The following is a 920,559-nucleotide window of genomic DNA, read 5'->3' as shown; positions in this document are numbered from 1 at the left end:
CACTCGTGCGCCGGCCGCGCGACCAGCTCGCTCGGCGGCTCCGGCAACGGCTCCGGCTCACCGCGCCAGTGCGAGATCACCACCACCCGATCGGTCGACGAGTAGACCTCGCTGCCGGCGTACCGGGGATCGTGCTCCACCGCCGACAGCGCCGTCGAGCACACCCAATCGACCAGCTCCGGCACCCGGTCTGGGTACCCGCGTACTTCCCACATCCGGACAATCACCGGCTCGGACACTCCCTGCTCCTCGAGAAACGTCAGACTCGGACGGTGCTCACCGGCAACGCCGAATCCGCCGGTAGGTCCAGCCGGCTTGGCTCGGCGCCAGCGGCCACCAGGTGTGAACCGAGCGCGGCCACCATCGCCCCGTTGTCGGTGCACAGCGCCGGGCGGGGCACCCGTAGCGTCAACCCCGCCCGCGCGCACCGGTGTTCGGCGAGCAGCCGCAGCCGCGAGTTCGCCGCCACCCCGCCCCCGATCACCAGCGTCGAGACTCCATGCGCCTGACAGGCCGCCACCGCTTTCCGGGTCAGCACGTCGGCGACCGCCTCCTGGAAGCTCGCGGCGACATCGCCCATCGGCACCGGCTCGCCCGCTCGCTGCCGGGCCTCCACCCAGCGCGCCACCGCGGTCTTCAACCCGGAGAACGAGAAGTCGTACGGATGCTCGGCGAGGTCTTTCGGGGCGGTCAGGCCGCGCGGGAACGCGATCGCCTCGGGGTCACCCTCCCGGGCCGCCCGGTCGATCGGCGGCCCGCCTGGGAACGGCAGCCCGAGCAGCCGCGCCACCTTGTCGAACGCCTCCCCCGCCGCGTCGTCGATGGTGGCGCCCAACGGCCGGACCCGGCCGGCCAGGTCGTCGACGAGCAGCAGCGACGAGTGGCCGCCGGAGACCAGCAGCGCGATCGCCGGCTCCGGCAATGGGCCGTGCTGCAGCGTATCCACCGCCACGTGCGCGGTGAGATGGTTCACCCCGAACAGCGGCTTCTCCGCGGCGAGCGCATACCCCTTCGCCCCGGCCACCCCCACCAGCAGGGCGCCCGCCAGCCCGGGGCCGGCGGTCACCGCGATCGCGTCCACATCGGCCAGCCGCACCCCGGCCTCGGCCAGCGCCCGCTGCATGGTCGGCACCAGCGCGGCGACGTGCGCCCGGCTCGCCACCTCGGGCACCACGCCGCCGTAGCGGGCGTGCTCGGCCACGCTGGAAGCCAGCGCGTCGGCGAGCAGCGTGTGGCCCCGGACGATCCCCACCCCGGTCTCGTCGCACGAGGTCTCGATCCCCAGGACCAGCGGCTCCGACTCACTCACGAGCCATCACCAGCGCGTCGGTGTTGCTCGGCTGGTAGTAGCCGCGGCGGACCGCGATCGCGGCGAACCCGTGCCGTTCGTAGAGCTGCTGCGCGGCCGCGTTGTCCACCGCAACCTCCAGCAACACCCGGGTCGCGCCCCGCCGGGTAGCTTCATCCAGCAACGCCGTCAACAGTCTCTCCCCGATCCCTTGCCGCTGCGCCGCGCGGCGCACCGCCAGGTTGTTCACCCATGCCTCCTCGGGCGCCATCACCGCCAGCCCGGCATAGCCGAGCACCACCCCCGCCGCATCCCGGGCGACCAGATAATAGTGGTCCTGCTCAAGTTCACTGCGGAACATCCCGGCCGTCCACCGCTCGGCACCGAACAGCTCCTGCTCGATCGGCAGCAACTCGTCGATGTCGGTCGACCGCATCCGCTCGACCCGGATCGTCTGCGCCATCCGCCCCACTCCCGCGTGGCCCCCTGTCCGCGTGCCCGTTCCCGCGTGCCCGTGTCCGGGTGCCCCGTTCCCGCGTGCCCGAGTCTCACCCGGGCGTCACCGGCTTCGGGGTGCCCGGCTCGGCCGCGTCCGGGCGCCGAAGATACCTCGGGGTCAACGATTCACCCTCCGCGCCGGCGACGATCCGCGCCGCCGCCACCTCGACCAGCGCCACCGGATCCGGATAGACCGGTTCAGCGGCGACCGGCACGCCGAGCGCCGCCCGATAGCGCAGCGCCCCCTCGCCGTACCCCTGGCCGACGCCGTGGGCGGCGATGGTCGGCAGCAGGTCCTCCGGCCTGGCCACGCCTGGCCCGGCCACCCGGGTCCGGTCCGTGTAGATCGCCCAGTAGATCTCTCGCCGCCGAGCGTCGGTGGCGACCAGCCCGTTGCCGGGCAAAATCGCGCCGAGGCCATCCAACGAGCAGACGTCGTAGGTCGGGAGGCTGAGCGCCTGCCCCATCGCCGCGGCGGTGGCCAACCCCACCCGGAGGCCGGTGTAGGGGCCTGGGCCGGTGCCCGCCACGATCGCGGTCAGGTCCGCCGGCCGGCCGCCGGCCTCGGCCAGCGCCGCCCGCACCAGCGGCGCCAGGTGCTCGCCGTGGCCGCGAGGATCGACGTGTCGCCGCCGCACCGGCTCAGCCGCCGCCTCGCCGTCAACGAGCCGCACCACCGCGACCGAGGTGGCCGCGGTCGCGGTGTCAATCGCCAGAACCAGCACGGTCGCACTCTACCGGGGCAGGCAGTTCGACCAGCCGCTCCGGCCAGTCCCCGCCGCCGGTGAGCGTCACCGTCCGGATGTCGTCCTCCCGCCGGTCGATCCGCACTCGCAGGTGGGCCGGGGCTAGCTGCTCCACCACACCCTCACCCCACTCGACCACGGTGACCGACTCCTCGGCGGTCGCGTCCAGATCCAGATCGTCCACGGCGACCCGCGGGTCCACGTCAATGCCCAACCGGTACGCGTCGACGTGCACCAACGGCGTCGTACCGCCGGCGGCCGGGTCGGGCCGGTGCACCCGGGCGATCACGAATGTCGGGGAGGTGATCGGGCCGACCACCCCCAGCCCTTCGCCGAGCCCCTGCGCGAGCACGGTCTTGCCGGCGCCGAGCGGCCCGGTGAGCACCACCAGGTCACCGGGGCGCAGAGCGGCTGCCAGCGCCCGCCCGAACTGCCGGGTCGCGGAGACCGACGCCAGCTGGTACGCGGCGGTCTGGTGCGCAGCGGTCACGCGAGCTTCTCCAGGAACTCCAGCAACGCCTCGGTGACCACCTCGTGGTGCTCCAGTAGCACCATGTGGCCACTGTCGGGCACCAGCACCAGTTCAGCCTCGGGCAGCCGCGCTTTGATCTCCTCCGAGTGGCCCATCGGGGTGATCTCGTCGAGGTCGCCGCAGATCAGCAACACGGGTTTGTCCCGCAACGCTTCCAGGGTCGGGTACCGGGAGTGGGTGTAGAGCGTCCGCACATACCGGGCCACCGTCTCGGTGGAGGTCTTGTCGTTCATCCGCGCGACGTAGGAGACCAACGCCCGGCTCGGCGACGGCGCGCCGAACCCATACCGCTGGGTGAGCAGCCACGCCAGCTGTTTCGATGCCCGGCGAGCGCGGTCGATCACCCCGCCGGTCATCCGGGTGGCGCCGTTGACCAGCGGCAGCAGCGGCCGACTCGCCCGGGAGAGCAGCTCCGGCATGGCGGTCGCGGTCGCCTCCAACCGCCCGGCCGAGGTGGCGATCAGGACCACCCCGGCGACCCGCTCGGCGAACAGCTCCGGGTAGCGCTCCGCGAAAGCCATGATCGTCATGCCGCCCATGGAGTGGCCGACCAGCACCACCGGCTCATCCGGCGCCACCTCGTCCAGCAACACCTTCAGCGCCTCGGCGAGCTGCACCAGCTCATACTCGCCGGCCGCGAGCCGACCGGAGCGGCCGTGGCCGGGCTGGTCGTAGTAGACCGCCCGCCAGTCGCCGCGCTGGGTTAGCTCCTTGCGCTGGAAGTGGAAGACCCCCATGTTGAGGCAGAAGCCGTGGACGAAGACGAGGGTTGGCTCCCCCTCCGACTCGGCGCGGGGCGCCACCTTCTCCGCGAAGTCGGCGTCCAGCTCGATGCCGTCGAGCCGGTCCACCACCTCCGCGTAGATCTCCACCCCGTCGGTGGTCTGGACCGTCACCACCTCGTCATAGGCGGCCTGCCCGAACTCCTCGGTGGCGTACGGGTCGTCGTGCTCGCCCGGCCGCCGGCCGATCGCCCGCCCGGCGGCGAGCCCGATCGCCACGCCAGCGGCGGTCAGGCCGACGGCGGCGCCTACCAGCCCGGCCCGACGGGCCCGGCGCGGTCTCGGAATCTGTCGCTCATTCGTCATGGTCGTACACCCTGGGGACCCGGGATCCACCGAACCTGGTCACAATCTCGTAGTTGATCGTGCCCACTGTCTCTGCCCAGTCGTCGGCGGTGGGTTCCCCGCCGTCGCCCGGACCGAACAAGACTGCCACATCACCGGCTGCCACCGGATCGTCGCCGCAGTCGATCATGAACTGATCCATGCACACCCGCCCAGCGATGGCGCGGCGTCGCCCCGCCAACTGCACCGGCCCGGCGCTGGAGGCGGCCCTGGGCACCCCGTCGCCGTAGCCGAGCGGCACCACCGCCAGGGTGGACTCCCGCTCGGTGCGGTAGGTGTGGCCGTAGGAGACGCCCTGCCCGGCCGGGACCCGTTTGGTCAGCATCACCCGGCCCCGGGCGGTCATCGCCGGCCGCAGGCCGAAATCTTCGCCCGCCACCGGCGAGAGGCCGTAGAGCGCGATCCCCGCCCGGACCAGCTCGAAGTGGGTGTCCGAGCGGGTGAGGACGCCGGCGCTGTTGGCGAGGTGCCGCAACCGCGGCCGGATGCCGAACCGCTCGGCGCTCGCCAACCCGTGCCGGAACTCGGCGATCTGATGGTCGGTGTCCGGGTGCAGCCCACCCGGGTGGATCAGATGGCTCCACACCCCGACCACCTCGACCTCGCCGCCGGCCTGCGCCTTCCCGGCCGCCTCCAGCAACGCTGGCCACTCGACCGGGGTCGCGCCGCCGCGGGCCAGGCCGGTGTCGAGCTTCAGATGCACCTGGGCCGGCCGGCCAGCCTCCCGCGCCGCCGCCGCGAACTCCTCAAGTTGGGCAGCGCTCGCGGCACTTACGTGAACCTCGGCCGCGATCGCCGCGGCCGCTGGGGCACCCGGCGCCAGCAACCAGGCGAGCACCGGCGCGGTGATGCCGGCCTGCCGCAGCCGCAGCGCCTCGTCGACGGTGCAGACGCCCAGCCAGGTCGCGCCAGCGGCGAGCGCCGCCCGGGCCACCGGCACCATGCCGTGCCCGTAGCCATCCGCCTTCACCACGGCCATCAGCTCAGCGCCCGGCGCTGCTTCCCGCAGTCGCCGGACGTTGTGCCGGATCGCCGCCAGGTCCACCCTGACCTCGGCCTGCCACATACCCCTACCTTACTTTGGCGGGCCGACCATCTGCCCTGGGTTCATGATCGGCGGCGGATCAGCCGGTGCCCTGCAGGATCGAATCCGGCGTCGGCAGTGCGGCAGCGACCGCCATGGCGGTGACCGGCCCGGCCCGCTCCGCTCGGCGCCCGGCCCAGCCGTGCAGATAAGCCGCGCTGATCGCCGCCTCCGCGGGCGGCACCCCGCCTGCGAGCAACGCCCCCAGCAGACCACAGAGCACGTCGCCGGTGCCGGCGCTAGCGAGCGCCGGGGTTCCGGTCGAATTCACGTACGCGGCCCCGGCCGGCGTCGCGACCACCGTCCGATCGCCCTTGAGTAGCACCGTGGCGTTGGTCCGCGCCGCCAGCTGCAACGCCGCCTCCACCCGATCCGGACCCGGATCACGCCCCGCCAGCCGGCTGAACTCTCCGTCGTGTGGGGTGAGCACCAGCGGCGCCCGCCGCTCCCGCAACGCACCCGCGAACGAACCGTCCACCAGTAGGTTCAGCGCGTCCGCGTCGAGTACCACCGGCACCGGCGCGGCCAACACGCTGCGCAGCACGGCCGCCGCGGCGTGGCCCTGGCCGAGCCCGGAGCCGCACGCCCACGCCTGCACCCGGCCAGCGGCAGCGACGCTCTCCGCCACCACCACCGCCGGGTAGGCGGTCACCACCTGCGACGCCGCCGACCCGGCGTACCGGACCATCCCGGCCGGCCCGGCGAGCGCCCCGGCGACCGAGAGCAGCGCCGCGCCGGGGTAGCCGGCCGAACCGGTCGCCACCCCGACCACGCCGCGGGTGTACTTCGAGGCTCGGGGCCCAGGCCGGGGCCACCAGGCGGCGATGTCGGGCAGCTCCGGCACCGAGACCGCCGGACCGCTGCGCAGATACGGGTCGAGCCCGATATCGACGAGCTCCACCCGCCCCGCGAGCGGTGCGGCCGGGCCCACCACCAGCGCCGGTTTGAGACATCCAAAGGTGACGGTCAGGTCGGCCGGCAACGCCACCCCCGGCACATCGCCGGTGTCGACCGCGACACCGCTCGGGACATCCACCGCAACCACCGGCGGGGCGCCCCCGTCGGCGGCGCGCAGCTCCGGCAGCCGGGCCGCCAGCTGGGCTGCGGCCGGCCGGAGCCCGCCGGTCGCACCGATCCCGGTAATCCCGTCCAACACCAGCTCCAGCGCGTCGGGCAGCTCGGTCACCACCCGCCCACCGGCGGCGCGCAGCGCCGCGAGCCCGCCCCGGTGGGCCCGGTCCGGGGTCAGTAGCAGCGCGGAGACGCTGGCGCCGCGGCGGCGCAGCCGCGCCCCGGCGTATAGCGCGTCGCCACCGTTGTCCCCCGAACCGACCAGCAGCAGCACTCGGGCGCCGTAACAACGCCCGTACCGTTGCTCAAGCAGCCACGCGCAGCGCCGCGCCAGGCCGGCCGCGGCGCGCTGCATCAACGCCCCCGGCGGCACGGTCGCCATCAGCGCCTGCTCCGCCGTACGGACATCGGACACCCGCCAGGCATGCCTCAACTCGCATCGCCTCCCATTCCGACGCTCCCCTCAGCCACCACGACCGCCGAAGCGATCCCGCCATCGTGCGACAACGATAGGTGCCACCGCTTTACCCCCCGCTCGGTGGCGACCGCGGCGACCGTGCCGGAGACGGTCAGCCACGGTCGGCCGTCCGGGTCGGCGACGATCTCGCAGTCGTGCCATCGCATCCCGGCGGGCGCGCCCAACGCCTTCGCCACCGCCTCCTTGGCCGCGAACCGAGCCGCCAACGACTCCGGCGACCGCGGATTGCCGGAGTCGGTGAGTCGCTCACCCTCGGTGAAGAGCCGCTCGGCCAACAGCGGGGTCCGGGCAACCGCGTCGGCGAACCGCTCCACAAGCACCACATCGATCCCGATCCCGACGATCACGCCGCCACCCTACCGGCGCCGAAGATCCGCCGGCCGAGCCGCGCCGCGCCGCCGGTTGGCTACTCGACCGTCACCGACTTGGCCAGGTTGCGCGGCTGGTCCACGTCGTGCCCGCGGGCGGCGGCGATCTCACAGGCGAAGACCTGCAGCGGCACCGTGGCCACCAGTGGTGCCAACAAGGTCGGCGTCACCGGCACCCGGACCAGATGATCGGCGTACGGCGTGACCGCCTCGTCGCCCTCCTCGGCGATCACAATGGTGCGGGCGCCCCGGGCCCGGATCTCCTGCAGATTCGAGACCATCTTGTCGTGGAGCACCCCCCGACCCACCGGTGACGGCACCACACACACCACCGGAGTGCCCTGGTCGATCAAGGCGATCGGACCATGCTTGAGTTCACCGGCGGCGAACCCCTCGGCGTGCATGTACGCCAGCTCCTTGAGCTTCAACGCCCCCTCCAGCGCCACCGGATAGCCGACGTGCCGGCCGATGAACAGCACCGACCCCGCGGCGGCCAGCTCCCGGGCGAGGTGACGCACCGGCTCCATCGTCTCCAGCACCGCCTCCACCGCCGCGGGCATGGCCTGCAGCTGGGACACGACCGCCGCCACCTCGTCGGCGAACTTGACCCCGCGTACCTGGGCAAGGTGCAGCCCGACCAGATAGCAGGCGACCAGCTGGGTGAGGAACGCCTTGGTGGAGGCGACCGCCACCTCCGGCCCGGCGTGGGTGTAGAGCACCGCGTCGGACTCGCGCGGAATGGTGGAACCGTTGGTGTTGCAGATCGCCAGCACCCGCGCCTTCTGGTCCTTGGCGTGCCGCAACGCCATCAGCGTGTCCATGGTCTCGCCGGACTGCGAGATCGCCACCACCAGAGTGGACCGGTCCAGTACCGGATCCCGGTACCGGAACTCGCTGGCCAGCTCCACCTCGCACGGGATCCGGGTCCAGTGCTCGATCGCGTACTTGGCGACCATCCCGGCGTGGTAGGCGGTGCCGCAGGCGACGATGAAGACCTTGTCCACGTCACGGAGGTCCTGATCGGAGAGGCGGACCTCGTCCAACATGATCCACCCCTGCTCGGTGAACCGACCCAGCAACGTGTCCGCGACCGCCCGGGGCTGCTCGGCGATCTCCTTGAGCATGAAGTAGTCGTAGCCGCCCTTCTCCGCGGCGGCCGCGTCCCAATCGATGTGGTAGTCCCGACCCTTCGCCGGCCGGCCGGCGAAGTCGGTGATCTCCACCCCCGCCGGGGTGATCACCACCACCTGATCTTGCCCGAGCTCGACCGCCTCCCGGGTGTGGGCGATGAACGCCGACACATCGCTGGCGAGGAAGTTCTCGCCCTCGCCCCGGCCGACCACCAACGGCGAATCCCGCCGGGCCCCCACCACCACACCGGGAGCGGTGGCGTCGACCGCGAGCAGCGTAAACGCCCCCTCCAACCGGCGGCACACCCGGCGCATCGCAGCCGCCAACTCACCGCTCGCGGCGACTGGCTCGGCGTGGTCCGCCGTCGCCAACTCGGCGAGCTCGGCCGAGAGCAGGTGCGCCACACACTCGGAGTCAGTGTCGCTGGCCAGCTCGACCCCGGCGGCCTCCAGCTCCGCCCGGAGCTTGGCGAAGTTCTCGATGATCCCGTTGTGGATGACCGCGATCCGGCCGTCCGCGGACAAGTGGGGGTGGGCGTTACGGTCGGTGGGGCCGCCGTGGGTCGCCCACCGGGTGTGGCCGATGCCGGTGGCGCCGGTGGCCAGCCCACGGTCGGCGCCGGCCGCCGCGAGCTCCGCCACCGCCTGTTCCAGGTTCGCCAGCTTCCCGGCTCGTTTACAGGCGACGACCTCGTGACCGTCGACCACCGCCACCCCCGCCGAGTCGTAGCCCCGGTACTCCAACCGACGAAGGCCACCCAACGCGATCTGCAACGCCGGGCGCTCCCCGGCGTAACCCACGATTCCGCACATGGCCCGCAGCCTAGCCGATTCCGCGCATGGACTCTGCGCGTTAGGCCAGGTTTCGCGCAGCACCAGTGATTGAAGTTGCCCGGGCCGGCAGCAGCCCCAGCTGCGTGAGGTCCCCTCTAAGCTGGTCCGGGCCGGTGAAGTGCAGCCCGGTCATCCCCAGCTCGCGGGCGGTCGTGACGTTCGCCACCGAGTCGTCGATATAGACCGCTGCGGCCGGATCGAGCCCATGCCGGTCGAACAGGATCTGGTACAGCCGGGGGTCCGGCTTGATCAGCCGCTCCTCGGCCGAGACTACAATCCCGGCGAACCATGACAAAAACGGGTATTCAGCTCGGACCTGCGCGAACTTCGGCGTGGAGAAATTCGTCAACGCGTACAGGCCCGGTCCGCCCCGCAGCTCCTGCAGGATCGCCACGGTGCCCTCGATCGGCCCGGCGACCATCTCCGACCATCGCGCGTCGTACGCGGTGATCAGCTCCGCGTGGTCCGGAAAGGCGGTGCAGCGCTCAGCCACCGCCGCCGGCCACGGCCAGCCCCGGTCGACCTCGGCGTTCCAGGTGGGGGTGCAGACCTCCGCCAAGAACCGCTCGACCGCCGCCTCGTCCGGCAACAACCGCCGGTAGAGGTAGCGCGGGTCCCAGTCGAGCAGCACCCCGCCCACATCGAAGATCACCGTACGTAGATCACGAGTCACCCCCTACTCTTACCAGCCCGAGGTTAACGATCATGGACTTTGGTACGGATTTTCCCGCCGGTTATGGACTAAGGTCCATGATCGGCGGGGGAGAGAGAGCGGGGAGGATGCGACAGCAGACTCGGCCGGAGCGGGACGCGCTCGCGCGACGCTGGGAGCAACGACTGGCGGTGCCGGTGCTCCTCGCCGCCGCCCTCGCGATCCCCGCCGTCTTCCTCACCATGCTCGACCATCCCGGTTGGCAGCTCACCGGCCACGCGCTCAACTGGGCGTCGCTGCTCGTCCTGACCGCCGAGACGATGGTGCTGCTGGCGCTCTGCGGCGACAAGCGGGCCTGGCTGCGACACCACAAATGGTCGCTGCTGATCACCATCGTGGCGGTACCGGCGGTCATCTACGCGATCGCGCCGGTGCAGGCGCTGCGCCTACTCACGTTGGCCAAGATCGTCGGCACGCTACGGATCCTGCGGGCCAACACCCTGGTCAACGCGGGCCGGGTGCTCGCGCGTCGGCTCCGGCTGCCCGGCCGGTGGCGGTTCGCGCTGATCGCCGCAGCGTCGGCGCTGGCGGCAGGCTTCGTGGCGCTGGTCCTCGTCGACCCGGCCGCCGCCCGGGAACACCGGCTGCTGTTACAGGAGCTGCGCGGGTGGCTCGGCGCGAAGCCGGCGTTGGTCGCCGGCCTGCTGCTGGCGGCCGTCACCTTTTTGATCGTGCTCTACCGGCGCAGGCTACCCGCGCGTTGATCATGGACCTAGGTACATGATCGAGGCCAATCCGGGCCCCTAACCCCATGGTCAACTGCGGGGCTGGATGTCAACTGCGCGGCTGGCGCTTGCGTTCGGCTAGCCCGGGCTGGCGGTACGCACCGCCGCGGCAAGTTCGTCGGCGATCGCGCGCGCCTGCTCCGCGGTGGGAGCCTCCACCATCACCCGAACCAGTGACTCGGTCCCGGACGGGCGCAGCAGCACCCGGCCAGCCTCACCCAGCATCGCCTCCGCCGCCGCCACAGCCGCCACCACCGGCGGCAGCGAGGCGACCGCCCGCTTATCCGCCACCGGAACGTTCAACAGCACCTGCGGCAACCTGGTCACCACCGACGCCAGCTCCGCCAGCGGACGGCCGGTCGCCGCGACCTGCGCCATCAGCTGCAGCCCGGTCAACACGCCGTCGCCGGTCGTCGCGTACGCCGGCATCACCACATGCCCGCTCTGCTCACCGCCCAGGGCGTACCCGGATCTGCGCAGCTCTTCGAGCACATACCGGTCGCCCACCTTGGTCTCCACGAGCCGGATGCCGGCCTGGTTCATAGCCAGCCGGAGCCCCTGGTTGCTCATCACGGTGACCACCAGGGTGTCGTCGGTGAGTTCCCGCCGCTCCCGCATCGCCAACGCCAGAATCGCCATAATCTGGTCACCGTCGACCAGCTCGCCCGCGGCGTCCACTGCGATCAGCCGGTCGGCGTCGCCGTCGAGCGCCACCCCGAGGTCGGCACCTCGCGCCCGCACCGTCTCCACCAAGGAGGTGGGCGCGGTCGAGCCGCAGCCGTCGTTGATGTTGTGACCATCCGGCGCCGCGTGGATCGCGTAGACCTCCGCCCCGGCCCGCCGGTACGCCTCGGGGGCGACCGCCGCCGCCGCGCCGTTGGCGCAGTCGACCACTACCTGCACTCCGGCCAACGGCTGGGCAACCGTCCCAGTGAGGTGCGTGAGGTAACGGTCGGCGCCGTCGTCGAGCTCGGTGATCCGGCCGATCGCCGGGCCGCTCGGCCGGTGCCAACCTGACCCGGCCCGAACCGCCTGGTCGATCTGATCCTCAAGCTCGTCGGGGAGCTTCTGCCCACCCGCAGCAAAGATCTTGATGCCGTTGTCCGGCATCGGATTATGCGACGCCGAGATCATCACGCCGAGGTCGGCGTCGAGCTGCGACGTCAGCAGCGCCACCGCCGGTGTCGGAAGCACGCCAACCCGGATCACCTGCGCGCCCGCGCTGGCCAGCCCCGCAACCACCGCCGCGTCCAGCATTTCGCTGCTGGCGCGGGGGTCGCGCCCGACCACCGCAACGGGTGGCCGGTGCGCGGTCGCCTCGCCGAGCACCTCGGCGGCGGTCGCCGCCACCGCCAAGGCCAGCTCGGGCGTAAGCTCGACATTGGCCTGCCCGCGCACCCCGTCGGTGCCGAACAACCGGTGCGGAGTGGCCACGCCGAGCAGCATCAACGCTTCGAGTACTGAGGCGCCTTCCGCGCCTTCTTCAAGCCGTACTTCTTGCGCTCGATCTCGCGCGCGTCCCGGGTCAGGAAGCCCGCCTTCTTCAGCGCGGGGCGGTGCTCCAAGTCCACCTCGCAGAGCGCCCGCGCGATCGCCAGCCGAAGCGCGCCGGCCTGCCCGGTGGTCCCGCCACCTCGCAGGTTGGCGAAGACGTCCACGGACTCGACGCGCTCAGTCAGCACCAGCGGATCCTTGATCAGCTGCTGCTGCACCTTGCTGGGGAAGTACTCCTCCAGCGACCGGCCGTTGCACACGATCTTGCCGGTGCCGGGAGCGATCCGGACCCGGACGATGGCTTCCTTACGCCGACCCACCGTCTGGATCAGGCCCGAAGCCGAACGCCGCGCCCGCGCAGTCGCGGTCGGGGCGGTCGCGGTGTCGGTGGCCACCTCGGTGGGGCTGGGCCGCGTTGGAGCGGCCTCCGGGGAATCCGGCCGCGTTGGAGCGGCCTCCGGGGAATCCGGCACGGTCTCTGAAGAACCCGGCACGGTCTCTGAAGAACCCGCGGCCTCCGGAGCGTCCGCGAGAACGGCCTCCGGGGAATCCGGCCGCGTTGGAGCGGTGAGCTCCTCGGCCAGCGGTTCCGCGGCCGGTTCGGCGGCCGGCGTGGTGCTGCTGTCGGTCATGCTGCTTCCTCCGCCCGCGCTGCCTGCGCGATGTGCTTGATCTCGTACGGCACCGGCTGCTGGGCCTGGTGCGGGTGCTCGGGCCCGGCGTACACCTTGAGCTTCTTGATGACCTTACGGCCAAGCTTGTTGTGGGGCAGCATTCCCTTGATCGCCAGCAGCACGGCCTGTTCGGGGCGCTTGGTCAGCAGCTCCTCGTAGCCAATTTGCTTGAGGCCGCCCGGGTAACCGGAGTGCCGGTAGGCGACCTTGTCGCGCCGCTTGTTTCCGGTCAGCGCCACCTTGCCCGCGTTCACGATGATCACATAGTCACCGGTGTCGGCGTGCGGCGCGAAGATCGGCTTGTGCTTGCCGCGCAACAGCGTGGCGGCGTGACTGGCGAGCCGGCCCAGCACCAGGTCAGCAGCGTCGATCACATACCACTGCCGCTCGATGTCGCCCGGCTTCGGGCTGTACGTACGCACAGGTCTACCTTGCCTCAGGGTCCGTTGGTCTGGGTTCACGCGTGGGTGCAGCAGCCGCACGCACAACAGCCGTAGAGCATACCTTGACCCATGGGAGAGGGTCAAAATGGGTGCGGCTAGCCCACGATCGACAGCACCTCGGTGACGCCGGAGAGCGTCAGGATGTGCGCAACCATACCGCGCGGGTTGTGGATGGTGTACGCCAGGCGGGACTGCGCCGCGGCGCGGTGGCCGTCGAGCAGTGCCCGGACCCCGACCGCGTCCATGAAGGTGGCCGCTTCGAGGTCGAGTTCCACTCCGGTGGGGCGTCGCGGGGCGTGGATGTGCGCGAGCACGGTGGTGCGCAGCTGCGGCGCCGTGGCCAGGTCCACCACGCCGAAGACAGCGAGCCGCACCGCCCCGCCGGCCGTCGGCTGAACCGTGATGCGCAACGGTTCAGCAATGGTCCCTTCCGCCACGGGAACTCCTTCGCGGGACGCACGGTACATCCATGCTGGGTGAGTAGATATTGTTGATGCTAGGCGCGATGAAGAACCCTGGTCAATAGGTGTTGCCCAAATGTTGAGTAATTATGTGGTACACCACTACGATGGGCACATGGCGGGCAGCGGACCAACACCGACCGCTCCTGACTCGGGCGATCAGGAGATCAGCGGCCAGCCGCTGTACAGCATCGGCGCGGTCGCCCGGATGGTCAACGTCCCCACGCCCACACTGCGCACCTGGCATGAGCGGTATGGCGTGGTCGTCCCCACCCGCAGTGAGGGAGGCCACCGGCTCTACTCCCGCGACCAGGTCGAGCAGCTCCGATACCTCGCCGACCAGGTCGCAGCGGGCCTCTCCCCCTCCGACGCGCACCGGCTCCTGCGGGAACGCATCCAGGCTCCGGACGGGCAACCACTCGCGAGCGGCGGCAACTCGCTACTCATCCTGCTCGCTGAACGGGACCCGTTCGCGGCCGAGTTCTCGGAGTACTTCCTCCGCACCGAAGGTTACGCGGTATCGCTCGCGATGGATTTCGACGACACCCTCAGCAAGGCTAGCGCCAGCCCGGACCTGGTGATCGTGGACCTCATGATCTCGGCCGGGCGGGGCGTAGAGCTCTGTCGACAGCTCCACGAGCAGGGGCACGGCCCCATCCTGGCCATCTGCACCCTCCGACTCGGCGACTCGGCCCTCAGCGCCGGGGCTTCGGCGTTCCTGCCCAAGCCGATCGAACCCCTGCAGTTGGTCTCGGCCGTCCGGGACCTGCTCGGCGACAGCGCCTTCCTCCGACGAGAAAGGGCCACGCCATGACCGACCGGCTCGCCACCGGCAGCAGCGCCCTCAACGCGGTGCTCGGCGGTGGTTTCCCACGCAATGCGATAAACCTGGTCATCGGGCTGCCCGGCACCGGCAAAACCGTCCTGGCGCAGCAGTGCATCTTCCACACCGCCACCGAAGAGCAGCCCGCGATCTATCTCTCCACCGTCTCGGAGCCGCTGGAGAAGATCCTCCGGTTCGGCCAGACCCTGTCGTTCTTCGAACCGACCGCTGTCGGCGGCCGAGTCCGATACGACGACCTCGGCGAAGTCCTCGCCCAGCAAGGACTCTCCGGAGTGCTCGACCGGGTTCGCTCACTGCTACGCGAGATGCGCCCCGGCATCATGGTGATCGACAGCTTCAAGGCGCTCCACCCGTACGCGGAGGATGAGGGCGAGTTCCGCCGGTTTCTCCACACCCTCGCCGGGACGGTCAGCGCGTTCCCGGTGACCTCGCTCTGGGTCGGCGAGTACGAAGAGAGCGAGACCGCAGTGGCGCCCGAGTTCGCCGTCGCAGACTCGATCATCTCGCTCACCGAGGGCCCGACGCAGGAGTCCCGGTTCCGGTCCATACAAGTGCGCAAGCTTCGCGGCAGCGACTTCCGGCCGGGCGAGCACGCGTACCGGATCACCACCGAAGGGCTGCAGGTCTTCCCCCGACTGGTGGACCCGCGGGAGCAACCGCAGCGGTTCCGGCCGGTCGACAACACTCGGCGGCTCTCCTCCGGCATCCAGGCGCTGGACGACATGCTCAGCGACGGCTACCGACCGGGCGCCACCACGGTCGTCGCGGGGCCGCCCGGCTCCGGCAAGACCTTGATGGGCCTGCACTTCGTCTTCGGCGGGGTAGCGGCGGGTGAACGCGGGCTCATCGCCACGCTCCAGGAACGCCCGGCCCAGCTGGAGCAGCTCGCCGCCACCTTCGGTTGGTCGATCAAGGAGAGCCCGGTCACGGTGATGTACCGCAGCCCGGTCAATCTCCACCTTGACGAGTGGGCTTACCAACTACTCGACACGGTCGCCAAGACCGGTGCCACCCGGATCCTGGTCGACAGCCTTAGCGACCTGCAACTCGCCACCAACAACCCGGTCGAGTTCCGCACCTACCTCTACGCTCTGCTGCACCGGCTCGCCGCCGCCGGGGTCAGCCTGATGGCGACCATGGACCTGCCAGAGCTGGTCGGCATCAGCCGGCTCACCGAGAACAGCCCCACCCACCTGGTCGACAACGTGGTGCTACTGCAGTACACCGGCCTCGCGACCACGGTCAACCGCACGCTGACCGTGCTCAAGACCCGGACCAGCACCCATGACCTGCGAGTACGGGAGTTTGAGATCACCCCCAAGGGGATCGTGCTCACCGCCGGCCAGCCACCCTTCCCCCTGCCCTCGTGACGTGACCAATACCGTGAGCAACGGCCGTGCGAGTCGGGTGGACGCGGGGTGGCGCGGGTCGCGCCCGCGCCGTACCCTCCCCGGCATGGCGTTTGGTTCCGCACGGCGGGCACTCCGCTCCGCCGGCGCCCGTTGGCGCCCATCCCCAGCTCAGACCGACCAGATGCGTCGGTGGGGACGGGTGCTCGGGACGGCGTTGGGTATCGGCGCGGTTGCCGGGGCTGGTCAACTTGGACTGGGCTACGGGCTTGGGCTGCTCCGGTTTCAGCGCGAGTTCGCCTCGGACGGCCTGTGGTCGGCGCAACTGACCTGGGTCGCCTGGTTCGCGATCCTCGCAACCCTCGCGGGCGCGGCGGCGGCCAGCTCGCTGGCCAACCGGTACGGCGCCCCGCTCACGCTCGCCGGGAAGGCCGCCGCCGCGGTCGTCGCCGGGGTCGGCGCGACGGTGGTCGCACCGCTGGCTTCGCTGCCGGCCAGCGGCGCGGAGCTCCTCGGCCGCCCCGCCGCCTCCCCCGCGCTGGAGGCCACACTGACCGCCGCGCTGGGGGCACTGGTCGGTGTCGTGGCCGCAGTAGTGGTGCTAACTATCCGACTCGCCGCGGTCAGCACCACACTCATGATCGGTGTGGTGTGGCTGCTCGCCCTGATCTCGACCGCCCCGTCGCTACCGGCGAGCGCCCAGCTGCCCGAGGTACGACTAGCGGTGCTGGAGCTCGCCGCGTTCGGCGACGCCCAACGGATCATCGCGATCCTTACCCCGCCGCTGCTGGCGTTGTTGATCTGCGGCGGCCTCGCAGCCGCCGCCCGGACCCGCGGGCTGCCGCCGCTGCAGACCGCGTCGGCGACGGCGGCCGCCCCAGCGCTACTGGCTGCGACCTACCTGATCGGGTCGCCCGGCGCGGACGGCGGGGACCTGCAGACCTCGCCCTACGCCGGCGCGCTGGTCGGGGTGGCGACCGGGTTGCTGACGTCGTTACTGGTCGGCATAGTCAGACTTCCTGACCGCGGCAATGTCACGACCACCGATTCGCATACTCCCGCGGCGGCTGACTCACTAGCCGACGCCGACACCACCCAGACCATCCCGGCCGCCGATCCGGCCCCACCGGACGGTGACGCCACACCGACCGCTCCGATCTGGCCACCGGTCGCCGACGAACCGGCGGCCCACCCGCCGACCGCGGCCGACCAGGACCCGTGGGCCCCGCGGGCGCCTCAGTTCGACCCGCCAGATTGGGCCCGCTTCCAGGTCCCGGACGATCCGCCGACGGCGGCCTCGACACCACCGGCCCCTGCCCCACCCGCCCCATCGGACGCAACCTCGGAGACCGCCGAGTTCGCAGCGGCCGACCAGCAGCCCGACCCGGCCGTTCCGGTGCCGGTCCCGGACGTCGCCGACCCGCCCGCCGGCGCCCGACAGTCTCGGTGGCGCCTGGGGCGGCGAAAGCGCCCCGCCGGGTCGGTCTCCGGAACGACGACCACCCCGGAGCCGACCTCGCCCGCGGCCCCGCCCGCCGCCGAGCCGGACCTGGCTGGTTGGTCGATCGCCGAGCCGACGGATGCAGCCGTGCCGACGGACGCACCCGGGGCCAACTCCGCCGGCCCGGCCCTGGACGACCAGCCTGAGGCCCCGCCGACGGTCTCGGCCCCGGTAGATCCACCGACGATCGCCGCTCCGGCGGAACCGCCGAAACGCCGCCGCTGGTTGGGCCGGAAGCGCCGAGCCGGCGACGCCGACCCCGCCGCGACCGGAGCCGATCCGGTGGCCGACCCTGCGAGCCCTAGCGAGCCCGCCGACTCAGCGAGCCCCAGCGAGCCGGTAGCCGACCCCACCGACGACCCGCTCAGGTCCACCCAGGCCGCAGGCGCGGCCGAGCCCTGGGCCGAGCCGGCTACCTCGGCCGCGCCCTGGGCCGAGCCGGCCACCCCGGCCGCGCCCTGGGCCGAGCCGGCCACCCCGGCCGCTAGCCGGCCGGCGAATTTGCCGCCGGAGTTCGCCCCGCAGCCCCCGGAACCGGCGGCGACGCCCCCGGAACCGGCGCCATCGCCGGTTCCCCGCCCCCGAACTCCGTGGGCCGAGCGGCTGGCCGCCATCAGCCCCAGCGTCCCCGCGCCCACCAACGCTGACCCGGAACCCACCGGGGCAGCGCCCGCGCCGGCCGACTCCGGCCCGGAGCCGGTTACGGTAGCCGGTCCGGACGACGAAGCTGAGGTGGATCCGCAGGCCACCCCGGAGGCCGGCGAAGCTGCCGCGCCCGAACCGAAACGGCGGCGGCAACGTTACGACGAAGAACACATCGACTGGATCACGTCGCTCGCTGGCAAGGACGAAGAATCAGAGCCGGCGAAGGTCCGTCGACGCCTCAAACGGGACCGCGAGGACTAACCGGCGGGGTTCCCGCAGAGTTGGCCAGCAAGGTCCATCCGACCCCGCTGGCCAACTCCGATGCGGCCAAAGCCGACCGTGGTGGCCGGGTTACGCCCAGAGCTGACCCTCAAGCGCCTGCTCCGCGTCGGCCAAGGTGCCCGTATAGGCGCCGGTCGAGAGGTACTTCCAGCCCGCGTCGGCGACCAGGAACGCCACGTCCGCACGGCGCCCCTCCTTGACCGCCTGGTGGGCCATCGCGAGGGCGGCGTGCAGGACGGCCCCGGTGGAAAACCCGACGAAGAGGCCTTCGACCTCTACCAGTTGCCGAGTCCGCAGCACCGCGTCCCGGGTGCCGACCGAGAACCGTCGAGTCAGCACGGTCGCGTCGTACAGCTCGGGAACATAGCCCTCGTCGATATTGCGCAGCCCGTACACCAGCTCGCCGTAGCGGGGTTCGGCCGCGACGATCTCGATGCCGTCGACCTTCTCCCGCAGATACCGGCCCACCCCCATGAGGGTGCCGGTGGTGCCGAGCCCGGCCACGAAGTGGGTGATGGTGGGCAGATCCTCCAGCAGCTCGGGGCCGGTGGTCTCATAGTGAGCCCGGGCATTGGCTTCGTTGCCGTACTGGTAAAGCATCACCCAGTCCGGATGCTCCTCGGCCAGCTGCTTCGCCGTCGCCACCGCCTGGTTGGAGCCGCCCGCCGCTGGCGAGAAGATGATCTCCGCGCCGTACATTCGGAGCAGCTGCACCCGCTCGGCCGAGACGTTCTCCGGCATCACACAGACCAGGCGGTACCCCCGAAGCGTCGCCACCATCGCCAGCGAGATCCCGGTGTTGCCGCTGGTGGGTTCGAGGATCGTGTCTCCGGGGCGGAGTGTGCCGGCCGCCTCGGCGGCGCGGACCATCCACAGCGCCGCCCGGTCCTTTACCGAACCCGTGGGGTTACGGTCCTCCAGCTTCGCCCACAGTCGCACCGGCGGTGCGCCTTCCGGCACCGCCGGCGCCAGCCGCGGCAACCCGACCAGCGGGGTGCCGCCGGAGGCATCCAAGAGCGAGTCGTAGCGCATGGCGCGACCCAGTTACTCGGCCGGCGGAGAGCCGAGCGCACCGCCGGCCACAGCGGGCAGGATCGTCACCGTGTCGCCGTCGGAGAGCTTCGCCTCCAACGCGCCGAGGAACCGAACGTCCTCGTCGTTGACGTACACGTTGACGAAGCGGTGCAACGACCCCTCTTCGGTGACCAACCGGCCCCGCAGCCCGGAATGCCGGGAATCCAGGTCGGCGAGCAGCTCGGCGAGGGTCTCACCGGCCCCCTCGACCGACTTCGCGCCACCGGTGTGGGAACGCAGGATCGTCGGGATTCGAACATCGATAGACATGAAGGAAAGCTCCTGATCGGGACAACGGATGGGAAGAAGGCGGGCGCGGCTCAGGCTCGACACTCGTAGTCGACCACGGTCGGGCTATGCCCGAACTTGTACGACTGCACCGCGGTGCCGTCCACCGGGTCGCCGGTCAGCTGCACCGGCTCCTCGGTCACCTCGCCGTCGACGATCCGGTAGGAGCGGATCTCCGTCACGTCCGGCTCGCGGGTCGACACGAGCAGATAGTGCGCCCCCGGCTCGGCCGCCAGGTTCACATCGGTACGCGAAGGATACGCCTCGGTCGCGGTGTGCGAATGGTAGATGACGATGGGCTCTTCATCCCGATCGTCCATCTCCCGCCACACCCGCAACTGCTCCATCGAGTCGAACCGGTAGAAGGTGCTGGACCGCTCGGCGTTCGCCATCGGGATATGCCGGGTAGGGGTGTCCGAGCCAGCTTGGCCGGCCACGACACCACACGCCTCGTCCGGGTGGTCCCGGCGGGCGTGGGCGACGATCGCCGCCATCAGCTCCTGATCGATCCGCAGCACGGATTACAGGCTACCCGGCGGCGGCGGGCGGTGCAGGAGTGACCGTTGTCACGTCTGCAGCGCCTCGAGTAACGACTCCTGCAAATACCCCAGATAGGCGTAGACCGACAACTGGTAGACCCGCGACGAGGTGGGGTCCCGCAGCACCGCCTCATCCAGCTCCACCTCCAGGCTCGTCTCGTCCTGAACCTCCAGCCGGACCCCGAGCGCCAGCCGAACATCGTTCAGCGCCCGGAGCCACGCGTCCGCGGATTCACCATCGAGCGTCACGTCACCGCCACCGCTCGACGGCAGCGTCGCCAGGATCGCCCCCGCCTGATCAATCTTGCTGGTCTTCAACTCACCCTCGGTGTAGCGGCGAAACTCAGCAGCATCCTCCGACCGCCCCGGATAGACCTCCGGAAAGAGCCGGTCGACCACCGGATCCGACCGGTCGAACCCGTCCGTCAACAGCTCCACCACCTCGGCGGCGACCTTACGCAGGACATTCACCTCATCGGGCGAGAACCGGGCCACGCAGAGCTCACCCTGTCGCTGAAACATGCTCACGACTTATCGACGGTGGCCCAGAGGCCGTGCCCGTGCAGCTGCGAGGCGTCGTACTCCATGCGTTCCCGGGCGCCGCTGGAGACCACCGCCCGGCCCTTGTGATGAACATCGAGCATCAGCCGCTCTGCCTGCTCCCGGCTGTAACCGAACAGCTTCTGGAACACCCAGGTGACGTACGACATGAGGTTGACCGGATCGTTCCACACGATGGTGACCCACGGCCGGTCCGCCTCCGGGATCTCCGCTGAATCCGGAGCCTCAACGGGAGCGACCTGCGGTGTCGTCATGCCCCCAGCATGCCACGCACCACCGGGTCGGTGGCTAGTGCTTCACGCCTTTTCTGACCGGTTTCCCGCTCTTCGCACGATCGCCCGCCGACCGCCATGAATAGACTGGTTCCGGGACCGCTGTTTCGGGGAGGAACGTGAGCACCGCACTCTTTACCGATCGCTACGAGTTCACCATGCTCAGCGCCGCGCTGCGAGACGGCAGCGCCGATCGGCGCTGCGTCTTCGAGGTGTTCGCCCGCAGACTGCCCACCGGGCGGCGGTACGGCGTGGTCGCCGGCACCGGCCGGTTGCTGGCCGCCCTGGCCGACTGCCGGGTCGACCCGGCGGAGCTGGCCTACCTCCGCGACGCCGGCGTGGTCGACGACCAGACCGCGCGATGGTTGGCCGACTACCGGTTCACCGGCGACATCCACGGCTACGCCGAGGGTGAGCTCTACTACCCGGGCTCGCCAATCCTCACCGTCACCGGCACCTTCGCCGAGTGCGTGGTCCTAGAGACCCTGGTGCTCTCGGTGCTCAACCACGACTGCGCGGTCGCCGCGGCGGCGGCCAGGATGGTGACCGCCGCCCGCGGGCGACGGCTGATCGAGATGGGCTCCCGCCGCACCCACGAGGAGGCCGCCGTTGCCTGCGCCCGCGCCGCCTACCTGGCAGGCTTCGGCGCCACCTCCAACCTCGCTGCTGGGCACCGGTACGGCATCCCCACCGCCGGCACCGCTGCCCACGCCTTCACGCTGCTCCACGACGACGAGGCCGCCGCCTTCGCCGGCCAGGTCGCGGCGCTGGGCAAACAGACGACGCTGCTGGTCGACACCTACGACATCAGTGAGGGCATCCGGCGGGCGGTCGCGGTGGCCGGCCCCGGCCTGGGCGCCATCCGGATCGACTCGGGCGACCTGTCGATGATGGCCCGGCAGTCCCGCCAACTGCTCGACTCCCTCGGGGCCGTCGACACCAAGATCATCGTCTCCGGTGACCTTGACGAGCACGCCATCGCCGCGCTCGCCGCCGAGCCCGTCGACGCCTACGGCGCCGGCACCTCGGTGGTCACCGGCTCCGGCGCCCCCACCGCGGAGCTCGTCTACAAGCTGGTCGAGGTCGACGGGCGACCGGTGGTGAAACGCTCCGAGCACAAAGCCACCATCGGCGGCCGGAAGACCGCGGTCCGCCGACACAAACCCACCGGGACCGCCACCGAGGAGGTGGTGGCATCCCGCGGAGCGCCGGAGCCGGCACCGCACGACCGGCTGCTGCAGCGCCCGTATCTCATCGCTGGCGAACCGGCCCGGGACCTACCCACGCTCGCCGAGTCCCGCGAACACCTCCGCGCCGAGCTCGTCGCCGTACCGTGGGAAGGGTTGAAGCTCTCGGCCGGGGAGCCAGCGATCCCGGTGACCATGATGGGAGGAGACCGATGAGCCGTGCACTGATCATCACCGACGTCCAGAACGACTTCTGCGAAGGCGGGTCGTTGGCGGTCCGGGGCGGCGGCGCGGTAGCCGCCGGCATCTCCGCCGCACTGCACGATCGGCCGGACCGATGGGATCACGTCGTGGCGACCAAGGACCACCACATCGAACCGGGTGATCATTTCGCCGAAGAACCTGACTTTGTGGATAGTTGGCCACCGCACTGCCTGGTCGGCACCGCCGGGGCAGAGTTCCACCCGGAACTCGACACCGACCGGATCGAGGCGACCTTCACCAAGGGCGAGTACGAACCCGCCTACTCTGGCTTCGAAGGCGCCACCGGCAGCATCGGCCTCGCCGCCTGGCTGCGGATGCACGACGTCACCGAGGTCGAGATCGTCGGTATCGCCACCGACCACTGTGTGCTCGCCACCGCGCTGGACAGCGTCGCCGAAGGCTTCGCCACCACGGTGCTGCTCAACCTGACCGCGGGCGTGCTGCCCGAGACCATCGACAAGGCGCTCCAGCGGATGCAGGAGGCCGGGGTCACGCTGGTCTAAGCGCTCAGGGGCGCTGCTCGCCGCCGCTCGCCTCGCCACCGGCGGACTCCTGGCCAGCCTCCGGCTCGCCTTCGGCCCGTTCGCCTGGCCGCGCCGAGTCGCCGCCCATCGGCCCCGGCGGCTCCGCCGCGGCGGTGGTGTAATACGGAACGAGGTGCGGGAACTTCGCGTCGAACGCCGGCCGTTCCGAGCGGATCCGCGGCATCCGGTCGAAGTTGCGCAGCGGCGGCGGGCAGCTGGTCGCCCACTCCAACGAGGCGCCGTGCCCCCACGGGTCGTCGACCTGCACCACCCGGCCGGATTTGTACGACTTCCACACGTTGTAGAGGAAGGGCAGCGTCGAGACGCCCAGCACGAACGCGCCGATCGACGAGATCATGTTCAGGGTGTTGAACCCGTCGCTGGCCAAGTAGTCGGCGTACCGCCGGGGCATGCCCTCGTTACCCAGCCAGTGCTGCACCAGGAAGGTGGTGTGGAACCCGACCATGGTCAGCCAGAAATGAATCCGGCCGAGCCGCTCGTCGAGCATCCGCCCAGTCATCTTCGGGAACCAGAAGTAGATGCCGGCATAGACCGCGAAGACGATGGTGCCGAAGAGCACGTAGTGGAAGTGGGCCACCACGAAGTAGGTGTCCGAGACGTGCCAGTTGACCGGCGGGCTCGCCAGCAACACCCCGGAGAGGCCACCCAGCAGGAAGGTGACCAGGAACCCGATCGAGAAGAGCATCGGTGACTCGAACGTCAACTGTCCTCGCCACATCGTGCCGATCCAGTTGAAGAACTTGATCCCGGTCGGTACTGCGATCAGGAACGACAAGAAGGCGAAGAAGGGCAGCAGCACCTGGCCGGTGGCGAACATGTGGTGGGCCCACACGCTCATCGAGAGCGCACCGATCGCGATCGTCGCCAGCACCAGCATCTTGTAGCCGAAGATCGGCTTCCGGCTGAAGACCGGGATGATCTCCGAGACGATGCCGAAGAACGGCAACGCCACGATGTAGACCTCGGGATGGCCGAAGAACCAGAACAGGTGCTGCCACAGGATCGGCCCGTTGGTCGCCGGATCGAAGACGTGCGAGCCGAGAATCCGGTCCGACAGCAGCGCCAGCAGCGCCGCGGTCAGGATCGGGAACGCCATCAGCACCAGCACCGAGGTGACCAGGATGTTCCAGGTGAAGATGGACATCCGGAACATCGTCATGCCGGGCGCCCGCAGCGTCACGATCGTGGTGATCATATTGACGGCGGCCAGGATGGTGCCGAGGCCGGAGATCGCCAGCCCGGTGATCCACAGGTCGGCACCCACACCGGGCGTGTGGATCGCGCTGTTCAGCGGCGCATAAGCGAACCAGCCGAAGTCGGCGGCCCCGCCCGGAGTCAAGAAGCCCAGCAACACCACCGTGCCACCGAACGCGAACAACCAGTAGGCCAGCGCGTTCAACCGCGGGAACGCCACATCCGGCGCGCCGATCTGGATCGGCACGATGTAGTTGGCGAACGCGAACACGATCGGCGTCGCGAACAGCAACAGCATGATCGTGCCGTGCATGGTGAAGAGCTGGTTGTACTGCTCCGGGGAGAGGAACCGCATCCCCGGCTGGGCGAGCTCGGCCCGCATCACCAGCGCCATCGCGCCGCCGATCAAGAAGAAGGCGAACGCGGTGGTCATATACATGATGCCAATCTGCTTGGCATCGGTGGTCCGGAGCATGCGCGCCAGCGCGGAGCCCTTGACCGGCTGGTGAACCGGGTAGGGCCGAGTCTCGATCGGCTTCGGGGCAACGGTGGTCACGAGGGGCAGAATAGCGGCCCGGCCACGCCGGGCCCGCCCCGGGTCGGGCGATCGGCGGGTGCGCAGCGATGATCAGCGCGGCAGCGACAACCCGGGCAGGATCTCAGTGAAGAACTCGCGGTCGCCGGCGAAGGTGGGCGACAACGTCGCGAACTCCGTAGGGCGCAGCCAGCGGACCGCGCTGACCTCACCCGGGTCGGGGTGCAGGTCGCCCGCGCCGGGCAGCACCTCGGCCAGCCACCAGAACAGCCGGAACCCCCCGTCGTGGGTCTGCGACTCCCACACCCGACCCAGCGGCCGGACCGCCAGCCCGACCTCCTCACGCACCTCGCGGACGACCGCGGCCGCCTGCCCCTCGCCCGGCTCGACCTTGCCGCTCAACGGCGCCCAGTAACCCGAGAAGACCGCTTGCGGACCGCGCCGGATCACCAACACCTGACCCGCCCGCGCCACCACCGCCACCACCGCCTCGCGCTGGCCGGCGGCCGGCCCGGCAGGGTCGCTAGGCACCGTGGGTATCCGGGTCCGGGCCGAGCCGTCCGCCCCGGTCCAGCCGGCCCATCGCCGCGAGCTCCTCCGGCGCCAACGTGAAGTCGAAGACCGCCAGATTCTGCTGCATCCGGCCCGGCGTCACCGACTTGGGGATCGCGATGTTGCCGAGCTGCAGCTGCCAGCGCAAAACCACCTGCGCCGGCGTACGGCCATGCTTGCTGGCCAAGCCGGTGATCGTGGGATGCTCCAGCGCGTCGCCGCCCTTCGCCAGCGGACTCCACGCCTCGGTCGCGATGTGATGCTCGTCGTGGTAGGCCCGCACCTCCGCCTGCTGCAGAAACGGATGCAGCTCAACCTGGTTGACCGCGGGCATGGTCGCGGTCTCCCGTCGCAACCGCTCCAGGTGCGCCGGCTGGAAGTTCGAGACCCCGATCGCGCGGACCCGCCCCTGCTCGACCAGCTTCTCCATCGCCTGCCACGTCTCGACGTATCGGTCCCGCGCCGGCACCGGCCAGTGGATCAGGTATAGGTCGAGATAGTCCAGGCCCAACCGCGCCAGGCTGGCGTCGAACGCGCGCATGGTCGCGTCGTACCCCTGGTCGTCGTTCCACACCTTGGTGGTGATGAACAGCTCCGCCCGGGGCACCGCGGCCGCCGCGACCGCCCGACCCACGCCGGCCTCGTTGCGGTACAGGCTGGCGGTGTCGATGCTGCGGTAGCCCGCGTCGAGCGCCGCCGCCACCGCACCGGCCGCCTCGTCGTCCGGGATCCGGTAGACCCCGAACCCGAGCTGCGGCATCCGGACCCCATTGTTGAGCAGCACGTCCGGGATCTCCGGCATGGCAAGCGTCCTTCCCGTCACCCGGCGGCGCCGGAGCCTGCGGACCTGGTCACCCGCAGCACCCGGTAGCCCTGCTGGCTGGCGTGCCGGCCCGCCGCCCACCCCTGGCGTGACAGCCACTGCTGGAGGGAGTCACCGCCCAGGTGGCGCGAGACCAACAGCCACGCTACCCCGTCCGGCGTCAGCGTCGGCAACCATCGACCCAGAATGGTGTGGAGCTCCGGCTTACCCACCCGCACCGGTGGGTTGCTCCACACCTGCCGGAACCTCAGGTCGCTCGGCACCTCCTCCGGAGCGACCACCCGCACCCGCTCCCCGACGCCCAACGCGGCGGCGTTCCGGGCCGTCAGCTCGCGGGCCCGCGGATTCACGTCCACCGCCCAGACCTCGGCCCGCGGTGCCGCACAAGCCAGCACCGCGGCGATCGGCCCGTAGCCACACCCCACATCGAGCAGCGGACCTGGTTCCGCCACCGCCGGCAAAGGTGCTTTGCGCAACAGCACCGCAGTGCCCGGGTCCAGCCGGTCCGCCGAGAAAACACCACCGGAGGTGGTCAACTCGAAGTCCCGACCCCCGGCCTGAAACCGGATCGTACGCTCACGGCTAGGGGCGGCCGGTTGCTCCGGCGAAAAGTAGTGCCTCACCCGACCAGTATTCCAATCGGCCGTTACTCCAATCGGCCTGGATCGAATGTAGTGGCTGCCGGGCGACCAGCAGCCGCCGCCGGTTCGCTACGCTAGGCGCCATGACGCGCCGGGCAGGCTCAGAACCTGGTGGCTTACCCCCGCGACGACCCCCCGAAACACCCCCCCGTCGCGGCGAGCCATCGACGCCGGCAGACCAGGGCCCGCCTAGACGCCGTGGTCAGCCGGCCGAGCCGCCGCCACCGCCCCGGTCACCCACCGATGAGCCGGCGGTGACCCGCCGCCACGAGTTAGAGGGCGGGCGCCCTCACTCCCCAGCCGCGCTCCCACCGGGGGGACCCCGTGGGCCGCGTCACCCCCGACCGGACCCGCCCGACCCTGGTCAGCAGCTACGGCTACCGGCCCCGCGCCGCCCACCCGCCGCCGGTTCGCCACCGCCCGCGGCTGGCCCGCCGGGCGTCGGGGCCGGCCCGCCCGGCTCCGGCCGAGCACCCGCCGCCGGCCCTCGTTCGCCCACCCCTGGTTCGCCCGGCCCTGGCTCCCCCGGCCGGACGCCCGCACCGAATCAGGCGCTGCCGGGGAGGCCTACCCCGGCCAAGGCTTTACCCGGCCGAGCCGCACCCCCCACCAAGACCTCCGGGCGCGCCGCACCGCCCGCCGCCCCACCGGGCCGAGCCGCACCGCCCGCCGCCCCACCGGGCCGAGCCGCACCCCCCGCCGCCCCACCGGGCCGAGCCGCACCGCCCAGCACCCCGCCCGGTCGGGTGGCACTTCCGCCCGCGCCGCCACCACCGCCGCGGTCGGGCCGGACTCGGTGGTGGTATCTCGGCATCGCCAGTCTCAGCGTCCTCGCCGTGCTCTCCACCTGCGGCATCTTCAGCTATTTCATGGTCCAGGAGGAGTTGGCCGGCCGGAGTTCACAGGCCACCGCGCCACCGCCCAGCCCGGTGATCCCCCGCGACATCAGCTCCCGGGAGAACGACCCGGAGCCGCTCACGGTGGCGGAGGTCTTCCCCGACGACGAGGTCGTCATCAACCCCGCCGAGCCGCCATACCAGGTACTCGCCACCCAGGAGACCGAGGATTGCAGCGCGGTCGCCGCCGACGGCATGGCGACTCTGCTCGGCGAACTCGACTGCAGCCAGGTCGTCCGGGCCACCCTCGAATCACCCACCGACGGCTACCTGGTGACCGCCGGCATCGTCAACCTCGCCGACCAGGCGGGGGCGGAGCAGGCGTACGAGGACATCAAACCGCTGATCGAGGAGGGCACCGGCCGGTTCCTCGGCATGTTGGCGGGCGACGGCACCGAACCGATCGTCCTCTCGGAGACGGTGCTGTTCTGGGACTACCGCGGCCACTACCTGATGTACGCGGTCATCGCCCGCTCGGACGGCGAACCGTTCGGCAACGCCGACAGCCGGTTCGCGGAGCTGATCAGCTGGGACCTGATCGAGGTCCATCTACGCAGCAACGTGCTGGACGAACGTGCTACCCAACCCAACCCGGAGCTGGCGACGCCGGCCGACCCAGCCGAAGCCGATCCGGACTCCGACTCCGACGGCGAGCAGGAGTCGGAAGGCGAGTAGCGAGCGACCTCCGCCAGGCAGCGCTACGCCGGCTCGATCGTCAACGTCCGCACCCGGCGGGTCGCTAGCGCCCGCGCCGCCCACGCTTCGGGGTCCGGATAGCCCACCGCCACCAGGGTCAGCCCGTGCGGCCCCACTACCCGCACCTCGCCGGCCCTTTCCCGCCGGGTGAGTAGCTGCGCCGGCCACTCCACCGGTCGAGTGCCGTCACCGGCGAGCAGCATGCCACCGACCAGGCTGCGCACCATGGACTGGCAGAAGGCGTCTGCGGCCACGGTCGCGACCAGCACTCCGTCCGGGTCGCGGCGCCACGCCAGCTCGGTGATTGCCCGGACGGTGGTCCGGTTCGGGTTCCGGCGGCAGTAGGCCGCGAAGTCGTGCTCGCCGACCAACCCGGCGGCGGCCTGATTCAAACGTGCCAGCTCCAGCGGCCACCGCCATCGCAGGGTGTCGTGCCGCCGGAGCGGATCCACACCGTACGGTGCGTCACTCACCCGGTACTCGTAACGGCGCGACAGGGCCGAGAACCGCGCGTCGAAGTCGAATCCGACCTCGGTCGCCGCGGTGACCCGGACGTCCGGCGGCAGCACTCCGGCCAGTCGACGCAGCAGATCGCCCCGGCGTGTCTGCCACGCCGGGGCGATTACATCCACATGGGCAACCTGACCGGTCGCATGCACTCCGGCATCGGTCCGGCCGGCTACTGTCAGGCCTGCCGCGCCCTCGTCGCCGAGAAGCTGCCGCAGGCCCACCAGCAGCACGCCCGCCACGGTCCGGCGGTCCTGCTGGACCGCCCAGCCGTGGAAGTCCGTACCGTCGTAGGCCACATCCAGCCGGACGCGGACCCGTCCGTCGGTCACGCCTTGCGGTCGGAGTCCTCGGTCTCGGCCGCACCGGTCTCGGCGCTCGCCGCCGGCTCGGTCGCCGCCGCGGACCCCGGCTCGCTGGCGCTGGTCGGCGCGTCCTCGGTGTCGCCGGCGAGCACCGCCACCGACTCCTCCTTCGCGGCGCGCCGGCTCCCGCTCGCGCCGGCCGCGGCCGGCGCCTCCACCATCGGCTCGACCAGCTCGATGATCGCCATCGGCGCCGCGTCGCCCCGACGCGGACCGGTCTTGACGATCCGGGTGTAGCCACCCGGCCGAGCCGCGTACCGCGGGCCGATCTCGTCGAAGAGCGCGGTGCTCACGTCCCGGTCCTTCACCACCGAGACCACCTGACGGCGGGCGTGCAGGTCGCCCCGCTTCGCCTTGGTGATGAGCCGCTCGGCGAACGGGCGCAGCCGCTTCGCCTTGGTCTCCGTGGTGCTGATCCGACCGTGGCGGAACAGCGACGTGGCCAGGTTGGCCAGCATCCGTCGCTCGTGAGCGGGGGTGCCGCCGAGACGGCTTCCCTTAGTGGGCCTGGGCATCGGTACTCCTCATTACTAAACGGCCGGCCGGGCCAGCTGCTCGGGTGGCAGCTGTGCGACGGCTACAGCTGCCTAAAGCTGCTCGGTCTCGCGGAAGTCTTCCTCGTACTCGTCCTCGGCCGGCTCAGCCGCGGGGTACTCGGCCCCGCCGCTGGGCAGTTCGACCTCACCGTAGGTGTCGACCGCCTCGGACGGGTCGAACGCCGGCGCCGAATCCTTGAGGCCCAAGCCCATCCCGGCCAGCTTCATCTTGACCTCGTCGATCGACTTCTGGCCAAAGTTGCGGATGTCCAGCAGGTCCGCTTCGGTCCGGCCGATCAGCTCGCCGACCGAATCGATCCCCTCCCGCTTGAGGCAGTTGTACGAGCGGACGGTGAGGTCGAGCTCCTCGATCGGCAACGCCAGATCGGCGGCGAGCTGCGCGTCCTGCGGCGACGGCCCGATGTCGATGCCCTCGGCGGTCTCGTCCAGCTCGCGCGCGAGACCGAAGAGCTCCACCAGGGTGGAACCGGCCGACGCCAGCGCGGTACGCGGCGTTACCGACGGCTTCGTCTCGACGTCCAGGATCAGCTTGTCGAAGTCGGTCCGCTGCTCGACCCGGGTGGCCTCCACCCGGTAGGTCACCTTCATCACCGGCGAGTAGATCGAGTCCACCGGGATCCGGCCGATCTCCGCGTTCGGCTGCTTGTTTTGCGCGGCGCTGACGTAGCCGCGCCCGCGCTCCACGGTCAGCTCCATGTCCAGCCGACCCTTCGCGTTCAGGGTCGCCAACCGGACGTCGCCGTTGTGGACGCTGACGCCGGCCGGTGGCTGGATGTCCGCCGCGGTTACCTCGCCCGGACCCTGCTTCCGCAGGTACATCGAGACCGGCTCGTCGTGCTCGGAGCTGACACACAGCTCCTTGATGTTCATGACCAGCTCGACCACGTCCTCCTTGACACCGGGGATCGTGGTGAACTCGTGCAGCACGCCGTCGATCTTGATCGACGTCACCGCCGCGCCGGGGATCGAGCTGAGCAGGGTACGGCGCATGGAGTTGCCGAGCGTGTAGCCGAAGCCCGGCTCCAGCGGCTCGATGATGAACCGAGACCGCGTCTCGTTGATCGGCTCCTCGGAGAGGGTGGGCCGTTGGGTGATGAGCACTTGTTGTTCTCCTAATGTCGGGACGACCGCTATATGACGTCCGCGGACAAGTGGTGGTGGCGGTAACGCCACCGGCGAGCTGCTACTTCGAGTAGAGCTCGACGATCAGCTGTTCCTGGACTGGGGTGTCGATGACCTGCCGCGCCGGCATCGAGTGCACCAGAACCTTGAGCTGGCTGGGGATCGCCTCCAACCAAGCCGGGATGGTCTTGCTGCCGGCCTCGCCCTGAGCGACCAGGAACGGGGTCAGCCCCCGCGACTTCTCCCGAACCTCGACGATGTCGTGCTCGGTGACCCGGTAAGACGGGATGTCGACCTTGCCCCCGTTTACCTGGATGTGGCCGTGCTTGACCAGCTGGCGGGCCATGTCCCGGGACTTGGCGAAGCCAGCCCGGTAGACCACGTTGTCCAGCCGCGACTCGAGGATCTGCAGCAGCTCGTCACCGGTCTTACCCGGGCGACGGTTCGCCTCCTCGTAGTACCGACGGAACTGCTTCTCCAGCACGCCGTACACCCGGCGGGCTTTCTGCTTCTCCCGAAGCTGCAGCAGGTACTCGGTCTCCTTGGTGCGGCCGCGGCCGTGCTGCCCCGGCGGGAACGGCCGAGACTCGAACGGGCATTTCGGGCTCTCACACTTGCTGCCCTTGAGGTACAGCTTGGTCTTCTCCCGACGGCAACGACGGCAGTCCGCCCCGGTGTAACGCGCCATTTCTCCTCTTACTCCTCAGACCCGTCTCAGACCCGACGCCGCTTCGGTGGGCGGCACCCGTTGTGCGGCTGCGGTGTGACATCGGAGATCGTGCCGACCTCCAGTCCCGCCGCCTGCAGCGACCGGATCGCGGTCTCCCGACCGGAGCCGGGGCCCTTCACGAAAACGTCAACCTTCTTCATGCCGTGCTCCATCGCCCGGCGCGCGGCCGCCTCGGCGGCCATCTGCGCGGCGAACGGAGTCGACTTCCGCGAGCCCTTGAACCCGACCTGCCCGGAGGACGCCCAGGAGATGACCGCGCCGACCGGATCGGTGATCGACACGATCGTGTTGTTGAAAGTGCTCTTGATGTGTGCGTGCCCGTGGGCTACGTTCTTACGCTCCTTGCGCCGCACCTTCTTGGCGGCGGCGCCGGTACGTGCCTTCGGCGGCATGGGTCGGTGCGCTCCTTCTTACGTTCGCTGTTCTCGCCGGCCCCGGATCGGGCCCGGTCTCCTACCGGCTACTTCCTGCCGGCCTTCTTCTTGCCGGCCACAGTGCGCTTCGGGCCCTTGCGGGTCCGCGCGTTGGTACGCGTCCGCTGACCCCGCACCGGAAGGTTGCGGCGGTGCCGGATGCCCTGGTAGGTGCCGATCTCCACCTTGCGGCGGATGTCCGCGGCGACCTCGCGGCGGAGGTCACCCTCGATCCGGTAGTTGCCCTCCAGGTAGTCCCGGAGCCGGACCAGCTCCTCGTCGGTGAGGTCGCGCGCCCGTTTGTCCGGGTCGACACCGGCGGCCGCGAGCGTCTCCTTCGCCCGGGTCGCACCGACCCCGAAGATGTAGGTGAGCGCGATCTCCATCCGCTTCTCGCGGGGGAGGTCGACGCCGACTAGCCGTGCCATTGTCGTCCGGACTCCTATCTAGACCGCTGTGTTGCCGCTAACTAGCCTTGCCGTTGCTTGTGGCGAGGGTCGCTGCAGATGACCATGACCCGACCGTGCCGGCGGATCACCCGGCATTTGCTGCAGATCTTCTTGACGCTCGGCTTGACCTTCACAGTGGTGCCTATCTCTACGCAGTGGTCGGTGAACGCTGTGCTACTTGTACCGGTAGACGATCCGCCCGCGGGTCAGGTCGTACGGGGAGAGTTCCACGACGACCCGGTCCTCGGGCAGGATGCGGATGTAGTTCTGCCGCATCTTGCCGCTGATGTGGGCCAAGACCCGGTGGCCGTTCGCGAGCTCCACCCGGAACATGGCGTTCGGGAGCGGCTCAATGACCCGGCCCTCGATCTCGATGGCTCCGTCTTTCTTCGGCATGTCCTCCACTACCTGACGTCAGTAACCAGCATTGGGCAGCAACCCGTCTCCGGGAAAGCCAACCCTTAGCACTCAGCATCAAAGCCCCGCGCCGCCGAGCGCAGGGCGGCGCGGACGCTGTGCGCCAATCGGCTAGTTTACGCTCCCGCCCGGGATATCTCAACATCAGGGCATGGCAGAGGCCAACCCGGGGCCAACTATATCCACGAACGGCTCCGACCAGCCGGAATGAACCGGGCATTTCGTCACTTCTCGCCGCGGTTGACGTCGATCACACTCGCCAAGCCCCCTGCGACCGACCCGGCTGCACACGCCTTCCGTGCCCGGCGCGAGCCGGTCGGCGGCGATGGCCCGTGCGCGAGCCGCCCCCATCCCACTCCGCCGGCCGGGGCCGGCTACTGCCGCCGGCGCGGGGGAAAGATGACGGTCAACCCGATATTGGCCGCTGCCCACGGCCCTGCGACCCACATCGGCCAGAAGTAGACCAGGTTGCCGGAGCCGAGGCTGACCAGGAACCAGATCACCAGGTTGACCGCGACCGCGACCAGCCACAGCCGCCACGACAGCGACAGCCAGCCCGGGAGTTTTGGGTTCTCCTCGATCCGCGAGGGGGGCACCTGTGACGGCGACGGGGCCACCTCTGAACGCTCGGTCGGCGCCACCGCGGGGAGATCCGCCACCACCTGATGCAGGTCGCCGAAGGTCTTCGCCGCGTAGATATGCCGGAGCCGCTCGTCGAGTTCGTCGAGGGTCAACCGGCCCTCGTCCAACGCCTGCCGCACCCGGGCGGCGAACCGCTCCCGGTCGACGTCGGCGGCCCGCATCTGCTCCCGGCCCGTGCCACCATTCACGCTAGTAAGCATGCCACGTGTCCGGAGATCTCGCCCGCCACCCGGCACCCGCTGACCAGCCCCGCTGCTTGAGCCTTTGCTCTGCGCACCTCTACGCCATCGCTGCCGCCGCGGCGAGACCGAGCTGGACCTTGCACTCGGGTGCCCTCAACGCTCGGGTGCCCTCAGCTCATCGGCCCGCTTGGTGGGGCGAGTGGTGATCAACTGGGACGACAATCAGGTTGTCTACGGCAAATCAGGCACCACTCACCCCACCAAGCCGAATGAGACCCGATCTAGGTGGACAGCTGCGGGTCAACGCTCCGTGGGCAGCGTCGCCAGCAGCGAACCCAGTCTCGCGGCACCACCGTCGGCTGCCGTGAGCACCCATGCCCCGTCCTCGAGCAGCGCGAACGTGTGCTCCACGTGCACAGCCGAGGAGCCGTCCACGGTCACTACCGTCCAACCGTCGTCGAGTTCGGCGGTACGCGGGCGGCCCATCGTCAGCATCGGCTCGATCGCCAACACCAGGCCCGGCACCAGGCCGGGCCCACGGCCGGGCCGGCCGTAATTGAGCAGGTGCGGATCCTGATGCATCTCGGTACCGATCCCATGGCCGCCGTAGCCGGTGACGATGCCGTACCGGCGCCATCGGCTCGGGCGTCGCCGACGGACCTCCCGTTCGACGGTGTGGGAGATGTCGGTGAGCCGGCCCGAGCCGGCGCGGACCGCGCGTGCGGCCGCGGCTATGCCCGCCCACATCGCCTCCTCGGCCACCTCCGCCAGCCGCAGCAGCGCCGGGTCCACCTCGCCCACCGGGACGGTGATCGCGGCGTCGCCGTGCCAGCCCGACACGATCGCCCCGCAGTCGATCGAGATGACGTCGCCCTCCCGGAGCACCGTGTCCGGGCTGGGGATCCCATGCACCACCTCGGCGTTGACCGACGCGCAGATCGACGCCGGGAACCCGTAGTAACCCTGAAAAGAGGGCACCGCGCCGGCATCCCGGATTGTCTGCTCGGCGACCGCGTCCAACTCGGCGGTAGACACCCCGGGCGCCACCGCCGCCCGGGTGGCCGCCAACGCGTCCGCGACGACCAGGCCGGCGGCCCGCATCGAGGCGATCTGTTCAGGCGTCTTGTACTCGATGTCGAGCGGACGCTCACGAAGTCTGAACACCAGGACCCCGACTAGCCGCCGTACGACCGCAGCGCGTCGATCGCTCGCAAGGTCACATCCTCAACCGGCCCGGTGGCGTCGATCCCGACCAGCCTGCCCTGCGCACCGTAGTAGTCGACCAGCGGCGCCGTGTCGCGAGCGTAGACCCGCAGCCGCTCCGCGACCGTCTCCGCCTTGTCGTCGTCTCGTTGGAAGAGCTGGCCACCGCAGCGGTCGCAGCTACCCTCCCGAACCGGTGGGTCGAACTCGACATGCCAGATCTTGCCGCAGCCGCGGCAGGTACGCCGGCCGGAGAGGCGCCGGATCACCTCGTCGTCGTCCACGACGAGCTCCAGTACCACTTCCAGCCCGGCGCCCAGATCGGCCACCAGCTTGTCGAGGGCTGAGGCCTGCGGCACGGTGCGGGGAAACCCGTCGAGCAGAAACCCGTCACCAGCGTCGGGCTCGGCTAGCCGGTCTCGGACCATATTGATGGTTACCTCGTCCGGCACCAGCTGCCCGGCGTCCATGTAGCTGCGAGCCTGAACTCCGAGTTCAGTACCGCGTGCCACGTTGTCGCGGAAGATGTCGCCGGTCGAGATCTTCGGGACGGCCAAGTGCGCGGCGATGAACTCCGCCTGCGTCCCTTTACCCGCCCCAGGAGGCCCGACCAGTACGAGTCTCACGCGCCCTCCCAGCTGCTCGGATGATCAAACAACGGTACGCCCGTTGCCCCACCATCGTTAGCGCAAGAACCCTTCGTAGTTCCGCTGCATGAGCTGGCTCTCGATCTGCTTCACCGACTCCAGACCCACGCCGACCATGATCAGCACTGCTGTCCCACCGAACGGGAAGTTGATGAACTGATCGCTGTCCAGGTAGATGAAGAAGAAGTTTGGTAGCACCGCCACCGCCGCTAGGTACAGCGAGCCGGCGAGGGTGATCCGGGAGAGCACGAAGTCCAGGTACTCTGCGGTCGGTTTCCCGGGTCGGATGCCCGGCACGAACCCGCCGTACTTCTTCATGTTGTCTGCCACGTCGTTCGGGTTGAACGTGATCGAGACGTAGAAGTAGGTGAAGAAGATGATCATCAAGACGTACGTGACGATGTAGATCGGGCTGGTCGGCAGCGCGATGTTCTGCTCCACCCAGCGGTACACCGGGCCCGGGTCTTCCGACTCCGCGAACTGCAGGCCGAGCTGCGGCAGGTAGAGGATCGACGACGCGAAGATGACCGGGATGACACCCGCCTGGTTGATCTTCAGCGGGATGTACGTCGAGGTGTTGCCATACATCCGGCGACCGATCATGCGCTTGGCGTACTGCACCGGAATCCGGCGCTGGCCGAGCTCCATGAAGACGACCGCGGTGATGATCAGGACCGCGACCCCGAGCAACGCGATGAACGGCCCCGGGCCCTGGGTCTGCTGGATCCGCCAACCCTCGGTGGGGAGCTGAGCGGCGATCGAGACGAAGATCAGCGTCGACATCCCGTTGCCGATCCCCCGGTCGGTGATCAGCTCACCCAGCCACATGATCACACCGGTGCCGGCGGTCATGGTGATCACCAGGGTGCTCACCACGATCCAGTCGGAGATGCCGGTGTCGATCTGGCCGGGGATGACGTCGGGACAGGTGACGTTACCGAACAACTGTCCCGACTGCGCCAATGCGACGAACGCCGAGGACTGCAGCACCGCCAGCCCGAGGGTCAGATAGCGCGTGTACTGTGTGATCTTGGCCTGGCCGGACTGCCCCTCTTTCTGGAGCATCTCCAACCTCGGGATGACCACCCGCAACAGCTGCATGATGATCGATGCCGTGATGTAGGGCATGATGCCCAGCGCAAAGACCGACAGCTGGAGCAGCGCACCACCTGAGAAGAGATTGAGGAGGGTGAAGACACCCATCCCCCCCTCTTCCTGCGCCTCCGCAGCCTCCACGCAGGATTGCACCCGGTCATACGAGACGCCCGGACTGGGCACGTTGGCACCCAGTCGGTAGATACCCACGATGAAGATCGTGAACAGGATCTTCTTGCGCAGGTCGGGCGTACGGAACGCGTTGATAAAGGCCGAGAGCAAGCTTCTTCCTCCTGCGCGAGGCCCGCCCAGGCTAGGGCGAGGGGGCGTCTGGACGGATGCTAACAGTTAGTTCGGATGAGTACACCCTCACCCACTTAGTCCGAGCCGCCCCCACGGCCGACCAGTGTCGTGCTCCCCCCCGCAGCGGTGATCTTCTCGCGGGCGGCGCCGCTGAACGCGTGCGCCGTGACCTCGATCTTCACCCCGTTGAGGTCCCCGTCCCCAAGTACCTTGACCGGCTGGTTCTTCCGAACCGCCCCGGCCTGTACCAACTCGTCCGGCCCCACCGTGCCGCCGGACGGGAACAGCTCCGCCAGCTTGTCCAGGTTTACCACCTGATAGCTGATTTTGAACCGGTTGCGGAACCCCTTCATCTTGGGTAGCCGCATGTGAATCGGGGTCTGGCCGCCCTCGAAGCTGGCCGGCACCTGCTTCCGGGCCTTCGAGCCCTTGGTGCCCCGACCGGCGGTCTTACCCTTCGAGCCCTCGCCCCGACCGACCCGGATCTTGTCGGTCTTGGCACCGGGCGCCGGCCGTAGGTGATGCACCTTGATCGTCATCCCTACTCCACCTCCTCGACCTGCACGAGGTGACTGACCGTGAAGATCATCCCTCGGATCTCCGGGCGGTCTTCCTTAACCACCTCATGGTTGATGTGCTTCAGCCCCAGGCTGCGCAACGTCTCCCGCTGGTTGGGCTTACGCCCGATCGCGGACCGCACCTGGGTCACCTTCAGCCGCGCCATCGTCAGTCTCTCCCTGCGCTCAGACCGCTGTGTTCACGGACGAGTTGTTGCCCTGACGGCCGCCGCCGGACGCGTCTGACTGGCCGCCGGTCTGTGGCTGGGCCGCAGCCTGCGCAGCCAGCATCGCCGCCGGCGCCACCTCCTCGACCGGCAGGCCCCGCCGCGCCGCAACCGCCTCCGGCGGCTCCAGCTGCCGCAGCGCCGCGACCGTGGCGTGCACAATGTTGATCGGGTTCGAGGAGCCGAGGCTCTTCGAGAGCACGTCGTGGATGCCGGCACACTCCAGCACCGCGCGGACCGGGCCACCGGCGATCACACCGGTACCACCGCTGGCGGGCTTCAGCAGAACCACCCCGGCCGCCTCCTCACCCTGCACCGGGTGCGGGATGGTACCGGCGATCCGGGGGACCTTGAAGAAGTGCTTCTTCGCCTCCTCGACCCCCTTGGCGATCGCCGCCGGGACCTCCTTGGCCTTGCCGTAGCCGACGCCGACCGTCCCGTCGCCGTCGCCTACCACCACCAGGGCGGTGAAGCTGAACCGGCGACCACCCTGGTGGACCTTGGCCACCCGGTTGATGGTGACCACCCGCTCCAGGTGAGTGCTCTTCTCGGCGGGGGCGCCCCGGCCGCCGTCCCGGCGATCGCGGCGGCCCTCCCGGCGACCGTCCCGGCCACCCTCGCTGGTCGCCGAGCCGCCCGTGCCGCGCTGCGGACCTGCCATTAGTCGTACCTTCCTCAAACCCGTGTCTCGAACGTCTGGAACCCGGTGCCCACGCCTAGAACCTCAGCCCGCCAGCGCGGGCGGCATCGGCGAGTGCGGCGATGCGGCCGGCGTAGGTGTTGCCGCCGCGGTCGAAGATCACCTCGGTGATTCCGGCCTCGGTCGCCCGCTCCGCAAGCAACGTGCCCACCTTGGTGGCCAGCTCGCTCTTGGACCCGGAGGTCCCCCGCAGCGACGGATCCATGGTCGAGGCGGAGGCGATCGTGTGGCCCTTGGTGTCGTCGACGACCTGCGCGACGATGTGCCGCAGCGAGCGGGTGACCACCAGCCGCGGGCGGCTTGGGGTCCCGGTGATCTGCTTGCGGCCCCGGAAGTGCCGCCGAGCGCGAGCCACCGAACGCTGCCCGGCGACCCCGGCGCTGCCGCGCCGCTTCAACAGCGTGGCGCTCACTTCTTACCTGCCTTCCCGGCCTTGCGCCGAATCACCTCGTCGGCGTACTTCACGCCCTTGCCCTTGTACGGCTCCGGCGGCCGGAGCTTGCGGATGTTGGCTGCGACCTCACCCACCAGCTGCTTGTCGATGCCGGCGACGTGGAACAGGGTCGGCCGCTCCACGGTGAACTCGATCCCCTCCGGCGGTGTGACCACCACTGGGTGCGAGAAGCCAAGGGCGAACTCGAGGTCTTTGCCTTTGGCGGTCACCCGGTAACCGGTGCCGTTGATCTCCAACGTCTTCCGGTAACCGTCGGTGACGCCCACGATCATGTTAGCTACCAACGTCCGCGACAGGCCATGGAGTTCCCTGGCCTTACGCTCGTCGGTGGCGCGGGTCACCGCCAGCGTGCCGTCCTCCGCCCGGTCGACCGAGATGCTCTCGGCGACGGTGTGGGACAGCTCGCCCTTCGGGCCCTTCACTTGCACGGTCCGGTCATCAATGGTGACCTCGACCCCGGCGGGCACCGGGATCGACCTACGTCCGATACGCGACACAGCGGCTCCTCCTCACCAGACGTAGGCGAGGACTTCCCCGCCCACCCCGCGCTTACGGGCCTGCCGGTCGGTCAGCAGCCCCTGGGATGTCGAGATGATGGCGACCCCGAGGCCCCCGAGCACCCGGGGCAGCTCCCCCGACTTGGCGTACACCCGAAGGCCCGGCTTGGAGACCCGACGCAGGCCCGCCAGGCTGCGCTCGCGGTGCTGGCCATACTTCAGCTCTAGCACCAGCTGCCGGCTGACCTGGCCATCTTGCGGCTCCTGGACCTGCCACGAGGCGACATAGCCCTCTGACTTCAGCACCTCGGCGATGTTCGCCTTGAGCTTCGAGTAGGGCATGATCACCTGATCGTGGTACGCCTGGTTGCCGTTACGCAGACGCGTCAGCATGTCTGCGATCGGGTCGGTCATGGTCATGAGTGGATTCTGCCTTTCTCGCTCCGGTTCCCCGCCGGTGCCACCGGTGGGGCCTGCAGCGAAGATCGATGGTTACCAGGAAGCCTTGGACACCCCGGGCAGCTCACCGCGGTGGGCCATGCTCCGGATACAGATCCGGCACAGGCCGAACTTGCGGTAGACCGCCTTGGGGCGACCGCACCTCTGGCAGCGCGTGTAGGCCCGGACCGCGAACTTCGGCTTCGCGTTGGCCTTGTTGACCAGTGCTTTCTTCGCCATCTCTGTCAGTTCTCCTTGAACGGGAAGCCAAGCAGCTTGAGCAGTGCCCGACCCTCGTCGTCGGTGGTGGCGCTGGTGACCAGGGTGATGTCCATCCCCCGCACCTGATCGATCTTATCCTGATCGATCTCGTGGAACACCGACTGCTCGGTCAGACCGAAGGTGTAGTTGCCGCTGCCGTCCAGCTTCCGCCCGTCCAGCCCGCGGAAGTCGCGGATCCGGGGCAGCGCGATGGAGAGCAGCCGGTCAAGGAACTCCCACATCCGGTCGCCACGTAGGGTCACCTTCGCGCCGATCGGCATGCCCTCCCGCAGCTTGAACTGCGCGATGGACTTACGGGCCCGCCGCAGCTGCGGCTTCTGCCCGGTGATAGTCGCCAGGTCCCGGACCGCACCGTCGATGACCTTGGCGTCCCGGGCGGCCTCGCCGACCCCCATGTTCACCACGATCTTCACCAGCCGCGGCACCTGCATCGGGTTGGCGTAGCCGAACTGCTCCTGCAGCTGCGACACGAGCTCACTCCGGTAACGCTCGCGCAGCCGGGGTGGCGGCGCCGTCTGAGTCGCGGCGGTCATGGCAGCTCCTTCCCGGTTTTGCGGGCGATGCGCACCTTGGCCCCGGTCTCCGGGTCCAAGCGATAGCCGACCCGGGTCCGGTTACCGTCCTCGTCGAGCACGATCACCTTGGAGACGTCGATCGGCGCCTCCTGGGTGACGATCCCGCCGGTCTTGGAGCCCCGTCGACTGGTCTGCACCTTGGTGTGCTTCTTGACCCGGTTCACGCCCTCCACCAGCACCTGCTGCGTCCGTGGGTAGGCAGCGATCACCTTCCCACGCGCACCCTTGTCCCTGCCGGCGAGGACCTCGACCGTGTCGTTCTTCTTGACCTTCATCAAAGCACCTCCGGCGCCAGGGAGATGATCTTCATGAACCGCTTGTCGCGCAGTTCGCGGCCCACCGGACCGAAGATCCGGGTACCCCGGGGGTCGCCACCGTCGCGCAGGATCACCGCGGCGTTCTCGTCGAACCGGATGTAAGAGCCGTCCGGCCGCCGCTTCTCCTTAGCGGTCCGCACGACAACAGCCTTGACGATGTCGCCCTTCTTCACGGTCGCGCCAGGAATCGCTTCCTTCACGGTGGCCACGATCTGGTCGCCGATGCCCGCGTAGCGCCGGCCGGAGCCGCCAAGCACCCGGATGCACAGGATCTCCCGTGCCCCGGTGTTGTCAGCGACGCGTAGCCGTGACTCTTGCTGAATCATTGGGCCTTATCTCCTGAACCTACTTGGCCTTTTCCAGGATCTCCACGACCCGCCAGCGCTTGGTGGCGGAGAGCGGACGAGTCTCCATCAGGGAGACTCGGTCGCCGATCCCGCACGCGTTGTGCTCGTCGTGCGCCTTCAATTTGCTGGTACGGCGCATGACCTTGCCGTACAACGGGTGCTTGACCCGGTCCTCGATCTCGACCACTACGGTCTTGTTCATCTTGTCGCTGACCACCAGGCCCTCGCGCACCTTCCGCCGGCCGCGCGCCGGTTCGGTGGTCGCGGTGCCGTCAGTCGCGGTGCTGTCGGTCACGGTGTTCTCCTTCATGACGCGCTCCGGGCCGGCTCAGCGGCGGCCGACTCGCCGGACTCGGCCTTCGCCTCGGCCTCTTCCAGAGCGGCGGTGAACTCCGACGGCGCTGCCGACAGGCCCAGTTCCCGCTCGCGGACGATCGTGTAGATCCGGGCGATCTCTCGGCGGACCACCTGCAGCCGCCGGTTGTTGTCCAGCTGCCCGGTCGCCGCCTGCACCCGGAGGTTGAACAGCTCCGCCTTCGCCTCTCGCAGCCGCTCGACGAGCTCCTCGTCGGAGAGCTCGCGCAGCTCGGACGGCTTAGTACCGGTCGCCATCACGCCTCACCATATTCGCGGGTCACGATGCGGCACTTCATCGGAAGCTTGTGGATCGCACGGCGCATCGCCTCCCGTGCAATCGCTTCGTTCGGGTACGACATCTCGAACATGACCCTTCCAGGCTTGACGTTCGCCACCCACCACTCGGGCGAACCCTTACCGGAGCCCATTCGGGTCTCGGCCGGTTTCTTGGTCAGCGCCTGGTCCGGGAAGATGTTGATCCAGACCTTGCCGCCCCGCTTGACGTGCCGGGTCATCGCGATACGGGCGGACTCGATCTGTCGGTTCGTCACGTAACCGGGCTCAAGCGCCTGGATCCCGAACTCACCGAAGGTCACCCGGTTGCCGCCCTTGCTGCGGCCGGAACGCTTCGGGTGGTGCGGCTTACGGAACCCCTTCGGGGGCTTGCGTGGCATCAACATGGCTCAGCCCTCCTGCGTACCTGCGGTCTGCTCCTGCGCGGGCGCCGACTCGCCACCGGAGCCGCCGGTGCGCTCGCGCGCGGCGGCCCGGCCCGCTTCGGTGCCGGCGGAGGTGGTGCCACTAGCGCCCGACCGCCGGCCCCGCGGCCGATCCGGCCGGTCCCGCCGGCGCGACGGCGGCGCGGACTCGCTCGGCGCGTCCCGCCCAGGCACCGCTTCACCCTTGTAAATCCACACCTTGACGCCGATCCGGCCGAACGCGGTACGGGCCTCGAAGAAGCCGTACTCGATGTTGGCGCGCAGCGTGTGCAGCGGCACCCGGCCCTCGCGGTAGAACTCGGTACGGGACATCTCGGCCCCGCCCAGCCGACCGGAGACCTGCACCCGGATGCCCTTGGCCATCGGGTTGCGCATCGCCGACTGCATCGCCTTACGCATCGCCCGCCGGAAGCTGACCCGGCTCGCGAGCTGCTCGGCCACGCCCTGGGCGACCAGCTGCGCATCCGACTCCGGGTTCTTCACCTCGAGGATGTTGAGCTGAACCTGCTTGCCGGTGAGCTTCTCCAACTCGCCCCGGATCCGGTCCGCCTCCGCGCCCTTGCGGCCGATCACAATGCCCGGCCGGGCGGTGTGAATGTCGATCCGTACCCGGTCCCGGGTCCGCTCGATATCCACCTTGGAGATGCCGGCCCGCTCCAGACCGGTCGAGATCAGCCGCCGGATCTTCACGTCCTCGGCGACGTAGTCGGCGTACATCTTGTCCGCATACCAGCGCGAGGTCCAGTCGGCCGAGATGCCGAGCCGGAACCCGTGCGGGTGAACCTTCTGACCCATTACTCGGTCCCCTCCTCGGCACCCTTGGTCGCCTGCTTGGCCGCCGGCTGCGCCTTCGCTGGCGCGGCCTTGGCACCGCCCCGCGCCGACCGGCGGCGCTGCTGTGGCGTACTGCCCGGCTGCACCGCCTCCACCTCGACGGTGATGTGGCAGCTGCGCTTCCGGATCCGGCCGGGACGCATCTGCGCCCGCGGCCGCCACCGTTGGGCGGTCGGCCCTTCGTCGACGTACGCGGCCGAGATCAGCAACGAGTCGGGGTCGAGCCCCTCGTTGTTCTCGGCGTTCGCGATCGCGCTGGCGACCACCTTGTAGACAGGCACGCTGGCGCGCTGGGGCGCGAACTGCAGCACGGTCAGCGCTTCCTTGGCGGGCAGACCCCGGATAAGGTCCACCACTCGCCGCGCCTTCGACGCGGACATCCACACATACCGCGCTACGGCGCGCGCACCGGGTGGCGCGTCCGGACTACGTACGGCTGCCATTCCTGTCTCCTTCTAATGTCGGCTCGGTACGCCCTGGCTACCGCCGCCGGCTCTTGCGGTCTTCCTTCTCGTGGCCTTTGAAGGTGCGGGTCAGCGCGAACTCGCCGAGCTTGTGCCCCACCATCGCCTCGGTGATGAACACCGGGACATGCTTGCGCCCGTCGTGCACCGCGATCGTGTGCCCCAGCATCTCCGGGGTGATCGTGGAGCGCCGGGACCAGGTCTTGATGACCTGCTTGGCGTTCCGCTCGTTGAGCGTGTCCACCTTCTTCATCAGGTGGTCGTCGACGAACGGGCCCTTCTTCAGACTGCGTGGCATCTGACTACTCCTCAGCCCCTAGCCCGACCGCGCTTGCGGCTGGAACGGCGGCGCACGATCAGCTTGTCGTTCGCCTTGCTCTTGCGGCGGGTGCGCCCCTCCGGCTTACCCTTCGGGTTCACCGGGTGACGGCCACCAGACGTCTTGCCCTCGCCACCGCCGTGCGGGTGGTCCACCGGGTTCATCGCCACACCCCGGACGCTCGGGCGCTTGCCCTTCCAACGCATCCGGCCGGCCTTGCCCCAGTTGATGTTGGACTGTTCGGCGTTGCCGACCTCACCGACGCTGGCGCGGCAGCGCACGTCGACCTTGCGGATCTCGCCCGAGGGCATCCGCAGGGTGGCGTACTCGTTCTCGCGACCCAGCAGCTGGATACCGACCCCGGCGGAGCGAGCCAGCTTGGCGCCGCCGCCCGGCCGCAGCTCCACCGCGTGCACGATGGTGCCGACCGGCATGTTGCGCAGCGGCAGGTTGTTGCCAGGCTGGATGTCCGCGCCAGGGCCGGACTCGACCCGGGCGCCCTGTCGCAGGTCCTTCGGGGCGAGGATGTAGCGCTTCTCGCCGTCGGCGAAGTGCAGCAGCGCGATCCGGGCGGTGCGGTTCGGGTCGTACTCGATGTGCGCGACCTTCGCCGGAACCCCGTCCTTGTCGGCGCGCCGGAAGTCGATGACCCGGTACTGCCGCTTGTGCCCACCGCCCTGATGCCGGGCGGTGATCCGCCCGTGGACGTTCCGGCCGCCCTTCTTCGGCAGCGGCCGCAGCAGCGACTTCTCCGGCTCGGCCCGGGTGACCTCTACGAAGTCGGCGACGCTCCCGCCTCGCCGCCCCGCCGAGGTGGGCTTGTACCTACGGATACCCATGTCGATACGCTCCTCAGCTCACCGGTCCGCCGAACGCCTCGATCCGGTCGCCATCGGCGAGCTTGACCAGGGCGCGCTTGGTGTCCTTACGCTTTCCCCAGCCGTGCCGGGTCCGCTTGCGCTTGCCCTGGCGGTTGCTCGTGTTGACCGTGATCACTCGGACGTCGAAGATCTGCTCAATGGCGATCTTGATTGCGGTCTTGTTGGCGTCCGGCCGAACCAGGAAGGTGTACCAGTTCTGGTCCAGCAGGCCGTAGCTCTTCTCGGAGATGACCGGCGCGACGATGATGTCGCGCGGGTCGGCGATGGTAGCCACTACTGGTCCCCCTCCCCGTCCGGCGTGGACGACGCGTCGTCACCGAGGAACTGCCGCAGCGCCTCGGCGGTGAAGACGACATCGTCGGCCACCAGCACGTCGTACGTGTTCAGCTGGCCCGGGTCGAGCAGGTGTACCCGCGGCTCGTTGCGCAGGGACAACCAGTTGACCCGGTCGTCGCGACCGAGCACCACCAGCACCCGCTTAGCGGTGCTGACCTTGCCGAGCAGCGCCAACGCCGACTTGGTCGACGGGGCGTCCCCGGAGACGAAGCTCTCGACCACGTGCAGTCGTTCGTTGCGGGCCCGGTCCGACAGGGCGCCTCGCAGCGCAGCCGCCTTCATCTTCTTCGGCGTCCGCTGGCTGTAGTCGCGCGGGACGGGACCGTGCACGATGCCGCCACCGCGCCACTGCGGCGCCCGCCGGGAACCCTGCCGGGCCCGGCCGGTGCCCTTCTGGCGCCACGGCTTGGCGCCACCGCCGCGAACCTCGCCGCGGGTCTTCGCCTTGTGCGTGCCCTGCCGGGCAGCGGCCAGCTGGGCGACCACGACCTGGTGCATCAGCGGGATGTTCGACTGCACGTCGAAGACCTCGCCCGGCAGGTCCACCGAGCCGGACTTCTCACCCTCGAGGTTCAGCACATCCACCGAGCTCATGCCTTCGCCCCCTTCTTGGCCGCGGAGCGGATCAGCACCAGGCCACCACGCGGACCCGGCAGCGCACCCTTGATCAGCACCAGGTGCTGGTCCGGGTCGATCGACTGCACGGTGAGGTTCTGCGCGGTGAAGCGGACGCCGCCCATCCGACCGGCCATCCGGGTGCCCTTGAACACCCGGGCCGGGGTGGCGCAGCCACCGATCGCGCCGGGTGAGCGATGCTTCCGCTCGACACCGTGCGACGCGCGCAGGCCGTGGAAGCCGTGGCGCTTCATCACACCCGCGAAACCCTTGCCCTTGGTCTGCCCGGTGACGTCGATGAAGTCGCCGGCGGTAAAGGTCTCCGCCGTCACCTCCTGGCCGAGCGTGTACTCGCTGGCGTCAGCGGTCTTCAGCTCCACCAGGTGCCGGCGCGGGGCCACTCCAGCCTTCTGGAAGTGGCCGGTCTCGGGCCGGTTCACCCGCTTGGGGTTGACCGCACCGTACGCCAACTGGACCGCCTGGTAGCCGTCCTTGTCCGGGGTCCGCACCTGAGTCACCACGCACGGCCCGGCCTGTACGACGGTGACCGGGACCACCCGGTTGTTCTCCCAGACCTGGGTCATGCCGAGCTTGACGCCCAGAATGCCCTTGACTTGCCGGTCCATTGTGTCCCTCACAGCTTGATCTCGATGTCGACGCCAGCCGGCAGATCCAGCCGCATCAGCGAGTCGACTGTCTTCGGTGTCGGGTCGATGATGTCGATCAGTCGCTTGTGCGTGCGCATCTCAAAGTGCTCGCGCGAGTCCTTGTACTTGTGAGGCGAGCGGATCACGCAGAAACGGTTGATCTCCGTGGGCAGCGGCACCGGGCCGGCGACGTGCGCACCGGTCCGCGTCACCGTCTCCACGATCTTCTGTGCCGAGGAGTCGACGACCTCATGGTCGTAGGCTTTGAGCCTGATGCGGATCTTCTGTCCCGCCATCGCTGTCCTTACGTCGTGTCCCGCTGGTACGTGTTCCCGCTGTGACCGTGCTGCCTCGGTCGCCCGCCACCCGCGGTCGGGTGTGTCGCAGCCGCGGAGCGGCGTTGACCACCCGGCCCGGCCGGTCATCGTGTCGGACGTGGAGTCTGGGCACCCGGCGAACCCGCGGCCGTAGACCGCTGCGCCGGTTGGCACCCGTGGCGCACCAGTCGCCTGACTGGGTGCCGACCCAACGTTCTATTATGCCGCACAGTCACGGCGTTGTAAAACCGGGGTGGCGCTGAGCGCCACCCCGGTTTTGGTGTTACTTGAGGATCTTCGTGACCCGGCCGGCCCCGACGGTACGGCCGCCCTCGCGGATCGCGAAGCGCAGCCCCTCCTCCATCGCGATGGGCTGGATCAGCTTGACGTTCATCTCGGTGTTGTCACCGGGCATCACCATCTCGGTGCCCTCGGGGAGGGTCACCACCCCGGTCACGTCAGTGGTCCGGAAGTAGAACTGCGGCCGGTAGTTCTGGAAGAACGGCGTGTGCCGCCCGCCCTCGTCCTTGGAGAGGATGTACACGGTCGCCTCGAACTCGGTGTGCGGCGTGGTGGTCCCGGGCTTGATGACCACCATGCCCCGCTCGACCTCGTCCCGCTTGGTGCCCCGCAGCAGCAGGCCACAGTTCTCGCCGGCGCGCGCGTCCTCGAGAACCTTGCGGAACATCTCGATGCTGGTGACGGTGGTCTTGATGCCCTTTTCCTTGATGCCGACGATCTCGACTTCCTCCATCGGCTTGAGCAGACCCCGCTCGACCCGGCCGGTGATCACGGTGCCCCGCCCGGTGATGGTGAAGACGTCCTCGATCGGCATCAGGAACGGCTTGTCGATCTCCCGCTCCGGCTCCGGGATCGAGCTGTCGCAGGCGGACATCAGCTCCATGATCTGGTCGCCCGCCTGAGCGTCGCCCTCGAGCGCCTTCAGCGCGGAGACCCGAACCACCGGCACGTCGTCGCCGGGGAACTCGTAGCTGGTCAGCAGCTCCCGAACCTCAAGCTCGACCAGGTCCAGCAGCTCCTCGTCGTCGACCATGTCGGCCTTGTTCAGCGCAACCACGATGTACGGCACGCCGACCTGCCGCGCCAGCAGCACGTGCTCCTTGGTCTGCGGCATCGGGCCGTCGGTCGCCGAGACCACCAGGATCGCGCCGTCCATCTGCGCAGCACCGGTGATCATGTTCTTGATGTAGTCGGCGTGGCCCGGGCAGTCGACGTGCGCGTAGTGCCGGGCCTCGGTGGTGTACTCGACGTGCATGATCGAGATCGTGATGCCGCGAGCCTTCTCCTCGGGCGCCTTGTCGATCTCGTCGAATGGCACGTACGGGTTCAGGTCCGGCGACTTGTCGTGCAGGACCTTGGTGATCGCCGCGGTCAACGTGGTCTTGCCGTGGTCAATGTGACCGATGGTACCGATGTTGACGTGCGGCTTAGAGCGCTCGAACTTTGCCTTCGCCACTGGTGTCCTCCTGTGGACGGTTCCGTACTGGTTGTCGCTTGCTTTACTCGCCGGTGTCTTCCGCGAAGACGCAGCCGCTCGGCTACCGGTCTGGTCCTACTCGCCCGTCGCCTTCGCGATCGCTCGGCTGCTCGGCTGGGGCTCATTCGCTGCGCTCATTCGCCCGTCGCCTTCGCGATAATCTCCTTCGCGACGTTCTGCGGAACCTCCGCGTAGGAGTCGAAGTGCATGCTGTAGCTCGCCCGGCCCTGCGTTTTGGAACGCAGATCCCCGACATAGCCGAACATCTCCGAGAGCGGCACCAGGGCTCGGACGACGCGGGCCCCCCCACGCTCCTCCATCGCCTGGATGGTGCCCCGGCGAGAGTTCAGGTCCCCGATGACGTCACCCATGTTCTCCTCCGGAGTGGTGACCTCAACGGACATCATCGGCTCAAGCAGCGCCGGATCCGCCTGCCGGGCGGCCTCCTTCAGCACCATCGAACCCGCGATCTTGAACGCCATCTCGGACGAGTCGACCTCGTGGTACTGCCCGTCGAGGAGAATCAGCCGAATCCCCACCAACGGGTACCCGGCCAACACGCCGTACTGCATGGCATCCTGCGCCCCCGCGTCGACCGAGGGGATGAACTCCTTGGGGATCCGCCCACCGGTGACCTGGTTGGCGAACTCGTACGTCGGCCCGTCCGACTGCATCGGCATCGGCTCGACGCTGACGATCACCTTCGCGTACTGGCCGGAACCGCCGGTCTGCTTCTTGTGGACGTGCTCGACCTTCGGGACCTTGCGTCGGATCGTCTCCCGGTAGGCGACCTGCGGCTTGCCGATGTTCGCCTCGACGTTGAACTCGCGCCGCATCCGGTCGACCAGGATATCCAGGTGCAGCTCGCCCATCCCGGCGATGACCGTCTGCCCAGTCTCCTCGTCGTTGGCGACCCGGAAAGTCGGGTCCTCCTCCGCGAGCCGCTGGATCGCGGTCGAGAGCTTGTCCTGGTCCGACTTGGTCTTCGGCTCGATCGCCACCTGGATGACCGGCTCCGGGAAGCTCATCGACTCCAGGATCACCGGGTTCGCCGGGTCACAGAGGGTGTCACCAGTGGTGGTCTGCTTCAGACCCTGCACCGCGATGATTTCACCAGCGTGCGCGGAGCTACGCTCCTCGCGCTTGTTGGCGTGCATCTGGTAGATCTTGCCGACCCGCTCCTTGCGGTCCTTGGTGGAGTTGACCACCTGCGACCCGGATTCGATCTTGCCCGAGTAGACCCGGACATAGGTCAGCTTGCCCAGGTGCTTGTCGGTCTGCACCTTGAACGCGAGCGCGGAGAACGGCTCAGTGGTGCTGGGCTTACGCTGCAGCGGCGTCTCGCCGTCGGTCGCGGTGCCCTCGATCGCCGGCACGTCCAGCGGCGACGGCAGGAACTCCACCACCGCGTCCAGCATCGGCTGCACGCCCTTGTTCTTGAACGCCGAGCCACACAGCACCGGGTTGAGCTTGTTGGCGATGGTCGCCCGCCGGATCGCTACCCGAAGCTCGGGCAGCGCGATCTCCTCGCCCTCGAGGTACTTCTCCATCACCTCGTCGTCGGCCTCGGCGATCGTCTCCACCAGCTGCTCCCGGTAGGCCGCGGCCTGCTCGGCGAGATCGGCCGGGATCTCCTCGATCGCGTACTCCTCACCCTTCTGGGTGTCACCACGCCAGGTGAGCGCCCGCATCTCCAGCAGGTCGACCACCCCGACGAAGTCCGACTCGGCACCGATCGGGAGCTGCAGCACCAACGGGGTCGCGCCCAGTCGCTCGCTCATCATCGACACGCAGCGGTAGAAGTCGGCGCCGGTCCGGTCGAGCTTGTTGACGAAGCACATCCGCGGCACGCCGTACTTTTCGGCCTGCCGCCAGACCTGCTCGGTCTGCGGCTCCACCCCGGCGACGCCGTCGTAGACCGCGATCGCGCCGTCGAGCACCCGCAGCGATCGCTCCACCTCGACGGTGAAGTCGACGTGCCCAGGGGTGTCGATGATCTGGACGGTGTGGTCACGCCACTCACACTTGGTGGCGGCGGACGTGATGGTGATCCCGCGCTCCTGCTCCTGGGCCATCCAGTCCATGACGGCGGCGCCGTCGTGGACCTCACCAATCTTGTAGGTGATGCCCGTGTAATAGAGGATGCGCTCGGTCGTAGTGGTCTTACCGGCATCGATGTGAGCCATGATGCCGATGTTGCGTACCCTGGCGAGGGCGTCTGCGACGGCCACTGTGCTACCTAATCTTCTCGTGGGTCTCGCACTACCAGCGGTAGTGCGCGAAGGCCCGGTTGGACTCAGCCATCTTGTGCGTGTCTTCGCGCCGCTTCACGGCGGCACCGAGGCCGTTGCTCGCGTCGAGCAGCTCATTTGTGAGGCGCTCGACCATGGTCTTCTCCCGACGGGCGCGCGAGTACTGCACCAGCCACCGCAGCCCCAGCGTCGTCGCCCGGGAGGCCCGAACCTCGACCGGAACCTGGTAAGTCGCGCCACCCACCCGGCGGCTGCGCACCTCCAGCGTGGGCTTGACGTTGTCCATCGCCCGCTTGAGCGTGATCACCGGGTCGGTGCCGGACTTCTCCTGGCAGGCGGCGAGCGCGTCGTAGACGATCCGCTCGGCGAGCTGCCGCTTGCCGTTCAGGAGCACCTTGTTGACCAGCTGGGTCACGAGTAGGGAGCTGTAGACCGGATCCGGCGTCAGCGGGTTCCGGGGAGCGGGGCCCTTCCGTGGCATGTCAGCTCTTCTCCTTCTTCGCGCCGTAGCGGCTACGGGCCTGCTTGCGGTTCCGGACACCCTGCGTATCCAACGAGCCGCGGACAATCTTGTACCGCACACCCGGGAGGTCACGGACCCGGCCTCCGCGGATCAGCACGATCGAGTGCTCTTGAAGGTTGTGACCCACCCCGGGGATGTACGCGGTCACCTCGACCTGGCTGCTGAGCTTCACCCGGGCGACCTTACGCAGCGCCGAGTTCGGCTTTTTCGGGGTGGTGGTGTAGACGCGCGTGCACACCCCGCGCCGCTGCGGGCTCCCCTTCAGCGCGGGCGTCTTCGACTTGGCTTTCTTCGCCTCGCGGCCCTTGCGGACCAGCTGCTGGATCGTAGGCATCCGGCTCTCAAGTCTCCTTCTAGTGCTGACGTCTACCTGGTCGGTCCCCGCGGTCGGGCGTGTCGCCCCATGCCCAGGAATGGCCGACCGACTTTCGCCCTAAGCGGGTTCAAGAGTGTGGCGGCGCCCTCGCAGACATCACGTCCCCGACGGGCACGCGCGCAGGGCACGCCCGGGTTGCCCCGAGCGCACGGCGTATCAGAATACGCCCGCCACCCGAGCCTGTCAAACTCTAGCAGATGCCGGCTGGTCGATTGACCCGGCCGGCCACCCCGCCAACACCTGGGCCGCCACCGGCGACGTTACGCCAGCAGCGCCAACAATGCCAGGCCGAGCGAGCAGGTCACGATCAACACTCCGACCCCACCGCAGACCAGACCGGCCACGGCCATCGGCCGCCCCCGCACCGGCGCGCCCGCCGGCGCCCGGCCCGGGCGGGTCTGCCGGATAGCGACTACCCCCAGCCCCACCGCAGCGACGCCCAGGAACCCCGCGAGCAGCCCGAAGGCACCCCCGACCAGGAGCCCCACCCCGGTGGCCCCACCCTCCGCGGCGGCGATCGCGTCCACGCCGCCGAAACAAGCGACGATCAACGAGACCAGCACCGAGACGATCCCCGCCACCAGCGAGCCGACCGCGGGGCCGGAGCTCGCCGGCGGCGCGCCGTAGATGGCCAGCCCGAACGGTGTGCCGGGCAACGGCTCGACGCGGGTCGGCGCCCGGGCGGCATCCCGGGGCGGCGGCGGGTGACGCCGCGGGCTAGGCGGCGGGGGTGGCTGCGGATGCACGCTCCGATCCTCTCACGCCCTCGCCCCGTTCCGGTCGATCATGAGCGTGGTGACAGAAACGCCCGGCGTGTCGGTCAACACGCTCATGGTCGGCAGGGAGGGGCGGGGCGGCGGCGGGGTTAGTCGACAGTCGCTGGGTAGTTGGTGGTTCCGCCCCCAGCGACCTGGAACAGGCCCACCAGGATCGCGGTGGTGAGCGCCGCACCAGCAAGCAGCACGCCGGTCCAGGCCAACCGTTCGCCGGTACGGACCACCGCGGCGCCGGTAAGGAAACCTTCGGCCGGATATGCCTGAGCCCGGAACTGCCGGGCCAATACAAGCGCGACGGTGGCCGGCACCACGCCGCCGATCAACGGCCCGGTGAGCAGCGCGAGCAGCCCGAGCCACCACACCGCCCGGGCCTTGCTGGCGCGAACCGGCTCGGGATCATCCGGATGGCGCGCAGCGACCCCCATAGATAGCCGGGACCCCGGTGTCATGGCCGGAGCCTATAACACCGGGGTCCCGATGGAAGCGATTCGTCAGCCGTAGGAGCCGAATCCGAAGTCGTCCAACGGCACCGCCTGGCCACCGGCCGGGCCGAAGCCGTAATCCGTCTCCGGGTAGCTGGTCATCGAGTAGACCTTCGACTTGGCCTCCTCGGTCGGCTCCACCCGGATGTTGCGGTACCGGTTGATGCCGGTGCCGGCCGGGATGAGCTTCCCGATGATGACGTTCTCCTTCAAGCCGATCAACGAGTCGCTGCGGGCATTGATCGCTGCGTCCGTCAGCACCCGGGTGGTCTCCTGGAAGGAGGCCGCCGAGAGCCACGACTCGGTGGCGAGCGACGCCTTGGTGATCCCCATCAGCACCGGCCGGCCAGCCGCGGGCTCGCCGCCCTCGGAGACCAGCCGCCGGTTCTCCGCCTCGAAGATCGCCCGATCGACCAGCACACCCGGCAAGAACTCGGTGGCGCCGGAGTCGATCACCTGCACCCGCTTCAGCATCTGCCGGATGATGATCTCGATGTGCTTGTCGTGGATCAGCACACCCTGCGAGCGGTAGACCTCCTGCACCTCGTTGGTGAGGTGGACCTGGACCGCCCGCGGCCCCATCACCCGCAGCAGCTCGTGCGGGTCGATGGTGCCCTCGGTCAGCTTCTCGCCGACCTGAACGTGCTCACCGTCCTGGTAACGCAGCCGAACCCGCTTCGGGATCTTGTCGTGGACGATCTCATCGCTGCCGTCGTCCGGCACGATGATGATCTTCCGCATCCGGTCGCCGTCCTCGATCCGCACCCGGCCCGGAGTCTCCGCGATCGGCGCCTTGCCCTTCGGCACCCGCGCCTCGAAGATCTCCTGGACCCGAGGCAGACCCTGGGTGATGTCCTCACCCGCGACGCCACCGATCTGGAAGGTCCGCATCGTCAGCTGCGTGCCCGGCTCACCGATCGACTGGGCGGCGATGATGCCTACCGCCTCGCCGACGTCGACCAGCTTGCCGGTCGGCAACGACCGGCCGTAGCACTTGGCGCAGATCCCGAGCTTCGACTCGCAGGTCAGCACGCTGCGAACCCGGACATCCGCGATCCCCGCGTCGACCAGTTGCTGGACCACAATGGTGTTGATGTCGGTGCCACGCGGCACCACCACGTTGCCGTCGGCGTCCAGCGCGTCCTGGGCGATGGTCCGCCCGTGCGCGCCGGTCTCGGCGTACTCGTGCACCACCACCGGTGCATCGGCGGCGTCCCGCTGCCCCACCGGCATCGGGATCGACCGGTCGGTGCCGCAGTCCTCCTCGCGGACGATGACGTCTTGGGAGACGTCGACCAGCCGCCGGGTGAGGTAACCGGAGTCGGCGGTCCGCAGTGCGGTGTCCGCCAGACCCTTCCGGGCACCGTGGCTGGAGATGAAGTACTCCAGCACGGTCAGCCCCTCCCGGTAGGAGGACTTGATCGGACGCGGGATGATCTCACCCCGCGGGTTGGCGACCAACCCGCGGATCGCGGAGATCTGCCGCAGCTGCAGCAGGTTACCCCGGGCCCCAGAGTGGATCATCTTCCACAGTGGGTTCTCCTGGGGTAGCGCGGTCTCCAGCTCCTGGGCCACCTCGTTGGTCGCCCGGGTCCAGATCTCGATCAGCTCGCCGCGGCGCTCCTCGGCGGTCATCAGACCCCGCTGGTACTGCTTGTCGATCCGCTCGGCTTCCTTCTCGTACCGCTCCAGGATGGCGGTCTTGCCGGGCGGCGCGATGACGTCGCCCATGCCGATGGTCAGCCCGGACCAGGTGGCCCAGTGGAAACCGGCCTCCTTTAGCGCGTCCAGCGAGGCGGCGAGCGCCACCTTCGGGTACCGCTCGGCGAGGTCGTTGACGATCGCCGAGAGCTGCTTCTTGCGTACCTCGTAGTTGATGAAGCGGTAACCCTCGGGCAGCGTCTCGTTGAAGATCACCCGCCCCAGGGTGGTCTCCACGATCAGCGGCTCACCGGGCTCCCAGCCCTCGGGCGCGGACCACTTGCCGTTCCCCAGGTCCAGCTCGGTAATCCCCCGCAGCCGCAGCGTAATCGGCGCCTGCAGGTGGAGTTCACCCGAGTCGTAGGCCATCCGGGCCTCACCGTCGGAGCTGAACGACCGGCCCTCGCCCGCGGTGCCCGGACGGGCGTGGGTGAGGTGGTACAGCCCGATGATCATGTCCTGGGTGGGCATGGTCACCGGCTTGCCGTCGGCCGGCTTGAGGATGTTGTTGCTGGAGAGCATCAGAATCCGCGCCTCGGCCTGCGACTCGGCCGACAGCGGCACGTGCACCGCCATCTGGTCGCCGTCGAAGTCGGCGTTGAACGCGGTACAGACCAGCGGGTGGATCTGGATCGCCTTACCCTCGACCAGCTGCGGTTCGAACGCCTGGATCCCCAGCCGGTGCAGGGTGGGTGCGCGGTTGAGCAGCACCGGGTGTTCCCCGATGACCTCTTCCAGCACGTCCCAGACGACCGGCCGCTGCCGCTCCACCATCCGCTTGGCGGACTTGATGTTCTGGGCGTGGTTCAGGTCGACCAGCCGCTTCATCACGAACGGCTTGAACAGCTCGATCGCCATCCCCTTGGGCAGCCCGCACTGGTGCAGCTTCAGCTGCGGACCGACCACGATCACCGAACGACCGGAGTAGTCGACCCGCTTGCCGAGCAGGTTCTGCCGGAACCGGCCCTGCTTACCCTTGAGCATGTCGGAGAGCGACTTCAACGGCCGGTTACCAGGTCCGGTGACCGGCCGGCCGCGGCGGCCGTTGTCGAAGAGCGCGTCGACCGCCTCCTGCAGCATCCGCTTCTCGTTGTTGACAATGATCTCGGGCGCCCCGAGGTCCATCAACCGCTTCAACCGGTTGTTCCGGTTGATCACCCGACGGTAGAGGTCGTTGAGGTCGCTGGTGGCGAACCGGCCACCGTCGAGCTGCACCATCGGCCGCAGCTCCGGCGGGATCACCGGCACGCAGTCCAGCACCATCCCCAGCGGAGAGTTGCGGGTGTTCAGGAACGCCGCGACCACCTTCAGCCGCTTCAGCGCCCGGATCTTCCGCTGGCCCTTCCCGGAGCGGATCACCTCCCGCAGCTCATCGGCCTCAGCGTCGAGGTCCAGCCGCTCCAGCAGCGCCTTGATCGCCTCAGCGCCCATGCCGCCGGTGAAGTACTCGCCGAACCGGTCGCGCAGCTCCCGGTAGAGCAGCTCGTCGGTGACCAACTGCTTCGGCTCCAGCTTGCGGAAGGTGTCGAGCACCTCCTCCAGCCGGTCGATCTCCCGCTGCGCCTTGTCCCGGATCTGCCGCATCTCCCGGTCGCCGGACTCCTTGACCTTCCGGCGTACGTCGGCCTTGGCGCCCTCAGCCTCGAGCTCGGCCAGGTCCGACTCCAGCTTGGCGGCGCGCTTCTCCACCTCGGCGTCGCGCGCGTTCTCAGCCTGCCGCTTCTCCGCGGCTACCTCGTTTTCGAGGGTGGAGATGTCACGGTGCCGAGCCTCGGTGTCCACCCCGGTGATCACGTACGAGGCGAAGTAGATGATCTTCTCGAGATCCTTCGGCGCCAGGTCCAGCAGGTAGCCGAGCCGGCTCGGGACACCCTTGAAATACCAGATGTGGGTGACCGCGGCCGCCAGCTCGATGTGGCCCATCCGCTCCCGCCGCACCTTGGCGCGGGTCACCTCCACGCCGCAGCGCTCGCAGATGATGCCCTTGAACCGGACCCGCTTGTATTTACCGCAGTAGCACTCCCAGTCCCGGGTGGGACCGAAGATCTTCTCGCAGAACAAGCCGTCCTTTTCGGGCTTGAGCGTCCGGTAGTTGATCGTCTCGGGCTTCTTTACCTCACCGTGCGACCACTGCCGGATGCTGTCGGCTGTCGCCAACCCGATCCGGAGCTCATCGAAGAAGTTAACGTCAAGCACTTCTTACGTCCTTCATAGTTGCTGTCGGGCAGAAGATGTGGTTCTTCTCCGAATCTCGTGGTCAGACTTCCTCGACGCTGCTCGGCTCCCGCCGGGACAGGTCGATACCGAGCTCCTCGGCGGCCCGGAACACCTCGTCGTCGGTCTCGCGCAGCTCGACTGCTACCCCGTCGCTAGAGAGCACCTCGACGTTGAGACACAGCGACTGCAGCTCCTTGAGCAACACCTTGAACGACTCCGGGATGCCGGCGTCGGGGATGTTCTCGCCCTTGACGATCGCCTCGTAGACCTTGACCCGGCCCAGCACGTCGTCGGACTTGATGGTGAGCAGCTCCTGCAGGGCGTACGCGGCTCCGTACGCCTGCATCGCCCAGCACTCCATCTCCCCGAAGCGCTGACCACCGAACTGCGCCTTACCACCCAACGGCTGCTGGGTGATCATCGAGTACGGCCCGGTGGAACGGGCGTGGATCTTGTCGTCGACGAGGTGGTTCAGCTTCAGGACATAGAGGTAGCCGACCGCGATCGCCTCCGGCAACGGCTCGCCGGAGCGACCGTCGTAGAGCCGGGCCTTGCCACCCTCGTTGACCATCCGCTCGCCGTCCCGGTTGGGCAGGGTCGACCCGAGCAGACCACCGATCTCCTCCTCGCGGACCCCGTCGAAGACCGGGGTGGCGACATTGGTGCCGGCCGGCGCCTCGTCTGCGGAGATCGCCGTCAGCGCCCGCTTCCAGTCCGCCTCGTCACCCTCGACCCGCCAACCGCTCTTCGCGATCCACCCCAGGTGGGTCTCCATGACCTGGCCGATGTTCATCCGGCCGGGCACGCCGAGCGGGTTGAGCACGATGTCGACGGGGGTGCCGTCGGACAGGAAGGGCATGTCTTCCACGGGCAGGATCTTCGCGATGACGCCCTTGTTGCCGTGCCGACCGGCGAGCTTGTCGCCGTCCTGGATCTTCCGCTTCTGGGCGACGTAGACCCGCACCAGCTCGTTGACGCCGGGCGAGAGTTCGTCACCGTCGTCGCGCGAGAAGGTGCGGACGCCGATCACCGTGCCGGACTCGCCGTGCGGCACCTTCAGCGAGGTATCCCGGACCTCCCGGGCCTTCTCCCCGAAGATCGCCCGCAGCAGCCGCTCCTCCGGGGTCAGCTCGGTCTCCCCCTTCGGGGTGACCTTGCCGACCAGGATGTCGCCGGGGACCACCTCGGCGCCGATCCGGATGATCCCCCGCTCGTCGAGGTCGGCGAGGGTCTCCTCGCTGACGTTCGGGATGTCCCGGGTGATCTCCTCCGGCCCGAGCTTGGTGTCCCGGGCGTCCACCTCGTGGTTCTCGATGTGGATCGAGGTGAGGACGTCCTCCTGCACCAGCCGCTGGCTGAGGATGATCGCGTCCTCGTAGTTGTGCCCCTCCCAGGACATGAACGAGACCAGCAGGTTACGCCCGAGCGCCATCTCGCCCCCGCTGGTGCAGGGGCCGTCGGCGATGACATCACCGGCCTCGACCCGGGCACCCTCCGGAACCACCGGCTTCTGGTTGACGCAGGAGCCGGAGTTGGAGCGCCGGAACTTGTGCAGCAGGTAGGTCCGGCGGTGACCGTCGTCCTGGTGCACCGTGACGTAGTCGGCGCAGGTGTCCTCGACCACCCCGGCCGCCTCGGCCACCACCACGTCGCCGGCGTCGACCGCGGCACGGTACTCCATGCCCGTCCCGACCAGCGGCGCCTCGGCGCGTACCAACGGCACCGCCTGCCGCTGCATGTTGGCGCCCATCAGCGCCCGGTTGGCGTCGTCGTGCTCCAGGAACGGGATCATGGCGGTAGCAACCGACACCATCTGTCGCGGCGAGACGTCCATGTAGTCCACCGCCGCCGGCGTCACGAAGTCGACCTCACCGCCCTTGCGTCGAACCAGCACCCGCTCGGTGGCGAAGCTGCCGTCGGCCATCAGCGGAGTGTTGGCCTGCGCCTTGACGAACCGGTCCTCCTCGTCGGCGGTCAGGTAGTCGATCTGGTCGGTGACCGTGCCGTCGATGACCTTCCGGTACGGGGTCTCGATGAACCCGAACGGGTTGACCCGCGCGAAGGTCGACAGGGCGCCGATCAGACCGATGTTCGGCCCCTCCGGCGTCTCGATCGGGCACATCCGACCGTAGTGCGACGGGTGGACGTCTCGGACCTCGAAGCCGGCCCGCTCCCGGGACAGACCACCCGGGCCGAGCGCCGAGAGCCGGCGCCGGTGGGTGAGCCCCGCCAGCGGGTTGGTCTGGTCCATGAACTGCGACAGCTGCGAGGTGCCGAAGAACTCCTTGATCGCGGCGACCACCGGCCGGATGTTGATCAGCGTCTGCGGCGTGATCGCCTCGACGTCCTGGGTGGTCATCCGCTCCCGGACCACCCGCTCCATCCGGGAGAGACCGACCCGAACCTGGTTCTGGATCAGCTCCCCGACGGTGCGCAGCCGCCGGTTGCCGAAGTGGTCGATGTCGTCGGGCTCGTAGCCCTCCTCGCCGCCGTGCAGCCGGCAGAGATATTCGACGGTCGCGGCGATGTCGTCCTCGGTCAGCACCCCGGTCGAGATCGGGAGTTCGAGCGCGAGCTTCTTGTTGAACTTGTAGCGCCCGACTTTGGCGACGTCATACCGCTTGGGGTTGAAGAACAGATTCTCCAGCAGAGTCTGGGCGTTCTCCCGGGTCGGCGGCTCACCCGGCCGCAGCTTCCGGTAGATGTCCAGCAGCGCTTCGTCCTGGCTGGTGATGTGGTCCTTTTCCAGGGTGGTCATCATCAGCTCGGACCAGCCGAACCGCTCCCGGATCGCCTCGGCCGACCAGCCGATCGCCTTGAGCAGGACGGTGACCGCCTGCCGACGCTTCCGGTCGATCCGGACGCCGACCGTGTCCCGCTTGTCAATGTCGAACTCGAGCCAGGCACCCCGGCTCGGGATCACCTTGACGCTGGTCAGGTCGCGATCCGAGGTCTTGTCTGGCTGCTTGTCGAAGTAGACGCCCGGAGACCGGACGAGCTGGGATACCACCACCCGCTCGGTACCGTTGATGATGAACGTCCCCTTGGGGGTCATCATCGGGAAGTCACCCATGAACACCGTCTGGCTCTTGATCTCGCCGGTGGTGTTGTTGGTGAACTCCGCGGTTACGAACAGCGGTGCGCAATAGGTGAGGTCCTTCTCCTTGCACTCCTCGATCGAGGCCTTCACCTCGTCGAAGCGGGGCGCGGAGAAGGAGAGTGACATCGTGCCCGAGAAGTCCTCGATAGGACTGATCTCTTCCAGGATCTCTGCGAGTCCGGAACGGGCATACTGATCGTCAGCCGTGCGCGACTGCCACGCCTCGTTCCCGACCAACCAGTCGAAGGACTGGGTCTGGATGGCGAGCAGATCAGGGACCTCAAGGTGCTCGGTAATCCGCCCGAAGGAGATTCGGCGGGGAAGCATGTCACTCGAGGTAAGGTTCGATGACTGATCGATCTTCGCAGGGCGAGTTTCCACGGGGCGAGCTGCCAAGATGCGTCCTTCCGAGGACCGGTGCTGCTTTACGGCCGTGCGCACGCCCCGACGAACAAGCCCCAGAATCCCGTAGAATCGGACATTCCAGGCAGGCACTAAGTCGGAAGGCAGCGCAAACTAGCAGTGTAGCCGCTCGGCCAACCGCTGTCTAGCCCCCTCGCCCAGCACAGTTCTCCATGTGTCCTCGGCCCCGACTCGGACGAAATCGCCGAGCGCCGGACCGGGTCGGCCCGACGCGAGCGGCGCGTCCGCGCTGGTGCTGTACTCAGCGTGCCTTCCGACCCTGCCCCCCGTCAAGGTCCCGGCCCCGCCGATCCGGATGGGAATGCGTGATTCATGCCTGAATCACCCGCAATTCCGGCGCGGATCGACGGGGCCGGGGAGGTCGAACGACGGTAGGTTACTTGACGGTAACCTTCGCGCCCTCGCCCTCCAGCTTCTCCTTGGCCTTCTCCGCGGTCTCCTTGTTCGCCGCCTCCAGAACCGCCTTCGGAGCGGCCTCGACCAGGTCCTTGGCCTCCTTCAGGCCCAGCCCGGTCAGCTCCCGGACAACCTTGATGACCTGGATCTTCTTGCCGCCGTCAGCCTCCAGGATGACGTCGAACTCGTCCTTCTCCGGCTCGGCCTCCTCGGCGGCCGCGCCCGGCGCGGCCGCGGCGACCGCCGCCACCGGCGCGGCGGCGGTTACGTCGAAGGTCTCCTCGAACTGCTTCACGAACTCCGAGAGCTCGATCAGCGTCATCTCCTTGAAGGTGTCCAGCAGTTCCTCGGTGCTCAGCTTCGCCATCTCGGCGTTCCTCTCTCGTGATCGGCCCGTAGTGGGTGGAATGCGTCGTAGGGACGCAGCAACGGCCTACTCGCCGCCCTGCTCCCGCTTCTCCTGCAGCGCGGCGGCCAACCGGACCGTCTTGCTCAGCGGGGCCTGGAACAGCGCCGCCGCCTTGCTCAGGTTGGCCTTCATCGCCCCGGCCAGCTTGGCCAGCAGCACCTCACGCGACTCCAGGTCGGCGAGGCGACGGACTTCGTCGGCCGAGATGGTCTGGCCCTCAAAGACGCCACCCTTGATGATCAGAGCGGGGTGCGCCTTGCCGAAATCCCGAATGCTCTTCGCGGCCTCGACCGGGTCGCCGGAGACGAACGCGAGCGCGGTCGGCCCCTTGAAGAGCTCCTCCAGCCCGTCGATGCCCGCCTCGGTGGCCGCCCGCTTGGCCAGCGTGTTCTTCGCCACGGTGTACGCGGCGCCGTCGCCGAGCTGCCGCCGGAGCTGCTTGAGCTCCGCAACCGTCAGTCCGCGGTACTCGGTCAGCACAGTCGCTGTCGAGCTACGGAACTGGTCGGTCAGCTCGGCCACGGCGGTCTGCTTGTCTTCCCGAACCGCCATGCCCCTCCTTCTGCCGTATCCGCCGCTGGCGGTCCGGTCACGGAGGGGAGGGCGCCAGCGCAGAAGGCGCGGCGCGGGCACGGGCGCGCAGAGAGCGCCGACTCGCGATCCGCCCCATCCTGCGCGGGCCGCCCTCGTCCGGGGCCTTCGACCGGAGATCATCCGGTAACCAGCGGTCTGTGGGTGGTTGTGGATCCACCCGGCGGCCAACCGGCCGCCGGGCAACTGCCAAGAGTACGCCGGGCGCCGCGTCAGGCGGCGACCGGGGCCTCCTGCTGGAACTTGGTCGCACTCGGGTCGATCGGAATCCCGGGACCCATGGTGGTGCTGACGGTCGCCTTCTTCAGGTAACGACCCTTGGCCGCGGCCGGCTTCAGCCGCAGGACCTCATCGAGCGCGGCGGCATAGTTGTCGACCAGCTGGTCGGTGGAGAACGACGCCTTACCGATGATCATGTGCAGATTGGCGTGCTTGTCCACCCGAAAGGTGATCTTGCCGCCCTTGATCTCGTTGACCGCCTTCGTGACGTCCATGGTCACGGTGCCGGTCTTCGGGTTCGGCATCAGCCCCCGGGGACCGAGGATCCGGGCGATCCGACCGATCTTGGCCATCTGGTCGGGCGTCGCGATCGCGGCGTCGAAGTCCAGCCAGCCCTCCTGGATCCGGGCGACCAGATCATCCGAGCCGACCTCGTCGGCGCCGGCGGCGACCGCCTCGTTCGCCTTCTCGCCCGCGGCGAACACCACCACCCGGACGGTCTTGCCGGTGCCGTGTGGCAGGTTGACCGTGCCGCGCACCATCTGATCAGCCTTGCGCGGATCGACCCCCAGCCGCATCGCCACCTCCACGGTGGCGTCGAACTTGGTCGGGCTGGTCTGCTTGGCCAGCTCCATCGCCTCGACCGGACCGTAGAGCCGGTCCCGGTCGACCAACTCGGCCGACTTGCGGTAACTCTTGCTGCGCTTCATGTTCAGGTCTCCTGTGGTTGCGACGGGCCCAGCTCGGGCCCTCCCACGACCGGCCGTCGAAAAAGGCCGGTAGGTCGGGTCAATCGTTGACGGTGATCCCCATCGACCGGGCAGTGCCGGCGATGATCTTCTCGGCCTGGTCGAGGTCCTCGACGTTGAGGTCGGCCTGCTTCCGCTCGGCGATCTCCCGCAGCTGTGCGCGGTTCACCGAGCCGACCTTGTCCCGGTGCGGCACACCGGACCCCTTGTCGATCCCGGCCGCCTTCAGCAACAGCCGGGCCGCCGGCGGAGTCTTCAGCACGAAGCTGAAGGTCCGGTCCTCGAAGACGCTGATCTCAGCGGGCACCACATCGCCGCGCTGGGACTCGGTCTGGGCGTTGTAGGTCTTGCAGAACTCCATGATGTTCAGGCCGTGCTGACCAAGCGCCGGGCCCACCGGCGGCGCCGGTGTCGCCTGCCCCGCCGGCAGCTGCAGCGTGAACGTGGTAACGAGCTTCTTCTTCGGAGGCATTCCTGGTCCTGGGCTCGGAGGTCTCGATAACCGAACGATGGTACCTGGCCGGGATTAGATCTTCGCGACCTGGTTGAAGTTGAGCTCGACCGGCGTCTCCCGACCGAAGATCGACACCAGCACCTTCAGCTTCTGCTGGTCGACGTTGATCTCGCTGATCGTGGCCGGCAGCGACGCGAAGGCACCATCGGTCACCGTGACCGAGTCGCCCTCTTCGAAATCGAGGACCTTCACCTCGGTCGGCGCCTTCTTCTGCGTGGTCGGCTCCGCCGCCGGAGCGAGCCACTTGATCACCTCGTCGAGGCTGAGCGGCGCGGGCCGGTCGGCGCGGTCAGTGGCACCGACGAAGCCGGTCACCCCCGGAGTGTTGCGCACACAGGAGTATGACTCGGGGCTCAGCTCCATCCGGACCAGGATGTAACCGGGGAAAACCTTGTTTTGGACCTGGGTCCGCTTGCCGCTCTTGACCTCGATCTCTTCCCGAGTGGGAACCTCGACTTGGAAGATGTGGTCCTCCATGTCGAGCGAGGTGATCCGGGTCTCAAGATTGGTCTTGACCTTGTTTTCGTAGCCAGCGTAGGAGTGCACCACGAACCAATCGCCCGGCGCGAACCGCAGCTGATCACGCAGCGCGGCGGCGGGATCCGCCACCGGCTCCGGGCCCGCCGCGTCCTCCTCCGGCGGCTCATCGCCCGGCAGCTCATCGCCCGGCGCCGCCGCGACGGCGCTCAGGTCGCCATCGGGCGGCGCCGACGCCGCTTCGGCGATCGGCTCCGCGCCGGTGTCGTCGGCATCGAGAGCAGGCTCGGGCAGATCCGCCCGGCCGGTCTCGTCATAGTCAACCACGTCGTACTTCGCTTCCGTTGACATGTATCCCCGTCTAGTGGCCAAAGACCCACTGTACGGCGCTGGCGAACGCGTAGTCGAAGCCGGCGATGATCGTCATCATCACCGCGATGAAGAAGACCACCACCACCGCGTAGGTCAGCAGCTCTTTACGAGTCGGCCAGATAACCTTACGCAGCTCCGCCACGACTTCCCGGACGAACCGCCCGATCCGGCCGAAACCAAATCGGGGACCGCCGCGCCGTTCGATGACCGCAGCGTCACCGCTGCCCGACCCGTCGCGGCCGCTGTCGGCGGCGTCGTCGAACTCGTCCGCGGCGCCTGCGCCTGGTCGGTTCCCCTTAGCCACTTCAGTCCTCTTCCTCGCGGTGTCGGTTTCCTCGGCGGATGGCCCGTCGGCGTGGGTCTATCGGCGGTCACGGATGACCGATCACCGCCGCCAGCCCGGTCGCCGACCCGGATCCTCAAGACCCGGCCGGACAGCCGCCCGCGGTGGCAGGGGTGACAGGACTCGAACCTGCAACCTACGGTTTTGGAGACCGTTGCGCTGCCAATTGCGCCACACCCCTAGGTGCGTCAGTGCGGAATCCACACTGCCGTGCGCGACCAGTGTACGGGTAACCGAGCCCCCGGCCCAACCGGGGCGCCCACACGGGCCGGAACCGGGCGCCGTCGGGTTAGGCCCGGACCGTGGCCCGAGCCTGCGCCAGCACCTTCTGCCCCTGGCAGACCGCGGTGAGCTCCAGCTCCGCACGATCGTCCGTGATCGACTTGACCTTCCCCGAGACGACCACCTCGGTCCCGGCGTCGTCGTCGGGCACCGGCACCGGCCGGGCGAACCGGACCCCGAAATCGAGCACCGCGTCGGCGGCGCCCGCCCATGCGGTCACCGCACGACCAGCCAGCGCCATGGTGAACATGCCGTGGGCGATCACCCCGGGCAGCCCGACCTCGCGAGCGAACCGTTCATTCCAGTGAATCTGGTTGAAATCACCCGAAGCCCCGGCGTAACGGACCAGGTCGGCTCGGGTCACGGTGAAGGTGTGAGCCGGCAACTGCGCACCGACGACCAGCCCGGTCACGAATCGTCACCTCGCACGACGAGCTTGTGCCAGAGCGTGACCACCGGCTCGCCTGCGGGGGTGGTCAACTCGATCCGGGTGTTGAGGAACTCGTGCCCGGCCCGCTCGGTGATCTCCTCGATGGTGAGCACGCTGACCAACTCGTCACCGGCCACCACCGGCCGGACGTAGCTGAACCGCTGGTCGCCGTGCACCACCCTGGAGTAATCGAGCCCCAGCTCAGAGTCGGTCTGGAGCTGCTCGGCCGCGGCGGTGCCGGCCACGATCGGAAACGTCGGTGGCGCCACCACGTCGGCGTGCCCGCGCGCCCGGGCCGCCTCCGGATCATGATGGATCGGGTCGTCGGCGCCGATCGCGGAGGCGAACTCGCGGATCTTCTCCCGCCCTACCAGGTAGGGCCCGCTCGGCGGAAAGCTACGACCAACGTACGCGCGATTGAGGGGCATCGCAGGCCGCGTCAGCGGGTCTCGCGGTGACCGGTGTGCTTGCCGCAGCGGGGGCAGAATTTCTTGATTTCGATCCGGTCCGGATCATTACGGCGGTTCTTGGTGGTGATGTAGTTTCGCTCTTTACAGTCCACACACGCCATAGTGATCTTGGGGCGGACGTCGGTCGCCTTGGCCACGGCGAAGCGCTCCTTGCGATTGTGCGGTTACCGGCTGATGGCGGTAGCGGTAGCGGTGGCCGGACTCGAACCGGCGACACAACGATTATGAGCCGTTTGCTCTACCTCCTGAGCTACACCGCCTCGCTTTCGCGAGCCCCCTTACGGAATCGAACCGTAGACCTTCTCCTTACCATGGAGACGCTCTGCCGACTGAGCTAAGGGGGCAACGTCACTGACCGGATCACTCCGGTGCGACGTGCAGAGCCTAGCGTACACGCCCCCCTCAGCCCACTGCACGCAGGCGTCGCACTTGGCCCCCGGCGTGCGGCTCGGCGTCGGTCTGCGCAGCGAACCACGCCTCCAGGCGCTCATACGGCAGTGGCCGGCTGAAGAGGAACCCCTGGCCGATGTCGCAGCCGATCTCCTCCAGCAGGTTCAGCGTCAGCTCGCTCTCCACCCCCTCGGCGACCACCGTGAGGTCGAAGTGCCGGGCCAGGTCCACCACTGCCCGGACGATCGCCAGATCGCCAGCGTCGGTCGCCATACCCTGGACGAACGACTGGTCGATCTTGACCTCGTGGACCGGCAGCCGACTCAGATAGGAGAGCGAGGAGTAGCCGGTGCCGAAGTCGTCCACCGACAACCGGACGCCCAACTCGGCGAGCTGATGCAGGGTAGGCAAGGGCTGATCCGCCTCGCCCACCGAGCCGTCCTCGGTGATCTCGAAAGTCAGCAGCTCGGGATCGACCTCGTACTCCCGCAACAACTCGCTGACCCGCGCCGGGAAACTCGGGTCCATCAGGGTCCGGGAAGAGAGATTGATCGCGACCGGCAACGGGTGGCCGGCCTGTGCCCACTGCCGCGCCCGCCGCAGCCCCGCGGTGAGCACCGCCTCGGTGAGCTGGCCGAGTAACCCGGTGTGCTCAGCGACCGCCACGAACTCCGGCGGCGGCACCGAGCCGTGCCCCGGATGCTCCCACCGGGCCAGGCACTCCACTCCGACCAGCCGCCGATCCGGAATCGAGACCTTCGGCTGGAAGTAGACCTCCAGCTCGTCGTCGTCGAGCGCCTGGCGCAGATCCGCAGCCAGCCCCAGCCGCCGAGCCGAACCGGACTCCAACGCCTTGTTGAACAGCTGCACGCCGCCCACCAGCCCCTTCGCCGCCTGGGTCGCCAGGTCAGCGCGCTGCAGCAGCACGCTCGGCTCCGGGCCGTGCTCCGGATGCAGGGTCACCCCGACCGCGACATCGACGTCGAGCGTCAACGAGCCGACCGTCAACGGGTCCCGCAGCTCCTGCCGCAGCGAGCCGGCGAGTGACAGCGCGGCACCCTCATCGGCCATCGGCAGGGTGACCACGAATGCGTCCCCGCCGATCCGGCCCACCAGCGCCGCCGACGGAGCGGCCGCCCGCAGCCGGCGTGCGACCTCGACCAGGAGCTGGTCTCCGGCCGCCCGGCCGAGCGACTCATTGACATCCCGGAGCCCACCGACGTCCAGCAGCAGCACCGCCACCATCTCCCCCGGGGTACGCCCCGAGATCGACTCGCCCAACGCGTCGGTGATCCGCCGCCGGTTGGGCAGGCCGGTGAGCGAGTCGTGGTACGCGTCGAAGCGCAGCCGCTCGACCAGCCGCGAATTCTCCACCGCCACCGCGGCGTGCGCGGCGATCGTCTCCAACAACCGGACGTCGGCCGGACCGAAGAATGCGGTGTCGCCGATCCGGCCGGACACCTCTAGGCAGCCGATCACCGCCGAGCCCGCCCGCAGCGGGACCACGATCACATCCTTGGTGCCGGTCCGGCGGAGCACCGGCCGCAGCGACTCGTCACCGAGCCGAGGACCGACCGCCACGCTCGCCCCGTGCGTGAAGGCCCGCTGCCGGATCGGCTCCGGCGTGTCCGAGACGTCCAACAACGCCCGGTAGTCGACCTTTGCCGAGAGAAGCACCTCAGGGTGCCGCCCGCTCGCCGGGATCCACAAGGTCGCGTACTCGGCCTGGAGCATCTCTCGCACCCGGCCGAGCAGGACATCGGCCAACGTGCCGTCATGGGGAGTATCGGCGACGACCCGGGTTAGCTCGTACATCTCACTCAACGACCGGCTGTGCCGCACCGACTGGACGTACGACCGGTACGAGATCACCAGGAATCCGGTCACCACCGCCAGCAGCAGCAGCGACCAGGCACCCTGCTGCAGCAGCACCAGCACCACGATCCCGATGGTGATGTTGAGGGCGGCCACCGGCAGCGCGGGAATGGCGGTACGCATGAAGTCACGGGTGACGATCCGCCCCTGGACCAGGCTCACCGCTCCGAGTACGGCGGTGAGGGTCACCAGCACGTTTGCGGCCACCGCTGCCGCCAGGACCAGCCAGGTGAGCGGGTCCTGGCCATCCAACGGGGATCCGGCTCGGACGATCAAGCTCGCCAGCGCGGCGCCGGCGGCGAGCGACGCCACGTTGAACCAGAGCTTCACCTTCGCCTGGCCCTGCGAGGCCATGACGCACAGCGTGGCGACGGCACGGGCCGCCACCAGCAGCACCGGCGGTAGGAAGAAGAGCGCGAGCAGCAACGGGATATCGGTAACCGACACCCCCACGGCGTGCCGGCGGACCTCCACCCGGAACACCGTGAGATCGGCTGCGACGAAAAGAATCAGGAACAGGATGGAGAGTGGCCAGGCCCAACCGGGAATGGTCTCTCCGATCTGGGCAGCAAAGGCCCAGAGCACCGCCATTACCGCGAGCGGCGCCGTCAGTGCCCAAGCGCGACGGCCAGAGCGGCTAGGCTCGGCGTGCGATCCAGGCAAGCACCCCTCCTACCGGATCACGGGCGGGATCGGCGACCGGCGCCGAAGAACCGGCGCCGGTGGCCGGCTTACTCCCAGCGGAAGTCGTTGGGCTCGTAGACCGCTTCACTCCCCGCCGTGCTGGTGACGTCGTCAGCGGTCTCGCCGGCGGCGAGGGCCGAGGAACCGACCAACGTAGCACCGGCCCCGAACGCGGCGACGGCCACGAGCCGACTGGCCCACCGTGCAAGATTGCGTGTGCGCATGAGATCTCCTTCCGCGGGCCTACTCCCACTAAGATATCGACCATCGTGTCACATCGTTCGGCATACCGAAAGCCGGATCTGCCGCCCTCATCCGAACGTCCGATAGGTGGCCTGCTAAGGGCAGCTCGATCGCCCGAATTCCCACGGCTAATGCCACGATGGATGGCCGAACGCGGCCGATCAGCGGAAGAATGGCTGGTGTGACGGACAGTCAGGACCAGTTGCTGGCGGAGCTCGTGCAAGGAGTCCGGCGGCTGCTGCGCCAGTCGGTGCGCTACTACGACGCGGTCGCCGACCAGCTCGGCTTGACCCTCACCGACCTGACCTGCGTCGACACTCTACGGGAGCGGCGCCGGGCCACCGCCAGCGAACTCGCGGCCGAACTGGGGCTCACCACCGGCGCCGTGACCCGCATGATCGACCGGCTGGTACAGGCGGGCTTCGTCGCCCGTCGCCCCGACCCAGCCGACCGGCGGCGGGTGATCGTGACGCTGGAGCCCACCGCCGAGGCCTCGGTCGCCGGCCTCTTCGCCGGCCAGGCCGCCCACCTCACTGAGGCCGGCAGTACGCTCACCGCCGGCCAGCTACAACTGCTCCGCGACTTCGTCCGAGAACGCGCCGAGGCGACCCAGCGGGAGGCCGACCGGCTCCGGCAACAGGGGCGACCGCACGCCGTTCGCCGCGGCGGCCCGCCGGGCCACCGATCATGATCGGCCAGAAGGAGGCGTCACAGCTCCGGGTCGTGGCGCATCAGTTGCCGGGCGGCCTCGGTGATCGACCCGGACAGCGACGGGTAGATGGTGATGGTCTGCGCCAGCTGATCCACCGTGAGCTGAGTGCTGACCGCCAGCGAGATCGGCAGGATCAGCTCGCTCGCCCGAGGTGCGACCACCACCCCGCCGATCACCACCCCCGAGGGAGCCCGGCAGAACAGCTTGATGAACCCGTCGGACAGGCCCGCCATCTTCGCCCGAGCGTTACCGGTCAGCGGCAGCATCACTTCCCGCACCGGCGACTGGGCCGCGTCGACCTCGGCCTGGGACGCGCCGACGGTCGCGAGCTCGGGGTCGGTGAAGACGTTCGCCGACACCGTTCGCAGCCGCAGCGGCGCCACCGCCTCGCCCAGCGAGTGCCACATGGCGATCCGGCCCTGCATCGCGGCGACGCTCGCCAACGGCAGGACCCCGGTGCAGTCGCCAGCGGCGTAGATGCCGGGCACATTGGTACGCGAGACTCGGTCCACCGGGATGTGCCCGCTGGACCCGACCCGGACCCCGTACTCGGCCAGCCCGAGGGCCTCAGTGTTCGGCACCGACCCGACCGCCATCAGCGCGTGGCTGCCGGTCACCTCCCGGCCGTCGGTCAGCCGGACCACCACCTGGTCGCCGTGCCGCGTCACCGACTCGGCCCGGGAGTTGTTCAGGATCGCCATCCCCCGGTCCCGGAAGACCCGTTCGATCGCGGTCGCGGCGTCCGGGTCCTCATGCGGCATCACTCGGTCCCGGCTGGAGACCAGCGTCACCGGCAACCCCATCGCCAGGTACGCGGAGGCGAACTCGGCTCCGGTGACTCCGGACCCGACCACGATCAGATGTTCGGGCAGCGCGGGTAGGTCGTACACCTGCCGCCAGGTGAGGATCCGCTCCCCGTCGGGGATGGCGCTCGCCAGCACCCGGGGGGTTGCGCCGGTGGCGAGCAGGATCACATCGGCGGCGAGCGGGTACTCGTCGCCGCCGTCGGCAGGGGTCACGAGCACCGGGTGGTGGTGGGTGACGGCCGCCGTCCCCAGCCGGGCCCGCCCGCGTACGACCGTGACCCCGGCGGCCCGCAGTTTGGCGTCGATGTCCTGCGACTGGGCCGCGGCGAGCCGGCGCACCCGCTGGTGGACCGCGGGAGCGTCGATGGTTACCGCGCCGGTGCCGGGCAGCTGGATCCCGAAGCGCTCGCCGCCGCCGTACCCGGTGACCACGTCGGAGCTGGCGATGAAAGTCTTAGAGGGGACGCAGTCGTGCAGCACACACGCGCCGCCGATGCCCTCGGCATCGATCACCGTGACCTCAGCGTCGAGTTGGGCCGCGACCAACGCCGCTTCGTACCCGGCCGGTCCGCCCCCGATGATCACAATCCGGCTCATGACACGCGCGCTCCCGTCTGTTCTGACCTCGATCCTGGCAGCTATCGTCAGCGCCGTGCGCCACTACGCTGCCTACGGTTCGAATCTCGACCCCGCGCGGATGCGAGCTTACTGCCCGCACTCCCCCATGATCGGTACGGGGTGGTTGGAGGGTTGGCGACTGACCTTCGGGGGCGAAGCCGCCCTGGGCTGGGAGGGAGCGGTCACCACCGTGGTGGAGTCACCGGGTGACCGGGTCTTCGTCGCGCTCTACGACGTCCATCCCCGCGATGCCGCCAACCTCGACGAGGTGGAGGGCGCGGTCGCCGGCACGTACCGGAAACTGACGGTACAGGTGGCGACGCTGGACGGCGCGGTCACCGCCTGGGTGTATGTGCTGGACGGTTACGAAGGTGGCCTACCCACCGCGTGGTATCTGTCGGAGATCGCCAACGCGGCCGAGGCCGCTGGGGCCCCCGCCGACTACCTGCGCGACCTACGTTCCCGGCCGACCCGGACGGCCTCCCCGGAGCCGTAGGAAGCTCACCCGCCGGCCAGGTCGATCGTGGTGGCTGGCTCCACGTGGTGGTAGTCACAGTTGGCGAGTTTGGACAGATTGGTGTCGTAGACCTTGGCGCCGGCGGCCGACAGCAGATGATCGTGGATTCCGTACGCCTGCCGGGGCGCGACCGCCCGGACGAAGTCGACCGCTTCGGCGAGCCGCTGCCACGGCGCGTTGATCGGCAGCAGTAGGGTCTCCACCTGCGACCCGGCGGGCAGGTCGGCCGGGTCGACCGAGTCGCCCGGGTGGTAGAGCACATCCTCGATCAGGAAGCCGATGTTGGCGATCCGGGGGATGTCCGCGTGGATCAGCGCGTGCTGGCCACCGCCGACCCGAATCCCGAACCCGGCGGCGGTGAACTCGTCCCCGGCGTTGACCGGGTGGACCTGCACCGCCTCGCCGAGCACCGCCAGCTTGGAGACCACATCCGGGTGGGCGTAGACGGTCAGCGAGGGACGGTCGGCTGCCGCCGCGGTGAGCTTGTCCACATCGAGATGGTCGGCGTGTTCGTGGGTGATCAACACCACATCGGCGCCGAGTAGCGCGGCCTGCTCACTGAACCCGCCCGGATCGATCACCAGCACCCCGGAGTCGTGCTCCAATCGGATACACGAATGGGTGTACTTCGTCAGCTGCATGTGACCTCCCTCACCGCCAGACCGCGGACTCGCCACGGTGATAGCCGAGTGCCTAGTCTGCCCGGCGCCCCACCCGCCGCGCTCGGCGCCACCCCGCCGCCGCCGGTTTGTACGTCCGCCACCCCGCGTGACCGCGACAGCCCTTCCTCCGTTGACGAGAGTGAGGCTCCGGTGACCACCCGGAGTAACCGCCGGTCGGCGCCGGATCCGCCCCGGAAATCGCCTTTCACCAGGCATTTTGTGACGCTGAGCAATATCATTGCTACGGTAACGAGGTTGCGTAGCGTCACCGTATTCGGTCTAGGCTGTCCGAGTTCGTGTCGCCGGAAGAGATCGAGATGAAGCCGAAATGAGCGCGTTGACCGTGCCCGAGAGTCAGCTGGCCGCCCCTGCCCACGGCCCGGCCGTTGCGCGGCCGGAGACCCCCGTGGCCGCGCAGCCGCTCCCTGGCGGGCTGGACCAGTGGCTCGCAGAGCGCCACGGCGAGCTGATCGCGGTACGTCGACACCTCCACGCCCACCCGGAGCTGTCCCACCAGGAGTTCGAGACCACCGCGCTGGTCGCGGGCGAGCTGCGGGTGGCCGGGCTCACCCCCCGGCTGCTCCCCAGCGGCAACGGCGTGATCTGTGACATCGGCGAGGGTGGCCCGGTGGTCGCGCTGCGGGCCGACATGGACGCGCTGCCGATCGACGACCCGAAGGAGGTGGAGTACCGCTCCACCGTCCCCGGGGTGGCCCACGCCTGCGGGCACGATGTGCACACCGCGATCCTGCTCGGCGCCGGGCAGGCGCTGGCCCGGCTCGCCGACGCCGGAGCGCTGCCCGGTCGGGTGCGGCTGGTGTTCCAGCCCGCCGAGGAGGCGAGCCCTTCCGGTGCTCCGCAGATGATCGCCGCTGGCGCGCTCACCGATGTCGCCGCGATCTTCGGCCTACACTGCGCGCCCCGGCTGCCCACCGGCACCGTCGCGGTCCGCACCGGCCCGCTCACCGCGGCCACCGACATCGTGTCAGTGAACGTCTCCGGACCGGGCGGCCACACCGCCCGGCCACACCTGACCGTGGATCTGGTCCACGCGTTGAGCCGGCTGGTAGTCGACGTGCCGGCGCTGCTCGACCGCCGGCTCGACCCGCGTGCCCGGGTCTCGCTGGTCTTCGGGTCCATCGCCGCCGGCCAGGCTCCGAATGCGATCCCGGCCACCGGGCATGCCCGCGGCACCGTGCGGGTGCTTGGCCGCGAGGCCTGGCGGGAGGCTCCCGAGCTGATCACCCAGCTGATGCAGGAGGTCGCGGCGGCGACCGGCGCCACCGCCTCGGTCGACTATGTCCGGGGCGTGCCGCCGGTGGTAAACGACGCGCGGGCGACCGAGCTGATCGCCGAAGCGGCCCGGCTCGCGCTCGGCCCGGATGAGGTCACCGAGGCCGAGCTGAGCATGGGCGGCGAGGATTTCGGGTTCTATCTGGAGCAGGTGCCCGGGTCGATGATCCGGCTGGGTACCGGCATCGCCGACGCGGCGCCGATGGACATCCACCAGGCGGGCTTCGACGTGGACGAGCGGGCGATCAACCACGGCGTCCGGGTCATGGTCCACACCGCCCTCGCCTCGTTGGCGCGCTTCACCGACTAGCGCGCTTTTGCCGGCTAGAACGAGTCGGCTGGCTGGTAGGCCCCCCAGGTTTCGCGCAGCGCGTCACAGACCTCACCGACGGTCGCTCTGGCGCGCAGGGCATCCTTCATCGGCCACAGCACGTTGTCGGTGCCGGCCGCCGCCTCCCGCAGCGCGGTGAGGGCGGCGGTGACGGCCGGCTGGTCCCGGTCGGCCCGCAGCCGGGCCAGCCGCTGCGCCTGCGCTGCCTCGATGGTCGGGTCCACCGGCATCGGTTCGTACGGATCGTCGGTGTCGGTCTGGTATTTGTTGACCCCGACCACCACCCGCTCGCCCCGGTCGATTTCCTGCGAGATCCGGTACGCCGAGGCTTCGATCTCCCGCTTCTGGAAACCGGCCTCGATCGCGTCCACCGCCGAGCCGTAGCTGGCGACCCGCGCCATCAGCTCCCGGGCACCGGACTCCACATCGTCGGTCATAGCCTCCACCGCGTACGAGCCGGCGAACGGATCCACGGTGGCGGTGAGGTCGGTCTCGTTAGCCAACACCTGTTGGGTACGCAGGGCGAGCCGGGCCGCCTTCTCGTTGGGCAGCGCGATCGCCTCGTCGTACGCGTTGGTGTGCAGCGACTGGGTGCCGCCCATCACCGCGGCCAGTGCCTGGACCGCAACCCGGATCAGGTTCACCTCCGGCTGCTGGGCGGTGAGCTGCACCCCCGCGGTCTGGGTGTGGAACCGCAGCATCAACGACTTCGGGTCGGTGGCGCCGAACTCCTCCCGCATCAGCCGGGCCCAGATCCGCCGGGCCGCCCGGAACTTCGCCACCTCTTCCAACAGGGTGGTCCGGGCGACGAAGAAGAAGGACAGTCGGGGCGCGAACTCGTCCACCTTCAGGCCGGCGGCGAGGGCGGCGCGGACGTAGTCGACGCCGTTGGCGAGCGTGAAGGCGACCTCCTGCACCGGGCTCGCGCCGGCCTCCGCCATGTGGTAGCCGGAGATCGAGATGGTGTTCCACTTCGGCAGTTCGGCCCGGCAGTAGGCGAAGGTGTCGGCGACCAGCCGCAGCGACGGCTTCGGCGGGAAGATGTAGGTGCCCCGGGCGATGTACTCCTTGAGGATGTCGTTCTGGATGGTGCCGGTCAGCGCCGCCGGGTCGACCCCCTGCTCCTCGGCGACGAGCTGGTAGAGCAGCAGCAGCACGCTGCCCGGAGCGTTGATCGTCATCGAGGTGGAGACCTCGTTCAGCGGGATCCGGTCGAAGAGCACCCGCATGTCCTCGATCGAGTCGATCGCTACCCCGACCTTGCCCACCTCGCCCTGCGCCAACGGCGCGTCCGAGTCGTACCCCATCTGGGTGGGCAGATCGAAGGCGACGGAGAGCCCGGTGGTGCCGGCGGCGCGCAGCTGGTGGTAGCGGGCGTTGGACTCGGCGGCGGTCCCGAACCCGGCATATTGCCGCATAGTCCACGGACGGGCGGTATACATGCTGGAGTAGACACCCCGGGTATATGGGTAGGTACCCGGCCCGCCGAGTCGCTCAGGCAGGTCATCCGAGAGATCTTCCGGACCGTATACCGGTTTGATGACAAACCCGGACTCACTTCCGCGCCCCGGCTTCGCTGCTTCGCCCATACCCGCTAGGTTAGTTGCCGTCCCTCACTTCAGCCTCGGCGGCGGTAACTGTGACTGACCCCTTTGCTCCGCGTGCGGCCTCCGTACGTTCCGACTACTCCGACAGCGAGCGAGCTGGCCCCGGCACCATGGTCAGCGGCCGCTACACCCTCCGGGCCGCGGTCGGCCACGGTGGCATGGGCACGGTCTGGCGCGCCAGCGACAGTCAGCTCGGCCGCAACGTGGCGGTCAAGGAGGTGGTGCCACCCCCGGGGATCGCCCCGGAAGACCGGGACTCGATGTATCAGCGCATGATGCGCGAGGCCCGCGCCGCCGCCAGCCTCTCCCACCCCGGCATCGTACAAGTGTACGATGTGGTCACCGACAGTGGTCGCCCGTGGGTCGTTATGGAGTTGCTGGACGCCCGCAGTCTCTCTGATGTGGTGCTCCAAGATGGACCCCTCGCGCAACGCGCGGTCGCGAAGATCGGCGTCGCCCTGCTCGGCGCCCTGGAGGTGGCGCACGCGGCCGGGGTCCTCCACCGTGACGTGAAACCCGCCAATGTGCTCATCTGCACCGATGGCCGCTGCGTGCTGACCGACTTCGGGGTCGCCCGGATGCCCACCGACCAGCAGCTGACCACCCCGGGCATGGTGTTGGGTTCGCCGCACTTCATCTCCCCGGAGCGGGCGATGGGCGCGCCGTTCGGTCCCCCCAGCGATCTCTTCTCCCTAGGGGTCACGCTCTACACGGCGGTCGAGGGCCGGCCGCCGTTCGACAAGAGCGAACCGATCGCGACCATGCACTCGGTGGTCGAGGACGAGCCACCGCCGCCGCACCGCGCCGGGCCGCTCACCGAGGTGCTCTACGGCCTGCTTGAGAAGAACCCCGACCGCCGATGGGACGCCACCCGGGCCCGGCAGACCCTGCGGGATCTGCTCGCCGGACCGCTCGCCGCCCAACCCAACCAGTTCCCCACCGACCCGTACTCGGTCGTGCCGACCCAGCGGCAGCCCTGGCAGGATGCCGCGCCGGCCACGCCGAAGAAACGGCGCAAGGTCGGCGGCCGGGCCCTACTCGGCCCCGATGAGCAGCCGACCGAACGCCGCGACCAGCCGGGCGATCCCGCGCGTGACCGGCGCGACGCGGAGCCGGCGCGGGCCCCGGCCGACGACTCGACCGCCGCCTTCGCCGCGCCGGACCTCCCCGACACCGGCGAGTGGCCGGCCCCCGCGCCGGAAGACACCGCCGCCAACGAGCTCCCCGAGGCGGCGTCGGTGACCTGGCGGGACGCTGGCGACCGCACTCCCGGCACGCGGAGCCGGCGAGCGCAACGGCCCGGCCAGAACCAACCCCGGGAGGCGGCGACCCGGGCGGGCGTGGCTGCCCGACAGGCGGGCGCGCAGGGCCTCGCGGCGCTGCAACGGCTACCGCGGCAGGCCCAGATCGCCGCCGCCGCGGGGGTGGCGATGGTGGTGCTGATCGTCGGCGCGTGGCTGTTCACCGGTGGCGGCGACGACGAGGAGGTCGGCGCTCCGGTCGACGCAGCAGCCGACCCGGAGCCGACTACCGCGCCGGAGCAGGGTCCACAGATCGAGGTCGAGGAGTACGCGGGCCGCGGGGTGGTGCTGAACTATCCAGCGCAGTGGCGACCGATCCCGGACGATCCCGATCGCTCATATATCGACTTTGTAGACCCCGATGAGGCACGTTCGGCGGCCCGGCTGGTGGTGGAGCCCTGGGGTGGCGAGCCGGAGCGGCTGGTGCTGACCGCCGAGGAGAACATCCAGGCGAACACGGCCACCTGTGCCGCAGCCTACGAGCGACTCGATCTCCGGGAGATCGAGATGGCGGGTCGCACCGGGGCGTTACTGGAGTACACCTGCGGTGAGGGCGAAGAGCAGAGCTGGGCCCGCTGGGCGACAGTGGTCCACGACGGGCAGGCCTACTCGGTCCGGTTGACGGTCCAGGCGAGCGAGTTCGAACAGTATGAGCCGGTCTTCGACGAGCTGATCCGCTCCTTCCAGATCACCGACTGACCTGACCGCCGGGGACGCCCGCCGGGGACGCACCACGGCGCCTGCTGCGGCACTCACTACGGCGCGCTACTCGTCGGGACCGTGGTGCCGTCCGCCCCGCCGGTCCCACCCGTCCCGAAATCGACCTTAAGGTGCAAACTTCTCACATATCACCACAAAAGAAGTTTCACGTCATTACCTGAGAAACCCTCGTGAAGCATTCTCGCGTCGCTAATCTGTACATAGCGCAAGAACAGCGCAAACCACCACACAGAGGGAGTGACGGAACAGTGAACACGAAGTTTGTGAGCAAGGTCATCGGCGGCGCGGCGCTGGGCACCGCGGTCATGCTCTTCGGCGCCCCGGGCTCGGTCTCGGCCGCGGCCGACGACCCGTACTACGGCCTGGAGCAGACCAACGTGACGATCATCGACGCCGACGCGTTCGGCCAGGCCGCGGAGGCGGTCGCGATCGGCACCGGCGACGCGGTGGCGTTCAACCTCGCCGCGGTGATCCAGGTGAACCTCGCCCTGGATGAGGAGTTCGCCAGCCTCGCCTGCAGCTACAGCGCCTCGCTCAACGGGGAGGACAGCGACGCTGCGGAGATCCTGGCGGCCGACGAGGTCCAGTCGGTGGACGACGCGATCAAGTGGCTGGAGAAGCTCAACGGCGACAACGGCACCGAGTGCGAGGTCGAGAACGGCGTCAACGGCAACGACAACGGCACCGACGAAAATGGCGCCGACGAGAACGGCGACTGGAAGAAGGACGACAAGAAGGACGGCAAGAAGGACCTGAAGGACCTCGAGCCGCTGTTCGAGTGAGCCGGCTCCCCGCCACCTGAGCGGTAGCCCGGGAAGTTTCCAGCGGCGCAGCACCTGATCAGGTGCTGCGCCGCTGACGTGTGCCCGACAGCGGGTACGCCGGGCCGGCCGCTGCTCCCGGGTTAGGCTCTGGATCATGCGATCCGGCGCGCCTGACCCCAGCCTGCTTGACCAGGTACGCGCCTGGATCGACGACGACCCGGACCCGGCCGACCGGGCCGAGCTCACCGACCTGTTGCGGCGCTGGCCCGACACCGCAGTCGAACTCGCCGACCGGTTCGCCGGCCCGCTCCAGTTCGGCACCGCCGGCCTACGCGGCCCCCTACGCGCCGGCCCCAACGGCATGAACCTCGCTGTCGTCCGCGGCGCCGCCGCCGGCCTCAACCGTTGGCTCGACCGGCACGGCGCGGCCGGCCCGATCGTCATCGGCTACGACGCCCGCCACGGGTCGCGCCGGTTCGCCGAAGAGACCGCCCGGGTCGCCACCGGCCAGGGCCGCCCGGCCACGCTCCTGCCCCAGCCCCTGCCCACCCCGGTGCTGGCCTACGCGGTCCGGGCCACCGGCGCCGCCGCCGGGGTGATGGTCACCGCGAGCCACAACCCGCCCGGTGACAACGGTTACAAGGTCTACCTCGGCGAGCAGCTGGGCGGGGCCGACGGCGCCGGCGCCCAGATCGCCCCACCGGCCGACGCGGAGATCGAGGCGGCGATCCGGTCGGTGGGACCGCTCACCGAGGTGCCGCTCGGCCCGGCCGGTGCCGTGGCCGGCACCGAACTCGTCGAGGCGTACGTGGCGGCTGCGGCGACCCTGGTTGATCCGACCACCCCCCGAGCGCTACGGATCGCGTACACCCCGCTGCACGGAGTCGGGGCGAGAGTCTTCACCGAGGTGCTGACCCGCGCCGGGTTCCCGGCCCCGGAGCTGGTGCCGAGCCAGACCGAGCCGGATCCCGATTTCCCCACCGTCGCCTTCCCCAACCCGGAGGAGCCAGGAGCCCTGGACGCGCTGCTGGCCACCGCGGCCCGGGCCGCAGCCGACCTCGCCATCGCCCACGACCCGGACGCCGATCGTTGCGCGGTAGCGATCCCCGCCCCAGCCGGGGACGGCTGGCGGATGCTGACCGGCGACGAATTGGGGATCCTCCTCGCCGACCAGCTGCTCCGCCGCGGCGCCCCGGGCCGGTACGCGACCACCATCGTGTCGTCGTCACTGCTACGGGCCCTCTGCGCGGCCCGCGGGGTTCCCCACACCGAGACCCTCACCGGGTTCAAGTGGATCGTACGGGCCGGTGTCGATCTCGCCTACGGTTACGAGGAGGCGCTGGGTTACTGCGTTGCGCCGCAGCTGGTCCGGGACAAAGACGGGATCACCGCGGGCCTACTCGCGTGCGAGCTCGCCGCGACGCTGCGCGCCGAGGGCCGCAGCCTGACCGACCGGCTGATCGAGCTAGCCGCCGAGTTCGGGGTCTACGTCACCGGCCAGGTCTCGCTCCGCCGTGCCAACCTGGCCGAGGTGGACGAGGTGATGGCCGGGCTGCGCCAGGCTCCGCCCACCACGCTGCTGAACGAGCCGGTCGCGACGGTGACGGACCGCTGGCCGGACGCGGATGTGCTGACCCTCCACACCGAACGGGCCCGGTTGGTGTTGCGCCCGTCGGGCACGGAACCGAAGCTCAAGGCGTACCTGGAGGTGGTGGCACCAGCGCCGGAGCCGGCCGGCGTGGCCGATGCCCAAACCGCGGCGCGGACGGCGCTGGCGGCGCTGCACGACGAGGTGACCGACCTGCTAGCCCCGGGGGCTTAGCGCCCGCCGGGGCCCGCGCGGGTTAATACCAGCCGTTGTTCTGGAAGAACGCCCAGGCGGCGTCGGGGCTGCCGTAGCGGTCGCTGATGTAGCCCAACCCCCACCGGATCTGGGTGGCCGGGTTGGTCTCCCAGTCGGAGCCGGCGGAGGCCATTTTGTTGCCGGGTAGCGCCTGCGGGATGCCGTACGCCCCGGACCCTCCGTTGTGGGCTTGGTGGTTCCAGCCACTCTCGCGGGTCCACAGCGAGTCCAACGCCGGCATCTGGTCGAGCCCGAACCCGAACTCGGAGAGCAGCGCGCAACCGATCGCCCGGTTACCGGAGTACTCCTCGCAGTCGGCCGGGATGTCCGGCAGCGAGGTGGCCGGCGGGCCGGAGGGCGAAGCTGGCGCCTGGGGCACCTGGCGCGCCTCCGGCGCCTGCGCCCGCGGCACGGTCACTCCGACCGCACCGGGCGGCAGCGGGGCGCGAGCCAACCCGCGCGAGACCGAATCGTCAGCATACTCCGCGCGCTGGTCCAGCACAGTGTTGAGGTTGCTCGCCGGGGCGGCGACCACCGTGCCGTCGTCACCACCGACGTTGCCGCCGGTGATCCCGAAGGCGGCGCCGATCACGACCGCGCCAGCGGCACCGGCCGCCGCGGTACGGGCGATCCGGTGCTCTTCACGGACGTGCCGTGGAATGTGGTCCCGGCGGCGATGCCCCTTCGGGCGCTGCTGGGAACTCGGGGGGCTAAGGGCGGCCACGATCCAGCACCTTTCCGTATAGCGGCGCGGCGCGCTAGCCCTGGCAACCTCTCTACCGAGAAAAGTGAAGTACGCCACAGGCAAGATCACGATACGCAGTCACCACGACACCCGTTGTCCCGTTGGGTCGACCCGTAGCGGCGGGGGGAGCCTTCCCCGCAACCCGTCCGATTCCCGGCTACTGTGTAGGAATGCTGGGTTTGCCCGACCATATTCGCGCCTGCCTGTTCGACCTGGACGGGGTGCTGACCCCGACCGCCGAGGTACACAAGGCCGCCTGGGAAGAGACGTTCAACCAGTATCTCCAGTCGCGAGCGGAGACTACTGGGGAGCCGTTCGTACCATTCGACCCTGGCCACGACTACCACACGTACGTGGACGGAAAGACCCGCGCGGACGGCGTCCGGTCTTTCCTGACCAGCCGCGGCGTCACGTTGCCGGAGGGGGAACCGGACGACCCGGGCAGCTCCGACACCGTCCACGGCTTGGGAAACCGCAAGAACGTCCTGCTGCTCGCGCAGCTTCGCGAGCGAGGGGTCGCCGCCTTCCCGGGGTCGGTGGCCTATCTACAAGCGGTAACCGCCGCCGGGCTGCGCCGGGCGGTCGTCTCCGCCAGCGCCAATTGCCGCGAGGTGGTCGCCGCCGCCGGCCTGGCGGACCTGCTGGAGGTACGCGTGGACGGCGTCACCGCGCGGGAGGTGGGGCTGCGCGGCAAGCCGGCGCCCGACACCTTCCTGACCGCCGCCGAGCAGCTCGGGGTCGCGCCCGCTGAGGCTGCGGTCTTCGAGGACGCGATCGCCGGTGTAGAGGCCGGCCGAGCTGGCGGCTTCGGGTACGTGGTCGGCGTCGACCGGGTGGGACAGGCCGAGGCCTTGAAGCGGCATGGCGCGGATATTGTGGTCCGCGATCTCGCCGAGCTACTCAGCGACGGCGCCCCTTCCCAGGCCAATGACCAACCACAATGGAGCCCGCGATGATCCGTGAACGTGCATACCCCGTGGAGCCCTGGCACGTCCGCGAAACCCGACTCGACCTGGACGTACTCGCTCAGTCCGAGTCGGTCTTCGCGTTGTCCAACGGGCACGTCGGGCTGCGCGGCAACCTCGACGAGGGGGAACCGCACGGGCTGCCCGGCAGTTACCTGAACTCGTTCTACGAGCTCCGTCCTTTGCCCCACGCTGAGGCGGGCTACGGCTACCCCGAAGAGGGTCAGACCGTGGTAAACGTCACCAACGGCAAGCTGATCCGGCTGCTCGTCGACGACGAGCCCTTCGACGTCCGCTACGGCGAACTGCGCTCCCACGAACGGGTGCTGGACCTGCGGTCCGGCACCGTCGAACGAAAGGTCGACTGGGTCTCCCCCGCCGGCCGTGCGATCCGGGTCCACTCGACTCGGCTGGTCTCGTTCACCCAGCGTGCGGTCGCGGCGATCTGTTACGACGTGGAGCCACTGGATGGCCCGGCCCGGTTGGTCATCCAGTCCGGACTGGTCGCCAACGAAGAGCTCCCCATCACCAAGGCCGACCCCCGGGTCGCGGCCGCGCTCCGGGAGCCGTTGCAGGCCGAGCAGCACATCTCCAACGGGGGCAGCGGCCTGCTCATCCACCGCACCAAGGTAAGCGGCCTGCGGATCGCCGCCGCTATGTCCCATGTGGTTGATGGTCCGCCGGATGTGGTGGTAAACACCGACGCCTTCCCGGACTGGGCGCGCACCACCATCGCTTGCGTGGTCCAGCCCGGGCAGCGGCTGCGGGTGGTGAAATTCCTGGCCTACGGGTGGTCCAGCCAGCGGTCGGTACCCGCGCTGCGGGACCAGGTCGGGGCGGCGCTCGCCGCTGCCCGCTTCACCGGCTGGGAAGGGTTGTGCCGCGACCAACGCGAGTACCTCGACACCTTCTGGGACGCCGCCGACGTCAAGGTGGAGGGCGACCCCGAGGTCCAGCAGGCGGTTCGGTTCGGCATGTTCCACGTGCTGCAGGCCGGCGCCCGCAACGAGATGCGGCCGATCCCCGCCAAGGGGCTCACCGGCCCCGGGTACGACGGACATGTGTTCTGGGATACCGAGATGTTCGCGCTCCCGGTGTTGATCTACACCAAGCCACAGGCCGCCGCCCAGGTGCTTCGATGGCGTCACGCCACCCTCGACCTAGCCCGGGAGCGCGCCCGCACGCTCGGCCTCCGGGGCGCCGCCTTCCCCTGGCGGACCATCCGCGGCCAGGAGTGTTCGGGCTACTGGCCCGCGGGCACCGCAGCCTTCCACATCGGAGCTGACATCGCCGACGCCACCATGCGCTACATCCAGGTCACCGGCGATGAGGCCTTCGAACGCGAGGTCGGCCTGGAACTGTTGGTGGAGACCGCCCGCCTGTGGCGTTCGTTGGGGCACCACGACCGTCACGGCCAGTTCCACATCGACGGGGTGACCGGCCCGGACGAGTACACCGCTGTCTTCAACGACAACCTCTACACCAACCTGATGGCACAGCGGAACATGCTCGGCGCCGCCGAGGCCGCCGCCCGCCACCCGGAGTTGGCGCGCAGCCTCGGCGTGGACGAGGAGGAGGCCGCCTCGTGGCGGGACGCGTCCCGCGCCATGGTCGTCCCCTTCGACGAGGAGCTGGGGGTCCACCAGCAGGTTGAGGGGTTCACCCGGTTCCAGGAGTGGGACTTCGCCTCCACCAAGCCCGAGGACTACCCGCTGCTGCTCACCCACCCGTACTTCGACATCTACCGGCGGCAGGTGATCAAGCAGGCCGACCTGGTGCTGGCGATGCACTGGCGGGGCGACGCCTTCACCAACGAGCAGAAGGAACGCAACTTCCAGTATTACGAGGCCCGGACGGTCCGCGACTCCTCTCTCTCTGCCTGCACCCAGGCGGTGCTCGCCGCGGAGACCGGCCACCTGGAGTTGGCCCACGACTACCTGGGCGAGGCGGCGCTGATCGACCTGCACGACTCCCACGCCAACACCAGCGACGGGGTGCACCTGGCGGCGCTCGCCGGCGCCTGGATCGCGCTGGTAGCCGGGTTCGGCGGGATGCGCGACCACGACGGGGTGCTCTCATTCGCGCCGCGGCTGCCCAGCCGGATCGGCCGGCTCGACTTCTCGCTGCTGTGGCGCGGACTCCGGCTGCGGGTCAGTGTGCGGCCCGATGAGGTCACCTACTTCCTGCGCGAAGGTGACCACGAGGACGGTTCTCGGATGGAGCTGCTCCACCATGGCGAGCCGGTGACGGTGGCGATCGGCAAGCCGGTCACCCGACCGATCCCGGAGGATGCGACCGTGGCCGGTCCGGAGCCACAGCAGCCACCAGGGCGCGCCCCGGTCCGCCGCTCCTACTTCGTCTCCGAACCCGAGTAGTAGACGCTCCTGGGTGGCCGGGGAGGGATCTTGCGCCCGGATAAGTCGGACTTATCTGTACGCAAGATCCCTCCCCGGCAAACCAAGTTGCGGATCTAGAAGCGGGGCATGCCGCCGAATTGCCGGTCGCCCGCGTCGCCCAACCCGGGGACGATGAACGCCTGCTCGTTGAGGCGCGTGTCGATCGCCGCGGTGACCAGCCGCAACGGCAGGCCCGCCCGGCGCAGCCGCTCGACCCCCTCCGGGGCCGCCAGCACGCAGAGCACCGTGATATCCCGGCAGCCGCGGTCAGCCAGCAGCCGGCAGCAGTGCTCCAGCGAGCCGCCGGTCGCCAGCATCGGATCCAGCACCAGCACCGACAAGCCGGTCAGGTCCGCCGGCAACGACTCCAGGTACGCCCGGGGCTCGAAGGTCGACTCATCCCGGGCCAGCCCGACGAACCCCATCGACGACTCCGGGAGCAGCGCGAGCGCCGCGTCCGCCATCCCGAGCCCGGCTCGCAGCACCGGCACCAGCAGCGGCGGGTCGGCCACCCGTACCCCTTCGGTCGGCGCTACCGGGGTGACGATCGGGAACCGGGCGACCGCCACCGACCGGGTCGCTTCATAGACCAGCATGGTGGTCAGGTCGTGCAGCGCGGCCCGGAAGGACCCGGCGTCGGTGCCGGCGGCGCGCAGCGCGGTGAGCCGGGTCTGCGCCAACGGATGATCCACGACGTGTACGTCCACCGGCTCAACCTATCCGGCCGGTGGTGAGCTGCCGGAGGTGGTAGCTGGGGTAAATCACGGCCGACGCATCTCCGACAGTTGGAGTTCGACCAACTCAGGTATCCGCAGGGTACGGCCGAAATGGGCAGCAGCGTCAGCGCGGGAGCTGACTATCGCCGGCTTGCGGGTCACGCGCCGCCACGTCACCATTGCATGGAGTCGATGGACACTGGCACGGGCGGGGACGACTGTTGCGACTACTCAGAACGGTCCGACCACGACCCGTCGTCCCTGATAACGGCTGCCCGCGACCGCGGGCAGCCGACGATCCGCCGACGACTGTGGCGATGGCCTCATGAGGGTGGCGATCTTCGGTGCCGGTGTCGCCGGATTGACCGCCGCCGCCGCCCTGCACCGGCGGGTCAACCACTGCCGGGTCTACGAGCGACGGCACCGCGGCGCCGCTGGCGGGCTCGGCTTCATCATGTCGGCCCAGGCGCTCGCCGACCTCCAGGCGCTGGGCCTGCCGGACACCGCGGCCCGCGCCGGCGTCCCGCTGCGGGAGTTCTGCCGGTACCGCCCGGACGGCACGCTGGCACATACCCGGCCGATGCCGACCGGATGGCGGGGGATGCGCCGGGCGGACCTGGTCGCGGCGCTGCGGCACGCGCTACCCGCCGAGACCATGGTCGCCGGCACCGCCTTGACCGGGCTGACCCGCGCCCGCGACGGCGGAGTCGGCGCGGCGCTGCTGACCAACGACCTGGATGACGCGTGGCAACTGCGGGCCGACCTCTATCTGGCCGCCGACGGTGCCCGTTCGGTCGCCCGGCAGACGCTCTACCCGGCTTGGCCGCACCGCCCGGCCCGGGTGTGGGAGGTGGTCGCGTACGCCCACGATCCCGCGATCAGCGCCTGGGCGGGTTCGGATTTCCACAAGTTCGCCATCCCTGGTCTCGCCGCCGGCATCCTGCCGGTCGGCGACGACACGGTGGTCTGGTTCATCCAGTTCGACCGGTTCCGGTTCACCCCGCCCGCTACCCCCGACCCGACCCGGGCGTTGGCTCACCAGCTGATCGGCGACTGGGGCCACCCGCTGCCCTCGCTGCTACGCGCCACCGACTTCTCCCAGGCGCATCTGTGGCAGCCGGTCGATACCGACCTCCTCCCCCGGCTCCACTCCGGTAATCTGGCGCTGGTCGGCGACGCTGCCCACCCGCTGCTCCCGTTCACGAGTCAGGGTGTCGCCGCCGCAATCGCGGGCGTACGGGATCTGGCCTCCGCACTGGAGCAGCACTGCTCGCTTCCGGCGGCGCTGGAGACGTACTCCGCCTCGTGCCGAGCGCGGTGTGCTCCGTACATCGGGCAGGGGCGGGAGCTGACACGCCGGTTTCTACAACCGGACGGCCGGGCCGACGACCTGCTCCCGGTCTCCACATAGTTGGCTAGGGGACAGAGATGGCCGGAGCCGAGTTCAGCGACGCAGCGGTGCCGCGCGAGTTGCTGCGCCGCCGGGCGTACAACCTGCGGTGGGCGCAGCAACCGGACGATGTGATTCCGTTGACCGCGGCCGACAGCGACTTTCCGGTCAGCCCGGCGGTACGGGAGCGGCTGACCCAGTTCGTGGCCGACGGGCTGTTCAACTACGGCCCGCCGGAAGGGCTCCCAGAGTTCCGGGCGACGCTGGCGCAGTGGTATACCGAGCGCCGCGGCGTGCCGTACGAGCCCACCGCGGTGCTGGCCACCGACAGCGCCGCCGCCGCGATGACGGTCGTGGCCAGGGCGAGCCTCGCCCCCGGCGACGAGGTGTTGATCCCGGATCCGGTGGATTTTCTGTTCGAGCACGCGATCCGCCGCGCTGGCGCGATCCCGGTCCGGGTGCCGCTGGCGCCGAAGACCACGGCGACCGATTACGTCGCCGCACTCGGCGCCCGGCTCACCTCCCGGACCCGGATGGTCTGGTTATGCAATCCGCACAATCCGTGGGGGACGGTCCCTACCCGGCGGTGGCTGCAGGCGGTCGCCCGCTGGGCCGTCAGACACCGGCTGCGGCTGCTCAGCGATGAGGTGTGGGCCGACATCACCTACCCGCCGCACCGGTGTACGAGCGTGGCGGCGCTCGCCCCCGAGATCGCCGCGCAGACCGTGACGATCTACGGCTTCTCGAAGAACTTCGCGCTCGCGGGCCTGCGGGTCGGGGCGGTGCTCTGCACCGATCCGACCTGGCGCGAGGAGATCGTGACCGCCGCGGATGTCCGCAGCACCGCCGCCGGAGTGAGCGTGCTCTCGCAGGTGGCCGCGGTCGCGGCGATGCAGGCGGGGGAGCCGTGGCTCGCCGAGTTCCTCAGCCACCTGCGTAAGCAGCGCGACCTGGTGCTGGGTCGGCTACGGCGGTGGCCGGGCGTCGCCACTCGCCCGCCGCAGGGCACCTTCGTGGCCTTCCCCGACCTGTCCCGCCTCGACCCGGACGCCGAGCACCTGTGCCAGCACTTCGAGCACAAGGCGAAGGTGGCGCTGGTGCCCGGCTCGCCCCGGTGGTTCGGTCCGGGCGCCGCGGGGCATGTCCGGATCAGCTTCGCCACCTCCCGGGAGATCCTCACCGAGGCGTTCGACCGGTTGGACCCGGTAGTCTTCGAGCTCGCCTCTGGCCGGTGATCACCTACGCCGAGTCCCCCCACGTACACTGCGGGGCATGACGGCTACGGCGGCACCACTGGCGGAGGTGGCGGGGTCGCAGACGGCGCTGCGGGCCTTTCTGCACGGGCTTCCCGGGGTCGACCAGGTCGGCGCCGAGCAGCGGGCGGCCGGCCTCGCCACCCGTTCGATCAAGACCACCGCGAAGGCGTGGGCGCTCGACCTCGCAGTCCGGATGATCGACCTGACCACGCTTGAGGGCGCCGACACCCCCGGTAAGGTGCGGGCGCTCTGCGCCAAGGCGCAGCGCCCCGACCCCACCGACCCGACCTGCCCACCGGTGGCGGCGGTCTGCGTCTACCCGGCGCTGGTGCCGGTCGCCGCCGATGCGCTGGCCGGGTCCGGCGTGCACGTGGCAAGCGTCGCGACCGCGTTCCCGGCCGGCCAGTCGCCGCTGCCGGGGCGGCTCACGGAGACCGCCGAGGCGGTCGCCGCGGGCGCCGATGAGATCGACATGGTGATCAACCGGGGGGCGTTCCTGGCCGGCCGCTACCTGGAGGTCTACGAGGAGATCGCGGCGGTCAAACAGGCCTGCGGCGAGGCCCACCTCAAGGTGATCCTGGAGACCGGGGAGCTGGTCACCTACGACAACGTCCGGCGGGCCGCGTGGCTGGCCATCCTCGCCGGCGCCGATGTCGTCAAGACCTCCACCGGCAAGGTGCAGCCCGCCGCCACGTTGCCGGTGACCATGGTGTTGCTGGAGGCGGTGCGCGACGCCCGCGACGTGACCGGCCGCCAGGTGGGGGTGAAGGCCGCCGGTGGGATCCGGTCGGCGAAAGACGCCATCCGCTACCTGGTGCTGGTCAACGAGGTCGCCGGGGCCGAGTGGCTCGACCCGGCCTGGTTCCGATTCGGCGCCTCGACGCTGCTGAACGACCTGTTGATGCAGCGCCAGCGGCTGGCCACCGGGCACTACTCCGGCCCCGACTACGTCACCCTGGACTAGGGTCGCTACCGCGCCGCCGGGTGAGATAGGACACGTGATGCCACAGTTCGAGTACGCCCCCGCCCCCGAGTCGCGCGAGCTGGCCTCGATCCAGGCCAGCTACCGGCTGTTCATCGGCGGCGAGTTCGTCGATCCGACCGACGGTGACGTGGGTAAGACCGTCAACCCCGCCACCGAAGAGGTGCTCGCCGAGGTCGCCGAGGCCGGCGCCGCCGACGTGGACGCCGCGGTCCGCGCCGCCCGGACGGCGTACGAGCAGGTCTGGGGGCCGATGCCCGGCAGCGAGCGGGCGAAGTATCTGTTCCGGATCGCCCGGTTGATCGCCGAACGGTCCCGGGAGTTGGCGGTGCTGGAGTCGCTGGACAACGGCAAGCCGATCCGGGAATCGCGGGATGTGGACCTGCCGCAGGTCGCCGCGTACTTCTTCTACTACGCCGGTTGGGCCGACAAACTGCCCTACGCCGGTTTCGGGCCGCAGCCACAGCCGCTGGGAGTGGCCGGCCAGGTCATTCCGTGGAATTTCCCGTTGCTGATGCTCGCCTGGAAGATCGCACCAGCGCTCGCCTGCGGCAACACGGTGGTGCTCAAGCCCGCCGAGACGACGCCGCTGACCGCGCTCCGGTTCGCCGAGATCTGCCAGCAGGCCGACCTGCCGCCCGGAGTAGTGAACATCGTCACCGGGGCGGGCGAGACCGGCGCGGCCCTGGTGGGCCATCCTGGTGTGGACAAACTCGCCTTCACCGGCTCCACCGAGGTGGGCAAGCAGATCGCCCGCCGAGTCGCGGGCACTCGCAAACGGCTCACCCTGGAGCTGGGCGGCAAGGCGGCGAACATCGTCTTCGACGACGCCCCGGTCGATCAGGCGGTGGAGGGGATCGTCAACGGCATCTTCTTCAACCAGGGCCAGGTCTGCTGCGCCGGCTCCCGACTGCTGGTCCAGGAGTCGGTGGCGGAGCCGCTGCTGGCGGCCCTGCGGCGCCGGATGGCGACGCTGCGGGTAGGAGATCCGCTGGACAAGAACACCGATGTCGGCGCCGTCAACTCCGCAGCCCAGCTGGCACGGATCACCGAACTCGCGCAGGCCGGGGCGGCCGAAGGCGCGCAGCCGTGGTCGCCACCGTGCCAACTGCCCGAGCGCGGTTTCTGGTTCGCCCCCACTATCTTCACCGGAGTCACCCAGGCTCACCGAATCGCCCGGGAGGAGATCTTCGGCCCGGTGCTGTCGGTGCTGACCTTCCGGACCCCGGCGGAGGCGGTGGAGAAGGCGAACAACACGCCGTACGGGCTGTCGGCGGGAATCTGGAGCGAGAAGGGGTCGCGCATCCTGTCGGTGGCGGACCAGCTGCGGGCCGGTGTGGTGTGGGCGAACACGTTCAACCGGTTCGACCCGACCTCACCGTTCGGCGGCTACCGGGAGTCGGGCTATGGCCGCGAAGGCGGCCGGCACGGGCTGGAGGCCTACCTTGCACACTGACCAGCAGCCCCGGGTGGGCATCCGGAAGACATACAAGCTCTTCATCGGTGGCGGCTTCCCCCGTAGCGAGTCAGGACGGACCTATCAGGTGGACGACCGCAACATCGCCCTGGCCTCCCGCAAGGATCTACGAGACGCCGTGGTCGCGGCCCGCGGCGCGACCCGAAAATGGGCCGGCGCGACCGCTTACAACCGGGGGCAGATCCTCTACCGCGCCGCCGAGATGCTGGAGGGCCGGGCGGACGAGTTCGCCGGGCTCGGGGTGCCGGCGGCGGAGATCACCGCCGCGGTCGACCGGTGGGTGTGGTATGCCGGCTGGACCGACAAGGTCACCCAGGTGTACGGCGGGGCGAACCCGGTCGCGGGGCCCTACTTCAACCTCTCCGCCCCGGAACCGACCGGCGTCGTCGGAGTGCTCGCACCGACAAACTCGCCGCTGTTGGGGCTGGTCAGCGTCGTCGCACCGGTGATCGCCACCGGCAACACCGCGGTGGTGCTCGCCGCCGAGGGGTACCCGGTGGCCGCCATCAGCCTGGCGGAGACGCTCGCCACAGCCGACCTACCGGGCGGCGTGGTGAACATCCTCACCGGACGTCCGGCCGAGACCGCCCCGTGGCTGGCGGCCCACGCCGACGTCAACGCGCTCGACCTCGCCGGCGCCACCGATCCAGAGCTGGCCACGGCGCTGGAGGAGGCGGCGGCGGGCACCCTCAAGCGGGTGCTCCGGCCGGCGACCACGCCGGTCGACTGGCGCGCCGACCCGGGGCTCACCCGGCTGACCACCTTCCTAGAGACCAAGACGGTCTGGCACCCGAAAGGGACCTGATCACCCCGGCGGCAAACAGCCCGGGGAGGTACGGGTGGCCCGGAGCCGCTAAGGTGTGGGCGCAACGTCACCTACCCGACACCGCTGCGGAGGTCACCGTGACCGACTCCCCCGACGCCGTGGCCGATTCGCCCGACGACGTCCCAGCAGACGACCAGACCGCTGCCCGGTCGGCCGAGACCGACGAGCTCTGGTCCGAGCTGCGCGTCGAACCGGTGAAGGTAGCCCTGCCCGGCGGCGACGTCGGCTACACCCTCCGGGCTTACCGGCCGGCGAGCGAGCTGACCCCGACCGAGGTGCCGGACGCCGAGGTGGACGAGGACGACCCGTTCGCCGCCCGGGAGCGGGCGCGGGCACAGGAGGAGGCCGAGCTCGCCGAGGCGGCCGAGGCCGCCGCCCTCGCCGGGGTGGTCGCCGACTCGGACACCGAACCCGACGACGAGGCGGCGGAGTCCGAGGAGCTGGAGGCTGACGAGGAGCCCGAGGAGTCCGACGAGGAAGAAGCGGCAGCGGCCGACGAGGAGGAGCTACCGGTCTTCCTCAGCCATCGGGGCCGGTTGTTGTTGTTCCGGACTCCCGAGTCGTTGGTGTCGTTCATCACCTCGGACGCTCCGCACGACCTCGCGCAGTTGGACACGTGGCCGAGCGTGGTCAAGCGGGTAAAGGCCGCCCACGTGGCGCCGACCGACGACGACACCTACGAACTCGACCTGGTGGTGGAGAACCTGCGTGGTGGCCACGATGCCTGGGACATCCCGCTGCTGGTCTCGGCGGGGGAGTTCGCCCGGGATGTAGGGTTCGCACTCCGGCTTACCCCGGTCATCACCGCACTGTCACCCGGGTCCCCACTGGACGACCTGGACGAGGCACTGCGGGCCACGGCCGGCGGTGGGTTCGGCAGCCTGTTCGCCCGCCGGCGGCTGCGCCGGGTCGGTGCCCAGCAGGCGAGCCTGGGTTGGCGCACCGTCATCGGGAAAATCGTTGCCGCCGTAGACTGGCATGACTGAGCTTCGGCAGCGAGGATCGACTGAGGCAACCGGGCCGGAGCTCCCACCACGTGGGTCAACGGGAGGAGGCGACACCGTGGCGCTCGTGCGGGTGTATTGCGGGCTGGCTGCGGCCTACCCGCCTCGGCGACTCGCCGTAGGCAGCTCTTCGCTTACCGCGACGATAGTGGACGATGCCGGCCGCACTCTCGATGTCTGTGACATTGGAGACGATCCGTACGGTTACGCGTACCTTAGTGCCTCGCTGGCCGAGCGCGCCACCGGACCATACTCGGTAGCGATCGCCGCCGACAGCGACCGACCGCTGGTGACCCGGCTGCTGGTCGCGGCGGGCTGGGCGCTGGCGATCGCCGACGATGCCAGCACCGACGACTTCGCCGGACGCTTCGGCGACCCGTACGGTCTCGGCCAGGATCACGGGCCGAGTCAGCGACGGGCACTCGGGCTGGCGCGGGCGCTGCAGGCGGGGGTGCTCTCCGCGAATCTGCTGCCGGTCGCAGACGAGTTGGGCGAGGTCAAGCCGGTGCTCGCCGCCCACAGCGCAGTCGCGACCGGGCGCCACGCCGCCACTGTGGCGCTGCGGGAGGTGCTCCGGGAGCTCTACCCCGCTGCCTTGCGCGCCTACCCGGATCCGGCCGACCCGGTGGCGCTCTCGGTGCTGGAGGCGTTCCCCGAGCCGGGCATGCTCGGCCCGGGTTCGGCCCGCAGCGTCGACACCACGACCATCGTCGACTCGGTCACCTCTCAGCTCAGCCGCTCCGGCGGCGCGGACGCCGGCACCGTCAACGAGGCGATCACCGCGCTGCGGGCGGCGATCGCGGAGACCCCCCGCCGGGGCGGGATCGCCCGGACCCTCACCGCCACCGTCGCCGAGACCGTCCAGCAGGCGGTCGCCGCCGTGCGCGCCTGCGACGCCGCCGGCACCACCCTGGTAAATGCGCTGGCGAGCCGGGCCGAGTCGTTAACCGCGAGTGACACCCGCGGCGATATCGATGCCCGGGCGCCACGCTCGCCGGGGGCATCGGTAGCCCAGGCGTTCCTCGGTGCCCGCCGCTCGGGCGGGGTTCCCGAGCAGCGCGGCGGCGGCTGGTCTCCTGAGCAGACCAGCGAGCCGGCCGCCCCGCCGCTGCCGGCCCGGGCGCCCGCTTCGGGCGCCCCGGTAGCCGCCGACGCGGGTTACCCCGGCCGTGGCCCAGGGCACGCCGCCAGCGCCCCACCCGCCCTCACCGGGTACTCCCCCTTCGGCGCCACCGCCAGCGACCCGCCCGCGATCGAGCCGCAGGCGCACAACCGGCCGGTGTCACCACCACCGCCCCCGCCGCCGGGGATCACCCCGATCCGGGAACCGGAGCTCACCACCCGGACCGGCCGCCGCGCGGCCGAGGCGGCGGCGGAGGGCGAGTCGGAGCCGCAACGGGTGCCGAACCCCCGCCCGGCGCTGGACCGCACCCCGTCGCGCGGATCCCGGAGCGAGTGGCCGACCAACCCACCCAACGACGACTGGGCGACCGCCACCCCCTACGGTCGCGCGGAGGAGAGCGGCGGCGGTTACGGCGGGTACCGCTCGGACGGTTACGGCGACCGGTGGCGGAGCCAAGAACCGGAGCCGGCACCGTCCTGGGCGCCGGACCCGAACGGTCTCGGCGACCCGCTCCGGGGCGAGCAGCCCCCGCCTGAGCAGCCGATGCTGCGGCTCGTCGAGCCGACGCTGCCGGAGGAGCTGCGAGAAGACCTCGGCTACCCCAGCGCCCGCGAGAGTGAGCCTGGTTCCCCACCGTTACGGCTGGTCGAGCCCGGCGGGGTCAACGGTGCCCCGCGGAGCGTGCCGCCGGTCGCCGCCGACGCCGAAGACGCGGACCTGCTGATCTTCGCCCAGACCCGGTCCGCCTGGTTCGACCAGGACCCGGCCGCCTCCTGGACCTCGGCGATGGACCTGGGCTGGCAGGCGGCGGAACAGGCAGCTGCGCAACCAACCGTCGGTGAACGCACCGATGCCGGGCTGCCTCGCCGGGTGCCGCAGACCAATCTGGTCCCGGGGGCGCCGCCCCTGCGAGAGGAGCGGCCACTCCAGGTGGTCCGCGATCCTAAGACCATCGCCGCGCACACCAGCGGCTACTTCAGTGGTTGGCGCAAAGGTCAGGAGATCGGGGGCTTCCCGCTCGGGAACCGACCCGCTCGCCGGGCCGCCGGGGCGTGGGAGTTCCACCGGGACGAGGACCGGCTTTCTGGCTGATACCGGGCCGGCTGCTGGCTGATGCCGGCCCGGTGGTCAGGCCGGGGTGGGTGTCCGGTGCCGACGCATGTTCAGGACGTACTCCACTAGCGTGATAAGCACGTTCTTGGTCGACTCGCGGTCTCGCGCGTCGCAACTGACCACCGGTGTCTCCGGCGACAACGCCAAGGCGTCCCGGACGTCCCGCAGCTCGTGATACTGCACCTTGTTGAAGTAGTTCACGGCGACCACATACGGCAGTTGCCGGTTCTCGAAGAAGTCGATCGCCGCGAAGCAGTCGGCGAGCCGGCGGGTATCCACCAGCACCACCGCCCCGATCGCACCGCGGACTAGTTCGTCCCACATGAACCAGAACCGGGTCTGCCCCGGCGTCCCGAACAGGTACAGGATCAACTCCCGGTCGATGGAGATCCGGCCGAAATCCATCGCTACCGTGGTCGTCGTCTTGCCCGGCACGTCGTCGATGTCATCTACGCCCACACCGGCGCTGGTCATGAGCGCCTCGGTAGTCAGCGGCGTGATCTCCGAGACCGAACCGACCAGGGTGGTCTTGCCGACGCCGAAGCCACCGGCGATGACGATCTTCGCCGAGGTCACCCGACTCGGCGTCGACTGGGATCTTCTGTCAGAGCCGTCGAAGTCCACTCAGCACCCTCTCCAGCAGTTCCGTACCCACGGTTTCGTTGTCATTGAGTAGCGCCGGCTCATACACCGCGACCAAGCCCTCCGCGGCCATGTCCGCGATCAGGACCCGGGCGACACCCAGTGGCAGTTGCATCCGTGCCGCGATCTCGGCGAGTGACTGCAGCCGGCCGTCACATAACGCCGCGATCCGTTCGTGCTCCCGACCATGCCCACCATTCGCTGCCCCTGAGCGTCCGCGGACCGTGGTCTCCACGAGCGACTCGAGGGCGATCTCCAGCCTGGGCCGGGTCCGGCCACGGGTGACCGCGTACGGTCGCACCAGCCCACTCGGCGGATCGTTGCGTTCGACCTGCATGGCCGTTCACCCCCTTCCTGACCCTCACCCGACCGGACGCCTCCCCATGGCCCTCGGTGCGACTCAGCCCATCATTCCCGCGGCTGTCCGCGGCGCCGGCGTCAACGCCTCGCCGACCCGGTCCACCAGGAGCGCCATCTCGTAGCCCACCTGCCCGACATCGCAGTTGCGGGCGGCGAGCACCGCGAACGACGAACCGTCAGAGATCGACATCAGGAACAGGAATCCGTTGTCCATCTCGACGACGGTCTGCAACACCGCCCCGCCTTCGAAGCAGCGGGAGGCGCCGACGGTCAGGCTGACCAGACCCGACGCGATCGCCGCGAGTTGGTCAGCCCGATCCCGGGGCAGATCGCGTGAGGCGGCCAGTGGCAGCCCGTCAGCGGACACCGCGATCGCGTGTGCGACCCCGGGGACGCGATCACAGAAGTTGGCCAGTAGCCAACCGAGATCCTGCATAGCTGTCATGCCCTTCGCTCCTTGCCAGCCTGTGTGGACTGTGATGCATCCGAGCCGGTCGACTCGTCGTCGGTAGTCTGTTCCCGTCCCCGTTGGACGCCTCGGTGGTACGCCGACAGCAGCCCGCGCACCGCCTCCGGAGACCTGCGCTGGGCCGCGGAGGCGGTCGGCTTCTCCACCCCGCCGGGAACCAGCTGCGCCATCGGTCGCCGTTTCGGCAGCCCGGCGGATGTCACCTCTTGCACACTCGCCTCCGCGGCGTGGGAGGCAGCGAGCCACCCGTCGTCGGCGACCGTCCGCCATCCAGGGTCCGCCGGCTGCTCTGAAGCCGGGGGGTCCTCTCGAGCGAAGTCGCTCCGCATCGTGTCACCCATCGCTGCGTTGTTAGCGGACGCACCGGCACCGGCTCCGGCCGGGGCGGCGGCGCCCGGGATCGTGGTGAGTTCGATCGTCTCACCGCCAAGGGTGCGGGCGCCGGCGACCGGCTCGCCGGCCGAGGCCGGACCTTCCGCCGAGCCGGTGTCGGCGGAATGCTCGGCCGGAGCCGGGCTGCCCGCACGGTCCGGGCCGTTGCTGGTCGGGCCACTGCTAGTCGGGCCACTGCTAGTCGGGCCACTGCTGGTCGGGCCACTGCTGGTCGGGCCACTGCTAGTCGGGCCATTGCCGGTCGGGCCACTGCTGGTCGGGCCATTGCCGGTTGGGCCGCTGCTCGCCGGCTCGGCCCGACGTGGCGCCGGCTTACTCCGGAACCACATCGACTCCAGCTCGTTGAAGATCGGCAGCTCCATGGTCTCCTGCGGCGGCGGCTGCACCACCTGGCCGGGCGCCGGCCCGGCGGCCGCCGGAGCTGGGCTGCTGGGCCTGGCCGCGGTCGGCGGCTGGGCTGATTCGCCGCCACTGCCGGCACCGCTGCCGAAGCTCCCGCCGCCGTAACTCCCGCTGCCGGGACCGCCGCTGCCGGGTGAGCCCGGCGACGCCGCACCTGCTTGACCCGGCCGCGGCCGCTGCGGCAACGGCGTGGGCTGCCGCGGAGACCGGGCCGTCGGGGCCGTGTCCGGCCCGCCCGGCGACGGACTCCCCGCCGGCGGTGCGCTGCCGGTCGGCACCGGCGTCGAGCTGCTCGGCGTCACCGGCGGCCAAGGCGGCGGCGCCGTGCCACCGTCGGTCGGGGTGGTCTGCTGGTAGGTCGGCTGCGGCGGACCGGCGGGTGGGCTGCCGGTCGGTTGGCGGGTCGGCAGCGGTGGGCCGGCCGGGGCGCCACTCGACGGCGGTCCCCCGGTCGACGAGTCGGTCGACGAGCCGGCACCACCTGGGTGGGCCGGGTCCGGCCGAGGGCGCGGGATCGTCGGGGGGTACTCGTCGTTCGTCGCTGGCGGCTGCTCCGGATCGCTCTGGAAGCTGCCCGGCCGACGCCGAGGCAGCGGCACCGCCCCCGAGCCCTCGGCCGCCCGGTCATGGGTCGATCCGTTGTGGTTGCTGGCGCCGGTCAGATCCGACCAGGCCGGCATGCTCCGGTGGCTGGACCCGCGGCCCGCTGCCGGCGGCGGCTCGGCGTGACTGGTGCTGTGCGCCCTTGGCGCGGAGGTCGACTCCGCCGGCCACGGCGCAGCGCTGCTCGGCTCCGGCTCGCCGGCTGGTTCGGCGAACGGCGGCGGTGAGAACGGCGGCGGCGGGTAGGAGAAGCCAGGCGACGGCGCTGGCCGGGTCGAGGGGGCCGGCGGCTGCTGGCGGTTGATCGCCGACGGCGCCTCCAACGCGAGCTGCTCACCCGGGTCGCTCGGTACCCGCCGGCTCAGGCTTCCGGGTTGTTCGGCAGGAACTCGCGGGACCAGCACCGATGGCGGGAGCGACACCTCTGCGATAACCCCCCGTTCGGAGGCGTGCCGCAGCTCCACCGTGACCTCGTGCCGGGCGGCCAACCGCCCGACCACGACCAGGCCCATCATCCGGGAGACCGCCACGTCCACCATCGGCGGCTTCGCCAGCCGGTCGTTGATCTCGGTCAGCTGGTCCGAGGACATGCCGAGGCCGTGGTCCTCCACGTAGAGGACCGCCCGATCGCCCACCCGCCGAGCCTCCACCATCACCAGCGACTCCGGGGGCGAGAAGGCGGTGGCGTTGTCCAGCAGCTCGGCGACCAGGTGCACCAGGTCGTTGACGGCGTGCGGTGCGATCTCGAGGTCCCGGTCGACGATGCCGAAGTCGACCCGCGTGTAGTGCTCGACCTCGGACTGCGCCGCCCGCAGTACGTCGATCAGTGAGGCCGGCTCCCGCTGCACCCGGGTGGAGTCGGCACCAGCGAGCACCAGCAGGTTCTCGTCGTTACGCCGCATCCGGGTGGCCAGGTGGTCCAGCTGGAAGAGCTCGGCCAGCCGGTCTGGGTCCTGCTCGCCGCGCTCCAGCCGGTCGAGGTGGTTGATCAGCCGGTCAACGAGGATCTGCGACCGGCGAGCGAGGTTGACGAACATAGTGGAGACCGAGGAGCGGAGCTGCGCCTGCTCGGCGGCGGTTCGTACCGCCTCCAGGTGGACCGCGTTGAAGGCCTCGGCGACCTGGCCGAACTCGTCCCGGCTGCGCACCGGCAGCGGTTCCGCGAGCTGCCCGGCCACCTGGGCGGGGGAATACTGGCTGGCCAGCTGCGGGTCGCGGAGCTGCGCCACCGCCTGCGGCAGGCCGTGCTGGGCCACCGCCAGCGCCCCCTGCCGGAGATCGCGCAGCGACCGCGCCATCGAACGCGCCACCAACCAGGCGAGCAGAATCGCGATCAGGAGCATCGCCAGCAGCGCACCGGTCTCCAGCAGCACCCGGCGCTCCACGTCACTACGCAGCGTCGCCGCTTCGTCGACGATGACCGAGTCGATGTCTTCCTCGACGCCCCGGAGCAGCTCACCGTGCGCGGACATCACCGAATCCCAGGCCTCGTCGTCCCACGGCGGGTCACCCAGCCGGGTGCTGTCGAGGCTGTCGAGATAGTCCTGGTAGAGCTGGGACTGCCGAACGTCGGAGCCCTCTAGCGCCTGGTCGAGGGTGGCCTGCTCAGCGTCGGTGGCGACCGCGGCGAAGCCTTCCAGCGCCTGCTCATGGCCGGTCCGGGCGCCGATGAACGAGTTCCGCAGATGCGGATGGTAGGCGCCGCGGATCAGCACCTCATGGCCGACCACCCGCTGCTGCGACAGCAGCTCCTTAGCCTGCGCGACCGACGCCGCGGCTCGCATCCGGTTGCCGAGATCGACATCGCCGGCGAACTGCGCGGTCGAGTCACGCATCGTGATCAGGCCACCGATCAGCTGTTCATAGCTGGCGGCGCTGTCGGTAAGCCCGAAGGTGCCGGCGTCGATCTGGTTGCGAGTCTGCGGCAGCACCGCGAGCTGACTGCGGATATCGGTCAACTGGTCCCGGAAACTGGCGGGCACATCGGTGATGGCCGAGCTCTGGCTCTGGAAACGCTGGTCGGCATCGTCGACCGCGGTCTGGACGTCGTAGTAGACGCTGACCAGCTCCTCGCGATCCGCTTCGTCTTCGGCGCCGAGCAACCGCACCGCGGCGGCTCGCTCTTCCTGCAGGTGGTGGACGAGTTCGCCGGAGATCCCGGACAGATTGGCCAGCACCCGCGCCCGGTCCGCGTTGTTCGCCGTATCGATGTGCCCGAGTAGCCCGTTGGTGCCGACCACGATCGTGGCGAGCGTCGGCACGATCATGATCAGCCCGAGTTTGGACCAGATCGGCAGGTCCCGGAACCGGCGCCACGGTGCGGCGCCCGACGCATCCTCTGTTGGTCTGCCCGTCGGCCGCTCGCTCACGTCACCACCCTCCCGCAGCATTGGCCCTCCCCGAGCACCTTTAACCCCCGACCGGTCGCGGTCGGACCTCCGCGATTCCATCACGCCCGGCCAGAAAGAGAAAGCCCCAGCCACCGTGGAACTAGATTATGAGCAGGCGCCGCTGCGCCGCCAGGTCCGGCCACCGAGCCGACCCCAGGTGGACCATTCGGACATATCCGATTGATCGCGTGTGATCAACCGGCGAGCTTCGCGTACCCAGGCTTGATGACATCGTTGATCAACGCGAGACGCTGGTCGAACGGGATGAAGGAGCTCTTCATCGCGTTCACCGTGAACCACTGGAGATCGGCCAGTTCGTATGAGAAGGCCTCCACCAACAGGGCCATCTCCTGCGACATCGTGGTGCGACTCATCAACCGGTTGTCTGTGTTGACGGTCACTCGGAAGCGAAGGTCATGCAACAGGCCGATCGGATGCTCGGCGATCGAGGCGACCGCCCCGGTCTGCACGTTGGACGACGGGCACAGCTCCAGCGGAATCCGCTTGTCCCGCACGTAGGCGGCGAGCCGCCCCAACTGGGCCCGGCCGTCGGCGTCCCAGGTGATGTCGTCAACGATCCGCACCCCGTGCCCCAGCCGGTCCGCGCCACACCACTGAATCGCCTGCCAGATCGAGGGCAGCCCGAACGCCTCGCCGGCGTGGATCGTGAAGTGGAAATTCTCGCGCTGGAGATACTCGAAGGCGTCGAGGTGCCGGGTGGGCGGGAAGCCCGCTTCCCGGCCGGCGATGTCGAAGCCGACCACCCCATGGTCGCGGTAGCGCACCGCCAGCTCGGCGATCTCCATGGACCGGGCGGCGTGCCGCATCGCGGTCAGCAGGGTGCCGATCGTGATGCCGGGGCCGCCGCGGCCGGCCACCTGAGCAGCCCCCTCCGCGAACCCGGCCAGCACCGCCTCCACTACCTGCTCCAGGGTGAGCCCCAGGGCCAGATGCTGCTCCGGCGCGAATCTGACCTCGGCGTAGACGACGCCGTCGGCGGCCAGGTCAACGGCGCACTCGGCCGCCACCCGGCGCAGCGCCGACTCGGTCTGCATCACCCCGACCGTATGCACGAAGGTCTCCAGATACCGCTCCAGTGAACCGGAGTAGCTCGCCTCGGCGAACCAGATCCCGAGCGCCGCCGGGTCGCCGACCGGTAACTCGTGGCCGATCTCCTCGGCCAGCTCGACGATCGTCTCGGGCCGCAGGCCCCCGTCGAGGTGGTCGTGCAGGACCGCCTTGGGGGCGGCCCGGATCTGCTCATAACTGGGGCTCGTAGCGGGTGCGACCATGGCCCCGACCCTATCTGAGGAGCGTCCCATGCTCGCCGACATACTCCCGTACCTGCGGTGTCCGCACTGCGACCAGGAATTGACGGCCGACCGTACCGGTAGGGCGCTGCACTGCTCCGCTGGCCACAGCTTCGACCTCGCCCGACAGGGGTACGCGCCGCTGTCTCGTGCCCCGATCCGCCACCCCGGCGACAGCGCCACGATGGTGGCCGCCCGGGAACGGTTTCTCGCCACCGGGGCGTACCAGTTCCTGGCGAACGCGCTCGCCGCCGCAGCCACTACGGCGCCGACCGCCGTGGGGCCCGCCGACGGCGAACCCGAACTGGTGGTCGAGGTAGGGGCCGGGACCGGGTACTACCTCGCCCGGGTGCTCGACGCCCGACCCACCGCGGTCGGGTTGGCGCTCGACAGCGCCAAGCCAGCGCTGCGCCGCGCCGCGCGCTGCCATCCACGCGCCGGCGCGGTCCTCGCCGATGCCTGGCAACGGCTTCCAGTCGCCGACCACTCGGCCACGCTGCTACTGAACGTGTTCGCGCCCCGCCACGGCGCCGAGTTCGCCCGCGTGCTCACCGAGCAGGGGCGGCTGCTGGTGGTCAGCCCCGGCCCGGACCACCTCACCGAGCTGGTCGACCGGCTCGGCGACGCGGCTGGGGTACGCCTGCTCGGGGTGGCCGCGGAGAAACCGGCGCAGCTCTCGGCCGCGCTCGGCCCCTGGTTCCACCCGATCGGGGAAGAACTCCACACTCGACGGCTGCGGTTGACCCGGTCACAGGTGGCGGCGCTGGTTGCGATGGGTCCGAGCGGTGCGCACACCGAGCCGGCCGCACTTGAGCAGGCCGTGGCTAGACTGCCTGACCCGCTCCAGATAACCGCTTCGGTGCGGCTGAGCCGCTACGCCCCCCGTTGAACCGCCTCGGCACATTGAGCCGCCCCGTCACGTTGAACGGCCTCGCCATCAGGTCGACAGGTCGATCTCTTCCCAGCCCCGCGGCGGCCCGTGGTACGGGCCGAACAACAGCACCGCCCACTCCAACGCCCACCGGCGTTGCCCGACCGCGTGCGAGTCCACCATCCCCGGCAACGGCATCCGCTGTCGCTCCGCCTCCAGGTACGCCCAGTCGAGGCAGTAATACTGGTCGAGCATGGCCGCCGCCTCCTCGGCCGGCCGGGGAGCGAAGAGGCTCCGCGACCGCCACTGCGCCATCGTCTCGGAGCGGGGCAGGTCAGGCAGCGACCGCATCAACCCGTCGTCAGCGGGTTGGCTGGGGTCCAGATGCTTGGCGACCCCGAGCAGCCACATCAGGGCGAAGATCGCCTCATGGTGGAGCGCCAACGCCCGCCGGTCGCCCTTGTCCGCCATCACGAACTGCCACTCGGGCCGGGTGACCGCGTCCAGCAGATGCGCGTTGAGCAACCAGCTCATCGCCAGCTCCTGGGGCATGCCGTAGCAGCGGGCCAGCACGATGTTCAGCACTGCCGCCCGCGCCTCCAGCTCGGCCGGAGAGCGCAGAGCGACTCCGTCGCCGCGCTCCCACACCAGCGGGAACTGCGGCGACGGCACCGGCAGCCAGAGGCGTTGCAGCTCCTCCAGGCTGGCGGCGCGCACTGCGCGGGGGTCCGGAGCGGGTACGGGTGCCAGCGCCCGCCTCCTCATCGGCTCGGGGGGTCAGGGTGGGGGGGGTCAGCGACCGGGTAGCCGGGAAAGGTCCGTTGGCCAGGGAGCCTACTCGGAGCGCCCCGACCGACACAGCCCTGGTGGGGGGTGGATCTCTACCGGGCCTACCGGTCCGCGGTCACCCGTTCGATCACCAGCGAGGGCGCTGGTGGTTCGGACCCGACTTGGAAAGCCGCCGCCGCCACCGCCCGCGCCGCCGGCAACGTCGCCGGATCGTCGGTGCGCAGCTCACAGAGAGCGTCACCGACCCGTACCGGATCGCCGACCCGGCGGTGCAGCAGCACCCCGGCGGCGGCGCTGACCGGATGTTCCTTCCGGGCCCGGCCGGCGCCGAGCCGCCACGCCGCCTCGCCGATCGCGAACGCATCCACCTGGGACACCACGCCGTCGGCGGCGGCCCGGATCTGTTCGGTCTCGGCCGCCGCCGGCAGCGGCGCGTCGGGGTCGCCGCCCTGGGCTCGGATCATCCGGCGCCAGACATCCATCGCCCGCCCATCGGCCAACGCCGCCGCGGGGTCGGCGTCGGGCAGGCCGACCGCGGTGAGCATCTCCCGGGCGAGCGTGACGGTCAGCTCCACCACGTCGGCGGGCCCGCCACCAGCGAGCACCGCCACCGACTCGGCCACCTCCACCCCGTTGCCGACCGCGTACCCCAACGGGGTGTCCATGTTGGTCAGCAGCGCGACCGTCCGCACCCCGTGGGCTGTGCCCAGCTCGACCATTGCCCGCGCGAGCTCGCGGGCGGCCGGCACCGACTTCATGAACGCCCCGGATCCGACCTTGACATCGAGCACCAGTGCCTGGGTACCGGTGGCGATCTTCTTGCTCATGATCGAACTGGCGATCAGCGGGACCGACTCCACCGTGCCGGTGACGTCCCGTAAGGCGTACAGCTTGTGGTCGGCTGGCGCGAGCGAGCCGCCCGGTGCGCAGATCACCGCACCGACGTCAGCTAGCTGGGTACGGAACTCGTCGCGGCCCAGCGAGGCCCGCCAGCCGGGGATCGCCTCCAGCTTGTCGAGCGTGCCGCCAGTGTGGCCGAGCCCCCGGCCAGAGAGCTGCGGCACCGCCGCGCCGCAGGCCGCCACCAGCGGCGCCAGCGGCAACGTGATCTTGTCGCCGACGCCCCCGGTGGAGTGCTTGTCGACGGTAGGCCGGGGCAGCCCGGTCAGGTCCAGCCGCTCCCCCGAGCTGATCATCGCCTGGGTCCAGCGGGCGGTCTCGGCCGTGGTCATCCCGCGCAGCAGGATCGCCATCGCTAGCGCGGCCATCTGCTCGTCGGCGACTTCGCCGCGGGTGAACGCGTCGACCACCCAGTCGATCTCGGCGTCGCGCAGCACCCCACCATCCCGCTTGGTCCGGATCACCGACACCGCGGAGAAGTCGCTCATGAGCGGCCCTTCAGATCATCCGGACCGAACGAGTCGGGCAACAGGTCACCGAGGCGCCGCGGGGCCGGGTCCGCGTCCACCAGACACTCCGCGCCACCATGTTCGAACAGCAACTGTCGGCAACGGCCACAGGGGGCCAGCGGGGCGCCGTCGCTGGCCAGGCAGGCGACCGCGAGCAGTCGCCCGCCGCCGCCCGTGTGCAACGCCGAGACCAACCCGCACTCGGCGCACAGGGTGAGACCGAAGGAGGCATTCTCCACATTGCACCCAGTGACGATGCGGCCATCGTCGACCAACCCGGCGGCGCCCACCGACAGGCCCGAGTACGGCGCGTACGCCTGGGCGGCCACGAGCAGGGCCGCTCGTCGCAGGGCGTTCCAGTCCACCTCGACCATGCGCTGAACTACCGGGTCACCAGAAGACCGCGACCGCGGCGTTGACCAGCGTCAGCCCGATGATCGCGAAGAAGTGGCCGGGGTTGACCTGTTCCCGCTTCCGGGAGAACCACACCATGATCAAGATAAGGATGGCGAGCACCAACTTGACCACGAGCTTGGCCGGGTGTGGCTCGTCGCCGTCGCGCAGCGGCGCCGAGAGCCCGATCCCGGTCACCACCTGGATAATCGCGCCCCAGAGCATCGCCTGGTTGATCCGGATCGGCCCCCTCAGATACTGGGCGACCGCACCACCCAGCAGCAGCGCAAAGCCGATCAAATGGGCGTACAGCAGAATCAGCCTCAAGATCTCCACATCGCCACCTTGCCATATCTTCCGAGATCCGCAGACGGGGTGGGCACACGGCGCCGGGTACGTGGCCGGGAGCGGCTCTGTGCACGTACGTGCATAGGCCACATCCTGTGCATGTACGTTCACCAACCCAGGCCTGCGAACGTACGTTCACCGGAGGTAGGCTGTGCACGTACGTACCCTGGGAGGCGCGATGATGCGGATCGAGGACAGCCAGCGACTAGGCTTGATCATCCGGCTCTCCCGGGCCCGACTGGGGCAGACCCAGGCCCAGCTCGCCGCCGCCGCCGGCGTCAGTCGCCGTTGGTTGTCCGACCTCGAACATGGCAAGCCCCGCGCCGAGATCGGCCTGGTCTTCCGGACCCTGGACGCGCTCGGCCTGCGATTGGTGGCGGAGCCCGCACTACCTGACCCCGACGAGATCGACCTCGACCAACATCTGGCCACGTTCGTCGACCCGCCCCCTGCCACCAGGGAGGCCACGTGACCCCGGCCCCCGAACGGACCCTGGGCATCCTCCTGGCGGGCGAACTGGCCGGAACCGTCAGCCAGCTCGACGACGGCCGGCTGCAGCTCGACTACGACCGTGACTGGCTGGGCCGACGCTCCCGTACCCCGCTCTCGCTCTCGCTACCACTGACCGAGGCCAGCCACGGCGACCGGCCGGTGCGCGCCTTCCTGTGGGGGCTACTTCCCGACAATGAACAGGTGCTCGACCGCTGGGCCCGCGACTATCAGGTCTCTGCCGGCAACCCGTTCGCGATCCTGCGCCACGTCGGCGAAGACTGCGCCGGCGCGGTCCAGCTGGCACCTACGGACCGGACAGCCGAGCTACTCGCGGGCGAGGGCGGCGTAGATTGGATCGACGAGGTTGAGATCGGCCGACGGATCGCCCGACTCCGGCAAGATCCCGCGGCCTGGCACACCAACACGACCGGCCAGTTCAGCCTCGCCGGTGCGCAGGCCAAGACCGCGCTGCACTACGACGCTGCGCAGCGGCGATGGGGAGACCCCTGGGGTGCGGTGCCGACCACCCACATCATCAAACCCGCCGTCGTGGGCTTCGACGACCACGACCTGAACGAACACCTGTGCCTACACACCGCCCGACTGCTAGGTCTACCCGCTGCCCGCACCTGGGTCGGCGACTTCGACGGAGAACGCGCGATCGTTGTCGAACGATACGACCGATCCTATCGGGACGGCCAGCTGCACCGGCTGCATCAGGAAGACATGTGCCAGGCGCTGGGGGTCCTGCCCACGATCAAATATCAGAGCGAAGGTGGGCCGTCCCCCGAAGGCATCATCGCGCTGCTCCGGCGCGCCGCTGCTGAGCTGGCGGTGAGCCATTTCATCGACGCGCTGGCGTTCAACTGGCTGATCGGTGGGACGGACGCCCACGCCAAGAACTATTCGGTCCTCCTCCAGGGCCCGCGGGTCCGGCTGGCACCGCTCTACGATGTCGCGAGCACGCTGCCCTATGACGATATGTACGAGCCGAAGCTCAAGCTGGCGATGCGGCTCGGTGGCGAGTACCGGCTCTCCGCGGTGACCGGGAAGCACTGGCGCCGTTTCGCGGTGCAGAATGATGTGGACCCGGCCGCATTGCTGACGCGCATCAGCGAGCTCGCCACCGAACTCCCCGGGGCGCTCCGCGTCGCTATCACCGAGCAGCCCATCACCGAACTCCCGAGCACCCTGCCTGGCCGGCTGCTCGACCGGGTAGCCGACCGGGTTCGCCGCTGCCAACGAGCACTAGCCGAGCGGGCAGCCGGCTAGCTCGGCCGGCCCTCGGTCGCCGGCACCGATGTGACCAGCTGGCGGACCCCGCCCCGCCCGAGCAACAGCAGGCCCACAGCGCCCATCGCAACGGTGAGCGTGAGCAGCCAGGTGACCTGGTCGACCGGTTCGATCGGCAGCCCGCGCAGGCCGAGGTGGAATCCGGAGTGGAGCCCCACCGCCAGCCACACCGCGCCGGTGCGCAGCCGGCCCGCGCCGGCCGCGAACCCCAGCGCCACCGCCATCAGGATGTAGAGCGCCCGCTCGAACGCCCCCTCGGTGCCGCTCTGGGAGACCAGGTGCAGCACGCCGAAGCAGACCGAGGTGAGCAGCAGCACCGTCCGGGGCGAGAGCGTGGTGGCGAGCAGATCGTGCAGGTGTCCACGCCAGAGCACCTCCTCCGGCAGCCCCTGCATCAGGATGCTCACGCTGAGCACGATCGCGATCGTCACCACCACCTGGCCGGCGGTCTCGCCGTACGCCGACCAGTCGCCGAAGCGGGCCGCGCCGGTGGCGAGACTGAACACGTTGGTCGCCAGCACCGCCGCCGCCCCCGCCACCGCCCCGAGCAGCCCCTGCGACACAGCCGAACGGCGCCAGGTCAGGCCCACTCCGGTCCAGTCCCGCTGGAGCAGGTACCGCCGCCACAGAAAGACCAGCAGCAGCGCGAGCGCTGTGACGCCGGCGCCACTGAGCACCGGCGCCACCACGCTCTCCCGACCGAGTAGGACCATCGCCGGAAGCGCGCCGCCGACCGCGGCGACAAGCGTACAGAGAGCGGTCAATGGGATGGCCCAGTACGGGCGGGCGGTAGACATGGCCGGAACGCTAGTGACCAGCCGGTCTATCCGGCATCGAGCCGCCGATAGAAGTAACCGCGACCGCGGGCATGACCCAGGTCATGGGCCGCCAGCGGGATGACCAGCGCCGCCCGTGGCGGTTAGCGTTGACCGGTGGTATCCCGCGTCGTTACGCAGCTGCGCGATCCGGACCGACCGGCGGCGCTGAGCATCACCTTCTGGCTGGTGCTCGGTCTCGTGGTGATCCGGTATATCACCGCCCCGCAGCCGCCGCTGCCGCCCTGGTCCGCCGCCCTGTTCGCCGGTAACGTCGCGCTGCTGGCGCTGCTGTGGTTCATGATGCCCTGGCGGCCGGTGGCGAGCCGGTGGCGCCAGCCCGCGGTGCTGGGCTTCCTGCTCGCCACCTTCGCCCTCGGCCTGACCGGTTCGGCCGGAGTCCACTTCCCCCTGACATTGATCGGCTTCGCCGCGGTCTCGCTGGTCTACGGTATCGGGATCGGAGCCACCGTCGCAGCGACCGCCGGTGTCGTCGTCGTCGTGTCCGGGATCTGGTTATCACCTCAGGAGCTGATCTGGGTGCTCTCCGAGGTCTCGATCGTCGTATTCGGAGCGGTCTTCGTCTTCGGCATGGTCGCCGCCACGCTGGAGGCGCGACGCCGGCGGGAGGAGAGCGAGCGGCTGCTCGCCCGGGTCCGGGAGCTGACCATCTCTCAGGAGCGGGCGCGGATGGCCCGGGACATGCACGACTCGGTGGGCCACTACCTCACGGTGATCAAGATGGGTCTGGAGAACGCCGAACGGTTCCGCACCCGCCGGCCGGACGCGGCGTGGACAGAGGTCAGTCAGAGCAAACGGTTGACCACCCAGGCGCTGGCCGAGACCCGCCGGTGGGTGCGGGCACTGCGTCCGCTGGACCTGGAGGGCCGGATCGGCAGCGCCGCCCTGGCCGCGCTGGCACGCTCCTTCGACGGCAGCGAGGTCACCGTCGATTTCGAGCTGGTCGGGCCGGAGCAGGAGCTCGACGCCGACACCGAACTGGTCCTCTACCGGGTGCTCCAGGAAGGGCTGACCAACGTGGTACGCCACGCGGACGCCGGCCGGGTCGTGGTCCGCCTCGAACACCGGCCCGACACAGTGGCGTTGGAGATCCGCGACGACGGGCAGGGCGGCAGCGATGACCACACGCCGGGCTTCGGACTGACCTCGCTCGCCGAACGGGTCCGGCACCTTGGTGGCCAACTGACCACGCAGCCTGATTCTGGCCAGGGCTTCTACCTGGGAGCGACGCTTCCGGCGGTGACCGGGTGAGCCCGATCCGGGTCCTGCTGGTGGACGATCAGAGCCTGATCCGGCAAGGTCTGCGCAAGCTCCTGGAGGTCGAGGACGGGATCGACGTGGTCGCCGACGCGGCGGACGGGCCGGCTGCGCTACGGGCGGTGGCCGAGTGCGCCCCGGAGGTGGCGCTGGTGGATGCCCGGATGCCCGGCATGGACGGCGTCGAGCTGATCGGCCGGCTGAACGCGGCGCACCCGAGCGTTGCCTGCCTGGTACTGAGCACCTTCGACGAGGACGCATACCTGCTCGGCGCGATGCGGGCCGGGGCGCGCGGCTACCTGTTGAAGGACTGCGACCCCGACGATCTGGTAGCCGCGATCCGCAGGGCTCACGCGGGTGAGATGGTGCTGGGCGGCCCCGCCGCCGCCCGGATCGTGGCGTGGCTGCGGCACACCCCGCCTGCCCCGACAGCGGCCCCGGGCGCGACCGCGGAGCCAGGCCGGGCGGAGCCCACCTTTCCCGGCGCCGCCCTGCTCTCACCGAGGGAGCGTGAGGTGGTCGACCTGGTCGTCGCCGGCGCCAGCAACCAGGAGATCGCCGCCGCGCTCTTTATCACCGCTGGCACGGTCAAGAACCATGTCTCCAGTGCGCTGCGTAAGCTCGAACTGCGGGACCGGACCCAGCTGGTCGGGCACGTCACCGGGGTACGCCGGCCGCTGCAGTGAGCTCAGCCGAGCCGCCACACCTGGAGCGTGGGCCCGTCGGCCGGCAGGGTGAGCACCCCTTCGGCGTCTCCCCGCAGGTCCGGGCCACCGCCGTAGTGGTTCACGGCCGCCGCGCCGGCGTCGAACCCGGCCAGGCGTACCGGGGTGCCGGCCGCCCGGCGCGCCAGCACCAGCACCGCCTCGGCCGGGGTCTCCCGGACGAAGACCAGCGCGTCGGGGTCGGCATGCAGCCACCGCAGACCGCCGTGGCGCAGCGCCGGCTCGGCGTGGCGCAGGGCGATCAGCGCCCGGTACGTGTCGAAGGTACGCCGGTCCTGCCGCTCCGGCCGGTGCCACGGCATCGGAGTCCGGGAGTCCTCCCCGTTGACCCCGGTCAGCCCCCACTCGTCGCCGGCAAAGACCATCGGGGTGCCGGGGAGGGTGAAGAGCAGGCCGGCCGCCACCTCCTGCCGGGCGGGGTCACCGACCACGGTGCGGATCCGGGCAGTGTCGTGCGAGCCGAGTAGGTTCCACGACGCGGCCAGCGACCGCCACGACATCGCCGCCGCGAAGGTCCGCATCGTGGTCAGGGTCGCTCCGCCGTCCCGGCGCGGCACCTCCCCCGGTACGCCGAGGAAGTCGGCCAGATCGAGGGTTGGCCCGCGCAGCCAGCTCCACACCGGCCGCAGGAAACCGGCGTAGTTCATGGTGCCGTGCCAACCCCCACGGTCCAGGTCCCCGGTGGCGTCGTGGGCGTGCTCGGCGACGAGCAGCGCGTCCGGCCGGGCCGCCGCCACCGCGGCCCGGGCAGCCGCCGCCACCTCGCTGGCGTAGTCGTCGGCGCGGAGCCGGCCAGTCATGTTCGCCACGTCGATCCGCCACCCGTCCAGCCTGTACGGGGGCCGCAGCCACCGCGCCAGCACGGCGTCGGGGCCATCGAAGAACCGGCGCCGCAGCTCCGCGCTGCCCCAGTTGAACTTGGGCAGGCTCTTCACCCCTCGCCACGACTCGTAGTCGCCCGCCGGGTCGAGGTAGAACAGCTCCCGCTCGGCGGCGGCGACCTCGGAGACCGCCGCCGCGAACCAGGGATGGGCATCGCCGCAGTGGTTGGTGGTGAGATCGCCCAGGATCCGCCACCCCCGGGCGTGAACGGCCGCGGCGAGGCTCGCCAGCGCCGCGTCCCCACCGAGCAACGGGTCGATCTGGTCGAACCCGGCCGCGTCGTACCGGTGGTTGGATCGTGCCGGAAAGACCGGGGTGAGGTAGACGGTGTTGATCCCCAGCTGGGCCAGGTGGTCTAGCCGCTGCTCCACGCCGCCGAGGTCGCCGCCGTAGAACTGGTACGGAGTCTCCGGGCCTAGCCCGACGACCGGAGTGTCCCAGTCGCACGGGACCGCCCACTCCGGCGGCGGATGCTGGTCGGCCGCCGCCGACCGGGCGAACCGGTCCGGGAAGATCTGGTAGACCACCGCATCTCGGTGCCACTGCGGTGGCGGCGCGTCGGCGACCAACCGGAAGTCGGTGGCGTCCGGCACGTCGTGACCCACCACGCCGTACTGGTTGAGCCACCGGTCGCCGCCCGGCCCGGTGAGCCAGAACCGATAGGAGGTAACCGGGTTGTGCACCGGCACCTCCGCCCGCCACCACACCTCACCACCGCGGCGGCGATCCGGCACCGCCGCAACGAAGTGTGGTTCCCCGTCCGGGGTGGTGCGCAGATGCACCTGGGACACGCCTGCCGTCTCGGGCACCCGGGCGAAGACGGTGACCGTCTCGCCGAGCGCTGGCGCGGGATTGCTGACATGGGTTGCCGAGCCGTCGTGGTGGGGGAGCACACTCAACCTTTCACGGCACCGGCGGTGAGCCCGTGCACGATGTAGCGCTGCAGGATCTGGAAGACCAGCACGGTGGGGATCGCGGTGAGCAAGGTGCCGGCCGCGAACATGCCGAAGTTGGCGTTGCGCTGGCCGGAGATCATGCCGTACATCCCTACCGCCAGGGTCTTCGAACCGTCCCGAGTCAGGAAGACGTTGGCGATCAGGAACTCGTTGATGGTGGCGATGAAGACCAGCAGCGCGGTCACCGCCAGGATCGGGGTGATCAGCGGCAGCATGATCCGGAAGAAGATCTGCACGTGGCTGGCGCCATCCACAGTGGCCGACTCGTCCAACTCCCGGGGCAGGGTGTCCAGGAAGCCTTTGGTCAGCCAGGTGTTCACCCCCAGCGCCCCACCGAGGTAGAGCAGCATCAGCCCGGCCGGGGTGTTGAACCCGATCGCCGGCCAGTACTCGGTGATGGTGGTGAACATCAGGAAGATGGTCACGATCGCCAGGAACTGCGGGAACATCTGGATCAGCAGCAGCGACAGCAGCCCCACCCGCCGCCCCCGGAACCGCATCCGGCTGAACGCGTACGCCGCCAGCACCGAGATAAAGACTCCGGCGAACGACGCGAATCCGGCGATCAGCAGCGAGTTCCAGAACCAGCGCAGGAACGACGTGGTGGTCAACAGGTCGACGAAGTTGCCGGTAGAGGCGCCGGTCGGGATCAGGTCGCTGGAGGAGAGGGTCCCCAACGGGTTCAGCGCGGCCGACACCACGAACAGGATCGGGAACAGCGCGAACCCGACCGCCACCACCCCGACCAGGTGTCGCCACCCGATGTCACGGAACCAGCTCATCGCCACACCTCCTCCTGCGCCCGGGTCCGCCGGAACGCGATCGCCGAGACCACCGCCACGATCAGGAAGATGTAGACCGAGATCGCCGCGGCGAAGCCGTACTGGGCGCCGGCGCCCCCGAAGGCGAGCCGATAGGTGTATGTGATGAGTAGGTCGGTCGCGCCGGCCAGCGGACTGTCCGGCGGGAACGGGCCGCCCCCGGAGACCAGATAGACCGCATTGAAGTTGTTGAAGTTGAACGCGAACGAGGCGATGAGCAGCGGGGTCAGCGCCACCATCAGCAGCGGCAGGGTCACCCGCCGGAACGCGTGCCACGGCCCGGCGCCGTCGATCCGGGCCGCCTCGGTCAGCTCCTTCGGGATCGACTGCAGCGCCCCGGTGGTGATCAGGAACATGTACGGGTAGCCGAGCCAGGTGTTGACCAGCAGCAGCGAGCCGCGTGCGGTCCACTCGCCACCCATCCAGTCCACGCTCCACCCGAAGAGCCGGTTGATCAGCCCGAAATCGGTGTTGAACATGTCCCGCCACACCAGCAACATGGCGAAGGCCGGCATCGCGTATGGCAGCACCAGCAGCACCCGGTAGAGCGCCCGACCGCGCAGCCGCTCGTGCTGTAACGCCAGCGCGAAGAAGACGCCGAGCGCGAAGCTGAACGCCACCGACCCGAACGCGAACGCGAAGTTCCACACCAGCGTCTCCAGGAACGGCCCGGAGACCCGCGGGTCGGTGAGCACCCGGGTGAAGTTGTCGAAGCCGACGTTGACCCGCCAGCCGGGTACCAGCCGGTCCCCGTCCTCGCTCACGAACGAGCCGCGCTCCTGATCGGCGTACCAGCGCTGGCCGGTGTCGGTGTCGACCACACAGTCGCACGCCGCCTCGTACGCCCGTTGCGCCCGTCCTTCGTACGCCCGGGACAGCCCGGAGGCGAGGATCGCCCCCTGGTCGGTCGGGACCGCCAGGTTGGTGATCTCGTGGCTGCGGGCGCTGGCCTGGCCGGCGTTGAGCACTGTGTAGCCGGGCGCCTCGGTGATCCGGCCGTCCAGCCCGACGCTCACCTGGTCGGCGGGCAGCGGGCTCAGCCCGTCCTGGTCACCGGCGAAGACCTCGCCGGTGGCGGGATCGCGGACCAGGAAGCTCAGCTGCCCGCTGGCCGGATCGCCGGTGGTGGCGATGCTCAGGGCGTACTCGGCGGAGCCCGGCACCTGCCGCACCGAGGCGGTCTGGATCGACACGATCGCCTCGTCCTGGCTGCCGCGATGCCCGTCGCCGAAGTTGGTGAACGCGGTGCTGGCGGTATAGAGGACGGGAAATAGCTGGAAGGCGATCAGAAACAGGGTCCCGGGCAGGAGGTATTTGGCAGGGATGTGCCGGCGGCTCAGATAGAGGTAGAAGATGCCGACGGTGGTCACCGCCAGAATCGACAGGCCGATCCAGGATCGCGCCTCGATCAGCGGGAAGGCGGCCCAGATCGCGAGCGCCGCCACCACTCCGAGCAGCAGCGCCTTCGCCGCCAACCCGGTGGCGGTGACCGGCGCCTCGACCCGGCTGAGGTCACCACCACCGCGGCGGCGGCGCCGCCCGCCCCCTGGCGGAGCCGGCGTGACCGGCCCCGCCAGGGATTCGCGTGCCATGCTCATCGACGATCCGGCCGGCTCAGTCGATCTGCTCGGCGATGGCCTGCGCCGCCGCGTCGAGCGCCTCGTCGACGTCCGCCCCGCCGATGATCGCCGCCTGCGCGGTGCCGAACGGCCCCCAGATCGCGGCCATCTCCGGGATCGACGGCATCGGCGAGCCGTACTCGGCCGCCTCGATGAACTTCGCCAGATCCGGGTCCGCCGACTGCACCTGCTCCAGCGCCGAGGTGAGCGCCGGTGGCCGCGGCTCCGCCTCGTAGAGCGCCACCGCCAGCTCGGTCGAGGTCAGGTAGTTGGCGACGAACTCCTGCGCCACCGCCTTGTTCTCGCCCCGGGAGGCCACGAAGAAGGTCTGCGCCCCGACGAACGGCTCGGCGGTGTCACCAGCTTCGAACGGCGGCACCGGGGTGATGTCGTACTCGATGCCGGCTTCCTTGACGTCGTTGACCGCCCACGGGCCGGAGACCAGGAACGCGCAGTCGCCGTCGGTGAAGGTGGGGATGGCGTTGTCGCCGGAGATCGAGCGCTTCAGCGCACCCACACCGGCCTCGCCGAGCTCCCGGATCTGCTCGAAGGCGGCCTTCGAGGCGTCGCTGTCGACGCCGAGGTCGCTCGGGTCCCAGGTGCCGTCGGCGGTGGTACCGAAGAGATAGCCGCCACCGGAGGTGAAGAGCGGGTAGATGTGGTAGGTGTCGCCCTGGTCTCCCACCTGCAGGCACATGATCTCGCTGGCGTCACCGCTGTCCTGCAGCTGCTGCCCGGTCTCGACCAGCTCTTCGATGGTGGCCGGGGCGTCGGGCGCCAGCTCGGTGTTGCGGATCAGCGCGAGGTTCTCCAGCGCGTACGGCACCCCGTAGGTCTGCCCTTCGAAGGTGACCGCCTCGATCGCCACCTCGGGGAACTCGGCGAGCGCCGGGTCGGACAGCTGCACCGGGTCGACGGTGCCGTTGCGGACCAGGTTGCCGATCCAGTCGTGGGCGCCGACGGTCACGTCCGGACCGGCTCCTTGCTGGGAGGCGGTGACGAAGGTGGACTGCAGGTCGTCCGGGGGGTGTTCCTCGATCACGAGCGAGACGCCGAGGTCGGCTTCGATCTGGTCCTGGAACTGCGCCAACACCCCGGCCCGGTTCGGGTCGACCCAGATCACCAGCTCGCCGCCGGTGGTGTCGGCGTCGGTGGTCGGGTCGGCGGGGTCGCTGCTGCAGGCGGTCACGGCGAGGACCAACGCCACTCCGGTGGCCACGGCCGCGTGTCGCGTACGCATCACATCACATCTCCTGTCCGGTCGACGGTTCGCGGCGGGAACGGCGGCCCTGGGGGCCGGTCCGCCGCGACGGGTACGTCGTTGCCGGCACGTTAGCAAGGAGTTTCAAGTTTTGGAAGAGCTTGCCACCGCTTTCGTAACGATGTTGCGATGTGCGCTATCGTCTGACCATGCGTACACGACTGGCGGACCTCGCCGCCCAGGCCGGTGTCAGCGAGGCGACGGTGTCGCGGGTACTCAACGACAAGCCCGGCGTGGCCGCCGAGACCCGACAGGCCGTGCTCACCGCGCTCGATGTCCTAGGTTATGAGCGACCGGCCCGGCTGCGTAAACACAGCGCGGGGCTGGTCGGGCTAGTGGTGCCGGAGCTGGAAAATCCGATATTCCCCATGTTCGCGCAGGTGGCGGAGTCGGCGCTGGCCCAGCACGGCTACACCCCGGTGCTGTGCACCCAGACCCCGGGCGGGGTCACCGAGGACGAGTACGTCGAGATGCTGCTGGAACGCTCGGTCGCCGGGATCATCTTCGTCTCCGGTCTGCACGCCGACACCACCTCCGACCCCGGCCGCTACCGGCGGCTGGTCGCGCAGCGGCTGCCGATCGTGCTGGTCAACGGCTACATGCCGGAGATCGAGGCACCGTTTATCTCGCCGGACGAGGGGGTGGCGGCGGAACTCGCCGTCAGCCACCTCGCCTCGCTCGGCCACCGCCGGATCGGCCTGGTCACCGGCCCGCGCCGGTTCCTGCCGGTGCAGCGCAGGCTGGCCGGCTGGCGCGGCGCGATGACCAGCCTGCTCGACACGCCCGAGTCCGAGCTGGACGAACTAGTCGCGCTCTCGTTGTGGTTCAGCGTGGAGGGTGGCGTGGCGGCGGCGACCCGGCTGCTCGACCGCGGCGTCACCGGGCTGGTCTGCGGCAGCGACCTGATGGCGCTCGGCGCCATCCGGGCCGCCCGGCAGCGGGGCATGACCGTCCCCGGTGACCTGTCGGTGGTGGGCTACGACGACTCCCCGCTGATCGCCTTCACCGACCCGCCGCTGACCACTGTGCGGCAACCGGTCGGGCAGATGGCCTCGGCGGCGGTCGGCGCGCTGCTCGACCAGATCGGCGGGCACGGCGCTCCGCACTCGGAGTACGTCTTCGCGCCGGAGCTGGTGGTCCGGGCCTCCACCGCCGCCGCCTCCCAGGCCCAGCTGCCGCCGCCCAACCAACTGGTACGCACCGCTTAGCGGCCACCCGAAAAGCGAAGATCAAATGCCCTGGGGCGGTACGACACGCTGCGTGTCGTACCGCCCCAGGGCATTTGATCTTCGGGCGGCCTCATTGTCAGAAGATGTCGGCGGCGGTCGCGACGACCGTCCGGGGTGGCAGCTCGCCGGCCACCCCGGTGCGGGAACAGACGGCATAGACCGGTTCCGGGTGTGCGGCGGTGACTAGTCCGGCCTCGACCACTTTCCGCTGGAGTTGTCTCACCAGCCGGCCACCATCCACCTGCCGAGCCCACTTCGCCTCGCCCACCAGCGAGACTCGCCGCTCCACCCCGGTCAACCCGACCGCGTCGAGTTCACAAGGGTCCTCACCGGGCGGAACCCGCTGTCGCCAGAACCGACCGATCCCCGTCATTGGCTGGACCCGCGGATCGTCGGCGAGCACCCGGACAAGGTGTGCCCGGAACGCCTCCTCCCACCGCTGGCCCATGAAGTGGTCGAGCTGGTGAAGCAGCAACGGCGCGAGGCTGCTCCCCAGGCGTTGGGAGATCATCGAGCGATGCGGCTCGACGACCGACAGCCAGAACGCCAGGAAGTTGTCCGCCACCCGGTAGTAAGCCAACCGGGGATCGACCTTTCCGGCGACCGGCAGGACGCGATCGATCAGCCCCAACTCCTGCAGCGCCGCCAGCGGCCGGGCCGGGTCCGCGCCGAGTGACTGCTTGAGTTCCCCGTATCGGCTTCGTCCCGCGGCGAGCGCTCGAAGTACCTGCTCGGGCAAGCGCTCCCGGCGACCACCGGCGAAGTCTTCGGTAGCGAGCAGGAAGGAACCCTCATTCAACAGCAACGCCTGTTCCGAGCCGAACAGCTCGGTAAGGTTCTCCGCCGCGGTGGCACCGTCGTCCCAGAGGCTCAAATAGAAGGGGCTGCCGCCGCAGATGCCCCACGCCCGTGCCCGCTCGTCGGGAGTGAGCCGGGGCAACATCAGCGCTGCTTCGTGCGGGCCGAATGGCCGCACCTGCATTCGCAGCGTGGCCCGGCCGAACAACGGCGCCCGCTCCGCCTGCAGCGCCTCCATGGTGCGGACAGCCGAACCGCAGAGCACCAGCCGCAGCCGCCGGTCCCCCATCCGCTCCCAGATCGCCCGCAGACCGCTCTCGAAGCCCGGGTTTGCCGGCAACAACTCGGGCACTTCGTCGAGCACCACGACTAGCGGCTCGCTCACCGCCGCCGTCGCGAAACAGTCGAAGGCATCGTCCCAGTCGACGAAGGGGCGGGTGCGCAGGTCCCGCAAGGGCAGGTCGAGCACCGGGGCCGCGGCGGCCGACAACGCCGCCAACTCCTCGCCGGGCGGCCGGTTGCGAGCCGTATGCACGATCGCGCGTTTCGCCTTGGCCCAGTGGGCGAGGAGGTAGGTCTTGCCGACCCGACGCCTCCCCCACACCACGCCGAGCTGCGGGCCTGGTCGCTCGAACCACTTCTGCAGCGTCGCCAACTCAGTCGTCCGGTTGACAAAGTCCGCGCCCATGCTCACCCCCACCCAGCTTACGACTATCGCAACTAACGATAGTCGTTAGTTGCGATAGTCGCTAGTTGCTTCACCGGCAGCCCGCGCAGGCCGTGAGCCGAGTCGCCGAGTCGCCGAGTCGCCCGAGCGACCACGAGCTGCAAGCTGCTGAAAAATTGCTGCAAGATCTATCCCTGCGCTACCGTGGGCTCATGCCGAAACCAGATTCCTGGGCGCGCGACGCCGTGATCTATCAGATCTACCCCCGCAGCTTCGCCGACGCCGACGGCGACGGCGTGGGCGACCTCGCCGGTATCACTGCCCGGCTGGACTACGTCGCCGGGTTGGGGGTGGACGCCATCTGGCTCAGCCCGTTCTATCCGTCGCCGATGGCCGACCACGGCTACGACGTCGCCGACTACCGGGGAGTGGACCCGATCTTCGGCAGCCTCGACGACTTCGACGCACTGCTCGCCGCCGCCCACGAGCGTGACCTCAAGGTGATCATCGATATCGTGCCGAACCACACCTCCGACCAGCACCGCTGGTTCCAGGAGGCGATCGAGGCGGGGCCCGGCTCAGCCGCGCGTGAGCGTTACCACTTCCGGGACAAACCAACCGACGGCGGCCCGCCGAACAACCTGCACAGCGTCTTCGGCGGCCCGGCCTGGACCGAGCTGGACGATCAGGTCTACCTGCACATGTTCGCCCCGGAGCAGCCCGACCTGAACTGGGAGCACCCGGAGGTCCGGGCCGAGTTCGCCGACGTCCTCCGGTTCTGGCTGGACCGCGGCGTCGACGGCATCCGCATCGACGTCGCCGACGCTCTGATCAAGCCGGAAGGGTTGCCGGACGTGCCGGTGGAGCCCGGCGAACCCGGCGGCGACCCGGCCCACTACCGCAACCTCGACGGCGTGCATGAGATCTACCGCGAATGGCGGGCGGTGCTCGACGAGTACCAGCCCGAGCGGGTAGCCGTCGCGGAGGCCTGGTCGCCCGGGTACGAAAGCCTGGCCGACTATGTCCGGCCCGACGAACTCCACCAGGCGTTCAACTTCCGGTTCCTGGCCACCCCGTGGGACGCGGCCGCGTACCGCAGCGTTATCGACTCGTCGTTGGCGGCGATGGCCGCCGTGGACGCGCCCACCACCTGGGTGCTCTCCAACCACGACGTGATCCGGCACGCCAGCCGGTTCGGCCGGCTCGGCGCCACCACCGCCGGCGTGCCCGGCGGAGCCAACCGGGAAGAGCCCCAGGTGGATCCGGCGCGCGGGCTGGCCCGCGCCCGGGCCGCCACCCTGATGATGCTGGCGCTGCCCGGCTCCGCCTACCTCTACCAGGGTGAGGAGCTGGGTCTGCCGGAGGTCTTCGACCTGCCCGATGAGGTCCGGCAGGATCCGGTCTTCTTCCGCACCAACGGCGAGCGGGTCGGGCGCGACGGCTGCCGGGTGCCGATGCCCTGGTCGGGGGCGGAGCCGCCGTACGGCTTCACCGCTGACGGCGGCAAGCCGTGGCTGCCGCAGCCAGCCGACTGGGCCGCCTTCACCGTCGAGGCGCAGCAGCACGACCCCAGCGCCACGCTGGCGCTCTACCGCACCGCGCTGGGCGTACGCCGGCAGTTGCAGCTCGGCAGCGGCGAGCTGACCTGGATCGACCCGCCCGCCGACGACCTGCTGATCTTCCGGCGGGCCGGGCTGGTGGTCACCACCAACTGCGGCAGCGTCCCCGCCCGGCTCCCCCAGCAGTACGGCGAGCCGGTGCTGACCAGTGGGCCGGTGCCGGAGCTAGAGCTGGTGCCACCGGACACCACCATCTGGTGGCGCACCACTGACCGCTGACCCGATCCGCCGCCGCGCCGGGAAGCCGGCGCGGCGGCGGCGAGGTGCTGGTGTCGGTGGTCAGCCTGCTCAACCCTTTGGTGATCATGAAGCCGGCGGCGGGCGGTCGGTGGCGGCCCAGGCCGCGGCGTAGAGCACGATCTGGTGCACCAGGTAGAGGTAGACCAACAACCCGGCCGCCGTCGCCACCACCGAGTACGCCGGGTTCTCCTGTACCCCTCGTACGTAGGCCTGGCCGAGGGTATTGAGGATCACCAACGCCACCGCGACCGCGACCGCTGGCGGCAGCAGCCGCCGGAGCGGCGCCCGGATCCGGGGCAGCACCGAGAGCAACGCCACCGCCAGCACCAGGTTGACCCCGGCCAGCAGCACCCACCCGATGGGCCGGATGATCCAGGCGACCGGCTGCGCCCACGCCGCCACCACCGCCTCGATCCCGGTCACCACCGCGAACGACAGCCCCAGCAGCAGGGCGAGCCCGACCAGCGCGACCAGGTCCACCAGCCGGCGCACGATCGCGCTGCCCGGCGCCTGCTCCAGGTGCCAGATCCGCCGCTGTGACGACCGCAGCGTCTCCACCCAGCCGAGCCCGGTGACGACCAGCCCGATCAGGGCGATCACGCCGGCGGCGCCCCGGCCGGCCGCGATCTGATCGGAGTCGATCACCGGCAGGTTCTCCTGCAAGAACTGGTCGACCTGTTCCCGCAGGTCGACGTGGTACTCGACCAGGAAGCCCAGCACCGAGTAGAGGACCACCCCGAAGGCGAAGATCGCGAAGAAGCCGAAGTAGGCGATCGCCGCCGCGAGCCGGGCGCCGTACGCCTCGGCGTACCGCTCGTGGGTTCGTAGCCCGTGATCGACCACCGGCCAGCGGTGGCGGGCCTCGGCCACCGCGCGCTGTGCGCGTTCCTTACCCCGGGCGATCGCCTTCATTCGCCCATCCTGACCGACCCGGCTCCGGGCCGGTCGCTATTCGCGACGCCCGGCGCGGCTCGGCGGCAGGAAACCCACCCGGTCGTACGCGGTCCGCAGCGTCGCCGCCGCCACCGCCCCGGCCTTCTCGGCGCCGATCGCGAGCAGCTTGTCCAGCTGGGCCGGGTCGTCCAGGTAGCCGCGGGTGCGTTCCTGCAGCGGCCGGAGGAACTCCACCACCACCTCGCCGAGGTCTTTCTTCAGGTCGCCGTACCCCTTGCCGTCGTACGCGGCGGTCAGGTCGTCGAGCGACCGGCCGGAGAGGGCCGAGTAGATGGTGAGCAGGTTGGCGATGCCGGGCTTCGCCTCCCGGTCAAAGACGATCTCGCGACCGGTGTCGGTCACCGCCGAGCGGATCTTCTTGGCGGCCCGGGCCGGATCGTCGAGCAGGTCGATCAGGCCGTTGAGGGTGGAGGCGGACTTGGACATCTTGGCGGTCGGATCCTGCAGATCCACGATCTTGGCGGTCTCCTGCGGGATGAACGCCTCCGGCACGGTGAAGGTCTCGCCGAAGGTGGCGTTGAACCGCTGCGCCAGGTTGCGGGTCAGCTCCAGGTGCTGCCGCTGGTCCTCACCGACCGGCACCGCGTCGGCCTGGTAGAGCAGGATGTCGGCGGCCTGCAGCACCGGATAAGTGAACAGCCCCACGCTCGCCCGCTCCGCCCCCTGCTTGGCGGACTTGTCCTTGAACTGGGTCATCCGCGAGGCCTCCCCGAACCCGGTGAGGCAGCCCAGCACCCACGCCAACTGCGGATGCTCGGGCACCTGCGACTGGACGAACAGGGTGCACCGCTCCGGGTCCAGCCCGGCGGCGAAGAGCTGCGCGGCCGCGACCCGGGTCCGGGTCCGCAGCTGCGCCGGATCGTGGCCGGCGGTGATCGCGTGCAGGTCGACCACGCAGTAGAAGGCGTCGTGGGTGTCCTGCATCGTCACCCAGTTGCGCACCGCGCCCAGGTAGTTGCCCAGGTGGAACGAGTCGGCGGTGGGCTGGATGCCGGAGAGCACGCGGGCACGAGACATACCATCATTGTCGCAATCACGCCGCGACCTGGTGACCCCAGGCCCGACCGCTGATCTAGGCTGGCAGCCGTGACCGCCGCGAACCAATTTCGGAACGTGTTCGGACAACCACCGACCGGGGTCTGGGCCGCGCCCGGCCGGGTCAACCTGATCGGTGAGCACACCGACTACAACGACGGCTACGTCCTGCCCTTCGCGCTGCCGCTACGCACCGAGGTGGCCGCCGCGCCGCACGACGAGCCGGTGTGGACGGTGTGGTCGGCGCACTCTGGGGAGATGGTCGAGTTCGGTCCGGCCGAGCTGGAGCCCGGCGGTGTCGACGGCTGGGCCGGCTACGTGGCCGGCGCCGCCTGGGCGCTGCGCGAGGCGCGGTACCCGCTGACCGGCGCCCGGCTCGCGATCGACTCGGCGGTGCCGGTAGGCGCCGGCCTCTCCTCCTCGGCCGCGCTGACCTGCGCCGCCCTCACCGCCCTCGCCGACCTCGCCGGTGCCTCGATCCCCGAGACCGACGCCCCCGGGCTGGCCCAGCGGGCCGAGGCCGACTACGTCGGGATGCCCTGCGGCATCATGGACCAGACCGTGGCGATCCGCGGCCAGGCCGGCCACGCCCTCTTCCTCGACTGCCGCACCGAACAGGTCAGCCAGGTGCCGCTCGACCTCGCCGCCGCCGGCCTGGCCATCCTGGTGATCGACACCCGGGCACCCCACCGACTGGTCAGCGGCGAGTACGCCGCCCGCCGCGCCACCTGTGAGCAGGCCGCGGTGACCCTGGGGGTGCCGGCGCTGCGGGACCTGACTCCGGCCGACCTGCCGGCGGCCTCGGCCACGCTCACCGACCCGGTGCAGCGGCGGCGGGTACGCCACGTGGTGACCGAGAATCAGCGGGTCCTCGACACGGTCACCGCGCTGCGGGCCGGTCAGCTGCGGGAGATCGGGCCGCTGCTGTCGGCCTCGCACGCCTCGCTGCGCGACGACTTCGAGGTGACGGTGCCGGAGCTGGACCTCGCCGCCGCGGCGGCCGAGGCGGCCGGCGCCCACGGCGCCCGGATGACCGGCGGCGGCTTCGGCGGCTGCGTGCTGGCGCTGGTCGAGGCGGATGCGGCCGACCGGGTCGGCGCGGCGGTGACCGACGCCTTCGCCGGCAACGGCTTCACGACACCGGTGACCTTCACCGCCACCCCGGCGGCGGGCGCCACCCGGCTGCCGGCGCAGCCGTAGCGCTACCCGGTGCGCTCCGGCGCCGGCTCCGAGCGGCTGACCGGAACCCGCGGGGCCGGCAGCGACGAGGGCTCGGTCCGGACCGTCAGCGGGGCCGCGGTATTTACCGTCACCTGACCGCTGCCATCCGCCATGATCTCAAGTGGATGCCCGGCCACCTGCACACCGTCGACCCGCATCGGGAACCAGTCGGCGAACTCCGGCCGGGGCGCCACGGTCACGGTGCCGGCCGGCACGTCGGCGGTGAGCCCCAACGCCGCCTGCACCAGCACCGCCACCGACGCCGCCGACCACGCCTGCGGCCGGCACGAGGCCGGGTACGCCCACACCGGCCCGCCGGCCGCAGCCACCCCGCCGAAGAGCTCCGGCAACCGGTGGTCGAAGGCGGGCGCGGCCCGCAGCAGGCCGGCGGCGAGCGCGGCGGCGGGCTGCGGATGCCCGGCCCGGGCCAGCCCGAGCACGGCGATCGCCGTGTCGTGCGGCCACACGCTGCCGGTGTGATACCCGAGCGGGTTGAAACCGGCCGCCTCACCGCTGAGCGTGCGCAGGCCATAGCCACAGTCGAGGTCCGGCGCGGCGAGCCGGGCGGCCACCTCCGACTCCTCCGCCTGGGTCAGCAGCCCGGTCCCGAGCAGGTGGCCCAGGTTCGAGGCGGGGACCGCCACCGGCCGTTTCTCGGCGTCGAGCGCGAGCGCCGGGAACCGGCCCCGCCCGTCGGCTACCCAGAAAGCCGCCCGGAACCGGTCCCGCAGCCGGTGCGCCCACGCAAGCAGCCGGTCGGCCCCGGGGCGGTCGAACCCGGCCAGCAGCGCCGCCCCGGCCTGCGCCGCCTCGTACGCGTACGCCTGGGCTTCGCTGAGGACGATCGGCGCGGCGGCGATCCGACCGTCGGCGAACTGGATGGCGTCCTCGGAGTCCTTCCACCCCTGGTTGGCCAGGCCCTCGCCGGTGACGTCGAGGTACTCCAGGAAGCCGTCCCCATCCGGGTCCGACTCGTCGGTCAACCAGCGCAACGCCGCCTCGAGCGGGTCCAGCAGCTCGGCGACCTGACCGGCGGGCAGCCCCCACCGCCAGGCGTCGTGCAGCAGGCAGATCCACAGGGCGGTGGCGTCCACCGTGCCGTAGTAGACCGGGTGCCCGCCCACCGCCCGCGGCGGCAGGCTGCGGACCTCGTGCGGGATCTTCCCCGGCGCCTCGGCGGTCGCCGGATCGTGCCGGCGGCCCTGCCGGCGGGCGAGCGCGTGCAGGGTGCCGCGGGCCAGCCCGGTGCCGAACGGCAGCAGGAACCGGGCCGCCCACAACGAATCCCGGCCGAAGAGCGTGAGATACCACGGACTGCCGGCGGCGGCGAAGACCTCCGCCGGGTGCTGTGGGTCAGCCACGGTCAGCGCGGTCAGGTCGGCCAGCCCCTGCCGCAGCAGCGGCGCCAGCGGCGGTGGGCCGCCGGAGACGGCGGGGTCGCCCCACCCGGGTGCGGCGGCGCGGAAGGTGTGGGCGCCGGCCCCACCCTCGGTACTGACGGTGAGGGTCACCGCCCAACTCTCGCCCGCCGGCACCCGTACCCGCCATCGCCACACCGCCGGCTCCGGGTCAGCGACCGGCTCCGCCGGCTCCGGGTCAGCGACCGGCTCCGCCGGTCGGGAAGCACCGACGATGGTCCGGCCGCTGTCGCCCACCCACTCCATGCGGTCGCGGTCGGTGGTCCCGGGTCGCAGCGGCGCCGCCGGCTCCCCGTGCTTCACCGCGTCCATGCTGGCGAAATCGGTGGCCAGCTCGACCGCCACCTTCGCCGCGATCTCCCGCCGCGAGTTGTTGACCAACGTCACCGTCTCCAGCAGTCGCTCGCCGTCGATCCGGCGGTCCCGCTCCAGCCGTACGGTCGGGTCGGCGATCGGGTCTCCCAGATGCCGCACCACCGCCACGAACCGGGCGGCGCCGGCGCCCAGCGACTGCTGGCTGACCGGGGTCGGGGCCTGGTCGTCGACGGTCACCCGCAGCCGCGACAGCACCCGCCGGTCGTGCTGGAACACCCCGTCGGCGCCGTCGGCTAGCTGCCCGTCCGGGCGGGAGAGCACCACGGTCGGCGCCCGCAGACACGTGACCCGCTCATGCAGGTACGGCTGCGGAGTGGGTGCGGGGAGGTCGGTCATCTCGTCCTCGATCCCGTGGGCTGGCTGGAGGGTACCTACCAGTGTGCCCGCTAGCTGCGGTTAGCCGCCCATCCTGGGTGGAGTCGGCAGGTGTAGCTGCCGAAACACCGGCCCTCGTACTCGGCGGTGAGGATCTCGAACCCGGCCTGGGTCAGCATCGGCTCGAAGAGCCAGCGGAAGGTGCTGTGCTCGGTACGGATATGGGTGGCGTAGTCCTCGGCGGTGTACCCCTGCGCCGGGTCCGTCGCGGCGCCATCGAACCAGCTTCGGAACACCGGCTCGGCCTCCGCGGGCAAGAAGTCGTAGATCAGGTCCCGGAGCCGGAGGACTCCGCCGGGCCGCAGCAGCCCGGCGATCCGCTGCAGCGCGATCGTCTTCCAGAAATCCGGCAACTGGTGCAGCGCATGCCGGGTGAAGACCGCGTCGACCGGCGACCCGGCGTGCTCATAGCTTAGGAAACCGGCCGGCACACACTCCAGATTGGTCAAGCCTTCGCCGCTCGCCCGCTCCTGCAACCGCTCGAGCATCGGCTCGGCGACATCGACCGCGATCACCCGGGCGAATTCCCGCGCGGCGGGGATGGCGAATTGGCCGGTGCCCGCGCCGAAGTCGACGACCGTAGCGGCCGGGCCCACCCCCGCCGCCCGCAACGCCGAGATCTCGACCGCTGGGTCAGGGTGGCCCTGTTTCCGGTCGAAGCCGGCCACGAACTCCGGGTCCAGATGCTCCGGGCCGGCGTGAGCGAGCTCCTCAAGCCGCCACTGCGGCTCCGGGCGGGCAGGTCGGGACCGGGTGAGGACCCGGGTGGTCGGACCAGCCGCATTGGCGATGTCCCGCACCGGCACGAACCCGAGTTTGCCGAGCAACGCCAACGACGCCGTGTTCGGCGCCGCCACCGTGGCGTGCACCTCGGTCAACCGGAGCTGCTCGAAACCGTACTGGACCAAGGTTTCGGTGAGTTCGGTGCCGAGACCTTGGCCCCAGACCTCGGGCGAGAGGGCATAGATCAGCTCATGCCCGTTGACCGTTTCGGTCGGCTTCAGCTCCGCGTGGCCGACGTACCGGTCGCCCCACCACACCGCCCACACATCGAACCGACGCTGCTCATAGATCGGGAAGATCCGCCAAAACAGGCTGCGATCTGCCGCTTCCGGCTGCGGCCCGTCCCCCATCCAGCGGGAAACCCGCTCGTCGGCGAAGAAGGCGACGAACCGCTCCTCGTCCGCCTCGGTGTAGCGGGTCAGCAGCAGCCGGTCGCTGCGCAGGGTAGGGCTCATGGCCCGCACGCTAGGCCGGCCGGCACCGCCCGGACAACCGGTTTAGCCCCGGCGGAGGGCTCACCGGGCGGCGAGGCCGGCGGCCCACTCGGCGACGAGCTCCTCGAGCACGGTCAGCGGCAGCGCACCGGAGCCGAGCACGGTGTCGTGGAACCCGCGCAGGTCGAACCGCGGCCCCAGCCGCTGCTCGGCCTCCGACCGCAACCGCTGGATCTCCAACCGCCCGACCATGTAGGCCAAGGCCTGCCCCGGCTCGGCGATATAGCGGTCCACCTCGGACTCGATCTCCACCTCCGGGGTCGCCGTGTGCTCCCGAAGGTAATCCACCGCCTGCTGCCGGCTCCAGCCCAGCGCGTGCAGTCCGGTGTCGACCACCAGCCGGGCGGCCCGCATCGAATCCTCGCTGAGCATCCCCAACCGGGCCAGGTCATCGGAGTAGAGCCCCATCTCGTCGGCGAGCCGCTCCGCGTACAACCCCCAGCCTTCGGTGTACCCGGTGAAACCGACCAGCCGCCGGACCAGCGGCAGGTCGGTCAGCTCCTGCGCGAGCGCGAGCTGGAAATGGTGCCCGGGAACCGCCTCGTGGAACGCCACCGCCTCGTAGGTGGCCCGGCCGCGCTGGTCGGCCTCGTGGGTGTTGGCGAAGTAGGTGCCGGGCCGGCTGCCGTCCAGCGCGGGCGGAAAGTAATAGGCCGCCGGGGAGCTCGCCGCCTGCGACTCCGGCACCGGCTCCACGGCGCACCGCTGCTTCGGCAACACCCCGAACCACTCCGGCGCCGCCTGCTCGGCCCGGACGATCGTGTCCCGGGCATGGGTCACCAGCTCGTCGCCGTCGCGCCACCGCAGCTCCGGATCGGTACGCAGCCGCTGCTGGATTTCGGAGACGGTGGTGATGCCGAACAGCCGGCCGCCAACCTCCGCGTACTCATTGGCCAGCTCGGCGATCACCCGCTGGCCGGTCTCGTGCAGCTCCTGCGCGGTGCGCTCGGTGGTGGTGTGGACCCGGATCAGCGTGGCGTAATACGCATCCCCCTTGGGCAGCCAGCACAGACCGGGGCGCTCGTCGGGCCGGCCGTGGGGCAGGATCTCCGAAGCGAGCACCTCCCGGTAGCTCGCCACCGCCGGCTGGACCACCTCGGCGATCAGCTGATCCCGACGGTCGGTGAAGTCGGTCACCGACTCTGGCGCCGACACCGCCCGCAACGGCGCCAGCTCGGATTCGAGCAGCCGGTCCAGGTGCGCCACGGCGGCCGACACCAGCCGCGCCACCGGCACCCGGCCGGCCGCCACCCCCGCCCGGTGCCGGTCAGCGACGGTCGCCAGCAGCTCCGGCAGCAGCCGGAGCCGAGCCAGGTACCCCTCGGCGTGGGCCGGCTCGGTCAGGGTCAGCATCGGCAGCATCGCCAGGATCTCGATCCCCGGGGCGAAGAGCGCGTTGTCGGTGATCGCGTACTCCACCTTGTGGGTGTCGAGTTCGTCCCGCATCGACTCGGCCACCCGCCGCACCACCGACCGGGTGACCCGATCGGCCGGGGTCAGTGACGCCGGGTCGATCGCCGCCGCCTGCTCGGCGAGCGCACCCAGCCGGTCGCGCAGCGCCTCCTCGCCGGCTGCGCTCAGATCCGGCAGCTGGTCTTCCCGCTCCCGGATCCCGGCGACGCTCAGCCGCAACGGGTACGCGTCCAGGGCCAGCTGATACAGCTCGTCGGTGACAGACGCGGTGGCGGCAGCAGCGTCGGCGGTGGTCGACATCTTCAGGGTCCTCTCGTGGGGGTCACGCCACAGGATAGGCGGCCAGCAGCTCCGCGGCGCCGACCACCGGGACTCCTGCCACGCTCGCGCCGGTCCGGGAAACCACCAGCAGCGGCGTCTGCTCATCGGCGCCCGGCAACTGTCGCCGGTGCGCCACCAACCTGCCCAGGTCACGCGCGTCGAACGGGCGCTGCTCCTGCCACTTCACCGAACCCACGAACGAGACCGTCCCCGCCACCGGGCCACGGTCGGCGCCCACCAGGTCGATCTCCGGATCACCGCTGCGGGTCCAGTAACCACCCACCACCCCGGTGTCGGCGGGCAGCAGCTCCGGCAACCGCAGCAGCGACTCCCGGATGACCGGTTCGATCGCCCGGCCACGCCACGCCGCCCACGAATTCAGCATCCGTGCCAAGGTCAGGTCACCACGCCCCCGCTCGATCTCCGGCGCGTAGGGCCCGAGGAAGGCGAGCCAGAACCGCAGGTACGGGTCGGCGACGGCGTAACGGGTCTCCCGTGATGGCCGAGTCGACAGCGGCGTGGTCGTTGCCACCACCCGCTTCGCTGTCAGTAGGTCGAGCGCCCGGCTCAACGACGCTTGCGGGAGCCCACCGGCGGCCCGGCCGATCGAGGTGAAGCTACGCTCGCCCGCCCCGATCGCCGCCAGCACCGACCGTGCCTGCGACTCGACCGGAAACTCCGCCGCCACTGCCCGCTCCCCGCTCACCAGCAACGCCGACGTCGGATCCGCCACCACCTCCGACAGATACTCCGGGACCGTGGCGCCGGCGGGCCAATCGTCCAGGATCAGTGGCAGGCCGCCGGAGACCAGGTAAGCGTCGAACGCCTCGGCCGGCGGCAGGCCCAGCAGGGTGGCGACATCTCCGGGGTTCAGCGGCGGCACCACCAGCTCGGTCGCCCGCTGGTGGAACGGGCGACCGTACTCGTTGAGCGCCTCCATCATGGCCAGATCCGACCCGATCCCGATGAGCAGCACCGGGCGCCGCGACAAAGCCCGGTCGAAGACCTTCTGCAAGGTTCCTTCCAGGCCGGGATCGTTGGCGATCAGGTAGGGAAGCTCGTCGAGGACCACGATGCTCGGTCCGTCCACGGGCAGCACCGAGGCGAGCAGCTGCAGCGCCGCGTCCCAGGTCTGCGGCGCCTGCCCAGCCAGCTCCGCAGCCCCCGGCAAATCACTGGCCTCGAGCGCCGCCTGAAACAGCCCCAGGTCGGCGCCGAGCGACGGGGCCGCGGAGGCGGTGAAGTAGAGGTGAGGAACGCCGGCCCGGGCCACAAACTCCTCCACCAGCCGGGACTTCCCGACCCGGCGGCGGCCGCGCATGAGCAGCGCCCGGCCGGGCCGGCCGGCGCGGCCGCCGCCGACCACTCGGCCGAGCATCCGGTCCAGGGCGGCGAGTTCCCGCTGCCGGCCGACGAAGCCATCCATCCACACCCCCGAGGAAGACACCCAGGATTGGAACCCTCAAAGTTGGAACACTCACAGATGAGTGTATCCGGCCCGCTTGATTCAGGTGGTGGTGCAACGAGCGAGACGTTCTGCTGCGACTAGATGGGGTGGGGTGTGGACGACGCCCGGGCCGCCACTCGCCCTACCGGGCGAGTTGAGCGGCGCCCCTGCCCAACCCCGACATGGTTGGGTAGGGAGGGATCTTGCGCACGGAAAAGTCGGATATTCCGGTATACAAGATCCCTCTCCACCCAACCATGTCGGAAATGCCGTGGTCTCGCGGCCGCCCGGCGGCCAGGTTGGTCGGGTGAGCGGATCTGCCCGCCGATCTTGCAGCCCGACAGCCCGGCCGATGGCGTATGCGCAAGCAAAGCAAACGCACCCGCAGCACCACCTGAGCTGCGGCGACGCCTGATGATCAAGTGACCCGATCTAGCCAGCGGAGTCGCGTCCGCCACCAAGAAGGACATGCTCGCCCGGCGCAGACCAGTTTCGTCAGAGGATCATCGCGGCGCCGACGGTCCGGTTGGTGGCCTCGTCGACGATGATGAAGCCGCCGGTGGTGCGGTTACGGCGGTACTCGTCGGCGAGCAGCGGAACCGTGGTACGCAGCCGGACCCGGCCGATCTCGTTGAGCCGCAGCGCGTCGGCCTCGTCGTCGCGGTGCAGGGTGTTGACGTCGAGCCGGTACTGCAGGTCCCGGACCACCGCCCGGGCCGCCCGGGTGGTGTGCTTGATCGCGTACTTCCCGCCCACGGCCAGCGGCTTACTCTCATCCATCCAGCACACCATCGCGTCGATGTCCTGGGTGACCGTCGGCGCGTTGTGTGGCCGGCAGATCATGTCGCCGCGGGAGACGTCGAGCTCGTCGGCGAGCCGGACCGTCACCGCCATCGGCGGGTACGCCTCGGCGACCGGCCCGTCCGGGGTGTCGATCTCGGCGATCGTGGTGGTGAACCCGGAGGGCAGCACCATCACCTCGTCGCCGGGCTTGAGCACCCCGCTCGCGACCTGGCCGGCGTAGCCACGGTAGTCGCGCACCGCGCTCGACTGGGGTCGGATCACATACTGCACCGGGAACCGCACGTCGACCAGGTTGCGGTCGGAGGCGAAGTGCACATGCTCCAGGTGGTGCAGCAGCGATGGGCCGTCATACCAGGGCATGTGCTCCGACCGGCTGACGATGTTGTCGCCGTGCAGAGCCGAGATCGGAACCACCGACAGGTCCGGCGCGTCCAGCTTCGCGGCGAACGCGGTGAACTCGTCGGAGATCCGTTCAAAGACCTCCTGCGACCAGTCGACCAGATCCATCTTGTTGACGCAGAGCACCAGGTGCGGCACCCGCAGCAGCGAGCACAGGAACGCGTGCCGACGTGACTGCTCCACCAAGCCCTTACGCGCGTCGACCAGGATCAGCGCCAGGTCGGCGGTGGACGCCCCGGTGACCATGTTTCGGGTGTACTGGATGTGCCCGGGGGTGTCGGCGATGATGAACTTCCGCCGAGGAGTGGCGAAGTAGCGGTACGCCACGTCGATGGTGATGCCCTGCTCCCGCTCCGCCCGCAGGCCGTCGGTGAGCAGCGCCAGGTTGGTGTACTCGTCGCCGCGGGCGGCGCTGACCGCCTCCACCGCCGCCAACTGGTCGGTGAAGAGGGTCTTGGTGTCGTAGAGCAGGCGGCCGATCAACGTCGACTTGCCGTCGTCGACGCTGCCGGCGGTGGCAAACCGCAGCAGGTCCATCGCCCGCAGTTGCTCGCTCTCTGGCTCGCTGCGCACCGCAGTCATCAGAAGTACCCTTCCCGCTTCCGGTCCTCCATAGCCGCCTCGCTGACCCGGTCATCGCCGCGGGTGGCGCCGCGTTCGGTGATCCGGGTCGCCGCCACCTCCTCGATGACCTTCACCACCGTGTCCGCCTCCGACCGCACCGCGGCGGTGCAGGAGGCGTCCCCGACGGTGCGGTAGCGCACCCGTTCCAGCCGTGGGGTCTCGCCCTCGCGCGGGGCGAAGAATTCGTTTACCGCGTAGAGCATCCCGTCGCGCTCCACCACTTCCCGGTCGTGCGCGAAGTAGATCGTGGGCAGCGGGATCTCTTCCCGCGCCAGGTAGTGCCAGACATCCAACTCGGTCCAGTTGGAGAGCGGGAACACCCGGATCGACTCGCCGGGGTGCCGCTTGCCGTTGTAGAGCGACCACAGCTCGGGGCGTTGATTCTTCGGGTCCCACTGGCCGAACTCGTCACGGAACGAGAAGACCCGCTCTTTGGCCCGGGCCTTCTCCTCGTCGCGCCGGGCACCCCCGAAGAGCGCGTCGAACCGGTACTTCTCCACCGCCGAGAGCAACACCGGGGTCTGGATCCGGTTGCGGGAGCCGTCTGCGGGCTCATGCACCAGCCCCGCCTCCAGCGCCTCGGGCACGCTCGCCACGATCAGCTGCAGACCCAGGGTCGCCACCTGCTCGTCCCGATATTTGAGAACCTCGGGGAAGTTGTGGCCGGTGTCCACGTGCATCACCGGGAACGGGATGGCGCCGGGGGCGAACGCCCGCTGCGCCAGGCGCAGCATCACCACCGAGTCCTTGCCGCCGGAGAAGAGCAGCACCGGCCGCTCCAGCTCCGCGGCGACCTCCCGCATGATAAAGATGCTCTCCGCTTCGAGCGCATCCAGATGCGAGACCTGATACCGGGCGCTCATGTCTCCTCCGCTCGTCTAGCTACCGCCGCCAACAACTCACCGGCCAGATCCCGCCGGCAGACCAACAGGTCCGGCAGCCGCGGGTCGGGCTGGTTGTATTCCAGGGTAGAGCCGTCGATCCGGGATGTGTGCAGACCAGTGGCGCGCGCCACCGCGACCGGCGCCGCTGAGTCCCATTCGTACTGTCCGCCGGCGTGCAGATAGGCGTCGACCTCACCGGCGATCACCGCCGCGATCTTCGCCCCGGCCGACCCCAGCGGCACCAGTTCACCACCGAGCTCCTCGGCGATGGCCGCGACGAACGCCGGTGGCCGGGTCCGGCTCACCGCGATCCGCAGCCGGGGCCGGCCCCCCTCGACCACCGGGTCGGCCAGCGGAGGATACGCCGGCGGATGATCGGTGGAGAAGAGCCGGTGCTGCGCGGGCAGGGCTACCGCGCCAGCCTGCAATCCCACATTGCGGGACCAGAGCGCCACGTGAACCGCCCAGTCGACCCGGCCCGGCTCGCTGAACTCGCGGGTCCCGTCGAGCGGGTCCACGATCCACACCCGCTCAGCGGTGAGCCGCCGGGGATCGTCCACCCCCTCTTCCGAGAGCACCGCGTCGCCGGCCCGCCACTGACTGAGCGCGGAGACGAGCACGTCATGCGCCCGCTTGTCGCCAGCATCACGCAGCCGCGCCGGATCATCATGGCCGAACTCGGCCCGCAGCGCGAGCAGCTCGTCCCCGGCGCGCGCCGCCAGCCAGCGAGCGAACGCACCGTCGCCAACCGGAGGGGTCACTCGCGGTCCTCCTGACCTTGCTCAGGGTGTGTCAGGCCTGAGACACACGGGCGACAGCGTACGCAAGATAGTCGGCGAATCCAAGCAGAGCGACCGGTACCCGACACGCGCCTTCACCACATCGAGTATCAGTGGTAATGATTCTGGGCGGGTTCGAGGCCCTTGGTGATGATCGACTCAGCGAAGTCGGCCGACCGGTCCACGAGATAGTCGAGATCTTTGCGCTCTGCCGCGGAGAAGTCAGACAACACCCAGTCTGCTGGGTCCTGCCGACCAGGCGGCCGGCCCACCCCGAAGCGCAGCCGCAGATAATCCTTGCTCGCCAACGACTTGGTCAACGACCGTAGCCCGTTGTGCCCGCCCTCGCCGCCGCCCAGCTTGGCCCGCAAGGTGCCGTAGCCCAGGTCGAGATCGTCGTGGATCGCCACGATCCGGGCCGGCGGAATCTTGTAGAAGCGGCTCAGCCCAGCCACCGGGCCGCCGGAGAGATTCATGTAGGTCATCGGCTTGACCAGCACCAACCGGGGTCCGCCGAGCCCGAGGCGCCCCTCGGCGACCTCCGCCACCACGCGTTTGGGTCGGCTGAACCGGGCCCCGATCCGCTCCGCGAGCAGGTCGGCGACGAGGAAGCCGACATTGTGCCGATGGCGGGCGTACTTCGGGCCCGGATTACCGAGCCCGACCACCAGCCACACGTCGTCCGCGTCGGCGGCGGACTGCTCCTGCGGACGGCCGGCAGGGCCGGACCGGTCGGCCGTCGCCGACCGGCCCCCGGCAGGTTCGGTGCGCCCGGTCACGGCGCCCACCAGCCGTCGGATCAAGACTCGGCGGAGCCGGCCGACTCGCCCTCGCCGCCCGGCTCGCCCGCCTCGGCCTCAGCCTCCGCCGCGGTCTCGCCCTCCATCTCGGCCGCGGTCGGCGAGCCGGTGATCATCACGATCAGCGCCTCCGGGTCCGCGGCGAGCTCCGAGCCCACGGGCAGCGTCACATCGCCGGCGTTGACCCGCTCGCCGACGTCGAGCCCCTCGATCGAGACATCCAGCTGGTCAGGCAGGCGGGTGGCGTCGGCGATGATCGCGATCGTGTCCTGCTCCTGCATCACCAGGGTGCCGCGGGCCGGCTCACCCACCAGGTGCACCGGGATCTCCACGGTGAGCTTCTCGCCCCGCCGGACCAGCAGCAGGTCGGCGTGCTCGTAGGTGTTCTTCAGCGGGTCCCGCTGGATCGCCTTGGGCAGCGCGGTGGCCTTGGTCCCGTCTGGGAAGGTCAGGGTCAGCACGTTGGTCATGCCGCCATAGCGGATCGCGCTGGCGAACTCCAGCGACGGCAGGGACAGGTGCTTGGGCGCTTCGCCGTGCCCGTACAACACCGCAGGGGTCTTGCCGGCGCGGCGGGTGCGCCGAGCGCCGCCCTTGCCGAACTCGGTACGGATCTCGGCGTTGATCTCGGAAACGGACACGACTCAGCTCCGGTTTGGTTCGGGGGTTCTGTTCGTCATCGCCACCGTCGACACGGCAACCGGTAAATCCTACCCGGTGGTCAGCTCATGCCTCCGAAGAGGGTCGTCACCGAGCCATCCTCGAAGACTTCCCGGATGGCGTGGGCGAGCAACGGCGCGATCGAGATCACCGTCAGCTTGTCGAGCTGCTTCTCCGGCGTAAGCGGCAGCGAGTTGGTGACCACGACCTCACTGATCCGGCTATTTTTCAGCCGCTCGACGGCCGGGTCGGGCAGCACCGGATGGGTCACGACCACGATCACCTCGGCGGCGCCCGCCGCGAAGAGCAGGTCGGCGGCCTTGCAGACGGTGCCGCCGGTCTGGATCTCGTCGTCGACCACGACACAGACCCGACCCGCGACCTCACCGACCACCCGGTTCGCCACCACCTGGCCGGGAGTCGTGACATCGCGGGTCTTGTGGATGAAGGCCAGCGGGCAGCCGCCCAGCCGGTCGGTCCACCGCTCCGCCACCCGGACCCGACCGGAGTCGGGCGCCACCACCGTCAACGGCTGGCCCGAGTAGGTCCGTTCGACGTACTCCGCCAGCAGCGGCAGCGCCAGCAGGTGATCGACCGGCCCGTCGAAGAACCCCTGGATCTGCGCGGTGTGCAGGTCAACGGTGAGGATCCGGTTGGCGCCGGCGGTCTTCAGCAGGTCAGCGATCAGCCGGGCCGAGATCGGCTCCCGCCCGCGGTGCTTCTTGTCCTGCCTCGAATACGGGTAGTACGGAAGCACCGCGGTGATCCGCTTCGCCGAGCCGCGCTTCAGCGCGTCGATCATGATCAAGGTCTCCATGACCCGCAGGTTCACCGGATCGGTCATCGACTGGACCACGAACGCGTCCGACCCGCGCACCGACTCCTGGTACCGGACGAAGAGCTCGCCGTTGGGGAAGTCATACAGGTCGGTCGGGGTGGGCGCCACTCCGAGCACCTCGCCGATCTCCTCTGCGAGAACCGGGAACGCCCGCCCGGAGAAGAGCATCAAGCTCTTACGATTCGCCGCCACGATGCTCGCCATCGGGTGAGGTCCCCCCAACATAATCAGCCGCCGATGCCGTGCACCAGTATCCCACCCCCGGCTGAACCGGCCAGCGCAGGCTCGGTTTGGGTCAGGACTCGCCGGCCACCTGGTCGGTGGCGGGCGGGGCGGCCTTGCGCGCGGCCTCGGCCGAAGCGGTATCCGGGCGGCGCCGCAGCACCCAGCCGTCGACATTGCGCTGCTGGCCGCGGGCGATCGCCAGGGCCCCCGGCTCCACCCCCAGGGTGACCACACTGCCGGCCGCCACGTACGCGCCGTCCTCGACCGAGACCGGGGCGACCAGGCTGGAGTTGGAGCCGACGAAGGCGGCCACGCCGACCTCGGTGTGGTGCTTGTGCACCCCGTCGTAGTTGACGAAGATCGTGCCGGCGCCGATGTTGGCCGCCGGCCCGATGGTGGCGTCCCCCACATAGCTCAGGTGCGGCACCTTGGCCCCCTCACCCAGCTCAGCCTGCTTCAGCTCAACGAAGGCGCCTACCTTGGCCCGGGCCGCCAGGCGCGCCCCCGGGCGTAGATAGGAGAAGGGCCCGACCTGCGCCCCCGGCCCCACCTCGGCGCCGACCGCGTGCGTGCGCACCACCACCGCGTCCTCGGCCACCAGGCAGTCGGTGAGCGTGCTCTCGGGCCCCACCGTCGCCCGCTCCCCCACCGCGGTGGCGCCGCGCAGCTGGCAGTGAGGTTCGATCACCGCATCCGTGCCCAGGGTGACGGTGACGTCGAGCCAGGTGGTCGCCGGGTCGATGATGGTGACCCCGGCGCGCAGCCACTCCCGGTTGATCCGGTCCCGCAGCTGGGCCCGGGCGGCCGCGAGCTCCGCCCGGTCGTTACAGCCGAGCGCCTCGATCGGGTCCGCCACCTGGTGCACCGCCACCGACGCGCCGCGTTCGAGCAGAATGCCGGCGGCGTCGGTGAGGTACTCCTCACGTTGGGCGTTGTCCCGGCTGAGCTGGCCCAGCACCGTCTGCAACGCCGCCGCGTCGAAGGCGTAACAGCCGACGTTGATCTCCTGGATGGCGCGCTGCGCGGCGCTGGCGTCGCGCTCCTCGACGATGCCGGCGAAGTCGCCCCGGGGACCCCGCCGGATCCGGCCGAGCCCGGTCGGGTCGGGCACCGCCGCGGTGAGCAGCGTGGCCGCCGCCCCGCTCGCCTCGTGGCGCTCGACGAGCTCGGTCAGCGTCTCCGGGCGCAGCAGCGGCAGGTCGCCGTTGAGGACCAGCACCGTGCCGGTGAGCTCGGATTCGGGCAGCGCCGCGAGCGCGGTGCGCACGGCGTGGCCGGTGCCCAGCTGCTCCGACTGCACCACCGGGACCGACTTCGGCGCCACTTCCGCGAGGTGGGCGCTTACCTGGTCGGCGCCGACCCCCACCACAACCAGGGTGCGCTCTGCCGCCAGCGGCTCCGCCGCGGTGAGCACGTGACCCAGCAGCGTCCGCCCGAGCAGCGGATGCAGCACCTTGGGCAGCGTTGAACGCATTCGCTTGCCGTGTCCGGCGGCGAGCACCACGGTGGTACGGGTGGTGCGGTTGTGCGGACTTGTCACGGTCTGCTCCCTCCGGTCAACCGGTTGACGGGGCCCACAGACAGCTGATCGATCCGATGCTGCTCCCGGAAGAGGACTCGAACCCCTACTTCTGGGACCAAAACCCAGCGTCCTGCCAATTAGACCATCCGGGACGGCGCGGCTCGGCCTCACCGCCGCGACTCACACCATATCCGACCGCCGTCACCGGGCTCCGGAAACTCCCCCGGATGCCCGCTGTTGCCGGGAAGCCCGAAGTCGGCTCTTCCCAACTTACGGAGGCGTAGGTTACGGTGACGTAGGCGTAGGAACGTGCTGCGTCGCCGGCTCCGCCGGGACCGCTCAACCGCAAAGGAAGACTATGGCTACTGCCGTCCTGGAACGCCCCGATTCCAGTAAGGGCCCCGAATCTGGCCCGAAGCCACTCACTGAAGGCAAGCAGCCGATCGGCATTCTGATCGCGCTCTGGTTCGTCGTTACGCTCCCATTCGCCGCGCTCATCGTGGCGATCCCGGTCGCCTGGGGCGGCTGGCTCTCGCTGACCGACATCGGGTTGGCGCTCGGTTTCTACCTGATCTCCGGGCTCGGGATCACCATCGGGTTCCACCGGTACCTCACCCACGGGTCGTTCAAGGCGAACCGCCCGCTGCGGATCGCGCTCGCCGCCGCCGGTTCGCTCGCGGTCCAGGGCAACGTCATCCAATGGGTCGCCGACCACCGGCGCCACCACGCCTTCTCCGACGTCGAAGGCGACCCGCACTCACCCTGGCGGTACGGGGCCACCGTGCGCGGGCTCACCAAAGGGCTCTTCCACTCGCATCTGGGCTGGATGTTCCACCGCGAGCTGTCGAACCGGGCCCGGTTCGCCCCCGACCTGGTCGCCGACCGTGACCTGCACAAGCTCGACAAGCTCTTCCCAGCGCTGGTCGCTACCTCGCTGCTGACCCCGGCGCTGCTCGGCGGCCTGATCACCTGGTCCTGGGCGGGCGCGCTCTCCGCCTTCTTCTGGGCCGGGCTGGTCCGGATCGGCCTGCTGCACCACGTCACCTGGTCGATCAACTCGGTCTGCCACGTCTTCGGCGAGCGCCCGTTCATGGTCCGCAACGGTGACAAGGCCGCGAACTTCTGGCCGCTGGCGATTCTGTCGTTCGGCGAGAGCTGGCACAACCTCCACCACGCCGACCCGACCTGCGCTCGGCACGGGGTGCTCCGCGGCCAGATCGACATCAGCGCCCGAGTGATCTGGATGTTCGAGAAGCTGGGCTGGGCCAGCCACGTCCGATGGCCCAAGCAGGAGCGCCTAGCCTCGAAGCTGATCGCGAAGTCTTGAGCACCGCCCTGCACAATGGCCAAGTGGCCGAAGTAACCCCCGAACCGAGTAAGCGCCGGGTGCGGATGTCCGCTACCCAGCGACGCGAACAACTGATCGTCATCGGTCGGGAGCTCTTCGCCGAACGCGGTTTCGACGCCACCTCCGTCGAGGAGGTGGCGTCCCGCGCCAAGGTCTCCAAGCCGGTGGTCTACGAACACTTCGGCGGCAAAGAGGGCCTGTACGCGGTGGTGGTCGACCGGGAGGTCCGGTCGCTGCTCACCCGGGTGGGCAACGGCCTGACCGCCGGGCACCCAAGGGAGCTGCTGGAGCAGGCGGCGCTGGCGCTGCTGGACTACATCGAGGAAGAGACCGACGGCTTCCGGGTGCTGGTCCGGGAGTCGCCGGTGATGTCCAACACCGGTAACTTCTCCTCGGTGCTCAACGACGTCGCCCACCGGGTCGAGCACATCCTGGGCGCCGAGTTCAAGTCCCGGGGCTACGACCCGAAGCTCGCCGAGCTCTACTCGCAGATGCTGGTCGGGATGGTGGGCCTGGTGGGCCGCTGGTGGCTGGACGTTCGCAAGCCACGCAAGGGCACGGTCGCCGCGCACATGGTGAACCTCGCGTGGAACGGCCTGTCGAACCTGGAGGCGAAACCTACCCTGATCACCCGCCGCGCCCGCTGACCCGGCGCCCGGCCCCCTGCTCCTGCCGCTCCGGCTGCTGACTCGGTGACTCCTGCCCGGCACCTCGTGGGGTGCCGGGCGGGGTGCCCGGCTCCTCACCCAGCTCGCGTCGGATCAGCTCCCCGTGGCGTAGCTGCTCTTCGGCGTAGGCCGCATCGTCGGAACCGATCCGGCCGTAGAGCGCCGCGAGCAACAGGATCAGCCCGATCACGAACGACACGATCGAGTTGCGCATCGCATAGTTGAGCAGGTTCAACTCGGTGTAGAGCAGGGTCATCATCGCCAGGCCTGCGACCAGGAAGACGATCCCACCGAAGTAGTTGATGAAGTGGCAGAGGTTGCGGCCGTAGATCGCACCGCCCACCAACACCAGCCCGACCACCGTCGACAACCCGCTGAAGGCAGGGTTGGTGCGCAGCCCGAGCACCCAGGTCTCGCTGCGGTCGAAGACCGGCGCCCCCCAGGTCTCGATCAGCCCAGCCACCCCGAAGGCGAGCACGTACAACCCGGCCAGCCCGGCCAGCACCCGCAGGTACGGTCCGGCTGGGTGATTGATCGGCAGATGGGACTGGACCCGCCACATACCAGGTGGGTACCCGACACCGTCGCGGATCATGCTTACCCACCCGCGGCTGCTACGGGGCGGTGGGGCGCCCCTCGTTCACCGCGCCGGTCGCCACCGGCTCGGTGCCCGCGTCCTGCGCCGGGATCGCTGGCGCGTCGCCACCCGCCGGGGCCGGCACATCCGGCCGGACGCTGGTGTCGCTCGCCGGCCCGACCTTGCCGTAGAGGCCAGCCGCGATCAGCCCGACCCCCACCAGGTACGCCATGCTGGTGGTGACGCTGGAGAAGTTGAAGACGTTCCCCTCGGTGGCGACCAGCGCCATCATCGCGGTCCCGATCACCAGGAAGCCGCCGCCCAGCCAGAAGTTGGCCATGCGGTCCAGGTTGCGCCCGATCACTGAGGTGAGCAGGATCACTACACCAGCCACGAGGCAGACCACCGAAAATCCGCCATTCGTGGGGATGCCGAGCGCACTCCAATCGCCCCGACCCAGCCAGTCCTCCCCCTGCGTCTGGACGAGGCCGACCACACCGAAGGTCACCAGCCAGCCAGCGATCACGATGGCGACACCGCGGTACAAGGGGCGCAACGGATGATTGACGGGAATGTGTGACATCAGGGGTCTCCAGGGGCCAAGGTCGCTCGGGGGCGGCGCCGGTCAGTGCGCACTACCGAATTGTCCCGCACCCCGATCACTGCGCTGCGCCACCCCCGTACCCGTAGGATTCCACCCAGCGATCACCGCTGAAAGACAGCGTGAGGAGGGCGACGTTGCCCGGACTCGCCACCGGAACGCCAGAACCGACCACCCCCGGCTTCGCCGCACCCGCGCTGGTGGGGCGGGAAGCGGAGGTCGCCGCGCTGCTCCGGACCCTGACCGAACCCGCGCTGGTCCTCGTTGAGGGCGAAGCCGGGATCGGCAAGAGCCGGTTGCTGCGCGAGTTCGCCGCCGCCAGCGGCGACCGGCGGCTGCTGTGGTGTGCCTGCCCACCCCACCCGGAGCCGCTGCTGCTGGCGCCGCTGGTCGACGCCCTCCAGCGGCACCGGGCCGAGGTCCCCGACCTGCCGCTCAGCGCGCTCGCCGGTGCGCTGCGGCCGCTCTTCCCCCGGTGGGCCGACCGGCTGCCGCCGCCGCCCGAGCCGCTGCCCGACCTGAAAGCGACCCGCCACCGGCTCTTCCGGGCCCTGGCGGAGCTGCTCGGGCAGCTCAGCTTCCAAGCGATCGTGGTAGAGGACGTGCACTGGGCTGACGTCGCCACCCTCGAGTTCCTGCTGTTCCTCGCCGGTCGGGCCGCCACCGCCCACCGGCTCACCGGCACCGGCGGAACACCCGGCCCTCCCGGCCAGGCCGCCAGCCTGATCGTCAGCTACCGGCCCGCCGACGTTCCGCCCGACTCGCTGCTGCTGCGGCTCTCGTCCCGACCCTCGGCCGGCAACCGGCAGCTGCGGATACCCGTGCCCGCGCTGGACACCGCCGGCACCGCCCGGCTCGCGTCGTCGATGCTGCCCGGCGAGCCGATCTCGGAGGATCTCGCGGACTTCCTCCACCAGCACACCGAGGGCGTACCGCTGGCGGTGGAGGAGTCGGTGCGGCTGCTGCGCGACCGGGGCGACCTGGTGCGCCGCGGCGGCGAATGGGTGCGGCAACGGCTGCCCGAGCTCACCGTCCCGCCGACCATCCGGGACACGGTGCTGGCCAGGATCCCCCGCCTGTCGGCCTCGGCCCAGCAGGTGCTGGCCGCAGCCGCCGTGCTAGCGGCCCCGGCCACCGAGGCGGTGATCGCCCGCGTCGCGGCGGCCGACACCCAGCCGGACCCCGACGCCCAATCAGACCCCGACGCATGGTTCGACCAGGTCCGGCGCGGTCTCGGTGAGGCCATAGCCGGCGGCCTGCTCCGGGAAGAGGGCGACCAACGCAGCAGCTTCCGGCACGTGCTGATGGGCCAGGCGGTCTACGAATCATTACCGGCGGCCCGGCGGCGCGCCCTGCACCTGGCCGCCGGTACCGCGCTCGCCGAAGCGGGCACCGCCCCGCCCGCGGCCCTGGCCCGACACTTCAAACAAGCCCGGCAGCCCGCACGCTGGATGCGCTACGCCGAACTAGCCGCCGACCAGGCCGGCGAATCGGGCGACTACGACGCCGCGGTAGCGCTGCTCCTCGACGCCCTCGCCGCACCTAACCGCAGCATCGACGACCAGGTCAGGCTCGGCCGCCGCCTCGCGCTCGCCGCCAGCTACCGCCGCGAAGCCGTGGACGAGCTGCATCAGCGGGCGGTCGAGACGCTGCGCCGGCTGCTGGCGGACACCACGCTCTCCCCGACCGAGGACGCCGAACTGCGCAGCGGCTTCGGCCGGCTGCTGGCCCAGCTAGGCGAGTTCGGCCCGGCCCGGGCCGAGATCGGGCGGGCGGTCAGCCAGCTCGATCACCACCCGGTCGAGGCCGCCCGCGCGATGCGCTTCCTCGGATTGCCCTTCGTCGGCGACGAACCCGCCACCGTCCACCGCCGGTGGTTGCAGCGGGCAGCAGGCGTGGACCTGGCCCGGCTGCCCGCCGCCGAGCGGCTCGCGTTGACCGTCGACCGCGCCGCCGGGCTGCTGCAGCTGGGCGACCCAGCCGGCTGGGCGGTCGCCGACGAACTACCCGCCACCGTGCTGGGGGCGGCCGGCCGCACCGCCGAGGAGCGGCGGCAGGTCGCCCGCGGCTACCTCAACATCGGCGCCGCCGCCATCCTGTGGGGGCGCTACCGGCACGCCGAACAGCTCCTCAACCAGGCCGCCGAACTCGCCGACGCCGACCGCTACCTGCGGCTCGGGCCGCTGATCCGGATCTCCCAGGCACAGTTGGAGTGGTACACCGGCCAGTGGGCAGGGCTCACCGAGCACGTGACCACCGCCGCCGACCCCAGCTCCGACGAGCCGCTAGCGCTGCTCGGCGCGGTCCGAGTCGGCCTGTGGCACCTCGCCCAAGGCAGCCACCGGCGAGCCGAGGCGGCGCTACGCCAAGCGCTCGCCGAGGTCGCCCGGATCGGCACGGTCGACGATGGTCTCGAACCGGCCGCCGCGCTCGGCCGGCTCGCGTTGTCGCGGGGCCAGGTCGACGATGCGTTGGCGTATACCGAGCGTCCGATGGCGACGGTGGCCGGCAAGGGCATCTGGATCTGGGCTACCGAACTCGCCCCGGTACGCGTCGCCGCACTGCTCGCCGCCGGGCGACTATCCGAGGCCGAGGAGCTCGTCAACGCGTACCAGCGGGGGATGCGCCGCTGCCCGGCGCCGGCCGGGCGGGCGGCGCTGGCGACCTGCCGGGCGCTGCTGGCCGCGGCCACCGGCCCGGCTCCGGCGGCGGCCGGCCGGTTCGCGGTCGCGGCGCGTGCCTGGGAAGAACTCCCCCGCCCGTACGAGGCGCTGTTGGCGCGCGAACAGCAGGCCGTCGCCGAGCTGGCCGGCGACCGCCAGGCTGCCGCGCTGACCCGGCTCGGCACCACCTTCCAGGCGCTGTCCGAGCTGGGCGCCCGGGGCGACGCCGAGCGGGTCGGTGAGCTGCTGCGGGCCCACGGGGTGGACGCCCGCCGGGAGTGGCGCCGCGGTCGGCGCGGCTACGGCGACCGGCTTTCGCCGCGGGAGCTAGATGTGGTGCGGCTGGTCGCCACCGGCGCCACCAACCGGGAGGTCGCCGCCGCGCTGTCCCGATCCCCGAAGACGGTCGCCGGGCAGCTCAGCTCCGCGATGCGGAAACTCGGTGTCACCTCCCGGACCGAGTTGGCGGTCGACACGGTCCGCAACCGGCTGTTACCCGACCCCCCGGTCCCGGATCAGGCCGAGCCCTGAGGTACGACCTGAGCCGGCGCGCGCGAGCGCCGGCCACTCAGTGCTGCACCCGGGCGCCCGGCACCGGCCCGTGACAGGTCCGCACCGCCCGGCATACCTCCGCACCGGTCAACGCCGCCGCCACCTCGGCGGCGTGTTCGGCGTGCCGGGCGAGGAAGACACAGGTCGGGCCCGAGCCAGAGATCAACCCGGCCAACGCCCCGGCCGCCTCCCCCGCGGCGAGCACCGCCGACAGCTCCGGCCGCAGCGACCGGGCCGCCGCCGCCAGGTCGTTGCCGAGCGCCGCACCGAGCACTTCCGGGTCCCGCTGCCGCAGCGCCGCCAACAGCCCCGCCGGCTCCGGCAATGGCGCCGGCGCCGCGTCCGCCGCCCGCAACCGGTCCAGCTCCTGGTAAACCTCGGGGGTGGCCAGGCCACCATCGTGGAACCCCACCACCCAGTGCCACACCCCCGGCCGGGCCAGCACCGGACTCACCTGCTCACCCCGGCCGATCCCGAGCGCCGTGCCGCCGTAGATCAGGAACGGCACGTCGGCGCCGAGCCCGGCCGCCAACCCGGCCAGCTCCTCCCGCGACAACCCGAGGTCCCACAGCGCGTCGCAGGCCACCAGGGTGGCCGCGGCGTCGGCGCTGCCGCCGGCCAAGCCACCCGCCAGCGGGATCTGTTTGCGCAGGTGCAGCCGCGCGTGGGCCGGCACGTCGGCGTGCTCCGCCAGCGCCCGGGCCGCCCGCAGCACCAGGTTCGAATCGTCCAGGGCCAGCTCACCGGCGCCCTCACCGGCCATAGTGAGGGCCAACGTGTCCCCCGGCCGGGCCGTCACCTCGTCGAAGAGCGAGATCGCATGGTAGACGGTCTGGAGTTCGTGATAGTTGTCGGGCCGAACCTCGCCCACCCCGAGGTGCAGGTTCACCTTCGCGGGAACCCGGACCCGCACCGCGCCGGTGCCGGCCGGCTTCGGCTGGTCATACTCGTCGTCTGCCCACAACGGCCTGGTCACTGGGTCGTCCCCTCGGCGGCGGTAGTGGCCGCGGCGGCGATCGCCGCGAACTGCTCTATGGTGAGCGACTCGGCCCGCGCCTGCGCAGGCACCCCCGCGATGTCGAGCAGCGCCTCCGCCCGCGCGGCGCCGCCGGCCCAGCCCGCCAGCGCCGTTCGCAGCATCTTGCGCCGCTGCCCGAACGCAGCGTCGACCACCGCGAAGACCGCCGTCCGGGCCGGACCGGCCGGGGGCTCCCGCCGGGCAAAGGCCACCAGCCCGGAGTCGACGTTCGGCGCCGGCCAGAAGACTGTCCGGGGCACCCGGCCCGCCGGCCGCGCCTGCGCATACCAGGCGAGCTTCGCCGACGGCACCCCATACACCCGGGAACCCGGACCGGCGGTCAACCGGTCCGCCACCTCCTGCTGCACCATCACCAGGCCGTGCCGCAGTGTCGGCACCACCGCCAGCAGATGCAGCACCACCGGCACCGCCACGTTGTACGGCAGGTTCGCCACCAGCGCGGTCGGGGCCGGTTCCGGCAGCTCGGACAGCGTCAACGCGTCCGCCAGGTGGCCGGTGAACCGGTCAGCGTACTCCGGGGCCCAGCCGTGCACCGTCTCCGGCAGGGCGGCGGCCAGCACCGGGTCGACCTCCACCGTGTGGACGTGGCGACAGGCCGGAAGCAACCCCAGCGTCAACGAACCCAAACCCGGACCGACCTCCAGTACCACATCGGCCGGATCCAACCCGGCGGCGGTGACGATCCGCCGGATGGTGTTGGCGTCGACCACGAAGTTCTGCCCCCGCTGCTTGGTCGGCCGCACCCCCAGCCGGTCCGCGAGCTCCCGCAGCTGCGCCGGGCCCAACAACCCGGTCACGCCCCGCCCCAGCCACCGAAGACCCACTCCCCGGTGTCGCTGATCGCCCTACACAACGGGGCCAGCTCCACTCCCCGCGCCTCGGCCAACCCGCGGACGGTCACCGGGATCAGATACGGCCCGTTCCGGCGCCCTCGGTACGGGTGCGGAGTGAGGTACGGCGCATCGGTCTCCACCAGCAACCGGTCCGGCGGGCAACGACGCGCCGCCTCCCGCAGCGACCTGGCGTTACGGAAGGTCACGGTGCCGGCGAAGCTGAGCACGAACCCGCGCCGGAGACACTCGTCGGCGAACTCAGCGTCGCCCGAGAAGCAGTGCATCACCACCCGGTCGGGGGCGCCCTCGTCGTCGAGCACCCGCAGCACCTCGGCGTGCGCCTCCCGATCGTGAATGATCAAGGCTTTGCCGAACCGCTTCGCGATCGCGATATGGCCCCGGAAGCTGGCCTCCTGCGCCGCAGCCCCCTCCGGGCCGGTCCGGAACGTGTCCAGGCCGGTCTCCCCGACCCCCCGCACCCGCGGTGCCGCGGCCAGCCGCTCCACCTCCCGCAGCGCCTCGTCGAGCCCGTCGCCGAGCCGGGGCGCTTCGTTCGGGTGCACCCCGACCGTGGCGAGCACCTGCGGGTGCTCGGCGGCGAGCTGGCTGGCCCACCGGGACGACGGCAAGTCGACGCCGACCTGGACCACCCGGTCCACCCCCACCGCGGCGGCGGCGGCGAGCTGCGCCGCCGGATCGCCGCCACCGGCGTCGCTCACCAGGTCCAGGTGGGTGTGGCTGTCCACCACCGGCAACGGCAACGGCTCCGGGGCCGGCGGCGCCTCGTGCTCGCCCCGCCCCGCCGCCCGCTGCCGCCGTTCATCCGCGTCCGCTCCACTCACCCTGCCATGATTCCAGGCCGCCGCCCGCAGCAGCGGAGCCAGCCCGGGCGGGCTCCGATTCGGGCGCCGCAAGCTCGTCGTCCTGCGGGAGCAGACCGATGATCTCCTGCCAGACCACGGTCGGGGTGGTCGCCGAAAGGGTGACCGCACCGGGGCCCGTTGTCACCCGCCACAGGCCGACCTGCGCGTCGACTACCTGCAGCGACCGTTCACCTACCGCGCCGGGCGCCGGCCGCCAGCGCACCGCCACCTCCCACCGCCGCCTTAGGCTCGTCACCAGCCGCCGGGCCGCATCGGCCGCCGCCGGGCCGGCCTCGGCCGCGGCATCGACAAACCGCAGCATCGCCTGCTCCCGCTCAGCCCTGCCGTTGACCGTGGTGACCAGCTCCTCCCACACATCCGCCGGCACGGCGAAGAACAGCTCCGGCGGTCGCGGTCGCGGCCCGAACTCGGTCTCGGTGGCGACCAGCTCTGGCAAGAGCGTCACTGGTTGTGTCCGAAACTCCCGGAGACCGTCGTCGTCGTCCCGAAGCACCGCCATCGCGTCCCGGCCCAACCAGCCAGCCACGTGCCGGGTGCGCAGTACATCCGTCTCCGGGGTGTCGACTCGCAACGTGAGCCGGCACACGGGCACGGCCACCGCGTCAAGCCCGTACGCCAGAGAAGGATGCGGTATGCAGCCGCGCACCACACCGCTGTCACGTAGCTCGGCAAGGTGATGCCCGTCCAGCTGCTCGGTGGAGTCTTGACGAACCAGGTCCCTAAGAACTGCGAAGCTTACATCGTCTAGCCGTAGCCGCCCATTGACCGGGTCAAATGAGACTGTCACGAAACCTCCTGCGGAAGCCGGAACTCGTAAACCATCGCGGCGAATATCTCGCGATAGGCGGGATATTCCAATGTGCCTACCGAGGCGGTCAGCGCGAAGCAGTGCTCCTCACCAATGTAGATCCATTGTTCGAACGTCACCGCTCCTGCCTCCGCCGCATGATGACCGAGGGTCCGGAGCAGTGGGCACCCCCGCAGCCGACTCTCCTCCTGATCAAGCAGACGAAACCGCGTAAGCGCCCGATGCAGCCCTTCGATGTTCGCCGCGTGCCGCGCGGCAACCGTCACCTCTGGCCCGAGCTGGTCGACGGTGACAATCAGGTTCGCCCGGAACCGCCAGGGCGGATCAGGTGGTGCCGCCACGATCAGCGGCACTTCCGCAGTATCTACTGCGCGCTCCCATTCGCGGGGGACGGGCACCGAGAAACCCGCCCGCGGGTGTTTGTATTGGACCATCTCCTCGGCCTTCGCTGCATGCACAGTTGCGTCCCCTCTCATCTAGCGCCCCGCCAACCAGTTCGTCACGTCGTCGCGTACCTGCGTCGGGTCCGCCTCGGGCGTCCCGCTGCTGCCGGGAACCGCCCACCGGCCAAGGTTGCTCAGCTCGGTAAGGTTGCCGGCGGCGGCACCGACGTATGCGGCGGCACCGTCCCTGACACCGCCTGAGGAGCCGGGCGCCGAACCGGCCGCGTGGTCGATGACATAATCGAGGCTGTCGATCGCACGGTCGGACGCCCAACCACCCGCGATGCCGCCGAGCGTGCTCCCGACCACCGAGCCAACTACCACCCCTTTCGGGCCAAGGCCGGCGCCCGCCGCGGCGCCGAGCAGCCCACCCGCGGCGGCGAAGCCAGCCGTCATCCCACCGGCGATACCGGCGCGCGCTACCCGGTATTCGGTGGTGTATCCGGTGTTCCGATCGTCGTACCACTGGAATCCGGCGGCGGCCCCGCCGGCGGTGACCAAGCTCAAGCGGGAGGCCCAGGTCGCCATCTGCCGCATCCGCTGACCATGGCCGCTCTCTCGGAGGGCGGTCGTTACCAGCCGCGCCGCCCCTTTGGCATCCGGAACACCGCCAGCCCAGCGTCCGTCCACGTACCGTTGTGCCCAGATCAGGTAATGCCGCGTCCACCACCTGTGATGCGCCCATCTGCCGCCGAAGAAGAGCTCCGACATGATCCACGGCATCGCCGGACCGATGTTCCGGGTGAACCAGTCCATTCCATCAAAGAACCGTTTCGCCACCGACAGGTTCGCCTCGGTGGGGCCGTCGGCGAGCATGGCGGCGGCCTGGTCCTCGCCGTCGAGGATGTGCGTGTTGTACGCCTCCCACCACTGCTCACGCGCCTTGGCGAGCGCATCCAGGCGGGCCTGCTCGATCTCGTCGTCATCCGGGTCGTCACCGGTCACCCCGTAGCGAGGCCCCTGGCTCTCGTACCGTTCGACAATTTTGTCCACTTCAGAGTTGAAGGTCTCCACCTTGCCGGCCCAGAACTCGGTCACCACCGCCGCCCACGCCAGGGACGTGCTGGCCTGGTCGGCGCCGGCCCGCAGCGGCTGCGGCGCCCCCTGCGCCTCGCCCGCACCGAGCCCCTGCCAGTCGTCGATCACCGGCTGATATGCGTGGGTGGTCAGCGACACGTTGTCGCCGGCCTGCGAGGCGTCGGCGAGCAGGCCGGAGCTGGCCGCGTGCAGCTCGCCGACGTCCGCCTGGTGCTTCTCAAAGGGTTCCATGACGACAGGTCCTCCGCTTCCCTCGGCGGCGGTCAGCCGAAGTTGATCTGCCGCGCCAGCACCGAGGCCTGCGACACCAGGTTCCCGACCTGGCCGCCGAGCACCCCTGAGCTGTCGCCGTCCGCCTGGTCCACGGCGCTCGCCGCACTAGCCGCGTTGCCACCCAGCGCGCTCGCCCGTACCGCCTGGTTCTGCAGGCACGGCCGTAGCTGGGCCAGGTAGCTGTCGAAGGCGGAGCTGAGTTTGCCCGATCGGCAGCCGCCACCCGCGTTGCGCAGCATGGTTTCGCTGTGCTGCGCCCAACCAGACCAGTCCCCAGCGGTCATGGCGGTACGGCTCCCGGCCGCACCGACCACCCCCGGCAGCACGCTCAAGAACGACATGGTGACACCCCCTCGTCTCGCATTGACGAGGACGACGCTAACCACCGGCGATTCAGAATCCGCATAGTCGGGGTTTATCCAGGTCACGGCGCCGGAACCCGCCAGGCGCGGATCACCTCCTGGTCGATCTGGTTCCCCTCGACGTCACTCGCGACCACCCGGATCGACCCGAACCCAGAGTGATCCAACGGCGGAGTAGGCAGGTTGGTGTGGAAGCTGCCTTCGCCCGACGGCTGCACCGACTGTGGCGACCAGCTCCCACCGTCGTCATAGGAGATCCACAGCTGCGCCGCCGCCACCGAGCCGACGGTCAGCGCGGCGTCGGCGGCCCCCGGCGCCCCCACCGCCGGACCGATCAGCGTGGCGGTGAGCGCCAACGACAGGAGGAGAGCCAGTGGCGTACGCCAGCCGGCGATATGGGGTCGCATGTGGAACTCCCAACTCAGGAGAGTAGGCGGGTGTGAGCTGCGGCCTCCCGCTGGCGCACCTGCGCGCCCCGACGTCAGCGGATCCCCGGACGCTCCCGCGACACCACCGACGTGGCATCTAGGGATCTAAATCTAGTTCATGGCCCGAAATCGGTCAACCCGGACACGGGGCGGCGCTCGGAGGTGACACCTTGCCTAAGGTGGGCGCAGCGGAATAGGATGACTCCGGAGAGTTCCGAATAGGTGGGACGGGGGCGCCTTTCCATCCTGGGAGGTCCCTCGTGCATTCCCGACCACGGCGCTCATCGTGGATTTGACCACGGTCTCATATACCTTGGCCGATCCTGACTACTACGAACCCCGCCACCGACACCAGGACAACAGCCGACCGCTGCGCCCCAGCAGCCCGCCGGTTGGCTGGCGGAGCAGCCGGCACGACGTCTGGCTGAGCTGGGAGCCGCCCTCCGGTCCGCCGCTGCCGGCGCAGGGATGGAAGATCCACGTCTCGGCCACGCTCCCCGGCGCCTCCCGAGTCCTCGACAGCGTGACCGCCGCCTGTGCTACCGCCACCGTCTCGTTCAAGCACCTGGCCAGCGAGTTCGCGTTTCTACTCATGGGACACAAGCACGGCGTCCGGTCCCAGGCCGGAAAGTTCTGCACCCTCTACCCAGCAACTGAGTCCGCGGCCCGGCAGCTGTTGACAGAGCTCGCCGGGGCGCTGGTCGACGAACCGGGCCCGTATATCCTCAGCGACCGACGGTTCGGCGACTCCCGCACAGTGCACTACCGGTACGGAGCCTTCCAGGCCCGGACCCGAGTCACGCTCGATGGTCGCGCGGTGCCACTGCTCACCAACGGCTCCGGCCAATGGGTGGAGGACCTCCGCAGCCACCAGTTCATGCTGCCCGAGGGAGTCACCGACCCGTTCCTCGCCAAAGCCCCGGCACCGGCGCAGACCGACGGCGGCGTGATGATCGGTGGCTACCGGGCGACCGCCGCGCTGGCACAGAGCAACGCCGGCGGGGCTTACCGAGCCGTAGCCGCCAGCGGCCGGCCCGTCTTCCTGAAAGAGGCCCGGGCGCACACCGGCTTCCACTGGGACGGCAGCACCGCGTCGCAGCGGCTCCACCGCGAGCACCGGGTGCTCGGCGACCTCCACACCCGCGCCCCCGGCCTGGCTCCGGAGCCGATCGAACTGTTCCGGGAGTGGGAGCATGACTTTCTCGTCACCGAACTGGTGCCGGGTAGCTCACTGTTCGGCTACGCCGCCCGCCGCAACCCGTACCTGCAGGAGGGCAGCCCGGCCGAGTTCGAGTCGTACTTCCACGCCTGTCTCGACTACCTCGCCCAGCTGAACCGGGCGCTACAGCGGCTGCACGAGCTCGGCTACCGGTTCGGCGACGTCAACCCGCGCAACGTCCTGATCACCGACGACGGCCAGGTACGCCTGATCGACTTCGAGTCGTGCAACCGACTGGACCAGCCGCCGATCGACCTCGGCGCACCCGGCTACCTGCCGCCCGACCCCCACGCCAGGGCAGGAACCGGGGCCGACGACTACGGTCTGAGCGCGGTTGCGCTGACCATGCTGGCACCAGTACACCAGCAGCTGGTCCGCAACCCGGCCGCCGTGGCCCACCTGGCAGCCCACCTGAACCGGCGACACCCGGTGCCCCCGTCGCTCTGGCAGCTCGCCACCCGGCACCTTCCCACCCCCGGTGGCAACGCCGGCGGCGCCCCGGTCACACCCGCCCCGGTAGAGCTCGCCGCCGACCCGATTCGCCACCTACGTCGACTGCGGGACGCGATCGGACGCGAACTGGTCGCCACCGCAGCGCCCGACGACCCGGACCGGATCTGGCCGACCGTCCCCGAGGGGTACACCACCAACACCTGGAACCTCGCGCACGGGGCCGCCGGCGTCCTCCACGCTCTGCACCACGCCGGGCTACCCGCCGACCCGCGTAGCGTCGCCCGGTTCCGGTCCGAAGCGCTTGCCCGGCGGGCAGAGTTCCCACCGGGGCTCCACTACGGCCTCGCCGGGATCGCCGCCGTGCTGGGCGAGTATGGCCAGCTCGACGAGGCACTCACCCTAGTGGAGGCCGCCCGCACGCACCACCTCACCCGTACCGCCGGCTCGTGGAGCGGCGGCAGCGCCGGGGTCGGAACCGCACTGTTGACGCTGCATGCCCGAACCGGCGAGGCCGCGCTGCTGGCTCAGGCCGTCGAATTGGGCGACCAGCTGGTCATGGCGGAAGCGGCTGAACTCCTCGGGCCGGACAACCCCACCGGACTCCTCAACGGACGTTCGGGCATGGCGCTCTTCCTGCACCAGCTTTGGCGCGCCACCGATGCGAAGCACTACCTCGAAGTCGGACGCCAGCTACTCGTGGACGAACTCGGTCGCGGGGTCGAGATCCGCGGCCATCTCATGTTCCCCGACGACGACGCCACCCCACGCATGATGCCCTACCTTGGGATCGGCTCGGCCGGGGTGGCCCTGGTGCTGACCCGCTACCGCCACGCCGACGACACCGACGAGCGACTCGCCACCGCCAGCGCGGCTGTGCTGGCCGGCGCACACCAGCCGGTTACCGTCGAGTCCGGACTCTACCTTGGACTGGCCGGTCTCGTCTTCGCCCACGCCGAACACGCCGACCTCGCGGGCGCCAGCGACCCTTCGGCGGGGGCGACCGCGCAGCGGCTGGCCGCCGGACTGGTCGCCTATGCCGCCCCCGGCCCCGCCGGACGTAGCCGGGTACTCGGCTCCGGTCGACTGCGATTCAGCTGCGACCTAGGTACGGGCGCAGCCGGCGTACTGCTGGCGCTCCACCGGATCCTGGCCGGTCCGACCGGCCAGCTGTTCATTTCGACAACAACTAGGGAGGTGAACTGATGAACAACGTGCTCGCGCTCCAACAACTTCCGGCCGAGCCGGAAGAACCAGCGGGCCCGCATACCGGCCCGAGCTACCCGTGGAGTGTCTACAGCATCCCAATACCGGGTAACCCCACCCGCATCTGCGAAGACTGACCGGCCTCCCCGGCGCCGGTCCCGCAAGGCCGGCGCCGGCTGGGCGGCGGGTTACTGATCGCCGGCCAGCCGGGCCAGCTCCTCGTCGACGATGCCCGCATCCAGCTTCTTGAAGACCGGCTTCGGGGGCGCCAACTCGCGACCGGGCGGCAGCGACTGGGGAGCCCACGAAGCGCCGGTCTGGTAGTCGCCGGCGAGGACCGGATAGCCGGCGCCGCCGTCGAGGTCCTCGACCTCCTGGATCTCCGGCATCGGCGCAAACCGGCCGGCCCCGCCCAGCTGCTCGTACACCTTCTGGGCGGAGTGGGGCAGGAAGGGCGAGAGCATCGCGTTGCAGTCGTTCACCACCTGCAGCGCGACATTGAGCACGGTGCCCATCCGCTGCCGGTCGGTCTCCTTGAGCTTCCAGGGTGCCTGGTCGGAGAGGTACTTGTTGGCCTCGCCCACCACCTGCATCGCCTCGGTGATCGCGGCCTTCTGCCGGTGCCGCTCGATCAGCCCGCCGACCGTGCCGAAACCCTCCCGGGCGGTCGCGAGCAGCCGCTGGTCGGCGTCGGTGAGACCGGCCGCACCGACCTCCGGCACCGAGCCGAAATTTTTCGCCGCCATCGAGATCGACCGGTTGACCAGGTTGCCCCAGCCGGCGACCAGCTCGTCGTTGTTCCGGCGGAGGAACTCCGACCAGGTGAAGTCGGTGTCGTTGTTTTCGGGGCCGGCGACGGCGATGAAGTAGCGCAGCGCGTCCGGGTCGTAGCGGGCCAGGAAGTCGCGGACGTAGATGACTACTCGCCGCGACGAGGAGAACTTCGCCCCCTCCATGGTGAGGAACTCGCTGGAGACCACCTCGGTCGGCAGGTGCAGCTCACCGAACCGGCCCGGCTCGCCGCCGCGGGCGCCCTGGCCGTTGTAGCCGAGCAGCTCCGCCGGCCAGATCTGGGAGTGGAAGGTGATGTTGTCCTTGCCCATGAAGTAGTACTGCCGGGCGGCCGGGTCCGACCACCACCGGCGCCACGCCTCCGGGTCCCCGGAACGGCGGGCCCACTCGATCGACGCCGAAAGATAGCCGATGACCGCGTCGAACCACACGTACAGCCGCTTGTTGGGGTTCTCCCGCCACCCTGGCAGCGGCACCGGCACGCCCCAGTCGATGTCGCGGGTCATCGCCCGTGGCTTCAGGTCGTCGAGCAGGTTCAGCGAGAATTTCAGCACGTTCGGCCGCCAGTCGGCGCGGCCGCGCAGCCAGTCGCCCAACGCCTCCCCCAGCGCGGGCAGATCCAGGAAGAAATGCTCGGTTTCGATGAACTTCGGCACCTCCCCGTTGACCCGGGACCGAGGGTTGATCAGATCGGTCGGATCGAGCTGGTTGCCGCAGTTGTCGCACTGGTCGCCGCGGGCCCCGTCGTAGCCGCAGAGCGGGCAGGTGCCCTCGATGTAGCGGTCGGGCAGCGTCCGCCCGGTGGACGGCGAGATCGCCCCGTGGGTCTTGCGCTCCACCATGTAGCCGTTGCGGTGCAGGGTGGCGAAGAGCTCCTGCGCCACCGCGTAGTGGTTGCCGGTGGTGGTCCGGGTGAACAGGTCGTATGACAGCCCCAGCGCCGCCAGGTCCTCCACGATCACCCGGTTGTACCGGTCGGCCAGCTCCCGGGCGCTGGCGCCCTCCTGCTCGGCCTGCACCAGGATCGGCGTGCCGTGTTCGTCGGTGCCGGAGACCATCAGCACATCGTTACCGGCCATTCGCTGATAGCGAGCGAAGACGTCGGAGGGCACCCCGAAGCCGGAGACGTGACCGATGTGTCGCGGGCCGTTGGCGTACGGCCAGGCGACGGCAGCTAGAACGTGGGCCATGGAGCCCAAGCGTAGTGACTACCCCCGCCAGGGCGCACTCCGGTTACCGGCGCGGCGGGGCGGGTTGCTCCGGGGGCCGGCGCAGCCGGGCCCGGACCTTACGCATACCGGCCAGCCAGCGTTCCCGTTGCGCCGCCCGACGCTGCTCGTACGCGGCCACCTCCGGGTGCGGCAGGATCAGAAACCGCTGCTCGGCCAGGGCGGCCATGACCGAGTCGGCCACCTGCTCCGGTGAGATGATCTCGCCCGCGGCGAGGGTTCCGGAGGTGTCGGGCAGGCCGGCGACCATCGGGGTCCGCACCGCCTGCGGGCACAGGCAGGAGAAGCTCACGCCGGCACCGCCGTGCTGGATCGCCAGCCACTCGGCGAGGGCGACGCTGGCGTGCTTGGTCACCGCGTACGGGGCGCTGTCCGGCTCGGTCAGTAGGCCGGCGGCTGAGGCGGTGACCAGTAGATGGCCGCGGTCGCGGGCGAGCATCCGGGGAAGCACATGGCGCGCCGCCAGCACGTGCGCGTGCACGTGCAGCGACCAGCACCGCTGCCAGTCCGCGTCGTCGCCCAGCCCCTCCGAGCCGGCCACGCCGGCGTTCGAGCACCACAGGTCGATCGGGCCGACCTCCGACTCGAGCTGGTCGACGGCGGCGGCGACCGCCGCCTCGTCGGCGACGTCCAACGCCAGCGGCGCCCCGGCGCCGGGCAACTCGGCGGCGACCGTGGCCGCTGCGGCCGGGTCGCGGTCGGCGACCACCACCGTGGCGGCGCCGGCCGCCGCGAACCGCCGGGCCAACGCCGCCCCGATGCCGCTGCCGCCGCCGGTCACCACCGCCACCGAGCCGGTCAATGTCACCATCCCGCGCACACCTCCCAAACTGGCTACTGACTGGTAACATACCGCCGTATGACCTACGGCATCACCCTCCCGCTCCCCGATGTCTCGTTGGCCGACCACCGAGAGCTGGTCGCGGCGCTGCCCGAGCTCGGCTACACCGGGGTGTGGTCGGCTGAGGCCGGCGGCGCCGACGCCTTCACCCCGCTCGCGCTCGCCAGTGCGTGGGCACCGCAGCTCCGGCTCGGCACCGCGATCGTCCCGGCCTTCACCCGCGGTGCCGCGACGCTGGCGCAGAGCTGCGCCGCGCTCGCCGACGCGGCCCCGGGCCGGGTCGCGATCGGGCTCGGCACCTCCACTGAGGTGATCGTCAGCGGGTGGAACGGCCTCCCCTTCGAGCAGCCGTACGCCCGGGTCCGCGACACGGTCCGCTTCCTGCGTACCGCGCTCACCGGCGAGAAGGTCACGCAACGGTACGAGAGCTTTGAGGTCTCCGGTTTCCGGCTCCAGTTGGTGCCGGCCACCCCGCCGGCGCTGCTGGTCGCGGCGCTGCGGCCGGGCATGTTGAAGCTGGCCGGCCGGGAGGCCGACGGGGCGATCCTGAACTGGCTCAGCGTCGATGACGTGGCCACGGTCGCCGGTCAGGTCCACGCCGCCGCGCCGACCGGCGCCGCGCGGGAGATCGTCGCCCGGATCTTCGTGGTGGTCGACGACGACCCGGTCCGGGCCCGGGACACGGCCCGGCCGCTGCTCGCCGGCTACCTGACCGTCGGGGTGTACCGGAAGTTCCACGAGTGGCTAGGGCGCGGCGAACTGCTCGCGCCGCTGTGGGAGAAGTGGGCCGCCGGCGACCGGCGCGGCGCGGTCGCGGCGATCCCAGACCAGGTGGTGGACGAGCTAGTGGTGCACGGTTCGCCGGAGCAGTGCCGCGCGCACCTGCGACGATACGCCGCGGCGGGGATCACCACCCCGGTGGCGGCGCTGGTGCCGCCCCGGTCGGGCGCCCCGGTCTCCGAACTCGTGCCGGCGCTCGCCCCCGCCGCTGACCAGCAGCCCGGCTAACGATCGGGTACGCGCCGTCACCACGGGGGCGACTGACGGCCTACGATGCACCGGTGAGTACGGTGGCGACCGAGGCGGGGCCGAGCCCGGCGGATGAACCGGTGCCGGAGATCACCCAGCGGCGGCTGACCCCACTGGTCCCGCCGCACGATCCCTGGTCGTGGGTGGTCGCCGCGGTGGTCACCACGATCGCCGCGATCGTGCGGCTGGTCGATCTGAGCCGCCCCGGCCATATCGTCTTCGACGAGACCTACTATGCCCCGAACGCCTGGGCACTGGTGCAGTACGGCGTGGAGTGGGAGGTCGCCGAGGGTGGGGCCAACCCGGTCGACGGCGCCCCGGTGCTCGGCGACGGGCCCGCCTTCGTGGTCCATCCGCCGCTGGGTAAGTGGCTGATCGGACTGGGCGAGTGGGCTTTCGGCTACACCCCGTTCGGCTGGCGGATCGCCGCCGCGCTCGCCGGAATCATCTCGGTGCTGCTGGTGGCCCGGATCGCCCGGCGACTGTTCGGCTCCACCATGCTCGGGGCCGCCGCCGGCCTGCTGGTCGCGCTGGACGGCATGCATGTGGTGATGTCGCGGACCGCGCTGCTCGACATCTTCCTGCTGCTCTTCGTCGTGGCTGGGTTCGGGGCGCTGCTGCTGGACCGGGATCAGCGCCGCTCCCGGTGGCTGGCGGCGCTGGCGGCGGGCCGGGACCGGCCCGGGTTCGGGGTGCCGTGGTGGCGGCTGGCGGCCGGTGCCCTGCTCGGCTGCGCGCTGGCGGTGAAGTGGAGCGCAGTCGCGTTCATCCCGGTCTTCCTGGGGCTCGCGCTGTGGTGGGAGGTTTCGGCCCGACGTACCGCCGGGGTACGCCGGCCGTGGCGGGACACCGTCGCCGGGCAGTGGCGCGGTTTCGTCGCCGCGACGGTCCTCATACCGGTGGTGTATCTGGCGACCTGGATCGGCTGGTTCACCAGTGATCACGGCTTCTACCGGCACGCGCCGGTCGACGCGCAGGGCGAGCCGTGGCCGGCGCGGGTGGTCGCGGCGCTGCGCAACCTCTACGAGTATCACGCCCAGGCGTTGACGTTCCACTCTGGCCTCGACGCTACTCACCCGTACGAGTCGCCGGCGTGGCAGTGGCTGTTGTTGGCGCGCCCGATCGCCTTCCACTACTCCGATCAGGGTGGCTGCGGCGCGGAGCACTGTGCCTCGGCGGTGCTGCTACTGGGTACGCCGCTGCTGTGGTGGTCATTCCTGCCGGCGTTGGCGGCGTTGGTCTGGCTCGGGGTGGCGCGCCGGGACTGGCGGGCAGGGGCGATCCTGCTCGGCGTGGCGGCGGGGATCGGACCATGGTTCCTCTTCGACGACCGGGTGATGTTCTACTTCTACGCCCTGCCCGCACAACCGTTCCTGGTGCTCGCCGTGGTCTATGTGTTGGGTGCGGTGATGTCGTCGGCCCGGCCACGTTCGACCGGTGACACCGGCACGATTCTGGGAGTGGACCGTCGCACGTTCGGGGCGGTACTGGTGGGCGGGTACGTAATCCTGGTCGCGCTTACCTTCGCGTACTTCTATCCGGTCTACTCCGCCCAGCTCATTCCTTACGAGAGCTGGCAGGCCCGAATGTGGTTGGACACGTGGATCTGACCACCCCGCGACGACTGTCGGCTTGTGGTCGCATGTCGGCTTGACGCAGGCCGGGCCGAGCAGGCAGGGTGGGACGGTACGGCTGTCAACGCGTGCGCGTCGACTAGACACGTGTGGGCTGTGAGGCCACGCGTGCCGAGTTCGGGTCGACGTGCCGAGAGGAGTTCTTTGCCGTCGCGGGCACTGGCCACCAGTGGTGGTTCGGCCGTGCCCAGAACGGATCCACAACCTGCCCACTGACTTGCGTAGCCACGTGCCGCAGTGGGTATCAGGGGTTGGAGGGTCCCGTGCCATCAATCGCAACCGGAGGAGCAATCCGCCATGCTTACAGTGACTGACAATGCCGCCGCCGCGATCCGTTCGCTGACCACTCAGCCGGACGTACCGGACGGCGCTGGCCTGCGCATCGCCACCGACGCTTCGGCGGGGGCGCTGCAGCTGAGCGTCTCGGCCGGCCCACACGAGGGGGACCAGGTCGTCGACGAGTCCGGCGCCCGGCTGTTCCTCGACGGGGACGCCGCGCTGCTGCTCGACGACAAGGCCCTCGACGCCACCGTCGATGACCAGGGCAGCGTGCAGTTCGCGCTCGCCGAACAACCCCAGTAGGACGGCGGTGGGCCACCGCCGGGTGAGCCCGCCGCGGCGGCACACCGGCCAGTCGGTGACCCACCGGCTGGCCGGTTACGCGGCCCGACGCAACCGTTCGGAGAGTTCCCGGACCCGCTGCGCCAACTCGGGCGGGTCCTCTACCCGGAACTCGAAGTCCAACAAGCCCAAGTGCAAGACGAGGGTGTCGACATGACTGGCCCCGAGCGTCAGCCGGCAGCTCGCTGAGTCGATCGGCTCCACCACTCCGACCGTCGGGGGAACCCGCTCGGTGACCTCCGCCACCGAAGCCTGCACAGTGATCGTAGCCCGCAGCTGATAGACCGCAGTGGACACTTGGTGGGACATGAAGGCGGCCAGATCGGCGGCGGGCAGCTCCCGCGGAGCGAACCTGGGCCCCGGCGGAGTCCAAGGTCGCAGCCGATCCAGCCGGAAGGTCCGCCAATCGTCGCGGTCTAGATCCCACGCCAGCAGATACCACCGTCGCCCGGTGTGGACCAACCGGTACGGCTCCACATTGCGAACCGACTCGGTATCGCCGAAGCTCCGGTAATCGAACCGGAGCTGCTGCTCATCCCGGCACGCCGCGGCGACAGCGGTCAGCACCTCGGCCGGCACCAACGGTCCGCCACTAGCCATCGGCACCGTCACCGATTGCACCGCGGCCACTCGCTGCCGCAGCCGCACCGGCAGCACCTGCTCCAATTTGGCCAGTGCCCGTACCGAAGTCTCGGCCATGCCGGCGACCGTGCCGTTGGCCGCGGTCCGCAGCCCCACCGCGACCGCCACCGCCTCCTCGTCGTCGAGCAGCAGCGGCGGCAGGGCGGCGCCCGCGCCCAACCGGTAGCCACCCGCCACCCCGGCGGTCGCGTCGATCGGATAGCCCAGCCGCCGGAGCTTGTCCACGTCGCGCCGCACCGTGCGCACATCCACCGACAGCCGCTGCGCCAACTCGGGGCCGGACCAGTCCCGGCGGCTCTGCAGCAACGACAGCAGCCGCAGCAACCGGGCAGAGCTCTCCAGCACACCACCATTCTGCCCGGGGACCAGGACAGTTCCGGCCCGCGGGTCTAGTCCGGCCCGGTCAGCTCCGCCGCCGCGGCGGCGACCCGCTGCCGGGCGTCTGCCTCCTCGCGCCGGGCGACGAAGACCGCCGCCTCGGCGTCGGTCAGCTGCTCGGCAGCTCGCTGCCGGCGGGCGGTGAGCTCCGCCAGCGCGGCGTCGAGCTCCGCCACCGCCGTCTGGGCCGCCTGCTGCTCTGCCAGCCGCGCGGCCAGCGCCGCCTCGGCCTGCGACGCGGCCGCCCGCGCCGCGCCCAACGCCGCCTCGGCCCGCTCCCGGCGGACGGTGCTCGACTCCGCCGCCGACCCGCCCGAGGGCGGCTCGTCCGAACGTGGCTCGTCCGAGGGTGGCTCCTCCGCCCCGGCGCCGGTGACCAGCCGTAACCGCGGGGCCGCCGCACCGAACCCGGTCGGCGCCACCCCCTTCAACAGCCGACCGGAGCGCACCTGCTCGGCCACGGCCGGCTCGGCCAACGCCGCGTGCAGCGTCGTCTCCACCTCACCCAACGGCAACGCGCCGGCCGCCGACTCCCGGTCGGCGGCCACCGCCAGGGTGCGCGCCTCGGACACCAGGGCGCTGACCGCCGCGCGGCGCTGACCGGCCAGCTCCCGCAGAGCGGCGCCGTCCAACCTGCGCTGCGCCCCCCGCAGCGACTCGGCCAGCTCCACCAGCCCGTCGACCAGCTCGGGGCGGCGCAGCGCCAGCAGGTTCACCAACCACGCCGCCACCGTGGGCCGGCGCAGCTTGGTGATGGCGGAGGCCGCGGCCCGGTCGCCGCTGGCTCGGGCGGTCGCCGCCGCCGCGGTCCGCTCCGCTACGAATCGGCGCGGCGGCACCGCGTACAACCGGTCCGCGGCTGCGGACACCACGTCTTCCACCCCTTCATGGTGCCGCACCAGGACGCGGCGCGAGCGGTGCGACCCACCGCGCGCCGGCTGAGCCCTCCCCCCGGACAGGACGGCCCACCGCGCGCCGCTGGGCCGTCCTCAGCCGCGCAGGTCGACCAGGAACGGCGGGCTCCGTTCGCCGGTGGAGCGGCTCAGCGCCACCACGCAGTGCCCCGCCGGCAGCCCGCTCACGATCTCCGAGACGCTCCAGCGCGGCCGCTCCACCCGCCGCGTGCTGACGCTGTCGCCCAGGCGGTAGCCCTCCTGCTCACCCTGCCGCGACTCGCTGTGGCTGTAGGAACGCTGCTGACCATGGGTAACCTCGTCGACCCAGTGGTCGCCGAACCATCGGGAGAACACCGCGGCGTCGGCGGGGTCGACCCCACCGAATACCGCCTTGCACCCCACTGACCCGAGTACGGTCCCCCGGACATGGCCAGGGAAGTCGCTGAGGGTCTGGGCAATCAACACCAGGCCGGCGTTGTTCGATCGCAGTTTCTGCACGCCGCGGGCCACATAGTCGTCCACAAACCGGCCGGCCTCGTCGATAACCAGGCCCTTGAAGATCGACCGGTTGGTGTTCGCGGCCGACGTGAGCTGAACGAACTGGGAGACCAGCAACCGCGCCAAGATCCGCGAGGCGTCCGGGTACTCCGACTCCGGCAGCGCCACCCGCACCCGGACCGGGGAGTTCAGCTGCGCCATCTCAAACCGGGGTTGCTGGTGGTCAAGGAGCTGCACCAGCCGAGGGCGGTCCAGCAGGCCGAGCCGTTCGATCATCGATGCGGCCGGATCCAGCCGGGCGTCCCGTTGGGCGGCGCGGCTGGCCAGCAGCCGACGGCTCTCGCCGCTGTCCCGGCCCTTCAAGGCAGCTCGAACTTTGTCCACTGTGCCCTGCTCCACGCGCAGCAACGCCAACAGTTCCCGTACGGTCGGCCACCGGTCGAAGGCCAGCCGAAACGGCGCCAGGCACGCGTACAGAGCGTTGCGGGAGGCATCCATGAAGTAGGCGACATCGTCAGATGTCGTCGGTGGCAACAAGGCGCTGGCGAGCCGATCAGCCGCGACCTCGGGCGCCGGGGAGCCGCCGTAGAGGCTCAGCCCGGCGGTCGGCGCCAGCGGGTCGAGCGTGACATCGAACCAGCCTGCATACGCGAAGTCGTCACCCTTCGGGTCCACCACCAGCACACTGGCCTGGTTCGTCAACGCGGTGAGGACCAGATGCTCGACGACCGGCAGCCCGAAGCTCCGGGTCTTTCCGGAGCCGGGCGGCCCCACCACCAGCAGCGAGGTTCGGAGTACATCCCGGTCGATACCGAAATCGCGAGTCGCCCCGAACCCACCAGCCGCGGTGGGCACCACCCGCCCCAGCCGGACCTGACCGTACTCCAGATTGTGCTGGGCAAGCCGCTCGCCCGGCAGGTCATGCTGGGCTGAACGGTGCAGCCCGGCGGCCGCCCCGGCCGTCATCACCTCGGCCGCCGCCGCGCTGATCCGAGCGGGATCCGCCTGCGCGTGCGTCAGTAGTCTGCCGATCCGCGCGACATCAACGTCGGAGAGCGCTCGATGCGCCAGCAGCTGGTCGAGCGTGCTCGCGGCCGCTGGGTACTCGCTATGCAGGAAACTCCACGGCGTCCCGGTACCGCGACGCCCGGAGCCTCCTCGTAGCCAGGTCATCGCCTCACCCTCGCCTCCCCCTCGCCTCACCCTCGCGCCCCGAGCCGCTGCGCCAACCGGCGGCGACGTGCCGCGATCGCGGACTGCTGCGGCGTCGCTACGCGCCAGCGACTCGCCTCCTGATTGGCGGGCGCCGAATCGGCCAATGCGGCCAACAGTTCGGCCCCATAGCCGAGGACCACCGCGATCTCATCCGCCCGTCGCTCGGCGCCGCCGACGCGGCGGCCGGCCAGCACCAGGAACGGCGCCATCGCCACCACCGGCAGCAGCCAGCCCGGGACTCCAGCGACGAGCATGAGCAACAGTGCAGTCGTGGTCATGACCAGGAGCGCAGCGGCTATCCCGAGTACGACCGCGAGCAGCCGGGCGCCATCGCCACCGGCTGCGAGCCGCAGCACTGTCCTGGCCCAAACCCGAAGGAACGCGAGCACCAGCCGCGCCGGCAACGCGTACCAGTAGCACAGCGCGCGGCTCCAGGCGTGCCCGGCGAGATGATGGCCCAGTTCGTGGGCGAGTACCGCCGCCAGCTGCCGGTGCGGCAGCACCGCCACCGCATGACTGGTGACCGCCACCACCCTGCCGGCGGCGGCGAAGGCGTTCAACCGATCCGATGACTGGACCCACAGCCGGTAACGTCCAGGGTCGACACCCGCTGCCTCGGTCACCTCCCGCCACGCCGCCGCCAGCCGGCCCTGCTCCTCCGGCGTCGGCGTGCGGCAGCGGGCCAACCAGGTGAGCAGCCACTGCCCCGGTACGGTCACCATCGCCGCCCCCGAGACCCCCCAGATCGCAACGACTGCCAACCCCACCACCGGACGCTCCAACAGCACCGCCAGCAGTGCGCCCACACCACCGAGGAGCGTGCCGCTGAGCAGGAGCCAACCCGCCGCCGCGACGAGTGTCCCGACGGTCGTGGCGTCAACACCGCCGCCGGGGCGAGGTCGGGCAACCGGGGCACGATCGTCACCGGCGCGCGGCGCCGGCGGGATGAAGCTGCCCGGGGGCCAAGAAGTCGCCGAAGGCGGACTGGGCCGATCTGCGGGGATGCCGTCGCTGCGCCACATAGGCCACCTCAGGTTAGTACCGGCTCAATCCATAATGCCCTGAGCTTCGAGAGGCGTCAATGCAAATTTGTCAGACTGCCCCGCACTGACCAAAGGTCCGACCGCAGTCGGACCTTGGCCCTGAGGTTAACCGCGCACGGCGGCTCTCACCTTCAGCAGGAGCTCGGCAGCTTCCCCGCCCCGAGTAACCACTAGCATGATCGTCACCGTCCAGCAGAGCGGACGCAGTTTCTCGTGAGTCTTCGAGACCCAGTCGACGATGCTGTCAACTCCACTCACAACCCTGGACAATAGCCGATCTTTGCCCGGATCCCCATCGGCGACGTTGCCGTCACGGATCTCGCTCAATCTTCCTCCTTGTCATAGGGACCTCGGAGGGAGCGAATCCGCACCCACCCCGAGGTCAGCCGCAGAAACGCGGACCGGAGCCTCGAGGTGAGAACTCCATATTATGAAGCTGTGATAATAGATCGACAAGCATCGAGCTGTCAAGGCCTCTGGGTGGCAGCGGGCCGGTTCGTCAACTTGATCTCGCTGGATCGTTGCCGCGCCGAGTGGCGCTGCCTAGGCTGTTGACATCGGCGGAGGGAGTAATCCGGCTCCTGTTGATGCCGGTGCGGCCGCGCACGTGTCATTGGATCTCGCTCCACGTGCGCGGCTCTTTCATCTCTCCCGCCACTGCCTCTCGATCAACGGTTGAGGCGTACGGCTGCGGGGTCCCCACGCGCCGCTCCCAGGCTGACGGTCTCCGCCTTCCGCAACCGCCGACCCACCGTCACGTGGGAATGCGAACGCAGCTCGACCCCGGTTCCGAACCATGCCTCGGGGGACGTCGCTGGCTCGGAGCATCGTGTCGGCGAGGAGCCATGGCCGGGACCATCAAGGGTTATGGCGCACGGCGAGATCGAATTCAGAAATTGCACGGTCGATCATGTGAATAGGGGCGGAAAAACCCGCTGATCATGCACCCAAGGTCCATGATCAGCTGTTTGGGGTGGCCCAGACTCCGACTGGTTGGAAATCGAGCGGGACGTCGATCAGGATCAGCTCGGCGTCCTCGGTCGCCTCGACGGTCAGCTCGTGCGCGCCGGTAACCTTCGCCGCGTCGCCGGCGAACACGTCCTCCTCGTCGTCGAAGACCCCCGCGCCCTCGATCAAGTAAAGGTAGGCTCCCCGCCCCGGCGCCAGCACATGATCGAGGCTGCGCCCCGCCGGCAGCTGAGCCACGAAGACCCGGGCGTTCTGCGACAGATCAAGCCCTTCCTCCCCGACCGGACCCATGATCTGCAACCACCGGTTTCGCCGGTCCTGCGCGGTGTACTGCCGTTGCTGCACCCCCGATCGGAGCTCCGGGTCGCTGGGCAGGATCCAGAACTGGATGAAGCGCACCGGATCGTCCTCGGACGCGTTCCGCTCGGAGTGCAGCGCCCCCTCGTGCCCGAAGTCCATCACCTGTGCGGCGCCCTCGTGGAGCTGTCCACCGTTGCCCAGCGAATCGGCGTGCTCGAAGCGCCCGCGGGCGATGTAGGTCAACGACTCCACGTCCCGGTGCGGGTGCATCGGCCACGCCGCCCCACCGACAATCTGGTCGTCGTTGAAGACCCGCAACGCACCGACCCCGTCCTGCTCCGGATCCCGGTACTCGTCGAACGAAAAGTGCCAGCGGGCGCGAAACCAGCCGCCATCCTTCTCGAAGATCTCGTCCTTGCGACGCACGGTCAACATGGCGTTCTCCCCCCGTAGCCGGCTTTCCCGGCGGTGTTCCCGGCGAAACCTGCCCCGGCCGCGGACGATTAGCGACCGCCGACGGTGGGTAGCACCCAGCTATGCGTGAGGAATCGGCCTCGCTTGAAGCGGCGTACGCCCGGGCGGCTCGAGAGACCAGCACAGCCGAGGAGGCCCGGCTGGCGCAGGCCGCCGAAGTGACCGGGGTGCCCCCGGACGAACTCAACGACGACGACCTACTGCGCGAGCTCAGCTCGGTCCACCGCACCCGGCACGACACCTTGCGGCACGGCTCCGACCAGGCGCTCATCCATCACGACGAGCGAATGCTCGAACTTGAGGATGAATACCTGCGGAGGTTCCCGCATCGCGAGGTGGACCCGTACCGGCTCACCGAGGGGGCCCGGCAGCGCTGACCGCTGCGGCGCCCCCGTGCCGGTGGTCTCAGTCTTTCTCGTAGGTGCGCAGGCCATTGCCGAGAGCGAAGAAGGTCGGCGCCCACTCGCCCACGAAGATGCCCCACCGGTCGGCCCGGTCCAGCCCCGCGTTCTCGCCGCGGCGAGAGGCGAACCAGGACGCCAGAGCGAGCCCGATACTCACCACCCCCGCGACGTATGCGTGCTCTGACCGGACTCCCATCTCATGCAGCCGCTTGACCACCGTCGCCCCCCAATCACACGGTTAATCACTGGCCGTTAGATTCCCGTTACGGCCGAGCGTAAACCGGGGCGGAGTCGGAGCGACCGGAATTAGCCAAACCCAGAACGTGCTCCACCAACGCGATCAACACCTGCTTCGCGCCGGGTCGCACCCGCGCGTCGCAGCGCAGCACCGGCGTCGACGGCTCCAGCGCGAGCGCGTCGCGGATCTGCTCGCTCGAGTACGAGGGCGCACCCTCGAACTCGTTGATCACGACCACGTACGGCATCCGGTGTTGCTCAAAGTAGTCGATCGGCCCGAACGAGTCTTCCAACCGGCGCACGTCGACCAGCACCGCCGCCCCGAGCGCACCGCGACACAACGAATCCCACATGAACCAGAATCGACGCTGCCCCGGTGTACCGAACAGATACAGCACGACCTCGTCGTCGATGGTGATCCGACCGAAGTCCATCGCGACCGTGCTGCCGCCCTTCTCCGGCACCAGGGTGGTGTCGTCGGCGCCCACGCTCGCCGCGGTCATCTGCGCCTCGGTGGAGACCGGGGGGATCTCGGAGACCGAGGCGACCATCGTCGTCTTACCGACGCCGAAGCCACCGGCGATGACGATCTTCACCGGTTGCTGTGGAGATTGGGACCGCCCGTACGACGATCCGCCTGTGCCGGCTGTCATCAGCTCACCGACCCTGCGTTATTGAGGAAATCCGACCTGCTACAAACGGTCAACGTAGGCTCTACCCGGTTGATGAGATCCGCCAGCTCCTGACCGACGAGGCCCAGATCACAGGAGCGGGAGGCGAGCGCGAGCAGCGAAGCCCCGGAACTGACCGACATAGAGAACATGAACCCACCGTCCAACTCGGTGACGTTAGACACTACATGGCCGGCGCGGAAAAAGCGTGCGGCACCGGTGAGCAGGCTAACCAGCCCGGAGGCGATGGCTGCAAGCTGGTCGCAGGAGTCCCGGGGAAGGTTGCGGGAAGCGGCCAGTACCAACCCGTCCGCGGAGACCGCCGCCGCGCACTCCACCTCTGGTACCCGATCTACGAAGTTGTCCAGCAACCCATTCAGTGTGTCCGCTGACGATGCGTAGCCGGAGTAACTGTCGGAGTATCGATCGGTCACGGAGACAGCTCCATTCGGAGGGCCGTTCCGCTCGAGGAGCGGGGAGCGACGCAGGCGGACGGATTCGTTGTCCGCGTACCTTAGTCCTTGTTCGACGGTCGCCGTCGGGCAGCCTCCCGCTCCCGCCGCACGGTGGCTCGCTTGCCCTTGATGGTGCTTCGGCGCAGGGCACTGATCACCTCATCGGCGGCGTCCGCCGGGACCTCGACCAGCGAGAACCGGTCCATGATCTCTATCGCCCCGATGTCCCGGCCGGAGAGCCGTGACTCTCCGGCGATGGCCCCGACGAGATCCTGTGGCCGCACCCCGGCGCGCCGTCCCAGGTTGAAGAAGAGCCGCGCCACACCCGTGCCCGGCCGAGCCCGGTCGCCGCCCTCGGACCGCGAGTCACGCTCACCCGCCCGCCGGGTCCCGCGCCGGCCGGCACCGACCTCGGCGATCTCCGGGATCTCCTGCTCGTCGGGTTCGCCCGCCACCGATTCGTGCGCCAGCTTCACGGCGGCCAGCGCCACCTCCATCAGGTCGTACTCGTCGGCGAGCGTCTCGACCACCACCCGGAAGTGGGCCAACTCCTCCCCGTCGTCGGCGAGCAGGATCTCGGAGAGCGCGCCCCGGGTCAACTCCAACCGCCGGGCCCGTAGATCGGCGACGGTCGGGACCTTCTCCACGACCACCCGCTGGCCGGTCACCCGCTCGATCGCCTTGAGCATCCGGTGTTCGCGCGGCTCCACCAGCGTGATCGCAGCACCCTCCCGGCCGGCTCGCCCCACCCGGCCGATCCGGTGCACGTACGCCTCCGGCGCCGACGGCAGGTTGTAGTTGACCACGTGGGTGAGCTGCTCCACGTCGATCCCGCGGGCCGCCACATCGGTGGCGATGATCAGCTCGGCGCTGCCGTTGCGCAACCTGGCCATCACCCGGTCCCGGTGCTCCTGACCCATGCCGCCGTGCAGCGCCTCGGCCCGGTAACCCCGCCCGTTGAGGGTCTCGGTGAGCTGGTCGACCTCTTCCCGGGTCCGGCAGAAGACGATCGCCGCGGCCGGGGCGGCGACATCCAGGACCCGCCCGAGGGCAGCCGGCTTGTGCGCCCGGGCCACCAGGTAGGCGCTCTGCCGCACCCGCGGCGCCTCGCCCGTGCTGGTCGCCGCCCGCCCCATCTCGATCCGCACCGGCTCGCGCAGGTGCCGTTGCGCGATCCCGTTGATGCGAGCCGGCATGGTGGCGGAGAAGAGCACAGTCTGCCGCTCGGTCGGCGTCTCCTCCAGGATCGCCTCGATGTCCTCGGCGAAGCCCATGTCGAGCATCTCGTCGGCCTCGTCGAGCACCACGGTGCGGATCGCCGACAGCTGCAGAGTGCCGCGGCGCAGATGGTCCAGCGCCCGACCTGGTGTGGCGATGACCACATCCACACCGAGTTCAAGGCTCCGTAGCTGCCGGCCGATCGGCTGCCCCCCGTAGATCGGCAGCACCCGGACACCCAGGTCCCGGCCGTACCGGTGGAAGGCCTGGGAGACCTGGACCGCCAGCTCCCGGGTCGGCACCAGCACCAGCGTCTGCGGCTCGACCCGGGCCGGGTCGGGCGTCATCAGCTCCAGCGTCGGCAGGGCGAAAGCGGCGGTCTTGCCGGTGCCGGTGGCAGCCTGCCCGAGCAGGTCATGCCCGGCCAGCAGCGGCGGAATCGCCTCTCGTTGGATCGGGGTGGGCTCTTCATATCCCAGGCTGCTCAGCGCCTGCAGCAGCTCCGGGCGCAGCGGCAGCTCGGCGAAGCCCGCCCGGTCAGCGTGCGGGCTCACGCTCGTCATACGTATTCGCTCCCTGATTGGCGATCGTCGAAAGGACCGGATCTCTCTGCCCGGTCAGGCCACACCCCAGGGCCATCGGCTCAGCGGCCGGATCGGCGCCCGTTGGCCGGGGCGGCCACCCCATGGTAGTCGACGGCCACTGGTCGGGAAGCGGCGCGTGGCTACGCCCACTGAATGGGCCGCCACCGCGATCCCAACTCGTGCATGCCCTTGAGGCTCAGGCCAAAGTTGAGCCAGCCGAGCTGGTAGCCGTCGGCGGGGCGTTCGGCGACGAACCCCTCGTGGCGGATCTGCACCTGTGTGCCGCCCTCGGCTGTGGGCGCTAGCCGCCACCGCACGACGGTGTCCGGCCAGCCCTCGTCGTGCCAGCTGTAGGCGAGCCGGTGCGGCGCATCGTACTCGACAATCTCGATCGGTCCATGCTCGTCTCCCCAGCCGAAGTCGTACCGGCCCCCCACTCGTGGCTCCACTTTCGCGCCCCCGGCGATCCACCGGTTGAGCCGATCCGGCTCGGTCAACGAGGCGAACACGTCGGCGACGGGCGCGGCGATCGTCAGCTCCGCCACCGCGGCCGCGCCAGCTGGCCGCGACAGGTCGGGACGCCGAGCCAGGCTGCGCCCCTCCACGAAGGTGGCGAGGTTGCCGGCCGCGAGCACCCAGAAGTCGAGCATGCTGGCCCGGTCGAAGCCCCAGTCGGGCACCGGCGCCTGCCCGATCGCGAGCTGGGTGCCGGCTTCGCCAGCCGGCGTTAGCCCGATCTCCACCACCGTGTCGATCCCGTCGAGCTGCCACGCGAATCGCAGCTCCCGCCCTGGTTCGGCCGCGAGCAGCTGCTGCTGGCCGGAGTCACCGAACGGCACGTGGCGGCCCCCGATCCGCCACCGCCCGGCCGAGATCGACACGTCGACCTCATCGGTCAACCAGGCCCGCAGCGCAGCCGGATCGGTCAGCGCCCGGTAGACATCGGCTGGGTCCGCGGCGATCTCGGCGCGGACACTGAGCCTCTCTGTGGTCATCTGATCTCCCTCCGCAACGGCGGCAGCCTAACATACTATGACTGTTAGTCATAGATAAGAATGTTCCGCGTCAGGTCGAATGTGAAGGAGACCGGATGTCGCCCGACCAGCCAGGGCAATCCCCACCTGACCTCCCCGCAACCTCGTACGTGGTGCTGGGGTTGCTGTCGTTCGGGCGCGAACTCACCGGTTACGACCTTCGCAAATGGGCGATGAACCTGCGGTTTTTCTACTGGAGCCCGGCGCAGAGCCAGATCTACACCGAACTGCGCCGGCTGCGCTCGCACGGGCTGGTCTGCGAACGCACCGAGCCGCAACGGCGACGTCCGGACAAGCGCTACTACCGGATCACCCCGGCGGGCCTGGCCGCCTTCGACGCGTGGCTGATCGAGGAGCCGGTGGCGCCGCCGACGCTCAAGCATCCGGTCGCGCTGCGGCTCTTCTTCGGGCATCGGGCCGCCCCAGAGCGACTACGCTCCGCTCTCACCAGTTACCTCGAATGGGCACGGGCACAGACCACCGACCTGGCCGAGCTACGGGCGGCGCTGGGCGCCGATTTTCCGTACCCCGATCTGGTGGCGGCCTGGGGCGAGCAGCATTACGCGGCGGAGATCGCGGCGGCCGAGGCCACCCTCACCGCCCTTGACCAGCCACCTGACCATCGGGCCACGCCCGACACCCCCGGCTGACCGTAGGCGCTGCGGCGCAAGCGGCAGGCGTGGCGGAACGGGGCAGTGGGGCGGATCACACCGGTGTGGCGAAGCAGACCAGTGTGGTCGGCCGGGGCAGTGTGGCCGGAGTGGCCAGTGTGGCTAGTGCGCTGCGTCCGAGATGGCGGATGCCCGCACCGGTTCCACTACTAGGGGTACGCTTGCAGTGACATTGCGTACTGCGCCGAGGGGGCATTATGAGCGCACCGACGCGGGAGCGGTCCGGCGGCGAGACCGGCCGGTCCACCGAGAGCAACGCGGCCACCGGCCGCGCCCACAGCGAACTCGTCACCGAGCACGGCAAGACCACGATCGCGGACTCCGTGGTGGAGAAGATCGTGGGCATGGCCGCCCGAGAAGTGCCCGGGGTCTACGCCATGGGTGCGGGCTTCTCCCGCGCCGTCGGCATGGTCCGGGAGCGGGTCAGCAGCGGCAGCAGCGCCGGGCAGGGAGTCGCGGTCGAGGTCGGGGAGCGGGAGGCCGCCGTCGACATCGACATCATCGTCGACTACGGAGTGTCCATCCCAGACCTGGCGGCCGGCATCCGCCGCAACGTCGTCGCGGCGGTGCAGAAGATGTGCGGGCTGGAGGTCAACGAGGTCAACATCTCCGTCGGCGACGTGCATCTGCCGGACGAGTCGACCGACGACGAGTCCGCCGAACCCAGGGTCCGATGATTCCCACCGGGGCCACCACCGCGAACTGGCCCGAACTGGCGGAACCGCCACAGCTGGCAGATCAGATCGCCGAGGCGGCGGTTGCCTGCCCCGCGGTCGCGAGGTTGGCGGCGGGGCCGGTGGCCACTTATCTGCCCGGCCGGACCGTACCGGGCGTCGCGATCCGCGAGGACGCGGTCCTCGTATCGGTGGTGGCGTGGTATGGGACGCCGGTCGCTGAGGTGGCGGAGCAGGTGCGGGTCGCGGTACACCCACTTGCGCCGCTGCGTCGGATCGACGTGTCGATCGATGACCTGGCGGTGCCGCCCGGCGCCGGCCAGGTCGGGTCGTTGACGACGACCCGCTGGTAAAGGAGGGCACGATGGACGAGACCCGTTTGTGGCCGATGCTCGGTCTCGGCTTCGGAGTGTCGCTCGGCTTCGCCGGTGCCTTCGGCGGCTGGGGCGCTTTCCTGCTGGTGCTCATTCTCGGCCTGATCGGCTTCCTGGTCGGTCGAGCGCTCGTCGGCGAACTCGACGTGGCGCAGTTGTTCGGCGGCCGGAGGTAGGTCGTGACCACGTACGAAACCACCGCCGCGGTGGTGCCGGAGCGAGCTGAGCCGGTGCCGGCGGCCGAGGCCGGAGGGCCCGCGGACCGCGCTCCGGAGCACCGCGGCCGGACCGAGATCGCGGGTCGGGTCCTGGAGCGGATCGCGGCCCGCGCGCTCACCGAGGTGGAGCAGGCGGGTGGCTCCGCCCGCCGAGTCTTCGGCGTGCCGCTGGGTCGGGACGAGCCTGGCCGGGACCCGCAGGTCAGCGCCGAGGTCGACGGTGACCTGGCGACGCTGCGAATGTCCATCTCGGTGGTGTATCCGACGCCGATTCGGCAGATCGCGGCGACGGTGCGGGAGCGGGTCAGTACCCGGGTCAGTGAACTCACCGGTCTGGAGGTACGCCAGGTCGATATCACCGTCGCCGCGTTGAGCCACGCCGGCCAGTCGGTGGGCTCCGGGCCCGCTCGGGGTGCCGGCCAGCTGACCGGAGGTGCCGCATGAGCACCACACCGACGCTGGAGTTCAGCGCGGCCGACCAGCCGGAGCAGCCGGCCGACCGGGCCGCGGCCGATCGGCGGGCGTACCGGCGTACGATCCGGGCGTTCCGGTCACGCCGGGTGCTCTCGGCGGTGCTGGTCGCCGCGGTGGTCACCGTGGTGGCGGCGGTGGTCGCGATGGAGACGATCGGATATCTGGTCGACCAGCCGGTGGGGGTGGTGCCCGCCGGGGAGCTGGCGCAGACCGCCCGCGACACCGCCTGGGACGACCCGCTGGTCTTCCTGGTAGCGATCGTGGCCGGGCTGATCGGGGTGTTTCTGCTGCTGCTCGCGTTCCTGCCGGGCCGGTCCCGGGCGTTGCCCGCCGCGACCGACCGGTCGGACACGCTGTTGGCGGTGCGGCCGAGCGCGGTGGAGCGGCTGGCGGTGCGCGCCGCAGTCGCCGTCCCGGGTATTCACCACGCCACCGCGGTCTGTCGACGCGGCCGGCTGCGGGTACGGGCCGACACCGGTCTCCATGATCCGACCGGCTTGGCGGCCCAGACCGGCCATGCGGTGGCCGACCGGCTCGCCCAGTTCCGGTTGCTCCGTCCGCCCCGGATCCGGGTGGATCTCCGGTATCGGGAGGAGTGAGCTGCTGATGGAGCGACATGCCGCCGGCCGGAACCGGACCGGCCTGGCGATCACTGGCGCGGTGCTGCTGGTGGCGGCGCTGGCGGTGCTCGCCCGGGCGCTGAACCTGCTGCCGGGCGTACTCGGCCCGGCCACCGACGCGGTCGGCGGCCCCCGAATCCGGGAGCTGACCACCGACAACACCTGGTTCTGGGTGCTGGTGGCGGTGGCCTCGGTGGTGGTGGCGCTGCTGGCCCTGGGGTGGCTGCTGAGCCAGTTGAATCAGGGCAGCCTGCGGTCGCTGCGGCTGGAGCCGGACACCCGCCACGGCACCACCACGGTGCCGACCCGGGCAGTGACCGGCGCGCTCGAGGCCGATCTGACCGACAGCCCGGATATCCGGCAGGCCCAGGCGACCATTACTGGTCGGCCTTCGCAGCCGCGGGTGTGGGTCTCGGCGACGCTGGTCGCCACGGCCGACATCCGGGGGGCCCGGCAGCGGGTACGGGAGGCGCTGGCGCGGCACCGGCAGGCGCTGACCGCGGAGGAGCTACCGACGACGGTGCTGCTGCGCTCGGGTCGTTGACCGGGCGTCACCCGGCCGGTTCGGTGACGAAGTCGATGAGCCGCTCCACCGCGTTGATCAACGGTGTCTCGACATCGTAGAAGCTGTCCACCCGGGCGAGGATCTGTCGCCACAGCTCGGCGGGTTCGCCGACCCCGAGCGCGCGGCAGACGCCTTCCTTCCACGGTTGGCCGAGCGGCACCTGCGGCCATTGCCGGATCCCCACCCGGTCCGGCTTGACCGCCTGCCACACATCCACGTACGGGTGGCCGGTCACCAGGACGTACGGGGAGGTGATGGTGGCGACGACCCGGCTCTCCTTCGAACCAGGCACGAGATGGTCGACCAGCACCCCGAGCCGGCGCGCCGGTCCGGGCTGGAACGCCGCCACCTCGGCCGCGAGGTCGTCGATGCCGTCGAGGGGCTCCACCACTACCCCTTCGATCCGCAGGTCGTCGCCCCAGATCCGCTCCAGCAGCGCAGCGTCGTGGATCCCTTCCACCCAGATCCGGCTGGCCCGGGCGACCTGCGCGGGCGCGTCGGCGACCGCGATCGAGCCGGAGGCGGTACGCCGGGTGGTGGTGGGGGCCGCCGCGGTGGGGCGGCGCAGGGTGACTGGCTCGCCGTCGACCAGGAACGCCGCCGGCAACAGCGGAAAGAGTCGGCGCCCGCCGTGCCGGTCTTCCAGGATCACCGCGCTGGCCTCGAAGCCGACCACCGCGCCGCAGAATCCGGACTCCGCGTCCTCCACCACCAGACCGGGGTCGGCCGGCAGCTCCGGCGCCGGGCCGCGCCGCCGCCGACCGCCCAACACGCCACCCATGTGCTCACCGTGTCCGCGCTCGCCGTACATGGTTCCGGAGACTAGCCCAACGGCGCCGGTGGGGACGGGATCTCCGGCCCCATCGGAGCGGTGACTGGTACCCCTTACCCCTAGGGGGTATTGTCGCGGAGGAGGTGCTCATGACCCACCACTCACACCCGCCGGCAGCCGACCACCCGCCGGCCGGCCACGACCAGCAGCACGAACCCGACAAGCACGCCGGACACAGCCCGGCGATGTTCGCGCAGCGGTTCTGGGTCTCGCTGCTGCTCACCGTCCCGATCGTCGCCACCAGCCACATGATCATGGAGTGGTTCGGCTACCAGCTGACGTTCCCGGGAGTCGAATGGGTCGCCCCGATCCTCGGCACGGTGATCTACCTGTACGGCGGTCGGCCCTTCCTCACCGGCGCGGTCGCCGAGGCCCGGGCGCGCCGCCCCGGCATGATGCTGCTCATCGGCATGGCCATCACCGTCGGGTTCGTCGCCAGCTGGGCCGCCACCCTCGGCCTGTTCGACGTGGAGGTGTGGTGGGAACTCTCCCTGCTGATCGTGATCATGCTGCTGGGTCACTGGTTGGAGATGCGCGCGATCGGGCAGGCGCAAGGTGCGCTGGCGGCGCTCGCAGAGCTGTTGCCGGACCAGGCGGAGCGGATCGGGGCCGGCGGCGAAGTCGTCCCGGTCCGGATCTCCGACCTGGTGGTCGGCGATGAGCTGTTGGTCCGCCCCGGTGGGCGGGTGCCGGCCGACGGCACGATCACCACCGGCGCGGCCGAGGTCGACGAGTCGATGCTCACCGGCGAGTCCCGGCCGGTCCCACGCGCCGTCGGCGACCCGGTAGTCGCCGGCAGCGTGGTCACCGACGCCGCGATCCGGATCCGGGTGGGCGCGGTCGGCGACGACACCGCACTCGCCGGCATCCAGCGGCTGGTAGCCCAGGCCCAGGCCTCCCGATCCCGGTCCCAGGTGCTCGCGGACCGGGCCGCCGCGCTGCTGTTCTACGCGGCGGTCGCGGCTGCGGCGATCACCGTCACGGTCTGGGTGGTGCTGGGCCAGCCGGACGCGGCGGTGACCCGCTCGGTCACCGTGCTGATCATCGCCTGCCCACACGCGCTGGGGTTGGCCATCCCGCTCGTGATCTCGATCGCCACCGCCAAATCGGCCCGCAACGGCATCCTGGTCACCGACCGGCTCTCCCTGGAACGGATGCGCCAGGTGGACGCGGTCCTGTTCGACAAGACCGGCACGCTGACTCGCGGCGAGCACGCGGTGATCGGCGTCGCCGCCGTCGACGGCGACGAGAGCGGTCTGGTCGCGCTCGCCGCCGCGGTGGAGAGCGACAGCGAGCACCCGCTCGCGCGGGCGATCGTCGCCGAAGCCGACCGGCGGGGCGGCCACCGACTCGCCGCGAGCGACTTCCAGACCATGCCCGGCCGGGGCGTAGCGGCCCGCATCGACGGCCGTACGGGCGACGGGGGCATGGTCGCGGTCGGCGGGCCGGCGTTGTTGCGGGAGCGAGGCCTGACCATGCCGGCGGCGCTGGCCGAGCCGACCCACCAGTGGCACCGCCGCGGGGCGGCGGTGCTCCAGGTCGTCCGGGACGACCAGGTGATCGGGGCGATCGGGCTGGCCGACCAGGTGCGGCCGGAATCCCGCGCCGCGGTGGCGGCCCTGCACCGGCGCGGAGTCACGGTTGCGATGATCACCGGGGACGCTCGGCAGGTCGCCGACGCGGTCGCCGCCGACCTCGGGATCGACGAGGTCTTCGCCGAGGTGCTGCCGGAGCAGAAAGACGCCGCCATCGCCGACCTGCAACGGCGCGGCCACACTGTGGCGATGGTCGGCGACGGGATCAACGACGCCCCGGCGCTGGCCCGCGCCGACGTGGGCATCGCGATCGGCGCCGGCACCGACGTGGCGATCGAGTCCGCCGGGGTGGTGCTCGCCACCGACGACCCGCGGGCCGTGGTCTCGGTGCAGCAGCTATCCCGCGCCAGCTACCGCAAGATGCTGCAGAACCTGTGGTGGGCGGCCGGCTACAACGTGGCCGCGATCCCCCTCGCGGCCGGAGTGCTGGCCTGGGCCGGGTTTGTGCTCCCGATGGCGGTCGGGGCGGTGCTGATGAGCCTCTCCACCATCGTGGTCGCGATCAACGCGCAGTTCCTGCGGCGGGTGCGGCTGGCGCCAGCGTCGGTGCGGTGAGGGCCCGCCTACTTACGGCCCGCCGGGCTGGGTCGGGACGCCCTCCGGGTAGCAGATCTCGGTCAGCCTCTCGCCGACCTGATCCAGGTCCGCCGCGCCGGGGATCTCTCCGGTCCGCACCGACTCCACGGTCAGCTCGTCGGCCGCCTCCGACAAGCCGTCGGAGAGCTCGGTCAGCGCGCCCGCGAGTTCTGGGTCGTCAGCCAGCTCGGCCTGCTCGCCCAGCCCCTCCGACCACCCGCTCACCGCGACCTCCATGTGCGCCAACGCCTGCTCCTCGAACTCCTCCTCGTCGAGGTCCTCCTCGGAGAGCGCCGTCATCTCGGACTGGAACGTTCCGATCTGCTCGGCCTGGGCCGCCTCCGCATTCGCGCACACCTCGGCGGTGTTGTCGCTAGCCGGCGGTTCCTGAGCCGATCCCGGGTCGTCGTCGTCGCTCCCGCAGGCCGCGCCGAACGCGACCAGAGCAGCGACACCACCGGCGGCGAGCAGCCGTCGCATCAGGCCGCCTCCTCAAGACGTAGAAAATGTCGTCCCGGCGACCGTATCCTTTCCGGGGCAATACGGCCAAACTGAGTGGCTGGAGGCGGAGCATGCAGGCGGCGCGGTCACCCGAGGAGCAGCCCGGACCCGAACACCAGCGCGCCCCGGTGCGGCTGCTGGACCGCGTCTACCACCTGCGGCAAAACCAGACCACGATCCGCCGCGAGGTCATCGCCGGCGGCACAACCTTCCTGGCCATGGCGTACATCCTGCTGGTCAACCCGGAAATTCTGGGCCAGACCGGGATGGACGCCAACGCAGTCTTCGTCGCCACCGCGGTCGCCGCCGCCCTCGGCACCTTGATCATGGGCCTGTGGGCACGGTATCCGATCGCGCTTGCGCCCGGACTAGGCCTGAACGCCTTCTTCGCCTTCACGGTGGTGCTCGGCATTGGCATCCCCTGGCAGACCGCCCTCGCCGGCACCCTGGCCTCGGGCGTCCTCTTCTTCCTGCTCGCGGTCAGTGGTCTCCGCCGCGCCATCATCAACGCGATCCCGTTGCCGCTCAAACTCGCCACCGGCGCCGGCATCGGCCTGTTCATCGCGTTCATCGGCCTGCAGAACGCCCAGATCGTGGTGGCCGATGAAGCGACCCTGGTGGGGCTGGGCGACCTCGGCCGGCCCGAGACCCAGCTGGCGATCTTCGGTGTCGTGGTCACCATCCTCTTCCTCACCCTCGGGCTACGCGGCGGCATCTTCTACGGGATCGTCGTCACCGCGATCGCCGGGATGATCGTCGGCCTGATCGAGCTGCCCACCGCGGTGGTGTCCCGCGTACCCAGCCTCGGGCCGACCTTCGGAGAGGCGGTGACAAACCTCCCCGAGGTCTTCACCACGCAGATGATCGTGGTGGTGCTCACCATGCTCTTCGTCGACTTCTTCGACACCTCCGGCACCCTGATCGCGATCGCCCACCAGGCCGGGTTCCTCAAGGACGGGCAGCTGCCCCGGGCGAACCGGGCATACATGTCCGACTCCATCGCCACCATGGGCGGGGCGGTACTCGGCACCTCCACCACCACCTCGTACATCGAGTCCTCGGCCGGGGTCGCAGTCGGCGGCCGGACCGGTCTCACCTCGACCGTCACCGCGCTGTTCTTCCTGATCGCGCTGTTCTTCTCGCCGCTGGTAGCGGTGGTCACGCCGGAGGTGACCGCGCCGGCGCTGATCGTGGTGGGAGTCTTCATGGCCCGCGCGCTCGGCGACATCGAGTGGGGGCAGCTGGAGTACGCCTTCCCCGCCTTCGTCACCGTCATCGCGATGCCGCTGACCTTCTCGATCGCCAACGGGATCGCGCTCGGGCTGTTGTTCTTCCCGTTGCTGATGGTCGTGCGCGGCCGGTGGCGGGAAGTCCATCCGGTCGGCTACGTTCTCTTCTTCGTGGTGCTCGCCTACTTCATCTGGCTGGTCTGAGCCGAACAGAGGAAAGCAATGTCTAGCAGTGACCTCGCTCACGAACAAACCTATGTGTCTACATTGTATGACCGATTGGCAGAGTTGGAGGAGCGAGCCCGGCAACGACTCGCCGAGCTACCCGACGACGCCGACAGCCCACCCTCGGTACGCAGTGAACGCGCCGCCCTCGCCACCCGAGAGGTGGAGAAGCTGGCCCGGTACCGCGCGGCCGAGACCGGGCTCTGCTTCGGCCGGATCGACCTGGCCGACGGCGAGCGGCGCTACATCGGCCGGATCGGACTCTTCGACGACTCCGGCGACCACGAGCCGATGCTGATCGACTGGCGGGCGCCGGCGGCTCGCCCGTTCTACCTCGCCACCGCGGCCGCCCCGATGGCCGTCCACCGCCGCCGTCACCTGCGGCTGCGCGGACGCGTCGTCACCGAACTACGCGATGAAGTGCTCGACTCGACCACCGCGACCCCGGGCGACGCCACACTGGTCGGCGAGGCCGCGCTGCTCGCCGAGCTCGCCGCTGTCCGCACCGGCCGGATGCGCGACATCATCGGCACCATCCAGGCCGAACAGGACCACGTGATCCGCTCCGAACACCGCGGCGTGCTAGTGGTCGAGGGCGGCCCCGGCACCGGCAAGACCGCTGTCGCGCTGCACCGGGCCGCGTACCTCCTCTACACGTACCGGGAACAACTGGCCCACCGGGGTGTGCTGGTGGTCGGCCCGAACCAGACCTTCGTCGGATACATCGACCAGGTGCTGCCGTCGCTGGGCGAGACCGGCGTCCGGATGGCCACCCTCGCCGACCTGTTGCCCGGCGTCACCGCCGACGCCACCGAACCGGCCGAGGTCGCGGAGGTCAAAGGGCGCGCGGTGATGGCCGAGGTGGTGGCGGCGGCGGTCCGCGATCGGCAGCAGGTGCCCGCCGAACCGACCCCGGTGACGCTGACCGATCGGCACCCCAGCCTCGCCTACCAGGCGGAGGTCGTGACCCTGGAGCCGGCCGACTGCGCCGCGGCGCGGGATGCCGCCCGGGCCACCGGACTGCCACACAACCGCGCCCGCCGGGTCTTCACCGACCAACTGCTGACCGCGGTCGCCGGGCAGGTGGCCGGCCGGCTCGGCGACGACCCGTACGCCGGGGAGTCCCTCGGCGGCGGCGACGCCCCCGGCGCCGGGGTCAGCCTGCTCGGCGGGGCCGACGTCGCCGCCCTCGCCCGGGAGCTGCGCGGCGATCCGCAACTGCGGGCGGCGATCGACCGGCTGTGGCCGCAGCTCACCCCGCAGCGGCTGCTGACCGAGCTGTACGCCGACGACGAGCGGCTGGCCAGCGCGGCCAGCGCGCTGCCGGCCGCGGATCGGCAGCGACTGCGTCGGGACCCGGGCGCCGGCTGGACCGAGGCGGACGTGCCGCTGCTGGATGAGGCGGCGGAGCTGCTCGGGGATCCGCCGGCGCCAGAGCGGGCGGCGCCGCGCAGCGACGAGGAGATCGAGTACGCCCAAGGGGTGCTGGAGATCGCCGAGGGTTCCCGCACCATCGACGACGAGGACAGCGAATCCGAACTGCTGAGCGTCCCCGATCTGCTCACCGCCGAGCAGCTCAGCGGCCGTCAGACCACTATCGACACCCGTTCCGTCGCGGAGCGGGCCGCCGAGGATCGAAGCTGGGCCTATGGGCACATCATCGTCGACGAAGCGCAGGAGGTCACCCCGATGGGTTGGCGGGCGCTGCTGCGCCGCTGCCCGAGCCGGTGGCTGACCGTGGTCGGCGACCCGGCGCAGACCGGCCGGCTCGGTCCGCCCACCGACTGGGACGCGGTCTTCACCGCAGACGGTGCCGCATGGCAGCTGGCCCGGCTGACCGTCAACTACCGCACCCCGGCCGAAGTGATGACGCTCGCCGCCGGGGTCCTGGCACGGGTCGGACCGGCGTTGCCGCTGCCCCGATCGGTGCGTTACACCGGCCACGAGCCCCAACTGCGACGCGTCGACCCGGCGGAGCTGACCGACCAGCTCTGCACCCTGCTGACGCAGGAGGTGGCAGCGGTCGACGATGGACGGACGGCGGTTATTGTCCCCACCGGACTGTTCACCGAGGTTGCCCAGGCGGTCACCGCCGCCCGCGACGACGCGGCTACCCACGACGATCCGGCGATGCTGGAGCACCCGGTCGCGCTGGTGACGCCGCTCGAATCCAAGGGGTTGGAGTTCGACTCGGTGGTGCTGGTCGAGCCGCGGCAGATTGTGGCGGAGTCGACCTCGGGCTGGGGCGACCTCTACGTCGCGCTGACCCGGACCACCCGCCGCCTCACCGTGCTCCACACCGGAGAGCTGCCCGCCGAGCTCCAACACACCCTCGAAGACCTGTGACAGGATGCCTACCCAAAGAGGAACCCGCGGAGGCGGATCAGCCGTACGCCGAAGGTTGCCGCGAGCGCAACGGTGGGCTGTGTGGACGATGCCCGAACCCACCTTCGAGTCCTGCTAGCGCCCGTCGGCCGCTTGGTGGGTTGAGTGGTGATCCACTACGGCGACAAACCAGGTTAATACTGGCAAACCGGGCGCCACTCGACTCACCAAGCGAGTGAAACGAACCGTCCGCACCGATCTTGCAGCGATTTCCCACCAACAGCCCGACCGCTGGCGTATGCGACTCTGCTGGCGAAAATCGGGTCACTTGATCATCAGACATCGCCGCAGCTCAGGTGGTGCGGCAGGAGCATTTGCTCTGCTTACGCATACGCCATCGGTCGGGCTGTCGGGCTGCAAGATCGGCGGGCAGATCACCTTTCCCCGACTTGGTGGGTCGAGTGGTGCCTGGTTTGCCGGTATGGACCTGGTTTGTCGCCGTAGTGGATCACCACTCAACCCACCAAGCGGTCGATGGTGTTGACAGCCGGGCGCAAGGGGTCGGCTGACAAGCCCGTGACCTTTTGACCGGCTTCCGTCGGACGCGATCCCGGCGCGAGTCAGCCGGCGGCAGGGAGGGCCGGGGCCACAAGTCGGCGGCCCTCCCAGCCACGTTCTGCGGGCACAGCCCTTCTGCTCTTCACCCGCCGGGTCGATCATGGGACTTGGGACCTGAATCCGGGTCCGCAGTGCACTTAGGTTCATGATCGGCAGGGTTGGGGGTGGGGTGGAGGTCGGCTTCGTAGGCGATGATCGCCGCCGCTACCCGGTTCCGGGCACCCAGCGCCGCCAGGATTGCGCTCACGTACGCCTTCACCGTCCCCTCTACTAGGTAGAGCCGGGCCGCGATCTCCGCATTCGACAGCCCACTAGCCAGCAGACTCAGCACCTCCCGCTCCCGGCCGGTGAGCGCCGCCACCCGCGCCCGCGCCGCCGCCGAGCGGGCCAGCCGATCCGGCCCAAGCTGGGCGATTACCCGGTGCGCCACCGCTGGCGACAGGTAGCTCGCGCCGTCCGCCACCGCCCGGACTGCGGCGAGCAGTTCCCGCGGATCCCCGGACTTGACCAGAAACCCGCTCGCTCCCTCGCCGAGCGCCCGAGCGATGTACGCGTCATCGTGGAAGGTCGTCAGGATGACTACCGCGGTCTCCGGCGCCGCCGCCCGGAGCTCGCCGGTGGCCGCCAACCCGTCGAGCCGCGGCATCCGGATGTCGAGCAGCGCCACATCGGGTCGGTGCCGCCGGGCCGCCTCGACCGCGGCCGCCCCATCGGCCACCTCGGCCACCACGTCGATCTCCGGGTCGTGCGCGAGGATGGCGGTGATCCCCGCCCGGACCATCGCCTCGTCGTCGGCGAGCAGCACCCGGATCACGCCGCCTCCCCCGCGTACCCCGGCTCGGCGCGGACCCGGTGCGGCAGCCGGATCGACAACTGGAACCCGCCGCCGGGGCGGCTCACCGACAGGTCACCACCGAGCAGCCGGACCCGCTCCGCCAACGCTGCCAACCCATGACCGCCGCCGGGCGGCGCCGGCGGCGCGGCACCGGGCGGTGGCGGATTCGACACGCTCACGCTGGTGCCGTCCGCGTCGCCGTGCACCGCCACCGTCACCGCCGCCCCGGGCGCGTGCTTGGCGGCGTTGGTCAGCCCTTCCTGCACCACCCGGTGGATCGTCGGCGCCGCCGACGCCGCAGGCTCGCCGGTCGCCGTCGACCGGACGTCGAGACCGGCCTGCCGGGCCCGCCCGACCAGTTCGTCGAGCGACCCGGCCGGTGAGTCCGAAGGCGACTCCGCCGGCTGCCCGCCGCCGCGGAGCACCGCGACGATCTCGGCCAGTCGGGCGGTGGCGGTTGCGGTGGCGGCACGCAGCTCCCCGACCGCCGCCCGATGCGGATCCGGCAGGTCCGGCGCCAGCTCCAGACCGCCGGCCCGCAGCGCCACCAGGCTCAACTCATGGCCCAGCGAATCGTGCATCTCCTCGGCCAGCGCCGCGCGCTCCCGCAGCCGGGCCTGCTCGGCGACCATCTGCTGCTCCCGCTCCAGCTGCGCGATCCGGTCGGCGCGGGCGCGCAGCAGCGCCCGCTGCTGCCGCCGGTAGTGGCCTAGCAGCCACGGCAGCAGCCCGAAGATCAGCAGCACCACCACGGTGAACAACGCTCCACCCGGGCTGCCGAGCGCTGCCGCCACTGCCGATCCGGCCACCGCCAACCCGGCCAGGCCCCAGCCCGTACGCCGCTGCCCCGCCGTCCCGGCCAGGTAGGCCAACGCCGCCGACGTGCCGGCGATGGTGAACATGAAGGCAGGACCCTGTGCCGGCTGGATGGTGCCGAGCCCGACCATCACCGCCGCTGGCGCGAGCGGCACCCATGCCGGCGCCGCGCGACGGGCCAGCACCGCCGCCGCGAGCACCCCAGCCGCTCCGCACAGCAACAGGTACTGGGGTCGCAGCACGCCGGTGTCGGCCGCCAGCCACACGCCGCCCTCGGCGAAGACCGCCGCCGCGCACCCCAGTGCGACGGCGGCGTTCCCCGCGATCCGGCGGCGGCGCCCGGCAACCATGTCGGTCATCCTTGCGATGATTCCACCGCTGGTCACCAGCGGCTCAGCCGTCCCTGGCCCGCATCACCGCGCCAGCGATGAGCTGCGCCGCCACGGTCCAGGCCGCCAGCACCGCCAGCGCGCCTGCGACGCCGTACGGTCCAGGATCCCCACCGGTGATCAGGACCTGTCCGGCTGAGCCGGGCAGCGCCGCCGCGATCGTGGTCAGCACCGCGATCCCGCTCTGGTCGAGCAGCATCGGCGCCAGCAGCATCAGCACCAGCGCGGCGGTGAGCGTACCGGCGACGCTGCGGAGCACCGCCCCGAGCGCGACCACCAGCGGGCCGGCCAGCGCCAGGTATCCGGCGACGCCAGCGACGAGCCGGACCAGTTCGCTGACCGTTACCGCTGGCGCCTGCTCTCCCATCGCCAGCCACGCCAGCGCAGTTCCGAAACTGGCCATCACCACCCCGGCGACCGCCAGCACCGGCGCCACCACCAGTGCTTTCGCCAGCAACAGCCGAGCCCGGGCCGGCACGCACTGCAGCGTGGTCCGGATGCTCCCGGTGCCGTACTCGCCAGCGATGACCAGCGTCGCCAACGCCAGCAGCGCCAACTGCCCCACCACCAGGATGCCCGACGCGGCGGCGGCGGTCGCCGGCATCAGCAACGGATCTTCCACCCCGGCGGCGTGCTGGGTCCGCACCGTCACCCCCGCGATCACCGGGTAGAGCGCGCTCAGCACCAGCGCCGTGGCCAGGCACGCCCAGCTCGTGCGGACCGTCCACAGTTTGGTCCACTCGGCAGCGAGCGCGCCGACCAGGCCGGCGCGGCCTGCCGTCGGGACCGTCGCCGTACCTTCCATTGACGCCTTCACTGCGCGCTCCTTCCGGCCGGGCTGCCGGCAGCCGCGTACTCGACGCTGCCGTCGGTCAGCCGCAGGTACGCCTCCTCCAGTGACGCGGTCTGGGCGGTCAGCTCGTGGACCGCAACGCCGGCCTGGTGGGCGAGGTCACCGACGGCCGCCGTTGCCGCGTTGGCCACCCGCAACAACGCCGGTTCGGGCCGCTCGACGTGATACCCGTGGCTCGCCAGCCGCTGGCCGAGCAGCTCGGCACCGCCGGCGTCCGCGCACCGCACCTGGGTAACGACCGGCGTGGCGCCGGCGATCACCTCAGCGAGCGGCGCGTCGGCGAGCAGCCGGCCCCGGCCCAGCACCACCAGCTGGTCGGCCATGAGCTGCAGCTCGCTCATCAGGTGGCTGGAGACCAGCACCGTGCGGCCCTCGTCGGCCAGCCGCCGGGTGAGTTGGCGGATCCACAGCACCCCGTCCGGGTCGAGCCCGTTGACCGGTTCGTCGAAGAGCAGCACCGGCGGGTCGCCGAGCAGCGCCCCGGCGATCCCCAGCCGCTGCCCCATGCCCAGCGAGTACCCCCCGGCCCGGCGCCCGGCCGCCGCCGACAAGCCCACCAGCTCCAGCACCTCGTCGACCCGACGCCGGCCGATGCCGTTGCTGCGGGCCATCGCGAGCAGGTGGTTGCGGCCGGAGCGGCCCGGGTGCACCGCCCGCGCATCCAGCAACGCCCCCACCACGTGCAGCGGGTACCGCAGGTCGGTGTACCGCTCCCCGCCGATGGTGGCGGACCCCTCGGTGGGGTGGTCGACGCCCACGATCACCCGCATGGTGGTGGATTTCCCGGCACCGTTCGGCCCCAGGAAGCCGGTGACCGCACCGGCCCGGATCTCCAGCGAGAGGTCGGCCACGGCGGTGGTGTCGCCGTAGCGTTTGGTCAGGTGTCTCAGACTGATCATGCGAGCACGCTACGAAGGCAGCGCCCCCCAGCACCGCTGGCGAACGGCACCGACCACCCCTTACTTTCGTCAGGTCTCCGCCACCGACGAGCCCGCGCCGTGTTGCGATAGCGCAACATCGGATCAATGGTGCGCCAAAGTTGCGATTTCGCTACATTAGGAGAGTTGAGCAAGGATGATGCGTTAACGCAACAAGGGGCGGTTCGATGGTGACGTGGCGACGGGCGCGAGACGCCAGAGGGCTCGGCCAGCACATCGCCACGCTGCGCCGCGAGCGCCGCATGACCCAGGCGGAGCTGGCGCAATGGCTCGGAGTCGACCGTACGACGGTGGTCCGGCTGGAGGCGGGGAACTTGCGGGCGGTGAAACGGCTCACCGAGGCGTTGTCCGTGCTCGGCGCTGACCTCGTGGTTGTTCCGCGCGAGGCGCAAGTGACTGTCGAGGCGGCTGATAGGCCGTGAGCGACGACGTGCTAGAGGTCTGGCTTGGCCAGGGCCACATCGCAACGCTGACCCGCACCCGCCGGCGTCAGCTGCAGCTTCAGTACCGCGACGAAGCGATCGCCACCTTCGCGCTCGACTCGATCGTCATGTCGGTCGCGCTGCCGGTCCGCGCCGGGCGTTACCGGGGCGCGGCGGTAGAGCGGTGGGTGGACAGTATGTTGCCCGAGGGCGAGACCCGCTCCACTGTCGAACAATGGTTCGGGGTGCAGCGCGGGGACAGCTTCGGCCTGCTCCGCGAGATCGGAGCCGACTGCGCCGGCGCGATTGCCTTCCTCCGCCCGGGGCACCACCCGAAGCTTGGCCTGGCCGGTGCGCGGCTGTTGAACGATGAAGGACTGGCTGCGGCCGTCGCTGCGCTCCCAGCGCACCCGCTCGGCGTTGATCAGGAGGTACGGGTCTCACTCGCCGGTCTTCAGGCGAAGCTGCTCCTTGCGCGGACCAGCGACGGCCGATGGGCGCGGCCAGCCGACGGTGCGCCGAGCACACACATCCTGAAGCCGGAACCTACCTGGGCCGCCGGGCTCTGCGCGGCCGAGTTGTTCACTCTGCGGTTGGCAGCTCTAAGCGGAATGCCGGCGGCTGAGGGTGAGTTGATAGTGGCGGGCGGCCGGAAAGCGCTGGTGCTCACCCGATTCGATCGGCAGGTCGCGGACGGGGAGGTTTCCCGGATACACCAAGAGGATGGCTGTGCCGCCCTCGGCATCGACCCGACCGGCGACTACAAGTATCAGTCGCCGCATCCGAACAGCCCGAGCCTCGCCCGGCTAGCGAAGATCTTGCGGTCGTACGGCAATGATGTGCCGCGGGAACTGACCCGGCTCTTGGAGGCTGCGACGCTCCGGGTCGCGGTCGGTGATACTGACGGACACGCCCGCAACTACGCCTTCTTGCACGTCGGATCCGGGGTGGAACTTGCGCCGATCTACGACGCTGCACCGACCTACCGATTCGCCTCCTCGCGCCGGGTTGGGCTGTGGTTGGCGGGGCAATCAATGCTATCGAGTATTACCGCCCAGCACCTGTTCGATGAGTTCACCGGCTGGCAGATACCGGCGGACCTGGCCCGTCGCACCACTGTGGAAGTGCTGGAACGGCTGAGCGCTGCCGTCCCCCGCGCTGCCGCGGAGGTTCCACAACTACCGTCAGAGCTGGCGACCGAGATCAGCGAACGGATCCGACGGCTGCTCGACCAGGCAGCCAGCTGATGGGTCGGCCATAGCGGTGGGGTCGGCCGTAACCTCATACTTTCGTCAGGTCTCCGCCGCGGCGACCTGCTCCGCCTCCCGCTGGATCAACTCGGCCGCAACCGCCTTCGCCTGCTGGACCGGCTCGCTCACCGCGCCGGTCTGGAAACCGGCCACCGCGCCCTCGTGGAGCAGCAGCAGCCGCTCGGCAAGCCTCCGGGGCTGCGGGAAAGCCGGCGCCGCCAGCTGTTGCAGATGATCCCGCAGCCAGCGCTTCTGGCCGGTGATCACCGCCCGGGCGGGGTGGGCCGGGTCGGGTAGCTCGGCGAGCGCGTTGAGGAAGCTGCACCCGCGCGGGCTCTCCTCCCGTAGCCACTGGTCCAGCGCGTCGAAGCTGGCGAGCAGCCGCTCCGCGGGTCGCCCGTGCCCGGTGGCGTCGGTGAGCCACCGCCGCCACCGCTCGTCGCGGGCCCGCAGGTACGCCGCGACCAGCTCGTCCTTGGAACCGAAGCGGTCGTAGAGGGTTTTTTTGGTGACACCGGCGGTGGCGGCGATGGTGTCCACCCCGACCGCGTGGATGCCCTTGGCGTAGAAGAGATCGCTCGCGGCAGCGAGCACCCGCTGGCCGCCCTTGGTCAGCTGTGGCCCGGTCATGTGCACCTCCCGGAGTCTGGAGCCTCCCGGAGGCCCGGCGCCCAACTATACCAACCGGTGGGTTGACACTGCCTGCCCGAGCGCGCCACACTAACTAGACCGGTCCGTATAGTAAGCAGAGCTGCAGGAGGCACCATGCGCGCCCAACTACTCACCGGATTCGGTGGGCCCGAGATGCTCCACTACCGCGAGGATGTGCCCGACCCGACCTCCGGCCCCGGCGAGGTCCGGATCCGGGTCGCCGCCACGGCGCTCAACAACACCGACATCTGGACCCGGGAAGGGCGATATGGCTCGCCCGACGACCCGGCGGCGACCACCGGCTGGCGGCGTGAACCACTGCACTTCCCCCGGATCCAGGGCGCCGACGTGGTCGGCTACCTCGACCAGCTCGGCCCGGGGGTGACCACCGAGACCGCCGGGGCCCTCGGCTCCCGGGTGCTGGTCGACCCGATGCTCTACCAGGGCGACGAGACCGCCCTCGCCCACACCGACTACCTCGGCAGCGAGCGGGACGGCGGGTTCGCGGACTACCTCACGGTCCCGGCCGGCAACGTCCACCCGATCGACAGTCCACTCACCGACCCGGAGCTGGCCTCCTTCCCGACCGCGTACGCGACGGCGCTGCGGATGCTGAACCGGGCCGAGGTGACCGACGGCGAAACCGTCCTGATCACCGGCGCCTCCGGCGGTGTCGGGTCAGCGCTGATCCAGCTCGCGGCGGTCCGGGGCGCCCGGCCGGTCGCGCTGGTCGGGCCGGGTAAGGCCGAGGCCGCCACGGAGCTCGGGGCGGCGCTGGCGGTGGAGCGAGACACTATGGACATCGCTGGCGCGCTCGCAGCGGTCGGCCCGATCGATGTGGTGGCCGATGTGGTCGGTGGCGCCGGTTTCGGCGCCCTGCTGAATGTGGTGCGACCGTTCGGCCGCTACGTCACCGCGGGCGGGATCGCCGGACCAGTGGTCGAGACCGATCTGCGCACTGTGTACCTGAAGCAGCTGACCCTGGTCGGGTCCTCGTTCGCCACCCACGAAGAGTTCGCCGAGCTGGTGGAGCTGATCCGCGCCGCCGGCCGGCACGCCCGCACCGGGCAGCTGCGGCCGCTGGTCGCCGAGGTCTACCCGTTGCCGGAGCTGGCCCGGGCGCAGGCGGACTTCGCCGCGAAGCGGTTCTTTGGCAAGTTGGTCATCGCCGTCGGCTAGCCCGCCGCCAGCGGCGAAGCTTCGGGAGTTCCGGTCCTGGCTGAGCCGGCCCGTGGCCGGCCAGCACCTCCCCGGCCGCCGGGTCGACGCTGACCCGGCGACCGGGAGGGGCGGTAGTTAGGTAAAGATACTGACTCCGCCCGGCCCCACCAGGAGGCCGACGACGATGAGCACCACGCCCCACAGGATCTGACGCCGGAACAGCGCCACGATCCCCGCGATGACGAGGATCACCGCCAGAATCCACAACAGAAACTCCATGACTGTGCTGTGCCCGCCCGGCACCGGCGATAAACACCACGGGCTATCTGGCGTCAGACCCAGGAGCGGGGGTCCGCCACCAGCTCCCGGACGCTGTCGGGTAGCTCACCGGAGACCACGTCGGCCACCGTCACCAGCTCCAGGATCCGCCGCTCGCTGGCGCGCAGCGCGATCCACACATCCTGTAGGGCTCGGGCGGCGCCGTGGTAACCGAGCTCCTCGGGGCGTTGCCCCCGCACATGCGCCAGCGGGCCGTCGATGACCCGGATGATGTCCGCCAGCGCCACCTCCTGGGCCGGTCTGGCCAGCTGGTACCCGCCGTCCGATCCGCGCTGCGCGACCACGATGCCGCCGCGTCGCAGCTGCACCAGGATGCTCTCCAGAAACTTCGGCGGGATCGCCTGCGCCCGGGCCAACCGCTCGGCGGCGACCAGCCCGCCGCCGCTGGCGGCCAGCTCCACCACCGCCCGCAGGGCATAGTCGACCCGGGCCGAAAGTCGCATAGAGAAGATTCTTCCACGGGCGGCCCACCCGGCCGGCGCCGCGGTCGCCGAGCGTACGGCGTGATCCCGGGGCTCCGCCGGCTCGGACCGGCCACCCGGGCTTGGCATTTTGTCTTAGCTTTTGTATCGTGTGGCAAGCACAAAGCTTGAGACAAAGGAGCGGGCATGTCCCACGACGTACCCAAGGTGACGCGCTCACCTCGCGACCAGCGATACCTACGACGGTGGCTCACCCGCCACAACGCAGCCGACCAACCACCGAGCGACCTACTTGTGGCCCGGGTGATCGCCCGGCGCCGTGGCGAACGCTTCGAGTACGCGGCGATCGGCCTCGCCCTCGTGCTGTTTCTCGGCTGGACGCTGGTGACCGGTGGGCTCGGGACCGGAACGCCGACCACCATCTCGGTCTTGCCGATCGCCGTGCTCTACCTCGCACTCCAACTCGGCAGCCTGGCAACGCTGTGGTCGATCCGGCGAGCCGACCAGCGACTCAGCGCCGGCCTCCGGCAGCGGGTCGCCCGGCCTACGGCGATGCCGCTGCCGGGGCTGCTCGGCCGGCTCTACCTGATCGGTGCCGTCGCCGTCTTCGGCGGTGGTCTGATCACCGCGGCCGGGGCGCTCACGCTCGCCACCGACCCGGCCGACCGAGCCGTCGCCGGGGTCTTCGCCGGCGCGCTCGTGGTCTTCGCCGCGCTCGCGGCCATGACCCTGCGCCACGTGTCCCGCCGCCCGGCGATCGCCGAGCAGCCAGCGCAGATCGCCGACGACGACACGCTACGACGCGACGACGCGCACCGGGCCATCACCCCGTCCCTGGTGATCATGGCGGTCATCGCGGCGCTGCACAGTGGCTCCGGCGACGGCCTACTCGCCCTCTACGCCGGTTACGTGGCGGTCGGCGGCATCGGTTGGACACTCGCGTTCACCAGTGCGATCTACCGTCGGCACGGCGCCAGCCCGGAGACCTTTACGACCGTGGCGGTGACCAGGTGACGGTCAGCATCGACACCACCTCCCCGACTCCCCCGTACGAACAGCTCCGGTCCCAACTCGCCCAGCAGATCGCCGATCGGAGCCTGGCGGTGGGCACCCGGCTGCCCACCGTCCGCCGGCTCGCCGCCGACCTCGGCCTGGCCGTCAACACCGTGGCCCGCTCCTACCGCGAGCTGGAGGAGGCAGGGCTGGTGCAGACCCGCGGCCGCAACGGCACCTTCGTCGCCGCCGCCGGTGACCACAGCCGCGAGCAGGCCCGCCAAGCGGCGCTCCGGTACGCCGACACGGTGCGCGGGCTGGGGATCGGCGCCGACGAGGCGCTGCAGATAGTCCGCGCCGTGGTGGGCGACGGGGCCGCTACGCCGCCACCAACGGGGTCTCCACCAGATGCTCGGCGATGAACCAGGTCTGCAGCTCGTTGGTCCGGATGACGTCGCTGACCAGCAGATCGTTGCTGCCGTCGTCGCCCTGCTCGGCGACCCGGGCGGCGGCATCCCGGGTGTCGGCCAGGATGATCTCGTGCGCCTCCAGCAGCCGGGAGAGCATCACCGGGACCTCCTCCACCCCGTTCGGCGGGCGGGGCACCGAGGTGATCTCCGCGACGTGCCGAGGGTCCCCGACCGCCACCCCGCCCAGCGTCTGCACCCGCTCGGCGAGCTTGTCGACCAGCGCCTCCTGCTCCTCGGCGTGCTTGTCGAGCAACAGGTGCAGCTGGTAGAAGGTCGGCCCCCGCATCAGCCAGTGGTGCTTCTTGTAGAGCGCGTACAGGATCTGCGAATCGGCCAGCACCCGGTTGAGCCGCTCCGACGAGTACATCCGGGCATCGTGGGACAGGCTCAGCGGCAACTGCCGCACCGTCCCGAACTTCTGGATCTCCTGCCCCTGCTGATGCAGCCGCGGCTGGCTGTTCGACCTGTTCATCGTCCCCCCGATGCCGGTTGTCCCCCGCTCGCCCTAGGTCTAGTGGACCACTTCAACCCCGTGCCCGCCCCGCGAATCGACGGGTAACGTCAGTGCCGTGCCGCCCGCCTCCTCCCGCGCCGAGCTGCTCGATGTCGTGGACGACGACGACCAAGTCATCGGCCAGGCCGCCCGCGGTGACGTCTACACCCGGCGGCTGCGCCACCGCACGGTGTTCATCCTGGTCCGGGACGCGGGGGAGCGGATTTTCGTGCACCAGCGCGCCGCCGACAAACTGGTCTACCCGTCCTACTACGACATGTTCGTCGGCGGCGTGGTCGGCGCCGGGGAGACCTATGACGCGGCGGCGTGGCGCGAGGCCAGCGAGGAGTTGGGCGTCGAACTGCCCGCGCCGATGTACCAGTTCCGGTTCCGCCACGACGGCGCCGACTACCGCACCTGGAGCGCGGTCTACGAGCTGCGGTTCGCCGGCGAGGTCGATCCGCCCACCGACGAGATCGCTTGGCATGCCTTCCTCTCCGAGTCGCAGCTGCGGGCCCGGCTGGCCGAGTGGCCCTGGCCGCCGGACAGCCTCGCCGCCTACCAACAGCGACCATCCGCCGGCCTAGGCGACGCCGCGCGCAGCTGACGTACCCCGCGCCGAGCGGCTCCGGTTGGTGCGGCACCCGGGCAGGGGCGCAGCCGCGGCACGCGTCCTACACTGGTGGCACTGTGGAAACCGACGACGATCCGTCTCATAGATCTGGGCCACCCGGTCCGCAACCGTTCGCTCCAGCGGAGTGCCCGCGATGACCGAGTGGCTTCTCCTCAGCTTCGCGCTGGTGCTCGTGGCCGCCAACGCGGTATTCGTGGCGGCCGAGTTCAGCCTGGTCGCCGTCGATCACGCCGCCGTTGAGCGGGCGGTGCGCGGCAAGGTCCGCGGCGCGGCCGGGGTGTTACGCGCCCGGCGGTCGCTCTCGACCCAGCTCTCCGGCGCCCAACTGGGCATCACCGTCACCAGCCTGCTGATCGGCTTCATCGCCGAACCGTCACTGGCGGCGCTGCTGACCGGCCCGTTGGGGTTGGCCGGGCTACCGCCCGGTGCGATGACCGCAGTGTCGGTGATCCTGGCGCTGGCGATCGCCACCATCTTCCAGATGATCTTCGGTGAGCTGGTGCCGAAGAACCTTGCGATTGCCCGGCCGATGCCGACCGCGCGGGCCGTCACCCCGCTTCAGCGCGGTTTCACCGCTGCGGCCCGACCGCTGATCACGGTGCTGAACGGCGCCGCGAACCGGCTGCTGCGGCTGATGGGGATCGAGCCACAAGAAGAGCTACAGTCGGCCCGCTCCGCACGGGAGCTGGCCTCGCTGGTGCGCCGCTCCGCCCAGCAGGGCACCCTGCCCCGCCCCACCGCCCAGCTACTGACCCGTACCCTCGCCTTCGGCGACCGCACCGCCCAGGACGTGATGACTCCCCGCCGTCGGGTGCATTTCCTCCCCGCCGACCAACCGGTACGCCGGATCCTCGACGCCGCCGAAGCCACCGGCCACTCCCGCTTCCCCGTCATCGACCAGGGTGACGTCGACGACGTGGTGGGCTTCGTCCACGTCAAACACGCGCTCGCGGTCCCTCTGCCAGCGCGCGCCACCACCCCGCTACGGCAAGTCATGGTGGCCCCGCTGCGGGTGCCGGCCAGCCTGGAACTGGACCCGCTCCTCACCCAGCTGCGCCAACACGGACTGCAGATGGCGGTGGTGATCGACGAGTTCGGCGGCACCGACGGCGTGGTGACCCTCGAAGACCTGGTGGAGGAGCTGGTCGGCGACATCGCCGACGAGCACGACCGGCCCGGCGCACACGCCCGTCGCCGCGGCGACGGTGGCTGGTCGCTCTCCGGGCTGCTGCGACTCGACGAAGCCGCCGCCCTGACCGGGCTGCCGTTCGCCGAAGACGAGCACTACGACACCCTCGCCGGCCTGGTGCTGCACCATCTCGGCCGGATGCCCACCGTCGGCGACCGGGTCACCGAGACGGTCGGGCAACAACCAGTCGAGCTGGTCGTGGAGCGGATGGACGGGCTACGGATCGACCGGGTACGCCTGCAGACGCTACCGGGCGACCCGGAACCGGGCGGGCAGCAATGAGCGACACCACCGCGATCCTGATCGCCATCGCCCTGTTGGCAGGCAACGCCTTCTTCGTCGGCGCCGAGTTCGCCCTCATCTCCGCCCGCCGCTCCCAGATCGAACCGCTCGCCGCCACCTCCCGCCGGGCCCGGATCACCCTGCGGGCGATGGAACGGGTGTCGCTGATGATGGCCTGCGCACAGCTGGGCATCACCGCCTGCTCGCTGGGGCTAGGCGCGATCGGGGAGCCGGCGGTGGCGCACGTGATCGAACCCTGGCTCGCCGCGCTCGGAGTGCCGCCGCAGCTGCTGCACCCGATCGCGTTCGCGATCGCGCTGACGGTCGTGGTGTGCCTGCACATGGTGCTCGGGGAGATGGTGCCAAAAAACATCGCCATCGCCGGCCCGGAACGCGCCGCGCTCTGGCTAGGGCCACCGCTGGCTGGGATCACCGCCATGCTGCGGCCGCTGATCGTCACCCTCAACGCCCTCGCCAACGCGGTGCTGCGGCTGTGCCGGGTGGCGCCGCGCGAGGAGCTGGCATCGGCGTACACGGTCGACCAGGTCGCCGAGCTGATCACCCAGTCGCGGCGCGAAGGGCTGCTCGACGACGAAGAGCACACACTGCTCACCAACGCGCTGACGTTGAACGAACAGACCGTCGGCACGGTCCTGCTGCCCGCCCACTCGCTGGTGACACTCCCGGTCGACACCACCCCGGCACAGGTGCAGGACGCCTGCGTCCGCACCGGGTACTCGCGCTTCCCGGTCACCGACCCAGCCGGTGAGATGGTCGGTTACCTGCACGTGAAGGATGTGCTGACGCAGGATCCACACGCGGTCGGCCGGCCGATCGACCCGAGCCTCATCCGGCCCTTCGCGATCGTCCGCGCCGGCGACACCCTCCGGTCGGCGCTGGCCACCATGCAGACCGCCGGCGCCCACCTCGCCCTCATCCTCGACGGCACCGGTCAGCCGATCGGCATCGCGGCCCTCGAAGATGTGTTGGAGGAGCTGGTCGGGGAGGTCCGCGACGCCACCCAGCAGACCGCCTAGCGAAGCCCGCGGCCAACCCAACCCGGCTCGCGCTCAGCCCAGCCCGTAGAGCACCAGGTCGGTCTCTGTCGTACGCTCCCCGGCGGGTTGGCGTTGCAGCGCGATCACCAACGTCCCGGGGCCGACGACCAGGGTGGCCCCGGCGTACCGGTACTCCTCCGCGACCTCTGGCACCTCGGTGACCGCCAACAGTTCGCCGGTCACCGTGTCGACCTCCGAGACGACTATCTGGTAAGACTCCTCATGGTGGCCGACCACCCACACCCGGTCGTCGCCGGCCTGCCGCAACCCGATCGTCCGATCATGCGGCAACGGCACCTCGGTACGGATCTGGCCATCGACCAGTGACCGGATGACGAGCACTGGCTCGTCTGAGTCGACGGCGCCGGAGCGTCCCACGAGCTGACCACCGGCGACCACCGGCGAGTCAAGACCGCGACGGTCCGGCGCGTCGACCGGCACCGTCCACCGTTCCCGACCATCGCCGGCATCGAGGGCCAACATCGGGCCGGGCTCCGGGAATCGATCACCGCGCCCGATCGAGTAGGAGAGGAACACGTGGCCGCCCGCCACGGTCACATCGCAACGGTGCGCGTACTCCCGCTCCGGATCGATCCGCTCCGCGGTCGGCCAGGTCCAGAGCCGCCGCCCGTCGGTCACGTCCAGCGCCGTCAGCGCGCAGGACGCCTCCTCGCCGCGCGCCCGCCGCTCGCACACCTCGAACATCACCACCACCCCGGTGTCACCGACATAAGCGTTTGAAAGCCCGCACCCGGGAGTCTCCTCGAAGCGCCATCGGGGCTGGCCGTCGTCACTACCGATAGCTTGGATTCCTACCGGATCAAGGACCGACGACGGAAACAGGCCAGCACTTGGACTAAGCGGCTCGGGATCCAACGGCGTCAGCAAGAGTGGCTGGTTGGCGACCGCCGCCACGTTGTCGAACTGTTCGACCAACCGGTTGTCGTAACGGTCCCAACGCAACTGGCCGGTGGTCGCGTCCAACGCCACCACCCGATCCCGCTCGGTCGGCGGCTCCCCGAACTCGCTGCGGAACGACAGCGCGAGCACCACGATCCGCCCCTCGTCGCTCGTCGCGCTCTGACGGAGGCTGTAGGACGAGTCTCGCCAGTGCCACCGAACCTGGCCCGTCGCCGGCTCCAGCATCCGCACCCCGGACGCCTCCGGCACGAGCAGGCCGCCAGCGGTCGCCGCACCGCTGAAGCCCAAAAAGACCAGTCGGCCGGGTAGTTCAGCATGCCACTGTGGATCGGACTGCAACGACGGTGGGCCACCCTCGACGGCCCGGTCGGGCGCGGTACGGCTGTCCACGGTGCTGTAAAAGTGTGGTGCCAGAAGCATCGAGCCGGTCAGCGCGGCAACCGCGGCTACCGCCCCAGCGCCCCGCCCGACCCTGGACAACCGCCGCTGCCTCGCCGCCGGCAGCCGCTCCTCGTGCGCCGCCAGCGGCGCGCGGTCCCACACCGCATATCCGACGAAGCCGAGCGCCCCTCCGGCGATCAACAGGGCCGCGGCGACCGTGAAAACCGACCCGCCCAACCCGCGAGCCGGCGGGGCGATATCACTCTGGATCAGACCGGCACCGATCAGCGCGGCGGTCGCAGCCACCGCGGCCAGCAGGTGAAACTGCGATTTGGCGACGCCGTCCCGCGCGCGCCACCCGGCTGCGAGCAGCAGCCCGGTCACCACCAGCGCCCCCAGAGTGAAGGCCCTGGTGCCGCCGCCGAGTCGCCACAGTGGCTCGTCCCATTCCCAACCTAGCCAGCCCCCGAGGACGACGCCGGCCAGGCCGACAAGCTCCAGACTGACCGCGGCTGCGGCGACGACGAGCGGCCAACGCAGTGGTCGGTCATCGGTTACCGAGGCAACATCGGAGTGCACTAGTCCTCCCCAGGAATTCGACTAGGCACTTTATAGCAACTCACCGCAACTGCGCCCGTACCTGCCGGCCGGTCTGCCGGTCATCGACCTCGCGCGGCGACGCCCTCGCGGCGGCCACGTCGAGTGACCAGCCAGGCCACGACGACGGCGGCGCTGAGCAGGATCACGTTCTGGGTGAGCTTGGCTGCCACCGAGACGCCCTCGGCGACCGGCGCGAGAAACCCGATCAGCGTCCTGCCGATCACCGCCCCGGCGGCGAGCGCACCGATCTCCAGGACCGACCACGAGCTGGTGGCGGCCAGATATCGGACCGCCGACGCCGCTCCAGCCAGAAGCAGCACCGCCAACGCCACCCCCAGCCAGGTCCACGGCAACACGTCGAAGGTGAACATGCTGACCGCCGCGGCGAGCACCAGCCATGGCATGCGGATCGGTGCCCGGGACCCCGGTGACACGGGCTTTCCGAGCCGGGTGAAGGCGAGCATCGACAGCACCGCGACCGCTCCCCCGACCGCAGCGGACTGGGCGAGCGAGGGCTGATAGTCGTACATGGAGATGGCGTCATCGCGGATGAGCAGCGCCGCGACCAGAAAGCACCCCACCGTGACCGTGATGCCCACTCGACCGAGCAGAGGCTTGCCCCGGTGTTGCGGTGCGAGCGCACTGACCAAGGCGACCGGCGCCGCCACACTCATCAACACATGTCCGGCAACCCAGGAAGTCGTCGGGTGCGCGCTCATGCCCAACGGCTCGATCAGGGTCGCCTGCCGCATCTCGCGCCAGTAGCCGATGTCCGGCCGATCCTCGGCGAAGAGTGCGAGATCGACCAGCCCGGGCATGGCGATCCCGAAACCGGCGGCGAGCAGGAGCAGCCCGGCCCAGCCGAGCCCTCGGCGCACCGCGACTTCCCGGATCAGCAGCGCCGCCCCGCCGTAGAGCGGCGCGAAGATCAGCAGCGCCACCACCATAAACCCCAGGTCACCGGTGGAGGGCAGGTATGCCTGCAGGAACTCTGCGCAGATCGGGGCGCTCACGAGCAGGGCGAGGATCGGCAACCAACGATCGCGCAACGGTTCCGGCGGGGCGGTCATCGCGGCAGCTTATCAGTTATTAGAGCGACTGCTCCAATAACCTAGGATGGGCTGGTGGCGCGACCAGTCAACAAGCAGCGACAGCAGGAACAGCGACTGCGGATCATCGACGCCGCGTTCACCAGGTTCGCGGCCGACGGATTCGACCGGACCACGACCGCGAGCATCTGCCGCACCGCTGGCGTCGGCTCGGGCACCTTCTTCCACTATTTCCCAACAAAGATCGACGTCCTCCTCGGCATCCTGACCCTAGGCGCGCGGGAGACCAGCGAAATCCTCGCCGGGCTGGTCTCCCGCGAACCGGTAGCGGCCCTGCTCGCCTACCTGGACCACGAGGCAGCGAACCTCCGGGACCCGCGGGCGGCGGGCTTCGTACGAGCGGTCGGCGCCGTGGCACACGACGAGCGAGTGGCGGTAGCGTTGGCGGCCACGCGGACCACCACGGAGACGGCCCTCACCGCCTGGGTGACACAGGCGCAGCAACAAGGTGCCATCCGCACCGACCTCGACGCGACCCGGACAACCCGTTGGCTCATCGCCCTCGTCGATGGATTCGCCTCCCAGGTCGCAGAAGGCGACCAGTTCGACGCCGAGCAGGAGCGAGACATCTTGTTGGACACCGCCCGCCGATTCCTCGCCCCACCCAGCGGTTGATCATGGACCTAGCTGCCCCTTGGGGCTGTCATCATGGCCCTAGGCCATGATCAACTGGCGGGGGTGGCGTGGAGGAGGTGCGGGACAGCCACCGGGTTGCAGACCCAGTGGGCCCGTGAACCCTCCGGCAACCGCTCCAACTCGTCCTGCGTAACGGTGCCGTGGTCGGCGAGATGCTGGACCGCCGCACCCAGGTCGTCGGTCCGCAGCTCAAGCCAGACATCCGCCTTCGCATAGTTCTCCACCCGATCGAGCCAAAGGGTGCAGTCACCGAACGCCATCCGCACCGCGTGGCTGACCATGTCGACGGCGGCTGCCGGCTCCTCGATCACGTCGAACCCGAGCACGTCACGGTAGAACGCGACCGTCTCCGCGAACTTCGCCGCCGGGACCTTCATCGCAATGTTGGCGCCACCCTGAAATTTAGGCTTTGTCATCTCATATCTCTTTCATTTGCCCGGATGTGCAACCAACGTATTGCACCTTGCCGGAATCTGCAATAGGGTTGTTGCATGTCACTTGAACCCCATCCCGACCGCGTGGAACGCGAGATCGTCATTGACGCGCCGCAGTGGCGGGTCTGGGAGCTGGTCAGCCAGCCAGGCTGGTGGATCAACGACGGCGAGGTCGTGCCCCACCGGTTCGAGGCCGACGGCCCCGGTCGGACACTGGTGCACGACCCGGTCCACGGCACCTTCGCGGTGGCTACGATCGACGCCCGACCCCCCGCGTACGCCGCGTTTCGGTGGCACTGCGGGCCGACCCCGGCGAGCCGGGTCGGCCCGCTCACCACCGCGACCTCCACTCTGGTGGAGTTCTTCTTGGCGCCGGTCGACTCCGCCAGCGTGACCCTGCGGGTGGTCGAGAGCGGCTTCGCCTCGCTGGCCGAGAGCGCGCGGCAGCGGCGGCAGCTGCTTGAGGAGAACACCACCGGGTGGCAGGAGGAGCTGGCGGCGGCAGCCCGTCACCTGACTCGGGCGCCGCGGTGAGCACCCCGCCCGCCTCAATCGTCGAGATCTGCTCGGCGCTCGGCGACGACACCCGGTGGGAGATCCTGCGCCGACTCGCGGTCGAGCCGGCGTCGGCCTCGGCGCTGGCCGCACGCCTGCCGGTGACCCGGCAGGCGATCGCTCGACACCTCGACGTGCTTCGGGAGGCCGGTCTCGTGGAGCGCGAGCGCGACGGTCGGGAGGTTCGCTATCGCGCCCTCGGTGCGACTCTGAACGATGCCGCGGCCCAGCTGCAGGCGGTTGCGGACGGCTGGGATCGGCGCCTCGCCGCCCTCCGCCGCCTCGCCGAAGACTAGTCGATCATGGGGTTTGGGACGGATTTTCGCCCCGACCATGTACCCAAGTCCATGATCGGCGCGGCGAGTGACTGACAGGTCAGTAGGTGTGCGTGGGCCTGTTCGCAGATCACCGCGTGCTCGTAGACCGCCCGCGGCACGTCGACGGCGCTGTCGACCCGAACCAACGTGCCCGCGGGACGCCAGCTACGGAACGTGGCGTCCCCGGTGAGGGTGGCCAAGATCGCCAGGAGTGACTCGTCCAGCCGCAGCGAGTGCACCGCCCGCCGGTACTCACGCGGGGTCAGGCACAGCGCGAACGGGATATTCATCAGACACAGTGCGGTCTGGATGTCCAACCGTAGCCACCGCCGGGTCGCCGGCTCCAGATCCAGCTGCGGCACCGTCAGCATCGAATAGTCCAGCTCGCTCGCGGCGCGCGCCCACAACGGCCGATCCCGCACCCCGGAACCCAACGCCGCCAGCACTTCGTACACATTCAGGTCGTGTTCGATCACCGCCCGGTCCCCGAGCTGCCGCAGCGCGGTCGGCAGCAACGTCACCTCCGGCATCCCCGGCAGGCCGGCGTTACGCACGACGAAGTTGAGCAGGTTCGTCTCGATGACGAAGTGCCGCAGCAGCAGCCCGGCGGACTCCGGCGCCACACAGCGGCGCACGAACCAGACACACATCCGGTCCATCGCCGCATGGGCACGTAGTCGGGGCGCGAACGGCATCAGGCGTTTCATTACCAGGATCAGCACCACCCCGATCCGCGACACCACCCGGGCCAGCGGGTAGAGCCACCGCCGTGACCATCGCCGCTGATCGGCCACCACCTGCCGCAGAGTGGGCCGGTCGAACGGCAGCGTCGGATCGGCCAGAATGCTGCCCCACACCGACGGTTCACTCATCGTCGACCTCCGCGAGCTGCCAGGCGTAGAGCCGGGCGACCACCCGGGCGGTGCGAACGATCCGGCGCGCCGCCGGTTGGTCGACCACGCCCGAACGCAGCACCTCCCGCAGGTGTTCAAAGTGGTCGTCGTCGTTGTCGCCGTGGTAGCTCAGGAACCGCACCTGTTGCTCCGCAAGCCCCAGCTGGTGCCGCAACCGCTGCGCCCACCGGGTCGCCTTCGCCGCACCCAACCCCTCGATCACGAACATCGCGCCCAGCAGATCCACCGGGTCGGGCTGGCTCGCCTGCTGGAACATGAACGCCGACAACGCTTCCGAGCCGACGTTCTTCTCGGCGGACTGGATGTCGGCCAACTCCCCGCCGACCGAGACGTAGTCTTCTTCCAGCATCCGGAAGTCACGGTGCTCCTCGACCGCGTGCTGGATCGCCGCGCTGCGCAGTTCGAACAGCTCGACCGAGAAGTTCGACCCGGCCCGCGCCAGCCACCGCCCGCCTTCGACCACCTGCTGCCGGAGCTGGCGCAGCAGCCGGCGATAGTCGGCCACGGTGGCCGTTCCAGCCTCGATCCGGCGTACCAGCGGCACCTCCGCCAGCCGTCGCTCGAAGTCGGACCACACCTGCGCGAGCTCCAGCACTGTCCACCGGACGACGCTGCTGTCGTCGGGCAACGGTTCGCCGAGCGGCGACCCGACCGGCTCAACCATTGGCGCAGCCGGGGCGGCGCTCCGGGCCGGCTGCCCCGGGTCGGCGCCGGCGACACAGGTCAGATGCACGAAGCCGAAGGAGAAGCGCCCCGACTCGGGGACGATCAGCAACACCCGGTCTCCTGGCTTGAACCGGCCGGTCTGCCAACACTCGGCGAGCGCCACGAAGATGCTCGCGGCGCCGGTGTTGCCCCGCGTGGCCAAGTTGGAGAACCATCTCTGCTCATCGATCATCAGGTCCGCCTCGCGCAGCAACCTGAAGATGTCCGACCGGAAGTGCTCGGCGCTGTAGTGGCACAGCACATGGTCTACTGCGGCGGGCGACAACCGGCCGGACCGGACCAGACTCATGAACTCGTGCAACCCCACCTGGAACAGCCCGGGCAACGCCCGCACATCCTGGTGCAGCCGGACCTGCCCAGCGCTCGCGGCATCGGCGAGAGTTGGCTGATCCAACCAGGTCTGCCCCGCATCCAGCCGGCCGCCGGCGGACGCTCCGGCCACCATGCAGGCCGGATGCTGGTGGGCGTAGGAGACCAGGTGGGTCCAGTCCACCCGCAGCGACAAGCCGTCCGGGCGCGGCTCCGGCTCCACCACCACCGCCCCGGCGCCGTCGGACAGCGTCCACCGCAGAAACTCCACATCGAAGCTCGGCCGGTCCCCGTACCTGGGCTGGCGCAGCGACCGGCTCGGCAGCTCCGAGCCGACCGCTACCGCCGCCGGGTGCTCGCCGAGGCGAACCCCTCGAACCGCCCCGGCGAGCGCCGCCACGCTCGACGCACATACCCCACCGGCGGAGAGCACCTCCAACGGCCCGCCACCGAGCCGGCCGTGCACCATCGACCCGAACCCCGGCACGAGCAGGTCCCCCTGGGTGGTCGCGGCGGCGAGCATGCCGATCTGCTCGACGTCGAGGCCCCGTTCCTTAATCGCACGTTGCACGGCCTCGGCCGCCAACTGCTCATTGAGCAGGTACGGTGTGCCCCGCGCGTCGAGTGCGTAGTGGCGGGTCCGGATCCCGTTCATCGCGAGTACCCGGTCCCGCACCGCGGCCGCCGCGCCGCTCGCCGGCGCCCCCAGCCGCCGCACGATCTCATCGTTGTCCAGCGGCTCACCCGGCAGGAAGGAACCGGCACCGGTCAGGTACGCGTCGGTCATGTCGCAATCTCAGCCGCTGCCGGCCGGCGCCGCATCGGCCGCGATACTCACCGGGCCTAGTGCCGCATACCTACCCGCCGCGCCCTCAACGGTGTGCCGTGCCGCCGCCGAGCGCCATCTGGCGGGCGAAGTCACGGCCAGCCGCCTCCCACACCTCAGTCGGCAACGGTGGTAGCGCCTTGAGCCAGACCGTGAGCCCGACGCCGCGGGCCTGCAGCATCCCCAACGGCCGGACGATCTGCCAGAGGTGCAGGTGCGCCCCACCATCGCCCCACTTGTGCGTGTGGACCTGGCCGACATCGCCGAGCGCCCGCAGGGCGGACTCCATCCGCTGCAACAACGGCCCCAGCTCGGCGGCGCGCGCCGGTGGCAGATCTGGCAGCTCTTCGTAGTGCTCCCGCGGGTTGACCATCACGAAGAATAGTCCCAGCGGCTCCGCTATCGTGTGGATCCGCCAGTGCTGATCGGTCCACAGATAGTCGCGGTCGTCGGCGGTACAGCTCCGGCAGTCGCGGCCACCCTCACCGGCCCGCGGCGGTTCGGGGATTTCTGGCCGCGCAAGGGCAGCGATCGCAAGCGGATCGGTGGCGAGCGAATCCCGCAGGTACGCGAAGCTGTCCAGCGGCATCTCCCGGGTCTGCTCATACTCGTAGTGGGCGGAGAACCGCCCGGGGGTGGCGTCGGTCATCGCCCTATGGTTGACCACCCCCCTGGGCCGCGCAACACATCGCCCTCGGCAGGACTACGGAAGCGCAAACCCGGTTGCGGGTGACGACTCACTGGACTCCGTCCGAGCCCGGAAGATCAAGTTCCCTCGGGCTGTACGACGCACGGTGTGTCGTACAGTTTCCGGGTAGTTGATCATGTAGCCGGGCAGGGCTGCAGCGCGGCGGCGAGCCGGGCGGCGAGGGTCGCCATCGCGTCGCGAAGCTCCGGACCGCCCGCCACCTGAAAGTCGAACGGGATCCTGGCCAGCCACTCCTGCGCGTACGCGGTGGGATTGTTGGTGCTACCGACCAGGACACAGCCGCTCTCCGTCGGCGTCAACCGGCCCATGACCGGCCGGATCCACGGTGCCACCTCGGCCTGCGGAGCCGCGAAGACCACCCGGGTGGGGAAGGTCCAGCCGGCGCCCAGATTTTGCTCCAGCACCGCCACCGGGTCGAGCCCGTCGGGGGCGGTGGACTCGGCTCCGGTCTGCGCCACTGCGCCTACCCGGTCGATGCGGTAGGTACGGATGGCATCGACGCGATGACTGTGGCACAGCAGATACCAGCGCCCGTACCGGACCACGACCGCCCACGGGTCCAGCTCCTCCTCCCACTGACCGCGATCACCGCGATACGTCACCCGTAGCCGCCGCCGCTCCGCGACGGCCGTGACGAGCGTGCTGGTGACACCGGGGTCGGGACGTGCCGGATAACGGTCCGGCGCGGCCGCCGCGTGATCCCGCAGCGCCGCGGCCTGCTGGCCGACCTGCTCGGGCAGCGCCTGAATAACCTTGGTCAGGGCGCCACCGACAAGGTCGGCGGGGTCGGTGGCGGCCGGGTGACCATCGAGGACCGCCATCACCATACTCAGGGCCTCGGGCTCGGTGAAGACGACCGGCGGTAGCCGCTTCCCGCGGCGGATCCGGTAGCCGCCGTGGAGACCGCGCGCCGACTCGACCGGGATGCCCGCCTCGCGGAGGATTCCGACGTACCGGCGGGCGGCCCGCTCGGTGACCCCGAGCCGTTGGCCAAGTTCGGCAGCGGTGACGCCCGGGCGGGCCTGCAGGATCTCGACGGCCCGCAGTGCTCTTGCGGTGGGGCTGATGTCGGAGGGCACGCGAGCAAGCGTAAGAGGCCGCGAACAAAACCGGAAGTAGATCGTCCGGAACCGGCCCTAGGGTAAGCCCATGACCGAGTTTCGCGAGCGGGGCTTCACCGACGCACGCTTCGAGCACGTCGATTTCGAGGGTTCCGCCTTCACCAAGGTCCGGCTCAACCGCGCCACCATGCGCTCGGTCGACTTCACCGGCTCCGAGCTGCGCGCCGCACTGTTCCAGGATTGCCGCCTGCGGGGCGTCGAGATGATCAACGTTGAGATCAGCGGCGCGCTGCAGAACGTCGTCGTGAACGGCGTCGACATCGCGCCACTGGTCGAGGCTGAGCTGAACCGTCGGACCCCGGAGCGGGCGAAGATGCGCCCCACCGACGCGGACGGGTTTCGGCAGGCGTGGGCGATCCTGGAGCGGCGGTGGCAGGAGACCCTCGCCCGGGCCCGGACCTTCCCCGAAGCCGCGCTCCATCGCGGCATCGACGACGAATGGTCGTTCATCCAGACGCTGCGGCATCTCAACTTCGCCAGCGCCGCGTGGGTGGGCCGGATGGTCCGGGGTGACCCTGCACCCTGGAATCAATGGGATCTGCCCTGGGACGAGGCGCCGGGGTGGGACGGCATCCCGTGGGACCGCGACGCTGAACCGTCGCTTGACGAGGTGCTCGTGGTACGACGGGAACGACAGGCGATGGTCCGCGATGTCCTGACGGCGCTCACTGACGAACAGCTCGCCGAGACCGTCAGCCGCACCGAACCAGGCTGGCCCCGGGTGGAGAGTTTCCCGCTGCGGGACTGCCTGCAGATCGTCCTCAATGAAGAGTGGGAACACCGGCTGTACGCGGAGCGAGACCTTACCGAGCTGGCGAAGGGAGATTGAGAGTGGACATCATCCTCATCGGAGGTCTGTGGCTCGACGGCTCCGCCTGGGACGAGGTCGTGCCGGCGCTCACCGGCCACGGGCACCGGCCGGTGCCGGTCACGCTGCCGGGGCAGGGTGACGGGAACCCCGCCGCGACCCTCGACGACCAAGTCGCTGCGGTGCTGGCGGCGGTGGACGCCTGCGCCGGCGAGCCGCTGGTGGTCGGCCACTCCGCCGCCTGCACGCTGGCGTGGTTGGCGGCCGACGCCCGCCCGGCGCGGGTCGCCAAAGTGGTGCTGATCGGCGGCATCCCGGCCCCGGACGGCGAAACCTACGCCGAGTACTTCCCGACGGTCGAGGGCGTGATGCCCTTTCCGGGCTGGGAGCCGTTCGCCGGCCCCGACTCCGTCGACCTCGACGAGACCGCGAGGCAGACCATCGCGGCGGCGGCGATCCCGGTTCCTGAGGCGGTGGTACGGGGTGTGGTGCGGCTGACCGATAAGCGACGGTTCCTCACTCCGGTAGTGCTGGTCTGCCCCGAGTTCACTCCGGCGCAGGCGCGGGAGTGGATCGACGCCGGCGAGGTGCCCGAGCTCGCGAAGGTGAAACAACTAGACTATATGGACATAGACTCGGGGCATTGGCCGATGTTCAGCAGGCCGGCCGAGCTCGCGCGGCTACTCGCGACCATCGCCGACTCCTGAGCCCCAGTGCGCGTGGCCCGATGGCGCGTGAACCCGATGGCGCGTGAGCCCGATGGCGGGCTACTGCGCTAGCGGCTGGCCAGCCGACCATGCCGGCGGGTCGCCACCAGGACCACCAGCGCCGCCAGATGAAAGAACGCCATCAGGGCGGCCATCGGCACCAGCGAGTGGTAGCCCAGCAGCCCGGTCACGGGTGTGACCAGGGCCCCGGCGAGAAAGCTCAGCCCACCTTGGAGGGCCGAGGCGGTGCCGGCGGCGCGCCGCCCCGCCTCCTGCGCCAGCGCGGTGGTGGCGGGCAGGGTGAAGCCCATGCCCGCCACTGCTACCGACAGCAGCACCCACACCACCGCCAGCGGCACGGGGAGGTACGAGCCGACGAGCGCGGTCCCGCACAGCCCCACGGCGGCGAGCGTGGAGACCGCCACTCCGATCGCCCGCAGCCGCCCGGCACCGAACCGGGTCACCAGTGACCGGAAGCAGAGCGCCGCCGCGGCCAGCGCGGCGGCGTTCGTCGCGAACATCGCTGCGTACCCGGTCGGGGTCATCCCGAACACGGTCTGTAGGACGAAGGACGAACCTCCGATGTAGGTGAAGAATCCCGCCACCGCCAGGCACAACACCGCCACGTGTCGCCGAAATGGGGCGTCCCGGAGCAGGTCGGCCATCCGCCCCCAGGTGGGCCGGAGCCCGCCGGGTTCCCGCCGCTGGGCCGGCAGCGTCTCGGGAATCCCCGTGAGGACGGCGAGCAGCATCACCACCCCCAGCGCGGTGATCGCCCAGAAGACCGTGCGCCAGGTGCCCGGGATCAGAATCAGCCCGCCAACGACCGGTGCCACGACCGGCCCTAGGAAGGTAAATGAGGCGATGGTGCCGAACTTGGCCGCCGCCTCGGCGCCCCGGTAACTGTCGGTCACCACCGCTCGCCCCATCGCGACCCCACCCCCGGCGGCGAAGCCCTGCACCAGCCGGAGGAGCACCAGCACCACACCGTTGGGCGCCAGCGCGCAGCACACCGAGGTGACGACGAACGTGGCCGCGGCGGCGATGAGGATCCCCCGCCGGCCCCGGGCGTCGCTGACCGGACCCAGCAGCAGCTGCCCGGCGGCGAGCCCGACGATGAACGCGCTGAGCGTCAGCTGGGCGACGGTCGCGGTCGTCGACAGCGACTGCTGCAGCTGCGGCAGCGCCGCGATGTAGGTATCGGTCGCGAATGGTCCGATACCCATGACCACCACCAGCGCCGCGAGGCTGGGGACCGCGCCGCGGCCGCCTCGACTCGGTGCGGCGGTGGTGGGGGCTTGCGGCTGGGGCACCGTTGCAGGCTACCCACGGGTGGTCAACTGACCAGTGGGGGCCGTAACGGTTAGCCTGGACACATGGAGATGGCGGGAAGCGACCTCGATGGCTGACGCCGACGATGTCCGCCGGCTGGCGGTTGGACTCCCGCACGTCGTCGAGATCGACAGCGACGGTTTCGACTTCCGGGTGGGCGACAAGGGGTTCGTCTGGTCCTATCCGGAGCGGCGCCCGGGTGGCCCGCGCCGGATCCGCACCGACATTGCGGTGTTGTACGTCGGCGACGAGGCGGAGAAGCAGGCGTTGCTCCTCGGCGAGCCGCAGCTCTTCTTCACCACCCCCGCGTATGAAGGGTCCCCGCTGGTGATGGTGTGGCTGGACCGGGTGAGCGTGGCCCGGCTGACCGAACTGGTCACCGACGCGTGGCGGATGCGCGCCCCGGCAGAGTTCCTAGGCGACCACGAAGCCGACCAACCGGAAGGAGCGTGGGCTTGGCAGCGCAGGACACCCTCGGGACCCGCCGGCTCGCCCAGCTCGTCCGCCCGATCGTGTGGTGCCGGGCAACGGACCGGATCCGCGATGTCGCCCGGCAGATCAGCGCCGCCGACCTCTCGTGCGCCCTGGTACGCGCCGACGGGGTGCTCGGCATCGTCACCGATCACGACTTCCGGCACCGGGTCGCCACCGGTGAGGTGGGGCTCGATCAGCCGATCGCGGCGCTGGCAGCCTTCCCGGTGCTGACCATCGAAGCGGAGGCCACGCAGTCCGCCGCGCTGCTGCGGATGCTCGAACACGCGGTCCATCACCTGGTGGTGACCGGCCCGGCCGGCGAACCGGTCGGGGTGGTGCGGGCGGTCGACCTCGCCCAGCCCGAGGTGCGAGACCCGTTGCTGATCCGGTCGGCGATCGCCGCCGCCGACACGATCGACGAAGTGGCGGCCGCGGCCCGGCGGCTCCCGGCCACCCTGGTCGCGTTGCACGACGACCGGGTCTCCCCGCTACATATCGGGGCGCTGCACGCGGCGATGGTGGACGCCGCCGTCCGGCGGGTGCTGCGGCTGCGGTCGGAGCCCGCGCTGGCGGCGGAGCGAGTCTCCTGGGTGGTGCTCGGCTCGCTCGCCCGCCGGGAGCCGCTGCCCCGCTCAGACCTCGACACCGCGCTGGTGTGGGCCGATCCGGACGGCCCGAAAGATCGGCCACCTGACCCGGCGGAGATCCGGGCGGCGGCCGGCCGGGTGCTCGACGACCTGCGTCACTGCGGGTTCGTGCCCTGCCCGAGCGGCACCAACGCCGACAACCCGGTCTTCAGCCGGGCGGCCTCGGCGTGGCGCACCGCCAGCCGCGACTGGCAGCGCGACCCGGCGGCGGGGCAGGGCCTGCTCATGTCGGCGGTGATCGCCGACAGCCGGCCGCTGACCCAACCGATGCTGGGTCGTAGTCTCACCGCCTCGCTTTGGCCGCCGAACCGGCACACCCGGGTGCTGCGGGCGCTGCTCGACGAGGCGCTCGGCTTCCGGCCGCCCACCGGATTCGTCCGCGACTTCGTCGTCGAATCCAGTGGGGAGCACCGTGGCCAGCTCGATCTGAAGAAGGGCGGGCTGGCGCCGATCGTCGCACTGGCCCGATGGCTGGCGATCGTCGGCGGGGAGGTCAGCGGCAACACCCCGGAGCGGTTGCGCCGCGGCGCCGACCACGGTCTACTCACGGCGGACGAGGCGCAGACGTTGACCGGCGCGTTCGAGGACATCTACGCGCTGGTGTTGGACCATGAGGTGCGGGCGCTGCGCGGGGGCGACCTCCCGACCACCTTCGTCGCCCCGCGGGATCTGGACACGCTCACCCGCCGCCACCTACGCGAGTCGTTCCGGGCGGTACGCGCGATCCAGGCCCGGATCGACGAGCATTGGCTGGCCCGACTCGACCGGGTCTGACGCAGCCTCACCGGTTCGCGCGTTCGATGCTGCGCCGGACCAGGCCCCGGACCCCCGGGAGGGTGATCGCCCGGACCGCGAGGTCACCAAGCCAGACGTGAAAACTGCTGGGTGGCGCGTACTGCAGCATGCCGCGGCGGGCAACCGCCTGCCGCTTGGTGGCCTCCGGGCGCAGTCCGGTCTCCCACTCGGTCAGCGCCGCCGGGACGTCGCCGTCGTGCTGTTGCAGCGCGCTGCCGAGTTGATCCGCGCCGGCGAGCGCGAGGGCGGCGCCGTGCCCGGCGAAGAGCGTGACACACCAGGCGGCGTCGCCGAGCAGCACAATCCGCCCGTTGTGCCAGCGCGGCATGACCACCTGGCTGACGGTGTCGAAGTAGGCGCCGGCCGGGTCCTGCCCAAGCTGGTGGATCGCCGCGGGCACGCCGCCGCCCAGATCCCCGTACGCCGCTTGGAGCGCGGCCACCGGGCCGCGCCGCAGCTCGGCGGCCGGGTCGGCGCACCGGTAGGTGAAGAACGCTGCCGAGCGGTCCGGGCCCAGGTTGAGGATGGCTGCGGTGCGCCCCGGCCCGATGTACGTGGTCCCGGACGACGCCGGCACGCCCGGGTGGGCGAGCGGGAAGGCGGCCACGACGTAAGGCAGGTCGACCTGGTGACCGGGTCCGAACACCGCGGTACGGGTGGCCGAGCGCGCCCCGTCGGCGCCGACCAGTAGGTCAGCGTGCTCGGTGGTGCCGTCGCTGAGCATTACCCGTACTTGGTCGGGATCCTGCTCGATGGTGGTGACGGTGGCGCCGAAGCGGATGTCGGCATGGTCGCGGACGGCTTCGTAGAGTGTGGACTCGAGGTCGCCGCGGAACACCGACATGGCTCGGGGGCCGAGGGTCGCCTCGGCGATGGCCGCCGGCACGGTGAGTTTGGCCCGGCCGTCGGCGCGGACCAGCACGGTGGTGAACAGCCCCACATCGTGGCGGATCAGGCCGGGGACCAGGCCGAGGCGTTCGGCAGCGTCGTAGCCCGGCCCGAGCAGATTCACCAGGTAGCCGCCGCTGCGTCGCGCGGACGCCCGTTCCACCACCAGCGGGCGCCACCCGTCCCGCGCGAGCCGCAGCGCGGTGGCCAGCCCGGCGATGCCACCGCCCACGATGATCGCCCGCTTCATGACCCACTCTCCCGACTAGAATGAACGTCTGCTCAAACTAGTATGAGCGATCGCTCATTATGATGCAAGCCGGCGGCAGCACCGCCTAGACTTCGGGCATGCCACGCGGAGTCGCCACCCCGGAACCCCGGCAGCAACTCTTCGCCGCCCTGGAACGGGTGATCGCCGACGGCGGGCCGGGCCGGCTCACCAGCCGGGCGGTAACCCGCGCCGCCGGCGTCGCCACCGGACTGCTCTACGCGCACTTCGCAAACTTCGAGGTCTTCCTGGCCGACTACGCGGTAGACCGGGCCTTTCAGCTCGCCGGCGAGGTGGCCGGATTACCGGGCCGGGCCGGCACCGGCACGGTAACCGAGAACCTGACCGAGGCGCTGCTCGCCACGCCACCGGACACCCTGACCGCCCTGACCCGGCTGCTGGCCTGCCGACCCGAGCTCGCCACCTCCGTCCACACTGTGCTCGGCGAGGGCACCGCTGGGCTGGCCGCGATCGAACACACAGTCGCCGACTACCTCGCCGCCGAGCAGCGGCTCGGCCGGGTGCCGAGCGACGTTGACACCGAGGCGCTGGCGCTGACCGCGGTCAGCGTGCTGCACCACGTCGCACTCACCGGCGAGACCAGCACCACCGACGCCCGGATCCGCCGCGCGGTCACCGCCCTGACGCGGCGATTCCCGGCGGTCGCCCCGAGCTGATCGTCACCGTGTCGGCGCCGCCAGATGGGCTCGCTCCCCCTGGGGGCCGAACAGGGCGAGCACCTCCGCGGGTTGGTCATCGGCGCTGCCGATCCGGTGTGGCACGCGGGTGTCGAACTCCGCAGCCTCGCCGACACCGAGCCGGAACTCCTGCTCGCCAAGGCGAAGCCGAATCTGCCCGTTGAGGACGTAGAGCCACTCGTACCCGTCGTGAGCCTGTGGCGGCATGGCCGGCGAACGACCGGCGGGCGGGTAGATCACCTTGTATGCCTGGATGCCGCCGGGCCGTCTGGTCAGCGGCACCAGCACCAGCCCGGCTCTTCGTACTGGTCGCAGATGCACCCGGGGGTCCCCGGTAGGCGGCGCCGCGACGAGATCATCCAACGGGACGCCGTGTGCCCGGGCCAACGGCAACAGCTGCTCCAGGGTGGGGCGGAGCTTGCCGTTCTCAAGCCGCGACAGGGTGCTTGCGGTGAGGCCGGTCTCGGCGGCCAGCGCCGCCAGCGTGGTGCTCCGCGCCCGGCGCAGGGCGCGCAACCGCGGCCCCACGCCAGCCAACACGTCTCCTGGGGGGTTGTCCATACGCCAATCATGCGGATCCGCAACTTTTCTTGCAAGTGGGTACCGCCCGGCGAGACGCTGTCGATAGCCGGTCGCCACCGTCACCGACCACGTCCTGTTGATCCAACGGAGCACCGACTGACCGCCGACACCATCCGACCAACCTGACTGGGAGTAGCCCGATGCCAGACGACCACCCGCGGCGACCGGCGAGCCGGGCCCGCGACGCCAAGCCGCCAGCGACCGGCGCCGACGAGAAGGCAACGCTGACCGGCTTCCTCGACTACCTGCGAACCTCGATCGCGGCAAAAGTCGCCGACGCACCAGAGCCGCAGGTCCGCACCGGCGGGGTGCCCTCGGGCACCAGCCTGCTCGGTCTGCTCAAACACCTGGGGTACGTCGAGCGGTTCTACTTCCTCAGCGAGGATGTCCGCGACTGGCCGGCGACCATGCGACCGGCCCCGACCGACACCGTCGAGGGTGTGCTCGCCGACTATCGGGCGGCGATCGAGCAGGCAAACCGGGTCATCGACGCCTGCCCGGATCTGGCCCTGCCCTCCCCGCGCGCCCCGCGCCGGGGACCGGCCCCGTCGATGCGGTGGGTGCTGGTGCACATGGTCGAGGAGACCGGTCGGCACGCCGGGCACGCCGACATCCTCCGCGAGCAGATCGACGGCGCCACCGGCCGCTGACCGAAATCTTTGGCACCGGCACCTATCCCCTGTCCGTGGGTGTGTCGGCAGCCCGGCCGTGGGCGTGCCCGCGGCCCCGGCGCTGGTGGACAACTGCTGCCACCACCAGCATGACCGCCAGACCAGGTGCCAGGACCACTGGCGCGGACAGCGCCGCCACCATGAGTGGACTGTCGGCGCTCGGCAGAGGACCGTACCGGTTGTGGGTGAAGGCGAACACGATGACCATCGTGGCGCTGTAAGCGAATCCGAACGAGCAAACTCGATCAACAATCCTGTGCCCGTTCGCCAGTCTGCGGGTCGCCCGTCCGATCAGAACGATGCCGATCAGGCCCACGCCGAGCCCGCCGAGGGCGCCGACTAGCCAGTCCGAGGTACCCCAGATGGCCGAGTCGCGGAGTCGATTCACATCGAGGACCACTACGAAAATCAGCATGGCCGCCGCTAACGGGACGACCACCAACGGCTTCGCAAACCATGAACGCACCCGATCACGCATCGCGCCGCGACCTCACGGACCCAGCTTGCGGGCCGCGACCCGCTCCACCGCGCCGAGCTTGAGCCGTTCGGACTCGGTGATCTGCAGCCCGGCGGCGGCCAACAGCCTTGCCGGCCGGCGGGTCAGGTACTCCCCGGCGGCCCGGGCAGTGACCACCTCAAGGAGCCGCTGGCCGAGCCAGACCGGCCACCAGCGACTGCCGATGTGGTCCAACAGCAGCAGTCGGCCGCCGGGCCGCAGCACCCGGGCCATCTCCGCGATCGCCCTGGCGTGATCCGGAATGGCGCACAGCGACAGAGTACAGACCACTGTGTCGAAGCTGGCGTCGGCGAACGGCAGGGCTTGCGCGTCGCCCTCGCGCAGGTCGGTCGCCAGACCGAGGCCGGCGGCGTATTGCTCGGCGATCGCCAGCATCGCCGGGCTCAACTCGACGCCGGTGACCGTTACCCCGCTGGGATAGAACGGAAGGTTGCGGCCGGTCCCGACCGCGACCTCCAGCACTTGGCCGGTGGCGCGGGAGCAGACCCACTCCCGGCCACCTTCGAACAGGCCCCGCTCCCAGAACGCGATCCCCCGGTCGTAGCGGGGAGCGACCTTGTCCCAGACCCGCCGGGCCCTCGCCGTCTGGTCGTCCCTACTAGCCACCGGGGACCCCGCGCACATTGGTCATAGCCAAAGGGTATGGCTGTCGGGCTGGTCGCCGCACCGCCGGGTCGGCCGGGGCGCTACCTGGTGGACTCGGCGAACGCGTTCTCCACCTCCCGTTGCATCTGATCGAGATCGACATGCAGCTGTTTACGCGCTGACCGCCTGGCCCGCCGGTAGGCCTTGTCGATCTGCTCGTCGATGCGGTCCTTGGCGACCACGATGAGCGCAGCCTGCCCCTGGTCCAGCTCCTCCCCCAGCTCCTTGAGGTCACTGCGGGACAGCCCTCGCCATAGGTGGCCGATGACCCCGCCAGCGACCGCGCCGCCAGCGGCCAACGCCGCGCCGCCGATCAGGGCCGGCGGGAACAACAGCCCGATCACCCCACCGGCGACCAGGCCGGTCCAGGCGCCGTGTTGGGTGGGCTTCTCACGCTTGTGAACCTTGACCGAGTGGTCGTGCCGGATCACCTCGGCGGCATCGTAGCTGCCGATGATGCCTTCCTGGTGCAGCTGCTTGACGGCCTCGTACGCCTCCTCGGCGACGGCTGGGTCGTCGTAGACGCCGAGGTAGAGAAATACCTCATCATTGTGGGCCATGTCGCACACCTCCCCCTGGTAGCGCGACGTTATCCCGCCACGGCGGGTGATCGCAGGATGGTGGGGGAACCGCTGCGCGACCGCCACCGACGGGCTATCCTGCCGCCCTCTCAGCAGCGCGACCAGCGCACTTTCCGCCATCGGCCAACGTCGCTTGACAGTTGTTGAGACAGCGGTAACACTATCTGTCATACGTCTGGCGATCGCGGGAGCCGGCACGCCACTCGGGCAGCTGACTTGGTACCCCCTGGGCACGGGTTACCGCAGCTGCTGCCCAGGCGAGCCAGCCACGAGCGATCTATCCCACGTCCTAGCGACCTGAGGAGCAGACACATGCGGACTGCGCATCGAAGACTCGGCCACGGCTTAGCGGTGGCGGCCCTGGTTGTCGGTTTGACGCTGGTAGCTCCAGCACTGACCAAGCCAGCCGCCGCAGCCCAATTGACCGAGGTCACTAGCTTCGGCAACAATCCCGGCGGGATGCAGATGCACATCTACGTGCCGGACTCCCGCCCGAGCAACCCGGCGATCGTGGTGGCCATGCACGGCTGCGGCGGCTCTGGGCCTGGCTTCTACTCGAGCAGCGAGTTCGCCTCGCTCGCTGACCAGCACGGCTTCATCGTCATCTACCCGACCGCCACCCAACAGGCCGGGTTCGGCAACTGTTTCGACACCTGGTCGGCCGCGGCCAAGACCCGCGACGGCGGCAGCGACCCAGTTTCGATCATGTCGATGATCAACTACACCCAGCAGCAGCACAGTGGTGACCCGGACCGGGTCTACGCCACCGGGAGCTCTTCCGGCGGCATGATGACCAATCAGCTGCTGGCGCTCTATCCGGATGTCTTCCAGGCCGGTGCCGCGTTCATGGGTGTCCCCTTCGACTGCTTCGCCAACGCCGCGGACTTCCCACCCGGCAACAGCAACTGCACCGGCGGCAACATGAACCGGACGCCGCAGCAGTGGGGTGACTCCGTCCGGCAGGCGTACCCCGGCTATAGCGGTCCTCGGCCGCCGGTGCAACTGTGGCACGGCACCAACGACACGCTCGTGCCGTACCAACTGTTGCAGGAGACGGTAAAGCAGTGGACCAATGTGTTCGGCCTGAGCCAGACTCCGACCGGCACCGACACCCCCCAGCCTGGCTGGAACCGCCGCAGCTTCGCTGACAGCTCCGGCGCGGTCCTGGTCGAGGCGTACAGCATCCAGGGCGCCGGGCACAGCCTGCCGTCCGGCGGCATGGCCGCGTCCGCCGTCGAGTTCTTCGGCATCACCGGCGCTCCGCCGACCTCGCCGCCGCCCACCACATCACCGCCCACCACCTCACCCCCGACCTCGCCGCCGCCCACCACATCACCGCCTACCTCACCACCCCCGGTCGGCGGTGACTGCTCGGCCAGCTACAGCCAGATCAACGCCTGGTCCGGCGGCTTCCAAGGCGAAGTGACCGTCCAAGCCGGCAGCTCGGCCCTCAACGGCTGGGCGGTGGACATGACCTTCCCCAGCGGAACAACCGTCACTCAGCTATGGAACGGCACCCTGCTCGGCGACGGACCGGGCTACACGGTCCAGAACGAGTCCTGGAACGGTTCGGTCGCCGCCAACGGCAGCGTCACCTTTGGGTTCCTCGGCGGCGGTGACGCCGCATCGCCGACCCTCACCTGCACCAGTTCCTAAATTAAGCCATTAGCGAGCTACAGCATGGGAGCAAACCCGTGAAGCAACTAACTAACTTCCGTCGACGGTGGCTGGGGTTAGCCGCCGCGGCAACCCTTGTCGTCACCGGCGCCGGCGCCGGCGCCGCCGTCACCGGGCTCACCCCGGCGGCAGCGAACGTCGGCGTCGTCGCGTCCACCGCCGGGTGCGGAACCGCCCCGAGCCTGACCAACGGTACGCACTCGATCTCCAGCGGTGGCCAGAACCGGAGCTTCATCCTGCGGCTGCCCGACAACTACGACCAGAACCAGCCGTATCGGCTGATCTTCGGCTTCCACTGGTTGAACGGCAATGCGACTGACGTCGCCAACGGCGGATGGGTAGAGCCCTACTACGGGCTTCACTCCCGCGCCAACAACAGCGCCATCTTCGTCGCGCCACAAGGTCTCGACAACGGTTGGGCCAACCCCGGCGGTCGAGACGTCACCTTCGTCGACGACATGATCAGCCAGCTCGAGGCGGACCTCTGTGTGGACACCACGCAGCGGTTCGCGCTGGGATTCAGCTACGGCGGCGGCATGAGCTTCGCCCTCGCCTGTGCCCGACCGGACGAGTTCCGAGCGGTCGCGATCTACTCCGCCGGGCTGATCAGCGGATGCAGTGGCGGTAACTCACCGATCGCGTACCTTCAGGTACACGGCACCACCGACTCGGTGCTGCCGATCTCCGGAGCCCGGACGATGCGTGACCGGTTCGTGCAGAACAACGGCTGCACCCCGGCGAATCCGCCGGAGCCATCCGTCGGCAGCGGGAGCCGGACCAGCTTCGAGTACTCCGGGTGCTCGGCCGGCCATCCGGTCGCCTGGCACGTCTTCGACGGCGACCACGACGCGGCACCGAGCCACGGCGGCACTCAGTGGCTACCCGGCGTGACCTGGGATTTCTTCAGCCAGTTCGAGAGCTCCCCGCCGACCAGCGCGCCCCCGACGACGACACCCCCGACGACGGATCCCCCCACGACAGCCCCTCCGACCACCGACCCGCCACCCACCGGTGACTGCGCGGCGACCTACGAAACGGTCAACTCCTGGCCGGGCGGTTACCAGGGCGAAGTGACGGTACAGGCCGGGACGGCTGGCATCAGTGGCTGGACGGTGAGCTGGCCGCTGGCCAGCGGCCAGTCGATCAGCCAAGTGTGGGGCGGGGTGTTGAACGTCGACGGCACTACCGCCACAGTGGTGAACGAAAGCTGGAACGGCTCGCTCGCCGCCAACGGGCAGACGACCTTCGGCTTCCTCGCCGACGGGTCACCGTCGACGCCGACGCTCACCTGCACCAGCCCCTGACCGAACCGAACAACTCGTGGACCGGGGACGACCGGCAGGTCCGTCCGGGGTGGAGATGACCGCCCTGACACCGCCGGCGCCCCCGGTCGGTAACCGTGCCGCCCGCCGTAACCTGGTGGACGCCACCGCGGATCAGCTATGGGTGCGTTGGAACCACGTCACCTGGATCCCGTTGCGAAACGACTCCCGCCGGGTGGGGGTGAACGGCGTCGGGTTGAATGTGCCTTGAAAGGCTGGGATGCCGGCGCCAGCCACCACGGGATACCACTTCACGAGTAGCTCGTCGATCTCCGGTAGCAGCGTCCCGGCTAGCTTGCCGCCGCCGGCCAAGCAGATGTCCTTATCAGACGATTCGGCCTTCAGTCGCCGCACCAGGCCGACGGGATCATCAGTGACGAGTTCCACCGAGGGGTCGGCGATCGACGCCAGCGTCGAGGAGACCACGTACTGCCGCAGCGGGGAATACGGGCTGGTGACGCCGATATCCAGGGCGGGCTGGTAGGTACCGCGGCCCATCACCAGCGCGTCGAATCGCCGGTTGGGGACGTCGGTCAACCCGAACTGCGACCGGATATGCGTCGGGATCAGCTCCGGGTGCCGCTCCTTCATCCACTCGACCAGGTCGTCGCCGACGGGGTAGAAGTCGACCTCATTACCGGGGCCGGCGATGTAGCCATCGATGGAGATGCCCACGTAGTAGACGAGCCTTCGCACGAGATCACTCCACTCATAGTACTTCAGCTGAAGTGGTTCAACCATAGTACTACACCTGATACGGTGTCAACGTGCGAACCAACCTCGAGCGCCGAACCGCCCTCCTTGACGCGGCCATCGAGGTTCTAGCCAGGGATGGCGCCCGCGGCCTCACCTTCCGCGCGGTCGACGCCGAGGCTGGAACCCCGGTCGGTACCGCCTCCAACTACTTCGCCAATCGCGACGACCTGCTCATACAGAGCAGCCACCGGGTTTACGAGCGATGGCTGCCCGACCAGGCCACCCAGGCCGCAGCGGCGCAGGGCCCGCGGGACCAGGCAAAGCTGACCGAACTGATGCGGGAGATCATCGAACGGGTAACCGGGTTCCGCAGCGGCTACCTCGCCATGCTGGAGCTGCGGCTGGAGGCGACCCGGCGGCCCGAGCTACGCACCGTGCTCACCAACCGAGTACGCGCGGATGTCGATGCCAACGTCGCCTACCACCTGGACCAGGGCATGCCGGGTGACGCCACCTCGGTAAGACTGCTCATCCTGGCGCTCAACTGGTTGATGGTGGAAATGCTGACACTCCCAGAGCTGTTTACCCCCGAGGAGTTGGACGAACTAGTGGTCGCGGCGGTCGAGCGCGGCCTCGCGCCCAGATGACCACGGCAAGTCGCCCCACGCACCACTCGGCTACCACGCGACGGTGATAGCGCCGATATCACGACGCGCCCGTGCGTAGTGTTTCGCCAGCTCGGCGTCGATCTGGGCAGACTGGTGCTCGGTCAGGACGATCGCCGGGTCGCGCCACGGCCGGGCCTCGATCATGCGGCGCCGCCACCCGGTCGGTGGGTGCGTGGCGAACAGCGAGGCATCGTCGACGAGGGACAGTTGGTGGCGCAGCGGCACCTGGTCAGCGAGCCGCTGCCGGCTGGCCGCCGCCGCAGCGCGCCAGCGCGGCACTTCGTCGCTCTCCCGCGCTGCCCGGGCCACCATCGCGGCCACCGTGTCGCTGGTGACCAGCGCGTCCATGAGCCCCCGGGCGGCGGTCGAGCCGGCCACGGCCGTGGCCCGGTCATCTGCCAGGTACTCCGCCCGCTGCGTGTCCCGCAGCCCAAGCCATAGCAGCACCAGCTGGGCTGTCCACAATGCGCGAGCGATGAGCCCCTGAATCAAGTGGATGATCAGAGTGACGAGGTACAGCAGCGGGTTGCCAGCCCGCGCCAGATCGGCCGGGTTAGGGAGCAGGACCCGGGCCGCCGTACCGAGCGTGAGCAGCGCCGGCTGCGTGAGTGGACCACGCCGCACATCACCGTTGGCGAAGTGGCCAAGCTCGTGGGCGATCAGCGCAACCTGTTCCTGCGGAGTCAGCTGCACCCACAGCGGCAGCCCCAACGACAGCACCCGTCGCCGCCGCACGCCGACCGCCCCGGCCGCCGCGTTCACCTCCCGGTGGACGCCGATCACCTGCGGCCGCGGCGCCCCGGTGGCGTCCGCGACCCGATCGATCAGATCAAACAGGGTCGGCGCATCGTTCCTGCTCAACGACGCCAGCAGCGGGTCGAGCTTGCCGAACCGCGGACGCAACACGAGCGCCAACAGCACCAGCAGGAGACCGGGCACGATCGTCAAACTAGGAAAGTCGGCAACGATCAGCAGGACGCCACCGACGAACATCGCCGCAACTGCGGCCAACAGGACCACCGACGCCGCGATCACCGACGCCCGGGCCGGGGTGACCGTGGTCGGTCTGAGCTCCCCTCCCGACAGCGCCCGGAACATCCGCCCGTTCAGCGTGAACGCAACTCGGTGCGCCCACCGGTCGAGCCAGCGCCAACCGAAGACCGCTGGCTGCCGCTCCGGCGCGAACCGGTACAGACCCCACTCGCAACCAGGGCACCATTGGGCATGACGGAGGGCCGCTAGTGGACTCCCGCACTCCGGGCATGATGCGGTGTCATGGTGATCGGGAGCAGCGACTGTGTCGGCGGGGGACTCTGGCATGGCGGACACCCTACGGCAGATCCGCGGTGCCCGCAGCCGTCCTGCTAGCACTGTCGCAAGGCGGCAGCCGACCGGATCCGGCCCGCGCCCCCCGGAAGGTCCGGCGGTAGGCGGCCGGCGTAACCCCGACCGTACGGTGAAGGTGGCGGCGCAGCGTCGTCGCCGTACCCATGCCGGCGGCCGACGCGATCATGTCGACGCTGTCGTCGGTGCTCTCGAGCAATTCCTGGGCGCGGCGGATCCGCTGCGTCAACAGCCACTGCAGTGGGGTCGTGCCGGTCACCGACCGAAAGTGGCGGGCCAGCTGGCGCTCACTCAGGTTCGCCTGCCGGGCCAGGTCCGCCACCGTGAGCGGCTGGTCCAGCCGGCGCATCGCCCATGGGAGCAGCTCCGCCAGCGGATGACTGTCCTGGGTGGGTACCGGGGTGGTGACGAACTGGGCCTGGCCGCCGGCCCGGTGGGGCGGCACGACCAGCCGGCGAGCGACCAGATTGGCGATCGCCGGGCCGTAGTCGCGCCGTACCACGTGCAGGCACAGGTCCATCGCGGCGGCCTTGCCAGCGGAGGTCAATACTGTGCCGTTGTCGACGTAGAGCACGTCCGGATCGACCCGCACCCGCGGGTAACGCGTGGCCAGCTCCCCGGTGTGGGCCCAGTGGGTGGTGGCGCGCAGCCCGTCCAGCAGACCGGCGGCGGCGAGCACGAAGGCTCCGGTGCACAGTGAGACCACTCGGGCGCCCGCTTCGTGGGCGGCGCGCACCGCAGCGACCAGCTCGGCCGGCGGGTCCGCGACGGTATCCGCCACGGCCGGGACGATCACGGTGTCGGCGTACGGCAGCCGGTCGAGCCCGGCATCCGGCTCCAGCAAGAACCGGCCGACCCGGACCGGTCGGCTGCCGCACACGTCGACCTCGTACCAGGGGCCGGGGAGGGAGGCTGGGGCCGAGCCGAAGACCTCGTAGGCCAAGGCCAGCTCCAGGTGCAGCATCCGGTCGGTGGTGGCGACCGCGACGGAGCGCCGAGGGAAAGGCATGTCGGGAATTGTATGGGTGGTGTCGTTCCAGACGCTGGTGCGCGGCCGCCGCGCGGGTCAGGCTCTCCGCAGACGTGCGTCGACCACGAGGTCGACCGGAATCCGGGGAGCAGGCATGGGATCGACGTGGCAGGTCGCGGTCTTCGGCGCGTACGGGCACACCGGGCGGTTCGTCGTGGCGGAGCTGGGCGGGCGTGGACACGCGCCGCTGCTGCTCGGACGCGACCGGGAGAAGCTGTTGCGGCTGGCGCCGACGCAGCCGGGCGCGGAGGCGCGCTGGGCGTCGGTCGACGATCCGGCCTCGCTCGACCGCGCGCTCGTCGGCGCGGCGGCTGTGATCAACTGTGCTGGCCCGTTCGCGGCGACCGCCGGCCCGCTGGTGGCTGCGGCGCTGCGCGCCGGTATCCCGTACGTCGACGTGGCCGCCGAGATCGAGGCGAATCTCGACACGTTCGCGCACTTCGACCAGCCCGCCCGCGCCGCGGGCGTCGTGGTGGTGCCGGCGATGGCGTTCTATGGCGGGCTCGGCGACCTGCTGGTCACCGCTGCGATGGGCGACTGGGCCACCGCCGACGAGGCGCACATCGCCTACGGCCTGGACAGTTGGCGCCCTACCGTCGGCACACTCGCGGCGGGCGCGGTCTCTAGAGCGCGGCGGGGTGACCGCCGCCTCCGCTACACCGGCGGCCGACTGGTCCATCACCACGACCCGCTGCCGACGCTGGCGTGGCCCTTTCCGCCGCCGCTCGGCCCACAGCAGGTCGTTGGCGAGTTGGCAATGGCGGATGTCGTCACCGTTCCCAGTCATCTGGCCATTCCGGAGGTTCGCACCTACCTCACCAGCCGAGCGGTAGCGGATCTATCCGCTCCGGACCCGACGGGGCCGGTCGCGATCGACGACCGTGGCCGCTCTGCCCAGACCTTCGTCGTCGACGTGCTCGTCCGCGCCGGCGGCGAGGAGCGTCGCGTGGCCGCCGCCGGTCGGGACATCTACGCCAGCAGCGCCCCGCTCGCGGTGGCGGCCGTCGAACGCATCCTCTCCGGCCAGGTCCGGACCTGCGGCGTCGCCGCCGCTGGCGCGGCCTTCGACGCGCCGGCGCTCCTCCGAGCCCTGTCGCCGCATTTCTCGCTGACGTTTGGCCAGCCTGGCGATGCTGCCTGACGGCGGCCGTCGCCGCCGCCATAGAGTAGAGGGCACGATCGTCGGACGCGGAGGGCGCGATGAAACCCACCCGGACCCTGCTTCGGGGCCTAGAGGTGATGGAGGTGCTTTCGCGCGCTTCCGAGCCGGTCGGGCCGACCCGGGTCGCCGAGCTGGTCGGCCTGGATAAGGCCACGGTCGGGCGGCTGCTGCACACCTTGTGCGAGGCGGGGTACGCCCGCCAGAACGATTCCGGGGCGTATCAACTGACGGCGAAGATCATGCGGTTGGCGAGCGGGGCGACGCTGCAGCCGGGGATCCGGGAGCTGGCCCACGGACACCTGCTGGCGCTGCGGGACGTGACCAGCGAAACGGTGCACCTCGGCATCCGCGACGACGACCAGGTGATCTACATCGACAAGATCGACGGCACTCACCCGGTCCGGTTGGTCTCCGCGATCGGGCAGACGATGCCGCTGCACACCACCGCGCTGGGCAAGGTGGCGCTGGCGTGGATGGCGGTCGACGAACGCGAGAAGCTGCTGGCGCGGTTGCCGCTCACCGCCCGCACCGAGTTCTCGATCGTCGACCTCGACTCGCTGCGCGCGGAGCTGGACCGGACCCGGGCTCGCGGTTATGCGATCGACGACCGGGAGAACGAAGACCACGCCCGCTGCGTGGGCGCTCCCATCGTCGCCCAGGACGGTGAGGTGGTGGCGATGATCAGTGTCTCCGGCCCCAGCTACCGGGTCACCGACGCCGACCGGGTGGCCGACCTGGGGATGAAGTGCCGGGACACCGCGGCGATCATTTCCGGTGAGTTCGGCCGCACCGGCACGATCTAGCCGCCCCGGGCGGGGCCACCGCTACCGGCCGGGCAGTTCTAGCGTCCCGTCGATCCGCCGGGGCAGCGGCTCCGGCGGAGCGTCGCGCAGCTCCGGCGGCAGCGCCCACTGCGGCGCCTTCTGGTAGGTCACCGGCCGCAGCCAGCGGGCGATCGCGGTAGCGCCCACCGAGGTGTGGGCGCTGCTCGTCGTCGCCGGGTAGGGGCCGCCGTGCTGCATCGCCCAGCTGACCGCGACTCCGGTGGGGTACCCGTCGAAGACCAGCCGGCCGGCCGTCTGTCGTAGCTGCGCCACCAGCTGCGCCACCAGCGCCACCTCGTCAGCTCCGGAGTGGAGTGTCGCGGTCAGCTGCCCGTCGAGCCGGGACAGCGCCTCGACGAGTTCTGCCACGCTGCCGTACTCGACGACTACTGCGGTGGGGCCGAAGCACTCCTGCAGGTGCGTTGCCGTCAGGTCGGCGGCGGCGACCCGGAAGAGCACCGCCGCACCCGCCCGCTCGCCGGGCTCCGCAGCCGCCGTGCCGATCACCTCAAGCCGCCCGTCGGTACGCCGGGTGGCGACCTCGTCGACGAACGCGCGGTGGATGGCGTCGCTGAGCATCGGGCCGGCTTCGACGGCGGCCACCTCGGCGGCGAGCGCCGACCGCAGCTGCTCAGCGCCCGCCGGGATGAAGAGCAACCCCGGTTTGGTGCAGAACTGCCCGGTCCCGAGCGTCATCGACCCGACGAAACCGGCCGCGATCTCGGCCGCGCGTTGGCTCGCGGCCGCCGGTGTCACCACGAGCGGGTTAACGCTGCCCAGCTCGCCGTAGAACGGGATCGGGTCGGGTCGCGCGTTGGCCAGGTCGAACAACGCCCGACCACCGGCGGTGGAGCCGGTGAACCCGACCGCCCGGATGGCCGGATGCTGGACCAGCGCCTGGCCCGCCTCGAACCCGGCCACCAGGGAGAAGGTGCCCGGCGGCAGGACCGAGCTGAGGATGTCGGCGCACAGTCGGCTGGTCCGGGGGTGCGACGGATGGGCCTTCACCACGACCGGGCAGCCGGCGGCGAGCGCCGAGGCGACATCGCCGCCGGGGACGCTGAAGGCGAGCGGGAAGTTGCTCGCGCCGAAGACCGCGACCGGCCCGACCGGCACCAGCATTCGGCGCAGGTCGGGCCGCGGGCCGGCCGGGGTGTCGCCGGCCCGGTCGATGGTGGCTCCGAGGTAGCCGCCATCGTGCAGCACCTCGGCGAAGAGTTGCAGTTGGTAGCAGGTACGGGTCAGCTCACCGTGCAACCGGTTCGGGCCGAGCCGGGTCTCCTCGTCCGCTACCGCGACCACGTCGTCACGTCGCTCGGCAAGCGCGTGCGCCGCGGCGGTGAGCAGCTCCGCCCGGCCGGCGCGGCCGAGCCCGTCGAAGTCGGTGGCCGCCGCTGCGGCAGCGGTCACCGCGGTCTCGACGTCGCGCATGCGGGTTTCTTCCTCTCGGTCGTGCGTCGCTCAGCCCGGTTGGCCGACCGGGGTGGCCGTCGCGAGCTCCGGGTCCGGCCGGCCCACCAGCTCTACCGGGTTGCGCAGGGTGCCCAGGCCGTTGATGGAGATCGCCACTTCATCCTGCGGCTGCAGCGCGAACTCGGAGGGCGGGATCAGCGCGGTGCCGGTCAGCAGCACCGCCCCGACCGGGAAGTCCATCGCCCGGAAGAGCCAGTCCAGTAGCTCCGTCGGCCGCCGCCGCATGTCTGCGACCGCGACCGTGCCCTCGAAGATGGCGCTGCCGGCGCGGCGGATGAGCACCCGGATCTGCAGGTCGGCGAGCGGCGGCGCGTCGTCGACCGGGACGATGCACGGTCCGAGGCTGCAGCTGCCGGTGTAGCACTTGGCTTGCGGGAGGTAGAGCGGGTTCTCCCCCTCGATGCTGCGGGAGGAGACGTCGTTGCCTACGACGTAGCCGAGCAGCCGACCGGCGGCGTTCGCCACCAGGCCGAGTTCGGGCTCTGGTACATCCCAGGTGGAGTCCGCCCGGACCCCCACGGGTTGCCCCGGCCCGCGTACCCGGGGGCCGCTGGATTTGAAGAACAGCTCCGGTCGGCGGGCCTCGTAGACCAGGTCGTAGAAGTGGACCTCACCGGACTCCTCGTTGCGGGCGTCGCGGCTTCGGCTGTAGGTGACCCCAGCCGCCCATACGTCCTGCGACGCCACCGGCGCGAGGATGCTCGCGCCGGGGGGCACCGGCCCCGCGCCCGGGGCGTCGAGCGCCTCGCGCAAGCCGTCGTGCTCGCTGGCGAGGACGGACTCCAGGTCGCCGAGCGATTCGGGCAGCAGCTCGACCGGGCCGGATTCGGCCGGCCCCCGGGCGAGTCGGACCCGGCCGTCGATGCCAAGGCGCCACAATCCCATGCATCCTCGTTTCATCTAGTAACCCAAGTTTCAGTTAATGAGTCATGCTAAGCCGCACCTCCACCACCTGGCAAGGGGTCACCCGGCTGCGGTGACCGGCGCAACCAACCCACGCTGCTCCAGCTCCTGCCACAACTCCTCGGGTACGGGGTAGTTAAAGGCGGCGATGTTCTCCTGCAACTCCTCGGAGTTACGCGGCCCGGCCAGGATGACGTCGACCGCGGGATGCCGGAGCGGGAACTGGAGCCCCGCGGCCGCGACCGGAACGCCGTACGCCGCGACCACCTCCCGCACCTCCTGGGCGCGCTGGCGGATGTCATCGGCCGCCGCCGCGTAGTCGTACGTCCCCGCCACCGGGTCCAACAGGACACCGGAGTTGTAGACCCCCGCCGCGACCACGCTGACCCCGCGCCGCTGTGCGGCCGGCAACAGGTCCGCCTGCGCCGACTGATCGAGCAGCGTGTACCGGCCCGCGATCAGGACCACATCGATGTCGGCCTCCTCGACGAACCTGGTGGGGACCCGGCTCTGATTCATGCCGATCCCGATCGCCCCGACCACCCCCTCCTCGCGCAGCTGGGCCAGCGCCGGGTACGCCTCCCGGAGCGCCTGCTCGGCGTGGTCGTCCGGATCGTGGATATAGAGCAGATCGACCCGCTCCACCCCGAGCCGGGCCAGGCTGTCGGTGAGCGAACGCCGGACGCCGTCGGCGCTGAAGTCGAAGACCACGTCGTACGGGTCGCGATCCTCGAAGATCGACTCGGCGGCTTCGGTCGCGGGGCGCAGCAGCCGCCCCACCTTCGTCGAGATCACCAGGTCGCCCGGGTGGTCGTCGGCGAGCACCCGGCCGACCCGGCGTTCCGAGCGACCGTGGCCATAGAGCGGTGCGGTGTCGAGATACCGGATGCCCGCCTGGAACGCCGCGCGCAGCAGCTCGTCCGACGCTGACTCCGGCACGCTCCGGAACAGCCCGCCGAGCGCCGCCGTACCGACCCCCAGTCGGCTGACCCGCAGCCCGTGCTTACCAATGCTGAGCTTCTCCTGATGCCGTTGCAGGCTGACCACGCCGCTCCTCTCTGATCGGGCCCCGCCGGGTGGCGGGGTGCCCTGCCGCTCGTTGACGCAGGTGAGGGCCCGACTGTAGGGTCGGATCACCTGACAAATCAAGTTTCACCAGATGATCCCAGCCATAGTGCGGCCCCTGGCCATCCTCGGGCATGGGCTCCAGAGCCAGCTACGGAGGTCTCGTGACCATCACCGCCGTCGAGGCGCGCCTTTTCCGCTACCAGGGCAGGGTAGGCCGCACCTGGGATGGGAACCTCTCCGTCGACAACCCCGGGGAACGGCACGAACTGGTGCTGCGGATCGAAACCAGCGACGGTCACTACGGGGTTGCCTTCGCCGAAGACCCGATGCTGGTGGACGGCGTACGAGACCGCCCATGGGTCCTCAACGAACTGCTGGCTCCGGCGCTGCTGGGCGAGGGCCACGAGTACCGGGAACGGATCTGGGGGCAGCTGCGGCGGCTGCAGCGGCTGCACCGGACCGCGATCGGCGATCGCACGCTGTGCCTGGTCGACCTGGCGCTGTGGGACCTCGCCGGGCGGGAAGCGGGCAAACCCGTCTACCACCTGATCGGCGCGGCGCGCGACCGCGTCCCCGCGTACGCCAGCTCGGTGGTGGCCCGCCTCGACGACCCGGCGATGGCCACCCCGGCCGCCTTCGCCGACCTGGCGCAACAGTGCGTCGAACGTGGCTTCACCGCCTTCAAGCTCCACACCTGGTCGCCCTGGGACGACGCGCAGCGCTCCATCGCCCGGGACATCGCCGCCTGCCAAGCGGTCCGGGAACGGGTCGGCTCAGAGATCGAGCTGATGCTCGACCCGTTCCACTTCTATACCCGCACCCAGGCCCGCAACCTCGGCCGGGCGCTCGAGGAGCTGGACTTCGCCTGGCTCGAAGAACCCATGGACGAAGACTCCACCGCCGCCTACGTCTGGCTCTGCGACCAGCTGGAGCTGCCGATCGCCGGCCCGGAGGTCGCCGAGGGCAAGAGCGGGATCCGGGCGGAGTGGATTGTCCGCGGCGCCTGCGACCTGGCCCGGGTCGGCCCGGTGGACGTCGGCGGCATCACCCCGATGCTGAAAGTGGTCGGGCTCTGCGAGGCGTTCAACATGCCGCTCACCTTCCACCTCGGCGGGCTCGCGAGCCTGCACGTCATCGCGTCGATGCCGCAGCCCGGCGCGCACTTCGAGTACGGCCTGCTCCACCCGGAGGTCGACTACGAGGCGACCCCGCCGTGGCTGACTGCTCCCCCGTACCAGCTGTCCGCGGACGGGATGATCGACCTGCCCACCGTCCCCGGGCTGGGGTGGCAAGTGGACTGGGAGTACATCGAGGCGAACACCATCGACACCGTCCGGGTCACCGCAGACCGCACCTAGAGAGGCCACCATGAACCCTGAGGACATCAGCGCGCGGCTGCGCGCACTCGACGTCGCGCTGATCTTCGACGCCGTCGAGGCCCTGGGAGGTACCCCCCGCTGCCTCGATCTGGGAGTACGGCACCAGTCCGGCACCGGCCGCCTGGCGGGCCGCGTGCTCACCGTCAGCGGCCGGCCCGACCCGAGAGCCCGCTCCGAACGCGTCCCCCCGCCGTGGGACGAGTTCCGGCTCTTCGAGGCGGTCCGGCCCGGTCACGTCCTACTCATCTCGACCGGCGGCGAGCAGGTCGCCGGCGTCTGGGGCGAGATCCTCAGCACCGCCGCCCGCGAACAGGGCGCGGTCGGGGCGGTGGTCGACGGACTGGTCCGGGACGTGGCGGCGCTGCGGGAGATGCCCCGGTGGGAGGTGTTCGCCCGCGGCACCAGCCCGGTAGAGGGCAACGGCCGCTGGCAACCATCGGAGTTCGACGTGCCGATCGCGGTGCCGGGAGCGCTCACCAACCACGTCCGCGCCGACCCGGGAGACTGGCTGGTCGCCGACGAGGACGGCATCCTGCTGCTCGCCGCGGACGAGGTCGAGACCGTCCTGGAGACCGCCGAACAACTGCTCGAGCGGGAGAGCGCGACCCGTCGCGACCTGCTGGCGGGAGACTCGTTCGCGGTGGTCTACGGGCGCTACCAGACCTTCTGATCGCCATGACCGACCTACGCATCGCCCTGATCGGCGGCGGCTTCATGGGCAAAGCCCACGCGCTCGGCTACGTCGCCGCCCCGATGTTCTTCTCCGCCGCAGTCCGCCCGATCCGGCAGGTGCTGGTCGAGCAGACCGAGGCGTTCGCCGCCGCCCAGGCCCACCGGTACGGGTTCGAACGCTGGACCACCGACTGGCGGGAGGTGGTGGCCGACCCGAGAATCGACGCGGTGGACATCGCCACCCCGAACGACAGCCACGCCGAGATCGCGATCGCGGCGGCCGAAGCCGGCAAGCACATCCTCTGTGAGAAGCCGCTCGCCCGCACCGCCGACGAGGCGGCCACCATGCTGTCGGCGGTCCAACGCGCCGGCGTCATCCACATGACCGCGTTCAACTTCCGGCGTACGCCGGCGATCGCGCTCGCCCGCGAGATCCTCGACGAGGGCCGGCTCGGCACGATCCAGAACTTCCGCGGCACCTACCTGCAGGACTGGCCGGCCGACCCGGACCACCCGTACGCGTGGCGGTTCCAGCGGGCGGCGGCCGGCTCCGGAGCGGTCGGCGACATCGCCTCCCATGTCCTCGACATCGCCCGCTACCTGGTCGGCGAGGTGAGCGAGGTGACGGCGATGACCCGCCGCTACATCGACCAGCGCCCGATCCCGGACCCCACCGGCGGCGAGCAGACCCCACGGTACGGGAAGGTCGATGTGGACGACGAGGTGTTGGCGTTGCTGCGCTTCGAAGGTGGCGCGGTCGGCTCGCTGGAGGCGACCCGGGTGGCGCACGGCCGGCACAACTACCTCACCTTCGAGATCCACGGCAGCGGCGGCACGCTCTGCTTCGACTACGAGCAGCGCGACCAGCTGCGGGTCGCCTACGCCGATGAGCCGGCCAACCGCCGCGGTTTCCGGACCATCTACACCGGACCGCCGCACCCCTACGGTGAGGGGTTGTGGCCGGGGCCCGCGCTCGGGATCGGCTACGGCGAGACCAAGATCATCGAGTGTCACGAGTTTCTCACCGCGGTCGCGGAGCAGCGACCCGCCACTCCGGACTTCGAGGACGGCTATCGGGTGGCGCGCATCGCCGACGCGCTGCTGGCCTCGGCGGAGACCTCGACCTGGACCCCGGTCGCCCGCTGAACCCCTGCCGGCTCAGCGTGCGCCAGCGACCCGCAGCGGCGCCAGGTATAGCGACGAGGTCGCGGTGATGAAGAGCTGGTTCCGGTCGGGGCCGCCGAACTCACAGTTCGCCGCGATCTCCGGCAGCCGGATCCGGCCCAGCAGCCGCCCATCCGGCGTGTAGCACTGGATCCCCTCCCCGGAGGAGACCCACAGGTGGTCCTGCGCGTCGACCCGCAGCCCGTCCGGCCAGCCGGGTTCGACCACCGCCACCACCCGCGAGTTCACCAGGGTGGCGTGGTCGACGACATCGTAGGCCCGGATGTGGTGCGGACCGTCCGGGTCATGGGTGACCGCGCTGTCGGTGACGTACAGCACCGTTTCGTCGACCGAGAACGCCAGACCGTTCGGCTTGACCAGATCGTCAGCGACCACGCTCAGCCGTCCCTGGCGCGGGTCGAACCGGAACACGTAGCAGTGGCCCAACTCGCTCTCCGCCTGGTAGCCCTGCTCGTTGGAGAGGATGCCGTAGTCCGGGTCGCTGAACCAGATCGTCCCGTCCGAGCGCACCACCACGTCGTTGGGCGAGTTCAACCGCGCCCCGCCGAAATGCCCGACCACGCCCACCACGCTGCCGTACGGCTCGGTCCGCGCAATCCGCCGGGTGCCCTGCTCGCAGGTGACCACCCGGCCCTGCTGGTCGAGCGTGCTGCCATTGGCGAACTGGGACGGGCGACGGTAGACCTCCGCGCCGGCCGTGGCCGACCATCGCCACATCGTGTCGCCGGGCACATCGCTGAAGAGCAGGTCGTCGGTGGCGGGCCGGTAGACCGGCCCTTCGGCCCAGGTCAGCCCGGTGTGCAGCCGCCGGGGCGGGTCAGCGGCCACCACCAGCGCCCGGAACGCCTCGTCGTCCACCACGTATCCGGGCGGCTGGCCGGCCGCCGCCATCCCGGCCGCCACTAGACCGACCTGAGCTCGTCCACCCGGACCGGTCGCTCCTGTCGGATCGCGCGGTCTACCGCGTGCGCGGCCAACGAGGCCTCCAGCCCGTCCCGGAACGTCGGCTGCGGGGTCAGGCCCTGACGTACGCAGCGGGCGAAATACTCCAGTTCCCGGCGCAGCCCGCCGCTGACTCGGGAGTGCCACAGCGCATCCGGGTGGCCGGTGCCGGAGATCCGTGAGCCCGGCGCGATCTCGCACCCCGCCTCGGTGTTGACCGTCAGGAAGTTGGTGAACTCGTCGAGGTAGACCATCCCGGCGGTGCCGAAGACCTCGGTCCGCTTGTCGGTGGTGGCGCCCCACGGCAGAGTACAGGCCATATCCACAGTGGCCAACGCGCCGCCGGAGAGCTTGGCGATGGCGGTGAAGACCCGCTCGGCGCCGGAGCGGTCACCGTCGAAGTGCCGGGCCAACCCGTACACCTCGACGATTTCCTGGCCGGTCAGGTGGCGCACCAGATCCCACATGTGGGGGCTCGCCTCCAGCAGCGCGCCACCGCCGGCGGCCTTGTTCCACTGCCACGGCCCGTGCGACTCGTCATGCTTGGCGGTGGAGAACCGGAAGTTGGTCCGGATGTGCTCGATCTCCCCCAGCTCGCCCGCGTCCCGGAGCAGGCAGAACTCCTCCGCGGAGACCGCGAACCGGGCCGGGAACCCGATCATCGTCGGCACCTGCGCCTGCTCCGCCGCCTGCACCATCTCGGCCATGGTCGGCAGGTCGTGCGCGAGCGGCTTCTCGCACAGCACACCGACCCCCCGGCGGATCGCCGCCAGCACGATCTCGTGATGGTAGGCGGGCGGCACGGCGACGATGACGGCGTCCAGCTCGACGGCTTCGAGCAACGCCGCCGCCGAGTCGAAGTGGGGAACCCCGAACCGGCCGCCGAGCTCCGCCGCGGCCTCGGCGGCGGCGTCCGCCACCCCGGCCAACTCCATCCCCTCCAGCTTGGTCAGGAATTCGGCATGGACCCCACCGATCCAGCCGAGACCGATCACCCCGATACGCGCTGTCTGCGACACGGTTGTTTCCCTTCGTCTACGTCGTCGTTTCTCCGGTTGCGGGCAGGACCGCCCGAGTGATCTGTGCCTACTTCAACGCGCCATCCATCAATCCGCCGACGATGTACCGCTGGAGCAGCAGGAAGGTCAGCAGGATCGGCGCGCTGGCGACCGCGGCACCGGCCATCAGCAGATTCCAGTAGGTCGTGTACTCGGTGACGAACTCGGTGAGCGTCGCGGTGATCGGTCGCAGCGCCGGATCGGTCACGAGGGTGAGCCCGAAGACCAGGTCACCCCAGGTAAGGATGAACGACAACGACGCGATGGTGACGATGCCGCCGCGGGCGAGCGGAATCGCCACCCGGATCAGCGTCTGCAGCGGGTTGCAGCCGTCCAACCGGGCGGCGTCCTCCAGCTCCGCCGGGAGACCGGCGAAGAACGGGCGCAGGATGATGACCGCGAACGGCAGCACGATCGTGGTGTTCGCGATGATCAGACCGAGGTGCGAGTTGGTCAGCCCGACCGAGGCGAACAGCACGAACAGCGGCGTCGCGATGACGATCGTCGGCAGCAGCTGCGCCATGATGAACGACAGCGACGACACCTCGGCTCCCCTGCCACGCCAGCGGGCCAGGCCATAGGCGGCCGGCACCGCGAGGAACAAACCCAACACCATCGTCCCGGTGGCGACGATCGCGCTGGTCCGCATGCTCTGCAGGAAGGCGCTGTTGGAGAGCACGCTCTCGAACGCGCCCAGGTAGAGGTCGGTCGGGACCAGCACCGGCGGCACCGTAGCCACATCGGACATCGGCTTCAGCGACGTCGAGATCATCCAGTAGACCGGGAAGAGGTAGAGCGCGATAAACGACCACATCACCACGGCCCGGATCCGGGCTGCGCGGCGCCGGCGACGCTCCGCCGCGGTGATCGCTGGCGGCTCCGGCGCGGCGCCCTTGGCCGGGGCTGGGTCAGTCGTTGTGACATCGTGCATCTCAGTGCCGCCTTGCCGAACGCAGGTAGAGGATGCCGAGGATGAGCGGGAAGAGCATGAGCACCACCGCGGCGGCCGCCCCGGTCGAGAAGTCGTGCACCCGGAACGCCATGTGGTAGGCGTAGAGCGGCAGCACCTCGGTCGCCCTGGCCGGTCCACCGCCGGTCATGATGTAGATGGTGTCGAACGCCTTGAAGGTCCAGATCGCCGCGAGCAGCAGCACCGTCAGCGAGACCGGCTTCATCAACGGCAGTGTCATGTGGCGCAACGACTGCCAGTAGCCCGCACCGTCGACCCCGGCGGCCTCGTAGATCTCTCTCGGCAGGGTCCGCAGGCCGGCCAGCAGCAGCACGGTCAGGAACGGCACCCCGACCCAGATACTCGCGGCGGTGACCGACACCAGCGCCAGGGTGGGATCGGAGAGGAAGAAGATCGCCTGCTGGGTCAGGCCCACGCTGACCAGGATGTGGTTGATCAGGCCGAAGGTGCCGTCCAGGAGCCACCGGAACAAGCTGCCCGAGACCACCGGCGGCAGCACCCAGCCGACCAGCAGCAGCGTCCGTACCCAGGACTGACCACGGAACCCGGCGTTGAATACCAGCGCGATCGCGAAGGCGATGACGAACTGGAAGACCAGCGAACCGACCGAGAAGAGCAGCGAGACCCACAGCGCGTTGCGGAACCGCCGGTCCCCCAGCATCTCCACGTAGTTGTCGAGCCCGACGAAGGTCGCCTCACCGGCGAGGAACGCCGCCAACCCACCGCCGCGGAGGCTGAGGTTGATGTTGTACCCGATCGCGTACCCAATGGTTCCGAGCAGAAACAGCGCCGCCGGCAGAATGAAAACGTTGGGCGGGCGGAACACCGCCGGCACACCGACCCGGCGGGTCCGACGCGGTCGGGACCGGCCGGACTCCGGCCCGGCGGAGGCTGGTGCCTCCTCCGCCGCGGCCGGAGTCTGGCTGGTGCGAACAGAACCCATCGACGGTTACCTACCGAGCGCTTCGATCTGCGCGGCCGCGTCCGCCAGCGCCTGCTCGGTGTCGGCGCCACCGACCAGCACCGCGTGGATCGCCTCGGAGAGCGCCTCCTGGACCTCGGGCCAGACGTCGATGTACTCCGCTGGCGGAGCCTGCATGTAGGCCCCCTGCTCCAGGAACGCCTCCATCTGGGGGTTCTTCTCCACGAACACCGTCTCGCCCTCCAGGTCGGTACGGTGCGGGATGCTGTTATGGTCGAGAGTCCAATCCAGAGCGACGTCCCGGCTCTGCAGCCACTCGATGAACGACCACGCCGCTTCGGGATGGTCTGTGCTGGCGCTGACCCCGATGTTCTCGCCGCCGGCCTGCGACGCGCATTCGACGTCACACGGTAGCGGCGCGACCGCCCAGTCGATCTCCACGTCGTCGGCGCTGAGGGCGTCGAGGTTCCACGGACCGTTGACCATCATCGCGACCTGGCCGCTGGCGAACTGCTCCCGGAGGTCGTCGTGGCCGTAGGTGACGACATCCGGCGTCATCGCCTGCGTCTCGATCATGTCGCGCCAGACGTTCAACGCCCGGACGCCGGCCTCGCTCGCCAGGTCATCGACGCTGCCGCCCGCCTGCCAGAGCCACGGGAGCCACTGGTAGCCGGTCAGCGACGGGTCGGCCGCGACGATGACCGCCCGCTGCCCGCCGTCGCTGATGGTCTCCGCGGCATCGTAGAACTCTTCCCAGGTCGTTGGCGGGTCGAGGTCGTGCTCGTCGAGGACGTCGACGTCGTAGTACAAGCCGAGGGTGTTGCTGGAGTTGGGAAGACTGAAGATCTCCCCCTCCTGCCCGCGTACCGAGTCGAACCGGCCCTCGTAGTAGAGATCCTCCTGCCCCCACTGTTCGACCTCGGCGGAGATGTCGCGGAAGACTCCGAGGTTGCCCCAGACGATGGTGTCAACGACATCGGAGATGAGGATGTCCGGCAGTTCGCGGGCGAGCGACCCCTGGATGACCGCGTCCGGGTAGTCGCTGTACGGGATTGCCCGGCGAACGATCTCGACGTCCGGGTTCTCGTCCGTGTACTCCTCGACCAGGTCGTCGATCACTCCCGCGATCGGATCCGCGTCGACCCACCAGTCCCACATCTCAAGCGTCACCGTGCCGTCGGCCGAGTCGCCCTGCTGCCCACCACCGCAGGCCGCCGCTGCGGTCACGACCGCTACCGCGGCCGCGGCCCACCGAGAAGCGCGCTTCGCGTTGCCGGCCCCACGGCCGGATCTCCCGCCACTACCTCGCGGAACTCCCATGTCGTTGTCTCCCCTCTGCCCCCATCACCGGCGCCAACCTCTGTTCACCTGGGGCTAAGCCGGTGGAGCGACCCTGACCTTATGTGAGCACCCAGCGCTGTAGCAAGAGGTGAACTACGGATCATTTAATGAAACAGCCAGGGGTAGCGGCCGTCGGGACCAGGTACGTCAATGACGAGGCGCGACCGAGCGACGCCCCCCGACTGACCGGACCCGTGGCCCCCGCGTCGAGCCCGGCTTAAACCATAGCCGCTTGAGCTGGAGAAACAGCTTGCCGCTGGCGACTGGCTAGATCGAAACCCAGCGACTCCGCAGCTGCGGCGGCGGCGGAAGGCAAACCTGCCCCGACCGCCACACTAGACCTTGTTCAAAATGGTTTCCGTTGTCAATAATTGCCGAACGGAGACCGCTCATGGCTGTACCGAAACGTCGCACCTCACGCTCCAACACCCGCCATCGCCGCGCCCAGTGGAAGGCAACCGCGCCGACGCTGGTCACCTGCCCATGCCCGCGGCAGGAGCAGATCCGGCCACACCGCGCCTGCACACATTGCGGTCTCTACCGTGGCCGCCAGTTCGAGGAACCCCGATGACCGGCCCAGCATCCAGCTGACCGGGGCCGCCCCCGTCGCCCCGCTTGGTACGTCAAATGGCGCCCGGTTCGCCGCTGTCGACCCGTTCTGTGAACCTAGTTGATCACCACTCACCCCCTCCAGGAAAGCCAAGCCCTCTACGCTCGTTGAAGGGAATCGCTGATGGCCGTCCAGCTGCTCACCCCAGAGGGCATGTTCCAACCGGTGCCGTACCACCATGTCGCGATCGGCGCCGGCGCCCGACACATCCACGTCGCCGGGCAGATCGCCCGCGACGGCGACGGAGCTCCGGTCGCCCCCGGTGACCTCACCGGACAGCTCCAGCAGGCGCTGCGAAACACCGCCCGCGGGCTGGCCGGCGCCGGCGCGAGCTTCGCCGACGTCGCACGGCTGCGGCTCTTCCTCACGGCGCCGACTACCTCTTCGAGCCCGACGTGCTGGTCGAGGTCGAGGCGTACGCGGTCCTCGACTGAGCTGGTCTCCTCCTGAGGCAACCCGCCGCGGTTCAGCGACCCGCAGGTGGCGCGGTAGCCGCGGCGGGCAGGAAGCCGGCTCGCCAGGTGGGATGGGACGGCTGCCAACCGAGGACCCGCTTGGCCCGGGCGTTGTCGGCGCCGCGCAGCTTCGTCATGAAGGCGACCCCCCATGGCCCGACCGCCCACCGCGCCAGGAAGGCGGGCGCACGCCGGGGCGGTGGGGCGCCGAGTTCGGTGGCGAACCGCGGCAGCCACTCGTACATCGGGGAGGGCTCGTCGTCGACGACATTGAGGACCTCGGCGCTCCCGGCGGTGAGCGACGCGGCCACCGCGGTGGCCGCATCGTGGGTGTGGGTGAACGAGAAGGTGGCGGTCCCGCCGCCGACCAGCGGCACCTGCCGGCGCCGCACCTGCCTGGTGAACGAACCGTCCGCGGCGTAGATCGTGCCGGGCCCGTAGAGGTGCCCGAACCGCAGCACCGTTCCGCCCGCCGCCAGTGTGTTCCTCTCCAGCTCTTTGAGCGCGCCCAGCACCGGGACGAACGGCGCCGGTGGAGCCGGCCACAGTGGCGTCTGCTCGTCGGCGGGGCCGGCGCCGTCCGGGTCGTAGGCGTACGCGAGCCCCTGCGCCACCACCCGGCCCACCCCGACCTGCCTCGCCGCAGTGAGCAGATTCCTGGTGCCATCGGTGCGCAGCCGGTTGGTCAGGGCGAAGTCGTCCGCCAGCCGCTTCGGGTTGATCTCCGCGGGGATGGCGGTGAGCAGGTTGACGATCGCCTCCGGCTCCGCCTGGCGTACCGCACGCAGCACCGCTGCCTGATCCAGCGCGTCCACCGAGACGATCCGCGCGCCGCTGTCGGTGCCGGCGCGGCGGGCCAACCCGACGACCTCGTGGCCCTCAGCGGCCAGCACCGGCATCAACTGCCGGCCGATCACGCCGGTCGCTCCGGCTACCAGTACCCGCATTGCGCCTCCTCGTGTGGCTGTGGCGTGGCAACGGCACCACGTTGTCACTGCACGGGCGAGGGCGGCAGTGCCTGCCGCATCGGCCAGAGGTGGCGATTGCACCTACCTGACCTGCAATGTGCACGGAGTGCTCGCCGGCTCCACGGACGACTCCGAGGCGGAGGCCGCGGCCGGCCGCCGAGGGCGCCCGCTCACGGCCGGTGTGTCCGGTCAGCCGTCCACGATGATCGTCAGCACGACGCCGCCCCATTCCCCGTCGAGGTCGGTGGACTGGCGGGTGCTGATGCTAACGGCAAGGCCGTCACCATCGACCTCGATCCCGACCTGTCGCCGCTGCCAGGTGTGCGGTTCCTGGCCCTCCTCCTCGAGGGAGTCCTCCTCGTCGCTGATCAACCATCCCGCGGGGAGCCGGTCCCGATGGTGATCGATGATCTCGACCCCCCGGTCTTCCTCGCCCCGGCCGGCGTCGTTCTCGTGATACTCGATCACATGTCGCGGCGTCCGCAGATCGTCCTGGTAACGCGCCTCGATGCTGTATCGCCACAGCTCAGCTGGCAGCTCCGGCAGTAGCTCGTACCACTCGGGAAGCTCGATCAGCGGCGGGTGCGCCGAGTAGGGAGCCCGCTCAGGAAACGATGCGGTATCGCGGGCAAGGATCTCGACGTGATCCTCCCGCTGGCTCACCGTCACCGAACCACCAGAGTCGGCGTGCTCGGTCACCAACCGCCACCCGGGATACCTGACGCTCGGGTTCTCCGCTGGGTCGAGCTCCTCATCGAGAACGATCTCCCAGCCCGCGTCCGGGAACGCGGTCCGGTAGTGATCGAGCGCCGCCGCTATCTCGGCGTCACTGCCGCCGCTGTACACCAGCTGCACACTGCGGCTGAGTAAGGTCCCCAGATCCTCTGTGATCTCCCCACCGTGGTTGATCACGTTCTCCCGCAGCGTAGCGCCGCCGAACTCCACTCCCTCCGGCGGCGGCGGGAACGCCTCGGGGAACCAGTCGGGCACCAACGGCTCCGCCTCGTCCGGGGTACTCGACGGAGTGTCCGCAACAAACTCTCCAGCCTCATCCGCCTGACCGCACGCCGACAGCACGGCGGCGACCAGAGTGATCGCGACGCCGTTTCGGACCGATCTCGACACAGCCGCTCCCCTTCTTAGACTCACCAGGCAAGCTTCGCACGGCAGATCCACTACGATCTTGTTCGGTCACTCCTGGATGACGCAGAACTCGTTACCCTCCGGGTCCTGGAGAACGACGATGCCTTCCTCGGGCGACGGCGGCTCGAAACGCCTGGCTCCTAGCCCGAGTAAGCGTTCCGTCTCGGCTTCGAGCTCGGTGGTGGCCAGGTCGAGATGGACCCGGTTCTTCACTACCTTCGACTCCGGCACGGTCTGGAACCACAACCGGGGGCTGCCCGGCGGACCTTCGACCAGAACTGACGGATCGTCTACTGGATCGTCGATGCCCAGCGACCGGAGCCGCGCCAGCTCCTCATCGTCGTAGGGAGCCACGGCGTAGCCGGTCAGCGCCTGGGCCCAGAACCGGGCCAACGACGCCGCATGCTTGCTGTCGAAGACGACGTCACGAATACCAACCATGGGTCGGCCCTTCTCCTCATCGGTCCTACGCTTATCGACGTTGCACAGTCGCCGTGAAGCTGGTCGCGGTGTCGTTCGCGGGCGCACCGGATCCGTCGACGACGCTCGCCACCCGCAGGCCCGCTTCGGCGCACAGCGCCCGGAAGCCGACGACCGTGTGCCAGTGCAGGATCCACTCCCGTTCGGCGCACTCCAGCCCCACCGGGGTCTGCCGCTCGTACCGGGTGCGGGTCGTACGCGTGCGCGCCACCTCGTCGTACTCCTCGGAGACCGCGGTGTAGCGCAGCACCGCGCCATCGTCGCCCTCCGCCTCGCGCGCGACGCCGAGCTGATCGGTCGGGGTGGGCTCCGGGATCACCAGCGGCACCAGTGCGGAACCGCCGTCGACCAGATGTGTCCGCATCGCCCGCAGCGCCCGCAGCGAGCTGTCGTCGTCCGGAAGCAGATTGAAGGTGGGCCCGGCGAGGTAGATCGAACGGTACCGCCGCCCCAGCGACAGCTCCTCCATCCGCTGATGGTGCAGGGTCACCTCGAGGCCGAGCGCCGCCGCGTTGGCGCGACAGCGCCCGAGCATGTCGGCCGAGGAGTCCACCCCTGCCACGTCCAGGCCGCGACGGCGCATCGTCAACAACGGCTCGCCGTCGCCGCAGCCGATCTCCAGCGCCGGCTGTCCCGCTCTCGCGACGAACTCCGCATAGGGCTCCGGATCGAAATGCGCCGACTTCAACCTGGCGTACGCATCGACGACGATGCCGGTGTAGAACTCCGATGCCCGCATGCTGCGGGAGTCTATGGCGGGTCCGCCGTTACCGCGACGGCATTAGGCTCGGTCCGGCCGGGCAGCAACGGGGCTGCGCAGGGCTGGTTCAGCCGGCGACGGCTGAGGTAGTCTGAGCGTCGGCTGATGCGGCCTGCCGCTTGCACCCATTCGGGTTTGGTGAACGCATCCCGCACACCCGCCTGATCCCGCCCACTGATGGCGTCCGGCTCAGCAACGCAAGCACTGATCCATGAGCACGCCACATCGTGGAGGATCGACCCATGCGTACCTTCCGTGACGCTAAAGCCATGGCGAAGAGCCTGCGGCAATCTCTCGCGCGCCGGGGCGTGACCGTGTCCCACAGCGAGAGTCTGGAGCTGGTGGCCGACCAGTTCGGGTTCGACAACTGGAATGTTCTCGCCGCTCGGATAAGCTCCCCCGGCATCGCCCTCGAACCCGCCGTACCGATCCTGCGGATCTTCTCGGTCGAGCAGGCATGGGAGTTCTACCGGGAGTTCCTCGGCTTCACCGTGGACTGGGAGCACCGGTTCGCGCCGGACCTGCCGCTCTATGCGCAGGTGTCCCGGGCCGGCGCCACGCTCCACCTGAGCGAGCACCACGGCGACGCCAACCCTGGCTCGGCCGTGTTCATCTGGCTCACCGGGCTCGACGACCTCCACCGGGAGCTGCTCGACAAGCAGTACCCGTACGCCCGGCCGGGGATCGAGGAGTCGCCGTGGCAGGCGCGGACAATGTCGGTGATCGACCCGTTCGGCAACACGCTGCGGTTCAGCGAGCCCAGGACCCCCCGCGGGCGTTGACGGCGCCCGCGGCGCCCTTCGCCCACGCCGCGGACCGGGGCGGGTGGCCGAGGCTATCTACCATGTCGTCATGACAAAGTCGCGACGGCCGGCGCTCCGGTGGGGCGCAGTGGCGCTCGGATGGATCGCCCCCCTGCTCCTACTGTCCGGACCAGCGGCGGCCGCCCCGGAGACGGCGCAACGGCCCGCGGAGCCGGCGTCGGTCGGCCTGCCGGCGGTCGGGCCGGCGCCGGTCCAGGAGCGCCCCACCCGGCTCGCGGGCCTGCTCACCGACTCCGCCGACGTGCTCGGTGACCGCACCGACGAGACCGAGCGGGCGCTGGAGGACCTGCGCCGCGAGACCGGCCTGCAACTCCATGTCGTCTTCGTACGGACGTTCAGCGGCAACTCCGCCCAGGACTGGGCAGAGGAGACAGCGGTCCGCAGCGACCTCGGTGACCGCGACGCCCTGCTCGCGGTCGCCACCCGGGACCGGTCGTACGCGTACAACTTCTCGGCCGGCTATGAGCTGACCGATGCCCAGTTGGCGGAGGTCGCCCAGGTCGCGATCGAGCCGCCGCTCTTCGAGAACGACTGGGCCGGGGCGGTGCTGGGGGCCGTGAACGGCTACCGGGCGGCGCTGAACGACCGGCCGATCCCGGAGCCGGTGATCAGGCCCGGTCCGCCGGATGAACGTACCGCCGGTGAGGTGGTCCGCAGGGTCGCCTGGGTGGCGGTCCCGTTGCTGCTGCTCGCCGGTGCGATCGGGGGTCGGCTGTGGTGGCGGGCGGCGCGGCGGCGACGGGACGAGCAGGCCGCCGCCGAGCGGGATCGGGCCCAGACCGAGAAGCTCGCGAACCGCGCCAACGTGCTGCTCGTGGAGCTCGACAACGAGCTGCGCGGCAGCGAGCAGGAGCTGACGCTGGCGGTGGGCCAGTACGGCCCCGAGCCCACCGCCGGCTTCACCGAGGCGGTCCACTCGGCCCGCCAGGAGGTCGCCGAGGCGTTCCGGCTCCGGGCCAGCCTCGACGACGAAAGCCTCGACGAAACCGCCAAGCGGCAGCGACTGCAGGAGATCATCGACCGGTGCGAGGAGGCCGACCGGCGGCTCGACGCCGAGGCGGAGGCGTTCGACCAGCTGCGGCAGCTGGAGTCGCAGGTCGAACAGCTGGTGGCGGAGTGCCGGGACCGGCATACGGCATCGACGCAGCGGCTCGCGCCGGCTACGGAGTCGTTGACCCAGCTCCAGTCCCGGTACGAGGCGGAGATGCTCGCCCCGGTCGCCGACAACCCGGCGACCGCTACCGAGCGGCTCGACTTCGTCGCCGAACGCATCGCCGAAGCCGATGAGGCGATCCAGCAGGACATCCGCGCACAGGCGGTGCTGGCGGTACGGGCCGGGCAGGAGGCGCTCGGGCAGGTGGAGACGCTGCTCGACGAGGTGGAGCAGGTCGGCCCGGACCTGGCCACCACGAGCCGGGCGGTCGATGCGCTGCTGATCGAGCTGGACGACGAGATCGTCCAGGGTCGGGAGATCCTGGCGCGGGCGGCCCGGCCCGCCGCCGAGGCCACCGCCGGATCCACCGCCGGATCCGCCGCCGGGGGCACGACGGCCGGCGCCACGACGTCCGGCGCCACGACGTCCGGCGCCACGACGTCCGGCGCCACGACGGCCGGCGCCACGACCGCGGCGCGGACCTCGGACGCGATCGAAGCCGCCGCGCTGACCGCCGCGGTGGAGCAGGCGGAGCGGGTGGTCGCCGAGGTACGCGCCGAGCTGGCCCGACCGGTCACCGACCCGCCCGCGGCGCTGCGGCGACTCGAGGAGGCCGACGACGCGCTCGACGACGCGCTCGCCGCTTCGCTGGAGACCGAGAAGCGGGTCGCGCACGCGCGGTCGTTGTTGGACTCGGCGCTCGCGGTGGCGGGCAGCGAGCTCCGCTCGGCGAACGAGTACGTCGCGGCCCGCCCCTCGGCGGTGCGCACAAACGCGCGGACCTCGCTGGCCGAAGCGTCCCGGCAACACGAATGGGCACAGCGCAACGCCGCCGATGATCCGGTGGCTGCGCTCGCCGCCGCCCATGAGGCCCGCCGGTTGGCGAACACCTCGAAGCTGCGGGCCCGCGCCGACGTCAACGCCTGGCGGTCCCGCGCCGGTTACGGCCACGGGTTCACCGACTCGGACCGCCACGAGGAGGGGTTCTGGAGCGGGCTGTTCAGCAGCCTGCTGGGTGACTCGGGCTACCACGACCGCCGGAGCAGTTGGGGCGGCGGCTACCACAGCGGCTGGGGCGGCGGTTTCGGCGGCAGCAGCAGCCGCAGCCGGCGCACCGGTGGTGGTGGCTCCAGCCGGCGCAGCGGTGGTGGCTCCAGCCGGCGCAGCGGTGGCGGCGGTGGTGGCCGGCGCAGCGGCGGCTCCGGCAGGCGCAGCGGCGGTGGCCGGCGGGGCGGTGGCCGGCGCTTCTGAACCCACCTCCGGCCGCGTGACGACCGGCCCCCAGAGAAAGTCTCCGAACCGCACCCATCCTTCTCCGGCCCGCCTCCGAATCCTTCGGTAGGTCGGCCGAGCAGTCAGGAAGCTTCGCCGGCTGGTCACCGAGGCTATCTGGAGGGGGAACGATGAGAGTAGCGGCCAAGCTGCTCACCGGGACTGCGGTAGCGGCCGTGGCGCTGCCGTTCAGCGGTGGTAGCGCTGCCTACGCCGACGAAGAGGTCGCCGAGCCGGCGGAGTTCACCAGTATGTTTACTGTGGATGCCACCCCCGGCGAGGTCGTCGGCGACGACGGGGAGGGGCTCGGCGAACCCGGCGCCTCCGGGCGGTTCGATCTCCGGATCAACAGCGATCAGGAGATCATCTGCTGGGACATCGTCCTGGACGGCGTCAACCCGCCGTTCGAGAGCCCGGCCCGCACCGCTACCCACGTCCACGACGCGCCGGCTGGCGAACCGGGGCCGCCCCGGTTGGCCTTCCCCGATCCACAAGCAGACGACGATGGGCTGCTGCGCAGCTCCGGCTGCATGGAAGGGCCCTTCACCACCGGCGTGGCGGACGACGACGGCGCCGACACCGGCGACGGATTCACGCTGTCGGAGATCGAAGACGATCCGAGCCGGTTCAGCGCCGACACCCACACCTCGGACTTCCTCGATGGCGCGGTACGCGGGCAGCTGAACCAGGTGCCGCACGGCGGTATGGACACCGGGTTGGGTGGCGGGACCGCCCAGCAGACTCCGGCCCAGATCGGTGGTGTGCTCGCCGCGACCACGGGCGCCGCCGCGCTCACCGTCCTCGCGGTCGGGGTGTTCCTGTCTCGTCGCCGTGCCCACCACTAGCCGCGCACAGTGCGCTCCCACCCGCTCACGCCGGTGGGAGCGCATACTCGCCCCGTCGCTACTCGGGCTGCTGCTCCTCGCGGGCGGCTGTGCCGCTGACGAAACGGCGGAACCCGGCGGTTCCCAGCCGCACGTTCCGCAGCAGAGTCAGCACGCGACGGGGGATCCGGGGGCGGGTCGGGCCGGGTCGGCGCTGTCACCAGCGCCGACTCGGCTCCGGATCCCCCCGCTCGGGGTCGAGTCGGAGCTGCTCCACCTCGGGGTACGCCCGGACGGCACCGCCGAGGTACCTGCCGACCCGGCTCTCGCCTCCTGGTATCGGGAGGGAGGGCGGCCGGAAGATCCACTCCCTACCGTCCTGCTGGGCCATGTCGATTCGGTCGATGGACCCGGTGTCTTCGGCCGGCTGCCCGAACTGAACGACGGTGACCGGATCGAAGTCATCGATGAGCAGGGAATCGTGCACGCGTACGCGGTCACGGGGATCCAGGTCCATCCGAAGGATTCCTTCCCCACCTTCGAGGTGTTCGGCTCGGTGGGGCGGGACGCGCTGCGCCTCGTGACCTGCACCGGCGACTTCGATCCGGACGAGAGCAGCTACGACGACAACTTGATCGTCTTCGCCGATCGGGTCAGCCCGCCGCGATGATCGTCAGCCGGCGCCGCCCGCGACGGCTGCTGGCTCAGCTGACCATCACCCCGACCGTGATGGTGACGATCAGCACCACGGTCAACCCCCAGCCGATCGCGATGCCGACGAGCGCCAGGCCCGGCTCGGGCAGGCCGGCGCGGCGGGCGCGCCACCGGGCCACGTGGCCGAGCACCGCGCCGACCGGCGCCAGCAGGACCCCACAGAGCAGCAGCGGACCCGGTGCGCAGACCAGGACCGCCAGCGGGAGCAGGATCGAGACCGCACCGAGCGGGTTGCTACCCGACGGCCGCGGCGCTGCCGGCGTCTGCGGTGGGGCCGCCGGTGCGGCGGGCGGAGCCGGTGACGGCGGAGCCGCGGCCCCGCCCGGTGGGGCTCCACCGCTGGTCAGGCTGCGGTACGCCTCGTCGACGGCGCGGAACTCGGCCGCCGCCGCGTCCGGGTTGAGATCCGGATGGTGCTGGCGGGCGAGTCGCCGGTACGCGGCCCGGATCTGCTCCGCCGAAGCGTCCGGGGCCACTCCGAGCACCTGGTGCGGGTCGATCGCTTCCCCCTCGGTCGGCAGCGGCGCGACCGGAACGCGCCCTACCGTCAAGACGCCGCCGGGCGTGAGTTTGTGACACCCCGACCGGCGGCGCCGAGGGTCAGCCCGTCTCCCGGATCACCAACTCGGTGGGGAGCACCAGCGCCGGCTCGACCTCTTCGCCCGCCAGCAGCCGCAGCAGCTGGCCGGCGAGCGTCTGGCCGAGCCGTTCGATCGGCTGCCGGACCGTGCTCAGCGGCGGGTCGGTGTACCGGGCCATCTCGATGTCGTCGAAGCCGATCACCGCGACCTCCTCCGGCACCCGGCGGCCGGCCTCCCGCAGCGCCCGCAGCGCCCCGTGCGCCATCAGGTCGGAGGCGGCGAAGACCGCGTCGAGGCCAGGATCGTCGGCGAGCAGCTGCCGCATCGCCGCCTCACCGGATTCGCGGGTGAAGTCGCCGACCGCCACGATCGAGCGGCGGTCCGAGTCGGCGAGGATCTTCCGGTAGGCGTCGAGCCGGTCGACGCCGGCCACCATGTCCGGCGGTCCGGCGATGGTGCCGATCCGCCGGCGGCCGCTGTCCAGCAGGTGACGGACGGCGTGCGCCACACCACCGTTCTGGTCGACATCCACATAGGGCACCTCCGAGCGCCCCAGCGGCCGGCCGTTGCAGACCACCGGGATCCCGGTGCGGAGCAGCAGCTCGGGCAGCGGGTCGGCGCCGTGTACCGAGGCGAAGAGGACTCCGTCGACGTGCCCGCCGGTGGTGTAACGCTCAGCGCGGGTACGCGCGGCCGGGGACCCGACCAGCATGAGCACCAGCTGCTTGTCGGCGGCCTCCAGCGCCTGACTGACGCCGCGGATGATGCCGGGGAAGAACTGGTCGTCGGAGAAGACCCTGGTGGCGGTCTCGGGCAGGATCAGCGCGATCGAGTCGGTCCGTTGGGTGACCAGGCTGCGGGCGGCGTAGTTGGGGACGTACCCCAGCTCGGCGACGGCCCGGTTTACCTGTTCCCGGATCGGGGCGGCGACCCGGGTGGAGCCGTTGACCACCCGCGACACGGTGGCGCGGGAGACCCCGGCCCGCCGCGCGACCTGCTCCAGCGTGGGCCGGCTCACGACGGCTCGGGCAGGCCGCCGCGGGCGATCACGTCCCGGAACCACCCGGCACTGTCCTTCGCCACCCTCGCCTGGGTCTCATAGTCCACATAGATAAGACCGAACCGGCGCCGGTACCCCTCCGCCCACTCGAAATTGTCCAGCAACGACCACACCAGGTAACCCTGCACGTCCACCCCCGCGGCGATCGCCTGGTGCACCGCCCGCAGGTGGCCGTCGAGGTAGCGGATCCGCTCCGGGTCGTGGACCCGCTGCCCGTCCGGTTCCGGCCGGTCGTCGTAGGCGGCGCCGTTCTCCGTGATCCAGATCGGCACCGGCGGGTACTCGGCCCCCAGCCGCTGCAGCAAAGCGGTGAGGCTCGCCGGCTCCACCACCCAGTCCATCATGGTCACCGGACCGGGAGCGGGGACGAAGCGGACCCCGTCCGACCCTGGGTACGCGGCCGCGGCGGGCTCGCCCGGAGCGCCGGTCACCACCGCCGGGGCGTAGTAGTTGATGCCGAGCAGGTCCAGCGGGGCGGCGATGGTCTGCTCGTCGCCGTCGCGCAACCAGCTCGGCTCGCCGCCGGCCCGCCGGCTCGCCGCCAGCACGTCGGCCGGGTAGCCCCGCCCGAAGAGCGGATCCAGGTAGATCCGGTTCTGCAGGCCGTCGATCCGCCGGGCGGCGGCCTGGTCCGGCTCGGAGTCGGGGTCGAGCGGGCGGACCGCGGCCGGGTTCAGAGTGATCCCGACCGTGCCGGCGCCGCGGGCACGCAGCGCCGCGGTGGCTTCACCGTGGCCCAGTAGCAGGTGGTGGCTCGCGGCGAAGGCGGCGGCCGGCTCGGTCCGGCCGGGCGCATGGATGCCGGCGGCGTAGCCGAGGAACGCCGCGCACCAGGGCTCGTTCAGGGTGATCCAGGTGTCGACCCGGTCCCCCAGCCGGTCGTGGACGAGCGCCGCGTACTCGGCGAACCGGTAGGCGGTGTCGCGTACCGGCCAGCCGCCCTGGTCTTCCAGCGGCTGCGGCAGATCCCAGTGGTAGAGCGTGGCGACCGGGTCGACGCCGTGCCCGATCAGGGTGTCCACCAGCCGGTCGTAGAAGTCCAGCCCGGCCGGGTTGGCGCCGCGGCCATCGGGCTGGATCCGCGGCCAGGCGACCGAGAACCGGTAGGCCCGTAGCCCCAGCTCGGCCATGAGCGCCACGTCCTGCTCGTACCGGTGGTAGTGGTCGCAGGCGGCGTCGCCGGTGTCGCCGCCGGCGACCTTGCCCGGGGTGTGGCTGAAGGTGTCCCAGATCGACCGTCCGCGGCCATCGGCCGCGACCGCCCCCTCGATCTGGTACGCGGCGGTCGCCGCTCCCCAGACGAACCGGGCCGGGAACCTCGCCGCCACGGTCGGCTCTTCGGTGACCTGTCCGGCCGGTGTGCTGCTGCTCATCCCTTTACCGCCCCTTGCATGATGCCGCCGATGATGTGCCTGCCGAGCAGCCCGAAGACGACCAGCAGCGGCACAGTCGCCAGCAGGGTACCGGTCAATACTAGAGAAAAGTCGGTGACGTAGCCGCTGCGCAGATTCGACAGCGCGACCTGCACGGTGTAGTTGTCCGGTGACGACAGGACGACCAGTGGCCAGAAGTAGTCGTTCCAGGCGGTCAGGAAGGTGAGCATCCCGAGCACCGCCGCCGCCGGCCGGGCCACCGGCAGGACCACATGCCAGAAGAGCCGGTGGCTGGCCGCACCGTCGATCCGGCCGGCCTCCAGCAGTTCGGTCGGCAACGCCTCCCGCAGGTACTGGGTCATGAAGAAGACTCCGAACGCGTTGACCAGCGCCGGCACGATCACCGCCTGGAGTGAGTCGGTCCAGCCGAACCGGATCATCATCAGGTAGAGCGGCACGATCCCGAGCTGGGCCGGCACCATCATGGTCGCCACCACCAGCAGCAGCAGCGTGTTGCTGGCCCGGAACTTCAGCTTGGCGAAGGCGAACCCGGCCAGGGTGGAGAAGAGCACCACCGAGGCGGTGATGGTGGCGGAGACGATCAGCGAGTTGACCAGCGCGGCGCCGAACGGCACCGTCTCGAAGACGCGGCGGACGTTGTCGACCAGGTTCGCGCCGGGTAGCAGCGGCGGCGGCATCCGCCCCAGCGCCGAGTTGTCCTGTGAGGCGACGACCAGGCTGAAGTAGAGCGGGAAGCCGGAGAAGAACAGCACCGCCAGCAGCGTCAGGTACGCCAGCCGGGGCGGCCGGTACCGGCGGATGGTGGCGACCGTACTCATGCGCTGCTCCGGATCCGTCGTACCAGCAGGTAGTTGGCGGCGGCGACGACCACGATGATCCCGAACATCACCCAGGCGGTCGCCGAGGCGTACCCGAACTGGAAGCCGCGGTTGAAGCCGTGCTCGTACAGGTAGAGGGTGAGGGTCTGGAACTGCCGGGAGGAGCCGCCGGTGATGGTGTCCTGGCCGCCGCCGGCGAAGAGCTGGGGCTCGGCGAAGATCTGCAGGCCGTAGATGGTCGAGATGATGACCGTGAAGATGATGGTGGGCCGGATCATCGGGATGGTGATGCTGGTGAGCTGCCGCCACCACGAGGCACCATCCAGAGTGGCCGACTCGTAGAGGTCGCGCGGCACGGCCTGCATCGCGGCGAGGTAGATCAGCGCGTTGTAGCCGGTCCACTTCCAGGCGATCATGACCGCGATCGCGATGTGCGACGAGGCGGTGCCGGCCTGCCAGTCGATCCGGCCCACCCCGATCGACTCCAGCACCCAGTTGATGAGCCCGAAGTCGCGGCCGAAGAGCTGGCTGAAGATGACCGCGACCGCCACCACCGAGGCGACGTTCGGCAGCAGCATGCCGAGCCGGAAGAAGGTCTGGCCGCGGAGTCGCATCGTGAGCAGGTGCGCGATGATCAGCGCGAAGAACAGCTGCGGCACCGTGCCCAGGATCAGGATGGAGATGGTGTTCCGCAGCGCGTTCCAGAAGTACGCGTCGGTCAGCAGCTCCCGGTAGTTGGCGAGCCCCACGAAGGTCTGCTCGTCGGAGAGCAGGCTCCAGTCGTGGAGCGACACCCAGGCGGTGTAGCCGAGCGGAAAGAGCCCGAAGACCGCGAAGAGAATGAAGAACGGTGCGATGTAGAGATACGGCGTACCCTTGACGTCCCATCGGTAGCGCCGCTGCTGCCAGCTGGTGCCCTGCGGGCCCCGGTGCCGCCCGGGCGTGCCCGTGGAGGGCGCGCCCGGGGGCACCGTGGCCGCAGGTCGGGTGGTGGTCACGGCTCAGGCCAGCGACTCGACGTCGGAGAGGACCTGTGCCCAGGCCTCGGCCGGGCTCTGCGAACCGTCCTCGATCCGGCCCAGCCCCTGGCCGATCGTGGCCAGCACGTCACCCTGCAGCGGCCCCTGGTACTGCGGCTGCACCTGTTGGGCGGCGTCGGTGAAGATCTCACCGATGGGAGCGTCGTTGAAGTACTCCTTGGAGAACTCGGTCAGCGCCGGGTCGTCGTAGAGCTCCGGGGTGGAGGGGAAGTTGCCGGTCTCCTGGAAGACCCGCAGCTGCTGCTCGGGTTCGGTGAGCCACTCGATGAAGGCGTACGCCTCTTCCGGGTGGTCGCCCTGGGCGGGCAGGGTCAGGTGCGCGCCGCCCATGTTGCCGGCGCCGCCGGGTACCGCCGCGACGTCCCAGAGGCCGGCGGCGTCCGGGGCGTTGCCTTCGATGTACGCGGTCATCCAGGCGGGGCAGATGATGGTGGCGAACGTACCCTGGCCGAAGGCGGCGGTCCACTCTGGAGTCCATGCGGTGAGCCGGTTGGACATGCCGGCCTCGATCGCCTCCACGGTCGTCTCCCAGGCGTCGCTGACGACCGGGTTGTCCTCGACGAGCAGCGTGTTGTCGGTGTCGTAGACGCCGACCGGGGCCTGTTCGATCATCGCCCGGAACATGTTGCCGGCGCTCTCGAAGAAGTAGCTGTCGTCATCGGTGGCGGCCAGGTAGTCCTTGCCGGTCTCGACGTAGTCGCCCCAGGAGTCGATCCAGAGCGCCGAGACCTCGTCCCGGTCGGTGGGCAGGCCGGCCTCCTCGAACAGGTCGGTGCGGTAGCACATCGCCATGCCGCCGACGTCGGTGCCGAGACCGATCAACTCGGCGCCGTCCTGCGAGAGCGCCTGCTGCCACTTCCAGTCCAGCCAGCGGCCTTCCAGGTCACCCGCGCCGTGGTCGAGCAGGTTGTGGAACCGGTTGGGTACGGCGGTGAACTGGCTGATGAAGCCGACCTCGACCGCCTCGATGTCGGCGGCACCGGAGCCGGTCGCGAGCCGCTGGGTGAGGTTGGTGTGGTGGTCGGCGAACTCGGCGATCCGTTCTTCAATCTGGATGCCGGGGTTGTCCCGCTCATACTCCTCGTAGAGCGGACCGAAGCCGAAGTCGCCGAAGAGGCCGACGGTGAGCGTGATGTCGCCATCGGCGGCGTCGTCGCCCGAGCCGCAGCCAGCGGCCGCGGCGAGCAGGCCGGCCGCGAGTCCGGCGGCGACCAGCCGTCGGGTCCAGGTGGCGGGCATGTGGTCCTCCTTGCTGACGGGACGAGTGAGAGAGCGCTCTCTCAGCAGCCTGCGGACTGGAGCACGGTTCCGTCAAGCTACTGTTAAGAGAGTGTTATCAAGCTGTAACCAGTCGCCGAGAGCGCTCTCTCACGTGGCTCAGGTGGTCAGGGTCGGAAGTGGAACCAGTCCACGTTGACGAAGTCCGCCGGCTGGCCACTGGTGAACGTCAGGTAGACCGTCCGGGTGCCGGTCGCAGCGGCCACGTTGCCCGGGACCTCCTGCCAGCTGCTCCAACCACCGGTGTTAGCCACCGCGAAGCTCCCGATCGGTGGGCTGGTCGCGCTGTCCAGCCGGACCTCCACCAACCCGCTGACTCCGCCGGGCGCCCCGGAGGCGACCCGGGCGACGAAATCGGTCGGGGCGATAGCACCGAACTCCACGTTGTCGAACCGGACCCACGCGCCGTCACCGATCCCGCCGAGATGACCGCCCTCGACGGTCACCCCACTCGCCGCGTCGTAGCTCTCGGCCTGGATCGGCGCGTAAGCGTCCCGGGCGTCACCGGGCGGCGGGGTCGTCGGCGGGGTGGTCGGCGGAGTCGTGGGGGGCGTGCCGCCGTCGCCGCCCCGCGACCAGACCGCGACGTAGTCGACCAGCAACGGGTGACCAGGCTCGGTCGTCGCAGTGGGGGTGGTGAAGCCGGCGACCCCGTCCGGGAAGGCGCCGCCGATCGCCAGGTTCAGGATGATGAAGAACCCCTCGTGGCTGGTCATCTCGGCCCACGTGTCGGCGGGCAGCTGATCCTGCCGTACCTCGTGGTACTGCTGGCCGTTGATGTACCAACGAAGCTCGTTCGGGGTCACGCTGGTGTCCCAGTCGAAACTGAAGGTGTGGAAGTTGCCGGCGCACGGCGCCCCCGGGCAGGGCATGCCGTCGCCGAGGCCGTTGTGCTCGTCGCACGGGCCACCCGGCGCGACTCCGCAGTGGAGCACCCCCCACACGGTGTCCACCCCGTTGACGTTCTCCATCACGTCGAACTCACCGATGCCGGGCCAGTTCCACCAGTTGCCCCGGTACGGTGCCCCGAGCGCCCAGAACGCGGGCCAGTAGCCGAGGGCTGCCTCACCGGTGACGTCGGGGATCTGCAACCGGCTTTCGATCCGCATCACCCCGCCGTCCGGTGGGCGGAAATCCTGCCGGTGGGTCTCGATCCGGGCCGAGGTCCAGTCGCCGGCGCTGTCCCGCAGCGGGGTGATCCGCAGGTTGCCGGATCCGTCCAGGCTCACATTGGCCGGGTCGTCGGTGTGGTAGGCGATCTCGCCGGTGCCCCAGTTCGGAGGGCCACCCGGATAGCCATGCCCGATGTTGAACCGCCAGTTGTCGCTGGCGGGCAAAGTCCCCTCGGGCCCATCGAAGTCGTCGGCGAACTCAAGCGTCCACCCCGGCGGGGTGGGCGGCACGTCGGCGTGGGCGGCGGAAGTCAGCTGGGTGGCGCCTAGCAGGACCGCGCTGGCGGCGAACACCGCCAGGCCGGTCCGGAGGTACGGTCTCATGAGGTCAACCCTCTCGTCGACTGCCGAGAGCGCTCTCCGACACTCATCTCTGGCTCGCTGACAGGCGAGAGAGCGCTCTCACATTGATAACTACGATTTACCAGCTGGAAACAGAGTTGTCAATGCCTCGCCGCCGGCAGCCCTCGCCACCGCCCTCCCTTGATCAAGGTGAGCCACTGGCTGCCATCACCGCCAACCAGTCACTTTGATATTGCGAGGGCGCAGAAGAAGGGGCGGACCCGCAGCGCGGATCCGCCCCTTCGGGCCGGGCACCTCAGGCGGTGAACGCCACCCGCCGCCGGCGGGCTGCCAGGTACAAGCCCGCACCCGCCGCGAGCAGCACCCCGGCGCCGCTCGCGGCCATCCCGGTCACGTTGCCGGTCAGCGGCAGCGCGTCGGCGTCGGCGTCATCGCCGCTGCCACCGCTGCCGCTCTCGATGCCGCAGAGCGGCAGGTAGCCGCCGCCCCCGGCCACGAGTTCGGCGAGATTCGAGCCGTCGACGCTCAGCCCATTCACCCGGGCCAGGTCCTCGACCGAGGTGAACGGCCGGAGCTCCAGGATCTGCTGCGCCCGGGCCTCGCCGATGTGCTTCAGCAGCTGCAGCGTCTCCGCGTCGGCGGTGTTGACGTCGACGCAGTCGAGCTCCTCACCAGCGCCGGCATCGTCGCCCGCGTCCGCGTCGTCCTCGTCCTCGGTCGTCCCGCAGTCGACAGTGAAGCTCTGCCACGGCACGTACCATTCCTGCTCCGGCCCCCGCCGGACCACCGCCTCCACCAGCCGCTCGCCGCTCCCGGCCGGCAGGTCCACGCTCTCGGTGGTGGTCTGCCCAGCGGGCAGCGCCACCTGCTCGTACCGGTCGCCGAACACCTCGCCCGCGAGCGGACCCTGGCTGATCAGCGCATCCGACCACTCGTCGGACGTCCCGGCCGCACCGTCGATGCGGACATCTCCGAAGAAGTCGAAGTTCGTGGTGTTGACAAAGGTGACCGAGAGCGAGGCGCAGTCACCATCGATCTCAATCGACAGTGGCGTCTCCTCCGCCTGAGCCACCCCGGTAAGCGCGAGCGCGCCGCCGACCATCCCGGCCGCGGCCGTCGCGGCGAACTGCTTGATCCGCAAAAGGTTCTCCTCTGCTCGACGCCGGCACCCCGAGCCGGACGTTGCGAACGCGGCCCCGGGCACCCCCGCACGCCGCACCGGCCACCTCAGCCGGGCTCCGTGAGGTCTAACGGCCCTGGCGAGGCGGCGTAACGCCCGCTCCCCCACCGTGGCTACGCAATGGGAATGCGTGATCGATGTCGGCCTGTTTAGATCTCTGCCATGCCCCTTTACGTGGTCCAACCTCCGAAGGCCCGGCCCGGAGACCAGCTCGCGGTACTCTCGCCGTCATTCGCCGCGGCCGGTGCCTTCCCCCAGGTGCACGAGCAAGCGATGCGTCGACTCGCCGAGATCACTGGCCTGGTACCGGTCGAGTACCCGACGACGCGCCGGGTCGCAGCCACAGCGATGGCTCGCGCCGCAGACATCAACGCCGCCTTCGCCGACCCCCAGATCCGTGGCATCCTCGCGGTCATCGGCGGCGAGGACCAGATCACGGTTATCCCACATCTCGATCCGGAGCTTGTCCGCGCGGACCCCAAGCCCTTCCTGGGCACCAGCGACAACACCAACCTTCACAATTGGCTGTGGGGCAATGGGATCGCCAGCTTCTACGGCGGCTCGTCCCAGGTACATCTCGGTCCCGGCCCTGCCGTCGACGACGTTCACGCGCGCTCGCTCCGGGCAGCCCTGCTGACAGGGGAACGGCTTGAGGTCACAGATCCGGGTGAGTCCGAGGACGTCGGCGTCGACTGGGCGGACCCCCGCGCGCTGACGTCCTTCGGTGAACGCGAGGCGACCGAGCCGTGGAGCTGGTACGGCCCCACCCGATCGGTGACGGGTCCGACCTGGGGCGGCTGCCTTGAGGTTATTGAATGGATCATGACCGCCGGGCGGTTCCCGGCTGACCCGCAGGTCCTCGCCGGCGGTGTGCTCCTCCTCGAGACGTCTGAGGAACTCCTCCCCGCGCGAAACGCCGCCTGGATCGTCCGCTCCCTCGGCGAGCGGGGCATCCTCCGCGCGGTGGATGCGGTGCTCCTGGGCCGGCCGCCGGTTTCGGATTTCACACGCCGCCCACCTGCCCCAGAACGCGCCAGACTCCGCGCCGAGCAACGCGACGCGCTGGTGGATGTGGTGCTCCGTTACAACCCGGAGGCGGTCGTCTGCGCCGGTGTCCCCTTCGGCCACACCAGGCCACAATGGATACTCCCGCACGGCGGAAGCATCACCGTCAACGGGATCGAACAGCGAATCTTCGCCGATTACCGCTGACCGGGCATCGGTGTCGCGTCGCTAGCATCCCCGCCCACCCCCGCAGACGTGACGGGTCCGGTTTGCGCGACGTCAGGACGCCAGGCAGTCGCGGTGAGCGTAGCTGGGCGCTAGCGCGGGTCGAAGGTCTGACAGTCCGCCATGTCCTGGCCGGCCGCGACCCGGATCGAGGGCGCGCGACACTCCAGGTCAAGGTTGTGCCGGCAGTCGGCACGCTGGCAGGCGCCCACCCGACCCAGCATCTCGTCGACCCCACCCTTGGTGGGGGTCTCGATGAAGGTGGCGCACTGGGCCGACTCCCGGCCGATGGTGATCGCGGCGGCGTGACACCCGTTGTGGTTGTACCCGCATTGGGTGACCGTGCACTCGACAACCTGCGGCATCTCCAGCAACTCAGTCATGGTTGCCCCCTTCCGTTCTGATCAACGATAAGCCACAACCCCCGGAATAGGCCAGACAAACGCGCGGAAGAAAGCGCGGCGACTTCAGTAAGGAAAGCCTTACCGAATCGAATAACAAATTGAGGTACGCGAGAGGTGGGTACCCTGCCAAGGCTCTCGGCCCAACGCCGCTAGCTCGACTGACGCTGCCGGCCCGGCTCCGCGCCCGTAGCCAGGGGTAGACCTAAACTGTTGCGTCGACGACTGAGCTTAGCCTTACCAAAACGGGCGGGAGCGCCGGCTAGGGTCCCGTGTCGCCTTGCCCGGACCTGCGATCGACGAGACCGTCAAAAGATGGAACCAGAATTGGCGACACTGTACGCGGGTGGCCTCGAACACGACCGGTTGATTCGGTCACCACACGGGCGACTCGAGTATCTCCGGACCCAGGAGTTGCTAAGACGATGGTTGACCACACCCGGCGCCCCGGATCCTCGATGTCGGCGGCGGCACCGGAGTCCACGCCGCCTGGCTCGCCGCGGACGCTCACCGGGTCCAAATCGACGAGCTAGCCCAACATCGTTCATTTGCTGTTCATCTGAGCGCACCGGGCGTTCAGCTGCCAGCTCTAGCGTCACCGGTGTGGCCACCATCGTGCACGCGGCTGATCTGCACATCGATGGTGCGCTGCCGCCCCAGCCCGGGACCTACTCGCTGCCGGCCGCGGAGATCCGCGCGGCCATCCGCCGAGCGGTCGAGAAGCTGGTCGACCTGACCTTGACCGAAGCCGCCGACCTGCTGATCATCGCCGGCGACGTCTTCGACCGGCGGGCCGACAGCGGTTCGGCCGGCGAGTTCTTCGCCGCTCAAATGGGTCGCCTGCGCGAGGCGGCGGTGCCGGTGCTGGTGACCGCCGGCAACCACGACGTGGTGTGCCCGCTCGCCACCGGTTGGCCCAGCAACGTGCACTGGTTTCCCGCCGACGCCGCCACCAGCGTGATCTTCGACGACCTCGGGGTGGCGGTGCACGGCCAGAGCCTGGCCGACCCGACCGAGCCGGCCGATCTCGCCGCCGGCTACCCGGCTCCGATCCGTGGCTTCGCCAACCTGGGCATGCTGCACACCAGTTTGGACGGCAGCGCCAGTAAGAGCATCTGTGCGCCCACCTCGTTGGCCGGGCTCGCCGCCGCCGGCTACGACTACTGGGCGCTGGGCCACGTCCACGAACGACGGGTGATCACCCAGCCGACGTGGGCGGTCTTCCCCGGCATCCTGCAGGGCCGCTGCCCGGCCGAGCACGGCCCGAAAGGGGCGACGGTGCTCACTACGGTCGGCGACGCGGTGGTGGGGGTCGACCACCGGGAGGTGGCGGTGCTGCGGTGGGAACAGCTGCCACTGCCGGCGGCCGACGGCGTCGACGAGACTCTGACGCAGGTTTCCGCGGTCACCCGGGAACGCGCCGATCTGCCGGTCGTCCAGGTCGGTTGAGCCGGCTCCGCCACTGGTCCACCAACACCATCACCACCGTGGTGGTGAAGACCCCCACCACGGTCATCGCCATCGCCTCTGCCCGACGTCCCTGCTCGAACTGGCTGAGGATCCACGGTGACAACAGCTCGGTGCCCGGCGGCCGCAGCAGGCTCGACATCACCAGCTCCCGTACGCCGACGACGAACGCGAGCAACCACCCGGCGACGATGCCGGGTAGCAGCAACGGCAACAACACCCGCCGAGTGGTACGCCACGGCGAAGCACCCGCCACCGCCGCCGCCTCCAGGAGCCGGTCGCTGACCTGGAGCCGGACCGATTTGACGTTCTGCACCACCAGCGGCAGAAAGATCGCGGTGTAGGCGACGATCAGCATCAGGTCGGTGCGGTACGGCGTGACCGGCAGCCACGGTGCGTTCCACAGGAAGATGAACCCGAGCGCGAGCACGATCGTCGGCACCGTCTCCGGGGCCAGCGCCAGGAAGTCGACCGTGCCCCGGAGCCGCTGCCGGCGTCGTAGCGCCAGCAACGCCAGCACGGTCCCGAGCACCGTGGTCAGCCCGGCGGCGGTGAAGGCCAGTTGGGCGCTGGTCAACAGCGCCTGCCAGCCGCCGCTGCCCGGCGACAAGACCTGGGTGTAGTGCTCCAGCGTCAGGTTGCCGGGCCCAGCCGGGCGCGACCGCAGTCGGCTCAGCGAGCCGGAGATCACCGCGTAGTACGGGATCACCACCGTCACCGCGAGCACAGCTCCGATATAGAGCCAGGCGGCGGGCGCCGCCCAGCGGCCCAGGCGCACCATGGCCGGCCGGTTCGCCCGCACCGTCGCCACCCGGTCCTGGCGTCGTAACAGGAACCACTGCTGCAGCCCCCAGACGGTCATGCCGAGGCCAAGCAGCACGCTAGACAACGCGGCAGCGCGCGGAAAGTCCAACGGGTCGATGGTGATGTCCTGGTAGATCCGACTGACCAGCACGTGGAAGCCGATCTGGTTGCCGAGGGTGACCGGCGTGCCGAACTCCCCGGCGGCCCGGACGAAGACCACCAGCGCCCCGATCGAGTACCCGCCGGCCAGCAGCGGCAACAGAATCCGGGTGCCCCGCTGCCACCGGCTCGCGCCGTGCACCGCCGCCGCCTCGTCCATGCTCGCACCGAGCCGGGCGAGGTTGTTGCGTAGCAACAGATACAGGAACGGGTACACCTCCGACGCCATCACGATCGCCATTCCCAGCGGGGTGGCGAACACGGCCTGCATCGCCGCGCCCAGCGGGCCCAGCCACTGCTCAGCGGTGCCGCGGGGCCGGGTGAAGTCCATCCACGCCAGCGCGCTGACGTAGGGCGGGGTCATGAACGGCAGCATCACCACCACATCGAGCCAGCGGTGCCGCCGCAGCGAGGTCCACGCCATCAGGAACGCCAACGGGCCGGCGAAGACCGTGGCGACCGCGATCACCAGCACCCCGAGCAGGACGGTGTTCGCGACGGTCCGGATGTTCTCCGGCTCGGCCAAGGCGTCGAGCGCCCCCGGAGAGCCCTGGTGGCCGGCGACCGCTCGCCACAGCAGCATCGCCAGCGGCGCGGCCACCAGGACCCCGAGGGCCGCTAGCGCGCCGACGGCGGAGCCAGTGCCGGTGCCGCTCGGCCTGCGTCGGGTGGGACGCACCTCAGTCGAGGTAGCGGGCGACGAACTCGGCCAGCAGGTCACCGCCGCGCTCGCCGACCTCGTCGAAGCTGAACTCCAGCTGGGTCACCTCGTCGTAGCCGACCATGTCCGGCGCCACCGCGGTGTCGGCGCGGGCGGGCAGCAGCTTGTGGTCGACCGAGATCGCCTGCCCCTCGGGGGAGAGCATGAAGTCCACGAACGCCTGGGCCGCCGCCGGATTGCCGGCGCCCGCCGGGATGAACAGCGGCCGCGGCGAGACGGTGGTGCCGCTGTCCGGCGCTACCACCGCGAGCGGCTCGCCGCGCTCGACAGCGGCGTAGGCGAGGTAGTCGACGCCGCCGAGCACCGCCGCGTACGATCCGCTGACCACATTGTCCAACGCCGGACCGTTGGCACCGGCGACGTGCAGGCCGTTGTCGAACAGGTCGTCGAACAGCGCCCAGGTCTCGTCCTCGCCCCAGGCGATCACCATCGCGGCGATCAGATCCCGGGCGGTGCCGGACTCGCGCGGGTCCGGCATGGTCACCTGGCCCTGCCAGTCGCCGCTGGCGAGGTCGGCCCAGTCGGCCGGGGTGTGCGGGGCGACATCCGTGTTGACCACCAGGGTCAACGCCGACCCGTCGCGGCCGACGAACTCACCGCCGGGCGCCGCCCAGCCGTCGTGCACCTCGTCGAGGTGGTCGGTCTCCAGTGTGACCAGTCGCCCTTCGGCGGCGTACCGCGCCGCCGGCGACCAGGACGCGAGGTAGACCAGGTCGGCCTGCGGGTTGTCCCACTCGGCGTCGAGCCGGGCCACGAGCTGCCCGGACTGGTCGCCGTACTTCTCGACGGTGACGCCGGTGCGCTCCTCGAAGACCGCGATCAGGTCGTCGGTGGCGTCCTGCGGGTTCGCCGAGTAGAGCACCAGCGAGCCGGTGAGCTCGCCCGCCGGCTGCCAACCGTCGCCGTTGCCGGGCCCGGCGCCGGGGTCGGCGTCCGCGTCGACGCTGCAGGCGGTCGCCGTGGCCAGTAGGACGGCGGCGAGCGCGCTGCGGGTGGCCAGCGTGGTTCTGCGGATGGACACGATGTTTCCTCTCGTCGTTGCCAGGGGGTCAGGCGGCGGTGACGATCACGTCGTCGGGGGCCACGAACAGGTCGAGCTGGCTACCCGGCGCCGGGGCGGCCGGGTGGTAGGCGATCCACGGGGAGGAGGCGCTCTGGTCGTCGAGGACGCACCGCAGCTCATACCGCCCACCCAGGTACGCGTACCCGGCCACCCGGGCCGGGACCCGGATGTCGCCGGGCTGCCCGGCCAGCCGTACGTGTTCGGGCCGGACGCCACGGACAGTGCCGGCGGTGAGGCCGCCGTTGGGCGTGCCGCCGTCGGGTAACGGGTTGAACCGGCCGACGAACCGGGCGACGAAGTCGTCGGCCGGCGACCGGTACAGCACCTCCGGGCTGCTGCCCTGCCGGAGCCGCCCCTGCGACATCAGCAGGATCCGGTCGGACATCGACATCGCCTCCTCCTGGTCGTGGGTGACGTAGACAGTGGTCAGCGCCAGGCTGCGGGTCAGCTCGGCCAGCTCGGCGCGGAGTTCCTGCCGCAGCGCCGCGTCGAGCGCCGACAGCGGCTCGTCCATCAGCAGCAGCTCCGGTTCGGCCACCACCGCCCGCGCGAACGCCACCCGCTGCTGCTGGCCGCCGGATAGCTGGTGCGGGTAGCGGTGCGCCAGCGGCTCCAGCCGGACCCGGGCCAGCGCCGCCTGCGCTGCCTGCGTAGCCGATCGCCCGCCGCGGTCGCGCCTGCGCCGGACCCGCAGCGGAAAGGCGACGTTCTCCGCCACCGTCAGATGCGGCCACAGCGCTAGATCCTGGAAGACCATGCCGAGCCGCCGGCCGCGGGCCGGCACCGCGATCCCAGCCGCGGCGTCGAAGACCACCCGCTCCCCGAACGCGATCCGGCCCTGTTCCGGGGTCTCCAGGCCGGCCAGGCAGCGCAGCAGCGTGGATTTCCCGCAGCCGGACGGACCGAGCAGACTCACGAACTCGCCGTCGCCAATGGCGACGTCCAGCGGGTGCAGCGCAGCCACCCCGCCGTACGCCTTCGCCACCCCGGTTACCCGCACCTCCACGTGAGGCATGCTCACGACCGAAGGTGACCCACCCCTACCGAGTCGGTGAACACCACGTGTCCGGGGCGAGAAGAAGCCGGCAGACGCGACCGGTCCGGCCTCGGCATAGGCCGTTCGGCTGATCTACCCTAGGGCGTATGGAGCACTTCACGATCGCCACCGTGGCGGAACAGAGCGCCGACTTTCGACGAGTCCTGTGGACCGGCAAGTTCGCCCAGTTGGTCATCATGACCATCCCACCGGGCGGGGAGATCGGTGAGGAGGTGCACGACGACACCGATCAGATCCTCACCTTCACCAGCGGCACCGGCGAGGCGATCGTCGCCGGTGAGACCCGGCCGGTCGAGCCGGGGGTGCTGGTCGCGGTGCCGGCCGGCACCCGGCACAACTTCCGCAACACCGGCCCGAACCCGCTGGTGCTCTACACCGTCTACGGCCCGCCGGAGCACGCCCCGGATACTGTGCACGCCACCAAAGCGGAGGGTGACGCCGCCGAGGCCGCCGGGGAGGACGAGCCGCCGAGCTAGGCGACGAAGGGCGGCGGTGGCCGCCGGCTAGGCCGGCAGCGAAACCTCTACCAGCAGCTCGGACCCCGGCTCCAGGACCAGGTCGGTCACGTTGCCGGCGGCGCGCAGGTCCCGGTCGATCGAATCCACCGCCGCGAGCTGGTCCTCGGGCGCGACCACCCGCACCAGCTCGACCGGCGCCCGCATCGACTGCTTGGCGTCGCTCTTGGCCTTGCGGATCGCCCGGATGACGCTGCTGGCCAGCGTGACGACGGCGCCGTCGGCAGCGGCTGCGGTCGGCTCCGGCCAACGACTAGTGTGGACAGAATCGTCGTGCCACCACGACCACGCCTCTTCGGTGGCGTACGGCAGGAACGGCGCGAACAGCCGCAGCAACACCGACAACGCCGTCCGCAGGGCCATCCGGGCGGATTCGGTAGCCGGACCGGCCTGCTCGCCGTAGGCGCGTGCCTTGACCAGCTCGACGTAGTCGTCGCAGAAGAACCAGAAGAACCGCTCGGTCTGCTCCAGCGCGGCGGTGTGGTCGAACCGGTGCAGCGCCGCACTCGCCTGCCGGATCACCTCGTCCAGGTTCGCCAGCATCGAGCGGTCCAGCGCCTCGGTGATCGCGGCGTCGCCGGCCGGCGCGGGCAGCCCCAGCACGAATTTGCTGATGTTGAGCAGTTTGGTGGCGAGTCGGCGGCCCACCTTCATCTGGCCCTTGTCGAACGCGGTGTCGGTACCGGGGCGACCGTTGGCCGCCCAGTAGCGCACCGCGTCGGCGCCGAACTCGTCGAGCAACCCCATGGGGGTCAGCACGTTACCCTTTGACTTGCTCATCTTCTTCCGGTCCGGGTCGAGGATCCAGCCGGAGAGCACCGTGTTGTGCCAGGGCAGCGTGCCCGGGTCCAGCTCGGCACGGAGCACCGTGGCGAACAGCCAGGTGCGGATGATGTCGTGAGCCTGTGGCCGCAGATCCATCGGAAAGGTCTGGGCGTAACGCTCCGGGTCCGACTCCCAGCCACAGACGATCTGTGGGGTCAGCGACGAGGTGGCCCAGGTGTCCATGACGTCAGGATCGCCGATGAACCCGCCGGGCTGCCCGCGCTGGTCGGCGGGGTAACCCGGCGGCGGGTCCGCGGAGGGGTCGACCGGCAGCGTCGACTCGTCGGCCAGGATCGGCTGGTCGTATCGCGGCTCGCCCGCCTCATCCAGTTGGTACCACAACGGCAGCGGCACTCCGAAGAAGCGTTGCCGGCTGATCAGCCAGTCGCTGTTGAGCCCGCGCACCCAGTCGTCGTAGCGGGCCTGCATGTACGGGGGGAACCAGCGCAGCTGCGCACCTCGCCGCAGCAGCGCCTCCTGATGGGCCAACGAACGGATGAACCACTGCCGGCTCGACACGATCTCAAGCGGCTTGTCACCCTTTTCGTAGAACTTGACCGGCCGGACCGTCGGACGCGGCTCGCCGTCCAGATCGCCAGCGTCGCGCAGCATCGCGACCACCCGTTCCCGGGCGGTGGCGACGGTCGCGCCGGCCAGCTCGGCGTAGGCCCTACGGCCGGCCGGGTTATCCAGCCCCGACGGCGGATCGGCCAGCAGCCGACCGTCCCGGCCCACGATCGTCCGGGTCGCCAGCCCCAGCTCGCGCCACCACTGGACATCGGTCAGGTCACCGAAGGTGCAGCACATCGCGATCCCGGCGCCCCGGTCGGGCTCGGCGGCCGGGTGCGGCAGCACCGGGACCGACAGTCCAAAGACCGGCACAGTGACCGCCGACCCGAACAATGATTTGTAGCGTTCGTCGTCGGGGTGGGCGATCAGCGCGACACATGCCGGCAGCAGCTCGGGTCGGGTCGTCTCCACCATGACCCGGCCGCCGTCCGGCTGGTGGAAGGCGATCCGGTGCCAGGCCCCGGCATGCTCGCGGTCCTCCAACTCGGCCTGTGCGACCGCCGTGCGGAAGCCGACATCCCACAGCGTCGGCGCCTCCGAGTGGTACGCCTCACCGCGCTGGATCAGCCGCAGGAACGCCAGTTGAGAGATCCGCTGTGCGTGCGGGCCGATGGTGGTGTATGTCAGGCGCCAGTCCACCGATAGGCCCAGCCGGCGCCAGAGCTGTTCGAAGGCCTGCTCGTCCTCGGCGGTCAGCTGTTGGCAAAGCTCGATGAAGTTGCGCCGGGAAACCTCGACGGCCCGCTTGCTCCCTGCCGCCGCCGACGGATCGAAGTCCGGGTCGTACGGCCGGGACGGGTCACATCGGACGTTGAAGTAGTTCTGCACCCGGCGCTCGGTCGGTAGACCGTTGTCGTCCCAGCCCATCGGATAGAACACCCGCATGCCGAGCATCCGCTGGAACCGGGCGACAATGTCGGTGTGGGTGTAGGAGAAGACGTGACCCACATGCAGTGAGCCGCTGACCGTCGGCGGCGGCGTGTCGATCGAGAACACCGCGGCGCGGTCGCCCGGAGCCTGGAAGTGGTAGACGCCGCTGCGCTCCCACTGCGCTGACCACTTGTTGTCGAGGCCGTCCAACGCCGGCCGGTCCGGGACGCTAGCCGCGCTCTCCACCATCGGTTGTCACTCCATCGCACAAGAACGGGTCTGCACAGGAACGGGTCTAGGACCGTACCCTCGGCTCGGAGCAGCCTATCGCAGGCCGGCGCCGAGGGCGATCGCCTTAACTCACCGCTGCGCCGGCGCGGGGTGGGCCGCCGTGATCTCCCGGATCCGCCGCTCCCGGACCGGGCCGATCGCCAGTTGCAGCGCGGCGATGACCAGCCCGAGGACGAAACAGCTGACCCAGACCGCGGTGCCGCCGAAGTAGCCCATGACGGCGCCGCCCACCACCGCGGCGAGAAAGGTAGCAGCCGAGATAGTCAGTGAAAACATCCCCTGGTAGCGCCCGCGAGCGGCGGCCGGGGAGAGGTTGCCGATCATGGTGGCGTTCGCTGGCGACTGCAGCATCTCACCGATAGTCCAGATCACCACGGTCACCGCGTAGAACCAGATTTCGCTGGCGAAGGCGGTGAGCCCGAAACCGGTCCCGGCGATCACCGCCGAGACGGCGAGCAGCGTCGAGCGTTGCCAGCTCCGCACCAACCTGGGCACGAACAACTGGCCGAACACGATCATCACCGCGTTGACGGCGATCACCATGCCGTACGTGCTGGCATCGAGCCCGTCCTCGACCATCGCCAGCGGTAACGTGATCTGATACTGCATGAAGATCATCGTGTTGAGAAAGACCAACCCGCATACGCCGAGGAACACCCAGTCGACGTACGGATTCTCGCGCCGGGGCGACGGATCATCCGTACCGGTCTCGGCGACCGGCTGCGGCGGGTCCGGCCGGGTCTCCGGCACCAATTTAAAGATCAACAACGCGGTAGCCGCCACGGCCGCCGCGTTCACCACGAAGATCAGCAGGTAGTTGACGTCGAGGACCAGCCCGCCGACGATCGACGCGAACGTGAAGGCCAGGTTGTTGGCCCAGTAGTTCAACGTGAACGCCCGGATCCGGTCCACCGGCGGCACAATGTCGACCATCATCGCGCCGTACACCGGGCGTGCCATGCTCTGCGAGCAGCCGAGCAGTACGCCCACCACCAGGATCAGCCACGGCTGGTGGCTCCAGCCCATCGCCAGCAACATGACCCCCGCGAGGGACTGGGCCAACAGCAACGACCGGCGGCGGCCCCAGCGGTCGGCCAACTGCCCGCCGATGACCACACCGACCGCCCCGCCCGCGGCGATCAGGCCGACCACGAGACCCACGTACGCCGAGTCGAACCCCCGGTCGCGGCTGAGATAGAACGCGAGCAGGATGGTGACGAAGGCGCCGGACCGGTTGATCAGGTTGCCGGTCCACAAGTACCAGAAGCGACGGGGCAACCCTTGGGTGGTCTCCCGGATCCACGTCAGCACCTACTCATGGTGCACTAACCTTGGTCGGTCGGCTCGATCCAGACCTCGATCCCCAATTGCTCGTCGGTGACCGTCGCGGGCGCGGCCGCCGGGTCCGCCGCTTCGGTGCAGGTCACGGCGAGCACCTCAGCCTGGATCCGGTCCTGGTGTTCGCGGATGGATGCGGCGGTCTCACCCGACGCTGACCAGCGCAGCCGGATCCGGTCGGTGATCTGCAGGCCGGTGTCCTTGCGCGCCTGCTGGACCAGCCGGATCACGTCCCGGGCGACCCCCGCCCGGCGCAGCTCCGGTGTGATCTCCAGGTCGAGGGCGACGGTCAGGTTGTCTTCGGTAGCCACGAACCAGCCAGACCGCGGGCTCCGGTTGACGTCGATCTCGTCCGGCCCCAGCGTCAGCTCCTCACCCTCGCAGGTGATGGTCACCTTGCCGGTGGCCTGGAGCGCGGCGGCGACCGCGGCTGGATCCGCGGCCCGGACCGCCGCGGCGACCGGCTGGGTCCGGTTGCCGAACCGCTTGCCGATCGCCCGGAACTGCGGGCGCACCGTGATGTCTACGACGGTGGCGGCGTCGTCGAGCGTCTCCAACGCGGTGACGTTGAGCTCGTCGGCGATCTCCGCGCGCAGCTCGGTGGGGAGCTCCGCCCAGCCCGGCGCGATGATCAGGGCACGGGACAGCGGCTGCCGGACCTTGACCCCGGACGCCGCCCGGGCGGTACGGCCGACCTCCACCAGTTGTCGCACCAGCCGCATCTGCCTCGACAGCTGCGGGTCGACATCGCCGGGTCGCGACTGCGGCCACCGCGCCAGGTGCACCGACTCGGCAGCGTCCGGGTCGGTGGGGGCGACCAGCGCCCGCCAGACCCGATCGGCGATGAACGGCGTGAGCGGGGCCAGCAGCCGGGTCACCGTATCGAGACAGTCGTGGAGCGTGGCCAGCGCGGCCGGGTCGCCGTCCCAGAACCGGCGGCGGGAACGCCGGACATACCAGTTGGAGAGGTGGTCGATGAACTCCGCGAGCTGCCGGGCGGCCCGCTGACTGTCGAACGCCGCCATCGCCGCGTCCACCTCGTCGACCAGCGCGGCCAGTTCGGAGCAGAGCCAACGGTCCAGCACCGGCCGCTGGGACACCGGCGGCCGCTCGGCCTGCGGAGTCCAGCCCGCGGTCCGGCCGTACAAGGTCTGGAATGCCGCGGTGTTCCAAAAGGTCAGTAGCACCTTGCGGACGATTTCGGAGAGGGCTTCGTGCCCGATCCGGCGGTCGTTCCACGGCGACCCGGCGGCCAGCATGAACCAGCGCACCGCGTCGGCGCCGTGCCGGTCCATCAGCGGGATCGGTTCCAGGATGTTACCGAGGCGCTTGCTCATCTTGCGCCCCTCGGCATCGAGCAGCAGCCCGACGCAGACCACGTTCTCGTAGGAGCTGCGGCCGTAGAGCAGCGTGCCGACCGCCATCAGGGTGTAGAACCAGCCGCGGGTCTGGTCGATCGCTTCGCAGATGAACTGCGCCGGGTAGCTCTCGGCGAACTCGTCGGCGTTCCGCAGCGGGGCACCTAGCTGCGCGAACGGCATCGCGCCGGAGTCGAACCAGACATCGATCACGTCCTGCACCCGCTGGGCGGTCTCCCCGCAGGTCGGGCAGGCGAAGCTGATTTCGTCGACGAACGGGCGGTGCGGGTCGAGGTCGGACAGGTCGTGGCCGGTCAGGCTGCCGAGCTCGGCCAGCGAGCCGACGCAGGTGACATGGTCGTTGCCGCATCGCCAGATCGGCAGCGGGGTCCCCCAGTACCGCCGCCGGGAGAGCGCCCAGTCCACGTTGTTGCTGAGCCAGTCGCCGTACCGGCCGTGCTGGATGCTGCCGGGGTGCCAGTTGGTGCGCTCGTTCTCGGCGATCAGCTGATCCTTGATCGCGGTGGTCCGGATATACCACGAGGGCATGGCGTAATACAGCAGGGCGTGGCCGCACCGCCAGCAGTGCGGGTAGGCGTGCGGGTAGGCCGCCTCCCGGAACAGCAGGCCGCGTTCGCGCAGGTCGGCCAGGAGCGGCTGATCCGCCTCCTTGAACAGCATCCCGCCGACCAACGGCACCTGCTCGACGAATTTGCCGTCGGGGCCGACCGGGTTGACCACCGGCAGGTTGTGGCTGCGCCCCACCGCGAGGTCGTCCGCGCCGAAGGCGGGCGCCAAGTGGACCAGGCCGGTCCCGTCCTCGGTGGTCACGAAGTCGGCGCCGACCACGTAGTGGGCCGCCGGGACGTCGATCAGCTCGAACGGGCGGGCGTAGCGCAGCCCGGTCAGCTCCCGGCCCGGGCGCTGATCCACCGCCCGCCACCCGTCGCCGAGCGCCGCCGCGAGCAGCGGTTCGGCGACGATCAGGGCGCGCTCGTGGTCGTCGTGGCGGGCCAGCACGTAGGTCACGTCCGGGTGCACCGCGACCGCGGTGTTGCTGACCAGGGTCCACGGGGTGGTGGTCCACACCAGCAGATCCGCTGCCTGGTCGGCCCACGCCCCCTCGGTGACCGGAAACCGCACATAGGCCGACGGGCTGACGATGTCCTGGTAAGCCCCGGGCTGGCCCAGTTCGTGACTGGACAGGGCGGTCTGGCAGCGGGGACAGTAGGGCGCGACCCGGTGGTCCTCGACCAGCAGCCCCTGGTCGTGGATCTGCTTGAGCGCCCACCACAAGCTCTCCACGTAGGTGGCGTCCATGGTGCGGTAGGCGCGGTCGAAGTCGACCCAGTAACCCATCCGCTCGCTCATCCGCACCCATGAGTCCACATAGGTAAGAACCGACTCTCGGCACCGCCGGTTGAACTCGGCGATACCGAACGCTTCGATCTCCTGCTTGCTGCTCAGCCCGAGCGCCTTCTCGACCTCCAGCTCCACCGGCAGACCGTGGCAGTCCCAACCGGCGCGGCGCGGGACGTGGTACCCCTTCATCGTCCGGTAGCGGGGGAAGGCGTCCTTGAACGCCCGCGCCTCGACGTGGTGGATACCGGGCACACCGTTCGCCGTCGGCGGACCCTCGTAGAAAATCCACCTGGGCCCGTCCGCGCTCTGGGTCAGGCTGCGCTGGAAGACATCCTGCGCCCGCCACCACGCCAGGACCTCCTGCTCCATGGCAGGAAGGTCGACACCAGGCTCAAGCGGCTCGTACACCGTCGTCTCCTCACAGCACGTGATGAACATCAGTGCGCGAGGACGAGCAGCCGCCGCTGCCCGCGGTACCACCTCGCTTGACCACCGCCGGGGCGGTGGACCGCTCGTTGGCCGGCTGTGACGGGCCGATCCCGTCCGGTTCTACTGCGGCTCGGCGAGGGCCGGGCCGGTTCTTCCGGAGGCTCGCCGGTGATGGCCGGGTCGTCGCCTATGCGGCACATGCTACCTGACGACGCCGCCGCCCTCCGGCGGCTCGACGACCAGCAGCACCGCCAGCCGGCGCGGCCCGTGCACCCCCTCCACCCGCTGCAGCTCGATGTCGCTGGTCGCCGACGGCCCCGAGATCAGGGTGAGCGGCCGGCGAGGGTCCGGCAGCCGGCGCAGCGCCGCCGGCACCGACCCGACCACCTGGTCGGCAAAGACCACGCAGACATGATGATCGGGCACCAGCGTCAACGCCCGCCGGCCCTGGTGGTCCCCGGCGTCGAGGATGATCGTGCCGGTCTCGGCGATCGCCACCGCCGCCCCGGTGACCACCCTGACCCCCGCCGCGTCCAGGTCCGGCAGCGCCAGCGGCTGCTCAGCCTGGTCGCGGATCACCTCGCCGGGGTGGCTGGTGAGCCAGCCGGCGGGCAGGTCAGCCGGCACCACCACCCGGGTCGACTCGGCGAGCACCGCCGCCAACGCATCCGGCAGGCCCGCCCGGTCGCACCGGCCTACCGTGGCGCGGTAGTCCACCAGCCGGTCAGTGAGCAGTTCCAGCTGCTCATCGGCCGAAGCGTCGGCCACGGGTCGGCCGGTCGCCGCGTCGCCGGCCTCGCCGCCACCCTCGGCGCCGCTCACCGGTCCGCCCACCACTGCCGGAACGAGGCGCCCGGCGGCAGCGGCGCGTCGCGGCTGGCGGTCCACCCGGAGAGCGGCCACGGCAGCCGACGCAGCCGGCCGCGCCGGTTGGTCCAGCGCAGCGGCGCCGCCGCCCAGCGCAGCGAGCGCAGCGCCGACCGGTAGCGCCGAGGACTGCGCATCACCTGCGCCGCCGCCCGCATCGCCGCCCGCTCACCGGCCGGCTTGGGCCCGGTCTGCCGCAGATGGATCAGCAACTCCGGGATGTTGATCCGCACCGGGCAGGCGTCGAAGCAGGCGCCGCAGAGCGTCGAGGCGTACGGCAGCGTCCGGTTGGCGCCCGCGGCCTGGCCGGTGAGCTGCGGGGAGAGGATCGCCCCGATCGGGCCCGGGTAGACCGAGCCGTAGGCGTGGCCGCCCACCCGCTCATAGACCGGGCACACGTTGAGGCAGGCCGAGCAGCGGATGCAGCGCAGCGCCTGCCGCCCCACCGGGTCGTCGCGGACCGCGCTGCGACCGTTGTCCAGCAGCACGATGTGCACCTGTTGCGGCCCGTCGCCCGGGGTCACCCCGCTCCAGACCGTGGTGTACGGGTTCATCCGCTCGCCGGTCGAGGAGCGCGGCAGCAGCTCCAGGAAGACCGCCAGGTCCTGGAAGTTCGGCACCAGCTTCTCGATCCCCACCACCGAGATCAACGTCTCCGGGAGGGTCAGGCACATCCGGCCGTTGCCCTCCGACTCCACCACCACCAGGCTGCCGGTCTCGGCGACCGCGAAGTTGGCCCCGGAGACCGCCACCCGGGCGGTCAGGAACTTCTGCCGCAGGTGCCGGCGGGCCGCTTCGGCGAGCGCGGGCGGGTCGTCGGTGAGGGTGCTCAGATCCACCCCGGGCATCTGCCGGGCGAAGATGTCCCGGATCTGCGCCCGGTTGTAGTGGATCGCCGGCACCAGAATGTGTGAAGGGGTGTCCCCGGCTAGCTGCACGATCAGCTCGGCCAGGTCGGTCTCGACCGGCTCGATCCCGGCCGCCGTCAGGGCTTCGTTGAGCGCGATCTCCTGGGTCGCCATCGACTTGACCTTCAACACCTCGGTCTCGCCGGTGGCGCGGACCAGGTCGGTGACGATCGCGCAGGCCTGCTCGGCGTCGGCGGCGCGGTGGACCACCGCACCGGCGGCGGTCGCCGCCTCGGTGAACTGGTCGAGTAGCTCCGGCAGCCGGGCCAGCACGCCGTCTTTGATCCGGGCGCCGCTGGCCCGGAGCTCTTCCCAGTCGTCCCGCTCGGCCACCAGCCGCAGCCGTTTGTCCCGGATGGTGTGGGTGGCGTTGCGCAGGTTCTCCCGCAGCTGCGGCTTGCCCAGCTCCACTGTGGCGGCGGCCGGGAACGGCCGGTGCGCCACGATGTGGCCGTCTCCGTGGCCGCTCATCCGGCTCCCTTCTGGTTGGCGAGGATCTCCGCGTAGTGCACGGGTTTCGACCCGGCACCCTCCCGGGAGAGCCCGCCACCGATGTGCAGCAGGCAGGAGTTGTCGGCGGCGGCGAGGTATTCGGCTCCGGTGTCACCGATCGCCGCGCACTTGTCGGCGAGCATGGCGCTGGAGACGCCCGAATTCTTGACCGCGAAGGTGCCGCCGAAGCCGCAGCACTCTTCGGCCTCCGGTAGCTCCACCAGCTCCAGGCCCTCGACCTCGCGCAGCAGCCGCTGCGGCCGGTCACCCAGCCGCAGCATCCGTAGCCCGTGACAGGTCGGGTGGTAGGTCACCCGGTGCGGAAAGTAGGCGCCGAGATCGGTCACCCCAAGCACGTCGACCAGCAGCTCCGACAGCTCGTAGGTGCGGGCGGCCACCGGCGCCGCCGCCGGCCACAGCCGCGGGTACGCGTCGCGGACCATCGCCACGCAGGAGCCGGAGGGCGCCACGATCGCTTGGTACGGCGCGAAGGTGTCGGCGAAATGCCGCACCATTGGCACCGCTTCGTCCCGATAACCGGAGTTCGCGTGCATCTGCCCGCAGCAGGTCTGCGCCGCCGGAAACTCCACAGTGTGGCCGAGCCGCTCCAGAATTCGCACCACCGCCTGCCCGGTGGCCGGAAACATCGCGTCGTTGACACAAGTCAGGAACAGTGCGATCCGCATGGTCGCCCTCCCCTCGTACCCGGGTCGTCGCCGCCGCGTCGCCTGCCCTCGCGCCGCATCGTCTCACGGTTGTACGCAGCAGCGACAGCGAGGCTATGCCGGTGTCCGGATTCAGCACCGGACTGCGGTAGAGTCGTTCCCGGCACGGCTCACTCTCCTTCCTTGTCTTGCACCGTCCTGCCCTGGGCCGTCCGCGTCGTCAACCACCGCGCGTGGCCCCTTGGCCCCGCTGGGCAGGATGGTCGTTTTCTCGCATCGGAGACGCCGTGGCGACCCAGCCTGACCGTACTGACACCTCCACCCCCAGCTTCGCCGAGCTGGGGCTGCCCGCCGGCCTCACCCGCGCGTTGGCAGACGCCGGGGTCACCGCACCGTTCCCGATCCAGGCCGCCACCCTCCCCGACGCGCTCGCCGGCCGGGATCTGCTGGGGCAGGGCCGGACCGGGTCGGGCAAGACGCTCGCCTTCGCGTTGCCGATGCTGGCGCGGCTGGCCGCGGCCGGCGCGCCGGCCCGCCGAGGGCGCCCCCGGGCGCTGGTGCTGGCCCCCACCCGGGAGCTCGCCAACCAGATCGAAACCGCGATCGCCCCGCTGGCGGCCGCGCTGTCGCTGAAGACGCTGACCGTCTTCGGCGGGGTCCGCCCCGGACCGCAGATCAGCGGGCTACGCGCTGGCGTGGACATCCTGGTGGCCTGCCCAGGCCGGCTGGAGGACCACGTCTCGGCCGGGCACGCGGTGCTGGACGCGGTCGAGATCACGGTGCTGGATGAAGCCGACCACATGGCCGACCTCGGGTTTCTGCCGGCGGTACGACGACTGCTGGAGGCTACCCCCCGCCGGGGCCAGCGGATGCTCTTCTCGGCGACCCTGGACGCCGCGGTGGATGTCCTGGTCCGGAAGTTCCTCACCAAACCGGTCGTCCACCGGGCCGAGGTCACCCACTCACCGGTCGGCCCGATGGCCCACCACGTCTTCCACATCGACAAGGCGGACCGGCTGCCGGTGTTGGTAGAGCTGGCCGGAGCCCCCGGCCGGACGCTGGTCTTCGCCCGCACCAAGCGCCGCGCCCGGACGTTGACCCGCCAGCTGGTCGCGGCCGGGATCTCCGCTGTGGAGCTACACGGTGATCTGGCCCAGAACGCGCGGGAACGCAACCTGCACGCCTTCTCCGACGGCAGCGCCGGGGCGCTGATCGCCACCGACATCGCCGCCCGCGGCATCCACGTCGACGAGGTCGCCGTGGTCATCCACGCCGACCCGCCGGTCGAACACAAGGCGTACCTGCACCGCTCCGGCCGCACCGCCCGGGCCGGCGCCGCCGGCACCGTGGTCACGCTGATGACCGACGAGCAGGTGGGTGACGTCCACGCGTTGACCCGCAAGGCGGGGATCCGGCCGACCACCACCCGGCTACGCCCGGGCCACCCACTGCTGACGGAGCTGGCGCCCGGCCCGCGCACGCATACACCGCCTCCAGCCGCACCAGCGGCGCCGGCTGCTCGCCGGCCACCGCGCGCCGGCTCCGGCCGCGGCGCCAACCCGAACGCCAACGCCGGCGGCCCGGCCGCCGGAAACGGATCGCGCTCCCGGCGACGCCCTTCCCGCCTGCGGTAGGATCGCTCCACACTATGGCCCGTACGCTCTTCGTCTCCCCCGAGCAGCGCGGGGCGCTGCCGACCATTCGCGACGCGTTGGCGGCGGCCGAGCCCGGGGCGACCATTTCGGTGGCCCCGGGAGAGTACCCCGAGCACCTTGAGCTGACCGAGCAAGTGGTCACCATCGTGGCCCGGGAAGCCGGCACGGTCACCATCGCCGCGCCGGCCCGCGACTCGCCCGCGCTCTCACTGCACAACGCCACCGTGGAGCTGCACGGGATCATCCTGACCGCCGTTGACCAGCCGGCGGTCAGCGTCCGCGGCGGCCAGGCGCTGCTGCGCGGCTGCGCCATCACCGCCGAGCTCGCCGCCGGCGTCCACGTCCACGGCGGCGCCACAGTGGAGCTACGCGACACTAAGCTCACCGGCGGCAGGTACGGCTTGATCGTGGAAGACGCCGACGCCGAGGTCGACCGGTGCGAGGTACGCGACGCCGCCGACGACGGCATCTTGTTGCGGCTGGGCGCCCAGGCGACCGTCCGCAACTCCATCGTCTCGGGCTGCGGCTTCCGCGGCATCTACATGTACCAGGCCGGCGGCTCCCGGCTGGAGCGCTGCGAGGTCTCCCACACCGGGGACGCCGGCATCGCGGTCGCCGACCAGACCGCCCCCACCATCTCCGCCTGCTGGGTGCACGACACGCAGGGCGTCGGGATTACTGTCGCACGCGGCTGCGGCGGCGTCATCGAGGACTGCAAAGTAGAGAACACCGCCCCGCCGGGGGTGGCGATCGCTGAGGGTGCGCACACCGAACTCCGCGAGGGCGACCCCGAGCGGGGCGCGGCGCCGGTGGGCGCCGCCGCGACCGGCGGCAAGCAAGACCTGGAACAGGTCGAGCAGCTGCTCGACCGGCTCGACGGCATGATCGGCCTGGCCGGAGTGAAGAGCGAGGTCCGGGCGGTCATCGACGAGATCCAGGTCAATGAGTGGCGGCGCAGCGAAGGGCTGGCGGTCGGCACGGTCAGCCACCACCTGGTCTTCACCGGTGCGCCCGGCACCGGCAAGACCACCGTCGCCCGGATCTACGGCGAGCTACTCAAGGCGCTGGGCATCCTGCCCCACGGCACCTTCAAGGAGGTGGCGCGGCGCGACCTGGTGGGGCAATACATCGGCCACACCGCCGAGAAGACCGCCTCGGCCTTCGACTCCGCCCGCGGCGGGGTGCTCTTCCTCGACGAGGCATACACCCTCTCCCGGTCCGGCGGCAGCGGCGCCGACTTCGGCCAGGAGGCGATCGACACGCTGGTCAAGCTGATGGAGGACCACCGCGACGAGGTGGCGGTGATCGTCGCCGGCTACACCGGCGAGATGGCCGACTTCCTCGCCGCCAACCCCGGTCTGGCCTCCCGGTTCGCCAAGACCATCGAGTTCGAGAATTACAGCGCCAGCCAACTGGTCGAGATCAGCCGGTTCCTCGCCAGCAACGACGACTACCTGCTCGACAGCGGCGTGGACCTGGCGCTGCTGGAGTGGTTCCGGCAGATCGACCGGGACGAGAACTTCGGCAACGCGCGGGAAGCCCGCAAGCTGCTGGAGCGGATGCGGAAGTCGCAGGCGACCCGGCTGCGCGGGCTGGGCCGCCGGCCCGACCGCACCGATCTGCGGACGCTGGTGCTGGACGACCTGCTGGAGGCGCTGCGCGGCGCGGAGTAGTAACCGTAGCGCCCCCGCACCGTCGGAGCACCCGGCGCCGCCGGCAGGCGATTGCTCGACTTCGCTGGTTGGCTGGTCGATCGCCGGGTGCAACCCGCTGGTCAGGGTGGGCGGTGAGAATCAGACCACCATGAAGCAGTGGCGCGATGAACTAGACCGGCTCGATGCGGCGGGCGGCACCCGGCGGGTGATCGCCGCCGCGGTCGGGCTGGTGGTCCTCGCCACCAGCGGTTGGGTCGTCGGTGCCGCGCTCGTCACCGACCACACCGCGATCGCAGCGCCGCCCACCGTCGGGGTCGGCTCCGCCGGCTCGCCCCGGATGGCCGGCCCGGTGCCCGAGCTCGCCCCCGCTGGGCAGCCCCGCGGGCTGCAACCGCTGGCCGACCCCGGCCAGCAACAAGCCGGGCCGCCTGGCACCGCCGGGCGCAGCGGTGACGGCGCGACCGGCGACTCCGGGTCCTCGACCTCGACGCCCGGCAGCGGCGGCACCAACGGTGGCTCCGGCCGGATCTCGTTGGGCTACTACCCGGGCTGGGTGTCGTACTCGCCTAGCCAGATCGACTATAGCCCGTGGACCCACATCGGCCACTTCGGAATATACCCACAGACCGACGGAGGCCTGAGGTTCGGCAACCTCTCCCGTGGCGACCTCACGCCCGCCGTCCAAGCTGCCCACGCCGCCGGCACCCAGATCTATCTGGTGATCGGGTCGGAGGGGATGCGGGAAGAGTTCATGGGCGCCACCCGGGACCGCAACCGAGCTGGTTTCGTCCGCGAGATCGTGTCGCTCGCCGCCAGCCACGGCTACGACGGCATCGAGATCGACTGGTCGGACCCGGTCGACGCAGACCGGTTCACCGCCCTGATCCGGGACCTCCGCACCGAGATCAATTCGTCCGCGCCTGGGCTGGCGCTCACCTTCAGCGCGGTCTCCGGGCTACTCGCCCCCTCGTTGGCTGGTCGGCTGCATCAACACGTGGACTACATCCACCTGATGTCGTACTGGTCCGACGGCAGTGACCAGTTCGGCCTCTACCGTGACGCGGGGGTGCCGGCGGCGAAGCTCGTCATCGGCATCGGCTTCTACCAGGATGGCTACTACGACACCACCCCGTCGCGGGTGCAGAGCAAGGTGGACCTGTCGGTGGCGCGTGGCGCCGCCGGGGTGACCGCCTGGTCATTCCAGCACCTCGACGGCGGCTGGAACGACCCGCGGCTGGCGCCGCTACGGACCTTCGCCGGCGGCTGACCCCGCCGGGCCGACCTGCAGGACCGCGGTGACCAGCTCCCGCACCGTCTCCCCCGGCAGGATCAGCTCGGTGATGCTGCCCGGGTTGAGGATCAGTGAATACTCGTCGCCGGGCCAGTTGGCGAGCACGTCCAGCGCATGGGCCTCGAGCCGGTCGGTGGGCGGCGCACCGGTCCGCTCCAGCATCGCCACCGAACTGAAGACCGGCACCGCCGGCGCCGTGTCGGCGCCGGTGACCCGCCACGGAAACTCATCGCCGTAGAGCAGCTCCGGATCGTCCACCGGCTCGGCGGTCGGCAGCACCAGCTCGGCGAAGAGCAACGTGGTGAGAAACGCCTCGCTGTCCTGCGAGTCGGCCGCTGCTCGCAGCGCCTCCTCGACCGGATTCAACGCCGGGTCTGGTCGCAGCTGGTCGGGTGTTGACTCCACACCCGACAGATCACGCAGGCATTCGCTGCGGACCCGGTCCAGCAGCTCCTGCCCGACCGCTTGCGCAAGTTGCGCGTACGAAACCAGCGAGGTGGCGCCAGTGGCGAGCTGGTCGATCGCCGGCAACGGGAGGAAGACCCCGATCGGGGTGCCGGCGTTGACCGCCAACTGGTAGTCAGGGTCCGGCCACCGCTGCCGCAGCGCCGCGAGCTCCAGCGCCTCGTAGCTGGGTGCGTGCGGACCGAAGACCGCGGTCAGGGTCGCCACCGAGGTGTACGCCACCACGTAGGTGCCGTCGGGTGGCAACAAACCGCTGAGCTGTTCGGCCGCTGGCGCACCGGCCGCCGGTGCGTCCGTGACCAGCAGCGGCGTCGAGCCGAGCAGCTCGGCGTAGCGGGGCCAGTCCCCGGCCTGCAACGCCTCCGCCATGGCCGACTCCACCGGAGCGCCTGGGCGCCACTGCTCGCTGGTCACGCACGACCCTCCTCGTCGGTAGCTCCACACTCGCCGGACTTCCCGCCGGGTCGACGATACCCGCTCACATCCAGTTTTCCACCGCCCGTGAGCGTCGCACCCGCCCGCGGCAGCTGCCACCGCGCGGCGATCGGCGATAGGCTCGGGGACATGACGCTACGGCTCGCCCGGACCAACGCCGAGGCCCACCTCTACATGGAACTCACTCCATGCCAGGTCTGCGGTGCCACCGAGTTCGCGCCCGATCACGCGGTGATCGCCGTCGACGGCGACCTGGCGAGCCAGTACGCCGGCTCCTGCCCCCAGTGCGACACCCCGCGCGAATTCGTCTTCCGGATCCCGGCAGAGGTCATCATTCCGGACCCGGAGGAGCCGACCTTCGGTGACGACCGCCCCTCGGAGCTCCTCGACGCCGGCCAGTGGCTGGCGCTCGCCGACCTGTTCGCCAGCGGCGCCCCGGCCGAGCCGACCCCGCAGCTGAGCGCGGATCAGCGCCGGCAGGCCCGGCACGACTTGCGGCTCGCGGCCGCCGCCATCGCCGAGGTGTGCAAGTTCATCCCGGCCGACGAGGAGTCGGTGCCGGCCGAACGGTTCTGGAGCGAGCCCGGCCGCCTAGCGTTCGAGCAGGAGCCGGGGCGATTCCAGCGACGGCGGCTGGCCGTGGTGCAACAGACCTACCAGCAGCTGGCCGAGCGGTTCCCGGCCTGACTACCCGGGCCGGTCGACGCCGCACCTCAGAGCGCCGCACCTCACCGGAGCGAGATCGCGCGTCGCTGCAGCCCCGCCACTTCATCCGGGTCGTACCCGACCGGCGCCGGGCCGCCGAGGTCGAGCAACAGCCCGTGGCCGGCCGGCCAGGCGAGCAGCAGTAACAGAAACGGCATGGTCACCCGTGGCCGTTCCGGGTATGCCAAAGCACACGACCGCGCTTCAATAAAGGCCACAATGGTGGGTGTGCCGGATCGGTCCACGGAGAGCCACAGGAAGTCCGGCGCCAGCACCGCCTCGGCCGCGGCGACCTCGCTCGTGGTCGGCACGGTGACGGATTGCTCCAGCAGCGCGGTGATCTCCTGATCCGGGTCCGGCGCCAGCGGTGCCACCGGGACCGGCGTGGCCGTGGTCAGCGGCTCCGGGGGCACCAGCTCGCCGTCGACCAGGTGCAGCTCGCCGGTGAGCAACGGGTCGACCGCGTCGAACGGCAGGTAGCTCTCGATCGGCGTACCCGGGTTGATCGCCACCCACCAGCCCGGCTCCGCCCACTCCCGACACACCTCCGCGAAGCTGGTGACGGCGTAGCGTCCGGCGAAGACCGCCGACCCCATACCGGCGAGTGAGGTGAAGAGCGGGATTGCGGTAGCGCCCGGAAGGCGCTGGGTCAGCGGCGCCCAGCCCTCCCCACTGGCCGCCGGCACCTGCGGCAGATACAGCTCGGCCGTGGTGAAGGCACGCAGGAACCCGATGATCTCCCCGCTCTCGGCGGCCCGGGCCATCGCCTGCTCCGCCTCGTTCTTCGGCGACCAGTTCGCCGACATCAGGCCCGCACCGCCGTGTAGCCGCGGCGCAGCTGCGCCAACTCGGAACGCAACCGCGCCGGCAGCGCCTCGCCGTCGGGCTCGGGTGCGAACTTGAGCACCTCGTCGATGGCGGCCGACGCCAGCTCGATCACCTCCATCGCCTGCTCGCGCTCCTCGCTGCCGAGGCGCTGCGGGTCGGCCGGGACGATCGCCGCGAGCGCCTGCGCCACGGCGAGAAACTCGTCCGGGCCGATGATCTGCGACGGCTCCGGGCCGCCGTATGCGGGCGGTGGTGGCGGCTCGTCGGTGACCGCGAACTCGAAACAACGCGCTTCACCGCACGCTCCGCAGTGGCCTTCATAGACTGAAAAGGGCCGGTCGTCCCGCTGCTCCCGGCGGCAACGGGACCATTGGAAGACCGGCTCTCCGCAGTCACACGGGTGCAGCTCCATGTAGAGGTGGCACTCCTCCGCAGAACGCGCCGTCAACATCTTTCACCGTCTCCCATCGCTAGTCGCCGCTCAGCCGTCCGCAGCACCGTCGTCCGCCTGGATCACCACCGCTGAGGGGTTGAACAGGACGTACGAGCCGTCGGGTAGGCGGATCCCGTCATAGCCGCTGGCGGCGGCGAACCGGCCCGGGTTCCCGGTAAGGCTCTCCAGGCCCTGTTTGCGGGTCCGGTCGAGCCGCCCCAACTGCTCCGGCGCCTCATCGGCGACGAGTTCCCGCTCCGGCTGCGTCCACGCCTCCTGGCCGGCATGCCACCTGCTCTGCTCGGCGAGCAGCTCCTGATAATCGACGATCCGCGCCGCCGGGGTGAGCGCCATCCGTAGCAGGAGACCGTCCTCCCCCGACTGCTCGGCCGCTGCCTCCCGGGCGGTGGTCGCGCGGAGGCCATCGATCCGCTCCGGTATCCGGCGGCGATCCTCCAGCGCCCAGGCGCCGGCACGAACATGCTCAGCTAGCTCAGCCGCGGTGGCACCTCGCGACCGGCCCCACCGCTCCGGAAGTCCGAGCCACAGCTCGGTGCCGCCGGCAGCGACCACCCGACTCAGCCGGTCGGCGGTGACCGCCGGTGGCGGCTCGAGCCACCCAGGTTGCCGGTGGGTGAGCAGGGAGAGCACCCCGTCGTGGTGGAGGCTGGGCGTATGCACTCTCCGGACCGACCCCACTAACCGGCCGGGGTCCAGCATGAGCGCGTCGCGCACATCGCGCCCCGGGTCGTAGGTGGGCTGGCGCGACCGCCACCGCAGCCACAGTCGCCGGCTCGCCACGGCCTCGGCCAACCCGATCTCGGCGACGGTCGAGGCCCGCCCCGTTGTCATCGCGTCTTCGGGGATCGCGACCAGAATCTCCTCGCCCTCGCGTACCGCTTCGATGTAACTGCGCCCCGCTGGCGGCGCGGTCACGAGCCGCACCTGGGAGATTTCTCTCCACCCGTCACCGAGCTCCAGCACGATCGATCCATCCTCGGCCGGGCGTACCCGGTGAACCGGCCAGTTGGGGGCCAGGTCCCGCAACAGCGTCTCGGCGATCAGCTGGGGCCGCCAGTCTTCCGCGCGCAGCGCGGCGAGGAGTCGCTGGGCCGGCGCGGGCAGGTGGTCCTGGGCGATCGCCGCGTCGACCAGCCGCCACCGGGCATCGGCTCCCGGCTGCCCCGGAGTGAGTCCGAGTTCGCGCCGGATCGTCTCGATGTCGTCGGCAACCCGTCCCCGGCTCACCGCGTCCAGGAGCGGGCTCGTCTCGGCCAGTGTGGTGACCTGCAGCAGCTTCGTCACCAACTCGGCGGCCCGCCCGCGGTCCCGGGCGCTGAGCCGCGCTCCCGCGGCCGGCGGCTCCGCCCGGGTCAACACGTCGGCCGCGCCGCCGGCCGGCGGCGCCGGCGCCAGCCAGCGCCCGCTGGTCGCGGCGGTGACCAGCTCCGGCAGCAGCCGGCGGTGCCGGCGCTGGAGCGTCACCGCCTCGGTGACCACCTGGCTGAGCGTGGCCAGGAGCTCGGCGTTGGCCGGGTGGTTCTGCGAGATCGTGACCTGCAGCCGGTCACCGCCGCCAGCCGGATCGGCGACCAGTTGAGCCGCCGCCCGTACCCGGGGACCGTCGCCGACTGCTCCGAACTGGATCGTCACCGGCACCGCTGGTCCACGGCGGGGATAGACCAGCGCGGTGATCGAGGCGGCGGCCGCCTCCCGCGCCAGCGCACGTGACCCCTCGGCCACCGGCGCGGTCGGGGTAAGGCTGATCGAGACCGGCCGGATCCCGCGGACGAACGGGTCCCCGCGCCGCGGCAGGTCGGGGGTGCCAGGCTCCCACCGTTCGGCCAACAGCTCCCACAGCACCCGCACCGGCCGCAGCCGCCCCGGTGGGAACCGGCCCAGGTCCTCCGCGGTCATCGCCCGCATCGCGAGCTGGTCGGCGAGCGCGGTTCCCTCGACCGCAGCCGTTACCACGGGTGGTTGCTGCTGGACCGCGAGCAGCGTCTCCGGCGCGGCGAGCGTGGCCACCAGCCCGTGGTACCGCGCCGGCAGGCGCTGCTGGAGCAGCTCGCGCCGGTGCGCCGTCGCGGCGGCGGCGGGCGAGCCCTCGGCCCGGCCGTTCGAGACCGTCCCCATGGCGTCTAGCAGCAGCGTCAGCTGCCGCTCCAGCTCGCTGAGCCCGCTGTTGGCGGCCATGTCACGCGCCTCATCGTGCAGCCGCAGCAACATCCGCAGCTCCGCCAGGTGCGCGAGGTCGTGCGGCGTGAGCATGATCCGCCGCTGGTCATGCGCCGCCGTGAACACATCCGGGCGAGCGGCGAACTCCGCTGGAATCGCCCGCTCCCGCGCCCACGCGGACGCCTCGGCGAGCTCGTGGCGAAGCACCCGCTGGACCCACAGCTCGTGGACCGATAGCCCCGGCGTGATCGGCTCCCCGGTCTGCGGCAGGTTGTCCGCGATCACCACCTCGATGACCGGCCTACCGTCGCTAGTGAACTCGCCGGTCTCGACCCGGTATCCCCGCAGGCCCGCCTCGGTCGGCTGGACCACGATCCGGAGCGCGTACCCGGCGCGGCGCGGGACCGCCATGACGTTGCCGTCCGCGGCCACGTAGAGCTCCTCGAACCGCCCGTACATGCCGTCGAGCGCCTGCCGGACGATCCGCATGGTCTCCGCCGGCCGCGACCATTGGGTGTCGCTGCCGCCGGGGGCGCCGGGCAGCGCGGTCGCGGTCTGCGAGGTGTCGGCGGGTGGGGCGGCCGGCGGGTCGAGCTGGTCGCGGACCGCCCGGGCGAAGACCTGGGAGTCGCCGCCGGCCTCGCTGAAGATCTCCCGCAGCGGGAGTCCGGCCAGGTTGGCCCGGCGGATCAGCGCCGGCGGGAGGGTGGCTCGCGCGGCGGCGAAGCCCCCGTCAGGCCGCGCGGGGACCAGCCGGCCATCGGAGCGGGCGTGGTAACGGTGGCCGGGTCGCTCCGGGTGGTGCAGCTCCACCACCAGATCGCGGCCGGAGGCGGTGGCGAGCTGGTTCGCCAGCAGCAGCGGGTCCACCCCGTTGTCCCGAAGGTCGGCCGGCAGCGACGCTCCCGCGACCAGCCGGACCGGCACCGGCGACCGCTCCCGGCCGGCGGCCGGGAACCGCTCCGCGAGCTCCTGCGCGATGGCGTGCTGCGGCGCGGCCGGGTCATAGTCGTCCCGCCGAGCCGCGGCGCTGACCAGATCGTCCACAGTAATCGTCGGTGGTGGGGTCCGGCGCGGCGGCAGCCACCCGCCGAGCCCGCGGCGCGGGCCCGGCTCCGGCGGAGCCAGCCAGGTTCCGAGCCGCGCTGCCGGATCTTCCCGGCGCTGCCGCAGGATCGGAGCGTCATCGGTGAAGACCGTGGTGAAGGCCCGGCCGTAGACCGGCTCGTCCAGCACCGCTTCGCGAAGTACCCGCTCCCGCCGATTGGGGCCGACCGACTTCTCCACCACGGTCACCGTGAACCGGACCCGGCTCGCCACGCTGTCGGCGACCCCGGTCTGGTAGATCTTCGCCTCGTCGCGGTCACCGCGGCGGACCACTTCGGTCTGGGCGCTGGACTCACCGGTACGCAGGTTGCCGCCGAGGCCGTCGTCGGCGACCGGCTGCTCGCCGGAGACTTCCCGGTTGGCTGGCAGCCAGCGCTCCAACCCGCCCTCGTGACCGGAGACGTTCTGGATCCGGTCGTCCTGTCCCATCTCGACTTCCTGCCTGGCAGCGGCGAGAATCTTCGGCTCGCCGACCAGTTCAGCCCGAATCTTGACCTGCACCAGCCGGCCCGGCTGGTGCAACAGCGGCAGGCTCACCATCGGGTAGCCGTCCCGGCTGAGCATCCGCTCCAGACCGGCGGTGAGCGATAGCACGCCGAGCTGGTGATTGATCGCGGCGGCGTACCGTTCGACTTGGTCGTCGCCGAGGACATCCCGCAACGCCGAATCGACGACGGGCCGAAGGCCGTCCGCCTCGACCCGAGTGGCGTAGAAGCGCTGCGGCAGCTGCCCGCCCGGCTGGTCGAGCGCGGCAGCTACGGCCACCTCGCCAGCGGCGGTGACCGCCGCGCGCGCCGCCTCACCGGTAGCGGCGGCCGGGTCGGCTGACTCGGCGCCCGCGGGCAGGACCATGCCCGGTGGTACCAACTGCACCACCGAGTTGCCGATCACGCTGCGGGCTGAGCGCTGCCACCCCGCCACCTCGGGCCCGCTGCGGGTGACCTCGATCGTGATCCGCAGGTCCCGGCCGATCCGGTCCAGTACCGGGTCGAAGGTGCTGACCCGCTGAATCCGGTACCCCTGGGTGCTCGCCCACGCCCGGCCGGTGAAGCCGTGGCTGACGGCGCCACCAGCGCTCAAGGGGCCGGTCGCCGCGCCCCCGCCGGTGACCCCAGCGCCGTGCGAGAAACCGCTCAACTCGGCCAGGTCCCGAAGGCTGCCGCTCCAGTCCTGGGCGGCCAGGCCGGTCGGGGTCCGACCCACCTGCCACCCGTCCGGCGAGAGCGTGGCGGAGAGGGCGACCGTTACCGTCTCGGTCCCGACCCCCACCGGCACCGGGAAATCGAATGTGTACGGACGATCGCCGAGCATCCGCTCCAGCTTGGTGGTCCAGTTGTCCGCCGAGAGCTGCCCGAGCCAGCCCTGGGCTAGCCCAGGGAGGCGGTCGAGGACGTTCGGTGCCACCTGCTCGATGAGCCGGAGCACCTCCTGCGCCGGGTCGACCGGCTCGGTCCGCGGACTCGTCGGCGCCACCCCCGGTGCCGGGGCGCTCGGGTCTGGGGCGCTCGGCTCCGAGTCGGCCAGCCGGAACAGCTCGGTGCCCCGCTCCAGCCGGCCCTCCCCGAGTGAGCGGTGCAGGTTCTCGGTCAACCTGACCGCCGGGTAGGGCTGCTGCGCCAGCAGATCCACCGCGTTCCGGACCCGCTCGCCCACCCGCCGCTCCGCCGGCGTCGTCACTTCCGGCGGCAGCAGCTGCTCCAGCCGCGCCGCGAGCGTGGCCGCCAGCCCGTCCGGCGCGTAGAGCACCTGGGCGGGCAGGAAGTTCTGATTCTGGTTGGGCAGCTGGCCGGCGGCCCGGAAGGTCTGGTGCATCCGGGTCAGCACTCCGACCACGGTCTGCCGGTCCAGCTGCAGCGCGCCGTTGGCCCACCGGCGTAGCGCGTCGGTGAGCTGGTCGACCGGCACCGGCAGCTCACCGGCGGCGTAGCGCTCCAGCGCCCGCCATTCGGTGAGCGAGTAGACCACCATGTGGCCCTCGCTGGTGGCGGTGCGGCGCTCACCCCAGCCGGCCAGCGCGGCCTGCTGCTCGCTGCCTTCCATGTGGACATCGACCGGCACTCGGTACACATAGTGCAGATGCCGGTGCTCGATCGTCGTCGAGTCTCGGCCGAAGGTCTCGCCGGTGGTGCGGGAGGAGCCGCGAACCCTGCTACCGGTCACCGACGCGGTGCCCTCGGCGGCCGCGGGCGCCGCGGACTGATCACCGTTCTCGACCTGGCCGGCCTCCCGTAGGCTCCCGCTCACGCCCACGTCGGCGGCGCCGGAGGTCTGCTGCCCGATGCTGATCGAACTGGTGGCCAGGTTCAGTTCGTAGTCCAGACCCCATCGACCGGTGGCGGAGAGGAACTCCGACACGCCGGCCTCACCTCGGATCGCCAGGCTCGACCGGCTCGGGGCAGCGCCCCGGGGATCGACCGCGAGGTCGGTACGGTGGGTCGCGTAGGTCCACCATGGGGACGCCGCAAGCCCGCGAGTATCCAAGAAGGACGCAAGGTGTGAATAGGTCGGCGCACCGGGGGTGGTCGCGCCCGGGAGCAGGGCGCGGGCCTGCTCCCACAGGCCGGAGGCGTCTATGAGCTGCAGCGTGGCCTGGCGCAGCACGGTCGAGGAGGTCGGCCGGTCGAACGGCACGTCGACCGGGTCGTCCCCGCGCTCGGTCGCGCTCGGCAGCCGGTCGGCGGCGATCCCCACTTCGGCGGCGCCGTCGGCGGCGGCGAGTTGGCGTTCGGTGCCGTCGGCCCGGATCTCGACCACCTCCAGCCGGTGCGGCACCCGGAACGTCGCGGTATGACCCCAGGGCTGCCCCTCGTGCATGTCGACGTGGAAGGTGCTGTCGCCGTAGCTGAGCTCGGCCTGGCGGGTGTGGTCGCCAGCGGCGCCGATGCTCGCGTCACCGGCCGCCGCCTCGTTCCCGCCCGGCATCGACGCGGCGTCGGCACCGGCCCGGCCGCTTGCGCTCGCTCCGCCGCCGCCGGTGCGGGCGGCGCCGATGTGACGCGACATGAGCTGGGCACCCATTCTCCGGTTGGCGTCGGTGTCGCTGGTGCGGTGCCCCAGCGGGGTCGCGTTGTCCCAGTCTTGCCGCAGCCGGACCCGCAGCGTGAGACGCTCCGGTTCGCGCCCCGGCCGGTAACGGGTCAGCTCCATCGGCAGGCCGTCCTGCGCGGCCTGGTCATAGCCGCCCTCCAGCCGGTCGACGAGCGGCTCCCCCAACTCCAGCAGGTTGACGACCTCGGCACTGCGGAGCATCGGATCGTCGTTCAGCTCCGCCCAACGGCCCGGCACCCCCGGCACGTCCCGCTGCGGCGGCGACCACCCTTCGGCGGCGAGGGTGGCGGCCAGTTGCGTCCGCAGCTCATCGGCTCCGGTCAGGTTGCGCACCAGCGCCGGCCCGGCCCCCGGTATTCCGTCCGCGCCCAGGTAGACCGGCGGCTGCGGTAGCCGACCCGGCGGCGGGCCCGGGATCAGATCGTCGCGCAGGGTCGCCGAGCCGTCCGCGCGACGAACCGCGCTGCCGTCGGCGGTGCGTTCCCGCACCGCCGCGGCGTCCACCGGCAGCCCGTACCGGTAGGCCTCGTGTTCGGCCATCCGCAGCAGCGCATACCCGGTGACCGGGTCGGCTGCGCGCACGTCGCCGGTGTCGAAGCGCTGCACGCTGACGGTGTGCCGCAGCTGCAGCCGGTAAGTCTGGGTAAAGCCGCTGTTGCGTTGCAGGTTCCAGTCCAACAAGGTGGTACCGACCCGGACGCCTTCGCGGCCCGAGGAGCCGGTCGCGTAGCGGACGCTGATCGCGGTGTTCGGGGCCTGCCCGGTCGCCACCTCGGCCCGCGGATGCAGGCTCATCCCGGGGGCGATGGCGGCGCTGCGGCCGGTGCCGACCTCGAACCCGCCGTCGTATCCGGCGTACGAGATGCGCATCCGCTCCAGGTACGACTGGTCGCTGGGGATGCCGACCAGTCGGGGCGGTTCGGCCACCCACTCGACCTCGGTGTTGATCCGGACCATCGCCACCGGGTTGCCGCCGCTGTAGATCGGGCGCTCATAGCCGTTCGTTTGATCGACCGCGCGGTCCAGGCGGTTCGGGAACTCCTCCCGGACCATCGTCCACACCTGCTGCCGGATCATCTCGCCGTCATTGCCGAGCAGCCGCAGCACCTCACCGCTGATCTCGTCGAGATTGGAGAGCCGGACCATTGAGTGGTCGGGCAGCCTGGCGTCGACCGGCCGCGACGGCAGCTGTTCCAGCACGGTCGGGGCCGGCTCGGTGTAGGTGTGCTCCACCGCCACCTGGAGGCTGGCGCGGTCGCCCTCGCTCGGCGCGGTAACCGCCTGTGCGTCGGTCCAGGCCGCGCCGGCCCGAGCCGGGCGCGCTTGCAAGGCGAAGTAGCCGTCCACATCGTAGACAGTGGCGTCGCCGCGGTGATCGGAGATCTGCGCCCGGACGGTGTAACGGGGCATACCCGAGCCGTGCACGGTCCACCGCCGGTGCACCTCCCGCTCGAAGTCCAGCAGGGCCCGACTCCCACCTTCCCGCAGCAGACCCGCCACCGGCGCATCCTCCGGGAGGGCGCTCGCGGCCAGGTTGATCAACCCGCCGAGCGACGAGGAGTAACCCGCCGCTCCTACCCGGTTCGCGGCAGCCCCGGAGAGACGGCTGCCCAACGGAAACTGCGGCAGCTGGCTGTGGATGACCTCCACCACCCGCTGCGCCGGGTCCGGGACCTCCACAATGTCGTTCGGGTGGTAGTTGATCCGGACGTACACCGAGTTGTCGAAGCCGAACGAGAGGACCAGACCCTCTTCGCCCACCACGACCGGCCACTGTGCCCGCAACATCCGCTGCAGCTCTTCCGGCTGCACCGGGGTGTCCAGGCCGTGGGCGGCGAGCAGCTGATTCACCCGCTCGGTCAAGGCGTTGCGCATCGGCAACCGTTCGCCGGAGACCCCGGTGTCGAGCATCACCGGATAGGTCCGCACCACCGCCGACCGGTACCCGGCGAACTCCCGCTGGACCCCGGTGGCCAGCTCGGCGAGCTGGCCAGCCAGGACCGCCGGGTCGGTGTGCCGCTCATCGGCGAGGTCCCGCAGACCGACACCCAGCTGCTGGTGCTGCTCGGCGACCCGCATCGCCTGGTCGGCTGCCGCCCCGAACCGGTCGGCGATCCGCCCATGCCGGGCCGCCACCCGCTCCTGCTGCTCCCCTAGAAACTCGGCGGCGCGCACGCGTTCGGCTGCCCAGCGGTCGTGCTGCTGCGCCTCCTGCACCGCCTGTTCTCGTAGCGCTGCTGCCGCGTCGGATGCGGCACGCTGCGCCTCGGTACGGGCGGCCGCTCGCTGCGCCAGCCCGGCGCTCGCCTGGGTCAGCTCCTGCGCCAACCGCTGGGCCGTGTCGGCCAGCTCCGCCGCCCGTTGTTCCCCAGTGCTCGCCGCGCCCGCTGCCCCGCCGGCCAGCTCGGCGGCGAGGGCTGAAACGTCCGCCGCGAGCTGCACCACTTGCGGCTCCTGCCGGCCTGGCCGCAGCGCCTGGTACGGATCGCGGCGATGCCACTCCTGTGCGATCGCCAACAATTCCCGGGCCGCCGGCGGCAACCCCCGCCAGTCGGCCGCGGTCGGGGTGTAGCCGCTGATCACCTCACCGGCGAGCTGCTCAGCCGCCTCCCGATTCGGCGACCCGACCGGCTGGTCGGCCAACCACTGACTCAACGCCCCCAACGCCCCGACCGCCCGCTCATGGTCGGCCCGGGGCGCCCGGCCCAGCTCAGCCCCGAGCACCGCGGCCAGCTCAGCCCAGACCGCCGGCAGCTCTGCCCCCTCGTCAATCCGGCCCGCCACCCACGCCTCGATGTCGGCGACCTGCTCGCCCGGCACCTGCCGCCGCCGGACACCGTCCACCAGGGTCAGGCCACCATCAGCGTTCCGGGCCGCGCGCTCCGCCAGCGGCGAGGGACCCGCCCTGGTCAGCCGCCACAGTGACTCATCCAGCATCGCTGCGGCGATCCGCTCCGGCAGCGCCCCCGCTACCGGCCCCGGCAACGGTTCCCCGAGCAGCGTAAAGAGCTGCTCGGCGGAGAGCTCATCCAGCCGACCGACCAACGCCCGCTGGTACGCGCCGCCGGCCGCTGGCTGGGAGATCGTCGGCTCGCCTGCCAACCTGGCCAGCACCCGGGCGACCGCGAGCTCGGGGCCGTCGGCCCAGACCCCGCCGAGCCGCCGCCCAGCATGCTCGGCGACCGCGGCGGCGAGCTGCACCGCCGCTTCGACCCGCAACTGGTCGCCCACCAGACCGGAGTTCGCCAACCAGTCGAGGACCCCCCGCACCGGCACCGACCGGGATTGCCCGTCAGCGTCGGAGACCGCCAGCGTCTGCCCGGCCCCGGAGTCGTCGGTGACCAGCCGCGCTGGCGGCAGCAGCCCGAGCTCGCCCACCAACCGGTCCACCGTCGCCGTCACCGCCGCGGTCACTCCCAGTCGAAGCGGTACCCCGGTCCGCCCCGGCGGGGCCGCAGCTGCTCCGCGCAGCTCGGCAATCAGCGCGACGGCCTGTTCATCCAGATCAGACAGGCGAAGCCTCGCCTGCACATCCGGCGGGCGCTGATCAGCGCCCAGCCCTAGCACATCGAGTAGCTGCCCGAGCTGAGCCGAGACCTCCCGAACGATCGGGGCGGCCGGATCGCTGCCGGCCTCCCGTAGTGCGGTCAGCTCCTCGGCGAGAACTCGAACCTCCGCGACGTGCCCCCGGTCGTGCGGGCTCAGCGTCGCCGGCCGGGAGGCGGCATCTCCCGGACCGAGCGCCTCCGCTGGGTGGGCCGCCTGGTCGGTCATCAGCTCCCGAACCCGCGCCCGGGAGTTGCCGGCCGCGACCGCCGCCGCCTCGGCCAGCTCGTGCGCCACGATCCGCCGTACCCACAGGTCCCGCTGGGTTGGACCGCTCGGCTCGTACGCCTCGCCCGCCGGTAGTCGCTCCGCAACCGTGACGTCGATGACCTGCTTCCCGCTCAAGGGATGCTCACCCAGGCTCCGCTGCGCCCGCCGACCGTCTCCGGGCTCACCGGGGGCGAACCGCAGTACGTAGTCGGCCCCGGGCGGCTCGACGATAATCGCGCCGTCCGGCAGCGCGCGGAAGGGGACGGCCAGCGCCTGCAACGCCTCGCTCACCGCCGCGGCGACGCCGGCCGGGTCGGCGGGGCCACCGTCGGCCGGCGCCCCCGGTAACTCGGTGGCGGTGCGCGACCGCCCCGGCCCACCGTCACCCGACGCTCCGGGAACAACCCGGGTCCCGACCACGGTCACCCGGTACGGCAGCTCGGCCCCGGTGGTCGGATCAGCGATCCGCAGCCGCTCCAAGTCCTCGGCTACCCGCGGCGAGACGCCGTTGAGGAAATGCCACTCCAGTCTGGGCGGTGCACCGTCCACCCAGTAGTCGCGGTTGAGGGCGATAACTCGTAGCTGGATCTCTGCCTGGGACAGAGCGCTCTGGTGGTTGCTGCTCGCGACCTCGAATAGCGGGAGATTCTTGACTTCCAGCCAGAGCCGGCCGCCTTCGGCGATCACGTCGGCATCGCTGCCGAGCTGCTCGCCGTCTGGAGTGGTCGCCGCCACCTGCTGCCTGATCGCGATCACACCCTCGGACTGCTCGGCGACGCTGAGCTCGCCCGCCATGCCCGACATGAGGTTTGCAAGCCCGCGAGTGCTCACCAGCCCCGGCGGGCGATCGGTGTGCCGCATAAGGTCCAGCGCCTTCTTCCAGCTGTTCAGCCTCCCCCACACGCCCTCCGCGACCCGTACCTCGGGGTGCGCCCGGAGGAAAGCCTCCAACCGGGAACGTAGGGCGTGGAGCTGGCCCAGGTGCCCGGAGATCGCCTGTTGATACTCCGCCGGGAGCGGGATGGACAGACTCTTGTCGTACCGCTCCGCCAACGTGTCGGTGAGGGTTCGGCCGGCGCCTGCCGCTTTCTTGCTCATCCCCGCGATCACCTGGCCGAGCCGGTCGACCCGGCCTCCCATCCGGGTATACATGCCGGCGAACTGCCTGCGAGCACGCGAGTCGCCAAGCTGGTCGTAGATACCGCGCAGGTCCGCCGGCAGCTGCCCCGGGTCGAGCGGCGGACCGTTGATGAGCGGGGCGCTCCGGAAGAGCGCCTCCTGGACGGCCGGGGTGGTCACTCCGGCCACCAACTCCCGCCGGGCTGCCGCACCGGGCTCGCCGTCGGTCAGGCCCAGATGCGCTCGCAGTGTGGCCAGCTCAGCCATCGCGTGGTCCCGGGTCTGCGGATCGGCCAGCAGCGCAGCGAGCGCCTCGGCCTCGGCCAGCCGGCCCACATCGTGCGGGCTCAGCCGCGCCTCCGCGCCCGGCGGTGGGCCCCCGGGCCGCAACAGGTCCGGAGACCGGGCCGGCTCGCCCCGATCCGACCGCGCGGTGACGGTCACCAGCTCGGCCAGCTCGTGCGCCACCGCCCGAGGCACGATCAGATCGGCCGCCTGCTCGGAGACCTCGATCCGGTAACCACCCCCCGCCGGCGGGACCGTGCCGGCAGGCAGATCACTGCCGTCGGGGTCGACCGGCACCGATCGCGCCACCGCCCGATGGCCGCCCGGTGCGGGCAGCGCCTCGGCCGGCACCGTGGCAACCTCCACCCGCAGCTGCCGCAGCGGCAGATCCGCCGGCAGCCGCTCCCACCGCTGCGCCAGCTCAGCCTCGGCGATCGCCCGCACCGCCGCCGGATCGGCCGCGGCCCGGCCATGCCCATGGAACTCGCTGCCCGGCACCTCGGTAGCGGTGATATCGGGCGGGGCCGGCGCCGCCTGGTGCACCTCCTGCAACGGCTGCGCCAGCAGCAGCGAGGTCCGCAACCGGCGCTGTCCCGGATCGGTGGGTGGCGACGGCAACGCCACCTCGACCACCCCGTCCGGGCCGGAGTCGACGGCGACGCGGCCGTCCGCGGCTGCCAGCCGGAACCGGATCACCTGCTCACGACCGTCACGGAAGGTCACCCGCCAGGTGACCGTCCCGTCCTCGTAGGCCGTCTCGACCGGTGCCGCAGCGACCACATCGTACGGTTGGGCGTCGGCGTCTTCGATCGACTGGTCGGCGCGGCGCTGGAGATAGTCGGTCAGCGCTTCATCGAGCTGACGCGTCCGGGTGGCCCGCTCGCTCTCGGCCGTCGACTCCGAATGCGCTACCACCTCAGCCCCGCGGCCCGGCTCCGCCGGCGGCGTCGCGTGGTCACCGGTCACCGCGTCCGCGAAGACCCGTGCCGCCGGCTGGCCGGCGAGCCGGCCGGCGGCGCCGGTGAGCTGCTGGCCCTGGTCCTTAGCGGCCTGGTAGAAGAGCCACTCGGCGAGCCCCGCGGTGGCCTCCCGGTCCCCAACCTGAGCCGATCTCGACTGCACCTGCCAGCCCTGTAAGGCGTGGGTCACCTCGTGCAACAGCGTGGCGGTCACTTCCGCCACCGTCGCCTCGGTGCCGACCCGCAGCTCCAGCCGGGGCGCCGACGTCTCCCGATCCAGCACCATCCGGGTACGGACACCCGGCCCCGCTCCGCCCGAGTCGACGGTCGCTGTCCCGAGTAGATGGCGGAGCAGGTCCTGGACATACTCCGGGCGGTGGGCGCTGCCGAGCAGGTGGGCCAGCGCCGGCGCCTGCGACTCGGCGAGCGCGCTCACCGTCGGCATGGCCGAGGCCAGCGCCGCTGCGTCCCCGACCCGGTCGTTGAGTGACTCCCATTGCTGCTGCTGGCTGAGCTCGCCGACCGGCGCCGCGCCGGACCGCAGCTGGGCCACCCGGACCAGCCGGTCTGCCGCAGTCGCGACATTGAGCACCGCCTCCACCTGGCCGGCCAGCTCGGCCCATCGCCGCAGCGCCGTGTCGACGCGCTCCCGCGCTTCGGCCAGCGCGGTCGTCGCCGCGTCACTCTCGCCCTGCCCCCTGGCGTCGAGGAAGCCGTTCAGCGCGGTCCAGAGTGGGCCACGGGCCTCGGCCACCGCCGCGACCGCGTCCCGGACCGCGGTCGCTCCCTCGATCGCGGCGCCGGCGAGCGCGAACGCCTCCCCGGCGAGTTCGGCCAGCGCCGCATCTGCGCCAGCGGCGCGGGCCACCTCGTCGAGCGCCTGCCAGGTCTCCTGCAGTGACTTCTCCAGTTGCTGCGCGGCGGCGGCAGCACCCTTCACCGCGCTGCCGTTCCGGGACCCGGCCAGCCACAGCGCACCCGGCCGTCCGGGCAACCCTCGCAGCCGCTGCCGTAGCTCCGCGACCGCCACCGGCGCCGGCCGCGGCGGGCCAGCCAAGGGCGATGGTGCGGCCGCAGCGGCAGCATCCGCGGTGCTCGTGGCAGGCGGGACGGCGGCATCGGCCGGGGCCGGCCCGATCGCCGGTGGGCCCGGCGCCGGCAGCACTGGCTGGAAGTGGTCGGCCGTCGACAGCAACGTGGCCCCGGAAGTGGGATCGCCGTAGCCGGCGACGGTCGACTCGCCCGACGGGTCCACCACCGTCAGGTGCAGCTGGTTCACCGCCGCCACCAGCGTCGGCAACGAGGCGTACATGTCGTGGCCGAGCGCGCCGCCGCTGTCGAGCGCCGCCAGCGCCTCGTACCGTTGCTTGGTGCTGGTCAGCTTGGGCAGCAGCGACCAGAGTGGACGATCGACCGCTGGGGCGGTGAGCTCCGCCCGCAGCGCCGACACCAGCGCGGCCCGCAGCGCCCGCGGCAGCGCGGCACGCTCCTCCGCCACCCCCACCCGGGCGGCGAGGGCATCCCGCTGCGCCTCCGGCAAGGACTGCACGATCGCCTCAAAGGCCGCGTCCGGTCCGGGCGCGAGCCACTGGGTACGCCGGTCCGCCTCGTCGAGCCAGCGCTGCTGCTGCCGGCTCGGCGCGTTCGGGTCGCCGACCGAGCGGGCGATGTCCTCCTGCACCAGGTCACCGGTGAACCGGGCGCCCGGGAGCTGGTTCGCCACCCACGCCGCGTGGGGCGCGCCCCATTGCTCCAGCGCGGCGGCGATCTGGGCCCGGTCGGCCGCGTCGAGCGGTGCCACTCCCCGGGCGCGGCGGTCCATCGGTGCGCCGTGGTAGTAGCGGTCGATGATCCGGGTCACCGTATCCGCTCGCCGTTCGCGGCCCGGGGCTCCGGTCGGGTCCGCCGGTGACCCGGCGAGCGCCGAAACGGCATCGGCCTGGGCCGGTCGCAGCGCCACCGCCGCCGCCAACCAGTCCGGGTCCGCCTCCAGCAGCACCCGACGTTGTCCACTGTCGAGCAGACCGAGCCGCAGCGCCATGTCGCCGGCGAGCCCTACCATCAGCTGGAGCTCCCGCGGGGTCAGCGCCGCGGCGTCGCCACCGTCGAGCAGCCCCGCGGAGCCGAGCAGCCGCCGGAACGATGCCAGGTCACGCGGGCTCTCCGTGAACCCGAAGAGCGGAGCCAGCGTGGCCAGGTCCGTCGGTGCGCTGCCTGCCTCGCCGAACAGCTGCCGCTCGGTCCACCGGCCCTCGGAGACCGCCTGATAGAGCTCACTGCGCTGCTCCCGCCACCGGGCCTGCTCCGCCTCGGTCGCCGCCGCCAGCCGGGTCTGCCGGTCCGCGCCGGCGGCGTCGTCGGCCGGGTCCAGCTCTCCCAGCACCCGGTCGACGTCGACGCCGGCCCGGGCCGCGCGGACCACCGCCAGATCGCGCTCGGCGGCGAGCAGGATCTCCACCGGTACGCCCCGCTCGATCGCCTGCTGATGCCAGGCCGGCAGGTCCAACCGCCGCTGCACCGCCGCCTCGAAGGCGTCGGAGCCCAGCGAACCCAGGTCGTGCGCGAGTCCTCGATCCGCCTCGTAGCGGTGCCACCCACCGTCCGGGGCGATCCGGTACGGCACGGTGCTGCCGTCGGGATGGGTGATCTGGAGGGTCACCCCGGCCTCCATCTCCCACGCCACCTCCCGGACGGTCTTCAGCAGGTCTCCGGTCTGCCGCGGCAGATACTCGGCGAGCGTGGCTACCGGGGCGTCCTCCTCCCCGGTCCGCTCGTTGACCGCCTGCTCGACCGCGACCATCTCGGTGACGATCTGCTCGACCCCGTCGGTCAGCGCGCGCCAATGCTCCAGCACCAGCTCGTGGTCCGCGTGCGCCTGGTCACGGTGCTGCCGGGCGGCCGGGGTGTCGGCCGCGGCGACCGCCGCCTCGGCCTCCGCCAGCCGCTGCCGAGCGGCCCGCAGCCACGGCACCCACTCCTGGATCGCCCGCAGCTCGTCCCGGGCCACGGTGACCAGCAGCTCGGTCCCCCGGCCACCGAGGCCCGCGTGATCCGACATCGGCGGCACCCGGGCCGCCAACGCGTCCAGCTCGGCGCTTAGCTCCCTGGCCATCAGGGAGAACCCGTCCACCACATCCCAGGAGAAGTTGAGCAGCTCGCCCGGCGGCAGGTCGCTCGCCGCCGCGGCGCGGACCGCCTGGGCGATCCCTTCGGCGGGCAGCCTGAGGTTGTCGCTCGGCTGTGGCCTCGCCGCGGCGAGCAGCTCACTGACGTCGAACACCTGGCCCTCCCGGGCCTGCGCCCGTAGCAGCCGCGCGAAGGAGTCCGGGTCGAGCAGGTCACCGTCGTTTAGCGCGGCCGTCCAGTCCCAGGGCTGGTTCTCCGCCAGCTGCCGGCGCAGCTCCGGCAGGTCCCGCTCATAGATCCGGAGATAGATGTCGTCGTGGTCGCGGCCGCTGCGGACCGCGGTCTGTTCCGGGTCCGCGAGCGGGACGCCGTCGATGTCCTCATGGGCCACCCGGACCAGGAAATCTGCCGAGTACCGGAGCCGGACCTCCCTCACCGGACCGGTCTCTTTGCTCGTCATCTCCCGCCGCTGGCCGCTCTGCGCACTGTTGCCCATGCTGGCCTGCTCCACGGCCCCCACGGTGACCCCGGCCACGCTGACCGAGCCGTCGACCGGCACCGAGCGGGCACGGCCACTGTTCGCTGCGCCGACCCACTGGTAGCGCGGGATGATCCCGGTGCCCATGTTCGCCGGCAACGGTCGCAGCTCTTCGAGCGTGAATGACAGCCGGACCGCTGCGTCCACCCTGGTCAGTGGATCGCTGGGCAGGTGGTTACCCGGGATCGCGTCGTACCCCACCTCGCTGGCCATCCGATCGAGGTTGGCCGGGTTGGCGTCGCCCGACAGATTCTGGGTGACCACCGGTCGGAGCTCCTCGGCGCGGGCGCTGCCGAGCGCCTCGGTGAGCGTGGCCATCAGCCCATCGCGCAGCCGCTGCCCCTCGACCACATCCACCCCGAACCGGGACGGCAGCCGCCGTAGGCTACGCAGATCCCGCCAACCATCCAACGGATCGGCCGGTAGCTCCGTCTTATCCGGCGCGGTCGCCAGATCCCGGGGCACCTGCAGCCCGAGATCGTACTGGAAGGTCATTTCGCGGCGCGCCGAGAGGAAGTCGGCGAGTCGCTTGTTCACCCAGCGCCCACGGGGCCCATACCGGCGGACCTCGATGGTGTACTCGATCGGCACCCGCAGCGTGGTGGTGCCGCTCCAGTTGGTCTGAGTACGGATCATGGTGCGCTGCTGGTTGCTTTCGGTCGACATGCTCCAGCCCTGGCCGGACGACAGCTCGCCGTGCCAGCTGGCGCCCGCGTCCGTGCGGCGGGAGATCCCGGCCACCTGGATCTGCTGCCGGTAGCGGTAATCCTGCATCTCCAGCCCGCCGACGCCCTCGCCGACCACCCGGGGATCGCCCACTATCCTCGCCCGGCCGACCACCTCCACCCGTTCGGTGACGAATGGCCACCGGGCCAGCATTCGCCGGGCCAGCCGGGGCATCCGACCGGTCAGGGCTTCGGGTCGCGCGCTCACCGGCACATCGGCGCCGGTGATCAGATGCCCGTCGGTGCTGTCGAGCGCATCGTCCAACGTCGCCCGGATGCCGGCGTCCCGGGTCTCGACGTGGATACCGGACTCCAGACCCGGCATCAGCCCGATCCCGGCCGGCCCCTCCGAGGTAGTCCCGTGCAGCGCGCCCCGCCGCACGCTCTCGATCATCTTCGCGACCGCCCGGTCCGCGTACTCTCTGGCGACCTCCCGCTCGCGGGGGTCGCTGTGGGGATCCTGGCTCCGTTCCAGCACCCGCACCAGATCGATCGCCTCCACCGCGCTGAACCCCAGCCCCTGCCGCCGCTGCAGATACTCAGGCAGCTGCCGCGCCTGGTCCTTCGGCGGCGCGAGGGGGTGGTCGGCGACCAGCTGCCGGAGCACCGGCACCGCCTCCGACAGCTCGGCGAACGGGTTCGGCCGGGTCAACCCGCTGCGGCGGTACTCACTCGGGTCGTACTGGGCGAGCGCATGGTCGAGCAGCGCCCGGTAAGGCGTGTCGCCGTCGGCGGCCACGGTGCTCTCCACCAGCCGGCGGGCGGCGGTCGCCGCCACGGTCCGTTTCAGCAGCAGGTCGCCGGCGCGCCACCGCTGCAGCGAGGTGGCGACCTCGTGGGCCGGCAGCTTCAACAGACCCTTCGAGTAGGCGTCCATCGCCTCCGCCTCGGCCAACAGCCAGGTCACCCACCGGTCACCGACCTTGCTCGAGGCCGGGTCACCGCCGGTGTAGTCGACCGTCACCTCATACGTCAGCGCGGTGCGGAAGTGGAAGCGACGTTCCTTCTCGAAGCTCAGCGGCAGCCGCTCCCGCCCAAAGATCCGGCCGACCGTCTCCGCGGTCGAGCGCCCCCACGACTGTCCTCCAGAGAGCAGCGAGAAGAGGTTACCGCTGGCGTTGCCGCCCGGACTGCGGGAGAAGGAGCTGAAGACCGACCTGAGCGCGAAGGTGAACCGACCGGTGACCCCGACGTCGATGGTCCCGAGCAGATCGGTGTGTCCGGTGGTGGCCCGCACGTGCACACCCAGTTGCCGCCGCTTGCCGACGCCGGCCTCGAAGAGCTGATCGTTCCCGATCCCTCGGTGCGAGCGCATGCCGTCGTCGGTCAGCGACTCGCCGAACTTGGCCCACAAGTTGTCCACACTGGTCAGCGCGCCGATCGCATCCCGGAGCGTCCCTCGGCCGCCACCGGTCTTGGTGACGCCACGCTTCGGGAGCAGGTCCAGCGCGGCCGCTGTCATCCCGCTGGCGTTCAACGAGGTGATGGTGGCGGTGTTGTAGTCGAAAAGGTCCGCGGAGGTGCCGAGCTCCGCCGGGTCACGCTGCTCGATCGGGGCGCCGCGCTCGTCGCCGAGCTCGGCGCCGGCGACCCGGGTCGCGTCCGCCGGGTCGGTCAGGAAGCCGGCCGGGACGGAGATCTCCGAGCCGCCGTCGAAGGTCAGCTCCCGCGGCGCTGCCTCCGGTGCGTGAATCTCCACCCGCAGCCGGTGCGGCACCCAGAAATCCGCCATCTCGGTCTCGTGCTCGCGGGAGGTGCCGGCCCGTACCGGATCCACGAACGGCCCGTGCTCAAAGAGCTGGACCGCGTTGCGGCGGTTGGCGACGGCGTAGCTGGCCGACGCGGGCCGGCCGTAGCCGCCACCGCCGCCGAACCAGCCCCGGAACCCCTCGCCGCTCGCGTTGCCGGCCACCGCGCGGCTGCCGCCGGTCTTGTGGGCGACCGCGCTACTGTCGATGATCAGGTGTACGTCGTCCTTGGCAGCGCTGAAAGGCCGGGGGGTCGCCTGGCCGGTCAGCATATCCAGGTGGACGGTGACCCTCACCTCTTCGACTTCGTGACTCGGCGCGTACGGCCGCAGTCGCTTCAGAGTCACTTCGATAAAATTCTGTGCCAAGTTGTCGTACCGGGTCTGCAGGCTTGCCGCGGTCAACTGCCGCTCCAACAGGAGCAGATTCTCGGCCTGCAGCGCGCGGGCCGACCGCCACCGGGCCCGCTGCTCGGTGGTCGCGTCGCTCGGCAACGACGGTGACTCGGCGGGCAACAACCCCATCCCGGTCAACTCCGCACGCAGCCGTTCGAACAGGAGATACTCGTCCGAGGCCGCTAACCGCTGATCGGCGCCCTCCGCCACGACGGTGAAGTCCCGGACCATGCCGACGCCGACGCCGACGCCGGTCCCGTCGGGCCCGGCGAGAAAGTCGGGGAAGCTCGGCGACTGCCCGGTCGCGGAGTCACCCGTCGCCGTCTCTTCGGTCTGGCGCGGCGTCTCGCCACGCAGCTGGGTCGAGCCGTCGGCCTGCTCCGTGACCGCGTCGCGCGCGACCGGTAGACCGTACCGGTATGCCTCGCCCTCGGCCATCACCGTCACCATCGTGCCGAAGACCTGCCGCTGCGCGAGGTGCTCCCCGCTGCCGGAGAAGATGTTCAGTTCGTGCCGGACCCCCGGCTCACCACGCTCCCCTTGCCAGAGGTGGATCTGGTTCCACGCCCGGTGCTTGTCCACCTTGACACGGATCGCGGTGTTGTCCGCCTCCAGACCGGTGCTGGAGCTGGTGGAGCTCGTGGCACCCAAGCCCGCCCGGAAGACTTTTTCGTTGCCGACCCCACCGCTCAGGCTCTGCTCGGAGCCCTGCGCGATGTCGGTGCTACCACCGACCCGACTGTGCGTGACCCCGACCTGCTCCAGGCGGAACTCGTCGGTGGCAGCCCCGACCGGCAGAACCTGCTCCCGAATCGGGGTGATGCTGTGCCGCAGATAGGCGACCATCTCACCGTTGGGCCCCCAGATCGGGATCTCGTATCCGTGCCGGGACTTCGCGGGCGTGCTGAAGGTGGAGTCCAGTGACCAGAAGTGGCCCCGGAGATCGTTTCGGATGTCGTCGGTGATGGCGATCCCGCGCTCGCGCAGCACGGCGACCGTCTCGGCGAGCAGCTGCTCCTTGCGGTCCATATCCAGGACCATCCGATGCGGCAGATGGCTCGCCGGCGGTAATTCGCCGGCAACCGTCACCGTCTCCGACGCCCGTTCGTAGAGGATGCTGGGCACCGCCTTCAACAGCGTTTCCCGGCCACTGACGATCAGCTGGGGCGGACCCATCGCCTGATCCGCCGCGCCGGCCTGGTCGAGCATCGTCACCAGCCAGGTCGCTCGCCCAAACTCGGTCGGTTGCGCCGGCCCCCGGTTAGCGACGACCCCGAACGACACCTCCGCGTACTGGCGGCCAACCATGGTCTGCGCGAACTGGGCCCACCCCGCCCACCCCGCCCGGGCGGAGACCAGACCCAACGTCAACATCCGCAGTGGGTCGAACCCGCCGCTGATGGAGCCCTTACCCGCCCGGGACACCTCGCCAAGTCGACCAAAGTGTGCCTGCCCCATGTTGGCGTGGATCCCCTCGTGCGGATTCACCTCAGACAACACCCGGCGGGCTTCTTCCAACGTCAACCGGATATGCACCTGTCGCTTGTTCATCCGCCCGAAGGTGTAGACCATGCCCTGCTCGGAGACGACATTGCGGTACTTGTCCACCAACATCTCGTGCAGCTCGAACGGGTCCAGCTGCTGGTCTACATTCGAGTCGGCGAGCAGCTGGTTGAGTCCGTCGGTCAGCTTCCGAAGTTGCGGCAACTTCTCCATCGGCACACCCATCAGTGCGGCCGCCCGCAGGTTGGCCAGCGGCAGCTCCTGGGACTCTCCAGGCGGCGCGGCGGCCGGCGCTGCCGGGCCCGACGAGTGCGCGAGCGCCTCGATGTCGGCGGGGACGGCGGCTGGCCCGGCGTCCCGGGCGATCGCCCGCGCCGCTAGCCACTCGGCGCGGTCCGCCGCCGCGGTCAACCCACCCGGGTCGCGAATCGCCGCACTCGCTGACTGGATCCCGTTAGTGGTCTGCCGAATCAGGGCCAATGCGAGCTGCCCGACCGTCGCCTCATCGTCGAGCCGCACCTGCAGCGTGGGCACCGGTTCGCCGGCCTGCCACACCAGCCGGCCACGAGTAGGTGAGTCGTTCGGGCCGGCCACCATCCGCTCAGCCAGCTCGGCGATCGCCGCCGCCACCGCCGGCAGGGTGAGCGGGCCAGCGGTGGTCTCGCCGCTCTGCAGCGCAAACACCACACTAGCGGCGTGGTGCTGCGCCAGCGCCACGATCCGCTCCCGGTGGTCCGCCAGGGTCTCCCCGGTGACCACCGTGCCCAGCTCGGCCAGCTCCTCGGCGTACCGGGCCGCCGAACCGTCCGCGGCCGCGGAGCGCTCGATCGGTTGCCCGTCGACATCCACCCGGGTCACCACCCGATGACCCACGCCGTCGGTCTGCAGTAACGCGACCCGCACCCCGGCGCCCTCGGCCACCAGCTGCGCCACCTGCGCCGGGTCCACCTGATGGTAGGGGTTCGGGAGCGGAAGCATGGTCTCCGCGTGCCGGACCAGCAGTGCCCACTGGCGGTACTCATCCTGGGCCGCTTCGACCGCCTGGGCCAAGGTCGCTTCGGCCGCGGTCACTGCGGTGGCGTCCGGCGCCGGCTGCTGCCCTACCAGCTCCTCGTACGCCCGCTCGGCCCGCCACAATCCTTCCCGCGCCTCGGCCAGCGCTTCGCCGCGCACCCGGAGCGCCTGGATCAGTCGGTCGTGCCGCGCGGCGAGGTCGGCGTCGAGTCCATCGAGGACATCTGGCATCTCGGCGAGCCGGGCGCCCACGGGGTCGGCGGCCAGCTGCAGGTAACCCCCTGCTTGCTCGTCACCCAGCTCGGCGAGGATCGCCGCCGCCACCGCCTCGGTGCCGCCCGGATTCGCTGCCGCCAGCTCCGAGAGCGACATCACTGGCTGCTGTCCGGGCGCGGCAGCCGAGGCCGGCTCAGCTGGTCGGCTGACCGCCGAGCCGCCGCCCGACGAGGTCGACCCGTTGGGCTGGGAGACCACCAGGTCGCCGTGGGTCGCCAGCGCCCGCTGCACGATCAACGCCGCCGCCATCCCCGCCTGCCGCCCCACCGGCAGCTCGGAGGCGATCTCGACCCGTCCCGGGCTGATCCGCGCCGACCCGGCCGGCAGATCGTCGGCGGCAACGATCTGGACGGTGGCGCTGCTGCCGTTGACCGACACCTGCAGCGAACCGTCCGGGTGCAGCTCGATCCGGTCGACGCCCTGGAGCATCCCGGTCATCGCGAGCTCCGGCAACCGGTGCCGCAGCGCGGTGACCGCCTCGGGCTGCCGGCTGGTCGAGGCCCCGGGCATCACCTCGGTCCGCAGCACCACCGAGGTCGAGGCACCTTCCAGGTGAGACGGTCCGATCGGCCGCTCCCCGGCCGGCACCGGATAGTGTGCGACGTCCCCTTGGCCGTCGGTCACCTGGAGCGTCACCGGTCCACCGGCGACCGCCGCCACCGCCGCCGCCTCCGCCCGCAGCTCCGCCACGGTACGCAACCGCGGCTCCACCAGCCGGGTGACGCTACGGGTCAACGGCGCTCCCGCCGCCTGCAGCTGCTGTTCTTCCGTACGCAGCGCCGAGAGCACGCCGCTGGTGTCGGCGACCGCCGCCGCCCACTGGCTACGAGCCGCCGAGTCGGTCGGATCCTGGGCTAGGGCGGCGCTGGATTCTCGGATGCTGGTCAACCACTTTCGGGCGCTGGCCACCGCCGCCTCGTTGGCGCGGCCGAACCCTTGACCGGCGAGCTCCGCCGCGGCCGCCGCCACCTGGTCGGCCAGCTCCCGATACTGCTCCCGCAGGTGTTGGTGTGGTTCGCTGAGCAGCAGCACCGGCCCGGATTCGGCGCCCGCAGCGAACCGTGCCCCGACCGGCTGGCCGCTGGCGGCGGCCTCCGAGAGCAGGGCATCCAGCCGTCGCACCGACCGGTAGCCCTCGCCGTCATCGGCGATCCACAGCCGGGTTACCTCACCGTCCTCCTGCACCTGGTGCAGCAGCACCCGGGCACCCTGCGCCTGCGCCAGTTCCCGCACCAGCGCGACGGGCGCTTCGGGCGCCGACGGCAGTGGCGGCGGATCGCTGACCGGCGACGGCACCGCCCACCCGGCCTGCTGCGCCAACTGCCGCGCCTGGCGTAGATCGGCGGCCATCACCTCCCGCTGCGACACCGCCCGCCGCCAATCCGCGGCAGCCTGCGCGATCTCCGCCGCAGCGCCCCGACTCTGCGCCGCCGCCAGCAGGTCGCTGCTGTTCAGAATCCGCTCCGCTGCTCCCCGGGCACCGGCGACCGCGCCAAGCAGTCCATCCGAGACGGTGGCGCCGGTCAGCAACTGGTCGTGCAGGCTCCGCTCCAGCGACTCAGCCGCCCTCGTCACCCGCTCCGCGTACGCCCGATGCGCCGCGACGGTGGCCTCCGGCGGCACGGTGGCGAGCTCCAGCACCGTGTCGGGCGGCAGCTGGTCGAACGCCTCGCGCACGTCACTCTCGTCGTCCGGACGCACCAGCGCGGTCCGGCTCGGCTGCTCCCCGAGCCAGCCGGGCTCTACCGGCGCCCACCCGGGTGGCCGGGTGGGCGCCGTCGACGAGTCCGGGCCGGCATCCTGGTCCGCCGACGACTCGTGCGGCAGTCGGATCTGATCTAGCGCCGGCGGCGGATAGCGGCCGCCGTACCTGCGCAGTCGTTGTGGGAGGTCGGCGCCGGGCTCCGCGGCGGACTCGGTGGCCAGTTGCTGGCGGGCCGCCGCCCCCTCCGCGCTCAGCAGTCGCAGCTCGAACGGTTGCCGCAGGTCACCTTCTGCCGACGCCGGTACGAACCCGCGCACCAGCAGGCCCGGCACCCCATGACTCGACCAGGCGTCCACCGTCTCGGTCACCTCGAAGCGGCGGCTGGCCAAGGTGTCGATCACCACCTGCGCCTCGGCGGCGAAGCCGGTGTCCCCCGGCAACCGCACCAGGTAGCGGGCAGCGCGAGCCCCGTCGGGGCCGGCCACCGTCGGGGTAAGGCTGGGGTCGGCAGCCGCCGGCACCGGGTCGACCAACAGGTACGGGCGGTTCGCCGCGTCCGGCTGCCCCACCGCCGAGCGCACCGCCCGCGCCAACGATCCCGACTCCGAACTGTGCAGCAGCCGCAGCGCGCCGGAGTCGATCCGGCCCACCCCGTCCAGCACACCGGCCAGATACTGCAACGCTTGCGCAACCGCCGGACTGTCCCAACTCGGCGCCTCGGCCACGCCCGGCACCGTGACCTTCGCCGGACTGAGCTGCCACACCACCCCGTCCCGCTCCGCCAGCTCCGGCAGCGTCACCTGCGCCGGCCCCGGCTCCTGATCTGGTGCGAGCTCGAAGGCTATAGATACCTCACCATCCGCCATCGCGACCGGCACGGCGAACCCGGTCGGCACGCCACCCGCCCCACCGGTCGCCGCCGTATCCTCACTGCCCGCAGCACCAGCAGCATCCGAGGCATCCGAGGCATCCGAGGCATCCGAGGCATCCGCCGGCATCGTCACCGGGCCCTGCCGCTGCGCCTGCTGCACCGTCGTCAGCTGATCGCGGTTGACCACCCGGGACGGCGCGTCCCCGCCGGGGCGAGCCTGCTCCAGCGCCCGGAACCCGGTCTCCACCCGGTCCGCCAACTCCACCAGCCGGGCTGCCCGGTCACCCGGCAACCGCCCCGACACCACCACCCGCGCGACGCCCACCTGCCGCCACTGCCCATCCTCGAACCGCCACTGCCCCGGCACCACCGAGACCGCCTCATCCGCCTGCCCACTCACCTCCACGGTCACCGCGGTCGCGCCACCACCCTCGTGATAGGCCACCTTCACCCCCGTGTCCGCCTCCCCCGCCAGCGCCGTCACCGCACCATCGCCCACCCCCTCCTGCAGCCGCGACAACGCCTCCACCAACAACTCCGCCGCATCCGCCGTCGCCGCCACCGACCCGGCACCAGCCACACCCCACCCCTGCGGCACGCCCGACCACATATCCCCCTGCCGACCCACCCCCGCCACAAACCCCCGATTCGCCCCCACCCCGTGACCACTGACGACCGGCGGCGCCTCCCGCCCCACCGTCGCCATCGCCTGCCGCAGCTGCCCCGACACATCCCGCGCCATCTCCGCCAACCCCGCCCGCACCTGCCCCGACACCACCACCTGCGCCGCCGCCGTCTGCACCCACCCCGCCCCGGTGAACTCAAACACCCCCGGCCGCACAAACCACCGCCCCTCCGGCAACGACCGATCCACCCCGAACACCGTCTCCACCCGGCCACCACCCTCACCCCGCACAAACACCCGACCCGCCCCCTCACCACCGGCGCCACCGGCCAGCTCCACCACCCCGTGCTCCCGCAACCCCGCCAACACCTGCCCCACCGCCTGCTCCGCCGAATTGATCCCGGCCACCCCCGCCCCCTCACCAGCCACCCCACCCACCGTCAACTCCGCAAACGAACCCACCTCAACCCCCACCACCACCCCCCGACCATCCAACTGCAACACCAACGGCACCCCCGCAAACCGTCCCTGCACCAACCACCCATCGGCCACCGGCTTCCAATGCCCCACATCCCGAAACTCCCGCACCTGCGACACCACCGCATCCACCGCATCCGACACCCGCCCGTAATCCCAACCCACCACCTCCCGCAGATCCCCACCCCCCTGCACAATCCCCAACCGCTCCAACACCTGCCCCAACCCCCCACCCGCCGCCTGCTCCAACCCCGCCAACTGCTCCCGCGCATGCGCAAACAACCCATCCACCAACCCCTCCCGCCCCACCACCGACACATCCACACCCGACGGCGACCCGCCACCCACCCCGCCGAACCCACCCTCACCCGCCAGCACATCCCCCACCCGCGGACCACCACCATCCGCACCCACCCCACCAGACCCGCCATCAGCAGAACCAACACCAGCAGAACCAACACCAGCAGACCCACCATCAGCAGACCCGCCGCCGCTGGCCGCCTCACCCCCGGCGGCCTCAGCGGCACCGCTGGTAGACACACCACTACCGGGCGCGGCATCGCTGGTAGACACCTCACCGCCGGACCCGGCGTCACTGGACGCTTCGCTAACAGACTCACCACCAGCGGCCACACCACCGGTCGACGAACCACCCCCGACCGAGGAGTCGCTAGTGGATACGCCGTTGACATCGCCACCGTCGGAAGCCTCAGCAGCCGATGCACCACCCCGGGAAGACCCGTCACCGCCGCGGGCCACCTTGCTGGCTTCCCCACCCCCGGTAGCCGCACCGCTGCTGGCATCCGCGTCGCCGCCGGCCCGGCTACCCCCACCCGCATCACCGCTACTGCCACTGCCACTGCCACTGCCATTAGGAGCGTTCGCCCGGGCACCAGACCCGCCCGACGCATTGCCACCCGACGCATTGCCGCCAGCCGCGTTACTGCTACCCGCCGGCACGCCGCTGGCGGCGCTACCGCCGGCCGCGTTCGCCGCACCACCACCCGCCGCGCCACCAGCCGCCGCCTGACCCGAACCCGAACCGCCGCCCGCACCGCTGCCTGCCGCCTGAGTAGCCGCGTCACCATTCAACAAATCCGCAACCCACACACTGCTTACCCCGAACCGATCCGCCAACCCCGACACATCCGAACCAGACAACAAAAACCCGATATCCCCCAACGTCGCCCGCACATCCCCCAAACCCGCCTGCCCCACAAACCGCTCCCACACCCCACCCACCGCCCCCTGCCCCACCGCCTCCCAAAAATTCGACGCCCCACCCGCCCGCAACAAACTCGCAAACTCCTGATCCGTCAACAACGCCTGCAACCCATTCGCCCCCACAAACCCCAACCCACCACCCACCCCACCCATCACCGCCATCGGCAACGCCCCCGACGCAAACCCCAACGGCGCCCCACCCAACCCCGCACCCACCACCGCCACCGGCAACCCCACCCAATTCACCGAATACCCACCCACCCCCATCTGCTGCAACTGCGCCGCCGTCATCACCTCCTGCAACCCCCACCCCAACGCCCCAAACCGCAACGCCGACCGCCCCCCATACGCCAACACCCGACCCCCGATCTCCCCACCCACCGTCACCCCCCGACCCACCACCTCCGCCACCACCTGCCGCACCCACACATCCTCCGCACCCAACCGCGTCACCGGCCCCGCCCCCGACCGACCCGACAACTCCCACCGCACCAACGCCTCGACATCCCCCCGCGTATCCACATTCCGCAACCGCGCCACCGTCGCCGCATCCGCACCATTCCGCCGCGCCAGATCTACCACCTCCCGCTGCACCCGCGGCGCCGCATGCCGCGCCCCCACCTGCACCATCGACAACGGATTCGACCCCACATCCCGACCCACCGCCCGCACCCCCCGCCCCACCGCCCCACCCACCGACCGCCCCACCGACACCCCCACACCCCCCATCTCCCGCACCGCCTGACCAAACAACCCACCCCGAACCCCCGACGGCCCCGCCACCCGCGAAACATCCGACAAACTACTCCGCGCCGTCGCCGACATAATCCGCTGCAAAAACCCCTGCATCAACGCCCGAATCGCGGTCACCTTTCCCGCCATAGACGCCGCCGCCGCCACCAACGAAGCACCCAACGTAAAAAACGCCAACGCCAACGCCACCATCAACTCAAAAAGCATCAAAATAACCTGCGCCCGAAACGCCGCCTTCGCCTGCACCGTCTGCACCGTAAACTCGGTCACCTGCGTCGCCAACGCCTGCTGCGTCTGCGCCAAACCCGCCGCCGCCCGCGCCACCTCCTGCACCTGCTGCGAAAACACCTGCGGCGCACCATCACCCAACCACGTCACCTGAATATCCTGCGCCGCCTGCACCCCCGCCACCGCCACCTCCAAGGTGACCCGCGCCTCCTCCGCCCAAAACTCCGCCAACGCCTGCAACGAATACTCATCCGCCCGCGGATTCACACCCAACAACAACTGATACGTCTGCAACCCGAACGGCGGCACCGGGAAATTCCCAGTCGTCGCCGCCACCCCCACCAACGGCGACCCCGCAAACATCAAATAATTGAGCCACGCCGGCCCGTGCTCCGCCCACCAATCATTCAATGAACGAATACCGTCGTCGAACCCCTCAAGAAACTCCTGAATCGCGTAATCGACCTCATCGAACATCACCAGGCATCACCACACCCACGTCCGTGCAGCCGATCAACCGGGGTCTTCGAGATTAGCCGGGCAGACGGCGCTCCAGCGGCGGGAGAACCGACCTGTTGCCCAGGGCCCACATAGTCAGCGTTGTTGCCCACAACGGTGACTATGTGGCCGCCTGTACGAGGGCCGGCTTCCGGCGCGTCGCGGCGCGGCGAGTCCGAAACGCCAACTTGATCAGCAGGCCGGGTCACCCGTCGCGCTCGCCAATCTCCGGGTTGAGCCATCCGGGAAGAGTCCACCACTCGGCTTAGGTGGAGATCCCCCGGAAACGTTCCCCTTCCTCAGCTTCCTGCGCGGCATGCTCGACGACCGCGGCGTCCGCGCCCTCGGCCAGTGCGATCATGTTCTCCGCCACTTGCGGCTTGGTCCGGAGGATCTGGGCGACGACATCGACCGGGTAGTTCGCCTGCATCGCCATACCGAACTTGTCATCGCCCCACACCGGCTCCGGCATACAGCGCTCGTCGTTGGCGTACTGCTCACCAGCGGCCATCAGCGCCCGCGCCGCGCCCCGGACCGCGCCGGGATCGGTGATCTCAACGTAGGTCGCCATCGGCTCCGCTCCGCTTCTGAACGATGTCAGCGTCGGTCATCAGGATCTGCGACACGGGATCGGGCTGCTCCGCGGCGAACTGCGTCCGCAGCTCCGCCAACTCCGGTGGCATCTCGCCCATCATGATCTCTTGGGCTTCAGCCATGACTCGAGCGACCGCGGTGTTGACAGCGGCTAGGATCGTCGTGCTCAACATCTGGGCGTCCGGCCTCCGGAACACCCGCGGGTCGATTTCGAGGCCGGTCAGTTGCCCGCGAGGGCCGACCGTCGCCTTCACCATCCGGTCTTCCGACCAGGCCACCCCGCTCAACGACATCAGGCGTTCCTGAGTCTCCGGGATCCGGCGCAGCGACTCGTTCAGCTCCGCCATGATGCCCTCCATGGCGGAGACGCTGAGCGTTTCGGTCGGATCGGTCGGGGTCGCCATCGATCCCTCCTGAAGTTTGAGAAGTGTGCCTTCAGGATCGTCCCCACCGCTGACAGCACGTGGACACCAACCCAGCCGTGCATCGCACCAAAGTCGCAGGTCAGATCGGCATTCTGAACGAGGCCCCCGGAGCCTACGGGAGCGGTACGGGCGCTACCCGCGTTGAATCCGGCAAAAAGGGCGGTCATTCCACAATGACCGCGAGGGAGTGGTTGACACCTGATCATCGAGTGGTGGTTACTTGAGCTGGGGTCGAGGCGCCGCCACCGCTTCGACCTGGGATACCAAAGGTGGCCGGCCGATCACGGACCGATAGGCACACCGCGGCACACGATGGGAGGGCACCATGCCGGAGGGCCTGGACGTCACACCGGACAGCCTTCGAACGACCGCGAGCGCGTTCATCGACGCCGGCGGAGAAGTCATGGGCGCCGCCGCGATGGGCGGCGACGGCGGCGGCGCGAACATCATCGGCCAGGGCGAACACACCTCACAGCACCTGAGCACCCAGATGTTCGAACCTGGGGCGCAGGCGCAGCAGTTCGTCAGCGACAAGCTCGGGCAGTACGGACAGGCCGCGGCCCAGATGCTCGGCAACTGCTTCGCGCTCGCTTCCGCGCTCAGCATCGTGGCCGACGCCTACGACACTACCGACCACGCAGAGGCGCTCCAGTTCGCGTTCCTGCAGACCGACGATCGCCCCGCCGGCCTACCGAGCCACATCGACGGTGAGAACACAGTCTTCGATGACCCGCCGGTAGCGCAGGACGCTCCCGCACCGGATGTGCTCACCGACAGCGACGGCGGTTACAGCACCGAGACCACCCAGAACGACTCGCCCGCCCCTGGCGTCCGGTCGCACACCGAGACCGTGACCCGAGATGAGGAGGGAAACCTGGTCCGGGTCGAGCACCAAGTCGAGCACCACGACGGCACCACCTCCTACCACACCGACCGGTACAACAAGGACGGCACTGCGTTCGAGCGCTCCGACGGGTGGACGATGGACTCGCCGCAGGCGCCGGCTCCCCCGCCCATGGCCGCGCTGGAGGCGGATATCGACGCCACCCGCGAGAAGCTGGAGGAGCTCAACAACCGCTAGCCCACCGCCAGGCACGCGAGGTAGGACGAGCAGAGAGCAGCAACAATGAGCAACGGCCCGCCGATCCTGGATAGCATAGACAACTACAACCCCAACTACATGGGTTCCTGGGAGTACCGCCGCTTCCGGCAAGGAGGCAGCGGCGGTGGATCACCCGGCTACATCGCCAACACCATCGAGGCGATCTACCTGCAGGTCAAGGGCGAGCGCCCCGGTACGGCCCGGGCGCTGGGCGACGAATGGTCCACCGTCGCGACCACCCTCAACGGCGTCGCCGACGAGATGGATACCGCGAACGACGAACTCGGCACCTGGGAGTCGCCGTACGCCCGCGCCGCGTACCTCTCGCAGTACAACCGAGTGGTGCGGCACATCAGGAATGTCGCGGACGGGGCCGACGATGTCGGCCGAGGGCTGCGGCTGCTGGGCACCGCCATGGAGAATGCCCAGCTCGAGTTCGAGCTCCTCTGGGAGGACTACCAGACCTACATGGAGCTGTGGGACGCGGCGCGCACCGAGATGGACGAGCGGATCGAGGTAGGCGCTCCCAGCGATGTGTTGGAGGAGCATGGCGGCAATCTGACCTATGCGGTCGAGTTGGCCTCGCCCGTGGAGCCGTCCTCCACCGGCCGCCGGGCTGACTTCGTCGAACAGTGGCACCAGGCGGCCCGCGACCTGGCCGACGAGGTCGCCCAGGGGTACGCCCAGGCGAACGGCGCGCTGGCGCTCGCGCGCTTCCCGGAGCTGGAGCTAAATGCCGTAGAGCATGGCAGCCCAGGATTGCCCGGCGGGATGCCCAGCGGGGTGCCCGGTGCGCCGCCCGGTCCGCCGGCGGGTGCCCCGGCGGCTGCGCTCGGTGCCCCACCGGCGCCGATGCTCGCCGGCGCCGGGGCGGGGGTTCCGGCCGCCCCACCACCGCCGCCGGTAAGCAGTGCCCGGGCCGTGCCATCCCCGACCGGCCTCAGAGCCGCTATGCGCACCGCGCCACCAGGACCGCCCGGGCTCGGAGTCGGCGGAGTTCCGAACGGCGCCCCGGTCGCACCGCCCGGGGCGCCGGTAGCGCCGGTAGCGCCGGTAGCGCCGGTAGCGCCGCTGGCGCCGCCGGCCCTCGGCGGACTCGGGGTGATCGGCCCACCCGGGATGACTGCCCCTGGAGCACCGCCAGCCGCGCCCGGCCTGGGCACCATCGCCAACACCGCGGCTCGGTTGTCAACCCTGACCAACGCAACGTCGCCACCGGTGCCCGGGGTGCTCGGCGCTCAGCCCCCTGCCGGCATGCCGACAAACCTGGCTCCGCCACCAACTCCCGGAAACCCGGGACTGGCCGCGCCACCGGGTATGGGCGGGCCGCCCACGCCCGGGATGCCGCCCGGGATGGGGCGGCCGCCCGGTGCGCCCGGGGCGCCGATGGCGCCACCGACCCAGCAACCGGCGCGCCCCGGCGACCGGGCGGGAAGCCCGGGCGCCCCCGGCCGCCCGGGAGCGACGTCACCGGGTATGCCGGGGACCGGGGCGCGGCCCGGAATGGGCGCGCCACCAGGTGCCCCCGGTGCTCCCGCCCGTCCCGGGGCGACGCCGCCCGGCGCTCCGGGCTCGGCCGCCCGACCCGGCATGGGCGGGCCACCGGGAGCCCCGGGTAACGGAATGCCGCCGGGGCGGCAGCAGCCGAACGCCCCGGGTCAACCCGGTGCGGCGGGTGCGGGGCACACCGAGATCCCAGCAGCGTTCCTGCCGCCGGGTATGGCCGGCCCGCCGGTCCTCGGTGACCAGAAGCAGCGGCGTGGATCCCCGCCCGGTGGGCGGGGCGAGGCACCGAAGGCCAGCCGCCGCGGCCCGGCGCTGCCTGGCAGTGGCGGCACTCCACCGGTTCTGAACAATCAGCGTTACACCGGCCCGCGTCGCACCGCCACCGAGCGCAAGGCCGCTGCCCGCCAGCAACGTCAGGAACGCGTGGCGCGGCTGAAGGAACAGCTGAAGTCCCAACTCGCGCAGGGCACGCCGGAGAGCACCGCGCCGGTGTTGGAGGGTCGGGTGGCCACCGGTAACCCGATCCCTGAACGGGCCGCTGAGGTCCCGGCAGCACTGCGGGCCATCCGGATCGCGCAGGCCGCCCGGCCGGATCGGGCAGCGGAGAGCCGCCACGCCGACCGTACCGCCCGGCGGGTCGCGCCCGAGCCGGCGGCGGAGACCGCCGCTGCCGCGCCGGTAGCTGACAACGCCACGTGGGAGGTGGAAACCCCGGGTGGCCCGGTGGTGACCGGCCAACCCCGGCGCCGTCCCCGGGACGCGCGGCCATCGCTGGGGGGTTAGGCCGACTGTGGCGCGATACCTGGTACGCGCGGCGGTAGCCGCGGCTGCGGCGGCCGGCGTAGCGCTGCTGGCGCCGCTGGCTGCTCCGGCTCCGGTGAGCGCCCAAGAGCGGTGCCTGCCCCCGGGCGAGGCGATCACCCCGGTGCCCTGGCCCCAGCAGTTGCTGCGGCCGGACCGGGTATGGCCGCTCACCATCGGCGAGGGGCAGCGGGTCGCGATCGTCGGGACCGGGATCGGCGAGCACCCGCAACTCGCCGGCGCGGTCGTCGCGGCGACCGATCTCGCCCTGGCGCCGGAGTTCGGGGAGCCCTCCGGACAGCCGGACTGCCTCGGTATCGGCACCGGGGTTGCCGGCGTCGTTGCCGCCCGGCAGATCGACGGGGTCGGCTTCCACGGCACCGCCCCCGGCGCCGAGCTGCTGGCCGCCAAAGTGGTGGGTGACCAGTACCCCACCGAACAGGAGCCGCGCGAGTCGATTCCGCCCGGGCGGCTGGCGAGCGGCATCGACTGGGCAGTCGACCAGGGTGCGACCGTGATTGTGGTGTCCACGGTGGCCGACCGAGGTAGCACCTCGCTGGCCGATGCAGTAACCCGCGCCCACTCCGCTGACGCCGTGGTGGTCGCCACGGTGGGGGCGCTGACCCAGGACGCCGACCAGCCCGACGGCGCCGTGCCCTACCCCGCCGCGTACGACGAGGTGATCGGGGTGGGGGCGCTCAGCCAGGAAGTAATGGGAGCGAGCCCACAGCTGGGCTATGTGGACCTCGTCGCGCCCGGGGTGGAGATCCTGACCAGCTATCCGGATTCTGGCCTCGGGCCCGCCACCGGGGCCGAGTTCGCCGCAGGCTACGTCGCCGGCACCGCAGCCCTGGTCCGGTCGTACCACCCGGAATTGTCGGCCGCGCAGGTGGCCCATCGACTCTTCGCGACCGCGGCGCCGGCCCCCGAGGCGGCGGTCAGTCCGCGATACGGATACGGCATCGTCCATCCGTACGGGGCGGTGGTGGACCGGGTCGTCGATGGTGACCAGCACCCGCTCGACTCTTACCAGCCGGCGGAGGTCAGCGAGGCGGAGCTGGCTCGGGATCGCGCTGACCGCGACAGCGAGTGGCTCGCGGCGGTCCTGGCCTTCGCCGGCCTCGGGTTGGCGGTGCTCTTTACCGCCGCGGTCGGCTTCGGTCGGTCCGGCCGGCGGCGCCGGTGGCGGCCCGGGCTCGCGACACCCCCCGCGGAGGCGGCCTTCGATCCGCACCCGGTGCCCCCGGCCGGGCTGTTCGGCTCACGCCCCCACTCCTGACGAGGGCCCGAACTCATCGGATCGGCAACGCGGCCGCCGGTGACGCACAACCGCGACGATGCACAACCGCGATGACGCACAGCAAACGGCGACGGGCGGCTGATGCCTCAGCCGCCCGTCGCCAGGGGAGGTGGATCAAAGTTTGGTTGTTACACCGTGTTACACCGCGTTGAAGTAACCGCCGCAACGCAGATCGGTCGCCATGGTGTTGGCGTAGGTGTTGTGGCACTGCTCGCCGAAGCGCTGCTCGGCGTCGGCGAAGTCGTTGCAGGCCGCGTTCCAGCGTTGGTGGGAGGCGGTCAGCGCCTGCTCGATCCCTTCCCCACGCAGCAGGCCAGCCGACACCAGGCCGCGCAGGTGGCTGTACATGTCGTCACCGATCCGGCGGATGTTCTGCGCACTGGTCGAAACGTCGTCACCCACGACGTTGACCGTGTTGTTGACTCTGACGTGACCGGGCATTACGCCTCTCCTTTATGGATCCGGATCGACTGGCTAGACGCGAGCGTAGGGAGTGTCAGGGCTGATCGCCAGGAACTCGTCCTGGTTGAACTGGTCTTCAGCCATGGTGGCCTTGCGGCCGAGCCCGAGCGCCTCGGACATCTGATTGATCTCGTTGTGCAGCCGGTTGACGCAGTCGGCGAACTCGCCCGTCTGCTTATTGGTGGCGGCGACATTGGAGTCGCCGAGCCAGGCACCGCGTGCGCCGGTCACCGAGTCGCGGGCCTTGGCAGCCTCGGTGTTCACCTTCTCCCCGGTCTGGAACAGCTCCTGCTCGGTGTCCGCGACCGCAGCCTCATCCAGCTCGAACTCTGACACGGCCACTCCTCTCGTCCGATTCGTACCACGTCAGTGTCACCGACTACGCTGACACCGGGAAGCCCGCACCCTGGCCGCCCGCATCGCCGAAGCCGCAGGTCACAGCGGAGTGGCACGCGTCACGGCGGTGAAGTACGGGGCGGGTACGGGGCACGGGCATGGCCTGACCACGGCAGGATGGGGAGATGCCGGAGACGCGAGAACTGGGGAAGGTCCTGCAGGAACTCCGGCAACGGGTTGGCCTCACGCAACAGGAGGCGGCCGACCTCGCCGGGTTGAGCGTGGCCGGGCTACGCGACGTGGAGCAGGGGCGGGTCGCCACCCCCCGGGCCCGAACCATCCGGTTGCTTGGCGGCGCGCTCGGACTCTCCGCCACCGAGGTCGCCGATCTCGTGGCGTTGGCCCGCCCCAACCCGCGCGCCGCCGGCGGGGTGTGGCTCGGTGTGCTTGGCCCGTTGGCGTTACGGGTCGACGGTGTCGAGGCCGACCCCGGCTCCGAGACCCAGCGGGTGCTGCTCGGTTTGTTGTCGCTGGCCGCTAACGCCACAGTGTCCCGGGAAGAGTTACTCGAGGTGGTGTGGGGTGGCCGCCCCCCGGCCAATGTGGGGACGGTGCTGCCGACCCGGATTTCCCGGCTGCGCCGGCGGTTGGCGCCGGCTGCCCCGGGAGCGGTCCCACCGGAGCTGGTGGCTACCACCGGGGGCTACCGGCTCAGTTGCCAGCCGGAACAGCTGGATCTGCTGCACTTCCATCAACTGGTGGGCAGGGCGCGGCAGCATCAGGCGGGCGGTGAGCCGGCGCTGGCGGCTGACCGTTACGCCGAGGCGATGACGCTGTGGCGCGGCGAGCCGCTGGCCGGCTTGGCCCCGCTGGCGGATCACCCCGCGGTGACCGCGTTGCTTCGGCTGTGGCAGACGGTCGTGGTCGAGTACGCCACGGTAGCTATCGATCTGGGCCGCAACGATCGGGTAGTGCCGCTGCTGCAGCAGGTGGTGACTGGTGACTCGCTGCACGAGCTGGCGCACGCCAAGCTGATGCTGGCGCTCGCCGGTAGTGGGCAGCAGGCGACCGCCCTCACCCTCTTCGACGACCTACGCCGACGGCTCGCCGACGAACTCGGCGCCTCACCCGGGCCCGAGTTGACCCAGGCGCACCGGCGGGTGCTGCGCCAACAGGTCCCCCGGCCGGAGGTGGCCCCGGTTCGGGCACACCGCCAACTGCCACCGGACATCGCGGACTTCTGCGGACGGCAGTCGGAGCTGCGGTGGCTCGCCGATCGGCTGCCCCCAATCGACCAGCCGGCACCGCGACCGACCGCGCCGCCGATCTACGCCCTGGAGGGGATGGGCGGCGTCGGCAAGACCCGGTTGGCGGTCCGGGTGGCCCACCAGCTGCTCGCGGCTGGTCGCTACGCCGAGCAACAGCTCTATGTGGACCTGCACGGACACGCCGACGAACCGCCGGCCGACCCGGCTGCGGTGCTCGCCTCGTTCCTGCAACTACTGGCGGTGCCCGGCGATCAGATACCCGCCGACCTCCCGTCCCGGTCGGCGCTGTTCCGGGATCGTCTACACGGGCGCCCTTCACTGCTGTTGCTCGACAACGCCGCGAGCGAGGAGCAGGTAAGGCCGCTGTTGCCGGCGAGCCCGGAAAACTTAGTTCTGATTACCAGTCGTCGGTCGCTCGCCATCGACGGCGCACACACACTGCCGTTGGACGTGTTCAGCGAGCAAGAGGCGACAGAGCTGCTCATCCAAGTGGTGGGCGCGGACCGGGTCGGCTCCGACCCGACCGCCGCCCGCCAGGTGGTCGAGCGCTGCGGCCGACTGCCGCTCGCGGTGGCGCTGGTCGCCCGAAGGCTGCAGGCGCGCCCCGCCTGGCGGCTGGCCGACCTCGCCGGCCGGATCGCCGAGGCACGCCACCGGCTCGCCGAGTTGGCGGCCGGCACCCGGGCACTGCGATCGGTCTTCGACCTGTCGTACCAGGCGCTCGACCCGCCGACCCAGCGGACATTCCGGCTGCTCGGCTTACATCCCGGTGATGACGTCACGCCGTACTCGGCGGCCGCGCTCACCGGCACGACCGTCAGCGCCGCGCAGGGCTGCCTCGACCGGCTGGTCGACGAACACCTCGTCATCGCCTTACCTGGTGACCGTTACCGGCTGCACGATCTACTCCGCGCCTACGCCCACGACCTGGCCCAGCAAGATGAGCCGACCGCTCAGGAGGCGGCGGTAACCCAGCTGCTCACCTGGTATCTCAGCGTCGCCGCCACCGCCCACCGGCAGATCTCCCCCGGTAATGAACTGCCGGCGCCTAGCGTGCCGGGCGGGGCCCAGGCGCCCGGCATCGTCAGCGACGACGACGCCGTTGCCTGGCTCGCCGCCGAGCAGGCCAACCTGATCGCCATCGTCACGGGGGCGGCCGGCGACAACAACCGGGAGTACGCCTGGCAGTTGGCCGCTACGCTACGACACCTGTTTCTCCGCGTCGGCGACTGGCAAGAGTGGATCCGGGTAGCCGAGGCCGGTCTGGCCGCCGCCCGCCACTGCGGGGACCGGCACGGCGAAACGCTGATGCGCAACGACCTCGGGATCGCTTACGGCAACTCCGGCGACCTGGACCGGGCGGTGGCGCTACTCGCCGAGGCGGTGCAGGTCAGCGCTACCTTGCCGGACCAGACCCAGCAGGCGCGCTCCCGCAACAACCTCGGCATCGCGTTGACCCTGCGGGGGCAGACTACCGAGGCGATCGCCGAGCTGCAGCGCGCACTCGCCCTGGCCGAGAAGCCGACGCTGCGTGGCCGGACGTTGAACAATCTCGGACGCAGTTACACCGTGCAGGGGGATTATCCTGCCGCGATCGAGTGCGCGCGGGCGGCGCTGTCGCTGCTCACCGACAGCAGCGATGTCTGGGGTTACGCACTGGCGCTCGGCGTTTTGGGGGAAGCGCTGACCTTCGACGGCCAATTCGCCGAGGCCGTTACGGTGCTGCGCCGCGCCTGTGAACTCCATCGACAGCAGCGTGCGCCGGGCGAAGAGGTGGTGCTACTGCGGCTGCTCAGCGACGCCCTGACCGAGCTGGGGGAGGACGAGCAGGCGGCGGCGTGTCGGCTCCGGGCCGAGTCGTTGCGGCCACCGCCGGACGGGCCGCCCCGCCCATCTGAGCTGGGTCGAGCCACAGCGCACCCGGTCGATTTGCCGACACCGTAGCCGCCCCGTAGGGCCCGCACCGGGCTTCCCGATAGGCCCTATGACCTGCGCTTTCGATGTCCAATTGGGGCTGCTTGCGCGTTCGTCGCCTGGCAGCCGGGGCGCGCAGAATGGGCAATGCGAGGCGCTGCTGCGCAGTAGGGCAGTGCTCCCCCCGACCGCGCTGGGCGTGATCACCCCGGCCACGCCCCAGCGGGTCGGGGGCGGCGATGGCGGCGATGGCACAGGACGGCGAGTCAGGTGACGGTTATCCAGGCACCCGGGACGGCCACGCCGCCGAGCCGGTCGCGGCGACGGGCGCGCGTTCGAATCCGGTGGCGAACGCGCGCCCGACCGCACGCTGCCGAGCCGACCAGCCGTCGCCACTGGTTTCGCCGCCGCCGACTGCCCGGCCGACTCGGCCCGCTCGGGGTAACCCGGCTACTGGTATTTCAGGGCCTCCTGGCGGGTGTCCTGGTGCTGGTGGTCCGCGGTGCCTGGCCGGCGATCTTTGCGGGGGTGGTCGGGACGCTCGGAGTGGCGCTGGTCTTCGGTCGCTGGCGGGGTCGCTGGTGGACCGAGACCGCCACGCTGTGGCTGCGTTACCGCCGCAACCGTGCCGGTGAACCGGCGACAGCCCACGCCGCGACGGCGGGCCCGGCGGCGATACCGGGACCCGCCGATCCCGACTCCGGCACCGATCCACGGCTGGCGGCGCTGGGTGCCCTCGTCTCGGATCTGGCCGTCGAATCGGTCCCGGGCACCGACGCCTGGCCCCGATGGGGCATGGGCAGCGATGGCGCCGGTTGGTTCGCGGTGCTGGAGGTGGACACCACCGACGCCGGTGTGCATCCGCCGCTGCCGTTGTGGGCGCTCGCCGAGATCGCGACCGAAGCGGAACAGCCCGGGGCGGTCATCCAGATTGTCACCCATACCTCCAATCAGGGCGGTGACGTCACGCGCACGTTATGGGTGGTGGTCCGGCTGGACTCGGTTGCGGTGGCCGACTCGGTGGTGGACGGCGCAGCGCAGCAACCTGACGTACCCGCGGTGCTCGCCGAGCTCAGCCGCCGGGTGACCCGGGTTTTGCGCAGACGCCGGTTGCGCGCCCGGGCCGTGGACCGCGACGGTTTGTTGGCGGCGCTACTGCGGTCCTGCGCGCTCACCCCGGATGGGCCGGCTGGGTTCGAACGTTGGCGCTGGTGGAGCTCTGGCCGACTGGCGCACCGCAGCTTCTGGCTCCGGTCCTGGCCGACCCCGGAGGCGGGCACCACCATCCTCGCCTACCTGAGCGACCTGCCGGCCGCCGGGCGCCGGCCCGGCGCCGAGCCGCCGGACCCTGCGGCCACCACCGAGGTGAATGTGGCGTTGACGCTGGAGCCGCGGGACGGCGACGGGGTGGACCTGCGCGCGTTGGTCCGGCTCGCCGCCACCCCAGAGCGGCTCGCCACCCTCAGCGACCGGGCCGAGGCGCTCGCCGAGCAGCTCGGCGCCGGCCTGTTTCCGCTCGACGGTGAGCAGGCGCTCGCCGTCTACGGCAGCGCGCCTACCGGAGGTGGTGCCCGATGACCTCCCCCACGTCGATCGGCCCCACGATGGGTTTGCCCCGGCCGGCCGAGCCGCCAGCTTCCACCCCCGCGCAGGTCGCCGGCGCCGAGCCCGCGGCCGACGCTGCCGCCCCGGCCGCCGCGGCGGCGGCCACCCCGCCGGGCCGGGTGATCGCGGTTGCGGCGGTGCCGCCAGCACCGAGCAGCCCGCCGACGAACGAGTCCGATCCAGATGGTGACGGTCCGACGACGTCGCCGAGTTGGCGGGCCCGGCGGCATCGCCGGCTGCGGCGGCTGCGCATCGGTCATCATGCGGCGAGCGGCGACGAGTTGGACAGGTTGCAGCTCACCGGCAGCGCCTTCGGCTTGCTGCTGGGGCGGGACCAGGCCGGGGGGCCGGTGGCGGTTACGCTGTTCCGTCCCGAGCCCACCGAGGTGGTGCTGATCGGCGGCCCGTGGGCAGCGGAGCTGGTCACCTTTCGCTCGCTGGGTTTCGGCGCCCGAACCGTGGTCTTCACCGCCGAACCAGACGGCTGGATCGAGCTGGGACGCCGGGCGACCGGCCGGACCGACCGGGTTGCGGTGCTGGAGTTGGGTTCGCCGGTCCGGATGTCGGCTTCGGTCGATGCGCCGGTGCTGCGGCTGGGCGGCGCCCACCCGTTGGCGTCGGAAGGTCTACCGCCGTGGACCACCCGGCTGTCGGTGCTCTCACAGGTCACCCCGGCGCAGGCGGAGCTGCTCGCGAGCGCCGACATCGTGCTGTCGCAACGGCTCTCACCGGCGGAGTCGGAGACCCTCGCGCCGATCCGGCAGCTGACCGCCGGCACCGTCCATACTCTGCAGGTACTCGGCGACGACATGCTGGCGGTGCTGACCTCGGCGGGCACCCGGTACGCCTGGGTTCACGCCACCGCCGCCGAACGGGAGTTGTTGAGCGAGCCTTACCGCTGACCGCGGCGCGGACGCGCCCAGCCGCCCGCGCCCAGCACCAAGACCGTTTCTAGTACTTAAACAGGCTTCGGGTTCGTGAACCGACGCCGGTCCCCGGAGGTGGGCAAAATGGTTGCGGCTCCAGGCGTTTCGCTGGCTAAAGTCTCCATCAAGGCCGCCCGACGGCTGATCGACGTAGCCCTGCCCGGAGATGTGCCGGTGGCGGAGCTACTCCCCTATATCCTGCGACACGCCGGAGAGGACGCCGCCGACGCTGGCGAGCGCCACGCCGGCTGGTTGTTGCGCCGCCCGACCGGCGAGAGTCTGGACCCGCAGAAGTCGCTCGACGCCCAACAGGTACGCGACGGTGAGTTGCTACACCTGGTGCCCGGCGAGGTCGAGTGGCCCGAGCTGGAGTACGAGGACCTGGTCGAGACCATCGCCAGCGGCGCCCGACGCTACGGCCGCAGCTGGGGTCGCGCCGCCACTCGGCTCGGCGGACTGACGATCAGCGCGTTGATCTTCGCGATCGGTCCGGCGGCGGTCTTCTGGTTCGAGCCACCCTGGTTACTCCCGTCGCTAGTGCTCCTCGCCGTCGGCGCGGTGTTGCTCGGCGCCGGCATCGTGATCGCCCGGGCCGTACCCGATGCCCGGGCCGGCGCGGTCTTCGCGGCGGTGAGCATGCTCTACGCCTTCGTCGGCGGGCTTATGCTGACCGCGCCGGACCACGCCCGGGTCACCGATGTCGGATCGCCCCAGTTGCTGCTCGCCGCCACGACCCTGCTGCTCTTTGCCATCGTCGGTTACGTCGGAGTGGCGGTGCTCGCCAGGATCTTCGCCGCGGCGATCGCGATCGCCGCGCTCGCGTTGCTGGGCGCGCTCACCGCCGGCCGGTTGGGGCCGGACGGCGCGGCGGCGGTGGTGCTGGCCGCCGGGATCGGGCTGCTGCCCGGCTATCCGATGGTGGCGATCCGGCTCGGGCGGCTGCCGTTACCGACGCTGCCACAACGCTCGGCCGATCTACTCGCCGACGAGCCGGCACCGCCGGCCACCGACGTCTTCGACGCCGCCGCGCGCACCGATGAGGTGCTGACCGGGCTGCTGATCGGACTGGCGGTGGTGACCGCCGGCTCGGCCGGTCTGCTCGCACTCGCCGGTGGCGGGTCACACCAACTGCTGTTGCTCGCCGCAACCCTCGCGCTGCTGCTTCGGGCTCGGCTCTTCCCGGTGCCCCGGCAGCGGATTCCGTTGCTAGCCGCCGGCGTGGTCGGCGCGCTACTGCTGCTGGGCCTACGTGCGGGCGGGGCCGACACCAACACCTCGCTGGCGTTGCTGTTGTTGCTGCTGCTGGGGGTCGGGTTCGTGGTCGCCGCCGCCGGTCTGGTCTACAGCCGCAGCAACCCGTCGCCTTACCTGGGGCGGGGCGCGGACATCCTGGACGTGGTGTCGATCCTGGCGCTGATCCCGCTGGCCTGCTTCATCACCGGGCTCTACCACTATGTGCAGAGCCTGCTAGCGGGGATCGGCTGAGATGGCCAGCCGGCGCGATCAGCTCCACTCGTACCAGTTCATGATGCAGCGGGTGGTCTCCTCGGTCATGGTCCACGAGACCGACCCCGAGCAGCATCCGCTGCGGCGCGGCGTCGGTGCGGCGTTCGCCGGGGTCATGGTCGCGGCGCTGGTGGCAGTGGCGTTCGGCGTGTACGGAGTGATCAGCGGAAACCAGGCCGGCCGATGGCAGGAACCGGGCGCCATCATCATCGAACGTGAGACCGGCGCCCACTACGTCTACCTGGCCGATGGGTCGCTCCAGCCGGTGCTCAACTTCACCTCGGCCAAGCTGGTCAGCCATCTCACGGCGCCGAGCGGCGAGGGGAGGCAAGGTGGCTTGCTCGGCGGTCTGTTCGGGGGCGGCAGCAACACCTCGGAGCCACGACGGGTCGCCAGCCGCAACCTGGTCGGTCTCCCTCGGGCCGCGACGGTCGGCATCCCCGGCGCCCCGGAGTCGCTACCCGCCGCGGACCGCTCCGTCGGCACCCCATGGACATTGTGTTCCACTCTCGACACCGACCCGGCCGGCTCGCCGTTCACCACCACCACCTTGGTGGTGGGCCGGGCGCCGTCCGGCGGCTCCGCCCTCGGCGACCAGGCGCTGCTGGTCGAGGACTCCGCAGCGGGCGATCAGTTTCTGATCTGGCGCAGCCACCGCTACCGGCTAGCCAGCGACGAGCCGGAACAGCTGGTTCGCGCCCTTTACGGCCTCCAGGCCGAGCAGGTGCTGGCCGGGACGGCGTGGTTGAACGGACTGCCGGCCGGACAGGATCTGGGCCCGATCGAGCTGCCCGACCGGGGCGACGAGTCGAGCGCGGTCGACGGCCGGGAGATCGGCGCGGTGGTCTACCACCCGGTGGCCAACGGTGACCAGCACTACCTGGTGATGGACGACGGCTTGGCGCCGCTGACCGAGCTGCAGCTGCAGCTGCTGCACGGGCAGTATCAAGTCGAGGTCGAGGAGATCTCCGCGGCGGCGGCCGCCGCCGCGCCGGGCAGTAGCGCGCTCGCGCCCGCGCGCGGCGAGGCTGCGCCACCGCCCACTGCACCGGAGTTGCTGCCGCCGCCGAACGGCGAGGTTTCATCGCTGTGCGCCGAGACTCACGATGTCGAGTCGCCGCCGGAGCTGACGCTCGGTTCCGAGCCCGCCGGGAACGGGGCGGCGCTGCCCACCTGGGGCGAGTCGGCGGAGGGAGCGCGGCTGGCGGACTCGGTGTTCGTGCCGCCGGGCGAGATCGCGGTGGTCCGCTCGCTGCCGTCGGCCAGCGCTCCCAGCGGCTCCTTTTACCTCGTCACCGACCTGGGGATCCGGTATGCGGTGCCATCCGGAGATGTGTTGGAGGTGCTCGGTTACACCCCGGACCAAGCGGTCGATATGCCTGCCGCGCTGGTGCAGCGAATCCCCGCCGGGCCGACCCTCACGCCGCAGGCGGCTCAACAATCCGCCCCGGTCGGCAGCTGAGAAGGGGAAGGGATATGTCCACTGTGATCGCCAGCCGCCCCGTCCGGCAACCAGCCCCGGAGCTGCCGTCCGGCGATGTCGTGCTGGAACCGCCGCCCGAGAACCCGCCGCCGGCCGGCAAGGGCTGGGCACGCTCACTGATCATCCTGCCCATGGTCTGCATGATGGGCGCGATGATGCTGATGATGTTCGTCTTCCGGCTGGACCGGATGGGACCGCTCATCTACGTCATCGGCGGACTGATGGTGGTCGGCGTCCTCGGCATGGTCGCCTTCATGGTGCTCAACCAGCAGAGCCAAGGCCCCAGCAAGCAGGAGATGGTGCAGGAACGGCGCCGCTACATGCGGCGGCTCAGCCAACTCCGGGCGCAGGTCCGGCAGACCATCGACCGGCAACGCAAGGCGATGTTCTACCGGCACCCGGACCCGGCGAAGCTCTGGAGCACCGCCCAGAGCGCCCGACTGTGGGAACGGCGCCCCGGCGACTGGGACTACACCGTGATCCGGATCGGGGTCGGGCCGCAGGAACTCGCCACACCGTTGGTACCACCGGAGACGAAACCGGTAGATGAGCTGGAGCCGTTGTGTGCCATGGCGTTGCGGAAGTTCGTCACCACCTACTCGACGGTGCCGGACCTGCCGGTCGCGGTGGCGCTGCGCGGATTCGCCCGAATCTACGTCTCCGGCGACCAGGAGCGTAAACGTGCCTTCGCCCGCGCGCTCGTCGCGCAGCTCAGCGTCTTCCACGCCCCAGGTGACGTCCTGACCGCGTTCTGCGTCCACCCCGGCGACCGGGAGGCGTGGGACTGGGCGAAGTGGCTGCCGCACGCGATGCACCCCAGCAAGCTCGACGGCGTGGGCCAACTGCGCCTGGTCGCACACAGCGTCACCGGGTTGGAAGCGATGCTCGACGACGTCATCGCCAAGCGGCCCAGGTTCGACCCGCACTCGGCGCCGATCGAAGGCAACGCGCACCTCTTCGTCGTCATCGACGGCGGCGACACCGACGGCTCCGAGCACCTGCTCATCGACGGTGGCCTGGAGGGCGTCACCGTCATTGATCTCGCCACCACCCCACCCCGCCTGCTCGATCCAACCAAACTGGTGCTGACGATCGGCGAGGACGCCACCCTGACCAGCCGCACCATCGACGGCTCCGGCAATGTGGGGCGCGCCGACGCGTTCCCACTCGTCGGCATCCAGGGGCTGGTCCGGAGCCTGGCACCGCTGCGGATGTCCGCGTTGTCCGTCAGCGACCAGCCGCTCGCCGTCAGCCTCGAACTCACCGAACTCCTCGGCATCGGCGACCCGTACGACTTCGACCTCGGGCAGACCTGGGCCGCCCGGTCACAGCGGGACCGGCTGCGGGTGGCGATCGGCATCGACGGCGACGGGCGGCCGCTCGAACTCGACCTGAAGGAGTCCGCACAGGACGGCATGGGCCCACACGGGCTGCTGGTCGGGGCGACCGGCTCCGGAAAATCCGAACTGCTGCGGACTCTGGTGCTGGCGCTGGCGGTGACCCACAGCTCCGAGATCCTCAACCTGGTGCTGGTGGACTTCAAGGGTGGCGCCACCTTCACCCGGCTCGACCAACTGCCCCACACCAGTGCCGTCATCACCAACCTCGCCGACGAGCTGCATCTGGTGGACCGGATGCTGGACGCGATCCAGGGCGAGCTGCTGCGCCGCCAGGAGCTGCTACGGGCCGCCGGCAACTACGCCTCACAGCGCGACTACGAGAGAGCTCGGGCGGCGGGCGCGCCGCTCGCGCCGCTGCCGGCGCTGCTGGTGATCGTCGACGAGTTCTCGGAGCTGCTCACCGCCCGGCCGGACTTCATCGACATGTTCGTACAGATCGGCCGGGTGGGCAGGTCCCTCGGCGTGCACCTGCTACTCGCCTCGCAGCGACTCGATGAGGGCAAACTTCGCGGGCTCGAATCCCACCTGTCGTACCGGATCGGGCTTCGCACCTTCTCCGCTATGGAGAGCCGCACCGTGTTGGGGGTACCCGACGCATACCAGTTGCCGCGATCACCCGGCAATGGACTTCTCAAGACCGAGGCCGACACCCTGACCAGATTCCGGGCGGCCTACGTTTCCGGCCGCCAACAACGTGGCGTCGCCGGCCGAACCACTGAGGATGGACATCGCGTGGAACCGATTCAGGACTACTCGACCCGGTACCGGGTGTCACAGGTCGCCGAGGCGCCCGTCGCCAGGGCGACACCGGGCGACGAGCCCGACGCCGAGACCGGCGACAGCCTCCTCGACGTGCTGGTGAGTCGGTTGGAAAACCAGGGTGCACCCGCCCACCAGGTCTGGCTGCCGCCGCTGACCGATCCGCCCACCCTCGACCAGCTTCTCGGTGAGCTGATAGCCGACCCACAGCGAGGGCTCACCACCGCCGATCAGGAGCTGCACGGACGCATGTGGGCGGTCGCCGGAGTGGTAGACAAGCCGTACGACCAGCGGCGGGACACCTGTTGGCTGGATTTCTCGGCCGGCGGTGGTCACGCCATTGTGGTGGGCGGCGCGCGCAGCGGCAAGAGCACGGTCCTGCGCACCCTGTTGGCGAGCCTGGCGCTCACCCACACCCCCCGGGAGGTGCAGTTCTTCTGCCTCGACTTCGGCGGTGGTGGGCTGACCGCCATCCGCGACCTCGCCCACGTCAGCGGGGTCGCCACCCGCCGGGACCGGGACCAGGTGCGCCGTAGCATCGGTGAGGCGGCCAGTCTGCTCGCCGAGCGGGAGCAACGGTTCGCGGCACGCGGCGTGGACGGCATCGCCACCTATCGCCGACTGCTGCGCGACGGCCAGGTCCCGGAGGAACGGTTCGGCGACGTGTTCGTGGTGATCGACGGTTGGAGCACCCTTCGCAGCGAGTACGAAGACCTGGAACCGAAGGTCATCGACCTGGTCAACCGGGGGCTCGGCTACGGCATCCACGTCATGGTCGCGGCCAACCGGTGGATGGACCTCCGGTTGAACGTGCGGGACATGTTCGCCACCAGGCTGGAGTTGAAGCTCGGCGACGCTATCGACTCCCAGGTGGGGCGCCGGCAGGCCGCCAGTGTCCCGGAGCAAAGCCCGGGGCGCGGCCTCACCCCGGACGGATACCATTTCCTGTCCGGGGTTTCGCGGATCGACGGGCGCGCCAGCGCGGAGGACCTCTCAGCCGGCGTGAGCCACTTCGTCACCGCGGTCAACGACGCCTGGCGGCACGACGCCGCCCCCTCGGTGCGGATGCTGCCCGACCTGCTGGCCTACCGGGACCTGCCCGAGCCGGGCGCCGACGACCGGCGGGTGCCGATCGGTGTCGCCGAACGCGACCTGCAGCCGGTCTATCTGGACTTCAGCGCGGAGCCTCACGCGCTGCTCTTCGCCGATGTCGAGTGCGGCAAGAGTTCCTTCCTACGAGTCCTGGCCTCCGGCATCATGAGCCGCTACTCCCCGAACGAAGCGCAACTGTCGGTTGTCGACTTTCGGCGGAGCCTGCTCGGGCTGGTGCCCGACGAGTACCGGCTCGACTACGCCTCGAGCGCCGAGCAGCTCAAGAAGCTGGTGCGGCAGACCATGGCCGCGCTACAGAAACGGCTCCCTGGCGAGGATGTGACCCCTGAGCAACTGCGCCACCGCAGCTGGTGGACGGGCCCGGAGGTGTTCATCCTGATCGACGACTACGACCTCGTCGCCACCAGCCCACACGACAACCCGCTCGTCTCCATGCTGGACCTGGTCACCCAGGGCCGAGACATCGGCCTACACCTGATCCTGGTCCGTCGCAGCGGCGGTGCCGGCCGAGCGATGTTCGACCCGGTCATCTCCCGCATCCGCGACCTCGCCTCCCCCGGCATCCTGATGTCCGGCAGCCGGGAGGAAGGGCCGCTGCTCGGCAATCTCCGGGCGCAGCCGATGCCGCCCGGCCGCGGTTGGCTCACCAGCCGCGGCGGCAACGCCGAGCTCATTCAGCTGGCTCACCTACCGCCGGTGCAGTGACCGGCACGCCCAGCTCGGCGAAGAGGGCTTCGGCGCGCCGCCGGTACTCGGCGACGCGTTCCGGCTCGCCGGCCACCCGGGCGTGGTCGGCGAGCCCGGCGAACGCCCGGGCCTGCTGGTATCGGGAACCGCTGCTCTCCGCGATCCCGACCGCGTCCCGGAGCAGCTCGACCGCCGCATCGGGCTCGTCCAGCGCCAGCTGGACCGCGGCCAGATCCACCAGCATCTCACTCTCCAGCTGGGCCCCCGGGGTGTCCTGCCGCAGCAGCGACCATGCCTCCCGGAGCTGCTCCCGTGCCGCGGGCAGGTCCCCCTGGTCATGACAGGTGTTGCCGAGTCGGTGCAGCGTGTAGGCCCGACGGGGCCGGAAGCCGTGCTCGTCGGCGAGCTGCAGCGCCCGCCCCAGATAGTCGCGGGCCGCGGCGAACTCGCCAAGCCGTCGGCAGGCATCGCCCAAGTTGGTCAGCACCAGACACTCGCCGTCAACGTCGCCGACCTGCTGGACCAGCGCCAGCGCGCGCAGACAGTTGGCTCTCGCCTCGGCCGGCCGCGCCAGCTCCACCAGCAGCACGCTGAGGTTGGTCCGCAACGCCCCTTCCCGGTAAGAATCCCGCCCTTCGGCGAGGTGCAGCGCCTCCTGATAGTGGGTGAGCGCTTCAGGGAACCGCCCCAGCTCCTTGCAGGCGACGCCGAGCAGGCTGCGGATGTTCAGCTCCCGGGCCAGCGCCCCCTCGGCCAGCGCCTCCTCGGCCAGGGCATCGCCGGCCGGCAGCTCTCGGTGCCGCACCAACGCCTGCTCCAACTGGTCCAACGCCAGCCGGTTGCGTCCCTGGTCCAGGTAGGCCGAGCCGAGGAAGGTGCGCAGCTCCAGCTCGCCCCGCCGGTCCCCGGCGTCGAGCACCGCCCGCAGCGCAGCCTCCTGGGTATCGACCCAGTCCAGGATGTGGCCATGCATGCCGAAGTACGCCCGCAACTCGTACGCGAGCTGCCAGGCGTGAGTCGGCCAGCCCTGCTCGGCGGCGTAGCCGACCATCGCCACCAGCACCGCATGCTCAGCCTGCAGCCACGCCACCGCGGCCGGGCGATCCGGCAGCGACGGGCCCAGCTGCGGGTCGGTGCCCACCAACGACACCCGGGCCCGCTGCGCCAGCAGCCGATCGGTGGCGCGGGCCACCGTGTGCAGGTAGTACTCGAGCAGCCTGGTAAGTGCGGCGCGCCGCGCCGGCGCCGGGTCCCGGACCGCCCCCAACTCCCGGGCATAGTCGCGGAGCAGGTCGTGCAACCGGTACCGCTCGCCGGTGACCATTGTGGCGAGATGCTCGTCCACCAACTGGTCGAGCAGGCGCCGGGCCGCCACCGGCGGCAGCTCCGCGAGCGCCGCCGCCGCCTCGGCATCGACCTCCCGCCCCGGATGCAGCCCGAGCAACCGGAACATCCGGTGCACCGGCTCAGGCAGCGCCTGGCCCGACAACTCGAAGATCGCCCGCAACTGCGCACTGCCGGCGGCCAGCTCCCCCAACCGGTCACCGGCCACCGTCAACCGCTCCACCAGCTCGGCCAGCCGCCAGCCAGGGCGGGCACGCAGCCGGCGCGCCACTAGCGAGACCGCCAACGGCAGGTGTCCACAAAGCTCGGCGAGCCGGGCAGCGGCCGCCGGCTCCCGCGCCACCCGATCTACGCCGGCCACCCTACGCAGCAGCCCCACCGCCTCCGCCGGCGCGAACACGTCCAGCGGCAGCACCTGCGCGCCGTCCAGCGCCAACGACCGGCGACTGGTCACCACCACCAGGTTGTTCGGCCCGGCCGGCAACAATGGGCGTACCTGCTCCTCGTCGGCGGCGTTGTCGAGCAGCACCAGCGCCCGCCGGTCGAACAGTCGGTCCCGGTACAGCGCGCTTCGGCCCACCGGGTCGTCCGGGATCTGCTCCCCCGGAACCCCCAGCAGCAACAGGAACGAGGCGAGCACCGCGGCCGGGTCGGCCGGCGGCTCGTCGGCGTGACCACGCAGATCCACCGAGAGCTGCACCTCGGTGCCGTGCCCCGCCGCGAGCAGCCGGTGGGCCAGATGCACCGCCAGCCAGGTTTTCCCCACCCCCGCCATACCCTCTACAGAGGAGATGACCAGCGCGGTACCGGCGCCGGCAGCGGCCGCCATCCGCTTCGACAACTCCTGCAGCTCGGTCTCCCGGCCGGTGAAGTCGGTCAGATCCGGCGGCAACTGCCGGTACGCCGAGACCGCGATCCGTTCCCGACCGGCGGTGCTCTCCCCGCGTACCTGCTGGTACGCGTGGCGCAGCTCCGGCCCGGGATCGGCGCCCAGCTCGTCGGCGAGCAGCCCGCGCACCTCCTCGAACTGACCCAGCGCCGCCGCCCGCTCGCCGGTGGCGGCCAACGCGATCAGCAGTTGCGCCTGCGCCGCCTCATGCTGCGGATCGGCCCCGACCACCTGCCGCAACGGCTCGATCACCAACCGCGGGCGGCCGACTGCATTCGCCACCGTCGCGTACTCCACCACCGCCCAGCGCCACTGGCGGGTCAACGTGGCGACCGCCGGATGCGCCGAAAGGCCGAGTTCGGCCAGCGGATCGCCGCGCCACAGCGCGATCGCGTCGGCGAAGCTGCGGCAGGCCCGGTCCGGGTCGGCCTCCCGACTGGCCTGCCTCCCCCGAGCCAGCAACCGTTCGAACATCAACACGTCGAGCTGATTCTCGGATACGCCGAGTAGATAACCTCCCGGGGCAGCGGTGAGCAGCCCCGGCCCGTCCGGCTCGGGCCGGCCACCCAACCGGCGCCGCAACCGGGAAATGTGAATCCGCAGCAGCTCGGGTGCGTTCGCCGGGGGCGCCGCCCCCCACACCGCCTCGACCAGGGCTTCATGGCTCACCGTCAGCTGCGGATGGAGCGCCAACACCCCCAGCAGCCGACGTTGCGGCTTCGACGCGATCTCCACCGGTGCGCCCGCAACCTGCACCGCCAACGGCCCCAACACCTGCAGCCACAACCCCGGATCCGGCACCTGCCCAGGGGTTGCCCACCGCAGCAGCTCCTCCGTTTCGAGCGCCGGAAGCCGCAGCGCCTCGGCGAGACGCCGGAGCGTGAGGGAACGAGGCGCGGTCACCCGACCCTGCTCGAGGTCGCGCAGGGCGGCGACGCTCATCCCGGCGAGATCTGCCGCCTGCTGTTGGGTCAGGCCGGCGTCGCGCCGAAGGTCGCGGACCAAGGGGCCTAACCGGTGTGCCATAGCTCTTCTCTAGCGTACGGGGCACCGGCCGCTGTACCGGCCCGGGTGGCAGTCCGTAGGCTGGGCGCGTGACCGGCGACACCTCCCTCTGGATCACCCTCGGCGCGGTTGGGCTGGGCAGCGCCGCCGTAGCCGGAGCAGCTGCCTTCGGCGAACCCGCCTGGCGTGCCTGGCGCCGCCGCCGCCGCACGGCGGACGCACCCGACCCCGCCCCCACCCCCGGCAGCTGGGACATCGGCGACCCGAAACTCGCGGCGCAGGTCTTCACCTCGCTGTGTCACCTACGGGCGCGGCTACGGGAAGTCGACGCGCCGCTGCCCCACCTCACCTCGGTGCTGGTCGGATACGACCGAGTGGTGCTGCAGCTCGCTCGGCCAACCCCGATTCCGGCGATCGCCCCGTGGCGCCAGCTCCCCGGCGACCTCGACGGACGGTGCTGGGTGGTGGACACCGCCGAGGTACGCGACTGGGCCCCCGGACCAAGCCCGTACCCGGGGCTGACGCTCGCCGGCACCTGCGACGGTTGGCATGTGCTGATCGACCTGGCCCGCGCCCCCGGACCGATCGGGATAGTGGGCGACCCGCGTCCGGCAAACCGGCTGGTGACTGCGCTCACCCAGGCGGTGGCGACCGCCCCCTGGTCGCGGGAGCTGACCCTGATCACGGCCGGGCCGCACCAGCCGGTCCCGCCGCCCCGCCCCGACACGGTGGTGCTACGCCCCGAGCCGGCCCCGCCCGGCGGCTGGAACTTCTACGCCCGCCCGGACGGTCAGGTATACCTTGAGCCAGCGAACCTACTGGTCGACCCGATCGGCACGAGCCCACCGCCGGCCGCCCCGCCGACCCCGTGGCGGGCCGCCGCCCGCGCGCTCGCCGGTCCGGCCCTGACCGACCAGGTCCGGGACGCCTGGTGCCCGGCGCCGGTCACGGTCGGGGTCCTCGGCCCGCTGCGGATCTCCGCCCCGGGGGAGGTCGACCCGACCCGCGGACCGGTGCTGTCAAGCCTGCTCGCGACCGCTGCCATCCGGCCCACCGGGGCGCCGTTGTCGCTGGTCCACGGGCTGCTCACCGACGAACGGCAGATCGCCGACGCCGCCCGGCACGTGCACGACTGGCTCGGCGCCGACCACACCGGCCTGCCGCGGTTGCGGGCGACCAGCACCGGCTGGCGGCTGGCGGCCGATGTCCGCTCCGATTGGCACCTGTTCCGGGAGCTAGTCACAGTGGACCAACCGGACAACGAATGGGCCCGGCTGCTGACCGCGCTGTCGCTGATCCGGGGGGAGCTACTCGCCGCCACCCCACTGCTCCCCGCCGCGCAGCGGGTCGTCGACCGGGAAACGCAACTGCGCCCCCTGGTGATCAAGTCAGTCCGGCGGGCCGCCGCGCTGGCGGCGGAACGTCAGGACCCGGCGGCGGTGGCGTGGGTGCTCCGGCAAGGGTTGACGCTCTACCCCCGGGTGCAGGGTCTGTGGCGGACGCTGCTGCTCTTCCAGGCCGACCACGAACCGGCGGCGCTGCCCCACACCGTGGACGAGATGATGACGGCGCTGCGCGCCGGTGGCCACCGGGTACGCCTGGAACGGTCCACCAAGCGGCTGGTGGCGCGGCACCGCGGCGCCGGTACCGCGCTCACCCGGGCCTGACCGCACCGAACCCGGGCCGTTCGCCCTGCGTACGTCTGCCGCTGCCCGCCCTTCCCCGCCCCCCTTCCCCTGCACGTCCCTTCCGCGCACCCTCCCCCCGTACGTCCCTTCCGCGCACCCTTCCCTGCGCGCCCTTCCCCCGCGCACCTGGCGCTGCCTAGGACCCCGCACCGGTCGGCCACTTGGTCGGTTGAGTGGTGATCCATTACGGCGGCAAACGAGTTGAAACTGGCAAACCAGGCGCCACTCGACCCACCAAGTTGAGTGAGCCGCGCCGCCCGGAGCCGATCTTGCAGCAATTCCCACCGACAGCTCCACCGCTGGCGTATACGTCAGCAAAGCAAACGCTCCCACGGCACCACCTGAACTGCGGCGATGCCTGATGATCAAGTGACCCGACCCGATCTAGCCAGCGGAGTCGCATATGCCCGGCACTGGCACCCAGGGCAAGCCTGTGAACTGGATAGACGTTCTGCTGCGACCAAGGTGCGTCCGGTGTGGATGATGTCGAACCCTGCCACTCGACCCACTGGGCGAGTGGAGCGGAGCCCTCACCCAACAAACCCGACATGGTTGGGCAGGGAGGGATCTTGCGTACGGGAATATCCGATTTTTCCGTACGCAAGATCCCTCCCTGCCCAACCATGTCGGAAATGCCGCTGTCTCGCGACCGCGCCCCGGGTTGGGTGTCGAGCTAAAGATCCAAAGCCCGGCAGCTGTACGACACGCAGCGTGCCGTACAGCTCTAGGGAAGTTGATCAACTCGGAGCGGCGCCCCGGGACTACCTGCCGCCGTCGAGTGGGCCGGCGGGTCTGGGCAGGCAGTTCGACGGCGCGCCCAGCCACGGACAGTCAGCCTCACTCGGCTTGGTGGGTTGAGTGGTGCCCGATTCACGAGTTTAGCGGTTTTCGTCGCGCTAGTGGATCACCACTCAGCCCACCAGGCCGATGCCGACGGACTGGAGTACGCCGCAACCCGGCCGTGGCCGGCCGCCGGCCGCCTTGCCACCCGCTGCCGGCCGCCCGCCGCCGGCCGCTGCCTGCAACCCGGCCGTGGCCGGCCGCCGGCCGCCTTGCCACCCGCTGCCTGCCGCCTTGCCGGCGCTGGCGCCAGCGCCGCGCCTAAGTTGACCATGGAGTTGGGGACCGCGATTGCCCCGAATCATGCACCTAGGTCCATGATCAACGCAGTTGGCGGGGCCTGGCGCTTCGGTCAGAAGGAGACCAGTGCGGCCAGGTCGAAGACGAGCTGCGGGGCGAAGCCGAGCACGATCGCCGCCAGCGTCGCCAGACCGACCACCACTCCGACGCTCCACGGCACCGCCGGCCGAGCCAGCGCCGGGGCTGCAGCCGGCACCGAGGCAGGTACCGGGGCCGACGCAGGTACCGGGGCCGGGGCAGGCACCGGGGCCGGGGCGTAGAGCCGGGCCGCCACCCACAGGTAATACGCAAGCCCGATCACCGCGTTGACCGCCACCACCACCGCCAGCCACCCGGCACCGCCGGCCAGCAGCGACCGCACGATCGCTACCTTCGCGAACATGCCCGCCAGCGCCGGCGGGAGCCCAGCCAGGCCGATCAGCGCCAGCGTCATCGTCGCCGCCAGCAGCGGCGTCCGCCGGCCAGCGCCGCGGTACTCCTCGATCGTGCCGCCGTCGGGCGGGTCGCCGTCGGGCGGGTTGACATCGGGCCGGGCGACATCGGGCCGGTCGGCGTCACGCTCACCGGAGCCCCGCAGCGCCACCACCGACCCGAACGCGGCCACTTCGATCGTGACGTAGAAGATCGTGTAGGCGATCGCCGCAGTGAGCGCCAGCGAGACCGCTTCGTCGGTCCGGCCGGCGGCGACCGCGAAGACTCCCAGCGGCGCCAGGATGTACCCCGACTGGGCCACCGACGACCAGGCGAGCAGCCGGACCATCCGGTCCTGCCGCAGCGCCACCACGTTGCCGACGGTCATGGTGAGCACCGCCAGCGCCGCCAGCACCGGGCCCACCACCGACAGCCACGGTCGCAGCGCCTCGCCCACCACATAGACCAGCGCCACCACCCCGCCGAGCTTCGACGCGGTGGCCAGGTACGCCGCGATCGGCACCGGGGCACCGTCGTACGCGGCCGGTGCCCAGGCGTGGAACGGCACCGCCGCCACTTTGAACGCGAGCCCGGCGACGAGTAGCACCACCGCCACCACGGCGAGCGGCCGCAGCTCGGTCGGGACCCCGGCGGCGAGCGCCTCGCCGAGCTGCCGCAGGTGCACCACGCCGGTGGCCGAGTAGAGCAGCGCCGCCCCCAGCAGCGTGACTGCGGTCGCCACCACCGAGACTACGAAGAGCGTCATCGCCCCCTGCGCCGAGGCGAGGGTCCGCCGCCGCAGCGCCACCAGCGCGTAGAGCGGCAGGGTCAGCGTCTCCAGGGCCACGATCAGGGTGATCAGGTCGCGGGCGGAGGCGAGCGCGACGCCGCCGGCCATCGACACCGCGAGCAGGAAGCAGTACTCGCCCGGCGGCAGCCGGCGCAGCACCCCGCTGGAGAGCCCGAGCACTGCCAGCGTCAACAGCCCGAAGAGCGAAGCGAAGAGCGCCGAGGTGGGGTTCGCGACGTACGAACAGGTCCCGGGCTCCCCCGGCAGGCAGAAGGTCGCCCGCTCCGGCCCGAGGCCGACGGCGACCGCCGCGGCCACCACTGTGGCGGCACCGAGCGCGGTCGCCGCTACCGTCACCACCCGGCGGGCCACCAGCAGGTCGATCAGCAGCGCCAGCACCGCCGTACCGCCGGCCAGGTACGCCGGCAGCAGCGCCACGTGGTCGATCGTCTGGATCATCGGCCGACCCCCGCTACCAGGGCCGCCACCGGGTCGTACGCCATCGCCAGCACCAGCGCCGGCATCACCCCGATCGCGACAATCAGCAGCACCAACGGTGACCAGGTCACCAGCTCGATCCGGGTGAGCTGGGCGGGCGCGGCCGCCGCCACCGCCGGGCTCGGCTCACCGTGGGTGACCCGGCGCAGCAGGCGCAGGAAGTAGGCGGCGGTCACCGCGGCCCCGAGCGCGGCGACGATGCCGAGCACCAGCCATAGTGCGCCGCCCTCCTGCACCGCGGCGACCACCGCGAACAGCTCCCCCCAGAAGCCGGCCAACCCGGGTAGGCCCAGCGAGGCGATCGCCGCGAAGCCGAGCAGGCCGGCCAGCGCCGGGGCGCGTTCCCGCAGCCCGCTAAGCGCGGTGAGGTCGCCGGTGTGGGTCCGGTCCTTGACCGCGCCGACCAGGAAGAAGAGCAGCCCGGTGATCAGCCCGTGGGCGATGTTGCCGATCAGCGCGGCCTGGATCCCGGCGGCCGAGAGGGTGGCGACGCCGAGCAGCACGAAGCCCATGTGCCCGACCGACGAGTAGGCGATCAGCCGTTTCAGCTCGGTCTGCGCCAAGCAGACCAGCGCCCCGATCAGGATCGCGGCGACCGCCAGCACCCCCAGCACCGGGGCCGCCCACGCCACCCCCTCCGGGGTGACGCCGACGCCGATCCGGATTAGGCCGTAGGTGCCCATCTTCAGCAGCACCCCGGCGAGGATCACACTGCCCACGGTGGGCGCCTCGGTGTGCGCGTCGGGCAGCCAGGTGTGCAGCGGCCACAGTGGCGACTTCACCGCGAACGCCAGCGCCAGGAAGCTGAAGGCCACCAGCTGGGTGCCGCGGGTGAGCAGGTCACCGTTGCTGAGCGCGACGATGTCGGCGGTCCCGGCTGCGGTCACCACGGTGAACACCCCGACCAGCAGGAGCACTGACCCGAGCAGGGTGTAAAGCGCGAACTTGCGGGCGGCCCGCCGCCGGTCGTCGCCGCCCCAGAAGGCGATCACCGCCCACATCGGCAGCAGCACGACCTCGAAGAAGATGAAGAAGAGCACCAGGTCCAGCGCGAGGAAGGTGCCGAGGATGCCGACCTCGATCACCAGCAGCAGCGCCACCAGGGTCCGGCCCCGGCCGCCGGCCGGCGCCCGCCACCGGGTGTAGAGCGCGCAGAGCAGCGTCAGCAGGGTGGTCAGCACCACCAGCGGGTACGAGATCCCGTCGACTCCGATGTGGAACTGCAGGTCGAGGCCGGGCACCCAGTCGAGCTGGACGGCGTGCCACGGCTGCACCGCCGGCGCCGGCCCGGCGGCGAACCAGCCGTATCGATCCGGGCCGGGTAGCAGCAACAGGCTGGTGAGGAACGCGGCGGCGGCGAACCCGACGCCGACGGTACGGGCGCCGTGCTCGACCCGGCGGGGCAGCGCGGCCACCACCGTGGCCCCGAGCGCCGGCAGCACCAGCACGGCGACGAGCAGCACCTGCCCCGCGGTCATCCGGCCACCACCCCGCGGTCGACCGGGTCGATCATGAGCTGGTGAGCAGACTCGCCGGGCGGGCCGGTCAACGAGCTCATGATCGCCCAGTAGAGCAGGGCGGCGATGCCGATCAGTAGCGCACCGGCGAGGACCGCGGTGAGCGCCCGGGTCACCGTCCCCTGGTGGGCCCGCGCCAGCAGTGTGCCGAGCCCGACCGTGCCCCGGCCGGCGCCGGTGACCGCGCCGTCGACCACCGTCGCGTCGCCGCGGCTGACCAACCCGGCCAACGCCTGGACCGGCCGCACCACCACCGCCCGTTGCACCGCGTCGAGGTAGAACCCGGCGGCGAAGACCGGCCGCAGCGGACCGAGCACGGTCGCCGGATCGGTGGCCGGGTCGCGCCGCCACCGCCACCAGGCCAGCGCCACCCCGAGCCCGGCGGCGGCGAGCGGCAGCAGCATGAAGACCCCGAAGTGGACCAGCTCCGGCTCCGGCGGCAGCTCGGGGGTGACGCCGCCGAGGTACCCCTCGACCGTCGACGGCGGCGCCACCAGCCGGGCCGCCACCCCGTCGAAGAGCGCCGCCACCCCCAGCAGCGCGGTCGGCACCGCCAGCACACACAACGGCCAGGTCATCAACGCTGGCGGGTCGTGCGCCTCGGCCGCCCTCGACCGGGGCCCGAAGAAGGTCCGCAGCCACAGTCTCGTCGCGTACCAGCCGGTGATCACCACCGTGAGCAGCCCGGCGCCGAAGACGAGCGCCGCGACCCACCCAGCCTCGCCCGCCGCCGCGTACAGGATGGCGTCCTTGCTCCAGAAGCCGGCCAGCGGCGGCAGCCCGACCAGGGCCGCGAGCCCGACCGTCGTGGTCGCGAAGGTGACCGGCATGCCGCGGCGCAGGCCACCCATCGCCGACATCAGGTTGCTGCCGACCGCGTGGATCACCGCCCCGGCCGCGAAGAAGAGCAGCGCCTTGAAGGCAGCGTGGCTGAGCAGGTGGAACAGCGCCGCCGAGGTGGCCCCGACCGCCAGCGCCCCGGTCATGTAGGCGAGCTGCGAGACCGTCGACCAGGCGAGCACCCGCTTGATGTCGTCGGCCGCGGTCGCCGCCAGCGCCCCCAGCAGCATCGTGACCGCGGCGACCACCCCGAGCACCGCGAGCACCCCGGTGCCGGCGGCAAAGATCGGGAAGAGCCGGAACACCACGTACACCCCGGCGGCGACCATGGTGGCGGCGTGGATCAGCGCCGAGATCGGAGTCGGGCCGGCCATCGCGTCCGGCAGCCAGGTGTGCAGCGGGAACTGGGCGCTCTTGCCGGCCACCCCCAGCAACAGCAGCAGCCCGGCGGCGGTGACCATCGCCGCCGACACCTCACCGCGGCCGACCGCGGCGACCACTTCGCTGATCTGGAAACTGCCGGCGGCCACCCCCAAGAGGATGATGCCGAGCCAGAAGCCGACGTCGCCAACCCGGGTGACCAGGAACGCCTTCATCGCCGCGCCGGGCGCCCCGGGCAGCCGCCGGTCGTGGGCGATCAGCAGATAGGAGCAGATCCCCATGATCTCCCAGCCGACCAGCAGCAGCACCAGGTCGCCGGAGAAGACCACCAGCAGCATCGCGCCGGTGAAGAGGGTGACCTGGGCGGCGTACGGGGCGTACCGGTCGTCGGCGGGCAGGTAGGCGACCGAGTAGAAGTGGACGGCGAGCGCGACCACCGTGACCGCCAGGCCGACCAGCAGCGCCGGCTGGTCGACCTGCACCGCCACCTCGACCGTGAGGTCGCCGAACCGGACCAGCTCGTACGCGTTGTGATACGACTCGTTCAGGTAGAGCAGCACCAGGATCAGCACCAGCGGCGCACCGGTACCGATCGCCCCTAGGTCGAACGGGGTGGGGATGAGGCTGTTCCGGGACCGCCGGTGCGGCCGCCGCAGCAGCAGCCCGCACAGCCCGAACACCAACGGGATCGCGAACGGCAGCGCGAGCGCGAGTTCGGCGAGGGTCATCGGGGCACCACCGGGGCGGCGTCCTCGCCGAGCGGCACCTCGTCCACCGCCGTGCTGCGGCGCAGCCGGTAGAGCTGCAGGATGATCGCGAGCCCGACCCCCACCTCGGCCGCCGCGATCACGATGATGAACAGCGCGAAGACCTGCCCGGTATACGCGGCGGTGCCCGCGGCCTCCAGATAGGAACGGACGGTGGTGCTCGCGGTGATCAGGATCAGGTTGACCGCGTTGAGCATCAGCTCCACCGCCATCAGCAACAGGATCGCGTTGCGGCGCCGCAGCACCCCGAACACCCCGATCCCGAAGAGCAGGGCCGCCACGACGTACGGGATCACCGGGCGCATCAGCGGCTCACCGGCGCGTCGAGTCGGGAGACGATGATCGCGCCGACCAGGGCGGCGAGCAGCAGCAGCGACAGCACCTCGAACGGCAGCACCCAGTTGCCGAAGATCTCCTCGCCGAGCCGGCCGGCGGTGCCCGGGTCGGCGAACTCGACCGCCTCCCACCGGTAGGTGGTGATGAACAGCGCCGCCAGCCCGGCCGCGGTGCCGCCGCCGACCAGCAGGCCGGGCCAGGCCGGCCGGCTGTGGTCGGCGCTGGCGCCGATCGGGGCCCGGGTCAGCATCACCGCGAAGAGCAGCAGCACCACCACCGCCCCGACATAGATCAACACCTGCACCCAGGCCACCAGCTCGGCGGTGAGGACCAGGAACATGCCGGCCAGCGCGCCCAGGCAGAGCACCAGATAGAGACCGGCCCGGACCAGGTGGGCGGTGGTGACCACCAGCAGGCCGGCGACGACCACCACCGCGCCGAGCGCCAGCAGCAGCACGTCCGCGACGGTCATGCCGCGTCGGCTGCCTTCCGGGCGGCGGCCTCCTCCTTGGCGGGCTCCCCGTTCGGATCGTGCGCGGGCGGCGGCGGCACCGTCGCCACCCACTCACCCAGCGTCTCCTTCTCATGCAGCAGGTTCCGGATGTCATGCTCGGCGTACTCGAACTCCGGCGACCAGTAGAGCGCATCGAACGGGCACACCTCGATGCAGATGCCGCAGTACATGCAGAGTGAAAAGTCGATCGCGAACCGGTCGAGCTGGTTGCGCTGCCGGGGTCGGGAGGCGCCGGGCACCTCCACGGTCTCCTTGTGCGAGTCGATGTAGATGCACCAGTCCGGACACTCCCGGGCACACAGCATGCAGACCGTGCAGTTCTCCTCCAGCAGCGCGATCACCCCGCGCGACCGCGGCGGCAGCTCGGGCTGGGTGTCCGGATACTGCTGGGTGTGGGCGGGCCGGGTCAACGCACCCAACGTGACCGCGAGCCCCTTGACCATCCCGGCTCCTGGAACGCCGCTCATGGGAGACATCCTGCCTTGTCCGGCCGCGTCTCGCGACCCCAGCTACGCCCGGACGCACCAGCCGCTGGCGTAGAGTGAAAGGGTCGAAGGGAGGGGTAATGATCGCCGCGCTCAGTGAGCTGCATCCGCCGCCGGGCGGCTGGACCACCGACGACCTCGACGAGCTGCCCGAGGACGGCCACCGCTACGAGCTGATCGATGGAGCCCTGATCGTGTCCCCCTCCCCTACTTTCCGCCACCAGAAGCTGGGCACCCGGATCGAGACCGCGCTGGAGGCGACCTGCCCGGACGAGTGGGCGGTGGTCCAGGGCGTCGAGGTACGGATCAGCCGCCGCCGGTCACTCACTCCAGACGTGTTGGTGGTCGGTTCTGGCCCGGCCGAGGAGGAGCCCTCACGGTTCCAGGCGCAAGAGGTGCTGCTGGTAGTGGAGATCGTGTCGCCCGGGTCGGTGACGCTCGACCGGATCGCGAAGCCAGCGCTCTACGCACAAGCCGGGATTCCGTACTACTGGCGGGTGGAGAGCGAGGCCGGGATCGTGGTCTACACGCATCGACTGGCGACGGACGCCGACGTCTATGTGCCGACGGGGCAGTTCGATAAGGTAATCGACACCCTTGAGCCATGGCAGTTGCGGGTGCCGATCGATGAGATCACGCCGCGGTCGTACCGGCAGCGCATGTGAGCGCCGAGGCTACAACGCCAGCCGGATGGCGGCGGTGAGGATCAGCTGGCCCAGCGCGAGCGGCACCAGCACCAGCCAGCAGAGCCGCTGCAGCTGATCGACCCGCAGCCGCGGCATCGACACCCGCAGCCAGATGATCACGAACGCGACGGCGAAGATCTTCAGCAGGGTCCACAGCCAGCCCAGCTGGTCGTCGAGGAACGGGCCCTTCCAGCCGCCGAGGAACAGTACCGTGGTCAACGCCGCGATCACCACGATCCCGGCGTACTCCGCGAGCATCATGAACGCGAACCGCAGCCCGGTGTACTCGGTCTTGTAGCCGAAGACCAGCTCGGTGTCGGCGATCGGGGCGTCCAGCGGCGGCCGGCGGATCTCGGCCACCCCGGCCACGAAGAAGACGAAGAGCGCCGGCAGCTGCCACAGCAGCCACCACGGCTGCCACGCCTCGACGATGCCGGGCAACGACAGCGTGCCGGCGGCCATCGCCACGCTGGCGGCGGCGAGCACGAACGGCAGCTCGTACCCGAGCAGTTGGGCGGCGCCCCGCACCCCGCCGAGCAGGCTGTATTTGTTGGCCGACGCCCACGCCGCCATCATCACCCCGACCACCGGAATGGCGAGAATGGCGAGCACAAAGAAGAGGCCGGCGTCGAGGTGCTGCCCGACCAGATCTCCCGGCCCCAGCGGCACCACCAGCAACACCAGCAGGTACGGCAGCAGGGCGACCGCGGGGGCGAGCTGGAAGACCGGCCGGTCGGCGGCCCGGGGCGCCACGTCTTCTTTCTGGACGAACTTGACCCCGTCGGCGATCAGCTGTGCCCAGCCGTGGAAACCACCGGCGTACATCGGGCCGAGCCGGCCCTGCATGTGCGCCATCACCTTGTGCTCGGTCTGACCCACCAGCAGCGGCAGCACCAGGAACGCGGCGAGCACCGCGACCACCCGGACCACCACGTCGAGCCAGACCGGCACCGGCTACTCCTCCCGCTCCGGCGGGGCCGGGCCCCACTCACCCGGGGCCGGTACGCCCGGCGGGCGCATCGGCTGCCGCTTGCTGCCCCCGGCGTGGGACTCACCCGGCTCCTTCGCCCCCGGCCACGGCTTGGCCACCCGGGAGGCGAGCACGAAGTCTTTCCGGAGCGGATGGCCCTCGAACTCCGGCGGCAGCAGCAGCGGGGCCAACCCGGGATGGCCCGGAAAATCGATGCCGAACATCTCGTGGGTCTCCCGCTCGTGCCAGGCCGCGCCCGGGTAGAGCTCGACGATCGAGGCGAGCGCCGGCTCATCGTGGGGCAGCCGGGTCCGCAGCAGCACGCCGTGCCGGGCGGTGGTGGACCACAGATGGGCGACCACCGCGAAGCCGTCGGCCTCATTGTCCACTGCCGAGAGCCAGTCGAAGAAGTCGCAGCTCAACTCGTTGTCGTCGCGGGCCGCTCGGATCGCGGCCGGCCAGTCGGCGGCGGCCACGTCCACGGTGGCGCGGGCATGCCCAGGCCCGCCGCCGGACACGGTGGCCTCGCTCTGCGGCACCAGCTGCGCCAGCCGGCCGCCGACCTCCTCCGGCGTCATGCGCCCGATCATATGCGCTCGGCGCCGGTTAGTCCTCCTGCCGGCGTTCCGGTGGTGGCACCAGCGGGGCGGTGAGCGCGGCGGCGGTGGCCGGATCGGGGCGGGAGACCCCGCCGAGGCCGGACTGCTCGGCGGCGATCTGCTCCTGCAACCGCAGGATGCCGTGCAGCAGCGCCTCCGGTCGAGGTGGGCAGCCGGGCACATAGACATCGACCGGGACCAACTGATCGACCCCTTTGGTCACCGAATACGAATCCCAGTACGGGCCGCCGCAGTTGGAACAGGCGCCGAAGGAGATCACATACTTCGGCTCGGGCATCTGATCGTAGAGCCGCTTGATCGCCGGGGCCATCTTGTCGGTGACCGTGCCCGACACCACCATCAGGTCGGCCTGCCGCGGCCCGTGCGCGAACGGGATCACGCCCAACCGGATGAAGTCGTGCCGGCCCATGCTGGTGGCGATGAACTCGATCGCGCAGCACGCCAGCCCGAAATTGAACACCCACAGCGAATACCGCCGACCCCAGTTGAGAACGAACCGGATCGGCTCGCCGAGCACCGCCGGCAGGTTGGCCATGCGCCCACCCTACGGCGGGTACCAGGCGGCCGTCATGTCGACCTTGTCGCCACGCATCGGCGTACCCTCGGCTGCCAGCAGCGCCCGGGCCCGCTGTTCATGGCCGGGCGGCAGCCGACCATCCGCGGCGACCACCCGGTGCCAGGGCACCCCGCCGCCGTACCGGGCCATGATCGTGCCGACCCGGCGCGGGTTGTTCCGGCCAGTGGTGGTCGCGAGCGCGTCCGCAACCGCGCCGTAGCTCATGACCTGCCCGGGCGGGATCTGCTCTACCAGCGCGAGCACCACCGCCACGTACTCCTCCGGGTCGACCACGGCCGCCACGATATGGGATCGACGCTCGGTTCGCAGCAGGTGAGCGGGCAGAATGGGATCGTGTACGCAGCAACCACCGAGGCCGCCGGACGCGCCGCGGTCGCCGCCGCCCGGCGGCTGGTGGTCAAGATCGGCTCCTCGTCCCTGACCACGACCGCGGGTGGGCTCGACCGGGAACGGCTCCAGGCGCTCGTCGGCACCCTCGCCGGCCACGTCGGCCACGACCGGGAGTTGGTGCTCGTCTCCTCCGGGGCGATCGCCGCCGGGCTCGCCCCGCTCCGGCTCCCCCGCCGGCCCACCGATCTCGCCAGCCAGCAGGCGGCGGCGAGCGTCGGCCAAGGGCTGCTGCTCCGGGAGTATGCTGCCGAGTTCGGCCGGCACGGCCGCACCGTCGGCCAGGTGCTGCTGACCGTCGATGACGTGACCCGCCGGGTGCATTACCGCAACGCCTACCGCACCCTGCGCAAGCTGCTGGACCTCGCGGTGGTCCCGATCGTCAACGAAAACGACACGGTCGCCACCGACGAGATCCGATTCGGCGACAACGACCGGCTGGCGGCGCTGGTGGCGGCGCTGATCCACGCCGAGGCGCTGGTGCTGCTGACCGATGTAGACGGCTTGTGGACCGGCGACCCGGCTCACCCGGCGAGTCACCGGATCGACGAGGTGCGTTCGGGTGACCCGCTGACCGGGGTGCAGCTCGGCCGGTCCGGGCGGACCGGGGTCGGCACCGGCGGCATGGTCACCAAGGTGGAGGCGGCCCGGATCGCCACCGGCGCGGGCATTCCGGTGTTGTTGAGCAGCGCCGACCTGGCCGGGGCCGCGCTCGAAGCGGAGCCGGTGGGGACGCTGTTCCATCCGCACCCCAGCCGCCCCTCCGCCCGGTTGCACTGGCTGGCGCACGCCACCACCGCCCGGGGCCGGCTGCACCTGGACGACGGGGCGGTTGCGGCGGTCGTGGACCGGCGCAAGTCGCTGCTGCCGGCGGGGATCACCGGGGTCGATGGCGGCTTCTCCGCGGGCGACCCGGTCGATCTGGTGGATACCGCCGGCCGGCCGGTGGCGCGAGGACTGGTCAACTACGACGCGGTGGAGTTGCCGCCGCTGCTCGGGCGCACCACCGCCGACCTGGCGACCGCGCTCGGCCCGGAGTATGAACGCGAGGTCGTCCACCGCGACGACCTCGTGCTCTTCACGAGTTGACCATGAGGTTTGGGACGCATTTTGACGCTGATCATGAACCTGGGTCCATGATCAGCTGGGAAGGGGAGAGCGGGAGATGACGGTTCAGAAGCAGGCCGAGGCGGCCCGGGTCGCCGCGAGCACACTGGCGCTCGCCACCCGCGGGGAGAAGGACGCGGCGCTGCACGCCATCGCCGACGCGCTCGTCGCCCGCAGCCCGGAGATCGTCGCGGCGAACCAGCGCGATGTCGCCGCGGGCCGGGAGGCCGGGCTCACCGAGGCGGTGCTGGACCGGTTGGCGCTCACCACCGACCGGGTCGCCGCAGTCGCCGAAGCGGTCCGGGCGATGGCCGGCCTGCCCGACCCGGTCGGCGAGGTGATCCGCGGCTCCACCCTCCCCAACGGTCTCCAGGTCCGGCAGCTCCGGGTGCCGCTCGGCGTGATCGGGATCGTCTACGAGGCCCGGCCGAACGTCACCGTGGACGCCGCCGGGTTGTGCCTGAAATCCGGCAACGCGGTGCTGTTGCGGGGTTCCTCGTCCGCGGTTCACTCCAACACCGCGCTGGTGGAGGTGCTCCGGGGGGCGCTGGCCGACCGCGGGCTGCCCGCCGACGCCGTGCAACTGGTCGACCCGAGCAGCCACGACACGGTCAAGCAGTTGATGCGCGCCCGCGGCCTGGTGGACGTGCTGATCCCCCGTGGTGGCGCGTCGCTGATCCAGTCGGTGGTGACCGAGTCCACGGTGCCGGTGATCGAGACCGGCACCGGCAACTGCCACATCTACGTCGACGCCGCCGCCGATCCGGATCTCGCCCTGCGGATCCTGCTCAACGCCAAGACCCAGCGGACCAGTGTCTGCAACGCCGCCGAGTCGCTACTGGTGCACGCCGACGCCGCCGACGCCTTCCTGCCACGGGCGCTGGCCGCGCTGCGCGAGGCCGGGGTCACCGTCCACGGCGACGACCGGGTGCGCCGGTACGACGAGTCGGTGCGGCCTGCGACCGAGGAGGACTACGCCACCGAGTACCTGGCGTTGGAGATCTCCGCCGCGGTGGTGGACTCGCTCGCCGACGCGACCGCACACATCGCCCGCTACGGCAGCGGCCACTCGGAGGCGATCGTCACCGACTCGACCCGGGCGGCACAACAGTTCACCGCCCAGGTCGACGCGGCCGCGGTGCTGGTGAACGCCTCCACCCGGTTCGTCGACGGGGGTGAGTTCGGGTTCGGCGCCGAGATCGGCATCTCCACCCAGAAGCTGCACGCCCGCGGGCCGATGGGGTTGCCGGAGCTCACCTCGACCAAGTACGTGGTCACCGGCGACGGCCACACCCGCAGCTGACCCGCCCCTCCGCCCTCCGCCCTCCGCCCTCCGCCCTCCGCCCTCCGCCCTCCGCCCTCCGCCCTCCGCCCGATGATCTTGGAGCGCCGGCGGATGGGCCCTGTTGGGCCGCCTACGAGAGCTGCTAGCACAAACGGAGCAGAGCTGGCGGCGCCGCGATGCTCGGCCTAGCTCCCTGCTTGGCGACCCAGCCCCTTCTTGGCGACCCGGACCCCTGCTTGGTGGGTTGAGTGGCGCCCAATTCGTCGGGAAAAGACGATTTTGCGATACTAGTTGATCACCACTCAACCCACCAAGCTGCGGCCGACGGGCTGAACTCACTGCCAACCTCCCGGCAGCCCGCCGCTGCGGCAGGTCGCCGGCGCCCTCGACTGCGCTCCGTTTGTGCTAGCAGCTCTCGTAGGCGGCCCAACAGGGCCCCCTCCGCCGGCGCTCCAAGATCATCGGGCGGGCGGAAGGCCTGGACAGGGCGACCGGGCAGGGGGAAGGCCTGGACAGGGCGACCGGGCAGGCGGATGGGTATAGGGCGACCAGGCGCGCCAGGAGCGGGCAGCGCCAGGAGCGGGCAGCGCCAAGGGCGGACAGAACCAGGGCAGCGCCAGGGGCGGGCAGCGCCGGCGGCGCCTACTCCGGCACCGGCGGGCCGGGGTCGAGCAGCGGGGCGAGCAGATCTCCGTAGCTCGCCAGCCGGGCCAGCAGCTGCTCCGGTGAGTAGCGGCCCAGCTCGACGCCGGCGACTTCGTCCCAGGTCACCGGGGTGGAGACGGTCGGGGATGGTTCGGCCCGCAGCGAGTACGGCGCGACCGTGGTCTTCGCCGCCGCGTTCTGACTCCAGTCGATGAAGACCTTGCCGGGGCGCAGCCGCTTCGCCATCTGCGCGGTGATCTTCCGCGGCTGGGCCCGGGCCAGCTCCTCGGCGACCCGTTTTGCGTACCCGGAGACCACCGCCGCGGGTTGGCTGGCCGAGATCGGGCAGTAAAGTTGCATCCCCTTCTTGCCGGAGGTCTTCGCGACCGCGGCCAGCCCGTCGCGGGCGAGGCGGTCCCGCAGCACCAGTGCCACGTCGGCGCACTCGGTTAGCCCGGCCGGCGGGCCCGGATCCAGGTCGAGCACGAGCAGATCTGGTCCGACCGCGCCGATCCGCCACTGGTGGGTGTGCAGCTCCAGCGCGGCCAGGTTGGCGAGCCAGATCACGGTGGCGAGGTCGTCGGCGACCACATAGTCGAGGGTTTCCCGGCCGGTGCTGGAGCCGGGCACCGGCAGCGTTTCGGTGCGTACCCAGCTGGGTGTGCCGGCGGGGGCATTCTTCTCGAAGAAGGATGCCTCGGTCACGCCGTTCGGGTAGCGGATCCGGGTCAGCGCCCGGTCTCGCAGATGCGGCAACAGCATCGGGGCGACCCTGGCGTAATAGTCGATCACTTCACCTTTGGTGTACCCGGACGCGGGATACAACACCTTATCCAGATTGGATAACTCCAGGGTCCGGCCTTCGATCGTGACCAGCGTCGGCCGATCCAGCTGAGATACCGGCGCCAGCGCCGGGGGCACCGGCGGACCGGCCTGGGTGCTCGGCTTGTCTGGGCGCAGCCGCACGAAGCGGGGAAAGCGGAGCCGGCCGTCGGGGGTCTGCTGCCCGTACCGCACCTCGACCACCAGCTCCGGCCGTACCCAGGTGGCGTCCCGGGCGTCGTCGCGGGTGAGCGGTTCGGCAAACGGCGAGGTGTCGGTGCGCAGCGGCGCCAGGGCGGTGAGCAGGGCCCGTTCGGCGGCGGCGCTGATCCCGCCGCCGACCCGACCGCGGTAGACGAGCCCACCTCCGGCGGCCGGGGAGCCGACCAGCAGCGCCCCCAGTCGCCGGGCGCCCGGCCGCCACCCGCCGATGACGAAGTCGCCGGTCTCGTCCCGCTTGATCTTCAGCCACTCGGTGGAGCGCTCTCCTGGCCGGTACGGCGAGTCGCGCCGCTTGGCCACCACGCCTTCGAGGGAGTGTTCGGTGGCTGCGGCGAGCGTGGCCGGCCCGTCGTCGAAGCTCGGCGGGACCAGCCAGTGCCGGCTCGCGGGCAGCCGCCCGGCCAGCTCTTCCAGGAGCTGCCGCCGCCGGTGGTAGGGCTCGGCCAGGTGCGACTCGCCGGCGAGCCGGAGCAGGTCAAAGATCATGTAGGTGACCGGGGCGGACCCGGCGAGCTGGGCGGCCCGACTGCGGTCCCGCACGTGCATCCGTTCGGCGAGCGCCGCAAACGAGGGGCGCCCGGCGGCGTCGAGCACGACTATCTCCCCGTCCAGCACCGTGTCGGGATCGACGGCGTCGGCCAACCCGGCGAGCTCCGGGTACGCGGCGGTGACCTCGGCGCCGGAACGGGCGTAGAGCCGCACCTGGCCACCCTCGACCACCGCGATTGCGCGTACGCCGTCCCATTTCATCTCGTACGCCCAGTCGCCGTCGCCCGGCAGCGCCCCTGTTACCGCTAGCATCGGGGAGATCACCACCCGTTTACTGTGCCATGCTGGCTGGTAGGGGGGTCCCGCTGGGAGGAGATGGCATGCGGGCGATCTGGAAGGGCGCGGTCTCGTTCGGGCTGGTCTCGATCGGGGTAAAGCTCTACGCGGCTACCGAAGAGAAGACGATCCGGTTCCACCAGGTGCATCGCCGGGACGCCGGTCGGATCCGCTACCAGCGGGTCTGTTCGGTCTGCGGCGAGCAGGTGAGCTACGACGACATCGCCAAAGGGTACGACCTGGGCGGCGGCGAGCTGGTGGTGCTCACCGACGAGGATTTCGAGGACCTGCCGCTCGCCACCTCGCGGGCGATCGACGTACTCGAGTTCGTGCCGGCTGACCAGATCGATCCGATGTTCTATAACAAGGCGTATTACCTGGAGCCGGAGGCCAGCGCCACCAAGCCGTACCTGCTGCTGCGCGATGCACTCGGCGACAGCAAGCGGGTGGCGGTGGTGAAGGTCGCGCTGCGGCAGCGGGAGCAGCTGGCCACGCTGCGGGTACGCGAAGGGTTGCTGGTCCTCAACACCATGCTGTGGCCGGATGAGGTCCGGGCGCCGGAGTTCGGCTTCCTGGACGAAGAGGTGGAGACCCGGGAGCCGGAGCTGGCGATGGCGATGTCGCTGATCGACTCGATGACCGGGGATTTCCACAGCGACGCCTACACCGACGACTACCGGGAGGCGTTGCAGCAGATGATCGACGCCAAAGTGGAGGGACGTGAAGTGGCGGCGCCGGAGGAGCCGACGGAGGCACCACCGGCGGTTGATCTGATGGCGGCGCTGCGGGCTTCGGTGGAACGGGCACAGGCGGCCCGAGGTGGCGAGAGCAGCGACGAAGAAGCGGACCGGGAACCCGTCGAGCCGACTCCGATCAGCGCGGCTCGTTCCCGCTCCGGCGGCGCTCGGCAAGGCACCAAACAGGCCAGCGGGAAGCAGGCCGGCACCAAACAGGCCAGCGGGAAGCAGACCAGCGCGGAGCAGGGCGAGCGGAAGTCACCCGGGAGCAAGCAGCGCAACAGCCGGCAGAGCGGCGGGAAGGCGGACGCGGGCAAGCGGAGCGGAGAGAAACAGCGCAGCACCGGCGAGTCGACCGAGGCGACGCCGAAGAAGGCCAGCCGCGCCCGCAAGTCTGCGTAGACACCTCCGGGCCGGTGGTTGACGAACCCGGCTCCGCACCTACGGCGCCGCGTGCGCCGGCTCCAGCGCCTGTGGCCTGACCTCGGCCGGTGGGCCGCTCAGGGTGCCGGTCGATCCTGCCACGACCAGGCCAGTTTCACCCGGTCGGATTAGCCTGTCCTTTGTAGCACGTACTGACTGGTACACTCAGTGGATCGTCCCACTCCGCCGCGCTGCGGCGCGCTAATCGTCGTAGTCAGCAGAAAGGGCAGCATGCGCGAGCGAGACACGTACCCGGCCGGAGTTCCCTGCTGGGTGGACCTCCCGTCCCCGGACCCGCAGGCTACCGCCCGGTTCTACGCCGGCCTGTTTGGCTGGGAGATCAGCGACCCCGACCTTGGGGGTCACCTTCTGGCCCGGCTGGACGGGTCCGAGGTCGCCGGGTTCGGCCTCCTGACGTCGGATGACCAGGCCGGGGCCGGTTGGCGGACCTACCTGTGCGTGGCCGACGCTGGCGAGACTGCTACTGCGGTCGGCGCCGCTGGCGGGAAGGTGTTGCGGGAGCCGCACCTGACTCCAGGGGCCCGGGTCGCGATCTGCGCTGACCCCCAGGGGGCGGTCTTCGGGCTCTGGCAGGCCGACGGGCTGGCCGGGGCCCGGCTGGTGAACACGGCCGGCGCCTGGAACTGGAGCGAGCTCAAGGTTCGGGACCCGGACCCGACCATGGCCTTCTACCAGCAGGTCTTCGGGTGGCAGACCGACATCCTCGACTTCGGGGGCCAGGTCGCGATGATGGTACGGATGCCCGGGTACGGGGACTTCCTGGAGCTGGTGGAGCCTGGCATCCGGGAACGACACGGAGCGGGTGGGGCCCCGCCCGGGTTCACCGACGCGGTCGCCTGGATCGAACGGATCGACCCGGAGGACGACATGACCGCCCCGCACTGGAGCGTCACCTTCTCGGTGGCTGACGCCGCCGCCACCGCGGCCCGGGCCGAGCACCTCGGTGGGGGGATCATCGTCCCACCCTTCGATGCCGGGGAAGGCCTGGTCGCGGTCGTCTCCGACCCGGACGGGACGATCTTCGCGGTCAACGAGTATCAACCGACCGAGGCCGGGTAGTTAGTCGGTGGCGAGATGTAGCTCGATCCGACCCAGGTTCAACCTGGCCGCATCGGTAAGACTGCGGAGCTGGCCCGCGGTAGCTCGACCGGGGAACAGAAACCTCTCCCGGGTAAGAATTGCCGCGATCATCAGAGCCGGGAAGCTAACGTGAAAAGGCCGGGCCACCTGATGGTGACCCGGCCCTACTTCCAAATCTGGCCCTTGCGGCCCAAGCCTGGATCACCAGCCGAACTGGCGATCCAAATGTAAGGGCCGTGCCCAGGGAGGACACGGCCCTTATCTCGTGGCGGGGGCGGGATTTGAACCCGCGACCTTCGGGTTATGAGCCCGACGAGCTACCGAACTGCTCCACCCCGCGTCGCACGGATAAGGATAGCGCAGTGGCGCCCGGAGGCAAAACCAGGGGGTCGGCGAGTCAGTACCACCGGAAGCGCCCGCCTACTCCACTTCGATGACGACCTCGGCGCTCTCCCCCCGGTCGCCGTCCACCGACGACCACAGTTCGTAGGTACCGGGCTCCAGGGTGACGGTCAGCTGCTCCGGGCTGGCGCCGGGCGCCACCTCGGAGGTGCTGCTGCTGACGCCGGGCCCTTCGATGCTGAGCAGGTGAGGCTCCTGGCCCTCCTGCTCGACCACGAAGGTGTACGTACCCGCCGGGAAGATCGTCGCCGGCAGTAGCACCTCGTCGTCGACGAGGATGACCGGCACCTCCGCCGCTTCCTCGTCGGCTGCGGGCACATCGTCGGTCTCCGGCGGGTCGACCGGCTCGACCGGGGCTACCGGCTCCTCCTGAGCCGGCGTGGTCGAGTCGTCCGCATCATCGGCGGTGCAGGCGCCGGCGGCGAACGCGACCGCCGCAGCGGCCAGCGCTCCGCCAGCGCGGCGTAGAACGCGAGACATGAATGCTCCTCTCTCCAGGACACTGCTGGGCACCCGCCGCGCTGACCGCGGTTCGAGGCCTCACCCTGCCCAACGCTTCAAACGGAAAGGAGGTATGCGATTACCCTTAGTAATGACATTGATGGGATGAAGAGCACAGCCACGCCGCGTACCCTTGAGCCTCGATGAACACGCCGACTCCCTCTTCAACGAGCGAGACCGACCGCCAACCGAGCGCGCCCCAACCGGGTGAAATCCGGACCTTTCAGCTGCACCGGGGCCGGATGCGCAGCCAGCGCCAGGAAAATCTGCGCCGGCTCGCCCCGAGGTTCACGGTGGCGGCCGACGGGCCACCGCTCGACCCCGCGACCATCTTCGGCCGCCCGGCGCCGCTGGTGGTGGAGATCGGTTCCGGGATGGGCGACGCGACCGCCGCGATGGCCGCCGCCGACCCAGACCGCGACTACCTCGCGGTAGAGGTCCACCCGCCGGGAGTGGCGCAACTACTCGGCCTGATCGAGGCGGGTGGGCTGACCAACCTGCGGGTGGTCCAGGGCGACGCGTTGCAGCTGCTGCGGCAGCGGGTAGCGCCGGCGAGCCTAGCCGCCATCCACGCCTTCTTCCCCGACCCGTGGCCCAAGCAGCGCCATCACAAGCGTCGACTGTTCCAGCCGGCGCACGTGAGCCTGCTGCGGTCCCGGCTGGCGCCCGGCGGGGTCCTGCACACCGTCACCGACTGGCCGGACTATGCCCGGGTCATCCAACGCACCCTCGACGCCGACCCCGAGCTGGTCGATGCCTACGACGGTTGGGCGCCCCGGCCGGCGTACCGTCCGGAGACGAAGTATGAGCGCAAGGCCCACGCGGCCGGCCGACCCAGCTTCGAGTTGCGCTACCGCCGCCGCTGATCAGGCAGCCGATTTCGCGCAATCCACCCCGCGGGGTTGCATCGTCGGCGCCAGGACCGGGTAGGGGCATCCCAGACAGATGCGGACACCCAGCCGGACGGGGGCAGCGAGATGCGGCACGAGACAGCACGGCAGGACCCACAACAGCGGTACGCCGGACCCGAGGAGCAGGGGCCGGAGCAGCTCGAATACCCCGGGCACACCGGCGGGCTCGACCGGCAGCCCGACCACGGGGAGCAGAGCTACCAGGGTCGCGACCGGCTGGTGGGGCGGCGGGCGCTGATCACCGGCGGCGACTCGGGGATCGGGCGGGCGGTAGCGCTCGCCTACGCCAGGGAAGGCGCGGACGTGATGATCTCCTACCTCCCGGAGGAGGAGAGCGACGCGGCCGAGACCGCCCGGCTGGTCACCGAGGCGGGGCGGAAAGTGGTCCAGGCGCCGGGTGATGTCCGAGACGAGGGCTACTGCCGGCAGTTGGTGCAGCGGGCCGTGGACGAACTCGGTGGCCTGGACATTCTGGTCAACAACGCCGCCTACCAGATGGGCCAGCCCGGCGGCATCGAGGAGATCACGACCGAGCAGTTCGACCGGGTGATGAAGACCAACCTGTACGCGATGTTCTGGCTCTGCAAGGCCGCCGTACCGGTGCTGCCGCGCGGTTCGACGATCATCAACGTCTCCTCGATCCAGGCCGAGAACCCATCCCCCAGCCTGCTCGACTACGCCACCACCAAGGCGGGGATCAAGGCGTTCACGCAGGCGCTCGCCACCGATCTCGCGGACCACGGTATCCGGGTCAACGCGGTGGCACCCGGACCGATCTGGACCCCGTTGATCCCGGCGACGCTGCCGGCGGAGTCGGTCGAGCAGTTCGGCGGCGACACCCCGCTCGGCCGGGTCGGCCAGCCGATCGAGGTGGCTACCGCCTTCGTCTACTTCGCGTCGCCGGAGTCGAGCTTCGTCACCGGGGAGGTGCTGGCGGTGACCGGTGGTAAGCCGATGAGCTGACCCCCGTACCGGAGCAACGGGTGAATTGGCGAGGGTATGCCGGCGGGTGCCAAACTGAGCGCGCCGGTTCAGTGCCGGTCCGTCAGACTAGGGGACGACCGGGCGACCACCGACCAGGGAGACAGGAGTGTGCCGATGAGTGCCGGATGGGTGCTCCCCGAGGGGGTGCTGGCGCAGGCGCCCAGCTACACCCCCCGCCCGGCCGAGCTGGCCGATCTTGAGCTGCTACTCACCGGCGCCTTCGCGCCCCTGACCAGCCTGCCCACCAGCACCGACCTGCGCTCGATCAGCGCCCATGGCACCCTCGCCGACGGCACCCCCTGGCCGGTGCCGGTAACCCTGGAGGTGCCGACCGAGCTGATCTCCCAGCTCGAATCGGACAACCCGCTACGGCGGGCGCTGATCCTCACCGACACCGAGGGCGCACCGGTCGCCGCGGTGGACGTGATGGACAGCTGGCCCACCCGGGACGGCATGAGCGGGGTCGGTGGGCCGGTGCGGGCCATGGGCGAGTCGCCCCGGTGGGCCTTCAAGGCGCTACGCCGCACCCCGCAACAGGTCCGGGACGAACTCCCGCCGGGCCGGGTCGTGGGGGTGGTGGCCGACCAGCCGCTCCACCGGCCACAGCTGGCGCAGATCGTCCACGCCACCCGTACGTTGCAGGCGCACCTGGTGGTGATGATCCCCACCGCCGGTCCGCCGGCGGCCGGCCTGTCCAGCGAAGCGCTGGTGCGGTGTGTGCTCGCGGCCGACGACCGGTTGCCGACCGCCACCGTGGTCACGGTGCCGTTGCGCCGCCGCGCCAACGAAATCCACGATGCCCTGATCCGGGCGCGGGTGGCCCAGTCGTACGGGGTCACCCACCTGCTCGCGGGCGGCCCCACGCTCTCGGGCGGTGGCCCGCGGGTGCTGGTGCCCCGGGAGCTGGCCTACGACAGTCGGGACGGGCAGTGGCGGGGGCGGGACGACATCCCACCCCGCAACCAGCGCGCCGCGCTCACCGCGACCGAGATCGACGACCTGCTCGACCGGGGCTTTCCGCTGCCCGAGTGGCACACCCCACCGGCGGTCGCCAAAGAGCTGGCCCGGGCCCGCCCGCCGCGCCGGCACCGGGGGGTGGTGCTCTTCTTCACCGGGCTCTCCGGCTCCGGCAAGTCGACGATCGCCCGCGGGGTGGCGGCGTCGCTGCGGGAGACCGGCGAACGGTCGGTGACCGTGCTCGACGGCGACATCGTGCGCCGCAACCTCTCAGCTGGGCTGGGCTTCTCCAAAGCCGACCGGGACCGCAACATTCAACGGGTCGGCTGGGTGGCGGCCGAGATCGCCAAACACCGCGGCATGGCGATCTGCTGCCCGATCGCCCCGTACGCCGCGCCCCGGACCGAGGCCAGGGCGGCAGCGCTCGCGGCCGGCGCCGGCTTCCTCCTGGTCTGGGTCGCGACCCCGCTCGCGGTCTGCGAGCAGCGGGACCGGAAAGGCTTGTACGCCAAGGCCCGCGCCGGTGAGCTCACGGGCATGACCGGGGTGGACGACCCGTACGAGGAGCCGGCGGACGCCGAGTTGGTGGTCGACACCACCAAGCTCAGCATCGACGAGGCGGTCGGCACGGTGCTCGGCTATCTGGAGGAGCACGGCTGGATCGAGACCGCCCGGGTGGCCTGAGCGGGCTGCGGGGATCTGCCTCACCCTTTCCCGGCGCACCCTGAGACGGCCGTGACCAGCGTGACTGGGGTAGCCTGTGCGGCGCGGGGGGCCGGTCGCACAGGAGGAGGACCTGATGCGGATCAAGACTGCCGCAGTGCTGGTCGCGGGGGCGCTGGCGCTGTTCGGCGCCGGGTGTGGCGGCGACGACGCAGCCGACGACCCGGACGCCCCCACCACGGCGCCGACGCCGGACCCAGCGGATTCGCCGGACGGTGACGCGGACGGCGCCGATGATGCGGACGATTCGGGCCAGGCTCCCACTGCGTTCAACGAGGAGACCGCCAGCGGCAGCTACGAATGCGGCGGCCAGGACGTCACGGTCAACAGCGAGACGGCCGACCTCGAGTTCACCGGGGCCTGCGGCATCGTGGTGATCAACGGCGACGACGCCGAGGTGATCATCGAGGAGGCCGAGATGATCGTGGTCAACGGCGAGAACGCGTCGGTTGTCTACGGCGGTGACCCGGAGGTCGTGGTGAACGGCGAAAACGCCTCTGCCGAGGCCGCCGACGCCGACTGACCGGCCCTGCGGGCGGCGGCCCGGGTCGACCTGAAGATCCAGAGCCCTGCAGCTGTACGACACACGGTGTGTCGTACAGCTGCAGGGTAGTTGATCACTCGGATGTCCTCGCTGGAGCCGGTCCATGCCCCGCCGGTACGGCACCACTGAATTGACCATGGGGTTAGGGACCGGAATCGGCTCCGACCATGTACCTAAGTCCATGATCGGCGCGGGTCTCGGCCGCTGGGGTGGGCGCGGGTCTCGGCCGCTGGGGTGGGCGCGGACCCGATCGGGCAGGGTGATGAACTAGCCACATGACCGAGCAGACTCCGGCCGCTGCCGCCCAGCCCCCCGGCGGCGCCGTGGTGGTGCCGCCCGAGTTGGCCGAGCTGAGCTACGAGCAGGCCCGGTCGGAGCTGGCCACCGTGGTGGAGCGGCTGGAGGCCGGCGGCGCCACCCTGGAGGAGGCGCTCACGCTCTGGGAGCGGGGCGAGGCGCTGGCCCAGGTGTGCCAGCAGCGGCTCGACGGCGCCCGCGCCCGCCTCGACCGCGCCACCAGCGAACCACCCAATGGTTGACCTCGCCGAGCAGCGCCGGGGGTTCCGGGAGCTGCACCAGTCCGGCACCTTCGTGCTTCCGAACGCCTGGGATCAGGGCTCCGCGCGACTGCTGGCGCAGCTGGGATTCCCCGCGGTCGCGACCACCAGCTCCGGGCTGGCCGCCAGCCTGGGCCGCGCCGACCAGCAGCTCCACCGCGATCAGCTGATCGAGCACGTCGCCGCGCTCAGCTCGACCGTCGAGATCCAGGTCGCGGTGGATGCCGAGCGCGGCTACGCACCGGATCCCGACGGGGTGGCCGCCACGGTGGAGCTGCTCGCCCAGGCCGGCGCCAGCGGTGTGTCGATCGAGGACTACGACCCGGTAACCGGGCAGATCGACCGGGTCGAGGTCGCGGTCGAGCGGATCGCCGCGGCGGCCGCGGTCTGCGACCGCCACGGCATGGTCCTGACCGGCCGGGCGGAGAACCATCTCTACGGCGTGGCGGACCTGGCCGACACGATCGCCCGGCTCAGGGCGTACCGCGCGGCCGGTGCGGCCTGTGTCTACGCCCCTGGTCTGGGCGAGCTCGCGGAGATCACCCGGGTCGCGGACGAGGTCGACGCGCCGCTCAACGTACTCGCCCTCCGGCAGGGGCCAGCAGTGCCCGAGCTGGCCCGGGCGGGCGTCCGCCGAGTCTCCACCGGTGGCGCGCTGGCCTGGGCGGCCTACGGGGCGCTGGTGCGGGCTGCGGGCGAACTACGGGACACGGGCACCAGCACCTTCCTCGACCACGCCCTGGCTCCCACGCTCCGGGACGCCGCCTTCCCGCCCGAACCGCTGGCGTGACCGCCGGCCTGACCCGGCGTGCCCGGCGGCGGGCTCAGTCGGGTGCGCTGGCGGCGGCGAGTTCGGCCAACTCCGCTTCGCTGCCCAGCCCTACCACCATGATCGTCAGCTCGGGTTCGAGCAGCACTAAAGCGTGCTCACCGCCAGCCCCGGTGTAGTACTGCCACGGCTCACCAGCGATCTCACGGTTGCCCGCCGGGGCCGCCTCGGGCGGCAGGTCGGCGGGGAGCAGCTCGTCGGCCGGCAGGGTGCTCTGGATCAGCTGCACGCTGCCGTCAGACGGGGTGACGTAGCCGATCCGGAGCGTTCCGCCGCCACTGGCGCCCGTCGTCGGCTCGGCGAAGGCCGCGCTGATCGGCACCCACTGCTCGTCGAGTTCCGGCTGCCCGGCTGCGGGCAGCCCCGCCTCCCGCGCCTCGGCCACCGCCGGGGCCGGGTCGACCGCCACCGGCTGAGTCCGACCGGTGAGTATCTGATACCCACCGATCAGTAGCAATACCGGCACCAGCAGCACCAGCAGTGAGATGATCAGATCTCGCGGCCGGCGGCTGGCTCGGGCCGGCGGCTGGTCGGTCGGTGCTTCATTCCCCACATATGCCAGGATGCCAAAGAGACTTGAACGCTGGCGGAGAGGTGGTCCCGTTGACCGAGCAGGCGCGTCAGCCACAGGATCTTGACCGCAACCTGGCGCTCGACCTGGTCCGGGTCACCGAGGCCGCGGCGATGGCCGCCGGCCGCTGGGTGGGCCGGGGCGACAAGGAGGGCGGCGACGGGGCAGCGGTGGACGCGATGCGCCGCCTGATCAACTCCATCCCGATGACCGGCGTGGTGGTGATCGGTGAGGGCGAGAAGGACGCCGCGCCGATGCTCTACAACGGGGAACGCGTCGGGGACGGCAGCGGCCCGGAGATGGATGTCGCGGTCGACCCGATCGACGGCACCACTCTGATGAGCAAGGGCATGCCGAACGCGCTGGCGGTGCTGGCGGTGGCCGAGCGCGGGGCGATGTTCGACCCGAGCGCGGTCTTCTACATGGAGAAGCTGGCGGTCGGCCCGGAGGCGGCCGATGTGATCGACATCAGCGCCGGGGTGAAGGAAAATCTCCGCCGGGTGGCGCAGGTCAAGCGCTCCGCCGTCTCCGAACTCACGGTCTGCATCCTCGACCGCTCCCGGCACAGCGACCTGGTCGACGAGGTGCGCGACGCGGGCGCCCGGATCCGATTCATCACCGACGGCGACATCGCGGGGGCGATCAGCGCCGCCCGGGAAAGCTCCGACGTGGACGTCCTGATGGGCATCGGCGGCACCCCCGAGGGCATCGTCACCGCCTGCGCGATGAAGTGCATGGGCGGCGCGATCCAGGCCCGGCTGTGGCCGCACGACGACGCCGAACGGGAGCGGCTGGCCGCCTCCGGGCTGGACCCGAGCGTGGTGCTCACCACCGACGACCTGGTCCGGGGCGACAACAACTTCTTCGTCGCGACCGGGATCACCTCCGGGGACCTGCTGCGGGGCGTCCGGTACCGGGCCGGCGGCGCCTACACCCAGTCGATCGTCATGCGGTCCAAGAGCGGCACCATCCGGGTGATCGACTCGTACCACCGGTTGGAGAAGCTGGCCCGCTACTCGATGGTGGACTTCGACGGCCATCCGCTGGCCGAGCAGGCCTAACCGGGATGCCCCGGCGCCGGGCGCTCGGCGTCGCGCTCGCTGCCGCCTCCGGCCTGGCGATGGCGTTGCAGGCGCGGATCAACGGCGAACTAGCGGTCCAGATCGGCGACGGGGTCGCCGCCGCAACGATCTCGTTCGCGGTGGGCCTGGTGGTGCTGGCGGCGATCGTCTTCGGCTCACCGTACGGCCGCCGCGGGCTGCGGGCGGTGCGGGAACAGCTACGCGCCGGCACCCTGCGCTGGTGGCACTGCCTCGGCGGACTCGCGGGCGGCTTCGTGGTCGCCACCCAGGGGCTCACCGTCGCCTCGCTCGGCGTGGCGGTCTTCACGGTCACCTTGGTCGCCGGTCAGTCCACCAGCAGCCTGCTGGTGGACCGGACCACATTGCCGCCCAGCGGACCGCAGGCGGTCACCCGTACCCGGGTGATCGGGGCGGGGCTGTGCGTGCTGGCGGTGGTGGTGTCGGTCGCCGACCGGCTAGGCAGTCCGCAGACGCTGGGGCTGGCCCTGCTGCCGCTCGCCGCCGGCTTCGGCATCGCCTGGCAGCAGGCGGTCAACGGCCGGGTACGCGCGGCCGGTGGCTCCACCTGGCCGGCGACCTTCATCAACTTCCTGACCGGCCTGCTGGGGCTGCTGCTCGGGTTCGGCATCGGCGTGCTGGTCCGCGGCTGGCCCGGCGGCGATTTGCCGAGCGAGCCGTGGCTCTACGCCGGTGGGCTGCTCGGCATCGCGGTGATCGCGGTCGGCGCGGCGGTGGTCCGGTTCACCGGGGTGCTGCTGCTCGGGTTGGCCGCGATCTCCGGGCAGGTACTGGGCGCGCTCTTGCTCGACCTGTTGGTGCCGGCGGACACGCCGCCAGCGGTGAACACGTACGCGGGCGCGTTGCTGGCGCTGACCGCGGTCGGCATCGCCACGCTCGGCTCCCGCCGCCCCGCCCGGCCCACCCAGTCCTAGCGGCCGATCATGAGCGTGGTGACCGACACGCGCGGCGTGTTGAGCACTTAAGTTCATGATCGGCCGGAACTCCCGGGCGGGTCAGCTGGCGTCCGAGGAGTGGCCGGGGAAGACCCGGGCGGTCGGGTCGATCACGACGGCCGCGTTGTTGACCGCGGTAGCGGCCTCGCCGAACCCGGTGGCGATCAGGCGCACCTTGCCGGGGTACTCGGTGATGTCGCCGGCGGCGAAGACCCGCGGCAGGTTGGTCGCCATCGTCGAGTCGACCAGGATGTGCCGGCGGTCCAGCCGCAGCCCCCACTCGGTGAGCGGCCCCAGGTCCGCGGTGAAGCCGAGCGCCGCGACGACCGTGTCGACCGGGACCGTCTCAGTGCTGCCCGCGGCCTTGTGGGTGATCTCGGCCGAGGTCACCACGCCGTCGCCGAGCAGCTGGCTCACCTCCGCGTTCACGATGATCCGCACCGGGAGCTCCTGCACCTTGGCGATGGTGTGGGCGTGCGCCCGGAACCGGTCGCGCCGGTGCACCATGGTCACCGATTTTGCGACGGGCGAGAGCGCAAGCGCCCAGTCGAAGGCCGAGTCGCCGCCGCCGACGATCAACACGTTCTGGGCGGCGAGGTCCGCCAGATGTTTGACGAAGTAGATCACCCCGGTGCCGGTGAAGACATCGGCCGCCGGCAGCGGGCGTGGGCTGAAGCTGCCGATCCCGCCGGTGATCAGGACCGCCCCGGCCCGCACCGGCTCCCGCCCGGCAAGGCCGAGCACCGGCAGGTCGCCGTCGTAGCTGAGGGTTTCCGCCTGGGCGCCGAGCAGATAGTCAGGCGCGAACGGGGCAGCCTGCTCGACCAGGTTCGCCACCAGGTCCCGCCCCCGGATGCTGGGGAACCCAGCGACGTCGAAGATCTCCTTCTCTGGGTACATCGCGGTGATCTGGCCGCCGGCCTCGGGCAGCGCGTCGATCACCGCCGTGCGCAGGCCGCGGAAGCCGGCGTAGTACGCCGCGAACAGCCCGGTCGGACCGGCGCCCACGATCGCCATGTCCACGTCCCGCATCCGTCACCACCGCGCCTTTCCGCACCGCGCTCGTGCCGAGCGCCGATGGCATGCTTCGACGGTACGGTGAGCCGGCACCCGGGGCAACTGTGCGCGCCGGCCGGCGAGGGCAGCTGGGGGTCAGCGGGGAAGTCGGAAGTCCGGTGGCAGGCCGCCGCCGGGGCCGAACGGGTCGGGCGGCGCCGGCCGCCGACGCTGCCGGAAGATGATCGCGGCGGCGACACCGCCGAGGAAGCCGAACAGGTGCCCCTCCCAGGAGATGCCCTGTTGGCCGGGGAGCGCGCCCTGCAGCTGCCAGCCGTAGAGCACGCCGATCAGCACCCCGACCGCCGCGTTCCACCAGCTGCGCTCGACCACGCCGCGGGTGAGTAGGAGCCCGAGGAAGCCGAAGACCACGCCGCTGGCGCCGACGTGCACCGGATTCGCGTCCCGCAGCGCGTCGCTGACGAAGAAGAGGTTGCCCAGCAGCCAGACGCCGACCCCGGAGACCGCCATGATCACCAGCGTGGACCACAGGGTCCGGCGCAGTCCGCCGGCGAGCACGAAGGTGCCGAGCAGGATCAGCGGCACGCTATTGGCGGTGACGTGCAGGAAGCTGCCATGCAGCAGCGGCGCGAACAGAACCCCGTCCAACCCGGTGAGGTCGCGCGGCCGGATGCCGTGGGCGGCGGCGAAGGAGTAGCCGGGCGTCGCCCAGTCCAGCACCGCGATCAGGAACAGCACCGGCACCACGGCGCACATCACCACGAACGCGCGGCCGATGGTGGCGTAGAAGGCTTCGGTACCGAACCGAAGCGGACCATCGTCCGGTCGGGAGAGTTCGCCCATCACGCCTCCGTTGGTACCAGCCCGGCGCCTCCCCGCCAAATCGGGCCGCGCTGGCGAGACCCGTCAACTGACGTGTGGAGGCTCGGCCGACGCAGCCCGCGCACGCCGTTCCTGGGATGAGTCCCCCTGCCTGCCCACCGGCACGTGGGCGGTCGCGGTGGCGAGGCCGAGTCGGGGCATGTTCACGTAGATCGCTTCCCAACCGCCCGGCTGCACCAGGTACATCTCGTGCCAGACGCCGACATCGCCGTTGCCGCCGACCGCCCGGTTGAAGCGCTGCCAGGCTGGCTGATGTGGCAGTGACGGGTCGCGGGCGAACCGCTCCAGCTGTTCTACGCTGCGCCAGTACTGCACCAGCATCGCGCCGTCCCGACCCAGCCACTGGCCGCCGCCAAGGTACCCAAGGTCCGGACGGCTCCGCAGCACGCGGTTCGCGGCGCCCACTGCCGACCAGACCGGCAGCCACTTGTGCGGCTTCCACCATCTGTTGACTCGCATCCCGAGCAGGAAGACCACGTAGTCTCCGTCGATCTCGGCGGTCATCCGACCCGGCGCGATCTTCGTCATCGCTCACCTCCACTAGATAGTAGATAGTAGCACTATCCGCAATCTAGCGTAATAGCATAGGGGAATGCGAATCGGCGAGCTCAGTCGCGACAGCGGGGTGACGATCCCCACAATCAAGTACTACCTACGGGAAGGCCTGCTCCCGCCGGGCGCGCCCGCCGGCCGGAACCAGGCCAGCTACGACCAGTCGCACCTGGAACGACTCCGGCTCATCCGGGCGCTACGCGACGTGGGTGGGCTGAGCGTCACCGCGGCGAAGGAGGTGTTGGACGCGCTCGACGAACCGGAGCTCAGTGCCCACGAACTAATGGGACGCGCCCACCAGGCGGTGCTCCGCGACCGCGGTAGCGACGCCCTCGGCCCGGAGGATCACGAATGGACCCGGGCCCGAGCCGACGCCGCGGCGGAGATCGCACAGCTCGGCTGGCGGGTCGACCCGGACGCCCCGGCGCTGGACCAGCTCGCCGACGTCATCCTGACACTCCGCCGGGTCAACCGGCCGGACCTGCTGAACCTGCTCCCCCAGTACGCGGCGGCCACGTTGGGCCTGGCTAACCAAGAGGTACGGCTGGCGGCGGCGGACCGGGAGCCGGCCGCGGTGATGACCACAGTGGTAACCGGCACCATCCTGGGCGAGGCACTGCTCGCCACCGTGCGGCTGCTGGCTCAGGAGCACGTCTCAGCGACGCTGGCCGAGGAACGGGGCGAGGGCTGCGAGGGCGACGGCGCTAGCGGGAGCGACGCCGCCAGCGGGAGCGACGGCGAAACACCGTAGCAGGAGCGGGCCGATCGGACCCGCCCCCGCTACGGTCTGCCCGGGCTAATACCAGTTGTTGGACTGGAAGAAGCCCCAGGCACCGCATGGGTTGCCATAGCGGTTGTTGATGTACTCCAGGCCCCAGGAGATCTGGGTGGCCGGATTGGTCTGCCAATCGGACCCGTGTGACGCCATCTTGTCACCAGGCAACGATTGGGGGATTCCGTACGCGCCGGACGACGGGTTCTGTGCCTGGTGGTTCCAGCCACTCTCCCGAGTCCACAGGTTGTCCAAGCAGGACATCTGGTCGATGCCGAAGCCAGCGTCGAGCAACATCGAACAACCGGTCGCCCGGTTGCCGCTGTACTCGCTGCAGGAGGCCGGCACCGGGCCGGTGGAGTCCGAGGGAGCCGGCTCCGAAGCGGACTCCGGTGCTGGTTCGGGCTCGGGCTCTGGCTCCGGCTCTGGCTTCACCTGCGCAGCCTCAGCGCGGACGGTCCGCTCCGACGCGTCCGCGTCGGACGTGCCGCGGCTGCCACGGTCGGCCGCCTCGTCGACTACGCGCTCCAGCTCTGCCAGCTGCATCTGGTAGGCCAGCGTCTCCGCTGGCGGGTCGACTTCCGGTCGCTCGTTGGCGTTACCTGCCAACTCCGCTCCGCCCACCACGCTGAGCGCCATGGCGCCAGCGAGGAGCGAACCGAACGCTAATCGAGCCTTGCGACCGGATGCACCGGTAGTGCCTCTCACCAGGACGATCCCTTCGTCGGGGACACGGACGCAGCGTCGACGCTCAGTTGGATCAACGTGGATCCAGACGGTCACGTAACGCCACCATGACCGTGACTCACCCGAACGGCCGATGGGGGGTCGCTCCCCCTTCGATTGTGAGCCCCAGCACCGCACAAAGTATCGAAAATAAGGGCAAAGGGCCCCCGATTCGGGGGCCCTTTGGGTCGACGAGAAGCGATATGTTGATCGACTTACCGGGGGATGTCCTCCAGCAGATCGGTCACGAGCTCTGCAATCGGGGAACGCTCTGACCTGGTAAGAGTCATATGAGCAAAGAGCGGTTGCCCCTTCAGGGCTTCGATCACCGCGGTCACTCCGTCGTGCCGTCCGACCCGGAGATTGTCGCGTTGCGCGACATCGTGGGTGAGCACCACCCGCGAGCCGGTGCCCATCCGCGAAAGCACGGTGAGTAGCACGCCGCGCTCCAACGACTGCGCCTCATCTACGATGACGAAGGCATCATGCAAGCTTCGCCCCCGAATGTGGGTCAGCGGCAACACTTCCAGCAGGCCGCGCCCGAGCATCTCTTCCACCACATGTTCGTGGACGACCGACCCGAGGGTGTCGAAGACCGCCTGCGACCACGGCGACATCTTGTCCGATTCACTGCCCGGCAGATAGCCCAGATTCTGTCCACCAACGGCGTACATTGGACGGAAGACGATCAGCTTGCGGTGACGCGCTTTCTCCATCACCTGCTCCAGGCCGGCGCAGAGCGCCAACGCCGACTTGCCGGTGCCCGCCCGACCACCGAGCGACACGATCCCGATCGATTCGTCGAGCAACAACTCCAGCGCCACCCGCTGCTCCGCCGAGCGACCCCGCAGCCCGAACGCCTCCCGATCCCCCCGCACCAGCTGGATCGCCTTGTCGGCGGTGACCCGGCCCAGCGCGGATCCGCGGGGCGAGTGCAACACCAGGCCGGTGTGGCAGGGCAGGTCACCGACGTCGGTAGCGATCGACCCGGCGGAGTACAGCTCATCGACCTGCTCCGGGGCCAGGTCGAGCTCGGCCATCCCGGTCCAGGTGGCATCGACCGCCTGGTCATGGCGGTACTCGTCGGCGTGCAGACCGACCGCGGCGGCCTTCACTCGCAGCGGCATATCCTTGGTGACCAGTATCACGTCACGCCCCTCGCTGGCGGCGCCGAAGGCCACCGCCAGAATCCGGGCATCGTTAGTCTCGGCCCGGAACCCGGGCGGCAGGACCGACGGGTCGGCGTGGTTCAGCTCTACCCGGAGCGTGCCGCCCAACTCGCCGACGGGGACCGGGTGATCCAGCCGACCGTGCCGGAGCCGCAACTCGTCCAGCAGGCGCAGCGCTTGCCGGGCGAACCAGCCCAGCTCCGGATGGTGTCGCTTGGCCTCCAACTCAGAGATGACCACGAGGGGCAGCACCACCTCATGCTCGGCAAAACGGTACAACGCGGATGGGTCGGAGATCAGAACCGAGGTATCGACCACATATGTCCGGATCTCCGCTCGCGGATTCGCCTCGCTCATGGCGCGACGCTACTGCCCGATCACCGATCCCGGCTAGTGCCGGCGCACCGGCGGCGCCGGCAGCACCGCCGGGTTGCGGCGCAACACCGCAGCTCAGGGACTGAACCGGCGGTTCAGGAGCCGAATCGGCGCTGCCGGTGAGCGTAGCTGCGCAGCGCCCGGAGAAAGTCCACCCGCCGGAACCCGGGCCAGTTGACGTCACAGAAGTAGAACTCGGAGTAGGCCGACTGCCACAACAGGAACCCACCGAGCCGCTGCTCCCCGCTGGTCCGGATGACCAGGTCGGGGTCGGGCAGGCCCTTGGTATAGAGGTGCTCGGCGATCTGGTCGACGTCGAGCACCTCGGCGACCTCCTCCAACGACTTGCCGGCCCGCGCATACTCCAGCAGCAGCCCGCGCACCGCGTCGGCGATCTCCCGCCGGCCGCCGTAACAGATCGCGAGGTTGACCTGCGCACCTCCGACCCGGTCGGCGGTGCGCTCCTCGGCGGCCTTCAGCGCCGCGGCATGGCCCGCCGGCAAGAGATCCAGTGCGCCGACCATCCGCAGCCGCCAGGGCTGGCCCTCCGCCGCCAGCTCGGTGACCAGATCCTCGATGATCTGCAGCAGCGGGGCCAGCTCCGCGGCGGGTCGGGACAGATTGTCGGTAGAGAGCAGCCACACCGTGACGTGCCCGACCCCGACATCGTCGCACCACCGGAGTAGCTGCTTGACCCGCTCCGCGCCGACCAGGTGACCGTCGTTGGGGTTGACGAAGCCCATCTCGCGGGCCCACCGCCGATTGCCGTCGACCAGCACCCCGACGTGGTCGGGCAACGACTTACCGGCGAGCGCGGTGGTCAACCGGCGTTCGTACAGGGAGTAGAGGAGGTTGCGCAGCTTCATCGCCGCCAGCTTAATCCCCGACCGCCAGGCCCGGGGTCCGACGGTGGCCCCAGGCCCGACGGCCGAATGGTCACTGCTCGCCCAGCCGCGCCCGCAGCGCGTCCAGCTCTGCCCACAGCACCCCGGGCAGTTTCTCGCCGAACTTCTCGAACCACTCCGTCACCTGCGGCAGCTCGGCCCGCCACTCCTCCGGGTCGACCCGCAGCGACGCCTCGATGTCCGACCGCGGGGTGTCCAGTCCGGACAGATCGAGCGCATCCGCCGTCGGCACGAAGCCGATCGGCGTCTCCACCGCCTCGGCGTCGCCCTCCAGCCGCTCGATGATCCACTTTAGAACCCGCGAGTTCTCGCCGAACCCGGGCCACAGGAACCGGCCGTCGTCGCCGCGGCGGAACCAGTTGACATAGAAGATGCGCGGAAGCTTGCTCGGGTCACCCGCGCCGGCACCAGCGCCCTTGCCCATCTCGATCCAGTGCTGGAAGTAGTCACCGCCGTGGTAACCGATGAACGGCAGCATCGCCATCGGGTCCCGCCGGACCACCCCGACCTCGCCGGCCGCCGCGGCGGTGGTCTCCGACGACAACGTAGCTCCCATGTAGACCCCGTGCACCCAGTCCCGGGACTCGGTCACCAGCGGCACAGTGGTCTTGCGACGGCCACCGAACAGGATCGCCGAGATCGGCACCCCCTGCGGGTCGTCGTACTCCGGCGCCAGGATCGGGCATTGGTTGATCGGCGTGCAGAAGCGCGAATTCGGGTGAGAGGACAACGCGTCAGAGTCCGGCGTCCAGTCCTGGCCCCGCCAATCGGTCAGGTGCGCGGGCGGCTCACCCATGCCCTCCCACCAGACGTCACCGTCGTCGGTGAGCGCGACGTTGGTGAAGAGCGAGTTGCCTCGCTCCAGCGTACGCATGGCGTTCGGGTTGGTCTTCCAGTCGGTGCCCGGGGCGACCCCGAACAGGCCGTACTCCGGGTTCACCGCGTAGAGCCGGCCATCCTCGCCGAACCGCATCCAGGCGATGTCGTCGCCGAGCGTCTCCACCGTCCAGCCGTCGATGGTCGGCTCCAGCATCGCCAGGTTCGTCTTGCCGCAGGCGGACGGGAAGGCACCGGCCACATAGTACGATTTGCCCGCGGGGGAGGTCAGTTTGAGGATCAGCATGTGCTCGGCCATCCAGCCCTCGTCCCGGCCGATCACCGAGGCGATCCGGAGCGAGTAGCACTTCTTGCCGAGCAGCGAGTTGCCGCCGTAACCGGAGCCGAACGACCAGATCTCCCGCGACTCCGGGAAGTGCGAGATGTACTTCGTGTCGTTGCACGGCCACGGCACATCGCTCTCGCCGGTCGCCAGCGGGGCGCCCACCGAGTGCAGCGCCGGCACGAACTCGGCGTCTCCCCCCATCCGCTCCAGCACCGCGTTGCCCATCCGGGTCATGATGTGCATCGAGATCACCACGTACGCGGAGTCGGTGATCTCCACCCCGAACCGGGGCTGCTCGGCGTCGAGCGGGCCCATGCAGAACGGGATCACATACATCGTGCGACCGCGCATGGCGCCCCGGAACAGCTCGGTCATGGTGGCCTTCATCTCGCCGGGGTCCCGCCAGTTGTTGGTAGGTCCGGCATCGGCCTCGTCGGCGGAGCAGATGAAGGTGCGCTCTTCCACCCGGGCGACATCGCTGGGGTCGGTCCGCGCCCAGAAGGAGTTGGGCCTGCGGTCGTCGTTGAGCCGCACCAGCGTGCCGGCGGCGACCAGGTCGTCGGTGAGCCGCTGCCACTCCTGCGCCGACCCGTCGCACCACACCACCTGGTCGGGCGTGGTCAGCTCCGCCACCTCGCCCACCCAGGTCAGCAGGTCCTGGTGTGGTGTCGGGGCATCGTCCAACCCGGGTATCACGGTCGCAGTCATGGCAGCTCTCCTCATTGATCGCCTCAAACCCAATACGCCGTCGCCCGCCGCGGCGGCTGTAAGGGGGTTTGTTGCACAGCCTAGACCCAGAATGTGGGATTGGACACGCCCTGATCTTGTGAAGAACTGCACAAGCTGCTGGTAACGCGCCCAGTTGAGCAAAAACCACCGCCGAACTCACCACTTGAACGCAGAATCTCCGGCCCGCACCGGATCACGCTGGCCGGCCCAGCGTATCGGGAATATCGGACTAAATCTCGCATTCAATGAAGCGGCCCGGACGGCTCTGACCGTCGCCGGCCGGGCGCGGCGTTCCTGCGCTCAGCCAGGTGCCGCCACGGTACGCTCGCCGGGTGTGGCTGACGCGTCTCTCCGAACGTTTCCGCGGCCTGGTCCACGAGATGGGGAAGTTCGGTGTCGTCGGCGCGGTGGCGTACGCGGTCGACACCGGCATCTTCGTGATCCTCGTGCTCACCATGGAGTCGCTGGTGGCGAAGACCATCGCCACCGCAGTCGCCGCCACCGTCGCGTTCATCGGTAACCGGTTCTGGACCTGGCGACACCGGGCCCGCTCCGGGCTCACCCGCGAGTATGTGCTCTATTTCACGTTCAACGGCATCGGGCTCGCTATCTCGTTGGCGATCCTCGGCGCCAGCCACTACGGCCTCGGCGCGATCTGGCCGGCCTTCCAGACCCCGCTCGCCGACGTCATCGCCGCAAACGTGGTGGGGCTCGTGGCCGCGACCATCTTCCGGTTCTGGTCCTACCGCACGTTTGTCTTCCGCGAGCCCACGCCCGCAGCCCACCCCGGCGAGAGCACCGACGCGGCGGCCACGAAGGCCAGCCCGGACAAGCGTTCGCCGCAGTGGCGTAAAGTGGCGTAGATGCGTGGCTGGTATCGACGGTGGCGAAGCCTGATCGGAGAGATGTGGCGGTTCGGCATCGTCGGCGCCACCAACGTCGCCATTAACTTCATCGTCTTCAATGCCCTGGTCATCGCGATCTTCGCCGGCAGCGAGCTCAAGGCGAATCTGGTCGCCACCGCGTTCGCCACCACCACCTCGTACCTGATGAACCGCAGCTGGACCTTCCGGCACCGCAAGACCTCGAAGATCCCGCGCGAGTATGTCCTCTTCTTCGCGTTCAACGCGGCCGCGCTGCTGATCGAGCTGGCAGTGATGGGCCTGTTCAAGTACGGCTTCGGCATGACCAGCCTGCTCGCGCTCAACCTCGCCAAGGCGCTCGGGTTGGCGCTGGGCACGGTCTTCCGGTTCTACACCTACCGCACCTTCGTCTTCGCTGGCCGGCCGGAGAGCCCGACCTCGGCCCCGCCGACCAGCGACGGCGCCGTCCCTCCGGAGCCGGCGGCCAGCACCGCCCCCGGGCCACCCACCGAAGCGTTTGCGAGCCCACAACAATGACGAGTCCCACCTCCCCCGACCTGTGCCACGACCCGTCGCTCGGCGCCCGCTCGGGCACCGGCGACACCGCCGACCTCTACTGGGAAGATCTGGTGCCCGGCCGCCGGTTCGACCTCGGCACGACCGAGATCGACGGGGCCGAGATGCTCGCCTTCGCGCAGCGGTACGACCCGCAGTGGTACCACGCCTCCGAGGAGCTCGCCGCCGACAGCGAGTACGGCGAACTGATCGCCAGCGGATTCTTCACCGCCAGCCTGTTCATGCGGGCGTACGTCGACGGTCTACTCTCCCGGGCGGCCGCCGCGGCCTCGCCGGGGGTGGAGGAGCTGCGCTGGCTCGCCCCGGTCCACGCCGGTGACGAGCTCTCGACCGAGCTGGAGGTGGTCGACCGCGCACCATCGCGGGCCAAGCCGGACTGCGGCACCGTCACCCTCCGGGCGGTGATGACCCGGCTGACCGCCGCCGGTCACTCGGAGCCGGTGCTACGTATCCAGTTTCGGGGTTGGTTCCACCGCCGCGGGTAGCCGCGGCCGGCGGTTACTGCTGCTTGCCGTCGTTCAGCCCTTCCAGGATCTCCCGGAACTGCTGGTCGCCCAGTGAGTGCCGGTCCCGGTCGGAGTCGACCAGCTCGTAGAGCAGGGTCTGCACCCGGTGGACCTTCGGCATGTCCTTGAGTTCGGTGGTGCCGTCCTGCCCGGCCGACTCGATTATCAGGGTGCCGCACCGGAAGAACCGATCCACCAGGGTCTGGTTCATCGTGTGGTTGTTGACCCGGTGCAGCGGGATGTCCCGGCGCTCCCGGTGGAAGATGCCGAACTGGAGCACCACCCGCTCGTTGGTGAAGACGTAGTGGGTGGTGCGCCACACGATCCATGGCCAGACCGACAACCAGAGCACCGCGATGATCGCCAGGCCGCCGATCACGTAGAGCCCGATCTCGCCCGCGCCATCCTCCGGCAGGAACCACCAGGCCGCCGCGACCACCGCGACGCCGAGTAGGAAGACGAACACTGGCCGCACCATCTCGCGCCAGTGTGGATGCAGGTGCATCACGACTTTTTCGTCTTCGGTGAGAATGTTCTCCGGGAACGCCACGGCGACAGCGTAACCCTCCCCCGCCATCCGCGCACTAGACCTATCAGAAGATCAAGTGCCCTGAGGCTGTACGACGCGCTGCGTGTCGTACAGCTTCAGGGCACTTGATCTTGGTACGCCGGCTCAGCCGGGGCGCAGGTGGGTGACGTCGCCAGCGGCGAGCCGCTGCGTGGCACCGGCCGCGTCGCGCAGCACCAACCGGCCGGCCGGATCGATATCGGCGGCGTGCCCGGTCAGCTCCCCGCCGTCGGGCAGCTGGACCCGAACCGGCTGGCTGAGCGTGGCGCAGAGCTGACGGTAGGCCGGCCGCAGGCCACACTGCTCGGCGTCGCCTCCGGCCCGACACCACCGGTGGTACCAGTACGCGAACCGGTCCAGCAAGCCCCGCAGCAGCTCCGGACGGTCGAGGGTGTCGGCGCCGGCGAGCGCCAGCGAGGTGGCGGGGGGCGTGTGGGGCGGCAGCTCGTCGGCCTGGTTGGTGACGTTGAGGCCGATCCCCACCACCACCGCCCCGGCGGCCACCTCGGCCAGCACACCCGCCGCCTTCCGGCCGTCGATCAGCAGATCGTTCGGCCACTTCAAGCGGGCCGGGACCGCGCCGAGCCGACCCGTCGACTCGGCGAGCGCCACCCCCGCCAGCAGCGGCAACCACCCCCAGTGCGAAGCCGGCACCGCCGGCCGGAGCAGCACGCTCAGGGCCAATCCGGCCCGCGGCGGGGAGGACCAGCCGCGGCCCGCCCGCCCCCGGCCGGCGCGCTGGTACTCGGCGATCACCACCAGGCCCGCCGGTACACCGCGCCGCGCCGCCGCGGCGGCATCGGCGTTGGTGGACCCGGTCTCGCCGACGATCGTCACCTCGGTCCAGAGCCGGTCGGCAGCGAGCACCTCCGCCCGCAGCGCGCTGGGCAGCGCCGGCCGTTCGGGCCGCGGGCTGGTGGCCGGCTCGCCGGCCGGGTCGGCGCTCTGATCCCCGATCACCCGGTGACGGTACCCGCCCAGGCCCCGCCGCCAGGTCAGCACCGAGCTGACCGCCGCGCGCGCCCGACCGGCCCGGACCGCGCCGGCCTAGTCGTCGTCGCGCCTAGTCGTCGTCGCGCCGGTGCCGAGCCTCGACCGCGTCGGCGTGCGACGGCACCGCCGCCCGCCCGGGGACCCAGCGCACCAGCGTCCCGTCCGCGCCCGGGGCGGGGCGGGGCGGGGTGTACACCCGCCGGCCGCTACCCCGCCCGGCCACCCGCCGGCCCGCGGTAACCCCCCGGCCGCCGACCAACGGCCGGCGTACCCGGCCGGGCGCGGCGGCCCGCGGCGAGTGGGCGCCACCACCCCGCCCCGCCGCCCGCCGCCACGGCCACGGCGGCCGGCGCAGCCAGCCCACCACCCGCGCCAGCGACGCCAATCGTCGCGGCAATCCCAGCAGCGACGCCAGTCGTCGCTGGAGCCCCACCAGCCGGTCGTGCCACGGACGCAGCGGTTCCAGATACGGACCAAGCCGAGCCGCCACCGGCCGCGCCCACGCCGCCACCCGCCGCAGCCACGCCCCGACCGGTACCAGCAGCCGCCGCAGCCAGGCCGGTACGAGCGGCCGGAGTAGCAGGTCAACGATCTCGACCCGGTACCGGTAGAGCACCACGACACCGCCGATGAGCAGGGCCAGGCCGAAGAAGAGCATGCCCTGATCAACGATCTGGACTTAAGCCACGAAACGCGACGAGACGCACCGGTCCGCGATCGGGGTCGCGGCGGCGGTGCCGATGATGGATACCATCCACCCGTGACCGCGCCACAGACCGAGCCCGACATCCACACCACCGCCGGCAAACTGGCCGACCTACAGCAGCGGATCGAGGCGGCGGTGCACGCCGGCTCCGCCCGCGCCGTCGAGAAGCAGCACGCCCGCGGCAAGCAGACCGCCCGCGAGCGGATCGAGCTGCTCCTCGACCCCGACTCCTTCGTCGAGTTGGACGAGTTCGCCCGCCACCGATCCACCAACTTCGGCCTCGACGCCACCCGCCCGTACGGCGACGGTGTCGTCACCGGACACGGCACCATCGACGGTCGGCCGGTGGCGGTCTTCTCCCAGGACTTCACCGTCTTCGGCGGCTCGCTCGGCGAGGTGTACGGCGAGAAGATCCTCAAGGTGATGGATCTGGCGATGAAGACCGGCCGGCCGATCATCGGGATCAACGACTCCGGCGGCGCCCGGATCCAGGAGGGCGTGGTCGCGCTCGGCCGGTACGGCGAGATCTTCTTCCGCAACACCCGGGCCTCCGGCGTCATCCCGCAGATCAGCCTGGTGATGGGCCCGTGCGCCGGCGGTGCGGTCTACTCACCGGCGATCACCGACTTCACGGTGATGGTGGACCAGACCAGCCACATGTTCATCACCGGACCGGACGTGATCAAGACCGTCACCGGCGAAGACATCGGCTTCGAGGAGCTCGGCGGCGCCCGCACCCACAACACCCGCTCGGGCAACGCGCACTACCTCGCCAGCGACGAGGCGGACGCGATCGACTGGGTGAAGAACCTGCTGTCGTTCCTGCCCAGCAACAATCTCGACGAGCCGCCGGTCTTCGAACCGGCCGGCGACGACGAGGAGATCACCGAGGCGGATTCCCGGCTGGACACCCTGATCCCCGACTCCACCAGCCAGCCGTACGACATCCGTACGGTGGTGGAGACGGTCCTGGACGACGAGGACTTCTGCGAGGTCCAGCCGCTGTTCGCGGCCAACATGGTGATCGGCTTCGGCCGGGTCGACGGTCGCTCGGTGGGGGTGGTGGCGAACCAGCCGATGCACCTCGCCGGCACCCTCGACATCGACGCCAGCGAGAAGGCGGCCAGGTTCGTCCGGACCTGCGATGCGTTCAACATCCCGATCCTCACGTTCGTCGATGTGCCGGGCTTCCTCCCCGGCACCGCGCAGGAGTGGGACGGGATCATCCGGCGCGGCGCCAAGCTGCTCTACGCCTACGCCGAGGCGACCGTCCCCAAGGTCACCGTGATCACCCGGAAGGCGTACGGCGGCGCGTACGACGTGATGGGCTCGAAGCACCTCGGCGCGGACATGAACTTCGCCTGGCCGACCGCGCAGATCGCGGTGATGGGCGCACAGGGCGCGGTCAACATCCTCTACCGCGGCGAGCTGGCCGCGGCCGAGGATCCGGCGGCGGCCCGCGCGGCGAAGATCACCGAGTACGAGGACACGCTGGCCAACCCGTACCTGGCTGCGGAGCGTGGCTACGTGGACGCGGTGATCACGCCGTCGACGACCCGGCGGCACATCACCAAGGCGCTGCGGATGCTGCGTACCAAGCGGGACACATTGCCGCCGAAGAAGCACGGCAACATCCCGCTCTAGCTCGCCGCGATCACCAGCCGGCTGGCGTCACGGTGCGATAGTACGCTGATGACAGGAGGTGAGCCGCCATGGCGGTCGCGCTGGAGCACCACGTCGGCCCGTGGACCGAAGAGGACTACTTCCGGATCGGTGCCACACCGGACCGGATCGAGCTGCTGGACGGGAGCCTCATCGTGAGCCCGGCCCCCAGCAAGCGTCACCAACACCTCTCCCGGCTGCTCGCCAACCGGCTCGACGAGGCAGCCGCCGCCGCGGGCCTGGCGGTCTACGAGGCGGTTAACGTCCGGCTACAGACCGGCCGGATCGCTATCCCTGATGTCGTGGTCGCCGCCACCGACGACGAGGGGGCCACCGTGGCCGCCGATGAGGTCCGGTTGATCTGCGAGGTGGTGTCACCGGGCAACGCCGGGGCGGATCGGGTGCTCAAGGTCCACCTCTACGCCGCCGCCGGCATCGGCTGGTATCTCCTCGCGGAGCAGGAATCGCCATCGGCGGTGACGCTGCGACTGCTCCGGCTCGACGGCGCGCACTACATTGAGCACGGCCTCGCCAAGCCGGGCACCGGCCCACTGCGCCTGACCGAGCCGTTCCCGCTGGTGCTCGATCCGGAGCCGCTCAGCCGGTCAGTTCGGTGAGCGCAGGCCACAGCAGCAGCCACAGCGCGAGCGCCAGCGCCGCCAGGTTCACCAACCCGAAGATCCCCACCCAGATGATGCCGGGCACCCAGGTGAGCCGGGAGAGCTGATCGGCATCGGACTCGGGCGAGCCCCGGTGCCAGCGCCGCGCCTGCAGCTCCCCGACCGGCCGCACCCCGCCGATCACCAGAAACCACACGAACGCGTACGCGAACCCGGCCTGCAGCTGCGGTTCGGCGTACCAGGAGACGGCGAAGACCGCCGCGCCGGCGAGCACCACCGCCAGCAGGCCATACAGGTTGCGAATCCAGAGCAGCATCACCACCAGCAGCGCCACCGACGCCCACAGCAGCAGGCTTACCCGCTCCGTGCTGAGCAGCCAGGCGCCGGCCAGCCCCAGCAGCGACGGGGTGATGTAGCCCGCCAGCAGCGTGAAGACCATGCCCGGCCCGCTGGGCCGGCCACGGGAGACGGTCAGGCCGGAGGTGTCCGAATGCAACCGGATCCCCGACAACCGCCGGCCGGCGAGCACCGCCACCAGCGCGTGGCCGCCCTCGTGGGCGATGGTGATGCCGTTGCGCGCCAGCCGCCAGGTGACCGGGAAGGCCACCACCGCCAGCGCGGCGGCGGCGGTGAGGATGACCAGGATGGCCGGTGGCGCCGGCTGGGTGCCGAGCAGCTGATCAGCGAGGTCGCCGAACAGATCCGAGAGGTTGTTCACGGGCGCCTAGCCTGCCACAAGCCGAGGGCGGAGGGTAGCCTCCCTCACATGGGCGACGATCAGCAGCAGCTGGTGCGGGTGGTAAAGGGCACCCCGACCGCCGAGGAGCTGGCCGCGCTGGCGGCGGTGCTGTGGCAACGGGCCCGGGCGGCGGCGGTGACTGACTCGCCGGCGGTTTCGGCCGGCTCGCAGTGGGTACGAAGCAGCCGACCGGGGGCCACCGTCGGGGCTCGCCCGGCGGACCGTGGCGCGCACGCGTGGCGCGGTTCGGCGCTGCCCCGCTGAGCAGGCCCCGCCGAGCTATTCATCGGGAGGTCCGCCCATGGAGGAGCAGAAGATCATCGCGGTGGTCGGCGCGACCGGGGCGCAGGGTGGCGGGCTCGCTCGCGCGATCCTCTCCGACCCGGCGGGCGGGTTCACGGTCCGCGCGATCACCCGCCACCCGGACTCGGACCACGCGCAGGCGTTGGCCGGCCGCGGCGCCGACGTGGTCACCGCCGACCTGGACGACCCGGCGAGTCTCCGGCGCGCCTTCGACGGCGCGTACGGCGCATACTGCGTCACGAACTTCTGGGAGCACTTCTCCGCCGACCGGGAGATCGCGCAGGCGGCGGCGCTGGCGGAGGCGGCCCGCGAGACTGGCCTGGCCCACACCATCTGGTCAACTTTCGAGGACACCCGGCGGTGGGTGCCGCTGGACGACGACCGGATGCCGACGCTGCAGGGCCGGTTCAAGGTGCCGCACTACGACGCCAAGGGCGAAGCGGACGCGCTCTTCACCGGCCCGACCACCTGGCTGCGCACGTCCTTCTACTGGGAGAACTTCATCAACCTGGGGATGCACCCGCAGCCGGGCCCGGACGGGGAGCTGAGGTTGACGCTGCCGCTGGATGGCGCGCGGCTGCCGGGCATCGCCGCCGAAGACATCGGACGGTGCGCGTACGGCATCTTCCAGCAGGCCCTGGTCGACCAGGTGATCGGGGTGAGCGGCGGCAATCTGACCGGGGGTGAGCTGGCGGCGGAGTTCACCGGCGCGCTCGGCCGCCCGGTCCGGTACCAGCCGGTCAGCCCCGACGAGTACCGCAAGCTCGGCTTCCCGGGCGCCGACGACCTGGGCAACATGTTCCAGTTCGTACGCGACGCCAACGAAGAGTATTGCGAGGTCCGGGACGTGACCCGTACCCGGTCGTTGAACCCGCGGCTGCTGACCTTCGCGGCCTGGCTCGACACCCACCTGGAGCAGCTCCCGACCGGTTAGCGAAGCGGTCACCGGCGCCGGTCGGTTGCCGGGTAATCTCAACCGCCATGATTAATGTGGGAATCTTCTCCGGAGCGCTACGGTGAGCCGGGTCCGGCTGGTGTTGGCCTCGGCGAGCCCGGCGCGGCGCCGCACCCTCACCGCCGCCGGCATCGACCCCGAGGTCATCGTCAGCGGCGTCGACGAGTCCTCGGTCGACGCGACCAAGCCGGAGGCGCTCTGCGCGGTGCTGGCCCGGATGAAGGCGCAGGCGGTGGCGGACCGGCTCCGGCACGGGCACGGCCCGGCCACCAACCCCGGCGAGCAGGTGCTCGTCCTCGGCTGCGACACCGTGCTCGGCTTCGACGGGGAGGCGCTGGGCAAGCCCGCCGACGAGGCTGACGCGCTGGCCCGCTGGCGGCAGATGAGCGGCGGCGAGGGGGTGCTCTACACCGGGCACGCGCTGCTGGAGGTGGGCAGTGGCCGGTCAGCGGAGGCGGTGGCCGAGACCCAGGTGCACTTCGCGGAGCTGACCGACGCCGAGATCGAGGCGTACGTGGCCACCGGGGAGCCGTTGGCGGTCGCCGGGGCGTTCACCATCGACGGCCTCGGTGGGCCGTTCGTGGAGCGGATCGACGGCGACCCCGGGACGGTGATCGGGCTGTCGTTGCCGCTGCTGCGGCGGCTACTCCGCGAATTGGACCTGCCGATCACCGAGCTCTGGCGCGGCTACCACCCGGAGTAACGCCACCCCGGAGTAGCGCCACCCGGCGTGCGGACCGACCGGCTCAGCGCACCGACCGGGCGAACGCCCGCGCCGCCCAGCCCACCGCCAGGATCGTCAACACCAACACCACCAGCAGGCCCTGCCAGACACTGTCGGCGCCGATGTCGCCGGCGAACAGCGCCCGCACCCCGTCCACCGCCCACGAGAACGGGTTGAAGTGGGAGGCGGTGACCAGCCAGCCTGGCGCGCCGAACTCCCCGGAGATCGGCAGCAGGATGCCGGAGAGCAGGAAGAGCGGCAACGCCACAGTGTTCATCAGCGGCGCCAGCGAGTTCTCGCTGCGGACCAGCAACGCCACCGCGTACGACACCGCCGAGGTCAGCAACGCGATCAACGCGAGCATGAGGTACGCCAACAGCAGGTACGGCAGCTGGACGGTAAGCGCGAACAGCAGCGCCAGCAACGTGATCAGGACCGCCTGCGCCAGCAGCGTGGTGGCGTCCCGCAACGAGCGGCCCAGCAGCAGCGCCACCCGGCTCACCGGCGTCACCCGGGAACGCTCGATCACGCCGGCCCGCAGCTCCGCGATCAGGCCGAAGCCCTGAAACAAGCCCCCGAAGATGGCGAGCAACACCAGCAGACCGGGGACGAAGAATTGGTACGCCTCGGCGTCGGTGTCGATCCCCAGCGGGGCCAGCGCCGGCTCCAGCAACGGCGCGAAGAGCAGCAGATACATCACCGGCTGAAAGATCCCCACGAAGATCCACACCGGTTGCCGGACCTGCAGCAGCAACTGCCGCTGGTAGATCAACCAGATGTCGCGCAGCACCTTCATCGGTCACTCCTCTCGCAGCGACCGGCCGGTCTTGGCCAGGAAGACATCGTCCAGGCTGGGCCGGTGGACCTCCACGGTCTGCAACGGCACCATCGCCCCGTCCAACGCGCGCATGATCTGCGGAACCGCGGTGGCGCCCTCGGCGACGTAGAGCCGCAGCCCGTCGTCGAGGCTCTCCAGCTGCCGCACGTACGGGGCAGCGTCGAGCGCCTGCGCCGCGGCGGCCACGTGGTCGCCGCGTACGCCCACCGTCACCACGTCGCCGGAGATCTCCCGTTTCAGCTCGGCCGGGGTGCCCTGCGCAACCACCTCACCGTGATCGATGATCGCGATCCGGTCACAGAGCGCGTCCGCCTCCTCCAGATAGTGGGTGGTGATGAAGACCGTCATGCCGTCGGCGCGCAGCCGGCGAATCTCGTTCCACATGTGGGCGCGGCTCTGCGGGTCCAGCCCGGAGGTGGGCTCGTCCAGAAAGACCACCTGCGGCTCGTGGATGATGCCGAGCGCGATGTCCACCCGGCGCCGCTGCCCACCGGAGTACGTCTTGCACTTCCGGTCGGCGTACTCGGACAGCTCGAAGGCGGCGAGCGCATCACTGGCCCGGCGCTGCGCGTCGGCCTTGCGGAACCCGTACATCCGGGCCTGCAACACCAGCTCTTCCCGGGCGGTCGACGCCTCCCAGGTGCTGCCGCCCTGCGCCACGTAGCCGATCCGGCGGCGGACCTCGCCGGGCTCCCGCCGAAGATCGGCGCCAGCGACCGTGACCTGGCCGCCGTCCGGTTCGATCAGGGTGGCGAGCATCCGCAGCGTGGTGGTCTTACCGGCGCCGTTGGGGCCGAGGAAGCCGAAGATCTCGCCGCTTCGCACCGCAAGGTCCACCCCGCGCACCGCGGTCACCAGTTTGACCGCGCGGCCTTCGCGGGAGCGGTAGGTCTTGCGAAGACCGCTCGTGGAGATCATCAGCTCGGAGTCGCCGGGGCTCATCATCCGAGTGCTGGACATCGCGGTCAGTCTAGTGGTGCGCGCAGGTGAACTTCGCCGGGACCGGGGACCGTTACACTCCCGAACATGCGAAAGGTTCTTGTCGCCAACCGGGGCGAGATCGCGGTACGGGTGATCCGGGCCTGCCGGGACGCCGGGCTCGCCAGCGTCGCCGTCTACGCCGACCCGGACCGGGACGGTCTACCGGCCCAGCTCGCCGACGAAGCGTACGCCCTGCCCGGCCAGACCGCTGCCGAGACCTACCTGCGGATCGACGCGCTGCTGGCGGTGGCCGCACAGGCCGGCGCCGACGCGGTCCATCCGGGGTACGGATTCCTCTCCGAGAACGCCGACTTCGCCGCCGCGGTGATCGACGCCGGCCTGACCTGGATCGGCCCGACCCCGCAGGCGATCCGCGACCTCGGCGACAAGGTCACCGCCCGGCAGCTCGCCGTACGCGCGGGCGCGCCGCTGGTGCCCGGCACCACCACCCCGGTCGGCGGCCCCGACGAGGTGGTCACGTTCGCCAAGGAGCACGGGCTGCCGGTGGCGATCAAGGCCGCGTTCGGCGGTGGCGGCCGCGGCCTGAAGGTCGCGCGGAGTCTGGACGAGATCCCGGCGCTGCTGGAGTCGGCCACCCGGGAGGCGGTCGCCGCCTTCGGCCGCGGCGAGTGCTTCGTCGAGCGCTACCTCGACCGCCCCCGGCATGTGGAGGCGCAGGTCCTCGCCGACCAGCACGACCACGTGATCGTGGTCGGCACCCGCGACTGCTCGCTGCAACGCCGCCACCAGAAGCTGGTGGAGGAGGCCCCGGCCCCGTTCCTCACCGACGACCAGCGCCGGACCATCCACGAGGCGGCGAAGGCGATCTGCCGGGAGGCCGGCTACCACGGCGCCGGCACAGTCGAGTTCCTGGTCGGCGCGGACGGCACGGTGTCGTTCCTGGAGGTCAACACCCGGCTGCAGGTGGAGCATCCGGTCACCGAGGAGACCACCGGCATCGACCTGGTCCGCGAACAGTTCCGGATCGCCGACGGGCAGCCGCTCCGGTTCACCGAGGACCCGCCGGCCCGCGGCCACTCGATCGAGTTCCGGATCAACGGCGAGGACCCGGGCCGCGACTTCCTGCCGGCCCCGGGCACCGTCACCGAGCTGCGCCTGCCTTCCGGCCCCGGGGTCCGGGTGGACGCCGGGATCGAGCCGGGCAGCGTGGTCGGCGGCAACTTCGACTCGCTGCTCGCGAAGGTGATCATCACCGGTGAGGATCGGGCCGAGGCGCTGGCCCGGGCCCGCCGGGCGCTGGACGAGCTGACCGTCGCCGGCCTCGCCACGGCGCTGCCGTTCCACCGCCTGGTGGTGCGCGACCCGGCCTTCACCAGCGAACCCTTCACCGTCCACACCCGGTGGATCGAGACCGAATGGGCCGGCGGAGTCACTCCGTACCAGCCGACCGGCGCCGACGCCGGCCCGGAGCCGGCCGAGCGGGAGACCGTGGTGGTGGAGGTCGCGGGCAAGCGGCTGGAGGTGACGCTGCCGGCCGGGCTGGGCGCCGCGGCCGGTGGCGGTGCTGCTGGCGGCGGTGGGGCCGGCCGCGGCGGCGCGGCGAACGGTCGGCCGGGCCGACCACCCCGGCGCCGCCGGGAGACCGGGCAGGGGGCGGCCACCAGCGGCGACGCGGTCACCTCGCCGATCCAGGGCACCGTGGTCAAGGTGGTCGCCGCCGACGGTGACCAGGTGGCCGAGGGCGACCCGGTCGTGGTGGTGGAGGCGATGAAGATGGAGCAGCCGCTCACGGCCCACAAGTCGGGAGTGGTCGCCGGCCTGTCGGCGAAGGTCGGCGACGTGGTCTCACCGGGCGCCACCATCTGCACCATCGACTGACTCCGGCCGCGGCGCTCACCCCGAGGTTCGAGCAGTTGTTGCCGCAGGAACAGCAACGTTTGCACATACTTCACGTCAGCGGTCACCGGCTACCCCCATTAGCCAGCCGGCCCCGTACGCTGGCCGACTCGGACAATTTACGCCGCGGCGATCAGTGATCTTGGCTCAAGCGGGCAGCTGAGGTCCTGTTACGTCGCCTACGAGAGCTGCGAGCACAGACGGTGCAGAGCTGGCGGCGCTGGCGGCCGACCCGCGTAGCCGACCCGCGTAGCCGACCCGCGTAGCCGACCCGCGTAGCCGACCCGCGTAGCCGACCCGCGTAGCCGACCCGCGTAGCCGACCCGCGGCCCGGCCCAGCCGATGGCAGAGGTAGCTTCCCCGAGAATCCGTTGAGACAAAAGAGGGCTACGATGGCCGCCCCTTTGGCCGCCCGAACAGCACGAAACGGGCATAACTGAACGTAGTGGGCCTCGGGGTTCGGGATCGCTGGAACTCTACAGGTTCCTTATGCCCTCTTTCAGCCACCTACGGGTGCCCGCGCCAGCGAGCATGTACTTCTTGGTGGGTTGAGTGGCGCCTGATTTGTCAGGATCGGCCGCTTTCGTGACCTTAGTTGATCACCACTCAACCCACCAAGAAGGTCGCAGCGCCGCGTACGGGAAGTCGCGACGCCGCGTACGGGAAGTCGCGACGCCGCGCACGGGAAGTCGCGACGCCGCGTACGGGAAGTCGCGACGCCGCGCACGGGAAGTCGCGACGCCGCGTACGGGAAGTCGCGACGCCGCGCACGGGAAGTCGCGACGCCGCGCACGGGAAGTCGCGACGCCGCGCACGGGAAGTCGCGACGCCGCGCACGGGAAGTCGCGACGCCGCGCACGGGAAGTCGCGACGCCGCGCACGGGAAGTCGCGACGCCGCGCACGGGAAGTCGCGACGCCGCGCACGGGAAGTCGCGACGCCGCGCACGGGAAGGTCGAAGCTGGAAACACGAGGAGATCTCGCCTTGATGGCAGCGCGGGCGCACCTGGGGATGCGGGCCGGCCTGCCCCGTCTGTGCTCGCAGCTCTCGTAGGCGATGTGACGGGACCTCAGTCGACCCGCCCATGATCTCGGGTGGCCCGCGGGAGTTCACCTTCGGACTCCCGCCGAACGGGTCACGTCCGGTCACGTCCGATCACGTCCACAGTGTCCGGCCGACGCCACACCACCACGCGCTCGATGTACCGCCGCAACGCCCGTCGCAACGCCCGTCGCAGCTCGGCTACACCGGCCCGGTGTACGACTTCGAGGGCGACGGCCGGGCCGAGTTGATGTTCAAGACTGCGGCCCGCTCACCGCTGGTGGAGGTCGATCCGGTCGCCCCGTTCGTCGAAGAAGTGCAGCGCTTCGAGGCTCACGGCGACGTTCAGCGACTGCCCCACAGCGATCTGCGGGTACGGCGCGAGGCGGACCACCACCTCGGCGGGTTTCTGGTGGTGGCGGCCGGGGTCGAAGAAGACGCTCTGGGGGTTGCGGGGACGGTCGCCCGGTTCGCCGGCTTCGGCCGTTGCCGCCGCCCCGCCCCGGTTGCCTTTGCTGAACCGGGTGAGCAGCCGCCCCAGCCCGCCCCGGCCGGCGGCGTTGGCGCTGGCCGCCGCCCGCTGGGTGGGGATGCTGGGTTCGTCCAAGGCCACCGCGGTGGCTCCGACGTCCAGGAACGCGAGCGTCTCGTGACCGTGGTGCTCCAGGTACCGGATCTTCCCCACCAGCCGGTGGCCGGGGGTGTCCGGGGCGACCGGGGTGAGCGCCTCCGGCCGCATCCCGACCACGATCCGTTCGCCGTGGTAGTGGGCCATCCGCCGGCTGCGCATGTCGTCCCAGGGTAGGTAGAGCGCCTGGTCGCCGATGGCGAGCGTGACGTGCCGGTCGAGCTGGACGTAGACGCTGGCCTCCAGCAGGTTCATCCGGGGGCTGCCGAGGAACGCGGCGACGTAGAGCGTGGCCGGCCGGCTGTACACCTGGGTGGGTGAACCGACGTCCTGCAACACCCCGTTGCGCATGATCGCCACCCGGTCCGCCATGGTCAACGCCTCGGCCTGGTCGTGGGTGACGTAGATAGTGGTGACGCCGAGTTCCCGGGTGAGCGCCGAGATCTCGGCCCGCAGCTCGGCCCGGAGCCCACTGTCAAGGTTGGAGAGTGGCTCGTCCATGAGGAAGAGGCCCGGCTGCCGGACGATCGCCCGCCCCATCGCCACCCGTTGCCGCTGCCCGCCGGAGAGTTGGCTGGGGCGTCGGCCCAGCACGTCACCGATGCCGAGGGCGGCCGCGACGTTGCTGGTGCGCTCCTGCCGGTCACCTGGCTCGGCACCGGCGAGCTTCAGCGGGAAGCCGATGTTGTCGCCGACGGTCATGTGCGGATACAGGGCGAAATCCTGGAACACCATGGCGATCCGCCGTTCCCGGGGCGGTAGCTCGTTGACCAGTTCGCCGTCGAGCAGGACCGAGCCGGCGCTGGGTGATTCTAGGCCGGCGACGATGCGCAGGACAGTAGACTTCCCGCACCCGGATGGGCCGAGCAGCACGAGGAACTCACCGTCGGCCACGTCCAGGTCGAGGCCGTCCACGGCCACTGTCCCGCCCGGAAAAACCTTGGTGACCTCCTTGAGTGCGACGGTCGCCACCGTCACCTCCTAGAGACGCCCTTATCTCCCGCCGGGAACACTGTGACGAGGATCATCGGTCCCGAACAATCGGGTAAACGACCCATGTGCCGGACGTAACGGGCTCGTTACGCCAACCGGCGGTACCGCCGAAACTAACCGAATCGCCGGGTGAGCAGCCTCATCCGCTGGTACGCCCGCCGCATCGCCAGCCGCCCCACGTACCGGGTGGCCCGCAGCCACGACCGCAGCCCGGCCACCATCACCGGCCCCGGCGTCGCCGCTCGAGGCGTCGCAGCTTCCGGCGACGGCGTCGGCGCCGACCCGGCCGGGCTGGCGGCGTTCGCCTCGCCCGGCGGGACCGCCGCGGCGGCGGTCAGGTCCACCACCCCGTACGCCTCACCGCCCACCCACCGGCTCCCCCACGCCCGCGCCACCGCCTCGGGCAACGGCAGCTGGGGCAGCCAGCGGCGGGCCCGGTTCACCGCCGCGGTCCGCCAGAGCTCGATCGCGGCCGGCGCCGGCCCGGTGCCGGTGCCGCCCGGCAGCAGCTGCACCACCCCGGCCCGCCAGGTGTCGGCGTCGGCCACCAGCCGGCGCACCGTCCGCGGCGCCACCCCCAGCTGGACCGGCACCCGCAGCAGGTACGGGGACGGGAACGCCACGGTCGGGGCGGTACTCACCAGCGACACCCGCGGCTCCGACCGGTACGCGGCGGCCACCAGCCGCAGGTCGAGCAGCGGATCGTCGAGCACCGACCGGCGCTGCTCCGACAGCTCCGACCAGTCGCCGACCAGCAGCACCCGCAGGTCGTACTCGTCGCTGCCGAGCAGCCGGTCGACACACGCCTGCACCTGCTCGGCCGGGGCACCGTTGACGGTGACCACCGCGGTCACCAGCGGCACCGCCCACACCCGCCGGGCCGGGCCGCGCAGCCAGCGGGGCAGCGGCATCCGGTCGGCCAGGTAGGGGCGATTGTGGCGGCGGATCCGCTGGCCGACCCGCATCGCGTGGGACGGGCCGAGGTGCCAGCTGCGCGACTGCGGCTCCGGCACGAAGACCGCCCCGGCCTGGGCGAGCCGGTAGCCGAACTCGCTGTCCTCGCCGAGCCGCAGCGAGGTGTCCAGCCCACCGGCGGCCTGGTAGAGGTCGCGCCGCAGCGCCGCGGTGGCGCCCACATGGGCCCGGAACGCCAGATGGTCGGCGGCGCGCAGCTGTTCGGTCCCGTCGATCAGCTCTTCGACGTAGTCGTGGGGCTCGGTCGCGGAGTGCGGGAACAGCTCCCCGAGGGTGCCGGCCGCCGCCCGCCGCGTAACCTCGTCGACCGCCGGCAGCGGGGCCGAGACGAACCGTTTGTAGCCCAGCGTCACCAAGCCCGGGGCGGCGTGGTGCCAGCGCGCCTGCGCCGCCACATGGTCCGGGAAGGGCACCACGTCGGCGTCCAACCAGTGCAGGATCTCGCCGTCGCTGACCGAGACCCCGACGTGCAGGGCGTTGGCCCGCCCCCAGCCGGTGGAGTGGTCCGCCGCCCGGACGATCCGGCAGTTCGCCGGGGCCAGCTCCGGCAGCTCCAGCTTGGGTTCGGAGCCGTCGTCGACGACCACCACCTCCAGCAGCTCGCTGGGGTAGGTCTGGTGGGCTAGCCCGGCCAGCACCAGCGGCAGCGTCTCCGGGCACTGGCGGGCCGGGATGATCACGCTTACCGGGGTGGTCGGGCGCCAGTTGTCGACCGAGGGCGGCTGTAGGCCGCCCCAGTCGTTGCCCACCGGCGGTGGGGCGTCGCTTGTCACCTACTCACTGTTACCACAAGATCGCCGAACGGTACGCCGATTCGCCGGCGCGGCGCGCGCGTACCGTCCGGCCACCACCGGACCCGCCCGTACCGGCCACCCAGTACGGTGGTCACCGCTGACAGAACCGGTGTCGGGGGGCGGAGCAGGAGTAGGCATGCGCGCAGGATTAGTCGCCCGGGTCCGGGCCACCCAGTCACCCTCGGTCTGGTCAGCGGCGGCCGCCGCCTGCCGGGTCGCCCGCCGGTTCAGCCGGAACCAGTCCCGCTGGTCCTCCCGGCTCGGCTACGCCCTGGAGCGGCGCGACCTTGCCCGGGAGTCCCGGCTCGACGCCGCCGCCGGCCGGGGCGGCGGCTGGCGACTGCGACCACTCACCGCCGCCGAGCAGGCCCAGCTGGTGGCGCGGCAGCGCGCCCACGCGGGCGACATCGCCGGCGCGGTCGAGGCGTGGCAGACGGTGGTGGAGCTCGCCGGGGCGAAGCATCCCCGTTGGGCGGTCCGGCTCGCCGACCTGCTCGACCAGGTCGGCGAGTGGCGCGAAGCGCAACGGGTGCTGACCGAGAACGCCGCCCGCCACCCAAGCCACGCCCTCACCCACCGGCGGCTCGGCGAGGTCTCCCGCGACCTTGGCCGGTGGGGCGGCACCTTCACCGGCACCCGCGCCGGCCGGGCCGAGGGGCAGTTCCACTTCGAGCAACCGCCGACCGCCGATATCACCGTCGCCCGCCAGGCTCTGGAGCGCGCGGCCGAGCTGGAGCCGGCCAAGACCACCTGGCGGGAGGCGCTGTCGGAGGCCCGGCTCGCCGACGGCGACCTCGCCGGCGCCGCCGCGCTCTACGACGCGGCGTTGCGCGACGCCGCCCAGAGCACCGGCCGGTGGGTGCTGGCGGTGAAGCACCGGTGGCAGTTCCAGCTGGAGTCGATCCACCACCGGCAAGGCCAGCCGCGGGTCGAGGATCCGCTCTTCGACTGCGCCGTCACCCCGGGCGGGCCGGTCGCGGACGGGCCGGTGGTCGGCCTGTTCACCGCCCGGTTCGCGTTCAGCGGGCTGGTCATCAGCGGGCTCGCCGCCACCCCCGGGCTGGACCACGTCGACCTGCTGCTCGACGGGGTGAAGGTCCGTTCGTTGAACGTCGGCGGCGACGGATTCTTCCCCCAGTTCGGATTGGACATGAAACGCCCCACGGTCGCCACCTTCCCGACCGAGGCGACGCTGACCGTGCAGGCCCCGGACGGCACCCGACTCCGAACGACCGGCGGCGCCGACTCGCTGCGGCTCACCGTCCCGCACGGCACCGGGGAGCTGCCCGCCATCGTGGCCGCCGGGGGCAAGCTCGACAAGAAAGGCGTCCTCAGCCCGTCGCTCGCCGAGACCCGCGAGCGCCAGCAGCGCTACTTGCAGATCTACGCAAAGGTCCGGGACCACTTCGAACAGGAGCTGGGCCGGCCGCTGTTCCTGATGTACGGCACGCTGCTCGGCTACCACCGGGAGGGTGACTTCATCCCCGGCGACGACGACTTCGACTGCGGTTACGTCTGCGACGAGACCGACCCGATCGCGGTGAAGGAAGACACCAAGCGACTGGTGGTGCAGCTGGTCAAGGCCGGCTTCACGGTCAGCTTCAACCGCAAGGGTCGGCTGTTCCGGATCCAGCTGGAGCGGGAAGCGACCGACGGCTACCACCTGGATGTGCGGCCGCTCTGGTTCCAGAACGGCCGGGTGTGGCTGCACAACCACTGCAGCTTCCCGGCCACCCGGGAGGATTTTCTGCCGGTCGCGGAGGGGCAGCTGCGCGGCGAACGGGTGCTGGTGCCGAAGGAGACCGAGAAGTTCCTGCGGGGGCATTACGGCCCCGGCTGGCACACCCCGGACCCGGGCTTCATGTATTACACCTCGGAGATCGACCCGGCGATCCTGGAGAATCTCGGCCAGGCGTTGATCACCGTCAGCGAGTACAAGGAGTTGGCGGAGCGGGTCCGGCGCGAGACCGCCGGCCACCCGGAGGCGGGCCGGCTAGTCTCGGTCGGTTCACAGGACCTCTACCCGCTGGCGGAGTTCCTCCCCTGAGCCCGCGCGGCCATCACCGTTTCAAGCACCGGCAGCACTCCGTGGATGCCGGCTATACGGTCTCCGTCACGCCTGCGCACCGTTCCACGCTGCTCGTGTCATGACCGAAGCATGCCACGCTGCCGAACTGACGACTGATAAGTGCGTAATCTGACGACTCAGACTGCTACAAATTGACGACTCCGGCGGGTTGTAGAGCGTTACGTACATAAAACGACTGGCCGACGCCCAACTTGGTGAGGCGCTCAAGCGTGCTGGAGCGGTGCTCATCGAAGGGCCGAAGGCCCGCAGCAAGACGGCGACCGCCTCACGTATCGACTGCGAGGTGTCCACTCTCACGCTGGACGGCCTTGACTCAGCCGCGTAGTCAAACCCCGGGCAAGCGCTGCGTATCGCTTACTGTGCGCAACATCGGCTATGGTCAACCCATCAACGATCGGTTGAGAGTAGTAGCGGACCGGCCGACGCCGCTCTGATCTTTACTTGGGGGGAGGCCATGGCAGACACCGCCTTGCCCGTCGCCGTACGACTACGAGAGCTACGCACCACCCGCGGTTGGTCTCTGCGCCAACTCGCCGCTAGAGTGCCCTGTTCCGCCACGCATGTCCACGACATCGAACGCGGCCGCAGGGTCCCGTCTCCGGAGATGCTGGCCAGGCTCGATGACGTGCTTGACGCGGGTGGGGCACTCTCTGCCGAAGCCTTCCGTGACCCCGCCGCCGATATCGCTGAGGCGACCGAGCTGGCCGGCCGGGTCGCCGCCAGCGACGTATCACCGGAGACGCTGGAGCAGCTGGCGGTTGCTGTTGACCAACTGGCCACCTCGTACGCCACAACCCAACCGGGACTGTTGCTGCCTCGGGTACGCCAGCATGCCGTCTTCGCCGCTCGGCTACTGGATGCGCGGGCGACATTGGCACAGCGGCGGGAGCTTGTGGTGGCCGCCGGGTGGTTGCAGCTGCTCGCCGCCACCCTACACATCGACCGGCGGCACAGCGCTGCGGCAGCCGCGCGGCTGGCCGTCGCCGAGCAGCTGGCCGATCATGCCGACCATCCAGAGATTGCCGCGTGGGTGTGGGAGACCCGGGCGTGGGAGGTGCTGACCACTGGCGACTATCGGAGCGCCATACAGCTCTCGCAACGGGCCCGGTCCATCGCTCCGGCGGGGTCGAGCGCGCAGGTGCAGGCGACCGCCCAGGAGGGGCGGGCGTGGGCACGGCTTGGCGACCGAGCCATGACGCGGCGAGTGCTCGACGAGGTGGCGCGGCTGGCGGGACGCCGGCCGCACCCAGATCGGCCGGAGCATCACTACCAATATGACCCGGCCAAGGCGAGGTCGTATACGGCGACCACTTTGGCGTGGGCCGGTGATCCCGCCGCCGAGCAGGTCGCCCGGGAGGTGATTGCCGAACTCGACGGTCGCCCGCGGCGGGTCGCCTCGGCCCGGCTCGACTTGGCGCTGGCGCTGGTAACTGCCGGGCGACCGGATGAGGCTGCCGCCACTGCTGTGCAGGCGGTTACGTCGGGGCGGGTGGTAGCGAGCAACTGGTGGCGGGTCCAGCTGGTGCGCTCACGGGTGGAGCGGAGCGGGGTCAGCGAGGCGGCTGACCTGGCCGAGGTGTGCGCGGCGCACCAGCCAACTCGCTGACAGTCGTCGGGAGCGGCTGACAGTTCACATCTTCCGAATCTTGACCGCCACCGGTGAGACTGTAGACCGCACCGCGTCGGAACCACCCACAAGGTAGCCGACACGGGAGTCTCACTGGGTGCGGCCGTGCCAGACATACCGGGCTCGCCGCTCCCTCGATCGCAGCAATGTGGAGGATTGTGATGCGGTGGCTATGGCGGCGCGCGAAGCGGCCGATCGAAACCAATCACACGGATCCGGTGCCGGATGGGGATCAGGTGCTGGGAGCGAACCAGCGGCACTGGTCAGAGCTGCTTCGTCCGGAAAGAACGCTCGATGCACCGACCACGGTGTTGCCGAACTTGTCGCCGTTGCTGACCCGGGCGGGCTGGGCACGGTCGGGCAACGCCGCTCAGGGTCGCTACTCCGATCCGTGGCGAAGCCCGGACCTCCGTGGTGTGGGTAGTCATCTTCCCAATCGTTCCGCGGCCGAGGCGCAGCTGTGGGAATGCCGGAGATGCCAAGCACCGTGGCCGTGTCCGGTGGCGCGGCAGCGGTTGCTTGCCCGCTACGGCCGCACTCCTGCCCTCGGCCGGTTGTGCCACGATCTGTTGGAACAGGCGGTTCGGGAAGGCCTGGACCTGCCGGTGCCGCAACTGTTCATTCGGTTCATCGAATGGACGCTGCCACCACGCTAGTCACTGCGACTGAGATCCCGTCTTTCCTTCATCCCCCTTCGCTACTGGGAGACCGGCTTGTATACAGAGAAGTTCATGAACCCGCTTGAGATCAGTGCGACACGAGCGCGGCAGCGGATCGGTTACCTTGCCGAGATCCTGTCGGGTCGGGTGGGGCAGCGGGGTGGCCGCTGATGAGCCTGACCTACGACGGGCCGACTTTGCGGGCCATCCGCGAAAGCATGGGCGTACCACTACGCCGGGTCGCAAGGCAGGTTGGTATGTCGCATGGACATCTAAGCAAGGTGGAGCGTGGGGAGCACGGTCGGCCGATCACCCCGACCAGGCTCAGCTAGCTCCACTGGTCGCCGACCTCGACACCGCGCTGGGCATCGCCGAGCAGCCCTACAGCGGGTAACCAGCCACCACCAGCACCCTGCCGGCCCAGGCGACCGCTACCCAGACCTTCTCAGCCAGCGGCGGGGTCTGCCGCCCGGGCCAGTTCCTGGTCGGCGGCCGCCCGGTCGCCGACCGCCAGCCGCTCGTACGCCCGGCGGGTGAAGTGCAGCCGTTGGAACTCCGGCCGGGTCACCTCCAGGTTCGGCGCGTCATCGGTGAAGGCGTCGAAGCCCGGCCACGGGGTCCGCCACTCCGGTCCGTAGTTCTCCACCAGATACCGTTCCGGGTCGGCCGGCAGCGGCACCGACTGGCCGCCGATCTCCCGCCGGGTAATCTCGAACGGGCTGTTCCACCAGCGGACGAAGACCCCGTCGTGGAACACCTTGTCACCGTCCGGATAGAACCGGAAGATGTCCACAGGCGAGCCGCCGCGGTGCCGCAGCCCCACCTTCTCGGTCTGCGGATGCAGATCCAGGTCGAAGGCGGGGTCACGGGTGAACAGCTCCAGCAACGCCGCCCGGTCCCAATCCTCGGCGAAGACCCCCAGGTCGATGTCGCCGTCGGCGGCCAGTGGTCGGCCCTGCCGAATCAGCCCGAGCGCGGTGCCGGCGGCGAAGAAGAACCGCACCCCGGCGCCGTCGAGTACCCGGCACAGGTCCTCGATCGCCCGCCGGGCACCCAACCCGGCCAGGGTGGTGGTCCGCGGTTTCGGGGCGGTCCGGACCGTCCCGCTGGTGAGCAGGTCGATCGCCGCCCGGTACCAGCCGATCGCGGCGGTCACCTCGCCACCGCGGGAGGCCGCGGTCGCCAACTGCCGCACCACCGGCAGTAGGTCGTCGGGGGCCGGGTCGGGCCGGTCCTGCCAGGCCGCCGCCACCCGGGCGTACTGGTCGGCGCTGGCGCAGGCGAGCGCGACCTGCCACATCAGCTCCGGGCTGCGCGGGAATCGGGGCACCGCGGCAGCGGCGGCCTCGTCGGCCGCCTCGACCGGCCGTACCCGGTAGTTGAGCTTCACCACCCGGGCCAGCCCGGCCGGCGAGCCCGGCGCCAGCCGGTCGGCCTGCTCGGCCGCGGCCAGCGCCGGCTCGTACCGGCCATGGAAGGATTCGAGGTCGGCGCGTAGCGCCGGCACCGCCCCGGCGTGCGGGTACCGCTCCGCCAGCGTGGTGAGCGCCTCGTCGAGCAGCTCGTCGTGGCCGGCGCGGAAGACCGCCCGGGCCGCCACCAGCGCCGCCGAGAGTGGACGGACCGGGACGCCGACGTTGCGCAGGTAGCTGACGAGCGCCTCCGGGGTGGAGTTCTCGTGCAGATACTTGATTGCCGCGTAGGTGCGCAGTCCGCTGGGCGGCAGGGCACGGTAGACCGGCCACCGCGCCACCGTTCGTACGCCGGTCTGTTTCGCGCGGGTGAGCGCCTGGGACAGCACGGGGGCCTCCACTGGTGGGTCAGAGGGATTCGTTGGCGCGGGCCAGGTCCTCGGCGAAGTCGACCTCGACCACCAGGTGGCGGGAGACGTCGACCGCCTCGATCCGCACCCCGTCCTCGGCGATCGCCAGCTCGATGCCGCGTTCGAAGTAGTCCTGGTCGGCGCATTCGCGCAGCCGGCGGGCCAGTGCCGGCCGGTCGTTGGCGGAGATGTAGTTGATCCCCACCGCCTCCCCGAGCGCCCCGTCGGTGACGGTCTTGGCGAGCTGGTCGATGTAGCCCTCGCCGTCGAGGGTGTACTTGACCTCTTCGTCGCCGACCGCGGCGGTGTTGACGCAGACGAAGGAGCGGTCCATGGCGATGTGCGGCAGCAGATCGTCGAGCACCGCCTCGTGGAAGACCACGTCGCCGTTGAGCCACAGCACCCCGCCCGGCCCGACGATGGTCAACGCCTTCAGCAGGCTCTTGGAGGTGTTGGTGTCGCCGTAATACTGGTTGTAGATGAAGCCGACCTCGGGGGCCTCCTCCATCACCATCTCTTTCTTGAAGCCGACGACGAGGTGCAGCGAGTGGCGGCTGAACCGGGCGGTGAGCAGGCGCAGCGCCCGGCCGAGGATGGTCTCGCCGCCGACCAGCGGGGTCAGCGGCTTGGGGTGGGGTCGACCCAGCCGCGACCCGACGCCGGCGGCGAGGATGACGATACTGCAGCTCATGCGGCGCTCCGCAGCTGTTCGGCGGCGGGCAGCAGCTGCCGCGCCTCGGATTGGAAGAGCATCGGGTAACGCTCCGGCGGCGCGTCCCCGAGATAGTAGGTGCGCAGCTCGCGCCGGGTGGCCCGGAGCGGGTCGCCCGCCAGCAGGTCGTCGAGCACGGCGGGCAGGTTGCCGCCGTCGGCGTCGATCCGGTACGCGGCCCGGACCACCGGGAACGTCCGGGCGAACTCGTCGCCCTCGCCGCGCATGTCGGTGATCGCGAACGGTTTACCGGTGTAGAGGTAATCGGACGCGACGCTGGACACGTCGCAGATCATGGCATGTGAGGCGTCCATGCAGTCGAACAGGCTCAGCTGCTCGCTGGCGGCCGCGCCCCAGCGGTGCGGCCGGCCGGTGTCGGCCCGGTCCCGCGCCAGCAGCTGCTCGGCCCGCCGCAGCTGGTCGGCGGAGGCCGGGTCCCGCCGGCTGTACGGGTGGGGGCGCAGGATCACCGTCCGGCCGCGGGCGAGTAGCTGCTCGACGATCCGGTCGGCGATCGGCAGCGAGCAGTAGTTGGTGTCGGCGTGCGCCCCGATCCAGGTGGGGGCGTAGAGCACCACCGGGTCGGTTACGTCGCTGATCGACTCGCCGGTCACCGCCAGCGCCGCGACCTGCGGCCGGCCGACGATCCGGAAGCGGTCCGCCGGGATCTGCACGCCGTGGGCGGCGAACCGGTCGATCGCCGCCTGGCCGGCCACGAAGATCCGGTCGAAGAGCTGGTTGAGCGGGCTGGCGGTGACCGCCTTGTCGCTGTCACCGTGATACAGCTGCACGTGGGTGAGCTGGGTGTAGCGCACCAGGTGGGCGTTCTTCATGCCGTTGTTGACGTAGAAGGCGACCCGCAGGCTCGGCACCGCCAGCACCGCGTCCAGCGCCTCGAAGGTCTCGCAGACCACCACCGGGGCGTCGGTGGCGGCGGCGACCGCCGGCAGATTCTCCGGCTCGGCCAGCACCACCAGGTACGGGTGGTCGAGCTGGTCGAGCTGCCGCAGCCACATCTTGACCTGATATTCGCTGCCGGGCGGGGCGCTGAAGTAGAGCAGGAAGCTGGGCCGGCCGTCGGTGAGCGCGCGGGTCAACCGGGCCAGCTCCGCCCGGTGGCCGGTGCGGCGGCGGTGAACCCCGTCGAGCACCAGCCAGCCGATCACCCCGGCGGCGGCCAGCGCCGGCACCGGCAGCGCCGCGGTGGCGGCCGGCCACCCCACCGCCACCAACCCGGTGAGCAGCAACCCGACCGAGGTGACCAGCCACGCCGTACCGTTGGCGGCCAGCGCGGCGGGCGGCGCCGGTTGGGCGCCCGGCACCCGGACCGCTCGGTACCAGGGCCGGGCCAGCCGGTGCACCAGCGGCTCGGCGAACAGCACCCCGAGCAGCACCGCCCCGGCGACCGCGAGCGCCCAGCGGTCGACCACCGGCTCGCGGGTGGCGGCGTAGGCGAGCACCCCAGCGGCGATCAGCAGCCGGGGGGTCAAATCGAGGCCGAGCGGTGGTCCGCCCCGGCCGGCGCGCCGGTGCAACAGACCGCTGGCGGTGACGGCGGCGACCGCGGCAGCGAGGCCCCACCAGCCGGCGGTCGCGACGGCGAGGAGCAGGAATGCGGCGACCGCCAGGCCGGCCGGTGCCAGTGCCCGCGCGGCGGCGGCTGCGTGGCGGCTCATGGCCCTGGAGCATAGCCATCCTGCTAGCCTGTGTCGTCGGCAGCGCGGGGGCCTGAGCGCTTGGTCGGCACCCGGCAGACGCCGCTGCGAACCATGGGAGGGTCAGTGACATCCAGCGTGGTGGGGGTGTGGCGCGCCCGCAACGTGCTGCGTTTCCTGGTCCGCCGGGACCTGGCGCTGAAATATCAGCGCTCGGCGATGGGCTATCTGTGGTCCCTGATCGAACCGATCGGGATCGGGCTGATCTACTACTTCGTCTTCATCGTGGTGATCGGCCGCGGCGGCCAGCTCGAGGAGCTGCTGCCGCCGGAGATGTACATCCTCTACCTGATGGCCGGGATCTTCTCCTATATGTGGACCAGCGGGGTCCTCAGCGAGGCCACCGGCGCGCTGACCGGTCAGAAAAATCTGATCACCACGATGAACGTGCCCCGGGAGGTGTTCCCGGTCGGCCGGGTGATCGCCCGGTCGGCGGAGTTCCTCGCCGGCATCCCGATCCTGATCGGGATCGCCCTGCTGGTGGGCACCTCGATCGGCTGGTCGCTGCTGGTGTTGCCGCTGGCAATCCTGGTGCAGGGGATCTTCCTGATCGGGATCGCGCTGCTGCTCTCGTCGCTGAACGTGATGATGCAGGACATCGAACGCTTCATGCGGATGATCAGCCGGCTGGTCTTCTACAGCTCACCGATCCTCTACCCGCTGGCCATGGTCAAAGACGCGCTGCCCGAGTGGGCGTTCATCCTCTACCAGATCAACCCGCTGGTGGGGATCATCGAGCTGCACCACGCCGCCTGGTTCCCGGAGATGTTCCCGAGCTGGCCGCTACTTGCCGCGTGCATCGGCGGCAGTCTGTTTACGCTGGGGGTCGGGTGGCTGGTGTTCCGCCGCCTGGAGCCCGCGGTGCTCAAGGAGCTGTAGTGACCGACGTGACCAACGCGACACCGCCGATCATCGAGGCCCGCAACCTGGGCGTCGAGTTCGTCCGCAACCGGCGCCGCAACCTGCGGCTGCGGGAAATGGTCATCCACAGCGTGCGGCGCAAACGCCGGCAGGAGCACGACACGTTCTGGCCGCTGCGGAACCTCTCCTTCGATATCCAGCCCGGCGAGGCGGTCGGGATCATCGGCCGCAACGGCACCGGCAAGAGCACCCTGCTGCGGCTGATCGCCGGGGTGCTGAAACCGGACGAGGGGGACGTGCTGGTCCGCGGCAAGGTCGCCCCGCTGATCCAGCTCTCGGCCGGCTTCTCCGGGGACCTGACCGGCCGCGAAAACGTCTACCTGGTCGCCTCGCTGCACGGGATGACCAAGAAGGAGATCAAGGCGTCGTTCGACGAGATCGTCGACTTCGCCGGCGACCAGGTCAAGCAGGCGATCGACTCGCCGGTGCGGCACTACTCCTCCGGGATGAAGGTGCGGCTGGCGTTCTCACTGGTCTCCCGGCTGCCGCACCCGATCCTGCTGGTCGACGAGGCGCTGGCGGTCGGGGACCGGGAGTTCAAGAAGAAGTGCTACAAGGTCATCGACAATCTGCTGGCCGAGGGCCGGACACTGGTGCTGGTCTCACACAGCCAGCCGCAGCTGACCCGGTTCTGCAAGCGGGGCCTCTTTCTCGACCGCGGCCAACTGGTGGTGGACGGCACCATTCAGGAGGCGCTCGACGCCTACAACGGCCCCGACACCACCGGCCACGAGGTCGACAAGGACGATGACGACTAGGGTTGCGCCGGGCTAATCACGGTGTCGCTCGGCGTTCTCGGGGGGATGGGGCCGGCTGCTACCGCCGACTTCCTCCTGAGGCTCGCCCGGCTTACGCCGGCCGACCGGGACCAAGATCATCTGCCTACGATCGTCTACTCCGATCCGCGTACCCCGGACCGGTCCGACGCGATCCTCGGGCAGGGGCCGAGCCCGCTGCCGGCGATGCTGCGCGGGATCGAGTTCCTCAATCGAGCCGGCTGCGGGTTGCTGGTGGTGCCCTGCAACAGCGCCCACTACTGGTATGCGGAGCTGGCGGCCGCGGCCACCGCGCCGCTGCTGCACATCGCCGACGTCACCGCGGACCGGCTCCGGGCACTGCCCGGCGTCACCCGGGTGGGGCTGCTGGCGACCGACGGCACCGTCCACGCCGGCATCTATCAGTCGAGGTTGGCCGCGGCCGGCATCGCCACCCTGGACCTGACCGACGGCGACGCGGTCAGCCCGGTGCTGGCCGGCATCCGCAGGATGAAGGCGGGAGACTCCAAAACCGCCGGTGAGCAGCTGTTGGCGGCCGGCGCAAAGCTGGTCCGGCTCGGCGCCGAGGCGCTGATCATCGGGTGTACAGACATCTCGGCGGCGCTCCCCTCGGTTACCGAGCTGGCCGGTGCGCCCGTAGTGGACACGGCGGACTGCCTGGCCCGCGCCACGGTGGACACATGCCGGCTGAATAGATGAGCCACCAAACTCAAGCAACATCATTCCCTCGAAAGCCTGACTCTGTGGGTACAGTCCCAGCTTTTGTGCAAACGCAGCGTTAACCTCGCACGGGCTGGACGACGACGGCCACAGGCGGGACGACCGGACTCCAGACGATCAAGAGACCGAGAGAACGGGATGGCGGGGATCGGTGGTGACGCTACAGCTGACCCGCGTACGCGCAACGTCGTACCGACGGAGGCGTGACCACAACTTCCTGGTTCAGCTGCGGGGCGAGACCAGCGACGGCACCCAGTTGGAAGGCCTCGGTGACTGTCACCCGCGGGGTGCCCGCACCCGCGATAAGGCGCCACTGTCGTGGCAGCTAGTGGGCGACTGCCTGCAGCAGCTGGAAGAGCGACGCCTGACCGTCGACGATCCGGCGCAGGCGGCCCTCACCGTCCGTGAGGTGATGGCCGAGTGGAGCACCCTCGCCGAGACCTACCAGCAGCGGGCAGAAGAGCTGGCACGCGAACAGCGGCGGACCCAGTTCCGCAGCGGCCGCCCCAAGGCGGTCGCGAAGCGGCTGGCGAAGCGCACGCTGCGGGCCGTGTTCGACGCCGCCACCAGCTGGCGGCGCCCCCGCCCGTTCCACGGCACCCTGCTCGGGCTGGAGGCGGCGCTGGTTGACCTGGTCTCCCGAGCGATCGAGCGACCACCCGCCACACTGCTCGGCGAACGGGCTCACGGAGTGCTCCAGGCGATGCCACAGCCACCTGGCAGCCCGGACCGTCGCGAGGAGATCTTCGAAACGGTGCTCCGACGGGTGCTCGACTATGTTGCATTCCCGGCACCGGTCGCGCCCTCCCATGACGGCCGGCCCGCCACTGTCTACGACGAGGTTCAATTCCTGAAGCCGCTGGGTTCCAACGGCACTAAGGGGCACCTGCTGGAGCGGGAGGCGCTGGCGCTCGGGCTGCGCACCACCCGATTCTCCAAGGGTGCGTTCACCGCTACCGACGGTGAGCACCCGCCGCTGGTCTTCAAATGGAGCCGTTCACCGCGTTCCAGCGCGGTATCACTGGCGTTGTGCACCCACAAAGAAGCCACCCGGATGCGGCTGCGGCGGGCCGGGGTTCCGGTGCCGAAGGGGCGCACCTTCACCAACGGCGACTTCGCCTCAGCCCGGGCGTTCGCCGAGCGGATCGGCTACCCGGTCGTGGTCAAACCGGCGATGGGCGTACGCGGCATCGGCGTGGTCGCCAACATCGCTGACGAGCGAGAGCTCAACATCGCCTTCGACCAGCTCGTCAAGAGCCGGCTGGGCAAAGACGACTTCATCGTCGAACAACACGTCACCGGCCGCGACTACCGGATCGTGGTGGTCGGGGACGAGGTGATCGCCGCGATCCTGCGGGAGCCCGCCTCGGTCGAGGGCGACGGCGTCCACTCAGTGGCCGAGTTGGTCGCCAACAAAAACGCCGCCCGCCGGCTCAACCCGCACCTGTGGGGACGGCCGATCAAATACGACGACGCCGCCCGCTTCCAGCTGGAACGGGTCGGCCTCGACCTCTGCTCGGTCCCGCCACCGGGCCAGCGGGTGCTGCTGAGCAACTCCTGCAGTCTCTCGCAGGGCGGCGACTCCATCGACGTGCTCGAAGAGCTGCACCCGAGCATCAAAGAGGCCTGCGTCAGAGCCGTCAAGGCCGTGCCGGGGCTGTGGTTCTGCGGCATCGACTTCCTGATCGAGGACCACACCAGAGATCTGGCGGAGCAGCGAGCCGGGATCTGTGAGCTGAATGCCCACGCCGCCATCGGTAACTGCGAGTATCCCCTCTACGGCGCGCCCCGCCAGGTGGCGCGGACCGTCATCGCGCAGTGTGTCGAGCACTACGGGTTGAACACCCACGACAAGCCGGCGGACCGGCTGGCGCTAAAACTGACCATCCGCGGGCGGGTCACCCGGGTCGGTTACCGCACCTGGTTGCAGCGCCACGCCCGCTCCTTCGGGCTCACCGGGTGGGTCCGCAACATCGACGCCCAGACCGTGGAGGCGGTGCTGGTGGGCGACGCGGTGCCGGCGAGCGCGCTGGCGGCGGCCACTGTGCTCGGCCCTCGGCGCGCGCGCCCCACCTCGGTCGACACGGTCCACATCAACTCGCCCGCCGTGACCGACTTCGAGATTCTCGAGCACGACCCGCAGGAGCGCCAGGATGCCCGCTGACTCCGTCACCGCCGGCCCAGTGGGCCGGATCGCCCGCCAGCTCCACGACGGATACGAAGTCCACCGCGCGGCGCTGCGGTACGGCTTTGACGTGACGCTCTATCCGCGGCAGGTGCTGGTGGCCACCCGCGCCGACGAGCCGGGGGAGCTGTCGTTCGTCCACGGTGTCCCCCAGCAGAGCACCCTGTCGGCGGTGACCTACGCGCAGGACAAGCGCATGCGGCGGGAGCTGCTCGCCCGGGCCGGGCTGCCGGTCCCCCCGGGGGCGACCTTCGCCATCGGCCGGGAGCTGGCGGTGGCGAAGACCTTCGCGGAGCAGATCGGCTACCCGGTGGCGGTCAAGCCGGCGGTCGGCGAGAACCTGGCCGAGGTGACCGCCGGCATCCGGAACGTGGCCGAGCTGGAGTCAGCGATCGACTACCTGCGCACCCCGGAGCTGGACCGCCCCACCTTCAGCCGCACCGCGTACGCGTTGACGCTGCTGCTGGAGCCGGACGAGGAGGACGGCCGGTCGATTGCACCGGCCGGCTACCAGTTCCTAGTCGAACGCCACGTCGAGGGCGACTACCTCCACCTGGTCACAGTCGCCGGCCAGGTCCGGGCCGCGGTCCACCGAATCGGCGACAGCGCGGCGCCGACCAGCGTCCGGGACGTCACCGACGAGCTCCACCCAAGCCTGGCCGAGCTCGCGCTCCAGGCGGCGACCACGATCCCGGGCCTGGCGACTACCACCATCGGCATGGTGGTGGCCGATCACCATCGCCCGGTCGCCGAGCAGGAGGCTTGGATCGTCGACTTCTCGGAGCGGCCATACCTCGCGGTGCTAGCGCTCGCCTCGGCGGAACTCGGCCACCGCCTCGGCGAGGAGCTGCTGTCGCTGCAGCGCGCCGCCGCCGAGACCGAGCAGCCGCCGCGCGATGAGGTGTCGGTGACGGCGCACATTGAAGGCTGCACGGACCCGGACGGGGTGGCCGCGGCGCTGACCGCGGCGATCGCCGAGCATGGTCTCGCCGGCCAGGTGGCGGTCGCCGATCGGATCGAAGGCACCGCAGAGGGCACACTGCAGGGGTCACCCAACGCGTTGGCCATGCTTTTCGAGCTGCTGGTCGATGGGCAACTGGACGGCCAACGCGCCAGGCTCGTCGAAGTACGCCACAGCTGACGCACGCGGTACGGCGGGAGGGGCACCGTGGAGATTTCGCTTACCCGGGTGCGGGCGGTCCGCTACCAGATGCCGCTGAAGCGGGCCTACGGCACCGCCAGGGGGGTCACCACTGCCGGGGTCAACTTCCTACTGGTGCTGGGTGCCGAAGGCAGCGGCCAGCCGTTCGAAGGGCTCGGCGAGTGCCAACCCCGCCACGCGCTGACCGGGGACGGCGGCAAGGACCGGGTCTCCGCTTGGCAGTTCCTCTGCGCGGCGACCGATGCGCTGGCGGGCCGCCGGCTCCGCTTCGATGGGCCGGCCGAGGCGGTTGCGAGCGTCCGGTCCGCCATGGCCGAGCTGAACCCGATCGCCGTCGCCCACGCGGAGGAGCAGGACAGGGATCGACCGTTCCGCGGCACGCTGCTAGGCATCGAGACCGCGCTGCTGGATGTGGTCTCCCACGCCCTCGGGATACAGCTCGCGGACCTGCTCGGCCGGCAGCGCGACGACATCGGGATCAGCATCTCCACCATCTCCTCCAGCAACGACCTGGCGCAGGTGAAGGAAAAGACCATCAAGCAGGTCCGGTTCCCGATGACCCGGGTCAAGGGCACCGGCGACATCGCGTACGACCTCTCGCTGCTCGGTGTGGTGACCGAGGCGAACCGCTCGGTCGGCCGGGAGCGGCCGATCTGGATCGACATCAACGAGGCGCTCGACTACGACGGGGCGGTCCGGCTGCTTACCGAGATCGCCGACCGGATGGGCCGCGGCGAGCTCCCGGCGTCGATCGTGGTGGAGGGGATGCTTCCGAAACGGGATGTGGACCAGCTCCCGCAGCTGCAGCGGGTCGCCGACGAACGCTGCCAGGCGCTCGGCTCGGACCAGCCGCTCGATCTTCGGGTCATGCCGGACGAGGGCATGTGGGACGTGGACGACCTGACCCGGCTGAACGCGCTCGGCGGCTGCCGGGCGATCAACATCAAGGCCCCGAAGGCAGGCGGGCTGCTGGCCAGCCTGGACCTCGCGAACGCGGCGGTCGCCGCCGACCCGGAGGTCCACGTCTGCATCGGGGGGATGGTCGGCACCAGCGACGTCACTGCTTGGGCCCTGCACAGCCTCGCCCGGGCGCTGCCCCGGGTGGACTACCTGACCACTGTCCCGCCGCAGAACGTGCAGGAGCGGATCTCCGAGCCGCTGGCGAAGTACCATGCGAAGGACAGCAACATCATCGCCCGCCAGACCACGCCAGGGCTGGGCACGCGGCTGCGCTGGGACAAGCTCGCCCCCTATGTCGAGGCGACTTACGAGGCTGCGACGGCAGCTGCCGGCCCGCTGGCCCAGGTCGATGGACCGGAGCCCGAACCGATCAGCGCATCCGAGTTACCGGACCTCTCCGGAGTGGCTTTCAAGACCCTCGTGTTCGGCGGGGACACCAGCCTCGGCGACGTTTACGTAGACCGGGCCGGCGGCTCCCTGCGGCACCGGCTTGACGAAAATCCGATGTCCTTCGTCGCCGACCTCCAGCCGCTCGTGGCTGACCACGACGCGCTCATCCTCAATCTGGAGACTGTGCTGGCAGACCATCCGGTAAGCCCGTTCGAGGGCGACAAACCCTATCTCGGGTGGGATTCGCCGCAGCGGACGATCGACTGTCTGACCCGACTGGGCGTCGACGCTGTCAGCCTGGCCAACAACCACACCATGGATTACGGCGCGGAGCACCTCCTCGCGACCAAGCAACAACTGGAGGCAGCAGGCATCCAGGCTTTCGGCGCCGGAGCCTCAGGGGCCGAAGCAGCCGAGCCCTTGACGCTGCGGCTCGACTTCGACGGCGTGGAGCGGCGGGTCCATGTCATCGGCGCCATGCAGATCCAAGCCAAGCTGCGAGACCAGTACCAGTTCTACGCCGGGTCTCGGCAGCCGGGCGTACACAGCATGGCGATCCAGCGTGTGGCGACCGCGATCACCGAGCTACGCCGCACCGACCCCAGCTCGCTAATTGTGGTTTTTCCGCACTGGGGCCGGAACTATCAGTGGGTGAACGAGGCTCAGCAACGGGCCGCGGCCGCGTTTGTCGATGCGGGGGCCGACCTCATCATCGGGCACGGTGCACACATGCTGCAGCAGTGTTCGTTCGGCCGGCAGCACGCCGTGGTCTACTCGCTTGGGAACTTCCAGTTCAACTGGGGCGGCCGATTCGATAAGCACGATGCTCCCCCGTACGGTCTGGTCGCCCGGGTGAATGCGGGAGTACGGGCCGGTGGCTGGGTGGTCGACCTGCGGCTGTACCCGATCACCAGCGACAACCGTGCCACCAACCACCGACCCAGTCCAGTCGACGAGGCGAGCTTCGAGGCGCTCTGGTCCGCGTTGGTCAGCCACGACCTCGACCACTCGTTCCAGCGCCTGGCGCATCGAGGTCGGGACGAGTACGGGTTCTACCTCGGCTACGCCTTCACCACGGCGGCGGTCACACCCACCACAGATCCCGGCGCAAATGGGGAGAACGTCTACGACGATCCAGAGTCGACTGCACTGCTGCGGATGCTTGACCAACGGCTCCTGCCGTCGCTGCTGATCGCCAAGGAAGCCGAGCTCGATGGTGCGAGCATCGACTGGTTGGCCAGCGACACCTTCGTCGCCAGCCTCGGTGAGCAACGGCTGCTATTCAAGGGGAACCGCTGCCTCGAATCTGTCCCCGCCACGAAGGTGGTCCGCGACAAGGGAATACTCAAACGGCTGCTGAACGATGCCGGAGTCAGCACCGCACCGGGTGGGGTGGCACAATCACTGGCGGACGCCGAGGACCTCTTTCGGACCTTGGACGGCCCGGTGGTGGTTAAACCGGCCATGGGCGACCGGGGCGCCGGAGTATCTGTCAACGTCACCGATATCGACCACCTGCGGGCGGCCTACGACCGGGCGGACGCGGAGGGTGGCGTACTTGTCGAGCGCTTTGTCGCCGGCACCGAGTTCCGGTGTGTGGCCACCAACCACGAGTGCGTGGCGGTCTGCGGTCGTGATGCGCCGAATGTGATCGGCGACGGTGTCCACACCATCGCCCAACTGATCGATACCAAGAATCAACGGCGACGCCGAAATCCCCACCTACAGAACCGCCCGATACGCGTCAACGACAATCTCGACACCCTCCTGAGCAGGGCGGGACTGAGTTTGGCGTCAATCCCGGGAAAGGACGACAAGGTCTACGTGGGCGGTGCCGCCAACTTTTCAGTAGGCGGTGATAGCATCGACTACTCCGACGAGGTACCGGAAGTTTTGAAGCAGACCGCGGTTGCCGCAGTGAAGGCCGTCCCTGGCTTGAATTGGGGTGGTGTAGATGCGATTCTCCGGCCGGGTCAGGATGGCGACCGGGAAGAAGTCTATGTCCTTGAGATCAACGTCAATGCCGGCATTGGCGGCTTCCACTATCCGCTGTACGGAAGGCCGCGCAACCTCGCTCGATCGATCTGGCAACTTCGCCGCGGTCGGGTCGCTGATTTCGGTGCTGAGCAGCGAACCGTGGGAGACGGCATTGGAAAGGCAGGCCGCCGGCCGGGGACGATGAGCCCCACCGCCTTCGCGCATAGAGATGCGTCGGCCACAGTCACGATCAAGGATCTGCTCTCGGACTACCTCACCACCGGCAAGGTTGCGTACGAGGACTTGGCGCCAGACCTACGACGACTCGCCGGCGATCAGGACCAGCTCATCTTCGGCTGCGCGGGCACTGCGGACCTGTCACTCGTGGCCCAGGTCATCAACCGTCGCGGCCAGCTACGGAGACTACTACGCCTCGCAGAGATCCGGATTCCCAAGGGGCAGCCGGTGTCGTCCGTTGTGGACTTGTCCGCCCGATTGGCGCAGTTTGACACCCCGGTCGCGTTGCTGCCAGCGCGGGGCGGGGCGGGATGGCGGGCAGGGACGGTTCTCGCTCCCTCCGCCGGTCCGGACGAGATCAACGCGGCCTGGGATGGCTTGGCGGACGAAGCTGGATTTCTTCAATCTCGGCGGCCAGGGCTCCGGGTCAGGGTCCTGGCCACCGACCGCGAAGCGTACGCATTCGTGCTTCCCGCCGGCACCGCCGCTGCCCTACTCACCCCCGAGGTCGTGCCATCACTGGCGCGGTCGGCGGCTCAAGCGGTTCGGGCCATCCCGGAGCTGCGTTGGGCCGCCGTGGATCTGCTCGCGCCAGTGCGAACCGCAGGCGGTTTGAACGCGCAGCGCGTCACTGTCGAAGGGCTGACCACCACCCCGACTTTCTCCCCCGACGATCAGGTGGTCGCCGGTAGCATCGCCGGGTTCTTCGACGCGGTGCTGCCTGCCGGCTTCGTACGGCGGCGGCCACAGCCTCGACGGCTTCGAATGCCCTGGCAACGCACGTCGGCCGACCGGGTGACAGGCACCGACCGGTCTTGACCGACAGCTGGTGGCGCGGCCGCGGCAACCCTGACCTGGTGCTGGTTCAAGCCTCGGCCAACAACGCCTCGAACAGCGTCCTGCCCCTGACCGCCCACTGTCCGCCCGGGACCACCGTCATCGACGGCGGCGGCGCGGCGTACAGCAACCCCGACCAACCCCGAGCGATGTTGACCGGGATGCGGCTGGTGACGGGTGGCTTCGCGGTGACCGCTCGCACCACCCCCACCGGCGGAGGCGGATTCACCGTGCCGCCGAACAGGCAGCTGTGGGTGTCCGCGATCTGCGGCAGGGGGCCGACCGACTGGCAGCTGAACCTCTACGGCACCTGCACCGACGCGCTCCCCCACGCCGTCCGGGTGGCGTCATCGACCCTGGGCATCGAGGGATGGGAGGCCGTCTGCCCGACGGGCGCCCAAAGCTTCGGTACTGGTGGCGCCCGGCCCGGGATGACGGCCATGGGCGAAACCGAGAGCTGGGGGGTCTGCGCACTCGTCGCCTGAGCGCGCAGACCCCCGGGGCGGTGCTGCCCTCAGTGGTGAGACACCGCCGTTTCCTGAGGCTCGACCTGCTGGCGGTTGAGTAGGGCGAATATCGACAACGGGGCGCCTGCTACCGCGACGACAGCCGCGTCCGACAGGACCAACCGGTAGGAGGCGAGCAACGCCGCGCCGGCGGTCGCCACGCCCGTTGCCAGCCCTGGCGCGATCGGTCGGGTCGTGAGGATCAGGATCCACGCCACCAGCACCGCCCCGATAGTGGCGATCCACGCCGATGGCTCCCGGCCGAGCAACGTGATCGAGCGTGACCGGGCGGGGTCGGGCAGGGGCGTCGCCCTGGTGCCCGACCACCCCTGCTGGGTCACGCCGGTGCGGGGGCTACTGCGAGACGCCGAGCCAGCTCGTCGACCACCGCTTCCGCCGCAATTTCTCCGGCCTGGGCCTGCTGCACCAGACTGAGGAGTTCCACTCTCCCGGAGACGGCTTCGTCCGCGGCTTGCGCGATCGCTGCCATCTGCGTCTCGTGATGAGAGTCGATCCGTTGCAGGATCTCCTGCTGGCCGCCGCCGGTCACGGCAGCCAGAATCGCCTCACTCAGCTCTACCGACCGGAGGGACTCCTCGGAGCCGCGCCGGGAATGCCCGTAGCTCGACTGTTGAATGGTCAGTGCTCGCCAGCCGTCCTCACGGAGGCCCCAGGTGTCCCGAACCCAAGCGTCGGTCCAGGGCAGCCGGTAATACCAGACCGCCTCGGCGATGCTCTGCAGTTCGCTGCTGGTGATAGGCATGCCTTCCTCCAAGAAGGTCGCCAGAGCCTGCTGGCTCTGGGTTCCGTAGATTCCATCGGCCGGGATCCCGGCCGCTTGTTGCATCCGCCGCACCGCGTCGGCGACGGCTTGCGTGTAGCGGTTGTCCACAGTCAGGTTCTCGCCGAGCTCGTTGAGCGCCCGCTGTAGCTGCCCGACCCTGGCCTCCTGCGTCACCGGGCTGGTGACCTGCAGTGCCGGGGAACCCGACGGCGCGACGATCGCGTTATCGTCACCGCCGGATCCCTGCCGGTCCTGCCAGGCCGACAACGACTCTCCGGACAGGACCGAGAGCACCGGCGACAGCTCGTTCCAGACGTTGACGTACGCCCGGAAGAAACTGATATGAATGTGCCACAGGTGGGAGCTGTCGGCGCTGCTCACCCGCCACGACCCGGTGCGGCTGTCCTTGATCCGCCCGAAGACCGTGGAGCTGTTGACGGTGCCGTAGAACTCGCGCACGGCGTAGAGGCGAGGATCGTTCCGCTCGACGCCGTCGCGCAGGTATCCGGTCCGTCGGCGCATCTCGGCGTCGGACATGGTGTAGTCGATCGCCGCGGCCTTGTCACTCGGACCCTGCAGGTCAAGCGACAGCCGGATCGAGTAGTTGCCGGGGTGGTTGGCCTGGTTGTAGGCGCGACTTGAGTGATAGCCAGACTTCGCCGCCCAGATGCCCCCCAGGAGCCACGTGGGCACGGGGCGATCGGTCCAGAGCCGCCACATCGGGGTCGTGATTCGGGATGGATTGGGGTTCGTCATCGCAGCTCCTCTGGCAGCCAGTCGGGGTCGGTACGAAGCAGGTCGAAGTCGTCGTCGCGGAGGAGGGCGGTCCGCCCGAACGCGTCCCATTCGTTCTCCTGCGACGGTGCACTTCGTTGCCGGGCCTCCAGACCCCGCATGTAATCGAAGTGGTACCAGTCATGTGGTTCGATCGGTGGTAAGGGCACAACGCACCTCCATACGTTCGACGGGAAGCTACACCGCCCTGCTGGCGGCCGAAGCGCACTGGTGATAGCCGAGATCCCGCAGCCGCCCGGCACGGCGGGCTGGCCACGACTAAGGGTGGTTGGGCTCCGCCCCGCGGTGCGGGTTACGCGAGGATTTCCGGCTTTGTCGGGTCGCCCGCTCCACCTCGAGGACATCGCCGTAGCGGTAGAGGGGATGGCCGTCGTCGGCGTCGGCGACCGGCGTCAACTTGCCCGAGCTGACCCAGGACCGAAAAGTCTGCTTTGGAATTCCGAGCAGCCGACAGGCGAACCACGCCGGAACGAGCGCGTCCATGTCGAGAGATCCCGCCATCGTCCACCACCCCCAGACACGACGGACTCGTCTTAAGGCAGTGCGATCGACTGCTCCATCGGGCACATCTCCGCCATCAGATGGAGTACGACCACTGTACCCATCCCCGAGCAGCGCTCACAATCACCCGTGGGAGGGAATCAATCGGCCGGCTCGTTGGTCAGCTCGGCGTCGGTATAGAGGGCGCCACACCCGCCGCATTGGATGTAGACATCGTCCATGTCCCACATCAGCACCCCTCGGAGGTCACAGCGAGGGCAGCTGGCGCCGAGGTGCTCGATGGCCCTGCCCGACCGGTCGGTGTCCCGCAGGAGCCGCCGCAGCGCCCCACGCAGCTCGCGGATCTCCGTCGCGAACCTCCCGATCCGGGGATGCTCGTCGCAAGCGCCGTCGAGCCATCGTCGCAACCAGCCAACCAGCGCATCCACCGTGGCCGTCGGCGGGCGGAAGCCGGCGAACGGCCTCGCCCGCCAGTCGCGTACCCAGGTGTCCAGGATCGTGGCGACCGAAAGGTGACCGACCTGGTCCGGGTCGACGAGGGCGCCGCGGTCGAGCAGCCGCCGCGCGGCGGGACGGGCCGGTAGCGAGAGGTCGATGAGGTCCAGGGACGCCGGCGCCGACCATGGCCGGCTCCCGGAGACGCGTGGCTGCTGCGATCGCGCCCGCACCTGGCCGGCGCCGCCCACCGCCAGCCGCCGGTGCAGGTCAGGCAACTCGGCGAGGTGCCGGTCCAGGAGCGACCGGTCGCCATCACAGACTGGCGGCCGCTCCGGCAACCGCGGCTGGGCACGGGGACGGTAGACGGTACAGAGCACACACAGCCTGCTCGACATAGGCACCCCCAGGTTGGGGCGGTGAGGTCGGCACCGCTACTGCGAACATAGCGCGAAGCTTCGCGAAGTTTGTCCGCTCCGATCCCGGTGGGTCGGAGGCAGCCCCGCCCAGGAGCGCCCGTTGCGCCGGCGTGCCGCCAGCTAGCCGCTACCCACCGAACTCCCACGCGACGATGGCCGCCGCCACCCGGCACGCCGAATCGGCACTCGCCGTCGCCCAGTACCGGAGCGCCGGGTCCACCGTCTCGATCTTGACCTCGCCCGCGACCTCCCGCAGCCGTACGCTGGCGTAGCGGGTGTCCGGAACCGCCGCCAGCGCCGCCACCGCCAGTTCGCTCGCCGCAGCCGGAGAATCGACCGAGGCCACGATCGGCCGGGCACCGACCACCGCAACGTCGATCGGGGCGGCGCCGGTGTCGTCCACCTCATCGCACCAGACCGCGAGATCCGCCCGGGCCAGCTGGCGCCGCAGCACCTCGGCGTCGGCGCAGAGCACATGGGCCGACCGGCCAGAGCCGGCGCCCACCAGACCATGGAAGAGCATCTGCCGCGGCGGTGCACCACAGAGCACCACCTCCGACGAGAGTCGCCGCACCGGCAAGCCCCGCGCTTGCGCGGCGTCGACCAACAACTGCGACGCCGGGCTAGCCATCCGCTCCCCTTCCGGATCTCCGCTCCACCCGGAACCCGGTGGGCGGAACCGTCGTCACCGGTTGGGCCACGGTCTCTACGATCTCCGAGCCGGCATTGCCCTGGAAGGCCATCCGCAGCAGCAGGCCCACCCGTGACGCCGGACCGTGCGCGAGCAGTCGATGCCCGTCACCGTCGGCGCGCACCGACCCCGCGACACCGAGCTGCGTCGCGAGCTCACCGAGCCAGTGCCGGTAGCCCGCCCCACCGGCCCGGGCCGAGATCTCGGCCGCCACGGTGAGGCGCTCGGCCGGCTCGCCGGGGACCACACCCATGGCGCGGACCGCGTCGCTCACCAGCCGGGCCGACACGTTGCGAGGTGGGCCATACATCGGGAAATGGTGCATCGACTGGACCGGCCGGGAGTTCACCTCCAGGATGCTGGCCTGCTGCTCCCCGAGCGGGCGCCGGTGGTCTTCCAGGAGCACGTCCAACCCGGCATAGGGCAGCCCGGGGATCGCCGCCACCGCCGCCGTCGCCAGCGCCGCGACCGTGGGGTGGAGCTCGTCGAGCACTTCCCGGCTGTCGCCGCCCAGGCTGAGGTTGCCCTCAGCGCGCAACCGCACCCGCTTGCCGGCGGCCGGCACCGCGTCACGGGTGAGCGACTGGCGCGCCAACTGGTCGTCCACTCGCCCGTCCAGGACGATCAGCCGCTTCGCCAAATGCGGGTTCTGGCGCCGGACCACGTTCGCGGCCAACACCAGCTCCGCGACGGTACGCCGACCGTCGCCCACCACCGAGGCCGGCTCCCGGCGGATCACCGACAGGACCTCGTCGCGGGTCGCCAGAATCCGGTAGTCGTCGCCGGTGACGTACCGCTCGACCACGATGCCGGTCTCCGCATACTTCGATTCCTCGACCTCGGTCAGCGCCGCGCGCAGCTGCGGCTCGGTGGTGATGTCGACCGTGACCGCCGTCCCCTTGGAGCCCCCCGCCGGCTTCACCACCAGCGGGAATCCCAGCCGCAACGCCGCCTCGTACGCCTGGGCCGCGCCGCCCGCCGGGAAGGTCATGCCGGTCGGCACCGGCAGTCCGGCCGTCTGCAGTAACCCGCGAGTGATGCCCTTGTCCGCGGCGCTCGCCGAAACGGCGTGGCTGGTCAAGCTCAACTCGGAGTCGCAGAACCCGCTGACGGCGCCGACATCGGGATGCCTCATCAAGAAGTGGTTGGGCGCCACCCGGCGAGTGTGCAGACCCACCCGCAGCGCCTCGGTCTCCAACAGCATCGACCGCAACGCGAGCGCAGCTCCGGCAAGTGGATAGCTAGGGAACCGGTTCGGCGGCTCGGTAGCCGGCCGAAGTATCGGCGCCGGCACCTCGGCCAGCTCGATGGCGACGGTCGCCAACTCAGCCAGGTCCAGCTGAGAAACGAACCCGCCGGTGCTAACGCCGCTCGCTAGCATCGGCCAGGCGCCGGCACGCACCTCGGGCACATACCGATCTATCTCCGTCGTTGCCGAAGCGAGCGCTGCCAACGCCGAGTCGGTGATGCGGCTTCCGCGTTCCCCAGCGAGCATCAGCCGCAGGTCCGGGTTGGCCAGCCTGGCCGCCCGCGCCGCCGCACGAAGTCCCACAATCGAATGGAACTGGTGCAACGAGAGGCAGAGCCCTCCGACCTCGCGGGCGAGCGCCGCCGCCTGCCATGTGGAGGTAGCGGACCGGCTCGCGACGATGGTGACCGAGTCGCCGGCCAACCGCTGCAGCTTGCCCAACCGGGAACGGCCAGACAGTCGAGCCAGCGGGGTGCGTTGCCGGAGCCGCGCGAACGACGACTCGCTGGCTCGTGCAAGCGGTTCTTCCCACAGAAGGTCGACGTCGTCGTCGGTGACGAACGAAGAGAGCATACGTACAAACCGTGCCCCAGCGTTGTCCCTCCGCCCGCCTCCTACCAACCAGAGCGGTCGTTTCCGGCCCAGCTCTCGCTCTATTGCGGTCACCTGCCTCACCCAGGAAAGGTCACGCTCATCGTCGCCGGACAGCCGCAGCCGCAGCGCCCACGACGTTCCAGGGTCCTTCCGCAGCGCATCCGAGAGCGTGTCGGCCGGTAATTCCGGCGGCCCGGCCGGCACGGCATACCGTTGGTGCGGCAGATGCTTCTGGCCGGGCAGCCAGGCACCCTTCGTTGCCGACTCACCGACCTTTAGGAGCGCATCGAGGAGCGCCATCTCGAACGCCAGCTTCGCCGACTGCCGCGGCCCGCGACCTAACCCGCCGACGGGTTCCCAACCTCGGCATTTTCGCAACGCACGACGCGGATCATCCAGAGCTGGAAATTCGGACCCCACGAGCGCTTCGGCCCGCATCCGCAACTCGCGCATGGTCGGCGCGGCATGGTCTCTGCTCACGACAACCTCGCCGAAGCCGTCGACCCGCTCCCGCGCAGCAACCCCCTCGATCTGCACCACGAAGCCCTGGGGCCGTGCCAGACCCCGGCCCGGTGCAAGGTACTTGATCAGCCGCACTCGCTCCGCACGCAGAGTCGCTGTTGCCACACCTCGGGTCACCGCGGGATACTAGCCAGCTGGCTCAAGCAGCTACGGCAACCGAAGGAGTGTCGCACCGTTCCCGAAAGAGTGAACCTTCCGGATCAGGACCGGAGACACCGTAAGCGCTCGGGTAGCAGGCTTAACGGCGACTAGCGGCCATCGGTCCTAACGCACTACCCGAGTTCCGAGAACAATATCGCCTCGGCGATCAATGCCACTTCGGCAGAGCCCTCACGCCGCCAAGCAGCGAAGGCGGGATCGATCCACTCCACCCTTAGCACTTCCCTTCCTGATGAAGGCTCCGCCACCACTGTCCTGACCGAGGCGTAGGTGACCCCAGGAACTGTCGCTACTGTAGATGTCGCAAGGGACCGTACCGCCGCTGCTAGGTCGCTCGAATGCCTTGACAACCGTGGCGAGGTCGCCACTACCTCGCCATTGACGACAGCGATATCGATACTGGCATCGTCGATTGCTCGAGCCTCCAACAGGATGTGTGTGTGGCGCCTGCGGGGCAGGTCGGCGATGTGTCCCCAGACAAGACCAAGCTCCTCGGCTCCCTTGACAGGCAGCACACCGGCCTCGCCGGGAATTCGCACGACCAACGGGTAGCCGATGGCTTCAGCGTGTTCTCGGTAGCGAGCATCTCCCCACGAGACCAACCGCGTGTCTACTACTGGCAACGAGCGTTCGGCAAGCAACCTCCGCACCGCCGCCGGATTAGCAGCTAAGAGATGAGACACACGAGCAGACGCCGACCCAACCAGGCCCCGGAACAGCATCCTTCGGTTGCCCCGTCGACACTCGAGCAGGTCACCAGCGTAGCGACGCACCTCGCAGCCTCGATGCTTCGCCACCTCCTCGAGGATCGCCGACTCCGCAGTACCGGCTTCGTCCTTCACAGGAAACAGCGAATGCAGATCGGGCATCATATCTGCTATCCGGGTAACTGCGGGCACCGAGACACCACTATCCATCAAGGACCTCGAAACTGGACGTAGGGCTCGACTCGGTCGGTCGGGCCACCACCTGCATCACATCAGCCTTCGACGGCCCGGCGGTCGCCATCCTTACCAGCAAGGTCACTCGCAATGGATCTCCGGAAAGAAGCGCCGTGACATCCCCGGAATCTTCGTTGCGAACCCAACCAGTCACTCCGAGAGCGCCGGCAGCCCTAGCAAACCATCGACGGAACCCTACTCCTTGCACGTGACCCGAAACGGCCAAATGCGCCGTGAGATCACCTACCCGGTCGATATCTACCTGGCTCCAGCCCATAGCGCGCCGCACTAGTTCCGCGGATACGGACCTAGGGTGACCGAAGCTCGGGAAATGGTGCATCGGAAGCATCGGGTTGGAGTTCAGCTCTATGATGGCCACCTGCTGCGCAGTCACTGGTAGCTGGTGATCCTCGATAATCATATCGAGCCCTGCGTGTGGGAGTCCGGGTACTGCCGCAACTGCCCGGGTAGCGAGGTCGAGGATCGACTGATGCACCGAGTCGAACACCTCGTAGCTGTCCCCACCCTGGCTTAGGTTCGCGACGCTCCGAAGCCACACTCGTCGCCCTCGTGCTGGGACCGAATGGCGGTCGAGGCCTTGCTCGGTCAGCGCCCAGTCAGATGTTTCGTCCAACTGAATCAATAGCTTGCACAGATTGGGGTTGAGTTGCCGCGCAGCGTTCGCCGCCAGAATTAACTCCGACACGTTCCGGTGACCGTCGCCCACGACCGCCGCCGGTTCCCGCCTGATCACTGAAAGAACGCTGTCTGGCGTAGCCAGAATCCGATAATCTCCGCCCTTTACAAAACGCTCAACCACAGCGCCGCTCGGGGCGTAGCGAGACGCCGCCACGCGATCGAGCGCCTCGGAAAGCTCGGTCGACGACCTTATATTGGTGCTAACGGCAGCTCCCTTGCTACCACCCGCAGGTTTCACAACCAAGGGGAAGCCCAACTCCAGCCCCCAGCGGTAGGCATCCTGCAGTCGATCGGGAGAGAAGTAGCAACCGTCAGCCACCGGCAGCCCTTCAGAGGCGAGGATCTGCCTGGCTATACCTTTACGGTTCGCGACCGCCGCCGCAGCCACGCTGGTAAGTGTTGACTCCGCTCCGGAGAACCCCGCAGCGATCCCTGTCTCTGGGTGCTCGGCCAAGAAAGTCCTACTGGACAACCGCTTTGTGCGCATATCGGAGAAATGCGTCGTCGTCAACCCCTGACGCAGCGCCGCCGCCTCCAGCAACAACGGGCTATCCAACTCCCATGCTCCGTCGAAACCGCGGCTGTCATATGAGTTGGGGCCATCCCCAGCCACCGGTTCGTTGGCGCCATCGGCCTCGGGTAGGACACAGTAACGGTCCACCACCCCAGAGAGTCTCTCAAGGTCGAGCGACTGCCGCGTTGACAGACCGGGAGCGTCGCCAGAGACAGCGGCAACGAGACGTGGCCAACCTACCGCATCCAGGTGAAATCTATCGATATCCAGTGTTGCCTCGACTAGGCGATGCGCCATTCGGGACGTTACATCACCGCCCTGCCCAGCCGTCACCACCACCATCGCTTCGGGGTTCGCGTTCTTCATCAACGAAGCGGCCGCCCGAATCCCGGTGAGCGTCCCCCACCGCCTGAGGTCGAGCGACAGTCCGCCAAGTGGCCCATCGGCCAGGACTTGGCCAACGGCCTCCAATGACTCCGCCTCGCTCCCAAGGACGACGGATATCTCCCCCGCACCCTCAAGCTCCTGGTTCGCCAGTCGCTGCAGCGCCGGCAGCTCATCCCGCAACTGCGGCCGCAGCAGACCCTCAAGATAGATACGCGCCGCTGGTCGGATTGCTTGCACGAAACGGGCCAGTTCACGAACAATGGTCCCAGCCATTCGACTGTCCCATACCTGCGGGCATGCCAACCAAAGGGGCCGGTTCGAGAGCGAATCTTCGAACCGGAATGTAAGGTCACTGATCCACGCCAGGTCGACCTGAATATCGCCGCTCGAGCGGATGAAGTAAGCCCAATCATCGCCTCCAGGCGCGGCCGGCGCTTGGCCTACGGGCAAATTCCCCGGCAGCTCCGACGGAAGCGGATAGAAGTTTCGAGCAACGCCTGGTTCATTGATAGTCCGGCTAGAATCAGCTTCCGACAGCCCGTTCATTTGTGCGACAACGTCGAGCAGCGCACCTTCCAGGGCTAGCTTTGCTGCCCGCCTATAACCCTTGGTAGTGGCACCCACAGGCGACCACCCGACGAGTCCACCGAGTGGATTGTCCGTTTCGAGGTGCCCTGGGATCCCAGCACCCACTAGCTCACTGGCATGCTTTCTGAGCGACTCCCAAGCCTGCCGCGACTGCGACGCCGAGGTGACCGACTCGCCAACCCCTTCGAGGGTCCGTCGGCCTCTCTTCGCCTCGACCTGAACCAGTAAGCCGCGAGCCGGCAGGAGGGCGCTTTCCTGCCTAATCGGGCCGATATAACGCAGAAGGTGGATCCGTTCGACCCGGAAGGGGCGCCGCCACTTTGGCGCACGCAAAACGGAGCGGACGGACATCATCGTCATATGCTACAGGTAAAGGGCCGTGACGGTCAGCCCCGCCGCCTGCGGCGTGGGCCGAACCGGCGCAAGCCTCGCCGGAGACGTTCGTGCAGCGGCATCTTCGTACCCACCGCCGCTCGGTCGGTCCGATTCTCATGCTCTTCAGCCGACTGCTGCTTAGTCCGCCAAGGTTTTAGTCTCGGACCTGAGTGAAGCGCGCTCGGCCATTTGAACAACATGATAGCGAGGACGTTACGGTGCTCTCCCAGTGCGAGATCCGAATTCCCGTGTTCTGCCGGGATCATCTGAATCGTCGGATCATACGCCGCACTCAGCGCCACTTTGACCTTTTCAACCAGCGTCGAGTCTGGGCGTCCCGAGAGCGCCAGGCAGATGCCAACCTCGGCTAAAATGTCAGCAGTCGCACTATCGAGGATGTGATCGATCTGCGCTTCGAAGTACTCGACGACCCAGGAGAATTCCGCGGCGCCAACGAAACGCTGATAGTAGCCACTTGCCGCGATGGGAAAATGGGTAAAACCGTAGAGCTTGTTCCTGTACTCCGCCGTACTCAGGTCTCCATCCTTATCTGCCGGATAGCGGTTCCGAACCGCTTCGGCCACCGGCTCCCGCAAGTCACAAATCCCGAGCTCGTGAAGATAGAAGACATTGTTGGCGACCTGCGCGGCGTAGACTTCAATGACCGACGAGTCCGTCAGGAAACGATCCCACTCCAGTGATGCCAGGTACTCCAGGGCCCTTTCATGACCCTCGACCGGAGCTGAGCCCAGCAACCCGTACGAGTGCATCTGGGACATACGGAATAGTAGGCTGGCGGCGAAGGGGAACCCGCCCCAGTTCGCCAACATCTCCGCTCGTCTCCGCTGTTTCCCAGGCTCCGCCGCGGATGAGCCCAGATCACCAGCCGCGCGCCTGGCGATCCGCTCTCGGCTTCGCTGTAGCGGGTACTGCGGGTCGGCGAGTCCAGCAAAGTCCCGCCGTAGTTGGGGGGCCAAGCTCTTCGCGTACTCCCGGTTGGCGGGGATATACTTTGGATCCCCCGTTATTCGGTACATCCGCTGCGAGAAGTGGCGTCGAGTGTACTTACTGAGGCTTCCCAGCTCTGCCTCGTATTTGGCGAGTATCTCGTCGGCTATGTCCGCAGGCACTACTACACGCCCTGCCGCCTAGTTGGGTGGTTCCGGAACCGCTGGGAGTGACCTGCGGTTGTCCAACAGGTGATGCACCAGCAACTGACCGAATCTGTGCGACCCCAGCGGCTGGTTGTGCAAACGCTGCAACCCGCCCACCCCCGGATACTCGTTGCCTTCGATGATGATCGGCCGGTGCGGCCCGATACTGATGTCCCACCCTATGAGGATGCGCGGGCTAAAGCAATGGTGTGCGGCGCGTGCCAGCTCTAGAACATCCTGCCACCCCGGCAGTTGGCTGCCTGCTATGGCCGCCCCGGTCGCCGGGTGGGTTTCGTGGCGGATACCCGGCCCGGCCGTGGCGTAGTCGGTGGCCGCTCCGAGCGTCCCGGTCTTGATGTCGACAGGAGCCGCAAGCCCGCCGCGATGCATGTTGTCGACGAAGGTGTCCCGGAGCGCGGGCATCCGGAAGGTGGCGATGATCGGCTCCGGTTCGCCATGTTCGTTGACGATTGTTATGAGACGGCATGTCGCGACAGCGTCGAGAGCTATGTCCGCAATGTCCGGATGATTGGTTAGGCAGGGCTGGACAATGATCGATTTATTAGCCGAGGCCGCCGCTAGCGATTCGAGGAACGACGCTCGGCCAACCTGCTGTTTGCCACCATGCCGCTCGTAGGCATCATGCTCGGGAAGGTAGAACCACTTCTCCGCCTTCTTGCCGTGCCTCCCGTCGAGGAGTTTGACGAACAGGTCGGCCCGCGGTAGCTCAGCAAAGGTCTTGATCTCACCGGCGGTGACGACCGCCAACGTCGATACTACGGCGAGGCCGGCGCCCTGCGCGCGCGCCGCGAAAGCGGCCTTATCACCGATCGGCACTGACCGCTGCGGGTCGCTCAACTCCAACAGCATGGTGCAAAATATCGGCGAATTCTCGTGGCTGTGCAGGTACTCGTCCGCCCGCGCTCGCTGCTCTGGACGGTAGAAATCGTATTTGTAGTAATCTTCCGGCCTAGCAGGCAAAGTAAGTGATAGCCACAACAACTGCCGTAGCTGCCTACGGACAGGCACACCCGTCGCCGCACGAACCGCCTTAGCATTGGCTCGCAGAACTTTTACCGATTGCACGACTAGTTCTGAGAAGTACCAGCGCCATAGACGCTTGATACGACCTGGGGGTCGCGCAGTCGCTACCCGCCTGCTGTAAAACCGTGGCAGCCATTCCTCGCGCTGGGTGGTGTACAGCCAATGGAGGCGTGCCCCCCAATCTTGGGGCGCCGCCTTCGACCACCGACGACGACAACCCGGGGTGATCACCGGAATGACGTGCCCCTGCCGCCGGAAGGCCCTTTTTCGGCGGGCACGATACCGACGGCCTTTGCGACGCAGCAGTCGAATGGTCGATACCCGGGCCAGCTCGATCGGGGTATACGCACCATCAGGAGCGATAGCTGCCTCATCCGGATCCGTCGGGACAGCTTCCGGCGCAGATCTTGTACCGCGCAGCATCTCCTGTACGGCGGCGTAGCGGGCCATCGCGACTTCTGTCCGGCCAGCACGCTCCATGGCATATCCTGACCTATAAACCCATACCGCTCGCCGATAGCCCGGTACTCTTATTTGGTAGCACAGCCAGGCCAGACCCAACCAGACGCCAGGACGCCGCGAAGCTTTGAGCCTGTCAACCAACCGCGACCGCGCACGCACCCAGGGACTCCTTCCCAGCCGACCTGCGCCCTAACCCGAGACACTTTGCATAAGCATTCGGTACTCTACAGGTCGCGAGTCGGTATAGTCCTAGGTCCTCCCGTCCCCTCCTCCACTAAGCTGGCCGGCGAGCAGTTGGCCGAACCGGTGGTTGCCCAACGGCGTACCGTGGAGTCGTTGTAGGCCGTCGACGCCGGGCTGCTCGTTGCCTTCGATCAGCATCGGCCCGTCGGGGCCGATGGTGACGTCCCATCCGACCAGCACCCGCGGCCGGAACGCCCGGTGTGCCGCCATCACCAGCTGCCGCACCTCGTCCCACCGGGGCAGCTTGCGACCCGCGATCGCGCCGTCGGTCACCGGGTGGCGCAGGTAGCGGGTGGTGGTGTAGCCGGAGGCGGGGCCCAGCTCGCCGGAGTCGATGTCGATCGGGGCGGCGATCCCGCCCCGATGCATGTTGTCCACGATCGCGTCCGCGACCGCCGGCATCCGGAAGATCGCGATCACCGGCTCGGGTTCGTCCGATTCGTCAAGAATGGTGATCACCCGGGCGGTCGCTACCGCACCCAACGCCAGATCCGACAGCTCGGGATGGCTGGTCAGGCAGGGCTGGACCAGCAGCGGCGTCGCCGTGGCCACCCCGGCCAACGATGACAGCAGCGACGAGCGCGGCACCACCTGCCCGTCCCGGGAAAAGGCGTCGGCATCCGGCTGGTAGCGCCAGCGTTGTGCGCCGCGCCCGCCCTTGCCTGCGAGCGGCTTGATAAACAGGTCGGTGGCGGGCAACGGCTGCTCCGGTCCGGGCTCGGCTCCCCCGCCGACGACCGCGAGCGTCGGCACCACCGGCAGCTGCGCCGCGGTGGCGTGGGCGGCGAAGGCGACCTTGTCGTTCAGCGGTGCCGCCTGCTCCACATCGGGCGCCCCGGCGAGTAGCTCATAGAGCGCACCTTTGGTCTCGTGGCGGTGCAGGAAGGCGTCGGCCCGCGCCCGCTGCTCCGGCCGGAACAGCTCAAAGGTGTAGTAGTTGTCCGGCACCGACGGCAGCCTCACCGCCGTCCACAGTAGCTCCCGCAGCTGCCTTCCCCGCGGCACGCCGGCCTCGCGCCGAATCCGGCCGCTGTGTCGCCGCCACACTCGCAACCCCTGGATGAGTACGTCGCTGATGTACCAGCGCCACGCCCGGGTCACTCCGGTACGCGGCGGCGGATAGGCATCAAACTTGGCGAAGTAGCGGGGCAGGACCTCGTGCCGGCGCCGGGCGTAGAGCAGGTGGAGCTGCGCCGCCGGGTCGGTCGCGGCGGCGCGGCGCCACCGCCGCCGGGTCGCTGGCAGCACCACCGGCACCACCCGTTCCCGCCGTCGCCAGCCGGCCCGCAGCCGGCGGACCACCGGCCTCACCGGGCCGGCTCCCGCGGGTCGCCGAGCCGCTGGAGCAGGTGGTGGGCGAGCAACTCGCCGAACCGGTGCCGCCCCAGCGCGACGTTGTGCAGCCGTTGCAGGCCGCCGACCCCCGGGCGTTCGTTGCCCTCCAACAGGATCGGCCCGTCGGGGCCGATGCTGATGTCCCAGCCCACCAGCAGTCGCGGGTGGAACCGTTCGTGGGCGGCGATCGCCAACGCCACCACTTCGTCCCACAGTGGCAGCTTCCGGCCCTCGATCGCGCCGTCCGAGGCCGGGTGCCGGCGATGGCGTACGGCGGGCCCGGCGATCGCGTAGTCGGAGGCGGCGCCGAGCACACCGGTTTCGATCTCCACCGGGGCGGCGATCCCGCCCCGGTGCATGTTGTCCACGATCGCGTCCGCGACCGCCGGCATCCGGAAGGTCGCGATCACCGGCTCCGGCCGGCCGGTCTCGTCCGTGATGGTGATCAGCCGGCAGGTCACCACCGCCCCCAGCGCCAGGTCGGCCAGGTCGGGATGGTTCGCCAGGCACGGCTGCACCAGATGCGACTCGCCCACCGACCGATCGGCCAGGACCTGCAGCAGCCGCGCCCGCGGCACCGCCTCGCCGCCACTGCGAAAACTGTCGGTGTCGACGTAGTAACGCCACTTCCCAACGCCGCGCCCGCCCTTACCCGACAACGGTTTGACGAACAGGTCGGTGGCCGGCAACTCGCCCGGCACCTCGGCGATCTCACCGTCCCGCAACACCGCGAGCGTCGGCACCACCGCGAGCCGATGCTCCACCGCCCGGGCGGCGAACGCCACCTTGTCGGTCAGCGGCGCCGCCTCCAGCAACCCGGCGGTGTCGGCGAGCGCCTCGTAGAGCACCGGGGAGTTCTCGTGCCCATGCAGGTAGCCGTCGGCTGCGGCGCGGTGCTCGGGGCGGTAGAGCTCATATTTGTAGTAGTTCTCCGGCATCGACGGTAGCCGCAGCGACAGCCACACCATCTCCCGCAGCTGCCGGCGCACCGGCACACCCGCCGTACGTCGGACGTAGCGGCCGTTTCGGCGCAGCAGCTGCCACGACTGGACCGCGACGTCGCCGACATACCAGCGCCACGCGCGGGCGACCCGGCTCCGCGGCATCGTGTAACGCTGCGCACGCCCGAAGTAACGCGGCAGATAGTGCTCCCGATGCCGGGCGTAGAGCAGATGCAGCGTCGCGGCGTGGTCGCCGGCCGACTGCTCCCACCGCCGCCGCTGCGCCCGCGGCACCACCGGGATGATCCGCCCGCGCCGCTGCCACAGGTCGCCGAAGAGCCGGCCAGCGGGCGCCGCCCGGACCCGCCGGACCGCCAACAGCCGGGCGGTCTCCACCGCCACCGGGTCGAGCGGCTCGGGGCGGGCGGGCAGCCCACCCGGGCCCGCCGCCGCGGCGTACGCCTGCCATGCCTGGTCGTACCGCCCGGCCCGCTCCAGGGCGTAACCCACCCGATACGACCAGCGGGTGCGGCGACGACGGCTGACGGCCCGCGCCACCCGACCGGCCTGCGCCACCGCCACCCACAGACCTGGCCGCCGCGACGCCTTGAGCCTGGACACCACCGTGCCACGCACCATCGCCGGTCCTCCTCCTGCGGCGACGCCCGAGCCCACGTCGCTGATCAATATGAATCCGCACTCTACCGGCGCGTGCTGCGCCGAGCCGCCGTCCGGTAACCTACCGGTAAACCTTCAGGCAACCCCCAACCCCCCGGGATCGAGTCTGACGTGAAGCGACCAGTCGTCTACACCTGCGGCACCTTCGACCTGTTCCACCGCGGCCACCTGCGCATGATCGAGAACGCCCGAGCGCTGGGCGAGACCTTGATCGTCGCCGTGAGCACGGATGAGCTCGTCGAGCACTACAAGCAGGTCCGCCCCACGGTGCCGTTCGAGGAGCGCCTGGAGATCGTCCGGGCGATCCGCGGCGTCGATCTCGCGATCCCGCAGCTCACCACCGACAAGTACGACGCCTGGGAACGGATCGGCTTCGACGTGTGGGTGGTCGGCGACGACTGGTACGGCAACGAGAAGTATGAGGACTACCGCAAGCGGCTCAGCGACGTCGGAGTCTCGTGCGTGTTCCTGCCCTACACCGCCGGGATCTCCTCCACCCAGCGCCGCACCGCCACCACCGCGAAGTAGCCTCCCGGCTCTCCGGTCGCGCCACACCGGGCTTCACCGCTCGTCACCAAATCGATCCAAGCGGGAAACATTCGCATCGTACGCTTCCGCTGCGGTTCAGCTGCCGGACACCTGACGGGCGCCCCTTGGCCACCTGAACGCCGCACGCACGTCGCCGTCGCGCGCTGACCGCACCACCGGAACCATCCCCCGCCGGTTGGAGTGAGCGTGCACAGTTTGTTGCTGCTGAACGGCGGCGTCGGCGCCCGGGTGGCGGCCGGACGCCCGAAACAGCTGGTCCATGTCAACGGCATCCCGATTCTCGTCTACGCCCTGGTGGCCGCCGACCGGTGCGCCGCCATCGAGCAGATCGTGTTGAACTACCCGGACGGCTGGCGCGACGAGATCGAGAAGATCGTCATCGACTTCTCGATCGCCACCCCGGTCAGCTACGTACCCGCTGGCCGTACCCGGCACGAGTCGGTAGCCAGGATGCTGCCCCACTGCCAGGCTGACCAGGTCGTCATCCACGAGTCCGCCCGGCCGCTGGTCAGCACCGCCGACTTCGACCGGCTAATCGCCCACCCCGCCGAGAACGTCAGCTACATGCTGCCGATCCCGTTCACCGTCGCGCCGGTAGACCCGCAGACCCGCCGCGTGACCGGGGCACTGGACCGGTCCACCCTGCGCAACGTCCAACTGCCGCAGCGGTTCGCCAAGCAGAGCCTGGTTGCGGCCCACCGCTACGCCGAAACGGCACAGCGCACCTTCACCGAAGACGCCACCCTCTGCAGCGTGGCCGGGTATCCCGTCGAATTCATCGACGGCGACGACCGCAACTTCAAGGTAACCACCCCCACCGATGTCGCGCTGGCGACCCACCTGCTGAGCCGGGAGGCCCGCAGTGAGTAAGACCATCATGATCACCGGATCTTCCCGGGGGATCGGGCTCGCCACCGCTGCCCGGTTCCTCGCCGCCGACAACGACATCGGAAGCCTGGTGCTGGTGGCTCGGGAATCGGCCCGCTTCACCGAGGCCATCGACTACCTGGAGCAGTCCAACCACCTGAAGAAACAGCTCCGTCCGTACCCGGTGGACCTCGGGGACCGGGCCCAAATCGTCGGGATGATCAAAGACCTGGTCTATCGGCACGGCAGCATCGACATCCTGGTCAACAACGCCGGGTTCACCGCGCCGGCGGCGCTGCATCAAACCTCGTTCGCGGACTTCGAGCGCACCATCGGCATCAACCTTTACGCGCCGTTCACGATCGTGCAGGAGTTGCTGCACGCCGGCAACCAAGCCGAACTCATCGTCAACATCGCCTCTACCGCCGGGATGACCGGCCGGCCGGGCTGGCTCACATACTCCTCATCGAAGGCGGCCCTTATCGCCATGACCGAGGTGATGCGGGAAGAGCTGGCGATCCACGGCACCCGGGTGGTGTGCATCTCACCTGGACGGTGCGCGACCGATCTGCGCCGCACCCTGGCGCCCGAAGAGGACCCGCACACGATCATGCAGCCCGAAGATGTCGCCGCGGTGCTGGAGATGCTCGCCTCGGATGTCGGTCGCTACGTCGACAGCCAGAACCTCGTCGTTCGGATGTGAGGCAGATGGGCACCCCGTTCGACCGCCGACTTGCCCGGCGCGCCCTCCGTACCCTGGGGCCGACCGTGCTCGCCCTGACCTCGTTCGCGCTGCTGCTCCTGCTGCCCACCGCGGGGCCCGGGTTGGCCGCCGGCTGGGCGTCCCTACTCGTCAGCGGCTGGGTGACCTTTCGGGATCCGCTCGGCCGCCACATCGGACCGCGTGCGGTGGTGGCGGCCGGTTCGCTCGCCGCCGCCTACGGCACGGCCATGCCCGGTCTACTGACGGCGCTGTCAGGGGCGGTGTTGCTGGGGCTGCTGTTGACTGAGGCGCCGTTACGCGATATTGCCGGCCCGCGCTACCGGGCGACTGGGCTGCCCCTCGCCGAGCCGCGACTCGACCCCCGGTCGGTCGCGAAGTGCGTGTGGGGCCTGACCACCGCGCTGATCGTGTCCGTTGGTCTAGCTGGGCTGTGGTCGCCGCTGGCCTGGCTGCCACCGGTGCTCACGGTGGCCGCGCTGGTCGGCTCAGGCATGCTCTTCGCCGACGCCTGGGACCGGCGACGCCGAAACCGCGGCGCCGACCTGCTCCGGCTGCGGGAGGCGTTGACACAGCTCAACCCGAGGTTCATTCTCTACTTCAGCGCCCCGCCGGGGATGGAGTACCAAGCCCAGATGTGGCTGCCCTATCTGGAACGGATCGGCGAGCCCTACTTCGTCGTGCTCCGCGAAGGGCACGCGCGGAAGGCTATAAGCGCCGCGACGACCGCACCGGTGGTGGTGTGCCCGTCATTGGCCGCGCTGGACGCCGCGCTAGTGCCAAGTGTCCGGGCCGCCTTCTACGTCAACAACGGCATGAAAAACAGCCACTGTGTCCGGTTCGCTGAACTGCAGCATATTCAGCTGCTGCACGGTGACAGCGACAAGGCGCCGAGCTTCAACCCGGTCACCGCCATGTTTGACCAGATCTTCGTGGCCGGCCAGGCCGCTATCGACCGGTACGCCGCGAACGGAGTGCAGATCCCGGCGGAGAAGTTCCGGATCGTCGGCCGGCCACAGGTGGAGAGCCTCACCGTCGTCGAGCCGGGCGACACCACCCCGCCCGAGCCCACCGTGCTCTACGCTCCGACCTGGATCGGGCTCTACAACGACGTCAACTACTGCTCGTTGCCGATCGGCGAACAGATCGTCCAGGAGCTGCTTCGCCACGGGGCTACGGTGATCCTGCGTCACCACCCCTTCGCCACCCGGGACCGCGGGTCTGCGGTGCTGCTCCACCGGATCGAACAGCTACTCGCAGCCGACCGGGACCGTACCGGCCGCAGCCACCTGTGGGGCGCGGCAGCGTCGACCGAACTCAGCCTCTTCGAATGCATCGACGCCAGCCACGCCATGGTCTCCGATGTCTCGAGCGTCGCCTCGGACTTCCTCTACACCGGCAAACCGTTCGCCATCACCGACATGCTCGGCGAGGGGGCAGAATTTGTGCGGACCTTCCCGCTCGCCTCGGCCGCCTACGTGATCCAGCCCGACGCCAGCAACCTAACCGACGCGGTGGCCTCCCTGCTCGGGAAGGACCTGGTCGGGAAGGACCTGCTCGCCGACGCGCGGCGGGCAGCTCGCACCCATTATCTCGGCGACTTCCCGCCCGATCGCTACGCCGAGGGTTTCGTCGCACAGGCCCGGCTAGCCGTGGCAGGAACCTCAGGTGCCAGCGGCGTCGGCCCGCTCGAAGGGGCTGGGCAGCGGAAAATAGGTCTCCAGGAAGGGCAGCACCAGGCCACGTTGCGAAGTGCCGTCCCCGTCCTCGGTGGTGGTGTCGTTGAGGCAGAAAACCTGCCGGTCGCGGCGCGCCAGCAGACCACGTAGCCGACTGGCGGTCTCGGCGATCGCCAGGTCGAAGTACGAATACCGGATGTCGCCGGGCAGCGCACGCCCGGTGTGGAAGGCGTAATAGTGGTGAAGGGACGAGGTCACCGAGATGTCGGTGTCGTGCCGGAACCGGCTGGCCGCCGTCCGCCGATGATCCGCCGCGAACTCCTGCTCGATCTCGCTGAGCACGCTACGCCGCAGGGCGTGCGGGACGTGCTTCATCTTGTGGGTCAGCAGCGTGCCGAACTGTTGCTCCACCAGCCGCCGGTTGTTTTTGCCCGCGACCGACGACGGGATGTCTTCCGGGTCCGGCTTGCCCATCGGCACCAGCGCCGGCGATTTGAAGAACTTGCTGGCGCCGTTGGCGAGGAAGAACAGCTCCGGCACCACCGGCGCACCGATGCACACATCGTCGTTGAGGTAGAGAAAGTGTTCCGACAACCCCGGGATGTGATGCAGCTGGGTCTCGATGGCGTGGGAGTTGAAGGTCGGCAGCACGCTCGGGTCGGCGAAGATCTCCCGATGGTCGACCACCCGGATGCCGGGCGCCTCGGTGTCCAACCAGTGCGGCACCTGCTGGTCGGTGACCAGATAGATGGTGCGCACCCAGGGCATGTTCAGCCAGACCGAGCGTAGCGAGTAACGCAGCTCGTCGTGGCTGATGAACCGGGCCGAGTTGGCGGCGAACCGGTGGTAGGCGGTGCCCGCCACCGCGGCGCGGCGCTGCTGCCAGCTCGGGTCCTCGCCGTCGACCCAGGTGTAGACGACATCGATCGGGAAGGTGACGTCGGAGTAGATCGGCTCGGCGAACGCGGCCCGGCTCGGGTAACTCGGCACCTCGCCCCGGTGCCGCGGCGTAAACGGGGTGAGCACAGACTCGGGGACGGCGACCGCCGGCTCTGCCACCCGGACGGCGTCGCTGCACAGGTTCGCCCGGGGCGCCAGCAGCACCCGGTCGCCCGCGGCCCCCTCGCCGGGTTGGCCGGGCTGGTCGCCCTCGGTCTCCTCCCGCCAGAACTCGATCTCGCAGCCGAACCCGTTGCCCAGGATCAGGCAGTGGGCCGGGTCGGTGAAGAACTGCATCACCCGCAGGTAGTCGTCGTTGACCGCGGCCCGGATCGAATGGGCGGTGGCCAGCCGGGGCTCCCCACCGTGCTCGATCCGCTGGAGGTAGAGCGCCCGGCTCGCCAGCGCCCGGGTGAGCGCCCGCCCGGTCGCCTCCCGCCGGGACGCCGGCACCGCCACCCGGAACCGGATCGCCTCCGAACCCCGGACCAGGAAGTAGGGGATGCCGGCCGCGTCGAGACACTCACGGACTGTCGCCAGGTTGCGCCGGGCCGCCTGCACCGGGGTCAGGTCGCTGACGACGGTGGCGAGCATCGCGCGCTTTCGCCACCTGACGATGGTGGCCCCCCGGCCGACCGAGCTGCTCCGCTTGCGCAGCAGCAGCGGCGCCGAGCGGACCGGTTCGGCCGCACTGGAACCGGCCGTGACCACCCGCCCGATGGTGTCCCGGACTGCCTGCCGAATCTGCGGCGTGGTGGAGCGTCGCAGATACTTCCGGAGCCGCGCCGGCATCACCCGGCCGTACATCCGGCCGACGAGCACGTCGGCCCGCGCCTGCCGCGCGTAGGCGCGCTGCTGGGGTCGACTGCGGTCGATACGTGGAGGTTGTGCGTCACCCGCCATGCCGCAGGACTGTAACCCCGAAACCTGTGACCGAAACCGATTCGCCCGGGGAAACCGGAGTTATCTAGCACACAACGACCGGATGAACGACACCGGCCGCCCAGTCGGCCACGGAGGGTAGGTGTGACACGACGCACCATCGGTACGCCATCGCCATCGTTCAATCTTTTGCCCACCCACCTTCCCTTACTCGCCACACCGTGGCCGATCCCCGGTCAGAGCGTTGGTTTTCGATCCCTCTATGGATAGCGCCCACCCACGGCGCCCCCTCCGGGTCGTGGTACTCCGGCGACCTCGACTGGGACGGGGTGCCGATGTCACTCGGCCGGCTCGGGGAACCGCGCGGCTACATGATGTTCCACTTCTCCGGCAGCGACTAGACCGAGGCGTACTACGCCTCGGGGCACAGCACCGACCGGCAGATGTGGGTGTCGTTCAACACCCCGCAGTATCGCGATTGGTTCACCACCCTGCGGGAGTGGACCGCGGCGAACCCGAACTCCCGGGACGGGGTGCCGCCGGTCAACATCAACGACCTCGCCGACACCAAACTCTTCACCCCCGCCGACCTCGACGAGGGGGTCTACCTCACCGCCAACGTGTGGAACAGCACCCGGGACTCCGAGATCACGGTACGGATCAACGACGGCGAGCCGCTTCCGCTGACCCGTACCCAGGATGGCGAAGGGGAAGCGGTGCGGTTCGGAGTTGACTACTCCGACCCGTACTCGGTGGTCCGCCAGATGCAGACCGCCCGTTACGCCTTCGTCAGCGAATCGGGCGAGGAGCGGAACCAGGGATGGCAGCAGACCCGCGGCAACCAGCGGGGGCCCGGCAACCCGCAGAGCGTCGCCGCGAGCTACATCGCCGAGAAGTCGAGCCACGTGTGGCGGGTGCAGCTCCCGACCGACCTGCCGCTCGGCGTCCACGTCGCCGAGGTGACCAGTGTGGACCGGTATGGCCAGGTCGCCACCGAGCATCTCGCCTTCGAGGTGCTCGCAGAGCGGCCAGACCCGTTCTGGAACAACGAGCCCTGGCAGGACAACTCGGTCACCGGTGGCCTGCTGACGGATGAGCGGGGCCTGCCGGTGCTGGATGAGGCCGGCGACCCGGTCCGGGTCGACGAGTAGCCCGCACCCCCACCCCCACTCGAGATCAAGGTGAGCCACTGGCTGCTGTAGCAGCCAGTGGCTCACCTTGATCTCGAGCTTGGGCTCAGGCGGGAAACTCGATCTCCCCGACGATCGGGCTGACCGTGGCGCCGCCGACCCACACCGTCCCGTCCTCGTCCCGGTCGACCCACACTCGCCCCCGGCGCGCTAGCCGGGTCCCCTGACTGGCGACGTACGGTGCGCTGGCCCGACCGCTGCCGAGCAGCCACTGCGCCACCGACGCGTTCAGACTGCCGGTCACCGGGTCCTCGATCATCTGCCCCTGGGCGCCGCCGAGCAGCGCCCGCAGCTCGAACGCGCACTCGGCGCCGGCCGGGTACGGCCCGACCACCCCGACGTGGAGCTTCTCGTCGCCGTCGTACCGGCGGAAGTCGGGCTGCAACCGCAACACCGACTCGGCGTCGGCGAGCAGCACCCCCACCCAGCCCGGCCCGTTATCCACCCACTCGGCCGCCACGATCTCAGCCACGTCGATCCCCAGCACCGCCGCCAACTGACCGGTGAGCGCCGGGTCGACCGGACCGGACCGGCGCAGCGGCGGCGCCGCGAACGCGAGCGAACCCGCATCCCGCCGGATCGACACCAGGCCAACTCCGCACTCCTGGACCACCGTCTCCGGCTCCCGCGGCGAACCCCCGGCGGCGAGCCAGGCATGGCAGGTGCCCAAAGTAGGATGGCCGGCGAACGGCAACTCCCCGCTCAACGTGAAGATCCGCACCCGGTAGTCGGCCCCCGGCGTCGTCGGCGGCAGCACGAACGTCGCCTCGGAGAGGTTCGTCCACCGGGTGAAGCTCTGCATCTGCTCGGTCGACAGCCCGTCGCCGTCGAGCACCACCGCCACCGGGTTGCCTGCGAACGGTTCGCTGCCGAAGACGTCGACCTGCTGGAATCTGCGCCGCACGTTTCGTCCTCCCTCGGTCCGACCCAACTGCCATGATGGTGCCAACGGTAGGCGAACGGTCAGGAGGGTCGGTGGCCAAGCCAACGCAGGCCGACGAGGAGCGGGCCGGAGTCCGGTTGACCAACCTCGACCAGCCGTTGTTCGAGGACGCGGGCGTCAGCAAACGCGAGCTCGTCGACTACCTCGACGCGGTGGCTGACCGGCTGTTGCCGCAGCTGCGGGACCGGCCGCTGTCGGTGATCCGGGCCCGCCCCGGGCAGCCACCATTCATGCAGAAAAACCTCCCCAAGTACGCGCCAGCGTGGCTACGAAGCGTGTCGATGTGGGCGGAGTCGTCGCGTCGGGAGGTCCGCTACGCGCTCTGCGACGACCGGCGAGGGCTGCTCTGGTTCGCCAACCAGCGGGCGGTCGAGTACCACCCGACGCTGGTCACCGTCGAAGCACCAGATCAGCAGCCTTATCTGGTGCTCGACCTCGACCCGCCCGGGCCAGGCGGGTTCGCCCAGGCGGTGACGGCCGCGGCGCTGGTCCGCCAGGTGCTCACCGACGCCGGCCTGGATGGCGCGGTGAAGACCAGCGGCGCCAAAGGGCTCCATGTCTACGTGCCGGTCGCCGCCCCGGCGCCGGTCGACACCGTGGCGGCGGCGACCCGGGCGTTAGCGGCACGCGCGGAACGGCTCGACCCGGCGCTCGCCACCACCGCGTACCTGCTGGAAGAGCGCGAAGGCAAGGTCTTCCTCGACGCCGGCCGGGCCGGCGGCGCCACCGTGGTCGCCGCCTACAGCCCACGGATCCGCCCCGGTACGCCGGTGTCGTTCCCGGTGCCGTGGGCCGACCTGGCCGAGGTGACACCGGCCGACTTCACGGTACGCACCGCGGCGGGGTTGCTCGCCGACCACGACCCGTGGGCAGCCGCCCTGCCCGGCCCGCAGCAGCTGCCCCGGGACCTGATCGAGGAGGGTGAGGCGATCCCGATCGGCCGGGTGCAGGCCATGCACGAGGGGAGGCGGCGCGCCCGCGAGGCAGACCGGCCGGAGCGCTGACTCTCAGAACTCGCCGGTCGTCACATAGAGCAGGTCGATCAGCGTCTCCGGCGTCCGCTCTCCCTGCTGCGCGGGCGGGCCGGCGAGCGCCCCGGCGGCGAGCAGCGACTCGGTGATCTCCCAGATCAGCTCGTGGGCGACGACCACTGTCGACACGCTAGGCTCCGCGCCGACCAACTCCCGGGCGACGGCCAGCTCATCGCCGGCGAGGGCATCGGCGACGGTCGCCGCGATCCGGCCGGCGATGCTGTCCAGCGGACCCCCGCCGCCGACCACCGGGATCGCCGGCCGGCCGTCCGGCGACCGCAGTCGCCACTGCCGGCCCTGGCCGTCGGTCACCACCCCGGACCCGGCCTGCCCGGAGCCGACCGCCCCTGATTCGGTCATTCCGGCCAGCAGGCCGGCCACCTCCTCGCGTACCCCGGGTGCGGTGGCGAGCGCGGTCAGGTCCCGGACCGTATCGTCGGTCCAGACCGACACCAGCGTGCCGGCACCGCAGTCGAGGAAGTTGGTGCCGGCGGAGGCGGCGCGCCCCGGATAGATCGCCCAGAAGGCGCCGTTCCACCACGGGCGTTGCGGAGTCAGGGTGGTCTCCGGCACCGCCCCGACCGCGCGCAACCTGGTCCATAGCAGACCGTCGAGCGCGTGGCCGAAGACCATCGCGTACCCGCTGCCGGCCTGCCCCCGCCCGGCCAGCTCAGCGCGGAGGTCGGCGACCGCCGGGGTGATCCGCTCGGCCAGCTGCGCACCGCGCTGCCGCAGGCTGGCCCGCATCGCCGTCATGGTCTCGGCCCCCAGCACCGGGAAGGTCGTACGAACCTGATCACCGACCACGGCGACCAGATCGAACTCGACCAGCTGCGCCAGCTCCGGCTCGCTCACCTCGATCCCCCGCGACCGCAGCTCCGGCACGCTGGCGCCGGCCCGGGCCGCGTAGAGCAACCGGCCCAGGTCACCGGTGCGGACCAACGCGTGCGGGGTCTGCCGGGCGTGCGGGCAGTAGCAGTGCAGGCTCCACTGCGCCAGGTCAGCGGGCTCGGGGCTGCAACCGATGTCATCTGCCATCGCCGAACCGTACCCAAAAACTGTTGGCGCGCCCCGTGCCAGCGGCTCCTACTACCGACAGTGCTCGGAAAGGAGCAGATCATGGGTACATTCCCTGCCCGACGGTTCGCCGTGGCCATCCTCACGGTCGCGGCGACCGTCAGCGCCGCCGTGGTCGTCGCCGGTGCCCCGGCGGCGGCCATCCCCGGCATCCAACTGGTCCAGTCGGGGTCGCCGGCCGGCCCGGAGCCCACCAAGGTAGCGGTGGCGCCGTGCCCCGACGGCCTGGTGGTGATCGACGGCGGTGGCAGCATCTCCGGCGCGCCCGCCGGCGAGGTCCGGCTGACCGGCCTCCGGCCACTGGGCGGCAGCTTCGAGGCCACCGCCACCACCGGCACCCAGGAGTACGCCGGCGACTGGTCACTGATCGCCTACGCGATCTGCGCACCACGCAGCTACAGCATCACCATCCATTCGGTGACCGGGCCGATGAGCTTCCAGTGGTGGCGCGGCCACACCGTCGACTGCCCCCGTGGCCAACGGCTCATCGGGGCTGGTGCCTACCTCGCCGGCTCGGACGGCGCGCCCCCGGCCGGGGTCGCGCTCCAGCTCATCCTCCCCCACTCAGATCTGACGCACATGAACGGCAGCGCCTACCGGGTCGACGACAGCTACTCCGGAGCGTGGCAACTGACCGTCTATGCGACCTGCGCCGACCCGCTGCCCGGCCTGGTCCGCGTCATGCATAGCGGCGGCAACGGCGCCTCGATCGCGACCGTAGCTTGTCCACGTGGGACGGTGTTGCACGGTCTCGGCGGCGCCGGAAACGCGGCACCGGGCCATCTCACGCTGACCCAGCAGGCGCCGATCGGCAACCTCAGCGGCGCCCTGACCACGGTGGCCGAGACCGGTGATGGCACGCCACCCGCCCCCTGGGCACCGGTCAGCATCGCCATCTGCGCCAACTAGGACACCAGCCAGGCACGTTCACCGGGCTCCTCGCTCCGCCCTCATCCCGGCCGAGGACCCGGTGAACGTTCCTCTGGTGGGCCTGGCCGGGCAGCTCTATTCGAACGTCACGAGCACGGCCACAACAGGGCCCGCGCTACACCCGCGCGAGCAACGTCTCATGGAACGCCAGCGTCTGGCCCCAGGCGAATAGAGCTGCGCGGCGACTGCCAACGGTTACCCGGGCACTGCGACGAAGCCTTCGTAGAGTGCAGCGGTGATGGCCATCGCCATCAGGGCAGCGATACCGTGTTGATGTGTGATGGTATGGCCAGCCTTACCACGAACCCGCGAGGGCGCCCTCCCGCGACGGCCGGCATCGGCTCAGGAGCCCCCATCTGCCACCGTTCAAGCGCCGTACTGGAAGGGGCCTTCGTACGGGTGGCTACATCCTCACTGTTGTGGGCCACAACGGTGAGTATGTAGCCCTTGAACAGCAGGTCCGTTCTCCCGCCGCTGGGACGTCGACCGCCCCGACGAGCCGGCCCAAATCCCGCGGGTAATAGCCATCCTTCCCGGATGTGTCGTCAAACTCCACCGGGCAGGCTCACGCCGGGCAGTCGCCGTAGCGGCACTGCAGGAAGAGGAACGTCAACTCGGACCCGCTCAACGGCCGCTGGTAGATGCGGAGCTCGTCGACCCGGCCCTGCCAGTAATCGCCGTGGGCGCCGTCCTGGAGGCCTCGACCGAGCTGCAGGTCACCGTCGGCTGACCACGCCTGCGGGGCCGTCGCCGAGCCGCTCCACCCGGCCGGCCACTCGCCGTTGAATGGACCACCGTCCACCCACAACTCAAGCTGTCCGGTCATCGGGTCGTGGACCGCCGCCACGTGAGACCACTCACCCACCGGGACCTGATCGGCCGGCGCACACACCAGCGTCTCGTCAACGTCAGTGGCGTCCGCATGTGCAACCACCAGGCACACCCCGCCCGCATCCTGGTTGGCCTCGGGTCGGTACTGCAGCTGCACCGCACTCTGGGTGGTGCCGCCCTGGGCCAGCACGGTGTGCCGGTCGGTGCGGGCCTCCGGGGAGACCCACGCTGCAACCGTCCAGCCGGTGGCGCCGTCGGTAACCACCGCGGGTGGGGCGCTGACGAATCCGGTCTCGCCGTCGAAGGCCAGGGCGGTCCCCGTCGCTGCCGGGTCACCGGGGTTGATGCCGGACGGGACCCAGCTCACCCCGTCGTGCAGCGTGCCAGCGTGAGCCGATCCGCCGCTCACCGGCGTCGCCGTCGCGCCCTCTCCCTCGTCGAACCGCCAGTGAAGCAGCTCGTTGGGGACCGGGCGCACCAGGAACGAGTACGTGAACCAGTCGGAGATGCCGCCGGCCTGGTTGATCGACCGCACCTGGAGCACCTGCTGCAGGTCACCAGGCGGAGCTAGCTCGACGGTGGCCGACTCTCCCGGGTCCACCTCGACGGTTTCCCCCTCACCCGACAGCCACCGGTAGGTGAACGCAACGACATCACTCGCCCCGGCGGGGTCGAACAAGAACTCGCCGGGCTGGCCCGGCCCACCGCTCCAGATGCCGGTATCCGCCGGTGGGTAGTCGGTCGAGGTGACGAGCGGGGTGGCCGGGGTGGCGGTCACCACGGTGAAGGTGAACGGGGCTGACCAGGCGCTCGCCCATGGCCAGTTGACCGCCCGCACCCGGAAGCTGTAGGTCTCGTCGGTGGCCAGGTCCGCCGGCGGCCGCCACCGGGCAGTCGCCCCAGATGGCACCTGCGAGTCCGACCCCGCCGCCACCACCGACCCCGTACCGTCGCGCACTTGGAAGTCGGCGCGCAGCGGTGCTCCGCGCGAGTCGCGCACCCGGGCGGCCAGCCACGGTCGCGGTGACCGGACCACCGCCGGGTCGGCGCAGGCGTCGTAACAGTCCGAGTCGATGGCGAGCTGATCCGGTGGATAAGGCCACCACAGGGGGAGGGTCACCCCCTCCGGCACGCGCTCCACTGCTGGCGGGGCCGGCGCGGGTGGTTCGCTCGGCACCGCGACCGCGGGCGTCGGCACCGCGAGCGCCACCCCTGCGACCAGGCCGGCGACGGCCGCCTTCGCTGTCCAGCCACGGCCGCCCGAGCTACTCCACCAACGCACCAAACCCGACATGTCCCGCCCTCCCAGCCTGACCAGCTCCCCGCGCCTACGCACCGTAGCCCGCAGCACTGTGCACAGTCAACGTCGTGAAGTGGACAGTTGCCGAACGACAGCCGTTACAGTCGGGCGACCGCCTGTTGGAACTCCTGCAGCACCGCTCGAACCTTTGCCAACTGCCGCTGATACTCGAGCAGGATGTCGCGGAAGGCCCTGACCCGGCGGGCATCCGCGCCTTGCAACGGTGCCCGCCGCTCATACCACAGCGGCAGCACGTCCCGCACAAAAGACTCGTGCAACAACCCTTCCACCAGCGTCAGCTCGGCCGCTACCGACTCCAGCCGGTACACCGACTGGAACACCTTCACCGAGACCGAGGTGGCGGCGTCGCTACGCAGCAGCGGCGACAGTTCCGGGGCGGCCGAGGCGACCAGCATGTGCGCCCGTTGCCAGACCGCCTCGTCCAGCTCGGGCGTGTCCGCGGCCAGCCACTGCTCGAGCGCCGCCACCTTCTCGTCCATCCGGTCCACCGCGATATCCGTAAGGCTCGCGGCCATCTCGCGAAGGTTGCGAATCACCCATTTCCGGGTACGGAACCGTTCCCGGGCATTCTCCAGCAGCACCGCGAGGAACGCCGCGATGAAGACGGTCGGCAACGCCCACAGCAGGCTTCCCAGGTCCATCGGCCGATGCTACGTCAGTCGAGGTCGGCGAGCAGCCGCCCCAACTCGACCTCGGTGAAGGTGACCGGGTTGTTGCCTAGTCGCTCCACGTTGACCGAGTCGACCAAGGCTGCCCGCTCGGCGTCAGTGGCGACCCCGGCGGCGGTGAGACTCGGATTCAGCCCGAGCTGGCGCATCAGCTCCCGCCACCGTTGTTGCGCGGTGACGCCGTCGGTGGCGCCGAGCCGGGTCTGGATCTCGGCCATCACCGCGGCGTGCGCGCCGGGGGTGACCTCCGCCCGCAGCCGTGCCGGCGCCGGGTCGCTGTGCTCGGCGAGGAACCCGCCCAGGGTCAGCGCCACCGCGTGGCCGTGACTCACGCCGTACCGTTGGGTGATCCCGTACGACAGGGCGTGGGCGGCGGTGGTGCGGGAGGTGTCGATCGCCCGCCCCGCCAGGTGACTGCCGATCGTCATCGCGCGGCTGGAGGCGGCCCCCGGTTCGGCCTCGACCACAAAGTTCTCGATCGCCGGCAGCAGCAGCCCCAGCGCGTGGCTGGCCCAGCGCCGGCTGGCCGGGGTGCCGGCCACCGCCCACAGGCTCTCGATCGCCTGCGCCACCGCGTCGATGCCGGAGGTCGCCCGCTGGTACGGCGTTCCGGTGCGGCTCAGGGTCGGGTCGAGCACCACTACGTCGGCCCGCATCGCCGGTGACGCCACCGAGAACTTCTCTGCTCCGATGTAGACTACCGAGAAGTGGGTGGCTTCGCTGCCGGAGCCGCTGGTGGTGGGCGCCAGCACCAGCCGCGGGCGCCGCCATGATTCAGCCCGACCCGCGCGCACCCGCTCGGCCAGCTGGTCACCGCCGGTCCCGGGCGGGAAGCTCACCAGCAGCTTGGCCAGGTCGAGGGCGCTGCCGCCGCCGATGCCGAGCACCAGATCCGGCTGAAACTCGGCGACCACCGCCAAACCGCGGGCCAGCTCGGCCACGTCCGGGTTCGGGGAGAAGTCGCTCCACCGGCGCAGCTCCGCCGCCCCGGCCAGCGCGGGCAGCATCGCCGCGGCGCCGGAGGTCTGGAACGAGCTGCGGCCGCAGACCAGCAGCACCCGGCGGGCGTCGAACTCGGCCACGAGCTCCGGCACTGTCAGGATCAGACCGTCGCCGTACCGGACATCGGCGCGCCTGGGCTGGTGCTCGGGCATTCGGCTCACCGCTGCCCTGCGAGCGCGGCCATGAACGCGTCCCGGCTCTGCGCCGGGGTCCGGGTTGGCCGGCCGAGGTCGGGCCGGCTGCCGGGGCGTACTCTGAGTTCCAGAAGGGACGGACCGCCAGTGGCCCGCATCCGTGCCACCGCCGCGGGCACGTCGCCCGGCTCAGTCACCGGCTCGGCGTGCCGGTAGCCGAGGCCGCGCGCCGCGGCCGCCACATCGACCACGTCGATCGCGGTCGGCTGGCCGCCGACGCTGTCGTGCACCCCGTTGTTGAAGACAACATGGAACAGTCGGGGCGGCGCCTGTTGGGCGATCACCGCCAGGCTCCCGAGGTGCATCAGCAACGCCCCGTCGCCGTCGAAGCACCACACTTCCCGGGTGGGTTCCCGCATCGCCACCCCGAGCGCGATCGAGCAGGCGTGCCCCATGCCGCCGACGGTGAGGAAGTCGGTGTCGCCGTCGGCTCCGGTGCGCGCCCGTAGTTCGAAGAGTTCCCGGGAGAGCATGCCGGTGGTGGCGACGATCACCGGTCCGGCGCCGACCGCGGCGACCAGCCCGGTCAGCGCCTCCTCCCGGGAGACCCGACGATCATGAGCGGGTTCGTCGACACGCCCGGTGGGTCCGTCAACCCGCTCATGATCGGCCGGAAGGGCGGCGGGAGCGGTGAAGGTGTTCTTCTCGACCAGCAGCACACTGGGGCCGCTGCGGGCCACGGCTGACCGCACCGCGTCGGCGACCGCCTCGGTGGCGGCCCCGGGCTCGGTCGGCAGCACCGACCAGGGCAGCTCCATCGCGTCCAGCAGCGCCGTCATCACCCGCCCCTGCGTCACATGCTGCGGCTCGTCCGGCACCCCCGGCTGCCCCCGCCAGCCGATGACCAGCACCATCGGCACGCCGTACACCGCCGGGTCGGCCAGCGACAGCAACGGGTTGACCAGGTTCCCGAACCCTGAGTTTTGCAGGTAGACCGCGGCCGGCGCGCCGGTACGCAGGTAGTGGCCGAGCGCGATCCCCACCGCCGCGCCCTCGTTCGCGGCGATCACGTGCTGCTCCGGCGGCAACGTCTGCATGATCTCGGTGTTGAGGTGTTTCAGCAGGCTGTCGGGCACCCCGGTGTAGAACGAGACGCCGTGCGCGGAGAGGTCGGCCAGGAACCGGGCCGGGTCGATCATTGCTGGTTCTCCGGGATGATCGCGAGCGCTTCGTCGATCGGCGCCAGGTACGGGTCGGCCTCCAGTGCCCGACCGTTCGCCAGGATCGTCTGCGCCACCTTCACCATCTGCGGGTACGCCGCCCGCAGCAGATGGTTGGCGTAGATCACCAGGTTGACGCCCCGGTCGGCCAGCTCCGCCTCGGTGACCTGGTGATAGCTGGTGGGCACGGCGACCAGCGGCACCCGACGGGGCAGCTTGCCGTACCGGTCGCAGAACTCGAAGACCTCTTCCGGACTCTTCCGCTTGCTGTGGATCATGATGCCGTCGGCGCCCGCGTCGATGTACGCCTCGGCTCGCCGGACCGCGTCGTCCATGCCCTGTTCCAGGATCAGACTCTCGATCCGCGCGATGATCATGAAGTCGTTGGTGATCTGCGCTCGCTTCCCGATCGCCAGCCGGGCACAGAAGTCTTCAATCGTCGACTGGGTCTGGGCGACCTCGGTGCCGAAGAGCGAATTCCGCTTCAGCCCCTCTTTATCCTCGATGATCACCGCCGAGGCGCCCAGCCGCTCCAACGACCGGACGGTGAAGGTGAAGTGCTCCGGCTTGCCACCCGTGTCGCCGTCGAAGATCAGCGGCTTGGTGGTCACCTCGAAAAGCTCATTGACCATCTGCAGCCGGGAGGAGATGTCCACCGCCTCGATGTCCGGCTTGCCCCGGGCCATGGAGTCGGTCAACGAGCTCGACCACATCCCATCGAACTCCAGCGTCCGGCCCTCGACCGACACCGCGGTGTTCTCCACGATCAGGCCAGTGAGGCCGCTGTGCGCCTCCATCACCCGTACCACCGGCTTGTGCTCCAGCAGCCGCCGCAGCCGACTGAGCCGCACACTGGGCGTGGTGCCGATCTGCTTCACCGACTGGTTCAACTGAGTGGACGAGATGCCTTCGGTGTAAGGGACCTCGACCAGCTGCCCACCCCAGCGGGCGAGCGCCTCGATCACCCGCTGCCGGGTCTGCTGCTGCACCCCGCTGCGCCAGTCGTCGCCGTGCACCACGTAGTCCGGCCGCAACTGCTCCAGGTTCGGCACATAATCCAGCGTCTCCTGAGCGACCACCCGGGTGACGCCCTTCAGGTTCTCCACCACCGCGCGCCGCTGCTCGTACGTCATGTGCGGCAGCCGCTTGTAGCTGGCGATCGCCGCGTCGGTGAGCAGCCCGATCGTCACCTCCCCGAGCTTCGCCGCCTGGTTCAGCACGTTGATGTGCCCGGGGTGGATAAGATCTGCGCTCATCCCCACGTACACGGTCGGGGTCGTCGACACGGAACCTCCTCGACTTCACAGTTGCGCTCAGGAACGCTACCGCAGCGTTTCCGGTCAGACTGGGCTAGGCTGGAATCAATGGCCAAGATCGTGCTGCGGGTACGACTCATCGGTGGCGAGCGCCTCGACGTCACCTACGAGGACCCGGACGCCGGCAGCTCCGACGAGGTGACCGAGCGGGCGCTGGACACCCTGGCGCAGGACTACGGGGTGCTCCGCGCCGAGCACGGTGGCCGGCTGATGGTGCTCTACGGCCGGGGCGTAGCCGCGGTCGAGGTGGCACCCCGCGGCGCCGTGATCTGACTCGGCTCGACCACGTCAGCAACGCGAGATCAGTTCAGTACGCCGTGCTCCCAGATCGCTGACACTGGCAGCAGCATGATCCGGTCACCCAAGGAGTAGCTGTGCTCGCCGAGGTAGAGCACCACCCCGGCGACGAACCGGTCACCTAGCTTGTCCCGGAGCCACCGAAGGTGCCGGTCCGCATCCGGGCGCGGCGACGTCGAGGACTTGACCTCGATCGCCACGACCTTGCCGTCGGGCCCTTCACAGACGAAGTCGACCTCTCGCCCGTCCCGGTCCCGCAGATGGCTGATCTCGAAGGCACCATCGGTACGCGCCTGCGCCTTGAGCAGCTCGGTATAGACAAAGGTCTCCACCAGCCCACCCAACGCCGGATGCCCCGGCGGCTGTAACAGCTCCGGGGTGACCCGTAGCAGGTGGGCGGCGAGACCGCTATCGGTGAGGAACAACTTGGGAGTCTTCGTCACCCGTAGCGAGGCGTTCGTGGCCCACGCCGGGACCGTCGCGGAGAGAAAGACCGTCTCAAGATATGAGAGGTAGGTGCGGGCAGTATGCCCGCTGACCCCCAGACCACGGGCAAGATCCTCGTAGACGAGCAACCCCCCGGAGCGGGCTGCGGCGAGCGACAGCAGCCGGGTCAGCGACCGGCCGTCGGAGAGCTGCGCGAACTCCTGAATGTCACGCGAGGTCACGGTCCGCACGTAGCCGTTGAACCAGCTTCGCCGAGCACTAGCGGAATCGATCTTTATCGGTTCAGGGTAGCCGCCCCGGCATAGGGATTCCAGGTAGTCGGCTCGTTGCCAGGGGGAGGCGGCGCTGATCAGGCTGCCGGGTTCGGTGAACAGCCGCTCCAGAAAGTCCGCGCCGACCCGGCCCGAACGTTCTGCCATGCTCAAGGGCCACAGATCAACAAAGACCGCCCGACCGGCGAGCGACTCCGACAACGTCGGCACGGTAAGGAATCGGGTCGACCCTGAGAGGATGAACTGCCCCGGCGTCGGCGCCGTGTCCACCACCTGCTTGACAGCCCGCAACAACCGATCACCACCGTGTTGAACTTCATCGATTATCAACGGTCGACCACCCGCGCCCACGAAAGCCTCCGGGTCACCAGTGGCGCTGGCCAACGTCGCGGCGGAGTCGAGGGAGCGATACTCGCCCCCGCGAGCATCGCGGTAGAGATTCAGCACCGTGGTCTTGCCCGCTTGCCGCGGGCCGTTGACGATGACCACCCGGAAGACGCGGGTCAACTCGACGAGTTGGTCGGTCGCGGACCGAGCAACCAACTCACCCATCGAACCTCCCGCACGCCGGGTTGCCCCAGCTGGCCGCCGGCCCATTTCAGATCTGCCGGGTCGTTCGTTTCAGATCTGCCGAGGGTACCACTTCAAATCTGCCGTGCCCTTCGTTTCAAATCTGCCGTACCGCCGGATTCAGATCTGCCGGGGCGGAAGGGGTCGCCGGGGCGGCTCAGCCGCGGACGACCGCCTCGAAGGCGGCGACCCGGTTGACGACCGCGGCCCGGTCCAGGTCGAGGTGCTCCAGGATGGTGTAGCGGTCCGGTCGGGTCGCGGGCGCGGCCAGGACGGCTTCGACGAACTGCTCCCGGGTCAGCCCCAGGTCGGCCGGGCGGGTCGGCAGGCCATGCTTGAGCAGGCAGGCGAGCAGCTCGGTGAAGTCCGGCGGGTCACCAACCTCGGCCAGGTCCCGACGCAGGAAGGTGCAGAAGAGCGCGCCCAGCGCCACCTGCTCGCCGTGGGCCGCCGTCCCCGGGAAGAGCAGATCCATCGCGTGCGAGATCTCGTGGCAGCCGCCGGAGCTGGGCCGCGACGAGCCGCATACCGCCATCGCCAGCCCGCTGCCGATCAGCGACTCGGCGAGCAGCGTCAGGAAGCCGAGATCGGTCAGCTCGCCCGGGTGGCGCAGCACCGCCTCCGCGCCCACCGCGGCCATCATCACCGCCAACCCGTCGACCGGCTCCGCCCGGTGCTGCTGCGCCAACCGCCAGTCGGCCACCGCGTTGAGGTTGCTGACCAGGTCGCCGACGCCGGCCCGGAGCTGCGGCAGCGGTGCGGCGACGACGAAGTCCAGGTCCACCACCACGGCGATCGGGATATGCACTCCGTACGAGCCGCGGCCACCGTCGTTGTCCAGCGAGGCGACCGGCGAGGCGAGCCCGTCGTGGGCGAGACTGGTGGCGACGCTCACCATCGGGGTGCCGTACTGGGCCGCCGCCCACTTCGCCACGTCGATGGTCTTGCCCCCGCCGATGCCCACCACCGCGTCGTACGAGCGCTGTCGCAGCTTCGAGCCGAGCTCCTGGGCCGCGGCGAGCGTGCCGCCTTCGACCGTGAACAGGTCGGCGGAGCGCAGCTGCGGGCCGACCAGCTCGGCCACGGCCTCGCCCTGCGCCGGGCCGACCACCACCGCGACCTCACCCCGACCGGAGATCCGGCGGTCGGACAGGATCGCCCCAAGCTCGGCCACGGCTCCCCGCCGCACCTCGATCGCGAGCGGAGTGTTGACCGTGCGGGCCAGCAGCGCCATCGCTTCGCCTCTCCTCCCGGCCGAACGCAGGATCGGCTCGCTCATCTGAACGGCACGGGAATGATAGCTGACCGGTTGAAGGCCCTCCCGCTACCCGAGCGCCCCGGCGAGCAGGTCGTCCAGCCCGCTCTTGATCCGGTCCAGGCTCATCCCGCGGTCCCGGGCCGGTAGCATCCATCGGGTAAGCCGACTGACGGGTGGCTAGGGTTCCGCCGCCGCTCCCGGAGCGACCGGGGCCGCGGGCCTGGTCCGAGCGCCACAGAAAGCCGGAGCCCGCTCCGGCCCGCACCTCATCGGAGAAAAGCCTCGAGGGGATAGGTCGGCGCACACCACTGTGCGCTGACTACCCCTCGGAGGTGCCTTCGTGTCCCCGTCCCACCCCCGCGCCGTACTGCAGGCGTTGCTGGTCACCGTGCTGTGGGCCAGCTCCTGGGTGCTGATCAAACACGGTCTCGACGAGATCCCCGCACTCACCTTCGCCGGGCTGCGCTACAGCCTGGCCGCTGGCTGCCTACTGCCGTTCCTGCTGCTGCACCGGCGGGTCCGGGCCGACCTGCGCACCCTCACGCGTACCGACTGGCTGCGGTTGGCGGCGCTAGGCCTGGTCCTCTACACCCTCACCCAGGGCGCCCAGTTTGTCGCACTCGCCCACCTGCCGGCGCAGACCACCAGCCTGCTGTTGAGCTTCACCCCGGTGCTGGTGGCGCTCGCCGGCATCGGGCTGCTCGGCGAACGGCCGACGGCACGGCAATGGGCCGGCGTCGGCGGCTTCCTCACCGGTACGGCGATCTTCCTCTACCCGGCCCACTTCCCCGGCGACCAGCGCTTCGGCCTGACCGTGGCGGTGATCGGCGTGCTCGCCAACGCCGGGGCGGTGCTGCTGGGCCGCTCGGTCAACCGGTCCCACACCATCAGCCCGCTCACCGTAACCGCGCTGACCATGCCGATCGGCGCGCTGGCGCTGCTGGTCGCGGGAGTCGGCAGCCAAGGAATGCCGGCGATCAGCGGCACCGGGTGGCTGATCGTGGCCTGGCTGGCGGTGGTGAACACCGCGTTCGCCTTCACCCTCTGGAACGTCACCCAGCGCACCCTGTCGGCCACCGAATCCAGCGTGGTCATGAACACCATGCTGATCCAGATCGCGGTGCTCTCCTGGCTCTTCCTGGGCGAACCGCTCGGGGTGAAGGAGCTGACCGGGCTCTCGGTGGCCGCCGCCGGCGCGCTGCTGGTGCAACTCGCCGCCGCCCCTAAGCGCCGCCGCCCCTAGGCGCCGGTCGGCCTGGGGAAGGCGCCGGGCAGCCGTCGGGAAGGCCGGCCGGCGACGCTCGACTCGTTGCCAGCACGAACACCGAGGGCGCAGGGGAGGCGGAACCGATGATCACAGGGTCGAAGTCCCGGTACCGGCGCCCGGCGCTGGCCCTGCTCCCGCTGTTGCTAGAGCTGCTGCCGCTGCTGCTCGGGCTCACCGCCGACGCCGCCGGTCTCGTCCCCGACCAGCCCTGGGGCGCCTGGAGCAGTTGGGCGGCGACCGGGCTCGGCCACGGCAGCCCGGCGCCGAAGGCACTGCTGCTGTTAATGGCCCGCTGGTGCCGCCGGCCGGTCGCGGCACCGAGCCGCGTCCCGCGGCTGACCAGCCGCCTCGAACCCATCCGCCGCCTCGGCCAACAGCCGGGCCGCCTCGTCCGCCTCACCGGTCGCCGCCGCCAGGTGCGCCCGGGCCTCCGACACCATGGCGTGCCAGGCGGTGCCCTCCCACTGCGCCAGCGTCCGCTCGGCGGTGGCGAGGAAGCTCCGCGCCGCGTCCAGCTCTCCCACGTCGGCGCAGGCGACCGCCGCCGGCACCGCGAACATCACGTCGCAGAACACGCACGAGTCCAGCTGCCCGTTCGCCTCAGTCGCCTGCGCCACCACGGTGCGCGCCTCGGCCGGGTCCGCCGCTGCCCGCACCATCGTGCCGTGGATCCGCGGCAACAGGTGCAGCGCCAGCAGCGACCACCGGGCCAACGGCAACGCCCGCCGCAGCAACCGGTTCGCCTCCGCCCGGTCCCCCTGGGCCAGCCGTACCTCCGCCAGTCGTTGCAGCGAATGCGCCTCCCCGGCCGGCGCGGCGATGTCCCGGTGCAGCTCCACCGCCTCGGTCAACTCCCGTTCGGCGAGCGCAAGCTCGCCACCGAGCAGCGCCGCCTCCCCGATCAACGCGGTCGCGAACGCCACCGCCCGCAACGCGCCCGCCCGCTGCGCCGTCGCCCGCAGATCGTTGGCGAACTCGATCACTTCGGTGAAGCTCATCGGCCCGTACAGCATGATCTCGACGACGCACAGTTGCGAGTCGAAGACCGCGGTCGCCAACCCCGGGTCGTCGCGGGTGCGCTGCAGGTCGCGACGCAGCCGGTGCAGGAACTCACCCCGGTGGTGGGCGAGCAGCCCCTGCAGGGTGAGCAGGTCCAGCACCTGCCAGTCATCGCCGCCGCGGGCCACCAACCGGTACGCGTCGTCGGTCGCGCGCCACGCCTGCGCCAACTCGCCCTGGAAGTACGCGAGATTGCCGCGCGCCAGCAGGATAGTGGCGTCGGTGGCGTCGCCGTCGAGGTCGAGCCCGTCGAGCGCCGCCGCCGCGGTGGGCAGATCTCCGGTCAGCACCGCCATCCGGCCCAGCCGGGCCCGGAGCTCTCGCTGGCCGGTCTCGTCGGCCAACTCGACCGCCTCCCGATAGGCCGGCACCGCCGCCGGGTCTCCCTTCGCCGCGAGTAGATCGGCGCGCAGCGCGGCCAGCCGGGGCCGCTCCTCGTCGGTGCCGTGACCGCGCACCGAGTCGACCAGCCGTAGCGCGTCCGGGTAGGCGCCGACCGCCGCGGCGGTCTCGGCCGCCCGCAACGCGTACGGGACCGCCGCAGCCGGCTCCCCGGCGAGCAGCAGATGCTGACCGATCCGGGCGGGGGAGGCGCCGAGTTCGGCGAGCCGCAGTGCGCAGGCCCGATGCCGGGCCCGCTGCCGGTGCGGGGGCACCTCGGCCAACAACGCCTCCCGGATCAGCGGGTGCCGGAACCGGTAGCCGGGCCCGGTGCGCTCGATCACCAGCGCCGCCAACGCCGCGTCGAGATGGTCGAAGGCGGTCTCCTCCGGCACCCCGGCCAGCGCCAGGAACTCGTCGGTGTCGAAGCTGACCCCGACCGCCGCAACCTGCTCCAGCACCGTCCGGATCGCCGGCGATAGCATCCGCAGCGGTGCCTCCCCTGGGGGCTGTCCGGTCGCCGCACCCGGCTCCGGCGCCCCGGCCCGAGCCAACTCCACCACGGTGAACGGGATCCCGCCGGAGATCTGCCAGATATCGTCGAGCATGGACTCAGCCAGCGTCGGGGAACCAGTTGGTGTCGCGGACTCACTCGGCGCCGGCCGGGACCGCTGCGCCAGCTCCACCGCCGCCTCGCGGGTCAGCGGCGACAGCGGCAGATCGACTGCGTAGTGCCGCCGCAGCAGGCTGGCCCGCACCTCCTCGAAAGCGTCGGTGACCGGGGCCCGCCGATGGCCGAGCAGCAACGCCAGCCGCTCTTCGCCGCAGCTTCGCACCAGATAGTGCAGCAGCCGCAGGCTCGCCTCGTCCGCCTCGTGCAGATCGTCGAGGATCAGCAGCGCGCCGCCACCACCCGCCCCCGCCGCCAGCCGGGTCAGCTCGGCGGCGGCCAGGTAGAGCCGCTGATGGCCGCCCTCCCCCGACCAGTCCAGCTCCCGGCCCGCCAACGCCCGGTCGATCTCCTCCCGGTACCGGTCCGCCAACCCGTCCAGCAGCGCCGGGTGCCGCCGGCACAGGTCCGCCAGCGCCTCCAACACCGGCGCGTACGGCCACGCGCCCTCCACTGTGGCGGCGGTGCCGGCGCCGGTGCGCCACTGCCGCCGCGCGGCCACCTCCCGGGCCGCCGCCAGCAGCGCCGACTTGCCCACCCCCGGCGGCCCCGCGACAAACGCCGCCCGTACCCGCCCCTGCGCCGCCTCGTCGATAAGCCGCCCCACCCGGGCCAGCTCGGCCTCCCGGCCGACCAGCGTGGCCGGCGCCGGCACCTGCTCCGGTGGCTCGGGCGACCCGGCCACGAGCTCGTCGCGCAGCGCCAACACCTCCGGCCCCGGCCCGACCCCCAGCTCCCGATGCAGCTCCCGGTCCAGCCGCTCGAACTGCCGCAGCGCCGCCCGCCGGTCCCCCCGCGCCAGCAGCTGCCGCATCAGCGTCAACTGGGCCGCCTCGTCGGTCGGGTCCAGCTCCGCCAACTCCTGCCACCGCCCCGCCAGCCGCAGCAGATCCCGGTAGGCCAACGCCAGCCGGTCCCGTTCCGAGGCCGCCCACGCCTCGTACCGGTCCTCCGGCAGTAGCTCACCCGGGTACGCGGCGAGCGCCGCCTCGGCCTCGGCCGGGTCCCGCCGCCGCAACGCCGCCGCGGCGAGGTCATCGAAGCGCACGGCGTCGACGCTGACCTCGGCCTCCGGAAACAGCAACACCTGTTCCTGCTGCAACACCACGCTCTGCGGCCCCAACACCCGGCGGGCGAAGTGGGCCGCCTTGTGCAGTCGGGGACCGGCGGCGGCCGGCGGCGTCTCCGGCCACAGCGCGTCGAGCACCTGCTCGCGGTGCAGTCGCCGGCGCGGCGCCAACGCCAGCAACTTCACCATCGAAGCAGCGTGCCGGCGGGGCCACTGCTGGGCCGGCACCGGCCGGCCGGCCAGCCGCACCTCGAACCGGCCCAACAGGTCGACCTCGACCCTCACCCCTCAATCATGCGCCAGGGATCGGTCGACCGCCGCCGAAAACTGCCGCGGCCGGCCGGTGCCGCATCGGCACCGGCCGGCCCGTCCCAGCTGCCAGGAGGTCAGCCGGTCATCAGGGAGACTCCCCAGCCGCCCGCGTAGTAGGGCAGCGAATCAGAGATCGGGTAGTACCAGGAGACGTTCGCCATTCCGAACCGCTCCAGGCACTGACCGCCGATCATCTGGGCGCCGCTGGTCACCCCCTCGGCGTAGTTACCGCCGACGGTGTTCCAGTTCGGGCCGCCGGAGTCGCCCGGCTCCACGCAGGCGTTGTGCCGGGTCATCCCGAACACGGCGCCCTCCGCGTAGTTGACGGTCTCGTTCTTGGCGGTGATGACCCCGCAGGTGAGCCCGGTGGTACGCCCGGAGGTGCAGATCGGGGTGCCCACCGCGGCGTCGGTCCAGCCGTTGATGGTGACGGTCCCGGAGTAGGTCCAGACGGTCGGGCCCTGCGTCCAGGCGCCGGCGTTGTCCACCCGCACCAAGGCGTCGTCCTCACCGGGGAACCAGGACTCCACAAACGGTCCGATGTTGACCCCGTTCTGCGAGGTCTGCTGACCGGTGCCGCCACAGTGGCCGGCCGTGAGGAAGTAGCCGGTGCCACCGGCGACCAGGTTGAACCCGACCGAGCAGCCGTTGTACGCGGTGCCGCCGTGCAGCGCGCTCTGCGCGACCTGCGGCGCGTAGCTGCTCTCCGTCACCCGGACCGCGTCGCCGTAGTCGGCGACCAGCCCGCTCACCGCATCGGCCTGCCCGGCGGCGGTGGTGACCACCACCTGGTTGTCGGCGACCTCGATCCGCCACGAGTAGACATCCGCCAGCGCGGCCGGGTCGGCCTCGAGCAGCTCGTCGAGCTCCGCGGTGATCGACTCCAGCCGCTGGAGGCTGTGGCCGACCCGTTCGGTGGTGACCTCCGCCGACGCGAGGGCGGCGGCCGGGCCGGCCTCGGTGACCGCGACGGTGAACGAGCCGGTCTCGTGGTCGAACCAGGAGCCGCCGTACGCCTGGCCCAGCTCTTCGGCGAGCTCCGCGGCCAGCTCGTCGACCCCTTCCAGGTCGGTGAGCAGCTGCTCGACCTCGTCGGCGCTCAGATCAAGGTCCCGCTCCAGCGCGGTCAGGACTGACTGGTCGACCTGGCCGTCGGCGGCCGACTGGTCGCCCGCGAACTGGCCGGTGATGTACTGATCGGTGTGGAGACCACCGGCGAGGTCACCGGTGGGGCGCTCCGCCGGCTGGTGTGCCGCGGCGGGGGTGGCGCCGGCGACGGCGAGCGCCGCCACCGCCAGGGTGGCCACCGCCCCCCGTACCACCATGGGCTTGGGTGTTGCCCGGTTTCGTGTCACTAGTTCTCCTCCTGCACACAGTCGACCCCCCGTGCGCGAACCGCTCGGCGCGTCGCCGATAGACGCTAAAGAATTCATCGATCGAGCGCAGGCAATCTTGGACACCGTTGAACACGGTCGAACACCCCGCCCCGCCCTCGCGGGTTGATCATGGGGTACGGGACCGAAATCGGCCCGGTTCATGTACCTAGGTCCATGATCAACCCGCAAGGGGGGTGGGGTTAGCCGGTCAGCAGGGAGGCGCCGTAGAGCGACTGGTACGCCGCGAGCGAGGTGGTCGTCGGGTACGACCACGAGACCGGCGGGTTGGTGCAGTTGCCACCGATCAGCTGCGCCCCGGTGTTGGTCCCGACCGCGAACCCGTTGGTGGTGAAGGTCGGACCGCCCGAGTCACCCTGGCGGACACACGCCGAGTGCCGGATCAGGTTGTTCACCACGGTGCCGCCGAAGTTCACCGACTCCCCGGTGCCGGTCACGGTGCCGCAGGTCAGGCCGGTGGTCCGCCCTGAGCTGCACACCGCCGTACCCGAGGTCGGGCTTGCGTTACCGACGATGGTGAAGAACCCGGGATAGAGCCACACCCAGGGGCCCTGGATCCAGTACGAGTTGGTCACCCGGATCGCGGCGTAGTCCGCGCCCGGGAAGTTACGGTGCGCGACCGGCCCGATGGTCTGGCCGAAGGCGCTGGCGGTCAGCCCCACCGTGTGGCAGTGCCCGGCCGTGAGCACATAGCCCTGGCTCAGGTTGAACCCGGTGGAGCAACCGCCGGCAGCGGTGTTGTAGGCGAGGCCGCCATCCAGGTAGGGCAGATCCTGGGTGAGCGACGGCGCCGCCTCGGTCGTCTCGACCTGCACCGCGCTGCCGAACTGGCCGGTCACCGCCGCCGTCTCGGCCGCCTGGTCCGCCAGCACGGTCACGACCACCTGGTCGGCGGCGAGATCAACGCTCCACGAGACGATGCCGGCGACCGCCGCCGGGTCGGACTCGGCGAGCGCGTCCAGCTCGTCGGTGATCCCGGTGAGCTCGGCGAGCCGGTCACCCACCACCTCGGCCTCGGCGCCGGCCACCGTTACCGTCTCGGCGGCGGCCGCGTCAGTCACCGCCACCGTCAGGGTGCCGCTCGCCGCGTCGAACCGGGACTCGACATAGGCTTCGCCGAGCTCCTCCTGCAGCTCGGCGTCGGTGGCGACCACCGTGTCCTGAGTCGCCATCAGCCGCTGCGCCTGCGCCTCGGTCAGGTCCAGGTCCCGCTGCAGCGCCGCCAGCAGGGTGGCTTCGCCGACCTCCGCCGACCGGTCCTGATTCGGCGCCACCTGATTGCCGGCCGGTGCCGTACCGCCGGTGACCTGCTGCGCGTTGGCGGCGGCGCCGCTGGTCACCGCGAGCGCAGTCGCGGCGACCGTCACCATCGCTGCCCGGAACAGCGTGGTTGTTGTGGTCCGATGTCTGGCCACAGTTCCTCCCATGTGTACGTCGACCCCCCGTGCGGCGGGCGCTCGCCCGCGTCGCTGTCCGGACGGTAGTAACCAGAGCGGATCGACCACCACGGATTACGGACATGGTTAGACACGGCCGTACGGCCTTGCACGGCGACGGCACCGAGGGTGGGTGCGACCAGGCCAGTTGCGGACCACCGCCAGCGTCGCTACTGTCCGACCCGAACTCAATACGACGAGTGAAGGGCGCCGGTGTGACTGGATCCTCGACCACAGGCTCGGCCCACCGTCCGCACTCCGCCGGACTCCACCCGATCGCCGCCACCGTGCGGACACTGCCCGACCTGGCCCGCCTGCTGCGCGCGCTGCGTCGCCGCGAGGCGCGACGCCGCGGCGGCGCCGAACTCACCTACCGGGAGCTCGGCGAACGGGCCGGCTGGAGCCACACGGTGGTAGCCGACTACCTCACCGGAAAGACTCTCCCCCCGACCGACCGGTTCGACGCGCTGGTGCAGCTGCTCGGCGCCGGGCCAGCCGAGCAGGGCATGCTCGCCACCGCCCGCGACCGAGTTCATGATCACCGGCGGGGCCGGCACCGGCCAGTGCCCCCGCCCTCCCCGGGGTCGCCAGGGTCGCTGGGGTCGCCCCCCTCCCCGGGCTTGCCGGCGCGGCCGGACCCGCCGCGGGCGCCACAGCTGCCACCCGGGCCGGCGAAGCTCCTCGGTCGAGAGCGGGAACTCACCGAAATCGCGCGTCACGCCAGGGTGAACCGCCGCGGCGGTGCGCGCGTCCTGGTGGCGCTCACCGGCCCGCCCGGCGTCGGTAAGAGCGCACTGGCCCAGCACGCCGCCCACCGACTCACCAGCCGCTACCCGGATGGCCAGCTCTACGCCGATCTGGCCGATCGGCACGGGGCGCCGATCCCAGTCGGCACCATCCTCGCCCAGCTCCTCAGCGGCCTGGCCGGCGCCCCGGAACCCGAAAACGCCGATGTGGACTCGCTTGCCGCCCGGTACCGTACCCTGCTCCACCGGCGACGGATGCTGGTGCTACTGGACAACGCCACCGAACCGGGTCAGGTCCGGCCACTGTTGCCGGGCGGCGACTGCCTCGTCCTGGTGACCAGCCGGTGCCGGCTCAACGGACTGGTCGCCCACGACGGCGCCCGCCGGTTGTCGGTCGAGCCGCTGGCTGCCGAACCGGCGCGGGATCTCCTCGGCGGGATCATCGGCGCCGGGCGGGTGGCCGCGGAGCCGGTGGCGGCAGCCGAGCTGACCCACCGCTGCGGTGGCCTGCCGGTCGCGCTGCACGCGGCCGGCGCCCGGCTGGCAGACCAACCGGATCTGCCGATTGTGGACTACCTCGCGGCGCTGGTCGACGCCGAGGACCCGCTGAGTCTGCTCGACGGTCCCGACCCGGACCGTCCCGGGCCACTCCGCCGCGCGCTCGCCAGCGCCTGCCACGGTCTGCCGGCGCACGCGGCGCTAGTGCTGCGGGAGGTGAGCCTCGCCCGAACCGACCTTGCCCAGTCGACGGCCGCACCGGTCACCGGCCTCGACCCGGCGACCACCCGGAGCGCCCTATCCACTCTGGTCGCGCGCAGCCTGCTGCAGCGTACGCCGGACGGCCGGTACCAGATCAACCCGATCATCCGGGCCTACGCCGCGGCGCCGGCCCGCCAGTCCGCTCTGGACTGACGGGCCGGGCGTCGTTGCCGGGTGCGGCCCGGCGCGGCCGGGTGCGGCCCGGTGCCGGTTAGGCCGCCGCCAGGGCGGCGCGGGCGGGCTCCAGCGCCAACTCCAGCACCTGCCGGACGTCGCTCACCAGGTGGATGGTGAGCTCCTCCCGGACCTCCGCCGGCACCTCATCCAGATCCGGCTCGTTACGCTGCGGCAGCAGCACAGTGGTCAGACCTGCCCGATGCGCGGCGAGCACCTTCTGCTTCACCCCACCGATCGGCAGCACCCGACCGGTCAACGACACCTCACCGGTCATGCCGACCTCAGCCCGCGCCGGCCGCCCGGATAGCAGCGACGCCAGCGCGGTGGTCATGGTGACCCCGGCGCTGGGCCCGTCCTTCGGGATCGCCCCGGCCGGCACGTGGATGTGGACCCCCCGCGCGGCCAGGTCACCGACCGGCAGCTCCAGCTCCACGCCGTGCGAACGCAGATAGGACAGCGCGATCCGCGCCGACTCCTTCATCACGTCGCCGAGCTGGCCGGTGAGCGTGATGTCGGTGGGTCCAGTCTCCGGATCGGCCAACGACGCCTCCACGAAGAGCACGTCACCACCGACGCCGGTGACCGCCAGCCCGGTCGCCACCCCGGGCAGCGCGGTGCGCTCCGCAGTCTCCGGAGTGTGCTTCGGCCGACCCAGCAGCGGCCGCAGCGCTTCGGCGCCGACCGAGACCGGCACCGGGATCTCCTCGACCGCCAGCTTCGCCGCGGTCTTACGCAGCACCCGGGCCACCGAACGCTCCAGCTCCCGCACCCCCGCCTCGCGGGTGTACTCGCGGGCCAGCAACCGCAGCGCGGAGTCGTCGACCTGCACCTCGTCGGCGGTCAGCCCGGCGCGCTCCAGCTGCCGCGGCAACAGATGCCGCTGGGCGATAGTGACCTTCTCGTCCTCGGTGTACCCGTCCAGCTGCACCAGCTCCATCCGGTCCAGCAGCGGCGCCGGGATCATCTCCAGCACGTTCGCGGTGGCCAGAAAGACCACATCGGAGAGGTCCAGCTCGACATCGAGATAGTGGTCACGGAAGGTGTGGTTCTGGGCCGGATCCAGCACCTCCAGCAGCGCCGCGGTCGGGTCGCCGCGATAGTCGGCGCCCAGCTTGTCCACCTCGTCGAGCAGGATCACCGGGTTCATCGTGCCGGCGTCACTGACCGCCCGGACGATCCGACCGGGCAACGCCCCGACGTAGGTACGCCGGTGGCCACGGATCTCGGCCTCGTCCCGGACACCGCCGAGCGCCACCCGGGCGAACGAGCGGCCCATCGCCCGGGCCACCGACTCACCCAACGAGGTCTTACCGACCCCCGGCGGGCCGACCAGCGCCAACACGGCACCGCTGCGGCGACCGCCCACGACGCCGAGACCGCGCTCCTCGCGGCGCTTACGCACCGCCAGGTACTCGATGATCCGCTCCTTCACGTCCGCCAGCCCGGCGTGGTCGGCCTCCAGCACCGCCCGCGCCCCCGGGATGTCGTACGCGTCCTCGGAACGTTCCTGCCAGGGTAGGTCGAGCACGGTATCCAGCCAGGTGCGGATCCACCCGACCTCGGGCGACTGGTCCGAGGTCCGCTCCAACTTGTCCACCTCGGACAGAGCCGCCTTGCGGACGTGCTCGGGCAGCTCAGCGGCCTCCACCCGGGCCCGGTAATCCTGCTCCTCGGAGGCGGGATCGCCGGAGAGCTCCGCCAACTCCTTACGGATCGCGGCGAGCTGCTGCCGCAGCAGGAACTCCTTCTGCTGCCGCTCCATGCCCTCCTTGACGTCCTGGTTGATGCTCTCGGCCACCTCCAGCTCGGCCAGGTGCGCCCGGGTCCACTCGACCAGCTTCGTCAGCCGCGCCGGCACTTCCGGCGTCTCCAGCAGCCAGACCTTCTGCTCCCGGGTCAGGTACGACGCGTACCCGGCCAGGTCTGCCAACGCTGCCGCATCCGCCACCTGCCGCAGCGAGTCGATCATCTGCCAGGCGCCGCGCTGCTGCAGCATCGTGGTCAACACGGCGCGGTAGTCGCGGGTCAACTCAGGCAGACTCGGGTCGTCCTCGGCCTGCTCAGCCACTCGGTCGGCCTCGACCCACAGGGCCGCGCCCGGGCCGGTGGTGCCGGCGCCGATCGAGACCCGGGCGGTCGCCCGGATCACCGCGCCCCGCTCGCCACCGGGGAATCGGCCGACCTGCTCGATCACGCCGAGCGCGCCGGACCCGGCGTACTTGCCGTCGACCCGGGGCACGAGCAGGATCTGCGCGGACTGGTCGTCCTCGGCCCGAGCGGCGCGGGCAGCCTCGATCGCGGACCGGGCCTCGGCATCGTCCAGCGGGATGGGAACCACCATGCCGGGCAGCGCCACCAGTTCATCCAGCGGCAGCACCGGCAGGGTCAGGGTGGCTCGCGCTTCAGTCACTGTCAGTCACACCCTCACTCGTCTCGGGGAGGTTGAGCCCACGTGGCTCAACTGACTAGGGTCAACCGTGCGCCCGGCGCAGTTGTTTCCCGATCCGCCGTGGTTTCGCCCTCAGCGATACCGCCCCCGCTTTCTCGGGCCGATCATGAGCGCTCTTCCGGGTCGATCATGAGCGTATTGACCGACACGCTCGGTGTGTCGGTCAACACGCTCATGATCGGCGCAGGGGGTGAGTCGGGGATAATCACCCCGTGCTGCGAATCGAAGTCGAAGACCTCAGCCGCGACGACCTACGTCAGCTGATTAGTGATCACCTCGTCGACATGCACGCGACCTCACCGCTGGAGAGCGTCCATGCGCTCGACTTGACCGGTCTCACTGAGCCGGCCGTGACCATGTGGACCGCCCGGGACGGCGACCTGCTACTCGGCTGCGGCGCACTCAAGGCGCTCAGCCCCACCGCCGGAGAGATCAAGTCGATGCGTACCGCGACCGCAGCGCGGGGGCGCGGCGTCGGCACCGCGCTACTCGACCACCTGATCACCGAAGCCGGCGTACGCGGCTACCAGGCGCTCTACCTGGAGACCGGCAGCCAGGACTTCTTCGCCCCGGCCCGGCGGCTCTACGCCCGCCGCGGCTTCCAGGCGTGCGGGCCATTCGGCGACTACCAGCTCGACCCGAACAGTGTCTTCATGACCCTCCGGCTCGACGACCCCCATCCGCGCCGCTCATGATCGGCCGGGAGGGCGGGAGGGCGGTCAGGTGTCGAGGCCCTGTTCGATCGCGTACCGGGTGAGTTGTACCCGATTGTGCAGTTGTAGCTTGCCCAGCGTGTTCTGGACGTGATTCTGCACCGTCCGGTGCGAGACCCCGAGCCGCTGCGCGACCTGCTTATACGACAGCCCCTTCGCCACCTGCCGGAGCACCTCGGTCTCCCGCTCGGTCAGGCTCGGCGCCGGACCGGCACCCGACGAGTCCGTGGGCGCCGCCGCGAGCCGCCGGTACTCCCCCAGCACCAGCCCGGCCAGGCCCGGCGTGAAGACCGCTTCGCCGGCGGCGGTCCGCTCGACCGCCGCCAGAAAGTCTTCCCGCCCCGCCGACTTGACCAGGTAACCGGTCGCGCCGGCGGTGACCGCCGCCAGCACGTCCGCCTGCTCCTCACTCGCCGACAGGATCAGCACCCGCGCCTGGGGGGCGGTCTCGGCCAGGCCGGCGATCACCTCGGGGCCGGTGAGGTCGGGCAGGTGCAGGTCGAGCACGACCACCTGCGGCCGGACCGCCGCCGCCACCCGGACCGCCTGGGCGCCTTCGCCGAAGGTGGCCACGACCTCGTATCCCGCCTCGGTGAGGTCGCGCGCCACCCCGTCGCGCCACATCGGGTGGTCGTCCACCACCATCACCCGGATCGGCTGCTCCGCTGGGCTCTCCGCGCCTGCCATCTGGTCAGGTTAGCGGCAGCCGCAGCTCTACCTCGGTGCCCTGCCCCGGCTCAGAGGTGATCACTGCGCTGCCGCCGAGTTCCCGGAGCCGCCCTTCGATCGATTGGGCCACGCCGAGCCGGCCTTGCGCAGCCGCCTGCGCCAGCCGCCCGGCCGGGATGCCCGGACCGTCGTCGCGGATGGTGACCGTGACCTGCCGCGGCTCTGCTTCTACCAGCAGCCAGGTGGGGGTGTCCGGGCCGCAGTGGATTCGGACGTTGTCGAGCGCGGCGCCGACCGCGGCGACGAGTTCGGTCGCCGTGGCGGCCGGCAGCGGCACCGGCTCGGCCGGGCCGGAGATGGTGGTGTGCGGCCCGGCGTACCGGGCCCGAAGTTCGGCCTGCAGCTCCATGATCGCCCCTGCCGGGTCGGCCGGCGGCTCCGCCGAACGCCCGGAAGCCGAACGCCCGGAAGCCGGGGCCCCCGGGGGCCGGGGCGGATCGGAGAGCAACGCCCGCAGGGTGGCTTCCTGGGCCCCGGCGAGCGTGCCGAGCTGCGCCGCCTCCCCGCCCAACTCGACGCCTCGACGTTGCACCAGCGCCAAGGTCTGCAACACCGAGTCGTGGATACTGCGGGCGAGCCGTTCCCGCTCCCGGGTCGCCGCCTCCCGTTCGGCCGCCGCCTGCAACTGTTGCTCGGCCCGACCGGCCAGGGTCGCCACGTACCCGGTGATGAAGCCGACGAAGAGCAGCAGCACGGTGGCGTTGATGGTGGTCTGCGGGATGGTGGCGCCGTCGGCGCGGATGGCGATGTCCGCCGCGGCGACGATCACAGCGGCGGCCGCGCCGGTGCGCCAGCCGCCGCGTACCGCCCAGGCCACGACCGGTGCCGCCACCCACACCGCCGGCAGCGTGTCCGCCTGGTCCTGCGGGCCGATCACCCACGGGCTGAGGGTGAGGATCGCCACCGCCACCGCCAGGTCGGCGCCGAGCAGCGGCCATCGGCGCCGCGAAGGGGCGGTGTATAGGAAGGTGACCAGCGCGGTCCAGCCGACCATGACGACCGCCAGCCACCAGGCGGCGGCGGGGCGGGCGTAGTCGCCGGCGTCGCGGGCGATCAGCAGCAGGGCGTACCCGAGGGCGGCGACCCGGAACACCGCCAGCGCCCGCCACAGCAGTGGCACCAGTCCCATGGCGCGATCGTGCCACGCCGAAGCGCGCGGTGCTGAGCAGCATTGGCGGTGGTCGCAGTGGGGGTCGGGCGGACGGTCCGTCGGGCGCCGAAGCCGGCGCCCGACGGACCGTCTCAGGAGGGGTCACAGCTCAGCTGACCGGGGCTGCGGCTGCTGCGCTGAGCTGCCCAGGCCGGGAGCGTGGGAGCGCTCCCAGCCAGTGTCCAGCGTGACAGGGAGTAGCCCAATTGTCAACGGCCGATCCCACGATATCGACGACCAACGTTGACATGATCCACGACAGCGGAGAGGATTCCCGGGGAGCCGCGCGCGAGCCACGACCCACCGCCCTGGCCGGCGGAGGCCGACGGCGGTAATAGGGCAACGGCCCGGCCTCGCGCCGGGCTCAACTACCAACGGCCTCGACGGTCCGGGCGTCCACTCGACAGAGAGGCATGCTCGTGATCAGCAGCCAGCAACCCCACCGGAGTACGAGGTGGCGCCGGGCCCTGGCGACCGGCGTCGCCACCGTGGTCGCTACCGGCGGCGCGGTCGCCACCGGACTCCTCGCGCCCCAACCGGCCGCCGCCCAGGTGGCCGGCTTCGACTTCACCCAACCTGACGTGGTCGCCACCGGGCTGGAGGTGCCATGGGGGACCACCTTCCTGCCGGACGGATCGGCGCTGGTCGCCGAACGCGACGACGCCCAACTCGTCCGGGTCGCCCCTGGACAGCCGGCGCAACCGGTGGCCACCCTGCCCGGCGTCGACACCGCCGGCGAGGGCGGGCTGCTCGGCCTGGCCCGGGCACCCGGCGACGACAACTGGGTGTACGCGTACCACACCACCACGACCGACAACCGGGTCGTACGCTTCCCGGTCGACAATCCGCAGTCGGCGCAGCCGGTGCTCACCGGGATCCCCCGCGGTGCGTTCATCCACCACGGTGGCCGGATCGAGTTCGGCCCGGACGGGATGCTCTACGTGGCCACCGGCGACGCCGGTGACCCTGACCTCTCCCAGGACCTCGACAACCTGGCCGGGGCGATCCTGCGGGTCACCCCCGAGGGAGACGTCCCAGCCGACAATCCGTTCCCCGGCTCGCCGATCTACGCGTACGGGCTGCGGAACGTCCAAGGGATGGCCTGGGACAGCCAAGGTCGACTGTGGGCGAGCGAGTTCGGTGAGGACCTGTGGGACGAGGTAAACCTGATCGAGCCCGGCGGCAACTACGGCTGGCCGATCTGCGAGGGCCCCTGCCAGCCGCCGGACTCGCAGCTGATCGACCCGGCACTGATCTGGGCTCCGGCGGAGGCCTCCCCGAGCGGCGTCGCGGTCGCCGACGACCACCTGTTCGTAGCGTCGCTACGCGGCCGGCAACTGTGGACGGTGCCGCTGGCCGGCAGCGGCCCCGGCGAGCCGACCGCGGTCCTCTCTGGCGAGTACGGCCGGCTGCGGACGGTGACCGTGGGTCCGGACGGTTGGCTGTGGATCGCCACCAGCAACCGGGACGGCCGGGCGACCCCGACCCCCGCCGACGACCAGGTGGTGCGCTTCCCGCCGACCACCCCGCCGACCACCCCGCCCACCACACCACCGACCACACCGCCCACCACACCGCCGACCACGCCGCCGACCGGCGGCTGTATCGCCGAGTACCAGGTGGTCAGCGACTGGCAAGGCGGCTTCCAGGCCGATGTGAGCGTCACCAACAGCGGCGACAGCGCCGGTAGCGGTTGGACAGTCAGCTGGACCTTCCCCGATGGTCAGGTGGTCGACCAACTCTGGGGCGGCATCCACAGTCAGTCCGGCTCGGAGGTGAGCGTGACCAACGAAGCCTGGAACGGATCGCTGAGCCCGGGCGCCGCCACCAGCTTCGGCCTGCTCGGCAACGGCGATGCCGGCGACGCCGCCGGCCTCGCCTGCCAGCTCCACTAGCAGGTAAGACGGCAGTCGTGACCGGCGTCGGGCACGCCGTTGGCTTCCCGAGGGTTGCCTTTGGAAGCGCTCCCATGCAACAATGCCGTAACCCGCCAGGGAGCCAACCCAACCCCAGTCGGGCGCCGAGGGCACCGGTGACACACACCGGACGGCGTTCCGATGCCGGTCACGCTAGGACCGATCCCTCCCAGCCCGGAGCTGCTACGGACTCCGGCAGTTGGCCCCAAGGAGATTGCTCACCATGAAATTCCCCCTGAGTTCTACCGGCCGGCGGCGCGCCGTCGCGCTGACGAGCGCCACTGCGCTCGTCGCCGGTGGCCTGATCGCCGGACCGGCCGCGCCGGCCCAGGCGCAGACAAACTGCACCGTCGACTACAACACCGCATGGGACGGTGGCGGCGGCTTCGGCGCCGACATCACCATCAACAACCTCGGCAGCGCGATCAACGGCTGGAACCTCACCTTCAACTTCCCCGGCGACCAGCAGGTCACCAATGGTTGGACCGCGGTCTGGTCGCAATCCGGGTCGGAGGTCACCGCCAGCAACGAGTCGTGGAACGCCAGCATCCCCGCCGACGGCTCGATCAGCATCGGGTTCAACGGCTCGTACGGTAGCTCCAACGAGGCCCCCACCACGTTCTTCCTGAACGGCGTGGAGTGCACCGGCCAGCCGGGCAACGGTGACGACGACGATGACGATGACGACAACGGCAACGGCGACGACCCGGGCAACGGCGGCCAGGAGCCGGGCGACCCCGGTGACCGGGTCGCCAACCCGTACGTCGGCGCCGATGTCTACGTGAACCCGGACTGGTCCGCGGCCGCCCAGGCCGGTGGCGCCCCGGCGGAGGTCTACAACCACCCGACCGGTGTCTGGCTGGACCGGATCGCGGCGATCGAATCCGGCTCGGCCGGCGAGAACACCACCGGTCTTGAGGACCACCTGGACCAGGCGCTCGACCAGAAGTCCGGCGACACCCCGATGGTCTTCCAGGTTGTGATCTACAACCTGCCCGGCCGTGACTGCGCGGCGCTCGCCTCCAACGGTGAGCTTGGGCCGGAAGAGATCGACCGGTACAAAGAAGAGTACATCGATGTCATCACCGACATCATCGCGCAGGAGCGCTTCCGGGACCTGCGGATCGTCGCGGTGATCGAGATCGACTCGCTGCCGAACCTGGTGACCAACACCGGCGGCGAGCCGGGCGCCACCGAGATGTGCGACACCATGCTCGCCAACGGCAACTACGTCGAAGGGGTCGGGTACGCCACCGGGCAGCTCGGCTCGATCGACAACGTGTACCCGTACATCGACGCCGCGCACCACGGCTGGATCGGCTGGGACAGCAACTTCACCCCCAGCGCCAACATCATCTGTGACTCGCTGAACGCCGGTGGCGCTGAGCCGGGTCACCTGGCGGGCCTGATCACCAACACCGCCAACTACTCCGCGCTGGAGGAGCCGTTCATCGACACCTTCGGCAACGCCCCCGACGGCCAGCTGATCCGGCAGTCGGACTGGGTGGACTGGAACGACTACAACTCGGAGCGGCGCTTCGCCCAGGACTTCCGCCAGGAGCTGGTCAGCGTCTGCGACGGCGTCGACTCGAACATCGGGATGCTGATCGACACCGCCCGCAACGGCTGGGGCGGCCCGGACCGTCCGACCGCGGCCAGCAGCGCCACCGAGCTGAACCAGTTCGTCGAGGAGAGCCGGGTCGACCGGCGCATCCACAAGGGCAACTGGTGCAACCAGGCCGGTGCCGGTCTCGGCGAGCGGCTGACCGTGGAGCCGGTCTCCGGCATCGACGCCTACGTCTGGATCAAGCCTCCGGGTGAGTCCGACGGGTCCTCCGAGTACATCGAGAACGACGAGGGCAAGGGCTTCGACGAAATGTGCGACCCGGCCTACGAAGGCAACGAGCGCAACGGCAACAGCATGTCGGGTGCGATCGGGGACGCGCCGATCTCCGGCCACTGGTTCCAGGCTCAGTTCCAGGAGCTGATGGACAACGCGTACCCGCCGCTGGGCAACTGAGCAGGGTCCGCATGAGCTGAAATCCTGTCGCCAGGAGGGCGCCCCGCCGCAGGCTTGAGCCTGCAGCGGGGCGCCCGCTTGTGTACGCGTCGTACCGTGGGGGCGTGAAGAAGTCGCTCGCGGTGTTGGTGACCGTCGGGGTTGCGGCCACCGCTCTGGTGCTGGCGATGGCGGTGGTCCCCGGATTCGGTCCGCGCACCCTGCTCAACCCGGTGATCGAGGCGTTCGGCGGGGTTACCTGCGACGACCAGCGTTGCCCACCGGACGCGCCCTGGGTGTGGCCGGTCGACGCCCCGGTCACCTCCGAGTTCCGCAGCGAGTCCCGCCCCGACCACCACGGCATCGACATCGCCGCCGACCCCGGCACGCCGATCTTCGCCGCCTCCGCCGGGGTGGTGTCGATCGCGGACTGCCAAGCGAGCCTGCACGGCGAGCCGTACAGCTGCGACCAGGACGGCAGCTGGGAGGTGCGCGGCTGCGGCTGGTATGTGAAGGTACTCCACGCCGACCGGGTCGCGACCCTCTACTGTCACCTCCTGGAGCAGCCCGAGGTCGAGGTGGGGGACGCGGTCGAGACCGGGGACCTGCTGGGCTACGTCGGTTCCTCCGGCAACTCCTCCGGGCCACACCTGCACTTCGAGGTGCAGCAGGGCAGGCTGTTCGTGCCGCCGGTCTCGGCGAACGCGGTCGACCCCGAGCCCTTCCTCGCCGAACGGGTCGACGACGCCCCCGCCCGATAAGTTGGGGCGTCGGCTCAGCCGCGTAACCTCCCCCACTGTCCTCGATGGACTACCGAGTCGAGGCCCCGCCGGCGCTCCGCCACGGCCGAACTCTGCGGCTCCAGGCCGTCCGCCCGGTAGCCGACGCAGAGGGCGCCGATCGGCTCGTACTCGTCAGGAATCGCGAACTCGGCCTTGAAGGCGGCGGTGTGCGCCGGCACCTCGACCGTGGGATCGAAATCCTCGCCCGCCGCCGGCATGATGCCGAAGAAGCAGCCGCCCAGATCCTCATCGACCGCGGTCAGCAGCATCATCAGCGCGGCCATGCCGGTGTCGATATACCAGTACGGCACCGGCCAGCGCGCTTCGGCCCGATCGGTCCAGCCCTTGTCGGCCTCGGCGTACCGGGCAAGGTACGTAGCCTTGTGCGCGAGCGGGACCACGACCAGCGGAGCGTGCTGCATAGTGGGGGTCTGGGCCACCCGAGTGGGGACAAACGGCCAGAACCTGGCCCGGTCGGCCGCATCGGTCAGCGCCAGAAAAGCCCACCCCTGCGAAAACCCGGCTGAGGGTGCGCGCACCGCACTGGCCAGAATCTTCTCGATGAGCTCCGGGCTCAGCGGACGGTCGGCGTAGTGCCGCACCATGCGCCGACGACGAATCACCTCTGCGAACTCCATGTCGCAGATCATGACACTGGGCAACGGCAGCCGCCACCGATAGCGGGTGCTTGATCATCTTGCCGCTCCGCAGTCAGGAGGGTGCTGCAGCTCTGCACACCTGTACGCCGACACTGGCTGGACGAGCGGCAGAGTCTTGATCTTGGAGTGGGCGGTCGGTTGGGGCCCCGATACGCGGCCTACGAGAGCTGCGAGCACAAACGGAGCAGCGTCGGCGGCGCCGCGATGCTCGGCCCGGCCCCTTGCCTGGTCGCCCGAACAACACAAATCGGCCATATGCCCACTCTCGTCCACCGGCGGGTGCCCGCGCCAGCGGGCATGTATTTCTTGGTGGGTTGAATGGTGATCCACTAGGACGACAAAACGGTTCACGCTGACAAACCAGGCGCCACTCAGCCCACCAAGTCGGGGCAGACGAGAGACGAACCCGAGAAACTCCCGGCCGGCGGTGCGAGCAAGTCTTGTGCGGTCGTGATCGTGTGCGCGAGACAACTTGCACCGCGTCGCCGCCAGCGGCAGCGGCAGCGGCACCGTGGGCGGGGAGGCCACGGCGATCCCGCTGCTGGCACTGGCCAGTCGCTAGAGTGATCACGAAAGTGCAGGCCGCGCAGGGCGAGGGCGGGGGTGGCAGGGTGCTGGACCACGAGTTCGGCCTGCTAGCAGCGATCCTGGCGGTCGCCGCCGTCGCCGGCCTGGTGGCGAACCGGCTCAAGCAGCCCTTGATCGTCGCGTTCATCGGTGTCGGCATCCTGGTCGGTCCGGTCGGCACCGGCTGGGTCACCGGGGTGGACCAGATCGAACTGCTCGCCGAGGTCGGGATCGCGATCCTGCTGTTCCTGGTCGGCCTGCGCCTCGACCTGCACCTGATCCGCACCACCGGCCCGGTCGCGCTCGCCACCGGACTCGGCCAGGTGGCGTTCACCTCCGCGGTGGGGTACGGGATCGCCCTGGCACTAGGCATGAGTCACGTCACCGCGCTCTACGTGGCGGTCGCGCTGACCTTCTCGTCCACGATCATCATCGTCAAGCTGCTCTCGGACAAGCGCGAACTCGATCAGCTGCACGGCCGGATCGCGGTCGGGTTCCTGATCGTGCAGGACCTGGTGGTGGTCCTGGTCATGATCGCACTGACCGCCTTCGGGCAGCCAGCGGGGGACCACGTCGGGATCGACATCGCCCTGACGATCGGGAAAGGGCTCGGGCTGCTCGCCGCCTTCGTGATCATGGCGCGGTACGTGCTGCCGCGGCTGCTGCAGCTGGTGGCCCGATCGCAGGAGCTGCTGGTGCTCTTCGCGGTGGCGTGGGCGGTGCTCGCGGCCGCCATAACTCACTGGCTGGGTTTCAGCACCGAGGTGGGAGCCTTCCTGGCCGGGGTCGCGCTCGCCTCCACCCCGTTCCGGGAGGCGGTCGGCGCCCGGTTGGTGAGCCTGCGCGACTTCCTGCTGCTCTTTTTCTTCCTCAGCCTCGGGGCGCAGCTGGAGTTCGTGGACGCCGGCCGGCAACTCGTCGAGGCGGCGGTCTTCTCGATCTTCGTTCTTGTCGGCAACCCGCTGATCGTGCTGGTGATCATGGGGTTGATGGGCTACTCGTCGCGGGTGGCGTTCAAGGCCGGGCTCACCGTCGCCCAGATCAGCGAATTCTCGCTGATCCTGGCCGCATTGGGATTGAGTCTGGGCCACATCGACCAGGCGACGGTCAGCCTGATCACCGTCGTAGGGCTGATCACAATCGGCGGCTCGACCTACCTGATCCTCAACTCCGACGCGATCTACCAGCGGCTGGAGCCGTGGCTGTCCCGGTTCCAACGCCGCAACCTGCGCCCGCACCCCACCCCGCCCGCCGAGCTGCCCGCCGAGGTCATCCTCTATGGCCTGGGACGCTTCGGTCGGCACATCGCCGCCCGGCTTACCGACGCAGGCACGCCGGTGCTCGCCGTCGACTTCGACCCCGACCGGGTCGCCGCCTTCAACCGGCAGGGCATCACCACCGTGTTCGGCAGCGCCGAAGACCTCGACTTCCTGGAGTCGTTGCCGCTGGACCGCTCCCGCTGGGTGATCAGCACCATCCCCACCACCGACAGCAACCTCGCCCTGCTGCATGCGCTGCGGCAACACGAGTACGCCGGCCGGGTGGCGATGGTGGCGCTGACCGACCGGGATGCGGGACGTCTGGAAGGGACCGATGTCGACGTGATCCTGAAGCCCTACGCGCTGACCACCGAGGCGGTCATCGACATGATCGCCGGCGGCCGGGCGCCGGAGTGACCGGCCCGGTCAGCCAGTGACGGCGAGCGCCAGCGGCAACACCGCGGTGGCGCCGGCGGCGCGCAGCTCCCGCGCGACCAGCGCCATGGTCCAGCCCGAGTCGATGTAGTCGTCCACAAGCAACACCGGGCCCGGGTGCTCGGCGAACGCGCCCGCCACCGCCGGCGGCACGATGAACGAGCCGTGCAGTGCTCGTACCCGTTGGGCGCTGTTGGCGCGGCCGCCGCCCGACCCGCCTGGTGGCACGGTGCCGAGCAACGGCAACCGGCCCACCTCCGCGACGTGCCCGGCTACGCTCTGCACCAGCTTGGGCCGCTGCTGCGAACCGAGCGCGACCACCGCCACCGGCCGCTGCGGCCACCGGTCGTCGCCGTGCGCCCATGCTTTCAGAACCTCCACCACCGCCGCCAGCAGCTGCGCGGGGGCGGGCTGGTCCGGGGCACCGTCGGCCAACAGCTCCCGCAGCGGACCGCCCCAGCCGAGGTCGGAGAGCCGGCCCACCACCCGACCGGTCTCGGCCTGCTCCTGCGCTGGGATCTTGCCGCGCAGCGGCACCCCGGCGGCCGGAAGGCCGGTCGGCCACATCTTCCGGGGCGCTACCGCAACCCCGGCCTGCCCCAGGTACGCCTCGGCGGCGGTGAGCGCCGCCGCCGAGACCTCGGCCGGCGGGGCGTCACCGGTGCAGCGGTCGCAGCGACCGCACGCCTCCGCGTACGGGTCGTCCAGGCACCGGCGCAGATACTCCATCCGGCACCCGGCGGTCGCCACGTACTCCCGCATCGCATCCTGCTCGACCCGGCGGGCCCGGCTGAGCTGCTGATACCGCTCGTGGTCGTAGCGCCACTGCGCGCCGGTCGCTTCCCAGCCGCCGCGGACCCGGCGCACTGCACCGTCCACATCGAGCACCTTCAGCATCAGCTCCAGTCGGGCCCGGCGTAGCTCAACCCGCGGCTCCAACGCTGCCGTCGACAGCGGATGGTCTGCTTCGGACAGTGCTGCCAACACGGCGCGTACCTGCTCCTCCGCCGGGAACGCCAGTGAAGCGAAGTATCGCCAGATCGCCGCGTCCTCCGGGCCGGGCAGCAACAGCACCCGCGCCGACTCGACCGCCCGGCCGGCGCGGCCCACCTGCTGGTAGTACGCGATCGGGGACGGTGGCGCGCCAAGATGGATGACGAACCCGAGATCCGGCTTGTCGAAACCCATCCCCAGCGCGGAGGTGGCGACCAGCGCCTTGAGCCGGTTCGCCAGCAGATCCGACTCGGCCGCCCGCCGGTCGGCATCCTCGGTCCGGCCGCTGTACTCGGCGACCTCGTACCCGCGGCCGCGCAGGAAGGCCGCGGTCTCGGCGGCGGCGGCCACGGTCAGGGTGTAAATGATCCCGGAGCCGGGCAGCGCGTCGAGCTGCTCGGCGAGCCAGGCCAACCGGTGCGCCGGGCTGGGCAGCTCGTGAACCGCCAACCGCAGCGACTCCCGATCCAGGGTGCCGCGCAACACCATCGCCTCACCAGCCGGATCGAGCTGCTCGGCGACATCGGTCACCACCCGGGCGTTCGCGGTGGCGGTAGTCGCCAACACCGGCGTACCTGGGGTGAGGCCGGCGAGAAACGACCGCAGCCGGCGATAGTCGGGCCGGAAGTCGTGGCCCCAGTCGGAGACGCAGTGCGCCTCGTCGACCACCAGCAGGCCGGTGGTGGCGGCGAGCTTGGGCAGCACCGACTCCCGGAAGTCAGGGTTGTTCAACCGCTCCGGTGAGATCAGCAGCACGTCGACCGCGCCGGCGTGGACCGCGGCGGCGATCTCGTCCCACTCCTCCGGGTTGGCGGAGTTGATGGTGCGGGCGTGGATACCGGCCCGCTCGGCCGCCGCCACCTGGTTACGCATCAACGCCAGCAGCGGCGAGATGATCACCGTCGGGCCGGCGGGGGACGGGGCGTCAGGGCCTCGCAGCAGCGCCGTGGCGACGAAGTAGACCGCGGACTTGCCCCAACCGGTGCGCTGCACGCACAGCACCCGCCGCTGCTCCACCACCAACGCCTCGATCGCCCGCCACTGGTCGGCGCGCAGCTGCGCCGACTCGCCCGCCAGCTGCCGCAGCACCGCCTCGGCTCGCTGCCGCACGCTCGTTGCCTCCGGACCGTCGCTCACCGGCCCATTTCTACCCGGTCCGGCGGGGTCGAGCCGAGCGGGGCACGCGACTTCAGCGCCGATCATGAGCTTGTTGACCGACACACCGGACGGGTTTGTCAACAAGCTCATGATCGGCGCAGCGGAGCGGGGACCGGCAGGTATGGTCACTATTGCAAACAGCTGGCAATTACTACTCGATTGCAGGAGAGTATGAGCGTCTACACGTTGCCGGACCTGCCCTACGACTACGGCTCGCTGGAGCCGCACATCAACGGGCAGATCATGGAGCTACACCACGACAAGCACCACGCCGCGTACGTGAAGGGGGCCAACGACACCCTGGACCGGATCGCCGAGGCGCGCGACCAGGGCGACTTCACCAGCATCGTGGGGCTGGAGAAGACCCTCGCCTTCAACGTCTCCGGCCATGTCCTGCATACGCTGTACTGGCAGAACATGTCCCCGGGCGGGGGCGGTCGCCCGGACGGCGACCTTGCCGAGGCGATCACCGAGCACTTCGGCTCGTTCGAGCGGTTCCATGGGCAGATGTCGGCCGCCACCACCCTGGTGCAGGGCTCCGGTTGGGGAGTGCTGTCGTACGAGCCGGCCGCCCGACGGCTGATCGTGGAACAGGTCTACGACCACCACGGCAACGTCGGGGTCGGGTCGGTGCCGCTGCTCGCCTTCGACGCCTGGGAACACGCCTACTACCTGCAGTACCGCAACGTACGGCCAGATTTTGTGGCGGCGATGTGGGAGGTCGTCAACTGGCCGGATGTGGCGGCCCGGTACGCGGCGGCGGTCGCGGCTCAGGCGGCCGGCGGTCAGGCGGCCGGCGGGTGAGTCCGGAGCCGGACCGCACGGTCGCAACGGTCCTGCCGGCGGCGATCGAGCTCACCACCGCGTACGCGGCCGGGCCGACCGACCCGGAGCTGTTCTGGCAGACCATGCAGCGGCTGTTGCTGGACCGGGCTGAGCAGTCGGACCCGCCACAGGCGGTCGCCGAGTTGCTGTTGGGAACGGCGGCGCTCGCCAGCATGCTGCTTGACGAGGCAGCGGAGTGCTCCGGCCGGGAGCGCCCGACGATCCTCGCCGAACTTCACCGGACCTACTTGAACGGCCCATAGCCCGGGCCGATCATGAGCTAGTTGACCCGACACGCCGGGCGTGTCTGCTCACTAGCTCATGATCGGCCCCCCCCGGGGGCTAGCTCATGATCGGCCCCCCCGGGGGGCTACTTGGTTTCGAGGTCCCGTCGCCGGAAGCCGGCCAGCCCTGCCGCGAGCAGCACCACCGCGACCCCGGTGAGGGCAAGGATCGGCGACACCGTGAGGTCGTCCAGCGGTGCCCGGGCGACATGCTCGAACGGCGAGATGTCGTAGGCCCACTGCGGCGGGTCCATGAGCGGACCGAAGAAGCCAATCAGCATCCCGTAGCCCAACACCGCCCAAACCGCCCCGATCGCCTTGGGCACCGCCCCGAACAGCAGTGCCGCGATCCCGAGTAGCAACAGCACCGCCGGGGTGTGCGCCAGGTGCGCGAGCGTGACCTCCCAGGCGTAGCCGGCGTCGCCGAGCGATGCCGCCGCGCCGATCCCGGTGGTGATGCCGGCCAGCAGCAGCAGCCCGATCACCCCGAGGGCCAACACCACCAGGTGGCTGCCGGCCCAGGACCAGCGGCTGATGGCGGTCGCCAGCACCGGCTCGGCCCGGCCCTTGGTCTCCTCGACCCGCAGCGTCTGCACCCCGAGGATTACGAACACGCCGACGAGCAGCGCTGTGACCAGCGCCATCACGCTCAGGTACCCGTCGATGATGTTGCTGGCGTCGCCACCGAAGATCGCGAGGATGTCGTCGCCCATGCCCTCGTACGTGTCGATCATGGGTTCGGTGATCCATCCCCAGAGCAGCCCCGCCAGCCCCAACGCGATGCCCCAGCCGATCAGGCTGGCCCGGTGCAGCCGGAACGCGAACGCCAGCGGTGAGGCGAGCCACGCCGCCGCGCTCGGGCTCCCCCGGCGGGCCGCGAGCAGGCCGGCGCCGACATCCCGCCGGCTCGCCAGCGCGTACGCCACCGCCGTCACCACCGCCGTCAACCCGACCACCAGCAGCAGTGGCCACCAGCGCCCGTCCACGTACGGCCGGGTTTGCTGCACCCAGGCCAGCGGCGAGAACCAGGAGAGCGCGCTGCCGTGCTGTGCCAGCATGTCGCCGGCGGCCCGGATTACCCATGCCACACCGAGCACCGCCCCCGCCAGGCCCGTGGCGGCGCGGGAGTACTCGGTGATCTGGACCGTGAGCGCGGTCACGCCGGCGAACAGCAGTCCGGCCGCGCCGACCCCGGCGCCGAAGAGCAGACTCTGCCCGGCGTCGAAGTCGTTGCCGACCATGACCCCGGTGAGCAGCAGCGCCAGCAGCGCGTTCGCCGCGACCGCCACGGTCAGCACCGCGGTGAGCGGAGCGTGCCGGCCGACCACGGTGGCGCGCAGCAGTTCGGTGCGGCCGTGCTGCTCGTCGACCCGGGTGTGCCGGGAGACCAGCAGCATGTTCATCAGCGCCGCCAGCAGCAGGAAGTAGATGCCGTAGACCCCGACGATCAGCCGCTCCAGGTTGAGCTGGTCGGCGCCGTAGCCTGGCCCGGAGATCAGCGCCCCGACCGGACCGGTCATGAACGACGCCAGGCTCTGCATCTCCTCGTCGCCCTCGTAGACCGTCGGCAGCAGCGCCGTGTAGTAGGCCAGCATCACGGTGATGCCGAGCAGCCAGGCCGGCAGCTTGATCCGGTCCCGCCGCAGGATGAAGCGGATGAGCGCGCCGGTGCCGGCGAGCGTCTGCTGGCCGCCGCGCTGGGGTGGGTCCACCCGGTGCGCCCGCGGACGAGTGTCGGCGGCCGTGCTCATCGGGAGTCCTTCGCGGCGCCGTTGCCGTTGCCGTTGCCCGCGCCGGCCAGCTCGTCACCGTAGTGCCGCAGCATCAGCTCCTCCAGGGTCGGCGGGTGGCTGACCAGGCTGCGCAGGCCGGCGCCGCTCAACTCCCGGACCGCGCGGTCGAGCTGCTCACCGTCGACGGCGAATCGGATCCGCCCGTCGGTGATGGTGAGGTCGTGGATGCCGGGCAGCTCCGCCAGGGTGTTCACCGGCTGGGTCGTCTCCGCTTCGATGGTGGTGCGGGTCAGGTGCCGCAGCTCGGAGAGCGTGCCGGACTCGACCACCTTGCCCTGCCGGATGATGCTGACCCGGTCGCAGAGCTTCTCGACCTGCGCCAGGATGTGGCTGGAGAGCAGCACGGTCTTGCCCTCGGTCTTGGCCCGCCCGATGAACTCCTGAAACACCACCTCCATCAGCGGGTCCAGCCCAGCGGTCGGCTCATCCATGATCAGCAGCTCCACGTCGGAGGCGAGCGCCGCGATCAGCGCCACCTTCTGCCGGTTGCCCTTCGAATAGGTCCTGCCCTTTTTGGTGGGGTCGAGGTCGAACCGCTCCACCAGTTCGGCCCGGCGTGACCTGTCCAAGCCGCCGCGGAGCCGCCCGAGCAGGTCGATCGCCTCGCCGCCGGTGAGGTTGGGCCACAGCTCCACGTCGCCGGGGACGTAGGCGAGTCGGCGGTGCAGCGGGACCGCGTCGCGCCACGGGTCGCCGCCGAGCAGGACCGTAGTGCCGGAGTCGGCCCGAAGCAGCCCCAGCAGGACCCGGATGGTGGTGGATTTGCCAGCCCCGTTGGGGCCGAGGAACCCGTGCACCTCGCCGGTGGCGACGGTGAGGTCGAGCCCGTCGAGAGCGCGGGTGGCTCCGAACGTCTTCACCAACCCGGAGACTGAGATCGCAGTAGTCATGCTCGCGAGCGTATCACTCTTTTCACATGTTTGTGAAAGCTCAAAATCTGCTAAAGCTTGTATAGTCGGGCCTAGAAGGAGGAGATCATTTGCCGACATCCAGCGACCTCAGCACCGAGGGCCGCCCCGGCGCCACCGGCCCAGCGGGCGACCCCGACCGCCATCGCACCGAACTGCTCCGCTATGTCGAACGGTTCGCCCTGGCGCTCACCGACGTAGGTCTACCCCGGATGCCGGCCCGGGTGTTCGCGTACGTCCTCTGCGATGACGCCGAGCGCTACACCGCGGCCGAGCTGGCGACCGCGCTCCAGGTGAGCCCGGCCGCGATCTCCGGCGCGGTGCGCCGACTCACCCAGATGCGCCTGCTCGGCAAGGAGCGCGAGCCGGGCAGCCGGGTGGACACCTACCGGGTCTACGACGACGACCTCTGGGGCATGATCACAACCCAGCGGGCGCAGATGGTGACGCCGTTCGAGCATCTCGCCGACGAGGGGGTAGCGCTGCTCGGGCCGGAGACTCCGGGTGGCCGTCGCCTCCGCGAGACCAGCGAATACTTCCGGTTCTTCCGGGAACGGCTCGCCCAGTACACAGTAGAGTGGCGAGCACGCAAGGCCGAGCTGTTCGGCCCCGGGCAGTAAGCCCGGTCCCGCAGATGGCGGGACCGGATATCGCTCACCGTGCCCGGGAAACTGCCACACCCCTCGGCACCGGCACCGGGAACTCCGCCCGGAGTTCGGAGCCGCCCAACTCCGGGCCACCCAACTCCGGGCCACCCAACTCCGGGTTGCCGCCGAACGCCGCGACCAGCGCCTGCGCCCGGTTCCGAACGTTTAGCTTGGCGTAGATCCGGTTCACGTAGGTACGTACCGTCCCCAGCCGGATGCCGAGCGCGACCCCGATCTCGGCGTGGCTCCGGCCGTCCCGCACCAGCCGCAGCACCTGTTGCTCCCGGTCGCTGAGGGTCTCGAACTCCACCGTCCGCGGCCGGGTCGCCACCCGACCGACGTCGGCGCCGAACGACCGGAACGGCGCCGGCGGACGACCGGCGTACCGGATCGCGGCTACCAGCGTCGTCGCCGTCGTGTCCGAACCGACGAATGCGCTCGCCCCCGCCCGCCGGGCCCACAGGGAACGCTCCCGCCCCGGCCGGTGTGAGACCACCACCAGCCCCGCCTCCGGCCGGCTGGCCCGCAGCTCCGCCAACAGGTCGGCAACGCCCGGGGTGGTGTCACCGATGGTGATCACGGTGCCGGTCAGTGCCGGCAACTGCACCCGGGCCTGCGCCACCGTGGCGACCGCCCCCACCAGCCGCAGCTGCGGAGTACGCCGGGCGAGGTACGCGAGCCCCTCCGTGGCGAGCGGTACGGCGTCGACCGCGAACACGTCGATCGTCGACCAGTCCGTCGGGGGCGCCCCATCCGGCGCCGGGATGTGGGCGAGGCTGGACACGCGCATGGATCCCAGGATGGTCCGGCCTCGAAGCGACTCCGGAGCACTTTGGTTGCCGTTTGGGTGCAGCCGACTACCACTTGCAGTCATACTTACCCCTAGTCGTCGAGGAGTCTCTGTGGGTAACTTGCTGCTGGTGGAGGACGACCCGGGCGTCGCGGAGATGCTGCAGCTCCTACTCACCCGCGCCGGGCACGACGTCACCCACCGGGCCGATGGCCGCTCCGGCCTGCGTACCGCGTACGACCAGCGGCCGGACCTGGTCATCCTGGACCTGGCCCTGCCGGAGCTGGACGGCTGGCAGCTGTTGACCCGGCTCCGGGAGGTCAGCGACGTGCCGGTGATGGTGCTCTCGGCGGTCGACCAGGAGGCCGAGAAGGTCCGGGGGTTGCGGGCCGGCGCCGACGACTACCTCACCAAGCCGTTCGGTCGCCAGGAGCTGTTGGCCAGGATCGAGGCGCTGCTGCGGCGCGCGACGCGAAGAGATCCCAGGTGGACGGCAGAGGTGTACGACGATGGGGTGCTGCGGGTGGACCCGGTACGGCATCGGGTGGTGGTCGAGGGGGACGAGGTGGCGTTGACGCCGATCGAGTTCCGGCTGTTGCTGGCGCTAGTCCGGCACGCCGGCCTGGTGCTGAGCCCGGAGCAGCTGTTGCAGCTGGCGTGGGACGACCCGACCGGACTCGGGGCGGCGAAGGTCAAGTTCGCGCTGCTGCGGCTGCGGCGCAAGCTCGGCTGGCAGGAGCCGGCTGAGTCGCCGCTGCAGTCGGTACGCGGCATCGGCTACCGCTACCAACCATTTTCGGGCTGATCATGGACTTAGGTGCATGATCGGGGCCCGATCATGCACCTAAGTCCATGATCGGCCGGGATGGGTGGTGTGTGGGGGTCTGGTGTCCGCATATCCGGTGACCGGCGACCCCTGCGCGGCCGAAGTCTGGCGCCTGACCAGGCGTTATCCATCCGGGACAGTAGCGACGGCAGCTCCAACGCCTCTAAAGTCACCAAGTCCGACAAGCCTGAAATAAAAGTGGATGGTGTGTCATGTCACAAGCACGCGTGCTCACCCCTGCCGCCGGGGCCGCCGCCTCGTTACCCTTGACCGGCAGCGGCACCCTGGGCATAGTGCTCCTGGGCGCCGGCGCGCTCGCCAGCGGCGTGCTGCTGATGCGGGCCGCCCGCAACCGTCGCAGCGACAACAGCAACAGTAAGTAGCCGGACCGTTCCCCCGTGTCCGCATTGGTGGTCGGCCTCGCGGTCCTACTCATCTGGCCGCTCTTCAACGCCGTCCTCGCTGGATATGCCACCACCACGGCGGCCGCGGCGGGCAGACACGCCCGCCGCGGCCGCCGCCCCCCGGAGTTCCCAGCCGGCCAGCGCGCCCACCCGGTCAGTTACTGGATCGTCATCCCGTGCCTGAACGAGGAGCGGGTGGTCGCCCGGACCGTCGCGGCCGCGCTCGCGCTGCCGGCGCCCGGCGCCCGGGTCGAGGTGCTGGTCGTCGACGACGGCTCCGATGACGGCACCCCGGCGGTACTCGCCGGGATCGGCCACGAGCGGCTGCACGTGCTGCGCCGCGAGCCGCCGGTGGCCCGGCAGGGCAAGGGCGCCGCGTTGAACGCCGCTTACCAGCTGATCCGGCAGCGGGTCGCCGAGGCCGGCACCGACCCGACCCGGGTCGCGGTCGGGGTGATCGACGGCGACGGGCGCGGCACCGACAACCTGCTGGTTGAGGTCGGCGACGCGCTGCGCGAGCCGGCGGTGGGCGCGGTCCAGGTACGGGTGCGGATCCACAACCGGGACCGGCTGCTCGGCATGGCCCAGGATCTGGAGTTCGGCTCGGTGGCCGACGCCAGCCAGGTGCTCCGCGACCGGGTCGGCTCGGTCGGCCTCGGCGGCAACGGCCAGTTCATCCGGCTCTCCGCCCTGCTCGCCCTCGGCGACCAACCCTGGTCCGGTTGCCTGGTCGAGGATCTGGAGCTCGGGCTGCGACTCCACCTGGCGCGGGTGCGCGTCCGCTACGTCTGGCGCGCCGCGGTGGTCCAGCAGGCGGTGGTGGACGCCCGCCGGCTGCTGCGGCAGCGGACCCGGTGGGCACAGGGCAACTTGCAGTGCCTGCCGTACCTCGGCCGGCTCTTCGGCGCCCGGCAGATCCCCAATCACACCTTTGTGGAGATGGCGTACTACCTACTGGCGCCGTGGTTCAACGCGCTCGGCGCGATCGTCGTAGGCGGCTTCTGGACCGTCACCACCATCCGGGCGGCCAATGGCGGCGCCGTCCTCTCCGGCGGCGTAGTGCTCGGCATAGTGGTCGCGATCTGGTTGTCGGTGATGGTGTTGCCCGGTCTGTTGTGGGCGGTGCTGCACCGGTTCCGGCTGCGCGACGAGGCGCTCAGCCGTTGCCTGCTCGGTGGCCTGGTCTATCCGGCGTTGCTGCTGCTCGGGCTGGTCAGCACCTGGCGGGCGGTGGCCCGGCAGGTCAGTGGCCGACGCGGCTGGGCGAAGACCGAGCGGATTCCGGAGGCGGTGCCGGAGTTGACCTGACCGCCCGCTGCCCACTCCCCTCACCCCCCGCTACCACCCCGGAGATCCGGTCATGACCCTTGAAGTACACCTGATCGCGGGCACCCGACCCGAGGCGATCAAACTCGCGCCGGTGGCCGAGCAGCTGCGCGCCGCGGGCCGACTTACCCCGGTGCTGGTCGCCAGCGGCCAACACCCCACTATGGTCGGTCAGGCGCTCGCCGCCTTCGGCGACCGGCCCGACGCGTCACTGCCCCTGCACCGCACCACCGGCAGCCAGCCGGAGCTGCTCGCCGGCCTGATCCAGTCGTTGGAGGCCCACCTGTCGGCGCATCAGCCAGCGGCGGTGGTGGTGCAGGGCGATACCACGACCACCCTCGCCGGGGCGCTCGCCGGTTTCTGGCAGCGGGTTCCGGTGGTACATCTAGAGGCTGGGCTACGCTCCGGCGACCTCGACTCCCCGTTCCCGGAAGAGGGGAACCGGCGGCTGGTCGCCGCCCTCGCCCGGCTGCACCTGGCGCCTACGCCGACGGCCGCGGCGAACCTGCGCGCCGAGGGGATCCCCCCGGAGCAGATCATGGTGACCGGCAACACCGTGGTCGACGCCGCTCAGAGCGTGGCCCGACGGCGGGCGCCGTTCACAGACCAGACGCTGGCCGACTGGTCGGCGCTGGCCGCTGGCGGGCGGGCCCGGCTGCTGCTGGTCACCGTCCACCGCCGGGAATCCTGGGGCGCCCCGCTGGAGCAGATTCTCGCCGCTGTGCGGGCGATGCTCGCCCGCCATCCGGACCTGCGGGTGGTGCTGCCCAGCCACCCCAACCCCGCGGTACGCGCGCAGGTCGACGCTGGACTGTCCGGTACCGATCGGGCGCTGGTGACCGAACCCCTGCCGTACGGCGAGTTGATGCGGCTGCTCTCGGAGGCTTACCTGGTGCTCACCGACTCCGGCGGCATCCAGGAGGAGGCGCCGTCGTTCGGGGTGCCCGCGCTGGTGCTGCGGGACGTCACCGAGCGGATGGAATCGGTCGACGCGGGCTGCGCGGCGCTGGTCGGCACCGACCGGGACCGGATCCTGGCCGCCGCGGAGCCGCTGCTGCATCACCCGTCGCGCCGGGCCGCGATGGTCGCCGGCGGCAGCCCGTACGGCGACGGCAAGGCGTCGGTGCGGACCGAACAGGCGGTGGCCGAGCTACTCGGGGTGGCCCACCTCAGGACCGGCCATGCTGGAGTTCCTCGGCCGCGGCGAACTCGTAGCCCAGCTCCCGTACCCCGGTGACTAGCTCTTCCAGGTGGTCCAGGCCGAGGTAGGGGTGGTAGAAGAAGCTCGCCACCCCGTCGCGTACCACCAGGTTGCGCTCGGCGCTGGCGAGCAGGTCGGCGGGCAGGGTGGCCGGGTGCTGGTTGAAGCCGGTCTCGGTTATCTCGCCGAGATTCTCCGGCACCACCACCGAGCCGTAGACGTCGCGCACCGGATACGGCACGAACTGGCCGGTGCCGGCCTGGTCATCGATCTCCCGACCGCTGAGCAGGCCGGGGAAGTACATGCCCCGGTCGTACCGGGCGGCGAACCGCTCCGCCACCTCGGCGTAGGCGTTGGGTCCGGCGGCGTAGTGCGGGAACTCGAAGATGGTAGGCCGGGGCAACCCGGCGGCGTCGAACTCGGCCAGCCCGGCGGCGAGCCGCTCCCGGGTCCACTCCGGAGAGTCGCCGGCCGCCGGCCCATCCAGCTGGACGTGGTCCTGCTCGTCCACGTGCGCCCGGAAGAACTCGAAGTCCGCCCCGCTCAGGCCGTTGTACGGGTTCGACACGTCCTCGTACTGGTGGGTGTAGCCGTGCATCAACAGGGTTCCGCCCTGGTCTACGGCGTGCCGCAGCTCCGCCACCAGCTCCGGCCGATCGGTGAGCCGGACGGTGCCGGGCTCGCCCTCCACCCCCTGCGGGTCGGAGAAGACCGGGAAGACCGCCACCGAGAACGGCACCTCCTCCTCGGCCAGGTAGTCGACGATCTCCCGCAGCTGCTCGGGATCGTCGGTCGGCCCAACATCCTCCAGCCGCACCAGCGCCCGGTGCCGCTCCGGTGTCTCCGGGGCGAGCAGGTCGAAGAGCAGGTCGGTGAAGGCGAGGTACCGGTCGTCGCGGTTGACGTACATGAACGGGATCTCGCTGACGTAGGTCAGCTCCCCGGTGCGCAGCGCCCACGGCAGCCGGGAACCGTCCGGCCGGACCGCGCTGGCGAGCACCTCGACCTGGTCTTCGTCGAGCACGTCCAGCTCGCCGAGGCCGGACTCGTTGACCGTGTCCCGGGTCAGCCGCGCCCCCTGGTAACGCACCTCGTCGACCGCACTGGTGTCGAACCCGGCCCAGGAAACCCCGTACTCGGCGGTGAAGTCGGGAGTACTCGCCAGCAGTTGCCAGATGTTGTCCCGCACCCACAGCACCGGGGTCTGGCCGTCGCGAACATCGGCCAGGAACGGCTCGGAGAGCGGCGCGTCGTAGCTGGTCCCCAGATACACCATTGCGGTGTAGTCGGCGTGCTCCCCGGCGGTGTAGTCGTCGACCGGCTTGGCGGTCCACGCTCCAAAGTGGGAGACCAGGTTCGCGGTCTGGGTCGCGTACAGCTCACCGTGGGGCGAATCGTCGTAGAGCACCAGGGTGCGGGCACCGACCGCGCCGGGGGCGGCGTGCCCGGTGGCGGTTTGGGCTGCCGGGTCGGCGCCAGCTCGGCCGCCCCGGTCACCGCCGCCGGCGAAGGCGACCGCCGTACCCACCGCCAGCACCAGCGCGAGCGCGGCCGCGACCAGACCGACGGGCCACCAACGCCGGAGCTGAGACATCTCTAATCCTGGCATGTCTAGAAACAGTAGGACTTGTGCCGGGCCCCGCCCAGTGGCGAACCGAAGACTGATCCGCTCAGCCGGCACGGAAGCGCCGATCGACGTACGGGAAACCGCCCAACCCGGCGGAGAGACCCCAGATCGCAGTACGTACCGGTAACATCCGGATCTATGTCTGCGAACGCCATCACCAGCGCCGAACTCCGGGCCGCGCCCCACGTCGCGGCCGGCGCACCAGAGGCGGTCACCGCCACCGCGGCGACCGCCATCGCCACCGCCCGGGAAGGCATCGCGCAGCTCACCGCTGGCGCGCTCGCGGGGCTGGAGCTGCTGCGGGTCTACGACGAGGCGACCGCCGCGCTCACCGACGCCCGCGGCCAGGTCCAGCTGATCAGCAAGGTGCATCCGGATCCGGCGATCCGGGCCGCGGCCGAGACCGCCGAACAGGAGCTGGCCAAGGTCAGCACCGACATCTCGCTCGACCGCCGGGTGTACGACAGCCTGTCCGGTGTGGATGTGTCGGAGGCGGCCGGCGTCGACCCGGCCACCCGACACTGGCTCGGCAAGACCCTCCGTGACTTTCGACGCGCCGGGGTCGACCGCGACGACCAGACCCGGGCCCGGCTCCGCCAACTCCAGGAGGAGATGGTCGGGCTCGCACAGACCTTCTCCCGCAACATCGACTCTGACACCCGCACGGTGCCGGTGCCCGCCGCCGCCCTCGCCGGCCTGCCCGCCGACTGGGTCGCCGCACACCCGGTCGACGCCGCCGGCTACACCACCGTCACCACCGACAACCCGGATGTAGTGCCGTTCCTCACCTACTCGCGCGACCCCGAGGCCCGCCGGGCGTTGCTCACCGCCTGGCGGCAGCGGGGCTACCCGGCAAACATCGCGGTCCTCGCCGACCTGCTCGCCCGCCGGCACGAGTTCGCCACCCTGCTCGGCTACCCGAACTGGGCCGACTACGCCACCGAAGACAAGATGATCGGCAGCGAGCCGGCCGCCGCCGACTTCATCGAGCAGATCTCCGCCGCCGTCCGCGACCGGATGCGCCGCGACTACCAGGCGCTGCTCGTGCAGAAGCGGCGAGCCGACCCGACCGCCGAGTCGGTCGCCGCCTGGGACGGCCGGTACCTCACCGAGCAGGTGAAGGCCGAGCACTACCAGCTCGACACCCAGGCGGTACGGCCGTACTTCGAGTACGAGCGGGTGAAAGCGGGGCTGCTGGCGCTCTGCACCGAGCTGTTCGGGATCTCGTTCGAACCGCGGCCGGACGTCCCGGTCTGGCACCCGGAGGTGGCGGTCTACGACATCCACGAAGGCGAGCAGCTGCTGGGCCGGATCTTCCTGGACATGCACCCCCGGCCGGACAAGTTCAGCCACGCCGCGATGTACCACCTGGTCTCCGGCGTCGCCGACCGGCGGCTGCCGGAGTGCGCACTGGTCTGCAACTTCCCCCGCCCGGGCGAGCAGCCGGCGCTGCTCGAACCCGCCGATGTGCGGACCTTCTTCCACGAGTTCGGCCACCTGCTGCACCACATCTTCGGCGGCGGCCAGCGCTGGGCCGGCGTCTCCGGGGTACGCACCGAACGCGACTTCATCGAGGCCCCCTCCCAGCTGCTGGAGGAGTGGATGCGGGACCCGGCGACGCTGGCCCGCTTCGCCCACCACCACGAGACCGGCGAACCGATCCCGCCGGAGCTGGCCGAGCAGCTGCGCGCCGCCGACGAGTTCGGCCAAGGGCTCTACGTCTCGCAGCAGATGTTCTACGCGGCGCTGAGCCTGGAGCTGCACCGCCGGGACCCGGCCACGCTGGAACCGTTGGCGGTAGAGCGGGAGACCGAGCGACGCCACGGCCCGTACGAGCCGGTGGCCGATGCCTGGCTCCACCTGTCGTTCGGGCACCTCACCGGCTACTCGGCCACCTACTACACGTACATGTGGTCGCTGGTGATCGCGAAGGACATGTTCACCGCGTTCGACCCGGCTGCGCTCCGCGACCCGGCGACCGCCGGCAGGTACCGCGCCGCGGTGCTGGCGCCCGGCGGTTCGGCGCCCGCCGCCGAGCTGGTGCGCGACTTCCTCGGCCGGGAGTTCACCTCCGACGCGTACCGCGCTTGGCTCAACCGGTGACCCGCGGTCGGGTAGCGCGACCGAGTTTGTGTTTTTGGTGGTTACGGCGTTTTGTTGGTGCTACGACACCGGCAACGCTGACCCGCGACCAGGAGCGGTCCCTGTGGCTCCACCGGGCTGTAGCCGGCAAGTTCGCGCTCGCCCCTGAGCGGTTGATCGCCGACGCTCGAGACCGTCTCGACCGTCTCCGCAAGGCGCATGGCGACCGACGACCGGAACCGTGGTTCAACAAGTGGTCCGAGGTGTTGGAGCAGGGACCGACAGCAGTGCTGGACGTACTCACCTCCCGGGATCCGGTTGCGGTGGAGTTGCGTCAGAACTCCCCCTTCGCGGGAGTGTTGACCACAGCGGAACGGCACACCGCACTGCGCGCCTTCGGCCGCGCCTCGGCGGCCCTGCCAACGGACCGCGGCAGGACCGCAGTGTGAACCGGGCTGCGCTCGCGCACCTGCTCCGCGCGGCGGGTCGACCCGGCGGCCACCCAGCGGCTGCGGGACTGGCTGGCGTTCGCGACCCGCGACCGGCGGTGAAATGGGCCACATCCGGCCGTCCTGTCCCGAGGGGCGGGCTTCCGTGAGCCGCCACGCCCCCCGGAGGGCGTAGGCTCTCCGGTGGTAGTAGCCCACGGCGCAGACCCGCCCGCGCCGCCAAGGAGGTCATCGCACCGTGACCAAGCAGGTCCGTCAGCTGGATCGAGTGGTCATCCGTTTCGCCGGCGACTCCGGTGACGGTATGCAGCTAACCGGCGACCGGTTCACCTCCGAGACCGCCCAGCTCGGCAACGACATCTCGACCCTGCCCAACTTCCCCGCGGAGATCCGCGCCCCCGCCGGCACCCTGCCCGGGGTCTCCAGCTTCCAGCTGCACTTCGCCGACACCGACATCCTCACCCCCGGTGACGCCCCGAATGTGCTGGTCGCGATGAACCCGGCCGCGCTCAAGGCCAACCTGGGTGACCTGCCGCGCGGCGCCGACATCATCGTCAACACCGACGAGTTCAGCAAGCGCAACCTCAGCAAGGTCGGCTACTCGGTCAGCCCGCTGGAGGATGGCTCGCTCTCCGGGTATGCGGTCCACGAGGTGGGGCTGACCAGCCTCACCGTGGCGGCGCTCGCCGATCACGAGATCTCGAAGAAGGACGCCGAGCGGGCCAAAAACATGTTCGCCCTCGGCCTGCTGTCCTGGCTCTACTCCCGGCCGTATGAGTCGACCCTCGACTTCCTGGCGAAAAAGTTCGCCAGCCGGCCGGACCTGGCCGCCGCCAACTCGGCCGCGTTCAAGGCCGGCTGGAACTACGGCGAGACGACCGAGGACTTCTCGGTGCGGTATGAAGTGAAGCCCGCCACCATGCCGGCCGGCCACTACCGCAACATCACCGGCAACGTGGCGCTGGCGCTGGGGATCGTCGCCGCGGCGGTCCGGTCGCAGCGGCCGGTCTTCCTCGGCGCCTACCCGATCACCCCGGCCAGCGACATCCTGCACGAGCTGAGCAAGCACAAGCGGTTCGGGATCACCACGATGCAGGCCGAGGACGAGATCGCCGCGGTCGGTGCGGCGCTCGGCGCCTCGTACGGCGGGTCGCTCGGGGTCACCACCACCTCCGGCCCGGGGGTGGCGCTGAAGAGCGAGACGATCTCGCTGGCGGTCGCGTTGGAGCTGCCGCTGCTCGTGATCGACGTGCAGCGGGCCGGCCCGTCGACCGGGTTGCCGACCAAGACCGAGCAGGCCGACCTGCAGATGGCGCTCTTCGGCCGGCACGGTGAGGCGCCGGTGGCGGTGGTCGCCCCCCGGTCCCCGTCGGACTGTTTCGACGCCGCGCTGGAGGCCGCCCGGATCGCCATGACCTACCGGACCCCGGTGATCCTGCTCTCCGACGGCTACCTCGCCAACGGCTCCGAGCCGTGGCTGCTGCCGGAGGTCGCTGAGCTGCCCGACCTCCGGGTCGAGTTCGCCACCGGCCCGAACAGCGACGACGGCACCTTCCTGCCGTATCTTCGCGACCCGGAGACGCTGGCCCGGCCGTGGGCGGTGCCGGGCACCCCCGGGCTGGAGCACCGGATCGGCGGCCTGGAGAAAGCCGACCGCACCGGCGACATCTCCTACGATCCGGCGAACCACGACTTCATGGTCCGCACCCGGGCGGCCCGGATCGAAGCCATCCAGGTCGCCGATGTCGAGGTCGACGACCCGACCGGCGACGCGCCGGTGCTGGTGCTCGGCTGGGGGTCGACCTACGGCCCGATCGGCGCAGCCTGCCGCCGACTCCGGCGACGTGGCATGAACGTCGCTCAGGCCCACCTGCGCCACCTGGCGCCGCTGCCGCCGAACCTCGGCGAGGTGCTCGGTCGCTACCGCAAGGTGGTCATCCCGGAGCTGAACCTGGGGCAGCTGGCGACGGTCATCCGCTCCCGGTATCTGATCGACGCGATCCCTTACAACAAGGTTCGCGGCCTGCCGTTCACCGCCTCCGAACTGGAGAGCATGCTGGAGGACGTGGTCAAGGATGTCTAACCCGGTCCCGGTCAAGCTGACCACCAAAGACTTCAAGTCCGACCAGGAGGTCCGCTGGTGCCCCGGCTGCGGGGACTACGCGATCCTCGCCGCGGTCCAGTCGTTCATGCCCGAGCTGGGCATCCCGAAAGAGCGGATCGTCTTCGTCTCCGGCATCGGCTGCTCCTCCCGCTTCCCGTACTACATGGACACCTACGGGATGCACTCCATCCACGGCCGGGCCCCGGCGATCGCCACCGGCCTGTCGGCGAGCCGGCCCGACCTGTCGGTGTGGGTGGTCACCGGTGACGGCGACGCGCTCTCGATCGGCGGCAACCACCTGATCCACGCGCTGCGCCGCAACGTCAACCTCAAGATCCTGCTGTTCAACAACCGGATCTACGGCCTGACCAAGGGGCAGTACTCCCCCACCAGTGAGCTCGGCAAGGTCACCAAGTCGACCCCGGTGGGCTCGGCAGACTCACCGTTCAACCCGCTCTCGCTGGCGCTGGGGGCGGAGGCCACCTTCGTCGCCCGCACCATCGACTCCGACCGCAAGCACCTGCAGTCGGTGCTGCGGGCCGCCGCCGAGCACGAGGGGTCGGCGTTCGTCGAGATCTACCAGAACTGCAACATCTTCAACGACAACGCGTTCGAGCCGCTGAAAGATCCCGCCAGCCGCGACGACTACCTGATCCGGCTGGAGCACGGCCAGCCGATCACCTTCGGCGCCGACGGGCAGCACTGCGTGGTCCCCTCACCCAACGGTTTCGGCCTCCAGGTGCGCGACACCAGCGAGGTCGCCCCGGCGCAGATCGTCACCCACGACGCCGGGGTCGCCGAGCCGGCGTACGCGTTCGCGCTGACCCGGCTGCCCGACCTGGACCTGCGGCACACGCCGATCGGGGTGTTCCGGCAGGTGCCGCGGGAAACCTACGACCAGCTGGTGCAGCAGCAGCTCGCGGAGGCCCGGGAGCGGGCCGCCTCGGTCGGCCAGACCCCCGAGGAGCAGCTGACCAACCTGCTCGCCGCCGGCGACACCTGGACCATCAACTAGGTCGAGCGCGGACCCTCAGCGTGCGCAGCGGCGGGCCACCGGTCACCAGGCCGGTGGCCGGCACCGGCCCCCGGTCCAGCCGAACACCGCCCGGCCAATTCGGGCGGTGTCCACTCCTCGGCAGGTGGAAAGATCCACCGCGAACGGGGTGCCGAACACATAAGCCGTGATCAGCATGTTCCGCTCGGCCGCCGACAACGGCTCCGGGCACACCGTCATCGACCATCCGTACGCCCGGGCGCGTACCGCGTCGGGGTCGACGATGACGTCACCGATCTCCGCCACCGCCGGCTCGGGGTAACGACCCGGCACGTCGAAGCACAGGAAGCGGTTGCCGCCGAAACCCGGCCGGACCGCGCAACCACGCACCTCCGACCAGGGCACCGAGACGCTGACCGCGCCGGACTCGTCGCCGTCCCGATAGTGCAGCCCGGTGGCGTCCAGCCGGATCGACGGGCGCGGCAGCCGGCGCAGCCGCCGACAGCGGAGCAGCTCGGTCGCGCCGTCGAAGGCTAGCCAGCCGCCACCGATGATCAGCAGCACCGTGGCCAGGGTCCAGCCCGCGGTGAACGCCAGGGTTGGCTGGGCCGGCACCGCACCGGCGAGCACCACCCCGGCGGCGGCAAGCCCCGCCAGCCCGAGCAGCACCTTCGTCACCCGAGGAGCCATCAGCCAGCGCCGGTGCGCGAGCACGATGCTGTCATCTGCCAAGGTCGACATAACTGTTTACTCTAGAACGAACACCGCCGGTAAGCAGGGCCCGGCGTCGATCATGCCGGGTCCAGGTCTGCGACCTCCTGATCGACCTCGAGCGCGACCGCCACCGCCTGACTCAGCGTCATCGCCGCGCCAGCGCCGTAGGCGGCGTCGAACCGGTCGTCGCCGAGGCTGGCCCGCACCGCCGTCGCCAGGCTGGTCCAGTAGCCGGCGAAACCGCCATGCGGGGAGCGCAGCCGCGCCCGGTGGGTGTGGACGGCGCCGAAGAGCCGGGCCGCGGTCACCGGGTCGCCGCCCAGGCCACACCGGGCAGCCATCGCCGCCAGCGTCTCGCACGCCCTGGTGTGGAAGCCGTACGCCATCCGGGAACGCAGCGCCACCACCAGATGGTCGTGGGCGGCGACCAGGTCCCCGCGGGAGAGCGCGACCACCCCGAGCAGATGGTCGATCGCCCGCCGGCCCCGCACATCCGGCCGGGCCTGCTCGAACGGGCGCGCCCGGCTGAGCAGCGCCGCCGCCTCCGCCAGCGCCGACCGCCGCCACAGCAGCTGCACCAGGCAGGTCACCGCGAACAGCGCGTCCGCCGGCACGCCCCGCTCCGCCGACCAGTCGATGAGTTCCCGGCACACCTGCTCCGCCTCGGCCGGACGAGACAGATCCATCAGCGACCAGGCCCGGGTGGCGAGCACCCGGGCCAGCAGCCCGGCGTCGCCCACCCGGCGGGCGGTCTCCTCCGCCTGCTGGGCGTACCGGTGCTGCTCGGCGTACTCGCCGTCGGCGCCGGCCAGCAGCGAATGGACGTGGTAAGCCTCGGCGAGCAGCCGGTCGCCCAGCTCCTCCTCCGTCTCGGCGAGCCGCCCGTAGAGCCGGAACAGCCACAGCCGCCCCTCCCGGGCCAGGCCCCGCTCCCGCCACCACAGGTCCAGCATCCGGGCCAGCCGCAGCCCGTCGCTGGCGGCGCCGCCGGTGACGCAGAAGTGCAGCGCCGCCCGGATCTCGTCCGCGTACCGGTCGATGTGGTGCAGCGACAGGGTGACCGGCTGCCCGTGCGGGTCGCGCACTCCGCGCCGCAGGCGCGCCACCAGCCAGTTGACGTGGCGCTGGTGGGCGGCTGTCTCCTCACCGGCGCTGGCGAGTTCCCGGGCGACGAAGGCGCGGATCGGGTCGAGCATCCGGTAGCTGAAGCCGGGCCCGGCCTCGCCGTCACCGGCCGGCGGCCCGTCCGCGTGCAGCAGCGACTTGTCGACCAACACCGTCAACGCCGGAAGCGGGTCGCCCCCGAGTAACCATTCGGCGGTCGCCAGATCCACCGGCCCGGCGAAGACCGACAATCCGCGCAGCAGGCGGGCGTGCTGAGGCGCCAACGTACGGTAGGACCAGCCCACCGCCGCCTCCAATGTGGTGTGCCGGAAAGCCGGCGACGCCGTGGGCAGGGCCACCGGCCGCGTCCCGGAACTCCACCCCGGCGGACCGGCATCGATGGTGGCCAGCAGGTCGCCCGGCGGACCCGCCGCCTCCGCCTCGACCCGGTCGGCGAGCTGGCCGGCGCCGAGCACTCGCAGCCGGCCGGCGGCCAACTCGATCGCCAACGGCAGCCCGGCGAGGCGGGCGGCGACCCGGGCCAGCTCCGGCAGCTCCGCCGCGGGGACCGGCGCCCCGCCCCGGGCGGCCACGGTCCGTTCCGCGAGCAGGGCGACGGCGTCCCCGGGCTGGCCGTCGCCGGTCTGGGCCGTCGACAACGGCGGGATCCGCCACACCAGCTCACCCGGGATGCCCAACGGTTCCCGGCTGGTCGCCAACAGCCGGGTACCGGCGCTGGCCCCCAGGATCGCCGTCGCCACCGCCGCGGCCGCCACGATCTGGGCGTCGCAGGTGTCGAGCACCAGCAGCATCCGTCGTTGCGCGACGTACTCGGCGAGGGTGCGCAGCATCGGCCGGCCCGGTTCGGGGCGCAGCCCGAGCGCGCTGGCGACCGCCACCGCCACCAGCCGAGGGTCGGTCACCGCCGCGAGGTCCGCGAACCACACCCCGTCGGGGTAGCGGCTCAGCTGGTCGGCGGCGACCACATTGGCCAACCGGGTCTTGCCGGCGCCGCCCGCGCCGGCGACCGTGACCAGCCGGTGCTGATCGAGCAGCGCGGCCACCTGCGACCGCTCGGCGTGGCGACCGACGAAGGAAGTGATCGGCGCCGGCAGATTGTGGGCGGCGGCGCGCTCCGTACGCGGCGACGGAAACCCCTGGTCAAGACCGGGCGCGACCAGCTGGAACAGGCGCTCCCGGCCGTCGAAGCCCCGCAACCGGTAGAGCCCGAGATCCCGCAGCCACGCGTCCGGCTCCAGCCCAACTGCGTGGCCCGCGGTGGCGGCAGAGCAGAGCACCTGCCCTCCGTGGGCGGCGGCGGCGATCCGGGCCGCCCGGTGCACCTCCGGGCTGGCGTACTCGCCGTTCGACGGGCGGGCGTAACCGCTGTGCAGCCCCATCCGAACCTTGGGCTGCGCCTGGTCGTGCGGCCATGAATGGCCGGTGAGCGTGTGCTGCGCGGCACGGCAGGAGCTGAGTGCGGTGGCCGCGTCCGGGAAAGCGAAGAAGAACGAGTCGCCCTCGGCGAACAGCTCCACGCCCCCGTCGGTGCGCAGGGCGGAGCGGAGCAACCGCCGATGGGCCGCCAACACCGGTCCATAGTCGGGGCCGAGTAGCTGCGCCAGCCGGGTGGACCCTTCGATGTCCGTGATCAGGAACGTGACCAGCCCGCTCGGCAAGTTGGTCCGCGCCGTCACGAGCACCCTCCACATAGTGGGAAAGCGGCTATTCAGTAGTGCCGCCGCGCCGGGCCCGACGATCACCGGTTGCGATCAGGCCAGACTCGGACGAGCCGCGTCCGACGGCGCCCGCCAGTGATCTCTGGCAGCGAATACGGATGCACTCTGAGTAAGATAACGAGGTCGGCCGTACGGTGAATTGGCCCATGCGGACACTTCCCGCGGCCTGATCGGGTTAGCCGCAGCCGCAGCCACCGCCGCAGCACCCACCAGCTGCCGCCGGGGGCGCCCCGCCCGCCCCGCCGGCCCGACCGGCCAGCGACACGGTGGAGAGCAGCTTGACCGTATCGGTATGGCCCCGTGGGCACGCGGCCGGCGCACCGGCCGCGTGCATGGGCCGGTCGACCTCGAACGTGCCGCCACAAGGTCGACACCGGAATTCGTACCGGGGCATGCCTGACAGCATAGCCCCGGCCGCACCCTCCCCGCCCGCCCGCCGAGGCGGTGACACCAACTATGCAATCTGGCCGATTTGTCGGTACCCGCGGGCGAGTAACGCCTGTGGCCGGTGGGGTAGGCGGGGTAGCAAACGTGGGGAATACTCGATGCCGTGACCGATCCGGCACCGACGCCCCGGGACGACCTGCAACGGCCGCTCGACGAGGGCTACCCCGAAGGCTTCGGCGAGGGCTTCGGCGAGCCGGCGCTGGTCGCCAGCGAGCTGACCGTGACCAGCGAGCCGGAGCTGGCCACCACCGACCTGGCCGCTACCGACCTCGCTACCACCGACCTGCCCGCTACCGACCTGGCGACCACCCCGCTCCGGCCAGCCGTGCCCGCCGCCGCGCCAGGCATCCGCTCCCACCGAGCCGCCCGCGCCACCGCCCCGCTGGCGTTGGTGGCGCGCGGCCACCTGGTCCGGAGCTTCCACGCGGCGCGGCTGCTGCCCGGCCGGGCGGTCCGCAGCTTCCGCGCCTGGGCCCGCCGCCCCACCGGCCGCTTCGCGCTCCCCGCCACGCTGATCGGGGCGATGCTGCTCGCCGGCGGGCTCGGCGGCGGCGCCGTCGTACCCGCCACCGGCACCTCCGCCACCAGCGGCGCGGGTGACCCGACCGTCGCACCGACGCCGACCCCGAGCGGCACCCGCCCACCCGGGCCGGTGCCGCCGATCATCGACCCGGAGCTCAGCCTCCCCGGCAACCCGTCTGACGGACTGCGCGACTGGGGCCAGCAGGTCGCCGAACGCACCGGCATCCCGATGGTGGCGGTCCTCGCCTACGGCTACGCCGAACTCGTCGTCGCCCACACCACCCCGGAGTGCAACCTGAGCTGGACTACGCTCGCCGCGATCGGTCGGGTCGAGTCCAACCACGGGCACAGCGGCGACAGCTCGCTGCTGCCGGACGGCCGGGCCATCCCCCCGATCTACGGTGACCCGCTCGACGGCGAGGGCGGCCGGATGCTCATCCCCGACACCGACGGCGGCGAACTCGACGGCGACGAGGTGTACGACCGGGCGGTCGGCCCGATGCAGTTCATTCCCGAGACCTGGCAGCTGGAGGCGGTCGACGCCGACGGCGACGGCGTCGCGGACGTGCACAACATCCACGACGCGGCGCTCGCCGCCGCGAACTACCTGTGTCGGGGTGACCGCGATCTGACCGTCCCCGCCGACTGGTGGGCGGCGATCCACTCGTACAACAACGTGTCCGTCTACGCCGACGCAGTCTTCAACGCAGCCAACGAATACGGCCAACTCAGCCGCCCCTAAGAGTTGATCATGGACCTAGGTACATGATTGGCGGGCTGCGGCGTACCTAACCCCATGATCGCCAGTACGGGCCGCTGTCGCGCAATTCCCCCGAGTACGCCCTTCCGTCCCGCCCTCCGGCAGGGCAAGCTGTACTCGTGGTGGTGGTACGTGAATGGGACCCGGCGACGGCGCCGGAGGCGGAGATCGATGCTGTGATCACCGCACTCAACGATGTGCTCGCCGCGGACCTCCCGGAGGATCCGCTGTGGCAGCCCGGCGCCATGCGCGCCTACCTCGGCGAAACTATGCCTGGTGAGCGGCGACTGTGCTGGCTCACAACCGCGGACGAACCCGGCTCCCCGCCCCGCGCGCTGGGCCACGCGAACCTGCTCCTACTCGGCGACATCGGGGTGCTGGAGGTGCTCGTCCACCCGTCCGCGCGTACCCATGGGGTTGGCCACGCGCTAGTCGCGGCGGCGGCGCGGCGGGCGTATGACGAAGGTCTCGCCTCGATCGGGGTGGAGGCGGTCGGCGGCACCCCCGCGATCAAGTTCTGGGAGTCGATCGGGTTCCGCTGCGTCTACGTCGAGCTGCGCGGCGTGCTTCGGCTGGCCGAGGTCGACCACGCCGCGTTGGCGACGATGGCCCGGTCGGTGCCCGACGACTACCGGATCGAGTTCCACCCGGGCGGCCTCCCCGAGGCGCTGCTCGAGCCCTACGCCTCCGCCAAGGCGTCCCGGCAGGAGGGCGACGAGCTCGATCTGCGCCCCAGCTCGTACGACGCACAGCGGCTCGCCGAGAGCCTGACCACGCTGAACCGGCGCGGCATGCGCCCGTACCTGGTGCTCGCGCTGCATGAGCCGAGCGGGGAGGTGGCCGCGCTGACCGAGGTGGTGATCCCCAGCCAGCACCCCGCCCGCGCCGACCAGTACGACACGATCGTGGTCCCGGATCACCGCGGGCTGGGCCTGGAACGTGCGGTCAAGGCCCGGATGTTGCAGGAGCTCAGCCGGGCCGAGCCGCAGCTCACTGAGGTGCAGACGTGGAACGCCCCGGAGAACGACCCGATGTCGGACGTCAACTCGGAGCTCGGCTTCCAGATGGATCGTGAGTGGCGTGAGTACGAGGTAGACGTACTGGACTTGATCCGACAATTGTCGAGTTGATCATGGCCCGGGCTAGTCGCGGGGGAGCAGCGGCCCCAGCGGGCCGAGATCGATGTTCAGATCCTCCGCGTCGAGCCCGAAGTGCTCCCGCAACGTCACCATGTGCGCCTCCAACGCCATCAACGTGGCGCCCAGCCGCTCCACCTGCTCCGCCCTAAGATCGCCGTACTCCAGTCGCCGCAGCGCCTGCCGCTCCATCAGCTGCCGCAGCAGCTCCACCACCGTGAGCACCAACTGGGCCAGGCCCCGCTCGGGCGCCGGCTCCGACAGCTCCATCCGCTCCGGGAAGACCATCCCGGCCGGCAAACCCACCCGACCCGGCAGACCCACCCGACCCGGCAGCTCCGGCCCCTCACCCATCCCCACCACCCCGGTACAGATCCGGCCGCACCGAGGTGATCAACGCCCGCAGCGAAACCTGCACCAGGTCCACGCCGGCGATCGAGAGCGTGACCTCGCCGGCCACCACCACACCGCGCGCCAGCACCCGGTCGAGCAGATCGACCAGCGCCACCGGTTCAGCTGCGAACACCGCACCCGACTCGGTCGGTTCGGCGCGCCTGGTCACCAGCACCGTCTCGGTGGTGTGCCGTTCGACCCGCTGGTGGTTCATTCACCACCCCCGGCGACGGTGACGAACGAGTACGCCGGCCACGGCCCGGTCATCCGGACCCGCAGCTGCGGCAGCCCGGCTACGGCGCTGTGTACGGTGTCGGCGAACTCCTTGGCATGGTCGTCGTCGACCAGATAGGCCGAGTTCAGCACCACCGGCTCCGGCTGGCCGTCGGGCGACCGGGTCGGGGGCGGCGACCGGTGGATCGCCATCGCGAACGGGAGCAGCGCCGCATCAAGCTGTTGCGCGGCGACGGCCGCGTCGGCTCGGGCCTGCTGCTGCCGCGCCCGCCGGGCCCGCCGGTGGAGCAGATACTCGGTGCCGGAGCGCTCGGCCGGCGGGTGCGCCCCGTCGTCGCCGGGCCCCGCCTCGTCGCCGGGGTCCGGCGCCACCGGGGAGGCCTGCACCCCCCACTCCGCCCGGCCGGTGACGGTGTCGAGCGCCTCCCGCAACCTGGCGGACTGATCCCGCAGCAGCTCGGCCACCCGACCATCGTTGTGGTAGACGGTGGCGAGCCGGAACGGCACCGTTGGCTGCCGGGCAAAGCAGGTGCTGACCACCTCGTGGTGCGCCCGGACCACCTGTTCCAGCCAGTCCGCGTCGGCGAGCCGCTCGGCCAGCCGCGCCTCGGTCACCTCCGCCGCCGGGACCGAGCCGACCACCGCAGCGAGCCCGCTGTCCCGAACCAGCCGCGGTGGTTCGGCCATCACGCCGGTCAGACCGGTGGGCAGCGCGGACGTTTCGCCGGGCAGCACCGCGTAGACCCAGCTCGCCTGGTCACTCATCGTCGGCTCCGGTCTCGAGCGCCCGGGCCCGGGAGGAGAGCATCGGGTCGTTCTCCCACCAGTCGATGCCCATCTCGCGGGCTCGGTCCACTGAGGCGATAAGCAGCCGGACCCGGATCGTCAACAGCTCCACATCGACCAGGTCCACCTTGATGTCGCCGGCGATGACGATCCCCTTGTCCAGGACCCGTTCCAGTACGTCGGCGAGGTTCGACGGATCCGGACGGGCGAGCGCGGCGTGCCCCGGCCCGAGCCAGCCGCCGGGAGGGCGGCTCGGCGTCGGTTCGGTCATAGCCGGTCCTCGTCGACCTGGCCCCGGTGGTAACGGCGCAGCCGCCGGTACGCGTACGGTTCGCCGTCGGACCCCACCGCCACTTGGTAACACCCGAGCACATCACAGGTATCGGGGATCCGTGACAGCTCCAACAGCTCCACAGTAATCAGCCAGCCGCTTTCGTCCGGCTCGACTCCGCTGACCACCTCCGGTTGCTGACCGGTCATCTCGTCGATGTACGAGACCGCTTGCCGCGCCGCTTCCCGGGCGCTGACCCCTTCCGTCGTCTGCTCCGCCATTTCACCAGTCCTCGTCGTCGTCGGCGTCGTCGGCGAGCAGGTCGTCCACCGCCTCGGTCTCAAGTTCCACCCGGTACTCGTCGGAGATCTCGCCGGCCTCCCACGCCGCCTCGATCTCCGCCAGCCGTTGAGAAACCGACTTCGCGGTACCGTGATCGTGCTCCGCCTGCCGCTGAACCTGCTCGCCCAGCCACACCACGCCTCGGACCGGAGCCAGCGGCAGCGTCAACAACCCGGTGAACAGGCCCATGCCCTCACCCCTCTCCGACCGGCTTCGCCGCCGGTCTGCCGCTGCTGACCGGCCACCGAGGTGCCCGACCATCGCCAGCTTCGTCTAGTGTGTACTCACCGTTGACTAGCCCGGCCGCGAAGTCGTACGGCGCCATCGGTCCGAGTAGTCGCAGCCGGGCCCGGCCTCGCCAGTGCGCCCCCAGCTCGGCGACGGCAGCCTCGAACTCGGCTGCCCGGGCTCGTTCCACTAGACACGCCACGTCCGCGATCCGGTCGCCTTCGACCGACCTGGCGGGGCTGACCGAGCCCAGCACCTGGTACGGGCGCAGCCATTGGGTGAGCGTGTCGATGTCGGCCGACCGTTTCGCGCCCACCGCTTGCGCGACTTGTTCCCCGAGCCGTACCCGGGCGGCCTGGTCGGCGCCCTTGCTGCGGGGGGCGTGCCGCACCCGCTGGTGCAGCGCCCGGGTCGCCGGCTGCTCGGCGAGCACCTCCCGCACCGGCGCGTCGCCGCGATACCGCGCCCGCACGGTGAACTGGTTGCGGGTGGCCAACGAGGTGAGAGCCGAGGCGTACGCGTCGTGCCCCGGCGCCAGAAACTCGGTGATCACATCGTCGGTCGTCGCGAACGTGGTGCCGAAGCGTACCGGAAGGACCGGCGTGTGCCGGGCGAGCGAATCCAGGGTGGCGGTGTACCCGAGCAGTTGCGGGCGCAGCCGGCGGTCCGGTTTAGCCGGGGTGGGGCGGGTAATTGCGGCGAGCCGCTGGTATGGCACGAGGACAGCGTCCCCGGGCAGGCCGGCCAGCGCTCCGTCGGCGGCATCTGCCCAGACCACACCGTAGAGGTGGCTAGCGGAGCCGGCGGCGGTCATCGACTTCCGCCCTTCCGCTGCTGGTTGTTCGCCGGCTCCTGCTCCTCATCGCCCTCGTCCTCATCTTCGTCGTCGCCGCCGCCGATCCCGAGGGTGTCCTTGACGCTCTCCTTGGCCCCCTTCGCCACCCCCTGCGCCTTCTTTTTGGCGCCGCCCTGCAACCCGCCGCCGACGATCTCCGGCAGTCCGGTGGTGGAGGCCGGCTCCAGCACCACCCGGTCGACCGCTTCGGCGAATCGCAGGTAGGTGTCCACACTGGCAATAACGATCCGAGCGTCGATGGTGAGCAGCTCGAGGCCGAGCAGCGAAACCCGCACGAAAGCATCGATTACTAGTCCCTTGTCGAGGATCAGGTCGATAACGTCGGCCAGGCCGCTGGACCGCGGCCGATCGATGTAGTCGCCGCCTCGCGCCACCACCGTCATTCCGGTCACCGCCTTCGCTTGTTGTTGGCGGGCCGGTCTTCACCGGCCTCCTCGCTGGCTTGCTCACCGCCGGCTTGCTCGCCGCCGTTCTCCTCGTTGTTCTCCTCGCCGCCGTTCTCCTCGCCGCCGTTCTCTTCGCCGCCGTTCTCCTCGCCGCCGGACTCCTCGCCGCCGGACTCCTCCTCGTCCGACTGTGACTGCACCTCGCTGTCGTGGATCTCGCCGCGCCACCCCTCCACCTCGTCCGGGTGCAGGATGGTCTGGGTCATCACGTGCCGGCGGAAGTGCTTAAGCTCCAGCCGGACCCGACGCCCCTGGGCCCGCCAGAGGTTGCCGGTCTTCTCGAAGAACCCGTTCGGGTAGTACTCGAGGACGAGCAAGATCCGGGTGAGGGTGGGGCTCAACTCATGGAAGGTGACCGCCCCGTCGACGTACCCCTTGGCTCCCTCAGAGCGCCAGATGATGCGCTCGTCGGGGATCTGGTCAAGGATCGTCGACTTCCAGTCACGGCTGGACCAGAGCACCCGACCCCGCCACTTCAGCTCGGTGTCTGATTCCTGTTCGACGTTCTCGACCTTCTTCATAAAGCTGGGAAAGTCGGTGAACCGGGTCCACTGGTCGTAGGCGACGTTGATCGGCACACCGACATCGATCTGCTCGACGATGTTGGTCACCTTGCCGGCACCGCCGCCGGAGCCACCGCCGCCGCCCCCGCCCCCGCCTACTGCCGAGCCTGCTTTCTGGACTCCTTCGACGACCTTGCCGCCGGCCTTCTTGACCGCGGCACCGCCGGCCTTCTTGACCGCCTGAGCTCCGGCGCCGGCGATTCCGTCAGCGGCGGCGCCATCGAGCCCGAGCTTCTCGGTGACGCCGCCGCCGACCCGGTTGGTCAGCGAGCTCACGGCTCGCTTAGCCACCGCCTTGAGCAGCTCCCGCAACTCCTGCTTGAGTTCGTCGGTCGGCAACTGGCTCATGATCGAGCCGCCGCCGGATTCTGGGCTCTGCTGGTCCGCCATGGGATCACCTCCGTCGCCGGGCCGCGCCCAGACCGTCCGGACGCCCGCTTACCTGCGCCCGCTCCCCGCTCGCGGCGCCGCCGCCCCGCGAGCCACCCGACCGCCGGGCCGGCGTCCCTCCTTTTGTGGATCCCTTACTGTTCGACGGCGCCGACGACTCGGGCTGCGTCTCGGAGGTCGCCTGATCCTTCGGTTGCTCGGCGGCTTCCTCCTCCTGCTCGGCGGCTTCTTCGTCCTGCCCGCCGGCTTCCTCGTCCTGCCCGCCGGCTTCCTGTGCCGATGGCTCGGCCGGGGACTCGGTCGATTCGGCAGAGCTCTGCTGCAGCGACTCGGTCTTGCTGTGGATCCGGGAGGAGAGGCCGCGCATCTGGTTTGCGAGCAGCGAAGCCGCCGTTTCCCGGCCTTGATCCGCGAGCTTCTTCAGCTCCGGTGAGGAGCCGCCGCCTTCGCCGCCTTCGTCGCCTCCCCGCGCCAGCGCGGCCTCGCCGAGCCGCTTGCTGGCGACCAACGCCGCAACCGCGAGCAGCCATCTGGTCTTGCGGTACCGCCCGAGCAGGTAGCCGCCGGCGAGGCCGAGCGCCAGGCGTGAGCGGTTGCCCATTGGTCCTCCCGGCTGTCGGTCGTCAGGTCAGTTCGATGGGCAACTTTGCAAGCCGTACCCACCGAACCAGAACCGCAGTTTACCCAGAGAGATTAGGCAAAAACTGTGAGTCATCAGAACTGAGGTGACACCACCCCCCTGAGTTCGAGGTAATCCTGGATAGCTACTATCCAGGAATGCGGATGACCGAGGGAGTCGAATGGGCTCTGCACTGCTGCCTCAACCTGGCCTGGGTGGGACCTGACCGAGCGGTCACCGCCACCCGACTGGCAGCGTTCCATGAACTTCCCCCCGCTTACCTCAACAAGCAGCTGCAACCGCTGGCCCGGGCCGAGATCCTCACCTCCACGCCCGGGCCACGCGGCGGATTCCGGCTCGCCCAAGCCCCGGAGCGGATCACCCTGCTGGACGTCGTAACCGCCATCGAGGGGTCGACCGAGGTGTTCCGGTGCACCGAGATCCGGCAACAGGGCCCGCTCGCCGGATCACCCGAGCTCTACCGCGATCCGTGTCTGATCCACGCGGCGATGCAGCGCGCAGAGCTGGCCTGGCGCCGGGAGCTCGCCGGCCAGAACCTCGACGACCTGACTGTCGCGGTTTCCAGGGCCCGACCGGGCCTGCCGGATCGGGTCCGCCGCTGGTTTCACGAAGCCGCTGGTTAAGGCCATGTCTACGCGCTCCCGCATCGCCGACGACGGCGATAATTCTGGACACTTATCATCAAGAATTGGTATGGCCGACACTGACGAGCGGACCACTGACCAGCTACGACGCTCGCCTCGTGGCGGTTGGCCGGCGGTGGTCGCGGTCTGCGCCGCGACCGTCGACCGGCGGCTGCTGCTCGCCGCGCTGCTCGGCCTGGTCACCGTCGCCAACCTGGGCTCCGCGCTGGCACCACACTTCGCCGTGCTGGTCACCGCGCGGCTGTTGATCGGCGTCGGCGTCGGGGCTTCTGGGCAATCGCCGGTGGGCTCGCGCTCCGGCTGGTCCCTGCCCGGCAGGTCGGGCTCGCCACTACGGTCATCTTCGGCGGCGTCGCCGTCGACCAGGTCGCCACCACCGGTGGCCTGTGGCTCGGCGGCGCGCTCGCGCTCACCGCGGTCGCGGTCTTCGCCCGCGCCACTGTTCCCCGCAACCAACCGTAAGGAGTCCACTATGTCCGTCACCATCGTCAACCCCGCGCAGCTGCACGACCCCACCGGGTTCGGGTACAGTCACATCGCCCGATCCACCGGCACTGAGATCGCCCTCATCGCCGGCCAGTACGCCGCCGGCCCCACCGGCGAACTGGTCGCCACCGACTTCGCCGGGCAGGTGGCTCAAGCCTTCGCGAACCTCGCCACCGCGATCGCCGCTGCCGGGCTCGAGCTGTCCGATGTGGCGCAGCTCCGGACCTACATCGTCGACCACGAACCGGCCAAGCTCGCCGTCATCGTGGAGCACGTGCAACGGCTATGGGGGGACCGGCCACCCGCCCAGACCCTGCTAGGGGTCGCCTCACTGGCGCTGCCCGGAATGCTTTTCGAAGTGGACGCGACCGCGGTGCGGTGACCGGCAACGGCTTCGACTGAGCCGCATCCGGTCGGCTCAGTCGAAGCTCAGCTCCCCGGTCCGGGTCCGCTTGAGCTCAAAGAAGTGCGGGTAGCGGGCCATCGCCAACGCCGCGTCGAAGATGGCGACCGCATCGTCGCCACGCGGAATGGCGGTCAACACCGGCCCGAAGTAGGCCACACCGTCGATGTGGATGGTGGGGGTGCCGACATCCTCCCCCACCGGGTCCATGCCCTCGTGGTGGCTGCGACGCAGCTCCTCGTCATAAACGTCGGTCTCCGCCGAGGCCGACAACTCACTCGGCAGCCCCACCTCGACCAGCGCCGACTTCACCACCGTCGTGAAGTCCTGCTCGCCCTGATTATGGATGCGAGTGCCCATCGCGGTGTAAAGGTCGCCGAGGACCGCTTCGCCGTGCGCCTGCGCGGCGGCGACCAACACCCGCACCGGCCCCAGCGTCTGGTCTACCAGGTCACGGTACTCATCCGGCAGGTCACGACCCTCGTTGAGGACATAGAGGCTCATCACCCGGAACCGCAGCTCCAGCTCCCGGTGCCGCTGCACCTCAAGAATCCAGCGAGAGGTGATCCAGGCGAACGGACAGGCCGGATCGAAGTAGAAATCAACCTTGGCCGGCGCAGAGATCTGTGACATGCGTTGCCCTTCAGCGGGGTTGGGGGGGCTTTGGATCGATGCCCGAGCACCTCTCACCATAGCTCGGCCAACCACAAAACAATGTGCGCCTGATGACCCGTGCCGCCCGAGCGCCGGCCGCTGTGATCTGCTACGAAGATGGACCTCGCGATCCGGACCGCCACGAGGGCCGACATTTCGGCCATCGTCGCCCTGCTGGCCGTCGGCGAGATCGCCGGCGAGATCGTGGCGACCCTGCAGCTCACATACATACCCGGGTTGTCGCGCGGGGGCGCCTGGCGGGCCCAGTTGGAGGGCGTACGGGTGGCGTCAACTTCTACGAGCGACTCGGCTTTGTCCCCTCCCACACCGGGTTCAAACTCGATCTAGGCGCCGCGGCGCGGATCGAGGAGACCTGCTAAGAGCCCTCGTCGCATCGGCGACGAGGGCTCCCACCAGCGTAGGGTTACCTCCAGTCAAGGAACGCGTACGCTCACTCAGGTCGGATTGGCACAGTTTCTAGGTCGGCAGGCAGAGGGCGTAGACACCGGCCCCCCAGTTGCCGGTTACGGGGCGGGTATCGGTCCTGGTGACTCCCACCAGCCGGTCCGACGTGGGAATCAGCATGGACTGCACCAGGTTGCCCGCCTCCCAGGTGTGTCCGAACCCGGCGCCGGTGGGGCCTTGGCCCGCGGGGCAATGAGCCGTCGCATTCTTCACGGCCCGGTTGTCGACGCCGGTGCTCCCGCTGACGATCTCGGCGGCGTTGTGGTTGGCGCAGACAGCGATGGCCTGCACCGCCCACGAGGCGGTCGGGTTGGGCTGTGGCGTCACTCGGGCGATGACTACACCGTTGCCAGGGGCGACGGTGCTGAGTCGTACCTGCTCGGGGATGGCGAAAGCCTGCCCGCCCATGCCGACTAGGCTCTTGCCCGGGCTGCAGCTGGCCAACGCTGTCAACGGGCCACGTCCCGATCCCGCCGCCGAAACATAGTCACGCTGGTACTCCACGCCAGGCAGGCCGTGGGCGCAGATGCCGTAGGCGTGGAGCGTCCAGTTGGCAGGCGTCGTATCGGGTGCCGCGGTAGCGCTGACCCGCATCGAGCGGGGGTCATCGAGCGCCGCCCCACCTCTCGAACCAGGGGCGATCTGGCTCAGTCCCGCGTTCTGCGATTCGGGACCGGACACATAGCCGCCGCCACCGAGGAATGCGCCGGTGCAGCTCAGATCCACCCCCTTCCACAGATTGGCGTCAGTGGCACTAGATCCGTAGACGAAAGTAATGGTCGGACTTGCGATGGAGCTTTGCTGCGCGGCAGGGGCGGCCGCGGCGGGAGCGGCCATCCCCAGCACTCCTGCCAGCACGGTGCTGGTGGCGACTGCGGCCGCCTTCCACCACACAGCCTTGTGCTTCTCCCTGATCAGCGGCGTTTCCTCAACGTGGGTCATAGCGTCTCCTAGAATCGGTCCCGCACAGGCGGTTGGACGTCCCAAGACTGCGTTCCACGCGGGATAGTCCGCATCGGGGCTTCCCCCCTGCCCCGGCAGCGCCACTAGGGGACGCGCCGGCCGCACGTTGCTGACCCGCGCACGCGCGCCGACAACGGTCAAGCCCCAAGGTCCGCCGGGTCCCGGCAAGATCGAGAGGGCCACGTCTACAGGATCAAGGTGCGCAAACGCCAGATGTGGTTTCGGCGAACAACTCCGACAATCCCGTTAATGGTCGAGCTGTCTACACAGCCGATGCCGACGAGGTTTCCCTGGGCAGGCCGTTAGCCGCTGCCAACTCCGATCCATGGCCCCCGCCTTGAGTGCGGCGCGCCGGGCGAGCGAGGAAGGCGCGAAGTGCCACCCGCAGTGCAACCCCAAGCGCGCCCAGTGCGCCACACTTCGCACGGCGCCTTGAAGATGTGGTTCGGGAGTAGGTGATCCCGCGCAACGTCGCTTTCAGATGCCTACGCGGGTGTTGGCGCCTTATGAAACGGTCGGAGGCCGGGGTGGAGGCTCCGTTCGAAGCGAGAAGCCGGAGAAATCTCCCTAGGCTTACCCTAGTTGCCACTCCTGACGATGCGCACGGGGCCTTTTCGTGCCCCATCAGCTGAAGCGACGACACTATTGGTGGGAAATTACGCTGCCAATCACAATTGCTTGGCGACCATCTGGCCAGCAATCCATAGCTGCCTGATATTCAGAAGCGTCGAGTGCGTCGGAGACTGAACCATGCACCTCCGCCGAGCTGCCGTCCGCGAGAAATCCGAAACCTGGAACTTCAACCCCTGATTCTCCATCAATACTGCTAGGCTGAACCCCTTCTGGCCAGAGCGGAACTACCGACCTCCCGTCGATGTTGACAGAGATGCAAGCGGTTACTTCGTCATACGCTATTTCGACTTCTGTCGAAGTGTCAAGCACCGGAAACGATTCTCCGTCGTGAACTACTGCTCTCGGGTCTTCCCCCACAATCCAAGCTTCATCGGAGCCTGAAGTGCATGCAACGATCAGAACCAGCGATGCGGATAGGGCGGCAGCTAGCGCAAAGCCTCGATAGGCGTGTGCCACGCTATACTCCTAGACAAGATCCAGCCGGTTACCCCTAGGGTAACTGGCCCACAGCGCAAACGCAGTTGGGCCGCTGGCGGGTAGAGGATGCCCGAGATGCCGTCGCGTAGAAGCGCAGATCGAGCATCGCAGTGCGCTTCGTGGCCCGGAGGAGTTGCCAGAGGAGCCGACTTGCCCGATGGGCTGGCCGGCGGTGACCTGGTCGTCGACCTCTACTGGTGGGGTGAGTAGGTGGCAGTAGCGGGTGACGACACCTCCGGGGTGGAGGATGTCGAGGTACCAGCCGCAGCCGGAAACTTCGGGGTGCCGCCGATGTCGCAGCTGTAAGGCGCCCTGCCGAGGCTCGCGTGGCAGATGACCAGGATGACGGTGCCGGCGGCGGCGCGGAAGCCGGAGGTGATCTGTCCTGGAAAGGGGCGGGTCCAGCCGGTTGGGCTGATGTGTCCGCAGTCGAGTCCGGACAGGGCGATCGAACAGCTCAGCGCCGACCGAGCAGCGCGCGCACCGATCCCCCCAGACCACCCCGGAGGTCGACCGAATAGGTAGCGGCCCGGGCAGCGCCCAGCGCGGAACCTGATCGCCGACCGTGGTTTGCGGGGGTTTTCGGGGGTGGTTCAGAATCCCATAGACAAATACCAACGCCCTGACCTGCATCACTGCTGGTCAGGGCGACTTTTTGGCACGCCTGGAGGGATTCGAACCCCCAACCTCTTGATCCGTAGCCGCGGCCGGCGCGGCTGGTTCCATTCGGTGGGGTCGTTTCCGGCTGATGAGGAGGTGTGTCTTGGTTGGCCTCGTCCGCCTCGGTCGGGCGGCGTTGCTGTCAGTTGCTGCTGTCAGCGGCGGCGGGCTGCCTGGCCTCGCCGCGATTGGCCCCAACCGTCCTGCGCGCTTCGTCCCGAAAGCCGCCACGGCATGGCAACGGCGCCAGAGGCTGCCGCGTAGTGCGCGGCCTGCTGCTCGTGGCAGTCCCACACCGCGCAGCTCCGCTAGTTTCCTGCTTCTATGCTGCCTGCGCTCCTACGCCTCACATGCATGCTGGTCCCATTTGTGCCGGTTCTGTACTCACTTGATCAGGACTCGATACCGGGCTTAAGCAGCGCTTTGAGGAAGCCGCGTAGTGAGGTCAACGTGGGGTGACCTTCCGGGAGGCTTTGTTCCGCGATGGCGACGGCTTGCCGACAGAGTGGCACCGCTTCGGCCGGCCGGCCCAGATCGGAGTAGCTGGCGGCCAGGTTCCCCAACCGGATTGCCACATCGGGGTGTTCGGGGCCGTAGGCAGCCTCGGTAATGGCCAACGCCCGCTGCTTCAGCGGTACCGCCTCGCCCGACCGGCCCAGAGCGGAGTAGCTGGCGGCCAGGTTCCCCAACCGGATTGCCACGGTGGGGTGTTCGGGGCCGTAGGCAGCCTCGGTAATGGCCAACGCCCGCTCGCACAGCGGTACCGCCTCGCCCGACCGACCCAGATCGAAGTAGCTGGCGGCCAGGTTCCCCAACCGGATTGCCACATCGGGGTGTTCGGGGCCGTAGGCAGCCTCGGTAATGGCCAACGCCCGCTGCTTCAGCGGTACCGCCTCGCCCGGCCGGCCCAGATCGGAGTAGCTGGCGGCCAGGTTCCCCAACCGGATTGCCACGGTGGGGTGTTCGGGGCCGTAGGCAGCCTCGGTAATGGCCAACGCCCGCTCGCACAGCGGTACCGCCTCGCCCGGCCGGCCCAGAGCGGAGTAGCTGGCGGCCAGGTTCCCCAACCGGATTGCCACATCGGGGTGTTCGGGGCCGTAGGCAGCCTCGGTAATGGCCAACGCCCGCTGCTCCAGCGGTACCGCCTCGCCCGGCCGGCCCAGATCGGAGTAGCTGGCGGCCAGGTTCCCCAACCGGATTGCCACATCGGGGTGTTCGGGGCCGTAGGCAGCCTCGGTAATGGCCAACGCCCGCTGCTCCAGCGGTACCGCCTCGCCCGGCCGGCCCAGAGCGGAGTAGCTGGAGGCCAGGTTCCCCAAGACGGTCGCCACATCGGGATGTTCGGGGCCGTAGGCAGCCTCGGTAATGGCCAACGCCCGCTCGCACAGCGGTACCGCCTCGCCCGGCCGGCCCAGAGCGGAGTAGCTGGCGGCCAGGTTCCCCAACCGGATTGCCACATCGGGGTGTTCGGGGCCGTAGGCAGCCTCGGTAATGGCCAACGCCCGCTGCTTCAGCGGTACCGCCTCGCCCGACCGGCCCAGATCGGAGTAGCTGGCGGCCAGGTTCCCCAACCGGATTGCCACGGTGGGGTGTTCGGGGCCGTAGGCAGCCTCGGTAATGGCCAACGCCCGCTCGCACAGCGGTACCGCCTCGCCCGGCCGGCCCAGATCGAAGTAGCTGGCGGCCAGGTTCCCCAACCGGATTGCCACATCGGGGTGTTCGGGGCCGTAGGCAGCCTCGGTAATGGCCAACGCCCGCTGCTTCAGCGGTACCGCCTCGCCCGGCCGGCCCAGATCGGAGTAGCTGGAGGCCAGGTTCCCCAAGACGGTCGCCACATCGGGATGTTCGGAGCCGTAGGCAGCCTCGGTAATGGCCAACGCTTGGGTGGCGTGCGCCAAGGCTTGGTGGTGCAGCCCTTGGCCCGATTCGAAGACCACAGTTTGGTTTAGAAGGCGGCCCAGTTCGGCGCTTTCCACACTGTTCGGGCTGTGTTCGGCCAGTGCGGTGATGTGCGGCAGCAACCGTCGCCAGCCCGGCCACCCCTCGGGGTCATTCTGCGGATCGGTGGGGATCGCCTCGGCAAGCAGCCTCACTGCTTGGTTGCACCGGGCCGCTGGTGCCGCATCGTCGCCTGCCGTTTCGTTGCTTCGCAGGACGGCCTGCACCAGCCGGTGGACACCGACGAAACCGTCAGTCAATGTGATCATGCTGTAGGAGGCCAGCAGCCCCAACGCCCGGTCGGCGGCGATGGCGTCGCCGGTGAGCAAGGTAACCAGCTCGCGAGGCACGTCGTCGGGGGCGAGCCACGCCAGCACCCCGAGTACCTCGACCGCGGTGGAGTAACGCAACGCGGCAAGGGTGATGTCCCACACTCGGGTGATCGCGCGTTGGCCGTCGTGGCCGGGCGCCACGCTTGCGTGCATCTGCGCTGGCTGTTCGGCCAGCCGAGCGCGGTAACTGGCCAGAGTCAACCGGTGGTGGTTGATGTAAGCGGCGGCCTGCTCCAAGGCCAGGGGCAGGCGCCCCAGCTCGGCCGCGATTGCCCTGGCGGCTGCGGTGTCATGCTGGCCGGTGCGCTCGACCAGCATCGTCTCCGCATCCTTCGCAGTGAGCACGCCGAGGCGGATCGACACCAGCCCGTGCCGGGACCAGTCCACATCCCGGCGGGTAGTAACCAGAACGTGCCCACCGTCGAGCATCCCGATCAGCGGTTCCACATGGGCGGGATCGTCGACGTTGTCCAGTACCAGCAGCCACCCGTCGTTGTGCTGCAGCCAGGCCGTGGCCCACTGCTCGGCCTGCTCATCGTTGAGCGCGAACACGGCGGGGGCCAGCCGGCGCGCCAACGACGCCAACCCGGCGGTGACACTGTCCGGGCCATCCGCGGTGATCCACCACACCGTGGTGTAGCTTCCTCGGCGCTTATGGGCGTGGTGGAGGGCCAGTTCGGTTTTGCCGACTCCACCGAGTCCGGCCACGCTCTGCCCGACCAAACCCGCACCCCCCGCGTCGAGGGTGCGGGCAAGCTGCTCCAGGTCGTTCTTGCGGCCGACGAACACCTGGGAGGGGCGGCGGGTCACATTCCACACACCCGCGCCGGACACCTGGTCTGGGGCTGGCAGCCCTCCGGCCGGCAGCTGAATAAACTGTGCATTCTGGATGAACTGCGGATAGTCGCCTGTGGCGACAGTGCCGGAGATTTGCTCGGCGGCTACCGCCCGGTCCCCGCTGGCGTACGGTCCGCTCACCGCTTGATCTTGGCGTCGTCGCCGGTGACCACGACCCCGCTGATCGTCTGGGCGGCCACTGACCGCTCACCGACCGCCGCTACACTCACACCACCAGCCCCACCCAGCAGTTCGGCCAGGTCGGAGCGCAACTGCTCATCATTAGCCAACGCCTTCTTCAACTGCGCCCGAACAGCGCGTTGGAAGTCCTCGTCGTCAGGATGCGCCCCCAGGTCAGCCACCGCCTCCTCGATCGCATCCCGCGCCGGTACCTCGGGGGAAAGCAACCGACGCAGCAAGCGGCGCCCCAACCCAAACGTGGCATCAGCGCCAGCCTCGGTACCTTCCTGTACCGCCCGCTCCAGCACAGCGGATCCGTACCGGCCCGCCAACGCACACAGATACGGCACCACCGCACCTACTAGGACTCCAACGTCCACGACTACCACCTCCAAGCCGTACATCCATGCACGGTCTACCACGGCGTGCCGATAGACGTACCAGACCGTCGGCAACCCGACACAACCGCACCACCCATACCAGCTACAGACCCGACAGCACCCGCCGATGATCACGGTGGCAAGCCGCGGAGCGGCGCGGCAGCGATCGCCCCGACTTGGAAGGCGGCCGGCCACCCTCGGCGATCGTCACGGCCGTAACCGGCTGCCTGCTCTGATCGGATCCCGTGTTGAGTGCGGTGTGCCGGGACGCGCGAGGACGGCGCGAAGCGCCGCCCGCAGTGCGTCCCCGAGCGCGCCCGGTGCGCCGCGCGAAGCGCGGCGCCTTGATCCTGTAGAGGCTAATTCGGCAACGCTTGCTGCTCGTAGCGCTGGCTCCTGCATCAGGGCTGGTGAGGGCTCATCCGCTGTAGGGCTGTTCGAGGGTGGTCAGGGCGGCGTCTATGTCGGTAGTGAGGGTGGCCATGGGTTCGTGGTCAGGATGTTGGGCTGCTGCGCGGCGTACGGCGCCGAGCGCGCGGGCGAGGCGGGCTGAGCGGACGTTGGCGAGGTTGGGGAGGGCTTGGCGGGCGGCTTCTTCACCGGAGTCGAGGTTGCCGGTAGTGAGGTGGAGGGCGGCGAGGCGGGCTCGGCAGAGTCCGAGTGCGCGGGCGTGCTCGCTAGTGGCGTAGAGGCTGATAGCTCCGGTGAGGTGTTCTACCGCTGCTGCGTGGGTTTCGGCAGTGCTGTCGTGTTGGGTGAGGTCGGCCAGGGCGTGGCCGGCTGCTGCGTAGAGGTGGGCGGGGTTGCGCAAGGTCTTGACCCAGGGCGGGTCGAGCGGTGCGGGTTCTTGGTGCGCCTGCTGGGCGAGTATGAGGTGTCTACGGCAGCTGTTGGTTTCCCCTGCGGCGGCGTAGGCGCGGGCCTTGACGCTGTGGAGCAGCCGGCGGACCGGGGCGGCTACTCGTTCGTCTCCTTCGACGATGCGGATCAGGTCGAGCGCGTCGGCGTAGTAGCCGAGGTGGTTGTGGTGGGCTGCGGCGTCGGCGATGACGTGGGCGCGTAGGTGGGGGTCACCTGCGCGGACGGCGCAGAACAGGGCGAGGCGGAACAGGCTGCGGGCGGCTTCGTGGCTGCCGGTGTCGACAGCTGACCATGCAGCCCGGGCGGTGATGATGCCTAGCGCGTTGTGGAGGGGCTGGTGGTCGGGGTCGTACATGCTGGCGGGTTCGATCATGGGGATGGCCCAGCGCAGGATGGTCTTTGCCAGCTGGCTGGTCATGGCTCCGCCGTAGCGCGTGTCCAGGGTGGTGAGAAGCTCGCCGACCTGGGTGAGCTGGTCGACGTCGCACGGATCGGGGGCGATGGGTGATACCGGTCGGCCGGTGGTGTCTATGAGTCGGCCGAGGGGTTCGCCGATCTGGCCTCCGATGGCGATGGCTCCGACTGCGGCGTTGAACGCGAGGCGGCGCATGTCGGTGAGCTGGCCGGGTCGCCAGCTGCGGCGGCGAAGACCGACGACGTTTTCTCGTTGTTCGGCGATGGCGGCGGCGGCCTCGGCCAGGGAGACCCCGGTGACTTTCTCGTAGGCGGCCAGCACGGTAGGCGTGATAGGGCGGCCGTGCTCGCCGCGTTCAACTTTGCTGAGGTGGCCATGGGACATGCCGGCTTGGCGGGCGACGCGTCGTAGAGGGACTTGCATGCTTTCGCGGATAGCGCGCAGGGTCGGGCCGTCGTAGCTGCTCACGCTTGCCTCCAAGAATGGCGCATTAGCCGCATTCCGGGCGCCGCTAGGCATGGTCGTCCCGTTGTGCGGCATGTCGTCTGGGCGGGTGTCGCTAGATGGGGTCGGCTTCGTTGTGCAGTAGCCGGGCGAGGTGGGCGAAGTCTGGGGCGCCATCGGCTACGGCGTCGGCTCCGGCTGCGGTGAGGCGCCGGTATTTGCCGGGTTTGTTGGCGTAGCCGATGGTGCGGACTCCGGCGGCGTGCCCGGCGGTGATGTCGCTGGTGGAGTCGCCGATTAGGGCGCATTCGCTGGGTTGGGCTGCGAGGGCAGTTAGGGCGGCGTGTACGGGCGCGGGGTTGGGTTTCATCCCGCCGGGGTCGCCGTGGGGGCGGCCGACGATGTGGTCTATGTAGCGGGCTAGCCGGTGCGCGGTCAGGTATGCCCTGATGGCGGATTCGGCGTTGTTGCTGACAATGGCCAACGGTCGGCCTGCGTGGTGCGCGGCGACGATAATCTCCCGCGCGTACCGGGTGGGGGCGGCGCTGTCGATGGCGTGTCGCTCGGCTCGCCGTAGTTCATCATCCACTCTTGCGGTCAGCTTCGGGTTACCAAAGGTGACGGTGTGGCGGAGAACTGCGAGAGCGTCGGGCTCATCGGCGATGTGTCTGGGGAGAGTAAAACCGTGGTCGGTGAGGGCCTGGCACAGCCGTTCGGCGACGGTGGCGGCGGGCACTGCGGCGTACAGTGCGCACACCGGGCCGTCGAAGTCGAGCAGGAGCGGCCCTGTTTCGCCGAGGACTTGGGCGAGGCTGTACGGCGGCGTGGTGGCTGCGGCTTGTCGTGGGCGAGGGCTGGGACTGCCGTAGGCGTGGGCGGCCGACGATCGGGCAATAGCCGTATGCGGGGTGTTTCCGGGCATGACTGCTCCCTGGCTCTGTGCAGCGTGGAGGGTTGGCGCCTGGCCGTTGGGTGTGCTGGTTGGCCGCTTGGGCCGGTACGGCGTCGGGGTGGTTAGGTTCGCCCGTGCTCGTCTGCGGGGCGCGGGTCCGGGTCGAGTAGGTGGGTGCCGTCGTGGGCTCGCACGGCCGGTGCCTGCTCGTCGCGGAATGCGTCGCTGAGGCGGATGGCGAACGCTTCGTTCATGGTTGCGGTGATGCGTTCGATGGGCCACCACTCGACTGCGGCGGCTTCGTCGGTGGGTTGCGGGCTGCCTGCGATGGGGTGTGCGTGGAACACGAGCGCTACTACGCCTAGGCGCATGTTCTTGTAGACGCCGGTGAGTCGGGTGGGCTCCACTACGACGCCCGTCTCTTCCAGGACTTCCCGGCGTACTCCTTCGTGGAGGGTTTCGCCGAGTTCGAGGATGCCGCCGGGTAGCTGCCATGCGTCGGTGTCGCGGCGGCGGATGACTAGCGCGTGTCCGTCGTTGTTGATGACTGCTGCGGCGACGCTGACTGAGTGGCGCGGGGCGCTGCTCATGGCTGCTCCTGGGGGTGGAATTGGCACAGTACGGCGGTTGCGTCGTCGTGGCGCTTGTAGCGGGCCTGGCCGTCGCCGGTGTCGTCGGATAGCTCGGCGGCGCGGACCTGCCGGATAAGTTCGGCGGGTCCGTGGGTGGTGAGGGTGTCGAGCAGGGTCGGCCAGGTGTGCAGCTGGTATCGGGTGACTGCGTCGGCTGCGCCGTCGGTGAGCAGGGCGGCGCGGCGGACCCTGTCTACACCGGAGAGGGGGAGTTTCCCGGTGATGGCGTGGTGGGCGGCCCCGGGTTGTGCTCCGGCTACCCAGTAGCCGCCGGGTCGGTTGATCCGTTGCAGGCGCATGCTGGTGATGTGCCGCAGGAGCGCGGCGTGGTCGTCGCTGCCGAAAGTCGTTTGGTGGGCGCGGGCGTAGTCGCGCAGGTCGGCCACGGCGGCGCCGAAACGTTCGTCAGTGAGGAACTGGGAGCTGTTGTCGTCGCGGTCGACTACTAGGGCGATGTCGCAGAGTATGAGGTAGTCGAGGTGTTCGCCCTGGTCGCGGATGATGCCCACAGCGGCGGTGGGGGTGCCGGGGTGGTCGAGGTCGCATTGTTCGCCGTGGTCTTCGCGTACGGCGCGGATTGCCTCGGCCAGGATCTCGGGCAGGCTGAGGTCGGGTGTGGTCACGGTGGCCAGGTTTTCGGCCAGGCGGGTGACGTACCAGGAGGTGCCGTGAATGCAGCCGGTGTCCATGCCCGGTGGGACCGATGCGCCGTCGAAGACTGCGACCAGCGGGCCGGCGTGGATCGCGTGATCTTGATTGGCGGTGGCGTCGGGCGCGGCCTCGGACGCGTAACAGACCTGCATCACTGGTCCCGGCGGGTGTTGCTGGCCTCGTCTCTCCAGCCGTAATGGAGGGTCCAGAGGTGTCCGGGCATGACATGATCGCAGATCTCGATGGGTCGCCGGTCGTGGCTGTAGGTAACCCGCCAAATTCGGAAGACCGGTTGCGTGGCCTCGATCTGAAGGACCTGGTGTTCTTCCGGGGTGGGTAGCCGTACGTCGATGTCTTCGGCGAAGCGCACCGGGGGGTAGCCGAGTTCGGCGAGGCGGGTCAGGGACCCACCGACGCCTGCCTCAGGCTGGAGAAGTTCCGCGCTGTCTTTGACTAGCTCCCACGGGTAGTACGAGTCGGCCATCTGGGTCGGCTCGTCGTTGGCGTAGAGGACGCGTCGACGTACGAGGACGGGCTGACCTTCGGCGATGTCCAGGGCTTGGGCGACCTCGGCGGGCGCGGCGGTTTGCCCGATTTCCAGGTAGTCGGTCCTCGGCCGAAGGTTGAGTTTGCGGGCCTCCACTTCACCGGCGCCGGTGCCTTCGTCCCGCGCGGCGTAGCGGGCCTCGGCGTCACGGACGATCTTCGGTAGTGAGCGGACCACTGTCCCGCTACCCCGCTTTACCGTGACGTCCCCGGCGGCCCGGAGCACGCTCACCGCACGGTTCACGGTGACCCGCGAGACGCCCAGCTCCCGGGCTAGATGATCCTCGCTGGGCAGGTTCGAGCCGGGAGGGTAGTCACCTCGCTTGATCCGACTTCGGAGCATCTCCGCGATCTGCGCGTACTTGGGTCGCGGCGCCTCCACGTCCGTCATCCCGGCCCCCTCGCTCGTAGTACGTCTTACGGAGACCCTAGTGCATCGGGCCTCTTCGGCAGGGGGCCATGCCGGGGGGCCACCCTCGCGCACAGAAATACGTCTTACGTCTTGCGTCCGAACCGGTTCCTGAGCTATGGTTCGTGACACGCAAGACGTAAGACGTGTTGGAGGTTGAGCATGGTCCCGATGACGATGAAGGTTCCGGTTCCGTTCGAGTACGTGTTTCCGTACGGCGCGTTGTGCCTGGGTGTGGAGCCGGTGAAGGACTTCGACGCCAAAGGCGCTGACGACCAGGCTCGCGACAAGGAGTCCGGCAGGCGGCTGTGGCAGGTCCGCGTGTTGGACCTGGACCCGGAGTCGGGCCGGTTCGGTGAGTCGAAAGAGGTCAAGGTCAAGGTTGCTGCTGATCATCAGCCGGTGCCGCCGGAGCCGACGGTGCCGGGCTACCCACCGGCGGTGGAGTTCGCCGGGGTGACGCTGACCCCGTACGTGAACTCGCAGAAGCGCTGTACCGATCGGTGCCGGGCGCGGCTGGCGTGGTCGGTCCGGGCCGATTCCATGTCGGCGCCCGAGAGCAGCGGTCGCAGCAAGGCCACCGCGGCCGCTGCTGCCTGAACCCAGTGAGTTAGCGCGGGCGGGTCTTTCCTCCGGCAAGAGACCAGACCCGACCGCGTGCCCAACATCCCTGAAAGGAGCTGGTCATGTCCACGGTACTGGATGCTGCCCGTGTCCCGGTGCAAGGCGAAGCCGAATCGGGCGCCGTCGTCGCGCAGCTGGTGTGGCGGGCGCTACGCGACCCGCGCGGGTTCTCCGACGCAGGCGCCGAACTTGAAGTGAGCGGGGTCCGACCCAACGAAGTAGCGGGAGTGCTGCCGCTGCTGGACAACGTGCGGGTAGAGGACTGGGTCGGCGACTCGGGCACCTGCTACCGCGACTACGTAGGGCAGCTGCCCTGCGGGTTGCTGCTGCGGCTGATCACCCACGTCGGGTTGACGGCGGATGTGTGCGGGGGTGGCCGGTGATGCCCCGCCCGGTGGTGGGGTGTGCGGCGGCGCATCCCGAGGACTCGTCGCCGTGTGACGGCCCGGTTGATGCGGTGCGGGTGGTCGACCGTGCCGGCGCCGTGGTGGCCGGATGTATCCATCACGCGGCGGTGGTGCTGGCGTCGGTGGTCGACGCTCGGGTGTACCCGGGCAGTGTGGCGGGTGCCGCGATCGAGGCGTATGGCCGCTCGCGGGCACGTCGGCCGTTCCAGTTCGACCGTGCCGGCGGCTGCCGTCTGCCCGTGGTGGCGGGGGGTGGTCGGTGATGCCGCGTCCGTTTGTGGGGGTAGTGCGCGGGGATCGGGTGCCCGACGTGCCGCCGATGATGCTGCAACGTCCGGTGATGGTCCGTACCCCGGTGGTGCGGGTGCCGCTGTGGCTGATGGCGATCTGGTGGTGCCTCAAAACCTTGACCCTGGCCGTGGTCGTGTTGGTGCGCTGGTGGTGGATCTCCGCCCCGGTGTTGGCGCTGGCGGGGTTGTGGTGGCGGTTCGGGTGGCTGGGTCCGGTCGCCGCCCTGATCGTGGTGGCTGGTGGGCTGGTGGCCTGGTACAGCATCGACCGGGGCTCGTTCGACAAGTGGTGCTGGCTGCGGCTGCTGTCGAAGTGGCGCCGGTTTACCTATCGGCGGAAGTGGTGGTCGGCGATGTCCACTGCCGGGCTGGTGGTGCGGTTCAACGGCCGTGAGTTGCTGCCGGAGGTGAAGAAGGTCGCCGCCCGTCGTGGGCTGGATGTGCTGCTGGTGCGGATGGTCACCGGGCAGATCCCGGAAGACTTCGCCAAGGTCTCGGAGCGGTTCGCGCACACGTTCGGGGTGGTGGGGGTGCGGGTGCGTCCGCATCGCAAGCCCGGGTTGGTTTATCTGACGATGGTGCGGCGGGACCCGCTGGCCGGGGTGGTGCCAGTGTTGCCGGTCGCCTCGACGCCGGATTTTCGGGCGCTGCCGCTGGGTGTGCGTGAAGACGGGTTGCCGTATGAGCTGGGCTTGTTCGGGACTCAGGTGCTGGTGGCCGGGGCGACCGGTGCCGGTAAAGGCTCGGTGATCTGGTCGTTCGTCCGCTCGCTTGCTGGCGGGATCCGGTCGGGGCACGTGCAGCTGTGGGGCTTCGACCCGAAAGGCGGCATGGAACTCGGCCCCGGGCTGCCGCTGTTTGCCAAGTTCGCCTGCGAGGACTACGCGGCTATGGCCGACCTGCTCGACCAGGCCGTTGAGGTTGCGAAGCAGCGGGCGGCGCGGTTGCGGGGTCACACCCGCCAGCACACCCCCACCACGGATGAACCGTTGATCGTGCTGGTCGTCGACGAGCTAGCCGCGCTAACGGCGTACCTGGCAGACCGCAAGCTCAAAGAACGCATCCGGGCAGCCCTCGGGCTGCTGCTCACCCAGGGTCGGGCGGTCGGAGTGCATGTGCTGGCCGCGTTGCAGGACCCGCGTAAAGAGGTGCTGCCGTTTCGGGACCTGTTCCCCACCCGGATCGGGCTGCGGCTGGCCGAATCCTCCCAAGTGGATCTGGTGCTGGGTGACGGTATGCGCGACCGGGGTGCGGTGTGCGACCAGATCCCGCAAGCCCTACCCGGTGTCGGCTTTGTGGTCCTCGATGGCGACCCGACCCCGGCGCGGGTGCGCTTCTCCTACCTGAACGATGACGACATCCGCGACCTAGCCGGCGGCTACACCAGCGGCAACGTCATCGACGGGCACACCACCACCTCATCCCCACCGAAGCCCCGGCCTCGGCCTGGGCCTGGTTCTGGGCGTCGTGGGCCTGGTCCGCGTCAGGACGGTTGGGGGTTGGCGGCATGAGCAGGGCTAGCAAGGATCGGGCGACGTTGTGGACTCGGGTAGCGGCCCGTACGGCTGCGGTGATGGTTGCCGCGGTGGCCGGGGCGGCGAGCTTCTCCCATATCGCCTCGGTGGCCATCGGCGCTGGTGAGCGGACCTGGGTGGCCTACAGTCTGCCGATCGCCATTGACGGGCTGATCGTGGTCGGGGCCATGGCGTTGATCGAAGATGGTCGGCTGGGTCGGCGGCCACGCATGGCGGCGCGACTGGCGGTGATCACCGGGGTAGCGGCGACGTTGGCGGCTAACGTCGCCTCGGCCGAGCCGACCGTGACCGCGCGGCTGGTGGCGTTGGCGGCGCCGGTGGCGTTCCTGCTCTCGGTCGAGGTGGTGACCCGTAGCGGTCGTCCCGTGTCGACACCTGACGACACGAAACCGGCCGACCAGCCGCAACCTGCTGCGGCCGAGCCGACTCCCGCGCACGCTGCGGTCACCTCGGCGGAGACGGTGGCGGCCAGCAAGCCGGCGGCTGCTGGTGGGAAGAAGAAGCGGACCACGACCAGGCGGCGGCCCACTGCCGCGCAACGGGTCGGCAAAGCCGTGACGGACACACCTGCGGCCAGCGATGCCGAGATCGCTGCCCGGCTCGGCCTGTCGGAACGCACCGTGCAGCGCCACCGACCCGCGACCCTGCCCGACCAGCCGACCCCGGTCGAGCCAGAGCCGGAGCCGGTGACCCTGTTCACCAGTCACAACGGCAGCAACGGTGGCGCCTCGGTGCCGACGCTGACTCGGGAGGTGACCCGATGAACCGCCCCGAGCGGGAAGCCGGCGCTGGATCGGTGCGGCCGCGACCTGGAACGGCTGCGGCGCTCTTGCCTGGCCATCGCCGACCAGTAGGCCGGTAGCCGCACCCGCATCCCCGGAAGAGAGGACGTCCTGACCAGTCCACCGGTTCGGGCTGGTCAGGCAGCGAAAAGCAGGCGGCCCCCGGCGGGCGGTGCAACGCCAACCGGGGGCCTCGACCAGGAAACCGAGGTTCCTGACCGTGAATGAAATATACGACCCCGACCAACTCGGGCCGCTGCTGGCTCGGCTACGTCAAGAGCGCGGCTACAGCCAACGGACCCTGGCGGAGCGGCTGTGCGACGTGTCGCGCCATCCGACCCTGACCCGACATGACGTGTCCCGCTGGGAGCGACAGGAGCGCATGCCTACCGAGTTCTGGCTCGGGTGGCTCGCCGAAGTGCTCGGTGTGTCCCCGGACCTGCTGCGGCTGGCTGCCGGCGCCACCCGGGAACACCACACAGCCACCGTTGACGGAGTCAGGATTCAGATTCCGCCCCGGCTGGGCCGACACACGCTGTGGGAGCCGCCCGGCTATCCGGTGGTGTCGGCGTGGCTCACCCTCGCCCAGGGTCCGAAAGAGACCGTCATTGCGCTCAGCGGTGTGGAGGTTGACCAGCTTCGCACCGTGCTCGCGCCGATCAACCCACCCGAACACGAAGCTCCAGCCACCGTCGACCCGGTAACGGAGGAATCAGCGTGACCACTGCCGCCCCGACCCCGGACACCCTGCCCCTGACCATGCCGACCAACCAGCCGGTAGCCGCCGGGCCGGTGGAGCGTCCGGGGTCGCGGGCGGCCCGTCTCCGGCTACCCCGCACAGTAGACATACTCAAGGACCTAGCGGCCGAGCACGGGGTATGCGCACGGCCGGTGAGCCTGCGCCGCACCGACCTGGAAACCGGTACGACGGAGCTGGTTGACCTACCCTGCGGCGCCACCCGCGAAGACAAGTGCAAACCCTGCGCCACCCGCGCCCGGCGGCTGCGGCAACAACAGATCCGCGAAGGGTGGCACCGGGCCGAGGAGCCGCTACCCGTCCCGGAGCGTCCCACCGACGAGCAGCAGGGCCTGGTGGTCCTGCGGGCACACCTGGAATTTGAGCGGGCACAGATCATGCTGCGGCCCAGCGACCCGGACACCCGCGCCGCGGAGCTCGCCGACATAGATGCCGCCATCGCCGAACTTGACGAAGAGATCACGGCGACCGGGCTACGTGGGCAAGCCGAACCCTCCCACCGGGCGCCGGACGAATCCGCCGGGGATCGTCGGGTCCGCTCGACCCGGCGGCGGCAGGACGCGCCCGACCTACCTCGGCGGCCGGTCCAGTCGCGCACCATCGGGCAGCAATACCAGGCACCCGACGGCAAGACCTACCGGCCATCGCTGTTTCTTACCCTCACCCTGCCCTCGTACGGGCGGGTCCTCGGTGACGGCACACCGGCCGACCCGAACAGCTACGACTACCGGGCGGCGGCGTGGGATGCGGTCCACTTCCCGCGGCTGCTCGACCGGTTCTGGCAGAACCTACGCCGCGCGGTCGGCTGGAACGTCCAATACGCCGGGAGCGTCGAGCCGCAACGGCGGCTGGCGCCTCATGCGCACTTCGCGATCCGGGGCACCATCTCCCGGGCGCTGCTGCGGCAGGTCGCCGCCGCCACCTATCACCAGGTGTGGTGGCCGCCCGTCGACGAGCTGCGCTACCGCCCCGACCACCCGCCGGTCTGGGACGAACCCACCGGCGGATACGTCGACCCGGACACCGGGCGCCCGTTGCAAACCTGGGGTGAGGCGCTCGACCAGGTCGACAACGACCCGGACGCGCAGCCGGTGCATGTGGCCCGGTTCGGGGTCCAGGTCCACGCCCAGGGCGTCACCGCCGGCTCGGCCGACTCCGACCGCTGCGTCCGCTACATCACCAAGTACCTGACCAAACAAGCCGCCGACTGCCACCAGGCCACCACCGACCGGCAACGGGCACATCTGGAACGGTTCCACGCACAGCTACGGGTCACCCCGTGCTCGCCCCGATGCTCCAACTGGCTGCTCTACGGCATCCAACCGGACCGGGCACACGCGAAGCTCGCCCCGGGCCGCTGCCGGGGACGGGTCCACCAACGGGCCACCCTCGGCCTCGGCGGCCGGCGCGTGCTCGTCTCTCGGCAGTGGTCCGGCAAGACCTTGAAGGATCACCGGGCCGACAACCGGGCGTGGGTGCGGGCGCTGCTTGGCCTGTCCACCGACGACCAGGCCGACGACACCGGCGGCGGCACGCGGGCGACCCGCTACGCCTGGGAACTCGCCCGACCCGGCGACCCTGACCTACCGCCGATCGGCCAACGACTCCTCCGCGCGGTCTCCGAACGCATCCAGCAACGCGTCCAGCTCGACCAGGCAAGACGGCAGGCCAACGCTCCGCCTGAAGGTCTGACCCCGAACGGCTCGCTCACGGAATCTCAGGAGGGATGAACACTATGGATGCAAGGACGAAGATCGACCCACGGATGTGGGAGCTTCCGGCTGGCCAACTCCCGCCGTTGCTGCTGCGGCCAGAGCAAGCTGCACAGATCCTGAGCATGAGCCGCTGGAAGGTCTTCGAGCTGATCCGGCTCGGTGAGCTTCGGTCGGTCAAGTCTGGCGGTTCTCGTCGCATCCCGGTAGCGGCCGTCCGCGAATACGTTTCGCGACTGGAATCGGTGGAGGTGGGAGCTTGAGCACCTCGAAGCGTGGCCGGCGGGCGAACGGCGAGGGATCGATCTACCAACGTAGCGACGGGCGCTGGACGGCCGCCTACTACGTGCCGGATCGTTTCGGTACCCGGCGGCGGCGCTACGTGTATGGAGCTTCTCCGGAAGCGGTCGAGGAGCAATTGGTCAAGCTCCGCCAAAACGTCAAGTCGGGTACGCCGGTCGCTCCGGCCGGTCTGTCGCTGGCGGAGTACCTGTCGGAGTGGCTCGACCAGGTCGCGGCGCCTCGGGTTCGGGCTTCGACACTGTACGGATACCGCAACTCCATCAGCCGATACCTGACCCCTCGGCTCGGCCGGAAGAAGCTCGGCTCGTTGACTGCTCGGGATGTGCGGGGTTTCCTGGCGGAGCTATCCCGGGACGGAGTGGGAGAGCGAACTGCTCAGTATGCGCATTCGACCCTTCGGGCCGCGCTGGAGGATGCGGTTCGAGAGGAGATGATTCCGCGCAACGTCGCGAAGTTGGTGCGGGCTCCTCGGCCGATTAAGACGGAACGAGAGCCGCTGAACGTCTCGGAAATCCGGACTCTGCTCGGCGCGGTCAAGGAACATCGGCTGTACGCCCTCTTCGTCGTGGTGGCGGTCCTGGGTATGCGGCGCAGCGAGATACTCGGCCTCCGATGGGAGGATGTCGACCTGGCTGCCGGGGTGCTCCGTATCCAGCGGGGCCTACAGCGGGTTGACGGGGCCTTGGTGACCCTCCCGACGAAGACTCGCCGATCGGCCCGCGTCGTGCCGTTGCCGGGATTCGTCGTGCGGGCGCTGCGTGACCATCAGGCGTCGCAGGAGGTGGAACGGAAGGCGCTCGGCCCTCGATGGCCCGATCTCGGTTTCGTCTTCACCACGCCGATAGGTACCCCGATCGACCCGCGCAACTGCACCCGGATGGTGCAGACCGCGGTGCAGCGGGCGGGGCTGCCGCTGGTGCGGCTACACGACTTCCGGCATGGCTGCGTATCGGTGCTGCTGGCGCTGGGGGTGCCGCCCCGGACCGTGATGGAGATCGTCGGGCACTCCACGCTAGAGATGACCATGAACGTGTACGCGCACGTGACCTTGGATGACAAGCGCGAGGCACTGGATCAGCTCGGCGAGCTGCTGGACGGCGAAGACCAGGAGGACGACGACGGGTGACCGTTGCTGTCACCGAAAGCTGTCAGGGGCGGCCATGATCGGCTGCCCCTGGCGTTTTTCCTGGTAGAGGTGGCACGCCTGGAGGGATTCGAACCCCCAACCTCTTGATCCGTAGTCAAGTGCTCTATCCGTTGAGCTACAGGCGCGAGCTCTGACGATTGTACAGGGGGCTGGCGGCGGGTGACCGACGGACCCCGAGGGGCCGCAACATAACGATTGAGGTTGCCTGACCGGTTCCACCCTAACCACGGTGATCTTGACGGGTCGCTCGGTACGGTACTATTTCGCCCGTACCGTGCGGATGCAAGCACAGATGCACGTGCATCGCACCGACGCCCGCGTGCGTCCTCGGAGAAAGGTGACAGCCATGACCGAAATCCCTGGTCACGAGCCTGCGAGCAGCCTCAACACCGCCGACCTGCCGCCACTGGCGTGGCAGAAGAGTCGACGCAGCAACCCGAGCGGCAACTGTGTCGAGCTCGCTGCGCTGCCCGACGGGGGCGGGGTCGCCGTCCGCAACTCCCGGCACCCCGATGGACCGGTGCTGGTCTACACGCCGGCCGAGATCGACGCCTTCCTGGGTGGGGTGCGCGACGGTGACTTCGACCATCTCCTGAGCTAGCGGTCGATCACGCTCCGGTGACGCGGCCTGCCGCGTCACCGGAGATCACGCCGCGAGGTATCTCCGGGCCGCTGCGACATGGCATGCTTAGGTCTCGCGGCGAACAGGACGGTCCGGAGGTCGGCAGGTGACAACGGCGCATTCCGACAGTGCAGGGCCGACTGCACTCCGCATGCTACTGGGTGCCCAGTTACGACGGCTCCGTGAAGGCAGTGGGGTCACCCGGGCCGCCGCGGGTTGGGAGATCCGCGGCTCCGAATCGAAGATCAGCCGGATGGAGCTGGGCCGGGTCAGCTTCAAGGAACGCGATGTGGCCGATCTGCTGACCCTCTACGGAGTCACCGACGAAGAGCAGCGCAACGTGCTGCTGCAACTGGTCAAGGAGGCCAACCGGCCCGGTTGGTGGCACCGCTACAACGATCTGCTGCCCGACTGGTATCAGCCGTACCTGGGGTTGGAGGCGGCCGCCAGCCGGATCCGCACCTACGAGGTCCAGTTCGTGCCCGGCCTGCTACAGACCGCCGACTACGCCCGCGCAGTGATTCAGATCGGCTACGGTCACGCCCCGCGTGACGAGGTGGAGCGGCGGGTCGGGCTCCGGATGGAGCGGAAGCGGATTCTCGCCCGGCACGACCCGCCGCACCTCTGGGCGGTCGTCGACGAGGCTGCGCTGCGACGGCCGATCGGCGGCGCCGGGGTCATGCGGGACCAGTTGCTGGAATTGATCGAGGTGACCAAGCGGCCGAATATCCGGCTGCAGGTGGTGCCGTTCCGGGCTGGTGGTCACGCCGCCGCGGGCGGGGCCTTTTCGGTGCTGCGCTTCCCTGAGCGCGAACTTCCCGACATTATCTACCTGGAGCAGCTGACCAGCGCCCTCTACCTCGACAAGCGCGACGATGTGGAGCAGTATGTGGCGGCGATGGAGCGGCTCTGCATCGAGGCAGAGCCGCTCGCCAACACTCCGGACATCCTGCACCGCCTGCTCGCCGACTGCGACGCTGAGCGCGACGCCGAACGCGACTGAGCTGCGGCTGCCGGTGGCGACGCCCGCGGCCGACAACGACCGCGGGGGACCGCCGACGGCCGGCGCCCACGGTCAGGGTTTACGGGCGAGCCCACCCACGAAGGTGTAGTAGGTGTCGGTCTGCCCGGAGTCGATCGTCCCCTCTGGACGCCATTCGGCCAGCGGCACCACCCCGGGGGCTAGCAGCGTGAAGTCTCCGAAGTAGCTCAGGATCTCGGCGCGGGTACGCCACCGGCCGGTGCCCATGGTCTGGTTGAAGACCCGCTCCACCTCGACCGCCTTGGCGGCCGCTTCCGGGTGCTCCGCGCCCGGGTTGTGGAAGTGGCTGATCGCCAGGTAGCTCCCGCTGGCCAGCGACTTCCGGAAGGTCGCCGCGATCCCCGCCGGGTCCTCGTCGTCGCCGACGTGATGCAGGATCGCCATCAGCAGCAGCCCGACCGGCTCGTCGAAGTCGATGAACCGACGAACCTCCGGGTGCGCGAGCAGCTCTGCTGGTTCGCGCACGTCGGCCTGGACGACGGCGGTGGTTTCGGTGTCGGTCAGCAACGCCTGGCTGTGCGCCAGCACCATCGGGTCATGGTCGACATAGATCACTCGGGCGGTCGGATCGAACTGGTGCGCGATCTCGTGCACATTGCCCTGGGTGGGCAGCCCGGAGCCGAGGTCGAGGAACTGTCGGATCCCCGCCTCCTCGACCAGGTGACGCACCACCCGGCGGAGGAAGAGCCGGTTGACTCTGGCCGCGGCTGGTCCGTCCGGGGTGATCTGCAACGCCATCTCGCCGGCCTGGCGGTCGACCGCGAAGTTGTCCTTGCCGCCGAGCATGTGGTCGTAGACACGGGCGACGCTGGGGTGGCTAATGTCCACCCCGGGCGGCGCCGACTCTTCAATGGTCACGCGAATCCCCTTTGTCCGGCATGGAGTAACCATGATGACACGCTGCCGCAGGCGCGTCGAGCGCAGCCCATCGACGCGCCTGCGGCGACTAGGTCACTCCGGCCACTTGCCGGGCCGCAGCCCGGTGTGCTCGGCCGCGAAGGCGAGCATGTCGGCGGCCTCGGCGACGATCGCCCACCGCGGTTTGCCACCGCCGTGGCCGGTGGCGGTCTCGATCCGGGTGAGCACCGGCGCCGATCCGGCGTGGACCCGCTGCAGGGTGGCGGTGAACTTGTGGCTGTGGGCCGGGACCACCCGGTCGTCATGGTCCCCTGTGATCACTAAGGTCGCTGGGTAGCTCACCTGCTCGGTCAGCCGGTGCAGCGGCGAGTAGGTGCGGAGGATCTCGAAGTCGGCTGGATCATCCGGGTCGCCGTAGTCGGAGATCCACGCCCACCCGATGGTGAACTTGTGGAACCGCAACATGTCCAGCACACCCACCATCGGCAGCGCCACCGCGGCCAGCTCGGGCCGCTGCGTCATCACCGCGCCGACCAGCAGGCCACCGTTGCTGCGCCCGTGCAAGGCCAGCTGCCCCGGGGTGGTCACCCCGGTGGCGCAGAGATCCTCGGCGACCGCCACGAAGTCGTCGAAGACGTTCTGTTTGCGCTCCCTGGTGCCGGCCTCATACCACTCCCGGCCGAACTCGCCGCCGCCGCGCAGGTTCGCCACAACGACCGCGCCGCCCGCCTCGATCCAGGCCGGCCAGATCGGCCGGTACGACGGGGTCACCGGGATGTTGAAGCCGCCGTACCCGTAGAGCAGGGTGGGCAGCGGGGTGCCCACTGGCGCGTCGGCGCGACGGACCATGGTGTAGGGCACGAGGGTGCCGTCGGCGCTGGGTGCGCGCCGCCGCTCGGTGACGGTCGGCCCGCCGACCCCGTCGCCGACCAGCGTCTCCCCGGTCGCGGCGGGGGTCGACCCGCCGGTGGCCGGGACCGGGCCGATCGGCAGCGGGGTCACTTCGCCGGAGCCGACCGCCAGCCGGTAGCTGCGGTGCTCGTCGAGGAAGGAGGTGATGCCCAGGAACGCTTCGTCCTCGCCCGGGTGGGCCGACCAGCTCACCAGCGATAGTGGGCCGGGCAGCAGCACCTCGCCGAGCCGTTCGCCGGCCAGGCTCAGCCGGTAGATCCGGTCCTGCGCGTCGTCGAGGTAGCAGGCGAGGAACCCGTCGCCGGCCCGGCGGACGGCGGTAAGGACCTCGTCCCGCTCGGCGACCAGCTGCCGGCGGGCGCTCGCCGGATCGTCGCCGGCCGCCACCGCCGCCAGGTCCACCACCAGCAGCCGACCGCGCGCCGCGTCCGCGTCGGTCCGCAGGTAGAGCTGATCCTCGTCGCTGCCGGCGTAGGTGTAGAGCGCCTCGGGCTCCGGCACCACCGGCAACGCCGGACCGAGTTGGCCGTCGGCGCCGATCTGCCGGACCGCCACCCAGGTCTTGCGGGCCGTGCCCTCGACGAAGGTCAGGACCAGCCAGCGACCGTCCTCGGTGATCTCGGCGGCGGCTCGTTCCCGCGGCGCCTCGGGCCGGTAGGAGACGACCTCGTCGTCGGCCTGGTCGGTGCCGAGCCGGTGGCGCAGCAGCCGGCCGGTGCCGAGCGCGGTGGCGTCGGCGCCGGTGGTTTCGGCGTGGTCGGGGTACGCCCAGTAGAGGAAGCTCGCCGAGTCGGGCAGCCACTCGGCGCCGGAGAACTTCGCGTGGGATACCCGGTCGGTGGTGTCCTCGCCGGTGGCGATGTCGCGGACCCGCCACTGCACCCAGTCGCTGCCGCCGTCGCTGAGGCCGTAGGCGGCCCAGCGCCCGTCCGGGCTGACGGAGATCTGCGTGACCGACACCCGGCCGCCCGGGTCGAACTCCGCGGGGTCTACCAGGGTCCGGCCACCGGCGAGCAGCTCCGGCAGGCTCTCCGCGACGTACACGGTGTCCAGCTGCGCGGTGCCGTCGTTGTAGGAGCGCAGGTAGCGGCCCCCGCGCTGCCGAGGGGTGCCGGCCCGGGGGGCGCTGAGCAGCGAGTCGAGCCGTTCGCTGAAGTAGGGGCGGGAGTCGAGGCCGGCGAGGTAGTCCCCGGTGAGCTGATTCTGCGCGTCCACCCACCGTTTGGTGCGCTCAGCGTACGGGTCTTCGAGCCACCGGTACGGGTCCGGCACCTCGACCCCGTGCTGGGTCTCCACCACCTGATCGCGCTCCGTCTCGGGGTAACGCCACGCTGCGCCGCCCGGCGTGCCACTCATGCTCCGACCTCCTTGTCGCTCTCCCCCGGCCTCCTAGACCGTAGCGCGACGCGGGAGAGTGATGAGAATCGCGATCTTCCGGGTGTCGCCAACCTTTTGGGTCTCCTCACGCGCCTTCACTATCGAAGGGTCTGCAGGTCGGCCAGTGACGGGGGGTGATCGGCGTGCGGGTACGACTGTTGGGCTCAGTCGAGCTCGGGAGTTCGGCCGGTCGGGTCGACCTGGGCGGGCCGCGGCAACGCTGCGTGTTCACCGTGTTGGCGATGACGCCGCGGCAGACCGTGCCGATGGAGACGCTGATTGAGCGGGTCTGGGGCGATCAGGTGCCCCGCAATGTCCGGACGGTGCTCTACACCTACGTGTCCCGGTTGCGTTCGCTGCTGGCCGAGGCGACCGACGGCGCGGCCGCCGGGCAGTCCCTACTGCGTCGCCGCGCTGGCGGCTACCAGCTGGAGCTCGCCCCCGACGAGATCGACCTGCACCGTTCCCGCCAGCTGGTGACCCAGGCCCGGGCGGCCGCCGGTACGGGCGACCCAGCCGCCCGGCGACGCGCGGTCGAGCTGCTGCGAAGCGCCGGCGAGCTGTGGTCCGGCCCGCCGCTGACCGGGATCAGCGGCGACTGGGCAGAGCGGGTCCGCACCGGGCTGGAGCATGAACGGCTGGCGTTGCTGACCGAGCGTTTCGAGGCAGAGCTGCGGCTCGGCGAGCACGAGCAGGTGATCGGCCCGCTCTCAGAGACGCTGGCGGCGTATCCGCTGACCGAATCGCTCGCGGCGCAGCTGATGGTGGCGTTGCACCGGGCTGGCCGGCACGCCGAGGCGCTGACGGTCTACGGCGACCTGCGCCGCCGGATGGTCGATGAGCTGGGCGACGAGCCCGGTACCGAGCTACGCCGGCTGCATGAGCGGGTGCTGCGGCGGGACCCGGAGCTGTTGCCCCCGCCGCCGCTCGCTGCGCCCAGCCCTCCGGCGCCGATGGCGCAGCCGTTCGAGCCGGCGCCGGCGGGCGCCGACGAGCTCGGGTCGGCGCCTGAGCCAGCCGGCGCCCCGTTCGCAGCGCTTTGCCAGCTTCCGCCCGACATATGGCACTTCGTGGGGCGCGAGCAGCTGACCAAGGAGCTGGTGGCCGGGTTGGACCCGGACCCGGAGCGCACCGCGGTGGGCGTGGTCGCGATCAACGGGGCCCCAGGGGTCGGTAAGAGCGCACTGGCGGTACATGTGGCGCATCAGCTGCGAGACCGGTTCCCGGACGGTCAGTGGTTCATCCAGCTGGGCGGGGTCACCGACCCGGCGAAGCCGGCGGACGTGATCGAGGAGCTGCTGATCGCCTCGGGCCTGGCGCCGGCCGCGGTGCCAGCGGGGCTGCCGCAACGGACGGCGACGCTGCGGGCTCGGTTGGCCGATCGGCGGGTGCTGGTGGTGCTGGACGACGCCGCCTCCGCCGCCCAGCTGCGGCCGTTGCTGCCCGGGACCGGCAGCGCCGCGGTGGTGGTCACCGGTCGCCGCCGGCTCGGCGGGTTGCCGGACGCGGCGCATGTCCGGCTGGATCCGCTCGACCACGCGGCGGCGCTGACGCTGCTGGGCAAGCTCGCCGGGGCCGGTCGGGTCGCGGCGGAGCCGGACGCGGCTGCGGAGATCTGCGCCGCGTGCGCCCGTTCACCGTTGGCGCTGCAGATCGCGGCCGCGCGGCTCTCCGCCCATCCGGAGTGGCGGCTGGAGCGCTTCGCCGCCCGGCTGCGGGAGCCGGGCCGCCGGCTGGATGAGTTGTCAGTGGGTGATCTGGCGGTCCGCCCGGAGTTGGTCCAGACCCATCTGAGCCTGGACACCCGGGCGCGCGGGGCGTTGGGACGGTTGGCGCCGCTGGGTACCCGCCACTTCTCTGCCAGCACCGCGGCCGCGTTGACCGGCGTACGCGACGGCGACCTGCTGGTCGAGGAGCTGGTGGCGGCGGCCCTGCTGGACCCGGTGGACAGCGACGCCACCGCCGAGCCGCGCTACCGGCTCTCGGAGCTGGTGGCGGCCTACGCCGCCGAGTTGGACGAACAACCCGCTGGCTGAGCGACCCGATAGCGAAGGGTCGGCCCCGGTCCCTACCGGGACCGGGGCCGACCTGGTCAGCGCGGATGCGCCGGAGTTACCGCCGGGCGATTACTGCTCGGCCGCGAGCCCCCAACCGGGCTGCGAAGCCATGCCCCGGAGGCTGCTGTTGGTGTTGTCGCGGACATTGACGTAGTCCTCGGTGACGAAGATGAACACCGGGGTGTCGTAGAGCGGCAGCACGTAGGCGTCCTCGACCACCAGCTCCATCATCTGGTCGTGCAGCGCCGCCGACTCTTCCAGGGTGGTGGCCTGCCGCTCCTGCTCGACCAGCGCGTCGACCTCGTCGTTGCTGTAGCCGCCGAAGTTGCTGCCGCCACCGGTCTCCCAGAACTGGCCGCCAGCGCCGGTGAAGAGCGGGCTGCCGCTCCAGCCGAACTGCATCAGGTCGTAGTCCTGGCTGCCCAGGGTGCCGCCGAGGTTGTCGGTGGTCTGGATCTGGATCTCCAGGCCGATCTCGGCCAGCGCCGCCTGCTGTAGCTCGGTGGAGGTGGTCAGCGCCGGGCTCTCACCCGAACGCAGCCGCAGCGGGCCGACCGGCTCGCCGTCGAGGCTGAGCTCACCAGCACCGTCCTCCATGCCCTCGAAGCCGGCGTCGGCGAGCAGCTGCCGGGCCGCCTCGATGTCACCGGTGCCGTACCCGGTGCCCTCCAGGTGGTCGACGTGGAACTCGCTGTCCGGCCCGTGGATGTGGTTGGTCCGCACGGTCACGTCCGGGAACAGGGAGCCGAAGACCCGCTGGGCGATGTCCTCGGAGTCGATCGCGGTGAAGATCGCCTGCCGCAGGGCCTGGTGCTCACCGAGCCACTCGTTGTCCATGTTCATGTCGACGTGCGCCCAGCTCGGCCCCGGCTGCATGTGCACCCGGACACCCTGCTGGTCCAGCAGCTGCCGGATCACGTCCTCCGGCCAGGTGGACGGGGAACCACCGTGGATCTCGTCGTTGTTCAGCGCCGGCACCCAGGTGTCCTCAGCCGAGATGAACCGCTTGACGACCCGGTCGAGGTTGACCGGCTCGCCCCACCACTCGGGGTTCGGGACCATGACGATCTGGTTCTCGAGGTCGAACGACTCGATCAGGTACGGCCCGCCGGAGAACTCCGGCACGTTGTCGTTCAGGTACTCGAAGTACTCACCCAGGTCGGACGGGGTGTCGATGTCCCAGCCCTGCTGTTCGGCGATGTGCGCCGGCGCGAGCCCACCGATGATGCCGTGGACGCTACCGAAGGCGAACCACTCCGGGACGGAGACGCCCTCCTTGTAGGTGATGGTGACGGTCTTGCCGTCGTCCGAGCCCTCGACGTCCTCGATGATGTCGAAGGAACCGGAGGAGCGGGGGCGGCAGCCTTCGCAGTGGCCCTCGTCCTCGCTGGTGCTCATCATCCACAGAATTCGCACGTCGTCGGCGCTGATCGGGGTGCCGTCGTTCCAGACCGCGTCCTCGTTGAGCTGCCACTCGGTGATGAACGGGTCCTCGCTGATCAGCGCCGGCTCATCCGCGAGCACGTCCATGTTGTACTCGTACTCACCATCCGGCAGGTACTGCCCGAAATAGGGGAGAATGCCATGGATGGCCTGCAACGTGTAGACCGAGCCGCCCTCCGGCGACCAGGGGAAGTACGCGTCCGGGGTGGCGTCCAGGATCCAGGTGAGCTCGCCGCCCTCCTGCGTGTCGCCACTGTTGCACTCGTTGGGGTTCTCGACGCAGTCCTCGAAACCGCTCCCAGCTTGGCTGTCACTCTCCTCGCCGGCACCGCAGCCGACCAGGACCAATGCGGTCGCGGCACTCGCCGCCACCACTCCTGCCAGTCTTCTTCGCATCGTGTGTTCGTTCTCCTTCTCACCTCCCCGAGGCCCGCCGCGGTAGCGGCGCGGGGCTCGGGCGGTGGTTCACAGGGCTGCCTCCCCAAGACACAGGGGTCCGGTGCGGGACCTTACCGTCCCGCACCAGACCCCCGCTAGCCAGGAGTTATTCTGCCCTACTGGGCAGCTTCGCCCCAATAGTGGTGCTCATACATCGCCCGGAGGCTGGTGTTCGTGTTGTCGCGGACGTTGGCGTAGTCCTCCGAGACGAACACATACACCGGCGAGTCGTAGAGCGGCAGCACGTATGCGTCGTCCACGACCAGCTCCATCATCTGGTCGTGCAGCGCCGCCGACTCCTCCAGCGTGGGTGCCTGCTGCTCCTGCTCGATCAGCGCGTCCACCTCGTCGTTGCTGTAGTTGCCGTAGTTCGAGCTGCTGCCGGTCTCCCAGTACTGGCTGCCGATGCCGGTGAAGAGCGGGCTACCGCTCCAGCCGTACTGCATGAGGTCGTAGTCCTGGGCGACCAGGGTGCCACCGAGGTCGTCGGTCGGCTCGATGTTGGCCTCGATGCCGATCTCCGCCAGGTAGCCCTGGATCAGCTGCTGGGCGGTGGCCCGCGCCGGCGCCGAGGTGGAGCGCAGCCGGAACGGCCCCACGGTCTCGCCGTCGTAGGTCAACCCACCCGGGCCCTCGTCCATGCCCTCGAAGCCGGCGGCCTCCAGGATCTCCCGCGCCATCTCGACGTCGCCGGTGCCCTGCCCGGTGCCCTCAAGATGGTCGACGTGGAACTCGCTGTCCTCGCTGTGCACATGGTTGGTACGCAACTGGTAGTCGGGGAAGATGGCGGCGAAGTTCCGGTCCGCGATGTCCTCGGCGTCGACCGCGACGAAGATCGCCTCCCGCAGCTCCTGGTGCTCACCCAGCCACTGGTTGTCCAGGTTCAGGTCAAGGTGCTCCCAGGACGGCCCGGGCTGGATGTGCACCCGGACGCCCTCCATGTCCCGCACCTGCCGGACCACGTCCTCGGCGAAGCCGGCGGGCGACCCGCCGTGCAGCTCGTCGTTCTGCAGCGCCGGCAGCCAGGTGTCCTCATCGGTCAGGAACCGCATCACCAGCCGGTCCAGGGTCGGCTGCACCTCGCCGTACCAGTTCGGGTTCGGCACCTTCACCACCTGGGTGTCGATGTCGAACGACTCGAGCAGGTAGGGGCCGCCGGAGAACTCGGCCGGGTTGTCATTCAGGTACTCGAAGTACTCACCGAGGTCGGACGGGGTGTCGATGTCCCAGCCCTGCTGCTCGGCGACGTGCGCCGGCGCGATCCCACCGATGATGTTGTGGGCGCTACCGAACGAGAACCACTCCGGGACGGCGATCCCGTCCTTGTAGGTGATGGTGACGGTCTTGCCGTCCTCCGAGCCCGACACGTCTTCGATCACGTCGAAGTTGCCGGTGGCCCGCGGGCGGCAGCCTTCGCAGTGGCCCTCGCCCTCGCTGGTGCTCATCATCCAGGTGATCCGCACGTCGTCAGCGCTGATCGGGGTGCCGTCGTTCCACTCGGCCGCCTCGTCGAGCTGGAACTCGACCACGAACGGGTCTTCGCTGAGCAGCTCCGGCTCGGCGGCGAGGACGTCCATGTTGTAGTCGTACTCGCCATCAGGCATGAACTGCCCGAAGTAGGGCAGAATCCCGTGGATGGCCTGCAGCGTGTAGACCGAGCCACCCTCGGAAGACCACGGGAAGTAGCCGTCGGGGGCCTGATCCAGGGCCCAGACCATGGTGCCGCCGTCGGCGCGGTCGGCGGTGTTGCACTCGTTGGGGTTCTCCACACAGTCTTCGAAGCCAGGCGCGGCGTCAGTATCGCTCGACTCGGCCGCGCACCCGGCCAGCACCAGCGCGGTGCCGGCACCCGCCGCCACCGCCAGGCTGAACCATCGTCTCCGCATCGTCGTCTCTCGCATCTCTCTCAGAGCCACCTCATCTGGGATAGGTCGACGAGATGGCTGGCCGGCCGCCCCGGCCATGACCCGCCACGGCCGAGACGCTGAGGCGAGGATGAGCGGTACACCTCAGCGGCGAGCTTGAGGAGAACCAAACGAGCGCGCCGTGGGTGGGGCCCGGGGGTGCTGACCCTGGGCCCCACCAATTGCGGCACTGAAGGAGACCGCACTCTGACGGAGTCTGACACCCGCCCCCGCCAGTGGTGGGCCCACCGGGCGGATAACCGGTGGACCACCCAGTTAACAATGCCGTATCAACTCCGCTAAGAACTTGATGCGTTCCAAACGTCGGCTCGGCGTACCGTGGAGAAGTGACTGCCCGCCACGGTGACCTGACTCTGTGTCTCACCGGTGATGTCATGACCGGGCGCGGCGTCGACCAGCTACTGCCCCATCCGGGCGACCCGCAGCTGTGGGAAGGCTACGTCACCGACGCCCGCACCTACCTCGCGCTCGCCGAGACCGCCCACGGGCCGGCCCCGCGCCCCGCCGACCCGAGCTGGCCCTGGGGAGAGGTGCTAGACCGGCTCGCCGCGGCCGAACCAGCGGTCCGCATCATCAACCTGGAGACCAGCATCACCAGCCGCGGCGCACCCGAGCCCGGCAAAGCGGTGCACTACCGGATGTCCCCGGCGAACATCGACGTCATCCGCATCGCCCGACCGGACGCCTGCATCCTGGCGAACAACCACACCCTGGACTTCGGCCCCGTCGGCCTGCTCGACACGCTCGACGCGCTCGCTTCGGTGGGCCTCACCCCCGTCGGGGCCGGCGTTGACGCCGCCACCGCCGCCGCGCCCGCGGCCATCCCGGTCGCCGGGGGCGCCTGTCGGGTCATCGTCGCCGGCTACGGCAGCGGCACCGCCGGGGTACCCCGGCACTGGGCGGCGACGGCCGGCCGGCCCGGCGTCAATCTGCTGCCCGACCTGTCGACCACCACCGCCGGCGCCGTCGCCGACCAGCTGCGGGCGGCGGCCCGGCCGGGTGACATCACGGTCGCCTCTGTCCACTGGGGCGCAAACTGGGGGTACGAGGTCCCGGCCGCTCAGACAGCCTTCGCGCACCGCCTGATCGACGGCGGCGTAGATCTGGTGCACGGCCACTCGTCGCATCATTTCCGCCCGATCGAGTTCTACCGGGGGCGCCCGATCCTCTACGGCTGCGGCGACCTCATCGACGACTACGAGGGGATCACCGGGTACGAGCGTTTCCGGCCCGACCTACGGCTGCTCTACTTTGCCCGGTTCGCCGTCGCCACCGGCGAGCTGCGAGGCCTCAGCATGGCGCCGCTGCGGATGCGGCGACTCCAGCTGGCGCCGACCACCGTTGCGGAGACGACGCTGCTCGCCGCGACCCTGGACCAGCTCAGCCGCCCGTACGGGAGTCGGGTGCTGGTCGACGGGGACGGCACCCTCCGGGTGGAGCCGGATCACGGATGACCGAACGGGCCCGCCGCATAGACCGGCGGCGCTGCCACCCGGCGGTCGTCGAAGTCGAAGCCGAGCCGGTCCACCACCTCGACCACCCCCGGCACCGCGCTGGTCAGCTTCACCGCCAGTTGCTGGGTGGAGAATCGGTCCACCCGGCCGGTGAGCGTGACCACCCCGTTTCGGGAACGGACCCGGATCGTGTCCGGCTCCACCCACAGGGTCCGGCGCAGCACCTCCTCGGCGACATCCCGCTCGATCTCCGCGTCCGGCCGCAGGTAGACCCGCAGCAGGTCGGAGCGGGCGACGACGCCGACCAACCGGCCGTCCGAGTCGGTGACCGGCAATCGTTTCACCGACTCGGTATCCATCAGCCGGGCCGCCACCGACAAGCTGGCGCCAGCACCGATGGTGACCGCGGGCGTCGACATCAACTGCCGGGCCACCCCGCCCCGCGCCTTCGTCCGCGCCTGCCGTTGCCGCGGACCGGCCAGGAGATGATGGTGATGGCCCTCCTCGGCGCCACCATACTCCACTTTATACATAAGGTCGGTGGCGGAGACCACCCCCACCACTCGGCCCTCGGCATCGAGCACCGGTACCGCACTTACCCGCCGGGCAACCAGCGTGTCGGCGATCTCCCGATAGGGAGTATCCGCGGTCACGGTGGCTACGCCGGTAGTCATCACGTCGTCTACCAGCCAGGTACGCATCGTCTTAACCTCAGCCTCTCGTCGCCGGCAAGCGTCTCGGGGCCCTCAGCCTCTGGTCGCCGGGCTGAATCGACGCTAACTAGCCGAGCCACCAGCGGGTCAGAGCCACCGGTCACTATCCGGCGACGCCGCACGTCCCCCCTCGACGGGGCGAAAGTCCCGCGCCGCGGAGGCCGGAAAGGCCACGGCGCCACTCGGCCGTCAGCCGCCGAGCCAGACCCGCTCGTGCGTCATCTGCCCGATGTCGTCCGCCGCGGTCTCCCGGAGCTTGCCGGCGAGGTCGCTCAACGCCCGCGCCGCCGCGAGTTCGTCGCCGATCTCCGGCACCTCAAGATCGGTCGGGTTCCGCCAGGCGACTCCGACGCCCCGTAGCTCAACCCCCTTGCCGGTCCGCAACCGCGCCTCCGCCTGGGTCCGGCGTTCGTCGTCGTGCTCGCTGATCTCGACCTCGACCGCCCAGCTCTTCATCGCCGTCATCGCGCTCACCCCCGTCTGCGTCCGCCGGGAGGCCCGAGCGCCCGGGCGCACCCCCGCCGGGCCACCCCCTCAACTCAATCGTGGCCCAGATCACCCCCCGACCGCCAGAATTCTCCACGAGCACGTCGAAAACCCGCCCGCCCCGGCGACGAGTAAGTGACGCTGGCAACCGCCCAGTGCCGACATCTACTCACCAGAGGAGAGAAGAATGCGAGTGATGGTGCTAGTGAAGGCCTCCGAGGATTCTGAGGCCGGAGTGCTGCCCACCGAGGCGGAGCTGGCCGACATGAGCTCCTACAACGAGCAACTGGCCGAAGCCGGGGTGATCCTGGCCGGTGAAGGGTTGCACCCCAGCGACCGTGGCGTCCGGCTGCGCTACAGCGGCCGGGACCGCACCATCCGCGACGGTCCGTTCACCGAGACCAAGGAGCTGATCGCCGGCTTCTGGCTATGGCAGGTCAGCTCGCTCGCGGAGGCGATCGAATGGGCCAAGCGGATCCCGTTCCCCGACGGCGAGGTGGAGATCCGGCCAGTCTTCGAGGCCGAGGACTTCGGGGACGAATTCACCACCGAGCTCCGCGAACGCGAAGCACGGCTCCGCGCCCAACTCGAGGCGCAACAGGGCTGATGCCGCCCCGCCAGTCCGGCGCGGACGACCGCCTCAGCCGGCGGCGTCCGCGTCCGGGGCCGCGGCCGGCGCCGGGGAACCCGACCGCTGCCTCGGCACCACTGGATCGGTCGCCGCCGGCTCGCCCGGGTAGGCGACTCCGATCTGCTGCCGCACCGTATCCATGATGGACATCATCGCCAGGGTCGTCTCGTGCGGCACCAGCGGACTCTCGGTGAGCCCGGCGCGTAGACAGCGGTGCACCTCGGCGGCTTGCGGCACGTATCCGTTACCCACTAGCGGCGCCTCGATCGGCTCCGGCGAACCGCCGCCCGTCGGGTGCAGCACCGCCCGCTCCGGGCGGAAGAAGAGCGGCTCCAGCTCGATCCGGCCATGCCGACCGGTGATCGACCCGCCGATCCGGGTGCCGCCGATAAAACCACAGGTCAACGCCGCGATAGCGCCCGAGTCGTAGCCCAGCAGCAGACCAGTCTGCTGATCCACCCCCTCCGGGGTGAGCGAAGCCTGAGCGCTGATCGTCGCCGGCGTCCCCAGCACCAGGTGCGCCAGGGTAAGCGGATAGATCCCCAGGTCGAGCAGCGCCCCGCCGCCGAGCGCCGGATCCCGCAGCCGGTGCTCCGGCGGCACCGGGCCCGGGAGGCCGAAGTCGGCGTGGACCGCGGTCACCTCACCGATCGCCCCGTCGGCCAGCCGCTCCGCGACGCGCCGGATCACCGGGTTGCACCGGGTCCACATCGCCTCCATGAAGAAGACCCCAGCCTCGCGGGCGAGCGCGACCAACTCGGCGGCGGCCTGGCGACTGAGCGTAACCGGCTTCTCGCACAACACCGCCCGGCCAGCGGTCAGGCAGAGCTTCGCCGCCTCGTAGTGGGCCGCGTGCGGAGTCGCCACATACACCACGTCGACCTGCTCATCGGCGGCGAGTGACGCCCAGTCCCCGTACGCCCGGGGGATCTGATGCCGCTGCGCGAACTCATCCGCCGCCGCCTGCGTCCGCGACCCCACCGCCACCACCTCGGCGTCCGGCATGGTCTGCAGATCCTCGACGAACGTGCGGGCAATGCTGCCGGTGGCGAGAATGCCCCACCGTACGGGTCGGTCGCTCATGACGCCTCAGGCTACCCGGTGACCCCACCATCCGCGTACGCTCACGGAGTGGACGCCTACCTCATCGATGCGGTCCGTACCCCCTTCGGCAAGCACAAAGGGGGTCTGTCGCAGGTGCGCGCGGACGACCTCGCCGCGTTGCCGCTGCGGGCGCTGCTCGACCGCCACCCGAGCCTCGACCCGGCCGAGATCGACGACGTCATCCTCGGCGACAGCAACGGCGCCGGCGAAGACAACCGCAACGTCGCCCGGATGGCGGTGCTGCTCGCCGACCTACCCACCACCGTCCCCGGCGTGACCGTCAACCGGCTCTGCGGCTCCGGCGCCGAGGCGATCATCCAGGCCACCCGGGCGGTCCGCGCCGGCGACGCCGACGTGGTGGTCGCCGGCGGGATGGAGAGCATGAGCCGGGCGCCGTTCGTCATGGCCCGCCCGGACACCGCCTTCCCCACCTCGCTGGAGCTGCTGCCCACCCAGCTGGGCTGGCGGATGGTCAACCCCAAATTCCCAGCACAGTGGACCGCCTCGCTGGGGGCGTGCGCGGAGGCGGTCGCCGCCGAATACGGCATCGGCCGGAGCGCACAGGACGAATGGGCGCTGCGCTCCCACGAACGGGCGGCCCAGGCCTGGGAGAAAGGCCTCCACGACGGCTACGCGCTGCCGGTCGGCGAGGTCACCCGGGACGAATCGATCCGCCCAGGGACCTCGATCGAGGCGCTCGCCGGGCTGAAGCCCGCGTTCAGCCGCGACGGCGCGGTCACCGCCGGCAACTCGTCGCCGCTCAACGACGGCTCGATCGCGACCCTGGTGGGGCCGATCGAACTCGCCTCCGAGCTCGGGGTGGCGCCGCTGGGTCGAGTGGTCACCAGCGCGGTGGTGGCGGTGGAGCCACAGCGGTTCTCGGTCGCCCCGGTCCCGGCCATCGCCCGCGCCCTCGCCCGCGCCGACCTGCGCCCCGCCGACATCGACGTCTGGGAGATCAACGAGGCGTTCGCCGCGATGGTCCTTTCCTGCCTGCACGAACTACCCGACGCGGTCGGCGCCCCGATCGACCACGAACGGGTCAACCCGAACGGCGGCGCGCTCGCGATCGGCCACCCGTTGGGCGCCTCGGCGCCCCGGGTCATCGTCGACACCTGCCGGGAGCTGCGACGCCGCGGCGGCGGCTACGGGGTCGCCGCCGCCTGCATCGGCGTCGGCCAGGGCATCGCGGTGGTGCTGCATGTCGACTGACCGGACCGCCGGCCCGGCCACCCCACCTGACCTGCTCACCCGGCTAGCGGCGCAGGCTGCCCAGTTCACCGCGTCCGGAGCGGCGCCGGCCGAGCCCCGGCTCGCCGCCACCGTGCTGCTGCTGCGACCGGCCTCCCCGGGTCTGCAGGTCTACATGCTGCGCCGGACCACCAGCATGGCGTTCGCCTCCGGCATGTACGCGTTTCCCGGCGGCTCGGTCGACCCGGCGGACGCGGACGGTCCGCCGCTGGCCGGCCCCTGGGCAGGCCGGCTGGGTCGACCCGAGCCGGAAGCGGCGGCGGTGGTCCGGGCGGCGGTCCGGGAGGTCGCCGAAGAAACCGGGGTGACGGTCGACCCGGACGAACTACTCCCGTGGACCCGGTGGATCACCCCGGAGTTCGAGCCCCGCCGCTACGACACCTACTTCTTCGTGACTCCGCTGCCCGCCGGGGTCGCGCCCGCCGACGTCTCCGGCGAGGCGGACCACACCGAGTGGGTCCGGCCGGCCGATGCGGTGGCCCGGGCCGACACGGGCGAAATCCTGATGCTGCCGCCGACCGCGGTCACCCTCGGCGAGCTCGCCGCCTACGGCTCGGTGGAGGCGGTGCTCGCCGGCGCCGCCGACCGGGACGCCGCCACCGCGATCCTGCCCCGAGTGGAGCATGACGCAGACGGTAGCCCTCGACTCGTCCTCTGAGCCACGGAAGGTATCCCATCTGGCAAGACGAGGTGACCGTCGCCGGCAGCAATGGCACCCTGGCGCTTATTGCGATTTTAGCAATCTCGCTGCTAGGGTAACCCTATGGCACTCAGTACTGAGAGGTTGAGCGCTCGCATTCGGGAAGCAATGCGAGCGGCAGGCCTGACCCAGGTTGAGTTGGCCAACGCCGCAGAGATGGATCCGACAGCCTTGAACAAAGCGCTCATGGGACGCCGAGGGTTGAAGTCGCTCGAAGTGGCACTGATCGCTGAAGCGCTAGGCCAATCGACCGACGCGCTGTTGGCCGACGACGACATGGCCGTCTCTCCGCCTGCCTTCGCGGCCCGGCTCCAGGTTGTGGCGAGTCCGGCGGTGGAGAAGGCGATGGCTTGGGCGGAGCAACTCCGCGAGGTGGACCGGCTGCTCAACGAGCTGGGCTATCCCGAGACCTCGCCGCTCCGGCTGGAGGTACCGCCGGCCACGGGTGACCCTGTCCGGCAGGGGGAGAGGCTCGCGGCGACCATGCGCCAGCAGGCGGCCGTGGGCGCAGCCGACCTGCCGCAGGGGGCAGATCAGCTCGCTGCCTGGGCGGAACGGGCATTCGGTATCGATGTCTGCATGACGGCCTTGCCCGTCGGCCTCGATGGTCTTGCGCTCAGTGACGGACGGCTTCGTCTGGCCCTGGTCTCGACCGGAGTGGCCGCCACCCGGCAACGCTTCACCATCGCGCACGAGATCTGCCACCTCGCCTGCGGTGACGGCGCCACCTTCACGCTCGATGAGAACGTGTTCGGCGAGCGGACCCCAGAAGAGAGGCGCGCGAACGCTTTCGCCGCAGCCTTTCTGATGCCGGCGGAAGCGATCGAGCAGGCAATCACCGGCCGAGCTATCACAGCGGCCGTGGTCAGCGACCTTCTCGGGCGGTTCCGAGTCAGCCTCGACGCGTTCGCGTTCCGCCTCCACAACCTCAACATCGTCGACGCCGCCGGCCGGGACCGCGTCCGATCTATGTATTCGCAGGTGACGTTACGCCCGGGTCGGGTTGACGACCTTCAGGCCCGCAACGACCGGCGAGCACCGGGTGGGCTGTTGAAACGGGTAATGGCCGCCTATCACGCCGGAGAGATCGGCATTCGGGTGGTAGCTCAAGTCCTGGACACGGACGTCGAATTGCTGCTGGGCGAGTTGAGCCCGCCACGATTCCCCGGCGCGCCCGCCGCTGACACGCAGCACCACGGTTACGAGTTGTGACCACTTCAGGTCGCGTCTTGTTCGACACCTGCACTCTAGAAAACTTCGCGGTCGTCGCGCGGTTGGACCTCCTCGAAGTGTGCTACTCGGGCCGGTGCGGCTGGACCACCGCCGTTGAGTGGGAGATCCGGCGAGGCGCCGCCCAACGACCTCACCTGCGACTGTTACAGGGCGTGACCTGGCTCGGAGACCCCATCGACAGCGACGACAACGACACTCTTCAGCAGATCGACCGGGTCCGTCGGGCGCTCGGCGGGGCGCCGACGCGGCCTTTCGAGCACCTGGGCGAGGCTCAGATGCTCCATCATGTACAACACGTGGAAGTCAGCGCCTCGATCGCCACCGACGATCGGGCGGCGTACGACATGGCCTTGCGGCGAGGGCTTCAGGTCATAGATACACCGGAGATACTGCGGACCTGCTACGAAAGGCAACTACTGTCCTGCCCGGAGGCGTTCGAGCTACTGACCAAGATGGCCCAAGCCGGTCGTGGCGTGGCGGTGCCGGACAACCACTGGCACATCTGCCCACCTGATCCGTAAGTCGGCTGGCGCGCAGTGACGTCTGCCCGGATGCGGGTCGCATCCGGGCAGACGTGACTGCGGCTCATCCCGGCAGCGCCAAAGTCAGGCGCTGGCCGACAAGTCCACCTGCGGATAGAGCGGGTGCGCCGCCATCAGCTCGGCGGCCCGGGCGGCGACCTTGCTGGCGACCGCGTCGTCCAGCCGGTGCTTCGCCTTCGACGCCCCGCCGTCGGCGGTGGCGGCCGGGCTGGTCTGGCTCAGCACGGTGTGGATCAGATCCGCCACCTCGTCCATCTCCGCCACCCCGAGGCCGCGGCTGGTCAGCGCCGGGGTCCCCAGCCGGATGCCGGAGGTGTACCAGGCACCGTTCGGATCCTTCGGGATCGAGTTGCGGTTGGTGACCACGCCCGAGTCGAGCAGCGCATTCTCCGCCTGCCGCCCGGTGACCCCGTAGCCGCCGACGTCCAACAGCACCAGATGGTTGTCGGTGCCCCCGGTGACGATAGTCGCGCCCCGCCGCTGCAGCCCGTCGGCGAGCGCCCGGGAGTTGTCGACGATCTGCCGGGCGTACTGCTGGAAGCCGGGCTGGCGCGCCTCCGCCAACGCCACCGCCTTCGCGGCCATCACGTGCGACAGCGGGCCGCCCAGCACCATCGGGCAACCCCGATCGACCTCACTGGCCAGCTCTTCCTGGCACAACACCAGCCCGCCGCGCGGGCCGCGCAGCGACTTGTGGGTGGTGGTGGTGACGATCTGGGCGTGCGGCACCGGGTCGTAATCGCCGGTCAGCACCTTGCCCGCCACCAGACCGGCAAAGTGAGCCATATCCACCATCAGCGTCGCGCCGACCTCGTCGGCAATGTCGCGCATCGTGGCAAAGTTGATCAAACGGGGGTACGCGGAGTAGCCGGCGACGATCACCAACGGCCGGAACTCGCGGGCCAACTCCCGCAGCGCCGCGTAGTCGACCAGCCCGGTCGCCGGATCGACGCCGTAGCTGCGCTGCTCGAACATCTTGCCGGAGATGTTGGGGCGGAAACCGTGCGTCAAGTGGCCACCGGCGTCCAGCGACATCCCGAGCGCGCGCTGGTTGCCCAACTCCTGGCGAAGCTGCTCCCAATCGGCCTCAGACAGGTCATTGACGTGCTTCGCCTGCGCCTTCGCCAGCGCCGGCGCCTCCACCCGGTGCGCCAGAATCGCCCAGAACGCCACCAGGTTCGCGTCGATCCCGGAGTGTGGCTGCACGTACGCGTGCGGCGCCCCGAACAACTCCCGGGCATGCTCGGCGGCGATCGACTCGACGGTGTCGACGTTGCGGCAGCCGGCGTAGAACCGGCGACCGACGGTGCCCTCGGCGTACTTGTCGGACAGCCAGTTGCCCATCGCCGCCAGCACCGCCGGCGAGGCGTAGTTCTCGCTGGCGATCAGCTTCAGTGACTCCCGCTGGTCGGTCAGCTCCTGCCGGATCGCGTCGGCGATCCGGGGCTCTACGGTCGCCACCACGTCGAGCGCGCTCGTGAAGGCGGTGGACTCAGGGTTGGCGGAATCGGTCACGTTGCCCCTCTCCTTGCCAATACGGTCAAGGCCCAGGCGCGCGGCACGAGGTCACAACGACCAGGGCCGCTTCCTGATGGTTGACCCCATCCGCTCACGCCAGTCACGGCCCTGTCCCGACCTTAGCAGCGTGGCCGATGGCGGGGCAGTGGCGCCAACCGGAGCGGCCCACCGCCGACCACGCCCGCCCCCGCCCAAACCCAGGTCAGCCCCTGGTCGGCCCAGGGTCAGCCCCTGGTCGGCCCAGGGTCAGCCCAGGTCAGCTTGGCTCGCAACGCAGCAGCGCGGCGCCGTGCCGGTCCAGCGTGAGCCGCAGCGGGTCAGCCACCGGCAGATCCCGCCGCTGCCACAGGTCCCGCAGCCTTGCCGGCCGGGAGATCCCCAGCTCCGCCCAGGGGATGCACACCTCCGCTGCCGCCGGGCCGGTGTGGAACACCGCCAGATAATGCCCCCGGGGCGCGGTGGCGGTCCAGGCGATCGTGCTGCCCGCCCGGTAAACCTCCCGGGCGCCGCTGCCCTCGCGCAGCACCGTCACCACCTCCGGGTTGGTCAGCAGCGTCAACGTCGACGGGTCGGTGCTGGTCAGGTCGCAGCCGAGCATCAACGGCGAGCGCGCGATCGACCAGAGGCTGAGCATGGTGACCTGCTCCGGCACCGTCAGCCGGGTCTCGCGCGCCTCGCCCACTTCGGCCCGGATCCCGATCCGGCCCAGCGGCAACATGTCGGCGTCCGGCCACGCCTCCGGCCCGGCGTACGGCGCCCAGGCGGCGAGCCGGTCGAACTGGGCGGCGACATCTTCCCAGCGGTCCCAGAGGTCGCCGGAGATCCGCCACAGCTGGGCATGTTTGGCCAGATGCTCGGCCCGGCCGACCGGCAGATCCGTGCCCGGCGAGAGGCTGAGCACCATCGGCCGGCCACAGCGCTCGATGGCGAGGGCGAACGCCTCGACGTCGGCCGCCCAGTACGGCGCGATCATGTCGTCCGCCTTGACGTAGTCGACCCCCCACTCGGCGAAGAGCGCAAGCAGCGAGTCGTAGTAGGCCTGGGCACCCGGGTGCCGGTGGTCGAGCCCGAAGTTGTCGGTGATCCAGGTGCTGGTGGCGCGCCGGTCGGCGACCTCGGCGGCGGTGACCTCGGTGCCCAACACCGGAACCCGCGCCTCCACCGCGGGCCGGGGGATGCCGCGCAGCACATGCACCCCGAACTTGAGCCCGAGGCTGTGGACGTAGTCGGCGAGCGGGCGGAAACCCAGACCGCCGGCGGCCGACGGGAAACGGTTCGGCGCGGGCAGCGGCCGGCCGACCTCGTCCAGCACCAGGTCGGCGTGGGGGCGGTAGCCACCGGCGCGCGCGGACGGCTCATACCACTGGATGTCGACGACGACATATTCCCATCCGACATCGGCGAGTCGATCGGCCATCACCAATGCGTTACCGCGTACCTCATCCTCAGTGACCGAGGTGCCGAAGCAATCCCAACTGTTCCACCCCATCGGCGGCGTCGACGCCAACGGGGGAGATCTGTCCATGGTCCGCAGTGTACCGCCGCCCGCCCCCCACTGGGGTTGATCATGGGGTTTGGGACCGATTTCGTGCCCCATCATGAACCTAAGTCCATGATCAACCCGGAGGGGTGGGGGTTAGCGGACTTCGGCGGCGAGGTGGCGGGGTTCGCCGGTGATGAGGTACCGCAGTCTGGCACCGATGATCGCGGCGTGGTCGGCGATCCGGTCCGCCGCCCGTCCCGCCGCCATGATCCCCATCGCCAGCCGGGCCGCCTCCGGCCCGTCGTACTGACGCAGATCATGCACCAGCTGCTCGTAATGGTGCTCCAGCGTGTGCTGCCGGGTGGCGAGCGCAGTCGCTCCCGCCAGATCCTGCGCCGACCAGGCGGCCAGCGCGGTACGGTACTGCTCCACCGCGCCGGCCACCAGATTCAGCAGTGACTCCCAGATGCTGCCCGCCGAGCGCAGCAGCGGCACCTCCTCGGCGAGCTTGGTGACCCGCAGGCTCAGGTCCCCCACCCGCTCCAGCTCCCCGGTAATCCGCAGCACCGAGACGATGAATCGCAGATCGGTGGCGACCGGCGACTCCAGCGTCAACAACTGGTAGCAGCGCTCGGTGAGCGACACGTTCATGGCGTCGATCTCGTCGTCGGCCACCAGCGCCGGCGCGATCAGCGAGACATCCCCGGTACGCAGCACCTGCCCCATCCGGGCCAGGTTCTCGTCCACCCGCAGCCCCATCAGCTCCACCTGCAGCCGTAGCTGCTCCAGCTCGCCGTGGAAGTGCCGGGACGGATTGGCGATCCCCACCGGCGCCATGCCCTATCCGAACCGGCCGGTGACGTAGTTCTCGGTGCGCTCGTCACTCGGGTTGGAGAAGATCTTCGAGGTCTCGTCGTACTCGACCAGCAGCCCGGTCCGGGTGTCCGACTCCGGGTTCACCTCGGTGACGAAGAATGCCGTCCGGTCACTGATCCGGGCCGCCTGCTGCATGTTGTGGGTCACGATCACGATCGTGTACTTGTCTTTGATCTGCTGCATCAGATCCTCGATCCGGGCGGTGGCGATCGGGTCCAGCGCCGAACACGGCTCGTCCATCAACACCACCTCCGGCTCCACCGCGATCGCCCGGGCGATACACAGCCGCTGCTGCTGCCCACCCGACAGGCTCAACCCGGACTCTTTAAGCTTGCCCTTCACCTCGTCCCACAGCGCCGCACCCTTGAGTGCCTGCTCGACGATGCCCTCCAGCGCCGACCCGCGTACCCCGTTGAGCCGGGGACCGAACGCCACATTGTCGAAGATGGACTTCGGGAACGGGTTCGGCTTCTGGAACACCATCCCGATCCGCCGCCGCACCTCCACCGGATCGATCTCCGCGTCGTAGATGTTCTCGCCGTGGTACGCCACCGTACCCTCGACCCGGGCCCCTGGAATCAGATCGTTCATCCGGTTCAACGACCGCAACAACGTCGACTTGCCACACCCCGACGGCCCGATCAACGCCGTAATCTCGTGCTTGGCCACATCGAAGCTGACGTCCCGGACCGCCTTGAAGGCGCCGTAGAAGACGTTCACACCGTGCAGGTCGAAGACCAGCTCACGCTGGTGCGCAGGCGGATCCTGGTCGGCGTCGCGGACGATGTCGTGCAGATGCAACGGGTTCGTGCTCGTGGTCTCGGCTACGCTGGCGTCAGCCATTGCTCGCTCCTTCGATGTCTCTGCGGCCTCGGCCGACTGGTCCGAACGCTCCACTGACAGGTCGTCGCTCATCGGTCACATTCCTTCCCGGCGGGCGGCGAACCGGGCGCCCACCGTGCGGGCGATCACGGTAAAGATCAGTGTGATCGCGACCAGGCACAGCGCCCCGCCCCACGCCTTCTCCAGCCCGGGTGGGAATGGCTGCCGGGCGTGCTGGTAGATCAGCTGCGGCAACGAGGTCTGTGCCTCACCCTGGAAAGCGGTCACCATGTAGAGCGAACCGAGCGCGGTCAACAGCAGCGGCGCGGTCTCGCCGGCCCCGCGCGCCACCGCCAGCATCGACCCGGTGGCCAGGCCCGGTGCAGCCGCCGGTAGCACCACCCGGGTGGTGGTCTGCCACTTCCGGGCGCCCAGCCCGGCCGAGGCGTTACGAACGCTGTCCGGCACCAGCTTCAGCATCTCCTCGCAGGAACGCACCACGATCGGCAGCATGATCAGCGCGATCGCAATTCCGGCGACGAAGGTGCCGAATCCGAGCCCCAGACCGGTGCCCCGGATCAGGGTCGCGTAGACGACCAGACCGACGAAGATGCTCGGCACGCCGGTCATCACGTCGGTGACGAACCGAACCGCGCTGGCCAGCTTCCCGCCCTTGCCGTACTCCACCAGATAGACCGAGGTCGCGACGCCCATAATCACTGCGAGCGGGATCGCGATCACCATGATGTAGAAGGTGCCGAAGAACCCGTGGCGGAAGCCGCCGCCCTCCCGCTGGAACGGCCCCTGGTCGCTGGTAAAGAACTCGATCGCGATCGCGCCGACCCCTCGCTGCAGGACCACATAGAGGATCAGCAGCAGCGGGATACAGGCGATGACGATGGCAATCGTCAACAGCACGTTGACGACGGAGTTGACCAGTTTCCGGTTGCGAGTACGGGGGCTGATATGGCGCAGACTCGGCCGCTGCTCGGCCGGCGCCGGCGCGCTCGGCGGGGTCAACAGATCGGTCATACGGCAGCGTCTCCTGTGATCCGGCCGAGCCGCCAGACGAGCAGGCGGGCCAGCACGTTGATGGTGAGGGTGAAGACAAAGAGCGCGACCCCGATCGCCATCAGGCCGAGTACGGTCTCGGGCCAGGCGTCGGCGAAGGTGGTGGCGATGTGGGCCGCCATCGAGTCGCCGCCGAAGAGCAGGCTGGCGCCCATCCGCTGGGAGCCGCCGATCAGCATCGCAACCGCGATCGTCTCGCCGACCGCTCGGCCCAGCCCGAGCATCGACCCGCCGACGATCCCCGAGAAGCTGCGCGGGATCAGCACCTTGCGGATCACCTCCCAGCGAGTGGCGCCGAGGCCGTAGGCGGCGTGCATCTCATCGGTGGGGGCGGCGGCGAAGACCTCCCGGATGATCGCGGTCATGATCGGCAGAATCATGATCGCCAACACCACACCGGCCGAGAGGTAGTTGACGCTGACCACCGGACCTTCGAAGAGGAAGGTGTTGCCGAACCATTCGTGCATCGGTTCCAGCACATACGGCCGCAGGATCACCGGGACGAACCAGAGCAGCCCCCACAGCCCGTACACGATCGACGGGATGGCAGCCAGCGTCTCCACCCAGTACGAGAGGGGGTTGCGCAGGCGGCGTGGCGCCAGCTGGGTGATGTAGAGCGCGACCGCGATCGACAGCGGCAGCGCCAGCACCAGCGCGATGATCGACGTGACCAGCGTGCCGTAGATGAACGGCAAGGCACCATAGGTGCCTTCCATCTCGGCCGGATCGTTGCTGCGGGTATGACCGGCGGTCCACTGCTCACCGAAGAGGAAGCCGAAGAATCCTTCCTTCTGGAAGATCGGCCAGGCGTCGGCCGTGGTGCGCAGGATCATCACGCCCAGGATCAGCAACACCAGAACCCCGGCGGTGGTCACGAACCACCGGAAGATCGGGTCGCCGAGCCGGTTGCGGGCCGAGCCCCGCAGTTGCGAGCGGATGCCGTTCGGGGCGGGTGTCAACTCTCTGCTCTCCTTGCCGTGATCGACCGGTGCCCCGGCCCCGCCGGCCGATCATGAACTAGTCAGCAGACTCGCCGAGCGGGTCGGCTAACCAGCTCATGATCGGCGGGCGAGAACCTCCGGGGAGCCGGTGGGCTAGTCCTGCTGGCCGATCCGGTCGAGCTCGCTCAGCACCCGGTCCCTGACCGCGTCGCCCAGCGGGGCGTAGCCGAGCTCGGTCGCGTACTCGTTACCGTCCTGCAGCGCCCAGCTCCAGAACTCCTGCAGCAGCTCGGCCTTGTTGTCGTCGTACCCGCACTCGTAGAAGAAGTTCCAGACCGCGCCGGTGATCGGGTAGCCTTCGCCGCCGATGCCCAGGATCGAGAACTGGTAGGAATCCGGGATCTCCAGCCCGTCCAGCCCGGCGCTGGTCGCCTCCAGCGTGGGGTAGATCTCGTTGCCGTCGGCGTTGATCAACTGCGCCTGCGGCAGCCCCAGCTCGATCGCGTACGACTGGTTCACGTACCCGAACCCGCCCGCGTTCTGGGTGATCCCGGCGGAGACCCCCTCGTTGCCCTCGCCGCCGATGGTGCCCGAGGCCCAGTCGACCTCGGTGCCGGCGCCGTACTCGTCGGCCCAGAAGTCCACCTCGTCCTCGAGGTAGAGAGTGAACACATTGGTGGTCCCGGAGCCGTCCGACCGGTGCACCGGGATGATCTCCTGGTCCGGCAGGTCGAAGTCGGGGTTCAGCTCGGCGATGGCCGGGTCGTTGTAGTTGGTGATCTGCCGGTCGTAGATCCGGGCGATGATCTCCGCGTCCAGGGTGAGCCCGTCCAGCGACTCGTCATTGAACGCGATCACCACCGAGCCGTAGACCACCGGCACCTGGAAGGCCGGGCAGCCGCGGTCGGCCTCGGCGTCGGCCAGCTCCTCATCCTCGAGGTACCGCTCGGACGAGCCGAAGTCGACGGTCTGCTCCAGGAACTGGGTGATGCCCGCCCCGGAGCCGACGCTCTGATAGTTGATCCGGACCCCGGGCTCGACATCTCCGTACTCGGCGATGAAGGTGGTCCACAGTGGCGTCGGGAAGGTGGCGCCGGCGCCCACAATGTCGCCGGAGAGCCCGTTACCGCCGTTGTCGCCGGAACCGGGGCTGGTGGGGTCGCCCGCGTCGTCGTCGCTGGCGCAGGCGGCCAGTGACACTGCGAGCACGGCGGCGGCCCCGCCCGCCATCGCCCGCTTGAACAGGTTGCGATTCACCTCGGAAGGCCTCTCTCGTAAAGGATGGTGTGCCCAGGCCCGCGCAGCCGCAACCGGCCTGTCGGGGTGGACGCTACGAGTCCGAGGTAGCCGCCACTCGCGTCATAGATGAACGAAGGCCGAACAGGCGGCCGCGCGAGCGTGGCGAGGTGCCCACTGCAGGATGACGCTTACATGAACGCCGCCCACCCCCTGAGTTGATCATGGGGTTTGGGGCACGAAACCGCTCGGACCATGTACCTAGGTCCATGATCAACTCGGCGGGGAGCAGGGGGTTAGCCGAAGCGGCCGGTGACGTAGTTCTCGGTACGCTCGTCGTTCGGGTTCGAGAAGATCTGGGAGGTCTCGTCGAACTCCACCAGCAGCCCGGTCCGGGTGTCCGACTCCGGGTTCACCTCGGTGCTGAAGAATGCCGTCCGGTCGCTGATCCGGGCCGCCTGCTGCATGTTGTGGGTCACGATCACGATCGTGTACTTGTCTTTGATCTGCTGCATCAGATCCTCGATCCGGGCGGTGGCGATCGGGTCCAGCGCCGAACACGGCTCGTCCATCAACACCACCTCCGGCTCCACCGCGATCGCCCGGGCGATACACAACCGCTGCTGCTGCCCACCCGACAGGCTCAACCCGGACTGCTTCAGCTTCGCCTTGACCTCGTCCCACAGCGCGGCGTTGCGCAACGCCTGCTCCACCACGTCGTCCAGGGTGCTGCCGCGCACGCCATTGAGCCGGGGACCGAACGCCACATTGTCGAAGATGGACTTCGGGAACGGGTTCGGCTTCTGGAACACCATCCCGATCCGCCGCCGCACCTCCACCGGGTCGATCTCCGCGTCGTAGATGTTCTCGCCGTGGTACGCCACCGTACCCTCGACCCGGGCCCCCGGAATCAGATCGTTCATCCGGTTCAACGACCGCAACAACGTCGACTTGCCACACCCCGACGGCCCGATCAACGCCGTAATCTCGTGCTCGGCGACCTCGAAGCTGACGTCCCGGACCGCCTTGAAGGCGCCGTAGAAGACGTTCACGTCGCGCAGGTCGAAAACGGTCTCGCCGCGGACCGCGGGGCTCTCCCCGGCGGGTTCTTCCCGGGGCACCACCAACCGGTGTGGCGTCGCCACTCGGGGCCGTTCGGTACCGACGATCTGGTCAGCCATGGCTACATTCCTTCCCGTCGAGCGGAGAAGCGCGCGCTGATGGTGCGGGCCACCACGGTGAAGAGCAGGGTGATCAGGACCAGGCAGAGCGCGCCGCCCCACGCCCGGTCGATGCCGGGCGGGAACGGCTGCACCGCGTTCTGGTGGATCAGCTGGGGCAGCGACGCCTGCCGCTCCCCCACGAGATAGACGGTCATGGTGAACGAGCCGAGCCCGGTGAGGATCAGCGGCGCGGTCTCGCCGGCGCCGCGGGCGATCGCCAGCATGGAGCCGGTGGCGAGGCCGGGCGCCGCCGCCGGCAACACCACCTTGGTGGTGGTCTGCCAGCGTCGCGCCCCCAGCCCGAGCGAGGCGCTGCGCAGATGGTCGGGGACGAGCTTGAGCATCTCTTCGCTGGAGCGGACCACGATCGGCAGCATCACGATCGCGATCGCTACGGCCGCGGGCAGGGTGCCGAAACCGATCCGGACGGTGCCGATCACCAGCACCGCGTAGACGAACAGCCCCACGAAGATCGACGGCACGCCGGTCATCACGTCGGTCACGAACCGCACCAGCACCGCGAGCTTCTTGCCCTTGCCGTACTCGACCAGGTAGACGGCGGCGGCGATGCCGAACCCGACCGCCATCGGGATCGCCAACGCCATGATCAGGAATGAGCCGACGAACCCCTGCCGGAAGCCGCCGCCCTCCAGCCGGAACGGCAGCGTGTCCTGGGTGAAAAAGTGCAGGTTGATCACGTGCCAGCCGCGTTCGGCGACCACGTAGAGGATCAACAGCAACGGTACGCAGGCCGCCGCCATCACCGCCGTGAGCAGGCCCTTCATCGCGGCGCTGGTGGCCGCCCGCCGCTTGGTACGCGGGTCGATCTGGCGCAGGCTGCGCCGGCCCGTGGGCGCCGCCGGGTCGGGCGGGCTGGCTGCGGTCAGCGTCGGGGTACTCATACCGCGGCGTCTCCCAGGTTGCGACCGGCCCGCCACACCAGCAGCCGGGCGAGCACGTTGACGATGAAGGTGAACACGAAGAGCGCGACGCCGATCGCCATCAGCCCCAGCACGGTCTCCGGCAGGGCGTCCTGGAAGGTGTTGAAGATGTGGGCGGCCATGGTGTCCCCGGCGAAGAAGAGGCTGTAGCCCATCCGCTGCGAGCCGCCGACCAGCATCGCCACCGCCACTGTTTCGCCGATCGCTCGGCCCAGCCCGAGCATGGCACCGCCGACGATGCCTGAGTAGCTGCGCGGCAGCAGCACCTTGCGGATCACTTCCCACTGAGTGGCGCCGAGGCCGTAGGCGGCCTGCAACTCGGCGCCGGGGGCGGCGGCGAAGACCTCCCGAATGATCGCGGTCATGATCGGCAAGATCATGATCGCCAGCACCACCCCGGCGGCGAAGTAGCTCAACCCGAAGACCGGCCCCTCGAACAGGAAGAACGCCCCGAACCAGCGGTTCAGCAGCTCCATCAGCGGCCGCATCACCACCGGCAGGAAGAAGAGCAACCCCCACAACCCGTACACGATGGAGGGGACGGCGGCGAGCGTCTCCACCGCGTACGACAGCGGGCCCCGCAGCCGGCGCGGCGAGAGCTGGGTGATGTAGACCGCTACCGCGACCGCCACCGGCAACGCGATCGCCAGCGCGATCGCGGCGGTGACCAGGGTGCCGTACATGAACGGCCAGGCGCCGTAGGTGCCGTGGATCTCCGGCAGGTCCCGGGTCTGCCCGGCGCGCCACTCGGTGCCGGTGAAGAACCCGAGCCCCTCCTTGGCGAAGATCGGCCAGGAGTCGGCGGTGGTGCGGATGATCATGAAGGCGAGCAGCGCCAGCACCAGTACGCCGGAGGTGGTCATCAGCGCCTTGAAGAACGGGTCGGCGAGCCGGCCCCGGGAAGTGCCGCGCAGCTGGCCGCGCACGGGAGGTGGGGAGAGCGTCACTGGCCACCTCCGTCGGTCGGCGCGTCGCGCACCCCGATCCGGTCGATCGCGGCCAGCACCCGCTGTTTCAGCTCCGGATCCAGCGGCGCGTAGCCCAGCTCGACCACCGCCTCATCGCCGTGCTCGATCGCCCAACGCCAGAATTCGCGCAGATCCGCGGCGGTGTCGCCGGCGTAGCCGCACTCCCAGTAGAAGTTCCAGACGGTCCCGACGATCGGGTACCCCTCACCGCCGATACCCAGGATGTCGAATTGGAAATCGTCCGGGATCGAAAGCTCCGCCAACCCGGCGGTGACCGTCTCCTCGTCTGGGTAGGCGGGGTTGCCGTCCGCGTTCACCACCGTGGCCCGGGGCAGATCCAGCACCTCGGCGTACGACTGGTTCACGTACCCGATCCCGCCCGGGTTCTGGGCGATGTTGGCGGTGACCCCCTCGTTGCCGGGCCCGCCGACGGTGCCGGCCGGCCAGGCGACCTCGATGCCGGCGCCCAGGTCGTCGGCCCACGTCTGGTCCTCGTCGGTGAGCCAGGTGGTGAAGACCGAGGTGGTGCCGGATCCGTCCGAGCGGTGCACCGGGATGATCTCCCGGTCCGGCAGCTCCCGGTCCGGGTTCAGCTGCCGGATCTGCGCATCCTGGAAGTTGGTGATGGTCCGCCGGAAGATCCCGGAGATCGCCGCCGCGTCCAGCACCAGCCCGTCGAGCTGGTCGTCGGCGAAGGCGATCACCACCGCCCCAAAGGTGATCGGCACCTGGATCGCCGGGCAGCCCCGGGCCTGCTCGGCTTCGTCGAGGTCGCTGTCGCGCAGGTACCGCTCGGAGGTCCCCCAGTGCACCGTGCCCTCCATGAACTGGGTAATCCCGCCGCCGGAGCCGATGCTCTGATAGTCGATGGTGAGGTCGTCGTCGACCCCGACCGCGTAGCTGTGGATCCAGTCCTGGTAAAGCGGCGTGGGGAAGGTGGCGCCGGCCCCCTCCAACCGGCCGTGGCCGGGGGCGCAGGCGGTCAACGCGGAGATCAGCGCGGCCGTGAGTACCCCGACGACGACCACCCGGAGCATGTGGCGCGCACGCGCGGTGCGGGTCACCTCAGGCAAGCCTCCTGTTCACCACGGATTCGGGAAGCGGTAACCCGCTACCCGCCGGAACGCTAGGGACCGGAGGTAGCCAGCGACCGCGCAGCTGGTGAACGAAGGGTGAACAGCGACCATCCCGGGCATGGCCGAGTGACAACTCGACCCCTCGCTGGTGTGACGGCGTAACCATGCGTCATGACAGCTCCCGGATGACTCTGGGTAAACCGGGCAAACTATGCGGTAGGCTCAGGATTCCACTCGACGATCATGAGGGTGGCGTCGTCCTGCAGCTGCTGATGCTGGTAATCCATCACCGCCCGGATCAGCCGACGCAACGTCTCCTGCGCCGGCAGCGCTGCCGCCCCATGCCGCTCGACCAGGTCCAACAGCCGCTCAAACCCGAAGAACTCGCCCTCGTCGTCGCGGGCCTCGGTGATCCCGTCGGTGTAACAGAGCAACCGGTCTCCCGGTTGCAGCTCATGCTCGGACACCTTGGATTCACCCGCCACCCCCAGCGGAGTCCGCCGCGTCGCATCCAGCGCCGCCACCGCCCGGCCACGGCGCACCAGCACGGCCGGCGGGTGACCGGCGTTCAGGTACCGCACCACGCCGGTCTCCTTGTCCAGCTCGGCCAGGATCGCGGTGGTGTAGCGGGGCCCCTCGAACTGACTAGTCAACGCCTCGTCGGCGGCCTGCGCCTGAGCCCGGAGATCCAGCCCAGCAGCCCGCGCCGCCCTTGTCGCACCGAGCGTCAGCGTGCTGGTGAGCACCGCGTCCAGGCCATGGCCGACCGCGTCGAAGATCCCGGTCCGCAACACCCCGTGGTCCACCGCATAGTCGAACGCGTCGCCGCCCACCTCGTACGCCGGCTCCAACGCGGCCGCCAGACTCAACCCCGGGGTGGCGAAGGTCAACGGCGGCAGCGCCCGCCAGAGCAGCTCACCTGCCGTGGACATCGGCCGCGACCGCCGCGCCCGGCGGATCGTGTCCCCGTAGGACGCCTTCGCCACCACCAGGTACGAGATCGCAGAGGTGAACGTCGCCGCGTACTCGCGGGTTTCCAGGTCCTCCCCGGAACGCCCCGGCGGCAGCTGAAACTCCACCACCCCGATCCGGTCCGCGCCGTCGAGCATCGGCACCCACAACCGGTCCGGCTGCCCCGGCGGCGACAACGGTTGCAACAGGGCGAACGCCCGCCCCGCCACGGTGGCGTCGATCCCCTGCGGCTCCGGCCGGGCCCGACCCGCCTGGGGCAACGCCCGCAGGCTCTCCTGCTCCCGATCGACCAGGTAGACGGTGACCTCCACGTGCAGCGACGCGCAGATCTCGTTGACGAAGTCCACCAGGCTGCTCACCTCCACCAGGTGACCCCGGTGGAGTAGCTCGGCGACGCTGCGATGCCACGCCGACTCGGTCGGCTCCATGCCCGCGATGCTACGCCGGCCACTGCCGCCACCGGAGCTGAAGCCGGACCTCAGCGGAGCCGCTGCGCCCCGTCGAAGGTCTCGACCGTACGGATCTCCGGCGCCGCCATCGGTTCGATCCGGCCCCGCAGCCGGCGGGTGCACTCAGCCCGCCACCGTTGCGGCACCTCATCGGCGAGCGCCGGCGGATAGAACCGTTCGTTCCAAGCGGTGGCCGACTCGGAGACGCTCATCCGCGTCGCGAGCGCGCCCACCACCGTGCCGGCGAGCCCGGGCACCCGGGCCACCACGTACTCGGTGATGTTCTGCATGTGCAACGGTGGCGGACCCTCGAAATCCTTGGCGGCCGGGTCGCCCGGGGTGAGCCGGCGGCGGATCTCGGGCGCTACCGGTCGCCGCTCCAACGCGGCGGTCAGCAGCTCCTTGCGGACACACTTGACGCATCCTTGGCAGGGGCGGCCAGCCATCCCGAGCAGACAGGACTGGGCCAACCCCGCCAGCTCTCCGCCGCGGGTCAGCAACAACGTCCCCACCTCGGTCAGCCCGGCGGTCGGACGGCACAACGGCAACCCCACCGCCGACAGCACCGCCGCCCACGGGCCCGCCCCCGGCCCCCGGTAGGCCCGCCCACCGCGCAGGTAGACCGACTCCAGCACGCTGCCGAAGCCGAGCGCGGCCAGCCGCAGCTCGTCGGCGAGCAGCACCGCGCCGACCGCCACCGCCGGCCAGGTCGGAAACTGCGGCCACGGCAGGCACAGGAACTCCAGGTCGGACTCGACAACCCAGACCTCCCGGCCGCGCTCGCCGGCCCGGCGGGCCAGCAGCGCCAGCTGATCGGACCGGATATGCGTGGCCCGGTCCGGCACCCGCGGGTGCGACACCCGCTGAAAATGGATCAGCGGCGCCGCCGGGCCGACCAGCTCGGTGAGCGCGATCGAGTCCACCCCGCTGCTGTACGAGACCCCCACCCGGTCACCCGGAGTACGCGTAGGCAGGCGATCGTCGACCGGCCGGACCTCGATCGTGAAGGTGTCGGCGAGCACCGCCGCGAACGCCGCCGAGACCGGCCGGTCGACCACGAACTGCCGACCCACCCACGGCCAGGTCACCAGCAGCGCGGCGGCGGCGAGCAGATCCGGATGCGGCTCGCCGATCGGCCCCGGCAGCCGTACCGTGCAACTATTGGTGACCAGCTGGATCGCCGCCCGCCCCTGACCAGTGCCGGCGAGCGACTCGTCCGGGTCCAGACGCAGCCGCAGCGTCCAGTCGGAGCCGGCCGGCTGCCAACGGATCCGCACCGGTCACCCGTGCTGTACGGCGCGCAGCTCGACCCGGTCGATCGCCTGCCACAGCTCGATCTCGGCCTGCGACAGCTGCTCGGCCGCGCGGGAGCTGGCGACCGCGAGCCGGTGGGCGTCATCGGCCCGGCGCCGCGCCGCCCGCAGCTGCTCTTCGGCGGCCGCGAGCTGGCCGGCCAGGTCCGCCAGCTTCTCGTCCACCACCCGCGCCACCAACGCCGCCAGCTCCGGAGAGCCGCGACGAGCCAGCGATTCGATCCGCCGCTGCCGGTGGAGCTGCCAGCGGAGTTGCCCGCGGCGCCGAACCCCACGCCCGATCCGCCGGACAAATCCTGTTATAGAGCTCATAACGTGAGGCTAACCTGCCGTGGGTCACGCCAGCACCGAACCAGGCACCAGCTCGGGGGAAAGGCCTCGGCATCGCCGCCCCCTTGGCCGCCTACGCCGTCCCGCCGACTCCCCAGCGCAACGTCTGGTGGGAGGGCTGATGCCCACCGACCGGATCCGCCCGGTAGCCTGGCATCTGCTGGGCCGCTAGCTCAATAGGCAGAGCTGCCGGCTTTTAACCGGTAGGTTCGGGGTTCGAGTCCCTGGCGGCCCACTTTCTCAGTTTGCTCGAACCACCAGGCGACCCGCCACCGTCAACATGCCCTCCGGAGGGCATCGACCGCTTGGGTCATGCCGTAGCGGGTTGCGAGGGTGTCGATTATCTCGTCCTCTGTCAGCCGAGTCCCCCACCGGCCTGAGCGTGCGGCGATGGCTCCGACCGCGGCCTGCGCCCGGACCGGGTCGAGTGAGACGGTGCTGGCGGCGAACTCCGCAGGGGCGATCGCGGGGAGCCTGCTCGGTGGGAAGTCGCGGAAACTAAATGTGATGATCGCGCCGGCACCGGCGACTACTGCCGCTGCCACGACGTGTTCGTCATCCTCATCGGGCAGGCCGTAGGTCCCCTCCAGCCCTTCCCAGCCGTGAACCTCGGCATCATTAAACGCCGTGCGCATCTGCGTGGTCAGACGCTGGGCACGCTCAGCAGCCTGATTCGCCGTCTCGCCGCGCTTGATCAGCTTCGCGGCCTCATGGTATTCAAGCTCGTCGAGGATGACGACACTCCACACTGGGCGATACAGGCCCTCGATCGCCAACGAGAGGAGAAAGTCCCGTTGCAGGCTTAGGTCTCAGGTCGCGCGGCGCTGGTACTCATGTTCCCCGCCTTCAGTCGCCTGTATCCGCAGCCAGCGTAGCGCATTTCGTTTCTTTCGACTAGCGCTTTGACTTACCGGCGGCTGGCGTGGGTCATGATCGGCGCAGCCCGCACCGTCAGGATGTGGTTCGGATTCTGGGTAGTTCGGCCCACTTGAGCGCCGGTGGTCGCGAGTTGGGCGACGACCGGCATGCTGGTCGGCCGCGAGTCCTCGGCTCTCCGCTGGTGGATGGTTCGACGAGTGATGCCCGCGTCAACTCGACCACAGGCTGGCGATCGGGACGGCGAGGATCCGCTCGCTCAATCCGAAGACTCGTGGTCCGCTGTGGACGAGAAGTCCCAGGGCGAGCCTTGCGCCGAGCCGTTCGCGTAGCCATTCCAGATGGCGGGCGTCCGTCCGGGAAGGGGCGGCTGTCGCTTTGATTTCAATCGCGATGACCTGGCCGTCGCGTGCCTCGATGAGCAGGTCGATTTCGTGGCGGCCGTTGGCGTCGCGTAGGTGGTACATGTCGGCGCCGACAATGCTGATGGCGCACTCGGCGCGGAACTGCGCGGCAACCAGCGTGTCAAGGATCCGGCCCAGGAGATCGCTGTCGCGAAGAGTTCGGCGGTGATCGACGCGCAGGAGCGGGGCGAGTAATCCCGGGTCGATGAGGTAACGCTTGGGTAGACGTACCGCACGGTCCATGAAGTTGCCGGCCCAGGCCGGGACTCGTTGAGTGATCATGAGGCTGTCGAGCAGGTTGTCGTAGTTGACAGCGGTGCTGCGGTCGATACCGACTGCGTCGTAGAGCAACTTGTGGGTCGGAACGCCACCCGTATTGGCGGCGAGCACATGGAGATATTTCCGCATGCGGCCGGGGTCGCGCATGACGCCGAGCGAGGGTGCTTCCCGGGTAACGAGATGATCGACGTAACCGGTCAGCCATCGGTCGCGTGCCCGATCGCCCGACACCCGTAGCGCCTCGGGCCAGCCACTCGTGAGCGCTTCGTCCACGTAGTTGTGCAGGTCCCAGCTAGATGTCGGATTGCCGAATACGTCCGTACCGTCGCTCAGGATCCGGTCGACCAGAGATGCCGAGGTCGGATCGCCGTGGCGTTCCCGGCCGACGAGTGGAAACATCGTCAGCCGGACGATCCGTCCGGTCGCGGGCCATCCTGACGTCGTGAGGTCGGCTTGCGATGATCCGGTCAGCACGAATCGCCCTGGCCTGGGATCGTCGTCCACGGTCCGCTTGACTGCGCCGAGAACCTCCGGCACCAGCTGCCACTCATCGATCAGGACGGGCTCGTCAAGTCCGCGAAGTGCGGCGTCGGGGTCGGCCGCTACCACGGCAGCCTGCGCGGGGACATCCAGGCGCAGGACCGAGCCCGAGTGACGCCGGGTCGTGGTCGTCTTGCCGCAGGCGCGCGGGCCGACGACGAGAGCGGCGGGGTGGGAAGCCATTACCTCGCGAAGCTCCGAGTCGAGAAAGCGAGCAAGGTAGGCGCTCATCAAGGACCCCGATCCGGATCTAGCACAGCTGTCAACCACAAGATAACACACCTTGCGATCGCGATTTAGCACGGATCAGGTCGCGATCCAGGGCAACAAGGCGGTGTCGGTGTCAGGGTCAGGTCGTCCATTTCTACGTTCACGATGGCGCGGTGCCTAGCTGCAGCGGGCGCGTGGGGCCGTGGCGCAGCTGGTAGCGCACCTCCATGGCATGGAGGGGGTCAGGCGAGCGAATCGTAGGTACAATGGCACCGTTGTAGGCACAGGGGGCTGATCATGAGTGCAGTGTCGGTGCGTGAGTTCTCGTATAACCCGAGCGCGATGTTCGCGCGGGTCGAGCGCGGGGAGACGATCCAGGTAACTCGGCACGGCAGCGTCATCGCCGTGCTCCTGCCCGCCGCTGGCGTGCTGGACCGGTACGCCTCGCTGGTCGCAAAGGGGCTGCTCCGGCTCAAGGCGACCACCACCGACGACCTCGACTCGCTTCCGCGCTATGAGACGCCCCCAGAGACTGACCCGCTGGAGACGCTGCTGGCCAGCCGCGCGGAGGACGATCGTTGATCTACCTGGACGCCTCGGCCATCATCACCTTGATCGCTGGCCGCACACACGCACGCGAGCTCAGGGACTTCCTGGCTGCGAAACCGACCATGCCGATGGGGACATCCACGCTCGGGTTCGTCGAGACGGTCCGCACCCTCGATCAGCTTGGCAATTACCCGAGCGCCATGGCCGACCTGGTCGCCGGGTTGACCGAGATCCTCGTGACCGAGGAGGTCCGCGACGCCGCCGCGCGCCTGCCCACCGGCGTCCGCACGCTCGACGCCGTCCACATAGCCAGCGCGCAGATCCTCGAAGACGCGCTCGACGTGTTGGTCACCTACGACAAACGAATGTACGAGGTCGCCCACTCCCTCGGCATGCCAGTGGCCGCCCCCGGAGCCAGCACTCACGGCTGACCTACCTCACTGGCCGGAGCGCGACAGGCCAGCTCCCCGGACGACGGGCATCCGGTTCGGATGCTGGGTAGTTCGGCCCACCCTCAGCCATTGCTAGGCGCGGTAGACGTTGCGGCGATGCCGGATGGAGTGGATCTCCACAACGCGTTTGGGCTCGTTGATCCGGTAGCTGATGCGGTAGGTGCCCCGGCGGGCCGAGTGGTAGCCGTCGAACGGCTCGTCCAGCGGCTTGCCCACCCGGTAAGGGTTGCCAGCGATCGCGCGCCGGATTGTTTCGGTGGCCGCGACCGCGACCTCCAGCGGCAGTTCCTCGTGCAGGTTGCGGCGAGCCTGCCGGGAGTAGATCACCGTGTACGGGCTCTGCTTGTCTTCAGCCGCGGGGTCTGCCGGCATCAGGCAGCCCGGTGGCGTCGCCGATCCAGTTCGGCGACGACCTCGTCGGCTGAGAAGGTGTCGCCGACGGCGAAGTCCTCCCGCGACTGGCGTAGGTCGGCGAGGGCCTCGTTGTCGGAGAGCAGGTCGAGGGTCTCCCGCATCGACTCGTACTCGGCCACGGAGATCAGGAGCACGTCGGCGCGGCCGTTGCGGGTGATCGTGAAGTGATCGTGTTCCCGGGCTACTCGGTCAGCAAGCTCGGCGATCCGGGCTTTGGCCTCGGTGATCGGGATGGTCTCCATGGCAGCCATTCTAGCGACCGGTCAGAATTCGAGCCAGTCAACGAGGGCTACCCACGCCAGTATCGTCACCCTCGTTGCGGATGCGCTCACGGCTCAAGGGGGACGTGAGCGGCACATACGCACCAGGAGCGGGTTCGACTCCCGCTCCGGTGACCAGACCTTGCTGGTGCCCTCGACCGGGCCGAAGGCTTGTCATCGCTGCGGCCGGGGCGGCGCCGATCTCGGACCGCCGGACCGCCGACTCCCGGCAGGCGGTTCGGATTGCGGGTGGTTCGGCCCACCAACCGGCTAGGGGTCGGCCGAGCGGTGTTTGCTGATTGGTTGCGTCGAGGATCTTCGAGTAGGCCATCGACGCACGACGTTGTCCAGGTATCCGTCCAGGTCCGCTCGTTGCACGCGGGTCGGCAGGCTACGTCACCGGGAGCTTGGCCCCGGCGCGCCGCGACTCTGAGTACAATGAAAACCGTTATCGTCACCTCGTTATGGAGCTCACCGTGAAGCAAGTCCGCTGTCGCCCTGACGACCTTGTCATCAGCTGGGCAGTCGGGCCTCCTACCCCGTGGATATCCGCAGGTCCGGGGCTAGGCCGGTCGTGGAGCGGGCGTTCCCGCGACGTCGGGAACGGCTGCGGAGCATCCGCATGACGGACAAGGTCCGCCCGCGTCGCTCCCGGCGCCGAGTTCCGGTGATCCTGGTCAGCGGCGTGCAGGAAAGTGCGATGTTGGCGACTTCCATGTCGCTTCAGCTCGGACTGCCGCAAGCCGTCTCAGTGCGCCACATCATCGACGTCGGACGGCAGGTGCTCACCCGCGTTGTCAGCGACCTGACGGGCATCATCGAGCACGAGGAGATCAACCTCGCTCACGCCTGCGTTTCGTGCGCAATCCGTGAAGACATCGTGCCCACCCTTGAACGGCTCGCCGCCCAGGGGCACTGGAAAGGCATCATCGCCTGCCTGCCGATCGCTGCTGAAGCCGTCCAGGTCTGCCGGGTCGCGTGCTGGGCTCCACGCAACGCCCCCCATGTCGCCATCGCCGCCGTCGTCACCGCGCTTGACGGCACCACGGTCGTTGACGACCTGCTCGGCGACGACCTGCTCGATGAGCGGGGTCTCGCCACGGCCGAAGACGACCGGCGCGGCGTCGCCGAGGTGGCCAGCGCCATGGTCGAGTATGCCGACATGGTCAGCCTCACCTGCGAACCCGATCCGGACGAGGCGGCCCTCGTCCGGGCGCTGGCCCGGCCACGGGTGCCGGTGGTCACTGAACCGTCAGCGCTCGACGCCGTTGCCCTAACGACGGGGACCCGCCACCACGAATCGGCCGAGCACTGGGTGTCGAACGTGCGACGCGGCCCCCTCCCGCCGCTCGACTCAAGCGGCGTCTGGCGGCTTGACTTGCAATCCGACCGGTCGTTCCACCCCGTCCGGCTCCAGGAAGAGGTAGTGAACCTCGGCGGCGGGCCCCGTCGCTCCCGGGGCTGCTTCTGGTTGCCCACCCGGCCCGACGCTGTCTGTGTTTGGGACGGCGCCGGCGGCCAGGCAAGTATCGGGTCCGGCCAGACATGGGACCGCGGTCAGCCGGTGACCCGCATCACCGTTGTCGGTCTCGACGACGGGGCCGCCGAGATAGTTCACGCTTTCCACCGGTGCCTGCTCACCGATGAGGAGCTGGCGACCCGCGGCCGAGTGTGGAACGAGCCATGGGATGGGCTGGAACCCTGGCTCGGACCGATCGCCCAAGTCGCCTGACCTGTAACTGTCAGTTCCGAAGGAGTTCCCGATGGCTGTCCCCAAGCGGCGCATGTCTCGCAGCAACACCCGCCACCGCCGCGCCAACTGGAAAGCGGCGCCGGTCGACCTCGTACCCGTCCAGGTCGGCGGCATGACCTATCGCGTTCCCCGTCGCCTCGTCCGCGCCGTGCAACGCGGCCTGCTCGACCCGAGCGATGTGCGCTGAGCCTCATCCGCTCAACCGGAAATCGAGTTCATCAGCGATAGCCGCAGGATCCGCACGTCCTCACCTCCCCTCCGCACGACCGCATCCCGGCAAGGGCTGACAGGCGCGACCCGGGTAAGGCACCAAGATCACACGATCAGTTCTCAGGAGGGAATCGCATGAACAAGCGCACACTTGTCGAGACCGTTGCCGCGAAGGCCGGCTTGACCAAGACCGTGGCCGAGTCGGCGCTCGACGCGATGGTGGGGGCGATCAGTGACGCCCTCGCCGACGGCGAGAAGGTCGCGATCCCGGGATTCGGCACGTTCGAGGTGAGAGACCGGCCCGCCCGCATCGGGCGCAACCCGCAGACCGGCGAGACCATGGAGATCGCCGCCCGCAGAGTTCCCGGCTTCAAGCCGGCCGCCGCGCTCAAGGACGAAGTATCACGGTAGCAGCACCTCAACTCGACATCACAGACTGCAATGAAAACCGTTTTCTACTACACTGGCGGCGATCGGATCGCCGCCGCGAGAGGACACACCGTGCCTAATCAGGAGCAACTCACCCGACTCGAGACCGGGCGCGGGTTCATCGCCGCGCTGGATCAGAGCGGCGGCAGCACGCCGAAGGCGCTACGGCTGTACGGGATCGACGAGTCCCAGTACTCATCCGAGGCGGAGATGTTCGACCTGATACATGCCGCGCGGGTCCGCGTCGTCACCAGCCGGGCCTTCACCTCCGACCGTGTTCTGGGCGCGATCCTGTTCGAAGGCACCCTCGATCGCCAGCTCGACGGGCACGGATTCGTCGACTACCTCTGGAAGGACAAGGGCATCGTCCCCTTCCTGAAGATCGACAAGGGCATGCAGGACGAGCAGGACGGCGTCCAGTTGATGCGGGAGATCCCGGCTCTCGATGAGCTGCTCAGCCGCGCCCGAGCAGCGGGCGTGTTCGGCACGAAGGAGCGGTCGGTCATCCACTCAGCGAACGCAACCGGGATCGATCGGATCGTCGCCCAGCAGTTCGAGATCGCCGAGCGCGTTCTCGCAGCGGACCTGGTGCCGATCGTGGAGCCCGAGGTCGACATCAAGGCCCCGGACAAGGCCGAGGCCGAAGTGTTGTTGCAGGCGGCGATCATGGAGCGGCTAGACGCGCTCGGTGATCGGAAGATCGCCCTCAAACTCACTATTCCGTCAGTCGACGGGTTCTACACCGATCTCGCCGCCCACCCCGCGGTTGCCCGTGTCGTCGCTCTCTCCGGCGGCTACAGCCGGGATGAGGCCAACGCGCGCCTGTCTCGCAACCCAAACCTCATCGCCAGCTTCAGTCGGGCCCTGCTGGACGGGTTGACGGCGCAGCAGAGTGACGAGGAGTTCGACCGCACCCTCGATGCCTCGATCGAGTCCATCTACCAGGCCTCCATCGCCTGACCTCGACCGAGCTGACGACCATGAGCAGCGAGGCCGGCTCCTGGCTCTCCCCGACACAGTTCCGCTGCCTGCGGTCCGGCCTACGCGTGGTTACCACCTGGGCGGCCGAGGATCGCGAATCCGACACAGCGCTCCAGCAGGCGTTGCACGATGAACCGGACCCATCCGAGGTGATCGTCGGGCTCGCTACGGTCTCCCGGCTACTGGCCATCGAGCTCGCCGCGGCCACCGGAGCAACCGAAACGGAGGTGCTCAGCCGGCTGGCTGCCACAGTCCACCGCCTGCAAGGCGCTGGGCGCGACCCGGGTTAGGCGCAATCCGCCGGGTGCCGGCGACTGGGCGTCCACTCAGCGGTCGAGGGCATCGGCCTGTCGTTGCCTCGGCCGCCCGACCTGATCACTGCGTTCTGGGTTGCGGCTTGAATCGTCGAACCTCATGGGGCCAGCCGCAGGCTTCCGCGATCTTGCCGGCCCACATCTTGGCGGCCTCGTCGTCGGCCACGTCCACCACGGCGAACCCGCCCAGGAACTCCTTGGTCTCGACGTATGGCCCGTCGGTGATCATCACCGAGCCACTGGTCGGGTCGGCGCTGTAGACCGGGCCGTCTTCCTCCTCCAGCCCTCCCGCGAACACATACACGCCGGCAGCCTTCATCTCGTCCACGACCGCCATGACGAGCGGCCCACGCCCGCGGAACCACTCCTCGGTGTGGTCGCCCACCCACTGCTGGTTGAAATAGATCAAGTACTCGGACATGTCTCCTCCTTGTCCCGGTGGCCTCTCACCTGTTCTACGAACGCCTCGCTCCGGATCCGACACTGCCGGGCCGCCGGTCCCGTGGTCGGTATCCGCCGGTCTACTTGTCCCCCATGTTGCTGCGCTCATGTTGCTGCGCTCTTACCGCGCGGCAATGAGCCTCACCCGCGAATCGACCTTCTGCCACTGCTTGTCACCGGTCAGGACGGTGCCCGCGTCGACCACCTGGACGGTGGCGATGACCACCGCGTCGGATTCTGGGGAGTTCGGACAGCTGCCAGACGCGCGTCGCGTCCTCGACGCTGCGCAGCGGCGGGAAGAGCTGGTGAGCGACCGGTGGGCCGCCGAGGTTACCCGGACCGGAGGGTCCGTGGAGCGTGAGCCGGCTGTTCGCCTCCGGCCTTCGGGAGGTCGCCGCCCTCCGGGGTCCCGACTCCCGGGCCGCGCGGCTCGCGGAGCTCCTACTCGCCCAGAGCGAGGAGTTCCGGCAGGTCTGGCAGGTGCACGAGGTCGGTGTACGCCCGACTTGTCGGGGCGCAAGATCCCCCGCTGCCCAACTAGGTCGGGGTTGGGGCGAGGTTGGGCGCCGCTCAACTCGTCCAGCAGGTCGCCTCGCTCAACTTGGTGGGGTGAATGGTGCCCGATTTGCCCGACTGATTCATTTTGTCGCCCTGGTTGATCACCACTCAACCCACCAAGATGGCCGACCGCGCCCCGCCTTGTGGCCACATCCAACCGCACGAGTCGAACATGATCGCCGACGCCTGGACCACCCGCCCGGTACAGCACAGTCATCGGCGGGGCAGCACGCCCAAGAGGGCTGCGCTCAGAGCCATCCGCAAGGAGTCTTTCAGCTCGAAGTGGAAGCGGGCCAGGCCGGGGTCGGCCTCGTAGGCCGCCTGGAGGCTGGGTGGGGGTGTGCTGTATGCCGACAGCGCGCCGGCCATGACCATGGTCTGCAGGCTGAACAGTGTCGCCTCCTCCCCCAGCTCCGGCAGGTACTTCTGGATCAGGGCGGTCATGGTTGCCAGTCGTTCCAGGGAGGCGCGCTTGTAGCGCGTCACGACCTCGACGGAGACGTTGTGTTCCAGGACGCTGCCCTGCGCACCGAACAGGTCGCACAGCACTGCCCGGCCGGAGAGTGAGCGGCTGAGGATCTCGGCCAGCGTTGCCGCCCGCTCGGCCATGGGTAGGTTCTCATCGATGCCGGCCGCCAACTCGCCTGCCAGTTCCGCCAGCCACTCCTGCAGGAAACGGTCCAGCAGTTCCAGCAGCACCGCCTCGCGAGACTCGAAGTAGCGCAGCACGTTCGGCTTCGCCAGGCCTACCCGGCGGCTGAGCTCGTTCAGGGTGACTGCGGCCACGGGCATCTCGTCGAGCATCGCCGACGCCGCGTCGAGGATCGCCCGTCGGCGGATCTCCCGCTGCTCTTCGGTCCGTGCCCGCTGGAAAGTCACGATCGCCAGCTTAACTTAGATACCTGCGGTACGTTGACAACGTACCGCGAGTACCTTAGCGTGGTAGGCACAAGATACCTTCGGTACGCTAGCTAGTGGGGAGCCTGACATGGCCGAGAAGTGGACGACGGCGAAGATTCCGGACCAGCGCGGGCGGGTGGCCGTGGTCACCGGGGCCAACACCGGACTGGGGTACGAGACCGCCAAGGCGCTCGCCGAGCGCGGGGCGTCCGTGGTGCTCGCCGTACGCAACGTCGAGAAGGGCGAGCAGGCCGCGGCCCGCATGACCGGCGACGTGACCGTGCAGGCGCTGGACCTGGCCTCGCTCGACTCCGTCCGGGCCGCGGCCGCAGCGCTGCGGTCCCGGCTCGACCGGATCGACCTGCTGATCAACAACGCCGGCGTGATGTACACACCGAGGCAGACCACCCGGGACGGCTTCGAGGCGCAGTTCGGCACCAACCATCTCGGCCACTTCGCGCTCACCGGGCTGCTGCTGGACCTGATGCTGCCGGTGTCCGGCTCCCGCGTGGTGACGGTGAGCAGCACCGGTCACCGCATCCGGGCCGCGATCCACTTCGACGACCTGCAATGGGAGCGGTCTTACAGCCGGGTCGCCGCCTATGGTCAGTCCAAACTGGCCAACCTGATGTTCACCTACGAGCTGCAGCGCCGACTCGCCACGTTCGGCACCACTGTCGCGGTGGCCGCGCACCCGGGCGTGTCCAGCACCGAACTCCTCCGCAACCTCCCCCCGGCCATCCGGCTTCCGATCGGCTGGCTAACGCCACTGATCACCCAGTCGCCGGCGATGGGCGCGCTGCCGACGCTCCGCGCCGCCACCGACCCCGCCGTGCTCGGCGGCCAGTACTACGGTCCCGGCGGACGCTACGAGATCATGGGCCACCCTCGGCTGGTCACCTCCAGCCCGCAGTCGTACGAGGCAGCCATCCAGCAGCGGCTGTGGGCCGTCTCCGAAGACCTCACCGGGGTGAGGTTCCCCACCGTGCCGTCCAAGCAGGACCCGCGTTCCTCGCCCGTTTCACGAGGTTCGTAGCCGCCACCGGAGACCGCACCGTGGCGGCGCCCGGTCGGTCACCAGGAATCGCGGCGCGGTCGTTCGTCCGGGCGCCGACGAGGCGGGCGCGGCGGGCGACGCTGCGGACCGTAGCCGCCCGGGCTGTAGCCGCCGCCCGGACCGGAGACTTCCCGCGCCTGGCCTCCCTGGGCACCCGGCCGTACCCGGGGGATCACCGCCGTCTCCTCGCTGACCGCCGGAAGCATCACCGTGTCCTGCTCGTAGCCCTGATCCGGATAGCCCCGCTCCGGATAGCCCCGCTCCGGATAGCCGCGGGCCGGATAGCCCCGGTTCCCGTAACCCTGGTCCGCGTAGTCCTGGTCCGCGTAGTCCTGGTGCTGGTATGCCCGGTGGTGCTGGTACTCCTCCCGGTAGCCGCGGCGGTCATACTCGTGGTCGCCGTAGCCAGGCCAACCACGCTCCGCGGGTCCGTAGTCGGCAGCGGCGCGATCGTCGACCCAGTAGTGCGGCTGCTCGGCTTCGAGGTCCGGCTCGGGCTCCAGTCGCCGCCGCAGCAGCCGGGCGGCCCACCAGACCGCCGCTACCGAGAAGCCGACGACCACCGCCGCGCTGATGATGTCGCTGGGCCAGTGGACACCGACGTAGACCCGCGAGAACGCCACCACGACCGCCGGCACCATCAGCACCACGCCCCAGCGGACCGAGACGAAGACCCAGATCACCAGGGCCACCGCGAGCGCCGCCGTGGCGTGGTTACTGGGGAACGACACCCCTGGATCGTGATCGACCAGCTGGGTGACCTCCCGACTCTGGAAGGGTCGTTCGTGGACCCCGATCATCCGGATCACCCGGCCGATCACAAAGGCCACCATCAGCGACCCGCCGACCTGACCCAGCAGCCACAGGTTGCCGATCCGGTCGCGGTCGCGCATTGCGAGCAGGACCAGCAGCCCGCAGGCGGCGAAGAGCATGTAGATCAACGGGCCGGCGGCGAAGAGCATCACCCCGTCCAGCACCATGCTGCGCCCGGCGAGACCGTTGACAAGATCGAATCCCACGGACGGGCCACCCCAATATCACGTGACGAAAGCGTGAACGCCATCCTGCCAGAGGGCATCCGGCGGGCAACGGGACCATCCACGCTAACGGGCCCTCCGGGGTCGAGAACCACCGGTACGGTACGAATCGTCAGGGAACGAGCTCGTGCGGCGCCACCCCACCTACCTGCGGGTACGCCGATCCAGGCTCGGCCTCGCTACGACCCGAAACGCCAGGAACCGTCGCCTATATCGATGCGATCGTTACGAAATCTTCGAGTCCGGCGAGGTCAGCGCCGTTTCGGGTATAGATCGTGGCGCCGTGGGCGTGGGCGGTCGCGGCGATCAGCAGATCCATGACCCGGGCACGTGGCTGCCGTCCGGCCGCCACCACCAGCGAGGCTAGGCGCGCATAGCTGTCAGCCACCGCGTCATCGACGGGCAACGGGTCGAAGCGCCGCTCGATGGCGCTCAGCCGGGACAACCTCGCCGCACGGGTCTGGTCGTCCTTGGCGACGAGGACCCCGAACTTCAGCTCGGCGATGCTGGCGATACTGATTGCCAGCTCCCCCGGGATCGGGGTGACATCATTGGCGATCAGGACACTAGTGTCGAGGACGCCACGGCTCACCGTCCCCGCCACGGATCATCGACGGTGTGGTCGACCAGGTCGCGATCGTGCGCCCACTGCTCGTCAACCGGCTGCGCGTAGATGTCGGCGATGTCGTCCCAACGTCGCCATGCCCGGGTGCCGACCGGGCCGAGCGTCGCCGCGGGGCGGCCTGCCACGGTAATGGTGACCTGCTCACCAGCCTGGGCGCGGCGTACCAGCTCGCTCGCGTTTTGCCGCATCTCCCGGAGCCCCACTTCGCCCATCCCGCCACGGTAGCACAAGTGCTACCGTGCGGCCGGGCCCTCCTGCGATCGGCGCTCACGTCGTCTCGTGGCTTCGCGCTCTCCGGCGGGGCGGTCATGGTTCGCGGTCAGCGGCGGGTTACGGGACTGGCGGGGACGGCCGCTGCTGGTCGCCGACGCAGCTCAGGCAGCGCAGACGGTCGGGACGGCGCACGTGGTGAGCCGATCGCAGCTTCACCAGGCACTGCGGGCGCCACTGCCCGACGAGTTGCTGGCCAGCATTCTGATCGACCGTGGCAGCGGCGGTAGCCGACAGCCCTCCCGGGCCCGCAGTTGCTATTCGGCAACAGGATTTGCCAGTTTGGGTCCGCCCTCGTCACCATCGCTGCAGCTGACCAGACGAATCGGAAGGGGCAACGGATGGCATCCGAGTTCGGCAAGGAGTACTGGGAGCAGCACTGGCAACAGGCGAACGCCGACCGCTCAGGGTCCATGGGCGGGAACCCACCGAACCCGTACCTCGACCGTGAGCTCAGCCACCTGGTGCCGGGCACAGCCCTGGACGCCGGCTGCGGCACCGCCGCCGAGGCGAGCTGGCTGGCCCTGCGCGGTTGGCAGGTGACCGCGGCCGACATCTCGGCGCAGGCGCTCGCCCGCGCCGCCGAACGCGCGGCGGCCAGCGGCGCGTCCGAGCGTATCCAGTGGGTCGAGGCGGATCTGAGCGTCTGGGATCCGGGCACGCGGTTCGACCTGGTCACCACCTTCTACGCCCACCCGGCGATGCCGCAGCTGGAGTTCTACGACCGGATCGCCGGATGGGTGGCGCCCGGCGGGACCCTGCTGATCGTCGGTCACCTGCACACCGCGGCCACCGATGACGGCCACGGCCGCGGCCACGGCCGCGGCCACGGGCACGGTCAGGGCCACGGTCAGGGCCACGGGCACGGCCAGGGGGCCGGGCATCATCCGCCCGCAGCGGCGTCGGCTACCGCCGCGGCCATCACCAGGCGGCTGGACGCGGCAGCCTGGCAGGTCGTCACCGCCGAGGAGCTTCACCGGACGCTTGTCGGCCCCGGCGGCGCCGAGGTCCCCCTCAACGACGTCGTCGTACGCGCCACCCGGCGCCACTGAACCAGCGCCGCACACCCGTGTCCCTCAGCTAAGTCGGCTAAGTCGGCGCTGCCACGGATGGTCGGCGGCCAGCTCTCCCTCGAGGAGATCGCGCTGCCGACCGTCAAGGTAGGGAATGACCTCGGCTGCGTCCGCCTCGTCCTTCGCCCGCAGGCCCTTGCTCTTGTAGAGCAGCTGCAACTCCGGAGCCAGGTACGGGACGCCGTCGGTGGTCGTCAACACGGCCGTTTCCCAGGGCACCTGGACCGACTGGTCCCTGCGATAGATCCAGTGCTGGTCCGAGCCTTCGCCGATGGTGATGTCGAGAATCCACGGCCCGTCCGGTGCGCGGCGACACCACAGGTTGTTCTGGTGCTGGTCGAGCTGCAGTGGCTCACCCCGCCACGGGGTAAGCACCCCAGCGGCTGCAATATGGACGTCCCAGCCGGTCAAGAAGTCGTAAAGCTGGGGAAGGTCGGTGCGCACCACTCCGACATCGGTGTCTTCGTGCTGTCGCCAACTCCGCCCAAGGTGCAGATCGAGCGCGTGACCGCCGCTGATCCACCAACGAAACCGGGCCGCGGCGAAACAGTGGACGGCAGACGGCAGGTCGAGCGGCTGCCAGGGACCGTAGGCCGCCGGCGCCATTACGCCATCGCCTGCGCGATCTCCTGAGCTGGGTACGGGGTTTCCCGGCTCTCCCCGAACAGGTTCCAGTAGAAGTCGTTCAAGATGGCCACGGCCGGCGCATGCCGGCTGATCAGCTCGGCGACCGGTTCGGGGACACCGGTGGGGCTGGCTCCCTTGGCACACCGGCGGAGGTAGTCGTAGCGTTCGGCGGGCTCGGGGATCCCGACTATGTTGGCGACCATCCAGTTGAGCAGCTCTCTCACCGCGTAACACGAATCGTGGTCGGTGTTCCGGGCGAGGAAGTCACGCTCGGCATCGGACAGATCGAAGTGGGGCGAGTTCGCCAGGCCGAAATCGGCGAGGTAGAGCCGGTCTCCGTCGGTCAGGACGTTGCGGAAGTGGGCGTCGAAGTGCAGCAGGCCGTTGGCGTTCATGAAGCCGACGTCGGCGCGCAGAGATCGCGCCACCATGGCACAGGCGGCCGCAACGGCGTCGGGGCCGCCAGCGAGTCGGTCGGCCAGCCAGCTGTCCAGACGGTGCGGGACGTGCTCCAGAAACAGCACCACGCTCGCCGACGCCTGGCCGAGGGCCTCCAGCCGCCGCCGCACCGCCGCCGAGCCGTGCCAGTACGCGACGACCCGGTCGATGTCGGCGAGCTCCTCGGAGAGCGGCGCCGCCCCCGGCAGCACCCGCCAGTGGTAGAGCAGGGGGAAAGCCTCGGATCGCTTGGCGAGCACCCAGTTTGTGGTCATGGCGCTCGCCGCGACCTCCCGCCAGGCGCCGAAGCCACCGCTGGCGTGGGCCACAACCCCGTAGTGGCAGCAGTTGGGCAGGCCGAACAGGTTCGCAGTGGACATAATGTGGTCCGGGTCGCGCTCCAGGTCGGTCAACGGGATCCGCTTCACGAAGACCGGGGCGCCGGCGATCTCCAGCAACGCCGAGGTGCCGCCGACACCGGACCCGGTCGCTGGGGCCGCGGCCACGAGCCGACCAAGCTGGCGATCGTCGAGCAGCGCCAACGCGGTCGACACATCGCCGTACTTGACCACGCGGGCCTGGTGAGACTCACTCACCCCGAAAGCGTACGCCGGCCCCCGCCCGGGCCCTCGGCCCCGCCCGGGGGCTAGTCGGCGATCTCGGCCACGGCTACGACGCGCTCCATCCGCAGCCGGCAGAGCAGCTCGTCCGGCCCGGTGTTGCGCGCTCCGTACTCGTCGACCCGGTCCGCGGGCACGTAACGCTCGGCGATCCGGGTGTTCCAGTCGAGCAGGTCGGCGGGGCTGAGCGTCACCCGTACCGGGCCTCGGACGGTGACAAAGGTGTAGGGGAAAGCCTCGCCGTCGACAGCGAGGGCCGCCCGCGGGTTGGCGCGGAGGTGACGCCCCTTGCGGCTGTCGTTGCCGGTGACGAAGACCAACTCTTCGCCGTCGACCAGAAACCACACCGGCGCCACGTGGGGGTTGCCGGACGGTGAAGCGGTCGCCAGCTTCCCCGTACGCGTGCCGGCGGCGAGAAACGCGATCGCCTCGTCCCTTGCCATCTCCCACACTCCGTCAGCGTACCGCCGACAGTTTCCGCAGGTGCGGGTCTTCGCAGCCCGGGCTCGCTACCGAGTTGTCCGCGCCGGGCGCTGGTGATGTCAGGCCAACTGCCGGCCCGGCTTGCGATATCCGGTCTCACCCGCATATTGTTGACTGACCAGTCAGTCATAAAGGAGCCGACCGATGCCGAGACAGGTGGACCGGGCAGCCCGGCGGGAGCAGATCCTCGCCGCGGCCGTGCAGGTCTTCGCGGAGAAGGGGTTCGCCGCGACCAGGGTGGACGAGATCGCCGCCGCGGCAGGCGTCGCCAAAGGCAGCGTCTACCTCTACTTCGACAGCCGCGAGGCGATCCTGACAGCCGCCTTCGCCGCCTACGCGGAACGCTCCCGCGAGATCCTGGCCGCGGCCGCCGCCGACCCCGGCGCCCCGCTGACCCGACTGGAGACGCTGATCCGGTCGGTGCTCGCACTCGTGTCGAGCGACCCGCAGCGGACCCGACTGTTGGTCGACTTCTGGGCCGCCGGCATCCAAAACCTGCCACGGCTTGAGATCGCCACCGTCTACCAGGATTACCGCGCCACCGTCACCGACCTGCTCCAGCAGGCCGCGGCCGGCGGCGACCTCCGGACCCCCGCCACTGAGGCGTACGCGGCGGTGGTGGTCGGGGCAGTGGAAGGCTGCCTGCTGCAATGGCTGGTCGACCCGCAGCTGCCGATCGATGAGCTGGCCGACCCGCTGATCGACCTGTGCCAGCACGGACTCCGGAACGCACCGAAGTGACGGCCCCGGCCTCCCCCGCCCCGGCCGGCCTCGCCCGGATCGACGCCTTCCTGGTCGCCCCACAAGCGACCGGCGGCGAACGCGCCATCACCTACCTCGCAGCGGTCGCCGGCGGCGGCCTCGCGCTGGCGTTGGCGGCGACGGCCGGTCTACCGGCGCTGGCGCTGCTGGTGATCACGCTGGTGGCGGTCGACGCGGTGGGCGGGGCGGTCGCCAACGCCACCGGGTCGGCGCAGCGGTGGTGGCACCGGCCCGGCCGCACCCGCACCCACCAGCTCGGGTTCGTCGCCGCCCACGGTCAGCCGTTCCTGCTCGCGGCGACCGTGCCCGGGTTCGGGTGGACGGCGGCCACGGCGGTGTACGCGGTGGCGGTCGCGGGCGCGGTCCTGGTGCTCGTCGCGCCGTCGGAGCTGCGGCGGCCGGTCGGGTTCGCCGCCACCGTACTCGGGGTCACGGTGCTGACTGCGCTGGCCGACATTCCGACCGCACTGGCCTGGTTCGCCCCGGTGCTACTCATCAAGCTGCTCCTCGCCCACCTGCTCCCCTGGCGTTCCCCCTGGCGTTCCCCCTGGCGTTGATCATGGGGTTAGGGACCTGAATTGCCCCGGACCATGTACCTAGGTCCATGATCAACTCTTGGTGTGGGCTCGCAGAAATGCGTAGGCACGGGCGCGCATCTCCGGCGTGAAGACATGCCCCGCGTCGTAGTGTGCGAACTCAACCCGGTCGCCGAGGGTTTCCCTCGCGCTGGTAAACAGCTCCACCGCGCTGCGGCTCCACTTGTCCGCCGTGCCCGCAGAGATGAGCAATGCTGCGGATTCGCCAAACTGGGCGATCACGTCCTCGAGATCGTTCGCCGCGGCGAAGCCCGGGATCACGAACTCCGCTTGCAGACCCGTGTCATGGGTGTACGAGTCACGAAACGGGATGCATCCACAGTGGGACACCGCGGCAATGATGCGGTGGTCGAAGGCCGGAGCCCACAGCGCCATCCGCCCGCCGTACGAGTGACCGATGAACCCGACCCGCTGCGGGTCCACATCCGCCCGCGACATCAGGTAGTCGATCCCGACCGAGATGTCGTGCAGGCACGCGGTGAGTAACGTCTGCCCCTGCACCAGGCGGGTGGCCGACTCGAACCACGAGACGTTGGCGGAACGGTCCGGGCTCCAGTTCCGCTCCTCGAAGCCGATGGCGTCGGGGGCGATGGTGATGAAACCCGCTGCTGCCAATTCGTGGGCGTACGCCTGGTCTGGGTCGCCTGCCAGGCCCACCACCTCGCTCTTGCCAAGGTCGAAGCGCGCGGCGTGCTGATGGTGGCAGAAGACCGCGGGCACCGGCCCGGGAGCGCCCTTGGGAACGCAGATGTAGGCCGAGACCCGGTGCTCGGCAGTCACCGCGTAGCTGACCTTCTCCCGCACGTAGCGACCGCAGTCCACCTGCTCCAGGCGTTCGGGCGCAAGCGGCACCGACTCCGGCCAGGGGCCGAGGAACTCACCGAAGGCGGCGGCGCCCCGGCTCGAACTCCTGGTTCCTGCATGGCGTGACATGGCGCTGATGATGGCACGATCGGCACCCACTCGCGCCGGTTGACCATGGGGTTAGGGACCTGAATTGCCCCGGACCATGTACCTAGGTCCATGATCAAGCCCGGAAGTGGCCCGGTTAGAAGAGGGTGGCGGGGTGGGCGGGGAGCGGCTCGGGGAGCGGGTCCAGTTCGGGTACCCGGGCGCGGACCTCGTCGTAGAAGCGGCGGGCCAGCTCCGGGGCCTCGGCGTTGTCCGGGGTGTGGATGAAGACAGTCGGCGAGCGGCCCTCACGCAACCACCCGGCCACCACCGCGACCCACCGCTGCCAACCCTCGACCGTCGCGGTCGCATCGTCGCGGCCGAGGTACCGGACGACCGGCCGGTCGGTCAGCGCATCCGCCCGCAGCGGCAGCCGCGGCTTCTTCGTCCAGGCCTCCCGCTCCTCGTCACTCGTCGGCGGCTGGGCGAAGAACACCGTGGTGTCGAACGGGATCCACTCCGTCGACGTGGCCGCGAGCGCCCGTTCCAGCAGCTGGGCGGCGCGCGGTTCGACGAAGAAGTCGCGGTGGCGGACCTCCACCGCGTACCGGTAGTTGCTGGGCAGCCGGCGCAGGAAGCCGGCCAGCGCCGGAACGTCGCCGGGGGCGAACGAGCCCGGGAGCTGAATCCACAACGCGTGAGTACGCGGGCCGAGCGGTTCGATCGCGGCCAGGAAGGTGGCTAACTCGGCTTCGACATCGGTGAGCCGCCGTTCGTGGGTGATGGCCTTCGGCAGCTTGACGACGAACCGGAACTCCGGGTCGGTCTGCCGCGCCCAGGTGACCACGGTCTCCCGGCTGGGTGTCGCGTAGAACGTGGTGTTGCCCTCGACCGCGTTGCACCAGCTGGCGTACGCCTGCAGCCGCTCGGTCGAGGGCAGCGGATGGGCGACGTAGCGACCGTGCCACGACTTGTGTGTCCACATCGCGCAACCCACATGTAACCGCACGCCGCGAGCGCTCCTCCCGGTCGGCGGCGCCCACCGGCCCGGGCGCCCTGGCCGGCTTGATCATACGGTGCCGGGCTCCCCGACTTCCGCCGTTGGTGGGCTGCAAGGTCAAGGTGAAGATCTGGCTGCCCCACGACCAGTTACTCACCTTGACCTTGAACCATCTGAGCGGCGGCGAGGACCTCGGCCAGCGGGGTGGTCGGTCGCCCCAGCAACCGGCGCAGATCGCCGCTGTCGGTGGTGAGGTAGCCGCGGGCCACGTTCAGGTCCGAGTCGGCGATCAGCATCGCCTGCGGCTCCGGCATCCCCTGGCCCGCCAGGGTCGCGACGTATTCCCGGACCGGCAGATCCTGGTAGACGACCTGGCTGCCGGCCTGCCGGCCGATCTCGTCGGCGAGCTGCGCCATCGTGAACGGTTCGTCGCCGCCCAGCTCGTAGATTGTGTCGTCGGCCGGCGGGTCGGTCAGCACCGCCGCCGCTGCCGCGGCGTAGTCGGCGCGGGGAGCGGCGGCGATCTCGCCGTCGCGGGCGCAGCCGGGCAGGACCCCGGAGGAGGTCACCTCGGCCAGGTTCTGCGTGTAGTTCTCGGTGTACCAGCCGTTGCGCAACACCACGTGCCGCAGCCCGGACTCGGCGATCAGCAACTCGGTGGCGCGGTGGTCGGCCGCGATCAGCATCGGGTTGCGCTGGGCGTGCAAGGCACTGGTGTACGCGAAGAGCTCCACTGCGTGGTCGACGGCCGCACTGACGACGTGCAGATGTTGGGTCATCCGCCGGCTCGGATCGTTAGCGGAGATCAGTAGCAGCCGCCGGACATCCGCGAACGCGGTGGCGAGCGTCTCCGGCCGGTCGTAGTCCGCCTGCCGGACCTGCACCCCATGCTCGGCGAACTCGGCCGCCCGCGCCGGATCCCGTACTGCGGCGACGATCCCGTCGGCGGGTACGCCCTGGGCCAGCAGCGCGGCGACGACCCGCCGGCCCAGCTGCCCGGTGGCGCCGGTCACCGCGATGGTCATGTCAGCCCCTGCCCGGTCTGGTGCCGCACTTGCCGCGCCACCCCGGAAGACAACGATCGCGGCACGGCCAGCGCCACGGCCGTCGCCGCAGAAGCTGGCTCCGACCGGTGCTCCGCCCGCGGGCACCCTCGTGTTGATCATGGACTTAGGTACATGAACGGGGCCTGTTCATGTACCTAAGTCCATGATCAGCGCGGGTAAGCGCAGCGCGGAAGACGGCGGGCGGTTAGGAGACGGTGACCTGGATGTTGTCGAAGCCGGCCTCGACCAGGCTTGGCGCGCCCTCATCCGCCGCCTGGACCAGAATCCGGATGTTCTGCCCCGCGTACGCGGACAGGTCGACCGTCGCCTGCGACCAGGCCGCCGGCCGGTTGGTCGCCGCGCCCGCCTGGTTCAGCACCACGGTCGTGCCGCCGTTGTGCTGGACGCTCACCCGGAAGTAGTCGTCCGGGCCAGAGTTGTTGAGGTGCGCCAGGTACCACGAGAAGGTCAGGGTCGCCGCGCCCTGCGCCGGCAGCGAGATCACCGGCGAGCGGGTGGTGGTCACCCCGTCGTCGACATCGTGGTCGCCGGGGCTGTTGCCCGCGGCGGCCCCGGTGACCAGCATCTGGCCGCCGGCGACCGGGGTCCCCAGCTGCAGCGGCAGGCCGTTCCAGCTGGTCGCCTGCGGCGCCGCCCGCTCCCACTGGCCAGCAGTGGCGGTGTCGGTGCCGGCCGGGTCGCGGGTCCAGCCGGTGCTGGTGGTGAAGTCGTCGGCGAAGAGCACCTGACCCCCACCGCCGTTACCCGAGTCGCAGTACTCGTCCTCCTTGTTGATCGCCCGCCAGGGACAGTCGGCGTACTCGGTCAGCAGCAGTACCGCGTCCCGGTTGCGCGCAGTCTCGGCCGGAATGACGCTGTCGGGTGGGTAGAAGCCACCACCGCTGGCGCTGGCCGGAAACATCTCGAAGGTGTAAGCGAAGATGCCCTGGTTGGCCCACATCCAGTCGATGCTGACCCCGGAGGCGACGTAGAGCTGTGAGGCCTGCATCGGCTGGTAGCCGTTGCTGCCCGCCATCTCCGCGCCGATGGCCTGGAAGGTGTCCCGGGCGTCCGCGTTCAGGCCGGGCGCCAGGCTCGCGCTGGTGTAGCCGTACGGCCAGAGCACCAGCTCGGAGTAGGTGTGGAAGTCGATGTTCATGGTGATCCGCTGCTCGCCGTCGACGATCCGGCTGAGTACGAACTGCCGGTAGGCCTCTGCCTCGGGGGCGGAGAAGGGCGCCGAGCCGCGGTACGTCGCCGAGCTGGGTGAGCCGGAGGAGCCGCTGCCGCCCCACTGGTGGCCGAAGTTGCGGTTGAGGTCGGTGCCGACGGCGGAGGTGCCCGGATTAGGTTGCCGGTTCTTCCGCCAGGACCGGAACGACCCGGTGGCGATGTCCCACTCGCCGCCGTCCGGGTTGACCTGCGGCATGATCCAGATGACCCGGTTGTCCACCAGGTCGGTGATCTGCGGGTCCACCCCGTACTCTTCGGTGAACATCCGCATCAGATAGATCGCCATCTCCACGGTCAGGTGTTCGCGGGCGTGCATGCCCGCGCTGAGCAGCACCTCGGGCTTGCCCAGGTCCTGGCCCACCGGGCTGGAGATCTTCATCGCGATCAGGTCCCGCCCCTCGTGGGAGGTGCCGTAGCTGTGCCGTTGCGCGATCGTGGGGTGGGCGGCGACCAGGTCGTCGACGACCGAGTTCAGTTCGGCATAGGTGTGGTAGTTGCCGTAACCGGGCGGGTAGTTCTCCGGGTAGCCGGGTGCCGGGGTAACGGACGGCACCCGTTCCGGTGCGAAGCCGAGGGCCCGGATCGCCTGCACTTCCGCCGGGGTGGCGGTGACGAAGACCTTGCCCCGATCGACCTCGTCGACCGCCGCGCCGGTGGCGGCGACCGCGTCGACATCGTCGAAGGTCTGCGGGCCGGTCACCAGATACTGGGCGGTGCCCGGGTCGGCGGTCTCGTCGGCGGGGCTGGCCCCGGCGGGGGTGGCGGCCAGGGCGCCGGTGGCGGTGAGGACGACGGCGACCAGGCCGGCCAGCCGACGCCGGATGGGGACACTCAGGAGTCGGGGGGTGGGAAGCTGCATGGTGACCTCCGGGGGTGACGGGTCGAGGGTGGACCCGCGGATAGGTCAAGTGCAGCAGCAATCGCCCGGTCACTACAAGTTGTCAACCATGCCGGTTTAGTCATATCGACGGCGGTGGGGTGCCCCGCGGTGCGGACCGCCGGTCAGCCGGTGACCCGGGCGATGGTGAGCCCGTCCCACCCCTTTACGCCGACGGTCTGCAGTGTGGTCGCGGACAGCCTGGGCTCGGCCGCGACCCGGGCCAGGAAGTCCCGGGCGCCGCGGACATTTTCGTCGTCGCTGGCCGCATCGAGGATCCGCCCCTGCCGGACCACGTTGTCGGCCACGATCACGCTGCCCGGCCGGGTCAACCGCATCGTCCACTCTAGATACTGCGGGTAGTTGGCCTTGTCGGCGTCGATGAAGATCAGGTCGAACGGCGGCTCCCCGGCCTGGACCATCGCCGCCAACGTCGTCAGCGCCGCCCCGACCCGGATCTCCACCCGGTCGGCCAGATCGGCGCGGTCGAGGTTCTGCCGAGCCACCTCGGCGTGCTCCGGGGCGGCCTCCAGCGTCACCACCCGACCGGCGGCACCCACCCCGCGGGCCAGCCAGGTAGTGCTGTAGCCACCGAGCGTGCCCAGCTCCAGCACCCGGGTGGCGCCCTGGATCTGAGCCAGCAACATCAGCAGTTTGCCCTGATTGGGCGCGACCTCGATCGCCGGCAGCCCGGCCGCCCGGCTGGCGGCCAGCCCGTCGGTCAGCACCGGCTCCGCCGGGACCAGCAGGTCGCTCAGGTACTCGTCAACTGCGCTCCACGCTTCGTTACTCATGCGCACCAGTCTGCCTCAGCCGGGCCGTCAGGCCCGCTTGACCGCGATCGTCTCGACGATGTTGGCGACGTGTTCGAAGGCGTCGCAGGCCGCCTCCAGCTCATCGGCGACCTCCTTCATCTTCAACACCGTCAGCGCGTCGTACTCACCGGAGAACAGCCGCACCAGCAGCATCCGGTAGGCCCGATCGCCTTCGTTCTCCAAGCGATTGCACTCTATCCAGTACTCGCGCAGCTCCCGCATGGTGCGCAGCCGCGGCATCGCCGCCGCGGTCAGCTCGGCCTGCTGGGTGAGCGCGTCCACCAGCTCGTGGATCTCGCGCGGCAACGCCGGCAGCTTGGTCAGGCCGTAGAGGTAGACCAGGGTGCCGGCCGCCTCGAGATGGTCCATCACATCGTCCAGCGTGGAACCGAGGCGGTAGATGTCGGCCCGGTCCAGCGGCGGCCGACGGGTCGAATTGATCTTGTTGTAGATCTCGTGCGCGATCTGGTCGCTGTCGTGCTCCAGCTCCACCAGCCGCTCGCTGACGGACTGCACATCGACCCCGGGCAGCGCCAGCTCAGCTAGCAGGTGCGCACCGGTCACCAGGTTCTGCGCCGAGCGGGTGAACAGCTCGTAGAACCCATCGTCCGGCCGGTAGCGACGCCATCTCACCATGCCAACCTATCCCTTACCTGGCCCGGTCCCCCACTGCGCCGTGGCCGCCAGCCGGCGCTGGAACTCCGCCACGTCGACAGTGGCCGGCGGATAGCGCAACCCGAGGTCCCGGCAGGTCGCCAGCAACAGCTCGGTCACCGCCCAGTCCCTATACCACTTTCGGTCCGCCGGGACCACATACCACGGCGCGGCGTCAGTGCTGCACCGCGCCAACAGCTCGGCGTACGCCTCCTGGTAGTCGCCCCAACGGGTACGTTCATCGAGGTCGGACGGGTCGAGCTTCCAATGTTTCGCCGGATTGGCGAGCCTCGCCGCCAACCGTTCGGTCTGCTCGCGGTAGGACAGGTGCAGCATCACCTTCACGATCGTCACACCGCCGGCGACCAGCTCCGATTCCCACTGGTTGATCTCGTCGTACCGCCCCCGCCAGACCGACTCCGGCACCAGCTGGCGCACCCGGGCGATCAGCACATCCTCATAGTGGGACCGGTCGAACACCCCGACCTGACCAGCGGACGGCAACGCCCGCGCCACCCGCCACAGGAAATGCCGCTCCCGCTCCTGCTCGGTGGGCGGCCCGAACGCGGTCACCCGCAGCCCGATCGGGTTCATCGCCCCCACCACCCGCCGGACCGTCCCGCCCTTCCCGGAACAGTCCATGCCCTGCAACACCAGCAGCACCCGCCGCCGGGCCGCAGCCGACCCGGGCGCCGCCGTCTTCGCGCTGGCGAAGAGCATCTCCTGTTGCCGCGCCAACTCCCGGCCCAGCTCCGAGCGCCGCTCACGAGCCCACTGTTTGCCCTGCTCAGCCGTTAGGCCGGGGCGGCTCCGCGGGTCGACCGCGGCGAGCTCGACCCCGCCCGGACCGGCCCGCAGCAGCCGTCGAAGATCCGCACCCATGCCCTCGATCATCCCGCAGATCGGCCATCATGGGGTCATGACCCCGGCCTCGTTCGACTTCGAGCGCCACCGTCAGCACCTGCTCGGGGTCGCGTACCGGATCTTCGGCAGCTGGGCCGACGCCGAAGACGCGGTCCAGGAGGCGTGGCTGCGGTGGGACGCGACCCTGCGGGACGGCGCCGAGCTCGACAACCCGCTGGCCTGGCTCACCACCGTCACCGCCCGCATCTGCCTGGACCAGCTCCGCTCCGCCCGGGTACGCCGGGAGGCGTACGTGGGTCAGTGGCTGCCGGAGCCGGTGGTGACCAAGCTGCCCGGCCCCGGAGCCGGCACGGACCGGGTCAGCGACCCGGCGGAGCTGGTGACGCAGACCGACCAGGTCAGCTATGCGCTGCTGGTGGTGCTGGAGCGGCTCTCCCCGGAGCAGCGGGTAGCGTTCGTGCTACACGACGTGTTCGCGGTGCCCTTCGACGAGATCGCCACTTTGCTCGCCACCAGCCCGGCGGCGGCCCGGCAGCTCGCCTCCCGCGCCCGGCGCGCGGTCGCCGCCCCGGCCACCCCCCGGCACACCGCCGACCTGGCCGAACAGCGGCGGGTGGTGACCGCGTTCGTCACCGCGGCGCAGGCCGGCGACATCGACGGCCTGGTAGCGGTGCTGGCGCCGGACGCAGTGGCGATCGGCGACGGCGGTGGGGTGATCCCGGCGGCGGCCCGGCCGGTGGTCGGGGCGCTGCCGGTGGCCCGCTTCCTCGCGGGCCTGTTCCGGCGCTACTACGCGGACGTCGACGCCGAGTCGGTGCTGATCAATGGCGGGCTCGGGTTTGTCGCCGAAACCCAGATCAGCGGTGCCCGAGCGCGGGTGACCATGTCGTTCGCGATCGCCGACGGCCGGGTCACCGGCGTCTTCAACCAGCTGAACCCGGCCAAGCTGAGCCGGGTGCCGGCTCCCCGGCCGGGCGCCGGCTGGCAGCTGCCGGACTGGCGGTGACCGGCGTGCCGACCGCCTGCTAGCCCCCGTCGACCTGGGCCAGGAAGGGCAGGTAGCCGGTGGCGAACGGCTGGGTGCCGTCGCCGAGGGCGGAGCCCAGCCAGGTCGCGGCCGCGCGGGCCGGGGCGACCACCTCCGCCGGGTAGCCGAAGCTCTCCCGGTGGGCGGCGAACTCCTCCTCGTCGCGCAGCTCCACCAGGCCCGAGCCGCGCCGGCGCACCACATCCAGGTCGAGATCGATCAGGTCGACCAGGTCGTCGCCGGTCCACTCCGCCGGGCTGGTGATGTCACAGTAGACCTCGCTGGTCCGCGGCGGTGGGTTGAACATCGCCGTCCACCATCGCTGCCGGGGAACCAGCAACACGAACGGGATCTGCTCGACCGACGGTCGGCCATGGTAGATCGACGCGGTGCCCGCATCCACGCCGAGCCAGGTGCCGTGCTCGTCGTCGGCGAGCCGGCGCGCCGGGTAGTCCCGGTGCGCTGTGCCGTCATACTTCCGGTACCGCACCCGCACGACCTCTGCCACGGTGGCTACGTTACCGGGGGGTGCCAGACGAGCTCCGAAGGCACGACCCGGACCGGGAACGGGGCCACCGCCTCGAACGGCTCATCGCCCGAGACGTCCGCGACCTGCCGATAGCTCCCGTCAGCAGTGAGCCGCCAGGCGATCAGGCGCGCCTCCGCCGGGCGGGCGAGCGGGTCCACCACCCAGAACGCCGGGGTGCCGGCGCGACGGAAACGGTCGCGCTTGACGTTGAGGTCGATCAGCTTGGTGCTGGGCGAGAGCACCTCCACCGCCAGCGCTGGCGCGCTCGGCAGCCCACCGTCGGTAAGCTCGTCGACGCGGGCGACCAGCACGTCGGGGTGCAGCTCGGTGTCGTCGGCCAGAGTCACGGCGAACGGCGCCATCAGCACCTCGTGCTCGGCGGAGCAGGCGTCGTCCAGCAGGCGGTACAGCCGCCCGACCGCCCGCTGATGCAGCCGGCCCGGGGCGGCGCTCACGATGAGCACCCCGTCGACCAGCTCCCGGCGCCGACCGTCGTCGGGCATATCCGCCAGGTCGGCGCGCGTGAACGCCCGACCCGCTGACTCCACCGGCACGACAGACATGGTGACCACCATTGTTCCTCCCCGCGTCGCATGCCGCCACTGTCCGCACCGGGCAGCCTCACCGCAAACCAGCCGACTCCGGCCTGTGGACAACCGGCGGCCTGTGGACAACCGGCGGGGGTGTGGACAACTGCCGGCACCGCCCCGCTACCGGGTACGGTGTGGCGGTGACCGCCCCGCCCACCGTCAGCGCCGACGATCTGCCCGCTCTGGAGCACTCCGAACAGCTCGACGCGCTGCTGACCGCCGCGGTCTCGGCCGTGCCAGGGGGCACCACCCGGCCCGGCCAGCAGCTGATGGCCGCCGCGGTCGCCGGTGCGGTGGAGCGCAAGGAGCATCTGCTGGTGCAGGCGGGCACCGGCACCGGCAAGTCCCTGGCTTACCTGGTCCCCTCGCTGCTGGTGGACGGGCCGGTGGTGATCTCCACCGCGACCCTGGCGTTGCAGTCGCAGCTGGTGGACCACGACCTTCCCCGGCTGGTGGCGGCGGCGCAGCCGGTGCTCGGGCGGCGCCCCAGCTTCGCGGTGCTCAAGGGCCGCCACCACTACCTGTGCCTGGCCAAACTGGACGGCTCCACCGAGGAGGAGCCGGCCGACGCGCTCTTCGACGCCGGCGGCGCGGGCGGCGAGCCGAAGTGGATCGGCGAGTCCGGCCGGCTCGGCAAGCAGATCGAACGGATCCGCGACTGGGCCATGGAGACCAGCACCGGCGACCGGGACGAGCTCGACCCGGGGGTCGACGAGACCGCCTGGCGCCAAGTTTCGATGCCGGCGCGGGAGTGTGTCGGCGCCGCCAAGTGTCCCTGGGGCGCCGAGTGCTTCGCCGAGCTCTCGCGAGAGCGGGCCCGGGCGGCGGACCTGGTGGTCACCAACCACAGTCTGCTCGCGGTGGACATGCTCGCCGGCCGGCACATCGTCCCCCCGCACAAGCTCCTGGTGGTCGACGAGGCGCATGAGCTCGCCGACCGAGTCTCCTCCGCCGCGCAGGCCGAGTTGACCGCCGAGGCGGTCGACCGGGGGGCGCGGCGGTGCCGGACCCTGCTCGAGCCGGAGATCTACGAGGCGTTGGTGACCGCCGGGGACGCGCTCACGGTCGGCTTGGGTGAGGCCCCGGTCGGGCGGCTGGCGGGCCCACTGCCGGCGCCGCTGCACGAGGCGTGCACGCTGGTGGACGCGGCGACCCGGGCCGCGCTCACCGCGATCGGCGAGGTCAAGTCCGACGACCCGGAGGCGGTCGGCAAGCAGCCCGCCCGGGCCGCGCTGGAGGAGCTGTCCAGCACCGCGCAGCGGCTCATCGCCGCCGACGACGCGGATGTGGCCTGGGTGGAGAAGCCCACCGGGTTCGGCGGCGGGCGGCGGCAGCCCGCCCTGGTGGTGGCGCCGCTGTCGGTCGCCGGCACGCTCACCACGCATCTGTTCGAGGACCGGGTGGTGGTCGCCACCTCGGCGACGCTGGCGCTCGGCGGCGCCTTCGACACCGTCGCCCGGACGCTCGGGCTCGCCCCCGGCACCGGGCCGGCCGATGCCGGCGCCGGTTCCGGTGCGGGCGCCCTGCCCTGGCGGGGCCTCGACGTCGGTTCCCCGTTCGACTATCCGAAGCAGGGCATCCTCTACGTCGCGGCGCACCTGCCCCGACCAAAGGAGTCCGGGCTACCCGAGGCCTCGGCCGAGGAGCTGGTCCGGCTGGTCACCGCCCTCGGCGGCCGGACGTTGGGGCTCTTCTCGTCCCGCCGGGCGGCGGAGCGGGCCGCCGAGGTGCTGCGCAGCCGCACCAAGCTGGAGGTCCTGCTGCAGGGTGAGGAGTCGCTGCCGCTGCTGGTCCGCCGCTTCCGGGAAGACCCCGACAGCTGCCTGCTGGGCGTCATGTCGCTCTGGCAGGGAGTGGACGTGCCCGGCGACGCCTGCCAGCTCGTGGTCATCGACCGGTTGCCATTCCCCCGACCGGACGAGCCGCTCGCCGCCGCCCGGTCCGCCGCCGTGGACGCCGCCGGCGGCTCCGGGTTCGCCTCGGTCAGCGTCCCGATCGCCGCGGTCCGGCTCGCACAGGGCGCCGGCCGGCTGGTCCGCACCGGTGCCGACCGGGGAGTGGTGGCGGTGCTGGATTCGAGACTGCACACCGCCCGCGGCTACGGCTCCTACCTGCGCAAGTCGCTGCCGCCGTTCTGGTATACCACCGATCCAGCGGTGGTGACCGGGGCGCTGACCCGGCTCGCCGGGTAGCCGGGCCAGCGCGGCCCGGTCAGCCGCTCGACTCGGTAACGACCCGCGGCGGCGGATCCTGCGCCGGACCCGGTGGCGCGCCCGGCTCAGCTTCCCGGCGGAACCGTTCGTCCCGGTAGGAGTTGAGCCGACGGACCACCGCGTTCAGCACCGCCACGATCGGCACCGCCACCAGCGCGCCCATGATGCCGGCGAGCAGAATACCGGCGGTCACCGCGATGATCACCGCGAGCGGATGGATCCGCACCATCTTGCTGACGATGAACGGCTGCAGCACGTTGCTCTCCAGCTGCTGCACCAGCACCACGATGCCGAGCACGATCAGACCCTTGATCAGCCCTTCGGTGCCGGGCGGGCTGATCAGCGCCACCAGCACCGCCACCCCACCGGAGACGAAGGCCCCGACGATCGGCACGAACCCGCCGAGGAACACCAGCGCCGCCAGTGGCAGCACGAACGGCATCCCCATGGTCAGGTCCAAGATATACAGCCCGAGGCCGATCCCGAGCGCGTCCACGAACGCCACCATCACCGTCGCCCGGACGTAGCCGCCGAGCGCTCGCCAACCGCCTTCGCCGGCGTACGCCATGGGGGCCCGCGCTGGCGGCGGCAACATGCTGATCATGAACCGCCAGATCCGGCCGCCGTCCCGCAGGAAGAAGAACGTGATGACCAGGGTCAGCACCATGCCGGTCAGGAACTGGACGGTCCCGGTGACCGCGGCCAGGCCGACGTCGGTCAGCTGCTGGGTGTTCTCGTTGATCCAATCCTGGGCCTGGGTGACCAGATCTTCGAGATTGTCCTCGGTGAGCCCGACCGGCCCGTTCTCCAGCCAGTCCTGGAACTCACCGATCCCCGACTCGACCTCGGAGATCATGCCGGGCAGACCCGCGATGAACGCGTTCACCACCAGGTAGAGGGTCCCGCCGACCGCGGCCAGGCCGGCGACCACCACCAGCAGCGCCGCGAGCGACCGGTGTACATGGAGCTTCACCAGCCCGCGCTGGGCCGGCATCAACAGCCCGGCCAGCAACAGGCCGATCATGAGCGGCGCCACCAGCAGGAGGTACTGGTTGGCGATCCACAACAGCGCGTACGCGACCGCGGAGACCACGATCAACCGCCACGACCAGGCCCCGGCGATCCGCAGGCTACGCGGCACCGCCTCCTCGACAGTCGGCGGCGGCTCCGGGCCGGGCGGCGCCGGCGGCCCGGCCGCCGACTCCTCGCTCACCGGCCCCTGCGCGCCCGGCGCGGTCGCGTGCTCCGGTAATGCTGGCTGGTGCGCCATCCGCATCAGCGGCTCGTCGTTCGGCTGCTCCGCCCGCTGCCGGGCCGCGCGTACGCTCTCGCGGCCCGTCTCATAGGCCCTACGGATGTTCTGCCGCGCCTGTTCGAACCGGCCCACTGCCACCCCCCTCGTTTCGCCCAGGACTCCCTACGGTAGTCAACGTCGGCTACCCGGTACCGTCTGGACCGTGACCGCCGCACCTGAAACCGATACGGGTCTGCCAATCCGCCTGCTCCACGACCGGGTCCTGGTCCGGGTCGAGGGCGCCGAAGGGGAACGCCGCTCCACCGCCGGCATCGTCATCCCGGCCACCGCCTCGATGGGGCGGCGGCTGGCGTGGGCGACCGTGGTCGGGGTGGGACCCCACGTCCGCGCGATCGTCACCGGGGACCGGGTGTTGTTCGACCCCGAGGACCGCTCCGAGGTGGAGCTGCACGGGCAGGAGTACATCCTGCTCCGGGAGCGGGATGTCCACGCGGTAGCCGCCCAGCGGGTACAGCCGGACGCCACCGGCCTCTACCTCTGATCCGGTTCTTCGGGGTCACTAGGGCGGGACGACTGGTCTGACCCCGGCCCGCCGCCAGCGTCGGGCGGGTCGGACGGCTGGCCGCCGTACGACGGCCCCGACTGCCCGTGGCCCTGGTACGGCTGGCCCGACTGCCCGTACCCCGGGTACGGCTGGCCCGGGTGCTGCTGCCCCGGGTACGGCTGGCCCGGCGGGGGGTACCCAGGCTGGTAACCCGCGGGAGGGTGCCCAGGCTGCTGATAGCCCGGTTGCGGGTACCACGGTTGCTGGTGTCCGGCGGGAGGGTAACCGGAGTGGCCCGGGTATCCAGAATGGCCCGGATATCCGGAGTGTCCGGAGTAGCCAGGGTGCCCGAAGTGTCCCGGGTAGCCGGGGTAGCCGGAGTGCCCGGGGTATCCCCCGGCCGGCGGATAGCCCGGTGCGCCGTACCCCATCGGGTGAGTCGGCAGCAGCATCGGCAGCGGCATCACCGGCTCGGGCGGCGGTTCGACCCGCCGGGTCTCCCCATCCGGGAAGATGATCGTGTAGCCGTGGCCGTCCCACCGCGCCGACGGCACCGCCGTGTCCCGGCCGACATAGACCCCGCGGGCGGCGGCGATCTCCGAGAGCAGGGCGTGTTCCTCGGCGGCGGTTCGCGCCTCAGCGGTGGGTGTGGTGTCCAGGCCCCGGCGCACCCCATCGCGCAGCAGCGCCAGCCGGGTCGCGGCGTACTGAAACCGTCGCATCGCCTTTGCGCCCTCGTCACCGGCGACCCGACGGGCCCAGCGGCGGGCGCTGTGCCGGGCCGCGAGATTCTTCAGCGAAGCGACCTCGGGCGGCGACAGCCAGCCGGCGCGGACGTAGTCCGGCAGGGTGCGTTGCGTGACCTGGCCCTCCCGGGTGCGGATCCACAGCGCCAGGCCGATCATGCTGAGGAAGATCGGCACCATGACCGCCAGGTAGCCGTAGAGGAAGAGCGCCGGTTGGCCGGTGGCGCCGGCGCCGACCGCCATCAGGTTCCAGGCGGCGTGCAGCAGCATCGCCACCAGCAGCCCGGCCAGCGGGGCCAGCCAGCGAACCGCGGTGGAGGTGCTGCGGGCGGCGATCCCGAGCCCGATGCCGGCGGCGGCGGTGAAGAGCGGGTGCGCGAAGCCGGACATGAAGATCCGCGACACGAAGATCACGATGAGCATGAACACGCCGGTGGCGGGGCCGAATTCGTCCATGCCGGAGCGGTAGCCCACCCCGCCCAGGTAGAGGATGTTCTCCACCATGGCGAACCCGACGGCGGAGAGGCCGCAGTAGACGATGCCGTCGGTGATGCCGGAGATCGCTCGCCGCCGGAAGAGCAGCAGCAGGACCGGTGCGGCGAACTTGCCGATCTCTTCGATGACCGGTGCGACCAGCACCGCGACGAGTTCTTCGGGCAGGCCGGCGCCGGTGAAGATGTACGCGAACAGGGTGTTGACGCCGAGCGCCACGGCGGTGGCGACGAAGGCTCCCCAACCAAAGCAGAAAAGGAGGTAGCGGACCGGTTCTGGTTCGTAGCGGTCGAGCCATAGGAAGGCCAGGATCAGCACCGGCACCGGGATGATCGCGGCGATCAGCCCGACGATCAGGGCGTCTACGCCGATGTTCCAGCCGATGATGCTCAGCGTCGTGATCGCCGAGCCGGCGATCACGAAGATGGCCAGGCCGAGGACCAGTCCGCGGCGTACCGATCGCCGCCGGGACTGCGTATACGGCGGGGTCGGCGGCGGAACCGGGGGGTCTGGCTGCGCACTCACGCCCCGAGCCTACGACCCCACCGCACCGATCATGAACCAAGGCACATGATCAGCCCGGATTTGGCACCCAAACTCCATGATCAACACTGGGGGTAGGGTGGCCGGATGGGGAGCAGCACTCTCATCGACGCGCTGACCGGGGCGCTGCCGCCCGGCGCCGTGCTCACCGATCCGGACCTCCGGCGCAGCCACCAACGCGACGAGGCCGGGCTCTGCCCCGCTGGCCTGCCCGCCGCGGTGGTCCGCCCGACCACCACCGAGCAGGTGGCGACCACCATCACGCTCGCCGGCCAGTACGGCGTGCCGGTGGTGCCGCAGGGCGCCCGCACCGGCCTGGCCGGCGGCGCCAACGCCGGCGACGGCGCACTGGTGCTCTCGCTCACCAACATGGACCAGATCCTCGAGATCGATCCGCTCAACCGGCTGGCGGTCGTGCAGCCCGGGGTGGTCAACGCCGCCCTCGCACAGGCGCTCGCGCCCCACCGGCTCCGGTTCCCGCCCGACCCCGGCTCCTGGGAGTCGTCGACCATCGGCGGCAACGTCGCCACCAACGCCGGCGGCATGTGCTGCGTCAAGTACGGCGTCACCAGCGAGTACGTCCTGGGCCTGGAGGTGGTGCTCGCCGGCGGCGAGGTGCTGCGCACCGGCCGCCGTACCCCGAAAGGAGTCGCCGGCTACGACCTGACCCGGCTCTTCGTCGGCTCCGAGGGCACCCTCGGGGTGATCACCGAGATCACCCTGGGGCTGAAGCCGGCGCCGGCCGAGTCGCTGACCCTGGTCGCGGTCTTCGACACCACCGCAGCCGCCGGGGCGGCGGTCGCCGCGCTCACCGCCGCCGGCACCACCCCGAGCCTGCTGGAGCTGGTCGACCAGACCCACCTGGCGGCGATCGAGGCGTACCAGCCGATGGGGCTGCGCACCGACGCGGCCGCGCTGCTGCTGGTGGCGGTGGACACCGGGGCGAGCGCCGCCGCCGACCTCGCCATCGTGGAGCAGCTCTGCCAGCAGGCCGGCGCCGCCGAGGTGTACGCAGCCACCGACGCCACCGAGGCACAGGCGCTACTCGCGGCCCGGCGGCTCGCATACCACAGCATCGAGCACGCCGCGGCCAAGGCATTCCCGGGCGGTAACGGCGGCGTGATCGTCGACGACATCGCCGTCCCCCGGACCGCGTTGGCGGAGGTGCTGGACGGGATCGCCCGGATCGCCGCGGCGCGGCAGACTATGGTCGGGGTGATCGCCCACGCCGGTGACGGGAACCTCCACCCCAACATCGTGGTCGACCGGGCCGACCCGGACAGCGTCGCCCGGGGTCAGGCGGTCTTCGACGAGATCATGGAGCTGGCACTGTCGGTGGGCGGCACCAGCACCGGCGAGCATGGCGTGGGCCTGCTCAAGCGGCAGTGGTTGGCGCAGGAGCTAGGCCCGGTCGGCGGCCGGGTGCATCAGGCCATCAAACACGCGCTCGACCCTGACAATCTGCTCAACCCGGGCAAGGTGGTGCCGCCGCCCGGGTGACCGATCACCCCTCGCCGACCGGCTGGTCCGGCCCGCGCAGGTCGGGCGCGCCCAGCCGGGCCGCGTCGGCGGTCTGGTCGTCGGGCATCCGCTGCGACTCCCGCTCCGCGGCCACCCGGGTCAGGTAGTGCGCGATCTCCCGCTCGACCTGCGCTTCCGACCATCCGAGCTCGGCGCCGAGCAGCTGCGCCGCGTGCCGGGCGGTCGCCTCGCCCCGATGCGGGGTCTCGATCGAGATCCGGGTCCGGCGGGTCAGCGCATCCTCCAGGTGCACCACCGCCTCCGTCCGCGCCGCGTAGACGATCTCCGCGGCCAGATACTCCGGGGCACCAGTCAGCGGCGCCGCCAGCTCCTTATCCGCGGCCGCGATCGCCAGCACCTCCGGGGTCAGCGTGCCGTAACGCTCCAGCAGGTGCTCCACCACGCCCACCGGTACGCCGAACCGGGCCGCCAGCGCCGCCCGGTCCCACCACATCGCGGCGTAGCCGTCGGCGCCGAGCAACGGCAGCCGGGCGGTGCTCGACCGCCGGGCCACCCCGAGCTGCTGCGCCGCGATGTCCACCACATCCGCGGCCATCACCCGGTAGGTGGTCAGCTTGCCGCCGGCCACCAGCAGCAGCCCCGGCATCGGCGCCACCACGGCGTGCTCTCGGGAGAGCGCCGAGGTCGCCTCGTCCTCGCCGGCCAGCAGCGGTCGCAGCCCGGCGTACACGCCTTCGATGTCGGCCTCGGTCAGCGGCCGGTCCAGCACCTGGTTGAGCTGATTGAGCAGGTACCCGATGTCGTGCGCGGAGGCGGCCGGGTGGGCCCGGTCCAGCTCCCAGTCGGTGTCGGTGGTGCCGATCAGCCAGTGGCCACCCCACGGCAGCGCGAACAGCACCGAGCTGGGCGTCCGCAGCAGCAGCCCCACCTCGCCGGAGATCGCCGACCGGGAGACCATCAGATGGACGCCCTTGCTCGCCCTCACCCGCAGCCCAGGCCGGGCCCGGGGCAGCATCTTGGTGAGATCGTCGCTCCACACTCCGGTCGCCGCGACCACCACCCGGGCGCGGACATCGATCTCCTCGCCGCTCTCCAGCTCCCGCACCCGGGCGCCGGTGATCTGCTCCCCGTCGTCGCGCAGGTCGGTCACCCGGGTGCTGGTCACCACCGCGGCGCCGAGGCTGGCTGCGGTCCGGGCGAGCGTCACGACCAGCCGGGCGTCGTCGACCTGGCCGTCGTAGAAGCGGATGGCGCCGCCGGTGGCGTCCGGCCGCAGGCTGGGGAAGAGTCGGCGGGTGGCGGCCCGGGACAGGTGCCGGTGCTTCGGCACCACCCGTCCCTGCCCGACCAGCCCGGCGAAGGCGTCGTAGAGCGCGACCCCGGCCCCGTAGTAGGCGCGCAGGCCGGCCCGGACCGGCCAGGCTTTGGCTGGTAGTGGCAGCAGGATCGGCACCGGCCGGACCAGATGGGGGGCGAGCCGGCCGGCCAGCAGTTCCCGCTCCGCGAGCGCTTCGTGGACCAGCGGGAACTCGGCTTGTTCGAGGTAGCGCAGCCCGCCGTGAATGAGCTTGGTGGATCGGGAGGAGGTGCCGGCCGCCAAGTCACGGGCCTCTACCAGCGCGACCGACAGGCCACGCGCGGCGGCGTCGACTGCGGCGCCGGCGCCGGTGACACCGCCGCCGATCACCAGCACGTCGAAGGTCTCGGACCGTAGCCGGTCCAGATCAGTCTTTCGCCGGGCCGGGCTCAGCCGGCCAGCGGCGAATCGGGAGGTCTCCGGGTCACGCACCCGTCAACCGTAGCCGCACGCCATTCCGCGCCGATCATGAGCTGGTCGACGGACTCGCCGGGCGAGTCTGTCAACTGGCTCATGATCGGCGCGGAAAAAGCGGGGCTGGACTGCTTAGAAGTCCATCCCGCCGGCGTCGGGCGCACCCGCCGGGGCCTTGTCCTTCTCCGGCTTGTCCGCGACCACCGCTTCGGTGGTCAGGAACAGGGCGGCGATCGACGCGGCGTTCTGCAGCGCCGACCGGGTCACCTTCGCCGGGTCGGTGATGCCCGAGCCGAGCATGTCCACGTACTCACCGGTGGCGGCGTTGAGGCCGTGACCCACCTCGAGGTTGCGGACCCGCTCCACGATCACGCCGCCCTCGAGGCCGGCGTTGACCGCGATCTGCCGCAGCGGGGCGTCCAGCGCGAACTTCACCAGCTGCGCACCGGTCGCCTCGTCACCGGCGAGTTCGAGCTTGTCGAAGGCGGTCTTGCCGGCCTGCACCAGCGCGACCCCACCGCCGGGGACCATGCCCTCCTCGACGCCGGCCTTGGCCGCGCGTACCGCGTCCTCGACCCGGTGCTTGCGCTCCTTGAGCTCGACCTCGGTGGCGGCACCGATCTTGATGACCGCGACGCCGCCGGCCAGCTTGGCCAGCCGCTCCTGCAGCTTCTCGCGGTCGTAGTCGGAGTCGCTGTTCTCGATCTCGGCGCGGATCTGGTTCACCCGGCCGTCGATCTGGTCGGCGTCGCCGGCACCGTCGACGATGGTGGTCTCGTCCTTGGTGACCTGCACCTTGCGGGCCCGGCCCAGCATCTCGAGGCCGACCGACTCCAGCTTGAGCCCGACCTCCTCGCTGATGACCTGGCCACCGGTGAGGATGGCGATGTCCTGCAGCATGGCCTTGCGGCGGTCCCCGAAGCCGGGGGCCTTCACCGAGACCGACTTGAAGGTGCCGCGGATCTTGTTGACGACCAGCGTGGCGAGCGCCTCGCCCTCCAGGTCCTCAGCGATGATCAGCAGCGGCTTGCCGGCCTGCATGACCTTCTCCAGCACCGGCAGCAGGTCCTTGACCGCGGAGATCTTGCTGTTCGCGATCAGGATGTACGGGTCCTCGAGGACCGCTTCCATCCGCTCGGTGTCGGTGACGAAGTAGGGCGAAATGTAGCCCTTGTCGAAGCGCATACCCTCGGTGAGCTCCAGCTCGAGCCCGAAGGTGTTGCTCTCCTCGACGGTGATGACGCCTTCCTTGCCGACCTTGTCCATCGCCTCGGCGATGATCTCGCCGACGCTCTCGTCGCCCGCGGAGATCGACGCCACCGAGGCGATCTGCTCCTTGGTCTCGACGTCCTTGGCGAGCTTGGCCAGCTCTTCGGCGACGTTGGCCACGGCGGACTCGATGCCCCGCTTCAGGGCCATCGGGTTGGCGCCGGCGGCCACGTTGCGCAGCCCTTCCCGGACCAGGGCCTGGGCGAGCACGGTTGCGGTGGTGGTGCCGTCACCGGCGACGTCGTCGGTCTTCTTCGCGACCTCTTTGACGAGCTCGGCGCCGATCTTCTCGTACGGCTCCTCCAGCTCGATCTCCTTGGCGATGCTGACCCCATCGTTGGTGATGGTGGGCGCACCCCACTTCTTTTCGAGGACGACGTTGCGACCCTTGGGCCCCAACGTCACCTTCACGGCGTCGGCGAGGTGGTTCATGCCCCGCTCTAGGCCGCGGCGCGCCTCCTCGTCGAACGCGATCATCTTGGCCATTCGGCTCCTGTCCTTTCGATAACGGCCCCGTGACCGCGGCGTCTCGCACTGCTCGACGCCGCCGCGGCCGATGTCCTCCTGGACGCCCGCGGCACGCGGGGCCCAACTGAGCCCGCACGCGCTGCGTGCTTACGCACCTTCGAACCCGACCGAAGTCAGGCTCGCCGGCCGGGCCGGATAGCCCGCGACGACCGGCCCAAGCTGGCCGACCAGCACCGATGGCGCCGACGACACAACCATGGGCCCTACCGCCCCGACCTGTTGCTGGCACTCACAGGGAGCGAGTGCTAGTACCTTGTTTAGCACTCTCATGGGGCGAGTGCAAGCTGATCCCCGGGTAACCGGTGCGGTGTCGCTTCCCACATCGGACATCCGCCGAGCCCAGCCGGTCAGCTCGACGGCGCCGGCCCACCCGCCGGGTCGGTGGGGTAGCCCGGCGCGGTCGGCTCCGGCGGGTTCGCCTCGTTCCACAGCACCACCGTGGTCAGCGGCTCCAACCTCGCCCGGGACTGCGCGTAGGTCAGCAGCAACCCGACCAGCAGCACGATGCTCAGCGGCAGCGTCAGCAGCGAATCGACCGCGCTGCCGGCGATCCGGCCGGTGGTGGTCTCGGCGGTGCCCAGCCCCAACAGCGCGGTCACCCCGCCCAGCAGGCAGGAGGCGAGCAGCATAAAGGTGAACAGCAACGCCACCCGGGCCAGCCCAGCCCCCAGCCCCTGATGCACCAGCTGGAACGAGCGGGCGATCGGGTTGCGGCCTCGTTCGTAGACCACCACGAATCCAAACAGCGCCGCCGCGGCGGCGAGGTACAGGCCGGGCAGCACGCACAACACCAACCCGACCGCGATCAGCAGCCCGTAGACCAGGTACCAGCCGAGCATCGGCAGCATCCGCCGCATCCCCGCCGGCAGCGCCTCGGCCACCGTCACCGGCAGCCCGGCAGCGGCCTGGGTGACCGCCCACACCGAGGCGGCCCAGCCGAGCGCGGCGAATGCCGCGACCCCCACCGTGGCCGCCACGATCATCAGCCAGCCTTCGCCACTGACCGCGCCGAACATCTCCTCGAGCGGCGCGAACGGCTCGGCTTCAGCGGTCTCCGGGTCGACCGCGACCGTACTGCCGTACGGCAGCGTGCCGTCGCTGATCGAGTCCAGCAACGCGGTCCACACCACCTGCGGCAACGCGAAGGTGAGGAGCATGATCCAGAGCAGGCTCCGGCCGCTGCGGCGCAGGGTCGCGACCAGCCGCTCAAGCAACGCCGCGAGCCCGCCCGCCGGGGCGGGCACCAGCGGATCCGGCGGCCCGCCGGCCGGGTGGCCGTAGGAGGTGGGGTCGTAAGGGTCCGGGTGCGAGGGAGGGGGGCTCATGAGATCAGCAGGCTAGCAGTCGCCTCATCGGGCGTCGGACCCTCGCCACGCCGCACCCGGACCGGCAGCAGGGGCGCCGACGGCCGTCGACGCCCCTGCTGGTTACGTATGAAGCGATCGGAACGCTACCCGACCAGCCGCACCCGCTCTGCCTGCGGACCCTTCTGGCCCTGCACCACCTCGAACTCGACCCGCTGGCCGTCGTCGAGGGCCTTGTAGCCATCCATCTCGATCGCCGAGAAGTGGACGAAGACGTCCTCGCCGCCGTCTACGGCGATGAAGCCGTAGCCCTTCTCGCTGTTGAACCACTTAACCGTGCCCTGTGCCACGCTGCTTCCCTTACTTCGGTACTACCGGAACCGTCTGTTGTCGTTGAGACGATCAGATCCGCACGCTACCCCAACCCTCCGAACGGTGCACGCTCCATCGGCCAACTCGGCTGCGGAAAAAAGCCTCATAAGCGGCTATAAGCAGTGTTAACCACCGGTTAGCCGAGGGGATTTCACTCCGCAGCAAGGTGCCGGCGAGACTGCACCACCCGGAACCGGTTCGCCACGTACGCCCCGTCGGTGAGCGCCGCGTTCGCCGCCGGATTGGCGCCGGTGGCGTGAAAGTCGGAGAAGGCCGCCGACTGGTTCACGAAGACCCCGCCGGTCAGGTTGCATGAGAGGTTGACGCCGACCGCCACCGCCGCGCGCTCCGCCTCGGCGAGCACCTGCTCGTCGGTGCTGTAGACGGCGGCGGTCAGGGCGCCACGGGCGCCCACCACGCGCTGGAACACCGCCAGACTCGCCTCGGTGGAGTCGGTGGCGACCAGGAAGGAGATCGGCCCGAACCACTCCTCGCCGTACACCTGCTCGGCGTCGCCGCGCTGCTTGAGCAGCAGCGGCGAGCGCACCACCGCCGCCGGGTACGTCGGGTGGGTCAGCTCGATCGAGTCCAGGACCACCTCGCCGGCGGCGCGGGCCTGGTCGATCCGCTGCTGGTTCGCCTGGTTCGCGATCGCCCCGATGATCTCCACGCCCTTGGCCGGGTCGACCACCGCCAGCTTGTGCACCGCTTCGCCGATCCCGGTCGCCACCTCGTCGAAGGACTTGCGGCCCTGGTCGGTATCGATCCCACCGGCCGGCACCAGGATGTTCTGCGGGGTGGTGCACATCTGGCCGCTGTAGAGGCTGAGCGAGAAGGCGAGGTTGCGGCACATGCCGTCGAAGTCGTCGGTGGAGTCGACGATGACGGTGTTGACGCCGGCCTTCTCGGTGTAGACCACCGCCTGCCGGGCGTTCGCCTCCAGCCAGTCCCCGTACGCGGTGGAGCCCGTGAAGTCGATGATCTTGACCTCCGGGCGGGTCGCCAAGGTGGAGGCCAGACCCTCGTTGGTCGCCTCCGCCGCCAGCTGCACCAGATTCGGGTCGAACCCGGCCTCGGCAAGCACCTCCCGGGCGTACCGGACGGTCACCGCCAGCGGCAGCACCGCGCCCGGGTGCGGCTTGACGATCACCGGGTTACCGGTGGCGAGCGAGGCGAAGAGCCCCGGGTACGAGTTCCAGGTCGGGAAGGTGTTGCAGCAGACCACCAGCGCCACCCCGCGCGGCACCACGTGGAAGGTCTTAGCCATCCGCAGCGGGGCACCCTTACCGGGCTTGCTCCAGACCGCGGTCGCCGGGTGCCGCGTCTGCTCCGCGTACGCGTACGCGACCGCCTCCAGACCCCGGTCGAGGGCGTGCGGGCCACCCGCCTGGAAAGCCATCACGAACGCCTGACCGCTGGTCGCGTGAACGGCGTTGGCGAGCTCGAAGACGTGTTGGTGCAGCCGGTCCAGGATCTCCAGGCAGACACCGGCGCGGGCATCCGGGCCGGCATCCCGCCACCCCGGCAGCGCAGCGGTCGCGGCGGTGATCAGCGTCTCGGGGTCGGTGTGGGGGTATTTGATCTCCAGCGGGATACCGAACGGGCTCTGTTCGGTGGCGACCCGGTCGCCGGGCTGGTCCAAGGGGAATGGTTTGCCCAGGTAAGCCTCGAACGCGGCCTTACCCTCAGTTGCGGCGTGCTCACCGTACACCTTGGGGCTCGGCGACTCGGGGTAGTGGGACCAGTAGTCCCGCTCGGCGATCGCGGTCAGCGCCCGAGCCAGGGTCTCGGCATGCTTGGTGTATAGCGGGTTCTCCGTCATAACCGCATCATGCCCGGTCCACCCCCGGTTTGCGGAGGGGGCGCCCCGCAGCCGTTACGTCCCTCAGCTCACGGCGTCCACCGTGACCGGATCGTCGGGCTCCGGCAACCGGCGCATACCGCGCAGCGGCGAACAGAACGCGGGCAGGAAGGCGAAGCAGCTGGCGACGGTCGCCGCCAGCAGCGCGCCACGGATGCCCAGCAGCTCGCCCAGTACGCCGCCGAGCAGCCCGCCGATCGGCAGCGTCCCCCAGACCAGAAACCGGATGGTCGCGTTCATCCGGCCGAGCAACGCATCGGGGGTGATCGACTGCCGGAAGCTCACCTGGGTGACGTTGTAGACCACCACCCCGAACGAGGCGACGAACCCGCCCGCGGCCGCCACCCACAGCCGCCACCCCGGCGCCGCGACCAGCGGCATCAGCAGCTGGAAGGGCGCCGTGAACGCGATCGCCGCCCAGATCGTCGGCCCCTGGCCGAACCGGCCGGCGAGCCGGCGGGCGTAGATCGCCCCGAGCAGCCCGCCGCCGCTCGCCACGGTGATCACCAGCCCGATCGTGCCGGCGTTGAGGCCCAGCTCCCGCTCCAGGAACAACAGCGTCACCGCCATCGCGGCGGCGCCGAACAGGTTGGCGGTGCCGGTGGTCGCCGCGATCGGCCGCAGGAGCCGGTGCCCGAGCACGAACCGGAGCCCTTCGCCGATCTCCCGTAGCAGGTGGGCGTCGGGCCGCGGCGCCGGCTTCGGCTCGGGCTTGCGGATCCGGGCCACGAAGATCGCCGAGGCCGCCATCGCCACCGCGTCGAGCAGCAGCGCCACCGGCGCGGTGAGCCACCGGATCAGCTGCCCGGCCAGCGCAGGGCCGCCCAGCTGGGCGAGCGCCCGAACTGACTCCAGTTTGGAGTTACCCTCCACCAGGTTGGGCCGGCCCACCAGGTGGGGCAGGTAGCTCTGGTACGCGACATCGAAGAAGACCGTAAAGGTGCCGAGCAGGAACGCGACCACATAGAGCTGGCTCATCGTCAGCACCCCGGCCCACCAGGCCACCGGCACGGTGATCAGCACCACCGCCCGCCCCAGGTCACCGACGATCAGCACGGTCCGCCGCCGCCACCGGTCCACCCACGCCCCGGCCGGCAGGCCGAGCAACAGGAACGAGGCGGTGCTCAGCGCGGTCAGCAGGCCGACCTGGAACGGGCTCGCCGCCAGCGCCATGATCGCCACCAGCGGAAGCGCGAGTTGGGTGATCTGGAAACCGAACTGGCTGACCGAGGTCGAGGCGAAGAGCCGTCGATAGTCCGGATCAGCGAGTAGCCCGAGGGATGGCGTACGCACGTCGGTTATCGTGGCCGAGTGGTTGGGAAAAGTCAATCACTGTGCCCACCGCCTCCGGTAAGGTCGGCAACCATGGCCAGCTCCCGGCGACCCGCCACCGAGGCCGAGGCGAAGGCGCTCGCCTCCGGACTGCGGCTACGGATCCTGCGTGCCTGCCTCGACCAGCCGCTGACCAACCGGGAGATCGCCGAACGGCTCGACCTCAACCCCGGCACCGCACTGCACCACGTACGGCAGCTGGTAGCGACCGGCTTCCTCGACCCGCAACCGGCCCGCCGCGGCCGCCGCGGCGCCCGCGAGGTCCCCTACCTGGCGACCGGCAAGTCCTGGACCCTCGACGTCCGGGAAGAGCAGGACCGGTTCGGCGCGCCGGCGACCTTCATGATCGAAGCGTTCCTGGCCGAAGTCGCGCAGGTCCCCGACCGCTCCGACATCGTCGCGTCGCGACTGGGGCTACGACTCACCGAGGCCGAGTACGAGCAGCTGACGGCCCAGCTCGCCGAGTGGCTGGAGCAACTCGCGTCGCAGCCCCGCCGGCCGGAGGGGCGGCCCTACTCGATGTTCGTGGCGATCCACCCCGACGCCGGCCGGCAGTGACCGGTCAGACCTCCTGCTGCCAGCTCACCCACCGGTCCACCGGCCGGAACCCCATCGCCTCGTTGATCGAGATCATGTGCTCGTTCACCGCCGCGTTCCAGGTGTCGACCACCCGCAGCTGCGGCTCATGCGCCAACGCGAACTGCAGATTCGCCACCTTGACCAGCGCGCCGAGCCGGTGACCCCGGTGCTCCGGATCCACCAGCGTGATCCACTGCCAGGCATGCCAGGGCGCATTGTGTTGCCGGCCGATCGTGGTCAGCGCCACCAGCCGACCGGTCTGCTCGTGCACCGCCCCGGCCGAGTAGCTCCGCAGCTGGTACGCCGCGAGCATGGCTTCCTTCTCCCGGAGCCGGGAGACATCGATCACCGGCGCGTCCAACACCAGATCCCCGGTCGGGGCGTCGGAGATCAGCCGCCCGTCCAGGTAGCCGGCGTCGGCGGCGTACTCGTCCGGGGTCCGGTCCTGCCAGGTGACCACCTGGTAGCCGGCGGCGGCCGACCGGGCCGACGCACCCAGCTCCCGCCACACCTGCTCCGGCACGGTGGTCAGGTCGAGGCGGCGGCGCACCTCCGGCAACGCCGCCTTCGCACCCATCGCGGTGGCGAACTCGGCCCCGGCGACCAGCCGCTCCGGCCCGTCCGGCAGGCTCGCCACCGTGTCGGCGTAATAGCGCTTCCGGCCGAGCTCGGCCAGCCGCTGGATCAGGTGCGCGTGCAGGGCGCGACCGACGCCGCGCCGGCGATGGTCCGGGTGGACGGCGAGCCCGACCGACGCGCCCTCCTGATTCTCGCGCTGCGGCAGGCCGATCGTCAGATAGCCCGCCGGCACGCCATCGAGCCGGGCCACATATCGCTCGGTGCGGTGGAAACTCACCTGGTGGGTCAGCGAGGCGCGAAACTCCACCGGACACGGCGGCGGGAAGTCCGGCACGGTGACCGCCTCGACCGCCACCCGCAGCTGTTGGATCGCGTCGACCGTGGGCTGGTCGGCCGGGTCGAGCGGAGAGATCTCGGGTTGCATCGCTCCACTGTCTGCCCCTCGGCTGGCTTCCGCACCTGGTTTTCCGACCAACGGCGGGCAGAGGCCACCCCCGGCGGGGCGCGGAAGAGATTGGTCGGGAGGACGCTCGCACGGCGCATTCGCACCGGGGGCGCGGAGGCATCCGGGGGAGTTTGTCGCCAAAGCTCTGTCCGGGTCCGCGGCGATGCGTCCTCCCGCAAAAGCATCCTCCGCTGTAGCGGGCTGTTACGTCAAGACGTCTCACGGGTGTTTCTCACGATGTGAGGACCTTCTGGTCACCCATCGCCGATGTCAGCTCCTACTAACGGATGGGCGATGTGTCCGCCGAAGAGCCGGAAATCAGCCCATCACACCGGCTGCCCGCAAACCCTTCAACGACGGCTTCACCCGGTAGGTCGGCCCGACCAGCCCGGCGACCGCGTCGAGCGTCTTCAGGCCGTCGCCGGTGTTGAAGACCACCGTCTCCGCCGCCGGGTCGAGCCGACCCTCCTTGACCAGCGTGCGCAACGCCGCCACCGTCACCCCGCCGGCGGTCTCGGCGAAGATCCCGGTGGTGCGGGCCAGCGCCCGGATCCCCTCCCGAATCTCGTCATCGTCCGCCTCCGCCATCCAGCCGCCGGTGCGCCGCACCGCCGCCAACGCGTACGGGCCGGCGGCCGGGTCACCGATGTTGAGTGACTTGGCGATGCCGGTGGGCTTGACCGGCGTGACCTCGTCCACCCCGGCCGCCAGCGCGGTCACGATCGGGTTGCAGCCGGCCGACTGCGCGCCGAAGACCCGCCAACCACCGGCCGGCGGCTCCACCAGCCCAGCCTCCACCAGCTCACTGAACGCCTTGTCGATCTTGGTCAGCAGCTCGCCGCTCGCCATCGGGATCACCACCTGCTCCGGGATCCGCCAGCCGAGCTGCTCCGCCACCTCGAAGCCGAGGGTGCGGGAACCCTCGGCGTAGTACGGCCGCACGTTCACGTTGACGAAGGCGGTGTCCTCGAACTCCTCGGTCTCCACGAGTTCGCTGCAGAGCCGGTTGACATCGTCGTACGAGCCGTCGATCGCCACCAGGTCGCCGCCGTAGACGGCGGTGGTCACCACCTTGCCCGCCTCCAGATCGGCGGGGATGAAGACCATCGACGGCACCCCGGCGCGGGCGGCGTGGGCGGCGACCGAGTTCGCCAGGTTGCCGGTGGAGGCGCAGGCGAAGCGGGTGAACCCGAGCCGCTTGGCGGCGGTCAACGCCACCGAGACCACCCGGTCCTTGAACGAGTGGGTCGGGTTCGCCGAGTCGTCCTTCACCCACACCGGAGCCCGCAGGCCCAGCTCGGCGGCGAGCGCGTCGGCGCGTACCAGTGGGGTGAACCCCGGGTCGAGCGAGACCCGGTCGGCCGGGTCGAGACCGGCCGGCAGCAGCCCGGCGTACCGCCAGATGTTGGGCGGGCCAGCGGCGATCTGCTCCCGGGTGACCTGGGCCAGCGCGGCCGGGTCGTAGCCGATCTCCAGCGGGCCGAAACATTCCCAACAGGCGTGCTGGGCCGCGAGCGGGTATTCGGTGCCGCAGCCGCGACAGACCAGGACGCGGGCGGGCGAGCCGGTGAAGTCAGCGGTGGGGGCTGGCGTGGCGACAGTCATGCGAGGCCTTCCTCTCATCTTCCCCGCGCGGATCGCGGGCCGGAGTTGGCACCTGCCGTGCGGGGCCTCGCCGTCGAGTCCTGCGCGGTGGTTGCCGGGGTGTCGTCGGGCCGTATCCCTCAACCCCTCTGGATGAGTGCTATTCACTTGTGCCGCCAGTCTAGCCACCCACGAGATGATCATGGGGTTAGGGACGCCAGCAGTCCCGAATCATGGACCAAGGTCCATGATCAACTCGTTAGGAGACGATGTCGCGGGTGGTGAACCGCCACCAGGCCAGCGCCGCGAACCCGGTCGCGTAGAGCAACGCCGAGATCGCGCCCGACACCGCGTCGTCCCACTGCACCGGCGTCGCCAACAGCCCCAGCCAGGCGTCCGTGTAATGCGTCGGCAGCACCGTCCGCAGCCCACCCAGCGCGGTGATCTGATCCAGGATGCTCGACAAGATGTAGAGCAACACCGCCCCACCGACCGCGCCCAGCGGCGCGTCGGTGTAGACCGAGAGCAGAAACGCCAACGCCGCGGTCACCAGCAGCGTCACCGCGATATAGCCGAGCACCAGCAGCAGCCGGCCGAACCCCTCGGCCGGCGCCAGCTCCGCCGCCAGGCCGCTGCGCAACGGCTGCCAGCCGTACCGCAACGTCCCCGCCAGCAGCGCCGTACCGGCGAGCACCCCGATCGCCAGCGCGCTGTAGCCCGCCGCCACCACCAGCTTCACCGCCAACAGCCGCGACCGGGGCACCGGGGCCGCCAGCAGATACCGCAACGACCCCCAGCTCGCCTCGCTCGACACCGAATCGCCGAAGCACAGCGCCACCACCACAACCATCAAGAACCCGGCCGAGACCGCGATCGTGAAGAGGGCGAAGTTGAGGCCGCCGCTGGTGGCCAGATCCACCAGGCTGCCGAACGCCCCGGCGGGCGCACCCGGCTCCTCGTCCCCCTCGTCCCCACCGATCTCAAACGCGGCCAGGATGATCAGCGGCAGCGCCACCATGAACGCCAGCAGCAGCTGAGTCCGGCGCCGGCGCGCCTGCCGGCGCCACTCCGCCGCCACCCTCAGCGTCCGGCCCGGCCGGTAGCCGGCCGCCGCCCCGGTCTGCTCCGCAACATCGGTCATCGGTCCCCGCTCCCGGTCGTGTCCTCGCCGACCAGGGCGAGGAACGCGTCCTCCAACCGCCGACGCGGCACCACCCGCTCCACGCCGATCCCGGCGTTGACCAGCGCCGCCACCGCCGTGGCCCGGGACACCCCGTCGAGGTCGGCCACCAGACCGTCCTCGTTGCGGGTCGCCGTCCGCACCCCGGGTAGCTCGGCGAGCACCGCCTGCGCCGCCCCGGGATCCGACACCTCGAAGGTGGTAGTGGGCGAGTCACCGACCACATCGGCCACCGGCCCGCTCGCCACCACCTCACCGCGGTGCATCACCACCACATGGGTGCAGGTCTGCTCCACTTCGGCCAGCAGATGCGAGGAGACCAGCACCGCCCGGCCGTCGGTGGCGTAGCTGTGCAACACCCGACGCATCCCGGCGATCTGCGGCGGATCCAGGCCATCGGTCGGTTCGTCCAGCAGCAGCAGCCGTGGCATGCCCAGCATCGCCTGCGCCACCGCCAACCGCTGCTTCATGCCGTGGCTGTAGGTGCGGACCCGGCGGTGCACCGCATCGCCGAGGCCGGCGATCGCCAACACCTCGTCGAACCGGGCATCGGCGGCCGGTCGGCCGGTCGCCCGCCAGTAGCTCGTCAGGTTGTCCAATCCAGACAGATGTGGCAGGAAGCCCGGCCCCTCCACCAGCGCCCCCACCCGGGAGAGCACCGGCGCGCCGGGCGCCAACCGATGGCCAAAGACCCGCACCTCACCCTCGGTAGGTCGGGTCAGCCCCAACAACACCCGCAGGGTCGTCGTCTTGCCGGCCCCGTTCGGCCCCAGCAGCCCCACCACCTGCTCCGGCTCGACCCGCAGATCCACCCGGGACACCGCCACGAACCCATCCGCGTACGCCTTGCGGAGCCCCCGCACCACCAGCGGAACCCCGGCGTCTTCGGCGGTCACCGACCGGTCGGCGCGGCGACGACGACGGCGCGCCAGCACCACCACCGCCGCGATCCCCAGCGCCAGAGTCGCCACCAACCCGGCCAGCACCCACCGCCAGATCGCCGCCGGGCTCGGGATCGGCTCGGCCGCCACCGTCGGCACGGTCACCGGGCCGGCCGCCGCCACCTCGAAGACCGCCGGTTCCGCCGGGACGGTGTACGCCTGGTCGGTGGTGGCGACGCTGAGCCGCAGCGTGTGGCCGGCCGGCAATTCGCGGGCGATCGCCGGCAACTGCACCGTCACCGGCTCCGCGTCGGCGATGTCCGCCGGCAGCCCGGTCAACCGGACCGGCGCGACCAGCCCGCCGGGCAGGGTCGCGCTGCCGTCCGGCGCCACGTCGTAGAGCTTGACGAAGAGCACCGCCTCCCCGGTCGGCGAGGCCACCCGCAGCGGCACGGTCGGCGCCCCCGCCACCGCCACCGGCTCCGGCAGCGGCTCCGAGCTGAACCGGGCGTGCTGCCCCGGCAGGTCGGTGACGGCTCCGGCCACAAAGGAGGCTAACCCGCCGGCGGCCGGCAACGACGAGACCGCGGCCGGTTGCCCGCCCGGCGGGCGGGCGACCGGCTGCGCCGGACCGGCCACCGCGATCTCGGTGGCGTCGGTCCCGGCCAACCCCGGGTACGCGTCAGCCCGGTACGCGGTGGTCGCCACCCCCCGGTCGGCGGTGAACCCAGCCGCCCGCGACCAGGTGAAGTCGTCGCCCGGCGGCTCCCCCTCGCCCGCGACGTAGTAATCCAGCCACTGCCCGGTCAGCTCCCGCAGCCGCTGCTCGTCTGCGGCTGGGCCGGCGCCGCCGTCGTGGCCACCCAGAAACCAGGCCACCTGCACCGGGGTGCCGGCGGCGGCGATGGCACGGGCGTTGGCGTCGGCCTCGGCCAGCGGGAAGAGGCTGTCGGCACCACCCTGGATCAGCAGCGTCGGCGCGGTGATCTGGTCGACCACCCCGGCCGGGCTGGACTCCCGCAGCCGGGCCACCGCCTCGGCGCTGGCCCGCCCCTCGACCGCCACCTCCAGGTACGCACGGCACAGGTCGTCGGCGAACCGGGCACACAGCGGATCGCCGCCGGGCACCCCGGGCTCCACCCCGCCCGGGTCGATCGGGTCCGCCGGCGCCGGCTCGTCCGGCAGCGGCGGTGCGCCACCCGGCTCGCCCGGGTCGTCCGAGCCCTCCTGCTCCGGCCCCGCTTCGGCCGGCGCCGCCGGTGCCTCGCCGACGGCGCCGAAGAAGATCCCGGCCCACGCCTGCTTGAACACCCCCTCGGTGGGGTCTCCGCCGGTCGCCTCCGGCAGAAACGCCTCCGCCAGGTCATGCCAGGTGATCGACGGCACGATCGCGTCCACCCGGTGGTCGGCGGCGGCCAACAGTAGCGCCAGCGCCCCGCCGTACGAGCCGCCCACCACCCCGACCCGGGGGTTGTCGGGGCCGTCGGTGCGCACCTCCGGCTGCTCGGCCAGCCAATCCAGCAACCCCTGCGCGTCCCGGACCTCATAGTCGGGGTGGTTGAGGTGGATCTGCCCGCCGCTGTCACCGAAGCCTCGCGCGGTCCACGCCAACACGGCGTACCCCTGGTCGACCAACTCTTCCGCGTCGGCGACCACGCTCTCCTTAGTGCCGCCGAACCCGTGCGCCAGCAGCACCGACGGCACCGGGTCGGCGGCGGAAGCACCATCCGGCAGATAGAAGGTGGTGTCGAGGGTCACCGGGGTGGCACCGTCCGGCCCTGACTGGACCGTCAGCACCTCCTCGCGGCTGGTGTAGCCGACCTGCTCCGGCCACACCGCCCAGCCCACCAACCCCACCAACAACCCGGCGACCAGGCCGGCGACAAGCAGCCGGCGACGGGTAGAGCCAGCGACGACCAGCCGGCGCCGGCTCCAGGCCGGTCGCCACCCCCGCAACCGACTCGCGACAGCTGACATACCGTCACGCTACGTCCTGGCGGCGTCCCTCCGGCTGCTGGGCACAGGTGGCGCTCAGGCTCCCGGATCGGTGGCCAGTCGGGCGTGCAGCTCCACGTCGAACCGCTGCCCCTCGTAACAGAGCTTCTGCCGCTCCAAACCCTCCACCAGGAACCCGGCCGCAGTCGCCACCCGGCAGGAGGCGGGGTTGTCGGTGCGGTGGCCCAACTCCAGCCGGAACAGTCCGGCCCGGTCGAAGGCCCACTGGGCGGCCGCGCGGACCGCAGCGGCCGCCACTCCCCGGCCGCGGGCCGCTGGCACGGTCCAGTAGGAAACCCAACCGGTCTCATTCCGGCGATCCAGCGCGGAGACCGCCACCTGGCCCACCACCTCGCCGGACCGCCCGGCCACCGCCCAGCTGTACGCCGAGCCCTCCTGCCACTGCTGCTCCCGGCGGTGCAGCCACCGCCGCGCGGCCGACTCCGAGTCGACCGGCTCGCTGGTCTGGCGGGACATCTCCGGCGGCGCGAAGGCTGCCCGGATCGCGTCGGCGTCGGTGAGCCGCCAAGGCCGCAGGGTGAGCCGCTCCGCACCCGCCATCGTCTCGATCACGCCGCTATCTTCGACGGTCGAGCGCCGGTCCCGCCAGCCGGTTGCCGGACCACCGGCCAGGTCTCACTCCGACGACGGGCTCGGATAGGGCGTCTGGGCGCGGGCTACCCGCAGCGCCCGGGCCCACCACGCCAACTGGTCGAGCAGATCGCCGACCGCTCGCTGCGACTGCGTCGACGAGACCGGCAGGCCGTCGGCGTCCAGGTCACCTCCGCCCAGATCAAACGAGAGATTGTTTCGCATAGTCGGGGCGTGCAGCTCGCCGAATACCTGCCGGAGCTGCTCCACCGCCCGGATCCCCTGCGCCCGGCCGCCGTAGGAGACGAACCCCACCGGCTTGGCCTGCCATTCGTCGTAGAACCAGTCGATGGCGTTCTTCAATGATGCCGGGAAGCTGTGGTTGTACTCGGGGGTCACCACCACGAAGCCGTCCGCCGCCGCCAGCCGGGCCGACAGCTCGGTCACCGCCGCCGGCAGATTCTCGTCCGTGTCCGGTAGCACCACCGGCAGCTGCGCCTCGGCCAGATCCACCAGGTCGATGTCGAACCCGGGCCGCTCCTGCGCCATCCGGGCGAACCACTTGGCGATCGGCTCACCGACCCGACCCTCCCGGGTGCTGCCGATGATCACCGCGACCCGGACCGGCTCGCTCTCCACTCGTTGGGCGTTGTCGACCATCTCGGTACCTCCTCTGGTTGCTCTTACCGAGGAGGCGCGAGATCGAAGCTGGCGTCGCTAGGTCAGCGTTGCGCACCGCTCACGAGAATCGCCAGCCAACCCGCCGGGCGGGCTGATACCGGCAGGTCACCCCGGTGGAGATCGAGGCGCGGAGATGCTCGGCCAGCTCCGGATGGTGCTGATCAAGCCGCCGCAGCGTGTCCCGGATCCGGGCGGTCACCGTCTTGCGCGCCCGCTCCCCCTGGTCACCGAGGCGCCGTGGCCGCCCGCCCAGCCCGGCAGCGGTCCGCAGCTGCTCGATCAGCGCGGCCCGCTCCTGGTCGAGCTCGGCCGCGCGCTGGTCATCGGCGCGCTGGGCGGCCCGGTCGATCTCCTCATCGAGCTGCTCCAGGCGGCGCCGATATTCCAGCTTCGCCCGTTCGTCGAGCACCAGGTCGGCACCGAGCCGGCCGGTCGCCTGCACCTGCTCGCCACCGGCCGGATTCAGCAGCTCGGTGGCGGGCACGTCCACGCCGGGCCGGCCCAGCAACACCCGCAGATCATTCAAGCCCTTGGCGGCAGGCAGATGCACTGTCCGGCCGGCGAAGCTGAGCACCCACACCCGACCGTCGTACCGGAACTCGGCGGCCGGCGACTCCAACGTCGACGTCGCCGAGTCGCCCCCCGACTCGACCGCGGCGGCCTCGATAACCTGCCCCCAGCGTGGCCCGCCCGACTCGTCAGCCAGCCGCGCCGACTCCGCCGCGGCCAGCTCCGGGATGTGCCGCATCCCCAGCTGTTCGGCCTCCGCGGTCACCTCCGGCAACAGCCCGGCGGCCCGCTCCCGGTCGCCGGCGCCGCCCCGCCCCCGCAGCGCCCGAGCCAGCTCAAGTTTCGCCTCGACCGCCCACGGCCGGGCATGCAGCCGCTCTGCCGCCGCCCGGGCGGCGTCGAAACCGGCGACGGCATCGGCCCAGCGGCGCTCTGCCGCGTCCAGCCGGGCCAGCCAGTAGGCGTACGGGCCCAGCACCAGGCTGCCGCCGGCCACCACCAGCCACAGCCCCCGGTACGGCGCCAGCGCCGCCCGGGCCTGTTGGCACAGCTCTGGATCACCGGAGGCGGCAGCGAACTGAGCCTGCGGCCGGTGGAAATTCCCCACGAACATCGGCGGCGCTTCCTCGGCGAGGGCCAGCACCGACGGGATCCGCCACCCGACCGGATCAGGGTCGCCACGCGCGACCCCGATCAACGCCCGGACCAGCTCGGAGTAGCCCGGTTCATACCCGGTGGCCATCACCCGGTCGGCCTCGTCGAAGTCGCCCGCCAGCAACGCCAGCTGCCACCGCTGCTCGCGCCACTGCGAGTCCGCGTCCGCCTCCCCCAGCTCCATGGCCAGTGCGTACGAGCAGTCGATGCCCACCCGGGCAGCCTCGAACGCACCGGTGAGCGTCGCGATCATCCCCTGCCGGGACTGGGCGTGGTAATGCCACCGCCGGAGGCTGGACCGCTGGGCCCGGGTCACGAACGCGGCGTGGACGCTCAGTGCGGCCGGATCGCCCTGTTCCAGCAGCGCCGCCATCTCCAGCAGCCGCGCCTGCAACGCCAGGTCTTCATCACCGTGCTGCTCGGCTACCGCCTGCATCTCGGCGACCAGCTCGCGTCGCTGGTCGGCGGTGCCCGGCCGCCAGCTGGCGTCGTGGCGCGCCAGCAACGCGAAGCCGAGCGCCGCCGGGTCGCCGGTCTCCCGCGCCACCCGCAACGCCCGCTCAGTCAGCTCCTGCGCGTGCGCCAGCTCGGCGGGGGCGTGCACCCGGGCCCGCCCCGCGGCCGCCAACACCCGCGCGAGCAGCGGCCGACTCGCCGGCGCGTCGGTGGCGACCAACGCCGCGGCCGCCTCGTCCATCAACTCGATCTCAGCCCGGCCAGTATCGACCGGCCGCCCCAGCTCATGCCAGCCGAGCGCGGCCTGCGCCAGCAGCTCCGGGTCGGCCAACTCCCTGGCAAGCGCGGTCACCGCCTCGAAGCTCTGCCGGGCGCCGGTGACATCGCCGACGGCCGCCTGGAAACCCGCCAGCTCCAGCGCGACGGTCGCCCGCCGCCGCGCCTCCCCGGCCGGGGTCAGCTCCAGCGCCCGGCGGTAGTGGCGGACCACCTCCTCACCGGCCATCCGCTCACAGGCGTTGTCGGCGGCGGCGAGCAGATGCGCAACCGCCTCCTCCGGCGCGATCTCCGGCACCGCGAGATAGGCGTGGTGAGCCAGGCTACTCAACCGGGGACGCCGGGCGGCCTCCGGCAACTCCCGCAGCACCTGCGCCACCGCAGCGTGCCGCTTTCGTCGCTGCGACTCCGGCAACGCCGCATAGCGGGACTCCCGGATCAGGTCATGCACAAACGCGTACCGCTCGGTGGCGGGCGGCGGCAACCGGGTCACCAGGCGCGCCGCCTCCGCCTCGGCCAGCAGTGGCGCCAGCTCCGTCGGCGGACAACCAGCGGCGGCGGAGAGCAGCGTCGGCTCGAACTCACGCCCGATCACCGCGGCGGCGGTGAGCACATCCCGGACGGACGGCGACACATATCGCAGCCGAGACTCCAGCGCCTCCCCGATCTGCGGAGTCATCGCGTCAAGCTGGCCGCCGCTGGCGCGCAGCCGCGCCGCCTGCTCGACGAAGAACGGGTTGCCGCCGGTGCGCCGGTGCAACAACGCCGCCGCCTGCGGGTCTGGGCGTTGGCCGGTGGCGCCGGCGAACACCGCAGCGGTCTGGTCGACGGTGAGTCCGGCCAACGTGACCATGGTCGCCCGGCGCGTCAATCCGGCGAACAGCGGCTGCAGCGGGTGGTCCGCCCGTTCGACCTCGACGTCGCGGTAGCCGGCGACCACCAGCACCCGCTCAAACCAGGTATGGTTCGCGACGAATTCGAGCAGCTTTACCGAGGCGGCGTCGGCCCAGTGCAGATCGTCGAGGAACACCACCACCGGACGGTCGCGGGACAACGTGACCAGCAGCGTGGTCACCGCATCGCTGACCGCGAAAGCGGCCTCCCCGGCGGCCTCGCTGAGGTCGGTCCCGACCGCCTCGCCGAGCAGATGCGCCAGCGGCTCACCGGCGGCCCGCCAGGCGCCGCCCCACGCCAGGTCGCTCGCGTCGCGGCGCAGGCTCCGCAGCACCTGCACCCACGGCCAGAAACCGGGGGCGCCCTCCGCCTCCCACGCCGACCCGCTGGCCACCAACGCCCCCTGGGCCCGGGCCTGCTCGACCAGCTCGCCCGCCAGCCTGGTCTTGCCGATGCCGGGCTCACCCGTGAGTAGGGTGAGCCCACCGTGGCTGGTCAGGGTGCGCTGCAGCTCCGCCGTGAGCACCGCCAGCGGGTGCTCCCGCCCCACCAACTGCGGGGTAGGTAGGTTTCTCGTCCCCTCGTCCACTGCCTACCACGATAACCGGGGGTGTCGGACCCGGTGACCAGCGTGCTGGGCCGGAGCCCAGCGGGGTGCTCTACGCTCGCAGACGTGACGGGAACGGGCGGTAGCGAACAACGACCGGCGACCGAACCGGCCACCGGCGAGCAGTTCACGGTCAGCCTGCGGCAGGCCGCGCTGGATGCCCGGCGGGGCGTCGTCCGGCTGCCCCGGCCGGTCCTCTCTGAACTGGGCCTGCGCCCCGGTGACCCGGTTCGGCTGACCGGCCGGCGGGAGACCGCGGCGCTGGTGGCACCCGCCGAGGCGGGCACCGGCGGCCGGCTCCTCTACGCCGACGACCTGGTGTTGGGCAACCTGGGCACCCGCGACGGTGGCACCGTAACGCTGCACCCGGTGGCGCGGACGCCCGCGACCGAGGTGGTGCTCAGCGGTCCGGCCGAGGTCGTGGCAGCGGTCTCCCCGGAGCTGTTGCGGCTGGCGCTGCTGGGCAAAGCGATCACGGCTGGCGACAACGTTTCGCTGCTGCCACTGGAGCACCACCCGAACCCGGATGCCCAGGCGGCGGTCGGCGCCGCTCGCAAGAGCCTGCAGAATCTGGTCGGCTACGCCTGGACCACCGCGCTGCTCACCGTCGAGGCGGTGGGCCCGCAGCCGGTGTGCGTGGTCGCTACCGACACCGCCGTCGGCTGGCAACACGGACCCGCCACCCACCCCCACCCCGGCTCCGGCGGCTCGGTCGGCTCCAGTGGCGCAGCTGCGATGTCCGCTGCCCCGGCCACCGCCACGACCACCGCACCACCTTCCCCGGCCGAGTCTTCCGCGGCGCGGCCACCCGAGCCTCCGCCGAAGGTCGAGGATCTGCCGGGTCTGCGCGCTCAGGCGCACGAGTTGGCTGAGCTGCTCGACCTCGGTTTCCAGCACTCTGAGGTGCTGGACAAGCTCGGCACCAGCGTCAATCTCGGGGTGTTGGTCGCCGGGCCGGCCGGCTCCGGCAAAGCGACCCTGGTCAAGGCGGTCGCCGCTCAGGTCGGCGTGCCGGTCACCGAGGTGTGGGCGCCGGAGTTGGCGGCGTCGACGAACGACGCTGCCGCTGCCCGGCTGCGCGAGGCGGCCAGCGGAGACCGGCCTCGGGTGCTGCTGATCACCGATGTGGAGGCGCTGGCACCCCGGGAGCAGCCCGGTCCGCTAGGCACCGTGTTGCGACAGCGCATCCGGGAGCTGACCGGCAGCGGCGCTGCCGCGGTGGTGTGCACCACCGCCCACCCGGAGGGGCTGGACCCCGGCCTGCGCGCGCCGGATCTGCTCTCGCTCCAGCTCGCGGTGCCGCTGCCGGACACCGCGCTGCGCGCCGAGCAACTGGCGGTCCTCACCCGCCCGATGCCGCTGCACGAGGAGGTGAGCCTCGCCGAGCTGGCCGCCCTCACCCCCGGGTTCGTCGCGGCAGACCTGCGGGCGCTGGCCCGGGAGGCGGCGGTGCGCGCCGCCCGCCGGCAGCGGGACGCGGCCAACCCCGAGGTCACGATGGCCGACTTCGAGGCCGCCCGGTCGGTGATCAGTCCCTCCTCGATGGCCGAAGCCTCGTTGGAGCTCGACCAGATCACCCTGGACGAGGTCGGCGATCTGGCGGAGGTGAAGGAGGCGCTCACCGAGACGGTGCTGTGGCCGCTGACCTACCCCGACACCTTCGCCCGGCTGGGGGTGCAACCGCCGCGAGGGGTGCTGCTCTACGGCCCACCAGGGTGCGGAAAGACCTTTCTGGTCAAAGCGATCGCCGGCACCGGCAAGGCGAACGTGCTCTCGGTCAAGGGTGCGGAGCTGCTCACCAAATGGGTGGGCGAGAGCGAACGGGCGGTCCGGGAGCTGTTCCGCCGGGCCCGGGAGGCCGCACCCACGCTGGTCTTCCTCGACGAGGTGGACGCGCTCGCCCCGGTCCGGGGGCAGGCAAGCGACGGCGGCACCACCGACCGGGTGGTGGCGGCACTGCTCACTGAACTCGACGGCGTCGAGGCGCTGCGCAACGTAGTGGTAATCGGCGCCACCAACCGACCGGACCTGGTCGACCCCGCGCTGCTGCGCCCGGGCCGGTTGGAGCGGCTGGTCTACGTGCCACCGCCGGACGCCGAGGCCCGCACCGAGATCCTGCGGGCAGCGTCCCGGGACGTCCCGCTCGCCGACGATGTCGACCTCGCCGACCTGGCCGACCAGCTCGACGGCTTCTCCGCCGCCGACTGCGCTGCGCTGATCCGGGAGGCCGGTCTCTCTGCGATGCGCGAGTCGATGACCGCCTCGACGGTCACCGCCGAGCACGTCGAGACCGCCCGGCAACGAGTCCGGGCGTCGCTGGACCCGGCCCAGGTCGCGCACCTGGCCGCCTACGCCGACCAGCACTCCCGCGCCAGCTAACCGGGTGCCGCCGGCCCCGTACCGGCTGCGGCCCCGGCTGCCGCTCCGGATGCGGCTGCGGCTGCGGCTGCGGCTGCGGCTGCGGCTGCGGCTGCGGCGATGGCCCCGGCGGTGGCCGGATGGATCTTGGCTTAAGAACGGGAGGGGTCAGGGCCCCGTTACGTGGCCTACGAGAGCTGCGAGCACAAACGGAGCAGTGTCGGTGGCGCGCTCCGGCTCGCCGCGCCGGCCCCCTTGGTGGGCTGAGTGGTGATCCACTAGGGTGACAAAACGTGTCATAGCTGGCAAATCAGGCGCCACTCAACCCACCAAGCCGGAGTGTGGCGAGCCGATCTGGTGTTGGCAGCTGGTCGTTTCGCCGCCGGGAAGCAGGTCGGGCCAACCTGGCTCTGCTCCGTTTGTGCTCGCAGGTCTCGTAGGCGATTCGCTACGGTCTTGGCCGGCCCTCACCACCAAGATCATCAACCGGAGCGGCGCAACCCGCCGGTTCAGTCCAGATCCGGCTCAACGCCGGCGGGCACCACCTTGTGCAAGAGCCGCTCGCCGCGGGCGTACCGCTCCAACTGGCCCCGGATCAGCTCCCGCGCGCGCGGCTCGAACGCCGTCGAGTTGCCGCCGACGTGCGGGCTGAGCAGCACCCCAGGAGCGGTCCACAGCGGATGACCGGCCGGTAGCGGCTCCGGGTCGGTGACGTCGAGCGCCGCCGTCAGTCGGCCGGCGCCGACCTCAGCCACCAGCGCGTCGGTGTCGACCACCCCGCCCCGAGCCACATTCACCAGCAGCGCACCATCCGGCATCAGCCGCAGAAACTCAGCGTCGACTATGCCCCGGGTCTGCTCGGTCAACGGCACACAGATCACCACGACATCGGCCTGCGGCAGCAGCTCCGGCAACGCCGAGAACTCGGCCACTCCCTTACGCTCCCGCCGCGCCACCCGGGTCACCTGCACCTCGAACCCGTCGAGCCGCCGCTCCACCGCCGAGCCGATGCCGCCGTACCCGACGATGAGCACGGTCCGATCCGCCAACGACCGCCGCCGCTCGTGCCGCCACTGGCCGGCGTCCTGCCCGCGTACGAAATCCGGCACCCCCCGCAGCGACGCCAGCATCAGCGTCACCGCCAGCTCCGCGGTGCTGGCGTCGTGCAGCCGGCCCGCGTTGCACAGCGCCACCCCCTCCGGCAGGTACGGCAGGACGTGCTCGTACCCGGCGGTGAGGGTCTGCACCACCCGCAACTTGGGCAGCTGCCCGATCAGCTCCAGCGGACCCTGCTCGAAGGTGTACGGGGCGACGTAGAGCGACACCTCGTCCGCGGTCGGCGGCGGCTCGCCCGTCCCGTCGTACACGTCCACGCGCAGCGGCTCCGGCAGCTGCTCGACCAGGTCTTCGTATGGCACCCACACCCGCATGGGTGAAACCTACCGCGTGCGGGCTCGGGTGCGGGAAGAACGTAGCCGCCGGAGCCGACCCACCAGCACCGGATCGTGGGCCAGCGCGGCCGGCTCGTCCAGCAGCCGGTTGAGCAGTTGGTAGTAACGGGTGGCGGAGAGCCCGAAAGTGTCGCGGATCGCCTGCTCCTTGGCGCCGGCATGCCGCCACCATCTCCGTTCGAAGGCGAGGATCGCCCGTGCCTGCTCACCAAGCTCGGACTCACCCAGCTCAGGCCGGGAGGGGACGGTGGCGGTCATACCACTCAGGTTACGTCGCGGCGCCGCATCCGCCACAGCGCGGCGCCCAGCACCAGCGCTACCACGACCGCGATCCCGAGCCCGGAGAGCTGCCAGCCGATCTCGAGCGTGGGTTGGACGCAGGAGCCATCGTCGTCGAACCCGACGCAGCCGCCGCCCCAGTCGGTGATCAGCACCGATCCGTCAAGCCACGCCTGGAGATAGGTCGTCCACATCCACCGCTGCCAGAACTGCAGCTCCAACACCACACCTGCGACCATGCTGACGCCGGCGATCCCGACCACCACCGCCGCGGTCGCGGTCCCCAACGCCGCCGCGGTGTGCCGCCCCAGTGAGGCCAGGCTGAACCCGATCACGCCGGCGACGAGCACCAGCGCCAACGCGCGGAGACCACTCAGGCCCACTGATTGCCAAGCGCCGCTGGTCATGGTGTCGGTGACGCCGCGGAACATCGCGATCAGCCAGAACCCGCCGGTCCACAGCCCGCCAAGCAGAACCGTCAGCCCGGCCAGCACGCCGCCCAGCGCCACCAACTTCCCGCCCAGCACCGAGAGCCGGCGCGGCCGCCAGAGGAGCAGGTTCATCATGCCCCCGGTGCGCCACTCCGCGCCCACAAAGGAGGCACCGACGGTGAACGCAAACATGGCCATCATCACCGCGAACACCGTGATCATGCTTCCGAAGTCTTCCCGGAATTCGAAGGTCGGCGGCATGAACCAGTCGACCATCTGCTCCTCGGAGGCGTACCAATCGTGAATCTGCTCGCAGTCGTCCGGCCAGTTTCTCGGCCCTGCGTCGCCTGCTTCGGCGGCCTCCTCGCACTGGGCGATGTCCCGCTCGATCCACTCCTGCTGCTGCTCGAACTCCTCCGCCGCAGAAGCCTGCGCGCGGGCCAGCGCCTCCGGCCCGGGCGAGTAGTGGGTGCTGGCCATGACCACCGCCACAGTGGCGAACAACCCCAGCACCAGGATCAGCATCCAGAGCGCGAGGCGCCGTTTGAAGAGTCGTCGCAACTCCGCTCGGACCAGACTCATCAGTTCACCCCTTCGGTGGTAGCGGCAACCGCGACGGCCGGCGCCGGCTGGTCGACGTTTCGGGGCCGGCCCTCCGCGCCCACCCCGGTGAGCTCCAGGAACACCGACTCCAGGTCGACGGTGATCGGGGCCAACTCGGCGACGTACACCTCGTGTAGGGCCAGCGTGCGGGTGATCCAGGCCGGCCGCTCGACCGCGTGCACCAGCAGGTGGTCGGCGGCGAGGGTGACCGACGCCCCGGCCTGCCGCAGAATGTCGGCGGCTGCCTGGTGCTGCTCGATCGACTCGGTGCGGACGCGTACCTCGGCGGTGGCGTGCTCGGCCAGCACGTCCGAGACCGGCCCGGCGGCGACCCGCCGCCCGTTGGCGATGATCGTGACCGAGTCACAGATCTGCTGCACCTCGCCGAGGATGTGGCTGGAGAGCAGCACCGTCATCCCGTTGGCGGCGAGGTTGCGCAGCAGGTCGCGCATCTCCCGGATCCCGGCCGGGTCGAGCCCGTTCGCGGGCTCGTCGAGGATCAGCAGCTTCGGCTGCTTGAGCAGCGCAGAGGCGACGGCGAGCCGCTGCTTCATGCCGAGCGAGTAGGTCTTGACCCGGTCGCCTTCCCGGCCGGTCAGCCCGACCAGCTCCACCACCTCCGGCACCCGCGACTGCGGGACGTCGCCGGCGGTGGCGAGCAACGAGAGGGTGTCGTGGGCGGTGAAGTTGCCGAAGAAGTTCGGGCTCTCGACGATCGCCCCGACCTCTCGCGCCACCTCGGGCAACGCGCCCGGCACTGGCCGGCCGAGCAGCCGCAGTTCGCCGCCGTCGGCGGCGATCAGGCCCAGCAGGGTACGCAGCGTGGTGGTCTTGCCGGAGCCGTTCGGCCCCAGGAAGCCGTGGACTTCACCGGCCTCGACGGTCATGTCGAACCCGGCCACGGCGTGATGGGCTGAGCCTCGCCAGCGCCGATAGGTCTTCTGCAGGCCGCGTATCTCGATCACGGCGGTCATGAGGGTCCTTCCCGGTGGTGTGGCAACAACGAGGGAAGCATACTCGGTATGCATAACGAGTATGCGTCACCCGTTCAGCCAGCTGCCGCCGACCGGACCGCGGATCAACCGCCGAGCAACAGCACCACCATGGGGGCCGGCAGGACATCAACCTCGTCACCGAAGCGGGTCACCGACCGACTGGTGATCACCCCCGACCACCGGGAGGCGGCGAGCGTCTGGGCGTCCCGCCCGACCGCCGAGTCGGCGTACTTACTCTCGATCGCCACCCCACCCAGCCCCCTCCCCACAAAATCGATCTCAGTGCGGGTGCTGCTGCGGTGGTAGAGCACGGCGTCGTGGTCGGCCGGGTCACCCAACCCCGCAGTATCGGCACTGCGCAGCAGCGCCAACCCGACCTGTTGCTCCGCGAGCTGCGTATGGTCCGGCTCGGTGCCGTACCCCCGGAGGCCGGCCAGCCGCGCCAAGAGCGGATCGACGAAGTACCACTTCGACTGTGCCGACAGCTTCGGCGCAAGCTGGTGCTCAAGATGACACGGCCAGGTCAAGAAGCTCTCTGCGAGATCGGCCAGCCGTTGTCTGACGGTGCCGTGCGCTGAATCCAGGTCCCGCGCCAGGTCCGCCACGTTCACGGGCGACCCGATACCACGAGCGAGGCGGTCCAGCAGGAGAGCTGCCTGCGGGGCGGAGAATCTGGCTCGTTCGATCGCGTCTCCGTACACCACGTCCCACAGCGCATCCACGAGCGGAGCGGCAACGTCCCCGGTCTGGCGCCACGCACGCACCGCCTGGGGAAACCCGCCGACCCGTAGATAGCTCTCCCACAACCGGACCAATTCGGGCAAGAAAGGCAACAACTGGTCGACCTGGGCGCGAGCAATCGGGTCCCGCAGCCCCGCCGCGGGCAGTGCCGTGACCGCCGGAAGGCTCACCCCAGCGGCCGCGACGAAGTCACCGAATCGCATCGGCAACAGCGTCCGGTCGGTACGAGTCACCTCACCGCGTCGACCCGCCAACGCCTTCCGGACCTCGTGCAGTCGCGCGGCAGAAGAGCCGGTCAGCACGACGGTGTCGCGGGCGAATGTCGGATCGTTGTCCCGCAAGTACTTGAGGGCGTTAGGCCAGTCTCCCGACACGCTGCTGATCTCGTCGAGGAACCAGTACCTCGGCTCGATCACCCCACTCAAGAAGGTGTCCGCCGCGCTCGTGATCAAGGTACGGAGGTCGCTGGCCCGCCATCCGTCCACGGGCGCGTGCACGATCCGTCGGGGCTCGACTCCAGCCTCGATGAGATCCGCTATCGCATGCTTGATCTCAGTACTCTTCCCGGCACGACGCGGCCCACGGAGCAGATAGAGCCCGCCAACCTGCAGATCCCGCAACGCGCCCGACCGGTAGCGGAAGGGCGCCGTGGCAGCCTCTTGGAGCTGTAGATCACCCTCGACCCAGCCCGCAGAGCGCCACCACGGGTTGGTAGCGGCCAACTGGAGCTGTATGGATCCAGCCTTCATAAAAAGTATCCTTTTTACGTATGGACCTTTGCAAAAAGTATACATTATTTTCAAGATCACGCGTTTTTGTCCTCCTGGCGCGCTGGGCTAGGGTCAGAGCGGCCGCTACGCAGCGAAGCCGGTGCGACTCCGGCGCTGTCCCGCAACTGTGACGCCCGTCAGGGTGAAGCCAGGTCGCCTGCGGTAGTGGCCGCGGACCAGCGCTCTCGAGGAAGGGCGCCTCGCGACGGGCCGGATCGCTACCTCGGCCTCCCGTCGACAGAGGCCCTGCCTCGACCGACAGGAGGAACGATGCGATTCAAGCCACTACTGGCGCTCTCTGCGACGACCGGGCTGTTGCTAGCCGGCTGTGGAGCTGAATCCGAACCCGACGACTCCCCACCCCCGGAGAACGAGAACTTCCCGATCACTCTGGGTGACCTCACGCTTGACGAACAACCCACCCGTATCATCTCCCTCGCCCCTGCGGTGACCGAGATCCTGTTCGCGATCGACGCCGGCGATCAGGTAGTTGCGGTCGACGAGTTTTCCACCTACCCCCCGGAAGCACCCACAACGGACCTCTCCGGATTTACCCCCAATGTCGAGGCGATCGCGTCCTACGACCCTGACCTCGTCCTGATCTCCTACGACCCAGATGGGCTCAGTGACGGGCTGGATGCGATCGGGGTCCCGACCTACCTCGTCCCAGACGACGAACAGTCCATCGGGGGCATCTTTGAACAGATCACCGATGTCGGACTACTCACCGGCCACATCGACCAGGCGACCGAGCTGGTCGACCGGATGTCCGATGACCTAGCTGAACTGGTGTCTCAAGTGCCGCCCCGCGACGAGCCCCTGACGTATTACTTCGAGATCGATTCCGAGCGGTACACCTACACCTCGCACAGTTGGGTAGGCGAGCTGCTCAGCATGGCTCAGCTGGAGAACATAGCCGACGACGAGGCGGCGGTGACCCAACTCGGGGTGGAGTCGATCGTCGACGCCAACCCCGACCTGATCTTCCTCGCGAACACCGCGTACGGAGTGGACGCGGACGTGGTGACGCAGCGGGATGGTTGGGCAGACATCGAGGCGGTCCAGGCCGGGCAGATCGTCGAACTGGACAGCGACATCGCGTCCCGCTGGGGGCCGCGGATCGTGGACCTGCTGGAGACCGTGGTCGACGCGGTGACCCAGGTGCCGTAGTGCCGCCGCCCGAAGCTGCCCCGGCAACGGCCGGGGCAGCTTCCCCCAACCGACCGCTGCGACTGCTGTGGTGGACCCTGGCCGGGCTCGCCGCCGTGCTGGTCGCGGCGGTCGCCGGGCTCGCCTTCGGCGCCGTCCGGCTACCGCCGGTGGGGGTGGCGCTCGAAGTGCTCAACACCCTCCCCGGCATCTCTGTCGAGTCTGGACTCAACGAGCGGGAAGCCGCCATCGTCACCCAGATCCGGATGCCCCGGGTCGTCCTCGGCCTGCTGGTCGGAGCGATGCTGGCGCTCTCCGGCGGCGCCTACCAGGGGGCGTTCCGCAACCCGTTGGCCGAACCGTACCTGCTCGGGGTCGCCGCCGGCGCCGGCCTCGGCGTCACCATGGTGGTGGCCCTCCGCGGCGCCACCACCACCGGCAATCTGCCGGTCACCGTCCCGCTCGCGGCCTTCGTCGGGGCGCTCGGCGCCGTGGCGTTGACCTACCTGTTAGGGGTGGCCGGAGGGCGGGACCGGTCACCCGCGACCCTGATCCTGGCCGGGGTGGCCGTCTCCGCCTTCCTCGCCGCGCTCCAGACCTATCTGTTGCAGCGCCACATCGACGTGATCCGGGAGGTCTACTCCTGGCTGCTCGGCCGGCTCGCCGGCGCCACCTGGCACGACGTGCGGCTGCTGCTGCCGTACGCGGTGCTGGTGACGATCGTCATCCTGCTGCTGCGCCGGGAGCTCGACGTGCTGTCGGTCGGCGACGACGAGGCCGCCGGGCTCGGGCTGCACCCGCAGGCCACCCGCTACATCCTGCTCGCCGCCGCCTCGCTCGGCACCGCCGCGGCGGTCTCGGTCTCCGGGCTGATCGGCTTCGTCGGGATCATCGTGCCGCACATCGTCCGGCTGCTCGTCGGCTCCTCGTACCGGTTGATCCTGCCGCTGTCGATGCTGTTCGGCGGGGCGTTCCTGGCGCTGGCCGACCTGGCCGCCCGGACCGTGGACGCCCCCCGGGAGATCCCGATCGGGGTGGTGACCGCGTTCCTCGGCGCGCCGTTCTTCATCCTGGTCCTGCGCACCACCCGGCGGGTGTCGGTGTGAGCGCCGCCGCCGTCGACATCGCCGACCTGCGGGTGGCGTTGGAGAAGACGCCGATCCTGCACGGCGTGGACCTTACCGTGGCGGCCGGTGAATGGGTCACCGTGATCGGCCCGAACGGTGCCGGGAAGTCCACACTGTTGCGCGCGATCAGCGGCCTCACCCCGTACACCGGGGCGATCCGGCTCGCCGGCACCGAACTCGGAGCGCTGTCACGCCGCCGGCGGGCCCAGTTGGTCGCCACGGTGGCGCAGAGCCCGGTGGTGCCGCCCGGCATGCAGGTGCTCGACTATGTGCTACTCGGCCGGACCCCGTACATCCCGATGTTGGGCAGCGAATCGGCCACGGATGTGGCCGCTGCCCATGCGGTCCTCGACCGGCTGGACCTGGCCGGTTTCGCCGGCCGGCCGCTGGCCACCCTCTCCGGCGGTGAACGGCAGCGGGTCTTCCTCGCCCGGGCGCTGGCGCAGGAGCCGACGGTGCTGCTGCTCGACGAGCCCACCAGCGCCCTCGACATCGGCCACCAGCAGGATGTCCTGGAGTTAGTGGATGAGCTGCGGCGACGCGACGGGCTCACGGTGGTCGCGACCATGCACGACCTCTCGATCGCAGGGGAGTACGCCGACCGGCTAGTCCTGCTCGCCGAGGGGCTGGTGGCGGCGGACGGGCCACCCGGCTCGGTGCTGACCGAGCAGCTGCTGGCGACGCACTACCGCGCCCGGGTCCGGGTCCTTCCGGGTGAACACGGTCCACTCGTGGTGCCGGTCCGCGTCGCCGGCCCGCCCCCGGGATGATGGCAGGGTGGACCGGTACGCGCGCTGGAACGCGCTGGTGGAGTTGTTGTCGCAGCGCGGGCAGCTGACGGTGGCGGAGGCGGCGGAGGCGCTGCGGGTCTCCGAGGCGACCATCCGCCGGGACTTCGAGCAGCTCGCCGAACAACAGTTGATCACGAGGACCCGGGGTGGGGCAGCGGCCAACGGCGTCGCCTACGACCTGCCGCTGCGCTACAAGACCGCCCGGCACTCCAGTGAGAAACGGCGGATCGGCGAGGCCGCCGCCGCCCTGGTCTCACCCGGCATGGTGGTGGGGTTGAACGGCGGCACCACCACCACCGAGGTCGCCCGGGCGCTCGCGGCACGGCCGGAACTCACCAGCGACCGCGGCGGGGTCCAGCTCACCGTGGTCACCAACGCCCTGAACATCGCCAACGAGCTGCTGGTGGGTTCCCGGATGAAGGTGGTGGTCGCCGGTGGCGTGGTGCGGCCGCAGTCGTACGAGCTGGTGGGACCGCTCGGGGCGGCGCTGCTGGCGGAGGTGAACCTCGACCTGGTGCTGCTCGGCGTCGACGCGATCAACGTCGGGTTGGGTGCCGCCGCCCACCACGAGGGCGAGGCGGCGATGAACCGGCTGATGGTGCAGCGGGCCCGCCGGGTCGCGATCATTGCGGACTCTTCCAAGCTGGACGGGCAGGCGTTCGCCCAGATCTGCGCCACCGATCAGATCGAGACGTTGGTGACCGATGCCGGGGCGGACCCGACGCTGGTGGCCGGGTTCACCGCTGCTGGCCTCCGGGTGGTCACCGCCTGAGCTGGTCACCGCTTGGGCTGGTCACCGCTTGGGCTGGTCACCGTCGGAGCTCGGCGGCGATTCGTCCTCGCCCGCCAGCGCCGACCGCAGCTGCTCCTTCTGCTCCTTGCGCTGCTCCAGCTTGTCGACCAGCCGCATCGAGACCTGATCGCGGTAGCCGCGCAGCAGGAACCACGACAACGGGAACGAGATCAGCAGCGCGAGCAGCAACTTCAGCAGCAGGTCGAGCTGCGGAATCGGGTAGAGCACCAGGAACGCCGCCGCGAACAGCCCGATCCGCCCCAGCGTGTACTTCAACAGTGGGCTCATTGCAGACTCCCTTCCCGGCGAGCCAGCCACCGGATGCCATAGAACCAGTAGACCGCGTACGCGAACGCGGCCGCCGCCGCCCCCACCCCGCTGGAGATCAGCGGTGGCCCGGGGGCCACTCCGGCGATCAGCAGCCCCACCGCCATCGCGACCAGGCCACCGGAGATCACCACCGCCAGCCGGCCCCGCACCGCCTGCCAGGCCCGCAGCTCCTCAATGATGAACAGCCACGCCGGCAGCACCAAGGTCAGCCAGCCGCTCGCCTGGCCGAACTCGCCCCACCCGATCGCCGCGCCGGAGGCATCGACCAGCAGCACCACTGCGAAGCAGGTGATCAGCCCGGCCGCGGTCAACGCCAGCAGGTCGGTCAGCCCGACCACCCGCCCGTCATCGTCGCGGCGGGGGAAACGATCGGACCGGTCAGCCATAACGGCTCGTTAGCCTACGCGAACATCCGGATCCGGTGACGGCCGGTCAACACCGACCGGCTCGACCGGCAGCGTGCGCATGCTCCGCAACCCGGACAGGAACACCGGCAGGAACGCCGAACACATGCCGACCACCGCGACCCCCACCGCGACCCGGGCGCCGAACCGGTCCCCCAGCACGGCGCCGAGCAGCCCACCGACCGGCATCGCCCCCCACACCAGGAACCGGACGGTAGCGTTCATCCGCCCCAGCAGGTGGTCGGGGGTGAGCGCCTGCCGGAAGCTGACCTGGGTCACCTTGTAGATCACCCCGCCGGCGGCGGCGACGGCGCTGGCGGCGGCCGCCAACCACAGCCGCCAGCCCACCTCGGCGAACGGCATCAGCAGCAGGAACGGGGTCCCGAACGCCGTCGACATCCAGATCGCCCGGCCCTGGCCGACCCAGCTGGCGAACCGGCGGGCGAAGACGGCGCCGAGCAGGCCACCGAGGCTGAAGATCGACAGGACCAGCCCGATGGCGCCGGGGCCGATCTCCAGGTCTCGCCGCAGGAAGAAGATCAGCATCGCCGTGTAGAGCGCGAAGAAGAGGTTGAACGTGCCGGTGCACATCACGATCGCTCGTAGCAATGGTTGCCCGAACACGAACCGCAGGCCCTCAGCGATCTCCCGGCGCAGCCGGGCGCCGGGTTGCCGGGCCGGACGCTGCTCACGGCTGCGGATGCGGGCATAGAAGAGCACCGACGCCGCCATCGTCAACGCGTCGACGAACAGCGCCACCGGCGCCCCCAGGAGCCGGACCAGCTGCCCTGCCAGCCCCGGCCCGGCCGTCTGCGACACCGCGCGCACCGCCTCCAGTTTGGCGTTGCCCTCGACCAGGCCGCGGCGGCCGACCAGGTGGGGCAGGTAGCTCTGGTAGGCGGCGTCGAAGAAGACGGTCATCGCGCCATAGCCGAAGGCGACCAGGTAGAGGTGCCAGATCGTCAGCAGCTCGGCCCACCACGCCACCGGCACGGAGACCAGCAGCACCGCTCGACCCAGGTCACTGGCGATCAGGACGCTGCGTCGCCGCAGCCGATCCACCAACGCCCCGGCGGGTAACCCCATCAGGAGGAAGGCGGAGAACTGGACGGTTATCAGCAGCCCGGCCTCGAACTCACCGGCACCGAGCTGGTCGATCGCCACCAGCGACATCGCCAGTTGGGTGATCTGCAGGCCGATCTGGCTGACCGTGGTCGAGGCGAAGAGTTGGCGAAAGTCATGCTGGGCAAGCAGCCCGAGGCGGGAGCGCAGCGGCACTGGGCAACGGTTCCACAGCGAACCACCACAGTCAATGTGGTGAGGTAGCCGTCACGGTTGGTGGACGGATCGGCTAGTCTCGCTTGATGCCTGCACACATCCAGCGACCGACCAGGGTCGAAGCCGCCGGTTCACCACCTAAGACGATCGAGGAGTTCGCCGGGCGGGTAAACACCGGCACCGAGGCGGTCAGCATCGCCCGAATGACCAGCCCAACCGGGTGGCGGGAGCCGGGGCAACGGCCGGAGTTCGACGAGTGGTCGCTGGTCCTACGTGGTGTGCTGGTGGTCGAGCACGACGGCGGCCAGCTCGAGGTCAAGGCGGGCGAGGCGGTCCTGGTGACCGCCGGCGAGTGGGTTCGTTACCACACGCCCTACGAGGGCGGCGCCGAATATGTAGCCGTGTGCCTGCCAGCTTTCTCGCCCGAGACGGTGCATCGGGACGCCGCCTGATCCGCTCGGTCACCGCCGGGTCGACGCCATCGCGGCCGCGAGGTTCGCCAACTTTGCCGCCAGCTCGCCGGCGCCGAAAGTAACGTTGCGGGACAACACATCGTGTTCCGGATAGACGGTGCTGTAGACATTCGACGTCTCCCGTTCCCGCGGCCCCCGTAGCACCACTGTGGCGGTCAGCGTCCGCTCCGGCAGGAGCACCCGGTGGATCCGCTTGTTGTGGAGATAATAGGAGTGCCCGGCGGGGTCGACCGTCGGCGCCGCCTCCCGCAGGTTCACCGCACCAGCATGCTGGTAGAACTCACCGAACCTGCCGCCCTCGACCCCGCTGGCCGGCTCCCGCAGATAGCGGAACCGTTGATAGGTGGTCCCCTCACCGGCATCGACCGGTACATAGTATTCGGAGCGCAACTCACCGGTGAGGATGTGCGACCAGAAGCTGAACCGGTGGTCGTGCACCAGCTCCTCCCGGACTTCAGCGGCTGAGTACGGCGGATCCCAGATGTGCAGCGTCAGCCGGTACCCGGCTGCGGAGTCGACGAGGACCACCTTGTCGAAATGGTTGACGTGGTGGTAGGAGCGCCCGGCGACCTCGGCCAGGGCCGCGGGGTCGGCGAGCAGGGCCCGCAACCGGTCGACCATCGCGCCGGGCTCCCCGAGTCGGGTAATGAAGTCGAGGTTGCCGGCGACCAGCTCCTGGCCGGTACGGGGAAGCGCGTCGACGGCCGCCGCTAAGGACTGGAGGGTGACCAGCGACGGGCCGGCGCTGGGCGCCGTGAGCAGTGAGGATGGGCTGGCGTTAGTCGACATTCGCCTCTCCTTGCGATCAACCGGCAACCGGTTTGGGAAGCGGGCGTTGGCCATGGACCGAGACGCACCTGAATATCGATGACTATCGCATAGTAATAACTCGGTGACAACCGGGTGTCGCTGGCGCATCCTGCCGGCGCCGCCAGCGAGGTGAGCGCCCCCAGCCCCCTCGGTCGGTGCGACTAATCGGAAGCTTGGCAGTGCGGGCACCACACGGTGCTGCGCCCGCCGACCGTCGTACGGGAGAGTTCGGCTCCGCATCGCGGACAGTGCGGATGCTGCTGATCCCGCACTCCGGTGAGCCAGGATGGCAGCGGCGGCACCCGGCCCGCCGGCACCGCTCGCGCCAACACCCGCCGCAGCTGGTCGTAGAGCCGGCGCCGCTGCGCGTCGGTGAGCTGCCGGGCCGGGGTGGTGGGATGCACCCGCGCCCGCCACAGGATCTCATCGGCGAGCAGATTGCCGAGCCCGGCGATCCGGCTCTGGTCGACCAGCGCCGGCTTGATCGCGCCGCGCCGCTGCTGCAGCATCGTCAAGAACTCGTCCCGCTCGATCCCCAACGCGTCCGGCCCGAGCTCGGCCAACTCCTGTTCGACCTCACCGGGCCCATGCGCCAATCGCAGTCCTTGCAGTTTGCGCATGTCCCGGTAGCGAAGCTCCGCCGCCCCGTCGTCGAGCCGAAACACCACCCGGTCATGCCGGTGCCGCGGCTCGTCCGACCGCATCCACCGCAGCTCCCCGGTCATCCCGAAGTGCAGCAGCACGGTAGGTCCGTCGGTGTGCGCCAGCAGCCACTTGCCGTGCCGGTCCGGCCGCCGCAGCTGTTGACCGGCCAGGGTCGAGGCCAGCTCGGCCGGGTCGGTGTCGCGCAGCACGCCTGGGTCGAGCACCTCGACCTGCTGGATCCGGTGACCAGTGCCGTGCTCCGCCAAGGTTCGGCGGTACCCCTCGACATCGGGCAACTCTGGCATCACTCGACCCCCCGACCGCGCACCAACCTACGTCCCGTACCCGACCTGGGCGGTCGGCATGCGCGACCCGCGGGGCTTTCCGCCTACCGGCGGGGTGCGCTCAGAACGTGACCGCCTGCGGCTCGGCCCGCCGCTCCGCCAGCGACGGCGCCGGGTCGTACTCCCGCACGATCTCGTACCGGGTGTTGCGTTCCACCGGCTGGAACCCGGCGTCCCAGATCAGGTGCAGCAGGTCGTCACGGTGCATCGTGGACGGTGTGCCGTACTCGTCGGCGTCGTGGGTGATCTTGTATTCGACCACCGAACCGTCCAGATCATCCACGCCGAAGTTGAGCGACAGTTGCGCGACCGACAGCCCGTGCATGACCCAGAAACACTTGACGTGCGGCACGTTGTCGAACAACAGCCGGGAGACCGCGAACGTCTTCAGCGACTCGGCGGGCGACGCCATCGTGGTGCGCGCCTGCAGCCGGTTGCGGACCACGCCGTCTGCCGAGTCATGGAAGTCGTGCTGGTAGCGCAGCGGGATGAAGACCACGAAACCACCGGTCTCGTCCTGCAGCTCACGCAGGCGCAACACATGGTCGACCCGGTGCCGCGGCTCCTCGATGTGGCCGTAGAGCATGGTGGCCGGGGTCCGCATGCCCTTGGCATGCGCCAGCCGGTGGATCCGGGACCAGTCTTCCCAGTGTGTGTCGTGGTCGACGATGTGCTGCCGGACCTCCCAGTCGAAGATCTCGGCGCCGCCGCCGGTCAGCGACGCCAACCCGGCGTCCATCAGCTCGTCGAGGATCTCCTCGGCGGGCAGGCCGGAGATCTTTTCGAACCACTGGACCTCGGTCGCGGTGAAAGCTTTGAGGCTCACCTCCGGCAGCGCCGCCTTGAGCTCCCGCAGCACCCGGGGGTAGTACTTCCACGGCAGCGTGGGGTGCAGGCCGTTGACGATGTGCAGCTCGGTGAGCTGCTCGTCGCGCATCTCCACCGCCTTGGCGACCGCCTCCTCCACCCGCATGGTGTAGGCGGCCTTTTCGCCCGGTTTACGCTGGAAAGAGCAGTAGGCGCAAGATGCACTGCACACATTGGTCAGGTTGAGGTGCCGATTGACGTTGTACATCACCCGGTCACCGCTGCGCTCGGTACGGCGGTGGTGCGCCAACCGCCCCAGCCAGGTGAGATCGTCACACTCGTAGAGGTCGATCCCGTCCGCGCGGGTGAGCCGCTCGCCGGCCATGACCTTCGCCTCGAGCTCCTGCTTACGCGCTGGTTCCAGGGTGACTGCCATGCCGCCAGCTTAACCGGCCCCAGCCGGCGCTATTCATCCCAGTAAGCTATCTTCCGTCCGGTTTGTGCAATGGTCGCGGGTGTGATGCTCCACCGTCACGCATCGACACGGTAGCGCCGATGCGGTAAATAGAGAGAGGACCGCGCTCACCCCGGCGCGGCCATCCCGGACGGGGCGGTAGGACGATGGGCACACCCGCGCGCGCCACGCGACCGCTGGCGCACCTCGCGCTCTCCACTGTGCTGAGTCTAGCGCTCGTGGGGACGCTGGCCGCCCCTGGCCACGCCGACCGCAGCCAGGTCCCCGACGGCGGCGAACCGCCCCGGGCCGCCGGTGAAGTCCCGATGCCGGACGGTGGCCTGGCGACCCCGATCACGCCCGACCGACTGGTCGACGGCCCACTCGCCGCCGAAATCGCCGAGCTGGAGCTCGAGATCGAGGCGCTGACCCTGCAACTGGAGACGATCAGCCCGGAGCTCGAACCGGCCCAGTCCGCGGTCGAGTACGCCGAGATCCAGCTCGCCGAAGCAGTGGACACCCGGGACGCCGCACAGGAGGCCGTCGACACGCTGGTCGGCGAGTCGTTCCGGGGCGCCGCGGCCCTCCCCACCCCCCAATACCTGCGGAAGCTGCCGGGCCTCTCGGCCCACGCGCCGCTGCCGGTGGCCGCCCCGCTCGGTGTCCGCACCGCCGCCCGCGAGTTGGTCGAAGCCCGCGAGGCCGAGCAGGCGGCGATCGAACTCTTCGCCGCCGCCCAGGACGCCGAAGCCAACCTCGGCGACCTCTTCGACGACCTTGCGACCGAGCTGTCCGACCTGCAACTCGAACTCGACGACCTGCACCAGCGCAACCTCGCCGCGCTAGCCCAGCAGGAGCGGCAACGGGAGGCCTCCGAGCAGGCCGGCGCCAGCGACCGGTTCCCCGACTCACAGCCGGTCGACGGCTTCGAGGCGCACCCGGACGCGCTCCGGGCGGTCAGCTTCGCGCTCGGCCAACTAGGCAAGCCGTACCAATGGGGCGCCCAAGGGCCGGACCGGTTCGACTGCAGCGGCCTGGTCTGGGCCGCCTACCGACACGCCGGCCACTCCCTCCCCCGAGTCGCCGCCGACCAGTACAACGGCACCAGCGACCGGGTGGTGACCCGCTCGGCGGCGGCCGCCCAGCGCGGCCTGCTCCCGGGCGACCTGGTCTTCTTCAGCTCCGCGCCGAACTGGCAGTCCATCCACCACGTCGGCATGTACGTGGGCGACGGGCAGATGGTCCACGCCCCGAACCGGAATGAGGTGGTGAAGGTCTCACCGGTGTGGTGGTCCCGGTTCTTCGGCGCCACCCGGCCGGTCGGTGCGGTCCCGGCGGAGGACCCACCGAGCCCCACCCCACCGCGCCCCACCCCGCCGCGCCCCACTGCGCCGAGCCCAACTGGTGGCCCGAGCCCGACGCTGCCGCCCTCGACTCCACCAACGTCTGGCCCGCCGTCCACCTCACCGCCGTCCACCTCACCGCCGACGACGTCACCACCGCCGACCTCGCCGACGCCGACCACCCGGCCACCGACCACGACACCGCCGGACACCCCGCCGCCAACCACGACACCGCCGGACACCCCGCCGCCGACCACGCCACCACCCAGCCCGACCCCGCCCCCCACCACCCCGCCCACGACCACGTCGCCGACCGGGACGCCGAACAGCACCCCAACCGCCACCGCCAGCTAGCCGCTCCTCGCTACGCCACCACCCACCGGCAGGCAACCCGGCCCGGTGGCGACGCCCCCCGTGCGAGATGAGCGCAGTTTTCGTCAAGAATCTACGAAGTTTTGTGTGTGTCGACGCCTCTACCGTGCGATAGCCTGAGTCCGTGCTGATCAGGTTCGAGGCCAGCAACTACCGGTCGCTCGCCGAAGGGGTCGAGCTGTCGATGGTGGCGGTCGACCGGGACCGGGAGGCGGCCCGGGAGGCACCCCGCCTCGGCGCCAGCCTGCTGACGTTAGCTGCGGTGTACGGCCCCAACGCCTCCGGAAAGTCGAACGTGGTCGGCGCCCTGGCCTGGCTCCGCAACGCCGTTGAGGATTCGCTCCGGTTCTGGGAGGACGACATCCCCTTGGAACCGTTCGCCTTCGGCGCCGGACCGACGGAGTCCAGCGCGTTCGTCCTTGAGGCCACCGTCGACGGAGTGCGCTTCGAGTACGTCCTGGAACTCAACCCAGACCGGGTCTTGTACGAGGGCCTCTTCCACTACCCGGAGAAGAAACGACGTCGGGTCTTCGAACGCGAAGGTTCCGAACTGAAACTACAACGCGGTCTCGGTGGCCTGTCCGGCACTCGTGACCTCCTCACCCAACGAGCCTTGGCGCTATCGGTCGCCCGACGCTTCGATGAGCCACTGGTGTCGACTTTCGCTCGAGACATCCTTCGAATCCAAGTCATGGGCCAGACACCACAGCGACCACGAGCGGGCGCATTCGCCAACCGCGGTGGCAGATCGAGGCCGCGTGCGCTGGGCACGGTCAGCACCACGCGGTTGTTCGACGGCCCCGACACCGATCAACCGTCACTCTTCTCCGTCGAGGGCCAGGGCACTAAGTGGCCCGCGCTGAGCAGCCGCGAACAGGCACTGGCGCTACTGCGGATTGCTGATCTCGGTATCGAGGATGTCGTGATCGACGAGCAGGAGGTGCTCCTCGCGAGTTCCGGCGAGACTCGTACCCAGCGCCGGTTACGGCTGGTCCACAGCTCCGGCGATGGTCCGACTCCACTCGACTTCTCGGCGGAATCGGAGGGGACCAGGACCTGGTTCGGACTGATCGGACCGGTATTGACTGCGCTGCAGACAGGATCGATCATCGTCGTCGACGAACTGGACGCCAGCTTGCATCCGACGCTATCGGCGGAGCTGCTGCGGATCTTCCGCAGCACGGTCACCAATCCGTACGGCGCCCAGCTGGTCTTTACATCTCACGACACCAGCCTGCTCAACCACTTGAACCGCGACGAGGTCTGGCTCACAGAGAAACGACGCGACGGCGCCACCCGGCTCGGCGCGCTCGCCGACTTCGCCGGTGAGCGGGTTCGCAAGTCCCAGAACCTGGAAAACGCCTACTTGCATGGCAGGTTCGGAGGCCTTCCCCAGGTCGACCAAACCGAGTTCTTTCGGGCTCTCGGATTGATCGGCTAAGCAACGATGAGACGCCGCCGAGACACGAAACCGCTCAGACGCGCCACCGCCCGCCGCCCCGAACTCCGCACGGTTGTGGTCTTTTGCGAAGGCAAAAACTCCGAACCGGATTACATCAGAGGACTAAAACGACTTCCCGAGGTGGTTCGAGACACCGCCTTGAATCTTGAACTCCATCCGAGGCAGGGAGTGCCGTTGACCCTGGTCCAGATGGCCGCCGACCGGCTCGAGGACCCCGAAGTCGATGCGTGCTGGTGTGTCTTCGACGTGGAGTGGCCGAGGAATCATCCGAACCTCGCCGAGGCCCGGCAGCTAGCGGAGGCACGAGGCATCAGGCTGGCCATCTCGAACCCGTGCTTCGAACTCTGGCTTGTCCTCCATCACCAAGAGTTCACCAAGCAAGTAGCAACCGCAGAGGCCGAGCGGTTGAGCCGTAAACTCGACGGCCGATCCGCCAAGAGCATTGACAGCGGGTTCTACTTGCCGTTGCGCAAAATGGCGGCAGCGCGGGCAGCGAAGCTGGAAGAGCGGCATGCGAAGGATGGCACGAACTTCCCCCACGACAATCCCTCATCGGGGATGCACCACTTGCTGCGGGCGCTGGAGCCCGGGACCCAGCCGGCTGGGCCGACCGCCGGGGGGTACGCCTGACCCTGCCCGGCCGGGAGGGCGCACCCGATCGGCGGCTAGAGCACCGGTGGTGGTGGCTCTGCGAAGGGGATGAACAGCGAGCCGGTCGCGCAGCTGCCCTCCAGGATCAGGAGCAACCCTTCATTCTCCTGCTGCAGCGGCACCACCTCGTCGGGCGGCGGTCCGCCATTGGTCAGGGTTCCGATATAGACGAAGAACTCCCCCTGCTTGAAGCCGCCGAACTTCTTCGACGCTCCGTGGTCGAGGAGCGCCAGCTGTTGGAGGATCTGGTCGGCGCCCGGGTAGACCAGCTCCAGCGGGATCGTGATCGGCTCATCGATCGTCGCCGGCCGGAGGGTCGCCACTGGCGCCTTCTGTGGTGTCGAGCAGACCTGGAAGACGGTGATGAACGGCTCAAGGGTGAGATCTATTCCGAATACCCCGGTGATGAAGCCGGACTCCTTGATGTGCTTGAACGAGCCCGGCGGTTCACCGGCCACCGTCGCCGATGGGGCACTCATCAACAGACCCATTGCGGCCACGGACAATCCGGCTCCCACCTTTGTGAGAACGTTTCTGAACACGCCAACCTCCCCCACATAAGACGATTGCAGAAAGCTGAGCAATGTCCAGAATCTAACCCCCGTAAGAGGGGCTGGCTGGCGTTCTGTCGTCCCCACCGGCAAGCCACCGGCAGGATGTAGGAATGGCGCCCTTACGTCGGACGACACCGAGCAGCACTAGAGCTCGGCCGCAGCTGAAACCGGGGACGAACCGCCGCCGGGGTCCACCACCCGCATCCTGGTCGCCGTCGACTTCACTGCCGCCGAAGCCGTCGCCGCCGTGATACCTACCCAGCTGAGGTACGTATCGCCTCCTCCGCTGGCACGACCGAGACCCGCGCCAGCGGCAGCAGAGCACCGATGAGCATTGCCGCGGAAGGGGCGAGAGCCAACCCCACCAAGACCCATATAGCAGGAGAGAAAACGCCTGCCGCCAGTTGGGCACCGAACAGGTTGCCACCTCCGAGCCAAAGCTGCAGGCCGGTAGAGACCGCAAGTCCGAAGCCGACCCCTGCCGCTCCTGCCAGCAACCCGAAGAGGCCGAGCTCCACCCCCAGTAATCGAGCGATCCGGCCGTTAGTGGCGCCGACCGCCTTGCGCCTGGCAATATCCCGCCAGCGCGACCGGATCAGGCCTGCCCCGATGGTCAGACCAGCGATCACGCACGAAAGTAACAGCGCACCGGTCAGAACCCTGGCCAGGAGGTCGAGCAGCCGCATCGCCACGGGCAATCGGTCCACGAGCGACTGCGCACTGGCCGCAGCGTAGCCGAGTTCGCTCATTCTGCGTTGCGCATCTGGAACCGCTGCGGCTGCTTCCACCTCCACGATGACCCTCGGAAAGCCGAGCCCGCTGTAGAAGTCATCCGACTGGATTCCTTCGGCTGCCGCAGCCATCTCCACCGCTGCCGACTCGCTGATATACATCGCCGCCGGCCCGTCTCTCCCGTCAACCGCCTCATCGTAGAGCCCTACGACATGCAGCTCGACGTGCCGAGCCTCGCCAGTGTCGACCGACGTCCGTTGCGTGTACTCAACGACGACTCGCTCGCCCAATAGGGGAACCATACTCGCCCCCTGCGCTCTGGCCGGAAGGATCGCCTCGTCATCTTGCAGCGGAAGCAATTGCTGCCGCTCGGCATGGATGACCGGTGGCTGACCAACTCCCATGTATGGTGTCGCCCAAAGCGTTCCGGCCTTGCCAGCATCAGCCGCCGCTACGTCCGCCTCGACGATCAGGGTGCCGACCCGCACCCACGGACGCACGTGCGTTACGCCCGGGATGCTTGCAAGCTCATCGATCCGTGCTTCGGTTAGCGGCATGGGTTCGCCCTGACCCCCGGAACGGACTTCGATAGTCCGCATTATCGATGTCGCTTCGCCCTGGTCGCGGACCTCCGCGGTTGCCTGTGCCACGAGGCCACCCGCGACCACAACAAACGCCGCGGTAAGGGCCACGCCCATGCCGAAGTATCGACTATGGCGCAGCAGGAGAAGGAGATTCTTAAGCGCAGTCGCTAACGTGCTCATTTCCGCATCCCGAAGTCGATCATTGAGCGGAGTTCTACAGGGAAGGGGTGGCTGGTTCGGGCTGGGGGGCGCGGGCGATGATGGCGTCCAGGACGTCGCGGGCGGACTGGAGATCCTCGATTGCGGAGGTGAGCCGGTCCCGGTCGGTCCGAAGCACCGGGTCGAGCTCCGGACATCCCGGTATCAGCTGCTCACCGTCGGCCACCATGCACGGCAACACCTCGGCGATGGTGGCGGTACTCAGCCCCGCGCCGAGCAGGGTCCGAATGTGGCGGACGGTGGCGACATCGGAGTCTTTGTACTCCCGGTAGCCGGTGGACCGTCGGGCAGGCCGGAGGAGCTGCTGCTCCTCGTAATACCGCAGCGCCCGCTCACTTACTCCGGCGCGCCGGGCGAGCTCCCCGATCAGCATGTGGCCTCCGTCACCGCAGCTGGACTTTGACGCCGACGTCAAGGTCTAGCTTAACCGGCATGACCAACACCACAGCCACAGCAGACACTTACACCGACGTCTCCGTGATCGGCCTCGGAAAGATGGGCGCCGCGATGGCCAGCGCCCTGCTCACCGCCGGCCGGCGGACCACGGTCTGGAACCGCACCCTGGCCAAGGCCGACGCGCTGGTCGCCAGCGGAGCCGTCCGCGCCGAGTCGGTGGCCGACGCGCTCCGGGCCAGCCCGGTGGCGATCATCTCGCTCGGGGACTACGCCGCCGTCCGGGCTTTGCTCGCCGCCCACCCCGACGCACTGGCCGACCGTACCGTGGTCAACCTGACCACCGGCACCCCGGAGGAGGCCCGGGAGCTGGCCGAGTGGGTCACCAGCCGCGGCGCCGACTACCTCGACGGGGCGATGCTGGCGGTGCCGCAGACCGTCGGAACTCAGGACGGATTCTTCCTCTACAGCGGAGCCGCGGCCGGCTTCGACGCACACCGGGCAACCCTGGACGTGTTGGCCAGCAGCCATTACCTGGGCGAGGACCCCGCGGTGGCGGAGCTGTGGGACCTGGCGCTGCTCGGCACCGGCTACGCCACCCTCATCGGGTTCCTCCACAGCCTGGCGATACTGGACACGGTGCAGGTCCCCCCGGCCCAGTTTCTCCCGTTGGCCACCAGGTGGCTGCACGGCATGCTGGCATTCCTACCGGAGCTGGCCGGAGAGGTCGAGGCCCAGCAGTACGGCGACGGGGTCTCCCCGGTGGCGATGAACCGTGCCGCGGTGGCGAACCTGATCGAGGCGAGCGTTCGGCGGGGCGTCGACCCAGCGGTGCACGCACCCTTGCGGGCGCTGCTGGACCGGCGGACCGCCGACGGCCACGGCGACGACAGCTTCGCGAGCCTGGTGGAGCTGTTGCGCGCCGGCCGGTAGCCGGGGCGACCATGGTTCGGCGGGGACCGAGCCCTCAGCCAGATCGGGCCGGAGTCACCGCGCCGGTGACCTCGGCGAGGGTGATCCGGCCCCCGCCGCTGGCCGGCGCCGTCGCCTCGATCGTGACGGTGTCGCCGTCGGCGAGGAAGGTCCGCTCCGACCCGTCGGCGAGCGTCACCGGCTCGGCGCCGCCCCAGCTCAACTCCAGAAACGAGCCCACCTGGTCCCGTCGCGGCCCGGAGACCGTGCCGGAGGCGTAGAGGTCGCCGGTGCGCAGCGAGGCGCCGTTGACGGTCAGGTGCGCCAACTGCTGCGCCGGCGTCCAGTACATGCCGGCGAACGGCGGGGAGGTGACCACCGTGTCGTTCCACCGGACGGTCAGCGAAAGGTCGAGACCCCGCCGATCGGACTCCCGGAGGTAGTCCAGCGCCGGCGGGTCCTGCGTTGGCGCGTCGGTCCACGCCTCCGACAGCGCCGCCAGCGGGGTGATCCAGGCACCGACCGAGGTGGCGAATGACTTACCGAGGAACGGCCCCAGCGGTTGGTACTCCCAGGCTTGCAGGTCCCGGGCGGACCAGTCGTTGACCAGCACCACCCCGAAGACGTGGTCGGCGAACCGGTCCACCGGCACCGGGGCGCCGAGTGGGCTCGGCGCCCCCACTACGAACCCGACCTCCGCCTCGATGTCGAGCCGGGCCGACGGGCCGAAGCTGGGCGACTCCTGGCTCGGCGGCTTGCGCTGACCCGACGGCCGGACGATCGGCGTACCGGAGACCACCACCGTGCCGGCCCGGCCGTGGTAACCGATCGGCAGATGCCGCCAGTTCGGCAGCAGCGGTTCCTGGTCGGGTCGGAAGATCCGGCCGACATTGCTGGCGTGGTGCTCCGACGAGTAGAAGTCCACATAGTCGCCGACCGCGATCGGCAGCACCGGCTCCACCTGCGCCAGCGGGTGCAGCAACTCCTCCAGCGTCGCGTCGGCGGCCGGGTCACTGAACAGCTCCAGCAACCGTGCCCGCACCCGCCGCCACACCGCCGGCCCGGCCGCCAGCAACGGGTTTAGCGTGGTGGCGGAGCGCAGCACGCCACCCGCGTCGACCAGCCCGGCCGCCTCCGCCGCCGCCAGATCCAGCGCCTGGTCACCGATCCGCACCGCCGGCGTCGGAGCCCCGGCCACCAGCACCACCCCGTACGGGAGATGGTCCCGGCCGTACCCTGGGGTGCCTTCGATCGTCGCCACGCGACCCTCCTCTGTTGATGGTTCGTCGGCTCGGACGGGTCGTCGCCCTTACGACTCACTCCCGGCGCGGGGCAGCAGCCCCAGCGAGATCAGGTCCGCGAGCGGCTCGTCGATCCGGCAGGAGCCGTACCCCACCCAGCGGGGGCGGGACTCGGCGAGCCGGCCTTCGATCGTCGCCAGCACCGGCCGCGGATCGGTGCTCGCCAACAGCTCCGCAACCTCGGCCACCTCCACGCCGTCCGCGGCGGCCAGGTCGGCGGCGAGCACATTCAGGAAGCCGTGGTGGGTGAAACCGGTCTCCGGGTCGGTGTGGCGCAGCGCGTGATGGAGGCCCGCGGTCAGCTTGTAGGGCAGATCACGGTCGCGGCAGGCGCAGATCACCGCGGCGAGCTCGACCGGCGTGGGGAACAACTCGGCCGCCAGGCCGCCGGTGCGGAACTTCGGCGCGACCCGCGCGCCGGCCGCCCGTTCGGCCGCGACCGTGTCGAGCGCCCCGATCAACCCCCAGGTGAGCGGAAGTTCCACGTAGATGTCGATCCGGGTGGCGAGTTCGGCGGCGGCGCCGAAGAGTTGCCGCAGGCCGGGCTGCGGGTCCTCGCCACGCTTCGCGACCGGGATCTCCAGCTGGCTCCACCGCCCATTGGCGGCGGCGACCGCCGCCGGCAGCCCAGCGAGTCCGGTGTCGCCGATCACTCCCAGCCGGGGCGGTGGCGGGCCCGGCAGCTCACCGAGCACCGAGACCGGCAGCAGCAGCGGCCCGACCAGCTCTGAATACCACGCCGCACGGTGCTCGGCGTGGCCGGTCAGGGCGTCCGGCAGCGGCGCGTTCCCCGGCGGGAAGACCGCAGCATCGTCGATCATCCGTGCGAAGAGACTGGGTACGCGGCGATCAGTTGACACAACTCCTGAACCTATAAGAGTCTGAGCGCAGGCGACAAGCCGGCCCGATCAAGGACCGGCACGTGCAGATGGGACAAAGGGGTCTTGTTATGCCGTTCTACCGCTCGGTCGGTGAGGTGCCACCCAAGCGCCACACCCAGTTCCGGCAGCCAGACGGGTCGCTCTACGCCGAGGAGCTGATGGGCCAGGAGGGCTTCTCTTCAGACTCCTCCCTGCTGTACCACCGGCACCTCCCCACCGCGATCGTCGCCGCCACCCCCTACCAGCCCGCCACCTGGTCGCGGACCCCGAACCAGCCGCTGACGCCGCGGCACCTGCGCACCCACAAGCTGGACACCGGCGGCGACCCGGTGCTCGACCGGCAACCGCTGCTCGCCAACGACGACTGCCGGATCTCCTACGTAGTGGCCGACCGCCCGTCCCCGCTCTACCGCAACGCGATCGGCGACGAGTGCCTCTACCTGGAGGACGGCAGCGCCCGGCTGGAATCTAGCTTCGGCGTCCTCGAGTTGACCGCCGGCGACTACGTGATCATCCCGACCTCGGTCATCTACCGGCTGGTGCCGGTCGACGGCCCGGTCCGGCTGCTCACCGTCGAGGCGACCGGCCATATCGGACCACCCAAGCGGTATCTCTCCGTCCGCGGGCAGTTCCTGGAGCACGCGCCGTACTGCGAACGCGATCTCCGCGGCCCGACCGCCCCGCTGCTGGTGGACGGCTCCGACGTCGAGGTGTACGTGCAGCACCGGGTACGCGGCGGCACCGCCTGGACCCGGCACGTCTTCGCCCACCACCCCTTCGACGTGGTCGGCTGGGACGGGTGCCTCTACCCGTGGGCGTTCTCGATCCACGACTTCGAGCCGATCACCGGCCGGATCCACCAGCCACCGCCGGCGCACCAGACCTTCCAGGGGCCGAACTTCGTGATCTGCTCGTTCGTGCCCCGCAAGGTCGACTACCACCCACTGGCGGTCCCGGTCCCCTACAACCACCACAACGTCGACTCCGACGAGGTGCTCTTCTACGCCGGCGGCGACTACGAGGCGCGGCGCGGCTCCGGCATCGGGCAGGGTTCGATCTCGCTGCACCCGGGCGGGTTCACCCACGGCCCGCAGCCCGGCGCGGCGGAGCGCTCGATCGGCGCCGAACGCTTCGACGAGCTGGCGGTCATGGTGGACACGTTCCGGCCACTCGACCTCTGCGAACCGGCCCTCGCTGTGGCCGACGAAGAGTACGCCTGGACCTGGTCCCGGCGCTAGCGCCGGGCGCGGGCACTCCAGAACGCCACCACCGCCGCCGCCACCGCGGCCACCACCAGCCACACCTCCACGAAGAGGCTGTAGAGCAGCAGCAACACCGGCACCGCGTAGAGCGCCCAGGTGGGCAGCAGCAACGACCGGTCCGCCTGCAACCGGGCGGCGAGTTCATGACGCAGCGGCTCCGGCAGCCGTCGGCGGGCCAGCACCAACGCCGCGAGGCCGGCACCAGCGACCACCACCGCCACCACCGGGGCCGCGTCGGTGGTCACATGCGCCCACGCTACGAACAGGGCGGCGAGCAGCGCGTAGAGCGCCCCACGACCCAGCAGCCGGGCCAGCACCGACACCTCAGCCGCCGAATCGCCGTCACCGACCTCGCCGCCGGAATCAGCGGCCGGGGACCGCCCCGACCCGCTGAGAAACTGCGACCAGATCGACCGGGCCGCGCCGGGCGGCTGCTCCTCGCCGGAGGCGGCCGAGCCAGCCGCACCCGGGCCGCGGCGACTCGAGCGCTCCGGGCGGGGATGCCGGCGCGGCGCCGGCCCCGGCCCGGAGCCCGCTTGCTCCGTCCCCGGTGGCGTCTCAGCGCCGATCAGTCGCGCCAACCGGACGGCGTAGCCGCGGCACTCCAACCGGGCCAACCCCGCCTCCGGCGGCACCTCCGGCAACGCCGGCTCCAGCGCCCGCGCCTCTTCGTACGCCCGTTCGGCGATCTCGGTCAGACCGAGCTCGGCCGCGACCACCCCCAGCACCACATGGCCCAACGGCTGCTCCGGGGCCAGCCGCACCCCCTCCCAAGCCGCGTCGAGCGCCACCTGCCCCACCCGCACACTGGCCAGGATCGCGGCGGCGCCGGTGGCCGCTGCCGCCTCGCCCCGGCCCCGCTTCAACAACCGTTCCGCCTGCGCCGCGGCGTCATCGACCCGGCCCAGCGCGGCCAACGCCCGGCCATAGACGGTCAACGCCGCCAGGTCCTGCGGGGCAGCCTGCACCGCTGCCTCCGCGGCGGCCAGCGCCGGCCGCAGCTCACCAGCGTAGAGACGCAGCCGCGCCAGCAGCGTCTGCGCTGACGCGTCGTCAGGCTCGGCCGCCGCCAGCTCCTCGGCCGCCTCCTCGCAGTGTCCGAGGTCCGCGAGCAGCTCGGCGCGGTGCAGGTAGGAGGAGTCCGCCACGCCGCCGACCCTACCGGTGCCGGCCAGGCTCGCCGGCTGCGGCAGCGACCAGCGCGACCGCCACCCCGGCCAACCCTTCCCCGCGACCAGTCAACCCCAGCCCGTCCGTGGTGGTGCCGGAGACGGTGACCGGCGCACCCACCGCCGCGGTCAACACCTGCTGCGCCTCGGCCCGCCGCGGCCCGATCTTCGGCGACACCCCGATCACCTGGATGGAGACGTTGCCGATCTGGTAACCCGCCGCGCGCACCAGCCGCGCCGCCTCCGTAAGCAGCGAAATGCCGGACGCTCCCGCCCATTCGGGCCGGCCGGTGCCGAAGACCGCGCCCACATCACCCAGGCCGGCGGCGGAAAGCAGCGCGTCGCAGGCGGCGTGGGCGGCGACATCGCCGTCGGAGTGCCCGGCCAGCCCTGGGACGTCGGGCCAGTGCAGCCCAGCCACCCAGCAGGGCTGCTGCGGATCGAACTGGTGGACATCGGTGCCGACACCGACCTGCGGCAGCTGCATGCCCGGCAGCTTAGGCGTCCGGCACGGCAGCGGTCGCCACCAGGGCGGTCGCCACCGTCAGATCGTACGGGGTGGTGATTTTCATCGCGTACGCCGAACCGGGCACCGTATGCACCTCGATGCCGAGCTGGCTGACCAACCCGGCATCGTCGGTCGCGGCGTCTCCGACGGCCCCCGCGTGGGCCGCCTCCAGGGTGGCCCGCGCGAACCCCTGCGGGGTCTGCACCGCCCGGAGGGCCGACCGGTCCGGGTTTCCCGCCACCCGACCGGCGGCGGTGACCTCGACGACGGTGTCGACCACCGGCAGCACTGGAATCACGGCGCGGTGACCGTCGCGTACCGCGGCGGCGACCCGGGTCACCAGATCGGGCGGGGTCAGGGCCCGCGCCGCGTCATGCACCAGAATGATCTGCGGACCGGCCGGAACGGCGGCGAGCGCGGCGGCGACCGAGTGCTGCCGCTGCGCCCCGCCGGTGACCACCCGGAGCCGGTCAGGTTCCGGGGAGAGCGGACCCAGCAGCTCGGCGACGGCAGATTCGGCGCCGGCCGGGGCGGCGACCACGACCCAACCCACATCACCGGCGGCAAAGACGCGGCGGACCGCGTGGACAAGCAGTGGTTCGCCAGCGAGCGGGCGGAGCGCCTTCGGCCCGCCCGGCCCCAGCCGGACCCCGGCTCCGCCAGCGGGTATCAACACAGCAACGTCACCACGCCGCTCGGCGCGCAGCGTGGTCACGTCACCGCCAACTCGAAGGAGTGATCGACGTCATGGACGCCGCAGTCAGGACTCGGTAAGGACCTTGTCCAGCAGAATCTCCGCCTCATCCTTGCTGCTCTGCTCACAGAGGGCGACTTCACCCACGAGGATGTCCCGGGCCTTGGAGAGCATCCGCTTCTCACCCGCGGACAGCCCTCGCTCGCGCTCCCGACGCCAAAGGTCGCGGACGACCTCGGCGACCTTCATGGGATTACCGGAGGCGAGCTTCTCAAGGTTCGCCTTGTAGCGCCGCGACCAGTTGGTCGGCTCCTCAGTGTGCGGAGCCCGAAGCACATCGAAGACTTTCGTGAGGCCTTCCTCACCGACAACTTCGCGCACCCCGACGATCTCGGCGTTCTCCGCGGGGACCCGCACCGTCAAGTCACCTTGGGCGACCCGCAGGACGAGGTACTGTTTCTCCTCGCCCTTGACGACCCGGGTCTCGATTGCCTCGATGAGTGCGGCCCCGTGGTGGGGGTAGACAACGGTCTCGCCGACACTGAAAACCATAGGTTCGAAACCCCTTTCGCTGTGTCAAGGGTAACACGTCTCGATCCCCGCGCTCCACCCCGGGCGAGGCCATTCCCGCAGCTCAGCGGCTCGCGCCGGGAACCCGCCGCAACCGGATCCGCGGGGCACTGACCCGAAACCGTCGTAGGACGCCTTTTTCCCATTATATCGTCGGATGCCCATAAGATCGGCGGTTGCCGCACCACTCGACACCGATCCGGTTTCGGAGCGCACCGCAAGGATACGGATCTCTGGTACGGATAGCTGTGGCGCTCCGGCGACGGATGCGCGACAGTGGTGGGAGAGGCACATTCCGGGACACGGTGGATCGGGATTCGCGCCGAGGAGCTCGAGACGATGGCCACACACCAGGGCGGCAACGGCGGCGAGATGCCGCCTGAGGGCGACCGGCCGCGCGACCCGGACCTACCGGAGCTGCCGACCGGCTGGGGAGAGGTCCCCGACGACGCGTCTGAGTTGTCGGCCGAGGCCGAGCAGCTCCGCGCCGAACTCGCCGAGGAGCGGCTGACCGGCCGCCGGCGCCCGCCAGCCGAGCCAGCCGACGACCCGTCCGGCGACGACCCGGAGCCGCGCCAACCCTCGATCAGCACCCCGCTACTGATCATGTCGGTCGCGGTGGTGATCACGTTGATCAGCCTCTTCGCGATGGCCTGGTCGGGGGCGAGCACCCTGCCTGACGACCGCAACGGCGTCGGCACCCCGGCCGTCGACTCGGCCGCGCTCCCACCGCTGACGCTGCCGGACGCCACCGGCCGCCAGGTGATCCTGCAGGCACAGACCCCGATGGTGCTGATGCTGGTCGAAGAGTGCGACTGCCAGCAGTTGGTCTCCGCCACGGCGGCCGCCGCCCCGGCCGGGGTGCGGGTGGTGCTGGTGGGCCACTCGGCGCCGCCGGTCCCCACCGGGCTCGCCCCCGGCGATCCGCAGCCACTACGACTCGCCGATCCTTCCGGTGCCGCGCGGGCCGAGCTTTCGCTGCCGCCGCCCAGCGACGCGGCCACCGTCATCCTGGTCGACGCCTCGGGGCAGATCCGGGACACCGTGCCCGCGGCCACCTCGGTCGCCCAATACCAGGCCGAGCTGACCAACCTCGGCTCCTGACCCCGCCGATCATGAGCGTGTTGACCCGACACGCCGGGCGTGTCTGCCACCTAGCTCATGATCGGCGGGGTAAGCGGGTGGGTGGGCGGGCGGTGGTGGAGCACCGCCGCGTAGAGGGTCAGACCCGGCCCGAACGCCATCGCCACCACGGTGCGCCGGCCGAGCTTGCGCAGCCGTTCGAGAATCAGCAGCACCGTCGGTGACGAGCAGTTGCCGTGGTCGGCGAGCACCCCGCGGGAGTCGGCGAGCGCCTCACCCGGCAGGGCAAGTTCCCGTTCGACCACATCCAGGATGTGCGGACCGCCCGGATGCACCGCCCACCCGTCGACCTGGTCCAGCCCGATGCCGGCGCCCGCCAGCAGCTCGGTAACGAAGCCGCCCACGTGGCTGGCCAGCACCTCGGGCACCCGGGGTGAAAGCCCCATCCGAAACCCGAGATCGGTGACATCCCAGGTCATGTGGTCGGCGGTGGCCGGATCGGTCAGCGAGGCGACCCGTACCACCTCGTATCCGCCGCTGCCCGGGGTCACCACCACCGCCGCCGCCGCGTCGGAGAAGAGCGCGTGCGCGACGATCTGGCCGGTCTCCACCGTCGGCGCCTGCACATGCAGACTGGCCAGTTCGGTGCAGAGCAGCAACGCCGGCCGCTGGTGGACCGTGACCGCGTCCGCGACCGCCGAGAGCCCCGGCAGCGCCGCGTAGCACCCCATGTGGCCGACGAACAGCCGCCGACAGTCGGCCGCCAACCCCAGATCCCGGGCGAGCAGGATATCCAGCCCCGGAGTGGCGTACCCGGTGCACGAGCACACCGCCAGCAGCCCCAGCTCGCCCGCTGGCAGCCCGGCGTCGGCGAGCGCGGCCCCGGCCGCCTCTTTCGCCAGCGGCATCGCCTCTACCAGGTACCGCTCCATCCGCCGGGCAGTCGGCCACTGCGAGACGTCCTCCAGCAACGGGCTGACCGCGGCGTGCCGGGTGACCACCCCGGCGTTGGCGAAGATCCGTTGCGCCAGCGCGCGGGCCGGCCCCTGGTAGTGGGCGGCGAAGTAGCCCGACCAGATCTCGTCCTGCCGGATCGGCGGCGGCAATCCGCGGCCGGCCCCGGCGATCACCGCTACCATCTCGGCGCGGCCGCATCTGCGTCTGGGTCGCCGCCGAGCACCGCCACCCCCAGCCAGTCGGCGCAGACATCTGAGGTCGCAGGCTGCAGCGACCCGCAGCGGGCGTCCCGGAACAGCCGTTCCAGCGGATGGCCCCGGCGGCTGGCCGAGGTGCCGGCGGCCTCCAGCAGCGAGGCGGTCACCTCGCTCGCCGTCGTACCCGCGAGCAGCTTCGCCCGCCACACCCACCGGTTGGTCTCGGGATCACCCGGGGCTGCGTCGACCCGGCGCGCCGCCTCCCGGACCACCTGATGGGCGGCGGCGACCGCGGCATCGGCCCGCCCGAGCCGGGCCCGGACCGCCGGCAGCCGGCCCAACCCCCGCTCGGAGACGTGCGCCGCGGCGGCGGTCACAGCGGCCTGAGCTACTCCCACGTAGACCGCCGCGTAGCTGGCGACCAGCCAGTGCGGGGCCAGCTGGGCCACCGCCAGCGCCAGCCCCTCCACTCCGCCGAGCAGCGCGCTGGCCGGGACCGTGACCGCCAGGTGCAGATCATCGGAGCGGGTCGCGCGCATCCCTAGCGAGTCCCAGCTCCGTTCGACGGACAGCCCGGCCGCGTCGGCCGGCACCAGAAACTGCGACACGACCTGCTGATCATCCGCGTGTCGCGCCGCCACCAGGTAGCCGTCGGCGTAGCCGGCGCCGGATACGAAGGTCTTCGCGCCGGTGATCCGGAACCCACCGGGCACCGGTTCGTAGATCGTCGCCAGCTGCGACAGCCGGGAACCGGCGCCCCGTTCGCTCATCGCCACGGCGTAGAACGCACCGTCGGCGGCGGCGCGGAGCAGCGTGTCGCGGGCCGCCAGCGCCGCCGGTGGGATCCCCAACGCCTCGGCGAGCCCGTCGTCCACCGCCGCCATCGCCCCGGTCACCGAGGCGTGCATGTTGAAGACCAGGGCGGTCGCACCGTTGCCCTGTGCGAGTTCGTAGGCCACCGCTGCGTACTCGGCGAAACCGGCCCCGACACCCCCCAGCCGCGGCGGGACCAGCACCCCCAGCAGCCCGGCCTGCCGCAGGTCATCGAAGTCGGCGGTCGGGAAATCGCCGGCGTCGTCGTGCGCCGCCGCCCGCCCGGCGAACCGCGGCGCCAGCCGCGCCGCGGTCGCCACCAGATCAGTCACGTCTCTCCTTCAGGGGTCGGCCTGGACTCGTCCGGAGGGCGGTTGCGAACGCCCCACGCCTGGTAGAGCACCGCGGTGGAGCGGGTCGGCACGATCGGCACCTCACCCCGGCGGGTCAGCAGCCACCGCACCATCGCCCCGACCGCCGGTCGTACCCCGCGGACGGTGATCGGCACGTCATGCCGGGCGCACTCGGCGATCAGCCGGGCAGGCGGCACGAACAGGGCCGGGTCGTGGATGCCCGGGGGTGCGCCGCCCGGGATCCGTTCGCCCACGGTCACCGCGACCAGCCGGGCGATCCGGGTGGCGTTCAGCGTGTCGGCGACGAGCAGGCCGCCCGGGCGCAGAATCCGGCACGCCTCGCGGACCGCCCCCGGCAGGTCCGGGACGTGCTCCAGCAGCTCCCCCGCGCTCACCACGTCGGCGCAGCGGTCCGGCAGCGGCAGCGCGGTGGCGTCGCCCTGCACCACGGTCACGCCGTGCTCAGCCGCCTGACGCAGCGCCGAGCGGGTCAGGTCCACCCCGATGTGGCGGTAGCCCTTGCCGGCCAGGTGCGGGGCGAGTACACCGGCGCCACAGCCCACGTCCACCAGCACCGCACCCGCCCGGTCCGCCGGCGGCACCAGCGCGGCGCGGGCCCGGGCCAACCAGTGCAACATCGCGAACGCGCCGCCCGGCCGCCACCACTCCGCCGCCAGATCGTCGTACAACCGGACGTCGTTGCGAGGCCGTACGAGCGCGGGCATCTCCTGAGAATGGCATGAAATGGTGCGAACAGCCAGAGTGACGCAGCCGGAGCACGATCCGGAACAACAACGCCGGGGACGCGACAGCGGCCGCGGTCGCCCCACCGTGTTGACTTCGGGCGTGATTGTCGCGCTGGCACGGGCCACCCACCCAGAGCCGACGGCGGCGGTGACCGCGGTCGCGGGGCTACTCGCGTTCGCGGTCGGCCACCGCCCCGCCACCGCGGCACTGGTGGTCGCGACCGTCGCGGCGAGCCAACTCGCGGTCGGCTGGACCAACGACGCCCTCGACGCCGAGCGGGACGCGGCGGTCGGGCGCACCGACAAGCCGATCGTCGCCGGTCAGGTCCGCCGCCGTACGGTGGCGGTGGCGGCCGCCGGCGCAGGGGTCGCCACGGTGCTGTTGGCCCTGGCCACCGGCCCCGCGGCGGCGGTGGTGGCGGTGACCGGGCTGCTGTCGGCGCTGGCGTACGACTGGCCGTTGAAGGCCACGGTCTTCTCACCCTTGCCCTACGCGGTGTCGTTCGCGGCGCTGCCGGCCTTCGTGGTACTCGCGGCCTCGGCCACCCCACCCGGCTGGCTGCTGGCGGCCGGCGCCCTACTCGGCGCCGGCGCCCACTTCGCCAACGCCCTGCCTGACCTCGCCGACGACGCTGCCACCGGGGTGTACGGGGCACCGCACCGGCTTGGCGCTACCGGCAGCGGCATCGCGGCCAGCGGGCTGCTGCTCGCCGCCGCCGGTGTGCTCGGGTTCGGCCCGGCAGGGCCGCCGGCCTGGTGGGCGATGGCGGGGTTGGCCACCGCCGTGGCAGCGGTCTGCGCGGGCTGGTGGTCGGCGACCCGCGCCCGCCAGCGGGGCCACCGGCCGACCGGCTTGTTCCGGGCGTTCCTGGTGGTGGCCCTGGTAAATGTGCTGCTGCTGCTGTTGAACCAGCCGGGTTAGCCGCCGCCAGCGGTGATCGACGGCCACGCTACCCTTAGGCGGATCAGACGCTGGGCGGGAGGTTCGACGTGATGCGCAGGGTTGCCGGGACGCGCAGAGTGGCGGTGGCCGCGACGAGTGGTCTGCTTGGGTTGGCGCTGGTCGGCTGCGGTGCCACGCAGAACGCCGCGACCGCACAGGACCGCCCGTCGGTGCCCGGCGTCAACGTCAGCGACGAGGGTGTCTCGGCGCGCAACGTGATCATCGAGTTCGCCCCCGAGGGCTACGCCGTGGGCGAGAACGCACCGGTCCGGATGGCGCTGATCAACGAGACCATGGAGCCGGTTCAGCTGACCTCGGTCAGCTCGCCAGCGGCGCAGGAGGTGACGGTCCGAGACGCGGTCACGGTGACCCTGCCACGGCCCGACCCGGAGGATCCGGCGATCGCCGACCCGGCGCCGACCGACCCGGCGGCCGCCTCGCAGGAGGTCGCGCTGGGGCCGGAGGGCTTCATCGACGTGACCTTCGAGCTGACCGGCCTCACCGAGGAGTTGGGCCTGGCGGCGGTCGTCCCGCTCACCCTGACCTTCGACAACGGCGCCGAACTCTCGCTGATGGCGCCGGTCGCGCCGCCGTTGCAGCCCGAGGAGCGCGGCGAGCACCTCGATGTCGGGCACGGGCACTAAGCCAGCGCTCGGAGCCGGCCCTGGTCATTCATCGCCGCTAGACGTAGCGGTGCTAGACGTAGCGTTCGAGGATCGACGCCTCGGCGAGGCGGGAGAGGCCCTCCCGGACCCCCCTGGCGCGGGTCTCGCCGACACCACCCACCGCCTGCAGGTCCTCCACGGTGGCGCCCAACAGTCGTTGCAGGCTGCTGAAGTGGCGAACCAGCCGCTCGACCACCGAACCGGGTAGCCGGGGCACCTTCGCCAGCAGCCGGAAACCGCGCGGGCTGACCGAGGCGTCGAGCGCCTCTGCGGTAGCCGGGTAGCCCAGCGCCTTCGCCACCGACACCAGATCGATCAGGTCGGTGGCGGAGAGCAGGTCCAGATCCTGCAGCGCCTCCTGACTGGTCCGCTCCGGTTGATCCATCGGCAGGTAGTCGCGCACCACCAGGGTCCGGTCGGCGTCGACCCCGGCCATCAGCTCATCGAGCTGCAACGCCAGCAACCGGCCGTCGACCCCCAACTCGACCACGTACCCGGCGATCTCATCGGCGATCCGGCGCACCATCTCCAGCCGCTGCACGACGGTCGCCGCGTCCCGGAGGGTCACCAGATCCTCGATCTCCAGGGCGGAGAGGGTGCCGCTGACCTCGTCGAGCCGCACTTTGTAGCGTTCGAGGGTGGCGAGCGCCTGGTTGGCCCGGGACATGATCGCGGCGGAGTCGTCGAGCACATGCCGTTGGCCATTCAGGTAAAGCCCGATCAGATGCATGGACTGGCTCACCGAGATCACCGGGAAGCCGCTCTGCCGGGCGACCCGCTCGGCGGTGCGGTGCCGGGTGCCGGACTCGTTGGTGGGGATGTTCGGATCCGGCATAAGGTGCACACCGGCCTTGATGATCCGGGTTCCCTCGCTGGAGAGCACGATTCCGCCGTCCATCTTGCATAACTCGCGGAGACTGGTCGCCGAGAACTCGACGTCCAACGGGAAGCCGCCGGTGCACATCGACTCCACGACATCGTCGTAGCCGAGCACGATCAAGGCGCCGGTCCGGCCCCGCAGGATCCGTTCCAGGCCGTCCCGCAGCGCCGTACCCGGCGCCATCAACGCCAGGTTGGCGCGCAGCGGATCGCCGTCGACACCCGCGACGGCCATGATGGTCCCGGCCGTCCTGCCGGGGTCACGGTGGGTCGCCACCCGCTCAGTCTAGAGACCGTCGGCCGTACGGTGCTGGTGTGGGCCGGCCCGTGCCCGCTAAGGTCCATCCCGGCACTGGTCAGGCGGGCGGGGGGCGGCTCAGCGAGGCACGCGCACGCAGCACGCGGGCGGGGAAGGACGCCACGGCGATGGCCCAAGCTGCAGCGTTGACATGGCGCCGCCGGTTCCCGCGGCGGGCGCTCTGGCGGCTCGGCTGGTACCTGTTCGCCGCGGCCACGGTAGCTGCCGGGACCGTGCTGCTCTTCGGCGCAGAGCCGCGCCGGCTGCCCGACGGCGCACCCAACCCGTTGGCGCTCGCGCCACCGGTCGCCATCACGCTGCTCGCCGCCGGGCTGCTGCCACTCACCGCGGCGCTGCTGCGGCGGCCCCGGCTGCGGGCCGACCACTACGCGTTGCAGGTCCGCCCCGGCAGCCTCCGTACCCTGCTGCTGCCGTGGAGCGCGGTGGCCGAACTGGCCGCTACCGCCGGGCCCGGCGACGAACCGGTGCTGCTGGTCCGCCGCCTGCCCGGGGCCGCCGGCGATATCCCCCGATGGTGCGACCAGGCGGTGCTCCGCACCCTGAACGCTGGGGTACGCGGCAGATACCAGCTCGCGTTGCGGGTGGACGACTTCACCGGGGAACCCGACCAACGGCTTCGCGAACTCGCCGCCTGGGCGCCGCAGCGGATCCGGCTCACGGGCTTCCCCGGCTAACCGAGTCTGCTGGACCGAACGCGCTTGATCATCTGACATCGTGGCAGCTCGGGTGGTGTTGCCGGCGCCTTTGCTTTGCTTACGCATAGGACTCTGCTGGTTAGTTGAGGAAGGCCTGGAGCAGCGCAGAAGGCGGCTACCGGAGCCGCTGAACTGGTGTCCTGGCCGCGGCCCACTCATTGGATCTTCAGCTCGACACCCCAACCCGGCCGCCGCGCTGCTGCGAGACCACAGCATTTCCGACATGGTTGGGCAGGGAGGGATCTTGTACGCCGGAATATCCGACTTTTCCGTACGCAAGATCCCTCCCTGCCCAACCATGTCGGGGTTGGCAGGGGCGCCGCTCAATTCACCCGGTGGGTCGAGTGGCAACCCGGGCATTGTCCACACCGGACCCCACCTAGTCGCAGCAGAACGTCTCGCCAGGGCGCAGGCTTGTCTTAATTGACCAGCAGAGTCGCATACGCCTGCGCTGGCTGATCAACTACCCTACAGCTGTCCGGTCCGCCGCGTGTCGTACAGCTGTAGGGCATGGGATCTTCAGCTCGACGATCCGACCCGGCCACACGGCCGCGAGACGCCGGCGCTCGACCGGCGCAGGCGCCGCTTGGTCGGTTGAGTGGTGATCCACTAGGGCGATATACGGATCCAACCGGCGAACCAGGCACCACTCAACCCACCAAGCCGGCGAAAGGCGAGTTGATCAACGACCTAGGGTGGCGGATGGCAGCGGCGGGACGGAGTTAGCGGGCAGAGACGGTTGCGGCGGCCCGCATCGCGTCAGTCAGGTTCCCGACCTCTTGCACGTCCAGGCCGGGCGGGGGCGCGCTGCCGGGGCCGGCCCCGCCCACCGGGACCAGCGCGTGCCGGAAACCCAACCGGGCCGCTTCCGCCAGCCGGCGGGGCACCGCGCTCACCGGCCGCACCTCGCCGGTCAACCCGACCTCCCCGATCGCCACCAAATCCGCGGCGACCCCCAAATTCAGCGCGCCCGACGCGACCGCCAACGCGCACGCCAGGTCGGCGGCGGGCTCCACCACCCGGATGCCGCCGACGGTGGCGGCGAAGACCTCATGGTCGTGCAGTTTGATCTGCGGCCGGCACCGCTGCACCACCGCCAGCACCATCGCCAGGCGGGCCGGATCCAGCCCGCTCACGGTACGCCGCGGCGAACCCGGCACCGCCGCCCCGATCAACGCCTGCACCTCGGTGACGAGCGCCCGCCGCCCCTCCATCGCCACCGTCACACAGGTCCCCGGCACCGGCTCCGGATGCCGGTTCAGGAACAGTCCGGACGGGTCCGGCAAGCTGGTGATGCCGCCCTCGTGCATCTCGAAGCAGCCGACCTCGTCGGCCGCCCCGAACCGGTTCTTCAACCCCCGTACCATCCGCAGCGCGGCGTGCTTGTCCCCTTCGAAGTGGAGCACCACGTCGACCAGGTGCTCCAACACCCGCGGGCCGGCCACGTTGCCGTCCTTGGTGACGTGGCCGACCAGGATCACCGACACCCCGCGTTCCTTCGCCACCGCCACCAGCGCGGCGGTCACCGCCCGCACCTGGGTCACTCCGCCCGGCACCCCGTCCAGGTCGGGCGCGCCGACGGTCTGCACCGAGTCGAGCACCAGCAGGCCCGGTTTGATCAGATCCAGCTGCCCCAGCACCGCCGAGAGGTCGGTCTCGGCGGCGAGGTAGAGCCGCTCGTGCAGCGCGCCGATCCGCTCCGCGCGCAGCCGCACCTGACCTACCGACTCCTCCGCTGAGATCACCAGCGACGGGTCGGCCTCCGGCGAGGCCGCCCACTGCTGCGCCACCTCCAGCAACAGCGTCGACTTGCCCACCCCTGGTTCGCCGGCGAGCAGCACCACACTGCCGGGCACCACTCCGCCGCCGAGGACCCGGTCGAGCTCGCCGACCCCGGTGGGGCGGGCGCGGGCCGGGGTCACGCTATATGTCGCGATCGGCTGCGCCGGCTGCAGCGGGGTCCGCATCGCCAGCGGTCCGCCGGCACCCGGCATCGTGGGCGCCGGGGCTCGCTCCACCACCGAACCCCACTCACCGCACTCCGGACAGCGCCCCACCCACTTCGCCGGCTGGTGCCCGCAGACATCACACTGATACCCGGGGCGCCCCGGCCGGCTCTTCGACTTCGACTTCGCGGTGCTCACGCCGGCACGCTAACCGACCGGACCGACGCCCGGCGCAGGACTACCCGCTCACGGTGATCGTGACCGGCTCACTATGGGCGGTCCCGACCCGGGCGATCAGCTGATAGTCGCCCGGCGGCAGCGGATCGCCCGCGGCGGCCGCCCCGTCGCAGGCCTCGCTGCCGCGCCCCTGCCAGGCGATGAAGTGCTCGTTCTCGATCCCCGGGGCCAGCTCCTGGACGTTGCTACCGCGCAGATCCTGGCAGTCCCGGGACGACCACAGTGGCGGGCTGCCCGGGCCGGCGCGCAGAAACAGCTCCCGGCGACCATCGCCGATGTCACGTTGGCAGGCCCGATCGGAGCTGTTCTGGTATCTGATGGTAAACGTCGTCGCCTCGCCGGAACCGACCGTGGTCGGCTCCGCCTCGGCCACCACCAGCAGCTCGTCGTCGGTGCAGCCGGCCTCCCCCAGGTCGTCCTCGGCCAGGCCGGACGGCTCCGGGTCCGCGTCCGCGTCCTCAGTGGCTTCCGGGTCGGTCGGATCGCCGGTCGGGTCATCCGGCGCCGGCGAGCCGGGCGGCGATGGCTGGCCCGGCGGGGACGAGGTCGAAGTGGGCGTCGGAGCCGCGGTGTCGCCGTCCTGTGAGGCCGACGCCGCCATACAGGCCTGCGCCACTAGAAAGAGGACCAACAAAATGGCCCCGAGCACGAGCGCCCGCCGCCGCCAGTAGACGGCGGGAGGGAGGGGACCAACCGTCAGTCGCATGGCCCTTCACGGTATCGAGATCTCCGAGCAGTGCGGCCACGACGCGCCGCCGAGGACGTACCTTACCGGTGAGCTTCCGCTCGCTGGTCGGCCCGGGGCGCCCTACAGATACACCTTGCGCGGGTGAACGGCGTGCGCACCGGCCACCCGGTCCAGGAACAACAGTCCATTACAGTGGTCGATCTCGTGCTGCAACGCCCGCGCCTCGAACGCGTCGCTCACGACGCTCACCTGCTCACCCGTGCCGGGCAGCTGCCCAGTCACGGTCACCCGGGTGGCCCGTTTTACGTCGCCGGTCAGCTCGGGCACCGACATGCAGCCCTCCCGGCCGGGCCGCCACCGGCTCGCCGCCGCCACCTCGGCGTTACAGAGCGCGAACGGGCCCTGGCAGTTAGCCGCTTTGGGGTGGCCGGTGACATCCACCACAAACACCCGCAGCCCGAGTCCTACCTGCGGCGCCGCCAGCCCCACACAGCCGGGGGAAGAGCGCATCGTCACCAACAGGTCGGCCACCAACTGCACGATCTCGGTGCTGGCCGGATCGACCGCCTTGCCCGGCTGGCTGAGCACTGCGTCCGGCGCCGCCACCACCGGCCGCAGCGCGCCGATGACTCCGGCGGTCGCGGCGCGGGTCTGCTCCGCCAGGCTCACGCCGGCCACCTCATAAGATGTCCATCTCACCGGGGCGGATCGTCACCTCGACGCCGAGCTCGGCGGCGATGGCGGAGAGTTCGTCAGTGACCGATTCGACCGCCGCGGCGGGTAGGTCGACCTCGGCGACCAGCACATAGAGCGGACCCACGAGCCGGGTCGAGAGGTCGGTGATGTTGCCGCCGGCCCGCGCCAGCGCCTGGGTGACCGAGGAGACGATCCCCAACCGGTCGGCCCCGTGCAAGCTCACCAGATACGGCGTACCCGGCTGCGGCGTCTCGGCCTCGGGCAGCACCTCCCGCACCGTCGCCAGCAGCGTCCCGTCGGCGCACATCGGCAACAGCGCCGCCTCGACGGTCTCCGCCGGCACCTCACCGGTGCAGATCAGGGTCATGGCGAAGTGACCCCGCAGTCGGGTCATCGTCGAGTCGGTCAGGTTGACCCCCAGCTCAGCGAGGGTTCCCGCGACATCGGCGACGATACCGGGCCGGTCGTGCCCGAGCACTGTGATCGCGAGCTCATTCATCGCAAGCAAGTCTTTCATGCGCCCAGCCGCGATGATCAGCGCTACGCCTGTTTGGGCCGGCCCGTTTCGTCGTCCCCCCCGACTCGTACGATGCGGGCGTGGTGGATCTGGCGGAGGCGGCCGTTGCCTGGTACGCGCGGCACGCGCGGGACCTGCCCTGGCGGGCTCCCGGCATCGGTGGCTGGCCGGTCCTGGTCTCCGAGGTGATGTTGCAACAGACACCGGTGGCCCGGGTGCTGCCGGTGTGGCGGCAGTGGCTCGACCGGTGGCCGGAGCCGGCGGCGTTGGCCGCCGACGAACCCGGCGAGGCGATCCGGATGTGGGGGCGGCTGGGCTATCCGCGACGCGCGCTGCGGCTACACGGGTGCGCGACCGCCCTGGTGGCCCGGCACGGCGGCCAGGTCCCCGACGACCTGGCGGAGCTGCTCGACCTGCCCGGCGTGGGCGCCTACACCGCGCGGGCGGTGGCGGCCTTCGCCTACCGGCAACGCCACCCGGTGGTGGACACCAATGTCCGGCGGCTAGTGGCGCGGGTGGTCGCCGGGCGACCCGACGGTGGCCAGACCACCACCGGGGCGGACCTGGCCGCCACCGAGGCCCTGCTGCCCGCGGAGCCGGCCGACGCCGCGGCGGCGAGCGCGGCCTTCATGGAGCTGGGGGCCCTGCTCTGCACCGCCCGCAGCCCGCAGTGTGGGGCGTGTCCGCTCGGCTCCCGCTGCGCCTGGCGGGCCGGCGGCGAACCGTTGCCGACGGCCCCGAGCCGCCGCCCGCAGCGCTACGCCGGCACCGACCGGCAGGTACGCGGGGAGCTGCTGGCGGTGCTGCGGGAGGCGCCGGGGCCGGTGCCGCGGGCGGAGCTGGATGTGGTCTGGCCGGACGCCAGCCAACGCGAACGGGCGCTCGCCACGCTGCTCGACGACGGGCTGGTGGAGCGGCATCCGGACAACCGGTACGGTCTCGCCGGCTCGGCGACGACGAAACCGCCGCCCGACCCGGCTGGGTCGGGCGGCGGCCCTCGTCGCTGACGGTTGGTTACTTTCGCAACCGTTGGTTACTCGGTCTCGGCGGTGATCAGCTGCGGCACATCCGGCAGCGGCCGCTCGGTCCCCGCGAAGACCAGCTTGGTGGTCTCGATGTCGCTCGGGTCACCCTCGCACTCCACCTTGATCACCTGGCCGGGACGGACCTCGTTGAAGAGGATCTTCTCCGAGAGCGCGTCCTCCACCTCACGCTGGATGGTCCGACGCAGCGGCCGCGCCCCCATCACCGGATCCCAGCCCTTCTTGGCCAGGAAGCGCTTGGCGTCGTCGGTCAGCTCCAAGCCCATGTCCTTGTTGCGCAGCTGAGTCTCGATCCGAGACACCATCATGTCGACGATGCGGAGGATCTGATCCTCGGTGAGCTGGTGGAAGACGATGGTGTCGTCGATCCGGTTGAGGAACTCCGGCCGGAACGACTGCTTGAGCTCATCGTTGACCTTCTGCTTCATCCGCTCGTAGTTGCTGTCGGAATCCTCCTGCGCCTGGAAGCCCATCGAGACCGCCTTGGCCACGTCCCGGGTACCCAGGTTGGTGGTCAGGATGATCACGGTGTTCTTGAAGTCGACGATCCGGCCCTGCCCATCGGTGAGCCGCCCGTCTTCCAGGATCTGCAGCAACGTGTTGAACACGTCCGGGTGCGCCTTCTCGATCTCGTCGAAGAGGACGACCGAGAACGGCCGCCGCCGCACCTTCTCGGTGAGCTGGCCACCCTCGTCGTACCCGACATACCCGGGCGGTGCGCCGACCAGCCGGGAGACCGTGTAGCGGTCGTGGAACTCGGACATGTCCAGCTGGATCAGCGCCTCTTCGGAGCCGAAGAGGAACTCCGCCAGCGCCTTCGAGAGCTCGGTCTTCCCGACCCCGGACGGGCCGGCGAAGATGAACGAGCCGGAGGGGCGCTTCGGGTCCTTCAGGCCGGCCCGGGTCCGGCGGATCGCTTGGGCGACCGCCTTCACCGCGTCGTCCTGACCGGCGATCCGCTTGTGTAGCTCTTCCTCCATGTGCAGCAGCCGGGAGGTCTCCTCCTCGGTGAGCTTGTAGACCGGGATGCCGGTCCAGTGCGCCAGCACCTCAGCGATCTGCTCGTCGTCGACCTCGGTCACGACGTCCAGGTCACCGGCCCTCCACTCCTTCTCCCGCTGCGCCCGCTGGGCGATCAGCTGCTTCTCGGTGTCGCGCAACTGCGCGGCCCGCTCGAAGTCCTGGGAGTCGATCGCCGTCTCCTTGTCACGGCGCGCCGTGGCGATCCGGTCGTCGAACTCCCGCAGGTCCGGCGGCGCGGTCATCCGGCGGATCCGCATCCGGGCGCCAGCCTCGTCGATCAGGTCGATCGCCTTGTCTGGCAGGTAGCGGTCGGAGATGTACCGGTCGGCGAGGCTCGCGGCCGACACCAACGCGGCGTCGGTGATCGACACCCGGTGGTGGGCCTCGTAGCGGTCCCGCAGCCCCTTCAGGATCTCGATGGTGTGGGCCAGCGACGGCTCACCCACCTGGATCGGCTGGAACCGCCGCTCCAGTGCGGCGTCCTTCTCCAGATACTTGCGGTACTCGTCAAGGGTGGTCGCGCCGATCGTCTGCAGTTCGCCGCGGGCCAGCATCGGCTTAAGGATCGAGGCAGCGTCGATCGCGCCCTCGGCGGCACCGGCCCCGACCAGCGTGTGGATCTCATCGATGAAGAGGATGATGTCGCCGCGGGTGCGGATCTCCTTGAGCACCTTCTTCAGGCGCTCCTCGAAGTCACCGCGGTACCGGGAGCCGGCCACCAGGGCGCCGAGATCCAGCGTGTAGAGGTGCTTGTCTTTCAGGGTCTCCGGCACTTCGCCCTTGACGATGCGCTGGCTCAGCCCCTCCACCACGGCGGTCTTGCCGACGCCGGGCTCGCCGATCAGCACCGGGTTGTTTTTCGTCCGGCGGGACAGCACCTGCATGACCCGCTCGATCTCGCTCTCGCGGCCGATCACCGGGTCGAGCTTGCCTTCCCGGGCGGCCTGGGTCAGGTTGCGGCCGAACTGGTCCAGCACCAACGACGTCGACGGCGCCGCCTCGCTGCCGCTGCCGGCACCGGCCGCCGCGGGCTCCTTGCCCTGGTAGCCGGAGAGCAGCTGGATCACCTGCTGGCGGACCCGGTTCAGGTCGGCGCCGAGCTTGACCAGCACCTGGGCGGCCACGCCCTCGCCTTCCCGGATCAGGCCGAGCAGGATGTGCTCGGTGCCGATGTAGTTGTGCCCCAGCTGCAACGCTTCACGCAGCGACAGCTCCAGGACCTTTTTGGCGCGGGGGGTGAACGGAATGTGCCCGCTGGGAGCCTGCTGCCCCTGGCCGATGATCTCCTCGACCTGCTGGCGCACGCCTTCCAACGAGATGCCGAGGCTCTCCAGAGCCTTCGCCGCGACGCCCTCGCCCTCGTGGATGAGGCCGAGCAGGATGTGCTCGGTGCCGATGTAGTTGTGGTTGAGCATCCGGGCCTCTTCTTGGGCCAGGACGACAACCCGTCGGGCTCGGTCGGTGAACCGCTCGAACATTCCCTCGTGCTCCTCACGTGCAGGGCTCTTGCGCACAACTCTATCGCTGAACTGCGGGGTGTCAGTCCGCCATCGCCGTGACGAACGCGTCACGACAACACCCTAAAGTGCCATATATCCGGACAAATCACCCAGCTAGCGGCGGCGCTACGCGTAGAGCGAAACTCTGAACCGGGCCAGCCGGAGCATCATCGCCGGTGCCGACGGCGCCTCCGAGGAGCGCGGCCCGGCGGCACCGGCGAATGGGGGCGTCTCGCCAACGACGATCAGCGGCCGGCGCTCGCGTGGTACTCGGCGACGATCTCTTCCGGAATCCGGCCACGATCTGAGATCTTCCGGTTTTTGCTCTTGGCCCACTCGCGAATGGCCTTGTTCTGCGCCCGATCGGTGGTCGCCGGCACCCCACCGCGCCGCCGCGGCGGCGCGGTCGCCGTGGCGACCCGGACCCTGGTCCCCGCCTTTACGTACGGACCCAGCGCATCCCGCAGCTTCGCTGCGTTCTTCGACGACAGATCGATCTCGTAGAGGACACCATCGAGGCCGAACTTGACCGTCTCGTCAGCCTCCCCCTTGTCCAGGTCGTCGATAAGTTTTGTAATGGTCTGCTTCGCCACTGGCCGATGTCCTTCCTGCCCCCATGGGCACATCGTGTTCCCGAAACGATACCCCGGCCCCACCATTATGCCTACCACCTGCTCGCCGCAAAAATCAACGAGCGGAACGGTCGAGCGCTACTCGGGCCGAACCAAGGGGAACAGGATTGTCTCGCGAATACCCAGGCCGGTCAGCGCCATCATCAGCCGGTCGATTCCTATTCCCATACCTCCCAGCGGCGGCATTCCGTACTCCATCGCACGCAGGAAGTCCTCGTCGAGGTGCATCGCCTCCTCGTCGCCGCGGGCGGCCTGCCGGGCCTGCGCCAGCAGCCGTTCCCGCTGCACCACCGGATCGACCAGCTCGGAGTAGGCGGTGGCGAGCTCGAAACCCCGAACGTACAGGTCCCACTTTTCGGTGAGTCCCGGCTGTTCGCGATGCGCCCGGGTCAGCGGCGAGGTCTCCTCGGGATAGTCGCGGACGAAGGTGGGAGCGATCAGCTCCGGTGCCACCAACCGCTCGAAGAGCTCCTCGGCCAACTTGCCCGGGCCCCACTTCGCGTCGACCGCCAGGCCCACCTTCTCGGCGAACTCGACCAGCCGGGCCATCGAAGTCGCGACCGTGACCTCCTCCCCCAACGCATCACTGAGGGAACCGAAGAGCGTGACCTCCCGCCATTGCCCACCCAGGTCGAACTCGCTGCCGTCGGCGAGCGTGACCACATCGGAGTTAGTCAATGCGAAGGCGGCCGCCTGCACCAACTCCCGGGTAAGCACCGCCATCGTGTCATAGTCTGCGTACGCCTGGTACAGCTCGAGCATCGTGTACTCGGGCGAATGCGTGGAGTCCATCCCCTCGTTACGGAAGACCTGACCGATTTCGAAGACCCGGTCGATCCCGCCGACCACGCTCCGCTTAAGGAACAACTCGGTGGCGATTCGCAGATACAGATCGACATCCTGCGCATTGCTATGCGTAACGAACGGGCGGGCGGCGGCGCCACCGTGCAGCAGTTGCAGGACCGGCGTCTCCACCTCGATGTAGTCCCGCTGATGCAGAAACTCCCGAATCGCCCGCACCACCGCCGGACGCGCCCGGGCGGTCTCCCGGGCCGCGGGACGCATAATCATGTCGACGTACCGCTGCCGGACCCGGCTCTCCTCGGACATCGGACGATGCGCCACCGGCAGCGGCCGCAGCGCCTTCGCGGTCATGGTCCAGTCGTCGGCGAAGACCGACAGCTCCCCCCGCCGGCTCGTGATCACCTCGCCCCGGATGCCCACCAGGTCGCCGATGTCGACCAGCTGCTTCCACTCCTCCAACGCCCGCTCGCCCACATTCGCCAGCGAGAGCATGGCCTGCAGCTCCGTGCCGTCCCCGTCGCGCAACGTCGCGAAGCACAGCTTGCCGGTATTCCGGATGAAGATCACCCGACCGGTGACACCGACCTGCTCGCCGGTGCGGTGATCCGGCGGCAGCTCCGGAAACCGGGCCCGGATCTCGGCGAGGGTGGCGGTCCGCGAGAACGTGACCGGGTAGGGTTCCCGGCCGACCTCAGCGAGGCGTGCGCGCTTCTCCCGGCGTACCCGCAGCTGCTCGGGCAGATCGGTGCCCTCGGGATCAGCCTGGTCGGTCGGCTCCGTCGAGCCGGTCGGCGACGTCGCTTGACTCACGGTGTGGTTCCTCTCGAACGTTACGGGCGTAGATGAGTTGCAGACCGAGCAGGGTGAGGGTGGGCTCGTGGTGGGTGACGGTGGTGCACTCGCTCAGCACCACCGGGGCCAGGCCACCGGTCGCGACCACCGCGGTGAGCCCGCCCAGCTCGGTCGCGATCGCTTGCACGATAGCGTCGACCTGGCCGGCGAACCCGTACACCACACCCGCTTGCAGACATTCGACGGTGTTCTTCCCCACCACCCGGGGCGGTTTCACCAGCTCCACTTTGCGCAGCTGGGCCGCCCGGGACGCGAGCGCCTCCACCGAGATCTCGATCCCCGGTGCGATCACCCCGCCCAGGAACTCACCCCGGGCCGAGACCACGTCGAAGTTGGTGGAGGTGCCGAAGTCCACCACCACCGCCGGCCCGCCGTAGAGGGTGTACGCCGCCAGCGTGTTGACCACCCGGTCGGCGCCCACCTCCTTGGGGTTGTCGATCGCCAACGGCACCCCGGTACGGGTGCCGGGCTCCACCACCACCGCCGGGATGCCCCGGTAGTAGCGCCCGAGCATCGACCGCAGCGACCGCAGCAGCGCGGGCACCGTGGAGCACGCCGCCACCCCGGTGATCTCCACACCGTCGCTGGCGAGCAGCCCTCGGAACATCAGGCCGAGCTCGTCGGCGGTGGCGTGGGCGTCGGTCTTCACCCGCCAGGAGTGCACCACCTTGCCCTCGTCGAAGGTGGCGAGCACCATATTCGTATTACCGACGTCGATACATAGCAGCATTACTGGCCTCGCACGTCCATCGCGATGTCGAGTACGGGCGACGAATGGGTCAACGCCCCCACCGAAAGGTAATCCACCCCGGTGTCGGCGTACTCCCGCGCCTGCGGCAGGGTCAGCCCGCCGGTGGCCTCCAGCTCGGCCTGGTCGCCGACCGCCGCCACCAGCTCGCGCAGCTGCTCCGGAGTCAGGTTGTCGCAGAGCAGGAACCGGGCGCCGGCCGACACCGCCTCCTGCGCCTGGGCGACGGTCGTGACCTCGACCTGCAACGGCACATTCGGGTAGGTGGCGTGGACCCGGCCCACCGCCGGAGCCACCCCACCCGCGGCGAGGATGTGGTTGTCTTTGATCAGCGCGACGTCGTAGAGCCCCATCCGTTTGTTGGCGCCCCCACCGACCCGGACCGCGTACTTCTCCAACGCTCGCAGCCCCGGAGTGGTCTTGCGGGTGTCGATCACCTGCGCCTTGCTGCCGGCGATCGCGTCGGCCCACGCCCGGGTGTGGGTGGCCACGCCGGAGAGTCGGCACAGCAGATTCAGCGCGGTCCGCTCCGCGGTGAGCAACCCTCGGGTGGGGCCGGTCACCTCGGCGACCCGGTCCCCGCGACCTACCCGGACCCCGTCGACCACCTGCGGGGACAGTCGCGCGCCAGCCTCGACCAGCTCGAAGGCGGCGGCGGCGACCGCGATCCCGGCGACCACCCCGTCGGCGCGGGCGACCAGGTCCGCGGTGTCCACCTGCTCCTTCGGCACGGTGGCGAAGCTCGTGACGTCCACTCCGTCCGGTCCGAGGTCCTCCGCCAGCGCGGTCTCGATCACCCGGCTAACCACGGTCGGATCCAACCCGCCCCGCACCAACGCGTCCACCGTGGTGGCGGTGATCCCCATCATGTCCGCTCCTCCCATGTCTGCGAGATCGTCCCGCCCGGCGCGAGCACCCCGGCGAGGTGACCACGCCAGGCCGGGTCCGGATCGGGCCGATCGGCCCGCCAGTGGCACCCGCGGCTCTCCTGCCGGGTGTAGGCCGCGGCGATCAACGCGCTCGCGACCGTTACCAGGTTGGTCAGCTCCCATCCGTCGGTGCCGCGGACCTGCCCGAGGTCCGACTCGCTGGCCAGCGCCCGCAGCTCGGCCGCGGCGCTGGCCAGCGAGTCGGCACTGCGTAGAACGCCGGCGCCGGCGTTCATCGCCGCCTGCAGCCGGCTCCGTTCCGCCGCCATCCGGGCGGGGGCGGGCAGTGGGTCCGGGACCGACGGGCCAGCGGGCGGCCGGTCCGGCGCCTGCTCAGCGGGCGGCGTGGCCGGCGGCTGCTCGCCGGGCGACCGGGCCAGGATGTCGGTCGCGATCCGGCGGGCGAACACCAACCCTTCCAACAGCGAGTTCGAGGCGAGCCGGTTCGCACCGTGGACGCCGGTGCACGCCACCTCCCCACACGCGTACAGCCCGGGGACGGAGCTGCGACCGTGCAGATCGGTCTGGATGCCGCCGCTGGCGTAGTGCGCCGCCGGCGCGACCGGGACCAGCTCCCGCCCCGGGTCGATCCCGGCGGCGGCACAGGCCGCGACGATCGTCGGAAACCGGCGGGCCAGGAACTCGCCGCCCAGGTGACGGGCGTCGAGGAAGACATGGTCGGCGCCGGCCGCCTGCATCGACCGCCAACTCGCCTTCGCCACCACGTCCCGCGGGGCCAACTCGGCCAACTCGTGCTGGCCGAGCAGGAACCGCTTGCCGTCCTGGTCGAGCAGGTAGGCACCCTCGCCGCGGAGCGCCTCGGAGACCAGCGGCCGGGCCCCCGGCGCGACCCCCGGCACGTACAGCGCGGTCGGGTGAAACTGGATGAACTCCAGATCGGTGACGGCGGCGCCGGCCCGTAGCGCCAACGCCACCCCGTCGCCGGTGGAGACGGCCGGGTTGGTGGTGGCGGCGAAGATCTGACCGACCCCGCCGGTGGCCAGGACCACGGCCCGGGCGTGGACCGCCCCCACCCCGTCCTCGCTCCCCTCACCCAGCACGTGCAAGGTGAGGCCACACACCTCACCGGCGCTGGTGGTCAACAGGTCGACCACCAGCGCGTGTTCGATCAGCCGGATCCACGGATCGGCCCGGACCACCGCCTCCAGCGCCCGCTGCACCTCCGCGCCGGTGGCGTCGCCGCCGGCGTGGACCACCCGGTCGGCCCGGTGCCCGCCTTCCCGGGTCAGCATCAGCGCCCCGTCCGGATGCCGGTCGAAGTCCGCGCCGAACCGGATCAGCTCCCGCAGCCGGGCCGGGCCCTCGGTGACGAGCGCCTCGACCGCGGCCGGGTCGCACAGGCCGGCGCCGGCGGTGAGCGTGTCGGTGGCGTGGTCGCGCGGGCTGTCGCGCGGATCCAGCACCGCGGCGATGCCGCCCTGCGCCCAGCGGGTCGATCCGTCGGCCACGTTGACCTTGGTCACCACGGTCACATGCAGCCCCGCCTCCCGGAGGTAGAGGGCGGTGGTGAGACCGGCGATGCCGGAGCCGACGACGGCGACATCGGTGGGCTCGACCCAGCCGGGGGCGGGGGCGCGCAGCCGGTGGGGCAGCGCCGGCAGGGGTGGCGGGTCCGGGAGCGGCGGCTCGGGCATCTCGTCAGTCAACCCCAACCCGGACGGTCGGGCCGCTCCGGGTGCCGCCGAGTCTGCGGCGTCACTCCGTCTGGACCGGCAGCGCGTCCTCACCGGCCCCGGCCAGCGACTCGGTCAACTCCTCCTCGGGCAGCCACAGATAGCAACGGAATCCACGGTCCCCGCCCTGCCAGTCCGACTCGCTCATCCAGTCGGCCACCGTGCCGGTGCGGAACACCAGGTCATCGTCGACCGGGACGTCGACGTAGCCCGCCACCTGCTCGCGGCAGCCCTCATAAACCTGATCTTCGGCGCTGTCGTCGCTCGGGTCGGGGTAGTCGCCGCCGTCGGCCCGGTAGACCCCGACGAACTCGGCGTCATGGGGTTCGTCGCAGCTGACTGGATCCATCGCGGCTACCGCGCCGTCGTCAACCTCGACCTGGTAGCAGCCGAGCCGTAGCTCGGGGTCGGCGTCGTCGCCGCCGAGCGAGCCCGCGAGCGAACCGGTCCGCTCCACCGGCTCCCCGTAGACGGACGAGACCTCCATCACATCGCAGCGGAACCACCGGGCGCCGCCCTCCCAGGCGGCCTCCGCTGGCAACGCCACTCCCAGCCAGAGCCGGCCGTGCCGGTGGTCCGCACCGAGGAACTCGGCGGCGTGCTCCTCGCACACGCTGAACGCGGTCCGGTGCGCGGTGCTGTCGGCATCCGGCGGCGCGGCCAGTCCGGCCTCGCCCTCGTCGAAGGCGTCGTCGTCAAATGCGTCGTCGTCGAAGCTGCCGACGTGAACCGTCTGCACCAGGTGCGGCTCGTCGCACTCCACCGGCTCGTACTCGGTGAGCGGGGCGACCGGCTGGTACGGCCGGGCGTGGCACTCCTCGCTGCCGGGCGCGAAGGCGATCGGCTCGCCGAGCGCGCCCCAGTCGTTGGTCAGGTCGCCGTCCACGCCGGCGGGTAGGTCGTCGCCGCAGGCGGCGAGCAGGAACAGGACCGCGCCGCCGGCGGCGGCGAGCCATCTTCGGGCGAGTTTGTCCATGACGTCAGCTCCCTGGGGGTCCGGGGGTCATGGTCTGCGAGCATAGGAGGTACCTCGCACGGAACTGACGTTATTTGCCGTGATTCGGGGGAAATTGCCCCGATAAGGAGTGAGTCAGGTCACGCTCCGCAACCGGACTAACGCACCGTAAGGCCGATCGCTTCACGACCGGGCTAGCGCACCGGTAGCGCCGAATCGCCACCGTCGGCCAGCGAATCCTCCAGCTCCTCACCGTTCAGCCACAGGTAGCACCGGAACTTCCGGTCGCCGTTGTCCCAGTCTTCTTCTTCCATCCAGTCGGCGATCGTGCCGGTCCGGAACTGCAGATCACCATCGACCGGCACGTCGACGTACTCCGCCACCTGTTCGCGACACCCCCGGTGCACCTGCTCCGCCGAGTCGCCCTCCCGACCGTCCAGGTACGGCACGTCCGGCGCTTCCCAGACCCCGACGAACTCGGCATGGTGTGGTTCATCACAGGGCACTGGATCCATCGACTCGATCGACTGGTCATCGTCGCCGAGGCCGACCTCGAAGCACCCCAGCCGCAGCTCCGAATCCCCGCTCAAGGCTCCCGCCAGGCTGCCGGAGCGGGTTCGGTCCCGGTCTTCCAGGGAAGCCACCTCGCACCGGAACCACCGGGCGCCGCCGGCCCACGCCTCCTCGGTGGGCACAGTGACGCCCAACCACAGCCGGGCGTACCGGAAGTCGGCGCCGAGATAATCCGCCGCGCCGTCATCACACGACCGGTACGCCGAACGCCAATCCGACGACCCGGCCGAGGGCGGGTTGGTCCGCTCCCCGGCGGAGTCGGTGAACTCTCCGACATACACCGTCTCGGTAAGGTGCGGATCCGCGCAGTCGACCGGCTGATAATCCGCGAGCGACCCGCGCTCGTCGTACTCCGCGTCGTGGCAGACCGCCGCATCGGGCACGAAACCGACCGGTTCGGCCAGCTCCGACCAACTACTGGTAAGATCACCGTCGATGCCGTCCGGCAGCGAGCAGCCCGTAAGGAGCAGCCCCATCACGCCGGTGCCCACCACCGCCGCCGCTGTCTTCCGCCCGCGCACGTGTCCTCCCCGGCCTCAAGCGCCCCATCCGTCTCGTGGCGGAGCATACGCGACCCCCGCCACCGCAGAGGAATTGCTCACAACTGGTTGCTAACCTCTGGGACTTCCCACCGATACTTGAGGGGACCGGTACCACGCGAGCGAGGACTGGATCCGCCATGAGCGCATCGACGCGCGCCCCGCAATCTCCGCCGCCCCCGCGGCCCACCGCCCGGCTGACCATCGGCGTCATCGGCGCCGGCCGGGTGGGAACCGCCCTCGGCGCGGCGCTCCACCAGGCCGGCCATCTCATCGCGGCGATCACCCCCAGCTCCCAGCCCGACCGGGCCAGCGGCAACCTGCCCGGTACCCCCACCCGACCGGCCGCCGAGGTGGCGCTCGCCGCCACCGACCTGCTGCTGCTCGCCGTACCCGACGACGCGCTCGCCGCCGTGGTGGGCCAGCTGCCGAACCCGCCCGTCGGGCAGGTGGTGGCCCACACCTCCGGCGCGCACGGGCTGGCGGTGCTACACCCGGTCACCGTCCGCGGCGCCCACCCGGTGGCGCTCCACCCGGCGATGACCTTCACCGGGGCCTGGCAGGGCGAACACCGAGACCTCGACCGGCTCCCCGGGATCGGGTACGGAGTCACCGCCCCGGAGCCGCTGCGGCCGTTCGCAACCCGGCTCGTCGCCGACCTCGGCGGGGTGCCCGAATGGGTCGCCGAGGCCGCCCGACCGCTCTACCACGCCGGCCTCGCCCACGGCGCCAACCACCTGGTCACACTGGTCAACGAGGCCGCCGACCAGCTGCGGTCGGCGGGCGTGGCGCAGCCGCAGCGCCTACTCGGACCGCTGCTGCGCGCCGCTCTCGACAATGTCCTGCAGGTCGGCGACGCCGCGCTGACCGGCCCGGTCGCCCGCGGCGACGCCGGCACCATCAGCCGTCACCTGGCCGCCCTGCGGGAGTCGGCACCGGCCTCCCTCACCGCCTACCGGGAGCTGGCCCGCCGCACCGCCGACCGGGCGCTCGCCGCCGGTCAGCTGCCGGTCGAGGCGGCGGAACCCCTGCTCACCGCGCTCGCGGCCACCCCCGCGCCGCCGGCCGAGGCCGCCACCGGGCCGCGGGAGGGGCGGCGATGACCTCCCCACTCCGGCTCGACACCCGGGCGCAGCTGGCCGCCGCCCGGGCCACCGCGGCCGATCCGGTCGCCGTGGTGATGACCATGGGCGCCCTGCACGAGGGGCACGACGCGCTGCTGCACGCCGCCCGCGACCGGGCCGGGGCCGGCACCGTGATCGCCACCGTCTTCGTCAACCCATTGCAGTTCGGCCCCGGCGAAGACTTCCAGCGGTATCCCCGGACCCTCGAGTCGGACCTGGCCCGCTGCCGGGCGGCCGGCGTCGATCTCGCCTTCACCCCGGCCCCCGACGAGATGTACCCGCACGGTGAACCACTCGTTCGCGTCGACCCAGGGCCGTGGGGCACGGTGCTCGAGGGGGCGAGCCGGCCTGGTCACTTCGCCGGGGTGCTGACCGTCGTCTACAAACTCCTACAGGCGACCCGGCCGGCGGTGGCCTGCTTCGGCGAGAAGGACTACCAGCAGTTGTCGCTGATCCGGGCGATGGCGCGCGACCTCGACCTCCCGGTCGAGGTGGTAAGCGTGCCGACGGTGCGGGAACCCGACGGGCTGGCCTTGTCCAGCCGCAACCGCTACCTCTCCCCGGCACAGCGCCGCGCCGCCGCCGGGGTGCCGGCGACGCTGCGGGCCGGGGCCGACGCCGCCGCCCGCGGCGCTTCACCCGAACAGGTGCTCACGGCCGCCACCCAGACGCTCTCGGCCACCCCCGAGGTGAAACTGGATTACCTCGCACTCACCGACCCCGACCTGCGGCCGCTGGCCGAGCCGGTCGGTACGGCGCTGGCACCGCTCGCGCCGGTCCCCGCCGATGGCGTCGCCCGGCTGCTGATCGCGGCCTGGGTGGGGAGCACCCGACTGATCGACAATATTGAGATCCTGCTGCCGCGAGGTGACGAGTAATGCTCCGGACGATGCTGAAATCCAAGATTCACCGGGCCACGGTGACCGAGGCCGACCTGCACTACATCGGCTCGGTGACGGTCGACGTCGACCTGCTCGAGGCGGCCGACCTGCTACCCGGCGAACAGGTGGCGATCGTCGACATCACCAACGGCGCCCGGCTGGAGACGTACGTGATCCCGGGCGAGCGGGGCACCGGAGTGATCGGGATCAACGGCGCCGCGGCGCACCTGGTCCACCCGGGCGACCTGGTGATCCTGATCTCGTACGCGCAGCTCGACGACGCCACCGCCCGCAGCTACGAACCGAAGGTGGTCCACGTCGACGCCGACAACCGGATCGTGGCGCTCGACGGCGACCCCACCACCCACCCGCTCGCCGATTCCTGGGCCCACTGACGTCCTGGGCCCACTGACGTCCTGGGCCCACCGAATGCTGGGCCCCCGAAATACTGGGCCCACTGCCGTCGCCGGCCGGGTCGTAGGCTGGGCCGGTGGATCGGCGGCTGGGCTGGCAGGAGGCGATGGCCGGGGCGCTCTACGGCCCGGAGGGTTTCTTTGTCCGCCCCGGCCCCGGACCAGCCGGGCACTTCCGCACCTCGGCACATGCCTCACCGCTCTTCGCAGCGGCCCTGGCACGGCTGTTGGAGCGGCTCGACGAGGCGCTCGGCCGGCCGGACCCGATCGAGGTGGTCGATGTCGGGGCCGGCCGCGGTGAGCTGTTGACCGCGCTGGCCGCCGCCGTCCCAGCCGGACTCAGGGCGCGGCTGCGGGCAACCGCGGTGGAGCTGGCGCCCGCCGGCGAGCCGACCTCACCGACCTACGCCTGGTCCACCTCGCTGCCGGCCTCGATCACCGGGCTACTGCTGGGCACCGAGTGGCTGGACAACGTACCCGTAGACGTGGCGGAAGTACCCGTGGACGTGGCGGAAGTACCCGTGGACGTGGCGGAACTGGATGATCGGGGCGTGCCGCGGCGGGTGCTGGTCGACCCAGCAACCGGCGACGAGACCCTCGGCGACCCGGTGGCCGGCGCAGACGCCGCCTGGCTGGCGCGGTGGTGGCCGCTGACCGTCCCCGGCAGCCGCGCCGAGCTCGGGCACCCCCGCGACCAAGCCTGGGCGGCGGCGGTGGCGGCGATCGACCGGGGGGCGGCATTGGCGGTCGACTACGGCCACGAGGCGGCGAACCGGCCGCCCTTCGGCAGCCTCGCCGGATACCAGGCCGGTCGCCAGGTCGACCCGATCCCGGACGGCACCCGTGACCTCACCGCCCACGTCGCCATCGACGCGGTACGCCACGCCGGCGAGGCCGCGGCAGCCGCCCGTCCGGCAGCCTCCGGCAGCACGCTCCGGCAGCAACCGTCGATGCTGGTCCGGCAGTCGCAGGCGCTCACCGCCCTGGGGATCAGCGGCGCCCGCCCCCCGCACGAGCTGGCGACCCGCGACCCGGGCGAGTACCTGCGCCGGCTCGCGGCGGCCGGCGCCGCCGCCGAACTCACCGACCCGACCGGGCTCGGCGGCCACTACTGGCTGCTGCAGCCGGTGGCCCTGCCGGACCGCGCCGACGTGACAGGATGGCTGACATGAGCAGCGAGGCAGGACTGCGGGAGCTCACCGTCGGCACCGGCGCCGGGCTGGAGACCGCCGACATGGTGCTCAACATCGGCCCGCAGCACCCCTCCACCCACGGCGTGCTGCGGCTGGCGCTCACCGTGGACGGGGAGCGGGTGGTCTCCTGTGAACCCATCATCGGCTACATGCACCGGGGCGCCGAGAAGCTGTTCGAGGTCCGGGACTACCGGCAGATCATGGTGCTGGCAAACCGGCACGACTGGCTCTCGGCCTTCGCCAGCGAACTCGGCGTGGCGCTGGCGGTGGAGCGGATGCTGGGGCTGGAGGTGCCGGAACGCGCCACCTGGCTCCGCACCGCGCTCGCCGAGCTGAACCGGGTCCTCAACCACCTGATGTTCCTCGGCTCCTACCCGCTGGAGATCGGCGCGATCACGCCGATGTTCTATGCCTTCCGGGAACGGGAGACGCTGCAATCGGTGCTGGAAGAGGCCAGCGGTGGCCGGATGCACTACATGTTCAACCGGGTCGGCGGACTCAAAGAGGAGGTGCCGGCTGGCTGGACCGGCCGCGCCCGGGTCGCGATCGACGAAGTCCGGCGCCGGTTGCCGCAGCTGGACCAGCTGATCCGCCGCAACGACATCTTCCTGGCCCGGACCTCCGGGGTGGGGGTGCTCACCGCCGAACAGGCCGCCGGGTACGGCGCGTCGGGGCCGGTCGCGCGGGCCAGCGGGCTCGACTTCGACCTGCGGCGCGACGAGCCGTACCTGGCCTACGGCGAGCTGTCGGTGCCGGTGGTCACCCGCGCCAGCGGCGACTGCCACGCCCGGTTCGAGGTGCTGCTCGACCAGGTCTACGTCTCGTTGGACCTGGCGCAGCAGTGCCTGGACCGGGTCGACCAGCTCACCGGGCCGGTGAACGTGCGGCTGCCGAAGGTGGTCAAGGCGCCCGAGGGGCAGACCTACGCGTGGACGGAGAACCCGCTCGGGGTCAACGGCTACTACCTGGTCTCCCGCGGCGAGAAGACGCCGTGGCGGATGAAGCTGCGCACCGCTTCCTTCGCCAACGTGCAAGCGTTGGCGACGGTGATCCCCGGCAGCCTGGTGCCGGACCTGATCGCCATCCTCGGCTCGATGTTCTTCGTCGTGGGCGACGTCGACAAGTAGCAGCGCCGCGGGGTTAGCGCCACCGCTCGTCGGAGCGGCCGAAGTCGAACTGCCGCCGTGACCCCCCGTACTCGTCGTCGCGATCCTCCCGGTGCCGGCGGCCGCCGCTCGGCCGCTCCGGCTCCTCCCAGCTGTCGTTCCAGGAAGGTTCGCTGCTGGCCGCCGGGAGGGCCCGCCGGCTGTAGTCCGGTCGTTCCGCCGAACCCCCGCCATAGCCGGGCGACCCACCGCCGTAACCGGGCGAACCACCGCCGTAGCCGGGCGAGCTCACGCTGCCGTACCCGGGGCCGCTGACGCTGTCATACCCTGGCGAACCCGTCCCGCCGTAGCCGGGCGAGCTGACGCTGCCGCCGTAACCGGGGCCGCTGACGCTGCCGCCGCGGTGCCGGTGGCCGCCGCCGTCGTCGTCGGAGAACGGCCCGTCGTAGCGGCGCTGCCCATAGCCGCCCTCGTCCCACCGGGAACCGCTCCAACGCTCGTCACCGGCAGGCTCGCCGCGCCGGCCGCCCCGGCGCTCGCCGGCCCGGGGGTCGCCGGCCCGGGGGTCGCCGGGGCTGTCGTCGTCCCGGGTGGCCGCCCACCGGCCGCCCGACCGGTCCGCCGCCGGGCCACCGTCGTCGTCCCGCCGCCGGGAGCGCCCCCGGCCAGTCGGCGAGGGCGAGACCGGCCACTGGCCACCGTGCTGCTGGTCAGCATATGGCGACTCACCGTACTGGGATTCGCCGTACTGGGACTCGCCGTACTGGGATTCACCGTACTGGGATTCACCGTACTGGGGCCCACCGAATTTTGGCTCGCCATATGGCGCCGCGGCGTACTTGTCACGGGACGCCCGATCCGACCAGGAATCCACCGGCGGCTCCGGGACTGCGCTCTGCGGCACCACGGTGGACCATTCGTCGCCGCCGCTCTCCGGCTGGTAGCCACGCCGACGCCCGGCCCCGTAACCACCACCGGAAGAGACCGGCCGACCGGCCGCAGCTCGACCCTCCGGTGCCGCACCCCGACGAGGTTCCGGCGGCGGATCCGCATGGCCGGCCCCGATCGCCCGAGGCGAGCCGTTGACCGGGGCGGCGCCGTTGACCCGGGCCGCACCGTTCGCCGCGCCGTTGGCGTAGCCGTTCGGCACCGGTGCGGCAGAACGAACCGGCCCAGAGACCGGAGCCGCGCCGGCGGCGGCCCGGCCCAGCGGCGCGCCGCGCGGCGCCGGCATCGCCGAGTGACCGGGTGGCGCGGCGGCCTGCGGCGGCGGCACCGCCGCCGAGGCGGCCGCCGGGCCCGGCGGTGGCGCACCCCGTTCCGCCCGCAGTGAGTCCACTGTCTGCTGCAGCGCGCCGATCCGTTCGCCCACCATCTGGTGCGTGGCCCGGGCCGAGGTGCCGATCTCGCCGCGCAGCTCCTCGCGCGCGACATCGACCTCCTCAAGCAGGGTCTCCTCGATCCGGAGGCGCACCGTAGCGACGTCTGGACGCATCGCCATCGACGCCGCGATCAGCACCACCGCGGTCATCCCGAGAAAGCCGCCGATCCGGAAGCTGCCCAGCAACATGAGCAGCCCGGCGAGCGGCGCGACCCCGACCCCACCCCAGAACAGGTAGTTGGGCAGCCGGCTACGCGCATTGTCGTCAGCGTCTCCGTCCGGCATGGGTATAGAGGCTACCGAGAGTTCTACCGGTTGGAAACGGCTGGCGACCGCCCGGATCGTGGCGGCGGCACGTGAAGCGGCTCACCATGGCTCGGCCAGCCCCCGGGATCGGGCTTATCGGCGCTGATCAACGACCCCAGCGGTCGTCTTCCCACGTCGGCCGGGTCGGCGCGGGCCGTGCCGGCAGGGTGGACGACCAGGAATCGACGGCGGACGCCTCCGGCTCAGTCGCCGACGACATCGCCGGCCACCCGGCCCGCTCCGCACGGCTCGCGGGCCCGCGGGCGGCCCGCCAGCCCTCGTCGGCGGGGCCGGCCACCCCGGCCGGGCCACGCCACTCGTCCACCGCGGTAGCTTGCTCCGGCGGCGGCTCGACGTTGCCGCCGCGACCCACCCCGCCCGGCTCCGCCGACGCCTCGGACCAGGCCAGCTCATCCGCCTCCCCCGGCGCCCGGCCGAACCGTTCCACCAGCCGGGTCACCGCCAACCCCAGCACCACCGCGCCGAGCCCGGTCGCCAGCAGCGCGATCTGCCAATCCTGGGCGGCCTGGTACCGGTCGAAAAGCACCAACGCCACCACCGCGAGGATGGTGCCCAGCACGCCGCCCCGGCGGCCATACGCGCTGGTGCCGCCGGCCAGCGCCACGCCGATCCCGATCACCGTCCAGGTGAACCAGTTCACCCCGACGCTGCCCTGGGCGGGCTGACCCGCCCCGGCGACCAGGATGACGCCGGCCACCGCCGCGAAGGTCATCGACAGGATCAGCGCCCCGGCAGTCACCATCGCCGCCGGGCCGCCGCGCCGCGCCGCCGGGTCGGCGACCGGCCGGAAGCGACCCACCGCCTGCCGAACCGAGCGGACCGTCCCCAGCAACCCGCCGAGGATGCCGAGCGCCGCGACCACGGCGAACAGGTACGCGGCCTGGTTGGTGGGGTCGAACGCGCCGGTCAGCGGAATCGTCGGCGGCTGCAGCTGCAGCCAGATCACCACGGCGCCGGCAGCGGCGAGCGTGGCCGCCCAGCCCGGCACATGAAACAGCACCACCAGCGCCGCCACCAGCAACCCGAAGATGATCGCGACACCGAGCGTGAAGATTGTCGAGATCGCCACGCCGTCGCCGCCGCGATCGGCGAAGTAGGCGCCGGCGGCGGCCGCGACCGGGCCGATCGCCAGGTTGGGGGCGCCGGCCCGCAGGGTCACGCCAGCGGCGAGGGCGAGCAGCCCGAAGCCGGCGGCGGTCACCAGCAGTTCCGCCAACTCGCCGCCGCGCAGGGCCTCCGGCTGGGCCTGGTGGAGCAGGTAGACCAGACCAGCGACGCCCAAGATGAGCAGGAACTCCCAGACCAGGTGGACGCCGAGCCGGTCCCGACCCGGCTCGACCCCACCGCGGGTCTCGAACACCTCCGGGGCCTCGGCAGACGTGACGACCGTGGTCTCTTCCTCGTCGGGATCGACGGTGGCGACCGCGCCCGGGGTATCGATCACCCGGTGGGCGCCGGTGCCACCGCGCCGGCCCGCTCCCTGATCGTGGTAACCGGCCTGGTGTGGGTAGCCCCGGGGGGTTAACTCAGCCTCGTCACCGGGCTCCATCTCACGCCGCCCGTACCGCCGGTCGTCGTACGCCATGGTACGCCTCCACTGCTGTCCAAATCGGGCCGTCAGGCTCGGCCGTCACGGCACGCACCGTACCCGCCCCGGGGATCTCAGGGTACCCCCCGGAGTGAAGAACATCGCAGCGTAGCGCAGGTCCTACTAGGAGTCAGTTGGATCTTCCGGTCGGCCACCAGGCTCCGGTGGTTCGCCGTCATGGTCCGGCACTCGGCACGCCCGCTCCAGCCACAACGCCGCCGCCACCAGCGCGACCGACACGACCAAGCCACCTACCGTGGCCGGCAGGTCAGCGCGGGCGCCCGTGAGCCGGCCGGACTCGATCGCCAACCAGGGCAGAAAACCCGCGTACAGCCCGATGAAGATCGCACCGCCTACTGAGGAGGCTTTCGCGAGCACCGCGAACCGCACCACCACCAACGGATCCATCGGCTCCCGGGGCCGCCCATCGCGACCCACCGGGGCACCACCACGGGGGCGGGTCGCGAGCAGACCACCCCGCCCGTGGATCCGTTCCCAGAGACTGCGGGCGGCGCCGGCCTCCAGCAGCGCGATCCCGCCGATCAGGATCACCGGCGGCCAGACCATCGGCGGCAGCTGTTGATAGAAATTGCTGATCAGCAGCCAGGCCACCGCGGCGGCCGCCAGGGCCGCAACCACGAGGGTGGCCGGCTGGGTCGGCCGCAGGGCGGGCGGGCGCTCGCTCATGCCCCCGACTGTAGCGGTAGTTCCGGTCGCGGACTCAGCTGCGTAACCTCTCCGGCGACCGGCTCGGTCCGCATCAGATCGGTCACCCACCCGTGCCCAGGCAACGCCGCGTAGGGCTGAATGTCCAGCCACGGCCGCAGCACAAACGCGCGCAGATGGGCCCGGGGATGGGGCAACGTGAACTCCGGTTCGTTCGCGACCACCGGCTGGTCGTCCGCGCCCCACACCATCACCACGTCGACATCGAGCGGTCGCGGCTCGTGCGGGGCACCGGGCGGTCGGGCCTCCGACCGGGTACGTCCAGCGGCCGCCTCCAGCTCCCGCGCCCGCCGCAACCAGTGGTAAGGGTCGTCGCCCTGGTCGCAGACGAGCACGGCGGCGTTGAGGTACGGCGGCACCTGCTCACCGGGCGGCCACGGCGGAGTCTCGTACACCCCGGAGGCGACCAGTAGCTCGTCGTCGAGCGCGGCGACCGCGGCACACAGCTCGGCGTACCGGTCGCCGAGGTTGCTCCCCAGCGACAGCACTGCCCGGGTCACGCTGGGTGCTCCGGCCGACCCGGCCGACCCGGCCGGGCCACCCGGCGGGTCACCGACACATCCCGGAACGCGTGGCCGATCGGTGCGGCGGGCTTGTGCACCGTGATCGTGACCGCCAGCACCCGGTGGTCGGCGAGGCAGACCGCGCACAACCGGGTCGCCAACGTCTCCAACAGTCGCACCGGCGGGCCGGCCACCACCTCGGCGAGCTGGTCGGCGAGGTGGCCGTAGTCGACCGTGTCGGCGACCTCGTCGGAGGCGGCCGCCGGCGACAGGTCCAGCTCCAGCACCGCGTCGACCACGAAGTCCTGCCCCCGCTCCCGCTCGGAGTCGTAGACCCCGTGCCGCCCGGGAACCCGCAGCCCGGTCAGGTGAATCCGGTCCATCAGCTGCCCCCGATCCGCGGTCGGCCGGAGGCGTGCCACACCGCGAGCGCGTCCCGGATTCCGCGAACCTCGTGGACCCGCACCCCCCAGGCGCCCGCCGCCACCGCCAGCAGGGAGGTGGCGACGACCGCGGCCTCCCGGTCCAGCTCCGGCCGGGGAGACCCGGACGGGTCGGCGAGCAGCTCCCCGAGGTAACGCTTGCGGCTGGTCCCGATCAGCACCGGAAACCCCAGCGCCAGCACCTCGGACAGCCGCTGGGTGAGCGCCCAGTTGTGGGCGGCGGTCTTAGCGAAGCCGAGCCCCGGATCAAGAATGATCTTGTCGGCGGCGATCCCCGCGGTGAGCGCGTCGTCGACCCGCTCCCGCAGCTCGGCGCAGACCTCGGCGACCACGTCGTCGTACCTCGCCAGCTCCGCCATCCGGCGGGAGTGGCCCCGCCAATGCATGATCACGTACGGGCAGCCGGCGTCGGCGACCACCTTCACCATCGCCGGGTCGGCGAGCCCCCCGGAGACGTCGTTGACCACCGAGACGCCGGCCGACAGCGCCGCCGCCGCCACCTCCGCCCGACTGGTGTCGACGCTCATCGGCACCCCAGCGGCGGCGAGGTCCCGGATCACCGGCAGCACCCGGGCGGTCTCGGTCGCCGCGTCCACCCGGTCAGCGCCCGGCCGGGTCGACTCGCCGCCGACATCGATCACGTCGGCGCCCTGTTGCCACAGCTCCGTGGCGTGCGCCACCGCGTCGGCGCGGTCGAGGAAGCGGCCACCATCGGAGAACGAGTCCGGGGTGACGTTGAGCACCCCCATTACGACCGGCCCAGCGCCGATCTCGAAAGACCCCACCCCCTGACCGTACTACGGTCAGCGACACCCCCGGGCCGGTTGGTACGGTCATCGGCCCCATCATCGACCGACGTGGAGGCCCTCTTTGTACGCCTACCTCGACCCTGGCAGCGGTTCGCTACTCGCCGCCTGCGGCTGTGTGCTGGCGGTCGCCGCGGGGTTAACGGTCGCCTGGTGGCTGCTGCGCCGTAACCGCCGCGACTGACTCCGCCCGCCCCGCCTCAAGCAGCGTTGCCCGGCACCGTCGAGGAGTTCGTCGTCCGCGCCTGGCCGCGGCCACGCTGCGGAGGCGTTTGCTTTGCTTACGCATACGCCATCGGCCGGGCTGTCGGCTGCAAGATCGGCGGGCAGACCTGGTACAGACTTCCGTCGAACGCGATCCCGGCGCGAGTCAGCCGGCGGCCGAGAGGACCGGCGCCACAAGTCGGCTCCGGGCAGCTCGTCCCACGTGCCCGCGCCAGCGGGCTTGGCTTTCTTGGTGGGTTGAGTGGTGCCTGCTTTGCCAGGCTAAACCCGTTTTGTCGCCGTAGTGGATCACCACCCAACCGACCAAGCGGGGCCACTCAGGCGCGGCAGGTCGTTCCGAGCACCCTGCTGAGTTGATCAACTACCCCGCGGCTGTACGGTCCGCCGCGTGTCGTACAGCCGCCGGGCTTTGGATCTTCGGGTCGACACCCCAACCCGGCCGCACCGCCACGAGAAGGGGGCATTACGGACACGGCTGGCCGGCGGAGCTACGTGATGATCAAGGTCCGGACCTGGTCGGCCGAGGCTAGGGCAGGTAGTAGCTGAGCAGGTCGCCGTGCACCGGGGGGAAGAGCACCGCCATCAGCCCTGCCGCGTGGGCACCGGCCGACACGTCCGGGTGGATCCGGGCGAGCCCGGCAAACCCGTCAGTCCCGAACAGCAACGACGGCAGCAGGTCCGGTGGCACCGCGGCGCCGTCCGAACCTACCCACTGCATGGTGCCGCCCAGGATCGGCGCGCCCACCGTGCCCGCCTGGTACGGCAACCGCAGGTGGCTGCGGTAGAACGAGAGCACCAACTCGCCGCTGGCCTCGGCGAACTCGCTGCCAGCGAGCCGCGCTGAGAGCACCGGGCGTAGCTGGGCCAGCAGCGCCGCCGGGTCCGGCACCCGGGCGTAGTACCGCTGCGGCTGGTCCGCGACCGGCCCCAGGTAGCCGGCGAGCGCTGCGTCGCCGACCGTGCCCGGCCGCTCGTACACCCGGACCGGCGGCGGATCCGCCGGCTCCCGAGCCAGCGACGCTGCGTGCGCCACCAGCGCGTACGCCGACGCGGAGTCGGTGGCGGCGAGCTCGGCGAGGCGTACCCCCGCGCTGCCCACGCCGGTCCGGCCGGTCGCCACCGGCGCCCCGTCCCGGGTCACCAGCCACTGCTGGGTCGCGTCGTGCGCCACCAGCCAGCGCCAGGAGCTCGGCGAGTGTGGCATTCGCAGCTGCGCCCCGGCCTGCGCAGCCTCCTGCAGCGCCGCCATCGCCGGGATCTCCGCCGCCGTCGCCTCGTGCACCTGGTGGCCGGGGGCGGCCGGCGGCGCGGCGGTGAGCGGCCGCCCGGTGGCCAGTGGGATGGCGTACGAGTAGCCGAACTGCCGATAGAAGTACGGGATGCCGATCATGATCTGGGCGAGGTGGCCGCGGGCGGCGGAGCACTCGTGGGCCCACCCCATGAGCGCCCGGACCAGCCCGCGCCCCTCATAGTCTCGAGCGGTGGCGACCAGCTCCACCTGCCCGGCGGGGATCGGCTGGCCCGCCAACCACAGCACCTCGTCGAGCAGCGAGGCGGTGGAGACGACCCGATCGCCGTCGACCACCACCGCGCACGCCTCCCACCCCACCTCCGGGTCGGAGACGATCAGTCGATGGTCGACCGCGTCCACCTGGTCGCCCCGGTCGGTCAGCAGCGCCGCGATCTGGTCGAGGTCCGCGGGGCCGGCGGTACGCAGGACCAGTCCGTCAGCGAGGGGGTGGTGGATCTCCATCCGGGCAGTCTGCCAGCCACCCCCACCGGCCAGCCACCAGCTTCGGCCGGCAGACTGGCAGCATGGGTGTGCCGACGTTCCCGTACCACGACCTGAAAGACTTCCTCGCTGCCCTGGAGGCCGCCGGTGAGCTGCACCGGGTCCGGGCACCGGTCGATCCCACGCTGGAGATCAGCGAGATCGTCACTCGGACGGTTCGCAACCAGGGGCCGGCACTGCTCTTCGAGCGGCCCACCCGCGGCGACATGCCGGTAGCGATCAACCTGTTCGGCTCCCAACGCCGGATGGCGCTGGCGCTGGGAGTCGAGAGCGTCGACGAGATCGGGGACCGGATCGGGGCGTTGGCCAAGCCGGAGCTGCCGGTGGGTTGGTCGGGCATCCGCGAAGGCCTGGGCAAGGTGATGCAGCTCAAGTCGGTGCCGCCGAAGCGGGTGAAGTCGGCCCCCTGCCAAGAGGTGATCTACAAGGACACCGAGGTGGACCTGAACCGGCTACCCGGCCTGCAGACCTGGCCTGGCGATGGCGGCATCTTCCACAACTACGGGCTGACTCACACCGCCCACCCGGAGACCGGCAAGCGCAACCTGGGGCTTTACCGGTTGCAGCAGCACTCGCCGAACACGCTGGGGATGCACTGGCAGATCCATAAGGACTCGACCGCCCACCACGCGGTCGCCGAACGGCTCGGCCAGCGGTTGCCGGTGGCGATCGCGTTCGGCTGCGACCCGGTGGTCTCGTACGCAGCCTCTGCCCCGCTCCCCGGTGACATCGATGAATACCTGTTCGCCGGATTCCTCCGGGGGGAGCGGGTGGAGCTGGTGGACTGCAAAACGGTGCCGCTGCGGGTGCCGGCGCACGCCCAGGTGGTGCTGGAGGGGTACGTGGAGCCGGGTGAGCGTGCCCCGGAGGGCCCGTTCGGCGACCACACCGGCTTCTACACGCCGGTGGAGGACTTCCCGGTGCTGCATGTGCAGGCCATCACCACCCAGCGGGACCCGGTCTACCACTCGATCGTGACCTCGAAGCCGCCGCAGGAGGACGGCCCGCTCGGGCACGCCACTGAGCGGATCTTCCTGCCGCTGCTGCGGCTGTTGATCCCAGACATCGTCGACTACTCGATGCCGGAGCCGGGCGTGTTCCACAACTGCGTGATCGTCTCGATCCGGAAGCGGTACCCGAAGCACGCCCAGAAGGTCATGAACGCGATCTGGGGCGCCCACCTGTTGTCGCTGTCGAAGCTGATCGTGGTGGTGGACGACGATTGCGACGTCCACGACTACAACGAGGTCGCCTGGCGGGCGTTCGGCAACGTCGACTACGCCCGGGACCTGCTACTCACCGAGGGGCCGGTCGACCACCTGGACCACGCCTCGTACCAGCAGTTCTGGGGCGGTAAGGCGGGTATCGACGCGACCCGGAAGCTCCCCACCGAGGGGTATTCGCGGGGCTGGCCGGAGGAGGCGGTGATGTCGCCGGAGGTGGTGGCGAAGGTCGACCGCCGCTGGCGGGAGTACGGCTTGTGACCACCCCCCAAACCCCTCGCGATGATCATGGACTTAAGGACATGAACGGGGCAGATTCCGGTACCAAACCCCATGATCGGCCGGAAGCGGCGGGGCCCCATGATCGGCCGCAGGAAGGGTCCGTGCGGGCGTTCCTCCGGCTGGTCGCGATCGAGCACAGCGTCTTCGCGCTACCGTTCGCGTACCTCTCGGCGCTGACCGCGATGGCCGTCACCGGCCTCGGCCTGGCCTGGCGGGAGCTGCTGCTGATCACCGTGGCGATGGTGGGGGCCCGCACCTTCGCGATGGCGGCCAACCGGATCATCGACCGGCACATCGACGCCCGGAACCCGCGGACCGCCGGGCGCGAGCTGGTGACCGGCGCGGTGAGTCTGCGTACCGCCTGGCTCGGCGCCGCGGTCGCGCTGATCGTCTTCCTGACCGCGGCGGTGCTGCTGAACCCGCTGGTCACCGTGCTCGCGCCGGTGGCGGTGATGCCGCTGGTGCTCTACTCGTACGCCAAACGGTTCACCGACTGGCCCCACGCGGTGCTCGCGGTGGCGCAGGCGGTCGCGCCGATGGGGGCCTGGCTGGCGGTGACCGGCACCTTCGCCGGCTCGGGGCCGGCCTGGCTGCTGGCGATCGCGGTCGGGCTGTGGATCGGCGGGTTCGACCTGATCTACGCCTGCCAGGACGCCGAGGTGGACCGGACGATCGGGGTACGCAGCGTCCCAGCCCGGTACGGGGTACGGTTCGCGCTGCGCGCCGCAGTCGGCGCCCACGTGCTCGCCTTCGGCTGCTTCGCCGGGTTCGGCTTCGCGGTCGGGTTCGGCTGGCCCTGGTGGGTCGGCCTGGCGCTCACCGCCGCCGCGTTCGCGTATCAGCACTCGATCGTGCGCCCGGACGACCTGTCCCGGGTCAACCGCGCCTTCTTCACAGCCAACGGCTTCGTCGGCATCGCCCTGTTCGGGTTCGCGCTGCTGGACCTGGTGCTGCGGGGTGGCCTGCGATGACCGGGCGAGCCGGGATGACCAAGGGGCCAAGATGACCAGCGAGCCGCGCCGGCCGTGGGTAGTGGGGGTCTCCGGCGCATCCGGCACACCGTACGCGGCGGCGGTGCTCGCCGGCCTGCTCGACGCCGGGGTGCCGGTGGATCTGGTGGTTTCGCGGGCGGCCCGGCTGACGCTGCTCGACGAGACCGGTCAGCCGTTCCGGGACGGCCATTGGCGGGACGATCTGGCCGGTTGGCTGGGGCGCGACCTGGGGGAGGCGGATCTGCGCTACTGGCCGGCCGGGGATCTCGCCGCCGGCCCGTCCTCCGGTTCCTACCAGGCCCGCGGCATGGTGGTGGTGCCAGCGAGCACCGCCGCCTGCGCGGGTATCGCGATCGGGCTCTCTAAGGATCTGTTGCAGCGCGCCGCGGAGGTGAATCTCAAGGAGCGCCGGCCGGTGGTGGTGGTGCCGCGCGAGACGCCGGTGACCCGCAGTCACCTGCTGCATCTGGTGGAGCTGCTCGACGCTGGCGCAGTGGTGCTGCCGGCGAGCCCGGGCTTCTACGGAGCCGGCGCGCAGGCATCAGCGCAGCAGTTGATCGACTTCGTGGCGGGGAAGGTGCTGGATGCGCTGGCGGTCCCACACACGCTCTACCGGCGCTGGGCCGGTGCGCTGGGCGAGGCGCGCTGAGTCACGCCGCGCCCCGATCGCCCGCTGCGCTCAGCGGGTCTCGCCCAACTTCTCCAGCTCTCCCTCGAGTAGCGCCCGAACCTCAGACTCGCGGAACCGCCGGTGTCCTCCGGGCGTCCGGATGCTGCCGATCCGCCCGGCGGCCGCCCAGCGGGTAACCGTCTTCGGGTCGACGCGGAACAGTGCGGCCACCTCGCCCGGCGTTAGCAGACGATCTCCCGTGTCCACGTCCCCTCCTCGCGTCGTGGAAGTCGCCGAGACCCCAGGTTTCACTGTCGCGATAAATGCATACATCACCGACAGCGAGACATGTCCCCCATTTGAGAGACATGCATGGCTAAGGCAGTTCGATCCCCGGAGCCTTTGCGAGCCATACTCATATTTTGCCCCAGACTACACGGGGCAGGGTTGGTTCGGCAAAACCCGCTCCGCCCGGGCCAAATACGGCCCAAACGGACCAGCGAAGTTGACCATCGGGCGGAGGTGATCACGATTTTCGGTCAGACCGCCGCCTGGGCCAGGTAGCGCCCAATCGGACACGGACCGACTAGGGTCGGCAGAGAGATGGACGCTACCGACCGCCGCATCGTCGACCTGCTCCGTGGCAACGCCCGGCTCTCCTACGCCGAACTCGCCCGGCAGGTCGGCCTGACGCCACCCTCGGTCCACGAACGGGTGGGCAAGCTGGAGACGGCCGGGGTGCTGCAGGGCTACCACGCCGACGTCCCTCCGGAGACGATCGGCCTCGGCGTCACCGCGCTGATCGGCATCGTCCAGCAGAGCGACACCGAGATCGACGACGTCGTCGCGGCCCTGCGGGAGCTGCCGGAGGTGGAGTCCTGCTACTTCCTCGCCGGCGAAGAGTCGTTCCTGCTGAAGGTACGGGTCGGCACCATGGCCGAGCTGGAGCAGCTGATCGTGCGGCTGAACCGGATCCGCGGCGTGGCCCGGACCCGCACCACAGTCGCGCTCTCCACCAAGTGGGAAGGGCGTCCGCAGCCGGCCCGCGAGCCCCCGCCCAGCTGACGCCGGCCCCAGCCGGGGGCGGCGGCCGCGGCTCAGGCCGCGGCCGTGGCCAGCTCTGCCAACCGCGCCGGGCCCAGGTTGCCACCGGTGATCACCGCTACGGTCCGCCCGGCCGGTAGCTCCCCGCGACGGTGCCGCCAGGCCGCCGCCGACACCGCCCCGCTGGGCTCCACCACCAACCGTGCCTCGGTCAGCAACGCCCCGGTGGTCTCGAGGATCTCCTCCTCCGTGACGGTCAGGATGCCGGCGAGCCGGGCGGTGAGGTGGGCCAGCGTCAGCTCCGAAAGCTGGGTTCGCAGGCCGTCCGCGACGGTCTGGTAGGTGCGCTCGGCCGGCCACGGCCGCAGCTCCCCGGCGGCCAGCGACTCTTGCGCGTCCGCGGCGAGCGCCGGCTCGACGCCGATCACGTGGGCCCGCGGCAGCCGCGCCGCCAACGCGGTCGCCACGCCGGCCGCCAGCCCGCCCCCGCCGACCGGCACCAGCACCGTCGACACCTCGGCGTCGGCATCGGCGATCTCCCCACCGACGGTGCCCTGGCCGGCGATCACGTCGGCGTGGTCGTAGGGCGGAATCATCGACAGCCCATGCTCGACCGCGAGCTGCTCGGCGCGCCGGGAACGCTCGGCCGGCGGCACCAGCACCACCTCGGCGCCGAGCTGGCGGGTCGCCTCGATCTTGTGCGGGCTGGCGACGTCGGGCATCACCACCGTCGCCGGGGCGTCGAACACGCGGGCCGCGTACGCCACCGCCTGGGCATGGTTGCCCGACGAGTGGGTGACCACTCCGGCACCCCGCTGCGCTGCGGAGAGCCGGGAGATCGCGACGTAGGCACCGCGGATTTTGAAGGATCCGGTGGGTTGCAGATTCTCCGGCTTCAGCCACAACTCGGGCGACCATGGGCTCGGCAGCAGCGGAGTCGTGACCGCCACGTCGGCGAGCGTCGCGGCGGCGGCGGCGACCTCGGCCGCCGTCACCAGGGTGGCCCCGGTGCCCATCATCGCCTCAGCTCCGCTCTGGATTCTTCACCCGCGGCGTCGATGCCCGGCGAGTCGATCTCGTCTTCAAAATATCGAGGGCGGGCGATAGCGAGGCCGGCGACCGCCTGGATCAGGATGGTGGCGATCAGGAACCCCAGTGGCGCCACCCACCCGCCGGTCACTCCATAGAGTACGCCAACCAGCAACGGCCCGAAACCGGCGACAAGGTAGCCGGCGCTCTGGGTAAAGGCGGAGAGCGAGACCGTCCCCACCGGGGTCCGCGACCGAAGGCCGATCAACGTCAGCGCGAACGGGAACGCCGCCTGACCGACCGCGAGCAGGCCCAGCCACAGCAGCGCCGGGCTCGCCGGGCTCACCGCCAACCCCGTGTACCCCGCCACGCTCGCGGCGGCGAGCACCAGCACCACCGGGCGCAGGTCCTTGACCGCTGCGGCCACCGTCGGGATGACGAACGCGAGCGGGATCCCGAGCAGCGTCACCGCCGCCACCGCCAGCCCTGCCGCGGCCGGCGAGTAGCCGGCGTCCCGGAACAGCACCGCCAGCCAACCCATGATCGCGTAACCGTTGAGCGCCTGCGCGCCGAAGTGGATAGCCATCAGCCAGCCGAGCCTGGTCCGCACCGGCGCGGGACGGCCCGGGCGCGACACATCGGACCGCCCGCCCGGCCGGGCGGCGTACTCGGGGCTGGGCCGCCGCCGCGGGGTCCGGTCCCGCCACGCCGCCGGCAGCCACGCCACCGCGGCCACCAGCGCCAGCAGGGCCCACACGCCGATGCCAACCCGCCACGACCCGGTAACCTCCGCCACCGGCACGGATGCTCCGGCTGCGGCCGTGTTGCCCAGGATCATCGACATCGTGTACGCCCCGGTGAGCATCCCGATCCGGGTCGGAAAGTAGAGCTTGACCAGCATCGGTAACAGCACGTTCGAGATCGCGATGCCGGCCAGCGCGAGCGCGCTACAGGCCAGGAAGACCGCGGCAGAATCGGTGCTGGCCCGGGCCGCCGTCCCGGCCGCGAGAACCACCATCGCGATGGTCAGGATCCGGGCGGGCGGGTAGCGCCGCACCAGCCAGGGGGCTGCCCCGCCGACCAGGCCGAAGCTGATCGTCGGCAGCATGGTGGCCACGCCGGCCAGCGCCGGTGAGAGCCCTACCTCTTCGCTCACCTCAGTCAGCAGCGCCCCGAGGCTGGTCACCGGGGTCCGGAGGTTGAGGGCGACCAGGACCAGGCCGAACCCGACCAGCGCGGCGAGTAGCCGAGAGCGGCCGGGCGCCCCCACGGCGCCGGTCAGACCTCGGTGACGTCGGCCAGGATGACGCTGACGTTGTCGGGCGCGCCGGCCGCCAGGGCGAGGTCGATCAGCTGCTGCGCGCAGCTCGCCAACTCGTTCTGCTCGGCCAGCGTATGCGCGATCGCCCCGTCGTCGACGTAGTCGCTGAGCCCGTCGCTGCAGAGCAGGTAGCGGTCGCCCGGCCGGGGGGTCACCACCGCGAACGACGGGTTGATCCCCGCGCCGTGCACCGCCTGGGTCACCAGCGCCCGCTGCGGGTGGGCCCGCGCCTCCGCCGGCGAGATCAACCCCTGGTCGACCAGCCCCTGCACATAGGTGTCGTCACGGGTCAACTGCGTAAGCTGCCCGCCCCGCCACGCGTACGCCCGGGAGTCTCCGACGTGCACCAGATCCAGGCCGTCGCCGTCGGCGAGCATCGCCGTCAGGGTGGTGCCCATGCCGGCGAGGTTGGGGTCGGCCTCGATCGCGTCCCGGATCCCCTGATTCGCGGCGGCTACCGCCGCCCGTAGCGCCTCGGCGGGGCGCTCCGGACGCGGATCCTGATCCAACTCGGCCAGGGTCCGGATGACGATCTCGCTGGCGACCTCGCCGGAGGGCCCACCACCGACCCCGTCGGCGACGGCGACCAGGTTGGGCCCGGCGTGGACCGCGTCCTCGTTGTTCTCACGGGCCTTGCCGCGGTCACTGACCGCCACGGTACGAAGGATCACGCTCATGACAGCAGTCTGCCCGATCGGCGCCAGTACGTCTCGACGCAGGCTCCACTCCGGCCCGGCCAGTCGCCGCGGCGACCTTCACCGGCCGGCCGGCAACCACCTTCCCGGCGGCGGCAATGCTGGGGTTGTCGAGCCGACCGGCGGCTCAGCCGCCGCCGGAACCGTCCGTGTCGTCCAGCCGGAATCCGACCTTTAGGCCGACCTGAAAGTGGCCGATCTCCCCGTCCTCGATATGCCCGCGGATCTCCGTAACCTCGAACCAGTCGAGGTTACGCAAGGTCTGCCCGGCCCGATCGAGACCGTTGCGTACGGCGTGGGTGATCGACTCCGGGGAGGTGCCGACGATCTCGGTTACTCGATACGTATGCTCCATGGTCTCCCCGGTACCCCACAGCGGGCGCCCTTATGCCGACGGCTCGGTGACCGGCCGGCGCGGGCGCCCGCTGCTGACTCAGCTCAGCGGCTGAGCCGCTGGTACCGGCGCACCGCCAGCGGGGCGAAGATCGCTATCAACAGCAGCGGCCAGAGCACCGCGAGCAGCACCGGATGCTGCGCCGGCCACGACTCGGAGGCGGGCAGGCCCGGATTGCCGAACAGTTCCCGGGTGGCCGCCGCGGTGGCCGAGAGCGGATTCCACTCCGCGACCACCCCGAGCCAGCGCGGCAACAACTCCGGGGCCACGAAGATGCTCGACACGGCGGTGACCGGGAACGCCAGCGGAAAGACGATCACCCCGACCGTGTCCGGGTTACGCACCAGCAGCCCGAGATAGATCCCCACCCAGCTGAGCGCGGTCCGCAGCAGCAGCAACAGCCCCACCGCCGCGACCGCGTCACCGAGGCTGTTCCGCCACTGCCAGCCCACCAGCAGTCCGCACACCACCAGCACTGACAGCTCCAGCAGCGCCCGCACCAGATCGGCCAGGCAACGACCGACCACCAGCGCCGAGCGGGCCACCGGCAACGACCGGAACCGGTCGATGACGCCCCGGCTGGCGTCCAGCGCCATCCCGCTGGCGGTCGCCCCCAGGCCGTAGAGCATGGTCATCGCGAACACCCCGGGCAACAGGAACTCCCGGTAGTCACCGCCGCCGGGCACCATCATCGCGCTGCCGAACACGTAGCCGAACACCAGCACGAAGATGATCGGCAGGCTGAAGTAGACCGCCAGCTCCGCCGGATCCCGGATCACATGGGACACGTACCGCCGGCCCATCACCCAGCCGTCCACCACCGTCGCGGTCATGCCGGCACCTCCTGCCCGGTTCGCTGCGGAGCCCCAGTGAGCTGCAAAAACGCCTCGTCGAGAGTGGGTCGACGCAGCCCGATGTCCACCACCGCGACCTGCGCCTCGGAGAGCGACCGGACGGCCGCGGTGAGCGCCCCGATCCGGTCCGCGACCGGCGCGCTGAGCCGGCGGGTCTCGGGATCGAGCTCCGGTGCCGCGCCGCAGATCCGGCCGAGGATCCCGGCGGCGAGATCGAGCTGCTCCCGGTCGTGGACGACCACCTCCAGCCGGTCACCCCCGATCCGTGACTTGAGCTCGTCCGGCGTCCCCTCGGCCACCACCCGACCGGAGTCGATCACCGCCAACCGGGCCGCGAGCTGGTCCGCCTCCTCCAGGTACTGCGTGGTCAGCAGCACCGTGGTACCCGCGGTGACCAGCGACCGGACCGCTTCCCACACCTGGTTGCGGCTGCGTGGATCCAGGCCGGTGGTCGGCTCGTCCAGGAACAGCAGCTGCGGCCGGCGGATCAGGCTGACCGCCAGGTCCAGCCGCCGGCGCATGCCGCCGGAGTACTGCCCGGCCGCCCGGCCCGCCGCCGCCGTAAGGTCGAACCGCCCCAGCAGCTCGTCGGCGCGCTGCTTAGCCTGCCGCGCCGAGAGCCGGTTCAGCCGTCCGAACAGGATCAGATTCTGCCGGCCGCTGAGGATCTCGTCCACCGCCGCGTACTGGCCGGTCAACGCGATCCGCTCGCGTACCTGGTGCGGCTGGCGCAGCAGGTCGTAGCCCGCCACCCGCGCCCGGCCCTGGTCCGGACGCAGCAGGGTCGACAGCGCTCGGACCGCGGTGGTCTTGCCCGCCCCATTCGGGCCCAACAGCCCGTAGACCATGCCGGGCGGGACCCGCAGATCCAACCCGGCTAGCGCATGAACATCGCCGTACCGCTTGCGCAGCTGCTCGGCGACGACCACATCATCGTCTCGATTCATGCCGCAACGGTGACGCCCACCGCTGACCGGCTCCGCACCGTTCGCTGACCGGGTGGGCACGGGCGCCCGGCGGGGCGGCTACTCGCCGAGCAGGACCCGGCGCGCAGCCTCCGGGGGGAGTGCGGCGACCGCCTCGTACAGCTCCGCGAACCGCTCCCGCCCCAGCCGCTCCACGACCACCGCCGTCCGCCCCGGCCCCGGCCACCCCTGGGTGAATCCGTCGCGCGCGAGCACCGAGGCCGCGCCGAGGACCCGGGCTGCCCGTGCCGGGTCGCCATCGGCCAGCGCCTGGTCGAGCGCCGCGCTGGCGAGCTCTCCTAACGCTGGCACCGGCGAACGCAGCGCCGCGGCCCAGTACTCGCGGGCCTGGGCGGGCCGTTGCTGCCGGGCGGCGATCGCGCCGAGCACCACCAGAATCCCCGACCGGGTCGCCTCGCCAGCGAAGCCGCCGGTGGGGCACGCCGCCAACGCCTGCTCCGCCAGCTCGCGCCCCAGCGCCACGTCGCCCCGGTCGAGGGCGACGACGGCCTCGCCGACCCGGGCGCTCGCCACCAGCTCCGGCGCGCCCGCCCGCGCCGCCAGCTCGGCCGCCCGACGCAGGTCGGCGGCGGCGCCGGTCAGGTCTCCGGCGGCCCGCCGGTTTTCCCCTCGCACCCGCAACACGTCGGCCATATCCACGATGGAGTCGAGTTCACCGGCGAGCCGCAGCGCCTCGTCCAGGTCGGCGATGCCGGCGGCGGGCTCCCCCCGATACCGCGCCAGCTCAGCCTGATTGGCCAGGGTCACCAACATGCCCCACCGTTCACCCAACTCGCTGAAGATCGCGCCGGCTTCGGCTAACAGCTTCGCCGCCTGCGCCCACTCCCGCCGCCAGGCCTGCACTATCGCGATCCCGAGCGGACTGAGCCCGCGGATCCACGGCTCGCTGGCGAGTTCGAAGTGCGCGGTGATCAGCTCGACCAGCTCCGCCGGCTCGCCCCGAGGCGGCCCAGCGGCCATCGCGCTGAGGTAGTAGAGGAAGGGCTGACGAAACGGTCGCCTCGTCCGGACCGCCAGCGCCTCTGCGGACCAGTAGGCCGCCGAGACCGTCGGACGCTGCCTGCTGCCGGCCGCCGCGATCAGGACGCAGACGGCGTACTCCTCCGGCAGGTCGGCGGCGGGGTGGCCATCGCTCGGTGGCTCCGCCGGCGCCGGACCGATCGCCGCGGACAGCTCCTGGGCGAGCCGGGCCGCCTCGCCTAGCAGACCCCGAAGCCACCAGTACATCGCCAGCGCCGAGCACAACCCCAGGGCGGTGGCGAGGTCGCCGGCGCCGGTGGCGTTGCGCAGCGCGGTGTGCAGATTGTCCCGCTCCGCGTCGAGCCGGGCCAGCCACTCCAGCTGGTCGGCGGTGCGCAGGTACGGGTCGGCGGTGCGCGCCAACTCCAAGTAGTACCCCGCATGGGCCCGCCGCAGCTGCTCCTGCTCCCCGGCCGCGAGCAGCCGCTCGGCACCGTAGGCCCGGATCGTCTCCAGCATCCGGTAACGATCCCCGAAGCGTTCCACAATCGACTTGTCCACCAGGCTGGTAAGCAGCTCCAGCGAATCCTCGCCCGACCCGGCGGCGACCCGCTCCACGGCATCGATGGTGGCACCGCCGGCGAAGACCGCTAGCCGCCTCGCCAGCACCTGTTCGGGTTCCCGCAGCAGGTCCCAGCTCCACTCCACCACCCCGCGGAGGGTCTGATGCCGGGGCTCGACGGTGCGATCCCCCCGGGACAGCAACCGGAACCGGTCGTCGAGCCGCTCCGCAACCTCGGTGTAGGTCAGGGACCGGAGCCGGGCAGCGGCGAGCTCGATCGCCAGCGGCAACCCGTCCAGGGTGCGGCAGATCGTCGCGGCCACCGCAGGGGGGATCGCCGACCCCGGCGCCACATCGGCGGCCCGGTCCAGCAACAGGCGTACCGCTGGCGAATCGGCCGCCGTGGCGGCGTCGGCCGGCGGCAGGGCCAGCCCACCCAGCGGCAGCAACGCCTCCCCGGTGATGCCGAGCGGCTCCCGGCTGGTGGCGAGGATCCGCAGCTGGCCACAGGCGCTCAACAGCCGCGCGCTGAGCGCCGCGACCGCCTCGATCACCTGCTCGCAGTTGTCCAGCACCAGCAGCATCGGCTGCTCTTGCAGGGCAGTTATCAGCCGCGCCACCGGGTCCTCCGGGGCCACCGAGCTAGCCGAGCTCCCGGCCAGCCCGCGCAGACCGCTCTCCCGCAGCCCGAGCGCGGCCAGCACCGCCCCGGCCACCTCGCCGCCGCCGCTGACCGGCGCCAGCTCCACCAGCCGGGTAGGTCCGTCGGCGAGCGCGGCCCCGGCCGCGCTCAGGGCGAGCCGGGTCTTCCCTACGCCGCCCGGTCCGGTGACCGTGACCAGCCGAGAAGTAGCCAACAGCGTGGCGAGCTGCGCCAGCTCAGCGTCCCGGCCGACGAAGCTGGTCAGCGGGGCCGGCAGCGGCGGTTCGCTGCGCTTCGGCAGGCCCGCCGGTGGGGTCTCGCTCGGGGCCGCCGGCCCCAGCACCTCGGCGTCTCCCCGCAGGATCGCCCGATGCACCTCCCGCAGCTGCGGCGACGGATCGACGCCGTACTGGTCGGCGAGGGTACGGCGGGCGGCCTCGAAGGTGGCCAGCGCCTCGGCCGGCTGCCCGGTCGCGGCGAGCGCCCGCAGCAGTTGTGCCCACAGTCGTTCCCGCGCGGGCTCGTCGGCGAGCAACCGGCGCAGCTCCGGCAGCACCTCCTCGGCCTCGCCCAACTGCAGCCGGGCCTCGATCCGCTGCTCGACCGCGGTGTGACGCTGCTCGTCGAGGTGCGCCACCCACGCCGGGGCGAACGGGGCGTCGGCGACGTCGGCGAGCGCGGGTCCCCGCCACAGCGCCAGCGCCTCCGCCAGCCCGGCGGCCGCCGCTGCGTACTCACCGGCGGCGACGGCGCGTCGACCGGCATCGGTGAGCCGCTGAAACTGGTGCGCGTCGACCAGCTCCGAGGCCACCGCCAGCCGGTAGCCGGCGGGCGGCGACTCGACCGGCGGGTCGTCGCCGAGGACCCGCCGCAGCCGCGACACCTGCGACTGGAGGGCGTTCGCCGCGCCGGCCGGGGGCTCGGCCCCGTAGAGGTCGTCGATCAGGCGTTCGGTGGTGACCAGCCGGCCGGCGTCGAGCAGCAGCCGGACCAGTAGCGCGCGGAGCCGCCGGCCGCCCAGTGCCGGGACCTCCCCGCGGTCGAGCCACACCTGGGTGGGGCCCAGGATTCCGAATCGCATCCGCTGATTCTCCCGCTACCTGGCCGGTACTCCTAACCCGACGCGTGATCATGGGGTTAGGGACCGAATTCAGCGGGGTTCATGTACCTAGGTCCATGATCGGCCGTTAGGGGGGTCAGTCTGCCGGCGGGCCGAACCCGTACCGCTGCAGGATCTGCTGGCCGTCCGGGCTGATCAGGTAGTCCCGGAATGATCGGGCCACCGCCGGGTGTGCCGCCGCCAGCGGAACCACCCCGCCCTGGTCCAACAGCTGGTAGTAGCGCGCCGGCACCTCCCGCCACTGCCCCACATCCCGCCGCGGGCCGGCTGCCACCTGGGCCAGCGCGATCAACCCGGCGTCAGCCTCCCCCTCCGCGACCAGGTCGGCCGCCTGCCCGACGCTGTCGCCGAGCAGCAGCCGGCCGTCAAGTTCGTCGTACAGCCCGGCGTTGCGTAGCGCCGCCTCGGCGGCCCGTCCGTAAGGGCTGTCGGCGGGGTCCGCGATCGCCACCCGCTCGGCGTCGCGCAGCGCCGCCATACCCCGCGTGGGGTCGACCGGTGACTGGTCGCCGGCCCAGAGCGCCAGCCGGCCCTGGGCATAGCGGAACAGGTCGGTCTCGGGCGCCTCCCCGTCGTCGACCAGCCGCTGCGCGTACGCGATGTCGGCGGCGAGGAAGACCTCGTACTCCGCACCGTCGGTGAGCTGCTGATACAGCTCGCCGGAGGAGCCGTACGACACCTCCACCTTGACCCCGGACCGGTCGGCGGTGAAGCCCTCGGCCACGGCGCCCAGGGCGTACTGCAGGTCGGACGCGGCGGCGACCCGCAGCGTCACCTGCGAGCGCCCCGGTCCGGCACAGCCCGCGAGCAGCAGCGCGGCCACCATTAGCACGCTGAGCCATCTCCGGGGCAGCAATCGCGGCCCCTGGATCATGAATGACCACATTACTCCCGGATTGACCGTCCGGCGGCGCCTTCGGGTAGGACGACTTGACGCTCCGGGACAGGGGGGGGGCGTATATTCGTGGGCGAATGTCTACACGCGTCCGGATATCCGGGGTCGAGCATAACCGCTACGGAAGGAGGTCCAATGACGAAGCGCCGCAAGGTCAGCAACCCGCTGGCGCTCGCGGTGCTCGCGTCGCTGCGGGAACGACCCATGCATCCGTACGAGTTAGCCATGGTCAACCGGGAGCGGGGCAAGCACAACAGCATGCCGATCAAGTGGGGCTCCCTCTACACCGTCGTGGAGAACCTGGAGAAACACGGCTACATCCAGGCCACCGAGACAGTCCGGGAGGGGCGCCGCCCAGAGCGGACCGTCTACGCGATCACCGAATCCGGCCAGGCGGAGCTCGTCGACTGGCTCCGGGAGCTGCTCGGCGTCCCCGAGAAGGAGTACCCGCGGCTCGTCACGGGGCTGTCACTCGCCGGCGTCCTGCCGCCCGACGAGGTGGTGGCGCTGCTGCGCAGCCGGATGGACGCGCTACGCACCCGCATCGCCACCGATCAGGAGAAGCTCGACGAGATCTCGGTTACGGTGCCCCGGCTCTTCCTGATCGAGACCGAGTACGAGCTGGCGTTGTTGCGCGCCGAGTTGACCTGGCTGGACTCACTGATCGAGGAGATCGAGGCCGGCACCCTGCCCGGCATGCCGCTCTGGCACGCCTTTCACACCGAGGGCATTACCCCGACGCAGGCCCTGGAGCAGTACCAATGACGCCCGCCAGCGCCGGCCTCCCGACCGGAAGGGGCGCCATGGTTCAACAACCGACATCGCAACAACGCCAGACGGCGCTGGACCAGCTCACTGCGGCCGTCGAGGCGGGCCGCCTCACGCTGGACGGATTCAGCGACCGCACCGCCGCGGTCTACCGCGCCACCACCCCGGCTGAGCTTGCCACGGTCGTCCACGATCTGCCGCCCCTCCCGGTCGGCGTCGAGCCGGCCGTCGTCGAACACACACCGGTGGGCGCGGTGAAGCGCGGCGGCCGGTGGCTGGTGCCCGCTCGGGCCGCGATCACCACCACCGTCGGCGCGATCAAACTCGACCTCGTCGGCGCCGAGCTGCCCACCGACGGGGCGGAGGTGCTGGTACGGGCCCGGGTCGGCACCATCAAGGTGTGGCTGCCGGACCGCTGGCGGGTGGAGATCTCCGGGACCTCTACCGTGGGCGGCCGCCGGATCGAGGAGAACCACCCCCACACCGCGGCCGACGCACCGGTGCTCCGACTGCGGCTCGACACCACCGTCGGCACCGTCAAGGTCTACCGCACCTGACACATCTCCTTATGACCTGAATTCAGGTCAACTACAATAATCGACCACCGCGTCCACTCCTACCGACCGGCGTAAGGTGACTACTCCGGCCAGTGGGGGGAGACCACCCGGGCCAGGAAGTAGATCGCGCCAGTGCGGCGGTGCCGCACCAGCACCAGGAACGGCCGATCCACGTGGAACGGCACCGGCGTGCTGAGATCCATCGACACGGTCCGCATCACCACCGCGGTCGCCGCCGCCCCCTCGAACCCCTCCTCGTCGACCTTCACCACCGCCTTGTGCAGCACCAGATCGAGGAAGATCCGCTCGTCTTCAGTGACGCCGGTGAAGTCGGCCCGGCCCGGCTGGAACCCGGTCACCACCCCCAGCGCCCGGAGCGGGTCATTGAGGACCGCCGCGCTCTCGACCCGGAACCGGGGCAGGGCCAGCTCCAGCTTGGACGACTTGGCCGACCGTTGCAGCGCCAGCACCAGCTCCGGTGGCGGCGGTGCCGGGTCGGCCCCGGCCGGTGGCAGCAGGATGTCCACCGCCACCGTGCTGGCGGTGGGCAAGCTCGCCAGGCGCCAGCCGTCGGCGGCGGCGTACGGCACGCGCTCCTGCAGCCGCATCGTCGGAACCTCGCGGACGCCCTCCGGGGCGTGGAACGGCGCCGGCTTGGTGGCCGACTCCGCAAAGGCGGTCAGCCAGGCGATCTTCAGGTAGAGGGCGTTGACGATCACCGCGGCGGTGTCCCGGCTGAGCATGCCCGGCTGGAGCAGCTCCCGGATCAGCCCGCGGGTGGTCTGCTCGACGTCGTCGTTGATCTCCCGCCGGGCGTCGTCCGGGTGGTGCCGGAAGTCCGCACCGTGCACCGCGCCGCCGGGCTGGCCGGTGACCTGCCGCTGGTAGTCGTCTCGGCACCGCAGCCGCTGGTCCAGCCAGAGCGAGTTGGCGACCGCCACCTCGGCATCTGGCAGCGTCGCGGAGGCCGCCAGCTGCTCGGCGAGCGCCGGCAACGACTCGCCACCGGCGAGCGCCCGGGCCAGCTCGTCCCGGGTGGCGCCGCGGGCCCCGGCCGCGGCCAGGCCGAGCGCCGCCGCGACCGAGTAGGGCGACCAGCCCAGGTTCCCGGTCTCCGGCAGCTGGCGGTGCAGGGCAAGAGCGGAGTCCAGATGCGCCCGTTCCATAGCCGCCAGCGTAGTCCGCCGGGCGCCGGTCAACCGACCTGTGCCCGTAACCGTTCGGTGTCCGCGTCCCCCCAGCCCGGTGGATCCAGCACCGTGACCCAACCGTCCACGACGCTGGCCCGGTAGCTGTGGCCGTACCCGTCGGGTGGCTCAGTGGAGCGTAGAAGGTCGACGGTGACCTGCCAGAACGTCACCACCGGCAGCCAGTGCGCGGCGGCTGGGCGGTCTGGATGGCGCGGCTGACTCAGCCACTCTGGCCGCTGGTAGAGCAGGCTCGGCCGCCACCACACCACCGGGTCGGTGAGGTTCTGCAGATAACCCACCCGGGCCCCGGTCGCGCCGGCCGCGCCGTCGGGCAGGAACCGCACCGGGACGTCGGCGGCGAGGTCAGGCCGCCAGACCGGGCTGGCCGGTTCCCGCTCCGCCACCACCTGGGCCCGGATCGGGCTGGTGTGCGGACCGCCGGCGAGCAGCGCGGCGTCGACCGTGTCGAGCAAGTTGGTCAGCTCGCCGAAGGCGCTCTCGGTGCCGTAGGCACCGAGACTCTCGCCGTAGACGACCAGCTGCGGACGGCTCGCCGCCGGTTGCTGGTCGAGCCACCGCCGCACCGCCGTGATGGTCGCGGCGGCTGACTCGGCCACCGCCCTGCGCTCGGTCAGGAACGACAACCAGCTCGGCAGCTCCGAATACTGCACCGCCACCACCGCGGTGTCGCCCCCGTACAGGTACTCCACGGTTTCCGCCGCGACCGGGTTGACCCAGCCGGTGCCGGTGGTGACCACCACCGCCACCACCTGCCGGTCGGACGCGCCGGTCCGCACCAGCTCATCGACCACCAGTTGGGCCCGGGCGGCCGGGTCGGGGGCGGAGTCGCGACCGACATAGATACGGATCGGCTTCCGGACCGGACCGTCCACTCCCCGGAAGGCGGCGAAGCCGGCGAGGTCGGCGGTGGTGACCGCCCCGGTCACGAACTCCTGCCCGGGACCGGCGAGCGTCTCCCACGCCACCTGCGAACCGGGGCCACCGGAACGCAACCACGAATTCGGACGGGTGAGTTCGACCGGGGCGCTACTCGCCCACGCCGCCCGGTGCTCGCGCAGCTCCACCGCGCCGACCGCGGCGACCCCGGACCCGTCGGCGGCGAGCAGCGTGGCGAGCAGGCCGGCGAGCACCGGCGCGGTCCGGACCGCGAACCGCCCCCGCGGCGGCAGCAGCAGCCCGGTCCGGGCGACGATCCGGGCCGGCCGCCGCAGCGTTCCGGCGAGCTCACGCGCCAGCAGCCGGAGCAGCCGGGCCACCAGGAGCAGCAGCCCGCCGAGACCGCCGGCCACCAGCACCACCGGCACCGGCCGCCAGTCCACATCGGTCATGCCGGTCAGTTGCCGCAGCTCGCGCTGCCACCCGCCGGCCAGCCACAGCGACAGCGACAGCACGACGACCGCGGACGCCGCCGTCACCCACCAGGTACGGGCACCGGGGCGGGGCAGCGACGGCCGGCCCCGGCGCACCAGCGCACCGATGGCGGCCCCCGCTCCGTAGCCGATCCCCAGTAGGAGTCCACTCAGGATGCCCTGCAGCAGCCAGTCCCGGGGCAGCAGCGAGGGGGTCAATGAGGCGCAACCGGTGAGGACGGCGACGACGCTGCCGGCGAAGCTCAGCGGGCGCGGCCCGGACTCTGACTCACGCATCCGCCACCACCGGCTCGCCCCTGCCGAGCACGATCAACGCCAGGCTGTGCAGCGCCACCCCACCGGGCCGGTGGTAGTCGCCGTGGCTCGCCCCACCACCGTCGAACCGGTCTGCCCCGAACTCCGGCGACACCGGGTCGCGGCCGAACCCGACCCCGGCCAGCCGCACCGACGGCACGAACCGGATCCAGTCCCGGTCGCTGCGGCCGGCCCACACCCGCGCCGACGTCCCCAGCTCGGCCACCGAATCAGCACCCACCCCGGGGCTGCCGTAGAGGACCAGCTCCGCCACTGCCAACTCCGCCTCAGCCAGCGCCGGCACGGCCGCGGCGCACAGCACCGAGCCGTAGCTGTGGCACAGCAGGCTCACCGGGGCTTCCTGGTTCACCTGGTCCAGCAGGTCCATGGTGCGGCGCAGCCCCGGCACCGCGTCGTGGGCGAGCTGCGCGGTGAGCACGTCCGGGCTCAACCCCTGCGGCGGGCCGTACCCCAGCCACGCCACCACCGCCACCGGGGTCTCGGGGGCGAGCTGGCGCGCCTGGGCGGCCAACGCCTGCGCACCGCCCCCGGGCCCGCTGCCGGCGGCGAAGCTGTCCAGGGTGGTGTGTGCCCCCGGCACCAGCACCGCGATCCGTTCCGCAGCGGCCAGATCGCCCACCACCGCCACCGCCCGCCCGTCGCCGCGGGCGTCGAACTCCAGCAGGTCCCACCCGGCCAACCCGGTCAGCGTCGCGGCCCGGTCGGCGTCCCCGGCCGCCTCGGCCACTGCGAGCGCCTCACCCACCGCCGTACCCGTGGCGACGTAACGAGCGGGCAGATTCTCTCCGGTCACCGCCGGAAACGGGGGCGGCGCCGGGTAGGCCACCGCCGGCGCCACCGGACCTACCAGGCCGGCCAGCAACGTGACGGTCAGCGTCGCCGCGGACGTTCGTCGAAGCAATCTCCACATGCCACCGACGCTAGAAAGCATCGGGGGTAGTCGACGTCACCCGCCGATCGGAACCTCGCCGTGCTACCGCAGGGTGATCAGGCCGGTCTCGAAGGCGTAGACGATCGCCTGGGGGCGGTCCCGCAGCCCCAACTTGGCCAGGATCCGGCCGATGTGGGTCTTGATGGTCTGCTCCGACAGCACCAGCTGGGCGGCGATCTCGCCGTTCGACAGGCCCTGCGCGACCAGCGAGAGCACCTCGGTCTCCCGCTCGGTGAGCTCGCCGAGACTGGCCCGGTTCGGCGACCGGGGCGCCCCCAGCCGGGCGAACTCGCTGATCAGCCGCTTGGTCACGCCCGGCGCCAACAGCGCGTCGCCCCGCGCCACCACCCGAACCGCCTCGGCGAGCTGGACCGCGGAAGCATCCTTGAGCAGGAAACCGCTGGCGCCGGCCCGCAGCGCTTCGTAGACATAGTCGTCGAGGTCGAAGGTGGTCAGCACCAGGATCTTCGGCGCCTCGGCAGGATCCACAGCGTCGCTACGCAGGATCTCCCGAGTGGCGGCCAAGCCATCCATCACCGGCATCCGGACATCCATCAAAATCACATCGGGCCGCAGCTCGGCGCTTTTGCGCACCGCCTCGGCCCCGTCGGCGGCCTCCCCCACCACCTCGATATCCGGCTGCGCGCTGAGGAAGATGCTGAACCCGGTCCGGACCATCCCCTGGTCGTCGGCGATGAGCACCCGGATAGTCATCGCGGCTCCTCGGTCGACGGGTCGGCCAACGGCAGCATAGCGACGACCGAGAACCCGCCCGCCGTGGTCGGCCCGATGGTGAGCGTGCCACCCCAGGCGCTGACCCGCTCCCGCATACCGGTGATGCCCTGGCCGCGGCGCTCCCGCGGCGACCGGTCCCCGCCCGCCGGCGGCGGGTCGTTCTCCACCCGCAACGTCAACTGCTCCCGGCCGTAGTCCACCCCGACCCGTACCGGTGCTCCCGGCGCGTGCTGGAGCGCGTTGCTCAACGACTCCTGCAGCAGCCGGTAGGCGGAGAGCCCCACCCCGCGCAGGCTCGCCGGCGGCCGGCCGCTGGTGGTCACCGTGATCGGCAACCCCGCGGCCCGGAACCCGGCCAGCAGCTCGTCGATCTCGGCGAGGTCCGGCTGCGGTGCGGTGTCCGGGGTGTCATCCCGCTGCCGCAGCACCCCCAGCACCCGCCGCAGCTCGGTGAGCGCCTCCAGCGCGGTGGCGCGGATGCCGGCCAGCTCGGTGCGCAGCGCCGCCGGATCGTCCGGCGCCTTGATCGGCGCGGCCTCGGCCTGGATCGCGATCACCGACATGTGGTGGGCGACCACATCGTGCAGTTCCCGCGCGATCCGTGCCCGCTCCTCCAGCACCGCCTGCGCCGCCCGCGCGTCCTCGGTCCGCAGCTCCTCCTCCACCACCTGCCGCTGCGCCGCCCGGCGGACCCGCACGTTGTAGCCGTAGATCAGGGCAGCGCCCATCATGATTGCGCCGAGGAACAGGATCGGGTCCGGGTGCAGGATCCACAACCCCAACACCGACACCAGCCAGACGCCGACGCTGACCCGGCGCTCGCACCGGACTCCGACCGAGTAGAGAATCAGCAGGTAGGTGAGCACCCCGCCAACGGGAACCGGGTTGACCCCGTCGCCGAACTCGGCACCACGGGCATCCCGGTAGACCACCGCGGCGAAGAAGATCGCTGGCACCGCCACCCGCCACGCCGCGAGCGGCCACCACTCCCGCAACAACAGCGGCACCGCAGCCGCGAACGAGGCGATGACCAGCAGCTCGGGGTCGGTCATCGGGGCGCCGGCCCGATAATCGGCGCTCACCAGCGCCGCGTTGGTGCCCGCGAATACCGCGATCGCGGTCAGTATCTCCAGCAACACGACCACGTCGATCGTGCGGGTCCGCACATACCGGGTCAGGTGTTGCAACGCTGGCGGGGTACGCCAGACCGGCGGCGGCGAGGGCGGGTCGGCGACCCCGGTCACCAGCGCCCCGGTGAACGGCCGGGTCACCGCCCGGGCAGCCCGGACCGGCCAGGCCCGCCGCCGCCCGGTGGACTGCGCTGCTTCTACCACCGCACCAGCCTAGGCACTGCGACGCACCACCCGCGTGCTACCACCGGGTGATCCCCGGCCTCATACCCAGGGGTCAGGCTCGGTGCCGAGACAAGATCCGGCCCCAGTGCGGTGGTCGAGCCACCACACCGGGGCCGGGTCGCGGGGATCGGCTCAGCTCACCGAGCAGGCCGTGCCGTTGAGCGCGAAGTCGCTCGGCGTACCACCGCTGTTGTTGGCCAGGAAGCCGAAGCTGGCGCTGCCGCCATTGGCGGAGAGGTTGCCGTTCCAGGTGGCGTTGCTGACGCTCACCGACGAACCGCTCTGGCTGTCCACGCCGTTCCACAGCTGGATGATGTCCTGGCCACCATCGAAGGTCCAGGTCAGCTCCCAGCCGTTGATCGCCGAGTCGCTCTGGTTGGTGACCGTCACCTCGGCCTGGAAGCCGCTGCCCCAGTCGTTGGTGACGTCGTAGGCCACGTCGCAGTCGCCCGCCGGCTCACCCGGGCCCGGGTCATCGTCATCGCTCGGGGTGGTGAACGGCGCCGACTCGGTCAACGACGACACATCACCGGTGACGTCGTTACGCGCCCGCACCGCGATCGCGTAGCTGGTGTCCGGCGACAGGTCGGTCAACGCGGTCGAGGTGGCCGGCGGGGTGCCGGTCACCTCGGCCAGCACCTCGTTGCTCCCACCAGCGGTGTTCACCAGCTCGTACGCGGTCACGTAGCCGTCCGAGGCGCCCCAGCTCAGGCTGGCGCTAGTCGACGTGACGGTGGAGACGAGCGCCGGACCCGGCTGGGTCGGCGGCTCGGTCTCGTCGATCGGCTCGCCCGGGCCCGGGTCGCCCGGGTCACCGTCGAGGCCGGAGACCTCACCGTTACCGCCATCGAAGATCACATCGGAGCAGCTGAAGAAGTCCTCCGGGCTGTCCGACCGCACCCAGTGGATGAACATCAGGTGCAGGCCGCTGCGGTTCGACGGGAAGGCCATGTCCCAGTAGTAGTACTCCAACCCACCCGGGCCACCGCTCTGCGGCGGGTCCTGCTCGGTGTGGATCAGCTCCAGGTCGTCCCAGGAGAGCGGGGAGTTGGGGTTGTATCCGTCCTGGGTCAAGTAGACATCGAAGTGGCCAGGGTGGTGCGCCCAGTTGTTGTGCTGGATCTGGTAGCTCGCACCCGCCGTCAAGTGGGTCCGGGGCCAGTCGGTCCGCGGGGCGTTGTACGGCGAGAAGTCGTACGGCCCGGCGTCACCGCCGTCGCAGATCCGACCATCCGGGATCGACCCGACCGTGCCACCGTTGTTGGACGGGTGCAGGTTGCCGAACCAGTTGTACAGCGGGGTGACGCCGCTGTCGGCCACGGCGTCTTGGCAGGCCGGGTTGCTCGGCAAGATCTGCCCGCTGTCACTCACCCCGTCCAGCCAACAGAAGTATTGCCGGCTGCCGGGGAAGACGGTCGCGCCGTGGGCGCTGGCGGGGCTCGGGTTGACCAGCAGGCCACCGGCGATGGCGATCGCCGCGGCGCCCGCGATCGCGAGACCCCTACGCAGTAGTTTCACAGAGGTGTCCTTTCGGGGAGAGGTAACGAAGGTTGTCGCGTCGGACCCGCCCGTCCGACATAGACAAATTCACCCTCGCCGCAGCTGGCTCCCCGCGACTGCACCGCACATTACCGGAGTCACGCCCCGATGGGAATGGCTCCGCTGGGATCGCTCCCAAAAAGTACGCGGCCGGCCCGACCTACTGGCCGGGCCGACCGCTGTCGATCAGGACAGGACCACGTCCGAGCAGCTGAAGAAGTCCTCCGGGCTGTCCGAACGCACCCAGTGGACGAAGATCATGTGGTAGCCACTGCGGTCGGCGGGCAGGGTCACGTCCCAGTAGTAGTAACCGAGGCCGCCGGTGTCACCCTGCTGCGGCGGATCCCACTCGGTGTGGATCAGCTCCAGGTCCGCCCAGCGCAGTTCACTCTGGTCCCAGCCCTGTTGGGTGACGTAGACATCGAAGTTGCCGGGGTGGTGGGCCCAGTTGTTGTGCGTGAACTCGTACGTCTGACCGGCGTTCAGGTTGGTCCGCGGCCAGTCGTCACGCATGTCGCTGTACGGCGAGAAGTCGTACGGCCCCTGGTTACCACCGCTACAGATGGTGCCGTCCGGGATCGACCCCACGGTCCCGCCGTTGTTCTGCGAGTTGAGATTGCCGAACCAGTTGTACAGCGGAGTGGTGCCGCTCTGCTGCACCGCCGCGGCGCAGGCCGGGTTGGTCGGGGATATCTGACCATCATCCTGCATGCCATCCTCCCAGCAGAGGTACTGCCGGCTACCAGGGAACATGGTCGCTCCGTGGGCGGCCGCAGGAGTGGGGTTGACCAGCAGACCGGCACCGAGCGCGACGGTGGCGGCGGCGAGGGTCGCGGCGACTCTACGCATTCTCGTCACGATTGTGTCCTTCCATGGAGGTAAGCGAGATGCTTCACCCGCGCTGAGCCCCGTTGGCGGGTGGATCAACAACAAACCTCGTCGTAGCTGGCTCCCACGACGCGGACCAGCCTACCAATTGCCGCAAAGGATGTGAATGCGTCTATAACAATTCAGTTGGCCGAATAAGATCACGCGGCTGATCATGGCAACAGCCGCGGCGCGGGCGTAGTGTGGTCGGGCCCGGCCGAGTAGGGTTCCCCACATGAGCCTCTCGCATCGACTCAAGGCCCGGTTCCGGCGGTTCCTGGAGCGACCCGGGACGACGGTGGATCTTGCCCCGCTCAGCGCCCAACTGCCGGCGGTAGAGGCGCGCGGTGAAGAGCTGGCCGCGCTCGACGACGACGAACTGACCCGGGCCGCCACCGAAGCCACCGACCCGACCGAGATCTGCGCCATCGGCCGCGAAGCCGCCCACCGGGCGCTCGGCGAACGCGCCTTCGACGAGCAGGTGCTCGGGGTGCTGGCACTGCTGGCCGGGCACGTCACCGAGATGGCCACCGGCGAGGGCAAGACCCTGGTCGCCTGCATCGCCGGTTACGGGCACGTGCGCCGCGGCAACGGCCCTGTCCACGTGCTCACCGTCAACGACTACCTCGCCCGCCGCGACGCCGAATGGATGGCTCCGGTGTACCGGCTACTCGGCATCTCGGTCGGCTGGGTCACCGAAAACTGCACCCGGGAAGAGCGCCGGGAAGCGTACGGCAAAGACGTCACCTATGTCTCGGTCAGCGAGGCCGGCTTCGACTACCTGCGCGACCAGCTCGTCACCGACGTCACCGACCGGGTCAAGCCACACCTGGCCACCGCCATCGTCGACGAGGCGGACTCGATCCTGATCGACGAGGCCCGGGTCCCGCTCGTACTCGCCGGGTCGGTCACCTCCGAGCTCGACCCGCTGCACGCCGCCACCGCCCTCGTCCGCGGGCTGCGGCCGGAGGTCGACTACGAGGTCGCCGACGACGGCCGCAGCGTTGCTCTGACCGCCGCCGGCACCGCCGCGGTGGAGCAGACCCTCGGCGATATCGACCTCTACGCCGAAGAGAACGCGCAACAACTCTTCGCGGTAAACGTCGCCCTGCACGCCCACGCCCTGGTCCGGCGCGACGTCGACTACATCGTCCGGGACGGCAAGGTCGAGCTGGTCGACGAGTTCCGCGGCCGGGTCGCGCAGCGCCGCCGCTGGCCCGACGGCCTACAGGCGGCGGTCGAGGCGAAGGAAGGTCTGGACGCCACCGCCGAGGGCGAGGTCCTCGGCACCATCACCGTCGAGTCGTACCTCAGCCTCTACCAGCACGTCTGCGGCATGACCGCGACCGCTGTCCTGGTCGGCGACCAGCTGCGCGAATTCTTCAAGCTGGAGGTCGCGGTCATCCCGCGCCACCAGCCGCTGATCCGCTCCGACGAACCGGACCGGCTGTACGCCAGTCGGGAGGAGCGCGACGAGGCGCTGGTCACCGAGATCGTCTCCTGCCACGCCGACGGGCGTCCGGTGCTGATCGGCACCCAGGACGTCAAGGAGTCGGAGTCGCTCGCCGCCGCGCTCCGCGCCCGGGACGTCGAGTGCGTCGTGCTCAACGCCAAGAACGACGCCGAGGAGGCGGCGATCATCGCGGAGGCAGGGGCCAAGGGCCAGGTCACCGTCTCTACCCAGATGGCGGGCCGCGGCGTCGACATCCGGCTCGGCGGCAGCGACCAGAGCGAGTACGACGAGGTCTCGGAACTCGGCGGCCTGTACGTCATCGGCAGCGGCCGGCACGACAGCCGCCGGGTGGACGACCAGTTGCGGGGCCGCGCCGGCCGGCAGGGCGATCCGGGTGGCTCGGCCTTCTTCGTCAGCCTGGAAGACAACCTGGTGATCCGGCACGCCGCCGACATGATCCCGCCCTCGCCGCGGATGCACGCCGACGGGCTGATCGACGACCAGGACGTGGTGTGGGCGGTCGAGCACGCCCAGCGGGTGTCGGAGGGCGTCAACTTCGAGATCCACCGCAACACCTGGCGCTACAACGTGGTGATCGAACAACAGCGCAAGGACCTGGCGGCCTGGCGCGAGGAGCTGCTGACGACCGACGCCGCAGTCGAGCTGATCAAGGAACGGCTCCCCGAGGCGTACGACGAGGCGCTGCACCCGGGCCGCGCGGAAGCGGACGCCGACGCCGACGCCGACGCGGATGCGGATGCGGATGCGGATGCGGACGCGGATGCGGACGCGGACGCGGACGCTTCGTCGGACGCTGACACCGACGCGGATGCGGCGCCTTCGCCCAAGGGTTCATCGGACGCTTCGTCGGACGTTTCGTCGGACGTTTCGCCAGCGGCCGAGGCCACTGACGGGGCCGAGGACGACGAGACTGCGGCCGACGACGAGGCGGCAGACGACGGGGCCGCGGCTGAGCAGCGGGCAGAGACCGTCGCGCAGGCCGCCCGCCTGATCGCGCTGCACCACCTCGACCGGTCCTGGTCGGACCACCTCGCCTACCTCGCCGAGATCCGGGAAGGCGTCCACCTTCGGGCGCTCGGCCGGCTCGACCCCTTGGACGAGTTCCACCGGGCAGCGGTGCCCGCCTTCAACGAGCTGCGGGAAGAGATCGAGAGCCGAATCCTGGAGACCTTCGCCGAGGCTGACATCACCGAAGGGTGGGAGCCGGCCAACGTGAACTTGCTCCGCCCCAGCGCCACCTGGACCTACCTGGTCCACGACAACCCGTTCGGCTCCGAGTTGGAACGGCTGGTCAGCTCGGTCTCACGCAAACTCCGCTGACTCCGGCTGGTCGTCTACCGCTAGCCTCATGCATACCTTGGTTGGCTGGGGAGGGATCTTGCGTCCGGTTATGTCGGACATTCCAGGACGCAAGATCCCTCCCTGCCCAACCATGCTGGCACCGGCTCTATAGTGGCGGCCGGCGATCCCGTTTCCGCTCGGAGCGTCGGCGCTTCGCGGTCAGCCGCCGCTCCACCGCGCCCTTCGACGGTCGGGTAGGGCGACGGGGCCGCGCCGGCGGCGCCACCGCCGCAGCCAACAGCTCCACCAGCCGGCCAGCCGCCGCCCGCCGGTTCATCAGCTGCGAACGATGTTCAGCGGCGACCACGGTCACCACCCCGTCGACCAGCCGGCCGGCCAGCCGGCGCAGGGCGCGGTCCCGCAGCTGATCGGGCAACGCCCCACTGCGCGCCAGGTCGAAGCTCAGTTCAACCCGCGAGTCCGTGGTGTTGACCCCCTGACCACCTGGCCCACTGGCACGACTGAAGCGCCAGCGTAGCTCCCGGGCGGGCAGCGTCACACCGGTAACGATCTCCAGTCCGTCGTCCACCCATCCAGGATGCCGTACCGGCGGCGAGGGTTCGAAGTGTTAATCACCCGGAACGATCATGGGGTTCGGCACCGGATTTCCCGCCGACCAGGTACCTAGGTCCATGATCGCGCGTGGGAGAGGGTTAGCGGGGGCGGGGGATGATCGAGGAAGGCGGGTCGGTGGGTTGGGCGGCGCCGTGCAGCCGGACGAACTCCGGAGTCATCATCTCGATCGCCTCATCGGTGGCGGCGGCCGCCGCGGCCGGCAGCTCGCGTTGCCGCGCGGACCAGGCGACCCACGCCCGCAGCACCTGCGGCAGTGCCGCCACGTCGTCCTCGTTGAGCACCGCCCGGCGGTGGACCCAGTCCAGCAGGAACAGGCCCGCCACCGCGGGGCTCCAGCGCAGCGGGTCATGCTCCGGCGAGTCCCGGACGAAGTCGAGGATCAGCTGTACTGAGTAGCGCACCGCCTCGTCGCCGGGTCCGCCGTCGCCGGTGAGCGACCGGCCCGGCTCGGCGGCGAGAAACCCAGCCAGCAACTCCGCCGGATCGAGGTCGGCGAAGCCCGAAAGCCCGAACGGCGCGGTCCCGGAGACACCGTTACTCGCCTGCGGAAACGTCGCCAGCCGGGCGCTGGCGAGCAGCCGGTCGGTAGCCAGCGACCCACCATCGGGCAATGTGGACAAGTTGTCGGTGATCTCCAGCCGGAACTCCACCTGGGTCCGCATCACCGCCGGCGGGACCGATTTGAGCCAGACCAGATCGTCGCTGTCGGCGGCGCGGCGTACCTCGTCCAACAGTTTGTCCGCGGGCTCGCCGACGAACAGATCTTTCACGATGCCGATGTTGTGGTCGACCAGGATCACCAGCGCGTGCTCGCCACCGCCGGCCCCGGGCTCGTCATAGGCGAAGGTCGCCAGGTAGCTGGTCTGGTCACCGTAGACATCGCCGTACGCCCAGGTTTCCAACAGCCGGACCTTGCCCAACTGGGCTGCCCACGGCGGCGGGTTCGGGCCGGGTCGGACCCGACCCGCCCCGGCCGCCTGCGGCACCAGCGCCGCGAAGACGCTACGGGTTGCCCGGGCAGCCGGGGTCCGGCGGCGGGCGGTGTGGGTCAGGAAGCCACCGACGAACTCCCGTACCGCGTCGGCGCGCTCACCGTCGGCGATCGCATAGACGCTGCCGAGCAGGCTCGCGCCCAGCATCTCCGCGGCCAGGGCGGTCTCCACCTCCGGTAGCCCGCGCGCGGCCTGAAGCACGGCGTCGTACGGCGTTTGTGACATGGTCTGACCCTAGCCGGCCGTCGGGCCGGGTCGACGGACGACCACTCCGCCGCCCTCGGTCAACCGCGTTCGCCGGCGGCGGTGCGCAGCGCTGACCGGGCCTCGGTGTAGGCGCGGCGCACCTCCTGGGCTGGCGAGACCAAGTATTCTCGGGCCACCTCGGCCAGCACCGAACGCAGGTCGGCCGCTACCCGCGACTGGGCGGCCCGGGCCGCCCACCAGATCAACGGCTGGCTCACCGCCGCCAGCAACAACCCCAGTCCCAGGCCCCCAACGAGCAGGATCAGCCCGATCCGGGGCTGGGTGACCGGCAGCGCCACCACCCGCAGCACCCAGCCGACCAGCAGCCAGCAGAGCCCCACCGCGGCGGCTCCGGCGGCGAGCCACTGTGCTCCCCCGATCAGCCGCCACCACCAGGGAGTCCGGGTCTGATGACCGGCCACGGTCACCGCGACCGCGCCGGCCAACGCCGCCGGCAACGACTCCAGCCGGGACCGGGCCGCGTCGGTGACCGCCGCCGGCCAGGGCGGCGGCAACTGGTCAGCGGCGCGAGCGGCGAACGCCCGGGCAGCGAGGCTGAGGGCGGCACGTTGGGTGGCCTGCTGGGGTGGGGCCAGCACCGGCGGCCCGGGTTGTGTCCGCGGCACCGGCCATGCGGTGGCGGCGCTGGCCCGGCGCCGGTACGACCAGGCGACCGCCTCGGTGATCGCGGGTAGACCGGCGGCTGCGGCGAGTCCATCGATCAGCTCCCGATCCGGGGCGATCTCGGCCGGCACCTCCGGGCCGACCAGGTCGGCGAGCCCGGCCACGACCTCATCCAGGTCGGCGGAGAGCCGCCGCAGCGCCGCGCGTTTCGCGGTGACCGCGCGACCCAGCCGGGAACGCAGCTCCATCAGCCCGGCCGGCCCGGTGACCGCGGAGGTCGCGAGCGCCGGCACGTCGGCGAGGCCACCGTCCACGAGCAACTTCCGCAGGTCCGCCAGCACCTGCTCGGTCTCGTCGGCGGCGAGCAGATCGGTCTGGTTGAGCGCCATCACCATGACGTCCTGGTGTGTCCGCATCGCGGGGAGCTGCTGCTCGTGCAGGCTCTGGTCGGCGTACTTCTGTGGGTCGACCACCCAGATCACCAGGTCGACCCGGGCTAGCAGCCGCTCGACCTCGGCGGCGTGGTCCCGCTCGATCGAGTCGAAGTCGGGCAGGTCGAGCAGCACCAGCCCGCGCAGGCCGGCCTGGTCGTCGGCGTCGAGCGGGCTCTCGCGGGTGAATCGTTTCGACGGCGGCACCCCGACCCAGTCCAGCACCGGCGCGGCGTCGGTCGGCGAGCCCCAGACACACGCGTACACCCCGCTGGTGGTGGGGCGGCGGACCCCGACCGGGGAGATGGTCATGCCTGCCAGCGCGTTGAACATGGTCGACTTGCCACTTCCGGTCGGCCCGGCGATCGCCACGACCGTGTGCAGCCGGGACAGCGCCAGCCGTTCGCTGGCCCGGACGGAGACCTGCTGCGCCGGCTCCAGCCAATCGGGGGGCAGGTGCAGCGACGTGGCGCGCCGGAACCGGTCCAGCGCATTGATCCGGATGGCCAGCATGCTGGCATCGAACCGGGCGTCGGTTCGCAGCTGCGCAAGCACCTGGTCGACGGCTCTGGTCACCAACCACTCTCCGAGGTAGCCGGCACGGTCGCCGGGCTGGTCGGGCTTTCGGCGGCCGGATCGGCCGGGGAACGGTGCTGCGCCAACGCGGCGGCTGCCTGCCGGAGCTGGATGGCGGGCCCGCCGTCCAGCGGTACGCCGGCCAGCCGGCTGAGCCACTGCGCTGCCTCCGCGTCGAGCACGTCGCCGACCCGGGTCGGCCACTCCGCTGGCGGATGCTCCCGGGCCACCCGCTGCACCTGCCGGGGTAGGTCCGGGTTGGCGCCGACCGCCTCGGGGCCCAGCAACGCCGCCCCGACCGGGTGGGAACGCCAGGCACTCTCGGTCTGCTCGGCGGCGTCGGCGGCGGCGCTCTGCACCAGCTGGATCAGGGCCGCCTCGCCAGCGGTCTGCCGGTGCCGGGCGGGTGAACGGTGGGCCGCGGTGGTGGTGGCCGGGGCCGAGCCGGTGCGGTCGGCCGGTTCGCCGGCGGTCGGCGCGGGAACGGCCGGGGTCGCCGGATCGGCCCGCAACCCCTGCTCGACCTGACCGCGGGCCACCCCGTAGGCGAGTCCGACCTGCTCCGCGAGGGCCTCGGCCACCGCCAGCTGCTCGTCCGCGGCCGCCGCCAGGGCACCCAGCTGCGGTGCCACCACCGACAGCGCGCCGTTGAGGGTGTGTCGAATCACGCTCCCGCGCGCCGCCTCGTCGCCGGCGAGGGCGTCGAACCAGCGCCGGAGCGGCGCCGTGGCGCTCTCCGGCAGCATGCCTTGTCGCGCCACCCTGGTCTCGGGTAGGACGAACACCGGCACCTCGGCGAGTTGCTGCTGCCGCAGCAGGTGGGTCAGCAACCCCGCCACCTCATCGGTGGCGGCGAGCGGCACCCGCGCCAGCACCATCGCCACGACCGCGCGGCGATCGCGAGCGGCGCGCAGCAGCCGCCAGGGCACCGCGTCGGCGTACCGGTTCGCGGTGGTCGCGAAGAGCCACAGGTCGGCGGCGGCGAAGAGCCGGTGGGCGAGGGTCCGGTTGGCAGCCACGGTCGAGTCGATGTCCGGGGCGTCGAGGAAGGCCACCCCGGGACGCAGCGCGGGCGCCGTGACCAGCTGCGGGGCCACCGCGCGGCGGTCCAACCGGCTGCGGGTGCCCCGGCTGCCGGCACCGCCCTCGGCGGCGCGGGCGACGTTCTCCAGCAGCGGGCTGCCGCGGAACCACCCGGCGTCGGCCGGGTGGCAGACCAGCACCGGCGCGCGGGTGGTTGGGCGTAACACCCCGGCCGCGCTCACCGGAGCGCGCACCAGACTGTTGACCAGGGTGCTCTTGCCGGCTCCGGTGGATCCGCCGACCACCACCAGCAATGGTGCCCCCGGCAGGGTCAGCCTCGGCAGGAGATAGTCGTCCAGCTGCGCCTGGAGCATCTCTGCCGCGGTCGTGGCCTCGCGCGCCGTGGCCGTGGGAAGCGGGAACTCGACCGCCGCGACCGCATCGCGCACAGCCCGCACCACGGGTACGAATTCGTGAACCTGGTCACCCCCTGTCGTCACGGACTAAGCCTGCCCGATCCCGGCAAGCCCGCACAAGGCCGGCTCAACTCTTGAGCGGTCCTGGCTCAACTCAACGCTGCTCCCACCCCCACTTGAGTCGAACCGACTCAACCCGACTTTGCGCCTCCACTAGGCTGTGGCAGGATTGAGCCAGGTCAACTCAACTTAGGCGGCCGACCGCGCTGGGGTGCGAACCGGCCGCCCGTCTTCCGGAGGAACACACATCATGGCACGTGCGGTCGGTATCGACCTGGGTACGACCAACTCATGCGTCAGCGTGCTCGAGGGCGGCGAAGGCAACGTGATCCCCAACGCCGAGGGTTCACGTACCACGCCGTCGATCGTGGCGTTCGCAAAAAACAACGAGGTGCTCGTCGGTGAGGTGGCCAAGCGCCAGGCGGTGACCAACCCGGACCGGACCATCCGTTCGGTCAAGCGGGAGATGGGCACCAGCTGGTCGGTCGACATCGACGGCAAACAGTACACCGCGCAGGAGATCTCCGCCCGGGTGCTGATGAAGCTCAAGCGGGACGCCGAGTCCTACCTCGGCGAGCCGGTCGGCGACGCGGTGGTCACGGTCCCGGCGTACTTCAGCGACGCGCAGCGGCAGGCCACCAAGGAGGCCGGCGAGATCGCCGGGCTCAACGTGCTCCGAATCATCAACGAGCCGACCGCCGCAGCGCTCGCCTACGGGCTCGACAAGGGCGAGAAGGAGCAGACCGTCCTCGTCTTCGACCTGGGCGGCGGCACCTTCGACGTGTCGCTGCTGGACATCGGCGAGGGCGTCATCGAGGTGAAGGCCACCCACGGCGACAACCACCTCGGCGGCGACGACTGGGACGAGCGGATCATCGACCACCTGGTCAAGTCCTTCCGCGGTCAGCACGGGATCGACCTGTCGCAGGACAAGATGGCGATGCAGCGGCTCAAGGAGGCGGCCGAGAAGGCCAAGATCGAACTCTCCGCCGCCACCACCACCTCGATCAACCTGCCCTACATCACCGCCAGCTCGTCCGGTCCGCTGCACCTGGACATGACCCTGAGCCGGTCGGAGTTCCAGCGCATGACCCAGGACCTGCTGGACCGCTGCCGGGTGCCGTTCCAGCAGGCGATCAAGGACGCCGGGGTGAAGGTCGCCGACATCGCCCACGTGATCCTGGTCGGTGGCTCGACTCGGATGCCGGCCGTCACCGATCTGGTGAAGGAGCTCACCGGCGGCAAGGAGCCGCACAAGGGCGTCAACCCGGACGAGGTGGTCGCCGCCGGGGCGGCGCTGCAGGCCGGCGTCCTCAAGGGCGAGGTCAAGGACGTGCTGCTGCTCGACGTCACCCCGCTGAGCCTGGGGATCGAGACCAAGGGCGGCATCTTCACCAAGTTGATCGAGCGGAACACCACCATCCCGACCAAGCGTTCGGAGGTCTTCACCACCGCCGACGACAATCAGCCCTCGGTGCTGATCCAGGTGTTCCAGGGCGAGCGCGAAATCGCTCAGTACAACAAAAAGCTGGGCACCTTCGAGCTGACCGGCATCCCACCGGCGCCGCGGGCAGTGCCGCAGATCGAGGTCACCTTCGACATCGACGCCAACGGGATCGTCCACGTCGGCGCGAAGGACCTCGGCACCGGCAAGGAGCAGTCGATGACCATCACCGGTGGCTCCGCGCTGCCGAAGGACGACATCGACCAGATGATGCGCGACGCCCAGGAGCACGCCGACGAGGACAAGCGGCGGCGCGAAGAGGCGGAGACCCGCAACGTCGCCGAGCAGGCCCTGTGGCAGACCGAGAAGTTCCTTGCCGAGAGCGGTGACAAGCTGCCCGAGGATTCCCGCAGCAAGGTCAACGACGCGCTGGGTAACCTGCGGTCGGCGCTCGGCGGGACCGACGCGGCCACGATCAAGTCCGCACACGACACGCTCAACGAGGCGATGCAGGAGGCCAGCACGAAGCTCTACGCCCAGACCGGGGCAGCCGGTCAGGGCGGCGCCGAGGGCGCGGGTGACGCTACCTTTGGCGAGTCGTCCGACGGCGCCGGCGGTGGCCAGAGCGGTGACCGCACCGGCCCCGAGGACGTGGTAGATGCCGAGATCATTGACGAGGATGACAAGAAGTGACCACAGCTGAGGAGCCCAGCGGCGGTCCGGGGCCACCGGCCCCGGACCGCGACGGCGAGCCAGAAGCGGAGCGGATCGTGGTCCGGGACAAGCGGCGGTCCAACTCGGCCGGCAAGCACGCCGCCGACCAGCCGAACGGCGGTTCCGGTAAGCACGCCGCCGACGACGACGAACCGGCGACCGGCAAACACGCCGCCGAGGGGAAGCCCTCGGCGGGGCACGACGCCGCCAGCGAACCGGCGCCGAAGTCGACCGGCGAGGTCCACCAACCGGCCGCCGGTGGCCTCGGCGCGGAGCTCGACGCGCTCCGCGGTGAGCTGGACGACCGCACCCGCGATCTCCAGCGGATCAACTCCGAGTACGCCAACTATCGGCGCCGGGTCGAGCGGGACCGGGCGGTCGCCGCGGACGAGGCGACCGCGGCCGTCTTCCGCGCCCTGTTGCCGGTCTTCGACGACCTGGATCGGGCCCGTGACCACGGCGAACTCTCCGATGGTGTGGCGGCGATCGTCGACCAGCTGGCGGCCACCGCCGGCAAGTTCGGCCTCGCCGCCTTCGGTGAGCAGGGCGATCCGTTCGACCCCACCCACCATGAGGCGGTGGCGCACCTGACCTCAGCCGAGGTCACCGAGCCGACCTGTGTGGACGTGCTCCGGCGGGGTTACTCGCTCGGCGACCGGCTGCTCCGGCCAGCGATGGTCGCGGTCGCCGACCCCGGCGAGTCGGGCGCCGGCCCAGCCGGCGAGGCGTCGCCGACGGCGGATGCGGACTCGGACGAGCCCGGCTCGTCCGAGTCGCCCTGACCCGGAGTCACCGGCCGAGCAAGGAGGAGATGGATGAGCTCGAAGGACTGGTTGGAGAAGGACTTCTACCAGGTCCTCGGGGTGCCTAAGACCGCCTCGACGGGGGAGGTCAAGAAGGCATACCGCAAGCTCGCCCGCGATCTGCATCCGGATCACAATCCGGGCAACGTCGACGCCGAGACCCGGTTCAAGGAGGTCTCCGAGGCTTACCACGTCCTGGCGGACGAGCAGCGGCGCAAGGAGTACGACGAGATGCGTTCGCTGTTCAGCTCCGGCGCCTTTCGGCGGGGAGCCCAACAGCCGCCATTCGACGTCTCCGACATCTTCGGTGGCGCCGGCGCCGACGACCGCCGCTTCGGCGGCGGCAGCTTCTCCGACTTGTTCAGCTCGATCTTCACGGGCGGCGGCCCGTCCCGGCCGCGGACCGGTGGTCCGGCCCGCGGCCGGGATGTCGAGACCGAGGTCGTGTTGGAGTTCTCCGACGCGGTCCACGGCGCCACTCTGCCGCTGACGCTCCGCTCGCCGGGGCCGTGCGACACCTGTCACGGCAGCGGCGCCAAGCCCGGCACCCAACCCCGTACCTGCGCCCAGTGTCAGGGCTCCGGGCTGGTCACCCGCAACCAGGGAGCGTTCAGCTTCTCGGAGCCCTGCCGGGAGTGCCAAGGGGTGGGCACGATCGTCGAGGAGCAGTGCCCGGAGTGCCGGGGCACCGGCGGCGTCACCAAGAGCCGCCGGATCACCGTCCGGATCCCGCCGGGCGTGCAGGACGGCCAACGGATCCGGCTCTCCGGCCGGGGCGAGCCCGGAGCGCGGGGCGGACCCGCTGGCAACCTCTACGTCCGGGTCCGGGTCCGGCCGGACGACCTGTTCGGCCGTAACGGCGACGACCTCACCCTCACCGTGCCGATCACCTTCCCGGAGGCGGTGCTCGGGACCGATCTGCGGGTGCCCACACTAGACAGCCCGGTCACACTGCGGGTCCCGCCCGGCACCCCGTCCGGGCGTACCCTGCGGGCCCGCGGCAAAGGAGTGACCCGCCGCGACGGCACCACCGGCGACCTGCTGGTCACGGTCGAGGTAGTGGTGCCGGCAGAGTTGTCGAAGGAGGCGCGGACGGCGCTGGAGTCGTTCGCCGAGGCGACCGGGCCGGCGCCCCGCTTCCACCTGGAGCAGCGGGCGACGACCGGAGAGGGAGCATCCAGTGGCTGACGACGGTAAGGTCCTCATCATCTCGGCCGCGGCGAAACTGGCCGGCATGCACCCGCAGACCCTGCGGCAGTACGACCGGCTGGGCCTCGTCCAGCCGGAGCGGACCCCGGGGGGCGGGCGCCGCTACAGCATCCGCGACGTGGCGCTGCTGCGGGAGATCCAGCGGCTCAGTCAGGACGAGGGGATCAACCTGGCCGGGGTGAAGCGGATCATCGAACTGGAGCGCGCCACCGCCGATCTGCAGGACCGGCTGGCGACGATGGAGCACGAGCTGGCGGCGGCGTACCAACGGATCGCCGAGCTGGAGTCGATCTCCGCGTTCCCGCGCCGGGATCTGCTCCCCACCAGCCGGCCATCCACCGATGTGGTGCTCTACCGGACCGCCCGACGGCGGTAGCCGAGCGCTGGCGGTGCTCACAACCGGCGCGGATGCCGCACCAAGCCGCCCTCGCACCATTCGTGGTAGTCGAAGAGTTCTGGCCGCGACATCAGCAGCCGTGCATTGTGTGCCCAGGTGGCGAGCACCTCGTCGCCCTCCGACTCGGCCTGATCCATCAGCTTGCGCAGTCGCCGCCGAGGATGCGCCCGGAAGTTGGTCCGGATGCCGTCGGCGGCGTAGATGTAGAGACAGTGCAGTGCGAATCGACGCGCCGGGCAGTCGGGGTCGAGCGCCAGTTCGAACAGGGTCCCGATCAGGTGGTCACCGGAGACGAGGAGGTCCCAGTCGGGCGGCATGCTCTGCAGCGACACCGAATCGGGCTGGTAGGCCCATTCGCGCAACTCCGCCGCGGTCGGGTCCACCATGTTTGCGAAGCCTCGGAAGGCCGGCGGTTGCACGGTCACGATAACTCCTGACGCTGGTATGCCGCGCGAAATACGCTAACGTGCCGCCGCGGCCAGCGGTAGGTCTGTTGCCCTACTGTTACGACGATTCGGCAGCTCCCCCTCGATCACGATCATGAATCAACCGGGAAACCCGTCAAATGGCGTGTTACCAGGGTGGAGGTGATGGAGAGCCGCCATTACGTAGCGATCGGAATAAATAGGCCAGGAGTCATAAACAGACCAGGAAGCAGGGAAGGCGCTGTAGTCACCGGCCGGGCCGTAGAGTCAGGGCGTGGACGAACAGCCCCGACCTGAGTTGCGGATCTCCGACGCTGACCGGGATCGCGCGGTGCAGCGGCTCAATGACGCGGTGACCGAGGGCCGCCTCACCATGGCCGAGTTCGACGAGCGGGTGGCGGCGGTGCTGCGCGCCCGCACCGCCTCCGAGGTGGCGCCGCACCTGGCTGACCTGCCGGGCCCGGGGGGCGGCGCCAGCGGCGCGGGGGAGCAGCCGGGGACGGCGGTCGCACCGGCGTACGGTGAGATCCGGACCACCGCGTCGACGGTCAAACGGGAGAGCCGGTGGTTGGTGCCCCAGCGGTTGTCGGTCAACAGCAAGGCCGGGACCGTGAAGCTCGACTTCACCGAGGCGGTGATCCGGAGCCGGGTGGTCGAGCTGGCGCTCGACGTGTACGCCGGGACGGTGGTGTTGGTGCTGCCCCCCGAGGCCTCGGTGAACGTCGAGGGGCTGGAGGCCGGCATGTTCGCCAGCAGCGTGAAGATCCGCAAGATCGCGACGTCGTCGGAGCCCACCGGCCATCCGCACATCGTGGTGAGTGGCCGGCAGTGGGCGGGGACCCTGCTCGTCCGGCAGCAGCGACGGTTCCTGCACTGGCGCTGGTAACCGGGTAGCGCGCCGGCTACTAAAGTGGCGACTGCCGGGTTGAGTCGGGTACGCTCAACTCTTGTGAACGTGGAGCGCCTGACGACCAAGAGTCGTGAAGTCATCCGGGCCGCGGTCGCCTCCGCGGCGACCCAGGGCCACGCCACCGTCGAGCCCTGGCACCTACTACTGTCCCTGCTCGACACCGGCGGCTCCACCGCCGGGGCGCTGCTGCGCGCGGTCGGCGCCAACCCGGCCGATGTCCGCCGCGCAGCTGCCCGCGCGGTCGAGCAGCTACCCAGCGCCCGCGGCGCGTCGGTGGCCGAGCCGTCGCTCGCCCGCGAACTCGTCAACGCGGTAAACGCCGCCGAGCAGGTGGCGCGCCCGCTCGGCGACGAGTATGTCTCCACCGAGCACCTGCTGGCCGGGCTCGCCCAGATCGCCGGCTCGGTCGCCACCACCCTGCGCGAGGCCGGCGCCACCACCGACGCGCTGGTGGCCGCCTTTCCCCAGGTCCGGGGTGGGGACCGCCGGGTCACCAGCGCCGATCCGGAGCAGAGCTACCAGGCCCTGGAGAAGTACGGTGTGGACCTCACCGCGCTGGCGAAGGAGGGCCGGCTCGACCCGGTGATCGGCCGCGACACCGAGATCCGTCGAGTGATCCAGGTGCTCAGCCGGCGCACCAAAAACAACCCGGTGCTGATCGGCGAGCCGGGCGTCGGCAAGACCGCGATCGTGGAGGGCCTTGCGCAGCGCATCGACGCCGGTGACGTACCTGAGAGCCTCCGGGAAAAGCGACTGGTGAGCCTGGACCTGGGGGCGATGGTCGCGGGCGCCCAATATCGGGGCCAGTTCGAGGAGCGGTTGAAGTCCGTGCTGGAGGAGATCAAGGCCAGCAACGGGCAGATCATCACCTTCCTCGACGAGCTGCACACCGTGGTCGGCGCGGGCAAGGGCGAGGGTTCGATGGACGCCGGCAACATGCTCAAACCCATGCTCGCCCGCGGCGAGCTGCGCATGGTCGGCGCCACCACGCTCGACGAGTACCGCGAACACATCGAGAAAGACCCGGCGCTGGAGCGCCGCTTCCAGCCGGTCGTGGTCGGCGAGCCGTCCGTCACCGACACGGTCGGCATCCTGCGCGGCCTCAAAGAGCGATATGAAGTCCACCACGGCGTCCGGATCACCGATGCCGCGCTGGTCGCCGCCGCCGCGCTCTCCGACCGCTACATCACCGACCGGTTCCTGCCGGACAAGGCGATCGACCTGGTCGACGAGGCCGCTTCCCGGCTCCGGATGGAGATCGACTCTCGGCCGGTCGAGGTGGACGAGGTCGAGCGGGCGGTGCGCCGGCTGGAGATCGAAGAGATGGCTCTCTCCAAGGAGGACGACGCGGCCTCGGCGCAACGACTCGCCCGGCTGCGCGCCGAACTCGCCGACAAACGCGAGCAGCACACCGCGGTCTCGGAACGGTGGCGGACCGAAAAAGAGCACATCACCAAGATCTCCGCCGCCAAAGAACAACTGGAGTCGCTTCGCGGCGAGGCCGACCGCGCCGAGCGCGACCTGGACCTCACCCGCGCATCCGAGCTGCGCTACGGACGCATCCCGGAGTTCGAACGCGAACTCGTCGCCGCAGAGGAGGAGCTCGGCCGGCTGCAAGCGCAAGGTGCGATGCTCAACGAGGAGGTCGGCGAGGACGACATCGCCGCCGTCGTCGCCAGCTGGACCGGCATCCCGGCCGGCCGGATGATGGAGGGCGAGAGCGGCAAGCTGCTCCGGATGGAGGCGTCGCTCGGCACCCGGGTGGTCGGCCAGCAGCAGGCGGTCGGCGCCGTCGCCGACTCGGTCCGCCGGGCCCGGGCGGGCATCGCGGACCCGGACCGGCCGACCGGTTCGTTCCTGTTCCTGGGCCCGACCGGGGTGGGCAAGACCGAGCTCGCCAAGGCGCTCGCGGAGTTCCTCTTCGACGATGAACGGGCGATGGTCCGCATCGACATGAGCGAGTATGGCGAGAAACACACGGTGGCCCGGCTCGTCGGGGCCCCGCCCGGCTACGTCGGGTACGACGAGGGTGGCCAGCTCACCGAGGCGGTGCGCCGCCGGCCGTACTCGGTGATCCTGCTCGACGAGGTGGAGAAGGCTCACCCCGACGTGTTCGACCTGTTGCTGGCGGTGCTCGACGACGGCCGGCTCACCGACGGGCAGGGCCGGACGGTCGACTTCCGCAACTCGATCCTGGTGCTCACCTCAAACCTCGGCTCGACCACGCTGGCCGACCCCACCGTGCCCGTGGAGCAGCGGCGGGACGCCGTCCTCGCGGTGGTGCGCTCGCACTTCAAACCCGAGTTCCTGAACCGCCTCGACGACATTGTGGTCTTCGACTCGCTGACCACAGCGGACTTGAGCACGATCGTCGACATCCAACTGGACCGGCTACGGCATCGGCTCGCCGACCGGCGGTTGACGCTGGTGGTCGACGACCCGGCCCGCGAATGGCTGGCCCGCCACGGCTACGACCCGGTGTACGGTGCCCGGCCACTGCGCCGGCTGGTGCAATCGGCGATCGGGGACCAATTGGCTAGGCGGCTACTCGCCGGCGAGGTGACCGAGGGCGACACGATCCGAGTGGAGCTGACCGAGACGAAGGACGGGCTGCGGGTCGTCACCTGACCCGCTTCGCCCCCGCCCAGCCGGGCGGGGGCGTCACTGCAACGGGGGGTTGTCGCGATCCGGTACGGTGTGGGCGATCGGACGAGGAGGTTTTCATGTCGGACGGCTTCACCGCACCGCCACCACCATCCGCGCCAGCGCCCCGCACCCGGCCAACCACGGTCACCATCGCGGGCATTCTGATGCTGGTGGTGGCCGTGGCGGCGCTGATCTACCTGATCGCCTCCGTGGCGGCGCTGGGCGACCTCAGCGACGGGTTCGAGGCGGCGTACGAGGGCACGGAGCTAGCCGACATCGCCGGGGTGATGGCCGCCTCCACGCTCATCGCCGGGGTCGTCTACCTGCTCTTCGGAATCGCGCTGGCGATCCTCACCGTCTTCAACAACCAGGGCCGCAACGGGTCCCGCATCGCTACCTGGGTGGTCGGCGGTGTCGGCCTGTGCTGCGGCGGCGTCTCGCTGATCGGCATCGCGCTCGGCGACGTCACCTCCGGAATGGGAGATACCGACGACCCGAACCTGCCGGACACCGAAGAGATCGTCGAGATCATGGCTCAGTACGAGCCCGGCTGGTTCGCGCCGCTCACCACGACCTCCACCGTGATCGGGGTGCTGGCGCTCGCCGCTGGACTGCTGTTGCTGGCGCTGCCGCCGTCCAACGAGTTCTTCCGCAAGCCTGAGCAGCAGTTCCAGCCGCCGCCGGGCTACCCACCGGTCGGCTGAGCCGGCGGGTCTGGTTCATCGGGGAGGAGAATGTCCGGCCCAGGCACGCTGCTCGCCAACCGTTACCGGCTCGACGACCGGGTCGGCGGTGGCGGCATGGGAGAGGTGTGGCGAGCCACCGATCAGGTGCTCGGCCGCAGCGTGGCGGTCAAGCTGATGCGCCGGGAGCTGGTCGCCGAACCAGGGTTCGCCGACCGGTTCCTGGCCGAGGCGCGCACCATGGCCACGATCCGGCACCCCGGCGTCGTCGGCATCCACGACTACCACGGCGACGCCGCCGGGGCGTTTCTGGTCATGGAGTATGTCGAGGGCGAGTCGCTGGCCGAGGTGCTGCACCGCTCTGGTCGCTTGGACCCGGCCCGGGCCATGCGGCTGATGTCCCAGGCCGCCGAGGCGCTGCAGGCCGCCCACGACAAGGGGGTGGTCCACCGCGACATCAAGCCCGGCAACCTGCTCGTCACCGCCGACGACACCCTGGTACTCACCGACTTCGGCATCGCCCGGTCGGCCGGCAACGCCGCGCTCACCGCGGCCGGCGCGATCGTCGGCACGCCGCAGTACCTCTCCCCGGAGCAGGTGTTGGGCCGGCCGGCCACGGCCCGCTCCGACCTGTACGCGCTTGGTGTGGTCGGCTACGAATGCTTGACCGGGCAACGGCCGTTCGACGGCGACAACCCGTTCGAGATCGCGATGAAGCGGCTGCAGGAGCCACCGCCGCCGTTGCCGCCGACGGTGCCGCCAGCGGTGCGGGCGGTGCTCGACCGGGCGCTGGCCACCGAGCCGGAGCAGCGGTGGGCGACCGCCCGGGAGATGGCCAGCGCGACGCAGCGGGCGGCGACCGCCGGGGCGAGCGCCGCCACCGCCCCGGCCCCGCCGGCCGCGCCCACCCGCCGGGACTACGCCGCCGGCCGGGCGGCCCCGCCCCGGCCGGTGCCGCCCGCGCCGCCGCCGGCGGCCCCGCTCTCCGGCCACCACCAGCCTTCCAGCTCGCCGCCGGCGCGCGGGTCGCACCAGCCACCGGGGGCGCACCAGCAAGCCGGGCCGGCGCAGGCAGCCAGCTCGCCGTCGGCACGCGGGTCGCACCAGGCGCCCGGGGCCCAGCCGGGTGACGGCGGCGCAGCGCGGCGGGAGCAGCAACGCCCCCGACCCGCGCCACGCAGCTCGCCGCCGCCGTGGGCGGCGCAGGAGCGGCCGGTGCCGGTAGCCCTCGCGGCGGGCCTGTTGCTGATCGCCGCGCTCGGCCTGCTCGGCTACAGCCTGGCCACATTCCTGGTGGCGGATCAGGCTGCCGACGTGGGGCGGGAACTCGCCGGCTCACGGTTCGACAACTACCACGGCGCGGTGAGCACCACCCTGCTCGTGCTCACCGCTGGCCTCGCCGCGGTGGGCCTGGCCTACCTACTCATCGCGGTGCAGGTCTTTTTGGGCCGGCGCGGATCCCGCGGCTGGGCGTTCACCCTCGGCCTGCCGTTACTCGGCTGCTGCGCCCCGGGCTGGTGGTATGCGCAGCTGGGCCTGGGCGGCGAGGTCGACAACGAGTTCACCGTGGCGCTGCGCTCCTCGTTGCCAGCGTGGTACGAATCGGTGAGCGGGCCGGTGGCCGGTATCGGTTTCCTGGCGCTGCTCCTGGGGCTGGTCATACTGATGCTGCCCTCGGTGGGCCGGTATCTTCGCCGCTCCCCCGGCGCCGCACCGCCGCCTTACCATCACCAGTAAGCCATACCAATACGGAGATTCAGCCCATCGCGTAGCGTCCGGCCCGCCCTGGCTCCGCTGAGATGAATGAGGGCTGCGATAGCCGTTACCTGGTCGCCCGAGCAGCACGAAACGGGCATAGCCGAATATAAATCGGGCCCAGCGGAGTCCAAGATCACTGGCACTCTGCAGGCCCTTATTTCTTGGTGGGTTGAGTGGCGCCCGTTTTGCCAGTATCAACCTGGTTTGTCGCACTAGTGGATCACCACTCAACCGACCAAGCGGCTGACTGGCGGCACGCACGCGGCCACGAGGTCCGCTGAGGTGCCTGCCCGACCGCTGGTCAACTCGCCGGTGGCGGATCACTCCGAGGCGCCGCCCCTCGTTGATCAACTACCCGACAGCTGTACGGCCCGCCGCGTGACGTACAACTGCCGGGCCTTTGATCTTCAGCCCGACGCCGACGCCGTGACCCGGCCGCGAGACCGCGGCAACCGCGGCTGGTCGGGCGGCTAACCGCCGCCGGCCCGCAGTTGCCGGACGGCGAGTTCGGTCCGCGACGCCGACCCGGTCTTGGCCAGGACTCGGGAGACGTGCACCGCCACGGTACGGGCGGCCACCCCCAGCCGCTCAGCGATCTCCCGATTGGTCAGGCCCGCCACGATCAGGTCTAGGACCTGCCGTTCCCGGGCGGTCAGCCGCCTGGTCGGCCCGGTCGCGGCGCGCCGCAGCTCCTGCGCGGCGGCGAGTCGGTGGCCCGGCCAGTTAGCCAACACCGCACACGCCTGCTCGGCGCAGGCCGCCGCGGCCTCGACCCGGCCGGTGCGGAGCAGACTCCGCCCGAGTTGGGTGAGTGCGCTGCCCCAGGAAACCGCGCCGTACGGCGCCGTGACCTGCGACGCGCCGTTACGTAGCCGGTCACCGGCGGCGATCGCCGCGGCGTCGTCACCGGCCGCCTCGGCCAACGCCAGCTCCGCCTCGTCCGCGCAGATCGCCGGCAGGCCCGCCGGCACCGTCGCAGTTAGAAAGGCCCGCACGGTCGCCGGCGGAACGCCGCCGATGAGCGCCCACTCGGCCGCCTCCCAGGCCCGGTGGCCGCGCTTGCGGTGGGCTTCCGGCGACACCGCTAGTCGGTAGCGGCGCAGCGCCTTCGTGGTGAGCGCCGGCGTGCCGGTCCGGGCGGCGAACGCCACCTCGAGCAGCGCGATGTAGAGCACCGCCCAGAACTGGTCCATGCCCGCCGCCGCCCGGGTGCTGCGCTCAGCCAGCCGGGTCGCCTCCGCCAGGTGGTCCGCCTCGAGCGCCAACAGCGCCGCCTTGGCCGCGAGCACCACCCGCTCCACCGGCTCGGCCTCCTCCGGCAACCGGCCGATCACCGCCCGCCAGCCACGCTCCCACTCACCGGTCCAGACCGCGAGATCGATCCCGTGCCGAACGATCTTCCCGAGCGAGGCGTGCAGCCCCAGCCGCTCCGCGCGTGCCCGGGTCTTCGTCCACTCGTCCCACTGCTCCGCCGCGGGCAGCCGGAACAGTCGGATGCCCAGGCTGTTGTTGATCGCCCGGCCGAGGTTGAGCAGGTCGCCGGCGGCCTCGCTCTCCTGTTCGGCCTGTTCGAGCAGCGCTAGGCCCTGCCGGTGCAGCGCCTCCTGGGCCGCCACGTCCGGGGCTGCGACGGCGAGTCCTCGATGGCCGGAGATCGCGGTGCCCTTGCTGATCAGGGCGGCGCGGCGGGCCGGGTCGGCCGGACCGGCGGCTGCGAGCACCAGGCCGGCCTCGGTCACCGCCTCCTCGTAGCGCTCCGCGCGCTGCAGGGCGTTGCTGCGGGCCGCGCGTACCTGGGCGAGCGCCGGCCCGGCCAGGCCTGGCTGTGCCAGGGCATCCTGTAACGCCTCCCACTGCCCGGCGATATCGCCGGACCGCCACCGCAGCGAGGCCCGCAGGCAGTCCGCCTCGGCGGCCTCCCCGGCCTGACCGGCCTGCCGCGCCCCCTCCCGCCACGCGGCGACGTGCGGCTCGGCCTCGTCGAACCACCCGGCCAGGTAGGCCGCCTGCGCGGCGATCCGGTGCACCGGCCAGGCCGGCTCCGCCCCGGCCGCCAACGCCATCTCCGCCAACCGCAGCGCCTCCGCGCCCGAGCCGGCGGCGAGCAGCGTGGCGGCGCCCCGCCGCGCCGGAGCCACCACGTCCGCGTCGCGGCCAGCCTCGGCCGCGTGCCAGGCGAGCCGGGCATCCCCGGCACCCGCGGCAGCGACCACGGCGTACGCCTGGGCGTGCCACCGCCGGCGCTGGGCCTGCGGCACCCGCGCGGCTACCGCCTCGCGGGTGAGCTCGTGCCGGAAGGCGAACTGGTCGGCGGCGACCTCGGTCAGCACCCAGGCGTCGACCAGCCGTCGCAGCCGCGGTAAGACCGCCGTCATCGGTTGGTCGAGCACTCCGAGCAGCAGCGCAAGGTCGACCCGCTCGCCGAGCACCGCCGCCACCTCCGCCACCTCGGTGGCGCCAGCGCCGGCCTCAGCGACCCGCACGTGCAGCGCGGCGCTCGCCATCCCGGGCAGCGCCGACTCGGTGAGGTCGGCCGGGGTCCGGGTGCCGCGCGCCAACTCTTCCACCCAGTAGGGCAGACCGTCGGTGCGGCGCCGCACCTGCAACGCGGTCCGCACCGGCGGCGCGACCCCCCAGATGGCTTCGATCAGCGCCACGACCCCACCGGTGGAGAGGCCGGTGAGGCTGATCGTCTCGGCCCGTGGGGTGCTCGCGAACGCCGCGAGCGCCGCCACCAGCGGCCGGTGCGGCTCTTCCCGGGCGCTCGCCAGCAGCGTCGGGCCGTCGCCGCGGACCAAGTCGACCAGGACCGCCAGGCTGTCCGCGTCCGCCCACTGCAGATCTTCCACGATCAGCGGGCCGGGTAGCTGGCGCAGCGCGAGCAGCCGCTGCCGGTGCGGGTACCCACCGGCGTCGGCGGTCCCGGTATCGGTCCCGGCGGCGGCCAGCAACAGGTCGTCCACCACCCCGAACGGCACCGGCGCGGTCGGGCTGGCCATCGCCCGGCTGCCCGCCCACGCGGACATACCCCCGGCGCCCGCCCACGCGGACACTGCCTCCCGTAACAGCCGGCTCTTGCCCACCCCGGCCGGACCGGTGACCACCACCGCCCGGGCGCCGGCCGCCACGGCCGACCGGAGGGTGGCGAGCTCCTGCTCCCGCTCCACCAGATCGACCTCGCCATCCATCACCGGCAGTGTAGTCATTTATACGTACGCCGCCGTCGGTTGCGCTCCGGCATCATCATCGCCATGTCCCAGACGACGCAGACTGCCCCGGTGCCGGCGGTCGAGGTCCACCAGCTACGCCGGGTGTACGGGGGGCGGCGCCGGGCGCCGGAGGTCGTAGCGCTCGACGGCGTGGACCTCACCGTGCCAGCCGGTGAGGTCCACGGCCTACTCGGCCCGAACGGCGCCGGCAAGACCACCCTCTGCAAGATCCTCTCCACTGTGCTGCTTCCCACCGCTGGCGAGGCCGCCGTCCTCGGACACGACGTGGTCCGCCAGACCGGGGCAGTACGCCGCCGCATCGGCATCGTCTTCGGCGGTGAACGCGGTCTCTACAGCCGGCTGACCCCCCGGCAGAACCTCCAGTTCTGGGCCTCCCTCTACGGGCTGCGAGGCCGCGAGCTGCGGGATCGGGTCGACACCCTACTGGAACGGGTAGGCCTGGCCGAGCGGGCCGGGCACCGGGTCGAGGGGTTCAGCCGGGGCATGAAACAACGGCTGCACCTAGCCCGGGGGCTGGTCGGCGATCCCCAGGTGGTGCTGCTGGACGAGCCCACCACCGGGATGGATCCGGTCGCCGCCCGGGAGTTCCGGACGCTGGTGGACGAGCTGCGCGGCGAGGGCCGCACGGTGCTGCTCACCACCCACGACATGGCCGAGGCGGAGGCGGTCTGCGACCGGGTCACCTTGATCGACGGCGGCCGGCTGCTCGCCACCGAACGGCCGGCCACGCTCAGCCGGTGGATCTCCACGTTCGCCCGGGTGGTCGCCCGGGAGGTGCCGGCCCCGGTCGCCGAGCGGCTCGTCGACGAGCTGGCCCAACTGCCCGGCGTCGCCGAGGTGCACCGGGTCCCGCCGGATGGGCTCCGGGTGGAGACCGCTGCCGAGGAGACCGCCCCCGGAGTGCTGCGGGCGCTGCTCGACGCGGGCGTCACCGCGGTCGCCACCGAACAGCCCAGTCTGGAAGAGGTCTACCTGCGGGTGATCGGGGACCGCGGGATGGGGGTCCGGTCGTGATCGCGGCCCTGGTCGCCGGTTTCCGGTTCCAACTGGCGGTGCTGCGCCGCGCCTTCGGTGACCTGGTGGCGTTGGTGACCGCCCCGTTGATGACGCTGGTGTTCCTCGCCATCACCCGGCACGCCGGCCGGGACGACCTGGCCCCGTACGCGGTGTTGGCGCCGGCCCTGATCGTGCTGTGGACAGTCTCACTGATCGTCGCCGGTGAGCTCATCACCCGAGAGCGGGAGAACGCGTCGTTGGAGGCGCTGATCGCGACCCCGGTCTCGTTCGCCAGCGTGATCACCGGCCGGATCGCCGCAGTGGTCCTGCTCAGCCTGGTCGGGTTCGCCGAGTCATGGTTGGCGGCGTGGCTGACCTTCGGGGTGGTGGTACCGGTGCACCACCCGGTGGCCTTCGTCGCCACCCTGTTGGTGACCGCGGCGGCGATGGCCGGGACCGCCAGCGTGATGTCGGCGCTGTTTGTCCTCGCCCGCTCCGCCCGCGCCTTCCAGAACTCGCTCAACTATCCGTTCTATGTCCTCGGTGGGGTGATGGTGCCGGTGTCGTTCCTACCCGGCTGGGTGGAGCCGGTCTCCCGGGCGGTTTTCCTTTCCTGGTCGGCGGATCTCTTGCGGGACGCGATGACCCCCGCCGCCGTACCACAGCTGCTGCCCCGGCTGGCGATGGTGCTGGCGCTCGGACTGGCCGGCTACGGCCTGGGGCTGGTGCTGCTGCGCGGGGCGGTCAACCGGCTCCGGCGGACCGGGAGTCTGAGCTATGCGTGAGCGGTGGGGGCGGCCGTTGCGGGCGCTGCGGTACAGCACCGCCAACGCCTGGGCCGACATGTGGGTGATGTACTCGCCGCTGAGTTGGGCCCTCGGCTGGACGGGCCGGGTGGTGGCGCAGGTGATCTTCTTCGCCATGATCGGGCTGCTGCTCGACTCGCCGGAGGCGACCCGGTACCTCTTCATCGGCAACGCGGTGATGGTGACCGCCATGGAGGCGCTGCTCTGCGTGCCGTCGACCACCTGGGAACGCCGCCAGGGGACCCTGCCGCTGCTGGTGGCCGCGCCGACCCGGCTGTGGCCGGTCTTCGTCGGCCGGAGCGTGCAGTGGCTACCCAGCGGGGTGCTCACCGCGTCGGTGGCGCTCTTCGCCGTCGGCCCGGCGTTCGGGGTCACCTGGACCGTCGGCACCGCCCTGGCGACGGTCGGCGCGCTGATCGTGGTCGCAATCACCACGTACTGCTTCGCGCTTGTCCTGGCGGCGCTGGTGCTCGCCGCGATGGACCTGCGCAACGTGGTCTCCAACATCGCCCAGGTGGCGATGATGCTGATCTGCGGAGTGATGGTGCCGGTGTCGTTCTGGCCCGGTTGGGTGCAGGCGGCGGCACAGGCGCTGCCGCTCACCCACGGGCTGGCGGCGATCCGGGTCCTGGCCGACCCGCCCGCCGCCGGCATCCGGGTCGCGGAGGTGATCATGCCGCTGTTGCTCGCGCTCGGGATCGCCGCCGGCTGGTTGCTCCTCGCCGCCTTCCTGCTGGAACGGCTCGCATCGGTCGGCCGCCGGAGGGGCACGATCGAGTTCGCCGACTAGGGCCCGGCTTAGGGAACCGGGATGTTAGAGCACCGGGCGTTAGGGCACCGGGCGGCGGGGGGTGAGCACGGCGGCGAGCCGAGCCCCCCACTGCCGGGCCCGCTCCAATTCCCCAGGGCGCAGCGGCCCGGGCGCGCCAGCAGCCCAGAACGACTCCGCCGGCACCAGCAGCCGGCAGCCGAGCCGGCGGAGCCGGCGCTGGGCGGCGCGCGCCGCCGAGCCGGGCAGGAAACGGACCCGGACCCGGGTGTCGAACGCGGCCGCCGCCGGCGCCCCCTCGACCGCAACGGTCTCCAGCCACTCCCGGATACCTGGCCCGGTCGAGACCAGCACCCGTTCGGGCTCCTCGGCAACCTGGTCCGCGGCGGACTTGCGGGTCGCCGGCCGGCTCAATCCGAACGCGTGGGTTGGACCGCCGACTACCAGCAGGTCAATGCCGCCGCCGACGGTGGTGGGGGCCTGCCCGACCTCGTACACGGTCACGTCGAGCTGTTCGGCCAGGCCAGCCCCGACCGCCTCGGCGACCTGCTGGGTGTTGCCGAACATCGACTCGTACACCAGAAGTGCTCGCATCACCGTCGCCCCCTTCGGGTCCAGCTCCAGCGTCTGGCCGACCGCCCCGCGCCAGCCAGGGCCACGGGTCACAGAATGTAGTGACCAAGGGCCATTGCGTATATGCCCCCGATTGGGGAGGCTGGAACCATGCGGTTGCCGAGCGGGGAGAGCGGGCAGGCGCCAGCGGTGCTGGTGGGGTACGACGGTTCCCGGAACGCTCGGGCGGCGCTGGGCTGGGCGCTTCGAGAGGCGGAACGCCGCCGCGCCCCGGTGGCGCTGATCTACGTCTACGAGTGGGGGATCTCCCCCGGGCCGGTCCCGGCGGGCTCGACCTGGCCGGACCGCTCCGCCCGGCGGGAGGCGGAGGCGGCGGTCGCCGAGGTGGTCGGCGAAGCCCAGGCCCGCCATCCAGCAGTGCCGCTCACCGGAACCGTCATCGACGGTCTGGTGGTTCCGCACCTCCGCGGGCTCTCCGAGCAGGCGCAGCTGTTGGTGCTCGGGGACCGCGGCCTGGGTGGCTTCCCGGAGCTCCGGGCCGGTTCGGTGGCGACCGAGCTGACCGCCCGCGCCCGCTGCCCGGTGGTGGTCGTCCGCGGCTGCGCCCCAGCGCCGCGTCCGGTGGTGGTCGGCGTGGACGACTCCCCCGACTCATCGGTCGCGATCCGGTTCGCCTACGAGTACGCCGCCGCCCACCAGATCGGTGTGGTGGCGGCCCGGGCCTGCCAGCCACCGCCGGTGCCGCGCCGACCCGACAGTTCGCCCGCCCACCCGCCGCGCGGGCACGAAACCGAACAGCGCCGCCTCGCCGAGCAGCTGTTGCAATCCTGGGCCGACCGGTATCCAGCGGTCGACACCGAGCTTCGGTGCTGGTCGGGCGCGCCCGCCCCGACGCTGATCTCCGCCTCGACCCAGGCGCAGCTGGTCGTGGTCGGCGCGCATGGGCACCGGGGAGCGGGGGCCGGGCCGATCGGCCCCACCGCCGGTCACCTGATCCAGCACGCCCACTGCCCGGTCGCGGTGGTGCGGTGGTCGGAGTCGGTCCACCAGCCTCGCCCGCGCACCTCGGCCGAGTCCGCCGGCCGCCGCGGCCTGACCGCCCAGCTTCGCTGAGCAGTCAGCCAAGCTAAGCGGTCAGCCAAGCTAAGCGGTCAGCCAAGCTAAGCGGTCAGCCGAGGTGGTCGGCGAACCACTGGGCGGCGTGCTCGGAGACCTCCGCCAACGCGCCCGGCTCCTCGAACAGGTGCCCGGCGCCCGCCACCACATGCAGCTCACACGGGGCGCTGATCCGGGCCGCCGCCTCCTGGTTGAGCACCCACACCTGCGGGTCGCTACCCCCGACGATCAGCAGCGTCGGCGCCCGGACCTGCAGCAGGGCGGCTTCACCGGCGAGGTCCGGGCGGCCGCCGCGGGACACCACCGCCTGGACGACGCTGTCCCGCTCGGCCGCCGCGACCAGCGCCGCAGCGGCGCCGGTGCTGGCGCCAAAGAGCCCGACCATCCGGTGCCGGGTGGGCTCCGCGGTGATCGCCCAGTCGACGACCGCCACCATCCGGGCCCCCAGCAACCCGATGTCGAAGCGAAGCTCGCCACCGCGCGCGTCGAACTCTTCCTCGTCCGGGGTGAGCAGGTCCGCCATGACCGTCCCGAACCCCTGTTCCTGCAGGTATCCGGCGACCCGGCGATTACGTGGGCTGTGCCGAGAGCTTCCGGAGCCGTGGGCGAAGAGCACCACCCCCCGGGGTGACTCCGGCATCACCAGGTCCGCGTCGATCCGTACCTCGCCCACTGGGATCGACACCATCGTGTCGGTGGCCATTCCCCCGCCTCCTCAGCTCGACCTTCCCCGCCCGTACCCGTTGCCGGTCGGCTTGATACCTGTCGCCGGAGCCCGTTTTCCGAGGTGGCTGAGGCCCTCAGACCGTACGTCGGGCAGGTTCGAGACGTTCGTCCATGGCGGACCACCGGGCCTGGGAGGACGCTATTGGCGACGGCACCCACCGCAGCGACGTGGAACAGCGCCGCACAGGCGGGGGGTTGGCTGCCGGCAGGGGGTCCGGCGCCGCAGGGGTGCGCCGCAGCGCGGTGACCAACATCCGCGGTGGGTGCCGTCGCCGGCTCCGGCGAGGGGGTGTTCCCGGGTAGCCTGACTGACTATGAGCGAGCCCAGCCAGCCCCAACCGTCGATGCCCCGTCGCCTGAGCTTGAGCACCAGCCCCGACATCGAGTCCGGGGTGTACGCGGACTTCGTGAGCGTGTGGCACCAGCCGCATCAGTTCGTGCTCGATTTTTCGGTGCACACCAGCCCGCCGCAGGTGGTCGAGGCGGACGGCAAGCAGGTCCTGAATGTCCCGGCCCGGATGGTCGCCCGGGTGCGGCTGCGGCCGGAGCAGATCTTCGAGATCATGAAGGCGCTGAACCAGCAGCTATCCCGGTGGGAGAAGGAGCAGGGGCGCGCCCCGCGACCCGAGGAGCCGCCGACCGGCCGGCCGCCAGCTGACGGCTGACAGCCGACCGATCTCAGCCGCCGACAGGCAGGCGGCTCACGAGTCTCAGCCGCCGACAGGCAGGCGGCACACGAGTCTCAGCCGCGGGCGAGTTCCGGGGCGAGCAACTCTCCGATCTGGGCGGTGTTCAGCGCCGCCCCCTTACGGAGGTTGTCGCCGGTGACGAAGAAGTCCAGGGCCCGCGGATCGTCGAGCGAGCGGCGGATTCGGCCCACCCAGGCCGGGTCGGTGCCGACCGCGTCGATCGGCATCGGGAACTCGCCCGCTGCCGGGTCGTCGACGACGATCACGCCGGGGGCGTGCCGCAGCAGCTCCCGGGCGGCGTCCGCCTCCACTTCGGTGCCGAAGACGGCGTGGACCGCGCTCGAGTGGCCGGTCACCACCGGCACGCGGACGCAGGTGGCGGAGACCTTCAGGTCCGGCAGCCCCAGGATCTTGCGGGACTCGTTGCGGATCTTGGTCTCCTCGGAGGACCAGCCGGCGTCCTTGAGCGACCCGGCCCACGGCACCACGTTGCACACGATCGGGGCCGGGAAGGGGCCGAGCTCGTCGCCGACCGCCTGCCGGATGTTGCCGGAGCGGGCGCCGAGCGTGTAGTTGCCGGCGGCCTTGCCCAGCTGCTCGTGCAGCGTGTCCACACCGACCTGCCCGGAGCCGGAGACCGCTTGGTACGACGCGACGACCAGCTCCCGCAGCCCGTACTCCCGGTGCAGCGGGGCGATCGCCACGATCATGGTGAGCGTGGTGCAGTTGGCGTTGGCGATGATCCCCTTCGGCCGGTTCCGCGCCTGCTCGGGGTTGATCTCGGGGACCACCAGCGGCACGTCCGGGTCCATCCGGAACGCGCCGGAGTTGTCGACCGCGACCGCACCGGCCGCCGCCGCCACCGGCGCCCACTCGGCGGAGACCTCGTCGGGCACGTCGAACAGGGCCACGTCGACGCCGTCGAAGACGTCGGGGGCCAGCGGCACCACGGTGAGCTCCTCACCGCGGACCACGATCTGCTTGCCGGCCGAGCGGGGGGAGGCGACGAGCCGGATCTCACCCCAGACGTTCTTACGCGACGACAACAGCTCGCACATGACCGTGCCGACCGCGCCGGTGGCCCCGACGACGGCGAGCGTGGGCAGCTGATTCCCCATGGTGCTACCTCCCTGTCCCGGCGTAGACGACCGCCTCTTCGTCGCCGCCCAACTCGAACGCCGCATGCACGGCGCGGACCGCGGCGTCCAGGTCGGTGTCGCGGCAGACCACCGAGACCCGGATCTCCGAGGTCGAGATCATCTCGATGTTTACCCCCGCCTCGCCGAGCGCGGCGAAGAAGGTCGCCGCCACCCCCGGGTGGGAGCGCATCCCCGCGCCGACCAGCGAGACCTTGCCGACGTGGTCGTCGTAGAGCAGGTCCCGGAAACCGACCTTCTCCTGGATCCGCGCCAGCGCGGTCATCGCGGTCGGCCCGTCGCTCTGCGGCAGGGTGAACGAGATGTCGGTGAGCCGGCGGGAGCTATCCGGGTCGGTGGTGACGGTGGAGACGTTCTGCACGATCATGTCGAGGTTGATCTCCGCGCCGGCCACCGTCTCGAAGATCCGGGCCGCCTCGCCGGGCTCGTCCGGCACCCCCACGATCGTGATCTTGGCTTCGCCCCGGTCGTGTGCGACACCGGTGATCAGGGCCTGTTCCACGGGTAGATCCTCCATCGAGCCGGTAACCATGCTGCCGGACTTGAGCGTGTACGACGAGCGGACGTGGATCGGCACGGCATACCGCCGGGCATACTCGACGCAGCGCGGCATCAGCACCTTCGCGCCGCAGGCGGCGAGCTCCAACGTCTCCTCGTAGGTGATCTGTTTGACCATCCGGGCGTTGGAGACGATCCGCGGGTCGGCGGTGAAAACCCCGTCCACATCGGTGTAGATCTCACAGACATCGGCCTGCAACGCCGCCGCCAACGCCGCCGCGGTCGCGTCCGACCCGCCCCGACCCAGCGTGGTGACGTCCTTGGTGTCCTGCGCCACCCCCTGGAAGCCGGCGACGATCACCACCGCGCCCTCGTCCAGCGCCCCGCGGAGCCGACCGGGGGTCACGTCGATGATCCGCGCCCGCCCGTGCACCGACGTGGTGATCACGCCCGCCTGGCTGCCGGTGTAGGAACGGGCCTCGAAGCCGAGGTTGTGGATCGCCATCGCCAGCAGCGCCATCGAGATCCGCTCACCGGCGGTGAGGAGCATGTCCAGCTCCCGACCGGGCGGCACCGGGCTGACCTGGTTCGCCAGATCGATCAACTCGTCGGTGGTGTCACCCATCGCCGACACGACCGCGACGACATCGTCGCCGGCCTTCCGGGTGGCGACGATCCGCTCGGCCACCCGCTTGATCCGCTCCGCGTCGGCGACCGAGGAGCCACCGTACTTCTGCACGACCAGACCCACGGCGACCCCCTTTCTCTCGCTGGTGCTCAAACGCTGCATAGCCTACCGGCCGGCTGCGGGGTGTGTTCCGCGTGTCACCGCCTCCCAGCAGGTGATCACCACGGAAGAATGGCCGGGTGCGCAACCGCCGAATCGGGTGGGCGCTGGCCCTGTCGGTGCTGGTCACCGGCTGCGGCTCGCCCGCAGACCACGCCGTCTCCCCGCCGCCGACCACCCTCGAAGCCCCGCAGCCGCCCGACTCTGCCCGCGCCGAGCTGGCGAGCCGGGCCGCGGCGGCGAAGGATCTGGCGGCGGTGCACGCCTACACCTACGCGGTGCCGGAGCAGCTCGACCGGCGGGTGCTGGCGATCCGTACCGGCGCGGGCGACTGGCGGGTGGATGTCCCCGGCGGTGCCCTCGGTGGTGCGGCTGACGTGGCGATCGCTGCGCTCGACGACGAGCTCTACCACTGCACCCTGCAGGCGACCACGGTCGCCGGCCCCGGCTGTGTGGCGGTGGCCACCATCCCGCCGGAGTCGGATCCCCGGGTCCAGCATGTGTTCACCCGATGGCTGGATGTCTTCGTGGACCGGGCGGCGGCGGTGGCGGTGGTCACCGTGCCGGGCCCCGAGGCGGGCGCGGACGGTGGTGACTGCTTCGCGGTGACGCCGAGCTCGGCCTCGCTGGCGCCGCCGGTGGCGGCGGGCGTCTACTGCTACCGGGCGGACGGCACGCTCACCTACGCCGAGTCGGAGGTGGGCACGCTGACCCTCACCGACACCAGCGCCGCCCCCGAGACCATCGACCTGCCCGCCCCGGTGGTGCCGGGCGACCCGGCCCCCACCGCGCCGGCCCCCACCCCGCCGGCCACCGGCACGCCAGCACCGGCGGGCACCCCCGCGCCCGCCCCCTCGGGATAGCGGGAGCGCTCTGGCACCATTGGCGGTATGTCGCACGCCTCTGCTGACCCGGCCGCGCTCCCGCTCGAACCGCTGTTGGGGCACCGGCGCAGCCCCCGAGCCTTCGACCCGACCGCCGACGTGACCTCGCAGGAGCTCGCCACCCTGCTGGAGGCCGCCCGCTGGGCCCCCTCCAGCTCCAATAGCCAGCCGTGGCGGTTCGTGGTCGGCCGGCGAGACAGCGACACCCACAAACTGATCTTCACCAGCCTGGCCGAGGGCAACCAGCGGTGGGCGGGTCGGGCGGCGGTGCTGCTGGTCGGGGCGCACCTCACCCACTCCGACACCGGGCAGGAGCTGCGGCACGCCGCGTACGACCTGGGGCAGTCGGTCGCCCACTTGACGGTGCAGGCGACCGCGCTCGGGCTGTATCTGCACCAGATGGCCGGGTTCGACGCTGCGGCGCTGCACCGGGAGCTGGCCCTGCCGGAGCAGGTGGTGGCGAAGGTGGTGGTCGCGATCGGCCGGCTCGGCGACCCGGCGACGCTGCCGGAGGATCTCCAGCAGCGGGAGTCGGCGCCGCGGGAGCGGCACCGGGCAGCGACCCTACTGCTCCGCTGAGGTGTGAGCTTCCCCACCCGACGTCCCAACATCCGAACGACGCGGGCCATCAGGCCCTCGACGTCGTAGAGTGAACAGCGTCATGTGGCAGGCACTGCTTCTTGCTCGCCGCGACGAGGCCCCAGCGGCCGGCACCTCGTCGCGGTGTTCGCGCGCGCAGCTCGCCTAGCGCCGGTCGAGTCCGACTCCCGACCTTCTTCCCACATGACCACGCTGAGGAGCTTTTCGATGCCGCACGCATCCGACCCCGCCGCCGAGGCCCGACCGGCCGCCGCCAACCCGATCGCCCAGCAACGCCCCAGCCCCATGCCGTACCAGCGGTACCAGCCGTATCATCTCGCCTTTCCGACCGACCTGCCCGACCGTCGCTGGCCGACCCGCCGGATCGAGGCCGCCCCCCGCTGGTGCGCGGTCGACCTCCGCGACGGCAACCAGGCGCTGATCGACCCGATGTCCCCCGAGCGCAAACGGCGCATGTTCCAGCTGCTGGTCCGCATGGGCTATAAGGAGATCGAGGTCGGCTTCCCGTCGGCGAGCGAGACCGACTTCCAGTTCGTCCGGCAGCTGATCGAGGAAGACCTGATCCCGGACGACGTCACCATCCAGGTGCTCACCCAGTGCCGGGAGCACCTGATCGACCGCACCTTCCAGTCGCTGCGCGGGGTCCACCGGGCGATCGTGCACTTCTACAACTCCACCTCGGTGCTGCAGCGACGGGTGGTCTTCGGGCTGGACCGGCCCGGGATCACCGCGATCGCCACCGACGGGGCCCGGCTGTGCCAGAAGTACGCCGAGATCCACACCCCGGGCACCGACATCTTCTACGAGTACTCCCCCGAGTCGTACACCGGCACCGAGCTGGAGTATGCGCTGGAGATCTGCGCCGCGGTGGTCGACGTGATCGACCCGACCCCGGAGCGGCCGTTGATCCTCAACCTGCCGGCGACGGTGGAGATGGCCACCCCGAACGTCTACGCGGACTCGATCGAGTGGATGCACCGGCAGCTGCCCCGCCGAGACTCGCTGGTGCTCTCGCTGCACCCGCACAACGACCGCGGCACCGGCGTGGCCGCCGCCGAGCTGGGGCTGCTCGCCGGCGCTGACCGGATCGAGGGCTGCCTGTTCGGCAACGGCGAGCGCACCGGCAACGTCGACCTGGTGACGCTGGGGCTGAACCTGTTCTCGCAGGGCATCGACCCGCAGATCGACTTCTCGGAGATCGACGAGATCAAGCGGGCGGTGGAGTACTGCAACCAGCTACCGGTGCATGAACGCCACCCGTACGCCGGAGATCTGGTCTACACCGCTTTCTCCGGCTCCCACCAGGACGCGATCAAGAAGGGCTTCGCGGCGCTGGAACGCGACGCCGCGGCGGTCGGGGTGCCGGTGGCGCAGCACCAGTGGGGCGTGCCCTACCTGCCGATCGACCCGCACGACCTGGGCCGCAGCTACGAAGCGGTGATCCGGGTCAACTCCCAGTCCGGCAAGGGCGGGGTGGCGTACGTGATGAAGGAGGAGCACCACCTCGACCTGCCGCGCCGGCTGCAGATCGAACTCTCCGGGGTGATCCAGCAACACACCGACTCGGTCGGCGGGGAGGTCGCGCCGGAGCGGATGTGGGGCATCTTCGCCGGCGAGTACCTCGTCGCCGAGCAGCGGGAGCCGAAGCTGACGGTGAGCCGCTACGAAAGCACCAGCATCGACGGCAAGGTGGAGCTTTCGATCACAGTGGACCTGGACGGCGACCGGCGGGAGCTCACCGGTGTCGGCAACGGCCCGATCGACGCCTTCACCTACGCGCTGGCCGAGTTCGGGGTACGGGTGCGGGTGCTCGACTACGCCGAACACGCGCTGGCCGCCGGTGGCGATGCCCGCGCCGCCGCGTACGTTGAGTGCGATGTGGATGGTGAATCGGCGTGGGGGGTCGGGATCGACGCCAACATCGTCACCGCCTCGCTGGACGCGGTGGCGAGCGCGGTCAACCGCGCCCGCCGCTGACCCGCGCAGAATGGCGTGCTGAGGGCTTGACCTGAAGCGGGCTTGACGTTGCACACTCGGCTCCCGGCGCAAGAGCGGAGGCGAGCGGATGGCAGGAGCGGGTCACGCGATCGCGGTCGGCGCCAGTGGGATGCTTGCTGGCGCCTGCCGAGGCCTGGCTGATCGTGGCTGGACCGTCACGGTGGTGGCTCGCACCGAGCGCCGATTGCAGGCCACCACCGGCGACGATCCGCGCCTGCTTCCGTTGCCGGCCGACTACCGGGCAACGGAGTTCGAGGCTACGCTCGCCGCCGCGGTCGAGGCGCGGGGGCTGGCGACGCTGGCGCTGTGCTGGATCCACAGCGGGGCGCCACGCGCGCTGCCGGCGGTAGTGAAGGCGCTGGCTCCGAGTGGCCGGTTAATGCATGTGCTCAGTAGTGCCAGCCAGGACCCGACCGACCTCGGCAACCCAGAACTGATTGCCGATCGGACCCTGCGTTATCAACGAGTGATCCTCGGCTACCGGGTCGAGGGTGGACGGGCACGATGGCTCACCGACGGTGAGATCGGCGGCGGTGCACTGGCGGCGGTGGACGACCCCACCGCCGACCCGTACGTGGTCGGCCAAATCCACCCGTGGTCGGCCCGCCCATAGCAGACCCAGCTGCTCGCCGCGGCTCGCCGGATCGGCCCAGGTGATCTAGGGTACGGGCGTGGCCCGTACCCGGAAGTCCAAGTCTCGTAAGCGTTCCACTTCGCGCCGTAGCCGTCGGACGTTGACCCGCAAGCAGCAGCGGCGACTCGGCCTGGTGGTGGCGGCGGTCGCCGCCATCGTCCTCGGCGGCTACCTCGGCACCAGCGACCTGCTCGAGGATGTCCTACCGGACGTGGAAGCCTCGGAGTCCGACAACGGCGGCGACAGCTCCAGCGATGGGGACGACGACTCGGAAGATGACTCGGACAGCGACAGCGACAGCGGCGGCGGGTCCAGCGGGGACGTCGACGTCGACGAGGCCCGGGAACTCCTCTCCGAGTTGACCGTGGACGAGTGGGACACCACCAGCGGCTACAGCCGGGACCGGTTCTCCCACTGGCGCACCATCGACGGCTGCGACGCCCGGCAGACGGTGCTGGCCCGCGACGGCGAGGAGATCGAGACCAGGGACGAGGACTGCCGGGTGGTCAGCGGCGTCTGGCACAGCCCGTTCGACGACGTCACCCTCGACGACCCCAGCGACATCGACATCGACCACATGGTCCCGCTCGCCAACGCCTGGCGCACCGGGGCCGCCGACTGGGACGACGACGACCGGGCCGACTTCGCCAACGACCTCGACACTCCGCAGCTGATCGCGGTCTCGGCCAGCTCCAACCGGGCCAAGGGCGACCAGGACCCCTCCCAGTGGCAACCGGTCCGCGGCTTCCACTGCCAATATGCCTACGACTGGATCGTGGTAAAACACCATTGGGAGCTGTGGGTGACCGAAGAAGAACACGACGCGCTCTCGGACATGCTGGACACCTGCGACTGAGGAGGCCACCGTGGAGCCCCGGAGCAGCGACATCACCGCCGGCCCGGGCGGGGTGATGACCGACGAGGTCGGAGTGGTCACCGGTGACCTCACCCTGCGCACCGAGCTGGCCGACGACGGCCTGGCTACGGTTCGGGTGCAGTACCGCGACGCCGACGAGTGGTATGTGGTCACCGGCGGCCGGGTGACCTTGGCCGACCCGGCCGACCTCGCCGCCGTCCACGACCTCGCGGTCGGCCTACTCCACCGCCCCCACGGCTGAGTGTCGGGCGACTGCGCAACCCTGCCGATCCGCACTGGACATTTACGGGGGGTGGCGACTGGCCCTTCTGGATTGCCCCGTTACCTTTTTGATCGTCCCCAGCCGGGGACTCCTCGGTCGCCCGGCCCGGTATGACTTACTGCCCCTGTCGTAGCCATGATCCGGGGGGTGTTGTCGCCGGGTCGGGTGGCGTCGGCCGACCGCTGATAGGGACCCGGCCACCCCGCACGGGGTAGGTCTCCTCGTAACGTGGCTGCCGGCAGTCCGACGCCCAGACCCGCGACCGAGGCCGCACCGAGGCGAGAGGGCCACCGGTAGTGAACGGCCAGTACGAGGTCTTCCTGGGGTTGGACGTCGGCAAAGGCGAACACCACGCGGTCGCGCTGAGCCGCGACGGCGCCAGGCTCCACGATGCACCGCTTCCCAACAACGAAGCCAAACTGCGGGCGCTCTACGACAAACTCGCCCGCCACGGCAGCATCCTGGTGGTGGTCGACCAGCCCGCCTCCATCGGCGCGCTGCCAGTGGCGGTAGCCCGCGCCGGCGGACACCAGGTGGCCTACCTGCCCGGGCTGGCCATGCGCCGCATCGCCGACCTGCACCCGGGCACATCAAAGACCGACGCCCGCGACGCCTACGTCATCGCCGACGCGGCCCGGACCCTGCCACACACGCTGCGGCGAGTCGACACCGGCGATGACACCCTGGCCGAGCTGGAAATGCTCATCGGCTACGACGACGACCTCGCCGGCGAGGCCACCCGCATCTCCAACCGCATCCGCGGCCTGCTCACCCAGATCCACCCTCCACTCGAGCGTGTCCTCGGCCCGAAGGCCGCCCACCCGGCAGTACTGGAACTGCTGACACGCTGCGGCGGACCGGCCGGGCTACGCAAGGCCGGACGCCGCAAGCTCACCACCATCGCCACCCGCCATGCCCCACGCATGGGCGAACGTCTCGTCGCACAGATCCTGGCCGCCCTTGACGAACAGACCGTGATCGTGCCCGGCAGCCACGCCGCCGAGACCATCCTTCCCCGGCTGGCCAGCTCGCTACGCGACGTCCTCAAGCAACGCGAACAGACCGCGGCCGAGGTCGAAGGGATGCTCGATGCCCACCCTCTTGCCAAGGTCCTGACCTCGATGCCCGGCATCGGAGTCAGGACCGGCGCCCGCATCCTGCTCGAAGTCGGCGACGCCAGCGCCTTCCCCACCCCCGGCCACTTGGCCGCCTACGCCGGCCTCGCCCCAGTCACCAGACGTTCGGGCAGCTCGATACGGGGTGAACATCCACCCAAGGGCGGCAACAAGCAGCTCAAACGTGCGTTCTTCTTAGCCGCGTTCGCCGCTCTGGCCAATCCTGAGTCCAGGGCCTACTACGACCGCAAGCGGGCCGAAGGCAAGAAGCACAACGCCGCGCTGATCTGCCTGGCCCGACGCCGCGTCGACGTCCTCCATGCCATGCTGCGCACCAAGACTCCGTTCCAGCCCAAGTCAGTTCATCCTGTCGCGGCCGCCTGAACGAGCCCTGCCAGCATGACCACCCGGTTGACTTGAACGTCGTATCCGATCAACGGCACGGTGTCACCCTCCGACGTCATAACCACCGGCTTGCCGAGTCTGCGTCCGATGGCCCGCATGAACTGGCACAACACCTCCAGCCGCTGCTGTCCCTGCAACTCCCGCAAATCAACATCGAAGTCGATCTGCCCATCGTACGGTCGAAAGATCGCAAGAACATCCGGCGACGGCCAGACCCTCAACGTCACGCCGTGTCCATGTCGCAAATCCAGCATGTCCTCGACCCGATGCGGCAGCCGCAGCACCCGCCCGTCCACCGAGTACTCGTACGCCCACCCCTTCGAGCGGACAAGCTCAACGACCGCTTGCCAGTCCGCGCGCGTTGTGTTCGGCACACACACGTCTGGCAGCGTCCCGTTCACCTCGGGGTCGAGCCACTCCCTGACGTCATCCCATAACAGGTCAGGCACACCCACCATGATGCCCGGCGTTCGCCGAACCCGCATCTGGGTTCCTCACTTGACAAACGCCATAGGGACCCCCCCCCGACAACGACTGTTACGGTGATGAGACATAACGCAGAGTTAGGTAGGGGGCGCCCGAACTTGGCAGTCGCCGACGCCCCCTATACGCAACGCCTCTGGAGGAAAATTGCGTACTCTTATCAGTATCTCACACCGTAGAGGTCTACGGATCGCCATACACGCAGCTGTAGCAGGCCTGCTCGCGTCGAGCCTGGTAGCGCTCAGTCCTGCTACACCGGCTGCGGCTCAGGGAACGACCCCCACCCTGTTCAACTGTTACACCGAGTGGTGGAGCACCGCTTGGGCACAGAACTGCGCAGGCGATGGCGCCACCTATGCGGGAACATATCGGTCGACGATCGACTGCACTGCACAGTCAAACAAGGAGATGGACGTCTGGCGGCCTCAGGGCGGCACAGGCTGGGAGAGCGGTGAAGATTGCCGCCACGGCACCAGCAACGGAGACATCTCCTACCGAGGCTGACCCGCGTCGCGGCCATAGGGGAGTGCGGTGCTACGCCGCGCTCCCCGTAGTCCATCCAGCCAGTAGGGAAGCTCAACACTCCTTGGCAGCTTCTGATACGGCAACGGTTCCGGATCTTTCACTGCGAATAGAGCGACACTCTAGCGGCTCGTGGAGCCTAGCCATGGAATGCCTCAGGGTTCTGTCACTGCGGAAGGAGTACACTCGGTGAGCGTCTTCTGGTTGCACCTGCGCAACTCACCGATCCGCTGGGGGCTTCCGGCACTGATAGCTCTGAGCCTCGGCGTGCTGTTCTTCCGGAGTCGATTTTGGATCGGTGTGTGGCCAGAGACCGGCGCCGCAGCCCAAGTCGGAACCTACTTCCTCGGCGCGGTAGGAGCCGGTGCCGCCGCATGGGCAGCCGGGGCGCCGGGACGACACCGGGTCGTTGAACAGATCGCTGCGGCCCGGGTTCACCCAGTCACCACCGAGGCCTACCGGCTAGCCGCCACCGTGGTCGTCGTCCTCATCCCGTACCTGACCGGTCACGCCGTCGCTTTCGCCTTCACCGCCCCCGCCTCTCCTCCTGGGTGGCACCTCTGGCTTGGCTACTTCGCACTCGGCCTAGTGGCGATGTTGCTTGCGACGGCGTGGGGATGGATGCTCGGCAAGGTGCTCGGCTCGGTCTTCGCGGCGCTGGGCGCGGTGGTTGGATGGTTGGTCCTGGTGGTGGTGGCCGAGGACTACCTTGGTCTCGTCCTCACCGCGTTACGAGGCCCACCCGAACGGATCGTAGACCCGGCCGCAGTGACCATTCGGCTCGTCGTGGTCGTCGCGCTTCTGGCCACGTTGCCCTTGTTGGGTATGCTCGGCCGGCTTCGCCAGCACGCTTGGCGGATAGCCGCACCCGCAGTGGCCGCGCTCGGGCTTCTATTCACACTGGCCGGCACGACGGTCATCGTGGAGCGGGAGCCAATCGGAGATGAGGCGCTCTGCGTCAGCGGTGAAAGGACTCAGCTGTGCGTCTGGCCCGAGCACGAGAAGTACATACCGCTACTTCAGGAGGTCAACGACCGTATCGACGCCCTGCCTGAGGTGCTGGTGGTCCCCGCTCGCATGAATGAATCAGGCGTCGTGCGAACCCGCTACGTCGACAGCGAGGGCGTCATCCGGCCGACGCCGGGGGACCACCCTCCGGTATTCCACATCATCGAGGGCAGCCCATGGTCGTACACCGGTGCGATCCAGTCAGCCATCCTGAGTGCAACCTGGGATGGCTGCGATTGGAACGCGATGTCGGAGGCGGACCGTCGCCGACTCCATGTGCTCGATGCGTGGCTGCGCGCCTATCTCGCTGGCGGAGGGTCACCGGACTACTCTTCCAGCGCGCCAGCGGATGTGGCGGAGGCATGGGCAGAGGGTCGGAGCCTGGTGGACGAGCTGCCTAACGCCGAGCAGTTCGCGTGGGCCGAACGGGAAGTTGACGAGATGCTGGACCACTATTGTCCATCCGCCGACTGAGCAGTCGAGTCCACAACGTCGCGAACCTATAGTGACCAGGCTGGGTCCGCTCTGTTAACGATGGGATATCGGAAATGAACGCGGTGCTTGAGGCAGTTTCGCAGGGGTACGGAAGCACAGTGGTGTTGGACCGACTCAGCATGTCGCTGCGGCCAGGGATTACCGCGCTGGCTGGTCCCAACGGGGCTGGAAAGACGACTCTGCTGCGAACCTTGGCGACGATCGTGCCACCCCGATCCGGTTCAGTCACCATCGACGGACGAGCAGTCGATGGTGAACGTGCCGCCCGTACGGTACGGAGCCAGATCGGTTACCTACCACAGAGGTTCGGGTTCGACCCGCACATGCGGGTCGTCGACTTTGTTACCTACGGAGCATGGCTACGGGGCGTGCCGGCCCGCGATCGGAGCAGAGCGGTTTCCGAGGCGTTGGAGATGGTCGATCTCATTTCGCTGCGACGAACCAGAATGCGCAAGCTCTCTGGTGGTATGCGGCAGCGGGCGGGTATTGCCTGGGCGGTAGCCGGTCGTCCCAGACTAGTGCTACTGGACGAGCCCACAGTTGGCCTAGACCCTCGACAACGACTACACTTCCGAAAGATCGTCGCTGGCCTCAACGACACAGTGGTGGTCCTCAGCACACATCTGATTGACGACATCGCCGCGACCTGCGACCGCGTCATCGTGCTGCATGGCGGACGTGTCAAGTTCGACGGGGCCGTGGCCGACTTGGCCGCAACCAGCACCAACGACCTCCCAGGCCATACCGAACTGGAACGCGCTTACATGGCTCTGCTTCCTACCGAAGAACAGCACCTCTGAGCGGAGGCTGTCGTGAGCCGCAAGGAGTAGCGCAATTCTCGCCTCTGCCCTAGGGACCCTGACCTCTGGAATGGCGTTCGCCAAGGTGCGGCCGGCTCGGTCCGTGCTGGCCGCGACCGTGGTGCTCGGTACGGTCACCGCCTGGCTCGGTCACCACCAAGCCCCAGTACCGGTGGCGGCAGCCGATGGCGCTGGCATCATTCCGATGTGGCGACTTCTGGCGATGGCGGCGGCCGTGATCCCGGTGCTCGCCTTGCACAGCCGATTAGCCGATCTGGAGTCTGCAGCCACCCATCCATTCCGGGCAGCGCAGCGAACCTACGTCGGCGTGATGACCACCGGCTGTGCGGTCACTTTCCTGGGTATCACATCGATCGCCTTGGACCCGCCCATTCTAGTAATTATGGGCCGCTCGTGGCTCAGTTGGTGCGGCCTCGCCCTACTTGCCGGCTCATTGCTCGGCTGGCGGCTAGCGTGGACCCTGCCGAGCTTGGTCACAGCCGGATTCATCTACTGGGGATACCGCGGAGAGGGCGAGTACCAGTGGTGGGAGTTCAGCGCCCGACCGCACGATGACGTGCCGAGCCTCCTGCTTAGCGTCGCCCTGCTCGCCGCAGGTCTAGCCGCCTACGCGGCGACCCCATGGCGTCGGCGGAGGTTTAGGGGGATTTGGCGTGCCGCCCGGGCGGTCAGACCCGGATGACCGAAACCCCCGCAACCCCGTCGACCGCATCGAAGTCGTCATCCTGGGTGACGACCGGGAGTCCGCGCGTCGCCGCGATGGCGGCGATCCACAGGTCGTTCACTCGAATCCGTCGCCCCTCAGCAGCGAGATAGGCCCGAAGCTGCGCCCACATGCGACCAGCTGCCTGGTCGACCGGCAGGACTTGGATCTCGGAGAGCAGGTCGAGCGTGGCCATCCGTTGCGCCCTGGTCTCGACGTTCCCGGCTGCTAGCACCCCTGCCTGCAGCTCGGCCAGGGTGACCACGGTCGTCGCCAACTCGGCGGGCAGCCTGTTTTCGGCTAGCGGACGTCCGGACTCAGCGGCGATGAAGACAGAGGTATCCAGCAGGCCCCGAGCCGGCGTCACCGGATCGGGCCGAGATCATCGGTGGTGTCGCCAGCGAGCTCGGCAAGGTCGTCCCGCAGCCCAGGGTCAGCCTGGGCACCCCGCAGCCGGGACGCCACCTCCGCCCGAGGCAGCCAACGTCGGCGCGCTGGCGCGAGCGGAGACAACTTCGCCACCGGCTCACCGCTCACGGTAACGATGACCTCTTCGCCGGCCGCGACGCGGCGCAGGACTCCAGCGGTGTCATTGCGAAGTTCCCGCGACGCTACTACAGACATGCTACGAGCGTAGCACCCCGGCTACGGCAGGACCCGGTCCAGCCAAGGGCCTGGTCGGGAGTGGGGAACCTGGGACGTTACGGGACGTGGACCGTCTCGACGGTGGGGGCGCTCGCGGCGGCGTCGTCGTCCGGCTTGGTCAGCTCCGGCGTTACCTCGTGGCGCTGGATCCGGCCGTCGGCGATCTCGTTCACCCAGTGGCAGGCCACTCGGTGCCCCGGGCGGATCTCCACCAGCTCCGGCCGCTCGTCGGCGCACCGCTCCGGCTGCGCCCACGGGCAGCGGGTGTGGAAACGGCAGCCCGGCGGCGGGTTCGACGGCGACGGCAGGTCGCCGGCGAGCAGGATCCGCTCCCGCCGGTCCTCCACATCCGGGTCCGGCACCGGCACCGCCGACATCAGCGCCCGGGTGTACGGGTGCAGCGGCTCGGCGTAGAGGTCGTCGGAGGGGGCCTCCTCCACCAGCGCCCCCAGGTACATCACGCCGACCGTGTCCGAGATGTGACGCACCACCGCTAGATCATGGGCGATCACCAGGTAGGTGAGCCCCAGCGAATCCTGCAGCTCGTCGAGCAGGTTCACCACCTGCGCCTGGATCGACACGTCCAGCGCGGAGACCGGCTCGTCGGCGATGATCAGATCCGGGCCCAAGGCCAGCGCCCGGGCGATGCCGATCCGCTGCCGCTGCCCGCCGGAGAATTCGTGCGGGTAGCGCGACAGCGCCCACCGGGGCAGCCCGACCCGGTCCAGCGTCTCGCCGATGATCTCCCGCTGCTGCGCCCGGTTCTTGCCGATGCCGTGCGCGGCGAGGCCCTCGGTGAGGATCGACTCGACGTTCTGCCGGGGGTCCAGGCTGGACATCGGGTCCTGAAAGATCATCTGCATCCGCTGCCGCATCGCCCGCAGCCGCTCGCCCTGCAGCGTGGTGATATCGGTACCGTCGAATTGGACCGACCCCTCGGTCACCGGCGCCAGCCGCAGCACCGCCTTGCCCAGAGTGGATTTTCCGCAGCCGGACTCGCCCACCAACCCGTACGTCTGGCCTTTGGGAATGGTCAGGTCGACGCCGTCGACCGCCCGGACCTGCCCCACCACCCGGTCGAAGATGATGCCGCTGGTGATCGGATAATGAACCTTGAGGTTCCGCACCTCCAGCAACGGCGCGCTCATGAGCTGACCTCCACTGTGGTCCGAGCTGGGCCGCCGGTCAAATCCGGGTTGATACACCGGTACACCCGGCCGTCCGGTTCCGGCGTCAGCTCCGGCGGGCCGTCGAGGCACTGCTCCTCCCGGCGCGGGCAGCGCGGCGCGTACGCGCAACCCTCGTGCCAGGGCAGCAGGTCCCGCACCGAGCCGGGGATCGGGGTGAGCGGTTCGCCCCGCGCCCCGTCGAGCCGAGGGATGGAGCCGAGCAGGCCCACGGTGTACGGGTGATGGGGCTGGGCGAAGAGCGGCCTGCGGGCGGCGGTCTCCACCACCCGGCCGGCGTAGAGCACGTTGACGGTGTCACACATGCCGGCGACCACCCCCAGATCGTGCGTGATCATGATGAGCGCGGTGTTCAGGTCCCGGACCAGGTCCTTCAGCAGTTCCAGGATCTGCGCCTGGATGGTGACATCGAGCGCCGTGGTCGGCTCGTCGGCGATCAGCAACCGCGGCTGGCAGGCGACCGCCATCGCGATCAGCGCACGCTGCCGCATCCCGCCGGAGAGCTGGTGCGGGTACTCCTTGAGTCGGCGGGTCGGGTCGGGGATGCCGACCCGGTCGAGCAGGTCGGCCGATTCCCGCTTGGCGGCGCCGCGGGCCATCCCCCGGTGCCGGGTCAACACCTCGGCGACCTGCACCCCGATCGGTACCACCGGGTTCAGCGACGAGATCGGATCCTGGAAGACCATGGCGATGTCCCGGCCGCGCAGGTCGCGGCGTTCGGCCGGGGACATCGTCAGCAGGTCGGCGCCGTCGAACCGGGCAGCGCCGCCGAGTTCGACGCCGCGGGTCGGCAGCAGCCCGGTGATCGCCAGCGAGGTGACGCTCTTGCCGCAGCCGGACTCGCCGACCAGGCCGACGATCTGGCCGGGTTCGACCGTGAACGAGACGCCGTCGACCGCCCGGATGTCCCGCTGCCCTCGCCGGCGGAACACGACCGAGAGGTCCGCCACCTCCAGCAACGGGTGTTGACCATGGGGTTGGGGACCCGAATCCCCGCCCGCCATGTGCCTAGGTCCATGATCAACTGGGTGGGTGGGCATGGTCACCTCCGCAGTTTCGGGTCGAGGGCCTCCCGCATCGCCTCGCCCAGCAGCGTGAAGCCGAGCGCAGTGATGATGATCGCCACCGCCGGATAGATCGCCAGCGACGGCCGGACCGCCAACTGGTCCTGCGCCTGGGCGAGCATCGTGCCCCACTCCGGCACCCCGGTGTCCGGGTTCCCCAGCCCGAGGAACGACAGCGCCGCCGCCTCGATGATCGCGGTGGCGAGCGTCAGCGTCGCCTGCACGATCACCGGGGCCAGCGAGTTCGGGAAGATATGACTCACCACGATCCGGCGTTTCTTCACCCCGAGCGCGGTCGCGGCGAGCACATAGTCGCGGTGCGCCTGGGCGATCATCGATGCTCGCAGCAGTCGGGCGAAGATCGGCACCGCCGCCACCCCGACCGCGATCATCACCGCCCACAGGCTCCGCCCGATCACCGCCGCCACGCTGAACGCCAGCAGCAGCGGCGGCATCGCCAGCAGCATGTCGATGAAGCGCATCAGCACCGAGTCGATCCAGCCGCCGATCCGGCCACCCAGCGCGTTCGCGGCGCCGGCGACGCCGCCGATGATCGCTCCGACGGTGAACCCGATCAGGGTGGCGACCACCCCGACCAGCAGCGTCTGCTGCGCCCCGACCAGCAGCCGGCTGAAGACGTCTCGGCCCAGCTGGTCCAGCCCGAACCAGTACTCGGCGCTGGGGCCAGGGATCTGCCCGGGCCGGACCTGATCCAACCCCACAAACGCCCGGGGCGGATGCGGCGCGATGACCGGTCCGATGAACGCCAGGATCACGAAGGCCAGCACGATCGCCGCGCCGGTGATCGCCATCGGGCTGCGCCGCAGCCGCCGTAGCGTCTCCCGGGTGATGCTCTCGCCCCGCTCATCCGGCGGTGCTCCCGCCAGCTCCCCCAACCGGTCCAGCTTCTCGGCCCGGCGGCGGCCGATCGGCCCCGGTGGCAGCCGCTGCGCCGGCAGGCCGGCCGGCTCCGGCGTCGACTCCGTGGCCGGGTCGGATCCGGAGGGTGTCGGATGCTCGTTCGCCATCAGTGCACCCTCACCCTCGGATCGATAATGCTATATGAGATATCGACCAGCAGGTTGATCACCACAAAGGCCAGCGCGATGAAGGTAATGAAGGCCATCAACACCGGATAGTCGGCGTTCTGGATCGCCAGATAGACGAACCGTCCGATGCCGTTGATCGCGAAGACGGTCTCGGTCAGCACCGCCCCCGACAACAGCGCCCCGGAGAGCACGCCGATCGCGGTAACCACCGGCAGCAGCGCGTTACGCAGCACGTGCCGGCCGCGGATCACCCGGGTGGTCAGCCCCTTCGCCTCGGCGGTCCGCACATAGTCCTCGTTCAGCACCTCCAGCACGCTCGCCCGGGTCATCCGGACGATGATCGCGAACGGAATGCTGGCGACCGCGATGCCTGGCAGGAGTAGATGCAGAAACGCGTCCCAGGCAGCGTCCCACTCCTGAGTGAGGATGCCGTCCAGGATGAAGAAGTTGGTGATGTGGGTGGCGTCGATCCCGGTGGTCTGCCGCCCGGTGGTCGGGAACCAGCCCAGGTTCTCGCCGAAGACCCACTTCAGCAGGAAGGCGAGGAAGAAGATCGGGGTGCAGATGCCGAGCATCGACCCGCCGACCGTCAACCCGTCCAGCGGCCCGCCGCGGCGGCGGGCCGCGAAGTAGCCCAACGGCACCCCCGCGCCGATGGCGATCACCATCGCGACCACCGTCAACTCCACGGTGGCCGGGAAGCGGAGCAGGAACTCCTCCACCACCGGCCGCTGGGTCATCGTTGAGTTACCGAGGTCGAAGCTGAGCACCCGGCGCATGTACGCGCCGTACTGCACCAGCAGCGGCTCGTCCAGGCCCATTCGTGCCCGGATCGCCTCCCGCGCCTCCGGAGTGGCCCGGTCGCCGAGCAGCGCCGTCTCCGGCCCTCCCGGCAGCGACCGCAACCAGATGAACAACAAGACCGACAGACCTGCCAGCGTGGGGATCACCTGCAGCAGGCGCCGGACGACGAATCGAAACATTCGATCTCCACCGGCGGGTCGACTGTGGCGCCGGGCGGCCGCGGGTCAGCGGCCGCCCGGCGCCACGGTCGACGGGTTGGACTACTCGGCGATCTGTGCGGTGGCGAACCGCTCCTGCGCCAACGGGCTGATCTCCACACCGGAGACGTGGTCGGCGAAGACGAGTCCGTTCGGCATGTGCGACACCGGCACGCCCGGCAGGAACTCCATGATCATCGCGTTGAGCTCCTCGTAGATCGCGAACCGCTCCTCATCGTCCACGGTCTGGTCCGCGTCGGACATCCGGTCCCACAGCTCCTCGTACTCGTACCCCCACGCCGGCAACGCGCGGGAGAACCAGGTACCGATGAAGTTGTAGGCCTCCGGGTAGTCGCCGGTCCAGCCGAGGAAGTGCAGATCGGCCTCGCCGGCCTGGACATCGGCCAGGTACTCCGGGCTCCACGGCAACGACACCGGCTCGACCACGATGCCGACATCCTCCAGGTCCTGCTGGAACAGCTCGATCATGCTGCGCGGGCTCGGCATGTACGGCCGGGTCACGTCGGTCGGCCAGTAGAAGCTGAGCTCCAGCTCACCCTCGCTGTAACCGGCGTCCTCAAGCAGCTGGATCGCCCGCTCCGGGTCGTAATCGTAGGTCGGCACGTCCGGGTTCCAGCCCTCCAGGTTCGGCGGCTGGAACTGGGTGGCGACCTCGGCGCCCTCGGGCATCAGCGCGTCCACCAGCCCCTGCCGGTTGAGCGCATGAGCGATCGCCTGCCGCACCCGGAGGTCCTCCAGGGCCTCGTTCGCGTTCTGGGTGAACGCGACGTAGAGCAGGTTCACCGGAGTCTCCCGGACCCCAAGGTTCATGCCCTCCGACTCCAGCGTGTCCCAGTCGGCCGGCGACGGCAGGTCATAGCCGTGGATCTCGCCAGCGCTCAGCGCCTGCCGGCGACCGGTCTCGTCCGGGATCGCCTTGAAGATCAACCGGCCGATGGTGGCCGGCTCGCCCCAGTAGTCCTCGTTGCGGACCAGGGTGATCTCCTGGGTGGCGCGGTCCCAGCTCTCGAAGACGAACGGCCCGGTGCCGGTCGGGTGCTCCAAGCTGTACGGCGGCCAGTTCGGCTCGCCCGCGCTACCGGTCACGTTGGAGGCGTCATGCTCAGCCAACGCGGTCGGGCTGTGCATCGCGAACGGCGACAACACCAGCAGCGACGGGAACCGGCTGGTCACCCGAGTCAGGTTGATCACCGCGGTGTGCTCGTCGGTAGCCGCACACGACTCATACACCGGGTCGCCCAGGTCGCTGCGGTCCGGCTCGTTCTCGGCGAAGCCACCGGACATCTGCTGCCAGTAGTAGCTCATGCTGGGCTCTTGGGCGACGCCCTCAAGGGTGTGCCACCGATCGAAGTTGCTGCAGACGGCCTCGGCATTGAAGTCGGTGCCATCGTGGAACTGCACGTCGTCGCGCAACGTAAAGGTCCACTCGGTGCCGGACTCGTCCGACTCCCACTCGGTCGCCAGCGCCGGCTCGATGTCGGTCGTCCCCGGCGCCACCTGGATCAGCGTGTCGAAGACCTGCCGGGACACCCGCATGGTCTCGCCATCGCTGGCGAAGGTGGGGTCGAGGGTCAACGCTTCACCAGCGGTGCCGAAAATCAATGTCGCGTCGGTATCGACGCTCGCGTCGTCATCATCGTCTCTCTCACTCTGGGCGCAGCCAGCCAATGCCACTGCGGCAGCGGCGCCGACCGCGATGGCGGCCTTCAACCGGGGAACACGCATAGAGGATCACCTCAATGTCGCCGAACATGGTGGGTACGCGCCAGACCTTAGCGTTCGTTGAGGTAGACGGGAACCACTGGCAACGAAGTTGGTACCGTTTCGTTGCCGTTCGGATCATCAGACCGCGCGGCGGCCCTCGAACGCCCGACCGAGCGTCACCTCATCTGCATACTCAAGATCACCACCGACCGGTAGGCCACTGGCGAGCCTGGTCACCTTCAATCCCATCGGCTTGACCATCAGCGCCAGATACGTTGCGGTGGCCTCGCCCTCGGTGTTCGGATCGGTGGCCAGGATCAGCTCCTTCACCACGCCCGCCGCGAGCCGGGCCATCAACTCCCGCACCCGCAGGTGGTCCGGCCCGACCCCCTCCAATGGATTGATCGCCCCACCGAGCACGTGATAGCGACCCCGGAACTCATTCGTCCGCTCGATCGCCACCACGTCCTTCGGCTCCTCCACCACACAGAGGACCTCGTCGCTGCGCCGGGCATCCCGACAGATCCGGCACTGCTGCGACTCCGCCACGTTGAAACAGGTGTCGCAGAACCGCACCAGCTCCTTGACCCGGCGCAGCGAGGTAGCGAGCCGGTCGACATCGGCGGTGTCCGCCGAGAGCAGATGGAACGCGATCCGCTGCGCACTCTTGGGGCCCACCCCGGGCAGCCGACCGAGCTCGTCGATCAGATCCTGGATCGCCCCCTCGTACACAGCCGCCGCCTAGGCGCCGGGCAGGCCGGGCATCCCCGGCATCCCGCCGGTGAGGCCAGCGGCGAGCGGGCCCATCTTCTCCTCGGTGAGCTGGCGCTGCTCCGCCATCGCGGCGTGGAACGCCGCCAGGACCAGATCTTCCAGCGTCTCCACGTCCGCCGGGTCCACCGCGCTCGGGTCGATCTTGACCCCGGTGACCTCGCCGGCCCCGGTGATCGTCACGGTGACCAGACCGCCACCGGCGGAGCCGGTCACCTCGGCCTCGGCCAGCTCGGCCTGCGCGGTAGCGAGCTGTTGCTGCATCTGCTGCGCCTGCTGCATCAACTGCTGCAGGTCAGGTTGTCCGCCGGGCATCACGATGGGCTCTCCCCTCGATCTTCAATGGTCGCCCGGGGGTGAAGCCCCCCAGACAGTCAGCCTACGGCGCCGCTCCGGTGACCCGTTCCGCGCCCAGGGTCTGCTCCAGCAGCCGGAACGCCCGATCATCGGCGGCGCCGCCGCCCCGGTCAGCGGACCCGACCGAGGTACTCTCCGCCCGCAGCTGCGCCAGATCCGTCGGGTCCATCCCGTCGCTGGTAGCCGCCGCGAGTTTCGGCGCCCCGCCCGGCTGCGACCGAACCGGTGGCGCCGGCCCACCCCCCGCCCCGCGGGCCCGCTCGGCACCAGCCGGGCCGTCGGCGGGCGGTGCCGGCGCCGCCATCGACGGTCCGGAGTTTGGGGGTTGCGCCAGCTCCGGCCACTCTTCCTCGTCGTACCCGGCAGCACCCGAAGGCGTCGAGGTGGCGGCCGCTCCGGCCGTGCCGGCCGTCGGTGGCGCGGCAAGGTCAGCCGGCGGCGCGCCCGGGCCGGCCGGCCGGGGAGCGTCTGGCCCGGGCGGCGGCGTGGCCGGGCCGGCCGGCGGTGGCGGGTCCGGTCGGGCCGGTGGCTGCCGCCGACCACCATCGGCCGGACCGCCCCCGGATTCGCAGCGCACCTGCCACGCCCCGCCGAGGACCTGGCCGAGCGCCGCCACCAGCGGCTGCGGTGAGCTGGTGAGCATGTTGGCGTGGACCGCGTGCTGGAAGTGCAGCACCACGGTGTCGCCCTCGACATCCCGGACGCTCGCCTCCCGGACCACCGCCGCCGCCCGTTTACTCTGCCGGCTGACGGTGGCGACGATCTCTTCCCACACCCGGCGTACGGTCGCTGCGTCCACCGCGCCGGCGACCGGGGCGGTGGGCCCGCCGGCCGGGGGTGCGCCGGCCGGGGGTGCGCCGGCCGGGGGTGCGCCGGCCGGGGGTGCGCTGGCGACCGGGGCGGTGGGCCCGCTGACCGGGGGTGCGCTGGCGACCGGGGCGGTGGGCCCGCTGACCGGGGCCGCGTCGGCCGGGGGTGCTCCCGGTGGCTGGGCGGCGGCCGGCGCTGCCGGAGGCGGCGACGCTGGGAATGGAGACTCGGAGACTGGCGCGGTGGCGGGCGGGGACGCCGCGGGTGGGGTGGCGGGCGGGGCGGCCGGCGGCCCGGCAGTGAGCCGCTGCTCCACCGACTCCAGCCGTTGTAGCAGTGCGGCCGCCCCGTCATCGGCCCCGGGCAGCAGCATCCGGGCGCAGATCAGCTCCAACAGCAGCCGCGGCGAGGCCGTCCCGCGCATCTCCACCAGTCCGTTATGGACGATATCGGCGCACCGGGAGAGCGTGGCCAGGCCGAGCTGATGGGCGTGCACCGACATCCGGTCCAGCTGGTCGGTGGGGACGTCGAGCAGCCCACTGGCGGCGGCGTCCGGCACCTGCTGCAAGATCATCAAATCCCGGAACCGCTCCAGCAGATCCGCGGCGAACCGGCGGGCATCGTGGCCGGCCTCGGCGACCCGGTCGACGGCGGCGAAGATCGCGGCACCGTCCCGTGCCGCCAACGCGTCACAGAGCTCATCGATCAGGGCGGCATCGGTGACCCCGAGCAGCGCCGCCGCCCGGGGGTAGGTCACGCCCTCCGCACCGGCCCCGGCGATCAGCTGGTCCAGCACCGAGAGGGTGTCCCGGACCGAGCCGCCGCCGGCGCGTACCACCAGCGGGAAGACGGTCGGCTCGACGCTCACCCCCTCCGCCGTACACATCTGCTCCAGAAACGGCCGCATCAGGCTCGGCGGCACCAACCGGAACGGGTAGTGGTGGGTGCGCGACTTGATGGTCGGCAGCACCTTCTCCGGCTCAGTGGTGGCGAAGACGAACTTGACGTACTCCGGAGGCTCCTCCACCAGCTTCAGCAGGGCATTGAAGCCGGCCGACGAGACCATGTGCGCCTCGTCGATCACGTAGATCTTGTACCGCCCGGCGACCGGCGTGAAGAACGCACGCTCCCGCAGCTCCCGGGCGTCGTCCACGCCGCCGTGGGACGCGGCGTCGATCTCGATCACGTCGACCGACCCGGGCCCGTCGGTGCGCAGCGACTGGCAGGAGTCGCACTCGCCGCAGGGCTCCGGGGTCGGCCCCTGCTCGCAGTTGAGCGAGCGGGCCAGAATCCGGGCCGAGGAGGTCTTGCCGCAGCCGCGCGGGCCGGAGAAGAGATACGCGTGGTTGAGCCGGCCCGAACGCAGCGCCTGGCTCAGCGGCTCGGTGACGTGATCCTGCCCGATCAGCTCCCCGAAGGTCCGCGGGCGGTATTTGCGGTACAGCGCCAGCGCCACGGCTCCACCTCCTCCGGGGGTCACCGTACCTCTGCGCCCTGACCATCGGCGCACCACAGGGCAGGCACGAAAGGGCCCCTCGCGCACCCGCCAGAGCCTGTTTATCCTTGCTGCCTTCCGGCCCTGGGGAGGTTCACAGGGTGACGCCGCACGAGGGGCTGCGCCAACTCTACCCGGCCCGCCAGCGCGGGGGTCGCCGCCCCGACCCGGCGGGCCGGCGACCGCGGCTGAGGACGGTTGCTATCCTGGCCGGCGGAGGATTCGCCTAGTGGCCTAGGGCGCACGCTTGGAAAGCGTGTTGGGGGCAACCCCTCACGAGTTCGAATCTCGTATCCTCCGCGCTATATGCGCAGGCGAACGCCGGCCCGGTCTGTGACCGGGCCGGCGTTTCCGTTTCCACCCGCACCCTGGCCCCCGTGTTGGTTGGGCAGGGAGGGATCTTGCGTACGGGAATGTCGGAAATATCCGTACGCAAGATCCCTCCCTGCCCAACCAACATGCGCGTTGACCGTAGATTTCGTTGCCACGACGGCTTTCAGTGACAGAGAGTAGGGCGTAGGGTGGGCTCCCGTAGCTGAATACAGTGAGCAACGGGGAGATGACTATGCGGTATGCGCTACTCGTGGGAGTGGTGACAGCGGCGCTGACCGGCGGCGCCCTCGCCGGTTACGGCGCCCTCAACAACCCGGAATCCCAGGCCCAGGCCCAGGCCCACCCCGGCGACGAGGTCGTTACCTCGACCGGTCTTCCCGGCATCGAGGTCGGCGCCCCCCGCGTCGACCTGGTTCGGACCCAGGGCCTCGCGCAGGGCCCCGGTGACTGCGCCCCCCGGCTGCCGGAGCAACCAGCGGCCTCCCCGGTCTTCGACGACGACGAGTTGGTGCTGCTGTGGGCGAACCCCCCGCTGCACACCGCCGACGGTGTGGCGGTCGGCTCCCCGGTCGACGACGTCACCGCAAGCTACCCCGACGCCGAGGTGCTGACGGCGCCGGCGGAGACCTACCAGTTCGACGGGTTGCTGGTGCCGGTAGACGACCACGCGTACCTCTTCCTGCACGACGGCGAGCACGTACAGAAACTCATCGTCGGGTCGCAGGAGCATGCCCGGCAGCTGTTCAGCAACGGCTTCGGCACCTGTTAAAGGTGCCGAAGCCGGAGAGCGGTGGCGGCGGGATTCGAACCCGCGGAGGGAAGACCCTCACGCGCTTTCGAGGCGCGCTCCTTCGGCCGCTCGGACACGCCACCGCCGGCAAGGGTACCGCAGCGCCTCGGTGGCTGCCGCGGCCGGTGGGTGACCGGCAGGCCGGGCCTCGTCCTGGCATGATCGGGCAGCATGAGCGTGCATATCGGTGCCGAGCCAGGGCAGATCGCGCCGCGGGTGCTGCTGCCGGGTGATCCGCTGCGGGCGAAGTGGATCGCCGAGACCTACCTCGACGACCCGGTCTGCTACTCCACGGTCCGGAACATGCTCGGCTTCACCGGTCGCTACCGGGGGGTCGAGGTTTCGGTGCAGGGCACCGGGATGGGCATGCCCTCGGCCGCCATCTACGTCCAGGAGTTGCTGGCCGAGTACGGGGCGACCACGCTGATCCGGGTCGGTTCCTGCGGTGCGATCTCCGACGCGCTCGGGTTGCGCGATGTGGTGGCGGCGATCGGGTCGTCGACCGACTCGGCGATGAACCGGCTCCGCTTCGACGGGCTGATCGACTACGCCCCGGTAGCCGACTTCGAACTGCTCCGGACCGCCGTCGACGTCGCGGGCGAGCACGGGGTGGCGATGCGGGTCGGCCCGATCGTCGCCAGCGACCCGTTCTACCACCCGCGACCGGACCTCTATGACCGGTTGGCGGAGCACGGCACCCTCGCGGTGGAGATGGAGTCGGCGGCGTTGTACACGTTGGCGGCGAAGTTCCAGGCGCGGGCGCTGGCGATCCTGACCGTCAGCGATCACCTCAAGACCGGTGAGCACCTGCCGTCGGCGGACCGGGAACAGTCGTTCCACCAGATGGCGACGATCGGCTTGGAGACGGCAGTCCGCTAACCGCCACCGGCCAGACTGCCCGGCGATCATGGAGTTGGGGACCTGAAACGGCCCCGACCATGTCCCAAGGTCCATGATCGACCCGTTTGGGGTGGGGTTATTGTCGCCGGGTGACCGACTCTGTGGAGTTTCCACCCACCACCTTCGCCGCCCTCGCCGCCCCCGCCGTCGACCGGGCCTTCGTCAGCGGCATCCGCGCCCCCGGCCCGAAGGGCCGGGATGTCGTGATGGCGCACGGCGGCGCCGCCGCCGGCTTCCTGATCGACCTGCGTAACCCGCTCGCCGCCGGCCGGCGGCTCAGCCGGGACGAGTTGGCGGCCCTGAACCGCTACCGCGACCCAGCGGCGTTCCACGAGGGCCTCGCCGCCAGCGTCGCGCACGGCCTGCTCACCGAGGCGCCGGACGGTACGGTCGCCGCCACCGTCCCCGGCCATGCCTTCCTCCGGGACCTGTTCGCGCTGCACCGGGAGGCGCTAACCGCCCAATGGGGTGGACAGGAAGCCCGGATCGACCGGCTGAACGGCGCCCTCGCTCGTACCCTCGCCGCGGCGGCCCAGACCGGCGGCATCGCCTGGCGGGCGCAGGCCCCACCGTACGAGACCGATCAGACCCCGCCGGCCGTACGGTTGCTGAACCGGCTCTCCACGCTGCGGTGGCACCGGGCCGACGCCCACGCCGCCGCCTGGCAGGCGGCCGGGCTGACCGCCGACGAGATGGTGGCGTTGCCGCCCGGGCCGGCTCGGGACCAGATCGAGCAGGAGACCAACGCCCGCAACGCCGCCCCGTTCGCGGCCCTCTCGGCGGCCGAGCGGGTGACGATGCTGGCGGACCTGGCCGCGCTGCCGTAGCCGCCGGGAGTATCGTCGCCTGGTGATCGGACTGGTACTAGCGGCCGGCGCCGGGCGCCGCCTGCGCCCGTACACGGATACGCTGCCGAAGGCGCTGGTCCCGGTGGCTGGTGAGACGACGGTGCTCGACATCGCGCTCGGCAACCTCGCGCAGGTGGGGCTGACCGACGTGGTCGTGGTGGTCGGGTACGCGGCGGAGGCGGTCCGTATCCGCCAGGCAGACCTCGAGTCCCGGCACGGGGTGAGCCTGGAGCTGGTCGACAACGACCGGGCCGAGGAGTGGAACAACGCCTACTCGCTGTGGCTGGCCCGGGACCACTTCGCCGGTGGTGCGCTGTTGCTCAACGGGGACACCGTGCACCCGGTGAGCGTGGAGAAGACGCTGCTCGCGGCGCGCGACCCGCAGCTGCTGCTGGCGATCGACGACGCCAAGCAGCTCGCCGACGAGGAGATGAAGGTGCGCTTCGACGAGGGCGGCCAGCTGCACCGGATCCACAAGTCACTCGACCCTGGCACCGCCGACGGTGAGTACATCGGCGCGGCGGTGATCGAGCCGGCCGCCGCAGCCGGGCTCGCCGAGGCGTTGGCGGCGACCTGGCGGGACGATCCGAACCAGTACTACGAGGACGGGTTCCAGCGCTTCGCCGACCAGGGCGGCCAGGTGCGGGGCGCCCCGATCGGCGCGGTCGAGTGGGTGGAGGTCGACAACCACGCGGATCTGGCGCGGGCCCGGGAGATCGCATGCCGCTACTGACCGGCGTAGCGCCGGCGGCCGACCCGGCGGCCCGCCCCCGGCTTACCGACTACTACCGGGTCAACAAGGGTGGTGGCCTGTTCAGCGAGGCGACCGGCCAGTGGCTGGGGGCGGCGCTGGCCGCCGCCGGCCACCGGCTGGGCCTGGCCCCGACCGCGCTGACTCTCATCAATCTGGCGCTGGGGCTCGCCACCTCGGTCGCCGTGATACTGCTCGCCGGACCGGTGGCTGCGGGCACCGTCCCGGCCTGGCTGGTCGGGGTGGTGGCGCTGGTCGGATGGCAGCTGGCGTACGCGTTCGACTGCGCCGACGGGCAGCTGGCCCGGGCCACCGGGCAGACCAGTGTGGCGGGTGCGCGGACCGACATCCTGTGTGATGTGGCGTCGCAGATCGCGCTGGTGACCGCGATCGCGACGGTGGCGGTGGCGCAGCAACCGGCGACCCCGGTGTGGCTGGTGGCGGTTTTCGTCGGCGGTTGGATGGTCAACCTGGTCACCTCGGCGCTGCAGAGTGGACCGAATGCGGCCAGCATGGTGCCTTCCCGTTCGCTGCCGGTCCGGGTCGTGAAGCTGATCCGCGACCCGGGCGCGATCTTCTTCCTGGCCGCGCTGCTCCTGATCGTCGCCCCGGCGTTGATGGTGTGGTTCGTGGCGGCCTTCGCCGCGATCAACGGCGGCTTCCTGCTCGCCTCGATCGCCTTCGCCGCCCGCAGCACCACCCAAGCCGGTTGATCATGAACTTAGGGACATGACCGGCGCCTGCTGCGGTCCCTCACTCCATGATCGAGGCATCGATGTCCGGCGGAACCGGGCACGGTGCTCACTGGGCCGGACCCCGAACTCGCGGGTGAAGGCGACGCTGAGCGCATAACCGTTGGCGTACCCCACCTGCCGGGCGATCGCATCCACTGTGTACTCGGAACGCTCCAACAGGTCCGCCGCCTGACTCAGCCGCCACTGCGCGAGGTACGCCATGGGAGGCTGCCCGAGCACCTCCCGGAACCGGCGGGCGAAGGTTGCCCGCGACACCCCGGCCTCCCGGGCGAGCGAAGCCACCGACCACGGCCGCGAGGGCGTCTCGTGGATCAGCCGCAGCACCGGGCCGACCGACGGGTCGGTCGAAGCGCGGTACCAGGCGGGCGGGTGCGCCGCCGGCTGGGTGAACCACTCCCGCAGCGTCGAGAGCAACAGCAGATCCAACAACCGGTCCAGCACCGCCTGCTGGCCCGGGACCTCCCGGTCGATCTCGGCGACGGCCAGATCCAGCACGGGGCAGGGCTCGCCGCACTCCGGCACCACCAGCACCCGGGGCAGCGTCGACAACAGCCGCTGCGACACCGTGCCCTGCACCGGGTAGCCGCCGGCGAGCAGCACGTACGGCGCGTCCAACCCCTCCCCACAGGTGCGGCCACCCAGCCCCATCTGGTCGCTGACATCCCCGCCGTCGGCGGTGATGCACTGCCCCGGCCCCTGCACCGTATAGGTGAGCGGCGTCCCCGGCTCGTGGGTGACCGTGAACGGTTCCGGACCGACCACCACCGCCACGTCGTGAGCGTGCAGCCGGAGCGGTTCCGCCCCGTCCGGAATCAGCCAACCGTCCCCGCGCACCATCGTGAGCAGCGTCAGCGGGGCTCGATCCGCGAACCGCACCGCCCACGGGGCGTGGAGCAGGGTACGCCCGAACAGCGCCCCGGTCGACCGGACCTCGTGCAGCAGGCTTGCGAGCAGATCCATCCCCCGACGATAGACGATCTGACATCGAATTGAGCCGACGAGCCATTCGGGCGTCGCATTCTGCGAGATTTGCTGGCACCATGACAGAGATGACCAAGTCCGCCGACCCGGCCAGCCCACTGCTGGTCCTGGGCGGCACCGGCAAGACCGGCCGGCGGGTGGTGGCTGAGCTCACTGCCGCCGGCTGGCCGGTACGCACCGCCAGCCGCTCCGCGACCACCCGCTTCGACTGGCACGACCAGCGCACCTGGGAGCCGGCGGTGACCGGCGCCAGCGGGGTCTACCTGGTGCTCGACGACGCCGACGACGGCAGCGCGCTGCGCAGCTTCGTGGCGCTGGCGACCGCTCGCGGCGTCCGCCGGCTGGTGCTCCTCTCCTCTCGGGAGGGCCGGGATCTGGCATTCGAGGGGTCGCTCGCAGCCGAGCGGACGGTCCAGGAGTCTGGCGTCGAGTGGACCATCCTCCGGCCGGTCTGGTTCGCCCAGAACTTCAGCGAAGAGCCGTTCCTGAGCAGCGGAGTGGCCGGCGGCGACGTCGCCTACTCCAGTGGCGACGGCGCCCACCCATTCATCGACGCCACCGACATCGCCCAGGTCGCCGCGGCGGCGCTGACCCGGCCGGGCCATGCCGGGCAGACCTACGAACTCTCCGGGCCCCGGGCGCTGACCATCCCGGAGGCGGTCGCGGAGATCGCGGCGGCCACCGGCCGGGAGCTTCGCACCCGGCCGCTCACCCCGGAGGAGCACGTCGAGCACCTGGTGGCGCAGGGCTACTACCCTCGCGCCACGGCTGAGACAGTAGGTGGGCTGTTCGCCTTCATCCGGGCCGGTCACGACGCGTACCTCTCGGACGGGGTTCGCCGGGCACTCGGCCGGGAACCTCGGGACTTCACCGAATACGTCAAGGCCACCGCCGCCAACGGCGGCTGGCGCCACGCCGCCAACTGAGAGCGAGTGTCAAGCATGTCGCAACAACTGACCAGCCGGGAGATCCGGCTCGCGGCCCGGCCGGTGGGAGAGCCCACCGTGGACAACTTCGCGATGGCCACGGTTCCGGTGCCGGAGTTGACCGACGGCCAGCTCCTGGTCCGGAACACCTGGATGTCGGTCGACCCGTACATGCGGGGTCGAATGGACGACCGAGAGTCCTACATCCCGCCGTTCGAGCTGGACGCCCCGCTGGACGGTGGCGCGGTGGGCGAGGTCGTGGCCTCGCGGGCGGCGACGATCCCCGTGGGCGCGACCGTCTCGCACTTGCTCGGCTGGCGGGAGTACGCGGTGGTGGATGCCGATGGGGCGACGGTGGTCGACGCCGAGGCGGCGCCCGCGCAGGCGTACCTGGGAGTGTTGGGCATGCCTGGGCTGACCGCCTACGCCTCGCTGACCGACACCGCCCCGGTACGCGAGGGAGACGTAGTCTTCATCTCGGCGGCGGCCGGAGCGGTCGGCAGCGTCGCCGGGCAGATCGCCCGGCAGCTCGGCGCCTCCCGGGTCATTGGCTCCGCCGGCGGCCCGGCGAAGGCGGCGAAGCTTACTGAGCAATTCGGCTACGACACGGCGATCGACTATCGGGAGGGCGACATCGCCGGGCAGCTCGCCGCGGCGGCGCCGGACGGGATCGACGTCTACTTCGACAATGTCGGAGGCGAGACCCTGGCCGCGGCGCTCGACGCGGCACGGGTAGGCGCCCGGTTCGCGCTGGTCGGTGCGATAAGCGTCTACAACGCGACCGAGCCGGTACCCGGCCCCAGCAATCTCTTCCTGGCAGTCTCGAAGCGGCTAACGCTGCGCGGGATGCTGGTGCTGGACCACTACGGCCGGTTCCCGGAGTATCTCGGCAAGGCGGCCGGCTGGCTCGCCGAAGGCTCGGTGCGCACCGAAGAGACGGTCTATCACGGACTTGAGCGGGCGCCCGAGGCCTTCCTCGGGGTGCTGCGCGGCGAGAACATCGGCAAGATGCTCGTGCGACTGAGCGACTGAGCGACTGAGCGGCTGAGCGGCTGAGCGGCTGAGCGGCTGAGCGGCTGAGCGGCTGAGCGGCTGGGCGACTGCCGGGCCCGGCCCGGCTGACCCCGCGGGTAGCGCGCCTCACGCCGCCTGGTGGGTTGAGTGGCGCCCGACTTGCTAGGTTCAATAGGATATGCGAACCTAGTGGATCACCACTCAACCCACCAGGGAGCCGTGGCTCCTGAACGGGGAGCGTCCGCAAAGGAACTTCGGATCATCCCGCGTGGACGTGTCCGCGGCCGGGCCCTCGACGGTGGGCTGCGGCGTCTCGCGGCCGCGCGGCCGGGTTGCAGCGCCGAGCTGAAGATCCAGACCCGGCAGCTGTACGACACGCGGCGGGCCATGCAGCTGCCGGGTAGTTGATCAACTAACTCAGGATCGCACTCCGGAATGACAGACCTAGCTGCCGTCGAGTGGGCCGGCAGCCTGGGTAGCAGCGCATCGGCGCCCGTAGTCCACCGCCTCCTCGCTGCTCACAGCCGTTGCTTAACCAGCAAAGTCGGATACGACTCGGCGGGCAGATCGTCTCACCCGACTTGGTGGGTCGAGTGGCGCCAGGTTTGCCAGTATCAGCTTGGTTTGTCGCCGTAGTGGATCACCACTCAGCCGACCAAGCGGGCGCGAGTCAGCCGGCGGCAGCGAGCCAACCGCTCTTGCAGCACCGCCTGAGCTGCGGCGACGCAGGATGAGCAACCGGCGGGAACCCAACGGAGTCAGTAGTGCCCACCAACCGGACACGTGATCGCGCAGGACGCGCGGCACCGGGCGGAGTGGCGCGGGGATGGACCCGACCCGGGCCGGGACCGTTGCGGCACCGGGCGGACGACCTCCACGGCCTGGGCGACGACCGCGTCGCCGGAGCCGTTCGGGCGATGACCGATTTGGATCCGATTAGTATGGATTGGGATTGAGATCACCTTCGCAAGCCCCAAGACCACCGGGACTAGCGCGCCGAATCTACTGTGGCCGCCATGCCGAGCGCAGCACATGAGTCGCCAGTGGCCCTGGCGAAACTGGATCCGGACCTGGTGGCCTGGCTGCTCACGAACGTCTTCGACGTCAAGGTTCCGGACTATCACCACACCCGGACTCAGGCGACGGATGTACGGGTGTTGGTGCCGCGCACCTATCACGCGGACGGCATGTTGCTCTACTGCGACCCGGCCGACCACGCGCTGCTCGCGGTGGTGCTGGAGGTGCAGCGGGGCTGGGACAAAAGCAAGCGGCGCACCTGGAAGCTCTATGTGGCGCAGCTGGAGGCCGAGCTGGACGTCAGCGCCGGGCTGGTGGTCTACTGCCCCGACCCGGCGATCGCGCGCCGCTACCGCGATCTGTTCGAGCACGACGGGCTGAGCCTCAGCTTACGCCCGATGATCTTCACTCCTCGCGATGTGCCGCTCGTGGTCGACCCTGAGCTGGCGCGCGGCAACCCGGCGCTCGCGGTGCTCTCCGCGATCTGCCACGGCGAAGACTCCGACGTGGAGGAGACCTTCCCGGCGTTGGCGGAGGCGCTTCGTTTCCTCGGCCCCAAGCAAGCAATCTTGTACTATGACGTTGTATTGGCCGGTTTGCCGGCGCCGGTCCGGGCTCGCTGGGAGGCGTTCATGACCACCATCGTCGACCACGAATTCCGCAGCGAGCTGTTCCGGGAGATCGCGGAGCAGAACCGCAGACTGGGTGAGGAGCTTGGTGAGGCCCGCGGCGAGGCCCGTGGCGAGGCCCGTGGTGAGGCCCGGGCGGTGCTGGGGGTGCTTGAGGCGCGTGGGGTCGCGGTCCCGGTCGGGGTCCGGGAGCGCATCCTCGGCTGCACCGACCTCGCTCAGCTCGACAGTTGGCTCCGGCGCGCGCTCACCGCTACCACCGCCCAAGAAGTCGTCGGCGAGTAGCCACCCCCGGGTGATCGAGTCGGTCAGGCAACCGAGCGCCGGCTAGCCCGCAGGTTCTCGTAGACCTCCAGCAGTTGGCCGGTGACGACGTCGGGGTGGAAGGTCGACTCGTACCGGGCCCGGGCAGCCTCCGCCCGGACCGCCGCCTCGGTGCGGGCGGTCGGCAGCGCCGCGGCGAGCGCGGCGGGCTCGGCCGGGGCGATCCAGCCCGCGTCACCCACCAGATAGGGCACCCCGCCGAGGTCGGTGCCGAGGATCGGCCGGCCGGCGGCGAGCGCCTCGATCACCACAGTGGGGAGGACATCGTGCCAGCGGGGCGCCACGATCACCGCCGCGCTGGCGGCGAGCGCCGACCGCACCCCGGCCGGGTCGAGTACGCCGAGGTAGTCGATGTCCGCCCGGGCGGCGGCGGCCGCCTCGGCGAGCCCCCGTTGCTCGCCGTCGCCGGCGATTCGTAGCGTGCCTAGCGCCCCGTCGGGGTGCCGCTGCCAGCCGTCGAGCACCAGGCTGAGCCCCTTCTCCGGGGAGAGCCGGCCGGCGGCGAAGAGGAACCCGTCCCCCGGCGGGGCGGGTGGGCCGGGGTCCGGGATCGAGTTCGGCTTCACCACGATCCGCTCGGCCGGGATGCCGTACCCGCGGAGGTGTTCGGCGATCGCGTCGGTGAGGGCCAGGTACCGGTCGACCGACCGCCAGGTCGGGCGGTGCAGGGTGAGCGTCGCCGCCATCAGTGCGCTCTGCGCCGCCGACCCCCGGTAGCACTTGTGCCGCACCGCGGGTAGGCCGAGCCGGGTGCCGCGGCAGTCCTGGCAGACCTGGCCGTCGCGGAAGTAGATGCCGGAGGCGCAGACCTGCCGGTAATTGTGCACCGTGTGCACCACCGGTACGCCGTACCGGTGGGCGGTCCGGACCAGCCACGGCGACAGCAGCGGGTACGGGTTGTGTAGGTGCAGCACGTCGGGCCGGTGGTCGCGCAGCAGCTGGGCGAGGTCGCGTTGCGCGCCCGGGTTCCACAGCGGCGAGATCGGCAGCAGCAGTTTGCCCGTCGCCGGCAGCGCGGGGATGTCGTCGGAGCTGCGCAGGAACGGCAGCACCTCGACCCCGGCGCCGGCGAGCTGCTCGATCTCGATGTCGACGATCCGGTTCTCGCCGGACGGCGCGGCGGTGCGGTAACGGTTGTGGGCGACGACCACCTTCACGGCGCCGACGGTACGCGGTTCGGCTCAGAAGTCGTGGCTCGACCCCATCAGCACGCTCGTCGGCGAGTTGGTGATCCGCTGCAGGTGCAGATTCCGGGTGAGTCGGATGATCGGCCGGATCAGCAGCTGGATGCTGCCGATGAGGAACAGCCAGATCCCGGCGGTTTCGGTGGCGGTGTAGAAGAAGAAGACGCTACCGACGGCGAACCAGACCCCGATCATCATGTCGTTGACGATGCTCAACACTTCGTATCGGCGCCGGATGACCAGTTCGTGGTGGCCGACCCGAAATGTTACCGGACTGTTGCCACTTCCCCCAGTGCCCTTAGGGTCACGTTCCGCCATATCTGAGAGTGTGCCCCACCGGACGCCGCCGCGGAGCAGTACCGTGGCAGGCGTGCCAGAGTTGCCGGAAGTTGAGGCGCTCGCCGCCTACCTGCGCGACCGTGCCGCCGGCCGGACCATTGTCCAGCTGCAGGTGGTGGCGGTCAGCGCGTTGAAGACCTACGATCCGCCGGTGACCGCGGCGGCGGATCGGACGGTGGTGACCGCCGGTCGCCACGGCAAGTTCCTGGACCTGACCCTGGATCCGCCGCTGCACCTGGTCGTTCACCTGGCGCGGGCTGGTTGGCTGCACTACCGGGAGTCGCTCGCCGCCGGCCCGCTGAAGCCGGGGCGGGGGCCGGTAGCGGTCCGGGTCCGGTTCGACGACGGCTCCGGGTTCGACCTGACGGAGGCGGGGACGAACAAACGGTTGGCGATGTATCTGGTCGAGGATCCGATGCAGGTGCCCGGGGTGGCCCGGCTCGGGCCGGACCCGCTGACCGTCGATCGGGATACCTTCGCCGAGCGCTTGCGCAGCCGCAACGGTCAGGTGAAGGGGGTGCTCACCAGCCAGGAGGTCATCGCCGGGATCGGCAACGCCTACTCGGACGAGATCCTCCACGCGGCGCGGCTCTCCCCGTTCGCGCTTACTGGCCGGCTCACCGACGAGCAGCTGACCCGGCTCTACGAGGCGACCGGCCGGGTGCTGACCGAAGCGGTGACCCGGTCGGTGGGGCAACGAGCGGCCACGCTAAAAGCCGAGAAACGCTCGGGATTGTCCGTGCACGCCCGCACCGGCCTGCCCTGCCCCAGCTGCGGCGACACCATTCGGGAAGTGTCGTTCGCCGATACCAGCCTGCAATACTGCCCAGGCTGTCAGACTGGAGGCAGACCGCTGGCTGATCGACGGCTGTCCCGCCTCGTGCGCTGATTCCTAAGTCGTAGACTCCCTGTCGACATGACGACAGTTCAGCGCCCAGCCGCCCCAACCCGCCGGAGCCGCAGCGAGGTGGACAACCGTAGCGAGGTGGCTACTTCCAGGAGCGGGGAAGCCGTGCCCGACCCGAAGAGCTTCGAGATCGCCCCGCAGCCGGCGGTCCATGTCAACGGCGGCGTCCCGCGCAACTCCTGGCGGCGGCGGCGGCGCGCGTCCCGTTGGCACCGGCCGTATATCGCGGCGCTGCTGGCGCTGGACTGGGCCGCGGTAGCGCTGGCGAGCTGGCTCGCGATCGCCGCCTTCGACCAGGCTGACGCAGGTTTCCGTACCGACGGTGCGGACGAGTGGTTCTATCCGACCGCCTACATCCTGCTGCCGTTGGGCTGGTGGATGCTGCTCTGGGCGAACGGCGCCTACGACCGGCGACATCTCGGGCTCGGCACCGAGGAGTACAAACGCGTCTCCCGGGCGACGGTAGCGATCGCCGCCACGGTCTCGTTCATCGCCTTCGCTACCAAGACCGAGCTGTCGCGGTTGTCGGTCGCGACCGCAGTAATTGCAGCGTTCATCTTCATCCTGCTCGGCCGCACGCTGGCCCGCCGGACGCTGCACGTGCTGCGGCGGCGGCGCGGCAGCGCCACCCACCGCACTCTGCTGGTGGGCACCCTGCCGGAGGCGATGGAGATCTGCACCGCGGTCGCCCGGACCCCGGCGGCCGGGCTGGTGCCGGTGGGGATCCAGCTGACCGAGGGGTACAGCGCCGCCCGTGGCCTGCTCACACCGGTGCCGGTCCACCCGGCCCGGGGAGATGTGCTGCCGCTAGTCCGGGAGTTGGGGGCAGACACGATCGCGGTCTGCGGCTCGGTGAGCGTCGAACCGGGCGAGCTGCGCAAGCTCGCCTGGCAGCTGGAGGGCAGCGGGGTCGATCTGGTGGTGGCGCCGCAGCTGACCGACATCGCCGGGCCGCGGGTGCACATCCGGCCGATCGAAGGGCTGCCGCTGCTGCACGTGGAGGAGCCCACCCTCTCCGGTATGGCCTGGCTGGGCAAGAACATGCTCGACCGGGTGGCCGCCGCGCTGGGGCTGCTGGTGTTGACCCCGCTGTTCGCGGCGATCGCGGTCGGGATCAAGCTCTCGGACCGGGGGCCGGCGTTCTTCCGGCAGACCCGGGTGGGCCACGAGGGGCGGACCTTCCGGGTGTGGAAGTTCCGAACCATGTACATCGACGCCGAGGAGCGGCGGGCGGCGCTGCTGGATCAGAACGAGTCCGACGGGCAGCTGTTCAAGATCCGTAACGACCCGCGGATCTTCCCATTCGGGCGACTCTTGCGCGCCAGCTCGCTGGACGAGCTGCCGCAGCTAATCAACGTGCTGAAGGGCGAGATGTCGTTGGTCGGGCCGCGGCCGTTGCCGGCCGACGACGGGGACTACCTCGGCGATGTCCGGCGGCGGCTGTTGGTGCGCCCGGGCATCACCGGGCTGTGGCAGGTATCCGGCCGCTCCGACCTGTCGTGGGACGAGGCGGTCCGCCTCGATCTCTACTATGTAGACAACTGGTCGCTCGCCTACGACCTGCACATCCTGTGGCGCACGATCGGGGTGGTGACCGCCCGGAAGGGCGCCTACTGAGCTTGCTGCCTGCTCCCGCCTACAATCGGGGCCGTGCCCGACGAGACCGAACTTCACGACGAGCCCTCGGCCCCCGGCCCGGCGCTGGCGGTCCGGGGCCTCTACAAGGCCTTCGACGCCAAGGTCGCGGTGGCGGGGGTGGATCTGACCGTGCCGGCAGGCTCCTTCTTCGGCCTGCTCGGCCCCAACGGCGCCGGCAAGACCACCACCCTGTCGATGGCGGTGGGCCTACTCCGCCCGGACGCGGGCCGGGCGTGGGTGCTCGGTCACGACGTGTGGGCCGATCCGGTCCTCGCCAAGGCGCAGTTCGGGGCGCTACCGGACGGAGTCCGCCTCTTCGACCGGCTCTCTGGGCCGGAGCTGCTGGCCTACACCGGCCTGCTGCGCGGCATGGATCCGGCGGTGGTCGACCAGCGGGCGGCGGAGCTGCTCGACGTGTTGACGCTCACCGAGGCCGGCCGGACCCTGGTCGTCGACTACTCGGCCGGGATGAAAAAGAAGATCGGACTGGCCTGTGCGCTGCTGCACGCGCCGCGGCTGTTGGTGCTCGACGAGCCGTTCGAGGCCGTCGACCCGGTCAGCGGTGCGCTGATCCGAGACATCCTCAGCCGGTACGTCGCCGGCGGCGGCACGGTCGTCTTCTCCAGCCATGTGATGGAGGTGGTGGAGCGGCTCTGCAGCCACGTCGCGATCCTCGACGCCGGCACGATCAAGGCAGTCGGCGCGGTCGACGAGGTCCGGGCCGGTCGGCGACTGGAGGAGGTCTTCGTCGAGGCGGTGGGCGGGCGCACCGCGACCGGGGATGAGCTCGCGTGGCTGTGACCCCGCAGCCGCCCCTGACCGCGGCTGGCCGGGCCGCGGCCGGCCCGGCGACCGCACCGCCACCGCGGCGGGTCTCGGTCGGCGCCTTCGCCCGGCTCAAGCTCCGGATGCTCGGCAACGGGCTGCAGGGCAGCACCGGCCGGGTGCTGTCTTTCCTCGGCGGGATGATCCTGGCGGTGCTGTGGGCGTTCGCCGGCTTCATGATCTTTGTTGCGAGCAGCGCCGGCGACGCCCAGATCCGGCTGCTGGTCGCCGCGTTCGCCGGGGCGATCCTGACGCTCGGTTCGATGCTGCTGCCGTTGATCTGGTTCGGCATCGACGACACGCTCGACCCGGCCCGGTTCGCGCTGCTCCCGCTACGCCGCCGGCAGCTCGTGGCGGGCCTGTTCACCGCCGCGCTGGTGAGCGTCCCGGCGGCGGCCACCCTGGTCGCCACGCTCGGCCTGGTGGTGCCGGCCGCCGCCCACGGCGGTGTGGTCGGCGCGCTGGGGCAGCTGCTGGGCGTGCTCTGTGGCCTGCTCGTCTGCGTCGCCGCCAGCCGCGCCGTCACCAGCGCGTTCGCCACCATGCTGCGGTCGCGCCGGGTCCGGGACCTGGCCGGGATTCTGCTCGCCGGGGTGGCCGCGCTGCTGGCCCCGATGCAGTTCCTGGCGATGTCCGCGGCCCGGGAGGCCGATTGGGACCGGGTCGCCGCCGTCGCCCAGGTTATCGGCTGGACGCCGCTCGCCGCGCCGTACACGGTGGGGGTGGAGCTGTCGGAGGGAGCGGCCGGGGCGGCGCTCGCGAAGCTGCTGATCGGGGTGGCGACCCTGGCGGCGCTGCTCTGGTGGTGGTCGCGCAGCCTGGAGTCGGCGCTGGTCGGCGCGGCCCACAGCAGCGGCCCCGCCCGCGCGGACCGGGCTGCCGTCGGTGGCGCGGTCGGGCAGTTGTTGCCCCGCTGGTTGCCCGGCCTACCCGCGCAGCCGGCCGGCGCACTGATCGCCAAAGAGGTTCGCTACTGGTGGCGGGACGCCAAGCGGCGAGCGAACCTGATCACGATCGCGGTGATCGGCGTACTGGTGCCGGTGATGGTCACCGCCGGCTCGCGGGTCATCGTCGACGCCGAGGGTGAGCCGCTGGCCGTCGCCACGTCGCCGATGGCGGACCTGTTCAGCATGCTGCTGGTCGCGGCCTTCGCCGCCTCGGTCTTGGCCAACCAGTTCGGGTTCGACGGCACCGCGTACGCGGCACAGTTGACCACCGGCGTCAGCGGCCGGCTGGAGCTGCGGGCCCGGGCGCTCGGCCACGCCCTGCTGATGGTGCCGTTGCTGCTGCTGGTGGGGGTGTTTCTGGCGGTGCTGCGCGGAGAGGCCACCACCGCGCTGGCGGCCTGGGGGGTGCTGCTCGCCGGGTACGGCACCGGGCTGGCGATCAACACGCTGCTCTCGGTGCTGGCGCCGTACGCGCTGCCAGAGGGGTCGAACCCGTTCGCCACCGCGACCGGGGCCGGGCTGTCCAAGAGCATGCTGGCGCTGGTGGCGATCGTCGCCGCCGGGGTGGTGACCGCTCCGATCCTGCTCGCCGCCGCGCTACTGGGGGACGCTTGGCCGTGGCTGGCGGTCCCGCTCGGCGCTGGCTACGGCCTCGGCCTGGCCGCGCTCGGCTGCTACCTGGCGGGCGACATCATCGACCGCCGTGGCCCGTGGCTGCTGCGGTCGGTCAGCCCGCGGCAATGATCTCCAGCCTGGGAGCGCCTCGTGACCATTCACACCACCGACCCGTTCGCCACCCCTGAGCCGGAGCGCTCGCCGGTGCGCCGGCTCCGGGGCCGGCTCCCGGCGCCGGTCACGCTCTGGACCGCCCCCGGCCCGGCCGGGCTGACCGTCTCCTCGCTGCTCGTCGCCGACGGCGACCCGGGCCGGGTGGTCGGGCTGCTCGACGACGAGTCCGAGCTCTGGTCGGCGGTCGCGGCCACCGGCCGGTTCGCGGTGTTTCCGTTAACCGAAGATGAACAGGGGCTGGCCGACCGTTTCGCCGGCTTGGCGCCCGCACCTGGCGGGCTGTTTACGCAGGTCACCGAGGATTGGCAGGAGACCGGGTACGGGCCGGTGCTCGCCGACGGGCGCACCTGGGCGGGGTGCCGGGTGGAGACCGAGCGTAGCTGTGGCTGGGGTCGGCTGATCGAGGGTGTGATCGAGACCGTGACCGTCGGCGCTGAGGCCGAGCCGCTGACCCATTACCGCGGTCGCTACCGGAGACTGCCCAAGTAGGCTGTTGACCATGCTCATCGCCCCACGCTTCGGCGACGGCCACCGGATCCTGGTCAGCGGCGGCGCCGGCTTCGTGCCCTCCCACGTGGTCGACGCTCTGATCGGCCGCGGCTGCGCCGTGGTCGCGGTCGACAACTTCGTCACCGGCGCCGACGAGAACGTCGCCCACCTCGCCGGCAACCCGCTGTTCACCTTGATCAAGCATGACCTCAGCGACGGGCTGCCGGCCCACCACCCCGCGCTCGCCGGCCGCTTCGACGCGATCATGCACATGGCCTCGCCAGCCAGCCCCACCGACTTCGCCGCCCTGCCGATCGAGATCCTGCGGGTCGGCTCGTTGGGCACCTTCCACCTGCTCGACCGGGCCGTCTCCGACCAGGCGCGGTTCCTGCTCGCCTCCACCTCCGAGGCTTACGGCGACCCGCTGGTGCATCCGCAGCCCGAGACCTACTGGGGCAACGTCAATCCGGTCGGGGTCCGCAGCGTCTACGACGAGGCGAAGCGGTTCGCGGAAGCGACCACCATGGCTTACCACCGGGCCCGCGGCCTGGACACCGCGATCGTCCGGATCTTCAACACGTACGGGCCCCGGATGAAGCCGGACGATGGCCGCGCCATCCCGACCTTCATCAGCCAGGCGCTGCGGGACCAGCCGCTGACCGTGCACGGCACCGGGGCCCAGACCCGGGCGATCTGCTACGTCGAGGATCTGGTGCGGGGGATCCTGCTGTTGCTGGACTCGACCGAGCCAGGCCCGGTCAACTGCGGCACCGAGCACGAGCTGTCCATGCGGGAGCTGGCCGAAAAGATCGTCGCGCTCGCCGGCAGCCGATCTGAGGTGAGCTTCACCGAGCGCGGCGCCGACGATCCGGAGATGCGCCGGCCGGATCTCACCCTGGCCCGGACCCGGCTGGGCTACCAGCCGACCATCGACCCCGATGACGGGTTGCGGCGCACCATCGAACACTTCCGCGGCCAGCTCGCCTAACCGCCGCCGCACCCAGCTGGCGCCGGCCGGGTGGCCCGCGAGCCGTACCCTATGGGCGTGGCGACTTACAACGCGCGCGGGCAGGTGCCGGCGCAGGAAAACTCTGGCCGGGCCGCGGTGCCGCCGGGCGGCCAGCCCCGGCCGCCCGGTCCACCCCGTCCGTCCGGTCCACCACCCGGGTCGCCCCGTCCGCCCGGGCCGCCCGGTGGCTCCGGGCACCCACCCGCCCTGGTCGGCCGTCCCCGCCGGCGCTGGCGCAAGGTGTTCCTGACGGTGGCGCTGTCGCTGCTGCTGGTGCTGGGGTTGGCCACCGGCGGGGGGTGGCTCTACGCCCGCGGGCTGGAAGACAACATGTCCCGGGTGGACGCCTTCAGCCCGATCGCGGAGAGTGACCGGCCCACCAAGGCGCACGCTGGCACCCGCAACATTCTGCTGCTGGGCAGCGACTCCCGCGACCCCGACGGCGACAGCGGTGACGCCTACCGAGCCGACACGATCATGCTGATGCACATCCCGGCCAGCGAGGACAATGCGTACCTCATCTCGATCCCCCGGGACCTGTGGGTCTATGTGCCGCCGACCGCCGACGGCAGCGCCGGCGACCGGGAGGCGAAGGTGAACGCGGCGACCGCGTTCGGTGGGGTGCCGCTCGCGGTGCAGACCATCGAGCTCTACACCGGAGTCCGGATCGACCACGTCATGATGGTCGACTTCGGAGGGTTTGTGGAGGTCACCGACGCCCTGGGCGGGGTGGAGATGGAGATCGAGCAGACCATCCAGTCCATCCACGGTGAGCGGCGGGTCTTCGAGGAGGGCCGGCAGGAACTCTCCGGAGAGGAAGCGCTCGACTACATCCGGCAGCGTTATCAGTTCGCCGACGGCGACTTCACCCGGATGCGCAACCAGCAACAGTTTCTGCGGGCGCTGATGGACAAGGCTGCGAGCACCGGCACGCTCACCAATCCGAGCAAGCTGAACGCTTTTCTACAGACCGCCACCAGCACCCTCACAGTGGATGAGGAGTTCTCGCTGATCGACACCGGCTGGAATTTCCGGCACCTGCGTAGCGACCGGCTCACGTTCCTCACCAGCCCACACGCGGGCACCGGTTTCGTGGGCGACGAGAGCGTGGTGCTGTCCGACGACGGCCCGGCCGCCGAACTCTACGAGGCGGTGCGAGCTGACCGGATGGCGCAGTGGGCGGCCGACAATCCGGATCGGGTCGGTGACGATTGAGACCAGCCCCACTGACCCGGTGACATCGGGCGATCGACCGATCGGCCGGCTCGACCGGACATCGGGGTGACTTCCCGGCGACGATCACCTAAAGTTGCGCGAGTGCCGGCCACGGCGGCCGGCCGTACTCCCACCCCTCCAGGAGTGCCGCAGATGCAGGGTTCCCCCCACCCAGAGTGGCAACGGCGGTCCAGCCGGAGCCGCGCCCCCGTCGACTCCGGCCGCGTCTACGGCGGCGGCACGCCCGCAGCTGGCGGCCCCAGCCGGCCCGCGGGCCGCGCCGGCAGCGGGCCCCGCAGCGCCGCGGAGCGCCGCAGCGCCGCCGGCGGGCGCGGGTCGGCGACCCGCCGCACCTCCGCCGAGCCCGCGGCAGAGCGGCGCGGCGGCGCCGGCGCCCCACCGGACCGGCCGGCCGATCGCGGCGCCGCCGGCGGCGACAAACCACGCCGCCGCCGCACCCCGCTCTGGGCGATCCTGGCCCTCGTGGTGGGTGCCCTGCTGGCGCTGCCCAGCGGGGTGGCGCTCGCCGGCTTCGAGGTGCTCAACAACCGGTACGCGGGCAACGTGCAGCAGGAGAACCTGCTCGGCGAGACCGCTGCCAACCCGGGTGAGGAGCTGGAAGGACCGCTCAACATCCTGCTGCTCGGAGTGGACGCCCGCGAGGACGACACCGACGACCTGCGCTCGGACACGATCATCGTGCTGCACGTGCCGAGCAGCCACGACCAGGCGTACCTGATCTCGATCCCGCGGGACAGCTGGGTCGAGGTGCCGGGCTTCTGGGAGATGAAGATCACGGATGCCTTTTTCCAGGGCGCGCAGGAGAACGGCGGCATCGACGGCGGCACCCAGGCGGTCGCGAGCACCCTCAGCAACCTCGCCGGGCTGTCGTTCAACGCCGCCGCGATCGTCAACTTCCGGGGATTCGAACGGATCATCGACGAGATGGGCGGCATCGAGTACTGCGTCAACGACCCCACCGTCTCGGAGCACTTCGTGCTGGTGGACGGCGAGCGGATGGGGGTCGGCCGGGCCCGGCGCGAGGGCCTGCTCTGGAACGCCGAGCAGGTCCGGTACGACGAGGGGTGCCAGCAGATGGCGGGCTGGCAGGCGCTCGACTATGTCCGGCAGCGCAAGAACCTGGAGAGCGGCGAGGGCGACTACGGCCGGCAGCGCAACCAGCAGCAGTTGCTGCAGGCGATGGTCGCGCAGGCGGTCAGCAGCGATGTCCGAAACAACGTCTCCACGATCGATGGTCTGCTGATCGCCGCCGGGGACGCGTTGATCGTGGACACCAACAACGTCGAGATGCTCGACTTCGCGTTCACCCTCCGGAACATCCGCCCCAACGACCTGATCTCGCTGCGAACCAACGGCGGAGAATACAACTCCGACACTCGCAACGGGCAGTCGGTGGAGCTGCTCACCGCCGAGAGCCTGGCGATGTTCGAGGCGGCCGCCAACGACAACATGGCCCAGTTCGTGCTGAGCAATCCCGATTTCGTCGACCCCGATTAGCCTCCCGGTTCGAGCAGCTTCTGGTTCTTCACTCGGCAACCGGCCCGCGTGGTGCTACGGTCAGCCGGTGGGGGGAATCAACCGCCGGGTGGGTGTCGCTCCTCGGCCAAGCGCAGCAGGTCGTGGTTCACACCTCTGTTGGGCGGTGGACGCGGACACCCCGTTCGACGGCTGGGCCGCCGACTTCATCGCCGAGGGCGGCCGGCAGGGTGAGCGGCTACTCTGGTGCGCGCCGGAGTCGACGCTGGACCAGCTGACCGCCGACGACACCGTCACCCGGCTCGATCCCAGCGTGGCGATGCGGCCGGGTGAGCCGCTCGACCCGGTCTCGATGTATCGGATGATCCGGCAGGAGCACGCCGCCGCCCGGGCGGCCGGCTGCTCCGGGCTGCGCATTCTCACCGACATGGACTGGCTACTCGGCATCGGGGCCACGCCGGCCGAACTCACCACCTTCGAGCTGCTCCTCGATGAGGTCGCCGCCGAGCTGGGGGCGACGGTGGCCTGCGCCTACCGCAGCACCACCTACCCGCCCGCCACGATCACCGAGATGATGGCGGTGCATCCGATGCGGGTGGGCGCCGCGCCCTTCGACCCGGGACTGCGGGTGTGGCATCTCGGCCTCGACGACTGGGCCGTGGCGGGCGAGGTCGACCTGGACAACGCGGAGCTGTTCGGACGCCTGCTCGGCACCGCGGCCGCCGGCCGCCGGGTGCTGCGCCTCTCCACCGCGGGGCTGGCGTTCGTGGCGGTGGCCGGGATCAACGCGCTGCTGGGGCTGGCCCGCAGCCGGCCGGAGCTGCGGATCGTGATCGCCGAGGCGAGCCCAGCGCTGCGCCGCAGCTGGGGCCTGCTCGATCTGCACCAGGAGCTCCCGCGGATCGAGTTCGCCGCCGCCCGCGACCCGCTCCGTGCCAGCGCCGCCACCCCGGAGAGCGTGTAACCCACCGGGTCGGCGCCCGCCGCGCTGATCGGCGGCATGGTCCCCGGCCACCCTGGGTAAACACTGGGCATGGCTTCGCACCGGCGGGCCGCACCGCGCTGGGCGGTGGCCGCGCTGGTCACCGGCCTGATCCTGGTGGTCGCGGTCACCACGACTGCGGTGGGCGGGTTCCTACTGCTCGATCGTTGGCAGCGGGCGGTGCCGCAGGAGGAGCTGCTAGATCCGGCCGACCAGCCGCCGACGCCGGAGCGCCCGGCGTCGCCGAGACGGCGCCCGGCCCCAGCCCCGGAGGGCGCGGGCGACCCGGTCACCGGGCCGCTGAACTATCTGGTGGTCGGCACCGACCAGCGGCCGGACAACCCGGGCCAGGCGGCCTTCGCCGACGCCATCGTCGTGGTCCACATCCCAGCCGGGCTACGGGAGGCGTATCTGGTCTCGATCCCCCGGGACCTTCGGGTCGACATTCCCGGCCACGGCACCGACAAGATCAACGCCGCGTACCGGGTGGGGGGTGGCGGCGCCGAAGGGGTTTCGCTGCTCGCCGACACGCTCTACGACCTCACCGGAGTCACCTTCGACGGCGCCGCGATCCTGGACTTCGCCGGCTTCGAGGCGGTGGTCGACGCGCTGGGCGGGGTGGAGATGTGCCTAACTCGGTCGGTGCGTTCCATCCACACCGGTCACGTCTTCCCCACCGGTTGCCAGCGGCTGCGCGGCGCCGAGGCGCTCGACCTGGCCCGGCAGCGCTACGACCTGCCCGCCGGCGACTTCGATCGGGGGCGGCACCACCAGCAGCTGATCCAGGCCATGGTCGCCCAGGCCCGCTCCGAAGGGCTGGTCACCAACCCGATCCAGCTGGACCGCACCATCCGAGCGATCGGCTCGGCAGTCACCATCGACACCGGCGGCGTCGCGCTACCGGAGCTGGTGTACGCGCTGCGGCAGCTGCGCCCCGACCGGATGACCGGGATCACCGTGCCGTCGTACTCGCAGCGGATCGACGGGATCTCGTACGTCCTGGCCGAGCCGGCCGCGACAACGCTCTACCAGGCGCTGCGCGACGCCCAGCTCCACCGGTGGGTCGAGGATCATCCGGAGTGGCACAACGACTGAGCCGCCGACCAACCTTGCCGGGGCCGGTGCCGGCAACCCCGGTACCCTGGATCGCATGATTCCCACGGTCACCGTCCCCGAGGTCGCCGAGGGCACCCACCTGCTCGATGTCCGCGAGCCGGAGGAGTGGGCGGGCGGGCACGCTCCCGACGCCCAGCACGTGCCCATGGGCGAGCTGCCGACCCGGCTGGCGGAGGTGCCCACCGACCAGGACGTGGTGGTGGTGTGCCGCTCCGGGGTCCGCTCCGCCCATGTCGTGCACTTCCTCATCGACCACGGCTGGCGTAACGTCGCCAACCTTGAGGGCGGCATGCAGCAGTGGGCTGCCGCTGGCCGGCCGATGGTCAGCGACGGCGGCGGACCCGCCAGCGTGCTGTGACCCTGGTCGTCGCGCATCGCGGCGCCTCCGCAGCGCTCCCCGAACACACGATCGGGGCGTACGAGCTGGCGTTGGCCCAGGGCGCTGACGGGCTGGAGTGCGACGTCCGGCTCACCCGCGACGAGCAGCTGGTGTGCCTGCACGACCGGCGACTGGAACGCACCAGCAACGGCCGCGGGCTGGTCGTAGACCACACCTTGGCGCAGCTGCGGCGGCTGGATTTCGGCTCCTGGCATGGCACCGGCCCCGCCCGCGTGCTCACCCTGGACCAGCTGCTCGGCCTGGTCCGGGACGCCGGCCGGCCGGTCCGGCTGTTGATCGAGACCAAGCATCCGAGCCGGCACGGCGCCCAGGTCGAGCGCCGGCTAATCGCGCTGCTGCATCGGCACGGGCTCGCGATCGGGGATCCAGATCGACCGGTCCAGGTGACGGTGATGTCCTTCGCGGCGCTGGCGCTGCGCCGGATCCGGTTGCTCGCGCCGGCGCTGCCGACGGTCCAGCTGCTGCAGCTGCTGCCGCCGGGGCTGCCGGTGGGCCGGCTACCCTTCGGCAGCCGGATCGCTGGCCCCGGCATCGAGTTGCTCCGCGCCCGCCCCGGGTTGGTGCCGGCGCTGCGGGCCGCCGGGCACCAGGTGTATGTCTGGACGGTCAACGCGCCCGCCGACTTCGCGCTGGTCACGCAGCACGGCGTCGACGCGGTGATCACCGATGAGCCGGCGGCTGCCCGCTCGGCGCTGCGGCGCGCGGCGGAGGAGGCGGACGCTAGCTAGGCTCGCATTGTGCCGCCGCCTCCCCCCGACCCCGGCCACGTCCCCGAGCCGCGGAGCCCCCGTCCGTCATCCCACCCGCCGTCCGAATCCCGACCTTCGCTGATCGACCGTGACCTGTTCATCGCGGTGACCAGCCACGAGCTGCGTACCCCGGTCACCGTGATCAAGGGCTTCGCGGACACCTTGGTCGAGCATTGGGACGCGCTCGACCCGGCGGGCCGCCGCGCCGCGGTGCGGGTGATCGGCCAGCGAGCCGACGAGCTGGCCCGGCTGGTGGACCGACTGTTGGCCGCCACGACCGAGACCGCCGGAATCCCGGCGAACACCTCCTTCGACCTGCTCCAGGCGCTACGGGAGGCGGTCGACGGGCTCCGTTCGGATCTGCGCCGCCGGCTCCGGGTACAGCTGCCGGTGGCGTTACCTCAGGCGTACGGCGATCCGGGCAGCCTGATCACCGTCCTAACCGAGCTGGTCACCAACGCCACCCGCTACTCCTCGGACGCGGTCGAGCTGTTCGCGGACGCCGACGGGCAGCGGGTCTGCTTCCAGGTCGCCGACCGGGGGGTAGGCATCGCGCCGGAGCACGTGGAACAGGCGTTCGTCCGATACTGGCAGGGCGGGGCCGGTGAGCGGCGGGCCCACGCCGGCGCCGGACTGGGCCTATACCTCGTTCGGCAGATCATCGAGCGGCAGAACGGACAGGTGTCCTTACGTCCGCGAGAAAATCGCGGTACCGTCGCGGAAGTACGACTACCACGGGCCGATGTGGTGATAGGAACGGTCGACCAGACGGCGGAGGAGGCTGACAGTGTCGACGGCGATAGCCGAACGTAGTTGGCGAGTCGTCGTGCCTCATCATGCCCGCGGCGCTCGGCTGGCGCGCCATCGCCTCGCCGCTGAGCTCGGCGAGGCGATCAGCGCCTCATTGCTCGCCGACGCCATCGCCGTCCTCGCCGAGTTGGTCGGCAACGCGATCCGGCACGCCGACCCGCTCCCCGGTGACGTGGTCCGGGTCGCCTGGTGGCTGCGCGGCGACGAGCAGCACGAGACGGTGACCGTCCAGGTCACCGACGGCGGCGCCGGTGACCGGACCCCGGTGATGCGGGCCGCTGGCGCGGACGCGGTCGACGGCCGCGGCCTGCGGATAGTGGTCGCGCTAGCCGACCACTGGGGAGTCGAACGCGACGGTCTGGGGCAGACGGTCTGGGCCCAACTTCACGCAGAGCGTAGCGAAGACAACGCCGAAAGTAACTGCCTCGCGTGACACCACGGCGCTAACGGCTTCCGCGCCGAACCACTAGTAGGCTGCGGCGGGTGAGCAAACGACGCAAGGACGCCCGCCCCCGCCGGGAACGGCCACAGCGCCCCCGGGACATCTTCGTCTCCCGCCCCTTCGACGGGCTGGTCGACGAGCCGGAGTGGATCGCGCTGCGCGAACTTGTCCCCGCCGCCACCGCACCGTTGCAGCTGCAACCGGCCCTCCGGGAAACGTACGGCGACCGGCCGGTCACCCTCGCCACGCTGCTACCCATGGCCTCGGCCGCGATGAGCCACGCCGACGGTCAGGTGCTCGTCGGGTTGCAACGCGGCGTCGACTCCGGCGACGCCAACCGTGACGTCGCCGCCTCGATCCTGGCGGCCCTCGCCACCGACCCGGGCGACCCAGTCTCGGTGCCCAACCAGCCCGGGGAGGGTCCGCGGCTGGCCGACATCCTCGCCGACCACGAACTCGACATCACCGTGCACGAGGGGTTCGACTTCTGGCTGGCGGGCGACGCCGACCGGGACGACCCCGCAGTGGCCGCGTCGCTGGAACGGGCCAACGGGTCCATCTACCCGACGGTCAAGCTCGCCGCCGCCCGGGGCGCCTACTGGTGCCAGGTGCCGGAGCGGTCCCACCTGCGGTGGGTGTTGCCAGACTCGGAGGAACGGGCGCTGACCGCGCTGGCGCGGCTGAGCGCCAGCGACGGGCTCAAACTACGCGACGACACCAAGTTCGCCGGCATGTTCCGCGCCCAGGGCCTACTGGTGCCGGTGTGGGATCTGCCGCGGGAGACCCCTGCCGCCGAGTGGGAGGAGCCGCTGGCGGCCCTCAGCAAGCGGTACGCGGAGGCGCTGGCGGTCCCTGGCGACCTGACCCCGGAGATCCGCCGGGCCCGGCACGGCCTGATCGGTCGGCAGCTCACGCTCCGGTAGGCGGCTTCCGGCCGCCGGCGGCCGAGCCGTTACCCGCCGGTCGGGCCGTTACCCGCCGGTCACGGTAACGGGTCGCGTACCAGCGGGCACGACATACACCGGGGCCCGCCGCGCCCCGAGCTCAGCTCGGAGCCGGGCACGCGTACCACCTCGATACCGGCCCGCTCCAGCTGCGCGTTGGTCTCCGTGTTGCGCTCGTACGCCACGCAGAGCCGAGGCGCGATCGCGAGCGTGTTGTTGCCGTCGTCCCACTGCTCCCGCTCGGCGGTGACCGGGTCGAGGCCGGTGTCGATCACCCGTAGCGCGTCGATCCCCATCGCCTTCGCCGCCGTGGGCAGGAACGGAGTCGGCCCACTCACCTGCGGGTCGTCGCCCGGCTCGGCACCCCGGGTGACCGTATAAGCGACCAGCGAATCGGCGATCTTCGGGTACATCAGCACCGCATCTCGGTCGACCATGGTGCAGACCGTGTCCAGATGCATCGTGGCCCGCTGCTGGGCGATCGGCACCACCAGCACCGTCTCGGCCACCCCGGCGGCGAAGGCCCGCCGGGCCAGCCGCTCGGCCCCGGCCGGCGTGGTCCGCTCCCCCACCCCGAGCGCGAGCACCCCCGGTGCCAGCAACAACAGGTCACCGCCCTCGACGTGCTCCAGGTGCGGCTCGTACACCAAAGGGGTGCCGGCGAACCGCGGATGATGCCGGTACAGCGCGTGGGTGAGCGTGGTCTCCCGGCGGCGGGCCCGCATCGCCAGGCTCGCCACCGCGGCATGGTCGCCGATCCACATCGACGAATCTCTGGTGAAGAGCAGATTGGGTAGCGGGTCGATGACGAAATCGTGGGTGTCCAGCAGGGTGTAGACCAGCCCTCGGCGCTGCCCGTCCCGGCGCCCCAACGCCGGCCGCAGCTCCTCGTGGGCGAGCCCGGCGATCAGGACGCCGGCCAGCCCCACCGGGTCCAGATAGTGGAGGTAGTCGCCGACCCGCCGACGCAAGGTGTCCCCCAGCCGGGGATCGGCGAGCACCGCCTCGGTCAGCTCGGCCCGGGCCGGCTCCAGCGCCAGCACCTCGGTGAGCAGCTCGTCCAGGTAGAGCACCGTTACCTCGTGCCGGCGCAGCGCCGCCGCGAAAGCTTCGTGTTCTTCCTGCGCCCGCGCCACCCAAGGGATACCGTCGAAGAGCAACGAGCCACTGTTACGAGGAGTCAACCGAGCCAGTTCGGCGCCCGGACGGTGCAGCAACACCGACCGCAGCCGCCCCACTTCGGTCTCAAGGTAACGCGCCACCCACCCAGCCTAGGCCGGCCGCCGCCGAATGAGTGGGGCATTCATCCCCCTTCACTCATGACTAAGCCCGACTGAACCATGGACGGCACGAACCACCGTCACGTACGGTTACCGTTACCAGGACAATAGGCGACTCGACGGAGGTAGATTCGCAGTGAGTGTGCACTCCGCCAGCAGCGGCACCACCAACTCTGGAGGTGCGTCGCCGGGATCGTCGCCGGGATCGCCGTTGACCGGCGGGCCGCTCGGCGCACCGGCCGGGCCGCCCCGCTCCGCCCTCGACTGGGCGCGCCAGCGCCTGGGCAGCCGCAACAATCGCCGCCTCTCCGCCGCCGGCCAGCGCGCCGGCCACCGGCTGCAGCAGCTCGGCCCGTCCTGGCGGATGGTCGAGTGGCCCAGCGCCGAGCTGACCGACGACCGCGACCACGCCGGCTTCCTCGCGATCGGCCCCGGCGGGGTCTACTCGGTGACCGTGGTGGATCAGGGGCGGCGCCGGGTGATGCTCGCCGGCGACGTGGTCCAGATCCACGGACGGCGGCCGCCCCACATCTCCCGCGCCCGCAAGGCCGCCCGGAAGGCCAGCAATGCGCTCACCGAAGCGGTAGGCACCAAGGTGCCGGTGGTGCCGGTGCTGACCTTCGTCGGCTCGGGGCCGATCAGCGCCCAGGGCCTGCCCAACGGCTGCCTGGTGGTCGCGCACCGGGAGCTGGACAAAGTGCTTCTCGCCGCGGGGCATAAGATCAGCCCGGAGACGGCCCGCAAACTCGCCGACGTCGCCAACCATCCGGCTACCTGGGGCGACCGGTATCGGTGGTATCCCGATAACCAGACAGCCAGTGACAGTAGGACCGCGTAGAGGTAACCTCGATGCCAACGGCCACGGCCGCTTGGCCAACGGTCGGCGTCATTGGACGGCTGGACGGACAGCCCCACCCAAGGGCGCAGGCGAGGTTGTGCACAGAGGAGGCGCGGTGCCCCACGTCGAGCTCTCGCTCATCGACAGTCGACGGCTGCCCAGATCGCCGGCGCCGGGACCGGCCGGTCGATCGACCGACCTGATCGCTCCCGGTTCGCCAGCGGTGCCACCTCCCGCCCCACCCACCAGCCTGCACCGGTGGGCCGCGGTCGTCACCGAGGCCAGCGAGCCGAGCCTCGTCCTCGACGCGCAGACGGTGATCGTGGCCGCCTCCACCAACGGCGCGCAGATGCTCGGCTGTGGTGCGGTGGCGAACACGGTGGGCCGCCGGATGCGGGAAGCGGTCACCCAACTGGTCGACTTCAGCAACCCACCAGACAAGCTCGACAGCGCTGAGGCCGGCAAGACGCCGCCGCTGCTGGCGATCTCCTCCCGGCAGCTGGCGCGCGGCCTGATGCGGGTCCAGTGCCCCGACACCGGCCGCACCTGCATCATGGACGCGGTGGCGACACCGCTATGGGAACGCGGCCAGGTGGTCGGGTCGCTCACCTTCTTCTCCCAGGTCTGACCCCGCGGCCGCACGGGCCTAACATGAAGATTGTGCGCCCTTCCGTCCCGTTAGGCCGACTACTGCCCGCTGGGGTGCTAGCCGCCGGGTTGCTGGTTACCGGGCTGCTGCTCGCCGGCTGCGGCGAGCCGCCGGGGCTCGACGACGACGCGCAGCCGCCCCCGACCGCGCCACCGCCGCCGCCCCCCACCCCGACCGGGCCGGGCTGGGATGACCTGACCCCGCCGCCGGAGCTGCCCGGCTCACCGGGCGACGGCGGCTTCCCGGACGAGATCGCGCTCGGCTGCGACGGCCGCCCCGGCCCGGCGGCGCTGATCGAGTTGCTGCAGGCGGAGGGCCTGCTCGCCGCCAGCGACGACGCCGAAGTGGTCGAGGGGCCGTTCTGCTCCGGCACCTGGCAGTACGCGGTGATCGCGGTCCCGGACCGGGATCCGCTGCAGGTGGTCACCCAGGGCGAGCCGGACGCGTTGGAGCTGGTCACCGCCGGCACCGACGTATGCACCGTAGAGGTGAGAATCCAGGCACCGGCCGGCATTGCGGGCGCCGCCGCCTGCTGACCGGCGGTTCGGCCGTAGGCTGGACGGTATGCCCGGAGTACCGCCCACCCGATTCGTCTACCTGGGCCCCGAGGGGACCTTCGCCGAGCAGGCGCTGCGTACCCTGGCCGCCGCCGAGCGTGGCACCCGTACCCCCGCCCGCAGTGTCCCGGAGGCGCTCGACGCGGTCCGCGGCGGCGAGGCCGACGCGGCGCTGGTCCCGCTGGAAAACTCAATCGGCGGCGCGATCGGCATCACCCTCGACGAGTTGGCCGGCGCCGACCCGCTGGTGATCTCCCGGGAGGTGGTGTTGCCGGTCGAGTTCGTGCTCGCCGCCCGCGCGCCGGCCCCGCCCGAGTCTCTCGCCACGGTGATCGCGCATCCGCAGGCGGCCGCCCAGTGCCGCCGCTGGCTGCGGCAGCACGCCCCGGACGCGACCGTGGTGGACGCCCTCTCCAACAGCGCCGCCGCCGAGGCCACGGCCGCCGGCGACTACCAGGCCGCGATCTGCGCCCCGGTGGGCGCCGCCCGGCACCGGCTCACCGTCATCGCCGACAAGATCGCCGACCATCCGCATGCGGTCACCCGGTTCGCGCTGGTCACTCGCCCGGGTCCGCCGCCAGCGCCGACCGGCGACGACGTCACCTCGCTAGCGGTGTCGATCTCGCACGACCGGGTGGGCGCGTTGCTGGCGGTGTTGATGGAGCTGGCGGTACGCGGGGTGAACCTGACCCGGATCGAGTCCCGGCCGACCGGTGAGCGGCTCGGCCGGTACGCGTTCTTTCTGGACTGCACCGGCCACGTGGCGGAGGCGCGCATGGGCGAGGCGCTGCAGGGGTTGCGCCGGGTCTGCGCGGAGGTCCGGTTCCTGGGCTCTTACCCTCGGCATCGACTGTCCGGCGCCGCACCGGAGGAGCCGGTGGTCACCGGGCCGCCCGGGCTCTCGGATCGCGACTTCGCCGACTCCGCCGCCTGGCTGAGCCGGATCCGCCACGGCCAGCTCGGCTGACCCTCACCCACGGCCCCGCCTGCCGCCTGCCGCCTGCCGCCTGCCGCCTGAGTTGATCATGGAGTTAGGGACCGGAAACGCCGCTGATCATGGACCCTAGGTCCATGATCAACTCGGTTGGGGTCAGGCCCAGCCGAGTTCGTGGAGCCGGTCGTCGTCGATACCGAAGTGGTGGGCGATCTCATGCACCACGGTGATCGCCACCTCCTCGACCACATCATCCTCGGACTCGCAGATCCGCAGAATCGGGTTCCGGTAGATCATGATCCGGTCGGGTAACACGCCACCGTAGTGCCAGCCCCGCTCGGTGAGCGCGTGACCCTCATAGAGGCCCAGCAGCTCCCCCTCGCCATCGGGAGAGTCGTCCTCGACCAACACCACGACGTTGTCCATCATCTCCAGCAGCTCACCGGGGACCTGATCCAGCGCGTCCCGGACCAACTCCTCGAACCGCTCCTGGGTCATCTCCACCGGCACCCGGCCATTCTGACCGGCGCACCGAACCCCCGCAAAGTCGGGGACGCCGCCGAAGCTCAGCGACGCCCCCGAACCAGCGGTCCGGTCAGCCGAGCCGAGCGGTGAGCGCGATCTCCGTACCCGGGGCGAGCAGCCGGGAGATTGGGCAGTTGGCCTTCGCCGTCTCGGCGTGCTTCTGGAACTCGGCCTCGTCGATGCCGGTCGCCTGCCCCACCGTAGACAGTTCGATCTTGGTCACGGTCTGGCCGGCGTCGGTCTTTTCCAAGTGGACCTTGGCCTCGGTCTCCACCGAGAGCGGCGGGAACCCGGCGTCGGCGAGCAGCTTAGCCAGGAACATCGAGAAGCAACCGGCGTGGGCCGCCCCGATCAGCTCCTCCGGGTTGGTCCCCTCGCCCTCCTCGAACCGGGACGAGAACGAGTACGGTCCCTCGTACCCACCCTTGCCGGTACGAACCTTGCCTTGCCCCTCGGTGAGGGTGCCCGTCCAATGTGCGGATGCGTTGCGGATAGCCATGCCTGCCACGCTAGCCCACCCGGGCCCGACCACCGCCACGACCGGTCAGAGCGACTACGAGAAGAGCCGGTCGAGGTAGACGGCGACCCCGTCCTCGTCGTTGCTGAGGGTCACCTCGTTGGCGAGCGTGAGCACGCTCGGGTGAGCGTTGCTCATCGCCACCGCACCCCAGCCGGCCCACCCGAACATCGGGATGTCGTTCGGCATGTCGCCGAAGACCAGCACCTCCGCCGGGTCGATCCCGAGCACCTCGACCACCACCGCCAGCCCGGCTGCCTTGTCGGCGCCGGGCGGGCAGATCTCCACGAAGCCGAGCCCGGCCTGGGTGACGCTCGCCTTCTCCGGGGGAATCACCTGCTGCGCCACCGCCAGCAACTCGTCGCTGGTCAGGTCGACCGCCCGCGCGAACGCTTTGATCACCGGACCGGCGAGCGACTCGGTACGCGGCATCGCCACCACCCGCTGCGGCCACGGCCAGTCCGGGTCCAGGTCACCCCAGAGCGGCGCATACTGGTGGTCCAGCCCTTCGACCATGACCAACAGCGGCCCGACCTCGGCCGACAGGTCGTCCAGCAGCGCCGCCGCCACCGGCCCCTCCAGCCGCTGGTCGTGCACGGTCACCGGGCTATCGGAGCCACGCAGGTCGACCACGTGGCTGCCGCCGCCGAGCACCAGATAGTCGGCGTGCGGCAGGTCCCGCTGAGACAGCTCGCGCAGCCGCGGGCCCCGTCCGGTCGCGCCCACCACCGGGACGCCGGCCGCCTTCACCCGATCGAGCACCTGATGGGTGTACGCCGAAACGGTGTCGTCGCTGCGGACGAGGGTGCCATCCAGATCGGTGGCGATGAGCTTAGGGAGCCGGGGACGCGGCATCGTTGCCTCCTGGCGGTCGCCGCCTGGCTACTGGCGGGCGGACTAACGTACCTGGGTTCTGGCCTGCCCGACCACCGATTCCGGGCAACTCACGGGTGAACAGCCGCGCCGCCCCCGATTCCGCTCGATCATGAGCGGCGCGGGAGGGCTGGGTCAGCGGGGTTCGAGGAGATCCCGGCCACCGAGGTATGGCTGCAGCGCCTTCGGGACCCGGACCGACCCGTCCGGTTGCTGATGGTTCTCCAGGATCGGGATCAGCCAGCGAGTGGTGGCGGCGGTGCCGTTGAGCGTGGCCGCGACCTGCGGCCGACCGTCCGCGTCCCGATAGCGGATGTTCAGCCGTCGGGCCTGGTACGTAGTGCAGTTCGAGGTCGACGTCAGCTCGCGATACCGGCCCTGCGACGGCACCCACGCCTCGCAGTCGTACTTGCGGACCGCGCTGCTGCCCAGATCCCCGGCAGCGACGTCGATCACCCGGTACGGCACCTCGACCTTGGCGAGCAGCTCCTCCTCCCAGGCGAGCAGCCGCAGATGCTCCTGCTCGGCCTGGTCCGGACGGCAGTAGACGAACATCTCAACCTTGTCGAACTGGTGAACCCGCAGGATGCCGCGGACATCCTTGCCGTGCGAACCGGCTTCCCGCCGGAAACAGGACGACCAGCCCGCGTACCGCCGTGGTTCGTCACCCAGCTCCAGGATCTCGTTGCTGTGGTAGCCGGCGAGCGCCACCTCGGAGGTGCCGACCAGGTAGAGGTCGTCGGCCTCCAGCCGGTAGACCTCGCTGGCGTGGGCGCCGAGGAAGCCAGTGCCCTCCATCGCCTCCGGCTTCACCAGCACCGGCGTGATCATGGCGGTGAACCTCTGCTCGACCAGGTGGTTCAGCGCCATCTGCAGCATCGCCAGCTGCAGCTGCGCCCCCACCCCGGTGAGGTAGTAGAAGCGCGAGCCGGAGACTTTCGCCCCCCGCTCGACGTCGATCGCGCCCAGCCGCTCGCCCAGCTCCAGGTGGTCCCGCGGGTTGGCGATCGCCGGCGGCTCGCCGACCTCGCGGATCACCAGGAAGTCGTCCTCCCCGCCGGGCGGCGCGCCCGCCACCACGTTCGGCACCGCCAGGTGGGCGCCGCGCAGCGCCCGTTCGGCCTCGGCGGCGACCGCCTCGGCGGACTTAACCTGCGCCGACAGCTCCTTGGTCCGGGCCACCAGGGCGGCCTTCTCCTCCCCCGCGGCCTTGGGCAGCTGCTTGGAGAGCTGCTTCTGCTCGGCCCGCACCGCCTCGAACGACTGCACGGCCTCGCGCCGCGCGGCGTCGGCGCGCAGCAGTTCGTCGACGGCGTCGACCGACTCGCCGCGCACCCGCTGGCTGTCGCGAACGGTCTCCGGGTCCTCACGAAGCAGACGTAGGTCGATCACCCCCGGAGCTTATCGGTTCCCCGCTCCTCGGGCGATCGAGATCTGACTCGGCCGGGCGACTGGCTCACCGTACGAGCTGGGTGAGCGCCTGCGGTAGCTCGCCGAGCCGGCGGATCACGGCGTCCGGCGGCGGCGAGCCGGGCGGGTGGGCCGCCCCAACCCGGTTCAGCCAGACGGTACGCAGACCCGCCGCGGCCGCTCCCGCGACGTCGTTCCGGTAGCTGTCCCCGATGTGGACGATCGACTCCGGCGACGCCTGCGCCGCCTTCACCACCGCCTCGAAGAACCCGGCCGCGGGCTTGGCGGGCACCCCGGCCTCGTGGGCGTAGACGGTGAAGGCGAAGGTTCCGGCCAGCCCCAACCGGTCGACCCGGTTGTTGCCGTTGGTGCCGAACCCCAGCGCGTAGCCGCCGCGCAGCTCCGCCAGCAGCCCCGGCACCTCGTCGTAGAGCCGGGTCACCGCGAACCGGTGCGCGAAGAAGAGCGCCAGCAACCGGTCCAGCTCGGCCTCGGCGCCGATCCGGGCCAGCGACCGGCCCAGCGCGGCGCGGCGTACCTGCTCGATCGGCTCGCCTTCCCGCTCAGCGAAGGCGACCACCTCGTCGGCGCGGAGCTGGTCGAGGGTGAGCGACCCGAGCCGGCCCATGCGTTCGAGCTCCGCCAGCACCACCTGCTGCGCACTATGGACCGCCGGGGCGATGTCCACGAGGGTGTCGTCGGCGTCGAAGACTACGGTCGTGATCACCGTTGGATGGTAGACGTCAGGGACGGGTCATCCGCAGCACGTCCAGCGCCTCATCCAGCTCGGCCTCGGTCAACCGGCCGGCCTCGACATGGCCACGCTCGACCACCACCTCCCGCAGGGTCGCCCCCGACGCCAGCGCCTGCTTGACGATCTCCGCCGCCTCCTCGTACCCCAGGTGCCGGTTGAGCGGGGTGACGATCGACGGCGACCCCTCCGCGTACGCCAGGCAGATCTCCTCGTTGGCGGCCAGCCCGGCGACGCAGCGGTCGGCGAGCAGTCGGGCGGCGGCGGCGAGGATCCGGATCGACTCCAGCAGGTTCCGGCCCATCACCGGCAGCATCACGTTCAGTTCGAAGTCGCCCTGCGACCCGGCGAAGCCGATGGTGGCGTCGTTGCCGATCACCTGCGCGCAGACCTGCCGCACCGACTCCGGCACCACCGGGTTGACCTTGCCCGGCATGATCGACGAACCCGGCTGCAGGTCCGGCAGCGCCAGCTCCCGTAGCCCAGCCCGGGGGCCGGAGCCCAGCCACCGGATGTCGTTGACGATCTTGTAGAGCCCGACCGCAACGGTGCGGAGCTGCCCGGAGGTCTCCACCAGCGCGTCCCGCGCCCCCTGCGCCTCGAAGTGGTTGCGGGCCTCGGTCAACGGCAGCCCGGTCTGCTGCCGCAGCCGCGCGATCGCCGCGGCGGCGAACCCCGGTGGCGCGTTCACCCCGGTGCCGACGGCGGTGCCGCCCAGCGGCAGCTCACCCAGCCGGGGCAGGGCGTCACCGAGCCGGTCGATGCCGTGCCGCAGCTGGCTGGCGTACCCGCCGAACTCCTGCCCCAGGGTGACCGGGGTGGCGTCCATCAGGTGGGTGCGGCCGGCCTTGACCACGGTCGAGAACTGCTCGGCCTTCGCCTCCAGCGCGAAGCAGAGGTGGCGCAGCGCCGGCAGCAGCTCATGGCTGACCTGGTCGACGGCGGCGACGTGGATGGCGGAGGGGAAGACATCGTTGGACGACTGCGAGGCGTTGACGTGGTCGTTCGGGTGGACCCGCCGACCGTCGCCGAGCCGGGCGGTCGCCAGGGTCGCCAGCACCTCGTTCATGTTCATGTTGGAGGAGGTGCCGGAGCCGGTCTGAAAGACATCGATCGGGAACTGGTCATCGTGCTCGCCATCGGCGACGGTCGCCGCGGCGGCGGCTATCGCCTCGGCGAGCTCGGGGGCGAGCACCCCGAACTCCGCGTTCGCCTGCGCCGCAGCACCCTTGATCCGGGCCAGGGCGTGGATCTGCGCCGGCTCCAGGCCCCGGCCGGAGATCGGGAAGTTGGCCACCGCCCGCTGGGTCTGCGCCCCCCACAGCGCGTCCGCCGGGACCTGCACCTCACCCATGGTGTCGCGTTCGGTTCGAAACTCAGCCATCCCCTTATCCTGCCCGCTCCACCTGGCGACGGGCGAACAATCGGGCGGCGACCGCGCCGGCCAGCAGCGCGAACCCGAACGCAAGAAGCATCCGCACGCCCTGGACGTAGGTGGCGTACTGGAAGCGCAGCAGCGGCCAGGTCAGCGGGTAGAGCGCCACCACCGCGCCCGCGGCGGACCAGAACGCCCACGGCGCGTACGGCGCCGGCGGCGGCTCCCCGTGCCAACGCCGCAGCAGCCGCCGCCGCCCCAGGTAGACCGCCATGCCGAGGGCAGCGATCGCCCCGAGCACGGTGGAGGCGTGCTGGGCGAGCAGCCACCACGGCACCCCCGGCCACGCCTCGGCGGTCAGCGCCGGCACCCACCGGACCCCGAACCCGTGCGCGATCTGCGGGTGATGGGTGAAGCCGTCCCAGAGCACGTGGCTGGCCGAGCCGAGCAGCGCGGAGTAGACAGTGACGTACCAGCGGTGCCGCACCTGCCCCAGTACGCCGTAGTCACGCAGTGCCAGCCAGCCCGGGCGGGCCGGCAGATGGACCGCGATCGTCGGCGCGCTGCGGCGGATCAGGAAGGTCGCGAGCAGGGTGACCGGCAGCGCGAACCAGAACAGCCCGGGCAGGTTGTGGGTGGGCGGGACTACCACGTACCCGTTGAGGGCGTAGTACATATCCGGGGCGGCAGAGCCGACGACCAGGGCGACGCCATCGAACCGGCGCGGCCACGCCAACTTGACCGGCAGCACCACCGCCGCGTGCGACGGGAAGGTAGCCGGCACCGGCGGTTCAACCGGGACTTAGCGGGTTCGCCCAGCGCACGTCCGGGAAACGCCCGAAGTCCGCGTCGTTGGAGCAGATCTCGGCGTCGAACTCGATCGCGTACGCCGCAAGTTGCACGTCGGTGGTCAGGTTTCCGGCGGTCCCGATCCGGGCCAGCAGATCGAACGCGATCGCCAGGTGGCGCGGCCCCGGTGAACGAAACTCGACGTTGGGCCGCTCGAGCCACGACTGTATATATCCGACGGCGTCCGCGACCGGCAGCGGTGACACCATGACCCGGGGGCTGGTGGCAATCCGCAAGAATCCGAAGACCGCCGGGGCGGTCAGCACCACCTGCGTCGGGCTGTTCAGGGTCGCCTCGAACCACGCCCTGGCGCGCTGGTGTTCGGCGAAACCGGTGATGACCGCGTACAGCAGCAGATTGACATCAACGATGATCACGAAGTGTGCCGGACCCGTTCAAGAATCCGCTCGTCTTCCAGTTCGTCGGCCAGCCGGTTGAACCCGGTGAGGTCAAGCCCGGGGCGCAGCGCCGACTCGTGCGGTTGCAGGTGGTAGGGCTCGGCGTCGGCGGTCCCGGTCGGCCCTAGAGCCTGCCGCAGGGCGTCGTTGACAACCTGCTTCATCGGGCGCCGCTCGCGGTGGATCGCATCCTCAAGCAGCTGCACGACGTCACGGTCAAGCGTCAAGGTGGTGCGCATAGTTACATCATGACGTGGAGTAGTTTTGCTGTCAAGATGCTCTCCACTGGTGCGCCAGCCTCTAGCTGCTGATCATGGGGTTAGGGACCGGAAACGCCCCCAATCATGTACCTAGGTCCATGATCAACTCGGAGGGTGGCGGGGTCAGCGGGAGGAGATGGTGAGGACGGGTTGGCTGGTGGCGGCGTAGAAGTCGTTGCCCTTGTCGTCGACCACGATGAAGGCCGGGAAGTCCTCGACCTCGATCTTCCAGACCGCCTCCATGCCCAGCTCCGGGTAGTCGAGCACCTCGACCTTGCGGATGCAGTCCTGGGCCAGCCGGGCCGCCGGGCCACCCACCGAGCCGAGGTAGAAGCCACCGTGCTCCGCGCAGGCGTCGGTCACCTGCTTCGACCGGTTGCCCTTAGCGAGCATCACGTACGAGCCGCCGGCTGCCTGGAACTTCTCCACATAGGAGTCCATCCGGCCGGCGGTGGTCGGCCCGAACGACCCCGACGCGTACCCGTCGGGGGTCTTCGCCGGCCCGGCGTAGTAGACCGCGTGGTCACGCAGGTACGCCGGCAGCTCCTCCCCGGCGTCGAGCCGCTCGGCGAGCTTGGCGTGAGCGATGTCCCGCGCCACCACCAGCGGGCCGGTCAGCGACAGCCGGGTCTGCACCGGGTACTTCGACAGCTCTGCCCGGATCTCCGCCATCGGCCGGTTCAGGTCGACCGCCACCACCTCGGCCTGCTCCTGCTCGGCCGGCTCATAGTCGGGCAGGAACCGGGCCGGGTCGGTCTCCAGCTGCTCCAGCCACACCCCGCTCGGGGTGATCTTGCCGAGCGCCTGCCGGTCCGCCGAGCAGGAGACCGCGATCGCCACCGGGCAGGAGGCGCCGTGCCGGGGCAGCCGCACCACCCGCACGTCGTGGCAGAAGTAGCGCCCGCCGAACTGCGCGCCGATCCCGAACTGCCGGGTCAGCTCCAGCACCTCCGCCTCCAGCTCCAGGTCCCGGAAGCCGTGCCCGGTCGGGGAGCCTGCGGTGGGCAGGGTGTCCAGATACTTCGCCGAGGCGAGCTTGGCGGTCTTCAGCGCGTGCTCGGCCGAGGTGCCGCCGACCACCACCGCCAGGTGGTACGGCGGGCAGGCGGAGGTGCCGATCAGCCGCAGCTTCTCTTCCAGGAACCGCATCATCCGGGTCGGGTTGAGCAGCGCCTTGGTCTCCTGGTAGAGGAACGACTTGTTGGCCGAGCCGCCGCCCTTGGCCATGAACAGGAATGAGTACGCGTCCGGCTGGCCGTGCGGGTCTTCGGCGTACAGCTCGATCTGGGCGGGCAGGTTGCTGCCGGTGTTGCGCTCCTCCCACATCGTCAACGGGGCCAGTTGGGAGTAGCGCAGGTTGAGCGTCGTGTACGCCTGCCAGACCCCCTGCGCGATGGCGCGCTCGTCGGCGCCGTCGGTGAGCACGTGCCGGCCACGCTTGCCCATCACGATGGCGGTGCCGGTGTCCTGGCACATCGGCAACACGCCACCGGCGGCGATGTTGGCGTTGCGGAGCAGGTCCAGCGCCACGAACCGGTCGTTCGGGGAGGCTTGCGGGTCGTCGACGATGGCGCGTAGCTGGGCCAGGTGCGCCGGGCGCAGGAAGTGGGCGATGTCGTGCATCGCCTCGGCGGTGAGCGTGGCGAGCACCTCCGGTGCCACGGTCAGGAAGCTGCGCTTGCCCGGGCCGGCCACCACATCGATGCCGTCGTCGGTGACCAGGCGATACTCGGTGGTGTCCGCGGCGCGTGGCAGCAACGGAGAGTAGGCAAACTCGGCGCTCATGGCCGCCCAGCGTACTGAGCCGACAGCGGTTGCCGCTACTTGGAGTCGACCTCCGGCGGCGTACTGTCCGATCCCGACTCCGGTGACGTGAGCCCGTCAAACCGGGCGAACCCGATCGATCGCCCCTCGGTCAGCAGCACCCCGTCTGGAGCGCAGGCGAGCACCCGGGCCGAGGTGGACACGGAGAGCCGGTCCTCCCCGGTCTGCTTGTCCCACACGTACACCCGGTTCGGGTGACGATCCGAGACCACCACCCCACATTGTGCGATCGCCAGCGCCGCCTCCTCGTCGGCCCGACGCTCCCATAACAAGGCCCCGTCGCCGCCGAGCCGGATGCCGCGACGCTGGAAGCCGTCCTCGTCACGGATCACCGCCAGCTCAGCCGAGAGCGCCTCGACCTGCTCACCCAGCTCCCCGCTCCAGAGCACCCGACCGTCGTACGCGTCGAGAATCATCGGCTCGCCCTCGGCCGACCGGACCGCGACCGCCGCCCCGCCGGCCACCGGCGGTTCCCGCTGCTCACAGCCGACATCGCCGGTGCTCCACAGGTGGTATGGCGACGGACCCCACACCGGGTCGCCGGTGACCGCGTCGTAGCCGGTCACCTCGCTGACGCAGACCCCGTCGTAGCGGCGCATCACCGACCGGATCACCCGGCCACCCACCACGATCACCCGCTCGTCGGCTCCCTGCGCCAGCTCCTGCCGGATCTGTCCGGTACGGGTATCGACCACCACGACCACGTCGTCGCCGCGGCGGGTGACCGGAAACCCGAGCAGCGGCGGGACCGGCTCCGGCCCGGCGATGTCGTCGGGGATCCGGTTCGAGCCGACCGACTGCGGCCCGGCGAGTTCAGGGTTGCCACCGACCAGCCCTTCCCGCTGGCCGGGCAGGTCGGTACGCCACTGGGGCTCCACCCCGTCCGGTTGGTAGCCGCGCAGCTGGCAGGCGCGCCGATCGTCACAGCGCAAGTCGAGCCAAGCGTCGCCGAACCCCCACACCGCGACCGCCTCATCGTCGGTGTGGATCACCCGGCCGGTGTCCGGGTCACGCACCTCGTACCCGTCCTCACCCCGCGGGCTGCTGATGACGATCGAGCCGGCGCCGGAGCCGGCCACCACCACCCACTGTGCCTCCCAGCCGTCGGTCTGCGCCATGCTGACCGGCCGGCCGGAACCGCGCTGGTAGAGCTGGGCGCTGCTGCCCGCCGCGACCGCGAGGGCGTCACCGGCCGCGGTCGCCGCGGCCGGCCTGGCCCCCAGCCGCTCCTGCCAGGCGAGGTCGTCGGCGAGCGGGCGCTCCTCGCTCACCCAGGCCCAGATGGTGGGGAACGGGTTCGGCACCGCGCCAGTAATGATCAGCGCGGCGGCGACCGCCACCACGAGCAGCAGCACCGTCCGGCGCCGGATCGCCCTCCCACTGGCCACCGCACCACGGTAGCGAGTCCGACTCGGATCTGCGGCACGTGATCACCCCACATCGGTCGCCGCGACCGAACCCACCAGCGGCAGAACCCGGTACCGGATCTGTTCGGCGAGTGCGATGTTGGTTACCGCCCGCACAATCCCCTGGTAGGCGACGAGCTGATCGATGACTCGTTGCAGGTCCGCGTTGGACCGGGCGACGATCCGGCACAGCAGATCGCCGGAGCCGGTGATCGTGTGCGCCTCCAGCACCTCCGGAATCTCCGCCAGGTGGGCGGCGACCGCGTCGTGCCCGCTGCTCTGCCGGATCTCCAGGGTCACGAACGCGGTGACCGTGAACCCGAGCGCGGCCGGGTCGAGCTCCGGACCGAAGCTGCGGATCACACCGCGGGCCTGCAGCTTGTCCAGCCGCGCCTGCACGGTGCCGCGGGCCACCCGCAGCCGCCGGGAACACTCCAGGACGCCGATCCGGGGTTCTGCCGCCAGCAGCTCCAGCAGCTGCGCATCCAACCGGTCCATGGCGGGAAGTATAGGCAACTTGTCAGTGAGGAGCCGGCGACCACCGGGCGATCTGCACAACCTGACCAGCGTTTCGCCGGCCAGTTGCACACCCCCGGATTGGTTCCGGATGCTACCGGGAAGAGTCGACGAAGACGATGCGAGGTGGCCATGACCCAGCTGATCCGTGACAACGCCGACGGCGCCGAGATCGACGATCTGATCGGTGCGGTGCCGCACGACATCTCGGACGATCCGTTCCCGGTAAACGGCGTCGACCACCTACGGTTCGTGGTGGGCAACGCCAAGCAGGCCGCCCACTACTACTCCACCGCCTTCGGGATGAGCTGCTTCGCCTACCGGGGACCGGAGCAGGGCTACCCCGACCACGCCGAGTATGTGCTCACCTCCGGTCGCGCCCGGTTCGTGATCACCGGATCGGTACACGGCGACACCGACGCCGCCGCCCACCACGCCCGACACGGCGACGGAGTCAACGACATCGCGCTCGACGTCCCGGACGTGGACGCGGCGTACCGGCACGCGGTGGCGCAGGGCGCCGCCGGCCTGGTCGAGCCGCACGATATCGCCGATGACCACGGCACCGTCCGCACCGCGGCGATCGCCACCTACGGCGACACCCGGCACACGCTGATCGACCGGTCCGGCTACACCGGGCCGTTCCTGCCCGGTTTCGCCGCCCGCGCGCCGATCGTGGACCGGACCCCGCTGATCGAATCCGGCGCCCAGCCGAAGCGGTTCTTCCAGGCGATCGACCACGTCGTGGGCAACGTCGAACTGGGTCAGATGGATGAGTGGGTCGCCTTCTACCAGCGGGTGATGGGCTTCACCAACATGGCCGAGTTCGTCGGGGACGACATCGCCACCGAATACTCGGCGCTGATGAGCAAGGTGGTCGCCAACGGCACCCGGAAGGTCAAGTTCCCACTGAACGAGCCGGCGGTCGGCAAGAAGAAGTCGCAGATCGACGAGTACCTCCAGTTCTACGGCGGCCCTGGGCCACAGCACATCGCCCTGGCCACCGGCGACATCCTCACCAGCGTGGACGCGATGCGCGCGGCCGGGGTGGAGTTCCTGGCAACCCCCGCCTCGTACTACGACGACCCGGAGCTGCGCGCCCGGATCGGGCAGGTGCGGGTGCCGATCGAGGAGCTGAAGTCCCGCGGGGTCCTGGTCGACCGGGACGAGGACGGCTACCTGCTGCAGATCTTCACCAAGCCGATGCAGGACCGACCGACGGTCTTCTTCGAGCTGATCGAGCGACACGGGTCGATGGGCTTCGGCAAGGGCAACTTCAAGGCGCTCTTCGAGGCGATCGAACGGGAGCAGGAGCGCCGCGGCAACCTGTGAGCCGGGCCGGCCGGCGGTACCCGACCCGGGCCCACCCGGGCCGCGTACCGCCGGCCCGTAGGATGCCCGCGTGAGCGAGGAGCAGCGGTGAGCCTCCCCCCAGGGTGGTACAAGGACCCGGCCGACCCCGGCACCCAGCGGTGGTGGGACGGCGAAGGCTGGATCGGCGCGTCGCTGCCGGCCGACCAGACCCCGCCGGAGGGCCCCCCGCCAGCGGAGAGCGAAGCGGTAGAGCCCGCCCCGCCGCTACCGGAGGTGCCGGGCCTGGCCGGTTCGACGGAGCGTCCGGCGTTCGGCGAGCCGTCGAAGGCCGCCCCCGAGCGACCCAGCGACCGCTCCGCGGACAAGGAGCCCAAGGGTCGCCCCGGCCAGCCCCGCGGCCCGCGCGGGGCGGCCCGGCCGCCGGTGCCGTCCCGGCCGCACGGCTACCCGGTCGCCACCCTCGGTGCCCGGTTCACCGCCCGGCTGGTCGACATCGGGATCGTGCTGGGGCTCAACGTGATCGTCAACGGCTGGTTCGTCTACCAGTACTGGCAGGAGATCTCACCGGTCGTCTCGGAGGCCTGGCGACGCAGCCTCGCCGGTGAGGAGCTGAGCAACCTGCCGGCCGTCAGCGATCAGGCCGGCTACCTGCAGCTGGTGATCCTGCTGCTGGCGGCGGCGCTCTGGTTCGCCTACGAGGTGCCGGCGGTCGCCAACAGCGGCCAGACCCCGGGCAAGCGCCTCCTCAAGATCAAAGTGGTGGCGCTGGAGCAGGACCAGCAGATCAGCTTCGGCCGCTCGTTCCGCCGCTGGAACCCGATGGGGCTACCGGTGCTGCTGTGGTGGTGCTTCGGGATCGGCTTCCTGCTCCAGCTGATCGACGCCGGCTGGGGGCTGTTCGACCGGCCCGCGCACCAGACCTTGCACGACAAGTCGGCCTACACCGCCGTAGTCTCGATCGCAACGGGCCCCGACCATCCGTCGCCGGACCCGGATCGCCCCCAGCGCACCGCCGAGGAGACCACCGATGAGCCCGCTGACCCGTCCTGACCTGGCCGACCTACCGAGCTACATCCCCGGCCGCAGCGCCCCCGGTGCGATCAAGCTGGCCAGCAACGAGGTGCCCTACGGGCCACTGCCCGGCGTGGTGGAGGCGATCACCCAGGCGGCGGCGAACTCCCACCGTTACCCCGACATGGGCGTGGTCGAGCTGCGGGAGACGCTCGCCGCCCGCTACGGCGTCGAGCCCGCCCGGGTCGCCACCGGCTGCGGCTCGGTCGCGCTCGCCGAGCATCTGGTCAAGGCGACCTGCCTGCCGGGGGACGAGGTGGTCTACTCGTGGCGGTCCTTCGAGGCGTACCCGATCATCGCCGCCGGCGCCGGCGCCACCAGCGTCCGGGTGCCGAACACCGCCGAGCACGGCCACGACCTGGCGGCGATGGCGGCCGCGATCACTGACCGCACCAAACTGGTCCTGGTCTGCAACCCGAACAACCCCACCGGCACCTCGGTACGCCGGGAGGAGCTGGACGAGTTCCTCGCGGCGGTCGGCGAGGATGTGCTGGTAGTCCTGGACGAGGCGTACCGGGAGTTCGTCACCGACCCGGAGGTGCCCGACGGGCTCGCCGCCTTCGGCGACCGCCCGAACGTGGTGATCCTGCGGACCCTCTCCAAAGCCTGGGGCCTGGCCGGGATGCGGGTCGGTTTCCTGATCGGCGCCCCGGCGGTCGCCGACGCGGTGCGCAAGGTGCTCACCCCGTTCTCCACCAGCGCGGCGGCGCAGGCGGCGGCGCTGGCGGCGCTCGCCGCCACCGGCGAGATGCGCCGCCGGTGCGAACTCGTCATCTCCGAACGCACCCGGGTTTTCGAGGCGGTCCGCAAGTTCTACCCGGCCGTCCCGGCCTCGCAGTCCAACTTCGTGTGGCTGCCGCTGGGCGAGCAGGCGGCGCCGTTCGCGGCGGCCTGCGCCGACGGCGGTGTGCTGGTGCGACCGTTCGCCGGGGACGGGGTCCGGGTCACCATCGGCACCCCGGACGAGAACGACGCGTTCCTGGCCCTCGCCGAAGACTTCTGGTCCAGATCGGGCTGACCGGCCGGTGGGTGTGGCACGGTGGAGAGATGATCGACCCACCCGGCCCGCCCGACCCCATGGCCCCGCCGGAGCCGGCGCAGCCACCACCGGCGCCGACGCCACCGACGCCGCCCGCCCCGGAGCCGACGCCGGGCCCGCCGGTGCCGCCCACTCCGCCGCCGGAGCCGGGCCCACCAGTGCCGTCGCCCGAACCGCCGCCGGGCCCGCCACCACCCGAACCGCCACCACCGGAACCGCCGCCGCCGTTTCCGCCGCCACCGCGGGAGTGACCCGCCGACGCGGTAACGTCCGGACATGCCGACCTTCCCGAAGTCACTGTTCTGGCGCCGCACCGACACCGCCGGCGCCGACCACGCCCTGATCGACGACCGATCGGGGCTGCGGGCCACGGGGGTGGCGCTCGCGGCCGCCCCGCTGCCGTACACCTGCCGGTACGAGCTGGCCACCGACCCGCAGTGGGGCACCGGCCGGCTGGAGGTCACCGCGGAGGGCGCGGGTTGGCAGCGCCGGGTCCGGTTGGAGCGCAAGCCGGGCGAGTGGCGGGTGACCACCTCCGAGCAGGGCGACCTGGGCCGCGCGCTGACCGCCGCCGGCCGGCCCCGCCCGGAGCTGCCCGGGGCGGAGGACCCGGACCGGCTCGCCGAGGCGGCCGATGTGGACCTGGGTGGGGCGCCGCTCTTCAACACCTTGCCGGTCCGCCGGCTGGGTCTGCTGAGCGCACCGGCCGGCACCGAACACCGGCTGACCGTGGCGTGGGTGGTGGTCCCGTCGTTGGCGGTGGTCGCCGCTGAGCAGACCTACACCGCCCTCGGCGGCGGCCGGGTCCGCTACTCCTCGGCCAGCTTCACCGCCGAGTTGGAACTGGACGAGGAGGGCTACGTCCGCCACTACCCGGGCCTCGCCAACCGCGACTAGGCGATGGAAGTACAGTACCCGGTACCATACTTCCATGCCTGAGGAGCTGGCTCGACCTGCGGATATGTTCGACCGCGAGTACGAGTGGTCGGCGCTTTCGCGGTACGTAGCCGACACCGGCGCCGGCGCGACCTTAGGTGTCGTCTCGGGGCGCCGGCGGCAGGGCAAGTCGTTCCTGTTGGAGTCGCTCTGCGAGGCGGCCGGCGGCTTCTACTTCGCCGCCACCGAGGCCACCGAACGCGAGTCGCTTCGTCGCCTCGGTGAGGAGGTCGGTGCCTTCCTCCGTTCCCCGCACCCGATCACATATCCAGACTGGGAGACCGCTATCGACTCGCTGCTCTCGTTGGGCAGCGAGGGTCCGACCCCGGTGGTGATCGACGAGTTCCCGTACCTGTGCCGGGCCACGCCAGCACTGCCCTCTATCGTGCAGCGGGCATTCGGCCCTCGCCGCTCGGCGCGGCATGAGTCCCGCACCCGGCTGTTGCTCTGCGGCTCTGCGGTCTCCTTCATGGGTTCGCTGCTGGCTGGCTCGGCCCCGCTCCGCGGCCGCGCCAGCCTCGACCTGACGGTCGCGCCGTTCGACTACCGGACGGCTGCCCGGTTCTGGGGCGCCGACGACGAACGGCTCGCGGTGCAGCTGCACGCGGTCGTCGGCGGCACCCCCGCCTACCGGCGCGAGTTCGTCCGCGACGACGCACCCACCGGAATCGCCGACTTCGACAGTTGGCTCACCCGGACTGTGCTCGACCCAGCCAGCCCGCTGTTCAAAGAAGCACGCTATCTACTCGCGGAGGAACCGGATCTGCGGGACCGGGCGCTGTACTACTCGGTGCTGGCCGCGATCGCCGAAGGCAACACCACCCGGGGCCGGATCGCCAGCTACATCGGCCGCGCCGCCGACACGCTCTCCCATCCGTTGACCATGCTGGAAGATGTCGGCTTCATCGTCCGTGTCCCCGACGCCTTCCACCCGGCTCGGACCACCTTTCGGATCGCCGAGCCGGTGGTGACCTTCTACCACGCCATCATGCGCCCCGAGTGGGGACGGCTGGAGCGGCCCGGGGCCGCCGCAACGGTCTGGGCGGACAACCGCAGCCGGTTTCGCAGTCTGGTGCTTGGGCCGCACTTCGAACACCTGGCTCGCAGCTGGGTCAGTCACCACTGCGCGGCAACCACCCTGGGCGCCCGCCCAACCTGGGTGCGACCAGGGGTGCTCAATGAGCCGAAGACCCGAAGCAGCATGGAGATCGATGTTGTGGCGGTCCGGGCCGATGGCGAGCAGCGAAAGCGGCTGCTGGCGCTCGGCGAAGCAAAGTGGGGCACCGAGCTGGAACTTGGCCACCTTGACCGGCTGACAACTGCGCTGGAACTCGCCGCAGCGCGCGGGTTCGACGCCGCACAGGCCCGGCTGATGTTGTTCAGCGGGGCTGGTTTCACGGCACCGCTGATAGAGCGGGCAACCGCAGACGACCGGGTCGAGTTGATCGATCTGACCCGCCTCTACTCAGGAGTTTGACCCGCGCCGCGGCCATCCCGCGGGCCGAATGCAGTGATCGCATCCGCATCGGAGAAGCGGGACCGGACATAGGTGTCGGCGAACTCAGCCGCCCTCGGATAGCCAGACTCGGCGGCGATCCGGGCGCAGACCGCGTCCAGGTCCAGAGCGGTACGGCGCAGCGACACTCGACAGTCGCCACCGAGCAGGGCCCAGTGGGCGCCCGCCCCACCGTACGGCATCCCCACGCTGCCGGGGTTGATCACCGTCCGGCCGTGGGCGAGCCGCAGAAACGGCATGTGACTGTGTCCACAGACAACTGTCTTCACGCCCTCGTCGAGGGTGCCGAAGACTTCGGCCCAGCGGTCCAGCGCACTGTCGACGAGGACCACCTCTTCGTCGTCGCGGGGAGTGGCGTGACAGAAGACGGTCCGACCGAGGCCGGGAAGCACCCGCTCGACGGCGGTCGGCAGGGCGGCGAGCAGTGCGACCTGGTCCGCTCGCAGCTGCTTGGCCGCCCACGGCGACACCCGGTCCGGGGCGCGCCGGGTGGCGCCCCGGGCAAACTCGACCAGCTCCCGGTCGGCGTTGCCCCGCACCCAGGTCGCCCGGGCCCCGAGCGAGGTGAGCAGGTCCAGGGTCGCCACCGGCTGCGGCCCGGCGGCGATGTCGCCGGTCAGGATGATCTCGTCGGCGGCTTGGACGGCCGGCTCGGCCAGCACCGCCTCTAGGGCGGGCAGCACACCGTGGATGTCTGAGAGCACCGCGACCTGGGTCACCATGCCGCCGACCCTGGCAGCGGTACGCGTCCGGAGCAAGCCCGCTTCGCCACCAGCGAAGCCGCCCCAAGGTCAACTTCCCGGGAGCTGTACGACACGCCGCGTGTCGTACAGCTCCCGGGAAGTTGATCACCAGCCCAAGGTCGAGTCGAGGTCGAGTCGCGGGGCAGGCGGCCGGGTCAGGGCCGGCGCGACGCCGCGTCGAACAGGCCCGCCGGGTCGTACGCGGCCCGTACCTCGGCCAGCCGGCGCTGGTTGCCGCCGAAGACCGCGTCCCGCAGCTCGTCGGCCTCCTCGCCGAACCCCGAGAAGTTCACATACACTCCGCCGCTGGCGTACTGCACCAGCGCCCGCCAGGTGTCCCGTGCCCACCCCACCGCGGTGGCGTCCAGCGCCGGGTCGACCCAGCCGGCGTCGATGCTCACGTTGAACGGCTCCGACCGGTGCGGGAACGCGGTCTCGTCGGCGCCGACCCGCGCCACCGCTCCGCCCATGCTCCGGATCACGATCAGCGACTCCGGCGTGGGGCGCCGCGCGTCCTGCGCCAGCATCGCCTCGATCGCCGGCTCGGGCAGGTCGGCCATGAAGTGCGACTTCATGTAGTACCGGCCACCGGCCGGGAAGAGCGGGTCGACGGCGGACTGAATCTCCAGGTAGGACGTCAAGCCGCTGAGGTCCAGCAACGGCTCCGCTAGCTCCCGCAGCGGCGCCAGCGTCGCCGCGCCGGACTCGGCCGGACCGGCCGAGATGCCGGCCACCATCACCGCGCGCTGCCAGTGCAGCTCGGCCGGGAGCGCCGGGTCCGGCGGGACACTCCACAACGCCAGCTGCGGCGTGATCGTCTCCGGCAGCGCGCGGACCACATCGGACCAGCCCCGCAGCAACTGCGCCGCCGCCTCGTACGGGTAGAACACCTGCGCGGTCGCCACCTGCGGCCCCAACGGGTGCAGGTCGTACTCCAGGCCGGTCACCACCCCCAGGCCGCGGCCCCCGCCGCGGAGCGCCCAGAACAGGTCCTGATGCTCCTGCCGGCTGGCGGTGCGGACCATCCCGTCCGCCGTGACGATCTCGGCCGACCGAAGGTTGTCGCAGGCCAACCCGTACGCGCGCATCAACAGCCCCATGCCGCCGCCGAGGGTGAAGCCGGCGATCCCGGTGGTCGACACCTCGCCACCGGTGGTGGCCAACCCGAACAGCTGCGCCTCCCGATCCAGCTCCCCCCAGGTGACGCCGCCACCGGCGCGCAGCGTGTGCCCGATCGGATCGACCGCGACCCCTTTCATCGGCGACAGGTCGATCACCAGCCCGTTGTCGCAGACCGCGCTGCCGGCGATCTGGTGGCCCCCGCCCCGGATGCTCACCGGTGGATGGAACTCCCGGGCCGCACCGACCGCCGCCACCACATCGGCGGCGCCGGTGCAGCGGGCGATCACCGCCGGGTAGCGGTCGATCAGCCCGTTCCACACCTGCCGCGCCCGGTCGTACTCCGGATGGGCCCGGTCGATCACCTCACCGTGCAGGTTGGCCCGGAGCGCCGCCGCCAACCCATCCTCGTCAACGGTCGCTGGCACCACCGCCCGCAGCTGGCTCGACATCCCCTCACACCTCCACAGTCTCGATCAGCCCCAGCTGTTCCAAGAGCTCACGCTGGTCGTAGTAGACCCGGTGGTAACGGAACTGGCCGTCGGCCAGCTCCGCGACATCCACCCCGCGCTGGCGCAGGTGACGCCCGGTCGCCGGCAACGCCTCGCCGGTGGGGAGTTCGATCGGCCGGACATGGGTCATCTCCAACACCCACTCGGTGATCGCCACCTCCCGGTGGTCATAGGTCGCCACCAGCTGCAGGGCGGCGTCGAAGGGTGTCAGCTGAGCCTCGAAGTAGGCTTCGATCTCGGCTGAGCCCTCGTACCGGCCCTCGGGCGCCTCCAGCACGGCGTCCGGCTGGTACAGGCTGACCAGCTCCGCGACATCGCCGGTCGCCACCGCGCTGATGAAAATCTTCCGGATCTCGTCTGCCGTACGCATGTCTCGCCACCCCTTCCGCCGCCGCGGTCTAGTTCGCCGCGGATGTCTCCCATCAAGCGTCGATCCGGCTACTCGCACCTGTCTGACACCGCGCTGACGTGCCACGATGGGAGGGTGCGCAGGGCTGCGGCCGCCGACTCGGTCAGCGTCGGCGTCGAGGTGCTCGGGCCGCTACGACTGATCGTGGCTGGCGCCCCGGTGGACGTGCCCGGCCGCAAGCGCCGGGCGCTGCTGGCGCTGCTGGCCAAGGCCGAGAGCCGGGTGGTCGCCGTCGCCGACCTGTTGGAGTGGCTCTGGCCCGCCGAGCCGGCCGAACCCGCCCGCGCCAGCCTGCACAGCCACATCCGCAGACTGCGCCAGCACCTCGGCCCGGCGGCGACCCGGTTGGAGAACACCCACGATGGCTACCGGCTGGTGCTGCTGCCGGGGGAGCTGGACCTCGATCGAGTCCGCGACCTACTGCGGCAGGCCAGGCAGACCGCAGATCCGGCGCGCGGCTACCAGCTGCTGACCGAGGCCCGGCAGCTGTGGCGCGGCCCGGTGCTCGCCGACACCGGCACGGTGGCGCCGCTGCTGGCCTGGGCGGTGACCCTGGCCGAGCTGCGCCTCGAAGTCGAAGCTGAATATCTCGACCGGGCCCTGCGGTCGGGCCACGCCGCGCAGGCGGTGGGGCTGGCGCGGGAGGCGCTCGCCGCCGAACCGCTCCGGGAGCCGCTGGTGCGGTTGCTGATGCGCGCGCTCGCCGCCACCGGCCGGCGCAGCGACGCGCTACGCGAGGGGTACGCGTTCCGGCGCCGACTCGTCGACCAGAGTGGACTCGACCCGTCGCCCGCGTTGGGCCAGCTCGAACGGCAGATCGCCAGCGGCCCAGTCACCGGACCACCACCCGACCCCGCTGCCACCCCGGCAGACCGGCTGATCGGCCGGGAGGCGGCGGCGAGCGCCCTACAACGACTGCTCGGCGAAGCCCGACTGGTGACGCTGGTCGGCCCCGGCGGGGTCGGCAAGAGCCGGCTGGCGCTGGCGGTGGCACACCGTCTCGACCAGGTCCAGGTGCTGCCGCTCGCCGGCGTCTTTGACCCGGCGGCGGTACCGCACGCGCTGGCGACGGCGCTCGGGCTCGCCGACACCGCCGGCGACCTGCTCGGCGCCAGCGGGGCGCTGCTGCGGGCCGGCCCGCAACTGCTGGTGGTGGACAACGGTGAGCATCTGTTGCCGGCGGTCCGGCAGCTGGTCCGGCGGCTGCTCGCGACGTGCCCGCAGCTGACCGTGCTGGTGACTAGTCGGGAGCGGCTGGGGTTGGCCGAGGAGCGGCCGTTTCGGCTGGCCCCGCTGCCGTTGCCGGACCAGCGAGGCGGCCCGGCGGTGTCGCAGGTCCCGTCGGTGGCGCTGTTCCTGACCCGCGCCCGGCAGGTCCGCCCCGGGTTCGCGGTTGACCCGGCTGCGCTGCGGATGATCTGCGACACGGTGCGGCGGCTCGACGGCATCCCGCTGGCGATCGAGCTCGCCGCTGGCCGACTCGCCACGTTGAGCCTGGCGGACCTGCACGCCCGACTGGACCGCGCGCTGGACCTCTTCGGCGAAGCAGCTGAACGCGACGGCGCCGGTCTCGGCCCCGACCCCCGGCACCGGACGCTACGGGACTCCATCGACTGGTCGTACCAGCTGCTCGACGACCCGACCCGGCGACTGTTCCGGCGACTGTCGCTCTTCCCGGACGGGTTCGACCTGGCCACCGCGGAGCGGCTGGCGAGTGAGCTGGGCGTGCCGGGTGATCCGGCGTCGGCGCTGGCCCGACTGGTGGACGCCTCGATGGTCGACGCGGAGCTGGGTGAGCACCCGCATTACCGGATGTTGGGGACGCTGCGCCGGTTCGGGCTGGACCGGTTAGCCGCCCACGGCCTGCCCGGCCATTCCGGCCATTCCGGCCATTCCGGCCGATCATGAGCTTGCAAGCAGACACACCGAGCGTGTCCGCTTACACGCTTATGATCGGCCGGGCGTTCGCCCCGCTATTGCGGTGCCAACGGTGTTGGCCGAAGCACCGGGACCTCGGTACGCGCGAAGTCCTCGCCGGTACAGAGGATCGGTAGCTGCAACTCCGCCGCGGTGCCATAGACGAGACAGTCGCCGAAGTTCAGCTTTGCCGGACGACGACCCTTCCCGTATCGGCGCCACGCCTCCAATGCCCGCTCCGCCACGGAAGCGGTGACCTCGACGATCTCGATCTCCGCATCACGGACGAACCGAGCGGCGAGCCCGGTCGCCGCGACCGAGTACCGCGCCTCCAGGACCATCCCTAGCTCAAGGTAGGTTCCGGCCGGGATAACTGCCCGCTCCGCCTCGCTGAGCATGGAGCTGAGCCAGTCGGCGCCAGCCTCGCCGGCAATGATGGCCACGACCGCCGAGGTATCGACGACCAGCGCTGGGGGCGCACCGGTCACGACGGAAGGCCATGCTCGTCATAGCCGATGATCTCCTCCGGGCTACGGGAGTCTGTCACCGGCAAGGCGCGCGTCTCGCTGCTGAGCGCCGCGAGGCGGCGCGTGATCCGGGCTCCCCGACTGCGGGCGCGGGCGCGCTCAAGCCGCTCTCGAAGCGCCGCCTCCACGGCCGCGGTCAGAGATTCACCCGTCGCGGCGGCGAGTTCGCGCGCTAGCCGGTCGGCCTCGGAACTCTTGATGCTCAGCGCCATGTCTACCATTCTACAAAGCCAGGTAGAAAGGTGCCAGATTGCCGGCTAGCTCGGCGGCTGCCAGCTACCGGTGACGAGGAATCGGTCGATCGTGTCGAGGTAGGGCGTCAGATCCAGGTGGTGGTCGCGTACCCAGTCGTCGGCGAAGTAGGTGTGGGTATAACGCTCACCGGAGTCACACAGCAGCGTCACCACCGAGCCGGTCTGCCCCTGCTGCCGCAGCTGCGCGATCACCGCGAAGGCGCCCCACAGGTTGGTGCCGGTGGAGCCACCGACCCGCCGACCCAGCAGCCGCGACGCCGCCCGCATCGCCGCCAACGACGCCGCGTCCGGCACCCGCACCATCCGGTCCACCACCGACGGCAGGAACGACGCCTCCACCTGCTGCCGACCGATCCCCTCGATCCGGGAGCCCCGCTCGGTCCGGACCGTCCAGTCCTCGGCCTCCCACGCCGGGTAGAACGCTGAATGTTCCGGGTCCACCACGCAGATCCGGGTGGGGTGCCGCCGGAACCGGACGTACCGGCCGATGGTGGCGCTGGTGCCGCCGGTCCCGGCGCCGACCACCACCCACGCCGGCACCGGATGCCGCTCCAGCGCCAACTGCTCGAAGATCGACTCGGCGATGTTGTTGTTGCCGCGCCAGTCGGTCGCCCGCTCGGCGTAGGTGAACTGGTCCATGAAGTGGCCGCCCAGGTCGTCGGCGAGCCAGCGGGCCTCCACCACCACCGCGGCAGGGTCGGCGACCAGATGACACTTGCCGCCGTAGAACTCGATCAGCTCGATCTTCTCGGGTGAGGTCGCCGCCGGCATCACCGCCACGAACGGCAGACCCAACATCCGGGCGAAGTACGCCTCGGAGACCGCGGTCGAGCCGGACGACGCCTCCACGATCGTGGTCTGCGGCCCCACCCAGCCATTACACAGGGCGTAGAGGAAGAGCGACCGGGCCAGCCGGTGCTTCAACGACCCGGTGGGATGCACCGACTCGTCCTTCAGGTAGAGCTCGATGCCCCACTCGGGCGGCAGCGGGAAGGGCAACAGGTGGGTGTCGGCCGACCGGTTCGCGTCCGCCTCCACCTTCCCGATCGCCTCGGCCACCCACGCCCGCGCGACGCCGTCGTACCGGTCCCGCTCCTCCATGCTGCGGACGGTAACAGCTACCGAGCAGGACATACCCAGGCAGGTAACGGCCCAAGGTCAGGCGTCGCCGCGCTTCTTGTCGTCTTCTTCCTCCTCGCCGTCGGGGGTCATCCGGGCCTCGACCGCCTCCGGTTCGTACATCTCCTCCACCACCCGCAGGTAGAGCTCGTTCGGGTTCGGCAGGTGCGGCACCTCCCGCAGCGCCTGATCCTGACCGGCGGATTCGATCACGAAGGTGCCGTAGTTCAGGATCCGACCCAGCGGCGTCTGCTCGTACTTCATGTCGGTGACCCGCAGCAGCGGCATCATCGCGACATCCCGGCTGATGATGCCGCTGACCTTCATCACCCGCTTGTTGGTCAGGATGAACCGGTCGAAGTGCCAGTCGGCCACCCGCCACGCCACCCAGCCCAGCACCGCCAACCACGCCAGTACCAGCAACGACACGATCGCCACTACGCCCGGCGGCGAGGCCGCCTCCACGAAGCCGGCGAGCAGACCAAGGCCGATGGAGGAGACCACCGCGGCCACGATCGGTGCCAACAGGTGAATCAAGTGCCGCCGCCATTCACCGCGGAACCGTTCGGTCGGGAAGAGATAGCGGGCGATGATCCGGCTCGGATCGTCCTGCAACGGTGACACCCGCCGGACCGCGCCGGCGCGCTCCTCCACGTCGTAGAGGCCGGCGAGCTCCTCCGGATCGATCGGCGGCAGCTGCTCCGGGGCCCGCTGACTCGGCACCGCGGCGCCGCCGACGTAGCGGGGATCTGCCCGGGGCTGCTCCTGCGTATCGGTCGCCACCCCATGCTCCAGGGTGGCGGTCTGATCGGGGTCTCCCGCGCTACCTGGCTGCTCCGGCGGCGGCGCGGGCGGGGTGGGGTTGGTCATCGGCTACTCCTCGGCAGGCCGGTCTGCGACCGGCACGGATCAGCGGCGATCGCCGGCGCCAGCCGGCTGGAACGGCGGCAGCGACCGGATCAGGTCACGGGTGGCGGGGGCAAGGTCATCCGGGTGGTCGATCTCGCGCCACCGCAGCAGTTCGGTGACGACCGTCCGGAGCTGCTCGTCGTCACCCTCCGCGAGGTGGATCCGCAGCAGATCCCGCCACGGATGATCGTCGGCCCGCCGCGGATCAGCGAGCCACGCCTGCTGGATCGCCCAGTGCGCGGTCGCCAGGTCGCCCGTGGCGAGGCTGTGTTCGACCAGCTGATGGGCGGTGTCCACCACCCCGGCGAGGATCAGCTCCGGGGTGATCGGAGAGCCGGGCAGCCAGCTGTACGGCACCCGGACGCCGGCCCCCGCCAGGTCGGCCGCGTCGGCCAACGGCTCGCCGCGGACCAGTCGCAGCGCCGTCTGCAGGTCCTCGACGCCGGCGGCCCCACGCCGCTCGCCCCGGGCCCGCAGCCGGCGGAACAGGTGCCAGTCGACCAGGACGCCGGTCAACAGCCGGTAGCGGCCATCCGGTACCGCCTCGGACAACCACGGCTGCCCCTGCGGGCTGCTCCCCAACCACCGGCGTACGTTCATGATCACGTCGGTACGGATGGTGGGCCGGACCTGCTGGTTCGGCCACAGCTGGCTGGCGATCTCCACCGCGTCGGCGCCCGGTTCACCGACGGCGGCGAGGTAGACGATCAGCTCCTGGCAGACCCGCAGCCGGTGGCTGGGCGACGGGCCGGGGCCGACGACCTGTACCGGTCCCAACAGCGAGACCCGGGGCGGCTGGGACGCGGTCACCCGCAGCCACGCGGCCAGGTCCACGTCGAGCGTGGCGTCGGGTTCGGACGCCGACGCGGCCGGGTAGGCCGGTGCAGCCTGACCCGGCGACCCGGCGCTCGACGGGCCGGCGCTGGCTGAGCTTCGCGGCACGATCATGGGCAGATGCCGCGGAGTGTCGCCGACCAGCGCCTCGGAGGGTGCGGGCGGCGGCGCTGGCTGCTCGGCCCGACTGATCGGCCGCGGCTCCGCAGTCGCCCTGGCGGTGGGGCCGGCCCCGGCCGGCCGGCCGCCAGCCACTGGCCCCGGCGGTGCCGGGACCACCCCCGGCGGTGGCGCGACTGGCTCGGGCGGTGGCGCCACCGGCCCGGGCACGTCGCGCACCACCACCAGCGCAGTCCCCGGCTGGCCGGGAGCTATCGGCTCGGCGACCGCCACCGGCGCGGCGGCGGCTGCGGCTTCGGCGTGGGTCTCAGCATGAACTCCGGCTCCGGCTCCGGCTTCCACTTCGGATTCGGATTCGGATTCGCTCCCGGCGCCGGGTTCGGCTGCGGTTCCCGCTGCCGGTTCCGCTGCCGCTTCGGGTTCGGGTTCGGGTTCAGCGGCTGGGTAGCCGCCGGTCGCGTCCGCACCGGCCGCCCACGGCTCAGCGGCCGGCGGGATCGGATGGTCCGGCCCGTCGGCGGCGTCGCGCAGCAGCTCCGCCAGCGGCCCCAGCAACCGTTCCGGCAGCGCGACCGCGGGCATCGAGTGGGCGTCGTGCAAGAATCCGGCCTTGAGCAGCCCGTCGCTGGTGATGGTGATCGAGCGCCGCCCGTACGGCGCGGTAGCCGGCGCGGTCACCACCACCGCCACCCCGCACCGGCGTCCGACCTCGGTGAACGCGTCCTCCAGGTAGGTAAGCAGCTCGTCGTGTTCCGGGTCGGGTTGCTCGATCAGCAGCAGCTGCGGCACCCAGGTGTCCACCGCGGTGTCGGTGAGCCGGCCCTGCACCGAGTCGGCGAGCCCGTGCCCGGCCAGCGCCTCCGAGTTGTGGGCCAGCCGACGACGCAGCCGGTGCACCGCCTCCGGGATCGACTCCGCCACTGTCACCCGCTCCGGTCGCAGCTCAGCGAGGGCCTGTGCAGAGCTGGTCGAGAACCCGGCCAGGGTCACCTCGGCCCCCTCCGACCACGGATTGTGGATCAGCTCGGCGACCAGGTAGCGCAGCAGGTCGCTGCCGCGTTCGACCGGGCCGCGGACGGTCAGCATCCCCATCCGTTCCAGGTCCACCAGCAGGTGCTGGCTGGGCAGCGACCCGATCGTGGCCAGCGCCGGTAACGGCGCGGCCGGCTCCGAAACGGTCGGCAGCTCGGTGGTGGCGGGCAGGAACCAGCTGCCCGGCCCCCCGACCCCGAACGGCTCCGGCGCTGGCAACTCGCAGGGGGTGGCGAGGATCAGGTGGATCTCGCCGTCGCCGATCCAGACCGCGCCGACATCCGGCAGCCCCGGTGGCTCTGACCGTTCCCGCGCCTGCGAGGCGCCGGCCGCCAGCCCGGCCGCGAGCACCCGCAGCGCCCGGTCCAGCCGGGCCACGTCGGCGATCGCGGCGGCCCGCAGCCCCGCCTCCGCCGGACCGTCGGCGGCGGCGGTCACCGTCCGGCGGTGCCGGCGGTGCGCGAGCTTGCGCCACCGGTACAGCACCAGGGCACCCAGCAGCACCGATGCGAGCACCCCGGCGGCGAGCAGCGGGCCGACGATGGCGGCTCCGGCTTCGTCGTCACCGGCGGGTTCGCCAGCGACCGGCCCGCCCGGCGACTGCTCGGTCGGTGAGGCCTGCGGGCTCTGCCCGGGCGACTCCACCCGCGGCGGTGGCGGGTACGGGGCGGGCGCCGCCTCCTGCGGCGGCGAGGTGTCGGCCGGCGGCGCCGGGGGCTCCGGCTCGGGCTCGGGCTCCGGCTCGGGCTCGGGCTCGGGTTCGGGCTCGGGCTCCGGCTCCGGCTCGGGCTCGGGGGGCGCGGCCTCCTCGGGAGACTCCTGCTCTGGGGTCTGGGCTGGAGGCGAGGGCTCGGCATCGTCCGCTGGAGGATCCGGCGGCGCCACCGACTGCTCCGGCTCCACCGGCGAGGATGGGGCGGGCGGCGACTCGGGCGACGCTGGCGAGTCGGCCGACTCTCCGATCAGGTCGCCGGTGGCGTGCCGCCGCTCCCCCCGGTCGTACGCGTCCTCCGGCAGGATCAGCTGGTCACCTGGCTGGATATGGTCCGGGAAGTTGGCGTACTGCTGGGCGTAGCCCGGGTTCAGGTCGGCGATCTCCGGGTAGCGCAGCTCGTCTCCGAGATACCGGCCGGCGATGTGCCACATGTAGTCGCCGCGGGCGACCTCATGCATCAGCTCGGTCGACTCCTGGCTGATCACCTCCGGCTCCGCCGCCGGCTGATTGGCCATCACCTGACCGGTGACCACCACCCCGCCGGCCGGGTGCAGCGTCCCGACCGCCTGCCCCGGCACCAGCGGGGCGGCCACCGGTGGTGGGGCGTCGAAGAGCGCCGCCTGGGCGTGGCTGATGCCCGGGGTGGTCAGCGCCGCCAGCACCCCGGCGACCAGCACGCTGGCGATCCGTTGTGGACCGGACAGGCCGGGCAGCTGCGGGGTCTGCCGGCCGGTGAGCTGGGCGGCCAGCTCCAGCAGCAGCGACCCGGCGATCACTAGCCACGCGCCCCAGCCGACCACGGTCAGCGCCCACACCAGCAACTGCCCATCGTCGGGCTCGGTCAGCAGCGTGAGGAACTCGCTGAGCGTGAGCCACTCGCCCGGCAGCGGGTTGCCGCCGAACCAGAGCAGCAGCAGCGGTCCGCCGACCACTACCGCGGCCAGCCCGACGATCGCCGCCGGTCCCACCACCAGCCACCGAAGCAGCCGACTCGACCGGTGCCCGTACCCCACCATGGTCGCCTCCGTTACTCGTCCACCAGATGCCCGTCAGCGGTGCCCTCCGCGGTGAACGAACCGAACCCGAACTGGCCCAGGAACAGTGGTTCGTAGCCCACCGCCACCGAGACCGTTACGAGTCGTCCGTCCTCACTGACCACCACGTCACCGGTCACCCCGGCGTCGGACAGGTACGCGTCGGCGGCGACCGTGGCCGCCGCCGGATCGACGATGATCTGTTCTCCCGCCACCGCCTGCGGAATGTCGATGGCCTGACCGGCGGCCCGGGCGGCCTCGTTGGCGATGTTGTCGGCCCGGTGCAGCGCCCGCAGGTAGCCGGAGGCGTCCCACATCAATGCCATGAAAATCAGCATCATCGGCATCGCCGCGGCCACGAAGACGCTGACCCGACCCTGGTCACGGGGGCGGCCAAGGCTCATCTGGGTCACCCCCGGATCCGGTACTGGTCGAGCGGCGAGGTAAAGCTGGCGGACATCCGCTGGTCGGCGGGCACCCCGAGCAGGTCGATGTCGGCGAAGCTGACCCGGCAGGTCACGGTGACCGTGACCGATGCCGGCTCGCCGACATCCTGGGCGAAGCCGCTGGTGTCCACCACCACCTCCGGGCCACCCACGCAGGCGTACCCCCGGTCGGAGAGTCGTTCGGTGACGGTCGCCTGTGCCTGCACCTGCGCGGTGCCGGCGTCCCGGGCCAGCGACGCGGTCCGCGCCCCGTCGTAGGCGGCCATCTCCACCGCGCTGATCGCGTGTCCGGTACGCCCGAGCACCACCGCGGTCGTGAACAGCACCACGAACAGCGGCATGATGACCGCCATCTCCAGCGCCGCCGAACCGCGTTGCCGACTCATGTCAACCGCTCCACCGGGGCCGACGCCGTCTGGCTCACGGTGTGGTTCAGCCACGGGATCACCGTCACCGTGTCGGCGGTGACGGTGGCGGTCACCTGCTCCCCGTCGTTGGTCACGCTGATCTGGGTGCCGGTCAGCACCTCCGGCAACTGGGCGAGGAAGTTCTCCGCCCGCTGCTGGCCCGCGCCGGGTTCGGCGAGCCAGCCCCGCTCCCCCTCGACCGCCACCTGCGCCACCGACAGCGCGGCCTGCTGGGCGAGGTAGTACATGCCCAGATGGGCGACGGCGAAGACGCAGAACAGCAGCAGCGGCAAGATGATCGCCATCTCGATGCCGCCGCCGCCGCGGTCCCGCGTGGACATGGTCAGCTACCCCCGCCCGAGGGGACCCGATCCATGAATTCGTTGGCGATGCCCTCACCCCAGAGCACCACCGCCAACGCCAGCAGCACCATCGCCGAGACCATGATCGCGTAGGCCATCGGCCCGAACTCGCCACGGTCACCCTGACTGATCGCGGTACGCACCCGGTGCGCCAGCTGGTTGGATAAGCGGTACATTGCGGACTCCGATCGACTAACTAATACCTATGTAGACACGCTGGGTGATCGGATAGATCACAAAGGCGGCCAAGATGAACAGCAGCACCGCCCCGGGGATCTCCAGCTTGCCGGTGGTCGCCTCCGCCTTGGCGAGCGCGTCGGTGCGGATCTGATCCCGCAGCGACTCGGCCCGTTCCAGCAGGGTCCGATTCACCTGCGCCCCGGACTGGCCGGCGGCCTGCATGATCTGACCGACGTCGCTCAGCTCCGGCACCCCGATCTCGTGCCCCAACCCGGTCAGCTCATCCCACGGCGGCCGGTGATGGGCCCGCGCCCGCAGCAGCGTCTCCCGGATCCGCCGGATCACCCAACCATCGCCCACCTCGGCGGCCCGCTCCAGCGACTCCACAGTGCCGTGTCCGGACCCCCGCTCCATCGCCACCAACGACAGGTAGACCGCCACCACCTGCCGGAACTCCCGGCGGATCTTGCGCGCCCGGAACTGGATGTCGGCGTGAGCCAACACCGCGAAGAAGGCCGCCACCGCCAGGCTGCCCGCCAACCCGGCCGCCACCACCGGCCCCGGCAGCTGCCGGCCCGAGGTGGCCAGCATGAACCCGATCACCACCGGCACCGCCAACCCGAACATCGCCGCGCCGAGCAGGTTCCGGAAGTAGCGGCCAGGCGTGTAACCCAGCAGCGCCAGGCTCTCCAGCGGCACCGGCACCCGGCGCAGCAGCCGCCGGGCGGCCACGCTCCGGCTCGTAACCGCCGGCAGGTCCGGGTGCAGTCGCCGGAGCGCCGGGCCCAACGCCGGGGTCGCCGGCAGCAACTCGTTGACCAGGATCATGACGCCGGCCGCGGCGAGCGCGCCCACCAGCAACGACCCGACGAGCACGAAGTCCATCACGCCACCTCCGGTGGCCGCAGAAACCGGGGCTGCGCCGGCGGCCGGGACAACGAGCGCACCCACACCAGGGTCGCCACGAAGGCGCTGGCGAGCACCAGCAGCACCAGCTGACCGCGGGCGCTGGTGTACGCCTCGATCAGCTCTCCCCGGGCCAGGATCGCCGCGATGACCAGCCCGAAGACGGTCATGAACCGGACCGTGATCCGCGGCTGGGTCCGCTTCGCGTGCACCTCCCGGCGGATCGACACCTGCTTGCCGGCGTCGGCGGCGATCGCCGCCAGGACGTCCGCCAGATGCTCACCGCGGTCCTGCAGATGCAGCAACAGCGCCGCCACCACCTGCTCGGCGATCGGATCGTCCAGCTCTTCGGCGAACCGGTGCAGCGCCCGCTTCGGGTCGGCCCCGGTGCGCAGCCGGGCGGCGAGCGCCCCCACCTCCTCGGCGATGATCGGCGGGGCCGCCTCGGTGGTGTTGACGATCGCCGACATCAGCCCGGCGCCGGTGGAGAGCTGGTCTTTCAGGCGGCGGGTCCAGTCCCCCAGCGCCTCCGCCCGCTCGATCCCCCGCTGCTCCCGCTTCCCGACGCCCCACAGCCACGGCACCCCGGGCACCGCCACCCCCGCGAGCAGCGCCACCGCCGGCACCCCGGTCAGCACGAACACCAGCACCGCCACCACTGCGGCGGCGACCAGCAACACCTGCCGGGTCCGCCGCTCCGCCGGGGTGCCGCCCAGATCCCGCCAGAACCGGCGCACCCGGCCCACGATCGGCGCGTCCGACGGCGTGGTCGGCGCCGGGCCACCAGCGAGCCCGGCGACGATCAGGAAGACCCCGCCGACGGCCAACGCCGCCAGCACCGCCACGTACGCGTCGAGCAGAATCATCGCGGCGCCACCCGGGCCCCGCTGGAGCGCCACGCGCCCCGCTTCGCCTCGATGTACGGCACCAACACCCGGGCGTCGTACCCGGCGAGCAGCAGCTGGTCGAAGAGCCGCTCGGGCAGATGCTTCGGGATCGCCCGACCGTCCGGGCCGGAGCCGAACACCTCGGTGCTGACCACATGCCCGGCGTGGAAACTGTCGTGCACCTCCAAGATGTTGGAGACGTAGCGCAGCTTCGCCCCGCCGCGCTGCCGCTCGTCCCGCAGCGTCAGGTAGACGATCACGTCGAGCGAGCCGGCCGCCATCCGCTGCGCCAGCTCCGCAGACATCCCGGAGCCGTGAGAGAGCGCCAGCTCCACGATCCGGTCCATCACCGCGCTCGCCGACCGGGTGTGGATGGTGCACATCGACCCGAGGCTGGACCGCATCGCCTTCAGCATCGCCACGATCTCGTGGCTGCGCACCTCCCCGACGAGGATCCGGGGCGCGGACATCCGCAGCGCGAAGGCGATCAGCTCATCGAGGGTGATCTGCCCGTCATACCGGCCGTCGGCGCCGCGTTCACCGTGCCCCTGCCGAGCCTCGAAGCTCATCGCCCACGGGTGCCGGCCGGTCTGGTGCAGCCCCAGCTCCCGCGACTCCTCCAGCACCACGTACGCCTCGTGGCTGGGGATCCGGGAGGCGAGCGCGCGCAGCAGGGTGGTCTTCCCCGCGTCCGCCGGCCCGGCGATCATGATGTTGCAGCGGGCGTCTACCGCGGCGGCGAGGAACTTGCAGGTCAACTCGTCCAGCGTCCCCAGCTCCACCAGCTGCTCCAAGCCGATGTCGCGGTACCGGTGCCGCCGGATCGCCGCGTACGGCCGCGGGGTGATCAGGTCGGCGGCGGCGAGCCGGCTGCCGTCGACCAGCTCCCGGTCCAGCAACGGCTTGGCGGTGGTCAGCGAGCGTTCCGTACCCGGCCCCTGCCGCGCCAGGGTCTGCAACATCCGCAGCAACTCCTCGTCGCTGTCGGCGACCGGCGGCGCCTCCACGATGGAGCCATCGCTGCGCTCCACCCGGACCCGGTCACAGCCGAGAATGTGGATGTTCTCGACCAGCGGATCAGCCAGCAGCACCTTCAACCGGCCCAACCCGACCAGCTCACCGGCGACCGCGTCGGCCAGCGCCGCCTCGTCGGCGTCGCTGACGAACTGCCCCCGCAGCCGCTCACTGTCCACGTACGCCTTGACATGCTTGCTGACCAGCTGCTCGCCGAGCGCCTGCTCGGCGCCGGGTCCGGCGGTCCGCATCCGCTCGGCCAGCTCGTCGGCGACCTGCTGGTGCAGCCGCCGCACCGTGGCGTAATCCACCACCACCGGCAGCTGCGCCGCCGGTGACGGAGGCTGCGCCGGATGCGGCTGGTGCGGTGGCGGCGGCTGGTACTGCGGCGGAGCCGACGGGTGCTGCCCAGCCGGCGGCGCCTGCTGCTGCGGCGGCGCCTGCTGCTGCGGCGGCGGCCCGGGCGGCGCAGCTGCCGGCCGGCCCGGCTGCGGCGGCACCGGCGGCCTGGGCGGCGCGGACGTCTGCCACACCGGCGGCGAACCGTTAACCCGCTCGGGTGCCATCAACAACCTCTCTGTTCGACGCCATGATCTGCTGCGTCGCCGCTGCTGACCGCAGCAACGGCGACCGAAGATGAAGCTGACCCCCGGAGCTGAGCACCCGGGCGCTGCGCTGGTCGGCCGGCAGCACCGCCGCCAGGTCCACCTGCAGCCGAGCCGCCACCTCCGCCGCCGGGTACGGGCCGGTATCCACCACCAGCAACCCCAGCCGGTCCGGGCCGCCCCGCTCCGCCTGCTCCTTGCGCAGCACCCCGACCGCCGGCACCGCATGCGACACCGAGCTCAATGTGCCGCGCACCACCAGCAGCACCTGGTCGGCGGCGTGCAGCAACGGCCAACCGAAGTGCGGGGCGGTGAGGCGACCACAGTCGACGATCACCGAACCGTCCTCGGCGAGCTGCCGGAGAAAGTCGGCGATCGCCGGCCACACCGGCGCCACCGTCGCCGCCTGCGCCGGATCCCGCAGCCCCGGCAACAGCAGCCGCTGCCGGCGCGGCGCGGCCAGATCCACCAACTGCCGCTCGAACTCGTCCCGCAACCGGCCCCGCAGCTCGGCCACCGCCAGCTGCGCCAGGCCACGCTGCGCATCCAACGAGCCCTGTAGATATCCGGAGAGGACATCGCCGCCCGCCGGATCGGCCTCCACCAACAAAGTGCGGCCCGACCAGGTCAACGCGAAGGCCAGCCCGCTGACGGTTACGCCAGGGCTGCCCTTCGCCGAGACCAGAGCGATCATGAGCCACCGGCCGACACCAACACCACAGTCAACCGGCCCGCCGCTGCCAACGCCGCCACCTGGGCACCGTCCCGCTCCGGCACGACCAGACTGACCACCATGTCGTCGCCGCGCCCCTCCCCCGGACGCAGCTCATGCACCCGGGCGGTGAAGGTACGCGGCTCCTCCTCGGGGTCCGGATTGATCTGATTGCTGGTGGCGACCAGCAGCACCGGATGCCCGGCCCGGATCACGTCGCCGGGCAGCCGGTTAGCGGGCATGTTGATCGCCAACAGCTGTTCGCCCGGCCCCGGCACCCGCTCCTCGGTGACCTGACTCAACGACAGCAACGTCCCCGAGGCGAGCGGCACCGCCGCGTACGAACCGATCACCTGCTCGGCGTCGCCGACCGAGACCGGCGTCAACCCGGGGGCGTTATTCAACCGGACGATGGTCAGATGGTCGGAGGTCAACTGGGTGCCGACCGGCACATCCTGCGTCACCGCCAGATACTCCTGCGACGGGCCGATCGCCCGGAACAGCGTCGCGGAGCCGAGCGCGGCGAGCACGATCGCCAACACCCCGACCCCGACCCAACCGCGGCGGATGTGCCGCTGCCGTACCTGCCGGGGCGCGTCGGTCGGGCCTGCCACCGCGTACCCCTCCGGGGGTGCGGCAACACTGGTCATGAGGTCACCACCTGTAGTTCGTTGATCCGGACGCTCTCGGTCGAGGTGCGGGTGGTCCGCTCCTCCCCACTAATGATCGTCCCCTCGATGTGCCACTCGATCAGCCAGTCGGTGGTCGCGGTGATGGTGTACCGGCCACCGGGCTGATCCCGGGACGGCTCCGCGTAGACGTGGCCACAGTCGGAGTACTCGGCGCCGAACGAGGGTTCGTACGGCGTACCTGGGGTGCGACAGATCCGCTCGGTGCCGTCCCCCATGTCCCACCGGATCTGCTCGCCATTCGCCCGCACATTCAGGACGAGGCCCAACGCCTCCAGCGACACCGCGGCCTCCCCCCACGTCGACTCGGTCTCCGGGGTCCACATCCACACCGGCAGGCCAACCAACCCGGCCCCCTCCGGCGACGGCGCCAGCTGGATATCCGGCCCCCGCAGCGGCAACATGCCGATCGCCCGCTCCAGCAGGTCGGCGAAGACGCCCTCGGTCGCGTCCAGAAAAATCGTCGTCGGATGGTGGATGAACGGACTGCCATCCACCCCCTCGGTGCCGAAGCAGTAGGCGTCGTAAACGACCCCGTCCGACGGGTCGTTGCCCTCCCAGGCGTCGCTGCCCTCCGACGGCTGCGGTGACGCCGCGCTGATATAGCAGCCACCATGGATGTCGGTGAACCATCCGAAGGTCGAGTGGATGCACGGCACCTGCTGGTCCTGACCCTGCACATTGGTGGTGCAGACCCACTCACCGGTGCCGCCACCACCCGGACCGCCGCCGCCGTCCTCGCAGGTCCATACCCACACCTCGTCACCATTGTGGGTATGGTTCTGCCAGTCGCAGCCGGGCTGGGCCACGGCCGGCGCCGCCGGCAGCAACGCGAGGACGACCGCCGCGGCGGCCACCACCGACCCCAGCCACCACCGCCGACCTGCACCTACGCGAGCCGTCAGCATGGGCCGTCCCCTTCCTGATCAACCTCTGCCCGGTGGGCCTCCGCAAATAACCATCGACCCTCAACCAGGATCGCGGCAAACTCGATCAGATGCGGCTCGGCGCGGTACCGCCCCGGCAACCCGTCGGCCCCGGCCGGCTGACCACTGCCGACCTGCACCAACTGCCAGTCGCTGGCGTCCAGACACTCCCGCACGGTGGCGGCCGGCGGCTCGTCGTCCAACCGCAACTCGGCGACCTCTGCCCGCCACGACGGCTCGCCCTGCCGGGCCAACCCTCGATTGTGAAGAATCTCCAGCTCAAAAAGGGTCGACGACAACAACGGGTCGGCGAGCAGGTCGGTGAACTGGTCCAGCGCCTCGTGCGCCGGCCGCGGCTGCGCCTGGGCAGCGACCTCAACCCGGCGCAGCTCGTCGAGTGTGGCCAGGATCTCCTCGGTCGCCCCGGTCACCGCCGGATCGGCGGTCGCCCCCGGATCGGGCACCGGATCATCCGGCCACTCGAACTCGGAATCCTCACCACAGCCGACGGCTACGGCGCTGACCAGCAGCAGCGCAGCCGCGAACCCGCCCAGACGTACGCCACCCGTACGTCGCTGGGCGTGTGCGGTTCCGCCAGCCATGCGGCCCTCCCCGGTTGGTCCGCGACCAGCACCAACGGCGCCCGGGCGGCGCAGCCAGTGCTCCTCACCGCACTACGCGCACCGAGGGCGACCAACCGTCCGACCGAGCGCTACCGAAATCGGTGATTCACGCCTCATTCCGGACCGGCTGCCCCGGGCGGCGGCGCGCTGCCTCCGCATTTGGGGATGGGAGTGGTCCCCCTGGCCGCCACACGCATCCCCGCATCGCTCGTAGACCTGCCGCACTGACGCACATGCGACTGTCCAACCGCATGCCGAACCTCGCACACGGTAGCTAGACTCCCGTCGACCGGTAACTGGGTCGGCTACACCCACCGACCCACGACAGTCAGAGGAGCGATCGGTGGCGCAACGAGCAACCCTGCTACTTCGTACGGTCGGCACCATCAGCGCCGCCGCCCTGCTGGCGGCCGGACTCACCGCCTGCGGCGACGACGACGACGGCCTACCACCCCCACCGGCCTCCCCGCCCCCGGCCGACCCGACCGACAACGAGGAAACCCTCGACCTCACCCCCGAGGAACAGGAAGCAGTCGACGAAGCGCGCGCTCATATCGACGAGTTTCTTCGCAACTATGTCGCCGTCTCGACAGCGGACCTGCCAGCTCCGGAAGAGGCCGAGGAACTGTTCTCAGATGTAGAGCGAGACGCCGACGGGCTGTTGCCGCAGGAGTTGCGCCGCGAGATCGTCGGGATGTGGGGCGAAGGGCAGGTGGTCGAGGGCGACCTGACCTGGGAGGCCCTGAGCGTCCAATCCGTTGACCTCGAGAACGAGATAGAAGGCATCAGGGTTCCTGAGGTGACCGTTCTATTCTGTGTCGATGCCACCGACTGGGTCGCGATCGACGCGGCGACGCGAGACCCGGCGAGCGAAGCCGGGCACCGAGAGGAGTGGCTGTTTACGGCTTCATGGCACGATGACTGGGGCGGTCTTGGGCTGGAGGGTTGGCGAGTAGTCGAGCGCGAGCATTCGGGAAGGGCATGCTGACTACGCCCTTAAAGCATTACGCAACCGCGCCTCTGGTCGCTTTGGTCGTCAGTGGCTTGGCCGTAAGCATAGATTTGAAGCAGGTCTCAGCCGGGGCCCAGGTGGATTGCCCAGATGGCCATTTGGTGGTTCTCGCTGATGAGCAGGTCTGCTACCCACGCGCTTCCGGCCGCGTCCCACCCGCGGGCGGCGCCTTTGAAGTGGGCGAGCCGGCAGGCGGTGGCGGCGGAGTCGAGGTTTGGTGCGTTAGGCACGGAGACCGCGTAGTGGATTCGCTCACGAACCCTTGGCGCGTTCACTGTCAGGCCGGGGAGTGGTGGTTCATCAGCGATTGGGATTGCTACGCCAGAGCGCGAAACGTTCCGGTTGACCCGGATTGGTCGTCGCGTGGTGTCGCCCCTGGTGAGGACAGTCGCGCGTTCGAGATTCGGTGCTACCCGCCACAGGAGAATGAGGAGGAAGAGGCGTTCTTCATAGATGCCTTTGGGCTCTGGGCCAACTCGCAAATGATTGCTGGCCCAGAGAACCCGCCAGGGTACAACGGCACGCCGTCGGTCATTCCGGGGTTGTGGGCCGACGCGGTTAACGCGCTGGGGATGCGGGGACCCGAAATCAGGACCGCGCCGCCGGTTGAGGGGTCCGCGCTGGTCAACCTGCCGGTATGGCTGTGGACCGACACCGGCGGGAACATCTGGCCCGACGAGCCACTACACGAGGTGGCGGCGGCCCCGGAGGTTGGCCAGCAGGTCGACGCCTTTGCCGAGCCGCTGCGCATCGAGTGGGACATGGGCGACGGGCAGACAGTCACCTGCGAGGGCCCCGGAGACGCCTGGGCACCCGGTAACACCTTTCTCCCACCCAGCGACTGCCACCACGTCTACCGCCGAACCAGCCGCCACGAGCCGGGCGGCACATACGAGATCATCGCCATTACGACCTGGCGGGTCTGGTGGTGGATCAACGGCGACGAGGATGGCGAACTCGAGATCGAGGTCGGCTCCACGCTCGACTACCAAGTCGACGAGATCCAGGTCCTCAGCCGCTAGCCCGGCACTAACGGGGCGTCAATCCCCACATGGTTGGGCAGGGAGGGATCTTGCGTCCGACTATGTCGGACATTCCGGTACGCAAGATCCCTCCCCAGCCAACCAAGGTGGGCTTCCCGGGGCCGAACCGAGCCCAATCCCTCAGGGTGAAGATCAACTTGAGCGAATGACAGTTCAAAGGCTGCGGTCAGCGTCGTAATCCGCGACACAGTAGAGCCCTCAGGTGCCTTACACGCCACCTACGCTGGCAGAAAGGTCTCTGCCGGCCCGTTCCCGGTCGGCACGTCCCTGACGGACTATCCGGGATGTGATCGGTGGCGGCGCCGAGCTTTCCCTGCCTCTGGGGATGGGAGTGGCCCCTACAACCAACCAAACGCATCCCCGCAACGCTCGTAGACATGCCGCACTGACGCACATGCGACTGTCCAACCGCATGCCGCACCTCGCACACGGTAGCTAAACTCCCGTCGACCGGTAACTGGGTCGGCGACACCCACCGACCCACCACAGTCAGAGGAGCGATCGGTGGCGCAACGAGCAACCCTGCTACTTCGTACGGTCGGCACCATCAGCGCCGCCGCCCTGCTGGCGGCCGGACTCACCGCCTGCGGCGACGATGACGACGGCCTACCACCCCCACCGGCCTCCCCGCCCCCGGCCGACCCGACCGACAACGAGGAAACCCTCGACCTCACCCCCGAGGAACAGGAAGCGATCGACGAGGCGCAGTTGGTCATTGACGACTTCTTCGACGCCTACGTGGAGGACGCCAGGCTAGGCGAACCCTACGAGGTCGCTGAGTCGATTAGGGTGGTCGGCGGACGCCCACTCGAATTCGCCGCAGCTGAGCTGAGCCAGGAACTCCAAGCGGAGTCCGTCGAGAACTACAATGATGGGGTCATCTTTGAGGGCGAGTTCTCCTGGGACTATCTGCGACCTGAGGGTGCCGATCTTGATCGCATCGTCAACGATTTCTCGGTGCCAGAAGTCGAGCTGAGCTACTGTCTCGACGCGACCGACTGGACGCCGGTCGACCGGGAAACCAACGAACCAACGGGTGAGCCCGGCGATCGCCGAATCGCGATCATCAGCGCGGTGTGGTACGACGGCCGTGGCGGCAACGAAGAAGGTTGGCAGGTATCCGGCTGGGAAGATAAAGCGAGTGGCTCGTGTTGACACGTCGCCCTCGCATGCGGTGGCTGACGTCCGGCGTGGTTATGGCGATCTGGCGGTCAACGGACGTCTCCGGAGGGTGGTCGGGCGTCCGGCTCTCGGTGTTAGTGGACGACTAACGGGGGCGTTGATCCCGACATGGTTGGGTGGGGAGGGATCTTGCGCACCGGAATATCCGACTTATCCATGCACAAGATCCCTCCCCACCCAACCAAGAGGTAGCAGGCATGCTGGCGCGGGCATCCGCAGGTGGGCGAAAGAGGGCATATAGCCGATTCGTGTTGCCTGGGCGACCACCGAAACGGTCCTCGTAGCCCTCGTTCGTCTCAGGTGAGCGGCGCCGCGCGGGACCCGAGCCCGAGCGCGGGCAATCCCCCTAGGTTGAAGATCGACTTGAGTGAATGATGATTCACGGAGCGCGGTCAGCGCCGTGATCGGAGACACAGTAGGGCCCCCAGCCGGCTTGATCACTCCACATGCGCTGGTAGAGAGTGACCCCATCCGGTCCGTGCCCGATCGGCCCCTCCCTGGCGGAGTGTCCGGGATGGTGGCGGCCGGGGCGCCGATGCCGGACGATGGCGGCGGCGCGGTGCGCGTAGTCGGGTGATGCAGTACGCGAACTGCGTTCTGTATGGGCCGAGCGAGGTGTTAGGGAGGCACCAGCTGTGGCGGTGGGCAGACCGGGTGTGCCCAGCTGGGTCGACGCAGCTGGCAACCAACAGCACCGGCGGCCGGACGAGTCCGGCTCCGCCGGTGACGAACAGTGGGCGGCGACCGAGTCGGTCGCCGGCAACACCCGGATGCAGGCGACGCTGAGCCGACTGCTCGCGTACGGGCTGTGGGGGCTGCTGGTGGTGGCGCTGCTACTCGGCCTGGTCAACTGTGTCGGGGTGCCGGGCGCCGGTGGCAGCCAGGCCGAGTCCGAAGAGCCGCCGCTGGCGTTGGTGGCGCCGCCTGGTGGCTGCGCCGAGCTGCTGGTGGCGGCCTGGTTGGCCGGCGACGCCGAGCTGCTCGCCGACGTGCCTGGCCTGCCCCGGGGAGCGCCCGAGCCGGGGGTCCGCGAGGCCACCGGCACCTACACCGCCGCGGTGACACCCGGTGACGGCGCCTGGGCCTATTTGATCGGGGCCGAGGTCCGGGTCCGGGTCGACCCGGATGATGAGCCGGGCGGGGCGACTGATGAGTTGGCCGATGAGGATCGTTGGCGCTCCGCTGGGACCCAGTTTTTCCAGGTAACGATGGTGCCGACGGCGGGTGGCGGGTGCAACGGCTGGCGGCCGGCCGCGCTGCCGGCGCAGGTGCCGGCCCCGGCGCTCGCCGGTGACGGCTCCGACCCGTACGAGCAGCCTTATCCGGTGTCGCTGCCGGCCAGCGGTACCGAGCTGAGCCATACCCTCGAGTCGTTCTTCGCCGGCATGTTGACCGGTGGCGAGAACCTGGAGCGCTACGTCGCCCCAGGCGTCTACATCGCGCCGTTGACCCCACCGCCGTACCAGGAGGTCGACGTCACCGAGGTGCGCGCCCGGGATGAGCTGGCGGCGCCGGTGCCGGCCGATGGCACGGTTGCCCAGCTGTTGGTGACGGTGGCGACCGACGCCGACCAGTTGCCGCTGGTCTACCCGGTGACCGCCGGTGTGCGCGGCGGGCGATGGGAAGTGATTGCGCTCGATCCGCTGGTGGGGACCGCGGTGCAGGAGTTGCCCGACGGGCAGCCGCACACCGGTCAGCCCAGCGCACCAGGTTTCCCTGACCCGACAACTTCGGCAGAGAGCTCGAACGGAGGCTAGGCCATGTCCGGATCGCTACCTGCGCTAGCGCAGGAGAGTCCGACCCAGTCCTGGATTGTGGGCTGGGTGGACTTCTTATCCAGCACCCTGCCGATCATCTTCCTCGTGTTGGTGGTCCTGGTCGGCACGATTCTGATCGTCAAGTCGAAGGGCGGGCTGCAGAAGGCGATCATCTTCGGTATCGGTGCCGCGCTGGTCTTCCTCGTGTTGACCAACGTGGAGTCCATCGCCGACTTCTTCGGCGAGGAACTGCCGGTCGTGGACGACTGATGGAGGACGGCGCCCCGGTCTCGGTCGGGCGGACCTACACCAAGGGCCGCCGTCAGCCGTACCTGATCCGGAAGTGGCCCGGGAGCAACTGGGCGCTGCCGCTGGGCCCGTACACGATCACTCAGCTGGTGGTCTTCGTCGGCTCGGTCTACCTCCTGATCACCTACCGCGACCTGTGGGCGCACTTCGGCCCGATGAATCTACTCATCGGGATCGGGCTGCCGCTGCTGCTCACCTACGCCACCCGGCACACCCGGATCGAAGGGCGGGATCCGTTGCGGGCCGGGGTGGCGCTGGTGGGGCTGCTGGTGCAGCCCCGGGACGGGTACCTCGGTGAGGATTCGTTCCGCTCCCCCGGGGCCACCCGGCAACGTGGTGGGCGGTTTCCGGTGGCGCAGTTGCCGGCCGAGTTGGTCCCCGCCGCCCCGCCGCCGACGCAGCCGCCGCCGGCTGCCCGGCCTTGGCTGTCCGACCTGGTCAGCAACGCTGCGGTACGCCAGCCGGCCGGGGGCTCCGAGGGTGGGGAGGCCCGGACATGATCGGAACGGTGGTACCAAGCGTGCCGTTCCGGGCCATTGTGGGCAATCTCGCCTGGACTCACGACGGGACGGTGTGGGCGATCTGGCGGATCGACCCGTTGCCGTACCGGTACGCCTCCGACTCCGACAAGGTCAGCTACGGCCGGGTCATCGGCAACTTGCTGCGGTCGCTGCGCGGGGAGCCGCTGATTCTGAGCCTCTGCGGCCGGGTCGACCCCCGCGACGCCCCTGCCAGCGCGGTGACCCAGCCGCACCCGATCCACCGGGAGATCACCGACGGTTATCTGCGGCTGCTCGACGACTATGAGCTGCGCGACCGTACGTACTGGTTGGCGCTGCCGCTGCCGCACAGCTCCGGCTGGGCCAGCGCCTCGTCGATCGGCGCTTCCGCCTCCTCGCTGGTGGCCCGCAGCTTCGGGCTGACCCCGCCGATGCCCGGCGTGGATGAGGTGCGACGGCGGGCGGAACAGGCGGTGCGGGTGGCCCGGGCCGCGGTGGGGTTGGTGCCGGCCACCCCGGACGAGATTCTGTGGATCCACCGCCGGGCGGCCCGCAAGGGTACGCCGACCGAACCATCGCTGACCCGGGCGCGCCGGTCCCGGTACGCCGAGGCGACGGTCCGGGGCCGGCGGCTACGCAGCCCCAGCTTCGCGTTTCTCGGGCAGGTCCACTTCGACGAGGGTGGACGGACCGACGCCAGTTCCAGCGGCACCCGCAACCCGTTCCAGCACCGGTATCTGAAGGTGACTACCGCCGACGGCGGCACCGGCTATCAGGCGTTCCTGGTCTTGTCCGATCTGCCGGAGAGTTGGGCGTTCCCGGGCGGCGAGTGGCTCGCGGCCTTGCATGAGGACACCCGGTTTCCGGTGGACTGGGCGATCCGGGCCACCGTCAACCCGGGCAACGAGGCGAAGCGGAAGGTGACCCGGAAGCGCCGGCAGCTCGCCGACCAGGTGGGCGAGTTCTCCGCGGCGGAGAACGACGACTCCCCCGAGGTCGATGCCCTGCCGAGCTGGGTGTCGGTGGGTCAGCGGCAGCTCGCCGAGGAGCAGGCGGCGCTGGACGCGCACGCCTCCGAAGTGGAGTACGAGGCGACGGTGATGCTCGGGGTGTGGGGCGGCACCCTGGACGAGTGCGAGGAGTACGCCGAGGCGCTGCGGAGTTCGTTCTCGGACGAGTTGACGGCGGTCCGGCCGACCGGTGACCAGCTGGCCTGCTACGCCGCGATGTTGCCGGGGGTGACCACCCCGCGGGTGGTGTCGGACTATACGCAATATCTGCTCGCCGACGATCTGGCCAAGTCGATGCCGTTCGTGGGGAGCCGGCTCGGCGACCAGTCGGGGCAGATTCTGGGGCTCGGTATCGACGCCGGCACCCAGGCCCCGGTGCGGCTCAACCTCACCGACTGGACCAGCCGCGACATCTCCGCCTCGATCGGGCTCTTCGCCGAGCTGGGCGCCGGCAAGTCGGTCACGCTGAAGAAGATCCTCGCCGATATCGCCGCCGACGGCGGCCGCACCATCGGCTGGGACCGTACCCGCACCCGCGAGCAGGTGACGTTCCTGTCCGCCGCGTTCGGCGCCGACCAGGTGCAGGTCGCTGACCTCGCCAATCCGACCAGCTTCTCGCTGGATCCGCTGCGGGTGCTGCGCGGCCCGGCGGCGGCGCAGGCGGCGGAGACCTTCCTGTCGCAGCTGCTCGGCGTCGAGGCCACCTCAGAGCAGGGGACGATCCTGGCCGAGACGATCGACAAGGTGATCGCCGACGAGCGGCCGAGCATGGCGGCGTTGCTGGAGGCGTTGGCGGCGATGTCGGACGCGCCGGCCGCGGCGGAGCTGCACCGGCAGATCCGGGCGTCGGCCCGGCGACCCGGCACCGGGGTGATCTTCGATCCGGCGCTGCCGCCGCTGGACACCTCGGCCGACCACATCATCTTCGGCACCCACGGGATGACCATGCCGCGCCGGCACGAGCTGCGCAGCGCGCGGCAGTTGGCGCAGCTGCCGTTCTCGGCGTTGTTCGGCCGGGCAGTGCTGACGCTGACCGCCGTGCTGGCCAAGGCGATCGCGTTCGCCGACTCCCGGTTCGTGCTGGTCCACGCCGACGAGTGCTACTGGTTGACCCGTGAGGGGGAGGGCAGCCCCGGCTACGACACCACGCTCGAGCTGATCCGCGATGGCCGGAAAAACAACGCCGGGTTGCTGCTCGCCGGCCACGACCCGGAGGACACCGGCAACGAGACCCTGCTGGGCCTGCTGTCGGCGGTCTTCCTCGGCCGGCAACGCAACCATCAGCTCGCCACCCGCTATGTGCGGGCGATCGGCATCACCGATACCCAGCTGGCGGCGAGCCTGACCTCGGTGATCACCAGCGATCTGTCGCCATTGACACACACCGATCCGGCGACCGGCGACATGGTGGTGGAGCCGGGCCGGGAGGGCGAGTTCATTGTCCGGATCCACAGTCGGATCGGCATGGTGAAGGTGTTGGAGCCACCGGTGGAGCGGATCCGGCATGCGATCCGCACCACCCCCACCGGGAACCGGCCATGACCAGGGCCGCTGGCGGCACCGCTGGCCGAGCCGCCGGTAGGGCCGCCGGTAGGGCCGCCGGCCGGCCGCGGTTGACCACGCTCGTCGGGCTCGCGTTGTGTGGCGTGCTGGCGGTGGCGTACCTGGTGTTGGCGGCGGGTAACCCGGCCGGCGCCCAGGAAGGTTGGGCACCAGCTGGTGAGGGGCCGCCGGCCGAGGTGGTGGCGCAGGGCGGCACGGACGGGTTCGGCGACACCCGGGTGGTCGACCGGTACGGCATCTCGGTCGACGAGTACACGATCGAGGGCCGGCAGGGCGGCGGGGTCGACGGCACCTTCCAACGGCTCGGGGTGTGGCTGTCCGATGTGCTCTTCTCGGCCAGCCGGCTGATCGTCACCGGGCTGATCTGGATGCTGAACTTCGCGCTCGACTTCGGGGTCGCGGACCTGATGCTCACCCCGGTGCAGCAGCTGATCGGGGTCTACGAGTCGAACTTCGTCGGCAACATCAGCGGCGGCGGCTGGGGGTTGGTGCCGCTGGCGTTGATGATCTGCGTGTTCTGGTTTGGGTTGGCGGCGTTGCGGGGCCGGGTCGGTAAGGGTTTCGGCGAGATCGCGGTGTCGTTCGCGCTGGCGGCGATCCTGGGGGCGGTGCTGGCCAACCCGGGTGGGGTGCTGCTCGACGACACCGGGTTGGTGGGTCGGGCCAAGGACATCGGGGTGGATGTGGCGGTGACCGCGGTGCAGCCGCCGGACGCCGACCCGGCGCCGTGCATCCAGCGGCTGCCGGTCGAGGGCGAAGCGCTGGTCGACGGCTGTTATGTGGACGAGTTCGGCGATGGCACCCCGCCCACCCGCAACGACCCACAGTATTTGCGCTGGATTATGCAGATGTGGCTGGTCGACATGTATGTCCGCCGGCCGCATCAGCAGATGACCTACGGCCAGCGGCTGGATTGTCCGCTGGTGTTGTCGGTGCGCGGCACCGAGCAGGAGCAGGTCGACCACTGCAACGCCCCGTACGAGGAGGGTGGCAACCATCCCTGTGTGGATCAGTACAACCTGATCCTGCGCACGACGCCGGAGAGCGCACCGGAGGCGGCGGGCGCCAACCCTGAGTCGTACATGTACGACATGATGCATCCGGATGAGCCGGTGGCGGGCTGTCCGGAGGGTGCGGAGCTGGCCGGCTATCTGGACCGTGGCTCCGGCGATCGGGTGGTGGTGGGCCTGTTGCTGCTGCTGGCGTTGCTGACGCTGGCGGCGTTCCTGCTGATGGGGGTGCTGATCCCGATCATCATCGGGCAGCTGATGGTGGCGATCCTCGCCGTGGCGCTGATCTTCGTGCTGCCGATCGCGCTGCTGGGTGGGGGTGGCCGGCGGATCCTGTGGCAGTGGTTCGGGCTGCTGCTCGCCGCCGCGTTCATGATCATCGTGGCGTTGGTGGGGCTGGCGCTGATGTTGATCACGACCGAGCTGTTGCTGCAGGGCCATCACCAGTTCTTCTTCATCAACTTGATGATGATCTGCGTCGCCTCGATCCTCTTTCTGGTCCTGCAACGGAAACTGCTGCGCGGTGCGCTGGTGGGCGGGGCCACCGTGGGCGCGGCCCTCACCGCGATGAAGATCGGTGGTGGCGGCGGTGGTGCCGCCGGCACCGAGGCGTGGACCCGGGCCGCCGGGGTGGGCTACGCCCCGGTGGACCGCTGGCAACGCAACCGGCAGGCCCGCCGCAATGTCTACCGCACCTCCACCTACGCCGGCGACTTCGCTAAACGCAAAGAACGGCGGCAGCGGTGGGTCCGCCGGATCACCCGGAGATCCGAGTAGCAGGCCCGGACGGAAGCGACGACACGGATGGAGCGACGGCGGGTGCTGGTACTGGCCGTGGCCGTGGCGGCAGCGGTCACCCTGCTCGTCCTCGGCCGCCCAGGCGACGATGATGAGCCTGGCCCCGGGGCCGAGACCGGCCCGGCCGCGCCCGGGGCACCCGGGGCCGGCTGGCCGCCAGCGGAGCACGCAGACCCGCCGCCCCCGCCACCCGCAGCCGCGCCCACCACGCCCGCCCGCGGCGCCACCGCCGCCCCCACCGCGCCCGTGCCCACGGTGCTGCCCCACGACGAGAGCGGGGTCACCGGCGACGAGTCGCTGCCCGCCGAGGCGGCGGCGGCCGCGGTCGCGGCCGCCGAACAGTTCGCGCAACGGTGGGTCGAACCACACCCCGACTGGCACGACCGGGTCGCGGAGCTCGCTACCCCGGCGCTGGCGGCCGCGCTCGCCGCCGCCGACCCGCCACAACCGCCACCTTCGCTGACCGGCCCGGGGCAGCTGCTCTTCGACACCCAGCAGTGGGCCCGGGTCGGGGTACCCGCCGACCGGGGCACATTGGTGCTGGACCTGGTCGTCGTCGACGACCAGTGGCGAGCGACCGCGGTCGACTGGTGGCCGGCGTGACCCGTCCCCGGCCCCGGCTGCGACGGTTCCGGCTCCGGGTGCTGGTACGCCGCTTCGCCGGCCGGGCCCGCCGACCCCGGGTCCTGTGGCCGCTGATCGCGGTGGCCACCGCGCTGTGCTGCTGCGGCGGGCTGGGCCTGGTCGCGGTCCTCGGCGTGGTGGGGGACAGCGGCGCGGCCGACGCGGAACTGGTGGCGTGTCGGGAGGCGCTGGGCGCTGGCGACCCGAGCGCCCTCGAGTCGCTCGACGACGAGCAGCTCGACAATGGGCTGCTCATCGCCGAGGTCGGGCTCGACATGGCGGTGCCGCCGCGCGGCTGGGTGATCGCCGTGGCCACCGCCATGCAGGAGTCCAGCCTGCGGAACCTGCCGCACCTGGGCGCCGACAACGACCACGACTCGCTCGGCCTGTTTCAGCAACGACCCAGCCAGGGCTGGGGTACGCCGGACGAGATCCTCGACCCGCACTACTCCTCGGCCGCGTTCTACGAACGGATGTTGCAGGTCGAGGGCTGGGAGCAGCTGCCGTTGACGGTGGTGGCGCAGACGGTGCAACGGTCGGCGTACCCCGACGCGTACGCCCGGCATGAGCCGATGGCGGTCGCCCTGGTCGAAGAGGTTGCCCAGGGCGCCGCCGGGGCCGCGGCCTTCGTGGGGGACCTCCGGTGCGCGGAGCTGGGGGAGGTGACCGCCGCGGGGTGGGCCCGCCCGACCCCGGGTCCGATCTGGTCCGGTTTCCGGACCGTCGCCCGGCCGGACCACTACGGCATCGACATCGGCGCTCCCCGTGGGACGGTCGTCCGGGCCGCCGCCGACGGCATCGTCACCCTGGTGACCTGCAACGCTAGCCTGAACGGCGCGCCGTACAGCTGCGACATCGACGGTTCACCACAGGTGTCGGGATGCGGGTGGTATGTCACCATTCGCCACGGCGAGGTGTTGACCCGCTACTGTCACCTGCTCTCCCGACCCGAGGTGTCGGTAGGGGACCAGGTCGTCGCCGGCCAGGAGCTGGGGCTGGTCGGCTCCAGCGGCCGTAGCTCGGGGCCGCACCTGCACTTCGAAGTGGAGATCCACACGGTGGTCGAGCAGAGCGCGGCCACCGTTACGGTGCAGCGGGCCACCACCGACCCGGCGGCCTTCCTCACCGCCCGGGGCATCGGGTTCGAATGCGCCACCACCCCGGCCGACTGCGACCCGGTCCACGGCGACCGCGTATGGACCGAACAGCGGTGAGGGGCATACAGTGGAGTGGCGGCCGGCGTCGTGACTCGTCGCTACCGAACGGAGCCCCAACCGGGGAATCTCCAGACTCCGCCGGTACCGGCTTAGGCGGTCACGCCTCCGGCCGCCACTAGATAGACGCCCATCTGCCCGCCGACCGAGTCCGCACACCGAAGTCGCCAAGCTGGCGCGTCTACTCCACTAAGCGCATCCCGCACCGTGGACCGTCCAACTCAGCCGCCGATGATTACGAAGTTTTTGGGTACGTCGCTGACCGCTGCGCATCGTGGCAGGTGAGAGGGGCTGTCTGAGCAACAAGGCAGCTGGTGGACGCCGGGCGAAATCCGACCGAGGTGACGCTCACAGCGCTTCCAAGCTTCCGCTTATGCAATCGTGACGTACGCGCCACACACTGTGTGCGATGGCGCATCCAAAGATCGACCGAGGATGTGAGTCTCCGCACCAACCGGGAAGGACACGCACCCCATGTCAACCACCCCTGCACCCCTCACACATCGTCTCGATGTGGAGTGGCAGCACCTGGTCGCCGCACCGACCACCGCTGCTGCGCTCGCCCGTTGGCAACGACTAGAACCCGAGCTCGCACGTTACCCCGATCTGGCGGCGGTCCGCACCGCCGTCCACGACCGTACCGACCTGGACAGTAGTGACCTGGTGTTGGCCGCCCTGGTACGCCTCGCCGCGACCACCGGCCACAGCGACACGCTCGCCGCCCGGGTCGTGCTGCAGCTACTGATCCCTGGCGCGATCCGGCTCGGCCAACGGCTCGCCACCATGGTCGGCGACCGGGCCACCAGCGAGGCGGTGGTCTTCGCTGAGCTGGCCATCCTCATCCGAACCTACCCGTGGCAGCGCCGCCCCCGCCGGATCGCCGCCAACCTGCTGCTCGACTGCCGCCAGCGACTGATCCGGAGCCACCACCGCACCCGGCCTGAGATCTGCGCCGGCCTCACGCTGCACGAACCCAGCGGCCTGGTGGACCATCACCACCACGACGACCGACTCGGGCTCAACGACCTGCTGTGGTGGGCTCGGCGGCGCGGCATCCTGAACAAACTGGAGGCGCAGCTGCTGGTGGCCAGCCATGTCGCCGAGATCCCGATGAACCAGCTGGTGAGCCGGTTCGGCCGCTCCCGGTCGACGTTGTTCGCCATCCGGGCCTCGGCCGAAGCGCGGCTCCGGCACGCGCTGACCGGCGCCCCCGCCAGCGGGGCCCGGGGCGGCGCAACCGGTTCGGCAGCCACCGGCGGCGGCGCGGTCGCCGGCGGTGCCGCGGCGGGCGGTTCCCGACCGCGGCACGCCAACCGGGCGATCAGGCACGGCGGCCGGCGCTCATCGGGCCCCGGCCGCGCCTAATCACGACTGCCGGGTACCGCGAACCGACATGGTTGGCCGGGGAGGGATCTTGCACCCGGATAAGTCCGACATTCCGGTACGCATGATCCCTCCCCGGCCAACCAACAAAGACATGCCTGGAGGCGGTCCGGGTCAGGAGCCGGTGGCCAGGCCCAGCCGGTCGAGGATCCAGGCCAGCACGAACGCCTCCTCGCGCCAGGCGTCGTAGCGACCACTGCGGCCGCCGTGCCCGGCACCCATCTCGGTCTTGAGCAGGTACGAACCCTGCGGGGCCCGCTCCCGGAGCCGGGCGATCCACTTCGCCGGCTCCACATACCGGACCCGGGTGTCGTTGAGGCTGGTCACCGCGAGGATCGGCGGGTAATCAGTAGCCGTCACGTTCTCATAGGGAGCGTACGACTTCATGTACGCGTACACCTCGGGTGATTCGAGCGGGTTGCCCCATTCTTCCCACTCGATCACCGTCAGCGGCAGCGACGGATCCAGGATGGAGGTCAGCGGGTCCACGAACGGGACCTGCGCCACGATGCCGGCGAACTCACTCGGCGCCAGGTTCACCACCGCCCCCATCAGCAGCCCGCCGGCCGACCCGCCCCGGGCAACCAGCCGGTCCGGCGCCGTCCACCCGTTCGCCCGGAGATGCTGTGCGCAGGCGACGAAGTCGGTGAAGGTGTTGCGCTTGGCGAGCAGCTTCCCGTCTTCATACCAGCGGCGCCCCAGCTCCCCGCCGCCGCGAATGTGCGCGACCGCGTACACCACGCCGCGGTCCACCAGCGACAGCCGGGGCACCGAAAACCGCGGATCCATGCTCATCTCGTAGGAGCCGTAGCCGTAGAGCAGGCACGGCGCCGGACCGTCGGCGAGCGCCCCCTTCCGGTAGACCAGCGAGATCGGGATTTGGGTGCCGTCCGGCGCGGTCGCCCACTCCCGCTGCTGGTCGTACGCGTCCGGGTCGAAGTCGCCGAGCACCGGCAGGCGCTTGCGCAGCACCAGCTCGTGGCGGGTCAGGTCGTAGTCGTAGACCGAGTCCGGGGTCACCAGCGAGGCGTAGCTGAGCCGCAACATGCTGGTGTGGAACTCCAGGTTCGGCCCGAGCGCGACCGTATACAGCACCTCCGGGAAGCCGATGTCGTACGGGTCGCCGTCGCGCGGCAGCACCCGCAGTGCGGTCAGGCCGTCCCGGCGCAGCGAGACCACCAGCTGGTCGGCGAAGGCGTCTACATCGGTGAGTCGTACCCCTTGGGTGTGCTCCAGCAGCGGCTGCCACGGCCCCGGCGCGTCGACCGGAGTCCAGGCGAGCGCGAAGTCTTCGGCCCCGTCGTTGTGCAGGATCAGCAGCCGCTCGCCAGCGGCGTCGTGCTCGACTGCGTACTCCACGCCCTGCCGGCGGGGCGCCACCACGGTCGGGGTCCCGGTCGGAGCGTCGGCGGGCAGCACCCGGACCTCGCTCGTGACCGAGCTGTGGGCATCGATCAAGATCAGTTGCTGCGAGCGGGTCAACGACACCCCCACCCAGAACCGCTCGTCGGTCTCCTCGTACGCCAGGTCGTCGTCGGCGACCGGCTGACCGACCCGGTGCCGCCACACCCGGTACGGGCGCCAGGTCTCGTCCACGGTCAGATAGAAGAGTGTGCTGGCGTCGGCCGACCAGGCGGAGCCGTAGAACGCCCCGGTGATCTCGTCCGGCAGCACCTCGCCGGTGGTCAGATCCTTGATCCGCAGCGTGAATCGTTCGTCGCCCGCGAAGTCCACCGAGTAGGCGAGCCACCGGCCGTCCGGGCTGAGGTCGAAGGTGCCCAGCGCGAAGAACTCGCGGCCCGCGGCTAGCTCATTGCCGTCGAGGAGCACCTGCTCGCCGGGGAGCGGGGAGCCGTCCTTGGTCTCCGGCGGGTCCTGCTCGCCGTCGGCCACCGCCCGGCGGCAGTGGATGGCGTACTGCTGCCCCTCCACCGTGCGGCTGTAATACCAGAAGCCGCCCTTGCGGACCGGCACCGACAGGTCCGTCTCCTGGGTACGGCGGCGGATCTCCTCGAAGACCGATTCGCGCAGCGGCGCCAACTGCGCGGTCGCCGCCTCGGTGTGGGCGTTCTCCGCCTCCAGGTACGCGATCGTCTCCGGGTTGTCCCGGTCGGCCAGCCAGTCGTACTCGTCGACCACCGTGTCGCCGTGGTGGGTGCGCTCGATCGGCACCTGCTTGGCGCGGGGTGGAGTCTGGCCGGGCGTGTCGGTCATACGGAACTCTCCTTGATCAGGCTGGCCGGCGCGTTGGTCCGGCCGGATGCGGGCGGCACCGGTGGCTCGTTTCGGAGCACCAGCAGCGCGATGTCGTCGCGGGGTGGTTCGCTGGAGAAGCCGATGGTGGCGGTCCGCAGTCGGGCCGCGATCACCTCGGCTGAATACTGCGCGAGCGGGGCGGCGGCGTCCCGGAGCCGCTGCCAGCCGTAGAGTTCCCGGCCCCGGCGGCGTTCGGTGACCCCGTCGGTGTAGAAGATCAGCGAGTCGCCGGACCGCAGCTGGACTGTCTCCGCCGGGCAGTTGATGGTGTCGAGTAGGCCGAGGGCGGTGCCACCGGAGCCGGCCGAGCTGGTGCGCCCGTCGGCTCGCACCAGCAGCGGCCGTTCGTGCCCGGCCAGGTGCAGCGCGACCGAGACCGGACCGCCGTCGGTGAGCTGCACCGAGGCGAGCGCGAGCGTGCAGAACCGGCCGCGGCCCCGTTCGACGAGGGTTTCGTTGATCCGTTCCAGGATCTCTGGCAGCGGCCGGCCACCGCGGGCCAGCGCCCGGATCACCTCCCGCACCAGGCCGGTGATGGTCGCCGCCTGCACCCCTTTGCCGGAGACGTCGCCGATCGCCACCAGCCACCGGTCGGTGGCGAGCTTCACCACGTCGTAGAAGTCGCCGCCCACGTCGACCGCGTCGCCGGTAGGCACGTAAGCGGCGCCGAAGCCCAGGCCGGGGACGGCCGGCAGGGCGGGTGGCAGCAGCGAGCGCTGCAGGGTACGGGCGACGCTGCGACGTTCGGCGTGGATCCGCGCGTTGTCGACGGCGAGCGCCGCCCGCCGGGCGACGTCTTGCAGCACCGCCACCTCGTCCGGCTCGTGCCGGCGGTTGACGTGCCGGCCGATCGAGAGGGTGCCGAGCAGCTGCCCGCGGGCGATCAGCGGAATCGCGAACCCTTCGGTGGGCGCCGGCAGCGGCACCTGGCCGCCGGCGCGCAACGCGTTGGGCAGCCGGGCGAGCGCAGTGTCCGGGCCGGTCTGCTGCAGGGCGGTGTGCAGCTCCGACAGGCTCTCCTCGTCGGCGTGGGCGGCCGCCTCCAGCTGCAGCCGGCCCCAGTTGTCGGTGGTGTGTACCGCCGACCACTGACCGAGCCGGGGCACCACCAGCTGCGGGATCAGCGCCATGGTCAGCTCGACGTCGAGCGACTGCGCCAGCAGCTCGCTCGCCTCGGCGAGGAAGGTCAGCCAGGTCTGCCGGCGCCGTTCGGCGCGGCGGAGCCGGTCGTTCTCCAGGGCCAGCGTCAGCCGTTCGGCCACCAGCGCGGCGAGCGGCCGCACATACGCGGTGGCGGGAACGTCCAGCTCCAGCTCGCCGGTGGCGACGCCGCCGAGCGCCAGCGGCACCCGCAGCGTGGCGGTGCCGGCCTTCGGGGCGCGGCCGTACCGGGCGAGCACGGTGGGGCCGGCGCCCTCGCCCAGGTCGTAGCGGACCACTCCGCCGCCCGCGCCGACCAGCTCGGCCATTTTGGTAAGCAGTGAGTGAGCGAACTCACCCAGCGGATCCTCCGCGTACGGCTCGGGGGCGATGTCGAGCAGCGCGTTGAGCGCCGGCACGTCGGTGCTGTTGTCGGTGCCCGGACCGTTGGCGGCGAGTTCGGTGAGCTTCGTGAGGGCGTCGGCCGGTTCCGGCACGCCGGGCCGGTTGAGCCGGAACCAGACACCTTTGCCCTGTTCGTAGTGGGTGGTCCCCCAGCGGGTGGCGAAGTGGTCGACGAGCAGCAGCCCTCGCCCCCGGTCGGCGAGGTCGGCCAGGGTCTTGGTCGGCGGCGCCGACCCGACCGGCTCGCTCTGGGGGCCCTCGGCGCTCGGCTCGGTGGGCGGCACGATGCCGCGGAGGTCGTCGACGACGGTGACGGTGAGTCCGTAGGCGTCGGCGATCACTTCCAGGTCGAGGTCGGTGCCGGCGTGCACCACCGCGTTGGTGGAGAGTTCGGTGGTAAGCAGCAGCGCCGCGTCGGCCAGCTCGTCCAACTGGGCCTCCGAGAGCACCGACCGGACCACCGCCCGCGCCGACGCCGGAGTGCGGCGGTCGGCCGGCAGTCGGACCCGGCGCACCACCCGGTCATCGCGGGGTACGGCATCCGTCACCGCCTCAGTCTCCCCGACCACCGAACGAGCGCCAAACCCGTGTCCTCCCTCGGCGTAGTTGGCCGACTCAGCAGGTCAGCGTACCGTGAGCAGCTGCGCTCCCCGGGTCGCGAGCGGTGGGTGGTAGCGGCCATGATGGGGGGACCCCCGAGCTGCGGAGGAGACCCATGCCTAGCACGGACCAGACTCCTGGTACGGACCCGGCCAGCGCGCACCCGGCCGGCCCCGCCGACGACTGCGAGGCGGTGCTGGCAGAGCTCGCCGGTGCATTGCGGGAGGTCCGCGCCGGCAACCTGTCGGTGCGGCTGCCCCGGCGGTTCGGCCTCGCCGGTGAGGTGGCGGACGCCTTCAACGACGTGATCGGGCTGCAGCAGCGGCAGCACCGGGACCTGAAGCGGATCAGCCGGGTGGTGGGCCGGGAGGGCCGGCTCACCGAGCGGATCGACGAAGAGGAGTACGAGGGGGCGTGGCTGGACGCCGCCAACTCGGTCAACGCGCTCGTCGATGATCTCGGCAGCCCCGCCACCGAGATCGCCCGGGTGATCGAACGGGTCGCCGAGGGCGACCTGACCCAGCACATGCCGGCCGAGATCGACGGCCGGCCGCTGCGCGGCGAGTTCCTGCGGATCGGCCGGAACGTCAACACCATGGTCGACCAGCTCTCCAGCTTCGCCGACGAGGTCACCCGGGTCGCCCGCGAAGTCGGCAGCGAAGGCAAGCTCGGCGGCCAGGCCCGGGTGAAGGGGGTCTCCGGCACCTGGCGCGACCTCACCGACAACGTCAACTCGATGGCCGGCAACCTGACCCACCAGGTGCGCTCGATCTCGCAGGTGGCGACGGCGATGGCGCACGGGGACCTGTCGCAGAAGACCACCGTGTCGGCCAAGGGCGAGGTGGCCGAGCTCGCGCACACGATCAACTCCCTCACCGACACGCTGCGGGTCTTCGCCGAGGAGGTGACCCGGGTGGCTCGCGAGGTCGGCACCGAAGGCAAGCTCGGCGGCCAGGCCGAGGTGCCGGGCGTGGCCGGGACGTGGAAGGACCTGACCGACAACGTCAACTCGATGGCGTCGAACCTGACTGCGCAGGTCCGCAACATCGCCCAGGTCTCCACCGCGGTCGCTCGGGGTGACCTGTCCCAGAAGATCACGGTGGCGGCGCAGGGCGAGATCCTGGAGCTGAAGGACACCGTGAACACCATGGTCGACCAGCTATCCAGCTTCGCCGACGAAGTCACCCGAGTCGCCCGCGAAGTCGGCACCGAAGGCAAACTCGGCGGCCAAGCCCAAGTCAAAGGCGTCTCCGGCACCTGGCGCGACCTCACCGAGAACGTCAACCAGCTGGCGGGCAATCTGACCGCGCAGGTCCGCAACATCGCCCAGGTCTCCACCGCGGTGGCGCAGGGCGACCTCACCCAGAAGATCACCGTCGACGCACGGGGCGAGATTCTGGAGCTGAAGAGCACCGTGAACACCATGGTCGACCAGCTATCCAGCTTCGCCGACGAAGTCACCCGAGTCGCCCGCGAAGTCGGCACCGAAGGCAAACTCGGCGGCCAAGCCCAAGTCAAAGGCGTCTCCGGCACCTGGCGCGACCTCACCGACAACGTCAACAGCATGGCCTCCAACCTGACCAACCAGGTCCGCAACATCGCCCAGGTCACCACGGCGGTCGCCCAGGGCGACCTCTCGCAGAAGATCACCGTCGACGCCCAGGGCGAGATCCTCGCGTTGAAGACGACCGTCAACACCATGGTCGACCAGCTATCCAGCTTCGCCGACGAAGTCACCCGAGTCGCCCGCGAAGTCGGCACCGAAGGCAAACTCGGCGGCCAAGCCCAAGTCAAAGGCGTCTCCGGCACCTGGCGCGACCTCACCGACAACGTCAACAGCATGGCCGCGAACCTCACCAACCAGGTCCGCAACATCGCTCAGGTGGCGACCGCGGTGGCGCAGGGCGACCTGAGTCAGAAGACCACGGTGGACGCGCAGGGCGAGATCCTGAAGCTCAAGAGCACCGTCAACACCATGGTCGACCAACTTTCCCGGTTCGCCGACGAAGTCACCCGAGTCGCCCGCGAAGTCGGCACCGAAGGCAAACTCGGCGGCCAAGCCCAAGTCAAAGGCGTCTCCGGCACCTGGCGCGACCTCACCGACAACGTCAACAGCATGGCCGCGAACCTCACCAACCAGGTCCGCAACATCGCCCAGGTCACCACGGCGGTCGCCCAGGGCGACCTCTCGCAGAAGATCACCGTCGACGCCCAGGGCGAGATCCTGAAGCTCAAGAGCACCGTCAACACCATGGTCGACCAGCTCTCCAGCTTCGCCGACGAAGTCACCCGAGTCGCCCGCGAAGTCGGCACCGAAGGCAAACTCGGCGGCCAGGCCCAAGTCAAGGGCGTCTCCGGCACCTGGCGCGACCTCACCGAGAACGTCAACCAGCTCGCGTCGACGCTCACCACCCAGCTACGGGCGATCTCGCAGGTCTCCACCGCGGTCACCCGCGGCGACCTGAACCAGGCGATCACGGTAGACGCGCAGGGTGAGGTCGCCTCGCTGAAGGACAACATCAACCAGATGATCGTGACCCTGCGGGACACCACCTCGACCAACGCCGACCAGGCCTGGCTGGACTCCAACCTGGCCCGGCTCGGCAGCCTGCTACAGGGGCAGCGGGATATCGCCGAGGTCACCCGCATGATCATGAACGAGGTCACGCCGCTGGTGGAGGCGCAGCTCGGCGCCTTCTTCCTCGCCGACAACGAGGACGCTTCGCCGCGGCTGCGGCTCGCCGCCGCGTACGGCTATGTGGCCCGCGACCGGGAGATCACCTTCGGGCCGGGTGAGGGCCTGGTCGGGCAGGCCGCGGTTACCCGGAAGGCGATCCGGGTCTCCACCGGGCCGTCCACCAAGCTGACCGTCCGCTCCGGGCTCGCCGAGACCCCGCCGGCGGACCTGATCGTGCTGCCGATCGTCTTCGAGGGCGAGCTGTTGGGAGTGATCGAGTTCGCCTCGATCGGCCAGTTCCTGCAGCTCCACACGATGTTCCTGGAGCGGCTGGTGGCGCACGTCGGGGTGGCGCTCAACACCATCCAGGCCAACCGGCGGACTGAGGAGCTGCTCGCCCAGTCCCAGCGGCTCGCCCATGAACTCCAGGAACAATCCGCGGAGCTGCAGCGCACCAACGCCGAGCTGGAAGAGAAGGCCGCGCTGCTGCAGGAGCAGAAGGGCAACATCGAGACCAAGAACCGGGAGATCGAGCTGGCCCGGCTCGGGCTGGAGGAGAAGGCCCAGCAGCTCGCCCGGGCCTCCGCCTACAAGTCCGAGTTCCTCGCCAACATGAGCCACGAGCTGCGTACCCCGCTCAACTCGTTGTTGTTGCTGGCCCGGCTGCTCGCGGACAACACTGACCGGAACCTGACGGCGAAGCAGATCGAGTTCGCGAACACGATCCACAGCGCCGGCTCGGACCTGCTGTCGTTGATCGACGACATCCTCGACCTATCCAAGATCGAAGCCGGTCGGACCGAGGTGGAGCCGACCGACGTGGAGTTCGAGGAGATCCGGGGCTACGTCGAGCAGGGCTTCGCGCCGCAGGCCAAGGAGAAGGGGCTCCGGTTCGGGGTGGAGATCGACCCCGAACTCGCCCAGGGCGTCGTGGTCACCGATGGCCAGCGGCTCCAGCAGGTCCTGCGCAACCTGGTGTCGAACGCGGTGAAGTTCACCGACTCTGGTTCGGTGACGCTCCGGATCGCGCCGGCCCCGCCGGAGCTGTCCTTCGAATCCGGGACGCTCGCCGCCGCCCGGCAGGTAATCGGATTCACCGTCACCGACACCGGGATCGGCATCCCCGACGACAAGGTGGAGCTGGTCTTCGAGGCGTTCCAGCAGGCCGACGGCACGACCAGCCGCCGGTTCGGCGGCACCGGGCTGGGATTGTCGATCAGCCGCGACCTGGCCGGGCTGCTCGGCGGCACGATCACCGTCACCTCCCGTCCCGGTGAGGGCTCGTCGTTCACCCTCTACCTGCCGGATGTGCTGGTGCCGGAGTCGGTCACCAGGCCGGCCAGCAACGTCCCGGTGGGGCGCGCCGGCACCGCGATGCCGATGCTGCGGGAGGCGCCGACCTCGAACCGGCGGACCAACTCAGCCGCCGACCAGCTCGATGGCGCTACGGTACTAATCGTCGATGATGACGTACGCAACGTGTTCGCCCTTACCAGCGCACTGGAGCTACACGGTATGACGGTTCTCTACGCGGACAACGGCGCCGACGGGGTGCGCCTGCTCGCCGAAAATCCCGACGTACACATCGTGTTGATGGACGCGATGATGCCAGAACAGGACGGCTACGAGACCACCCGGGCGATTCGGCGGGAACACCAGTTCGCGGAGTTGCCGATCGTGTTCCTGACCGCGAAGGCGATGCCGGGCGACCGGGAGTCGGCGCTGCTGGCCGGCGGCAGCGACTACATCACCAAGCCGGTCGACCTGGACGAGTTGCTCGACATGATGGGCGGCTGGGTCTCCGGCGCCCGCGTCGAGGCGGGGGCGGGCGCCCCGCCGCGGGAGCAGTCGTGACCAGCCCCCGGCTCGGCAGCACCGGCCGGACCGCCAAGGCGCTGCTGGTCGACGACCGCAAAGAAAACCTCACCGCCCTGGCCGCGCTGTTACAGGGGATACCGGTCGAGCCGGTCTCGGTGACCAGCGGCGAGGCGGCGCTGAAGAAGCTGCTGGTCGACGACTTCGCGGTGATCATGCTCGACGCCCAGATGCCGGAGATGGACGGGTTCGAGACGGCGAGCCACATCAAGGCCCGCGAGCGGACCCGACACATCCCGATCATCTTCCTCACCGCCGCCGATCGGGACGCGCAGCTGGCGCTGCGCGGGTACGCGGCGGGCGCGGTCGACTACCTCACCAAGCCGGTCGACCCGTTCGCCCTGCGCGCCAAGGTCGAACTCTTCGTCGACCTGTGGACCAAGACCAACGAGCTCACCCGGAAGCAGGCGATCGTCGCCGAGCAGGAGCAGCGCCAGCAGGCGCTCGCCGAGGCGGTGGATGCCGCGCTGGAGGCGCTGCACGGCAGCGACGGGGTGCGGGACGTCGGCCGGGCGATCGAGGTGCTCTCCCGGGCGCAACAGTTCTAATCCACAGCGCTGTCCACAGTTATCCACACCACTTATCCACAGCCGCCTGTGGATAAGTGGTCTGCCTGTGGATAAAGGTGTGGAGTCAGCGGGTGGCGGACTCGTTGCGGATCATCAACGCCGAGCGCAGCCCGGTGATGTCCAGCACCCGCAGCAGAAAGTCGCCGACGTTGGTGAGCACCAACACACTCTGTGCGGTGCTGGCCTTGCGACTCAGCACCACCAAGGTCCCCAGCCCCTGCGAGTCGCAGAACGTCACACCGGAGAGGTTCAGCACGATTCGGGGCGGCGGGTCACCCAAGATGTCGTTGACGGTGTTGGAGAGCCGGGTGGCCGTGAGCATGTCGATCTCGCCAGCGAGATTGACCACGGCCTCGCTCGGCGTCCGGTGAACTGAGATCGTCAGCTCTGGGCGTTCCACGTGAGCCAGCGTAGCGCGTCGTGACCCACCCCTTGCACACCCCGCCCGAACTCGCTGACAGAATGGGCGTGTTGTGAGCACATCATCGCCAGGCAGCGCCACCCCCTACCCGGTCGAAGCGCCCGCCTCCACCGCCCTCTTCGACCGCGCCCAGGCTCTCACCCCGGGCGGGGTGAACTCCCCTGTGCGGGCGTTCCAGTCGGTCGGGGGCGCCCCCCGGTTCATGGTCCGTGGTGAAGGCCCCTACCTGGTCGACGCCGACGGCCGGCGCTACGTCGACCTGGTCGGCTCGTGGGGGCCGCTGATCCACGGCCACGCCCACCCCGCGGTGGTCGACGCGGTGCAGACCGCCGCCGCCGCCGGCACCAGCTTCGGCACCCCCACCGAGGCGGAGATCGAACTCGCCGCCGAGATCGTCGAGCGGACCCCGGTCAGCCAGGTCCGGCTCGTCAACTCCGGCACCGAAGCCACGATGTCGGCTATCCGACTCGCCCGAGCCGCCACCGGCCGCAGCAAGGTGGTCAAGTTCGCCGGCTGTTACCACGGTCACGTCGACGCGTTGCTCGCCGCCGCCGGTTCCGGGGTGGCGACGCTCTCACTACCCGGCTCGCCCGGGGTGACCGACGCCACCACCGCCGAGACGATCGTGCTCCCCTACAACGACCTCGCCGCGGTGACCGCGGCCTTCGCCGAGCACGGCACCGAGATCGCCGCGGTGATCACCGAGGCGGCCGCCGGCAACATGGGCGTGGTGCCACCCCGGGACGGCTTCAACACCGAACTCGCCCGGCTCGCGCACGCCCACGGCGCGCTGCTGATCCTGGACGAGGTGATGACCGGCTTCCGAGTCTCCCGCAGCGGCTGGCACGGCCTCGACCCGGTCGACGGCGACCTGTGGACCTTCGGCAAGGTGATGGGCGGTGGGTTGCCGGCCGCCGGATTCGGCGGCCGGGCGGAGCTGATGGCCCAGCTCGCGCCGGCCGGCCCGGTCTACCAAGCGGGCACCCTCTCCGGCAATCCGGTCGCCTGCGCCGCCGGGCTCGCCTCGTTGCGACTGGCCGACGCCGACGCGTACCGCCGCCTGGATGAGGCGGCCACCACCGTCAGCAAGCTCGCCTCCGCCGCGCTGGCCGGGGCCGGCGTGCCGCACCGGGTCTCCGCCGCCGGCAACCTCTTCTCGATCTTCTTCACCGAGACCGAGGTCCGCGACTACGACACCGCCCGCACCCAGGACACCGCCGCCTTCGCCGGGTTCTTCCACGCCATGCTCGGCCAGGGCATCTACCTGCCCCCCAGCGCGTACGAAGCCTGGTTCGTCTCCACCGCCCTCGACGACGACGCGCTGGAGCAGCTCGCCGGGGCGCTGCCGGTCGCGGCACAGGCGGCGGCGCGGGCTGGTAACTCATGAAGACCGTCGTCCACCTGCTGCGGCACGGTGAGGTCGACAACCCGGCGGGCATCCTCTATGGACGACTGCCCGGTTACGTCCTCTCCGACCTCGGCCAGCAGATGGCGGTGGTGGCGGCCGAATGGTTCGCCGACCGCGACGTCACCGCCCTGGTCAGCAGCCCACTGGAGCGGGCGCAGCAGACCGCCCGCCCGCTCGCCGAGCAGCTCGGCCTGCCGGTCGACACCGACGACCGGCTGATCGAGGGCGACAACCACTTCGAAGGCAGCCGGTTCGGGGTGGGCGACGGCGCGCTGCGCCACCCCCGCAACTGGTGGGTGCTGCGCAACCCGTTCCGGCCCTCCTGGGGCGAGCCATACTCCGAGATGGCCGCCCGGATGCTGGCGGCGCTGCACACCGCCCGGGAGGCCGCCGCCGGCCACGAGGCGGTCTGCGTCTCCCACCAACTGCCGATCTGGACGCTGCGCTCGCACCTGTCCGGCCGGCGGCTGTGGCACGACCCGCGCCAGCGAGAGTGCGCGCTGGCCAGCGTCACCTCCTTCCACTTCGACGGCGATCAGCTCCGCGGCATCGAGTACGCCGAACCCGCCGCGCACCTGATCGGGTTATCCCCGGACGCCGGGACGGCCAAGGGGGCCTGAGCCATGCGTCGGCGTACCTGGATCCTGCTGGCAGCGGCCGCCGCGGTGGCGCTGGGAGTGGGGTTCGGCATCGTCTCCTGGGGCGACCGCGACGAGGGCGGCGCCCCGGCGGTGCGGGAGTACCCGCTCGGCGAACGCCCGGCGGCGCCGCCGATCGCCGGGGAGCTGCTCGACGGGGAGCAGTTCGAGGTCGCCTCGTTGCGTGGTGACGTGGTGGTGGTCAACCTGTGGGGGTCCTGGTGCCCGCCGTGTCGGGCCGAGACCGCCGACCTGGAGGAGGTCTACCAGGCGACCCAGGAGCTCGGTGTGAGCTTCGTCGGCGTGAACGTCCGGGACTCCCGGGACCGGGCGATCAGCTTCATGTCCGGCCGGGTCACCTACCCGAGCATCTTCGACCCCCCGTTCGCCAACGGGGTCGGTTTCTCCGACCCGCCTGCCCCGGTCGGCCCGCCCGCGACGCTGATCATCGACCGGGAGGGTGACCTCGCCGCGGTGGTCTACCGGGTTGTCGGCCGGGCGGAGCTGGAGCAGCTGGTCCGCGGCATCGCCGCGGAGGGAGCGCCGGCAGATGGGTGAGACCTTCGCGGAGATCGTCACCTCCGGCCCGGTGCTGCTCGGGGTCGCGGTGGCGGTGATCGCCGGCCTGGTCAGCTTCCTCTCGCCGTGCATCCTGCCGCTGGTGCCCGGCTATCTCGCCTACGTCACCGGCCTCTCCGGCGCCGACGCCGACCGCCCGGCTGACCGCCGCGCCGACGACGATCAGCGCGCCGATCATGAGCGGGTTGACAGAAACGCCGGGCGGGTCGGTGAAGCGGCTCATGATCGGCCGAGTGAGGGCCGGCCTAGGACGGCGACTGTCGAGCGGCGGGCGGGGGCGTTCGCGCGGAACCGGGTGCTGGCGGGCGGGCTGCTCTTCGTGGTCGGATTCGGAGCGGTCTTCGTCACCATGGGGGTGATCGCCGCTTCGGTCGGCCGGCTGCTGCGCGACCATCAGCGGGTGCTGGAGATCGGCGGCGGCGTCCTCATGATCGTCTTCGCGCTGGCGCTGCTCGGCCTGGTGCCGGCGATGCAGCGGGAGGTGCGCAGCCGCTGGCTGCCGGCCGCCGGGGTCGCCGGCGCGCCGATCTTCGGGGCGGTCTTCGCCCTCTCCTGGATCCCCTGCATCGGCCCCACCATCGGGGCGGTGCTCGCACTCGGCACGCTCGGCGGCGACCCCGGCCGGGCCGCGGTGCTCGCGGCCGCGTACAGCCTCGGGTTGGGGCTGCCGTTCATCCTGTTCGGGCTCGGCTTCCGGTGGATGCTCGGCGCCGTGGCGGCGATCCGCCGCCACACCGTCTGGATCACCCGGGCCGGCGCGGTGCTGCTGGCGGTGATCGGGCTCGCGCTGCTCACCGGCGCCTGGGACGAGTTCATCCTGTGGCTGCGCGGCGCCATCGTCGGCTTCGAGGTGATCATCTGATGGCGGCCGAGGTCACCCGCCCCCACCCGCTACTCGCCTGGCTGCGCAACGGCTGGCGCCAGCTCACCAGCATGCGGACCGCGCTGGTGCTGCTCTTCCTGCTCGCGCTCGCGGCGATCCCGGGGTCGATCCTGCCGCAGCGGACGGTCAACATCGACAACGTCAACGCGTACATCCGGGAAAATCCGGAGCTGGCGCCGCTGCTGGACCGGCTGGGGTTCTTCGACGTCTTCGCCTCCCCCTGGTTCTCCGCGATCTACCTGCTGCTCTTCGTGTCGCTGGTGGGGTGCATCGTGCCCCGGCTGTGGCACCACCTGCGCGCGCTGCGGCGGCCGCTGGTGGCCGCACCGAAGCGGCTCGACCGGCTGCCGCAGCACCAGGCCGGGCTGAGCAGCGACGGCGCGCCCGCCGACGTCGCCGACGACCTGCGCCGCACCCTGCGCCGGCGGCGGTGGCGCGCCACGGTACGCCAGCACGACGACGGGTCGGCCACGGTCACCGCCGAAAAGGGATACCTGAAGGAGTCCGGCAACATCCTGATGCACCTGGCCATGGTGGCGGTGCTGATCGGGGTGGCGCTCGGCTCCGCGTACGGCTGGCACGGCAACCGGCTGGTGGTGGCGGGGCCGCTGTCCGAGTCCGGCTTCTGCAACACCCTGTCGCAGTACGACGAGTTCGGGCTCGGCACCCGGGTCGACGGCACCGCGCTGCCCGGGTTCTGCTTCGCGCTCGACGACTTCGAAGCCGAGTTCACCGAGGAGGGCCTGCCCACCTCGTTCCTGGCCCACGCCGAGGTCACCGAGGAGGGCGCGGCGCCGCGGCCGGTGGAGTTCACCGTCAACTCGCCGCTGCGGCTCGACGGCGCCGGGGTCTACCTGCTCGGCCACGGCCAGGCGCTGATCCTGCGCTACACCGACCAGTACGGCGAGTCCCAGACCATCACCTCCCCGTTCCTGCCGATCGACCCGATGGGTACGGCGGAAGGGCTGGTGGTCTTCCCCGACGCCAACGTCGGCCCGGACGGCGAGCGGGACCCGTCGCAGCAGATCGGCTTCGAAGGGCTCTACCTGCCGACCGCGCCGGAGGGCGCGCCGGTGGTGGTCGGCTCGGCCCACCCAGAAGAACGCGACCCACAGGTGATGCTGCTGCCGTACCGCGGCGACCTGGGCCTCGACGACGGGGTGCCGCAGTCGGTGTGGGCGCTCAGCGCCGACCAGCTCGCCAGCGGCGCGCTGACGCAGGCCGGGGACCCCGAGTTCATCGGGCTCGGGGAGACGATGACCCTCGATGACGGCACCACCATCGAGTTCCTCGGCACCGAACGGTGGATCACGGTCTCGGTCCGGTCTGACCCCGGCCACCCGGTGGTGCTGACCGGCGTCGGGCTGCTGATCGCCGGGCTGATCCCGTCGTTGCTGGGCAAGCGGCGGCGGGTCTGGTTCCGGGTCCGCGCGAGTGATGACGATCACGGGCGTAGCCTGGTCGAGGCTGGTGGGCTGCCCCGTTCGGACTACCCCGGTTTCGCCGAGGAGTTCCGGGCGCTGATCGAGGCGGCGCCGTGCCGCGCCGCCGACCCGACCCCGGCGGGCGCCGGAAGGAGTAGGTAATGGCCACACTCTCCGATGACCTGTGGCTGGTCACGATCGTCGCCTACCTGGTCGCGATGCTCGCCTACGCGGCGGAGTACGCGTTCGTGAACCGTCCGACCCGGGCCGGCTCCGCCTCGCTGCGCCAGATCTTCTCGATGCGGCAGGCCCCGGAGCTGGCCGGCGTGTCGGTCGGCGCGGCCGGCGCGCCGCCGCCGGACCCCGGCCTGCCCACTGGCCCGCCCGCCGAGGATGAGTCACCGACCGGGTGGCGGGCGCTCGGCCGGTTCAGCTGGGTGGCGCTCGGCCTCCTGGTGGTGGCCGCGCTCGCGCACCTGGCCACCACCGTCACCCGCGGGCTCGCCGCCGAGCGGTTGCCGTTCGCCAACATGTACGAGTACGCGCTCAGCGCCACCCTGATCGCGGTGGTCGCCTGGTTCGTGATCCTCTTCCGGCACCCGGGCATCCGGCACCTGAGTCTCTACCTCGCGCTCGTCAACGTGCTGCTGATCGGCGCCGCCGGGGTGATCGCCTACACCCCGGTCGAGCCGTTGATGCCGGCGCTGGACTCGCACTGGTTCGCCATCCACATCGCGGCGGCCGCGTTCGCCTCGGCCGCCTTCCTGATCGGCTTCGTGACGACGCTGATGTATCTGCTCCGCCGCGGGTACGAGAACGGCCGGCGCGGCTTCCCGTTCACGCTCGCCGCCCGGATCCCCACGGCCGCGACGGTGGAGCGGCTCAGCTTCGGGATGCACGCCTTCGGCTTCCCGATCTGGACCTTCGCGGTGGCGGCCGGGGCGATCTGGGCCGAGGCGTCCTGGGGCCGCTACTGGGGCTGGGACCCCAAAGAGACCTGGGCGTTCATCACCTGGGTGATCTACGCCGCGTACCTGCACGGCCGGGCCACCCCGAGCGTCAAGCGGACGGTCGTCGCCGGGCTGGCGATCCTCGGCTTCCTCACCCTGATGATGAACCTGTTCGGCGTGAACCTCGGCTTCGAGAGTCTCCACTCGTACGCCTGAGCCGGTTCACTCCGGCGCAGCCAGCTCCCCCAGTTGCACCGGGTGGGCGATCGGCCGCCGGGCGAAGGTCACCAGGTCGGCGGCGCTCAACGCTCGCCCCGACAGGTCGGCGGTGAGCGCCGCGGTCGGGTAACCGCAGACCCGACCCTGGCACCACCCCATGCCGGGCCGGCACAGCCCCTTCACCGCGCGGGCATCGGTGGCGCCGAGGCTGGTAACCGCCGCCCGCACCGCCGACACCGGAACCTCCTCGCAACGGCACAGCAACGTCTCGTCGGCCAGCCAGGAAAGCCACCCCGCTGGCGGGGCGTGCACCCGGTGCATCAACGCCGCGAACCGGCGGTGCGCCGACCGGGCAGCCAGCAGCCGGTCCAGCTCCGGCTCGGGCATCGGCGCCGGCCGGCCGGCCGCGATCGCCGCCACCGCCCCGATCAGCCGGCCCTCCACCAGCGCCAACTCGGCCCCGCCGACTCCGGTCACCTCGCCCGCCGCGTACACCCCGGGCACTGTGGTGCGGCCGGCGATGTCCACCGTCAACACCAGACTGCCGTCCACATCGAGCTGCGTCGCGCAGCCCAGCGCCAGCGGCAGCTCCAGCTGCGGGGTGAAGCCGTAGCCGACCGCCACCGCGTCACACTCGACCGGCCGCCGGCTGCCCTCGACCGGCCGGCCCCGCCGGTCCAGCCGGGCCACCGCCACACTGGCGACCGCGCCCGAGCCGTACGCGGCGACCACCGCGTGCCGGGTCCGGTACGGCACCCGATGCCGGGCCAGCGTGGCCGCGTACCCGGCAGCTTCGGCAAGCTTGCCGGCGGCGAGCGCACCCGGGCGCCGGGCGTACCGCAGCGGCGCCCCGGCCTCGTACACCCCGGCCACCTGGACCCCGGCACTGAGCAGGCCGGCGGCGACCGGCAGCAGGAACGGGCCGGCGCCGGCGACCACCACCCGGGAGCCGACCGCCACCCCGGAACCTTTCAGCAACGCCTGCGCCGCCCCGGGCGTCACCACACCGGGCAGCTCCCAGCCCGGAAACGGCAACGACCGGTCGTACGCGCCGGTGGCGATCACAACCCGGGCGGCGGTGACCGGCGGGCCGCCCTCCTGCTGCAGCGTAAAACCATCCGGATCGGACTCCACGAACCACACCGCAGCGCCGGGCCGGTACTCGACCTGCCAGCTGAGCAGGCTCGCGCGCAGCGCCGAGAAGGTGTCCCAGGACCGGTGCCCGTGACCGGAGTCGTCCTGGTGGCGCCAGTACTGCCCGCCCAGGCGCGGCGCCGAATCGAGCAACGCCACCCGGCACCCCGCGCGGGCCGCGGTGACGGCGGCGGCGAGCCCGGCCGGCCCGCCGCCCACGACCGCGAGGTCATACCGCATCGCCCACCCCCTGCTGGGTAGCGACCCGTAGCTGCGGCCGGGCCGGGACCAGGCACGCCCGCTGGTTGGCCACGCCGTCGATAGTGACCAGGCAGTCGTAGCAGACCCCGATGCCGCAGAACAGGCCACGCGGCGCGCCCTCGACCCGGCTGGTCCGCCAGCTACGCACACCGGCCGCCCACAACGCCGCCGCGACGGTCTGCCCGGGGGTCGCCGGCACCGGCTCACCATCGAACCAGATCGAGAACGACGGCTCGCCGGGCTGACGGGTCCTACTCACCTGTCGACGGTAACCCGCCCTATCGTGGTCCGGTGACCGCCATCCGGACCGGAGCACCCGCTCCCAGCGTCGAGCAGCTGGTCACCGCCGTCGCTGACACGGTCCGGGATAGTTACGACCTCCGACCATCGGACGTCCGCCACCTGCCGACGGGCACATCGACTGTCAACTTTCTCGTCACTGAGAGCTCCGGTGGCCGCTGGTTCGCCAAGCTCTACCGCGACCGGGCCGCCCTGCCACGGGAGCGGGACGCCATCACCCTGGCGGAGTACGCCCGGGCGGGCCACGTGCCGGTGCCGGCCGTCCGCCGTACCTGCGGGGGCGAGCTCGTCAACGATGCCGGGCGGCTACTGATGTCGTTGTGGGAGTACGTCGCCGACGCCGAGACCGCCGAAGCCGGCCTCGCCGGCGGCCGCTGGTCCGCGGTCGGCACCGTGCTCGGCAGGCTTCACCGGCGGCTTGCGGAGCACCCGGCAGCCACGCCTGCCCTGCGGCCCGCATCCCGCGTGCGCAACCTAGCTCGCAGCCGTATCCACTTCGACCGGCTGATCAACGAGTACGGTCGCCGGGGCGCCCTCGACCCGTTCGAGGCTTGGGCGTTGGACGCAGCCAGGCAGCGGCGGGCCCTATTGGACCGCGTCGCCGCCATCCTGGCGCGCCTACCCATGCTGACCGGGCAGGTCGTGCATGGTGATCTCGCCGCTCCGAACCTGATGCTGCGCGGCGACGAGGTCGCGGCGGTCATCGACTTCCTGCCGCCGACGCCACGGTACGTGTCATGGGAGATCGCCCGGATCGGCTGCGACCCGCGGACCATCCTGCTCGGCGACGAGTGGATCACCGGACTCCCCGACCTCCTCGCCGCCTACCGGGAGGAGCACCCCGCCGCCCGGCTCGACGACCTCCTCGCCACCGTCGCCGTCGGCTGCGCCTACACGCTCGCGTCGAGCTACCCGCTCGCGGAACCCCTGGACAACCCGGGGGCGGTCGACGCCTCCCTGCAGGCGTACGGGCGGGCCCGGCATCAGGCCGCGCTGCTGCTGCTGGAGCGGCTCGATGAGGCCGAGGAGGTGCTGCGAAGCTCCACCGTCCTTTGATCAAGGTGACTGGGTGGCTGCTATAGCAGCCACCCAGTCACCTTGATCACGGGCTGAGGTGCGGGTGACGGCGGGCGCGGCGCGGGTGGGCGGCGGGCGGGTCAGGTGAAGCGAGCGGGGGCGAACGGGGTCGGGTCGATCGGCGGGTCGGCGCCGGTGAGCTGGGCGGCGATCAGCTCGCCGGTGGCGGGGGCCAGGCCGATCCCGGCGCCCTCGTGACCGGTGGCGTGCCACAGGCCCGCCACCGTCGGGTCCGGACCGATCATCGGCAGGTGGTCCGGCGAGTAGGGCCGCCAGCCCCGGTACGCCCGCAGCACCCGCACCCGGGTCAGGAACGGGAAGAGCGCCGCCGCCTGGCGGGCCAGCCGGCGCAGCACCGGCAGCGGCACGCCGGCCCCGGTCCAGGTCCGTTCCCGGCTGGCCCCGATCAGGACGGTGCCGGCCCGGGTCGCCTCGACCACCGCCGAGCTCTGCAGACCCGCTTCGTCGCTGGCGACGTCGCCGACGTACTCCGCCGCGTAGACCTTACGGCGGATCGGTGGCGGCTGGCCCGGAGCGGCGAGCGCCTCGGTGACCAGGATGAAGCCGCGGCGCGGGCTGACCGGCAGTCGGGTGTCGACGGTGGCGGCGACCTCCGCGGCCGAAACCCCGGCGGCGTTCACCACCGCCGTGGCGGGGATCCGCCGGCCGCCGTCGAGCCGGACCCCGGTGACGCCGGCCGGGCCGGTCTCCACAGTCTGCACCCGGGCGCCGAAGTGCAGGTCGGTGCCGCTGGCGGCGAGCAGTCGGGCGGTGGCGTAGACCGGCTGCACCTGGGCATCCTGCGGATAGTAGGCGCCACCGGACAGGCCCGGGCCCAGCCGGGGCTCATAGTCCGGCAGCTGCGCCGGGGTCAGCTCCACCGCGGTCACCCCGGCGCGCCGCTGGGTCTCGACCAGCGCACCGAGCCGGTCGAGGGTGGCTGGGTCGGCGGCGACCATCAGCCCACCCTTGGGCTCCAGTTCGATCGTCTCCGGGCCGAGCGCGGCGCCGACCTCCTCCCACAGGTCGCGGGAGCGCAGCGCCAGCGTCAGCTCCGGGCCGGGCGACTTGTCGGAGAGCAGCAGGTTGCCCTCCCCGGCGGAGCTGGTCCCGGCCGCGACCGAGACCGCCTCCAGCACCGTCACCCGGGCACCCGCACGGGAAAGATAGTAGGCGCAGGCGGCCCCGATGATGCCGGCGCCGACGACCACCACGTCGGGGTGGCCGGTCACAGCGTAAACCCCGCCGGGAAGGGATCTTCCGGGTCGAGCAGGTACTGGGCGGTGCCGGTGAGCCAGGCTCGACCGGTCACCTCCGGCACTACCGCGGCCACACCGGCCACTGTGGTCTCCTCGACCAGCCGGCCGACGAAGTGGGTGCCGATTATCGACTCGTTCCGGAACTCCGCGCCGATCGCCAGCTCGCCGCGGCCCCACAGCTGCGCCATCCGGGCCGAGGTGCCGGTGCCGCAGGGGGACCGGTCGAACCAGCCCGGCTCGATCACCATCGCGTGCCGGGAATGGCGGGCGTCGGAGCCGGGCGCGGCGAGGTAGACGCCGTGGCAGGGCAGGCCGGGCGGGGCGGCGGGGTGGTGCGGCGAGTCTTCCCGGTCGACCGCCGCCATGATCGCCTGCCCGGCGGCGAGCAGCCGGGGCCGGTCGGCCGGTGTGACCGGCAGCCCCAACTCGGCCAACTCCACAATGGCGTAGAAGTTGCCGCCGTACGCCAGGTCGTAGCGGACCTCGCCGAGGTCGGGCACGGTCACGGTGGCGTCCCGCCGCACCGGGTAGGCGGCGACATTGCGGATGGTCACGCCGGTGGCGGCGCCGTCGTCGCGGACCGCCACCTCGGCGGTGACCAGCCCGGCCGGGGTGTCGAGCCGGACCGTGGTGGTCGGCGAGGTCACCGGCACCATGCCGGTCTCCACCAGCACCGTGGCGACGCCGATCGTGCCGTGACCGCACATCGGCAGGAACCCCGACACCTCGATGAAGAGCACGCCGTAGTCGGCGTCGGGGCGGGTCGGCGGCTGCAACACCGCCCCGGACATCGCCGCGTGACCGCGCGGTTCGCACATCAGCAGGGTCCGCAGCTGGTCAAGCTCCGCGATGGCGTACCCGCGGCGGTCGGCCATGGTGGCCCCCGGCAGCGCCCCCACGCCTCCGGTGATCACCCGGGTGGGCATCCCCTCGGTGTGGGAGTCGACCGCGTGGAAGACGTGCCGGGAACGCACCGGTCAATCCTTTCGCGCGTACGCGACCGCGCGGCGTACCTCGGCCGCCGCAGCCGCCGACAGTGGCGAACGGGGTGGCCGGCAGCCACCGCCGAACCGGTCGACCTCGTCCATCGCCAGCTTGATCGCCTGCACGAACTCGGTGCGGGAGTCCCAGCGCAGCAGCGGATGCAGGCGCCGGTAGCCGGGTAGGGCAGTGGTCAGATCCCCGGCGCGCGCGGCCCGCCACAGCTCCCCGCACGGCTCCGGCAGGGCGTTGGGGATGCCGGCGATCCAGCCGACCGCCCCGGCCAGCGCCAGCTCCAGCACGACATCGTCGGAGCCGACGATCAGATCCAGCCCGGGCGCGCGTTCGGCCAACTCGTAGCCGCGGCGAACGTCACCGGAGAACTCCTTGACCGCCACGATCAGGCCGGCATCATAGAGCTGGCCGAGCAACTCCGGCGTGAGGTCCACTTTGGTGTCAATGGGGTTGTTGTAGGCCACCACCGGCAGCCCCACCGCGGCGACCGCCGCGAAGTGCGCCCGCACCGTCGACGGGTCGGCCCGGTACGCGTTCGGGGGCAGCGCCATCACCGCCGGGCAGCCCAGCTCGGCGGCGAACTCGGCCCAGCTCGCCGCCTCCCGGGCACCGTACGCGGAGACGCCGGGCACCACCGCGAAGCCGGGTGGCGCGGCGGCGACCGCGGTCCGCAGCACCTCGGCGCGTTCGGCCTCGGAGAGGACTTGATACTCCCCCAGCGAGCCGTTCGGGACCACGCCGTCGCAGCCGGCCTCGGCCAGCCAGCGGACGTGCGCGGCGTAGCCGTCGTAGTCGACCCGATCGTCGTCGGCGAATGGCAGGGCGGTGGCGACCAGCAGTCCGTGCCAGGCAGGGTTGCTCACCCCTGCACGGTAACCGGGTGCGGCCGGGCGGGCCAGGGGCCGCTGAGCCACCCGACCCAGCGAAACACCCTCAAAGCTGACATATCTGTCATAGCATCGCGGAGAGACGGCGCCGCGCAGCGGCACAGCACACGGAGGTGGCCACGGTGATGAACAGCCGCAGGCGCGGTTACGACCTGCAAGAGATGTGGGCGGCCAATGTGGCCCCCTGGATGATGGCGGCCCGCCACGGGGCCGGCCACATGCGGCACACCGCCGCCCGGGAACGGATGCGGGCCCGCGGCCGGATGCGTGCCCACTCGATGCGGCAACGGCGCCGCCGCTGGTTGCTGATCGCTGGCGCGGGGATAGTGATGGTCGGCATCGCCGGCGCGGCGGCAGCGATGCAGGCGCAGCAGCGGCGGAGCGCGGATGAGCAGTACCCGCAGGGTCGATTCGCACCGGCCGGGGCCGGCCCCGGCCGGCCGGGCGAACACCGGCCACCGGCGCACCATCAGTCGCAGGCACAGCAGGAGCAGGCCCAGCAGCAGCCGGCGGCGCCCACCTCGGGGACGGCCGCGAGCCGGCGCGGCACTCCGCAGTAGATGCTCCGGCCCCATGGCGCCGGTCTCCACCACCGGACCGGCGCCATGGGATGCCGGGAGGTCACCGGCTCCGGCTCAGATCCGCGCGAGAGCTGCCCGCAACGGATCCAGCCCCAGCCCGCCCAGATCCAGGGCTGTGCGGTGGAACGCCTTAAGGTCGAACGCGTCCCCGTGCCGAGCCCTGGCGTCCTCCCGAGCCTGCAACCAGATCCGTTCGCCCACCTTGTAGGAGGGCGCCTGGCCGGGCCAGCCGAGGTAGCGGTTGAGCTCGAAGCGGAGGTTTTCGTCCGGCACCCGGCAGTGCCCCCGCATGAACTCCCAACCCAACTCCGGGGTCCACCGCTCGCCCGGGTGGAAGCCGAACGGGTTGCCGACCGGAATCTCCAACTCCAGATGCATGCCGATGTCGACGATCACCCGGGCCGCGCGCATCGCCTGGGCGTCGAGCATGCCCAACCGGTCGCCCGGGTCAGCGAGGTAGCCCAGCTCGTCCATCAGCCGCTCCGCGTAGAGCGCCCACCCTTCGGCGTGCCCGGAGGTACGCGCGATCAGCCGCTGCCACCGGTTGAGGTGCCCGGAGCGGTAGCTGGTCTGGGCGATCTGCAGATGGTGGCCGGGCACGCCCTCGTGGTAGACCGTGGTCACCTCCCGCCAGGTGGAGAAGGTGTCCACTCCAGAAGGAACCGCCCACCACATCCGACCCGGGCGGCTGAAATCCTCGCTGGGGCCGGTGTAATAGATCGCACCGTCGCTAGTCGGGGCGATGCAGCACTCGATCTGTCGGACCGGCTCCGGGATGTCGAAGTGGGTGTCCATCAGCTCGGCGACGGTCCGGTCGGCGAGGTGCTGCATCCACTCCCGGAACTCCTCCTTGCCGGCGATGGTGCGGGACGGGTCGGCGTCCAGCACCGCCACCGCGTCGTCTACCTGGGCGCCGGCCCCGGCGATCTGCTCGGCCAGCCCCACCATCTCAAGCTCCAGCCGGTGCAGCTCGTTGAAGCCCCAGGCGTAGGTCTCCTCCAGGTCGATGGTGGCGCCGAGGAAGTAACGCGAGGCGAGCTGGTAACGCTCTCGGCCCACCGCCTGCTTGGCACCGCCCAACGGGGCCAGCTCGGCCCGCAGGAACTGCCCGAACTCGGTGGTGGCCTGGCGCGCGTCCTCGGCTCCCCGCCACAACTGCGCGGTGAGCGAGTCGGGCAGCTCGGCGGCGGCGGCCACCCGGCGGACCAACCCTGGCCAGAAGTCGTCCCCGGCCGGGTCGGTCCAGCTGTCGCACTGCTTGGCCACCTCCAGGATCTGCCGCTGCGCGGCGACGTGACCCTGCTCCGCAGAGGTCCACAGAGTACGCTGGAAGTCACGCAACGCCGCTGGCACCGAAGCCAGCCGGGCGGCGATGTTGCTCGCCGCCGCTTCGCCAACGACCGGCATCAGATCGAAGACCATCCGGGTGTCATGCAGCCCGCTGGTGAGCACATTGAGCTCGCTGGTGGTCTCACCCGCGTCGTAATGGGCGACGCTCAGCTCCAGCCGCTCCAGCATCGCTTCCTGCGCCACCCGTTCCGGTTCGTCCTGCGGCGACAACCCGGTCAGCTCCCGCAACGTCCGGCGGTCGTGGTCGGCCCGCGCGGCGTACCCGTCAAGGCTAAGGTCGGTGAGCCGGTCGTCATAGCCAGCAATGCCGATGAACGTGGCGGACGTGGGGTCGAGCGCCGCCAACTCATCGACGTACCGGTCAGCCAGGTCGTGAATCTGTCCCATCCGGTGACCGTACCCGAATCGGGCGTTCCGAGCAGGCACCGAACGGCCTAGGATCGCACTATGCCGGCGCGGACCCAGGCCTACGCGGCGATCGTGCTGGCCGGCGGCGCCGGCCAGCGGTTCGGTGGCCCAGCAAAACCGATGGCGCCGGTGGCGGGTACGCCGATGTTGGCCCGGGTGCTGGGCGCGGTAGCCGACGCCGACCCGTTGATCGTGGTAGGTCCGGCCGGACTGCCGGCCCCACCGGACACTGTGTTCGTTCACGAGCGGCCGGCGGGCGGCGGACCGGCCGCGGCCACCGCCGCGGGCCTGGCCGAGCTGCCCGCCGACGCCGGCTTCGTCGCGCTGCTCGCGGCGGATCTGCCGCTGCTCACCCGCGCGGCGGTCGACCGACTTCGGCGCGCCACCACCGATGCGTACGACGGGGCGGTCTACGTCGACGACGGTGGCCAGCGGCAGTGGCTCTGCGGACTCTGGCGGGTGACCGCGCTGCGGGCGGCCCGGTCCGCGCTGCCGGAAAAGCTGACCGGCACGCCGTTGCGGCGACTCCTCGCGCCGCTGCGGGTCGCCGAGGTCACCGCCCCCGGGCACGAACCCCCACCGTGGTGGGACTGCGACACTGAGGCTGACCGGAGACGAGCGGAGGAGTTGGCGAATGTCGAACCCGCGGACGGAGCCGGGCCAGCCGGCTGAACCGGACCCGTTGGCCGAATGGATGGACGCGGCCAGCCAGGCGCTGGGGCTGACCGCCGACTCTCCCGACGCCCAACAGCGGCGGCTACTGCTGGCGGTGGCCCGGGATGTGGCGCACGCGGTGGCCCGCCCGGCCGCGCCGCTGTCGACTTTTCTGCTGGGGGTCGCGGTGGGGCGGGGGGCCGACCCGGAGCAGGCCGCCGCCGCCCTCGCCGGGCTGGCCCGGGACTGGCCAGACCAGCCGGCCCCGGACGAAGAGTGACTCCTGCGAGGCTGGTAGCCAAATGTCTGGTTTGTGAGTCAGATTCCCGCCGCTCCCGGCAGCAACCGCACCCGCAGGGGTTACTGTGAGCGCGAGGACCAAGGGGGAGCGATGTTGCTAGAAGCCAATCCAGACACCGCGGACCTTCGGGAGAAAGTTTCGCGCGCATGGCAGGAATTCGCCCGGGCACTCGCCGACGTGCTGGCAGAGCTGCCCGCTGACGCGTACCTCGACCTCACCCTCGACCCGACCGCCTCCGGCACCGGCGACGCCAGTTACACCGTCAGCGTCACGGTCGCCGACGACGGCAGCCTCGCGGCGCGGGCGGTCGGCAACGGATCGCTGCCCGAGAGCTTCCGGCTGAACCGCGCCGCCATCGCCGATCTGGTTGCGCTCGGCTGGTCCCCACCCGGGGTGGAGCCGGGCTCGGGCGACCAGTTCGGCATCACCACCCCGATCGCCGAGGCGCCCCGGCTGGCCACTGTGCTCTGCCGCACCATGCGGGACATCTACGGCGCCCCGCACCCGGCCTTCCTGGTCTACTGGAGCCACGACGCGGCGCAGCAGCCGCTCAGCATCGCCCCGCTGGGCAGCGCCCGCGCGGCCTTGTTTCCGGGGGCGCCGCCGACCAACCCGGCGACCGCGCCAATTCCGGACGGGCCGGAGCTGCACGACGCCATGCTCCTGCGCGAGCAGGTCCACGAGGTGGTGGCGGCGATGCAACGCACCACCCCGGACCAGCTGATCGCCGATGGCGACGGCGACATCGGTATCCGTGCCGGCACCGCCATGGTCTTCGTCAAGGTCCGGGACAACCCACCGCTGGTCGATGTCTTCTCGCCCATCCTGACCGAGATCAAACCTTCCGAGCAGCTCTACGGCCGGCTCTCCGAACTCACCAACCGGATGCCGGTCGGCCGGCTGTACTGCGCCAACGAGACGGTCTGGGCGTCGGTGCCGGTCTTTGGTCGCAACTTCCAGCCGAGCCATCTGGTGCTGGCGGTGCAGGTGATGACCGGCCTCGCCGACGAGCTCGACGACCGGTTGCAGGGCGAGTTCGGTGGCCGGCGATTCTTCGCCGAGGACGATCACCCGACCCGCGACAGCGAGCACTTCAGCACCGGTATGTACCTCTAGGTCTTGCCCCGGCCATCGGCCGCACTCGGCTCGGTGGGCCGATTGCGCTGTGCCCCTATTGGTTCCCGCCGAAGGGGGCCGCCGCCGGGTCGGCCGTGGCCAGCCGGGAGAGCACGATCGTGCTCCGGCTGGAGGAGATGAACGGTTCGGCGCGGAGCCGCTCCAGCGCCCGTTCCAGGTGCCCGATGTCCGCCGCTCGCAGATGGACCAGGGCGTCCGCCTCGCCGGAGACGGTGTACGCCGCGACCACCTCCGGGTGCCGGGCGGCGGCCTGGGCGATCTGCCCCGGGGAGGTCCGGCCGACGCAGAACAGTTCGACGAACGCCTCGGTCGACCAACCGACCGCCTCCGGGTCGACCACCGCGGTGAAGCCCTTCAGCACACCGGTCGCCCGGAGCCGGTCGACCCGCCGTTTCACCGCTGGCGCCGAGAGGGAAACCTCGGCGCCGATCTCCGCGTAGGAGGCGCGACCATCGGCCAACAACGACGCAACGATTCGCTTGTCTAGCTCATCCATGGCGCAGCATCCTGCCTCCGTAACGCAATGCTTGGCGCTGTTTCCATTGTCAACGAGTATCTACGCTTGGTATTCATGACGCACCCCCGCAGCCGGGCCTACCTCCTCTGCCCGCCCACGTACTTCGAGGTGAACTACCGCATCAATCCGTGGATGGACCCGACCACGCCGGTCGACACCGAGCTGGCGGGTAAGCAGTGGCAGCGGCTTCGGGAGACGCTCGCCGAACTCGGCCACACCATCCACGAGCTGCCCCCGGCGCCGGACCTGCCGGACATGGTCTACGCCGCCAACGGCGGGTTCGTGCTGGACGGCATCGCGTACGGGGCGAGGTTCCGGCACCCGCAGCGCGCCGCCGAGGCCGACCACCATCTGCGCTGGTACGAGCAGCAGGGGTGGCGCACTCACCAGCCGGCCGAGGTGAACGAGGGCGAGGGCGACTTCGCCTGGACCGGTGAGGTGATCCTCGCCGGGTACGGGTTCCGTACCGACCCGGCCGCTCACCGCGAGGTCCAGGAGGTCTTCGGGCGCCCGGTGCTCTCGCTGCAGCTGGTGGACCCCCGTTTCTACCACCTCGACACGGCGCTGGCGGTGCTTCGCGAGGGCGACGCCGCGCAGCTGGCGTACTATCCGGGCGCCTTCTCCCCCGGCTCGCAGCGGGTCCTGCACCGGTTGTTCCCGAACGCGGTCGTCGCCGACGAGGTCGACGCCGCCGCGTTCGGGCTCAATCTGGTCAGCGACGGCGAGCGGGTGGTGCTCAACGCCGAGGCCAGCGGGATGGCCGCGAAGTTGGCCGCCGCCGGATACCAACCAATGCCGGTCGAACTCTCGGAGCTCAAGAAGGGCGGCGGCAGCGTCAAGTGCTGCATCCTGGAGCTGCGTCGCTGACCTCGCCGTTACCCGAGCGTGCCCAACTCCTGGACCACCAGGTTGGCGGTGGTCGGACCGTCTGACTCCACTCGGCGCAGGAACCACTTCTGGGTGGGGGTGCGGTTCTGGTTGAACTGCCACCGCCCGCGCGGGCTGTCGACCAGCCCGACCTCGCCCAGCGCCAGGTTGATCTGCCGTGGGCTCGGGTCGCCGTCGGTGCGCCGGATCGCCGCGTCCAGGACCAACGCCGCGTCGTACCCGGCCACCGCGAAGCTGCTCGGCGGCCCGTGCTCGGCCCGGTAGCGGGTGGCGAACGTGCGGTTGGCGCCGCCCCGCAGTTCGGGGGCGTAGTTCGCGGCGGTGTGGACGCCGATCAGGTCGTCGCCGTACTCGGCGAGCACCGCCCCCTCGGTCAGGTGGCCCGGGGCGTAGAGCTCGGTCGGGTCGAACCCGGCGGCCAGGTACTGACCGACGAACTCGACCGCCGCGGCGCCCGCGTACGCTGCGAACGTCGCCGCCGGCGCCTGCTGCGCCAGCTGGGAGAGCGCGTCGTCGAAGTAGTCCTCGTCGGGCTGGCGCTCCTCCTCGGTGAAGATCGGCTCGGCCAGCCGGTCGCTCGCCTGCGCTTCGGCGAACGCCTCCTGCAGGCCGGCTACCGCCTCCCGACCGAACGGGTCGTCCTGCGCCACCACCGACACCGGGCCGGTCACCGCCTGCACCAGGTGCCGGCCGAGCGCCAGCCCGGGTTCGTCGTTCACATAGGAGGTACGCCAGATGTAGGGCACCCCGGTCAACTCCAGCGGGGATGCGTGGGCGCTGAGTAACGGGGTATGTGCCCGTTCCACATCCGCGCTGATCGCCAGCAGCGCCGCCGAGTCGACCACCCCGACGATGGCGTTGACCTCCGCGTCCACCAACCGTTCCAGGGCGTCGGCGGTGGCTTCTGGGGAGCCTCCTTCGTCTTCTTCCTGCTCCGTGACCGGGTGGCCACCCAGCCGCCCGTCGGTGGTGCTCAGATAGCCACGGAAACCGTTCCTGATCTCATCGCCGATTTGCCGGTAGCCGCCGGTAGCGGGTAACAGCAGTCCAATTCGTACCGGTGTCTCGACGGTGCCGGCGGTGTCGTCGCCGGCTCCGTTCTGGGCGCAGGCCGATGCCAGCCCGATCGTGCCCATCGCACCGAAGAGTTGCAGCGCCCGGCGCCGGTGGATCCCGGACACAGCCTCTCCTTCCCAGCGTCGCCCACCCGGGGCGGCCGCCTACCAGAGGACAGGGCCGCGCCGGTCGGCGACGACCCGACCAACCACGACCACGGCGCAGCAACCCCCGCGCGCAACGTGAATGGACTTCGCTGTTCTACCGTGCCGAACCGGTCACCGTCAATAACGTCCGGTATCCCGGCGCTGCCCACTGGCTGCCGCGGGGAAGCCACCCGACCGGCTCGGTGAGTATCATCGAACCGATGACCGACGCACAGCAGCCCCAGAACGCCGAGGCGCACGACGCCGAAGCGCAGGACGCCACCGCCCGCACCGTCGTCGTGGTCGGCCCCGATGGCCAGCCGGTCGGCACCATGCAGGTGCCGGAGGAGAGCGACGGCGCCACCGAGAGCACCCGCGAAGACCCGGCGAAGCTGGTGGAACAACCAGCCAAGGTGATGCGGATCGGCAGCATGATCAAGCAGCTGCTGGAGGAGGTCCGCGCCGCCCCGCTGGACGAAGCGGGTCGCGCGCGCCTCAAAGAGATCCACCACCGCTCGATCGTCGAGCTGGAGGACGGGTTGGCGCCGGAGCTGCGGCAGGAGCTGGATCGGCTGTCGCTGCCGTTCACCGAAGATGGCGCGCCCAGCGAGCCGGAGCTCCGGGTCGCTCAGGCTCAGCTGGTGGGCTGGTTGGAGGGCCTGTTCCACGGCATCCAGGCGGCGTTGGTGGCGCAGCAGATGGCGGCCCGGTCACAGCTCGACCAGATGCGCGGGCGGCCGGCGCTGCCAGCCGGCGCGATGCCGGGGATGCCGGGGATGCCAGGTCAGCCCGCTGCGCCGGGCGACGACCGCCACCCCGGCCAGTATCTCTAACCGCTCAGCCGGCCAGCGCCGGGGCGGCGGTGAGCACTCCGCTGGCCACCAACGCCGCCAGCACTATCCGCCGAAAGCTGCCGGTGGGTAGTCGCCGGAAGAGCAGGTTGCCCAGCCACCAGCCGGCGACCGCCGCCGGGACCCCGACCAGCCCGACCTGCGCGGCGGCGCCGGTCAGCTGACCGGCGAGTGCGAAGCCGACCAGGCTCAACACCCCGGTGCCGGTGAAGACCGCCGCCAGCGTGGCCCGGAACTCCCGGGGCGCCATCTCCATCCCGGCGAAGGCGGCGACCAGCGGCGGACCATTCGTCCCGGTGGAGGTGGAGAGGCTGCCGGCGAACACCCCGACCGCCACCGCCACCGGCCAGCCACCGGCGATCCGCAGCCCCCGCCAGATCAACACGGCGCACCCGACGACCGCGGCCCCGATCAGCACCAGCAGCACCCGCTCCGGGGCCTGGGCGAGCACCAGCAGGCCCAGCGGCATCCCCGCCGCCGAGGCGCCGATCAGCGGCAGCGCCAGCCGCCACCGGGCGTACCGCCGCTCGGTCAGCGCCACCATGATCGACATCAGCATGCCGGCGATGCCCACCGCCACCACCGCCGTACGCGGATCGTTCGTCAACGCCAGCAACGGCACCGCCACCAGGGCGAAACCGAAGCCGGTCACCGCCTGCACCGCCGCCGCCAGCAGCACGATCGCGAACCCCGTCAGCAGCAACGGCACCATGGGCACCGAGTATGCCGGCGCCAGCGGTAGGCTCGCACCGTGACGAACGGCACTACCGACCGGCTGACCCATGTGGATGATCATGGCGCCGCCCGCATGGTCGATGTCTCCGGAAAAGCAACCTCGGTACGCCGAGCCGTGGCCGCCGGGTTTCTCGCCACCACCGCCGATGTGGTGGAGCTGCTCCGCGGCGACCAGCTGCCGAAGGGCGACGCACTGGCGGTGGCCCGGCTCGCCGGCATCATGGGCGCCAAGCGCACCCCCGACCTGGTGCCGCTGTGCCACCCGATCGCCCTGCACTCGGTCACCGTCGAGCTGACCCTCCACGACGACCGGGTCGAGATCACCGCGGCGGCCAAGACCGCCGACCGTACCGGGGTGGAGATGGAGGCGTTGACCGCGGTCACCGCCGCCGGGCTCGCCCTGATCGACATGGTCAAGGCGGTCGACCCCGCCGCCAGCCTGGAGCAGATCCGGGTGCTCAGCAAGGAGGGCGGCAAGACCGGCGACTGGGCCCGTCCGCCGGAGCGGCCGTGACCGCGACGCAGCGCACCGCCCGGATCATCGTCGCCTCCAACCGCGCCGCCGCCGGGGTGTACGCCGACACCAGTGGCCCGCTGCTCGTCGCCGGCCTGCGCGAGCTGGGCTTCGCCGTCGATGAGCCACTGGTGGTGCCGGACGGCGAGCCGGTGGCGCAGGCGCTGCGGCAGGCCGTCGCCGACGCGGTCTCGGTGGTGCTGACCAGCGGCGGCACCGGGATCTCCGGCACCGACCGGACCCCGGAGATGACCCGGACCGTGCTGGACTACGAGATCCCCGGCATCGCCGAGGCGCTGCGGGCCTACGCCGCCCCCACGATCCCCACCGCGGTCCTCTCCCGCGGGTTGGCCGGCGTCGCCGGCCGCACCCTGGTGGTGAACCTGCCCGGCTCCCGCGGCGGCGCCCGCGACGGGCTGGCGGTGCTGGCGCCGCTGTTGCCCCACGCGGTCGACCAGCTCCACGGTGGCGACCACTGACCTCGGCACCGGCAGCGTCATCACCGCCTACCATCGGAGGCGTGACCGTCGAGGCGTACCAGCCGATGACCATAGCCCGGCTCGGGGAACTCCTCGCCACCTGCGCCGAACAGGAGCGGTGGCTGATGATCTCCGAGTTTCTGGAGGAACATCGGCACGAACCCCGGCCCACCAGACTGGCGTTGCTGGCGGCGGAGCCGGCCACCACCGGCGACGAACGCTGGGATGTCTTCCTGGCCGCCCTCGCCGAACACCTCGCTGCGAAGGACGACCGACGCGGCCCGGCCTGGTGCGAGCAGCGGCATCTCTACCAGTTCTGGTTTCCCTTCAACACGCCCGCCGCTCGGGTGGAAGCGATTGTGCACGCCCCGGCCGCCTTCCGCCGACGTGGCGTCATGCTCGCGCGTAACGAATTGGAGTCGGCGTGACCAGCGAACCGATACTCGACCGAGCGTCGATCACGGATGCGCTACGACGACTCGGGGAGCGGCTTGCATACCGCGGCGTCGTGGCCGACCTGTACGTCTTCGGCGGGGCGGCGATGGCGCTCGCCTACGATCTGCGCCGGTCCACCCGCGATGTCGACGCGGTCTTCGAACCACATGGCGCAGTTGTGGCCGAGTCGCAGTCGGTGGCGCTCGAGTTGGGCCTGCCCCGTTGGTGGCTCAACGAGCAGGCGAGTGCGTATGTCGCCAGCGGACGCGACACGGCAGCGCCGCTGGTCTTCGACCACCCCGGCCTCCGAGTCCACGCCGCCTCCGCACCACACCTACTCGCGATGAAGGTGCTGGCGGGGAGGCGCCGCGACACCGAAGACATCCGGCTGCTGGCGGAACATCTGCAGCTGAGTTCGACGGCCGAGGTGCAGGCGGTGTGCGAACAGGTCTTCCCGGACGAGCCATTACCGAAGCGCTCGACCCTGCTGCTGGCCGAACTCTTCGAGGCGGACCCTTCGTAGGTGCCGGCAGGGGTGGTTACTCGGCCGGGCCGTAGCCACCGCCGCCCGGGGTCGCCACCACCAGCACGTCGTCCACGCCGACCTCGACCGAGTCGGAGCCGGCCAGCTCCACCACCGTGCCGTCGGCCCGGACCACGTGGTTGCGCCCCAGGCTGCCCGGGGCGCCGCCGGCCATCCCATACGGCGGCACCCTTCGGTGACCAGACAATGCGCTCACCGTCATCGGCTCCCGGAACCGGAGCCGCCGCACCGCCCCGTCGCCGCCGCGCCACCGGCCGGTGCCGCCGCTGCCGGGCCGGATCTCGAAACTGTCGAGCAACACCGGGAACCGCAGCTCCAGCACCTCCGGGTCGGTCAGCCGGGAGTTGGTCATGTGGGTCTGCACCACCGCGGCACCGTCGAAGCCGGCGCCCGCGCCAGAGCCGGAGCCGACGGTTTCGTAGTACTGGTACCGGTCGTTGCCGAAGGTGACGTTGTTCATGGTGCCGGCGCCTTCGGCCTGCGCCCCCAGCGCCGCGTAGAGGGCTCCGGTCACCGCCTGCGAGGTCTCCACGTTGCCCGCGACCACCGCCGCCGGGTAGGCCGGTGCCAGCAGCGAACCGGGCGGGACCACGATCCGCAGCGGGCGCAGGCAGCCGTCGTTGAGCGGGATGTCGTCGTCGACCAGGGTCCGGAAGACGTAGAGCACCGCCGCGGTCGCCACCGACCGGGGCGCGTTGAAGTTCGTCGCCAGCTGCGGTGAGGTGCCGGTGAAGTCGACCGTGGCCGTCCCCGCCCGGCGGTCGACGGTGATCCGCACCCTAATCACCGCACCACTGTCCATCTCGTACTTATACTCGCCGTCGGCGAGCGCCCCGATCACCCGCCGCACCGCCGCCTCGGCGTTGTCCTGCACGTGCCGCATGTACGCCTGGACCACATCCAGGCCGAAGTGGTCGATCATCCGCCGGACCTCGTCGATGCCCTTCTCGTTGGCGGCGATCTGCGCCCGCAAGTCGGCGAGGTTGGTCTCCGGGTTCCGCGACGGATAAGGCGCCTCGGTGAGCAGCCGGCGGGTCTCCGCCTCCCGGAACCGGCCGTCGGCGACGAGCAGCCAGTTGTCGAAGAGCACCCCTTCCTCGGCCACCTCCCGGCTGTGGGCGGGCATCGACCCGGGGCTGATCCCGCCGATCTCCGCGTGGTGGCCACGGGACGCGACATAGAAGAGCACCTCGCCGCCGGCGTCGTCCCACACCGGCGTCACCACGGTCACGTCAGGCAGGTGGGTGCCGCCGTGGTACGGGTCGTTGACCGCGTAGACCTCCCCCGGCCGCAGCTGCCCGGCCCGCCGGCGGATCACCTCCTGCACGCTGGAGCCCATCGAGCCGAGGTGCACCGGCATGTGCGGGGCGTTGGCGATGAGCGCCCCGGTCGGGTCGAAGAGCGCACACGAGAAGTCCAGCCGCTCCTTGATGTTGACCGACTGGGCGGTCGACTCCAACCTGGCACCCATCTGCTCGGCGATCGACATGAAGAGATTGTTGAAGATCTCCAACCGCACCGGGTCGGCGGTGGTGTCGGCGGCCCGCTCCTCGAACCCCACCCGGACCCGCTCGACCAGCAGATGGCCGTAGTCGGTGACGGTGGCGCGCCAGCCCTGCTCGACGACGGTGGTGGCGTTCGCCTCGGCGACGATCGCCGGACCGGTGACCGTCGCCGCCACCGGCAACCGCTGCCGCCGGAACAGCGGTGCGGTCACCCACTCCTCACCGCTCCACAATGGCACATTGTCGGCGGGGACCGGCGCCGCCACCGCGCTGGCGGTGGCAGCCTCGGCGAGCCGACCCAGCTCCGGCGGTTCGGTGACCCCCACCGCCTCCACCGTCACCGCCTCCACCACCAGCGGCCGGTCCATCAGGAATGAGTAGGTGCGCCGGTAGGCGGCCTCGAACTCGGCTCGCATCGCCGCCGGCTCGGCCAACCCCACCGGCAGCGCCGTGTCGGTGCCGTCGTAACGCAGCGACACCCGGGGGATCAGCCGCAGCTCACCGTGGGGCTGCTGAGCCCGGACCCGCTGCCCGGCAGCGCTCGCCAACTCGTCGGCCAGGCCCCGCAGCCGCGGCATCAGCTCCGGGTCGAGCCGCTGCTCCACCGACTGCTCCCGAATCACCGTGGTGTCGGCGAGCCCGATCCCCAGCGCGGAGAGCACCCCGGCCAGCGGCGGCACCAGCACGGTCCGGATGCCCAGCGAGTCGGCGACCGCGCAGGCGTGCTGGCCCCCGGCGCCGCCGAAGGTGGTGAGGACGTACCCGGTGACGTCGTGCCCCTTCTGCACCGAGATCTTCTTGACCGCGTTCGCCATGTTCGCCACCGCGATCTCCCGAAACCCGGCCGCCACCTGCTCCGGGGTCCGCTGCTCGCCGTCGGCGGCCGACAGCTCCGCCGCCAGCTCCCCGAATCCGCGCCGCACCACCTCCGGGTCTAACGGCTGGTCGCCGTCCGGGCCGAAGACGGCCGGGAACCACGCCGGCTGGACCCGGCCGAGCAGCACGTTGGCGTCGGTGACGGTGAGCGGGCCGCCCCGGCGGTAACACGCCGGGCCCGGGTGGGCCCCGGCGGAGCCGGGGCCCACCCGGGCCCGGCCCCCGTCGAACTGGAGCACCGAACCCCCACCGGCCGCCACGGTGTGGATGTCGAGCATCGGCGCGCGCAGCCGCACCCCGGCCACGGTGGTGTCCAGCACCCGCTCCCACTGCCCGGCATAGTGCGACACGTCGGTGGAGGTGCCGCCCATGTCGAACCCGATCACCTTGTCGAAGCCGGCGAGGGCGGACATCCGGACCATCCCCACCAGCCCGCCGGCGGGCCCGGAGAGAATCGCGTCTTTGCCCCGGAAGTGCCGGGCCCCGGCCAGCCCGCCGTTCGACTGCATGAACATCAGCTGGGCTCCGACCAGCTCCGACTCGACCTGGGCGACGTACCGGCGCAGGATCGGCGACAGGTACGCGTCGACCACCGCGGTGTCGCCGCGCGGCACCACCTTCAACAGCGGGCTGACCTCGCTGGAGAGCGAGAGCTGCGAGAAACCGATCTGGGCGGCGAGTTCGCCGATCGCTCGTTCGTGGTCGGGGTAGAGGTGGCTGTGCAGGCAGACCACCGCGACCGCCCGGATCCCGTCGGCGTACGCGCGCCGCAGCTCCGGCGCCAGCGCGGCCAGATCCGGCGGTCGCAGCACCGTGCCGTCGGCGGTGACCCGCTCATCGACCTCGATCACCCGGGCCGGAAGCTGCTCGGGGAGCACGATGTGGCGGGCGAAGATCTGCGGCCGGTGCTGGTAGCCGATCCGCAACGCGTCCCGGAAGCCGGCGGTGATCACCAGCGCGGTGGGCTCGCCGGCCCGCTCCAGCAGCGCATTGGTCGCCACCGTGGTGCCCATCCGCACCGCGCCGATCGCTCCGGCGGCCTCCCCCGCCTCCGCCAGCAGCGCCCTGATGCCGGCCACCGCCGCGTCCGGGTAGCGCTCCGGGTCGACCGAGAGCAGCTTGTGCGTCAGCAGCGCACCGTCGGGGCGGCGGGCCACGATGTCGGTGAAGGTGCCGCCGCGATCCACCCAGAACTGCCAGCCGTCCATACCGCCCAGCCTGCCACGGCGGCGGCGCCCCAGGTGGCCGGCGGGGCGCCGGCCATCCGGCTCACCGCCCGGAGGTGACCGCCCGGTTGGCGTAGCCGAGCCCTTCGGCCCGGAAGTGGTCGGCGCCGGAACGCCACGGCAGCAGGGCCATCAGCAGAATCACCCCGAGCGCGAGTGAATTTTCGGCGAGCACACCCCACAGGCCGCTGTCGTAGTGCGACCCTTCCGGCAGTCGGTGCCGCACCCACCAGATCGGTGAGAGCACGAAGAGTAGGTAGATGGCCACGGCGGCGCTGGCGTGTCGGAGCCCGGTCAGGCTGGAGACGACGCCGAGCCGGCGATGCGCCGCCCGCCGCCGGAGGGCCGTGTCCATCAGGATCACCACCGCCGGGATCACGAAGACCAGGTGGTGAGTCCAGGAGATCGGGCTGATCACGGTGGAGGCGAGGCCGACCAGGGTGAACGCGGTGAGTTCGTCACCTTCCCGGTGGGCCGAGACCGCCCGGGACAACCCCACCGCGCAGCTGAGCGCGGCGAAGGCGAGCCACAGCAGCGTGGGCGCCTCCGGCGAGTCGTGCAGCCGCGCCAGGATGCCGGAGAGCGCCTGGTTGGGGGTGAAGTCGGCGGCCCCGACCCGGTCGGTCTGCCACAGCACGTCGGTGAAGAACAGCCACGACTCGCGCGGTGCCACCACCGCGGCGGCCAGGCTCGCCCCGGCGAAGGTGCCGCTGGCGACCGCGGCCGTGCGCCACTGCCGGGCGAAGATCAGGTAGAGGATGAAGAGTCCGGGCGTCAGCTTCACCGCGGTGGCCAGTCCGATCCCGGCGCCGGCCCACGCCCCGGAGTAAAACCACCGGGCCAGCCGGCCACCGCTCCGGGCGCTCGCCCCACCGCCGGTGGCGCGCCAGCGCAGCGCCACCAGGTCGGCCACGATCAACGCGAAGAGCAGCAGGTTGACCTGGCCGAAGCCGAGCGTCTCCCGGCTGGGCTCCAGCGCCAGCGCCAGCGGCATCGCCGCGCCGATCACCGCCCAGCGGGGCCAGCCACACCGATCGGCGATCGGCACCAGCATCACCGCCAGCACGAAGGCGAGCGCCGCCACCGAGGCGATCACATTGACCCAACCGGCGGTCACCGGCGACATGCCACCCATCGGCAGCATGGCGAGCGCCGCGAACGGCGGGTACGTGAAGCCGAGGGTGGTGTTCGGGGCGATGAAGGAATACAGCTCGTTGCCGTCCAGCCACCACTCCACCGCGCCGTGATAGATGCGCATATCGAAGAATGAGTAACGGCGCCCGAACATGGGCGTGGCGATCGCGGCGAAGACCGCCGCCGCGGCGATCAGCCACACCTCGCGGCGCCGGTGCCACCGCACTCCGCCGTTGAGCGGCGCCTCGCCGCCCTCGGCGGCCTCGGTGGACCGCGGGCCGGCAGCCGACACCCCGGTCGCCGGCCACGGCTGTGTGGCCAAAGGACCCCCTTGCCCCGCTGCCGCCGACGACTCCTCGCCGGTGCCGCTCACAGTGTGTGAAGCCCGGTTCACATCGGCAGCCGTCATCGCCGCGTCCTCACCCCGTACCCAATATGCGAATCAACGTCGTCGTTGTGTGATGCAACGTGCGTGGTCGCCTGACGGTTCAATGTCCGCCGGCTCATCTGTCCATGCTGCCACGGCCGGTCCACCGCGCGGGCCAAGTTAGCCAGGCTGCGTGCGTAGATACCGTCCGAAGTGGGGAACAGTGAAAGCGACCGTGCCCCGCTCCCCAGAATAGATCAAACCCTTCTTGATTAGTGCGTCGCGGGCCGGTGATAGTGACGCGGGTCGCCGTCCGAGCAACCGGGCAACCTCAGCGGTCGCCGCTCCGGCCTCACCGCCGTCACCGCCCGCAGCCAACTCGGCCATGGTGCGTAAGTACTCCCGCTCCGCCGGCGTCGCCCGCTCGTACCGGGAACCGAAGAACCCGACCGCCAGCTCCGCCTCGGCCTCCGGCGCCGCGACCCGCACGTCCGCCGCGGTCACCGGTGACCGCGGCGCATGATCCCAGGTCGCCTTCCCGTACGCTTGCACAAAGTACGGATACCCACCTGACGCCTCATATAACGCGTCGAGCGCCTTTGCTTCGTACTGGACCTCTTCCCGCGCCGCCGGCGCCACCAACGCGTGATCCGCGGCCAGCCGGTCGAGCCGGTCGATCCGCTGATACCGAAACAGCCGTTCCGAGTAGGACTTCGCCGCGGAGAGCACCGCCGGCAGGTGCGGCAGGCCGGCGCCGACCACGATCAGCGGCGCACCCGACTGCGACAGCTCGTGGCAGGCGGCACAGAGCGCCGAAACCTCTTCCGGGCCCAGATCCTGCATCTCGTCGAGGAAGAGCCCCACCCCGCTGCCGACATCGGCGGCCACCTCAGCGGCGTCGCTGAGCAACTCCACCAGGTCGATCTCCAGGTCGCCGGAGTCGGCCCGACCGGTCGCGGCGGGCACGTCGATCCCCGGCTGCCAGCGGTCGCGCAGCTTACCCTTCGGATCATTGGCGCGCAGCGCGAACGCCTTCAACACCCCGAGGAAGTCATCCACCCGGTGCGGCGCCCGGTGCCGGCTCGCCAGTTCCCGCACCGACATGTGCAGCGCGGCCGACAACGGCCGGCGCAGCGACTGGTCGGGCTTGGCCTCGATCTTTCCGGTGCCCCACAGCCGGCTGATCGCCTGCGAACGCAGTGTGTTCAACAGCACCGTCTTGCCGACGCCACGCAGGCCGGTGAGCACCAACGACCGCTCGGGTCGACCCCGCGCCACCCGTTCCAGCACTACCTCGAAGGCGGCGAGCTCACGGTCACGGCCGGCCAGCTCCGGCGGACGCTGCCCAGCTCCGGGGGCGTACGGGTTCCGTACCGGGTCCATGTCTGGCACCGTATCTGGTCATCTAGCGCCAGGACTAGATTTCGGTATAGGTCGCTAGCGACGTGTCGAGCAGGCCGCCCGACCCACCTCTACGACTCGTCGTCCGCGGCCTCGTCCTCGTCGTCGCCGCCAGCCTCGTCGCCGTCGCCCGCCGCGTCGTGCTCGGCCATGCACAGGACGAAGCTGCTGCTCTCCGCCACCTCGTAGTAGTGGTGGGTGTAGCCCTCGGTATCCGCGCAGATCTCCTGCGCCTGCTCGTTGGCGGCGTCGCCGGTATCCGTCACCTCTTCGTCGACGATCTCCAGCACCTGGAAGAGCTGACCCGCCTCCTCCTCGGCGTCGCAGGCCACGATCCGCATCTGCGGCTCCAGCCCACTACCGTCGTTGACCAGGCAGTCGTCCACCCGGGCCATCGCCGCGTTCATGCCGGTGTTGTCGAAATCCGGGGAGTCGGGGTCGGGGGTCGCGCTCGGGTCCGGGACCACATCCTGGTCCACCGCGCCCGAGCCACCCTCGTCGTCTTGCCCGGTAAGCAGATAAAGCGCATACCCGACCCCCACCGCCGCCAGCAGCACCAGCACGGTGACCACCGCGTAGAGGGCGACCGGCCGGCGAGCCGGGCCACCGGGCCCGGCCCCGGGCACCACCGTCACCGCCGCGTCGTCATCCGGCTCATCCCGATACGGCGAGTCCCGATGCGGAGCGTCCCCGTACGGCGCGTCCCCGTACGGCCGCTCGTCGTACGGCGGCTCGTCATACCGGCCGTCGGCGTACCGGTCATCTGGGTAGCTCTCGCCCCGGGGGTAACCAGCCTGGTCGAAACCGCCCGGATCGGGGTAGCCCGGATCGGGGTAGCCCGGATCGGGATAGCCGGGCGGACCGTACTCCGGACCGCCGTACTCCGGCCGGTCAGCGTAGGGCGGCCCGGGCGGCCCATGGCCCACCGGCTCCTGCCCCCGCGGCGGGTAGCCACCCCGGTCGTAACGCTCCGGCGGGTGACCACCGGCGTCCCACGGGTCGGTCGGCGGGCCGTAGTCACCGGGACCGGGGGGCCCCGGCTCCCGGGGCGGTCCGTGGCGCGACATCAGACGTACCTCCTGGTGCGAGCGGCGAATGCACCAGCGGTAACCGTACCGGTTCGCGGCCGGCGCGGCTTACAGCAGGCGCGGCTGCTGATGCCGGGGCCGCGGCGGCGAGGCAGGCCCCAACGACTCGAACAGCGCGGTGTCGATCACGCCGAGGAATCGGCTCGGACGCTGCCGGTAACTGACGAAGAGCCGATCCTGCGCCCGGGTGAGGCCCACGAAGAACAGCCGGCGCTCCTCCGCCACCGCCGACTCGGGCAGCGGCGCACCTCCGAAGGTCAGCGGTAGCACCCCGTCCTCCACCCCGATCAGGAAGACCACCGGAAACTCCAGCCCCTTCGCGGCGTGAACCGTGAGCAACGTCACGGCCTCCGCCCGGGGGTCGAGCGCATCCACCTCACTGCCCGCGGCGAGCGCGGTCAGGAACTGCGGCAGGTCATCGCCGCACTCCTGGGCGAGCGGCGTCAACACCTCCACCGCCGCCCACACCTCCCGCGGAGTCACGGTGACCGTGTCGGCCGGGTCGAGCGTCGGCGCGTCGTACCGCTCCGCGAGCGTCTGCCCGGCCCGCTTCACCCGGGTCGCCACGTCACCCGCAGCGGCCGGACCCGCCAGCCGCAGCTCCCGCGCCACCTCCGCCACCCCGGTACGGCTGGCGAGCCGGTTGTGGGACCGCTTCTGGACCGGGATGCCGGCCCGCTGCAGCGCGTCGAGCACCGGCCCGGCCTGGGCGTCGGTGCGGTACAACACGGCGATGTCGGCGAAGGAGACCTCACCGGTGGCCGACCGCGCCGACAGCCCACCTCGGCCGCCGGCGTCCAGCGACCGGTGCGACACCCCACCCACCAGCGCATCCACGGTACGGGCGACGAACTGCGCCTCGTCGGCGGCAGAACCTGCCTGATAGCGCCCGAGCAACGGGGCATCCGGCAACAGCCGGGCCGGCTCCAGCCGCCGCTCCCGCACCAGCGTGGTCGGGGCGATCGCCTGGACCGCCGCGGCGATGATCGGCGGCGCCGACCGGTAGTTTCGGGACAGCCGCACCACCCGGGCGTCGGTGAAGTCCTCCGCGAACCGGAGGAAGAACTCGACCTCGGCGCCGCGGAACGAATAGATCGACTGGTCCGGGTCGCCGATCGCGTAGAGGTTGCCGTCCGCCGGGGACAGCTCCCGCAGCAGCGCGTACTGGTCGGCGTCGACGTCCTGGTACTCGTCGACGAACAGCCACGGCCAGCGGCGCCGGTAGGACTCGGCCAGCGCCGGCTCCCCCCGCAGCACGGCCAACGCGGTGCCGACCAGCTCGTCGACCTCGACCAGGTTCTGCGCCCGCAGCAGCTTCCGGTACGCCTCGTCGTCCTCGCCGGCCTCCGCCCGCAGCGCCGCCTGTTCGGGCTCGTCGGCGACCCGGAACCCGCCGCTGAGCCCGGCCGCCGCCGGCTGCTCGCGCAAGATGGTCAGGCCGAGCGCGTGGAAGGTGGCGACGGTGACCCCCTCGGCCACCTCCCCCAGCAACCCCGCCAACCGCTCGCCTAGCTCGCCGGCGGCCCGCCGGGTAAAGGTGATCGCCAGACACTGGTCCGGGGAGACACCCAGCTCGGCGCAGAGGTAGGCGATCCGGTGGGTGAGCGTGCGAGTCTTGCCGGTACCCGGGCCGGCGACCACCAGCAGCGGGCCGCCCGGCGCCGAGGCCGCCACCCGCTGCATCGCGTCCAGCCGGTCCAGCAGCCCGGTGCCCACCTCCTCCATCCCGGCCAGGACCGGTTCGCTCGCCACCCCGGACGGCGCGTCGATGGCTCGGCTGACCTGCGGCGCGAACCGGACCGCCGGGGTCGGTTTCGGCGGCGCCGCCAGCTCGAAGAGCGCCTCCGGCGGCGGGCCGCCCCGCCCGACCCCGGGCGCGACTTCCCGCTCGTCGAAGAGCCGGATCACGCCGTACTCACCGTCGAAGCCGGGGCTGCGGCGTACCTCGCCGCGCCGGAGCCGGTCGATCGCCTCGCCGAACAGCTCGCCGCCGACCCGTCGCAGCTCTGGCACCGGCACCTGGGTGAGGATGGTCAGCTCCGGGCCGAGCGCGGCGACCAGTTCGTTGAGCTTGCCGGCGACCTTCTTGCTCTTCGGGCCCACCCGGTTCAGTTCGCCCAGGATCTCGGCCAACGCGACCAGGTAGGTGACCGGTTTGGCGTGCGCCGGTGGCGGCGCGTCCGCCGGCCGGTCAGCCAACGCCTCCACCCGGCTGAGGACCCCGACGGTCAGCGGCTTGGCGCACTCGGGGCAGACCCCGCCGGCCGCCCGGGTCTGCGCCGGGGACCAGTTCACGCCGCAGGCCCGGTGGCCGTCCGCGTGATACTTCCCCTCCTCGGGGAAGAACTCGATCGTCCCGGCGAGCCCGTCGCCGGTGCGCATGGCCTCCCGGATCGCGTAGTAGTCGAGCTCACAGGCGAACTCGGTCGCCTCCCGGGCCAGCGCTGGCGGCGAATGCGCGTCCGAACAGGAGATAAGGTGATAGCTGTCCAGACTGGAGACCCGGTGGTTCATCGCCGGGTCGGAACTCAGGCCGGTCTCCACCGCGAAGATATGGTCGGCGAGGTCGGCGTAACAGTCAGCGATCGCGTCGAAACCGGACTTCGAGCCGAGCGCGGAGAACCAGGGGGTCCAGATGTGCGCCGGCACCAGGAAGGCCTCCGGGCTGGCGGTCAGCGTCAGCTCCAGCAGGTCCCGCGAGTCCAGGCCGAGGATCGGCCGCCCGTCCGAGGCGAGGTTGCCGATCCGCCCCAACTGCTCGGCGAACCGGTCGGCCGCCGGCAGGTCCGGCAGGTAGACCAGGTGATGGACCTTGCGGGTCCGCCCGTCTCGCTTGTAGATGGTGGAGATCTCCACTGAGAGCAGGAACCGGGTCGGCGCGCTCGCCGCCACCCGCGCCGGCAACCGCTGGTCGACCTGCCGCTCCAGCTCCGCGGGCAGTCGGAACAGGCCCGGTTCAGCCGGCCGCAGCGACTCCCGGACATGCTCCCGCCACGCCGGATGCGTGATGTCGCCGGTGCCCACCACCGCCACGCCCTTACGGCGGGCCCAGTACGCGAGGTTGGGCAGCTCCAGGTCCCGGCTGCAGGCGCGTGAATACTTAGAGTGGATGTGCAGGTCGGCCACGAACGAGGCGACCGCCGGATCGGCCGACGAGGGGTGCTGCGGAGCGGACGCCGCCACGAGCGGTGCCGCACCGTCGGGGTTCGAGGGCACGCCGCATTGTGTCACAACCGCTGTCACCAGCCCCACACGCCACGCGCGCGCCCGAGGTCAGCGGGGGTGCAGCTCCACCAGCGTGATGTCCGGGTCGGCGCCCACCCGCATCGGCGGCCCCCAGAACCCGGCCCCATTGGTGACGTAGACGAGCGTGCCGTCGACCTCGGACAGATCGGACACGACCGGCTGGTCGAGGCGTACCAGCAGATTGAACGGCACCAGCTGACCGCCGTGCGTATGCCCCGAGAGCTGCAGATCCACCCCGTACTCGGCGGCCCGGTGCACCTGCACCGGCTGGTGCGCCAGCAGCACCACCGGTCGCGACTCGTCGCGGTCGGCCAACGCCGCCCGATAGTCGGGCGGGTCGTCGAACTGCTCACCCTCCCGATCGTTCACTCCGGCCAGATCGATCGCCCCACCACGGTGGACGATCTCCAGCCGCTCATTGCGCAACACGCGCAGATTCAGCTCGTCGGCCGCCTCGATCCACTCTTCGTGCCCGGTGTAATACTCGTGGTTGCCAGTGACGAAGTACGAGCCGTACCGGCTGCGCAGCTCCCGCAGCGGCGCCGCCGACTCCGCGACCGCGCCCGCCTCGCTCGACACCATGTCACCCACCACGGTCACCAGGTCGGCGTCGAGTTCGTTCACCATCTCCACCACCCGGCGTACGAACCGCTGCCCGTACAGCGGGCCCACATGCAGGTCGGAGACGACGGCAATCCGCAGCCCCGCAGCCCGAGGATCGAGCCGCGCCAGCGGGATCTGGACCCGCTTGATCGTGGGCGGCGCATAGGCCCGGACCATCCCGTAGCCGCCCAACCCGGCCGCCGCGGCCGCCGCCGTGACCGCGGCTCCCCGCCGCAGGAACTGGCGCCGGCCCAGCCCCGGCGCCGGGCCAGCGGGGACCTCAGCCGGAGCCTCCTTCGTCGGCGCCGGCGTCGGTGCCGGTGCCGGTGCCGGTGCCTCCGTCGGCGCCGGTGCCGGCGCGGGCTGCCGAGCGGCTCGCCGCGCCGACCAGCGGCTCGCCCACAGCGCGAGTAGCACCGGCAGCTCCAGCACCAGGAGCACGATCAGCAGGTAGAACGTCAGCCCCACCCACAGGTAGCCCGGGCCCACCAGCCACCAGTCGGCCCACGGCGCCAGCGGCTCCGACAGCAACGACCCGATCATCGCCACTGCCGCGAGCAGCAGTGCGAACCCGCCGAGCCGCCGCCACCGGCGGGTCACCGCGGTGTCCCGCACCAACCGTTGCCATAGATATAAATGGATAAGTACGACGAGCCCGATCCCGATAGGGATGATCAGGAATCCCACGCCAAGCACGCTAGCGGGACTTGCTAGCGACCGGCCACTCGCGCGGCTACGGTCAAGAGATGGTGGTGACACCCGTACCCTCGGCCGGCGATTCGCCGGTAGCCCCGTCGGAGTTGACCGGCCTACCCGACCAGTACGGCCGGGTCGCCACCGACCTGCGGGTGTCGCTGACCGACCGGTGCAACCTGCGCTGCTCCTACTGCATGCCGCCGGAGGGTCTGCCCTGGTTGGCCGGCCCGGAGCTGCTCACCGACGACGAGGTGGTTCGACTGCTCACGGTCGCCGTGACCCGGCTCGGGGTGGCCGAGATCCGGTTTACCGGCGGCGAGCCGCTGCTCCGGCCCGGGCTGCCCGGCATCGTCGCGGCGGTGGCCGCGCTTACGCCGCGGCCGCAGCTGTCGCTCACCACCAACGGCATCGGGCTGGCACGCCTGGCAACACCGCTACGCGACGCCGGCCTCGACCGAGTCAACGTGTCGTTGGACACACTCGACCCGGTGCGCTTCGCTCGGTTGACCCATCGCCGCCGGCTCACCGACGTCCTCGACGGGCTGCGGGGCGCGGCGGCGGCCGGGCTCGTGCCAGTCAAGATCAACGCGGTGCTGCTCCGCGGTGAGAACGAGCAGGACGGCCCCGACCTGCTGCGGTTCGCGCTAAGACACGGCTACCAACTGCGTTTCATCGAACAGATGCCGCTGGACCCGCAGCACGGCTGGGACCGCGCCACCATGATCACCGCGGCCGAGGTGCTGGCCTCGCTCACCGCGGAGTTCACGCTGCGCCCGGACCCGGCCCACCGGGGCTCGGCTCCGGCCGAGACCTGGCTGGTCGACGGGTACACCGACGCCGACGGCCAGCCGGCCACGGTCGGCATCATCGGGTCGGTGACCCGACCGTTCTGCGGCGACTGCGACCGGACCCGGCTCACCGCCGATGGTCAGGTACGCAACTGCCTCTTCGCCCGGCAGGAGCACGACCTGCGGGACGCGCTGCGGGCCGGCGCCACCGACGCCGAGCTGGCGGAGCGCTGGCGGGCTGCGATGTGGGGCAAACTCCCGGGCCACGGCATCGACGACCAGAGCTTCCTGCAACCCGCCCGGCCGATGTCGGCGATCGGCGGATGACCCGGTGCTGACCATCCGATACTTCGCTGGCGCCCGGGCCGCCGCCGGCGTCGCCGAAGAACGGCTCCCGGTCACCCAGATCACGCTGCCCGAGCTGACCGCGGCGCTGACCGACCGGCACGGCCGGCGCCTCGGCGAGGTGCTGTCGGTCGCCAGCTTCCTGGTAGACGGGGCGGTGTGGCGGGCGCCGGAGCGGCAACTGCCGGAGACCGCCGTGGTCGAGGTGCTGCCGCCGTTCGCCGGCGGCTGACCCCGCTGGTCAGCCCCGCAGCACCGCGTCGACCGCCGCCGCGACCGCGCTCCGCCAGCCGGCGCCGAAGAGCGCCGTGTGGACCAGCAACAGATGCAGCTGATGCAGCGGCACCCGGGCCTGCCAACCAGCGGCCAACGGCCACACCTCCTGGTACGCGGCGCGGATCCGCGGCAGGTACGGCGCCCCGCCGAAGAGCGCCAACGTCGCCAGGTCGGTCTCCCGGTGGCCGCCGTGGGCGGCCGGGTCCACCAGCCACACCCGCTCCGGCGTCCACAGCAGGTTGCCGGGCCACAGATCACCGTGGATCCGGGCGGGCGGCTCCTCGCCGCCGTACTCCCCGAGCTGGTCGATCACCTGCTCCACCGCCGCGACCTCGGCGCTGCCGAGCGCCCCGTTGTCCACGCTGCGCCGCAGGTACGGCACGAGCCGCCGCTGCGCGAACCAGCTCGACCAGGGCGGCGGCGTGGGTTCGTTCGGCATCGGCAGCCGGCCGATGAACCCCGGCCACGCCGCGCCGAACGTGTCCGCGCCAGCCCGGTGTAGCTCGGCCAGCTCGCGACCGAACCGCTCGGCCGCCAGCTCGCTCGGCGGCCCCGGCTCCACCCAGGCCAACGCCAGCAGTTCGGGCAACGCCGCCACCACCTCCGGCACCGGCACCGCCCCGGCGGCCGCGAGCCAGCGCAGACCGGCGGCCTCGGTCTCGAAGAAGCCCGGCGGTCGTGGCCCCGGGCCGGCCCAGGACTTGGTGAACAGCGAGCTGCCGTCGTCGAGAGTCAGTCGGGCGGCGAGGCAGATGTCGCCGCCGGGCACCGGCGTCTCCCGGATCCGCTGATGTTTCAGCAACGTCGGCAGGTGGTCCGGATGTGCGCGAAGATAAGCGAGGTCCACGGCGGGTAGGTTAGTCGCATGAGCGTGTCGATACGTGCCTACCGGCCAGCCGACCACAACCGGTGCCGAGGGCTGTGGGCCGAGCTGACCGAGCTGCAGCGAGATCTCTACGACGAGCCGGGGCGCAACGATGCCGACCCGGGCGCCGGCTTCGAGGACTATCTGACCCGGCTGGACCTCTCCGGGATGTGGGTGGCCGAACACTCGGAGGCCGGCGTGATCGGCCTGATCGGGCTGATCCTCAGCGGCCGGGCCGGCGAGGTCTATCCGGTGGTGGTCACCGAGCCATACCGCAATCAGGGGGTGGGCACCGCGTTGCTGGCGCACGTCGCCGAGGAGGCGCGGCGCCGGTCGTTGAAGCGGCTGCTGGTGATGCCGGAGAGCCGGAATCTAGCGGCGATCAAGACGCTTCACCGGGTGGGGTACGACACCATGGCGGCGGTCCGGTTGACGATGGAGCTTTCCGGCAAGCCTTCCAATAGCGACGAAATCGTCATCCACGACCTGCCGTTCCGCTCCTGACCTGCGACTTCTCTTCCCTCACCCGAAGTCCGCCTGTGGACGGTGCGGCGGGTCGTCCACAGCGACGCATCGACCCTTACCGGGCCGCCCCAGGGTTGGCGATGCTCGATGGCATGACAGCTATGCCGCCCCTGCCGCCCGCTGAATCCGTCAACGTCAAGCTCCGCTCCCCGACCGATCTGGTGGCGATCACGCCATACCTGCTCGGCTTCCACCCCGACAAGAGCGTCGTCCTCGCCGCCTTCCGCGGCAACCGGGCGATCTTCGCCGCCCGCAGTGACCTGCCCGGCCCGGAGACCCCGCCGGCCGACCTGCTCGCCGACCACCTGCTCCAGGTCACCGTCGCGCAGGGTCCCGACCTGCTCGCCATCCTCGGCTACGGCGCGGCCGGCGAGGTCGACGGGCTACTTCGGAGCGTGTGGGCCGCCGCCGAGCAGCGCGAGCTGCCGATCGGGGAGGTGCTGCGGGTGGACGCCGGCCGGTGGTGGTCATACCTCTGCCAGGAACCCGACTGCTGCCCACCCGAGGGCACCAGGTTCGACCCGGCGGCGACCGAGGCGGCGGCGACCTGCGCATTCGCCGGTCTCGCGGTCGCCCCGGACCGGGCCGCGCTGGCGGCCACCGTGGCGCCCCCGGCCGGGGCGGCCCGCGTCGCCATCGAGCGGGCGACCGACCGGGCCGAGCGGTCCATCATGCGGTGCCTGGCGACGATTCCGGAACCCGAGTGGGCCGCCACCATTGAGGACCGCGGCGACCGGGCGATCCGCGCCGCCATCGACCGTTACGCCGACTCGGCGCGGCTCGACGACGACGAACTCGCAGAGCTCAGTGTCCTGTTGGTGTCGCTGCCAGTGCGGGACGTCGCCTGGCGGGCGATCACCACCCCGCAGCCGCACCTTCGGTTGTGGACCGACGCCACCCAGCGAGTGGTCCCGGAGTTGGCCGCCGCCCCCGCCAGCCTGTTGGGGTTCGCCGCCTGGCGGGCCGGCGACGGTGCGCTCGCCCGGTTGGCACTGGCGCGGGCGCTCACCGCCGACCCGGAGTACTCAATGGCGCAGATGCTGCTCGACGCGGTCCAGCGGGGCGTGCCGCCAGCGGTGCTCGACGACTGGCCGGTGGATCAGTCGACCCGGTCGCCGCGGGTATAGAGATTCATGGTCTCGCCGCGGAGGAAGCCCACCAGGGTCATGCCCGCCGCCCCGGCGACGCTCACCGCCAGGGTGCTGGGGGCGGAGACCGCGGCGAGCACCGGCACCCCCGCCAACCAGGCCTTCTGCGCCAACTCGAAGCTCGCCCGCCCGGAGACCAGCACCACCCGCCCCCGCAGCGGCACGGCGTCGTGCCGCAGCGCCCAGCCGATGAGTTTGTCCAGGGCATTGTGGCGGCCGACGTCTTCCCGCGCCGCGAGCAGCTCACCCGCCGGGGTGAAGAGACCGGCGGCGTGCAGGCCGCCGGTGCGCTCGAACCCCCGCTGCGCGGCGCGCAGCCGATCAGGCAGCTCCGCCAACACTTCCGCGGAGATCCGCACCGGATCGTCGCCGACCGGGTGGCGCGACCGTTGCTGGATCGCGTCGATGCTCGCCTTACCGCACACGCCACACGAGCTGGTGGTGTAGAAGTGGCGGGCGGGGTCGGTCGTCGGCGCCGGCACCTGGTCGGCGAGCACCACGTTTACCACGTTGTGGGCGTTCGGCTCCGCCGCGCCGGTGCACAGCTGCGCGCTCACCACATCGGCAGGGCTGGCCACCACCCCCTCGGTAAACAGAAACCCCAGCGCCAGGTCGAGCTCGTCGCCGGGGGTGCGCATCGTGACCGCGAGCGGGCGGGTGCCACCGGCCGGTCCTACCCGGATCTCCAGCGGCTCCTCCACCGCCAGCGCGTCCACCCTCGGCCGGTGCCGACGGCGGCCCCGCTCGGCTCCCGGGTCCACGCTGATCCTGGTCACCTGGTGCCGGCCACTCGCCTGTGCCATGGCTTCATCGTGCCAGTTGATTTCCCAGATCCGGCCCCGGCGGCCGATGACCCACTGATACTGAGGGGACGAGCTACACACTGGGGAGGTAGCCATGGGCGAGGCACGCCGAGTCATGGATCGACTGACCAGCGCAATGGTCGACGAGCACAGCATCGACTCCGCGGTCGACTGCTACGCGGAAGACGCGGTGATCATGACCCCGGACGCCGGGGAGATCCACGGGCAGGACGGGATCGGCGAATACTGGCGCACCTTTATCGAGGCGTTCCCGGACAGCCGGTACGAGCCGATCCAGAAGCACGAGCATGGCCACGTCGCCATCGACGAGGGTTGGCTCGTCGGCACCAACACGGCGCCGTTGCCGCTGCCCACCGGCGAGGTCATGCCGGCCACCGGCCGGCAGATCCGGGTCCGTTCCTGCGACATCGCCACGATCCACCATGGAAAGATCAAAGAACACCATATGTACTTTGATCAGATGGAGTTCCTGGGCCAACTCGGACTCGCGCCGCCGCCGCAACCACCGATGGAGCAGCCCTCCTAACCCGCCCGGCAAGGCTGGCCCCGGGCACTCAGCACTGGGGCCGGTGGGGCCGCCGTGACATGATGTAACGAGTCGGGTTACATCGATCGTGGAGGTGCCGGTGGCAGCGGGCAGCGGGGCCGGCACCGGTGCCCGGTTTCGCGACCGGCTTTCCCGGCCGGTGGTCGCCGTCCCGCTCGCCACCGGGCTGGGCGCCTTCGCGGTCGCGGTCGGGTCCCTGCTCGCCGACCAGCCGGTGCTGGCCAGCGCGCTGGCCGCCGCCGGCACCGGCCTCACCGCCTGGGCCGCAGTCCGCGGCAGCATCCGCGCCCAACAACCAGTCGACGCGGCAATGTCGTCAGTCAGCGACGGCCCGATGTGGCGGCTGCCGCACCGGTTGCAGCTATTCACTGGACGCGCCACCGACCTCGCCAAACTCACCACCACCCTGGCCAGTGGTCGCCGGCCTGACCTGGTGGCCCTGACCGGCATGGGCGGGGTGGGCAAAACCTCGCTGGCGCTCGAGTACGCCCACCGCCGTGCCCCGGAGACCTCCCTGACCGCCTGGATCCCGGCGACCGACCGGGCGAGTGTGGTGACCGCGCTGGCGGCGCTCGGCGGCGAACTCGGGGTGGCCGCGGACGACCCAGAGGCCGCCGCCCGAGCGACCCTTGACCAGCTGGTCCATCGGGAACCCTGGCTGTTGGTGTATGACGACGCCACGCCGCCGGCCGTCGCCGACCTGCTACCCACCACCGGCGACGGCGAGGTGGTGCTGACCAGCCGGCGCGAAGACTGGTCGAGCTGGGCACAACTGCAGCCGGTGGCGCCCTTCCTGGGCCCCGACGCGGTGCGGCTGCTGCTCGATCGCTCCGGCGACGCCTCACCGAACGCCGCCGGCCACGCCGCGGCGCTCGCCGCCATGCTCGGTCACCTGCCGCTCGCGGTCGACCTCGCGGGTGGCTACTGCCGTCGATACCGGATCACCCTGGCCGCGTACATCTCGCTGTGGCGGGAGAGGGGGTTGTCCATGATGCCCACCGACGAGAGTCAGGTCCTCGGCCCGAACGAAGTGGCGACCCGGCTCAGCTCCGACCGGCTCGCCCGCGGCGACCTGGCCGCGGTGCAACTGCTGCGCCTGCTATCAGTGTTGGCCCCCGGGCAGCTGCCGCAGGAGGTGCTCACCGCCGATCCGTCCGAGCTGCCCGAGCCGCTGGCCACCGCGGCCACCGAGCCGACCACCTGGCACGCGCTGCTGACCCGCGTCGCCGACGCCGGGCTGATCCGGGTCCAGCCGGGGCGGCTCTGGGTCCACCATCTGGTCCAGGAGGTGCAGCGCGACGCGATCCGGCGGGGCGCACCGGTCCATCGGCGGCTGCTGCGGTGGCGCCGCGACCCGACCGCCAGGTGGCCGTTGGCGCGCTGGGCGACGCTGGCGGTCCGTTTGATCACCGCGCAGTTCCCGGAGGAGCGACACCGGGTGGAGCTGTGGCAGCGCTGCAGCGAGCTGCGCCCGCACGCCGAGGCGCTGCTGGCTGACGGCAGCAAGTGGGGGGTGGCGCAGCTGGACACCGCCCGGCTGGCGTACCGGGTGGCGACCTACCGGTACGACACCGGCGATGGCGACGCCGCGGCGGAGTTGCTCACCGGGGTGCTCGGGGACTACCGGGCGGTGCTCGGCGACGAGCATCCGGACACCCACCGCTGCCTGAACAACCTGGCGCTGGTGGAGCATGGTCGGGGTGGTTTCGACACCGCCAGCGCGCTGCTCACGGCGGTGCTCGACACCTACCGCCGGAGCCTCGGCGAGGACCACCCCGACTCCCTGGGGGCGATGAACAACCTGGCCCTGGTCCGGCACGACCAGGGTGACCTCGACCGGGCCGGCGAGCTTTACGCGCAGGTGCTCACCGCCCGGCGTCGGGTGCTCGGCGACGATCATCCCGACACGATCGCTTCGGTCAACAACCTGGGCACCCTCCGCCGCGCCCAGGGCGACCTGGACGCCGCCGCCACCCTCCACACCCAGGCCCTCGATGCCTTCCGCCGCACCCTCGGCGACGACCATCCCGACACCGCCCGCGCCTTGAGCAACCTGGGCACCCTCCGCCGCGCCCAGGGCGACCTGGACGCCGCCGCCACCCTCCACACCCAGGCCCTCGATGCCTTCCGCCGGATCCTCGGCGACGGCCACCCGCACACGGTCACCGCCACTAACAACCTGGTCGAGGTGCTGACCGAACAGGGCGACGACTCCACCGCGCACCGGCTCCGACAGCGGCTATCTTTGCCCGATGCCAACCCCTGAGGCGCTGTTCGCCTTCGTCGTCGCCGCGGTGCTACTGATTGTCGTGCCCGGCCCGTCGGTGCTGTTCGTGATCGGCCGGGCGCTCGCCTACGGTCGCCGGGTGGCGATCGGGACCGTAGCCGGCAGCGCCGCGGGCGCGGCCGTGCTCGCGGTGGCGGTCGCCGTGGGGCTCGGCGCGCTGATCCAGGCCTCCGCGACGGCCTTCACCGCGATGAAGCTGATCGGGGCCGCATACCTGATCTACCTCGGGGTCCGGGCACTGCGACACCGGCGTTCACTTCGCGAAGCGTTTACCCAGCCGGACACCGCACCGCCGCTGTCGGGCCGCCGCAGCTTGGTGGAGGGTTTCTTGGTGGGGGTGAGCAACCCGAAGACCGCGGTCTTCTTCGTGGCGGTACTGCCGCACTTCATCGACCGGTCCGCCGGGCATCCGACCCTGCAGATGCTGCTGCTCGCGGCGATCTTCACCGCGATCGCGTTCGTCTCCGACTCCGGTTGGGGGGTAGTGGCGAGCGGCGCCCGGAGCTGGTTCGTTCGGTCCCCCCGCCGGCTGGAGTTCGCCGCCGGCGGCGCTGGTCTGACGATGATCGGGCTCGGCGTCTCGGTCGCCGCCACCGGCCATCGGAGCTGACCCGAGGGTACGGCGCTCTTGGTGGGTTGAGTGGTGATCCACTAGGGTCACAGAGCTGGGCAAAACTGGCAAGTCGGGCGCCACTCAACCCACCAAGCGGAGTGATGGCGGGCCACCAACCGGGCGGGCCACCAACCGGTGTGAGGGCGAAATCTCCTCGTCATTGTCGGGGGCGGCGGGCAGAGTGTCCGCGTGACCACCACCTCTCCCCGGCCACCAGCCACCGTCTCCCGTTCCTACCTGATCCCCGGATTCCTGGTGCTCGCCGCGGTCTGGGGCAGCAGCTTCCTATTCATCAAGGTGGCGGTCGGTGAGCTGCACCCGCTCTACGTCACGCTCGGTCGGGTCGCGCTGGGCGCCGCCTCACTGCTGCTGATCCTGCTGGTGCTGCGCACCCGGTTGCCCGGCGACCTGCGGCTATGGGGCCACCTGGCGGTGCTCGGCACGATCGGGGTGGCGATCCCGTTCACCCTCTTCGGCTACGGCGAGCAGCACATCCCGTCGGCGCTGGCGGGGATCTGGAACGCCACCACACCGCTGGTGGCGCTACCCATGGCGGCGCTGGTCTTCCGCACCGAGTCCATCACCGCCCGTAAAGTGACCGGCATCGCTGTCGGTTTCGTCGGCGTACTGGTGGTGCTCGGAGTGTGGCAGGGCGTCGCCGGCGCCTCGCTGGTCGGCCAACTCCAGTGCCTGGGGGCAGCGGCCTGCTACGGGATCGCGGTCCCTTACATGAAACGGTTCGTCGCCGACTACCCGGTCTCCGGGCTGGTGCTCGTCGCCGGCCAGATGATCTGCGCGACGGCGCTGCTCACGGTGGTGGCCCCGCTCGCGGCCGGCGCCCCGCCGGCACCGCACACGCTCTCCGCCGAGGTGATCGGCAGCATGCTGGCGCTGGGCGTCCTCGGCACCGGGCTGGTCTTCCTCATCCACATGCGCAACATTCGACTGGTGGGGGCGAGCGCCGCCGCGCTGGTGACCTACCTGATCCCGATCTTCGCGGTCGCCGCCGGCGTGGTCGTGCTCGGCGAGCAGCTCAGCTGGTACCAACCGGTCGGTGCGCTGATCGTGCTCGCCGGGGTGACGATCAGTCAACGCCTGCCGGTGCGCTGGTCGAGGGCGCCCGGCCCGGCCGTGGCACCACCGGTGATCAATGTGTCGCCGCCCACCCCAGCAGCTGATCAGCCGGCCAGGAGTTGACGACCCGGTCGGCGGGGACACCGCACCGCACCGCTCGCTCGCAGCCGAACCGGAGCCAGTCCAGCTGACCAGGTGCGTGCGCGTCGGTGTCGATCGAGAACCGGCAGCCGGCCTCCAGCGCCTGCCGCAACAGCCGCTTCGGCGGGTCCAGCCGGTCCGGCCGACAGTTGATCTCCACGGCCTTGTCGTGCGCGACACAAGCGGCGAAGATCTCGGCCGTGTCGAAGTCGCTCGGCGGGCGGGTCCGGCCCGCCCGGTGGCCACGGTCGCCCTCACCGGCGAGCCCTACCGCCGCCGCCGACACTTTCCGGCCGGTGCAATGGCCGAGGATGTCGAGGTGCGGGTTCTCGATCGCCCGCAGCATCCGGCGGGTCAGCTTCGCCGCGTCGTCCCGCAGCCCGCTGTGGACCGAGCCGACCACCACATCCAGTTCGGCGAGCAGCTCGGGCTCCTGGTCCAGCGTGCCGTCCGGAAGGATGTCGACCTCGATCCCGGTGAGCAGCCGGAACCCGGCCGGCAGCGACTCATTTATCGCGGCCACGTGCGCCAGCTGCTGCCGCAGCTTCGCCGCCGGCAACCCGCGGGCCACGGTCAAGCTGGGTGAGTGATCGGTGAGTACGAGGTATTCGTGGCCCAGCTCGACCGCGGCCAGCGCCATCTCCACCACCGGCGAGCCACCGTCCGACCAATCGGAGTGGCTGTGACAATCCCCCCGCAGGGCCGACCGCAGGGCTGCGGTGGCCTCATCCAGATCGGTCCCGGCGGTGTCGAGCAGCCGACGGAGATACACCGGCTCCTCGCCCGCCAACGACTCGGCCACGCAACGGGCAGTCACCTGCCCCACCCCGGCGAGCTTCGTGAGCGTCCCGGCGGCCGCCCGGTCAGCGATCTCGTCGGCCGGCAGCTCGGCCAGCACCGCCGCGGCGGACCGGAACGCCCGCACCCGGTGGCTGCCTTCGTTGGCTCGCTCCAGCAGGAACGCGATGCGACGAAGATCTGCGAGCGGATCACGGCTGGTCACCCTGCCAGCGTACTGGCGGGGGTGGGGTTGGATCGGCTTGCCACAATGCCGGCACACCCGCATTGGGACCTGGGAGAAGAGCATAATGATGACGACCGCACGCGCGGCGCTATCGGTAGCGCTGTTATTGGGGTTCTACCTCTATGCCTTAGGCGTGGTGGCGGTTCTCGCCATGCTCGCGGTTTGGCTGTTCACGCAAGGCAACGTCAACTATCTGCTCGGCGTCGTGATCGGGCTGACCCTGCTCCTCGCTGGCTCGGTGGCATACGCCACCTGGAAAGTCATGCGCGCCAAGCAGACCCCGTTCGGGTTGCCGGTGCCGGAGCCGCGCGCCCCGGCGCTGTGGGGGCTGGTACGCGAGCTCGCGGCGAGCGTCGGCACCCGGCCCCCGGACGAGATCCGGCTGGTCGCCGAGGTAAACGCGGCGGTGAGCGAGGACAGCCGCTGGCTCGGGCTAATCTCCGGCCGCCGCTACCTGTATATCGGAGCGCCGCTGCTGCAGACGTTCACGGTGGCGCAGCTGCGCTCGGTGCTCGCCCACGAACTCGGCCACTACTCGCATCAGCATGTCCGGCTCGGCGCCGCAGTCCACCGCGGCCGTCACGTCATCAGCCACACGCTCGGCCAGCTGCCGGACCGGGCGATAGCGGCCCGCTGGCTACTACTTCCCTACGCGTACCTGTATTTTCTGGTCTCTGCCGCGGTCGGCCGGGCCCAGGAGATCGAAGCTGACCGGGCGTCGGTCCGGCTCGCCGGCCGGGACGCGGCGATCAGCGCGATGCGGGAGCTGGGCCCACTCGCTACCGCCTGGGACTTCTACCTTGAGAATTACGTAGCGCCCGGGCTCGACACCGGCTACGCCCCGACCGGGGTGCTCTCGTACTTCCCCACCTTGCTCGCCGCCCGCGCCGACACTATGAACCAGCTGCGCGCCCAGCCGCCGGCAGCACAACAGTCCCGATGGGACTCCCACCCCAGCGACGCCGAACGGATCGGGCTGATGCTGCGGGAACCGGAGAGTCCGATGCCGACCGATCCACGGCCAGCGGGGATCCTGATCCCGCAGCTGGACGCCGCCGCCCACGAGCTAGAGGAGCTGACCTTCTCCTTCGGAGAACGCACCCGGCTTCCCTACGAGCACTACACCGCCGCCACCGCGCAGGCCGAACGGCAACGCCACGCCGACGAGCTGTACCGAGCGGTGACCCGGATGACCGGCGCCCCCAGTTCGCTCGCGGTCGTCCTGGACCTGCTCGCCGCCGGACACCTACAGCCGCTGGCGGCGACGCTGCTGCCGGGCTCGGTGCTCGCCGATCCGAACGCCGCTACCGAGGCGGTCGCCGACTCGGTGGCGAGCGCCATCGCCGCGGCGTTGGTCCGATCCGGCGCGGCGCGCTGGCAGCACTCCTGGTCAGCCGGGCCGGCCCTGGTCGGGGTGACCGGGGAACCAATCGACCAGTGGCAGCTCGCGGTGGCGGCGGTCAACGGCGACGCGGCGAAGGTACGGCAGGAGTTGGCGAGCCGGGGCGTCGACCCCACCACGATCCGGGCAGCACAGACCACCGTCCCGGTGGACCGCGCCAGCGCGTACGCGGGAATCACCAACGCGGTGATCGACGGCTCCCGGCGCGACCTGATCATCACCAGCGCCGGGCTGATCATCGTCCCCACCCTGTCGTCGTGGCGGCAGGGCCAGCTCCAGCAGCGGATGCGCCAGCTGCTCACCGGGTCGACCGTGGCGGAGCTGGTCGCGATGCCAGGCCACCAGTTCGTGCCGTACGAGGAGATCACCAGCGCGGCGATGGTCAAGAAGTTGCCGGCTACCTTTGAGTACGTCACCATCGCTGGTCGGCGGTTGACCATCCGGGGCGGCCGCCGCTCCGAAGAGGTCGGTGACGGCTGGGAGTCGCTCGGTGAGGTTACCGGGACGCTCGCCGGTCCGCAGTGACGTTGTAAGCAGTGGCGTTGTAAGCAGTGACGCGGTGACCGGGAGAGGTGAGTCGTGCGCACGATCGACTGGGTAGACGGGGCGATCGAGATCATCGATCAGACGGCCCTGCCGGCACAACTGACCGTGCGCCGACTCACCACCGTGCCGGAGCTGATCGAGGCGATCCAGTCGCTGGCGGTACGCGGGGCGCCCGCGCTCGGGGTGGCCGGCGCGCTCGGGGTGGCGCTGGCGGCGCAGACCTCGACCGGAGCCGCCCGAGATGAGCAGGTGGCGGCGGTGGCGGCGGCCCGGCCCACCGCGGTCAATCTCGCGGGCGGAGTAGACCGCGCCGCCGCCCGGCTCCCCGAGGGTGCGGCGGCGGTGCTCGCCGAGGCGCTCCGGCTACGGGATGAGGAGGTCGCCTCGTCCGCGGCGATGGCGGCGCGCGGCGCCGACCTGCTCCAGGAACGGTGCGGACCGGCGCCGCGGCTGCTCACCCACTGCAACACCGGCGGCCTCGCCACGGTCACCGGCGGGACCGCGCTCGCGGTCGTCACCGAACTGCACCGCCGCGGCACGCTCGGCGGGGTCATCGCCAGCGAAACCCGGCCGCTGCTGCAGGGCGCCCGGCTCACCGCCTGGGAGTTGGGCCGTGCCGGCGTACCGTACCGGGTCGCGGTCGACTCGGCCGGACCGTTCCTGCTCGCCCGCGGGGAGGTGGACGCGGTGGTCGTCGGCGCCGACCGGATCTGCGCCAACGGCGACGTGGTCAACAAGATCGGCACCTACTCCCATGCGCTGGGCGCCGTCCGGGCCGGTGTGCCATTCGTCGTCGTGGCCCCCGAGTCGACGCTGGACCCGCAGACCCCGACCGGCGCGGAGGTGCCGATCGAGGATCGCGACGGCGCCGAGGTGCTCAGCTTCGACGGGTCCTCGACCGCCCCACCTGGCGCGGTCGGGATCAACCCGGCGTTCGACGTCACCCCCGCCGACCTGGTGACGGCGATCGTCACCGACACCCGAATAATCCAATTCGCCGGTGCGTAGCGGGATCCGCAACCCGGCCAGCCGCGTCCTACCCGGTATGAGGACGCGAAAGGTGAAGATCGCAGTGCCGGCCGCGGCGGGCGCGCTGGTCGTACTGACCGGCTGCGCCGACCCGGACGGCGACGAACCAGCGGGCGTCAGCCCGGACGAGCAGCTCTACGAAACGGTGGCGACGGTGCTGGAGAGCCCCGAGCACGGGCCGCAGCTCTGCCACGCGGTCGCACATTCTCTGCCGCCCCAGTGCAGCGGACCGGATGTGGTCGGCTGGGACTGGGACGCGGTCACCTCGGAGTCGGCCGAGGGGGTGACCTGGGGCGACTATTACCTGGTCGGATCCTGGGACGGCGAGAGCTTCCACCTCGCCGAATCGGCCCGGGCGCCGGAGCCGGAGGAGCTGGCCCAGTTCTTCGACACCGACGAGCCACGCTTCGACACTCCGTGCGAGGAGCCGGCCGGCGGTTGGGAACCGGACGATCCGGAGACCACCACCGACGAGACCCTCAACGAAGCGCTGGAGCTGGCCCGGAACGACCCGGAGTACGCCGGCTCGTGGGTGGACCAGTCCGTCGCCGACGACGCGGACACCGACGAGCTGGGGTTGGGCAACGACCCGACCGAGCTGGTGCTGAACGTCCAGTTCACCGAGGATCTACCGGAGAAGGAGCAGGAGCTGCGGACGGTGTGGGGCGGCGCGTTGTGCGTCACCGGCGCCGCCCACACCGAACAGGAGCTGCTGTCGGTGCAGGAGCAGCTGCACGAGGACCTTCCGGAGATCAACAGTTCCCGGGTGGACACGATGACCAACGCGCTGATCGCCGAGGTCTTCGTCGTCACGCCGGAGCTGCAGGCGGAGCTGGACGAGCAGTACGGCCCGGGGACCGTGGTCCTGGAGGGCCTGCTGCAACCCCGCTGAGCACCGCCCGATTTTCCGGCCGATCATGAGCGTGTTGACCGACACGCCGGGCGTGTCGGTCAACACGCTCATGATCGCCGGTTCGTCAGGGCGCTCATGAGCGGCCCTGCTGGCGCCGGTTGGTCAGGCGGGGAGGGTGGCGGTGACCGAACGCCGGTCCCGGGCGACCGCCGTGATCCAGCCGCCGGCGCGGCCGAGCCGCAGCAGCGCATCGGATCGCACCGGCAGCTCCCGACGGCTGCCCGGGTACGGCGGCCACGACTCCCGGACGGTCGCGCCCGCGGTCAGCCACTCCTGCAACGCCTCGATCGGCCGGTCCGCACCCAACGCCTCGGTGGCGCCCGCGAGCGCATCCGTCACCGCGCTCAGCGCCGGCGCGGCGGTAGCCGGGTTGCCGGCGCAGAACGACGCGGTCAGCGCCGGCGGGCTCGCCGCCACCCGGGTGCCATCCCGGAACGAACCGGCCGCAAGCGTCAACGCCAGCGGATGATCCGCCACCGACGCGGCGAGCGCCGCCGCGAGCAGATGCGGCACATGGGAAACGGCCGCGACCGCCTGGTCGTGCTCGGCCGCGGTCGCCGGCACCACCCGGGCGCCCAGCCGGGTGTAAAGGTCCGCCAACACCAACCAGTCAGCCATCGTGGTCGCCGGTTCCAGGCACAGCACCCAGGCGCAGTCGGTGAACAGGTCGGGGTCCGCGGCGAGAAACCCGGCGGTCTCCCGACCGGCCATCGGATGGCCGCCGACGAAGCCCGCCAACCGCGACGGTGAGCTGCGGAGCCGCTGGTTCGCCAGCGCCAGCACCGGTTCCTTCACCGAGGTGACGTCGGTGACCAGGCCGGTGTACCCGGTGGCGGCGAGCTCATGGAAGACCTCGTCGACCGCGGGGAGCGGCACCGCGACCACCACCAACTCGGCGTCGTCGACCGCCTCCTGCATGCCGCCCGCGACCTGCCACCGGGCGTTTACCGGGGCCTGCGCCGCGGCGGTCCGCGCGGTCGCCCGGGTCGCCGGGTCGGCGTCGAAGCCGCGGAGTCGATGCCCCAGCCCGGCCAACGCCCGCAGCACCGAGCCGCCGATCAACCCCAACCCGACCACCGCGATGTTCACGCAGCGAGCTTCGCATATCCGGGCTAACCTGCGAGGGTGGGGACCGAGCAGCCGACGCCGACCGGACCCGGGGTTCCGCTGACACCGTCCGGTCTGTTCCCGGGGGCGCCGCCCCGCCGCGCGTACCGGGAGCCGCATCCGGTTCGGTCCTGGGCGGTGCTGGCCGGGATCGGCGCGGCCGGTGCCTGGCTGGTGCTCTTCACCCTGCTCGGCACCGACCTGCCCAGCCACATCTGGTGGTTGCTGACCGGCGGTGGCCTGGCCTGGGCGGGGGCGTTGGGCCTGGCCCGGTTCGGTGACCGGGGGGTCGCGGTGGGGGTGGCGGTGGCGACCGCCTTCGCCTGGGCGACCGGCGCCGGGATCGTCACGCTCTACTGGATCGTCACCGCAGACTGGCCGTTGTGGTGAGTGGGGTCGCCGAGGTCAGTGACCACATTCAGACGACTCCGCGGAAAACCTGGCCTGCCGGGCATTGAGCGGCTAGCGTCACCAACGAACCTGGTGGTGACGAAAGCAGGGGGCCAGTGTCGTACGTAGCTACCGCGGTGGTTCGGAGTAAAGATGGCTGGGGCGCCGCTGAGCTGGAGCTCACCGGCGCGGCGGACATCGAGGAGATCGCTGACCAGCTTCGGGAGGTCGAACCACCCGCCGACGTGTCGCTGCTGTTTGTGGAGGCGGACGATGCCTACCTGGTGATCCTTCGGCTGGACCAGGGGGAGGATCTGCGGGTCTTCGGCTCCGACTCCAGCTTCGCCGACGAGTCCCGGATCGGCGCGATGCTGCTCGGGGACATCGAGATCCCCGCGTTGGAGATCGACAAAGCGCTGGCCGAGCCGGACGACGAGTCGGACGAGCGGCGGCCGGCCGCCGACCCGGAGGCCGACCCGGTCGGCGACGCCGATCTCCTCGCCGACCTGGGGCTGCCCGCCCACCGGCTGTTGCGGCTGTGTGCCCGGGAGGGCATGCTGCCGGCCGACATCACCGCCGAAATCTGCCAGGCGATCGGCTGCGGCGACGAGCTCGAAGAGCTGCGCGAAGCCTGATCGTGTGGGGCAACGGCTACGCCGGCTGGATGCGGCGGGCGTTGACGGTCGCGGCTAGCGGGCCGCCGGTGGGCGCCGCCGACGTCCCGGTCGGCGCGGTCCTGTTCGGCCCGGACGGCGAGGAGCTGGCGGTTGGCCGCAACGAACGGGAGCTGACCGGCGACCCCACCGCCCACGCCGAGGTGGTGGCGCTGCGCCGGGCCGCGGCGGCGACCGGTTCCTGGCGACTCTCCGACTGCACCATGGTGGTGACGCTGGAGCCGTGCACGATGTGCGCGGGGGCGCTGGTGCTGGCCCGGGTGGCGCGGCTGGTCTTCGGGGCGTGGGAGCCAAAGACCGGCGCGGTCGGTTCGCTGTGGGATGTGGTCCGGGACCGCCGGGTGCCGCACCGGATGGAGGTCTACGGTGGGGTGCTGGCGGCGGAGTGCGCCGACCTGCTCCGAGATTTTTTCGGCCGGGAGTGACCCCAGTGGCCGACGCTCAACCCTGCTCGACATCGGCGATATCGATCCCGGCCGCAGTCAACCGGGCCCGCTCGCGATCCAGCAGCACGAATCCACCAACCTGGCACAGCTGCGCCAGCTCATGGCAGACCTGCCGGCGCTGCGGCTCGTCGGCGACCAACGCCAACTCCAGCAACGCGGTCAGCCGGTCCCGGGCCTCCCCACCGCCGACGAGCTGGCCGGCGGCGGCGCCGAACCATTCGGCGGCCAACACTCGGTCTCCCCGGGCCAACGCCAGCCGGGCCTCGATCAACGCGCACGACCCCGCCGCCGGGCCACCGTGGGCGGCCGGGTCATCTAGCCGGAGCCGGGTCAGCACCTGTTCGGCGTCGGCGACCCGGTCCACACTCGCCAACGCCTGCCCCAGCGTAGTGAAGACCCGCCGCCGCAGGCCGGGATCTCCCAGCTCCGCCATGCCGGAGAGCATCCGCCGACCGGTCACCACCGCCTCCTCGTACCGGCCGGCGAGCCGGAACACCTCGGCGAGGCCGGCCGCCGCGAGCAGGCGTAATCGGCGATCACCCGACTGGGCCCCCAGCCGGTCGACCGCCGCCAGCCGGCGGCGAGCCCCGGCCAGCTGACCGTCCCGCAGCTCATGCCAGCCGAGCGCGAGCTGTGCGATGGCCGCATCCCGATGCCTGGCATGGGTGGTAGCCAGCGACAACGCCGCCAGGCTGTGCTCCCGGGCCGGTTCATACCGGGCGTCGGCCACCTCGACCGCGGCCAGGATCCGCCGCGCCGCCAACTGCCCCGCAACGTCGCCGAGCCGCCGGAACGTCGCCATCGCCGCGTCGGCGGCCGGTCGCTCCGCCGCCCCCTCGCCATGTTCGGAGGCGAGGTGCGCCAACCCCACCTGCGCCCAGGCTCGTACCGCCGGGTCGGCGTCGGCGGTCCGGGGATCGTCCAACAGCCGGCACAGCCACTGCCGGCCGACCCGGTCCCGCCCCCGAAACCGCCACCACCGGGGTAACCAGGCGGCCAGATGCAACGCGGTCGGCGGGTCGTCGTTGGCGGCGTGGTTGAGCGCCGCCCACACCTCACCAGCAATATCGTCCAGCCGCGCCGCCGCCACCGGCAGGCCCGGCCCGGCCATCGCTGGCGCGACCCGCGCCGCGAAGTCGGCGATCACCACCGCGTGGGCGCGCCGGACCTCGGCCAGCTCGCCCGCCCGCTCGGCCTGCTCGATGGCGAAGTCCCGGACCACGTCGAGCATCCGGAACCGGTGCTCCCGGGTCCCGCGTACCCCCACCAACCCCAGGCTGACCAGTCGATCCAACACCGGCACCGGATCGCCGAGCAGTTGCTCTGCGAGCGCCACCGACCAGCGGCCCCGGAACCCGGCCAGCCTTCGCAACCCGGCCTGCTCGGCCACGCTGAGCAGCCGGTAGCTGCCGGCGACCGCCGCCCGCAGCGTGTCCTCACCCTCCCCGAGGTCGAGCACCCGGTCGCCGTACCGTTGCAGGATCTCCGGCAGCCGCAGCAGCCGGCCGTGACCGGCGGCGAGCTCCAACGCCAGCGGCAGACCCCCCAGCCGCCGCACCAACGACGCCAACGCCGGCAGCTCGTCGGGGCCGAGCGGGTCGGCCCGCACCTGGGCGAGCCGGCGCAGAAACAGCGCCGCCGCCGGGAACTCGCTGGCCGCCTCGACTCCGGTCAGCTCCGGCCCGGCCGGCGGCGCCTCCAACGGCGCCACCGGCCACACCCGCTCTCCGGGCACGCCCAACGGCGCCCGGCCGGTGGTGACCACCCGCACGGTGGGGGGTAGCTGAGCAAGCGTCGCCCGCAGCTCCGGGCCGGCGCGGTCGACGGCGTCGAGCAGCAGCAGCGCCGGCTGCTCGGCTAGCCGAGCCAGCAACTGCCGCGGCTCGGGTACGCCGAAGGCGGTGCCGATCGCGTCCAGCACCTCGCTGGTGGTGGAGTCGCCATCGGTGCTGACCCCGGCCACGCCGCCGGGGAAGTGCTCGGCGACCTGCCGGGCCAACGCCAGCGCGAGCACGCTCTTGCCGACTCCGGCCACCCCCACCAGCGCAACCGGCCCGGTCTCGGCGGGTTTCGCAAGCCACTCGCCCAACCTGGCCAGGTCGACCTCCCGGCCGACCAGCGGCGGCGGCGACGGCAGCGGCAGCCGGCCGCGGTGTTGCGCGGCGCGGGGAGGCGGAACCACCGCTGGCGTCCCCGCCCCCCGCGCCGCCCCCAGGAACCCGGCTCGCTCCTCGCCGGTCAGGCCGAGCGAGTCGGCTAACAGGACCGCGGTGGTGCGCTGTGGCCGGGCGGTGCGTCCCCGCTCGGCCTCCCGGACGGTACGCACCGCGAGGCCGGCCACCCGGGCCAGCTCCGCCTGCGTCAAGCCGGCCGCCCGCCGCCGCTGCCGCAACAACGTCGCGAAGTCGTAGCCGGCGCCCCGATCCGCGGTCATAGTGCGGTCAGGGTACGGGGTTGGCGCCCACGATCGCAGTGATGCGTCGTACAGCCGACTCTCATAGATGTTGATCATGGACTTAGGGTCATGACCAGGGCCCTGGTCATGACCCTAAGTCCATGATCAACACGTAGGGGGGTTACAGGCCGAGGTCGCGGGCGATCACCATCCGCTGGATCTCCGAGGTGCCCTCGCCGATCTCCAGGATCTTCGAGTCCCGCCAGAACCGGGCCACCGGGAACTCGTTCATGAACCCGTAGCCACCGTGCAACTGCGTCGCCGTACGGGCGTTGTCCACCGCGCACTCCGAGGCGTGCAACTTGGCGATCGCCGCCTGCCGCTTGAACGGCTCCCCGGCGAGCATCCGGTACGCGGCGTCATAGTAGGCGAGCCGAGAAGTATGCGCCCGTACCTCCATGTCCGCCACCTGGAACTGCACCGCCTGGAACTGCCCGATCGGCTGGCCGAACGCCTCCCGTTCCCGGACATAGCGCAGGCACTCGTCGACACAGCCCTGCGCCAGCCCCACCGAGAGCGCCGCGATCGCGATCCGGCCCTCGTCGAGAATCCTCAGGAACTGGGCGATCCCCCGGCCCCGCTCGCCCAACAGGTTCTCGGCCGGCACCCGGCAGTCGTCGAAGGTCAACTCGTGGGTGTCCGAGGCGCACCAGCCGACCTTCGAGTAGTTCGGCTGCACCGTGAACCCGGGCGTACCCGTGGGAACGATGATGGTGGAGATCTCCTTGGAGCCGTCGGGGTGCCGGCCGGTGACCGCGGTCACCGTCACCAGCGTGGTGATGTCGGTTCCGGAGTTGGTGATGAACGACTTCGAACCGTTGATCACCCACTCGCCGGTCTGCTCGTCGCGCACCGCCCGGGTGGTCAGCGCGGCGGTGTCCGACCCACTGCCCGGCTCGGTCAACCCGAACCCGGCCAGCGACTCCCCCGCCACCAGCTTCGGCAGCCACCGTTTGCGTTGCTCCTCGGTGCCGTACCGGAAGATCGGCATCGCGCCGAGCGAGACCGCCGCCTCCACCGTGATCGCCACCGAGGAGTCGACCCGGGCCAGCTCCTCCAGCGCCAGGCAGAGCGCGAAGTAGTCGCCGCCCATCCCGCCGTACTCCTCCGGGAAGGGCAGGCCGAACAGCCCCATCCGCCCCATCTTCGCAACGATCTCGTACGGGAAGGCGTGTCGCTCGTAGTAGTCGCCGATCACCGGCGCCACCACATCCTGGGCGAAGTCGCGAACGCTCTCCTGCAGCGCCCGCTGCTCGTCGTTGAGCACTGTGCTGGTCCCTTCCTCAGACGGGGGTGACCCCGTGACGGCGACGCGAGAAGTGGCGATCCTTTGTGGCGGCGAGCGCGTAGCGGCGGATCAGCTCCGCCCGCAGCTGGTCCGGCGGCAGTACGGCGTCGATGACGAGTTCGCTGGCGAGCCGGACCAGGTCGATGTCGGCCTCGTACTCACGCCGCTTCTCGGCGATGAACTCCGCCCGCTCCTCGTCGCTGGCGAGCGCGGCGATCTTGTTGGCGTAGACCGCGTTCACCGCCGCCTCGGCCCCCATCACCGCAATCTTGGCGGTGGGCAGCGCCAGCGTCGCGTCCGGCTCGAAGCCCGGCCCGGCCATCGCGTACAGCCCGGCGCCGTACGCCTTGCGCACCACCACGCAGATCTTGGGGACGGTCGCCTCGGAGATCGCGCTGATCATCTTCGCGCCGTGCCGGATGATGCCCTGCTTCTCCACCGCGCTGCCGACCATGAAGCCGGGCACATCGGCGAGGAAGAGCAACGGAATGTTGAAGGCGTCGCAGAGCTGCACGAACCGGGTCGCCTTGTCGGCCGAGTCGACGAAGAGGACGCCGCCCTTGTGCATGGAATTGTTGCCGACCACCCCGATCGGCTGGCCGTTCAGTCGGGCGAAGCCGACGGTAAGTTCCCGCGCCCACTTCGCCTGTATCTCGAAGAACGAGCCGTCGTCGACCAGCCCCTTGACCAGCCGACGCATGTCGAAGGCCTGCCGCTCGCTCGCCGGGACCAGCGCGGTGAGATCCACAGTGGCCGGTGACGCCGACTCGGCCACCGGTGGCGACTCGGTCCAGTTCGCCGGGAGGTACGACAGATAGCGCCGGACCACGCCGAGCGCCTCATCCTCGTCCTTGCAGAGAAAGTGGCCGACGCCGGAGTCGGTGGTGTGAACCCGGGCGCCGCCCATCGCCTCCAGAGTGGTCTGTTCGCCGGTGACCATCTGCACCATCCGGTCCGAGCCCAGATACATGCTGGCGTTGCCGTCCACCATCGCCACCACGTCACAGAAGGCGGGGATGTACGCGCCACCGGCGGCGCTGGGCCCGAAGAGTGCGCAGACCTGCGGGATGGAGCCGGAGGCCCGCACCTGGTTCCAGAAAATCTTGCCGGCGCCGCGCCGACCCGGGAAGAGGTCGACCTGATCGGTGATCCGGGCGCCGGCCGAGTCGACCAGATAGACCATCGGCACCCCGGCGGCGTACGCCTGCTCGATGATCCGGATGATCTTCTCAACGGTACGGGCGCCCCAGGAGCCGGCCTTCACCGTGGAGTCGTTCGCCATCAGACAGACCCGGCGCCCGTCGATGGTCGCCTGGCCGGTCACCACCCCATCGGCCGGCAGCCCGTCGGCGACGGCATTGGCCAGCTCGCCATCCTCGACGAACGAGCCGGCGTCGACCAGCCGGGTCACCCGCTCGCGGGCGAACAACTTGCCCTTCGCGGCGTTAGCGGCGTGGTAGCGCTCGGCCCCGCCAGCGTGGACCCGGTCCCGGAGCTTTGCCAGGTCCTCTTCCTCGATCGTCACCGCGACTCCTCATCTGCGGAGCAGGGATTTAACGATCGTTAGGTTACCGGGTTTTCGGTCAGCTCACCAGCCGGGTACGAGGACCGGCGCGCAGCACCCCGGAGGGCAGCTCCCGACCCACGATCTCCTCGGCCAGCGCCGCCGCCGCCAGCAGCGCCTCCAGGTCGACACCGGTATCGATCCCCAGGTCGTGCAGCATATGCACCACCTCTTCGGTGGCGACGTTGCCGGAGGCCCCCGGGGCGTACGGGCAGCCGCCGAGCCCGCCCACGCTGGCGTCGAAATCGGTGACGCCGAGCTGCAGCGCCGCCAGCACATTCGCCAGCGCGGTGCCGCGGGTGTTGTGGAAGTGCAGCAAAAGCGGCAGGTCCGGGTGGCGATCGCGGACCGCGGTCACCACCTCCCGCACCCGCCGCGGCGTGGCCATCCCGGTGGTGTCGCCGAAGGACACCCGGTCCGCGCCGTCGGCGACCACCCGGTCCACGATTCCGGCCACCCGGGCCGGGTCGACATCCCCCTCGTACGGGCAGCCGAACGAGGTCGCGATGATCACCTCGGCGACCGCGCCCTGGCTGTGCAGCTGCCCGATCAGCGCGGCAATGTCGTCGAGCGACTCGGCGGTCGCCCGGTTGACGTTGCGCCGGTTGTGGGTGTCGCTCGCCGAGACCACCACCTCGATCTCGGTGAACCCCGCCGCCAGCGCCCGCTGCGCCCCGCGCGAGTTGGGCACCAGCGCGGAGTAGCGCACCCCGTCGACCGTGGTGGCCTTCGCCCAGACCTCGTCGGCGTCGGCCATCTGCGGGATCGCCTTCGGATGCACGAACGAGACCGCCTCGATCCGGCGTACGCCGGTGTGGCTGAGGGCGTCAAGCAGCCGGACCTTCGCCTCGGTCGGCACCGGCGCCTCGTTCTGGAGACCGTCACGCGGCCCCACTTCCCGGATACTCACCTGCGCTGGCAGCTCCGTCATGCCTTCATTGTGACAGCCTCGCCGCCGGCCGCAGGTCCGCCCGATACCCCACCGATGTGTGAGAGCGATAGCCGAGGGTGTGTGAGAGCGATAGCGAGCGACGTGTGAGAGCGATAGGCTGGCGCGCGTGAGAGCGATAACGAACGGTGCGCGGGAAAGGAAGCCCAGGTAGTGGGGGGTACCAACGACGCGGCCGACGGCACCTACGCCCTCCGGGCTGTCGACCCGCTCATCGGAGAACTGTTAGCCGGCCTGCCCGCGTTGCTACTGGTCGGCCCCCGGGCAGTGGGCAAGACCACCACCGCCCACCGCTTCGCCCGCTCAGAGTTGCGTCTTGACTACCCACCCACGGCACAAGCGGTGGCGGTCGACCCGGACGCCGTGCTCCGGGAACTCGACGAGCCGGTGCTGATCGACGAGTGGCAGGTCGCCCCAGCCGTACTTGGCGCGGTCAAGCGGGCGGTCGACCAGGCACCACACCCCGGACGATTCCTGGTCACTGGCTCAGTGCGGGGCGACCTCGACTCGCCGACGTGGCCGGGCACGGGCCGATTGGTTCGCGTCAACATGTACGGGCTGACCGTGGCCGAGCTCCTAGGCCGCGCACCACGCGAGCCGTTCCTGGACCGGGTCGCCGCCCAGGGCGTGGAGCATCTGCCGACGCCACTCGAGCGGCCGGACCTTCGGGGATACGTAGAGCTGGCGCTGCGGAGTGGATTCCCCGAGGCGGCGCTCGAGCTACCCGCCGATCTTCGGGAACGTTGGCTCGACAGCTACCTGGATCAACTGCTGACCAGGGACCTCGCCATGATCGGTGGGCAGCGTGACCCCGACCGGGTCCGCCGCTACCTGGAGGCACTCGCCCTGCACACGGCTGGTGTGGTGGAGCACCAGGCGGTTTTTCGGGCCGCCGATCTGAGCCGAGCCACTGCTGACGCGTATGACCATTTGCTGCGCAATCTTCTGGTGGCCGAGGCTGTGCCAGCGTGGCACTCCAGCCGCCTCAAGCGCCTGGTCCGTACCCCGAAGCGGTATCTGATCGAGCCGGCGCTGGTCGCTAGCGTATTGCGCCTGGACACAAACAGCATCCTGCAGGACGCGCTCCTACTGGGTCGGCTGCTCGATACATTCGTGATGGCCCAGCTGCGGGCGGAGCTGCCGCTCTGTCGGAGCCGGCCACGGCTGTTTCACCTGCGGCAGGCGGACGGGCGGCGCGAGATCGACCTGATCGCGGAGTTGTCCGGGCGACGGACCGTGGCAATCGAGGTCAAGGCGGGGGCGCCCGGCACTGGCGACGCTCGGCACCTCGCCTGGTTACGCGACGAGCTCGGCGACGAGTTCGTCGGCGGAGTCATCTTGCACACCGGCCAGCTCGCATACTCGCTCGGTGACCGACTCACGGCCGCGCCCATATCCACCCTCTGGGCGTAGCTCCACCCCCACCCGGGTCGATCATGGAGCTAGGGGCGCCCAGGGGCGCTGATGATGTACCTAAGTCCATGATCAGCGCCCCCGGGGAGGGCGCCCCGGGTGGTGCCCTGGGGCGGGGTGGGTCAGCGGCGGGAGACGATGCCGGTGTCGTAGTCGCCGGAGACGAACTCGTCGTTGTCGAGCAGTTCGGCGAAGAACGGCAGGTTGTGCTTCGGCCCGGCGATCTGGAACTCGGCGACCGCGGTGCGGAGCCGGGCGAGCGCCTGCGAACGGTCGGGGGCGTAGACGATCAGCTTCGCCATCAGCGAGTCGAAGTGCGGGGTGACGGTGGTGCCGGCGGCGTAGCCCGAGTCGACCCGCACCCCTTCACCGGTCGGCTCGACCCACTCGGTGATCGCGCCGGGGCCGGGGAAGAACCGCTTCGGATCCTCGGCGTTGACCCGCAGCTCGATCGCGTGGCCAGCTGGCTCGGTCGGCACCGTCACCGGCTCCCCGGCGGCGATCCGCAGCTGCGCCTCGACCAGGTCGATGCCGTAGACCGCCTCGGTCACCGGGTGCTCCACCTGCAGCCGGGTGTTCATCTCCAGGAAGAAGAACTCCCCGGTCTCCGGGGCGAACAGGAACTCCACCGTGCCAGCGTTGCGGTAGTCGACCGCCTCGCCCGCCCGTACCGCCGCGGCGAGCAGCGCGGAGCGTTGCTCGCCGGTGAGCGCCGGGGACGGGGACTCTTCGACCAGCTTCTGGTTGCGGCGCTGCACCGAGCACTCGCGCTCGCCCAGCGCCACCACCCGACCGTCGGCTAGCCCCAACACCTGCGCCTCCACATGGCGCACCCGCGGGAAGTACCGCTCCAGCAGCACCGCCGGGTCGCCGAACATCCGCTCGGCGAAGCCGGCCACCTTGGCGTATTCGGTGGCCAGCGCGGCTTCGTCGGCCGCGACCGCCATGCCCATACCCCCGCCGCCAGCAGCCGCCTTCACCATGATCGGGTAACCGATCTCGGCAGCGGCGGCGAGCGCGGCGTCGGCGTCCGGCACCGGCTCGACGGTGCCGGGCGCCACCGGCACCCCGGCGGCGGACATCAGATTACGGGCGTTGATCTTGTCGCCCATGGCGGCGATCGCCTCCGGGGCCGGGCCGACCCAGCGCAGCCCCTGCTCGACCACGGCCCGGGCGAAGTCGGGATTTTCCGACAGGAAGCCGTAGCCGGGGTGCACCGCCTGCGCCCCGGTCTCCTTCGCCGCCGCCAGCACCGCCGGCACGTCCCGGTAGGCCTGCGCCGGCTGCGCCGCGGTAAGCGCGACCGCCTGGTCGGCCTCGGCGACGAACGGCAGGTCGGCGTCCGGCTCGGCGTAGACGGCGATGGTCCGCACCCCCAGCCGGCGGGCGGTACGGATGATCCGGCGGGCGATCTCCCCGCGGTTGGCGACCAGTAGTGACTCGATCATGCGGCTCCCTCAGAATCGTGCCGAACATCGGAATCGTCTCGAGCGGCGGGCTCGTCCTGGGCGTCGGCTCCTGCCTGGGCGGGGCGCAGCAGCGCGCTCAGCGCCGCCTGCCGCAGCAGCGCCGCCCGCCGGGCCCGGTTCACCTCCCCACCCAGAAACGGGGTGGAGTTCATCAGGCCGAAGGCGGCGTGGGCCAGCACCCTCGCCTCGGCGGCGGAGAGCTCCGGGCGGACCGCGTCCAGCACGATCACCCACTCTTCCACGTAGAGGCGCTGCAACTTCCGGATCTGCCGCCGGGGCTCCTCCGGCAGCCGGTCCAGCTCGTGCAGGTGCAGCGCGATCACGGCGGGGTTGGCGAGCGCGAACTCGACATGGAAGTCGATAAGTGACTCCAGCGCCCGGTCGGGGTCGCCGGGGTGCGCCGCCGCCCGCTCCCGGGCCCCGGTCAACAGCCCCTCACTCACCGGGGTAAGCGCGGCGACCAGCATCGACTCTTTGCCGGCGAAGTGGTGGTAGAGAGCCGGCCCGGTCACGCCGGCGGCCGAGCCGATGTCGTCCATCGACACACCGTGATAGCCCCGCTCCGCGAAGAGGCGCACCGCGATCTCCAGGATCTGGTCCCGGCGGCCGCCGCGGCGGGTCTGTGCCCCGATTGTCATCTGGTTAGGGTACCGAGCGCCCGCCTCGGGCAGCAGCGTGCTGAACGGACGTTCAAAGATCGGGACTCCAGGGGGTTGCGGGGCAGCCGGCCGGACGGCAGGCTCACTCCATGTCATCGGTGTACCAATCGGTCGCGGCGTGGCGGCAGTCGCTGGAGTCGCTGCTGCGTCTCGGCCAGAGCCTGCCGGATCCGGCGTGGGGCGGGCCCACCGAATGCCCCCGGTGGACCGTCAAAGACATCTATTCCCACCTGATCGGCGGCGAGCAGTGGATGGCCGACGGGCACCAACTCCCCGAGCAAGGGTATGAAGCCTGGGTCGCGGCGCCGGTCGCCGCCCGCCGCGACCACCCGCCCGGGCAGGTGCTGGCGGAGCTCCGCCAGGTGTACGAGCTGCGCCGGGTGCAGCTGGCCCGCCAGCCGCTCGACCCGGACCAGCCGACCCAGCTCGCCACCGGGGCCCGGATGCCGCTGTCGCAGCTGCTGAAGATCCGGGTACTCGACGTGTGGGCGCACGAACAGGACGTCCGCCGCGCCGTCGGCCAGCCGGGCAACCTGGCCAGCCCGGCCGCGGCGATCGCCGGAGACCTGTTCGTGGCCAGCCTGCCCCGGATCGTGGCCAAGGCGGCGCAGGCGCCGCCCGGCGCCTCGGTCCGGCTCACCACCCGCGGCCCGGTCACCATCGACGTGGCGGTCACCGTCGACCAGGCAGGCAAGGGCGCACTAGTCGCCCCCGGCCGGTCCGCCACCTGCCACCTGACCCTCGGCTGGGAGGCGTACACCCGGCTCTGCTGCGGTCGCGGGGACCGCCCCGAACCGGAGCTCAAGATCGCCGGTGACCGGGCGTTAGCCGAGCGGGTGCTCGCCCACCTGACCGTCACCCCGTAGCGGCGTCAACCGGGGCCGCTTAGCGGTCACCAGGTCCCCCGAGGAGCGGCCGGTGAGCCGCCGCTTCACCCACGGCGCGAGGTACTGGCCGGTCCACACCACGTCGGCGGTGCGCCGCGCCCACCACCCCGCCGCTGGGGTCGGCGACGGCTCCTCCCACCACTGGGGATCCGGACTCATCCCCAACCCGGTGAGCACATGGGCGGCCACCCGTCGATGCCCGGCCGACGAAAGATGCAGCCGGTCCACACTCCACAACTCTGGGTGGTCGAACGCGTCGTCCGACCACAGATCGATCACGGTCGCCCCGTGCCGGTCCGCGGTCGCCACCACCGCCTCGTTGAGCAGGGTCGCCCGCGGCGCGATGAACCGCCCGCCCGGCAGCCGCCGGCTCAGGTCCGCGAACCGGAACAGGATCAGCTCCGCCCCGGCCCCGCGGATCTCGGCCACCACCTCGTCGAACCGGCGCAGCATCGAGTCCGGCTCGAAGCTGCGACGCAGCACGTCGTTGCCGCCAGCGGCGAAGCTGACCAGCGCCGGTCGCATCGCCAACGCCGCCGGCACCTGCTCGGCCGCCACCTGGGCGAAGAGCCGACCCCGGACCGCCAGGTTGGCGTACCCGAACTCGGCCCGGCCAGCGGCGAGCGCCTCGGCGACCAGGTCGGCCCAGCCCCGGAAACCGTCACCGGCCGGATCCGGGTCGTCCATGCCCTCGGTAAAACTGTCACCCACTGCTACAAAGCTGCTCCAACGCACGACCCTTACGGTAGCGCGGGCCAACTGTCGCCGTAGGCTGGTCAGATGCTGTTGCGGATGTCGAAGCTGTTCGTCCGGACGTTGCGCGAGGACCCAGCAGACGCGGAGGTGCCCAGCCACCGGCTGCTGGTCCGCGCCGGCTACATCCGTCGCGCGGCCCCCGGCGGCTACGCCTTCCTGCCGCTGGGCAAGCTGGTGTTGGACCGCATCGCTGACCTGGTCCGAGGCGAGATGTTCGGCATCGGCGGCCAGGAGGTGGAGTTCCCCGCGCTACTGCCGGCCGAGCCCTACCAGACCTCCCGCCGGTGGGTCGAGTTCGGCGACCAGCTGTTCCGGCTGCGCGACCGGCGCGGCGGCGACCTGCTGCTGGCGCCGACCCACGAAGAGATGATGACGCTGCTGGTCAAGGACCTCTGCTCGTCCTACCGGGACTATCCGGTGACGCTGTTCCAGATCCAGACCAAGTTCCGCAACGAGGCCCGGCCGCGAGGTGGGCTGCTCCGCGGCCGCGAGTTCCTGATGAAGGATTCCTACTCGTTCGACCTTGACGCCGCCGGGCTCACCGAGTCGTACGCCGCCCACCGCGCCGCGTACCAACGGATCTTCGACCGGCTGGGCCTGCGGTACACGGTGGTGGAGGCCCTCTCCGGCAGCATGGGCGGGTCCCGCAGCGAGGAGTTCCTGGCCGAGACCCCTTCCGGCGAGGACACCTTCGTCGGCTGCACCGAGTGCGGCTACGCCGCGAACACCGAGGCGGTGACCACCCCGCCGCCGGCGAGTCAGAACCCGGCCGCTGGCCCGCCGCTGCAGGTCCACGACACTCCCGACACCCCGACCATCGAGACCCTGGTCGCCCACGCCAACCAGCACCAGCTCGGCGGCCGCACCGACTGGACCGCCGCCGACACGCTCAAGAACGTCGCCATCGAGGTACGCGGGCCCAGCGACCCGGCCCCGCAGCTGCTGGTGATCGGCGTCCCCGGCGACCGGGAAGTAGACATGCGCCGGCTGGAGGCGGTGCTGCACCCGGCGAGCGTCGCCCTCTTCGAAGACTGGCCGGCGCGGCCGGAGCTGGTCCGCGGCTACCTCGGCCCGCAGGAGCTGCACAAGGCCGGCGTGCGATACCTGGTCGACCCCCGGGTGGTGGCCGGGTCGGCCTGGCTGACCGGCGCGAACGAACCCGGCCGGCACGCCACCGGCGTGGTCTGCGGGCGCGACTTCACCCCGGACAGCACCATCGAGGCGGCGGCGATCCGCGACGGCGACCCCTGCCCGGCGTGTGAACACGGCGCGCTGGAGATCCGCCGCGGCATCGAGGTGGGGCACGTCTTCCAGCTCGGCAAGCGGTTCACCGACGCGTTCGAGCTGGACGCCTCCGGCGCCGACGGTGGCCTGACCCGGATCACCATGGGCAGCTACGGCATCGGCATCTCCCGGCTGCTCGCCACCATCGCCGAACAGCACCACGACGACGACGGTCTGGTGTGGCCCGCGGCGGTGGCGCCCTGCGACATCCACCTGGTGCCCACCGGGCAGCGGCAACTCGACGCCGCGCTGACGCTGGCGGAGGAGCTCACCGCCGCCGGTCGCCGGGTGCTGTTGGACGACCGGGTCAGCGTCTCGGCCGGGGTGAAGTTCACCGACGCGGAGCTGCTCGGCATCCCCCGGATCGTGGTGCTGGGCCGCCGGGTCGACGAAGGGTACGGCGAGCTGCGGGACCGGGTCACCGGCGAGCGCCGGGAGACCCCGCTGACCGTGGCGGACGTCCTCGGCTGAGCCGCCGCGGGCTGCCCGTCCCGCTCGGTCAGCTGGTCGGCAGCGCCAGGTCCAGCACCTCGGCGGCGGGCAGGGCGGCGAGCAGCCGACCCGGCACCGCCAGTTTGCTGCGGCGTACCCCGGAGCCGACCACCGCATACTCGGCGTCGGCGACCCGCTGGTCGACCAGGACCGGCCAGTCGCTCGGCAACCCGACCGGGGTGATGCCGCCGTACTCCATGCCGGTGCGGGCCACCGCATCGTCCATGCCCGCGAAGCTCGCCTTCCGGGCACCGAGGTGGCGCCGGACCACCCCGTTCACGTCCGCCCGGGTGGTGGCGAGCACCAGACACGCGGCGTACATCGGCTCCCCGCCCCGCTTGCCGACCACCACCACACAGTTCGCGGAGATCTCCAACCCCACCTGGTACGCCGCGCAGAAGGCGGCGGTGTCGGCGAGCTCCGGGTCGATCGGGGCCACCAGCGCCTCGGCGGCCAGCTCGGGCCGGTCGGTCAGGGCCGCGATGACCGGGTCGGCGAGCAGGTCCGGCCGGGTCAACGCCGGCTCGGTGGCGAGAGTTCCCAACACCTCTGTGATCCTGCCACGGCCGGTCGGCGGCTGCGGCTAGGGTCTGCGGCCATGACCGAGGCTGCCTTCCTGACCGCCACCCGGCACTCCTACGACGCCCTCGCCCACCACCACCTGTACCGGACCGGCACCGACACCGCGGCGAAGCCGTTCGATCGGGCGCTGCTCGCCGCCTTCGCCGGCTATCTTCGCCAGGGTGGGTCCGGCCCGGTCGCCGACGTCGGCTGCGGCCCGGGCTGGCTGACCGCGGAGCTGACCGAACTCGGGGTGGCGGCCTTCGGCATCGACCTGTCACCGGAGATGGTCGCGTCGGCCCGGCTGGCATACCCGCGGCTCGGGTTCGTAGTGGGCTCGATGCTGGAGCTGCCGCTGCCCGACGGCGGCCTGCGGGGGCTGCTCGCCTCGTACGCCATCATCCATGTCCCGTGGCAGCATCGGCCGCAGCTGTTCGTGGAGTTCTACCGGGCGCTCGCCCCCGGCGGGCAGCTGATGCTGGCGTTCCAGGTCGGCGACGACCACCGGCACTTCGACAACCTCGACGGGCTACCGATCTCGCTCGACTTCTACCGGCAACAGCCGGACGAGGTCGCCGAGTTGTTGCGGGAGGCCGGGTTCGCGATCCGGGTGACCGCGACCCGGGAACCGGAGCCAGGGCTGGAACGTACCCGCCAGGGTTACCTGCTCGCGTACCGGAGCTGATCACCGCCGCCACCTCGGCACAAGTGTACGAATTCGCTGGTAGATTGGGGCCCATGACCGGGGGTGAGTATCAGCCCGCGCTGCTGGAGTTCGAGTCGGTCCAGCCCAGACTCGGGCCGCTCGCTGGGCAGTTGGTCCGGCATCAACTGGGGTGCGGCGCCTGGGTGGATCACCTGCCCGGCTGGGTGAGCGGCGCCGACGAGGTGCTGGCGACCCTGGTCGCCGAGGTGTCGTGGCGGGCCGAGCGCCGCCGGATGTATGACGACGAGGTGGTGGTCCCCCGGCTGCTGCGGTGGTATGGCCGCGACGAGCCGCTACCCCATCCGGTGCTCACCGAGGCCCGACGCCAGCTCACCGAGCACTACGCGGCCGAGTTGGGCGAACCGTTCGTCACCGCCGGGATGTGCCTCTACCGGGACGGGCGCGACAGCGTCGCCTGGCACGGCGACACCCACGGCCGCTCGGCCCGGGTGGACACAATGGTCGCGATCGTCGCATTCGGAGCGGCGCGGCCACTGCTGGTGCGGCCCCGCGGTGGCGGAGACGGGCCACGCCCCAAGTTCCCGCTCGGCCACGGCGACCTGCTGGTGATGGGCGGCTCCTGCCAGCGCACCTTCGAGCATGCGATCCCGAAGACCAGCCAGTCGGTCGGGCCGAGAGTGAGCGTGCAGTTCCGCCCCGCCGGAGTCGCCTGACCCTGCCGCCGGGCTGCGTGTCTATCCGGGCCAGTGCGGCGTTCGCGGGGTCAGCTTCGCGAGCGGGTGTTGAGCGCGGAGCGACGGGCACGCATCGCCGCCTGCTTACGTCGATGCTGCCGGCGCCGGCCGGCGACCGAGCTCGCCATTCGCCGGCGGGCCTTATGGCCGACCCCCCGGCGGCGGCCACCCGCCTTACCGAAGATCGACAACAGCTCGGCGCGGCGGGCGCGGCGACTCCGGGCCCAGGCGAACAGGGTCGCCACCGCGACCGCCCCGACCACCGCGAAGAGCTGATTGACATCGACCGCTGGCCGCCAGCTGACCCGGCCATCCTTGATGACGAACGCACCAGACGGGCGGGCGTTGACTCCGAATCCGCCGCCCTCGCCCTCCTGGCCCTGCTCGTCGTGGCCCCCGCCACCGCCGCCGCCACCGGCCACCATCGCCCCGGCGATGATGGTGACGCCGTTCTTCTCGAACGGCTCGGCATAGACCCGCCGGACGGTGATGGCGTCACCCGCGGTGGAGAGCACCTCACTGAGATTCATGCTGCCTCCCTGCCCTTAACCGTGCACCGGCCAGATCGTCCCCTCTCCAGAGTGGCAGGAGGCGCCGCCCGGAGGGGACGATTCCCGCTTTTCAGCGAGCTCATCCGGGTAATCCGGGCCGCTCAGGAAGCCCGGGGCGGGGCCCACCACGCGCGGACACCGCCCCGACTCCACCTATCCGCTACCCAGCACCCCACCCAGCCGCAGCACGACCACGCCGGAGAAGGCCCCGGCGGAGCAGACGAACGCCCCGAGCAGCGCCCAGGTCATCGCCGACCCGAGCGGGCAGGACGCCCGTGGCCCAGCCGCCCCGCTCCGCACCTGGTCGGCCCGCTGACGACGGTTACCAAGCCGCTGATCATCACGCTGACCGCGGCGCTGATCGCGCTGGCTTCTCCGCCGAGCGAACCACCCCCGCACACCGGGCCGCCAGCGCGCCACGTGGACCAGGACCGAACCCCCGCTCAGCAGCGTGGCGAAAACGGTTAGCCAATGAAGCGCTCCGTTCTTAGGCAAATCTTCCCCTTCCGAATCATGGCCCGGAAGTTAGGCATGGCTAAGCGAATGGAGGAGCCGGTGACGAGCCGTAACGTGTTACCGTGCTCGCGCGTTGTCTACAGCGTAGAGACGCTCACCACAAAGCGTCACTACGCTGTGTGACAATCCAACCGCCTCCACCGGTGTCGCCGGCCCAGCCGGGCACAGTGTTGGTGTTGGGCCAAGGGGCCGCGCTCGCTTTCGAGGGCTGGACGCGGCCCCTTGGATAACTGACCTCCCACCCCAATGGGCAGTCGGCCCGGGGAGTCTACCCCCGACGGACCCATTTCGGCGGCATCCTCGGCGGAGTCGGAAGAACCGTGTCGTGCCGCGGTGACGAACCACTGCGGTAAGCCCCACTCAGAGTCGACGAACCTGGCTCCGCACACAGTTTTGAATGGTGGCGACAAGCGCTACCGGGCAGTAGCGGCACATTGATACCGAACCGAAACCATCTCCACTGACATCGTTGAGACGTAGCTCACTAGCTGCACTGACTACCGACGAGCACCGTCACCTGCGACCCACATTCGCACGTGCAAGGGCACGCCCAGCCGATGATCCAAAACCTGGTCGGAACAGTTATTGGACGCGGTTCCGCACGTGCCCGATAGCCCGGCCGAATAACCGCAATGACATCGAGGCCGGCTAGCTGGACTGCAGCAAGAAAGATCATTCGTAAACTGCCGTCGTTCGTCGCCGGCCGGCGCACCACTACGCCCCGCCCGACATCAGGGGCCGGCGCGCCACTACGCCCGTTGACGTCGGGCGGCGCGCCACTGCGCCACTAAATCATCCGGGTCTACCTTTCGCAGCGTCACGTGAGGGCCGCTGGGTGCGAGCCGGAACTGGTCGATGCGGTCGTTCAGATCCTGCGCCGCGGCGCGTACCCGTTGTTCGGACGGGTAGTCCCGGACCAACCCCGGCAACCGCTCAAGCTCTTTGGCCAACCGCAGCGACGCCGGCAGGAAGGACTCGCCCGACAGGCCCTCCCGCTGCATCCAACCGCGAACCCACCACAGCTCGTCGTCCGGCCGACCCCGACCGGGCAACGGCTCTCCCATCCCCGGGAGATCATCGAACTCGCCCCGCTCCTGCGCCGCCCGGATCTGCTGGTCGATCAGCGACTCGAAGCTGCCCCCACCACTCATCGGCCCGCCCTTCGCTCAGGTACGCACATCGATGCTAACCGAACGTCCTCAGCTGGGGCGAATGTTGTGGTTGAGGCGGAACAGATTCGACGGGTCGTACCTGCGCTTCGTTGCCCGTAGCCGGCCGAGGTTGGGACCGAAGGTATCGGCCACCAACCGATCATGATCCTCATAGAAGCCCGGGAAGTTGAGGTAGCCGCCGGCCATCGAGAACGGGGCCAGCTGCGCGAAGGTCTCCCGCCCCCAGGCCACCCCCGCCTCGTCGTCGGCCGGCAACTCCCAGTTGGACTCCACCCCGACCAGGAACGGCGCGGACCGGTCCCCGAACGCGGTCGCCTGCACACTCCGCCGGCTCATCGCGCCACCCAGCTGCCAGATGTCGATGTTCGAACGGGGCGATGGGCTGGCGTCGTTCGCCGAGACCAGCTGATCGATCGCCTCGTCCGGCAGCCCGGTCAGGTACCTCGACTTCCAGTAGTACCGCATGACGTGCGGGGGATAGTCCTCGTCGAAGAAGCTCTGCACCCCGAGGTAGCTCATCGGGCCGGAGAGGTCGGCGACCGGCGTGCCGAGCTCCCGCAACGGTCGCAACGCCTCCTCGCCCGCCGCCGGGTCGCCGCTGTGCATGGCCAGCAACACCACCGCCGGCCGGCCATGCTGCTCGGGCGGCAGCTCGGGTAGCTCCGGAACCCGCCACAACACCGCGAACGAGCTGATCTCGTCCGGCGCGTCGGCGGCCCACTCCCGCCACTGCCGCAACGCCGCCGCGGCGCGCTCCCGCGGATGGAGCACGAACGCGAAGTACACCTCGGGGCCGACCGGGTGCGCGCGGAATTCGAACGAGGTGACGACCCCGAAGTTGCCGCCGCCGCCGGCCAGCGCCCACCACAGGTCCGGGTGCTGCCCTGGCTCCACGGTGATCAGCTCACCCGAAGCGGTGACGAGGTCGACCGAGAGCAGGTTGTCACAGCTCAGGCCGTACCGGCGCCGCAACCAGCCGAGCCCGCCGCCGAGCGTCAGCCCGGCGATGCCGGTCTCGCTCACGACTCCCATCGGCACCGCCAGCCCGAAGACCTGAGTTTCCCGGTCAAGATCGCCAATGGTGGCACCGCCCTCGGCGCGGACGGTGCGGTTCGCCGGATCCACCCGCACCCCCCGCATCCCGGAGAGGTCGACGACCAAACCACCGTCACAGATGGCGTTGCCCGAGACGTTGTGGCCACCGCCCCGTACCGCCACGGGGAGCCCGTGCTTCCGGGCGAACTCGACGGCGACGCGGACATCGCTGGGCCCGGCGCAGCGTACGACTAACGCCGGCCGCTTGTCGATCATCCCGTTCCAACAGCGGCGTACGTCGTCGTAGCCGGGGTCGGTGGGGCCGACGAGCTGCCCCCGCAGCTGGGACGCCAGCTCCGAGACCGCGGGCTGGTCGAGGACGACGAGCGAAGCTGATCGAGTCTCCATGACCCCTCCCCGTACCGCATGGCTTATGTCGAGAATATCCCCATATACCCACCACCACCTACTGCGTTGATCATGGACCTAGGTACATGACCGGCGCCATTTTCGGTCCCAAACCCCATGATCAACTCGCTGGGCGGGCGGATCTCGCATTGCGAGGGAGATCCTCGCGCCTCCTGGTCATCAGAACCAGCAGGAGGGGCGATCATGACCGAGCATGACCCGACCGGTACGAGGTCGAGCCATCGAGCCGGCTGGCGACAGTGGCTGGGGCTGCTGTTGCTCGTGCTTCCGATGCTTGCGCTCGCCACCGACTTGACGGTGTTGTTCCTGGCGATGCCGTCGATCGCCGGCGACCTCAGCCCCGGAACATCCCAGATGTTGTGGATAGTTCACGTCTACGGCTTCTTCATCGGCGGTTTCCTGATCACCATGGGCCGGTTGGGCGACCGGGTAGGCCGACGCCGCCTCCTGCTCATCGGCACCGCAGCCTTCGGCATCCTCTCGCTGATCGCCGCCTACTCGGTCAGCGCCGAAATGCTGATCGTCGTCCGGGCACTGCTCGGCATCGCCGGCGCGACCCTGATGCCCTCGGCCTACTCACTGCTGCGCAACCTGTTCCACCACCCACGCCAACTCCGGTTCGCCATCGCCGCGATGATGGCGGCCTTCGGCGGCGGCACCGCGCTAGGCCCGGTGCTCGGCGGGGTGCTGCTCGAATTCTTCTGGTGGGGGTCGGTCTTCCTGGTCAACCTGCCGCCGCTGATGTTGTTGCTGGTGCTCGGTCCGCTACTGTTGCCCGAGTTCCGGGAACCGAGCGGCCACCGTCTCGACCTAGCCAGCGTCGCACTATCGCTCGGGGCGATCCTGGGCATCATCTTCGGCATCCAGGAGATGGCCGAACACGGTATCCACATCGGATATCTTGTCGCCATTACCGCCGGGGTCGGGTTGGCGGTGCTTTTCATCCGCCGGCAACTGCGCCTACCCGACCCGCTCCTCGACCTTCGACTGTTCCGCAACCGACGCTTTACGGCCTCCCTCGCGGCGGTGTTGATGCTTGGCATCGGTACGGTCGGCGGCTTCTACCTCTTCACCCAGTATCTGCAGTGGGTCGCCGGGCTGTCACCGCTTACCGCCGGGCTGTGGACGGTCCCGTTCTCGCTGGCGACAGTGCTCGGCATGCTGGTGGCACCGGCGCTCTCCCGGTGGCTCCGCCCGGCGTACGTCATCGGGGGTGGACTTCTGGTCAGCGCGGTCGGGTTGACCGGCGCGGCGGTGCTGACCACCACCGGTTCGGTGACCTGGATAGCGGCCAGCTACTCGCTGGGCGCGATCGGTCAGGGCGCGGCGACGGCGCTGCTCAGCGACCTGATTATCGCCACCGCTCCGCTCGCACAGGCTGGCTCGGCCGCCTCGATGCAGGAGGTCTCCGGCGAACTGGGGGTCGCGCTCGGGATCGCGTTCGGCGGTGGCGCCGGGATGCTTGTCTACCGGGCCACCCTGACCGATTCGGTCCCGCCGGCCGTGCCGCAGGAGAGCGCCGACACGGCCCGCAGCAGCGTGGCAGAGGCGCTGGAGGTCGCCGGTGCGTTGCCGGGCGCAGTGGGGTCGGAGCTGCTGCAGGTGATCGAGGAGGCGTTCACCAGGGCGTTGCAGGTCGGGTTCGGGTTCGGCGCCGTGGCCGTCACCGTGGTGGCGGTGCTCATCCTCGTGGTGCTGGGGCGCTATCAGGCCAATCGGTATACGGACGGCGACGGCCCGTCGCAGTCGGAACCGGCCACAGCGGAGACCACGGGGGAACCGGCCGCGCGTCGATAACGTAACCGGGCGGTGGTTGGTGCGCGCTCTGCTCGGCTGATCAGGAAGAAAGGCCGGGCGCTCCGCAAGGGAGCGCCCGGCCGGCCGGAACATCGGGTCAGAGCTGGTTGAGGCCCCCGTCCACGTAGAGGCTCGAGCCGGTGATGAAGCTGCTTTGGTCGGAGGCGAGGAAGGCCACCGCGGCGGCGATCTCCTCCGGGCGTCCGAGTCGGCCGAGCGGCACCTGCGTAGCCAGGTGTTGCCGGAGTCCGGCGGCCTGCTCCGGATCGGGGGCGAGCCCGGAGAGACCGGGTGTGTCGGTCGGGCCGGGCGTGATGGTGTTGACCCGGATGCCGCGCCCTTTGAGTTCGTTGGCCCAGGTCCGGGCGAACGAACGGGTGGCAGCCTTGGACGCCGCGTACAGACCGAACGCCTCCGCACCGGCGTCCACATTGGTTGAGCCGTTCAGGATCACCGAGGCGCCGTCGTTGAGCACCGGCAGGGCCTTCTGCACGGTGAACAGGGTGCCGCGGACGTTGATCCCGAAGAGGGTGTCGAAGTGTTCCTCGGTGATCTGCTCAAGCGGCACGAATTCGGCGACCGCGGCGTTGGCGAACAGGACATCCAGACCCTGCCCCCGGCTGCGGACCGTCTCGTAGAGACGGTCGAGGTCCGCCAGGTTTGCGATGTCGCCGACCACCGCAGTGGCGGCTGCTGCGCCGATCGTTTCGACTGCCACGTCGAGTTCGGTCTTGCGCCGGCCGGTGATGAACACGTGGGCGCCCTCGGCCGCCAGGCGTACGGCGCTGGCCAGGCCGATGCCGGTGCTGCCGCCGGTGACCAGTGCCACTTTTCCTTCAAGTGATCCCACGAGGATGACCTCCCTATATTTTCGCAGCGATCGCTGCTGAATTAGACCGTAGCACTTGTGCAGCGATCGCTACAAAAGGAGTAGGCTACGGGGGTGGGGAACAGGCAGAAGGGTCCAGTCGGCCGACCGCGGGGATTCGACACCGACGAGGCGCTCGAACGCGCCATGCTGACCTTCTGGGAGCACGGCTACGAAGGAGCCAGCCTGGCCACCCTGACCGAGGCGATGGGCATCTCCACCACCAGCATGTACGCGACGTTCGGCAACAAGGAAGAGCTCTTCCGCAAGGCGCTGGCGCGATACAACGAGGGACCGGGCGGCTACCTATCCCGGGCGATCGCGGAGCCGACCGCACTCGCCGTCGCCACCGCGATCCTCGCCGGCACGGTTCGCACCACCACCCGACCCGCCCATCCCCACGGCTGCCTGGGCGTACAGGGCGCCCTCGTCACCGGCGACTCCGGGCAGCCAGTCCGCGACCTGCTCGCCGCCTGGCGCACCACCGGCTGCGCCAGCGTCCGCGAACGGTTCCAGCGAGCGATCGAAGAAGGCGACCTCCCGCCGGAGACCGACCCCGGGCTCCTGGCCCGCTACGTCACCACCCTGGCGTTCGGCATCGCCGTGCAAGCCGCGAGCGGGATCGGCCGCGACGAACTCCAGACGATGGCCGACGCCGCCCTACGCAACTGGCCGCTCACCTGAACCTTGCTTTGAGTCGATCCGCTGGTCCGCGTCTCGAAGGCCGCTCTGCTGGCCTCGATCTGTGCGACGTGCTCGACGACCCAGCCGGCGAGGGCCAGCGCGGGGTAGCCGGAGCCACTGTCGCAGGTCATGCGTGCCGCCGCTGGCCGGCGATCATGTCAACCAAGGTGTCGGTGAGGTCTTCGGCGGTGACGCCGCCCCACTTGGGGTCGGCGAGCTGGCCGCTGGCCTCCAGTCCGGCGATCCCGCTCGCGCTGCTAATGAGCAGGGCTGCGAATTGGCGGGCGTCCTGCTCGCCGACCAGGTCCGCGACGGCGGCCAGGAACTCGATCTGGCTGCGCTGGGCGGCACCGGCGAGCGCCGCGGGGTCGCCGGTCGGGTTGCTGAACATGAGCTTGTAGAGGTGCGGCCGAAACCGGCCGATGTCGATAAGCGTGATGAGGCCACCACGCACTTTCTCAGCGGGCGACAAGCTCGGGTCCGCGCGAAGGGCTTGCATGCGGTCTCCGAGGGTGTCCCATGCCTGGGTCCCGACGGCGATCAGCAGGCTCTCCTTGTCGGGGAAGTGCCGGTAGGGCGCCCCGCGAGTCACTCCGGCGCGCGCCCCCACCGCGCGCAACGTTACGGCGTCGAGGCCACCGGAGTCGAGCAGCGCAGCGGCCGCGGCGAGCAGGGCGCGGCGCGTGGCGGCGGCTGATTCGGCGCGGGAGGTCATGCGAATCATCCTAGTTACTCCGGCCGCGATGGTGATGACTAAGTCACTCGGCTCAGTTGACAGCGTCATCTCTTCGTGGCTACCATCAAGAGATGACAACGTCATCTGAAACCCAGGAACTTGTGGTCGTAACCGGGGCATCAACCGGCATTGGCGCGGCCACCGCACGGGAATTGGCCCGCCGCGGCTTCCACGTCCTCGCTGGTGTCCGGCGAAACAGCGACGGGACGCCCCTGCGGGCTGAGGGCATCGAGCCGGTGATCCTCGACATCACCGACCCCGACCAGGTCGCGGCGCTCGCCGCACACGTCGAGCGGGACCCGCGGCCGCTGCGGGCGCTGGTCAACAACGCCGGGGTCCCTGGCGCCGGCCCGATCGAAGTGACACCGCTCAACGAATGGCGTCGCATCTTCGAGGTGAACCTCTTCGGCCACGTCGCCGTCGCCCAGGCCCTGCTGCCCGCGCTGCTACGTGCCAAGGGACGCGTCGTCAACATCACCTCCCTCAACGGCAAGATCTCCATGGCCGGCTACGGACCGTACGCCGCCAGCAAGTTCGCGATGGAGGCGGTCAGCGACGCACTGCGCAACGAGCTGGCACCTCACGGTGTGCAGGTAGTGGTTGTCGAACCAGGCGGCGTGAAAACCGAAATGTCCCGCACCGGCCTGGCCGCACTCGGCCGCCTCAACGAGGGGATGACATCCGAGCTGAACGCGCGCTACGGCGCGCTGATGCAGGCAATACCCTCCCACGTGGACGCGTTTACCAAGGCCGGCGTGACCTCGGACGTCGCCGCGAAGAAAGTCGTCAAGGCGGTGACCGACCGCAGACCCCGCACCCGCTACACCATCGGAGCAACGGCTGCCTTTCTCATTCGGGCGTCCCGCATCCTTCCCGACCGGATGCTCGACCGGATGACAACCTCCGACCTGCGCAAGCACTACCCGGCCCAGATCCGTGGCCGCACAACCGCGACACATACCGCCTAACCAGCACACCTTCGACGTTCGGCCGCTCTCGTAGCGGGGCGGCGCAAGGGGTGAGTCAGCCGGCTACCGGCCGCGGAAAGGAGCAAGCCGCCGGCCGGTCCGTGCATACTGGGTTATATCGGGTTTCGACAAGAGTGCCCGACTACTGGGTTCGGTTTCGTAGGGAGGTGACCAGACATGGCGCCGTCCGTACCTGCTGCGGTCCCCGCCCACCTCGCCGAACTTCGCCGGCTACTCATTGCCGACCGCGAGCGGACGTCTGACCGGATTCTTGCCCTGTCCCGGAACTTCTCATCGATCGTGGAGGCGGCGAGCTTTGCCGCGACCGATGACGAGCACGACCCGGAGGGGGCAACGATCGCCTTCGAGCGCTCACAGGCGAGCGCGTTGCTCGCGGCAGCCAGCCAGCGCCTGGCCGATGTGGACATGGCGCTGGAGAGGATCGCCCACGGCAACTACGGCAGCTGCGAACGCTGCAGTGAAAGCATTGCCCCGAAGCGACTGTTGGCGCTGCCGGCAGCCCGCACCTGCATTGCCTGCGCGGCCTAGCCGGCCTGTCCAACCTCTTCGTCGACCGGCGGCTCCCAACGGCGTGGCCGACGTCCCGAACAACGTGGACTCCGGCGGACTATGACCGGCTGGTGCGCGAGCCGTTCGGGTCAGCTGCTGACGATTCGCTGGACGACCGACGACGACCATCGATCCGATGACGAACCGGAAGGCGAAGAGTGATGCCGCTACCTGCAGCGATGTCGGGTGGAGCCGAGGGGACTCGAACCCCTAACCCCTGCCTTGCAAAGGCGGCCCCGTCGCCCGGTCGAGCGACGCTGAGTTCCGTTTAGGCTGGTCATATACGTTCGTGACGCTGCCCGGCACCGTTGGACGCCGGGCAGCGTCGCGACGTCCGCTGACTCCGTGCTGATTCTCGACTGCTTGCCAGCCTTACCCCAGGGCGCTGGTCGTAGGGCAGAATCGAGCCGAGAAGGTGGCCGTTCTCGGGCATCCTGATCTGCTGCTGACCACGCAGAGTCCGATTGACCTGGGGCGGATGTTGGCGCCGAGAGCCATTGCGGTTGAACTTACTGCCGGCTGGCAACGCCGGGGATACGCACACGAGGTTGAGCACCATCTACCGTCTCCTCCTTCGACGTCGCGCTACGCTGTGGCCATGGCGCAGAAGCATGTACTCACTGCGGTACTCACCCCGGACCTTGACGGCGGGTACGTCGCTCAGGTGGCTGAGTTGCCAGGAGCGATCAGCCAAGGCGAGACGGTTGAGGAAGCGCTGGTGAACGTCCGCGAGGCGGCTGAGCTGTACTTGGAGGACGCAACCGCGGAGGAGCTGGCCGCCCTGGACGCCCATCCGGTGACCGCCGCGGTCCAGGTGAGCGTGGGGTGAGCAGGCTCCCAATACTGTCCGGTCAGCAGGTCGTCAAGGCACTCGAACGGGCCGGCTTCGTCCAGACTCGGACACGGGGTAGCCATGTGGTGTTGCGGCATGCTGACACGGGACGTGGCACGACGGTTCCGCTGCACAAGGTGGTAAAGCGCGGAACCCTGGCTGCGATTCTCCGTCAGACGGGAATAGACGCAGCCGAGTTCGAGGACCTGCTGTAGCGCGCAGCGCTGCGAACAGCGGCGCTCGTCGCTCATCGTATCGGCGGACCCACATGGGCGCAGTGGCCCCTCCTCACGCGATCCGCGCGGTTCGACGCGCTGGGCTGGGCTGCGACGCCCGTTCGAGATCATGGAGACGTCCGACGCGGCCCGTAGAGTCTTCCGTCTGTGTGGAGACCGGCAGATTGGGCGGGTGCGCTGATGCCGCTACCTGCGGCGATGTTGGGTGGACCGGAGGTTACGGCATAAGAACACCCTTGCTGTCACAACCGGCCCTGACCTGCAGCTTCCCGTCGCCCGCGAGCGGCAGGTCAGGCTGGCGTAGGCGGCTGCTCGCCGGATTGCACGGCCGAGCGGTGTTGGGCGTAGTGGTGGTCCAGGATCATCGAGGCGAGCAGGTTCACGGCCCGTCGATGCTGATTCGGGGTGATCGCGACAGTCTCCGGCGCGGTCAACCGAAGCTGCGGTAGCCGTGGCCACCCACGGCCTCGTCGTACTGGATCGCCATCCACCTACCCATCATCTCCTGATTCGCACGGAGATATATCCGTCGGCCCTTTTCTCACCCGTTTGACTGGCTCACGCGGCAGGTGGGTACGGTTGCTTCTCTGGGCTGTATCAGGGTCTCCGAATGGCCCGTGTGCTGCTACACTTGCTGCAGTTGTTTCACTTAGAGCAGTTGGAGCCGGTCATGAGTGATCTGTTAGTGCGTGACGCCGCTGCTCTTCATCGCGCCCTGGAAAGGTCCGGCGACGAGGTGAAGGTAGCGCTGTCACGACAGACCGCAGAGCTGGTTTCCAGGTTGGTCGACGCCCGGGCGCGCGGAGAGGAGATCCTGGTGTCCCGGGGCCACGCCGAGGTCACCCCGACCGAGGCGGCGGTTCTGCTGGGCATGTCGCGTCCGCAGGTCCGCAAGCTGATGGACCGTGGCCTGCTGGAGTTCCGCAAGGTCGGCACGCACCACCGCGTTCGAGTCTCCTCTATCAGGGCCTTTCTGGACTCCGAGCGGCCACGCCGACGCGACGCGCTGGCCGACCTGGCCGACCTGCAAAACGAGCTCGGCCTGACCGGATGACCGACACTCTCGGCGAGACAGACCTGGTCCGGGTCGTCCTCGCCGACGCGAACGTCCTGTATTCCCGCGTCCTGCGCGACTACCTGCTCTACGCGGCCGACCAGGAGATCATCGCCATCGCATGGAGCTCACAGATCCTGGCCGAGGTCACCGAACACCTCCAGCGGAACGTGGCAGGCTTCGACCGGGCAGCCGGCCAGCGGCTGGTACACGCGATGAACCGGGCCTTCCCCCTGGCCGAGGTGGAACCGGGCGCGGAGCACCGGCGCATGCTGGATGACCTGACGCTGCCTGACGAGGATGACCGCCACGTCCTGGCCGCTGCCCTCGCCGTCGAGGCAACGGTGCTGTGCACCTCCAACGCCAAGGACTTCCCGGCCGAAGCCGTGGAGCTCCTCGGCGTCGAAGTGCTTACCCCGGACCAACTGTTGAGCCGGCTCGTCACCGAGTACCAGCCACAGATGCTCACCGTCCACCACACCGCGGTCACATCATTGAAGGGTGCAACCGACCAGTCGACCGTAGCGGCGCTACGCCGAGCCGGCGCCGCGATCACCGCTGGTCTGATGAATCACCTGCTCGAACTGGAATAGGTCGCGGCGCCCCGCCAGCAGCGGGGCTTACCGCTGGGCGAGCGCTCGTCAACCGGCGTGTGCTGGGGAGCCCGAACCCGGAGGCGATCCGCGCTTTGAAGCATCACATTGCCACCTGAGACCCGGAAGAACGTCAGTAGCCGGCGCGGGCGAGTTCGTCCAACGGCGCGTTCAGTTGCGTGGAGAGCTCGCGGTCGTGGAAGGCGACTTCGTCGGCAAGCCCCCTCACCAGGGCTGCATGCGAACGCGCCAGCTCGGACTCAGCCATCGATGCAGCGCGTGCCTGCCGCAGTGGGTCTAGAACGGACGCGGGCAGGAGATCGGCCTCGCGGCCATGATGTGGATTGAGACCATGGCGCAGGCTCGCGAGCACGAGAAGTTGATCGCGAAGGTGGTCGAGCATCATGGTCGCCTGCCAGAAGCGATGGCGAGCGATCGCCGAACGTGAGTGCAGTGCGTAGAGCCAGGCCATGCCGATCTCTCGCGATGCGTTCGGATCAGCGGGTTCGGTAGCGGGCAAAGGGGTGCCGAACAGCAGCGTGAATCCCGGCTCGGTGGCTCGGAACTGATCTTTGGGCCAGAACGACACATCGATCTGCAGTGAGGACGCCAGGAGAAACACGCGGTAGAGCACGCCACCAGCAATGACATCCACGTGATGAGCAGCGCCGTGTCGGTCGTAGAACTGCGCGGTCCATCGACTCGCTACAACTGCGGGGTCGGCGCCATGGCCTACTTGCAGTGCCAGATCGATATCGGACCAGGCGTCCTCGCGCCCGGTTGCCGCCGACCCGACCAGCGCTGCGCCGACAACATCGTTGTCGGCATGAGCTGTCTTGATCAGCTCGTCACGGAGCTGCTCGCGCTCGACCGGTGTGAACACGTCTGCAAGCCTACGGCGGCCCGTCTTGCTCGAGTCCAACGCCTTTGGCGTGACATCGGGTCAGGGAAGCACAGCGGACTATCGAGGCAGGAGCACCAGGTTGTCGCGGAGCTGGGCGGTTCAGTTCTTCCGACGCCGCTGACCGCGCCTAGGTCGAGGCCGGCGCTCAGACTCTCATCAACGTCAGCCGTGCCCACCGGCCGGCCGAGATGCGCAAGCGTCTTGGCACCGCGTTTCGCGAAGTAGGACAGTAGCCGAAGGTTACGGCACACGAACACCCAGGGCCTTCGCGCAGCGTTACAGCAGAAGCTGCTAAAGCGGGCAATTGGGCGACAATCTCTCACGGAGCGTAGTCGCATCGAGGGTACGGTTTCGCGAAGAAGGTGAGTGGAGCCGAGGGGACTCGAACCCCTAACCCCTGCCTTGCAAAGGCAGTGCTCTGCCAGTTGAGCTACGGCCCCGAGGGCAGGCGCGCCGCTGAAGGAGGGGGCAGCGCGCCGGTTGGCGGGCGACGCCGGGGCTGTTGAAGCTCCCGGCGACCGCGGCGTCAGCGCAGGTCGGGCGCGGTGGTGGCCTCGTGCCAGAGAGCGCGCTCGTCGTTGGCGGCCTTGACCCGCTTAGCGATGAGGGCGGCGACGCCGACCACGCCGGCGACGATGATCAGCTTCTTCCACATGGAGGCCACCTCCGGATAGTGAGGAGTGGGGCTAGCTGGAATCGAACCAGCGACCTCAGAGTTATCAGCTCTGCGCTCTAACCGACTGAGCTATAGCCCCACGCGCCGGGCAAGATTACCGTACCCGGTCACGATACCCCAACTCGGATCACCTCAGGTGTCCCGGTGGAGTTGTTCAGTCGCGCTCAGCGAGGGTGACCTCAACACCCCCAACCAAGTCAGCGCACACATTGTAGATGAACGCGCCGAGCGTCGCGAGCGAGGTGAACAAGAGGACGTTCAGGGCGCCGAGGACGGCGGCGGTGCCGATCACCCCTTGGGCGGTGATCCGGAAGGTGTTCCCGGTCTCGCCCGCACCCGAGATCAGCTCGGCGACGGTCTCGTTGACGCTGGCGAAGACTCCCATCGCGTCGAGCGCCAGGTAGAGCACCGACGAGGCCACGATCACGACGATGAAGAGCACCAGCGAGACCGCGAACGAGAACTTCATCACCGACCACGGGTCGACCCGCTTCAGGTGCAGGCGGGCCCGCCGCGGCCCCCGCGGGGTGGCGGCGGCCCGGGGCCGGATCGGTTCCCCGATCGGTCCGGCACCGGCGACGCTGTCGCCTCCGCTCCCCGGCCGCATGGTGACCGCGTTGGGGGCGGCCTGCCGGCCGGTGACCCGGGGCGGCGCTGAGACTGGTGCACTGGCGGCGCCCGAGAACGGGACGGCGGCGGGTGGCCCGGAAGCGGGCGCGCCGGAGACGGGGGTGGCGGCCGACCACCCGCTGGGATGGGTTACGTCCTCGATCCGGTCCGGCGGCGGCACCATGCCGGGTGGCCGGGTGAAGCTCGGTTTCGCCGATGGCTCGGCGCCGCCGCCGGAGTCTTTCGGCTCCGGCTGGTGGTCGACCTTTGCCGGCTCGCCGCCGCCGTCGCCCGACGCAGCGGCCCCGGCGCCGACGCCAGCTCCGGCTGCCCCGGCTCCCGGACCAGATCCGGAGCCGGCCAAGCTCGTACCCGTCGAGCCCGCTGTCGCCGAATCGGCGATCGCTGGATCGGCGTTCGCCGAGCTACGGCCCGCCGACCCAGGGCCCGCCGACCCAGGGCCCGCCGAGCTTGCGCCCGCCGAGCTAGGGCCCGTGGCACTGGGGTCCGCGGGCCCGGCGTCGCCGGCTTCGAACCCGATCGGCCCCGCAGCCGAGTCTGCCCCGTTCGACGTCGGTCGCTCCGGGCTGTCGTTGTTGGCGCTGCCGGCTGCTCCGGACCGTTCGGCGTCGGCGGTCGCCGCAGCTCCTCCGCCGGTCGCCGTGGTCGAGCTGGCCCCCTCCGTGAGCGCCGCGTCGTCGGCGGAATCCCGTCCGGCCGAGCTGGCGGAGGTCCCCGTAGTCGCCGCTGTCTCCGTCATCACGTTATTCCTGTCCGTCCGGTTCATCCGCGTTCCGAGCGATGGCCACGAGGGTCACCCCCTCGGGGAGGTTCATGAGCTTTACCCCCATTGTGTTCCGGTCCTGGGTCCGTCGCACGGGCTTCGCGGGAGTCCGCATGACTCCGCCGTTGCTGGTGATGGCGAAGAGCTCATCCTCCGCGCTGATCACCACTGCGCCGACCAGCTCCCCCCGTCGATCAGTGATCTTGGCGGTCACTACGCCCTTACCGCCTCTACCCTGCACCGGGTACACCTCGATCGGGGTCCGTTTCGCATATCCGCCGCCGGTGGCGACGAGGACGTCCATGCCTTCGCGGACGACCTCCATCGCGAGCAGCTCGTCGTCGTCCCCGAACCGCATCCCGATCACGCCGGAGGTGGCCCTGCCCATCGGGCGCAGCGCCTCGTCGGTGGCGTTGAACCTTATCGCCTGAGCGTTCTTGCTCACCAACAGGAGGTCCTCTTCTGGCCCGATCAGCTGCGCCCCCACCAGTTCGTCGCCTTCGCGTAGGTTAATGGCGATTATTCCCCCCGTACGGTTGGAGTCAAACTCCTCCAGCGTGGTCTTCTTGACCAGCCCGTTCCGGGTCGCCAGCACCAGATACGGGGCCACCTGGTAGTTCGGGATCCGGATCACCTGCGCGATGTGTTCGTCCGGCTGGAAGGCCATCAGGTTCGCCACATGCTGACCGCGGGCGGTCCGACTCGCCTCCGGCAGCTCGTACGCCTTGGCGCGGTAGACCCTGCCCTTGTTGGTGAAGAACAGAATCCAGTCGTGTGTAGAGCATACGAAGAAGTGGCTGACGATGTCGTCCTGACGCAACGTGGCGCCGGACACTCCCTTACCGCCACGCCGCTGCGAGCGGTAGAGATCCGAGCGGGTCCGCTTGGCGTACCCGGTTCGGGTGATGGTGACCACCACGTCCTCACGGGCGATCAGATCCTCCATCGCCACTTCGCCCTCGAACGGCACGATCTTGGTGCGCCGCTCGTCGCCGAACTTGTCGATGATCGTGGCTAGCTCTTCGGAGACGATCGACCGCTGCCGCTCGGGCTTGGCGAGGATGTCCTTCAGGTCGGCGATCTTCAGCTCGATCTCGGCGAGTTCGTCGAGGATCCGCTGCCGCTCCATCGCGGCCAGCCGCCGCAGCTGCAGGTCGAGGATGGCGGTGGCCTGCACCTCGTCCACGTCCAGCAGCTGCATCAGCCCGGTCCGCGCCTCCTCGGCGGTGGGCGAGCGCCGGATCAGCGCGATCACCTCGTCGAGCAGGTCCAGCGCCTTGGCGTACCCGCGCAGGATGTGCGCCCGCTCTTCGGCCTTTCGCAGCCGGTAGGCGGTGCGGCGCTGGATCACTTCGATCTGGTGCGCGACGTAATACCGCAGGAACTGGGCGAGGTTGAGGGTGCGCGGCACCCCGTCCACCAGCGCCAGCATGTTGGCGCCGAAGGTCTCCTGCAACTGGGTGTGCTTGTAGAGGTTGTTCAGCACCACCTTCGGGATGGCGTCGCGCTTGAGCACGATCACCAACCGCATGCCGGTACGCCCGCTGGACTCGTCGCGGATGTCGGCGATCCCGGTGAGCTTGCCGTCCTTCACCAGCTCGGCGGTGCGCTGCGCCAGGTTGTCGGGGTTGACCTGGTAGGGCAGCTGCGACACCACGATCAGGGTGCGGCCCTTCCGGTCCTCCTCGATGTCGATCACGGCCCGCATCCGGATCGCCCCACGGCCGGTGCGGTACGCGTCCTGGATACCGTTGGTGCCCACGATCAACCCGTAGGTGGGGAAGTCCGGCCCTTTGACGAGCTTGAGCGCCTCCTCCAGGGTGGTCGCTTCGTCGGCCTCGTGGTTGGTCAGGCACCACTGGACGGCGGCGCCGATCTCGCGCAAATTGTGCGGCGGGATCTTGGTCGCCATGCCGACCGCGATCCCCTCGGCCCCGTTCACCAGCAGGTTGGGGAACCGGGCCGGCAGCACCACCGGCTCTTGGGAGCGGCCGTCGTAGTTGGGGATGAAGTCGACGGTGTCTTCGCGGATGTCCTGCAGCATCCCCATGGTGATGGCGTGCAGCCGGCACTCGGTGTACCGCATCGCCGCCTGCCGGTCGTTACCCGGCGAGCCGAAGTTGCCGTTGCCGTCGACCAGTGGGTACCGCAGCGACCAGCTCTGCCCCATCCGGACCAGCGAGTCGTAGGTGGCCATGTCGCCGTGCGGATGGTAATTACTCATCACGTCACCGACGACGCGGGCGCACTTCACGTACCCCCGGTCCGGCAGGTAACCACCGTCGAACATGCCCCACAGGATCTTGCGGTGGACCGGCTTGAGCCCGTCGCGGACATCCGGCAGCGCCCGGCTGACGATCACGCTCATCGCGTAGTCGAGGTACGAGTGCTGCATCTCGATCTCGATGCCGACCGGTTCGACCCGGCCACGGCCCATCGCCAACTCTTCCGGGGTGATCGGCTCCTCGCTGCCCCCGCCCTCCGCCGGGGCCTGCTCGGAGTCGTCCGGGGGGACTGTCGGGTCTGTCACTTTCTAGTCATCCTCACTGCTGGTGGACCATCCGCCAGCGACACCGGCGGAGCCGGCACCACTGGCGGTACGGGGTGGTCAGATGTCAAGGAAGCGCACGTCTCGGGCGTTGCGCTGAATGAACGATCGCCGGGCTTCGACATCCTCACCCATCAGGACGCTGAACAGCTCGTCGGCGGTTGCCGCGTCGTCGAGAGTGACGTGGCGCAGGGTTCGGGTGGCCGGGTTCATCGTGGTGTCCCACAGTTCAGGGTAGTTCATCTCGCCGAGACCCTTGAATCGCTGGATGTCGTCGGGCTTGGCGTTGGGTTTCCGCTCCCGGCGCAGCGCGATCAGGCCGTCGCGCTCCCGGTCGGAGTAGGCGTACTGCACGTCGTCGGCGCGTTTGTTCCACTTGATCTTGTAGAGCGGCGGCGACGCGAGATAGACGTGGCCGAGCTCGACCAGTGGCCGCATGAACCGGAACAGCAGCGTCAGCAACAGCGTCTGAATGTGCTGACCATCCACATCGGCGTCCGCCATCAGGATGACCCGGTGGTAGCGCAGCTTGTCGATGTCGAAGTCGTCGTGGATGCCGGAGCCGAGCGCGGTGATGATCGCCTGGACCTCGTTGTTCTTGAGGATCTTGTCGATCCGCGCCTTCTCGACGTTGAGGATCTTGCCCCGGATCGGCAGGATCGCCTGGGTCTTCGGATCCCGGCCCTGCTTCGCCGGGCCACCGGCGGAGTCCCCCTCGACGATGAACAACTCCGACTGCCGCGGATCGGTCGACTGGCAGTCGGCGAGCGTGCCCGGCATCGAGCCGGACTCCAGCAGCGACTTACGCCGGGCGAGCTTGCGCGCCTGGGCGGCGGCGACCCGCGCCCGGGCGGCCTGCGACGCCTTCGTGATGATCATCTTCGCCTCGCTGGGGTTCCGCTCCATCCAGTCGGCGAGCCAGTCGTTGCAGGTCTTCAGCACGAAGCTGCGGACCTCGGTGTTGCCCAGCTTGGTCTTGGTCTGCCCCTCGAACTGGGGATTGGTCAGCTTCACCGAGATGATCGCGGCGAGCCCTTCCCGGATGTCCTCCCCGCTGAGCTTGTCGTCGCCCTTGAGGAGTCGCTTCTCCGACCCGTACCGGTTGACCACCGAGGTCAGCGCGGCCCGGAACCCCTCCTCGTGGGTGCCACCCTCGTGGGTGTTGATGTTGTTGGCGAAGGTATAGACCGACTCGCCGTACGACTCGTTCCACTGCATCGCGATCTCGAGCGACATCCCGTCACCCTCGGCGCCGAACTCGACCACCGACTTGTGGATCGGGGTCTTGGTCTGGTTCAGGTGGCGGACGAAGTCGGCGATGCCGCCCTTGTAAAGGTAGGTCACCTCGCGTGCGTTGCCGTCGTCGTCGAGCTTGCGCTCGTCCCGCACGTGGATGGTCAGGCCGCGGCTGAGGAATGCCATCTCCTGCAGCCGCCGGGTGACTGTCTCGAACGAGAAGTCAATCGATTCGAAGATCGTCGGGTCCGGCCAGAACGCCACCGTCGACCCGCTCCGGCGGGTCGGCTCGCCTTCCTGCAACGGATCCGGCTTGGAGTTGTGGTACTGCTGGCGGTAGACCCGACCGTCCTTGTGGATCTCCACCTCCATCCGGGTGGAGAGCGCGTTGACCACCGACACACCCACCCCGTGCAGACCACCGGAGACCTGGTACGCCTTGCCGTCGAACTTCCCGCCGGCGTGCAGCACGGTCAGCGCCACCTCGACCCCGGGCTTCTTCAGCTTGGGGTGCAGGTCGACCGGGAACCCCCGGCCGTTGTCGGTGACCCGCAGCCCGCCGTCGGCGGTCAGCACCACGTCGATGGTGTCGCAGTAGCCGGCCATCGCCTCATCTACCGCGTTGTCGACCACCTCCCACACCAGTTGGTGCAGACCCCGTTCGCCGGTGGAGCCGATATACATACCCGGCCGCTTGCGGACCGCCTCCAGACCCTCCAGCACGGTGATCGAGCCGGCGGTGTATCCCTGCTGGTTCGACGGCTGCTTCGACGCTGCCACGCTGTGATCCTCTCTTCCGTCGGCACCGGGCCGCGCCGACGTGTCGTCCTCGGCCGCGCTCGCCCCGAGATATGGCCGCGCCGAGGCGCGACCCACGAGACGTGATCGCCCAGACGAGACCCAGGCGAGCGCGGACCGCCGGCGGGTTGCACCGGCGGGGGGTCACCCGTGGGGACCTGCGTCGCCACGGGCCCCCGGTTCGCCTCAATCTTACTGTGCAGCAGCGACGGAACCCGCACGCGGCACCGCCTGACGGCCAGCTCCGGCCACGAGGACCACGCCCGCGACCCCCTCCCCGCACGTCCGGCCTCCGCAAGCGCCGGGAGCCGGAATCCGACCGTTCGGGGGTCGCGCCGCCCCCACCCGGTGCCGTACCCTCCGCAGGCGTCGCGGTGACAGCAGTGACGCGGGTGGGTAGGGTGAAGGGAGAGGCGCCAGATGGGGCTGGACAACGTGGCCGTCGCCTGGCCGCGCACCGGGCGGTTCTACGACCCGGTCGCGCCGGCGGAGTTCGTGGACTTCGGCGAGGTCGCCGAGGCGCCCGACACCGCGGCCCCGACCGCCGCGCTCGCCGGACACATCGCCAACACCGGCACGGTCCGCGCCACCGCCTACGTCGAGCTGGTGGATCTCCTGCTCGGCCTGGAGCGGGTGCTCTACGCCACCGAATCCGCCGAGACCGACGAAGACCCGGTGATCGACCCGGACGGCTGCGACTGGATCGCCGGCGGCCTGGAACGCTTCGTCAACAACCACCAGCACTACGGCGAGGTGGTCACCTTCGACTCGGTCAGCGCGCTGATGCGCGACGCGCTCGCCGGCAACCGCCTCGCCGACGCCCAGCTGCGCTGGCTGGAGGACCGGCTGCGCCGGCTGCGGGACCAGGACACCGGCGCCGCCCAGTGGCACTTCCCCCGCTCGGAGCTGGCGGTGCTGGCGAGGTTCTACCGGCGCTGCGCCGAACGCGGCTTCGCCGTCTACGCCGACTCCTGAGCGGCCCACCCCGACCGGCGGGCGGGTCACCCGTACGTGTCCCGCGGCCCCCGGCCACGGACCCGCCGCGGCCCGCGGTCCCAGGACGGGGCCGCCGGCCCGTGGACATGCAGCCGGGTGACCACCCCGTGGCCGACCTCCCCGGCGATCCGCTTGAGCAACGACCCGGCGAGCAGGCGCAACTGGGTCGCCCAAGCGGTCGAGACCGCCTCCACCGTCAACACCCCGTCCTCGAGCTTCACCGGCCGGGAGTGCTCAGCGACATCCTCCCCGACCAGCTTCGCCCACCGCCCGAACACGGTCGCCTCGGCGGCCGGCCGCTGCCAGCCGCGATCGGCGACCAGCTTGGCCAGCACCGCGGCGAACGGCTGCGGATCCCGCGCGTCCGGCCCCGCTGCGGACCAGGTACGGGAGCGACGCCGGGCCGGATCACCGCCCGACGACTCGCCGCGGCCACCACCGCGGCGGCGCTGCCCCGGCGTGCTGCGGCGGGCCAACGCCGCCTCCAACGCCGCCCGGGCCAGCTCGGGGCCGGCGGGCGGCCCGCCCTGCTGGCCACCGGCCGGCTGCTCCGGCTCGGGTGGGGGAGCTGGCTGCTCAGACACGCTTCACCTCACCGTCGCCGACCTCATAGCGGACGCCCCGGAGCGCCGCCGGCACATCGCCCTCCACCGCGCAGGTGACCAGCGTCTGGGCCGCGTCGTCGATGCTGCGCGCCAGCCGCTCCCGCCGGCCAGTGTCCAGCTCCGCGAAGACGTCGTCGAGCACCAGCACCGGCTCGACCCCGTCCGCCCGCAGTAGCTGGTACGCGGCCAGCCGCAGCGCCAACGCGAACGACCAGGACTCGCCGTGGCTGGCGTACCCCTTGGCCGGCAACGGCCCCAGCAGCAGACCAAGCTCATCACGGTGCGGGCCCACCAGGGTGGCGCCGCGCTCCAGATCGGTGGCGCGGTTGTCCGCGAGCGCGGCCGCCAACGCCTCGGTCAGCGCATCGCGGTCGCTCGGCGGCGGTGACGGGAGCGTGCTCTGGTACTCCAACTGGGCCGGCGACCCGCCATCGTCGCCGGCGACCGCCTGATACGCGGCGGCCACGTGTGGGCTCAGCTCGGCCACCAGCGCCAGCCGCCCCGCCAGCAGCTCGGCTCCGTGCCGCGCCAGATGGGCATCCCAAACATCCAGAGTAGACAAATCGGCGCCGGCGCCGGACTTGCGGGCCAGCGCCGCCGTCCGGAGCAGCGCATTCCGCTGCGCTCGCACCCGTTCATAATCGGCGGCGACGGCGGCGAACCGGGGCCGCCGCGCGGCCAGCAGGTCGTCGAGGTAGCGACGCCGGCCGGAAGGCTCGCCCCGGACCAGCTCGATGTCCTCCGGCGCGAACAGCACCATCCGCAGCGCGCCCAGGATCTCCCGCACCCGGCGCACCGGCGAGTGCCCCAACCGGGCGCGGTTGGCCTTCCCGGGCACCAACTCGAGCTCCACCTGGAGCTCCCGACCCTCCTGCGCCACCAGGCAGCGGATCACCGCCGAACTCGCCTGCGCCCGAACCAACGGCGCGTCGGTGCCGACCCGGTGGCTGCCCAACGTCGCGACGTAGCCCAGGGCCTCGACTAGGTTGGTCTTGCCGATCCCGTTCGGACCGAACAGAACGCTCGGACCTGGTCCGAACTCGACAGTGACCGTGTGGTACGAACGGAAGTCGACCAACTCTAGCCGGCGGACGTGCACGGCGACCTCCGCCTACTCGCGGACCGCGTGGCCGCCGAATTGCCGCCGCAGCGCCGCCACCGCCTTCATCGCTGGCGAATCCTCCTGCCGGGAGGCGAACCGGGCGTAGAGCGAAGCCGTGATCGCGTTCAACGGCACCGCCAACCGGACCGCCTCGTCGACCATCCAGCGCCCTTCGCCGGTGTCCTCGGCGTAGCCCTGCAACGAAGCCAGCTCCGGATCCTCCTCCAGCGCCCGGGTCAGCAGCTCCAGCAGCCAGGAACGGACCACCGAACCCTCTTGCCAGGAGCGCAACACCCCCGGCACGTCGTCGACCAGCTCGGCCTTGGTGAGCAGCTCATACCCCTCGGCGTACGCCTGCATCAGGCCGTACTCGATGCCGTTATGGACCATCTTGGTGTAATGGCCGGCGCCCACCGGACCGGCGTGGACGAAGCCGAGCTCACCGGGCGGGGTCAACGCGTCGAAGATCGGACGGCACCGCTTCACATACCGCCGCTCACCGCCGACCATCAAGGCATAGCCCTCGGCGCGCCCCCACACCCCACCGGAAACTCCGACATCGAGGTAGCCGATCTCCCGTTGGGCCAGCAACCGGGCCCGCGGCCCGTCCTCGACGTACGGCGAGTTGCCGCCATCGATCACCAGATCGTCGGCGGCCAACAGCTCGCCGAGGTCCTCCACCACGTCGCCGGTGACATCGGCCGGCACCATCAACCAGAGCGTCCGCGGCGGCGACAGCGCGGCGACGAGCGCGGCCAGGTCCGGCACGTCCGACAGCTGAGCATCCCGGTCGAACGCGATCACCTCGTGACCGGCCGCCCGCAGCCGCTCCCGCATGTTGCCGCCCATCCGGCCGAGGCCCACCAGGCCGAGCTGCATCACGCCTCCCGTCGGGGATGATCGAGCATCATCGGACCACCCGGATCGGCTGGATCAGATAACGGTAACCGGACTGCTGCTCACCGTCCTCGTTGCCCGGCGACAGCACCGCCGGCTTGCCGGGCTCCACAAACGAGAAGATCGCGTTCGGAGCGTTCAGGGCGCCGAGCCCGTCCAGCAGGTAACCCGGGTTGAAGGCGAGGGTCATCGCCTCCTCACCCTCGAAGGTCGCCTCGGCTGCCTCGCTGGCGCGCGCCTCCTCGGTCCCGCCGGCCTCGACCACCACGCCGTCACCGCTGAACGACAGCCGCACCGGCGCGGTGCGCTCGCCGACCAACGACACCCGTCGCACCACCTCGGTGAGCGTGGCGACCGAGACGGTCGCCTGAGCGGCGTGGTTGGCGGGGAAGAGATTGCGCACCGGTGGGTAGTTCGCGCCGTCCAGCAACCGGCTGGTGGTCCGGCGCTCGCCCGCCTCGAACCCGATCATGCCTTCGCCTACCCCGTCGGCGGCGAGCGCCACAACGAGTTCGCCACCGATCGGACCGAGCGTCTTCGCGGTGTCTGCCAAGATCTTCGCCGGCACCAGGGCATTGGCGCTCAGTTGCGGATCATCGGGCTGCCAGTCGATCTCCCGCAGCGCGAGCCGGTACCGGTCGGTCGCCAACAACGCCAGGTTGCCGCCGTTGAACTCGATCCGGACGCCGGTCATCATCGGCAGCGTCTCGTCTTTGCCAGCGGCCAACGCCACCTGCGAGACGGCCGCGGCGAAGGCGGCGGCGTCGACGGTGCCGGCCCGCTCGGGCAGCGCCGGGAGGCTGGGATAGTCCTCCACCGGCATGGTCGGCAGCGTGAACCGGGCGCTGCCGCAAGTGAGCTCGAGGTGAGCGTCGACTGCGGCGATCTCCACCGGCTTACCGGGCAGCGCCTTGGTGATCTCCGCGAGCAGCTTGCCGGAGACCAGCGCCGCGCCCTCCGCGTCCGCGTGCACCGTCACCGAGGCCTCGCTCGAGACCTGGTAGTCGAAGCCGGAGAGTTGCAGCTGCGAATCGGTCACCCGCAACAGGACCCCGGCCAGCACCGGCACCGACGGCCGGGCGGGTAGCCCCTTCGCCGTCCAGGCAACGCCCTCGGCAAGCGCATCTCGTTCGACCCGAAACTTCATCAGCGGCCTCCTGCCATCACGCGCCGGGCCTGGCGCGCGTCTCACCCCACTGTCGCACTGTAGGAGCCGGGGTTCGGGGCGACGCACCCGGGGGGTGGTCATTTGCTGGCCCGCTCAATCCACACACCGATGATTGGGTTTTCTCTTCTTGGTAGATCTATATCGTCGTCGTAGTCGGTGTTGTGGATTCTGTGGAGAACTCGCGTTTTGGCAGCTCAGCCGATCTAACTACCAGTGGAAACCCGGTGGATGAAGCGGTGCAGAACCCGAGGAGTTATCCACAACTGCCGGATCGGGCAGAAGTTATCCCCCGCTATCCACCGGCTCTCCACCGGATTTCCCCAGGTTTTTCCCACAGCCTGTGCATAACCCCCGCCCCGGGCGTGATCATGGAGTTGAGCACACAAAACAGCGCCGATCATGTACCTAAGTCCATGATCGGCGCGGGAGGGCGGATGGGTCAGGTGGCTTGCTTGATCCGGTTGGTGAGTTCGGCGATCTGGTTGAACAGCGAGCGGCGCTCGGCCATCTGCTGGCGGATCTTGCGGTCCGCGTGCATCACGGTGGTGTGGTCTCGGCCACCGAACGCCTGGCCGATCCGCGGCAGCGACAGTTCGGTGAGTTCACGGCACAGATACATCGCGACCTGACGGGCGTTGACCAGCACCCGGGAGCGGGAATGGCCCCGTAGGTCCTCCAGGCTCACCCCGAAGTAGTCCGCGGTCGAGGCCATGATCTGGTCCACCGTGACCTGCGGCTCGGCGCCGTCCGGGATGAAGTCCCGGAGCACCTCCTCGGCGAGCGACAGCGCCACCGGCGACCGGGTCAGCGAAGCGAACGCGGTGACCCGGATCAACGCGCCCTCGAGCTCCCGGATCGAGTTGGAGATGCGGGAGGCGATGAACTCCAGCACATCCGGCGGGGCCTGCAGCCGGTCCTGCGCCGCCTTCTTCTGCAGGATCGCGATCCGGGTCTCCAGATCCGGCGGCTGGATGTCGGCGAGCAGTCCCCACTCGAACCGGGTCCGAAGCCGATCTTCAAGGGTGGAGAGCTGCTTCGGCGACCGGTCGGAGGTGATCACGATCTGCTTGTGCGAGTTGTGCAACGTGTTGAAGGTGTGGAAGAACTCCTCCTGGGTCCGCTCGCGGCTCTCCAGGAACTGGATGTCGTCGATCAACAACACGTCGACGTCGCGATAGCGCCGTTGGAAGGCGCTGGTCTTGTCGTCGCGTACCGAGTTGATGAAGTCGTTGGTGAACTCCTCGGTCGAGACGTAGCGCACCGCGCGCGCGTTGCCCAACTGCGAGGCGTAGTGGCCGATCGCGTGCAGCAGGTGGGTCTTGCCCAGCCCGGAGCTGCCGTAGATGAACAACGGGTTGTACGCCTTCGCGGGGGACTCGGCGACCGCCACCGCCGCCGCGTGCGCGAACCGGTTCGACGAACCGATGACGAAGGTCTCGAACGTGTACTTGGGGTTGAGCCGGTTACCGCCGGTCTGGGCGACCCACCGCTCGCGGTTGGGCCCGCTCTCGCTGGAGTCGCCCCGGCCGTACTCGCCGCCGCGGTCATAGTCGGGGCGGCTCAGCTCCCGGTGCCCGAGATCGCGGGCGTGCGGGATGGCTGGTTCGCCCGGCGGGGCCGAGCCCGGCGGCGGGGTGGCGAAGTCACCGAGCGGCCGCACTCGGCCCACCGCCCGCTCGGGCGGCGGCTCACCGCTCAAGCCCCGCCGCTCTCCGCCGCGCCAGTCTTCCGGCGTACGGGGGGCGGGCGGCATGGTCGGATGGGCAGTTGCACCAGGCATCGCGGGTGGCGGCGGGACCGACATCGGTGGTCCGGCCATGGAGGGCGCCGAGGCCGGTGGCCCGGCGGGCGGCGCCGACATCGGCGGGGCGTCGAACATCGGAGTCGCGGTCTGGGGTGCCGCCGACGGAGGCGTCGCCGATGGGGGCGTCGTTGCTGAGGGCGCCGCGGCTGGATCGGCGGGCCGCTGCTCCGGTGGGCTCAGGGTGACCGCTACCTGGACTGGGCGGCCGAGGCGGCGGGAGAGGGCGTCGGTGATCGCCGGCCGCAGTTTCGACTCGATCTGGTCCCGGGTGAACGCGTCCGGTACCGAGAGCAGAGCGGTGTCTTCGACGATCGCGCGGAGGCGGGTCTCCCGCAGGTACGCCCGCTGTTGTGCGGAGACGATCTCGTCTGCGATCTCGTCGGTGGCGTCCCGCCACACCGCAGCTAGCTCGTCGAAGCCGCCGGTGCTCAT

At 70.6% G+C, this 920,559-nt stretch carries 831 protein-coding genes, 12 tRNA genes, 1 other RNA gene, 12 pseudogenes and 3 riboswitches (1 of these 859 only partly in view); of the genes and pseudogenes, 339 read left to right on the top strand and 517 right to left on the bottom strand.

Annotated elements, in window-relative coordinates:
- The 11 genes from JQS43_RS04285 to JQS43_RS04235 all read right to left on the bottom strand — a co-directional run.
- Positions 1–227 carry the 5' portion of a hypothetical protein gene (locus tag JQS43_RS04285; protein ID WP_239679310.1) on the bottom strand. 25 nt of this gene lie to the left of the window's left edge, so 227 of the gene's 252 nt are visible here — the first part of the coding sequence; it begins with the start codon at positions 225–227; the stop codon falls past the left edge of the window.
- 32 nt (positions 228–259) lie between these two features.
- A complete protein-coding gene (gene tsaD, locus JQS43_RS04280; protein ID WP_239677751.1) occupies positions 260–1,309 on the bottom strand; it encodes a tRNA (adenosine(37)-N6)-threonylcarbamoyltransferase complex transferase subunit TsaD in 1,050 nt (349 codons plus the stop codon).
- The gene (rimI, locus tag JQS43_RS04275) at positions 1,302–1,751 is read right to left on the bottom strand and encodes a ribosomal protein S18-alanine N-acetyltransferase (protein WP_239677750.1); all 450 of its coding nucleotides are present in this window, start codon (positions 1,749–1,751) and stop codon (positions 1,302–1,304) included. The genes tsaD and rimI overlap by 8 nt, the downstream gene beginning before the upstream one ends.
- Before the next feature lie 85 nt (positions 1,752–1,836).
- On the bottom strand, positions 1,837–2,511 hold the full coding sequence (tsaB, locus tag JQS43_RS04270) for a tRNA (adenosine(37)-N6)-threonylcarbamoyltransferase complex dimerization subunit type 1 TsaB (RefSeq protein ID WP_239677749.1): 675 nt from the start codon (positions 2,509–2,511) through the stop codon (positions 1,837–1,839).
- Positions 2,492–3,022, bottom strand: coding sequence for a tRNA (adenosine(37)-N6)-threonylcarbamoyltransferase complex ATPase subunit type 1 TsaE (tsaE, locus tag JQS43_RS04265; protein WP_239677748.1), 531 nt, complete (start codon positions 3,020–3,022; stop codon positions 2,492–2,494). The genes tsaB and tsaE overlap by 20 nt, the downstream gene beginning before the upstream one ends.
- Complete coding sequence (locus tag JQS43_RS04260; protein ID WP_239677747.1) at positions 3,019–4,152, bottom strand: alpha/beta fold hydrolase; 1,134 nt, start codon at positions 4,150–4,152, stop codon at positions 3,019–3,021. Before JQS43_RS04260 ends, tsaE begins: the two co-directional genes overlap by 4 nt.
- Positions 4,142–5,257: an alanine racemase gene (gene alr / locus JQS43_RS04255; protein ID WP_239677746.1), complete on the bottom strand. Its 1,116-nt coding sequence runs from the start codon at positions 5,255–5,257 to the stop codon at positions 4,142–4,144. Before alr ends, JQS43_RS04260 begins: the two co-directional genes overlap by 11 nt.
- Positions 5,258–5,315: 58 nt before the next feature.
- A complete protein-coding gene (locus JQS43_RS04250) occupies positions 5,316–6,779 on the bottom strand; it encodes an NAD(P)H-hydrate dehydratase (RefSeq protein ID WP_239677745.1) in 1,464 nt (487 codons plus the stop codon).
- Positions 6,776–7,171, bottom strand: coding sequence for a holo-ACP synthase (locus tag JQS43_RS04245; protein ID WP_239677744.1), 396 nt, complete (start codon positions 7,169–7,171; stop codon positions 6,776–6,778). The genes JQS43_RS04250 and JQS43_RS04245 overlap by 4 nt, the downstream gene beginning before the upstream one ends.
- Positions 7,172–7,230: 59 nt before the next feature.
- Positions 7,231–9,135, bottom strand: coding sequence for a glutamine--fructose-6-phosphate transaminase (isomerizing) (gene glmS, locus JQS43_RS04240; protein WP_239677743.1), 1,905 nt, complete (start codon positions 9,133–9,135; stop codon positions 7,231–7,233).
- 40 nt (positions 9,136–9,175) lie between these two features.
- Complete coding sequence (locus JQS43_RS04235; protein WP_239677742.1) at positions 9,176–9,829, bottom strand: HAD family hydrolase; 654 nt, start codon at positions 9,827–9,829, stop codon at positions 9,176–9,178.
- Positions 9,830–9,936: 107 nt separating this feature from the next.
- Here JQS43_RS04235 and JQS43_RS04230 point away from each other — a divergent pair, with 107 nt between their 5' ends.
- Positions 9,937–10,572 carry a hypothetical protein gene (locus JQS43_RS04230; protein WP_239677741.1) on the top strand — a complete coding sequence of 212 codons (636 nt, stop codon included), beginning with the start codon at positions 9,937–9,939 and terminating at the stop codon, positions 10,570–10,572.
- 99 nt (positions 10,573–10,671) lie between these two features.
- Here JQS43_RS04230 and glmM read toward each other — a convergent pair whose 3' ends face one another.
- The 4 genes from glmM to JQS43_RS04210 all read right to left on the bottom strand — a co-directional run bounded on the left by glmM (position 10,672) and on the right by JQS43_RS04210 (position 13,641).
- Positions 10,672–12,039, bottom strand: a complete 1,368-nt coding sequence (gene glmM, locus JQS43_RS04225; protein ID WP_420847650.1) for a phosphoglucosamine mutase — start codon at positions 12,037–12,039, stop codon at positions 10,672–10,674.
- Positions 12,039–12,482 (bottom strand): 30S ribosomal protein S9, encoded by a 444-nt coding sequence (gene rpsI / locus JQS43_RS04220; protein WP_275581075.1) that lies wholly within the window; start codon positions 12,480–12,482, stop codon positions 12,039–12,041. The genes glmM and rpsI overlap by 1 nt, the downstream gene beginning before the upstream one ends.
- A gap of 233 nt (positions 12,483–12,715) precedes the next feature.
- A complete protein-coding gene (gene rplM, locus JQS43_RS04215) occupies positions 12,716–13,183 on the bottom strand; it encodes a 50S ribosomal protein L13 (RefSeq protein ID WP_239677739.1) in 468 nt (155 codons plus the stop codon).
- A gap of 116 nt (positions 13,184–13,299) precedes the next feature.
- Positions 13,300–13,641, bottom strand: coding sequence for an STAS domain-containing protein (locus tag JQS43_RS04210; protein WP_239677738.1), 342 nt, complete (start codon positions 13,639–13,641; stop codon positions 13,300–13,302).
- A 139-nt stretch (positions 13,642–13,780) separates the two neighbouring features.
- Here JQS43_RS04210 and JQS43_RS04205 point away from each other — a divergent pair, with 139 nt between their 5' ends.
- The 3 genes from JQS43_RS04205 (at position 13,781) to JQS43_RS04195 (ending at position 18,265) form a co-directional block, all read left to right on the top strand.
- Positions 13,781–14,479, top strand: coding sequence for a MerR family transcriptional regulator (locus JQS43_RS04205; protein WP_239677737.1), 699 nt, complete (start codon positions 13,781–13,783; stop codon positions 14,477–14,479).
- Positions 14,476–15,879 (top strand): ATPase domain-containing protein, encoded by a 1,404-nt coding sequence (locus tag JQS43_RS04200; protein WP_239677736.1) that lies wholly within the window; start codon positions 14,476–14,478, stop codon positions 15,877–15,879. Before JQS43_RS04205 ends, JQS43_RS04200 begins: the two co-directional genes overlap by 4 nt.
- 163 nt (positions 15,880–16,042) lie before the next feature.
- Positions 16,043–18,265 carry a hypothetical protein gene (locus tag JQS43_RS04195; RefSeq protein ID WP_239677735.1) on the top strand — a complete coding sequence of 741 codons (2,223 nt, stop codon included), beginning with the start codon at positions 16,043–16,045 and terminating at the stop codon, positions 18,263–18,265.
- A 90-nt stretch (positions 18,266–18,355) separates the two neighbouring features.
- On the opposite strand, the gene JQS43_RS04190 is transcribed toward JQS43_RS04195, so the two are convergent.
- From JQS43_RS04190 to clpS, 5 genes are all read right to left on the bottom strand, one after another.
- Positions 18,356–19,318 carry a PLP-dependent cysteine synthase family protein gene (locus JQS43_RS04190; protein WP_239677734.1) on the bottom strand — a complete coding sequence of 321 codons (963 nt, stop codon included), beginning with the start codon at positions 19,316–19,318 and terminating at the stop codon, positions 18,356–18,358.
- 12 nt (positions 19,319–19,330) lie between these two features.
- Positions 19,331–19,630 (bottom strand): MoaD/ThiS family protein, encoded by a 300-nt coding sequence (locus JQS43_RS04185; protein ID WP_239677733.1) that lies wholly within the window; start codon positions 19,628–19,630, stop codon positions 19,331–19,333.
- A 50-nt stretch (positions 19,631–19,680) separates the two neighbouring features.
- Positions 19,681–20,142 (bottom strand): M67 family metallopeptidase, encoded by a 462-nt coding sequence (locus JQS43_RS04180; protein ID WP_420847678.1) that lies wholly within the window; start codon positions 20,140–20,142, stop codon positions 19,681–19,683.
- 72 nt (positions 20,143–20,214) lie between these two features.
- Complete coding sequence (locus tag JQS43_RS04175) at positions 20,215–20,709, bottom strand: DUF2017 domain-containing protein (RefSeq protein WP_239679308.1); 495 nt, start codon at positions 20,707–20,709, stop codon at positions 20,215–20,217.
- Positions 20,710–20,711: 2 nt separating this feature from the next.
- Positions 20,712–21,002: an ATP-dependent Clp protease adapter ClpS gene (clpS, locus tag JQS43_RS04170; protein ID WP_239677731.1), complete on the bottom strand. Its 291-nt coding sequence runs from the start codon at positions 21,000–21,002 to the stop codon at positions 20,712–20,714.
- A 137-nt stretch (positions 21,003–21,139) separates the two neighbouring features.
- Between clpS and JQS43_RS04165 the strand changes: the two genes are divergently transcribed.
- Complete coding sequence (locus JQS43_RS04165) at positions 21,140–22,423, top strand: nicotinate phosphoribosyltransferase (RefSeq protein ID WP_239677730.1); 1,284 nt, start codon at positions 21,140–21,142, stop codon at positions 22,421–22,423.
- Positions 22,420–22,974 (top strand): isochorismatase family protein, encoded by a 555-nt coding sequence (locus JQS43_RS04160; protein WP_239677729.1) that lies wholly within the window; start codon positions 22,420–22,422, stop codon positions 22,972–22,974. Before JQS43_RS04165 ends, JQS43_RS04160 begins: the two co-directional genes overlap by 4 nt.
- A 4-nt stretch (positions 22,975–22,978) precedes the next feature.
- Here JQS43_RS04160 and ctaD read toward each other — a convergent pair whose 3' ends face one another.
- The 4 genes from ctaD to JQS43_RS04140 all read right to left on the bottom strand — a co-directional run bounded on the left by ctaD (position 22,979) and on the right by JQS43_RS04140 (position 26,743).
- Positions 22,979–24,766, bottom strand: coding sequence for an aa3-type cytochrome oxidase subunit I (gene ctaD / locus JQS43_RS04155; protein ID WP_239677728.1), 1,788 nt, complete (start codon positions 24,764–24,766; stop codon positions 22,979–22,981).
- 72 nt (positions 24,767–24,838) lie between these two features.
- On the bottom strand, positions 24,839–25,276 hold the full coding sequence (locus JQS43_RS04150; RefSeq protein ID WP_239677727.1) for an NUDIX hydrolase: 438 nt from the start codon (positions 25,274–25,276) through the stop codon (positions 24,839–24,841).
- The gene (locus tag JQS43_RS04145) at positions 25,269–26,099 is read right to left on the bottom strand and encodes an aldo/keto reductase (protein WP_239677726.1); all 831 of its coding nucleotides are present in this window, start codon (positions 26,097–26,099) and stop codon (positions 25,269–25,271) included. Before JQS43_RS04145 ends, JQS43_RS04150 begins: the two co-directional genes overlap by 8 nt.
- A 17-nt stretch (positions 26,100–26,116) precedes the next feature.
- Positions 26,117–26,743, bottom strand: a complete 627-nt coding sequence (locus tag JQS43_RS04140; RefSeq protein WP_239677725.1) for a class I SAM-dependent methyltransferase — start codon at positions 26,741–26,743, stop codon at positions 26,117–26,119.
- 764 nt (positions 26,744–27,507) lie between these two features.
- On the opposite strand from JQS43_RS04140, the gene JQS43_RS04135 reads away from it, so the two are divergent.
- Positions 27,508–28,332 carry a hypothetical protein gene (locus JQS43_RS04135; protein ID WP_239677724.1) on the top strand — a complete coding sequence of 275 codons (825 nt, stop codon included), beginning with the start codon at positions 27,508–27,510 and terminating at the stop codon, positions 28,330–28,332.
- 23 nt (positions 28,333–28,355) lie between these two features.
- Here JQS43_RS04135 and truA read toward each other — a convergent pair whose 3' ends face one another.
- From truA to JQS43_RS03860, 55 genes and pseudogenes are all read right to left on the bottom strand, one after another.
- The gene (gene truA / locus JQS43_RS04130; RefSeq protein WP_239677723.1) at positions 28,356–29,192 is read right to left on the bottom strand and encodes a tRNA pseudouridine(38-40) synthase TruA; all 837 of its coding nucleotides are present in this window, start codon (positions 29,190–29,192) and stop codon (positions 28,356–28,358) included.
- Positions 29,189–29,740 (bottom strand): 50S ribosomal protein L17, encoded by a 552-nt coding sequence (gene rplQ, locus JQS43_RS04125; RefSeq protein WP_239677722.1) that lies wholly within the window; start codon positions 29,738–29,740, stop codon positions 29,189–29,191. Before rplQ ends, truA begins: the two co-directional genes overlap by 4 nt.
- A gap of 72 nt (positions 29,741–29,812) precedes the next feature.
- On the bottom strand, positions 29,813–30,883 hold the full coding sequence (locus tag JQS43_RS04120; RefSeq protein WP_239677721.1) for a DNA-directed RNA polymerase subunit alpha: 1,071 nt from the start codon (positions 30,881–30,883) through the stop codon (positions 29,813–29,815).
- Positions 30,884–30,965: 82 nt separating this feature from the next.
- On the bottom strand, positions 30,966–31,592 hold the full coding sequence (rpsD, locus tag JQS43_RS04115; RefSeq protein ID WP_239677720.1) for a 30S ribosomal protein S4: 627 nt from the start codon (positions 31,590–31,592) through the stop codon (positions 30,966–30,968).
- A 26-nt stretch (positions 31,593–31,618) separates the two neighbouring features.
- Positions 31,619–32,026 (bottom strand): 30S ribosomal protein S11, encoded by a 408-nt coding sequence (gene rpsK, locus JQS43_RS04110; protein ID WP_239677719.1) that lies wholly within the window; start codon positions 32,024–32,026, stop codon positions 31,619–31,621.
- Between the two features lie 68 nt (positions 32,027–32,094).
- The gene (rpsM, locus tag JQS43_RS04105) at positions 32,095–32,475 is read right to left on the bottom strand and encodes a 30S ribosomal protein S13 (protein WP_239677718.1); all 381 of its coding nucleotides are present in this window, start codon (positions 32,473–32,475) and stop codon (positions 32,095–32,097) included.
- A 41-nt stretch (positions 32,476–32,516) separates the two neighbouring features.
- Positions 32,517–32,630: a 50S ribosomal protein L36 gene (rpmJ, locus tag JQS43_RS04100; protein ID WP_131876382.1), complete on the bottom strand. Its 114-nt coding sequence runs from the start codon at positions 32,628–32,630 to the stop codon at positions 32,517–32,519.
- A 40-nt stretch (positions 32,631–32,670) separates the two neighbouring features.
- A complete protein-coding gene (infA, locus tag JQS43_RS04095) occupies positions 32,671–32,892 on the bottom strand; it encodes a translation initiation factor IF-1 (RefSeq protein WP_239677717.1) in 222 nt (73 codons plus the stop codon).
- A 395-nt stretch (positions 32,893–33,287) separates the two neighbouring features.
- Positions 33,288–33,743, bottom strand: a complete 456-nt coding sequence (locus tag JQS43_RS04090) for a DUF1707 SHOCT-like domain-containing protein (RefSeq protein WP_239677716.1) — start codon at positions 33,741–33,743, stop codon at positions 33,288–33,290.
- A gap of 294 nt (positions 33,744–34,037) precedes the next feature.
- On the bottom strand, positions 34,038–34,901 hold the full coding sequence (gene map / locus JQS43_RS04085; RefSeq protein ID WP_275581017.1) for a type I methionyl aminopeptidase: 864 nt from the start codon (positions 34,899–34,901) through the stop codon (positions 34,038–34,040).
- Positions 34,902–34,912: 11 nt separating this feature from the next.
- Positions 34,913–35,566 carry an adenylate kinase gene (locus JQS43_RS04080; protein WP_239677715.1) on the bottom strand — a complete coding sequence of 218 codons (654 nt, stop codon included), beginning with the start codon at positions 35,564–35,566 and terminating at the stop codon, positions 34,913–34,915.
- A gap of 57 nt (positions 35,567–35,623) precedes the next feature.
- Entirely contained in the window at positions 35,624–36,964 is a 1,341-nt protein-coding gene (gene secY, locus JQS43_RS04075) for a preprotein translocase subunit SecY (protein ID WP_239677714.1), read from the bottom strand.
- Positions 36,965–37,059: 95 nt separating this feature from the next.
- Positions 37,060–37,524, bottom strand: coding sequence for a 50S ribosomal protein L15 (rplO, locus tag JQS43_RS04070; protein WP_239677713.1), 465 nt, complete (start codon positions 37,522–37,524; stop codon positions 37,060–37,062).
- 2 nt (positions 37,525–37,526) lie between these two features.
- Positions 37,527–37,709, bottom strand: coding sequence for a 50S ribosomal protein L30 (rpmD, locus tag JQS43_RS04065; protein WP_239677712.1), 183 nt, complete (start codon positions 37,707–37,709; stop codon positions 37,527–37,529).
- Positions 37,710–37,815: 106 nt separating this feature from the next.
- Positions 37,816–38,430 (bottom strand): annotated as a pseudogene (gene rpsE / locus JQS43_RS04060) (30S ribosomal protein S5); the annotation flags it as partial.
- A 55-nt stretch (positions 38,431–38,485) separates the two neighbouring features.
- Positions 38,486–38,881, bottom strand: a complete 396-nt coding sequence (rplR, locus tag JQS43_RS04055; RefSeq protein ID WP_275581016.1) for a 50S ribosomal protein L18 — start codon at positions 38,879–38,881, stop codon at positions 38,486–38,488.
- Positions 38,878–39,420 carry a 50S ribosomal protein L6 gene (gene rplF / locus JQS43_RS04050; RefSeq protein WP_239677710.1) on the bottom strand — a complete coding sequence of 181 codons (543 nt, stop codon included), beginning with the start codon at positions 39,418–39,420 and terminating at the stop codon, positions 38,878–38,880. Before rplF ends, rplR begins: the two co-directional genes overlap by 4 nt.
- 12 nt (positions 39,421–39,432) lie before the next feature.
- Complete coding sequence (rpsH, locus tag JQS43_RS04045; protein WP_239677709.1) at positions 39,433–39,840, bottom strand: 30S ribosomal protein S8; 408 nt, start codon at positions 39,838–39,840, stop codon at positions 39,433–39,435.
- Between the two features lie 72 nt (positions 39,841–39,912).
- Complete coding sequence (locus JQS43_RS04040; protein WP_239677708.1) at positions 39,913–40,098, bottom strand: type Z 30S ribosomal protein S14; 186 nt, start codon at positions 40,096–40,098, stop codon at positions 39,913–39,915.
- A gap of 5 nt (positions 40,099–40,103) precedes the next feature.
- Positions 40,104–40,673 carry a 50S ribosomal protein L5 gene (gene rplE, locus JQS43_RS04035; RefSeq protein ID WP_239677707.1) on the bottom strand — a complete coding sequence of 190 codons (570 nt, stop codon included), beginning with the start codon at positions 40,671–40,673 and terminating at the stop codon, positions 40,104–40,106.
- Positions 40,670–40,990, bottom strand: a complete 321-nt coding sequence (gene rplX, locus JQS43_RS04030; protein WP_239677706.1) for a 50S ribosomal protein L24 — start codon at positions 40,988–40,990, stop codon at positions 40,670–40,672. The genes rplE and rplX overlap by 4 nt, the downstream gene beginning before the upstream one ends.
- The gene (gene rplN / locus JQS43_RS04025; protein WP_239677705.1) at positions 40,990–41,358 is read right to left on the bottom strand and encodes a 50S ribosomal protein L14; all 369 of its coding nucleotides are present in this window, start codon (positions 41,356–41,358) and stop codon (positions 40,990–40,992) included. The genes rplX and rplN overlap by 1 nt, the downstream gene beginning before the upstream one ends.
- A 19-nt stretch (positions 41,359–41,377) precedes the next feature.
- Complete coding sequence (gene rpsQ / locus JQS43_RS04020) at positions 41,378–41,689, bottom strand: 30S ribosomal protein S17 (protein ID WP_420847649.1); 312 nt, start codon at positions 41,687–41,689, stop codon at positions 41,378–41,380.
- A 71-nt stretch (positions 41,690–41,760) separates the two neighbouring features.
- Positions 41,761–41,991, bottom strand: a pseudogene (gene rpmC / locus JQS43_RS04015) (50S ribosomal protein L29); the annotation flags it as partial.
- Complete coding sequence (gene rplP / locus JQS43_RS04010) at positions 41,991–42,416, bottom strand: 50S ribosomal protein L16 (RefSeq protein ID WP_239677704.1); 426 nt, start codon at positions 42,414–42,416, stop codon at positions 41,991–41,993. The gene rplP and the pseudogene rpmC, both read right to left, overlap by 1 nt.
- 3 nt (positions 42,417–42,419) lie before the next feature.
- Positions 42,420–43,250, bottom strand: a complete 831-nt coding sequence (gene rpsC / locus JQS43_RS04005; protein WP_239677703.1) for a 30S ribosomal protein S3 — start codon at positions 43,248–43,250, stop codon at positions 42,420–42,422.
- Positions 43,250–43,732, bottom strand: a complete 483-nt coding sequence (rplV, locus tag JQS43_RS04000) for a 50S ribosomal protein L22 (protein WP_239677702.1) — start codon at positions 43,730–43,732, stop codon at positions 43,250–43,252. The genes rpsC and rplV overlap by 1 nt, the downstream gene beginning before the upstream one ends.
- Positions 43,733–43,769: 37 nt before the next feature.
- Positions 43,770–44,051: a 30S ribosomal protein S19 gene (gene rpsS, locus JQS43_RS03995; protein ID WP_239677701.1), complete on the bottom strand. Its 282-nt coding sequence runs from the start codon at positions 44,049–44,051 to the stop codon at positions 43,770–43,772.
- 11 nt (positions 44,052–44,062) lie between these two features.
- Complete coding sequence (rplB, locus tag JQS43_RS03990) at positions 44,063–44,911, bottom strand: 50S ribosomal protein L2 (RefSeq protein WP_239677700.1); 849 nt, start codon at positions 44,909–44,911, stop codon at positions 44,063–44,065.
- A 13-nt stretch (positions 44,912–44,924) separates the two neighbouring features.
- The gene (gene rplW / locus JQS43_RS03985; protein ID WP_239677699.1) at positions 44,925–45,227 is read right to left on the bottom strand and encodes a 50S ribosomal protein L23; all 303 of its coding nucleotides are present in this window, start codon (positions 45,225–45,227) and stop codon (positions 44,925–44,927) included.
- Positions 45,227–45,883, bottom strand: coding sequence for a 50S ribosomal protein L4 (gene rplD / locus JQS43_RS03980; RefSeq protein WP_239677698.1), 657 nt, complete (start codon positions 45,881–45,883; stop codon positions 45,227–45,229). The genes rplW and rplD overlap by 1 nt, the downstream gene beginning before the upstream one ends.
- Positions 45,880–46,530: a 50S ribosomal protein L3 gene (gene rplC, locus JQS43_RS03975; RefSeq protein WP_239677697.1), complete on the bottom strand. Its 651-nt coding sequence runs from the start codon at positions 46,528–46,530 to the stop codon at positions 45,880–45,882. The genes rplD and rplC overlap by 4 nt, the downstream gene beginning before the upstream one ends.
- Positions 46,531–46,538: 8 nt before the next feature.
- The gene (gene rpsJ / locus JQS43_RS03970) at positions 46,539–46,847 is read right to left on the bottom strand and encodes a 30S ribosomal protein S10 (protein WP_239677696.1); all 309 of its coding nucleotides are present in this window, start codon (positions 46,845–46,847) and stop codon (positions 46,539–46,541) included.
- A 304-nt stretch (positions 46,848–47,151) separates the two neighbouring features.
- Positions 47,152–48,345, bottom strand: a complete 1,194-nt coding sequence (gene tuf / locus JQS43_RS03965; RefSeq protein ID WP_239677695.1) for an elongation factor Tu — start codon at positions 48,343–48,345, stop codon at positions 47,152–47,154.
- Between the two features lie 155 nt (positions 48,346–48,500).
- A complete protein-coding gene (gene fusA / locus JQS43_RS03960) occupies positions 48,501–50,597 on the bottom strand; it encodes an elongation factor G (protein ID WP_275581014.1) in 2,097 nt (698 codons plus the stop codon).
- Between the two features lie 31 nt (positions 50,598–50,628).
- On the bottom strand, positions 50,629–51,099 hold the full coding sequence (rpsG, locus tag JQS43_RS03955) for a 30S ribosomal protein S7 (protein WP_239677693.1): 471 nt from the start codon (positions 51,097–51,099) through the stop codon (positions 50,629–50,631).
- 1 nt (position 51,100) lies between these two features.
- Positions 51,101–51,475: a 30S ribosomal protein S12 gene (gene rpsL, locus JQS43_RS03950; protein WP_239677692.1), complete on the bottom strand. Its 375-nt coding sequence runs from the start codon at positions 51,473–51,475 to the stop codon at positions 51,101–51,103.
- Positions 51,476–51,777: 302 nt separating this feature from the next.
- Positions 51,778–52,263: a hypothetical protein gene (locus JQS43_RS03945; RefSeq protein ID WP_239677691.1), complete on the bottom strand. Its 486-nt coding sequence runs from the start codon at positions 52,261–52,263 to the stop codon at positions 51,778–51,780.
- A 119-nt stretch (positions 52,264–52,382) separates the two neighbouring features.
- A complete protein-coding gene (locus tag JQS43_RS03940; protein WP_239677690.1) occupies positions 52,383–52,742 on the bottom strand; it encodes a hypothetical protein in 360 nt (119 codons plus the stop codon).
- A gap of 42 nt (positions 52,743–52,784) precedes the next feature.
- Positions 52,785–56,672 (bottom strand): DNA-directed RNA polymerase subunit beta', encoded by a 3,888-nt coding sequence (locus JQS43_RS03935; RefSeq protein WP_239677689.1) that lies wholly within the window; start codon positions 56,670–56,672, stop codon positions 52,785–52,787.
- 61 nt (positions 56,673–56,733) lie between these two features.
- Positions 56,734–60,120: a DNA-directed RNA polymerase subunit beta gene (rpoB, locus tag JQS43_RS03930; RefSeq protein WP_239677688.1), complete on the bottom strand. Its 3,387-nt coding sequence runs from the start codon at positions 60,118–60,120 to the stop codon at positions 56,734–56,736.
- A gap of 472 nt (positions 60,121–60,592) precedes the next feature.
- The gene (gene rplL, locus JQS43_RS03925; protein ID WP_239677687.1) at positions 60,593–60,979 is read right to left on the bottom strand and encodes a 50S ribosomal protein L7/L12; all 387 of its coding nucleotides are present in this window, start codon (positions 60,977–60,979) and stop codon (positions 60,593–60,595) included.
- Between the two features lie 66 nt (positions 60,980–61,045).
- Positions 61,046–61,573 carry a 50S ribosomal protein L10 gene (gene rplJ, locus JQS43_RS03920; RefSeq protein WP_239677686.1) on the bottom strand — a complete coding sequence of 176 codons (528 nt, stop codon included), beginning with the start codon at positions 61,571–61,573 and terminating at the stop codon, positions 61,046–61,048.
- A gap of 251 nt (positions 61,574–61,824) precedes the next feature.
- Complete coding sequence (rplA, locus tag JQS43_RS03915) at positions 61,825–62,541, bottom strand: 50S ribosomal protein L1 (protein WP_239677685.1); 717 nt, start codon at positions 62,539–62,541, stop codon at positions 61,825–61,827.
- 79 nt (positions 62,542–62,620) lie between these two features.
- Complete coding sequence (gene rplK, locus JQS43_RS03910) at positions 62,621–63,052, bottom strand: 50S ribosomal protein L11 (protein ID WP_239677684.1); 432 nt, start codon at positions 63,050–63,052, stop codon at positions 62,621–62,623.
- 54 nt (positions 63,053–63,106) lie between these two features.
- Positions 63,107–63,922 carry a transcription termination/antitermination protein NusG gene (gene nusG, locus JQS43_RS03905; RefSeq protein ID WP_239677683.1) on the bottom strand — a complete coding sequence of 272 codons (816 nt, stop codon included), beginning with the start codon at positions 63,920–63,922 and terminating at the stop codon, positions 63,107–63,109.
- Positions 63,923–63,932: 10 nt separating this feature from the next.
- Entirely contained in the window at positions 63,933–64,247 is a 315-nt protein-coding gene (secE, locus tag JQS43_RS03900) for a preprotein translocase subunit SecE (RefSeq protein WP_239677682.1), read from the bottom strand.
- Positions 64,248–64,391: 144 nt separating this feature from the next.
- Positions 64,392–64,467: transfer RNA gene (locus JQS43_RS03895), tRNA-Trp, on the bottom strand.
- A 108-nt stretch (positions 64,468–64,575) separates the two neighbouring features.
- The gene (locus tag JQS43_RS03890) at positions 64,576–64,980 is read right to left on the bottom strand and encodes a MaoC family dehydratase (protein ID WP_420847648.1); all 405 of its coding nucleotides are present in this window, start codon (positions 64,978–64,980) and stop codon (positions 64,576–64,578) included.
- Entirely contained in the window at positions 64,977–65,426 is a 450-nt protein-coding gene (locus JQS43_RS03885) for a MaoC family dehydratase N-terminal domain-containing protein (RefSeq protein ID WP_239677681.1), read from the bottom strand. The genes JQS43_RS03890 and JQS43_RS03885 overlap by 4 nt, the downstream gene beginning before the upstream one ends.
- Positions 65,427–65,437: 11 nt before the next feature.
- Positions 65,438–65,605 (bottom strand): 50S ribosomal protein L33, encoded by a 168-nt coding sequence (gene rpmG / locus JQS43_RS03880; RefSeq protein ID WP_239677680.1) that lies wholly within the window; start codon positions 65,603–65,605, stop codon positions 65,438–65,440.
- Between the two features lie 50 nt (positions 65,606–65,655).
- Positions 65,656–65,728, bottom strand: a tRNA-Met gene (locus JQS43_RS03875).
- 11 nt (positions 65,729–65,739) lie between these two features.
- Positions 65,740–65,812: transfer RNA gene (locus JQS43_RS03870), tRNA-Thr, on the bottom strand.
- A 58-nt stretch (positions 65,813–65,870) separates the two neighbouring features.
- Complete coding sequence (locus JQS43_RS03865) at positions 65,871–68,324, bottom strand: putative bifunctional diguanylate cyclase/phosphodiesterase (RefSeq protein WP_239677679.1); 2,454 nt, start codon at positions 68,322–68,324, stop codon at positions 65,871–65,873.
- A gap of 140 nt (positions 68,325–68,464) precedes the next feature.
- On the bottom strand, positions 68,465–68,641 hold the full coding sequence (locus JQS43_RS03860; RefSeq protein WP_239677678.1) for a hypothetical protein: 177 nt from the start codon (positions 68,639–68,641) through the stop codon (positions 68,465–68,467).
- Positions 68,642–68,841: 200 nt separating this feature from the next.
- Between JQS43_RS03860 and JQS43_RS03855 the strand changes: the two genes are divergently transcribed.
- A complete protein-coding gene (locus JQS43_RS03855) occupies positions 68,842–69,351 on the top strand; it encodes a MarR family winged helix-turn-helix transcriptional regulator (RefSeq protein ID WP_239677677.1) in 510 nt (169 codons plus the stop codon).
- Positions 69,352–69,368: 17 nt separating this feature from the next.
- Here JQS43_RS03855 and JQS43_RS03850 read toward each other — a convergent pair whose 3' ends face one another.
- Positions 69,369–70,775 carry an NAD(P)H-quinone dehydrogenase gene (locus JQS43_RS03850; RefSeq protein WP_239677676.1) on the bottom strand — a complete coding sequence of 469 codons (1,407 nt, stop codon included), beginning with the start codon at positions 70,773–70,775 and terminating at the stop codon, positions 69,369–69,371.
- A 55-nt stretch (positions 70,776–70,830) separates the two neighbouring features.
- Between JQS43_RS03850 and JQS43_RS03845 the strand changes: the two genes are divergently transcribed.
- Positions 70,831–71,292: a gamma-glutamylcyclotransferase family protein gene (locus tag JQS43_RS03845; RefSeq protein ID WP_239679303.1), complete on the top strand. Its 462-nt coding sequence runs from the start codon at positions 70,831–70,833 to the stop codon at positions 71,290–71,292.
- Between the two features lie 5 nt (positions 71,293–71,297).
- Here JQS43_RS03845 and JQS43_RS03840 read toward each other — a convergent pair whose 3' ends face one another.
- Positions 71,298–71,954, bottom strand: a complete 657-nt coding sequence (locus JQS43_RS03840; RefSeq protein ID WP_239677675.1) for an MBL fold metallo-hydrolase — start codon at positions 71,952–71,954, stop codon at positions 71,298–71,300.
- A gap of 349 nt (positions 71,955–72,303) precedes the next feature.
- On the opposite strand from JQS43_RS03840, the gene JQS43_RS03835 reads away from it, so the two are divergent.
- The gene (locus tag JQS43_RS03835; protein ID WP_239677674.1) at positions 72,304–73,578 is read left to right on the top strand and encodes an amidohydrolase; all 1,275 of its coding nucleotides are present in this window, start codon (positions 72,304–72,306) and stop codon (positions 73,576–73,578) included.
- A 14-nt stretch (positions 73,579–73,592) separates the two neighbouring features.
- Here the strand turns inward: JQS43_RS03835 and JQS43_RS03830 are convergent, their stop codons facing one another.
- The gene (locus JQS43_RS03830; RefSeq protein WP_239677673.1) at positions 73,593–75,188 is read right to left on the bottom strand and encodes an acyl-CoA mutase large subunit family protein; all 1,596 of its coding nucleotides are present in this window, start codon (positions 75,186–75,188) and stop codon (positions 73,593–73,595) included.
- A gap of 50 nt (positions 75,189–75,238) precedes the next feature.
- Between JQS43_RS03830 and JQS43_RS03825 the strand changes: the two genes are divergently transcribed.
- The 3 genes from JQS43_RS03825 to JQS43_RS03815 all read left to right on the top strand — a co-directional run bounded on the left by JQS43_RS03825 (position 75,239) and on the right by JQS43_RS03815 (position 79,813).
- Positions 75,239–77,206 carry a serine/threonine-protein kinase gene (locus tag JQS43_RS03825; RefSeq protein WP_275581013.1) on the top strand — a complete coding sequence of 656 codons (1,968 nt, stop codon included), beginning with the start codon at positions 75,239–75,241 and terminating at the stop codon, positions 77,204–77,206.
- A 269-nt stretch (positions 77,207–77,475) separates the two neighbouring features.
- Positions 77,476–78,009, top strand: a complete 534-nt coding sequence (locus tag JQS43_RS03820) for a hypothetical protein (protein WP_239677672.1) — start codon at positions 77,476–77,478, stop codon at positions 78,007–78,009.
- A gap of 136 nt (positions 78,010–78,145) precedes the next feature.
- A complete protein-coding gene (locus JQS43_RS03815; protein ID WP_239677671.1) occupies positions 78,146–79,813 on the top strand; it encodes a phospho-sugar mutase in 1,668 nt (555 codons plus the stop codon).
- A gap of 22 nt (positions 79,814–79,835) precedes the next feature.
- On the opposite strand, the gene JQS43_RS03810 is transcribed toward JQS43_RS03815, so the two are convergent.
- Positions 79,836–80,558, bottom strand: a complete 723-nt coding sequence (locus JQS43_RS03810) for an aggregation-promoting factor C-terminal-like domain-containing protein (protein WP_239677670.1) — start codon at positions 80,556–80,558, stop codon at positions 79,836–79,838.
- A 191-nt stretch (positions 80,559–80,749) separates the two neighbouring features.
- On the opposite strand from JQS43_RS03810, the gene JQS43_RS03805 reads away from it, so the two are divergent.
- Positions 80,750–81,535 carry an HAD family hydrolase gene (locus JQS43_RS03805; RefSeq protein WP_239677669.1) on the top strand — a complete coding sequence of 262 codons (786 nt, stop codon included), beginning with the start codon at positions 80,750–80,752 and terminating at the stop codon, positions 81,533–81,535.
- Positions 81,532–83,919, top strand: coding sequence for a glycoside hydrolase family 65 protein (locus JQS43_RS03800; protein WP_239677668.1), 2,388 nt, complete (start codon positions 81,532–81,534; stop codon positions 83,917–83,919). The genes JQS43_RS03805 and JQS43_RS03800 overlap by 4 nt, the downstream gene beginning before the upstream one ends.
- Before the next feature lie 95 nt (positions 83,920–84,014).
- Here the strand turns inward: JQS43_RS03800 and upp are convergent, their stop codons facing one another.
- Positions 84,015–84,647: a uracil phosphoribosyltransferase gene (gene upp / locus JQS43_RS03795; RefSeq protein WP_239677667.1), complete on the bottom strand. Its 633-nt coding sequence runs from the start codon at positions 84,645–84,647 to the stop codon at positions 84,015–84,017.
- Positions 84,648–84,981: 334 nt separating this feature from the next.
- Here upp and JQS43_RS03790 point away from each other — a divergent pair, with 334 nt between their 5' ends.
- The 7 genes from JQS43_RS03790 to JQS43_RS03760 all read left to right on the top strand — a co-directional run bounded on the left by JQS43_RS03790 (position 84,982) and on the right by JQS43_RS03760 (position 93,806).
- The gene (locus tag JQS43_RS03790; RefSeq protein ID WP_239677666.1) at positions 84,982–86,067 is read left to right on the top strand and encodes an FAD-dependent oxidoreductase; all 1,086 of its coding nucleotides are present in this window, start codon (positions 84,982–84,984) and stop codon (positions 86,065–86,067) included.
- Positions 86,068–86,084: 17 nt separating this feature from the next.
- On the top strand, positions 86,085–87,281 hold the full coding sequence (locus JQS43_RS03785) for a pyridoxal phosphate-dependent aminotransferase (RefSeq protein WP_239677665.1): 1,197 nt from the start codon (positions 86,085–86,087) through the stop codon (positions 87,279–87,281).
- Positions 87,282–87,318: 37 nt separating this feature from the next.
- On the top strand, positions 87,319–88,266 hold the full coding sequence (gene deoC, locus JQS43_RS03780; protein ID WP_239677664.1) for a deoxyribose-phosphate aldolase: 948 nt from the start codon (positions 87,319–87,321) through the stop codon (positions 88,264–88,266).
- Between the two features lie 37 nt (positions 88,267–88,303).
- On the top strand, positions 88,304–89,740 hold the full coding sequence (locus JQS43_RS03775) for an aldehyde dehydrogenase family protein (RefSeq protein ID WP_239677663.1): 1,437 nt from the start codon (positions 88,304–88,306) through the stop codon (positions 89,738–89,740).
- Positions 89,691–90,566, top strand: a complete 876-nt coding sequence (locus tag JQS43_RS03770) for an aldehyde dehydrogenase family protein (RefSeq protein ID WP_420847647.1) — start codon at positions 89,691–89,693, stop codon at positions 90,564–90,566. Before JQS43_RS03775 ends, JQS43_RS03770 begins: the two co-directional genes overlap by 50 nt.
- A 53-nt stretch (positions 90,567–90,619) precedes the next feature.
- Entirely contained in the window at positions 90,620–91,573 is a 954-nt protein-coding gene (locus tag JQS43_RS03765; RefSeq protein ID WP_239677661.1) for a DNA primase, read from the top strand.
- A gap of 76 nt (positions 91,574–91,649) precedes the next feature.
- Entirely contained in the window at positions 91,650–93,806 is a 2,157-nt protein-coding gene (locus JQS43_RS03760; RefSeq protein ID WP_239677660.1) for a transposase, read from the top strand.
- A gap of 36 nt (positions 93,807–93,842) precedes the next feature.
- Here JQS43_RS03760 and JQS43_RS03755 read toward each other — a convergent pair whose 3' ends face one another.
- The 5 genes from JQS43_RS03755 to JQS43_RS03735 all read right to left on the bottom strand — a co-directional run bounded on the left by JQS43_RS03755 (position 93,843) and on the right by JQS43_RS03735 (position 100,378).
- Positions 93,843–94,451, bottom strand: a complete 609-nt coding sequence (locus tag JQS43_RS03755; RefSeq protein WP_239677659.1) for a GTP-binding protein — start codon at positions 94,449–94,451, stop codon at positions 93,843–93,845.
- Complete coding sequence (locus JQS43_RS03750) at positions 94,432–94,806, bottom strand: DUF742 domain-containing protein (RefSeq protein WP_239677658.1); 375 nt, start codon at positions 94,804–94,806, stop codon at positions 94,432–94,434. Before JQS43_RS03750 ends, JQS43_RS03755 begins: the two co-directional genes overlap by 20 nt.
- Positions 94,807–94,869: 63 nt before the next feature.
- Complete coding sequence (locus JQS43_RS03745) at positions 94,870–95,274, bottom strand: roadblock/LC7 domain-containing protein (RefSeq protein WP_239677657.1); 405 nt, start codon at positions 95,272–95,274, stop codon at positions 94,870–94,872.
- Entirely contained in the window at positions 95,271–99,065 is a 3,795-nt protein-coding gene (locus JQS43_RS03740) for a sensor histidine kinase (protein WP_239677656.1), read from the bottom strand. The genes JQS43_RS03745 and JQS43_RS03740 overlap by 4 nt, the downstream gene beginning before the upstream one ends.
- A 215-nt stretch (positions 99,066–99,280) precedes the next feature.
- Positions 99,281–100,378, bottom strand: coding sequence for an adenosine deaminase (locus tag JQS43_RS03735; protein WP_239677655.1), 1,098 nt, complete (start codon positions 100,376–100,378; stop codon positions 99,281–99,283).
- 28 nt (positions 100,379–100,406) lie between these two features.
- Here JQS43_RS03735 and JQS43_RS03730 point away from each other — a divergent pair, with 28 nt between their 5' ends.
- A complete protein-coding gene (locus JQS43_RS03730) occupies positions 100,407–101,285 on the top strand; it encodes a putative RNA methyltransferase (protein ID WP_239677654.1) in 879 nt (292 codons plus the stop codon).
- A 48-nt stretch (positions 101,286–101,333) separates the two neighbouring features.
- On the opposite strand, the gene JQS43_RS03725 is transcribed toward JQS43_RS03730, so the two are convergent.
- The 4 genes and pseudogenes from JQS43_RS03725 to JQS43_RS03710 all read right to left on the bottom strand — a co-directional run bounded on the left by JQS43_RS03725 (position 101,334) and on the right by JQS43_RS03710 (position 104,194).
- Positions 101,334–102,032, bottom strand: a complete 699-nt coding sequence (locus JQS43_RS03725) for a DUF4272 domain-containing protein (protein WP_239677653.1) — start codon at positions 102,030–102,032, stop codon at positions 101,334–101,336.
- Between the two features lie 125 nt (positions 102,033–102,157).
- A complete protein-coding gene (locus tag JQS43_RS03720; protein ID WP_239677652.1) occupies positions 102,158–103,444 on the bottom strand; it encodes a thymidine phosphorylase in 1,287 nt (428 codons plus the stop codon).
- 8 nt (positions 103,445–103,452) lie between these two features.
- Positions 103,453–103,839: pseudogene (locus JQS43_RS03715) on the bottom strand (cytidine deaminase); the annotation flags it as partial.
- Positions 103,840–103,855: 16 nt separating this feature from the next.
- Positions 103,856–104,194 carry a hypothetical protein gene (locus JQS43_RS03710; RefSeq protein ID WP_239677650.1) on the bottom strand — a complete coding sequence of 113 codons (339 nt, stop codon included), beginning with the start codon at positions 104,192–104,194 and terminating at the stop codon, positions 103,856–103,858.
- A 190-nt stretch (positions 104,195–104,384) separates the two neighbouring features.
- Here JQS43_RS03710 and JQS43_RS03705 point away from each other — a divergent pair, with 190 nt between their 5' ends.
- The gene (locus JQS43_RS03705; RefSeq protein WP_239677649.1) at positions 104,385–104,678 is read left to right on the top strand and encodes a helix-turn-helix domain-containing protein; all 294 of its coding nucleotides are present in this window, start codon (positions 104,385–104,387) and stop codon (positions 104,676–104,678) included.
- Complete coding sequence (locus tag JQS43_RS03700) at positions 104,675–105,970, top strand: type II toxin-antitoxin system HipA family toxin (protein WP_239677648.1); 1,296 nt, start codon at positions 104,675–104,677, stop codon at positions 105,968–105,970. The genes JQS43_RS03705 and JQS43_RS03700 overlap by 4 nt, the downstream gene beginning before the upstream one ends.
- On the opposite strand, the gene JQS43_RS03695 is transcribed toward JQS43_RS03700, so the two are convergent.
- Positions 105,967–106,788, bottom strand: coding sequence for a CPBP family intramembrane glutamic endopeptidase (locus JQS43_RS03695; protein ID WP_239677647.1), 822 nt, complete (start codon positions 106,786–106,788; stop codon positions 105,967–105,969). The genes JQS43_RS03700 and JQS43_RS03695 overlap by 4 nt on opposite strands.
- Positions 106,789–106,923: 135 nt before the next feature.
- Between JQS43_RS03695 and JQS43_RS03690 the strand changes: the two genes are divergently transcribed.
- Complete coding sequence (locus JQS43_RS03690) at positions 106,924–108,078, top strand: sensor histidine kinase (protein ID WP_239677646.1); 1,155 nt, start codon at positions 106,924–106,926, stop codon at positions 108,076–108,078.
- Positions 108,075–108,770 (top strand): response regulator, encoded by a 696-nt coding sequence (locus tag JQS43_RS03685; protein ID WP_239677645.1) that lies wholly within the window; start codon positions 108,075–108,077, stop codon positions 108,768–108,770. Before JQS43_RS03690 ends, JQS43_RS03685 begins: the two co-directional genes overlap by 4 nt.
- 2 nt (positions 108,771–108,772) lie before the next feature.
- Here JQS43_RS03685 and JQS43_RS03680 read toward each other — a convergent pair whose 3' ends face one another.
- Genes JQS43_RS03680 through JQS43_RS03665 form a run of 4 tightly spaced genes read right to left on the bottom strand, consistent with a single transcriptional unit; the run spans position 108,773 to position 114,327 of the window.
- Entirely contained in the window at positions 108,773–110,584 is a 1,812-nt protein-coding gene (locus JQS43_RS03680) for a glycoside hydrolase family 13 protein (RefSeq protein WP_239679301.1), read from the bottom strand.
- Positions 110,585–110,586: 2 nt separating this feature from the next.
- On the bottom strand, positions 110,587–111,429 hold the full coding sequence (locus JQS43_RS03675) for a sugar ABC transporter permease (RefSeq protein WP_239677644.1): 843 nt from the start codon (positions 111,427–111,429) through the stop codon (positions 110,587–110,589).
- Entirely contained in the window at positions 111,426–113,060 is a 1,635-nt protein-coding gene (locus JQS43_RS03670) for an ABC transporter permease subunit (protein ID WP_239677643.1), read from the bottom strand. Before JQS43_RS03670 ends, JQS43_RS03675 begins: the two co-directional genes overlap by 4 nt.
- A 22-nt stretch (positions 113,061–113,082) precedes the next feature.
- Complete coding sequence (locus tag JQS43_RS03665; RefSeq protein WP_239677642.1) at positions 113,083–114,327, bottom strand: sugar ABC transporter substrate-binding protein; 1,245 nt, start codon at positions 114,325–114,327, stop codon at positions 113,083–113,085.
- Between the two features lie 170 nt (positions 114,328–114,497).
- On the opposite strand from JQS43_RS03665, the gene JQS43_RS03660 reads away from it, so the two are divergent.
- Positions 114,498–115,556, top strand: coding sequence for a LacI family DNA-binding transcriptional regulator (locus JQS43_RS03660; RefSeq protein WP_239677641.1), 1,059 nt, complete (start codon positions 114,498–114,500; stop codon positions 115,554–115,556).
- A 97-nt stretch (positions 115,557–115,653) separates the two neighbouring features.
- On the opposite strand, the gene JQS43_RS03655 is transcribed toward JQS43_RS03660, so the two are convergent.
- Entirely contained in the window at positions 115,654–117,063 is a 1,410-nt protein-coding gene (locus tag JQS43_RS03655) for an ATP-binding protein (protein WP_239679300.1), read from the bottom strand.
- 191 nt (positions 117,064–117,254) lie between these two features.
- Between JQS43_RS03655 and JQS43_RS03650 the strand changes: the two genes are divergently transcribed.
- Positions 117,255–118,880, top strand: coding sequence for a glycoside hydrolase family 13 protein (locus JQS43_RS03650; protein ID WP_239677640.1), 1,626 nt, complete (start codon positions 117,255–117,257; stop codon positions 118,878–118,880).
- An 84-nt stretch (positions 118,881–118,964) separates the two neighbouring features.
- Here the strand turns inward: JQS43_RS03650 and JQS43_RS03645 are convergent, their stop codons facing one another.
- Both JQS43_RS03645 and trpS read right to left on the bottom strand, forming a co-directional pair.
- A complete protein-coding gene (locus tag JQS43_RS03645) occupies positions 118,965–119,813 on the bottom strand; it encodes a YhjD/YihY/BrkB family envelope integrity protein (RefSeq protein WP_239677639.1) in 849 nt (282 codons plus the stop codon).
- Between the two features lie 36 nt (positions 119,814–119,849).
- Positions 119,850–120,872 (bottom strand): tryptophan--tRNA ligase, encoded by a 1,023-nt coding sequence (trpS, locus tag JQS43_RS03640; RefSeq protein WP_239677638.1) that lies wholly within the window; start codon positions 120,870–120,872, stop codon positions 119,850–119,852.
- Positions 120,873–120,941: 69 nt separating this feature from the next.
- On the opposite strand from trpS, the gene galK reads away from it, so the two are divergent.
- Positions 120,942–122,090, top strand: coding sequence for a galactokinase (gene galK, locus JQS43_RS03635; RefSeq protein ID WP_239677637.1), 1,149 nt, complete (start codon positions 120,942–120,944; stop codon positions 122,088–122,090).
- A 2-nt stretch (positions 122,091–122,092) separates the two neighbouring features.
- Here galK and JQS43_RS03630 read toward each other — a convergent pair whose 3' ends face one another.
- The 12 genes from JQS43_RS03630 to JQS43_RS03575 form a co-directional block, all read right to left on the bottom strand.
- A complete protein-coding gene (locus JQS43_RS03630; protein WP_239677636.1) occupies positions 122,093–124,240 on the bottom strand; it encodes an amylo-alpha-1,6-glucosidase in 2,148 nt (715 codons plus the stop codon).
- A gap of 50 nt (positions 124,241–124,290) precedes the next feature.
- Positions 124,291–125,517, bottom strand: a complete 1,227-nt coding sequence (locus JQS43_RS03625; protein WP_239677635.1) for a bifunctional GNAT family N-acetyltransferase/class I SAM-dependent methyltransferase — start codon at positions 125,515–125,517, stop codon at positions 124,291–124,293.
- A gap of 60 nt (positions 125,518–125,577) precedes the next feature.
- A complete protein-coding gene (locus tag JQS43_RS03620; protein WP_239677634.1) occupies positions 125,578–127,269 on the bottom strand; it encodes a DUF885 domain-containing protein in 1,692 nt (563 codons plus the stop codon).
- Between the two features lie 22 nt (positions 127,270–127,291).
- On the bottom strand, positions 127,292–128,737 hold the full coding sequence (locus JQS43_RS03615) for an ATP-binding protein (RefSeq protein ID WP_239677633.1): 1,446 nt from the start codon (positions 128,735–128,737) through the stop codon (positions 127,292–127,294).
- A 495-nt stretch (positions 128,738–129,232) separates the two neighbouring features.
- The gene (locus JQS43_RS03610) at positions 129,233–130,522 is read right to left on the bottom strand and encodes a sulfate adenylyltransferase subunit 1 (protein WP_239677632.1); all 1,290 of its coding nucleotides are present in this window, start codon (positions 130,520–130,522) and stop codon (positions 129,233–129,235) included.
- The gene (cysD, locus tag JQS43_RS03605) at positions 130,522–131,427 is read right to left on the bottom strand and encodes a sulfate adenylyltransferase subunit CysD (protein ID WP_239677631.1); all 906 of its coding nucleotides are present in this window, start codon (positions 131,425–131,427) and stop codon (positions 130,522–130,524) included. The genes JQS43_RS03610 and cysD overlap by 1 nt, the downstream gene beginning before the upstream one ends.
- A complete protein-coding gene (locus JQS43_RS03600) occupies positions 131,424–132,209 on the bottom strand; it encodes a 3'(2'),5'-bisphosphate nucleotidase CysQ (protein WP_239677630.1) in 786 nt (261 codons plus the stop codon). The genes cysD and JQS43_RS03600 overlap by 4 nt, the downstream gene beginning before the upstream one ends.
- Positions 132,210–132,337: 128 nt before the next feature.
- Positions 132,338–132,904 carry an aminoacyl-tRNA hydrolase gene (gene pth / locus JQS43_RS03595; RefSeq protein ID WP_239679299.1) on the bottom strand — a complete coding sequence of 189 codons (567 nt, stop codon included), beginning with the start codon at positions 132,902–132,904 and terminating at the stop codon, positions 132,338–132,340.
- A gap of 122 nt (positions 132,905–133,026) precedes the next feature.
- Positions 133,027–133,668 carry a 50S ribosomal protein L25/general stress protein Ctc gene (locus JQS43_RS03590; RefSeq protein ID WP_239677629.1) on the bottom strand — a complete coding sequence of 214 codons (642 nt, stop codon included), beginning with the start codon at positions 133,666–133,668 and terminating at the stop codon, positions 133,027–133,029.
- 80 nt (positions 133,669–133,748) lie between these two features.
- Positions 133,749–134,729: a ribose-phosphate diphosphokinase gene (locus JQS43_RS03585; RefSeq protein WP_239677628.1), complete on the bottom strand. Its 981-nt coding sequence runs from the start codon at positions 134,727–134,729 to the stop codon at positions 133,749–133,751.
- A 91-nt stretch (positions 134,730–134,820) separates the two neighbouring features.
- Positions 134,821–136,290, bottom strand: a complete 1,470-nt coding sequence (gene glmU, locus JQS43_RS03580; RefSeq protein ID WP_275581012.1) for a bifunctional UDP-N-acetylglucosamine diphosphorylase/glucosamine-1-phosphate N-acetyltransferase GlmU — start codon at positions 136,288–136,290, stop codon at positions 134,821–134,823.
- Between the two features lie 62 nt (positions 136,291–136,352).
- Positions 136,353–136,424 (bottom strand) — tRNA-Gln (locus tag JQS43_RS03575).
- 206 nt (positions 136,425–136,630) lie between these two features.
- Here JQS43_RS03575 and JQS43_RS03570 point away from each other — a divergent pair.
- Positions 136,631–137,599, top strand: a complete 969-nt coding sequence (locus JQS43_RS03570) for an acyl-CoA desaturase (RefSeq protein ID WP_239677627.1) — start codon at positions 136,631–136,633, stop codon at positions 137,597–137,599.
- Between the two features lie 65 nt (positions 137,600–137,664).
- Positions 137,665–138,267 (top strand): TetR/AcrR family transcriptional regulator, encoded by a 603-nt coding sequence (locus JQS43_RS03565; protein WP_239679297.1) that lies wholly within the window; start codon positions 137,665–137,667, stop codon positions 138,265–138,267.
- Here JQS43_RS03565 and JQS43_RS03560 read toward each other — a convergent pair.
- Positions 138,248–138,850, bottom strand: coding sequence for a DUF4383 domain-containing protein (locus JQS43_RS03560; protein WP_239677626.1), 603 nt, complete (start codon positions 138,848–138,850; stop codon positions 138,248–138,250). The genes JQS43_RS03565 and JQS43_RS03560 overlap by 20 nt on opposite strands.
- A 52-nt stretch (positions 138,851–138,902) precedes the next feature.
- Positions 138,903–139,448 (bottom strand): DUF4383 domain-containing protein, encoded by a 546-nt coding sequence (locus JQS43_RS03555; RefSeq protein WP_239677625.1) that lies wholly within the window; start codon positions 139,446–139,448, stop codon positions 138,903–138,905.
- A gap of 155 nt (positions 139,449–139,603) precedes the next feature.
- Here JQS43_RS03555 and JQS43_RS03550 point away from each other — a divergent pair, with 155 nt between their 5' ends.
- Entirely contained in the window at positions 139,604–142,660 is a 3,057-nt protein-coding gene (locus JQS43_RS03550) for a helix-turn-helix transcriptional regulator (RefSeq protein ID WP_239677624.1), read from the top strand.
- 37 nt (positions 142,661–142,697) lie between these two features.
- Here JQS43_RS03550 and JQS43_RS03545 read toward each other — a convergent pair whose 3' ends face one another.
- The 8 genes from JQS43_RS03545 to JQS43_RS03510 form a co-directional block, all read right to left on the bottom strand.
- A complete protein-coding gene (locus JQS43_RS03545; RefSeq protein WP_239679296.1) occupies positions 142,698–143,645 on the bottom strand; it encodes a 4-(cytidine 5'-diphospho)-2-C-methyl-D-erythritol kinase in 948 nt (315 codons plus the stop codon).
- A gap of 8 nt (positions 143,646–143,653) precedes the next feature.
- Positions 143,654–144,517, bottom strand: a complete 864-nt coding sequence (gene rsmA / locus JQS43_RS03540) for a 16S rRNA (adenine(1518)-N(6)/adenine(1519)-N(6))-dimethyltransferase RsmA (RefSeq protein ID WP_239677623.1) — start codon at positions 144,515–144,517, stop codon at positions 143,654–143,656.
- Positions 144,514–145,395: a TatD family hydrolase gene (locus JQS43_RS03535; RefSeq protein WP_239677622.1), complete on the bottom strand. Its 882-nt coding sequence runs from the start codon at positions 145,393–145,395 to the stop codon at positions 144,514–144,516. The genes rsmA and JQS43_RS03535 overlap by 4 nt, the downstream gene beginning before the upstream one ends.
- The gene (locus tag JQS43_RS03530) at positions 145,373–146,224 is read right to left on the bottom strand and encodes an ESX secretion-associated protein EspG (protein WP_239677621.1); all 852 of its coding nucleotides are present in this window, start codon (positions 146,222–146,224) and stop codon (positions 145,373–145,375) included. Before JQS43_RS03530 ends, JQS43_RS03535 begins: the two co-directional genes overlap by 23 nt.
- Positions 146,221–146,703: a hypothetical protein gene (locus JQS43_RS03525; protein ID WP_239677620.1), complete on the bottom strand. Its 483-nt coding sequence runs from the start codon at positions 146,701–146,703 to the stop codon at positions 146,221–146,223. The genes JQS43_RS03530 and JQS43_RS03525 overlap by 4 nt, the downstream gene beginning before the upstream one ends.
- Positions 146,704–146,721: 18 nt before the next feature.
- Positions 146,722–147,957, bottom strand: a complete 1,236-nt coding sequence (locus JQS43_RS03520) for a hypothetical protein (RefSeq protein ID WP_239677619.1) — start codon at positions 147,955–147,957, stop codon at positions 146,722–146,724.
- A gap of 32 nt (positions 147,958–147,989) precedes the next feature.
- Complete coding sequence (locus JQS43_RS03515; RefSeq protein ID WP_239677618.1) at positions 147,990–148,340, bottom strand: hypothetical protein; 351 nt, start codon at positions 148,338–148,340, stop codon at positions 147,990–147,992.
- Between the two features lie 83 nt (positions 148,341–148,423).
- Positions 148,424–148,768: a hypothetical protein gene (locus tag JQS43_RS03510; RefSeq protein WP_239677617.1), complete on the bottom strand. Its 345-nt coding sequence runs from the start codon at positions 148,766–148,768 to the stop codon at positions 148,424–148,426.
- Between the two features lie 307 nt (positions 148,769–149,075).
- Between JQS43_RS03510 and lanKC the strand changes: the two genes are divergently transcribed.
- Entirely contained in the window at positions 149,076–151,664 is a 2,589-nt protein-coding gene (gene lanKC, locus JQS43_RS03505; RefSeq protein ID WP_239677616.1) for a class III lanthionine synthetase LanKC, read from the top strand.
- A gap of 188 nt (positions 151,665–151,852) precedes the next feature.
- Here lanKC and metG read toward each other — a convergent pair whose 3' ends face one another.
- On the bottom strand, positions 151,853–153,646 hold the full coding sequence (metG, locus tag JQS43_RS03500) for a methionine--tRNA ligase (RefSeq protein WP_239677615.1): 1,794 nt from the start codon (positions 153,644–153,646) through the stop codon (positions 151,853–151,855).
- Between the two features lie 43 nt (positions 153,647–153,689).
- Positions 153,690–154,493, bottom strand: a complete 804-nt coding sequence (locus JQS43_RS03495) for an SDR family oxidoreductase (protein WP_239679295.1) — start codon at positions 154,491–154,493, stop codon at positions 153,690–153,692.
- A 51-nt stretch (positions 154,494–154,544) separates the two neighbouring features.
- On the opposite strand from JQS43_RS03495, the gene JQS43_RS03490 reads away from it, so the two are divergent.
- The 3 genes from JQS43_RS03490 to JQS43_RS03480 all read left to right on the top strand — a co-directional run bounded on the left by JQS43_RS03490 (position 154,545) and on the right by JQS43_RS03480 (position 157,771).
- On the top strand, positions 154,545–155,534 hold the full coding sequence (locus JQS43_RS03490; protein WP_239677614.1) for an LLM class F420-dependent oxidoreductase: 990 nt from the start codon (positions 154,545–154,547) through the stop codon (positions 155,532–155,534).
- Positions 155,535–155,587: 53 nt separating this feature from the next.
- Positions 155,588–157,165 (top strand): dolichyl-phosphate-mannose--protein mannosyltransferase, encoded by a 1,578-nt coding sequence (locus JQS43_RS03485; protein ID WP_420847646.1) that lies wholly within the window; start codon positions 155,588–155,590, stop codon positions 157,163–157,165.
- Between the two features lie 321 nt (positions 157,166–157,486).
- Entirely contained in the window at positions 157,487–157,771 is a 285-nt protein-coding gene (locus tag JQS43_RS03480; protein ID WP_239677613.1) for an adhesin, read from the top strand.
- 75 nt (positions 157,772–157,846) lie between these two features.
- On the opposite strand, the gene JQS43_RS03475 is transcribed toward JQS43_RS03480, so the two are convergent.
- The 6 genes from JQS43_RS03475 to JQS43_RS03450 all read right to left on the bottom strand — a co-directional run bounded on the left by JQS43_RS03475 (position 157,847) and on the right by JQS43_RS03450 (position 164,186).
- Entirely contained in the window at positions 157,847–158,797 is a 951-nt protein-coding gene (locus JQS43_RS03475; RefSeq protein WP_239677612.1) for a helix-turn-helix transcriptional regulator, read from the bottom strand.
- Between the two features lie 44 nt (positions 158,798–158,841).
- The gene (locus tag JQS43_RS03470; RefSeq protein WP_239677611.1) at positions 158,842–159,711 is read right to left on the bottom strand and encodes a hypothetical protein; all 870 of its coding nucleotides are present in this window, start codon (positions 159,709–159,711) and stop codon (positions 158,842–158,844) included.
- Between the two features lie 108 nt (positions 159,712–159,819).
- Positions 159,820–161,397: a type IV secretory system conjugative DNA transfer family protein gene (locus tag JQS43_RS03465; RefSeq protein ID WP_239677610.1), complete on the bottom strand. Its 1,578-nt coding sequence runs from the start codon at positions 161,395–161,397 to the stop codon at positions 159,820–159,822.
- A 26-nt stretch (positions 161,398–161,423) separates the two neighbouring features.
- Positions 161,424–162,461, bottom strand: a complete 1,038-nt coding sequence (locus JQS43_RS03460; RefSeq protein WP_239677609.1) for a M48 family metalloprotease — start codon at positions 162,459–162,461, stop codon at positions 161,424–161,426.
- 126 nt (positions 162,462–162,587) lie between these two features.
- Positions 162,588–162,809 (bottom strand): hypothetical protein, encoded by a 222-nt coding sequence (locus tag JQS43_RS03455; RefSeq protein ID WP_239677608.1) that lies wholly within the window; start codon positions 162,807–162,809, stop codon positions 162,588–162,590.
- A 633-nt stretch (positions 162,810–163,442) separates the two neighbouring features.
- Positions 163,443–164,186 carry a pirin family protein gene (locus tag JQS43_RS03450; protein ID WP_239677607.1) on the bottom strand — a complete coding sequence of 248 codons (744 nt, stop codon included), beginning with the start codon at positions 164,184–164,186 and terminating at the stop codon, positions 163,443–163,445.
- Between the two features lie 101 nt (positions 164,187–164,287).
- Between JQS43_RS03450 and JQS43_RS03445 the strand changes: the two genes are divergently transcribed.
- On the top strand, positions 164,288–164,602 hold the full coding sequence (locus JQS43_RS03445) for a DUF6158 family protein (RefSeq protein ID WP_239677606.1): 315 nt from the start codon (positions 164,288–164,290) through the stop codon (positions 164,600–164,602).
- 28 nt (positions 164,603–164,630) lie between these two features.
- Here JQS43_RS03445 and JQS43_RS03440 read toward each other — a convergent pair whose 3' ends face one another.
- The 5 genes from JQS43_RS03440 to JQS43_RS03420 form a co-directional block, all read right to left on the bottom strand.
- Positions 164,631–164,846, bottom strand: a complete 216-nt coding sequence (locus tag JQS43_RS03440; RefSeq protein ID WP_239677605.1) for a hypothetical protein — start codon at positions 164,844–164,846, stop codon at positions 164,631–164,633.
- Between the two features lie 46 nt (positions 164,847–164,892).
- Positions 164,893–165,519 (bottom strand): GTP-binding protein, encoded by a 627-nt coding sequence (locus JQS43_RS03435; protein WP_420847645.1) that lies wholly within the window; start codon positions 165,517–165,519, stop codon positions 164,893–164,895.
- Positions 165,519–165,971, bottom strand: a complete 453-nt coding sequence (locus tag JQS43_RS03430; RefSeq protein WP_420847644.1) for a roadblock/LC7 domain-containing protein — start codon at positions 165,969–165,971, stop codon at positions 165,519–165,521. The genes JQS43_RS03435 and JQS43_RS03430 overlap by 1 nt, the downstream gene beginning before the upstream one ends.
- A gap of 80 nt (positions 165,972–166,051) precedes the next feature.
- The gene (locus JQS43_RS03425; RefSeq protein WP_239677604.1) at positions 166,052–167,773 is read right to left on the bottom strand and encodes a DEAD/DEAH box helicase; all 1,722 of its coding nucleotides are present in this window, start codon (positions 167,771–167,773) and stop codon (positions 166,052–166,054) included.
- A gap of 161 nt (positions 167,774–167,934) precedes the next feature.
- A complete protein-coding gene (locus JQS43_RS03420) occupies positions 167,935–168,789 on the bottom strand; it encodes an SRPBCC family protein (protein WP_239677603.1) in 855 nt (284 codons plus the stop codon).
- 95 nt (positions 168,790–168,884) lie between these two features.
- On the opposite strand from JQS43_RS03420, the gene JQS43_RS03415 reads away from it, so the two are divergent.
- The 7 genes from JQS43_RS03415 (at position 168,885) to amaP (ending at position 172,403) form a co-directional block, all read left to right on the top strand.
- A complete protein-coding gene (locus JQS43_RS03415; RefSeq protein WP_239677602.1) occupies positions 168,885–169,478 on the top strand; it encodes a PadR family transcriptional regulator in 594 nt (197 codons plus the stop codon).
- A 218-nt stretch (positions 169,479–169,696) separates the two neighbouring features.
- Positions 169,697–170,176, top strand: coding sequence for an Asp23/Gls24 family envelope stress response protein (locus JQS43_RS03410; RefSeq protein WP_239677601.1), 480 nt, complete (start codon positions 169,697–169,699; stop codon positions 170,174–170,176).
- Positions 170,173–170,526 carry an Asp23/Gls24 family envelope stress response protein gene (locus tag JQS43_RS03405; protein WP_239677600.1) on the top strand — a complete coding sequence of 118 codons (354 nt, stop codon included), beginning with the start codon at positions 170,173–170,175 and terminating at the stop codon, positions 170,524–170,526. Before JQS43_RS03410 ends, JQS43_RS03405 begins: the two co-directional genes overlap by 4 nt.
- Before the next feature lie 11 nt (positions 170,527–170,537).
- Positions 170,538–170,723, top strand: a complete 186-nt coding sequence (locus JQS43_RS03400; protein ID WP_239677599.1) for a hypothetical protein — start codon at positions 170,538–170,540, stop codon at positions 170,721–170,723.
- 3 nt (positions 170,724–170,726) lie between these two features.
- A complete protein-coding gene (locus tag JQS43_RS03395; RefSeq protein ID WP_239677598.1) occupies positions 170,727–171,209 on the top strand; it encodes an Asp23/Gls24 family envelope stress response protein in 483 nt (160 codons plus the stop codon).
- Positions 171,206–171,838: a DUF6286 domain-containing protein gene (locus tag JQS43_RS03390; RefSeq protein WP_239677597.1), complete on the top strand. Its 633-nt coding sequence runs from the start codon at positions 171,206–171,208 to the stop codon at positions 171,836–171,838. The genes JQS43_RS03395 and JQS43_RS03390 overlap by 4 nt, the downstream gene beginning before the upstream one ends.
- Before the next feature lie 7 nt (positions 171,839–171,845).
- Entirely contained in the window at positions 171,846–172,403 is a 558-nt protein-coding gene (gene amaP / locus JQS43_RS03385; RefSeq protein WP_239677596.1) for an alkaline shock response membrane anchor protein AmaP, read from the top strand.
- A 7-nt stretch (positions 172,404–172,410) separates the two neighbouring features.
- Here amaP and JQS43_RS03380 read toward each other — a convergent pair whose 3' ends face one another.
- Positions 172,411–173,205 carry a DUF3097 domain-containing protein gene (locus tag JQS43_RS03380; protein WP_239677595.1) on the bottom strand — a complete coding sequence of 265 codons (795 nt, stop codon included), beginning with the start codon at positions 173,203–173,205 and terminating at the stop codon, positions 172,411–172,413.
- Between the two features lie 140 nt (positions 173,206–173,345).
- Here JQS43_RS03380 and JQS43_RS03375 point away from each other — a divergent pair, with 140 nt between their 5' ends.
- Positions 173,346–175,406, top strand: coding sequence for a heavy metal translocating P-type ATPase (locus JQS43_RS03375; RefSeq protein ID WP_239677594.1), 2,061 nt, complete (start codon positions 173,346–173,348; stop codon positions 175,404–175,406).
- 12 nt (positions 175,407–175,418) lie between these two features.
- Here JQS43_RS03375 and JQS43_RS03370 read toward each other — a convergent pair whose 3' ends face one another.
- Positions 175,419–175,907: a hypothetical protein gene (locus tag JQS43_RS03370; protein WP_239677593.1), complete on the bottom strand. Its 489-nt coding sequence runs from the start codon at positions 175,905–175,907 to the stop codon at positions 175,419–175,421.
- Between the two features lie 92 nt (positions 175,908–175,999).
- Here JQS43_RS03370 and JQS43_RS03365 point away from each other — a divergent pair, with 92 nt between their 5' ends.
- The gene (locus JQS43_RS03365; protein WP_239677592.1) at positions 176,000–177,361 is read left to right on the top strand and encodes an NCS2 family permease; all 1,362 of its coding nucleotides are present in this window, start codon (positions 176,000–176,002) and stop codon (positions 177,359–177,361) included.
- Between the two features lie 18 nt (positions 177,362–177,379).
- Complete coding sequence (locus JQS43_RS03360) at positions 177,380–179,728, top strand: HelD family protein (RefSeq protein ID WP_239677591.1); 2,349 nt, start codon at positions 177,380–177,382, stop codon at positions 179,726–179,728.
- Between the two features lie 679 nt (positions 179,729–180,407).
- Here JQS43_RS03360 and JQS43_RS03355 read toward each other — a convergent pair.
- From JQS43_RS03355 to JQS43_RS03340, 4 genes are read right to left on the bottom strand one after another with little or no spacing between them, the layout of a single operon-like run.
- Entirely contained in the window at positions 180,408–181,139 is a 732-nt protein-coding gene (locus JQS43_RS03355) for a response regulator (RefSeq protein WP_239677590.1), read from the bottom strand.
- Positions 181,136–182,335, bottom strand: a complete 1,200-nt coding sequence (locus tag JQS43_RS03350) for a sensor histidine kinase (protein ID WP_239677589.1) — start codon at positions 182,333–182,335, stop codon at positions 181,136–181,138. The genes JQS43_RS03355 and JQS43_RS03350 overlap by 4 nt, the downstream gene beginning before the upstream one ends.
- A gap of 34 nt (positions 182,336–182,369) precedes the next feature.
- Positions 182,370–183,182 carry an ABC transporter permease gene (locus JQS43_RS03345; protein WP_239677588.1) on the bottom strand — a complete coding sequence of 271 codons (813 nt, stop codon included), beginning with the start codon at positions 183,180–183,182 and terminating at the stop codon, positions 182,370–182,372.
- The gene (locus JQS43_RS03340; RefSeq protein ID WP_239677587.1) at positions 183,179–184,117 is read right to left on the bottom strand and encodes an ATP-binding cassette domain-containing protein; all 939 of its coding nucleotides are present in this window, start codon (positions 184,115–184,117) and stop codon (positions 183,179–183,181) included. The genes JQS43_RS03345 and JQS43_RS03340 overlap by 4 nt, the downstream gene beginning before the upstream one ends.
- A 206-nt stretch (positions 184,118–184,323) precedes the next feature.
- Here JQS43_RS03340 and JQS43_RS03335 point away from each other — a divergent pair, with 206 nt between their 5' ends.
- Together JQS43_RS03335 and JQS43_RS03330 are read left to right on the top strand one after the other, a co-directional pair.
- Complete coding sequence (locus JQS43_RS03335) at positions 184,324–184,578, top strand: helix-turn-helix transcriptional regulator (RefSeq protein ID WP_239677586.1); 255 nt, start codon at positions 184,324–184,326, stop codon at positions 184,576–184,578.
- Complete coding sequence (locus tag JQS43_RS03330; RefSeq protein WP_239677585.1) at positions 184,575–185,825, top strand: HipA domain-containing protein; 1,251 nt, start codon at positions 184,575–184,577, stop codon at positions 185,823–185,825. The genes JQS43_RS03335 and JQS43_RS03330 overlap by 4 nt, the downstream gene beginning before the upstream one ends.
- Positions 185,826–185,870: 45 nt before the next feature.
- On the opposite strand, the gene JQS43_RS03325 is transcribed toward JQS43_RS03330, so the two are convergent.
- Positions 185,871–186,458, bottom strand: coding sequence for a TetR/AcrR family transcriptional regulator (locus tag JQS43_RS03325; protein ID WP_239677584.1), 588 nt, complete (start codon positions 186,456–186,458; stop codon positions 185,871–185,873).
- A 135-nt stretch (positions 186,459–186,593) separates the two neighbouring features.
- Between JQS43_RS03325 and JQS43_RS03320 the strand changes: the two genes are divergently transcribed.
- The gene (locus JQS43_RS03320; RefSeq protein ID WP_239677583.1) at positions 186,594–187,658 is read left to right on the top strand and encodes a zinc-binding dehydrogenase; all 1,065 of its coding nucleotides are present in this window, start codon (positions 186,594–186,596) and stop codon (positions 187,656–187,658) included.
- Between the two features lie 117 nt (positions 187,659–187,775).
- Here JQS43_RS03320 and JQS43_RS03315 read toward each other — a convergent pair whose 3' ends face one another.
- Together JQS43_RS03315 and JQS43_RS03310 are read right to left on the bottom strand one after the other, a co-directional pair.
- On the bottom strand, positions 187,776–187,919 hold the full coding sequence (locus JQS43_RS03315; protein ID WP_239677582.1) for a GPGG-motif small membrane protein: 144 nt from the start codon (positions 187,917–187,919) through the stop codon (positions 187,776–187,778).
- Between the two features lie 53 nt (positions 187,920–187,972).
- Positions 187,973–188,422 (bottom strand): RrF2 family transcriptional regulator, encoded by a 450-nt coding sequence (locus JQS43_RS03310; protein ID WP_239677581.1) that lies wholly within the window; start codon positions 188,420–188,422, stop codon positions 187,973–187,975.
- A 165-nt stretch (positions 188,423–188,587) separates the two neighbouring features.
- On the opposite strand from JQS43_RS03310, the gene JQS43_RS03305 reads away from it, so the two are divergent.
- On the top strand, positions 188,588–189,415 hold the full coding sequence (locus JQS43_RS03305) for a hypothetical protein (protein ID WP_239677580.1): 828 nt from the start codon (positions 188,588–188,590) through the stop codon (positions 189,413–189,415).
- On the top strand, positions 189,412–189,816 hold the full coding sequence (locus JQS43_RS03300; protein ID WP_239677579.1) for a GntR family transcriptional regulator: 405 nt from the start codon (positions 189,412–189,414) through the stop codon (positions 189,814–189,816). The genes JQS43_RS03305 and JQS43_RS03300 overlap by 4 nt, the downstream gene beginning before the upstream one ends.
- Here JQS43_RS03300 and JQS43_RS03295 read toward each other — a convergent pair.
- Positions 189,773–190,336 (bottom strand): Dps family protein, encoded by a 564-nt coding sequence (locus JQS43_RS03295; protein ID WP_239677578.1) that lies wholly within the window; start codon positions 190,334–190,336, stop codon positions 189,773–189,775. The two genes, JQS43_RS03300 and JQS43_RS03295, sit on opposite strands and share 44 nt — an antisense overlap.
- 97 nt (positions 190,337–190,433) lie before the next feature.
- Here JQS43_RS03295 and JQS43_RS03290 point away from each other — a divergent pair, with 97 nt between their 5' ends.
- The 3 genes from JQS43_RS03290 (at position 190,434) to JQS43_RS03280 (ending at position 193,499) form a co-directional block, all read left to right on the top strand.
- Entirely contained in the window at positions 190,434–190,964 is a 531-nt protein-coding gene (locus tag JQS43_RS03290) for an NUDIX domain-containing protein (protein WP_239677577.1), read from the top strand.
- A gap of 160 nt (positions 190,965–191,124) precedes the next feature.
- Positions 191,125–192,462, top strand: coding sequence for a hemolysin family protein (locus tag JQS43_RS03285; protein ID WP_239677576.1), 1,338 nt, complete (start codon positions 191,125–191,127; stop codon positions 192,460–192,462).
- The gene (locus JQS43_RS03280; protein WP_239677575.1) at positions 192,459–193,499 is read left to right on the top strand and encodes a hemolysin family protein; all 1,041 of its coding nucleotides are present in this window, start codon (positions 192,459–192,461) and stop codon (positions 193,497–193,499) included. Before JQS43_RS03285 ends, JQS43_RS03280 begins: the two co-directional genes overlap by 4 nt.
- 33 nt (positions 193,500–193,532) lie before the next feature.
- Here the strand turns inward: JQS43_RS03280 and JQS43_RS03275 are convergent, their stop codons facing one another.
- Together JQS43_RS03275 and JQS43_RS03270 are read right to left on the bottom strand one after the other, a co-directional pair.
- On the bottom strand, positions 193,533–195,401 hold the full coding sequence (locus JQS43_RS03275) for an outer membrane protein assembly factor BamB family protein (protein ID WP_239677574.1): 1,869 nt from the start codon (positions 195,399–195,401) through the stop codon (positions 193,533–193,535).
- Between the two features lie 80 nt (positions 195,402–195,481).
- Positions 195,482–196,492, bottom strand: a complete 1,011-nt coding sequence (locus JQS43_RS03270; protein ID WP_239677573.1) for a hypothetical protein — start codon at positions 196,490–196,492, stop codon at positions 195,482–195,484.
- Positions 196,493–196,546: 54 nt separating this feature from the next.
- Here JQS43_RS03270 and JQS43_RS03265 point away from each other — a divergent pair, with 54 nt between their 5' ends.
- The gene (locus tag JQS43_RS03265) at positions 196,547–197,146 is read left to right on the top strand and encodes a TetR/AcrR family transcriptional regulator (RefSeq protein ID WP_239677572.1); all 600 of its coding nucleotides are present in this window, start codon (positions 196,547–196,549) and stop codon (positions 197,144–197,146) included.
- A 50-nt stretch (positions 197,147–197,196) separates the two neighbouring features.
- Here the strand turns inward: JQS43_RS03265 and JQS43_RS03260 are convergent, their stop codons facing one another.
- Positions 197,197–197,583, bottom strand: a complete 387-nt coding sequence (locus tag JQS43_RS03260; RefSeq protein WP_239677571.1) for a VOC family protein — start codon at positions 197,581–197,583, stop codon at positions 197,197–197,199.
- Between the two features lie 75 nt (positions 197,584–197,658).
- Between JQS43_RS03260 and JQS43_RS03255 the strand changes: the two genes are divergently transcribed.
- Together JQS43_RS03255 and JQS43_RS03250 are read left to right on the top strand one after the other, a co-directional pair.
- Entirely contained in the window at positions 197,659–198,135 is a 477-nt protein-coding gene (locus tag JQS43_RS03255; RefSeq protein ID WP_239677570.1) for an SRPBCC family protein, read from the top strand.
- Complete coding sequence (locus tag JQS43_RS03250) at positions 198,132–198,452, top strand: ArsR/SmtB family transcription factor (protein ID WP_239677569.1); 321 nt, start codon at positions 198,132–198,134, stop codon at positions 198,450–198,452. Before JQS43_RS03255 ends, JQS43_RS03250 begins: the two co-directional genes overlap by 4 nt.
- Here the strand turns inward: JQS43_RS03250 and JQS43_RS03245 are convergent.
- From JQS43_RS03245 to JQS43_RS03230, 4 genes are all read right to left on the bottom strand, one after another.
- Entirely contained in the window at positions 198,449–199,345 is an 897-nt protein-coding gene (locus tag JQS43_RS03245; protein ID WP_239677568.1) for a DUF6999 family protein, read from the bottom strand. The two genes, JQS43_RS03250 and JQS43_RS03245, sit on opposite strands and share 4 nt — an antisense overlap.
- Positions 199,338–201,209, bottom strand: a complete 1,872-nt coding sequence (locus JQS43_RS03240) for a 3-oxoacyl-[acyl-carrier-protein] synthase III C-terminal domain-containing protein (RefSeq protein ID WP_239677567.1) — start codon at positions 201,207–201,209, stop codon at positions 199,338–199,340. Before JQS43_RS03240 ends, JQS43_RS03245 begins: the two co-directional genes overlap by 8 nt.
- Positions 201,210–201,294: 85 nt before the next feature.
- A complete protein-coding gene (locus JQS43_RS03235; RefSeq protein ID WP_239677566.1) occupies positions 201,295–201,897 on the bottom strand; it encodes an HIT family protein in 603 nt (200 codons plus the stop codon).
- 173 nt (positions 201,898–202,070) lie between these two features.
- Positions 202,071–203,036, bottom strand: coding sequence for a helix-turn-helix transcriptional regulator (locus JQS43_RS03230; RefSeq protein WP_275581010.1), 966 nt, complete (start codon positions 203,034–203,036; stop codon positions 202,071–202,073).
- Between the two features lie 70 nt (positions 203,037–203,106).
- On the opposite strand from JQS43_RS03230, the gene JQS43_RS03225 reads away from it, so the two are divergent.
- Positions 203,107–203,907 (top strand): DinB family protein, encoded by an 801-nt coding sequence (locus JQS43_RS03225; protein ID WP_239677565.1) that lies wholly within the window; start codon positions 203,107–203,109, stop codon positions 203,905–203,907.
- A gap of 2 nt (positions 203,908–203,909) precedes the next feature.
- Positions 203,910–204,593: an alpha/beta fold hydrolase gene (locus JQS43_RS03220; RefSeq protein ID WP_239677564.1), complete on the top strand. Its 684-nt coding sequence runs from the start codon at positions 203,910–203,912 to the stop codon at positions 204,591–204,593.
- 68 nt (positions 204,594–204,661) lie between these two features.
- On the opposite strand, the gene JQS43_RS03215 is transcribed toward JQS43_RS03220, so the two are convergent.
- Positions 204,662–205,906, bottom strand: coding sequence for a multidrug effflux MFS transporter (locus JQS43_RS03215; protein ID WP_239677563.1), 1,245 nt, complete (start codon positions 205,904–205,906; stop codon positions 204,662–204,664).
- Between the two features lie 88 nt (positions 205,907–205,994).
- On the opposite strand from JQS43_RS03215, the pseudogene JQS43_RS03210 reads away from it, so the two are divergent.
- Positions 205,995–206,336, top strand: a pseudogene (locus tag JQS43_RS03210) (MmcQ/YjbR family DNA-binding protein); the annotation flags it as partial.
- A 44-nt stretch (positions 206,337–206,380) separates the two neighbouring features.
- Complete coding sequence (locus JQS43_RS03205) at positions 206,381–207,820, top strand: putative nucleotidyltransferase substrate binding domain-containing protein (RefSeq protein ID WP_239677562.1); 1,440 nt, start codon at positions 206,381–206,383, stop codon at positions 207,818–207,820.
- 7 nt (positions 207,821–207,827) lie between these two features.
- Here the strand turns inward: JQS43_RS03205 and JQS43_RS03200 are convergent, their stop codons facing one another.
- Positions 207,828–208,979: an FAD-dependent oxidoreductase gene (locus JQS43_RS03200; protein WP_239677561.1), complete on the bottom strand. Its 1,152-nt coding sequence runs from the start codon at positions 208,977–208,979 to the stop codon at positions 207,828–207,830.
- A 98-nt stretch (positions 208,980–209,077) separates the two neighbouring features.
- On the opposite strand from JQS43_RS03200, the gene JQS43_RS03195 reads away from it, so the two are divergent.
- A complete protein-coding gene (locus JQS43_RS03195) occupies positions 209,078–209,674 on the top strand; it encodes a TetR/AcrR family transcriptional regulator (RefSeq protein WP_239677560.1) in 597 nt (198 codons plus the stop codon).
- A gap of 3 nt (positions 209,675–209,677) precedes the next feature.
- On the opposite strand, the gene JQS43_RS03190 is transcribed toward JQS43_RS03195, so the two are convergent.
- Entirely contained in the window at positions 209,678–210,256 is a 579-nt protein-coding gene (locus JQS43_RS03190; RefSeq protein ID WP_239677559.1) for a helix-turn-helix domain-containing protein, read from the bottom strand.
- Between the two features lie 161 nt (positions 210,257–210,417).
- Between JQS43_RS03190 and JQS43_RS03185 the strand changes: the two genes are divergently transcribed.
- Positions 210,418–210,927, top strand: a complete 510-nt coding sequence (locus JQS43_RS03185) for a DinB family protein (protein ID WP_239677558.1) — start codon at positions 210,418–210,420, stop codon at positions 210,925–210,927.
- A gap of 22 nt (positions 210,928–210,949) precedes the next feature.
- Here JQS43_RS03185 and JQS43_RS03180 read toward each other — a convergent pair whose 3' ends face one another.
- The 3 genes from JQS43_RS03180 to JQS43_RS03170 form a co-directional block, all read right to left on the bottom strand.
- Positions 210,950–211,426 (bottom strand): hypothetical protein, encoded by a 477-nt coding sequence (locus tag JQS43_RS03180; protein ID WP_239677557.1) that lies wholly within the window; start codon positions 211,424–211,426, stop codon positions 210,950–210,952.
- 12 nt (positions 211,427–211,438) lie between these two features.
- Positions 211,439–212,071, bottom strand: a complete 633-nt coding sequence (locus JQS43_RS03175; RefSeq protein ID WP_239677556.1) for a class I SAM-dependent methyltransferase — start codon at positions 212,069–212,071, stop codon at positions 211,439–211,441.
- Positions 212,072–212,151: 80 nt separating this feature from the next.
- Positions 212,152–212,811 carry a DUF1269 domain-containing protein gene (locus JQS43_RS03170; protein ID WP_239677555.1) on the bottom strand — a complete coding sequence of 220 codons (660 nt, stop codon included), beginning with the start codon at positions 212,809–212,811 and terminating at the stop codon, positions 212,152–212,154.
- A 192-nt stretch (positions 212,812–213,003) separates the two neighbouring features.
- Between JQS43_RS03170 and JQS43_RS03165 the strand changes: the two genes are divergently transcribed.
- Positions 213,004–214,347 (top strand): extracellular catalytic domain type 1 short-chain-length polyhydroxyalkanoate depolymerase, encoded by a 1,344-nt coding sequence (locus JQS43_RS03165; RefSeq protein WP_239677554.1) that lies wholly within the window; start codon positions 213,004–213,006, stop codon positions 214,345–214,347.
- A gap of 38 nt (positions 214,348–214,385) precedes the next feature.
- Positions 214,386–215,672 carry a CE1 family esterase gene (locus JQS43_RS03160; RefSeq protein WP_239677553.1) on the top strand — a complete coding sequence of 429 codons (1,287 nt, stop codon included), beginning with the start codon at positions 214,386–214,388 and terminating at the stop codon, positions 215,670–215,672.
- A gap of 132 nt (positions 215,673–215,804) precedes the next feature.
- Here JQS43_RS03160 and JQS43_RS03155 read toward each other — a convergent pair whose 3' ends face one another.
- Entirely contained in the window at positions 215,805–216,431 is a 627-nt protein-coding gene (locus JQS43_RS03155; RefSeq protein WP_239677552.1) for a dihydrofolate reductase family protein, read from the bottom strand.
- Between the two features lie 26 nt (positions 216,432–216,457).
- Between JQS43_RS03155 and JQS43_RS03150 the strand changes: the two genes are divergently transcribed.
- Positions 216,458–217,033 (top strand): TetR/AcrR family transcriptional regulator, encoded by a 576-nt coding sequence (locus tag JQS43_RS03150; protein ID WP_239677551.1) that lies wholly within the window; start codon positions 216,458–216,460, stop codon positions 217,031–217,033.
- 30 nt (positions 217,034–217,063) lie between these two features.
- On the opposite strand, the gene JQS43_RS03145 is transcribed toward JQS43_RS03150, so the two are convergent.
- The gene (locus tag JQS43_RS03145) at positions 217,064–218,374 is read right to left on the bottom strand and encodes a M48 family metalloprotease (RefSeq protein ID WP_239677550.1); all 1,311 of its coding nucleotides are present in this window, start codon (positions 218,372–218,374) and stop codon (positions 217,064–217,066) included.
- Between the two features lie 10 nt (positions 218,375–218,384).
- Positions 218,385–219,407, bottom strand: coding sequence for a helix-turn-helix domain-containing protein (locus tag JQS43_RS03140; RefSeq protein ID WP_239677549.1), 1,023 nt, complete (start codon positions 219,405–219,407; stop codon positions 218,385–218,387).
- Between the two features lie 115 nt (positions 219,408–219,522).
- Between JQS43_RS03140 and JQS43_RS03135 the strand changes: the two genes are divergently transcribed.
- Both JQS43_RS03135 and JQS43_RS03130 read left to right on the top strand, forming a co-directional pair.
- Positions 219,523–220,569 (top strand): saccharopine dehydrogenase NADP-binding domain-containing protein, encoded by a 1,047-nt coding sequence (locus JQS43_RS03135; RefSeq protein WP_239677548.1) that lies wholly within the window; start codon positions 219,523–219,525, stop codon positions 220,567–220,569.
- 59 nt (positions 220,570–220,628) lie between these two features.
- Complete coding sequence (locus JQS43_RS03130) at positions 220,629–221,393, top strand: IclR family transcriptional regulator (protein WP_239677547.1); 765 nt, start codon at positions 220,629–220,631, stop codon at positions 221,391–221,393.
- 21 nt (positions 221,394–221,414) lie between these two features.
- On the opposite strand, the gene JQS43_RS03125 is transcribed toward JQS43_RS03130, so the two are convergent.
- From JQS43_RS03125 to JQS43_RS03115, 3 genes are all read right to left on the bottom strand, one after another.
- The gene (locus JQS43_RS03125; RefSeq protein ID WP_239677546.1) at positions 221,415–222,845 is read right to left on the bottom strand and encodes an aldehyde dehydrogenase (NADP(+)); all 1,431 of its coding nucleotides are present in this window, start codon (positions 222,843–222,845) and stop codon (positions 221,415–221,417) included.
- Between the two features lie 30 nt (positions 222,846–222,875).
- On the bottom strand, positions 222,876–223,772 hold the full coding sequence (locus JQS43_RS03120; RefSeq protein WP_239677545.1) for a fumarylacetoacetate hydrolase family protein: 897 nt from the start codon (positions 223,770–223,772) through the stop codon (positions 222,876–222,878).
- A 78-nt stretch (positions 223,773–223,850) separates the two neighbouring features.
- Positions 223,851–224,837, bottom strand: coding sequence for an aldo/keto reductase (locus JQS43_RS03115; RefSeq protein ID WP_239677544.1), 987 nt, complete (start codon positions 224,835–224,837; stop codon positions 223,851–223,853).
- Positions 224,838–225,019: 182 nt separating this feature from the next.
- Between JQS43_RS03115 and JQS43_RS03110 the strand changes: the two genes are divergently transcribed.
- From JQS43_RS03110 to JQS43_RS03100, 3 genes are read left to right on the top strand one after another with little or no spacing between them, the layout of a single operon-like run.
- Positions 225,020–226,216: an enolase C-terminal domain-like protein gene (locus JQS43_RS03110; protein WP_239677543.1), complete on the top strand. Its 1,197-nt coding sequence runs from the start codon at positions 225,020–225,022 to the stop codon at positions 226,214–226,216.
- A gap of 10 nt (positions 226,217–226,226) precedes the next feature.
- The gene (locus tag JQS43_RS03105; protein ID WP_239677542.1) at positions 226,227–226,907 is read left to right on the top strand and encodes an RraA family protein; all 681 of its coding nucleotides are present in this window, start codon (positions 226,227–226,229) and stop codon (positions 226,905–226,907) included.
- Positions 226,908–226,912: 5 nt separating this feature from the next.
- Complete coding sequence (locus JQS43_RS03100; protein ID WP_239677541.1) at positions 226,913–228,055, top strand: Gfo/Idh/MocA family protein; 1,143 nt, start codon at positions 226,913–226,915, stop codon at positions 228,053–228,055.
- A gap of 12 nt (positions 228,056–228,067) precedes the next feature.
- Here the strand turns inward: JQS43_RS03100 and JQS43_RS03095 are convergent, their stop codons facing one another.
- The 5 genes from JQS43_RS03095 to JQS43_RS03075 all read right to left on the bottom strand — a co-directional run bounded on the left by JQS43_RS03095 (position 228,068) and on the right by JQS43_RS03075 (position 233,213).
- On the bottom strand, positions 228,068–228,997 hold the full coding sequence (locus tag JQS43_RS03095) for an SMP-30/gluconolactonase/LRE family protein (RefSeq protein WP_239677540.1): 930 nt from the start codon (positions 228,995–228,997) through the stop codon (positions 228,068–228,070).
- Entirely contained in the window at positions 228,997–230,055 is a 1,059-nt protein-coding gene (locus JQS43_RS03090; RefSeq protein WP_239677539.1) for a Gfo/Idh/MocA family protein, read from the bottom strand. Before JQS43_RS03090 ends, JQS43_RS03095 begins: the two co-directional genes overlap by 1 nt.
- Positions 230,056–230,122: 67 nt before the next feature.
- Entirely contained in the window at positions 230,123–231,025 is a 903-nt protein-coding gene (locus JQS43_RS03085; protein ID WP_239677538.1) for a carbohydrate ABC transporter permease, read from the bottom strand.
- 1 nt (position 231,026) lies between these two features.
- Positions 231,027–232,007, bottom strand: a complete 981-nt coding sequence (locus JQS43_RS03080; RefSeq protein ID WP_239677537.1) for a carbohydrate ABC transporter permease — start codon at positions 232,005–232,007, stop codon at positions 231,027–231,029.
- A 6-nt stretch (positions 232,008–232,013) separates the two neighbouring features.
- Positions 232,014–233,213 (bottom strand): ABC transporter substrate-binding protein, encoded by a 1,200-nt coding sequence (locus JQS43_RS03075; protein ID WP_239677536.1) that lies wholly within the window; start codon positions 233,211–233,213, stop codon positions 232,014–232,016.
- 505 nt (positions 233,214–233,718) lie between these two features.
- Between JQS43_RS03075 and rpmF (JQS43_RS03070) the strand changes: the two genes are divergently transcribed.
- Both rpmF (JQS43_RS03070) and JQS43_RS03065 read left to right on the top strand, forming a co-directional pair.
- Positions 233,719–233,898, top strand: coding sequence for a 50S ribosomal protein L32 (gene rpmF / locus JQS43_RS03070; protein WP_239677535.1), 180 nt, complete (start codon positions 233,719–233,721; stop codon positions 233,896–233,898).
- A gap of 162 nt (positions 233,899–234,060) precedes the next feature.
- Entirely contained in the window at positions 234,061–234,387 is a 327-nt protein-coding gene (locus JQS43_RS03065; RefSeq protein WP_239677534.1) for a RidA family protein, read from the top strand.
- Positions 234,388–234,403: 16 nt separating this feature from the next.
- Here JQS43_RS03065 and JQS43_RS03060 read toward each other — a convergent pair whose 3' ends face one another.
- From JQS43_RS03060 to JQS43_RS03045, 4 genes are all read right to left on the bottom strand, one after another.
- Positions 234,404–235,339, bottom strand: coding sequence for an NAD-dependent epimerase/dehydratase family protein (locus tag JQS43_RS03060; RefSeq protein ID WP_239677533.1), 936 nt, complete (start codon positions 235,337–235,339; stop codon positions 234,404–234,406).
- A gap of 210 nt (positions 235,340–235,549) precedes the next feature.
- Positions 235,550–236,485, bottom strand: a complete 936-nt coding sequence (locus JQS43_RS03055; protein ID WP_239677532.1) for a hypothetical protein — start codon at positions 236,483–236,485, stop codon at positions 235,550–235,552.
- 66 nt (positions 236,486–236,551) lie between these two features.
- Positions 236,552–236,944 (bottom strand): VOC family protein, encoded by a 393-nt coding sequence (locus tag JQS43_RS03050; RefSeq protein ID WP_239677531.1) that lies wholly within the window; start codon positions 236,942–236,944, stop codon positions 236,552–236,554.
- A gap of 31 nt (positions 236,945–236,975) precedes the next feature.
- A complete protein-coding gene (locus JQS43_RS03045; RefSeq protein ID WP_239677530.1) occupies positions 236,976–237,722 on the bottom strand; it encodes a class I SAM-dependent methyltransferase in 747 nt (248 codons plus the stop codon).
- 263 nt (positions 237,723–237,985) lie between these two features.
- Between JQS43_RS03045 and JQS43_RS03040 the strand changes: the two genes are divergently transcribed.
- The 4 genes from JQS43_RS03040 to JQS43_RS03025 all read left to right on the top strand — a co-directional run bounded on the left by JQS43_RS03040 (position 237,986) and on the right by JQS43_RS03025 (position 242,486).
- A complete protein-coding gene (locus JQS43_RS03040) occupies positions 237,986–238,525 on the top strand; it encodes a glyoxalase superfamily protein (RefSeq protein ID WP_239677529.1) in 540 nt (179 codons plus the stop codon).
- 70 nt (positions 238,526–238,595) lie between these two features.
- The gene (locus JQS43_RS03035; RefSeq protein WP_239677528.1) at positions 238,596–240,971 is read left to right on the top strand and encodes a TPM domain-containing protein; all 2,376 of its coding nucleotides are present in this window, start codon (positions 238,596–238,598) and stop codon (positions 240,969–240,971) included.
- 152 nt (positions 240,972–241,123) lie between these two features.
- Positions 241,124–241,837, top strand: coding sequence for a CHRD domain-containing protein (locus JQS43_RS03030; protein ID WP_239677527.1), 714 nt, complete (start codon positions 241,124–241,126; stop codon positions 241,835–241,837).
- Positions 241,824–242,486 carry a class F sortase gene (locus tag JQS43_RS03025; protein WP_239677526.1) on the top strand — a complete coding sequence of 221 codons (663 nt, stop codon included), beginning with the start codon at positions 241,824–241,826 and terminating at the stop codon, positions 242,484–242,486. The genes JQS43_RS03030 and JQS43_RS03025 overlap by 14 nt, the downstream gene beginning before the upstream one ends.
- A 34-nt stretch (positions 242,487–242,520) precedes the next feature.
- Here JQS43_RS03025 and JQS43_RS03020 read toward each other — a convergent pair whose 3' ends face one another.
- The 8 genes from JQS43_RS03020 to JQS43_RS02985 all read right to left on the bottom strand — a co-directional run bounded on the left by JQS43_RS03020 (position 242,521) and on the right by JQS43_RS02985 (position 251,317).
- Positions 242,521–243,081, bottom strand: coding sequence for a DnaJ domain-containing protein (locus JQS43_RS03020; RefSeq protein WP_239677525.1), 561 nt, complete (start codon positions 243,079–243,081; stop codon positions 242,521–242,523).
- A gap of 49 nt (positions 243,082–243,130) precedes the next feature.
- Positions 243,131–244,129, bottom strand: a complete 999-nt coding sequence (locus tag JQS43_RS03015) for a LacI family DNA-binding transcriptional regulator (protein ID WP_239677524.1) — start codon at positions 244,127–244,129, stop codon at positions 243,131–243,133.
- Positions 244,126–245,544 (bottom strand): GH1 family beta-glucosidase, encoded by a 1,419-nt coding sequence (locus JQS43_RS03010; RefSeq protein ID WP_239677523.1) that lies wholly within the window; start codon positions 245,542–245,544, stop codon positions 244,126–244,128. Before JQS43_RS03010 ends, JQS43_RS03015 begins: the two co-directional genes overlap by 4 nt.
- Entirely contained in the window at positions 245,541–246,383 is an 843-nt protein-coding gene (locus tag JQS43_RS03005; protein ID WP_239677522.1) for a carbohydrate ABC transporter permease, read from the bottom strand. Before JQS43_RS03005 ends, JQS43_RS03010 begins: the two co-directional genes overlap by 4 nt.
- Positions 246,380–247,381 (bottom strand): carbohydrate ABC transporter permease, encoded by a 1,002-nt coding sequence (locus tag JQS43_RS03000; protein ID WP_338037152.1) that lies wholly within the window; start codon positions 247,379–247,381, stop codon positions 246,380–246,382. The genes JQS43_RS03005 and JQS43_RS03000 overlap by 4 nt, the downstream gene beginning before the upstream one ends.
- Before the next feature lie 3 nt (positions 247,382–247,384).
- The gene (locus tag JQS43_RS02995; RefSeq protein WP_239677521.1) at positions 247,385–248,662 is read right to left on the bottom strand and encodes an extracellular solute-binding protein; all 1,278 of its coding nucleotides are present in this window, start codon (positions 248,660–248,662) and stop codon (positions 247,385–247,387) included.
- A 146-nt stretch (positions 248,663–248,808) separates the two neighbouring features.
- Positions 248,809–250,197, bottom strand: a complete 1,389-nt coding sequence (locus JQS43_RS02990) for a glycoside hydrolase family 16 protein (protein WP_239677520.1) — start codon at positions 250,195–250,197, stop codon at positions 248,809–248,811.
- Positions 250,198–250,471: 274 nt separating this feature from the next.
- Positions 250,472–251,317: a ComEA family DNA-binding protein gene (locus JQS43_RS02985; RefSeq protein ID WP_239677519.1), complete on the bottom strand. Its 846-nt coding sequence runs from the start codon at positions 251,315–251,317 to the stop codon at positions 250,472–250,474.
- Positions 251,318–251,629: 312 nt separating this feature from the next.
- Between JQS43_RS02985 and JQS43_RS02980 the strand changes: the two genes are divergently transcribed.
- Complete coding sequence (locus JQS43_RS02980; RefSeq protein ID WP_239677518.1) at positions 251,630–252,568, top strand: LD-carboxypeptidase; 939 nt, start codon at positions 251,630–251,632, stop codon at positions 252,566–252,568.
- Positions 252,569–252,678: 110 nt separating this feature from the next.
- On the opposite strand, the gene JQS43_RS02975 is transcribed toward JQS43_RS02980, so the two are convergent.
- Positions 252,679–252,969 carry a DUF1540 domain-containing protein gene (locus tag JQS43_RS02975; protein ID WP_239677517.1) on the bottom strand — a complete coding sequence of 97 codons (291 nt, stop codon included), beginning with the start codon at positions 252,967–252,969 and terminating at the stop codon, positions 252,679–252,681.
- Between the two features lie 621 nt (positions 252,970–253,590).
- Here JQS43_RS02975 and JQS43_RS02970 point away from each other — a divergent pair.
- The gene (locus JQS43_RS02970) at positions 253,591–254,436 is read left to right on the top strand and encodes a metallophosphoesterase family protein (protein ID WP_239677516.1); all 846 of its coding nucleotides are present in this window, start codon (positions 253,591–253,593) and stop codon (positions 254,434–254,436) included.
- On the opposite strand, the gene JQS43_RS02965 is transcribed toward JQS43_RS02970, so the two are convergent.
- The 3 genes from JQS43_RS02965 to JQS43_RS02955 are packed head-to-tail and all read right to left on the bottom strand — an operon-like array spanning position 254,393 to position 258,216.
- Entirely contained in the window at positions 254,393–256,096 is a 1,704-nt protein-coding gene (locus tag JQS43_RS02965; RefSeq protein WP_239677515.1) for an ABC transporter permease, read from the bottom strand. The two genes, JQS43_RS02970 and JQS43_RS02965, sit on opposite strands and share 44 nt — an antisense overlap.
- Before the next feature lies 1 nt (position 256,097).
- Complete coding sequence (locus JQS43_RS02960) at positions 256,098–257,159, bottom strand: extracellular solute-binding protein (RefSeq protein ID WP_239677514.1); 1,062 nt, start codon at positions 257,157–257,159, stop codon at positions 256,098–256,100.
- Positions 257,160–257,187: 28 nt separating this feature from the next.
- The gene (locus JQS43_RS02955; RefSeq protein ID WP_239679289.1) at positions 257,188–258,216 is read right to left on the bottom strand and encodes an ABC transporter ATP-binding protein; all 1,029 of its coding nucleotides are present in this window, start codon (positions 258,214–258,216) and stop codon (positions 257,188–257,190) included.
- A gap of 128 nt (positions 258,217–258,344) precedes the next feature.
- On the opposite strand from JQS43_RS02955, the gene JQS43_RS02950 reads away from it, so the two are divergent.
- Positions 258,345–258,734, top strand: a complete 390-nt coding sequence (locus tag JQS43_RS02950) for a cupin domain-containing protein (RefSeq protein ID WP_239677513.1) — start codon at positions 258,345–258,347, stop codon at positions 258,732–258,734.
- A 27-nt stretch (positions 258,735–258,761) separates the two neighbouring features.
- Here JQS43_RS02950 and valS read toward each other — a convergent pair whose 3' ends face one another.
- From valS to JQS43_RS02920, 6 genes are all read right to left on the bottom strand, one after another.
- Positions 258,762–261,287 carry a valine--tRNA ligase gene (valS, locus tag JQS43_RS02945; protein ID WP_239677512.1) on the bottom strand — a complete coding sequence of 842 codons (2,526 nt, stop codon included), beginning with the start codon at positions 261,285–261,287 and terminating at the stop codon, positions 258,762–258,764.
- A 111-nt stretch (positions 261,288–261,398) separates the two neighbouring features.
- On the bottom strand, positions 261,399–262,640 hold the full coding sequence (locus tag JQS43_RS02940) for an MDR family MFS transporter (protein WP_239677511.1): 1,242 nt from the start codon (positions 262,638–262,640) through the stop codon (positions 261,399–261,401).
- 14 nt (positions 262,641–262,654) lie between these two features.
- Positions 262,655–265,795 carry an isoleucine--tRNA ligase gene (gene ileS, locus JQS43_RS02935; RefSeq protein ID WP_275581007.1) on the bottom strand — a complete coding sequence of 1,047 codons (3,141 nt, stop codon included), beginning with the start codon at positions 265,793–265,795 and terminating at the stop codon, positions 262,655–262,657.
- A gap of 222 nt (positions 265,796–266,017) precedes the next feature.
- The gene (locus JQS43_RS02930) at positions 266,018–266,638 is read right to left on the bottom strand and encodes a LutC/YkgG family protein (RefSeq protein WP_239677510.1); all 621 of its coding nucleotides are present in this window, start codon (positions 266,636–266,638) and stop codon (positions 266,018–266,020) included.
- On the bottom strand, positions 266,635–268,062 hold the full coding sequence (locus JQS43_RS02925) for a lactate utilization protein B (protein WP_239677509.1): 1,428 nt from the start codon (positions 268,060–268,062) through the stop codon (positions 266,635–266,637). The genes JQS43_RS02930 and JQS43_RS02925 overlap by 4 nt, the downstream gene beginning before the upstream one ends.
- On the bottom strand, positions 268,059–268,769 hold the full coding sequence (locus JQS43_RS02920; RefSeq protein ID WP_239677508.1) for a (Fe-S)-binding protein: 711 nt from the start codon (positions 268,767–268,769) through the stop codon (positions 268,059–268,061). The genes JQS43_RS02925 and JQS43_RS02920 overlap by 4 nt, the downstream gene beginning before the upstream one ends.
- Before the next feature lie 266 nt (positions 268,770–269,035).
- Between JQS43_RS02920 and JQS43_RS02915 the strand changes: the two genes are divergently transcribed.
- From JQS43_RS02915 to JQS43_RS02905, 3 genes are all read left to right on the top strand, one after another.
- Positions 269,036–270,382: a DEAD/DEAH box helicase gene (locus JQS43_RS02915; protein ID WP_239677507.1), complete on the top strand. Its 1,347-nt coding sequence runs from the start codon at positions 269,036–269,038 to the stop codon at positions 270,380–270,382.
- 14 nt (positions 270,383–270,396) lie between these two features.
- A complete protein-coding gene (locus tag JQS43_RS02910; protein ID WP_239677506.1) occupies positions 270,397–272,076 on the top strand; it encodes a right-handed parallel beta-helix repeat-containing protein in 1,680 nt (559 codons plus the stop codon).
- A gap of 130 nt (positions 272,077–272,206) precedes the next feature.
- Positions 272,207–273,325, top strand: a complete 1,119-nt coding sequence (locus JQS43_RS02905; RefSeq protein WP_239677505.1) for a glycoside hydrolase family 18 protein — start codon at positions 272,207–272,209, stop codon at positions 273,323–273,325.
- Here the strand turns inward: JQS43_RS02905 and JQS43_RS02900 are convergent.
- On the bottom strand, positions 273,302–274,228 hold the full coding sequence (locus JQS43_RS02900; protein ID WP_239677504.1) for an SseB family protein: 927 nt from the start codon (positions 274,226–274,228) through the stop codon (positions 273,302–273,304). The genes JQS43_RS02905 and JQS43_RS02900 overlap by 24 nt on opposite strands.
- Positions 274,229–274,378: 150 nt before the next feature.
- Between JQS43_RS02900 and JQS43_RS02895 the strand changes: the two genes are divergently transcribed.
- Positions 274,379–274,936 (top strand): hypothetical protein, encoded by a 558-nt coding sequence (locus JQS43_RS02895; protein ID WP_239677503.1) that lies wholly within the window; start codon positions 274,379–274,381, stop codon positions 274,934–274,936.
- Between the two features lie 41 nt (positions 274,937–274,977).
- Here JQS43_RS02895 and JQS43_RS02890 read toward each other — a convergent pair whose 3' ends face one another.
- The 5 genes from JQS43_RS02890 to JQS43_RS02870 all read right to left on the bottom strand — a co-directional run bounded on the left by JQS43_RS02890 (position 274,978) and on the right by JQS43_RS02870 (position 305,431).
- Positions 274,978–275,760 carry an SseB family protein gene (locus tag JQS43_RS02890; protein WP_239677502.1) on the bottom strand — a complete coding sequence of 261 codons (783 nt, stop codon included), beginning with the start codon at positions 275,758–275,760 and terminating at the stop codon, positions 274,978–274,980.
- The gene (locus JQS43_RS02885) at positions 275,760–276,230 is read right to left on the bottom strand and encodes a hypothetical protein (protein WP_239677501.1); all 471 of its coding nucleotides are present in this window, start codon (positions 276,228–276,230) and stop codon (positions 275,760–275,762) included. Before JQS43_RS02885 ends, JQS43_RS02890 begins: the two co-directional genes overlap by 1 nt.
- A gap of 33 nt (positions 276,231–276,263) precedes the next feature.
- Positions 276,264–304,415 carry a hypothetical protein gene (locus JQS43_RS02880; RefSeq protein WP_239679599.1) on the bottom strand — a complete coding sequence of 9,384 codons (28,152 nt, stop codon included), beginning with the start codon at positions 304,413–304,415 and terminating at the stop codon, positions 276,264–276,266.
- Between the two features lie 283 nt (positions 304,416–304,698).
- Positions 304,699–305,004 (bottom strand): hypothetical protein, encoded by a 306-nt coding sequence (locus JQS43_RS02875; protein ID WP_239677500.1) that lies wholly within the window; start codon positions 305,002–305,004, stop codon positions 304,699–304,701.
- Entirely contained in the window at positions 304,988–305,431 is a 444-nt protein-coding gene (locus tag JQS43_RS02870; RefSeq protein ID WP_239677499.1) for a YbaB/EbfC family nucleoid-associated protein, read from the bottom strand. Before JQS43_RS02870 ends, JQS43_RS02875 begins: the two co-directional genes overlap by 17 nt.
- Before the next feature lie 346 nt (positions 305,432–305,777).
- Between JQS43_RS02870 and JQS43_RS02865 the strand changes: the two genes are divergently transcribed.
- From JQS43_RS02865 to JQS43_RS02855, 3 genes are read left to right on the top strand one after another with little or no spacing between them, the layout of a single operon-like run.
- Positions 305,778–306,533, top strand: a complete 756-nt coding sequence (locus JQS43_RS02865; RefSeq protein WP_239677498.1) for a hypothetical protein — start codon at positions 305,778–305,780, stop codon at positions 306,531–306,533.
- Positions 306,534–306,578: 45 nt separating this feature from the next.
- Positions 306,579–308,843, top strand: a complete 2,265-nt coding sequence (locus JQS43_RS26005; protein WP_275581006.1) for a hypothetical protein — start codon at positions 306,579–306,581, stop codon at positions 308,841–308,843.
- Positions 308,844–308,850: 7 nt separating this feature from the next.
- Positions 308,851–310,140 carry a S8 family serine peptidase gene (locus tag JQS43_RS02855; RefSeq protein WP_275581004.1) on the top strand — a complete coding sequence of 430 codons (1,290 nt, stop codon included), beginning with the start codon at positions 308,851–308,853 and terminating at the stop codon, positions 310,138–310,140.
- 159 nt (positions 310,141–310,299) lie between these two features.
- Here JQS43_RS02855 and JQS43_RS02850 read toward each other — a convergent pair whose 3' ends face one another.
- Entirely contained in the window at positions 310,300–310,602 is a 303-nt protein-coding gene (locus tag JQS43_RS02850) for a hypothetical protein (protein ID WP_239677497.1), read from the bottom strand.
- A gap of 33 nt (positions 310,603–310,635) precedes the next feature.
- The gene (locus JQS43_RS02845) at positions 310,636–310,959 is read right to left on the bottom strand and encodes a hypothetical protein (RefSeq protein WP_239677496.1); all 324 of its coding nucleotides are present in this window, start codon (positions 310,957–310,959) and stop codon (positions 310,636–310,638) included.
- Between the two features lie 185 nt (positions 310,960–311,144).
- Between JQS43_RS02845 and JQS43_RS02840 the strand changes: the two genes are divergently transcribed.
- From JQS43_RS02840 to eccCa, 6 genes are all read left to right on the top strand, one after another.
- A complete protein-coding gene (locus JQS43_RS02840; RefSeq protein ID WP_239677495.1) occupies positions 311,145–314,171 on the top strand; it encodes a BTAD domain-containing putative transcriptional regulator in 3,027 nt (1,008 codons plus the stop codon).
- A gap of 456 nt (positions 314,172–314,627) precedes the next feature.
- Complete coding sequence (locus JQS43_RS02835; protein ID WP_239677494.1) at positions 314,628–315,719, top strand: type VII secretion protein EccE; 1,092 nt, start codon at positions 314,628–314,630, stop codon at positions 315,717–315,719.
- Positions 315,716–316,648 (top strand): hypothetical protein, encoded by a 933-nt coding sequence (locus JQS43_RS02830; protein WP_239677493.1) that lies wholly within the window; start codon positions 315,716–315,718, stop codon positions 316,646–316,648. Before JQS43_RS02835 ends, JQS43_RS02830 begins: the two co-directional genes overlap by 4 nt.
- A gap of 108 nt (positions 316,649–316,756) precedes the next feature.
- Positions 316,757–318,157 carry a type VII secretion integral membrane protein EccD gene (eccD, locus tag JQS43_RS02825; RefSeq protein WP_239677492.1) on the top strand — a complete coding sequence of 467 codons (1,401 nt, stop codon included), beginning with the start codon at positions 316,757–316,759 and terminating at the stop codon, positions 318,155–318,157.
- Between the two features lies 1 nt (position 318,158).
- The gene (gene eccB, locus JQS43_RS02820; RefSeq protein WP_239677491.1) at positions 318,159–319,640 is read left to right on the top strand and encodes a type VII secretion protein EccB; all 1,482 of its coding nucleotides are present in this window, start codon (positions 318,159–318,161) and stop codon (positions 319,638–319,640) included.
- Positions 319,641–319,654: 14 nt separating this feature from the next.
- Positions 319,655–323,638, top strand: a complete 3,984-nt coding sequence (gene eccCa, locus JQS43_RS02815; RefSeq protein WP_239677490.1) for a type VII secretion protein EccCa — start codon at positions 319,655–319,657, stop codon at positions 323,636–323,638.
- On the opposite strand, the gene JQS43_RS02810 is transcribed toward eccCa, so the two are convergent.
- Positions 323,604–326,879: a BTAD domain-containing putative transcriptional regulator gene (locus tag JQS43_RS02810; protein WP_239677489.1), complete on the bottom strand. Its 3,276-nt coding sequence runs from the start codon at positions 326,877–326,879 to the stop codon at positions 323,604–323,606. The two genes, eccCa and JQS43_RS02810, sit on opposite strands and share 35 nt — an antisense overlap.
- 68 nt (positions 326,880–326,947) lie before the next feature.
- Between JQS43_RS02810 and JQS43_RS02805 the strand changes: the two genes are divergently transcribed.
- Positions 326,948–328,525: a hypothetical protein gene (locus JQS43_RS02805; RefSeq protein WP_239677488.1), complete on the top strand. Its 1,578-nt coding sequence runs from the start codon at positions 326,948–326,950 to the stop codon at positions 328,523–328,525.
- Positions 328,526–329,738: 1,213 nt separating this feature from the next.
- Here the strand turns inward: JQS43_RS02805 and JQS43_RS02800 are convergent.
- The 6 genes and pseudogenes from JQS43_RS02800 to JQS43_RS02775 form a co-directional block, all read right to left on the bottom strand.
- Entirely contained in the window at positions 329,739–331,346 is a 1,608-nt protein-coding gene (locus JQS43_RS02800; RefSeq protein WP_239677487.1) for an NADH-quinone oxidoreductase subunit N, read from the bottom strand.
- Positions 331,343–332,863: a complex I subunit 4 family protein gene (locus JQS43_RS02795; protein ID WP_239677486.1), complete on the bottom strand. Its 1,521-nt coding sequence runs from the start codon at positions 332,861–332,863 to the stop codon at positions 331,343–331,345. The genes JQS43_RS02800 and JQS43_RS02795 overlap by 4 nt, the downstream gene beginning before the upstream one ends.
- Before the next feature lie 77 nt (positions 332,864–332,940).
- A pseudogene (locus JQS43_RS02790) lies at positions 332,941–334,851 on the bottom strand (NADH-quinone oxidoreductase subunit 5 family protein); the annotation flags it as partial.
- Positions 334,848–335,195: an NADH-quinone oxidoreductase subunit NuoK gene (nuoK, locus tag JQS43_RS02785; RefSeq protein ID WP_239677485.1), complete on the bottom strand. Its 348-nt coding sequence runs from the start codon at positions 335,193–335,195 to the stop codon at positions 334,848–334,850. The pseudogene JQS43_RS02790 and the gene nuoK, both read right to left, overlap by 4 nt.
- Positions 335,195–335,698: an NADH-quinone oxidoreductase subunit J family protein gene (locus tag JQS43_RS02780; protein ID WP_239677484.1), complete on the bottom strand. Its 504-nt coding sequence runs from the start codon at positions 335,696–335,698 to the stop codon at positions 335,195–335,197. The genes nuoK and JQS43_RS02780 overlap by 1 nt, the downstream gene beginning before the upstream one ends.
- Positions 335,695–336,216 (bottom strand): NuoI/complex I 23 kDa subunit family protein, encoded by a 522-nt coding sequence (locus JQS43_RS02775; RefSeq protein ID WP_338037151.1) that lies wholly within the window; start codon positions 336,214–336,216, stop codon positions 335,695–335,697. Before JQS43_RS02775 ends, JQS43_RS02780 begins: the two co-directional genes overlap by 4 nt.
- An 89-nt stretch (positions 336,217–336,305) precedes the next feature.
- Here JQS43_RS02775 and JQS43_RS02770 point away from each other — a divergent pair, with 89 nt between their 5' ends.
- The gene (locus tag JQS43_RS02770; RefSeq protein ID WP_239677483.1) at positions 336,306–336,890 is read left to right on the top strand and encodes a Uma2 family endonuclease; all 585 of its coding nucleotides are present in this window, start codon (positions 336,306–336,308) and stop codon (positions 336,888–336,890) included.
- 9 nt (positions 336,891–336,899) lie between these two features.
- Here JQS43_RS02770 and JQS43_RS02765 read toward each other — a convergent pair whose 3' ends face one another.
- From JQS43_RS02765 to JQS43_RS02750, 4 genes are read right to left on the bottom strand one after another with little or no spacing between them, the layout of a single operon-like run.
- Positions 336,900–337,862 (bottom strand): complex I subunit 1/NuoH family protein, encoded by a 963-nt coding sequence (locus JQS43_RS02765; RefSeq protein WP_239677482.1) that lies wholly within the window; start codon positions 337,860–337,862, stop codon positions 336,900–336,902.
- Between the two features lie 3 nt (positions 337,863–337,865).
- The gene (locus JQS43_RS02760; RefSeq protein WP_239677481.1) at positions 337,866–338,459 is read right to left on the bottom strand and encodes an NADH-quinone oxidoreductase subunit C; all 594 of its coding nucleotides are present in this window, start codon (positions 338,457–338,459) and stop codon (positions 337,866–337,868) included.
- 28 nt (positions 338,460–338,487) lie between these two features.
- Complete coding sequence (locus JQS43_RS02755; protein ID WP_239677480.1) at positions 338,488–339,036, bottom strand: NADH-quinone oxidoreductase subunit B; 549 nt, start codon at positions 339,034–339,036, stop codon at positions 338,488–338,490.
- A 9-nt stretch (positions 339,037–339,045) separates the two neighbouring features.
- On the bottom strand, positions 339,046–339,351 hold the full coding sequence (locus JQS43_RS02750; RefSeq protein ID WP_239677479.1) for an MGMT family protein: 306 nt from the start codon (positions 339,349–339,351) through the stop codon (positions 339,046–339,048).
- 12 nt (positions 339,352–339,363) lie between these two features.
- Between JQS43_RS02750 and proB the strand changes: the two genes are divergently transcribed.
- Both proB and JQS43_RS02740 read left to right on the top strand, forming a co-directional pair.
- Entirely contained in the window at positions 339,364–340,554 is a 1,191-nt protein-coding gene (gene proB, locus JQS43_RS02745) for a glutamate 5-kinase (protein ID WP_239677478.1), read from the top strand.
- A 76-nt stretch (positions 340,555–340,630) separates the two neighbouring features.
- A complete protein-coding gene (locus JQS43_RS02740; RefSeq protein ID WP_239677477.1) occupies positions 340,631–341,875 on the top strand; it encodes a glutamate-5-semialdehyde dehydrogenase in 1,245 nt (414 codons plus the stop codon).
- 624 nt (positions 341,876–342,499) lie between these two features.
- On the opposite strand, the gene ligD is transcribed toward JQS43_RS02740, so the two are convergent.
- Positions 342,500–344,347, bottom strand: coding sequence for a DNA ligase D (gene ligD / locus JQS43_RS02735; protein WP_275581003.1), 1,848 nt, complete (start codon positions 344,345–344,347; stop codon positions 342,500–342,502).
- Between the two features lie 68 nt (positions 344,348–344,415).
- Here ligD and ku point away from each other — a divergent pair, with 68 nt between their 5' ends.
- Entirely contained in the window at positions 344,416–345,510 is a 1,095-nt protein-coding gene (gene ku / locus JQS43_RS02730; protein ID WP_239677476.1) for a non-homologous end joining protein Ku, read from the top strand.
- Positions 345,511–345,762: 252 nt separating this feature from the next.
- On the top strand, positions 345,763–346,611 hold the full coding sequence (locus JQS43_RS02725) for a VOC family protein (RefSeq protein ID WP_239677475.1): 849 nt from the start codon (positions 345,763–345,765) through the stop codon (positions 346,609–346,611).
- Between the two features lie 287 nt (positions 346,612–346,898).
- On the opposite strand, the gene JQS43_RS02720 is transcribed toward JQS43_RS02725, so the two are convergent.
- Both JQS43_RS02720 and JQS43_RS02715 read right to left on the bottom strand, forming a co-directional pair.
- Positions 346,899–346,972 (bottom strand) — tRNA-Met (locus JQS43_RS02720).
- A gap of 80 nt (positions 346,973–347,052) precedes the next feature.
- A complete protein-coding gene (locus JQS43_RS02715) occupies positions 347,053–347,514 on the bottom strand; it encodes a cupredoxin domain-containing protein (RefSeq protein WP_239677474.1) in 462 nt (153 codons plus the stop codon).
- Positions 347,515–347,678: 164 nt separating this feature from the next.
- Between JQS43_RS02715 and trmB the strand changes: the two genes are divergently transcribed.
- From trmB to JQS43_RS02685, 6 genes are all read left to right on the top strand, one after another.
- On the top strand, positions 347,679–348,401 hold the full coding sequence (gene trmB / locus JQS43_RS02710; protein WP_239677473.1) for a tRNA (guanosine(46)-N7)-methyltransferase TrmB: 723 nt from the start codon (positions 347,679–347,681) through the stop codon (positions 348,399–348,401).
- A gap of 111 nt (positions 348,402–348,512) precedes the next feature.
- Positions 348,513–349,409, top strand: a complete 897-nt coding sequence (locus tag JQS43_RS02705) for an SDR family oxidoreductase (protein WP_239677472.1) — start codon at positions 348,513–348,515, stop codon at positions 349,407–349,409.
- A gap of 135 nt (positions 349,410–349,544) precedes the next feature.
- A complete protein-coding gene (gene cysC / locus JQS43_RS02700) occupies positions 349,545–351,071 on the top strand; it encodes an adenylyl-sulfate kinase (protein WP_239677471.1) in 1,527 nt (508 codons plus the stop codon).
- Between the two features lie 115 nt (positions 351,072–351,186).
- Positions 351,187–351,633 carry a DUF3060 domain-containing protein gene (locus tag JQS43_RS02695; RefSeq protein WP_239677470.1) on the top strand — a complete coding sequence of 149 codons (447 nt, stop codon included), beginning with the start codon at positions 351,187–351,189 and terminating at the stop codon, positions 351,631–351,633.
- Between the two features lie 296 nt (positions 351,634–351,929).
- Positions 351,930–352,193 carry an exodeoxyribonuclease VII small subunit gene (locus tag JQS43_RS02690; protein ID WP_338037150.1) on the top strand — a complete coding sequence of 88 codons (264 nt, stop codon included), beginning with the start codon at positions 351,930–351,932 and terminating at the stop codon, positions 352,191–352,193.
- A complete protein-coding gene (locus JQS43_RS02685; RefSeq protein WP_239677469.1) occupies positions 352,186–353,001 on the top strand; it encodes an isocitrate lyase/PEP mutase family protein in 816 nt (271 codons plus the stop codon). The genes JQS43_RS02690 and JQS43_RS02685 overlap by 8 nt, the downstream gene beginning before the upstream one ends.
- Before the next feature lie 34 nt (positions 353,002–353,035).
- Here JQS43_RS02685 and JQS43_RS02680 read toward each other — a convergent pair whose 3' ends face one another.
- Complete coding sequence (locus JQS43_RS02680; protein WP_239677468.1) at positions 353,036–353,593, bottom strand: DUF4245 family protein; 558 nt, start codon at positions 353,591–353,593, stop codon at positions 353,036–353,038.
- Positions 353,594–353,595: 2 nt separating this feature from the next.
- On the opposite strand from JQS43_RS02680, the gene glpX reads away from it, so the two are divergent.
- Together glpX and JQS43_RS02670 are read left to right on the top strand one after the other, a co-directional pair.
- Complete coding sequence (gene glpX, locus JQS43_RS02675; protein ID WP_420847643.1) at positions 353,596–354,672, top strand: class II fructose-bisphosphatase; 1,077 nt, start codon at positions 353,596–353,598, stop codon at positions 354,670–354,672.
- A 5-nt stretch (positions 354,673–354,677) separates the two neighbouring features.
- Positions 354,678–355,625 (top strand): DMT family transporter, encoded by a 948-nt coding sequence (locus JQS43_RS02670; protein ID WP_239677466.1) that lies wholly within the window; start codon positions 354,678–354,680, stop codon positions 355,623–355,625.
- A gap of 81 nt (positions 355,626–355,706) precedes the next feature.
- On the opposite strand, the gene JQS43_RS02665 is transcribed toward JQS43_RS02670, so the two are convergent.
- From JQS43_RS02665 to JQS43_RS02655, 3 genes are all read right to left on the bottom strand, one after another.
- Positions 355,707–356,678, bottom strand: coding sequence for an NAD(P)/FAD-dependent oxidoreductase (locus JQS43_RS02665; protein ID WP_239677465.1), 972 nt, complete (start codon positions 356,676–356,678; stop codon positions 355,707–355,709).
- A 120-nt stretch (positions 356,679–356,798) separates the two neighbouring features.
- Positions 356,799–357,506: a rhomboid family intramembrane serine protease gene (locus tag JQS43_RS02660; RefSeq protein WP_239677464.1), complete on the bottom strand. Its 708-nt coding sequence runs from the start codon at positions 357,504–357,506 to the stop codon at positions 356,799–356,801.
- Positions 357,507–357,569: 63 nt separating this feature from the next.
- On the bottom strand, positions 357,570–358,073 hold the full coding sequence (locus tag JQS43_RS02655) for a DUF4188 domain-containing protein (protein WP_239677463.1): 504 nt from the start codon (positions 358,071–358,073) through the stop codon (positions 357,570–357,572).
- 64 nt (positions 358,074–358,137) lie between these two features.
- Here JQS43_RS02655 and JQS43_RS02650 point away from each other — a divergent pair, with 64 nt between their 5' ends.
- The gene (locus JQS43_RS02650; RefSeq protein WP_239677462.1) at positions 358,138–358,848 is read left to right on the top strand and encodes a MerR family transcriptional regulator; all 711 of its coding nucleotides are present in this window, start codon (positions 358,138–358,140) and stop codon (positions 358,846–358,848) included.
- A 45-nt stretch (positions 358,849–358,893) separates the two neighbouring features.
- Here the strand turns inward: JQS43_RS02650 and JQS43_RS02645 are convergent, their stop codons facing one another.
- From JQS43_RS02645 to JQS43_RS02630, 4 genes are all read right to left on the bottom strand, one after another.
- On the bottom strand, positions 358,894–359,508 hold the full coding sequence (locus JQS43_RS02645; RefSeq protein ID WP_239677461.1) for an aggregation-promoting factor C-terminal-like domain-containing protein: 615 nt from the start codon (positions 359,506–359,508) through the stop codon (positions 358,894–358,896).
- A gap of 302 nt (positions 359,509–359,810) precedes the next feature.
- Positions 359,811–361,121 (bottom strand): PhoH family protein, encoded by a 1,311-nt coding sequence (locus tag JQS43_RS02640; protein WP_239677460.1) that lies wholly within the window; start codon positions 361,119–361,121, stop codon positions 359,811–359,813.
- A gap of 113 nt (positions 361,122–361,234) precedes the next feature.
- Complete coding sequence (locus tag JQS43_RS02635) at positions 361,235–362,005, bottom strand: isoprenyl transferase (RefSeq protein ID WP_239677459.1); 771 nt, start codon at positions 362,003–362,005, stop codon at positions 361,235–361,237.
- Between the two features lie 70 nt (positions 362,006–362,075).
- On the bottom strand, positions 362,076–363,914 hold the full coding sequence (locus JQS43_RS02630; RefSeq protein ID WP_239677458.1) for a phosphoenolpyruvate carboxykinase (GTP): 1,839 nt from the start codon (positions 363,912–363,914) through the stop codon (positions 362,076–362,078).
- 353 nt (positions 363,915–364,267) lie between these two features.
- On the opposite strand from JQS43_RS02630, the gene JQS43_RS02625 reads away from it, so the two are divergent.
- Genes JQS43_RS02625 through JQS43_RS02615 form a run of 3 tightly spaced genes read left to right on the top strand, consistent with a single transcriptional unit; the run spans position 364,268 to position 365,859 of the window.
- Positions 364,268–364,798, top strand: coding sequence for a GtrA family protein (locus tag JQS43_RS02625; protein ID WP_239677457.1), 531 nt, complete (start codon positions 364,268–364,270; stop codon positions 364,796–364,798).
- On the top strand, positions 364,799–365,335 hold the full coding sequence (locus tag JQS43_RS02620; RefSeq protein ID WP_239677456.1) for a GtrA family protein: 537 nt from the start codon (positions 364,799–364,801) through the stop codon (positions 365,333–365,335).
- Entirely contained in the window at positions 365,332–365,859 is a 528-nt protein-coding gene (locus tag JQS43_RS02615) for a MaoC/PaaZ C-terminal domain-containing protein (protein WP_239677455.1), read from the top strand. Before JQS43_RS02620 ends, JQS43_RS02615 begins: the two co-directional genes overlap by 4 nt.
- A gap of 13 nt (positions 365,860–365,872) precedes the next feature.
- On the opposite strand, the gene JQS43_RS02610 is transcribed toward JQS43_RS02615, so the two are convergent.
- The 3 genes from JQS43_RS02610 to JQS43_RS02600 all read right to left on the bottom strand — a co-directional run bounded on the left by JQS43_RS02610 (position 365,873) and on the right by JQS43_RS02600 (position 368,099).
- Positions 365,873–366,430: a PH domain-containing protein gene (locus JQS43_RS02610; protein WP_239677454.1), complete on the bottom strand. Its 558-nt coding sequence runs from the start codon at positions 366,428–366,430 to the stop codon at positions 365,873–365,875.
- 123 nt (positions 366,431–366,553) lie between these two features.
- Positions 366,554–367,405 carry a biotin--[acetyl-CoA-carboxylase] ligase gene (locus JQS43_RS02605; RefSeq protein WP_420847677.1) on the bottom strand — a complete coding sequence of 284 codons (852 nt, stop codon included), beginning with the start codon at positions 367,403–367,405 and terminating at the stop codon, positions 366,554–366,556.
- A 106-nt stretch (positions 367,406–367,511) separates the two neighbouring features.
- Positions 367,512–368,099, bottom strand: a complete 588-nt coding sequence (locus tag JQS43_RS02600) for a hypothetical protein (protein WP_239677453.1) — start codon at positions 368,097–368,099, stop codon at positions 367,512–367,514.
- Positions 368,100–368,201: 102 nt separating this feature from the next.
- Between JQS43_RS02600 and JQS43_RS02595 the strand changes: the two genes are divergently transcribed.
- Positions 368,202–369,791: an acyl-CoA carboxylase subunit beta gene (locus JQS43_RS02595; protein ID WP_239677452.1), complete on the top strand. Its 1,590-nt coding sequence runs from the start codon at positions 368,202–368,204 to the stop codon at positions 369,789–369,791.
- Between the two features lie 68 nt (positions 369,792–369,859).
- Positions 369,860–370,426, top strand: a complete 567-nt coding sequence (locus JQS43_RS02590; protein ID WP_239677451.1) for a Uma2 family endonuclease — start codon at positions 369,860–369,862, stop codon at positions 370,424–370,426.
- Here JQS43_RS02590 and JQS43_RS02585 read toward each other — a convergent pair.
- Positions 370,407–371,147 (bottom strand): M50 family metallopeptidase, encoded by a 741-nt coding sequence (locus JQS43_RS02585; protein WP_239677450.1) that lies wholly within the window; start codon positions 371,145–371,147, stop codon positions 370,407–370,409. The two genes, JQS43_RS02590 and JQS43_RS02585, sit on opposite strands and share 20 nt — an antisense overlap.
- 48 nt (positions 371,148–371,195) lie before the next feature.
- On the opposite strand from JQS43_RS02585, the gene JQS43_RS02580 reads away from it, so the two are divergent.
- The 3 genes from JQS43_RS02580 (at position 371,196) to JQS43_RS02570 (ending at position 373,129) form a co-directional block, all read left to right on the top strand.
- Positions 371,196–371,432, top strand: a complete 237-nt coding sequence (locus tag JQS43_RS02580) for an acyl-CoA carboxylase epsilon subunit (RefSeq protein WP_239677449.1) — start codon at positions 371,196–371,198, stop codon at positions 371,430–371,432.
- 37 nt (positions 371,433–371,469) lie between these two features.
- Entirely contained in the window at positions 371,470–372,405 is a 936-nt protein-coding gene (locus JQS43_RS02575; RefSeq protein WP_239677448.1) for an NmrA/HSCARG family protein, read from the top strand.
- A gap of 82 nt (positions 372,406–372,487) precedes the next feature.
- Positions 372,488–373,129, top strand: coding sequence for a Maf family protein (locus JQS43_RS02570; protein WP_239677447.1), 642 nt, complete (start codon positions 372,488–372,490; stop codon positions 373,127–373,129).
- Positions 373,130–373,172: 43 nt separating this feature from the next.
- Here the strand turns inward: JQS43_RS02570 and JQS43_RS02565 are convergent, their stop codons facing one another.
- Together JQS43_RS02565 and JQS43_RS02560 are read right to left on the bottom strand one after the other, a co-directional pair.
- Positions 373,173–373,946: an ABC transporter permease gene (locus JQS43_RS02565; RefSeq protein ID WP_239677446.1), complete on the bottom strand. Its 774-nt coding sequence runs from the start codon at positions 373,944–373,946 to the stop codon at positions 373,173–373,175.
- 3 nt (positions 373,947–373,949) lie between these two features.
- Positions 373,950–374,906 (bottom strand): ATP-binding cassette domain-containing protein, encoded by a 957-nt coding sequence (locus JQS43_RS02560; protein ID WP_239679283.1) that lies wholly within the window; start codon positions 374,904–374,906, stop codon positions 373,950–373,952.
- A gap of 108 nt (positions 374,907–375,014) precedes the next feature.
- Here JQS43_RS02560 and JQS43_RS02555 point away from each other — a divergent pair, with 108 nt between their 5' ends.
- Positions 375,015–376,808: an acetyl/propionyl/methylcrotonyl-CoA carboxylase subunit alpha gene (locus JQS43_RS02555; RefSeq protein WP_239677445.1), complete on the top strand. Its 1,794-nt coding sequence runs from the start codon at positions 375,015–375,017 to the stop codon at positions 376,806–376,808.
- Between the two features lie 1,330 nt (positions 376,809–378,138).
- On the opposite strand, the gene JQS43_RS02550 is transcribed toward JQS43_RS02555, so the two are convergent.
- The gene (locus JQS43_RS02550; RefSeq protein ID WP_239677444.1) at positions 378,139–379,467 is read right to left on the bottom strand and encodes an ABC transporter ATP-binding protein; all 1,329 of its coding nucleotides are present in this window, start codon (positions 379,465–379,467) and stop codon (positions 378,139–378,141) included.
- Between the two features lie 134 nt (positions 379,468–379,601).
- Positions 379,602–381,236, bottom strand: coding sequence for a glycosyltransferase family 2 protein (locus JQS43_RS02545; protein ID WP_239677443.1), 1,635 nt, complete (start codon positions 381,234–381,236; stop codon positions 379,602–379,604).
- A gap of 157 nt (positions 381,237–381,393) precedes the next feature.
- Between JQS43_RS02545 and JQS43_RS02540 the strand changes: the two genes are divergently transcribed.
- From JQS43_RS02540 to JQS43_RS26240, 4 genes are all read left to right on the top strand, one after another.
- Complete coding sequence (locus tag JQS43_RS02540) at positions 381,394–383,304, top strand: LicD family protein (protein WP_239677442.1); 1,911 nt, start codon at positions 381,394–381,396, stop codon at positions 383,302–383,304.
- Positions 383,305–383,800: 496 nt separating this feature from the next.
- Positions 383,801–384,952 (top strand): helix-turn-helix domain-containing protein, encoded by a 1,152-nt coding sequence (locus JQS43_RS02535; protein WP_239677441.1) that lies wholly within the window; start codon positions 383,801–383,803, stop codon positions 384,950–384,952.
- A gap of 257 nt (positions 384,953–385,209) precedes the next feature.
- On the top strand, positions 385,210–385,629 hold the full coding sequence (locus tag JQS43_RS02530) for a hypothetical protein (RefSeq protein ID WP_239677440.1): 420 nt from the start codon (positions 385,210–385,212) through the stop codon (positions 385,627–385,629).
- Between the two features lie 173 nt (positions 385,630–385,802).
- Positions 385,803–385,964 (top strand): helix-turn-helix domain-containing protein, encoded by a 162-nt coding sequence (locus JQS43_RS26240; RefSeq protein ID WP_420847642.1) that lies wholly within the window; start codon positions 385,803–385,805, stop codon positions 385,962–385,964.
- 113 nt (positions 385,965–386,077) lie between these two features.
- Here JQS43_RS26240 and JQS43_RS02525 read toward each other — a convergent pair whose 3' ends face one another.
- From JQS43_RS02525 to JQS43_RS02515, 3 genes are read right to left on the bottom strand one after another with little or no spacing between them, the layout of a single operon-like run.
- Positions 386,078–387,433, bottom strand: coding sequence for a hypothetical protein (locus JQS43_RS02525; protein ID WP_239677439.1), 1,356 nt, complete (start codon positions 387,431–387,433; stop codon positions 386,078–386,080).
- A 19-nt stretch (positions 387,434–387,452) separates the two neighbouring features.
- Complete coding sequence (locus JQS43_RS02520; protein WP_239677438.1) at positions 387,453–388,145, bottom strand: phosphocholine cytidylyltransferase family protein; 693 nt, start codon at positions 388,143–388,145, stop codon at positions 387,453–387,455.
- The gene (locus JQS43_RS02515; RefSeq protein WP_239677437.1) at positions 388,142–389,842 is read right to left on the bottom strand and encodes a CDP-glycerol glycerophosphotransferase family protein; all 1,701 of its coding nucleotides are present in this window, start codon (positions 389,840–389,842) and stop codon (positions 388,142–388,144) included. Before JQS43_RS02515 ends, JQS43_RS02520 begins: the two co-directional genes overlap by 4 nt.
- Positions 389,843–389,947: 105 nt before the next feature.
- On the opposite strand from JQS43_RS02515, the gene JQS43_RS02510 reads away from it, so the two are divergent.
- From JQS43_RS02510 to JQS43_RS02480, 7 genes are all read left to right on the top strand, one after another.
- On the top strand, positions 389,948–390,760 hold the full coding sequence (locus tag JQS43_RS02510) for an ABC transporter permease (protein ID WP_239677436.1): 813 nt from the start codon (positions 389,948–389,950) through the stop codon (positions 390,758–390,760).
- An 8-nt stretch (positions 390,761–390,768) separates the two neighbouring features.
- Positions 390,769–391,560, top strand: coding sequence for an ABC transporter ATP-binding protein (locus JQS43_RS02505; RefSeq protein WP_239679282.1), 792 nt, complete (start codon positions 390,769–390,771; stop codon positions 391,558–391,560).
- Between the two features lie 21 nt (positions 391,561–391,581).
- Positions 391,582–392,277, top strand: coding sequence for a cysteate racemase (gene cuyB, locus JQS43_RS02500; protein WP_239677435.1), 696 nt, complete (start codon positions 391,582–391,584; stop codon positions 392,275–392,277).
- 175 nt (positions 392,278–392,452) lie between these two features.
- Entirely contained in the window at positions 392,453–394,462 is a 2,010-nt protein-coding gene (locus tag JQS43_RS02495; protein WP_239677434.1) for an acylphosphatase, read from the top strand.
- Entirely contained in the window at positions 394,452–395,624 is a 1,173-nt protein-coding gene (locus JQS43_RS02490) for an ATP-binding protein (RefSeq protein ID WP_239677433.1), read from the top strand. The genes JQS43_RS02495 and JQS43_RS02490 overlap by 11 nt, the downstream gene beginning before the upstream one ends.
- Before the next feature lie 27 nt (positions 395,625–395,651).
- Complete coding sequence (locus JQS43_RS02485) at positions 395,652–400,028, top strand: CapA family protein (RefSeq protein WP_239677432.1); 4,377 nt, start codon at positions 395,652–395,654, stop codon at positions 400,026–400,028.
- The gene (locus JQS43_RS02480) at positions 400,025–400,531 is read left to right on the top strand and encodes a hypothetical protein (RefSeq protein ID WP_239677431.1); all 507 of its coding nucleotides are present in this window, start codon (positions 400,025–400,027) and stop codon (positions 400,529–400,531) included. Before JQS43_RS02485 ends, JQS43_RS02480 begins: the two co-directional genes overlap by 4 nt.
- Before the next feature lie 29 nt (positions 400,532–400,560).
- Here JQS43_RS02480 and JQS43_RS02475 read toward each other — a convergent pair whose 3' ends face one another.
- The 13 genes from JQS43_RS02475 to JQS43_RS02415 all read right to left on the bottom strand — a co-directional run bounded on the left by JQS43_RS02475 (position 400,561) and on the right by JQS43_RS02415 (position 416,023).
- Positions 400,561–400,893, bottom strand: a complete 333-nt coding sequence (locus JQS43_RS02475) for a hypothetical protein (RefSeq protein WP_239677430.1) — start codon at positions 400,891–400,893, stop codon at positions 400,561–400,563.
- Positions 400,890–402,029, bottom strand: coding sequence for a peptidoglycan-binding domain-containing protein (locus JQS43_RS02470; protein ID WP_239677429.1), 1,140 nt, complete (start codon positions 402,027–402,029; stop codon positions 400,890–400,892). The genes JQS43_RS02475 and JQS43_RS02470 overlap by 4 nt, the downstream gene beginning before the upstream one ends.
- 59 nt (positions 402,030–402,088) lie before the next feature.
- On the bottom strand, positions 402,089–402,280 hold the full coding sequence (locus JQS43_RS02465; RefSeq protein ID WP_239677428.1) for a hypothetical protein: 192 nt from the start codon (positions 402,278–402,280) through the stop codon (positions 402,089–402,091).
- A gap of 109 nt (positions 402,281–402,389) precedes the next feature.
- Positions 402,390–402,632: a MerR family transcriptional regulator gene (locus tag JQS43_RS02460; protein WP_239677427.1), complete on the bottom strand. Its 243-nt coding sequence runs from the start codon at positions 402,630–402,632 to the stop codon at positions 402,390–402,392.
- A gap of 140 nt (positions 402,633–402,772) precedes the next feature.
- Positions 402,773–403,465, bottom strand: a complete 693-nt coding sequence (locus tag JQS43_RS02455) for a hypothetical protein (protein WP_239677426.1) — start codon at positions 403,463–403,465, stop codon at positions 402,773–402,775.
- Between the two features lie 148 nt (positions 403,466–403,613).
- Positions 403,614–404,117 carry a hypothetical protein gene (locus tag JQS43_RS02450; RefSeq protein ID WP_239677425.1) on the bottom strand — a complete coding sequence of 168 codons (504 nt, stop codon included), beginning with the start codon at positions 404,115–404,117 and terminating at the stop codon, positions 403,614–403,616.
- Positions 404,110–406,647, bottom strand: coding sequence for an ATP-binding protein (locus JQS43_RS02445; protein WP_239677424.1), 2,538 nt, complete (start codon positions 406,645–406,647; stop codon positions 404,110–404,112). The genes JQS43_RS02450 and JQS43_RS02445 overlap by 8 nt, the downstream gene beginning before the upstream one ends.
- A gap of 167 nt (positions 406,648–406,814) precedes the next feature.
- Positions 406,815–407,570, bottom strand: a complete 756-nt coding sequence (locus JQS43_RS02440; protein WP_239677423.1) for an ATP-grasp domain-containing protein — start codon at positions 407,568–407,570, stop codon at positions 406,815–406,817.
- Between the two features lie 40 nt (positions 407,571–407,610).
- Positions 407,611–409,866 (bottom strand): acylphosphatase, encoded by a 2,256-nt coding sequence (locus tag JQS43_RS02435; protein WP_239677422.1) that lies wholly within the window; start codon positions 409,864–409,866, stop codon positions 407,611–407,613.
- A 350-nt stretch (positions 409,867–410,216) separates the two neighbouring features.
- The gene (locus JQS43_RS02430; protein WP_239677421.1) at positions 410,217–411,335 is read right to left on the bottom strand and encodes a DUF3541 domain-containing protein; all 1,119 of its coding nucleotides are present in this window, start codon (positions 411,333–411,335) and stop codon (positions 410,217–410,219) included.
- Positions 411,336–411,353: 18 nt separating this feature from the next.
- The gene (locus JQS43_RS02425; protein ID WP_239677420.1) at positions 411,354–412,229 is read right to left on the bottom strand and encodes a sugar-transfer associated ATP-grasp domain-containing protein; all 876 of its coding nucleotides are present in this window, start codon (positions 412,227–412,229) and stop codon (positions 411,354–411,356) included.
- 885 nt (positions 412,230–413,114) lie between these two features.
- Positions 413,115–414,419 (bottom strand): sugar-transfer associated ATP-grasp domain-containing protein, encoded by a 1,305-nt coding sequence (locus JQS43_RS02420; protein ID WP_239677419.1) that lies wholly within the window; start codon positions 414,417–414,419, stop codon positions 413,115–413,117.
- On the bottom strand, positions 414,416–416,023 hold the full coding sequence (locus JQS43_RS02415) for a sugar-transfer associated ATP-grasp domain-containing protein (protein WP_239677418.1): 1,608 nt from the start codon (positions 416,021–416,023) through the stop codon (positions 414,416–414,418). Before JQS43_RS02415 ends, JQS43_RS02420 begins: the two co-directional genes overlap by 4 nt.
- 150 nt (positions 416,024–416,173) lie before the next feature.
- Here JQS43_RS02415 and JQS43_RS02410 point away from each other — a divergent pair, with 150 nt between their 5' ends.
- The 4 genes and pseudogenes from JQS43_RS02410 to JQS43_RS02395 form a co-directional block, all read left to right on the top strand.
- The gene (locus JQS43_RS02410; protein WP_239677417.1) at positions 416,174–416,590 is read left to right on the top strand and encodes an FAD synthase family protein; all 417 of its coding nucleotides are present in this window, start codon (positions 416,174–416,176) and stop codon (positions 416,588–416,590) included.
- A 207-nt stretch (positions 416,591–416,797) separates the two neighbouring features.
- Positions 416,798–417,481 carry an IspD/TarI family cytidylyltransferase gene (locus JQS43_RS02405; protein WP_239677416.1) on the top strand — a complete coding sequence of 228 codons (684 nt, stop codon included), beginning with the start codon at positions 416,798–416,800 and terminating at the stop codon, positions 417,479–417,481.
- Entirely contained in the window at positions 417,474–418,181 is a 708-nt protein-coding gene (locus JQS43_RS02400; protein WP_239677415.1) for an SDR family NAD(P)-dependent oxidoreductase, read from the top strand. The genes JQS43_RS02405 and JQS43_RS02400 overlap by 8 nt, the downstream gene beginning before the upstream one ends.
- A 5-nt stretch (positions 418,182–418,186) precedes the next feature.
- Positions 418,187–419,599 (top strand): annotated as a pseudogene (locus JQS43_RS02395) (CDP-glycerol glycerophosphotransferase family protein); the annotation flags it as partial.
- Positions 419,600–419,863: 264 nt separating this feature from the next.
- On the opposite strand, the gene JQS43_RS26235 reads toward JQS43_RS02395, so the two are convergent.
- The gene (locus tag JQS43_RS26235; protein ID WP_420847641.1) at positions 419,864–421,720 is read right to left on the bottom strand and encodes a stealth family protein; all 1,857 of its coding nucleotides are present in this window, start codon (positions 421,718–421,720) and stop codon (positions 419,864–419,866) included.
- Between the two features lie 200 nt (positions 421,721–421,920).
- On the opposite strand from JQS43_RS26235, the pseudogene JQS43_RS02385 reads away from it, so the two are divergent.
- Positions 421,921–422,850: pseudogene (locus JQS43_RS02385) on the top strand (calcineurin-like phosphoesterase C-terminal domain-containing protein).
- Positions 422,851–422,935: 85 nt separating this feature from the next.
- Here JQS43_RS02385 and JQS43_RS02380 read toward each other — a convergent pair.
- On the bottom strand, positions 422,936–423,793 hold the full coding sequence (locus JQS43_RS02380; RefSeq protein ID WP_239677412.1) for a PhzF family phenazine biosynthesis protein: 858 nt from the start codon (positions 423,791–423,793) through the stop codon (positions 422,936–422,938).
- A 35-nt stretch (positions 423,794–423,828) separates the two neighbouring features.
- Between JQS43_RS02380 and JQS43_RS02375 the strand changes: the two genes are divergently transcribed.
- Positions 423,829–424,836, top strand: a complete 1,008-nt coding sequence (locus JQS43_RS02375) for a DNA polymerase domain-containing protein (RefSeq protein WP_476739036.1) — start codon at positions 423,829–423,831, stop codon at positions 424,834–424,836.
- A gap of 3 nt (positions 424,837–424,839) precedes the next feature.
- Here JQS43_RS02375 and JQS43_RS02370 read toward each other — a convergent pair whose 3' ends face one another.
- Complete coding sequence (locus JQS43_RS02370) at positions 424,840–425,901, bottom strand: hypothetical protein (protein WP_239677410.1); 1,062 nt, start codon at positions 425,899–425,901, stop codon at positions 424,840–424,842.
- An 81-nt stretch (positions 425,902–425,982) separates the two neighbouring features.
- Between JQS43_RS02370 and JQS43_RS02365 the strand changes: the two genes are divergently transcribed.
- A complete protein-coding gene (locus JQS43_RS02365; RefSeq protein WP_239677409.1) occupies positions 425,983–426,849 on the top strand; it encodes a hypothetical protein in 867 nt (288 codons plus the stop codon).
- Between the two features lie 586 nt (positions 426,850–427,435).
- Here JQS43_RS02365 and JQS43_RS02360 read toward each other — a convergent pair.
- The 5 genes from JQS43_RS02360 to aepX form a co-directional block, all read right to left on the bottom strand.
- A complete protein-coding gene (locus JQS43_RS02360; RefSeq protein ID WP_239677408.1) occupies positions 427,436–428,995 on the bottom strand; it encodes a LamG domain-containing protein in 1,560 nt (519 codons plus the stop codon).
- A gap of 104 nt (positions 428,996–429,099) precedes the next feature.
- Entirely contained in the window at positions 429,100–429,663 is a 564-nt protein-coding gene (locus JQS43_RS02355; RefSeq protein WP_239677407.1) for a hypothetical protein, read from the bottom strand.
- Between the two features lie 14 nt (positions 429,664–429,677).
- Positions 429,678–430,844: a phosphonoacetaldehyde reductase gene (locus JQS43_RS02350; RefSeq protein WP_239677406.1), complete on the bottom strand. Its 1,167-nt coding sequence runs from the start codon at positions 430,842–430,844 to the stop codon at positions 429,678–429,680.
- Between the two features lie 5 nt (positions 430,845–430,849).
- Positions 430,850–432,025, bottom strand: coding sequence for a phosphonopyruvate decarboxylase (aepY, locus tag JQS43_RS02345; protein WP_239677405.1), 1,176 nt, complete (start codon positions 432,023–432,025; stop codon positions 430,850–430,852).
- Positions 432,022–433,332, bottom strand: a complete 1,311-nt coding sequence (gene aepX, locus JQS43_RS02340; RefSeq protein WP_239677404.1) for a phosphoenolpyruvate mutase — start codon at positions 433,330–433,332, stop codon at positions 432,022–432,024. The genes aepY and aepX overlap by 4 nt, the downstream gene beginning before the upstream one ends.
- Positions 433,333–433,410: 78 nt before the next feature.
- Between aepX and JQS43_RS02335 the strand changes: the two genes are divergently transcribed.
- Complete coding sequence (locus JQS43_RS02335) at positions 433,411–433,635, top strand: hypothetical protein (protein ID WP_239677403.1); 225 nt, start codon at positions 433,411–433,413, stop codon at positions 433,633–433,635.
- Positions 433,636–433,664: 29 nt separating this feature from the next.
- Here the strand turns inward: JQS43_RS02335 and JQS43_RS02330 are convergent, their stop codons facing one another.
- Both JQS43_RS02330 and JQS43_RS02325 read right to left on the bottom strand, forming a co-directional pair.
- Positions 433,665–434,930 (bottom strand): ATP-binding protein, encoded by a 1,266-nt coding sequence (locus JQS43_RS02330; protein ID WP_239677402.1) that lies wholly within the window; start codon positions 434,928–434,930, stop codon positions 433,665–433,667.
- A 175-nt stretch (positions 434,931–435,105) separates the two neighbouring features.
- On the bottom strand, positions 435,106–436,182 hold the full coding sequence (locus tag JQS43_RS02325) for an iron-containing alcohol dehydrogenase family protein (protein ID WP_239679281.1): 1,077 nt from the start codon (positions 436,180–436,182) through the stop codon (positions 435,106–435,108).
- Positions 436,183–436,546: 364 nt separating this feature from the next.
- Here JQS43_RS02325 and JQS43_RS02320 point away from each other — a divergent pair, with 364 nt between their 5' ends.
- Entirely contained in the window at positions 436,547–437,449 is a 903-nt protein-coding gene (locus JQS43_RS02320) for a DMT family transporter (RefSeq protein ID WP_239677401.1), read from the top strand.
- A 305-nt stretch (positions 437,450–437,754) separates the two neighbouring features.
- On the opposite strand, the gene JQS43_RS02315 is transcribed toward JQS43_RS02320, so the two are convergent.
- From JQS43_RS02315 to JQS43_RS02305, 3 genes are all read right to left on the bottom strand, one after another.
- Entirely contained in the window at positions 437,755–440,937 is a 3,183-nt protein-coding gene (locus JQS43_RS02315) for an ATP-binding protein (protein WP_239677400.1), read from the bottom strand.
- A gap of 101 nt (positions 440,938–441,038) precedes the next feature.
- The gene (locus JQS43_RS02310; RefSeq protein ID WP_239677399.1) at positions 441,039–442,319 is read right to left on the bottom strand and encodes a S1 family peptidase; all 1,281 of its coding nucleotides are present in this window, start codon (positions 442,317–442,319) and stop codon (positions 441,039–441,041) included.
- Positions 442,320–442,540: 221 nt separating this feature from the next.
- Positions 442,541–443,773, bottom strand: a complete 1,233-nt coding sequence (locus JQS43_RS02305; RefSeq protein ID WP_239677398.1) for a S1 family peptidase — start codon at positions 443,771–443,773, stop codon at positions 442,541–442,543.
- A gap of 236 nt (positions 443,774–444,009) precedes the next feature.
- Here JQS43_RS02305 and JQS43_RS02300 point away from each other — a divergent pair, with 236 nt between their 5' ends.
- A complete protein-coding gene (locus JQS43_RS02300) occupies positions 444,010–445,452 on the top strand; it encodes a helix-turn-helix domain-containing protein (RefSeq protein ID WP_239677397.1) in 1,443 nt (480 codons plus the stop codon).
- 58 nt (positions 445,453–445,510) lie between these two features.
- Here JQS43_RS02300 and lon read toward each other — a convergent pair whose 3' ends face one another.
- Positions 445,511–447,886: an endopeptidase La gene (lon, locus tag JQS43_RS02295; protein ID WP_275581000.1), complete on the bottom strand. Its 2,376-nt coding sequence runs from the start codon at positions 447,884–447,886 to the stop codon at positions 445,511–445,513.
- 251 nt (positions 447,887–448,137) lie between these two features.
- Between lon and JQS43_RS02290 the strand changes: the two genes are divergently transcribed.
- Complete coding sequence (locus JQS43_RS02290) at positions 448,138–448,620, top strand: GNAT family N-acetyltransferase (protein WP_239677396.1); 483 nt, start codon at positions 448,138–448,140, stop codon at positions 448,618–448,620.
- A gap of 24 nt (positions 448,621–448,644) precedes the next feature.
- Here JQS43_RS02290 and JQS43_RS02285 read toward each other — a convergent pair whose 3' ends face one another.
- A complete protein-coding gene (locus JQS43_RS02285) occupies positions 448,645–449,325 on the bottom strand; it encodes a response regulator (protein ID WP_239677395.1) in 681 nt (226 codons plus the stop codon).
- A gap of 4 nt (positions 449,326–449,329) precedes the next feature.
- On the bottom strand, positions 449,330–450,496 hold the full coding sequence (gene macS / locus JQS43_RS02280) for a MacS family sensor histidine kinase (RefSeq protein ID WP_239677394.1): 1,167 nt from the start codon (positions 450,494–450,496) through the stop codon (positions 449,330–449,332).
- A 434-nt stretch (positions 450,497–450,930) separates the two neighbouring features.
- Between macS and JQS43_RS02275 the strand changes: the two genes are divergently transcribed.
- From JQS43_RS02275 to JQS43_RS02265, 3 genes are all read left to right on the top strand, one after another.
- Positions 450,931–452,412, top strand: coding sequence for a PQQ-dependent sugar dehydrogenase (locus JQS43_RS02275; protein ID WP_239677393.1), 1,482 nt, complete (start codon positions 450,931–450,933; stop codon positions 452,410–452,412).
- Positions 452,413–452,656: 244 nt separating this feature from the next.
- Entirely contained in the window at positions 452,657–454,453 is a 1,797-nt protein-coding gene (locus JQS43_RS02270; protein ID WP_239677392.1) for a glycoside hydrolase family 6 protein, read from the top strand.
- 104 nt (positions 454,454–454,557) lie between these two features.
- Positions 454,558–455,193, top strand: a complete 636-nt coding sequence (locus JQS43_RS02265; RefSeq protein WP_239677391.1) for a M23 family metallopeptidase — start codon at positions 454,558–454,560, stop codon at positions 455,191–455,193.
- 14 nt (positions 455,194–455,207) lie between these two features.
- On the opposite strand, the gene JQS43_RS02260 is transcribed toward JQS43_RS02265, so the two are convergent.
- Complete coding sequence (locus JQS43_RS02260) at positions 455,208–455,852, bottom strand: nitroreductase family protein (RefSeq protein ID WP_239677390.1); 645 nt, start codon at positions 455,850–455,852, stop codon at positions 455,208–455,210.
- Positions 455,853–456,436: 584 nt separating this feature from the next.
- Here JQS43_RS02260 and JQS43_RS02255 point away from each other — a divergent pair.
- Positions 456,437–458,116: a cation:proton antiporter gene (locus JQS43_RS02255; RefSeq protein ID WP_239677389.1), complete on the top strand. Its 1,680-nt coding sequence runs from the start codon at positions 456,437–456,439 to the stop codon at positions 458,114–458,116.
- 9 nt (positions 458,117–458,125) lie between these two features.
- Here JQS43_RS02255 and JQS43_RS02250 read toward each other — a convergent pair whose 3' ends face one another.
- A complete protein-coding gene (locus JQS43_RS02250; protein WP_239677388.1) occupies positions 458,126–460,264 on the bottom strand; it encodes a RecQ family ATP-dependent DNA helicase in 2,139 nt (712 codons plus the stop codon).
- Between the two features lie 192 nt (positions 460,265–460,456).
- Between JQS43_RS02250 and JQS43_RS02245 the strand changes: the two genes are divergently transcribed.
- Entirely contained in the window at positions 460,457–461,089 is a 633-nt protein-coding gene (locus JQS43_RS02245) for a superoxide dismutase (RefSeq protein ID WP_239677387.1), read from the top strand.
- Positions 461,086–461,373: a hypothetical protein gene (locus JQS43_RS02240; protein ID WP_239677386.1), complete on the top strand. Its 288-nt coding sequence runs from the start codon at positions 461,086–461,088 to the stop codon at positions 461,371–461,373. Before JQS43_RS02245 ends, JQS43_RS02240 begins: the two co-directional genes overlap by 4 nt.
- A 107-nt stretch (positions 461,374–461,480) precedes the next feature.
- On the opposite strand, the gene JQS43_RS02235 is transcribed toward JQS43_RS02240, so the two are convergent.
- Together JQS43_RS02235 and JQS43_RS02230 are read right to left on the bottom strand one after the other, a co-directional pair.
- Entirely contained in the window at positions 461,481–463,145 is a 1,665-nt protein-coding gene (locus JQS43_RS02235; RefSeq protein ID WP_239677385.1) for an ABC transporter permease, read from the bottom strand.
- Positions 463,142–464,077 (bottom strand): ABC transporter ATP-binding protein, encoded by a 936-nt coding sequence (locus JQS43_RS02230; RefSeq protein WP_239677384.1) that lies wholly within the window; start codon positions 464,075–464,077, stop codon positions 463,142–463,144. The genes JQS43_RS02235 and JQS43_RS02230 overlap by 4 nt, the downstream gene beginning before the upstream one ends.
- A gap of 89 nt (positions 464,078–464,166) precedes the next feature.
- Between JQS43_RS02230 and JQS43_RS02225 the strand changes: the two genes are divergently transcribed.
- Positions 464,167–464,715: a GbsR/MarR family transcriptional regulator gene (locus tag JQS43_RS02225; RefSeq protein ID WP_239677383.1), complete on the top strand. Its 549-nt coding sequence runs from the start codon at positions 464,167–464,169 to the stop codon at positions 464,713–464,715.
- A gap of 34 nt (positions 464,716–464,749) precedes the next feature.
- Here JQS43_RS02225 and JQS43_RS02220 read toward each other — a convergent pair whose 3' ends face one another.
- Positions 464,750–465,532 (bottom strand): helix-turn-helix transcriptional regulator, encoded by a 783-nt coding sequence (locus tag JQS43_RS02220; RefSeq protein ID WP_239677382.1) that lies wholly within the window; start codon positions 465,530–465,532, stop codon positions 464,750–464,752.
- A 112-nt stretch (positions 465,533–465,644) separates the two neighbouring features.
- Here JQS43_RS02220 and JQS43_RS02215 point away from each other — a divergent pair, with 112 nt between their 5' ends.
- The 4 genes from JQS43_RS02215 to wecB all read left to right on the top strand — a co-directional run bounded on the left by JQS43_RS02215 (position 465,645) and on the right by wecB (position 469,325).
- The gene (locus tag JQS43_RS02215) at positions 465,645–466,337 is read left to right on the top strand and encodes a response regulator transcription factor (protein WP_239677381.1); all 693 of its coding nucleotides are present in this window, start codon (positions 465,645–465,647) and stop codon (positions 466,335–466,337) included.
- 233 nt (positions 466,338–466,570) lie between these two features.
- Positions 466,571–466,741 (top strand): LPXTG cell wall anchor domain-containing protein, encoded by a 171-nt coding sequence (locus JQS43_RS02210; protein WP_239677380.1) that lies wholly within the window; start codon positions 466,571–466,573, stop codon positions 466,739–466,741.
- A 15-nt stretch (positions 466,742–466,756) separates the two neighbouring features.
- Positions 466,757–468,070 carry a glycosyltransferase family 2 protein gene (locus JQS43_RS02205; RefSeq protein WP_239677379.1) on the top strand — a complete coding sequence of 438 codons (1,314 nt, stop codon included), beginning with the start codon at positions 466,757–466,759 and terminating at the stop codon, positions 468,068–468,070.
- A gap of 52 nt (positions 468,071–468,122) precedes the next feature.
- Positions 468,123–469,325: a non-hydrolyzing UDP-N-acetylglucosamine 2-epimerase gene (gene wecB / locus JQS43_RS02200; RefSeq protein WP_239677378.1), complete on the top strand. Its 1,203-nt coding sequence runs from the start codon at positions 468,123–468,125 to the stop codon at positions 469,323–469,325.
- Here the strand turns inward: wecB and JQS43_RS02195 are convergent.
- Entirely contained in the window at positions 469,258–470,883 is a 1,626-nt protein-coding gene (locus JQS43_RS02195) for a DUF2334 domain-containing protein (protein WP_239677377.1), read from the bottom strand. The two genes, wecB and JQS43_RS02195, sit on opposite strands and share 68 nt — an antisense overlap.
- A 171-nt stretch (positions 470,884–471,054) precedes the next feature.
- On the opposite strand from JQS43_RS02195, the gene JQS43_RS02190 reads away from it, so the two are divergent.
- The 3 genes from JQS43_RS02190 to JQS43_RS02180 all read left to right on the top strand — a co-directional run bounded on the left by JQS43_RS02190 (position 471,055) and on the right by JQS43_RS02180 (position 476,566).
- Entirely contained in the window at positions 471,055–473,019 is a 1,965-nt protein-coding gene (locus JQS43_RS02190) for a M3 family metallopeptidase (protein ID WP_239677376.1), read from the top strand.
- A 666-nt stretch (positions 473,020–473,685) separates the two neighbouring features.
- A complete protein-coding gene (locus JQS43_RS02185) occupies positions 473,686–475,530 on the top strand; it encodes a 2-oxoacid:acceptor oxidoreductase subunit alpha (protein ID WP_239677375.1) in 1,845 nt (614 codons plus the stop codon).
- The gene (locus JQS43_RS02180) at positions 475,523–476,566 is read left to right on the top strand and encodes a 2-oxoacid:ferredoxin oxidoreductase subunit beta (protein WP_239677374.1); all 1,044 of its coding nucleotides are present in this window, start codon (positions 475,523–475,525) and stop codon (positions 476,564–476,566) included. The genes JQS43_RS02185 and JQS43_RS02180 overlap by 8 nt, the downstream gene beginning before the upstream one ends.
- A gap of 42 nt (positions 476,567–476,608) precedes the next feature.
- On the opposite strand, the gene JQS43_RS02175 is transcribed toward JQS43_RS02180, so the two are convergent.
- The 3 genes from JQS43_RS02175 to JQS43_RS02165 all read right to left on the bottom strand — a co-directional run bounded on the left by JQS43_RS02175 (position 476,609) and on the right by JQS43_RS02165 (position 480,496).
- A complete protein-coding gene (locus JQS43_RS02175) occupies positions 476,609–477,286 on the bottom strand; it encodes a hypothetical protein (RefSeq protein WP_239677373.1) in 678 nt (225 codons plus the stop codon).
- Positions 477,287–477,336: 50 nt separating this feature from the next.
- A complete protein-coding gene (locus JQS43_RS02170; protein WP_239677372.1) occupies positions 477,337–480,060 on the bottom strand; it encodes a winged helix-turn-helix domain-containing protein in 2,724 nt (907 codons plus the stop codon).
- Positions 480,061–480,277: 217 nt separating this feature from the next.
- Positions 480,278–480,496: an FmdB family zinc ribbon protein gene (locus JQS43_RS02165; RefSeq protein ID WP_239677371.1), complete on the bottom strand. Its 219-nt coding sequence runs from the start codon at positions 480,494–480,496 to the stop codon at positions 480,278–480,280.
- A 156-nt stretch (positions 480,497–480,652) separates the two neighbouring features.
- Between JQS43_RS02165 and JQS43_RS02160 the strand changes: the two genes are divergently transcribed.
- Together JQS43_RS02160 and JQS43_RS02155 are read left to right on the top strand one after the other, a co-directional pair.
- Positions 480,653–481,813 carry a lytic murein transglycosylase gene (locus JQS43_RS02160; RefSeq protein ID WP_239677370.1) on the top strand — a complete coding sequence of 387 codons (1,161 nt, stop codon included), beginning with the start codon at positions 480,653–480,655 and terminating at the stop codon, positions 481,811–481,813.
- 143 nt (positions 481,814–481,956) lie between these two features.
- Positions 481,957–482,961 (top strand): GNAT family N-acetyltransferase, encoded by a 1,005-nt coding sequence (locus JQS43_RS02155; RefSeq protein ID WP_239679279.1) that lies wholly within the window; start codon positions 481,957–481,959, stop codon positions 482,959–482,961.
- Between the two features lie 12 nt (positions 482,962–482,973).
- Here the strand turns inward: JQS43_RS02155 and JQS43_RS02150 are convergent, their stop codons facing one another.
- From JQS43_RS02150 to JQS43_RS02105, 10 genes are read right to left on the bottom strand one after another with little or no spacing between them, the layout of a single operon-like run.
- Positions 482,974–483,321 (bottom strand): gas vesicle protein K, encoded by a 348-nt coding sequence (locus JQS43_RS02150; RefSeq protein WP_239677369.1) that lies wholly within the window; start codon positions 483,319–483,321, stop codon positions 482,974–482,976.
- Complete coding sequence (locus JQS43_RS02145) at positions 483,314–483,574, bottom strand: gas vesicle protein (protein WP_239677368.1); 261 nt, start codon at positions 483,572–483,574, stop codon at positions 483,314–483,316. The genes JQS43_RS02150 and JQS43_RS02145 overlap by 8 nt, the downstream gene beginning before the upstream one ends.
- The gene (locus tag JQS43_RS02140; RefSeq protein ID WP_239677367.1) at positions 483,571–484,359 is read right to left on the bottom strand and encodes a GvpL/GvpF family gas vesicle protein; all 789 of its coding nucleotides are present in this window, start codon (positions 484,357–484,359) and stop codon (positions 483,571–483,573) included. Before JQS43_RS02140 ends, JQS43_RS02145 begins: the two co-directional genes overlap by 4 nt.
- The gene (locus JQS43_RS26170; RefSeq protein ID WP_239677366.1) at positions 484,352–484,651 is read right to left on the bottom strand and encodes a gas vesicle protein; all 300 of its coding nucleotides are present in this window, start codon (positions 484,649–484,651) and stop codon (positions 484,352–484,354) included. The genes JQS43_RS02140 and JQS43_RS26170 overlap by 8 nt, the downstream gene beginning before the upstream one ends.
- On the bottom strand, positions 484,648–484,932 hold the full coding sequence (locus JQS43_RS02130; RefSeq protein WP_239677365.1) for a gas vesicle protein GvpO: 285 nt from the start codon (positions 484,930–484,932) through the stop codon (positions 484,648–484,650). The genes JQS43_RS26170 and JQS43_RS02130 overlap by 4 nt, the downstream gene beginning before the upstream one ends.
- 1 nt (position 484,933) lies before the next feature.
- Positions 484,934–485,182 carry a gas vesicle protein GvpG gene (locus JQS43_RS02125; RefSeq protein WP_239677364.1) on the bottom strand — a complete coding sequence of 83 codons (249 nt, stop codon included), beginning with the start codon at positions 485,180–485,182 and terminating at the stop codon, positions 484,934–484,936.
- A gap of 4 nt (positions 485,183–485,186) precedes the next feature.
- Positions 485,187–486,035: a GvpL/GvpF family gas vesicle protein gene (locus JQS43_RS02120; RefSeq protein WP_239677363.1), complete on the bottom strand. Its 849-nt coding sequence runs from the start codon at positions 486,033–486,035 to the stop codon at positions 485,187–485,189.
- Positions 486,032–486,460 carry a gas vesicle protein GvpJ gene (gene gvpJ / locus JQS43_RS02115; RefSeq protein WP_239679278.1) on the bottom strand — a complete coding sequence of 143 codons (429 nt, stop codon included), beginning with the start codon at positions 486,458–486,460 and terminating at the stop codon, positions 486,032–486,034. The genes JQS43_RS02120 and gvpJ overlap by 4 nt, the downstream gene beginning before the upstream one ends.
- Before the next feature lie 5 nt (positions 486,461–486,465).
- The gene (locus JQS43_RS02110) at positions 486,466–487,476 is read right to left on the bottom strand and encodes an SRPBCC family protein (protein WP_239677362.1); all 1,011 of its coding nucleotides are present in this window, start codon (positions 487,474–487,476) and stop codon (positions 486,466–486,468) included.
- 4 nt (positions 487,477–487,480) lie between these two features.
- The gene (locus JQS43_RS02105) at positions 487,481–488,077 is read right to left on the bottom strand and encodes a hypothetical protein (protein ID WP_239677361.1); all 597 of its coding nucleotides are present in this window, start codon (positions 488,075–488,077) and stop codon (positions 487,481–487,483) included.
- A gap of 176 nt (positions 488,078–488,253) precedes the next feature.
- Here JQS43_RS02105 and JQS43_RS02100 point away from each other — a divergent pair, with 176 nt between their 5' ends.
- Positions 488,254–488,739: an RrF2 family transcriptional regulator gene (locus tag JQS43_RS02100; protein WP_239677360.1), complete on the top strand. Its 486-nt coding sequence runs from the start codon at positions 488,254–488,256 to the stop codon at positions 488,737–488,739.
- A gap of 70 nt (positions 488,740–488,809) precedes the next feature.
- Positions 488,810–489,628, top strand: coding sequence for a RidA family protein (locus JQS43_RS02095; RefSeq protein ID WP_239677359.1), 819 nt, complete (start codon positions 488,810–488,812; stop codon positions 489,626–489,628).
- Between the two features lie 36 nt (positions 489,629–489,664).
- Here JQS43_RS02095 and JQS43_RS02090 read toward each other — a convergent pair whose 3' ends face one another.
- From JQS43_RS02090 to JQS43_RS02035, 11 genes are all read right to left on the bottom strand, one after another.
- Positions 489,665–490,282 carry a mycothiol-dependent nitroreductase Rv2466c family protein gene (locus tag JQS43_RS02090; protein WP_239677358.1) on the bottom strand — a complete coding sequence of 206 codons (618 nt, stop codon included), beginning with the start codon at positions 490,280–490,282 and terminating at the stop codon, positions 489,665–489,667.
- Between the two features lie 498 nt (positions 490,283–490,780).
- Entirely contained in the window at positions 490,781–491,710 is a 930-nt protein-coding gene (locus tag JQS43_RS02080; RefSeq protein WP_239677357.1) for a hypothetical protein, read from the bottom strand.
- Between the two features lie 663 nt (positions 491,711–492,373).
- A complete protein-coding gene (locus JQS43_RS02075; RefSeq protein ID WP_239677356.1) occupies positions 492,374–492,820 on the bottom strand; it encodes a hypothetical protein in 447 nt (148 codons plus the stop codon).
- Between the two features lie 9 nt (positions 492,821–492,829).
- Positions 492,830–493,090, bottom strand: a complete 261-nt coding sequence (locus JQS43_RS26165; protein ID WP_338037173.1) for a M23 family metallopeptidase — start codon at positions 493,088–493,090, stop codon at positions 492,830–492,832.
- Between the two features lie 803 nt (positions 493,091–493,893).
- Positions 493,894–496,749 carry an FxSxx-COOH system tetratricopeptide repeat protein gene (gene fxsT, locus JQS43_RS02065; protein WP_239677355.1) on the bottom strand — a complete coding sequence of 952 codons (2,856 nt, stop codon included), beginning with the start codon at positions 496,747–496,749 and terminating at the stop codon, positions 493,894–493,896.
- On the bottom strand, positions 496,746–497,168 hold the full coding sequence (locus JQS43_RS02060) for a hypothetical protein (protein ID WP_239677354.1): 423 nt from the start codon (positions 497,166–497,168) through the stop codon (positions 496,746–496,748). The genes fxsT and JQS43_RS02060 overlap by 4 nt, the downstream gene beginning before the upstream one ends.
- 418 nt (positions 497,169–497,586) lie before the next feature.
- Complete coding sequence (locus tag JQS43_RS02055; protein ID WP_275580999.1) at positions 497,587–498,963, bottom strand: helix-turn-helix domain-containing protein; 1,377 nt, start codon at positions 498,961–498,963, stop codon at positions 497,587–497,589.
- Between the two features lie 40 nt (positions 498,964–499,003).
- A complete protein-coding gene (locus JQS43_RS02050) occupies positions 499,004–499,810 on the bottom strand; it encodes an HAD family hydrolase (RefSeq protein WP_239677352.1) in 807 nt (268 codons plus the stop codon).
- Between the two features lie 92 nt (positions 499,811–499,902).
- Positions 499,903–500,370, bottom strand: coding sequence for an NUDIX hydrolase (locus tag JQS43_RS02045; protein ID WP_239677351.1), 468 nt, complete (start codon positions 500,368–500,370; stop codon positions 499,903–499,905).
- Positions 500,367–501,215 carry a protein phosphatase 2C domain-containing protein gene (locus JQS43_RS02040; protein ID WP_239677350.1) on the bottom strand — a complete coding sequence of 283 codons (849 nt, stop codon included), beginning with the start codon at positions 501,213–501,215 and terminating at the stop codon, positions 500,367–500,369. The genes JQS43_RS02045 and JQS43_RS02040 overlap by 4 nt, the downstream gene beginning before the upstream one ends.
- Complete coding sequence (locus JQS43_RS02035) at positions 501,215–502,000, bottom strand: GntR family transcriptional regulator (protein ID WP_239677349.1); 786 nt, start codon at positions 501,998–502,000, stop codon at positions 501,215–501,217. Before JQS43_RS02035 ends, JQS43_RS02040 begins: the two co-directional genes overlap by 1 nt.
- 180 nt (positions 502,001–502,180) lie before the next feature.
- Between JQS43_RS02035 and JQS43_RS02030 the strand changes: the two genes are divergently transcribed.
- From JQS43_RS02030 to JQS43_RS01990, 9 genes are all read left to right on the top strand, one after another.
- Positions 502,181–502,618, top strand: a complete 438-nt coding sequence (locus tag JQS43_RS02030; protein WP_239677348.1) for a hypothetical protein — start codon at positions 502,181–502,183, stop codon at positions 502,616–502,618.
- Between the two features lie 86 nt (positions 502,619–502,704).
- Entirely contained in the window at positions 502,705–503,025 is a 321-nt protein-coding gene (locus JQS43_RS02025; protein ID WP_239677347.1) for a hypothetical protein, read from the top strand.
- Positions 503,025–503,312 carry a hypothetical protein gene (locus tag JQS43_RS02020; protein WP_239677346.1) on the top strand — a complete coding sequence of 96 codons (288 nt, stop codon included), beginning with the start codon at positions 503,025–503,027 and terminating at the stop codon, positions 503,310–503,312. The genes JQS43_RS02025 and JQS43_RS02020 overlap by 1 nt, the downstream gene beginning before the upstream one ends.
- Complete coding sequence (locus tag JQS43_RS02015; RefSeq protein ID WP_239677345.1) at positions 503,312–504,850, top strand: FtsK/SpoIIIE domain-containing protein; 1,539 nt, start codon at positions 503,312–503,314, stop codon at positions 504,848–504,850. The genes JQS43_RS02020 and JQS43_RS02015 overlap by 1 nt, the downstream gene beginning before the upstream one ends.
- A complete protein-coding gene (locus JQS43_RS02010; RefSeq protein ID WP_239677344.1) occupies positions 504,847–505,638 on the top strand; it encodes a DUF2637 domain-containing protein in 792 nt (263 codons plus the stop codon). The genes JQS43_RS02015 and JQS43_RS02010 overlap by 4 nt, the downstream gene beginning before the upstream one ends.
- Positions 505,639–505,876: 238 nt before the next feature.
- Positions 505,877–506,377, top strand: a complete 501-nt coding sequence (locus JQS43_RS02005; RefSeq protein WP_239677343.1) for a helix-turn-helix domain-containing protein — start codon at positions 505,877–505,879, stop codon at positions 506,375–506,377.
- A gap of 38 nt (positions 506,378–506,415) precedes the next feature.
- On the top strand, positions 506,416–508,143 hold the full coding sequence (locus JQS43_RS02000; RefSeq protein WP_239679277.1) for a replication initiator: 1,728 nt from the start codon (positions 506,416–506,418) through the stop codon (positions 508,141–508,143).
- Between the two features lie 5 nt (positions 508,144–508,148).
- A complete protein-coding gene (locus JQS43_RS01995) occupies positions 508,149–508,388 on the top strand; it encodes a helix-turn-helix domain-containing protein (protein WP_239677342.1) in 240 nt (79 codons plus the stop codon).
- A complete protein-coding gene (locus JQS43_RS01990; protein ID WP_239677341.1) occupies positions 508,385–509,554 on the top strand; it encodes a tyrosine-type recombinase/integrase in 1,170 nt (389 codons plus the stop codon). The genes JQS43_RS01995 and JQS43_RS01990 overlap by 4 nt, the downstream gene beginning before the upstream one ends.
- A 70-nt stretch (positions 509,555–509,624) precedes the next feature.
- Here the strand turns inward: JQS43_RS01990 and JQS43_RS01985 are convergent.
- Positions 509,625–509,700 (bottom strand) — tRNA-Arg (locus tag JQS43_RS01985).
- Between the two features lie 221 nt (positions 509,701–509,921).
- Between JQS43_RS01985 and JQS43_RS01980 the strand changes: the two genes are divergently transcribed.
- Positions 509,922–510,176 (top strand): DUF397 domain-containing protein, encoded by a 255-nt coding sequence (locus JQS43_RS01980; protein WP_239677340.1) that lies wholly within the window; start codon positions 509,922–509,924, stop codon positions 510,174–510,176.
- A 172-nt stretch (positions 510,177–510,348) separates the two neighbouring features.
- Positions 510,349–511,200: a helix-turn-helix domain-containing protein gene (locus tag JQS43_RS01975; RefSeq protein WP_239677339.1), complete on the top strand. Its 852-nt coding sequence runs from the start codon at positions 510,349–510,351 to the stop codon at positions 511,198–511,200.
- 72 nt (positions 511,201–511,272) lie between these two features.
- On the opposite strand, the gene JQS43_RS01970 is transcribed toward JQS43_RS01975, so the two are convergent.
- A complete protein-coding gene (locus JQS43_RS01970) occupies positions 511,273–512,097 on the bottom strand; it encodes an SAM-dependent methyltransferase (protein WP_239677338.1) in 825 nt (274 codons plus the stop codon).
- 93 nt (positions 512,098–512,190) lie between these two features.
- Positions 512,191–514,365 carry a prolyl oligopeptidase family serine peptidase gene (locus JQS43_RS01965; RefSeq protein WP_239677337.1) on the bottom strand — a complete coding sequence of 725 codons (2,175 nt, stop codon included), beginning with the start codon at positions 514,363–514,365 and terminating at the stop codon, positions 512,191–512,193.
- Positions 514,366–514,529: 164 nt separating this feature from the next.
- On the opposite strand from JQS43_RS01965, the gene JQS43_RS01960 reads away from it, so the two are divergent.
- Positions 514,530–516,422: an AfsR/SARP family transcriptional regulator gene (locus JQS43_RS01960; RefSeq protein WP_239677336.1), complete on the top strand. Its 1,893-nt coding sequence runs from the start codon at positions 514,530–514,532 to the stop codon at positions 516,420–516,422.
- A 90-nt stretch (positions 516,423–516,512) separates the two neighbouring features.
- Here JQS43_RS01960 and JQS43_RS01955 read toward each other — a convergent pair whose 3' ends face one another.
- Together JQS43_RS01955 and JQS43_RS01950 are read right to left on the bottom strand one after the other, a co-directional pair.
- Complete coding sequence (locus JQS43_RS01955; protein WP_239677335.1) at positions 516,513–518,282, bottom strand: ABC transporter family substrate-binding protein; 1,770 nt, start codon at positions 518,280–518,282, stop codon at positions 516,513–516,515.
- A gap of 158 nt (positions 518,283–518,440) precedes the next feature.
- Entirely contained in the window at positions 518,441–520,240 is a 1,800-nt protein-coding gene (locus JQS43_RS01950) for an ABC transporter family substrate-binding protein (protein WP_239677334.1), read from the bottom strand.
- 335 nt (positions 520,241–520,575) lie between these two features.
- On the opposite strand from JQS43_RS01950, the gene JQS43_RS01945 reads away from it, so the two are divergent.
- Positions 520,576–521,703: a CapA family protein gene (locus tag JQS43_RS01945; RefSeq protein WP_239677333.1), complete on the top strand. Its 1,128-nt coding sequence runs from the start codon at positions 520,576–520,578 to the stop codon at positions 521,701–521,703.
- Here JQS43_RS01945 and JQS43_RS01940 read toward each other — a convergent pair.
- Together JQS43_RS01940 and JQS43_RS01935 are read right to left on the bottom strand one after the other, a co-directional pair.
- On the bottom strand, positions 521,694–522,404 hold the full coding sequence (locus tag JQS43_RS01940; protein WP_239677332.1) for a CBS domain-containing protein: 711 nt from the start codon (positions 522,402–522,404) through the stop codon (positions 521,694–521,696). The genes JQS43_RS01945 and JQS43_RS01940 overlap by 10 nt on opposite strands.
- A 201-nt stretch (positions 522,405–522,605) precedes the next feature.
- Entirely contained in the window at positions 522,606–522,881 is a 276-nt protein-coding gene (locus JQS43_RS01935; protein WP_239677331.1) for a DUF1876 domain-containing protein, read from the bottom strand.
- A 217-nt stretch (positions 522,882–523,098) separates the two neighbouring features.
- Here JQS43_RS01935 and JQS43_RS01930 point away from each other — a divergent pair, with 217 nt between their 5' ends.
- On the top strand, positions 523,099–523,509 hold the full coding sequence (locus JQS43_RS01930) for a YciI family protein (RefSeq protein ID WP_239677330.1): 411 nt from the start codon (positions 523,099–523,101) through the stop codon (positions 523,507–523,509).
- A 33-nt stretch (positions 523,510–523,542) separates the two neighbouring features.
- Here JQS43_RS01930 and JQS43_RS01925 read toward each other — a convergent pair whose 3' ends face one another.
- On the bottom strand, positions 523,543–524,616 hold the full coding sequence (locus tag JQS43_RS01925; protein WP_239677329.1) for a Gfo/Idh/MocA family protein: 1,074 nt from the start codon (positions 524,614–524,616) through the stop codon (positions 523,543–523,545).
- Positions 524,617–524,664: 48 nt separating this feature from the next.
- Here JQS43_RS01925 and JQS43_RS01920 point away from each other — a divergent pair, with 48 nt between their 5' ends.
- The 4 genes from JQS43_RS01920 to JQS43_RS01905 all read left to right on the top strand — a co-directional run bounded on the left by JQS43_RS01920 (position 524,665) and on the right by JQS43_RS01905 (position 528,342).
- Positions 524,665–525,849: a thiolase family protein gene (locus tag JQS43_RS01920; protein WP_239677328.1), complete on the top strand. Its 1,185-nt coding sequence runs from the start codon at positions 524,665–524,667 to the stop codon at positions 525,847–525,849.
- The gene (locus JQS43_RS01915) at positions 525,839–526,546 is read left to right on the top strand and encodes an NUDIX hydrolase (RefSeq protein WP_239677327.1); all 708 of its coding nucleotides are present in this window, start codon (positions 525,839–525,841) and stop codon (positions 526,544–526,546) included. Before JQS43_RS01920 ends, JQS43_RS01915 begins: the two co-directional genes overlap by 11 nt.
- Positions 526,547–526,651: 105 nt before the next feature.
- Complete coding sequence (locus tag JQS43_RS01910; protein ID WP_239677326.1) at positions 526,652–527,800, top strand: helix-turn-helix domain-containing protein; 1,149 nt, start codon at positions 526,652–526,654, stop codon at positions 527,798–527,800.
- Positions 527,797–528,342 carry a hypothetical protein gene (locus JQS43_RS01905; RefSeq protein WP_239677325.1) on the top strand — a complete coding sequence of 182 codons (546 nt, stop codon included), beginning with the start codon at positions 527,797–527,799 and terminating at the stop codon, positions 528,340–528,342. The genes JQS43_RS01910 and JQS43_RS01905 overlap by 4 nt, the downstream gene beginning before the upstream one ends.
- 84 nt (positions 528,343–528,426) lie before the next feature.
- On the opposite strand, the gene JQS43_RS01900 is transcribed toward JQS43_RS01905, so the two are convergent.
- From JQS43_RS01900 to JQS43_RS01835, 14 genes are all read right to left on the bottom strand, one after another.
- Entirely contained in the window at positions 528,427–529,878 is a 1,452-nt protein-coding gene (locus tag JQS43_RS01900; protein WP_239677324.1) for a glycine hydroxymethyltransferase, read from the bottom strand.
- A gap of 23 nt (positions 529,879–529,901) precedes the next feature.
- A riboswitch (ZMP/ZTP riboswitch) is annotated at positions 529,902–529,995 on the bottom strand.
- Positions 529,996–530,137: 142 nt separating this feature from the next.
- On the bottom strand, positions 530,138–531,406 hold the full coding sequence (locus JQS43_RS01895; protein ID WP_239677323.1) for a glycoside hydrolase family 27 protein: 1,269 nt from the start codon (positions 531,404–531,406) through the stop codon (positions 530,138–530,140).
- A gap of 111 nt (positions 531,407–531,517) precedes the next feature.
- Positions 531,518–532,201, bottom strand: coding sequence for a phosphate signaling complex protein PhoU (gene phoU / locus JQS43_RS01890; protein ID WP_239677322.1), 684 nt, complete (start codon positions 532,199–532,201; stop codon positions 531,518–531,520).
- A gap of 3 nt (positions 532,202–532,204) precedes the next feature.
- Positions 532,205–533,083, bottom strand: a complete 879-nt coding sequence (gene pstB, locus JQS43_RS01885; protein WP_239677321.1) for a phosphate ABC transporter ATP-binding protein PstB — start codon at positions 533,081–533,083, stop codon at positions 532,205–532,207.
- Positions 533,084–533,158: 75 nt separating this feature from the next.
- Positions 533,159–534,094, bottom strand: a complete 936-nt coding sequence (pstA, locus tag JQS43_RS01880; RefSeq protein WP_239677320.1) for a phosphate ABC transporter permease PstA — start codon at positions 534,092–534,094, stop codon at positions 533,159–533,161.
- Entirely contained in the window at positions 534,091–535,092 is a 1,002-nt protein-coding gene (gene pstC, locus JQS43_RS01875; RefSeq protein ID WP_239677319.1) for a phosphate ABC transporter permease subunit PstC, read from the bottom strand. The genes pstA (JQS43_RS01880) and pstC (JQS43_RS01875) overlap by 4 nt, the downstream gene beginning before the upstream one ends.
- A 135-nt stretch (positions 535,093–535,227) precedes the next feature.
- Positions 535,228–536,331: a phosphate ABC transporter substrate-binding protein PstS gene (gene pstS, locus JQS43_RS01870; RefSeq protein ID WP_239677318.1), complete on the bottom strand. Its 1,104-nt coding sequence runs from the start codon at positions 536,329–536,331 to the stop codon at positions 535,228–535,230.
- Between the two features lie 275 nt (positions 536,332–536,606).
- Positions 536,607–537,491: a phosphate ABC transporter ATP-binding protein PstB gene (gene pstB, locus JQS43_RS01865; protein WP_239677317.1), complete on the bottom strand. Its 885-nt coding sequence runs from the start codon at positions 537,489–537,491 to the stop codon at positions 536,607–536,609.
- A gap of 2 nt (positions 537,492–537,493) precedes the next feature.
- Positions 537,494–538,435 carry a phosphate ABC transporter permease PstA gene (gene pstA, locus JQS43_RS01860; RefSeq protein WP_239677316.1) on the bottom strand — a complete coding sequence of 314 codons (942 nt, stop codon included), beginning with the start codon at positions 538,433–538,435 and terminating at the stop codon, positions 537,494–537,496.
- Entirely contained in the window at positions 538,432–539,421 is a 990-nt protein-coding gene (gene pstC / locus JQS43_RS01855) for a phosphate ABC transporter permease subunit PstC (RefSeq protein WP_239677315.1), read from the bottom strand. The genes pstA (JQS43_RS01860) and pstC (JQS43_RS01855) overlap by 4 nt, the downstream gene beginning before the upstream one ends.
- Complete coding sequence (gene pstS, locus JQS43_RS01850; RefSeq protein ID WP_239677314.1) at positions 539,418–540,506, bottom strand: phosphate ABC transporter substrate-binding protein PstS; 1,089 nt, start codon at positions 540,504–540,506, stop codon at positions 539,418–539,420. The genes pstC (JQS43_RS01855) and pstS (JQS43_RS01850) overlap by 4 nt, the downstream gene beginning before the upstream one ends.
- A 221-nt stretch (positions 540,507–540,727) precedes the next feature.
- Positions 540,728–541,918, bottom strand: coding sequence for a PP2C family protein-serine/threonine phosphatase (locus JQS43_RS01845; RefSeq protein WP_239677313.1), 1,191 nt, complete (start codon positions 541,916–541,918; stop codon positions 540,728–540,730).
- A 50-nt stretch (positions 541,919–541,968) separates the two neighbouring features.
- Positions 541,969–543,216: a DUF6395 domain-containing protein gene (locus tag JQS43_RS01840; protein WP_239677312.1), complete on the bottom strand. Its 1,248-nt coding sequence runs from the start codon at positions 543,214–543,216 to the stop codon at positions 541,969–541,971.
- 3 nt (positions 543,217–543,219) lie between these two features.
- Complete coding sequence (locus tag JQS43_RS01835) at positions 543,220–543,564, bottom strand: hypothetical protein (protein WP_239677311.1); 345 nt, start codon at positions 543,562–543,564, stop codon at positions 543,220–543,222.
- 180 nt (positions 543,565–543,744) lie between these two features.
- On the opposite strand from JQS43_RS01835, the gene JQS43_RS01830 reads away from it, so the two are divergent.
- Positions 543,745–543,817 (top strand) — tRNA-Lys (locus JQS43_RS01830).
- A 40-nt stretch (positions 543,818–543,857) separates the two neighbouring features.
- Here the strand turns inward: JQS43_RS01830 and JQS43_RS01825 are convergent.
- Positions 543,858–544,382 carry a PIN domain-containing protein gene (locus tag JQS43_RS01825; RefSeq protein ID WP_275581074.1) on the bottom strand — a complete coding sequence of 175 codons (525 nt, stop codon included), beginning with the start codon at positions 544,380–544,382 and terminating at the stop codon, positions 543,858–543,860.
- A 288-nt stretch (positions 544,383–544,670) separates the two neighbouring features.
- Positions 544,671–545,912 carry an ATP-binding protein gene (locus tag JQS43_RS01820; RefSeq protein WP_239677309.1) on the bottom strand — a complete coding sequence of 414 codons (1,242 nt, stop codon included), beginning with the start codon at positions 545,910–545,912 and terminating at the stop codon, positions 544,671–544,673.
- Positions 545,913–546,188: 276 nt separating this feature from the next.
- Here JQS43_RS01820 and JQS43_RS01815 point away from each other — a divergent pair, with 276 nt between their 5' ends.
- Both JQS43_RS01815 and JQS43_RS01810 read left to right on the top strand, forming a co-directional pair.
- On the top strand, positions 546,189–546,473 hold the full coding sequence (locus JQS43_RS01815) for a type II toxin-antitoxin system Phd/YefM family antitoxin (RefSeq protein WP_239677308.1): 285 nt from the start codon (positions 546,189–546,191) through the stop codon (positions 546,471–546,473).
- Complete coding sequence (locus tag JQS43_RS01810; RefSeq protein WP_239677307.1) at positions 546,470–546,871, top strand: type II toxin-antitoxin system VapC family toxin; 402 nt, start codon at positions 546,470–546,472, stop codon at positions 546,869–546,871. The genes JQS43_RS01815 and JQS43_RS01810 overlap by 4 nt, the downstream gene beginning before the upstream one ends.
- A 93-nt stretch (positions 546,872–546,964) precedes the next feature.
- Here JQS43_RS01810 and JQS43_RS01805 read toward each other — a convergent pair whose 3' ends face one another.
- Positions 546,965–547,264, bottom strand: coding sequence for a type II toxin-antitoxin system RelE family toxin (locus tag JQS43_RS01805; protein ID WP_239677306.1), 300 nt, complete (start codon positions 547,262–547,264; stop codon positions 546,965–546,967).
- A complete protein-coding gene (locus JQS43_RS01800) occupies positions 547,264–547,548 on the bottom strand; it encodes a type II toxin-antitoxin system Phd/YefM family antitoxin (protein WP_239677305.1) in 285 nt (94 codons plus the stop codon). The genes JQS43_RS01805 and JQS43_RS01800 overlap by 1 nt, the downstream gene beginning before the upstream one ends.
- Before the next feature lie 640 nt (positions 547,549–548,188).
- Here JQS43_RS01800 and JQS43_RS01795 point away from each other — a divergent pair.
- The 5 genes from JQS43_RS01795 to JQS43_RS01775 all read left to right on the top strand — a co-directional run bounded on the left by JQS43_RS01795 (position 548,189) and on the right by JQS43_RS01775 (position 551,229).
- Positions 548,189–549,298: a GTP-binding protein gene (locus JQS43_RS01795; RefSeq protein ID WP_239677304.1), complete on the top strand. Its 1,110-nt coding sequence runs from the start codon at positions 548,189–548,191 to the stop codon at positions 549,296–549,298.
- Positions 549,299–549,329: 31 nt separating this feature from the next.
- The gene (gene rpmF / locus JQS43_RS01790; protein ID WP_239677303.1) at positions 549,330–549,506 is read left to right on the top strand and encodes a 50S ribosomal protein L32; all 177 of its coding nucleotides are present in this window, start codon (positions 549,330–549,332) and stop codon (positions 549,504–549,506) included.
- 83 nt (positions 549,507–549,589) lie between these two features.
- Positions 549,590–549,940, top strand: coding sequence for an HU family DNA-binding protein (locus tag JQS43_RS01785; protein ID WP_275581073.1), 351 nt, complete (start codon positions 549,590–549,592; stop codon positions 549,938–549,940).
- Positions 549,941–549,970: 30 nt separating this feature from the next.
- On the top strand, positions 549,971–550,918 hold the full coding sequence (locus JQS43_RS01780; RefSeq protein WP_239677301.1) for a fructose bisphosphate aldolase: 948 nt from the start codon (positions 549,971–549,973) through the stop codon (positions 550,916–550,918).
- Positions 550,919–550,938: 20 nt separating this feature from the next.
- Positions 550,939–551,229, top strand: a complete 291-nt coding sequence (locus JQS43_RS01775) for a hypothetical protein (protein ID WP_239677300.1) — start codon at positions 550,939–550,941, stop codon at positions 551,227–551,229.
- Positions 551,230–551,314: 85 nt separating this feature from the next.
- Here the strand turns inward: JQS43_RS01775 and JQS43_RS01770 are convergent, their stop codons facing one another.
- Positions 551,315–551,674, bottom strand: coding sequence for a YciI family protein (locus tag JQS43_RS01770; RefSeq protein ID WP_239677299.1), 360 nt, complete (start codon positions 551,672–551,674; stop codon positions 551,315–551,317).
- Positions 551,675–552,051: 377 nt separating this feature from the next.
- On the opposite strand from JQS43_RS01770, the pseudogene JQS43_RS01765 reads away from it, so the two are divergent.
- Positions 552,052–552,189: pseudogene (locus tag JQS43_RS01765) on the top strand (MmyB family transcriptional regulator); the annotation flags it as partial.
- 276 nt (positions 552,190–552,465) lie between these two features.
- Here the strand turns inward: JQS43_RS01765 and JQS43_RS01760 are convergent.
- Positions 552,466–553,131 (bottom strand): TetR/AcrR family transcriptional regulator, encoded by a 666-nt coding sequence (locus JQS43_RS01760; protein ID WP_239677298.1) that lies wholly within the window; start codon positions 553,129–553,131, stop codon positions 552,466–552,468.
- 109 nt (positions 553,132–553,240) lie between these two features.
- On the opposite strand from JQS43_RS01760, the gene JQS43_RS01755 reads away from it, so the two are divergent.
- Positions 553,241–554,188: an SDR family NAD(P)-dependent oxidoreductase gene (locus JQS43_RS01755; protein WP_239677297.1), complete on the top strand. Its 948-nt coding sequence runs from the start codon at positions 553,241–553,243 to the stop codon at positions 554,186–554,188.
- Between the two features lie 38 nt (positions 554,189–554,226).
- Here the strand turns inward: JQS43_RS01755 and JQS43_RS01750 are convergent, their stop codons facing one another.
- The 3 genes from JQS43_RS01750 to JQS43_RS01740 all read right to left on the bottom strand — a co-directional run bounded on the left by JQS43_RS01750 (position 554,227) and on the right by JQS43_RS01740 (position 556,083).
- Positions 554,227–555,228 (bottom strand): phosphatase PAP2 family protein, encoded by a 1,002-nt coding sequence (locus tag JQS43_RS01750; RefSeq protein ID WP_239677296.1) that lies wholly within the window; start codon positions 555,226–555,228, stop codon positions 554,227–554,229.
- Between the two features lie 226 nt (positions 555,229–555,454).
- Positions 555,455–555,838 (bottom strand): PIN domain-containing protein, encoded by a 384-nt coding sequence (locus tag JQS43_RS01745; protein WP_239677295.1) that lies wholly within the window; start codon positions 555,836–555,838, stop codon positions 555,455–555,457.
- Complete coding sequence (locus tag JQS43_RS01740) at positions 555,835–556,083, bottom strand: type II toxin-antitoxin system Phd/YefM family antitoxin (protein WP_239677294.1); 249 nt, start codon at positions 556,081–556,083, stop codon at positions 555,835–555,837. Before JQS43_RS01740 ends, JQS43_RS01745 begins: the two co-directional genes overlap by 4 nt.
- Positions 556,084–556,482: 399 nt before the next feature.
- On the opposite strand from JQS43_RS01740, the gene JQS43_RS01735 reads away from it, so the two are divergent.
- Positions 556,483–557,193: a class I SAM-dependent methyltransferase gene (locus tag JQS43_RS01735; RefSeq protein ID WP_239677293.1), complete on the top strand. Its 711-nt coding sequence runs from the start codon at positions 556,483–556,485 to the stop codon at positions 557,191–557,193.
- 24 nt (positions 557,194–557,217) lie between these two features.
- Here the strand turns inward: JQS43_RS01735 and JQS43_RS01730 are convergent, their stop codons facing one another.
- From JQS43_RS01730 to JQS43_RS01720, 3 genes are read right to left on the bottom strand one after another with little or no spacing between them, the layout of a single operon-like run.
- On the bottom strand, positions 557,218–557,820 hold the full coding sequence (locus JQS43_RS01730; RefSeq protein WP_239677292.1) for a nucleotidyltransferase domain-containing protein: 603 nt from the start codon (positions 557,818–557,820) through the stop codon (positions 557,218–557,220).
- A complete protein-coding gene (locus tag JQS43_RS01725) occupies positions 557,820–558,875 on the bottom strand; it encodes a BUD32 family EKC/KEOPS complex subunit (RefSeq protein WP_239677291.1) in 1,056 nt (351 codons plus the stop codon). Before JQS43_RS01725 ends, JQS43_RS01730 begins: the two co-directional genes overlap by 1 nt.
- Positions 558,876–558,925: 50 nt before the next feature.
- Positions 558,926–559,342 carry a PPOX class F420-dependent oxidoreductase gene (locus tag JQS43_RS01720; protein ID WP_239677290.1) on the bottom strand — a complete coding sequence of 139 codons (417 nt, stop codon included), beginning with the start codon at positions 559,340–559,342 and terminating at the stop codon, positions 558,926–558,928.
- A 184-nt stretch (positions 559,343–559,526) separates the two neighbouring features.
- Between JQS43_RS01720 and JQS43_RS01715 the strand changes: the two genes are divergently transcribed.
- Both JQS43_RS01715 and JQS43_RS01710 read left to right on the top strand, forming a co-directional pair.
- On the top strand, positions 559,527–560,123 hold the full coding sequence (locus tag JQS43_RS01715; protein WP_239677289.1) for a TetR/AcrR family transcriptional regulator: 597 nt from the start codon (positions 559,527–559,529) through the stop codon (positions 560,121–560,123).
- Positions 560,090–560,701, top strand: coding sequence for a hypothetical protein (locus JQS43_RS01710; protein ID WP_239677288.1), 612 nt, complete (start codon positions 560,090–560,092; stop codon positions 560,699–560,701). Before JQS43_RS01715 ends, JQS43_RS01710 begins: the two co-directional genes overlap by 34 nt.
- Positions 560,702–560,752: 51 nt before the next feature.
- Here the strand turns inward: JQS43_RS01710 and JQS43_RS01705 are convergent, their stop codons facing one another.
- The 7 genes from JQS43_RS01705 to JQS43_RS01675 form a co-directional block, all read right to left on the bottom strand.
- The gene (locus JQS43_RS01705; protein WP_239677287.1) at positions 560,753–561,673 is read right to left on the bottom strand and encodes an alpha/beta hydrolase family protein; all 921 of its coding nucleotides are present in this window, start codon (positions 561,671–561,673) and stop codon (positions 560,753–560,755) included.
- A 115-nt stretch (positions 561,674–561,788) separates the two neighbouring features.
- Positions 561,789–562,616 (bottom strand): DUF72 domain-containing protein, encoded by an 828-nt coding sequence (locus tag JQS43_RS01700; protein WP_239677286.1) that lies wholly within the window; start codon positions 562,614–562,616, stop codon positions 561,789–561,791.
- Positions 562,617–562,780: 164 nt separating this feature from the next.
- On the bottom strand, positions 562,781–563,656 hold the full coding sequence (locus tag JQS43_RS01695; RefSeq protein ID WP_239677285.1) for an SDR family oxidoreductase: 876 nt from the start codon (positions 563,654–563,656) through the stop codon (positions 562,781–562,783).
- Between the two features lie 226 nt (positions 563,657–563,882).
- Complete coding sequence (locus tag JQS43_RS01690) at positions 563,883–565,769, bottom strand: M14 family metallopeptidase (RefSeq protein WP_239677284.1); 1,887 nt, start codon at positions 565,767–565,769, stop codon at positions 563,883–563,885.
- Positions 565,770–565,912: 143 nt separating this feature from the next.
- A complete protein-coding gene (locus tag JQS43_RS01685; RefSeq protein ID WP_239677283.1) occupies positions 565,913–566,581 on the bottom strand; it encodes an O-methyltransferase in 669 nt (222 codons plus the stop codon).
- A 27-nt stretch (positions 566,582–566,608) separates the two neighbouring features.
- Positions 566,609–567,238 carry a DUF47 domain-containing protein gene (locus JQS43_RS01680; protein ID WP_239677282.1) on the bottom strand — a complete coding sequence of 210 codons (630 nt, stop codon included), beginning with the start codon at positions 567,236–567,238 and terminating at the stop codon, positions 566,609–566,611.
- A gap of 6 nt (positions 567,239–567,244) precedes the next feature.
- Positions 567,245–568,138 carry a PPK2 family polyphosphate kinase gene (locus JQS43_RS01675; RefSeq protein ID WP_239677281.1) on the bottom strand — a complete coding sequence of 298 codons (894 nt, stop codon included), beginning with the start codon at positions 568,136–568,138 and terminating at the stop codon, positions 567,245–567,247.
- 37 nt (positions 568,139–568,175) lie between these two features.
- Between JQS43_RS01675 and sigJ the strand changes: the two genes are divergently transcribed.
- Positions 568,176–569,126 (top strand): RNA polymerase sigma factor SigJ, encoded by a 951-nt coding sequence (sigJ, locus tag JQS43_RS01670; RefSeq protein ID WP_239677280.1) that lies wholly within the window; start codon positions 568,176–568,178, stop codon positions 569,124–569,126.
- A gap of 19 nt (positions 569,127–569,145) precedes the next feature.
- Here the strand turns inward: sigJ and JQS43_RS01665 are convergent, their stop codons facing one another.
- Complete coding sequence (locus JQS43_RS01665) at positions 569,146–569,655, bottom strand: DUF402 domain-containing protein (protein WP_239677279.1); 510 nt, start codon at positions 569,653–569,655, stop codon at positions 569,146–569,148.
- Positions 569,656–569,660: 5 nt separating this feature from the next.
- Complete coding sequence (locus JQS43_RS01660; protein WP_239677278.1) at positions 569,661–570,239, bottom strand: Uma2 family endonuclease; 579 nt, start codon at positions 570,237–570,239, stop codon at positions 569,661–569,663.
- A gap of 296 nt (positions 570,240–570,535) precedes the next feature.
- On the opposite strand from JQS43_RS01660, the gene JQS43_RS01655 reads away from it, so the two are divergent.
- A complete protein-coding gene (locus JQS43_RS01655; protein WP_239679276.1) occupies positions 570,536–572,458 on the top strand; it encodes an ATP-dependent DNA helicase in 1,923 nt (640 codons plus the stop codon).
- A 19-nt stretch (positions 572,459–572,477) separates the two neighbouring features.
- Here JQS43_RS01655 and JQS43_RS01650 read toward each other — a convergent pair whose 3' ends face one another.
- Positions 572,478–573,872, bottom strand: a complete 1,395-nt coding sequence (locus tag JQS43_RS01650) for an AI-2E family transporter (protein WP_239677277.1) — start codon at positions 573,870–573,872, stop codon at positions 572,478–572,480.
- Positions 573,873–573,936: 64 nt separating this feature from the next.
- On the opposite strand from JQS43_RS01650, the gene JQS43_RS01645 reads away from it, so the two are divergent.
- On the top strand, positions 573,937–574,275 hold the full coding sequence (locus tag JQS43_RS01645) for a GroES family chaperonin (RefSeq protein WP_239677276.1): 339 nt from the start codon (positions 573,937–573,939) through the stop codon (positions 574,273–574,275).
- Here the strand turns inward: JQS43_RS01645 and JQS43_RS01640 are convergent.
- Entirely contained in the window at positions 574,266–576,041 is a 1,776-nt protein-coding gene (locus JQS43_RS01640; RefSeq protein ID WP_239677275.1) for a PrsW family intramembrane metalloprotease, read from the bottom strand. The two genes, JQS43_RS01645 and JQS43_RS01640, sit on opposite strands and share 10 nt — an antisense overlap.
- A gap of 105 nt (positions 576,042–576,146) precedes the next feature.
- Between JQS43_RS01640 and JQS43_RS01635 the strand changes: the two genes are divergently transcribed.
- The gene (locus JQS43_RS01635) at positions 576,147–577,559 is read left to right on the top strand and encodes an FAD-binding oxidoreductase (protein ID WP_239677274.1); all 1,413 of its coding nucleotides are present in this window, start codon (positions 576,147–576,149) and stop codon (positions 577,557–577,559) included.
- Between the two features lie 4 nt (positions 577,560–577,563).
- Here JQS43_RS01635 and JQS43_RS01630 read toward each other — a convergent pair whose 3' ends face one another.
- The 6 genes from JQS43_RS01630 to JQS43_RS01605 form a co-directional block, all read right to left on the bottom strand.
- Positions 577,564–579,330 carry a glycerol-3-phosphate dehydrogenase/oxidase gene (locus JQS43_RS01630; protein WP_239677273.1) on the bottom strand — a complete coding sequence of 589 codons (1,767 nt, stop codon included), beginning with the start codon at positions 579,328–579,330 and terminating at the stop codon, positions 577,564–577,566.
- Between the two features lie 114 nt (positions 579,331–579,444).
- Positions 579,445–581,067, bottom strand: a complete 1,623-nt coding sequence (gene groL / locus JQS43_RS01625; protein ID WP_239677272.1) for a chaperonin GroEL — start codon at positions 581,065–581,067, stop codon at positions 579,445–579,447.
- A gap of 389 nt (positions 581,068–581,456) precedes the next feature.
- Complete coding sequence (locus JQS43_RS01620) at positions 581,457–582,434, bottom strand: hypothetical protein (RefSeq protein ID WP_239677271.1); 978 nt, start codon at positions 582,432–582,434, stop codon at positions 581,457–581,459.
- Positions 582,435–582,559: 125 nt separating this feature from the next.
- On the bottom strand, positions 582,560–582,763 hold the full coding sequence (locus JQS43_RS01615) for a cold-shock protein (RefSeq protein ID WP_239677270.1): 204 nt from the start codon (positions 582,761–582,763) through the stop codon (positions 582,560–582,562).
- A 173-nt stretch (positions 582,764–582,936) separates the two neighbouring features.
- Positions 582,937–584,607, bottom strand: a complete 1,671-nt coding sequence (gene paaN / locus JQS43_RS01610) for a phenylacetic acid degradation protein PaaN (protein ID WP_239677269.1) — start codon at positions 584,605–584,607, stop codon at positions 582,937–582,939.
- A gap of 63 nt (positions 584,608–584,670) precedes the next feature.
- A complete protein-coding gene (locus tag JQS43_RS01605; protein ID WP_239677268.1) occupies positions 584,671–585,939 on the bottom strand; it encodes an MFS transporter in 1,269 nt (422 codons plus the stop codon).
- Positions 585,940–586,011: 72 nt separating this feature from the next.
- Between JQS43_RS01605 and JQS43_RS01600 the strand changes: the two genes are divergently transcribed.
- On the top strand, positions 586,012–586,536 hold the full coding sequence (locus tag JQS43_RS01600) for a winged helix-turn-helix domain-containing protein (protein ID WP_239677267.1): 525 nt from the start codon (positions 586,012–586,014) through the stop codon (positions 586,534–586,536).
- Positions 586,537–586,540: 4 nt separating this feature from the next.
- On the opposite strand, the gene JQS43_RS01595 is transcribed toward JQS43_RS01600, so the two are convergent.
- The 7 genes from JQS43_RS01595 to JQS43_RS01565 all read right to left on the bottom strand — a co-directional run bounded on the left by JQS43_RS01595 (position 586,541) and on the right by JQS43_RS01565 (position 597,872).
- The gene (locus JQS43_RS01595; protein ID WP_239677266.1) at positions 586,541–587,560 is read right to left on the bottom strand and encodes a GNAT family N-acetyltransferase; all 1,020 of its coding nucleotides are present in this window, start codon (positions 587,558–587,560) and stop codon (positions 586,541–586,543) included.
- Positions 587,561–587,899: 339 nt separating this feature from the next.
- On the bottom strand, positions 587,900–589,186 hold the full coding sequence (gene thrC / locus JQS43_RS01590) for a threonine synthase (RefSeq protein ID WP_239677265.1): 1,287 nt from the start codon (positions 589,184–589,186) through the stop codon (positions 587,900–587,902).
- 11 nt (positions 589,187–589,197) lie between these two features.
- Positions 589,198–589,325, bottom strand: a riboswitch (SAM riboswitch).
- A gap of 99 nt (positions 589,326–589,424) precedes the next feature.
- Positions 589,425–590,306 carry an ABC transporter permease gene (locus JQS43_RS01585; protein WP_239677264.1) on the bottom strand — a complete coding sequence of 294 codons (882 nt, stop codon included), beginning with the start codon at positions 590,304–590,306 and terminating at the stop codon, positions 589,425–589,427.
- Complete coding sequence (locus JQS43_RS01580; RefSeq protein ID WP_239677263.1) at positions 590,303–593,203, bottom strand: alpha/beta fold hydrolase; 2,901 nt, start codon at positions 593,201–593,203, stop codon at positions 590,303–590,305. The genes JQS43_RS01585 and JQS43_RS01580 overlap by 4 nt, the downstream gene beginning before the upstream one ends.
- Before the next feature lie 54 nt (positions 593,204–593,257).
- Positions 593,258–593,794 (bottom strand): GNAT family N-acetyltransferase, encoded by a 537-nt coding sequence (locus JQS43_RS01575; RefSeq protein WP_239677262.1) that lies wholly within the window; start codon positions 593,792–593,794, stop codon positions 593,258–593,260.
- 63 nt (positions 593,795–593,857) lie between these two features.
- Positions 593,858–594,472 carry an NADPH-dependent FMN reductase gene (locus JQS43_RS01570; RefSeq protein WP_239677261.1) on the bottom strand — a complete coding sequence of 205 codons (615 nt, stop codon included), beginning with the start codon at positions 594,470–594,472 and terminating at the stop codon, positions 593,858–593,860.
- 79 nt (positions 594,473–594,551) lie between these two features.
- Positions 594,552–597,872 carry an ATP-binding protein gene (locus JQS43_RS01565; protein WP_239677260.1) on the bottom strand — a complete coding sequence of 1,107 codons (3,321 nt, stop codon included), beginning with the start codon at positions 597,870–597,872 and terminating at the stop codon, positions 594,552–594,554.
- A gap of 156 nt (positions 597,873–598,028) precedes the next feature.
- On the opposite strand from JQS43_RS01565, the gene JQS43_RS01560 reads away from it, so the two are divergent.
- On the top strand, positions 598,029–600,269 hold the full coding sequence (locus JQS43_RS01560) for an AAA family ATPase (RefSeq protein WP_239679275.1): 2,241 nt from the start codon (positions 598,029–598,031) through the stop codon (positions 600,267–600,269).
- Positions 600,270–600,757: 488 nt separating this feature from the next.
- On the opposite strand, the gene JQS43_RS01555 is transcribed toward JQS43_RS01560, so the two are convergent.
- The 5 genes from JQS43_RS01555 to JQS43_RS01535 form a co-directional block, all read right to left on the bottom strand.
- Positions 600,758–601,678 carry a 2-hydroxyacid dehydrogenase gene (locus JQS43_RS01555; RefSeq protein ID WP_239677259.1) on the bottom strand — a complete coding sequence of 307 codons (921 nt, stop codon included), beginning with the start codon at positions 601,676–601,678 and terminating at the stop codon, positions 600,758–600,760.
- A 9-nt stretch (positions 601,679–601,687) separates the two neighbouring features.
- On the bottom strand, positions 601,688–602,053 hold the full coding sequence (locus JQS43_RS26230; protein ID WP_420847676.1) for a DUF3263 domain-containing protein: 366 nt from the start codon (positions 602,051–602,053) through the stop codon (positions 601,688–601,690).
- On the bottom strand, positions 601,963–602,991 hold the full coding sequence (locus JQS43_RS01545; protein WP_239677258.1) for an ABC transporter permease subunit: 1,029 nt from the start codon (positions 602,989–602,991) through the stop codon (positions 601,963–601,965). Before JQS43_RS01545 ends, JQS43_RS26230 begins: the two co-directional genes overlap by 91 nt.
- Positions 602,991–603,986, bottom strand: coding sequence for an ATP-binding cassette domain-containing protein (locus JQS43_RS01540; protein ID WP_239677257.1), 996 nt, complete (start codon positions 603,984–603,986; stop codon positions 602,991–602,993). The genes JQS43_RS01545 and JQS43_RS01540 overlap by 1 nt, the downstream gene beginning before the upstream one ends.
- Positions 603,987–604,090: 104 nt before the next feature.
- Entirely contained in the window at positions 604,091–605,497 is a 1,407-nt protein-coding gene (locus tag JQS43_RS01535) for an ATP-binding protein (RefSeq protein WP_239677256.1), read from the bottom strand.
- Between the two features lie 49 nt (positions 605,498–605,546).
- A riboswitch (cobalamin riboswitch) is annotated at positions 605,547–605,697 on the top strand.
- 91 nt (positions 605,698–605,788) lie between these two features.
- Between JQS43_RS01535 and JQS43_RS01530 the strand changes: the two genes are divergently transcribed.
- The 4 genes from JQS43_RS01530 to JQS43_RS01515 are packed head-to-tail and all read left to right on the top strand — an operon-like array spanning position 605,789 to position 609,357.
- Positions 605,789–606,688: an ABC transporter substrate-binding protein gene (locus tag JQS43_RS01530; RefSeq protein WP_239677255.1), complete on the top strand. Its 900-nt coding sequence runs from the start codon at positions 605,789–605,791 to the stop codon at positions 606,686–606,688.
- A gap of 56 nt (positions 606,689–606,744) precedes the next feature.
- A complete protein-coding gene (locus JQS43_RS01525; protein WP_338037171.1) occupies positions 606,745–607,773 on the top strand; it encodes a FecCD family ABC transporter permease in 1,029 nt (342 codons plus the stop codon).
- Positions 607,770–608,564 (top strand): ABC transporter ATP-binding protein, encoded by a 795-nt coding sequence (locus tag JQS43_RS01520; protein WP_239677254.1) that lies wholly within the window; start codon positions 607,770–607,772, stop codon positions 608,562–608,564. Before JQS43_RS01525 ends, JQS43_RS01520 begins: the two co-directional genes overlap by 4 nt.
- 7 nt (positions 608,565–608,571) lie before the next feature.
- Positions 608,572–609,357: a DeoR/GlpR family DNA-binding transcription regulator gene (locus JQS43_RS01515; protein ID WP_239677253.1), complete on the top strand. Its 786-nt coding sequence runs from the start codon at positions 608,572–608,574 to the stop codon at positions 609,355–609,357.
- A gap of 21 nt (positions 609,358–609,378) precedes the next feature.
- On the opposite strand, the gene JQS43_RS01510 is transcribed toward JQS43_RS01515, so the two are convergent.
- The 3 genes from JQS43_RS01510 to JQS43_RS01500 are packed head-to-tail and all read right to left on the bottom strand — an operon-like array spanning position 609,379 to position 611,390.
- Complete coding sequence (locus JQS43_RS01510; protein ID WP_239677252.1) at positions 609,379–609,666, bottom strand: DUF4229 domain-containing protein; 288 nt, start codon at positions 609,664–609,666, stop codon at positions 609,379–609,381.
- Positions 609,663–610,094, bottom strand: a complete 432-nt coding sequence (locus tag JQS43_RS01505) for a hypothetical protein (RefSeq protein ID WP_239677251.1) — start codon at positions 610,092–610,094, stop codon at positions 609,663–609,665. The genes JQS43_RS01510 and JQS43_RS01505 overlap by 4 nt, the downstream gene beginning before the upstream one ends.
- A gap of 9 nt (positions 610,095–610,103) precedes the next feature.
- Positions 610,104–611,390: an MFS transporter gene (locus tag JQS43_RS01500; protein ID WP_239677250.1), complete on the bottom strand. Its 1,287-nt coding sequence runs from the start codon at positions 611,388–611,390 to the stop codon at positions 610,104–610,106.
- An 86-nt stretch (positions 611,391–611,476) separates the two neighbouring features.
- Here JQS43_RS01500 and JQS43_RS01495 point away from each other — a divergent pair, with 86 nt between their 5' ends.
- Positions 611,477–611,842 carry a cupin domain-containing protein gene (locus tag JQS43_RS01495; RefSeq protein ID WP_239677249.1) on the top strand — a complete coding sequence of 122 codons (366 nt, stop codon included), beginning with the start codon at positions 611,477–611,479 and terminating at the stop codon, positions 611,840–611,842.
- Positions 611,843–611,851: 9 nt separating this feature from the next.
- Here the strand turns inward: JQS43_RS01495 and JQS43_RS01490 are convergent, their stop codons facing one another.
- From JQS43_RS01490 to mqnE, 3 genes are all read right to left on the bottom strand, one after another.
- Entirely contained in the window at positions 611,852–612,652 is an 801-nt protein-coding gene (locus JQS43_RS01490; protein WP_239677248.1) for a hypothetical protein, read from the bottom strand.
- Between the two features lie 182 nt (positions 612,653–612,834).
- On the bottom strand, positions 612,835–613,623 hold the full coding sequence (locus JQS43_RS01485) for an Fpg/Nei family DNA glycosylase (RefSeq protein ID WP_239677247.1): 789 nt from the start codon (positions 613,621–613,623) through the stop codon (positions 612,835–612,837).
- A 100-nt stretch (positions 613,624–613,723) separates the two neighbouring features.
- The gene (mqnE, locus tag JQS43_RS01480) at positions 613,724–614,905 is read right to left on the bottom strand and encodes an aminofutalosine synthase MqnE (protein WP_420847639.1); all 1,182 of its coding nucleotides are present in this window, start codon (positions 614,903–614,905) and stop codon (positions 613,724–613,726) included.
- A gap of 185 nt (positions 614,906–615,090) precedes the next feature.
- On the opposite strand from mqnE, the gene JQS43_RS01475 reads away from it, so the two are divergent.
- The 3 genes from JQS43_RS01475 (at position 615,091) to JQS43_RS01465 (ending at position 618,730) form a co-directional block, all read left to right on the top strand.
- The gene (locus tag JQS43_RS01475) at positions 615,091–616,620 is read left to right on the top strand and encodes a C40 family peptidase (protein WP_239677246.1); all 1,530 of its coding nucleotides are present in this window, start codon (positions 615,091–615,093) and stop codon (positions 616,618–616,620) included.
- 142 nt (positions 616,621–616,762) lie between these two features.
- Positions 616,763–618,079, top strand: a complete 1,317-nt coding sequence (locus JQS43_RS01470; protein ID WP_239677245.1) for an AAA family ATPase — start codon at positions 616,763–616,765, stop codon at positions 618,077–618,079.
- A gap of 6 nt (positions 618,080–618,085) precedes the next feature.
- A complete protein-coding gene (locus JQS43_RS01465) occupies positions 618,086–618,730 on the top strand; it encodes an RloB family protein (protein WP_239677244.1) in 645 nt (214 codons plus the stop codon).
- Positions 618,731–618,765: 35 nt separating this feature from the next.
- Here the strand turns inward: JQS43_RS01465 and JQS43_RS01460 are convergent, their stop codons facing one another.
- From JQS43_RS01460 to JQS43_RS01450, 3 genes are all read right to left on the bottom strand, one after another.
- Positions 618,766–619,230, bottom strand: coding sequence for a hypothetical protein (locus JQS43_RS01460; RefSeq protein WP_239677243.1), 465 nt, complete (start codon positions 619,228–619,230; stop codon positions 618,766–618,768).
- A gap of 329 nt (positions 619,231–619,559) precedes the next feature.
- On the bottom strand, positions 619,560–620,801 hold the full coding sequence (locus tag JQS43_RS01455; protein WP_239677242.1) for an ABC transporter permease: 1,242 nt from the start codon (positions 620,799–620,801) through the stop codon (positions 619,560–619,562).
- A gap of 34 nt (positions 620,802–620,835) precedes the next feature.
- Positions 620,836–621,213, bottom strand: coding sequence for a MerR family transcriptional regulator (locus tag JQS43_RS01450; RefSeq protein WP_239677241.1), 378 nt, complete (start codon positions 621,211–621,213; stop codon positions 620,836–620,838).
- Between the two features lie 59 nt (positions 621,214–621,272).
- Here JQS43_RS01450 and JQS43_RS01445 point away from each other — a divergent pair, with 59 nt between their 5' ends.
- Positions 621,273–622,166 carry an NAD(P)-dependent oxidoreductase gene (locus JQS43_RS01445; RefSeq protein ID WP_239677240.1) on the top strand — a complete coding sequence of 298 codons (894 nt, stop codon included), beginning with the start codon at positions 621,273–621,275 and terminating at the stop codon, positions 622,164–622,166.
- Positions 622,167–622,200: 34 nt separating this feature from the next.
- On the opposite strand, the gene fahA is transcribed toward JQS43_RS01445, so the two are convergent.
- A complete protein-coding gene (fahA, locus tag JQS43_RS01440) occupies positions 622,201–623,406 on the bottom strand; it encodes a fumarylacetoacetase (protein WP_239677239.1) in 1,206 nt (401 codons plus the stop codon).
- A 48-nt stretch (positions 623,407–623,454) separates the two neighbouring features.
- Positions 623,455–624,267, bottom strand: coding sequence for a hypothetical protein (locus JQS43_RS01435; protein ID WP_239677238.1), 813 nt, complete (start codon positions 624,265–624,267; stop codon positions 623,455–623,457).
- Positions 624,268–624,395: 128 nt separating this feature from the next.
- On the opposite strand from JQS43_RS01435, the gene JQS43_RS01430 reads away from it, so the two are divergent.
- Positions 624,396–625,565, top strand: coding sequence for a homogentisate 1,2-dioxygenase (locus tag JQS43_RS01430; RefSeq protein WP_239677237.1), 1,170 nt, complete (start codon positions 624,396–624,398; stop codon positions 625,563–625,565).
- Here JQS43_RS01430 and JQS43_RS01425 read toward each other — a convergent pair.
- The 4 genes from JQS43_RS01425 to JQS43_RS01410 are packed head-to-tail and all read right to left on the bottom strand — an operon-like array spanning position 625,562 to position 628,512.
- A complete protein-coding gene (locus tag JQS43_RS01425) occupies positions 625,562–626,737 on the bottom strand; it encodes a tetratricopeptide repeat protein (protein WP_239677236.1) in 1,176 nt (391 codons plus the stop codon). The genes JQS43_RS01430 and JQS43_RS01425 overlap by 4 nt on opposite strands.
- A gap of 10 nt (positions 626,738–626,747) precedes the next feature.
- Positions 626,748–627,245: a 2-C-methyl-D-erythritol 2,4-cyclodiphosphate synthase gene (gene ispF, locus JQS43_RS01420; protein WP_239677235.1), complete on the bottom strand. Its 498-nt coding sequence runs from the start codon at positions 627,243–627,245 to the stop codon at positions 626,748–626,750.
- Between the two features lie 10 nt (positions 627,246–627,255).
- Positions 627,256–627,981, bottom strand: a complete 726-nt coding sequence (ispD, locus tag JQS43_RS01415) for a 2-C-methyl-D-erythritol 4-phosphate cytidylyltransferase (RefSeq protein ID WP_239677234.1) — start codon at positions 627,979–627,981, stop codon at positions 627,256–627,258.
- Positions 627,982–628,026: 45 nt separating this feature from the next.
- On the bottom strand, positions 628,027–628,512 hold the full coding sequence (locus JQS43_RS01410) for a CarD family transcriptional regulator (protein WP_239677233.1): 486 nt from the start codon (positions 628,510–628,512) through the stop codon (positions 628,027–628,029).
- A 357-nt stretch (positions 628,513–628,869) separates the two neighbouring features.
- Between JQS43_RS01410 and JQS43_RS01405 the strand changes: the two genes are divergently transcribed.
- A complete protein-coding gene (locus JQS43_RS01405; protein ID WP_239677232.1) occupies positions 628,870–629,634 on the top strand; it encodes a hypothetical protein in 765 nt (254 codons plus the stop codon).
- Positions 629,635–629,684: 50 nt separating this feature from the next.
- Here the strand turns inward: JQS43_RS01405 and JQS43_RS01400 are convergent, their stop codons facing one another.
- From JQS43_RS01400 to JQS43_RS01390, 3 genes are read right to left on the bottom strand one after another with little or no spacing between them, the layout of a single operon-like run.
- The gene (locus tag JQS43_RS01400) at positions 629,685–630,752 is read right to left on the bottom strand and encodes a type III polyketide synthase (protein WP_239677231.1); all 1,068 of its coding nucleotides are present in this window, start codon (positions 630,750–630,752) and stop codon (positions 629,685–629,687) included.
- On the bottom strand, positions 630,746–631,912 hold the full coding sequence (locus JQS43_RS01395) for an acyl-CoA dehydrogenase family protein (protein ID WP_420847638.1): 1,167 nt from the start codon (positions 631,910–631,912) through the stop codon (positions 630,746–630,748). Before JQS43_RS01395 ends, JQS43_RS01400 begins: the two co-directional genes overlap by 7 nt.
- Positions 631,909–632,658: a methyltransferase domain-containing protein gene (locus tag JQS43_RS01390; RefSeq protein WP_239677230.1), complete on the bottom strand. Its 750-nt coding sequence runs from the start codon at positions 632,656–632,658 to the stop codon at positions 631,909–631,911. The genes JQS43_RS01395 and JQS43_RS01390 overlap by 4 nt, the downstream gene beginning before the upstream one ends.
- Before the next feature lie 19 nt (positions 632,659–632,677).
- Between JQS43_RS01390 and JQS43_RS01385 the strand changes: the two genes are divergently transcribed.
- Both JQS43_RS01385 and JQS43_RS01380 read left to right on the top strand, forming a co-directional pair.
- A complete protein-coding gene (locus JQS43_RS01385) occupies positions 632,678–633,601 on the top strand; it encodes a UbiA family prenyltransferase (protein WP_420847637.1) in 924 nt (307 codons plus the stop codon).
- Between the two features lie 104 nt (positions 633,602–633,705).
- Positions 633,706–634,266: a copper chaperone PCu(A)C gene (locus JQS43_RS01380; protein WP_239677229.1), complete on the top strand. Its 561-nt coding sequence runs from the start codon at positions 633,706–633,708 to the stop codon at positions 634,264–634,266.
- A 52-nt stretch (positions 634,267–634,318) separates the two neighbouring features.
- On the opposite strand, the gene disA is transcribed toward JQS43_RS01380, so the two are convergent.
- Positions 634,319–635,401, bottom strand: coding sequence for a DNA integrity scanning diadenylate cyclase DisA (gene disA, locus JQS43_RS01375; protein WP_239679271.1), 1,083 nt, complete (start codon positions 635,399–635,401; stop codon positions 634,319–634,321).
- Positions 635,402–635,592: 191 nt separating this feature from the next.
- Between disA and JQS43_RS01370 the strand changes: the two genes are divergently transcribed.
- A complete protein-coding gene (locus JQS43_RS01370) occupies positions 635,593–636,159 on the top strand; it encodes a hypothetical protein (RefSeq protein WP_239677228.1) in 567 nt (188 codons plus the stop codon).
- Positions 636,160–636,902: 743 nt separating this feature from the next.
- On the opposite strand, the gene radA is transcribed toward JQS43_RS01370, so the two are convergent.
- The 4 genes from radA to JQS43_RS01350 all read right to left on the bottom strand — a co-directional run bounded on the left by radA (position 636,903) and on the right by JQS43_RS01350 (position 640,246).
- Positions 636,903–638,324, bottom strand: coding sequence for a DNA repair protein RadA (gene radA / locus JQS43_RS01365; RefSeq protein ID WP_239677227.1), 1,422 nt, complete (start codon positions 638,322–638,324; stop codon positions 636,903–636,905).
- 40 nt (positions 638,325–638,364) lie between these two features.
- Complete coding sequence (locus JQS43_RS01360) at positions 638,365–639,069, bottom strand: hypothetical protein (protein WP_239677226.1); 705 nt, start codon at positions 639,067–639,069, stop codon at positions 638,365–638,367.
- A 102-nt stretch (positions 639,070–639,171) separates the two neighbouring features.
- Positions 639,172–639,729, bottom strand: coding sequence for a peptide deformylase (locus tag JQS43_RS01355; protein ID WP_239679270.1), 558 nt, complete (start codon positions 639,727–639,729; stop codon positions 639,172–639,174).
- A gap of 1 nt (position 639,730) precedes the next feature.
- Positions 639,731–640,246 (bottom strand): glycine cleavage system transcriptional repressor, encoded by a 516-nt coding sequence (locus JQS43_RS01350; RefSeq protein ID WP_239679269.1) that lies wholly within the window; start codon positions 640,244–640,246, stop codon positions 639,731–639,733.
- A gap of 98 nt (positions 640,247–640,344) precedes the next feature.
- Here JQS43_RS01350 and JQS43_RS01345 point away from each other — a divergent pair, with 98 nt between their 5' ends.
- Entirely contained in the window at positions 640,345–641,271 is a 927-nt protein-coding gene (locus JQS43_RS01345; protein ID WP_239677225.1) for an HhH-GPD family protein, read from the top strand.
- 26 nt (positions 641,272–641,297) lie between these two features.
- Here JQS43_RS01345 and JQS43_RS01340 read toward each other — a convergent pair whose 3' ends face one another.
- The 8 genes and pseudogenes from JQS43_RS01340 to JQS43_RS01305 all read right to left on the bottom strand — a co-directional run bounded on the left by JQS43_RS01340 (position 641,298) and on the right by JQS43_RS01305 (position 651,537).
- Complete coding sequence (locus JQS43_RS01340; protein WP_239677224.1) at positions 641,298–643,808, bottom strand: ATP-dependent Clp protease ATP-binding subunit; 2,511 nt, start codon at positions 643,806–643,808, stop codon at positions 641,298–641,300.
- Between the two features lie 266 nt (positions 643,809–644,074).
- A complete protein-coding gene (locus JQS43_RS01335) occupies positions 644,075–644,422 on the bottom strand; it encodes a histone-like nucleoid-structuring protein Lsr2 (protein ID WP_239677223.1) in 348 nt (115 codons plus the stop codon).
- A 117-nt stretch (positions 644,423–644,539) separates the two neighbouring features.
- Positions 644,540–646,075, bottom strand: coding sequence for a lysine--tRNA ligase (gene lysS / locus JQS43_RS01330; protein WP_420847636.1), 1,536 nt, complete (start codon positions 646,073–646,075; stop codon positions 644,540–644,542).
- 16 nt (positions 646,076–646,091) lie between these two features.
- Positions 646,092–646,847 (bottom strand): annotated as a pseudogene (locus tag JQS43_RS01325) (type III pantothenate kinase); the annotation flags it as partial.
- Entirely contained in the window at positions 646,847–647,731 is an 885-nt protein-coding gene (gene nadC / locus JQS43_RS01320; protein WP_239679267.1) for a carboxylating nicotinate-nucleotide diphosphorylase, read from the bottom strand. The gene nadC and the pseudogene JQS43_RS01325, both read right to left, overlap by 1 nt.
- A complete protein-coding gene (locus JQS43_RS01315; protein WP_239677221.1) occupies positions 647,731–649,449 on the bottom strand; it encodes an L-aspartate oxidase in 1,719 nt (572 codons plus the stop codon). The genes nadC and JQS43_RS01315 overlap by 1 nt, the downstream gene beginning before the upstream one ends.
- 61 nt (positions 649,450–649,510) lie before the next feature.
- Positions 649,511–650,464 carry a septum formation family protein gene (locus JQS43_RS01310; protein ID WP_239677220.1) on the bottom strand — a complete coding sequence of 318 codons (954 nt, stop codon included), beginning with the start codon at positions 650,462–650,464 and terminating at the stop codon, positions 649,511–649,513.
- A gap of 173 nt (positions 650,465–650,637) precedes the next feature.
- Entirely contained in the window at positions 650,638–651,537 is a 900-nt protein-coding gene (locus tag JQS43_RS01305; protein ID WP_239677219.1) for a septum formation family protein, read from the bottom strand.
- Between the two features lie 158 nt (positions 651,538–651,695).
- Here JQS43_RS01305 and JQS43_RS01300 point away from each other — a divergent pair, with 158 nt between their 5' ends.
- The 5 genes from JQS43_RS01300 (at position 651,696) to JQS43_RS01280 (ending at position 656,293) form a co-directional block, all read left to right on the top strand.
- The gene (locus JQS43_RS01300; protein ID WP_239677218.1) at positions 651,696–652,658 is read left to right on the top strand and encodes a Rossmann-like and DUF2520 domain-containing protein; all 963 of its coding nucleotides are present in this window, start codon (positions 651,696–651,698) and stop codon (positions 652,656–652,658) included.
- Complete coding sequence (gene panC, locus JQS43_RS01295; RefSeq protein WP_239677217.1) at positions 652,655–653,557, top strand: pantoate--beta-alanine ligase; 903 nt, start codon at positions 652,655–652,657, stop codon at positions 653,555–653,557. The genes JQS43_RS01300 and panC overlap by 4 nt, the downstream gene beginning before the upstream one ends.
- Positions 653,557–653,955: an aspartate 1-decarboxylase gene (panD, locus tag JQS43_RS01290; protein WP_239677216.1), complete on the top strand. Its 399-nt coding sequence runs from the start codon at positions 653,557–653,559 to the stop codon at positions 653,953–653,955. Before panC ends, panD begins: the two co-directional genes overlap by 1 nt.
- 125 nt (positions 653,956–654,080) lie before the next feature.
- Positions 654,081–655,145, top strand: a complete 1,065-nt coding sequence (locus JQS43_RS01285; protein ID WP_239679266.1) for an SAM-dependent methyltransferase — start codon at positions 654,081–654,083, stop codon at positions 655,143–655,145.
- Positions 655,142–656,293: an NADH-quinone oxidoreductase subunit D gene (locus tag JQS43_RS01280; protein ID WP_420847635.1), complete on the top strand. Its 1,152-nt coding sequence runs from the start codon at positions 655,142–655,144 to the stop codon at positions 656,291–656,293. Before JQS43_RS01285 ends, JQS43_RS01280 begins: the two co-directional genes overlap by 4 nt.
- Positions 656,294–656,306: 13 nt before the next feature.
- Here JQS43_RS01280 and JQS43_RS01275 read toward each other — a convergent pair whose 3' ends face one another.
- From JQS43_RS01275 to JQS43_RS01245, 7 genes are all read right to left on the bottom strand, one after another.
- The gene (locus tag JQS43_RS01275) at positions 656,307–657,938 is read right to left on the bottom strand and encodes a hypothetical protein (RefSeq protein WP_239677214.1); all 1,632 of its coding nucleotides are present in this window, start codon (positions 657,936–657,938) and stop codon (positions 656,307–656,309) included.
- Positions 657,939–658,065: 127 nt separating this feature from the next.
- Positions 658,066–659,565 (bottom strand): ABC transporter permease, encoded by a 1,500-nt coding sequence (locus JQS43_RS01270; RefSeq protein ID WP_239677213.1) that lies wholly within the window; start codon positions 659,563–659,565, stop codon positions 658,066–658,068.
- 126 nt (positions 659,566–659,691) lie between these two features.
- A complete protein-coding gene (locus JQS43_RS01265) occupies positions 659,692–660,255 on the bottom strand; it encodes a DUF3180 domain-containing protein (RefSeq protein ID WP_239677212.1) in 564 nt (187 codons plus the stop codon).
- A complete protein-coding gene (folK, locus tag JQS43_RS01260) occupies positions 660,252–660,794 on the bottom strand; it encodes a 2-amino-4-hydroxy-6-hydroxymethyldihydropteridine diphosphokinase (protein ID WP_239677211.1) in 543 nt (180 codons plus the stop codon). The genes JQS43_RS01265 and folK overlap by 4 nt, the downstream gene beginning before the upstream one ends.
- Positions 660,791–661,183 carry a dihydroneopterin aldolase gene (gene folB, locus JQS43_RS01255; RefSeq protein ID WP_239679265.1) on the bottom strand — a complete coding sequence of 131 codons (393 nt, stop codon included), beginning with the start codon at positions 661,181–661,183 and terminating at the stop codon, positions 660,791–660,793. The genes folK and folB overlap by 4 nt, the downstream gene beginning before the upstream one ends.
- Positions 661,180–661,989 (bottom strand): dihydropteroate synthase, encoded by an 810-nt coding sequence (gene folP, locus JQS43_RS01250; protein WP_239679264.1) that lies wholly within the window; start codon positions 661,987–661,989, stop codon positions 661,180–661,182. Before folP ends, folB begins: the two co-directional genes overlap by 4 nt.
- A gap of 808 nt (positions 661,990–662,797) precedes the next feature.
- Entirely contained in the window at positions 662,798–664,024 is a 1,227-nt protein-coding gene (locus tag JQS43_RS01245) for a GNAT family N-acetyltransferase (RefSeq protein ID WP_239677210.1), read from the bottom strand.
- A gap of 62 nt (positions 664,025–664,086) precedes the next feature.
- Here JQS43_RS01245 and JQS43_RS01240 point away from each other — a divergent pair, with 62 nt between their 5' ends.
- The 3 genes from JQS43_RS01240 to JQS43_RS01230 all read left to right on the top strand — a co-directional run bounded on the left by JQS43_RS01240 (position 664,087) and on the right by JQS43_RS01230 (position 667,209).
- Positions 664,087–665,547 (top strand): menaquinone biosynthesis decarboxylase, encoded by a 1,461-nt coding sequence (locus JQS43_RS01240; protein WP_239677209.1) that lies wholly within the window; start codon positions 664,087–664,089, stop codon positions 665,545–665,547.
- Between the two features lie 122 nt (positions 665,548–665,669).
- Positions 665,670–666,539: a menaquinone biosynthesis prenyltransferase MqnP gene (mqnP, locus tag JQS43_RS01235; protein WP_420847634.1), complete on the top strand. Its 870-nt coding sequence runs from the start codon at positions 665,670–665,672 to the stop codon at positions 666,537–666,539.
- A gap of 31 nt (positions 666,540–666,570) precedes the next feature.
- Positions 666,571–667,209: a UbiX family flavin prenyltransferase gene (locus tag JQS43_RS01230; protein WP_239677207.1), complete on the top strand. Its 639-nt coding sequence runs from the start codon at positions 666,571–666,573 to the stop codon at positions 667,207–667,209.
- Positions 667,210–667,239: 30 nt separating this feature from the next.
- Here JQS43_RS01230 and JQS43_RS01225 read toward each other — a convergent pair whose 3' ends face one another.
- Positions 667,240–667,437, bottom strand: a complete 198-nt coding sequence (locus JQS43_RS01225; RefSeq protein WP_239677206.1) for a BldC family transcriptional regulator — start codon at positions 667,435–667,437, stop codon at positions 667,240–667,242.
- A 336-nt stretch (positions 667,438–667,773) separates the two neighbouring features.
- Between JQS43_RS01225 and JQS43_RS01220 the strand changes: the two genes are divergently transcribed.
- Positions 667,774–668,235 (top strand): Lrp/AsnC family transcriptional regulator, encoded by a 462-nt coding sequence (locus JQS43_RS01220; protein WP_239677205.1) that lies wholly within the window; start codon positions 667,774–667,776, stop codon positions 668,233–668,235.
- 32 nt (positions 668,236–668,267) lie between these two features.
- On the opposite strand, the gene JQS43_RS01215 is transcribed toward JQS43_RS01220, so the two are convergent.
- The 8 genes from JQS43_RS01215 to modA form a co-directional block, all read right to left on the bottom strand.
- Positions 668,268–669,233 carry a threonine ammonia-lyase gene (locus JQS43_RS01215; protein ID WP_239677204.1) on the bottom strand — a complete coding sequence of 322 codons (966 nt, stop codon included), beginning with the start codon at positions 669,231–669,233 and terminating at the stop codon, positions 668,268–668,270.
- Entirely contained in the window at positions 669,230–670,513 is a 1,284-nt protein-coding gene (locus JQS43_RS01210; protein ID WP_239677203.1) for an MFS transporter, read from the bottom strand. Before JQS43_RS01210 ends, JQS43_RS01215 begins: the two co-directional genes overlap by 4 nt.
- Positions 670,514–670,521: 8 nt before the next feature.
- Positions 670,522–671,241, bottom strand: a complete 720-nt coding sequence (locus tag JQS43_RS01205; RefSeq protein WP_239677202.1) for a PP2C family protein-serine/threonine phosphatase — start codon at positions 671,239–671,241, stop codon at positions 670,522–670,524.
- A 145-nt stretch (positions 671,242–671,386) separates the two neighbouring features.
- Positions 671,387–671,614, bottom strand: coding sequence for a dodecin (locus JQS43_RS01200; RefSeq protein ID WP_239677201.1), 228 nt, complete (start codon positions 671,612–671,614; stop codon positions 671,387–671,389).
- A gap of 83 nt (positions 671,615–671,697) precedes the next feature.
- Positions 671,698–672,486 (bottom strand): ABC transporter permease, encoded by a 789-nt coding sequence (locus JQS43_RS01195; protein ID WP_239677200.1) that lies wholly within the window; start codon positions 672,484–672,486, stop codon positions 671,698–671,700.
- Positions 672,483–673,454, bottom strand: coding sequence for an ATP-binding cassette domain-containing protein (locus JQS43_RS01190; RefSeq protein WP_239677199.1), 972 nt, complete (start codon positions 673,452–673,454; stop codon positions 672,483–672,485). The genes JQS43_RS01195 and JQS43_RS01190 overlap by 4 nt, the downstream gene beginning before the upstream one ends.
- A gap of 78 nt (positions 673,455–673,532) precedes the next feature.
- The gene (locus JQS43_RS01185; protein ID WP_239677198.1) at positions 673,533–676,739 is read right to left on the bottom strand and encodes an AfsR/SARP family transcriptional regulator; all 3,207 of its coding nucleotides are present in this window, start codon (positions 676,737–676,739) and stop codon (positions 673,533–673,535) included.
- 115 nt (positions 676,740–676,854) lie between these two features.
- Positions 676,855–677,652, bottom strand: a complete 798-nt coding sequence (gene modA / locus JQS43_RS01180) for a molybdate ABC transporter substrate-binding protein (RefSeq protein WP_239677197.1) — start codon at positions 677,650–677,652, stop codon at positions 676,855–676,857.
- 156 nt (positions 677,653–677,808) lie between these two features.
- Between modA and JQS43_RS01175 the strand changes: the two genes are divergently transcribed.
- Together JQS43_RS01175 and JQS43_RS01170 are read left to right on the top strand one after the other, a co-directional pair.
- Complete coding sequence (locus tag JQS43_RS01175) at positions 677,809–678,438, top strand: PadR family transcriptional regulator (protein ID WP_239677196.1); 630 nt, start codon at positions 677,809–677,811, stop codon at positions 678,436–678,438.
- Between the two features lie 38 nt (positions 678,439–678,476).
- Complete coding sequence (locus JQS43_RS01170; RefSeq protein WP_239677195.1) at positions 678,477–678,998, top strand: DUF1707 SHOCT-like domain-containing protein; 522 nt, start codon at positions 678,477–678,479, stop codon at positions 678,996–678,998.
- A gap of 80 nt (positions 678,999–679,078) precedes the next feature.
- On the opposite strand, the gene JQS43_RS01165 is transcribed toward JQS43_RS01170, so the two are convergent.
- The 7 genes from JQS43_RS01165 to JQS43_RS01135 form a co-directional block, all read right to left on the bottom strand.
- The gene (locus JQS43_RS01165; RefSeq protein ID WP_239677194.1) at positions 679,079–680,164 is read right to left on the bottom strand and encodes a serpin family protein; all 1,086 of its coding nucleotides are present in this window, start codon (positions 680,162–680,164) and stop codon (positions 679,079–679,081) included.
- 29 nt (positions 680,165–680,193) lie between these two features.
- Positions 680,194–681,855 (bottom strand): alpha/beta-hydrolase family protein, encoded by a 1,662-nt coding sequence (locus JQS43_RS01160; protein WP_239677193.1) that lies wholly within the window; start codon positions 681,853–681,855, stop codon positions 680,194–680,196.
- Positions 681,848–682,804 (bottom strand): alpha/beta hydrolase, encoded by a 957-nt coding sequence (locus JQS43_RS01155; protein WP_239677192.1) that lies wholly within the window; start codon positions 682,802–682,804, stop codon positions 681,848–681,850. Before JQS43_RS01155 ends, JQS43_RS01160 begins: the two co-directional genes overlap by 8 nt.
- Before the next feature lie 63 nt (positions 682,805–682,867).
- Positions 682,868–683,539 carry a response regulator gene (locus JQS43_RS01150; RefSeq protein ID WP_239677191.1) on the bottom strand — a complete coding sequence of 224 codons (672 nt, stop codon included), beginning with the start codon at positions 683,537–683,539 and terminating at the stop codon, positions 682,868–682,870.
- Positions 683,536–684,894: a sensor histidine kinase gene (locus JQS43_RS25995; protein WP_275580997.1), complete on the bottom strand. Its 1,359-nt coding sequence runs from the start codon at positions 684,892–684,894 to the stop codon at positions 683,536–683,538. The genes JQS43_RS01150 and JQS43_RS25995 overlap by 4 nt, the downstream gene beginning before the upstream one ends.
- Positions 684,895–685,047: 153 nt before the next feature.
- The gene (locus JQS43_RS01140; RefSeq protein WP_239677190.1) at positions 685,048–686,433 is read right to left on the bottom strand and encodes a lytic polysaccharide monooxygenase; all 1,386 of its coding nucleotides are present in this window, start codon (positions 686,431–686,433) and stop codon (positions 685,048–685,050) included.
- Positions 686,434–686,640: 207 nt separating this feature from the next.
- Positions 686,641–687,303 (bottom strand): lytic polysaccharide monooxygenase auxiliary activity family 9 protein, encoded by a 663-nt coding sequence (locus JQS43_RS01135; protein ID WP_239677189.1) that lies wholly within the window; start codon positions 687,301–687,303, stop codon positions 686,641–686,643.
- A gap of 253 nt (positions 687,304–687,556) precedes the next feature.
- On the opposite strand from JQS43_RS01135, the gene secA2 reads away from it, so the two are divergent.
- A complete protein-coding gene (gene secA2, locus JQS43_RS01130) occupies positions 687,557–690,115 on the top strand; it encodes an accessory Sec system translocase SecA2 (protein WP_239677188.1) in 2,559 nt (852 codons plus the stop codon).
- Between the two features lie 127 nt (positions 690,116–690,242).
- On the opposite strand, the gene arfB is transcribed toward secA2, so the two are convergent.
- The 4 genes from arfB to JQS43_RS01110 form a co-directional block, all read right to left on the bottom strand.
- Positions 690,243–690,665 (bottom strand): alternative ribosome rescue aminoacyl-tRNA hydrolase ArfB, encoded by a 423-nt coding sequence (gene arfB / locus JQS43_RS01125; protein WP_239677187.1) that lies wholly within the window; start codon positions 690,663–690,665, stop codon positions 690,243–690,245.
- A gap of 124 nt (positions 690,666–690,789) precedes the next feature.
- Positions 690,790–691,929: a hypothetical protein gene (locus tag JQS43_RS01120; protein ID WP_239677186.1), complete on the bottom strand. Its 1,140-nt coding sequence runs from the start codon at positions 691,927–691,929 to the stop codon at positions 690,790–690,792.
- A gap of 59 nt (positions 691,930–691,988) precedes the next feature.
- Positions 691,989–693,581 carry a GTPase gene (locus tag JQS43_RS01115; RefSeq protein WP_239677185.1) on the bottom strand — a complete coding sequence of 531 codons (1,593 nt, stop codon included), beginning with the start codon at positions 693,579–693,581 and terminating at the stop codon, positions 691,989–691,991.
- A complete protein-coding gene (locus JQS43_RS01110; protein ID WP_239677184.1) occupies positions 693,578–695,053 on the bottom strand; it encodes a dynamin family protein in 1,476 nt (491 codons plus the stop codon). The genes JQS43_RS01115 and JQS43_RS01110 overlap by 4 nt, the downstream gene beginning before the upstream one ends.
- A 277-nt stretch (positions 695,054–695,330) precedes the next feature.
- On the opposite strand from JQS43_RS01110, the gene dnaK reads away from it, so the two are divergent.
- The 4 genes from dnaK to JQS43_RS01090 are packed head-to-tail and all read left to right on the top strand — an operon-like array spanning position 695,331 to position 699,626.
- Positions 695,331–697,217 (top strand): molecular chaperone DnaK, encoded by a 1,887-nt coding sequence (gene dnaK / locus JQS43_RS01105; RefSeq protein WP_239677183.1) that lies wholly within the window; start codon positions 695,331–695,333, stop codon positions 697,215–697,217.
- Positions 697,214–698,020, top strand: coding sequence for a nucleotide exchange factor GrpE (gene grpE / locus JQS43_RS01100; protein ID WP_239677182.1), 807 nt, complete (start codon positions 697,214–697,216; stop codon positions 698,018–698,020). The genes dnaK and grpE overlap by 4 nt, the downstream gene beginning before the upstream one ends.
- A gap of 33 nt (positions 698,021–698,053) precedes the next feature.
- Complete coding sequence (dnaJ, locus tag JQS43_RS01095; RefSeq protein ID WP_239677181.1) at positions 698,054–699,229, top strand: molecular chaperone DnaJ; 1,176 nt, start codon at positions 698,054–698,056, stop codon at positions 699,227–699,229.
- Positions 699,222–699,626, top strand: a complete 405-nt coding sequence (locus tag JQS43_RS01090; protein WP_275580994.1) for a heat shock protein transcriptional repressor HspR — start codon at positions 699,222–699,224, stop codon at positions 699,624–699,626. The genes dnaJ and JQS43_RS01090 overlap by 8 nt, the downstream gene beginning before the upstream one ends.
- A gap of 17 nt (positions 699,627–699,643) precedes the next feature.
- Here the strand turns inward: JQS43_RS01090 and JQS43_RS01085 are convergent, their stop codons facing one another.
- Positions 699,644–700,072 (bottom strand): hypothetical protein, encoded by a 429-nt coding sequence (locus JQS43_RS01085; protein WP_239677180.1) that lies wholly within the window; start codon positions 700,070–700,072, stop codon positions 699,644–699,646.
- A gap of 274 nt (positions 700,073–700,346) precedes the next feature.
- Between JQS43_RS01085 and JQS43_RS01080 the strand changes: the two genes are divergently transcribed.
- The 4 genes from JQS43_RS01080 to JQS43_RS01065 all read left to right on the top strand — a co-directional run bounded on the left by JQS43_RS01080 (position 700,347) and on the right by JQS43_RS01065 (position 706,048).
- Positions 700,347–700,958 carry a DUF1707 SHOCT-like domain-containing protein gene (locus tag JQS43_RS01080; RefSeq protein ID WP_239677179.1) on the top strand — a complete coding sequence of 204 codons (612 nt, stop codon included), beginning with the start codon at positions 700,347–700,349 and terminating at the stop codon, positions 700,956–700,958.
- A gap of 63 nt (positions 700,959–701,021) precedes the next feature.
- Complete coding sequence (gene clpB, locus JQS43_RS01075; protein ID WP_239677178.1) at positions 701,022–703,610, top strand: ATP-dependent chaperone ClpB; 2,589 nt, start codon at positions 701,022–701,024, stop codon at positions 703,608–703,610.
- Positions 703,611–703,705: 95 nt separating this feature from the next.
- Complete coding sequence (locus JQS43_RS01070; RefSeq protein WP_239677177.1) at positions 703,706–704,332, top strand: hypothetical protein; 627 nt, start codon at positions 703,706–703,708, stop codon at positions 704,330–704,332.
- Positions 704,333–704,362: 30 nt separating this feature from the next.
- A complete protein-coding gene (locus tag JQS43_RS01065; RefSeq protein WP_239677176.1) occupies positions 704,363–706,048 on the top strand; it encodes a serine/threonine-protein kinase in 1,686 nt (561 codons plus the stop codon).
- A 491-nt stretch (positions 706,049–706,539) separates the two neighbouring features.
- Here JQS43_RS01065 and JQS43_RS25990 read toward each other — a convergent pair whose 3' ends face one another.
- Positions 706,540–709,257 (bottom strand): LuxR C-terminal-related transcriptional regulator, encoded by a 2,718-nt coding sequence (locus tag JQS43_RS25990; protein WP_275580993.1) that lies wholly within the window; start codon positions 709,255–709,257, stop codon positions 706,540–706,542.
- A 63-nt stretch (positions 709,258–709,320) separates the two neighbouring features.
- Between JQS43_RS25990 and JQS43_RS01050 the strand changes: the two genes are divergently transcribed.
- Genes JQS43_RS01050 through JQS43_RS01040 form a run of 3 tightly spaced genes read left to right on the top strand, consistent with a single transcriptional unit; the run spans position 709,321 to position 711,891 of the window.
- Positions 709,321–710,313, top strand: a complete 993-nt coding sequence (locus JQS43_RS01050; protein WP_239677175.1) for an ABC transporter ATP-binding protein — start codon at positions 709,321–709,323, stop codon at positions 710,311–710,313.
- Positions 710,310–711,080, top strand: coding sequence for an ABC transporter permease (locus JQS43_RS01045; RefSeq protein WP_239677174.1), 771 nt, complete (start codon positions 710,310–710,312; stop codon positions 711,078–711,080). The genes JQS43_RS01050 and JQS43_RS01045 overlap by 4 nt, the downstream gene beginning before the upstream one ends.
- Positions 711,073–711,891, top strand: coding sequence for an ABC transporter permease (locus tag JQS43_RS01040; protein ID WP_239677173.1), 819 nt, complete (start codon positions 711,073–711,075; stop codon positions 711,889–711,891). The genes JQS43_RS01045 and JQS43_RS01040 overlap by 8 nt, the downstream gene beginning before the upstream one ends.
- Positions 711,892–711,930: 39 nt before the next feature.
- Here JQS43_RS01040 and JQS43_RS01035 read toward each other — a convergent pair whose 3' ends face one another.
- Positions 711,931–712,536: a flavodoxin family protein gene (locus JQS43_RS01035; RefSeq protein WP_239677172.1), complete on the bottom strand. Its 606-nt coding sequence runs from the start codon at positions 712,534–712,536 to the stop codon at positions 711,931–711,933.
- A 57-nt stretch (positions 712,537–712,593) separates the two neighbouring features.
- Here JQS43_RS01035 and JQS43_RS01030 point away from each other — a divergent pair, with 57 nt between their 5' ends.
- Positions 712,594–713,556, top strand: coding sequence for a universal stress protein (locus JQS43_RS01030; RefSeq protein ID WP_239677171.1), 963 nt, complete (start codon positions 712,594–712,596; stop codon positions 713,554–713,556).
- Positions 713,557–713,611: 55 nt separating this feature from the next.
- Here the strand turns inward: JQS43_RS01030 and JQS43_RS01025 are convergent, their stop codons facing one another.
- Positions 713,612–714,262, bottom strand: coding sequence for a dienelactone hydrolase family protein (locus tag JQS43_RS01025; RefSeq protein WP_239677170.1), 651 nt, complete (start codon positions 714,260–714,262; stop codon positions 713,612–713,614).
- Positions 714,263–714,599: 337 nt separating this feature from the next.
- Here JQS43_RS01025 and JQS43_RS01020 point away from each other — a divergent pair, with 337 nt between their 5' ends.
- Positions 714,600–714,950: a DUF3467 domain-containing protein gene (locus tag JQS43_RS01020; RefSeq protein ID WP_239677169.1), complete on the top strand. Its 351-nt coding sequence runs from the start codon at positions 714,600–714,602 to the stop codon at positions 714,948–714,950.
- 77 nt (positions 714,951–715,027) lie between these two features.
- Here JQS43_RS01020 and JQS43_RS01015 read toward each other — a convergent pair whose 3' ends face one another.
- Together JQS43_RS01015 and JQS43_RS01010 are read right to left on the bottom strand one after the other, a co-directional pair.
- A complete protein-coding gene (locus tag JQS43_RS01015) occupies positions 715,028–716,092 on the bottom strand; it encodes an aspartate-semialdehyde dehydrogenase (RefSeq protein ID WP_239677168.1) in 1,065 nt (354 codons plus the stop codon).
- A gap of 4 nt (positions 716,093–716,096) precedes the next feature.
- Positions 716,097–717,380, bottom strand: a complete 1,284-nt coding sequence (locus tag JQS43_RS01010) for an aspartate kinase (protein WP_239677167.1) — start codon at positions 717,378–717,380, stop codon at positions 716,097–716,099.
- 116 nt (positions 717,381–717,496) lie between these two features.
- Here JQS43_RS01010 and JQS43_RS01005 point away from each other — a divergent pair, with 116 nt between their 5' ends.
- The 7 genes and pseudogenes from JQS43_RS01005 to JQS43_RS00975 all read left to right on the top strand — a co-directional run bounded on the left by JQS43_RS01005 (position 717,497) and on the right by JQS43_RS00975 (position 724,170).
- Positions 717,497–718,279: a hypothetical protein gene (locus JQS43_RS01005; RefSeq protein WP_239677166.1), complete on the top strand. Its 783-nt coding sequence runs from the start codon at positions 717,497–717,499 to the stop codon at positions 718,277–718,279.
- A gap of 27 nt (positions 718,280–718,306) precedes the next feature.
- Positions 718,307–718,879 carry a nitroreductase family protein gene (locus tag JQS43_RS01000; RefSeq protein ID WP_239677165.1) on the top strand — a complete coding sequence of 191 codons (573 nt, stop codon included), beginning with the start codon at positions 718,307–718,309 and terminating at the stop codon, positions 718,877–718,879.
- Between the two features lie 228 nt (positions 718,880–719,107).
- On the top strand, positions 719,108–720,877 hold the full coding sequence (gene leuA, locus JQS43_RS00995) for a 2-isopropylmalate synthase (RefSeq protein ID WP_239677164.1): 1,770 nt from the start codon (positions 719,108–719,110) through the stop codon (positions 720,875–720,877).
- Positions 720,878–720,965: 88 nt separating this feature from the next.
- Positions 720,966–721,511: a Rossmann-fold NAD(P)-binding domain-containing protein gene (locus JQS43_RS00990; RefSeq protein WP_239677163.1), complete on the top strand. Its 546-nt coding sequence runs from the start codon at positions 720,966–720,968 to the stop codon at positions 721,509–721,511.
- A gap of 58 nt (positions 721,512–721,569) precedes the next feature.
- Positions 721,570–722,388 (top strand): GmrSD restriction endonuclease domain-containing protein, encoded by an 819-nt coding sequence (locus JQS43_RS00985; protein ID WP_239677162.1) that lies wholly within the window; start codon positions 721,570–721,572, stop codon positions 722,386–722,388.
- A 22-nt stretch (positions 722,389–722,410) separates the two neighbouring features.
- A pseudogene (locus JQS43_RS00980) lies at positions 722,411–722,650 on the top strand (hypothetical protein); the annotation flags it as partial.
- A 317-nt stretch (positions 722,651–722,967) separates the two neighbouring features.
- Positions 722,968–724,170, top strand: coding sequence for an IS110 family RNA-guided transposase (locus JQS43_RS00975; RefSeq protein ID WP_239677160.1), 1,203 nt, complete (start codon positions 722,968–722,970; stop codon positions 724,168–724,170).
- Here the strand turns inward: JQS43_RS00975 and JQS43_RS00970 are convergent.
- A complete protein-coding gene (locus tag JQS43_RS00970; RefSeq protein ID WP_338037170.1) occupies positions 724,149–724,649 on the bottom strand; it encodes a hypothetical protein in 501 nt (166 codons plus the stop codon). The two genes, JQS43_RS00975 and JQS43_RS00970, sit on opposite strands and share 22 nt — an antisense overlap.
- 736 nt (positions 724,650–725,385) lie before the next feature.
- Here JQS43_RS00970 and JQS43_RS00965 point away from each other — a divergent pair.
- The 3 genes from JQS43_RS00965 (at position 725,386) to JQS43_RS00955 (ending at position 728,202) form a co-directional block, all read left to right on the top strand.
- Entirely contained in the window at positions 725,386–726,678 is a 1,293-nt protein-coding gene (locus tag JQS43_RS00965; protein WP_239677158.1) for a hypothetical protein, read from the top strand.
- A gap of 74 nt (positions 726,679–726,752) precedes the next feature.
- Positions 726,753–727,499 (top strand): ATP-binding cassette domain-containing protein, encoded by a 747-nt coding sequence (locus tag JQS43_RS00960; protein ID WP_275580992.1) that lies wholly within the window; start codon positions 726,753–726,755, stop codon positions 727,497–727,499.
- A gap of 70 nt (positions 727,500–727,569) precedes the next feature.
- A complete protein-coding gene (locus JQS43_RS00955; RefSeq protein ID WP_239677157.1) occupies positions 727,570–728,202 on the top strand; it encodes a hypothetical protein in 633 nt (210 codons plus the stop codon).
- Here JQS43_RS00955 and JQS43_RS00950 read toward each other — a convergent pair.
- From JQS43_RS00950 to ffs, 11 genes are all read right to left on the bottom strand, one after another.
- Positions 728,189–728,590, bottom strand: coding sequence for a type II toxin-antitoxin system VapC family toxin (locus tag JQS43_RS00950; RefSeq protein ID WP_239677156.1), 402 nt, complete (start codon positions 728,588–728,590; stop codon positions 728,189–728,191). The genes JQS43_RS00955 and JQS43_RS00950 overlap by 14 nt on opposite strands.
- Positions 728,587–728,847 (bottom strand): type II toxin-antitoxin system Phd/YefM family antitoxin, encoded by a 261-nt coding sequence (locus tag JQS43_RS00945; RefSeq protein WP_239677155.1) that lies wholly within the window; start codon positions 728,845–728,847, stop codon positions 728,587–728,589. Before JQS43_RS00945 ends, JQS43_RS00950 begins: the two co-directional genes overlap by 4 nt.
- A gap of 77 nt (positions 728,848–728,924) precedes the next feature.
- Entirely contained in the window at positions 728,925–730,016 is a 1,092-nt protein-coding gene (locus JQS43_RS00940) for an ABC transporter ATP-binding protein (RefSeq protein ID WP_239677154.1), read from the bottom strand.
- Positions 730,013–731,059 carry an ABC transporter ATP-binding protein gene (locus JQS43_RS00935; RefSeq protein WP_420847633.1) on the bottom strand — a complete coding sequence of 349 codons (1,047 nt, stop codon included), beginning with the start codon at positions 731,057–731,059 and terminating at the stop codon, positions 730,013–730,015. The genes JQS43_RS00940 and JQS43_RS00935 overlap by 4 nt, the downstream gene beginning before the upstream one ends.
- Positions 731,060–731,097: 38 nt before the next feature.
- A complete protein-coding gene (locus JQS43_RS00930; RefSeq protein ID WP_239677152.1) occupies positions 731,098–732,147 on the bottom strand; it encodes an ABC transporter permease in 1,050 nt (349 codons plus the stop codon).
- Entirely contained in the window at positions 732,147–733,151 is a 1,005-nt protein-coding gene (locus JQS43_RS00925; protein WP_239677151.1) for an ABC transporter permease, read from the bottom strand. The genes JQS43_RS00930 and JQS43_RS00925 overlap by 1 nt, the downstream gene beginning before the upstream one ends.
- An 81-nt stretch (positions 733,152–733,232) precedes the next feature.
- On the bottom strand, positions 733,233–734,915 hold the full coding sequence (locus tag JQS43_RS00920; protein ID WP_239677150.1) for an ABC transporter substrate-binding protein: 1,683 nt from the start codon (positions 734,913–734,915) through the stop codon (positions 733,233–733,235).
- A 117-nt stretch (positions 734,916–735,032) separates the two neighbouring features.
- Entirely contained in the window at positions 735,033–735,626 is a 594-nt protein-coding gene (recR, locus tag JQS43_RS00915) for a recombination mediator RecR (RefSeq protein WP_239677149.1), read from the bottom strand.
- 9 nt (positions 735,627–735,635) lie between these two features.
- Entirely contained in the window at positions 735,636–735,980 is a 345-nt protein-coding gene (locus tag JQS43_RS00910; RefSeq protein WP_239677148.1) for a YbaB/EbfC family nucleoid-associated protein, read from the bottom strand.
- Between the two features lie 64 nt (positions 735,981–736,044).
- Positions 736,045–738,288 (bottom strand): DNA polymerase III subunit gamma and tau, encoded by a 2,244-nt coding sequence (locus JQS43_RS00905; RefSeq protein ID WP_239677147.1) that lies wholly within the window; start codon positions 738,286–738,288, stop codon positions 736,045–736,047.
- 67 nt (positions 738,289–738,355) lie between these two features.
- Positions 738,356–738,451, bottom strand: an RNA gene (ffs, locus tag JQS43_RS00900) — signal recognition particle sRNA small type.
- Positions 738,452–738,542: 91 nt separating this feature from the next.
- On the opposite strand from ffs, the gene JQS43_RS00895 reads away from it, so the two are divergent.
- Positions 738,543–738,627 (top strand) — tRNA-Ser (locus JQS43_RS00895).
- 259 nt (positions 738,628–738,886) lie between these two features.
- Entirely contained in the window at positions 738,887–739,429 is a 543-nt protein-coding gene (locus JQS43_RS00890; protein ID WP_239677146.1) for a hypothetical protein, read from the top strand.
- Between the two features lie 19 nt (positions 739,430–739,448).
- Here the strand turns inward: JQS43_RS00890 and JQS43_RS00885 are convergent.
- A tRNA-Ser gene (locus JQS43_RS00885) sits at positions 739,449–739,533 on the bottom strand.
- Between the two features lie 88 nt (positions 739,534–739,621).
- Here JQS43_RS00885 and deoD point away from each other — a divergent pair.
- From deoD to JQS43_RS00865, 4 genes are all read left to right on the top strand, one after another.
- Positions 739,622–740,329 (top strand): purine-nucleoside phosphorylase, encoded by a 708-nt coding sequence (gene deoD / locus JQS43_RS00880; RefSeq protein WP_239677145.1) that lies wholly within the window; start codon positions 739,622–739,624, stop codon positions 740,327–740,329.
- A 110-nt stretch (positions 740,330–740,439) separates the two neighbouring features.
- The gene (locus JQS43_RS00875; protein ID WP_239677144.1) at positions 740,440–741,177 is read left to right on the top strand and encodes a hypothetical protein; all 738 of its coding nucleotides are present in this window, start codon (positions 740,440–740,442) and stop codon (positions 741,175–741,177) included.
- A gap of 22 nt (positions 741,178–741,199) precedes the next feature.
- Positions 741,200–741,931 carry a phosphocholine cytidylyltransferase family protein gene (locus JQS43_RS00870; protein WP_239677143.1) on the top strand — a complete coding sequence of 244 codons (732 nt, stop codon included), beginning with the start codon at positions 741,200–741,202 and terminating at the stop codon, positions 741,929–741,931.
- On the top strand, positions 741,919–742,662 hold the full coding sequence (locus JQS43_RS00865; RefSeq protein ID WP_239677142.1) for a CDP-alcohol phosphatidyltransferase family protein: 744 nt from the start codon (positions 741,919–741,921) through the stop codon (positions 742,660–742,662). The genes JQS43_RS00870 and JQS43_RS00865 overlap by 13 nt, the downstream gene beginning before the upstream one ends.
- Here the strand turns inward: JQS43_RS00865 and JQS43_RS00860 are convergent, their stop codons facing one another.
- On the bottom strand, positions 742,663–743,664 hold the full coding sequence (locus JQS43_RS00860; RefSeq protein WP_239677141.1) for an AraC family transcriptional regulator: 1,002 nt from the start codon (positions 743,662–743,664) through the stop codon (positions 742,663–742,665).
- Positions 743,665–743,753: 89 nt separating this feature from the next.
- On the opposite strand from JQS43_RS00860, the gene JQS43_RS00855 reads away from it, so the two are divergent.
- The 3 genes from JQS43_RS00855 to JQS43_RS00845 all read left to right on the top strand — a co-directional run bounded on the left by JQS43_RS00855 (position 743,754) and on the right by JQS43_RS00845 (position 747,556).
- Positions 743,754–744,611 carry an NAD(P)H-binding protein gene (locus JQS43_RS00855; RefSeq protein WP_239677140.1) on the top strand — a complete coding sequence of 286 codons (858 nt, stop codon included), beginning with the start codon at positions 743,754–743,756 and terminating at the stop codon, positions 744,609–744,611.
- A 15-nt stretch (positions 744,612–744,626) separates the two neighbouring features.
- Positions 744,627–745,643, top strand: coding sequence for an NADP-dependent oxidoreductase (locus JQS43_RS00850; protein WP_239677139.1), 1,017 nt, complete (start codon positions 744,627–744,629; stop codon positions 745,641–745,643).
- A gap of 998 nt (positions 745,644–746,641) precedes the next feature.
- On the top strand, positions 746,642–747,556 hold the full coding sequence (locus JQS43_RS00845) for a hypothetical protein (RefSeq protein ID WP_239677138.1): 915 nt from the start codon (positions 746,642–746,644) through the stop codon (positions 747,554–747,556).
- Positions 747,557–747,579: 23 nt separating this feature from the next.
- Here JQS43_RS00845 and JQS43_RS00840 read toward each other — a convergent pair whose 3' ends face one another.
- Entirely contained in the window at positions 747,580–748,752 is a 1,173-nt protein-coding gene (locus JQS43_RS00840; RefSeq protein ID WP_239677137.1) for a glycosyltransferase, read from the bottom strand.
- A 24-nt stretch (positions 748,753–748,776) separates the two neighbouring features.
- On the bottom strand, positions 748,777–749,097 hold the full coding sequence (locus JQS43_RS00835; RefSeq protein ID WP_239677136.1) for a YrhK family protein: 321 nt from the start codon (positions 749,095–749,097) through the stop codon (positions 748,777–748,779).
- Between the two features lie 52 nt (positions 749,098–749,149).
- Here JQS43_RS00835 and JQS43_RS00830 point away from each other — a divergent pair, with 52 nt between their 5' ends.
- The 15 genes from JQS43_RS00830 to JQS43_RS00760 all read left to right on the top strand — a co-directional run bounded on the left by JQS43_RS00830 (position 749,150) and on the right by JQS43_RS00760 (position 763,856).
- Positions 749,150–750,007: an Fpg/Nei family DNA glycosylase gene (locus JQS43_RS00830; protein WP_239677135.1), complete on the top strand. Its 858-nt coding sequence runs from the start codon at positions 749,150–749,152 to the stop codon at positions 750,005–750,007.
- A gap of 27 nt (positions 750,008–750,034) precedes the next feature.
- Positions 750,035–751,642 (top strand): sugar transferase, encoded by a 1,608-nt coding sequence (locus JQS43_RS00825; protein ID WP_420847632.1) that lies wholly within the window; start codon positions 750,035–750,037, stop codon positions 751,640–751,642.
- Between the two features lie 33 nt (positions 751,643–751,675).
- Positions 751,676–752,464 carry an ABC transporter ATP-binding protein gene (locus tag JQS43_RS00820; RefSeq protein WP_239677133.1) on the top strand — a complete coding sequence of 263 codons (789 nt, stop codon included), beginning with the start codon at positions 751,676–751,678 and terminating at the stop codon, positions 752,462–752,464.
- Between the two features lie 14 nt (positions 752,465–752,478).
- On the top strand, positions 752,479–754,179 hold the full coding sequence (locus JQS43_RS00815) for an ABC transporter permease (protein ID WP_239679588.1): 1,701 nt from the start codon (positions 752,479–752,481) through the stop codon (positions 754,177–754,179).
- 21 nt (positions 754,180–754,200) lie between these two features.
- Positions 754,201–754,713 (top strand): flavin reductase family protein, encoded by a 513-nt coding sequence (locus JQS43_RS00810; RefSeq protein WP_239677132.1) that lies wholly within the window; start codon positions 754,201–754,203, stop codon positions 754,711–754,713.
- A gap of 10 nt (positions 754,714–754,723) precedes the next feature.
- A complete protein-coding gene (locus JQS43_RS00805) occupies positions 754,724–755,701 on the top strand; it encodes a GDP-mannose 4,6-dehydratase (protein ID WP_239677131.1) in 978 nt (325 codons plus the stop codon).
- Between the two features lie 51 nt (positions 755,702–755,752).
- Positions 755,753–756,937, top strand: coding sequence for an LCP family protein (locus JQS43_RS00800; RefSeq protein WP_420847631.1), 1,185 nt, complete (start codon positions 755,753–755,755; stop codon positions 756,935–756,937).
- Positions 756,938–757,090: 153 nt separating this feature from the next.
- Positions 757,091–758,455 carry an LCP family protein gene (locus JQS43_RS00795; RefSeq protein ID WP_239677129.1) on the top strand — a complete coding sequence of 455 codons (1,365 nt, stop codon included), beginning with the start codon at positions 757,091–757,093 and terminating at the stop codon, positions 758,453–758,455.
- A gap of 67 nt (positions 758,456–758,522) precedes the next feature.
- Entirely contained in the window at positions 758,523–759,398 is an 876-nt protein-coding gene (locus JQS43_RS00790) for an MEDS domain-containing protein (protein WP_338037147.1), read from the top strand.
- A gap of 69 nt (positions 759,399–759,467) precedes the next feature.
- The gene (locus JQS43_RS00785) at positions 759,468–760,511 is read left to right on the top strand and encodes an LCP family protein (RefSeq protein WP_239677127.1); all 1,044 of its coding nucleotides are present in this window, start codon (positions 759,468–759,470) and stop codon (positions 760,509–760,511) included.
- A gap of 55 nt (positions 760,512–760,566) precedes the next feature.
- Complete coding sequence (locus tag JQS43_RS00780) at positions 760,567–760,890, top strand: rhodanese-like domain-containing protein (protein ID WP_239677126.1); 324 nt, start codon at positions 760,567–760,569, stop codon at positions 760,888–760,890.
- Positions 760,887–761,660, top strand: coding sequence for a glycerophosphodiester phosphodiesterase (locus JQS43_RS00775; RefSeq protein ID WP_239677125.1), 774 nt, complete (start codon positions 760,887–760,889; stop codon positions 761,658–761,660). The genes JQS43_RS00780 and JQS43_RS00775 overlap by 4 nt, the downstream gene beginning before the upstream one ends.
- Positions 761,661–761,669: 9 nt before the next feature.
- Entirely contained in the window at positions 761,670–762,494 is an 825-nt protein-coding gene (locus JQS43_RS00770) for a sensor histidine kinase (protein ID WP_338037146.1), read from the top strand.
- Positions 762,469–762,924, top strand: coding sequence for an ATP-binding protein (locus JQS43_RS00765; RefSeq protein WP_239677124.1), 456 nt, complete (start codon positions 762,469–762,471; stop codon positions 762,922–762,924). The genes JQS43_RS00770 and JQS43_RS00765 overlap by 26 nt, the downstream gene beginning before the upstream one ends.
- Positions 762,925–762,974: 50 nt before the next feature.
- Positions 762,975–763,856, top strand: a complete 882-nt coding sequence (locus JQS43_RS00760; protein WP_239677123.1) for a DUF5926 family protein — start codon at positions 762,975–762,977, stop codon at positions 763,854–763,856.
- A 59-nt stretch (positions 763,857–763,915) separates the two neighbouring features.
- Here the strand turns inward: JQS43_RS00760 and JQS43_RS00755 are convergent, their stop codons facing one another.
- Positions 763,916–765,139, bottom strand: a complete 1,224-nt coding sequence (locus tag JQS43_RS00755; protein WP_239677122.1) for an arginine deiminase — start codon at positions 765,137–765,139, stop codon at positions 763,916–763,918.
- A 154-nt stretch (positions 765,140–765,293) separates the two neighbouring features.
- Here JQS43_RS00755 and JQS43_RS00750 point away from each other — a divergent pair, with 154 nt between their 5' ends.
- The 4 genes from JQS43_RS00750 (at position 765,294) to pheA (ending at position 768,168) form a co-directional block, all read left to right on the top strand.
- Positions 765,294–765,995 carry a hypothetical protein gene (locus JQS43_RS00750; protein WP_420847630.1) on the top strand — a complete coding sequence of 234 codons (702 nt, stop codon included), beginning with the start codon at positions 765,294–765,296 and terminating at the stop codon, positions 765,993–765,995.
- A 115-nt stretch (positions 765,996–766,110) separates the two neighbouring features.
- Entirely contained in the window at positions 766,111–766,623 is a 513-nt protein-coding gene (locus JQS43_RS00745; protein WP_239677121.1) for a hypothetical protein, read from the top strand.
- A 32-nt stretch (positions 766,624–766,655) separates the two neighbouring features.
- Positions 766,656–767,180, top strand: coding sequence for a hypothetical protein (locus JQS43_RS00740; protein WP_239677120.1), 525 nt, complete (start codon positions 766,656–766,658; stop codon positions 767,178–767,180).
- A gap of 28 nt (positions 767,181–767,208) precedes the next feature.
- Positions 767,209–768,168 carry a prephenate dehydratase gene (gene pheA, locus JQS43_RS00735; RefSeq protein ID WP_239677119.1) on the top strand — a complete coding sequence of 320 codons (960 nt, stop codon included), beginning with the start codon at positions 767,209–767,211 and terminating at the stop codon, positions 768,166–768,168.
- Between the two features lie 123 nt (positions 768,169–768,291).
- On the opposite strand, the gene JQS43_RS00730 is transcribed toward pheA, so the two are convergent.
- From JQS43_RS00730 to JQS43_RS00675, 12 genes are all read right to left on the bottom strand, one after another.
- The gene (locus tag JQS43_RS00730; RefSeq protein ID WP_239679586.1) at positions 768,292–768,639 is read right to left on the bottom strand and encodes a metallopeptidase family protein; all 348 of its coding nucleotides are present in this window, start codon (positions 768,637–768,639) and stop codon (positions 768,292–768,294) included.
- 91 nt (positions 768,640–768,730) lie between these two features.
- Positions 768,731–769,159 carry an OsmC family protein gene (locus JQS43_RS00725; RefSeq protein ID WP_239677118.1) on the bottom strand — a complete coding sequence of 143 codons (429 nt, stop codon included), beginning with the start codon at positions 769,157–769,159 and terminating at the stop codon, positions 768,731–768,733.
- 54 nt (positions 769,160–769,213) lie between these two features.
- Positions 769,214–770,032, bottom strand: coding sequence for an HAD family hydrolase (locus JQS43_RS00720; protein WP_239677117.1), 819 nt, complete (start codon positions 770,030–770,032; stop codon positions 769,214–769,216).
- Positions 770,033–770,185: 153 nt separating this feature from the next.
- Positions 770,186–771,442, bottom strand: coding sequence for a serine--tRNA ligase (gene serS / locus JQS43_RS00715; RefSeq protein WP_239677116.1), 1,257 nt, complete (start codon positions 771,440–771,442; stop codon positions 770,186–770,188).
- 64 nt (positions 771,443–771,506) lie between these two features.
- Complete coding sequence (locus JQS43_RS00710) at positions 771,507–772,187, bottom strand: HAD family hydrolase (protein ID WP_239677115.1); 681 nt, start codon at positions 772,185–772,187, stop codon at positions 771,507–771,509.
- Between the two features lie 16 nt (positions 772,188–772,203).
- Positions 772,204–773,595, bottom strand: a complete 1,392-nt coding sequence (locus JQS43_RS00705; protein ID WP_239677114.1) for a class II fumarate hydratase — start codon at positions 773,593–773,595, stop codon at positions 772,204–772,206.
- A 4-nt stretch (positions 773,596–773,599) separates the two neighbouring features.
- Positions 773,600–774,370 carry a DUF4184 family protein gene (locus tag JQS43_RS00700; protein WP_239677113.1) on the bottom strand — a complete coding sequence of 257 codons (771 nt, stop codon included), beginning with the start codon at positions 774,368–774,370 and terminating at the stop codon, positions 773,600–773,602.
- 7 nt (positions 774,371–774,377) lie between these two features.
- Entirely contained in the window at positions 774,378–774,812 is a 435-nt protein-coding gene (locus tag JQS43_RS00695) for a type II toxin-antitoxin system VapC family toxin (protein ID WP_239677112.1), read from the bottom strand.
- Positions 774,809–775,072, bottom strand: a complete 264-nt coding sequence (locus tag JQS43_RS00690) for a hypothetical protein (protein WP_239677111.1) — start codon at positions 775,070–775,072, stop codon at positions 774,809–774,811. The genes JQS43_RS00695 and JQS43_RS00690 overlap by 4 nt, the downstream gene beginning before the upstream one ends.
- 144 nt (positions 775,073–775,216) lie before the next feature.
- Complete coding sequence (locus JQS43_RS00685; protein ID WP_239677110.1) at positions 775,217–776,878, bottom strand: fumarate hydratase; 1,662 nt, start codon at positions 776,876–776,878, stop codon at positions 775,217–775,219.
- 35 nt (positions 776,879–776,913) lie between these two features.
- The gene (locus JQS43_RS00680) at positions 776,914–778,305 is read right to left on the bottom strand and encodes an outer membrane protein assembly factor BamB family protein (protein WP_239677109.1); all 1,392 of its coding nucleotides are present in this window, start codon (positions 778,303–778,305) and stop codon (positions 776,914–776,916) included.
- A gap of 42 nt (positions 778,306–778,347) precedes the next feature.
- Entirely contained in the window at positions 778,348–778,821 is a 474-nt protein-coding gene (locus JQS43_RS00675) for an Lrp/AsnC family transcriptional regulator (RefSeq protein ID WP_239677108.1), read from the bottom strand.
- Between the two features lie 150 nt (positions 778,822–778,971).
- On the opposite strand from JQS43_RS00675, the gene hppD reads away from it, so the two are divergent.
- From hppD to JQS43_RS00645, 6 genes are all read left to right on the top strand, one after another.
- Entirely contained in the window at positions 778,972–780,171 is a 1,200-nt protein-coding gene (gene hppD / locus JQS43_RS00670; RefSeq protein WP_239677107.1) for a 4-hydroxyphenylpyruvate dioxygenase, read from the top strand.
- Positions 780,172–780,258: 87 nt separating this feature from the next.
- The gene (locus tag JQS43_RS00665; protein WP_239677106.1) at positions 780,259–781,203 is read left to right on the top strand and encodes an RDD family protein; all 945 of its coding nucleotides are present in this window, start codon (positions 780,259–780,261) and stop codon (positions 781,201–781,203) included.
- Positions 781,181–782,242: a histidinol-phosphate transaminase gene (hisC, locus tag JQS43_RS00660; protein ID WP_239677105.1), complete on the top strand. Its 1,062-nt coding sequence runs from the start codon at positions 781,181–781,183 to the stop codon at positions 782,240–782,242. Before JQS43_RS00665 ends, hisC begins: the two co-directional genes overlap by 23 nt.
- Before the next feature lie 29 nt (positions 782,243–782,271).
- Positions 782,272–782,514 (top strand): hypothetical protein, encoded by a 243-nt coding sequence (locus JQS43_RS00655; RefSeq protein WP_239677104.1) that lies wholly within the window; start codon positions 782,272–782,274, stop codon positions 782,512–782,514.
- Between the two features lie 25 nt (positions 782,515–782,539).
- Positions 782,540–783,160, top strand: a complete 621-nt coding sequence (locus JQS43_RS00650; RefSeq protein WP_239677103.1) for a putative glycolipid-binding domain-containing protein — start codon at positions 782,540–782,542, stop codon at positions 783,158–783,160.
- 34 nt (positions 783,161–783,194) lie between these two features.
- Positions 783,195–784,676, top strand: a complete 1,482-nt coding sequence (locus JQS43_RS00645) for an AAA family ATPase (RefSeq protein ID WP_239677102.1) — start codon at positions 783,195–783,197, stop codon at positions 784,674–784,676.
- On the opposite strand, the gene JQS43_RS00640 is transcribed toward JQS43_RS00645, so the two are convergent.
- From JQS43_RS00640 to JQS43_RS00630, 3 genes are all read right to left on the bottom strand, one after another.
- The gene (locus tag JQS43_RS00640) at positions 784,661–785,437 is read right to left on the bottom strand and encodes a metallophosphoesterase family protein (protein WP_239677101.1); all 777 of its coding nucleotides are present in this window, start codon (positions 785,435–785,437) and stop codon (positions 784,661–784,663) included. The genes JQS43_RS00645 and JQS43_RS00640 overlap by 16 nt on opposite strands.
- A gap of 176 nt (positions 785,438–785,613) precedes the next feature.
- Positions 785,614–787,029: an FAD-binding oxidoreductase gene (locus JQS43_RS00635; protein ID WP_239677100.1), complete on the bottom strand. Its 1,416-nt coding sequence runs from the start codon at positions 787,027–787,029 to the stop codon at positions 785,614–785,616.
- 4 nt (positions 787,030–787,033) lie between these two features.
- Positions 787,034–787,459: a nuclear transport factor 2 family protein gene (locus JQS43_RS00630; protein WP_239677099.1), complete on the bottom strand. Its 426-nt coding sequence runs from the start codon at positions 787,457–787,459 to the stop codon at positions 787,034–787,036.
- Between the two features lie 114 nt (positions 787,460–787,573).
- On the opposite strand from JQS43_RS00630, the gene JQS43_RS00625 reads away from it, so the two are divergent.
- On the top strand, positions 787,574–789,406 hold the full coding sequence (locus tag JQS43_RS00625) for an AfsR/SARP family transcriptional regulator (RefSeq protein WP_239677098.1): 1,833 nt from the start codon (positions 787,574–787,576) through the stop codon (positions 789,404–789,406).
- 65 nt (positions 789,407–789,471) lie between these two features.
- Here JQS43_RS00625 and JQS43_RS00620 read toward each other — a convergent pair whose 3' ends face one another.
- From JQS43_RS00620 to JQS43_RS00545, 16 genes are read right to left on the bottom strand one after another with little or no spacing between them, the layout of a single operon-like run.
- Entirely contained in the window at positions 789,472–789,903 is a 432-nt protein-coding gene (locus JQS43_RS00620) for a type II toxin-antitoxin system VapC family toxin (protein WP_239677097.1), read from the bottom strand.
- Positions 789,900–790,154, bottom strand: a complete 255-nt coding sequence (locus tag JQS43_RS00615; protein WP_239677096.1) for a type II toxin-antitoxin system VapB family antitoxin — start codon at positions 790,152–790,154, stop codon at positions 789,900–789,902. The genes JQS43_RS00620 and JQS43_RS00615 overlap by 4 nt, the downstream gene beginning before the upstream one ends.
- 45 nt (positions 790,155–790,199) lie before the next feature.
- Positions 790,200–791,297, bottom strand: coding sequence for an L-cysteine desulfhydrase Cds1 (cds1, locus tag JQS43_RS00610; protein ID WP_239677095.1), 1,098 nt, complete (start codon positions 791,295–791,297; stop codon positions 790,200–790,202).
- A 57-nt stretch (positions 791,298–791,354) separates the two neighbouring features.
- On the bottom strand, positions 791,355–792,185 hold the full coding sequence (locus JQS43_RS00605; RefSeq protein WP_239677094.1) for a PH domain-containing protein: 831 nt from the start codon (positions 792,183–792,185) through the stop codon (positions 791,355–791,357).
- Between the two features lie 39 nt (positions 792,186–792,224).
- Complete coding sequence (locus tag JQS43_RS00600) at positions 792,225–795,941, bottom strand: LysM peptidoglycan-binding domain-containing protein (RefSeq protein ID WP_239677093.1); 3,717 nt, start codon at positions 795,939–795,941, stop codon at positions 792,225–792,227.
- A gap of 11 nt (positions 795,942–795,952) precedes the next feature.
- Entirely contained in the window at positions 795,953–796,363 is a 411-nt protein-coding gene (locus JQS43_RS00595) for a pilus assembly protein TadG-related protein (RefSeq protein ID WP_239677092.1), read from the bottom strand.
- 5 nt (positions 796,364–796,368) lie between these two features.
- On the bottom strand, positions 796,369–796,791 hold the full coding sequence (locus JQS43_RS00590; RefSeq protein ID WP_239677091.1) for a TadE/TadG family type IV pilus assembly protein: 423 nt from the start codon (positions 796,789–796,791) through the stop codon (positions 796,369–796,371).
- Positions 796,788–797,153, bottom strand: a complete 366-nt coding sequence (locus JQS43_RS00585; RefSeq protein ID WP_239677090.1) for a TadE family protein — start codon at positions 797,151–797,153, stop codon at positions 796,788–796,790. The genes JQS43_RS00590 and JQS43_RS00585 overlap by 4 nt, the downstream gene beginning before the upstream one ends.
- Before the next feature lie 2 nt (positions 797,154–797,155).
- Positions 797,156–797,350 carry a hypothetical protein gene (locus JQS43_RS00580; RefSeq protein ID WP_239677089.1) on the bottom strand — a complete coding sequence of 65 codons (195 nt, stop codon included), beginning with the start codon at positions 797,348–797,350 and terminating at the stop codon, positions 797,156–797,158.
- A 16-nt stretch (positions 797,351–797,366) separates the two neighbouring features.
- On the bottom strand, positions 797,367–798,242 hold the full coding sequence (locus JQS43_RS00575; RefSeq protein ID WP_239677088.1) for a type II secretion system F family protein: 876 nt from the start codon (positions 798,240–798,242) through the stop codon (positions 797,367–797,369).
- Entirely contained in the window at positions 798,239–799,159 is a 921-nt protein-coding gene (locus JQS43_RS00570; RefSeq protein ID WP_239677087.1) for a type II secretion system F family protein, read from the bottom strand. The genes JQS43_RS00575 and JQS43_RS00570 overlap by 4 nt, the downstream gene beginning before the upstream one ends.
- Positions 799,123–800,661, bottom strand: a complete 1,539-nt coding sequence (locus JQS43_RS00565) for a TadA family conjugal transfer-associated ATPase (RefSeq protein WP_420847725.1) — start codon at positions 800,659–800,661, stop codon at positions 799,123–799,125. Before JQS43_RS00565 ends, JQS43_RS00570 begins: the two co-directional genes overlap by 37 nt.
- Before the next feature lie 46 nt (positions 800,662–800,707).
- Entirely contained in the window at positions 800,708–801,460 is a 753-nt protein-coding gene (locus JQS43_RS00560) for a CpaE/TadZ family protein (protein ID WP_239677085.1), read from the bottom strand.
- Positions 801,457–802,128 carry an SAF domain-containing protein gene (locus JQS43_RS00555; protein ID WP_239677084.1) on the bottom strand — a complete coding sequence of 224 codons (672 nt, stop codon included), beginning with the start codon at positions 802,126–802,128 and terminating at the stop codon, positions 801,457–801,459. Before JQS43_RS00555 ends, JQS43_RS00560 begins: the two co-directional genes overlap by 4 nt.
- Entirely contained in the window at positions 802,125–803,075 is a 951-nt protein-coding gene (locus tag JQS43_RS00550; protein WP_239677083.1) for a hypothetical protein, read from the bottom strand. The genes JQS43_RS00555 and JQS43_RS00550 overlap by 4 nt, the downstream gene beginning before the upstream one ends.
- Positions 803,069–803,695, bottom strand: coding sequence for a hypothetical protein (locus tag JQS43_RS00545; RefSeq protein ID WP_239677082.1), 627 nt, complete (start codon positions 803,693–803,695; stop codon positions 803,069–803,071). Before JQS43_RS00545 ends, JQS43_RS00550 begins: the two co-directional genes overlap by 7 nt.
- Before the next feature lie 364 nt (positions 803,696–804,059).
- Between JQS43_RS00545 and JQS43_RS00540 the strand changes: the two genes are divergently transcribed.
- Positions 804,060–804,704: a hypothetical protein gene (locus JQS43_RS00540; protein WP_239677081.1), complete on the top strand. Its 645-nt coding sequence runs from the start codon at positions 804,060–804,062 to the stop codon at positions 804,702–804,704.
- An 86-nt stretch (positions 804,705–804,790) separates the two neighbouring features.
- Here JQS43_RS00540 and JQS43_RS00535 read toward each other — a convergent pair whose 3' ends face one another.
- On the bottom strand, positions 804,791–804,958 hold the full coding sequence (locus JQS43_RS00535; RefSeq protein WP_239677080.1) for a hypothetical protein: 168 nt from the start codon (positions 804,956–804,958) through the stop codon (positions 804,791–804,793).
- Positions 804,959–804,970: 12 nt separating this feature from the next.
- Between JQS43_RS00535 and JQS43_RS00530 the strand changes: the two genes are divergently transcribed.
- The 10 genes from JQS43_RS00530 (at position 804,971) to JQS43_RS00485 (ending at position 817,103) form a co-directional block, all read left to right on the top strand.
- Positions 804,971–805,750 carry a hypothetical protein gene (locus JQS43_RS00530; protein ID WP_239677079.1) on the top strand — a complete coding sequence of 260 codons (780 nt, stop codon included), beginning with the start codon at positions 804,971–804,973 and terminating at the stop codon, positions 805,748–805,750.
- Positions 805,751–806,275: 525 nt separating this feature from the next.
- Complete coding sequence (locus tag JQS43_RS00525) at positions 806,276–806,926, top strand: hypothetical protein (protein WP_239677078.1); 651 nt, start codon at positions 806,276–806,278, stop codon at positions 806,924–806,926.
- A gap of 662 nt (positions 806,927–807,588) precedes the next feature.
- Complete coding sequence (locus tag JQS43_RS00520; protein ID WP_239677077.1) at positions 807,589–808,710, top strand: hypothetical protein; 1,122 nt, start codon at positions 807,589–807,591, stop codon at positions 808,708–808,710.
- A 3-nt stretch (positions 808,711–808,713) separates the two neighbouring features.
- Entirely contained in the window at positions 808,714–808,980 is a 267-nt protein-coding gene (locus JQS43_RS00515; RefSeq protein ID WP_239677076.1) for a hypothetical protein, read from the top strand.
- Entirely contained in the window at positions 808,980–809,519 is a 540-nt protein-coding gene (locus JQS43_RS00510; RefSeq protein ID WP_239677075.1) for a hypothetical protein, read from the top strand. Before JQS43_RS00515 ends, JQS43_RS00510 begins: the two co-directional genes overlap by 1 nt.
- Complete coding sequence (locus tag JQS43_RS00505; protein ID WP_239677074.1) at positions 809,516–812,071, top strand: ATP-binding protein; 2,556 nt, start codon at positions 809,516–809,518, stop codon at positions 812,069–812,071. Before JQS43_RS00510 ends, JQS43_RS00505 begins: the two co-directional genes overlap by 4 nt.
- Complete coding sequence (locus tag JQS43_RS00500; protein WP_239677073.1) at positions 812,068–813,879, top strand: hypothetical protein; 1,812 nt, start codon at positions 812,068–812,070, stop codon at positions 813,877–813,879. The genes JQS43_RS00505 and JQS43_RS00500 overlap by 4 nt, the downstream gene beginning before the upstream one ends.
- Before the next feature lie 42 nt (positions 813,880–813,921).
- Positions 813,922–814,503, top strand: a complete 582-nt coding sequence (locus JQS43_RS00495) for a hypothetical protein (protein WP_239677072.1) — start codon at positions 813,922–813,924, stop codon at positions 814,501–814,503.
- 83 nt (positions 814,504–814,586) lie between these two features.
- A complete protein-coding gene (locus JQS43_RS00490) occupies positions 814,587–815,738 on the top strand; it encodes a M23 family metallopeptidase (protein WP_476739038.1) in 1,152 nt (383 codons plus the stop codon).
- A gap of 513 nt (positions 815,739–816,251) precedes the next feature.
- The gene (locus JQS43_RS00485; protein ID WP_239677070.1) at positions 816,252–817,103 is read left to right on the top strand and encodes a hypothetical protein; all 852 of its coding nucleotides are present in this window, start codon (positions 816,252–816,254) and stop codon (positions 817,101–817,103) included.
- A gap of 132 nt (positions 817,104–817,235) precedes the next feature.
- Here JQS43_RS00485 and JQS43_RS00480 read toward each other — a convergent pair whose 3' ends face one another.
- Entirely contained in the window at positions 817,236–819,335 is a 2,100-nt protein-coding gene (locus JQS43_RS00480; protein WP_239677069.1) for a S9 family peptidase, read from the bottom strand.
- Positions 819,332–821,470 (bottom strand): SpoIIE family protein phosphatase, encoded by a 2,139-nt coding sequence (locus JQS43_RS00475; RefSeq protein ID WP_239677068.1) that lies wholly within the window; start codon positions 821,468–821,470, stop codon positions 819,332–819,334. Before JQS43_RS00475 ends, JQS43_RS00480 begins: the two co-directional genes overlap by 4 nt.
- A gap of 167 nt (positions 821,471–821,637) precedes the next feature.
- Between JQS43_RS00475 and JQS43_RS00470 the strand changes: the two genes are divergently transcribed.
- Together JQS43_RS00470 and JQS43_RS00465 are read left to right on the top strand one after the other, a co-directional pair.
- Positions 821,638–826,053, top strand: coding sequence for a HAMP domain-containing protein (locus tag JQS43_RS00470; protein ID WP_239677067.1), 4,416 nt, complete (start codon positions 821,638–821,640; stop codon positions 826,051–826,053).
- Positions 826,050–826,622 carry a response regulator gene (locus tag JQS43_RS00465; RefSeq protein ID WP_239677066.1) on the top strand — a complete coding sequence of 191 codons (573 nt, stop codon included), beginning with the start codon at positions 826,050–826,052 and terminating at the stop codon, positions 826,620–826,622. Before JQS43_RS00470 ends, JQS43_RS00465 begins: the two co-directional genes overlap by 4 nt.
- An 85-nt stretch (positions 826,623–826,707) precedes the next feature.
- On the opposite strand, the gene JQS43_RS00460 is transcribed toward JQS43_RS00465, so the two are convergent.
- Positions 826,708–827,043 carry an STAS domain-containing protein gene (locus JQS43_RS00460; RefSeq protein WP_239677065.1) on the bottom strand — a complete coding sequence of 112 codons (336 nt, stop codon included), beginning with the start codon at positions 827,041–827,043 and terminating at the stop codon, positions 826,708–826,710.
- 73 nt (positions 827,044–827,116) lie between these two features.
- On the opposite strand from JQS43_RS00460, the gene hemL reads away from it, so the two are divergent.
- Genes hemL through ccsB form a run of 6 tightly spaced genes read left to right on the top strand, consistent with a single transcriptional unit; the run spans position 827,117 to position 833,162 of the window.
- Entirely contained in the window at positions 827,117–828,451 is a 1,335-nt protein-coding gene (gene hemL / locus JQS43_RS00455) for a glutamate-1-semialdehyde 2,1-aminomutase (RefSeq protein WP_239677064.1), read from the top strand.
- Positions 828,448–829,092: a histidine phosphatase family protein gene (locus tag JQS43_RS00450; RefSeq protein ID WP_239677063.1), complete on the top strand. Its 645-nt coding sequence runs from the start codon at positions 828,448–828,450 to the stop codon at positions 829,090–829,092. Before hemL ends, JQS43_RS00450 begins: the two co-directional genes overlap by 4 nt.
- Before the next feature lie 3 nt (positions 829,093–829,095).
- A complete protein-coding gene (locus tag JQS43_RS00445) occupies positions 829,096–829,668 on the top strand; it encodes a TlpA family protein disulfide reductase (RefSeq protein ID WP_239677062.1) in 573 nt (190 codons plus the stop codon).
- Positions 829,661–830,551 carry a cytochrome c biogenesis CcdA family protein gene (locus JQS43_RS00440; protein WP_239677061.1) on the top strand — a complete coding sequence of 297 codons (891 nt, stop codon included), beginning with the start codon at positions 829,661–829,663 and terminating at the stop codon, positions 830,549–830,551. The genes JQS43_RS00445 and JQS43_RS00440 overlap by 8 nt, the downstream gene beginning before the upstream one ends.
- Positions 830,551–832,158: a cytochrome c biogenesis protein ResB gene (gene resB, locus JQS43_RS00435; RefSeq protein ID WP_239677060.1), complete on the top strand. Its 1,608-nt coding sequence runs from the start codon at positions 830,551–830,553 to the stop codon at positions 832,156–832,158. Before JQS43_RS00440 ends, resB begins: the two co-directional genes overlap by 1 nt.
- Positions 832,158–833,162, top strand: coding sequence for a c-type cytochrome biogenesis protein CcsB (gene ccsB, locus JQS43_RS00430; RefSeq protein ID WP_239677059.1), 1,005 nt, complete (start codon positions 832,158–832,160; stop codon positions 833,160–833,162). The genes resB and ccsB overlap by 1 nt, the downstream gene beginning before the upstream one ends.
- A gap of 6 nt (positions 833,163–833,168) precedes the next feature.
- Here the strand turns inward: ccsB and JQS43_RS00425 are convergent, their stop codons facing one another.
- A complete protein-coding gene (locus JQS43_RS00425) occupies positions 833,169–834,539 on the bottom strand; it encodes an FAD/NAD(P)-dependent oxidoreductase (RefSeq protein ID WP_239677058.1) in 1,371 nt (456 codons plus the stop codon).
- On the bottom strand, positions 834,529–834,819 hold the full coding sequence (locus JQS43_RS00420; protein WP_239677057.1) for a (2Fe-2S)-binding protein: 291 nt from the start codon (positions 834,817–834,819) through the stop codon (positions 834,529–834,531). The genes JQS43_RS00425 and JQS43_RS00420 overlap by 11 nt, the downstream gene beginning before the upstream one ends.
- A gap of 32 nt (positions 834,820–834,851) precedes the next feature.
- Between JQS43_RS00420 and JQS43_RS00415 the strand changes: the two genes are divergently transcribed.
- Positions 834,852–835,916: a phosphotransferase enzyme family protein gene (locus tag JQS43_RS00415; protein ID WP_239677056.1), complete on the top strand. Its 1,065-nt coding sequence runs from the start codon at positions 834,852–834,854 to the stop codon at positions 835,914–835,916.
- A gap of 101 nt (positions 835,917–836,017) precedes the next feature.
- Here JQS43_RS00415 and JQS43_RS00410 read toward each other — a convergent pair whose 3' ends face one another.
- From JQS43_RS00410 to JQS43_RS00400, 3 genes are read right to left on the bottom strand one after another with little or no spacing between them, the layout of a single operon-like run.
- Positions 836,018–837,169 carry an NAD(P)/FAD-dependent oxidoreductase gene (locus tag JQS43_RS00410; protein WP_239677055.1) on the bottom strand — a complete coding sequence of 384 codons (1,152 nt, stop codon included), beginning with the start codon at positions 837,167–837,169 and terminating at the stop codon, positions 836,018–836,020.
- Complete coding sequence (locus tag JQS43_RS00405; protein WP_239677054.1) at positions 837,166–838,170, bottom strand: proline racemase family protein; 1,005 nt, start codon at positions 838,168–838,170, stop codon at positions 837,166–837,168. Before JQS43_RS00405 ends, JQS43_RS00410 begins: the two co-directional genes overlap by 4 nt.
- 3 nt (positions 838,171–838,173) lie before the next feature.
- Positions 838,174–839,055, bottom strand: a complete 882-nt coding sequence (locus JQS43_RS00400) for a dihydrodipicolinate synthase family protein (protein WP_239677053.1) — start codon at positions 839,053–839,055, stop codon at positions 838,174–838,176.
- Positions 839,056–839,204: 149 nt separating this feature from the next.
- Between JQS43_RS00400 and JQS43_RS00395 the strand changes: the two genes are divergently transcribed.
- Positions 839,205–839,639, top strand: a complete 435-nt coding sequence (locus tag JQS43_RS00395) for a hypothetical protein (protein WP_239677052.1) — start codon at positions 839,205–839,207, stop codon at positions 839,637–839,639.
- A 75-nt stretch (positions 839,640–839,714) separates the two neighbouring features.
- Here the strand turns inward: JQS43_RS00395 and JQS43_RS00390 are convergent, their stop codons facing one another.
- Entirely contained in the window at positions 839,715–841,397 is a 1,683-nt protein-coding gene (locus tag JQS43_RS00390) for a DUF885 domain-containing protein (RefSeq protein WP_239677051.1), read from the bottom strand.
- 60 nt (positions 841,398–841,457) lie between these two features.
- Between JQS43_RS00390 and mobA the strand changes: the two genes are divergently transcribed.
- The 3 genes from mobA to JQS43_RS00375 all read left to right on the top strand — a co-directional run bounded on the left by mobA (position 841,458) and on the right by JQS43_RS00375 (position 843,489).
- Positions 841,458–842,090, top strand: coding sequence for a molybdenum cofactor guanylyltransferase (gene mobA / locus JQS43_RS00385; RefSeq protein ID WP_239677050.1), 633 nt, complete (start codon positions 841,458–841,460; stop codon positions 842,088–842,090).
- On the top strand, positions 842,053–842,352 hold the full coding sequence (locus JQS43_RS00380; protein ID WP_239677049.1) for a DUF6457 domain-containing protein: 300 nt from the start codon (positions 842,053–842,055) through the stop codon (positions 842,350–842,352). Before mobA ends, JQS43_RS00380 begins: the two co-directional genes overlap by 38 nt.
- A 111-nt stretch (positions 842,353–842,463) precedes the next feature.
- On the top strand, positions 842,464–843,489 hold the full coding sequence (locus JQS43_RS00375; protein WP_239677048.1) for a T3SS (YopN, CesT) and YbjN peptide-binding chaperone 1: 1,026 nt from the start codon (positions 842,464–842,466) through the stop codon (positions 843,487–843,489).
- Positions 843,490–843,544: 55 nt separating this feature from the next.
- Here JQS43_RS00375 and JQS43_RS00370 read toward each other — a convergent pair whose 3' ends face one another.
- Complete coding sequence (locus JQS43_RS00370) at positions 843,545–844,006, bottom strand: Lrp/AsnC family transcriptional regulator (protein ID WP_239677047.1); 462 nt, start codon at positions 844,004–844,006, stop codon at positions 843,545–843,547.
- Between the two features lie 75 nt (positions 844,007–844,081).
- Between JQS43_RS00370 and ddaH the strand changes: the two genes are divergently transcribed.
- A complete protein-coding gene (gene ddaH, locus JQS43_RS00365) occupies positions 844,082–844,894 on the top strand; it encodes a dimethylargininase (protein WP_239677046.1) in 813 nt (270 codons plus the stop codon).
- A gap of 8 nt (positions 844,895–844,902) precedes the next feature.
- Here the strand turns inward: ddaH and JQS43_RS00360 are convergent, their stop codons facing one another.
- Complete coding sequence (locus JQS43_RS00360; protein ID WP_239677045.1) at positions 844,903–846,096, bottom strand: ABC transporter substrate-binding protein; 1,194 nt, start codon at positions 846,094–846,096, stop codon at positions 844,903–844,905.
- Between the two features lie 242 nt (positions 846,097–846,338).
- Between JQS43_RS00360 and JQS43_RS00355 the strand changes: the two genes are divergently transcribed.
- Positions 846,339–846,950 carry a bacterial proteasome activator family protein gene (locus JQS43_RS00355; protein ID WP_275580990.1) on the top strand — a complete coding sequence of 204 codons (612 nt, stop codon included), beginning with the start codon at positions 846,339–846,341 and terminating at the stop codon, positions 846,948–846,950.
- 4 nt (positions 846,951–846,954) lie between these two features.
- On the opposite strand, the gene JQS43_RS00350 is transcribed toward JQS43_RS00355, so the two are convergent.
- Positions 846,955–847,680 carry a sulfite exporter TauE/SafE family protein gene (locus JQS43_RS00350; RefSeq protein WP_239677044.1) on the bottom strand — a complete coding sequence of 242 codons (726 nt, stop codon included), beginning with the start codon at positions 847,678–847,680 and terminating at the stop codon, positions 846,955–846,957.
- Between the two features lie 39 nt (positions 847,681–847,719).
- Between JQS43_RS00350 and moaC the strand changes: the two genes are divergently transcribed.
- From moaC to JQS43_RS00330, 4 genes are read left to right on the top strand one after another with little or no spacing between them, the layout of a single operon-like run.
- Positions 847,720–848,217: a cyclic pyranopterin monophosphate synthase MoaC gene (gene moaC, locus JQS43_RS00345; RefSeq protein WP_275580989.1), complete on the top strand. Its 498-nt coding sequence runs from the start codon at positions 847,720–847,722 to the stop codon at positions 848,215–848,217.
- Positions 848,190–848,696, top strand: coding sequence for a MogA/MoaB family molybdenum cofactor biosynthesis protein (locus tag JQS43_RS00340; RefSeq protein ID WP_420847724.1), 507 nt, complete (start codon positions 848,190–848,192; stop codon positions 848,694–848,696). The genes moaC and JQS43_RS00340 overlap by 28 nt, the downstream gene beginning before the upstream one ends.
- A gap of 41 nt (positions 848,697–848,737) precedes the next feature.
- Positions 848,738–849,124 carry a hypothetical protein gene (locus JQS43_RS00335; RefSeq protein ID WP_239677042.1) on the top strand — a complete coding sequence of 129 codons (387 nt, stop codon included), beginning with the start codon at positions 848,738–848,740 and terminating at the stop codon, positions 849,122–849,124.
- Positions 849,121–849,654, top strand: a complete 534-nt coding sequence (locus JQS43_RS00330) for a DUF6036 family nucleotidyltransferase (protein ID WP_239677041.1) — start codon at positions 849,121–849,123, stop codon at positions 849,652–849,654. Before JQS43_RS00335 ends, JQS43_RS00330 begins: the two co-directional genes overlap by 4 nt.
- A 16-nt stretch (positions 849,655–849,670) precedes the next feature.
- On the opposite strand, the gene JQS43_RS00325 is transcribed toward JQS43_RS00330, so the two are convergent.
- The 6 genes from JQS43_RS00325 to JQS43_RS00300 all read right to left on the bottom strand — a co-directional run bounded on the left by JQS43_RS00325 (position 849,671) and on the right by JQS43_RS00300 (position 861,808).
- Positions 849,671–853,264 (bottom strand): hydantoinase B/oxoprolinase family protein, encoded by a 3,594-nt coding sequence (locus JQS43_RS00325; RefSeq protein WP_239677040.1) that lies wholly within the window; start codon positions 853,262–853,264, stop codon positions 849,671–849,673.
- A gap of 61 nt (positions 853,265–853,325) precedes the next feature.
- Positions 853,326–854,642 carry a glycosyltransferase 87 family protein gene (locus JQS43_RS00320; protein WP_420847723.1) on the bottom strand — a complete coding sequence of 439 codons (1,317 nt, stop codon included), beginning with the start codon at positions 854,640–854,642 and terminating at the stop codon, positions 853,326–853,328.
- A 321-nt stretch (positions 854,643–854,963) separates the two neighbouring features.
- Entirely contained in the window at positions 854,964–856,166 is a 1,203-nt protein-coding gene (locus tag JQS43_RS00315) for an ATP-binding protein (protein ID WP_239677039.1), read from the bottom strand.
- Between the two features lie 89 nt (positions 856,167–856,255).
- Positions 856,256–857,251 carry an LppU/SCO3897 family protein gene (locus JQS43_RS00310; protein ID WP_239677038.1) on the bottom strand — a complete coding sequence of 332 codons (996 nt, stop codon included), beginning with the start codon at positions 857,249–857,251 and terminating at the stop codon, positions 856,256–856,258.
- Positions 857,252–857,320: 69 nt separating this feature from the next.
- The gene (locus JQS43_RS00305; protein WP_239679582.1) at positions 857,321–860,455 is read right to left on the bottom strand and encodes a UvrD-helicase domain-containing protein; all 3,135 of its coding nucleotides are present in this window, start codon (positions 860,453–860,455) and stop codon (positions 857,321–857,323) included.
- Between the two features lie 90 nt (positions 860,456–860,545).
- The gene (locus JQS43_RS00300) at positions 860,546–861,808 is read right to left on the bottom strand and encodes a metallophosphoesterase (RefSeq protein ID WP_239677037.1); all 1,263 of its coding nucleotides are present in this window, start codon (positions 861,806–861,808) and stop codon (positions 860,546–860,548) included.
- 59 nt (positions 861,809–861,867) lie between these two features.
- On the opposite strand from JQS43_RS00300, the gene moaA reads away from it, so the two are divergent.
- Both moaA and JQS43_RS00290 read left to right on the top strand, forming a co-directional pair.
- Complete coding sequence (moaA, locus tag JQS43_RS00295; RefSeq protein WP_239677036.1) at positions 861,868–862,932, top strand: GTP 3',8-cyclase MoaA; 1,065 nt, start codon at positions 861,868–861,870, stop codon at positions 862,930–862,932.
- Positions 862,933–862,936: 4 nt separating this feature from the next.
- Entirely contained in the window at positions 862,937–863,182 is a 246-nt protein-coding gene (locus JQS43_RS00290; RefSeq protein ID WP_239677035.1) for a MoaD/ThiS family protein, read from the top strand.
- A gap of 9 nt (positions 863,183–863,191) precedes the next feature.
- Here the strand turns inward: JQS43_RS00290 and JQS43_RS00285 are convergent, their stop codons facing one another.
- On the bottom strand, positions 863,192–864,073 hold the full coding sequence (locus tag JQS43_RS00285; RefSeq protein WP_239677034.1) for a fructosamine kinase family protein: 882 nt from the start codon (positions 864,071–864,073) through the stop codon (positions 863,192–863,194).
- A gap of 18 nt (positions 864,074–864,091) precedes the next feature.
- Here JQS43_RS00285 and JQS43_RS00280 point away from each other — a divergent pair, with 18 nt between their 5' ends.
- Both JQS43_RS00280 and JQS43_RS00275 read left to right on the top strand, forming a co-directional pair.
- Positions 864,092–864,595, top strand: a complete 504-nt coding sequence (locus JQS43_RS00280) for a GNAT family N-acetyltransferase (protein WP_239677033.1) — start codon at positions 864,092–864,094, stop codon at positions 864,593–864,595.
- Positions 864,596–864,708: 113 nt separating this feature from the next.
- Positions 864,709–865,743 carry a DUF4192 domain-containing protein gene (locus tag JQS43_RS00275; protein ID WP_239677032.1) on the top strand — a complete coding sequence of 345 codons (1,035 nt, stop codon included), beginning with the start codon at positions 864,709–864,711 and terminating at the stop codon, positions 865,741–865,743.
- Here JQS43_RS00275 and fdhD read toward each other — a convergent pair.
- Positions 865,716–866,567 carry a formate dehydrogenase accessory sulfurtransferase FdhD gene (fdhD, locus tag JQS43_RS00270; RefSeq protein ID WP_239677031.1) on the bottom strand — a complete coding sequence of 284 codons (852 nt, stop codon included), beginning with the start codon at positions 866,565–866,567 and terminating at the stop codon, positions 865,716–865,718. The genes JQS43_RS00275 and fdhD overlap by 28 nt on opposite strands.
- Positions 866,568–866,661: 94 nt before the next feature.
- Between fdhD and JQS43_RS00265 the strand changes: the two genes are divergently transcribed.
- The 4 genes from JQS43_RS00265 to JQS43_RS00250 all read left to right on the top strand — a co-directional run bounded on the left by JQS43_RS00265 (position 866,662) and on the right by JQS43_RS00250 (position 871,232).
- Positions 866,662–867,114, top strand: a complete 453-nt coding sequence (locus JQS43_RS00265; protein WP_239677030.1) for an ester cyclase — start codon at positions 866,662–866,664, stop codon at positions 867,112–867,114.
- Between the two features lie 100 nt (positions 867,115–867,214).
- Positions 867,215–869,401 carry a tetratricopeptide repeat protein gene (locus tag JQS43_RS00260; protein WP_239677029.1) on the top strand — a complete coding sequence of 729 codons (2,187 nt, stop codon included), beginning with the start codon at positions 867,215–867,217 and terminating at the stop codon, positions 869,399–869,401.
- Positions 869,388–870,032, top strand: coding sequence for a LysE family translocator (locus JQS43_RS00255; RefSeq protein ID WP_239677028.1), 645 nt, complete (start codon positions 869,388–869,390; stop codon positions 870,030–870,032). Before JQS43_RS00260 ends, JQS43_RS00255 begins: the two co-directional genes overlap by 14 nt.
- A gap of 192 nt (positions 870,033–870,224) precedes the next feature.
- A complete protein-coding gene (locus JQS43_RS00250; protein WP_239677027.1) occupies positions 870,225–871,232 on the top strand; it encodes a DMT family transporter in 1,008 nt (335 codons plus the stop codon).
- Here the strand turns inward: JQS43_RS00250 and JQS43_RS00245 are convergent.
- Positions 871,183–872,253 (bottom strand): PHP domain-containing protein, encoded by a 1,071-nt coding sequence (locus JQS43_RS00245; protein WP_239677026.1) that lies wholly within the window; start codon positions 872,251–872,253, stop codon positions 871,183–871,185. The genes JQS43_RS00250 and JQS43_RS00245 overlap by 50 nt on opposite strands.
- Before the next feature lie 88 nt (positions 872,254–872,341).
- Here JQS43_RS00245 and JQS43_RS00240 point away from each other — a divergent pair, with 88 nt between their 5' ends.
- The 3 genes from JQS43_RS00240 to JQS43_RS00230 are packed head-to-tail and all read left to right on the top strand — an operon-like array spanning position 872,342 to position 876,143.
- Positions 872,342–874,201, top strand: coding sequence for a M48 family metallopeptidase (locus tag JQS43_RS00240; RefSeq protein ID WP_239677025.1), 1,860 nt, complete (start codon positions 872,342–872,344; stop codon positions 874,199–874,201).
- 54 nt (positions 874,202–874,255) lie between these two features.
- The gene (gene mtnA, locus JQS43_RS00235; RefSeq protein WP_239677024.1) at positions 874,256–875,230 is read left to right on the top strand and encodes an S-methyl-5-thioribose-1-phosphate isomerase; all 975 of its coding nucleotides are present in this window, start codon (positions 874,256–874,258) and stop codon (positions 875,228–875,230) included.
- A gap of 52 nt (positions 875,231–875,282) precedes the next feature.
- Positions 875,283–876,143 (top strand): hypothetical protein, encoded by an 861-nt coding sequence (locus JQS43_RS00230; protein ID WP_239677023.1) that lies wholly within the window; start codon positions 875,283–875,285, stop codon positions 876,141–876,143.
- 123 nt (positions 876,144–876,266) lie between these two features.
- Here JQS43_RS00230 and JQS43_RS00225 read toward each other — a convergent pair whose 3' ends face one another.
- Entirely contained in the window at positions 876,267–877,253 is a 987-nt protein-coding gene (locus tag JQS43_RS00225; protein ID WP_239677022.1) for a prephenate dehydrogenase, read from the bottom strand.
- 36 nt (positions 877,254–877,289) lie between these two features.
- On the opposite strand from JQS43_RS00225, the gene JQS43_RS00220 reads away from it, so the two are divergent.
- The 3 genes and pseudogenes from JQS43_RS00220 (at position 877,290) to JQS43_RS00210 (ending at position 878,760) form a co-directional block, all read left to right on the top strand.
- Positions 877,290–877,661, top strand: coding sequence for a hypothetical protein (locus tag JQS43_RS00220; protein ID WP_239677021.1), 372 nt, complete (start codon positions 877,290–877,292; stop codon positions 877,659–877,661).
- Between the two features lie 116 nt (positions 877,662–877,777).
- The gene (locus JQS43_RS00215; RefSeq protein WP_239677020.1) at positions 877,778–878,296 is read left to right on the top strand and encodes a tRNA adenosine deaminase-associated protein; all 519 of its coding nucleotides are present in this window, start codon (positions 877,778–877,780) and stop codon (positions 878,294–878,296) included.
- A 4-nt stretch (positions 878,297–878,300) separates the two neighbouring features.
- A pseudogene (locus tag JQS43_RS00210) lies at positions 878,301–878,760 on the top strand (nucleoside deaminase).
- A gap of 16 nt (positions 878,761–878,776) precedes the next feature.
- Here the strand turns inward: JQS43_RS00210 and JQS43_RS25985 are convergent.
- The 4 genes from JQS43_RS25985 to JQS43_RS00190 form a co-directional block, all read right to left on the bottom strand.
- A complete protein-coding gene (locus tag JQS43_RS25985; protein WP_275580988.1) occupies positions 878,777–881,215 on the bottom strand; it encodes an ATP-binding protein in 2,439 nt (812 codons plus the stop codon).
- A 142-nt stretch (positions 881,216–881,357) separates the two neighbouring features.
- Positions 881,358–882,503: an acyl-CoA dehydrogenase family protein gene (locus JQS43_RS00200; protein ID WP_239677019.1), complete on the bottom strand. Its 1,146-nt coding sequence runs from the start codon at positions 882,501–882,503 to the stop codon at positions 881,358–881,360.
- A gap of 16 nt (positions 882,504–882,519) precedes the next feature.
- Entirely contained in the window at positions 882,520–884,049 is a 1,530-nt protein-coding gene (locus JQS43_RS00195; RefSeq protein WP_239677018.1) for an acyl-CoA carboxylase subunit beta, read from the bottom strand.
- A gap of 58 nt (positions 884,050–884,107) precedes the next feature.
- Positions 884,108–885,010, bottom strand: coding sequence for a hydroxymethylglutaryl-CoA lyase (locus JQS43_RS00190; protein ID WP_420847722.1), 903 nt, complete (start codon positions 885,008–885,010; stop codon positions 884,108–884,110).
- A 180-nt stretch (positions 885,011–885,190) separates the two neighbouring features.
- Here JQS43_RS00190 and JQS43_RS00185 point away from each other — a divergent pair, with 180 nt between their 5' ends.
- Positions 885,191–886,450, top strand: coding sequence for an ATP-binding protein (locus tag JQS43_RS00185; RefSeq protein ID WP_239677016.1), 1,260 nt, complete (start codon positions 885,191–885,193; stop codon positions 886,448–886,450).
- A gap of 122 nt (positions 886,451–886,572) precedes the next feature.
- Here the strand turns inward: JQS43_RS00185 and JQS43_RS00180 are convergent, their stop codons facing one another.
- Both JQS43_RS00180 and JQS43_RS00175 read right to left on the bottom strand, forming a co-directional pair.
- On the bottom strand, positions 886,573–887,898 hold the full coding sequence (locus JQS43_RS00180) for an acetyl-CoA carboxylase biotin carboxylase subunit (RefSeq protein WP_239677015.1): 1,326 nt from the start codon (positions 887,896–887,898) through the stop codon (positions 886,573–886,575).
- An 80-nt stretch (positions 887,899–887,978) separates the two neighbouring features.
- A pseudogene (locus JQS43_RS00175) lies at positions 887,979–888,557 on the bottom strand (TetR/AcrR family transcriptional regulator); the annotation flags it as partial.
- A 110-nt stretch (positions 888,558–888,667) separates the two neighbouring features.
- Here JQS43_RS00175 and JQS43_RS00170 point away from each other — a divergent pair.
- Positions 888,668–889,444: a maleylpyruvate isomerase family mycothiol-dependent enzyme gene (locus JQS43_RS00170; RefSeq protein ID WP_239677014.1), complete on the top strand. Its 777-nt coding sequence runs from the start codon at positions 888,668–888,670 to the stop codon at positions 889,442–889,444.
- On the opposite strand, the gene JQS43_RS00165 is transcribed toward JQS43_RS00170, so the two are convergent.
- Positions 889,403–890,200: an SGNH/GDSL hydrolase family protein gene (locus JQS43_RS00165; protein ID WP_239677013.1), complete on the bottom strand. Its 798-nt coding sequence runs from the start codon at positions 890,198–890,200 to the stop codon at positions 889,403–889,405. The genes JQS43_RS00170 and JQS43_RS00165 overlap by 42 nt on opposite strands.
- Before the next feature lie 45 nt (positions 890,201–890,245).
- Here JQS43_RS00165 and JQS43_RS00160 point away from each other — a divergent pair, with 45 nt between their 5' ends.
- On the top strand, positions 890,246–891,976 hold the full coding sequence (locus JQS43_RS00160) for a proline--tRNA ligase (protein ID WP_239677012.1): 1,731 nt from the start codon (positions 890,246–890,248) through the stop codon (positions 891,974–891,976).
- Positions 891,977–892,004: 28 nt separating this feature from the next.
- Here the strand turns inward: JQS43_RS00160 and JQS43_RS00155 are convergent, their stop codons facing one another.
- The gene (locus JQS43_RS00155; protein ID WP_239679581.1) at positions 892,005–892,541 is read right to left on the bottom strand and encodes a YbaK/EbsC family protein; all 537 of its coding nucleotides are present in this window, start codon (positions 892,539–892,541) and stop codon (positions 892,005–892,007) included.
- A gap of 54 nt (positions 892,542–892,595) precedes the next feature.
- Here JQS43_RS00155 and JQS43_RS00150 point away from each other — a divergent pair, with 54 nt between their 5' ends.
- Positions 892,596–893,243: a class I SAM-dependent methyltransferase gene (locus JQS43_RS00150; protein ID WP_239677011.1), complete on the top strand. Its 648-nt coding sequence runs from the start codon at positions 892,596–892,598 to the stop codon at positions 893,241–893,243.
- Positions 893,244–893,296: 53 nt separating this feature from the next.
- Complete coding sequence (locus JQS43_RS00145) at positions 893,297–893,938, top strand: alpha-ketoglutarate-dependent dioxygenase AlkB (RefSeq protein WP_239677010.1); 642 nt, start codon at positions 893,297–893,299, stop codon at positions 893,936–893,938.
- Between the two features lie 50 nt (positions 893,939–893,988).
- Here the strand turns inward: JQS43_RS00145 and JQS43_RS00140 are convergent, their stop codons facing one another.
- The 3 genes from JQS43_RS00140 to JQS43_RS00130 all read right to left on the bottom strand — a co-directional run bounded on the left by JQS43_RS00140 (position 893,989) and on the right by JQS43_RS00130 (position 897,641).
- Positions 893,989–894,489, bottom strand: coding sequence for a hypothetical protein (locus tag JQS43_RS00140; RefSeq protein ID WP_239677009.1), 501 nt, complete (start codon positions 894,487–894,489; stop codon positions 893,989–893,991).
- A 1,286-nt stretch (positions 894,490–895,775) separates the two neighbouring features.
- A complete protein-coding gene (locus tag JQS43_RS00135; protein ID WP_239677008.1) occupies positions 895,776–896,177 on the bottom strand; it encodes a DnaJ family domain-containing protein in 402 nt (133 codons plus the stop codon).
- A gap of 48 nt (positions 896,178–896,225) precedes the next feature.
- The gene (locus JQS43_RS00130) at positions 896,226–897,641 is read right to left on the bottom strand and encodes an FAD-binding oxidoreductase (RefSeq protein WP_239677007.1); all 1,416 of its coding nucleotides are present in this window, start codon (positions 897,639–897,641) and stop codon (positions 896,226–896,228) included.
- A gap of 204 nt (positions 897,642–897,845) precedes the next feature.
- Between JQS43_RS00130 and JQS43_RS00125 the strand changes: the two genes are divergently transcribed.
- Entirely contained in the window at positions 897,846–899,459 is a 1,614-nt protein-coding gene (locus tag JQS43_RS00125) for an MFS transporter (protein WP_239677006.1), read from the top strand.
- Positions 899,460–899,556: 97 nt separating this feature from the next.
- Here JQS43_RS00125 and JQS43_RS00120 read toward each other — a convergent pair whose 3' ends face one another.
- Positions 899,557–900,309: an SDR family NAD(P)-dependent oxidoreductase gene (locus tag JQS43_RS00120; RefSeq protein WP_239677005.1), complete on the bottom strand. Its 753-nt coding sequence runs from the start codon at positions 900,307–900,309 to the stop codon at positions 899,557–899,559.
- A gap of 93 nt (positions 900,310–900,402) precedes the next feature.
- Here JQS43_RS00120 and JQS43_RS00115 point away from each other — a divergent pair, with 93 nt between their 5' ends.
- Complete coding sequence (locus tag JQS43_RS00115; protein WP_239677004.1) at positions 900,403–901,011, top strand: TetR/AcrR family transcriptional regulator; 609 nt, start codon at positions 900,403–900,405, stop codon at positions 901,009–901,011.
- 127 nt (positions 901,012–901,138) lie between these two features.
- Here JQS43_RS00115 and JQS43_RS00110 read toward each other — a convergent pair whose 3' ends face one another.
- On the bottom strand, positions 901,139–901,726 hold the full coding sequence (locus JQS43_RS00110) for a TetR/AcrR family transcriptional regulator (RefSeq protein WP_239677003.1): 588 nt from the start codon (positions 901,724–901,726) through the stop codon (positions 901,139–901,141).
- Positions 901,727–901,818: 92 nt separating this feature from the next.
- On the opposite strand from JQS43_RS00110, the gene JQS43_RS00105 reads away from it, so the two are divergent.
- Together JQS43_RS00105 and JQS43_RS00100 are read left to right on the top strand one after the other, a co-directional pair.
- Positions 901,819–902,715, top strand: a complete 897-nt coding sequence (locus JQS43_RS00105) for an SDR family NAD(P)-dependent oxidoreductase (protein ID WP_239677002.1) — start codon at positions 901,819–901,821, stop codon at positions 902,713–902,715.
- A 177-nt stretch (positions 902,716–902,892) separates the two neighbouring features.
- Positions 902,893–903,264, top strand: a complete 372-nt coding sequence (locus tag JQS43_RS00100) for a TraR/DksA family transcriptional regulator (RefSeq protein ID WP_239677001.1) — start codon at positions 902,893–902,895, stop codon at positions 903,262–903,264.
- Between the two features lie 208 nt (positions 903,265–903,472).
- Here the strand turns inward: JQS43_RS00100 and JQS43_RS00095 are convergent.
- Positions 903,473–903,538, bottom strand: a tRNA-Ala gene (locus JQS43_RS00095).
- Positions 903,539–903,883: 345 nt separating this feature from the next.
- Between JQS43_RS00095 and JQS43_RS00090 the strand changes: the two genes are divergently transcribed.
- Complete coding sequence (locus JQS43_RS00090) at positions 903,884–904,114, top strand: type II toxin-antitoxin system HicB family antitoxin (protein WP_239677000.1); 231 nt, start codon at positions 903,884–903,886, stop codon at positions 904,112–904,114.
- Positions 904,111–904,332, top strand: coding sequence for a type II toxin-antitoxin system HicA family toxin (locus tag JQS43_RS00085; protein ID WP_239676999.1), 222 nt, complete (start codon positions 904,111–904,113; stop codon positions 904,330–904,332). The genes JQS43_RS00090 and JQS43_RS00085 overlap by 4 nt, the downstream gene beginning before the upstream one ends.
- 311 nt (positions 904,333–904,643) lie before the next feature.
- On the opposite strand, the gene JQS43_RS00080 is transcribed toward JQS43_RS00085, so the two are convergent.
- Positions 904,644–904,787 carry a hypothetical protein gene (locus tag JQS43_RS00080; protein WP_239676998.1) on the bottom strand — a complete coding sequence of 48 codons (144 nt, stop codon included), beginning with the start codon at positions 904,785–904,787 and terminating at the stop codon, positions 904,644–904,646.
- A 176-nt stretch (positions 904,788–904,963) separates the two neighbouring features.
- Between JQS43_RS00080 and JQS43_RS00075 the strand changes: the two genes are divergently transcribed.
- Together JQS43_RS00075 and JQS43_RS00070 are read left to right on the top strand one after the other, a co-directional pair.
- Positions 904,964–905,407 (top strand): helix-turn-helix domain-containing protein, encoded by a 444-nt coding sequence (locus JQS43_RS00075; protein ID WP_239676997.1) that lies wholly within the window; start codon positions 904,964–904,966, stop codon positions 905,405–905,407.
- Positions 905,404–906,000 carry a PIN domain-containing protein gene (locus JQS43_RS00070; protein WP_239676996.1) on the top strand — a complete coding sequence of 199 codons (597 nt, stop codon included), beginning with the start codon at positions 905,404–905,406 and terminating at the stop codon, positions 905,998–906,000. The genes JQS43_RS00075 and JQS43_RS00070 overlap by 4 nt, the downstream gene beginning before the upstream one ends.
- Positions 906,001–906,133: 133 nt before the next feature.
- On the opposite strand, the gene JQS43_RS00065 is transcribed toward JQS43_RS00070, so the two are convergent.
- The 7 genes from JQS43_RS00065 to gyrB form a co-directional block, all read right to left on the bottom strand.
- Positions 906,134–906,883: a nucleotidyltransferase domain-containing protein gene (locus JQS43_RS00065; RefSeq protein ID WP_239676995.1), complete on the bottom strand. Its 750-nt coding sequence runs from the start codon at positions 906,881–906,883 to the stop codon at positions 906,134–906,136.
- A gap of 388 nt (positions 906,884–907,271) precedes the next feature.
- Positions 907,272–907,344, bottom strand: a tRNA-Ala gene (locus JQS43_RS00060).
- 86 nt (positions 907,345–907,430) lie between these two features.
- On the bottom strand, positions 907,431–907,559 hold the full coding sequence (locus JQS43_RS00055; protein WP_239676994.1) for a DLW-39 family protein: 129 nt from the start codon (positions 907,557–907,559) through the stop codon (positions 907,431–907,433).
- 26 nt (positions 907,560–907,585) lie between these two features.
- Positions 907,586–907,659 (bottom strand) — tRNA-Ile (locus JQS43_RS00050).
- A gap of 75 nt (positions 907,660–907,734) precedes the next feature.
- Positions 907,735–908,553, bottom strand: coding sequence for a DUF3566 domain-containing protein (locus JQS43_RS00045; RefSeq protein ID WP_239676993.1), 819 nt, complete (start codon positions 908,551–908,553; stop codon positions 907,735–907,737).
- A 400-nt stretch (positions 908,554–908,953) separates the two neighbouring features.
- Positions 908,954–911,410 (bottom strand): DNA gyrase subunit A, encoded by a 2,457-nt coding sequence (gene gyrA / locus JQS43_RS00040; protein WP_239679580.1) that lies wholly within the window; start codon positions 911,408–911,410, stop codon positions 908,954–908,956.
- 171 nt (positions 911,411–911,581) lie between these two features.
- Positions 911,582–913,537 carry a DNA topoisomerase (ATP-hydrolyzing) subunit B gene (gyrB, locus tag JQS43_RS00035; RefSeq protein ID WP_239676992.1) on the bottom strand — a complete coding sequence of 652 codons (1,956 nt, stop codon included), beginning with the start codon at positions 913,535–913,537 and terminating at the stop codon, positions 911,582–911,584.
- A 438-nt stretch (positions 913,538–913,975) separates the two neighbouring features.
- Here gyrB and JQS43_RS00030 point away from each other — a divergent pair, with 438 nt between their 5' ends.
- Positions 913,976–914,530, top strand: coding sequence for a hypothetical protein (locus tag JQS43_RS00030; RefSeq protein WP_239676991.1), 555 nt, complete (start codon positions 913,976–913,978; stop codon positions 914,528–914,530).
- A gap of 26 nt (positions 914,531–914,556) precedes the next feature.
- Here JQS43_RS00030 and JQS43_RS00025 read toward each other — a convergent pair whose 3' ends face one another.
- The 5 genes from JQS43_RS00025 to dnaA form a co-directional block, all read right to left on the bottom strand.
- Positions 914,557–915,135, bottom strand: a complete 579-nt coding sequence (locus tag JQS43_RS00025) for a DciA family protein (protein ID WP_420847629.1) — start codon at positions 915,133–915,135, stop codon at positions 914,557–914,559.
- Positions 915,128–916,255 (bottom strand): DNA replication/repair protein RecF, encoded by a 1,128-nt coding sequence (recF, locus tag JQS43_RS00020; protein WP_239676990.1) that lies wholly within the window; start codon positions 916,253–916,255, stop codon positions 915,128–915,130. The genes JQS43_RS00025 and recF overlap by 8 nt, the downstream gene beginning before the upstream one ends.
- A gap of 12 nt (positions 916,256–916,267) precedes the next feature.
- Entirely contained in the window at positions 916,268–917,137 is an 870-nt protein-coding gene (gene gnd, locus JQS43_RS00015; protein ID WP_239676989.1) for a phosphogluconate dehydrogenase (NAD(+)-dependent, decarboxylating), read from the bottom strand.
- Between the two features lie 28 nt (positions 917,138–917,165).
- The gene (gene dnaN / locus JQS43_RS00010) at positions 917,166–918,302 is read right to left on the bottom strand and encodes a DNA polymerase III subunit beta (protein ID WP_239676988.1); all 1,137 of its coding nucleotides are present in this window, start codon (positions 918,300–918,302) and stop codon (positions 917,166–917,168) included.
- 460 nt (positions 918,303–918,762) lie between these two features.
- Positions 918,763–920,559, bottom strand: a complete 1,797-nt coding sequence (gene dnaA / locus JQS43_RS00005) for a chromosomal replication initiator protein DnaA (protein WP_239676987.1) — start codon at positions 920,557–920,559, stop codon at positions 918,763–918,765.

This window comes from Natronosporangium hydrolyticum, from assembly GCF_016925615.1.
Taxonomy (GTDB): domain Bacteria; phylum Actinomycetota; class Actinomycetes; order Mycobacteriales; family Micromonosporaceae; genus Natronosporangium; species Natronosporangium hydrolyticum.
Note: the sequence above shows the minus strand (reverse complement) of the source record. Positions and strands in the feature narration are given on the sequence as shown.

Bases quoted from the DNA above. Each gene is read 5' to 3' on its own strand.
- rimI (WP_239677750.1), bottom strand. From the start codon at position 1,751: ATGGCGCAGACGATCCGGGTCGAGCGGATGCGGTCGACCGACATCGAC.
- JQS43_RS04260 (WP_239677747.1), bottom strand. From the start codon at position 4,152: ATGACGAATGAGCGACAGATTCCGAGACCGCGCCGGGCCCGTCGGGCC.
- alr (WP_239677746.1), bottom strand. From the start codon at position 5,257: ATGTGGCAGGCCGAGGTCAGGGTGGACCTGGCGGCGATCCGGCACAAC.
- glmS (WP_239677743.1), bottom strand. From the start codon at position 9,135: ATGTGCGGAATCGTGGGTTACGCCGGGGAGCGCCCGGCGTTGCAGATC.
- JQS43_RS04230 (WP_239677741.1), top strand. From the start codon at position 9,937: ATGCGACAGCAGACTCGGCCGGAGCGGGACGCGCTCGCGCGACGCTGG.
- glmM (WP_420847650.1), bottom strand. From the start codon at position 12,039: ATGCTGCTCGGCGTGGCCACTCCGCACCGGTTGTTCGGCACCGACGGG.
- JQS43_RS04205 (WP_239677737.1), top strand. From the start codon at position 13,781: ATGGCGGGCAGCGGACCAACACCGACCGCTCCTGACTCGGGCGATCAG.
- JQS43_RS04200 (WP_239677736.1), top strand. From the start codon at position 14,476: ATGACCGACCGGCTCGCCACCGGCAGCAGCGCCCTCAACGCGGTGCTC.
- JQS43_RS04195 (WP_239677735.1), top strand. From the start codon at position 16,043: ATGCGTCGGTGGGGACGGGTGCTCGGGACGGCGTTGGGTATCGGCGCG.
- JQS43_RS04190 (WP_239677734.1), bottom strand. From the start codon at position 19,318: ATGCGCTACGACTCGCTCTTGGATGCCTCCGGCGGCACCCCGCTGGTC.
- JQS43_RS04185 (WP_239677733.1), bottom strand. From the start codon at position 19,630: ATGTCTATCGATGTTCGAATCCCGACGATCCTGCGTTCCCACACCGGT.
- JQS43_RS04180 (WP_420847678.1), bottom strand. From the start codon at position 20,142: ATGGCGGCGATCGTCGCCCACGCCCGCCGGGACCACCCGGACGAGGCG.
- JQS43_RS04175 (WP_239679308.1), bottom strand. From the start codon at position 20,709: ATGTTTCAGCGACAGGGTGAGCTCTGCGTGGCCCGGTTCTCGCCCGAT.
- clpS (WP_239677731.1), bottom strand. From the start codon at position 21,002: ATGACGACACCGCAGGTCGCTCCCGTTGAGGCTCCGGATTCAGCGGAG.
- JQS43_RS04160 (WP_239677729.1), top strand. From the start codon at position 22,420: ATGAGCCGTGCACTGATCATCACCGACGTCCAGAACGACTTCTGCGAA.
- JQS43_RS04145 (WP_239677726.1), bottom strand. From the start codon at position 26,099: ATGCCGGAGATCCCGGACGTGCTGCTCAACAATGGGGTCCGGATGCCG.
- rplQ (WP_239677722.1), bottom strand. From the start codon at position 29,740: ATGCCCAGGCCCACTAAGGGAAGCCGTCTCGGCGGCACCCCCGCTCAC.
- rpsD (WP_239677720.1), bottom strand. From the start codon at position 31,592: ATGGCGCGTTACACCGGGGCGGACTGCCGTCGTTGCCGTCGGGAGAAG.
- rpsK (WP_239677719.1), bottom strand. From the start codon at position 32,026: ATGCCGCCGAAGGCACGTACCGGCGCCGCCGCCAAGAAGGTGCGGCGC.
- rpsM (WP_239677718.1), bottom strand. From the start codon at position 32,475: ATGGCACGGCTAGTCGGCGTCGACCTCCCCCGCGAGAAGCGGATGGAG.
- infA (WP_239677717.1), bottom strand. From the start codon at position 32,892: ATGCCGAAGAAAGACGGAGCCATCGAGATCGAGGGCCGGGTCATTGAG.
- rplO (WP_239677713.1), bottom strand. From the start codon at position 37,524: ATGACGATCAAGGTGCATCACCTACGGCCGGCGCCCGGTGCCAAGACC.
- rpmD (WP_239677712.1), bottom strand. From the start codon at position 37,709: ATGGCGCGGCTGAAGGTGACCCAGGTGCGGTCCGCGATCGGGCGTAAG.
- rpsH (WP_239677709.1), bottom strand. From the start codon at position 39,840: ATGACCATGACCGACCCGATCGCAGACATGCTGACGCGTCTGCGTAAC.
- JQS43_RS04040 (WP_239677708.1), bottom strand. From the start codon at position 40,098: ATGGCGAAGAAAGCACTGGTCAACAAGGCCAACGCGAAGCCGAAGTTC.
- rplE (WP_239677707.1), bottom strand. From the start codon at position 40,673: ATGACCGCCGCGACTCAGACGGCGCCGCCACCCCGGCTGCGCGAGCGT.
- rplX (WP_239677706.1), bottom strand. From the start codon at position 40,990: ATGAAGGTCAAGAAGAACGACACGGTCGAGGTCCTCGCCGGCAGGGAC.
- rplN (WP_239677705.1), bottom strand. From the start codon at position 41,358: ATGATTCAGCAAGAGTCACGGCTACGCGTCGCTGACAACACCGGGGCA.
- rpsQ (WP_420847649.1), bottom strand. From the start codon at position 41,689: ATGAAGGAGAACACCGTGACCGACAGCACCGCGACTGACGGCACCGCG.
- rplP (WP_239677704.1), bottom strand. From the start codon at position 42,416: ATGTTGATGCCACGCAAGCCCCCGAAGGGGTTCCGTAAGCCGCACCAC.
- rpsC (WP_239677703.1), bottom strand. From the start codon at position 43,250: ATGGGTCAGAAGGTTCACCCGCACGGGTTCCGGCTCGGCATCTCGGCC.
- rplV (WP_239677702.1), bottom strand. From the start codon at position 43,732: ATGGCAGCCGTACGTAGTCCGGACGCGCCACCCGGTGCGCGCGCCGTA.
- rpsS (WP_239677701.1), bottom strand. From the start codon at position 44,051: ATGCCACGCAGTCTGAAGAAGGGCCCGTTCGTCGACGACCACCTGATG.
- rplB (WP_239677700.1), bottom strand. From the start codon at position 44,911: ATGGGTATCCGTAGGTACAAGCCCACCTCGGCGGGGCGGCGAGGCGGG.
- rplD (WP_239677698.1), bottom strand. From the start codon at position 45,883: ATGAGCTCGGTGGATGTGCTGAACCTCGAGGGTGAGAAGTCCGGCTCG.
- rplC (WP_239677697.1), bottom strand. From the start codon at position 46,530: ATGGACCGGCAAGTCAAGGGCATTCTGGGCGTCAAGCTCGGCATGACC.
- rpsJ (WP_239677696.1), bottom strand. From the start codon at position 46,847: ATGGCGGGACAGAAGATCCGCATCAGGCTCAAAGCCTACGACCATGAG.
- rpsG (WP_239677693.1), bottom strand. From the start codon at position 51,099: ATGCCACGGAAGGGCCCCGCTCCCCGGAACCCGCTGACGCCGGATCCG.
- rpsL (WP_239677692.1), bottom strand. From the start codon at position 51,475: ATGCCTACGATCCAGCAGCTGGTCCGCAAGGGCCGCGAGGCGAAGAAA.
- JQS43_RS03940 (WP_239677690.1), bottom strand. From the start codon at position 52,742: ATGACACCGGGGTCCCGGCTATCTATGGGGGTCGCTGCGCGCCATCCG.
- rpoB (WP_239677688.1), bottom strand. From the start codon at position 60,120: ATGCTTCCCCGCCGAATCTCCTTCGGGCGGATTACCGAGCACCTTGAG.
- rplL (WP_239677687.1), bottom strand. From the start codon at position 60,979: ATGGCGAAGCTGAGCACCGAGGAACTGCTGGACACCTTCAAGGAGATG.
- rplJ (WP_239677686.1), bottom strand. From the start codon at position 61,573: ATGGCGGTTCGGGAAGACAAGCAGACCGCCGTGGCCGAGCTGACCGAC.
- rplA (WP_239677685.1), bottom strand. From the start codon at position 62,541: ATGAAGCGCAGCAAGAGTTACCGCAAGTCGGCCGAGTTGGTCGACCGG.
- rplK (WP_239677684.1), bottom strand. From the start codon at position 63,052: ATGCCTCCGAAGAAGAAGCTCGTTACCACGTTCACGCTGCAGCTGCCG.
- nusG (WP_239677683.1), bottom strand. From the start codon at position 63,922: ATGTCAACGGAAGCGAAGTACGACGTGGTTGACTATGACGAGACCGGC.
- JQS43_RS03885 (WP_239677681.1), bottom strand. From the start codon at position 65,426: ATGCCCCTCAATCGCGCGTACGTTGGTCGTAGCTTTCCGCCGAGCGGG.
- JQS43_RS03865 (WP_239677679.1), bottom strand. From the start codon at position 68,324: ATGGCGGTGCTCTGGGCCTTTGCTGCCCAGATCGGAGAGACCATTCCC.
- JQS43_RS03860 (WP_239677678.1), bottom strand. From the start codon at position 68,641: ATGCGCACACGCAATCTTGCACGGTGGGCCAGTCGGCTCGTGGCCGTC.
- JQS43_RS03850 (WP_239677676.1), bottom strand. From the start codon at position 70,775: ATGAGCCGGATTGTGATCATCGGGGGCGGACCGGCCGGGTACGAAGCG.
- JQS43_RS03840 (WP_239677675.1), bottom strand. From the start codon at position 71,954: ATGCAGCTGACGAAGTACACCCATTCGTGTATCCGATTGGAGCACGAC.
- JQS43_RS03835 (WP_239677674.1), top strand. From the start codon at position 72,304: ATGAGCGCGTTGACCGTGCCCGAGAGTCAGCTGGCCGCCCCTGCCCAC.
- JQS43_RS03830 (WP_239677673.1), bottom strand. From the start codon at position 75,188: ATGGGCGAAGCAGCGAAGCCGGGGCGCGGAAGTGAGTCCGGGTTTGTC.
- JQS43_RS03815 (WP_239677671.1), top strand. From the start codon at position 78,146: ATGCGATCCGGCGCGCCTGACCCCAGCCTGCTTGACCAGGTACGCGCC.
- JQS43_RS03805 (WP_239677669.1), top strand. From the start codon at position 80,750: ATGCTGGGTTTGCCCGACCATATTCGCGCCTGCCTGTTCGACCTGGAC.
- JQS43_RS03800 (WP_239677668.1), top strand. From the start codon at position 81,532: ATGATCCGTGAACGTGCATACCCCGTGGAGCCCTGGCACGTCCGCGAA.
- JQS43_RS03790 (WP_239677666.1), top strand. From the start codon at position 84,982: ATGAGGGTGGCGATCTTCGGTGCCGGTGTCGCCGGATTGACCGCCGCC.
- JQS43_RS03785 (WP_239677665.1), top strand. From the start codon at position 86,085: ATGGCCGGAGCCGAGTTCAGCGACGCAGCGGTGCCGCGCGAGTTGCTG.
- deoC (WP_239677664.1), top strand. From the start codon at position 87,319: ATGACGGCTACGGCGGCACCACTGGCGGAGGTGGCGGGGTCGCAGACG.
- JQS43_RS03775 (WP_239677663.1), top strand. From the start codon at position 88,304: ATGCCACAGTTCGAGTACGCCCCCGCCCCCGAGTCGCGCGAGCTGGCC.
- JQS43_RS03770 (WP_420847647.1), top strand. From the start codon at position 89,691: ATGGCCGCGAAGGCGGCCGGCACGGGCTGGAGGCCTACCTTGCACACT.
- JQS43_RS03750 (WP_239677658.1), bottom strand. From the start codon at position 94,806: ATGCAGGTCGAACGCAACGATCCGCCGAGTGGGCTGGTGCGACCGTAC.
- JQS43_RS03745 (WP_239677657.1), bottom strand. From the start codon at position 95,274: ATGACAGCTATGCAGGATCTCGGTTGGCTACTGGCCAACTTCTGTGAT.
- JQS43_RS03735 (WP_239677655.1), bottom strand. From the start codon at position 100,378: ATGGTCGCACCCGCTACGAGCCCCAGTTATGAGCAGATCCGGGCCGCC.
- JQS43_RS03730 (WP_239677654.1), top strand. From the start codon at position 100,407: ATGCTCGCCGACATACTCCCGTACCTGCGGTGTCCGCACTGCGACCAG.
- JQS43_RS03725 (WP_239677653.1), bottom strand. From the start codon at position 102,032: ATGAGGAGGCGGGCGCTGGCACCCGTACCCGCTCCGGACCCCCGCGCA.
- JQS43_RS03720 (WP_239677652.1), bottom strand. From the start codon at position 103,444: ATGAGCGACTTCTCCGCGGTGTCGGTGATCCGGACCAAGCGGGATGGT.
- JQS43_RS03705 (WP_239677649.1), top strand. From the start codon at position 104,385: ATGATGCGGATCGAGGACAGCCAGCGACTAGGCTTGATCATCCGGCTC.
- JQS43_RS03695 (WP_239677647.1), bottom strand. From the start codon at position 106,788: ATGTCTACCGCCCGCCCGTACTGGGCCATCCCATTGACCGCTCTCTGT.
- JQS43_RS03675 (WP_239677644.1), bottom strand. From the start codon at position 111,429: ATGAGCTGGTTCCGTGACATCGGGTGGCGACACCTGGTCGGGGTGGTG.
- JQS43_RS03670 (WP_239677643.1), bottom strand. From the start codon at position 113,060: ATGGCACGCGAATCCCTGGCGGGGCCGGTCACGCCGGCTCCGCCAGGG.
- JQS43_RS03665 (WP_239677642.1), bottom strand. From the start codon at position 114,327: ATGCGTACGCGACACGCGGCCGTGGCCACCGGAGTGGCGTTGGTCCTC.
- JQS43_RS03660 (WP_239677641.1), top strand. From the start codon at position 114,498: ATGCGTACACGACTGGCGGACCTCGCCGCCCAGGCCGGTGTCAGCGAG.
- JQS43_RS03655 (WP_239679300.1), bottom strand. From the start codon at position 117,063: ATGGGCGCGGACTTTGTCAACCGGACGACTGAGTTGGCGACGCTGCAG.
- JQS43_RS03650 (WP_239677640.1), top strand. From the start codon at position 117,255: ATGCCGAAACCAGATTCCTGGGCGCGCGACGCCGTGATCTATCAGATC.
- JQS43_RS03645 (WP_239677639.1), bottom strand. From the start codon at position 119,813: ATGAAGGCGATCGCCCGGGGTAAGGAACGCGCACAGCGCGCGGTGGCC.
- trpS (WP_239677638.1), bottom strand. From the start codon at position 120,872: ATGTCTCGTGCCCGCGTGCTCTCCGGCATCCAGCCCACCGCCGACTCG.
- JQS43_RS03630 (WP_239677636.1), bottom strand. From the start codon at position 124,240: ATGACCGACCTCCCCGCACCCACTCCGCAGCCGTACCTGCATGAGCGG.
- JQS43_RS03625 (WP_239677635.1), bottom strand. From the start codon at position 125,517: ATGAGCCCTACCCTGCGCAGCGACCGGCTGCTGCTGACCCGCTACACC.
- JQS43_RS03620 (WP_239677634.1), bottom strand. From the start codon at position 127,269: ATGTCGACCACCGCCGACGCTGCTGCCGCCACCGCGTCTGTCACCGAC.
- JQS43_RS03610 (WP_239677632.1), bottom strand. From the start codon at position 130,522: ATGACTGCGGTGCGCAGCGAGCCAGAGAGCGAGCAACTGCGGGCGATG.
- cysD (WP_239677631.1), bottom strand. From the start codon at position 131,427: ATGAGCGCCCGGTATCAGGTCTCGCATCTGGATGCGCTCGAAGCGGAG.
- JQS43_RS03585 (WP_239677628.1), bottom strand. From the start codon at position 134,729: ATGGCGAGCATCGTGGCGGCGAATCGTAAGAGCTTGATGCTCTTCTCC.
- JQS43_RS03570 (WP_239677627.1), top strand. From the start codon at position 136,631: ATGGCTACTGCCGTCCTGGAACGCCCCGATTCCAGTAAGGGCCCCGAA.
- JQS43_RS03565 (WP_239679297.1), top strand. From the start codon at position 137,665: ATGTCCGCTACCCAGCGACGCGAACAACTGATCGTCATCGGTCGGGAG.
- JQS43_RS03560 (WP_239677626.1), bottom strand. From the start codon at position 138,850: ATGTGGCGGGTCCAGTCCCATCTGCCGATCAATCACCCAGCCGGACCG.
- JQS43_RS03555 (WP_239677625.1), bottom strand. From the start codon at position 139,448: ATGTCACACATTCCCGTCAATCATCCGTTGCGCCCCTTGTACCGCGGT.
- JQS43_RS03520 (WP_239677619.1), bottom strand. From the start codon at position 147,957: ATGGAACCCTTTGAGAAGCACCAGGCGGACGTCGGCGAGCTGCACGCG.
- JQS43_RS03515 (WP_239677618.1), bottom strand. From the start codon at position 148,340: ATGTCGTTCTTGAGCGTGCTGCCGGGGGTGGTCGGTGCGGCCGGGAGC.
- JQS43_RS03510 (WP_239677617.1), bottom strand. From the start codon at position 148,768: ATGCGACCCCATATCGCCGGCTGGCGTACGCCACTGGCTCTCCTCCTG.
- metG (WP_239677615.1), bottom strand. From the start codon at position 153,646: ATGGCCCACGTTCTAGCTGCCGTCGCCTGGCCGTACGCCAACGGCCCG.
- JQS43_RS03490 (WP_239677614.1), top strand. From the start codon at position 154,545: ATGACCTACGGCATCACCCTCCCGCTCCCCGATGTCTCGTTGGCCGAC.
- JQS43_RS03480 (WP_239677613.1), top strand. From the start codon at position 157,487: ATGCTTACAGTGACTGACAATGCCGCCGCCGCGATCCGTTCGCTGACC.
- JQS43_RS03465 (WP_239677610.1), bottom strand. From the start codon at position 161,397: ATGACCTGGCTACGAGGAGGCTCCGGGCGTCGCGGTACCGGGACGCCG.
- JQS43_RS03460 (WP_239677609.1), bottom strand. From the start codon at position 162,461: ATGTGGCGCAGCGACGGCATCCCCGCAGATCGGCCCAGTCCGCCTTCG.
- JQS43_RS03450 (WP_239677607.1), bottom strand. From the start codon at position 164,186: ATGTTGACCGTGCGTCGCAAGGACGAGATCTTCGAGAAGGATGGCGGC.
- JQS43_RS03445 (WP_239677606.1), top strand. From the start codon at position 164,288: ATGCGTGAGGAATCGGCCTCGCTTGAAGCGGCGTACGCCCGGGCGGCT.
- JQS43_RS03435 (WP_420847645.1), bottom strand. From the start codon at position 165,519: ATGACAGCCGGCACAGGCGGATCGTCGTACGGGCGGTCCCAATCTCCA.
- JQS43_RS03425 (WP_239677604.1), bottom strand. From the start codon at position 167,773: ATGACGAGCGTGAGCCCGCACGCTGACCGGGCGGGCTTCGCCGAGCTG.
- JQS43_RS03420 (WP_239677603.1), bottom strand. From the start codon at position 168,789: ATGACCACAGAGAGGCTCAGTGTCCGCGCCGAGATCGCCGCGGACCCA.
- JQS43_RS03415 (WP_239677602.1), top strand. From the start codon at position 168,885: ATGTCGCCCGACCAGCCAGGGCAATCCCCACCTGACCTCCCCGCAACC.
- JQS43_RS03410 (WP_239677601.1), top strand. From the start codon at position 169,697: ATGAGCGCACCGACGCGGGAGCGGTCCGGCGGCGAGACCGGCCGGTCC.
- JQS43_RS03405 (WP_239677600.1), top strand. From the start codon at position 170,173: ATGATTCCCACCGGGGCCACCACCGCGAACTGGCCCGAACTGGCGGAA.
- JQS43_RS03400 (WP_239677599.1), top strand. From the start codon at position 170,538: ATGGACGAGACCCGTTTGTGGCCGATGCTCGGTCTCGGCTTCGGAGTG.
- JQS43_RS03390 (WP_239677597.1), top strand. From the start codon at position 171,206: ATGAGCACCACACCGACGCTGGAGTTCAGCGCGGCCGACCAGCCGGAG.
- amaP (WP_239677596.1), top strand. From the start codon at position 171,846: ATGGAGCGACATGCCGCCGGCCGGAACCGGACCGGCCTGGCGATCACT.
- JQS43_RS03380 (WP_239677595.1), bottom strand. From the start codon at position 173,205: ATGGGTGGCGTGTTGGGCGGTCGGCGGCGGCGCGGCCCGGCGCCGGAG.
- JQS43_RS03375 (WP_239677594.1), top strand. From the start codon at position 173,346: ATGACCCACCACTCACACCCGCCGGCAGCCGACCACCCGCCGGCCGGC.
- JQS43_RS03370 (WP_239677593.1), bottom strand. From the start codon at position 175,907: ATGCGACGGCTGCTCGCCGCCGGTGGTGTCGCTGCTCTGGTCGCGTTC.
- JQS43_RS03365 (WP_239677592.1), top strand. From the start codon at position 176,000: ATGCAGGCGGCGCGGTCACCCGAGGAGCAGCCCGGACCCGAACACCAG.
- JQS43_RS03360 (WP_239677591.1), top strand. From the start codon at position 177,380: ATGTCTAGCAGTGACCTCGCTCACGAACAAACCTATGTGTCTACATTG.
- JQS43_RS03350 (WP_239677589.1), bottom strand. From the start codon at position 182,335: ATGACCGACATGGTTGCCGGGCGCCGCCGCCGGATCGCGGGGAACGCC.
- JQS43_RS03340 (WP_239677587.1), bottom strand. From the start codon at position 184,117: ATGATCAGTCTGAGACACCTGACCAAACGCTACGGCGACACCACCGCC.
- JQS43_RS03335 (WP_239677586.1), top strand. From the start codon at position 184,324: ATGGTGACGTGGCGACGGGCGCGAGACGCCAGAGGGCTCGGCCAGCAC.
- JQS43_RS03325 (WP_239677584.1), bottom strand. From the start codon at position 186,458: ATGACCGGGCCACAGCTGACCAAGGGCGGCCAGCGGGTGCTCGCTGCC.
- JQS43_RS03320 (WP_239677583.1), top strand. From the start codon at position 186,594: ATGCGCGCCCAACTACTCACCGGATTCGGTGGGCCCGAGATGCTCCAC.
- JQS43_RS03315 (WP_239677582.1), bottom strand. From the start codon at position 187,919: ATGGAGTTTCTGTTGTGGATTCTGGCGGTGATCCTCGTCATCGCGGGG.
- JQS43_RS03310 (WP_239677581.1), bottom strand. From the start codon at position 188,422: ATGCGACTTTCGGCCCGGGTCGACTATGCCCTGCGGGCGGTGGTGGAG.
- JQS43_RS03305 (WP_239677580.1), top strand. From the start codon at position 188,588: ATGTCCCACGACGTACCCAAGGTGACGCGCTCACCTCGCGACCAGCGA.
- JQS43_RS03295 (WP_239677578.1), bottom strand. From the start codon at position 190,336: ATGAACAGGTCGAACAGCCAGCCGCGGCTGCATCAGCAGGGGCAGGAG.
- JQS43_RS03285 (WP_239677576.1), top strand. From the start codon at position 191,125: ATGACCGAGTGGCTTCTCCTCAGCTTCGCGCTGGTGCTCGTGGCCGCC.
- JQS43_RS03280 (WP_239677575.1), top strand. From the start codon at position 192,459: ATGAGCGACACCACCGCGATCCTGATCGCCATCGCCCTGTTGGCAGGC.
- JQS43_RS03270 (WP_239677573.1), bottom strand. From the start codon at position 196,492: ATGACCGCCCCGCCGGAACCGTTGCGCGATCGTTGGTTGCCGATCCTC.
- JQS43_RS03260 (WP_239677571.1), bottom strand. From the start codon at position 197,583: ATGACAAAGCCTAAATTTCAGGGTGGCGCCAACATTGCGATGAAGGTC.
- JQS43_RS03255 (WP_239677570.1), top strand. From the start codon at position 197,659: ATGTCACTTGAACCCCATCCCGACCGCGTGGAACGCGAGATCGTCATT.
- JQS43_RS03245 (WP_239677568.1), bottom strand. From the start codon at position 199,345: ATGAGTGAACCGTCGGTGTGGGGCAGCATTCTGGCCGATCCGACGCTG.
- JQS43_RS03240 (WP_239677567.1), bottom strand. From the start codon at position 201,209: ATGACCGACGCGTACCTGACCGGTGCCGGTTCCTTCCTGCCGGGTGAG.
- JQS43_RS03235 (WP_239677566.1), bottom strand. From the start codon at position 201,897: ATGACCGACGCCACCCCCGGGCGGTTCTCCGCCCACTACGAGTATGAG.
- JQS43_RS03225 (WP_239677565.1), top strand. From the start codon at position 203,107: ATGACCGAGTTTCGCGAGCGGGGCTTCACCGACGCACGCTTCGAGCAC.
- JQS43_RS03200 (WP_239677561.1), bottom strand. From the start codon at position 208,979: ATGAAGCGGGCGATCATCGTGGGCGGTGGCATCGCCGGGCTGGCCACC.
- JQS43_RS03195 (WP_239677560.1), top strand. From the start codon at position 209,078: ATGCCACGCGGAGTCGCCACCCCGGAACCCCGGCAGCAACTCTTCGCC.
- JQS43_RS03190 (WP_239677559.1), bottom strand. From the start codon at position 210,256: ATGGACAACCCCCCAGGAGACGTGTTGGCTGGCGTGGGGCCGCGGTTG.
- JQS43_RS03185 (WP_239677558.1), top strand. From the start codon at position 210,418: ATGCCAGACGACCACCCGCGGCGACCGGCGAGCCGGGCCCGCGACGCC.
- JQS43_RS03180 (WP_239677557.1), bottom strand. From the start codon at position 211,426: ATGCGTGATCGGGTGCGTTCATGGTTTGCGAAGCCGTTGGTGGTCGTC.
- JQS43_RS03170 (WP_239677555.1), bottom strand. From the start codon at position 212,811: ATGGCGGAAAGTGCGCTGGTCGCGCTGCTGAGAGGGCGGCAGGATAGC.
- JQS43_RS03165 (WP_239677554.1), top strand. From the start codon at position 213,004: ATGCGGACTGCGCATCGAAGACTCGGCCACGGCTTAGCGGTGGCGGCC.
- JQS43_RS03155 (WP_239677552.1), bottom strand. From the start codon at position 216,431: ATGGTTGAACCACTTCAGCTGAAGTACTATGAGTGGAGTGATCTCGTG.
- JQS43_RS03145 (WP_239677550.1), bottom strand. From the start codon at position 218,374: ATGCCAGAGTCCCCCGCCGACACAGTCGCTGCTCCCGATCACCATGAC.
- JQS43_RS03140 (WP_239677549.1), bottom strand. From the start codon at position 219,407: ATGCCTTTCCCTCGGCGCTCCGTCGCGGTCGCCACCACCGACCGGATG.
- JQS43_RS03135 (WP_239677548.1), top strand. From the start codon at position 219,523: ATGGGATCGACGTGGCAGGTCGCGGTCTTCGGCGCGTACGGGCACACC.
- JQS43_RS03130 (WP_239677547.1), top strand. From the start codon at position 220,629: ATGAAACCCACCCGGACCCTGCTTCGGGGCCTAGAGGTGATGGAGGTG.
- JQS43_RS03125 (WP_239677546.1), bottom strand. From the start codon at position 222,845: ATGCGCGACGTCGAGACCGCGGTGACCGCTGCCGCAGCGGCGGCCACC.
- JQS43_RS03120 (WP_239677545.1), bottom strand. From the start codon at position 223,772: ATGGGATTGTGGCGCCTTGGCATCGACGGCCGGGTCCGACTCGCCCGG.
- JQS43_RS03105 (WP_239677542.1), top strand. From the start codon at position 226,227: ATGAACCCTGAGGACATCAGCGCGCGGCTGCGCGCACTCGACGTCGCG.
- JQS43_RS03100 (WP_239677541.1), top strand. From the start codon at position 226,913: ATGACCGACCTACGCATCGCCCTGATCGGCGGCGGCTTCATGGGCAAA.
- JQS43_RS03085 (WP_239677538.1), bottom strand. From the start codon at position 231,025: ATGCACGATGTCACAACGACTGACCCAGCCCCGGCCAAGGGCGCCGCG.
- JQS43_RS03080 (WP_239677537.1), bottom strand. From the start codon at position 232,007: ATGGGTTCTGTTCGCACCAGCCAGACTCCGGCCGCGGCGGAGGAGGCA.
- rpmF (WP_239677535.1), top strand. From the start codon at position 233,719: ATGGCTGTACCGAAACGTCGCACCTCACGCTCCAACACCCGCCATCGC.
- JQS43_RS03065 (WP_239677534.1), top strand. From the start codon at position 234,061: ATGGCCGTCCAGCTGCTCACCCCAGAGGGCATGTTCCAACCGGTGCCG.
- JQS43_RS03060 (WP_239677533.1), bottom strand. From the start codon at position 235,339: ATGCGGGTACTGGTAGCCGGAGCGACCGGCGTGATCGGCCGGCAGTTG.
- JQS43_RS03050 (WP_239677531.1), bottom strand. From the start codon at position 236,944: ATGGTTGGTATTCGTGACGTCGTCTTCGACAGCAAGCATGCGGCGTCG.
- JQS43_RS03045 (WP_239677530.1), bottom strand. From the start codon at position 237,722: ATGCGGGCATCGGAGTTCTACACCGGCATCGTCGTCGATGCGTACGCC.
- JQS43_RS03040 (WP_239677529.1), top strand. From the start codon at position 237,986: ATGCGTACCTTCCGTGACGCTAAAGCCATGGCGAAGAGCCTGCGGCAA.
- JQS43_RS03035 (WP_239677528.1), top strand. From the start codon at position 238,596: ATGACAAAGTCGCGACGGCCGGCGCTCCGGTGGGGCGCAGTGGCGCTC.
- JQS43_RS03030 (WP_239677527.1), top strand. From the start codon at position 241,124: ATGAGAGTAGCGGCCAAGCTGCTCACCGGGACTGCGGTAGCGGCCGTG.
- JQS43_RS03010 (WP_239677523.1), bottom strand. From the start codon at position 245,544: ATGAGCAGCAGCACACCGGCCGGACAGGTCACCGAAGAGCCGACCGTG.
- JQS43_RS03005 (WP_239677522.1), bottom strand. From the start codon at position 246,383: ATGAGTACGGTCGCCACCATCCGCCGGTACCGGCCGCCCCGGCTGGCG.
- JQS43_RS02995 (WP_239677521.1), bottom strand. From the start codon at position 248,662: ATGCCCGCCACCTGGACCCGACGGCTGGTCGCCGCCGGACTCGCGGCC.
- JQS43_RS02990 (WP_239677520.1), bottom strand. From the start codon at position 250,197: ATGAGACCGTACCTCCGGACCGGCCTGGCGGTGTTCGCCGCCAGCGCG.
- JQS43_RS02980 (WP_239677518.1), top strand. From the start codon at position 251,630: ATGCGTCGACTCGCCGAGATCACTGGCCTGGTACCGGTCGAGTACCCG.
- JQS43_RS02975 (WP_239677517.1), bottom strand. From the start codon at position 252,969: ATGACTGAGTTGCTGGAGATGCCGCAGGTTGTCGAGTGCACGGTCACC.
- JQS43_RS02955 (WP_239679289.1), bottom strand. From the start codon at position 258,216: ATGCCTCACGTGGAGGTGCGGGTAACCGGGGTGGCGAAGGCGTACGGC.
- JQS43_RS02950 (WP_239677513.1), top strand. From the start codon at position 258,345: ATGGAGCACTTCACGATCGCCACCGTGGCGGAACAGAGCGCCGACTTT.
- valS (WP_239677512.1), bottom strand. From the start codon at position 261,287: ATGGTGGAGAGCGCGGCTAGCGTCCCGGACCGGCCGGCGTTGGACGGC.
- JQS43_RS02925 (WP_239677509.1), bottom strand. From the start codon at position 268,062: ATGAGCGGCCACGGAGACGGCCACATCGTGGCGCACCGGCCGTTCCCG.
- JQS43_RS02920 (WP_239677508.1), bottom strand. From the start codon at position 268,769: ATGCGGATCGCACTGTTCCTGACTTGTGTCAACGACGCGATGTTTCCG.
- JQS43_RS02910 (WP_239677506.1), top strand. From the start codon at position 270,397: ATGGCCCGTACGCTCTTCGTCTCCCCCGAGCAGCGCGGGGCGCTGCCG.
- JQS43_RS02905 (WP_239677505.1), top strand. From the start codon at position 272,207: ATGAAGCAGTGGCGCGATGAACTAGACCGGCTCGATGCGGCGGGCGGC.
- JQS43_RS02895 (WP_239677503.1), top strand. From the start codon at position 274,379: ATGACGCTACGGCTCGCCCGGACCAACGCCGAGGCCCACCTCTACATG.
- JQS43_RS02890 (WP_239677502.1), bottom strand. From the start codon at position 275,760: ATGTCGGCGAACTGGTCGCCGAAGAACGAGGCGGAGCAGGCGATGGCC.
- JQS43_RS02875 (WP_239677500.1), bottom strand. From the start codon at position 305,004: ATGGCGACCTACGTTGAGATCACCGATCCCGGCGCGGTCCGGGGCGCG.
- JQS43_RS02870 (WP_239677499.1), bottom strand. From the start codon at position 305,431: ATGGCGACCCCGACCGATCCGACCGAAACGCTCAGCGTCTCCGCCATG.
- JQS43_RS02865 (WP_239677498.1), top strand. From the start codon at position 305,778: ATGCCGGAGGGCCTGGACGTCACACCGGACAGCCTTCGAACGACCGCG.
- JQS43_RS26005 (WP_275581006.1), top strand. From the start codon at position 306,579: ATGAGCAACGGCCCGCCGATCCTGGATAGCATAGACAACTACAACCCC.
- JQS43_RS02850 (WP_239677497.1), bottom strand. From the start codon at position 310,602: ATGCCCGGTCACGTCAGAGTCAACAACACGGTCAACGTCGTGGGTGAC.
- JQS43_RS02840 (WP_239677495.1), top strand. From the start codon at position 311,145: ATGCCGGAGACGCGAGAACTGGGGAAGGTCCTGCAGGAACTCCGGCAA.
- JQS43_RS02830 (WP_239677493.1), top strand. From the start codon at position 315,716: ATGACCTCCCCCACGTCGATCGGCCCCACGATGGGTTTGCCCCGGCCG.
- eccD (WP_239677492.1), top strand. From the start codon at position 316,757: ATGGTTGCGGCTCCAGGCGTTTCGCTGGCTAAAGTCTCCATCAAGGCC.
- eccB (WP_239677491.1), top strand. From the start codon at position 318,159: ATGGCCAGCCGGCGCGATCAGCTCCACTCGTACCAGTTCATGATGCAG.
- eccCa (WP_239677490.1), top strand. From the start codon at position 319,655: ATGTCCACTGTGATCGCCAGCCGCCCCGTCCGGCAACCAGCCCCGGAG.
- JQS43_RS02810 (WP_239677489.1), bottom strand. From the start codon at position 326,879: ATGGCACACCGGTTAGGCCCCTTGGTCCGCGACCTTCGGCGCGACGCC.
- JQS43_RS02800 (WP_239677487.1), bottom strand. From the start codon at position 331,346: ATGATCCAGACGATCGACCACGTGGCGCTGCTGCCGGCGTACCTGGCC.
- JQS43_RS02795 (WP_239677486.1), bottom strand. From the start codon at position 332,863: ATGACCGCGGGGCAGGTGCTGCTCGTCGCCGTGCTGGTGCTGCCGGCG.
- nuoK (WP_239677485.1), bottom strand. From the start codon at position 335,195: ATGCGCCCGGTGATCCCGTACGTCGTGGCGGCCCTGCTCTTCGGGATC.
- JQS43_RS02780 (WP_239677484.1), bottom strand. From the start codon at position 335,698: ATGACCGTCGCGGACGTGCTGCTGCTGGCGCTCGGCGCGGTGGTGGTC.
- JQS43_RS02775 (WP_338037151.1), bottom strand. From the start codon at position 336,216: ATGTCTCCCATGAGCGGCGTTCCAGGAGCCGGGATGGTCAAGGGGCTC.
- JQS43_RS02770 (WP_239677483.1), top strand. From the start codon at position 336,306: ATGATCGCCGCGCTCAGTGAGCTGCATCCGCCGCCGGGCGGCTGGACC.
- JQS43_RS02760 (WP_239677481.1), bottom strand. From the start codon at position 338,459: ATGACGCCGGAGGAGGTCGGCGGCCGGCTGGCGCAGCTGGTGCCGCAG.
- JQS43_RS02755 (WP_239677480.1), bottom strand. From the start codon at position 339,036: ATGGCCAACCTGCCGGCGGTGCTCGGCGAGCCGATCCGGTTCGTTCTC.
- proB (WP_239677478.1), top strand. From the start codon at position 339,364: ATGGGATCGACGCTCGGTTCGCAGCAGGTGAGCGGGCAGAATGGGATC.
- JQS43_RS02740 (WP_239677477.1), top strand. From the start codon at position 340,631: ATGACGGTTCAGAAGCAGGCCGAGGCGGCCCGGGTCGCCGCGAGCACA.
- ligD (WP_275581003.1), bottom strand. From the start codon at position 344,347: ATGCTAGCGGTAACAGGGGCGCTGCCGGGCGACGGCGACTGGGCGTAC.
- ku (WP_239677476.1), top strand. From the start codon at position 344,416: ATGCGGGCGATCTGGAAGGGCGCGGTCTCGTTCGGGCTGGTCTCGATC.
- JQS43_RS02725 (WP_239677475.1), top strand. From the start codon at position 345,763: ATGCGCGAGCGAGACACGTACCCGGCCGGAGTTCCCTGCTGGGTGGAC.
- JQS43_RS02715 (WP_239677474.1), bottom strand. From the start codon at position 347,514: ATGTCTCGCGTTCTACGCCGCGCTGGCGGAGCGCTGGCCGCTGCGGCG.
- trmB (WP_239677473.1), top strand. From the start codon at position 347,679: ATGAACACGCCGACTCCCTCTTCAACGAGCGAGACCGACCGCCAACCG.
- JQS43_RS02705 (WP_239677472.1), top strand. From the start codon at position 348,513: ATGCGGCACGAGACAGCACGGCAGGACCCACAACAGCGGTACGCCGGA.
- cysC (WP_239677471.1), top strand. From the start codon at position 349,545: ATGAGTGCCGGATGGGTGCTCCCCGAGGGGGTGCTGGCGCAGGCGCCC.
- JQS43_RS02695 (WP_239677470.1), top strand. From the start codon at position 351,187: ATGCGGATCAAGACTGCCGCAGTGCTGGTCGCGGGGGCGCTGGCGCTG.
- JQS43_RS02690 (WP_338037150.1), top strand. From the start codon at position 351,930: ATGACCGAGCAGACTCCGGCCGCTGCCGCCCAGCCCCCCGGCGGCGCC.
- JQS43_RS02685 (WP_239677469.1), top strand. From the start codon at position 352,186: ATGGTTGACCTCGCCGAGCAGCGCCGGGGGTTCCGGGAGCTGCACCAG.
- glpX (WP_420847643.1), top strand. From the start codon at position 353,596: ATGCCAGGATGCCAAAGAGACTTGAACGCTGGCGGAGAGGTGGTCCCG.
- JQS43_RS02670 (WP_239677466.1), top strand. From the start codon at position 354,678: ATGCCCCGGCGCCGGGCGCTCGGCGTCGCGCTCGCTGCCGCCTCCGGC.
- JQS43_RS02665 (WP_239677465.1), bottom strand. From the start codon at position 356,678: ATGCGGGACGTGGACATGGCGATCGTGGGCGCCGGTCCGACCGGGCTG.
- JQS43_RS02660 (WP_239677464.1), bottom strand. From the start codon at position 357,506: ATGGGCGAACTCTCCCGACCGGACGATGGTCCGCTTCGGTTCGGTACC.
- JQS43_RS02655 (WP_239677463.1), bottom strand. From the start codon at position 358,073: ATGACGAAGATCGCGCCGGGTCGGATGACCGCCGAGATCGACGGAGAC.
- JQS43_RS02650 (WP_239677462.1), top strand. From the start codon at position 358,138: ATGCGAATCGGCGAGCTCAGTCGCGACAGCGGGGTGACGATCCCCACA.
- JQS43_RS02645 (WP_239677461.1), bottom strand. From the start codon at position 359,508: ATGGCGCTCAGCGTGGTGGGCGGAGCGGAGTTGGCAGGTAACGCCAAC.
- JQS43_RS02640 (WP_239677460.1), bottom strand. From the start codon at position 361,121: ATGAGCGAGGCGAATCCGCGAGCGGAGATCCGGACATATGTGGTCGAT.
- JQS43_RS02635 (WP_239677459.1), bottom strand. From the start codon at position 362,005: ATGAAGCTGCGCAACCTCCTCTACTCCCTGTACGAACGCCGGTTGACC.
- JQS43_RS02630 (WP_239677458.1), bottom strand. From the start codon at position 363,914: ATGACTGCGACCGTGATACCCGGGTTGGACGATGCCCCGACACCACAC.
- JQS43_RS02620 (WP_239677456.1), top strand. From the start codon at position 364,799: ATGCGTGGCTGGTATCGACGGTGGCGAAGCCTGATCGGAGAGATGTGG.
- JQS43_RS02615 (WP_239677455.1), top strand. From the start codon at position 365,332: ATGACGAGTCCCACCTCCCCCGACCTGTGCCACGACCCGTCGCTCGGC.
- JQS43_RS02600 (WP_239677453.1), bottom strand. From the start codon at position 368,099: ATGCTCTTCTTCGGCCTGGCCCTGCTCATCGGCGGTGTCGTGGTGCTC.
- JQS43_RS02590 (WP_239677451.1), top strand. From the start codon at position 369,860: ATGGCGGTCGCGCTGGAGCACCACGTCGGCCCGTGGACCGAAGAGGAC.
- JQS43_RS02580 (WP_239677449.1), top strand. From the start codon at position 371,196: ATGGGCGACGATCAGCAGCAGCTGGTGCGGGTGGTAAAGGGCACCCCG.
- JQS43_RS02575 (WP_239677448.1), top strand. From the start codon at position 371,470: ATGGAGGAGCAGAAGATCATCGCGGTGGTCGGCGCGACCGGGGCGCAG.
- JQS43_RS02565 (WP_239677446.1), bottom strand. From the start codon at position 373,946: ATGAAGGTGCTGCGCGACATCTGGTTGATCTACCAGCGGCAGTTGCTG.
- JQS43_RS02560 (WP_239679283.1), bottom strand. From the start codon at position 374,906: ATGATCTCCACGAGCGGTCTTCGCAAGACCTACCGCTCCCGCGAAGGC.
- JQS43_RS02555 (WP_239677445.1), top strand. From the start codon at position 375,015: ATGCGAAAGGTTCTTGTCGCCAACCGGGGCGAGATCGCGGTACGGGTG.
- JQS43_RS02540 (WP_239677442.1), top strand. From the start codon at position 381,394: ATGCGCGCAGGATTAGTCGCCCGGGTCCGGGCCACCCAGTCACCCTCG.
- JQS43_RS02535 (WP_239677441.1), top strand. From the start codon at position 383,801: ATGGCAGACACCGCCTTGCCCGTCGCCGTACGACTACGAGAGCTACGC.
- JQS43_RS26240 (WP_420847642.1), top strand. From the start codon at position 385,803: ATGAGCCTGACCTACGACGGGCCGACTTTGCGGGCCATCCGCGAAAGC.
- JQS43_RS02520 (WP_239677438.1), bottom strand. From the start codon at position 388,145: ATGAGCTGCAGTATCGTCATCCTCGCCGCCGGCGTCGGGTCGCGGCTG.
- JQS43_RS02515 (WP_239677437.1), bottom strand. From the start codon at position 389,842: ATGAGCCGCCACGCAGCCGCCGCCGCGCGGGCACTGGCACCGGCCGGC.
- JQS43_RS02490 (WP_239677433.1), top strand. From the start codon at position 394,452: ATGCCCGCTGACTCCGTCACCGCCGGCCCAGTGGGCCGGATCGCCCGC.
- JQS43_RS02460 (WP_239677427.1), bottom strand. From the start codon at position 402,632: ATGGCGGGATCTCTCGACATGGACGCGCTCGTTCCGGCGTGGTTCGCC.
- JQS43_RS02455 (WP_239677426.1), bottom strand. From the start codon at position 403,465: ATGTCGAGCAGGCTGTGTGTGCTCTGTACCGTCTACCGTCCCCGTGCC.
- JQS43_RS02450 (WP_239677425.1), bottom strand. From the start codon at position 404,117: ATGGCTAGCCCGGCGTCGCAGTTGTTGGTCGACGCCGCGCAAGCGCGG.
- JQS43_RS02440 (WP_239677423.1), bottom strand. From the start codon at position 407,570: ATGCCCGATCTGCATTCGCTGTTTCCTGTGAAGGACGAAGCCGGTACT.
- JQS43_RS02425 (WP_239677420.1), bottom strand. From the start codon at position 412,229: ATGCTGTTGGAGTTGAGCGACCCGCAGCGGTCAGTGCCGATCGGTGAT.
- JQS43_RS02415 (WP_239677418.1), bottom strand. From the start codon at position 416,023: ATGGTGCGTGGCACGGTGGTGTCCAGGCTCAAGGCGTCGCGGCGGCCA.
- JQS43_RS26235 (WP_420847641.1), bottom strand. From the start codon at position 421,720: ATGGCGGGTGACGCACAACCTCCACGTATCGACCGCAGTCGACCCCAG.
- JQS43_RS02375 (WP_476739036.1), top strand. From the start codon at position 423,829: ATGGTGCCAACGGTAGGCGAACGGTCAGGAGGGTCGGTGGCCAAGCCA.
- JQS43_RS02370 (WP_239677410.1), bottom strand. From the start codon at position 425,901: ATGGCAGATGACATCGGTTGCAGCCCCGAGCCCGCTGACCTGGCGCAG.
- JQS43_RS02365 (WP_239677409.1), top strand. From the start codon at position 425,983: ATGGGTACATTCCCTGCCCGACGGTTCGCCGTGGCCATCCTCACGGTC.
- JQS43_RS02360 (WP_239677408.1), bottom strand. From the start codon at position 428,995: ATGTCGGGTTTGGTGCGTTGGTGGAGTAGCTCGGGCGGCCGTGGCTGG.
- JQS43_RS02355 (WP_239677407.1), bottom strand. From the start codon at position 429,663: ATGGACCTGGGAAGCCTGCTGTGGGCGTTGCCGACCGTCTTCATCGCG.
- JQS43_RS02350 (WP_239677406.1), bottom strand. From the start codon at position 430,844: ATGCCCGAGCACCAGCCCAGGCGCGCCGATGTCCGGTACGGCGACGGT.
- aepY (WP_239677405.1), bottom strand. From the start codon at position 432,025: ATGATCGACCCGGCCCGGTTCCTGGCCGACCTCTCCGCGCACGGCGTC.
- JQS43_RS02335 (WP_239677403.1), top strand. From the start codon at position 433,411: ATGGCCAAGATCGTGCTGCGGGTACGACTCATCGGTGGCGAGCGCCTC.
- JQS43_RS02330 (WP_239677402.1), bottom strand. From the start codon at position 434,930: ATGGGTGAGTTGGTTGCTCGGTCCGCGACCGACCAACTCGTCGAGTTG.
- JQS43_RS02325 (WP_239679281.1), bottom strand. From the start codon at position 436,182: ATGGCGCTGCTGGCCCGCACGGTCAACACTCCGCTCGCGATCGAGGTG.
- JQS43_RS02285 (WP_239677395.1), bottom strand. From the start codon at position 449,325: ATGGCAGGCGCGGAGAGCCCAGCGGAGCAGCCGATCCGGGTGATGGTG.
- macS (WP_239677394.1), bottom strand. From the start codon at position 450,496: ATGGGACTGGTGCCACTGCTGTGGCGGGCGCTGGCGGTGTTCCGGGTC.
- JQS43_RS02275 (WP_239677393.1), top strand. From the start codon at position 450,931: ATGCTCGTGATCAGCAGCCAGCAACCCCACCGGAGTACGAGGTGGCGC.
- JQS43_RS02270 (WP_239677392.1), top strand. From the start codon at position 452,657: ATGAAATTCCCCCTGAGTTCTACCGGCCGGCGGCGCGCCGTCGCGCTG.
- JQS43_RS02260 (WP_239677390.1), bottom strand. From the start codon at position 455,852: ATGGAGTTCGCAGAGGTGATTCGTCGTCGGCGCATGGTGCGGCACTAC.
- JQS43_RS02245 (WP_239677387.1), top strand. From the start codon at position 460,457: ATGAGCGTCTACACGTTGCCGGACCTGCCCTACGACTACGGCTCGCTG.
- JQS43_RS02235 (WP_239677385.1), bottom strand. From the start codon at position 463,145: ATGAGCACGGCCGCCGACACTCGTCCGCGGGCGCACCGGGTGGACCCA.
- JQS43_RS02230 (WP_239677384.1), bottom strand. From the start codon at position 464,077: ATGACTACTGCGATCTCAGTCTCCGGGTTGGTGAAGACGTTCGGAGCC.
- JQS43_RS02220 (WP_239677382.1), bottom strand. From the start codon at position 465,532: ATGCGCGTGTCCAGCCTCGCCCACATCCCGGCGCCGGATGGGGCGCCC.
- JQS43_RS02210 (WP_239677380.1), top strand. From the start codon at position 466,571: ATGTCACAAGCACGCGTGCTCACCCCTGCCGCCGGGGCCGCCGCCTCG.
- wecB (WP_239677378.1), top strand. From the start codon at position 468,123: ATGACCCTTGAAGTACACCTGATCGCGGGCACCCGACCCGAGGCGATC.
- JQS43_RS02195 (WP_239677377.1), bottom strand. From the start codon at position 470,883: ATGTCTCAGCTCCGGCGTTGGTGGCCCGTCGGTCTGGTCGCGGCCGCG.
- JQS43_RS02190 (WP_239677376.1), top strand. From the start codon at position 471,055: ATGTCTGCGAACGCCATCACCAGCGCCGAACTCCGGGCCGCGCCCCAC.
- JQS43_RS02180 (WP_239677374.1), top strand. From the start codon at position 475,523: ATGTCTAACCCGGTCCCGGTCAAGCTGACCACCAAAGACTTCAAGTCC.
- JQS43_RS02175 (WP_239677373.1), bottom strand. From the start codon at position 477,286: ATGTCGACCTTGGCAGATGACAGCATCGTGCTCGCGCACCGGCGCTGG.
- JQS43_RS02165 (WP_239677371.1), bottom strand. From the start codon at position 480,496: ATGCCCCGGTACGAATTCCGGTGTCGACCTTGTGGCGGCACGTTCGAG.
- JQS43_RS02150 (WP_239677369.1), bottom strand. From the start codon at position 483,321: ATGGGTGAGGGGCCGGAGCTGCCGGGTCGGGTGGGTCTGCCGGGTCGG.
- JQS43_RS02145 (WP_239677368.1), bottom strand. From the start codon at position 483,574: ATGAACCACCAGCGGGTCGAACGGCACACCACCGAGACGGTGCTGGTG.
- JQS43_RS02140 (WP_239677367.1), bottom strand. From the start codon at position 484,359: ATGAGTGACCAGGCGAGCTGGGTCTACGCGGTGCTGCCCGGCGAAACG.
- JQS43_RS26170 (WP_239677366.1), bottom strand. From the start codon at position 484,651: ATGACCGAACCGACGCCGAGCCGCCCTCCCGGCGGCTGGCTCGGGCCG.
- JQS43_RS02130 (WP_239677365.1), bottom strand. From the start codon at position 484,932: ATGGCGGAGCAGACGACGGAAGGGGTCAGCGCCCGGGAAGCGGCGCGG.
- JQS43_RS02125 (WP_239677364.1), bottom strand. From the start codon at position 485,182: ATGGGCCTGTTCACCGGGTTGTTGACGCTGCCGCTGGCTCCGGTCCGA.
- JQS43_RS02120 (WP_239677363.1), bottom strand. From the start codon at position 486,035: ATGACCGCCGCCGGCTCCGCTAGCCACCTCTACGGTGTGGTCTGGGCA.
- gvpJ (WP_239679278.1), bottom strand. From the start codon at position 486,460: ATGACGGTGGTGGCGCGAGGCGGCGACTACATCGATCGGCCGCGGTCC.
- JQS43_RS02110 (WP_239677362.1), bottom strand. From the start codon at position 487,476: ATGGCGGACCAGCAGAGCCCAGAATCCGGCGGCGGCTCGATCATGAGC.
- JQS43_RS02105 (WP_239677361.1), bottom strand. From the start codon at position 488,077: ATGGGCAACCGCTCACGCCTGGCGCTCGGCCTCGCCGGCGGCTACCTG.
- JQS43_RS02100 (WP_239677360.1), top strand. From the start codon at position 488,254: ATGCGGATGACCGAGGGAGTCGAATGGGCTCTGCACTGCTGCCTCAAC.
- JQS43_RS02095 (WP_239677359.1), top strand. From the start codon at position 488,810: ATGGCCGACACTGACGAGCGGACCACTGACCAGCTACGACGCTCGCCT.
- JQS43_RS02090 (WP_239677358.1), bottom strand. From the start codon at position 490,282: ATGTCACAGATCTCTGCGCCGGCCAAGGTTGATTTCTACTTCGATCCG.
- JQS43_RS02080 (WP_239677357.1), bottom strand. From the start codon at position 491,710: ATGACCCACGTTGAGGAAACGCCGCTGATCAGGGAGAAGCACAAGGCT.
- JQS43_RS02055 (WP_275580999.1), bottom strand. From the start codon at position 498,963: ATGCCTAGCGGCGCCCGGAATGCGGCTAATGCGCCATTCTTGGAGGCA.
- JQS43_RS02050 (WP_239677352.1), bottom strand. From the start codon at position 499,810: ATGCCCGGAAACACCCCGCATACGGCTATTGCCCGATCGTCGGCCGCC.
- JQS43_RS02045 (WP_239677351.1), bottom strand. From the start codon at position 500,370: ATGAGCAGCGCCCCGCGCCACTCAGTCAGCGTCGCCGCAGCAGTCATC.
- JQS43_RS02040 (WP_239677350.1), bottom strand. From the start codon at position 501,215: ATGCAGGTCTGTTACGCGTCCGAGGCCGCGCCCGACGCCACCGCCAAT.
- JQS43_RS02035 (WP_239677349.1), bottom strand. From the start codon at position 502,000: ATGACGGACGTGGAGGCGCCGCGACCCAAGTACGCGCAGATCGCGGAG.
- JQS43_RS02030 (WP_239677348.1), top strand. From the start codon at position 502,181: ATGGTCCCGATGACGATGAAGGTTCCGGTTCCGTTCGAGTACGTGTTT.
- JQS43_RS02025 (WP_239677347.1), top strand. From the start codon at position 502,705: ATGTCCACGGTACTGGATGCTGCCCGTGTCCCGGTGCAAGGCGAAGCC.
- JQS43_RS02020 (WP_239677346.1), top strand. From the start codon at position 503,025: ATGCCCCGCCCGGTGGTGGGGTGTGCGGCGGCGCATCCCGAGGACTCG.
- JQS43_RS02015 (WP_239677345.1), top strand. From the start codon at position 503,312: ATGCCGCGTCCGTTTGTGGGGGTAGTGCGCGGGGATCGGGTGCCCGAC.
- JQS43_RS02010 (WP_239677344.1), top strand. From the start codon at position 504,847: ATGAGCAGGGCTAGCAAGGATCGGGCGACGTTGTGGACTCGGGTAGCG.
- JQS43_RS02000 (WP_239679277.1), top strand. From the start codon at position 506,416: ATGCCGACCAACCAGCCGGTAGCCGCCGGGCCGGTGGAGCGTCCGGGG.
- JQS43_RS01995 (WP_239677342.1), top strand. From the start codon at position 508,149: ATGGATGCAAGGACGAAGATCGACCCACGGATGTGGGAGCTTCCGGCT.
- JQS43_RS01980 (WP_239677340.1), top strand. From the start codon at position 509,922: ATGACCGAAATCCCTGGTCACGAGCCTGCGAGCAGCCTCAACACCGCC.
- JQS43_RS01975 (WP_239677339.1), top strand. From the start codon at position 510,349: ATGCTACTGGGTGCCCAGTTACGACGGCTCCGTGAAGGCAGTGGGGTC.
- JQS43_RS01965 (WP_239677337.1), bottom strand. From the start codon at position 514,365: ATGAGTGGCACGCCGGGCGGCGCAGCGTGGCGTTACCCCGAGACGGAG.
- JQS43_RS01955 (WP_239677335.1), bottom strand. From the start codon at position 518,282: ATGCGAAGAAGACTGGCAGGAGTGGTGGCGGCGAGTGCCGCGACCGCA.
- JQS43_RS01940 (WP_239677332.1), bottom strand. From the start codon at position 522,404: ATGCGTACCTGGCTGGTAGACGACGTGATGACTACCGGCGTAGCCACC.
- JQS43_RS01935 (WP_239677331.1), bottom strand. From the start codon at position 522,881: ATGACGGCGATGAAGAGCTGGGCGGTCGAGGTCGAGATCAGCGAGCAC.
- JQS43_RS01930 (WP_239677330.1), top strand. From the start codon at position 523,099: ATGGTGCTAGTGAAGGCCTCCGAGGATTCTGAGGCCGGAGTGCTGCCC.
- JQS43_RS01925 (WP_239677329.1), bottom strand. From the start codon at position 524,616: ATGAGCGACCGACCCGTACGGTGGGGCATTCTCGCCACCGGCAGCATT.
- JQS43_RS01915 (WP_239677327.1), top strand. From the start codon at position 525,839: ATGTCGACTGACCGGACCGCCGGCCCGGCCACCCCACCTGACCTGCTC.
- JQS43_RS01910 (WP_239677326.1), top strand. From the start codon at position 526,652: ATGGCACTCAGTACTGAGAGGTTGAGCGCTCGCATTCGGGAAGCAATG.
- JQS43_RS01895 (WP_239677323.1), bottom strand. From the start codon at position 531,406: ATGGACAGATCTCCCCCGTTGGCGTCGACGCCGCCGATGGGGTGGAAC.
- phoU (WP_239677322.1), bottom strand. From the start codon at position 532,201: ATGGCGCCGGTGGGGATCGCCAATCCGTCCCGGCACTTCCACGGCGAG.
- pstB (WP_239677321.1), bottom strand. From the start codon at position 533,083: ATGGCTGACGCCAGCGTAGCCGAGACCACGAGCACGAACCCGTTGCAT.
- pstA (WP_239677320.1), bottom strand. From the start codon at position 534,094: ATGACCGATCTGTTGACCCCGCCGAGCGCGCCGGCGCCGGCCGAGCAG.
- pstB (WP_239677317.1), bottom strand. From the start codon at position 537,491: ATGGCTGACCAGATCGTCGGTACCGAACGGCCCCGAGTGGCGACGCCA.
- pstA (WP_239677316.1), bottom strand. From the start codon at position 538,435: ATGAGTACCCCGACGCTGACCGCAGCCAGCCCGCCCGACCCGGCGGCG.
- JQS43_RS01845 (WP_239677313.1), bottom strand. From the start codon at position 541,918: ATGGAGCCGACCGAGTCGGCGTGGCATCGCAGCGTCGCCGAGCTACTC.
- JQS43_RS01835 (WP_239677311.1), bottom strand. From the start codon at position 543,564: ATGAGCTCTATAACAGGATTTGTCCGGCGGATCGGGCGTGGGGTTCGG.
- JQS43_RS01820 (WP_239677309.1), bottom strand. From the start codon at position 545,912: ATGAGCGCCTACCTTGCTCGCTTTCTCGACTCGGAGCTTCGCGAGGTA.
- JQS43_RS01815 (WP_239677308.1), top strand. From the start codon at position 546,189: ATGAGTGCAGTGTCGGTGCGTGAGTTCTCGTATAACCCGAGCGCGATG.
- JQS43_RS01805 (WP_239677306.1), bottom strand. From the start codon at position 547,264: ATGCCGGCAGACCCCGCGGCTGAAGACAAGCAGAGCCCGTACACGGTG.
- JQS43_RS01800 (WP_239677305.1), bottom strand. From the start codon at position 547,548: ATGGAGACCATCCCGATCACCGAGGCCAAAGCCCGGATCGCCGAGCTT.
- JQS43_RS01795 (WP_239677304.1), top strand. From the start codon at position 548,189: ATGACGGACAAGGTCCGCCCGCGTCGCTCCCGGCGCCGAGTTCCGGTG.
- rpmF (WP_239677303.1), top strand. From the start codon at position 549,330: ATGGCTGTCCCCAAGCGGCGCATGTCTCGCAGCAACACCCGCCACCGC.
- JQS43_RS01780 (WP_239677301.1), top strand. From the start codon at position 549,971: ATGAAAACCGTTTTCTACTACACTGGCGGCGATCGGATCGCCGCCGCG.
- JQS43_RS01775 (WP_239677300.1), top strand. From the start codon at position 550,939: ATGAGCAGCGAGGCCGGCTCCTGGCTCTCCCCGACACAGTTCCGCTGC.
- JQS43_RS01770 (WP_239677299.1), bottom strand. From the start codon at position 551,674: ATGTCCGAGTACTTGATCTATTTCAACCAGCAGTGGGTGGGCGACCAC.
- JQS43_RS01755 (WP_239677297.1), top strand. From the start codon at position 553,241: ATGGCCGAGAAGTGGACGACGGCGAAGATTCCGGACCAGCGCGGGCGG.
- JQS43_RS01740 (WP_239677294.1), bottom strand. From the start codon at position 556,083: ATGGGCGAAGTGGGGCTCCGGGAGATGCGGCAAAACGCGAGCGAGCTG.
- JQS43_RS01735 (WP_239677293.1), top strand. From the start codon at position 556,483: ATGGCATCCGAGTTCGGCAAGGAGTACTGGGAGCAGCACTGGCAACAG.
- JQS43_RS01730 (WP_239677292.1), bottom strand. From the start codon at position 557,820: ATGGCGCCGGCGGCCTACGGTCCCTGGCAGCCGCTCGACCTGCCGTCT.
- JQS43_RS01720 (WP_239677290.1), bottom strand. From the start codon at position 559,342: ATGGCAAGGGACGAGGCGATCGCGTTTCTCGCCGCCGGCACGCGTACG.
- JQS43_RS01715 (WP_239677289.1), top strand. From the start codon at position 559,527: ATGCCGAGACAGGTGGACCGGGCAGCCCGGCGGGAGCAGATCCTCGCC.
- JQS43_RS01705 (WP_239677287.1), bottom strand. From the start codon at position 561,673: ATGTCACGCCATGCAGGAACCAGGAGTTCGAGCCGGGGCGCCGCCGCC.
- JQS43_RS01700 (WP_239677286.1), bottom strand. From the start codon at position 562,616: ATGTGGACACACAAGTCGTGGCACGGTCGCTACGTCGCCCATCCGCTG.
- JQS43_RS01695 (WP_239677285.1), bottom strand. From the start codon at position 563,656: ATGACCATCGCGGTGACCGGCGCCACCGGGCAGCTGGGCCGGCGGGTC.
- JQS43_RS01690 (WP_239677284.1), bottom strand. From the start codon at position 565,769: ATGCAGCTTCCCACCCCCCGACTCCTGAGTGTCCCCATCCGGCGTCGG.
- JQS43_RS01685 (WP_239677283.1), bottom strand. From the start codon at position 566,581: ATGAGTAACGAAGCGTGGAGCGCAGTTGACGAGTACCTGAGCGACCTG.
- JQS43_RS01680 (WP_239677282.1), bottom strand. From the start codon at position 567,238: ATGGTGAGATGGCGTCGCTACCGGCCGGACGATGGGTTCTACGAGCTG.
- JQS43_RS01675 (WP_239677281.1), bottom strand. From the start codon at position 568,138: ATGGGTGCGGATCTTCGACGGCTGCTGCGGGCCGGTCCGGGCGGGGTC.
- sigJ (WP_239677280.1), top strand. From the start codon at position 568,176: ATGACCCCGGCCTCGTTCGACTTCGAGCGCCACCGTCAGCACCTGCTC.
- JQS43_RS01660 (WP_239677278.1), bottom strand. From the start codon at position 570,239: ATGTCTGTCGTGCCGGTGGAGTCAGCGGGTCGGGCGTTCACGCGCGCC.
- JQS43_RS01655 (WP_239679276.1), top strand. From the start codon at position 570,536: ATGGCCGCCGCGGTCGCCGGTGCGGTGGAGCGCAAGGAGCATCTGCTG.
- JQS43_RS01635 (WP_239677274.1), top strand. From the start codon at position 576,147: ATGGGGAGCAGCACTCTCATCGACGCGCTGACCGGGGCGCTGCCGCCC.
- groL (WP_239677272.1), bottom strand. From the start codon at position 581,067: ATGGCCAAGATGATCGCGTTCGACGAGGAGGCGCGCCGCGGCCTAGAG.
- JQS43_RS01620 (WP_239677271.1), bottom strand. From the start codon at position 582,434: ATGAGCCCCCCTCCCTCGCACCCGGACCCTTACGACCCCACCTCCTAC.
- paaN (WP_239677269.1), bottom strand. From the start codon at position 584,607: ATGACGGAGAACCCGCTATACACCAAGCATGCCGAGACCCTGGCTCGG.
- JQS43_RS01600 (WP_239677267.1), top strand. From the start codon at position 586,012: ATGGCCAGCTCCCGGCGACCCGCCACCGAGGCCGAGGCGAAGGCGCTC.
- JQS43_RS01595 (WP_239677266.1), bottom strand. From the start codon at position 587,560: ATGCAACCCGAGATCTCTCCGCTCGACCCGGCCGACCAGCCCACGGTC.
- thrC (WP_239677265.1), bottom strand. From the start codon at position 589,186: ATGACTGTCGCCACGCCAGCCCCCACCGCTGACTTCACCGGCTCGCCC.
- JQS43_RS01585 (WP_239677264.1), bottom strand. From the start codon at position 590,306: ATGACCGATGTTGCGGAGCAGACCGGGGCGGCGGCCGGCTACCGGCCG.
- JQS43_RS01580 (WP_239677263.1), bottom strand. From the start codon at position 593,203: ATGTCAGCTGTCGCGAGTCGGTTGCGGGGGTGGCGACCGGCCTGGAGC.
- JQS43_RS01570 (WP_239677261.1), bottom strand. From the start codon at position 594,472: ATGGTCGACAACGCCCAACGAGTGGAGAGCGAGCCGGTCCGGGTCGCG.
- JQS43_RS01555 (WP_239677259.1), bottom strand. From the start codon at position 601,678: ATGCGGGTGTGGGTGCCATACGAAGACCTGGTCGAGCAGCTGCCGGAG.
- JQS43_RS01545 (WP_239677258.1), bottom strand. From the start codon at position 602,991: ATGAGTCTGGTCCGAGCGGAGTTGCGACGACTCTTCAAACGGCGCCTC.
- JQS43_RS01540 (WP_239677257.1), bottom strand. From the start codon at position 603,986: ATGACCGCCGTGATCGAGATACGCGGCCTGCAGAAGACCTATCGGCGC.
- JQS43_RS01535 (WP_239677256.1), bottom strand. From the start codon at position 605,497: ATGAAGGCTGGATCCATACAGCTCCAGTTGGCCGCTACCAACCCGTGG.
- JQS43_RS01530 (WP_239677255.1), top strand. From the start codon at position 605,789: ATGCGATTCAAGCCACTACTGGCGCTCTCTGCGACGACCGGGCTGTTG.
- JQS43_RS01510 (WP_239677252.1), bottom strand. From the start codon at position 609,666: ATGAGCCCACTGTTGAAGTACACGCTGGGGCGGATCGGGCTGTTCGCG.
- JQS43_RS01505 (WP_239677251.1), bottom strand. From the start codon at position 610,094: ATGGCTGACCGGTCCGATCGTTTCCCCCGCCGCGACGATGACGGGCGG.
- JQS43_RS01495 (WP_239677249.1), top strand. From the start codon at position 611,477: ATGCCTGCACACATCCAGCGACCGACCAGGGTCGAAGCCGCCGGTTCA.
- JQS43_RS01490 (WP_239677248.1), bottom strand. From the start codon at position 612,652: ATGTCGACTAACGCCAGCCCATCCTCACTGCTCACGGCGCCCAGCGCC.
- JQS43_RS01485 (WP_239677247.1), bottom strand. From the start codon at position 613,623: ATGCCAGAGTTGCCCGATGTCGAGGGGTACCGCCGAACCTTGGCGGAG.
- mqnE (WP_420847639.1), bottom strand. From the start codon at position 614,905: ATGGCAGTCACCCTGGAACCAGCGCGTAAGCAGGAGCTCGAGGCGAAG.
- JQS43_RS01475 (WP_239677246.1), top strand. From the start codon at position 615,091: ATGGGCACACCCGCGCGCGCCACGCGACCGCTGGCGCACCTCGCGCTC.
- JQS43_RS01465 (WP_239677244.1), top strand. From the start codon at position 618,086: ATGAGACGCCGCCGAGACACGAAACCGCTCAGACGCGCCACCGCCCGC.
- JQS43_RS01460 (WP_239677243.1), bottom strand. From the start codon at position 619,230: ATGAGTGCCCCATCGGCGACGGTGGCCGGTGAACCGCCGGGCTCGTTC.
- JQS43_RS01455 (WP_239677242.1), bottom strand. From the start codon at position 620,801: ATGAGCACGTTAGCGACTGCGCTTAAGAATCTCCTTCTCCTGCTGCGC.
- JQS43_RS01450 (WP_239677241.1), bottom strand. From the start codon at position 621,213: ATGCTGATCGGGGAGCTCGCCCGGCGCGCCGGAGTAAGTGAGCGGGCG.
- JQS43_RS01445 (WP_239677240.1), top strand. From the start codon at position 621,273: ATGACCAACACCACAGCCACAGCAGACACTTACACCGACGTCTCCGTG.
- JQS43_RS01435 (WP_239677238.1), bottom strand. From the start codon at position 624,267: ATGATCGACGATGCTGCGGTCTTCCCGCCGGGGAACGCGCCGCTGCCG.
- JQS43_RS01430 (WP_239677237.1), top strand. From the start codon at position 624,396: ATGCCGTTCTACCGCTCGGTCGGTGAGGTGCCACCCAAGCGCCACACC.
- ispF (WP_239677235.1), bottom strand. From the start codon at position 627,245: ATGCAGCTGCCGCAGGTCGGTGTCGGCACCGATGTCCACCAGTTCGAT.
- JQS43_RS01410 (WP_239677233.1), bottom strand. From the start codon at position 628,512: ATGGTTTTCAGTGTCGGCGAGACCGTTGTCTACCCCCACCACGGGGCC.
- JQS43_RS01405 (WP_239677232.1), top strand. From the start codon at position 628,870: ATGGCCACACACCAGGGCGGCAACGGCGGCGAGATGCCGCCTGAGGGC.
- JQS43_RS01400 (WP_239677231.1), bottom strand. From the start codon at position 630,752: ATGGTAGCGGTGATCGCCGGGGCCGGCCGCGGATTGCCGCCGCCGATC.
- JQS43_RS01390 (WP_239677230.1), bottom strand. From the start codon at position 632,658: ATGCCCGCGCTCGTACGGCCTCGCAACGACGTCCGGTTGTACGACGAT.
- JQS43_RS01385 (WP_420847637.1), top strand. From the start codon at position 632,678: ATGGTGCGAACAGCCAGAGTGACGCAGCCGGAGCACGATCCGGAACAA.
- disA (WP_239679271.1), bottom strand. From the start codon at position 635,401: ATGGCCGTCGCGGGTGTCGACGGCGATCCGCTGCGCGCCAACCTGGCG.
- JQS43_RS01370 (WP_239677228.1), top strand. From the start codon at position 635,593: ATGGCCCAAGCTGCAGCGTTGACATGGCGCCGCCGGTTCCCGCGGCGG.
- JQS43_RS01360 (WP_239677226.1), bottom strand. From the start codon at position 639,069: ATGCGACTGACGGTTGGTCCCCTCCCTCCCGCCGTCTACTGGCGGCGG.
- JQS43_RS01350 (WP_239679269.1), bottom strand. From the start codon at position 640,246: ATGAATGAGCTCGCGATCACAGTGCTCGGGCACGACCGGCCCGGTATC.
- JQS43_RS01340 (WP_239677224.1), bottom strand. From the start codon at position 643,808: ATGTTCGAGCGGTTCACCGACCGAGCCCGACGGGTTGTCGTCCTGGCC.
- nadC (WP_239679267.1), bottom strand. From the start codon at position 647,731: ATGGGGATCACCGCCACCACGGTGGACGCGTTGGTGCGGGGCGGGTTG.
- JQS43_RS01315 (WP_239677221.1), bottom strand. From the start codon at position 649,449: ATGCCCGAGCCGCCGCTCCCGGACCCGCCACCCCTGCCGGCGCTGCCC.
- JQS43_RS01310 (WP_239677220.1), bottom strand. From the start codon at position 650,464: ATGGACAAACTCGCCCGAAGATGGCTCGCCGCCGCCGGCGGCGCGGTC.
- JQS43_RS01300 (WP_239677218.1), top strand. From the start codon at position 651,696: ATGAGCGCATCGACGCGCGCCCCGCAATCTCCGCCGCCCCCGCGGCCC.
- panC (WP_239677217.1), top strand. From the start codon at position 652,655: ATGACCTCCCCACTCCGGCTCGACACCCGGGCGCAGCTGGCCGCCGCC.
- panD (WP_239677216.1), top strand. From the start codon at position 653,557: ATGCTCCGGACGATGCTGAAATCCAAGATTCACCGGGCCACGGTGACC.
- JQS43_RS01285 (WP_239679266.1), top strand. From the start codon at position 654,081: ATGGCCGGGGCGCTCTACGGCCCGGAGGGTTTCTTTGTCCGCCCCGGC.
- JQS43_RS01280 (WP_420847635.1), top strand. From the start codon at position 655,142: ATGAGCAGCGAGGCAGGACTGCGGGAGCTCACCGTCGGCACCGGCGCC.
- JQS43_RS01275 (WP_239677214.1), bottom strand. From the start codon at position 657,938: ATGCCGGACGGAGACGCTGACGACAATGCGCGTAGCCGGCTGCCCAAC.
- JQS43_RS01270 (WP_239677213.1), bottom strand. From the start codon at position 659,565: ATGGCGTACGACGACCGGCGGTACGGGCGGCGTGAGATGGAGCCCGGT.
- JQS43_RS01265 (WP_239677212.1), bottom strand. From the start codon at position 660,255: ATGAGCGAGCGCCCGCCCGCCCTGCGGCCGACCCAGCCGGCCACCCTC.
- folP (WP_239679264.1), bottom strand. From the start codon at position 661,989: ATGGGGGTGCTCAACGTCACCCCGGACTCGTTCTCCGATGGTGGCCGC.
- JQS43_RS01245 (WP_239677210.1), bottom strand. From the start codon at position 664,024: ATGGAGATCCACCACCCCCTCGCTGACGGACTGGTCCTGCGTACCGCC.
- JQS43_RS01240 (WP_239677209.1), top strand. From the start codon at position 664,087: ATGGGTGTGCCGACGTTCCCGTACCACGACCTGAAAGACTTCCTCGCT.
- JQS43_RS01230 (WP_239677207.1), top strand. From the start codon at position 666,571: ATGACCAGCGAGCCGCGCCGGCCGTGGGTAGTGGGGGTCTCCGGCGCA.
- JQS43_RS01220 (WP_239677205.1), top strand. From the start codon at position 667,774: ATGGACGCTACCGACCGCCGCATCGTCGACCTGCTCCGTGGCAACGCC.
- JQS43_RS01215 (WP_239677204.1), bottom strand. From the start codon at position 669,233: ATGATGGGCACCGGGGCCACCCTGGTGACGGCGGCCGAGGTCGCCGCC.
- JQS43_RS01205 (WP_239677202.1), bottom strand. From the start codon at position 671,241: ATGAGCGTGATCCTTCGTACCGTGGCGGTCAGTGACCGCGGCAAGGCC.
- JQS43_RS01200 (WP_239677201.1), bottom strand. From the start codon at position 671,614: ATGGAGCATACGTATCGAGTAACCGAGATCGTCGGCACCTCCCCGGAG.
- JQS43_RS01195 (WP_239677200.1), bottom strand. From the start codon at position 672,486: ATGACCGCGACGGTGGTGGACGGCTGGGTGATGGGCCGGCGGTACGTG.
- JQS43_RS01190 (WP_239677199.1), bottom strand. From the start codon at position 673,454: ATGAATCGAGACGATGATGTGGTCGTCGCCGAGCAGCTGCGCAAGCGG.
- JQS43_RS01185 (WP_239677198.1), bottom strand. From the start codon at position 676,739: ATGCGATTCGGAATCCTGGGCCCCACCCAGGTGTGGCTCGACCGCGGG.
- modA (WP_239677197.1), bottom strand. From the start codon at position 677,652: ATGATCCAGGGGCCGCGATTGCTGCCCCGGAGATGGCTCAGCGTGCTA.
- JQS43_RS01175 (WP_239677196.1), top strand. From the start codon at position 677,809: ATGACGAAGCGCCGCAAGGTCAGCAACCCGCTGGCGCTCGCGGTGCTC.
- JQS43_RS01170 (WP_239677195.1), top strand. From the start codon at position 678,477: ATGGTTCAACAACCGACATCGCAACAACGCCAGACGGCGCTGGACCAG.
- JQS43_RS01165 (WP_239677194.1), bottom strand. From the start codon at position 680,164: ATGGAACGGGCGCATCTGGACTCCGCTCTTGCCCTGCACCGCCAGCTG.
- JQS43_RS01160 (WP_239677193.1), bottom strand. From the start codon at position 681,855: ATGCGTGAGTCAGAGTCCGGGCCGCGCCCGCTGAGCTTCGCCGGCAGC.
- JQS43_RS01155 (WP_239677192.1), bottom strand. From the start codon at position 682,804: ATGTGGAGATTGCTTCGACGAACGTCCGCGGCGACGCTGACCGTCACG.
- JQS43_RS01150 (WP_239677191.1), bottom strand. From the start codon at position 683,539: ATGACTATCCGGGTGCTCATCGCCGACGACCAGGGGATGGTCCGGACC.
- JQS43_RS01135 (WP_239677189.1), bottom strand. From the start codon at position 687,303: ATGCGTAGAGTCGCCGCGACCCTCGCCGCCGCCACCGTCGCGCTCGGT.
- secA2 (WP_239677188.1), top strand. From the start codon at position 687,557: ATGAGCCTCTCGCATCGACTCAAGGCCCGGTTCCGGCGGTTCCTGGAG.
- JQS43_RS01120 (WP_239677186.1), bottom strand. From the start codon at position 691,929: ATGTCACAAACGCCGTACGACGCCGTGCTTCAGGCCGCGCGCGGGCTA.
- dnaK (WP_239677183.1), top strand. From the start codon at position 695,331: ATGGCACGTGCGGTCGGTATCGACCTGGGTACGACCAACTCATGCGTC.
- dnaJ (WP_239677181.1), top strand. From the start codon at position 698,054: ATGAGCTCGAAGGACTGGTTGGAGAAGGACTTCTACCAGGTCCTCGGG.
- JQS43_RS01070 (WP_239677177.1), top strand. From the start codon at position 703,706: ATGTCGGACGGCTTCACCGCACCGCCACCACCATCCGCGCCAGCGCCC.
- JQS43_RS01065 (WP_239677176.1), top strand. From the start codon at position 704,363: ATGTCCGGCCCAGGCACGCTGCTCGCCAACCGTTACCGGCTCGACGAC.
- JQS43_RS25990 (WP_275580993.1), bottom strand. From the start codon at position 709,257: ATGGATGGCGAGGTCGATCTGGTGGAGCGGGAGCAGGAGCTCGCCACC.
- JQS43_RS01050 (WP_239677175.1), top strand. From the start codon at position 709,321: ATGTCCCAGACGACGCAGACTGCCCCGGTGCCGGCGGTCGAGGTCCAC.
- JQS43_RS01040 (WP_239677173.1), top strand. From the start codon at position 711,073: ATGCGTGAGCGGTGGGGGCGGCCGTTGCGGGCGCTGCGGTACAGCACC.
- JQS43_RS01030 (WP_239677171.1), top strand. From the start codon at position 712,594: ATGCGGTTGCCGAGCGGGGAGAGCGGGCAGGCGCCAGCGGTGCTGGTG.
- JQS43_RS01025 (WP_239677170.1), bottom strand. From the start codon at position 714,262: ATGGCCACCGACACGATGGTGTCGATCCCAGTGGGCGAGGTACGGATC.
- JQS43_RS01020 (WP_239677169.1), top strand. From the start codon at position 714,600: ATGAGCGAGCCCAGCCAGCCCCAACCGTCGATGCCCCGTCGCCTGAGC.
- JQS43_RS01015 (WP_239677168.1), bottom strand. From the start codon at position 716,092: ATGGGGAATCAGCTGCCCACGCTCGCCGTCGTCGGGGCCACCGGCGCG.
- JQS43_RS01000 (WP_239677165.1), top strand. From the start codon at position 718,307: ATGTCGCACGCCTCTGCTGACCCGGCCGCGCTCCCGCTCGAACCGCTG.
- leuA (WP_239677164.1), top strand. From the start codon at position 719,108: ATGCCGCACGCATCCGACCCCGCCGCCGAGGCCCGACCGGCCGCCGCC.
- JQS43_RS00990 (WP_239677163.1), top strand. From the start codon at position 720,966: ATGGCAGGAGCGGGTCACGCGATCGCGGTCGGCGCCAGTGGGATGCTT.
- JQS43_RS00970 (WP_338037170.1), bottom strand. From the start codon at position 724,649: ATGGTGGGTGTGCCTGACCTGTTATGGGATGACGTCAGGGAGTGGCTC.
- JQS43_RS00960 (WP_275580992.1), top strand. From the start codon at position 726,753: ATGAACGCGGTGCTTGAGGCAGTTTCGCAGGGGTACGGAAGCACAGTG.
- JQS43_RS00955 (WP_239677157.1), top strand. From the start codon at position 727,570: ATGGCGTTCGCCAAGGTGCGGCCGGCTCGGTCCGTGCTGGCCGCGACC.
- JQS43_RS00945 (WP_239677155.1), bottom strand. From the start codon at position 728,847: ATGTCTGTAGTAGCGTCGCGGGAACTTCGCAATGACACCGCTGGAGTC.
- JQS43_RS00940 (WP_239677154.1), bottom strand. From the start codon at position 730,016: ATGAGCGCGCCGTTGCTGGAGGTGCGGAACCTCAAGGTTCATTATCCG.
- JQS43_RS00935 (WP_420847633.1), bottom strand. From the start codon at position 731,059: ATGGCGGGCGGGGATTCGGGTCCCCAACCCCATGGTCAACACCCGTTG.
- JQS43_RS00930 (WP_239677152.1), bottom strand. From the start codon at position 732,147: ATGGCGAACGAGCATCCGACACCCTCCGGATCCGACCCGGCCACGGAG.
- JQS43_RS00925 (WP_239677151.1), bottom strand. From the start codon at position 733,151: ATGTTTCGATTCGTCGTCCGGCGCCTGCTGCAGGTGATCCCCACGCTG.
- JQS43_RS00920 (WP_239677150.1), bottom strand. From the start codon at position 734,915: ATGCGTGTTCCCCGGTTGAAGGCCGCCATCGCGGTCGGCGCCGCTGCC.
- JQS43_RS00910 (WP_239677148.1), bottom strand. From the start codon at position 735,980: ATGCCCGGCGGACAACCTGACCTGCAGCAGTTGATGCAGCAGGCGCAG.
- JQS43_RS00890 (WP_239677146.1), top strand. From the start codon at position 738,887: ATGACTATGCGGTATGCGCTACTCGTGGGAGTGGTGACAGCGGCGCTG.
- deoD (WP_239677145.1), top strand. From the start codon at position 739,622: ATGAGCGTGCATATCGGTGCCGAGCCAGGGCAGATCGCGCCGCGGGTG.
- JQS43_RS00865 (WP_239677142.1), top strand. From the start codon at position 741,919: ATGCCGCTACTGACCGGCGTAGCGCCGGCGGCCGACCCGGCGGCCCGC.
- JQS43_RS00860 (WP_239677141.1), bottom strand. From the start codon at position 743,664: ATGGATCTGCTCGCAAGCCTGCTGCACGAGGTCCGGTCGACCGGGGCG.
- JQS43_RS00855 (WP_239677140.1), top strand. From the start codon at position 743,754: ATGACCAAGTCCGCCGACCCGGCCAGCCCACTGCTGGTCCTGGGCGGC.
- JQS43_RS00850 (WP_239677139.1), top strand. From the start codon at position 744,627: ATGTCGCAACAACTGACCAGCCGGGAGATCCGGCTCGCGGCCCGGCCG.
- JQS43_RS00845 (WP_239677138.1), top strand. From the start codon at position 746,642: ATGCCGAGCGCAGCACATGAGTCGCCAGTGGCCCTGGCGAAACTGGAT.
- JQS43_RS00835 (WP_239677136.1), bottom strand. From the start codon at position 749,097: ATGGCGGAACGTGACCCTAAGGGCACTGGGGGAAGTGGCAACAGTCCG.
- JQS43_RS00825 (WP_420847632.1), top strand. From the start codon at position 750,035: ATGACGACAGTTCAGCGCCCAGCCGCCCCAACCCGCCGGAGCCGCAGC.
- JQS43_RS00805 (WP_239677131.1), top strand. From the start codon at position 754,724: ATGCTCATCGCCCCACGCTTCGGCGACGGCCACCGGATCCTGGTCAGC.
- JQS43_RS00800 (WP_420847631.1), top strand. From the start codon at position 755,753: ATGGGCGTGGCGACTTACAACGCGCGCGGGCAGGTGCCGGCGCAGGAA.
- JQS43_RS00795 (WP_239677129.1), top strand. From the start codon at position 757,091: ATGCAGGGTTCCCCCCACCCAGAGTGGCAACGGCGGTCCAGCCGGAGC.
- JQS43_RS00785 (WP_239677127.1), top strand. From the start codon at position 759,468: ATGGCTTCGCACCGGCGGGCCGCACCGCGCTGGGCGGTGGCCGCGCTG.
- JQS43_RS00780 (WP_239677126.1), top strand. From the start codon at position 760,567: ATGATTCCCACGGTCACCGTCCCCGAGGTCGCCGAGGGCACCCACCTG.
- pheA (WP_239677119.1), top strand. From the start codon at position 767,209: ATGCCCGGAGTACCGCCCACCCGATTCGTCTACCTGGGCCCCGAGGGG.
- JQS43_RS00725 (WP_239677118.1), bottom strand. From the start codon at position 769,159: ATGGCTATCCGCAACGCATCCGCACATTGGACGGGCACCCTCACCGAG.
- JQS43_RS00720 (WP_239677117.1), bottom strand. From the start codon at position 770,032: ATGCCGCGTCCCCGGCTCCCTAAGCTCATCGCCACCGATCTGGATGGC.
- JQS43_RS00705 (WP_239677114.1), bottom strand. From the start codon at position 773,595: ATGGCTGAGTTTCGAACCGAACGCGACACCATGGGTGAGGTGCAGGTC.
- JQS43_RS00690 (WP_239677111.1), bottom strand. From the start codon at position 775,072: ATGCGCACCACCTTGACGCTTGACCGTGACGTCGTGCAGCTGCTTGAG.
- JQS43_RS00685 (WP_239677110.1), bottom strand. From the start codon at position 776,878: ATGAGCGCCGAGTTTGCCTACTCTCCGTTGCTGCCACGCGCCGCGGAC.
- JQS43_RS00675 (WP_239677108.1), bottom strand. From the start codon at position 778,821: ATGGACCGGTTGGATGCGCAGCTGCTGGAGCTGCTGGCGGCAGAACCC.
- hppD (WP_239677107.1), top strand. From the start codon at position 778,972: ATGACCCAGCTGATCCGTGACAACGCCGACGGCGCCGAGATCGACGAT.
- hisC (WP_239677105.1), top strand. From the start codon at position 781,181: ATGAGCCCGCTGACCCGTCCTGACCTGGCCGACCTACCGAGCTACATC.
- JQS43_RS00655 (WP_239677104.1), top strand. From the start codon at position 782,272: ATGATCGACCCACCCGGCCCGCCCGACCCCATGGCCCCGCCGGAGCCG.
- JQS43_RS00650 (WP_239677103.1), top strand. From the start codon at position 782,540: ATGCCGACCTTCCCGAAGTCACTGTTCTGGCGCCGCACCGACACCGCC.
- JQS43_RS00645 (WP_239677102.1), top strand. From the start codon at position 783,195: ATGCCTGAGGAGCTGGCTCGACCTGCGGATATGTTCGACCGCGAGTAC.
- JQS43_RS00640 (WP_239677101.1), bottom strand. From the start codon at position 785,437: ATGGTGACCCAGGTCGCGGTGCTCTCAGACATCCACGGTGTGCTGCCC.
- JQS43_RS00635 (WP_239677100.1), bottom strand. From the start codon at position 787,029: ATGTCGAGCCAGCTGCGGGCGGTGGTGCCAGCGACCGTTGACGAGGAT.
- JQS43_RS00630 (WP_239677099.1), bottom strand. From the start codon at position 787,459: ATGCGTACGGCAGACGAGATCCGGAAGATTTTCATCAGCGCGGTGGCG.
- JQS43_RS00615 (WP_239677096.1), bottom strand. From the start codon at position 790,154: ATGGCGCTGAGCATCAAGAGTTCCGAGGCCGACCGGCTAGCGCGCGAA.
- cds1 (WP_239677095.1), bottom strand. From the start codon at position 791,297: ATGGAGGAGCGGGACCGGTACGACGGCGTCGCGCGGGCGTGGGTGGCC.
- JQS43_RS00605 (WP_239677094.1), bottom strand. From the start codon at position 792,185: ATGACCAACCCCACCCCGCCCGCGCCGCCGCCGGAGCAGCCAGGTAGC.
- JQS43_RS00600 (WP_239677093.1), bottom strand. From the start codon at position 795,941: ATGGTGGGGTACGGGCACCGGTCGAGTCGGCTGCTTCGGTGGCTGGTG.
- JQS43_RS00595 (WP_239677092.1), bottom strand. From the start codon at position 796,363: ATGAGCCTTGGCCGCCCCCGTGACCAGGGTCGGGTCAGCGTCTTCGTG.
- JQS43_RS00590 (WP_239677091.1), bottom strand. From the start codon at position 796,791: ATGAGTCGGCAACGCGGTTCGGCGGCGCTGGAGATGGCGGTCATCATG.
- JQS43_RS00585 (WP_239677090.1), bottom strand. From the start codon at position 797,153: ATGTCCACGCGGGACCGCGGCGGCGGCGGCATCGAGATGGCGATCATC.
- JQS43_RS00580 (WP_239677089.1), bottom strand. From the start codon at position 797,350: ATGTACCGCTTATCCAACCAGCTGGCGCACCGGGTGCGTACCGCGATC.
- JQS43_RS00560 (WP_239677085.1), bottom strand. From the start codon at position 801,460: ATGATCGCTCTGGTCTCGGCGAAGGGCAGCCCTGGCGTAACCGTCAGC.
- JQS43_RS00555 (WP_239677084.1), bottom strand. From the start codon at position 802,128: ATGACCAGTGTTGCCGCACCCCCGGAGGGGTACGCGGTGGCAGGCCCG.
- JQS43_RS00550 (WP_239677083.1), bottom strand. From the start codon at position 803,075: ATGCTGACGGCTCGCGTAGGTGCAGGTCGGCGGTGGTGGCTGGGGTCG.
- JQS43_RS00545 (WP_239677082.1), bottom strand. From the start codon at position 803,695: ATGGCTGGCGGAACCGCACACGCCCAGCGACGTACGGGTGGCGTACGT.
- JQS43_RS00515 (WP_239677076.1), top strand. From the start codon at position 808,714: ATGTCCGGATCGCTACCTGCGCTAGCGCAGGAGAGTCCGACCCAGTCC.
- JQS43_RS00510 (WP_239677075.1), top strand. From the start codon at position 808,980: ATGGAGGACGGCGCCCCGGTCTCGGTCGGGCGGACCTACACCAAGGGC.
- JQS43_RS00505 (WP_239677074.1), top strand. From the start codon at position 809,516: ATGATCGGAACGGTGGTACCAAGCGTGCCGTTCCGGGCCATTGTGGGC.
- JQS43_RS00500 (WP_239677073.1), top strand. From the start codon at position 812,068: ATGACCAGGGCCGCTGGCGGCACCGCTGGCCGAGCCGCCGGTAGGGCC.
- JQS43_RS00480 (WP_239677069.1), bottom strand. From the start codon at position 819,335: ATGACCGACACGCCCGGCCAGACTCCACCCCGCGCCAAGCAGGTGCCG.
- JQS43_RS00470 (WP_239677067.1), top strand. From the start codon at position 821,638: ATGCCTAGCACGGACCAGACTCCTGGTACGGACCCGGCCAGCGCGCAC.
- JQS43_RS00450 (WP_239677063.1), top strand. From the start codon at position 828,448: ATGAAGACCGTCGTCCACCTGCTGCGGCACGGTGAGGTCGACAACCCG.
- JQS43_RS00445 (WP_239677062.1), top strand. From the start codon at position 829,096: ATGCGTCGGCGTACCTGGATCCTGCTGGCAGCGGCCGCCGCGGTGGCG.
- JQS43_RS00440 (WP_239677061.1), top strand. From the start codon at position 829,661: ATGGGTGAGACCTTCGCGGAGATCGTCACCTCCGGCCCGGTGCTGCTC.
- resB (WP_239677060.1), top strand. From the start codon at position 830,551: ATGGCGGCCGAGGTCACCCGCCCCCACCCGCTACTCGCCTGGCTGCGC.
- ccsB (WP_239677059.1), top strand. From the start codon at position 832,158: ATGGCCACACTCTCCGATGACCTGTGGCTGGTCACGATCGTCGCCTAC.
- JQS43_RS00425 (WP_239677058.1), bottom strand. From the start codon at position 834,539: ATGCGGTATGACCTCGCGGTCGTGGGCGGCGGGCCGGCCGGGCTCGCC.
- JQS43_RS00395 (WP_239677052.1), top strand. From the start codon at position 839,205: ATGAACAGCCGCAGGCGCGGTTACGACCTGCAAGAGATGTGGGCGGCC.
- JQS43_RS00390 (WP_239677051.1), bottom strand. From the start codon at position 841,397: ATGGGACAGATTCACGACCTGGCTGACCGGTACGTCGATGAGTTGGCG.
- mobA (WP_239677050.1), top strand. From the start codon at position 841,458: ATGCCGGCGCGGACCCAGGCCTACGCGGCGATCGTGCTGGCCGGCGGC.
- JQS43_RS00380 (WP_239677049.1), top strand. From the start codon at position 842,053: ATGTCGAACCCGCGGACGGAGCCGGGCCAGCCGGCTGAACCGGACCCG.
- JQS43_RS00375 (WP_239677048.1), top strand. From the start codon at position 842,464: ATGTTGCTAGAAGCCAATCCAGACACCGCGGACCTTCGGGAGAAAGTT.
- JQS43_RS00370 (WP_239677047.1), bottom strand. From the start codon at position 844,006: ATGGATGAGCTAGACAAGCGAATCGTTGCGTCGTTGTTGGCCGATGGT.
- ddaH (WP_239677046.1), top strand. From the start codon at position 844,082: ATGACGCACCCCCGCAGCCGGGCCTACCTCCTCTGCCCGCCCACGTAC.
- JQS43_RS00355 (WP_275580990.1), top strand. From the start codon at position 846,339: ATGACCGACGCACAGCAGCCCCAGAACGCCGAGGCGCACGACGCCGAA.
- JQS43_RS00350 (WP_239677044.1), bottom strand. From the start codon at position 847,680: ATGGTGCCGTTGCTGCTGACGGGGTTCGCGATCGTGCTGCTGGCGGCG.
- JQS43_RS00325 (WP_239677040.1), bottom strand. From the start codon at position 853,264: ATGGACGGCTGGCAGTTCTGGGTGGATCGCGGCGGCACCTTCACCGAC.
- JQS43_RS00315 (WP_239677039.1), bottom strand. From the start codon at position 856,166: ATGGACCCGGTACGGAACCCGTACGCCCCCGGAGCTGGGCAGCGTCCG.
- JQS43_RS00310 (WP_239677038.1), bottom strand. From the start codon at position 857,251: ATGTCGCGCCACGGACCGCCCCGGGAGCCGGGGCCCCCCGGTCCCGGT.
- moaA (WP_239677036.1), top strand. From the start codon at position 861,868: ATGGTGGTGACACCCGTACCCTCGGCCGGCGATTCGCCGGTAGCCCCG.
- JQS43_RS00280 (WP_239677033.1), top strand. From the start codon at position 864,092: ATGAGCGTGTCGATACGTGCCTACCGGCCAGCCGACCACAACCGGTGC.
- JQS43_RS00275 (WP_239677032.1), top strand. From the start codon at position 864,709: ATGACAGCTATGCCGCCCCTGCCGCCCGCTGAATCCGTCAACGTCAAG.
- fdhD (WP_239677031.1), bottom strand. From the start codon at position 866,567: ATGGCACAGGCGAGTGGCCGGCACCAGGTGACCAGGATCAGCGTGGAC.
- JQS43_RS00265 (WP_239677030.1), top strand. From the start codon at position 866,662: ATGGGCGAGGCACGCCGAGTCATGGATCGACTGACCAGCGCAATGGTC.
- JQS43_RS00255 (WP_239677028.1), top strand. From the start codon at position 869,388: ATGCCAACCCCTGAGGCGCTGTTCGCCTTCGTCGTCGCCGCGGTGCTA.
- JQS43_RS00240 (WP_239677025.1), top strand. From the start codon at position 872,342: ATGACGACCGCACGCGCGGCGCTATCGGTAGCGCTGTTATTGGGGTTC.
- JQS43_RS25985 (WP_275580988.1), bottom strand. From the start codon at position 881,215: ATGACCGCGGATCGGGGCGCCGGCTACGACTTCGCGACGTTGTTGCGG.
- JQS43_RS00180 (WP_239677015.1), bottom strand. From the start codon at position 887,898: ATGATCGAGTCACTACTGGTCGCCAACCGCGGGGAGATCGCCCGCCGG.
- JQS43_RS00170 (WP_239677014.1), top strand. From the start codon at position 888,668: ATGTCATCGGTGTACCAATCGGTCGCGGCGTGGCGGCAGTCGCTGGAG.
- JQS43_RS00160 (WP_239677012.1), top strand. From the start codon at position 890,246: ATGCTGTTGCGGATGTCGAAGCTGTTCGTCCGGACGTTGCGCGAGGAC.
- JQS43_RS00150 (WP_239677011.1), top strand. From the start codon at position 892,596: ATGACCGAGGCTGCCTTCCTGACCGCCACCCGGCACTCCTACGACGCC.
- JQS43_RS00145 (WP_239677010.1), top strand. From the start codon at position 893,297: ATGACCGGGGGTGAGTATCAGCCCGCGCTGCTGGAGTTCGAGTCGGTC.
- JQS43_RS00140 (WP_239677009.1), bottom strand. From the start codon at position 894,489: ATGAATCTCAGTGAGGTGCTCTCCACCGCGGGTGACGCCATCACCGTC.
- JQS43_RS00135 (WP_239677008.1), bottom strand. From the start codon at position 896,177: ATGAGTGGTGGGGGCAGCTTCGAGTCGCTGATCGACCAGCAGATCCGG.
- JQS43_RS00130 (WP_239677007.1), bottom strand. From the start codon at position 897,641: ATGGAGACTCGATCAGCTTCGCTCGTCGTCCTCGACCAGCCCGCGGTC.
- JQS43_RS00125 (WP_239677006.1), top strand. From the start codon at position 897,846: ATGACCGAGCATGACCCGACCGGTACGAGGTCGAGCCATCGAGCCGGC.
- JQS43_RS00110 (WP_239677003.1), bottom strand. From the start codon at position 901,726: ATGACCTCCCGCGCCGAATCAGCCGCCGCCACGCGCCGCGCCCTGCTC.
- JQS43_RS00105 (WP_239677002.1), top strand. From the start codon at position 901,819: ATGACAACGTCATCTGAAACCCAGGAACTTGTGGTCGTAACCGGGGCA.
- JQS43_RS00100 (WP_239677001.1), top strand. From the start codon at position 902,893: ATGGCGCCGTCCGTACCTGCTGCGGTCCCCGCCCACCTCGCCGAACTT.
- JQS43_RS00090 (WP_239677000.1), top strand. From the start codon at position 903,884: ATGGCGCAGAAGCATGTACTCACTGCGGTACTCACCCCGGACCTTGAC.
- JQS43_RS00075 (WP_239676997.1), top strand. From the start codon at position 904,964: ATGGCCCGTGTGCTGCTACACTTGCTGCAGTTGTTTCACTTAGAGCAG.
- JQS43_RS00070 (WP_239676996.1), top strand. From the start codon at position 905,404: ATGACCGACACTCTCGGCGAGACAGACCTGGTCCGGGTCGTCCTCGCC.
- JQS43_RS00055 (WP_239676994.1), bottom strand. From the start codon at position 907,559: ATGTGGAAGAAGCTGATCATCGTCGCCGGCGTGGTCGGCGTCGCCGCC.
- gyrA (WP_239679580.1), bottom strand. From the start codon at position 911,410: ATGGGCCGTGGCCGGGTCGAACCGGTCGGCATCGAGATCGAGATGCAG.
- JQS43_RS00030 (WP_239676991.1), top strand. From the start codon at position 913,976: ATGGGGCTGGACAACGTGGCCGTCGCCTGGCCGCGCACCGGGCGGTTC.
- gnd (WP_239676989.1), bottom strand. From the start codon at position 917,137: ATGCAGCTCGGCCTGGTGGGCCTCGGCCGGATGGGCGGCAACATGCGG.
- dnaN (WP_239676988.1), bottom strand. From the start codon at position 918,302: ATGAAGTTTCGGGTCGAACGAGATGCGCTTGCCGAGGGCGTTGCCTGG.
- dnaA (WP_239676987.1), bottom strand. From the start codon at position 920,559: ATGAGCACCGGCGGCTTCGACGAGCTAGCTGCGGTGTGGCGGGACGCC.